This window comes from Anabaena sp. EIM26 (assembly GCF_057568715.1).
Genome location: NZ_CM172472.1, coordinates 5158085 through 5986694, shown reverse-complemented (window position 1 = coordinate 5986694; position 828610 = coordinate 5158085). Strand labels below are relative to the sequence as shown.

At 38.8% G+C, this 828610-nt stretch carries 704 protein-coding genes, 6 tRNA genes, 9 pseudogenes and 1 CRISPR repeat array (1 of these 720 only partly in view); of the genes and pseudogenes, 361 read left to right on the top strand and 358 right to left on the bottom strand.

What is annotated here, in order from left to right; translation table 11 throughout:
* Window positions 1-140 precede the first annotated feature (140 nt).
* From AC012T_RS26030 to dhaL, 7 genes are all read left to right on the top strand, one after another.
* On the top strand, window positions 141-1352 hold the full coding sequence (locus AC012T_RS26030; RefSeq protein ID WP_487062142.1) for an HhoA/HhoB/HtrA family serine endopeptidase: 1212 nt from the start codon (window positions 141-143) through the stop codon (window positions 1350-1352).
* Window positions 1353-1401: 49 nt separating this feature from the next.
* Window positions 1402-1923, top strand: coding sequence for a peptide deformylase (gene def / locus AC012T_RS26025; RefSeq protein WP_487062140.1), 522 nt, complete (start codon window positions 1402-1404; stop codon window positions 1921-1923).
* 280 nt (window positions 1924-2203) lie between these two features.
* Window positions 2204-2833, top strand: a complete 630-nt coding sequence (locus tag AC012T_RS26020; protein WP_487062138.1) for an HMA2 domain-containing protein — start codon at window positions 2204-2206, stop codon at window positions 2831-2833.
* A 165-nt stretch (window positions 2834-2998) separates the two neighbouring features.
* A complete protein-coding gene (locus tag AC012T_RS26015) occupies window positions 2999-3292 on the top strand; it encodes a DUF5132 domain-containing protein (protein ID WP_487062136.1) in 294 nt (97 codons plus the stop codon).
* A gap of 373 nt (window positions 3293-3665) precedes the next feature.
* Window positions 3666-4217 (top strand): HMA2 domain-containing protein, encoded by a 552-nt coding sequence (locus tag AC012T_RS26010; RefSeq protein ID WP_487062134.1) that lies wholly within the window; start codon window positions 3666-3668, stop codon window positions 4215-4217.
* Window positions 4218-4367: 150 nt separating this feature from the next.
* Window positions 4368-5441, top strand: coding sequence for a dihydroxyacetone kinase subunit DhaK (gene dhaK, locus AC012T_RS26005; protein ID WP_487062132.1), 1074 nt, complete (start codon window positions 4368-4370; stop codon window positions 5439-5441).
* A gap of 1 nt (window position 5442) precedes the next feature.
* Window positions 5443-6093, top strand: a complete 651-nt coding sequence (gene dhaL, locus AC012T_RS26000; RefSeq protein ID WP_438890716.1) for a dihydroxyacetone kinase subunit DhaL — start codon at window positions 5443-5445, stop codon at window positions 6091-6093.
* A 4-nt stretch (window positions 6094-6097) separates the two neighbouring features.
* On the opposite strand, the gene AC012T_RS25995 is transcribed toward dhaL, so the two are convergent.
* From AC012T_RS25995 to AC012T_RS25965, 7 genes are all read right to left on the bottom strand, one after another.
* Complete coding sequence (locus AC012T_RS25995; protein ID WP_487062130.1) at window positions 6098-7084, bottom strand: 2-dehydropantoate 2-reductase; 987 nt, start codon at window positions 7082-7084, stop codon at window positions 6098-6100.
* Window positions 7085-7361: 277 nt separating this feature from the next.
* Entirely contained in the window at window positions 7362-8855 is a 1494-nt protein-coding gene (locus tag AC012T_RS25990) for an acyl--CoA ligase (RefSeq protein WP_487062128.1), read from the bottom strand.
* A 54-nt stretch (window positions 8856-8909) separates the two neighbouring features.
* Entirely contained in the window at window positions 8910-9956 is a 1047-nt protein-coding gene (locus AC012T_RS25985; RefSeq protein ID WP_487062126.1) for an ABC transporter permease, read from the bottom strand.
* Between the two features lie 55 nt (window positions 9957-10011).
* Entirely contained in the window at window positions 10012-11499 is a 1488-nt protein-coding gene (locus AC012T_RS25980) for an ABC transporter ATP-binding protein (protein WP_487062124.1), read from the bottom strand.
* Between the two features lie 233 nt (window positions 11500-11732).
* Window positions 11733-11990: a hypothetical protein gene (locus AC012T_RS25975; protein WP_487062122.1), complete on the bottom strand. Its 258-nt coding sequence runs from the start codon at window positions 11988-11990 to the stop codon at window positions 11733-11735.
* Window positions 11991-12002: 12 nt separating this feature from the next.
* Window positions 12003-12212, bottom strand: coding sequence for a hypothetical protein (locus AC012T_RS25970; protein ID WP_487062120.1), 210 nt, complete (start codon window positions 12210-12212; stop codon window positions 12003-12005).
* A 136-nt stretch (window positions 12213-12348) separates the two neighbouring features.
* Window positions 12349-13401, bottom strand: a complete 1053-nt coding sequence (locus AC012T_RS25965) for a BMP family protein (protein WP_487062118.1) — start codon at window positions 13399-13401, stop codon at window positions 12349-12351.
* 163 nt (window positions 13402-13564) lie between these two features.
* Here AC012T_RS25965 and AC012T_RS25960 point away from each other — a divergent pair, with 163 nt between their 5' ends.
* Both AC012T_RS25960 and AC012T_RS25955 read left to right on the top strand, forming a co-directional pair.
* Complete coding sequence (locus AC012T_RS25960; protein ID WP_487062116.1) at window positions 13565-13996, top strand: DoxX family protein; 432 nt, start codon at window positions 13565-13567, stop codon at window positions 13994-13996.
* A gap of 47 nt (window positions 13997-14043) precedes the next feature.
* The gene (locus AC012T_RS25955) at window positions 14044-14577 is read left to right on the top strand and encodes an ureidoglycolate lyase (protein WP_487062114.1); all 534 of its coding nucleotides are present in this window, start codon (window positions 14044-14046) and stop codon (window positions 14575-14577) included.
* A 195-nt stretch (window positions 14578-14772) separates the two neighbouring features.
* Here the strand turns inward: AC012T_RS25955 and aroA are convergent, their stop codons facing one another.
* Complete coding sequence (gene aroA, locus AC012T_RS25950) at window positions 14773-16122, bottom strand: 3-phosphoshikimate 1-carboxyvinyltransferase (RefSeq protein ID WP_487062112.1); 1350 nt, start codon at window positions 16120-16122, stop codon at window positions 14773-14775.
* Window positions 16123-16508: 386 nt separating this feature from the next.
* Between aroA and AC012T_RS25945 the strand changes: the two genes are divergently transcribed.
* Window positions 16509-17021, top strand: coding sequence for a hypothetical protein (locus AC012T_RS25945; protein ID WP_487066774.1), 513 nt, complete (start codon window positions 16509-16511; stop codon window positions 17019-17021).
* Window positions 17022-17098: 77 nt separating this feature from the next.
* On the opposite strand, the gene AC012T_RS25940 is transcribed toward AC012T_RS25945, so the two are convergent.
* The 3 genes from AC012T_RS25940 to AC012T_RS25930 all read right to left on the bottom strand — a co-directional run bounded on the left by AC012T_RS25940 (window position 17099) and on the right by AC012T_RS25930 (window position 19988).
* A complete protein-coding gene (locus tag AC012T_RS25940; protein ID WP_487062110.1) occupies window positions 17099-17677 on the bottom strand; it encodes a thioredoxin family protein in 579 nt (192 codons plus the stop codon).
* Between the two features lie 128 nt (window positions 17678-17805).
* The gene (locus tag AC012T_RS25935; protein WP_487062108.1) at window positions 17806-18021 is read right to left on the bottom strand and encodes a high light inducible protein; all 216 of its coding nucleotides are present in this window, start codon (window positions 18019-18021) and stop codon (window positions 17806-17808) included.
* 86 nt (window positions 18022-18107) lie between these two features.
* Window positions 18108-19988 (bottom strand): MASE1 domain-containing protein, encoded by a 1881-nt coding sequence (locus tag AC012T_RS25930; protein ID WP_487062106.1) that lies wholly within the window; start codon window positions 19986-19988, stop codon window positions 18108-18110.
* Between the two features lie 246 nt (window positions 19989-20234).
* Here AC012T_RS25930 and AC012T_RS25925 point away from each other — a divergent pair, with 246 nt between their 5' ends.
* The 4 genes from AC012T_RS25925 (at window position 20235) to AC012T_RS25910 (ending at window position 23815) form a co-directional block, all read left to right on the top strand.
* The gene (locus tag AC012T_RS25925) at window positions 20235-21728 is read left to right on the top strand and encodes a thymidylate synthase (RefSeq protein ID WP_487062104.1); all 1494 of its coding nucleotides are present in this window, start codon (window positions 20235-20237) and stop codon (window positions 21726-21728) included.
* A gap of 72 nt (window positions 21729-21800) precedes the next feature.
* Window positions 21801-22649 (top strand): dCTP deaminase/dUTPase family protein, encoded by an 849-nt coding sequence (locus tag AC012T_RS25920; protein WP_487062102.1) that lies wholly within the window; start codon window positions 21801-21803, stop codon window positions 22647-22649.
* A gap of 113 nt (window positions 22650-22762) precedes the next feature.
* Window positions 22763-23188, top strand: a complete 426-nt coding sequence (locus AC012T_RS25915) for an XRE family transcriptional regulator (RefSeq protein WP_487062100.1) — start codon at window positions 22763-22765, stop codon at window positions 23186-23188.
* 54 nt (window positions 23189-23242) lie between these two features.
* On the top strand, window positions 23243-23815 hold the full coding sequence (locus tag AC012T_RS25910) for a deoxycytidylate deaminase (protein ID WP_487062098.1): 573 nt from the start codon (window positions 23243-23245) through the stop codon (window positions 23813-23815).
* Between the two features lie 66 nt (window positions 23816-23881).
* Here AC012T_RS25910 and AC012T_RS25905 read toward each other — a convergent pair.
* Window positions 23882-23954, bottom strand: a tRNA-Arg gene (locus tag AC012T_RS25905).
* 354 nt (window positions 23955-24308) lie between these two features.
* Between AC012T_RS25905 and AC012T_RS25900 the strand changes: the two genes are divergently transcribed.
* The 3 genes from AC012T_RS25900 to AC012T_RS25890 all read left to right on the top strand — a co-directional run bounded on the left by AC012T_RS25900 (window position 24309) and on the right by AC012T_RS25890 (window position 27009).
* Window positions 24309-24968 (top strand): Npun_F0813 family protein, encoded by a 660-nt coding sequence (locus AC012T_RS25900; RefSeq protein WP_487062096.1) that lies wholly within the window; start codon window positions 24309-24311, stop codon window positions 24966-24968.
* A gap of 142 nt (window positions 24969-25110) precedes the next feature.
* The gene (locus tag AC012T_RS25895; protein ID WP_487062094.1) at window positions 25111-25989 is read left to right on the top strand and encodes a hypothetical protein; all 879 of its coding nucleotides are present in this window, start codon (window positions 25111-25113) and stop codon (window positions 25987-25989) included.
* 18 nt (window positions 25990-26007) lie between these two features.
* On the top strand, window positions 26008-27009 hold the full coding sequence (locus tag AC012T_RS25890) for a transposase (RefSeq protein ID WP_487062092.1): 1002 nt from the start codon (window positions 26008-26010) through the stop codon (window positions 27007-27009).
* A 363-nt stretch (window positions 27010-27372) separates the two neighbouring features.
* Here the strand turns inward: AC012T_RS25890 and AC012T_RS25885 are convergent, their stop codons facing one another.
* Window positions 27373-28329, bottom strand: coding sequence for an ADP-ribosylglycohydrolase family protein (locus tag AC012T_RS25885; RefSeq protein ID WP_487062090.1), 957 nt, complete (start codon window positions 28327-28329; stop codon window positions 27373-27375).
* A 239-nt stretch (window positions 28330-28568) separates the two neighbouring features.
* Here AC012T_RS25885 and AC012T_RS25880 point away from each other — a divergent pair, with 239 nt between their 5' ends.
* From AC012T_RS25880 to AC012T_RS25860, 5 genes are all read left to right on the top strand, one after another.
* The gene (locus tag AC012T_RS25880) at window positions 28569-29105 is read left to right on the top strand and encodes a hypothetical protein (protein WP_487062088.1); all 537 of its coding nucleotides are present in this window, start codon (window positions 28569-28571) and stop codon (window positions 29103-29105) included.
* A gap of 363 nt (window positions 29106-29468) precedes the next feature.
* On the top strand, window positions 29469-31382 hold the full coding sequence (gene sir, locus AC012T_RS25875; RefSeq protein ID WP_487062086.1) for a sulfite reductase, ferredoxin dependent: 1914 nt from the start codon (window positions 29469-29471) through the stop codon (window positions 31380-31382).
* Between the two features lie 108 nt (window positions 31383-31490).
* The gene (locus AC012T_RS25870; RefSeq protein WP_487062084.1) at window positions 31491-31895 is read left to right on the top strand and encodes a GNAT family N-acetyltransferase; all 405 of its coding nucleotides are present in this window, start codon (window positions 31491-31493) and stop codon (window positions 31893-31895) included.
* 350 nt (window positions 31896-32245) lie between these two features.
* Window positions 32246-32704: a Panacea domain-containing protein gene (locus AC012T_RS25865; protein ID WP_487062082.1), complete on the top strand. Its 459-nt coding sequence runs from the start codon at window positions 32246-32248 to the stop codon at window positions 32702-32704.
* On the top strand, window positions 32658-33254 hold the full coding sequence (locus tag AC012T_RS25860) for a hypothetical protein (RefSeq protein WP_487062080.1): 597 nt from the start codon (window positions 32658-32660) through the stop codon (window positions 33252-33254). The genes AC012T_RS25865 and AC012T_RS25860 overlap by 47 nt, the downstream gene beginning before the upstream one ends.
* A 64-nt stretch (window positions 33255-33318) precedes the next feature.
* Here the strand turns inward: AC012T_RS25860 and AC012T_RS25855 are convergent, their stop codons facing one another.
* Window positions 33319-34080: a carbonic anhydrase gene (locus AC012T_RS25855; RefSeq protein ID WP_487062078.1), complete on the bottom strand. Its 762-nt coding sequence runs from the start codon at window positions 34078-34080 to the stop codon at window positions 33319-33321.
* Window positions 34081-34174: 94 nt separating this feature from the next.
* Between AC012T_RS25855 and AC012T_RS25850 the strand changes: the two genes are divergently transcribed.
* Together AC012T_RS25850 and AC012T_RS25845 are read left to right on the top strand one after the other, a co-directional pair.
* Complete coding sequence (locus AC012T_RS25850; protein WP_487062076.1) at window positions 34175-34885, top strand: 16S rRNA (uracil(1498)-N(3))-methyltransferase; 711 nt, start codon at window positions 34175-34177, stop codon at window positions 34883-34885.
* A gap of 78 nt (window positions 34886-34963) precedes the next feature.
* On the top strand, window positions 34964-36073 hold the full coding sequence (locus AC012T_RS25845; RefSeq protein ID WP_487066772.1) for a tetratricopeptide repeat protein: 1110 nt from the start codon (window positions 34964-34966) through the stop codon (window positions 36071-36073).
* A gap of 137 nt (window positions 36074-36210) precedes the next feature.
* On the opposite strand, the gene AC012T_RS25840 is transcribed toward AC012T_RS25845, so the two are convergent.
* Entirely contained in the window at window positions 36211-36552 is a 342-nt protein-coding gene (locus AC012T_RS25840) for a hypothetical protein (protein WP_487062074.1), read from the bottom strand.
* 353 nt (window positions 36553-36905) lie between these two features.
* On the opposite strand from AC012T_RS25840, the gene AC012T_RS25835 reads away from it, so the two are divergent.
* Window positions 36906-37523 carry an esterase/lipase family protein gene (locus AC012T_RS25835; protein WP_487062072.1) on the top strand — a complete coding sequence of 206 codons (618 nt, stop codon included), beginning with the start codon at window positions 36906-36908 and terminating at the stop codon, window positions 37521-37523.
* On the opposite strand, the gene AC012T_RS25830 is transcribed toward AC012T_RS25835, so the two are convergent.
* Window positions 37524-37964, bottom strand: a complete 441-nt coding sequence (locus AC012T_RS25830; protein ID WP_487062070.1) for a VOC family protein — start codon at window positions 37962-37964, stop codon at window positions 37524-37526. It abuts the gene before it with no gap.
* Window positions 37965-38070: 106 nt separating this feature from the next.
* Here AC012T_RS25830 and AC012T_RS25825 point away from each other — a divergent pair, with 106 nt between their 5' ends.
* The 8 genes from AC012T_RS25825 (at window position 38071) to AC012T_RS25790 (ending at window position 47313) form a co-directional block, all read left to right on the top strand.
* Window positions 38071-38220, top strand: a complete 150-nt coding sequence (locus AC012T_RS25825) for a hypothetical protein (protein ID WP_487062068.1) — start codon at window positions 38071-38073, stop codon at window positions 38218-38220.
* A 991-nt stretch (window positions 38221-39211) separates the two neighbouring features.
* Window positions 39212-40258 (top strand): agmatinase SpeB, encoded by a 1047-nt coding sequence (gene speB / locus AC012T_RS25820; RefSeq protein ID WP_487062066.1) that lies wholly within the window; start codon window positions 39212-39214, stop codon window positions 40256-40258.
* Between the two features lie 225 nt (window positions 40259-40483).
* Entirely contained in the window at window positions 40484-41959 is a 1476-nt protein-coding gene (gatB, locus tag AC012T_RS25815) for an Asp-tRNA(Asn)/Glu-tRNA(Gln) amidotransferase subunit GatB (RefSeq protein WP_487062064.1), read from the top strand.
* Between the two features lie 877 nt (window positions 41960-42836).
* The gene (gene argJ, locus AC012T_RS25810) at window positions 42837-44078 is read left to right on the top strand and encodes a bifunctional ornithine acetyltransferase/N-acetylglutamate synthase (RefSeq protein WP_487062062.1); all 1242 of its coding nucleotides are present in this window, start codon (window positions 42837-42839) and stop codon (window positions 44076-44078) included.
* Between the two features lie 520 nt (window positions 44079-44598).
* Entirely contained in the window at window positions 44599-45486 is an 888-nt protein-coding gene (locus AC012T_RS25805) for an alpha/beta fold hydrolase (RefSeq protein ID WP_487062060.1), read from the top strand.
* A gap of 727 nt (window positions 45487-46213) precedes the next feature.
* Window positions 46214-46426 (top strand): DUF2997 domain-containing protein, encoded by a 213-nt coding sequence (locus AC012T_RS25800; protein ID WP_487062058.1) that lies wholly within the window; start codon window positions 46214-46216, stop codon window positions 46424-46426.
* A 39-nt stretch (window positions 46427-46465) separates the two neighbouring features.
* Window positions 46466-46852: a DUF1257 domain-containing protein gene (locus AC012T_RS25795; RefSeq protein ID WP_015217509.1), complete on the top strand. Its 387-nt coding sequence runs from the start codon at window positions 46466-46468 to the stop codon at window positions 46850-46852.
* On the top strand, window positions 46852-47313 hold the full coding sequence (locus tag AC012T_RS25790) for a ferredoxin (protein WP_487062056.1): 462 nt from the start codon (window positions 46852-46854) through the stop codon (window positions 47311-47313). Before AC012T_RS25795 ends, AC012T_RS25790 begins: the two co-directional genes overlap by 1 nt.
* 51 nt (window positions 47314-47364) lie before the next feature.
* Here AC012T_RS25790 and AC012T_RS25785 read toward each other — a convergent pair whose 3' ends face one another.
* From AC012T_RS25785 to AC012T_RS25765, 5 genes are all read right to left on the bottom strand, one after another.
* On the bottom strand, window positions 47365-47649 hold the full coding sequence (locus AC012T_RS25785) for a YiaA/YiaB family inner membrane protein (RefSeq protein ID WP_487062054.1): 285 nt from the start codon (window positions 47647-47649) through the stop codon (window positions 47365-47367).
* A gap of 368 nt (window positions 47650-48017) precedes the next feature.
* Window positions 48018-49604, bottom strand: coding sequence for a DUF4335 domain-containing protein (locus tag AC012T_RS25780; protein WP_487062052.1), 1587 nt, complete (start codon window positions 49602-49604; stop codon window positions 48018-48020).
* Window positions 49605-49663: 59 nt separating this feature from the next.
* Window positions 49664-50272, bottom strand: coding sequence for a DUF3038 domain-containing protein (locus tag AC012T_RS25775; protein WP_487062050.1), 609 nt, complete (start codon window positions 50270-50272; stop codon window positions 49664-49666).
* 303 nt (window positions 50273-50575) lie between these two features.
* Window positions 50576-53113 carry an endonuclease MutS2 gene (locus tag AC012T_RS25770; protein WP_487062048.1) on the bottom strand — a complete coding sequence of 846 codons (2538 nt, stop codon included), beginning with the start codon at window positions 53111-53113 and terminating at the stop codon, window positions 50576-50578.
* 383 nt (window positions 53114-53496) lie between these two features.
* Window positions 53497-54429 (bottom strand): RpnC/YadD family protein, encoded by a 933-nt coding sequence (locus AC012T_RS25765; protein ID WP_487062046.1) that lies wholly within the window; start codon window positions 54427-54429, stop codon window positions 53497-53499.
* 227 nt (window positions 54430-54656) lie between these two features.
* On the opposite strand from AC012T_RS25765, the gene AC012T_RS25760 reads away from it, so the two are divergent.
* Window positions 54657-55376 carry a DUF1449 domain-containing protein gene (locus AC012T_RS25760; RefSeq protein WP_487062044.1) on the top strand — a complete coding sequence of 240 codons (720 nt, stop codon included), beginning with the start codon at window positions 54657-54659 and terminating at the stop codon, window positions 55374-55376.
* A gap of 21 nt (window positions 55377-55397) precedes the next feature.
* Window positions 55398-57308, top strand: coding sequence for an SPFH domain-containing protein (locus AC012T_RS25755; RefSeq protein ID WP_487062042.1), 1911 nt, complete (start codon window positions 55398-55400; stop codon window positions 57306-57308).
* Window positions 57309-57385: 77 nt separating this feature from the next.
* Here AC012T_RS25755 and AC012T_RS25750 read toward each other — a convergent pair whose 3' ends face one another.
* From AC012T_RS25750 to AC012T_RS25710, 9 genes and pseudogenes are all read right to left on the bottom strand, one after another.
* Entirely contained in the window at window positions 57386-57682 is a 297-nt protein-coding gene (locus AC012T_RS25750) for a DUF2288 domain-containing protein (protein ID WP_487062040.1), read from the bottom strand.
* A 123-nt stretch (window positions 57683-57805) separates the two neighbouring features.
* A complete protein-coding gene (locus AC012T_RS25745) occupies window positions 57806-58843 on the bottom strand; it encodes an AI-2E family transporter (protein WP_487062038.1) in 1038 nt (345 codons plus the stop codon).
* A gap of 512 nt (window positions 58844-59355) precedes the next feature.
* Entirely contained in the window at window positions 59356-59994 is a 639-nt protein-coding gene (locus AC012T_RS25740; protein ID WP_487062036.1) for a lysophospholipid acyltransferase family protein, read from the bottom strand.
* A 69-nt stretch (window positions 59995-60063) separates the two neighbouring features.
* On the bottom strand, window positions 60064-61182 hold the full coding sequence (locus AC012T_RS25735) for a fatty acid desaturase family protein (RefSeq protein WP_487062034.1): 1119 nt from the start codon (window positions 61180-61182) through the stop codon (window positions 60064-60066).
* A gap of 407 nt (window positions 61183-61589) precedes the next feature.
* Window positions 61590-62471, bottom strand: a complete 882-nt coding sequence (fabD, locus tag AC012T_RS25730; protein WP_487062032.1) for an ACP S-malonyltransferase — start codon at window positions 62469-62471, stop codon at window positions 61590-61592.
* 200 nt (window positions 62472-62671) lie between these two features.
* Window positions 62672-63661, bottom strand: coding sequence for a beta-ketoacyl-ACP synthase III (locus AC012T_RS25725; protein WP_487062030.1), 990 nt, complete (start codon window positions 63659-63661; stop codon window positions 62672-62674).
* A gap of 115 nt (window positions 63662-63776) precedes the next feature.
* Window positions 63777-64802 carry a phosphate acyltransferase PlsX gene (gene plsX, locus AC012T_RS25720; protein ID WP_487062029.1) on the bottom strand — a complete coding sequence of 342 codons (1026 nt, stop codon included), beginning with the start codon at window positions 64800-64802 and terminating at the stop codon, window positions 63777-63779.
* A 292-nt stretch (window positions 64803-65094) separates the two neighbouring features.
* Window positions 65095-65352 (bottom strand): annotated as a pseudogene (locus AC012T_RS25715) (DUF4351 domain-containing protein); the annotation flags it as partial.
* Between the two features lie 391 nt (window positions 65353-65743).
* A complete protein-coding gene (locus AC012T_RS25710) occupies window positions 65744-67213 on the bottom strand; it encodes a leucyl aminopeptidase (RefSeq protein WP_487062027.1) in 1470 nt (489 codons plus the stop codon).
* Between the two features lie 143 nt (window positions 67214-67356).
* Here AC012T_RS25710 and AC012T_RS25705 point away from each other — a divergent pair, with 143 nt between their 5' ends.
* A complete protein-coding gene (locus AC012T_RS25705; protein WP_487062025.1) occupies window positions 67357-67650 on the top strand; it encodes a hypothetical protein in 294 nt (97 codons plus the stop codon).
* A gap of 240 nt (window positions 67651-67890) precedes the next feature.
* On the top strand, window positions 67891-68841 hold the full coding sequence (locus AC012T_RS25700; protein ID WP_487062023.1) for an RpnC/YadD family protein: 951 nt from the start codon (window positions 67891-67893) through the stop codon (window positions 68839-68841).
* An 85-nt stretch (window positions 68842-68926) separates the two neighbouring features.
* Here AC012T_RS25700 and AC012T_RS25695 read toward each other — a convergent pair whose 3' ends face one another.
* On the bottom strand, window positions 68927-69739 hold the full coding sequence (locus AC012T_RS25695; protein WP_487062021.1) for an alpha/beta fold hydrolase: 813 nt from the start codon (window positions 69737-69739) through the stop codon (window positions 68927-68929).
* A gap of 1205 nt (window positions 69740-70944) precedes the next feature.
* Between AC012T_RS25695 and metG the strand changes: the two genes are divergently transcribed.
* The 3 genes from metG to lptC all read left to right on the top strand — a co-directional run bounded on the left by metG (window position 70945) and on the right by lptC (window position 74760).
* Complete coding sequence (gene metG, locus AC012T_RS25690; protein WP_487062019.1) at window positions 70945-72546, top strand: methionine--tRNA ligase; 1602 nt, start codon at window positions 70945-70947, stop codon at window positions 72544-72546.
* Between the two features lie 322 nt (window positions 72547-72868).
* A complete protein-coding gene (locus AC012T_RS25685) occupies window positions 72869-73498 on the top strand; it encodes a LabA-like NYN domain-containing protein (RefSeq protein ID WP_015217118.1) in 630 nt (209 codons plus the stop codon).
* A complete protein-coding gene (gene lptC / locus AC012T_RS25680; RefSeq protein ID WP_487062017.1) occupies window positions 73498-74760 on the top strand; it encodes an LPS export ABC transporter periplasmic protein LptC in 1263 nt (420 codons plus the stop codon). Before AC012T_RS25685 ends, lptC begins: the two co-directional genes overlap by 1 nt.
* A gap of 106 nt (window positions 74761-74866) precedes the next feature.
* Here lptC and AC012T_RS25675 read toward each other — a convergent pair whose 3' ends face one another.
* From AC012T_RS25675 to AC012T_RS25645, 7 genes are all read right to left on the bottom strand, one after another.
* Entirely contained in the window at window positions 74867-76189 is a 1323-nt protein-coding gene (locus tag AC012T_RS25675; RefSeq protein WP_487062015.1) for a D-alanyl-D-alanine carboxypeptidase, read from the bottom strand.
* A 665-nt stretch (window positions 76190-76854) separates the two neighbouring features.
* Window positions 76855-77925, bottom strand: a complete 1071-nt coding sequence (locus AC012T_RS25670; RefSeq protein WP_487062013.1) for an LOG family protein — start codon at window positions 77923-77925, stop codon at window positions 76855-76857.
* 472 nt (window positions 77926-78397) lie between these two features.
* The gene (gene trxA / locus AC012T_RS25665) at window positions 78398-78721 is read right to left on the bottom strand and encodes a thioredoxin (RefSeq protein WP_487062011.1); all 324 of its coding nucleotides are present in this window, start codon (window positions 78719-78721) and stop codon (window positions 78398-78400) included.
* Window positions 78722-79258: 537 nt separating this feature from the next.
* Window positions 79259-80422: a GuaB3 family IMP dehydrogenase-related protein gene (locus AC012T_RS25660; protein ID WP_487062009.1), complete on the bottom strand. Its 1164-nt coding sequence runs from the start codon at window positions 80420-80422 to the stop codon at window positions 79259-79261.
* 166 nt (window positions 80423-80588) lie between these two features.
* Window positions 80589-81152 (bottom strand): YdcF family protein, encoded by a 564-nt coding sequence (locus AC012T_RS25655; RefSeq protein WP_487062007.1) that lies wholly within the window; start codon window positions 81150-81152, stop codon window positions 80589-80591.
* 749 nt (window positions 81153-81901) lie between these two features.
* Window positions 81902-81975 (bottom strand) — tRNA-Arg (locus AC012T_RS25650).
* 33 nt (window positions 81976-82008) lie between these two features.
* Complete coding sequence (locus tag AC012T_RS25645) at window positions 82009-83106, bottom strand: tocopherol cyclase family protein (RefSeq protein WP_487062005.1); 1098 nt, start codon at window positions 83104-83106, stop codon at window positions 82009-82011.
* 603 nt (window positions 83107-83709) lie between these two features.
* Between AC012T_RS25645 and AC012T_RS25640 the strand changes: the two genes are divergently transcribed.
* Complete coding sequence (locus tag AC012T_RS25640) at window positions 83710-83967, top strand: pentapeptide repeat-containing protein (RefSeq protein WP_487062003.1); 258 nt, start codon at window positions 83710-83712, stop codon at window positions 83965-83967.
* Window positions 83968-84294: 327 nt separating this feature from the next.
* Here the strand turns inward: AC012T_RS25640 and AC012T_RS25635 are convergent.
* A tRNA-Val gene (locus AC012T_RS25635) sits at window positions 84295-84367 on the bottom strand.
* Window positions 84368-84497: 130 nt separating this feature from the next.
* Between AC012T_RS25635 and AC012T_RS25630 the strand changes: the two genes are divergently transcribed.
* Window positions 84498-85088, top strand: coding sequence for a metal-binding protein (locus tag AC012T_RS25630; protein ID WP_487062001.1), 591 nt, complete (start codon window positions 84498-84500; stop codon window positions 85086-85088).
* 23 nt (window positions 85089-85111) lie between these two features.
* Window positions 85112-85915 carry a nucleoside triphosphate pyrophosphohydrolase gene (gene mazG, locus AC012T_RS25625; RefSeq protein WP_487061999.1) on the top strand — a complete coding sequence of 268 codons (804 nt, stop codon included), beginning with the start codon at window positions 85112-85114 and terminating at the stop codon, window positions 85913-85915.
* A gap of 219 nt (window positions 85916-86134) precedes the next feature.
* Here mazG and AC012T_RS25620 read toward each other — a convergent pair whose 3' ends face one another.
* The 3 genes from AC012T_RS25620 to AC012T_RS25610 form a co-directional block, all read right to left on the bottom strand.
* Window positions 86135-87280, bottom strand: a complete 1146-nt coding sequence (locus tag AC012T_RS25620; RefSeq protein WP_487061997.1) for a transporter substrate-binding domain-containing protein — start codon at window positions 87278-87280, stop codon at window positions 86135-86137.
* A gap of 92 nt (window positions 87281-87372) precedes the next feature.
* The gene (locus AC012T_RS25615) at window positions 87373-88737 is read right to left on the bottom strand and encodes a CHAT domain-containing protein (protein WP_487061995.1); all 1365 of its coding nucleotides are present in this window, start codon (window positions 88735-88737) and stop codon (window positions 87373-87375) included.
* A gap of 167 nt (window positions 88738-88904) precedes the next feature.
* A complete protein-coding gene (locus AC012T_RS25610; RefSeq protein ID WP_487061993.1) occupies window positions 88905-90899 on the bottom strand; it encodes a M48 family metalloprotease in 1995 nt (664 codons plus the stop codon).
* Window positions 90900-91084: 185 nt separating this feature from the next.
* On the opposite strand from AC012T_RS25610, the gene AC012T_RS25605 reads away from it, so the two are divergent.
* Window positions 91085-91768, top strand: a complete 684-nt coding sequence (locus AC012T_RS25605; RefSeq protein ID WP_487061991.1) for a potassium channel family protein — start codon at window positions 91085-91087, stop codon at window positions 91766-91768.
* A gap of 81 nt (window positions 91769-91849) precedes the next feature.
* Window positions 91850-92413, top strand: coding sequence for a DUF3124 domain-containing protein (locus AC012T_RS25600; RefSeq protein ID WP_487061989.1), 564 nt, complete (start codon window positions 91850-91852; stop codon window positions 92411-92413).
* A gap of 20 nt (window positions 92414-92433) precedes the next feature.
* Here AC012T_RS25600 and AC012T_RS25595 read toward each other — a convergent pair whose 3' ends face one another.
* Window positions 92434-93987: a cation:proton antiporter gene (locus AC012T_RS25595; RefSeq protein ID WP_487061987.1), complete on the bottom strand. Its 1554-nt coding sequence runs from the start codon at window positions 93985-93987 to the stop codon at window positions 92434-92436.
* Between the two features lie 152 nt (window positions 93988-94139).
* Here AC012T_RS25595 and AC012T_RS25590 point away from each other — a divergent pair, with 152 nt between their 5' ends.
* Together AC012T_RS25590 and AC012T_RS25585 are read left to right on the top strand one after the other, a co-directional pair.
* Entirely contained in the window at window positions 94140-95447 is a 1308-nt protein-coding gene (locus AC012T_RS25590; RefSeq protein WP_487061985.1) for a glutamate-5-semialdehyde dehydrogenase, read from the top strand.
* A 119-nt stretch (window positions 95448-95566) separates the two neighbouring features.
* Window positions 95567-96430 carry an Rpn family recombination-promoting nuclease/putative transposase gene (locus tag AC012T_RS25585; RefSeq protein WP_487061983.1) on the top strand — a complete coding sequence of 288 codons (864 nt, stop codon included), beginning with the start codon at window positions 95567-95569 and terminating at the stop codon, window positions 96428-96430.
* A 217-nt stretch (window positions 96431-96647) separates the two neighbouring features.
* Here the strand turns inward: AC012T_RS25585 and AC012T_RS25580 are convergent, their stop codons facing one another.
* Window positions 96648-98057 (bottom strand): isochorismate synthase, encoded by a 1410-nt coding sequence (locus tag AC012T_RS25580; RefSeq protein ID WP_487061981.1) that lies wholly within the window; start codon window positions 98055-98057, stop codon window positions 96648-96650.
* Between the two features lie 533 nt (window positions 98058-98590).
* Here AC012T_RS25580 and menA point away from each other — a divergent pair.
* Genes menA through AC012T_RS25565 form a run of 3 tightly spaced genes read left to right on the top strand, consistent with a single transcriptional unit; the run spans window position 98591 to window position 101801 of the window.
* Window positions 98591-99490: a 2-carboxy-1,4-naphthoquinone phytyltransferase gene (gene menA, locus AC012T_RS25575; RefSeq protein WP_487061979.1), complete on the top strand. Its 900-nt coding sequence runs from the start codon at window positions 98591-98593 to the stop codon at window positions 99488-99490.
* Window positions 99490-100449, top strand: a complete 960-nt coding sequence (locus tag AC012T_RS25570) for an o-succinylbenzoate synthase (RefSeq protein WP_487061977.1) — start codon at window positions 99490-99492, stop codon at window positions 100447-100449. The genes menA and AC012T_RS25570 overlap by 1 nt, the downstream gene beginning before the upstream one ends.
* The gene (locus AC012T_RS25565; protein ID WP_487061975.1) at window positions 100434-101801 is read left to right on the top strand and encodes a 2-succinylbenzoate--CoA ligase; all 1368 of its coding nucleotides are present in this window, start codon (window positions 100434-100436) and stop codon (window positions 101799-101801) included. Before AC012T_RS25570 ends, AC012T_RS25565 begins: the two co-directional genes overlap by 16 nt.
* A 178-nt stretch (window positions 101802-101979) precedes the next feature.
* A CRISPR array of direct repeats spans window positions 101980-104154; the repeat unit is 37 nt; unit sequence GTTTCAATCCCTAATAGGGATTATTTGAAATTTCAAC.
* Between the two features lie 276 nt (window positions 104155-104430).
* On the opposite strand, the gene AC012T_RS25560 is transcribed toward AC012T_RS25565, so the two are convergent.
* The 4 genes from AC012T_RS25560 to AC012T_RS25545 all read right to left on the bottom strand — a co-directional run bounded on the left by AC012T_RS25560 (window position 104431) and on the right by AC012T_RS25545 (window position 108427).
* Window positions 104431-104880, bottom strand: a complete 450-nt coding sequence (locus AC012T_RS25560; protein WP_487061974.1) for an acyl-CoA thioesterase — start codon at window positions 104878-104880, stop codon at window positions 104431-104433.
* A gap of 381 nt (window positions 104881-105261) precedes the next feature.
* A complete protein-coding gene (locus AC012T_RS25555) occupies window positions 105262-106353 on the bottom strand; it encodes a T3SS effector HopA1 family protein (protein ID WP_487061972.1) in 1092 nt (363 codons plus the stop codon).
* 66 nt (window positions 106354-106419) lie between these two features.
* Window positions 106420-107658, bottom strand: a complete 1239-nt coding sequence (locus tag AC012T_RS25550; protein ID WP_487061970.1) for a phosphotransferase — start codon at window positions 107656-107658, stop codon at window positions 106420-106422.
* Between the two features lie 454 nt (window positions 107659-108112).
* Complete coding sequence (locus tag AC012T_RS25545) at window positions 108113-108427, bottom strand: TMEM14 family protein (protein WP_487061968.1); 315 nt, start codon at window positions 108425-108427, stop codon at window positions 108113-108115.
* Window positions 108428-108504: 77 nt separating this feature from the next.
* Between AC012T_RS25545 and AC012T_RS25540 the strand changes: the two genes are divergently transcribed.
* From AC012T_RS25540 to AC012T_RS25530, 3 genes and pseudogenes are all read left to right on the top strand, one after another.
* Window positions 108505-109833 carry an ATP-binding protein gene (locus tag AC012T_RS25540; RefSeq protein WP_487061966.1) on the top strand — a complete coding sequence of 443 codons (1329 nt, stop codon included), beginning with the start codon at window positions 108505-108507 and terminating at the stop codon, window positions 109831-109833.
* Window positions 109834-109904: 71 nt separating this feature from the next.
* Window positions 109905-111233 carry a tellurite resistance TerB C-terminal domain-containing protein gene (locus AC012T_RS25535; protein ID WP_487061964.1) on the top strand — a complete coding sequence of 443 codons (1329 nt, stop codon included), beginning with the start codon at window positions 109905-109907 and terminating at the stop codon, window positions 111231-111233.
* 27 nt (window positions 111234-111260) lie between these two features.
* A pseudogene (locus AC012T_RS25530) lies at window positions 111261-112585 on the top strand (ATP-binding protein).
* A gap of 361 nt (window positions 112586-112946) precedes the next feature.
* Here the strand turns inward: AC012T_RS25530 and AC012T_RS25525 are convergent.
* Window positions 112947-114338, bottom strand: coding sequence for a serine/threonine protein kinase (locus tag AC012T_RS25525; protein ID WP_487061962.1), 1392 nt, complete (start codon window positions 114336-114338; stop codon window positions 112947-112949).
* A gap of 121 nt (window positions 114339-114459) precedes the next feature.
* Between AC012T_RS25525 and AC012T_RS25520 the strand changes: the two genes are divergently transcribed.
* Complete coding sequence (locus AC012T_RS25520) at window positions 114460-116625, top strand: DEAD/DEAH box helicase (protein WP_487061960.1); 2166 nt, start codon at window positions 114460-114462, stop codon at window positions 116623-116625.
* A gap of 48 nt (window positions 116626-116673) precedes the next feature.
* On the opposite strand, the gene AC012T_RS25515 is transcribed toward AC012T_RS25520, so the two are convergent.
* A complete protein-coding gene (locus tag AC012T_RS25515) occupies window positions 116674-117345 on the bottom strand; it encodes a hypothetical protein (protein WP_487061958.1) in 672 nt (223 codons plus the stop codon).
* A gap of 398 nt (window positions 117346-117743) precedes the next feature.
* Between AC012T_RS25515 and psb34 the strand changes: the two genes are divergently transcribed.
* From psb34 to AC012T_RS25495, 4 genes are all read left to right on the top strand, one after another.
* Entirely contained in the window at window positions 117744-117917 is a 174-nt protein-coding gene (gene psb34 / locus AC012T_RS25510; protein ID WP_487061956.1) for a photosystem II assembly protein Psb34, read from the top strand.
* 156 nt (window positions 117918-118073) lie between these two features.
* Window positions 118074-119477, top strand: coding sequence for a 3-isopropylmalate dehydratase large subunit (leuC, locus tag AC012T_RS25505; RefSeq protein WP_487061954.1), 1404 nt, complete (start codon window positions 118074-118076; stop codon window positions 119475-119477).
* Between the two features lie 136 nt (window positions 119478-119613).
* Window positions 119614-120222 (top strand): 3-isopropylmalate dehydratase small subunit, encoded by a 609-nt coding sequence (gene leuD, locus AC012T_RS25500; protein WP_487061952.1) that lies wholly within the window; start codon window positions 119614-119616, stop codon window positions 120220-120222.
* A gap of 250 nt (window positions 120223-120472) precedes the next feature.
* Window positions 120473-120706: a DUF3134 domain-containing protein gene (locus tag AC012T_RS25495; protein WP_323313047.1), complete on the top strand. Its 234-nt coding sequence runs from the start codon at window positions 120473-120475 to the stop codon at window positions 120704-120706.
* A 69-nt stretch (window positions 120707-120775) separates the two neighbouring features.
* Here the strand turns inward: AC012T_RS25495 and AC012T_RS25490 are convergent, their stop codons facing one another.
* Window positions 120776-122056 (bottom strand): vWA domain-containing protein, encoded by a 1281-nt coding sequence (locus AC012T_RS25490; protein WP_487061950.1) that lies wholly within the window; start codon window positions 122054-122056, stop codon window positions 120776-120778.
* On the bottom strand, window positions 122053-123309 hold the full coding sequence (locus AC012T_RS25485; RefSeq protein ID WP_487061948.1) for a vWA domain-containing protein: 1257 nt from the start codon (window positions 123307-123309) through the stop codon (window positions 122053-122055). Before AC012T_RS25485 ends, AC012T_RS25490 begins: the two co-directional genes overlap by 4 nt.
* Before the next feature lie 276 nt (window positions 123310-123585).
* Between AC012T_RS25485 and AC012T_RS25480 the strand changes: the two genes are divergently transcribed.
* The 7 genes from AC012T_RS25480 to AC012T_RS25450 all read left to right on the top strand — a co-directional run bounded on the left by AC012T_RS25480 (window position 123586) and on the right by AC012T_RS25450 (window position 129120).
* Window positions 123586-124248: an ATP-dependent Clp protease proteolytic subunit gene (locus AC012T_RS25480; RefSeq protein ID WP_487061946.1), complete on the top strand. Its 663-nt coding sequence runs from the start codon at window positions 123586-123588 to the stop codon at window positions 124246-124248.
* 155 nt (window positions 124249-124403) lie between these two features.
* Window positions 124404-124997 carry an ATP-dependent Clp protease proteolytic subunit gene (locus tag AC012T_RS25475; RefSeq protein WP_015217292.1) on the top strand — a complete coding sequence of 198 codons (594 nt, stop codon included), beginning with the start codon at window positions 124404-124406 and terminating at the stop codon, window positions 124995-124997.
* A 184-nt stretch (window positions 124998-125181) separates the two neighbouring features.
* Window positions 125182-125787, top strand: a complete 606-nt coding sequence (locus tag AC012T_RS25470; protein ID WP_487061943.1) for a J domain-containing protein — start codon at window positions 125182-125184, stop codon at window positions 125785-125787.
* A 340-nt stretch (window positions 125788-126127) separates the two neighbouring features.
* On the top strand, window positions 126128-126388 hold the full coding sequence (locus AC012T_RS25465) for a MoaD/ThiS family protein (protein WP_487061941.1): 261 nt from the start codon (window positions 126128-126130) through the stop codon (window positions 126386-126388).
* A 199-nt stretch (window positions 126389-126587) separates the two neighbouring features.
* Window positions 126588-127892 carry a threonine synthase gene (gene thrC / locus AC012T_RS25460; RefSeq protein ID WP_487061939.1) on the top strand — a complete coding sequence of 435 codons (1305 nt, stop codon included), beginning with the start codon at window positions 126588-126590 and terminating at the stop codon, window positions 127890-127892.
* A 105-nt stretch (window positions 127893-127997) separates the two neighbouring features.
* A complete protein-coding gene (locus tag AC012T_RS25455; protein WP_487061937.1) occupies window positions 127998-128273 on the top strand; it encodes a MoaD/ThiS family protein in 276 nt (91 codons plus the stop codon).
* A 361-nt stretch (window positions 128274-128634) separates the two neighbouring features.
* On the top strand, window positions 128635-129120 hold the full coding sequence (locus AC012T_RS25450; RefSeq protein ID WP_487061935.1) for a DUF2996 domain-containing protein: 486 nt from the start codon (window positions 128635-128637) through the stop codon (window positions 129118-129120).
* Between the two features lie 123 nt (window positions 129121-129243).
* On the opposite strand, the gene AC012T_RS25445 is transcribed toward AC012T_RS25450, so the two are convergent.
* On the bottom strand, window positions 129244-129744 hold the full coding sequence (locus AC012T_RS25445; protein WP_487061933.1) for a TM2 domain-containing protein: 501 nt from the start codon (window positions 129742-129744) through the stop codon (window positions 129244-129246).
* Between the two features lie 309 nt (window positions 129745-130053).
* On the opposite strand from AC012T_RS25445, the gene acsF reads away from it, so the two are divergent.
* The 3 genes from acsF to AC012T_RS25430 all read left to right on the top strand — a co-directional run bounded on the left by acsF (window position 130054) and on the right by AC012T_RS25430 (window position 133461).
* Window positions 130054-131130 (top strand): magnesium-protoporphyrin IX monomethyl ester (oxidative) cyclase, encoded by a 1077-nt coding sequence (gene acsF, locus AC012T_RS25440; protein WP_487061931.1) that lies wholly within the window; start codon window positions 130054-130056, stop codon window positions 131128-131130.
* Window positions 131131-131223: 93 nt separating this feature from the next.
* The gene (locus tag AC012T_RS25435) at window positions 131224-132033 is read left to right on the top strand and encodes a tetratricopeptide repeat protein (protein ID WP_487061929.1); all 810 of its coding nucleotides are present in this window, start codon (window positions 131224-131226) and stop codon (window positions 132031-132033) included.
* Window positions 132034-132057: 24 nt separating this feature from the next.
* Complete coding sequence (locus AC012T_RS25430) at window positions 132058-133461, top strand: collagen-like protein (protein ID WP_487061927.1); 1404 nt, start codon at window positions 132058-132060, stop codon at window positions 133459-133461.
* A gap of 113 nt (window positions 133462-133574) precedes the next feature.
* Here AC012T_RS25430 and AC012T_RS25425 read toward each other — a convergent pair whose 3' ends face one another.
* The 3 genes from AC012T_RS25425 to AC012T_RS25415 form a co-directional block, all read right to left on the bottom strand.
* Window positions 133575-134699 carry a site-2 protease family protein gene (locus AC012T_RS25425; RefSeq protein WP_487061925.1) on the bottom strand — a complete coding sequence of 375 codons (1125 nt, stop codon included), beginning with the start codon at window positions 134697-134699 and terminating at the stop codon, window positions 133575-133577.
* 428 nt (window positions 134700-135127) lie between these two features.
* Window positions 135128-135706, bottom strand: coding sequence for an ABC transporter permease (locus tag AC012T_RS25420; protein WP_487061923.1), 579 nt, complete (start codon window positions 135704-135706; stop codon window positions 135128-135130).
* Between the two features lie 426 nt (window positions 135707-136132).
* Window positions 136133-136708 carry a TIGR04376 family protein gene (locus AC012T_RS25415; RefSeq protein ID WP_487066770.1) on the bottom strand — a complete coding sequence of 192 codons (576 nt, stop codon included), beginning with the start codon at window positions 136706-136708 and terminating at the stop codon, window positions 136133-136135.
* A gap of 334 nt (window positions 136709-137042) precedes the next feature.
* On the opposite strand from AC012T_RS25415, the gene AC012T_RS25410 reads away from it, so the two are divergent.
* On the top strand, window positions 137043-137237 hold the full coding sequence (locus tag AC012T_RS25410) for a type II toxin-antitoxin system HicB family antitoxin (protein WP_438888568.1): 195 nt from the start codon (window positions 137043-137045) through the stop codon (window positions 137235-137237).
* A 39-nt stretch (window positions 137238-137276) separates the two neighbouring features.
* On the opposite strand, the gene AC012T_RS25405 is transcribed toward AC012T_RS25410, so the two are convergent.
* A complete protein-coding gene (locus tag AC012T_RS25405) occupies window positions 137277-138104 on the bottom strand; it encodes a D-alanyl-D-alanine carboxypeptidase family protein (protein WP_487061921.1) in 828 nt (275 codons plus the stop codon).
* Between the two features lie 743 nt (window positions 138105-138847).
* Here AC012T_RS25405 and mnmG point away from each other — a divergent pair.
* Window positions 138848-140776 carry a tRNA uridine-5-carboxymethylaminomethyl(34) synthesis enzyme MnmG gene (gene mnmG, locus AC012T_RS25400; protein ID WP_487061919.1) on the top strand — a complete coding sequence of 643 codons (1929 nt, stop codon included), beginning with the start codon at window positions 138848-138850 and terminating at the stop codon, window positions 140774-140776.
* 110 nt (window positions 140777-140886) lie between these two features.
* A complete protein-coding gene (locus AC012T_RS25395; protein WP_487061917.1) occupies window positions 140887-142200 on the top strand; it encodes a hypothetical protein in 1314 nt (437 codons plus the stop codon).
* 73 nt (window positions 142201-142273) lie between these two features.
* Here the strand turns inward: AC012T_RS25395 and AC012T_RS25390 are convergent, their stop codons facing one another.
* On the bottom strand, window positions 142274-143833 hold the full coding sequence (locus AC012T_RS25390; protein WP_487061915.1) for a glucosaminidase domain-containing protein: 1560 nt from the start codon (window positions 143831-143833) through the stop codon (window positions 142274-142276).
* Between the two features lie 514 nt (window positions 143834-144347).
* On the opposite strand from AC012T_RS25390, the gene AC012T_RS25385 reads away from it, so the two are divergent.
* Complete coding sequence (locus AC012T_RS25385; RefSeq protein WP_487061913.1) at window positions 144348-144881, top strand: late competence development ComFB family protein; 534 nt, start codon at window positions 144348-144350, stop codon at window positions 144879-144881.
* A gap of 206 nt (window positions 144882-145087) precedes the next feature.
* On the opposite strand, the gene AC012T_RS25380 is transcribed toward AC012T_RS25385, so the two are convergent.
* The 6 genes from AC012T_RS25380 to AC012T_RS25355 all read right to left on the bottom strand — a co-directional run bounded on the left by AC012T_RS25380 (window position 145088) and on the right by AC012T_RS25355 (window position 151723).
* Window positions 145088-145684, bottom strand: coding sequence for a hypothetical protein (locus AC012T_RS25380; protein WP_487061911.1), 597 nt, complete (start codon window positions 145682-145684; stop codon window positions 145088-145090).
* A gap of 684 nt (window positions 145685-146368) precedes the next feature.
* Window positions 146369-147223, bottom strand: a complete 855-nt coding sequence (purU, locus tag AC012T_RS25375; RefSeq protein ID WP_015216587.1) for a formyltetrahydrofolate deformylase — start codon at window positions 147221-147223, stop codon at window positions 146369-146371.
* A gap of 162 nt (window positions 147224-147385) precedes the next feature.
* Window positions 147386-147997, bottom strand: a complete 612-nt coding sequence (locus AC012T_RS25370) for a DUF4340 domain-containing protein (RefSeq protein WP_487061909.1) — start codon at window positions 147995-147997, stop codon at window positions 147386-147388.
* A gap of 217 nt (window positions 147998-148214) precedes the next feature.
* Window positions 148215-149837 carry a GldG family protein gene (locus tag AC012T_RS25365; protein WP_487061907.1) on the bottom strand — a complete coding sequence of 541 codons (1623 nt, stop codon included), beginning with the start codon at window positions 149835-149837 and terminating at the stop codon, window positions 148215-148217.
* Window positions 149838-149917: 80 nt separating this feature from the next.
* Window positions 149918-150730: an ABC transporter permease gene (locus AC012T_RS25360; RefSeq protein WP_487061905.1), complete on the bottom strand. Its 813-nt coding sequence runs from the start codon at window positions 150728-150730 to the stop codon at window positions 149918-149920.
* Entirely contained in the window at window positions 150731-151723 is a 993-nt protein-coding gene (locus tag AC012T_RS25355) for an ABC transporter ATP-binding protein (RefSeq protein WP_487061903.1), read from the bottom strand.
* Between the two features lie 251 nt (window positions 151724-151974).
* Here AC012T_RS25355 and AC012T_RS25350 point away from each other — a divergent pair, with 251 nt between their 5' ends.
* From AC012T_RS25350 to AC012T_RS25340, 3 genes are all read left to right on the top strand, one after another.
* The gene (locus AC012T_RS25350; protein WP_487061901.1) at window positions 151975-152157 is read left to right on the top strand and encodes a GxxExxY protein; all 183 of its coding nucleotides are present in this window, start codon (window positions 151975-151977) and stop codon (window positions 152155-152157) included.
* A gap of 236 nt (window positions 152158-152393) precedes the next feature.
* On the top strand, window positions 152394-154466 hold the full coding sequence (locus tag AC012T_RS25345) for an S-layer homology domain-containing protein (protein WP_487061899.1): 2073 nt from the start codon (window positions 152394-152396) through the stop codon (window positions 154464-154466).
* Window positions 154467-154750: 284 nt separating this feature from the next.
* Window positions 154751-155434: a hypothetical protein gene (locus AC012T_RS25340; RefSeq protein WP_487061897.1), complete on the top strand. Its 684-nt coding sequence runs from the start codon at window positions 154751-154753 to the stop codon at window positions 155432-155434.
* Window positions 155435-155619: 185 nt separating this feature from the next.
* On the opposite strand, the gene AC012T_RS25335 is transcribed toward AC012T_RS25340, so the two are convergent.
* Window positions 155620-157218 carry a DUF1565 domain-containing protein gene (locus AC012T_RS25335; protein WP_487061895.1) on the bottom strand — a complete coding sequence of 533 codons (1599 nt, stop codon included), beginning with the start codon at window positions 157216-157218 and terminating at the stop codon, window positions 155620-155622.
* Window positions 157219-157415: 197 nt separating this feature from the next.
* Between AC012T_RS25335 and AC012T_RS25330 the strand changes: the two genes are divergently transcribed.
* Both AC012T_RS25330 and thiS read left to right on the top strand, forming a co-directional pair.
* Window positions 157416-158459, top strand: a complete 1044-nt coding sequence (locus tag AC012T_RS25330; protein WP_487061893.1) for a thiamine phosphate synthase — start codon at window positions 157416-157418, stop codon at window positions 158457-158459.
* Window positions 158460-158806: 347 nt separating this feature from the next.
* The gene (gene thiS / locus AC012T_RS25325) at window positions 158807-159019 is read left to right on the top strand and encodes a sulfur carrier protein ThiS (RefSeq protein ID WP_015216596.1); all 213 of its coding nucleotides are present in this window, start codon (window positions 158807-158809) and stop codon (window positions 159017-159019) included.
* A gap of 112 nt (window positions 159020-159131) precedes the next feature.
* On the opposite strand, the gene AC012T_RS25320 is transcribed toward thiS, so the two are convergent.
* Window positions 159132-160370 carry a glycosyltransferase family 4 protein gene (locus AC012T_RS25320; protein ID WP_487061891.1) on the bottom strand — a complete coding sequence of 413 codons (1239 nt, stop codon included), beginning with the start codon at window positions 160368-160370 and terminating at the stop codon, window positions 159132-159134.
* A 1179-nt stretch (window positions 160371-161549) separates the two neighbouring features.
* Between AC012T_RS25320 and AC012T_RS25315 the strand changes: the two genes are divergently transcribed.
* Window positions 161550-162518, top strand: a complete 969-nt coding sequence (locus AC012T_RS25315; protein ID WP_487061889.1) for a DUF1517 domain-containing protein — start codon at window positions 161550-161552, stop codon at window positions 162516-162518.
* A 207-nt stretch (window positions 162519-162725) separates the two neighbouring features.
* Here AC012T_RS25315 and AC012T_RS25310 read toward each other — a convergent pair whose 3' ends face one another.
* The 4 genes from AC012T_RS25310 to AC012T_RS25295 all read right to left on the bottom strand — a co-directional run bounded on the left by AC012T_RS25310 (window position 162726) and on the right by AC012T_RS25295 (window position 168682).
* Window positions 162726-163661, bottom strand: a complete 936-nt coding sequence (locus AC012T_RS25310) for a FliH/SctL family protein (protein ID WP_487061887.1) — start codon at window positions 163659-163661, stop codon at window positions 162726-162728.
* A gap of 352 nt (window positions 163662-164013) precedes the next feature.
* Window positions 164014-165855, bottom strand: a complete 1842-nt coding sequence (locus AC012T_RS25305; protein ID WP_487061885.1) for an SUMF1/EgtB/PvdO family nonheme iron enzyme — start codon at window positions 165853-165855, stop codon at window positions 164014-164016.
* A 361-nt stretch (window positions 165856-166216) separates the two neighbouring features.
* Complete coding sequence (locus tag AC012T_RS25300; RefSeq protein ID WP_487061883.1) at window positions 166217-167617, bottom strand: aromatic ring-hydroxylating dioxygenase subunit alpha; 1401 nt, start codon at window positions 167615-167617, stop codon at window positions 166217-166219.
* Window positions 167618-167872: 255 nt separating this feature from the next.
* Window positions 167873-168682: an ABC transporter permease gene (locus AC012T_RS25295; RefSeq protein WP_487061881.1), complete on the bottom strand. Its 810-nt coding sequence runs from the start codon at window positions 168680-168682 to the stop codon at window positions 167873-167875.
* 766 nt (window positions 168683-169448) lie between these two features.
* Between AC012T_RS25295 and AC012T_RS25290 the strand changes: the two genes are divergently transcribed.
* Entirely contained in the window at window positions 169449-170519 is a 1071-nt protein-coding gene (locus AC012T_RS25290; RefSeq protein WP_487061879.1) for a glycosyltransferase family 4 protein, read from the top strand.
* Here the strand turns inward: AC012T_RS25290 and AC012T_RS25285 are convergent.
* Window positions 170516-170905 (bottom strand): DUF1499 domain-containing protein, encoded by a 390-nt coding sequence (locus AC012T_RS25285; RefSeq protein WP_487066768.1) that lies wholly within the window; start codon window positions 170903-170905, stop codon window positions 170516-170518. The genes AC012T_RS25290 and AC012T_RS25285 overlap by 4 nt on opposite strands.
* Before the next feature lie 161 nt (window positions 170906-171066).
* On the bottom strand, window positions 171067-171333 hold the full coding sequence (locus AC012T_RS25280) for an HPP family protein (protein WP_487061877.1): 267 nt from the start codon (window positions 171331-171333) through the stop codon (window positions 171067-171069).
* A 184-nt stretch (window positions 171334-171517) separates the two neighbouring features.
* On the opposite strand from AC012T_RS25280, the gene AC012T_RS25275 reads away from it, so the two are divergent.
* Entirely contained in the window at window positions 171518-172666 is a 1149-nt protein-coding gene (locus AC012T_RS25275; protein ID WP_487061875.1) for an alanine--glyoxylate aminotransferase family protein, read from the top strand.
* A 219-nt stretch (window positions 172667-172885) separates the two neighbouring features.
* Here AC012T_RS25275 and AC012T_RS25270 read toward each other — a convergent pair whose 3' ends face one another.
* The 4 genes from AC012T_RS25270 to AC012T_RS25255 all read right to left on the bottom strand — a co-directional run bounded on the left by AC012T_RS25270 (window position 172886) and on the right by AC012T_RS25255 (window position 174453).
* Window positions 172886-173302 carry a PIN domain-containing protein gene (locus tag AC012T_RS25270; RefSeq protein WP_487061873.1) on the bottom strand — a complete coding sequence of 139 codons (417 nt, stop codon included), beginning with the start codon at window positions 173300-173302 and terminating at the stop codon, window positions 172886-172888.
* A complete protein-coding gene (locus tag AC012T_RS25265) occupies window positions 173299-173622 on the bottom strand; it encodes a hypothetical protein (protein ID WP_487061871.1) in 324 nt (107 codons plus the stop codon). The genes AC012T_RS25270 and AC012T_RS25265 overlap by 4 nt, the downstream gene beginning before the upstream one ends.
* Window positions 173623-173693: 71 nt before the next feature.
* Window positions 173694-174251: a Uma2 family endonuclease gene (locus AC012T_RS25260; RefSeq protein WP_487061869.1), complete on the bottom strand. Its 558-nt coding sequence runs from the start codon at window positions 174249-174251 to the stop codon at window positions 173694-173696.
* A 55-nt stretch (window positions 174252-174306) separates the two neighbouring features.
* The gene (locus AC012T_RS25255) at window positions 174307-174453 is read right to left on the bottom strand and encodes a hypothetical protein (RefSeq protein WP_487061867.1); all 147 of its coding nucleotides are present in this window, start codon (window positions 174451-174453) and stop codon (window positions 174307-174309) included.
* 408 nt (window positions 174454-174861) lie between these two features.
* Between AC012T_RS25255 and AC012T_RS25250 the strand changes: the two genes are divergently transcribed.
* The 3 genes from AC012T_RS25250 (at window position 174862) to AC012T_RS25240 (ending at window position 179797) form a co-directional block, all read left to right on the top strand.
* Window positions 174862-175548, top strand: a complete 687-nt coding sequence (locus AC012T_RS25250; protein WP_487061866.1) for an alternative oxidase — start codon at window positions 174862-174864, stop codon at window positions 175546-175548.
* 620 nt (window positions 175549-176168) lie between these two features.
* Window positions 176169-177929 carry a sensor histidine kinase gene (locus AC012T_RS25245; protein ID WP_487061864.1) on the top strand — a complete coding sequence of 587 codons (1761 nt, stop codon included), beginning with the start codon at window positions 176169-176171 and terminating at the stop codon, window positions 177927-177929.
* Window positions 177930-178144: 215 nt separating this feature from the next.
* Window positions 178145-179797: an RluA family pseudouridine synthase gene (locus AC012T_RS25240; RefSeq protein ID WP_487061862.1), complete on the top strand. Its 1653-nt coding sequence runs from the start codon at window positions 178145-178147 to the stop codon at window positions 179795-179797.
* Between the two features lie 99 nt (window positions 179798-179896).
* Here the strand turns inward: AC012T_RS25240 and metK are convergent, their stop codons facing one another.
* From metK to AC012T_RS25225, 3 genes are read right to left on the bottom strand one after another with little or no spacing between them, the layout of a single operon-like run.
* Window positions 179897-181081, bottom strand: coding sequence for a methionine adenosyltransferase (gene metK / locus AC012T_RS25235; RefSeq protein ID WP_487061860.1), 1185 nt, complete (start codon window positions 181079-181081; stop codon window positions 179897-179899).
* A 55-nt stretch (window positions 181082-181136) separates the two neighbouring features.
* Entirely contained in the window at window positions 181137-184097 is a 2961-nt protein-coding gene (locus AC012T_RS25230) for a cation-translocating P-type ATPase (protein WP_487061858.1), read from the bottom strand.
* Entirely contained in the window at window positions 184057-184641 is a 585-nt protein-coding gene (locus AC012T_RS25225) for a DUF5132 domain-containing protein (RefSeq protein ID WP_487061856.1), read from the bottom strand. Before AC012T_RS25225 ends, AC012T_RS25230 begins: the two co-directional genes overlap by 41 nt.
* Before the next feature lie 288 nt (window positions 184642-184929).
* Between AC012T_RS25225 and AC012T_RS25220 the strand changes: the two genes are divergently transcribed.
* On the top strand, window positions 184930-185391 hold the full coding sequence (locus AC012T_RS25220) for a pyridoxamine 5'-phosphate oxidase family protein (protein ID WP_487061854.1): 462 nt from the start codon (window positions 184930-184932) through the stop codon (window positions 185389-185391).
* Window positions 185392-185517: 126 nt separating this feature from the next.
* On the opposite strand, the gene AC012T_RS25215 is transcribed toward AC012T_RS25220, so the two are convergent.
* From AC012T_RS25215 to AC012T_RS25200, 4 genes are all read right to left on the bottom strand, one after another.
* The gene (locus tag AC012T_RS25215) at window positions 185518-185742 is read right to left on the bottom strand and encodes a hypothetical protein (protein WP_487061853.1); all 225 of its coding nucleotides are present in this window, start codon (window positions 185740-185742) and stop codon (window positions 185518-185520) included.
* A gap of 4 nt (window positions 185743-185746) precedes the next feature.
* Window positions 185747-186376, bottom strand: coding sequence for an HPF/RaiA family ribosome-associated protein (locus AC012T_RS25210; protein WP_487061851.1), 630 nt, complete (start codon window positions 186374-186376; stop codon window positions 185747-185749).
* 208 nt (window positions 186377-186584) lie between these two features.
* Complete coding sequence (locus AC012T_RS25205; protein ID WP_487061849.1) at window positions 186585-186812, bottom strand: hypothetical protein; 228 nt, start codon at window positions 186810-186812, stop codon at window positions 186585-186587.
* Window positions 186813-186901: 89 nt separating this feature from the next.
* A complete protein-coding gene (locus AC012T_RS25200) occupies window positions 186902-188746 on the bottom strand; it encodes a S8 family peptidase (protein ID WP_487061847.1) in 1845 nt (614 codons plus the stop codon).
* Window positions 188747-188837: 91 nt separating this feature from the next.
* Here AC012T_RS25200 and AC012T_RS25195 point away from each other — a divergent pair, with 91 nt between their 5' ends.
* The 3 genes from AC012T_RS25195 to AC012T_RS25185 are packed head-to-tail and all read left to right on the top strand — an operon-like array spanning window position 188838 to window position 190153.
* Window positions 188838-189269 carry a hypothetical protein gene (locus AC012T_RS25195; protein ID WP_487061845.1) on the top strand — a complete coding sequence of 144 codons (432 nt, stop codon included), beginning with the start codon at window positions 188838-188840 and terminating at the stop codon, window positions 189267-189269.
* Between the two features lie 12 nt (window positions 189270-189281).
* Entirely contained in the window at window positions 189282-189674 is a 393-nt protein-coding gene (locus AC012T_RS25190; RefSeq protein WP_487061843.1) for a deaminase domain-containing protein, read from the top strand.
* Between the two features lie 14 nt (window positions 189675-189688).
* On the top strand, window positions 189689-190153 hold the full coding sequence (locus tag AC012T_RS25185) for an SMI1/KNR4 family protein (RefSeq protein WP_487061841.1): 465 nt from the start codon (window positions 189689-189691) through the stop codon (window positions 190151-190153).
* A 218-nt stretch (window positions 190154-190371) separates the two neighbouring features.
* On the opposite strand, the gene AC012T_RS25180 is transcribed toward AC012T_RS25185, so the two are convergent.
* Complete coding sequence (locus AC012T_RS25180) at window positions 190372-191850, bottom strand: PAS domain-containing sensor histidine kinase (protein ID WP_487061839.1); 1479 nt, start codon at window positions 191848-191850, stop codon at window positions 190372-190374.
* Between the two features lie 294 nt (window positions 191851-192144).
* On the opposite strand from AC012T_RS25180, the gene thiD reads away from it, so the two are divergent.
* Together thiD and AC012T_RS25170 are read left to right on the top strand one after the other, a co-directional pair.
* Complete coding sequence (gene thiD, locus AC012T_RS25175) at window positions 192145-192972, top strand: bifunctional hydroxymethylpyrimidine kinase/phosphomethylpyrimidine kinase (RefSeq protein ID WP_487061837.1); 828 nt, start codon at window positions 192145-192147, stop codon at window positions 192970-192972.
* 121 nt (window positions 192973-193093) lie between these two features.
* Window positions 193094-193693, top strand: coding sequence for a hypothetical protein (locus tag AC012T_RS25170; protein ID WP_487061835.1), 600 nt, complete (start codon window positions 193094-193096; stop codon window positions 193691-193693).
* Between the two features lie 45 nt (window positions 193694-193738).
* Here the strand turns inward: AC012T_RS25170 and AC012T_RS25165 are convergent, their stop codons facing one another.
* Window positions 193739-194533, bottom strand: coding sequence for a type 1 glutamine amidotransferase (locus tag AC012T_RS25165; protein WP_487061833.1), 795 nt, complete (start codon window positions 194531-194533; stop codon window positions 193739-193741).
* 517 nt (window positions 194534-195050) lie between these two features.
* Between AC012T_RS25165 and AC012T_RS25160 the strand changes: the two genes are divergently transcribed.
* Window positions 195051-195452: a hypothetical protein gene (locus AC012T_RS25160; RefSeq protein WP_487061831.1), complete on the top strand. Its 402-nt coding sequence runs from the start codon at window positions 195051-195053 to the stop codon at window positions 195450-195452.
* A gap of 238 nt (window positions 195453-195690) precedes the next feature.
* Here the strand turns inward: AC012T_RS25160 and AC012T_RS25155 are convergent, their stop codons facing one another.
* From AC012T_RS25155 to AC012T_RS25100, 12 genes are all read right to left on the bottom strand, one after another.
* Complete coding sequence (locus AC012T_RS25155) at window positions 195691-197013, bottom strand: CO2 hydration protein (RefSeq protein WP_487061829.1); 1323 nt, start codon at window positions 197011-197013, stop codon at window positions 195691-195693.
* A gap of 10 nt (window positions 197014-197023) precedes the next feature.
* Complete coding sequence (locus AC012T_RS25150; RefSeq protein ID WP_487061827.1) at window positions 197024-197626, bottom strand: CDP-alcohol phosphatidyltransferase family protein; 603 nt, start codon at window positions 197624-197626, stop codon at window positions 197024-197026.
* 207 nt (window positions 197627-197833) lie between these two features.
* On the bottom strand, window positions 197834-199336 hold the full coding sequence (locus AC012T_RS25145) for an NADH-quinone oxidoreductase subunit M (RefSeq protein ID WP_487061825.1): 1503 nt from the start codon (window positions 199334-199336) through the stop codon (window positions 197834-197836).
* Between the two features lie 87 nt (window positions 199337-199423).
* Entirely contained in the window at window positions 199424-200134 is a 711-nt protein-coding gene (locus AC012T_RS25140; protein ID WP_487061823.1) for a carbonic anhydrase, read from the bottom strand.
* Window positions 200135-200206: 72 nt separating this feature from the next.
* Window positions 200207-202066: an NAD(P)H-quinone oxidoreductase subunit F gene (locus AC012T_RS25135; RefSeq protein WP_487061821.1), complete on the bottom strand. Its 1860-nt coding sequence runs from the start codon at window positions 202064-202066 to the stop codon at window positions 200207-200209.
* A 526-nt stretch (window positions 202067-202592) separates the two neighbouring features.
* Window positions 202593-204407, bottom strand: coding sequence for a hypothetical protein (locus AC012T_RS25130; protein ID WP_487061819.1), 1815 nt, complete (start codon window positions 204405-204407; stop codon window positions 202593-202595).
* A gap of 141 nt (window positions 204408-204548) precedes the next feature.
* Window positions 204549-205787: an NAD(P)/FAD-dependent oxidoreductase gene (locus AC012T_RS25125; protein WP_487061817.1), complete on the bottom strand. Its 1239-nt coding sequence runs from the start codon at window positions 205785-205787 to the stop codon at window positions 204549-204551.
* Window positions 205788-205873: 86 nt separating this feature from the next.
* Window positions 205874-206806 (bottom strand): hypothetical protein, encoded by a 933-nt coding sequence (locus tag AC012T_RS25120; protein WP_487061815.1) that lies wholly within the window; start codon window positions 206804-206806, stop codon window positions 205874-205876.
* Window positions 206807-206851: 45 nt separating this feature from the next.
* A complete protein-coding gene (locus tag AC012T_RS25115; RefSeq protein ID WP_487061813.1) occupies window positions 206852-208285 on the bottom strand; it encodes an MBOAT family O-acyltransferase in 1434 nt (477 codons plus the stop codon).
* Window positions 208286-208504: 219 nt separating this feature from the next.
* Window positions 208505-208900 (bottom strand): acyl carrier protein, encoded by a 396-nt coding sequence (locus AC012T_RS25110; RefSeq protein ID WP_487061811.1) that lies wholly within the window; start codon window positions 208898-208900, stop codon window positions 208505-208507.
* Complete coding sequence (locus tag AC012T_RS25105; RefSeq protein ID WP_487061809.1) at window positions 208869-210677, bottom strand: acyl-CoA dehydrogenase family protein; 1809 nt, start codon at window positions 210675-210677, stop codon at window positions 208869-208871. The genes AC012T_RS25110 and AC012T_RS25105 overlap by 32 nt, the downstream gene beginning before the upstream one ends.
* Window positions 210678-210687: 10 nt before the next feature.
* Complete coding sequence (locus AC012T_RS25100) at window positions 210688-212493, bottom strand: fatty acyl-AMP ligase (RefSeq protein ID WP_487061807.1); 1806 nt, start codon at window positions 212491-212493, stop codon at window positions 210688-210690.
* A 2283-nt stretch (window positions 212494-214776) separates the two neighbouring features.
* Here AC012T_RS25100 and hetF point away from each other — a divergent pair.
* The 5 genes from hetF (at window position 214777) to AC012T_RS25075 (ending at window position 219408) form a co-directional block, all read left to right on the top strand.
* A complete protein-coding gene (gene hetF / locus AC012T_RS25095) occupies window positions 214777-217266 on the top strand; it encodes a cell division protein HetF (RefSeq protein WP_487061805.1) in 2490 nt (829 codons plus the stop codon).
* A gap of 139 nt (window positions 217267-217405) precedes the next feature.
* The gene (locus AC012T_RS25090) at window positions 217406-217744 is read left to right on the top strand and encodes a P-II family nitrogen regulator (RefSeq protein ID WP_015216486.1); all 339 of its coding nucleotides are present in this window, start codon (window positions 217406-217408) and stop codon (window positions 217742-217744) included.
* 170 nt (window positions 217745-217914) lie between these two features.
* Window positions 217915-218214 (top strand): type II toxin-antitoxin system RelE/ParE family toxin, encoded by a 300-nt coding sequence (locus tag AC012T_RS25085; RefSeq protein WP_487061803.1) that lies wholly within the window; start codon window positions 217915-217917, stop codon window positions 218212-218214.
* An 11-nt stretch (window positions 218215-218225) separates the two neighbouring features.
* Window positions 218226-218543, top strand: a complete 318-nt coding sequence (locus tag AC012T_RS25080; protein ID WP_487061801.1) for a HigA family addiction module antitoxin — start codon at window positions 218226-218228, stop codon at window positions 218541-218543.
* A 31-nt stretch (window positions 218544-218574) separates the two neighbouring features.
* Complete coding sequence (locus AC012T_RS25075; RefSeq protein ID WP_487061799.1) at window positions 218575-219408, top strand: TIGR02391 family protein; 834 nt, start codon at window positions 218575-218577, stop codon at window positions 219406-219408.
* A 110-nt stretch (window positions 219409-219518) separates the two neighbouring features.
* On the opposite strand, the gene rdgB is transcribed toward AC012T_RS25075, so the two are convergent.
* The 3 genes from rdgB to purN all read right to left on the bottom strand — a co-directional run bounded on the left by rdgB (window position 219519) and on the right by purN (window position 222527).
* The gene (rdgB, locus tag AC012T_RS25070; RefSeq protein ID WP_487061797.1) at window positions 219519-220097 is read right to left on the bottom strand and encodes an RdgB/HAM1 family non-canonical purine NTP pyrophosphatase; all 579 of its coding nucleotides are present in this window, start codon (window positions 220095-220097) and stop codon (window positions 219519-219521) included.
* Window positions 220098-220183: 86 nt separating this feature from the next.
* Window positions 220184-221626: a phosphoglucomutase/phosphomannomutase family protein gene (locus AC012T_RS25065; protein WP_487061795.1), complete on the bottom strand. Its 1443-nt coding sequence runs from the start codon at window positions 221624-221626 to the stop codon at window positions 220184-220186.
* A 181-nt stretch (window positions 221627-221807) separates the two neighbouring features.
* Window positions 221808-222527 (bottom strand): phosphoribosylglycinamide formyltransferase, encoded by a 720-nt coding sequence (gene purN / locus AC012T_RS25060; protein ID WP_487061793.1) that lies wholly within the window; start codon window positions 222525-222527, stop codon window positions 221808-221810.
* Window positions 222528-222563: 36 nt separating this feature from the next.
* Between purN and AC012T_RS25055 the strand changes: the two genes are divergently transcribed.
* A complete protein-coding gene (locus tag AC012T_RS25055; protein WP_487061791.1) occupies window positions 222564-223451 on the top strand; it encodes a carbohydrate ABC transporter permease in 888 nt (295 codons plus the stop codon).
* A 73-nt stretch (window positions 223452-223524) separates the two neighbouring features.
* Here AC012T_RS25055 and AC012T_RS25050 read toward each other — a convergent pair whose 3' ends face one another.
* From AC012T_RS25050 to fraC, 3 genes are all read right to left on the bottom strand, one after another.
* Window positions 223525-224304, bottom strand: coding sequence for an ABC transporter permease (locus tag AC012T_RS25050; RefSeq protein ID WP_487061789.1), 780 nt, complete (start codon window positions 224302-224304; stop codon window positions 223525-223527).
* Between the two features lie 120 nt (window positions 224305-224424).
* A complete protein-coding gene (fraD, locus tag AC012T_RS25045; protein ID WP_487061787.1) occupies window positions 224425-225435 on the bottom strand; it encodes a septal junction protein FraD in 1011 nt (336 codons plus the stop codon).
* 128 nt (window positions 225436-225563) lie between these two features.
* Entirely contained in the window at window positions 225564-226112 is a 549-nt protein-coding gene (gene fraC, locus AC012T_RS25040; protein WP_487061785.1) for a filament integrity protein FraC, read from the bottom strand.
* Between the two features lie 250 nt (window positions 226113-226362).
* Here fraC and AC012T_RS25035 point away from each other — a divergent pair, with 250 nt between their 5' ends.
* Window positions 226363-227499, top strand: a complete 1137-nt coding sequence (locus tag AC012T_RS25035) for a cob(I)yrinic acid a,c-diamide adenosyltransferase (RefSeq protein ID WP_487061783.1) — start codon at window positions 226363-226365, stop codon at window positions 227497-227499.
* Between the two features lie 368 nt (window positions 227500-227867).
* Here the strand turns inward: AC012T_RS25035 and AC012T_RS25030 are convergent, their stop codons facing one another.
* The gene (locus AC012T_RS25030; RefSeq protein WP_487061781.1) at window positions 227868-228659 is read right to left on the bottom strand and encodes an endonuclease/exonuclease/phosphatase family protein; all 792 of its coding nucleotides are present in this window, start codon (window positions 228657-228659) and stop codon (window positions 227868-227870) included.
* A gap of 77 nt (window positions 228660-228736) precedes the next feature.
* On the bottom strand, window positions 228737-228859 hold the full coding sequence (locus tag AC012T_RS25025; protein ID WP_487061779.1) for a DUF433 domain-containing protein: 123 nt from the start codon (window positions 228857-228859) through the stop codon (window positions 228737-228739).
* Window positions 228860-228957: 98 nt separating this feature from the next.
* On the opposite strand from AC012T_RS25025, the gene AC012T_RS25020 reads away from it, so the two are divergent.
* The 6 genes from AC012T_RS25020 to AC012T_RS24995 all read left to right on the top strand — a co-directional run bounded on the left by AC012T_RS25020 (window position 228958) and on the right by AC012T_RS24995 (window position 234173).
* Entirely contained in the window at window positions 228958-230118 is a 1161-nt protein-coding gene (locus AC012T_RS25020) for a DUF58 domain-containing protein (RefSeq protein ID WP_487061777.1), read from the top strand.
* A 124-nt stretch (window positions 230119-230242) separates the two neighbouring features.
* Window positions 230243-230608: a ferredoxin thioredoxin reductase catalytic beta subunit gene (locus tag AC012T_RS25015; RefSeq protein ID WP_487066766.1), complete on the top strand. Its 366-nt coding sequence runs from the start codon at window positions 230243-230245 to the stop codon at window positions 230606-230608.
* Entirely contained in the window at window positions 230605-230997 is a 393-nt protein-coding gene (locus tag AC012T_RS25010; protein WP_487061775.1) for a DUF309 domain-containing protein, read from the top strand. The genes AC012T_RS25015 and AC012T_RS25010 overlap by 4 nt, the downstream gene beginning before the upstream one ends.
* Window positions 230998-231441: 444 nt before the next feature.
* On the top strand, window positions 231442-231939 hold the full coding sequence (locus AC012T_RS25005; RefSeq protein ID WP_487061773.1) for an LptA/OstA family protein: 498 nt from the start codon (window positions 231442-231444) through the stop codon (window positions 231937-231939).
* A gap of 27 nt (window positions 231940-231966) precedes the next feature.
* Window positions 231967-232695 carry an LPS export ABC transporter ATP-binding protein gene (lptB, locus tag AC012T_RS25000; protein ID WP_487061771.1) on the top strand — a complete coding sequence of 243 codons (729 nt, stop codon included), beginning with the start codon at window positions 231967-231969 and terminating at the stop codon, window positions 232693-232695.
* Between the two features lie 362 nt (window positions 232696-233057).
* Window positions 233058-234173, top strand: coding sequence for an LptF/LptG family permease (locus AC012T_RS24995; RefSeq protein WP_323312521.1), 1116 nt, complete (start codon window positions 233058-233060; stop codon window positions 234171-234173).
* A gap of 483 nt (window positions 234174-234656) precedes the next feature.
* On the opposite strand, the gene AC012T_RS24990 is transcribed toward AC012T_RS24995, so the two are convergent.
* Window positions 234657-235271, bottom strand: a complete 615-nt coding sequence (locus AC012T_RS24990; protein WP_487061769.1) for a CP12 domain-containing protein — start codon at window positions 235269-235271, stop codon at window positions 234657-234659.
* A 524-nt stretch (window positions 235272-235795) separates the two neighbouring features.
* On the opposite strand from AC012T_RS24990, the gene AC012T_RS24985 reads away from it, so the two are divergent.
* Entirely contained in the window at window positions 235796-236782 is a 987-nt protein-coding gene (locus AC012T_RS24985; RefSeq protein ID WP_487061767.1) for a hypothetical protein, read from the top strand.
* Window positions 236783-237175: 393 nt separating this feature from the next.
* Here AC012T_RS24985 and AC012T_RS24980 read toward each other — a convergent pair whose 3' ends face one another.
* The gene (locus AC012T_RS24980; protein ID WP_487061765.1) at window positions 237176-238483 is read right to left on the bottom strand and encodes a hemolysin family protein; all 1308 of its coding nucleotides are present in this window, start codon (window positions 238481-238483) and stop codon (window positions 237176-237178) included.
* A gap of 229 nt (window positions 238484-238712) precedes the next feature.
* Between AC012T_RS24980 and mfd the strand changes: the two genes are divergently transcribed.
* The 3 genes from mfd to AC012T_RS24965 all read left to right on the top strand — a co-directional run bounded on the left by mfd (window position 238713) and on the right by AC012T_RS24965 (window position 243431).
* Entirely contained in the window at window positions 238713-242225 is a 3513-nt protein-coding gene (gene mfd, locus AC012T_RS24975; protein ID WP_487061763.1) for a transcription-repair coupling factor, read from the top strand.
* Between the two features lie 47 nt (window positions 242226-242272).
* Window positions 242273-242497, top strand: coding sequence for a hypothetical protein (locus AC012T_RS24970; RefSeq protein WP_487061761.1), 225 nt, complete (start codon window positions 242273-242275; stop codon window positions 242495-242497).
* Between the two features lie 454 nt (window positions 242498-242951).
* Window positions 242952-243431, top strand: coding sequence for a hypothetical protein (locus tag AC012T_RS24965; RefSeq protein WP_487061759.1), 480 nt, complete (start codon window positions 242952-242954; stop codon window positions 243429-243431).
* A 603-nt stretch (window positions 243432-244034) separates the two neighbouring features.
* On the opposite strand, the gene recR is transcribed toward AC012T_RS24965, so the two are convergent.
* From recR to AC012T_RS24945, 4 genes are all read right to left on the bottom strand, one after another.
* Entirely contained in the window at window positions 244035-244592 is a 558-nt protein-coding gene (gene recR, locus AC012T_RS24960; RefSeq protein WP_487066764.1) for a recombination mediator RecR, read from the bottom strand.
* Between the two features lie 233 nt (window positions 244593-244825).
* The gene (locus tag AC012T_RS24955) at window positions 244826-247027 is read right to left on the bottom strand and encodes an HAD-IIB family hydrolase (RefSeq protein WP_487061757.1); all 2202 of its coding nucleotides are present in this window, start codon (window positions 247025-247027) and stop codon (window positions 244826-244828) included.
* A gap of 352 nt (window positions 247028-247379) precedes the next feature.
* The gene (gene psbA, locus AC012T_RS24950; RefSeq protein ID WP_487061755.1) at window positions 247380-248462 is read right to left on the bottom strand and encodes a photosystem II q(b) protein; all 1083 of its coding nucleotides are present in this window, start codon (window positions 248460-248462) and stop codon (window positions 247380-247382) included.
* Window positions 248463-248674: 212 nt separating this feature from the next.
* Window positions 248675-249025 carry a histidine triad nucleotide-binding protein gene (locus AC012T_RS24945; RefSeq protein WP_487061753.1) on the bottom strand — a complete coding sequence of 117 codons (351 nt, stop codon included), beginning with the start codon at window positions 249023-249025 and terminating at the stop codon, window positions 248675-248677.
* A 332-nt stretch (window positions 249026-249357) separates the two neighbouring features.
* On the opposite strand from AC012T_RS24945, the gene AC012T_RS24940 reads away from it, so the two are divergent.
* Window positions 249358-250677 carry an IS4 family transposase gene (locus AC012T_RS24940; RefSeq protein WP_487066390.1) on the top strand — a complete coding sequence of 440 codons (1320 nt, stop codon included), beginning with the start codon at window positions 249358-249360 and terminating at the stop codon, window positions 250675-250677.
* 841 nt (window positions 250678-251518) lie between these two features.
* Here AC012T_RS24940 and cobJ read toward each other — a convergent pair.
* From cobJ to cobG, 4 genes are read right to left on the bottom strand one after another with little or no spacing between them, the layout of a single operon-like run.
* Window positions 251519-252940, bottom strand: a complete 1422-nt coding sequence (gene cobJ, locus AC012T_RS24935; protein WP_487061751.1) for a precorrin-3B C(17)-methyltransferase — start codon at window positions 252938-252940, stop codon at window positions 251519-251521.
* Window positions 252937-253641, bottom strand: coding sequence for a precorrin-2 C(20)-methyltransferase (locus tag AC012T_RS24930; protein ID WP_487061749.1), 705 nt, complete (start codon window positions 253639-253641; stop codon window positions 252937-252939). Before AC012T_RS24930 ends, cobJ begins: the two co-directional genes overlap by 4 nt.
* Window positions 253642-253643: 2 nt before the next feature.
* A complete protein-coding gene (locus tag AC012T_RS24925) occupies window positions 253644-254270 on the bottom strand; it encodes a precorrin-8X methylmutase (protein WP_487061747.1) in 627 nt (208 codons plus the stop codon).
* A complete protein-coding gene (cobG, locus tag AC012T_RS24920) occupies window positions 254263-255732 on the bottom strand; it encodes a precorrin-3B synthase (RefSeq protein WP_487061745.1) in 1470 nt (489 codons plus the stop codon). The genes AC012T_RS24925 and cobG overlap by 8 nt, the downstream gene beginning before the upstream one ends.
* Before the next feature lie 435 nt (window positions 255733-256167).
* On the opposite strand from cobG, the gene AC012T_RS24915 reads away from it, so the two are divergent.
* Both AC012T_RS24915 and cbiE read left to right on the top strand, forming a co-directional pair.
* A complete protein-coding gene (locus tag AC012T_RS24915) occupies window positions 256168-256494 on the top strand; it encodes a helix-turn-helix domain-containing protein (protein WP_487061743.1) in 327 nt (108 codons plus the stop codon).
* Between the two features lie 30 nt (window positions 256495-256524).
* Entirely contained in the window at window positions 256525-257775 is a 1251-nt protein-coding gene (gene cbiE, locus AC012T_RS24910; protein WP_487061741.1) for a precorrin-6y C5,15-methyltransferase (decarboxylating) subunit CbiE, read from the top strand.
* Window positions 257776-257814: 39 nt separating this feature from the next.
* Here cbiE and AC012T_RS24905 read toward each other — a convergent pair whose 3' ends face one another.
* Window positions 257815-258423, bottom strand: coding sequence for a hypothetical protein (locus AC012T_RS24905; RefSeq protein WP_487061739.1), 609 nt, complete (start codon window positions 258421-258423; stop codon window positions 257815-257817).
* Between the two features lie 654 nt (window positions 258424-259077).
* Window positions 259078-259863, bottom strand: a complete 786-nt coding sequence (locus AC012T_RS24900; RefSeq protein WP_487061737.1) for a sucrose-phosphate phosphatase — start codon at window positions 259861-259863, stop codon at window positions 259078-259080.
* A 278-nt stretch (window positions 259864-260141) separates the two neighbouring features.
* Here AC012T_RS24900 and AC012T_RS24895 point away from each other — a divergent pair, with 278 nt between their 5' ends.
* Window positions 260142-262676: a VIT domain-containing protein gene (locus tag AC012T_RS24895; RefSeq protein ID WP_487061735.1), complete on the top strand. Its 2535-nt coding sequence runs from the start codon at window positions 260142-260144 to the stop codon at window positions 262674-262676.
* 69 nt (window positions 262677-262745) lie between these two features.
* Here the strand turns inward: AC012T_RS24895 and dusB are convergent, their stop codons facing one another.
* From dusB to rppA, 3 genes are all read right to left on the bottom strand, one after another.
* The gene (dusB, locus tag AC012T_RS24890; protein WP_487061733.1) at window positions 262746-263801 is read right to left on the bottom strand and encodes a tRNA dihydrouridine synthase DusB; all 1056 of its coding nucleotides are present in this window, start codon (window positions 263799-263801) and stop codon (window positions 262746-262748) included.
* Between the two features lie 228 nt (window positions 263802-264029).
* Window positions 264030-268175: a response regulator gene (locus AC012T_RS24885; protein WP_487061731.1), complete on the bottom strand. Its 4146-nt coding sequence runs from the start codon at window positions 268173-268175 to the stop codon at window positions 264030-264032.
* Window positions 268176-268419: 244 nt separating this feature from the next.
* Entirely contained in the window at window positions 268420-269112 is a 693-nt protein-coding gene (gene rppA / locus AC012T_RS24880) for a two-component system response regulator RppA (protein ID WP_487066762.1), read from the bottom strand.
* 55 nt (window positions 269113-269167) lie between these two features.
* On the opposite strand from rppA, the gene hisG reads away from it, so the two are divergent.
* Complete coding sequence (hisG, locus tag AC012T_RS24875; RefSeq protein ID WP_487061729.1) at window positions 269168-269800, top strand: ATP phosphoribosyltransferase; 633 nt, start codon at window positions 269168-269170, stop codon at window positions 269798-269800.
* Between the two features lie 95 nt (window positions 269801-269895).
* On the opposite strand, the gene AC012T_RS24870 is transcribed toward hisG, so the two are convergent.
* The 3 genes from AC012T_RS24870 to AC012T_RS24860 all read right to left on the bottom strand — a co-directional run bounded on the left by AC012T_RS24870 (window position 269896) and on the right by AC012T_RS24860 (window position 272367).
* Entirely contained in the window at window positions 269896-270795 is a 900-nt protein-coding gene (locus AC012T_RS24870) for a TVP38/TMEM64 family protein (RefSeq protein WP_487061727.1), read from the bottom strand.
* 36 nt (window positions 270796-270831) lie between these two features.
* Window positions 270832-271590: a TVP38/TMEM64 family protein gene (locus tag AC012T_RS24865; protein ID WP_487061725.1), complete on the bottom strand. Its 759-nt coding sequence runs from the start codon at window positions 271588-271590 to the stop codon at window positions 270832-270834.
* Window positions 271591-271656: 66 nt separating this feature from the next.
* A complete protein-coding gene (locus AC012T_RS24860; protein ID WP_487061724.1) occupies window positions 271657-272367 on the bottom strand; it encodes a TIGR04283 family arsenosugar biosynthesis glycosyltransferase in 711 nt (236 codons plus the stop codon).
* 540 nt (window positions 272368-272907) lie between these two features.
* Here AC012T_RS24860 and AC012T_RS24855 point away from each other — a divergent pair.
* From AC012T_RS24855 to AC012T_RS24845, 3 genes are all read left to right on the top strand, one after another.
* Window positions 272908-273780: a PEP-CTERM sorting domain-containing protein gene (locus tag AC012T_RS24855; RefSeq protein ID WP_487061722.1), complete on the top strand. Its 873-nt coding sequence runs from the start codon at window positions 272908-272910 to the stop codon at window positions 273778-273780.
* A 242-nt stretch (window positions 273781-274022) separates the two neighbouring features.
* Complete coding sequence (locus tag AC012T_RS24850) at window positions 274023-275258, top strand: LL-diaminopimelate aminotransferase (RefSeq protein WP_487061720.1); 1236 nt, start codon at window positions 274023-274025, stop codon at window positions 275256-275258.
* 67 nt (window positions 275259-275325) lie between these two features.
* Window positions 275326-275970, top strand: coding sequence for a Uma2 family endonuclease (locus AC012T_RS24845; protein ID WP_487061718.1), 645 nt, complete (start codon window positions 275326-275328; stop codon window positions 275968-275970).
* A 60-nt stretch (window positions 275971-276030) separates the two neighbouring features.
* Here AC012T_RS24845 and AC012T_RS24840 read toward each other — a convergent pair whose 3' ends face one another.
* The 4 genes from AC012T_RS24840 to AC012T_RS24825 all read right to left on the bottom strand — a co-directional run bounded on the left by AC012T_RS24840 (window position 276031) and on the right by AC012T_RS24825 (window position 282425).
* Window positions 276031-276639 carry an RloB family protein gene (locus AC012T_RS24840; RefSeq protein ID WP_487061716.1) on the bottom strand — a complete coding sequence of 203 codons (609 nt, stop codon included), beginning with the start codon at window positions 276637-276639 and terminating at the stop codon, window positions 276031-276033.
* The gene (locus tag AC012T_RS24835; RefSeq protein WP_487061714.1) at window positions 276632-277966 is read right to left on the bottom strand and encodes an AAA family ATPase; all 1335 of its coding nucleotides are present in this window, start codon (window positions 277964-277966) and stop codon (window positions 276632-276634) included. Before AC012T_RS24835 ends, AC012T_RS24840 begins: the two co-directional genes overlap by 8 nt.
* Window positions 277967-278408: 442 nt before the next feature.
* Window positions 278409-280565 carry a protein kinase domain-containing protein gene (locus AC012T_RS24830; RefSeq protein WP_487061712.1) on the bottom strand — a complete coding sequence of 719 codons (2157 nt, stop codon included), beginning with the start codon at window positions 280563-280565 and terminating at the stop codon, window positions 278409-278411.
* Between the two features lie 141 nt (window positions 280566-280706).
* A complete protein-coding gene (locus AC012T_RS24825) occupies window positions 280707-282425 on the bottom strand; it encodes a protein kinase domain-containing protein (protein ID WP_487066760.1) in 1719 nt (572 codons plus the stop codon).
* A gap of 584 nt (window positions 282426-283009) precedes the next feature.
* Between AC012T_RS24825 and AC012T_RS24820 the strand changes: the two genes are divergently transcribed.
* The 6 genes from AC012T_RS24820 (at window position 283010) to AC012T_RS24795 (ending at window position 288411) form a co-directional block, all read left to right on the top strand.
* A complete protein-coding gene (locus AC012T_RS24820; protein WP_487061710.1) occupies window positions 283010-283465 on the top strand; it encodes a hypothetical protein in 456 nt (151 codons plus the stop codon).
* 63 nt (window positions 283466-283528) lie between these two features.
* Window positions 283529-286795 carry a GUN4 domain-containing protein gene (locus tag AC012T_RS24815; RefSeq protein WP_487061708.1) on the top strand — a complete coding sequence of 1089 codons (3267 nt, stop codon included), beginning with the start codon at window positions 283529-283531 and terminating at the stop codon, window positions 286793-286795.
* Window positions 286796-286992: 197 nt separating this feature from the next.
* Complete coding sequence (locus tag AC012T_RS24810; RefSeq protein ID WP_487061706.1) at window positions 286993-287229, top strand: transferase hexapeptide repeat containing protein; 237 nt, start codon at window positions 286993-286995, stop codon at window positions 287227-287229.
* 2 nt (window positions 287230-287231) lie between these two features.
* On the top strand, window positions 287232-287660 hold the full coding sequence (locus AC012T_RS24805) for a type II toxin-antitoxin system VapC family toxin (protein ID WP_487061704.1): 429 nt from the start codon (window positions 287232-287234) through the stop codon (window positions 287658-287660).
* 124 nt (window positions 287661-287784) lie between these two features.
* On the top strand, window positions 287785-288000 hold the full coding sequence (locus AC012T_RS24800; RefSeq protein ID WP_487061702.1) for a hypothetical protein: 216 nt from the start codon (window positions 287785-287787) through the stop codon (window positions 287998-288000).
* Between the two features lie 3 nt (window positions 288001-288003).
* Complete coding sequence (locus AC012T_RS24795; RefSeq protein WP_487061700.1) at window positions 288004-288411, top strand: hypothetical protein; 408 nt, start codon at window positions 288004-288006, stop codon at window positions 288409-288411.
* A gap of 295 nt (window positions 288412-288706) precedes the next feature.
* On the opposite strand, the gene AC012T_RS24790 is transcribed toward AC012T_RS24795, so the two are convergent.
* Together AC012T_RS24790 and AC012T_RS24785 are read right to left on the bottom strand one after the other, a co-directional pair.
* Window positions 288707-289213, bottom strand: coding sequence for a DUF1993 domain-containing protein (locus AC012T_RS24790; RefSeq protein WP_487061699.1), 507 nt, complete (start codon window positions 289211-289213; stop codon window positions 288707-288709).
* A 91-nt stretch (window positions 289214-289304) separates the two neighbouring features.
* Window positions 289305-290339 carry a WD40 repeat domain-containing protein gene (locus AC012T_RS24785; protein ID WP_487061697.1) on the bottom strand — a complete coding sequence of 345 codons (1035 nt, stop codon included), beginning with the start codon at window positions 290337-290339 and terminating at the stop codon, window positions 289305-289307.
* Window positions 290340-290421: 82 nt separating this feature from the next.
* Here AC012T_RS24785 and AC012T_RS24780 point away from each other — a divergent pair, with 82 nt between their 5' ends.
* Window positions 290422-291924, top strand: a complete 1503-nt coding sequence (locus AC012T_RS24780; protein WP_487061695.1) for a phenylacetate--CoA ligase family protein — start codon at window positions 290422-290424, stop codon at window positions 291922-291924.
* Between the two features lie 850 nt (window positions 291925-292774).
* On the opposite strand, the gene AC012T_RS24775 is transcribed toward AC012T_RS24780, so the two are convergent.
* Window positions 292775-292993 (bottom strand): hypothetical protein, encoded by a 219-nt coding sequence (locus tag AC012T_RS24775; RefSeq protein ID WP_487061693.1) that lies wholly within the window; start codon window positions 292991-292993, stop codon window positions 292775-292777.
* A gap of 475 nt (window positions 292994-293468) precedes the next feature.
* Between AC012T_RS24775 and AC012T_RS24770 the strand changes: the two genes are divergently transcribed.
* From AC012T_RS24770 to AC012T_RS24745, 6 genes are all read left to right on the top strand, one after another.
* Complete coding sequence (locus tag AC012T_RS24770; RefSeq protein WP_487061691.1) at window positions 293469-297479, top strand: glycerophosphodiester phosphodiesterase family protein; 4011 nt, start codon at window positions 293469-293471, stop codon at window positions 297477-297479.
* A 358-nt stretch (window positions 297480-297837) separates the two neighbouring features.
* Window positions 297838-297993, top strand: coding sequence for an alkaline phosphatase (locus AC012T_RS24765; protein ID WP_487061689.1), 156 nt, complete (start codon window positions 297838-297840; stop codon window positions 297991-297993).
* 45 nt (window positions 297994-298038) lie between these two features.
* On the top strand, window positions 298039-299037 hold the full coding sequence (locus AC012T_RS24760) for an IS630 family transposase (protein WP_487059958.1): 999 nt from the start codon (window positions 298039-298041) through the stop codon (window positions 299035-299037).
* 42 nt (window positions 299038-299079) lie between these two features.
* On the top strand, window positions 299080-301209 hold the full coding sequence (locus AC012T_RS24755; RefSeq protein WP_487066758.1) for an alkaline phosphatase: 2130 nt from the start codon (window positions 299080-299082) through the stop codon (window positions 301207-301209).
* 366 nt (window positions 301210-301575) lie between these two features.
* Complete coding sequence (locus tag AC012T_RS24750; protein WP_487061687.1) at window positions 301576-306114, top strand: phytase; 4539 nt, start codon at window positions 301576-301578, stop codon at window positions 306112-306114.
* Window positions 306115-306529: 415 nt separating this feature from the next.
* The gene (locus tag AC012T_RS24745) at window positions 306530-307525 is read left to right on the top strand and encodes a FecCD family ABC transporter permease (protein ID WP_487061685.1); all 996 of its coding nucleotides are present in this window, start codon (window positions 306530-306532) and stop codon (window positions 307523-307525) included.
* A gap of 113 nt (window positions 307526-307638) precedes the next feature.
* Here the strand turns inward: AC012T_RS24745 and AC012T_RS24740 are convergent, their stop codons facing one another.
* Window positions 307639-308283, bottom strand: a complete 645-nt coding sequence (locus tag AC012T_RS24740) for a Spy/CpxP family protein refolding chaperone (RefSeq protein WP_487061683.1) — start codon at window positions 308281-308283, stop codon at window positions 307639-307641.
* Window positions 308284-308647: 364 nt separating this feature from the next.
* Entirely contained in the window at window positions 308648-309025 is a 378-nt protein-coding gene (locus AC012T_RS24735) for a hypothetical protein (protein WP_487061681.1), read from the bottom strand.
* Between the two features lie 229 nt (window positions 309026-309254).
* Between AC012T_RS24735 and AC012T_RS24730 the strand changes: the two genes are divergently transcribed.
* The gene (locus AC012T_RS24730) at window positions 309255-310031 is read left to right on the top strand and encodes an ABC transporter ATP-binding protein (RefSeq protein ID WP_487061679.1); all 777 of its coding nucleotides are present in this window, start codon (window positions 309255-309257) and stop codon (window positions 310029-310031) included.
* Window positions 310032-310049: 18 nt separating this feature from the next.
* On the opposite strand, the gene AC012T_RS24725 is transcribed toward AC012T_RS24730, so the two are convergent.
* Window positions 310050-310205, bottom strand: coding sequence for a hypothetical protein (locus tag AC012T_RS24725; protein WP_487061677.1), 156 nt, complete (start codon window positions 310203-310205; stop codon window positions 310050-310052).
* 3 nt (window positions 310206-310208) lie between these two features.
* On the bottom strand, window positions 310209-310904 hold the full coding sequence (locus AC012T_RS24720; RefSeq protein ID WP_487061675.1) for a polysaccharide deacetylase family protein: 696 nt from the start codon (window positions 310902-310904) through the stop codon (window positions 310209-310211).
* 140 nt (window positions 310905-311044) lie between these two features.
* Here AC012T_RS24720 and AC012T_RS24715 point away from each other — a divergent pair, with 140 nt between their 5' ends.
* The 4 genes from AC012T_RS24715 (at window position 311045) to AC012T_RS24700 (ending at window position 315588) form a co-directional block, all read left to right on the top strand.
* Window positions 311045-311902: an RnfABCDGE type electron transport complex subunit D gene (locus AC012T_RS24715; RefSeq protein WP_487061673.1), complete on the top strand. Its 858-nt coding sequence runs from the start codon at window positions 311045-311047 to the stop codon at window positions 311900-311902.
* A 28-nt stretch (window positions 311903-311930) separates the two neighbouring features.
* Entirely contained in the window at window positions 311931-313301 is a 1371-nt protein-coding gene (locus tag AC012T_RS24710; protein ID WP_487061671.1) for a DUF2330 domain-containing protein, read from the top strand.
* A gap of 153 nt (window positions 313302-313454) precedes the next feature.
* On the top strand, window positions 313455-314657 hold the full coding sequence (locus tag AC012T_RS24705) for a WD40 repeat domain-containing protein (RefSeq protein WP_487061669.1): 1203 nt from the start codon (window positions 313455-313457) through the stop codon (window positions 314655-314657).
* A gap of 559 nt (window positions 314658-315216) precedes the next feature.
* On the top strand, window positions 315217-315588 hold the full coding sequence (locus AC012T_RS24700) for a hypothetical protein (protein WP_487061667.1): 372 nt from the start codon (window positions 315217-315219) through the stop codon (window positions 315586-315588).
* A gap of 283 nt (window positions 315589-315871) precedes the next feature.
* Here AC012T_RS24700 and hpsU read toward each other — a convergent pair whose 3' ends face one another.
* From hpsU to AC012T_RS24680, 4 genes are all read right to left on the bottom strand, one after another.
* The gene (gene hpsU / locus AC012T_RS24695) at window positions 315872-316438 is read right to left on the bottom strand and encodes a hormogonium polysaccharide biosynthesis acetyltransferase HpsU (RefSeq protein ID WP_487061665.1); all 567 of its coding nucleotides are present in this window, start codon (window positions 316436-316438) and stop codon (window positions 315872-315874) included.
* A gap of 51 nt (window positions 316439-316489) precedes the next feature.
* A complete protein-coding gene (locus AC012T_RS24690; RefSeq protein ID WP_487061663.1) occupies window positions 316490-317419 on the bottom strand; it encodes a glycosyltransferase family 2 protein in 930 nt (309 codons plus the stop codon).
* 107 nt (window positions 317420-317526) lie between these two features.
* Window positions 317527-318462, bottom strand: coding sequence for a glycosyltransferase family 2 protein (locus tag AC012T_RS24685; RefSeq protein ID WP_487061661.1), 936 nt, complete (start codon window positions 318460-318462; stop codon window positions 317527-317529).
* Window positions 318463-318631: 169 nt separating this feature from the next.
* Window positions 318632-319438, bottom strand: a complete 807-nt coding sequence (locus tag AC012T_RS24680) for a hypothetical protein (RefSeq protein ID WP_487061659.1) — start codon at window positions 319436-319438, stop codon at window positions 318632-318634.
* 161 nt (window positions 319439-319599) lie between these two features.
* On the opposite strand from AC012T_RS24680, the gene cobU reads away from it, so the two are divergent.
* The 12 genes from cobU (at window position 319600) to AC012T_RS24620 (ending at window position 333850) form a co-directional block, all read left to right on the top strand.
* Window positions 319600-320148, top strand: coding sequence for a bifunctional adenosylcobinamide kinase/adenosylcobinamide-phosphate guanylyltransferase (gene cobU / locus AC012T_RS24675; RefSeq protein ID WP_487061657.1), 549 nt, complete (start codon window positions 319600-319602; stop codon window positions 320146-320148).
* Between the two features lie 56 nt (window positions 320149-320204).
* The gene (locus AC012T_RS24670) at window positions 320205-320657 is read left to right on the top strand and encodes a hypothetical protein (protein WP_487061655.1); all 453 of its coding nucleotides are present in this window, start codon (window positions 320205-320207) and stop codon (window positions 320655-320657) included.
* Between the two features lie 558 nt (window positions 320658-321215).
* Complete coding sequence (locus tag AC012T_RS24665; RefSeq protein ID WP_487061653.1) at window positions 321216-321458, top strand: CTB family bacteriocin; 243 nt, start codon at window positions 321216-321218, stop codon at window positions 321456-321458.
* Between the two features lie 441 nt (window positions 321459-321899).
* Complete coding sequence (locus AC012T_RS24660) at window positions 321900-322205, top strand: hypothetical protein (RefSeq protein ID WP_487061651.1); 306 nt, start codon at window positions 321900-321902, stop codon at window positions 322203-322205.
* A gap of 139 nt (window positions 322206-322344) precedes the next feature.
* The gene (locus AC012T_RS24655; protein WP_487061649.1) at window positions 322345-324495 is read left to right on the top strand and encodes a peptidase domain-containing ABC transporter; all 2151 of its coding nucleotides are present in this window, start codon (window positions 322345-322347) and stop codon (window positions 324493-324495) included.
* A gap of 24 nt (window positions 324496-324519) precedes the next feature.
* Window positions 324520-325914, top strand: coding sequence for an HlyD family secretion protein (locus AC012T_RS24650; RefSeq protein WP_487061647.1), 1395 nt, complete (start codon window positions 324520-324522; stop codon window positions 325912-325914).
* Between the two features lie 398 nt (window positions 325915-326312).
* Window positions 326313-326954, top strand: a complete 642-nt coding sequence (locus tag AC012T_RS24645) for a hypothetical protein (protein ID WP_487061645.1) — start codon at window positions 326313-326315, stop codon at window positions 326952-326954.
* Between the two features lie 180 nt (window positions 326955-327134).
* On the top strand, window positions 327135-327812 hold the full coding sequence (locus tag AC012T_RS24640) for a response regulator (protein WP_487061643.1): 678 nt from the start codon (window positions 327135-327137) through the stop codon (window positions 327810-327812).
* Window positions 327813-327870: 58 nt separating this feature from the next.
* Window positions 327871-328782, top strand: a complete 912-nt coding sequence (locus AC012T_RS24635; protein WP_487061641.1) for a sensor histidine kinase — start codon at window positions 327871-327873, stop codon at window positions 328780-328782.
* A gap of 88 nt (window positions 328783-328870) precedes the next feature.
* The gene (locus AC012T_RS24630) at window positions 328871-329818 is read left to right on the top strand and encodes a ribonuclease Z (protein ID WP_487061639.1); all 948 of its coding nucleotides are present in this window, start codon (window positions 328871-328873) and stop codon (window positions 329816-329818) included.
* A gap of 535 nt (window positions 329819-330353) precedes the next feature.
* On the top strand, window positions 330354-332576 hold the full coding sequence (locus AC012T_RS24625) for a GumC family protein (RefSeq protein ID WP_487061637.1): 2223 nt from the start codon (window positions 330354-330356) through the stop codon (window positions 332574-332576).
* A 128-nt stretch (window positions 332577-332704) separates the two neighbouring features.
* Window positions 332705-333850, top strand: a complete 1146-nt coding sequence (locus AC012T_RS24620) for a SpoIID/LytB domain-containing protein (RefSeq protein WP_487061635.1) — start codon at window positions 332705-332707, stop codon at window positions 333848-333850.
* 167 nt (window positions 333851-334017) lie between these two features.
* Here AC012T_RS24620 and AC012T_RS24615 read toward each other — a convergent pair whose 3' ends face one another.
* Window positions 334018-335289 (bottom strand): hypothetical protein, encoded by a 1272-nt coding sequence (locus tag AC012T_RS24615; protein ID WP_487061633.1) that lies wholly within the window; start codon window positions 335287-335289, stop codon window positions 334018-334020.
* A 171-nt stretch (window positions 335290-335460) separates the two neighbouring features.
* Here AC012T_RS24615 and AC012T_RS24610 point away from each other — a divergent pair, with 171 nt between their 5' ends.
* A complete protein-coding gene (locus AC012T_RS24610) occupies window positions 335461-335940 on the top strand; it encodes a hypothetical protein (protein WP_487061631.1) in 480 nt (159 codons plus the stop codon).
* A gap of 472 nt (window positions 335941-336412) precedes the next feature.
* Here the strand turns inward: AC012T_RS24610 and AC012T_RS24605 are convergent.
* Both AC012T_RS24605 and AC012T_RS24600 read right to left on the bottom strand, forming a co-directional pair.
* Window positions 336413-336484: transfer RNA gene (locus tag AC012T_RS24605), tRNA-Gln, on the bottom strand.
* A 144-nt stretch (window positions 336485-336628) separates the two neighbouring features.
* Complete coding sequence (locus tag AC012T_RS24600; protein ID WP_487061629.1) at window positions 336629-336925, bottom strand: hypothetical protein; 297 nt, start codon at window positions 336923-336925, stop codon at window positions 336629-336631.
* 398 nt (window positions 336926-337323) lie between these two features.
* Here AC012T_RS24600 and AC012T_RS24595 point away from each other — a divergent pair, with 398 nt between their 5' ends.
* Entirely contained in the window at window positions 337324-338637 is a 1314-nt protein-coding gene (locus AC012T_RS24595; protein ID WP_487066756.1) for an IS4 family transposase, read from the top strand.
* 201 nt (window positions 338638-338838) lie between these two features.
* Window positions 338839-339735, top strand: coding sequence for an alpha/beta fold hydrolase (locus tag AC012T_RS24590; RefSeq protein WP_487061627.1), 897 nt, complete (start codon window positions 338839-338841; stop codon window positions 339733-339735).
* A 65-nt stretch (window positions 339736-339800) separates the two neighbouring features.
* On the opposite strand, the gene AC012T_RS24585 is transcribed toward AC012T_RS24590, so the two are convergent.
* The 3 genes from AC012T_RS24585 to AC012T_RS24575 all read right to left on the bottom strand — a co-directional run bounded on the left by AC012T_RS24585 (window position 339801) and on the right by AC012T_RS24575 (window position 341958).
* Window positions 339801-340121, bottom strand: a complete 321-nt coding sequence (locus AC012T_RS24585) for a hypothetical protein (protein ID WP_487061625.1) — start codon at window positions 340119-340121, stop codon at window positions 339801-339803.
* 74 nt (window positions 340122-340195) lie between these two features.
* Window positions 340196-340513: a hypothetical protein gene (locus AC012T_RS24580; RefSeq protein ID WP_487061623.1), complete on the bottom strand. Its 318-nt coding sequence runs from the start codon at window positions 340511-340513 to the stop codon at window positions 340196-340198.
* A 485-nt stretch (window positions 340514-340998) separates the two neighbouring features.
* On the bottom strand, window positions 340999-341958 hold the full coding sequence (locus AC012T_RS24575) for an aldo/keto reductase (RefSeq protein ID WP_487061621.1): 960 nt from the start codon (window positions 341956-341958) through the stop codon (window positions 340999-341001).
* Window positions 341959-342037: 79 nt separating this feature from the next.
* Between AC012T_RS24575 and AC012T_RS24570 the strand changes: the two genes are divergently transcribed.
* Window positions 342038-342637 (top strand): DUF1802 family protein, encoded by a 600-nt coding sequence (locus AC012T_RS24570; RefSeq protein WP_487061619.1) that lies wholly within the window; start codon window positions 342038-342040, stop codon window positions 342635-342637.
* Between the two features lie 123 nt (window positions 342638-342760).
* Here AC012T_RS24570 and AC012T_RS24565 read toward each other — a convergent pair whose 3' ends face one another.
* Window positions 342761-343663: a hypothetical protein gene (locus tag AC012T_RS24565; protein WP_487061617.1), complete on the bottom strand. Its 903-nt coding sequence runs from the start codon at window positions 343661-343663 to the stop codon at window positions 342761-342763.
* A 403-nt stretch (window positions 343664-344066) separates the two neighbouring features.
* Here AC012T_RS24565 and AC012T_RS24560 point away from each other — a divergent pair, with 403 nt between their 5' ends.
* Window positions 344067-344228, top strand: coding sequence for a hypothetical protein (locus AC012T_RS24560; protein ID WP_487061615.1), 162 nt, complete (start codon window positions 344067-344069; stop codon window positions 344226-344228).
* Between the two features lie 132 nt (window positions 344229-344360).
* Here AC012T_RS24560 and AC012T_RS24555 read toward each other — a convergent pair whose 3' ends face one another.
* On the bottom strand, window positions 344361-346802 hold the full coding sequence (locus tag AC012T_RS24555) for an ATP-dependent Clp protease ATP-binding subunit (protein ID WP_487066754.1): 2442 nt from the start codon (window positions 346800-346802) through the stop codon (window positions 344361-344363).
* A gap of 233 nt (window positions 346803-347035) precedes the next feature.
* On the opposite strand from AC012T_RS24555, the gene AC012T_RS24550 reads away from it, so the two are divergent.
* Window positions 347036-347332, top strand: coding sequence for a DUF3288 family protein (locus tag AC012T_RS24550; protein ID WP_487061613.1), 297 nt, complete (start codon window positions 347036-347038; stop codon window positions 347330-347332).
* 61 nt (window positions 347333-347393) lie between these two features.
* Here AC012T_RS24550 and AC012T_RS24545 read toward each other — a convergent pair whose 3' ends face one another.
* Both AC012T_RS24545 and AC012T_RS24540 read right to left on the bottom strand, forming a co-directional pair.
* Entirely contained in the window at window positions 347394-348983 is a 1590-nt protein-coding gene (locus AC012T_RS24545) for an MlaD family protein (protein WP_487061611.1), read from the bottom strand.
* 67 nt (window positions 348984-349050) lie between these two features.
* Entirely contained in the window at window positions 349051-349833 is a 783-nt protein-coding gene (locus tag AC012T_RS24540) for an ABC transporter ATP-binding protein (RefSeq protein ID WP_487066752.1), read from the bottom strand.
* A gap of 198 nt (window positions 349834-350031) precedes the next feature.
* Here AC012T_RS24540 and AC012T_RS24535 point away from each other — a divergent pair, with 198 nt between their 5' ends.
* Window positions 350032-350898, top strand: a complete 867-nt coding sequence (locus AC012T_RS24535; protein ID WP_487061609.1) for a shikimate dehydrogenase — start codon at window positions 350032-350034, stop codon at window positions 350896-350898.
* Window positions 350888-351100, top strand: coding sequence for a hypothetical protein (locus tag AC012T_RS24530; protein ID WP_487061607.1), 213 nt, complete (start codon window positions 350888-350890; stop codon window positions 351098-351100). Before AC012T_RS24535 ends, AC012T_RS24530 begins: the two co-directional genes overlap by 11 nt.
* 117 nt (window positions 351101-351217) lie before the next feature.
* Here the strand turns inward: AC012T_RS24530 and AC012T_RS24525 are convergent, their stop codons facing one another.
* From AC012T_RS24525 to psbB, 4 genes are all read right to left on the bottom strand, one after another.
* A complete protein-coding gene (locus AC012T_RS24525; RefSeq protein ID WP_487061605.1) occupies window positions 351218-351949 on the bottom strand; it encodes an HAD family hydrolase in 732 nt (243 codons plus the stop codon).
* Window positions 351950-352422: 473 nt separating this feature from the next.
* Window positions 352423-353496, bottom strand: coding sequence for a 30S ribosomal protein S1 (locus tag AC012T_RS24520; RefSeq protein ID WP_487061603.1), 1074 nt, complete (start codon window positions 353494-353496; stop codon window positions 352423-352425).
* Between the two features lie 310 nt (window positions 353497-353806).
* On the bottom strand, window positions 353807-353911 hold the full coding sequence (locus AC012T_RS24515; RefSeq protein WP_027401293.1) for a photosystem II reaction center protein T: 105 nt from the start codon (window positions 353909-353911) through the stop codon (window positions 353807-353809).
* Between the two features lie 120 nt (window positions 353912-354031).
* Window positions 354032-355561, bottom strand: coding sequence for a photosystem II chlorophyll-binding protein CP47 (gene psbB / locus AC012T_RS24510; protein WP_487061600.1), 1530 nt, complete (start codon window positions 355559-355561; stop codon window positions 354032-354034).
* 635 nt (window positions 355562-356196) lie between these two features.
* Here psbB and AC012T_RS24505 point away from each other — a divergent pair.
* From AC012T_RS24505 to AC012T_RS24485, 5 genes are all read left to right on the top strand, one after another.
* A complete protein-coding gene (locus AC012T_RS24505) occupies window positions 356197-356553 on the top strand; it encodes a hypothetical protein (protein ID WP_487061598.1) in 357 nt (118 codons plus the stop codon).
* Between the two features lie 82 nt (window positions 356554-356635).
* The gene (locus AC012T_RS24500; RefSeq protein ID WP_487061596.1) at window positions 356636-358063 is read left to right on the top strand and encodes a hypothetical protein; all 1428 of its coding nucleotides are present in this window, start codon (window positions 356636-356638) and stop codon (window positions 358061-358063) included.
* A gap of 147 nt (window positions 358064-358210) precedes the next feature.
* Window positions 358211-358780, top strand: a complete 570-nt coding sequence (locus AC012T_RS24495) for a Uma2 family endonuclease (RefSeq protein ID WP_487061594.1) — start codon at window positions 358211-358213, stop codon at window positions 358778-358780.
* Between the two features lie 132 nt (window positions 358781-358912).
* Window positions 358913-360526: an ABC transporter substrate-binding protein gene (locus AC012T_RS24490; RefSeq protein ID WP_487061592.1), complete on the top strand. Its 1614-nt coding sequence runs from the start codon at window positions 358913-358915 to the stop codon at window positions 360524-360526.
* Between the two features lie 221 nt (window positions 360527-360747).
* On the top strand, window positions 360748-361773 hold the full coding sequence (locus AC012T_RS24485; protein ID WP_487061590.1) for an ABC transporter permease: 1026 nt from the start codon (window positions 360748-360750) through the stop codon (window positions 361771-361773).
* A gap of 187 nt (window positions 361774-361960) precedes the next feature.
* On the opposite strand, the gene AC012T_RS24480 is transcribed toward AC012T_RS24485, so the two are convergent.
* The 3 genes from AC012T_RS24480 to AC012T_RS24470 are packed head-to-tail and all read right to left on the bottom strand — an operon-like array spanning window position 361961 to window position 363936.
* Window positions 361961-362470 carry a hypothetical protein gene (locus AC012T_RS24480; protein ID WP_487061588.1) on the bottom strand — a complete coding sequence of 170 codons (510 nt, stop codon included), beginning with the start codon at window positions 362468-362470 and terminating at the stop codon, window positions 361961-361963.
* 19 nt (window positions 362471-362489) lie between these two features.
* Window positions 362490-363278 carry a hypothetical protein gene (locus AC012T_RS24475; protein ID WP_487061586.1) on the bottom strand — a complete coding sequence of 263 codons (789 nt, stop codon included), beginning with the start codon at window positions 363276-363278 and terminating at the stop codon, window positions 362490-362492.
* Window positions 363268-363936 carry a TIGR04255 family protein gene (locus AC012T_RS24470; protein ID WP_487066750.1) on the bottom strand — a complete coding sequence of 223 codons (669 nt, stop codon included), beginning with the start codon at window positions 363934-363936 and terminating at the stop codon, window positions 363268-363270. The genes AC012T_RS24475 and AC012T_RS24470 overlap by 11 nt, the downstream gene beginning before the upstream one ends.
* A gap of 205 nt (window positions 363937-364141) precedes the next feature.
* Here AC012T_RS24470 and AC012T_RS24465 point away from each other — a divergent pair, with 205 nt between their 5' ends.
* Window positions 364142-365401, top strand: coding sequence for an ISAs1 family transposase (locus AC012T_RS24465; RefSeq protein ID WP_487059489.1), 1260 nt, complete (start codon window positions 364142-364144; stop codon window positions 365399-365401).
* 368 nt (window positions 365402-365769) lie between these two features.
* On the opposite strand, the gene dnaK (AC012T_RS24460) is transcribed toward AC012T_RS24465, so the two are convergent.
* Complete coding sequence (gene dnaK, locus AC012T_RS24460; protein ID WP_487061584.1) at window positions 365770-367677, bottom strand: molecular chaperone DnaK; 1908 nt, start codon at window positions 367675-367677, stop codon at window positions 365770-365772.
* A gap of 450 nt (window positions 367678-368127) precedes the next feature.
* Between dnaK (AC012T_RS24460) and AC012T_RS24455 the strand changes: the two genes are divergently transcribed.
* A complete protein-coding gene (locus tag AC012T_RS24455; protein ID WP_487061582.1) occupies window positions 368128-368400 on the top strand; it encodes a DUF2887 domain-containing protein in 273 nt (90 codons plus the stop codon).
* Here AC012T_RS24455 and arsC read toward each other — a convergent pair.
* The 4 genes from arsC to arsJ form a co-directional block, all read right to left on the bottom strand.
* Window positions 368380-368775, bottom strand: coding sequence for an arsenate reductase, glutathione/glutaredoxin type (arsC, locus tag AC012T_RS24450; RefSeq protein ID WP_487061580.1), 396 nt, complete (start codon window positions 368773-368775; stop codon window positions 368380-368382). The two genes, AC012T_RS24455 and arsC, sit on opposite strands and share 21 nt — an antisense overlap.
* Before the next feature lie 92 nt (window positions 368776-368867).
* Window positions 368868-369323, bottom strand: coding sequence for an ArsI/CadI family heavy metal resistance metalloenzyme (locus AC012T_RS24445; protein WP_487061578.1), 456 nt, complete (start codon window positions 369321-369323; stop codon window positions 368868-368870).
* 47 nt (window positions 369324-369370) lie between these two features.
* Window positions 369371-370522 carry an ACR3 family arsenite efflux transporter gene (gene arsB / locus AC012T_RS24440; RefSeq protein ID WP_487061576.1) on the bottom strand — a complete coding sequence of 384 codons (1152 nt, stop codon included), beginning with the start codon at window positions 370520-370522 and terminating at the stop codon, window positions 369371-369373.
* A gap of 78 nt (window positions 370523-370600) precedes the next feature.
* A complete protein-coding gene (gene arsJ, locus AC012T_RS24435; RefSeq protein WP_487061574.1) occupies window positions 370601-371863 on the bottom strand; it encodes an organoarsenical effux MFS transporter ArsJ in 1263 nt (420 codons plus the stop codon).
* Window positions 371864-371879: 16 nt separating this feature from the next.
* On the opposite strand from arsJ, the gene AC012T_RS24430 reads away from it, so the two are divergent.
* The gene (locus AC012T_RS24430; RefSeq protein WP_487061572.1) at window positions 371880-372026 is read left to right on the top strand and encodes a hypothetical protein; all 147 of its coding nucleotides are present in this window, start codon (window positions 371880-371882) and stop codon (window positions 372024-372026) included.
* 5 nt (window positions 372027-372031) lie between these two features.
* Here AC012T_RS24430 and AC012T_RS24425 read toward each other — a convergent pair whose 3' ends face one another.
* The 8 genes from AC012T_RS24425 to AC012T_RS24390 form a co-directional block, all read right to left on the bottom strand.
* A complete protein-coding gene (locus AC012T_RS24425; RefSeq protein ID WP_487061570.1) occupies window positions 372032-373048 on the bottom strand; it encodes an ArsJ-associated glyceraldehyde-3-phosphate dehydrogenase in 1017 nt (338 codons plus the stop codon).
* Between the two features lies 1 nt (window position 373049).
* Window positions 373050-374108, bottom strand: coding sequence for a PstS family phosphate ABC transporter substrate-binding protein (locus AC012T_RS24420; RefSeq protein ID WP_487066748.1), 1059 nt, complete (start codon window positions 374106-374108; stop codon window positions 373050-373052).
* A gap of 248 nt (window positions 374109-374356) precedes the next feature.
* Window positions 374357-374680 (bottom strand): ArsR/SmtB family transcription factor, encoded by a 324-nt coding sequence (locus tag AC012T_RS24415; protein ID WP_487061568.1) that lies wholly within the window; start codon window positions 374678-374680, stop codon window positions 374357-374359.
* A 353-nt stretch (window positions 374681-375033) separates the two neighbouring features.
* A complete protein-coding gene (locus tag AC012T_RS24410) occupies window positions 375034-375309 on the bottom strand; it encodes a hypothetical protein (RefSeq protein WP_487061566.1) in 276 nt (91 codons plus the stop codon).
* Window positions 375287-375574 carry a BrnT family toxin gene (locus AC012T_RS24405; RefSeq protein ID WP_487061564.1) on the bottom strand — a complete coding sequence of 96 codons (288 nt, stop codon included), beginning with the start codon at window positions 375572-375574 and terminating at the stop codon, window positions 375287-375289. Before AC012T_RS24405 ends, AC012T_RS24410 begins: the two co-directional genes overlap by 23 nt.
* Before the next feature lie 30 nt (window positions 375575-375604).
* A complete protein-coding gene (locus tag AC012T_RS24400; RefSeq protein ID WP_487061562.1) occupies window positions 375605-376810 on the bottom strand; it encodes an aspartate aminotransferase in 1206 nt (401 codons plus the stop codon).
* A gap of 138 nt (window positions 376811-376948) precedes the next feature.
* Window positions 376949-378130 carry an iron-containing alcohol dehydrogenase gene (locus tag AC012T_RS24395; RefSeq protein ID WP_487061560.1) on the bottom strand — a complete coding sequence of 394 codons (1182 nt, stop codon included), beginning with the start codon at window positions 378128-378130 and terminating at the stop codon, window positions 376949-376951.
* A 389-nt stretch (window positions 378131-378519) separates the two neighbouring features.
* The gene (locus AC012T_RS24390; protein WP_487061558.1) at window positions 378520-379041 is read right to left on the bottom strand and encodes a DUF2518 family protein; all 522 of its coding nucleotides are present in this window, start codon (window positions 379039-379041) and stop codon (window positions 378520-378522) included.
* A gap of 326 nt (window positions 379042-379367) precedes the next feature.
* On the opposite strand from AC012T_RS24390, the gene AC012T_RS24385 reads away from it, so the two are divergent.
* The 4 genes from AC012T_RS24385 (at window position 379368) to AC012T_RS24370 (ending at window position 380510) form a co-directional block, all read left to right on the top strand.
* The gene (locus tag AC012T_RS24385) at window positions 379368-379589 is read left to right on the top strand and encodes a hypothetical protein (RefSeq protein ID WP_487061556.1); all 222 of its coding nucleotides are present in this window, start codon (window positions 379368-379370) and stop codon (window positions 379587-379589) included.
* Window positions 379586-379918, top strand: a complete 333-nt coding sequence (locus AC012T_RS24380) for a PIN domain-containing protein (protein ID WP_487061554.1) — start codon at window positions 379586-379588, stop codon at window positions 379916-379918. The genes AC012T_RS24385 and AC012T_RS24380 overlap by 4 nt, the downstream gene beginning before the upstream one ends.
* Before the next feature lie 120 nt (window positions 379919-380038).
* Window positions 380039-380143 (top strand): BrnT family toxin, encoded by a 105-nt coding sequence (locus tag AC012T_RS24375; RefSeq protein WP_487066746.1) that lies wholly within the window; start codon window positions 380039-380041, stop codon window positions 380141-380143.
* A 97-nt stretch (window positions 380144-380240) separates the two neighbouring features.
* Window positions 380241-380510, top strand: coding sequence for a BrnA antitoxin family protein (locus tag AC012T_RS24370; protein WP_487061552.1), 270 nt, complete (start codon window positions 380241-380243; stop codon window positions 380508-380510).
* Between the two features lie 186 nt (window positions 380511-380696).
* Here AC012T_RS24370 and AC012T_RS24365 read toward each other — a convergent pair whose 3' ends face one another.
* The 3 genes from AC012T_RS24365 to AC012T_RS24355 are packed head-to-tail and all read right to left on the bottom strand — an operon-like array spanning window position 380697 to window position 383032.
* Window positions 380697-380939 carry a hypothetical protein gene (locus AC012T_RS24365; RefSeq protein ID WP_487061550.1) on the bottom strand — a complete coding sequence of 81 codons (243 nt, stop codon included), beginning with the start codon at window positions 380937-380939 and terminating at the stop codon, window positions 380697-380699.
* Between the two features lie 37 nt (window positions 380940-380976).
* Window positions 380977-381942, bottom strand: a complete 966-nt coding sequence (locus AC012T_RS24360) for a hypothetical protein (RefSeq protein ID WP_487061548.1) — start codon at window positions 381940-381942, stop codon at window positions 380977-380979.
* Entirely contained in the window at window positions 381926-383032 is a 1107-nt protein-coding gene (locus AC012T_RS24355) for an AAA family ATPase (RefSeq protein ID WP_487061546.1), read from the bottom strand. The genes AC012T_RS24360 and AC012T_RS24355 overlap by 17 nt, the downstream gene beginning before the upstream one ends.
* Window positions 383033-383223: 191 nt before the next feature.
* On the opposite strand from AC012T_RS24355, the gene ilvA reads away from it, so the two are divergent.
* Entirely contained in the window at window positions 383224-384735 is a 1512-nt protein-coding gene (gene ilvA, locus AC012T_RS24350) for a threonine ammonia-lyase, biosynthetic (protein ID WP_487061544.1), read from the top strand.
* A gap of 86 nt (window positions 384736-384821) precedes the next feature.
* On the opposite strand, the gene AC012T_RS24345 is transcribed toward ilvA, so the two are convergent.
* Window positions 384822-386159, bottom strand: coding sequence for a MurT ligase domain-containing protein (locus tag AC012T_RS24345; protein ID WP_487061542.1), 1338 nt, complete (start codon window positions 386157-386159; stop codon window positions 384822-384824).
* 279 nt (window positions 386160-386438) lie between these two features.
* Here AC012T_RS24345 and AC012T_RS24340 point away from each other — a divergent pair, with 279 nt between their 5' ends.
* From AC012T_RS24340 to AC012T_RS24325, 4 genes are all read left to right on the top strand, one after another.
* Window positions 386439-387029, top strand: coding sequence for a thylakoid membrane photosystem I accumulation factor (locus tag AC012T_RS24340; protein ID WP_487061540.1), 591 nt, complete (start codon window positions 386439-386441; stop codon window positions 387027-387029).
* Window positions 387030-387611: 582 nt separating this feature from the next.
* Complete coding sequence (locus AC012T_RS24335; protein WP_487061538.1) at window positions 387612-390125, top strand: tetratricopeptide repeat protein; 2514 nt, start codon at window positions 387612-387614, stop codon at window positions 390123-390125.
* Window positions 390126-390223: 98 nt separating this feature from the next.
* Entirely contained in the window at window positions 390224-390520 is a 297-nt protein-coding gene (locus AC012T_RS24330) for a J domain-containing protein (RefSeq protein WP_487061536.1), read from the top strand.
* A 122-nt stretch (window positions 390521-390642) separates the two neighbouring features.
* A complete protein-coding gene (locus AC012T_RS24325) occupies window positions 390643-391401 on the top strand; it encodes a nucleotide exchange factor GrpE (protein ID WP_487061534.1) in 759 nt (252 codons plus the stop codon).
* Between the two features lie 110 nt (window positions 391402-391511).
* Here AC012T_RS24325 and AC012T_RS24320 read toward each other — a convergent pair whose 3' ends face one another.
* Genes AC012T_RS24320 through AC012T_RS24310 form a run of 3 tightly spaced genes read right to left on the bottom strand, consistent with a single transcriptional unit; the run spans window position 391512 to window position 392283 of the window.
* On the bottom strand, window positions 391512-391757 hold the full coding sequence (locus AC012T_RS24320; protein WP_487061532.1) for a PIN domain-containing protein: 246 nt from the start codon (window positions 391755-391757) through the stop codon (window positions 391512-391514).
* Between the two features lie 21 nt (window positions 391758-391778).
* Window positions 391779-391982, bottom strand: a complete 204-nt coding sequence (locus AC012T_RS24315; protein ID WP_487061530.1) for a PIN domain-containing protein — start codon at window positions 391980-391982, stop codon at window positions 391779-391781.
* Complete coding sequence (locus tag AC012T_RS24310; protein WP_487061528.1) at window positions 391960-392283, bottom strand: hypothetical protein; 324 nt, start codon at window positions 392281-392283, stop codon at window positions 391960-391962. The genes AC012T_RS24315 and AC012T_RS24310 overlap by 23 nt, the downstream gene beginning before the upstream one ends.
* A gap of 216 nt (window positions 392284-392499) precedes the next feature.
* On the opposite strand from AC012T_RS24310, the gene AC012T_RS24305 reads away from it, so the two are divergent.
* The 5 genes from AC012T_RS24305 (at window position 392500) to AC012T_RS24285 (ending at window position 395448) form a co-directional block, all read left to right on the top strand.
* The gene (locus AC012T_RS24305; RefSeq protein WP_042465103.1) at window positions 392500-392763 is read left to right on the top strand and encodes a ribbon-helix-helix protein, CopG family; all 264 of its coding nucleotides are present in this window, start codon (window positions 392500-392502) and stop codon (window positions 392761-392763) included.
* Window positions 392750-393169 (top strand): type II toxin-antitoxin system VapC family toxin, encoded by a 420-nt coding sequence (locus tag AC012T_RS24300; protein ID WP_487061526.1) that lies wholly within the window; start codon window positions 392750-392752, stop codon window positions 393167-393169. Before AC012T_RS24305 ends, AC012T_RS24300 begins: the two co-directional genes overlap by 14 nt.
* A 20-nt stretch (window positions 393170-393189) precedes the next feature.
* Complete coding sequence (locus AC012T_RS24295) at window positions 393190-394479, top strand: DUF6602 domain-containing protein (RefSeq protein WP_487061524.1); 1290 nt, start codon at window positions 393190-393192, stop codon at window positions 394477-394479.
* A 307-nt stretch (window positions 394480-394786) separates the two neighbouring features.
* Complete coding sequence (locus AC012T_RS24290; RefSeq protein ID WP_487061522.1) at window positions 394787-395023, top strand: hypothetical protein; 237 nt, start codon at window positions 394787-394789, stop codon at window positions 395021-395023.
* A complete protein-coding gene (locus AC012T_RS24285; RefSeq protein ID WP_487061520.1) occupies window positions 395023-395448 on the top strand; it encodes a type II toxin-antitoxin system VapC family toxin in 426 nt (141 codons plus the stop codon). Before AC012T_RS24290 ends, AC012T_RS24285 begins: the two co-directional genes overlap by 1 nt.
* Before the next feature lie 160 nt (window positions 395449-395608).
* On the opposite strand, the gene AC012T_RS24280 is transcribed toward AC012T_RS24285, so the two are convergent.
* From AC012T_RS24280 to AC012T_RS24270, 3 genes are read right to left on the bottom strand one after another with little or no spacing between them, the layout of a single operon-like run.
* Window positions 395609-395728, bottom strand: coding sequence for a hypothetical protein (locus tag AC012T_RS24280; RefSeq protein ID WP_487066744.1), 120 nt, complete (start codon window positions 395726-395728; stop codon window positions 395609-395611).
* Between the two features lie 60 nt (window positions 395729-395788).
* Window positions 395789-396025 (bottom strand): putative toxin-antitoxin system toxin component, PIN family, encoded by a 237-nt coding sequence (locus AC012T_RS24275; RefSeq protein WP_487061518.1) that lies wholly within the window; start codon window positions 396023-396025, stop codon window positions 395789-395791.
* Window positions 396018-396269: a type II toxin-antitoxin system Phd/YefM family antitoxin gene (locus AC012T_RS24270; protein ID WP_168537050.1), complete on the bottom strand. Its 252-nt coding sequence runs from the start codon at window positions 396267-396269 to the stop codon at window positions 396018-396020. The genes AC012T_RS24275 and AC012T_RS24270 overlap by 8 nt, the downstream gene beginning before the upstream one ends.
* Window positions 396270-396520: 251 nt before the next feature.
* On the opposite strand from AC012T_RS24270, the gene AC012T_RS24265 reads away from it, so the two are divergent.
* The 4 genes from AC012T_RS24265 (at window position 396521) to AC012T_RS24250 (ending at window position 399361) form a co-directional block, all read left to right on the top strand.
* A complete protein-coding gene (locus AC012T_RS24265) occupies window positions 396521-396742 on the top strand; it encodes a hypothetical protein (RefSeq protein ID WP_487061516.1) in 222 nt (73 codons plus the stop codon).
* Window positions 396720-396977 carry a type II toxin-antitoxin system RelE family toxin gene (locus AC012T_RS24260; protein ID WP_487061514.1) on the top strand — a complete coding sequence of 86 codons (258 nt, stop codon included), beginning with the start codon at window positions 396720-396722 and terminating at the stop codon, window positions 396975-396977. The genes AC012T_RS24265 and AC012T_RS24260 overlap by 23 nt, the downstream gene beginning before the upstream one ends.
* A 197-nt stretch (window positions 396978-397174) precedes the next feature.
* Window positions 397175-398935, top strand: a complete 1761-nt coding sequence (locus AC012T_RS24255; RefSeq protein ID WP_487061512.1) for an Hsp70 family protein — start codon at window positions 397175-397177, stop codon at window positions 398933-398935.
* 6 nt (window positions 398936-398941) lie between these two features.
* Window positions 398942-399361, top strand: a complete 420-nt coding sequence (locus tag AC012T_RS24250; RefSeq protein WP_487061510.1) for a tetratricopeptide repeat protein — start codon at window positions 398942-398944, stop codon at window positions 399359-399361.
* 214 nt (window positions 399362-399575) lie between these two features.
* Here the strand turns inward: AC012T_RS24250 and AC012T_RS24245 are convergent, their stop codons facing one another.
* The 8 genes and pseudogenes from AC012T_RS24245 to AC012T_RS24210 all read right to left on the bottom strand — a co-directional run bounded on the left by AC012T_RS24245 (window position 399576) and on the right by AC012T_RS24210 (window position 405231).
* Window positions 399576-401351, bottom strand: coding sequence for a ShlB/FhaC/HecB family hemolysin secretion/activation protein (locus tag AC012T_RS24245; RefSeq protein WP_487061508.1), 1776 nt, complete (start codon window positions 401349-401351; stop codon window positions 399576-399578).
* A 201-nt stretch (window positions 401352-401552) separates the two neighbouring features.
* Window positions 401553-402164 carry a class I SAM-dependent methyltransferase gene (locus tag AC012T_RS24240; RefSeq protein WP_487061506.1) on the bottom strand — a complete coding sequence of 204 codons (612 nt, stop codon included), beginning with the start codon at window positions 402162-402164 and terminating at the stop codon, window positions 401553-401555.
* Window positions 402165-402263: 99 nt separating this feature from the next.
* Entirely contained in the window at window positions 402264-402635 is a 372-nt protein-coding gene (locus tag AC012T_RS24235; protein WP_487061504.1) for a hypothetical protein, read from the bottom strand.
* Window positions 402628-403630 (bottom strand): annotated as a pseudogene (locus AC012T_RS24230) (LLM class flavin-dependent oxidoreductase). Before AC012T_RS24230 ends, AC012T_RS24235 begins: the two are co-directional and overlap by 8 nt.
* 13 nt (window positions 403631-403643) lie before the next feature.
* Window positions 403644-404021 carry a hypothetical protein gene (locus AC012T_RS24225; protein WP_487061502.1) on the bottom strand — a complete coding sequence of 126 codons (378 nt, stop codon included), beginning with the start codon at window positions 404019-404021 and terminating at the stop codon, window positions 403644-403646.
* Between the two features lie 167 nt (window positions 404022-404188).
* Window positions 404189-404500, bottom strand: a complete 312-nt coding sequence (locus tag AC012T_RS24220; RefSeq protein WP_015216892.1) for a hypothetical protein — start codon at window positions 404498-404500, stop codon at window positions 404189-404191.
* Between the two features lie 2 nt (window positions 404501-404502).
* On the bottom strand, window positions 404503-404766 hold the full coding sequence (locus AC012T_RS24215) for a hypothetical protein (RefSeq protein ID WP_438891472.1): 264 nt from the start codon (window positions 404764-404766) through the stop codon (window positions 404503-404505).
* A 36-nt stretch (window positions 404767-404802) separates the two neighbouring features.
* On the bottom strand, window positions 404803-405231 hold the full coding sequence (locus tag AC012T_RS24210; protein ID WP_487061500.1) for a hypothetical protein: 429 nt from the start codon (window positions 405229-405231) through the stop codon (window positions 404803-404805).
* 952 nt (window positions 405232-406183) lie between these two features.
* On the opposite strand from AC012T_RS24210, the gene AC012T_RS24205 reads away from it, so the two are divergent.
* Both AC012T_RS24205 and cysK read left to right on the top strand, forming a co-directional pair.
* Window positions 406184-406342 carry a hypothetical protein gene (locus AC012T_RS24205; RefSeq protein ID WP_487061498.1) on the top strand — a complete coding sequence of 53 codons (159 nt, stop codon included), beginning with the start codon at window positions 406184-406186 and terminating at the stop codon, window positions 406340-406342.
* Between the two features lie 89 nt (window positions 406343-406431).
* Entirely contained in the window at window positions 406432-407373 is a 942-nt protein-coding gene (gene cysK / locus AC012T_RS24200) for a cysteine synthase A (RefSeq protein ID WP_487061496.1), read from the top strand.
* Between the two features lie 63 nt (window positions 407374-407436).
* Here cysK and AC012T_RS24195 read toward each other — a convergent pair whose 3' ends face one another.
* Window positions 407437-408366 carry an energy-coupling factor transporter transmembrane component T family protein gene (locus tag AC012T_RS24195; RefSeq protein WP_487061494.1) on the bottom strand — a complete coding sequence of 310 codons (930 nt, stop codon included), beginning with the start codon at window positions 408364-408366 and terminating at the stop codon, window positions 407437-407439.
* Window positions 408367-408527: 161 nt separating this feature from the next.
* Window positions 408528-409892: a ribosome biogenesis GTPase Der gene (gene der / locus AC012T_RS24190; protein WP_487061492.1), complete on the bottom strand. Its 1365-nt coding sequence runs from the start codon at window positions 409890-409892 to the stop codon at window positions 408528-408530.
* 534 nt (window positions 409893-410426) lie between these two features.
* On the opposite strand from der, the gene AC012T_RS24185 reads away from it, so the two are divergent.
* A complete protein-coding gene (locus AC012T_RS24185; RefSeq protein ID WP_487061490.1) occupies window positions 410427-410615 on the top strand; it encodes a hypothetical protein in 189 nt (62 codons plus the stop codon).
* A 336-nt stretch (window positions 410616-410951) separates the two neighbouring features.
* Here AC012T_RS24185 and plsY read toward each other — a convergent pair whose 3' ends face one another.
* From plsY to AC012T_RS24165, 4 genes are all read right to left on the bottom strand, one after another.
* Complete coding sequence (gene plsY, locus AC012T_RS24180) at window positions 410952-411632, bottom strand: glycerol-3-phosphate 1-O-acyltransferase PlsY (protein ID WP_487061488.1); 681 nt, start codon at window positions 411630-411632, stop codon at window positions 410952-410954.
* Between the two features lie 104 nt (window positions 411633-411736).
* A complete protein-coding gene (locus AC012T_RS24175; RefSeq protein WP_487061486.1) occupies window positions 411737-413023 on the bottom strand; it encodes a DUF3086 domain-containing protein in 1287 nt (428 codons plus the stop codon).
* A 200-nt stretch (window positions 413024-413223) separates the two neighbouring features.
* Complete coding sequence (locus AC012T_RS24170) at window positions 413224-413640, bottom strand: DUF3119 family protein (RefSeq protein WP_487066742.1); 417 nt, start codon at window positions 413638-413640, stop codon at window positions 413224-413226.
* Window positions 413641-413754: 114 nt separating this feature from the next.
* Window positions 413755-414552 carry an MlaE family lipid ABC transporter permease subunit gene (locus tag AC012T_RS24165; protein WP_487061484.1) on the bottom strand — a complete coding sequence of 266 codons (798 nt, stop codon included), beginning with the start codon at window positions 414550-414552 and terminating at the stop codon, window positions 413755-413757.
* Window positions 414553-414941: 389 nt separating this feature from the next.
* Here AC012T_RS24165 and AC012T_RS24160 point away from each other — a divergent pair, with 389 nt between their 5' ends.
* From AC012T_RS24160 to AC012T_RS24145, 4 genes are all read left to right on the top strand, one after another.
* Window positions 414942-415238 carry a hypothetical protein gene (locus tag AC012T_RS24160; RefSeq protein ID WP_487066740.1) on the top strand — a complete coding sequence of 99 codons (297 nt, stop codon included), beginning with the start codon at window positions 414942-414944 and terminating at the stop codon, window positions 415236-415238.
* A 427-nt stretch (window positions 415239-415665) separates the two neighbouring features.
* Window positions 415666-416487, top strand: coding sequence for a signal peptide peptidase SppA (sppA, locus tag AC012T_RS24155; RefSeq protein WP_487061482.1), 822 nt, complete (start codon window positions 415666-415668; stop codon window positions 416485-416487).
* 89 nt (window positions 416488-416576) lie between these two features.
* A complete protein-coding gene (aroH, locus tag AC012T_RS24150) occupies window positions 416577-416990 on the top strand; it encodes a chorismate mutase (RefSeq protein ID WP_487061480.1) in 414 nt (137 codons plus the stop codon).
* 39 nt (window positions 416991-417029) lie between these two features.
* Entirely contained in the window at window positions 417030-417317 is a 288-nt protein-coding gene (locus tag AC012T_RS24145) for a hypothetical protein (RefSeq protein WP_487061478.1), read from the top strand.
* 9 nt (window positions 417318-417326) lie between these two features.
* On the opposite strand, the gene AC012T_RS24140 is transcribed toward AC012T_RS24145, so the two are convergent.
* Together AC012T_RS24140 and AC012T_RS24135 are read right to left on the bottom strand one after the other, a co-directional pair.
* Window positions 417327-418256 carry a nucleotidyl transferase AbiEii/AbiGii toxin family protein gene (locus tag AC012T_RS24140; protein ID WP_487061476.1) on the bottom strand — a complete coding sequence of 310 codons (930 nt, stop codon included), beginning with the start codon at window positions 418254-418256 and terminating at the stop codon, window positions 417327-417329.
* Window positions 418253-418849 carry a type IV toxin-antitoxin system AbiEi family antitoxin domain-containing protein gene (locus AC012T_RS24135; protein WP_487061474.1) on the bottom strand — a complete coding sequence of 199 codons (597 nt, stop codon included), beginning with the start codon at window positions 418847-418849 and terminating at the stop codon, window positions 418253-418255. The genes AC012T_RS24140 and AC012T_RS24135 overlap by 4 nt, the downstream gene beginning before the upstream one ends.
* A 177-nt stretch (window positions 418850-419026) precedes the next feature.
* Here AC012T_RS24135 and AC012T_RS24130 point away from each other — a divergent pair, with 177 nt between their 5' ends.
* The 6 genes from AC012T_RS24130 (at window position 419027) to AC012T_RS24105 (ending at window position 421699) form a co-directional block, all read left to right on the top strand.
* A complete protein-coding gene (locus AC012T_RS24130) occupies window positions 419027-419440 on the top strand; it encodes a DUF6088 family protein (protein ID WP_487061472.1) in 414 nt (137 codons plus the stop codon).
* Between the two features lie 342 nt (window positions 419441-419782).
* Complete coding sequence (locus AC012T_RS24125) at window positions 419783-420043, top strand: hypothetical protein (protein ID WP_487061470.1); 261 nt, start codon at window positions 419783-419785, stop codon at window positions 420041-420043.
* 461 nt (window positions 420044-420504) lie between these two features.
* The gene (locus AC012T_RS24120; RefSeq protein ID WP_487066738.1) at window positions 420505-420723 is read left to right on the top strand and encodes a type II toxin-antitoxin system HicB family antitoxin; all 219 of its coding nucleotides are present in this window, start codon (window positions 420505-420507) and stop codon (window positions 420721-420723) included.
* A gap of 196 nt (window positions 420724-420919) precedes the next feature.
* On the top strand, window positions 420920-421156 hold the full coding sequence (locus AC012T_RS24115) for a hypothetical protein (protein ID WP_487061468.1): 237 nt from the start codon (window positions 420920-420922) through the stop codon (window positions 421154-421156).
* Window positions 421140-421364 carry a DUF433 domain-containing protein gene (locus AC012T_RS24110; RefSeq protein WP_487061466.1) on the top strand — a complete coding sequence of 75 codons (225 nt, stop codon included), beginning with the start codon at window positions 421140-421142 and terminating at the stop codon, window positions 421362-421364. Before AC012T_RS24115 ends, AC012T_RS24110 begins: the two co-directional genes overlap by 17 nt.
* Window positions 421361-421699 carry a DUF5615 family PIN-like protein gene (locus AC012T_RS24105; protein WP_487061464.1) on the top strand — a complete coding sequence of 113 codons (339 nt, stop codon included), beginning with the start codon at window positions 421361-421363 and terminating at the stop codon, window positions 421697-421699. Before AC012T_RS24110 ends, AC012T_RS24105 begins: the two co-directional genes overlap by 4 nt.
* 13 nt (window positions 421700-421712) lie before the next feature.
* Here AC012T_RS24105 and crtR read toward each other — a convergent pair whose 3' ends face one another.
* Window positions 421713-422603, bottom strand: coding sequence for a beta-carotene hydroxylase (gene crtR / locus AC012T_RS24100; protein ID WP_487061462.1), 891 nt, complete (start codon window positions 422601-422603; stop codon window positions 421713-421715).
* Window positions 422604-422962: 359 nt separating this feature from the next.
* Here crtR and pyk point away from each other — a divergent pair, with 359 nt between their 5' ends.
* A complete protein-coding gene (pyk, locus tag AC012T_RS24095; RefSeq protein ID WP_487061460.1) occupies window positions 422963-424732 on the top strand; it encodes a pyruvate kinase in 1770 nt (589 codons plus the stop codon).
* Window positions 424733-424775: 43 nt separating this feature from the next.
* On the opposite strand, the gene AC012T_RS24090 is transcribed toward pyk, so the two are convergent.
* The 15 genes from AC012T_RS24090 to AC012T_RS24020 form a co-directional block, all read right to left on the bottom strand.
* Entirely contained in the window at window positions 424776-425870 is a 1095-nt protein-coding gene (locus tag AC012T_RS24090; RefSeq protein ID WP_487061458.1) for a glycosyltransferase family 4 protein, read from the bottom strand.
* Window positions 425871-426010: 140 nt separating this feature from the next.
* Complete coding sequence (locus AC012T_RS24085; RefSeq protein WP_487061456.1) at window positions 426011-427318, bottom strand: glycosyltransferase family 4 protein; 1308 nt, start codon at window positions 427316-427318, stop codon at window positions 426011-426013.
* Window positions 427319-427940: 622 nt separating this feature from the next.
* Window positions 427941-430481, bottom strand: a complete 2541-nt coding sequence (locus AC012T_RS24080) for a glycosyltransferase (protein ID WP_487061454.1) — start codon at window positions 430479-430481, stop codon at window positions 427941-427943.
* Window positions 430482-430516: 35 nt separating this feature from the next.
* A complete protein-coding gene (locus AC012T_RS24075) occupies window positions 430517-431740 on the bottom strand; it encodes a class I SAM-dependent methyltransferase (RefSeq protein ID WP_487061452.1) in 1224 nt (407 codons plus the stop codon).
* A gap of 17 nt (window positions 431741-431757) precedes the next feature.
* On the bottom strand, window positions 431758-432513 hold the full coding sequence (locus AC012T_RS24070; protein ID WP_487061450.1) for an ABC transporter ATP-binding protein: 756 nt from the start codon (window positions 432511-432513) through the stop codon (window positions 431758-431760).
* Window positions 432514-433320, bottom strand: a complete 807-nt coding sequence (locus AC012T_RS24065) for an ABC transporter permease (protein WP_487061448.1) — start codon at window positions 433318-433320, stop codon at window positions 432514-432516. It abuts the gene before it with no gap.
* Window positions 433321-433646: 326 nt separating this feature from the next.
* Window positions 433647-434645 carry a glycosyltransferase family 2 protein gene (locus AC012T_RS24060; protein WP_487061446.1) on the bottom strand — a complete coding sequence of 333 codons (999 nt, stop codon included), beginning with the start codon at window positions 434643-434645 and terminating at the stop codon, window positions 433647-433649.
* Between the two features lie 36 nt (window positions 434646-434681).
* Window positions 434682-435992 carry a glycosyltransferase family 2 protein gene (locus tag AC012T_RS24055; RefSeq protein ID WP_487061444.1) on the bottom strand — a complete coding sequence of 437 codons (1311 nt, stop codon included), beginning with the start codon at window positions 435990-435992 and terminating at the stop codon, window positions 434682-434684.
* Between the two features lie 3 nt (window positions 435993-435995).
* On the bottom strand, window positions 435996-436901 hold the full coding sequence (locus tag AC012T_RS24050) for a class I SAM-dependent methyltransferase (protein WP_487061442.1): 906 nt from the start codon (window positions 436899-436901) through the stop codon (window positions 435996-435998).
* Between the two features lie 43 nt (window positions 436902-436944).
* Window positions 436945-438054, bottom strand: a complete 1110-nt coding sequence (glf, locus tag AC012T_RS24045; RefSeq protein WP_487061440.1) for a UDP-galactopyranose mutase — start codon at window positions 438052-438054, stop codon at window positions 436945-436947.
* Window positions 438055-438077: 23 nt separating this feature from the next.
* Window positions 438078-439937 carry a glycosyltransferase family 2 protein gene (locus tag AC012T_RS24040; RefSeq protein ID WP_487061438.1) on the bottom strand — a complete coding sequence of 620 codons (1860 nt, stop codon included), beginning with the start codon at window positions 439935-439937 and terminating at the stop codon, window positions 438078-438080.
* A gap of 1071 nt (window positions 439938-441008) precedes the next feature.
* Entirely contained in the window at window positions 441009-441752 is a 744-nt protein-coding gene (locus tag AC012T_RS24035) for an ABC transporter ATP-binding protein (RefSeq protein ID WP_487061436.1), read from the bottom strand.
* Entirely contained in the window at window positions 441753-442559 is an 807-nt protein-coding gene (locus AC012T_RS24030) for an ABC transporter permease (RefSeq protein ID WP_487061434.1), read from the bottom strand.
* Window positions 442560-442624: 65 nt separating this feature from the next.
* Window positions 442625-443359 (bottom strand): Uma2 family endonuclease, encoded by a 735-nt coding sequence (locus AC012T_RS24025; RefSeq protein WP_487061432.1) that lies wholly within the window; start codon window positions 443357-443359, stop codon window positions 442625-442627.
* Window positions 443360-443365: 6 nt separating this feature from the next.
* Complete coding sequence (locus AC012T_RS24020; RefSeq protein ID WP_487061430.1) at window positions 443366-444139, bottom strand: Uma2 family endonuclease; 774 nt, start codon at window positions 444137-444139, stop codon at window positions 443366-443368.
* A gap of 104 nt (window positions 444140-444243) precedes the next feature.
* Between AC012T_RS24020 and petP the strand changes: the two genes are divergently transcribed.
* The 5 genes from petP to AC012T_RS23995 all read left to right on the top strand — a co-directional run bounded on the left by petP (window position 444244) and on the right by AC012T_RS23995 (window position 448201).
* Window positions 444244-444435, top strand: a complete 192-nt coding sequence (gene petP, locus AC012T_RS24015; protein ID WP_438891437.1) for a cytochrome b6f subunit PetP — start codon at window positions 444244-444246, stop codon at window positions 444433-444435.
* A gap of 87 nt (window positions 444436-444522) precedes the next feature.
* A complete protein-coding gene (locus AC012T_RS24010; RefSeq protein ID WP_487061428.1) occupies window positions 444523-445623 on the top strand; it encodes a Get3/ArsA fold putative tail anchor-mediating ATPase NosAFP in 1101 nt (366 codons plus the stop codon).
* 97 nt (window positions 445624-445720) lie between these two features.
* Window positions 445721-446755 carry a chlorophyll synthase ChlG gene (chlG, locus tag AC012T_RS24005; RefSeq protein ID WP_487061426.1) on the top strand — a complete coding sequence of 345 codons (1035 nt, stop codon included), beginning with the start codon at window positions 445721-445723 and terminating at the stop codon, window positions 446753-446755.
* 85 nt (window positions 446756-446840) lie between these two features.
* Window positions 446841-447110, top strand: coding sequence for a hypothetical protein (locus AC012T_RS24000; protein ID WP_487066736.1), 270 nt, complete (start codon window positions 446841-446843; stop codon window positions 447108-447110).
* A 542-nt stretch (window positions 447111-447652) separates the two neighbouring features.
* The gene (locus tag AC012T_RS23995) at window positions 447653-448201 is read left to right on the top strand and encodes a protoglobin domain-containing protein (RefSeq protein WP_487061424.1); all 549 of its coding nucleotides are present in this window, start codon (window positions 447653-447655) and stop codon (window positions 448199-448201) included.
* Between the two features lie 17 nt (window positions 448202-448218).
* Here the strand turns inward: AC012T_RS23995 and AC012T_RS23990 are convergent, their stop codons facing one another.
* The 7 genes from AC012T_RS23990 to AC012T_RS23960 all read right to left on the bottom strand — a co-directional run bounded on the left by AC012T_RS23990 (window position 448219) and on the right by AC012T_RS23960 (window position 456294).
* A complete protein-coding gene (locus AC012T_RS23990; RefSeq protein ID WP_487061422.1) occupies window positions 448219-449172 on the bottom strand; it encodes an MDR/zinc-dependent alcohol dehydrogenase-like family protein in 954 nt (317 codons plus the stop codon).
* A gap of 81 nt (window positions 449173-449253) precedes the next feature.
* Complete coding sequence (locus tag AC012T_RS23985; RefSeq protein ID WP_487061420.1) at window positions 449254-450060, bottom strand: inositol monophosphatase family protein; 807 nt, start codon at window positions 450058-450060, stop codon at window positions 449254-449256.
* Window positions 450061-450089: 29 nt separating this feature from the next.
* Window positions 450090-450776: an NUDIX hydrolase gene (locus AC012T_RS23980; RefSeq protein ID WP_487061418.1), complete on the bottom strand. Its 687-nt coding sequence runs from the start codon at window positions 450774-450776 to the stop codon at window positions 450090-450092.
* Entirely contained in the window at window positions 450773-452962 is a 2190-nt protein-coding gene (locus tag AC012T_RS23975) for a hypothetical protein (RefSeq protein WP_487061416.1), read from the bottom strand. The genes AC012T_RS23980 and AC012T_RS23975 overlap by 4 nt, the downstream gene beginning before the upstream one ends.
* Window positions 452963-452983: 21 nt before the next feature.
* Window positions 452984-453769 carry a hypothetical protein gene (locus AC012T_RS23970; RefSeq protein ID WP_487061414.1) on the bottom strand — a complete coding sequence of 262 codons (786 nt, stop codon included), beginning with the start codon at window positions 453767-453769 and terminating at the stop codon, window positions 452984-452986.
* A 122-nt stretch (window positions 453770-453891) separates the two neighbouring features.
* Window positions 453892-454599 (bottom strand): SLATT domain-containing protein, encoded by a 708-nt coding sequence (locus AC012T_RS23965; protein WP_487061412.1) that lies wholly within the window; start codon window positions 454597-454599, stop codon window positions 453892-453894.
* A gap of 264 nt (window positions 454600-454863) precedes the next feature.
* Window positions 454864-456294 carry a BCD family MFS transporter gene (locus AC012T_RS23960; protein ID WP_487061410.1) on the bottom strand — a complete coding sequence of 477 codons (1431 nt, stop codon included), beginning with the start codon at window positions 456292-456294 and terminating at the stop codon, window positions 454864-454866.
* 580 nt (window positions 456295-456874) lie between these two features.
* Here AC012T_RS23960 and AC012T_RS23955 point away from each other — a divergent pair.
* Window positions 456875-457102: pseudogene (locus AC012T_RS23955) on the top strand (aldo/keto reductase); the annotation flags it as partial.
* Window positions 457103-457295: 193 nt separating this feature from the next.
* Here AC012T_RS23955 and AC012T_RS23950 read toward each other — a convergent pair.
* Together AC012T_RS23950 and rimO are read right to left on the bottom strand one after the other, a co-directional pair.
* Window positions 457296-458807, bottom strand: a complete 1512-nt coding sequence (locus AC012T_RS23950; protein WP_487061408.1) for a DEAD/DEAH box helicase — start codon at window positions 458805-458807, stop codon at window positions 457296-457298.
* Window positions 458808-458916: 109 nt separating this feature from the next.
* Complete coding sequence (gene rimO / locus AC012T_RS23945) at window positions 458917-460236, bottom strand: 30S ribosomal protein S12 methylthiotransferase RimO (RefSeq protein WP_487061406.1); 1320 nt, start codon at window positions 460234-460236, stop codon at window positions 458917-458919.
* Between the two features lie 790 nt (window positions 460237-461026).
* On the opposite strand from rimO, the gene btpA reads away from it, so the two are divergent.
* The 4 genes from btpA (at window position 461027) to AC012T_RS23925 (ending at window position 466340) form a co-directional block, all read left to right on the top strand.
* Entirely contained in the window at window positions 461027-461875 is an 849-nt protein-coding gene (btpA, locus tag AC012T_RS23940; RefSeq protein WP_487061404.1) for a photosystem I biogenesis protein BtpA, read from the top strand.
* 139 nt (window positions 461876-462014) lie between these two features.
* On the top strand, window positions 462015-463004 hold the full coding sequence (locus AC012T_RS23935) for a vitamin K epoxide reductase family protein (protein ID WP_487061402.1): 990 nt from the start codon (window positions 462015-462017) through the stop codon (window positions 463002-463004).
* A gap of 287 nt (window positions 463005-463291) precedes the next feature.
* Window positions 463292-465520, top strand: coding sequence for a CHASE2 domain-containing protein (locus AC012T_RS23930; protein ID WP_487061400.1), 2229 nt, complete (start codon window positions 463292-463294; stop codon window positions 465518-465520).
* A gap of 655 nt (window positions 465521-466175) precedes the next feature.
* Window positions 466176-466340, top strand: coding sequence for a hypothetical protein (locus AC012T_RS23925; protein ID WP_487061398.1), 165 nt, complete (start codon window positions 466176-466178; stop codon window positions 466338-466340).
* A gap of 57 nt (window positions 466341-466397) precedes the next feature.
* Here the strand turns inward: AC012T_RS23925 and nadB are convergent, their stop codons facing one another.
* From nadB to AC012T_RS23910, 3 genes are all read right to left on the bottom strand, one after another.
* Window positions 466398-468065, bottom strand: a complete 1668-nt coding sequence (gene nadB, locus AC012T_RS23920) for an L-aspartate oxidase (protein ID WP_487061396.1) — start codon at window positions 468063-468065, stop codon at window positions 466398-466400.
* A 159-nt stretch (window positions 468066-468224) separates the two neighbouring features.
* Window positions 468225-468653, bottom strand: coding sequence for a photosystem II complex extrinsic protein PsbU (psbU, locus tag AC012T_RS23915; RefSeq protein ID WP_042466168.1), 429 nt, complete (start codon window positions 468651-468653; stop codon window positions 468225-468227).
* Between the two features lie 375 nt (window positions 468654-469028).
* Window positions 469029-469796, bottom strand: coding sequence for a DUF3120 domain-containing protein (locus tag AC012T_RS23910; protein ID WP_487061394.1), 768 nt, complete (start codon window positions 469794-469796; stop codon window positions 469029-469031).
* A gap of 187 nt (window positions 469797-469983) precedes the next feature.
* On the opposite strand from AC012T_RS23910, the gene AC012T_RS23905 reads away from it, so the two are divergent.
* From AC012T_RS23905 to AC012T_RS23865, 9 genes are all read left to right on the top strand, one after another.
* Window positions 469984-470919 carry an undecaprenyl-diphosphate phosphatase gene (locus AC012T_RS23905; protein WP_487061392.1) on the top strand — a complete coding sequence of 312 codons (936 nt, stop codon included), beginning with the start codon at window positions 469984-469986 and terminating at the stop codon, window positions 470917-470919.
* 130 nt (window positions 470920-471049) lie between these two features.
* Window positions 471050-472375 (top strand): TIGR03279 family radical SAM protein, encoded by a 1326-nt coding sequence (locus tag AC012T_RS23900; protein ID WP_487061390.1) that lies wholly within the window; start codon window positions 471050-471052, stop codon window positions 472373-472375.
* A gap of 123 nt (window positions 472376-472498) precedes the next feature.
* The gene (locus AC012T_RS23895; protein WP_487061388.1) at window positions 472499-475324 is read left to right on the top strand and encodes a glycoside hydrolase family 10-like protein; all 2826 of its coding nucleotides are present in this window, start codon (window positions 472499-472501) and stop codon (window positions 475322-475324) included.
* An 840-nt stretch (window positions 475325-476164) separates the two neighbouring features.
* Window positions 476165-481009: a PAS domain S-box protein gene (locus AC012T_RS23890; RefSeq protein ID WP_487061386.1), complete on the top strand. Its 4845-nt coding sequence runs from the start codon at window positions 476165-476167 to the stop codon at window positions 481007-481009.
* Between the two features lie 8 nt (window positions 481010-481017).
* Window positions 481018-482229 carry an EAL domain-containing response regulator gene (locus tag AC012T_RS23885; RefSeq protein ID WP_487061385.1) on the top strand — a complete coding sequence of 404 codons (1212 nt, stop codon included), beginning with the start codon at window positions 481018-481020 and terminating at the stop codon, window positions 482227-482229.
* A 96-nt stretch (window positions 482230-482325) separates the two neighbouring features.
* Window positions 482326-482715: a phosphomannose isomerase type II C-terminal cupin domain gene (locus tag AC012T_RS23880; protein WP_487061383.1), complete on the top strand. Its 390-nt coding sequence runs from the start codon at window positions 482326-482328 to the stop codon at window positions 482713-482715.
* Entirely contained in the window at window positions 482712-483392 is a 681-nt protein-coding gene (gene ung, locus AC012T_RS23875) for a uracil-DNA glycosylase (protein ID WP_487061381.1), read from the top strand. The genes AC012T_RS23880 and ung overlap by 4 nt, the downstream gene beginning before the upstream one ends.
* 202 nt (window positions 483393-483594) lie before the next feature.
* Window positions 483595-484047: a MarR family winged helix-turn-helix transcriptional regulator gene (locus tag AC012T_RS23870; protein ID WP_487061379.1), complete on the top strand. Its 453-nt coding sequence runs from the start codon at window positions 483595-483597 to the stop codon at window positions 484045-484047.
* An 86-nt stretch (window positions 484048-484133) separates the two neighbouring features.
* Window positions 484134-485474, top strand: a complete 1341-nt coding sequence (locus AC012T_RS23865; RefSeq protein ID WP_487061377.1) for a 4Fe-4S binding protein — start codon at window positions 484134-484136, stop codon at window positions 485472-485474.
* A gap of 538 nt (window positions 485475-486012) precedes the next feature.
* Here AC012T_RS23865 and AC012T_RS23860 read toward each other — a convergent pair.
* The 9 genes from AC012T_RS23860 to dndC form a co-directional block, all read right to left on the bottom strand.
* Window positions 486013-486771: a HEAT repeat domain-containing protein gene (locus AC012T_RS23860; protein ID WP_487061375.1), complete on the bottom strand. Its 759-nt coding sequence runs from the start codon at window positions 486769-486771 to the stop codon at window positions 486013-486015.
* Between the two features lie 95 nt (window positions 486772-486866).
* Window positions 486867-487394 carry a GNAT family N-acetyltransferase gene (locus AC012T_RS23855; RefSeq protein ID WP_487061373.1) on the bottom strand — a complete coding sequence of 176 codons (528 nt, stop codon included), beginning with the start codon at window positions 487392-487394 and terminating at the stop codon, window positions 486867-486869.
* 50 nt (window positions 487395-487444) lie between these two features.
* Window positions 487445-487612, bottom strand: coding sequence for a hypothetical protein (locus AC012T_RS23850; protein ID WP_487066782.1), 168 nt, complete (start codon window positions 487610-487612; stop codon window positions 487445-487447).
* Window positions 487613-487703: 91 nt separating this feature from the next.
* The gene (locus tag AC012T_RS23845) at window positions 487704-488105 is read right to left on the bottom strand and encodes a hypothetical protein (RefSeq protein ID WP_015216822.1); all 402 of its coding nucleotides are present in this window, start codon (window positions 488103-488105) and stop codon (window positions 487704-487706) included.
* Window positions 488090-489382 (bottom strand): AmpG family muropeptide MFS transporter, encoded by a 1293-nt coding sequence (locus AC012T_RS23840; protein WP_487061371.1) that lies wholly within the window; start codon window positions 489380-489382, stop codon window positions 488090-488092. Before AC012T_RS23840 ends, AC012T_RS23845 begins: the two co-directional genes overlap by 16 nt.
* Window positions 489383-489476: 94 nt before the next feature.
* Window positions 489477-489872, bottom strand: coding sequence for a DNA sulfur modification protein DndE (dndE, locus tag AC012T_RS23835; RefSeq protein WP_487061369.1), 396 nt, complete (start codon window positions 489870-489872; stop codon window positions 489477-489479).
* Window positions 489873-489978: 106 nt separating this feature from the next.
* Complete coding sequence (locus AC012T_RS23830) at window positions 489979-490257, bottom strand: hypothetical protein (RefSeq protein ID WP_487061367.1); 279 nt, start codon at window positions 490255-490257, stop codon at window positions 489979-489981.
* A 30-nt stretch (window positions 490258-490287) separates the two neighbouring features.
* Window positions 490288-492276: a DNA sulfur modification protein DndD gene (gene dndD, locus AC012T_RS23825; RefSeq protein ID WP_487061365.1), complete on the bottom strand. Its 1989-nt coding sequence runs from the start codon at window positions 492274-492276 to the stop codon at window positions 490288-490290.
* Between the two features lie 150 nt (window positions 492277-492426).
* Window positions 492427-494052, bottom strand: coding sequence for a DNA phosphorothioation system sulfurtransferase DndC (dndC, locus tag AC012T_RS23820; RefSeq protein ID WP_487061363.1), 1626 nt, complete (start codon window positions 494050-494052; stop codon window positions 492427-492429).
* A gap of 179 nt (window positions 494053-494231) precedes the next feature.
* On the opposite strand from dndC, the gene AC012T_RS23815 reads away from it, so the two are divergent.
* Window positions 494232-495830 carry a DGQHR domain-containing protein gene (locus AC012T_RS23815; protein WP_487061361.1) on the top strand — a complete coding sequence of 533 codons (1599 nt, stop codon included), beginning with the start codon at window positions 494232-494234 and terminating at the stop codon, window positions 495828-495830.
* On the opposite strand, the gene AC012T_RS23810 is transcribed toward AC012T_RS23815, so the two are convergent.
* The 10 genes from AC012T_RS23810 to argF all read right to left on the bottom strand — a co-directional run bounded on the left by AC012T_RS23810 (window position 495831) and on the right by argF (window position 506638).
* Window positions 495831-496811: an HNH endonuclease gene (locus AC012T_RS23810; RefSeq protein ID WP_487061359.1), complete on the bottom strand. Its 981-nt coding sequence runs from the start codon at window positions 496809-496811 to the stop codon at window positions 495831-495833.
* A 19-nt stretch (window positions 496812-496830) separates the two neighbouring features.
* Window positions 496831-497307, bottom strand: a complete 477-nt coding sequence (locus AC012T_RS23805; RefSeq protein WP_487061357.1) for a DNA phosphorothioation-associated protein 4 — start codon at window positions 497305-497307, stop codon at window positions 496831-496833.
* Window positions 497308-497372: 65 nt separating this feature from the next.
* Complete coding sequence (locus AC012T_RS23800) at window positions 497373-497954, bottom strand: Uma2 family endonuclease (RefSeq protein ID WP_487061355.1); 582 nt, start codon at window positions 497952-497954, stop codon at window positions 497373-497375.
* Window positions 497955-498046: 92 nt separating this feature from the next.
* A complete protein-coding gene (locus AC012T_RS23795) occupies window positions 498047-499939 on the bottom strand; it encodes a DUF3370 family protein (RefSeq protein ID WP_487061353.1) in 1893 nt (630 codons plus the stop codon).
* A gap of 171 nt (window positions 499940-500110) precedes the next feature.
* On the bottom strand, window positions 500111-500752 hold the full coding sequence (locus tag AC012T_RS23790; protein ID WP_487061351.1) for a Uma2 family endonuclease: 642 nt from the start codon (window positions 500750-500752) through the stop codon (window positions 500111-500113).
* Between the two features lie 5 nt (window positions 500753-500757).
* Window positions 500758-502833 carry an AAA family ATPase gene (locus AC012T_RS23785; protein ID WP_487061349.1) on the bottom strand — a complete coding sequence of 692 codons (2076 nt, stop codon included), beginning with the start codon at window positions 502831-502833 and terminating at the stop codon, window positions 500758-500760.
* Window positions 502830-503003 carry a hypothetical protein gene (locus tag AC012T_RS23780; RefSeq protein ID WP_413172680.1) on the bottom strand — a complete coding sequence of 58 codons (174 nt, stop codon included), beginning with the start codon at window positions 503001-503003 and terminating at the stop codon, window positions 502830-502832. Before AC012T_RS23780 ends, AC012T_RS23785 begins: the two co-directional genes overlap by 4 nt.
* A gap of 275 nt (window positions 503004-503278) precedes the next feature.
* Window positions 503279-504760 (bottom strand): DNA phosphorothioation system restriction enzyme, encoded by a 1482-nt coding sequence (locus AC012T_RS23775; protein WP_487061347.1) that lies wholly within the window; start codon window positions 504758-504760, stop codon window positions 503279-503281.
* 173 nt (window positions 504761-504933) lie between these two features.
* Window positions 504934-505539, bottom strand: a complete 606-nt coding sequence (lexA, locus tag AC012T_RS23770) for a transcriptional repressor LexA (protein ID WP_323311514.1) — start codon at window positions 505537-505539, stop codon at window positions 504934-504936.
* 154 nt (window positions 505540-505693) lie between these two features.
* Window positions 505694-506638: an ornithine carbamoyltransferase gene (argF, locus tag AC012T_RS23765; protein ID WP_487061345.1), complete on the bottom strand. Its 945-nt coding sequence runs from the start codon at window positions 506636-506638 to the stop codon at window positions 505694-505696.
* Window positions 506639-506889: 251 nt separating this feature from the next.
* Between argF and AC012T_RS23760 the strand changes: the two genes are divergently transcribed.
* Window positions 506890-506961 (top strand) — tRNA-Thr (locus tag AC012T_RS23760).
* A gap of 169 nt (window positions 506962-507130) precedes the next feature.
* Here the strand turns inward: AC012T_RS23760 and AC012T_RS23755 are convergent.
* Both AC012T_RS23755 and AC012T_RS23750 read right to left on the bottom strand, forming a co-directional pair.
* On the bottom strand, window positions 507131-509074 hold the full coding sequence (locus AC012T_RS23755; RefSeq protein ID WP_487061343.1) for a WG repeat-containing protein: 1944 nt from the start codon (window positions 509072-509074) through the stop codon (window positions 507131-507133).
* Window positions 509075-509208: 134 nt separating this feature from the next.
* Window positions 509209-509979, bottom strand: a complete 771-nt coding sequence (locus AC012T_RS23750; protein ID WP_487061341.1) for an S-layer homology domain-containing protein — start codon at window positions 509977-509979, stop codon at window positions 509209-509211.
* 105 nt (window positions 509980-510084) lie between these two features.
* Here AC012T_RS23750 and AC012T_RS23745 point away from each other — a divergent pair, with 105 nt between their 5' ends.
* Window positions 510085-511149: a Rieske 2Fe-2S domain-containing protein gene (locus AC012T_RS23745; RefSeq protein WP_487061339.1), complete on the top strand. Its 1065-nt coding sequence runs from the start codon at window positions 510085-510087 to the stop codon at window positions 511147-511149.
* A 222-nt stretch (window positions 511150-511371) separates the two neighbouring features.
* Here AC012T_RS23745 and AC012T_RS23740 read toward each other — a convergent pair whose 3' ends face one another.
* Window positions 511372-512847, bottom strand: coding sequence for an alpha-amylase (locus AC012T_RS23740; protein ID WP_487061337.1), 1476 nt, complete (start codon window positions 512845-512847; stop codon window positions 511372-511374).
* Window positions 512848-512869: 22 nt separating this feature from the next.
* A complete protein-coding gene (locus AC012T_RS23735) occupies window positions 512870-513133 on the bottom strand; it encodes a hypothetical protein (protein WP_487061335.1) in 264 nt (87 codons plus the stop codon).
* Between AC012T_RS23735 and AC012T_RS23730 the strand changes: the two genes are divergently transcribed.
* Entirely contained in the window at window positions 513117-513578 is a 462-nt protein-coding gene (locus AC012T_RS23730; protein WP_487061333.1) for a GNAT family N-acetyltransferase, read from the top strand. The genes AC012T_RS23735 and AC012T_RS23730 overlap by 17 nt on opposite strands.
* A gap of 104 nt (window positions 513579-513682) precedes the next feature.
* Here AC012T_RS23730 and AC012T_RS23725 read toward each other — a convergent pair whose 3' ends face one another.
* On the bottom strand, window positions 513683-515272 hold the full coding sequence (locus AC012T_RS23725) for an NCS2 family permease (RefSeq protein ID WP_487061331.1): 1590 nt from the start codon (window positions 515270-515272) through the stop codon (window positions 513683-513685).
* 269 nt (window positions 515273-515541) lie between these two features.
* Between AC012T_RS23725 and AC012T_RS23720 the strand changes: the two genes are divergently transcribed.
* On the top strand, window positions 515542-516264 hold the full coding sequence (locus tag AC012T_RS23720) for a Uma2 family endonuclease (RefSeq protein WP_487061329.1): 723 nt from the start codon (window positions 515542-515544) through the stop codon (window positions 516262-516264).
* A gap of 77 nt (window positions 516265-516341) precedes the next feature.
* On the opposite strand, the gene AC012T_RS23715 is transcribed toward AC012T_RS23720, so the two are convergent.
* Window positions 516342-516917 (bottom strand): Uma2 family endonuclease, encoded by a 576-nt coding sequence (locus AC012T_RS23715; protein WP_487061327.1) that lies wholly within the window; start codon window positions 516915-516917, stop codon window positions 516342-516344.
* Window positions 516918-517095: 178 nt separating this feature from the next.
* Here AC012T_RS23715 and AC012T_RS23710 point away from each other — a divergent pair, with 178 nt between their 5' ends.
* Both AC012T_RS23710 and AC012T_RS23705 read left to right on the top strand, forming a co-directional pair.
* The gene (locus tag AC012T_RS23710; RefSeq protein WP_487061325.1) at window positions 517096-519846 is read left to right on the top strand and encodes a hypothetical protein; all 2751 of its coding nucleotides are present in this window, start codon (window positions 517096-517098) and stop codon (window positions 519844-519846) included.
* A 71-nt stretch (window positions 519847-519917) separates the two neighbouring features.
* Window positions 519918-520742, top strand: a complete 825-nt coding sequence (locus AC012T_RS23705) for an Rpn family recombination-promoting nuclease/putative transposase (protein ID WP_487061323.1) — start codon at window positions 519918-519920, stop codon at window positions 520740-520742.
* Between the two features lie 135 nt (window positions 520743-520877).
* Here AC012T_RS23705 and AC012T_RS23700 read toward each other — a convergent pair.
* Window positions 520878-521135 (bottom strand): annotated as a pseudogene (locus tag AC012T_RS23700) (cob(I)yrinic acid a,c-diamide adenosyltransferase); the annotation flags it as partial.
* Window positions 521136-521297: 162 nt separating this feature from the next.
* Between AC012T_RS23700 and AC012T_RS23695 the strand changes: the two are divergent.
* Window positions 521298-521562 (top strand): annotated as a pseudogene (locus tag AC012T_RS23695) (hypothetical protein).
* 453 nt (window positions 521563-522015) lie between these two features.
* On the opposite strand, the gene typA reads toward AC012T_RS23695, so the two are convergent.
* Window positions 522016-523806 carry a translational GTPase TypA gene (gene typA / locus AC012T_RS23690; RefSeq protein ID WP_487061321.1) on the bottom strand — a complete coding sequence of 597 codons (1791 nt, stop codon included), beginning with the start codon at window positions 523804-523806 and terminating at the stop codon, window positions 522016-522018.
* Between the two features lie 512 nt (window positions 523807-524318).
* Here typA and AC012T_RS23685 point away from each other — a divergent pair.
* On the top strand, window positions 524319-524462 hold the full coding sequence (locus tag AC012T_RS23685) for a Clp protease N-terminal domain-containing protein (RefSeq protein ID WP_487061319.1): 144 nt from the start codon (window positions 524319-524321) through the stop codon (window positions 524460-524462).
* Between the two features lie 159 nt (window positions 524463-524621).
* Window positions 524622-525194, top strand: coding sequence for an HD domain-containing protein (locus AC012T_RS23680; RefSeq protein ID WP_487061317.1), 573 nt, complete (start codon window positions 524622-524624; stop codon window positions 525192-525194).
* A 70-nt stretch (window positions 525195-525264) separates the two neighbouring features.
* Here AC012T_RS23680 and AC012T_RS23675 read toward each other — a convergent pair whose 3' ends face one another.
* Window positions 525265-526281 (bottom strand): ribose-phosphate pyrophosphokinase, encoded by a 1017-nt coding sequence (locus AC012T_RS23675; RefSeq protein ID WP_487066734.1) that lies wholly within the window; start codon window positions 526279-526281, stop codon window positions 525265-525267.
* Between the two features lie 972 nt (window positions 526282-527253).
* Between AC012T_RS23675 and AC012T_RS23670 the strand changes: the two genes are divergently transcribed.
* The 4 genes from AC012T_RS23670 (at window position 527254) to AC012T_RS23655 (ending at window position 533458) form a co-directional block, all read left to right on the top strand.
* Window positions 527254-528969, top strand: a complete 1716-nt coding sequence (locus AC012T_RS23670; RefSeq protein WP_487061315.1) for a protein kinase domain-containing protein — start codon at window positions 527254-527256, stop codon at window positions 528967-528969.
* 80 nt (window positions 528970-529049) lie between these two features.
* Entirely contained in the window at window positions 529050-529727 is a 678-nt protein-coding gene (gene bioD / locus AC012T_RS23665) for a dethiobiotin synthase (RefSeq protein ID WP_487061313.1), read from the top strand.
* 352 nt (window positions 529728-530079) lie between these two features.
* The gene (locus tag AC012T_RS23660) at window positions 530080-531720 is read left to right on the top strand and encodes a GspE/PulE family protein (RefSeq protein ID WP_487061311.1); all 1641 of its coding nucleotides are present in this window, start codon (window positions 530080-530082) and stop codon (window positions 531718-531720) included.
* A 514-nt stretch (window positions 531721-532234) separates the two neighbouring features.
* Window positions 532235-533458, top strand: coding sequence for a M20 metallopeptidase family protein (locus tag AC012T_RS23655; protein ID WP_487061309.1), 1224 nt, complete (start codon window positions 532235-532237; stop codon window positions 533456-533458).
* Window positions 533459-533483: 25 nt separating this feature from the next.
* On the opposite strand, the gene AC012T_RS23650 is transcribed toward AC012T_RS23655, so the two are convergent.
* Window positions 533484-534323: a cyanophycinase gene (locus AC012T_RS23650; RefSeq protein WP_487061307.1), complete on the bottom strand. Its 840-nt coding sequence runs from the start codon at window positions 534321-534323 to the stop codon at window positions 533484-533486.
* A 637-nt stretch (window positions 534324-534960) separates the two neighbouring features.
* On the opposite strand from AC012T_RS23650, the gene AC012T_RS23645 reads away from it, so the two are divergent.
* Complete coding sequence (locus tag AC012T_RS23645; RefSeq protein ID WP_487061305.1) at window positions 534961-536871, top strand: ATP-binding protein; 1911 nt, start codon at window positions 534961-534963, stop codon at window positions 536869-536871.
* A gap of 406 nt (window positions 536872-537277) precedes the next feature.
* On the opposite strand, the gene dnaX is transcribed toward AC012T_RS23645, so the two are convergent.
* The gene (dnaX, locus tag AC012T_RS23640) at window positions 537278-539677 is read right to left on the bottom strand and encodes a DNA polymerase III subunit gamma/tau (protein ID WP_487061303.1); all 2400 of its coding nucleotides are present in this window, start codon (window positions 539675-539677) and stop codon (window positions 537278-537280) included.
* Between the two features lie 230 nt (window positions 539678-539907).
* Here dnaX and AC012T_RS23635 point away from each other — a divergent pair, with 230 nt between their 5' ends.
* From AC012T_RS23635 to AC012T_RS23625, 3 genes are all read left to right on the top strand, one after another.
* Complete coding sequence (locus tag AC012T_RS23635; RefSeq protein ID WP_487061301.1) at window positions 539908-540582, top strand: hypothetical protein; 675 nt, start codon at window positions 539908-539910, stop codon at window positions 540580-540582.
* Between the two features lie 192 nt (window positions 540583-540774).
* Window positions 540775-544305, top strand: a complete 3531-nt coding sequence (locus tag AC012T_RS23630; RefSeq protein ID WP_487061299.1) for a CHAT domain-containing protein — start codon at window positions 540775-540777, stop codon at window positions 544303-544305.
* A 50-nt stretch (window positions 544306-544355) separates the two neighbouring features.
* The gene (locus AC012T_RS23625) at window positions 544356-545153 is read left to right on the top strand and encodes a hypothetical protein (RefSeq protein WP_487061297.1); all 798 of its coding nucleotides are present in this window, start codon (window positions 544356-544358) and stop codon (window positions 545151-545153) included.
* Window positions 545154-545286: 133 nt separating this feature from the next.
* Here AC012T_RS23625 and AC012T_RS23620 read toward each other — a convergent pair whose 3' ends face one another.
* The 6 genes from AC012T_RS23620 to AC012T_RS23595 all read right to left on the bottom strand — a co-directional run bounded on the left by AC012T_RS23620 (window position 545287) and on the right by AC012T_RS23595 (window position 552217).
* Window positions 545287-546624, bottom strand: coding sequence for an O-antigen ligase family protein (locus AC012T_RS23620; RefSeq protein ID WP_487061295.1), 1338 nt, complete (start codon window positions 546622-546624; stop codon window positions 545287-545289).
* Window positions 546606-547448 carry a YaaW family protein gene (locus tag AC012T_RS23615; protein ID WP_487061293.1) on the bottom strand — a complete coding sequence of 281 codons (843 nt, stop codon included), beginning with the start codon at window positions 547446-547448 and terminating at the stop codon, window positions 546606-546608. The genes AC012T_RS23620 and AC012T_RS23615 overlap by 19 nt, the downstream gene beginning before the upstream one ends.
* Window positions 547449-547770: 322 nt before the next feature.
* Entirely contained in the window at window positions 547771-549084 is a 1314-nt protein-coding gene (locus AC012T_RS23610) for an ABC transporter substrate-binding protein (RefSeq protein ID WP_487061291.1), read from the bottom strand.
* Between the two features lie 140 nt (window positions 549085-549224).
* Window positions 549225-550397: a glycosyltransferase gene (locus AC012T_RS23605; protein WP_487061289.1), complete on the bottom strand. Its 1173-nt coding sequence runs from the start codon at window positions 550395-550397 to the stop codon at window positions 549225-549227.
* 389 nt (window positions 550398-550786) lie between these two features.
* On the bottom strand, window positions 550787-551449 hold the full coding sequence (locus AC012T_RS23600) for a glycosyltransferase family 2 protein (RefSeq protein ID WP_487061287.1): 663 nt from the start codon (window positions 551447-551449) through the stop codon (window positions 550787-550789).
* Window positions 551450-551575: 126 nt separating this feature from the next.
* Entirely contained in the window at window positions 551576-552217 is a 642-nt protein-coding gene (locus AC012T_RS23595; RefSeq protein WP_487061285.1) for a hypothetical protein, read from the bottom strand.
* Window positions 552218-552434: 217 nt separating this feature from the next.
* On the opposite strand from AC012T_RS23595, the gene AC012T_RS23590 reads away from it, so the two are divergent.
* On the top strand, window positions 552435-553175 hold the full coding sequence (locus tag AC012T_RS23590) for a class I SAM-dependent methyltransferase (RefSeq protein WP_487061283.1): 741 nt from the start codon (window positions 552435-552437) through the stop codon (window positions 553173-553175).
* 5 nt (window positions 553176-553180) lie between these two features.
* Here the strand turns inward: AC012T_RS23590 and AC012T_RS23585 are convergent, their stop codons facing one another.
* The 3 genes from AC012T_RS23585 to AC012T_RS23575 form a co-directional block, all read right to left on the bottom strand.
* Window positions 553181-554095 (bottom strand): S66 peptidase family protein, encoded by a 915-nt coding sequence (locus AC012T_RS23585; RefSeq protein WP_487061281.1) that lies wholly within the window; start codon window positions 554093-554095, stop codon window positions 553181-553183.
* Window positions 554096-554151: 56 nt separating this feature from the next.
* The gene (locus AC012T_RS23580) at window positions 554152-555156 is read right to left on the bottom strand and encodes a peptidoglycan-binding protein (protein WP_487061279.1); all 1005 of its coding nucleotides are present in this window, start codon (window positions 555154-555156) and stop codon (window positions 554152-554154) included.
* 164 nt (window positions 555157-555320) lie between these two features.
* Complete coding sequence (locus AC012T_RS23575; protein ID WP_487061277.1) at window positions 555321-556394, bottom strand: DMT family transporter; 1074 nt, start codon at window positions 556392-556394, stop codon at window positions 555321-555323.
* Window positions 556395-556593: 199 nt separating this feature from the next.
* Between AC012T_RS23575 and AC012T_RS23570 the strand changes: the two genes are divergently transcribed.
* The 4 genes from AC012T_RS23570 (at window position 556594) to AC012T_RS23555 (ending at window position 562275) form a co-directional block, all read left to right on the top strand.
* Window positions 556594-557601: a DNA-methyltransferase gene (locus AC012T_RS23570; RefSeq protein WP_487061275.1), complete on the top strand. Its 1008-nt coding sequence runs from the start codon at window positions 556594-556596 to the stop codon at window positions 557599-557601.
* 711 nt (window positions 557602-558312) lie between these two features.
* Window positions 558313-558969: a vWA domain-containing protein gene (locus AC012T_RS23565; RefSeq protein WP_487061273.1), complete on the top strand. Its 657-nt coding sequence runs from the start codon at window positions 558313-558315 to the stop codon at window positions 558967-558969.
* Between the two features lie 120 nt (window positions 558970-559089).
* Complete coding sequence (locus AC012T_RS23560) at window positions 559090-559857, top strand: PP2C family serine/threonine-protein phosphatase (protein WP_487066732.1); 768 nt, start codon at window positions 559090-559092, stop codon at window positions 559855-559857.
* 192 nt (window positions 559858-560049) lie between these two features.
* A complete protein-coding gene (locus AC012T_RS23555; protein ID WP_487061271.1) occupies window positions 560050-562275 on the top strand; it encodes a WD40 domain-containing protein in 2226 nt (741 codons plus the stop codon).
* A gap of 268 nt (window positions 562276-562543) precedes the next feature.
* On the opposite strand, the gene AC012T_RS23550 is transcribed toward AC012T_RS23555, so the two are convergent.
* Both AC012T_RS23550 and AC012T_RS23545 read right to left on the bottom strand, forming a co-directional pair.
* Window positions 562544-562939 (bottom strand): pentapeptide repeat-containing protein, encoded by a 396-nt coding sequence (locus AC012T_RS23550; RefSeq protein ID WP_487061269.1) that lies wholly within the window; start codon window positions 562937-562939, stop codon window positions 562544-562546.
* 315 nt (window positions 562940-563254) lie between these two features.
* Complete coding sequence (locus AC012T_RS23545; protein ID WP_487061268.1) at window positions 563255-564928, bottom strand: Ppx/GppA phosphatase family protein; 1674 nt, start codon at window positions 564926-564928, stop codon at window positions 563255-563257.
* A 230-nt stretch (window positions 564929-565158) separates the two neighbouring features.
* On the opposite strand from AC012T_RS23545, the gene AC012T_RS23540 reads away from it, so the two are divergent.
* Window positions 565159-566040: a 4-hydroxybenzoate solanesyltransferase gene (locus tag AC012T_RS23540; protein WP_487066730.1), complete on the top strand. Its 882-nt coding sequence runs from the start codon at window positions 565159-565161 to the stop codon at window positions 566038-566040.
* Window positions 566041-566275: 235 nt separating this feature from the next.
* Here the strand turns inward: AC012T_RS23540 and AC012T_RS23535 are convergent, their stop codons facing one another.
* A complete protein-coding gene (locus tag AC012T_RS23535; protein WP_487061266.1) occupies window positions 566276-568135 on the bottom strand; it encodes a sensor histidine kinase in 1860 nt (619 codons plus the stop codon).
* A gap of 11 nt (window positions 568136-568146) precedes the next feature.
* Complete coding sequence (locus AC012T_RS23530) at window positions 568147-569040, bottom strand: phosphate/phosphite/phosphonate ABC transporter substrate-binding protein (RefSeq protein ID WP_487061264.1); 894 nt, start codon at window positions 569038-569040, stop codon at window positions 568147-568149.
* Between the two features lie 704 nt (window positions 569041-569744).
* On the opposite strand from AC012T_RS23530, the gene AC012T_RS23525 reads away from it, so the two are divergent.
* The 10 genes from AC012T_RS23525 (at window position 569745) to AC012T_RS23480 (ending at window position 581725) form a co-directional block, all read left to right on the top strand.
* Window positions 569745-570323, top strand: coding sequence for a hypothetical protein (locus tag AC012T_RS23525; RefSeq protein WP_487061262.1), 579 nt, complete (start codon window positions 569745-569747; stop codon window positions 570321-570323).
* A 346-nt stretch (window positions 570324-570669) separates the two neighbouring features.
* Entirely contained in the window at window positions 570670-570870 is a 201-nt protein-coding gene (locus tag AC012T_RS23520) for a hypothetical protein (protein WP_487066728.1), read from the top strand.
* Window positions 570871-571219: 349 nt separating this feature from the next.
* Window positions 571220-572452: a GNAT family N-acetyltransferase gene (locus AC012T_RS23515; protein ID WP_487061260.1), complete on the top strand. Its 1233-nt coding sequence runs from the start codon at window positions 571220-571222 to the stop codon at window positions 572450-572452.
* 4 nt (window positions 572453-572456) lie between these two features.
* Window positions 572457-572930 (top strand): Holliday junction resolvase RuvX, encoded by a 474-nt coding sequence (gene ruvX, locus AC012T_RS23510; RefSeq protein ID WP_487061258.1) that lies wholly within the window; start codon window positions 572457-572459, stop codon window positions 572928-572930.
* Between the two features lie 132 nt (window positions 572931-573062).
* Window positions 573063-573635 carry a DUF3727 domain-containing protein gene (locus AC012T_RS23505; protein ID WP_438891735.1) on the top strand — a complete coding sequence of 191 codons (573 nt, stop codon included), beginning with the start codon at window positions 573063-573065 and terminating at the stop codon, window positions 573633-573635.
* A 359-nt stretch (window positions 573636-573994) separates the two neighbouring features.
* Entirely contained in the window at window positions 573995-574534 is a 540-nt protein-coding gene (locus tag AC012T_RS23500; protein WP_487061256.1) for a YqeG family HAD IIIA-type phosphatase, read from the top strand.
* A gap of 309 nt (window positions 574535-574843) precedes the next feature.
* Complete coding sequence (gene proB, locus AC012T_RS23495) at window positions 574844-575953, top strand: glutamate 5-kinase (RefSeq protein ID WP_487066726.1); 1110 nt, start codon at window positions 574844-574846, stop codon at window positions 575951-575953.
* A 470-nt stretch (window positions 575954-576423) separates the two neighbouring features.
* Complete coding sequence (locus AC012T_RS23490; protein WP_487061254.1) at window positions 576424-579333, top strand: PAS domain-containing sensor histidine kinase; 2910 nt, start codon at window positions 576424-576426, stop codon at window positions 579331-579333.
* A gap of 202 nt (window positions 579334-579535) precedes the next feature.
* On the top strand, window positions 579536-579970 hold the full coding sequence (locus AC012T_RS23485; RefSeq protein ID WP_487061252.1) for a response regulator: 435 nt from the start codon (window positions 579536-579538) through the stop codon (window positions 579968-579970).
* Window positions 579971-579979: 9 nt separating this feature from the next.
* Window positions 579980-581725 (top strand): putative bifunctional diguanylate cyclase/phosphodiesterase, encoded by a 1746-nt coding sequence (locus AC012T_RS23480; RefSeq protein WP_487061250.1) that lies wholly within the window; start codon window positions 579980-579982, stop codon window positions 581723-581725.
* A 51-nt stretch (window positions 581726-581776) separates the two neighbouring features.
* On the opposite strand, the gene AC012T_RS23475 is transcribed toward AC012T_RS23480, so the two are convergent.
* Window positions 581777-582934, bottom strand: coding sequence for a transposase (locus tag AC012T_RS23475; protein ID WP_487061248.1), 1158 nt, complete (start codon window positions 582932-582934; stop codon window positions 581777-581779).
* A gap of 206 nt (window positions 582935-583140) precedes the next feature.
* Here AC012T_RS23475 and AC012T_RS23470 point away from each other — a divergent pair, with 206 nt between their 5' ends.
* Entirely contained in the window at window positions 583141-583863 is a 723-nt protein-coding gene (locus AC012T_RS23470; RefSeq protein ID WP_487061246.1) for a hypothetical protein, read from the top strand.
* Between the two features lie 193 nt (window positions 583864-584056).
* Here the strand turns inward: AC012T_RS23470 and dnaG are convergent, their stop codons facing one another.
* Complete coding sequence (gene dnaG, locus AC012T_RS23465; protein WP_487061244.1) at window positions 584057-585964, bottom strand: DNA primase; 1908 nt, start codon at window positions 585962-585964, stop codon at window positions 584057-584059.
* A 59-nt stretch (window positions 585965-586023) separates the two neighbouring features.
* Window positions 586024-586152, bottom strand: coding sequence for a hypothetical protein (locus AC012T_RS23460; protein ID WP_487061242.1), 129 nt, complete (start codon window positions 586150-586152; stop codon window positions 586024-586026).
* 81 nt (window positions 586153-586233) lie between these two features.
* Between AC012T_RS23460 and tftA the strand changes: the two genes are divergently transcribed.
* The 5 genes and pseudogenes from tftA to AC012T_RS23435 all read left to right on the top strand — a co-directional run.
* Complete coding sequence (gene tftA / locus AC012T_RS23455; RefSeq protein WP_487061240.1) at window positions 586234-587586, top strand: hormogonium tapered terminus morphoprotein TftA; 1353 nt, start codon at window positions 586234-586236, stop codon at window positions 587584-587586.
* 420 nt (window positions 587587-588006) lie between these two features.
* Window positions 588007-588498, top strand: coding sequence for a DUF6174 domain-containing protein (locus AC012T_RS23450; RefSeq protein ID WP_487066724.1), 492 nt, complete (start codon window positions 588007-588009; stop codon window positions 588496-588498).
* 276 nt (window positions 588499-588774) lie between these two features.
* On the top strand, window positions 588775-589629 hold the full coding sequence (locus AC012T_RS23445) for a M23 family metallopeptidase (protein WP_487061238.1): 855 nt from the start codon (window positions 588775-588777) through the stop codon (window positions 589627-589629).
* 190 nt (window positions 589630-589819) lie between these two features.
* Window positions 589820-590422, top strand: coding sequence for a peptidoglycan-binding domain-containing protein (locus AC012T_RS23440; protein ID WP_487061236.1), 603 nt, complete (start codon window positions 589820-589822; stop codon window positions 590420-590422).
* Between the two features lie 116 nt (window positions 590423-590538).
* A pseudogene (locus AC012T_RS23435) lies at window positions 590539-590670 on the top strand (RNA-guided endonuclease TnpB family protein); the annotation flags it as partial.
* 17 nt (window positions 590671-590687) lie between these two features.
* On the opposite strand, the gene wecB reads toward AC012T_RS23435, so the two are convergent.
* On the bottom strand, window positions 590688-591791 hold the full coding sequence (wecB, locus tag AC012T_RS23430) for a non-hydrolyzing UDP-N-acetylglucosamine 2-epimerase (protein WP_487061234.1): 1104 nt from the start codon (window positions 591789-591791) through the stop codon (window positions 590688-590690).
* 118 nt (window positions 591792-591909) lie between these two features.
* Window positions 591910-592281 (bottom strand): hypothetical protein, encoded by a 372-nt coding sequence (locus AC012T_RS23425; protein ID WP_487066722.1) that lies wholly within the window; start codon window positions 592279-592281, stop codon window positions 591910-591912.
* 767 nt (window positions 592282-593048) lie between these two features.
* Between AC012T_RS23425 and AC012T_RS23420 the strand changes: the two genes are divergently transcribed.
* The 6 genes from AC012T_RS23420 to AC012T_RS23395 all read left to right on the top strand — a co-directional run bounded on the left by AC012T_RS23420 (window position 593049) and on the right by AC012T_RS23395 (window position 599282).
* Window positions 593049-594296, top strand: a complete 1248-nt coding sequence (locus AC012T_RS23420; RefSeq protein ID WP_487061232.1) for a type IV pilus twitching motility protein PilT — start codon at window positions 593049-593051, stop codon at window positions 594294-594296.
* An 88-nt stretch (window positions 594297-594384) separates the two neighbouring features.
* Window positions 594385-595155 carry a circadian clock KaiB family protein gene (locus AC012T_RS23415; protein WP_487061230.1) on the top strand — a complete coding sequence of 257 codons (771 nt, stop codon included), beginning with the start codon at window positions 594385-594387 and terminating at the stop codon, window positions 595153-595155.
* Between the two features lie 109 nt (window positions 595156-595264).
* Window positions 595265-596017: an MBL fold metallo-hydrolase gene (locus tag AC012T_RS23410; protein ID WP_487061228.1), complete on the top strand. Its 753-nt coding sequence runs from the start codon at window positions 595265-595267 to the stop codon at window positions 596015-596017.
* Between the two features lie 108 nt (window positions 596018-596125).
* Entirely contained in the window at window positions 596126-597730 is a 1605-nt protein-coding gene (locus AC012T_RS23405) for a tetratricopeptide repeat protein (RefSeq protein WP_487061226.1), read from the top strand.
* A gap of 156 nt (window positions 597731-597886) precedes the next feature.
* A complete protein-coding gene (locus tag AC012T_RS23400; RefSeq protein ID WP_487061224.1) occupies window positions 597887-598456 on the top strand; it encodes a hypothetical protein in 570 nt (189 codons plus the stop codon).
* A gap of 61 nt (window positions 598457-598517) precedes the next feature.
* The gene (locus tag AC012T_RS23395; RefSeq protein ID WP_487061222.1) at window positions 598518-599282 is read left to right on the top strand and encodes a hypothetical protein; all 765 of its coding nucleotides are present in this window, start codon (window positions 598518-598520) and stop codon (window positions 599280-599282) included.
* Between the two features lie 176 nt (window positions 599283-599458).
* On the opposite strand, the gene AC012T_RS23390 is transcribed toward AC012T_RS23395, so the two are convergent.
* Both AC012T_RS23390 and AC012T_RS23385 read right to left on the bottom strand, forming a co-directional pair.
* Window positions 599459-600442: a PRC-barrel domain-containing protein gene (locus AC012T_RS23390; protein ID WP_487061220.1), complete on the bottom strand. Its 984-nt coding sequence runs from the start codon at window positions 600440-600442 to the stop codon at window positions 599459-599461.
* 233 nt (window positions 600443-600675) lie between these two features.
* Window positions 600676-600921: pseudogene (locus AC012T_RS23385) on the bottom strand (hypothetical protein); the annotation flags it as partial.
* A 28-nt stretch (window positions 600922-600949) separates the two neighbouring features.
* On the opposite strand from AC012T_RS23385, the gene AC012T_RS23380 reads away from it, so the two are divergent.
* The 8 genes from AC012T_RS23380 to AC012T_RS23345 all read left to right on the top strand — a co-directional run bounded on the left by AC012T_RS23380 (window position 600950) and on the right by AC012T_RS23345 (window position 610698).
* The gene (locus AC012T_RS23380; protein ID WP_487061218.1) at window positions 600950-601936 is read left to right on the top strand and encodes a glycosyltransferase family 2 protein; all 987 of its coding nucleotides are present in this window, start codon (window positions 600950-600952) and stop codon (window positions 601934-601936) included.
* A 610-nt stretch (window positions 601937-602546) separates the two neighbouring features.
* The gene (locus AC012T_RS23375) at window positions 602547-604022 is read left to right on the top strand and encodes an NAD(P)/FAD-dependent oxidoreductase (RefSeq protein WP_487061216.1); all 1476 of its coding nucleotides are present in this window, start codon (window positions 602547-602549) and stop codon (window positions 604020-604022) included.
* A gap of 33 nt (window positions 604023-604055) precedes the next feature.
* On the top strand, window positions 604056-604934 hold the full coding sequence (locus AC012T_RS23370; RefSeq protein WP_487061214.1) for a glycosyltransferase family 2 protein: 879 nt from the start codon (window positions 604056-604058) through the stop codon (window positions 604932-604934).
* Window positions 604935-604958: 24 nt separating this feature from the next.
* Complete coding sequence (locus AC012T_RS23365) at window positions 604959-606143, top strand: glycosyltransferase family 4 protein (RefSeq protein ID WP_487061212.1); 1185 nt, start codon at window positions 604959-604961, stop codon at window positions 606141-606143.
* A 194-nt stretch (window positions 606144-606337) separates the two neighbouring features.
* Window positions 606338-607570 (top strand): glycosyltransferase, encoded by a 1233-nt coding sequence (locus tag AC012T_RS23360; protein WP_487061210.1) that lies wholly within the window; start codon window positions 606338-606340, stop codon window positions 607568-607570.
* Window positions 607567-608481: an ABC transporter permease gene (locus tag AC012T_RS23355; protein ID WP_487061208.1), complete on the top strand. Its 915-nt coding sequence runs from the start codon at window positions 607567-607569 to the stop codon at window positions 608479-608481. The genes AC012T_RS23360 and AC012T_RS23355 overlap by 4 nt, the downstream gene beginning before the upstream one ends.
* Before the next feature lie 3 nt (window positions 608482-608484).
* Complete coding sequence (locus AC012T_RS23350) at window positions 608485-609765, top strand: ABC transporter ATP-binding protein (RefSeq protein WP_487061206.1); 1281 nt, start codon at window positions 608485-608487, stop codon at window positions 609763-609765.
* Between the two features lie 84 nt (window positions 609766-609849).
* The gene (locus tag AC012T_RS23345; RefSeq protein ID WP_487061204.1) at window positions 609850-610698 is read left to right on the top strand and encodes an SAM-dependent methyltransferase; all 849 of its coding nucleotides are present in this window, start codon (window positions 609850-609852) and stop codon (window positions 610696-610698) included.
* Between the two features lies 1 nt (window position 610699).
* Here AC012T_RS23345 and AC012T_RS23340 read toward each other — a convergent pair whose 3' ends face one another.
* Window positions 610700-611758: a UbiA family prenyltransferase gene (locus tag AC012T_RS23340; protein WP_487061202.1), complete on the bottom strand. Its 1059-nt coding sequence runs from the start codon at window positions 611756-611758 to the stop codon at window positions 610700-610702.
* 129 nt (window positions 611759-611887) lie between these two features.
* On the opposite strand from AC012T_RS23340, the gene AC012T_RS23335 reads away from it, so the two are divergent.
* A complete protein-coding gene (locus AC012T_RS23335) occupies window positions 611888-613060 on the top strand; it encodes a glycosyltransferase family 87 protein (protein WP_487061200.1) in 1173 nt (390 codons plus the stop codon).
* A 325-nt stretch (window positions 613061-613385) separates the two neighbouring features.
* Here the strand turns inward: AC012T_RS23335 and AC012T_RS23330 are convergent, their stop codons facing one another.
* From AC012T_RS23330 to AC012T_RS23310, 5 genes are all read right to left on the bottom strand, one after another.
* Window positions 613386-613802 (bottom strand): type II toxin-antitoxin system VapC family toxin, encoded by a 417-nt coding sequence (locus AC012T_RS23330; RefSeq protein ID WP_127053724.1) that lies wholly within the window; start codon window positions 613800-613802, stop codon window positions 613386-613388.
* Window positions 613802-614029, bottom strand: a complete 228-nt coding sequence (locus tag AC012T_RS23325) for a hypothetical protein (RefSeq protein ID WP_487061198.1) — start codon at window positions 614027-614029, stop codon at window positions 613802-613804. Before AC012T_RS23325 ends, AC012T_RS23330 begins: the two co-directional genes overlap by 1 nt.
* Window positions 614030-614133: 104 nt before the next feature.
* Complete coding sequence (locus AC012T_RS23320; RefSeq protein ID WP_487061196.1) at window positions 614134-614487, bottom strand: HVO_A0114 family putative DNA-binding protein; 354 nt, start codon at window positions 614485-614487, stop codon at window positions 614134-614136.
* Window positions 614484-614768, bottom strand: a complete 285-nt coding sequence (locus AC012T_RS23315) for a toxin-antitoxin system TumE family protein (RefSeq protein WP_487061194.1) — start codon at window positions 614766-614768, stop codon at window positions 614484-614486. The genes AC012T_RS23320 and AC012T_RS23315 overlap by 4 nt, the downstream gene beginning before the upstream one ends.
* 320 nt (window positions 614769-615088) lie before the next feature.
* Window positions 615089-616366, bottom strand: a complete 1278-nt coding sequence (locus AC012T_RS23310) for a hypothetical protein (protein WP_487061192.1) — start codon at window positions 616364-616366, stop codon at window positions 615089-615091.
* 506 nt (window positions 616367-616872) lie between these two features.
* Here AC012T_RS23310 and AC012T_RS23305 point away from each other — a divergent pair.
* Window positions 616873-617610 carry a Uma2 family endonuclease gene (locus AC012T_RS23305; protein ID WP_487061190.1) on the top strand — a complete coding sequence of 246 codons (738 nt, stop codon included), beginning with the start codon at window positions 616873-616875 and terminating at the stop codon, window positions 617608-617610.
* Between the two features lie 14 nt (window positions 617611-617624).
* Here AC012T_RS23305 and smc read toward each other — a convergent pair whose 3' ends face one another.
* The gene (gene smc / locus AC012T_RS23300; protein ID WP_487061188.1) at window positions 617625-621314 is read right to left on the bottom strand and encodes a chromosome segregation protein SMC; all 3690 of its coding nucleotides are present in this window, start codon (window positions 621312-621314) and stop codon (window positions 617625-617627) included.
* Window positions 621315-621599: 285 nt separating this feature from the next.
* On the opposite strand from smc, the gene AC012T_RS23295 reads away from it, so the two are divergent.
* From AC012T_RS23295 to AC012T_RS23285, 3 genes are all read left to right on the top strand, one after another.
* Window positions 621600-622091, top strand: coding sequence for a GNAT family N-acetyltransferase (locus AC012T_RS23295; protein WP_487061186.1), 492 nt, complete (start codon window positions 621600-621602; stop codon window positions 622089-622091).
* A 61-nt stretch (window positions 622092-622152) separates the two neighbouring features.
* A complete protein-coding gene (locus AC012T_RS23290) occupies window positions 622153-622821 on the top strand; it encodes a ComF family protein (RefSeq protein ID WP_487061184.1) in 669 nt (222 codons plus the stop codon).
* A 78-nt stretch (window positions 622822-622899) separates the two neighbouring features.
* Complete coding sequence (locus AC012T_RS23285; RefSeq protein ID WP_487061182.1) at window positions 622900-623358, top strand: PPC domain-containing protein; 459 nt, start codon at window positions 622900-622902, stop codon at window positions 623356-623358.
* Between the two features lie 506 nt (window positions 623359-623864).
* Here the strand turns inward: AC012T_RS23285 and AC012T_RS23280 are convergent.
* The 4 genes from AC012T_RS23280 to cobS all read right to left on the bottom strand — a co-directional run bounded on the left by AC012T_RS23280 (window position 623865) and on the right by cobS (window position 626828).
* Window positions 623865-624281: a type II toxin-antitoxin system VapC family toxin gene (locus AC012T_RS23280; RefSeq protein WP_487061180.1), complete on the bottom strand. Its 417-nt coding sequence runs from the start codon at window positions 624279-624281 to the stop codon at window positions 623865-623867.
* Window positions 624282-624286: 5 nt separating this feature from the next.
* On the bottom strand, window positions 624287-624835 hold the full coding sequence (locus AC012T_RS23275; protein ID WP_487061178.1) for a peptidoglycan-binding domain-containing protein: 549 nt from the start codon (window positions 624833-624835) through the stop codon (window positions 624287-624289).
* A gap of 121 nt (window positions 624836-624956) precedes the next feature.
* The gene (locus AC012T_RS23270; RefSeq protein WP_487061176.1) at window positions 624957-625961 is read right to left on the bottom strand and encodes a hypothetical protein; all 1005 of its coding nucleotides are present in this window, start codon (window positions 625959-625961) and stop codon (window positions 624957-624959) included.
* Window positions 625962-626051: 90 nt separating this feature from the next.
* Window positions 626052-626828, bottom strand: coding sequence for an adenosylcobinamide-GDP ribazoletransferase (gene cobS, locus AC012T_RS23265; RefSeq protein WP_487061174.1), 777 nt, complete (start codon window positions 626826-626828; stop codon window positions 626052-626054).
* 112 nt (window positions 626829-626940) lie between these two features.
* On the opposite strand from cobS, the gene AC012T_RS23260 reads away from it, so the two are divergent.
* From AC012T_RS23260 to psbM, 7 genes are all read left to right on the top strand, one after another.
* Window positions 626941-627966 carry an IS630 family transposase gene (locus AC012T_RS23260; protein WP_487059111.1) on the top strand — a complete coding sequence of 342 codons (1026 nt, stop codon included), beginning with the start codon at window positions 626941-626943 and terminating at the stop codon, window positions 627964-627966.
* 330 nt (window positions 627967-628296) lie between these two features.
* Window positions 628297-628749: a hypothetical protein gene (locus AC012T_RS23255; protein ID WP_015216292.1), complete on the top strand. Its 453-nt coding sequence runs from the start codon at window positions 628297-628299 to the stop codon at window positions 628747-628749.
* Between the two features lie 126 nt (window positions 628750-628875).
* Entirely contained in the window at window positions 628876-629991 is a 1116-nt protein-coding gene (gene tgt, locus AC012T_RS23250; protein ID WP_487061172.1) for a tRNA guanosine(34) transglycosylase Tgt, read from the top strand.
* An 80-nt stretch (window positions 629992-630071) separates the two neighbouring features.
* Window positions 630072-630212 carry a hypothetical protein gene (locus tag AC012T_RS23245; RefSeq protein WP_487061170.1) on the top strand — a complete coding sequence of 47 codons (141 nt, stop codon included), beginning with the start codon at window positions 630072-630074 and terminating at the stop codon, window positions 630210-630212.
* A 16-nt stretch (window positions 630213-630228) separates the two neighbouring features.
* Entirely contained in the window at window positions 630229-630366 is a 138-nt protein-coding gene (locus tag AC012T_RS23240; protein WP_487061168.1) for a photosystem II reaction center protein K, read from the top strand.
* 185 nt (window positions 630367-630551) lie between these two features.
* Window positions 630552-630848: a 2Fe-2S iron-sulfur cluster-binding protein gene (locus AC012T_RS23235; RefSeq protein ID WP_015216294.1), complete on the top strand. Its 297-nt coding sequence runs from the start codon at window positions 630552-630554 to the stop codon at window positions 630846-630848.
* Window positions 630849-630965: 117 nt separating this feature from the next.
* Window positions 630966-631070 carry a photosystem II reaction center protein PsbM gene (psbM, locus tag AC012T_RS23230; RefSeq protein ID WP_015216295.1) on the top strand — a complete coding sequence of 35 codons (105 nt, stop codon included), beginning with the start codon at window positions 630966-630968 and terminating at the stop codon, window positions 631068-631070.
* Window positions 631071-631213: 143 nt separating this feature from the next.
* Here psbM and AC012T_RS23225 read toward each other — a convergent pair whose 3' ends face one another.
* Complete coding sequence (locus AC012T_RS23225; RefSeq protein WP_487061166.1) at window positions 631214-632065, bottom strand: universal stress protein; 852 nt, start codon at window positions 632063-632065, stop codon at window positions 631214-631216.
* A gap of 277 nt (window positions 632066-632342) precedes the next feature.
* Between AC012T_RS23225 and AC012T_RS23220 the strand changes: the two genes are divergently transcribed.
* Entirely contained in the window at window positions 632343-632471 is a 129-nt protein-coding gene (locus AC012T_RS23220) for a hypothetical protein (RefSeq protein ID WP_487061164.1), read from the top strand.
* Window positions 632472-632923: 452 nt separating this feature from the next.
* Here AC012T_RS23220 and AC012T_RS23215 read toward each other — a convergent pair whose 3' ends face one another.
* Entirely contained in the window at window positions 632924-638017 is a 5094-nt protein-coding gene (locus tag AC012T_RS23215) for a CHAT domain-containing protein (protein WP_487061162.1), read from the bottom strand.
* A gap of 232 nt (window positions 638018-638249) precedes the next feature.
* Here AC012T_RS23215 and AC012T_RS23210 point away from each other — a divergent pair, with 232 nt between their 5' ends.
* Both AC012T_RS23210 and AC012T_RS23205 read left to right on the top strand, forming a co-directional pair.
* Window positions 638250-640052: a ShlB/FhaC/HecB family hemolysin secretion/activation protein gene (locus AC012T_RS23210; RefSeq protein WP_487061160.1), complete on the top strand. Its 1803-nt coding sequence runs from the start codon at window positions 638250-638252 to the stop codon at window positions 640050-640052.
* A 310-nt stretch (window positions 640053-640362) separates the two neighbouring features.
* The gene (locus AC012T_RS23205) at window positions 640363-643434 is read left to right on the top strand and encodes a CHAT domain-containing protein (protein ID WP_487066720.1); all 3072 of its coding nucleotides are present in this window, start codon (window positions 640363-640365) and stop codon (window positions 643432-643434) included.
* 96 nt (window positions 643435-643530) lie between these two features.
* On the opposite strand, the gene AC012T_RS23200 is transcribed toward AC012T_RS23205, so the two are convergent.
* Window positions 643531-645636: a M3 family metallopeptidase gene (locus AC012T_RS23200; protein WP_487061158.1), complete on the bottom strand. Its 2106-nt coding sequence runs from the start codon at window positions 645634-645636 to the stop codon at window positions 643531-643533.
* 236 nt (window positions 645637-645872) lie between these two features.
* Between AC012T_RS23200 and AC012T_RS23195 the strand changes: the two genes are divergently transcribed.
* Window positions 645873-646688: a dienelactone hydrolase family protein gene (locus tag AC012T_RS23195; RefSeq protein ID WP_487061156.1), complete on the top strand. Its 816-nt coding sequence runs from the start codon at window positions 645873-645875 to the stop codon at window positions 646686-646688.
* Window positions 646689-646738: 50 nt separating this feature from the next.
* On the opposite strand, the gene AC012T_RS23190 is transcribed toward AC012T_RS23195, so the two are convergent.
* Window positions 646739-647032, bottom strand: coding sequence for an acylphosphatase (locus AC012T_RS23190; protein WP_487061154.1), 294 nt, complete (start codon window positions 647030-647032; stop codon window positions 646739-646741).
* Between the two features lie 329 nt (window positions 647033-647361).
* On the opposite strand from AC012T_RS23190, the gene AC012T_RS23185 reads away from it, so the two are divergent.
* The 4 genes from AC012T_RS23185 to AC012T_RS23170 all read left to right on the top strand — a co-directional run bounded on the left by AC012T_RS23185 (window position 647362) and on the right by AC012T_RS23170 (window position 652090).
* Window positions 647362-647805, top strand: coding sequence for a hypothetical protein (locus AC012T_RS23185; protein ID WP_487061152.1), 444 nt, complete (start codon window positions 647362-647364; stop codon window positions 647803-647805).
* A gap of 206 nt (window positions 647806-648011) precedes the next feature.
* On the top strand, window positions 648012-648389 hold the full coding sequence (locus tag AC012T_RS23180; protein WP_487061150.1) for a DUF1823 family protein: 378 nt from the start codon (window positions 648012-648014) through the stop codon (window positions 648387-648389).
* Window positions 648390-649109: 720 nt separating this feature from the next.
* Entirely contained in the window at window positions 649110-650771 is a 1662-nt protein-coding gene (locus AC012T_RS23175; RefSeq protein WP_487061148.1) for an alpha-amylase family glycosyl hydrolase, read from the top strand.
* Between the two features lie 275 nt (window positions 650772-651046).
* Entirely contained in the window at window positions 651047-652090 is a 1044-nt protein-coding gene (locus AC012T_RS23170; protein WP_487061146.1) for a 3-deoxy-7-phosphoheptulonate synthase, read from the top strand.
* Window positions 652091-652145: 55 nt separating this feature from the next.
* Here the strand turns inward: AC012T_RS23170 and AC012T_RS23165 are convergent, their stop codons facing one another.
* Window positions 652146-654056 carry an ATP-binding protein gene (locus tag AC012T_RS23165; protein ID WP_487061144.1) on the bottom strand — a complete coding sequence of 637 codons (1911 nt, stop codon included), beginning with the start codon at window positions 654054-654056 and terminating at the stop codon, window positions 652146-652148.
* Between the two features lie 282 nt (window positions 654057-654338).
* On the opposite strand from AC012T_RS23165, the gene AC012T_RS23160 reads away from it, so the two are divergent.
* On the top strand, window positions 654339-654542 hold the full coding sequence (locus AC012T_RS23160; protein ID WP_487061142.1) for a hypothetical protein: 204 nt from the start codon (window positions 654339-654341) through the stop codon (window positions 654540-654542).
* A 70-nt stretch (window positions 654543-654612) separates the two neighbouring features.
* Here AC012T_RS23160 and hetI read toward each other — a convergent pair whose 3' ends face one another.
* Both hetI and AC012T_RS23150 read right to left on the bottom strand, forming a co-directional pair.
* Window positions 654613-655332 carry a 4'-phosphopantetheinyl transferase HetI gene (hetI, locus tag AC012T_RS23155; RefSeq protein ID WP_487061140.1) on the bottom strand — a complete coding sequence of 240 codons (720 nt, stop codon included), beginning with the start codon at window positions 655330-655332 and terminating at the stop codon, window positions 654613-654615.
* Window positions 655319-656425 (bottom strand): YheT family hydrolase, encoded by a 1107-nt coding sequence (locus AC012T_RS23150; protein WP_487061138.1) that lies wholly within the window; start codon window positions 656423-656425, stop codon window positions 655319-655321. The genes hetI and AC012T_RS23150 overlap by 14 nt, the downstream gene beginning before the upstream one ends.
* A gap of 154 nt (window positions 656426-656579) precedes the next feature.
* On the opposite strand from AC012T_RS23150, the gene AC012T_RS23145 reads away from it, so the two are divergent.
* Window positions 656580-657323, top strand: a complete 744-nt coding sequence (locus AC012T_RS23145; RefSeq protein WP_015216313.1) for a response regulator transcription factor — start codon at window positions 656580-656582, stop codon at window positions 657321-657323.
* A gap of 244 nt (window positions 657324-657567) precedes the next feature.
* On the opposite strand, the gene AC012T_RS23140 is transcribed toward AC012T_RS23145, so the two are convergent.
* Window positions 657568-657834, bottom strand: a complete 267-nt coding sequence (locus AC012T_RS23140) for a ribbon-helix-helix domain-containing protein (RefSeq protein ID WP_487061136.1) — start codon at window positions 657832-657834, stop codon at window positions 657568-657570.
* A 73-nt stretch (window positions 657835-657907) separates the two neighbouring features.
* Between AC012T_RS23140 and AC012T_RS23135 the strand changes: the two genes are divergently transcribed.
* Both AC012T_RS23135 and AC012T_RS23130 read left to right on the top strand, forming a co-directional pair.
* Window positions 657908-658093 carry a hypothetical protein gene (locus AC012T_RS23135; RefSeq protein WP_487061134.1) on the top strand — a complete coding sequence of 62 codons (186 nt, stop codon included), beginning with the start codon at window positions 657908-657910 and terminating at the stop codon, window positions 658091-658093.
* 46 nt (window positions 658094-658139) lie between these two features.
* Window positions 658140-658406, top strand: coding sequence for a type II toxin-antitoxin system PemK/MazF family toxin (locus tag AC012T_RS23130; RefSeq protein WP_487061132.1), 267 nt, complete (start codon window positions 658140-658142; stop codon window positions 658404-658406).
* A gap of 115 nt (window positions 658407-658521) precedes the next feature.
* On the opposite strand, the gene AC012T_RS23125 is transcribed toward AC012T_RS23130, so the two are convergent.
* From AC012T_RS23125 to AC012T_RS23110, 4 genes are all read right to left on the bottom strand, one after another.
* Complete coding sequence (locus AC012T_RS23125; RefSeq protein WP_487061130.1) at window positions 658522-658770, bottom strand: DUF4926 domain-containing protein; 249 nt, start codon at window positions 658768-658770, stop codon at window positions 658522-658524.
* 19 nt (window positions 658771-658789) lie between these two features.
* Window positions 658790-659146, bottom strand: coding sequence for a DUF6883 domain-containing protein (locus AC012T_RS23120; RefSeq protein WP_487061128.1), 357 nt, complete (start codon window positions 659144-659146; stop codon window positions 658790-658792).
* A 130-nt stretch (window positions 659147-659276) separates the two neighbouring features.
* Window positions 659277-659888 (bottom strand): PIN domain-containing protein, encoded by a 612-nt coding sequence (locus AC012T_RS23115; protein ID WP_487061126.1) that lies wholly within the window; start codon window positions 659886-659888, stop codon window positions 659277-659279.
* 15 nt (window positions 659889-659903) lie between these two features.
* Complete coding sequence (locus AC012T_RS23110) at window positions 659904-660356, bottom strand: hypothetical protein (protein ID WP_487061124.1); 453 nt, start codon at window positions 660354-660356, stop codon at window positions 659904-659906.
* A 46-nt stretch (window positions 660357-660402) separates the two neighbouring features.
* On the opposite strand from AC012T_RS23110, the gene AC012T_RS23105 reads away from it, so the two are divergent.
* Window positions 660403-660636 (top strand): hypothetical protein, encoded by a 234-nt coding sequence (locus tag AC012T_RS23105; RefSeq protein ID WP_487061122.1) that lies wholly within the window; start codon window positions 660403-660405, stop codon window positions 660634-660636.
* Here AC012T_RS23105 and AC012T_RS23100 read toward each other — a convergent pair.
* The 5 genes from AC012T_RS23100 to AC012T_RS23080 form a co-directional block, all read right to left on the bottom strand.
* Entirely contained in the window at window positions 660613-661593 is a 981-nt protein-coding gene (locus AC012T_RS23100) for a serine/threonine-protein kinase (RefSeq protein WP_487061120.1), read from the bottom strand. The two genes, AC012T_RS23105 and AC012T_RS23100, sit on opposite strands and share 24 nt — an antisense overlap.
* Window positions 661594-661696: 103 nt before the next feature.
* Window positions 661697-662035, bottom strand: coding sequence for an element excision factor XisI family protein (locus tag AC012T_RS23095; RefSeq protein ID WP_487061118.1), 339 nt, complete (start codon window positions 662033-662035; stop codon window positions 661697-661699).
* A complete protein-coding gene (locus AC012T_RS23090; protein ID WP_487061116.1) occupies window positions 662023-662442 on the bottom strand; it encodes a XisH family protein in 420 nt (139 codons plus the stop codon). Before AC012T_RS23090 ends, AC012T_RS23095 begins: the two co-directional genes overlap by 13 nt.
* 100 nt (window positions 662443-662542) lie before the next feature.
* Entirely contained in the window at window positions 662543-662797 is a 255-nt protein-coding gene (locus AC012T_RS23085) for a hypothetical protein (RefSeq protein ID WP_487061114.1), read from the bottom strand.
* Between the two features lie 78 nt (window positions 662798-662875).
* Window positions 662876-663403, bottom strand: a complete 528-nt coding sequence (locus AC012T_RS23080; RefSeq protein WP_487061112.1) for an opioid growth factor receptor-related protein — start codon at window positions 663401-663403, stop codon at window positions 662876-662878.
* 203 nt (window positions 663404-663606) lie between these two features.
* Here AC012T_RS23080 and bioU point away from each other — a divergent pair, with 203 nt between their 5' ends.
* Complete coding sequence (gene bioU / locus AC012T_RS23075; RefSeq protein WP_487061110.1) at window positions 663607-664614, top strand: (S)-8-amino-7-oxononanoate synthase BioU; 1008 nt, start codon at window positions 663607-663609, stop codon at window positions 664612-664614.
* Between the two features lie 321 nt (window positions 664615-664935).
* Here bioU and AC012T_RS23070 read toward each other — a convergent pair whose 3' ends face one another.
* From AC012T_RS23070 to AC012T_RS23055, 4 genes are all read right to left on the bottom strand, one after another.
* The gene (locus tag AC012T_RS23070; RefSeq protein WP_487061108.1) at window positions 664936-665499 is read right to left on the bottom strand and encodes a hypothetical protein; all 564 of its coding nucleotides are present in this window, start codon (window positions 665497-665499) and stop codon (window positions 664936-664938) included.
* Between the two features lie 73 nt (window positions 665500-665572).
* The gene (locus AC012T_RS23065; protein ID WP_487066718.1) at window positions 665573-666796 is read right to left on the bottom strand and encodes a type II secretion system F family protein; all 1224 of its coding nucleotides are present in this window, start codon (window positions 666794-666796) and stop codon (window positions 665573-665575) included.
* A 101-nt stretch (window positions 666797-666897) separates the two neighbouring features.
* A complete protein-coding gene (locus AC012T_RS23060; protein WP_487061106.1) occupies window positions 666898-668022 on the bottom strand; it encodes a type IV pilus twitching motility protein PilT in 1125 nt (374 codons plus the stop codon).
* A gap of 107 nt (window positions 668023-668129) precedes the next feature.
* On the bottom strand, window positions 668130-670142 hold the full coding sequence (locus AC012T_RS23055; protein WP_487061104.1) for a GspE/PulE family protein: 2013 nt from the start codon (window positions 670140-670142) through the stop codon (window positions 668130-668132).
* 683 nt (window positions 670143-670825) lie between these two features.
* On the opposite strand from AC012T_RS23055, the gene grpE reads away from it, so the two are divergent.
* The 6 genes from grpE to AC012T_RS23025 all read left to right on the top strand — a co-directional run bounded on the left by grpE (window position 670826) and on the right by AC012T_RS23025 (window position 678591).
* Entirely contained in the window at window positions 670826-671572 is a 747-nt protein-coding gene (gene grpE, locus AC012T_RS23050) for a nucleotide exchange factor GrpE (protein ID WP_487061102.1), read from the top strand.
* A 285-nt stretch (window positions 671573-671857) separates the two neighbouring features.
* A complete protein-coding gene (dnaK, locus tag AC012T_RS23045) occupies window positions 671858-673837 on the top strand; it encodes a molecular chaperone DnaK (RefSeq protein ID WP_487061100.1) in 1980 nt (659 codons plus the stop codon).
* Between the two features lie 378 nt (window positions 673838-674215).
* Entirely contained in the window at window positions 674216-675349 is a 1134-nt protein-coding gene (gene dnaJ / locus AC012T_RS23040; RefSeq protein ID WP_438890835.1) for a molecular chaperone DnaJ, read from the top strand.
* Entirely contained in the window at window positions 675349-675606 is a 258-nt protein-coding gene (locus AC012T_RS23035; protein ID WP_015216333.1) for a sulfurtransferase TusA family protein, read from the top strand. The genes dnaJ and AC012T_RS23035 overlap by 1 nt, the downstream gene beginning before the upstream one ends.
* On the top strand, window positions 675603-676793 hold the full coding sequence (gene rsgA / locus AC012T_RS23030) for a small ribosomal subunit biogenesis GTPase RsgA (protein ID WP_487061098.1): 1191 nt from the start codon (window positions 675603-675605) through the stop codon (window positions 676791-676793). Before AC012T_RS23035 ends, rsgA begins: the two co-directional genes overlap by 4 nt.
* 208 nt (window positions 676794-677001) lie before the next feature.
* Window positions 677002-678591: a glycoside hydrolase family 57 protein gene (locus AC012T_RS23025; protein ID WP_487061096.1), complete on the top strand. Its 1590-nt coding sequence runs from the start codon at window positions 677002-677004 to the stop codon at window positions 678589-678591.
* A gap of 120 nt (window positions 678592-678711) precedes the next feature.
* Here the strand turns inward: AC012T_RS23025 and AC012T_RS23020 are convergent, their stop codons facing one another.
* Window positions 678712-678939: a photosystem II protein, Psb35-related gene (locus AC012T_RS23020; protein ID WP_487061094.1), complete on the bottom strand. Its 228-nt coding sequence runs from the start codon at window positions 678937-678939 to the stop codon at window positions 678712-678714.
* A gap of 451 nt (window positions 678940-679390) precedes the next feature.
* Here AC012T_RS23020 and AC012T_RS23015 point away from each other — a divergent pair, with 451 nt between their 5' ends.
* The gene (locus tag AC012T_RS23015) at window positions 679391-680737 is read left to right on the top strand and encodes a protein kinase domain-containing protein (protein ID WP_487061092.1); all 1347 of its coding nucleotides are present in this window, start codon (window positions 679391-679393) and stop codon (window positions 680735-680737) included.
* Window positions 680738-680925: 188 nt separating this feature from the next.
* On the opposite strand, the gene AC012T_RS23010 is transcribed toward AC012T_RS23015, so the two are convergent.
* The 5 genes from AC012T_RS23010 to AC012T_RS22990 form a co-directional block, all read right to left on the bottom strand.
* Window positions 680926-681987, bottom strand: a complete 1062-nt coding sequence (locus tag AC012T_RS23010) for a hemolysin family protein (protein ID WP_487061091.1) — start codon at window positions 681985-681987, stop codon at window positions 680926-680928.
* 458 nt (window positions 681988-682445) lie between these two features.
* Window positions 682446-683822: an AtzE family amidohydrolase gene (locus tag AC012T_RS23005; RefSeq protein ID WP_487061089.1), complete on the bottom strand. Its 1377-nt coding sequence runs from the start codon at window positions 683820-683822 to the stop codon at window positions 682446-682448.
* A gap of 7 nt (window positions 683823-683829) precedes the next feature.
* Complete coding sequence (locus tag AC012T_RS23000; protein WP_487061087.1) at window positions 683830-684018, bottom strand: DUF4089 domain-containing protein; 189 nt, start codon at window positions 684016-684018, stop codon at window positions 683830-683832.
* A gap of 80 nt (window positions 684019-684098) precedes the next feature.
* Window positions 684099-684530, bottom strand: a complete 432-nt coding sequence (locus AC012T_RS22995; RefSeq protein ID WP_487061085.1) for a KGK domain-containing protein — start codon at window positions 684528-684530, stop codon at window positions 684099-684101.
* Window positions 684531-684974: 444 nt separating this feature from the next.
* Window positions 684975-686495 carry a thioredoxin-like domain-containing protein gene (locus tag AC012T_RS22990; protein ID WP_487061083.1) on the bottom strand — a complete coding sequence of 507 codons (1521 nt, stop codon included), beginning with the start codon at window positions 686493-686495 and terminating at the stop codon, window positions 684975-684977.
* 35 nt (window positions 686496-686530) lie between these two features.
* On the opposite strand from AC012T_RS22990, the gene AC012T_RS22985 reads away from it, so the two are divergent.
* Complete coding sequence (locus AC012T_RS22985) at window positions 686531-687445, top strand: glutaminase (protein WP_487066716.1); 915 nt, start codon at window positions 686531-686533, stop codon at window positions 687443-687445.
* On the opposite strand, the gene AC012T_RS22980 is transcribed toward AC012T_RS22985, so the two are convergent.
* Window positions 687422-688999, bottom strand: coding sequence for a hypothetical protein (locus AC012T_RS22980; RefSeq protein WP_487061081.1), 1578 nt, complete (start codon window positions 688997-688999; stop codon window positions 687422-687424). The genes AC012T_RS22985 and AC012T_RS22980 overlap by 24 nt on opposite strands.
* Window positions 689000-689505: 506 nt before the next feature.
* Here AC012T_RS22980 and psaA point away from each other — a divergent pair.
* The 4 genes from psaA to AC012T_RS22960 all read left to right on the top strand — a co-directional run bounded on the left by psaA (window position 689506) and on the right by AC012T_RS22960 (window position 697576).
* Window positions 689506-691764: a photosystem I core protein PsaA gene (gene psaA / locus AC012T_RS22975; protein ID WP_487061079.1), complete on the top strand. Its 2259-nt coding sequence runs from the start codon at window positions 689506-689508 to the stop codon at window positions 691762-691764.
* A 120-nt stretch (window positions 691765-691884) separates the two neighbouring features.
* Window positions 691885-694116, top strand: a complete 2232-nt coding sequence (gene psaB, locus AC012T_RS22970; RefSeq protein WP_438890849.1) for a photosystem I core protein PsaB — start codon at window positions 691885-691887, stop codon at window positions 694114-694116.
* Window positions 694117-694282: 166 nt separating this feature from the next.
* Window positions 694283-695602 carry an IS4 family transposase gene (locus AC012T_RS22965; RefSeq protein ID WP_487066714.1) on the top strand — a complete coding sequence of 440 codons (1320 nt, stop codon included), beginning with the start codon at window positions 694283-694285 and terminating at the stop codon, window positions 695600-695602.
* 102 nt (window positions 695603-695704) lie between these two features.
* Window positions 695705-697576 carry a P-loop NTPase fold protein gene (locus tag AC012T_RS22960; RefSeq protein ID WP_487061077.1) on the top strand — a complete coding sequence of 624 codons (1872 nt, stop codon included), beginning with the start codon at window positions 695705-695707 and terminating at the stop codon, window positions 697574-697576.
* 193 nt (window positions 697577-697769) lie between these two features.
* Here the strand turns inward: AC012T_RS22960 and tsaB are convergent, their stop codons facing one another.
* Together tsaB and AC012T_RS22950 are read right to left on the bottom strand one after the other, a co-directional pair.
* Entirely contained in the window at window positions 697770-698426 is a 657-nt protein-coding gene (gene tsaB / locus AC012T_RS22955; RefSeq protein WP_487061075.1) for a tRNA (adenosine(37)-N6)-threonylcarbamoyltransferase complex dimerization subunit type 1 TsaB, read from the bottom strand.
* Between the two features lie 194 nt (window positions 698427-698620).
* Window positions 698621-698869: a Ycf34 family protein gene (locus AC012T_RS22950; RefSeq protein ID WP_438890480.1), complete on the bottom strand. Its 249-nt coding sequence runs from the start codon at window positions 698867-698869 to the stop codon at window positions 698621-698623.
* Between the two features lie 155 nt (window positions 698870-699024).
* Between AC012T_RS22950 and AC012T_RS22945 the strand changes: the two genes are divergently transcribed.
* The 5 genes from AC012T_RS22945 to AC012T_RS22925 all read left to right on the top strand — a co-directional run bounded on the left by AC012T_RS22945 (window position 699025) and on the right by AC012T_RS22925 (window position 706346).
* Window positions 699025-700305: a tRNA nucleotidyltransferase/poly(A) polymerase-related protein gene (locus AC012T_RS22945; RefSeq protein WP_487061073.1), complete on the top strand. Its 1281-nt coding sequence runs from the start codon at window positions 699025-699027 to the stop codon at window positions 700303-700305.
* Between the two features lie 651 nt (window positions 700306-700956).
* On the top strand, window positions 700957-703599 hold the full coding sequence (locus AC012T_RS22940; RefSeq protein WP_487061071.1) for a hybrid sensor histidine kinase/response regulator: 2643 nt from the start codon (window positions 700957-700959) through the stop codon (window positions 703597-703599).
* A 143-nt stretch (window positions 703600-703742) separates the two neighbouring features.
* A complete protein-coding gene (locus AC012T_RS22935; RefSeq protein ID WP_487061069.1) occupies window positions 703743-704033 on the top strand; it encodes a hypothetical protein in 291 nt (96 codons plus the stop codon).
* Window positions 704034-704498: 465 nt separating this feature from the next.
* Window positions 704499-705866: a 16S rRNA (cytosine(967)-C(5))-methyltransferase gene (locus AC012T_RS22930; RefSeq protein WP_487061067.1), complete on the top strand. Its 1368-nt coding sequence runs from the start codon at window positions 704499-704501 to the stop codon at window positions 705864-705866.
* 57 nt (window positions 705867-705923) lie between these two features.
* Window positions 705924-706346, top strand: a complete 423-nt coding sequence (locus tag AC012T_RS22925) for a tellurite resistance TerB family protein (RefSeq protein ID WP_487061065.1) — start codon at window positions 705924-705926, stop codon at window positions 706344-706346.
* A 60-nt stretch (window positions 706347-706406) separates the two neighbouring features.
* Here the strand turns inward: AC012T_RS22925 and psb35 are convergent, their stop codons facing one another.
* Both psb35 and AC012T_RS22915 read right to left on the bottom strand, forming a co-directional pair.
* Entirely contained in the window at window positions 706407-706601 is a 195-nt protein-coding gene (gene psb35 / locus AC012T_RS22920; protein WP_015216357.1) for a photosystem II assembly protein Psb35, read from the bottom strand.
* Window positions 706602-706770: 169 nt separating this feature from the next.
* Window positions 706771-709050, bottom strand: a complete 2280-nt coding sequence (locus AC012T_RS22915; protein ID WP_487061063.1) for a transglycosylase domain-containing protein — start codon at window positions 709048-709050, stop codon at window positions 706771-706773.
* Between the two features lie 455 nt (window positions 709051-709505).
* On the opposite strand from AC012T_RS22915, the gene folK reads away from it, so the two are divergent.
* Window positions 709506-709994 carry a 2-amino-4-hydroxy-6-hydroxymethyldihydropteridine diphosphokinase gene (folK, locus tag AC012T_RS22910; RefSeq protein ID WP_487066712.1) on the top strand — a complete coding sequence of 163 codons (489 nt, stop codon included), beginning with the start codon at window positions 709506-709508 and terminating at the stop codon, window positions 709992-709994.
* Window positions 709995-710051: 57 nt separating this feature from the next.
* Window positions 710052-710600, top strand: a complete 549-nt coding sequence (locus tag AC012T_RS22905; protein WP_487061061.1) for an NUDIX hydrolase — start codon at window positions 710052-710054, stop codon at window positions 710598-710600.
* A gap of 545 nt (window positions 710601-711145) precedes the next feature.
* Here the strand turns inward: AC012T_RS22905 and AC012T_RS22900 are convergent.
* Entirely contained in the window at window positions 711146-711925 is a 780-nt protein-coding gene (locus AC012T_RS22900; RefSeq protein ID WP_487061059.1) for a phosphate ABC transporter ATP-binding protein, read from the bottom strand.
* A gap of 372 nt (window positions 711926-712297) precedes the next feature.
* Between AC012T_RS22900 and AC012T_RS22895 the strand changes: the two genes are divergently transcribed.
* From AC012T_RS22895 to AC012T_RS22885, 3 genes are all read left to right on the top strand, one after another.
* Complete coding sequence (locus tag AC012T_RS22895) at window positions 712298-713542, top strand: tetratricopeptide repeat protein (protein WP_487061058.1); 1245 nt, start codon at window positions 712298-712300, stop codon at window positions 713540-713542.
* A 666-nt stretch (window positions 713543-714208) separates the two neighbouring features.
* The gene (locus tag AC012T_RS22890; RefSeq protein ID WP_487061056.1) at window positions 714209-715822 is read left to right on the top strand and encodes a sensor histidine kinase; all 1614 of its coding nucleotides are present in this window, start codon (window positions 714209-714211) and stop codon (window positions 715820-715822) included.
* Window positions 715823-716275: 453 nt separating this feature from the next.
* Entirely contained in the window at window positions 716276-719827 is a 3552-nt protein-coding gene (locus tag AC012T_RS22885; protein WP_487061054.1) for a pentapeptide repeat-containing protein, read from the top strand.
* 228 nt (window positions 719828-720055) lie between these two features.
* Here the strand turns inward: AC012T_RS22885 and AC012T_RS22880 are convergent, their stop codons facing one another.
* From AC012T_RS22880 to AC012T_RS22870, 3 genes are all read right to left on the bottom strand, one after another.
* Window positions 720056-720595 carry a Uma2 family endonuclease gene (locus tag AC012T_RS22880; RefSeq protein WP_487061052.1) on the bottom strand — a complete coding sequence of 180 codons (540 nt, stop codon included), beginning with the start codon at window positions 720593-720595 and terminating at the stop codon, window positions 720056-720058.
* A gap of 50 nt (window positions 720596-720645) precedes the next feature.
* Window positions 720646-721572: an N-acetylmuramic acid 6-phosphate etherase gene (gene murQ, locus AC012T_RS22875; RefSeq protein ID WP_487061050.1), complete on the bottom strand. Its 927-nt coding sequence runs from the start codon at window positions 721570-721572 to the stop codon at window positions 720646-720648.
* A 204-nt stretch (window positions 721573-721776) separates the two neighbouring features.
* The gene (locus tag AC012T_RS22870; protein ID WP_487066710.1) at window positions 721777-722187 is read right to left on the bottom strand and encodes a DUF3110 domain-containing protein; all 411 of its coding nucleotides are present in this window, start codon (window positions 722185-722187) and stop codon (window positions 721777-721779) included.
* Between the two features lie 340 nt (window positions 722188-722527).
* Between AC012T_RS22870 and AC012T_RS22865 the strand changes: the two genes are divergently transcribed.
* On the top strand, window positions 722528-728143 hold the full coding sequence (locus AC012T_RS22865; protein WP_487061048.1) for a translocation/assembly module TamB domain-containing protein: 5616 nt from the start codon (window positions 722528-722530) through the stop codon (window positions 728141-728143).
* Window positions 728144-728347: 204 nt separating this feature from the next.
* Here AC012T_RS22865 and AC012T_RS22860 read toward each other — a convergent pair whose 3' ends face one another.
* From AC012T_RS22860 to AC012T_RS22835, 6 genes are all read right to left on the bottom strand, one after another.
* Window positions 728348-728737: a COG3650 family protein gene (locus AC012T_RS22860; protein WP_487061046.1), complete on the bottom strand. Its 390-nt coding sequence runs from the start codon at window positions 728735-728737 to the stop codon at window positions 728348-728350.
* Window positions 728738-728838: 101 nt separating this feature from the next.
* A complete protein-coding gene (locus AC012T_RS22855) occupies window positions 728839-730236 on the bottom strand; it encodes an ATP-binding protein (RefSeq protein ID WP_487061044.1) in 1398 nt (465 codons plus the stop codon).
* A gap of 367 nt (window positions 730237-730603) precedes the next feature.
* On the bottom strand, window positions 730604-730987 hold the full coding sequence (locus AC012T_RS22850) for a hypothetical protein (RefSeq protein WP_487061042.1): 384 nt from the start codon (window positions 730985-730987) through the stop codon (window positions 730604-730606).
* Between the two features lie 165 nt (window positions 730988-731152).
* Window positions 731153-732556 (bottom strand): ATP-binding protein, encoded by a 1404-nt coding sequence (locus AC012T_RS22845; protein ID WP_487061040.1) that lies wholly within the window; start codon window positions 732554-732556, stop codon window positions 731153-731155.
* A 282-nt stretch (window positions 732557-732838) separates the two neighbouring features.
* Window positions 732839-734503, bottom strand: coding sequence for an FAD-dependent oxidoreductase (locus AC012T_RS22840; RefSeq protein ID WP_487061038.1), 1665 nt, complete (start codon window positions 734501-734503; stop codon window positions 732839-732841).
* 112 nt (window positions 734504-734615) lie between these two features.
* Window positions 734616-735548 carry a carbohydrate ABC transporter permease gene (locus AC012T_RS22835; protein ID WP_487061037.1) on the bottom strand — a complete coding sequence of 311 codons (933 nt, stop codon included), beginning with the start codon at window positions 735546-735548 and terminating at the stop codon, window positions 734616-734618.
* A gap of 356 nt (window positions 735549-735904) precedes the next feature.
* Between AC012T_RS22835 and AC012T_RS22830 the strand changes: the two genes are divergently transcribed.
* The 3 genes from AC012T_RS22830 (at window position 735905) to pip (ending at window position 740681) form a co-directional block, all read left to right on the top strand.
* On the top strand, window positions 735905-736150 hold the full coding sequence (locus AC012T_RS22830) for a hypothetical protein (RefSeq protein WP_487061035.1): 246 nt from the start codon (window positions 735905-735907) through the stop codon (window positions 736148-736150).
* Between the two features lie 362 nt (window positions 736151-736512).
* Complete coding sequence (locus AC012T_RS22825; protein WP_487061033.1) at window positions 736513-738099, top strand: diguanylate cyclase domain-containing protein; 1587 nt, start codon at window positions 736513-736515, stop codon at window positions 738097-738099.
* A gap of 1634 nt (window positions 738100-739733) precedes the next feature.
* Complete coding sequence (gene pip / locus AC012T_RS22820; RefSeq protein ID WP_487061031.1) at window positions 739734-740681, top strand: prolyl aminopeptidase; 948 nt, start codon at window positions 739734-739736, stop codon at window positions 740679-740681.
* Window positions 740682-740907: 226 nt separating this feature from the next.
* Here the strand turns inward: pip and AC012T_RS22815 are convergent, their stop codons facing one another.
* Window positions 740908-741720, bottom strand: coding sequence for a nuclear transport factor 2 family protein (locus tag AC012T_RS22815; protein WP_487061029.1), 813 nt, complete (start codon window positions 741718-741720; stop codon window positions 740908-740910).
* 84 nt (window positions 741721-741804) lie between these two features.
* Between AC012T_RS22815 and murG the strand changes: the two genes are divergently transcribed.
* Complete coding sequence (gene murG / locus AC012T_RS22810; protein WP_487061027.1) at window positions 741805-742878, top strand: undecaprenyldiphospho-muramoylpentapeptide beta-N-acetylglucosaminyltransferase; 1074 nt, start codon at window positions 741805-741807, stop codon at window positions 742876-742878.
* Window positions 742879-742983: 105 nt separating this feature from the next.
* Here the strand turns inward: murG and AC012T_RS22805 are convergent, their stop codons facing one another.
* The 3 genes from AC012T_RS22805 to AC012T_RS22795 all read right to left on the bottom strand — a co-directional run bounded on the left by AC012T_RS22805 (window position 742984) and on the right by AC012T_RS22795 (window position 746291).
* Window positions 742984-744834, bottom strand: a complete 1851-nt coding sequence (locus AC012T_RS22805) for an iron uptake porin (protein ID WP_487061025.1) — start codon at window positions 744832-744834, stop codon at window positions 742984-742986.
* 456 nt (window positions 744835-745290) lie between these two features.
* The gene (locus AC012T_RS22800) at window positions 745291-745749 is read right to left on the bottom strand and encodes an EVE domain-containing protein (RefSeq protein ID WP_487061023.1); all 459 of its coding nucleotides are present in this window, start codon (window positions 745747-745749) and stop codon (window positions 745291-745293) included.
* 83 nt (window positions 745750-745832) lie between these two features.
* A complete protein-coding gene (locus AC012T_RS22795) occupies window positions 745833-746291 on the bottom strand; it encodes a DUF1499 domain-containing protein (protein ID WP_487061021.1) in 459 nt (152 codons plus the stop codon).
* Window positions 746292-746750: 459 nt separating this feature from the next.
* Here AC012T_RS22795 and AC012T_RS22790 point away from each other — a divergent pair, with 459 nt between their 5' ends.
* Both AC012T_RS22790 and AC012T_RS22785 read left to right on the top strand, forming a co-directional pair.
* Window positions 746751-747248 (top strand): hypothetical protein, encoded by a 498-nt coding sequence (locus tag AC012T_RS22790; protein WP_487061019.1) that lies wholly within the window; start codon window positions 746751-746753, stop codon window positions 747246-747248.
* A gap of 111 nt (window positions 747249-747359) precedes the next feature.
* On the top strand, window positions 747360-747599 hold the full coding sequence (locus tag AC012T_RS22785; protein ID WP_487061017.1) for a DUF6737 family protein: 240 nt from the start codon (window positions 747360-747362) through the stop codon (window positions 747597-747599).
* On the opposite strand, the gene AC012T_RS22780 is transcribed toward AC012T_RS22785, so the two are convergent.
* Both AC012T_RS22780 and AC012T_RS22775 read right to left on the bottom strand, forming a co-directional pair.
* Window positions 747557-747862, bottom strand: a complete 306-nt coding sequence (locus tag AC012T_RS22780; RefSeq protein ID WP_487061015.1) for a hypothetical protein — start codon at window positions 747860-747862, stop codon at window positions 747557-747559. The genes AC012T_RS22785 and AC012T_RS22780 overlap by 43 nt on opposite strands.
* Window positions 747863-748453 (bottom strand): thioredoxin family protein, encoded by a 591-nt coding sequence (locus tag AC012T_RS22775; RefSeq protein ID WP_487061013.1) that lies wholly within the window; start codon window positions 748451-748453, stop codon window positions 747863-747865. It lies immediately after the preceding gene.
* Window positions 748454-748498: 45 nt separating this feature from the next.
* On the opposite strand from AC012T_RS22775, the gene AC012T_RS22770 reads away from it, so the two are divergent.
* The 5 genes from AC012T_RS22770 (at window position 748499) to AC012T_RS22750 (ending at window position 754647) form a co-directional block, all read left to right on the top strand.
* The gene (locus tag AC012T_RS22770; RefSeq protein ID WP_487061011.1) at window positions 748499-748903 is read left to right on the top strand and encodes an NIL domain-containing protein; all 405 of its coding nucleotides are present in this window, start codon (window positions 748499-748501) and stop codon (window positions 748901-748903) included.
* A gap of 364 nt (window positions 748904-749267) precedes the next feature.
* Entirely contained in the window at window positions 749268-750269 is a 1002-nt protein-coding gene (locus AC012T_RS22765) for a CHAD domain-containing protein (protein WP_487061009.1), read from the top strand.
* A 713-nt stretch (window positions 750270-750982) separates the two neighbouring features.
* A complete protein-coding gene (locus AC012T_RS22760) occupies window positions 750983-751945 on the top strand; it encodes an iron ABC transporter substrate-binding protein (RefSeq protein ID WP_487066708.1) in 963 nt (320 codons plus the stop codon).
* 3 nt (window positions 751946-751948) lie between these two features.
* Window positions 751949-753565, top strand: a complete 1617-nt coding sequence (locus AC012T_RS22755; protein ID WP_487061007.1) for an ABC transporter permease — start codon at window positions 751949-751951, stop codon at window positions 753563-753565.
* Window positions 753566-753600: 35 nt separating this feature from the next.
* Window positions 753601-754647 (top strand): ABC transporter ATP-binding protein, encoded by a 1047-nt coding sequence (locus AC012T_RS22750; RefSeq protein ID WP_487061005.1) that lies wholly within the window; start codon window positions 753601-753603, stop codon window positions 754645-754647.
* A gap of 208 nt (window positions 754648-754855) precedes the next feature.
* Here AC012T_RS22750 and AC012T_RS22745 read toward each other — a convergent pair.
* Together AC012T_RS22745 and dnaK (AC012T_RS22740) are read right to left on the bottom strand one after the other, a co-directional pair.
* Window positions 754856-755850: pseudogene (locus AC012T_RS22745) on the bottom strand (DnaJ C-terminal domain-containing protein).
* Between the two features lie 141 nt (window positions 755851-755991).
* Window positions 755992-758070, bottom strand: a complete 2079-nt coding sequence (dnaK, locus tag AC012T_RS22740; protein ID WP_487061003.1) for a molecular chaperone DnaK — start codon at window positions 758068-758070, stop codon at window positions 755992-755994.
* A 252-nt stretch (window positions 758071-758322) separates the two neighbouring features.
* Here dnaK (AC012T_RS22740) and AC012T_RS22735 point away from each other — a divergent pair, with 252 nt between their 5' ends.
* Entirely contained in the window at window positions 758323-759171 is an 849-nt protein-coding gene (locus AC012T_RS22735; protein ID WP_487061001.1) for a M28 family peptidase, read from the top strand.
* Window positions 759172-759452: 281 nt separating this feature from the next.
* On the opposite strand, the gene AC012T_RS22730 is transcribed toward AC012T_RS22735, so the two are convergent.
* Entirely contained in the window at window positions 759453-760358 is a 906-nt protein-coding gene (locus tag AC012T_RS22730) for a bestrophin family protein (protein ID WP_487060999.1), read from the bottom strand.
* 461 nt (window positions 760359-760819) lie between these two features.
* Here AC012T_RS22730 and AC012T_RS22725 point away from each other — a divergent pair, with 461 nt between their 5' ends.
* The 4 genes from AC012T_RS22725 (at window position 760820) to AC012T_RS22710 (ending at window position 763369) form a co-directional block, all read left to right on the top strand.
* Window positions 760820-761137, top strand: a complete 318-nt coding sequence (locus tag AC012T_RS22725; RefSeq protein WP_487060997.1) for a 2Fe-2S iron-sulfur cluster-binding protein — start codon at window positions 760820-760822, stop codon at window positions 761135-761137.
* Window positions 761138-761258: 121 nt separating this feature from the next.
* Window positions 761259-761441, top strand: coding sequence for a hypothetical protein (locus AC012T_RS22720; RefSeq protein WP_487060995.1), 183 nt, complete (start codon window positions 761259-761261; stop codon window positions 761439-761441).
* 50 nt (window positions 761442-761491) lie between these two features.
* Entirely contained in the window at window positions 761492-762550 is a 1059-nt protein-coding gene (locus AC012T_RS22715; protein WP_487060993.1) for a DUF3326 domain-containing protein, read from the top strand.
* 237 nt (window positions 762551-762787) lie between these two features.
* The gene (locus AC012T_RS22710; RefSeq protein WP_015216276.1) at window positions 762788-763369 is read left to right on the top strand and encodes a CPBP family intramembrane glutamic endopeptidase; all 582 of its coding nucleotides are present in this window, start codon (window positions 762788-762790) and stop codon (window positions 763367-763369) included.
* Window positions 763370-763599: 230 nt separating this feature from the next.
* Here AC012T_RS22710 and fcmC read toward each other — a convergent pair whose 3' ends face one another.
* From fcmC to AC012T_RS22690, 4 genes are all read right to left on the bottom strand, one after another.
* The gene (gene fcmC / locus AC012T_RS22705; RefSeq protein ID WP_487060991.1) at window positions 763600-764088 is read right to left on the bottom strand and encodes a filament morphology membrane protein FcmC; all 489 of its coding nucleotides are present in this window, start codon (window positions 764086-764088) and stop codon (window positions 763600-763602) included.
* An 8-nt stretch (window positions 764089-764096) separates the two neighbouring features.
* The gene (gene fcmB, locus AC012T_RS22700; RefSeq protein WP_438890523.1) at window positions 764097-765233 is read right to left on the bottom strand and encodes a filament morphology actin-like protein FcmB; all 1137 of its coding nucleotides are present in this window, start codon (window positions 765231-765233) and stop codon (window positions 764097-764099) included.
* Between the two features lie 256 nt (window positions 765234-765489).
* Window positions 765490-766113 carry a DedA family protein gene (locus tag AC012T_RS22695; RefSeq protein ID WP_487066706.1) on the bottom strand — a complete coding sequence of 208 codons (624 nt, stop codon included), beginning with the start codon at window positions 766111-766113 and terminating at the stop codon, window positions 765490-765492.
* Between the two features lie 86 nt (window positions 766114-766199).
* Window positions 766200-767282 (bottom strand): Gfo/Idh/MocA family protein, encoded by a 1083-nt coding sequence (locus AC012T_RS22690; protein WP_015216272.1) that lies wholly within the window; start codon window positions 767280-767282, stop codon window positions 766200-766202.
* A gap of 585 nt (window positions 767283-767867) precedes the next feature.
* On the opposite strand from AC012T_RS22690, the gene queC reads away from it, so the two are divergent.
* Window positions 767868-768545, top strand: a complete 678-nt coding sequence (gene queC / locus AC012T_RS22685; protein WP_487066704.1) for a 7-cyano-7-deazaguanine synthase QueC — start codon at window positions 767868-767870, stop codon at window positions 768543-768545.
* 134 nt (window positions 768546-768679) lie between these two features.
* Here queC and AC012T_RS22680 read toward each other — a convergent pair whose 3' ends face one another.
* The gene (locus AC012T_RS22680) at window positions 768680-770026 is read right to left on the bottom strand and encodes a hemolysin family protein (protein WP_487060988.1); all 1347 of its coding nucleotides are present in this window, start codon (window positions 770024-770026) and stop codon (window positions 768680-768682) included.
* A 54-nt stretch (window positions 770027-770080) separates the two neighbouring features.
* A complete protein-coding gene (locus tag AC012T_RS22675) occupies window positions 770081-770782 on the bottom strand; it encodes a hypothetical protein (protein WP_487060986.1) in 702 nt (233 codons plus the stop codon).
* Between the two features lie 320 nt (window positions 770783-771102).
* Here AC012T_RS22675 and AC012T_RS22670 point away from each other — a divergent pair.
* The 5 genes from AC012T_RS22670 to AC012T_RS22650 all read left to right on the top strand — a co-directional run bounded on the left by AC012T_RS22670 (window position 771103) and on the right by AC012T_RS22650 (window position 777322).
* Window positions 771103-771175, top strand: a tRNA-Ile gene (locus AC012T_RS22670).
* Window positions 771176-771463: 288 nt separating this feature from the next.
* Window positions 771464-773179 (top strand): DnaJ domain-containing protein, encoded by a 1716-nt coding sequence (locus AC012T_RS22665; protein WP_487060984.1) that lies wholly within the window; start codon window positions 771464-771466, stop codon window positions 773177-773179.
* 797 nt (window positions 773180-773976) lie between these two features.
* On the top strand, window positions 773977-775425 hold the full coding sequence (locus AC012T_RS22660; protein ID WP_487060982.1) for a glycoside hydrolase 100 family protein: 1449 nt from the start codon (window positions 773977-773979) through the stop codon (window positions 775423-775425).
* A 627-nt stretch (window positions 775426-776052) separates the two neighbouring features.
* Window positions 776053-776826: a hypothetical protein gene (locus tag AC012T_RS22655; protein ID WP_487060981.1), complete on the top strand. Its 774-nt coding sequence runs from the start codon at window positions 776053-776055 to the stop codon at window positions 776824-776826.
* Window positions 776801-777322, top strand: coding sequence for a type II toxin-antitoxin system VapC family toxin (locus tag AC012T_RS22650; protein WP_487060979.1), 522 nt, complete (start codon window positions 776801-776803; stop codon window positions 777320-777322). The genes AC012T_RS22655 and AC012T_RS22650 overlap by 26 nt, the downstream gene beginning before the upstream one ends.
* 75 nt (window positions 777323-777397) lie before the next feature.
* Here the strand turns inward: AC012T_RS22650 and bchH are convergent, their stop codons facing one another.
* Together bchH and AC012T_RS22640 are read right to left on the bottom strand one after the other, a co-directional pair.
* A complete protein-coding gene (gene bchH, locus AC012T_RS22645) occupies window positions 777398-781129 on the bottom strand; it encodes a magnesium chelatase subunit H (protein ID WP_487060977.1) in 3732 nt (1243 codons plus the stop codon).
* An 84-nt stretch (window positions 781130-781213) separates the two neighbouring features.
* Window positions 781214-781435, bottom strand: a complete 222-nt coding sequence (locus AC012T_RS22640) for a hypothetical protein (protein ID WP_487060975.1) — start codon at window positions 781433-781435, stop codon at window positions 781214-781216.
* Between the two features lie 85 nt (window positions 781436-781520).
* Here AC012T_RS22640 and AC012T_RS22635 point away from each other — a divergent pair, with 85 nt between their 5' ends.
* Window positions 781521-782465 carry an N-acetylmuramoyl-L-alanine amidase gene (locus AC012T_RS22635; RefSeq protein WP_487060973.1) on the top strand — a complete coding sequence of 315 codons (945 nt, stop codon included), beginning with the start codon at window positions 781521-781523 and terminating at the stop codon, window positions 782463-782465.
* Between the two features lie 361 nt (window positions 782466-782826).
* Here the strand turns inward: AC012T_RS22635 and AC012T_RS22630 are convergent, their stop codons facing one another.
* From AC012T_RS22630 to AC012T_RS22620, 3 genes are all read right to left on the bottom strand, one after another.
* Window positions 782827-783051: a mersacidin/lichenicidin family type 2 lantibiotic gene (locus AC012T_RS22630; protein WP_487060971.1), complete on the bottom strand. Its 225-nt coding sequence runs from the start codon at window positions 783049-783051 to the stop codon at window positions 782827-782829.
* A gap of 258 nt (window positions 783052-783309) precedes the next feature.
* Entirely contained in the window at window positions 783310-783483 is a 174-nt protein-coding gene (locus AC012T_RS22625) for a cysteine peptidase family C39 domain-containing protein (protein WP_487060969.1), read from the bottom strand.
* A 5-nt stretch (window positions 783484-783488) separates the two neighbouring features.
* On the bottom strand, window positions 783489-786704 hold the full coding sequence (locus tag AC012T_RS22620) for a type 2 lanthipeptide synthetase LanM family protein (protein WP_487060967.1): 3216 nt from the start codon (window positions 786702-786704) through the stop codon (window positions 783489-783491).
* Between the two features lie 103 nt (window positions 786705-786807).
* On the opposite strand from AC012T_RS22620, the gene AC012T_RS22615 reads away from it, so the two are divergent.
* The 4 genes from AC012T_RS22615 to AC012T_RS22600 all read left to right on the top strand — a co-directional run bounded on the left by AC012T_RS22615 (window position 786808) and on the right by AC012T_RS22600 (window position 790380).
* Window positions 786808-788502 (top strand): iron uptake porin, encoded by a 1695-nt coding sequence (locus tag AC012T_RS22615; protein WP_487060965.1) that lies wholly within the window; start codon window positions 786808-786810, stop codon window positions 788500-788502.
* Window positions 788503-788671: 169 nt separating this feature from the next.
* The gene (locus tag AC012T_RS22610) at window positions 788672-789370 is read left to right on the top strand and encodes a Uma2 family endonuclease (RefSeq protein WP_487060963.1); all 699 of its coding nucleotides are present in this window, start codon (window positions 788672-788674) and stop codon (window positions 789368-789370) included.
* Window positions 789371-789536: 166 nt separating this feature from the next.
* Entirely contained in the window at window positions 789537-790088 is a 552-nt protein-coding gene (locus tag AC012T_RS22605) for a J domain-containing protein (protein WP_487060961.1), read from the top strand.
* Between the two features lie 19 nt (window positions 790089-790107).
* Window positions 790108-790380, top strand: coding sequence for a DUF3143 domain-containing protein (locus tag AC012T_RS22600; protein ID WP_487060959.1), 273 nt, complete (start codon window positions 790108-790110; stop codon window positions 790378-790380).
* 152 nt (window positions 790381-790532) lie between these two features.
* On the opposite strand, the gene AC012T_RS22595 is transcribed toward AC012T_RS22600, so the two are convergent.
* From AC012T_RS22595 to lysA, 4 genes are all read right to left on the bottom strand, one after another.
* Entirely contained in the window at window positions 790533-790748 is a 216-nt protein-coding gene (locus tag AC012T_RS22595; protein WP_487060957.1) for a hypothetical protein, read from the bottom strand.
* Window positions 790735-791484: an undecaprenyl pyrophosphate synthase gene (gene uppS / locus AC012T_RS22590; RefSeq protein ID WP_487060955.1), complete on the bottom strand. Its 750-nt coding sequence runs from the start codon at window positions 791482-791484 to the stop codon at window positions 790735-790737. The genes AC012T_RS22595 and uppS overlap by 14 nt, the downstream gene beginning before the upstream one ends.
* On the bottom strand, window positions 791481-792479 hold the full coding sequence (cdaA, locus tag AC012T_RS22585) for a diadenylate cyclase CdaA (RefSeq protein ID WP_487060953.1): 999 nt from the start codon (window positions 792477-792479) through the stop codon (window positions 791481-791483). Before cdaA ends, uppS begins: the two co-directional genes overlap by 4 nt.
* Window positions 792480-792568: 89 nt before the next feature.
* A complete protein-coding gene (gene lysA / locus AC012T_RS22580) occupies window positions 792569-793975 on the bottom strand; it encodes a diaminopimelate decarboxylase (RefSeq protein ID WP_487060951.1) in 1407 nt (468 codons plus the stop codon).
* Window positions 793976-794215: 240 nt separating this feature from the next.
* Here lysA and AC012T_RS22575 point away from each other — a divergent pair, with 240 nt between their 5' ends.
* From AC012T_RS22575 to AC012T_RS22540, 8 genes are all read left to right on the top strand, one after another.
* Complete coding sequence (locus AC012T_RS22575; RefSeq protein ID WP_487060949.1) at window positions 794216-796687, top strand: ankyrin repeat domain-containing protein; 2472 nt, start codon at window positions 794216-794218, stop codon at window positions 796685-796687.
* Window positions 796688-796741: 54 nt separating this feature from the next.
* The gene (locus AC012T_RS22570) at window positions 796742-798109 is read left to right on the top strand and encodes a serine/threonine protein kinase (protein WP_487060947.1); all 1368 of its coding nucleotides are present in this window, start codon (window positions 796742-796744) and stop codon (window positions 798107-798109) included.
* A 77-nt stretch (window positions 798110-798186) separates the two neighbouring features.
* A complete protein-coding gene (gene rimI / locus AC012T_RS22565) occupies window positions 798187-798723 on the top strand; it encodes a ribosomal protein S18-alanine N-acetyltransferase (protein ID WP_487060945.1) in 537 nt (178 codons plus the stop codon).
* A 450-nt stretch (window positions 798724-799173) separates the two neighbouring features.
* Window positions 799174-801648: an ATP-dependent Clp protease ATP-binding subunit gene (locus AC012T_RS22560; RefSeq protein WP_487060943.1), complete on the top strand. Its 2475-nt coding sequence runs from the start codon at window positions 799174-799176 to the stop codon at window positions 801646-801648.
* A gap of 148 nt (window positions 801649-801796) precedes the next feature.
* Complete coding sequence (locus tag AC012T_RS22555) at window positions 801797-801973, top strand: DUF6888 family protein (RefSeq protein ID WP_487066702.1); 177 nt, start codon at window positions 801797-801799, stop codon at window positions 801971-801973.
* A complete protein-coding gene (locus tag AC012T_RS22550; protein WP_190391833.1) occupies window positions 801970-802194 on the top strand; it encodes a DUF6887 family protein in 225 nt (74 codons plus the stop codon). The genes AC012T_RS22555 and AC012T_RS22550 overlap by 4 nt, the downstream gene beginning before the upstream one ends.
* Before the next feature lie 118 nt (window positions 802195-802312).
* A complete protein-coding gene (locus tag AC012T_RS22545) occupies window positions 802313-803503 on the top strand; it encodes a GmrSD restriction endonuclease domain-containing protein (protein WP_487060941.1) in 1191 nt (396 codons plus the stop codon).
* 16 nt (window positions 803504-803519) lie between these two features.
* On the top strand, window positions 803520-804584 hold the full coding sequence (locus AC012T_RS22540) for an MAE_28990/MAE_18760 family HEPN-like nuclease (RefSeq protein ID WP_487060939.1): 1065 nt from the start codon (window positions 803520-803522) through the stop codon (window positions 804582-804584).
* 40 nt (window positions 804585-804624) lie between these two features.
* Here AC012T_RS22540 and AC012T_RS22535 read toward each other — a convergent pair whose 3' ends face one another.
* Window positions 804625-804840, bottom strand: a complete 216-nt coding sequence (locus AC012T_RS22535) for a hypothetical protein (protein WP_487060937.1) — start codon at window positions 804838-804840, stop codon at window positions 804625-804627.
* Window positions 804841-805459: 619 nt separating this feature from the next.
* Between AC012T_RS22535 and AC012T_RS22530 the strand changes: the two genes are divergently transcribed.
* The 7 genes from AC012T_RS22530 (at window position 805460) to AC012T_RS22500 (ending at window position 817213) form a co-directional block, all read left to right on the top strand.
* Window positions 805460-806539 (top strand): Hpt domain-containing protein, encoded by a 1080-nt coding sequence (locus AC012T_RS22530; protein ID WP_487060935.1) that lies wholly within the window; start codon window positions 805460-805462, stop codon window positions 806537-806539.
* Between the two features lie 605 nt (window positions 806540-807144).
* On the top strand, window positions 807145-809775 hold the full coding sequence (locus tag AC012T_RS22525; RefSeq protein ID WP_487060933.1) for a DNA polymerase III subunit alpha: 2631 nt from the start codon (window positions 807145-807147) through the stop codon (window positions 809773-809775).
* 966 nt (window positions 809776-810741) lie between these two features.
* On the top strand, window positions 810742-813387 hold the full coding sequence (locus AC012T_RS22520; protein WP_487060931.1) for a DUF4114 domain-containing protein: 2646 nt from the start codon (window positions 810742-810744) through the stop codon (window positions 813385-813387).
* 399 nt (window positions 813388-813786) lie between these two features.
* Window positions 813787-814641, top strand: a complete 855-nt coding sequence (locus AC012T_RS22515; protein ID WP_487066700.1) for a sulfurtransferase — start codon at window positions 813787-813789, stop codon at window positions 814639-814641.
* Window positions 814642-814754: 113 nt separating this feature from the next.
* Window positions 814755-815501 (top strand): DsbA family protein, encoded by a 747-nt coding sequence (locus AC012T_RS22510; protein ID WP_487060929.1) that lies wholly within the window; start codon window positions 814755-814757, stop codon window positions 815499-815501.
* A gap of 121 nt (window positions 815502-815622) precedes the next feature.
* Window positions 815623-816348 (top strand): CAP domain-containing protein, encoded by a 726-nt coding sequence (locus AC012T_RS22505; protein WP_487060927.1) that lies wholly within the window; start codon window positions 815623-815625, stop codon window positions 816346-816348.
* A 37-nt stretch (window positions 816349-816385) separates the two neighbouring features.
* A complete protein-coding gene (locus AC012T_RS22500; protein WP_487060925.1) occupies window positions 816386-817213 on the top strand; it encodes an alpha/beta fold hydrolase in 828 nt (275 codons plus the stop codon).
* 134 nt (window positions 817214-817347) lie between these two features.
* On the opposite strand, the gene AC012T_RS22495 is transcribed toward AC012T_RS22500, so the two are convergent.
* Both AC012T_RS22495 and AC012T_RS22490 read right to left on the bottom strand, forming a co-directional pair.
* On the bottom strand, window positions 817348-818313 hold the full coding sequence (locus tag AC012T_RS22495) for a DUF4351 domain-containing protein (protein WP_487060923.1): 966 nt from the start codon (window positions 818311-818313) through the stop codon (window positions 817348-817350).
* Window positions 818310-818894 (bottom strand): AbiU2 domain-containing protein, encoded by a 585-nt coding sequence (locus AC012T_RS22490; RefSeq protein WP_487060921.1) that lies wholly within the window; start codon window positions 818892-818894, stop codon window positions 818310-818312. The genes AC012T_RS22495 and AC012T_RS22490 overlap by 4 nt, the downstream gene beginning before the upstream one ends.
* A gap of 471 nt (window positions 818895-819365) precedes the next feature.
* On the opposite strand from AC012T_RS22490, the gene AC012T_RS22485 reads away from it, so the two are divergent.
* Window positions 819366-819770 (top strand): pentapeptide repeat-containing protein, encoded by a 405-nt coding sequence (locus AC012T_RS22485; RefSeq protein WP_487060919.1) that lies wholly within the window; start codon window positions 819366-819368, stop codon window positions 819768-819770.
* A 333-nt stretch (window positions 819771-820103) separates the two neighbouring features.
* Here AC012T_RS22485 and AC012T_RS22480 read toward each other — a convergent pair whose 3' ends face one another.
* The 6 genes from AC012T_RS22480 to AC012T_RS22455 form a co-directional block, all read right to left on the bottom strand.
* Window positions 820104-820406 carry a DUF1816 domain-containing protein gene (locus tag AC012T_RS22480; protein ID WP_015215654.1) on the bottom strand — a complete coding sequence of 101 codons (303 nt, stop codon included), beginning with the start codon at window positions 820404-820406 and terminating at the stop codon, window positions 820104-820106.
* A gap of 87 nt (window positions 820407-820493) precedes the next feature.
* Window positions 820494-821606: a 23S rRNA (guanosine(2251)-2'-O)-methyltransferase RlmB gene (rlmB, locus tag AC012T_RS22475; RefSeq protein ID WP_487060917.1), complete on the bottom strand. Its 1113-nt coding sequence runs from the start codon at window positions 821604-821606 to the stop codon at window positions 820494-820496.
* Window positions 821607-821702: 96 nt separating this feature from the next.
* The gene (locus AC012T_RS22470; protein WP_487060915.1) at window positions 821703-822185 is read right to left on the bottom strand and encodes a Mini-ribonuclease 3; all 483 of its coding nucleotides are present in this window, start codon (window positions 822183-822185) and stop codon (window positions 821703-821705) included.
* A 518-nt stretch (window positions 822186-822703) separates the two neighbouring features.
* Complete coding sequence (locus AC012T_RS22465; RefSeq protein WP_487066698.1) at window positions 822704-823072, bottom strand: STAS domain-containing protein; 369 nt, start codon at window positions 823070-823072, stop codon at window positions 822704-822706.
* Between the two features lie 203 nt (window positions 823073-823275).
* Window positions 823276-824433, bottom strand: coding sequence for a glutamine-hydrolyzing carbamoyl-phosphate synthase small subunit (gene carA, locus AC012T_RS22460; protein ID WP_487060913.1), 1158 nt, complete (start codon window positions 824431-824433; stop codon window positions 823276-823278).
* Window positions 824434-824569: 136 nt separating this feature from the next.
* On the bottom strand, window positions 824570-825001 hold the full coding sequence (locus AC012T_RS22455; RefSeq protein WP_487060911.1) for a hypothetical protein: 432 nt from the start codon (window positions 824999-825001) through the stop codon (window positions 824570-824572).
* Window positions 825002-825302: 301 nt separating this feature from the next.
* Between AC012T_RS22455 and cruF the strand changes: the two genes are divergently transcribed.
* The 3 genes from cruF to AC012T_RS22440 form a co-directional block, all read left to right on the top strand.
* A complete protein-coding gene (gene cruF / locus AC012T_RS22450) occupies window positions 825303-826205 on the top strand; it encodes a gamma-carotene 1'-hydroxylase CruF (RefSeq protein ID WP_487060909.1) in 903 nt (300 codons plus the stop codon).
* Window positions 826206-826726: 521 nt separating this feature from the next.
* Window positions 826727-827902, top strand: coding sequence for a 2'-O-glycosyltransferase CruG (gene cruG / locus AC012T_RS22445; protein ID WP_487060907.1), 1176 nt, complete (start codon window positions 826727-826729; stop codon window positions 827900-827902).
* Between the two features lie 152 nt (window positions 827903-828054).
* Window positions 828055-828610: the 5' portion of a PAS domain S-box protein gene (locus tag AC012T_RS22440; RefSeq protein ID WP_487060905.1), read on the top strand. It continues 2639 nt past the right edge of the window; only the first 556 of its 3195 coding nucleotides appear in the window; the start codon lies at window positions 828055-828057; the stop codon falls past the right edge of the window.

Here is an 828610-nt window from a genome sequence, read left to right as displayed (position 1 = left end):
CATCTACCACCTTTGCTGCTAATCACCACAATAGAAGATATGAGCAAGCAATAATTTGACTTTAAACTGTAATTAATCTGGTATAAACCAGGTAGCCAATATCTTACCACCCAGCGACTAACACGGAGAGAAAAGTACACATGAAGACAAATAATCATAACCTAGCGCAACAAGGAAGAGGGTGGATGCTAATCACTGGTTTAGCAGTCATGGTGCTGAGTGGCTGCTCTAGTCTGAATAGCAGGACTTTAGAGGCTGAACAAAATATTACTCAAGCCCAAAATACAAGTACACCTGCTTCAGTATTTGCACCCCCTCCTATCATTGCTGCCACAGGCGATCCTAATTTTGTAGTTGGAGTAGTACAAAAAGTGGGCGGTGCAGTTGTTCGCATTGATTCTGCCAGAACCATCACATCTCAAGCACCAGATCAATTTTCAGATCCATTTTTTCGCAGGTTTGACAGAGTACCACAGGAAAGACAAAGGGTAGAAAGGGGTAGTGGTTCTGGATTTATTATTAATTCCTCCGGTCAAATTTTGACTAATTCCCACGTAGTAGATGGTGCTGACCAAGTTACAGTTACACTCAAAGACGGTCGGACTTTTGAAGGTAAAGTTTTAGGAGAAGACCCAGTAACAGATGTAGCAGTAATTAAAATTGAAGCCAATAATCTACCAACCCTAGCTTTAGGCAATTCCAATGTATTGCAACCAGGAGAAGCTGTAATTGCCATTGGTAATCCTCTAGGTTTAAATAATACAGTTACATCTGGAATTATCAGTGCTACAGACCGTTCTAGTAGTGCTATTGGTGCTAGTGATAAGCGTGTGGATTATTTACAAACAGATGCAGCAATTAACCCTGGTAACTCTGGCGGACCATTGCTAAATATTCGCGGTGAAGTGATTGGAATGAACACCGCAATTATCCAAGGCGCTCAAGGTTTAGGCTTTGCAATTCCCATTAATACTGTGCAGAAGATTTCCCAAGAATTAATTGCTACAGGTAAAGTAGATCATCCATATTTAGGCGTGGAAATGATAACATTGACACCAGAAATCAAGGAAAGAATTCTTAGTAGATCTCGCGGACGTGTGAATTTAGTTGCCGAGCAAGGAGTTTTATTAGTGAGGATAGTTTCTAACTCGCCAGCTGCAATTGGTGGACTCAGACCAGGGGATGTAATTAAAACCATTAACAACCAACCTGTGAATAAAATAGAGGAAGTCCAAAAGCTTGTAGAAAATACCAAAGTCGGTAATCCGCTCCAAATCCAAGTAGAACGTGATGGAAAAGTAGCTCAATTAATAGTTAAGCCTGCCCCTTTACCAGTGCGTACTGAGAATTAATTTTTTTATTAATCTTGCATTTACCATTACTTAAATAATTTTTTCTTCCATGATGGAAACAGTCCCAATTATTCAATTAGGCAATCCGATATTACGCCAAAAAGCTGTTTGGGTAGAAAATATTCAAAATGAGTATATCCAAAAACTCATTGATGATTTAATAGCTACTGTTTCTCAGGCTAATGGTGTAGGAATTGCTGCACCCCAAACAGGGGAATCTTTACGCTTATTTATTGTCGCTTCCCGTCCTAATTCCAGATATCCTCATGCACCAGAAATGGAACCAACAGCGATGATTAATCCAAAAATTATTGCCCATTCAACTGAAGTTGTGAAAGGTTGGGAAGGTTGTTTAAGTGTTCCTGGAATTAGAGGTTTAGTTCCTAGATATCAGGAAATTGAAGTTGAATATACTGACCGCAATGGTCAGATACAAAAGCAAGAGTTATCAGATTTTGTTGCTCGAATTTTTCAACATGAGTATGATCATCTTGAAGGCAAAGTATTTTTAGATCGGGTAGAATCTACTAATGAATTGATGACTGAGGCTGAATATCAAAAGCAGATATAGGAATCATATTTGATTTTTGAAATATACGTAGGGTGTGGACAATAGCTACGCTTAGAGTGACAGCATAACCCACTATCCAAAATATACTATCCAAAATATATTGGTGCGTTACGCTGTCGCTAACACACCCTACAATACTGAATATAAAAAGCAGATAGTTAACAAATAAGCATTTAGTCAGCGTAGTAAAATAACTCTTCAGAGTGAGACTCAACACCCAAGCTAGAAGTTATATTCAATTTATTATTAACTCCTAGTTGGGTATAGCTATTTTAAGTAAATGACTACTGACAAAAAAGATCCCTTTGCAGAATGGAAATCTCTAGATTTTTGGAAAAAACAGTCTATTGATTTAATTCCCATGATGACAGGGTTAGCTGTCACAGGCAGAATGGGAATACATGGTTTCGCAGCAATTCCTGTTTTCATCCTAGCGGCAGATGTTACGCGCTGGGTGATTAAATATTTAGAACCAGAATTGGTGTCAGCAGAAAAAATTCAACCTATCCCAGATGAGGAAAGTAACACCAAAATTGCTTATACTGTGATGCATACAATTCCGGGTAGGATTAGATTTTCTATCCCACGTATAGCCAGAGACTCTGCTTTTGCCCAGAGGTTAGAAAACTTACTAAAAGCAAATGAGCAAGTTACTAGTATACGTATAAATTATCATGCTGCATCAATAGTTATTTCTTACCAATATTCTGAAGTTAGTACATCCCATTGGATAGAGATAATTGAGTTGGCTTTACAGAAAAATACCTCTATAAATACTACTTCTAACATAGAAACTATAGAGATTAATCATCCTCAGGTTGCCAGTTTTTTAGCCGATTTAAAGCCTCCATCTCTATCTTATTCCTTAGAATTGATGGCGAATTTGCCTGTATTAGATACAAAAGAATAAAATATTTTTCTGCGTCCTGTTGTACACACTTCGATAATGGCTAGTTATAAAGTATAACCTGCATCTCAATACATCTATCAATAGCAAGATGAGATAACTCTTCAAATTAAAGTAAATTAAAAGGCTTATTTGATATTCTCCGACTTACTGGAGGTTGATTTAATTATGGCCAAAATTACTGATTTTGTAGAAGATGCCGGCGCTCCTGGAATTATAGCCGGAATTGGTGCTGTTTTACTGGCTCCTGTGGTAATTCCTGTTGTAGCGGGAATTGGTAAACCGATAGCTAAATCAATAATTAAAAATGGACTTGTTGCTTATGAAAAAAGCAAAGGAGCTTTTGCCGAATTGGGTGAAACTTGGGAGGATATTGTGGCTGAAGCTAGAGCCGAAATAGCAGAGGAACAACACACACATACTTTTGAAGCGGCTGAGGGTGAATCAGGTAATGGTGCATAAAAGAGGAGTTGGAAAATTCAAATGATGTTATAGCCGTTCCTATGCTCGTGAGGTACAAAGTTTTTTCGTTTTAGGGAACTCTTAACAGGTAACAGTGAATAAATTGGTGTGTACTTCTTTAGACTGGGAAATGCTATATATCAAACTTACTTAATTACCAATCAATCTCAAAGAAACCCACGCTGCTTGCGGCGTGGGGAACTGGATTGAATCTCGTTTCTATACTCTGATGAATTCTAACAGACTCTGCTTTTGGTGATATTGGAGGCAGAGCCTCTTGATGGCATTCCCATTCGGAGACTGGGAACGAGATATAAATACTATTTTCAGGTTTTTTTAAGTGAGGTTTTGCTTTTTAGCAAAGATTTTAAATATGCTACAAGTTATGGATAAAACAAGTTTAAATAAACCATTTAATCCTATAACAACAAAAGTTGTTAGTGATACTCCGGGAAGGTTGCGGTTGAGAGTTGCTGCTGAAAATCGTCAGGCAGAAAAAATGCAACATATTGCTAATTTTTTAACGGCGCAACCTCATATTAGTGAAGTGAGGACTAATATCCATCACGGTAGTATTCTCATTAATCATGATGGTAAAAATGGAGCTTTGGCAGAAATTTTAGCTACACTGAAAGATATAGGCGTAATTTTTGCAGATATTACTCACGGTAATACTGAAGCAGCGACAGGTATATCTAATGCAGTTATTGATTTGAACCAACGAGTTGAAAGTGCTACAGATGGTACTGTTGATTTACGTTTTTTGTTCCCGTTTGGATTGAGTATTTTAGCAATAAGACAGTTAATAATTAAAGGTCTGCAATTAGAAGTAATTCCTTGGTATGTTTTAGCTTGGTATGCTTTTGATAGTTTTCTGAAGCTGAATACTGTTAACCAAACTCAAACAACATCTCTGAGAAAATAGAGACGTTTCATGGAATGTCTCTACAAGGGTGGTAAAAAACGCATATTTAATTTTCACTTCTAATATCTAATGGCAATTATCAGAAAAAATGCTGAAATTTGGTGCTGCGAGAGTTTATCCTGAGTTTTAGCACCTTTGCCAACATTAATTATGAAAAAGCTGATTAATCAACCGGAAGACTTTGTGAGGGAAAGTCTAGCAGGAATGGCTGTGGCTCATGCTGATTTAATCAAGGTAAATTATGAGCCGGCTTTTGTTTATCGCGCTGATGTACCCGTACAGGGAAAGGTAGCAATTATTTCTGGTGGTGGTAGTGGCCATGAACCTATGCACGCGGGTTTTGTGGGAAAGGGAATGCTTGATGCTGCTTGTCCGGGGGAAGTTTTTACTTCACCGACTCCTGACCAAATGTTAGCAGCAGCGCAGCAGGTAGATGGTGGCGCGGGTATTATTTATATTGTTAAAAATTACAGTGGTGATTTGATGAATTTTGAAATGGCGACGGAGTTAGCCAGAGGTGAAGGCATCCGCACGCTAAATATTATGATTGATGATGATGTGGCAGTGAAGGATAGTCTGTATACCCAAGGTAGAAGGGGTGTGGGGACAACGGTGTTGGCAGAAAAGATTTGTGGAGCAGCAGCAGAACAGGGTTATGATTTGCAGCAGGTGGCAGATTTGTGTAGAAGGGTAAATCTGCATGGACGTAGTGTGGGAGTGGCGTTGAGTTCTTGTACTGTACCAGCGAGGGGGACACCGACTTTTGCTTTGGGGGATAATGAGATAGAGTTAGGGATTGGGATTCATGGGGAACCGGGGAGAGCAAGGGTTTCTATGAAGTCAGGGGATGAGATTACAGAAATTTTAGTGCGATCGCTCATTGATGATCTTCCCTATAGTCGCACAGTCCGGGAGTGGAATGAAGCCACTGATGGGTGGGTAGATGTGGAACTGTTAAATAAACCCCTGCAAAAAGGCGATCGCATTCTGGCATTTGTTAACAGTATGGGTGGGACTCCTATTTCTGAACTCTATATTGTCTACCGCAAACTGGCAGAAATTTGTGAAATGGCAGGATTGCAAATTGTGCGAAGTCTAATTGGCCCCTACATCACATCTTTAGAAATGCAAGGTTGCTCTATCACTCTGCTGAAGTTAGACGATGAGATGCTCAGACTATGGGATGCACCAGTAAAAACACCGAGTTTACGCTGGGGAGTGTGAGATGGTTAATCAGGTGCAGATTGTCGAATGGTTATATGTATTTGCTTCTGTCATTGAGCATCATAAGGAAGATTTGACAGAGTTAGATGCCGCTATCGGTGATGCTGATCATGGTATCAATATGGATCGTGGTTTTAAAAAGGTCAGCAGTATTTTACCGAGTATTGCCGGGAAAGATATCAGCAGCATTTTCAAAAATGTGAGTATGACTTTAATTTCCAGTATTGGAGGTGCGAGTGGGCCTCTGTATGGAACTTGGTTTTTAAGAGCTAGTTCGGCTACTGCTGGCAAGCAAGAATTAACTCAAGAAGATATGTTGAAATTACTTCAATCTGGTTTGGATGGAGTGATTGAGCGAGGGAAGACGCAGTTGGGAGATAAGACGATGGTGGATGTACTGTCTCCAGCTGTGGTGGCTTTTGAGCAGGCTGTAGGTCAAGGTATGGGAACTGTGGAAGCTTTACAAATGGCAGTTGTTGCGGCTGAACAAGGGTTGAAGGCAACTATACCTATGTTAGCAAAGAAGGGTAGAGCGAGTTATTTAGGCGATCGCAGTATCGGACATCAAGATCCCGGTGGAACTTCTGCTTATTGGATGTTGCGGAGTTTGTTAGAAGTACTCAAAGGCTCTAATACAATTCGTAATTCGTAAATATTTATTGTCTTCTTTGTTTCCCTGTCAACTCCAATAACTTAACACTAGCGTAAAGTGCATCAATATGGGGCGTGGGGGTTTGCGTAAGTTTACCTAGTTCCACCACTGCACCTGCGATCGCTTCTATTTCTGTTGGTCGTCCTGCTTCGATATCTTGTAACATTGATGTTTTATGAGCGCCAACTTTTTCTGCACCGTTAATCCGCTGTTCTAAACTAATGCCAAATTTAATACCTAGCCTTTCAGCTATAGTTTGTGCTTCTAACATCATTTGTTGTGCTAGATCTCGGCTGGGAGGGTATTGGGCAATGGCTTCTAGGGTTGCACCAGTTAAGGCACTAATGGGATTAAATGCGAGATTTCCCCATAATTTCACCCATATTTCTGTTCTAATTTGATTGCGTACAGGGGCTTTAAATCCTGCTTTCTTCAAGGCTTGGGCTAATAATTGGATACGTTCAGTTTTAGAACCGTCGATTTCTCCGAGTGTAAATCTTTCCCCTTCAAGATGCTGAATTACTCCCGGTTCTACTATTTCCGCAGCAGGATAGACAACACAACCAATCACCCTGTCAATATCAATGTTGTTTTCAATAATACCATCTGTATCAAGAGAATTTAGACGTGTTCCTTCATAATCCCCACCATGTTTACGGAAATACCACCAAGGAATACCATTTTGGGCAGTGACTACCATTGTTTGCTCATGATATAGATGGGGAAGAGAGGAAGCAATGGCACTCACACTATTAGATTTTACTGCTAAAATCACTACATCCTGTGGTTCAACTGCTGTAAAATCACTAGTAGCTAAAACCGGAGTAGCAACCTGGCTAGAACCATCAGCTAATATGATTTTTAGTGCATTTTTTTGAATTGCTTCTAAATGGGAACCACGAGCAACTAAAGTTACCTCTTCACCAGTTAAAATTAACTTAGCACCGAGATAACCACCAATTGCACCAGCACCAACAATACAGATTTTCATAACAGCGATAACTAAAATTATGCAAAAAAGTGAAAATATCTGTCTGAATCAGGATTTACAGGATTAAAGGATTTACAAGATGTTTATTTACATTTGTTGTGTGAAAACTAATTGAAAAAATATACTCGAAATGCTTAGGAACTTTACTTTTCATTGATGAAAAAACTAAGTTCTAAGCCTCTCCCCGTTTACGAGATTTGGAGAGGGGTTCCATATTTGGTTAAATTATGAAACATTTGCAGTATAGTCACAATCCTGATTCTGACAGACATTTATGTTATCCAATATCCAACAATTTCGCCATTGCTAAACGTTGTAATTTACCCGTAGCACCACGAGGTAAAGCTTCTAAAATGTGAATTTGTTTAGGTACTTTAAAATCTGCTAATGTATTTGAGCAATATTGCTGAAGTTCTTTTTCACTAACTTCTAATTTTAGAACAACTGCGGCGTGAATTTCTTCACCTAAACTGTTATGAGGTACAGCAAAAGCTAAAGCTTCAGCAACAGCAGGATGACGTAATAAAACATTATCCACTTCTAAAGGTGAAATTTTTTCCCCACCCCGGTTAATTAGTTCTTTAATTCTTCCAGTTAAACGCAGATATCCATCTGCATCTATTATTCCCTGATCTCCGGTACGAAACCAACCGTTGATAAAAGCAGTTGCATTAGCATCTGGGTTATTTTCATAACCATCAATCACATTTGCACCCTTTACTACTACTTCACCCAAACTACCTTGAGTTAACAAATTACCTTCATCATCCATAATTCCCACATCTACATTAAAACCATAACCCACAGTTCCCGGTTTACGAATTTTTGGTGGTAAAGGGTTGGTTGACATTAAGTGGGCTGCTTCTGTCATGCTGTAAGATTCTAAAACGGGAGAATTGAAAGTTTTCTCCATTTCTTCAATGATAACTGGTGCTAAAGATGCACTACTAGAACGAATGAAACGGAAGGGGTTATTTTTAACAATTGATTGATTACGAATTGCCCGTGCTAAAATTGTTTGATGCATGGTAGGGGCAGCGGAATACCAAGTAGGTTTGTAAGTTTCTACAAGTTTCCAAAATTCCAAAGCATTAAAACCATGAGGACAAATTAAAGTCCCTCCTGATGCGAGGGTTGCTAATAGACATCCTACTAATCCATGAATGTGGAAAAGTGGCATTAAACAAAGTGTAATATCAGCAGATGTGAGCGAATAAGCAGCAATTATATTATTAGCAGAAGCGATTAAGTTACGATGACGAATAGGTACACGTTTGGGACGGCTGGTAGTACCACTAGTATGTAAAATCATCGCTATATCATCAGCATTGGGTGGTTCAGAATTTATTCCTGCTGTCGATGTTGGTTTAACTAATTCAAACTTTAAAGTTCCGTTATTATTGATTTTGGCATTAATTAAAATCATATCGGGTGTCACTGCTGCTATTGCTGCTTCTGGAGTTTCCGATAATGTAATTAGGGCTTTAGCTTGAGTATCTTCGTAATAAAAAGCAAATTCATCTTGTTTATATTTAGGATTTAAGGGTGCAGCAGTTCCACATAAAGCAGATGCTAAAAAGGTAATAGCCATTGGGACACCATTAGTCATGGCAATGGCAATACGATCTCCTTTTTTTAACCCAAAGCTATGCAGTTGAGATGTTAAAACAGTTATGTTGTCACGTAACTGCTGATAAGTAATTATAGATCCATTAGGAGTGATTAAAGCTGAATGCTTGTTTTCTCCTGCTAAAAGATTAAATAAATTCATTGGTTATTAGTTGTTCATTATTTAGTCATGGAAAAAAGTCTTTGTTCTGCCCTATCACCTATCTTTTGTCACCTGTTCTCGATATTCTAAAGCTAAAGCAATGGCGATGAACAATACTGTGAAACCTTGAATTGCATAAACTATAGTTACGGGTACGCCGGCGCTGCGTTGCATGATGTTTGCACCACTGCGAAGGGAGGCGAAAAATAGGGAGATGAAGACGACACCCAAAATACTACCACGACTTAAAAAAGCGATCGCGATCGCATCAAATCCATAACCGGGTGAAACCTGCTCAAATAGGCGATATTTCAACCCCATCACCTCGCACGCACCCCCTAAACCAGCTAAACCACCAGCTAAACCCATGACTAGCATAATGGTGTGTTCTACAGAAATTTTGGCATAACGGGCGGCAATAGGGTTAAATCCGACGGCACTAATTTGGTATCCTAAAGGCGATCGCACTAATAATATCCATAAAACCCCTGCTGTAATTAACGCCAATAAAATTCCCGCATGGGCAAGGCTTCCGGGTAAAATAATTGGTAATTGGGCAGTTTTGGCAATTAATGGCGAATAAGGACTAGGTGCTGCTGGTGCTTTTAAAGGATTCTGCACCAAATAACTAATTAAATTAATAGCAATGTAATTTAGTAGCAAAGTTGTAATTACTTCGTTTACCCCTTTGATTGCTTTGAGATAACCAGGAATCAAACCCCAAACAGCACCAAAAATAAACCCTAAAAATAGCGCTAAAGGTATATGAATTAATGCAGGCAATCCTTGAATATATAACCCAATTAAACTACTTCCCAAAGCACCTAAATAAATTTGTCCTTCTCCACCAATATTAAATTGTCCAGCACGTAAAGCCACTAAAACGCCTAAACTTGTAAATAGTAAAGGAGTCATTTTAGTGAGGGTATTACCAAAACCAAAATAGGTAGAAAGGGACTCTTGAAATAAAGCTGTATATGCAACAATAGGATTAGCCCCAGCCAACAATATTAAACCAGCACCAACTATTAAAGCCAAGGCGATAGCTATTAAAGGTGATAAAATTGGCACTAAACTCTTCAGTTTATTATCTGTAACCATTTTTTATTTTATTTCCTGGTTAACTGTTTTTCATCCAGAATTTAATATGTGAATTTTAGCTGGCATTTATCATTGTGCTACCCGTCATTAACAAACCAATCTCTTCAATAGTCGCTGTTTTAGCATCCAAGATATCCACAAACTCGCCTTTATACATTACCGCAATGCGATCGCTCATTGCCATCACTTCCTCTAACTCTGTAGAAATATATAAAATAGCTGCCCCTCGTTCTCTTTCTATTAACAACTTCGTCTGTACTGCTTCCGTTGCACCCACATCTAATCCTCTAGTAGGCTGCATGGCAATAATTAAAGTTGGTTCCCCCGCTAATTCTCTTGCTAATACTACCTTTTGTTGATTTCCCCCTGATAGGTAATTTACTGGCACATCTTCACCATTGATCCGAATATCAAAAGCGTCTATAGCAACTTGGGCATTATTTTTAATTATTTTTTCTTGTAATAAAAATTTATGCAAAAAGGGTACTTTATTAAAAGTTTTCAAAATTAAATTATAGGCAATATTGAATTGTAATACTAACCCCATTTTTTGCCGATCTTCTGGGATATATCCCACGTTTAAACTTTTCCTGCTTACAGAGTGATGATCAATTTTCCCTTTTGTGATAGTTCGCAACCCTGCAATAGCATCTGCTAATTCTCTTTGCCCATTTCCATCGACTCCAGCAATTCCCAAAATTTCACCTTGCCGCAGTTGAAAAGATAAATTGTTAACAGCAATTAAGCCTCTATCGTCTGCAACTTTTAGCCCATGTACTGATAATGCCAATTTTCCTAAGTTTGCTGGCGATTTCTGCAAATTTAAAACTACTTTTCGCCCTACCATTAATTCAGATAAATGCTGAGTTGTAGATGCCTTAGTATTGGTTGTAGCAACAACTTTTCCTCGACGCAATACAGTGACTGTATCACACAAATTCATTACTTCTTCTAATTTATGACTAATAAAAATAATCGTACTACCCCTATCGGCAAGTTGACGCAAGAGAGTAATTAATGAAGTTACTTCTGATGGTGTCAGAACTGCTGTTGGTTCATCAAGAATCAATAGTTTTGCTTGACGGTAGAGAACCTTCAGAATTTCTACCCGTTGCTGTGTTCCCACTGGTAAATCTTCGACTTTAGCCGTTGGGTTAATTTCTAATTGATATGCTTGAGATAAAGCTAAAATTTCTTGTTGTTTTTGGCGTAAATTTAAACGCCATTTTTTTTCAGTTCCTAAGATAATATTTTCTGTAACTGTTAACTCAGGTACAAGCATAAAATGTTGATAAATCATGCCAATACCTAATTTAATTGCTGCGTGAGATGAAGTAATATTTACAGGTTTTTCTTCTAAATATATTTGTCCCGAATCTGGTTGATACAGTCCACTAATTATGTTCATTAAAGTAGTTTTACCTGCACCATTTTCACCTAAAATCGCATGAATTTTACCAGCTTCTACTGTTAAGCTAATATTGTCATTAGCAATAAATGACCCAAAGTTTTTAGTGATATTTTCTAAACGTAGATATATCATTTTGGGAATAAAGTGCAAATGTTATACCCGTATTTCTCACAAACAATGTAATCGCAATTTGTATAACCCGTATAGAGAATCGGTTTCAGGCATTTTTTACGGGGTTGATTTTTGATGCAGTGTGAAACTCCAGAATCCAGATTTTATAAGGGTTTGAGAATTTTGGTGAGAAATCCGGGTTAGGGGTATTTGGGTTGCTGTCTCAGTGATAGGAAGACCCTCAAAAAACAAACTTATTTATTCTGACTACGCAAAAGTCGGAGAATCTCATCTATGCTGGCTTCAAGGTTTCTGATATCTGATTTTATTTGTCGAATATCACCCTTCACTTCTCTCATGTCAGAACCTAAACCAGTTGCTAGGGTCAAGGTTGTTGCTATGGCAACTTGAGAAGTACCTATAGTTCCTGCTTGTATTTTCAGGTTAGCTACATCGTGTGTTAAGTCATTAATTCGTGTATATATGTCGTCAAATCGGATGTCGTTTGTCATGATGTACAGTCGCTAAATTTTCCCTGCTTTTTTTAACTGTTCTTCTACTAATTCGGTAATTCGCTTGCTCATATCTGTTCCTTCTTCAGTACAGAATGCTTTAAATAAGCGTCGATAATCTTCTGGCAAGCTAACCCGTATTTGAACCATATTATTTTTACCTTTCTCCATAAAATTACCTCTATAGCCACTATAGCCAATATTCGTATGAATAGTCATCATTGGCTATATAGCATTTTATTACCATTTAGCCAATATTGTATAACAATTGTCTATCTATTCACTGTAGTCTATACTGGTTGTAGTAGCTGTTGTGGCTATGAAGCCAATTGGTCAAGCATTTGACACCGATAGCTCACTAATTCCTTGTTTTGAAACAACGGGTATCTTTACCAGCTTCCTGACATGATTCAAAAGTGATTTTTTTATCAACAATTTCTTGTTTTATATTCATTACTTTTTGTTTAACTGCTTCTGGTACTATCCCGCCAAATTTACCCAAAGATAATATATCTGGTTTTTCTAATCCAATTGTATATATTTGTCCTTTCAATTGTTTTTGTTGGGCTAATTCTGCTAAATAAGTAATTGCTAAATCTAGACGCTTAACAGCACTGGTTAAAACTGCTTTTGGGGCAACATCTAACTGATCTTTTACATTACCAAAAGCATAAACTCCTTTATCACTAGCTGTTTGTAAAACTGCGGCTGAAGCAGTATCTAACCATTGATAAATTACATCATTCCCAGCCGATATTAGTGCTAGTGTTGCTTCTTTTCCTTTTGATACATCACTCCAATCACCAGTAAATGTAGAAGTTATTTGTATTTTGGGATTAACAGATTTTGCCCCTAATTCAAAACCGCGTAATTCTTGCTGGGTGGCTTCAAATTCCTGCCCAGCTATGTATGCCAATTTGTTAGATTTAGTGACAGAAGCGCCGATAATTCCACATAAATAACTAGCTTGGAGGTTATCTATTCGCAAAGCGGCGATATTATCACCTGTAATAGAACCATTAACAGCAACAAAGGATGTATTTGGAAATTGTGCAGCGACTTGTTCCACAGCCGCATCAAATTGTCCCCCGTGGGCAAATACTACATTGTATCCCTTACGGGCAAAATCTGTTAATACTTCTGTCTGATCTGCTTGGGTGACATTTTCCACATAGGCTATATCTGCACCCAATTTTTGTTTTGCGAGGTTTACACCTTCGTAACCCGATTGATTCCAAGCTTGATCTGTGATAATTCCAGGGAGTGCGATAGCTATTTTAAACTTTTCATCACCACCGGCCGCTGTGGGAGTTGGGTTGGGGTTATTAGCACAGGCTTTTAGCAGTAAACTAGTACCTAATGTTGCTGAACCATACCAGAGAAATTTACGCCGATTTAAGTTAAAAACCATAGAGTCTCCCTCACACACTACTTGAGTTATTTCAATACTTTAAAATTCTGAGTGTTATTTTGGAAGAGGTAGCCTAATTTTTTCTACTTTTGACTAAAGACAGATTCACTCCAAACCAGAATACTGTGATATTAGAAATTAAGTAGAGAAAGAGGTAAAACACATGAGTAATTATAAAGAATTCTTACGTGTCACCCTTGCCATATCTATCATCATAGCGGGAGTTACACACTTTGCTTTTCCTGAACCCTACGTTAAAATTGTACCTCTACAACTTCCTGCGCCTTTAGAATTAGTTTATTTGAGTGGGTTCTATGAAATTATAGGTGGAATTGGTTTATTAGTTCCACCAGTGAGTCAAGCTGCTGCTTGGGGATTGCTTGCCCTGTTTATTGCTGTGTTTCCAGCTAATATTAATATGGCAGTTAATCATATTCAAATTGAATATATACCCGATTCATTTTGGTTTCAAGCTGTGAGACTGCCATTTCAGTTAGTATTAATTGCTTGGGCTTGGTGGTATACTAAACCTACAAATACAGAAAAGCAAGCTTCGATTATTCCTAAGTCATTGATTCCTAACAAATTAGAATAATAAAGTTGTTAGATTTTGTTAAGTTCAGCAGAACAATAGGATTTATTATGAGTGCATCCCAGACATTAAAACAGTTAAATGCAGAATGGATAACACCAGAAAATTTTCAACGTTATGGACAGGTGATATTTCCTAGTGGAGACGGAAAAGCTTTTGATGCTGAGGATGCACTGTTAAATCTGCAAAATGGTATTCCCCGGTTTTATATTATGCGATTGTCCAAAAATGGGCATAAGTTCCACAAAATTACTCGTCATATTCAATGTACTCAATGTTTAGGTTCTTTGGCAGGAAAAGATTGGTTGATGGCGGTTTGTCCACCTGATAATGCAATTAATGAACCTGTGTTAGCAGAACTTGCTGCTTTCCGGATTCCGGGAAATTGTTTTATTAAGTTAGAAGTGGGAACTTGGCACGCGGGGCCATATTTTGAACATGAGTTTGTGGATTTTTATAATTTAGAGTTGAGTGATACAAATGTGGTGGATCATTTCACTCATGATTTTCTCAAAAGTCATCAATTAACGTTTGAAATGATTTACAGCAGAATTCAGGATTCAGGATTCAGGATTCAGGAGTAAAACTGGCTTGGTGTCTAGGTTTCAATTTAGATTTTGTACCTCATTGATCTGCAATCTGCTGTATTAGGAAGAAGATGATAGCAGAAATATATAGATAGCATTTCTCGGTTAAGTTGAGTTACAAGAACCCCAACCCCCTCCCTGCAAGTGTGAGGAAGGGACTATGATGTCTCTCCCTCATTACCTCTTTCACCTTTATTGACAAACTTCGACTAGGGTGTTGGTAAAGTTAGGATAGGAAATAGCAGCAGCTTCGGCACGGTGAATGGTGGTTGTACCGATCGCATTAAGAGCAGCGATCGCTAAACTCATAGCTATACGATGATCTGTATGGCTATCTACGTCAGTTCCCACTAGGGGAGTACCACCAATAATTTCCATCCCATCGGGTAATTCAGTAATTTTAGCGCCCATTTGATTGAGTTGTTGCGCCATCACAGTAATGCGATCGCTCTCTTTGACTCTCAACTCGGCTGCATCCCTAATTATGGTTGTCCCTTCAGCAAAAACCGCAGCTACTGCCAAAATGGGAATTTCATCAATTAATCTCGGTATAATGTCTCCCTCAATGGTGCAGCTTTTTAAGCGACTTGAACGCACCCGCAAATCAGCAACCGGTTCCCCAGCTACTTCGCGCTGATTTTCTAGCTGGATATCTGCTCCCATCATGGCTAAAGCTTCTAAAATCCCCGTGCGTGTTGGGTTCACACCGACATTTTCCACCAGCAAATCCGAACCGGGAACAATAGATCCTGCCACTAACCAAAAGGCTGCTGAACTGATATCACCGGGAACAACAACTTTTTGACCGTATAATTTAGCATTGCCCATCACAGTCACACTGTGGGTTTCCGGGTCTATACTCAATTCTGCCCCAAAAGCCCTTAACATTCGCTCACTGTGATCCCGTGATAAAGCGGGTTCGGTGACGGTAGTTTTACCCTCGGTGTTTAAACCTGCCAGGAGAATACAAGATTTAACTTGAGCCGAAGCAATGGGAGAATGATAGTGAATAGGTTTGAGGGCTTGTCCTTGAATTGCTAAAGGTGCTAAAGAGTTACCTTTGCGTCCCCAGATTTGTGCAGTCATTTGTTGTAAAGGTTTGACAACACGGGACATGGGACGCGATCGCAAGGAATCATCACCTGTAACCGTAAAAAACAGCCCTGGATGGGAAGCTAACAGCCCTAACATCAATCTGATGGTTGTCCCAGAGTTACCCGCATTTAACACATCCACAGGTTCTTGAAAATTGCCCAAACCAATTCCTTTTACCCGGACAAACTCTGTATTTAATTCGGAAATCTCCGCACCTAGCAATCGAAAACAGCTAGCAGTGCTGCGGGGGTCTTCTCCCAACAGGAGTCCTTCAATCTGAGTTTCACCTTCTGCGATCGCACCCAACATCAGAGCGCGGTGGGAAATGGACTTATCCCCAGGAACCCGAATACTACCCTGGAGGGAGAGCATTGAAGGGGAACGCTGAATAATTAACTTATGAGCAGCGTTTTCTTGATTTTCTACGGTTATAACAGCAGCCGACATTAGGATACACTGGCTTTTGAATAGACTAGAAGCTTTTGGGTGACTTGATCTGCTGCCACTTGTAACTTCCTCCCTAGTATCCTATCGCTTTTTGTAGCCATCAACTTATTTAAAGTCAGTATCCGCTCGAATAAGCATCATTTTTCTTTTTTAGCTCCCGCTTCCGCCTTTCTGCATCCTAATTTGTCTAGCTTAACAAATCAGTAGATTCAGTTAATATTGAACAGGCTTGACTCTTTAGTTGCTTAAACTAACCTTCTAGTACGCTACGGCGAAAATAACTATCCAGTGAAAAAAAGTTTATCTTCTCTCCTAGCTCCTGCATAGCTGTCTCCCAGTAGTGTTCATTTGATTTTATTTAATTGCTTCTAGCACTTATCGCTCCCATGCTTACTCATCACCGCAAACCCGTGTGCTTATCAATTATTTCCACTGACTTGCCAGTCTGGTCTGTGGTTGAAACTGCCGGGACATTGTATCAAAAAGATACTGACCGCTTTCATTTACTATTAACTGCACCACCCTTAATTAGCTGTGAAGTAGGAAGTTTTATCAATCCAGAAGAGAACCTTCCTAAAACCATAAACAATCCTGATCTTCCCAGCAGTCCCAGAATTTTGTGGTTGGAAATATCGCCCTATCGCGTCATCATGACTATGCAAGGTAATAGTCAAGTGAGTTACCGTCATTTTTGGGAACAGGGCGTTTATGGCGTTAGTCGTTATTGGTTGCCAGCTGAGTCATTACAACCACACAAGCCACTTCGCTTACGTAATTTTACTAGAAATTTGCACCTCAATGGAAAAACTTTACCAGAGCATTTGCGACTAGAGTACGAATTATGGTCAGAAAAAGTCCAACTGGGAAGCTACATCCTCAATTTGGAAATCCACAACTAATCATTTAGCATATCTCGTTCCTAGTCTCTGACTAGGAATGCTATCACATAGGCTCTGCCTCCTGCCTCCTGCCTCCTTCAATGATAATTAGGTTCATTTCCTGGTTTCCATTTAATATTGCAACCCACACTCGGCTTTTGTTCACTTGTAACTGGTTGATCAGCCAAAACTGCTTCAATAGCTGCTCGTAAATCTGCACCTGTTACCGGTTTATTGTTACTGGGACGACTATCATCTAATTGTCCCCGATAAACTAGTTTATTCTCACTATCAAATAGAAAAAAATCTGGTGTACAAGCTGCTGTATAAGCTTTTGCGGTTGCTTGGGTTTCGTCGTAGCAGAATGGAAACTTAAATCCCAGTTCGGTAGCCATTGCTTTCAATGATTCTGGTGCATCATTGGGATAGTTTTGAGCATCATTGGCACTAATAGCAACAATACCTAAGTTACTGTTGAAGTAATCTTTTCCTAATTGTGCTAACTCTTTTTGTATATGCTTTACAAATGGACAATGCTGACAAATAAATATGACTAGCAATGCTTTTTTGTTGGCAAAATTATTAAGTGAAATTGTTTCCCCAGATACCACTTCGGGTAGATGAAAATCTGGTGCTTTAGTTCCTAGTTGTAACATTGTTGAAGCAGTTAAAACCATAGATCCCCCCTTGCTGAATGTTTACAACATAGCATTAAATTTTTCCAAAAATTCCCAAAATTAAAGACGGAATTTTTCCCGTCTCTCTTCGTTTATAAATTGTTATGTAAGCAAATTTATACTTATTTTTACAGGCTGGACAAAAGACCGAAAACACCATGTCCAGTGAGTGCTTCTAATGCTATCAAAGATATAAAACCAATCATTGCTAACCGACCATTGAGTAGTTCTGAATATTTGGTAAATCCTGTTCTATTGCCCTGCTCGTCTATGTATATCTTTGGTTCAACTGCAAAGTTGTTCATTTTGCCTTGGTCATCTTTAATAGAACCGCTTGTACGCATTAGTTTATTTTCCTGATTTCTTTTATATTAATAAATGTAACATTCAAGTTAATATTTGTAAAGTATTTTCATCTGAGAGAGATAATTTAGATTTTGAGGATGATGCGATCGCGTCCTTGGTTTTTCGCTTCATAAAGTGCCTGATCTGCGGTAATCACGATTTCTTCAGGTCGATTTTCCGCTATGGGAATACAGGTGGCAATGCCAATGCTTAAGGTTACATGATCACATACCCGTGAACGTGGATGAGGAATCTTGACTTGGTGGATGTGTTCCCGAATCGAGTTAGCAATATGAAATGCACCCTCAGCAGTAGTTTCGGGGAGGAGAATTGCAAACTCTTCCCCACCATACCGAGCGACTAAATCATTGGGACGCTGAACATTAATCTTCAGTATCTGGGCAATTTGAATTAAACAAGTATCTCCCATTGGATGTCCATAGGCATCGTTATAAGCTTTAAACTCATCAGCATCACATATAAGTAGAGAAAGTGGCTGTTGAGTGCGAATACATCGTTGCCATTCTTTAAATAATACTTCATCAAAATAACGACGGTTAGCAATTTGTGTTAATCCATCTAAACGTACTTGTTGCTGGAGTTGGAGTTCTAGCTGTTTGCGATCGCTAATTTCCATAACTACAACTCCTACCGCAAAAGGAATATTATCTGCATCCAGGATGGGGAAATATGAAGCTAACCAAGTTCTAAACATACCTGCTTGGTTATGAAATTTAAAACTTATTTCTTGATTTCGCAAAGGTTTTCCCGTGGCGATCACCTGCTGACAAATGTATTCTATCTCTGGAGATAGTTGCGGTAATATTTCTTGAATTTTCTTACCCAGGTGATCAGCAACCGATATCCCGTTAATTTCTGCGATTATTTCATTAACTCGAATATACCTAAGTTCCTGATCCAAAATACACATTCCAATTGAGGCAGATGAAAAAAAGCCATTAAGTTGGGACTCACTGTGTTGCAATGCTGCTGTTCGTTCTTTGATCTTTATTTCTTGTGTAGCTAAGTTCTGCTTCAGAGATAACTCAGCTACTTTTCGTTCATCAATCACAGCTGAAAGCAAAAGTGCAGTGATTGAAAAAACACCTGTAAAGGATTGCAAAAGCATAAACGATTGATATGGTTCATCTTTCACAAATGGGCCATACCCTTGTGAAGTAGCAAAAATAGCGATCGCAGAAACCAAAGTCACAAAAATACTGGAAACAAAATTACCAAAACGAAAAACAGACCATATCAACATAGGGAGCAAAGTGTATTCCAAATGATGTCCGCCCATATATGTGAGCCAGTTTATACATAGAATAATGCTCAATACTACTAGTGTCTCCCCTCTACGGTAATAATATTCTTTTTTATGCAAATAGGTTTTCCATAAAAGTAATGATGGCGTAAATATCAGGTGAGCTAAGGCACTTACCAACCACCATACTAGCCAGCAAATACCATAACTATTCCAAGGAATTGTTCCCATCAAACATGATGCTGTAATTCCCATAGTCGCTGATATAATTGGTGAAGCAACAGCACCCAGAATAAATAAAAAGATGGTATTGACCTGATTAAATATATTTTCATGAGGAGCAAACTTTTTAATTATATAAGTAGCGGCTAAAGGTTGTAGACAATTACCACAAGCACAGATAAGATTCAGTAAAATAAAATTTAAAATTGATAAAGGCGGTGTTAAACTCAATAAATTTTTAGAAAGACCAACTATAGAACCCAAAATAATTCCTGGAAATACCCGATTACCTAATAAAAATACCGCTGCCAAAGTCATTGCTGAAGGAAACCAAACAGATGCAACTTTTCCTGGTAAAGAAGTAAATTCCAAGCTAATTATAACACAAATACTGTAGGCTATTGCTATTAATAAGTTGAGAATAATCAGCTTTTTATCTGTATATTTAAACAACCAATTTGTTCTTTTGATTTGCCACATAGTTTTAATTCATTAAAATTCATGACATTCCCGAAAAAATTGTTCTATTAATATGAATTGAAAATAATTTGTATTAATGCGGATTATAACATAGTCAAATCTTTGTGTATCTGTATAAACAGCTTTATTTTTATCTAAATTCCAGCTTATTTATGGTTTTTTCTGGCAAATTTAAGATTTGTAAAAATTAAAATATATTATCCTGTGATCCTCGCTAGAATAGTAGAATTTGACTTTTAGCGAATCATGAAAGGAACAGGTCAAGTAACTGAATTTCGTTACACAGCACAGCACAAGCCTAATCAGTTAATTTACGGAAATGGGCAAACGGCAGTGATTACAGGGTGGACAGTCAAGCAAGCGATCGCCAAACACCTGCAACCGTCAGATTATGCTGTAATTGGGCAGTTGTATTCGCCCACCAGAGGCATAAACCTGCTAATTCGTAACTTATTATTAAATCCTCATGTTCGTTATTTAGTTATTCTCAACGCTACCAAAGAAGATAAAAATGCAGGTGCATCTCAGTGCTTACTCGATTTTTTCTGCAATGGAGTCGAAGAAAGTTTAAGCGACACTGGACGCAAATCTTGGGTAATTCGTTCTACCATTACTGGATACATTGATATAGATATTGATATAGATGTTTTAGAAAAACTGCGACATTCTATAGAATTTCAAGAAGCTCGATCAATCATAGAAGCAGTTGAGAAAATTAAACATTACTCCCAACAAGAAATAATTGATCCTTGGGGAGTTTCTTTAGAGTTTCCTATGCCTACCGTTGAACCCACAGTTTTACCAGGTTCACGCTATGGACACAGAATAGAAGGTAAAACCATAGCCGAAACTTGGGTAAAAATCATTCATCGCATTAAAACCACAGGCACAATTAGACCAACTGGTTATGATGGTAAATGGCAAGAATTAATAGATTTAATGGCAGTTGTCACCGATGAACCTGCTGATTTTTATTTTCCTGAACCAAATTATTTACCAATAGATAGAAGCTTTTTAGAAGAATACATTTCTCAAATATTAGATGATGCACCGAATCGAGAAGGAGTTAAATACACATATGGTCAACGTTTGCGTTCTTGGTTTGGAAAAGATCAGATTGATCAGGTAATTCAGAAATTAATTGGAGAAATTGATGCTGCTAGTGCAGTCATGACTTTGTGGGATGTGAAGGATCATGAAAAAGGTGGTAGTCCTTGTTTAAATCATATTTGGTTGAGAGTTGTTGATAATGAACTATCGCTAACTGCCACTCTTAGAAGTAATGATATGTTTGCTGCTTGGCCTGCTAATGCAATGGGTTTAAGGGCTTTGCAAAAACATATTCGAGATGAGATTGCTAAACGTTCTGAATATGATTTGAAGATGGGACCACTAATAACTATAAGTCAGTCGGCTCATATATATGATGATACTTGGAGCAATTCTGAACAACTGATTCAAGAACAATATGCTGCAATTTGCAGGAACTTAGATTACTATGATCCAGCAGGTAACTTTTTAATTGAAATTGCAGAAAATAAGATAGTTGTTACACATACAACCCCTGGTAGTGGAGAAATTGTCGGTTGCTATTCTGGTAAAAATCCTTTGAAATTAATCAAAGAAATTTGTGCGGCTTTACCTGCAATACGTCCAGATCATGCAGGATATTTAGGTATAGAATTGCAAAAAGCGGCAAATTGTATTAAAATTGACAAGCCTTATGTTCAAGATCAGTAACCGCTAACAAACAACCATTTTAGAAATGGTTGTAGAAAATTCTAGTGTTTTCCAAAGCTCAGGGAGTATTTCATGTCAGTTTTGAGTTATCAAGATATTATTAGGGAGCTTGGTACAGGTATACTTTTTCATCCTCTTAAACCAGGTAGTATTAAGGCGTGCGATTTATGTCTAACTGCTAGTGAGTATGCTTATTCAACTTTACTTGAGCAACGCTTGACTGTTGAAATAGGGCCAGACAAAGAGAACCCTGCTGAAGAAAAAAAGTTTTTTTATATACCGTCTGGAGATACTGCACTAGTGTGGACTGATGAAGCAGTCGAACTCAGTAATCAATTTCGAGGACCACTTTATTCTGTAGTTAAGTTAGCATCAGAAGGCTTAGGACACATTGGTACAAGAGTAAATCCTAATTGGTCAGGTGTTCTTTGTATAGCACTTCATAATGTTTCAGATAAAGCAGTCCGAATTAATGTAAGAGATGTTGAAAACCCTATCGCTCATTTGGCTATTGAAAAATTAAGTTCCAGGTCTTTAAATGTTGCTCATCGATCAAGTGATGCAAGACTTGATGTACTTATTGGACGGCGTAATGGTCAGGAGATAAACGACTACTTTGCTCAAAAACAAAATACTTGGATGAAACGTGATCGAGATTTACTGAGAAAACTTATGATGGAGTCAGATGAGTATAAAAAACTTAAAAAAAGTGTAAAAGAAACATTACTAGATTTTCTAGGTTTAGATAAACGGGATCGGTGGTCAGCATTGGGAGTTATTATTTCATTAATTGCTTTATTGATTGCAGTGTTCAAACCTTCTTCTTCTTCTTCTTCTTCTAATCTAAATCCAACAATAGATCGTACTCCGCAAGCACAAGTTAACCCAAGTATAACAGTATCTCCAAGCTTAACTAAATAGTACATTTTATTTTCTTTATCAAAAATATTTATATTCAAAATTCATATTTTTGTGAGAAAATTAACCTTTCGTTATTCAATATCGAAAAAAATATAAAAGGTAACTAAATAAAAATGTACAATGTGTATGTGTCTGGTGCTTTGACTGATGTAAAAAAAACAGCAGAAACTAAAGCACTATATGAAAAAATAGGTTTGCTTTGTGAAGAAATTGGTCTTCAATCTTATGTACCACACTTACATACTGATCCAGTAAATAATCCAGATATTACTCCTCGTGAGGTTTTCGATAAAGATAAGCATCAGGTGAGTATATCGGACTTAGTTATTGCTTACCTTGGTTCGCTTTCTTTTGGTGTAGGAATGGAGTTAGCTTATGCAGAGAACAACAAAATTCCTATCATTCTTTTGTATGAAACAGGTAAGCGGATATCAAGATTCCCTCGCGGTATTCCCACTGTGATTGCTGAGATTCAGTTTAATGACTATGAAGATGCTTTAAATCAGTTGAAAAACGTTTTATTAAATTGGAAACAATAGCGGCTAAGATTTTAGTTGCCTGCAAAGTAGTATAGTAAAGTTTAAAATTGAAACATGATGCAAGATATTTGCTTATCTGAGGAATACTATCAAAGACCGACTTGGGATGAATACTTTCTCATGTTGGCTAAACTAGCCGCAACGCGCTCAACTTGTCTTGCGTTTCCAGTGGGTGCTGTAATTGTTAAAAATAAGCAAGTCGTAGCTACAGGTTACAATGGTTCACCATCCGGTTCTGCTCATTGTACAACTCAAGGATATTGCTATCCAGATTTAATTAGTTGTGATGCCAGTAAAACCTTACCATCAAGGGCTGTACACGCGGAAGCAAATGCGATCGCCCAAGCTGCAAAATATGGTATATCTACAGATGGATCTAGTATTTATGTCACATTGGAACCTTGCCTATCTTGTTTAAAGTTAATCATCTCTGCTGGCATCAAAGAAGTGTTTTATGAAACTTCTTTTAATAGTGGAGAAAAAGCCTTGGTGAGAGATTCATTTGTTAACGAAGGCTTAGTTACTATTAATCAGGTTAAACTTTCGGAAGCTATAGCCCAGAAAGCAGCTTTGTTTTTACTAACCTCTACTTCTGTAAGCAATTTGGATATGGTACAAAGTCCTTAAAAAAACTGTGGTAATCCCTGTGATATATAATTACTGGTAGACTTGGGGGCTTATACATACTTAAAACGAGCGCGGCAGGGCTCGAACCTGCGACCGATTGCTTAGAAGGCAATTGCTCTATCCACTGAGCTACGCGCCCAAGAGTAATCTCTGGGTTCTCAAAAAGTCATCATACACCATTATATCTCTTATTCCTAGCAACAAGCAAGATCAAATTGAAAATTTCCCAATCTCAAGACGAAGATCCAAGTCATGAGTCAGTAGATGTAAACTAAAAACTAAACATATGGGATATTCAGGTATATTGTGATGTCAAGGAAGAAATTGACCAATGAGTACTAATGCCTTCTATGGCGTATGCTAGTGAAACATCTGGCAAATGCCTAATTCTCCCATACCATAATATAAATAATTATACTGTCGGCTATGTTGCCCAAGTCCATGACATATTTTTTGTCAAAACAGCCCCTGTGAGGAGTTATTTGCTAGTGCCATGTTTATTCTCAAACGCCAGGATGTTGAAATCTCAACTATTCAGCACCCAACGCGGGATCAGCAGGTGCCGATCCTCCATTATCAGGGGCAAACCTTTCGCCTGATAAGTGTTTTCAAAGCTAGTCAAGAGATTGAAGCCAAAGCGTTGTGGCGTTCTCTTACTGACAATCGAGGTAAAGCCTGTGTCCTACTGGAAGAACCTGAGCGCTTTAGCGTCTGGGGCAAAATCCGCTTAGAACAGCTAGAAAATGATACAGGTAGTCATAGCAATGTTGAAATTTTGACGTTAGCAAGTATTGTGCTGCTGCAAGCTGTTTATCTAGATATCGAAGATTTATTAGGTAATCGGCAAGCAAGTTTATTTGAAAAAGACATAACAGGGATATTACAGCAAAAGCAATTTCCCCAAATATCTTCCTCAGAGGCAGTAAAATCGTTGCTAACTGTTGAGCCTTCACAAATACCTAAACTGCCTTCTTGGCAAGAAACTCATGTGATTATTCTCCTGGAAGAACTGCATCGACTAGGAAAAACTTATTTTGGTGATACCAATTTTGCTCGTCAACTTAAGGATCGGTTACAAGATATGCCTGAAGAAGAGCAATTAGTATTCATCGGTTGGTTAAATCAATCACCACTAGGTAAACTTTGGCAGTAGCATGGATATTATTTGATTACAAACTGTCCATTAGCTCTTGCTTTAGGTGTTAAATGGTGTAACATCCAGTAGATCAACTGCTGTCCACATCATCAAATTGCACCAAAAATACTGCTAGAGTGCATTTACCTAGTTGAGACTTATGAGTAACTCTTACAACAATTCATACCGTTCTAAGTCGATTTTCACTACTCAAAACATCATCTTGGTTGCTACAGGCTGGGCTTTGCTGGCGCTTTTATACTTTTTGTTGTTTAGCGCTAAAATTCCTGGGCCTAATGGCACGGAAAACCGTGGTGATTGGTATGTTTTGGGGACGAATATTTTTGAGGCTTTGGCTTACTTGGGTGCTGGTGTCTTATGCTTAAGAAACTGGCGGAGTACCCAGATTGTCAGTAGTCGAAAGGTTTGGCTATTAATTGGCTTAGGTATGATGGCCTATTTTATTGGAGGGATAATTTTCGGCTATACAGAAGTGGTCTTAAAACAAGACCCGGAAGTATCTTTAGGAGATATATTTTTTGTCCTGAGTTATATATTCCTGGGCGCAGGTATGGCTTTAGCTTTGTTCTCCCGGCGAATTAATCTAGAAAAATGGCAGTGGCTAATTGTAGGCTCAATTGGATTATTAGGCAGTTTTGTCGCCTGGTGGATTTCTCAGACAAATAAAGCGTCTGCTGACGGACTAGATACTCTTATTCAAAAAATAACTTTTGTTTTGAATTGGTTTTATGTAGTTAGTGATGTGCTGCTGTTAATTATTGCGACAATTATGCTGCTGGCCTTTTGGGGAGGAAAAGTTTCTTTATCCTGGCGAATGATTGCAGCGGCGGCATTTTCGCTCTACATTGCAGATATGTGGTTTAAATATGCCACTAATTATGTTCCCGATTACCAAAGTGGAGACATACTAGAAGTGTTCTGGGTATTTAGTGGAGTTTTATTTGGTATGGGCGCTGCTTTAGAATACGAAGCATCAATGAGCCTGAAGCGGCGTACCAGTGGACGCAAACGAAGTTAACAAATTTTGGTGTCTACCGTGAGAAAATTAACAGATTCTGACAAACAAGAGATTCTCAAGCTATATAGAGAAACTGCCGAAACAACCTCGACTTTGGCAGAACGCTATGGTGTGAGTAACTCAACAATTAGCCGATTGCTCAAAAGTACTCTACCAGAAGAAGAGTATGAGTACCTTGTTTCTCTAAAACGTGCTGCTAGAACCCCTGAAGGCAGAGCGCAGGTAAGCTATGAGCAGTTACCTCTGTTGAGTAGTCAATCAGAAGAGATAGAAACAGAACCAGTCAATAGCGATGTCTCTAGCGATCGCAGCGATCGCAGTCGTGTAAAGTTGCCAAAGGTTGAACTACAGCCCCCAGCTATAGAAGAAGAACCTATTTCTGAGCAGTTTCCTCAGCCAATCCCGGCTATTAGAAGGGTGAAAACTCGCTCCTCAGCCACTGAGAAACCGAAACCAGTAGTCAAGGAAATCGAAATTGTCCGACACAAGCCGCCAGAAATCCCCAGCATACCCAGAACCATCCTAGAGGATGAACATCCAGCGGTAAACCTAATTGAGGATATCTTCGACGAAGACTTGCTAGATGAGTCAGATGATTTAGACGATTTAGATGATGATTTGTACGAAGATGAGGAGGACTTTGAGGATGAAGACTACGAAGAACCAACACCTTTAGTCACAAGACGTAAGCCAGGAGAAGCCGCTGTTCAAGTCTTACCCTTTTCGGTGGCTAATTTACCCAAAACTTGCTACTTAGTAATTGACCGTTCTGCGGAATTAATTACCAGACCACTCAAGGATTTTGGCGACTTAGGGACAATCCCCACCATCGAAAACCAACAGAAAACTCTCCCAGTGTTTGATAATCACCGAGTAGCCAAGCGTTTCTCTACTAAGCGCGATCGCGTGATTAAAGTTCCTGACAGTAGAATGCTGCACAAGGCTAGTACCCATCTCCAAGCCAAAGGCATCACCCGACTGTTGATTGATGGTCAAGTCTACTCCCTGTCTTTGGTTTAGTCCTACTAACCCAAAAATTGCAGGTGTAGACAAGCAGAGGAGCAGGTAGAGAGTAGAATTTATCTTCCTGTGAACAAACCCTCCAAGTTTTCTTGACAGACTATGAGAGTTGATGAAAATACTCACTGGCTATAGTATTTTCGTCAGTAGTCAGACCTATCTACAGTGAATTGGCAATTGAGGAAAGAGTTGATCGAACAGAATTCAGGAGTCAGAATTCAGTTGGGGATTCTGTGCGTTTAAGACCCCCCACAAATCTAAGATTTGGTGGTCTTTTTGACAGAAAAAATGGGTTTAAAGCCCCGTTAGCGAGGAAAGAGCATCTTGATTCTGACTCCTGGCTACTGACTCCTGACTCCTTCTTCAATTGCCAATTTCCCCTTCACTATCAACAGCCTTAGCCAAACGATTTGCTAGGTCAATGATGTCCTGTTTACGGGCAATTTGGTCAATCCAGTCTTGAGGAATATTTTCAATACCATAATAAATTCCTGCCAAACCACCAGTCACTGCGGCAGTAGTATCTGTATCTCCGCCTAAATTAACAGCTTTGAGAACTGCTTCGGCATAAGCAGAGGTATTTAACAAACACCACAAAGCTGCCTCTAAAGTATCAATCACATAACCACCAGAGTTAATCTCTTCTATAGGTATTTGAGCAATTTCACCACTAAAAATTCTATCAAAATGGGGTTTTTCTAAAATATATTCACTGCCAGAATAAAAAGACTCAATCTTGCTTAATCCTTGTAAATAAGCTGCTTGGGGTTCAAAACCCGCCAATAGCTCGATCGCAATACTAATATAAATGCCACAGGCCATTTGGGAACGGAGATGACCGTGAGTGATGCAAGAAACTTGATGCACACGCTCTATCAATTCCCTGAAATTTAAGGACTGATAAAAATAAGCCATTGGCAAAATTCGCATTAAAGAACCATTACCATTACTTTTTTCACTAGTACCACCTGCTTTTAAAGGTGACGCTCCCTGTTGCCAATTGAGAATAGCTTGTCTTGTCGTGCCACCAATATCAAAGGCTTCACCGTGAGCAGCCCAGTAACCTTCTTTATACCAACGCCAAAAAGAATTAGCAATTTCTGAGAGAGAAAATCCCTCACAAAGACACTCAGCTAAACACAAAGTTAGTGAACTATCATCTGACCAAGTTCCCGGTGGCTGATTCCACGTACCATAACCCAACATAGTTGTCACCGGAGATATCTTGCGTTCAGCCCTGCTAGTGAACTCCACAGGTACACCCAAGGCATCTCCCACACATACACCCATCAAACCTGATAATATTTTGGCAGGGATCATGATTTCATCTCCAACAACATTCCTCAAACTTTTCAAAACTTAAATTTATCATCTGGAATGCTAAGATATGCCTGTGTAATTATAACTGTCGAAGCAAAACTGGCTGAACTACTAAATCCTAAATATATTGCCTCAATAGCAATCAGGATTTCAGCAAATTAGAAACTTCTCTGGAACTTTTTTATCTGAATATTCGACTTTCAATTTAACAGTAAAACTTCTAAAATTTGGTCAAAATTATGAAACGTTTACTCAAGTCTTTACTCACCATTTCTGCTTTATCTTCTTTAGTAATTGCCCCAGCATTTCTTACCGTTGGTAAAGCATCTGCTGAAACACAAAAGGGTACTGATGCTAGTTATATTGGTGCTGGTGTAGCTGCTGGTGTTACCAATGGCGGTCAAAATAACGATGCTGCTACCTTCGGTGGAAATATTACAGGCCGTGTGAAATTAGGAAATACTCCCTTTTCCGCACGCGGTAATGTTCTCTGGAGTGATGAAACAACTGCTATCATTCCTGAAGTTTCTTTAGATGTACCCATTGCTAATAAAACCAATGCCTTTATTACTGGTGGTTATTCTTTTGTAGAGGCAGATGGTAAACCAACACCTTTGGGTAACAGAGATTCTGTAGTTGTCGGTGCTGGAGTAGAATCTGAAGTTGCTAAAAACTTCCTTGTCTACACCAATGCTAAAGTTGGACTCAAAGCTTATCAAAATAGTGATGCTTCTGCTGTGAGCATCAATGGTGGTCTTGGCTATCGCTTTAGGTAGAAATAAAATTTACTCCAATTGATTGATAAATTTGTCTCAGGGGGGAAATTGCAGGATGAGACTGATACAATACGTTGAGTGAATTGGTGCAATTCAAGGTAATGAAGGCTGTTGGCAAATTCATAAATATGTTTATCTGTCAACAGATAAAAAGTAAGTTATATCGTGTTAAATTACACCTATTTACTAAATGCTGGTTTTATCAAGAGTTAAATCACTGATAAAGCCAGCGTTTTGCCATGTTAAAATTAGATTATTCTTCATAATTCCGACCGAATTTTGGGTGTTCTCATAGCTGAAAAGGTGTTATTAAATTCCTAATTCAGCTTTAACTGATGCATTATTGACAAACATACTACTGTAATGGTTAACTCTGCTCCTTCCCCCGTTAGCAACCGCAAGCCTTCCAAAGTAGAAGGTATCAAAGAAAATAGTAATTTTTTGCGTGAACCTGTAGCTACTGAGATTCTCCAGGACACAACTCACTTTAGTGAAGATGCAATCCAGATTCTCAAGTTTCACGGGTCTTATCAACAAGATAACCGTGATAATCGTGCCAAAGGTCAAGAAAAAGATTATCAGTTTATGCTGCGGACAAAAAATCCTGGTGGGTTAGTACCACCGCAGCTGTATTTGGCTTTGGATCAATTGGCTGATGAATATGGTAATCATACGCTCAGAGCTACGACTCGCCAAGGATTTCAGGTACATGGTATTCTGAAAAAGAATCTGAAGGCAGCGATCGCTACTATTGTCCAAAATTTAGGTTCAACTTTAGGCGCTTGTGGTGACATTAACCGCAACGTCATGGCTCCCCCAGCCCCTTTAAAAAATCGCCCAGAATATGAATATGCTTGGGAATATGCCCAAAATATTGCTGATTTACTCTCTCCCCAAACCGGCGCTTATTATGAAATTTGGTTAGATGGGGAAAAAGCAATTAGTGCAGAAGAACATCCAGATGTCAAAGCTGCAAGACAAAGTAATGGTAACGGTACTATTGTTCATGATTCCGTAGAACCAATCTATGGAACTCACTATATGCCCCGCAAATTTAAAATTTGCGTCACGGTTCCGGGTGATAATTCCGTTGATTTATATTCCCAAGATTTGACTTTGGTTGTCATCACCAATAAAAAAGGCGAATTGCAAGGGTTTGATGTCTTTGCTGGTGGTGGTTTAGGCAGAACGCATAATAAAGAAGAAACCTTTGCCAGAGTTGCCGATCCCATTTGCTATGTAGCCAAGGATGATGTTTATAATCTCGTCAAGGCTATTGTCGCTACTCAGAGAGATTATGGCGATCGCACCGACCGACGACACGCGCGGTTAAAATATCTAATCAATGACTGGGGTGTAGACAAATTCCGCACCCAAGTAGAAGAATATTTTGGTAAAACTGTCGAACCTTTTAAAACCTTACCCAAGTTCAAATATCAGGACTTTTTAGGCTGGAATGAACAAGGCGACGGTAAACTGTTTTTGGGTATTTCTATTGAAAACGGTCGGGTTAAAGATGAAGGTGCATTCCAACTCAAAACCGCTTTACGGGAAATAGTTGAGAAATTCAATCTCCCCATTCGACTGACAGGCAACCAAAATCTGCTATTTTACGAAATTGCCCCAGAAGACAAAGCAGCGATTCAAGAGATTCTTGACCGTTGTGGTATTGTTGCTGACCCCAGCCAAATAGCAGCCCTAACACGCTTTGCTATGGCTTGTCCCGCTTTACCTACCTGCGGATTGGCAATTACCGAATCTGAAAGAGCAATTCCCGGAATTTTAGAAAGAATCCGCGCTTTATTAGATAAATTAGGTTTACAAAAAGACCATTTTGTGGTCAGGATGACCGGTTGCCCTAACGGTTGCGCTCGTCCTTATATGGCTGAATTGGGTTTCGTCGGCAGTGCGCCAGAATCCTATCAAGTTTGGTTAGGTGGTTCACCAGATCAAACGCGTTTGGCTCAACCTATCATTGAGAAACTGCATGACAATGATATTGAAAGCTTCCTAGAACCGATATTTATCTACTTCAAAAAATTCCGCAAAGGAAAAGAGAGTTTTGGTGATTTTTGCGATCGCATGGGTTTTGATGCTATCCGCGAATTTTCAGCCACCTACACACCCGGAGAACCCACCAGCAGCGGTAAATCACGTCATCGGGTCAGTCTGAGAGATGATGTGTATTTACATCTCAAAGAAACAGCCGAAAAGCAAAATCGACCAATGACTGATTTGGTACATGATGCGTTAGATAAGTACTTCCAAAATCTGTAGGCGGATATTCTCACGCAAAAGTTTGCTTTGAAACATAACCCCTCCTCGCACAAAAAGGAGGGGGATTTTAATTTAGCCAACAACTGAGTAGAGTTTTTCGTAAGTACTATGACTAGTGAAAAGTTGATTACATTTCATTTAAATGGAGAGACTCTTATCTTCAAGAAAGTTAATAGTGAATATGGAGGGGAGAGTGTAGCGTTTGGTCTTTTCAAGCAAGACGGAACTTGTCTTGGGAAGAGTTTATGCAGGACTAACAGGTTTAAAGAACGCGTCTGGTATTTATCTGATATAGAAATCTTGCCACAATTTAAGAAACGTGGGTATGGTTCCGAGTTGCTAGAAAAGACTTGTGAAGCTCTGTGGCAAATAGAAAAAATGGATATCCTCTTAGAAAGACCAGGAAACTCTATTGCATCTGATGGTTTTGATAGAAAGGCTTGGTATGAAAAGCATGGTTTTATCCCACATCCAAACCCAGACATAACTTTTATGTGGCGCGAATTGCCATAATTCTTTAAATTCTTGAGTGCTTTATATTCGTCTTGGAAAAACTGTATTACGCATCCATGTATCTATTATCGCTTGAGTTTACCAGGTTGAATAATCTGTGCAGCAGTCAAACTGAATCCTGGGAAATTTGGTGATATTGTTTTGAGGATGAGAAAGAAAGACTTGACATATACCAGTCGCTTATGGTATTCTTGTACTATAGAATAATTCGCTATTATAATTTAATTGCAATTTTATATTAGAGTGTATTATCTAAATGTTAGAGTTTAGTACGACTCATATAGAGCTTATATGAAGTCGAAATGAAATTTTATTATCAACGATAATAGTAGTTTGTTTGAGGAACTAATATGGCTACAGTATTTGATGTTGCTCGTTATATCCTTGAAAAACAGGGTGAAATTACATCAATGAAACTTCAAAAGCTTGTCTACTATAGTCAAGCATGGAATTTAGTATGGGACGAGTCTGAGTTGTTTGAAGAAAGAATTGAGGCTTGGGCTAACGGAGCAGTAGTTCGAGATTTATATAACGTTCATAAAGGTAAGTTTAAGGTCAATACAGAATCTTTTAGTGAAGGAAATAGCGGTGTACTTACAGATAGCGAAAAAGAGAATATAGATAAGGTACTAGATTTTTATGGAGGTTATACAGCACAGCAACTTAGTGACATTAATCATCAAGAAGATCCTTGGAAAAATGCAAGAGGTGATCTAGCACCTATGGCAAGCTGTAACCATGAAATAACTAGAGATGCAATTTTTGAATATCATTCTGGAATTTGGAATGAACCAGAAGAAGATGAGTAAGAGAGAAGATCGAATTAAGCGCGACAATGAGAAAAAATTAAAAGAACAACAAAAAAAAGTTAGACTGCTACAAGATATTGAAGTATCAAGTAAGTTAATTCGGGCTACTGAGAAACCTGACTTAAGAAAAATACCGAGAAGCGGTGACGCTGATGCTTATGATTATAAAAAGCATTATTTTTCATGGTGTGTATCAGAAGCTGATCAGGAAGGGGTATGGAGTTGGGGCGAAGCAAGGAAATGGGAAAAAGAAGAAATTGAGCCTCATCTTAAGTCTTTGCAGAATAATTCATGGCAAGAGGTTGAAACACAAACATATAACGGTGCATCCAATTATAGAAAGAGACTAAATAAGCACCAACCGCTCAACTCTATTTGCGATGAAGCTCAACAACGTTGGAAAGATTTTGAAACAATCTCACAGTTTGAGGAATTGTTTAGGTTGAGATTGGGTACCAGCGAAAGAATCTGGGGAGTTAGAGTACAACATCATTTTTTCACAGTTTGGTACGAGCGATATCACCAAATATGCCCAGTTGATGGTGACTAGTGCAATAGTTTAGTTTTCTTTAGGCATCTCAACTTTCATAGAAATTGATGCGAGAGAATCCAAACTATTCGCGGTGGAATTCAATCCTTCTACCATTGACTGGTTGCACTGGACGAGCATTTACCTGATATAAACTTTGGAAAGCTTCAATTTGCTCTTCTGAAACTTGAATAGGTTCTGCCAGCACATTCCATTTAACGCTTTCGCTGCATGGTGGTGTAGTCAGTGAACCAGTATAGCTGAAATAAGCTTTATTCTTAGGTAATAAATTGGCAGCGTTAATGCTGGAATTTTGAACAGTATTGTTTTTTCCCGCAGCCGGAATATGTGTCCAAATTTGCTCAATCAAGGGATTAGCTGTACCTTTTGTCATCATGATTCCGACAACTGCTAGTTGATCTTTTTCATTTCGATGTACCAAGTGTAGTTCCAGTGCCGATGCTTTGCCACTAATAGTATGTTCACTTGGTGTGTGGAAATGAAACTGAAGGAGTTCATATTTCTCACCGTTTATATTAACAGTGCTACCTGGTTTGTAATTTACTTGCACCGTGTGACCGTTATTAACTACTGATAAAGGTGTCGGTTTATAGTTAAACTCTATATTTATAGGAGTGCCTTGGACAGCATCATCAATATTAATGGGAGATTGATCTCTTCCTAGTTCACAAGTCGCAAAATCAGTACTGAGTTGGCTCCATTGAGTGGGATTAGCTGCACCTCCATAACTCCAGTGTGGCGTTTTCTCATCAGCTAAAACTTGTAGAGAAAATACAGTGGTAAAGAATATCGGAAATATGAAAAAAAGAAAATTTTTTATTTTCACGCGCTTAAATATTGCAAATCTTGATGCAGACAATAAATCAAAAATCATTATCCTGTAAATCCTTAAATCTTGTAAATCCTGATTCAGATAGATTATGTCTCAACTCCAACGCATTACTATTCAACCTTCCCAACTCCAACAAGGACAAATTTCATTTACCCCCCAACAACAACATTATTTATTGCGGGTTCTGCGCTTGCATGCAGGGGATAAATTTATTGCTATGGATGGCATGGGTAAATGGTGGTTAGCACAGGTAGCAGGGGAACAGGGACAGGTCTTAGAAGCATTACAAGTAGAAACAGAGTTACCTGTATCTATAACTTTGATGGTGGCTTTACCGAAAGGAAATGGTTTTGATGATGTTGTCCGGTGTTGTACAGAGTTGGGTGTAGCTTGTATTCTACCGCTTTTGAGCGATCGCACTTTACTCAATCCTAGTCCTCAAAAACTTGAACGCTGGCGACGCATTGCCGCCGAAGCCGCCGAACAATCAGAGCGTTCTTTTGTCCCAACCATCTTAGAACCTATAGCTTTTAGTAAAGCTGTCAATGAATGTGAAGCTAATCAGCGTTTTATTTGTGAAGCCCGTGGTCACTATCTACATTTAGCAAAGGTAATAGATAATAACTTATCTGGAGAAATTGCGATCGCTACAGGCCCAGAAGGAGGATGGACAGATCAAGAAATTGAACTAGCACAACAAGCAGAATTTCAGCCTATTTCCCTTGGTCGTCGCATCCTACGGGCAGTCACCGCACCAATTATTGCCATATCCTTAATTGCCTCTGCTTGTGAAGTATAAAGGATATATCTCACGCAAAACAATAACAATTTTCTTTGCATCTTGGCGCGAGATATCCATTCAGATTTATTAAAAGTCATGCTGGAAGAAGTCACCGCTGCCTTTGAACGCAAAGACTATCAAACCGCAGCCACATTACTCAAACCCCTACTCAAAGAATCCCCAGAAAATCCTTGGGTACAACTTTATCTAGGTCGCTTGCAAGAAGTTTCTGGAAAGCGACAGCAAGCAGAAAAAATTTATCGTCAACTACTACGAGTAACAAGCCATAACAAAATCTTGGTACAAGCACGTCAAGGTTTGCAGCGTCTCGAAGAAATCAAGCAAGAAGAAAAACAAAGAGCTATTTCCCAAGCCACAGCAGAACCAACTAACACCGAACAGGGAATATTAATATTAGAACCCATTAGTAACGAACTCAAAACCATAGCTGCGCCAAAACTAGCCCAGATTATGCATATAGACTCCTACACAGCTAGGTTAATACTACCAAGTCGCAGTTGGAGAGTATACCGCAACGGCAAAGTTGGCGAACTTCAATTTTATGGCACACAGATACAGCAGGCGGGAATTCCCTGTTTCTGGTTGACAATTCCACAAATTCAGCAAATTCAAGTATTTCAAGTTCAATATTTTTCAGAATTGCAACCAAAACCCACAGTGATTTGTCGCAATGCAGAAAATCAACTTGGTTCGTTCAGTTTTGACTGGTCAGAAGTCACAGATAGAGTTATTGGGCTGTTACCAATTTTTGAACAGGTTGTAGATGTGAACGCCCGTCATCAACTAGAACGCAAAACCCAAACTCAAGACTATGCCCAATTCTGTGATTTACATTTACCTAACAGAAATAGCATTTTGCGAATTTATGACCAAGGCTATGAATATCAACAAGGTTTAGAAATTACGCCCCAAGCCAATCAAAACACAATTAGAATCAACTGGAATAGTTTGATCAACTGGGTTGAACATCAACTACCGCAAGCCAAAATCTGGTCAGATTTTAAATCTTTTGGAGAAACAGTATTAGATAAATCAGAAATGCTGAATCAAATTCACTCTCACATTCACTTATTCCGGCGAGAAAAAAGCAATTGGGATTCAGCATTTCACTTATATAGTGGAATCATATTTCTTAAAAAGGCATCAACAAATTCACAGGGCATGGAAATCAAAACAAAATTTTAGATTTTAGATTTTGCATTAAATAATTCAAAATGCTTAATCTTAGCAAGGATTTGAGCCAGCTATGTGCAAGCAAGAAATCAATCTAAAATAGTCAATTTAAAATCCAAACTCAAGTTATTAATGCCCTATCGCCAAACTTATCCAGGAGTTTTCACCTGACGCGCCATATCTAGATAGGTATTCATATTTGCTCCAGGACGGCGACGACCATTAGAAGAAGAAGGAACTAAATACTTGGGTGCAAAGGTAGTCTCAGCTGGAACTGGTACTTTAGCGGGTTCTGCTTTGGCTTTAGTTGCTACTGGTTTAGCTTTGGCTGCTGGTGCTTTAGCAGGTTCTGGTTTGACTGCTGGTGCTACTGGTTTAGCTTCTGTCACTTCTTCCTTCAGTTGTAAGTAGTAACCATTATCTTTCTTCCCAAACAGTCCAGTGATAAAACCCAAAATTCCCGCGATTAAATTTTTGATAAATCCAAACATGACAATTCCTCCTGTGTTTAAATATCTTGCAATATCAACGTAATTATTAATTATTGCCCTAAAATGTTACATTTTGTTGCCATAATTGCTTCCGGTCAGAATCCCTACACATTTCTACTTATCAAATTGTAGTCACACTATAGGACAACTGTTATCACCTCATTACAACTACTGGCAACTTGTAAATACTGCGAACTAATTATTAAATTTTAATGTAACGAGGAGCAAGATTCTGAGACTTTACTTAATAAAAATTTACAATTACTAGTTACCTACAAAAACTGTCATAGCTCTTTTGCAAGTCGATATGCTACTCGGTTATATTTTCTACAGACTTGATGCCAGGAAATCCAATGAACACTGAACAGCAACAGCGCAATCCTGTTTTATTAGTACATGGTATTAATGATACAGGCGCAGTTTTTAATAAAATGGCGTTTTACCTCAGACAAAGAGGTTGGTCAGTTTACACCCTAGATTTGTTGCCTAATAATGGATCTGAGGTTCTGGATAAGTTAGCACAGCAGGTAGCTGATCACATAGCCGCTACTTTTACACCAGAACAACCATTAGATTTACTAGGCTTTAGCATGGGTGGAATTGTCAGTCGCTATTACATCCAACGCTTGGGGGGAATAGATAGAGTAAAGCGTTTTATCACCATATCATCTCCCCATCAAGGAACTATGATGGCTTACGGTTCTTGGCTTCCGGGTTGTGTGCAAATGCGTCCCCAGAGTTCTTTGCTTCAGAATTTAAATTCTGATGTCGAGATGTTAAAACAGTTAAATTTTACATCTATATGGACACCTTATGATTTGATGATTGTACCTGCTAAAAGTTCACAAATCTCATTAGGTAAGGAAGTTATTTTACCAGTTGCATTCCACCCTTGGATGTTAACAGATGATCGAACTCTAGCAATAGTAGCAGAAACATTAACACAACCAATTAATTGCGTATTAGCGTAGCTAATTAATCTTAGCTTCAGTATCACCAATCAGAATATGCTCAGAACTCCCAAAAATCGCCTCTGGATAGCGATAATACTTAAATTCCATTAAATTATAAAAAGGATCTTCTAGAAAAAACGTATTATGCTCTAATGGAGAACCAACAAAGCGGTTTTTGGCCTCTTCTCTAAAAGTTAGTTGTTTGATTTGCGCCCTATCTAGTAATTGCTGCCAATCTTGTTTATCTGTAAAAATTAACCCAAAATGTCGAGGATAAATACCCTTTTGGGGTGTTGATTCTTGAGTGATGTGGGCTACAAGCTGATGACCATAGAGATTGAGAATCAGGGCATGGGGGTTTTCTCTTCCGCTTATACAGCCCAAGCCATCAACATAATAGGCTTTGGTTTGGGTAATATCGGTGACAGGAAAAGCGAGATGAAATAAGGTTTTTTGCATAATGAAGACAGGCTAATAAGCTGAAGAACCAAAAATTTCAACATCTCCACAAGATTTCCACAATCTAGATCTATTGTGAGAGCAGAAACCAACAAATAACAAAGCAATGCAACTCTATCATCCCAACTTTACCCAAGAATCAATGCAATTCCTCTCTGATGCTAATTATTCCAGTCAAGAATCTGAAGAAATTCTCACATTAGAGGATTTGGTGGAAATTTTAGAGAAATTAGACAATTACCTGGCTACTATTTAGTAGTGTTTATCTGCCAGTTTACTATTATTATTTAAGTCTGCACAGGTTATAGATGTCATTTCTTTTGGAGAAGTTGATATTCGATTATATCTCTTCAATCACTATCAATCCACTTCTTTAAGTTCGACAGATACTTCATTACCATCAATTAATCCCGTTGTCAATAATGACAACATCCCTCTCGCCAGCATATTAATTTATCTTTTTTCACTATTCCAAATAATGAAAGCTTGATGTACTGGTAAAAGTACACTACTATTATCCACGCTACAAATAACAAAAAGGGAGCGGTTTTTTCTATTCCCTACAAATCTACATCTGAAACTTCCTGTTCCTTCTTGAAGCTTAGACAGAGAAGAGGTTAATACCAATTATATCTATGCTGGCAGTAAACAGCTATTTGGCAACGCCTTAGAAGCCTTCCGATGATGACTTGCTAACCATCGCATCCTGTTTGCTGCTGATAAAGCCAATTTGGGCTTTATTTTCGTTGAAGTCCCACTAGCATCTGTTACAAAATTTGTACACACCTTATAGGAAGATGAACTCTAATCAGAAAGGGTTTAAATTATCTACATATGGTAAACACCTGGTATATACAAAGGCTTGGCTTTAGTCCACGCCTTTTTTATGCTTAAGATAGTTGCTTATTTTGTTTTGATCAGGTAATTTCCAAAGAGATTAAAAATTGTGAGCAAGTAACGCTGTATCAGTTTTTGGGGTATTTGGATACATCCTTTAGGAAGATGATCTGTAAGCAGACTAGAACTAAATTAATTTAGTACGTTGTTAAGCACAGCAATTATAGAGGTTTGGTAATAAACCAAACCTTTTTTTTAAATGTAACTAGCGCCACAAGAATTTTATCATTCGTCTTTGTACCTCATTTACCTATAATCTGCTGTAAGTTTATTTCATCGAGTTACACTGCTACAATGCAAATATCAACCAAGCAGGTTTTGTCTGCTGATATACATCCAGAAGATAAGTGATGAGTAATCAAATTCAAGACTACAACCCCAGCGGTATAGCTGAAATCAATGGTAATTTCCTGGGCTTACCTTATGATTACGAGTCTGCAAACTTGATTATCTTTGCTGTACCTTGGGAAGTTACTGTTTCCTATGGTGCTGGTACAGCTAACGGGCCACAACGAATTTTAGATGCGTCATTCCAAATAGATTTATTCGATTTTGATGATCCTGATGGTTGGAAGCAGGGAATTTTCATGGTGGAAATCCCCCAAGATATTCTAGATAAAAATCATTACTATCGTCAACAAGCAGCCAAAATTATCGAAAGACAAGCAGAAGGTAAACTGCTAACAAATACACCTGATTTAACACCTGTACTAACAGAAATTAATCTAGCAGGTGAACAGTTGAATCAATGGCTATTTCAACATTGTCAAACAGCGATGAATCAGGGTAAAAAAGTTGCTGTTATTGGTGGTGATCATAGCTCACCATTAGGTTATTTCCAAGCCTTAGCTGCTAAATATGAGAGTTATGGAATTCTGCACATTGATGCACACGCAGACTTGCGCGACGCTTATGAGGAATTTAAATTTTCCCATGCGTCGATTATGTTCAATGCGATGAAAATACGGCAAATTTCTAAGTTAGTGCAAGTAGGTTTGCGGGATATTTGTCAAGATGAAGTTGATATAATAAATGATTCTAATGGGCGGATTGTAGCTTATTATGATCCTGCGATTAAACAAAATTTATATTCTGGAAATACTTGGATTGATATATGTCGAGAAATTATCAATCATTTACCTGAAAATGTTTATATTAGCTTTGATGTGGATGGTTTAGATCCTAAACTTTGTCCAAATACTGGAACTCCGGTTCCTGGGGGATTGGAATTAGAACAAGCTTATTGTCTGTTTAGGGAATTGGTAAATAGCGGTAGAAAAATTATTGGTTTTGATTTGTGTGAAGTCGGTGATGGTGAGTGGGATGGTAATGTGGGCGCGAGGATAGTTTATAAGTTAGCAAATTTATTAAATTTATCCCAGAAAAACAGTACTTAACAGAAATTAAATCTAGTTTACAATACCTTGTCCATTTTTTGTAGGTTGGGTTAAGCGACAGCGCAACCGGAAGCATTTGTTGGGTTATGCCTCCGGCACACTACGTGAACGTCCTATCAGGCTTTAAGAATTGTGGTGAGAAGTCCGGGTTATGAGTTAGACGTAGAGCTTCTTTTGTTTTCAGCTAAAATAGTACCCTAAAGAAAATTCAGAAAAATCGTAATTATGACAACTGCGACACCGGTAAAAACTGAATATGAAGCGATTATAGGTTTAGAAACCCATTGTCAACTCAGCACCAACACCAAAATTTTTTCCAATAGTTCCACCGCATTTGGTGCTGACCCCAATACTAATATCGACCCGGTGTGTATGGGTTTACCGGGTGTGTTGCCAGTACTTAATGCAAAAGTGCTAGAATATGCTGTCAAAACTGGTTTGGCGCTTAATTGTCAAATCGCTAGATATAGCAAATTTGACCGTAAACAGTATTTTTATCCTGACTTACCCAAAAATTACCAAATTTCTCAATATGACTTACCTATAGCCGAACACGGTTGGATAGAAATTGAATTGGTAGATGATGCTGGCAACCCTACTCGCAAACGCATTGGTATTACCCGCTTACACATGGAAGAGGATGCGGGAAAACTTGTACACGCAGGGAGTGAAAGGCTTTCGGGTTCTACCTATTCTCTGGTAGATTACAACAGAGCAGGTGTTCCGTTGGTGGAGATAGTTTCTGAACCTGACTTGCGTTCTGGACAAGAAGCGGCTGAATACGCTCAAGAATTACGCCGGATTGTGCGCTATCTTGGTGTCAGTGATGGCAATATGCAGGAAGGTTCTCTGCGTTGTGATGTGAATATTTCTGTTCGTCCTGTGGGAAGAAAGGAATTTGGGACGAAGGTAGAAATCAAGAATATGAACTCTTTCAGTGCTATCCAAAAGGCGATAGACTATGAGATTGAGCGTCAAATTGCAGCGATTGAAGCTGGGGAAAGAATTATTCAAGAAACTCGCTTGTGGGAAGAAGGTTCCCAACGGACAAGTAGTATGCGGGTTAAGGAAGGTTCTAGTGATTATCGGTATTTCCCAGAACCAGATTTGTCACCAATTCAGTTGAGTGAGCAACAATTAAAAACTTGGTTGAGTGAGTTACCGGAATTACCAGCACAAAAACGCCATCATTATGAAAATGAGTTGGGTCTTTCAGCTTATGATGCACGAGTCTTGACAGAAGATAGTTTAGTGGCTGATTATTTTGAAAGTTCTCTAAAATCTGGTGCAAATCCTAAAGCTGCTGCTAACTGGATTACCCAAGATATTGCTGCTTACCTGAATAAGCAAAAAATCACTATTGCGGAAATTGCTTTAACTCCTGCTAATCTTGCTGATGTGATTACTCGTATTGAAACTGGTAAAATTAGCAACGCTCAAGCAAAGGAAAAACTCTCAGATTTACTGAGTGGTGTTACTCCTGAGCAAGCTTTTGCAGGTCAAGAGTTAATTAGTGATCCTACTGTTTTAGAACCTATCATAGATGAAATTATAGCCGCTAATACTCAACAATTAGAAAAGTATCGTGCTGGTAATACTAACCTCAAAGGTTTCTTTGTCGGACAAGTATTGAAAAAGACTGGTAAACGTGCTGATCCAAAACTGACTAATGAATTGCTGGAAAGGAAACTTAATGCTTAGTTGTGGGTGGGATGAAAGTGATGATAATTCAATTTTTTTCCTGACAATTTCAGACCAGATTTTTGTAAAAAAAACAAAAAATGGGTGATACCCCCCATACCTTAAGTGCTATACTTTGCTAGTTAGATGCACCCTGATGATTTGGAGAGCTACCTAAGTGGCTCTCTTCCTTTCGGAGAATTTACGCAAATATATATTTGAGATCAAGTTCGGATAATTAAAGACACTGAGTTTTCTACTTACCAAGTATTTATATGAATTGGAAAGAAAATCAGGGTTATTAAGTTGCTTTCGTGAAGTATTTAAAATCAGCTTGACACATAATCACTAAAAAGAGTATTGAACACGTCCCAAAATGAAAGTAATTTTCATAACTTTTTTGGGAAAAATCCTGAAAAAGGGGTTTCACCCATCACCCTTAAAATGTTATACTGTGATAAGTAGATGCACCCTGATGATTTGGAGAGCTATTTAATTGGCTCTCTTTTTTAGTTTTTATCTCTCAGTATTAGTAGAACAACATAGTCTCAATAGTTTTTTGGGAGTTAAAAATATCATAGCTCAGTTTTATGCTTAGGTATGCAGCACTGTCACTATAAATACGGTTAAAAACCATTATGATCATACCAAATCAACTGGTGCAAGATTGCTATCTACAGATAAACTCACAATAGACATAGGAGTGAAAAAGATTGTAGAGCCGAGAATCCTGACCTAGGTCACGTCTCTACAAGGTTTTCAAGTCGCGCATATTTAATTCTCACCAGATGTCTAATAATAAGGATCAATACGGGATAGCTAACCTGAGCCGGAAGCGGTAAAAGTCGGAGCAGCAATCTACCAACCTACTGAATATATAGTTTTTGTGAGAAAAATTATGGGAGACTGGCAGGAAATTACTGGTGGGGTGACAGCAGCTAGAGGGTATCGAGCAGCGGGAATTACGGCTGGACTTAAACCCTCAGGATTGCCGGATTTGGCGTTAATATGGTCAGATGTAGATGCGATCGCTGCTGGTGTGTTCACAACTAGTCATGTTAAAGCCGCTTGTGTGGATTATTGCCGTCAACGGTTACAAGCTAAACATAGTGCCAGAGCTATATTATGCAACGCTGGACAGGCTAATGCAGCTACAGGTAGCCAAGGTGTTAAAGATGCTCTGGAAAGTGCTGATTTATTAGCCAAAGAATTGGGTATTTCCCCAGAAGCGATTTTACTAGCTTCTACAGGCGTAATTGGTCAAAGAATTAAAATGGATATACTGCGTGGTGGTATACCCAAGGTGGTAGCAGCGCTTTCAGGAACAGGCTCAGATGCTGCTGCTGGAGCTATTATCACCACCGATTTAGTCACAAAATCAATTGCTCTAGAAACAACTATAGGCGACCGTCCCGTGAGAATTGGCGGCATTGCCAAAGGTTCGGGAATGATACACCCTAACATGGCCACCATGCTGGCATTTGTCACCTGTGATGCGGCTGTTGCACCCACGCTTTGGCAACAAATGCTAACCAGAGCAGCAGATAGAAGTTTTAATTCTATTACAGTTGATGGTGATACCAGCACAAATGATAGCTTAATTGCTTTAGCTAATGGTCAATCTCGCACCCCGGCAATTACAGAAATGGGTGCAGAAGCAGAGAGACTAGAAGCGATGCTAACAGCAGTATGCCAGCATTTAGCAAAAGCGATCGCACGTGACGGAGAAGGTGCAACCTGCTTAGTAGAAGTACAAGTCACCGGCGCACAAGATGAAACAGCCGCACGACAAATCGCCAAAACCATCGCTGGGTCTTCTTTAGTCAAATCTGCAATCTTTGGACGTGACCCCAATTGGGGACGTATCGCCGGCGCTGCTGGACGTGCAGGAGTACCCTTTGAACAAGATAATTTGCAAATTAAATTAGGGGATTTCTTACTTTTTGAAAATGGTCAACCTTTACCTTTTGATAAAGCCGCAGCTAGTGCATATTTAAAACAAGCAGCATCAGGTGCGTATCTGCAAGAAGATACAGTATTAATTTCGGTCAGCGTTGGCAATGGTCACGGCACAGGTCAAGCATGGGGTTGTGATTTGAGTTACGACTATGTGAAAATTAACGCCGAATATACAACTTGAATTGATACTCTTAGGTCTGAAAAACACTGTGGGCAATTGATTTTCAGTTACATTGAGAAGAATTAAAATTAGCCATATTTATTTTCGATTATGGGAATTTTATAGCCATTCTCAGTTGTGTGCATTACACCTCAGAACCTTTTTGATTGATGTAGAGGTAAAGCACAATACTCATAAGTGTCAACTTAAGCCCAAACTTTTACCATATCTTTTTCCTAGTCTCTGACTAGGAATACTATCACAGATGCTCTGCCTCTACTTTCATTGATAGTGAGCGTAGGACTTCTACATAGAAGTCCTATATCTGAATCCCATCTCAACTAAATTATCAACATATATATAGTGAAAAAATCTTACAGCGATTTTTGGGTAAATGAACCACATTTTGCTGTCTCACGCAGAGGCGCAGAGGCACGGAGAGGAATCAAGAGCGTGGTCTAAATACATAATGCTGTAAAACACCAAGTTGCTCTATGCTAATGCAAAAAAGATTTACCACCATTTTAATTATATAGAAATTATGCTCCAGTACATTAAAACATCACGTCTCAATATCGCTTATCACAGCTATGGTGAAAGTGATGCACAACCGATACTTCTTCTGCACGGCTGGCCTGATGATGCGCTGACTTGGAATGCAATTATCCCAGCTTTAGTGAGTGCAAACTATCGTTGTCTCACACCATTTCTGAGAGGTTTTGGTATGACACATTTTCTTGATTCTCAGACTCTGCGTAGTGGACAACTTACCGCCTTGGGACAAGATCTAATTGATTTTATTGAAGCTTTAAAAATCAGTTCTGTACATCTGGTAGGTCATGATTGGGGCGCACGCATTGCCTATAATGTAGCGGCTCTGCGCCCTGACCTTGTACTTAGTCTAACTACATTATCTGTAGGTTACGGAACCAATAATCCTGATCAGATACTATCCTTTGAACAAGTACAACAATATTGGTATCAATGGTTTTTTGCGACAGAGCGTGGACGTGCAACCCTTAAAGCTAATAGACGCAGTTTTACAAGCCAGTTATGGCAATTGTGGTGTCCTTTGTGGCGTTTTAGTGAAACTGAGTTTGAGACGACTGCACAATCATTTGATAACCCAGACTGGATTGATATTACAATTGACTCATATCGCAATCGCTGGGGTATCTCACCCAATGACCCTCACTACGATTCTATTCACCAAAAACTGATGACTGCACCTAAAATTGATGTGCCAACCACAGTACTACATGGTAAATCTGATGGTGCAACATTGCCGGAAACGAGTGCGAATAAAGAACAATTTTTTCTAAGAGACTACAAGCGATTTGTGATACCAGATGTTGGACATTTTATCCAACGAGAAGCACCGCAGACAGTAATTGAAGCTGTACTTGCTCGTGTACAAAGTATAATTTAAAATTAAATAAATCCTATGCCAGCTAAAGACATCTATACATACAGCAGAATTCAGGAGTCGGAAGAGTTGTGAGTACCAAGTACCGAGTACCGAGTGATTGACTCTCCTTCTTACTCATTACTCGTTACTCATCGCTATGTACTGGCTTTGTGTATAGGTTTCAACTTAGATTTTGTACATCCTAACTACGCAAACTGCTGTATTTAATTGAATCAGCTTCTAGTCATAAACTCTTTCTAAACTTGGATGCTACCCAAAACGTAATGGAAGTTTTACACCTAGAATATAACTATTTTAAGTATAAAATATAGCTTGATCTATTTTAGATTCTATTGAAGATAGACAAAAATTAAGCGATCGCAGTTAATATAACAATCCGCTCAATTCTATGATAATGATAATTTATTTCAATAAGCTTTAGCATTTTTTTATATTTCCCTGCCTGCCTTTGCTGACTACAATCCTAACGTTTAAAAGCTTTTACAGTTATATTTTCTTAGGTGATTTTGACCTTGACTAATTGATCAGGTTAGGGGAAACTTACTAATGATAGGAGTGTTCGCTTATTAAAATAATAATTTTTGTAAATATTCTGAGATATTTATTTTGAAAGATGGAACATTAGTTAACAAATGGCAAGTTTGTATCTAAGTTCTACATCTAGATTTTGACCAATTCTGCTTAAGCAGTAAGGTTCAAGCATACTATCGAGGTTGGCTTTCATAGCATGGAAACATTAGAGTTCATAATTTATCCAGACGGTCGGGTACAAGAGATGGTGACTGGTATCGTAGGTAACTCTTGTGCTGAAGTAACAGCAGCGATAGAAGCGCAACTGGGACAAGTACTCAACCAGCAGCCAACCTCAGAATTTTTCGCTAACAATAATGTCCAGGAATCTGCTGTAGTAAATACGCAAACTGCATTTAGCGAATGGTAAGTTTTCAAACTAGTTTATTGTCATAGATTCATAACCACCATGTCACACTTTAGCCAAATCAAGACTCAAATCCGTAACCTAGAATCCTTAAAAGATGCGCTGACTGACTTGGGTATAGACTGGAAGCCTGGCCCCCAAGAAGTACGTGGCTATCGCGGTCAAACTCATCCTGCGGAAGTTTCTATTGAGCAGGAAAATGGCTATGATATCGGTTTTAGATGGAATGGTAAGGAATACGAATTGGTAGCTGATCTACAATATTGGCAGCAAGATTTATCTGTAGATGGATTTTTGCGCCAAGTCACTCAGCGCTATGCTTACCAAGCAGTGGTGAAAGAAACCGCTAAAGTAGGCTTCCAAGTTGCTGAACAACAAAACAATGCAGATGGTTCCATTCGCTTAGTCGTACAACGCTGGAGTTCATAATGACCCAATTGCAGACGTTGCCAGAAGATTTAGAAAACAATCGTTCCGGTTTAGAACCAGAATTAGGTGGTTTTTTACGGGATGAGCCAGAACGTTCTGGTTTGGAGCCGGAATTAGGCGGCGTACTGCGGCAAAAGGGCGTTTATGTAGATGAAATTACTTGCATTGGCTGTAAACATTGCGCCCATGTTGCCCGTAATACTTTTTATATTGAACCAGATTATGGGCGATCGCGCGTAGTTCGCCAAGATGGGGATGCAGAAGAGATAGTTCAAGAAGCTATAGACACCTGTCCTGTTGATTGTATTCACTGGGTTGATTACACTGAGTTAAGAAATCTAGAAGAAGACCGCAGATATCAGGTAATTCCTGTAGTGGGTTATCCTGTTGATCATGCTGTAGCCACTACCGAAAAACGACGAAAAAAACAAAAGTTAAAAAAGAAACAATCTTCAGATTAAAATATCAAGCAATTAATACTTTAAGAGGCTGGTAAATACCAGCCTATATTTTTATTTAAGAATGAGAGGATCATGCTGTGAAAGCAACTTTTCAACTTTTGCTTCGTCAATTCTAGAAGTTAGCCTTCTGGATTCGTGTAAATCTCTGGTAGTTTTTGCCAAGGTAAAAGTTGAACCGACGGAGAAAGCTAAACCCATACCCATAAAGCCTTTTACCCAATTATCCACAGGTAAATTGATAATACCAAAACCCGTCATAAAAATAGACATCATAAAAGCTGCCCAGGTTTGAATAATCCAAGCATTACTGTCTTTTTGTGGGCCAAATGTTTGCATATCCCCCCCTATAAATAAGTACTGTCAGTACAATTTTATAAAGTGGTCAAAATAGTTGCAATAATAACTGACCACTTCCGCAACTGTACTTAAGAATAGGAGCTAAAAATTCATCAAATCGAGTAAATATGGGTGCAAATTTTGTACCAGTTTGGGAAGTGGCATAAAAATTATATAATTCGTAATTATTTAACCACTTTTGGGGGTTTAATTCCCCTGCCTCTACAGGCAGCAAGTTTTGTGTCGAGGTCTAAATCTCCGTTGCAAAACTTAATTACGAATTACGTTCGCGCAGCGTTTCCGATAGCGCAGCGTGGCTTTAGCCATAGGAAATATTACGAATTATTTTAATTTTTTCTTCTGTCTCATTATGGTGTTTCTGGGAATGTTTGCACCTTACCATCTGGACTGAAGACTACTCTGAGTCTGAGATTTTGCCCGGATTTATTAGTAGAAACAAAAGCTTTACCAATTGCGGGTATACCAGTGCTATCAAAGTATTCTCTGGCAGAGCGATTTAATGGCAAAATGCGTTCAATTGAGCCGTCAACACCCAATATCAAACTGTACTCTAGTGTTTGTGAAAATCCAGCAGGTGGTTGCCAATTCTTTTGCAAATATTGTCTGGCTTCTGCTACTTGAGGTATATCAAATAATGTGCTGTCTGAGGTGGCAACCTCTTTAGGTAAAGTTGTTTTTCTTGCTTCTCGCAATTTTGCTACTAAATTCTCATCATTTTCTAAAGAAGCTATTGTGGCTGGAGAATTAGTACTTCTATTTAATTGCGGTGCATTGGTTTGAGGTGCTATTGGCGGAGAAGTTAGAGGTAAAGTAGCACTAGATTCAGGAATTGTGGAGATATTATTGCTATTTCTAGCAGGTAAATTTTGCTGTGGGTTAAGAGTCACACCACTTTGGTTAATTACCCCTTTAGAGTTTTGTTGGCGATTAGGTGTTGTTGGTAATGGAATTTGCAAATTTGCAGGAATGACCGGCCTTCTTGTTTGAGGTATGTTCAGTGGGATGTTGGGCGATGTGTTAGCTGTAGCCGGGACAGTTGAATTGGGGAAAGATAAAGGCTTTGGATCTACAGTAGTATCAGCAAGCGGGGGGGTAGTGTCTAAGTTGGGTAGCTGTATGGGAGCAGTATTGTTTGGGGGTGAAGGTAAATTACCTGGGGAAGCAAGTCCTACTGGAGGAGTAGTAAAGTCAAAGGAGGGTGAGGATTCGAGGGCAACTTTTTCTGATGCTGAAGTTGTTGTTTTAGCAACCTGTTTTTGCTGTTGCTTGATGTTGTTGGCATATTGCCAGGTTAAGGGAGTTAAACCCAAAGCCAATGCTAAAGTTGCAGCGACGGGTGTCCAAGTAGGCAAACGGCGAACAGAACTGGAATTTTCGCTATTTAGATTTGGTAGGGCGATGACATCGGTTGAATATTCTTCTAAGGCAGTTGCTAAATCAAATAGTTGCAATAGAGTGAGTTGAATTACGGGGCCAGATGTGGGATTAGCCAGGGAACCGAGAAATAGTTTATGAGTTAAATTATCGCTTGATTCTAAGTAAATTGTTGCTTCTAAAATCCCCATGTTAAAAGAGTTGACGGTCTTAGGGGAGGATGAAGTGGGGGCAAAATCATCTAATTCTGGTTCATCAGATGTTGGGTTTGATGGGTGCGGTTTTAAGAAAGTCAGACAAAAGCTATCTGCTGATTGTTGGAGGAGATTTTGAACGTAGTTTGTGACTGCATTACACAAAGCTTCTAATTGATCGCGATCGCCCTGAATTGGCACTTGGCGTTCGTCTGGTAGCCCTGGATCATCAAAGTGTAGTTCAAAATGTAGTTGTTTGAGGACTGTTTGCCCCATCCAACGTGATAAAGGTGAGCTTTGCGCCAAGATTTCTAGTGTGCAAGTGGGGGGGGTGTAGCGACGGATCACAGAATTTGAGCGAGGCATAGCAAAAATTGCAATGGGGACAAAGGGGAATTAGGGATTTTGAATTAGTAATTTAAAATCTAAAATTGTTTTGTGGAACGGTCTATGAGTGTTAACCACAAACGACGGTGTCCATGAGGGGCGCTATAAAAAAGTAAATCTACTAGCAGTTTTAGCGCTAAGTTTTTCAGCAACTTTGTACTAATTTTGTCATCTTCTTCCATCCGTTCTTGATAGGTGTTGCAGAAAGCATCAATATAGTCTCCCAGTAAAGCTATCTGATGAGGTTCCTGGTTTTTTGCGGCTATTTGTTCTAATAGACCAACAGCACGACGGATTAATTCTTGCTGCTGTTTGGCGAGGTAGCAGGTAATGAGAACAAGCGATCGCGCTTCTTCTACATCTAGCTTCTTTCGACCTCCTTGACCTTTACGTAAGGGGTTTGATTGGCGTAATCGCCATAAAGCTACGCGGTCCGGTACTTTTGACTCTAAATTGAGATTAATTGCCGCCGCAAGCATAGCCTCAGAACCAATACCAGCTAAAGTTTCTAGGGCTAACAGCACCAAATCTAACTGGGTTTTGATATTGTCCCATTCAACTGTTGTGGGTGTTGGCAGCTGGTTTAAATCCTCCCACTGGGAGTTTGGTGTGACTGAATCGGTTACCGAGTGCATAACTTTTAGCATAGGTGATCAGGCGAATGGAGGCTGTTGCTGTTACCCATTTTGAAACAGACCCTGAAGCATAAAAGTTGGTTTCCCATAGGTAGCTTTGAATCGGTTTAGTAAACAGCGGTTGTCTTTGTTTTACTTTAGTTGAAAATTTCTTTTCTTAATATGAGAAGTTAATGAGGATTGGTAATGGGTAATTGGTAATTGGTAATTGGTAATGGGTAATGGGTAATGGGTAATGGGGAGAGCATTTATCTTTCTTCTGCTCCCTGTTCCCTATTCCCTATTCCCTATTCCCTATTGCCTTTTCCCTATTCCCTATTTGATATGAGCAATAGTAACACCACTACCACCATCTGCTTGTTCTGCTGGTTCATAGTGGCTAATTCTGGGGTGCTGTTGCAAATAGGCGTGAACACCTAGTCGTAGTTTACCAGTACCATGTCCATGAATAATCCAGAGAGGCCCATCAGCTTCAGAAATGGCTTTGTCTAAGATATATTCGCCATCAGATACCCGTTTTCCGCGCAAATCAATCGTATTTTTAGAGGTGCGAATTACTGGGGCTGGGGCTGGTGGTGGGGTGACTACTACTGGGGCTGGTTTGGCTTTGACAATAGGTTCTGGTTTTTGCCCATCTAAAGATTCTACGTCTGGTAATTGCACCGTCATTTTCATGATTCCAAAACGGACAGTTAACTCACCATCTGGATTAGGGGCGGTGATTACTTCTGCTGTTTGTCCTAATTTAGGAATACGAATGCGATCGCCTATTTTGGGCATAAACCCAGGTTTAGGTTTGGGTGGTGGTGCCGGTTCGTATTTCTGGGTAATTTGATTTAACGCACTGGTTGCTTGCTGGGCATCTTGGGCTGTGGGTGTACCTTTTTGCAAACGGCGAATTACTTGGGCAATTTCCTCTTTAGCTTGGGTAATTGCTTGTTGTACTGCTACTTCTTGAGAAGCACGTAAATCTTTTTCTCTTTCTTCTAAAGCGGTGGCTTTTTGAGAAACTTCTTTATATAAACGTTCTGCTTGTCGTAATAATTCTTGGGCTTCAGCGGCTTTAGTTTCTTGACGACGACGTTGGGCTTCTAAACCGGCAATTACTTGATTCACTTCATCGCTGGCTTCTCCCACTTGAGTTTTAGCCTCGGCGACTACTTCCGGTTTTAGCCCTAAGCGCAGGGCAATAGTTAAAGCGTTAGAGCGTCCTGGAATGCCCCACAACAGCCGATAAGTTGGCGAAAGAGTACTTTCGTCAAATTCTACCGAAGCATTCTCAAATCGCTCATCTTCATATTTCAGGGCTTTGAGTTCGCCGAAGTGGGTGGTAGCAATTGTGAGTTGGGCATGATTGGCGAGATATTGCAAAAGAGCGATCGCTAATGCACTCCCCTCAGCCGGATCTGTACCTGCACCAACTTCATCAAGTAAAACGAGGGATTGGTAATTGGTGATTGGTAGTTTTATTCCTTCTTCTTCTTCTTCCTCTTTCTCCTGACTCCTGACTCCTGACTCCTGACTCCTGACTCCTGACTCCGTTCGCGTAGCGTCTCCGTTCGGCGAAGCCGTGCCGTAGGCATAGGAGAAACTCCGAACTCCGAATTCCTGACTCCCCAAAGCATTTAAAATCCGACTAATGCGGCGAATATGCCCTGAGAATGTGGATAAACTTTGTTGTAAAGATTGTTCATCCCCGATATCAGCTAAAACTTTATCAAACCAAGGCATTTCCACTGGTTCGCGGGCAGGAACAAATAAACCCACTTTGGCCATCAAAGCAGCTAATCCCAAGGTTTTCAAAGTTACTGTTTTCCCGCCAGTATTTGGCCCGGTAATTGTGACTACCCGAATATTGGGACTGATCAGCAAATCGACGGGAACGACGGGATTTCCTTGCTCATGCTGCTGTTGCCAAACTAACAACGGGTGACGCAGTTGCCGTAAGGTGATAATTTCCTGTTCATCCCGATTAATGAAGCGGGGAGGATTAGCACCTATCCAGAAGCTGTAACGAGATTTAGTCGTTGCCAAATCTAAGGTTGTGACAATGGCTAACAACCTTTCTAAATCGGGCTTAACTGCGGCTACTTGTTCCGTTAAGGTGCGGAGAATAGCTTCTGCTTCTGTTTGTTCTTTTCTGAGAGTTTGCCGTAGTTGGTTCCCCATAGGGACGACGCTATGAGGTTCGATATATAAAGTTGCGCCACTGGTGGAGGTGTCGTGAACAATACCGGGAATTGCGTCTTTTTGCGGTGCTTTGACGGGGATCACAAAGCGATCGCCCCTTTGAGTAATCAATTGCTCCTGAACTGCCCCCGATTTGGCTTGAATGATGTTTTGCAGTTTTTGGGTAATTTGACTGCGTATCCGCCGCAAATCAATGCGAATCTCTCCCATTTTCTGACTAGCGCGATCAGTAACTTGAGCGCGTTCATCAATACAGCGGTGAATTTCCTGCTCTAATTCTGGGTAAGTTCGCAATTCGGAAACTAACTCAGTCAGGATGGGTAAATTATCCTGGTTATCAATTACACGCCGTAAATTTCTCGTACCAGAGAGGGTAGTTGCGATCGCTAACAGTTCCTCACCTGATAAAATTCCTTGTAATTCGGCTCGTTCTAGAGAATCACCAATATCTTGAATGCCCTCAAAAGACAAACCAGGGGAAAGATGACTTTCCAGTTGGTAGACTTCTTTAGTTTGAGCTAACAACTGCTGGCTTTCTGTCTGGGTTTCCGGGATAGGCAAGTTACGCGCAACTATTGCCCCTAACTTGGTCGCAGCAAAGGTGGAAAGATGATGGCAAAGGCGTTGCCATTCTAATAGTTCTAGGGTTTCAGATTGGATCAAGGCTTCAACGTCTAATCTGAAGTTATCGTAACAATTTTAGCTGCTAGAAGACTAAAATTTTCCAAGATAAAAAATTTTCTAGTGTCAGTGAGGCAAAAAGTTATCTTCATTCCAGTGCTTCCTTAGCTCTTGATTGTCAAAAAAATAGTCACACGGGCTTGATTTTTGTGGATATCCTTCATAATCCAACCCACGGAGGTGATGACTGAGCTTGCCGAAGCGTGGGTTTTGTCTGTGTAGCCAAGCCACTGCTTTGGGCGGGTTCCCCGACTTGTAGCAAGTGGCGTGCGACTTCTAGTCACCAGGGTTAGTATGGATTGAGACTTTTCAAATACCCTCTCAAGAGACGTTGACTAAAACGCCTCTTTTGTTTTCTGATATATCTAATCAACCTTAAATCTAGCTAATAATTCCTCACGGGAAAGATTAAGTAATAACTGGGTTCTTTCTGTGAGAGAAAGTTCCATCATCGAAGTCACAATAGCAGATAACTCCTCATCTAAATTACCAAAACGCACTGCTAACAAACTCTCTACCATCAAACGCTGTCCGTCTTGTCGTCCCTCTTCTCGTCCTTCTTGTCGTCCTTCTTGTCGTCCTTTTTCTATTCCCTCTTGTTTCCATTCTTCACACTGTTTAAGATATGCAGGTGATAAACTCATAATTAACTCCCTTACCTCTTCATCGTTGACATTACTATTCAATTCTAAATTTTTTCGCCAAGACGCGAAAATTCTCACTAGATACTTCCATTTATCATTCTCTTTTGAAAGTTCAACTACTTCGTTGATAGCTGCTGTTTGAGTTCTGCCTTTTCCTAGTACCCTTAACCATAGTGTATCCTCTGTAATGGGTAACTGATTAATAGCCACAATAGCCGCTTTCTGGTACTTTGGCAGAAAATAAACTCCTGTTTCCCATGCCTCTTTTGCTTGCGCTCCAAAACCTTCGAGCATTCTTTCAGAACAAGTTGGTGTTAAAATCCAGAGAAAGGGTAGTTCTTCTTCAGACATAGAACGTTTTTCTCTTTTCGCTTGTCTTAATAATTCACCCTGCAAACTATATAATTTTAACAAACAACTCCTAATTTCTACCTCATTAGGGGCATTACGATAAGGTTCAAAAAGACAGCTTGTAACCGCCATTTTTCCTAATAATCCTAGTTCTGAATTTGCAGATGTGGTTGTGGGAACAAACCAAACATCTATTTCTTGAATTTCGCTTTTGACATCTTTGCTGGTTTTGATATTACCTAGAGGTGCTAATAATTCTTCTAGATATTCCTTGGCTAGTTGATCATGGGGTTGTCGTGTCATGAAATTGAGTAATCTATTGGCATTTATTAATTTTATTGCTTTATATATATTGTACCTTGATTGGGTGGTTAAAAGAGATGAATTTAGATAATTTTATTATTGCTGTCACCCTAGTTATCAAGATATTCAAGCTGAATTATTCATTTTGTTATGATTGTTAATAATCTCTATTAATCTAAAAAAAAATAAATATTTAATCTTGACATTTCTCTCAAGAAGAGAATAAGATGTATGCAAACAAGAATATAAAAATACCTGCTCAATATCTTGCAGGAAAAAATATGCTGTTTAGTCCAGCTAACTTACCTTATTGGATTTTCCTAATCACGGGAATACTGCTTTTTCTATTCATGATTTTTCTAGGAGGGGGAGAATCAGAATTAGATGCTGATGCAGATTTAGATGTGGAAACAGACAGTGATGTGAGCTTTGGAGACTTTCTAGGGTGGGCAGGTATTGGTAAAGCTCCATTGTTGTTATTGTTGGCAACAGATTTAAGTTTGTGGGGTGTGCTTGGCTGGATGTTAAATGTGTGGCTTGGTGGCATTTTTGAAAATCAACAAATTCCTTTTATCAGCGTCATGATTTTGTTAATTTCCCTAATCATTAGTTTATTTCTAGGGAGGTTAATAGCTGAACCAATTAGTAAAATTTTTGCAGAATTTAGTGAAGATGCCAGTAGCGATCGCCTAATTGGGTGTATTGGAACTGTTTCTTCTGTTTATATTCCTAGAGAAAATTTAGGCAAAATTGGACAGGTAGATGTACTGGATGTAAAAGGAAATTTTTTAACAATTAATACGGTTATTCCAGATTGGGCAACTATTGCCCCACAAAGGGGAGAAAAAGTCATAGTAATTGAACTTAAACAGCAAATTTATCTAGTGATTGCCAAAGAAACTGTAGATGAAGAACGTTGGTTAAATAGTTCAGACCGTAAAAATTAACTTTAGTCAAAGGAAAAATATATGCTTTTTTGGTTAACATTTATCCAGGCTTTACCAACTGTTGACATACCGGAATTGCCATCAGTTCAGTTACAGACAAAGCAGCAAAATACCGCCTTACTTAATCATAATTTCCCTCTAACAACTCAACCGAGTTTAGCGCAAATTAATGGGGGTTTAGTATTTCCCGGTATCATTGTTACTTTAGTTTTACTGCTGTTATTAAGCTTATTTGCTTACACGAGAGTTTATGTTGTTACACCCAACAACGAAGCCTTTGTTAGAACGGGGGGATTATTTACTAAAAAGAAATCGGTGATTCTCTATGGTGGTTGCATTGTTTTACCAGGGTTTCATCAATTAACAAGAGTACCTTTACGGGAAATTTCTATTGATGTCGAACGGACTGGAAAAATGGCTGTGCGTACCAAAGATTATCTGAGAGCAGATATCAGAGTTACTTTTTATGTGTGTATTAATGCCTCCGAAGATGATGTTTTAACAGCGGCTGCGAGACTGTCTCAAAATGGTACTAAAATTAATCCTGAGGACATCAAAAATGCTTTAGAAAAAAGAGCAGATGATGCAATTAGAGCCGCAGCTAAAACCAAGGATTTGGCAGAAATTGATTCTGATAAATTGGGGTTCGCTCAGGAAGTGCTGAATTTAGTGGGAACAGATTTAAAGAAAGTGGGATTAACGCTCAATAATATTGCAATTTCGGAAATATTAGAAAGTGTCACTTATGATCCTGATAATTTCTTTGATGCTCAAGGTGTACGCTTGCGAACCGAAATTATTCAACGTTCAGTTCAACAAAAACGGGAAGTTGAGTTATCAGCACAGGTGACAATTGAGCAAAAAGAATTGGATGCTCAAAAAAGATCATTACAAATTGCCCAAGAACAAGAAAGTGCTAAACTATCTCAGAAGCTGCAAGTAGAAGCACTCAAAGCGCAGCGAGAAAGGGAAATTCAAGAGTCTAAAGATAGAGAAGCTGCAACGGTACAACGTACCAAAATTTTGCAGGCAAAATCAGTGGAAGAAGAAGAAATTCGCAAAAAATTATCTCTACAACAAAGCCAAATCGAAGCTGATATTACTTTAGAAGAACGGAATAAGCAGCTAAAAGTAGCACAATCATTACAGAAACAAGAAGCGGAACTAGCAGAGATTATCCGTCAGCAAAGTGTAGAATCTAGTAAGTTACAAGCACAGGTACAGATAGTTGAGTCACAGAGATTAGCAAGAATAGCTCAAGAAGATCTAGCAATTGCGATCGCTAATAAAAAACGTGAAAGCTTTGTTGCACAAGCAGAACAAGCTAAAGCAGAGGAATCTGTCAAAACAGCTAGTGAAGTCGAAAAAGCTGAACGTACCAAACGCTTATCTATTATAGCCGCAGAACGGGAAGCTCAAGAACGCAGTATTAGCGATCGCAACGTTGTAGAAATCGACGCTTTCCGTCGTCGTCGTCAAGCTGAGATTGCTCAAGAAGCCGCAGAATTAGAAGCGGAAGCAATTCGCACTCTTGCAGATGCTAACCGAGATAAAGCCTTAGCGGAAGCGGAGGGTATTCAAGCCAAAATTGCGGCTGAAAACACGATTAGTAACGCTAATCTGAGTGCTAAGATGCTAACGACTATCTGGCCAGAATTAGCGGATAAACTACCAGAAATTGTCTCTGCTTTAGCACCACAACCAGGAGTGTTAGGAGATACTCGTATTTACTCATTCCCTGGGGCAAATGGGACTAGTGGTAGTCAAGATATCAACAAGTTGCTTCTATCTACGAGTGGTTTATCTTTGATTAATACCTTGTTAGATGAAGGTAAATTAGGGGATTTAATTGGCCAAGTCAGTCAAATGGTACGTGGTAATAACTCAGCCATCACACCAACCCTCAACCAACAAGATACAGAAATTAATTGATAATTCGTAATTCGTAATTGAGCTTACGGCTTCCGTAAGGAATACGTAATTGAATAAGAATTATAAATTAGGAATTTTTAAGCAGCAGCCATTTCTTGCACGAGGACGTAAGGTTCAATGATCAGGGCATGAAATCGCTTGCTACGATTGCCATTCCACTCTCCTACCTGATCTACAGAGGGTTTGGCAATCAATTGCTGATCAATCCACTGTTGCACTGAGGGAATGTTATCACCTGCGATCGCAACTGCGACATCTAATAAGTCCAAGCCATCTGTCACCACAATCACTGCATCCCTTTGCACATGGGGGATTAGCCAATCCCATTCTGCTTCATCAAGGTTTTGTTTTAATTCTGCTCTTAAATCCGACATAATTCCCGACTTTGTACTTGTAATCTTGATTTTACATGATTTATCAAATCGAGCAAAATAATTTTGATCCGAATCCTAGAAATCATAAATAAATTATTAAACATTCTAATTAATTGCCAATAGCTAAATTTCTGATTTCATTTCCTCAATTTCCAATAGAGCTACAATTATTCCCGCAATGGGAATAGAAATAAAAATACCAAGTAAACCTGCCACCCTAGCACCAACTAATAAAGAGAAAAACACTATTACAGGGTTTAAATTCATTGTTCCTTGCATAACTCTTGGAGCAATTAAGTTATCTTGAATTTGCTGGAGAATCACACAAGCTATCAATACTTTTAATGCTAACCAAGGATTTTGTGCTAAAACAATTAAAGTAATTGAAGCAACTCCTAATGTTGCCCCTATGCCTGGAATCATATCTAAAATGCCTACTATCAAAGATAGCAATAAAGCAAAAGGGACATTCAAAAATAAAAAAACTATGAAGGTTGAACTTGTCAAAAATAAAGTTAATAGTAATTGACCACGAAAAAAACCTAAAAAACTGCGTCTGATAATATTGGTAAATCTTTGACGACGATTTGGTGGAACTATTTTAATAATAAAATTCCATAGTTTTTGTCCATCAAGTAACATGAAAAAAGCGATAACAGCAATAAAGATAAAAGTGATAAAATTAGTTAGTATACCTTGTAAAATAGCCAAAGTTGTAACCAATGTTGATATAGCTTGATCCCGGAGTTGAGTTTCAATTATACTTAAATCTATCTGTAAATTACGAGTTTGCAGAAATTCTTCTATTCGTTCTATTAAAGGAACTAAAGAAGTTAAAAAACTTGAAATACTATCTATTAATTGTTGTCCTTGAGATAAAACTGTTAAGCCTACAGTAATAATTAGTACTCCAATGATCAGAATACTCGCTAAAAAAACTCCAATGACTGCTACGGTATGAGGTAAAAAACGTCGGAGAAAGTCTACAGGATAGTTGAGTAAAAAAGCCAAAATTGCAGCGAATGAAAAAACCACAATCACTGCTTGAAAATAATCCAAGAGTTGGACAATAGCCCAACCAGAAGCAATTAAAAGTAAAAAGCGAACTAAGACTAAATTATTTAGTCTCTGCCATAAATTTTTGGCTTCAAAGCCACTCATATCAATTTTGGATTTTGGATTTTGGATTTTAGACAGGACTTACGCAACTGACACATTGGTAAACAATACTGTTCGGTTAAGTATTTTCGTAGGTTGGGTTGTAGGTGGCTTTAGAGGATGTTTGAAAAGTTTAGGGACGTATAATTTGTCATTCTGTTCGCGTTCACGTAGTGTGCCGTAGGCATAGCGTGGCGTTAGCCATGTGGAGTCTTACGCAACGAAGAATCTGGAGTTTAGCCCACATACTGAGATGCTACGTTCCTCAGCATGACATGGAAGGAGACTTTTCAAACACCCTCTTAGTCCTATTAGATTATCAAACACTCACAGAATCAGATTTTGCAAGCTTTATCTATGACGATTATTTTTTCAATTTTTCTAACTAACTATAGTGCTGAAGTTAAAACTATATACAATTACAGAATTGTTCGCTACATCCTTAAAGCATATTCCTTAGTGGATACATACTGTCTGCACTATTAAAATTCATAATCCAAAATCTCAAATTGCTATTATCGCCCTAAATCGTGCATTTCATTAATTACAGTCGCACATTTTTGTGTCATCGCTTCTAATTCTTGTTTATTAGTAGAATTAGGCGCATCAATTACTTTACCAATTCTGACAGTAATGGGAACTGCACGAGGAAGAGATGAACCAGGTTGCAAAATCTTGTCAGTACCCCATAAACTCACTGGTAAAAAAGGTACTTTTGCTTTTCCTGCTAATAATGCTGCGCCTTTTTTGGGGTCAGTAATGCGACCATCTGGAGTACGTGTACCTTCTAGAAAAACACCTACAGCCCAGCCATTATCAAGGCACTCTAGAGCCGCACGAATAGCCGCACGGTCAGCACTACCCCGACTCACGGGATAAGCACCATACAATTTAATCGCTTGTGCTAAAACTGGCACTTTGAACAATTCTTCCTTAGCCATGTACGCTACGGGACGACGTACACAATTAGAAACAATTGGTGGGTCAAAGTAACTAGCATGATTGCTAACTACTAGCAACGGCCCAGTTTGGGGGACATTTTCCACGCCATAAATTTTGATACGAAAGTAAGTATGCAGCATGGGACTAACTACAGACCACTTAAAAGCGTAGTAAAGTGCCAGACTGATAAAAGGTTCGCGTTCTCTGGTCACGGAGGATAATTTAAAGGAGACTAAGGTCTAGGATAAGCGATCGCGATCGCTTTTCGTCAGTCAACCGTATCATTTAGGATTACTATTCTCACTCAGAGGATTTGTACCTGTGATGAGACAGTCTACGGACTTGTTTCCAGACCAGTCTGTGAAGGTGGTGTCATCTTTGTAATGGCGGGGTGTTTGGAGCATTAATTGCCATGCTTGACCAGCATTCAACAAATTGAAACGCTCAGGGTAATGTGTTTGTAATAATGCTTGCACTATTGGCGCATAATCTGAATTTATGCCAGGAAAAATGTGATGTTCAGTATGATAAGAAAAGTTGAAATGTAATAAATCAAATAGTTTGGGAACTCGAATAGAGAGACTATTGATCAGAGGATCATTTACACTTGTCATTTGACACAACATATGATTCGTATAGATATAAAATATCAGACCTGCATAGCCTATCCAAATGGGTAAAAAGTAGCTCAGAAGAAGTTTGATGGGATGGAATTCCAGGTAAGTTAAGATGCTTGCATGGATTCCGACGATAATTAATAATTCTAGAGCGATTGCCCGTCGTTCTTTCTCGCTAACTGTAAAAGCCACTACAGGATATTGGGCTTTACCATTGTTAAATAACAAAACTGAGGTCAAGTTACGAAATGTGTGAACTCCCCAAGCATGACCCATACCGATAGTCAATAAAATAGGATTAACTTCAGCGGAGGGTACAAAAGCATTCTGAATCCATTTACCCCAATTTTTGGGTTGGGTGTCTAAATAATTGCGATCTGGATCTTGCAAAGAATTGGTCTTATTGTGATGCTCTCGATTGTGTACTGCCTTCCATAAAGTAGGAGGCATCCATAACATTGTTAATCCCAATAGACTAGTTACTTGTCTCAACCGGGGATTTTTAATGCTGCGACTGTGGAGCAAATCGTGGGTACTAAAAAGGAGAACAATCACACTATTACCCATCACTAATGCTAGTGGCAAATAAAGCCAGAGCAAATACCAATTCCAATCATCAAGGTGATTTGCAATTCCCCAACCAAGCATCAAAATTGCTAAATTAATTAGCAGAATCCAGACTTTATTTGTATCAGGTAAAAATGCCTCTGCTGGAAGTAAAGGACGCAGCTTTTTTACATAGTCTGCTTGCGTCATCCAAATTGTTTGATCAACAGTATTCATGAATGTTGTTAGTTTGGTTTGAAGGGTTATTACGCCATTTTTTGAGCAGTTTTAAGGAAGTGTCAGGTTGATTTTTTGGCGTTATCTGACTGAAACCCTTAACAAATTAATGGAGATAAATTCAAAAAAATTTATCAAGTCAATTTTTAAACAGCAAAAAAAGTAACATAACTTTTGGTTGTCAGACAGCATTTTAATACATACTCATTAATTTTGACTACATATCCAGAATTATTGTAGGTATTTTTAAGCCTTTATTTTCTTTCTGTACTCCAAGAGAGCTAATACTAAAACTCCACTTATTACAGCGAAGCTAGATGTCAATATTATTTTGAATAAATCTGACATATTGCTCCCTATTTGAAGAAACAGTTTCTATGGAGTTTTTAATTGTAAATTAATTAATTCTAAACAGGCAAATCAGCAGCATTACGAACGTTTTCTAAACTTAATCCAGCAGCAGTGCGTTTAATTAAACCTGTTAAAACATTACCTGGACCAATTTCTACAACTCGCTTAATCCCATTTTCTGGTAATTGTAGAGAAATTTCTCTCCACCGAACTGAACCTGTCATTTGTTGAGAAAGGCGTTGTTTGATTATATCAGCATCCACGGTGGGAAGAGGTTCTACATTAGACAAAACTGGGAGAACGGCTGACTGAAAAATTACTGAGTCAAGAATTTCTTGAAATTCTGTGGAAGCTGCTGTCATTAAATGTGAATGAAATGCACCTGAAACTTTTAAAGGAATGGCACGTTTGGCTTTGACTTGCGACATAACAGCCTGTACACCATCTGGAGTCCCAGAAATGACGACTTGAGCCGGACTATTATCATTTGCTAAAACTACATCAGGTGTATTGTTAATAACTTGTTCTAATTGTTCGCGGTCAAAGTTCATCAGTGCGGCCATCATTCCACCGGCAGAGTTATCCATGATTTCTGCCCGACGTTTAACCAAGTGTAAACCCGTAGACCAATCAAAAACGCCAGCAATATAAAGGGCTATGTATTCTCCTAAACTATGACCAGCGACTAAATCTGGTTTTTGTCCCTTTTCTCTTAATAAATCAGCGAGAATACTTTCTATGACGTAAAGAAGAGGTTGGGTATAAAGTGTGCGTGATAGTTTTTCTTCGTCATTTTTACAGATATCTATAACAGACCAGCCCAAAATTTCCTCAGCTTGGGCAAATTTTTCTTGAGCAGATGGTATTTCTAGTAGATCCATTCCCATACCCAAGGTTTGCGAACCTTGTCCGGGAAACACCCATGCAGTTTTAGTCATTGATAAACGGTGATTGGTGATTGGTGTTGGCGGTAGCCTGCCGTTAGGCATATGGTGATTGGTGTTGGCGGTAGCCTGCCGTTAGGCATATGGTAATTGGTGTTGGCGGTAGCCTGCCGTTAGGCATATGGTGATTGGTAATTAGTAATTGCTTATCCCTTCCTTCTCTACTTCTGTCACCTGTTACCTGTCACCTATTGCTATCTTCCCCATTGAAAAATTGCTGCACCCCAGCTTAGACCTGCTCCAAAGCCGGAGGTAGCAATGATATCATTGGATTTAATTTTTCCTTCTCGCACTGCTTCGTCTAATGCTAGGGGAATAGAAGCAGCTGAGGTGTTGCCATAGTTGGCGACGTTACTTATTAATTTATGTGCTGGAATATTTAAACGGTCAGCTACTGCATTAATAATCCGCTGATTTGCTTGATGTAATAAGAGCCAATCTATGTGATCAACGGTGAGATTAGCTGCAAATAAGGCTTTGTCTATAACTTCTGGCACTTTTTGGACAGCGAAGCGGTAGACTTCTTTGCCGTTCATGCTGATGGGTTGATAAGTTCCTTTGGTAACATTGATACCTGGACTCAATTCTTGAGTAGAACCTTCATAAGCAAGGTTGAGGTAATGATTTTGAGTGCCATCACTTTTCAGAGAAAATCCTAATAAGCGATCGCTCTTATTAGCCTGTAACACGACTGCCCCTGCACCATCACCGAACAATATACAAGTGCGTCGGTCTTGCCAATCTACCCAACGAGAGAGGATATCGCCCCCAATCAAGAGTACATTCTGATAGACACCTGTTCTGATATATTGGGCTGCTGTGACTAGTCCAAATACAAAGCCGGAACAGGCTGCTGTTAAATCAAAGGCAACTGCTTTAATTGCACCTAATTCAGCTTGAATTCGGCAAGCACTACCAAATAAATCATCAGGCGTAGAAGTTGCCAGCAAAATTAAATCAATATCCTCTGCTTTAATCCCTGCTGCTGCAATAGCCTGCCTACCGGCAGTGGTAGCAAGTACAGTTAATGACTCTGGTGGCAAAGCTAACCGCCGTTGACTAATTCCTGTTCTTGTAGTAATCCACTCATCTGATGTTTCTACCAGTTGAGTTAGTAATTTATTATCTAAGGTAGTTGCTGGTACTGCCGAGCCACTGCCTGTAATTGCTATACCGTTAAACATTGGCACTCCTAATCTCCCCAGCTATCAGTATTTTTGTCAATTGTCAGTTGTCATAAATCAGTTGTAGTTTTTACCAGCATAAATGACAAATGACTAATGACAAATAACTCTTCAGCTAATCGCTTTCACTCTGTAGAATTTGATATTGGGACTGAAGTCTTTGCAGTACCTGATTATCTACAGCTTCTTTAGCCATGCGAATAGCACTAAAAATTGAAGGCGCTTGAGAACTACCGTGACCGATAAAACAAATTCCGTCTACGCCTAAAAGTAAAGCACCACCATGTTCGGCGTGATCCATGCGCTGTTTAACACGCTTGAGGTTGGGTTTTAAAATTGCCGTCCCGATTTGACCGTGTAATCCTTGGGGTAATTCTTCGCGCAGAATTTGTAGAATTACTCCTCCGACTGCTTCGGCGAATTTTAATACTACATTACCGACAAAGCCATCACAGACAATGACATCAAACTCACCGGATAAAATATCACGCCCTTCAGCATTACCAGTAAAATTAATTTGGGTATTTTCCTTTAACATTTGGTGGGCGCGGAGAACGACTTCATTACCTTTGGTGTCTTCTTCGCCGATATTCAATAAACCTATTTTGGGTTCTTCTGTACCCAAAACATACTGGCTATAAATCGACCCCATGACAGCAAACTGCTCTAAAAACTTAGGACGACAGTCTACATTAGCGCCGACATCAAGTATCAATACTGGCTTACCTGCTTTGATTGTCGGAAATACTGTGCCAATAGCTGGACGGTCAATTCCTGGCAGTCTTCCTAAGCGAAGCAAAGCTGATGCCATTGCTGCCCCAGAGTGACCGGCAGAGAATACAGCATCTGCTTGCTGTTTTTTGACTAAATCCATTGCTACATTGATGGAAGCCTTGCGTTTGCGTCTGACTGCATTTAAAGGTTCCTCATCCATAGCGATCGCTTCCTCAGCAGAAACAATCTCTAAATCCATCATATTTGTTTTTGGCGGCATAGCAGCTTCAATTTGTTGGGGATCACCTACCAACAATATTTTTACACCCAATTCTTCCCGCGCCCGCAGTGCGCCAGCGACGATTTCGTTGGGTGCGTGATCCCCTCCCATAGCGTCAATTGCGATCCTTACACCAGTCGATCCCATTGCTCCAAGCTCAAAGAAACCTTACAAATTTTATCAGATTGCAATACTTAAAAATTCAAAATTATCAAAAAGGCATAAGAAACTGAATTTTTTCTGCAACTAAGGAAATTAGGTAAACATTAGTTTGCTCAAATTCCGCTTGTAAACGACTATCAACCAGTTTTATAGACAATCTTATTTATTAAGTAATTTCACTGATAAAACTTAACAAAAGTTAACCAACTATTCTCAGGGTGAAATGAAAAATGAGATTCCCGAATTTTTTGAGAAATCGGGAATATGAAAAATTCTATCAACTTCTGGGAGTTTGCGCGTCTAACCAAGTAATTAAATCAAATACTTCTGAAAAATCTAAAAATTCTTCTCCCAATATTTCTAATTTATCAGTAGATAATAAGCGACTTCGTTCCATTATTGGTGAATCTATGACACCAAAACGGCGATTTAATTAACGATTCAAGAATCGAAAAGCTTCTTTTTGTTCACCCTTTTGCAAAATATCCTCACTCAATAATTAACGAATTAGATTTTTCTCGAATCGTAAACCTGCTCATGATAGGAAAAGCTGTTCTACGAGATATCAGTTGTATTTTTTTTGAGGAATGTGGCTTAAACTCAACTAAATCTGTTCAAGGACAACAAACATTAGATTTCCCTGAATTTAAATAAAATTAAAACAAACATTTATTGAGATACAGCAGTTTGCATAGTTAGGAGATACAAAATCTAAGTTTAAACCTATACACAAAGCAAGTTTTACTTCTGATTCCTGACTCCTGAATTCCGCTGTAAATGATATCCCATTGTGAGGATATTCTCAGGAAAGCCTTGCGATACCTTCAGTCAGCTATGCGATCGCATTTTTATCTCTTTTTTTAGTCAAGGCGGAGCCTTATATAATTCATTCCCATACAGAGTATGGGAACGAGAAACCGAGAGAACTAACTCAAAACCCAACTAACCAAAGTTCTCACACCAAAACCGGTTGCACCTGCACCGTTATAGCCATTTTCTTTATCAGCCCACACTGGCCCAGCGATATCTAAATGCGCCCAAGGGGTATCCTTAACAAACTGTTTGAGAAATAAAGCCGCAGTAATAGAACCACCATAACGGGGGGTGTTTTTCATATCGGCAATTCCCGATTTCAACCCATCAAAATATTTGTCTTCCATTGGCATCCGCCAAATTTTTTCGCCGCCAGCTTCAGAGGCTATTTGCAGTTGGGAAGCTACAGCGTCATCTGGTGTAAATAAGCCGGCAATATCATCACCTAAAGCCACCACACAAGCACCTGTGAGAGTTGCTAAATCAACGATCGCATCTACTCCCAATTTATCAGCATAAACCAAGGCATCAGCCAAGGTTAAACGCCCTTCTGCATCGGTGTTGTTGACTTCGATTGTTTTGCCATTAGAAGCGGTTAAGATGTCTCCTGGGCGCATAGCGCGACCGCTAATCATGTTTTCCGTAACGGCAGAAATAAAGTGAACTTCCACATCTGGTTTTAACTGACCAATGGCTTTAGCTGCACCGAGAGTAGCTGCTGCACCACCCATATCCATTTTCATGGTTTCAATGCCGCTACCTGCACCTTTAATGTTCAAACCACCAGAATCAAAGGTGACACCTTTACCGATAATTGCTAATTTGCGTTTTGGTGTTCCTGCTGGTTTGTAGGTGAGGTGAATAAATTTTGGTGGTAAATCAGAAGCTTGGGCGACTCCTAAAAATGCACCCATACCTAGTTTTTCACATTCTTCTTTTTCCAAGATTTGGATTTCTAAACCGTAATCTTTAGCGATCGCGATCGCAGTTTCTGCCATAGTAATGGGTGTAACAGCATTAGCCGGGGCTGCTACTAACTGTCTAGCCAAAATTACCCCAGAAACAATTTGCTCGGCACGGGTAATAGCTGCTTCTTGTCCCCCTAATCCCAATAAATCAATAGTTTCGATTTGGGGAGTTTTATCTTCCGGCTCTGATTTAAAGCGTGTATCTTGGTAAAGTGCTAGTTGTGTACCTTCAGCAATTGCTTGAGCCGTAGCAGTGGGATCATTGTTCCACACTGGTAAACTCATTCCCAGAGTTTTGGTTTTTTGCTTTTTAGCAGTTCGCGCCACTGTAGCTGCAACACGGCGTAAAGTTTCTAGCTTCAGCGCCTCTGGTTTACCTAAACCGACCAAAATTACTTTCCGCACTGAATGACCAGCACCTACCCGCATCACAAGAGTGCTATTGAGCTTACCAGTAAATTCTTCTTCCGCAATCAGTTCTTTTAAAATTCCGCCGCATTTCTCATCTAGAGTTGCCAAATCACCTGTTAACTCTACTGCATCTTCAAATAAAGCGATCGCTAAAGTATCACCTGTCCAATCTAATAAAGCTGTATTTGTAGGTTGAATCGTCATTTTTGTAATGTTCTGTAAACTTTCCTTACTTGTACCAGTATTGCTCAAAATTTCCAGGGTGTGGGGACTCCTGTTAAGATAATCCCTATTAGGGATTGAAACTAACCTATCCTGGCAAAATCTTTATTGGAGATTGAAAACCTGTGTTGAACATCACAAACACCAAGTTAAGCTTTTCCAGCAATAATTCTCTTGGTGAAAATGAAGCGATGAGAGAAATTGCTTACAGTATGGACTTATTGATTCCTGGATTATACTTATGGCTACCAGGAACACATATTCGGATTGGTGGTGCTGTTCCTGACGATGAACCTTACAGATATCCAGGCAAGATTCACAGCAGAATAGGCATTGCTTTAGTATTACCAGGTTACAAGATTTTTACATCATATCAGGGAACTTATGACTCATTTGGAGAGGAGTTGAGAAAAGGATAGGTTAGTAAGGTACAAGATATTCATAACGTACCAGCCTACCTATGACTCTCAACAAGCATCAAATACAGGGACTACCAAAGTTAAAATGTCAAACTTTATCAATACCCAAGGGTAGAATCTATTTATAGTCCTGACAAGAAAATAGTTATCACGGCTTACCATGTATAAGTTTTGTCCCTAAAATTCAAAATTTTAATAAATTAATTTCTATAAATTCCTTTACAGTTTTTTTTAATCACCATGACCGAAATCACAGCCAACTATGATGAAACCTGGAAAGAAGTAATAGGAGACTATTTTGAGTCATTTATAACTTTCTTTTATCCAGAACTTCATCAACAAATTGATTGGACGAAGAACCCTGTTTCTCTAGATAAAGAATTAGAACAGATTACCGCATCTGCGGAAACAAAAAATCGCCACGCTGATAAATTATTCCAAGTGTGGTTATTAGATAATCAAGAACTTTGGATATTAATTCATGTAGAAGTACAAAGTCAATATGACAAAGAATTTGCACAAAGGATGTTTATCTACAACTATCGAGCTTTTGATTTATATCAAAAACCAGTTGTTAGTTTAGCAATACTAGGAGATGAGACTAAAAATTGGCGACCCAATTCTTACCAATATGGTTTAGGAAATAGTCAACTGCTTTTTAACTTTTCTATTGTGAAACTCCTAGATTATCAGTGGGAAGACCTGGAGCAAAATAATAATGTTTTTGCTATAGTAGTAATGGCACATTTAAAGACTAAAGCCACTACGAGCAATTTATCAGCCAGAGAGCAGTGGAAATGGAATTTAGCCCGGTTACTTTATGAAAGAGGCTATAACCGTAAAGAAATTGCTGATTTGTATAAAGTCATTGATTTAATGATGGCTTTATCTGAAGAACTACAATCAGGTTTTGAAGAAAGATTAGCTAATTATCAGGAGGAACGAAAAATGCCCTTATTAACTAATATTGAAAGACGAGCGATAGAAAGAACGCAAAAACAAACTCGAAAACAAGATATTATCAAACTTTTGCAAGTCCGGTTTGGTAATATTCCAGAAAATCTAGTTGAAAAAATTAATCAAGTTGATGATACATCTTTGTCAGAACAGCTTCTGATATCAACAATTAGCGTTAATTCTTTGGAAGAGTTTCAACAGCTAATTAACTCTAATTTGCCAGCAACAGAATAAAAGTTTTTAGTTGGTTTGGGGAAAAATTAGAGATTTTCTCTTCCCCTTTATCCCTTAACCAACAAGTATTGCGCCGACTCATATCTTAAATTCTAGTAACATGACTGTGTTTTACAATTTCTACAAATTCATTATCTTTAAGAATTTCATACAGATTTACATTTTCCTCTAACAAGCAAGCATGACCGCTATCGGGTAAGATTACATTTTGAGAATTAGGTAAAATATTATCTAACCGTTCTACCTCACTCACAGAAGGTAACAAGCGATCGCTCCCCCCAGCAATAAGTAAAATCTGTTGCGTTAGCCGTTGTAATCTTTCTTCTTCAACTTGAAACTCACGCAACAACGATAAACGCCAATTTACTGTTTCTGCGGGTAAAGAACGCATAGTCCTGAGTAGTTCATGGCGATCGCTACTAGACATCCGGGATAACGATGCTAAAAATGGTAATAATCCCAATGCACCAACATCATAAAACCATGACGGTACAAAGTCTGTTAGTTGCGATAACGAGTTCAGCCAAGGACGCAGTTGAAACGCTGAAGCTGGATTAATTAAAATAATGCGTTTAAATAAATGTGGTGATTGGATAGCGACTTTCATAGCCAAACAACCGCCAAAAGACTCCCCACATAAGTAAACTGGACGGTGAGAGCTTTTTTCTAATTCCGCGTGAATCAAGTCTAAAACGTTCTTTGTTAACACCTCCCAGGTAGTAAGGTCTTGTCTGGGGATCGCCAAACAACGGACATCAAAGCCAATTTCTAACCCAGCAGTTTGCGATCGCAACAGTTGACCACTTCCATCCATTCCTGGTAAATAGACAAACAGCGGATATTCTGGTTGTATGCGTTTGGGAGTCAGGAAACAAGGTTTAAGTTCAACGTCTGCCATTTTACCAAGGTGTATATCTTTATTTATTGACCTTGTTTAACTCTACACTTTCACTTGCACTGATGGGTAAATGACAAGAAACAAAGTTTAGATTGGACATGAACAAATACAATACAAAATCCTTTCATTCAATAATTTTTGCCTTTTACCTCTAGCATAGCCACCTCAAATCACAAAAATCAACTTTTCTAGACAAAAAATAGCCAACTCTGAAACCATGATTACAGAATTAAGTAAAGTTTCAATGAATTATATAGAAATGAGTGAAAGCACTTCATCGACCCTTCATCAATTCACTCAAGATGAGTAATAGATAATTGGAAATCGCTTACCGTAGCTTTAGCCATTTATCATGAAAACCTGAAGGGTATAATACACTTAATTTCCTGATGAGGAAAGCACCAAGGCTTAACTCTTTCAGGGAAGATATTGCTACTGAAAAACAGCTAAATCATGATAAATTTACCCACAATACAAAATGAGAAAATTACTGCTGAAATATACTTTAACGTGAGTTCGGTGTTTCTCCTAAGGAGACGCTACGCGAACGGAGTTATGATTTTTAAGGGCGAGAGAATAAGGGTTTGATACTCCTACTTGTGGCGAGTTTTCCACAAATTATCTTATGTCGAACTCACGTTACTTTAACAGCGAAATATCTGCATGATTTTTCATGCAACATAGTAACAAAGAATATCTAGGAACTAGTGAGATTGATAGCTAATTAGTTCCTTATTTCAGAAAAAAATCGTAGTTTTTCTTGATGTAATTTTTACATTTCTTTACTATGGCTAACGCCAAGCTGCACTATAAGCTAGAAATGTCTAAATCCTAGAGGTTAGTGTATTTTGAATAACATCTATTCGTAACAATATTTTTGATTTGAATAGAGGTTAATGTATTTTCTATAACATCTATTTGTAACAATCAATGGAAAAAACAGCTTTCACCATGATTATTAGCAACTACTATCCTAAAACTTGCGATAAATTAGCTGATTTTCTAGATATTACAAAAAAATTATGGAGTCGATAAATTTGCTAATATGAAATTGCTGCTGGAAAAAATAGCGGCAATGTTATATAATTGCTTGGTTTTGCGGGATTAACGAAGAAAACTGTATGCAGAAGAAATTCAGAATGCATAAGTGCCACTCCTGTAACTCATGAATTTTTTCTTGTTAATAATTTGTTTTTTTAATTTACATGAATCTAGTGAATAAAACAAAAAATACCTTTGTACTGACAACACCTTTATACTATGTAAACGATGTTCCTCATATTGGCAGTGCTTATACAACAATAGCTGCGGATGTAATAGCCAGGTTTCAACGCTTATTGGGACATCAAGTACTGCTGATTACGGGTACAGATGAACATGGGCAAAAAATTCAGCGTACAGCAGAAAGTTTAGGAAAAGCACCACAAGAATTTTGTGATGAAATAGTACCCAGTTTTCTGAACTTATGGCAAGTTCTGAATATTCAATACGATCGCTTTAGTCGCACTACCACTGCAAATCATCAAGCAATTGTCAAAGAATTCTTTCAGCAAGTTTGGGAAAATGGCGATATTTACCAAGGACAACAAAAAGGTTGGTACTGTGTATCTTGTGAAGAATTTAAAGAAGAACGAGAACTGCTAGATGGCAAACGTTGCCCCATACATACTACCAAGGAAGTAGAGTGGCGAGACGAGCAAAACTACTTTTTCCGTTTATCCAAATATCAAACCAAACTAGAGGAATTCTATCAATCTAGACCAGATTTTATCCAGCCAGCAAGTCGGCGCAATGAAGTCCTCAACTTTGTTAGTCAAGGTTTACAAGACTTTTCGATTTCGCGGGTGAACTTAGATTGGGGTTTTCCAGTACCTGTAGATGCCAAACATACCCTTTATGTGTGGTTTGACGCGCTCTTGGGTTATGTCACCGCATTGTTAGAACCAGATACAGAACCGACTTTAGCCAATGCCTTAAAAACATGGTGGCCAATTAATCTCCACCTGATAGGTAAAGATATATTGCGCTTTCATGCAGTTTACTGGCCAGCAATGCTGATGTCAGCTGATTTACCCTTGCCAGAGCGAGTATTTGGGCATGGATTTTTGACTAAAGATGGTCAAAAAATGGGAAAAACTCTGGGTAATACCCTTGATCCGATCGCATTAGTCCAAAGCTATGGTAGTGATGCCGTTCGTTATTACTTCCTTAAGGAAATCGAATTTGGCAAAGATGGAGATTTTAATGAAATTAGGTTCATTAATGTTCTGAATGCAGATTTGGCAAATGATTTAGGTAATTTGTTAAATCGTACCTTGAACATGGTGAAAAAATACTGCGCTGGTAAAGTACCTTCAATTGCTTCAGAAGTTATTCCGATTGATAATCCTTTGAAAGCGATTGGTTTACGTCTAGGGGAGCAGGTGAAACAAGCCTATGAGACACCAGCGTTCAGTGAAGCTTGTCTAGCTGTTCTTTCACTAGTACAAGCCAGCAACAAGTTTATTGATGAACAAGCTCCTTGGTCATTATATAAGCAAGGAAAACAGGAAGAAGTAGAAGCAGTGCTGTACACAGTTCTCGAATCTGTGAGACTAGCAGCTTATCTCCTATCTCCAATTATTCCTAATATCAGCAGTGATATTTATCAGCAACTAGGATGGGGCATAAACTTTAACAATCAACCAGAAAGTTCAATTGCTGCTCCTTTCACAAACCATGCAAAATGGGGCTTACTTTCAGATAAACAACAGTTGGGTACACCCCAACCAATTTTTAAACGTATAGAACCACTAAAAAACGATTAGTACTGCCAATTTTTGATTCACTTTAAAGACTGAATCGGGGCTTAACTTAATTTAGCCCCGGAAAATTATCATAAGCCAATCTAACAAGTATGTAAAAGTTATACCAAGAAAGAAAAATGGGATGTACATAACCTAGATGCACAAAGCGATTCCCAATCCATTCGGGTGATCAGCGCAGCTCCACAAAGTAGCACAGCAATCCCTACCGGAAAGCAAGCTACATGGGGTAAACCCCCAAAATTGCGCTGCTTCACCAAAATCCAAAAAGGTATTAGTGATTTCTATCAAAAATAACAGGGATAAAAACTGAGGTATGAGAACAATGTTGAATAATTTGGAAAACGACTCAATATTTACACCAGAACAAGTTTTAGAAAATCGTGGTCGTGTAGCCATATTTATAGATGGCTCAAATTTATTTTATGCGGCTTTGCAATTAGGAATTGAAATTGATTACACTAAGCTTTTATGTCGATTAACTGGAGGATCAAGGCTGTTGCGGGCTTTTTTCTATACTGGTGTTGACCGAACAAATGAGAAACAACAGGGATTTTTGCTCTGGATGCGTCGCAATGGTTACAGAGTCATTGCTAAGGATTTGGTACAACTGCCAGATGGCTCAAAAAAAGCTAACTTGGATGTAGAAATAGCTGTTGATATGATGGCTCTTGTTGATTCCTATGATACCGCAGTTTTAGTTAGCGGTGACGGCGATTTGGCTTATGCTGTAAATTCGGTCAGCTATCGGGGTGTGCGGGTAGAAGTGGTGAGTTTGCGATCGATGACTAGTGATAGCTTAATTAATGTGAGCGATCGCTATATTGATTTAGAAGCCATCAAAGAAGATATCCAAAAAACACCCCGTCAAAGCTATCCATATCGACCTTTATCTAGTATGGGTTTTTTGGATGAGCATCGAGATAGTGAAGGACATCTAGAAATTCCTGAATAATGCAACATCAAAAAGGCAGGACGAATGGAAGCAGAAATTTACAACTTCAGGGGGGAAGTAAAACCAACTACCCCCACTTCTATTCATGGTCATGGAAAAAATTATGGGAAAATTTTAAATTGCCACAAAATTGGTCTTACCTGCCTTTGACCTTATTTTTGGTCATCGGTTTATTTTCCTGTGGAACTCCATCTTCTACTAAACCAGATCCAGGGGATGCATCTAACCAAAATAGAGATAGTAAGTTGACTTTCTTTGGTGTAGCTTTAGAACAATTTGATGAAGTAGGCAGACCAATTTGGAAAGTTAAAGCTATTAGAGCCAAATATACCAAAGAAAAAGAAATTGGTGAGGCTGAAAATCCTGATGGCGAACTTTATCAAGATGGCAAAGTAGTTTACACGATTAAAGCAGAAAAAGCCGACATTCAGCAAGACGGTAAACAACTGTTGCTCAGAGGTAAAATTCTGGCTACAGATCCTGTCAATGGTGTAGTCTTGCAAGGAAATGAATTAGAATGGCGACCCAAAGAAGATTTATTAATTGTTCGTAATCAGTTAAATGGTAATCATAAACAATTAAAAGCTACTGCCCAGGAAGCAAGAGTAAAAACCCGTGAACAACGGGTAGAATTTTCTGGAAAAGTAGTTGCAACTGCTAATGATCCACAATTGCAAATGCGAACTGAGCATTTAATTTGGCAAGTCAAAGAAGAGAAATTAATTGGTGATCGTCCTATTCAAATTGACCGCTATAAAGATAATAAAATAACTGATCGTGGTCGAGGAAATGCAGCAGAAATTAATTTAAAAACAAAAGTTGCTACTATTCAACCAAAAGCCCAATTAGAGTTACTAGACCCATCTATGCAGATAACTAGTAACTCTATGACCTGGAACATTAACCAAGAAATTGTGAAAACAAATGCCCCTGTGCGTGTTTTTCACAAGACTGAAAATGTAACTGTAACGGGAAATCAAGGGGAGATGAGAATACCACAAAAAACAGTTTATTTAACAGGCAATGTCAATGCAGTAGGGCAACGTCGTCAGTCTTTAAAATCAAATAAACTCACTTGGTATTTAGACAGAAAACTATTAGAAGCCCAAGGAAATATAGTTTATCGCCAAGTTGACCCGCAATTAAATTTCACAGGTGAAACAGCTATTGGGAATTTGCAAACAGAAAATATTGTTGTCAAAGGTGGCAGTTCTAAAGGGCGAGTGCTAACAGAAATTATTCCCCAGGATGGTAGTTATTAGGGTGATGGTATGTTGGGAAGTAGAATCACCCAATTACTATCACGGATTTAGGGCTAACGCCACGCTTTGCAAACTGCTGTAATCACCAATCACCAATTACCAATTCCTAACTTCTATATAAAATTTCGTTTCTCTGAACTGAACCTAATTTTGGTAATGACTGTGTAGCCGAGTGAGGAGTAAGGACAGTAGGAACACCAGCGGACACTTGCAATTGTTTTACCAGATGTTGCAAAAGTTTATCTTGTTCGGCACGGAAACTTGACACATTGTTACCACGATTGATGATCGCAAACCAGACTAAACCGCGATCGCGTGTAGGAACAACTCCGGCTAAAGCACTCACATCGCTGAGAGTTCCAGTTTTCATGATAGTCGCAGCGGGCATATGTCTAGAGTGCATTGTCCCCCGGTGATCTAACCCAGACATAGGAAACAAATCACCTAAAGTCAGATTATAGGTAGAAGCTGCATTTTGTAGCGCCATGAACATGGCACATACTGCTCTAGGGGAAATACGATTTTCTCGTCCCAATCCAGAACCATTAATTAATTGAATTTCTGACTGGGGAACCCTAGCCAGGTTAGCAGCAGTAGCTTTAACTACATTTGCACCTCCCACCGACTCAGCTAACATTTCTGCCATGTCGTTATTACTGTAAATATTCATCTCCTTAATTAGTTCCTTTAAGGGTAAAGAAAGATGACGTACCAGTAAGGTTTGTTGAGGGTTAGGTTGTGGTGCGACTTTAACCTTACCAGCAATGACAATTTGGGGTTTGGGCGTTCCCTTGGGCATGATTGAGTATTGGTAAATCACAGAACGATTCCACGTTTTATGATCTAGGGCTTGTTTGAGTAATTGACCAGCTAAGAGGGGATTGCGTTGAAAATTCATGGCGAAATTGCCAGTAATTACCAAATTACCCTTTACCTGCTTGATGCCAATTTTGTTGAGAGCATTAGCAAGAGCGATCGCTTCCTCACCCACAAACATCGGATCACCACTACCAGTAATCACCAAATCACCCTGAACGACCCCATTGACAATTGAGCCTGTAGTACTAACCAAAGTCTCGAATTGATGGTCTGGCCCCCAAGTTTTAAAAGCCGCTAGTGAAGTCGCTACCTTAGTTAAAGATGCTGCGGGTAGAGGCATTGTCCCTTGGTGATTAGCCATGAGCATTGGCCCAGACTGTAACCAAATTCCCTGGTGCTTGATCAGATCCTGGGTTACTACCTTGGAGGTAATCAGGTCTTTGAGATATTCTTGTACAGTCATAGCCCCCGCTGGGTTGGGATCAGGGGCAATGACAAAGCCCGGACTACTTTGCCAAGCCAATGCATCTAAAGCATCTAAAGGCTTGATCTTGACCCCAGCCATATCGAGCCAAAGTGAAACCAAACCTGAACCTAATAATTCCAGCATATTTAATTCCTCTATCTTTGTTCAGATGTCTGATATTGTTTTTTTAGTGTGCAGGGAGATTTCTCAGTCGATCTGTAGCTTGTTTTCCTTAGGTTATGCGATCGCGCTTTAAAACCGCATTTTTTATCGTTTGGATGCTTGCCATCAGGAAAGCTCAATCATCGACAGCTTAACTATACAAGCTTCATCTACCCTCGTCAGCATTGAGTCATAATAACTAGTGTTCTGAATATTTGGAAGTAGGATGTATTACATTGTTTAGATAATTACTCCATCTAAAATTAGAGTTAAATTAACCAAATATTTCCAGGTTTATTTTTTTAAATCCTTTGATTACATGGATAAATTAAATCTCAAATTATTGCTCTTTACCTGTTGGAAAATAATTTTTCTTGTAGACGATGAAGATTATTCTTAGTATTATCAACACGGTCTAACTTGAAAATTAAAAGTATTGAAAATCTTACCCTAGTGCAGCACAGCAGAAATAAATATCTAGTGTAAAAAGGTTCACTTATAGCCGTTCCCATGCTCGTGAGGTACAAAGTTTTTTCGTTTTCGGGAACTCTTAACAGTGAATAAATTGGTGTGTACTTCATTAGACTGGGAAATGCTATATCCTAGATCAAACCAGCTTTTTTCCCCAAAAGCATTCGTAATAGAGCCTATTTCCTTTCTGGATGTGCAGCTTCATCAGGAGAAGGAATACACATTTCATTAATGACCGCAATCATTTGATATAAACGTCCCAAATCCCGCTGATTGAAGTATAAAACTAAACGGGGTAGCTCAGATGTGTCATCTTGACCCTCTTGAGGTAATATCTGACTTTTTTGAATTCTGCCTTTGACAAGAATATCACTGAAATTCTCATTCAGTTGTTCTAATTTGTGATCTGATAAATCTTGTTTGAGACGAATTACTAACTGATCACCTACATAACGACTAGAGTGATAAACCTGGTAAAAACGAGTAATAGCATTGCAAGCAACTTCCAAATTATCTGTAATCGTGTACAGACTAGGATCATCTGGACTAACAAGACCTTTTGCCACCAATTGATGATTGATATATTCACTCCAAGAGCGCCAATAATCACCACCAGGAGGATCAATTAAAACTACAGGAACTGGGCCAAATTTACCTGTTTGGCTTAATGTGATACATTCAAAAGCTTCATCTTGAGTACCAAAACCACCAGGAAACAGAGCTACCGCATCACTTTCTTTGAGTAAAAACAGTTTGCGAGTAAAGAAATACTTAAAGTGAATCAGTTTAGGATCACCATCAATAAAATGGTTGGCCTGCTGCTCAAAAGGCAACTGAATATTTAAGCCAAAAGAATTTTCTCTTCCTGCACCTTCTTGACCAGCTTGCATAATACCACCACCACCCCCTGTCATCACCATAAAGCCCAATTGAGAAACAGCACGAGCAAATTCAACTGCCATCTGGTATTCAGGTGTTTCTGGCGCTAAACGAGCAGAACCAAAAATAGTAACTTTGCGAACGTGTCGATAACCATAAAAGAGTTGAAAACCTCCTTCCATATCTGCTAAAGCAGCAGATAATATTTTCCAATCAAGACGATCAATGTCATCATCAGCTAGACGCACTATGGTAGCAAGTGCCTGCTGGATAAATTGCCGATGCTTTAAAGTTGGTAAACGATCTATTAATTCAACAATATCGGCTTGGAGAGATTCTAATATTTCAAACGATGCAGATGAATTCATGAGAACTGCCATAACAATGGCATTATATTTTATCTAAATTTTGTCTTTCATTTATCAATGCCTTAATACTCTCCCACCTGAGTTCGACATAAGATAATTTCTGGAAAACTCCCCCCAGTAAGAGTCTCAAACCCTTATTCTCTCGCCCTTAAAAATCATAACTCCGTTCGCGTAGCGTCTCCGTTCGGCGAAGCCGTGCCGTAGGCATAGGAGAAACTCCGTTCGCGTAGCGTCTCCTAAGGAGAAACTCCGAACTCAGGTTCTCCCGTGTATATTCTTAAAAAGCAAAAACAAAATAGGGATGTATCCTCTGGAAAAGATACATCCTTGGTAGCTGTTCAACATTCCACTTTTGTGGAAAAAGTTTTTCAGAGACGCAAAGTTTGCGCCTCTTAACTTAAATAGTTGACAAATATTCACCTAAAACTAGAGTCAATGGATAACTCAAGAGAATTTTGTAACTTGATTGATGTCAAAGATACTTTTCTAGAGTTGTAGATAATGTAGTTTTAGGCACAGCACCTACAACCATATCCACTTTTTGTCCGCCTTTAAAAATCATTAATGTGGGAATGCTGCGGATACCATACCGACCGGCAACTTGGGGATTTTCATCCGTGTTGACTTTCACCACTTTTAGTTGACCTTCATACTGAGCGGCGATTTCCTCAACAACAGGAGCTACCATGCGGCAAGGTCCGCACCAAGGGGCCCAAAAGTCTACTAAAACGGGTACATCACTTTGAAGTACGTTTTGATCAAAATTCTCATCCGTAACACTATCGGCTGCTGACATTCCTAAAAACCTTTGACTATTATATTTCTGAGTTTCGTGAAAATTCTACCATAGCAAAAACATCTGCTTGGGAGTAAAGAATGTACATTTGCAAAGAAGCTTGATAAGGAACCGCCCGAACAGTAGTCCGGGCGGAGTGTGGTGTGAGGAGTGAACGGAAACATGCGTCTCCGCTATCTCTATTGTAGGCGACAGATGAGATTTTTCCCGTGATTGTTTAGGGTACTGGAAAAATTTCTTGGAGGCAGGGGGCAGGGGGCAGAGGAGAGGCTGACAGGTGTAGGTTTTTTACATTCTCGTGAGGGCAAGACTTGGGCGACAAGGTGGACAAGGTGACAAGGGAGGAAAAAACTACAGGATGATGTTTTTTGGTAACAACAACACACCGTTAAAAGACTATTTTGCGGAGAAAATCTTCCTTGTCTACTTTCCCTCCAAGTCTTCCCAGTCCAGCCTTCATAGACAATGTTAAAAACCTACCCTTGTGAGTGTTTTCCTCCTGCTCCCTTTCCTCTTCCCAGTACTCAGTAGCTTTCTTTATTTGCCCATGCCCAATTGTTGAGCTTTTTGGTAAACTTTTCCTTCAGTTAGTAGAGAAGGAGCAATGACAACTTCAACTTGTTGCATTTCTTGAATATTTTTGGCTCCTAATGTACCCATGCTAGTTTTTAAGGCTCCTAAAAGATTATGAGTACCGTCATCTAATCCAGCCGGGCCTGTAAGTATTTGCTCTAGAGTACCAGTAGTACCAACGCGAATGCGAGTACCACGGGGCAATACTGGGCTAGGAGTTGCCATACCCCAGTGATAACCCCGTCCAGGGGCTTCAGCGGCTCTAGCAAAGGGAGAACCAATCATGACACCATCAGCACCGCAGGCGATACACTTACAAATGTCTCCACCTGTAATTAAACCGCCGTCGGCAATGACTGGGATATAGTTACCAGTTTCCCGATAATAATCATCTCGTGCTGCCGCACAATCTGCGATCGCTGTTGCTTGAGGTACACCCACACCCAACACCCCACGCGAAGTACAAGCAGCACCAGGCCCAATTCCTACCAATACCGCAGCGGCTCCAGCTTTCATCAAATCCAAAGTCACTTCATAGGTGACACAATTGCCCAGCGCCACAGGAATGGGCATAGAACGGCAAAATTCTGCCAAATCAAGCGGTATAACAGACTCCGGTGACAAATGGTCTGTAGAAACGACTGTAGCTTGGATAAAAAATAAATCAGCCCCAGCTTTGGCCACCACCTCACCAAATTTACTAGCACCTGCTGGAGTAGCACTCACTGCCGCAATGCCACCTTGTTGTTTAATTTCCTGAATACGTTTTTCAATTAATTCCGGCTTTATTGGTTCGGCATAGAGTTCTTGCATGAGGGCAACAAATTCATCTTTCCCCACAGACGCAATCCGATCTAGAATCGGTTCGGGATCTGCATAGCGAGTTTGGACACCCTCTAAATTAATTACGCCCAAAGCCCCTAGCTGGGACAAACGCACAGCCATCTCTACATCGACAACACCATCCATTGCACTGGCAATAATAGGGATTTCTCGCTCAATATTGCCAATACGCCAGCTAGTATCTGCCAAACTCGGATCGAGTGTTTTGTTCCCAGGGACTAGAGCAATTTCATCAATTCCGTATGCTCTACGAGCTATTTTTCCCCGCCCAAGTTGAATTTCCACGCTTTCACTTTTCTCAAATCTGTTTAAGCTAGGGTATCAAATTGTGGGGATATTGGCAGGGATTTTTTTCTATGAGACTGGGGATTGGGAGGACTAGGCACTGTGGCTGGGGATAAATTTTATCTTTCTCCTGCTCCCTATCCCCTACATCGTCAAAAATTATTGTCTATTTTTTACCTTGTTCAGCACCTGTGTAACCAGTTGCTACCCACAAGATGGCTCTAACTCCATCACGGATAGATTTTTCAATAGGTTCCGGCGATGTTTCCGAGGGAACTGATATAGATTTGAACTCAATTCCCCGACTCCCCAAAACAATCTCACCGATGACACAAGCACGACGCATATGAAAATCGGAAGTAATTAAATAAACGCTTTTAATGCCACGAGCTTGCAATTCATCTACCAACGTAGTAAAATTAGTAACTGTATCTACAGCTTCATAATCCAAGTGCAAACGCCGGGGATCAACGCCTGCTTTAGTAAATACTTGTTTTGTATATCTAGGTGGACTACCTCCAGTAATCCATATTGGTATATTTGGGTGATCCTTTGCAAAATCCGCTGTGAATTTCTCCCTTTCTAAACGTCTAGTAGAACCGCCCAAAACTAACATGGCTTGTGGATGTACAATCCGGTTTTGTACTTCCTTGTATCCCCACCACACCACAATTGGCAAGATAAAAGATATAAGCCGTAAAGACTGACCCGTAAACAGTAGCTTATTCAAGACTCTCTAGGTGTGTCTGCAAAGACCAGAATTTTTTCTAAAAATTATGTAGGATAAAAGACTTAGGTAAAATTTACCCAAATCAGGGTTGGGAGTATTTTTATGTTGAGAAGGATTAAATCACGATATAGTCCTGATTACTCTCTTCGATGAATTATCCTAACCTAGATCGGACAAATCATCATAGGGGTTAAAACCCATTTATTTATTAAATTGTTTGTAAGAATTCAGGAGTCAGGAGTTCGGTGTTCGGTGTTCGGTGTTCGGTGTTCGGTGTCAGGAGTTCGGAGTCAGGAGTTCAGGAGTTCAGGAAGATGTGCCTGAAAACCTTATTATCACGTAGGGGTAATTCATAAATTACCCCTAATTTCGTTCTATTTTGCGTAAGTCCTGAGGAAGAAGGAGTCAGAACGCTGATGAAATCAGGAATAGAAAGAACTAATACTCGCTCAAAATCATCAAATGTGACTCACAAAGCCTTGATTTTCCTGACTTGGAGTATTCTCTAGCCTGAATACTTACAATCGTTTTTAGACAATGAGATCAAACAGGATCATGATTCTCGTTTTCTGTGATGTAACTTCTTTTGTCACATTTAGGTTTATTCGTTATGGTTCTATACTCAAAACGGCTTAATTATTTGATTCTATAGGTAGGGGTAATTCATGAATTACCCCTACACATCTAGGGTTTTCCCAGTTTTAGAAAAGTCCAAGACCTAACCGTGTTTAGTATAACTATTATACATACGGGACTGGTGCGACTTGAACGCACGACCTGACGCTTAGGAGGCGTCCGCTCTATCCAACTGAGCTACAACCCCAACTGTGAAGCATTTACAATTATAGCAGTAGTTTTACAAAGATTGCCAAATATTCTCCCAACCGTCTCCACCTATTTCTAAACCACAAAGATGACTTTGTGCCTTCAGAATAATTTTAGATTTGCCTCCAGTGAGTTCACGCAATTCTAAATCTAATTTTCCTTGCATGGTATCTCGACAACAGAATGCTAAACCATCTGTTGTGGGTGCGCGTAGGGCTGTACCTGGTAAATCAGTAATACCTGTCAATTCAACCTCATAGTTAGAGTTTTTGGCTCGCATTTGCCATTTTCCCCAAGGCTGAATTTCCCAGTTTACTTGTGAGTTCCAAGGAACGAATTCATAAAACTTGCCTTGGTAGTGGATACCAATCATGGCTACAGATTCCATCCACCACAATACACCACGTTTTCCGCCACCGGCTGTTAGTGCTAAATCAGGTTCATTGTCAAAATAATTACAATTGAGCCAAAACCATTTTTGTGGAAAAGCACCACCCCAATTTTTCTCACCGTAAGCTGGCGCGTTGGTAAATTCGTAAATTTTGCCATTCCAGTTTATCGAACCAGTGGCTAAACCATGAGCCATTAAAATTTGCCATCCTGGTTCAAATATCTGCGAAAATGATAGCCAACCGGCGGTTGATTGCTGAATGCTATTTTGATTACCCCAAGCATATATGGGCTTAATTTCATATTGCCATCGGCAATAATTACCTGTGGCAGGATCGGTAATTATGCCTTGGTTTAAGGTAGCGGTGGCTTGATAGCCTTCTTGAATATGATGCTCAAATTCTGTGGGGAGGAGATATAAGGGAGAAACCTGAACATTTGTTTTTCCCCAATGTCCTAAAGCTAAGACATCCCGACTCGCCCAAAATTTGTTGACATCAGGAAAGGTACGACAGAGGTATTCATCATTTATGCCCAGGATTTGGGCTGCACCGCCACTGTAAGGCTTCCCACCAGTTGGATCTTCGATGGAGTACATGAAGGCGAATGTTTGCCGAATTTCGGGCAATGTGACGCGATAATACCAGCCTTCAAAGAAGCGGCGGTTTGTACCGTCCCAATGGTAGCCGCTGTGGGGTGTTTGAGTTGAGTTGAGGAAGTTTTTGGGAATACTAAGCATAGATGCTGTTATTTGGCCTATTTTTCAGGATATGCGATCGCAATAATCTTAAGGAAGATTCCATAATTGTTGCGATAGATTAATGAATTTCAAGTTTAGTAAATATACTCCACAGATAAAAAAACTCATGATAGATTAAGAGCAGGGTACAGAAAGGTTAAAAGTTCAAACCAACCCGGCTGACTTAGAGCCTGTGCCTTCTGCTCTAATGTCCTCGCAATCTCTTTTAGGTTGTTGCTTCCTGTGAATGTGTTTTCGCCTTAATCCCATCAAGTTGTTATTGGAGGTTTTTGAACGCACAACCAGAAATGCCTGCCTAGTTGGAATAAAGGATGCACAATTCTGATTAGTAGATTGCGAATGTTGTCCACCTTAGTTGATGTAGTTAATTCGGATTTTCCCATTTTATTGAATTATCTTCCTACAAAGAAACCGCTGTAAGTTGCTGACTTCTATCTGTCGTGACTAGCAGTGGTTTCTGTTTTGAGTGGGTAAGAGTAAGCCACAAAATAAATGATCCTGTTTTGTCATGCTGAGTGTAGCGAAACGTTCGCGTTAACGTGCCGGATTGCTATAGCATCTCAAGAGATTCTTTCCTTCAGAATGCTACGCGAACACTACACTTCGTTTCGTGGGGATTTGAGAGGTGTTGATCTCAGTGGTGCCGATTTGCACGCTACCGATTTGATGAGTATTGACTTGACTGGAGCTAACTTGAGCAACGCTATTTTGGAGCGTACTTATATCAAAGATGCTAACTTGACTGGGGTTAATTTGGAAGGTGCCAAGCTGGAGGGAGTTACTTTCATTAATACCATCATGCCAGATGGTACTATTCGGAATGAAACCCCAAGAAGATAGCGTAGTGCGATAGCGCAAGCGCTGACTTGTCAGTTCGCTGATCTTGTAGGTTGGGTTGTGGAACGTAAACGTTCGCGGAGCAATAGAACGTTCACGAAGTGTGCCAGAGGCATAAACCAACATTAATCAACTATAATTAACCATAAAAATATTTCCACATCATCAATATCCAAGGCTATTTGATTCTCAACAACCGCCTCAGAATCAATTTTAAGCCTAATAGCAAAATTCGTCTAAAGACTACCAAAATAAACTCTCAGCGCCATGACTGCTGCGAGAGTAGCGATCGCACTCAAAAAAAATGAATGCAGTAATGAAAACGGGAAATGGGCAGTACCAGACTCGAACTGATGACATCCTGCTTGTAAGGCAGGCGCTCTACCAACTGAGCTAACCGCCCGTTTTTGTCACTTATTTAATATAGCACAGGGTTTGAAAATTTTGCAAGTATTTTGAAAATTTTTTTGTCTATGCACTATACTGACTCAGTACGGGCTAAATGCCGAGCTAACCGCACTCTATCTTAAAAGATGCCCTCTGGTCAGACGCACGATCGCATTACTATCTGGTCTTTGCCATTTGTGGCTGGTGTGACTTTGGTTTCGACTCACAGCAGTAATATGACTTTGTTGGTAGCGGGTGGATTTATGTTTGGGGGGCTGATGTTTGGCCCTGACTTAGATATTTATTCCCGTCAATTTCAGCGTTGGGGGTTTTTGCGTTGGATTTGGCTACCTTATCAAAAAAGTCTGCGTCATCGATCTTTTTTGTCACATGGGCCAATTATTGGCACAACTTTGCGGGTGGTGTATCTGACGAGTTTTTTGGCTGTTGTCGGAATTTTGGTGTTGGTAGTTTTCGATAAATTGGCTAATGTGGCGTTGAATTGGGGGGATGTTTGGAGGGGAGTGGGGCGATCGCTCTTTCTCTATTATGGGGAATTTTTTGCTTTGTTTGTGGGGTTTGAGTTGGGGGCTATGAGTCACTCTCTCAGCGATTGGAGTAATTCGGCTTATAAGCGGTTTCAAAAGCAGGGGATGCAAGGGTTACTTCCTAGTGGCAAAATGAAGAGGCGGAAGGGAGTAAAGACGGTTAAAAAACGCAGAGGGACGCTGAGGTAAGCGCAAAGGTTCGCGGAGGTTTTATGGCAGGTAATGAGATTTTGGTGGCTTTGCAGGAGTTGATTGATGTGGTGGCGAAATTGCGATCGCCTGGAGGTTGTCCTTGGGATTTGGCACAAACTCCCGAAAGCCTTACGCCTTATGTGATTGAGGAGGCTTATGAAGTGGTTGATGCGATTCAAACTGGGGATAAAAGAGCGATCGTAGAAGAGTTAGGTGATTTATTATTACAGGTGGTATTACAAGCTCAAATTGCTAGTGAAGTCGGTGATTTTTCTCTACAAGAGGTGGCTGAGGGTATTTCTCAAAAGTTGATTCGTCGTCATCCTCATGTTTTTGGTGATGTGACTGTACAAAATATTGATGAGGTACGTCAAAATTGGGAAACTATCAAAGCAGCAGAAAAGGGAGAAACACCAGAAGCACAAAAACTCAGTGATAAACTTAGTCGTTATCGGCGTAGTCTTCCCCCTTTAAATGCGGCCATGAAGATTTCTCAAAAGGCTGCTAATGTTGGTTTTGAATGGAATAATGTGGATGAAGTTTGGGGTAAATTTCACGAAGAGTTAGGGGAATTTCAACAAGCTTTAGCTGAAGAAACCAAAGAAAGACAAGAATCAGAATTAGGTGATTTACTATTTGCAATTATTCAAGTTGCTAGATGGCATAATCTTGATCCTAGTACAGGTTTGCAAGGTACAAGTCAGCGATTTATTCAACGGTTGCAAAAAATGGAGGACGTTATTGATCGTCCTCTGACAGATTATAGTTTGGAAGAGTTAGATGCACTTTGGCAACAAGCAAAGGCTAAACTTGCTCAGGGGTAATTACTTTGGTCTAGCCTGCCGGAGGCATTATTACAAATCTACTCTAAGAGGATGTTTGAAAAGTCTAATTTATTACTAGCCCTGGCGACTAGAAGTCGCGGCTATACAGACAAAACCCGCCTGCGCGGGTTAAAAACCTTAATTTTTCATTAGTCCACGCAGGTGGACTTCGTTTGTGTAGTAGCGAATTATATTCGCCCAAAACTTTTCAAACACCCTCTATGATTTGTTTGTATCAAACCACTTTTCATACAAGGCTTGATAAGTTCCATCTTCTCGTAAATTGAGTAAAGCTCTGTTGATTTTTTTCCTATAGGGACTTCCGTTAGGTAGAACTATACCGTAGTTTTCTTCCCGGAAAATACTACCAACAACTTCTACCTTACCTTTGCCTTCATTGGCTGCATAAAATAGGAGTACAGGAGCATCAAATACAATAGCAGCTACTTTTTTGTTTAGTAGTGCATCATAAGCTTGTTCAATTTTAGGAAATTCTGAAACGGTAATTTTTTTTTCTCGCAGGTATGCTGCTGCCGTACTCCCAGAGGTTGTTGCTACTACTTTACCTGGAAGATCGTTGATACTTCTAATATCACCTTGAAGTTGCTGTACTGTTAACTCTGTCGTAGCACTAGCTGTAAAGTAAGCGACGAAAATAATAGCGATAAACATCCAGATAATAGCTAAAATTCTGCCGATAGGACCTTTGGGCATTTCGTCAACTTGCGCCCCTAATGTGGCAGCTGCCCACCAACAAGCTTTGAAAATACCAGGAAAGTATGATTTGGGAATCATCCCATCTGGGTGATGACGTTCAGATAACCAAATTATATGGGCTGCAATTATCACCAGTACTAAGGCTACACCAATCACTTGCAACAAGCCCGCAGAGAAAAATAATTGCCAAATATTGGATAAAGAATTACCGCTTGTTACTTGCTTGGGTACTAAAATCTGAAGTCCTGAAGCAAGCATGGGTAAGGAAAAATCAAAATTTTCCTGACGTTGGGCTGTAATGGAAATGGCGGAAATTCCTAAGTCGGCTTTACTATCTTTAACGGCAGTTAATAAGTCTGCTACAGTTGGATATTCAACAAATTTAGATTCTACATTCATCTGCTTGGCGATGCTGTCCCAAAGATCAATACTAAATCCTGATAACTTACCTTGATCAGAAAATACAAAGGGTGGTATTTCTCTTGTAGCTACTAATAAAGGTTGTGGCGATTCTGGGTTTTGGGCAAGTCCGGGAGCAGATATCAGTAATAATACTAACATTCCGCCTATTAATCCTAGGGAGATATAATGCTTTCTGGCAAGGTAAGTAATGATTTGGCGAAATCGAGTAGAAAGGGCTTGTACCATAGAAATTTGCTTTGAGTCAAACAAAATAAAACATAGTATTTATTTATCATGCTTACCCAAGCGCAAATATTATATTTTTGATACACAGCTTGTTACCAAGGATTACCAATAACTGTAAAAGCAGACCAATAATAAGGGTGGGAAAAAGTTTCATTTCCCAATTCTGCTAACTCTGGTGGAAGTTGTAAATCCTGACTAGATCCTTGTAACTTACCCATTCGCAAACTTACTTTCCCTGTTAGCATGGCAACTTGCGCTTGTCGGAGTGCTTCTGCTTTTAGTGGTGTCTTCTGTAAATGTTGATAAAATTCTGTCATTAAAGCTAAGGTTCCCATATCGCTAACATTCCAAAGACTTGCTAACACTGATCTCACTCCTGACTTCACTGTTAACCCCGCAAAACCTAATTCTGCTTCTTGATCTCCCAATGCGGTTCTACAAGCACTCAGAACTAATAAATCTACCGGTGGTTGACCTAATTTCAATTTTTCAATCTCATCTAACCCTATTCTTTCATTACCCCAGAACTGAATATAAGATTGATGAGGTTTTCCTGGTTTAAACTCTGCATGGGTAGCTAAATGAATAATTCCAAAAGGCTGTTTTTTTCTCTGTTCTTGTAAATTCTTGACTGTAAACTGTTGATTGACAAATTGTTTACCTAACCACAATTCTTGAGTAATTCTTTCCAATTCTACTGGTACGGCTGGTAAAGATTCCAGTTGAGAAAATTCGGACGCACCCATAGCCAAAACTTGTGCATTTTTAATTTTATTGTAGTCAGTTTTGATCAGGTTAAAAGCAGGAATCCGAGCAATACTATACTTTTCTACTAAAAAACTTTCTCCGTCATGCAATGCTGCTAAGGGTAAAGTCCGTAAACCAGCACCTAAACAAAAGAGTAATGTATCTATTTTCTCGGCTTTGAGAGTAGGTTCTAATGGTCTGACCATCCATTCATATAGTTTTTGGGCTGGCTTTAAATATGATTTAGTCCTACGTCTACTGGGACTAGTGATTTCTGCCTTTAGTTTTTTGACAAGATTAATTAAAGTTTCATTATCTGCATTTTTGATACTATAAACTTCTGGCTTTTTGCCGGGAGTAATTATTACTAGTTGTAGTTGTTTGTCTCGCGGCCATATCCAGATTACCGCAGGTTTTGTGGCAGTTTGTTGAGATAGATTAGAAAGAGTTTTTGCTATATCTTCAGCCCTGAGTGAAAATTCGCCAAGATTTTGGTTAAAATACTCTTCATAATCTCTTTCCCAGTGTTTTTCAACTTCATTGACTGCTGTAGTAAAGTCTTTGGTTTTGAGAAATCTATCCCAGTCTTGTTCTTTAACAGCGATCGCAGGTTGATGTTGAATAATTAGGCTCAAGGTAATTGTACTCAAAAATACTACTATTAGTAATAGAGGAAAGATAATCCATTTTTTTAATCTAGTTGGAAACATTACTTGACTCCAAAGGTTTTAGCTATTTGTTTGATGAAAAATAATGATTCAATGAACCGCATTCGCGAAGAGAAGAAAGAAGGAAATATTAATAAAATTCCCCACGGTAGTTGTGGGGAATAGTAAAAAATACAGCTTGGATAAATCAGAAAGGCTTTGACAGCAAATTAGTTGCTGCTAAAAAGCACAATCAACGCCAGTCCTAGGATAATTGATCCGCCACTAAGTATAAATGACCAGAAGCGATGGTAACTGTTGACAATTGTACCGTTTTCGCCTTCTAGTTGGATTAAATCCATCCAAGGCATAACTCCCCGACGGAACCAACCAATAGTTCCCACTTGTTGACCAATTAAGGTTTCTACCCGCTTCATCCCAAAGAGGAAGTTACCAATGGGGCCAAAACGTGAGGCGTAATGTAAATAAAGCATTCCGCTGGGGTCTTGGAGTTTCAAGTCAGAACCAAATTTATAACCAGCGTCACCACGACCAATTAATTCCCCTTGTAATTTGGCAGGTTGTCCACGCAAAGGACTTGCATAGGGGTCTGACATTAAGGTGAGAATATCTGTGGGTATGGCTTTGCTGTAGTCGGGAAACATGACGAAAGCTTTGATTAATATGCCGATTCCTAAACCAATAAATGGCGCACCCAGCATTAAACCTGGGTTGGAGGTGGTTGAAACTGAGAACATCAACACACCGATAAATAAGCCAAGGAATAAACCGATCGCTTCTGCACCATATAAGACAACATCTAAGAAGAAGTTGCCGTAAAGCTTACTCTTATTCAGGTTTTTACCTTCACCCATGACTTTTCCCATGTCAAACTCTGTGGGTAAACCCAGTTGTTCTGCATAGGTGCTAAGGGCGCGGACTCGTTTACCTGTGAGGGGATGAGTTGAGTTTAATTCCATCCACCAACCCCAAGGGTTAAACATATCCCACAAAAAGATGCGACCAATTTTTTGCGGGTCGGAGGAGATGCGGTAAGCGGTACCGGTTGTGGTTGCGGCTTTGTGGTCATAAATGCCTAAAGCGCGAGTTCCTTCGATTAAACGGCTGGGTTCTTGGGCGCGTGAACCTTCTTCGACGATGCCATAGGCGATTTTGACTAAGGCGCGGGAGAGTCCGTTGGGGTTCCCTGTGGTTTCGGCTGCAAAGTGGTCTGCAAAATATTCTCTGGTGCGAGAAAGATATAACAGCAGGTAAGTACCAATAATATAAAAGATGTAAGCAACAAAACCAGCAGTTTCTAAAGCGTCTTTGATTTTGTTATCGCCACCACCACGGGTAAATCTTCTGGCTGTGCTGTAAACCAGGTAGCAAATCTGGACTAAGGTGGAAGCTACTGTCATGACGGCAAAGTCCCAGTGGACTATATGCCCTAGTTCGTGGGCGTAGACGGTAGCAACTTCATCATCGTCTAAGTAGGTGAAAAGTCCTTGGCTGACGACTAACCGGGCGCTGTTAGGTAAGGAACCGTAGGTAAAAGCGGTGGGGTTTTGGTCGTCGATGATTCCCAGTCGGGGGGTGGTGATGTTTTTTTGCTGACAGACTTGGCGAATAATTTTTCCTGTTTCTGGGCTGAGGTTTTCGATTTCTGCTAAGTTTACCCAACGGGTCTTGTAAAGCCAGTTTTGGCTTAAGTCCATGAGGAAGGGAGAAAAGAAAAAGGCTGCTAGATTGAATATTAAGGTAATAGCGATCGCGATCGCTAGTCCAGTTACAGGATCACTACTGCTGGCAATCAATACTAGGCTTAAACCTAAAACAAACACCATCCCAAATAACAAGGCTATGGTGATACCAGATGCTAGGGCTAAACTCCCACCTACTCCTCCCATTGCCAAGTTCACTCCCACGGCTGCTGCACGTCCCGCTTTTTGGAAGCTAGGCTGATTGGCTGAGGAGAAAAATGGTCGGTCTTGTTCTGCCCATTCTCGTACCTGTGGGTTCTCGCTGTTGATTAACTTTTGCCACAGAATTGTCGCTTGTTCTGTATCGCCTGTTTTTTGATAAGCTTTCATCAGCCACATTTGGGCTGTCAGGTAATCTGGAGAGTTGAGTTCTAGGGAGTTTTGGGAAAATTCCTCTAGGAGATAAACTGCTTCTTGATATTGCCCTTGTTGAAAGGCATCTAACCCTGATTGCAATGACATTTTATGATATCCCAGATCAAAAGGGTGCTATTTTATTCCATGAATACTCAATAGATCCCGTATTCGTCATCTGAATGTCGCAAAAGTTAAAGAAGTAGTAGTCAGATTTTTTTGGATATCCCACCCTTTATTGCTTTGCCTACCTATAAAGTAAAGTAGAACGTTTTTGAGTATCAGGAGCAACTATGTACGTGCTAATTGGTGGAGCGGGCTTAGTAGGGCTATCTTTGGCTCAAAAATTAGTAGAACTAGGGCATACTGTAGCCATCATTGATATTGACTCTACCGCTTGCCGCTACGCCCGTGAACAAGTAGGAGCAATGGCTTTTGAAGGCAGTGCTGTGAGTACAGAAGTATTGTTAGAAGCAGGAATTCGTAAAGCCGATTCCTTAGCAGCTGTCCTCAGAAGTGATGCATTGAACTTAGCGCTGGTAACTCTGGCCAAACACTACGGTGTTCCCCATATTTTGAGTCGAATGCGTCACCCCGATTTTGCTGAACCACTTCGTTTAGTAGGAGCCAACCATATTATCAGTACTGTGGAATTAGCAGTTTCAACAATGGTGAATGCCATTGAGTATCCGCAAGTGGAATCAATGATGCATTTTGACCAGGGGCAAATTGAGGTTTTAAAACTTTCTATTCCCACAAATTGTTATGTAGTCAATCGTAGCGTTGCTGAAATTGCCCAAGATTCTCGGTTTCCTACTGGCTCGCTAATTATTGGCTACCAACCCCTTCCTCATCAGGATTTAATGATTCCTAATGGTAGTACAGTGCTAGAACCGGGTTCAACCATACTGATTGTCACCAAGCCAGGGTGTGTCCACCAAGTTATTGATTTTGTCGAAGGGTGTGAGAATAGGTAATGGGTAATGGGTAATTGGTAATAAAGCGGTAAAATATCTATATAAATTGTTGAAAACTCTAATAGGATTCCTTTATTTTTAATGAAGTTTTATCTACATATTTATTTAGTGGTTGTAGTAATTTTGCTTGCGTCTTGTAAAGCAACAGAAATTTCATCTAAGTCACAATCTCATACTACTCAGACAATCTCATCTCAAAAGATAGTGACTTTAGATAAAAACTTCAAGATAGCAATGGGTCAAACAATTTATGTGCCTGTCTATTCTCACATTTATCATCACAATCGACAGGAAATTTTTAATTTAGCGGCTACGCTCAGTATTCGCAATACAGATTTGGCAAATCCGCTGATCATTACTTCTGTGCGCTACTATGATTCAGATGGTAAATTAGTTAAGAACTATTTAGAGCAACCAATTCAACTTGATGCACTGGCTTCAACAGATTTTTTTATTAATAGAAATAATACCAGTGGCGGTTTAGGCGCAAACTTTATTGTCGAATGGGTAGCCTCAACAGAAATATCTGAACCGATAGTAGAAGCGGTGATGATTGGTACTGACTTTCAGCAAGGAATTTCTTTTACCAGTTCTGGTAAGGTCATTAAAAATCAAAATAGCGACAAAGATTCATTAGCAAAATAATGGTCTTAAATTGCTATTAATTAATCATCATCAAGTTGGAGTAACTGTTCATCAATAGTTTGTATCTGCCCCCGCGCAATATCTTCGGCAAGAATTCGCTTTCGTATTGCTTCGTTGAGCGCTCCTTTTTCTGCAAGTAGTAAACGACGGCGAATAGCTTCTAATTTACAGCTATCATCTCTTTTCGCTCCTAACTCGTCTGGACGGCGATTATAAAATTCCCGCAATGCCTTTTCTGCTCCAGCGATTCGCACCTGATAAGCTGAACGCATCTCTTCATAGAGGGATTTTGGTAATACTCCTGACTTTAACAAGCTATCTAATTCATCTTGTGCTGCTTTACCTGTCATCAGTTGAGCTTGCATTTCTTCAACTTGGTGCTGTGCCTCTGAAAATTTAGATAATTTTAAGCGTTTTACTAGCCCAGGCAAACTTAAACCCTGTCCGACTAATGACACCAACACGCAACCAAAGACTAAAGTAATCAGAAATTCTCGACCTGGCAGGGTACTGGGTAAACTCAATACCAGAGCCATCGAAAGTGAACCCTTGATGTTGCCTAAAAAGAGTAAATGTTGCCAGCGCAGAGGAATTGGGCGGTCAAACCAATGAATTGCTGTTAGTAATGGATAGACTGTGAGAATTCTTCCAGCTTGATAAGCTAAAACAGCTAGTAGAATAGCAGGTAAAGTTCTCCAGAGTGTGACTAGGTTTATTTCTACACCAATTAGGAGAAAAATAAAGGTGTTGACAGTAAAACTGGCATATTCCCAAAAACTAAACAAGGTAATGCGATTGGAAGCAGAAGTATTGCGAGACAGTCCAACATTGCCGAAAATTAATCCAGCTACAACTACAGCAACAGCACCTGATACACCGAGAGATTGACCAACTTGAAAGGTTCCTAATGCAACTGCCACTGTTAGTAATAGACTGCCAAGGGGATCATCTAAACGGGAAAATATAGGTATGCTTAAGTAGCCTAAGACTAAACCTACGAGGCAACCTCCTACAGAGATAAATAGTACTTGTTGAATTCCTTCTAGTAAGGTCAGTGAACCTGTGGAATAGACTTGCAAAATCAGGTTAAATGAAACTAGGGCAGCGGCATCGTTAAATAGGGTTTCTCCTTCAACGATCGCAGAAAGCCGAGAAGGTACTTGTATTTCTTTAAATACGGCAATCATGGAAACTGTATCAGTGTTTGCCAGAATTACTCCTACAAATAGAGCAGGTATCCAAGTCAGTCCCAGTCCAAATTTCAACAGCATGGCAATGATTGCACTGGAAAGCACAGCCCCTGGAACGGCTAATATGGCAATGGGTTTAAAGGTGCTGCGTAACCGGCTGATATCGGTATTGATACCAGCGTCAAAGATGAGAATCGGTAGGAAAAGATTCAAAACCAGGGCAGGATCTAACCCGATGGGACGAGATAATAGTTCAGTAATTGGTAAACCTGCTAAAACTAAACCTGTGACGTAGGGGACTCGCAACCGACGAGATACTAAAGCTACACCTGTGGCAACAAGGAGGAGAATAATTGAAATCTTGACTAATTCGGTAATATTCATTTAAATACTGAGAATTTATTTAAATTTTGTAGATAGATGTTGCTAAAGCGGTGATTAGCACTAAATCTCATGTCCGACAAATTAGCTATGATGACCACATCTGTGCCAAAATTGGTTAATATTTGGTTATTATAATTAGCTTTATTTTTGTTATGACTACTGTGCAGAGTACTTTTTCCTTAATTCAGATTGCCCAAGAAACCCGTTTAGCTGCTAGTAAGCTGGGATTGCTTTCAACTGAGGACAAAAATCAAGCTATTGATGCGATCGCTCTGGCTTTAGAATCAGCTAGGGAGGAAATACTCTTAGCTAATGTGGCTGATTGTCAAGCTGCTGTAGCCGCAGGAATCGCTAAACCCCTTTATAAACGGTTGCAGCTGGATGAACATAAGTTACGAGATGCGATCGCAGGTGTGCGAGATGTTGGTAAATTGGAAGATCCTGTAGGTAAGGTGCAAATTCACCGCGAAATTGATTCTGGGTTAATTCTCAAACGCATTACTTGTCCTTTGGGTGTGTTAGGAATCATTTTTGAAGCCCGTCCCGAAGCAGCAATTCAAATTGTCTCTTTAGCCATTAAATCAGGTAACGGTGTAATTCTCAAAGGTGGCAAAGAAGCATTGCGTTCTTGTGAAGCCATCGTTAAAGCTATTAAACAAGGTTTATCTCACACTGCTGTTAATCCCGATGCCGTGCAATTGCTAACAACTAGAGAAGAAATATTAGAACTTTTAAAATTAGATAAATATGTAGATTTAATTATTCCCAGAGGTTCTAATTCTTTCGTTAGATTTGTCCAAGAAAACACTCGCATTCCTGTACTTGGTCATGCAGATGGAATTTGTCATCTTTATGTAGATAAAGCCGCTGATATTAATAAAGCAATTAGTATTACTGTAGATTCTAAAACTCAATATCCTGCGGCTTGTAATGCCATTGAAACTTTATTAGTTCACAGCAGTATTGCTTCAGAATTTCTACCTCTTGTGGCATCAGCTTTAGAAGCACAAAATGTAGAATTAAGAGGTGATCAAAGAACTTTGGCAATTTTACCTCAAATTTCTCTGGCTACAACCACAGATTGGGAAACAGAATACAGCGATTTGATTTTATCAATTAAAATTGTTGATTCTTTAGAAGATGCCATAACTCATATTGATAATTATGGTTCTCGGCACACAGAAGCAATTATTACCGAAGATATAACAACAGCAGAAACATTCCAAGCCTTAGTAAATGCAGCGGGAGTTTATCACAATTGTTCTACTCGTTTTGCTGATGGTTTCCGTTATGGTTTTGGTGCAGAAGTGGGAATTAGCACTCAACAAATGCCACCTCGCGGCCCAGTTGGTTTAGAAGGGTTGATAACTTATAAATATAAAATGTCTGGTGATGGTCATATTGTGGATAGTTACACCGGGGCAAATGCTAAATCATTTACTCATCGTGATTTGGAATAAAATTTAAGAAAATAGCGACGATAAATTTCTAATCCAGCTTTTATCTGTTTAGCCATTACTTATCATCGCTATTAAGGTGTTATTATAAAAAACACCCATTTTATCTGATTAATTATACCTTGGTTTACGATAATAGTTGCAAGTATCTCGCCGAAAAGTATCCTGGTGAATTTGCTAGATGGTTACTATCATCAGAAAGTTCAGATATCCAGGTACTGAAAACAGAACTCAATCTCGATCCCATTCGTGCTGATTCTGTGACATTTTTACAAATTTCTCAGGAAATTCTCCATTTAGAATTTCAAACTACACCAAAATCCAAACCACCACTAGACTTTAGGATGTTGGATTACTATACCAGATTGAAACGTCAATACTGGTGTCCAATTGAGCAGGTAATTATTTTTCTGCAACCTAGCGATTCAGAAATTGTCTTTACTACAGAGTATGTAGATAGGAGAACCAGACACGAGTATCGAGTGATTCGGTTGTGGGAAGAAGATCCTGCACCACTTTTGAGAAATTCTGGTCTTTTACCATTAGCGACATTAGCAAAAACCGATTCACCAAATACTTTGTTAAAGCAAGTCGCAGACCAGTTAGATATGATTGAAGAAAACCAGGAACGAGTAAATATCTCAACCTGTGTCCAGCTTCTAGCTGGTTTGCGGTTTGAAAAGGACGTAATTCGACAACTATTTCGAGAGGAAATTATGCAGGAATCTGTAATTTATCAAGATATTCTCCAAAAAGGAAAGCTGGAAGGTATTAATATCGGTAAACAGGAAGGAAAACAGGAAGGAAAACAGGAAGGAGAGGTGTTGTTAATTCTCCGTTTATTGTCCCGTCGATTTGGTGCGGTTGATGCTGAGACTGAAGAGAGAATTAATCAGTTGTCTACAACTCAATTAGAAAGTTTAGCAGAAGCAATTTTAGATTTTTCTAGTCAAGCTGATGTAATTCGCTGGTTAGAGGATGTCTGAGAAGGGCGATTATAAATCACGGCTACACAAACGAAGTCCACCTGCGTGGACTAAGAAACAATACTGGTTTTCAACCCACGAAGGTGGGTTTTGCCTGTGTAGTTGCGGTTTCTAACCGCCGATTTAATCTTAAATAGGACTTGTGTGTACACCGTAGGGGACTAAGGGGGGTAAGAATGTGATGAAAATTACCGAATACCACTTTTCAAACATCCTCTTAAACTAATGCTTTAAGTAATGCTTGCAGTTTAAGCTGTACCTCAGCAAATTCTTTATCAGGATCAGAACCGGCAACAATACCAGCACCAGCATATAGTCTAGCGTAATTACCATCAATTAATGCCGAACGAATTCCCACAATAAACTCACAATTACCTGAAGCATCTACCCAACCCAAAGGTGCTGCATATAAACCTCTTTCAAAATTTTCGTAATTGCGAATTTCTGCACAAGCAATATCTCTGTCTGCACCTGCAACCGCTGGTGTAGGATGTAATTGTCCGACAATTTTTAAAGGGTGGACGTTAGCAGGAACTACCGCACTAATTGGTGTCCATAAATGCTGAATATTAGATAATTGTCGCAGACGTGGGGAGAGAATTTGCGGAAACAAACCTAGTTGTGATAGACGTTGAGTAATGAAGTCAAGTACTAGTTTATGTTCATGTTTTTCTTTAGTACTATTAATTAATCTATCCGCATTTTCTGCATCTTCTCTAGGAGTTTTACCTCTGGGTGCAGAACCTGCTAAAGCATCAGTAATTAATTGTTGATTTTGAATACTAATTAAGCGTTCTGGACTTGCACCAATAAAATTTTGACCTTTACCATTACTGGTTGAAAAAACATAACAATTAGGATGTAACTGTCGGAGATTATTTAAAGATTTAAATAAATTAAAAGGATTATATGATTTAACATCTAAGGCATCTGCTAAAACAATTTTGATTAAATGATTAGATTTAATTTTTTCTAACGCTGACAATACAGAATATTTAAAATTGTCTGAATTTATAATCTTTTCTTTAATAAATTTAGCTGGAATAATTTCAATATTGGGTTTTGTTAAAGATTGGAGAGATTGAATTTTATTTTTTAATTCCTGTAAGATTGTTTGAATATTAACATCAGCACTAATTACACTGTTCATTACTAAAACACAAGATTCATTTTTGACAGCGACTTGTAATTTAGGTAGAAAAATAGTAGCAGATGGAAAGGGATAATCTACTTGATTATGCTGATCAAAAAAACTGAAGGAACAAAAAAAGTGAGAACCTGCAAAACCTTGAAGAATATTCCCAAAACTAATAATATTTTTCCGACAATTTTTGATAAAATTCTCGGCTTGATCAAATCTTTCTGCACCAGAAATATTTAATTTGGTTATAGAATCAATAGCTGCAATTGCTTCTCCTTTACTTTTATTTTCAAAATAAAAATTTAATGTATTTGCTTGGGCAAATTTATCTAATACAACCAAAGGATCAATTAAGTCAATCTCCAGAGAAATACTCACAATTTGCTGGGTATGATTTTCGCAGCACTTTTCTTGAACTGCTAACAGCAATTGATGTAAATCTTTATAATCTACAAAAAAACGGTTACGACATGGTGAAATTGTCATGGATGTGTAAGTTAATTTTTTTTAAGTTATCTTCCTAAAGTGCAATAAATCATGGTCGTATTTCTATAGGTAACATATTCAGTGACCATTAACCAGCGCCATTTTAGGTTGTTTCTGGGGTTTTCCAGAACTTATCCTGTTTATGACTGCGAAATTGAAAACCAAGTTTTATGACAGTGAGGTAAACCAGTGATCACAAAATTAGCATTTTTTGGGAATTCACCAGCGTTAAATATCTCACAAAACTATAAAATCTAACTTATACAGCGTATAGCAGTTAAAAGGAGGCAAAAATTCAGGAGTCAGGAGAATTGTCAAATCAGGAATTAACAGATTCGAGATGTTAACAAAAATATCAAGCATAATACTCAAAGTGTGATTTTTTTTTCAATTCTTTATTCTGTGTCCTGAATCCTTACAAATAAAGTACAAGATTTAGCTATAACGGTAAATACAAAGCTGGGTTATTGCTGTTCCCTATTTCCTGTTCCCTGCTATAAGTCAATTTCTAGTAATTTAACGCATGAAGATTGATGACTCAAAATCAAATTTCAATTCCCAAAAATAAATTATGGCTGGCGGCGATTAAACCGCCAATGTATAGTGTTGCTATTATGCCTATATGGGTAGGTTCAGCGGTAGCATTTGCAGAAACTAAAGTTTTTAATGGAGTAATATTTGCGGTTTTTATGACTGCGGCGATTTTAATTCTGGCTTGGGAAAATATCAGTAATGATGTTTTTGATGCAGAAACAGGGATTGATCAAAATAAACATCACTCGCTGGTAAATTTGACTGGTAATAAGCGGTTAATGTTTTGGTTAGGAAATTTGTGTTTAGGTTCTGGTTTGTTGGGGATTATTGCGATCGCACTTTTACAACAAGATCCGACTGTAATTGGTATCATTCTGCTATGCTGTGCGTTGGGCTATATGTACCAAGGGCCTCCCTTTCGTCTAGGATACCAGGGTTTAGGCGAAATTCTCTGCTTTTTTGCTTTTGGCCCCTTGGGAATGACAGCAGCATACTACAGTCAAACTCAAACTTGGTCAATTACCAATTTAGCAGCTTCAGTAATTGTCGGTATTGCCACCAGCTTAGTTCTATTTTGTTCACACTTTCACCAAGTTAAGGATGACATAGCCGCCGGCAAAAAATCTCCTATTGTGCGCTTAGGTACAGAAACAGGTGCAAAAGTATTAGTTTGGTTCACTGCTAGTATTTATCCCTTTACTTTGCTGTTTGTGATCTTGAATATTTTCCCTATTTGGACATTACTAAGTTTACTAAGTTTACCATACGCTTACAAATTATGTCGTCACGTCTTAGAGAATCACAACCAACCAGATAAAGTAAATAATTGTAAATTCATCGCTGTCAAAGTTCATTTTCTAAGTTGCTTGTTTTTGGGTATAGGATTTGTAATTAGTTAATGAATTACCAATTTTCTTTTCGTTCCCTTAACCAAAAATTCACTCGTCCTGTAATTACCAATCATGGGATTTGGGAAATCCGCAAAAGCATTATTCTCCGTCTTATTGATATTACAGGTAGGGTGAGTTGGGGGGAAATTTCCCCCATACATTGGTTTGGTTCTGAAACCATAAAACAAGCCTTAGATTTTTGTAGCCAACTACCAAAACAAATAACACGAGAAATAATTTTTTCTATTCCCAATGACTTACCAGCTTGTCAATTTGGTTTTGAATCAGCACTAGAAAATTTAGAGAATACAAAGGAATTTACAACTTACCACAATCTCACCTATAGCGGCTTATTACCAGCAGGGGTAGCAGCTTTAAATCAATGGCAGAATTTATGGGAACAGGGATATAAAACATTTAAATGGAAAATTGGCGTTGATGAAATAGCTACAGAATTAAATATTTTTAATTCACTAATTCAAAGCTTACCTAATTCAGCCAAACTGCGTCTAGATGCTAATGGTGGACTCAGTTATAAAGAAGCTAAATTATGGTTAGAAAATTGCGAAAATCTGCAAACTGAAATTGAATTTATCGAACAACCATTACCTATAAATCAATTTATAGAAATGTTAGAATTAAGTAATTTATATTTTACTAAAATTGCTTTAGATGAATCCGTAGCCACTTTACAACAATTAGAAGATTGTTATAAACAAAGTTGGCGAGGTATTTTTGTGATTAAACCAGGTATAATTGGTTCACCATCACAGTTAAGAAAATTCTGTCAAGAACATGAAATTGATCTAGTTTTTTCATCTGTCTTTGAAACTGAAATTGGTAGACAAGCTGCATTGCAATTAGCAGCAGAATTATCTAGCAATAATCGCGCAGTAGGTTTTGGAATCAACCACTTTTTTACACAACAACCAGAAAACTGGCTTCAAAATCTATGGAACAACCTTTAGACTATTTACAGAAAATTAAAAGTCACGATTGGCTAATTGGTTATGATAGCCAAGAATTTTATCAAATATCAACAGAATTATATTCAGAATTAACTCAATTATCAACAAAAGAAACACTACCCAAAATTATTCTAGCTGAACGTGAACCAGTGCGATTTTTAGCCAGTTTTATCGCTGCTTGTGCTGCTAAATGTCCAGTTTTTCTATGTAACCCTGACTGGAAAAAAAAAGAATGGGAAGAAGTTTTTAATTTAGTCCAACCAGATATAGTTTGGGGACTAGATAATATTAATTTACAACCACCAATTACCAATTACCAATTACCAATTACCAATACTATTATGATTCCTACTGGTGGTTCATCAGGAAAGATTAAATTTGCTATTCATACCTGGGAAACATTAACGGCATCTGTACAAGGATTTACAGAATATTTTCAGTTAAAAACAGTTAATTCTTTTTGTGTATTACCACTATATCATGTTAGTGGTTTAATGCAATTTATGCGAAGTTTTACCACAAGTGGTAAATTGGTTATTACTCCCTTTAAAGAAGTTGAATTTTTTCAAATACCGAATATTAACCCAGCAGAGTTTTTTATATCATTAGTCCCCACTCAGTTACAACGTTTGTTGCAAAATCCCCAATTAACTCAGTGGCTAACTCAATGTCATACAGTACTTTTAGGAGGTGCGCCAGCGTGGGATGAACTTTTAGAGAAAGCGAGGTTTCATCATATTAGATTAGCACCTACTTATGGAATGACAGAAACAGCTTCTCAAATTGCCACACTTAAGCCTGATGATTTTCTAAATGGGAAAGTTAACAATGGAAAAATCCTCCCCCATGCCAAAATAACAATTTGTAATCAAACAGGAAATATCAATATTCAAGCTAAATCTTTAGCTTTAGGTTACTATCCAGAACTTTGGGAAAATCCAGATAATTTGTTAGTAGATGATATTGGTTTTTTAGATTCCCAAGGCTATTTATATATTATCGGACGTAGTAGCGACAAAATAATTACAGGTGGCGAGAATATTTATCCAGCAGAAATTGAATCAGCGATTAGAAAAACCAACTTAGTTATTGATGTTTGTGTAATTGGTATACCTGATAAACATTGGGGACAAGTATTAACAGCTGTTTATATTCCTAAAAACCCGAATACCTCTATTTTAGAAATCCAAACCCAACTCAAAAATCAACTTAGTAAATTCAAAATTCCTAAACATTGGATTTCCCTACCAAACTTACCTAGAAATGGACAAGGGAAAATTAACCGCGAACAACTTAAACAAATTGCTGAGGATTTTCTGGCAACTAATAATTTGGTTTTACCTAGTTTGTAGTATAGCTTTTCAAGCTAAAATGCTTGGTAATTATTCATTTATAGAACTCCTTCATATCCAAAACCACGACTTCTGTAATCCATTTATCATTTATGGACGCAATAAATAAAAGAAGTCGATAGGGATTATTTGAAATTTCAACCCGGTCAACTCAATAAATTATTTAAATTGTTGAGTTGTTTCAATCCCTAATAGGGATTATTTGAAATTTCAACTTGACCCGTTCACTTGTGAAATAGTAGGCATAGGTTTAAGTGTTTCAATCCCTAATAGGGATTATTTGAAATTTCAACAATCGAGTTTTAATCGAACTTGAAAACATGGAGGATGTTTCAATCCCTAATAGGGATTATTTGAAATTTCAACCAGGGATGTTTGTATCTGTAATCGCATAATAATAGTTTCAATCCCTAATAGGGATTATTTGAAATTTCAACTATGACATTCAACAATAAACTCGTCGTGTACCGTTGTTTCAATCCCTAATAGGGATTATTTGAAATTTCAACTACCTTTTTTATAAGTTGGCAGTGGTGGTTGTTTTGGTTTCAATCCCTAATAGGGATTATTTGAAATTTCAACTCCATCCCCATCAAAATCCCCTCCGGGAGAGAAAAAGTTTCAATCCCTAATAGGGATTATTTGAAATTTCAACTCCATCCCCATCAAAATCCCCTCCGGGAGAGAAAAAGTTTCAATCCCTAATAGGGATTATTTGAAATTTCAACGTAAACTAAATAAAAGTTAAAAGGCGATTAAAAATGAACGGTTTCAATCCCTAATAGGGATTATTTGAAATTTCAACATTCTCTCATTTTTTCCCACCTAGGAGAAGTAGAAGAGTTTCAATCCCTAATAGGGATTATTTGAAATTTCAACTCCATCTTTACCATCGCGTCCTGGATTTCCATCTTGTTTCAATCCCTAATAGGGATTATTTGAAATTTCAACATCATTACAAGACGCGTGCGGTTCCGGGGCGACTCAGGTTTCAATCCCTAATAGGGATTATTTGAAATTTCAACTGGGTATTTGGCCGAGACTTCATTTAAGTACTCAACGTTTCAATCCCTAATAGGGATTATTTGAAATTTCAACTTCTCGCGGATGGTTTTTGGAACTGGTGGCAAGTAGTTTCAATCCCTAATAGGGATTATTTGAAATTTCAACTTCAGGGAGAAAAAACGGAAGTTGTTAAAGACTTAACTTTTGTTTCAATCCCTAATAGGGATTATTTGAAATTTCAACGCGAAGTGGAAAAGCCGCAATCTTAACTGAGAATGTTTCAATCCCTAATAGGGATTATTTGAAATTTCAACTCTATTATTTCCTTTAAATCCATAGAGCATCCCTGGTTTCAATCCCTAATAGGGATTATTTGAAATTTCAACCTCTATTCTATTATCGGTAGCATTTTACTGAATAGTTTCAATCCCTAATAGGGATTATTTGAAATTTCAACGATGGTTAAGTTTGCCACGATTTCTGGATTAAAGTTTCAATCCCTAATAGGGATTATTTGAAATTTCAACCAGGAATTTATAAATATTCTCTATTATTGCAACGTTTCAATCCCTAATAGGGATTATTTGAAATTTCAACGGCGACAAACTAATAGCACCTATAATTGAGGGTGGTTTCAATCCCTAATAGGGATTATTTGAAATTTCAACAGTAAGCGTTACTGGGTATTTCGTTTATATACCTTGTTTCAATCCCTAATAGGGATTATTTGAAATTTCAACCGATGATGATATCATGGCTATCATGAAGTCTAAAAGTTTCAATCCCTAATAGGGATTATTTGAAATTTCAACAAACCAAGGCTGGAATGCTCCTGCAAGTACAAATATATGTTTCAATCCCTAATAGGGATTATTTGAAATTTCAACAAACTCAATAGCTGAATCATCGTCGGGTTCAGCAAGGCTGTTTCAATCCCTAATAGGGATTATTTGAAATTTCAACAAACTTTTGCTTCAGGCGGTGTAAGTGCTGGAAGTAGTGTTTCAATCCCTAATAGGGATTATTTGAAATTTCAACAAACCTTGGATGACAATCAGGAAATTATTCTCACTAAGCAACAATCCCTAATAGGGATTATTTGAAATTTCAACAAACCGACTTCGCCTCCTAATCTTGAGCCTTGACCTTGCCAATCCCTAATAGGGATTATTTGAAATTTCAACAAACTAAAACATCAAACCTTGGAGAGATGGCAGCCTTCAGACCAACCCAATCCCTAATAGGGATTATTTGAAATTTCAACAAACGAAGACGAAGTAAGGCTGGTCATGGCGCTACAATTTACAGACCAACCCAATCCCTAATAGGGATTATTTGAAATTTCAACAAACAGTGGGCGGCTGAAAACCTATATATATGTAGTTTTCAAGGTGCGGTTGCGCGAGCCGTTTCATCATAGTCCATTTCAGAAATTCTGTCAAGGATGGAAATAGCTGAAAGCCTTGCTGTGTAAGGTGCGCGGATGAGTGAACCAGATAAAAGTCTGGAAAACCTTGTCTAGACGAGATTTCAGCCATTTTCTGCTGACTGAGATTTTTTACACCCACCCGTCCGCGCATGAGGCGAAGAAAACAGCAAGCGCCAAGGAAGTAAAAGGAGATGATTAAATTATCTCTTCCCGTGACTTTCTTCTCTCTGCGCCCTCTGCGTCTCTGCGGTTCGTTTCCAACCAAGACATCATCTCATTTGGTAATTCTTGCTTAGTTCTACTACTTGCATTAATACAAACGTGCCTAGTAATTGCCTTAGCAACTATTACTTCATCTACCGTAATTTCATAGGTAATGTCAAATTTGTCCGTACTTATTTTTTGTGGTATTAAACTAATTATTAACTTATCACCGCAATACACTGGGCGCAAAAAATCTACATTTGCATGAACAATAGGAAAAGCTACAGAAGGATGAGTAAAAAAAGTTTTGATATTTATACCAAAGCTTCCTAGAGATTCCTCGTAAGCCTCATGACAGATACTTAAGGTATTAGCAAAATACACCACTCCCGCAGCGTCAGTATCTTGAAATCTGACAGTTCTTTGATAGGTGAAAATCATCTTGTTAAAATTTCTAAATTAAATACAAAAAACAGGTAAGGGACTTCCCGATAAAAAATGTACAAAAAATTTTTGTGATGCGGGACGAAAAGCCCGCAAATTATCAAAGACGAGCAGGATGCCTATCCTACAAGATTGAATAATTTATTTTCTGGTGTTGCCTAAAATATCTGCTCTATGAAATCATTTTAATACACTAAGCAGTATTAAGGTAAGTTGATAGTTAGGGAATCGGGAACAATTACCCGCCATAACTAGTAGGACTTACGCAAGATTAAACTCAAAACCTGATTCTTGCCTAGGGGTAATTCATGAATTACCCCTACTTCCGTTCTGTTTTGCGTAAGTCCTGACTAGATAATTCGCAATTGACTGGGGTTACTAACAATTTAAGGGGATATAGATATCTTCAGAACTGGGGTTAAGATAAGGACGCTGGACATCAATTAGATGCTGGGCAAAATGTTGATCAATTATCCGCATTCTTTCCTCAATGGCATTTTTACCCTTATCCCAGGCTTCTAATAAAGCATTAGCAACGATTTGACAACGATTCATGCCAAAGCTCTCCTGTGCGGCAAATTTTTGGCTTGGTTCTTCTGCTAAACTGAGTCCTGGGGCTAAAAACTTGGTAAATAAGGGAATTTCTGGCTGAAAATAACATTGATGCTGTTTGTAAACAGGCTGAAGAATTTTATGAATTGCTGGATAATCTTGCCTTTGAAAGTGAAGTATACCAGCATCATAGCGCCCATAAGCTGAAGGGTTATAAAGAACTTCAAAACTAAAAGGGATGTTAGCGGTGTTTAGTTGTTGGGTGAGGCTATCCATGAGAGCGATCGCACCCGATGGGGTAAAATTAAAATAAATTCGCCCTACTTCCACATTAGTCTTTGGTGTATCCTGGTGTTCCTGTCCTAGATTACTAACTGCCACATAACAGCCATTTTGCAAGCGATTTTTAGGCATCCAAATAGCAATTAACTCACCTGGTTTGACTGACTTTTTACTAGATTGAAGATAGCATTCTGGCTCAACATACAATGTTAAACCATTTTTAGTTACTGCCATACTGCTATCAGGTTCTAGTCGCAAAACTTCCCAATTAGGATCATAATGACCATGACCATGATTTTTTTCGTGTAATTGCTCGTAAAAGTCCCAATCAATTCCGACACTAGAGCTTTGATCTAAAGTTTTTTGGGGTGAGTAATTCCCATTCTCACTATTTACTGCTAAAACAGTTTGAAGCGAACCATTATAATAAATACCATGCAGAAAGTTACGTAGTAGTAGAGACAGGTATTTATGTTGTAAATCTTGTGAATTTTGTTGAAATCTGTTTGCTACTGTAGCTGGTAAAGCGAAAGGTTGATAATCAGGATGTTGAATACAAAAATTCGGCTCAATTTGGATATTGGTGGCAATATCAAATAAAGAATTCAAGATTTGATTGGTAGAATTATCTAACATTAATAAATTTGCACCTCCATATTTAAAATACTAACTAAAATACTAACTAAAATACTAACTAAAATACTAACAACCTTGTAGGCGGGTTTTTTCGTAATAAATCCGTAGTAGTTGCTTTTCTTTTTCAGGTTTGGCTATGTCGTTTAATCCGCTGACAGACTGGAGAATCTCTGTTTCTGAACTTCCAAAAATAGTTAACACAGCTTGCTCAGGCATAGTTAAAAGACTTTTAGCTACTTCGAGCATACAAAGGTGACTATTATCAAAGTATTTATGGCACGAAATTATGTTTTGAATTTGATGAGTTAGTGCCAAACCGGTAAACTGAATGACGCGGATTACAAAGTCTCGACGGTATTCCAAAATCATTGGAAACGCATGGAGATAAGCGCGGAGTAAAGCCGAGATTGAAGGTTGAATAACCTCTAATGGTATCATTGCTAAATTTAGAGATTCTTCTAATTCTAAACTGGGATCTACTACCAAACTAGAAAGCCAAATGTTGACATAACTGGCTAATACAGTTCCCAAATCAAAAGCTGGATCTCCCCAAGCACAAGCTTCCCAATCAATGAATTTTACTAAGCAATTATCTAGTTGTTGCCAACGGGAATGAACCAAAATATTGTTTAACTGTAAATCATTGTGAGTTAAGCAACAAGGTTTCCATTCATAGGACAAATCAGCAATTGCTGATTCTAAACTTTCGTAGCGCTGATAGAGAGTGTGAAATTTTAGTGCTTCAGTGGGTATATTGCCAAAAATATCTTGATTAATTGAACCTATTCCTTGAGCAGGGTTGTAAAAGTTATAGCGAAACTGTCCTTGGGGAGCAGTATCCATGAAATCACGATATTCTCGTCGTTGGCAAGTGGAACTGTGTAAACTCGCTAATGTATTACCAATAGCGGTGGCAATTTCTGTAGTAAAAATACTGTTATTTTTGTAAAATTTACCCAGTTCCATATATTCACTTAGGTAACTACGGACAAGGATAGAATTATCTTCATCAAAATGTAGCAATGATGATGATATTGCCGCAATATTGCCAAGAACTGGAAACTGCTGAAGTAGTTGGTGAAACAACCATTCATTAAAAAAATCATGGGGGCTGCTACCACAATTCTGGCGATTTTCTTGTTTAACCAGTAATTTACGATTATCTGCTAAACTCACCAGTAAATTCCGATTATTGCTGCCACTTTCTGGTAACTCAGATTCATATAATATGCCATCTCCTGAGCTACACAGACCTGCATTTTGCAGATACTGGATAACATTTTGAGAAGACAGTGATAATATCATGTATTCTTTTCCTAGTTTCTTAAATTGCTGAGATAATTACTGAGGTCAAGGTTGATTTAGCCTTAGCAGTATTCGGTAGATAGCAACAAGAGTGCAAACATTAATAACGATTGCTACTATATAGTGATATCTTATTTATGTTAGTAAAACCTGCCAAAATGGCAAAATACGCTTTATTTTTCCTTTAAAGTATACTGAGAACTCCATACAATCTTTACATTATTGAGAATAATAACTCTAGTATATATAGAGTTATGTAGTTAAAGCTTGTTGATAGCAAAAATTACTAGCTAATCAATAATTGCTAGATGATGTTGTTTGCACTCAATAAGTTATTTATCGTATCGGCTCAATATGTTATAAAAATAACGTGGTTGATTTATGATATAAATGTACTAATGAAATCACTGGTTTCAAGAAGGTGGATATGCTTACTTAAGCACTCATACAGTTATCAACCAAAAATTTGATTCACCATTACTGCTAATGCCAGCATACCAAAAATAATCATCAATCCCGCAGGCATAAATTTACGTGTTTTTGCAAATCTAAAAGCAAATAATAATACTAGAACAGCGGTAATTGCAGTTGCTAAAGTTAAACCCCAGGTTTGCCCCTGAAGCTGGTAATAACCAGCAAAAATCAGCAATAAACCGCTAATACTACCACTGAGTAAAGAAATCTTGCTCTTAACTTGAATATAGCCAATGATTCCACCTACTAGTGCTAAAACGCCATAACCAAAAGTGGCAACTATACCTAAATTCATTGTTACAACCTATGTAGATTTGGATTTTACTTTCCTGATCAGCAGACAATTACAGTTGATTAATGGATAATCAAGCGATGTCTACGCCAAATACTTCGTCCTATACCCAAGTTCAATTCCTGCAACGCCAAGCTGCGTCTCTTTTACTGTACCAATCTGTCTTGAAAGGCGAAGTAGCGATCGCATTTCTTGATCTGTTGCAAGCTATAAGATACACTGATGCCGACGGGCGCGACTGTCTCCAAGCTTACGGTAATTATTTTCAAGCTTTGGCTGCCAGCAAACAAACCTGGGAAGAATACTTAATTAGTCAAATTCTAATCGCTGACAATCCTTTTACCAGACTAGCTCAACAACGAGATTTTACTGATTTACCACCGGCTTTAGTCGCAGCAGCCCGTCACGATTTACAAATATTACAAAATTTACATGAATGTAACAGCGCTATTTTAAGCGAATGGGTACAAGTTGTTGCTCATTTACCAGTTTCCCCGGTGGTGTGGTATCAAGAACCAGAAAAAGTAAAAATTGATACTGATTTAGTTACCTCTATTTCACAGTTGGACGTTTGGGCTGATGCTATAGAAGATTTAGCAGCTTATTATCAACAACATGGAACTGGTCTATTTGCAGAATATCGGGCTTTTAGCTGGCAAAACGGACATTTTGTGGCTATCCCTTATCCTGACCCCGTGCAGCTAAATACACTGGTAGGTTATGAGTGGCAAAAAGATACTCTGTTAAAAAATACAAAATTTTTATTGTCAGGGCAACCAGCACTGCACGTATTACTTTACGGTAGTCGTGGTTCTGGCAAGTCTTCTTTAGTCAAATCCCTTTTAAATGAATATAGTCATCACAACCTGCGCTTAATAGAAGTGGCAAAGTCAGAATTGCAAGATTTACCAAAAATTGTCGAACAATTACGGGGAGTCCCGCAGAAATTTATTATTTTTGTAGATGATCTTTCCTTTGAAGAAGAAGATGATGCCTTTAAATCGCTAAAAGTAGTTTTAGAAGGTAGTTTAACCGCTAGACCCCAAAATATCGTTGTTTATGCTACCTCAAACCGTCGTCACCTCATTCGTGAGTATTTTAGTGATAGACCGACTCCCAAGGATAACGAGGAAGTCCATGCTTGGGATACAATGCAGGAAAAGCTGTCCTTTAGCGATCGCTTTGGTTTAACATTAACCTTTGAAGCAGCAGATCAAAAAACATATTTAAACATTGTCAACCATTTAGCAGTACAAGTTGGTATTAATCTTAATCAAGAAGACTTAGAATATAAAGCTTTACAATGGGCAACTCGCCATAATGGTCGTTCTGGCAGAACAGCACAACAGTTTATTGACTTCTTGAAAGCAGACTTAGCTTTGCTTAATGAAAATAATAACAGACTATAATTAACTTACCTCATAACTTTTTTATCCCTTAATAGAATCACAGTCTTATATTCAAAACATTGTGAACAATAATGACATTAATAACTACTAACTCCAACAACTTTAATACGCCCAAAACAAGCAAAATGCACTCAGCAATAATCAGCAATAGATTGATTTTGGGCATATCTGCCTTTAGTGTAAGTTTTGGCTTAAGTCTCGTCCCCAATTGGGATTTTAACAAAGCTTTTTTTACAGCTTTAATCACCGTCTTAGCTACCTATTCAGCCGCACTATTTGTTGATAAACGTCGTAGAAATCATGAAATGTTAATTTTAAGTTCTCTCCATAAACGAATCAGAGAACTTGAAGGACTAAAGTATCGAATTGTCAGAGAAATAAAACAAATAGATGAACATCGTAACATTCTCTACACAGAATCACAGCATCTACAAAATCAAATAGCAGAAAGCCGCAATCAAAGAGATATAATCCATAGAGAACTAGGTAATTTTGCTGGACAAAAAAAACAATTAGAATCAGAAATTAATATTCTCCAAAATGAAATTCATCATCTACAAAGTAGCACGGAAGAACTTAATCAAACCTGCTCCCATCTCGCAGCCGAAAAACGTCGTTTAGAACTAAACTCTAATGTATCGCGTTCAGAACTTACCCAACTGCAAACTCAAATTGAAGCCTACAAACAAGAAAAACAGGAAATAGAAAGTAATTTAACCCTCGTAAATAGACTTAAACCCCAACTAGAAGAAAAGTTATATGAACTGCGAACAGAAATTCAAGAATTAGAACTTAAAATAGCCCAGCGAAATAACTTACTCATAGATACAACAACTGCCAGAGAAATAGTAGCCAATAATCTGGCTGATTTACAAACACAAACTCAAACACAACAGGCAGAAATCAATCAATTACAAAATCAAATTGCATTATTGCAAGATGAGCGAGACTTGTTGCAAAACCAAGTTTGGGAATTGCTTCAAAACATGGAAACACTCAATCCAGAAACATTATCTGAAAATACTCAAGAAGATGAAATTGAATTATTTCCTTTTGATGAATTACTAGAAACCATAGATTCTCAAACACAAACTTCAAATTTACCACCAGAATGGAGTCATTTTTTAGAAAATCTACCAACCTATGAAATCCAAGTATTAAAAGCCATAGTCGAAGAAGATAATCCGAAAGCCATTATTAAAAAAATTGCCGAAGAACATATCACAATGCCCAATCTATTAATTGATTCCATAAATGAAATCGCCAATAACACCCTGGGTGAACTAATTATCGAAACAGGTGAAGAAATTCCCGAAATTTATCAAGAACATCAGTTAAACGTCAAAAAAATGATAGCAATATATGAACAATTAATCACCAAATCAATATCACCTAATTAAATAACCTTCTTCATAAAAATCAACTACATGACAAAGCTTAAAATCTCTAAAAAAATATCTACTGCTTTAATTAATTCTCTAGAGTCGCAGTAGTCCCCAGAGTAGGAATTGAGCATATAGCAGTAGGCCGAGAAAAAGAACTCAATAGCCTATTACAAAATCTCAACGATATTGCCGAAGGTGTAGCCGCATTTCGATTTATAATTGGTAACTACGGTGCCGGTAAAAGTTTCATGCTACAGATGATTCGTAACCGCGCCATGGAGCAAGGATTTGTAGTTGCTGATGCTGATTTATCCTCTGAACGTAGACTAGCAGGAAGTCACAATGAAGGTTTAGCAACCTATCGAGAATTGATGAGTCGTCTAGCTACAAAAACCCGTCCTGATGGTGGTGCATTAGTTTCTATTTTGGAAGGATGGATTAATAAAATTCAGCAAGAAGTAGCTAAAGAAACGGGAATGCGTCCCAATGATGAAGGATTTGACGAGCAAGTAGAAACAAAAATTCGGGAAGTAGTTCACTACATTGAAGACTTAGTTCACGGCTTTGATTTTGGCAGCGTAATTGTTGCTTATTGGCGTAGTTATCGTTTAGATGATGATGATTTAAAAAATGCCTCTCTGCGCTGGTTACGGGGGGAATTTAACACCAAAACCGAAGCTAAAGCAGCTTTAGGAGTGCGCGTCATTATTGATGATGATAATTGGTTTGATTATATTAAATTATTAGCTAAATTTGTAGCTGAAATAGGTTATAAAGGACTTTTTATTTTAGTAGATGAAGCTGTCAACTTATATCAAATCTCCACTACAGTTACTCGTGAGAAAAACTATAACAGACTTTTAGCCATGTTTAACGATACCATGCAATGTAAAGCTGAAAATCTTGGTATTATCATCGGTGGAACAACCAAATTTTTAGAAGACCCAAATCGAGGACTATTTGCAGACCAAGCTTGGCGCAGACGCACAAAAGAAAGTCGATTTGTTACCCAAGCTAATGTACAAGAATATTTAGGGCCAGTTATTCGTCTCAATCCTTTAACTGAAACAGAAATACTCACCCTTTTACAACGCTTAACAGAAATTCATGCTCTTAATTTTGGATATGAAAAAAACTTGACAAATCGTGAATTAAAAGAATTTATCCAAGAAATTATCACTCGCTTAGGTGCAGAAGCATTATTGACACCAGGAGAAATTATTAGAGATTTTATTAGTGTGTTAAATGTTCTCTATCAAAACCCAGAAGTTAAGTTTACTGAATTGATTCATGGCTCTAATTTTAAACCCACTGCTGCTGGTAAAGATAGTAATTTAAATGATGATGCAGCCGAATTCAGTTTGTAACTACTTACGTTTTTTTTCATTGAACCGCAGAGACGCAGAGAACGCGGAGGAAGAGAAAGATGAGAATCTATTCTAGGACTTACACATTGATAAAATCTATCAAAAATAGATTATGGATTTTCTCTCTTGTAGGGTGTGGTTCGGCAAGCTCACCAACCACGTCAGACCCGATAATTTAGCATACAACAGGTTTTCTCTATCTGACGCACCGCACTAATATGCGATTCCAAAAGCCTGAAACTAGGCAATTTCGTGCATACGTATCATGTGAAGTTTTTACAGTGTGTATTTTGCAGGTGCATCAGATATCATCAATATGTTGATAATAACCAATTTATATATCTGACGCACCCTACAAAGCTTACTCTTTAGTTATTGGTAAGCCTAGCCAATCACTAAGTTCTTGGGCTAACCAATCAAGCTCTAAAGTACTAACAGAAAAAATATTATTTTCACCAGTTTGAATTTTATATTTCCGCATTCCTGCCCAAATAATTAAACAAGGTTGAGGTTTATCTTTATAAAAAGTATTAGTTTTTTCTATACGCACTATATATTTTTTGAGGCTGGGAAGTGGATAATAACGCTCAATACCAAATAATTCGTAACATGAATAAATTTGCTTTCTATTGATATAAAGTTTTTTAGTTCCAAAAAAACAGATAAACACAATCAGAAATAATATTAATAGACTAAGCGGAATCAGCAAAGGCGACATAGCTCTAAATATAGGCATAATCATTAAAAAAGAAAGTGATACAACTATCCCAAAATACCAAGAAAGTATCACCATAATTTTGGAAAATCCACCGACTGGAGGGATAGTGATTTCGATGAAATCAGCATTTTTATGCAAAGTAATTTTACTCCTAAAAGGCTGTTCCAAAACTGAATTAGATGCCTTTACTGGAGTTAGAGCTTTAACTCTAGGTATTTCTAAAATTTGTAAAGCCTGTTCAGCAGAAGCTAAACGTCTACTCGTCATAGGTTGGGTCATCTTCCGCAACCAACTACTAAAACCAGGACTAATATTGGCTGCTCCTTCAAATTTAATTACTAAGTCTTGTTGGGGTAAATCTGCTGGATGTTGACCTGTGATTAAATAAATTAAAGTTGCACCTAAAGCATAAAGGTCAGAAGCAGGAGTAGCTTTACCACTAAATTGCTCAGGTGGCATATATCCATAACTACCAACAACAGTCATAGTACTATTGCTTCTCACAATAGTCTGTACTGAACCAAAGTCAACTAAATAAACATCACCGACGCTATTCCCAGAACGATTTGTTAATAGTATGTTACTGGGTTTAATGTCACGATGAATTACTGGCGGTTGACGACCATGTAAATATTTCAGAATATCTAGTATCGCTTTTGCTATTTGCTTGACTTCTTCTTCACTGAAACTACGTCCTGCTTTGAGTTGTGTTTCTAAAGATTCAGCAGGAATATAGCTTTGTACAAGTGCAAATCCTTTGTAGTCGGGTGTATTTAACTCAAAGTAATCTAGGTAACTGGGAATTGCTGGGTGAGAAATGGCTTTCAGGGTTTCCGCTTCCCGTTCAAACAGCTTCAAGTCGTGCCATTGAAACTCATCATCAAAGGTCAGTAGTTTAACTACTACCAGTTCTTGGGTTTGCAAGTCACGAGTCAGCAGCGTCCTGCGTCCTGCTTTTTTACCCAATTGCTGCTGAACTTCGTAACGTTCCAATAGCGTCTCTTTGGCAAAATCACCTAAATCTTGATTTGTCATTTTGCTAATTTCACAACTTCGTTACTTTTATAACTTGACTCCCTGTTACTACAGTACTGTAAGCTTACTTAAACCAGCAACTAACATGAAACAGATTATTCTGTAGTTATTCAATTGATCTATGAGCAATAGCATATTTTCTAGACTCGCACCCTTCATTCAAGAATATATTTATCTTCACAACTGGACAGAATTGCGACCAGTACAAATGGCTGCTTGTGAAGTTATATTTAAAACTGATGCTCATTTGCTGGTTGCGGCTGCTACTGCTGCGGGAAAAACTGAAGCAGCATTTTTACCAATTTTAACTTTATTACATGAAAACCCAGCTACTACCATAGGTGTATTGTATATTAGTCCCATCAAAGCTTTAATTAATGATCAATTTGAACGCCTCAATGATTTATTAAAAACCGCAGATATATCTGTATGTTCTTGGCATGGTGATGTTGCTCAAAGTCGCAAAAATAAACTTTTAAATAATCCCCAAGGTATTCTGCAAATTACACCAGAATCCTTGGAAAGCCTGTTAATTAACAAAAACAATGAACTAATTAGATTATTTGCTGATTTACGTTTTATCATCATTGACGAAATTCACGCTTTTATGGGTTCAGAACGCGGGTTTCAAATTATTTGTCAATTACAGCGGTTAGGAAAAATCACTAAAAAAGAACCCCGTCGTATTGGTTTATCAGCAACGCTTGGCGATTACTCTATGGCTGAAGAATGGTTACAATTAGGAACACGTCATCCAGTCATAACTCCAAATATTGAAGCAGGTAAACGCCAAATCAAATTAGCTGTAGAACACTTTTTTAGTGAGAAAGAATCTGAGGAAGAATCAGCATATGAACAATATATTTTTAATCTCACTAAATCTCATAAATGTCTAATATTTGCTAACAACCGTACCCAAACAGAATCTATTATTTCTTCTTTGCGTCAAATAGCTAAAAAAGAAGCATTTCCAGATATATATCATGTTCATCATGGCAGTATTTCCGCCAGCTTAAGACAATCTGCTGAAAATGCCATGCGTGAACCAAATACTCCGGCTGTGACTGCTGCAACTTTGACTCTAGAACTAGGTATAGATATTGGTTATTTGGAAAGAGTGATCCAGTTAGAATCACCGTTGTCTGTTGCTAGTTTTTTGCAACGATTAGGAAGAAGTGGCAGAAGGGGAGAGTCTGCGGATATGCGTTTTGTTTGTGCAGAAGAAAAACCATTAGCAGAAGCTACATTACCAGAACAAATTCCTTGGCAACTTTTACAGTGTATTGCTATTATTCAACTTTATTTAGAAGAACGTTGGCTAGAACCAATTCAGCAGATTAAATATCCTTTAAGTTTACTTTATCACCAAACAATGAGCATTTTAGTAGCAACGGGAGAACTTTCCCCCGCAGCTTTGGCTCAACAAGTTTTTAATTTACCACCATTTACGCACATTTCTGAAACTGATTATAAGTTATTGCTACGTTATTTAATTGATATTAATCATATTCAAAAAACAGAACAGGGTAAATTAATTATCGGTTTAGCCGGAGAAAAGATAGTTAATAGATTTCAGTTTTATGCTGTGTTTCCTGATAACCAAGAATATATAGTAAAACAAGGTAAAACAGAAATCGGCAGTATTGTTATACCTCCTGCTGTTGGTAATCAATTTGCTTTAGCTGGCAGAAGTTGGGAAGTTATAGAAGTTGATTTTAAGAAAAAGGCTATTTTTGTGAAACCATCTGAAGGGAAAGCTACTATTTATTGGCGTGGTGGTAGCGGCAATATTCATACTAAAATTTTGCAAAGAATGCGTCAAGTTTTGCTAGAAGATGTAGAATATGGTTATCTACAAAAGAATGCACTACGACGTTTGCAGGAAGTTCGTAAACTGACGCGAAAGGCTGGATTAGATCAAAAAAATATTTTTTTATTAGAAAAAAATAAATGCTGTATTTTTCCTTGGATGGGTACTGTTGCTTACCGCACTTTAGAGAGATTGCTTAATTCTTGTTGTCGGGAATCGCTAGAAATTACTAGTATTGGGGGAATAAATCCCTATTATTTGACTTTGAAATTAGGCAAGGATAAATTCTCTGCTGTTTATCCAGAAATTGTTTCTTTGTGTGAGCAACGAATGACAACAGAAGATTTAGTTAGTCATGCGGAAGCACCAGAAATCAACAAGTATGACAAATTTATTCCGCACATACTTTTAAGAAAAGCTTTTGCTAATGATCATTTAGATATGGAAGAACTGAGGAAGCAAGTTTCTTTTTGGTAGAGGCTTACTCAATTACGTAATTTCTAGAAAAATTACCGTTTTGTTTTTTCACTGTTTCCACTCGACTTGAACAGGTTTAATTTCCTGTTTATTATATGCGGTGAGTTGAACTGATACATTCTCATTCGACCAGCGTATACCTTTAAGATGATACTTGTAGTTCTGACCGTATTGTGCGCGGGCTATTTCTACTGCTTTAGCTCCATCTGCACTATTTATTGTAAAGTGTCTAATCCCCGCCATGAGTACTACAAGTCCTATCCCCAATATGAATGCAGATTTAGGAATAGATGCAGAATGACCCGATCTCACACTTGCGGACACTACAGGTGCAGCACGCAGTTGTGTGTAGACCCAGACACAAAGGGCGATCGCTCCCATTGAAACTAGATACGGTACAAAAAGACCGACTGGATCAAGGTGAAATTCAGTTGTCCAGAGTTCTGCTGGCTTTGAAAAGGGAAGCAATATCAATATGTGGCTAATGTAGTTGGAACTTATGTAAGCAGCGCACCATGTAACGATAGTAACGGTATGCAGATCGCCCTTGAGGAGAAACACACCTGCCACTACAGATGGGATATGCAAGCTGGGTGAATAGCTTTTTGATTGTGATTCACAATAGAACACATAAGCAATATCCAGAACTCCAGCTAAGATCAGCACAATACCCACCCGGTTTAAAATAGCGCGATATTGGTACGTTTGTTTCAGTTTCATGGTTCACTGGTATTTCTATTTAGCGATCGCTCCAAATATGGCAATTCCCAAGCTCATGAAATACACCCCACCCGCGTTGTCGCCCTTTGGTAAGGGGAGGGTTGGGGAGGGGTAATTTTGTATCTAACTAGAGTGGGAAAAGCTATATCAATCCCAAAAAAGTAATTTTCGATTCAATCTTAACACTCATTCGTTTTATTACATCATAGTTGTGACAAGACCTTACGTGTTTTGTCAATGTCTCTATTGCAGTTTTCTATGTTCTTTCTCACAAACTATCCCAGATAAGCAAACCTTATCTATATCATCTAATATTTTTTGTCAAGTTCTATTGACACTTTGTAACAATCTTGTTAAATTAGTTTACATAAAGTAACAAACGAAGGAAAAAATATATTATGTATACCACCACCAATGAAGAAGGCATCCTTAATAACTACTCCAACGAGCCTAATCTTTACTACGCTGAATATCCTACAAAAGAGCAACAAAACCGCTACGCCTTCCAAGGTGCAGTAGCAATTTTATTTGTAACATCTATAGTTTTGATTGCATTGGGGGTTAGCTACTAAGATTTTTAGTTTCGGTATTGGTATCTAATCGTCATTTGGATTTCTCCTATCAGCCCCGGCAAGTTTCACCGGGGTTTTTTTTGTGGCTGAATTTGCGAACAACTGCAAGTTTTTTGATACTATGAATAATCCGACTCCTTTAATCGAGATTGGTATATGAGCAGAGGAACCCTGTTTGACAAAGTTTGGGACTTACACACCGTTGGTACACTTCCTTCAGGGCTGACGCAACTATTTATCGGGCTACACCTTATTCATGAAGTGACCAGTCCTCAAGCCTTTGCGATGCTGCGGGAGCGGGGTTTAAAAGTATTATTCCCAGAACGGACTATAGCGACAGTTGATCATATAGTCCCCACAGAAAATCAAGCCCGTCCCTTTGTGGATAGCTTGGCCGAAGAAATGATTCAAGCATTAGAAAAGAGTTGTCAAGAGAATGACATCACTTTTTACAATATTGGTTCAGGGAATCAAGGTATAGTTCACGTCATTGCGCCTGAATTAGGACTGACTCAACCGGGAATGACGATCGCTTGCGGAGACAGTCATACTTCTAGTCATGGAGCCTTTGGAGCGATCGCATTTGGGATCGGAACCAGCCAAGTGCGGGATGTTCTAGCTTCCCAAACCCTAGCCTTATCTAAATTAAAAGTCCGCAAAATAGAAGTTAACGGCAACCTCAAACCAGGTGTTTACGCCAAAGACGTAATTCTGCACATCATCCGCACCTTGGGAGTCAAAGGTGGTGTTGGCTACGCTTACGAATTTGCCGGCACAACCTTTGCACAAATGAACATGGAAGAACGGATGACCGTTTGCAACATGGCCATAGAAGGCGGTGCTAGATGTGGTTACGTCAATCCTGACCAAATTACCTACAATTATCTCCAAACTAGAGACTTTGCACCTACAGGTGCAGATTGGGATCAAGCCGTTACTTGGTGGGAATCTCTGCGTAGTGATACAGATTCTGAATATGATGATGTAGTAGTCTTCGATGCTGGGGAAATTTCCCCTACCGTTACCTGGGGAATTACTCCTGGTCAAGGTATCGGCGTAAATCAGAAAGTACCAACACCCGAAGAACTCCTAGAAGAAGATCGGTTTATCGCCGAAGAAGCTTATCGCTACATGGACTTATACCCCGGTCAACCTATCCAAGGGACAAAAATTGATGTTTGTTTTATTGGTAGTTGCACCAACGGCCGCATTAGCGACTTAAGAGAAGCAGCCAAAATAGCCCAAGGTCGCAAAGTAGCAGAAGGAGTAAAAGCCTTTGTTGTCCCCGGTTCTGAAAGAGTCAAAAAAGAAGCCGAAGCCGAAGGACTAGATAAAATCTTCCAAGCAGCCGGCTTTGAATGGCGAGAACCAGGATGTTCCATGTGCCTAGCCATGAACCCCGACAAACTCCAAGGAAGACAAATCAGCGCCTCCTCCTCCAACCGCAACTTCAAAGGCAGACAAGGTTCATCCTCCGGGCGCACCTTACTCATGAGTCCCGCAATGGTAGCCACAGCCGCTATTAAAGGCGAAATCGCCGACGTGCGCGACTTGTTGTAAAAACCTATCTTGTGGAATGAGGACAGGCTAGAAGCCCGTCCCACAAAAAACCTCTCAAAAACTTCATCCTCTGTGTCCTCCGCGTCTGAAGCGGTATGCCTTACGGCACGCTACGCGAACGTTTCTTCTTAAACTTATGGTAAGTGAAGTAAAACAAATATCTGGTAACGCTGTCCCCCTCATCGGTAACGACATTGATACAGACCGAATCATCCCCGCCCGCTACTTAAAAGCTGTCACATTTGACGGTTTAGGTACAGGCGTATTCATTGATGACCGGAAAGCCTTAAACGGTCAACACCCCTTTGACCAAACCCAGTACCAAGGGGCAAAAATACTAATAGTTAACCGGAATTTCGGCTGTGGTTCTTCACGGGAACACGCGCCCCAAGCCTTAGCTAAATGGGGAATAAAAGCCCTGATTGGCGAAAGCTTTGCGGAAATCTTCTTTGGTAATTGTGTCGCTATGGGCATACCTTGCGTTACGGCTGATGCAGCAACAGTTAAACAACTGCAAGATTTAGTAACAGCAAATTCTCAAACATCTGTTACCATAGATTTAGAAAATTTGCAAGTCAAAATTGGTGATTTTACGTCCCCAGTTGTAATGAATGAAGGGACGAGAAGCACCTTTGTTTCTGGTACTTGGGATGCTTGCGGTCAATTGGTAGAAAATGTTGAAAAAGTGCGGGCAACTGCGGCGAAATTGCCGTACATTGGTTGGCGTAAGTTAGCAGTAAAGTAAGTTATACTAAAAACGGTTTAAAATTGTCAGGACTTACGCAAAGTATCTCTCAAACCCTCTTTCCTTAGTTCCTTCGTGGTTCGTTTATTCCGTAAATCGTGCGTAAGTCCTAATTGTCATTCTGAACGAAGTGAAGAATCTCTGAGATACTTCCCTGCACTACGTTACGCTCAGTCTGACATAAGTTTAGGTTTAACCTGTTTGCAGTATAGTCAATTTAGTTTTTTCCCAATTCAAAGAGAATTTTTGTATGCTTAATGGCCCTTTGCATGAACAACCTCGTAACCAACGAGCTACCGTAATTCGTACAAGTCATGAATTTATTCTTCTGGAATGGCTGAAGTCTACTGGACGGTTAATACCTCGTGAACCAGCAGAAACAGGGAATCTTCGTGAGGTAGAAGAAATTTCTGAAATCATCGACCTTGATGATCTTCCCTATGATAATGATGATGATGACTCAGATGTAGAGTTAGAAGATTAGTGCAGAAAGGCAGATATCTGCCTTCTATCTTAGCAAATTAAAGGGTAGGCAGATGCCCACCCTAATGAATTATTCTCGTAAAATTGTTTTTGAGACGATTCTGGTTTTTTTGCGATCGCTCTCCGAGAGTTCTTCACCAGCTTGCAGACGTGTGGCGTTTGATTGCAACACGGTGGCTGCACCTGTATCTCCGATTTGCAAGGCAGTTTTAGCGGCTGTTTGCAGCATTGTCACCGCACCAGCGCGATCGCCTTGTTCCAATTTTGTCTCTGCTACCTGAGTTTGGCGATATTTAGCTAATACCAAAATCGACTGGATCACCTGGGGATTCACAGCAGGTTGATAAGCCTTAGTCACATTGGCATAGACAGGTAACAGAGGGGAAAGTAAACCTTCTTTATTTTCTGCTGGGTTATCGTAGCGAATTTGGATATGTCCAATCACTTGTTTGCCTTCTGGCAACTGTCCTAAATAAATATTCGTCAAAACTACCCGTTCTACATCTTTCATTAAATCTCCCAAGCGGACAATAAAACTACCATTAGCTTCGTTTTCCACTGATAACTCAATGGTTTCGGGGGCAACTTGGGCGATGGGTTTGAGTTCTGCGAGTCGGACACTAGGGACGAGGGACAGCAACAAATGGGCATTGGTTAATCCCACAGATTGAATTCGTTTAAACAAGCTGCCAAATTGGGCTACAGCTTGTTCTGGACGCTCAATATAAGCCAGACTACCACCACCTGCATCGGCAATCTTTTCGAGCAAATCCTGGTTCCATTCATTGCCAAATCCAAATGTGTTGATTGTCAGGTTGACTTTAGTTGCTTTTTGGGCAAGTTCCAAACAACGCTTGTGGTCATTGGGGCCAATTTCCCACTTCCAGATTTTTAGACCACCATCACCATGGCCATCTGTGAGCAGAAATGCTTGGGAAACAGCGCCTTTTGTGCCTTTGAGTAATTCGGTGATTCCCAAAGACAAGGCTTCAGCAATGACTGTACCTCCAGAAGCCTTGAGCTTATTCTTTAACTTAGCTTTGATGCTGTCGATATCTGAGACAATTTGGTTGGGGATAATGACCTCAGAAGTACCCGCAAAAGCGACAATAGAGATGCGATCGCCTGGCTTGAGTTGAGCTAACAATTGTTCCACTGCCTGAATTACCGTATCAATGGCTTCTCCATGCATAGAACCACTTTTATCCAAAATCAGGCATAAATTCAGCGGTAAACTTTGGTCAAGTTGATCAGCAATAGCCGAAATAGAAATGGCTAGTTGACGCTGGTTACTCAATAGAGCCGCATCAACATTAGTATCATTTAGTGCCGACAGTAATTGAACTTTCATTTAGGAGGAGCATCCTGCAACACAGTTTTTGAGACAATTCTGGTTTTTTTGCGATCGCTTTCTGATAACTCTTCCCCTGCTTGCAAGCGTGTGGCGTTGGTTTGCAATACCGTTGCACCACTGGCATCTCCCATTTGCAAAGCCGTTTTGGCAGCCGTTTGTAGCATTGTCGCTGCCCCAGCGCGATCACCCTGTTGTAATTTCGCTTCGGCCAACTGGGTTTGGCGATACTTGGCTAAAGCCAAAATAGACTGTTGCACTTCGGGATTGGCAGATGGTTGGTAAATTCGCTCTACATTTGCATATACTGGCATATTCAGAGAAAATAATCCGGTTTGGTTCTGGGCGGGGTCATCGTAGCGGACTTGCACATTAGCGATCGCCTGTTTACCTTCGGGCAACTGTCCCAAATAAATATTAGCCAAAATCACCCGTTCCACATCCTTCATTAAATCTCCCAAACGCACCAAAAAACGTCCATCAGCATCTGGTTGCACTGGTAATTCAATGGTATCCGGGGCAACTTGGGCAATGGGTTTAAGTTCCGCTAATCGCACATTTGGCATCAGTGAAAAGAGCAGATAAGCGTTAGTCAATCCCACTGTTTGCATCCGGGTGAACAAGCGACTGAACTTATCCATAGCTTGATCTGGTTGTTCAATATGTGACAAATTCCCCAGACCAGCATCAGCTATTTTTTCTAAAATATCCTGATTCCAATTGTCACCAAAACCCAATGTATTCAAAGTCAAATTATAGCTGGCTGCCAATTGGGCAAATTTCAAACAGCGATCGTTATCACCATGTTCATTTTCGCCATCAGTTAGCAAAAAGGCGTGGGAAACGGTTTCTTTTTTGCCTTTGGCTAATTCCTCAATCCCCAACCGCAAACCCTCATCAATCGCCGTCCCACCATCGGCAGACAAGCGATTAATTTGCTGTTTGATCTGTGTTCGATCTGTAATTACCTGATTAGGGACTAAAACTTTAGCACGGTGATCAAAAGCAACAATACTCAGACGATCATCAGCACTGAGTCGATCAACCAGCAAAGAAGCTGCTTTTTTGACAGTTTCGAGCGATGGACCCCGCATTGAACCACTATGATCGAGAATTAAGCATAAATTCAATGGCACACTGCGATCTAGAGTTTCGCCAATAGCAGAAATCGAAACCGCCAACTGACGTTGACTGCTGGCTTGATTCGCGTCTAAATTAGCATCATTTAGAGTAGGCTGCAAATTAACTTTCATAACCTAATTTTCCTATAGAGGACATATATCCATTTATAAATAACTTCAAAACAAAGCTTCTGCGCTACGGAAAACTACTTTTGAGGATTGACAAGGATCAGGGGGAAGCAAGGGGGAAATTTTATCTTTCTGTTCCCCATTACCCATTACCCAATTCAGAATATCCTAGAAATCTATCACTCTTAACCATTAGAGAGAAATCCACACCCTAATCGAGTTAGCATCACGCTAGGATGTATTACAGTTAACGGCATAGTTTCAGGCGATTCAGTTGCTATGGACATTTCCCCCATCAAGGCTGTGCAAGCCCCTTATTACGGCGATAATTTCTACCGGACACCACCGCCAGATTTACCTTCCCTGCTATTGAAGGAGCGAATTGTCTATCTGGGAATGCCACTGGTTCCTGCTGTCACGGAATTGATTGTTGCCGAATTGCTTTATTTACAATCCGACGATCCCGAAAAACCAATTAAAATCTACATCAACTCAACCGGCACCTCTGGTTACAGTGGCGAACCTATCGGTTTTGAAACCGAAGCCTTCGCTATCTATGACACCATGAAATACATCAAGCCCCCCATCCACACCATCTGCATCGGTTCGGCAATGGGCATGGCTGCAATGCTGTTGAGTGCTGGTACAAAAGGTTGTCGTGCTAGTTTGCCCAACTCCAATATTATCCTGCATCAGCCTAAGAGCTACGCCCAAGGCCAAGCAACGGATATTCAAATTCGAGCTAAGGAAGTTTTGGCAAACAAAGCATCAATGCTGGATATTCTCTCCCATACTACCGGACAGGCAGTAGCAAAAATCTCCAAGGACATGGATCGTCTTTTCTACATGACTCCTTACCAAGCGAAGGAGTACGGTTTGATTGACCGCGTGTTTGAGAAAGAAGAACTCGCCAATCCCCCACTCCCTGCAAGTGTGCTTTAAGAAGGTGACAGGTTACAGGTGACAGGTTACAGAAAGAAGGCAAAAGGCAAGAGTCAAGAGGCAAAAGTTTATTTTCCCTATTTCCTATTTCCTATTTCCTATTCCCTATTCCCTATTCCCTATTCCCTTAACTAATTACAAACGGAGTAACGAAAATGCCTATAGGCGTTCCTAAGGTTCCTTACCGGATGCCCGGAGGACAGTATACAGACTGGATTAGTATTTACGATCGCCTTTCCAGGGAGAGAATCATTTTTCTGGGAAGAGATGTTGATGACGAAATCGCTAACCAAATTATTGCCATCATGCTTTATTTGGATTCAGATGATCCAGGTAAGGATATTTTCTTATACATCAATTCCCCAGGTGGCATGGTAACATCTGGTTTGGCAATTTATGATACCATGCAACACATTAAATCTGATGTTGTCACTATTTGCGTTGGGTTAGCTGCTTCAATGGGTTCTTTCCTGTTAGCTGCTGGAACTAAGGGCAAACGCATGGCTCTACCTCACTCCCGGATTATGATTCACCAACCTTCCGGTGGTACTCGTGGTCAAGCATCTGATATCGAAATTGAAGCTAGAGAAATTATCCGCATTCGTCACCAGTTAAATCAAATTTATGTTGATAACACTGGTCAAACTTTAGCCAAAATTGAAAAGGACATGGATCGTGATTTTTTCATGTCTGCTCAAGAAGCTAAGGAATACGGCTTAATTGACCGTGTGATTGAAGAACGCCCGTAGAGGGAAGCAGGGGGCAGAGGAGAAAGTTTTCCCCCCTGCGCCCTGCTCCTTGTCCTCTTCCCAGTCCCCAATCCCCAAAAACTGTCAGTTTTGAACTTTAAACTATAAATTTAGTTTTTATTATTTAGATTTAGGCTTTAATGCTAATAACTAAAATAAATTATTTGCTCACTGATAGCTCAAGATGGACCTTGGAGATTGCTACCGTTTATTGGGACTAAGGTCGGGAGCCTCTTTTGCTGAAATTAAGTCGTCTTACCGCCGACTGGTGCAGCAATATCACCCCGATACTAACCCAGATGATGAAAAGTCTAAAGATAAATTTATTGCTTTGACGGAGGCTTATAGATTCCTGCAAACGGTAATACCACCAGAGGAAATAGCCTCAAAATCCAGTAGTTCATCAACTTCTGTACGTAGTTATGTTGAGGTGGAATCCCAGGAGTCAGCAGCAGCAACAACTGTGATGCCCCACCCACCTACTTTAGAGGATATAGAACAACGCTTAAAGTGGAAAACTTATGAGCAGTTGCAGCGGTTTTTGCAAGCAAGACGTTTTCCTCAAGCGATCGCTCTTGTGGAAGCTCTAGCTGCTAGATTACCACTAGATATAGAAGTGCGCCAATGGCAAGCGATCGCTTATCAAATCTGGGGAAGGGCTTTAATTTCCGAAAAACAACTTCCGAAAGCGAGAATTTATCTAAAAAAGGCTTTAAAGACAGATCCTCACAATAAAGCTCTGTTAAGTGAAGTCCAGCAAGATTTTCAGCGTTTGGGGATTAAATTTTAATCCTTGTTTTGGCAAAATAAGGGAGATGATTGGGGTTTTACAATTTATTTATTTGGTGAGAGGGGATACCAATGCTGAAAAAAGTTGAACTCAGCTTGCATTTAAGGTTCTTCAGTACCTAATATGCAAAATCTAGGCAAAAAATCCCAGAAACCTTAATTTGTATAAGAAATGATGCAGAATTTTTAACATTATTGCAAAATATTGTCTCTTTCCCCTTGTTTAGACCCTGTTAAGAGTTCCCTCTTATCGACTGGTAATTTAGCATAACAAGTACCTTAGAGCCGCATTTAATTTCTTCTAATAAATAATGAAATGAATTAGGGTGTAGAAAAATTGTATGTCGAAATCTGCAATTACCGTAACCGTTAAGTTGTTCGCTGCCTATCAAGAAGCTTATGGTGTGAGTGAACTAGTTCTAGATTTTCCTAATGGTACGCCAGTAAAGGCGGTGTGCGATCGCTTTATTACTGAACACCCAGAACTCTCACAATGGCGTGATGTTACCCGATTTGGGATTAATTTAATCTTTGTGGAACCAGACACCCTGCTAGAAGATAGTGATGAAGTTGTCCTCATTCCTCCCGTTAGCGGTGGCTGAAACAATTTTAGATTTTGGATTTTGGATTGTAGAACCTGTCTCCGTCTCCAGCGGTGGCCTTCTTGACGAGCATAAATCGATTTGTTGTTTTACCCTTTATCAAACTATATCCGACAAAAATAGTCGGGTATGTTTGACGTGTATTTTAGGGCGTGCTAGAGTAATCCAAAGTTGACGGATATACGGGGACAGGTAGTTTATGACTCAGGCAATTGCAAACCTAAACCAAGCAAACACATCTATACTGCAAGCCTTGAAGTGTAAGGAATGCGGAGCAGAATATGAACTCAAAGCTAGTCATGTTTGTGAATTGTGCTTTGGTCCGCTAGAAGTCAAATACGACTACGATGCTTTACGTCTTTCCGTCAGCCGAGAAAAAATCCAAGCTGGGCCAAATTCAATTTGGCGCTACCGTCAATTTTTGCCTGTCGCTACTGATAATGTTATAGATGTGGGAACGGGGATGACTCCCTTAGTGCGATCGCACCGTCTTGCCCGTCGCCTGGGTTTAAATAAACTTTATATTAAAAATGATGCCGTCAATATGCCCACCCTAAGCTTCAAAGATCGGGTGGTGTCAGTTGCACTTAGCAGAGCTAGAGAATTAGGTTTTACTACAGTTTCTTGTGCCAGTACAGGCAACTTAGCAAATTCCACAGCAGCGATCGCAGCCCATGCCGGTTTAGACTGTTGTGTATTCATCCCTTCCGACTTAGAAGCAGGTAAAATCCTCGGTAGCTTAATTTACAGCCCAACCCTCATGGCTGTAAAAGGTAATTACGATCAAGTAAATCGTCTCTGCTCAGAAGTTGCTAACACACACGGTTGGGGTTTTGTGAATATTAATTTACGCCCTTATTATTCCGAAGGTTCCAAAACATTAGGCTTTGAAGTAGCAGAACAACTAGGCTGGGAACTACCAGATCATATAGTTGCTCCCCTAGCCTCTGGTTCTCTATTCACCAAGATTTACAAAGGTTTCAAAGAATTTACAGAAGTCGGCTTAGTAGAAGGTAAAAACGTCCGTTTCAGCGGCGCTCAAGCAGAAGGTTGCTCCCCCATTGCTAAAGCCTTCAAAGAAGGACGCGACTTTATCCAGCCAGTCAAACCAAACACAATTGCTAAATCAATTGCTATTGGTAATCCAGCTGATGGAGTTTATGCTGTAGAAATAGCTCAAAAAACAGGCGGTAACATTGAATCAGTCAATGATGCAGAAATAATCGAAGGCATGAAGCTACTGGCAGAAACAGAAGGTATCTTCACCGAAACAGCCGGTGGTACAACCGTTGCAGTACTAAAAAAATTAGTAGAAGCTGGCAAAATTGATCCAGATGAAACTACAGTTGTTTACATCACCGGCAATGGCTTGAAAACCCAAGAAGCAATTCAAGGCTATGTTGGTGAACCTTTAACCATTGATGCCAAACTTGATAGTTTTGAACGGGCTTTAGAAAGATCCCGGACACTTGATCGCTTAGAATGGCAACAAGTCCTCGTTTAATCATTGGTCATTAAAGTTGCAAAAAATGACGATTGATCAATCATAGTAGGGGTTTACCAATTTTAAACCCCTAAACACTAACCACTGAAAATTAAAGTTGAAATTATGGCTGTAACTGTTTTAGTTCCTACTGCTCTGCAAAAATTTACAAATAATCAAGCTACCCTAGAATGCAAAGGCAGCAACATCACCGAATTATTTGAGTCCTTAGAAGAAAGCTGTCCTGGTATCAAATCACGTTTGTGCGACGAAACTGGTAAGCCAAGACGGTTCTTGAATTTGTACGTCAACAGCGAAGACATCCGCTTTTTAGAAGGTACAGAAACATCTTTAAAAGATGGTGATGAAGTCAGCATCGTTCCCGCTGTTGCAGGTGGTTGAGCTATCTGTAAATCAAACCTCCCCCAGTTTGTGGGGAGTGTATAATTTGATTATCCTCAGTTGTCGCTGCCATTGACAACAATCAATTTTTTAACCAGTTTTTATTCAAATACTTATCATAAATACAATCAAGCATAGCGATACTCACAGCGAGTAAAAGCATACCTGTTGAGAGTGTAGCCATCGCACCTTATTTAATCAAAATTAGTTCAGACTATCCGAGCGTGAAATGTAAATAGTTGTAGCCATGCTCTAGTATGTCAAAATGGAAATAACTGACTATTCCAAGGTGAGCGATCGCTTGTGACAGTAAGCTCCATGCGATCGCTCTAAAAGCTAGACTAAAGGATTAACCTGAGCAATGGCAGAAGAAACCAATCAAAATCAAGCGGGAGAGGTAGCTTCCAATGCTGCTGCAACCCCACCAGAAAAACCCCCAGCAGCAGCTAAAGCTCCCAAAAAGGAAAAACCACCTGCTGTAGAAGACAAACCTTTTGAGGAGTTTATCCAGCAAGAATACTTACCAGCTTTGCAAAAGGCAATTGTTGCAGAAGGAGTCCCAGATGTAGAGCTAAGTTTTGCCAAGCAGAAATATCCCATCACTGGCTTTAACTCAGCCGAAGAATGCTGGCAAATTATCGGCAGTTGGCAAGAAGGACAGCGCCAATTTAACGTCTACTTCCCCGATGCAGATATTCAAGGTAAAAAAGGCTTTTCCTGTAACGAAGGGAAAAAACCTAGTACCCTTGAATCATTCTTAATTGATGAGCGCAAAATTACCCTGGATTTATTGGTATCCCGCTTAGTCTACCGTTTAAATGGTCAAAAATGGCTAGGTAGAAATTAATCATTGGTCATTGGTCATTGGTTTTGGATAATTGACCAATTATTCCTTGATGGTACAAGTCCCCGGATTTATCTGTGGAATCAATCCAAAATCCAAAATCCAAAATCGAATGACTGTTCCCTATTAACTTGACAATTCATAGAAATGGTAAGTAACGGCTCCAGTAATGGGGTCGTTGTCTATTCTTACATAACCTGATTGCAGCATTTCTGTGAGAACCTTTTCCACTTCAGCAAAGCTGGCTCCCGTTGCCTTCACCCCTTGAGTCACAGTTAAATTACCACCCTTGATTTCTGCGGCCTCAAGCAGTTGAACCATCAGTTGATTACCAGTGGGGCGGTAAACTTGGGAATTAACTACTGCTTGATTGAGTGGTAAACCCAAAGGTGATAAACCTGCTTGGAGCCTGAGTTTTTGTTCATATTCGTCAACCATTCCCGGAATCAGCACTAGATCCACTAACTGGCCTACATAAAAAAAACCAAACGTTAATAGCCACAAAACACCAGTAGCTATTTTGCCATTATACAAACGGTGTAATCCTGCTATTCCTAAAAACCCACCTGCACACAAGGCATAAGAGATTAGAAGACGGTCTTTGTTCCGAGGTTCTTGTGCATTCATCTTGTTCTCAATCCCGTGAATTAGCTCTTGTTGTTTGAGCTTTTTAGTTCCTGCTTACACACACACTGGGCATTCTGCCAAAGCCTAAATACTTTAGCTGACTACCAGTTTTCAACCCCTCATTCCGTAACAACTAAAGTTTTGTTGCAACTCTTAATGTTTTATTTGCCATTTTCCCGGCTACACCTTGGTAAACTGAATTTTATACATAATGTAATTATTGTCCTTAGCTGCACCTTCTTGTGAGAGCATAAGCTTTGGCTTTCTGGTGTACTCAAACATAAGAAAAACATTCATGGCAGTCAAAACATGGTAGATTCTCTAAAAAAACCAGGCTTTGAGGAAATGCGTCCTGGGGTTAAAGTCCCCTCAAAAGAAAGCCTCTTAACACCCCGCTTTTACACAACAGATTTTGATGAAATGGCGCGGATGGACATTTCCGTCAACGAAGACGAGTTAAGAGCCATCCTAGAAGAATTTCGCATTGATTACAACCGCCATCACTTTGTCAGAGATGGGGAGTTTGAGCAATCCTGGGATCACATTGATGGGGAAACTCGCCAATTGTTCGTGGAATTTCTCGAACGCTCCTGTACAGCAGAGTTTTCCGGCTTTTTGCTCTACAAAGAACTCGGTCGTCGCTTGAAGGATAAAAGCCCTCTATTAGCTGAGTGCTTTAACTTGATGTCACGGGATGAAGCGCGTCATGCTGGTTTTCTAAACAAAGCTATGTCAGACTTTAATCTGTCCCTAGATTTAGGTTTTCTGACTAAGAGTCGCAGTTATACCTTCTTTAAACCCAAATTCATCTTCTACGCTACTTATCTTTCTGAGAAGATTGGTTATTGGCGCTATATCACCATTTATCGCCATTTAGAACAACATCCTGAAGACCGGATTTACCCAATTTTCCGCTTCTTTGAAAATTGGTGTCAGGATGAAAATCGCCACGGCGATTTCTTTGATGCCGTTATGAGAGCGCAGCCACAAATGCTGAATGACTGGAGAGCCAAGCTATGGAGTCGGTTCTTCCTGTTGTCAGTGTTTGCGACAATGTATCTTAATGACATCCAACGCAAAGATTTTTATGCTTCTCTGGGCTTAGATGCCAGAGAATATGACATCCATGTGATCAAGAAGACCAATGAAACGGCAGGTAGAGTCTTCCCACTCATGCTAGATGTAGACAATCCAGAGTTTTATCAGCGTTTGGATGTTTGTGTCAAAAATAACGAAAAATTGACAGCAATTGCCAACTCTAATACACCCAAATTCTTGCAATTCTTCCAAAAAGCGCCAATTTACCTTTCTCATGGTTGGCAGTTATTAAACCTATACCTGATGAAACCCATTGATGCGGTTTCTGCTCACGGTCAAGCTCGCTAATTTAGCTTAGGTTTAGAAAAATTTTGGTGGTTCTGTTATCTACAGAGCCACTTTTTTTGTTTTAATCAATATATTTAGGGAGTGTATAAACTAATGCTCAATTCAATATATGCCTATGGATACTCCAGTCTTGCTTATATACTCTATAATTCTGGCGACTATCAAGGAGCTATTGAAAATTATAGTCAGGCAATTTTACTAAATTCAGAGGATTTGACATCATATATTAGTCGTGGTGTGGCTCGTTCACTGACAAAGGATTACCAAAATGCAATTGAAGACTTTAATGAAACAATCCGGCTGAGTCCTCAATATGCTCAAGCTTATGCTGAACGTGGTGTTGCTCGTGCAGCAATAGGTGACAATGAAACTGCAATTGAAGATTGTCATCGTGCAATTCAATTAAATCCGCAATATGTACGAGCCTATTTTGGACGAGGTGCAGCGCGTTTTTACTCTGGTAACTTTCAAGGTGCGCTAGAAGACTTCAGTTTGATAGCCAGCATGGAACGTTCTGCTATTTCTTACTACAATTTGGGCATTCTGCAATATTCTCAGGGTATTAATAGCCAAGCCATTAAGCACTTAACCAAGGCTCTTGATGTAGATCCTAATTTAACGGCTGCTTACTATGTGCGGGGTAATGCGTGTTATGACTTAGGAGATGAGCAAGGTGCATTTGCAGATTTTGCTGAAGCAAAGCACATTGAATCAGTGGGTGCAGGTGAAAGATATTCTGAGGATGAATTTGCTTTCTACGCAAGAGGTTTGGCTCACCATCGCTTAGGAAATCGAGAGGAAGCGATCGCTGATCTCCAAGAATCAACCCAAATTGCGTTAAAGCATCAAAACACAATATTTCACCAAAAGGTGATCAACTTCATGAACGAAATTCAGTCTTAAGTAAGCTAATTTATGTATAATTTTATGCACAAAACTTTTAAGAGTAAATTGCCACTTCTGTTGACTTTTTGCCTATTTAATAGCTTTTTACCTGCCTCGGCTTCAGTTTTATGTCCAGTAAACTCCTCTGAACAAGAATATAAAATAGCTAACCGCTATGACAGAGATGAAGAGAGAGGCAGCAATGGCCGCTCTGGTCGAGATGGTCGCAGTGGTGAAAATCAAACTATTTCTGCTAATGGTTCCCCTATAAATCTTGATCTGTCTGGTAAAGATGGTGAAGATGGGGAAGACGGAGAACGTGGTTCTCGACCCCGCTGTAGAGACCAACGTGAAAACGTTGACAACTCAGTCAATGCACCAGATGGGGGTAATGGTGGTGCTGGAGGAAAAGGTGGAGATGGTGGCCAAGGTGGTTCCCTCACGGTCTATTACACCAATTTGGCAGACTTACAGAAAATTTTTGTTCGCGCTGTTGGAGGGGAAGGTGGACGCGGTGGACAAGGTGGCAGAGGTACAGCAGGTTGTAATTGTAACCGTAGGAGTTGGGAAGTAAAAACCTGCAAAGGTACTCCCGGTAGTCCTGATTATAAATGTACTAGTAAAGTTTATCGGTGTTCCAACGGTAGTGATGGACGTGATGGTAGTTATGGTAAGGACGGTCAGTCAGGACGCTTAGGAACTTTAACTATAATTAACAGCAATAAACCTTTGGCAGATGATGCACCAACTTTAAAATTAGCACTTTCTGAATTAGCAACTAAAGAGTTTAACCTCTCCAAAAATAAATGGCAGCAGCGTCAAGGAGCAATTTCTCTATTAGCTGCTGGTTCGGTTATTGCTGATGAATATCGAGAATTTGAACGGCGACTAGAAGGGACTTTTAAATTAATTTGGCAAGATAAACAACCCATTACCAGCTTTGCTAATCAAGGTGTAACACTGAGTTTAAATGACAGTGAAAAGGTAGAAATTGCCTTTTCTGATGATATGTGGGTTGATGGTGGTGCCAATATGCAAGGTAAATTGACAGAGTTTACTGTTAATTATGCAATTCCTAAAAAAGATGTGACGCGTTTAGCAGTCGCAGATTTTGCTGATGTGGGACAAAACCTTAATTTAAAAATAGTTGATTTAGCAGCAAGATCAGATTTAATTAATACTCAATTTAGAGTGAAATATCGAGCAAGAGACAATTTTTCTGGATCTTCTAATTACCAAACTTTTTACGAAGGGGAAATTCCTAACGAACTAGTTACTCGTAACTATAATCGTTTTACCCTCGATTTAGGTAAGTTGAAAATTCCCAGTGATGCTCTTAAATCTGGTGTGAATGTTGATATTGAAGTAGTAGCAATCCGTTCTTTGGGGGGACGTTCTGCACAGCAAACTCTCAACTGGCAAGGTGCAATTCGCAAAGTTAGATGATGATTCAGAAGGCATAAGTGGCTTCCAAATAAAAAATATCTAATAATCCAAAATTAAAACTCAAAACTGCTTGGCAAGGCAATTTTGAGTTTTTACTTGGAGATTTGAAGAGGTTATGCAAATTTTGTTTGTACTTTCTTCTGAAGTAAGTTGATAATTGCAGCTTTTTCTAAAATTCCAACTAGGAAACCATTTTCACGAATTACAGCCAATGCTGATAACTTTTGTGTTTCGAGTAACTGTACTACTTCTAGCAATGGTTGATCCGATTGTACAGTGCTGGACTGCTCGATTGGTTTCATTACTTGGAAGACTTGAGTTTCTGCCCATAGTGTATTGGGGATGGTTCGCAAGTCATCAATTGATATTGCTCCCAGCAATTGTCCTTCCTCATCTGTCACCAAGAAACGACGGTATTCTTGAGCATTTAAGAGTTGTTGATCTGCAAACTCTCTTAAATTCAAATTCGCTTTGACAATCGGGCTATCGTTGTTTACAGCATCTGCTGCTGTTAAACCTGTGAGTTTTTCTTGTACTCTAGCGAATTGGACAGCTTTTCCAGCATTTTGTAGCAAGAATAAGCCAATTAACAAGTTCCAGACGTTAACAAAGCTACCAAATAATAGTACGGGAATGAGACCAGATGCGATCGCAATCCAACCAAAAATTTGTCCAATTCGGCTGGCAACAACCACTCCTTTATAGGATTTACCAGTAATTTTCCAGACTATTGCTTTCAGTATATTTCCTCCATCCAAAGGTAAGCCAGGAATGAGGTTAAATAGAGCTAAGGTCAAATTAACAGAAGCTAGTAGACCCAGGATAGCTGCCAATGGCCCAGATGCAGCAGTCGCAAAACCAACTGTTGTCGCTGTAGCGAACAGCAAGAAACTAACTAATGGTCCGGCAATAGCTACCCAAAAAGCTTCCCCCGGAGTCTGTGATTCTTTTTCTAAGCTTGCCAGTCCACCAAATATAAACAGTGTAATTGATTTAACATCAATTCCTTGGCGAATAGCGACAAAGCTGTGTCCTAATTCATGGGCAACAACTGAGCCAAATAGCAACAGTGCCGTCATTAATCCTAGTACCAAAGGTAATCCCCCACCCAATTGGGGAAATTGTGCCGCTAGTCCGCTGCTATAGCTCCAAGTTACCAAACCTAAAACTAAAAACCAAGACGGATGTATATAAAAAGGTATTCCAAAAAGGTTGCCAACCCGAATTGTACTATTCATGGCGTTTACCTGTGACATGAGCATTGAGAGGTTTGTTGTTTCTCTCAATGACCTTATCGTAACGAAATATTAAGTAATTTTAATCTTTGTAACAGTAGTGGTGTCCGTCCATTCAGGTGTGGTTATGCGAATTTAGCCTGTGAAATCTCTATTTTAGGGGTGAGAGTGGGCGAAAAATTACCATATTTACCATATTTTTCTGTTTCACGCTTCAGACACAGAGAAAAATCACGGCTGTTGTCTAAATACATGAGAACTGCTGTTCTCACTAGCAAGAACTTAATCAGGACTTACGCAACTGGCTTGATTTGTAGGGTGTGTCAGGACGTTATTATCAACAAATTTATGATATCTGACGCACCGGCAAAAGATATTAAATGTAACACGCAGCTTTTAGTCCTGTTAATCTGTTCTCTACTTTTTTGTAATTAAGTTTTGGAAGATTTCCCTTTATCTGAAACCATTTGAGAGAGAATATATCCAGTTAAATCTAGTAATTGATCCAAAAAAACACCGATAATAGCAATGTAGAGTATGGAGTCAACTATATATTTAGGATTGCCAGCTTTATAACCATTCCATGCCAGAAAGCCAAGTCCTTTGGAACCTGCCAGCATTTCTGTAGCAATAACTGTAAACCAGGCTATCCAAAGACCAATTCTCAAAGCTTTAAAAATATGATGGATAGCTACGCGGGAATTATTATCATATTTACGAAATTGTTGAATACCTGTAGCTGTTTCTATAATAACTGCCCAGAGTACACCAATGAACACCACAAAAATAGCTGCGGTTTCGTTCTCTTTAAAGAGAATGAGTGCAATCGGTAAAAATACTATAGAAGGAATGCTATTTGGGATTTGGAATAATCGTGTAAATAGCTGATAAACTATACCATTGATACCAATTACAAAACCGATGAATATACCTAAAACTGAGGCGGGAATATAACCCACAAATAAGCGTTGTAGGGTAGCCAAAACGTCTAACAAGATACTATTTTCCATTCCTCAGTTATTATTTTAAGCGTCTGGGGAATACTAAAGCAATAATACTCAATAGCGGTGGAAAGGAAAAGTCAAAAGCAGATGTAAAAACCCAACTTCATCAAGTTTATAGGCAAACACATTTCTAACCAAAAAAATAAATAATATTTCAATAATTGAATTTAGCGGAAATTAAAAGAGGAGTTACGCAAGTGTCACACTAAACATCTATTTTATGGTGCATCAGATATCAAATATCTGCTTATTTGCAGGATTTATAAAGTCTGACGCACCCTACTGATATGCCAATTGCGTAAGTCCTGTAAAAAAATAAATTTGTGGTTCTTTGAATAAAAATTAGGGGCGTATTTTTATACGCCTCTACTGTATATAAATTATCAGAGATGAAAAGGTATTATTGAGATTTCATCCTTGCGGCTTGCTGAATTATTTACCCATATTTCGCTTCATTTGTTCCAACTCATCTTGAGTTTCCCAACGACGAAACTTGTCTTCTAAGTCGTCCAAGCTACTAGCTGGTGTTTGCCAAGCATTGGTTTCTAAACGCTGCGGAGTTGAAACTTTTGCGCGTTCTGTTTGTCGCGCTGTCTGTGCTGCGGTGGCTTTAGCTTGTACTTCTTGACGACGCTGCTGAATTTTGCGTAATAGTTCTTGAGATTGGGTAATGCGGTCTTTTAAACCCTGCATTTGTCCCCAACGCTGATTTCCCTCGCGGAGGAGTGCGTCTTCTCTGTTTTGCGCTGCTGCGGCTAAATCCTCTCTACCTGCGGCTTTGGCTTTTTGTACGCGAATGTGCCAGCGTTGGATTTCTTGCGCGGTGGAGAGAATATCATCTTGCGATCGCTTCTCTTGTAATTGTAACTCTGCAATCAGCTTTAAGGTATCCTCTTCTTGCTCCCGCAGCTGTTCTAACAGCATCTCCAATTCCAAATGGGGATTGTTACGCAAGAATTCTTCTAAACGTTCTTCTAAAAACCGACTTAAATCATCAAATAAGCCCACTGTCAGAACTCCAAACATCGGGTTTGTAACTATTTTATCCTAATCTACCAAAAATAACCTATTCCTTTTGATGATAAAAACGAGATTACTCTCTAATTAATACTTAGATTGACAATTAGCAGATAGTAATGATAGTAAAAATCATTTATCCACTAATACAAATAGGAAAATAATCATATTAAATTACTTGAATTTGTATAATGATTTGATAAATTCCATCAAATTTAATTTTTCCAGCTATAGTTAGCAAGGATATGAGATTATGCAGTATCAAACGCTCCTTTTTTATCTTAATTATTAATATAGAATTAAAGATAATAGCGGTGATTGAGATATGCGATATCAAGTCAAGTTAAATAAAATAGATAAAGTCTATGCTATCTGGTGTCCTGCCTTACCTGGATGTTGGACAGTTGGAGAAACGGAACAAGAGGCTTTAGACAAGATGAAATATGCCATTCAAGCTTACTTAGAAACTATGGATGAAGTTGGTAAAGATGCTGAATTTTATTATGTAGAAGTGCGATAATTTAGCATTCAATCAAGTAATAGTCCATTTTAAGATTACCTAAATGGGTGTAACCCAATAAGTAATACCTCTGATAGTTTTAGCCCTTAATCCAAACTTAGGTAAATCCTCTTCACTCCAACTAAGATAAGTCCAATGGGGTATATCATTTGTAACAGTCTGAAACCAACCATTTTGATTTAAAGCTTGTCTCTGTGCTGGACTAGATACCCGTAAATCAATCGCTAATCCCCACAGATGTTGTGAAGTTCCTGGGGGTGCAACTGTATCGAGAATTTTTGTTTCTTTACCTTGTTTTACTTGTTCTAAAGTTCTACTATTCGCGTATTTTTGCCAAAATCTGAAATTGGTGGCAAAACTGCGAGTACAATCACCAGAATATCCAGATTTTAGGGGAATATTTACCAAAATCCTGGCTTTATTAAAAGCATCAGCAGCGGATTTTTGTAAATAACATTCTCTAGTTCCTTCAACTAATGCTACTCGCATATTACCCTGAAAATCTTGGGTTTCTCGTTCATCGTCTAAGATAACTTTTCGCGGTAGTTTAATTTCTGATTCTTGATTGATAAATACTGCACCGTAAGCACGTAGTAAAGTATATTCATAACTATTAACTTGGGGAATATTTGCTAATTGATGGACAATTGTAGCTAAAAAACGCTCTTGTTCATTTAGTTGCTGACTGGGAATAAATGTTGTAGATGTAGATGGTGTTATATTGACATTATTTGTTAGAGCAGTATTTTCTAATGATTGATAGTTGTTAGTATCACTACTGGCAATCAAGGTAAAAAATATGAATATAATGATACCAATAAAAGTTATTTTTCTTAACCGGCGTTTTATTCTTGAATGACGTTTCATTAAAAAAATTGATTAACTTGACAACTTGGATTTAATTATATTACAGAATTCTATAAAAGCTTGGAAAGTCGGCAAATGCTCAGTTTCATCTTTAACCCTGATTCTTAATTGTTCTAAATATTCTTCCTTTATTACTTCATTAGTAATTTTATAATGTTTAAGATTGTGCCTCTCCTAAACTAACCATGAAAAATTAATACTTAATATTAGCTAAAATCATTAGAGAGGAAGGGATTCAATAAAGTCAAAATTTATTTTTATTAACTCTGTTGTTGAATATTGATGGAATCTTCTTATATAAATGGTTTTAGCCATTTTTTATTAAAGTATCATACCTAGTAGTCTGTCAAGAACTAATTGAAGGGTAAATAATTCTTCCTTCTTCCTTCTTCCTTCGCGCTCTTTGCGTCCTTCGCGGTTCGTTTCTTCTTTATCCGTCAAAATGTATTTGACAGACTACTAGTCTGGAAGAGCCAGAAAAATTAATATTTTCAAACTTCCATTTTTGATTAGATTCATAATAGCTTAGTTGATTAAATTTCATGATTTCAGTAGATTGTACATATAAAAAATATTATCTAATGTTATCGGATTTTATATTAACATTCCAGAACTACATCCTGTAAATCCTTAAATCCTGGAAATCCTGATTCAGACAGTTAATTCCTACAACCTCTGAAATATACGCTAAAATACTTAATGTAACTAGTTTTTATTTTTAAATCTTTTATTCTTAACTGCTTATGACCATGCACAATTCCCCAGAATTCCAAGACGCATTTGATGTGATTGTCGTCGGTGCAGGTCACTCCGGTTGCGAAGCAGCTTTAGCTACTGCCCGCCTCGGTTGTCGGACTCTGCTTTTAACCCTTAATCTAGATAGAATCGCTTGGCAACCTTGTAACCCTGCTGTAGGTGGCCCGGCCAAATCTCAATTAACCCATGAAGTTGATGCTTTGGGTGGAGAAATTGGCAAAGTTGCAGACCGCACCTATCTACAAAAACGTGTCCTCAACTCTTCACGAGGTCCTGCGGTGTGGGCATTACGGGCGCAAACCGATAAGCGGGAATATGCAACAGTCATGAAGACCATTGTCGAAAATCAAGACAATTTGACTATCCGTGAAGGTATGGCCACCGACTTGGTGCTGGGTGCTAACGATGAAATTATCGGTGTGCAAACTTACTTTGGCATGGCGTTTCAATGTAAAGCCTTGATTATCACCACCGGCACATTCTTGGGTGGTAAGATTTGGGTGGGCAACAAGTCAATGGCTGCCGGACGTGCGGGAGAGTTTGCGGCTGAAGGATTGACAGAAACTCTGAATCGCTTAGGATTTGAAACGGGAAGATTAAAAACGGGAACACCTGCGCGGGTAGATAGACGCTCGGCAGATTACAGTAAAATGGAAATCCAGCCGGGGGATAAAGAAGTCCGCTGGTTTAGCTTTGACCCCCAAGCGTGGGTAGAACGGGAACAAATGGCTTGTTATATGACCCGGACTACTGCGGAAACTCATCGTTTGATTCGGGAAAATTTACATCTATCACCGGTTTATGGTGGTTGGGTGGAAGCTAAGGGACCCCGTTATTGTCCGAGTATTGAAGATAAAATTGTCCGCTTTGCAGATAAAGAAAGCCACCAGATTTTTATTGAACCAGAAGGACGGGATATTCCCGAATTATACATCCAAGGGTTTTCTACAGGTTTACCAGAAAATCTGCAATTGTTGATGTTGCGGAGTCTTCCCGGTTTGGAAAACTGCGTGATGCTGCGTCCTGCCTATGCAGTGGAATATGATTATATACCTGCAACTCAGTGTTATCCGACATTGATGACGAAGAAGGTAGAAGGACTATTTTGCGCGGGACAAATTAATGGGACAACGGGTTATGAAGAAGCTGCTGCACAGGGTTTGGTAGCGGGAATTAATGCAGCGCGATTTGTCCGGGGTGAGGAAATGATTATTTTCCCTCGTGAGCAAAGTTACATTGGCACTTTAGTTGATGACTTGTGTACGAAGGATTTACGGGAACCTTACCGAATGCTGACGAGTAGGTCTGAGTACCGCTTATTACTGCGTTCTGATAATGCTGACCAACGGTTGACACCTTTGGGAAGAGAAATTGGTTTAATTGATGATAGACGTTGGGATTTGTTTTCTAGCAAACAAGAACAGATTACGGCGGAGAAAGAACGCTTGCATTCTACCAGAATTAAAGAACTTGAGGAAGTGGGGAGAGCGATCGCACTCGATACCCAACAAACAATTAAAGGCTCAATTACCCTCGCTGACTTATTACGTCGTCCAGGAATACATTATGTTGATTTAGAAAGGTACGGACTAGGTAACACCAACCTTAACCAAGCCGAAAAAGAAGGTGCAGAAATAGACATTAAATATTCTGGTTATCTAGCCAGACAACAAAACCAAATCGAGCAAACCGCCCGTCAAGCCAACCGCCAATTACCTGCAAATTTAGACTACACAACAATTGATACTCTTTCTAAAGAAGCTAGAGAAAAGCTCAACAAGGTCAAACCCCTCACAATTGGTCAAGCATCTCGCATTGGCGGAGTTAATCCAGCTGATATCAACGCCTTACTAATTTATTTGGAAATAGGTAGAACCAAGTCCCAGAAACAGTTATCGGTGTTAGCAGACACATAAATTTAGAAATGACAAGTATAGTATAATGTGGGGGATCAGTATGATAGATGACATATACTTTTGTTGTGACATCATCAACTTGTTCTAAATCAGAGTAGAATTTAATACCATTGCTCAATCAACTTGTCTCCTCTGGGACAAGTAATTTAGCTATTTATTTTTTAACTTTATTTCCAGGTAATCGGGCTATCGTTTCCCCTTTCTACCAGCTACAACAGAGGATGTCTATGATCACAGAAGCCAGCACCCATTTAATTATTTCCGAAGCAGCAGAGGACTTAATCCCCAATGAATCCCTGTCCATAGAAACTTACGCTGAAGGATTAATGGATGATCTCTTCAACGATATCGACAGCATTCTGGATGGTCGGAGGAAACGTCCAGCCAAAACTGTGAGGACAGAATATGTACCTATACAAACAGTGACTCTGAAAACACCAGAAGTGTTTTTACCACAGAGAGTACACGGAACAGTTAAGGCGATGTCGCCAATCAAAAAGCAACAAACAAGTACATTAGTCTTTAATCATCCCTCTGTTACAGCTATTAGTACAAGAACTCAACAAAATAGCGGTAGTTTAGGCAACCTGCTAATTATGGGGGCTACCTTAAGCTTGGCAATGGTGGGTACACTCTACCTAACAGATTCGAGATTGCTAACTAATCTCACAGCTAAATTGATTCCCCAGAGTTTACAAACAAGTCAGCCACAATCGCCTGTAGTCATCAAACCAGATCCTCAAGCAGAGTTGGTTAATTATATGCTGGAAGCCTTAGCAGTCATAGAACAGCAAGGAACAAGCACTAATCAGACATCAGCTAGATCTGGATTTCCAGCAGTAAATCTCAACCAAACTAACTCTTTGGCTTTGCCGAGTACCCAACCAATAGGGACTCTACCACCACCAATATCTGCTAATAATGTAGCACCTGCTCCTAGTCGGGTAACAAATGTTGTTGAGCGCATATATATCCCTGTTTATCAAGCACCTCAACCCCTAAGCCCATTACCACAGGTGCTGCCAATTCCGGCGCAGGTATCCGCACCTGAAACAGTGAAAAATCTCCCCAACGCAGCGCAACCAGCAAGCAAACCAATACCAGCAAAAGTGTTAACAGCAACGGTGAAGCCGGCAGTTAAACCTCAGCTACCCGCTATAGCACCGCCAAAACTGCCAACAGCACCAACAACTATTCAGCAACAAGTCTATTTACCACCTAGTTATTCCGCCGAATTAGAAGGATTACTAGAGTTAGGAAACAAATCTGCTGCTTTGTTTAAAATTGATGGTGTGACTCGCCGTATTAACCTGGGAGAGGGCATTGGCTCTAGTGGTTGGACACTAGTAGAAGTGAGTAATGGTGAGGCGATTATCCGCCGTAATGGTGAGGTGCGCTCAATTTATGCGGGTCAAAAGTTGTGAGAATTGGTTGATACTCCCCGTCAATTGATGGCGGGGATTTTTAACAGTATTTAGTTTAATCTCCGAACTTTGATTAGCTTCTCAATGGAGCGTTAATTTCAAAGTGAATATGACTACTGTGACCACTCAGAGGAGTACAAAGACCCTCTTTGATTAGCTGCTGATCATTGAAAAAAACTGCTCCTGTTCTGACTAGCTGTTGTTTGCGAATAGATTTTAGCAAGGCTCGTGTAGCATCTTGATCGTATTCAGAACTTGTCCAGACAATACCGCCAAAATTACCGTTTTTCTTGGGCAAGAAAACATCGCACATCATCCCAGTTTCATGACCGTGATGATCAGGGGTATCTCCTCCATGAGGTAGGCTAACATCATTAATCGCAAATGGGGCAGCCTGGGGGCGAGTACTACGATAACTATTTTGATAATCTTGAGCGATCGCTTTAATGACATCAGCTAACCAGTGTGTGCCAAAATCATGATTATCATGAACTTCTGCCAGTTCGCCATTCACAAAACCATTGTCAGGGTCACTTGCAGGCATTAATACCCACTGCGGTGCGTTAGCTGCTTGCAACCATCTATGAGTCATTTCACCAACATCAACTCTACCATCACCACTAACAGTACTGCGACCAATAATAATTGACTGAAATAGTTTAATCGCGTCAAATAATCCTCTATCTCGGTCTGCACTGTTAGGATCACCTACCCATTTGTAGCCTAACTCATACAATCTGGCTTTAACTGCTTTCACATCATCAGCTTTATTGACTCCGCCAATTCCCACACTACCACTAAGTTCAATTATCTTTGCTGCTAATACACTAGATGTCGAAATTTGTTGAGTTTTTTGATTGCTAGGAACAACTACTTTAATGTTGAACTTGATGATTTGGTCATTGATAGTAATTACCATTTGGCGATCGCCATCTTGGTTAAAGACAAAATTGAATTGCCATTTACCATCCTGACTAATTGGTACACTTGGGGCTGGAAATTTATCATCAATTATCACTGATAAAATCTTGCCACTATCAGCTAATTTTGCTAACCCTTCGACTCTAAAACCTTGCCCTATTTCTACTTCCTTAGGCGCACGAATTAGTTGCAGTTGTTCTGATATTGAAGAAATGATAACCTCCCCTCTATTAGTCAGTAATTCCTGCGCTTCAGGCAGTAGTTTAATAATTTTACTGACGTAGTTAAGATCAGATGAATATCCCTTACTTTTGAGAAATCCAATAAAGTTTTCTGGAGTATTAGTATGATCTTCTAAGCCTTTATAGGGAGAACGAGTTAAAAATTTCCAATAACCAATAATAAAGGCATTAATATCTGGGAATTTACAAAACTCAACTTCTCCTAGTTCAGAAGAAATTTTTATTTTCACTGGCTCTGCAAAACCTTTCATATCAGGACTTCGCCATTTTAATCCGGCAAAATTATTAGCATTAATGGCAAGTTCACTTGTGGCTCTACCAGATTCTAACAACCATTGAGCTAGGCTAACTTCTTTCAGAATTTGCCTATTGATATTGCTAATCTTAGCAGTTTCAAGACCAACGGTTTTAAATATGACTTCTAAATCACTATTTAGATAATTTTTGACTAAATCGTTGAGTAATGTCATAGTTTTGCCTTCACAAAAAGAATATAGTTATTGAAATCTGTAAATTGAGATATTGTTTCTCTAATATCTGTATCCGTGTTGTCTTCAGTATGATATTATACAGCAATATTGCATTAGTTAAGTCAATCAAGAAAGCAGACCGAGGGCTTACTTGCTGTAGAAAAACCGCTTTTACTACAGTAACCATGAAAAATCTGTTAGAAATTATAGATAAAGCATATTTATTTCTTTTCTAGTAATTGTCAAAGTTCCTTAATAGAACCATAGGTATCACAAAACTAATATACCAAGAGGCTTTCAAGCTTTTGAGAGTTTCTGAAAAGATCAAAAAAGCAGTTCATATTTTACAAATTATTAATTTAATATAAAGATGGGATGATACACATTCACAACAGCAGAAATATACGGTTATAGTAAAATATACTTTTAAAATAAATGGATCAAAATCATGACGTAAAGCTTGATTTATAAGAAGTCTAACTGAAATTCAGGATAAAATCAATTTTTTACAGTTATGTCAAATTTACGACCATCCTTAAATTCAGCAAATTCCCATTCTCAACAAACTGCATTTACAAAAGATTCTCGCAATGTAATGGAAATGCTGGTTGTAGAGGAAGTGGAGAAACAAATCAAATCCTTGCCTGTAAAAACTGCTTACTACATCAAAGCATCAGAAGTTGTTGCTTATGCTTTAAACCGTTTACCTTGCCTGTATGCTACTAGTAGAAGAGGGTGGCAGCGACAATGGCATCATGGAAAAACAGAGTTATATCAGAAAATTACCACAGCTGTGCGTCAAGGAATTATAGCTGTACAAAGAGATCCTTTGCGTGTTAATGATCCTCTCAATTTTACAGCAGACCAAGCAGCCTTAGAGGCTTTGGAAAAACTGAAAATTATATTGCAACGCCAAGACCTGTCATGGGATAACTTAAGTGATGTAGTGGAGCAAACATTGCTCAATGAGTCAAAAGGTAGGACTACCTGGCGTAAATATGGTTGTTTAGAAAAGGATGCATTTGACTGGGAAAAGCATCGGCTATAAATTAAATTTTGATTTGTCAGTTCATTTATATTGATTTAGGAGTGTTTGAGAGAAAAATAGCTAAAGGTAGGTAAGGTAAAAAGTTAAGCCATTCTATGGCCATATTCTTGGCAAATTAAGCATTATTAAAAGGTGATAAGGAAACGCTCCAAATCACATTTATCTGAATAGCGTGACAAGATTTTGATGAACTATGGCTGACGTAGCTATTGCTTTTTAACACTAGCCTCCAGGGTTTTTACTTGAGTTTGCAATTGTTCTACCATTTGTAGGTGCGATCGCTCTAACAAATAACCTGCCCAAACAAAGCTACCACCTAACACAGCAATTACAGCCACTAAAAGGCTAGTCAGCATTTTTACTTGAGAACGAAGTTGTTTGACTTCATAAATTTGATATTGATTCTTGTCCAGAGATACGATATCAGTACCTGGATCTGCTGTGACGATCTCTACTTTAGTGTTGTCTACTATTTTGAACTCAATCTTGCTTCTTAGCCAATCAGCAATCAACTTAGGACAATTACTCTTAAACCATTGCCAAGCAATCATCCTGAATGCCGGTTTGGATAATTTAGAAATCTCCTTCAGGGTTTTATTGAGAGTCCGAGACTGAAACTTTTGGTTGATCAAATTAGTTGACCCAGCATCATAGAGGCAATTTATAATCAACTTAACTGTAATTTCTTCCCTGTAAATCAAATTTACCAACAAGAGAAGAACATCTTGCATCAGTTTTTCTTCTTGTTCTGCTTCTGTCTGCAATTGTGTCAATTCAGTTGATGATTGTAATTGTTTAGGCATAGTTTTTGTATAAATTCCTAGTTTCCATTCAGTGCTTCCTTTTAAGTATACCGATATCAGAAAGCATTTGCTAATTCCTCAATTTGTTAGCGTCAAGCGACTAACCCATTAGCGGGAATAGAGATGATCTACCTACAGTGCTGATGAATAACAATCTCATTCAAAAACAACCGTTTTATTTCTATACAAACACCTGATTTTATCAATTTAACCCTACCACCCTATCCTAGCGAACTAACCCTGTGGAAGATAGATTAAATTATTCCCAAACAACCTCAACCTTACCAAGCACCAATCAGCCCTAGAGCAAAACTGAAGAGAGTATAAATTTGATGATAACTTTTTAGGGTTGTTGGCAATCCTTAAAAAAGTAGATTTGAAAGAAAATAGGACTTACGGACTATACAAACTTACCATGATCTGAATGAACGAAATTGCGTCGCTTTAGGCTTTGGGAATAACTTATTGAGTCAGGTGCGTCAGATAGAGGAAATCTGTTTATTTGCCAAATTATCGAGTCTGACTCACCCTACAAGCGATAAAATCTACACCTCTTATTTGGGAAACTTTATCAATACGTAAGTTCTATAAAATTTGGTTTTATATATTGCTAAATAGGTATGGACAAGTTTAGAAATGCTAGTAAATATATGAAAACATTAAAACAAATTACCTATTACAAAATCACTCAAAAACTACTGTCCTATTCCCATATACCAAGACGCGATTTTGTAAATGTAATCTTACTGACCTAGCTAAAACAACTCGCTCTAAATCCTTGCCCTTTCTCACCAAATCATCCACCTCATCTCGGTGACTTACCCGCACCACATCTTGCTCAATAATTGGGCCTGCATCTAAATCCGCAGTCGCATAATGTGCCGTTGCCCCAATAATTTTGACACCTCTTTCAAATGCTCGATGATAGGGATTAGCGCCAATAAAAGCTGGTAAAAATGAGTGATGAATATTAATAATTTGCGGAAATTGCCGAATAAAATCGGCACTAACAATTTGCATATATTTTGCCAATACAACTAAATCTATTTTGTACTGTTGCAGTAATTCTAATTGTTTAATTTCCTGTTCTTTTTTATTTTCTTTAGTAATCGGAATATAGTGATAGTCAATGCCAAATTTTTCTGCTACATCTTGTAGATGTGGGTGATTACTAATAATTAGAGGAATTTCAGCATGAAACTCTTTTGAACGTTGTCGCCAAATCAAATCAAATAAACAATGGTCTTGACGACTAACCCAAATTGCTAGACGTGGAACAGTATCAGAAAAGTGTAATTCCCATTTAGCATTTAAAGGTTGAGCAATTGCATTAAATGCCTTGGCAATCAAGTCTCGTGGTAAATTAAACCCATCTAACTGCCATTCTAGGCGTGTAAGAAATAAACCAGCTGCAAAATCTGTATGCTGGTCGGCATGGATAATATTTCCACCATTGGAATATATAAAATTGGCGATTTTTGCTACTAGTCCCCGTTGATCAGGACAAGAAATAAGTAAAGTTGCTGTCGGCTTAGTCATAAAAAATTATGTAATAATTCAGGATTCAGGATTCAGGAGTCAGGAGTTAGGAGTCAGGAGTTAGGAGTCAGGAGTCAGGAGGAAGAAGAATAAGAATTCCCTGCTATATGAAACATTCTGTATCCTGAGTCCTTACAAAATTACTTAAAATTTGCTTATTTACTATTTGTTAGGAATTGATTCAGGAAGACCGGGTAAAGGCTGTGATTCACTGCTATTTTCTACCTGTTTCCACTCGGATACTTCTCGATTTACTGCATTTAAAAAATCTTTAGATACTAGCAATATATTGATATTATCATTTGTTTGATTAGTGGGATCAACTTGAGCATACAAAAAACTATTGTTAAAATTAGGTTTACCAATAATTAACTTATGACTTTGCTGATTTTTGAGTTTAACCTCGATAGCTATTTGAGATTGTTCTAAACCAAATTCACTTAGTTGATTAGTGGGAATGGATAAAGTTTGCTCACTTTTGCCTTTGATTAATAAATCCAGTAAATAAGCAACAATCGCATCATTAGCAGATTCTGATATTGGTGATTTAATTAGCCATTTTGGTGCTTCGGATTTATTGTTACGTTCTAGATTTAATGTTATGTCTTTTGTTTTGACTGTTAAAGACTGGACATCCTCAGCAGTGAAAGTAAAAATCTGCTGCTTATTTTCATGAACTTCTTCGCGCTGAATTGCACCTTTTATTTCATAAATGTAAACAAAACTACCCAAACCCAGGGCTAAAAGTATCAAAATTAATGTTGTGCGTTTCATTTATTAATTGGTCATTGGTAATTATACTAAAAAGGTTAGAAATTTGATTTTTAAAAGCAGAGGTTCGCTGAGGTAAACGCAAAGTGACGCAGAGTTTTTACTGAGGTTTTTGCTTTGAATTTTGTCATCCTATAAAGTCTATATATTAGCCATTTTTAGTATAGAGGTAAAATAAGTAAAGATAAATACTCTCCCTCATCTCCCTAGTTACAAATGTCTATCTTCGTTTCCACCAAATAATAGATCCTGTTGCTAAACCGATAAAAGGTAAAAGTAATAAAGAAGATATTGTTAATAGATTTGCTTGGATAGTTGACATGGTGATACGGCGATTTGTCGGTTCTTTGGGACGAATGGAAAGTGGTTGTTGATCCTGTTGACTCAGCCAAGCTACTGAGTTGAGGAATACATCTCCATTTAATTGCTGTTGAAATAAGCCATCTGTGGCAAAATCTGAGTTTCCCAATACTACTAAACGTGATTCTTTGGTTGAAGTTGTTGGACTTGAGGAAGTTGTTGGTGTTGGTGAAGTTGTTGGAATTGGTGAAGCTGTTGGTGTTGGTGAAGTTGTTGGTGTTGGGATAACTTGGGCTGGGAAATTTCTTTTTAGTGCTACGCCTAAAGTTAGAGGGCCTTTGAGGTCTTTACCTTCATTAAACTCTAAATTTTCGCTTTGCTGATCGCTTTCAGCCCAACTGCTGGGATAGGGTTTTGTTCTTAATAGAGGAGTAGACTCGATACCTGGAACTGGGGTAACTTCTACGGAACGAACTAGGGGATAGAAAGAAATACCGTTACCAAAATCTTTAGTGATGGGATGTTCTCCATATTCTGTGACTAGCGGTGCAGCAGGCCCAAGTCCTAAACTTTGTCCCGAATTATCTATAGCTAAACGATTATCTAGTTTTACACCCCAATCTTGCAGCAAACTGTCAATTTTTGGGTCAGTATTGGGGTCAATCATCAGCAACAAGTTACCGCCACGATTAAGATAGTCTTGTAAAGCTTTGACTTCACCTGCCAATAATTCTCGTTTTGGGCCAGCAACGATAACAACAGTAGCATCTTCAGGTACTTGAGGATTTTCTGCTAGATTCAGCGGTGAGGCGGTGAAATTTTTGTCGGTTAAGCCCTGAATTGCTTCTGATACGGCACCTTTACCTGCTGCAAGTTGGTGTTCACCATGACCTTGGAGAAAGTAAACTTTAGCGGTGCTGTTGGTGGTGATTTGTTGCAGGCGATTTGTTAACCTAACTTCTGATAGGCGTTCATTTTCATTTATTGTCTGTACTAATTGGCGTTTGTCTGCAAATTCTAGATAAACTTCGCCAAAATCTTTGACTCCAAATTTTTCTGCTAGTCCTGGTCTAGCTTGGGGATCAATATATTCAAATTTAAAATTGTTACTTTGGCGACTATAGTTTTCTAGTAATTCTTGGTCTTGATAATTTTGTTCTCTGGTAAATACCCAGACTTTAGCTGTTTGCGGTAGGGTACGCACTAATTCTTTAGATTGGGGGGCGAGGGTAAATAACTGAGTTTCTGTTAAGTCTGCCCGGATATGGTAGCGAGTGCTTAAAAAGTTAATTAGTCCTAGTATTGTTAATACTGCGAAAGTGGCAATAATGGCGTTTGTGCCTGCTTGGGTAGAACGCTGCTGCCACCATTTACTCTGTCGGTTTTGTACTACTATCCAGATACCGCAGATAACAATACCAGATATTAGTAATATTAAAAGTAATAATTCCCATTTTTCTGATAAAAGTGCCATTGCTAAACCAGCTGCAATCAGGAATGGGCCTATTAAAAATATAAGTTTCCAAGGTTTCTTTTTAATCATTTGGTAATTGGTAATTGGTGATTGGTAATTGATAATTGGTAATTGGTGATTGATATTTGATATTTCTCCCCCTGCTTCTTCTACCGACGTTGGAAGCGGAGTGCGTCGATTGATTGGGCTGTGAGAAAGATGCCTAAGATGATGTAACTGGCAAATACTATCAAGCTGCTGGTGTCGAAAATGCCTTGAATTAAGGTGTTGTAATGTTTTAGTAAGGATATATGACCTAAAGCTACACCTACGGAACCGGGTATAGTTTTGGCGATTACATCAATAAATAACAGTAATATAATGACTCCGAAACTGAGGACTGCGGATAGAAGTGTGCTGTCTGTGAGTGAGGAAATAAACATTCCTATTGATAAAATTGCTGCGGCTAGTAAGATTAGTCCTAAATGACCGAGTAGGGGAATGATGGGTGACATAGGGGGATTTGAACTGCTAAGTGCGATCGCTTCAAATCCGAGTAAAGGTAAAATCAAAGTTGTGAAAAACGTTAACACTCCTAATAATTTACCCACGGCTACAGCCCAATTAGTGACTGGTGATGTCGCTAATAATTCTAATGTTCCCCGCTTGCGTTCTTCGGCATATAATCCCATTGACAAAATTGGCAGAATAAACAGCAATAACCAGCCCATGCGGTCTAAAAATGCCCGCACAAATTCGTAAGGAACATCTATTGGTGGTACTGGTACGCCTATTTGTTGTCCTTGGATGTCATAAGCGGCGACTGTGGGTAAAATTCCACCAGGCCCTAATAAAATCATCACGAAGAATAAGCCAGCAATAAACCAAAAAATGCCAGCAATACCATAGGCCAAAGGGGATACAAAATAACTTTGTAACTCCCGGCGATAAATGGCAATAATATTAGCCAGAACAATACCCATCTATGCGGCTTCTCCTTCTGTGGCTGCTGAGTCGGCTTCAGGTAGCAAATTTTTTTCCTCTGTAGTCAGTTGCAAAAACACATCTTCTAAGGTAGCGCTGACTCGCCGCATTTCATATAAACCGAATCCGCCCCGAATCAAAGCCGCCGCGATATTCTGCCCTGGTTCCGTCCCTGGTTGCGATATCACCCGCAGGTGGGCGCGGTTTTGGGTTTTATAACTAGTCGGCATTGATTCTACCAAAATCACATTTGAGATATTTTGCAATACCTGTTTTGCTAGACTTACTTCTCCTGAAATTTCTAATTCATATCCAGAACCATCCGTCAACTGTGTCATCAGATTTTCTGGTGTATTAGTAGCTACGACTCTACCGCCATTGATAATAGCGACGCGGTTACAGGTCATGCTCACTTCTGGAAGAATATGGGTTGAGAGAATAATTGTGTGCGTTCCGGCCAGGCTTTTGATTAAATTCCGAACTTCAATGATTTGTCGGGGGTCAAGTCCGACGGTAGGTTCATCAAGAATAATGGCTGGGGGGTCGTGAACTATAGCTTGGGCAATACCAACTCTTTGACGATAACCTTTGGAAAGTTTGCGAATTATGACTTGGCGTTTTTCCTGTAAATTGCAGCGTTGCATAGCGGCTTGGACTTTTTGAGAGCGATCGCCTGACGATACTCCCTTAATTCGAGCTACAAAGTGCAGAAATCCTTCAACAGTCATTTCGGGGTATAACGGCGGTGTTTCCGGTAAATAGCCAATTCTTTGCCGGACTGCGAGGGAATTTTCTTGGACATCATAACCGGCAATTTTAGCTGTACCTCTGGTTGCGGGTAAATAGCCGGCTAAAATTCGCATGGTTGTAGTTTTACCAGCGCCATTTGGCCCTAATAAACCTAAGATTTCCCCTGGTTCGACGCTAAAGGAGACATCTGTGATGGCTGAGGTGGAACCGTATATTTTACTGAGATGTTCAACTTCTATCACGGATTAAACAGATTTAAGGATTACACAGTCTGGATTATGATACGGAAGGAAGGATGCTAGGAATAGAGTTATTAACTGATGACAAGGATATGATAAACTACTTGCCTCTGAATCACTGATTATAAGAATTTAAAGATGACACGGTAGGGAGGATGTTATTAATGAAGTGATTAACTGATGACAAGAACATAATAAACTACTTCCGTGAAATCCCTAAATCCTTACCAATCCGTGATTTAGACGAAAAAGATATGGTGATAGAGAAACTAAAATATTCAGATATTACGGTGAAGATTATTGATGCTGCCTTTGAGGTGCATAAGTTTTTGGGTAATGGCTGCCAAGAAGTAATTTATCAAAGAGCGAGCGCCTATGAAATGAGTAAAGCCGGGTTAACTTTTGCCCGCGAGATAGAACAGCACATCTTTTGCTGATTAATTTTGGTAGCAAGAATTTGACATTTAAACACCTAGTATTATGATTCAGGAAATACATCTATTCATCCCATACTCCAATTAGCTTCATCCGTATTTTTTAATCCTTATTCTTTAATCCATATTTGCGTGTAATCCTTAAATCCACTTAATCCGTGATTATAGATTATGGTGGTGATTATATTTAATCATCTCATCCAAATTTCCGTGTAATCCTTAAATCTGTTTAATCCGTGATGGTTGTTGTTACATTCCATGTAAATCCCGTGACGGGAAATGATACTAATTCAGGTTCCCGTTCAAATCCGTTTAAAAGTATTACCCGTGCATTAAAAGTTACTAAATCACCCGGAATTATTCAACTAGGACTTGGAATTTACACTACTGCTAGTGGTGAGGTATTTCCTCTCATCATTCCTGCGGGGATGTTGGTGGTGGGTAACGAAGCTAATAAAGGTGAAAAAATTATCATTTCTGGAAGTGGGGAATATCAAAGTCCTAGCTTTGGTATGCAAAATATCACACTCTTATTGCTGGGTGATGCCAGTTTGTTGGGTGTGACTGTGACTAATTCCATTGCTAAAGGTACTGGTATTTGGATTGAATCAACAGCACCAACATTGGCTAATAATACTTTCAGCAAATGTGGACGGGAAGGGATATTTACAACCAGTAATGCCAAACCGGCAATTTTAGATAATCTGTTTGTAGAAAATGCTGCCAGTGGGTTAATGATGGCGCGGAATAGCAAAGGCGAAGTGTTGCGGAATGTGTTTCAAAAAAACCCGCTGGGCATAGCCATTAGTGACTTTGCAGCCCCCTTGGTGGCAAATAATCAATTGTCAGAAAACCGAATGGCGATCGCTCTTTCTCGTGATGCTAGACCTGTGCTGCGACGCAATCTGATTACTAAAAATACCCAAGGCGGTCTGTTAATTAATGGTAATGCAGTTCCTGATTTAGGCAGCACACAAGATCCGGCTGATAATATTTTTCGAGATCAGGGTGAATTTGATGTCCAGAATTTATCATCACAAAAGTTGATTTCTGTAGGTAATCAGTTAAATTCTACCCAGGTGAAGGGTTTGATAGAATTTATCGCTGCCACAGCCGATACTCCTAGTCAAGTAGGAATTAGTACTAGTTTTACTGATTTAGATGGGCATTGGGCAGCAGCTTTCGTACAAGCTTTGGTAAACAAAGGTTTTATTAGTGGCTTTCCCGATGGCACTTTTCAACCATCCACACCAATTACCCGCGCTCAATATGCTGCCCTCATCACCAAAACTTTTCAACTACCTGCTAGTAATCAACTCGATAGATTTAAAGATGTCAAAACCGACTTTTGGGCAGCCGCAGTTATAGCCAGTGCAGCAGATAAAGGGTTTTTGAGTGGCTTTCCCGATGGGTCATTTCGACCAGGGCAAAATTTAACTAAAGTTCAGGCTATAGTTTCCATTGTCAATGGGTTGAAATTTAGCGGTGGTAATCCAAATGGATTAACGGTGTATAGCGATCGCGCTCAAATTCCCAGTTATGCTATTAATGCTGTGACGATGGCTACTCAAAAACTTTTAGTAGTCAATTATCCCCAACCAGAATTACTAGAACCATTACGAGAAATTACCCGTGCTGAGGTAGCGGCATTAATTTATCAAGCATTAGTTGCTAGAGGTGAGATTGAAGCCATACCTTCTCCCTACATTGTGCAACCAGAAACCGAGATTCCTTCCTTTTCTGACTTAGTGGGACATTGGGCAGAACCATTTATCCGGGCTTTGGTGAGTATGAACATCACCCAAGGTTTTGCTGATGGCAGCTACCAACCAGATAAACCCATGACTCGCGCCCAATATACAGCTTTAATAGCGGCTGCTTTTAACCCTACACCCAAACGCTCGGCAACAGAATTTACTGATGTACCTGCCAGTTTTTGGGCGGCCAGCGCCATTCAAAAAGCAGCTAGTGGTGGTTTCGTGGGTGGATTTAGCGATCGCACTTTTCGTCCTGATCAAAATGTCCAACGACTACAGGTGATGGTGTCTTTGGTGAATGGATTGGGACTGCCAGCGGCTGATAGTAGTATTTTAATCACCTACACAGACAAAAAATCTATTCCCGAATATGCCCAAACTGCGATCGCTACTGCCACAACACAGAAAATTGTGGTCAATTATCCAGACCCCAAATTGCTTGCACCCACACGAGATGCCACACGCGCCGAAGTTGCAGCTATGATTTATCAGGCACTAGTTGCCCTCCAGCGTACCAAACCCATTAATTCACCCTATATAGTAATCAAAAATTAGGGACTGGGAAGAGGGAAGGGAGCAGGGAGATGAAGGAGAGTAGTTATTTTTCTTCTGTCACCTGTCACCTGTCACCTTCTTCTTACTGAGTACATATAATGTTAAATTTGTCTAGAACTGGAGTTCTACTTTATTATTTTGCATAATAGCGATTGACAAGTAGAATGAAAAACACTGCCTATTAAATTTGCGGCTGATGAAAAAACTTTCATGTAGCTAAAAAGACGTTAGGCTAGATGCGATGGGTGAGAAATTTATACCTATTGCCTGGAACTAAAAGCCCCATGCTAACAACAGCCCCAGACACCTCTGCTGAATTGTCCGTGAACTTATTAGTTCACTATAGTTTTGACCTCAATGGGTACAGTGCCAGTGAGTTAATTGACCGTTGGCGATCTGATTACCCGGTTGATTGGCTACATATGGCAGTAATTGAAGCTCTGTATCAAGGACGTTATAAAGCGATCTCAGTACAACAAATTTTAAACTTCTGGCTGCGACGAGGTCAGGTAATTTATCATTTCAATATGGAATTTGAGCGCTTGATTTGCAGCAAATTCCCCGAAAAATTAACTAAAATATCTCCACCCGTATTACCACCGATCCCATCGCCTGTACCAATTGAGCCAGTCAAAAAACATCATTTATTACCTGCTCATAGAAATTATTACCAAGAGAGTCACACCGCATCCGGATACCTAGCAAATAGTGAGGAGGAAGGACGTGTGTTAACATCTCCCTCATTTAAAGTGTCTACCGATACGAGTAAGAGACATTTAGCAGCATCTGTTAGCCAAAGGCTGATAGCTCAAGGAAGTTTGATCCCCAAACAACTGCCAAAACTGCTGCCAGGAAATGCCAATCATCCACCGATTGGACAGTTTACCCCGCAAAGGAGCGATCGCTCGGAATCATTCACATCCAAGCTCAGAGCGATGACCGATGAAGAACCTGAATTTGCAGTATGAGTAGTGAGTACCGAGTACCGAGTATCTCGTTCCCAGTCTCTGACTGGGAATGCTATTAAAGAGGCTCCGCCTTCATTTGTTAGTAAAGGCAGAGCCTTGAGAATTCATTCCCATACTCTGTATGGGAACGAGATAAAATGCAGTAGGGGCGGGGTTTTCCTGCCCAATTAATTACGAATTACGAATTAATTCAAAGGCTCCATGAAAGCTCTCAAACCTTTACTACTGAAGATTTGAATCATTTCACTGGCATTATCTTGACTGTCAAAAATGCCTACTTGCATCATCTTACGACCTTGCCAGACTTTAGAAAAAGCATCAGGGACAACGGAACGGACTACTTGCCGCTGTGAATCATTAGCGACTGCAACTAGTACACGGTAACGTAAACCCTTGGCAGCATTAGTATAACGATTGGGTGATGATATTTTGACTGAATTACTAGGAAGCGACGCTTGAGGTGCCGTAAACTCAATCACTCCCGGCTCAATTCTGACATAATTTAATTGTGGTGTATCTGGTTGTATTGGCAAAGTGCTGGGCTGGGAATTATTTCTGCCATGAGATAAAACCACAGTAGACTGGTTAAAACTTCGTGGGATAGTGGGAGCAGCAAACACTATTTCTGAATTTGTGGGTATTTTCTGTGCAGATAGAGAATTTGGTACAGGATTTCTGACTATTGGTGCAGTTCTAGTAATAAAGTCTACATTACCGATCATGCGACTTCTAGCCAGGTTATTGCCAGGAGCAGAAATTACTTGCTTGGCAGCTTTGGCGTTAATATCAGAGCGACCATTATTGCGAAATTGGTTTCCACCTGGTTCTTGAGCGTTACCTAAATCCGGTGTAGCTTGGGCAATTACGACCAAACCATCTTCTTTACTGCCTTGAATAATATTATTCCGCAAAATTGGGCTGCTATTGGCTTGGACTATAATTCCGGATCTGTTGTCTTGAATTTGATTGCCTACAATTACCGGGGCAGCATTTTGAGCAATGTTAATGCCAAAACCAGTGTTTTGAAAGAAATTTTCCCGAATTTCGGGACGGGAATCACCAGAAACTGTGATTCCATTAGCACCATTGCCATGAAAATAATTTTTGCTAATAGTGGCAGTAGCACTACCGGCGATGGAAATTCCATCTTGGGTATTGCCAGTAAATGTATTTTCCTGAATTAGGGGATTGCTAGATTCAATCCATAAACCATAACCACGGATATTGGTATTAGTGACTGTGACTCCACTTAAACCTGCTTGGTTGACACCGACTATGGCGACGTTTTTACTGCCAAAGCTACGACTAAGGTATTCACCACCACCAATAATTTTCACACTTCTGCCTTGATTACGAGTGTCTCCTTGAATAGCTACACCCTGTTTCATGGTTATGGGAAATACTTCTCCGGTTTCGGGGCTATATGTACCAGGAGAGAGCATAATGATAGTATTTGCTGGTGCGGTTCGTAAGGCTTGAGTAATAGTCTTCAGAGGAGCATTTTCACTACCATCACCACCTTGGTCATTGCCAATAGTAGGGTTAACAAACAGCAGGTTAGCCTGAGAAATTATTCTCTCATTTTGAAGTTTCTGTTCTGATCTGATGGTAATCTGAGCAGTAGCACTGTTAAAATTTGCGTCTAAGAGTGCTATGCTGACGACTCCTAAAGCAAAGCTGACACTTAATATTGATTGAGAAACTGAAGGTCTGGCTTTAGGGTAAATCAGTTTTGTAACCAGTCTATTTACTTTACGGTGATGGCAAGATTCAATGTGAAGCATTAACTTTGTATAACTCCTGTGAAACACAAAAGGAATTTTTATACTTTGCAGATAGTAATATGACGATAATATTACTCATAAGTTTACCAAGTGGCTATATTTCATACAAATTAATTAATTAGTAAATATTTAAAGATGCAAATATTTAATAACCAGGCTGGAGGTTTTATGATTAGACTGACAACGGAGTTGTTGTAATGGTCGAAGCCCACAGCCAAACACAGCAGACAAAAGAAGTGGTTTATCGGATTTTAGATGCCAACTTAGACCGCGCTCGTGAAGGATTGCGAATCATTGAAGAATGGTGTCGTTTTGGTTTAAATGATGCCCATTTAGCTGGGGAATGCAAACGCTTACGTCAAGAGGTAGGTAACTGGCATACGGCGCAAATGAGGGCGGCACGAGATACACCTGGTGATCCTGGTACTGATTTAACCCATCCCCAAGAAGAACAAAGAAGCTCGATTACATCTTTGTTACAAGCTAATTTTTGTCGTGTTCAAGAAGCGCTAAGGGTGCTGGAGGAATATGGCAAACTGTATGATCCGAATATGGGGAGTACTTTTAAGCAGATGCGCTATCAGGTTTATACCCTGGAAAGTACTTTGATGGGTTATCAACGCCATCAGTTATTATGGCGATCGCATTTATATTTGGTCACATCTCCGGTAGATGGTTTGTTGGAGGTTGTGGAAGCGGCTCTCAAAGGTGGTTTAACGCTGGTACAGTATCGAGAAAAAACTGCTGATGATGTGATTCGTCTAGAACAAGCGACGCAATTAAGGCAGTTATGTCACAATTATGGTGCTTTGTTCATCATCAATGACCGGGTAGATTTGGCTTTAGCAGTAAATGCCGATGGTGTACATTTGGGACAACAAGATCTACCCATTGCCATGGCCCGCCAATTACTAGGAACGCAGCGCATAATCGGCCGTTCTACTACAAATGCTCAAGAAATGCAAAAAGCGATCGCTGAAGGTGCAGATTATATTGGTGTAGGGCCAGTATATGAAACGCCTACAAAGGTAGGTAAGGCCGCTGCTGGTTTAGAATATGTGAGTTATGCGGCTAAAAATTGTGCAATTCCCTGGTTTGCAATTGGGGGAATAGATGCGGGTAATATTAATGATGTGATTGATGCCGGAGCGCAACGGGTAGCTGTAGTGCGATCGCTCATCCAATCTGAACAACCTACTTTAGTTACACAATATTTTATTTCTCAACTCAATCGGAAGTAGAAAAGAAGGTGACAGGTAACAGGTGACAGGTGACAGTGCTGTAGGGGTGGGGTTTCCCTCACAAGGGTAGGTATTTTACATTGTCGTGAGGGCAAGACAAGGATGACAAGGAAGGACAGTGGACAAGGGAGGAAAACCGTACAAAATCAGATTCTCTTGGTAACAAGAACAGTCCGTCAAAATACCATTGTGCGTATCAAATCTTCCTTGTCTACCTTCCCTCCTTGTCTTCCTAATCCTGCCTTTACAGTTAAGATTAAAAACCTACCCCTGTGAGGTGGGGTTTCCCCGCCCAATTACGAATTACGTTAGCGCAGCGGGGCGTAGCCCATTACGAATTATAAATTATGAATTATCAAATTAGTCTACAAGTCAATGGGGAAACACAGAGTTGTGTATCCGAAACGTCGTTACCTGAATTACTTCAACAGTTGGGTTTTAATCCTCGGTTGGTAGCAGTGGAATATAATGGCGAAATCTTGCACCGTCAGTTTTGGTCAGAAACTAAAATCCAAAATAGCGATCGCTTGGAAGTAGTTACAATCGTTGGTGGGGGTTAGAAAGAAGGCAGGAAGCAAGTCAGTACAGAGGGATGAGTAACGAGTAATGAGAATGAGTAGGAATGAGAGTCAATCACTCAGTACTCGGTACTCAGTACTCAGCAATCACCATTTAATTATTCAACAAACAGGAATAACGAGACTCAGGTGCATATAACCAGCGGTGATATGTTTTGCGTTTGGCTAATTCTTGTCCTTTGCGTCCGAGTTTTTCCCGTAGCTGCTTGTCTTGACACAAACGTTTAAAGGCTTGCAAAACTTCATAACCAGAATCGGGATTTACCAATAGGCCATTTTCTTCATGGTGGACTGCATCTAAAATACTCCCTAAGCGGGAGGCAATCACAGGTTTACCAAAGTATTCTGCTTCTAAGTAAACAATACCAAAGTTATCTATGCTTTTAGCCTCGTCTTCCCACAAGGTCAGCATAGCGAAAATGTCGCAAGCTGCATAATAACTGGCTAATTCTCGTTCAGGTACAGATCCAGCAAAATGCACCCGTTTATCTACCCGTAAACGTTGAGCTTGGGATTTTAGCTGTTGTTCACAGGAGCCTTCACCACAAATTATGTAATGGACATCTACACCAACAGTTAATAGTAAAGGAATATTATCTATCACTCGGTCGAAGCTTTTATGTTTAACTAACCTGCCCACAGAAAGAATCACAATAGCTGTTTCAGGAATATTATAAGTCTGACGTAAGCGAACACGTAAATCATGCAGATGACTTGGACTAGTGGGATTACCAAATTTTTCTGGTCTCACAACTGGGTTGATTACATGAGTAGGTGTATCTAGGCGAAAAGTAGTTCTTAAAGCATCTCTAACATAGGAACTATTACAAACAATTCCTTCGGCTCGTTTGAGGGTAATTTTAAATAGCAACCGCCACAATGGATTACGAGAAATGCTAATTAAATCATTACCGTGGAGGTAGATAAAAAAGCGAATGGGTAAGATATAACTGAGTATTAACAAAGCTATGAAATCGTAACCATGACACCATTCAATGTAGCGGTAATGATAACGAAAATATAGTTTAATAGCTAGTAATATTGAGCAAATAATATTAAAAACAGGCTTAAAGATGCTGCTCAATAAATTACCACCCCAGAAACTAAAATAAAGCCAGCGATAAACTGGAAATTGTTGCTCTTGGTCAAAAATCTTATCTCCTGAGCAACCAGCAGCCAGTACAATCACTCTATCTGGATCTTGTAAACAACGATTATAGACATATTCTCCAATTACAGCCTGTTGTGGCTGGAATATACGGGAGATAACTAGGATGTCTGGGTAATCTGTTTTCTCCCGGAAGTGTGTCCCTAGTTGTGAAATATGTTCCATGATTCAGGTTGATAAATAAACTTCAAATCCTTAAATTTAATTTCTTGATTTTTTGTGTTTGAATGCCAATCAGCAATGGAGAAAATAATGGCTGAATGGGACAACTAGTTTTGATCTGAAAGATCAAATTTTTATCAGGATTCAAATAGCGTGTAATCAAGCTATAAGGTCAATTTTCATCCCGAAGAGATATTGATTGTAAAATTGGCTTATACCTAAGTTTGGATTAATAAGCTGTTCCCGGAATTTCAAACAATACTAACTATTCCAAATTGATTTGAATTTTATGCTTGCCTACCAATTACCGACAAAAGGAATATTTTTACATGATGAACTTTTGCTAGATTTTATTACTAATATGCACCAGCAAATGTTCAAAGAATGCTGGGTAAAATACTAAATCTAGCTGCTACTAATAGCCTAGCTTGAATATTGCCAGAATTCATGCCAAATTGCCAGAAAATATCTGATAATTTGCTACTCTAGATAATATATTCTCTATGTTCCAATAATATTTTTATCTTTCCATAATTACCTAAATAGAATTAATTACACATCTTTTTTCTGTTTTTTATTATCTAGCTAGTTCAACAAATTTAATCGTGTCTAACTATTTACTAATTACTACTGCTTTAGAAACTATTTGTTCTATTATTCATCATAAAAAATCATCATGCTGTATAATTTTCTCCTTGTACTGATAGTAGTATTAAACATCCATTCTCTGGAGAGGTAATTGTATTGATTGTTGTTAATAGCAGCAATGATTATTCAAACCCCCTTGCCAATATGTGCTGAATATTCTTTACCTATCCGGAAAAAAAATAGTCGTCATCCTAAAAAAATTAAATAGCAACATTTAACTATATTTGCGTAAGCATACAGTTAAAATTATTGCCAATAAATATTATGGTGCTTAAAAAAAGTAATAATTAATTGATGCCAAAGTTCTGCGATGCCTATGCCGTTCTGTAGATTACAAAGAAGATTCATGGTACGGTTATCAACGCGAGAAATCCCCCCTATGTTCACTGCCAAGCCAGGATAATAGGCGTTAGATTAGGTATATAGCTGACAAAGACAGACTTGTTTGCCTGTAGCTATTATCACCTCACAATTGTCAAACTTCTGGCAGCGAGGGGAGAAATCTTAAAAATAGTGTTTTTCACCTGATTGATTATGCGTAAAAAATTACAACAAACCCTCAAACCACTGTTAAAAATTGCCTTTGTTCTCGGTCTGGTAATGACTTTAGCACTCGGTAACGCTGATGGTGCATTAGCTGCACGCAGTGGTGGACGTATCGGGGGAGGTTCCTTTAGAATGCCTTCTAGCCGGACTTACACTCCACGCACTTACGCACCTGGAGGAGGAGGATACTATCCCGGTGGTGGTTTTGGTGGTGGTTTTGGATTTCCGTTCCTGCTTCCTTTGTGGGGTATTGGGGGAGGTTTTGGTGGGTTGTTCGGGATTTTAATCTTTTTTGCGATCGCTAATTTCTTAGTCCAAAGTTTCCGCCGTGTCAGCACAGGAGAAGGTGAAGAAGTCGGCTATAGCAGCAATCCCAGCGTTTCTGTCACTCGTCTACAAGTTGGTTTATTAGCACAAGCTAGAGGCTTACAAACCGAACTTAACCAAATTGCAGAAAAAGCTGATACCAATACCCCAGAAGGAAAAGCAGAAATTTTGCAAGAAGCGAGTTTAGCTTTACTGCGTCATCCTGAATATTGGGTATATGCCGGTGGTGGTAGCCAACAAGTGAAATTAAATGCTGCTGAATCACAATTTAACCGCTTGTCATTGGCTGAACGCAGCAAATTTAGTGAAGAAACCCTTTCTAACGTCAACAATCAGCTAAAATCCGTTTTGGCTAAAGAGTTACCCGGTGAAGTAGATAATCCCACTCGTTTAATCAGTGAAGGGCCTGGAGAATATCTCATCGTCACCTTATTAGCTGCAACTTTGGGTAAATTTGAAATTCCCCAAATTAATAGTGCTGATGATTTAAGTCGGGCTTTGCGACAAATCGGTAGTCTTCCTGGTGAGCAACTTTTAGCACTTGAAGTATTGTGGACTCCCCAAGCAGAAGGAGATACTTTGACTTCTGATGATTTGTTTGCTGAGTACCCTGATTTGAAGTTGGTGTAATTAACCTAAGCTGAGTTAGGAGTTAGGAGTCAGGAGGAAGAAGAATATTTTTCTTTTCTTTTCCCTGCTATATCAAACATTCTGTATCCTGAATCCTTAACCACAAATAAAAATGTAGGGGTTTTGCATTGTGCTTTACCCTTTTTTTATTATCTGATGATCAAAGCTATTCACCAAAGGATTTTTAGCCTTGTTACCTTATCAATATTATTGTGAAAATCTCGCTAATAATTCCTGACGAGATAATTGTAGAAGTAAGGGAGTAAATTCTTCCCTAGTCATAGTAATTAATTGATCGATAATTGTTGCTAAATCTGAATCAACTTCCCCAAAACGTACTTGCAATATACTCTCAATCATCGCGCGTCGTTCTCTTTCTATACCTTCTTGTTGTCCTTCTTGTCGTCCTTCTTGTCTTTCTTGTTTTTTAATCTCTTCTAATTGTTGTTGATAAATTTCCGATAATTTCATAATCAACTCCTGATCATCTTGATCAATATCTTGTTCTTGTCGTTGACGTGCAGATAATACAGCAATTAGGTCATGTACTAATTTTATGATATCCTCAAGCAATGGATTATTATCAGCTAGTGCTTCTAATTCTTCAACTGCTTGTCTTTGAACTTTCCCTTTGCCTAATACTCTCAAAAACAAAGTTTCTGGTGTATTGGGTAGTTGATGAATGACAATGATTGCGGTTTTAAATCCTGTTCCTAAAAAATAAATCCCTTTTCCCCAGTTTTCTTCATCCAAAGTAGCTTTAAAACTGTCTAGGATTTCTAGTGATGCTGTAGGGGTAAAAATCCATAATTGGGGTAATTCTGTTTCATTTATTCGTGTATTATTGCGGTTCGATTGGCGTTCTAGGTCTGCATGAACGTCGAATAATTTACCCATACAACTGCGAATTTCACTTTTGCTGACGGCATTACGAAATGGCTCAAATATGGCATAATTTGTGGCCATTCTTCCTAGCATTCCTAATTTTTCTAGATTTTGTGTAGGTTGGGATGAAGGAATAAATAACACGTCGATTTGTCTGACTTCTGCGGTGATATCTTTGCTGGTTTCTACTTCTCCATAAGGTGTTAATAGCTCTGTAAAATATTGTTTGGCGAATTGATCATGTATAAAGCGAGTCATTTAATTAATAACTGAAATATAAAAATAACACTCTTTGGCGATCGCTATTTTATGAACAAATCGAAGTAAAACCTATTACTCGATCTTCACTAATTAGGGCTTGCTGTAAAGCCCTAATTAAGATATTTATTTACGAATATTTCTTCCTTATCAAGCCTAGCATAACAAATTTAAAATCTGTTGTCAACCCCCAATACTCTATCTTTTTGCGTTTATTCCAAAAGTTAAAAAAGCCGTTTTCAAATATTTAGGACTTATGCAAAATGTGCTTGAAAATCTTATTCTTTCGTAGGGGTAATTCATGAATTATCCCTACCTTGGTTCTTTTTTATGTAAATCCTGATTCAGACATTTATTCCTCAACTGAAAACACCACCCGAAAACCCGACATTCTCAAACCATCATCTGCTTCATTCCAAGTCCGACTCGCACTGCGACAAAGTTCTGCACTAAAATTCCAAGCACCACCGCGCAAAACCCGACGATGTTCATCACCACCAATATTCCACACACTACCATCTATAGGTGCGCCATCATAATTCTTATGCCAAGGATCAGCACACCATTCCCAAACTAACCCGTGCATATCATACAACCCAAAAGCATTAGCTATCTTAAAACTGCCTACATTTGTGATTTCTTTGCGGAAATGGCTTCTTGGTTCCACTGCATAAAAATCACCACCATTACAGTTAATTAAATCAGAAGTAATCCTTTCCCCAAAATGAAAAGCAGTTGTAGTTCCTGCACGACAAGCATATTCCCATTCTGCTTCACTGGGTAAACGATAATTGCGTCCAGTTTTCACCGACAACCGCAAACAAAATTCAACAGCTTCATACCAAGAAACGTTTTCTATAGGGAAATTTGCACCTTTATATTTTGATCGGTTAGAGTCTAAAGATTGTTGGATTTTTGGTAAAGCTGCTATTGCTTTCCATTGTGCTTGAGTAATAGGATATTTCCCCATGAAAAAATTTTCAACTCTAACTTGATGTTGAGGATATTCATCAGCATCAACTTCAAATTCTGGTGAACCCATCCAAAAACTACCACTAGGAATGGATACCATTTCTAAAGTTACATTTTTATTCAATTCTTCTGCAAAGAATTGAGCGCTACCTTTCTCACATTTAATTTCTCTCCCTGCGGTATCTACAGTAATAATATCAAAATCAAAATTTTCTAAAGGTGGTAAGGGAACGATAACTTTAACTTTTGCTGGTGGTGTTTCGATAATCGGAGTCGGAGTAATATGTAATACCGCTGGTGGAGAAGGTTCGGCTTTTAAATCATTTAAAACTTCTGTTGCTGACTGATATCTATCACTGGGGAAATGTTGGAGTAATTTATCTAATATATTTTTTAATTCATCACTAATCGTAATACCTTTTTCCTCTAAACGTTCTTTCCATAACCATTTAGCATTCATGGGATTATAAAGAGGATCTTTAAGTCCATAGGTATCTTGCATAGGTAAATCTTGAGTTAATAACCTCACACAAGTTACACCCAAAGCATATAAATCACTCGCATGACACGCAAAACCTGCCATTTGTTCTGTTGGTGCATAACCTAAGGTATAAATGGCTGTGGCTTGTCTGGCTATACTGGTATGAGTAACTTGTTTTGCACCACCAAAGTCAATTAATACAGGTTTTTTATCTATATCTTGACGAATAATATTCTCAGGTTTGATATCCCGATGAATTACATTTTTTTGGTGAACAAAATCAAGTACTGGTAATAAATCAGCTAAAAGTTGGCGAATTTCTGTTTCGCTATAAGCCTGTTCTTGAACTTCTTCTAGGAGTGTTTTACCAATAATAAATTCCTGTACTAAATACAAACTAGCACCTTGTTCAAAGTAAGCTAATAAACGAGGAATTTGGGAATGATTTTCGCCAAGTTCATATAATCTAAAGGCTTCTTCTTTGAAGAATTCGGCTGCTTTTGCGCGTTGTCCTGTTCCCTGAACTTGAGGAAAAAATTGCTTAATGACACATGGTGCATTTAGTCTGTCTACGTCTTCTGCTGCGTAGGTTTTGCTAAACCCACCTTCACCTAATAACCGCAAAACACGGTAACGGTTTCTGAGTAGTTTTCCAAATGTACCATGTCCGCAAACGATGCAAAATTTACTGTAGTCAGGGTTGAAGGGGTTTGAACAATTGGGATTTTGGCAAATTTGCATAGTGGAGGGGAAGATAGCATCTTTTCCAAAGTCGTCCCCAATATTATCTGATTGAAAAAAGATATTTAGGTCAGCAAACAAGGATATCTATCTATGTCCTGACATTAGCTGATTACGGTAATAAAAGTGAAGAGAATATGTTGATTTATCTATTTTGTTGGGGAGGTTATAAATCTGTATATATATGGGCGCACAGATTTCCATTATATAATTAAGAATAAAAGATTTTGGGAACTTTGTCAAGTGTTTAGTTGAAAATTTTCTGGCAGAGGCATAGAGAGAATTCAGAGAGATTTTGAGGATAGATAAATATGATGTGTTAGGAAGATTTAACACACTCACTAATTACTCAGTTTCAGTTTCAGCTTTTTTCTGGTTGGTTACGGGGTGGTATAAGTCGCCCTTGATAGAATTGTTTTTCTAGGTTGTTAAGTTTCCACCATGCTAACCCTAATGCTAGAGGTGTTACTGTCTCAATGACGACTGTTAAAACTGATGTTGTGTGTAATAAAAATGCTAAAATTGGACTACTTGCTAAAGCTAATAATGCTATACTTCCACACCATAATTTTAATAGCTGAATATTAGCGAGGGCTTTTTTACAACTGGCACATTTTTCGGTATGGGAATGATATCTTTCTAGCAGTGCATCTTTTGGTAATGGTGGGGGGAATGGTTCTCCGGGAAATGGTTCGGCGCTGTATTGGTTCACCCACTGACGCAGTTCAAATACAAAAGTATCGGCTTTGGTAGCTAGGTAAAATGCTTTAGTAAAATTAGGACTACCACCTTTTGCTTCTAGATAACGTTCTTGGTAATGTAGAAAAATTTGATCATCTTCTAAAACGCCATTTTGTCCCAGGTGGTAGTACCAACGGGGTCTAAGTTTAATAAATATACCCGGAATTTGGGAGGAAAATTTGAAGGGAAACCGGGCGATTAAACGACATTCACCTTTGCGAATTGGTGTAGCATAAACAACGGTTAAAATTCTGGCTTTTGGGGAGTTGATATCATGCCACATCAAAGAAGGGGCGATGAAAGTTGTGGATAATTTTCCTGATTGTGATGGTTTTAAACCTTGTTTCCATATACCTTGAAAACCGTGTTTTCCTGAGTTAATTACTTCTAGTTCTAAAGGTGCGGCATTGGCGCGATTTCCAACTGTGCGATGATGGGTAAAGGCGACGTGGCTAGGGTCGAGAATGTTTTCTAATAGTGTCAAAGCATCATAAGGAACATCTCTAAATGTGTTGATCATCACCCATCCTTGTGGTGATTCTTCTATTGGTTCTATAACTGGAACTTTGGTTTTATCGGCGTTTTCTGGGTTGCCGGCATAAACAAATAATAGTCCTTGTTTGGCGGTTGTGGGTAAGGTTGATACACAGGCGCGTTGAGATGTTTCGGCTTTACTACCTGCTGCTTGTTGGGGAATAATTTGACAAGTTCCGTCTCCTGAAAATGCCCAACCGTGATAAGGACATTCTAAGAGTCCATTTTGATTGATTCTACCTTCGGAAAGCCTGGCTAAACGATGGGGACATTGATCTATAAATGTTTGCCAAGATTGGGTTTGTTTGTCCCACCAAATAACGATATCTTTGCCTAAGAGGGTAAAGGGTGTGGGTTGGGTTTTATCTAAGTCTTGAAGGTAGTGAATTGGATACCAGGCTTCTTGACATTGGAAATGATCGGGGTGATTGCCACCTGGTAATATATCTTCTTGAAGATTATTTATAGTTGGGTTGGTTTCTAGCATTTTTTAAGGTAATTATGAATTACAAAATGTAAGGATTCACTATAGCGGTTCTCGGTTGAGTGAGATATGAGAACCCCACCCCCAACCCCCTCCCCGCAAGCGAGGAGGGGGCTTATGATGTATCTCATTCAAGTGCATACCGCTATATCTAAAAATCGAGAATGGAGAAGAAATAAAATTTTGAATATTATGATTGATATTTTTGTTAGGATATCGAATCTGTTAATTCTTGATTCCTAAATTATGACTTAAAAATTATAAATTATTTTGCTTGTCTCCAGAAATGCGAATTAATTCAGCTATGACAGCGACGGTGGCAGTTACGGAAATTAACATGACGCTAAGGGCGTTAATATCAGGTTTGACTCCGGTTCTGATACGGCTAAATATTTCCATTGGTAGGGTGTTAGAACCACTACCTGCGGTGAAGCTGGAGATGAGAAAGTCGTCTAAACTGAGGACAAAGGCGAGTAGACAACCGGAGATAATTCCAGGCATTAATTGAGGTAGGACGACTTTGATGAAGGCTTGAATGGGTGTTGCGCCTAAATCTAATGCGGCTTCTTCGAGGTGGGGGTCTAGATTATTGAGTCTAGCAGAAACGACTAGGGCGATGTAGGAGAGACAGAAAACTATATGGGCGGCTACAATTGTCCAGATGCTGAGGGGAATGGCAAAGGCGGCTAAACAGACGAGAGTTGCAACTGCGATCGCAATATCGGGTATTAATAATGGTAGATAAGATATACCGCGATACAATTTTTTCCCAGGAAACTCATACCGCGCTAACCCTACAGCCATTAAGGTTCCTAAGACGGCAGCAACTGTGACTGCGCTCAAGGCAACGAATAAACTGTTATTTAAAGCTGATAAAATGCGATCGTCGTTAAACAGTTTTTGATACCATTTCAGGGTGAATCCTTGCCAAGTTGCACTGTAGGGTGACTTGTTGAAGCTATAAAAGCTTAGTACCAAGATAGGTAGGTACATGAACACAAATATAAGTAGGGAGAAAACTGCCAGCCATTCGATAGGCTTTTTGTCATTTGAGTTAAAAATATTCATGTTTATATTTAACTTTATATTTATTGTATTATATTATACGCTTTTTCTGGCAATAGTCAAGATTTTAACGGTGATACTACAGAATTAATAGGTAATTTAGCAGAGTGAGAATTATATAGCGATCCTATTTGAGTTGAGAACTGATTGGTATGGGCAGGTAATAGGGAACAGGGAAAAGAAAGCGTTCATAAATTATTTAGGATTGCTATATAAGAGTCAGCAGATTAGATATGCTAAAGAGATGTATATGCAACATAAAGCAGAATTCAGAAGTCATAATTCAGAAGTAAAACTGGCTCTGTGTATAGGTTTCAATTTAGATTTTGTACCTCCTAACTACACAAACTGCTGTATCGACATTGGGATGTAGTTCTGGATGCTGATTAATTAAATAAAAAATGAGTAATTATGATTCAGGTTACAAATATTTTAACATCTACTCAGGCTTAAATCCACAAAAATCTCCCTACATCTTGAAAGATAATAAATCACATATTTTGGGATAATATGAGTTTTTTTGTTAGTTAATTGTCATTTTCAGGGATACTAATTTTGATTGTTAAATCTGATTTTATGTCTTTTGATGAAACTGAAATCATTACCTAAGATAGACAAAAAATATCAAAATAACAGCATAAAATTTTGAGGAAATTATCTATATAGTTGGTGTTTTAAGTGATTTACTGTCATAGTTAATCGCTAGGTATTAATTCCAAATTAAATAATAAACACCACTAATTATAATTCTACTTTTTAGGAGAATGACATGAAAATTGCTCAAATTGCTCCATTGTGGGAAAGAGTACCACCTCCAGCTTACGGCGGTATAGAATTAGTAGTGGGATTATTGACTGATGAATTAGTCCGAAAAGGTCATGAAGTAACGTTATTTGCATCAGGTGATTCTCTTACTTTGGCAAAGTTAATCTCAGTTCATCCTCGTGCTTTAAGACTTGATAAAACCGTCAAGGATTGCAGTATTTATGAATCGCTACAACTAGCTTCAGTATATGAACGAGCAGCGGAGTTTGATATCATTCACTCCCATATGGGACATAGCCCCCTAGCGTATGCGAATCTGGTACAAACTCCGACAGTTCACACCTTACATGGAATTTTTACACCCGATAATGAAAAAATATTTAGATATGCCAAAAAGCAGCCTTATATTAGTATTTCCGATGCCCAAAGAGAACCCAGTTTACATTTAAATTACGTAGCCACAGTTTACAATGGAATTGATGTTAGTAGTTATGAATTTTATGCTCAACCAACAGATCCACCTTATTTAGCATTTGTAGGTAGAATATCTCCAGAAAAGGGTACACATTTAGCTATTGAGATTGCGAAAAAATCTGGTTGGCAGTTGAAAATAGCCGGTAAGGTAGATTTCGTAGATGTAGAGTATTTTGAAACGCAAATTAAACCGCAGATTGACGGAAAGCAAATTCAATATTTAGGTGAAGCCAATCATGTGCAGAAAAATGCGATTATGGGTGGTGCAGTAGCCACTTTATTTCCTATTACTTGGCGAGAACCTTTTGGGTTAGTAATGGTAGAGTCAATGGCTGCGGGTACTCCAGTAATTGCGATGCGAATGGGTTCGACTCCAGAAGTAATTTCTGATGGTGAGACTGGATTCCTTTGTGATAATACACAAGAATGTATTAATGCTATTGACAAGATAAATAGATTAAACCGTTATGCTTGTCGGCATTATGCAGCAGAAAGGTTTAGTTTACAGCAAATGACTAATGGCTATGAAGCACTTTACCAGCAAATTATCTGCGAAAAAATTGCTCAACAAAATGGATATTTACGCCCTGCTTTCGTTTAGTTAAATTTAGATCGAATATTCTCAATGCGTTGGCGATTTACTCCTAAATCACCATAACCTAAACGGGAAGCTGAACGTACATGGATGATGTTAGAGTTACGGTCGAGATAAAATTCTACATCATCTACAAATCCCATCAAACCACTTTTAAATTCTGCATATAAATAATCTTCCGTTTCAGTAATTAACTTGGTTCTAGGTAAAGATTGAATAATATCTTTGAGTTTAGATAATGCTTGTTCTGGGTTTGATGTGAAACTCAGAGGTGCAATTTGATGGAGTGGATCTGATGCTTGACTGGAAACACAGTTAGGGCTGGGGGGACAGGGTGCTAACTTACCATCTCGAATGCCTAAATTGTTTGGTCGTTTACCTGTGAATATCATGGGGTTAAGTAGGGGTAAAAGAATAAGCAGGACACTAAAAAAGATAAAAGCTAAAAAGCCTCTTTTTGTTTGTTTAATCGACACAAAAAATATTAATCTCTGGTATTAAATTGGTAATTCCATCATAAATTATGGTGGTTAAATTTTAATTAAAAAATAGATTATTGGTGTCTATAATGGGCTAGTAGCCAAAGAGCATAACGCTCTAATCCTACCAAAATAACTGTGATACCCACTGCCCAAGCAAATAATCCTAGATTACTGATGTTACCAGCTTTTAAAGCAAAACTGATAGAGGTAGCAACGGCTGGGGGGTGTATGGCATCTAGTAAAATCATGAGAAAAATAGCGATTACCATGGCCAGTCCACCGGAAATATAGCCACCACCAAAACATAAATAGGTGATAAATCCAATACTAGCAGCCATTATTTGGGCAAGTATCAAAGTAGCGATCGCCTGAACAGGTCTTAACAGTTTGTTACATCCACTTTAAGACTTTGGGGATATAGCTTCTTCCTGCCAATGGTAGACAATCATGAAACTGATAAAAACATCGGTGATGCGATCGTTTTATCATGCGATTAATTACCATTTAGCCTCGAAATAAATTATGACATCCACAATTTCCATCAACGATAATTACTTGTTAAAACTGTCACCCATAGAAGTCCCCAACCGCTTATTACTTGGCCCTGGCCCTTCTAACGCCCATCCAGCCGTATTACAGGCTATGAACACCACACCATTAGGGCATCTAGACCCCGCATTTTTAGCCCTAATGGACGAAATTCAATCTTTATTACGCTACGTATGGCAAACGGAAAACCCCCATACTATCGCCGTTAGCGGTACTGGTACAGCCGCAATGGAAGCCACCCTAGCTAACACCGTAGAACCGGGAGACGTTGTATTAATTGGTGTAGCTGGTTATTTTGGCAATCGCTTAGTAGATATGGCAGGAAGATATGGCGCAGATGTGCGAACCATTACCAAACCCTGGGGACAAGTTTTCAATTTAGATGAAATCAGTACGGCAGTAGAAACCCATAAACCCGCGATTTTAGCCTTAGTTCATGCGGAAACCTCCACCGGCGCACGTCAACCTTTAGAAGACGTGGGTGAGTTGTGCCGCAAACATGGCACATTGCTATTAGTGGATACTGTAACTAGCTTAGGTGGTGTTCCCATTTTCTTAGATGAGTGGGGTGTTGATTTAGCTTATAGTTGCAGTCAAAAAGGTTTAGGTTGTTCTCCTGGTGCTTCTCCCTTTACGATGAGTACACGGGCTATGGAAAAATTGCAGAAGCGAGAGACTAAGGTTGCAAACTGGTATTTGGATATGTTGTTGTTGGGGAAATATTGGGGAAGCGATCGCACATATCACCACACTGCCCCAATTAATTTATATTATGGTTTACGGGAAGCATTGCGTTTGGTGGCAGAAGAAGGTTTAGCAAATTGCTGGCAACGTCATCAAAAGAATGTGGAGTATCTTTGGGAAAGCTTGGAAGAAATCGGTTTAAAAATGCACGTTGAGAAGGAATTTCGGCTACCAACTTTAACTACTGTTTGCATTCCTGAAGGGGTTGATGGAAAAGCTGTGGCACGGCAGTTATTACTTGAGCATAACATTGAAGTTGGTGGCGGTTTGGGAGAATTAGCGGGTAAGGTTTGGCGTGTAGGTTTGATGGGTTTTAATAGTCGTCCTGAAAGTGTGGATAAGTTAGTTGAGGCTTTGAAAGAGGTTTTGGGTAAGTAAGGTTTTTGTTTGGTGGGCAAAATGCTCACCAATATAAGAATTTTCTCACGCAGAGGCGCAGAGACACAGAGAGGAGGAGGATAAGAGGGTGTGTTTTTTGCACAAATTTTTGAACTTGTTAATATTCAATATCTGGAACTGCACAAGATAATTTTATATACAAAATCCTGTTCATCCTTTAATCCTGAGTATCCTGATTCAGACAAAGAATGTTTGTATTTAAACAAACCAATTCTCAAGCTGAATTTCTTGAAAATCAATAAAATCTGAAATATTATTTGTTACCAAAATTAAATTATTTACCTTCGATATCGCTGCAATTTGTCCATCTGGATATGCAGAAGTTTTTCCTAATGCTACCAGTCGTGCTCTTTCTTCAGCAAACCATTCAGCAGCTAAATTATCATAGTATAAAATCGGAATTTTTGGTTGAATGGTATCTTTTAGATACTTCTCAATTTTATTTCTTTTGTTAGAAGCTGGTAAACGATAACAACCAAATAAAAGCTCATGCCATGTTACAGATGCCATAGCAACTTTAAATTCATGTTCTTTTAATTTTTGAATCACTCCTGGTTTGGGTTGTAACCGTACAGGCTCAGATATAATGTTAGTATCTAATAAAAACTGAATCACCAAATTACCTCACGTCCTGGAAAATAATCACGGATATTTCCCCAAACTTCATCAGGGTTAATTTCTATTTCTTCATCTATTAATTCTTGCCGAAATTGTGCTATGGATTCCGAAAGACTTGGTTTTGTATCCATTGGTTGTGCGAGTTCTTCCAACAACTTGCTTTTACCATCGCTTAGAGTACCTATAATCATCAAAAATTGGTTTTTAGTTTGCAATCCTTCCAGATATTCTCGAAGATGTTCTACAACTTTGTCTTGTACATCTTCAGATAAAGATTCCATCATTTGAATTACTGTGGTAATTGCTGGAGATGACATAAAAAATTTCCTTTTCAACTATATCAGTCTATTTTACTAAAAAACTCAATTGTAAATCCTGATTCTGACATTTAAGGAATTCCAGCTTGTTGGAAAATTTGTTGAGGTGTAATTTCCAATCCTGGAAAAAGAGTATCTTCTAAACTATCTGTACCTCTTTTTGTTTGCGGACGAGCATCAGGATAAAAAATAGTGACGGTTTTAGCCTTTGCATCTACAACCCAAACTCTCATGACACCAGCATCAAGATAATCTGTAGCTTTTGCATTCATTTCTCCAAAAGATTGGTCTGGTGATATAATTTCAATCACCAAGTCCGGGGGAATAGGACAAGCTTCATTCTCAATTACATCACTCGAAAAACGAGCATAAGAGATATAAAGTAAGTCTGGAACAGGAACCCAATCTCGACCATTACGTTTTAACGTCACTGCCCATTCTACCCCAATTTCACCTTGATTTTGCGCCCATTGGGTAAGCAGTAGACACAGCGCAATAGTTAATCGTGAGTGAAATCTTTTTGGTGACATTTTGGGTTTGGCTTGGCCGTTCACTAATTCGTAGGTAATATCCTCTTCTGGAAGGGCAAGGAATTCTTGTAGTGTAAGTTGATGTTTAACAGAAACCATAGCTAGATTTATCCCTTCGCAATGATTCTATTTTATAGCTGAAGGCATCTCTAGTTTATTGTCCTAAAAAACCAGCCAGCAGCAGGGGTATGAGTATCAAAGCAGAAGCAATCAAAACTAGGGTAGCTGGATCAATTTTAATATGGTTCTTCTGTGGATCTCGCATTGGCCACAATTCCCAAAAATAGGTACTTAAACTCATTTTAAATTATTCATAACTCTTTTATGCAATTCCATGAGTTGAGAAATGTGAAGCAGTTATCAGTTATTTTTTCCTAGGTAGTTTAGTACCCATTTCCGTTAAAGCAGAGAAGATGAGATAGGCAATCAGTAAACCCACACCTGCTAAAAAAGCCAGTAAATCGTTATTCATTACCCTCAATTAAATTGAACCTTACACACAGCTAGTATACAGCAGTAATACACAAATGTTTGAGAAGTTGGTCAATTTCCTGTGAACTATCTTAACGAAGAATTTATACAATTTATTTATATTTTCCTCAGTAATCCTCACAAGATCCTCAAACTTTCTGTTTAGGGTTGGAGGTGTTAGAAAGAAGCTAAAAATTTGAGCAATACCTCATAAATTGATATTTAATGGAGATTGACAATGATTAAGTTACTTGTGGGGATACTTGTTTTTGTTATTAATACGGTTTATCGCGATCGCCCTTATCCTCGCTTCTATGTCCTGGAAACCGTTGCACGAGTCCCTTATTTTTCCTATCTCTCAGTTCTGCACCTCTATGAAACACTGGGATTTTGGCGGAAAGCCGATTGGCTAAAGGTGCATTTTGCCGAATCCTGGAATGAGTTGCATCACCTGTTGATCATGGAATCTCTAGGAGGTTCAAAATTTTGGGGCGATCGCATATTAGCAAGAACAACCGCACTAATTTATTACTGGATTATAGTTGTCCTCTATATCGTTTCTTCTAGTTCTGCTTATAATTTCATGGAATTGGTAGAAAATCATGCTTATAACAGTTACCAAAAATTCTTGACAGAACACGAAGCAGAATTGAAATTACAACCAGCACCAGCAGTAGCAATTAGCTACTATCGTGATGGTGATTTGTATATGTTTGATGAGTTTCAAACTGCTAACTCACCAGCAACACGCCGTCCAAAAGTTGACAATCTTTATGATGTCTTTGTAGCCATTCGTGACGATGAAATGGAACACGTCAAAACAATGGTTGTTTGTCAACAAACAAATGCTCAACTCTCATTTAAGAGTCCTCACGCTCTTCCCACATCTGACATTAAGGATAGTGAAGTTTTATCTACTCATTAATCTAGAATAACAATATAATCAATAATAACTCCGATTTTTTCTAGAAGTCGGAGTTATTATTTATAATTCTATTTTATCTCTATAAACTTATTACTCATTGCATATTTTTTTATTATAAAAACCAATTTTTGAAGAAGAATTCAGTAGAAGCTACGCAGACCCTTAAGGACAAAGCGAGTTTTATTACATAATAAACAAACAAATTGCATTTAAACGTGATTAGCAAGCTACCAAAATTTACATCTGGTAACGAGAGAGCAAACCCTAGTGATATTACTTTGATTAAAAGTGGATATCGTAGATAATTTCCCGGATAATGCTCTTGTTTTATGACAATAGGTAATTGTAAGCATAAATAAATCTATGCTCTGAAACAAGCACGCATTGATGCTCCAGCAGATATTGTCGCAGTTTCAGGTAAAAAACCATAGGATATATGGCGTTTTCTCATCACTTGCGGGGAGAGAGTTAGGGGTGGGGTTTTGTATCGCACTTAACCGATAACCGCTATATCCTTCTAGAGGATATGAACTATGAACCAATTAGGGAGTTGCAAGCAAAATTAGATGAAACAACTAATAAATAGCTCTACCAAATTGAACTTAAGTTCAATAATTAGTATGAGAATTTGGCAACGATTTTTGGGATCTTCAATAATATTTGCTGGGCTAATCTGTTTAACAGGTAGTGGTGCATATTATTTATATCAAGCCGAAATAGCTGCGGAAAAAACTCATAAAAAAACTGCACAGGCACTTACTCTTACTAATAATCTGGAAAAGTCCCTCAAAGATCAAACTATAATACTCAAAGATTTTGTAGTTTTAGAACATAACCCTACAAGCATGATGGAATATCAGCAAATTAGATCTAATTTTATAATTGATCTTGATAGATTAGAACTATTAATCAACAAAACATCAGAGTTATTGGTTGTACGTCGTCGTCATGATTTTTTGACTCGTTTAGTAAATGAGCTTGATGGTAATATAAATACTTTAGTAATATCTCAGGAGGATGTGCAAGCGATTAAATCATATATACAAGATATTAATTTTTATTTAAATATCATTTCTCAAAATGCTCAAAAACAGGATGAGATAGCAAGTAAAAAAGTTAGAAAAATCAGGACGATGAATGCAAATTTTATATTTGCAGGTATTTTGGGTATATTATTGATATTTTTAGCCCAATTTATTATTATTGTTATTCCACTTATTCGCTCACTTCATCAACTGCAAATTGGAGTAGCAAAAATTAGTGCAGGAAATTTGAGTTATCATTTAGATATTAAAACTAATGATGAGATTGAACAATTAGCAAATGATTTTAATCAAATGACCTTGAAATTAAGTAATTTTTATCAGTCTTTAGAATCTAGAGTTACCGAAAGAACATCTGAGCTTTTCCAAGTCAATCAAGATTTAGAAAATGAAATTCTTGATAGACGTAATACAGAAATTGAGCTAAAAAAATCTCAAATACAATTAACACAAAAAGCTGAAGAACTTGAGCAAACACTAAAAAAACTCCAGCAAACTCAAATTCAATTAATTCAAACTGAGAAAATGTCAAGTTTAGGACAGCTAGTAGCTGGTGTAGCTCATGAAATTAATAATCCTATAAACTTTATACATGGAAATATTCAGCCATTTCATGAATATTTGCAAAATTTAATTGAATTAATATATTTATATCAAAAATATTATCCTCAGCCAACTGATGAAATTCAATACTACATTGATGATATAGATTTATGCTTTATTCTTAAAGATTCTACTAAACTAATTTCTTCTCTAGAAATAGGAACTAAAAGAATTCGTGAAATTGTTGTATCTTTGAGGAATTTTTCTCGGCTAGATGAAGCTGAAATGAAAGAAGTAAATATCCATGAAGGTATTGATAATACTCTATTAATTCTCAGACACAGAACTAAAGCAACACCCGAATCTGCTGAAATTGAAATTATTAAAGACTATAGTGATTTGCCATTGATTGAATGTTATGCAGGTCAACTAAATCAGGTATTTATGAATATTCTAAGTAATGCAATTGATGCGCTAGAAGAGTATAATAATCCACATTATAATCAAGAACTAAATAATGGACATAAACAAATTCATATTCAAACAAAAATGATCAAAAAGGATCGCATTGCTATTCATATCACAGACAATGGTATGGGAATTCCCGAAGCTAGTCGTAATCGGATATTCGATCCTTTCTTCACCACAAAAGCAGTCGGTAAAGGAACAGGACTTGGTTTATCAATCAGCTATCAAATTGTGACTGCAAAGCATAAAGGTAATTTGCGATGTATTACTAAATCTGGTAAGGGAACAGAATTTATTATTGAGTTGCCAATTCAGCAGAATCATTAATTGCTATAGATGGGAATTATACCTGAGTTCGACATAAGATAATTTGTGGAAAACTCGCCCCCAGTAAGAGTCTCAAACCCTTATTCTCTCGCTCTTAAAAATCATAACTCCGTTCGCGTAGCGTCTCCGAACACCGAACACCGAACTCCTAACTCAGGTGAATTATAATTTATTTATGATATTTTTATGGTCTAAAAATAAAGCTGAAAGTTTCTATGAAATTGATCCACACCTTGTCAGAATTTATTAACTCTAATTCCATAATTCTCCCCACACCTCCCAGCTATTATTACGAAGGGAAATGTCCTCAAACTGGGGAACTGCTGAGACTACCTCGCACCCCTTTAGCTGAAGCTATAGCTGAGGGTTTAATGCAGCAACTTCAGCAAAATCACCTTTATTTCTGTGAAGGTAAAATGTATGGGATTTTACTAGTTGAATTATCTAATGGTGAACAAGGGGTAATTAAAGCCTTTTCCGGTTTATTACATGGTTGTAGTGTGCATGAGAGTTGGGTTCCACCTATTCCGGGACGTGAAGAAATTGCATTAGCAGAAGCGCATACTTTAGCTGAGTTGGAAGCAATTAAACAAGAAATCATTCATCTGAAACAAATTCCAGAACGTGAAAAATATGAAACATTATTGACTGAGTTTCAACAGCAGTTACAAATAATGAGGTGCCAACATAGCCAAAGTAAAAAACAACGACAGGAAAAACGTCAGCAATTCGGTGATAAGTTAACAATAGAAGTTCTTGAAGAACTGGAAGCAGAAAGTCGTCAACAGGGTATTGAGCGCAAATATTTCAAACGTCATCAAAATGAAGTTTTACAACCACTTCGACAGATTATAAATGGTGCAGATGACAGAATTAGGGAACTAAAACAACAACGCAAAGAACTATCTCGGCAATTACAAACACAGATGCACGCTGTTTATAGCTTAACTAATTTTTCAGGAAAATCTCTATCTTTACAGCAATTACTACCAGGAGGAACACCCACAGGTACAGGGGATTGTTGCGCTCCTAAGTTGTTACATTATGCTGCAACTCACGGACTAAAACCCCTAGCAATGGCTGAATTTTGGTGGGGTAAATCTTCAATACAAGACAAAATACAGGGACATTTTTATGGTGCTTGTGCAGAAAGATGTCAGCCATTAATGGGGTTTTTATTATCAGGAAAATCTAACCCTATTAGCCCAGCTTTAATCAATAAAGAGGAAATTATTAGTCCTATTAGTGAATGGGTTATTTATGAAGATCAATGGTTAATTGCTGTGAATAAACCACCAGGATTGTTGTCTGTACCTGGACGTTATTCTTATAACCAAGATAGTGTTTTAAGCCGATTGAGAAATTTGTATGATATGGAATTGATGACGGTACATCGTTTAGATCAAGATACTTCTGGTATTTTGTTATTAGCTAAGAATTTATTTACCTATTCTCAATTAAGCCAACAATTTGAAAAACGGCAAATTCATAAAGTTTATGAAGCTATACTTGCAGGTTCCCTAGCTATAGCAGCAGGTGTTATTGATTTACCATTGTGGAAAAATCCTGAACAGAGTCTTTATCAAAAAGTGGATTTAGAACGGGGTAAACCCAGCTTGACGCGCTTCCGGGTTATGGGAAAAGCAGGTGACTACACCCGTGTAGAATTTATCCCCCTGACAGGACGCACCCATCAGTTAAGGGTTCATGCTGCTGATGTGCGAGGATTGGGTATAGCTATTTTGGGCGATCGCTTGTATGGTTGTAATATTGATGACTGTAGACTATATCTGCACGCGAGAGAACTGAGTTTCCAGCATCCCCATTTAGAGGAAACTATTCATCTCCAGACAGCAACACCATTTTAAAAATTGATATTATATTTGTTGGTAATTGGGAAGATAAATTATCCGAAGTTGTTTATATAATCTATTCGTTTTGGAGTACAGGTAATAGAAAAAAATAATTTAAAAAATATTAACTTTATCCACCTGTTCCCAAGGTAATTCTATATCACTTCTACCCACATGACCGTAAGCAGCAAGCTTACTATAAAAACCACCTTTTGTTAATGAAGGTAAGAATCTCAAATCAAATTGCTTAATAATTCCTGCTAGACGAAAATCAAAATTTGTTTTTAAAATCGCTGTAATTTCTTCATCAGGAATTTTGCCAGTTCCAAAAGTTTCTACCTGCACACTCACAGGATGAGAAAATCCGATAGAATAACTTAATTGTACTTCACACTCATCAGCAATTTTGGCTGCCACTACATTTTTAGCTGCATAACGGGCAGCATAAGCCCCAATTCTATCTATTCTAATTGGATCTTTGCCACTTAAAGCTGAACCACTATGTTTAGAATATTCACCATAAGTATCAATGGCATTTTTTCGACCTGTTAAACCTGCATGAGTTGTAGGGCCACCAGTGATAAATCGTCCATCAGGATTGATAAATATTCTAGTTTTTGCATCTGGCTTAATATCTTCATTTGCAAACACAGGATAAATTACACTTTCTCGAATATCCTCTTGTAATTGCTGTAAATTAGGCATTGTCGGTTGATTTTGGCTGGCAATAACTGTAATACTATGAATTCTGTAGGGACGACGATTTTTATATTCAACACCTACCTGAGTTTTTCCATCTGGTGTCAGATAGGGGAGAATTTTTTGCTTTCTTACTTCACTAATTTGTCTGGCTAGTTTATGTGCTAACCAAATAGGTAAAGGCATTAAAGTATCAGTTTGATTACAAGCAAATCCGAAAACGTTAGCTTGATTAGTGACAGTAATTTTCTCTATTTCAGCATCAGAAATAATTTTTTCATCAAATAAATGATGTTCTTCAGATGGTAATTCTGTCAAGCTGGTTAAAATGCTACAATTTTTACCATTAAATTCCGTTTGTTTATAGCCAACTTGTTCAATTATCCGTCTAGCTATATTTGTAAAATCTACATTTGTACTTGCTTCAAATCTAGCTGCAATAAAAACAATACCTGTAGATACTGCACATTCTGTAATAATTCTTGCGTAGGGATCTTGTTGCAAAAATCGGTCTACAATGGCATCACTAATTTGATCACAAAGCTTATCAGGATGCCCTTCTGTTACCGATTCTGATGTAAACATGAAATCTTTTTTCATAAAAAAACTTCTCTTCTCTCTGTGTCTCTGCGGTTCGTAATCTTTATTAATTTAATTATTTTTTAGTGCCTTCATTTACCAATAGCGGCAACAAAGCACCACTAGTAATCACAGCAGTATCCACCATATTCAATGGTGCAATCTTTAATAAACTCCGTAACTGTGGCACGGTTAAAGCTAGTAATTGAATACCGAAAGAACCAATAACCGCAGTATTTAAATAAGGATTAGGTGGTAATTTTTCTTGACTAAAAATACTATGTTTTTCGGAACGGCTACTTATAGTATGTAGTAATTGCCCAGAAGTAAGAGTCATAAAGGCAAGTGTACTGGCTTTAGGGCTAATCCCATATTTAAAAATACCGTAACCATACGCTGCTAAAGTACTAATTGATATGGCAGCAGACTCAAAGACAATTCTACCAAAGTCGGTATTTTTAATAATCGGTTCATTGGGGTTGCGGGGTGGTTGATTTAATACGTCTGGTTCTGGTGCTTCCATAGCTAAAGAAAGTCCAGGGAAAATGTCTGTTACTAAGTTCAACCATAGGAGTTGAATTGCATTTAAAGGTTCACCGATACCTACTGCGGTAGCGGTTGTCATCACCATGATTTCGCTGAGATTTGTCGCTAAGAGAAAATGCACAGATTTTCTGATGTTGTTATAAATTGTTCTGCCGCGACTGACAGCAATCATCATTGTTTCTAATTTGTCATCTTCTAACACGATGTCTGCAACTTCACGGGCCACATCAGTTCCCTCTTTACCCATTGCTACACCAACTTGGGCAGCTTTTAATGCTGGTGCGTCGTTAATGCCATCACCGGTCATGGAGACAACTTTACCGGATGTCTGCAATGCTTGAACTATTTGCAGCTTATTACTAGGACTGATGCGGGCAAAAACGTCTACTTTGTCGCTGAGTGCTGCTAATGCTTGCGGAGTGAGATTATCGAGGTTGTTGGAGTCGAGAATTTCTAGTTGAGGATGTCTGTTTAATTCTAACTCTTTAGCGATCGCATAAGCTGTCGGACTTTGATCACCAGTAATCATTACGGTATCTATTCCCGCTTGGTGAAAGTCTGCAATTAATTCCTTTGCACCTTTTCTAATCGGATCTGCCATTCCCACCAAACCCAACCAAATCAAGTCTGATTCGTGATTATCGCTATTATTGCCTTCCTCAATATAACTATAAGCTAATCCCAGCACCCTGAGCGCCTTTCCTGCCATGCGATCGTTTTCGATTTCCATCTTCTGTCGATCTTCTGCTGTTAAAGGTACTATTTGCCCAGTTTTTATCCACCTATGACAAATTTGCAAAACTTCGGCAGGGTTTCCTTTAACTGCAACCATCTGGTGACAATTATGAGTTTTATGAATTGTACTCATGAGGTTGCGATTTTCTGAACGTAAATTAGTTTGCAATAAGGGATATTTTTCTTTCAAGGCAATGACATCTATTCCCGCACTTATTGCTGCATAAATTAAGGCATTTTCTGTCGCTGAACCTGTAACTACATACTCATCATTTTGTTTACTTACTTCGCTTTCATTACAAAGAACTGCAACATGAATTAATTTTAATAATTCATTGTAGATATAAGGATTAATATTTTCTTCCCCAGCAATAAAGTTCCCGTTATTTACTTGAATATGTTTAGTGTCTGTGACAATTTCCACAACTGACATTTTATTTTCAGTAAGTGTTCCAGTTTTATCCAAGCAAATAGTCTGCACCGAACCTAATGCTTCCACCGCATTTAAACTGCGAACCAGAACGTGATTCTTTCGCATATCACGAATGCCTAAAGCTAGGGTAGTAGTAGCAATCGTGGGTAAACCTTCGGGAACTGCTGCAACTGCTAAAGATATAGATGATTGCAACATTGGTAATAAACCATATCCTCGTAACATTCCCAAACCAAAAACTAACCCACATAATCCCATACCAATTAAAACTATTTGACTACCGACTTGATTTAATTGTTTAGCAAGAGGAGTTTGGGTTGTTGTGGCTTCACCAACTAATTGCTGAATTTTGCCCATTTCGGTAAAATTGCCTGTAGCAACTACCGCAGCTAATCCTTGTCCATTAATAACTAATGTCCCTTTATAAATCATATTTAAACGATCTGCTAAAGGGACATCCTCACCATTTAAAGATGTAGTTGTTTTAGTTATGGGTAGACTTTCTCCTGTCAAAGCAGACTCGTCAATATTTAAATTTTCTGCTTCAATAATGCGGGCATCTGCGGCAACATAAATACCAGCTTTAAGAACTAAAATATCTCCTATAACTACATTTTCTGTAGGAATTTCTATTTGATTGCTATCTCTAATTACCCAAGTTAGTTTTTCTGCCCGATTTTTCAGGGAATTAATAATGCGTTCTGACTGACTTTCGGTAGTGTAACCAATTACAGCATTTAATCCTACCACACCCAAAATTACGACAGCATCAATAATTCCTCCAGTAAAAATAGAAATGCCTGCTGCTACACCTAATAATGCAACTGGCAATGATTTAAATTGCTCAATTAACATCCTCAGTTCAGAACGTGTTACCGTAGCTGATAATACATTTTTACCGTATTTATTGAGGTTGTGATTAGCAGTTTTACTGGATAATCCTGAAAAATTTGAAGTATTTAATAATTCCCCAACTTTTTCTACTGCCATCAAATGCCAATTTTCAGTTTTTTGCTGGTGCTTGACAACAGTTAGTTGATCTTTTTTGGGAATCCGTCTTAATTTCTTGCTGTGAGTAAAATCAGGCTTATCTTTATAATCAAATAAGACCTTTTGAATTAAATATGCTATTTCTTTATAGCTAATATCCTGATTAAATATAACCAAAATATTACACGTTAATTCATTAGCAGAAACATATGTTATTTCTGAAAACTTGACAAGTGACTGCTCTAAATAATCTTTTAAAGCCGGTGAACGATAAAGATTCTTAATTTTAAATCTAGCTCTCCCTTTGATACTGGTGTGTATTGCTTGAATCACTACTTCGTTGCTCCTGAAATTCCATCGAAACAGTATTAATTGATAAGTTGCTTAACTGAGGTTCATCCTCATAATTCAGTCTTGTAAAAATATCGAAAGCATACCAAGCCAAAATATACCAAGGAAGCTCTTCTAGTTCTAGTCCTTTTCTGAGCAGTTGTCTGATAGCAAGTAAACCAATTCCTAGAGGTAATATCACCCGTAAATCAGCAACACCACTTGTCATTCTCCCCACATCAGCATTTATATCAGATATCATATTGATGAAATCTTTAGCTACTTCTGATTTACCATTTGTCACCTGATTTGGGTAAGTTCTAGAGCTAAAACTTTCTGGTTTCTCTTTTCTAGCATCTGCTGTAGTTTTTTCCAATACTTCAGATATTTCAGCAACTGCATCCTTCAACCTATCAGACAAAAGAATACTATCTTTAATAGTATTTTGAACTACAGGTTGTTTTACTGCTGATGCAATAGGTAGAATTAGTGGTGAAAAAACTATTGCTGTTAAGCCTTCAAAAACTGTGTCTAATGTAGATGCCATTCTGAATCTCCATTATTGTCACAAGATTTAATCCATATATAAGTTTAATTAAAGAATACGATCTTGCCACCAGCCTCAAGTTAGAGAATTATTTAGCCACCAATAATCAAAATGAATTATATAATCAGAAATATATTTCTGTGGTTATATACCATCTAGCTTATTTGTAGAGGAATTATATCTTTAGATTCATGCAACACCAACCTAAAAATAATCATACTAAAAAAGATCGGTAACAACCAATAAATCTGGTTTTTCTCCTCAACTTTAATTACTTAAAATAGTTAAATGACAAACTCAAAAGACATTAATGAACAAATTCATCAGTTACGTACACTGATTAAAGACATCGACCATGCAATGTTAACTACAGTCGATGATGATGGGAGCTTGCATAGTCGTCCCATGTCTATCTTTAGTGACATTGATACTGATGGCATACTCTGGTTTTTTACCTCTGCTGATTCTCATAAAGTATTTGAAATTGAACGTTGTCAACAGGTAAACGTGAGCTTTTCTTCACCTGATCAACAGCGATATGTTTCCATTTTAGGTACAGCAGAACTGGTAAAAGATAGGAATAAATTACAAGAGAAATGGCAACCAAAATTACAAACTTGGTTTCCCCAAGGACTAAATGAACCTAATCTTGCTTTGCTGAAAGTAAATATCAATAAAGCAGATTATTGGGATAGTCCATCTAGTTCTAGATCACAAACGATTAGTTTGTTAGAACTCTCACACCGCTAATGCAAATATTGGGAATTTATGCCTTACTAAAAAATTACCGAATTCCTCTATTTATAGTGAAAAAATCCTTGATTTTTCTTGTCATAGCTTGTAGTCAGTACTTCAGTGCTAACTACAAACTTTTATTTATTTATTTTTATTAAACATTACTTCCTCTTCACTTTGGGAATGAGCTTTTTCGATATTCTGAATTAAGCTTTCTGCCATTTTTACAGCCAAAATAATTAACTGCTGTTCCATAGATCCATCTACACCTGTATCACTAATTTGGGGATAAATATGGGGATTTGACAGCATAGCAGCTAGTAATTGAGATGCAGTTTTTTTCAATTCCTCAATTTGTGCATTCATGTACTTATTCTTGCCAATCTAAGGGCGGTTCAATCAATGTTTTTGATGATTTACCAGCACGAACACCAGGTTTATCAACTATTTTTACGGTGCTTGCTTGGGGGCCTTCTTCACCTTGTTCTAGGGAAAAATGTACACCAGTACCAATTTCTAAACGGTCAAAATCATGATGTAAAACGCTATTGTGGTGGAAATAAATTTCCTGACCATCTAAAGTTTTGAGGAAGCCATAACCATCTTGTCGAAATAATTTAGTCACAAAAGCTATACTTTCTTGTGCTTCTTCGCTTCTATGAGATTGTTCATTTGCGCGTTGACGCTGGGTAAGTTTAGCTAACTGATGACGCATGGCATCAAAGGTTTCTCTAATTACTGCATCTAGAGGTTGATATTGGATACCTTCTCCAGGATTTTTTTCTGCTACTAATTCATGACCAGGAGGAACTGTCAGATCAATTCGCACGCGATAAGGAGAACCACTACGAGGTCGTTCATGTATTTTTTCAATAGCAATTTGACAGCTATTAATGTAATTGCAAATATGCTCTAATTTGGCAATTTTTTCCTGAATTAAGCTATCAATTGCATCTGATTTTTCTAGATTGCGATAGGTAATTGCTGGTGTAATTTTCATGCTGTTCTTATCCAGATAGGCAGTATTAAAATATCTAATTGTGTTTACATATTTTTATATGTGGGTTTGCCATTTATAGATTTTAGATAAATCCTAGAATTTTTACTCTGACTAAAGGGAAGATATTTAAAATCTATATATATATCTGGGTAAGGATATGTGTACTCAGTAGCCTTAAAAAGGGGGACTATGAGATTCCTTTATTAACTTACTCAAGCACTTCAAAAGAATGAACCTCTAAAAGAGAACCAATCATTGCTGTTGTCATGACATCTTCGCGGACATTTCCTGTGATTTTGGCTGTTTGTCCTGATTTGAGTAAGTTTTTGTCGGTACTTTTGGGAATTTCATAAGTAATACCTTCGTCTGTAACAAATGCCCAAGCGCCAAGTCCAATATTACGACGTTCGATTTTGCCTGTAACTGTAATAGTCATAATTAGAAAGAGGGAATAGGGAATGGGGAATAGGGAAGAATTTTTGATTTCTTAATTCTTTTTTACCTATATCCCCATTACACAGTTATTTAAGCTGTTTGTTTCTCGTCTTTTAATGCTAAACGCACGAGTCCGTAACACAGTAAAGCATTGACGATGAGGAAAATACGGGCTATGTTACCATCTCCTAATCCCCAAACTGCGGGATCATAAATGGCGCTGATTGTTAAACAGGCTGCTACTCCCAAGCTAGAACCAATGGCAAACCATTTCCAATTGGGATGTCCTAATAGTAATGCTATCAAAACAAGGGGAATTAGGACGCTGGCAAAGAGAGGATTTAAAGCGCCTGTTCCTTGTAAGCTGTTACCTAGTTCGGGAATGGAACTACCCAAAACCCGGAAAGGCCATTGGGGAAGGTCGAAGATATACAATCCTTTGAGGAAGAATAAGCCAGAACTACCAAATATTAAGCCACTGGATAAAGACCAACTCCAAGCAAAGGGGAAGTAAACCCGTAGAAACCAAGCAAGGAGATAGGAACCTACTACCATTAATATTTTAGGTAATAGGGCGATCGCACCACCATCTATCCAAAAACCAGGATTGATATAGCCGTTATCCCGCAACCACCGGAAGAAATCGGGAAAACTAATTTGTCCTTCGCTGGCTAGTTTAACCGCTGCTTCGGCGTTGAGTTGTCCAGCACCATAATAGTTCAAACCATCATCTTGAATAACTCTGGCTGACTGTTGTAGAACTTTTAAAATTTGTTCAGGTTCTGTAACTCCCTCGGCTTTAATTAATGCGGCTACACCAGCAACGTGGGGAGAGGCCATACTTGTTCCTTGCAGTCCCAAAAATACGCCTTCACCGTTTTCGTCGATGGTTTCTTGGAGAATTGCACCGGTTTCACTACCACCAGGGGCAGATATATCTACACCAGCACCATAGTTAGAGTAGGATGCTTTTTCTCCGTCTGGGCCAAAGGCAGAAACACCAATGACATGGGGATAACGGGCTGGATAACTAGCGCCATCAGTACTTTCGTTGCCAGCGGCAGCAATAATAACTACACCTTTTTTATAGGCGTATTCAATAGCATCTTGCATGAGTTGGCTTTCACCACCACCACCCAAACTCATGTTAATCACATCTGCGCCTTTATCGGCGGCAAATTTGATGGCTTCGGCGATGTCTGCAACTGTTCCACTCCCGGACTCACTTAACACTTTTAAGGGCATGAGACTGGCTTCGTAGGCAACTCCCGCTACACCATAACTGTTATTGGTAGATTGGGCGACTGTACCGGCGACATGGGTTCCATGTCCGTTATCATCATTGGCTTGTTCTTTGTCATTTACAAAGTCGTAACCTTTGACAAATTTAGTGTCAGCTAAGTCGCGTACCTGAGTGATACCAGTGTCAATGACGGCTACTGTAATCCCGCTACCCTTGGTGCGAGTCCAAGCACCTTCGACACCGATTTTGTGCAGGTTCCATTGCTTGCTGTAATATTGGTCATTGGGGCCAACTAATGAAGGATTGGTATTTTGATTGTTTTCGGCTGGGAGTTCTGCTAAACCAGTATTTTTCCCTAAGGGGACGGTTCTGTAAATGTAATTTGGCTCGATGAATTCTGTAACTTTAGCATAAGGAGATTTTCTTAATTCTTGGAGCCTGGTGCGATCGCCTCTGATAATATACACATTGTCGGCCGCTGAATATTTATTATCCAGTTGGGGTGTAACATTGTATTGTTGTGCGATCGCTTGCAAATCTTTCTGAATGACAGTTTCTGCAATATCTTCCCGAAAATCCAGCAAAATTGTCTCGAAGTCACCTTTAGCTGCTAGTCCCTGAAAATTCAGAAACCCAAACACAGCAGCAGTCAGACCGATGACAAACAAGCACAATAATATAAATTTTTTCATCACCGCTTCTTGTCAGTTTGCTCACTACGATAACTCATCTCATGGTATTTTTGGGAAAATAGAGACTGGAAAAAATTAAGAATTACGAATTATGGAACGTGGTCTTTTATGGTTGCCTTTATTAGTGGCATTTTTCTGGTTAGCGTGGCAAGGTTCACAGGAATTTAAAAAACTTGAAGCGTATCGAATTTGGGCAGAACAATTTGAACGAGCTAAATATGATATCTATGCAGTATTAGCTCAAAAAGGTAATGATATCACTTGGGGAAAACCTACAACTAAAGGACCCATTGAATTAGAAACTTTTTCTTTATTGGATGTTCAAGAAATCCGCTTTTTGGTAAATAGTAATTCGGTAGATATAGAAAATCCACCCCAAAAAGGTCGAAAAATTGAATTAGAGTTTTTATTGACTACTGATAAATCAATTCGTGTGCCGTTTACAGAAGTTCCTTTAGCAGCAAAATGGGGTAAATTTTTACAGAAGGCATTGAGGAATTTGCAATCAGAAAATAGTGATTAAAATTGAAAAAAGATGGATTGGTTAGAGCGCGTCGCAGAAATTCGCAAAACTTGTAACGTGCCAGCACCAGCCCGAAATGTTGCTATTGCTACAATATGGATAGATGAAACTTTTTCAGAGCTATTTGCTTTTAGTGATACACTCCTGCGAGAGGAAGCGGTTGGTTTACCTAATAAACCGATGTTTCAAACCTTTGCCGTTCGTGGACGACGAAGAGACTTAGATTCAGAGTACAAAATATTAGAGAAAATAGCCGAAAAATATACAAATAATAGAGAAGTAAAGGGTAAGATTGATTTATTCACAGAGAGACCGCCATGTAATTCGTGTGAGTATGTCATTAAGCAGTTTAGGCAAACTTTCCCGAACATTCAGCTAAATGTACATCACGGAAATATTGCATAAAGGAGTCGGTAGAAATGTCAATTTGCAATTTACCTGAACCACTTCAGCTTATTTTTAACGAAAATCAGTGTGTCTCATGTTCGGATTTGGAAATAATTCAACTTGAACGACAACAAGGTATTACTCTGCCCAGCACATACAAAGACTTTCTCAAGATGATGGGTCATGGAGCAGGTAAGTTTCTGCGTGGTTCAGATTGTTTCTACCAGCATTTACCCCAAATTCAAGAATGGGCTAAACAACTTTTGTTAGAAAATGATTTTCCTCAAGCTTTACCAGAGGATGCTTTTGTATTTTTCATGCACCAAGGTTATCAGTTTAGCTTTTTCAGGCTTTCAGAAGGTGATAACTCACCAATTTATTCATATTGCGAAGGGCAGGAAGAGCCTTATTTTGTTAAAAGCCATGATAAATTTAGTGACTTTCTAGCTGGGGAAATCGAGCTTTATTTGGAGTATTCGATGCTTCTTGCGAGTTAGGGACTTCCATAAGACTTACGCACTGTAATAGGACTTACGCAAGATTAAACTCAAAACCTGATTCTTGCGTAGGGGTAATTCATGAATTACCCCTACTTCCGTTCTGTTTTGCGTAAGTCCTGTGTAAAAACGGCACATGATATGTATGAAGTAAATCGCCTAGTTTCAGGCTTTTGGAATCGCATATGAGTGCAGTGCGTCAGATCAAGAAAATCTGTTTAAATTGAAGATTTAGACTGGGTTTGACGAATAGGAATTTCAATCACAAATTCTGCTCCTTTTCCAGGGGAAGAAATACATTTTAACGAACCGTTATGTTGTTCATTAATAATTTGATAGCTAGTATATAAACCTAATCCTGTACCTTTACCCACTGGTTTTGTCGTGTAGAAAGGATCAAATACTCTTTGTTGTATTTCTGCTGACATTCCCAAACCATTATCAGCAATGCAGATAGTGATATAATCAGAATTAGATACGTGAGTAGAAATGTGAATTTTGGGTTCAAGAATGGATAATCTAGAGTTTTGAATTCCTATTCCTTCTAAAGCATCTATAGAATTAATTAAGATATTCATAAATACTTGATTGAGTTGTCCTGCAAAACACTCAATTAATGGTAAATCACTATATTCTTTAATAATTTTAATTCTAGAAATATGTGGCTGATTATTGAAACGGTGTTTTAAAAGCATCAACGCACTATTAATACCATCATGAATATTAGTAGGTTTTAACTTAGCTTGATCAAGATGGGAAAATGTCCGTAAAGAATCAACGATTTGCTGAATACGTTCTGCACCAATCGTCATAGAAGAGATAAGATTTGGTAAGTCTTCTTTCAAAAAATCCAGTTCCATAAGTTTGGCTTGTTCATGGATTTCATCAACTGGATGGGGATAATTAATTTGATAAAGTTCTAATAATTTTAGTAAATCTTGACTATATTTATCCGCATGGGCAAGGTTGCCAAAAATAAAGTTAACAGGATTATTAATTTCATGGGCAACTCCTGCGACTAATTGACCTAAAGAGGACATTTTTTCACTTTGAATTAGTTGAGATTGAGTGCATTGTAGTTTTTGTAAAGTAGCTTCTAATTCTAATGTTCGCTGTCTAAGTTGAGTTTCTGATTTTCGTAATTCTTCCTCAGCTCGATAACGAGCCGTAACATCACGACTGACACCCAGCATAGCAAAAATTTCTCCTTTAGTATTACGTAAAGGAATTTTGCGTGTATCTAAAATATATAAATTACCATCATGATCAGGTGCAGGATCATAAGGATTATGTATTGTTTTACCTGATAAAACTAGTTGATCATCTGTGCGAAACCCACGAATTTTTTTATCAGGATTACCAAATACTATTTCTGGGGAAGTACCTATCTCTATATCATCTTTACCCAGCATATCTTCAATGGTTTTACCAAGTGAATTAGCTACGGTCTTATTAACTAGAAGATAACGATAATTTTTATCTTTGACAAATACCCAATCAAGGGTTGCCTCAAAGATCATTTTAAATAGGGAAGATTGCTCTTCCATATCTTGTAAATCTTTTTCTAATACTGTCTTTGCCTGTTTACATTCTTCTAGCTCTTGTTGTAATTGATGTTGATATTCTAATACTTTTTCAAGTTCAGCAACACGTTGACGCAAAAATGCAATTTCTTCATCTGGAGATTGATTGGACATAAAACAGTAATATATATTTAGGGTTTGCTGTTCGCGGAACGTGCCGTTAGGCATATAAATCAAAAACCTAGATATATCAATAGTTTCAGGCTGAAAAAGTTGGATAAGGTGCAAGAAATAAGCGATAAAAGTATCAAAAATAGTTCATTTACCCAGATTTGAGAATATTCTGATCTCCTTCTAATTCTTCTGCCTGACTTCTGACTCCTAGCCCTCACGGAAAGACTTTTATGGCTTACGCCACGCTACGCTATCAGCAAGCCCTATGTATTTTAATATTTAGAATCTATCATAATGACAACAAGCAAGACTTTAATACCTGTTGCTTTAACTATTGCCGGTTCGGATAGTGGTGGGGGTGCGGGAATTCAAAGCGATTTAAAAACTTTCGCCTTCCATTGTGTTCACGGAACAAGTTCTATTACTTGTATTACAGCCCAAAATACTCTCGGTGTGTTACGGGTTGATGCAATGCCTTCAGAGGCGGTGGTGGCGCAAATTCAGGCGGTGGTTGAAGATATCGGTGTCCAAGCTGCGAAAACGGGAATGTTGCTAAACCAGGACATTATTTTGGCTGTAGCCCAGCAAGTAGCAGCTTTTAAAATTAATAACTTAGTAGTTGATCCGGTGATGGTATCACGCACAGGGGCGCAGTTGATTGATGATAATGCAGTGCAAACTCTCAGTCATGAACTGATTCCCCAAGCGGTTATAATTACTCCAAATCGTTATGAAGCACAGATTTTAAGCGGGTTACAGATTGATTCTCTAGAAGATATGCAAGCCGCAGCCCAAATTATCCATCAAAAATTAGGAAATAAGGCTGTTTTGGTTAAAGGTGGGGGAATGTCTGGAAATTTGCGAGGGGTGGATATTTGGTTTGACGGGGAAAAGTTGGAGACTTTAATGACGCAACTGGTAGAGACAAAAAACACTCATGGAACTGGTTGTACTCTCTCAGCTGCGATCGCTGCTAATCTAGCTTTAGGCAAAGATCTATGGACAGCAGTCCAACACGCAAAACAATATGTAACAACTGCACTCACCTACTCTCTTGATATTGGCAAAGGACAAGGGCCTGTAGGACACTTTTTCCCATTGTTGCAAAAAAGCGACGTTTAGAAATGGACTCAAAGCTAAATAATTGCCCTCAGAGAGTTTTTGAATTATAGTCTCCGGGATACCTTTACGCTGATAGTATATTTTGTTAATCTAAAGTCCTTATTTTTATACAATATTTCCAATGCGAACAACTACAGGTCATGTTCACCGTCAACCACCTACTCCCAGCTATTCTCCCTCTGTACCCCTTCATGTGTACCGGGAATTAGCAACAGAGTTACAGGCAATACAATCAAAGTTAGATGTAGTTACTACCCATAATCAAAAGTTAGCCCAGGAAAATCAACTCCTGCGTCAAGAAATTACTAAAGTTATTCAGGCTTTTAATCACCTGCAAAATTTAGTTGAATCTTCTAATATACCTATTTCTGAACCAAAACCACGTATTAATACTGAGCTAAAACAGGTAAGTCAGCCCCCAGTTACAGCCGTACCTCCACGTCAACAGGCTTCTCGTCCCCGTCCACCCGCAGCTACAAAAGTTCCACCTAGCAAAAGCCGACGAGAGGAGTTTTCTGTACCTATTATGGATATTTTCCCGGTATCAGAAACGGTATTTGTCGAAGAACAGGAGGTACGCTATTATCCCACTCCAGAGTCAGAGTTGAAGGGGCTAAATGGTTGGTGGTTAATAATTACGATTGTATTAATGATGATCACTGGTTTTGGTGCTGGGTATTTGATTGTGCGTCCTTTGTTGCAAAACCAGAATAATTCCTAATTACCCAGCACTCGGTACTCATAACTCGGTACTCGGTACTCAGTACTACCTACTGACCTTCAACCGTTTAAACATCGCTTCTCTTCCTTGCATTGCCAAGGTATCATCTAAAGGTGAAAGTTGGATTTCTTGCTGATACTTTAACCGCAAAGCTGTTTGAATTAACCAGTCGGCAACAAAGGGATTCTTTGGTAGTAATGGCCCGTGAGAATATGTAGCGATCGCATTTTGATAAAACGCACCTTCTGTGCCATCTTCACCATTATTACCTAAACCGTAAACCACACGCCCCAAAGCTTCCACTTTCCCTAATTTGGTGCGTCCACCGTGATTTTCAAAACCGACTAGATAAGGTTTTATCCCTGTCATTGCTTCGAGTTCTTGGGCTAGGCGTGATGCTGTAACTTCTATGACTAAATTACCGATGCAACGTTTAGTATTTTCACCAGGATGAATCGAAACTAAATCGAGTATTCCTAAACCTTCAATTCTTTTCCCAAAGGCTGGTTCATAATAATTTCCCAGCAGTTGGGGAGAACCACAGGTAAAAACTCCCGGTGTGCCATTTTCGATTTTTTCCCGCATTGCGTCAGCTTTTGCACCTTGCAAGTCGCGCATAACAATCTCTTGCTGACGGTCTTGTGCGCCTCCACCGACGATCACATCTACTGATTTGATGTCATTTGCAGTGGAGTTTTGGTCAAGGGGTAAAACGGTCACATCATAGTCCCGCCATTGGGCGCGGCGTTCTATAGTTATAACATTTCCGCGATCGCCATAGGTACTCATCAACTTAGGATATAGCCAACCAATAATAATTTCCATCTGTGCAGAACTCATAAATCCTCACTTTAACAATTCCAATTAATTTGCGTTCAATGTTAGCTTATTTTTGGTGTTGCTGATTTAAGGTATGAATTAGCCTCACGCAGAGGCACAGAGAGTAAGAGTTTGAGAGATGGAATTTTTGATTTTCATATAAGGAAAGGATTCAGGATACAGAATGTTTGATATGGCAGGGAACAGACAAGAAAAATATTCTTCTTCCTGACTCCTGAATTCTTACATTTTTATATTCCTATTCAGCTAGGACTTACGCAAGATTGAACTCAAAACCTGATTCTTGCGTAGGGGTAATTCATGAATTACCCCTACTTCCGTTCTGTTTTGCGTAAGTCCTGTCAGCAATACTTTATTTTTTATATTTACCATAATTTCTAGATATTTTGTATTTTATGTAACAGTTTTATTATCACCTTGTGCAGATAATTTCTAAGGAGCTAGGCGAAAAATTTTACTGCCTCTGTTGAGATTACAGAGGGAATCGGGTTTATTTCCCAACCAAATACATTAATATATGGATTGTAAAACTGCAACTTTGGTCTACCAAACTGAAAATCATCTAGAAAAAATCCAGGAGATTTTTCCAGAAGCTTGGAAGTTTTTAGAAGAACAAGCTTTTGCTTATGTTCAAGGTAAAGCACACAAATTTGATTCTGCAATTAAAAATCTAGTTGGAGAAACCAAGTTTAAGTTTAGAATGGTTCACCGAGATGATCAAGACCAATTAACAAAAGATTTAGGTGAATTATTAGGTGATATCACCTCCCGATTATTGCTAGAAAAGCACTTTTCAGAAGTTGTGGGCAAGCCTATTTTCTTTAGTACAATTTGTTGCAGTAGTCATCTTACCACTGACCATGAATTGAGTTTAGAAGAAGTTTTACCTTTACAACGTGCTGCGGTGAAACTGCAATAACTCAACCCCAACCTCAGAACATATCTATAGCGTTTCCTCATCATATGAGGTACATTATAGCCCCCCTCATACCTTGCCTAGGGTGTACACACAAATCGTTGTAAAGTATAAAGGGAAGGGGATGATGAGTTGACACTCCCCGGTCTAAAGATGCGGGGATTCTACATTCATCGTCAAAACTTGCTCAACTTTAAGGATCTGTGTACACCGTAGCTTTGAAAAAGGGGGGTTGGGGAGATCATCTATAATCCTGACTTTGAATACTCCGCAATTTCGCCGCATCACGCATACCATAATCATCACGAGTGAAGCGATTTAACTGCATTTCAAAAAACTCACGATTTGCCTGTAGATGCTTAGGATTTGTATCATCTAGGGGATATAAAAGCGCAGTTCTTAAAGCTTGAATGACCGCAGACGTAACATTATACATTGAACGTTGGAAAGTCACACCCAACTGAATCAACATATCATCTTCACCCCGACAATGTTGTTTATAATAATCAACAAGATATTCAGGAAGAAAATGCAACATATCCTGCATTAATAATGTGGGAGGAATACCCGCAGTTCCTACAGGGAAAACGTCAGCATAGAGAATGCCATAATGAAAGTCTTTTTGGTCTGCTGGAACTTGTCCTGCTTGAGCATTATATGATTTTGTACCCCTAAATGGTGCAGTGCGGTAAAACACAGCTTCTACATAGGGTAAAGCGGCTTCATATAACCAAGTAAAGCCTTTGGATTTGGGGATGATTTCATAGCATTCACCGTCAACATAAAGATGATGATAAATAGGACGACCGGCAATGGCAAAGATACCATTAATTAAGAAATTCATCGCATCGGGAACACCTTTAAAACCGCCTTCATCATAAATATCCGACATTTCAAAAAATACTGGTGCCATCACTTCCCAAAAAAGTCCTAAGTTAGAGTAATAGGACATCATGCGGCACTGTTCCAAAAACATATCGGGAAACAGTTTATAAAGTCCCAACATGGCCGGATTTTTTTTGAAGTAAGCTTTAATTGCTTTATCAGCGTTGGCTTTATATTCGTCTGAATCTAAATAGGCATCGAATTGGTTAACTGGGGCGTACATTTTGCGATGCCATAACATTGCTTGCATACAAGCTTCGGCAAATTCCATGTTAATTCTGTCATGGAATAAATGATGTAATATTTTTGGCATTTTGCGAGTTTCGCCTTTTTCCATAAATGCCAAAAGTTCAGGATGTGCGGTAGCGACACCACGCCAAATTCTTAAATCTGCATCATCACCTGCATAATGGTTATGTAAGTCTAAATATTCTTGTGGTAAGAAGTATTTAAAGGCTGGAAGAGGATTTAAAAATACTCTTTCGGCAATATAAAGTAAGTCGCGCCAATAAAAATCCATCGGTACAGCATAAGCTTTATAAATACCGATGATTTGCATTAAGTTTTCCGGTGTATCTGGCAGCATTGAACCACCAGCTTCTAGACGGTGAATTACTTCTGCAAATTCGTGCTTTGATGGAGGTAGTTTGGTGATTGGTTTATCAGGAGTTTGTACCATTTTGATTAAGTTAGAAAGTAGGACTATTTTGTAAATTTTGTTGTAAATTTTGGCGAATCTTTAAGGCGTGAAAGATGCTTAAAACGTCATGAGTCCACACTGGTAAAATTAGAGTCATGGCGATTTCTTCAATTGTGTGGCAGAAACCAGCTATACAAGTTAGCCATAGGGCGATTCCGGCATAGTTAAAACCAAATAAGGAAACGATAGCGATAAATAAAGTAATGCCCCAAAATTTTGCTGAATATGTATGATAACTGGCGGGTTTTTTATATTTGATTAGGTTAACTATCCACCAAATTGATTGGGCAAAAACAACGGTGAGTAAGGGTAGATGATATGCCGTTAATACTTCTGGATGTACTAGCCAAGCACTGATAAATACGCAGCTAAATAAACAAACGTCTGCCCAACTATCGGCTTGCCTTAATTCGGCTGTACTTACTCCTAACTTTCTGGCGATGATGCCATCAAAAATATCACCAATAAAGGCAGTTATAAAACCAATTAAAAACCAAATTGTCGTTGTTCCGTCAAGGGCATCCCACAGGAGAAATGGGGCAACTGCAAACCGATAGATAACTAACAGTGCGGGTATGTATTTAAAGTTCATTCTTCCTCCTGGTTTTAATCTCTGAAAGAAGGAGTGAGTTGTCAGAATAAAGGGAATTGCCAGAACATTAATAAGCAAGCCAAAATCCTATGTGAAAAGTTATTTTTCTTTGCTTATTTGTAGTAATGACTTGAGGTATTTATTTGATCCTGAAATCCTGTATTCTGTTAGCGTCAGCTCCTCGCGGACGAGGCACTCCTTCTTCCATTACTTCAATGCCACTTGTGAGATTACGGTTTTTTCAGGAGTAGGAATAGCCGCTACCATTGCGGTGGTTGTGGTTTCACTCCAACGTACTAACCAGGTGGGTTGTACTCCTAAGAAAATAATGAGGGATGCCAAAATTAGGGCTGGTATTTTTTCAGCCCAGATAACTCTAGGATAATAGGCTAAGTCGTTATTGAGTCTGCCAAAACAGGTACGATTGAGGAGGATGACAAAGTAAACTGCTGTTAAACCGGAAGAGGCTACACACAATAATGTGGGTATGGGGAAGGTGCTAAAACTACCTTGGAAAACGATAAATTCAGCGATAAAGCCTGTTAAACCTGGAATACCGGCGCTGGCCATGCCACCAAGAACCAGTAAGGCACTAACGATGGGTAAGCCGCGGATAGGACTCATTAAGCCACTGAGTTTGTCGAGTTCTCTTGTTCCAACTTTTGCTTCTACAATTCCTACGAGGTGGAACAAGATGGCCAAGATAATACCGTGACTGAACATTTGCGCTACTGCACCAACTAAGGCGAGATTGGTACTGGAGGCGGCGGCTAGGAGAATATAGCCCATGTGTCCAATGGAACTATATGCTACCATGCGTTTGATGTCTTTTTGGGCGATCGCTATTACTGACCCATAAATTGCAGTGATAGCACCCCAAATGGCTAATGTTGGTGCAACTATATTCCACGCTTGGGGAAATAAACCAAACCCAAACCGTAATAATCCATAGGTTCCTAATTTTGCTAATACTCCACCTAATAAAATGGCGATAGGTGCAGAAGCTTCAACGTAAGCATCAGGTAGCCAGGTATGGAAAGGAATTAAGGGAATTTTGATGCCAAAACCTAAAATTATTCCTATTAATAATAACAGTTGCATTCCAGCAGAAATGTTTTGGGTAGAAACTGCATCTAAGGCAAAACTATGAGAACCACTTAACCATACTATACCCAAAAATGTTGCCAGAATTAACGCCCCAGAAACTGCTGTATAAATCAGAAATTTCATCCCTGCATAGGCTCGTTTTTCTCCTCCCCAAATAGAAATTAATAAATAAAAGGGGATTAATTCGAGTTCATAAAACAGGAAGAAAAGCAGTAAGTTTTGAGCTAAGAATGCACCTGCAACACCACCACTGACTAATAAAACCATTGAGTAAAAAAGTCGAGGGCGTTCGGTATCTTGACTACTGCTGTAAATAGATATCCAAGTTAATAAGCTATTTAATACCAACATCAGTATTGATAGTCCATCAACTCCTAAGTGATAACTTAAACCCAAAGTTTCATTCCAAGGTAAATATTCTTGAAACTGCATTCCTGGATTGTTGATATCAAACTTCAGCAGGATAAGAACATTCCACAATAAAACTAAAAATGATAGAGTTAAAGATACCAGTCTAACTCTGGTTTTAGGAATAACTCTATCTGGTGAAAATCCGATAATTGCCGCGCCAACAATTGGCAACCAGATTAAAACACTTAGCATAATGGGTGATTGGTGATTGGTAATTGGTAATTGGTAAGAGGTGATTGTTTTATATGAAAAAATCTCTTACTAATTGATTGCAGGAACTTAACTAACTAAGCTGACTTTACCAGTGTCTAAGTCGTAATAACCACCAACTATTTTGAGTTTATTGACTTTGATTAATTCAGATAGCACTGGGGATGATTTCAAATTTTCGATTTGCACCAAAATATTAGCTTTACAGGCGTTCTCTAATTTATCTCCTGGTTGTCCTTTAGATTTTTCTACTCCGGGTTTAATTGCTTCTATTAATTTACCAATTTGTCCTGGTACTTCTTCACCTTTAAGAGTGGCATCTACAGCACCACATCTTTCATGTCCCAGTACAAAAATTACTTTTGCACCTAATACTAAACTACCATATTCTAAACTACCAATTTCTTCTGGAGCAGCGATATTACCAGCAACACGACAAACAAATAAATCACCCAATCCCTGGTCAAAAACTATTTCTGATGGCACTCTGGAATCTGCACAACCAAGAATAGAAGCGAAGGGTTTTTGACCTTTAGCAACTTCTAGTAAGCGTGAATAACTCTGGTGTCCATAGTGGCGTTTTCTGTTGGCAAATCTATTATTACCATCCAGTAATGCTTTGATTGCTTCGTCAGGGTTAGTAATATTTTGGGCGGTGGCTACTTCAGGTGTAACTAAGTTGGAAGCTACGCTTAAAGCAACTCCAGCACCAATTGCACCTGTACCTAATTGGAGTAAATTTCTGCGCGAAAGATAGTTCTTTGGATGTTTGCTGCTCACTTATTTATTCTCAAAATTGTCAAAAGTTGTTTTCTTATTTTAGATGTTTATAAACACCTAAATTATAGATGTTCAAAAAATTAAATCTATGAACTGAATACCCCAGAAAGGCCATGTCATCCATGCACCTAAAATGCCGACCCCTAATAAAATTGTGAAGGCATAAAATTGAGTTTGTCCATTAGTGCTGTATTTTAAACTTTCCCCACCCAACAGGGAAAATAAACCCACCAAATTGACGATACCATCAACGACGAAGCGATCAAGCATATCAGCAAATTGTGAAAGTTGAGCAACTCCAAAAATTATAGTGACTTTGTAAAGTTTGGGGGTGTAAAAGTCGTAAGCTAGTAAATCTTGCAAACCTTGCCAAGGCAAGCGTATTGGTTTAGCAATGTTACCTAAATAAATGACACCACTAATACTGCAACCAAAGATACTAGACCAAATTAAAAGCAGTACTACATCTTTATTCAAAATTGCCCAATCAGGTAATAAAGATAAACTTTGCAACACCAACGGCAGATGTAAAACAAAGCCGAATAAAACCATCATTGGTAAAACCATCAACCAAATAACTTCGGGGGAACGTTCACTCATTTGTTTGGCTTTACCACCAAATATTAAAGCGAATTCTCTGGTTAAACTAAAAGCAGTTAAGCCATTGACAGCAATAATAATTCCCACTAACCAAGGTTGAGTTTCCCATAACCCATCAGCTAATTTTACTAATGCCCAAAAACTGCCTAAAGGGGGGAACCCAATTAACCCCAATGTACCCACAATAAATGCTAAACCGGAAATGGGACGACGTGACCATAAACCACCGAGTTGGGTAACATCTTGGGTGATGTTGTTTAAGATGATGCTGCCAGTACTCATGACTAAAAGTGCAGCAGATAAAGCATGGGTGAGGACTAATAATAATGCTGCATCGTCTTGTTGTGTGCCTACGGCGATAAATACTAATCCCATGTAAGCACTGACAGAATAAGATAAACAGCGTTTAATGTCAATTTGAGCGATCGCTATTAATGAACCCCCAATAGCTGTCACCGCACCAATACCTACCATTACAGAAGAAGCCACAGGGGATAAACTAAACACAGGTTGCAATTTAATCAGCACCCATGCACCACTCGCTACTACCACCGAGTTCCGCAAAATGGTACTAGGAATAGGCCCTTCCATTGCTTCATCTAGCCACAAATGCAAAGGAAACTGAGCGCATTTACCCATTGGCCCAGCAATTAAAGCCAAACAAACTAAAGTAATAGTTGTCTGGTCTACTTTTGCCGTTTGCGCCCATATTGCTAAGTCTTGATAGTCCCAAGTTCCGGCTAAAGTCCATAGTCCCAAAACTCCCATTAGCAAGAATAAGTCACCAACCCGTTTGGTTAAAAATGCATCTCGCGCACCAGTCACAACCAGAGGTTGACTGAACCATAAACCCACTAATAGATAAGTTCCCAGGGTAAGAATTTCTAGAATTACATAACTGAAAAACAGGTTATTACATAAAGCTAATGCACACAAACCAGCTTCAAATAATCCCAATAAAGAATAAAACCGTCCCCAACCCCAGTCCCTTTCCATGTAGCCCACAGCATATACTTGGGCAAGAAAATTTAAACCGGTAATGATAATTAATGCACCAACACTAATAGAAGACAGTTCTAAATTAATAGTTAGATTTAATCCAACTGTGGATAACCAAGGTATCAACACTTCTTTTGCTGGATGATTCCAGGTAGCGGTAAATGCCAAGACTGAATGCAAAAGAGAGAAGAACGTCATTACTAAATTGACGTAACCTGCTGGTCTTGATCCGGTACGACGAATAATTCCCGGTGACCAAGGTAAAGCTAAAATACCACCTAATAAAGCATAGCAAGGGACCAGCCAAACGGTCTCTAGCAGTGACTCAAACATGAATTTACCTCTATATTTGTATGAAAAAATACTGACAGAGTATCATTTATCATTGATCCCTGTAATTTTCTGTGATGAAATCAAGGCAATTTATCTTTGCTTAATATTATTAGGTTATAGCTTACCGTTATTTTCACCAAAAATGAATCAGTTAATTACACAAATTAACGATATGTCCTCTAATTTATTCTTATATTTCTATGGATTGGATTATCTAATCAAGAGTATTGATTTAACTCTATGACAATCCGGTAAAGTTTAGATCTACAACTTTAAACCCTTGTAGAGACGTTCCATGGAACGTCTCTACAATCTTTTTCACCAGATGTCTAAGAGGATGTTTGAAAAGTGGTTGCTGATGTATTAAAAACTTTAGATCCTCCTAAATTCTCCTTTTGAAGGAGGACTTTGACTCTAGTTCCCCCCTTGTTAAGGATCACTGAGTGTCTAAAATCACCACTCGGAACTTTTCAAACACCCTCTAATACACATTTGTAGTGTGAAAAGTCATAGGAATGAGTGACTTCTAGGGAATATCAGAACAAGACTGTTTCCAAGTGAGCTTTTTCTCCACAGTTTGCTTTTCGCCAGGTGGAACTGTACGCTCATCCATAAAGTAAATATCAAATTTCTCTAGTTTTTCACTGCCCTTGTGTTGATTATTCCACGCGTGACAGAGATATTTTCCATAAAGAGGATAAAGCTTTTTACCAACTGCTCGATTGAGATTAATAAAGTAAGTGCGCCATTGCATATTGTGATAAATAGCACTTCTGACACCCAAGCTAGGTTTATCCCAATTCACAGCACTTCCACCTCGGAAAATATCCACCTCGCTGCCATTTTTCAGATTACCAGGAATTATATGCCATCCATCATCTCTAGGGGGCGCAGGTGCAAAAATGCTCCAAGATTGATCAAGTCGTGTAACTCGGCCAAGAACTTCTGTATTTTGCCATATTTTTCGCTTGAATAAATCAGGAGCATAACTACTGATATTCCAGATAAAAGCGTAGATTAACAGTACCACAGCCAAAATATTCAAAAAGCGGGATTTACGAACTTCCAGAGGACGGAATTTCAAAGGTTTGGTGAAATTACCAGCGAATTTACGGTTAGATGCGATCGTTTCATAAAACTTTGTACCCCCCGCCATTACAGGTTTCCAAGTCAACACCGGTACTAAAAATTTAAATATCGGCGACAAGCTCACCACATAAGCAATGCCTTTAAATTTAAAATATCGCTTTCCTTGCCAATCTTCAATTACCCAAGAATTATGCGCTTCCATATCAGCATAGATATCCGGGTATTCCTGTGCCATTAATAACGGTGTTCCTGGCAAAATCAACAGCGTTCTTAATATATGCACTACTTTTTTACAAAAACCACAATCACGATCAAAATAAATTGTTAAACCCTGACGTGCTGGTGTTTGTAATCGCTTTTCTAAATTATTCCAAAAAGAACTGGGGAGAAATGCTAACCAACTAAAAATACTCAAAAATGGAAAAATGCCGATATTTAAAGTTAAGGCAAATCCGGCATGAAGTCCGATAAAAGTTAGAACTGCACCCAAGCGAAACCAGCTATTCCGAAAAGGAATGAATATCACCAATGGTCCAATCCATTCCAGCACCAAAGTAATTTTAGTGAAGATATTTAAAATTGGCTGAAAATTGAGGAGAAAATGACCAAAAGGAGTAACATATTGGTCAAAACTCAAAGCATAATAAACGGCGCTACCATCAACCCAAATGGGACTTTTAGTTTTAATTGCAGCTGAGAAGATATAGATAAAGCACTGCTGACACATGAGCGCGAATGTAGCACCAGATAACACTCTTTCCGGTAACTGACGTTGTGAAGTATTCAGCGCACTATCAAGAGAATAACAAGCTCCTAAAGGCAGGAACATAGCCCAAAACATGAGAGCGCGAAGGACATCATCCGCAGCGAAAATGAGGGCTGGATTGCGATTGTGGAGGGAAATGAGCAATATCCAGGAAGCAATGACAGCAACTCTAGTGCGATAACCGACTAACATCAAAAGCGCCATCAAAGTTGCGATCGCAAATAATAGTACCTGAAAAATCGGTTCACCACTAATGGCGTGTAAAGACCAATGTCCAGTTTTAGCGATTTCTTTGAGTAAAGTACGAGGAAGTACGCCGATATCAGTATAGTGGGCGGTAATATCTCTAAAGCGAGTCAATAAGTCTGTGAGGATGATTAAGGCGATACCGATGCGAAAAACCGCAAGCGATCGTAAATCTAGTCCTAAAATAGTTTCTAGATTTTTTTCCCAGGATGTTTTTGATGTTTGTTTGTGAATGGGCATAAAGTTTTTTAATAAACCACGAAGGAAGAAATATAAGTATTTTTTTAGTTAGGAAGATAGGATGGATGATTTTTATCACGCAGAGGCGCAGAGACACAGAGAGGATAAAGAGTTTGAGATTTCATCCTGATTCAGCAACACCTATTTTCTTTTTAGTAGTTTTTTCATACTTCCTACTATCCACCTTTTAGCTACTTGAAGTTTATGTTTTAGGGTTGGTAAACGTTGAATATACACTCCTCTGCGAATGATGCGAGCTAGATTACCATCTAAGGTGATACCAAAGCTATAAACTACAGCATTCTTAATACCTAAAGTTAGCATTTCTCCCAGGTGTAAGTAACTAAATGGTTTTAATTTACGTCCTGTGATTTTTGCCCAGATATTACGAGCCGCACAGGGAGCTTGTTGAAAGGCTGCTTGGGCTGTAGCGGGAGATTCTTTACCTTGAATATCTCGAATTTCTGCCAGGTCTCCTAAGACAAATACATTTGGATATTCTGCTAGTTGCAAAGTTGGTGTAGCAATTAATTGTCCTTGTTGATTATGTTGACAATTTAGGTTTTTTATCAATTCAATTGATTGATTTCCTCCTGTCCACAAAACTAAATCTGTCTGGAATTTATGAGTTTTACCTTGATGATTAACAATAATTGCATCAGGTTTGATAGTTTCTATATTGGTGTCTAATTCTATTCTCACACCCCGTTTAACTAAAGCTCTATATGATGCAGTACGACTACCTTTAGAGAAAGTTTTAAGTATTTCATTTCCTCGGTCAATTAAGCGAATTTCTCCGCGTTTTTTGAGTCTATCTGCCAATTTACAAGCTATTTCTACACCATTAGGGCCTGCTCCAGCGATAGCTATCCGAATTAATGGTATATCCGATGCTTCCAAAAACTGCAATCGGTTTTTTAAATATTCAGCATCAGCCAAAGTACGAAAGGTGCGAGCATATTCTGTTGCACCTGGGACTACATCTAATCTTGTTTCTTTGCCAACAGCTAATACTAAATAGTCATAAGTTAGTATTTCTCCATTTTGTAAATTTACCAATTGGTTTTCTAAATCAACACCTTTAATTTCTGCCTGATAAAATTGAGCTTGACTATCTGAAAGCAATTTTTTATAAGCTGGGGCGATTTCGCCATTATGTAATTCTCCTGTTACGACTTCATAGAGTAAAGGAGTAAATAAGAAATGCGCTCGTTTTTCAATCAAAATGATCTCATAATTAGGCTGACGAATTTGAGCAAATTTTCCTAATTCCAAAGCCGTATATAGCCCACCAAACCCACCACCTAAAATACAAATCCGCAACGGATATGGTTGTTTTAGTTTACGTTTTTGAGGGATTTTGTCTTTTATTTCATACATGAGTTATAATTTTGCCTTTTTTTATTGCACGCAGAGACGCAGAGGCGCAGAGAGATGAAAATAGAAATCTTTTATTTGAATTTTACTTAATTACGAACTATATTTACAGCTTTCAACTGTTCTACAAGTTCAATGGTTCGAGTCCGGCGACCATCAGGATTAAGATGATAATGAGTATCAGCAAATAAGCTAGAATCAGTCTGAATATTTAAGGTTTCTTTGTTATAAAGTACAGGGGCAATTTCCCCCAAATCTTCTGCTGTCTTGCGGATATTATTGAGGGTTTTAGTATCAGTGCTGCCATAAATCCAAGAAAGCCCTAATACCAAAGTTGCTCCTTTGGCTTCAATTTCTTGTTTAAATTGCTGAATCCGTTTTAGAGAATGAGGAGAAACGCTATCATTGATTTTCAATTCCCACCATTCGCTTTTAGTCCGTTTTTTCATAACTGTTGGATCACCTTTGGCTGTAACTGGGTCAGAATAATAGCCTGTGAAATGACCTTTTTCTACTAAATCTAAAGATGATTTAGTGGCAGCGCGTAGGGAGGGTATACCTAATAACATCAAGTCTTGGGCTAGTTGTTTGGGGGGTACATTTCCTAAACCGGGTTTACCAATAGCAACACCAAATTGACCAGAGCGATCGCCCCATCCATCTTTATCTAGCAACAATAAATATTCGGGAATAAGAATGACAATATCGCCTTTTCTGATGACATCAGAGGTACTAGGCAAAATTACATCTAAACCGATGGGTCCATCTGTGGCTATGTTGAGGGTGGGGATTCCCAATTTTTGTTGTATTAGACCTGCATCTACTGTGTAGTGAGCGCCAGATCCACCGACGATGAGAATTCGCTGGTATGCTTGTACTTCCTTAGCTATAGCCATTTTTTGTTCATACATCATCCGCAACCAGCTAAGTTCACCACCATAACGAGCATTGTAGAAATAACCAACACCCCAAGTTAAAGTAGCGATCGCAAACCAACTAGAAAATCTGAGAAACTTTTTCATAACAGGTGACAGGTGACAGTTAAGAGTTTTAACTGATAACTGAATCTAGAACTCAAAGTAAATAAACGGTGAAGGTGTATTAGCCGCAAATAAAATAGTTAGCACTAACAAAATCCTTGACATCCAAGGAGAAATTAATAAATCATATTCAGTTTCTCCTTGTCGCCAAACTCCAATTTGTTCCATTAACAATAGTCCTATAGACAGCACTAAAGTTAATACTAAAGCTGCTGCTCCATTCCCATTAAAGAATGTCAAAGCTTCACCCAAGTTAGATAAAGAATAATTCCCAGGAATTACCAAAACTTTCAGCTTTTCCACTAACCGCAAAGTATTGGTTTCCATAAAAAACAGACATCCTAAAATGATAGATCCAAAGGTCAAAGCCCAGGAAATGAACTGAGGCATGAGGAACTTTTGCTGTCCTAAAAATTTATAAAAAGGTCTTCCTGCATAACGCAGTACTAACAGCAGTAGTCCGTGATAAGCTCCCCAAAGAATGAAGTTCCAGGCTGCTCCATGCCAAAAACCAGATAGGGTAAATGTAATAAATAGATAGAATGGGGCTAACTTCATGTTTTTACCCATTAAAGGCAGAAAAACATAGTCCCGAAACCAAGTGCTGAGGGTAACGTGCCACCTGCGCCAAAACTCGTTAATACTCTGGGAAGTATAGGGAGCAAGGAAGTTCAGGGTTAAATTAATACCTAGAAATTTTGCTAAACCCAGGGCTATAAAACTATATCCACCAAAATCAAAATAAATTTGCAGCGTAAATAAAAAGGCAAAAAACCAGACTAGCCAAGGATTATCAACTTGATCTACTTTGATGTAAGGTGAAATATTGTCAGCTAGAACAAACTTCATAAATAGTCCTAGAGATAGCCAACGAAAACCAGCTTCAAAGTTATCAAATGTGAATTTAAACTGAAATTTTTCAATCTGGGGAAACAGATCAGATTGACGTTCAATTGGCCCTGCTACGACTTGGGGGAAAAAGGAAACAAAGTTGATGTAATCTAAAGCTGCAATGGGTTGTTTTTTGGCGCTCTTGTAGGAGTCAACCACAAACGCCACCATTTGGAAAGTATAAAACGACAATCCAGGAGGGATGGAACCCATACCAGGAATAGACTTTGATTGCCAATTTGCTGTCAATCCTGGTATGACTAAGCCCAAAACATCTTCAACAAAGAAGTTCAGGTATTTGAAATAGGCGAGGATAGCAACATCTATCACTACTACAATGGTAGCGATCGCTTTAGCTTGCCATTTTTCTTGCCTCAACATCAACCACACCATCACGTAGTTGAAAATAATTTCGCAGATAAAGATGACAAAACTAGACTTGGAAGCATTGAGAAACAAGAACAACGACATTGATACCAAGCCAACCGTGTCGAAAATACCTCTCCACAGGTTCAAAGACTTGGCAACATAACGGACTGTAAAATAAGGGATGCTAAATAGCAGTAGCACCCACCAGAAGGAAAACTCCGAGAAATTCAACTCACCCTGCCTCCAGTCTAAGAAATGCGTGAAATATATAAACTACTCAACTAATGGGTAAATTAGTTACAACATTTTTCAGGTATTTAGACCACACTCTTAATCTCTCTCTGTGCCTCTGCGTGAGACAAAAAATGAGTTCATCTACCCGAAAATTGCTATAATTTCCTCTCCCCATTTCCCCCAACATCAACTACCACTGATTTTGTTCCAAAGTCCACCCCAGCCTTTACCTTGGGTAATTGCTTCTTCTTTTGGTTTGCTGGCAACAGCAGCTGTTTTGGTAACACTGGTTGCGGCAGGTAATACACTCAGTTCATTGACTAAATATTGAGCAGCTTTTTCAATAGTTGGATAGTCCCAAAGTAAAGTGGAAGGCAGTTCTGCATCTAACCAATCTTCCATATCACCAACAATAGTTACAGAGTCAATGGAGTCTAAACCATAGCGAGTCAAAGGTTCAGTAACTTTGATAGTTTGAGCATTGATACCCAGTTGTGTGGCAATCTGATTAACTAACCATTCTTGGATAGTATCAACAGCATTCATAGTATTAAGCTTGGAGTTGGAGTTTTGGACTTGCATAATTGGTAGTTTCCTGTTTTGTAGAATTTGCTAGTTGGAAGGGAACAATGGAAAACATCTTGTCTTGGTTGTACAAGCGGATTAACTCTTGGGTAACAGCCCCGTCATCAATCCTTCCAGGCAATGCTTTGGCAGGGCGAAATGCCAGCATCAGCTTCCGCAAGCTAAGTGCCAGCCACTCTCCGTTAGCAAAGAATTCTCCTAGATGATGGCGGTTATGAAGCCACGTATGCACACAAGCCGCCGCTACGTGCATGACGCAGTATTGTTTCGCCATATCAAACACCTCTGGCGATTGCTCATGCCCAAACTGGAAGGTAGAAGCTGTAATTTGCTCATCAAGCGTGTTTAACTCTTCCTGAACTATGTTGGTCAGGGTGATGATTTGGTACAGAATGTCTGGGTCAAGATTTGAGTCTGCCTTGAGATGTTTTAGGGATGTCAAGGCTAAATCTAGTCCTTGGAGTACATCGTCACCTCCACGGTTGACCAATTCCAGTTTTTTGCCGTTGAAAGGGGGCAAAGGCTGTGTGAAGTCAAAAGTGGTAGCTAGGCGTGTTTGTAGTTTGTCTAGGTTAACTCCAGTATTTCTAACGCGAGATTTAGCTAACTGCCGCAGTTGCAAAAGTAGGGCATGAAGATTAACGACGGTGCTGCCATCAAACATACTGATGATCGCGTTATCCCGCAAAACTTTTTGGAAAATGCCCCAGTCATGTGCTTCCCGCATATAGAAGCGTGAACCTAAAACGACGGAGACATTCTGCACCGTTGTTTCCAAGGTAGTAGTAACGAAGTATTTGACTACTGCTGACCAAACGCTAATTTGCTCTGGCATGGTGTTAAATCCCCGCGCCACCCCGATGGTGGCACAGTCACAAATGAGGATATCCAAAAACCCATCTGTAAGAGTGCGTTTGGGTTGGGGCATATCAAAGACTGTCTTGCCATATAGTTTGCGTTCTATGGCAAATTTGAGGGTGGTACGCAGGGCTGTATCTGCGGCTCCTTGGGAAAAGGCTGCACATAAGGCTCTGGTAATTTGGAAGCCTTTGAGGGCTAGTTCTAGTCCTGCGCCTTCTGCTCCTAACCTCATGGATTCTGGGATGTAGCAGTTCTCGAAGCGAATACCACTCATATCAGAACCACGTACTCCGTGAGTGAGAATTTTAGGGAGGTGGCTATAGTTGTCTTGGTCAATTTTGCTCTTTTCTACCATGAACAGGGAAAGGCTCCTGGCTCCTCCTTCGTCGTCGGTTCTGGCGAGTACGAAAGCGATTCCAGAGATGGTGGCGCGGTTAATTGGCCATTTCTCTCCATTGAGGATGTAGCCTCCAGGAACTTTTTTGGCTTGCATATCGCCGCCCAGGAGGTCGCTACCATGTGCTTTTTCTGAATAGGCTAGGCACATAGCACCGTTAGCATCTTTCATGAAGCTGGACAGAGTGTGTTTTTGCTCGTCTGTTCCTGCCATCCAGACCAAATATGACCAAAACATGGTGGTAAATGCGATCGCAGCGGTTTGATCTCGCCGTGAAAGCACCCGCACAAAGGAGATAAACTCGTCAAAGCCGGTAAACTCACCACCGCATTCTGTGGGGATGTAATAGTGTTGGAGTTTCCAGTTGTATAGCCAGTTAATGATTTCGTGAGGAAATTCTTCCTTTTCATCCAGGTCTATCACCTGTTTGAAGGACATCATATTATCTGGGTTGCCAGGGTCGCCTAAATCTCGTTCTAGTGCTTCGGCGACCCAAAATTGTTGGAGTAGCTGCATGGTTTTCTCCTTAATGGGTAACTTGCACTTGATCCAGCAAGGAATTGACTTCCTGTGATAGTTGTTGGTAGCTGGCACAAAATTTAGGGTTTTCGCTCCAGTCTGCTAACACGCCCAATTCACCTGCGAGGAAACTGGCTTTACAAGCACGACGCTGAATCTTGCCACTGGATGTTTTGAGGACGTTACCCGGCTTGGCTAAGACGATCGCATAAACTTGCAGTTCATGAATTTCGGCGATCGCTTGTCGGATACTGTTAATTACCTCATCGGCTACAAACTCTTCCGGATTGCGTTTGACTTCCTGCACGATCACTAGTCGCTCAACTGCATCCACAACTATGGAAAAGGCTGCACCGTAGTCTGGACGCAGGGCAGGATGAATTTGCTGCACTGTCCACTCTAAATCTTGGGGATAGTGGTTAGTACCCCTGATAATGATCAAGTCTTTGATACGTCCCGTGATGAACAACTCACCACCTTTGATAAAACCTAAATCACCTGTCCGCAGGAATGGCCCTTCATTAGTATCGACAGTGTAGGCGCGGAAGGTACTCTCACTTTCTTCCGGGCGATTCCAGTAACCCCCAGCCACACTAGGATCAGATACCCAAACCTCACCCACCTCATCGGCTGAACAACGAGTTAAGGTATCGGGATTTGCGATCGCTACTTTGGTATCACATACCAACTGACCACATCCAGGAATCGCCCGCACACCATCACCCCAGCTACTGGCTTCGACAATTTTGTTTTTCTCAATTTCCGATGTTTTTACCAGACAAAGTACAGGTGGTTTATCTCTAGGACTAGTTGACACCAGCAATGTATCTTCTGCCAATCCATAAGCCGGTGCAAAGCTTTCCCAACGGAATCCACAAGGCGCAAACTTCTCAAAGAACTCTTCCAACACCCTAGGATTAATGGGTTCTGCCGCATTACCCGCTGCTACCCAACTGCTGAGATCAAGACTTTCCATCTGTAAATCAGTAACACGTCCGACACACTGCTCATAAGCAAAGTTAGGAGCCTGACTATGAGTACCTCTATAGCGCGAAATAGCCTGGAGCCAACGAATCGGCTGTTTAATGAAAGCTAGAGGAGACATGACGTAGCAAGGATGACCATTGTAGAGTGGTTCAGTCAATCCCTCCACCAGTCCGTAATCATGGAAGTAAGGCATCCAAGTGATAGAAACACTCTCTGCATCATAGCCACAGGCTTTTTGCAAATAGCCACAGTGGTGCATGATGTTGTGGTGGCTGATCATCACCCCTTTCGGTGTGGAGGTCGAACCCGATGTATATTGCAGATATGCCAGGGTATCTGGACTAACTTGAGGATCTTGCCACTGTTCTGCCATTGTCAGATCAATATCTTCAGTAGCTATCCATTGCATCTGCTCAAACTCTGGAAAATCTAATTCTGCCTCTTGCAAAATGGTGAGAAAGCGTTCAGTGGTTAAGGCAAAGGCCGCATTCGCATCTTTTACTATCGCCCTCAACCGAGGCAAAGCCCGCTTCAGCCTGCCCGCATCTGGCGGTGGTACTGGTATAGCTATCACCCCACCATAGAGACTACCCAAGAAAGCCGCTATGACATCCAATCCTTGAGGGTAAAGCAATAATGCTCGCTGGCCTTTTCCGTTATATTTTTGCAACAGTGCGCCAATCGCACGGGCATGAAGGTCAAGTTCACCATAGGTTAACTTGCTTCCCTCTTTTTTTCCATCAATCAGGAACGTATAGGCGAGTTTGTCCACTTCATGGGTAGCACGCCAGCGCAGTAATTCTATCAAGGTAGAGGCGTTTGTCATTGGCAAATTTTGGGTAGCGGGGCATTGATTCATTTGGCGACTCCGTACAGAGTAGGGTTATCTGAATCTATGGCTCTACACATATCTCATCTGTAAGGAGTACATCTGTATAGCTATGTGTTTGACTGGATTTTTCTATCTCTAAACTTAATCGTGACACATACAAACAATTTAGTGAAATATCCATCCGTATTTTCACTAAATCAATAAACTTAACCTTTATTAACAACCGTTAATTCACTAGTCTCAAATTGGCAAAAGTATTGTTTTTGAAGAGTTTTGCCTTTTAGATCAGTGTAAATACGAGATAATAACAATGATTTTCTCTATGAATTTTCTATGAATTTTTTTTTGAGTGGAAAATTGTTATGGTTGTTATGCTTAGGACTTACGCAAGATTGAACTAAAAATCTGATTCTTGCGTAGGGGTAATTCATGAATTAGCCCTATCTCGGTTTTGTTGTGCTTAAGTCTGTATGTTGTGCTGCGCGACAACACACCTTACATAGCTGAAAATATTAGCACCGACGTGTCAATTCAGGGTTTCTAATCTGCTAAAAAACCATTGTTTAGAACCCATCATAAAAATTGGGTTGCCGACCAGAGCGTTAATTGTGGAAAAATTATTAAGAACCCTAGTTATATATCACGGCAATCATTCTGAAGTCATAGCTTCGTCCCAAAATGGAGTGAAAGCGATTTAGGAACGGGGTGTTGCTTTTGGCAAACAACAGGTTAAACTGGGACTTTATAGCCAGTTGTAATTAGGCTAAAATATTGCAATAGCCCTAGCCTGTTAGCAAATGGTGATATGAAGCTTGTCTTTGCCAATAAAAAACCCCCAGTAGCTATTAGCCAGCTAGGGGAGATTAGTTATCAGGGTGCATCTACCAATTTAATTTTCTCAGGTGCTTCACTATCCTCCGGATAAATTTCTCCTCCATTTGTTTTTGTTTCTGAATCAAAAACTCTCAGTGGGCGTTAGTCAACTAGGGGAGGTTAGTTATCAGTGTGAATATAGCAAGTAAATGTTATTTTTTAATCTACTGGCTACGGATAAATTTTTCAGAGATAGGGTAGTATGATAGTTGCTAACTACAAAAAACCCCCAGCGGGTGTTAACCTACCAGGGGAAATTAGTTATCAGGGTGCATCTACCAGTTAAATGTTCTCAGACTTCATACCGTACTCCGGATAAATTTCTGAGAATCAGGGTTGTATTAAAAAACTTTGTTGATTTATAGTCAGACATGGGCTATTTTAGGCATAAATAAACATCTTTAAGCCTTCCTAGTCGCTGATCTAAATCAATGTCTTGATGAAATTTCGTCCATAAGAAGTAAGCCCTGATATATTTGTCCATAGTTTTATGAACTATGATGGTTACTAACTACAAAAAACCCCCAGTGGTGTTAGCCAGCTAGGGGAAGTTAGTTATCAGGGTGCATCTACTAATTAAATGTTCTCAAGTTTAATGCTATCTCCGGATCAATTGAGGTGCATGATCGTTTTTAGTTTATGACTAAAAAAAACCCCTAGTGGGTGTTAGCCGACTAGGGGAAGTTAGTTATCAGGGTGCATCTACTAATTAAATGTTCTCAGGTTTAATGTTATCTCCGGAAAAATTTGGTGGCGTTGCAATTTATTGATATTGCCAACCACATAAAAAACCCCCAGTGGTGTTAACCAACTAGGGGAAATTAATTATCAGGGTGCATCTACTAATTAAATGTTCTCAGGTTTAATGTTATCTCCGGAAAAATTTGGTGGCGTTGCAATTTATTGATATTGCCAACCACATAAAAAACCCCCAGTGGTGTTAACCAACTAGGGGAAATTAATTATCAGGGTGCATCTACCATTTAAACGTTCCTGGTTATCTGACTATGCTCCGGATAAATTTCACCAAATTTGGCTATTGCTTACGGAAAAAACTCCTAATGCTAGTAGTTGGTTAGGGAAGTTATTTATCAGAATTTGATCTACTGATAGTTTGAGAAGAAATTCTTGGGTCAAAGATTGCTTTTTTTGCCAAAATTAAAAAGAAAACCCCCGGTGGGTGTTAGCCTACCAGGGGAGTTGAAGATCAAGGTGCATCTACCATTAAAGTGTTCTAGTCTGAAGTAATCCAATCCGGATAAAGTTGTTCGAGCAAAAAAAGGCGAAACAACACAAAATCAGAAACATTCCTTAGTAATATGCTTCTAAAGTATCAGCTAGAGGGAGCAGGGACTAGAAATTTTTACGGTTCAAACCGGATTTAGGAGGCAAACAGGAGAAGTTGTGACCCAGGAATTTCACATTTCCGTAACCCCAGTAGGGCAGAATGACTACTTGGTGCGGACGGAACAAGTCGCACCTGGGGTGCCATTGGCAGAGGAACTGGTAACTTGGCCTGTGGCTGAGTGGTTAGTGGCAGCAGGACATTTAATGAATGACCCTTTACAGTTGGTGCTACAGGGGGATGCTGCGTCGCAGTCTGCGGCAGGCATCGCTAGAAACTCTGTAAACTTGGTGGCACTGGGTCAACAATTATATAATGCACTGTTTCAAGGCACTCTTAGAGATAGTTGGATTACTGCCCAAGGTATTGCCCAGAATCAGCAGCAGGTATTGCGTTTGCGTTTGGGACTTAAAGATAATAAGTTGGCGCGTTTGCCTTGGGAAGTTATGCACGCAGGCGATCGCCCTCTCGCTACTGGGCCATATATCGCTTTTTCTCGTTACCAAAGTGGAATTCCTGCAACATCAAGACTAGCAACTCGCAATATCCCCACGCCACAGGAAGACAGTGGGGTAAAGGTGTTGATGGTTATTTCTTCCCCCACTGATCAAGTGCGTCTTGATTTGCTCAAACAAGAAGCGATTAACTTGCAAGCCGAATTACATCGCCAGAATCCCCGAAGCACTGAAAATGGCAATTACTTTCCAGAAATTGAACTAACTCTTCTTGATCAACCAGGAAGGGAAGAGTTAACCCAAGCTCTAGAACAGGGAAGATATCACGTTCTACATTACTCCGGTCATAGTAACTTGGGGACTAATGGAGGCGAAATTTATCTAGTCAGTAGAAGAACTGGCTTAACAGAAACCCTCAGCGGTGATGATTTAGCAGGGTTGCTGGTGAATAATAATATTCAAATGGCAGTATTTAACTCTTGTTTGGGAGCATACAGAGCTAAGGCTGATACATCTGGGGAGACAGGGGAACGTAACCTAACTGAAAGTTTGGTGAAAAGGGGTTTGAGAAGCGTTTTGGCGATGTCAGAACGGATTCCCGATGAAGTGGCGCTGACGTTAACGCAATTGTTTTACCGTAACTTAAGTCAGGGCTATCCCCTAGATTTGTGTGTGAGTCGGGTACGTCAAGGCTTAATTTCTGCCTATGGTTCTCACCAGATGTACTGGGCGTTACCAATGCTGTATCTACAGCGGGAATTTGAAGGTTTTCTATCTCCGCAAATTGGTTTGTCTGCAAATGCGGAATTGTTCAATGAATATCACTCGCCTGTGGGAACATCAGTTAATTCGATGTATGCTGCTGTGACAGATGATGCCCAGATGGCTTTAAATTTTGAGGATATGATGCCCTCAGGTTTAGCACGGGATGCATCTGAGCTTGATTGGCTAGGGGATGATACTTGGGGAGATCTTTTAGATGAGATTGAGTATGATCAACCTGGTTATGATGAAGATTCGGCAATTGTTTCCGATTTGTTTCGTCAGTTGGGTAATCCACAAGTCTCTACTGAAGAAACTTCCATGAAGGCGGAACTAGAGCTGCCAGTACAGGAAAATGATCACCAGGAAAAGCTGTCTTCAGAGGTAGAAGAAAATTTAGATTTATGGGGAGATAGTGTAGCCGAAACAGCGTCAACTACGCCCATTGTTGAAGCTAATCAGGAAAACTTTCAACAACCTCCATTACCTCCAATTCGTCCACCACGTCGCCGTCGTCGGTTATGGCCAATTTTTGGGCTTGTGGGTGCAGGACTGGCAATTCTTGTGGGTGTGATGTGGTGGCAGCATCGACCGTCAGTGGTGGGCAAAATCCCGCCGATTCCTACGGATAATTTTGCTAACCGCAAATTAGAACCGATTAATCTACAGACATCAGCTACAGGAATTGTCACTGCTACGGCTACAGAACAATTGAGTCAAGGTAATTTAAAGGCAGGGTTAGAGGCTGTAGATGAATTACTGAATCGTGGTGCTTTGAAATCAGCAGAAACTGCTTTAGCTCTGATTCCTACTAAGCAAACTGAAGATCCATCTGTCAACTTTTTACGGGGACGCTTGGCTTGGCAATTTGCTCAAACTAGAGATAACAAATACAGTTTTGATGATGCCCGTCGTTACTGGGAAATTGCGGTGCGGGATCGACCGGATTCTGTGTTGTATAATAACGCTTTGGGATTTGCTTACTATGCAGAGGGAAATTTAAATCGCGCTAATGATGCTTGGTTCAAGGCTTTGAACTTGTCACTCAATCCCCAGAATACAACTTTGACAGAAGCCGAATCTCCCAATCCGATTATGCCACCAGCGGCTTTAACTTCTTATGCGGGGTTAGCTTTGGGTTTATATAAATCTGTAAATAATCAACCTGTTGCTAGACAAGGGCAATATCTTAAAGAAGCAATTAAACTGCGTCAAACAGTGATTGAGAATGAACCTGCGAAGTTTACGGTGGAGAAATTGGCTCAAAATTGGCTGTGGACAGAAAAAGCGATCGCAGATTGGCGATCGCTCCTTCAGGAACAAAGCCAGTAAGTAAGGTCTAGACACCTGAGCAGTGGTGAAATACAATACATCAAACTCAAGTTAAACAGTAGCTCTATAGTTACAGCTTTAGACAACTAATCTGGTTAGATATATAAACGATGCTCTTAGAAGTCAGGAATTGCAAAAAATGAGAAAAGTAGAAGCTATTATCCGTCCATTTAAGCTGGATGAGGTAAAAATTGCCTTGGTGAATGCGGGAATTGTGGGCATGACAATTTCTGAAGTCCGAGGTTTTGGACGACAAAAAGGTCAAACTGAACGCTATCGGGGTTCGGAATACACGGTTGAGTTTCTACAAAAACTCAAGGTGGAAATCGTGGTTGAAGATTCCCAGGTGGATATGGTGGTTGATAAAATTATCTCAGCCGCCCGAACTGGAGAAATTGGTGATGGTAAGATTTTTATCTCTCCTGTAGAGCAAGTTATCCGTATTCGTACCGGGGAAAAGAACACAGAAGCCGTTTAAGCGCTGAATTTTGAGTCTTAAAATATTGGGCGTTGTGGAATTAAGGGATGAGGTATTATCAAGATTTTTCTTCATCTCTAACATCAGCAGCGCCTTTTGTAGTTTGATTGTGCTATACTAAAAAAGTTATAGGTTACGTAACGCATAACATCTACCATTTTTTATAAGATATGTCTCCGTCAAAGGAATATCGAAAATATCGAGATAGAAGGACGGAGCAATTCGCTTTAGGTGAGAGGGTAAAAGAGTTTCAAGCTTTTACTAGACAAGCATACAGACGGCTTGAGATATTAGAGGCGGCTACTAGTAAAAAGGATTTAATGTTATTACCAAGTAATAACTTTGAGTCCTTAGAAGGTGATAGAGACGGCCAATACAGCATCCGCATTAATGAAAAATGGCGAATTTGTTTCAATTGGCCAGATGATGAACTAAAACCTTTCAACATAGAAATTACAAATTATCACTAAAGGAGAATTATATGGCACGTCCACCTATTCATCCTGGGGAAATTTTAGCTGATGAACTGCATGAATTAGGAATAAGTGCAAGTGAATTAGCTAGGTTGCTTCATGTCCCAAAAAATAGAATTACCGAAATAATTAATGGTCAAAGGTCAATTACTGCTGACACTGCATTACGTCTAGGACAATGGTTTGGTACTAGTGCTGAATTTTGGATGAATTTGCAGAAAAATTATGAACTCAGACTGGCTGAACAAAAGATTGGTAAAGAAATTAAAGCAACCATTTCTCCTTGGATATCAACTGGGAATATGCAAGTTACAATCGAAACCTAGACTAAATAGAAGTTGAAAATTAAGTTTTCATATGAAAGTAAAAAAACTCATTGAAGAATTAAAAGAATTTCAGAAATATGTAGATGACCATTATTATACTTGGGAAAGAGCAATAAACAATTCAAGAGATGGCATAGATTATGATACTTTTATAGAGATGAATCCAGTTCTTGTAGGACAGGCACGAAGTCTTTCAGCACGATTTGATAAATTGAAGCATTACATTTTTTTATTTCGCGATAAATGGCGGTTTTCTTATCCATCCAATCCAATGTATTTGTATTTATGGATACTAGATGAGGTATTTAAACTTCAATCAACTCCCCAAATAAAGAAATTATGTGTAGAGAAATTTATTGAAGGTATAGAAGAAATTATAGATAAGCTAGAAACATTTCCAAGAGATTGTGATATTTCTCCTATTTTAAATAGAACTATCAATGCTGAAAAAGGCGTTGATTTTTTTATGCTTTGTAATCTTGAGTTCTTACACCCGTTTATAAATAAAGGATGTTCCAAATTATTTTTAGATGGACATTATTCTCAAGCTGTAGAGGCATCAGTTAAAGCCGTGATGCAATATATCAAAGATAAAACTCTTTTAACGGAAGATGGAGATAAATTAATAACTAAAGTATTTGGCGGAGACAAGCCTATTCTTACATTTAGTCATTTATCTACAGAGAGTTTACGTAACGAGCAGCTTGGTTTTATGATGATGCTACAGGGATTTGTAAAAGGAGTCCGTAACGTACTCGCACATACTCATGGAAAGCAAGAAGAAGCCAGAAAAGCTTATGAATATTTATTTATGGCATCTCTTTTTTGCCGACGCATTGATGAGACTACCAAAACAAAACCATAAAATAGCAAACCTCTTCTTCTCTTCCTTCGCGCCCTTTGCTTCGCAACGCTACCGCGAACGTGGTTCGTTAAAATTATCCTCAATAGAAAACGAATAACCCCAAAAAACCCTCACCCCAACACCTTCAACAACTGGGGAACTAAACTTTTCAAAGCATTACCACGATGACTAATTGACTTTTTCAAATCTGGTGACATTTGGGCAAAAGTTAATTGCTTTTCTGGGACATAAAAAATGGGATCATAACCAAAACCACCATCACCACGGGTTGAATAAAGAATTTCACCGCGACAAATACCCTCAGATTGCAAAACTATCTTTCCTTCAGGATTTGCAACTGCTACTGCACAAATAAACTGGGCTTGACGATTTTCTGTATCGCCTAACTCTCGTAATAACCGAGAAATACGTTCTGCGTCGGTATTGCCATAACGGGCAGAATATACACCAGGTGAACCATTGAGGGCATCTACAGCTAAACCGGAATCATCTGCGATCGCCCAATTTCCGGTAGCTATAGCAACCTCAGAGGCTTTGATACAAGCATTTGCAGCAAAAGTTTCCCCTGTTTCTTCCACGTCTAAATCATCTGGTTTGAGAGTTAATTCCCAACCAGAATCAGCTAAATAAGCTTGCATTTCCCTCAATTTACCGGGATTTCCTGTAGCTACAACGAGTGTTTTTGTCATGAAGAATAGGTGACAGTTGACAGTTGACAGTAAGCAGGAAATAGGGAATAGATAGAAATTTATTCTCCTCTTCTTCCCCATCTCTTCTAATTCGATTCTGCCCAGGTTTTTGCCCAAGCTAGAGTTTGATGAACTTGTTCTAGTGTGGGTGCTTCGCAGTAAAGACGTAAAACTGGTTCAGTGCCACTAAAGCGAATCATTAACCAACTTTGATCAGCGAGACGGAATTTATAACCGTCGATGGTTTTACAATCAATGACCTTTTTTCCGGCAATTTCTGTTAAAGGTTGGGTTTGCAATTGTTGCAATAACCGTCCTCGCACATCCATATTTGCTAAAGGTAAATCTATGCGATCATAGGCTGAACTGAAATTGGTTTGTTGTTGCAATTGGCGATAATACTCACCTAAATCTAAGCCTGATTCTACAACTGCTTCTAAGACATACAATGCTGAAAGTAGGGCATCTCGTTCGGGAATATGACTACCATAACCAATGCCACCGGATTCTTCACCACCAAGTAATACCTCTGTATCTAACATCCTGTCGGCGATGTATTTATAACCGACTGCGGTTTCAAATACAGGTAAATTAAGTGATTTAGCAACAAGGGGAATGATGTCAGAACCGCTGACTGTTTTGACGATTTCGCCTGTAAAGTTACGCCTGCGGGTGAGGTGATCTATTAATATGGGGATTAAGATTTGGGAACTAAGGAAATTAGCGTCTTTGTCAACTGCGGCAATGCGATCGCAATCTCCATCAAATACTAAACCTACAGTTAAACCTGAATTGTTGCTTTTCCCATGAGTTTTAATGACTTTAAATAGCTGGGAAAGGTATTTTGGCAAAGGTTCGGGCGCACCACCTGCAAACAGGGGATCACGGTTGGTATTGATTTCTTGGACTTGTTCGCCTAACAGTCTACCCAATCCACTAGCCGCTGCACCATGCATAACATCAACAAATAATGTTAATTTGTCGGATGCGATCGCTTGCCTAATTTTGCCAATATCAACTTTAGCTGCTAATGCTTGACAATAACTAGGCCAGGGATCAAACTTCTCTTCTTTCCCCGTCGTGGCTGCGGGTGGTACATCCACGGTTAACAAACTTTCTATTTCGTTGGTAACTTCTGGCGGTACGGAACCTCCAAAAGCGCTTTTGACTTTTAAGCCTAAGTATTTGCCAGGATTATGACTAGCTGTAACGACTAGCGCCCCTAACGCATTGAGTTCTTTAGCTGCCCAACTAAAAGCCGGTGTAGGGGCAAAAGTTTCGCTAAATAGGACATCAAAGCCCACAGCAGTCACAGCATTAGCGACAACACGGGCAAATTCTTCAGCCATAAATCGGCGATCGTAACCGATAATAATTGTGCGATTACCTACCGTAGGAAAATAAGTACTATATAAAACTTTGGCGGCAACGGTTGCTACTAAGGCTAGGCGTTCAAAAGTGAATTCCTCGCCAATTACACCCCGCCAGCCATCCGTACCAAACTTGATTGGGCTAGTTAAAACTGGCATAAATATATCCTAAATTTCTAACTGAGGATTGTAGCATTTATAGGGAATGGGTAATGGGTAATTGGTAATGGGTAATTGGAAAGATACAACGTAATAAAGCAATTTTTACCCCTGAATCCTGAATCCTGACTCCGAACTCCTAACTCCTAACTCCTAACTCCTGACTCCTAACTCCTAACTCCTAACTCCGAACTCCGAACTCCGAACTCCGAACTCCGAACTCCGAACTCCGAACTCCTGACTCCTGTATTCTGCTATGAGAGGCTAGAGAAGCGATCGCTAATGGTAAAATTAGGTGTTCCTGTAACTGAATTCTAGCGTGTAGTGTTTCCGCCGTATCATCCGGTAATACTGGTACTGCCGCTTGCATCAAAATTGGGCCACTGTCCATTTCTAAACGGAGGAGATGCACAGTACAACCTGTTATTTTCACTCCTGCGGCTAAAGCTTGTTCTACAGCCCTAACACCCTTAAAACTAGGCAATAAGCTAGGATGGATATTAATAATTTTGTCAGGAAAAGCGTCAATTAATTCTTGTGTCACCAGACGCATCCAACCTGCCATGATCACCAATTCCACATCATACTGCTGCAAAGTCTTAACAATTTCTCTGTCCAAATCTTCTCGGCTTTTATAGTCGCGGTGATTTAATAGAATAGCTTCTACACCGTGATTTGCTGCCCTTGTAGCTGCCTTAGCTGAGGGATTATTGTAAATTAAAACTTGAATTTTAGCGTTTAATGTGCCTTCTTGGATAGCTTTCGCAACTACTTCAAAATTACTCCCATTTCCAGAAGCCATAACTCCTAATTTCAAGGGAGTATCTGATGTGAATTTTGTACTAGAAATATCAGGAGAAACTAGGCTAGATGCACCCTCAATCGGGTAATATTGACTCATAGAATTATGAATATCGTATGACTGAATAAGATTATCATGAAACCATCCCGATTTTCGTCCATGCAACTGCTGGATAATGATACAGTTGCTGCTTGGATTTTTCTCACACCCGCATTGATTTTGTTAGGCTTATTTATTATTTGGCCTATTATCTATTTGTTTTATCTCAGTTTCACCGCAGGTAGTTTTACTTCAACTGGGACTTATTTAGTAGGCTTTAAAAATTACTGGCGTTTGCTACTCAATTCTGATTTTTGGCAAGTTATTTTTAATACTGTTTATTTTACCCTTGGTAGTCTCTTTCCTAGTTTAGTCATCCCCTTGGGACTAGCAGTATTATTAGATCGTTCCATTGCTTTGAGAGGGATTTTAAGAAGTGCCTATTTTCTGCCTTCAATTGTCTCTCTTGTTGCTGCTGGTTTAGGATTTCGCTGGTTGTTTCAAAATACTGGGCCAGTCAATGGACTTTTGAATTTTTTTGCTATTCAGCCAATATCTTGGTTAGGAGATACTTTTTGGGCAATGCCAGTCATAATTTTATTTAGTATTTGGAAACAACTAGGTTTCAATATGGTGGTTTTTTTAGCTGGATTACAAGCAATTCCTACTAGTCGTTATGAAGCAGCAGAATTGGATGGTGCTAATGATTGGCAAAAATTTTGGCATATTACTTTACCAGGATTGCGACCTACTTTAATATTCGCTACGGTCACTACTGCTATTTTTACATTGCGGAGTTTTGAACCTGTTTATGTGATTACAGGTGGTGGCCCTTTAAATTCTACTAATTTGTTGGTTTATTACACTTATCAAGAAGCTTTTGGTCAATTTGATTTTGGTTATGCAGCAGCAGTAGCAACTATCTTGTTAGCTGTGACTTTGCTATTAGTTTATTTGCAGTTACGAACTTGGGGAGAAGATTGAAGGTAAGAATTTCTGACTCCGAACTCCTGACTCCTGACTTCTGACTCCTGACTCCGAACTCCGAACCCTGACGTTAAAACTCTCTGCGTAAGAAGATAAAAATAGCAACTGCTAACAGCATGAAGCTATAAAGTAAACCATAGCCTGCATTAGTAATCAGCGTGATTATATCAGGCATTGCTTGTAAACCATAAACGGCATCATTTTTCAAATCTAAGCGAGATAAATCTGGCAGTATCAGATATAAAGCTTGGGTAATGCGTTCTACACCTGTATTTTGACTAAGACGACCAAGTGCAACTAAATCTTGTGTAATATTTCCCATTAAATAAATTGCAAATGTTAAGGCTGTGGCTATGAGAGAACTGGTAAAAACTCCTAAAGTGATGGCTACAGCGGTAACTAAGGTTAATTGTAAAAATAAGAAAAATGATGCAATGAGAATGCTTTCTGTCGGATAGGACATTTTGCTAAATTGCAAAAATCCTAAATAAATAGCTGTCATTGCGGCTATAAGTACTGCCAATACACCAGATAAACCTAAATATTTACTAGTAATAAATTCACTACGACTGATAGGTTTAGCAATTAGCATAAGAATAGTACGTTTTTCTATTTCTTTGTTAACTAGTCCTGTACCTATAAAGATGGCAATAATTAAACCAATGACGTTCATTACTGACAGTCCGACATCTAAAAAGATTTTGTCTTGACTTGTAGCACTAAATTCAAAAATGGTACGGTTAGCAACAGCCAGGATGAGTGCATAAAAACCGATGATATACAGGATGCGATCGCGTATCACTTCCTGAAACACATTTTTTGACATCACGAAGGTTCTAGCTATGTTCATAGTGATTGGGGATTGGTGATTGGTAATTGGTAATTGGGGATTGGGGATTGGGGATTGGGGATTGGGGATTGGTTAACTTCTTCTTGTCCCAGTTCCCATCTTCACTATCTCTGCAAACCCTTACTGCTGTGGTGGTGGGGAACCAATGTAAAATCTGTTAATGCGATCGCATTCAATTCCAGCAACTGCGTTTTTATTTTCTGGTTGATTGACGGATGCAATTGGTTGGATGCGACAAGATTTCTGGATATAAAAACCGCGTGAATTTGAGCTTGGGCCTTTCCAAATGCTGAGGATATCTAATCTGTATCCTGATTCGATGTTGACTACACGGGGTTCAACACTCCATAGTTTTTGTTCTTTATATTTAACCAGATTTTTATCAATCATTCTGTTTCCTAAATTCCCAACTTCCTTATTAGCTTCTAACAACCATCTCTCTACTTCTGCCCAAGGTTTGGTAACTATTTCTTCTTCTATGAGTGGTTGAATTTTATTTAAGATAGTCTCACCATTTTTTGGCTTTTCAGTTTTTGGTTCTAGTCTAATTACAAAAGTGCTGCGCTGAAAATTATCTACAGATAAACTTGGATATTCTTTTAGCCATTTATCTATGACAAAATAAAATTGAATCCAACAACTTATCAACATAGACCAAGCAATCAATACAATTATTTTTTGACGTGTTTCTAGTTTGGGAATAGCAGCTTTTGCTTGTGTTCCTGTGCCTGCAAAAAATTCTGGTATTGCGGTAATGATAGCAGCGAGTGTTGGCCAGAGAACGATGGTTCTAGGTGTAACTACATTCACCTGATGTCCAAATGCAAAAACACTGACTAATAAACCAGTTATTAATGCTCCAACTGGCATAAAAGTACCAGGAACTCTTAAAGGATCGTCGGTGGTATACCAAGCTGTACCAGCTATTAAAAATAACCAACCTGTTAATGCAATTATGTCTTTTATAAAATCTAGGGCAAAATATGAAGCTCCCCAAGAAAATACACTTAAATAAATTAATGTTTGCCAGGAAAAAGCTTTGGGAGGCATTAAAAGTTTTTGAACTCCCAAAAATAAATCTTGAACAAATTTAAAGATCTGCGTTATTTCCTTAAACAATAATGAATTCATTTCTTTTACGTTAATAAGGTTAATCTTTGTTGTTGCAATTTTGCAAAATAACAAACTTCAATTCATTGGCGAAAATAGTCAACAGTAGAGTGGTCAATAATAAAAAATGTGTATATTTTTTGAGGCAGTTATTTTATACCTGTAGATAAATTGCGAATTATTAATACTACAGTTATGGCTGTATAGCTCATTGAATTGGCTATTAATGTAGTGGTAACTAAATTTGTATTTTGTAATTTAAATTTTTCATTAATCATAATTTTTTCTCTCTGAGTAGTCTGTATTTCTTCTTTTTTGCCAATTTCATCTAATGTAATCATTAATGTTTTTAGCAGCAAGAATTTTATCACAAAAGTGGCAAAAAACATGATAAAACAGATAAAAATTATATAACTCTGCGTACTGGCATTTGTGAATTTGTTAAAAAATACATAGCTCATTAATTCTGATTTTGCTTGTAAAGGTAATAATGGCTCAATGATAAAAAATAGATTCCAGCCAATAACTGTGGAAAAAACATTCATAGCTATGGCATAAAAGATGCTAGTTTTTTTATCGAATTTTAACCATCTATGCAAAACATAACCTTCTATGGCAATGGCAATCAATAAAAATAAAGTTTGAAACAAAATTGCACCAACGGGCAAAATTCTGGGAAGTGATAATTCTTCTGGCATAAAGGGTGAATAGTAAGGGTTGACTCCACAGTATAACTGAGATAATACGGATGATGGGGGCAATTATCTCATTCTTCTTGTCATTTGCGATCTGGGTGTGATGGTAGATTTCGATTAAGATTATTAATACATAGACTTCACTAGTATACTGAGGTGTCATCTATGGGGCAGATTTTAGAGGAAATCTTCCTACCTAATTAAACCAGGGTTCGGTAAAATAAGGGATTGCCACGTTACAGCTTTTCCAAAGATGACAAGAAATGGCATCGGTATTCGCACAGCACAAGTACGTTCTGAACGGCTCACGGGTCAAATTCACGTCTATGATGGACTTGGAAAAGGAAAGTCCCAAGCTGCTTTAGGGGTGGTTTTGCGCTCGATTGGTTTGGGAATAAATACACCGAGTGATTCTAATCGCGTCTTACTGCTGAGGTTTTTGAAAGGGCCAGAACGTGATTATGATGAGGATGGTGCGATCGCAGCTTTACAGCGTGGTTTTCCCCATTTGATTGATCAGGTTCGCACAGGGAGGGCGGAATTTTTTGGACATGATGAGATTACCCCCTTTGATAGAACCGAAGCTGCACGAGGCTGGGATGTGGCCAAGGGTTCGATCGCATCAGGGTTATACTCGGTTGTGGTTTTAGATGAAATTAACCCGGTTTTGGATTTGGGTTTGCTATCAGTAGATGAGGTGGTAAAAACATTAAAATCTAAACCCCAAGAATTAGAAATCATCGCTACCGGACGCGCTGCACCACAACAGTTATTAGATATTGCAGATTTGCACTCAGAAATGAAACCCCATCACCACCCAACAGCAGCAGCGCTGTTTATTGAGGGTATAGAAATTTATACTGGTGCAGGTAAGGGTAAATCAACTAGTGCTTTGGGTAAGGCTTTACAAGCAATTGGTAGGGGTATCAATCATCCCGGTTCTACCCGTGTATTAATTATGCAGTGGTTGAAAGGTGGTAGTGGTTATACTGAGGATGCAGCGATCTCAGCTTTACAGCAATCTTATCCTGAAGTAGTGGATCATCTCCGCTGTGGTAGAGATGCCATTGTGTGGCGTAATTCACGGCAAGAATTAGACTATGTGGAAGCTGAGAGGGGTTGGGAAATTGCCAAAACTGCGATCGCATCTGGAATCTATAAAACCATCATTCTTGATGAACTCAACCCCACTGTTGATTTAGAATTGCTGCCTGTTGACCCAATTGTGCAAGCTTTGCTGCGTAAACCAAGAGACACGGAAGTTATTATTACTGGTCGCTGTCAAAATCAACCTGCATATTTTGATTTAGCCAGTATTCATTCTGAGGTTTATTGTCATAAACACTATGCTAATCAAGGAGTAGAATTAAAGCGCGGAGTAGATTTTTAACCGTAGAGGCGCAGACCCTGCGCCCTCCTGAGAGGGTGTTTGAAAAGTCTCCTTCCATGTCATGCTGAGGAACGAAGCATCTCAGTATGTGGGCTAAACTCCAGATTCTTCGTTGCGTAAGACTCCACTCAGAATGACAAATTATACGTCCCTAAACTTTTCAAACATGCTCTGAGTTCGGAGTTTCTCCTCCGGAGACGCTACGCGAACGGAGTTATGATTTTTAAGAGCGAGAGAATAAGGGTTTTAGAATCCTAGTGGGGGCGAGTTTTCCACAAATTATCTTATGTCGAACTCAGGTAAGCGCGGGTGAAAAATGGACTTTATTCAAATTAAAGATACAAAGGAAACAGAAAACAGTTTAATCTTTATTCAACAATCTCTAAATCAGCAACAATGCCAAAATGATCGGAAGGATAAAGATAAAGGTTATTCGCTGCTGGTTTATTGAGAATTATTCGACAATCTCTGACTTGTAAATGCTGATTAATAAAAATATAATCTAAAGTTCCCTTCCACGGTTTCCAACTTCTATTAAAAATTAACGTTCTCCACAATTGTCTGATTCGTTTTTTCCAACTAATTTGATCTAAAGGTGTGGGACAAGTATATTCTGGTTCTTGACCATGATAAACTTGATATGCTGATTGATATTTTTCCTTAACTAATGTAATTCCTGATGTATCGGGAGTACCATTAAAATCTCCCACTGATATAATTGGCATTGTCTCAGAAAATTCTGATAACCAATTTAACATCATTTGTATTTGTTTATTGCGTTTTTTGTGAGAACCAGGATGCCAAAAATAATGCCCATTACAAATTACTATTGATTTATTATCATCTAATTTAATTTGTGCATATTGGGCTATTCTTCCCTGATGTTCTAAATTTAGTGCTGCTGTTTTTTCAATTGGATAACGACTGAGAATAGCTAAACCAAAGGGTAAATCACTATTACATACCTCTTTGGGTATAGCTTTATAAATATAGGGAATATGTAATTGTTCTGCTATCCAAGCAGCTGTATCTTCTGATAAACTGACTTCTTGTAAAGCAATGATATCAGGATTTTCGGCTTTGAGTCCATCTATTAATAATTGTCTGCGTTGTGTCCAATAATTCAGTTTAAAAAGAATATTAATTGTGATTATTTTCATATTTTTATTGTCATGTTTTTACAAAAACTCGACACCTCCTACCATATCATCAGGTGTCATCACTTCATAAATCAAAACTAAGGCTTCAATAATTTCTCCAATTGAATGCGAGTACCAGCAATTCTGGGTTTCCCACTTCGCACATCAGCAGCAATTTCGATATACTCCTGGCTGACTAACTGCATTAATAAATCTTTCACCTACATTTCATAATTTAATCATACACACTTACAAATTTATCAATGCAAATGCCCAACATACTGTACATTTCTGCCATTGTTGAGTTAAAAAAGAAACTATGAAAATCACCAAAAACGTCACCAATTGGCTAGAAATCCACGCCTCATCTCCTACCTACGGCGGTTGGGTATTAACCGGCATTGCTATTTGTTATTTAGGCGCTGCTATCAATACGATGGCAGGCTGGTTATATGTAATTAGTGGGGTCTGTCTTGCCCTTGTGGGTGTATCCGCTTTTTTAGCACCGCGATCGCTTAAAAATCTCATTGTTAAACGCTCTCCTATCCAGCCAGTCAGCGTTGGCGACGAAATCACCATTGAAATAGAAGTCCATAACCCCACCCAAAGACCTGTCACCTTATTGCAAGTTGCAGATATACTTCCCTTCATTTTAGGCAAACCAGTCAAACAACCAATTGACACCATTGACGCAAAAGACTCTCACCATTGGACATATTACCACCCCACCGAGCGTCGAGGATTGTACCGATGGCAAACAGTAGAATTAGCCACAGGTGCGCCGTGGGGTTTATTTTGGTGTCGTCGGCAGCGAGAATGCAAAGCCAGAGCAATAGTTTATCCCACCGTTTTACCCCTCACCAGCTGCCCCTTAGTAGATGAAATAGGACAAGATGAACACCAAAAAAATGATCTTCGGGGAAAACCATTACAATTAGCGACAACAGGATTAGTGCGATCGCTTCGTCCTTATCGCATCGGTGATCCCACCCGTCTCATTCATTGGCGTACCAGCGCTCGTTATGGAGAATTACGAGTCAGAGAATTAGAAGTGATCACAGGTGGACAAGAAATCATCATTGCCCTTGATAGTGCAGCTAATTGGCAACAAGAACAATTTGAACAAGCAGTCATCGCCGCCGCTTCATTATATTTCTATGCCCATAGACAACAATTGCAAGTAGAACTGTGGACAGCAGCCACAGGTTTAATCAAAGGCGATATTCCCGTTCTCGAAACCTTAGCAGCAACCAACCCCTTAGAAGAAGCCAACACACCACCAGAAAACTACCCCCTCATTTGGCTCACCCAAAACCCCTTAACCCTATCTGAGTTACCTGTAGGCAGTCGCTGGGTTTTATGGGAGAATATAAATCCATCCTCAGAACAAGTCATAGTCAATCGAGACTATCCTGGCATCATCCTTCAAAATGAACAAGAACTACAACTTCAGTTGCAAAAACCATTAAGTTCATTCTAGGGAACACAAATTCATTAAAAAATCACAAATAACAAATAAAAAACTTCTGCCTTCTGCCTTCTGCCTCCTGCCTCCTGCCTGTTGTACAATGCAAAGAAATATTTAATTTATGAACGACGATCCAATGATTAAATCAGAAGTTAACACAAAATCCAGCGAAAAAAGCCTAGAGGCAATGCGGCATTTTTCCGAACAATACGCCAAGCGGACTGGAACCTACTTCTGTTCAGAACCTTCCGTTACAGCAGTCGTAATTGAAGGTTTAGCCAAACATAAAGACGAACTCGGTGCGCCTTTGTGTCCCTGTCGCCACTATGAAGACAAAGAAGCGGAAGTCAGCGCCGCCTATTGGAACTGTCCTTGTGTCCCCATGCGAGAACGTAAAGAGTGCCACTGTATGCTCTTTCTCACCACTGATAACGATTTTGTTGGCGAAAGACAAGACATTTCCCTGGAAACCATCAAAGAAGTGCGGGATAGCATGGGATGAGTGAAGACCTACCCCAAGAGTTTTGGCAAGGAGTGGAACAGTTCAACTCTGGACAGTTCTACGCTTGTCATGACACCTTAGAAGCTCTATGGATTGAAGCAACCGAGCCAGAAAAAAGTTTATATCAAGGTATTCTGCAAATTGCAGTAGCCCTGTATCATCTGGGTAATCGTAACTTGCGAGGAGCAATGATTTTATTGGGGGAAGGTAGCAATCGCTTACGCCGTTATCCCGCTAGTGATTGCGCCATCAATGTGGAAGAATTTTTCACTCAAAGTGTGAAATTGTTGAAGGAACTCCAACAAACAGATCCAGAAAAAATTCTTAGTGTAGATTTGGGTAAAAATGCAGCCTTGCCTTTACCTAGAATTTCTATAATTAAAGATTAGCAATAACGAAACCTTCAGGTGTCCTCAAGCGTCAACAATCTCAAGTTGTAGTCACATACAGCAGAATTCAGGAGTCAGAAGAGTTGTGAATACCAAGTACCGAGTACTTGACTCTCCTTCTTACTCGTTACTCATCGCTCTGTACTGGCTTTGTGTATAGGTTTCAATTTAGATTTTGTACCTCCTAACTACGCAAACTGCTGTATCCAGGATTTATCACTGATTTAACGGATTGAAGGATTGCACGGAATGGAGGATTTTTTTGAATTTTATCGGCGACTATTCCCGATTGTAAATTATATTTCTGGATAAAGTGGTTGAGTTGACACTTCATCACCTCTACTAAAATATTGAGGCTGTTTTTTTTCAACTTTAATTTTGGTGATTCTGCACTGAGTACGATTTTTTAAATCAGAATACAAACAGAGATAATCCTTATCCACTATGATCCCTCACTATCAATTGCCAAAATCACAGATGCGTCATCTTGGATTGGCGTTAATGCTACCCGTTGCGCTATTGGGTGCAATTGCTTTTCCCAGCCAAGCACCAACCGCTACAGCCCAATCATCTGGGGGAAATCGCCCACTCACGATTCGCTCTGATGTGCAAGAATATGATGCCAAAAGTCAAGTAATTACTGCTCGTGGTAATGTACAAATGTTGTATCCTGCTCGTCAGTTGCAAGCAACAGCAGCCCAAGCACAATACTTTAGTCAAGAAAGACGTATTGATTTCAGTGGTAATGTCTATATTTTGCAACAGGGTAATAATAGTATTAGGGCAGAGAAAGTCACTTATTTGATTGATGAAGGTCGATTTATCGCCTTACCCCAGTCTAATCGTCAGGTAGAATCTGTGTATATGGTAGAAGACTCTAATCTCAATGGACAAACTGCCAAACCTGCCCCAAAGACACCATCTCTCAAGCGTTCTAATTAGAATCTGTTACCACAAAAAACGCGAATAGTGAAAATAGTTTTAGAAAATATTCACAAATCTTACGGCAAGCGACTAATTGTCAATCGCGTTAACCTTTCTGTAGCTCAAGGTGAAGTTGTTGGCTTACTCGGCCCCAATGGGGCTGGTAAAACGACGACATTTTATATCGCTACAGGCTTAGAAAAACCCAATCAAGGCCGGGTGTGGTTGGATAACTTGGATATTACGGGAATGCCCATGCACAAAAGAGCTAGATTGGGAATTGGCTATTTAGCTCAAGAAGCAAGTGTGTTTCGTCAGCTCTCCGTTCAAGATAATATCCTGCTAGTATTCGAGCAAACTAGTGTGCCACGCAGGGAGTGGTCGAGACGGTTGCATGATTTAATCGGGGAGTTCCGCTTGGAAAAAGTTGCCAATAGCAAAGGAATTCAACTTTCTGGTGGTGAAAGACGACGGACAGAGTTAGCAAGGGCTTTGGCAGCAGGAAGACAAGGGCCAAAATTCCTATTTTTAGATGAACCATTTGCGGGAGTAGACCCGATAGCAGTTGCAGAAATTCAAGAAATTGTGGGACAATTGCGCGATCGCGGCATGGGCATTCTCATCACAGATCACAATGTCCGCGAAACCCTGGCCATTACTGATCGTGGTTATATCATGAGGGAAGGACAAATTCTCGCTTTTGGCATTGCCGATGAACTTTACAATAACCCACTCGTGCGCCAATACTATTTAGGCGATAACTTTTCCACTTAGAATTGATTATTGTTAATAATAAAAAATAATTTAAATCCCATAAATTAGCCATTTCAATCACAATTATCAACACATTTTCACACTGCTAATACATCTAGGTTGCCAAAATTTAACTTTTAAACTTATTGTAAGTATTGAGGATGGAGAATACTTAAATCATAAAAATAAAGGCTTTTTAAGTCAATTTTGATGATTTCGATAAAATTGTACTTCTCTCCCTTCCTGATTTCATAAGCATTCTAACTCCTGACTCCGAACTCCGAACTCCGAACTCCGAACTCCGAACTCCGAACTCCGAACTTATGATATCCAAGCAGATTAAATCTTTCTACTCGCTCAATTCACTGCTGCCTTTTTCCATTATGGATCGCTATTTGGCAATGCAGTTGCTACCGCTATTTCTATTCGGAGTTGGAGCATTTACTTCTGTAGTCTTAGCAATTGACAGCTTATTTGAATTATTACGAAAAGTAGTAGAATCTGGACTACCAATCACCACAGCCCTGAAGGTTTTCGCCTTAAAACTGCCTTATGTCATGGTTTATTCCTTCCCCATGTCCACCTTATTAGCTACTTTAATGACCTACAGTCGTTTGTCTAGTGAGAGTGAACTAATAGCCCTTCGTGGTTGTGGAGTCAGCGTCTATCGCATGGTACTAACTGCTGTTTTATTAAGTACTTTAGTCACAGGCATGACTTATGTTTTTAATGAACAGATTGCACCAGCAGCCAATTATGAAGCAACACGGACACTAGAACAGGCACTAAAATCAGATACGCCCTCATTTAAACAACAAAATATCTACTATCCTGAATATCGAGAAATTAAACAACCAGATGGTAGTACTAATAAAATACTTTCACGCTTATTTTATGCCGATCAATTTGATGGCAAAAAAATGCAAGGTTTAACAATTATAGATAGATCTACACAAGGACTCAATCAAATACTCGTCTCAGAATCTGCCCAGTGGAATGCATCAGAACAAGTTTGGGATTTTTACAATGGTACTATTTATTTAGTCGCTCCCGACCGTTCCTATCGAAATATTTTGCGATTTGAAAAACAACAATTGCAACTACCCCGCACACCTTTAAACTTAGCAGAAAATAGCCGAGATTATGGCGAAATGAACATTTCTCAAGCTCTGGAACAACTAGAAATAGAACGGTTAGCTGGCAACCCCCAAAAAATTAGAAAATTAGAAGTGCGGATTCAACAAAAAATTGCCTTTCCCTTTGTATCTATAATTTTTGGTTTAGTAGGTTCGGCAATGGGCAGCATACCTCAACGTACAGGTAGAGGAACGAGTTTTGGGATCAGTGTCATAGTTATTTTCAGTTACTACTTATTATTATCAGTTTCTGGTGCTTTAGCACAGGCAGATATTCTGTCTCCCTTGATAGGTGCTTGGTTGCCTAACTTATTTGGTTTAGTAACAGGTCTATTTCTATTGTCGCGAGTTGCACAAAGATAAATAATTCGTAAGTAGGGATTCAGGATACAGAATCAATAATAATTAGGTAAGAAGTCAGGAGTCAGGAGTCAGGAGTCAGAAAGAAGGAAGAATATTTTTCTCTTCTGTTCCCTATTACCTATTCCTTGCCATATCAAACATTCTATATCCTGAATCCTTACATAATTAGGGTTTGCTGAATAAACCAAAAACCTAGATATATCAACAGTTTTAGGCTGAAAAAAGTAGGAGAAGGTGCAAGAAATAAGCGATGAAATCATCAAAAACCGTTCATTTACCCAGATTTGAGAATATTCTGATCTCCTTCTAATTCTTCCTCCTGACTCCTGACTCCTAGCCCTAACAGAAAGACTTTTTCAGCAAGCCCTAATTAGAGCATCATGCTTAATATTGTTGAGAAAATCTTGAATCAGTGAATGACTGATTTGACAATTATTATTCTGACTCCTGACTCCCAACTCCTGAATTTTTACAGTAAAAGTTTTATTGAGGATTCCGACATTCTGGTGCAGCTGGATTTTCTCGACAGTATTCTTCAAAAGAAACTTTAGCTGACACCATAACTTCAGCTTTCTGGTGTGCAGCTTCTGCTTGCAGTTCCTCTACCTCATCCCAAGCCGCAGCACAAGCTTTAGAATAAGCACCTTGTTCAGTACAAGTAGCACGGGCTTCTGCGATCGCTTTTTGAATTCTCTCCTCTAATAGTAACGTTTTAGGAGCTTCCACAAAATCACTTTTGGTGAGAATATCCGTAATTGAGATAATTCCCAACATCTGACCTTGAATTACAGGGGCCCTGCGAATACCAGTATTAGCAAACAATCGTGCTACGTATTCTACACTCAGATTAGGATCAACAATAATACAAGGCTTACTCATAATTTCATAAACCCTTAATTGTCTAGGGTCTTTGCCGTAAGCTGTCACCTTATAGACAATATCTGTTTCCGTGACAATGCCATAGGCATCATCATCATAGCGACGATCCACAACCAGCGCACGTAATCCTTTTTCTTTCATTAGTCCGACTGCTTCTGCAACAGTCGCTGTACCACGAATAGTAACTACTTCCTTGGTCATGATATCTTCGGCTTTCATGATTAAGTCTCCTGGTGAATGGTACAGTAGTAACTAGGAAGGGGAAAGTTTAACAATTGTTTGGCTATACCAATAAAATTAGTCCAGCTTTCCACTCCAGATGATATCCAAAGTGACCGATATCTGAAAACTAAGCATAAATTGACTAAAAGTTATAAAAAATGTCAAAGAACTGCAAGGTTTAACACTAACTTTACATTTGGGATTGACAATACTTCTACTTATAATGGTTCTTGGCCAGATGTAATAAATACAATCGAGGTTGCGGAACTCCCGTCCCCACAAGCTTGGCAATTGAAAACTGCACATCACTAATCTGAAAACTGCTATAGAATTTCTTATAAATTTATTAAATTTACATTTCGTATGAAAGTAAATTTTTGATTAATTAAACTGTATTACATATGAATTATGATTTTTGAGAAGCTAGGATGAAATTATAATTCTTTTACTATTGATATAGTTCAACTCAAGAGAAGCATCTAAAATCTTTCCTAATTTATAAAAATCATTCAATTAATGTTATGCCAGCACGCAACTATCCCCCTGCTTATTTACGCTATCTCAAAGCCAGATTATCTAATTTCTTGCGACCTAGTTTTTGGGGAACAGGCATTTTCTTAATCGTTGTAGCCCTAGTAATTCGGGAATATTGGAAAAATCCAGCACTTTTTACTGAAAAACCCAATAAAGACGCAGTTGTTGCAGAGAATGTTGAAGAAGCTTCACTTTCTAATGAAGATAAAGCAGTTACAGCAGATATTGATAATATGCCATCGTTGTTAAGCGATTTTGACAGAGAGAATTTATCTGCCATTATCACTACATCTTCAAAAAATACTCAGTTAGAGAATGCGATTAATAAACAAAATGCTGATGTTAATCCTGCTAAATCAAATCTGGACTTAGGGATAATTAATCAAGTTTCTCCAGATAGTGTAAAAAATCCTTTTATGGTGCAAGCAGAAAAATTATTGCAGCCTGTTAAAGCTAATAGTAGTGATCAATTTTTAGGTGTAACTAATCTAGTTGTTCCTAGTGCAAAAGAAGTTACAGCCGTTTCTAATTTAAGTTTTCAATTAAATAATCAAACTACAAACAATCAAAATCCTGTGTTGCTAAATCCTTTAGCAACAGCCATCAATAAATCTATTAACACAAGCCAAATAAAGTCTTTTAGTAATAATGTACCTATTAACAGCTTACCTAATCAGGGTTTACCCTCTAGTTCCAGTATGGGTTATATTCAGCCAAGATTAGTGAACCAGTCACAAAATCCCTATAGTACTTTTAATAATGTTCAAACAATACCCAATCAAGAAACACCAACAACAGAGTTGACTCCCATACCTAATAATCCTTATGCTGCCAATTCTCCAAGTCGAGATGTTGTCAACTCAACTGCTGCTGTAGGATATGGAAATTACGGTAATTATAATTTACAGCAGCCCAGTCAATTACCGCAATCTAATTTATCTTATCCTGGACAGGTGCAGCAGTATCCCAGGTAATTTTTTCTACTTAGGGCTTGCTTAATAAAGCTAAAATTTAGATATATCAAGAGTTTCTAAGAGCATGTTTGAAAAGTTTAGGGACGTATAATTTGTCATTCTGAGTGGAGTCTTACGCAACGAAGAATCTGGAGTTTAGCCCACATACTGAGATGCTACGTTCCTCAGCATGACATGGAAGGAGACTTTTCAAACACCCTCTAAGGTTAAAAAGGTGAATCAGGTGCAAGGAATAAGCGTTGAAACTGTTCATTTACCTATCACTTGACCAGATTCAAGATGATTCTTCTCTTCTTCTAATTCTTCCTCCTGACTCCTGACTCCTGAATTCTGACTCCTAGCCCTCACGGAAAGACTTTTATGGCTTACGCCACGCTACGCTATCAGCCAGCCCTACTTATGATTTATCTTCGGCACAACTAATACTTTATCAACACGGTTGCCATCCATATCCATGACTTCAAAACGCATACCATCCCATTCAAAATGATCTGCGGCTGCGGGAATACGCCCTAAATGGGTGATGACAAAACCACCTAATGTTTGATAATTTCCTCTTTCCTCTGTACCTAATTCTTCTAAATCGAATAGTTCTAAAAATTCTTCTATACCTAACATTCCATCTACAAGCCAGGAACCATCTTCTCGTTGTACAGCTTGGGGTTCTTCCTGTCCAGGTTCTGCGGGAACATCACCGACAATTTCACTCATGATGTCATTCAGGGTAACTAATCCTTGAATTACACCGTATTCATCGACTACTAAGGCCATGTGAGTGACAGTTTGCTTGAATAACTCTAATACTTTTAAACCACGGGTGCTTTCAGGTACAAATACAGGCTGACGTAATCCCAGAGTTAGATCTAAGGGTTCGTTGCGTAAACTCCTGGCTAATAAATCTGTGACGGGAATAATACCTAGGACGTTATCAAGTCCTTCTTGACAAACTGGATACCGAGAATAGGCGCTTTCGACCATTTTATGGCGATTTTCTTCAGAAGAGTCGTCTAAGTCTAACCAAACAATATCAGGACGGGGTGTCATTAAGTAAGTGACTGGGCGATCGCCTAAACGAAACACCCTTTCCACCATATCTTGTTCTGCTTCTTCAAATGTTCCCGCTTCTGTACCTTGTTCTATTAAAATTTTAATTTCTTCTTCTGTAACTTGAGGTTCAGTAGATGGTGTAATTCCCAATAATCGCAGGACGGCATCTGTAGAGGCACTTAATAAATACACTACTGGAGAAGCTAATGTAGCTAAAGCACGCATGGGAATGGCAACACTGGAAGCGACTCCTTCGGGGTTGTTTAAAGCCAAACGCTTCGGTACTAGTTCACCAACAATTAACGAAAGATAGGTGATCACCAAAACCACTACTCCAAAGGCAATGGGTTGGCTATAAGCGGCTAAAAATGGTACTAGTTGGACATACTTCTCTAGCCTTTGGGCAATGGTAGCACCACCAAAGACACCATTGAGGATATTAATGAGTGTAATGCCTACCTGAACAATGGATAAAAAATGATTGGGAGACTCTGCTAGTTGTAATGCAGCTTGGGCATTGAGGTTGCCTTGATTGGCTAGTTGCTGTAATCTGACTTTCCGGGCTGAGACTATGGCCATCTCAGACATGGAAAATACGCCGTTGGCAAAGATTAGCACCAAAATTGTTAAAATTTCAAAAGAGAGGGAAGACATTTTAAAAATTACCGCTATAGAGAAAAAAGATAGCTTAACCCTTAGTATCCAGTATTTAAGGTGATTTTATAAATGCTTTGACTATACAGAAAGTAGTAGTTATGTTTCTTCTGTCTATTAGTAGTTAAGACTTATCATCAAAGTGCTGTTTACACTTTATAAAATGGTTGAAAAGGACTGCATCTAGATTTTCTCATCCCTAACGACTTCTAATTTAAGTATAAAACTTATGGCTTTTTCTTCTATTGTGCGTGCTTTGGCGCGATCGCCTCTGACCGCAGAACTGACTCTCAAACTCAATAAACAGCAGGAGTTGCGGTTAAATGGTATTTCCCGTTTACCCAAGACTTTGATCGCTTCAGCTTTAGCTAACTATGAGGGTAAGGATTTATGTGTGGTGTGTGCCACTCTGGAGGAAGCTGGACGGGTTTACGCCCAAATGGAAGCAATGGGATGGAAAACTGTCCATTTTTACCCCACTTCCGAAGCTTCACCCTATGAACCCTTTGATCCTGAAACTGAGTTAAGTTGGGGACAAATGCAGGTTTTAGCTGATTTGGCAAGTAGGGAAGGGGTTTCCCCACCCACAAATGGTCAGTTACCTAAAAAAAATACTGCGGTAATTGTCACTGTGGGGGCGTTACAGCCACATTTACCACCACCGGATGCGTTTAAATCTTTTTGTGTCACTTTAAAAAAGGGGATGGAATACGATTTAGATGCTTTTAGTGAAAAAATCACGATTTTGGGATATGAACGGGTTCCTTTGGTGGAAATGGAAGGACAATGGAGTCGGCGCGGGGATATTGTCGATATTTTTCCGGTGTCTTCTGAGTTGCCAGTGCGCTTGGAATGGTTTGGAGATGAAATTGAACAAATTCGGGAATTTGACCCCACTACTCAGCGTTCTGCCCTGGATAAGGTTAACGAAATAACTCTGACCCCAACTAGTTTTACACCCATTATTTTAGATGCACTTAAAGATCATCTTCATTTCCCAGAAAATGTAGAGACGTTCCATGGAACGTCTCTACAGGAGTCAGAATTAGGACTCTTAGAAGGTAGTCGGCGTTTTTTGGGTTTAGCTTTTGCAAAACCTGCATCTCTGCTGGATTATTTAGCCGAAAATGCGCTGGTGGCTATTGATGAGCCAGAACAATGTTATGCTCATAGCGATCGCTGGGTGGAGAATGCACAGGAACAGTGGGAAGAGGTAGGGGGTAGGGGGGAAAATTACCAATTACCTAAAATTCATCGGTCGTTGGATGAGTGTTTAGTGGAAATTGGGAAATTTAAAAAGTTATATTTATCGGAATTGGCTGAAGAAAATACTGGTCTAAATTTAGCGAGTAGACCTTTACCTGTCACACCTCACCAATTTGCCAAGTTAGCTGAGACAATCAGACAAGAGCGCGATCGCAAGTTTGCTGTTTGGGTACTTTCGGCTCAACCTTCCCGTTCTGTCTCTTTACTCCAAGAACACGACTGTCCAGCCCAGTTTATTCCTAATCCCCGTGACTATCAAGCGATCGATAAGCTGCAAATCAATCATACTCCCATCGCTCTCAAATATTCCGGTTTAGCAGAATTAGAAGGTTGTATTTTACCTTCCTTTCGTCTGGTTATCGTCACCGACCGCGAATTTTACGGACAACATTCTTTAGCTAATTTTGGCTATATCCGCAAACGTCGCAAAGCTGCTTCTAAACAAGTTGACCCTAATAAACTGCGTCCAGGGGATTTTGTCGTTCATCGTAGTCATGGCATTGGTAAATTTGTCAAGTTGGAAAGTTTGACAATTAACCACGAAACCCGTGATTATTTAGTGGTGCAGTATGCGGACGGTTTGCTGAGGGTTGCTGCTGACCAAGTTGGTTCTCTATCTCGGTTTAGAACTAATGGAGATAAAGCCCCCGAATTACATAAAATGACGGGTAAAGCTTGGGAAAATACGAAAAATAAAGTCCGCAAAGCGATTAAAAAACTAGCGGTAGACCTGTTAAAGTTATATGCAGCGCGATCGCAACAAGAAGGTTTTTCCTATCCCGCAGATATGCCTTGGCAGGAAGAAATGGAAGATTCTTTCCCTTACCAACCTACCACCGATCAACTAAAAGCGGTGCAAGATGTGAAACGGGATATGGAAAGCGAAAGACCAATGGATCGGTTAGTCTGTGGTGATGTGGGTTTTGGCAAAACAGAAGTTGCAATTAGGGCGATTTTTAAAGCCGTCACCGCAGGTAAACAAGTTGCACTTTTAGCGCCAACTACGATTTTAACTCAACAACATTATCACACAATTAAAGAACGTTTTGCACCCTATCCTGTCAATGTGGGTTTACTTAATCGTTTTCGCAGTGCGGAAGAAAAACGCAATATTCAAAAGCGTTTGGCTACTGGAGAATTAGATATAGTTGTGGGGACACATCAGCTATTAGGTAAAGGAGTGCAGTTTCGAGATTTAGGACTTTTGGTAATTGACGAAGAACAAAGATTTGGTGTGAATCAAAAGGAAAAAATCAAAAGCCTGAAAACTCAAGTTGATGTTTTAACTCTTTCTGCGACTCCCATTCCCAGAACCTTATATATGTCTTTGTCTGGAATTCGGGAAATGAGTTTAATTACCACACCACCCCCAACCAGAAGACCAATTCAAACCCATTTAGCACCTTTAAAACCAGAAATAGTTAGAAGTGCAATTCGTCAAGAATTAGATCGGGGTGGACAGGTATTTTATGTAGTCCCCCGTGTAGAAGGCATTGAAGAGACAACAGCAAACCTGCGGGAGATGATTCCAGGGGGAAGATTTGCGATCGCACACGGTCAAATGGACGAAAGCGAGTTAGAATCAACCATGCTCACATTTGGCAATAATGACGCTGATATCCTCGTTTGTACTACAATTATTGAATCTGGTTTAGATATTCCGCGAGTCAACACCATTTTAATAGAAGATGCTCACCGTTTCGGTTTAGCTCAATTATATCAATTGCGCGGACGTGTCGGACGCGCAGGAATCCAAGCTCACGCATGGTTATTTTACCCCAAACAGCGGGAATTATCCGATGCCGCCAGACAAAGATTAAGAGCAATTCAAGAATTTACCCAACTCGGTTCTGGATATCAATTAGCAATGCGCGATATGGAAATTCGCGGTGTCGGTAACTTGCTAGGTGCAGAACAATCTGGTCAATTGGATGCAATTGGCTTTGACTTGTACATGGAAATGCTAGAAGAAGCAATTCGAGAAATTAGAGGACAAGAAATACCCAAAGTTGATGATACCCAAATTGACCTTAATCTCACAGCCTTTATTCCTTCAACTTACATCACCGATATTGACCAAAAAATGAGCGCATATCGTGCTGTAGCAACTGCAAAATCTAAAGAAGAATTAACATCAATTGCAGCCGAATGGACTGATAGATATGGGACTATTCCTGTTTCTGCTAATCAACTTTTACGGGTAATGGAATTAAAACAAATCGCCAAAAACTTAGGATTTAGCCGCATTAAACCAGAGAATAAACAGCATATTGTTTTAGAAACTCCCATGGAAGAACCAGCTTGGAATTTGTTAGCACAGAATTTAAAAGAAAGTATGCGTTCTCGTTTTATTTATTCTCCAGGTAAGGTGACAGCCAGAGGTTTAGGTGTATTTAAAGCCGAACAACAATTGCAGACTTTGATTGATACTTTAAGCAAAATGCAAGGTGCAATTCCTGAAGCAGCTTTAGTGTGATTATTTTATTGTAATAATTCAGGAGTCAGGAGTTCGGAGTTTCTCCTATGCCTACGGCACGGCTTCGCCGAACGGAGACGCTACGCGAACGGAGTTCGGAGTCAGAAGGAAGAAGGAAGAAGGAAGAAGGAAGAAGGAAGAAGGAAGAAGGAAGAAGAATATTTTTCTCTTCTGTTCCCTGCTATATCAAATATTCTGTATCCTTACATTTTATTGATGGCTATGGCAATGACTTCTCCACGGTTACAAGGACAAAAAACTCAATTTTCTAGATAACAATTGTATATTTGTTGTCCCAGTGATCTGAAAAGAACCAGAAAAAGACATAGTGCTTTTTGATAGATTTATATCGACCTAGCTTTGATCCGTATTATGGTTAGGTGACTGGCTTAATTTTTTACTCCCTCACACTTTTCAAACATCCTTTCAAGATAAACGGCAACAATCGCTACTAAATTAGCGTCTCTCTTTAAGATACTCAAATATTGATGCATTGAAGATTGTATTTGATTATTCAAATTTGCATCTTCATATTGTGTATTAAATGGTTATTAATTTGTATTTTTACAAGAATAACCAACTTTTTTAATAAATCACCTCATGGGAATTTTTTTCATGCTGAATATTAAAACTTTGTCCAACCTAAATACCAACATTAATCACAGGCTAATTACCAGTCCTTTAATGTTAACTGCATTGTTAACGATAAGCAGTGGAATCACTCTTATGAATAGTGCAGTTGCTGTCCCAAATCCCATTAATATGCAGCAAAGAGAGATAAAAAATAATAAAATACAACCTATCCCAATTCCTACTAATGAGTTACCACCACCTTTAGATAGAGGTATGGTATTTCGGGAAATTTCTAGTGGTGGAATAACTGGTAGAACTTACCAAACTATTTTACTAAACGATGGGCTGTTGACGCGTGTGCGAATTGGTGATGCTAATGATTCAGAACGTAGTGTACGCCGTGTTTCTTTGCAACAGGTAAAACAGTTTGAAAAATTACTAAATCAAAATAACATTACTAAGTTTAAAAATCTCAGTTATCCTGCACCTAGCGGTGCTGCTGACTATATCACTTACACTCTCACCAGCCAAAAAGGTACATTTCAGTACAACGATATTTCTCAAAATGGACTGCAAAATAAATTACAGTCTGTTGTCTCCGCTTGGAATCAACTAAAAAATAAAGCTCAATAATACAGCGGTTTCATTTAAATGAGATACAAAATTGAATAATGAAACTCTTGTGGTGCGGGCATCTTGCCCGCTAGATATGTACCTCCTGACAGCGAAATCCGCTCTTATTAATGTGGTGATTCTAGAAGTTACGCATTGACAAAAAATATCAAATATATATATCCGTGAAAATCACATTTATCTTAGGGGTTTAGCAGTGTTCATGCGTGTCAACTTAACGTGAAAGCCTTGTAAAATATCAGTTTCACCCTTTCTCGTTCCCATACTCTGTATGGGAATGAATTCTAGAAGGCTCTGCCTTCTATGAAAACCGAGGCAGAGCCTCTGTAATAGCATTCCCAGTCGGAGACTGGGAACGAGATATCATCAGGATTTGAGCTTAAGTTGACACCAATGAACTTTTGCTTTACCCCTACCCCACGATTGATTTATCGGTAAAAATAGAATTAGTTTCAGCCTGAAATAAAGTATTTTGGTGAACGCATATCATGATTGATTTGTACAGTGTGTAAGTCCTAAATCCATAATCTATATTTTATAGATTTCGTGAATGCTTAAATCCTAAAAAATTGATTTTTTACAACTGATTGAGGACTGCTATATCTAATCTAATTCTCGCCGACCTTCTAAAGCTCTAGCCAGTGTCACCTCATCAGCATACTCTAAATCACCACCCACCGGTAGACCAAAGGCAATACGAGTGACTTTGGTAAATGGTTTGAGTAGTTGACCTATATATAATGTTGTTGTTTCCCCTTCCACACTGGGACTAATAGCCATAATCACTTCTTGCGGCTTTTGTTGACTGACTCTCCGCACTAAAGGTTGGACTGTCAACTGTTCCGGGCCAATACCGTCCATTGGGGAAATTACCCCACCTAAAACGTGATACTTGCCTTTAAACTCACGGGTTTTTTCTAGTGCAATCACATCACGGGAATCTGCAACTACACAGATAATTTTATTATCTCGGTTGGGGTTGCGACAAATTTCACATACAGGTTCAGATGAGAGGTGATAGCAGACTTGACACAAACCTATCTGTTTTTTTGCGTCAACCATTGCCTGTGCTAAAGCCTCAACTTCTGCTTCTGGACGCTTCAAAATATGCAACGCTAGACGCTGGGCAGATTTGGGGCCAACTCCGGGAAGGCGTTGCAGTTGTTCAATTAACCTGGCTAAAGGGCGTGCGTAAACCGTGGCTTTGTCTCCAGTGCGTTTTTACCTTTACTATGATGACATTTTTGGGGAGTTTTGGAGAAACTGTCTGAATCAGGATGTCCAGGATTAAAGGATTAACAGGATGAAAAAAGCGATTTTATCCGCAATTAGGATTGGGTTTCCATCCTCTTGCGGGAAAGTGAGTTTGTAAAATAATGGTGTGCGATCGCAACCTAAACCGTCACCATTTCTGGCTGTTTTTGAGACAGATTACCAAAAAAGTCGTAATAATCCAAGGCTTCCAAAATGCCCCAGGCATAATTACCTTCAGCAAAGTAAATTTGTGGATAACCGCGCAGCTTTTCAATTTCTTGGCTGTAATTCCCCACCACAACTCCTAAAGTGTTACCACCAAGCATGGTTTCATCATTACCGGATGCCCCTGCCACCAAGAATCGTTGCACAGGTAAACCCCATTTTAAAGCCACATAGCGAATTGCATCACCCTTAGAAGCCCGGAAAGGTACTAAATCCAGATACATATTGTGGCTGTAAATCCCTTTTACAGGCAGTTGATGACGACGCAAATGGCGGATAATTTCTCGGAAGTTAGGCGCTTTAGCTTCATCCACAAAATAGCTGACCTTAAACTGGCGTTGAGCTTCTTCTGGTTGCAATTCCACACCGGGGATGTTCTTCATTGCTGCCCGAATTGCTTCAGCTTGCCATTGATAACCAATGTGTTTTTGCCAACTTGTATCTGTGACTATCTGCGGCCCATAGTAGATTTCACTACCTGCTGATGTAATTAACAAGTCAGGCATCGGGAATCGCCATTCTTCCAACATACTCAAAGTGCTTTCTAGGGTACGACCCGTGGCGATTGCAACCCCGGTGGTATGTCCTTCGTTACGAATGCGCTGAATCAATTTTTCTAGGGCTTCTTTGTCACCCAACAGCGTGTTATCAATTTCACTAACGAGGAAACGATCAGCGGTTGGTAGACGGTTGGTATCTGGCACATTCCACTCTGGATGATCAGCGGCGGGAGATGCTGGTAGAGGACTGAGTAGAGATTGAATTCGTCGTTGGGGAAATAGGCGTATTTTATCTAGATATTTCTCCACATGACTATTCCAGGAGAAATATTGGCGGACATTAACTAAACCATTGCTAGACCAGAGTTGCCATTGTTCCTTATCTGTCAAAGCTTTGCGGAGGGCATTTTGTATTTCTGGAATATTGAGGGGATCAATCAGCAATCCATTCTCACAAGCTGCCAGAATATCTCGTGGTCCACCGTCAGCAGTGGCAATAATGGGTACACCACAAGCACTCGCTTCTATCAATGTGAGTCCAAATGGTTCTGTCAAGGCAGGATTAATGAATACCCCTTGTGTTCTAGCTGTCAGCCGATATAAATCTGGAACATCGTCAGCATTATGGTGTTTAGGATAAGCAATATGACCGTAAAGGTCGTAGCGATCTATTAATTGCAATATCTCTATAAATACCTGACGTGGCCCCGATTCCATCGTCATGATGTCGTCCCGGTTTCCCAGGACTATGACTAGGTTTGCCAGTTTCCGCAACTCAGGATCTTCACCATAAGCCTTAATCAGACTACTGACGTTTTTACGAATAGCAGGCCGGGAAATCGCCATGATGATTGGCTTTTGCGGATCTTTGAGAAATCGATCCAATTCTTTTTGAATCGGTGGATTGTGCCAATCATCTCCAGGTAGGTAAAATCGATCCAAGTCCACACCAGGAGGAATCACCACCATTCTTTCTGGTTGATAGCGATCGTATACACTATACTGCTGTTCAACTTCTTGATTAGTACTGGCTATAACTAGAGCTGCACCACCAAGGGTAATTTCTTCAGCTTCAATTCTTGTACTAATGTGAAAATGATCTTCAATTACTTCCTGTTTAGTTCCCTGTTCCAATAATTTTTGCTGTTTAACCCGTCCCAGGGAGTGGCCAGTATGTACAAGAGGAGTTCCTAACCAACCTGCAACCCGACTGCCAACATATCCTGCATCAGCGTAGTGTGTATGAATTACATTCGGTATTCTGCCCACTTTACGAATGTGTCTGAGCAATTCATCTGCAAAGGTATCTAAATGCTGCCAGAGAACTTCTTTGCGGAGATAGCGACGTGGCCCGCAAGCGAGACGAATGATCTGAGCTTTATCTGAGAGAATTTCTATTGGTTGAGCATAGTCAGGACTAACTTTTGGATCATTCACCAACCGAGTAACTAAATCAACTCTTTCTACTTGGGGATTTTTGGCTAATGTGGTGGCAAGTTCGACTGCATATTTTGTTTGTCCACCGGTGTCGGCATCTCTTCCTAATTCTAGATTATGACCTCTGATTAAACCGTGAACACTAACCAGCAAAATGTACAACCCTTGGCTGTTTGACATCTTGTCTTCCTCCATAATTGACTGTATAGCAGGCTATATCTAGCCTTTTTATACCTAATGGACTTGACTGTTATAGGCGAAACGTCCATCATCCAGATAGGTTGAGCAGTTTTACACCCTTGTGAAGCATGAATTAAAATGAGTAAATCTTAGGGTTTTAAACTCGTAACTAATCATGGCTCAACCTTGATAGCTACATTAGTATATTAACACGCTTGGTATAATTTTTAAATAAATAGGCAGTGCAACTGCGGAAAAAGTATTTGAGATTATAGTCTTAATCAAAATTACATCACAAACAAAAAACACCCCCCTGAAGGAGAGTGTTTTTCGTTTAAATAAAACTTAGTTATTAACCGTTGATTGCAGGTGCAGTTAAAGCAACAGGAGCAACATCACCAGCAGCCAAGTCTAGAGGGAAGTTGTGAGCATTACGTTCGTGCATTACTTCCATACCCAAGTTAGCGCGGTTGATTACGTCAGCCCATGTACCAATTACACGACCTTGAGAATCAATGATGGATTGGTTGAAGTTGAAACCGTTCAAGTTGAAAGCCATTGTGCTAACACCCAAAGCGGTAAACCAGATACCGATTACAGGCCATGCAGCGAGGAAGAAGTGAAGTGAACGGCTGTTGTTGAAAGAAGCGTATTGGAAAATCAGGCGACCGAAGTAACCGTGTGCTGCAACGATGTTGTAGGTTTCTTCTTCTTGACCGAACTTGTAACCGTAGTTTTGTGATTCGGTTTCGGTTGTTTCCCGAACCAAGGAAGATGTAACCAAAGAACCGTGCATTGCAGAGAACAAGGAACCACCGAATACACCAGCTACTCCCAACATATGGAAGGGGTGCATTAAGATGTTGTGTTCAGCTTGGAACACGATCATGAAATTGAAGGTTCCGGAGATACCTAAAGGCATACCATCGGAGAATGAACCTTGACCGATGGGGTAGATCAAGAATACTGCGGTAGCAGATGCCAAAGGTGCAGAGTAAGCTACACAGATCCAAGGACGCATACCCAAGCGGTAAGACAATTCCCACTGACGACCTAAGTAGCAAGCGCAACCGATCAAGAAGTGGAAAATTACCAATTGGTAAGGACCGCCGTTGTACAACCACTCATCTAAGGAAGCTGCTTCCCAGATTGGGTAGAAGTGCAAACCAATAGCGTTGGAAGAAGGAACAACTGCACCGGAGATGATGTTGTTTCCGTAGATCAAAGAACCTGCTACTGGCTCACGGATACCGTCGATGTCAACGGGAGGCGCAGCGATGAATGCGATGATGAAGCAGGTGGTAGCAGATAACAGGGTAGGAATCATCAATACGCCGAACCAACCGATGTAGATACGGTTTTCGGTGCTGGTGATCCACTCGCAAAAGCGATCCCAGACGTTAGCGGTTGAACGCTGTTGAATGGTTGTGGTCATTTTATAAGTGCTTTATTTTTTTATGATGTTGATAGGTTTTTTTGCCTACCTACATTCAACATTAAATCCTTAGTTGCGTTTTGTAAAGATAATTAAAATTAGTATTCGTTATATCAGTTATATGTTTTACTAATGTATTCGGATTTACAGAATGATTTGTGCAGGCAGGATGCCTACACCACAGAAGTTAGAGATGATTTCAGATGTGCAAATCAACCAGGAGGCCAGGACATAGGACGACGGCCTAGTATATGTATATGTAGGTGATAGACTGTTTGACCGCCATCAACGCCATTATTCATAACTACGCGATAACCGTTTTCTAGTCCAGCTTGTGCTGCAACTTTCTGGACTGTTAATAAAAGATGTCCTAATAAAACTTGATCTTCTGGTTCGGCTGTAGCGAGGTTAACTATGGGTTTTTTGGGGATGACGAGGATGTGAACTGGTGCTTGGGGGTTAACGTCTGTGAAGGCTAAAGCTAAGTCATCCTCATAAACGATATTTGCGGGAATTTCTTTACGGATAATTTTACTGAAAATGGTGTCTGTGGTATTACTCATGAGGTTTGGTCTGATTCATCTGCTAGAAATTTTAGGCGATCGCATGGTGTTATTTGTTAATTGAATGTTAACTTGGAGTGCGATCGCTTCTCTAAGTAAATCTTTCAAAGCCTTGTTAAATAAAGGGTATATCTAAGGACACGTTACAGTTATCAGGTTTTGTGTTGCTGAAGATGACTAAAAGAACGAAAGATGGGATACAGCAGATTTCGCTGTTAGGAAGTACATATCTAGCGGGCAAGATGCCATTGGTGTCAAGTTAAGAAAAATGGATTTGTGTCAAGAGTGGGAAATAAATGGTAAAAGTCAACACAGGGGTGTTGAAAAGAGCCATGAGTAAACCAAGGAAAAAACAAGGGAATCCAGACTTTCGCCATCAAGTTAGCGTACCTGCTCCAGCTAGTGAAGAAATAGAATCACGGTTGATTGGGCTATTAAGTCCAGGGACATTTGCCAACCTCAAAGGGGTAAAAGACAAAGAGCGAAGCTTGCGCTCAAGAGTATTAACCCTACCAGTAATGGCAGCAATAATACTGAGTCTAGTATATCGACAAGTACAACACTTAACAGATGTATTGCGCTGCCTAGAAGTAGAAGGATTAATGTGGGTAGAGGCAACAAAAGTCAGCAAGCAAGCTCTGTCCCAAAGACTCAACAGTTTACCGGCGCATCTATTTGCCAAGATGTTTGAGCAAGTAGTAGAACGTCTAGCAGCAAAAAGGAATGCAAAAGAATTAGCTCCAGCCTGGGCATCAGTGGCGCAGAGATTTTCCGCCATTTGGATTTGTGATGCCTCAACACTCGAAGCCATGAAAAAGCACTTCGGACAATTGCAAGAAAAAACAGGTTCAGTGTTGGCAGGAAAAATGCTGATGGTAGTAGAAGCTTTCACTCATATTCCTGTAGCAGTTTGGTATGATGCTGATGCCAAGCGGAATGAGACTCGTTGGTGGCAAGCATTGTTAGAACTTTTACCTGATGGTGGTTTACTCATAGTAGACATGGGATTTTATGGTTTTGAGTGGTTTGATTCTCTAACTGCTGCCGGCAAGTATGTTCTCACGCGCCAAAAGGAAAAGGTTAGATATAAGGTAGTGCGTGTACTTTCTAGCGGCTCTCACTACAGGGATGAAATTATTCAAATGGGATTGCATCATACCAACCCATGTCGCTATCCCATGCGCCAAGTATCCGTATTATGGGGTAAGACTTGGTATCATTATTTGACTAATGTTCTTGACCCACAACAGCTTTCACCACAGGAGGTTTGTGATTTATACCGCCGACGTTGGCGAATTGAGGACGCATTTTTATTGACTAAGCGTTTATTGGGCTTGTCCTATTTGTGGGTTGGTGGCACTAATGGTGTACAGATGCAAATATATGCTACCTGGATTTTCTACGCTGTCCTCAATGACTTGTGTGCTGATGTCGCTATTGCTTTACAACAACCTTTAGAACGCATTTCTGTGGAAATGGTTTTTCGCAGTTTATATTTTTTCCACCGCGCACTTTTACTCGCTCCTGATTTGCAACTTATTCCTTGGCTTGTCGAACATCATCGTTCTATGGGTTTAGTCAAGGCCGTCCGTCAACGTCACCGACGAACGGCTGCTCGCTCTCTTGACATTTGGGCTGATGCCTTAACTTGACACCAATGGCAAGATGCCCACACCACAAGAGTTCTATTGTTCAAGTTTGTTTCTCATTTAAATGAAATCCGGGTGTATATATTTCTGTTTGATATTTCCAAAATAATGCCCCAGTTTTCTATTCAGGTCAAATTGCCAAAATAAAAAGACATAAATGTATTAGTTATGTCCAAAAAGTTGATTAAATTAATTTCCGAATTTCTCACCAAGAAATAAAAATGTGTTAACAACTGTTAATATCTATTCAAATTCTAATTTGTCTTAATTTTAATTTTCATGTCTTACCTAAATATCCAATATTAAAAAAATATTTTTTTTATGTAATAGATGCCTTCATATCTACAAACAAGGCGGATATTTATTTATTAACTGTACACGCCCGAAAATTTTATTTATAAATAAAATGTCCGCACGAGCGGACATAACTTAGGGCTTCTGTCACTTTTGTCGGCTACAATCATGTGTGGAACATGATGCTTTTATTGTTGATGATAAAAAACAAAAAATCAAGTATTTATAAGCATTTCAATAGACATAACTACTTGAATTATATCTTTTTACTAAATATTTAAGCTGAAGGAAAGAGAGTTGTATATGAGATATTCATAGTGATAATAACTAAAAAATATTTATATTTGGAAGATAAAACAAATTTGTGGATTAGGATAGCACAAGTTACACAAATCCTTTATTTATTTTTTAGACATAAATCCAATAATTATGTCTTCGAGTCCTCGAAAGTTCTGGTATGTTTAAATTACAAAGGTAAAGGTGGTCAGGTATGACAGCCCTAAGAATAAATTATTATTCTTGGGGCTTTATTTATGAATTAATGGAGATATCAGGTTTGGTAGCGGCGCGGCGTATAAACCCAATTGGTATGATTGCTATGCATCTGCCGAGTTTGAGAAGAACCAACAATAATCAGGGTTCGCATATCAGCATCTGTGGGTTCTAAGTGTTCAAGGGTAATAACTTTCACTGCTTGTCCAGGTCTGCCCACATTTCGCCCTAATACTACCGGGGTATCTGGCTTTCTGTACTGCAATAAGATATTTTTAGCTGCGGCTAATTGCCAAATCCGTTCTTTAGAAACAGGATTATAAAAGGCGACGACAAAATCACCTTGGGCTGCTGCGGTGATGCGTTGGGTGATAATTGCCCAAGGTTTCAAAATGTCAGATAAAGAAATAGCGCAGAAGTCATGGCCTAATGGTGCGCCAATAGCTGCTGCGGTGGCTTGCATGGCTGAGATTCCAGGGGCAACTTGAATATCAATATTTTGCCATTCTGGTTTGTTGTAGCGGTCTAGAACTTCAAATACTGCTGTGGCCATTGCAAAAATACCAGGGTCGCCGGAAGAAACCACTACTACATATCTTCCTTCTGCGGCCAAGTCTAGCGCCATTTTTGCCCGTGCTTCTTCTTCCCGATTGTCGGACTCATGGATATGTTTACCATCTGCTAAAGAACCGATTAAATTTATGTAGGTTTTATAACCGACTAAATCAGTAGCAGCATTGAGGATTTCTGCAACTTCGGGAGACATCCATTTTGATGCACCGGGGCCAGTACCAATTATGGCTAATTTTCCGCGTTGTTTTTCATTGGTTTCGGAGTCAATCGCCGCAATTTTTTCCAGGTGATAAACTAAACAGTTGGGTTGAGGAGTCCCCAAATCTTCAGTTATCTGAATTGTTAACTCTCCATTGGGGTCAATTGGTAGTTGACTTTCACTCAACCAAGGGGCTGTTCCTTCTAATTTAACTTTTGCCCCTGCGAGTAAATCAGCAATAAATTTTTTGGCATCTTCTGGGTTAGCTAAATGATATCCAGGAGGAGGTGATAACAAAGCTGTGCGAAAACGTAAATCTCCTGTGGTTGTAATTGCTGCTTGTATATCTAACTTTGCTGCAATTCGACGTGCTAAATCATTTACCCCACTGAGTCCACCTAAAAGCGGGACTACAGCACTACCATCTTCAGCTACGGCTAATACTGGCGGTTCTTGTCCTTTATTTGTTAGCAGAGGTGCAAGAGTTCTGATCAGAATACCAGCTGCACAAATTCCAATTAAAGGTGTCCCAGCAGCGAATAATTCCCGTAAGGTTTCGCCAAAATTGGTAAAACTCACATCAACATCTGAGGTGCGACTGGCTAAACCGTATAATTTAGCCCTTGGTAAAACACTGATGATTTGCCGTCCTAATGCCACACTATTTTGACTTAGTACCACGACGGCAGGTGCAACCCTTGTTTTCATAATTTCTGTTTTGTCGGGATGACAATCATTGAGAAATAAGGTACTTCCTCTGGGTTAACTTCATCTAGGGGGACAATTCGCTGCTGGGCTGTTGTTGCCCGTTCAATATATTTTGCCCGTGATGCCATGCCTAATTGATGAAGAAGATCGCGTACTTTTGTGAAATGGCGACCCAGTTTCATAATTGCCGCCGCATCTGTTGTTAATAGATGTGAGGTGAGCATTTCTGTAGGCAGTGTTGCGGGCAGAACAGTGAGGACATCATTGTAGTAGGTAAAGGGAACGCCCAAAGACACTGGACAGGCCATGAGTGAAGATATACCAGGAACAACTTCCGTTTGGTACTGCTCAGATAAACGAGTGAAGATATACATGAATGAACCGTAAAAAAACGGATCGCCTTCACACAATACAACTACATCACGACCTGCTGCCAGATGTGCGGCAATGGGTTCAACTTCTTGGTCGTAAATGGATTTGGCTTTTTCTGGTTCTAAGGCACGGGGGAGATGATACAATACCTCGATTTGATTGCCGGGTAAATATGGCGACACTATTTTTCTGGCGATACTTTCTTTGTCTATTGCTGATTGATAGGCAATAACAGGGGCAGACTGTAATAATCGCAGGGCTTTTAGTGTCAATAGTTCTGGATCTCCTGGGCCGACACCAATTCCATATAGACGACCTCCACTGTTCATTGTTATTCTTCCTCTGTTGCTAAGGCATTAATGGCAGCAGCTGCGATCGCACTTCCGCCCCTCCTTCCATGTAAAGTTAAAAATGGAACATTGCGACTATTCGCTGCCAACGCTGCTTTTGATTCTGCTGCACCAACAAAACCCACAGGAAAGCCCAATATCAATGCTGGACGTGGCACACGTTCATCCAGCATTTCCAATATCCTAAATAAGGCTGTAGGTGCATTACCAATTGCGACTATTGCCCCATCTAAATGGAAACGCCATAATTCTAAAGCTGCTGCTGACCGTGTATTTCGCAACCGTTTTGCTATTTCTGGAACTTCAGGATCATTTAGGGTGCAGATAATTTGATTATTGGTAGGTAATCTTTTTCTCGTCACACCTTCGGCCACCATCCGACAATCGCACAAAATCGGTGCGCCTGCTGCTAAAGCTTTTCTACCTGACTCCACTGCCCTTGGTGAATATCCCAAGTCTGTGACAATATCCGTCATTCCACAGGCATGAATCATTCGTACTGCAACTTTTGCTACATCAGGTGGCAGGATATCTAAGTTTGCTTCTGCCCGGATAATTGCAAAAGAATTGCGGTATATTTCGTCAGCATCGCGTATATAGTTAGACATTGGATTTGAGATTTGGGATTGATTTAACTGTGAATAATCGTTGTAGTTGGGATGTGTCATAACGGTAAACAAATTCCCTAAAGGACTCATTAAGGTTTAATCGTTGATTTTTATACACACACAACATTTTGGCAATGATGTTTGGTAATTCGGCAAAAGTTACATACTCATAGAGTTGATAACCAAATTTTTGTAAATTACCATCACCAATATAGAGTTGATAACCCTCCATAGTTTCATTTTCTGACTGAATGCGAACTCCTAACAAGGTAATATCAGCTTGTTGGTGTTGAGCGCAAGATTTGACACAACCACTAAAGTGAATATTGATTGGATGATCTAGAGTAATATGTTCTAGATAGTCTGCTAATGCTAAAGCGTGGTCTTTGGTTTCGGTAGCCGAAGCAGCACAACCGCGTTTACCAGAACAAGCGACTAACGAAGTTTTGATGTTAGTTGGTGAGATATTTAATCCTAAGCGGGTAATCTCTGTCTCAACTTCAGCAACTTGTTTTTTGGGTATATCAGTGACAAGTAAATTTTGCCAAGGAGTTAGCCTGAGATTACCATTACCATATTTTGCTGCCAAATCAGCTAAATGCCTCATTTGCCAGGCTTCTAACCTTCCTAGTGGTAATACTACACCGATATAAAATAATCCTGCTTGTTTTTGGGGATGAATACCAATTGAGTCTGCCGGAACAGTTATCATATCTGTTTGGGCTGGTAATTGGGAAAAGTAATTAGGAACTAGGGGTTGGAAAGCTAAACGCAGATAATTTTCTACACCTAAATCATTGATAACTTCTCGCAAACGTCGCTTGCGTTGACTCGTTACACCTATGTTATCTAGGTAAACATCAGCTAAAACGGCTAAAACTGGTAAACATTCATCTGGTTTTAATAAAATTCCCGTATTCTTCGGTAGTTGTCCTTTTTCACCAAAACTCAGAAAAAGCTGGAAGTAAACATTTCCATTTTCCAAGACAGCCGCAAAGGTGATATCGTTAACGCAATTCTGTACTGAAACTTTACCACCACCATCAAAACCAACGCTAAATTTGGCAGATAGTCCTGCAAGATGGGGATGTGATGTAATATAATCATCCCAAGTTTTAACGAAGGGTCGAGTATCTATTAATTCTTGAGGATCAATACCCGCAGTGGGACTAGTCATGATGTTGCGAATATGGTCTACAGCGGAGTTGGCAGAACCTAAACCCAATTTTTGTAAACGCTGGAGAATTTCAATATTTATCCCAGTTTTAATTTCCCGAATTTGCAAATTAGCACGATTGGTAACGTCAACATAGCCGCCACCACAATTATCAGCTATGTTTGCAATAAATTGACACTGTTCACTATCAAGAATCCCACCGGGTATTCTCACACGAGACAAGATTCCATCTTGGGCTGATATATTGTAAAACAACCCTGGACAAGCAGTAGACGCGGTTAACAAAACGAGAACTCCTTCCCCGTGCGACGCAGAGACAGAGTAGGGGTGGGTGTTTCCCTCCCTTACATCCAATAACATTCATAGAGTTAGCATTCTGACTTGGAAAATAAAAAGTCAAAGGAAGAATTTCATTCTTTTGCTTTTTGCCTTTTCTTTACAGCTGCGGCACAGTCCCGGAATTTAACCGAAGTTTCCCAACTCTAAGATTTAGCAGTTTAGCATAGGGAGGTATTTATGCGATCGCTTTGAATCAATAGCAGCGAAAAAGATAAATTTGAAACTTATCCTTCAGACTTTCTTTGCGCGAGGGATATTTCGTGCTATTGTCTGACTTGTTTTTATAGGAAATTTCATATAAAAAGGAATTAAAACTCCACAGGCTGATGTTGACCTGATTAAACAACGCTATAAGGATGCGATAGCAAGGGAGAAACAACAATGACACAGGAACCAATTTTTGAAGAAAGCAGTGGCAACGTATTTGCTGACCTCGGTTTGTTGAATGCAGATGAACTTTTGACGCGGGGTAAGATAGGGCTTCAGGTACTCCGTCTCCTGAAACAACGCAACCTCAAACAGCGTGAAATCAGTGAACTGCTTTGCATTCCTCAGCCAGAAGTGTCTCATTTAATGAAAGGAGAGTTTCAACGTTTCAGCGAGGGTAAACTCCTGATTTTCCTCAAGCGTCTCGATACAGAAATCACTTTACATCTTCGTCCTCGTCATACGCTAAACCAGTCTGCTGAAACTGTGATATTGCTATAGGGCGTGTAGCGATATTACAAATGATATTTTATGAATAAATGGCTATCAATAGTCGGTATAGGCGAAGATGGTTTAGAGGGATTAAGTGCGATTCCTAGGTCGCGCTTCTCTACGAGACGCTACGCGAACGCGATCGCTCTTTCTCTTCTCGATCAAGCTACAATTATCGTTGGTGGGGAACGTCATCTGGCTATGTTACCCCCAAACGACAACCGCGAAAAAATTCTCTGGAAATCTCCCTTTCAGGCTTCTATCACAGAAATTATTCAACGGCGTGGTCAGGCAATTTGCGTGTTAGCTAGTGGCGACCCGATGTGTTACGGTGTGGGTGCAACTCTGATAAAGCATATTCCTATTTCTGAAATTACGATTATTCCTGCACCTTCGGCTTTTAGTCTCGCTTGTTCTCGATTAGGATGGTCTTTACCGGAAGTAGAAACTTTGAGTTTATGCGGTCGTCCTGCGTCTCTGCTGCAATCTTATATCTATCCATGTGCGAAGTTATTGATTTTAAGTGCAGGGAAGGATACACCAGGAATTGTTGCCGAACTATTGACAAATTGCGGTTATGGTGGTAGTAAGATTACCGTTTTGGAAAGAATGGGCGGTATTCATGAACGCATTTTAGAAGGTATTGCGGCATCTTGGCAAGAAACAGAAATAGAGGCTTTAAATACTGTTGCAGTTGATTGTATAGCAGATGCGGGGGTAATGCCTTTATCGAGATTTCCCGGTTTAGCTGATAGCGCTTTTTACCATGATGGACAATTAACCAAACGGGAAGTTAGGGCAATTACTTTATCAACTTTAGCACCTTTACCGGGGGAGTTGCTTTGGGATGTGGGTGCGGGTTGTGGCTCAATTTCGATAGAATGGATGCGGAGTAATTTTCGATGTTGTGCGATCGCTCTTGAGCAAAACGAAACTAGAATAAATTATATAGCTGATAATGCTATCGCTTTAGGTACTCCTAATTTACAAATCATCACCGGGAAAGCACCGGAAGTTATTCAAAACTTACCCACACCAGACGCGATTTTTATTGGTGGTGGTGTCACCACACCAGGACTTTTTGACATTTGTTGGAATGCATTGCGTCCTGGAGGGAGAATAGTTGCTAATGTTGTCACTTTAGAAGGTGAACAAACTTTATTTGAATGGTATGAAAAAGTGGGAGGAAATTTCACGCGCATTTCTATTCAACGTGCAGAACCTATTGGTAAATTTTTAGGTTGGAAAGGAATGTCTCAAGTTACGCAATGGGTAGGATATAAGTTATGAAAATCATCATTCATTAAACGCAGGTGAACGCAAATGAAATCAACCAATGGGATAATTACCAGGTTTGACCGCATGAATAAATTCACTACCTGAATGTGGTCTTCCGCGTTTATAAGCAGCTTCTTCTGGTTGACCCCAACCCATTTGTAAAATTACTTCTAAAAAGTTCGTATTTTCCCATTTTAACAAACTTGCCCATTCTGTTCTTTGAGCAATTCTTTCTACATCTAATATATTAATTTTTTCGTGTAGTTTCCCATTACTCACACTCAAATATAACTCCATTTGTGCTGTAACTACATCCCAAAATTCCAGAATAGAATTTTTTGCAGTTTTCAATATTTCTAAATCCTGATCTAATGCAATTAACTGCGCGTCAACTTCTGGATAATTTAGGGTTTTTCCTTTGATTGTCAAATCTTTCCAAACAATCCCAGAAACTTGATTTTCCCGTTGATATTCATGAATAGAAGCTTTAAAATCTTGATAGGCCGTAAACTTTTGTAGCCCTTCAGTTGTGATAAACTGGTCTAGAACAGGATTGCCAGAAGCTGTCACCTCCAACTTGAGACGCTCTCCTTTTAGACAAGCTTGGCGTTCATTTGCTAAAATTTGGATGAGTTCCTGGGTGGTATAAACTTTTGACATCGGAACAACCCTAATTAGTTATTGGTAATTGGTGATTGGTGAGGCATTATTCAACTATTATCTCTTGACAGCAATGAAAATGCAGTATCAGGTAAAACTAAAAATTTCCCACTCAATTTGAGTAGGACTTACACAAAAAACTCTCTTTCCTCTTATTCTTCCCTGTCTTCTCTCGTATCAACCATAATCTTTACCCAGAATATGTTTTGGGCATTTTGGATGGGTTATTTTTTGATGCAGTGTGAAAAACCGGAATCTAAATTTTATAACCCACGTCTACTTTGAAACCAATAGTTTTTTCCTAATCGGGTTTTGTTCCTAAATCCTATACTCTTCTCTCTTCCCCGTTCCCTGTTAAGAGTTCCCTTTTGAAAAACTCCAGTTCTCAACTTGGACGACCTGAGTTCGGTGTTAGGAGTTTGTCCTATGCCTACGGCACGGTTTCACCGAACGGAGACGCTACGCGAACGGAGTTATGATTTTTAAGAGCGAGAGAATAAGGGTTTGAAACTCTTACTGGGGGAGATTTTTCCACAAATTATCTTATATCGAACTCAGGTGATGAATGAATTTTAGGATTCTGTGCAGCCTCATATAAAAATGGTATAACCCTACAAATGATGTTTTCAATTATATTTTTTGCCAGTTGATTGATTAAATAAACTTAAAATGACGCAAACCTTCTAAAATACCTTCAGCATAGAATGATTTTGCTAAATAGCGATAGTCGGTTTTGTTTGCTGTATACCATTCACGTAATTCAGAAAGAGCATTTCCTACAATAATACCTCTTTCTTCTCCTCTGCTGAATAAGGCAATATCATTACCTGAATCACCACAAACAACTGTTTCGTGAGCAGAATGTCCCCATTCGTTTTGTAAATACTTCATTGCTAAACCTTTATCGGTATCAAAAGGCAAAATATCCAGGTTTTTGCTTTCCAGGTTTTCGCTGCCGCTAAAGTTGCCACTGTAGATTAAATTAAATTTAATATTTTCTTTTTTTAGTAAATCATCGAGTTGGGGTATAACTTTTTTTGCAGCTTCTTCCTTGATAAGATAACTAACTTTAAAAGGAAGTTGTTCAGATGCTTTTTGAAGAACTAAATCTTCAAACTTCGCGGCTATTTTCTCTACCAAATCACGATTCCAGCCAATTGATAACTTACTAGACCATTTTAAATCGGGAGTTTTGTAATTAGAGTTGAAGTATATTTCAGTTCCTACAGCAGTGATTAAAGCATCGGGTTCTAAAAGTTTTTGTGTCTTGATCAATTGCTGGTATAAAGTTAGCGATCGCCCTGTGGCATAAACAATCTTAGTTCCATATGTTTTGCGATGATTTATTAATTTTTCGTTCAATTGCTCTAAAAAGTCTAAAGATTTTTTATCACCCACTAGAGTGTCATCTAAATCAGTAACGAAGAGGAATGCTTTCATAATTACAGTTTTTTACTATACGGTAAGAAAGGTTAAAACGTAAATTTTTATACTAAATTGAGATGTACACTTAATTGACAGTTAATATTATATCTGAAATCGCAACCAGACTGCCAAAGGCTTACTGCTATAGTCCAAAATTTACCAGATTTTGCAAATCTGTGCGATCGCTCTATTAGACCTACCACTGAGCATCAACTGAGCAGAAAAGTGAGCATATCTTCCTGAAAAACCCACCTACGCTAAAGAGATAGAAAAACAAGCGTCAGGTAAAAAATATGATTAGCACATTAGAACAGCAACCCAGTGGTTTATACATTTACACCCCCAACCAAGAACCCATAGCTTTTCCCCTCAAACACACCGAAGTCAAAGCCCAAGTTGTCGGTAATATTTCACGGGTGGAAGTGACTCAAAGCTTTGAAAACCCTTTTACTACTACCTTAGAAGCTATCTATATTTTCCCCCTGCCCGATGAAGCCGCAGTTGATGATATGCTGATTCGGATTGGCGACAAAATTATTAAAGGTAGTATTAAAAAACGCCAAGAAGCACAGCAAATTTACGAGCAAGCGAAACAACAAGGACGCACAGCGGGACTTCTTGAACAAGAACGAGACAATATTTTTACCCAATCCCTAGCTAACATTCGACCCGGTGAACAGATTGATGTGATTATTCGCTACACCGAAAGTCTGAAATTTGAGGGTGGAAATTATGAGTTTGTCTTCCCAATGGTTGTTGGACCCCGTTATATTCCAGGCATAAGTATTGAAGACAATACAGCCGGGAGAGGTTCTGCACCTGCACCCATGTCTCTCAATCAAGATACCGATTTAGTCCCAGATGCTTCTCGCTTGAATGCTCCCATCCTCCCAGCAGGTACACGTTCTCGCCATGATATTAATGTCACTGTGGAAATTAACGCTGGAGTAGAAATACGTAATATTAGCTCACCCTCTCATCATATCCAAATTACCCGTGACGGACAGGTAGCACAAATAAAACTAGGAGGTGGAGACACTATTCCTAATCAAGACCTAATTCTGCGTTACCAAGTAGGAGGGGAAAATACACAAGCCAGCGTACTCACCCAAGCTGATGACAGAGGTGGACACTTTGCAGTTTACCTAATTCCTGCCCTCCAGTACCAGCCAGATCAGTTTGTCCCCAAAGATATGGTGTTTCTGATTGACAGATCCGGTTCTCAAAGTGGCGCACCGTTGATGCAATGTCAGGAATTAATGCGCCGATTTATCGGTGGACTCAATCCCCATGACACCTTTAGCATTATTGATTTTTGCGATACCACACAGCAACTCTCACCTGTTCCTCTCCCTAATACTCCTGAAAATCGCTTACGGGCAATTAATTATATCAATCGCTTAAATGCAGGAGGAGGAACGCAGATGTTAAGGGGGATTCAGACTGTGTTAAATTTCCCAGTCACAGACCCTGGACGTTTACGAAATATTGTCCTACTCACTGATGGCTATATCGGTAATGAGAACCAGATTATTGCTGAAGTGCAAAGCCGTCTCCAACCAGGAACGAGACTGCATAGCTTTGGTGCTGGTAGTTCTGTAAATCGGTTCTTGCTAAATCGAGTTGCTGAAATAGGCAGGGGTATTGCTCGCATTATCCGCCATGATGAGCCGGTGAATGAGGTCGTAGAAAAATTCTTCCATCAAATCAATCATCCCGTTTTTGCTAATATCCAATTGCACTGGGAAGGTTATGGTGAATTTCCCATTATGTATCCTTCCACACCACCGGATTTATTTGCAGAACAGCCGTTAGTTTTATTTGGACGTAAATCTGATGGTTGTGCTGGCAAGTTATACGTTACAGGTATGAGTGGGGATGGTAGACGCTCTCAATACGTCTTTAATATCAATTTTCAGTTAATGGGTAATCCTGCTATTGCTCAACTTTGGGGACGTTCCCGCATCAAGGATTTGATGAATCAGATGATCAGTGGTGATACAAAGGTCGGTGTGGAAGCGGTGACAAATACGGCATTAAGCTATCAATTGCTATCTCAATATACTGCCTTTGTTGCTGTCAGTGATGAGGTCAGAGTTCATCCTTTCCCAACTTCTGTATCTATGCAAGTACCTGTAGAAATGCCGCAAGGTGTCAGCCAACAGGGTATTTTTGGTAATGCTGCTGCCAAAAAAGTTGCTCAACCAGTAATTCAATCTGATGCACCGGAGTTGAGGAAGAGGGCTATGAGTATAGAAGATGTAAAAATGCGTCCACAAATGCCTTCTATACCTGCACCTGAAAGGGAATATGCTCAACCGTTACGCTTTGTTCCAGGAGCGAGGAATGAACCTGTAGAGATGGATTCTTTAGAAGAGTCTATTGATGAAGGGTTTACTAATCTTGAAGCCATGTTATCTAGTAATGATGAATCCTATGGCTTGGGTTTGATTAATCGCTCAATGATGGCTGCTTCACCTGCTGCTGGTTCTATAGATGCAGAATTGGCAGAATCAGAAACCTATTATTGGGAAGGAAATGCTGCTGTCCCTCCTCTGAAAATCAAGGTAACAGGATTAAATCAACAGATGGTTTCGCTGCTTTTTCAACACTTGCAATCAATTCCATTACCTACAGGGTTAAGAGGTGATTTAGTGTTTGAGTTTGAGATGAATAAGGGGAGAATCAGACAGTTAGTTCTGGATGAGCAAGCTTCTTCTCTTCAGGATCAAACAGTGATTAATGCCATCAAGCGATCGCTCCTCACTTGGCGACCTTCCCAAATTATCAGTAGTTCTGTCGTTTTGACAATCCGAATTCAATCCTAATAGTCAATTAAGCGCAATGCAACCGGGAACTATCCCGGTTTTTTAATAACTCCCGAATTTGAAAATCCTTCACACCATTGCTAAATGCGCTGGTTCATCTGCTTCTGGTTCATAACCAGCTGCCAGTTTTTCCATTGATCTATCAATTAAATCCAAACCTTGCTGCACGGTTTCCACTAAACTTAACTGACCACGCAATTCAGCCGCACCCATAAAGCCTTTAGCATACCAAGTCATATGTTTACGGGCTTGACGCACACCTCTATCACCTTTATATTCCCATAAAGCATATAAATGTTCTCTGGCACATTCCAAACGTTGAATCGCATTTGGTGCTGGTAATAATTCCCCGGTTTTCAGAAAGTGATCAACTTCACCTACCAAAAACGGATAACCTAAAGTTCCACGAGAACACATCACCCCATCTGCACCAGTTTCTTCTAGACATTTTACCGCCGCTTCCACAGAGAAAATATCCCCATTCCCAATGACTGGAATTGATAATATTTCCTTCACCCGTGCAATCCATTCCCAACGGGCATTACCATTGTAACCTTGAGCGCGGGTACGTCCATGCACTGTAATCATTTTTGCCCCGGCATCTTCCATGCGTTTGGCAAAATCAAGAATAGTAATTTCCTGATCATTCCAACCAATTCGGGTTTTTACTGTCACGGGAACCTCAACAGCTTTGACAACTTCCCGCACAATTGCCTCTGCGATTTCCGGTTGTCGCAACAAGGAAGAACCACCACCATTTTTGGTGATTTTATTAACTGGACAACCCATATTAATATCAACTGTATCCGCACCTTCAGCAACGGCTTTGATTGCTGCTTCGGCAAGGAAATCAGGACGACAATCAAACAACTGAATGCTAATTGGGCGTTCGTTGGGATCTACCTCCATGATTTTGGGTAACTGCGTGACGTAATGTAATCCCGTCGCATTTACCATTTCGGTGTACATCATTGATTCTGGCGCATAACGACGGACTAAGCGCCGAAATACCAAATCTGTCACCCCCGATAATGGGGACTGCAAAACACGGCTTTTAACCTCAAATGAGCCAATTTTTAGAGGTTGGGAGAGTCTAGCTTGGAGAGTGGGGGAGAGGGAAAGCATACAATTTTTGAATTTAGCTTGGGGATACCATATGTTGATGATATTGATGTTCCATAAGGATTTTAGTACCTGCTGGTGTCAACGAAAAGCGATCGCGTGGTGATCCTGGTTATATGTGTCTTTCCAGCAAACCTAAATAAATCAAAATAATAATTAACTTTAATTAACTTCTATACCATAGATAAGATTTTATGGTAAGAAAATTTACTAAAAAGTTTAACTGACAGCTTAATGACATTCTAATTTTAAAGCTGCCTCTACTTGTTTATATTCTGTCATAGCTTGGGATAGTAATAATGTCGCATCTGCTAAAATAGCATCCCGTCCCAAATCTTCTAATCTTTTGCAAATTTGAGCTAAATTTTTAGCACCAACAATAGCACTGCTAGACTTGAGAGCATGAGCTTCTAATTGTAGTGTTTTTGCATTTTCTTGAAAAATGGCATCATCAATCGCCTGTAATCTTTGGGGTGTATCTTCCAGATAACATTCTATTAATTGGATAAATTCTTCTACATTATTACTGCAAACAATATCTTTGAGTTCTTCTAAAACTTTTAGATCAATCACATCATTAGTCATAGGTTCAACAATTTTATTATTAATATTATTTATAGTTATACCTTGGTTTTGACAATTACTTAAAGCCTTAGTTAATTCCTCTATGCGAATGGGCTTTGTCGTGTAATCATTCATCCCGGCTGCTAAACATTTTTCCCGGTCTCCCTGCATAGCATTAGCCGTCATGGCAATAATCCAAGGACGTTTAGATGCGGGCCATTCCTGATAGATTTGACGAGTTGCAGTTAAACCATCCATTTCTGGCATTTGTAAATCCATTAATATCACATCATAAGATTGTCTACGCAAAGCCACTAATACTTCTAAACCATTTGCTGCTACATCAGCACGATATCCCAGACGTTGTAAAATATTAATAGCTACTTTCTGATTCACTACATTATCTTCAGCCACAAGAATTTTTAGGGGAATTTTTTCTGCCATATGAGAATCAAATTTTGATTGCGCGTCCTGATAATTATTCTCTTTAGGCATGACAACATTATTTTTAGAAATATTAATCAAAATATTTAAAAGATTAGCCTTCTTGATAGGCTTGGTCAGATAAGCTACAAGCTCAAGATTTAAGTTCTGGTAATTTGTATTGCTCTGCCCATTACCAATAGATGTTAACATCACTAAAGGTAATCGCTCACAATTATTCAGCTTACGAATTTCTGCTGCCAGAGTCAAACCATCCATTTCTGGCATCTGCATATCTAATATAGCAATATCAAATTGTTGTTCCTGAAGATACTTGAGTGCTTCTTTTCCCGATGCAGCGGGTACAGCAACCATACCAAAAGACTGAGATTGTAGAATCAGTACTTGACGATTCGTAATATTATCATCAACTATCAATAAGCGTTTATTATAAATTGAGTGGTGATGATTATCATCATATTTAATATCTGACTTTCCAACAAAAGGACTAACAATAGTAAATACAAAATTAGAGCCTTGACCAACCGTACTTTCAACCCACATTTTACCCCCCATTAATTCAGTCAGTCGCTTACTAATTACCAATCCTAGACCTGTACCACCATAATGACGAGTGGTGGAAGCATCAACTTGACTGAATGGTTTGAAGAGCCTGTGCATTTTATCTTCAGGAATACCGATTCCTGTATCTTTAACAGTAAATTTAATTTCGTATAACTGAGAGTTTCGTTGAGAAATAAATTCAGAATCTGACTGATCTTTGATCTGGCTAGTGACAGAGATGATCACTTCACCAGAATTAGTAAACTTAATTGCATTACTGAGCAGGTTTACTAAAATTTGCCTTAAACGGGTAACATCTCCACTAATTACTTCATATGTTTCTGGATACATTAGATAAGCAAGCTCTAATCCTTTTTCACTAGCTTTGGGAGCTACTAAATCTAACGATTCTTCAAGACAAGTTCTCAAGTTGAAAATTTGTTCTTCTATCTCTAACTTACCAGACTCAATTTTAGAGAAATCAAGAATATCATTAATCAACGTCAACATAGCATCACCACTATTGCGAATAATTTCTGCAAACTCTAATTGTTGTGGTGTAAGTTGTGTGTCTAATAGCAGTCCAGTCATACCAATTACTGCATTCATTGGTGTACGAATTTCATGACTCATAGTTGCTAGGAACTCGCTCTTAGTCAGGTTCGCAATTTCCGCTTCTTCTTTCGCTGATTTGAGTTGTTCCTCAGCTATTTTTTTATCTGTAATATCTGTAATTATGCCTACAAAGCGATAAGGTTGGCTTTGTTCATCACGAATACACTTTCCTTTTGCAGCTATCCAAATATAATTTCCATTGCGATGTTTCATGCGATAGCTACATTGATAAATATCTGTTTTCCCCTCCAAGTGGTCATTTATATGCTGCATTGCTTGTTCCAGTTCATCAGCATGAACATTATCTGACCAGGTAGACAATAAATGAGGTAATAGTTCTTTCTCGTAACCCAAAATTCTCATCCAAGCAGGTGAGTAATAAACCTCCCCAGTGAGCAAATTCCAATCCCAAATCCCATCATTAGTGCCAGAAATTGCTAGTTCGTAACGTTCTTCTCTTTCCCTTAAAATTTCTTCTATTTTTTGTCTACGGTGTACTTCAGATGCTAGTTCATCATTAATAATAGATAATTCCTGAGTGCGAGTTTCTACACGTTCTTCAAGTGTTTCATTGGTATTTATAATGTTTTGAAACATTTGATTTAGTGCCAATATCATAGATTGAAAATTGCGAGTCAGAGAATCTATTTCGGCAATATTACTATTTGTTAAAATAATTTCTTCTTGTGCCAGTATTTTTTGTGGTAAATCCGTAGTAATCTGAGTTAATCTCAACATAGGCTGGACTAATTTGTTACTAAGAATAATAGCTGCTACCAGAGCTATGACAGCAGTGAATAACATGATTGATAAATTTTTTATATATATTTTACGAATATAATCTATTTGGGGTTTAGTGGGTACTTGAACAAGTAATTCTGCTGAAAAAATATTATCTAAAGAACTGATTTGCGAATACAAGGATCTTTCCCACCTCCATATAGCGGGTATATTGGATAAGTTTGGTAGCAAATGAACAACATTGTGATTCAGCTTGGTGATTTTTTTATTTTGGTAAGGATTAAAAGTTTCTAGGATCTTTATTTTTTCTAAATTAGTGGAAAGTACACGGCTTTTTTTATCTAAAATGGTGACATAAAAATTTTGTTCTAGGTTTTTTTTATAACTTATTGTACTTAATTCTTCTAGATTTATTTCACCAAAAACAGCACCCATGAATTTATGATCTTGAATAATTGGCACACCTAAGTTTAAAAAATCACGTTTTCTGCCTTCTATAGATATAGATAATATATCAGTTGTGACTGAGGACTGATATTTTTTTAATTTCTGGAAATCAGCCCTTTGACTAACATTGATATCCGATTTTATGTTCATTGGAGATGATTTAATAATTTCTCCTAAGCTATTAACTATATAAATTTCCTGAAATTGAGGAAATAGCGGTTGAATATTTTTAATAATTGATTCATCAAATTTAATAGCGGTATTTTTATTAACCTGAAAAAAAGAGTTGGCAATTGTGCTTAAACTTGTTATATTGTTATTTTGCCAGTTTTTTATATCATTTATTAACTCTACTGAAAATGAATTTATATCTTTAATAATGTTATTTTCAAGATCTTCAACTGCGCGTATGGCATTATTCATATTAATAGCCATGACGGGGAAAAATACAAAAGCTACCAATAAAGTAAATAGGGATTGTTGCCAAGAAATTGTATGTTTAGTCTTTTTGCATTTTAACCATTGCTCGATAGATAAATAATTAAGTATTAAACTAGAGATTATGGCATTAAAAAAACCATTGATAGCTTGCTTAACTATAATTAACCACATTCCTAGTTCAGCAACATTTAATACTCCACCATAAAATATAGAAACCAATGGCATACCTATTAAAATCCAGTAAATGCCATCTAATAAAAGTAAATTTTGACTTTTTTTACGTAATAATAATCCGACAAAAAGCGCTTCACAAGTAAAGATGATAATTGCATAAGGATGTGACCATAATACGTAGGTATAACTGCTACTAATAATGGCGGCAATTGTTCCCCAAAAGCATCCATAAATAGCTACCACAAGTAAAACAGCTATACTCCCAAATAAAAAGTCCACACCAAAAAAAAGTGTTACTTTAAAATAGTTACCAAGATAACCTAAAATAATTAATACTATAAGTAGAAAAATTTGTTTTTGTTTAAAAGATAATTTTGGTAAAGTTAATAAATTAGGTAGTAATTTCATATTATTTTATTATCATGAGATTAATATTTGTACTTATGATTTTTTAGATGAAATTTTGCTGTTATAAATTTAGATTATACTGCAAACGGTTGAAAATTGGACTTATGTCATACTGAGCGTAACGTAGTGCAGCGAAGTATCTCGGAGATTCTTCACTTCGTTCAGAATGACACTTTTAACCAGTTTTTAGTATATTTGAAAAAAGCGCTTTTCTACAACTGAGAGTAGAAATATGAAGGTAAACTTATTCCATTACCGCAGAGCCAAAACGATAGCCTTTGCCATAAACTGTATGAATGAGTGCAGATTCATTATTTACTTCAATTTTACGCCGCAATAAGCGAATTAATGCAGCGATGACATTACTTCCCGGTTGTTCATTATCTTGCCATAAATGTTGCATAATCTGCCCGTGAGTCAGCAATTGTCCGGCGTGTTCCATAAAATATTGTAGTAGCTGGCTTTCTTTTTGGGATAGCTCAATAATTCTCCCTTGACGATAGGATATTTGGTTTTCTACATCTAGTTCTAAATCAGCTACTACTAAGCGTACTGATGAAGTGCTGTGCAACTCAACACCTGATCGGCGCAACAAAGCACGGACTCTTGCTAGTAACTCCCGCAGTTCAAAAGGTTTTACTAAATAATCATCTGCACCAGCATCTAAACCTTGCACACGGTCGTCTAAAGTATCTTTGGCTGTGAGAAATAGAACAGGGGTAGTTTTAGCTTGTTGGCGTAATTCCTGACAAATTTCCAACCCTGTTTTTCCTGGCAACATCCAATCTAAAATTAGTAAGTCATAAGTTCTTGCTTGTGCCAGTTGGCTGCCGCTTGTTCCATGATAGGCAGTATCTACAATATAACCTTCACGAGTTAAGATGCGGCTTAAGGGATCTGTGAGTTCAACTTCATCATCAACTAATAAAATTCTCATGCTGCTTGTAGTAAGCATATAATTAACCGCAAAGATAAAGACACCAAGAAAAAGAATGCTGACTGTTGCACTACCAAAAGGGGAATTACTTAAAAATAGCATCCGGCTGTTGCAATCGGTAGGATTAGATTTTAGTGCTTTTTTAGATTCTGGAAACCGCCAACTGCAAATTTCTGATGCTAGTGGACAAGCGAAAGGTCTGTTAGTACGGGCGCAAGATGTACCTGTTTATGTAGAATATGGTCAGGCGCAACTGGGTATTGTTGGTTACGATGTACTACAAGAAAAAAAACCGCAAGTTGCACAATTAGTGGATTTGCAATTTGGTTATTGTAGAATGTGTGTGGCGGTAAAAGCTTCTAGTTCTTACAAGTTGCCTGTAGATTTACCTGCTCATGGTCGAGTTGCTTCTAAATATGTCAATTGTGCGCGGGAATATTTTCAAAGTCTGGATTTGCCTATAGAAATAGTTCCTTTGTATGGTTCAGTAGAACTGGGACCAATTACAGGGATGTCTGAAGCGATCGTGGATATCGTTTCTACGGGTAAGACTTTGCGCGAAAATGGTTTGGTGGAAATTGCAACTTTGTATGAAAGTACGGCCAGGCTAATTGTTCATCCTTTGAGTTATCGTCTGAATACGGGTGATTTGCATCAAGTGGTGGAAAAGCTAAGAAAAGAAGTTTAACAGCAGGAGTTCGGAGGCAGGAGGCAGGAGGCAGGATGTAATAGAATAGAGGGCGGGTAAACCCCGCCTGAATATAAAAATAGCGATAATAATTTTTATAAAATATCATCTTCTAGTGCATTTTTGGCTATATGAGCAACGTACAATGAAACCGCAACTGTGGCTATTAAACCTGCAATTCTAACTACCCAATCTAAAGTAGGATTACCTGGTTGAGCGTCAGTCCCAATTAGTGCTAAGTTTCCAGCTAGGGAACCAATGTAGACATACATAATTGTTCCGGGTATCATCCCTATAGAACCGATAAAATAATCTTTGAGAGAAACGCCGGTAATTCCCAAAGCGTAGTTTAATAAGTTGAAAGGAAATATTGGCGAAAGTCGCATTAATAAAACGATTTTTAATCCTTCTCTACCTACAGCTTGATCAATAGCTGCAAATTTTTTGTTATCGGCAATTTTCTGAGAAACCCAGCCTCTAGCTAGATAACGTCCTACTATAAATGCTGCTGTTGCACCTATAGTTGCACCAATAAAAACATATATAGATCCCCAAATTACGCCAAAGACTATCCCAGAACCTAAGGTGAGAATTGAACCGGGTAAAAATGCAACTGTGGCAATAATATAAATGCCAATAAAGGCTATTGCCCCCACTGTACCCAAATTATCAATCCACTGTAAGGCATTGCGTAAAATTTCTTGAGGATTAAAGGAAGATGAATTAATAGATTCTTGCGCTAAGGCTAAGTCTGTATGTAATAAGCCAGCTATGCTAAATGCGAATAAGGTAAAAGTACACAGCTTTGCTAATTTTTGGAAGTTTTTGTTAATGATTAAGGCAGTACTGCTGCAAGTGTCACATTTAATATTTTTTGCAGGTGAGTCAGATATCGTAAGTCTGTTGATAATAAAAAAATTATAGGTCTGACGCACCCTACTAATATGTGATTTGCATAAGTCCTGAAAGGTTTTTGTGGAAATGGGATTACTCATAATTTAAAAGTTCTGGGAGATGTAGATTATTTTTATTTAGATATTTGATTGGTCATTCAGGGAGTGTAAATTTTCGACTACCGACACAGTTTGATTGAGAGCTTTTTGAGCAATTTTCGTTAGATAATAAGTCATGCTGATTGTAGCGGTTAAACCAATCACTTGCATTATCCATTGCCAAGTTTGCGTTTCTGGATTGGTTGCTTGATTTGGTGTGTTAATCATGGCAATGTTACCAGCTATTGAGCCTATGTAAACGTACATTACTGTACCAGGAACTATGCCAAGTGAACCGAATATATAGTCTTTGAGGGAGACTTTTGTGACTCCAAAAGCATAATTTAATAAATTGAAGGGAAAGATGGGAGAAAGCCGAGTTAGTAAGACGATTTTCCATCCTTCTTTAGCAACTGCTAAATCAATGGCTTTAAATTTAGGATATTTTTCAAGCTGCCGGCAAATATAGTCTTGTGATAGATAACGTCCAATTGCAAAAGCTAAAATAGATCCGATCAGTGCGGCTATTAATACATATACAGAACCCCAAAATAGACCAAATAAGTAACCACCTTTGAGGGTTAGTAGGGAACCAGGAATAAACAGCAAGGTTGCCAAATTGTAGATAATAATAAATGCAATTGGCCCAAAAATGCCTAAATTTTGTACCCAAGTTACTAAAATTTGTAAAGGTTCCTGAAAATTAATAAATTTAGTGGCAATAATCAGGGTGGCAATTAAAAAACTTAATAATAATAGTTGTAGTTTGCTATTTAATCTGGATTTATGCTTTGGCATTATGGGGTTAATCCGATTTTTACCAATTATCATCTCCTAAAATACGCTCTTTAAATGAGAAAGAGATTAAATTCTCCTAAATTTTTCCCAACGATACAATTTACGGATGCGTTCTGGTGAAATACCGATTAGATAGGCAAAGATGATGATTTGATTAAGGAAGGTGGTGATGAAAATTCCTTTTTTTAACCATCTGCGGGAGGATGTAATTACAGGTATGGAAATAAGAGAGATTTTGCCCTGATTTTTTAACCTGCGGATGAGTTCAAAGTCTTCCATTATTGGCAGTTCAGGAAAGTTACCAATTTTTGCAAATGCTATTTGAGTTAAAAAAATTGCTTGATCACCATAGGGCATTTGCCAAAAGCGCGATCGCACTTCCACTCCCCATTCTACCAGTCGCAAACCCCAATGCGGTGCATCTATCCGCAATGCAAAAGCACTAGCTATAATCCCCGGTTGTTGTAAGGTGGTGCGAATCATGTCATCAAATCCAGGTGGTAAACGGGTATCAGCATGGAGAAAGAGGAGAATTTCACCAGTAGCGACTGCTGCACCAGCATTCATTTGTACTGCACGTCCAGGTTGAGAGGAGATGACAGTTGCACCTAATGAATGTGCGATCGCTGTTGTACTATCTTGAGAACCACCATCAACGATAATTATTTCTATATTTGTACTGGGTTGGGTACTTGCGATCGCATTTTTGATATTTTCCGCTTCATTCAGAGTCGGAATGATGATAGAAATTCTCGCATGATCAAAATTTTGAATCATAGTTGATGTGATTTTGGGTTTTTATGATTTGGTTTACATATCCGTAAGATACATATTTTCACCACTGTTGTCGTCATGATCATGACTTCTGTATCCATTACAGGATCGATTTATCATGCTTTCAGCCGTTTACATACATAAGTAAATGGGAATAGATTAACTATCATCTCTGCTATATGGATAAAATATACGTAATTTCCCGTAATTTGTCTTCATAGAAATTGACTACTATCTATTTTGATGGAGTTTTTAAGCTACCCCCATACTGCACAAAATCCTACATTTATAAATTTCGGCTGAGTTGGGAAGAGCTTGTTGGACAAGGCTTAATGGTGGTTGTCAAGCATTTTTTCTACACGGTCAAGCATTGTCAATCACCCTAGCGCAACTTTATCTTACCTTCAAACAAGCTTTACTTATATAAAAGTATGGCAAAAATAATACCTTTGCTGTTTGACATCTCAAAAAATGATCGTAAGATAGAATACATCGGCAATAACAAACGAAAACTTACACAAATAACTAAGGGAACCAAGTTAGATGAAATCTAAATTCTCCACTTTACTAGCTTCTGCATTATTAGCAACTGGAATTGTTTATACTTCAATCGCTGCGCCAGCATATGCTGAGAAAGGTGGTGCCGATAACGCTAAAGCCGCTAAAGACGCTAAAGACGCTAAAGACGCTAAAGACGCTGAAGCTGCTAAAGCCGCTAAAGACGCTGAAGCTGCTAAAGCTGCTGAAGCTGCTAAAGACGCTGAAGCCGCTAAAGCTGCTAAAGACGCTAAAGACGCTAAAGACGCTAAAGACGCTGAAGCCGCTAAAGCTGAAACCGATAAAGTTGTTAGCAGCAGCATTGCTGACGGTGGCCTAACTGGTCTTGCTTGTAATAATTCAGATGTTAAGTTTGGCGCATTCAGTGCTACAGCTTGTGAGGGTGCATTTGAAGGTAATGATACAGGCGAAAAAGGCACTTTACTAAGTAAATTAAATAATAATTTGTTTAGTAGCGAAATTGGTACTGGCGTGCAATGGACTTTGGCTGGCAAATCAGATAGTGGTGATTTTACCGCAGATAACACTGCTGATGGTGATTTGACATTGGCAGGAAACTTGACAAGCTTTTTAGGCAAGACATTTGTAGTGAGTCTGAAAGCTAGTACTAGTTATAGTGCCTATCTCTTTGAAAATTTCCAAGGTAAAACTTTGCAGGCAGTATATAACACCATTGGTGTTTCCACAAATAAACAAGGAACCGCTCAAGGTTTATCTCATGCTTCATTGTTTCTCTCTAATATCAAGTCTCAAGAGCCTCCTAAGAACAAAGTTCCCGAACCAGCTTCTTTAGTAGGTTTAGGTTTAGTTGCTACTGGAATGGTAATGGCTCGTCGTCGTCGCACCCTTCCTAATTAATATTCCATAAAATTTGATGGCTGACATTCAAGGTTAATAAAACTTGGATGTGGCCTAAAATTCCCAAGTCGTCTCAGGATAAGACCTGTAGCGGCTTATTCTATTTGGTGATAAAAATCTTCTTTCTATAATGAACTACGTTTAGGCAGCGTCTCGAAGAAAAGAAGGTTTCAGAGAGTTTTTGCATAAGTCCTGGAATTATTTACAGTAAGCTATTTTAGTGCGTTTCTTCAAAATCTAGAATGGCTACTATTAACGACAACTACTTGAAACTCAAGGCTGGCTACCTGTTCCCAGAAATTGCCCGCCGTGTAAATGCCTTCGCCCAAGCTAACCCAGATGCTAAAATCATCAGATTGGGAATTGGTGATGTAACTGAACCCTTGCCAGAAGCTTGCCGGACTGCAATGATTAAAGCAGTGGAAGAAATGAGCGATCGCTCTACCTTCAAAGGATATGGCCCAGAACAAGGTTATGCTTGGTTAAGGGAAAAAATCGCTATCCAAGACTTCCAAGCACGAGGTGCAGCCATAGAAGCTGATGAAATCTTCATTTCTGACGGTTCCAAGTGCGACTCAGGCAACATTTTAGAGATTTTTGGCAAAAATAACGTTATCGCCGTTACTGACCCTGTATATCCCGTTTACGTAGATACCAACGTCATGGCGGGTAACACTGGAGACGCTAATGAAAAAGGCGAATTTGAAGGTTTAGTTTATTTACCTGTCACCGCAGATAACAACTTCACCGCAGAAATACCTTCCCAAAAAGTTGATTTAATTTATCTCTGCTTTCCCAACAACCCCACCGGTGCAACTGCTACCAAAGAACATTTACAAGCGTGGGTAAACTACGCCAAAGCCAACGGTTCGATTATTTTCTTTGATGCTGCTTACGAAGCCTACATTACCGATCCTACCCTGCCCCATTCTATCTATGAAATTGAAGGTGCTAGAGATTGTGCAATTGAGTTTCGTTCTTTCTCCAAAAATGCAGGTTTCACCGGCACACGTTGCGCTTTAACCGTTGTTCCCAAAAACCTCACCGCTAAAGCCGCAGATGGTTCTGACGTAGAATTATGGAAACTCTGGAACCGTCGTCAATCTACCAAATTTAACGGTGTTTCTTACATTGTCCAAAGAGGTGCAGAAGCAGTTTATTCAGAAGCAGGACAAGCGCAAATCAAAGCTTTGGTAAGTTTCTATTTAGAAAACGCTAAAATTATCCGTGAACAACTCACCAACGCAGGTTTATCAGTTTATGGTGGTGTGAATGCACCTTATGTGTGGGTGAAGACTCCTAATGGTTTATCCAGTTGGGAATTTTTTGATAAGCTATTGCAAACCGTTAACGTTGTAGGAACACCAGGTTCAGGTTTTGGTGCTGCGGGTGAAGGTTACTTCCGCATTTCTGCATTTAATAGTCGGGAGAATGTAGAAGAAGCAATGAAGAGAATCACTGAGAAGTTTAAGGTTTAGTCAATTTTGGTGGGCATTGCCCACCCTAGTTTTTGTTAGACTTGATCTATCAAGAATAATAAATGCTATGAGTGTAGCTATTCCCATTTTCAAACCCGTAAGCCAAATGCAACTGACACCTGGTAGTACAGTTACCATTCCAGATGTTACCTGGGAAGAATTTGAATCTATTTTACAAGAACTGGGAGAAAAACGAGCTTCACGAATTGCCTACAACCAGGGTGATTTAGAAATTATGGTTCCTTTACCTGAACATGAAATTTCCAAAGATTTGATTTCTGATCTTGTCAAAATATTGCTGAAACATAAGGGAATTAAATATCAACCCTTTGGTTCAACAACTTTTAAAAAACAAGGTACAGCAGGAGTTGAACCGGATGCTTGTTTTTATATTCAAAATTATCAAAGAATGATTGGACGTAGACGTTTACAACCAGATGATCCACCACCAGATTTAGCTATAGAAACTGACCTCACATCAAAAACAACTCTTGATGCTTATGAAGCAATTTGTGTTCCAGAATTATGGATATTTGATAGTGGGAAGCTTGCTATTTATTTGTTGGAAAATGGGAAATATATCAAGTCAGAAAAAAGTCCCTATTTTGAGGATTTAGATATTACTCAGATTATCCCTAATACTATTGAACGTAGTTGGCAGGTAGGGAGTTTTCAGGCTTTGGAAGAATTTGCAGTGATGATTGAACAGTAAATTATCATCAAATTATCCAATCTGCAAAGGTATAAAGTATTAATTTTTATCAGTTAAGCATTATCGAATAAATTTATTTAGTGCTTCAACTAACAGATGTACTGTAGTTGAAGGATTATCACTTTCTGGATTTTGAGGAGCATATTGATTAAGAAGATTTTTAGCGTGTTTGATTGCTGTAGATTGAAAAATCTCTAACTCCTCATAAATTATATCACTATTCTTTTTATATTTATGTTTTAGCCATTTTTCTAACTTAGTAATATAATCTTTTCTAGGAAGTCCACTATGTAAAAATTCAAAGTGCAATACATACCATAATTCAAACGCTTCATTAGAGTAAGCAATTTGAAATCCTTCTCTTTTAGCATTGGCAATAGCATTATTAAAATCCTGTTTAGTCCAATCATCTCTATCAAATACACACCAAATCTGATCATAATCTCCTTGACTTTTTAATTCTTTTGCTTTTTCTACTAACTTACTGGGATTATATCCAAAACCTCTGACATCAATTACATCTTTAGGAACACGAAAACACCTAAAGTAATTTGGTTCAGTTTTGTCACCTTCACAAATAATTAAAAATCTTTCTATGATATCTCTAGTTGCAACTTTTCTATCAGAATAACCACGAGATGATGATGCAATCGAACTTTTTTTAGGCATTAGATTCACCCATAATTTGATTTAAATTACCAATAAAAGGAATAGCGCCATATCTACCTTTAATGTAGTCACTTTCAAAAGAAGCATCATTTCTAATTTTATATTCAGCTAAGGAATATAAATCTGTAGCACCATATTTGTTTTTTTCGGTAAACCAAATCTGATCTCTCCGAAAAAGTTTATTACTCAGCAAGTTGGTATCGTGAGTCATAAATACTAGTTGTGCATTATTAAAATTTGTTTCCTTTGAGTTAAATAATTCAACAATTGCTTTACTGATTAAAGGGTGAAGTCTCGCGTCAAATTCATCAAAGATCAAAGTATTACCATTTTTAAGAGTATCTATTAATAACCCAGCAATAGCAAATATTTTTTGAGTTCCTTCAGATTCTTGATTATCTAAGTCAAACAATTCCATAGAAATAGAATTACCTTGCTCATCAAATTTTTGATGTACAGTATTAATAGGAGGTGCTTTTTGCAATATAGATTTAATCGTATAATCTATGAATTTATTTTGCATTTCTTGAGAAGAATTGGCATGGCTAGGAAGTTCCGAAGCTTTAAAATACTTTATTTCTGGTTCATTTATTCTTATTTCTCTAATACCTAAATCTAATTTTTTAATTAATTGAATAATTTCTTCTCTAAAATCATTATTCTCTGTCAGACAGCGAAATGTATAATCGAAATAATCTCTATTATCTAAGCCGGAAATAATTTGTAGTTTAATTGTGAGCCAATTTAGTATTTTATCAGCTATTTCCACGTTAAATTGAGCAGCCACTGAAAGAAAAAGCGCATTTCGTCTAGTTTTTGGGTGAATACCTTCACCTTTAAATGTTTTAGATAGATATTCCATTTTATCAGTTTTTCCATCATAAACCCGTTCAAAGAGCCGAGTTTCTCTTGTCTTGGGAACATAAAATAGCCATTCTGAAACTATGCTTTCTTGAGTAGCTTCAAAACCATATCTATATTTTTTACCATCCAATATAAACACGATTTCAAAAAAAGATGGTTGATTTTCTGTTTCCGTACTTAACCCAAATGGTTCAACTCCTATTTTTTCCGTACTTTGCGTTTCTTTAGAGGAGTTAATCATAAACCATTTCATAAATTTGAGTGCTTTTGCTAGATTGCTTTTACCACTAGCATTAGCACCATAAATTGCAGCACTTTTGAGTAATTTAAGCTCATCATCTACTGCAAAAACATTATTTTCATCGAGTTCTTTTTCTTTAGCGACGATATTAGCCGCTACCATACTAAAAGTGACTTTATCTTTGAATGATCTGTAATTACCAATACTAAACTCTATGAGCATAGTCATCTCCTATACTTAAACAGCATATTTGTGAAAATTTCACAGATATATCATCTAAGCATAGCGGTTATTGAATTATATGAATTAATTAAATGCGATAATTTACATTTAGAGAACTCCATAGAATGATTGATCCTGTTTTAATATCATTCCCCTAAAGCTTGTCCCCCGCGAAAGTAGGGGTAATTCATGAATTACCCCTACTTTATTGGATCATGTTTTTTATGGAGTTCTCTTAATTGCATTAGTTCTGGAATATATTTGTATAAATGGCATTATTGCAAATAGCGGAAACCGCTGTAACCAACAGGTATTGCAATGCGTCAAACCTCTAAATTGGTTATTATCAACAGATTTTTGATATCTGACGCACCTACAAAAAATATTCAATGTGACACTTGCGTAATCCCTAATTAAGGGTGACACGCTTTAGTTTTACTTCTTAGTTTTTCGGTGCTTCGGTTGGAGTTTCGGTTGGAGTTGCTGTTGGGGTTTCGGTTGGGTTTGCTGTCGGAGTTTCGGTTGGGGTTTCAGTTGGTTCTGGTGGTGTTGGAGTTTCTGCTGTCAGAGTCAGTTGATAATCTAATGGTTTCGTGGCTGTGGAAACAACTACAAATTCATAAAATCCTGTTTCTGGTAATTTTTTAGAAACAGTACGTTGTTGAGAATCTTCTAAAAATGTCACTTTCCCAGAAGGAGAATAAATTGATAGCAAAATTTGGGAATTTGCTTCTAGTTCAACTTCCATATTTTGTTCTTTGGCCAGTCCAGCGATAAATACTTTACCCCTACCAGGTTGCAGAGTGCCGCTAACTGTTTTACTAATACCACCTTCAGGAAAAACTATTCTTTGAAATGCGCTGTTTGAGAGGATAGCATTTAGTTGATCATTGACAAAACCATACCAAACTTGGCCAATGGGTTGTTTGAGAAAATCTTTACCTTTCTGTTCGGGAAATTTATTTAAAAAAGCGGCATCACCTAAATCATATAAAGAACGACTACCAACGTTAACTTTATTAACTTCGACCTTCCAGCGATCGCGTTCTGAAGGAGTGTAAGTTCCTAGCTGACGACGAGTGTTAGAACTGAGTCCTGAGAGCTTTTCTAGGACTTCTGAGGCGGTCTTATCCCATTCCGACCTCAAACTTTCATCTTCTGGACTATCGCTTAGGGTACGCCCTTCTAAGCTAGGGTTCTTTTCCCAAAAAACTTGATTAATTAAACTCACATAAAAGCCATTACTGATATCTAACTGTTCCCGGAGATTATTTAATTTTTGTTTGCGTGCTTTTTCTGCTGGGGAATAATTATCTGAAGGTTCTGGGGTTGGGGTTTCGCTAGGGGTAGGACTAGATGTAATTAAAGGGTCACTTCCTCCTATATTCCTTGTGCGGTTATTGCTTCCCCACCACAGTAGACCGATACTAGCTGATAAAGCTAAGGTGACAATGAAAATGTTTGTTGGTGTCCAAATGCTTGGGGGTTGGGGAATGGGTGCATTGACAGGTTGAGGTATTGGGGTTTTGGGGGTTGAGGGAGAAGATACAGCAACAGTTGCAGATGTGGGAACGTAAGCAGGTACTGGTGGGTTGGTATGATGAGGTAGTTCTGTGGGGGGATAGGTTGCTGGTTGGGGGTTGAGTGCATCTAAAACTTGACGGGCTGTTTGATAGCGATCGCTTACAGCTGGCGATAACATTTTATCTATTATCTGTCCTAGCATGGGACTGAGGCTTATTTCTCGTCGCCATTGCCAAGTAAAATCATAATTATCAATAAGTTCTTGGGGTTGTTTACCTGTCAGTAAAACTAATACTGTGACAGCTAAAGCATATAAGTCACTGTGGGGAGACACCACACCGGTTTGCATTTGTTCTGGGGGTGCAAATCCTATTTTGCCTAATAAGGTTGCCGCAGGGGGGGATGTCATAGCACCGCTTTGGTAATATTGAGAAGCGACTGTTGCGGCTACTTGTTTGACACCACCAAAATCAATTAATACGGGTAATTGATCAACCGTGCGAAGCATTAAGTTATCAGGAGAAATATCACGATGAATGACACCGACAGAGTGGATGTATTCCAGTACTGGTAAAATTTGCTGTAATAACTGACGTACTTCTGTTTCTGTAAATCGTAAACCTTGCTGTTTGCGGTTATTTAGTAAAGTATTATAAGTGTCGCCATCTACATGATCTTGCACCAAAAATAGGTATTCTTTCCCTACTAGGTTGATGCGTAACAGTTCCCGGAACCGGGGAATTTGGGGATGCTGTAGGTTATAAAGAACACTTGCTTCTCTCTGAAAGAGTTCTGCTGCTTTTTGGACAACGTAGGGAGTTTGAACTTGGGGAGAGAATTCTTTTAAAACGCAAGGTTCCCGAAAGCGGTTGATATCTTCAGCTAAATAAGTACGTCCAAACCCTCCTTGTCCGAGTTGACGTACAATAACATAGCGATCGCCTAAAGTTTGTCCTGCTTGAATACCATTGCTACCAGAAGTTGTAGGGATATCCGACATTTTCTCCCCACATTGGAGACAAAACTTACTACCCGACGGATTTTGATGACCTTGAGAACAATAAAGATTAGTCATTGGGAATAGGGAACAGGGAACAGGGAACAGGAAACAGAGAAATTAGCTGATTTTTAAGGTTTAATGTTTAATTTTTCATTGCTTTATCACCAATTACCGTTCGGCTGACGCTCACGGCGGAAGCCAATCACCAATTACCAATCACCTACCACTTACTTTATCAGATGCGATCGCATACCAAATTTGTAAAAAGGTTTGCTGATTTAGTTTCCCACGCACTTGACCAGGAAACAACGGGTCAAATTTTTGATATGTGTCTGCTTTCAGTTGTTCAATAGTTTTATATTTACCCAATTTACCTGACTGTGCTAGTTTCCCCCAAGTTTCATAATCTTGTCTAGTATAACTTCCCAGTTTCCTACGGGCTGAAACACTGAGCTTTGCACGTTCTATTTTATTCAACAATTCCTCCGCAACACCATACCATTGTTCCCGTAATGCTGCATCTTCTGGGTTTCCAGTGAGGGTACGTCCTCTTAACTCTGGCTTACTAGTATAAAATATCTCATCTACAGTTCGTGTAAAAAATCCTGAAGGAATTTCTAGCTGTTGACGACGATTAGAAATTTTTTCCAGACTGCGAGCTGTTTTTTTATCATTAACGGGTTGAGTGTTTGGTTCTCCTCCTAAGGGTATTTGTGGAAGTGAAATTGTCGGGACTGTAATAGATGTGACTGAACGATAGACAAAATTTCCTGCTGCAAAAACCCCCGCACCAGTTAAAACAATGGCACTAGTTCCCAAAAAGCTGACAGCAAAAGGACGCAACCATATTGGCATTGGTATCTGTTGAACAGCAAGTTGAGTCCGACTATGGAATTTACTGCTGATAGCTTTAACACTCTTTATACCTGGTGCAGCTACCATTGTTTTCAACTTAGTCATGTAGACATTTTGGCTATTAACAGTGGGTGGAATGGTATTTGCTGTTTGGATAAAAGATGATGCAGGTAAGTCTTTGAGAACTTGTTCAGCTTTTTGATAGCGATCGCTCGGCTTATATGCCAACATCTTTTTTAAGACAGCTTCTAATTTCGGACTTACCTTAATTTCCTTTCCCCAATCCCAATTCCCGTTATAGCTGTCATAGAGTGATTGCAGTTCCTTCCCAGTCACTAACACCAAAGCCGTCACCGCTAAAGAGTATAAATCACTACTCTTAAACACCTTCCCTTGGATTAACTGTTCTTCAGGTGCGTAACCTTTTTTACCTAATAAAGTCCCATTACCTCCCAACTGAGTCCGCCAAAAACCCTGAGAAGCTGGTAATTGTTTCACCCCACCAAAATCAATCAATACAGGTAAATTATCACTTTGGCGTAAAATTAAATTATCCGGTGATATATCCCGGTGAACAATATCTAGAGAATGAATATAAGTCAGCACAGGGAGAATATTGTGCATGAGGTTAACAACTTCCTCCTCACTAAAAGATTTTCCCTGACCTCGACGATTTTCAAATAATTGGTAATAATTTGCACCCTCAACATAATCTTGGACTAAAAAGAAAAAATCTTTAGTGCCAATTTTTGCTGCAAAGGAAGCGTGAAAACGCGGAATTTGGGGATGCTGAATTTTTTTAAGGACACTTGCTTCCCGTTCAAATAGTTCTTTGGCTTTTTGTAAATCCTGCGGTTTGACAATTTGGGGCGCAAATTCCTTTAAAACACAGGTTTGGCGCGATTTTTGCCTATCAATCGCCAAATAGCTCCGACCAAAACCACCTTGTCCCAATATACGCGCAATTTCATAACGATTATCGATCACCTGTCCTACAGTCAAAGGTAATGCTTCCCCACAGTTAGTACAAAAACTGTGACTATCATTATTTGCGTGTTTTTTACTGCAATATACCAGCATGGTACGGGGGGATGAATTAACCAATTTTAGATTTTGGATTTTAGATTGTATCACTTGGAAACAATATGACATAGAGCAGGTTGAAATTTCTACCTTTGCTCTTTCCCAGAAAGTCAATATTTCCAGATATTATTAATGGCTACAACAGGTACAAAGCAATTTACGCAGATTTGTGGGAAAAATATTCAAAGCCGTTTAAACACTTAGAGAATTACACAAAAACTCTTGGAAAATCTTGTTTCCTAGAAAGCCAGTCCATTAAAGATTGACAAACATTAAATTATGTGTAGTTCAGTGAAAATACTGTTTTACGGATATATACTGAGAGCTAGTTTTGTGCAAATGCCTAGGACAGGGGGTATGCGATCATAATTTTAATACACAACATTCTAATAAGCGTAGTACTGTAGTAAATTGATGATGAACCTCTCTAAATACAAGCTTTAAAGACTTTTTTTATTTGAAAGTCCCTAATATTCAGTACTGTACGCAATAACCTTGTCATAAGCAAAAGTGAAATTATTGAAAGTTAAGTTTTATATCTTAAACTTTTGCAATAATTGAAAATATTTATTAGGTGATTTATGGAACCTTTAACTACAGCAACGATCGCTTCAACTGTGATATTCAAGGTTTTTGAGAAGAGTGGGGAAAAACTAGGGGAGGCTGTAATCAACAAAATTGGTCAGTTGATAAATGTGATCCGAGAAAAATTTAGGGCTAAAGGGGTCGAAGGAATCTTAACGCAAGCTGAGGAGAGTCCTACAGAAGCGAATAAGAAAATGTTTCAGACAATTCTGGAAATGCAGGTTTCACAGGATGAAGTCTTTGCAAATATGTTGAAAGCTCTAGTAGATGAACTAAAGTCAGACAGCGAAGTAAATCAGGTATTTCTGAAAGGGGTTGATGTTTCAGGGAGTGCCGGAATTAGTGATGTAAGCCAAATTGCTAAATCTGCTAGATCAGTAAATCAGGAAGCTGCTACTGATTTAAAGATTGGTGGTGATCTTAAAATTGGCAATGTTAAACAGCAAAGCTGAGTTCTTAAGATTTCTCATTATTTTATTAACTGTATCTAAATCTATGATGCTAAGGAAATTATCATGAGTAATAAAGAAAATTTTTCTAGCTGGCAGTCAGCAGTTAGTGGTATTCAAGCAGAAAATGTTTCCATAGGCGATATTAACCAAAGCATCATTAAGTCATCTAATCCTCGCTACAATCACATAGGGGTAATAATTAGTGAATACAATAGAAGTGTAGCCAGATCGGAAAGATCCTTTAAAGATAGGAGTCGAGCTAATCAAAAAAATATGCAGAAGGAGTTACAAAATTGTCTCCGAGACCTGCATCGAAAAACCAAATACTATCAACAATATATTGAAGATCATGAAAAAAGTACAAAGGAGATAGAAAAATGGGGTGGTTTACTCATTGACTTCCACAAAGCAAAAACGGGCGGTCTCTTGAATAAGGATAGTCTTTATGAAAACGCTGAAGACGCTGCCATGCTAGGTGTTGGCTCTTACCTGAGCTACCAGGCAAATAAGACAAAGAAAGAAACAGAGGCTGAACTCGAAGAAACGAAACAAAACATCAGTGAACTGAATTACTTAATTGCTCAAGTAGAACGTTTTCTACAGTCTAGTTCTCTTGAAGAACTAGACATTGATGAAATTGTTGATGATAAATCTCTCGAAAGCCTAAGTTCTGATGTAAAAGAGAGTATCGAATCAATAAAAGATAGTTTCAGAAGCCAGCACGAGAATTTAAAAGATTCGCGTGATGAGGAACTAAAAAAATATAAAATAGAGAGAAATATCAGAATTTATAAAGAAGAACTACAATATTGCATTGAAGAAGATGGTTATCCTTTAAGTAGCTCGAAAATGGGATATCTGGAATCTCGCCTGAGAGATTTTAATCTTGACCAGGAAGATGTTGAAAGTATTGCTGAGGAAATAATTAAACCTCTTTCTGTAAAGAATCTCAAGGCTTATGAAGCAGCCTATCAAGAGAAACTACATCAAGAAGGATATCCTCTAAGATATGACAGTGTTAAAACCTTGCAAAAACTTGAAGAAACTTTGGGGCTAAATACCTTCAGATTTTTACAATCAGATACCATATCAATCGAAAAAAGCTTAGTCGAACCATTTTATCAAACTAATTTTCAAGAGTATCAGAAAAGCTATAGAACAAAACTCGAAGAAAAAGGGCTTACTTTAGGAACTGAAGATTTTACTCAGCTAGATGAGCTTCAAGTATGTTTGGGACTTAAAAATTTTGTTTTTGAAGACTTTGATATTAAGAATGCAGAGCAAGAATTAATTAAGCTCGTCTATCAACAAAACATTCAAAAATATGAGCAAGAATGTCAAAGAAAACTTTCTCAGGAAGGTTTTCCCCTTAGTCTTAACACCATCCGCGAGTTAAGTTGTCTCGAAGAGGCTCTTGGCTTGGGACATTTTCAATTTCCAGATTGCTCAGATCCAGTATCAATTAAAAGAGAATTAGTTGAACCTCTATATCAGGCTAATTTGCAGTCTTATAGCGAAGAGTATAAGCGGAAGCTCTATCAATTTGGAATTAATTTTTCTCAGAAAAATACTTCCGATCTAGACAATCTGAGAAGAAGCTTTGGTCTTGATAGTTATTACTTAGAAAATTTAGGTTTGCAAACTCTATTCAATCTAGAAGAGATTAATAAAATTGAGACGGATCTAGTAGAACTTGTTTATCGTGAGAATCTTCAAAGATATGAGCAAGAGTACAAACAGAAACTTGAAAAAGAAGGCTTTTTATTGAGTTATTCAACTATCAGTGAATTGACTCATCTTGAAGATAGTTTAGGGTTGGAGAGTTTTAAAATCCAGGATTACTCAGACTTAAAATCAATCAAAGCACAGTGGGTTAGACCATTTTATCAAGTAAATTTGCAAAATTATAGTAAAGAATATAAACGGAAAATTTATCAAATTGGGTTGGATTTTGCTGAAAATCACAAGCTCGAATTAGAAAAATTGAGGAGCGATTTTGGTCTTACTTCTACTCACTTAAAAAACTTAAATCTTCAAGGTCAGTTTTTTCTTCTAGGATCTGATCTATTCACTTTAGAAAAGATTGCAAGAGAGAAATTCTATATAGAAAATCTTCAGTACTACGCGCAGGAAATTAAGAGAAAGTTAGAAAGTAATGATTATTCTTCAGGCGACAGCAGCTTGAGTGAATCTTTACAAGCGTTAGGAATTAGAAATGAAGATATTAAGATCGTTGAAGGACTAACCAGGAATAATTGGGAAATTGATCACCTTTTCTATGAACGCGGTGCTGATGCGAGTTACTGGAGATTGATCAACTCTTTAGAGCAGCGTGAATGGGAAAGAGCAGATGCTCTAACTAGAGAGCTACTGCTTAAGTTTGCTGATAGGAGCAGTAAGGGTTTTCTGGATAAGGAAGCCATCGAAAAAACTGCTGCAAGAGATGTATATCCGCTCGATCTACTTTGGGTTGAGTACAGTAAAGGACATTTTGGTTTTAGTGTTCAGAAGAAAATCTATGAACAAGTTGACCGAAAAAAACAGCTATTTGCTGAGGCCGTTGGGTGGAGTAATCAAGCTGGCATATTCCAAGGTATTTTTGCTTGGAAATCCTACAATAAGTTAGATTTCACGATCAATGCTCCGAAAGGGCATCTACCTGTCTGGAGAGTTAAAGGTAAGGAAATTTCAGTAGATGATTTTTCTCACCTCAAAATCTGGCATTTCAAGGACAATGAACCAAAACTAGACAGCTTGGTGGATGTAGATGGCTCTAAGCCAGATTCATCTACAACTAATATCCTGTCACAGAGTTTTCAGAAAATATTCGAGAGTATCAACCAATTTGAGATTAAGCAGAAAGTTGACAAAATGGGGATTGATGGATTCATCAATCAGTGTGCGATTCTAGCTGCCACGACAGGTGCAGCTAGTGGTTTTGGCGGTTTTACTACAATGATCGTTGGAGTTCCATTTGATGTTCTAAACAATGTTCTCCAGCAATTCCGAGTAACTCTAGGAGTCATATATTACAAGAAAGGGGTGTATAAAGTTTCGTTCGCTGAACTAATAACGATTGTAGGAGTATCAATAGGTGTAGAAGTTGGTGCAACCTTGACAAAATCAGTCATGATCAACATTGCTAATAAAATTCTTTTTCAATTGTCTGCTTCAACCGCAGGGAAGGCAGTTCCTTTTTTGGGTGCAGCGATTGGTGGTTCGGTAAACTATGGATTTGTTAGAGCCATAGGTACAACAGTTAAACGTATCGACATGAGTACCTATAAATTTCAATCAGAAGGATCAGGAGGTGAAATCAAAGGACAGTAGTTTTGGAAACGTTTCTCAGAAGATTCCCTGATGGCATAAGGGTTTCCAGTGTTAAGAACTATTTTGAGTGCGATCGCTCGCCGTAGGGTGCGTTAATGAAATGTAACGCACCTTGTTTTTAATTGAGACTGACTTACACATAATTGTAATCTTTCAGTTAAGATTAGAATAGATTCTTACGCTCACTCAACTGAGCGATGATTTCCAATCTAGGAGCAGCCATGCTAGACACAGAAACTATTGAAAAACGCTTGACGACTCTTGAACAAGTAGTTTTTGATCTCCAGCATAAATTTGGTGGTAAACCTAGCTCTGATAGCTGGCTAGAGAGTCTCATAGGTTCAATCTCTGATGATGCCGCTTTTCTTGAAGCTTTGGAATATGGACGCGCTTTTCGGCAGTCCGACAAACCTATTGATGAGGCTGGCAAATAAACGTGAAGTATTTGCTCGATACCGACCACATCAGTTTCCTCCAGCGCCGCTCCAGTTTAGAGTTTAGTCAATTAACTTTTCGGATAGCTCAACATCCAATCTCTGGTTTTGCATTATCGGTTATCAGTTTCCACGAGCAAGTAATTGGCGCTCATAGTTTCATCAATCGCGCCCAGAACAATACAGATATAGCTCGCGGATATGCACTGTTGTTAGAAACTCTTAACAGTTTTGCAAAGGCTCCTGTTTTACCCTTTGATTCCAAAGCAATCACAATATTTGATGAAATGCGGACACAGAAAGTTCGTGTGGCTACAATGGATTTAAGAATTGCAGCGATCGCCATTTCTAACAAATTGGTGTTACTTACCCGAAATATTGGCGACTTCAGTAAAGTTCCGAGCTTAATAATCGAAGATCGGACAGCGTAGCGTAGAGGGACTAACACTGCGTTGTAGCTTAGGTGCGATCGCAGTAGTCAAGTTCGCCAGCAGCATGAAACAGTGCGATATCGAGTAAGCTGTAGGTATGGATTTTTTCCAAGAGGTACACGATATGACGCTCGCTGAAGTGCTTCCTGCTGCGCGACGGCTCTCTCCATCAGAAAAACTCAAACTGATTCGGATTCTAGCTGAGGATTTGGATATGACTGAGGATATCTCACCATTAGAACCTTTCAAAACTTATGACTTACCCACTCCATATGATTGTTTTGGAGCAGGTGCTGTTTTAATGGAAGCCTTTAAGCAGTCCGATGCCAGCCAGCAGTAATGTATGCGATTCCAGTATTCAACCACTAGCCCAGCCCAAAACGAGTTTGATAGTTTACCAAGACTTCCATTGCTGCTGCGTCGAGAAAATCAAGAAATTGAAGCGGTTGGTTTAGTAGATAGTGGGGCTACAGTTAATGTCTTACCACACGAATTTGGTTTGGAGTTGGGAGGGATTTGGGACGATCGCAAAGCTATCATTCAATTAGCGGGTAATCTCAGCAATCAGCCAGCGATGCCATTCTCTGCGATCGCTCACATCGGAGAATTTCCGCCCACTGAATTACTCTTCGCATGGGTGAAGCGCCCAAACACACCATTGATTCTAGGACAGACGAACTTCTTTCTTGAATTTGATGTTTGCTTCTACCGTTCCAAGATGGAGTTTGAAGTCAAGCCGAAATCCCCATAGCCAGCTAACAAGTCGATGAATCATCGTAAAGATAAATAATAGTGCGATCGCTCGCCGTAGGTTAGGTTGAAGTATGAAACCCAACAGCTTCTCATTTTTTCACCTTTACTGATAATTTATCTCGTTCCCAGTCTCTGACTGGGAATGCAAACAAGAGGCTCTGCCTCTACTTTACATAGAAGACATAGCCTTCTAAAATCCATTCCCATATAAAGTATGGAAACGAGATAAAACGAGAGAAAATTGACTAACCAATAACTCTCTCACCTACTACTATGAAGCCTATTGAAGCTTTCTATGGCTCACCAAGGAAGTCTTTTTTGCCAACTTCTACGCCACAGTGTCGGAGAATGTTATAGGTTGTTGTAACATGGAAATAAAGGTTTGGTAAAATAAAATACAGGAGATATGGCATTCCTTGAAAAGATAGAGTGTTACCACCCACCTCTAAAGTGATTTCTTTCTCCTCTAAACCGTCGATTTGCTCAGGTTTAAAAGTATTTAAATGAGTGATAGTTTTCTGAACACGGTCAATAAGTTGAGGGAATGTAGTTTCATTATCCTCAAATTTAGGTGCTTCTGTTCCTGCTAGTCTGGCCAGACCTCTGTTTAATATATCGGTGGCAATTTGTACTTGTCTTGATAATGGAAACATATCTGGATATAGACGACTATTAATCAAAACAGCAGGATCTATTTTTTTTGTTTCTGCATATTTAGCACCTTTCTCAAGAATACCTATCAGATTATTCAGTGAGTGAATAGATACGGGTATTGAAGCTTTGTACATGGAAATGGTCATTGATATTTCTCCAAAAAGAGTGCAAACAAGTTTGATATGTCCCATCTAATCTTAAAGTATTAATTAAGAGTAGGTAAAAAGCTAATATTTATTATGGGAGTTGCCAAATTCTAATTGTCCCATCCTCGCTACTACTGGCTAGAATTTTTTGATCAGGACTGATTGCGATCGCTTCCACCGGAGTTGAATCACCTCTGATAGTGGAAATTAGTTCCCCAGTTCGCCAATTCCAGAATTTGATTTTGCCATTAAAGTTGCCGGTGATTATGGTTTTTCCATCTGGAGTCAGGATAATTGAATTAATTGAATCTGTGTTCTGACTAAAATCTCGCAGCAATTTACCTGTATTTAATTCCCAGAGCTTGATAGTATTGATGGCACTATCTTTATCCACAAGCTGACCAAAACTGCCACTAATTAAAGTTTTGTTATCCAAACTGATAGCCAATGCACCAATACCTGGTGGATGATTCATACTGTGCAAGAGTTTTCCAGTATGCAGATTCCACAGTTTAATCTCTTCTTTGCCTGCTCCACCACTGCCACTAACCAGGATTTGACCATTGGGACTAATGGCAACACGACTAATATAATCTGAATGTCCTACAAGAGTATGGAGTAATCTGCCGGTCTGTAAATTCCAAACCTGGATTTGACGGTCATCACTACCACTGACGAGTGTTTTGCCATCAGCACTGATAGCGACTGTTTCTACTGGCAGTGAATGTCCCCCGATAGTTAAAAGTAGTTTCCCAGTAGATAGATTCCAAACCTTAACGGTACTATCAATATCTCCACTGACGAGAATCTGACCGTTTGCCGCACCCATAGCAATAGAGGTAATTCCTTCTGATTTCTCTGTCAGAGTATTCAGGAGTTTACCAGTTTGCAAGTTCCAAATTTTGATGCTTCCTGACCGACTACCACCAATTAATTTTTTGCCATCAGAGCTAATCATAATTGCTGGAACCCTTTCCTGCTCTTTTAATGTAAAAATTGGTTGACTACTTTGGCTTAGGTGAGTTGTTGAATGAGGAGTCGTAGGCATCAATGAATTGGAGGGAAGGCAAGGAATAACAACGCTTAAAGCAGTTGCTGTCAAAATTCTCCAGGAGATTAGATTCATAGGTGAATAGCACGCTAAAAAATTGCATTTATAGATAAAATACTGAGAAAGAGCGACCAGATTTTTTCCACATACAAGCCTTATGAAACCCCAAACACCATCGGCAAGGGTAATTCTGGGATTAGAAAGTTTTATATCGACTCCCTTAGCAGAGAAACTAGAACAGCATCTTAGCATTGACTCTCAAGAAATAGCTTTAAAACTATTTCAAGATGTTGCTGCCAGTGTACCCGCTTACCAGGCTTTTTTAACAGAACAAGGCATCAACCCTAGAGATATTCAAACATTAGAAGATTTCCAGAAATTACCAAAAATTAATAAAGAAAATTATATTTCCCGTTATCCTTTACCCCAATTGTGTAATAATGGAAAAATAGGAAGTTGTGATATGATTGCAGCTTCCTCTGGCTCAACAGGTAAACCCACATTTTGGCCGCGCTTCCTTACCGATGAACTAGAAATAGCCACAAGATTTGAACAGATATTTCACGATAGTTTTCATGCAGATACTAAACAGACATTAGCTGTAATTTGCTTCACCTTGGGAACATGGGTGGGGGGAATGTTCACCACCCATTGCTGCCGATATCTTGCTTGTAAAGGTTATCCTATCACAGTCATTACACCAGGCAATAACAAAACCGAAATCTTGCGAATTGTGCAGGAACTTGGTAATAACTTTGAGCAAGTCGTCTTATTAGGATATCCACCATTTCTTAAAGATGTGATTGACACAGGTATTGCCAATAATGTGCAGTGGGGGCAATATCAAATTAAACTAGTGATGGCAGGAGAAGTATTTAGTGAAGAATGGCGTAACCTAGTAGCTGAAAGAGTAAATTCTCAAAATCTCTGTTATGATTTTGCTTCCATGTATGGAACAGCAGACGCAGGAGTTTTAGGAAATGAAACACCTTTAAGTATTTGCATTCGGCGATTTTTAGCAGCAAATCCTCAAGCAGCTAAAGCATTATTTGGTGAATCTCGTTTACCGACATTAGTACAATATGATCCTTGTAGTCGCTTCTTTGAAGTTGAAAATGGAAATTTGCTATTTTCCGGTAAAAATGGTGTTCCTTTAATTAGATATGACATCTTAGATCAAGGTGGTTTAATTAGTTATGAAGAGATGCTGAAATTTTTAGCGGAATGGGATTTTAACCCCCTTGCAGAATTACAGCAAAATCGAGGAATCCATCAACTACCGTTTGTTTACGTTTTTGGACGTTCTAATTTTACAGTTTCTTATTTTGGTGCAAATATTTACCCAGAAAATGTGACAGTCGGTTTAGAACAACCAATAATTAGAGAATGGGTAACAGGTAAATTTGTTTTACAGGTAAAAGAAGACTCAGACAAAAATCTCTTTTTATCTGTAGTTGTGGAATTAGCACCGGGTGTAGAAAGTAGTGCAGAAAAAAAGGAATCTATAACTGTTTCTATTCTTTCCCAATTGTTTCGTTTAAATAGCGAGTTTGCAAATTATGTTCCTTTAGAATATCAAACACCACAAGTAGAATTAAAACCTACTGGTGATATTGAGTATTTCCCTGCGGGTGTCAAACATAGATATACACGAAAATAAGATGTAGTAAATATTAGAAATGGTGTAATAAGTCAGGAGTCAGGATTTAAAAAGAAAGAAGGATGAAGAATATTTTTTCTTCTGTTCCCTGTTTCCTATAATTCTGACCAAATGGTACTTTAGGAACTTCTAAAAAATTAATTTAATGTTGGGTTTCGTTCCTCAACCCAACCTACATAATTTCTATCTTAGGACTTACGCACTGTACAAACTTCATCTGATATGTATGCACGAAATTACCTAGTTTCAGGCTTTTGGAATCCCATATTAGTGCGGTGCGTCAGATAGAGAAAATCTGTATGTGTTCTAAATTATCGGGTCTGACGCACCCTACAAGAGATAACATCTATATTTCAGGACTTACGCAAAACAGAACGGAAGTAGGGGTAATTCATGAATTACCCCTACGTAATAATAATGTTTTCAGCCACATCTTGCGTAAGTCCTATATTTGATAGATTTTGTCAATGAGTAAGTCCTAAATCTTTATAAATTGTAGACCTTAATTTCCGTTAATTTTATTTTTCTCAATAAAATGTCCGACAGAACCGAAATTTCTTTATTTATCAAAAGGATATACAGCAGAATTCAGGAGTCAGGAGTAAAACTGGCTTTGTGTATAGGTTTCAATTTAGATTTTGTACCTCCTAACTACGCAAACTGCTGTAACTGGTTCAGTAGAAGTAAACCTAACAATAACTATGTAACCACAAGTAAAGACAATTAAACCCTTGTGTCAAGATGCTTTCAGCAACAAATTTGTAGTTTGTAGGTTGGGTTAAGCGACAGCGCAACCCAACAAGTTAAATGTCGGTTTTTTTAGTGTCAACCCAACCTACAAAATTGCTAATCAATGATGTCTTCTATTACGTCTATAGTAACGACATCTGTAATACCTGCCATGATAATATCTATAACGATTTCTGCCAGTACAAGTCCGATAACGTCTGACTTGGGTAGTCGTATGACGACGACGATAAGTATTCTGTGCAGAAGCATCTTCCACAATACCCAACACTGACATAGACGCTATCAAAGTAGCGAGAACAACAGATGCAATACGTTTCATAGGTATATTTTGAAGAGTCGGTAATTATTTCTACAAGCGCAGGAAGTTAACGAAGCGGAGATTCCAATCAAGCTTTAAATAGATATTATCACCAAAAATTATTCGTGAATAAAAAGATTTTTATCATAAAATCTCCTCATTCTGATCGGAGTTGTAAATTTCTGCTAGATGCCTTGGTTGTGCTGGCAAAAAGCTGAAAATTATAAACATTATTTATGAGGGTTTGATAATAAAGTTGAAAGCCTTGATTCCAGATTTAACAATTATTCTAATGTGTAAATTCTTAGGATTATCTTAATCTTGTGTTTTACCTAACTTAGGATTATCTTAATCTTTTCATGAAATTATTGCTGGTGAGGTGAGGATTTTACCATACTCATTTCGAGCAAATTGAATTAAAAATTTCATTTCTATAAACTCCTCTGGTTGGACTGAGGGGTGTATTTGATTGGAGTGATTCAAAAGAAATTCAATATTGCCTGAAAAGCGAAAATCAAAAAGTAGAGATACTAAATATATGGTTTCCCAAGTTGAGTTGATAGGTTTTGCTTCTCTCCCTGCTGATACCTTTGCTGAAGGGCCAGCGTCAGGAAATGGTATTTCTGGGAATGGTAGAACTGGACCTTTTCCAGGTCAACCAATACAAGGTTTTAGTGGTGTACAATTTGCGGATGATAATAACTTCTATTTTTTGTCAGATAATGGTTACGGTGCAAAAAATAATAGTGCAGATTATTTGCTGCGTATCCATCGGGTAGACCCAAATTTTAAGGGAGTAGAAAATGGTGATGGTACTGTTAATACTTTAGATTTCATTCAACTTGCTGATCCTGATAACAAGATTCCTTTCACAATTGTCAATGAAGGAACTAGCACCCGATTATTAACTGGTGCAGATTTTGACATTGAATCATTTGTAATTGCTAAAGATGGTTCAATCTGGATTGGTGAAGAATTTGGGCCTTATCTGTTACATTTTGATGCTAATGGCAAATTGTTAGATGCACCTATTCCTACACCTAATACAGTTACACTAAATACCTTAAATGGGGAAGCACCAATTGTAATTGGACATCGGGGTGCAAGTGGTGAATTACCAGAACATACTCTGGGATCTTATAAGTTAGCAATTGAACGAGGTGCAGATTTCATTGAACCAGATTTGGTTTCTACTAAGGATGGTGTGCTAATTGCGCGTCACGAACCGATGCTAGATGATACTACCAACGTAGCAGAAGTTTTTGGTGCAGATCGCAAATCTACGAAAATTTTGGATGGTGTAGAAGTTACGGCATACTTTGCTTCTGATTTTACTTTGGCAGAAATCAAAACCCTCAAGGCAAAAATGCCCCAAGGTTTCCGTCCTCAAGTGTTTAATAATTTGTATGAAATTCCTACTTTTGCGGAAATCATCGAATTAGTTAAACAGGTAGAATTAGATACGGGTCGCAAAATTGGTATTTATCCAGAAACGAAACATCCAACTTTTCACGATGATTTAGGATTGTCTCTAGAAGAACCGCTGTTAGCAACTCTAGAAGCAGCCGATTTCACTGATCCTAGTCGGATATTTATCCAATCTTTTGAAGTTGCTAACCTCAAAGAACTAAATGGAATGACTGATATTCCTTTGGTTCAGTTGTTGGATGCTTATGATGTGAATCTTGATGGTTCTCTGCAAGAGGTTCAACCTTATGATTTTGTTGTGAGTGGTGATACTCGTACCTATGCAGATTTGCGAACAGTTGCTGGTTTACAGGAAATTTCTACCTATGCGGATGGTATTGGCCCCTGGAAACGAATGATTGTTTCTGTAAAAGGTGTGGATGCCAATAATGATGGTGCAGCGGATGATGTGAATGGTGATGGTGCAGTTAACGATGCGGATAAAACTTTAACTGATCCTACTAGTTTAGTCCAAGATGCCCATGATGCAGGTTTGGTGGTACATCCCTACACTTTCCGCAATGAAGGACGTTATTTAGCCTCAGATTATAATGGCGACCCAGCGGCAGAATTTAAACAGTTTATCAATTTGGGTGTTGATGGCTATTTTACCGATTTTCCTGGCACTGGTGACTTAGTAAGAGATCGCATTATTGCAGAATTTGTGCGATCGCCCCAAAATCCCGATGTGCTTGCTCAAACTGAGTTTAACACCTTAGATGGTAATGCACCTTTAGTAATTGGTCACAGAGGTGCAAGTGGTTCTCGTCCCGAACATACCTTAGCAGCTTACAAATTAGCGATCGCAGATGGGGCTGATTTTATTGAACCTGATTTGGTAGCTACCAAAGATGGAATTTTAGTAGCACGTCACGAAAACGCCCTCGCAATACTCAATGCTGATGGTACAATCAACCGCACAGATACCAGCACAGATATTGCCACCCGTTCAGAATTTGCAGACCGTAAAACCACTAAAGTTGTTGATGGTCGCACCATTACAGGTTGGTTTACTGAAGACCTGACCCTAGCAGAAATTAAAACCCTCAAAGCGATCGAACGTTTACCAGACCTGCGGGGAACAGAATATGATAACGACAACTTAGAAGTTCCCACTCTCCAAGAAATCATTGATTTAGTCAAACAGGTAGAAACCGAAACAGGTCGCAAAATCGGCATCTATCCAGAAACAAAACACCCCACCTACTTTGCAACTGAAGGTACACTCCTCGATGGGACTACCAAAATCAACACCAGTTTAGGACAGTTGCTAGTTGACACCTTAGTTGCTAATAACTTCACCGATCCAAAACGGGTATTTATTCAATCATTTGAAGTAGGCAATCTTCAAGAACTCCATGATGTGATCATGCCTGCTAAGAATATTGATATTCCACTAATTCAATTATATGGGGGAGCCACACAAAAGCCCTATGATTTTGTAGTTAGTGGAGATTCTCGCACCTACGGCGATCTGACCACACCAGCAGAACTGGCTAAAATCGTCGAATATGCCTCTGGTATTGGCCCTAATAAACGTTTAATTATCCCTGCTAACACCGTAGATAACAATGGTGATGGTCAACCAGATGACCTAAATGGTGATGGCACAATTAACGAAGCTGATAGAGTTCTTGGTACTCCCACAACCCTAGTTCAAGATGCCCATGAAGCAGGTTTGCTTGTACATCCCTACACTTTCCGTAATGAAGGACTGTTTCTGGCATCAGACTACAATGGTGATCCGAAAGCTGAATTTGCACAGTTCATCGAATTGGGAATTGATGGTTATTTTACCGACTTCCCCAGTACAGGAGACTTGGTACGGGATCAATTTGTAGGTGAAGTTGTTGTTTCTAATCTTAACCGTTCTCAAGGTTTTGAAGGTATGGCTATTAGTCCCGACCAAAAAACCTTATATCCTTTACTAGAAGGAACTGTTTTTGGTGATCCTGTCGGTTCACTGCGAATCTATAAATTTGATGTCGCTTCTCAACAATATCAAGGATTACAAGGCTTCTACAAGTTAGAAAACTCTAGCCATGCCATTGGTGATTTCACAGTCATTAATAACAATGAGTACCTGATAGTTGAGAGAGATAATGGTCAAGGTGACTCTGCGGAATTCAAGAAAGTCTACAAAGTTGATTTGTCTAAAAAAGATGCCAACGGCTTTGTTGAAAAAGTAGAAGTAGTGGATCTTCTGAATATCCAAGACCCCAACGACCTGAATGGAGATGGCCAAACTACATTTGACTTCCCATTTGTCACCATTGAAAATGTGTTAGTTATTGACGCAAATACCATTTTGGTTGCTAATGATAACAACTATCCCTTCTCAGTCGGTCGTGGCCCAGATATCGACAACAACGAAATCATCATTCTCAAATTAGATCAAACCCTCAACCTAGCTGCGGGTGTAGGTCAACCTCCACAAGACCTGGTGATGGGTTCACCAAATGCAGATTTGTTAATAGCCGGGATTGACTTTGATGGTATCAGCGATATAGTTTTTACTGGTGCTGGTAACGATGAAGTAGATGTTCCCTTGGGTGGTAATCTAACTGGTGACAACCGCGTCTTTACAGGCAGTGGTACTGATACTATTTATGTGGCTGATGGAGATAGATCTTTTGGTGGTAGTGGCAATGATGAAATCGACGCTACAGAAGCCACTGGCTACCGTCTTTCCGGTGGTGCTGGCAATGATATCTTCTACCTAGGTGCAGATGGTCGTGCTTTAGGTGGTGACGGTGACGATCAATTCTATGTCCAAGATGGTGGTGGTAACTTGCTTTCTGGTGGTGCTGGTGCTGACCAATTCTGGATTCTGACCGGCGATTTACCCAGTGCGGCTAACACCGTTCTCGACTTTGAAATAGGTACTGATGTTTTAGGTATTGGTGGTCAAGGTACAGGTTTTGATTTTACAGACTTGACTTTATCTGGTGACAGTATTGCCGTAGGTACTAAAACCATTGCAGTTCTCAATGCAATTAATACTACTAGTTTGACTGCTGCTAATTTCGCTTTTGTTTAGTCAATTAGTTTAGGCAATTGGGAGAGGAATATTTTCTTACCTTTCCCTTTTTTTATCTCTCTAGATAATGCAATTAATGACATCTTTTATCTGAACAAAAAAGTAATTTTTATTTACTTAAACCATTTTTAATTAAGAAGTAGCCAGATCATAATTTTTTCTTAATATAGAACTGAAATTTTATAAAACAGGATCAAAATACTAATTTTTTGTGTATGTGGAAGAATGATCACCAAAGGATCTTTCCTCAACACTACAAGATGGGATGGATTCTTTTAAGAAGTAATTGACATCTTTTCAATCTATATCAACAAAGTTCCATTCTTTGTGACATTTTATTTAAGGAAAATCAACCGTTATGGCTAAGAATACAATCATCATGATCGGCGACGGCATGGGCTGGGAAATGGCTCGTGCGGCTGCTATTTACAAACAAATTCGAGAAGGTAAAACGGGTGCTACTCTCAGTGATTATTATAAGTACATGGACAGAATTAATTACACAAATAATTAACATAAAATATTCAGATATAATGAGCGTATTCTAATATTTAATAAAATGATATTTATTCGAGAAATAAACCCTCTATCCGCTAAATTATTAGAGCGGATTTATCGTCAAAGTCGACATCATCAAGTACGTCAAAGAGCGCATTGTCTAATCCTAGCACATCAAGGAGTAAAAATAGAGGAACTGATAAAAATTTTTCAAGTAAGTTACAAAACTATTTATAATTGGTTTGAGAGATGGGAATCAGAAAGCATGGTGGGATTATATAATAAATCAGGGAGGGGAGCTAAATCAAAATTCAATGCTGAACAAGAACAAAAAATTAAAGAATTAGCAAAAGACAATCCAAGGCAATTAAAACAAGTTGTTCAAAAAATCGAAGAAGAATTGGGAATTCAAACCAGTAAAAAAACAGTTAAAAGAATATTAAAAAGATTAAAAATGAGTTGGCATCGAATGCGTAGAGCGGTAGGAGGAAAGCCTGAAACTCAAGTATATCAAGAAAAAAGGGCGCAATTAGAAGAATTAGAACTATTGGATAAAAAGGGAGAAATTGATTTATATTATTTAGATGAATCGGGATTTTGTCTAATTCCTTCTGTCCCTTATGCGTGGCAAGATATCGGGGAACAATTAAATATTTTGAGTTGTCGTAGTCGGCGGTTAAATGTATTAGGAATCATGAATAAACGAAATGAACTTAAATCTTATGTTTCATATCAAACCATTAACTCTGATGTAGTTATTGCTTGTATTGATACTTTTTTTGTTACAGTAAATAAGCCAACATTTATTGTTGTAGATCAAGCATCTATTCATACTAGTGATGCTATTTTTGACAAAATTGAAGAATGGAAAGAGCGCAATATTACTATTTTTGAATTGCCTACTTATTCCCCTCATTTGAATTTAATTGAAATTTTGTGGCGATTTATTAAGTATGAATGGATTCCTATAGATGCTTACAAAGATTGGAAAACTTTTGTTGCATCCGTTGAACAAATTCTGAGAGAATTTGGAGAAAACTATGTAATTAATTTTGTCTAACTACTTACGGAAGGCAAGGGAGAAGGACTTAACTTTCAAAAGCTGGAAAACTACGGTTTAGTAACTACCTACGGAACAACTATTGCTGGCAGCAATGGAGTTTATAACACTGGTAATGGAGCATTAGACGGAACAAATCCTGTCACCGGAGAAAGTCAAGTTCTGCCTGGTTTCCAATTTGATCCAACTTTTAATCCTGGTACTACTGCCAGCGGTGGGGCAAAAGTTAGCGATGGTGTTGTTGGCAACCTTGTAGGCTACGATCCCGTCCGTGGTGGTGTTAATCCTTGGACTCCTGGGAATGACCCTGAGTACATCAAGCACAGCTATCCTGACTCTGCGAATACTGCGACTACTTTGTACACCGGAGTTAAGAGCTACAACAACGCGATCGGCGTTGATATATTTGAGAATTCCTTAGAGGGTGTTCTTGCAAAGGCTGCGGATCAAGGTAAGTCAACGGGTCTAGTTACATCTGTACCTATTGACCATGCAACACCTGCTGCTGCTGCTGCAAATGTTAACCGTCGTAACAAATATGACGATGACTATCCAGCACTGGATAACATCCTCCAACAGGAACTCCGCAAATATCAACCGACAGTGTTACTAGGTGGTGGTCATCCCCTATCTACTCCCGGAAATCCACTGCCAGAGGGAGTTGAGCCGAATACTGATAATACTTACATCAAAGCATCTACTTACACCGAACTTAGCACCAAACCAACCAGTAACATTTACGATTACACATTTTTGGAGCGTGGTGAGAATGCTGCTCAAGTTTTAGCTAATACTGCTGCTCAACTTGATCCTGAAAAGGGCGATCGCCTTCTAGGCTTATATGGCGCACGTGGTCAAAACGGTAACTTGCCTGTAAGTTCTGCTGACGGTGACTACAGCACCACCGGTTTGGATATGTTCAGCAATTTTGCTACTCAAGGGCTAAATCCAGATACCCTCAGACCCTTGAATTTTGGAGAAACAGACGCAGAATTCATTGCCACAGAACGCAACGAGAACCCAACCCTCGACCAATTGACGACCGCAGCATTAGAAGTATTGGGTAAAGATCCTGATGGTTTTTGGTTGATGGTTGAGGGTGGTGATATTGACTGGGCTGCTCATGATGACAATATTGACAACCTGATCGGTGCTACCTTGGACTTTGACAAGGCTGTAGGCTCGGTTATGGCCTGGATTGAGCAGAATGGTGGTTGGGAAGATAATCAACTGATTGTTACTGCTGACCATGACCATTATTTAACTCTCAACGGTGACTTCCCCACTCTGTTGCAAACTAAGGGCGCTGAAGCCTTAACCGCTTTGGATACACCTGCTGAATCTGGCAATTTCTGGGGATCTGACTCCAATGTCAAGTATGGATGGGGTAGCCATTCCAATCGTCCTGTACCTGTTTATTACCAAGGTGCTGATTCGGAAGTGCTTAAAGATTTGGTTGGTAAAGGATATGAAGCTTATGGTTTTGATGTTCCTGGAATTGCGGGTTTAAATGATCAAACCCATATCGCTCAAACTATGTTTGCTGCGGTGACTGAAGTTAATCAAGAAGACTTGGTTTTGGGAACATCTGATAGTGATACCTTGATTGCATTGAGTAATATAGATGGTGTTCAAGACACTATATTTACTGGTGCAGGTAATGATGAGATAGATTTGGCATTCAATAATAATGCTCGTAACAACCGCGTCTTTGGTGGTAGTGGCGAGGATATGATTAATGTCAGTCGGCGCGATCGCGTTTTTGGCAGCAGTGGGAATGATGAATTCTATGCTGTTGATGGACAAGGTGAAAACCGGATGTCCGGTGGTGCTGGTAATGATACCTTCTACCTGGGTGCAGATGGACGCGCTTTAGGTGGTGAAGGTAATGACATTTTCTATGTTGTTGAAGGTGGTGGTAACTTGCTCTCTGGTGGTGCTGGTGCTGACCAATTCTGGATTCTGACCGGCGATTTACCCAGTGCGGCTAACACCGTCCTTGATTTTGAAATCGGTACTGATGTTTTAGGTATTGGTGGTCAAGGTGCAGGTTTTGACTTTAGTGATCTAACTCTCAGTGGTAATAGCATTGCTGTGGGTAGTACAACTATTGCAGTTCTCAATGGAATTAATACTACTAGCTTAACTGCTGCTAATTTCGCCTTCTTGTAAAAAGTTTAAAGGGAGAGAGAAAGGTTTTCTTTCCTCTCCTCTGTTTTTATTCGCTGGTGTTTGAGATTTGTCAAGAGGATAATCTCACGCAAAGGCGTAAAGAGAAACAACGTATTTTGGATCGAAGGCGCAAAAATTTTGGGAATTAATTGTACGCTTACCCTCAAGTTTCATCTGTTTGACCCTTGAAATTTTAACCATTTTAGGCAACCTCACTTCTTAACCTTCTGTTATTTAGTTCTTAATTTTATTGAGATAGCTTTTTCTTTGTAGTTAAGGTTTTAACCTTTTCTTGAAAATTTCCAAAAGACTAAAATCCTGACTACAAACTAACTAATGCTCATCTTTTAATTACAGATATTTACCATGACAAATACAATTCAACTTAATCAAATAGGCACAATTCAATTAGACGGTGCAGAAATTTCTGATTTTGATGCCAAATCTCAACGCCTTTTCGTGATTGGGGAATCTGAAGGCAATCCAGTTATTCAAGTAGTAGATGTTTCTAACCCAGGCAACCCCACTAAGATTACTAACATTGATTTTTCTAGCTTAGGTGGCGGAATTCAAAGTGTCGCCGTCAAAAAAGGTACAGGAACAGAAAATAGCATTTTTGCTGTGGCAGTTTCTGCTAACAATAGTACCGATGCTGGTAAAGTTGCTTTTTATGATGCGGTTACTCTCACTAAACTTTCAGAAGTGACAGTTGGCGCTTTACCCGATATGATCACTTTCACTCCCGATGGTAGCAAATTACTTGTTGCTAACGAAGGAGAACCAAATGAAGATTATACAATTGATCCAGAAGGTTCAGTTAGCATTATTGATGTTTCTGGCAATATTGCCAGTTTAGATAATAGTAAAGTTACAACTGCTGATTTTACCGCATTTAATGGACAAGAAGCAACTTTAAAAGCAGCAGGAGTAAGACTGTTTGGGCTTAATGCTTCAGTAGCTGAAGATTTTGAACCAGAGTATATTGCAGTTTCACCTGATAATCAAACTGCTTTTATCACGCTACAAGAAAATAATGCTGTAGCTGTTCTTGATATAGCCAGCGGGACTATTACCGATGTTTTACCTCTGGGTTTCAAAGACCATAGTTTAGCTGGAAATGGTCTTGATGCTAGTGATAGAGATGATGGTATAAATATCCAAAATTGGCCTGTTTTGGGGATGTACCAACCGGATGCTATTAGCTCTTTTCAAGTTGGTGGCAACACTTACTACATCACTGCAAATGAAGGAGATGCTCGCATTCGTCCCACTGGTGATGATATTTTACCTGCACCTAATGATGGAGAAGGCGATATTTTTAATGAAGAAATAAGGGTTAAGAATGTCATACTTGATCCAACAGCTTTTCCTAATGCGGCTGAATTACAAAAAGATGAAAATTTGGGTCGTCTGATCATTACCAATACTCTGGGAGATACAGACGGAGATGGAGATTTTGATCAACTTTATGCTTACGGTACTCGTTCTTTCTCCATTTGGAATTCTCAAGGTCAATTAGTATACGATAGTGGCGACCAGATTGAACAAATTCTGGCACAACAAACACCTGCACTTTTTAATGCAAACAACGGAGATCCTGACGATTTTGACACGCGTTCAGATAATAAAGGCCCTGAACCAGAAGGTGTAGTAGTTGGTGTTATTGATGGCAAAACTTATGGATTTGTGGGCTTAGAACGTGCTGGTGGTGGGGTAATGGTTTATAACCTCAGCGACCCAACTGCACCTGAGTTTGTCCAGTATATTAGAACCGAAGGTGATGTTAGTCCTGAAGGTTTAAAATTTATTTCTGCTGAAGATAGTCCTAATGGTAAACCAATGCTGACAGTTGCTAATGAAGTTAGTAATACTGTTAGCTTTTATGAAATACTTCCCAGTGCTGCACCTACAGTTGAAACCACTCCTGACTTATTTGATGATGAAGACCCAGGACAGGCTACAGTAGATCAAAATGCAGATGCGGATGACCCAGCTATCTACGTCAATGCAGAAGATTCTGCAAATAGCTTAGTATTAACTGCGGTCAAAAATGCCGGACTGCGGGTTTATGACTTGTCTGGGAATTTGTTGCAAACAGTAAATCCTGGGGAGATTCGTTATAACAACATTGACTTGCAATATGGGTTTAAACTGGGTGGAGAGTCCATTGATATTGCCGTAGCAAGCGATCGCAATAATGATAAGCTAGTAATCTTCAAAATCAACCCCAACTCTACCAACGGCAACTATTTAGAAGATATCACCGACAGCAATATTGGTACAATTTTCCAAGCTGCACCCTTTGACCCTCCCTACGAACCATCTTCTCGCAGTTCCTACGGACTCACAATATATCGCAGTCCTTTTACCAATGATTACTATGTCTTCACAGGACGCAGAGAAACTGGAGATATAGCCCAGTTAAAATTAATTGACATCGGCAACGGTAAAATTGGTGCAGAACTAGTCCGAGAATTTACTGTACCTACAATTAATGGCATTGACCCCCAAACAGAGGGAATGGTTGTAGACCAAGAAACAGGCTTCCTCTATATTGGTCAAGAAAATGTTGGTATTTGGAAATTTGATGCAGAACCCAACGGTAGCAACACAGGTAAACTGATTGATGTAGTCAAAGATTTGGGTGGTAGCAATCTCGTAGATGACGTAGAAGGACTAACTATATACTACGGTGCTAACGGTACAGGTTACTTACTCGCATCTAGTCAAGGAGATAACACCTTTGCAGCATATACCCGTGAAGGCAACAACGAATTTTTAGGGCGTTTTGGTATCGGTAACAACGGTGCAATTGATAGCGTCCAAGAATCAGACGGTGCAGATGTCGTCAACGTCCCTCTTGGTGCAAATTTCCCCTATGGTCTATTTGTTACCCAAGATGGTAACAACGACCCAGCCAAACTAGTTGAGGATGATGGGGAAATAGAAAACGTCAACAGCAACTTTAAATTTGTTCCTTGGGAAAACATTGCAAATACCCTTCCCGATATCTTCAAAATTGACACCACCAGTTACGACCCCCGTAACCCCGTACTTCAACCCAGATTAACTAATTACGAATTTGACAACCTGCCCAAATTAGGAACAACTTCCGCAGGTCAAGATATCTTCTTAGGTGGCTTCTCTGGGTTGTATTTCCAAGGAGTGGCAGCTAATGGTAACTGGAAATTTGTTACCCACACAGACCGGGGGCCAAATGGAGAACCCACAGGTCAAAATAGACCATTTCTATTACCCGATTTCCAACCAGAAATAGTCAGCTTTGAACTTAATCAAACTACTGGTGAAATCAGCATTACCAAGAGAACTGGGTTATTTGCATCAGATGGTACTACTCCTTTAACTGGACTTCCCAACCTGCAAGCTGGTGCTAGTGGTACAGCTTACACCGATGAAATTGGTGTAGATTTGAATGGTCAAGTCATACCCAATGATCCTTTTGGTGCAGACTTAGAGGGTATTGTTATTGCTGAAAACGGCGACTATTGGATGGTTGATGAATACCGTCCGGCGATTTACCATTTTAATGTTAACGGTAAATTACTTGACCGTTTTATTCCCCAAGGAACAGCCACAGCACCCAACCCAGACCAAGCCGCAGGAACTTTTGGGACTGAGGTATTACCAGCAGTATACTCCCAAAGACGCGCTAATCGGGGATTTGAAGCGATCGCATTAGAGGGTAATAAGCTTTATGCTTTTATTCAGAGTCCCATTGATAATCCTGATAATGGTAGTGATACAACATCTAGAAATTCTCGAAATTTACGAATTCTAGAATTTGACATCATTTCTAAACAGGTAACAGGCGAATATCTCTATCTTCTCGACGATATTACAGGTAGTGGTACTGCGAAAACAGATAAAATCGGTGATGCTGTTTCTTTAGGTAATGGAAAATTTGCCGTTGTCGAAAGAGATGATAGAAGTGATAACACTTCTAATAAACTCATCTACCAAATTGATTTAGCAACAGCTACTAATATCAATAATTCTGCTAACTTTAATTTACCATCTGGTAAAACTATTGAACAACTGACACCATCTGAGTTAGTAACTGCTGGAATTACTGCCGTTAGTAAGAGTTTGATTGCTAATGCTGCCCAATTGGGTTACACAGGAGTTGAGAAATTAGAAGGTTTAGCATTAGTTGCACCCAATACTCTAGCTTTAATTAACGATAATGATTTCAACGTTGCCGGAACTACAACTCCTGAGAAGTTGGGTATTTTGGAATTACCCTATAACCTTGTAGAAGTTCCAGAACTTGTTTTTGGTAGTCCCAATGCAGATACTTTAATTGCAGGTGCTTCGGTCAATGGAGTTGTCCAGTTAGACGGTATTCAAGACATTGTATTTACTGGTTCCGGCAATGATGAAGTAGATATCCCTATTGGTGGGAGTTTAGTTGGTGACAACCGCGTCTTTACAGGTAGTGGTCAGGATACCATTTTTGTTGCTGATGGAGATAGATCTTTTGGTGGTAGTGGCAATGATGAAATCGACGCTACAGAAGCCACTGGCTACCGTCTTTCCGGTGGTACAGGTAATGATATTTTCTACTTAGGTGCAGATGGACGCGCTTTAGGTGGTGACGGTGATGATCAATTCTATGTCCAAGATGGTGGTGGTAACTTGCTTTCTGGTGGTGCTGGTGCTGACCAATTCTGGATTCTAAGCGGCGATTTACCCGGTACTGCTAACACCGTCCTTGATTTTGAAATCGGTACTGATGTTTTAGGTATTGGTGGTCAAGGTGCAGGTTTTGACTTTAGTGATCTAACTCTCAGTGGTAATAGCATTGCTGTGGGTAGTACAACTATTGCAGTTCTCAATGGAATTAATACTACTAGCTTAACTGCTGCTAATTTCGCCTTCGCGTAGTAAGAGAACTCCACAAAAAAGATGATCCAATCTTGTGGGATGGGCATCTTGCCCGTCCTTTTATTATTAGCGGGCAAGATGCCCGCACCACAAGAAATTTTGGGATATTTTTTTAATGGGAGAACTCTAAATCAGTTTAGGGAAATTGGGTGAGTAGAAGTATCAAAATCTGATTTCTCATTAGCACTCGTGGGAGACTAATGCAGATTTGTGAAATTCAACAATCTCAATTGATTAAAATTCGTGGATTGTTCGTTCTTGTGCGGGGAAGTAATACTTCCTCGCTTTTTTGTGCTGCCAATATCTCTGCTAAATTGTGGCAACATCCTATAATTAGATATGACAATTCCTATTTATGTGAAGTACAAGCAGTAATAATTAAACGCAGATGGACGCAGATCAACGCAAATAAAAAATGCAGACAATCTTCACAAAACATCGCCTACTCTGGGCAATTTTACTTCTCAGTAGCGCCTTGGTAATCACGCTGTTACTGTCTCTTTCTCAAGGTGCGGTTTCTATCAATTTTTCGGAATTGTATCAAGCATTAATGCGCCAAGGCGACCCAACTAAACAAACTATTCTTTGGGATTTACGGCTACCTCGCATTGTCGCGGCATTGATTGTGGGTGCAGCTTTGGGAATGTCTGGCGCATTGTTACAAGGGATGTTACGTAATAGTTTAGCTGACCCTTTTATATTGGGAATTTCTGCTGGTGCAGGACTAATTGTAATTATTATGATTGTTTTGCAAGTCTTCCCGATAGCGATTCCTTTAGCGGCTTGGTTGGGGGCAATTTTGACCTCTGGGATAGTCATTTTTCTCGGTCGGACTGGTTCGGGTATTTCGGTGGAAAGGTTGATTTTAGGTGGGGTAGCGGTGAGTGCGTTATTTGGTTCTGTGCAGAGTACGTTGTTATTAATGGCAGAAGATGGACAGGTGCAAATCGCGCTTAGTTGGTTAGTTGGTAGTTTAAATGGTCGGGGTTGGCAAGAAATTTATACAGCGGGGCCTTATATTATTGTAGCTTTGCTGGTGGGGTGTTTGTTAGGGCGATCGCTCAATGTCTTGGCTTTGGGTGATGATATGACTGTAGGATTAGGGGTTTCGTTACTGCGATCGCGTTTATTAATTGGTGGTATTGCCACTTTATTAGCCGCAGGTGCTGTTAGTATCGGTGGTTTAATCGGTTTTGTCGGTTTAGTTGTTCCTCATGGTGTGCGTTTAATTGTCGGCACAGATAACCGTTTTGTTTTACCACTTTCAGCCCTTGCAGGTGCGTGGTTATTAATGTTTGCAGATTTACTTTCTCGATTAGGTGCTGTAGAACTTCCTGTAGGTTCGGTGACTGCTTTATTAGGTTCACCATTATTTATTTGGTTGCTTTATCGTCGTTCTGGTAATTGGTGATTGCTAAAGGCAATTATAAAAAAATGATTTAGGATTACTATAAATAGGAAATTACGCAGAGAATTTGATGATCAGAAATTAGCTACAGATAATCACACACTCTAATTTCAGCATTAGTTGTTGTCTGAATCATTTGTGTTGTCTGAATCATTCCTATTGTATGCATCGTTTCTATTGTATGAATCATTCCTATTGTATGAATCATTTCTATTGTAGGAACTGTTTCTGGGATTTCTACGGTATTGTCTTAATTTGGCTTGTTGCTCCGGTGTCAAAATTGCCTGAATTTCTTGTTGTTGCTCACGTGTAATTTCGCGCACTTCTTGCCTTTGCTCTGCTGTCAGATTTAGCGATCGCAGTTTTCTCATAGACAATTGATTCCGACCATTACTACTAGATTGTAATCTTTGTCGCTGTTGAGGAGATAATAGTGCCAAAATTTTCTCTTCACTTTCCTCTCTAATTCGTCTCACTTGTGCTTTTTGAGTGTTAGTCAAATTAAGTTCTGACATCCTTTCTGAAGCTAGATTTAGGTCTGTTGACGATGTAGAGCTTCTTTCATTCTCAGTAGAGTTATTGGGAAAAGATGTAGAATTTCTGCCATTATTGTTCTCATTAGAATTATTAGGAAAAGATGTAGAAATTCTCTCGTTATCAGTAGAATCATTAGGCAAAGATAATCCACCATTAGGAGATAATTGACATCCTAAAGTGAGAATAGCAATTGCAGCAGTACCCAACATCAGCCTATAGTTCATAAATTGATACTCCATCAGTACATTTCATTTCCAATAAGAGGCTGTTTGAAAAGTCATGATTGATGTATCTATCAAATATTTTTACCCCTCCCTAACCCTCCCTTTATCAAGGGGAGGGAACTGGATTTTCTGGTTTCCCCCTTATCAAGAGGGGAATAAAGGGGGTAAAAATGTGATGAAAATTACCGAATACCACTTTTCAAACATCCTCTAACTAGACTAGTTGTATATCATTTATCATGATATATCTCAAAAATCTATTTACTGTCTACAACTTAAAAATACCATCTATATCTTCTTAAAGAAAGTAGATATAAGATGGTAGTTAAAAAACTAGCAGTAACACTCAGCCGAATCTTTCATCTTAATATCTTCTTCCTCTATTATCATCACGTCTGTAGTTATCATCACGTCTGTAATTATCATCGCGTCTGTAATTATCATCGCGTCTGTAATTATCATCGCGTCTGTAGTTATCATCACGTCTGTAATTATCATCGCGTCTGTAATTATCGTCACGTCTGTGATTATTATCTCGTCTGTGATTATCATCTCGTCTGTGATGATTGTTTCGTCTGTGATGATTGTTTCGTCTGTGATTATTATCTCGTCTGTAACGAGTTTCTTGGTGCTGATTTCTAGAATTATTTGGATGATCGGCTAAGGCTGGAGATATTCCCACACTACCTAGTGTAACCAAACCAAGTGTACCAATTAAGATGAGAGCTTTCTGCAAATTCATAATGAGTATTCTTGAAAATGAAATTACTTTTGGGGTTGTTTTATTCAACCTATTTAAAGCATAAAATTATAGTTGCATAGACATATAGGTAAAAAGTCACTAATCTAATCATGACTAAAGTCATGTTTTCCTGATATTAAGAAAAAGTAATGACGTTGCAAAAACTCATCTAGTCTGTTAGAAATAAAGTAGCAGATATATTGTTTTTAAAAGTGATTATATTAATCATATGCCTCTCGAATTAAAAAATCTTACGGGTGGTTATACTGTTTCGCCAATTATCCATGATATTAACCTTGCTTTGCAAACTGGAGAATGGTTAAGTTTGGTTGGTGCTAATGGTTCAGGTAAATCTACTTTATTAAAATTAATTAGTCGAATTCTTGCCCCACAACAAGGAGTAATTTTACTCGATGGGAAAGCGATTCACTCGCAACCTGCAAATTTAGTAGCTCAAAAATTAGCACTTTTACCACAACAGCAAACAGTTCCTGCCGGTTTAACGGTGAGTCAATTAGTCAGTCTAGGTAGGACACCCTATCAACCTTGGTGGCAATGGGAATTAAGTGCTAAAGATAGACAAAAGGTTGAGGGGGCAATTAAAAAAACACAATTAGAAGATTTTAGCGATCGCTTGGTTGAAGAACTATCTGGTGGTGAAAGACAACGGGCTTTTTTAGCCTTAGCTTTAGCTCAAGAACCAAAGGTATTATTACTAGATGAACCGACAACGTATTTAGATATAAATTATCAATTACAATTATTAGAGTTACTGAAAAATCTCAATCAGCAGCAAAATTTAACTATAGTCACCGTTTTACACGAATTAAATTTAGCTGCCCGTTATAGTTCCCGCATGGCTTTATTAAAACAAGGAAATCTTTGGGAAGTTGGTACACCCGAAACTGTGCTGACATCTCATAATATTGCTCATGTTTTTGGTGTGGAATCTGTGATTATTCACACTCCTGTAGGCTTGCAAGTTTGTGCCATCTCTCCAATATAAAAATCGCTCACTAACTCATTACTCATTTTCTCGTTCCCATACTCTGTATTTCTCGTTCCCATACTCTGTATGGGAATGAATTCTAGAAGGCTCTGCCTTGAGTAATATTAGAGGCAGAGCCTCTGTGATGACATTCCCAGTCGGAGACTGGGAACGAGACAACTCATTACTCATTACTCAGCACTCCTGATGCTGCCATAAACTATCAACAGTTACAAATTCATAGCCTTGTTGTAATAATTTTGGAATCAGGATTTGGATAATTTCTGCCACATCTTGTCCACCACAAACACCATCATGCAAGACAATTATTGAGCCACTTTTTACCTGTTGAAGTATTCGTTGAACAACTACAGATACACCAGGACGCACCCAATCTTCTGGGACAACACTCCACATGACTGGTCTGTAGTTCCATTGTTGAAATAATTTTAAAGTTGTAGGTGTAAAAAAACCGTTAGGGGGACGAACATCGCGCACTTGTTCGGGTTGTAGATTGCAAGCATTGTAGATAGCGGCTTGGGTTTTTTCTAAACTCTGCTTGAGGTCAGTTGAGGAAAGCATGGGAAAAGAGTGATGTTCATAACCATGCAAACCTACCCAGTGTCCTGCATCTGTGACAGCTTTGGCAATATGCGGTGAACGGTTGACACAAACACCCAACCAGAAAAAACTAGCTGTAATTTTGTAACGATCTAAAACGGCTAATACTTGCGGTGTGTATAGAGGATGGGGTCCATCATCAAAAGTGAGTGCGATGCCTACTGCGGGTGAAGCGATCGCTTGACTATGAAGATTACCATGCCAAAGACAATTAGGAAAACTCGGCTGAAGAACACGGTAAATCAGCGGGAAAAGAGGTGCAAAGTGCATAGGAATTATTAGTTATGGGGGGTAGAAGTGCTAGATTTGTATCAAAATCCTGTAACAAATTTTGTAACGAGAATATGATTTCCCCTAACTCTGGTCTAAATTGATGAGAAAGTTAGGGGTAATACCCGCATACAGGGGTAATGTTTAAAGATATTCGAGATTATCAAATTCTATTTTTGAGCTTATTCCTAATTTTAGGGATTGGCACAAGAGACTGGACACTGCGACCTATATTAATTTTAATAGCGATCGCAACCTGTATCACAACTCAACTGATATTTTCCTTAGCCATCAGTCATTGGTCATTCTTCATTAGCCCAGAAGCAACTGATCATCAACCCATAATCAATATCCGCAGTCCCTTAATTACCTCTCTCGGACTCAGTTTATTGTTACGGGCTGACCATTGGACAACAATGGTTTTAGCCGCAGTCACTGCCATAGGTAGCAAATTTATCTTCCAAACTGGTGAGAAGCATTTCTTCAACCCTGCCAACTTCGGCATCATTACCGTCTTAGCACTCACCTCTGATGCCTGGGTTTCCCCCGGACAGTGGGGTGAAGAATGGTGGTATGGGCTGCTATTCGCTGGCACAGGAGGCATGATTTTACAACGGGTTGGTCGTTGGGACACCACAGCAGCCTTTTTAGGTGCTTACTCCCTACTAGAAGCCGTGCGTAATCTTTGGCTAGGTTGGACTTGGGATGTTTACTTGCATCGCTTGACAAGTGGTTCTTTAATCCTATTTGCCTTATTTATGGTGACAGATCCCCGGTCAATTCCCAACGCCCGCACAGGGAGGATAATTTGGGCTGTAACTATTGCCATGATTACCTTTATTTTGCGGAATTATTTTTTTCTCTCTACCGCAGTTTTTTGGGCATTATTTGCGATCGCACCATTAACTATTCTCATAGATACCCTCTGGTTCTCCCCTAGATTTTCTTGGTTGAAGGAAGCAGATGGGGCAGGGGAAGAATCACCAATCACCAATTAACAATTACCAATCACCAATTACCAAAACAATGAAAAAATTTAAATTATTTATCCCTTTACTAATAGCCCTTATTGCTATCCTATCTTTTTCACCAACAGCATTAGCTTTTTGTGGTTTTTATGTTGCCAAAGCTGATACTAAACTCTACAACAAAGCTTCTCAAGTAGTTATTGCACGGCAGGATAATAAAACAGTATTAACAATGGCTAACGACTTTCAAGGCGAAGTTAAAGACTTTGCAATGGTCGTACCAGTACCAACCGTCATCAAAAAAGAACAAGTCCGCGTTGCTGAACCGAGAATTATTGAACGATTGGATGCTTTTAGCGCTCCTAGATTAGTAGAATATTTTGACGAAGATCCCTGCGCCCCGCTTGACAAAATGAGCGCTGTCCCAGCACCAATGTCAGCAGCCAGAGGTGCAGCGGAAAGCAGGAGACAAGATAACAGTTTAGGTGTCACCGTTGAGGCACAATTCAACGTTGGTGAATACGACATTGTTGTTCTCAGTGCAAAAGAATCTGGTGGTTTAGAAACTTGGCTTAATCGCAATGGTTACAAAATGCCCAGAGGATCAAATCAATTACTCAAACCCTATATTCGTTCTTCAATGAAGTTCTTTGTTGCTAAAATCAACCTAGATAAATTTGAAGAATCTGGCTACCAATCACTCCGACCTCTACAAATTTCTTACGAATCACCTAAGTTTATGTTGCCCATTCGCTTGGGTATGATTAACGCTACAACTGAGCAAGATTTAATAGTCTACATTCTTTCACCCCAAGGACAAGCCGAAGTTACCAATTACCGCACAGTCAAAGTTCCCTCTAACCTCAATATTCCCGTTTTTGTTAAAAGTGAATTTGGCGATTTCTATAAATCAATGTTTCAAACTTCTTACACCAAAGAAGATAAAAAAGTAGCTTTTCTAGAATATGCTTGGAATATGAGTAATTGTGATCCTTGTTCTGCTGATCCACTCAACTCAGAAGAACTCAAGCAAGCTGGTGTATTTTGGTTAGACAATAATGTCGATAACAATGGCATAACATCTCCTCAATTTCGTCGTCCCTTCCCCACAGGTAATGTTTTTATTACCCGTTTGCACGTCCGCTATACCCGCAATAAGTTCCCTGAAGATTTGATGTTTCAAACAACTTCCAATCAAGAATCTTTCCAAGGACGTTATGTTTTACAACATCCCTTTACAGGAAGCTTGCAGTGTTCTGCTGGTAGGGAATACAAACGGTCTTTGTCTGGACGTTTTGAACAAGAAGCCCAAACTCTAGCCAAATTAACGAACTGGAAAATTCAAGACATTCGCCAAAAAATGAAATTTAATATCGGAATTACAACAGGTTCTTGGTGGGAAAATTTATTAACCTGGTTAGGGTTGTGAAACGGTCAAAAGGGGAATAGTGTTGTAGGGTGCGTCAGACCCAATAATTTAGCACATAACAGATTGTTTTTATCTGACGCACCGCACTAATATTCAAGTCCAAAAGTCTGAAACTAGGCAATTTCTTTTATACATATCATGTGAAGAATGATTATGGATTTACGAAATTTTTTTCAAGTAACTAACTCTCATAAAACTATTGCAGCCGGAATTGGTTTAGCTGTGCTGGCTTTGACAGCAAATTGTCAAGTACAGGGACTGACAAAACCAAAACAACCCGCTGATCCGATTCTTGCAGATAGCTTTGTTAAAACGGTGTCAGCACAAACAAATCTCTCCCCAACACTGAGAACCAGTGAGGCTGATAATTCTGCATTCAAAGTAGGAGGAAAATTCAAACAAACTCAAGGGGTAAGAACAAATCATCAAATTATGATCACCGCAGATGCACAGCGACCAGAGCAGAGAACTTTGACAGGACACAGTGATTTTGTTATCAGTGTAGCGGTGAGTGCAGATAGCAAAACTCTCGCTTCTAGTAGTGCAGACGGTACGATCAAACTCTGGGATATAACGACGGGTAAATTAATCAAAACCCTAAATCATCGCTATCAGGTATATGGTGTAGCTTGGAATAGTGAGAACAAAACTCTTGCTTCTATAAGTGGGAACGAAATTATTATCTGGAATGTAACCACTGGAAAACGACTCAAAACCCTGACTGGTAGCCACGGTTTCTGGAGTGTAACTTGGAGTCCGGACGGCAAAAAACTCGCTTTGGGAGGTTGGGATAAAACCGTTCGAGTCTGGGATGCAAACACAGGTAAATTAATCAAAACCCTCCGTGGACATACATTAGAGGTTTACAATGTTGCTTGGAGTCCGGACGGTAAAACCCTCGCTTCTGGGAGTGGGGATGGAACTATCAAACTCTGGGATGCAAATACAGGTGAATTAATCAAAACCCTTGGACATAGAGGAACGGTTTATGGTTTGGCTTGGAGTCGGGACAGCAAAACCCTCGCTTCTTCTAGTACAGAGCGAACTATCCAACTCTGGTATACAAGCACAGATAAATTAATCAAAACCCTAACTGGGCATAGCGATGCGGTTAGTAGCCTGGCTTGGAGTCCAGATGGTAAAACCCTCGCCTCTAGTAGTGCAGACAGTACTATCAAACTCTGGGATACAGGCATAGGCAAATTGATTAAAACCTTGAATGGACATAAAGATATTATCTTGACTGTAGCTTGGAGTGCAGATGGTAAAACTATTGCTTCTGCAAGTAGAGACAAAACAATTAAACTCTGGAATGTCGATTTTGATCAGGACTTACGCAAAAAAGAATGGAAGTAGGGGTAATTCATGAATTACCCCTACCCAAGAATCAGGTTTTGAGTCCAATCTTGCGTAAGTCCTATTGATAAAAAGCTTTAGATACCTCGCCCATATTGAAAACTTGAGTTTAATGAAAGTTATTGGAAATAAAGGTCATCGCTCTAGTTACCATAACGTTATCGTAACTGACCAAACCCACGCTTTTAGATGGTGTGGGCTTTGATCTATGCCACTTGAGCGAGGCGATCGCAACTCGGTGTTTTTGGGATAAACCCTCGAAAAGGGGGATTGTGAAAAGTGAGTTTTGATGCTATCATTCCGTAACTCTTGCCAGATAAGATTCTTAGCTAAACCCCGTCTCAGAAAGGATACAATTTGAGACAAGTCTGAATTATGTCTCTTTACGTGTCTCAAAATACCATTTTTAGATCGTCTAAAAAATAGTGATAATCTTCACTCTGACTAGCTTTCACCGATCGCGTACTCATCAAAAGAGTGAAGTACCATTCAACAACAAATTCTAGAATTCCTCTTTTCGAGGGTTAATGCAAAAAAAATTCTACATTGACTAAGAGATATGAATCATCCATCAAATTTGCAGGTCAAATATAAAAAAATCTTGCCTATTTTTATGTTAATTTGTAGTATTTTTATACTTTGTGTATCATTAGTAACCGGATTTTCGATAAGTACAATTACAGGTTTAATACTTTTACTGCTCAGTTTTTTAATGTTGACACGCACTATAGCTGTGATTACTCCAAATGAGATTCAGATTATGGATCTATTAAGAATTACAGTTAAAACATATTCTTACACTCCCGACCAAATTGTAATTGCAAATAATAGCGTTTATGTTAATGATAAAAAAGTTCTTTCAGCTTTGTGGGTAGATATCAATATTAAAGAGTTAAGAGAATTTTTTTTACAAATACAAGAAGAACAATAAATTTAGAGTTCCTCAAGAGACATCGCATCCTATCACCTCCAGATTTTTTGAATAATAGAAAATACCAAAGCGTTTAAAACTGATCGTGTCGCTTATATCTCAGGGCTAAAGCCGCTGAGTTTTACGCTTATCGCAAGGTCTTATAATTTAGAAGAACTAAGAGAACTCTATAAAAAACATGATCCAATAAAGTAGGGGTAATTCATGAATTACCCCTACTTTCGCGGGGGACAAGCTTTAGGGGAATGATATTAAAACAGGATCAATCATTCTATGGAGTTCTCTAATCTTTTTTGACTCTTGGATGCTGGGGACGACAGGGACTTCCCCAACAAACTTGATTTGATGGCATATTAGTAAATACACTGCTACGCGCACCTATGACGGCATTAGCGCCAATTTCCACTCCTGGGGCTACAAAACAATCTGCTGCTACCCATGCACCATTACCGATGGTTATAGTTGCGGTTTTCAAACCAAAGGCAGGATCTTGGATATCGTGACTACCTGTACACAGATAACTTTTTTGGGAAACTATGCAGTGTTCACCAATGAAAATTTGATCAAGGCTGTAGAAAACTACATCATCACCAATCCAACTGTAATCACCTATGGTAACTTTCCAAGGGTAGGTGAAACGGGCTGTGGGTCTGATTAATACGCTTTTGCCAATTTTAGCTCCAAATAGCCGCAGTAGCTGACGACGTAATGCATTTAGCGGTTGGGGAGTGAGCGGAAATGCGATCGCTTGCACCAACCACCAAAACAAAACATACCAACCTGGACGACCTCTGTCAAACCAAGATTGGTTATAGTTACGTAAATCTACAAAAGGTTTTTCATTGGTCATGGGAGGCAGGAGTCAGGAGTCAGGAGAAAAATACCAATTACCTATTACCAATTACCCAACTTCTTGAGACAAAGTTGAGGAGGTAGATTCAGAGATGTTTGCAGTATTTAATTGTCCTCCACAACTGCTTAATTCGTAGAGTTTGACCCCAATTTGATATTCATATTGACTCAGTAAGCGTCCATATATATAACCGGCTTTGCCATCTAAAAAGCCGCGTTGAATAATATAGAACAAGATAAACCTTAATAATGGTTTAAATGGCAAGCGTACCCAAACGGTTTTTAAGAAGCGCTTCCGTTGTACTGCATCACCAAATAGATTTGCACCAATAGTATTAGCGTTATCTTTACCTGAGAGCAAATTAAAATAAACACGGGCTTCCCAATTAGAATAGCGGTTATGTCTTTCTAACCAATGATAAAGGTCGCGGAAGTCTTCGTGGAGCATATCATGTTTGAGATACCCAACTTGACCTTGCAAAATGACGTGTTCATGAACTTCGTTATCGCCTGTATTACGTATATCTTCGGTGTTGAGGTTTTCGTAGCGGCCTTTTTGATGTTTAAATAACCGCAGATTCCAATCAGGATATTTACCTCCGTGACGAATCCATTTTCCTAGGAAGAATACTCGACGATTGATATAATAACCATTACATTCATCGTTTTTAATTACTTCGGCAATTTCTGCCCAGGATTCTGGTGTGATTCGCTCATCACAATCAACAATTAGTACCCATTCATTTCTAAAAGGTAGATTTTCTAATGACCAATTTTTCTTTTTTGGCCAACTGCCATTGAAGTTAAATTGTACAACTTTAGCTCCGTAACTTTCCGCAATTTCGATGCTTTTATCACTGCTTTGAGAATCGACAACAAAGATTTCATCGGCTACTGCCAGACTAGTGAGACAAGCAGGTAAGTTTGCTTCTTCATTTTTGGCAGGAATGAGTACGGAAACTGGGATTTTAGCTGGCATAATAATTTTACTTTAATTTTTATTAGCGGTATTCATTTGAATGAGATACAAAATTTACGGCAAAAACCATACAGAAAAAGACTTTTACTCCTGACTCCTGACTTCTTCTATATTTTTTTGTTGGTTTTAGACATAAGTCCGTGAATTGCAGCATTTAAGTAACCAATCTGACCATAAGCATAGACTAGTTTATCAAATCTTTCGGCTGGATCAGTAATATATTGTAATGATTTATATAAGCCACGTACAAACTTTTCGCTACCTCGTTGTAGTTGTCCAAGACCGGCTTTACCTGCAAGTTGTTCCCGATAGCACTCACTGATACCTTGCCACCAACCCCGGTTTAAAAACCAGGAGGGTTTGAGGCGTTCTGGGGCAACGTTGTGAGCAACTAGGGCTTGGGGAAGGTAAATGACTTGCCAACCACTCTGGAGGGCAAATTCGGTCATTTGTAGTTCTTCGTTAGATAATAGGTTTTTGCCGACTCGCCCCAGTTGGGGGTCAAAACCGCCGATGTTGTCTAGAAAACTGCGCCGGATGGAGTAATTTAAGCCTCTGGGGGTGTCTCCTGGCTGTTCAATGTGGAGGATGCTGTCTCCCAAATCATAGGCTCCTAGGTTGCCAGCTAGTCCGGGAGATATCCATTTTGGTGGTTCAATGCCTGATGGCCAGATGAGGGTAACTTTGCCACCTGCGATCGCTATTTTGGGGTTATTCTCATATGCAGAATACAAAACTTGCAACCATTGGGGACTGGCTACGGCATCATCATCCAAATAAGCAAGAATCTCAGCGCTGGCAGCTTTAGCACCTGTGTTGCGAGCGACAGATAAACCTAGGGTGGGTTCAAAGATATACTTGAGGTGGGGATGATGGGATCTTTGTTCTACTACTTCACGAGTGCGATCGCTAGATCCATTATCCACTACCACAATTTCAAAGTTAGCCGTAAACTCCTGCGTCAATAGGCTGTCGATTGCTGCACCCAAGTACATATCTCGATTGTGAGTACAAATGATGGCAGAGATTTGGATATCTGGCATGGCCTTGTTTGGTATTTGAAGATTTGGATTTTTAGATAAAATCCGATTCAACGGTTGCTTACTGGTTGTTAATGTACCTTATAATCACCGATCTACCAACCGAAATTTTGCGGTCACTATTGTATACAAACAATCTTCATGAAAAATCATTAAAAACTTCATCAAGAGTTTAAACCTGATGAATATGGCTGTGTAAAGCCACAAGAGTTTCGGCTAATTGACTGAGACGAGTTTCTAGATACTGCTTGCGTCCAAACAGTTGACGTAACTTTTGATAACGAGCAATAGCCATACTGACATTAGGAACTTGATCAACTGGACATGAACGTGACCAGACTTTACCTACAGCATCGACTCCACAAAGGCGATAGTCAGTACGTGATGATTGATAAGATACCTTATTATCAGTGGGTTCACAAATTTCTTCCACGTAATCCATGAGTCGCTCAACTTCTGCATGACGCAGTGTTGCAGTTCCTCCTGGTTCTGCTTCTTGGGGATTAGATTCTAACCAGCCATTAATAACTGGCCCTTCTAGATAAATATCCTGAATTTGCTGAAGAATTCCCTGCAATTCTGTTTGCCAACTACTAACAGTTTCCTGAATATCTTGCAAGATATTCATTGCAAATGCTGGATTTGCACCATGACGATGATTACTGAAGCTTGGTGTTTTAAACTTAGGTAAACTGGGGGTTTTACCCTCATTTTCTTGGGTCGGAAAAGTTTTTACGGAGTTATGTTTGGGAAATAAATTTGGCTGCGAGTCTGAATTATTTACAGTATTTGCACTTGTATCAACTGTATTAAACTCTTCCGCTGTAGTTTCTTTATTTTCTGTAGATTTGTGAGCGCCGATGCTGATTCTAAAGGAGAACGGGCGTTTTATCCCTTCACCAGCTTCTGATTCTATGTCAGTATTGCGTATACCCAAATCATGTAGCGTTGCCTCAATGCGTTTTAAGCCTGCTTTCATAAAGAGATCCTGAAGCTTGTTTTGGTGGTATTGAATGATTTCTATGGAGAGTTTGTTAAGAGTGCAAATTATTGAGAAACTTCTTTTTATTGTAATAGGGGATGATAGTAGTTTATTGAGAAAAGTTAGACTCTTTTGAGCAGATATCTGGTAATATAATTATGAGTAGAGTTATTTTAGTAACAGGACCAGCACGTTCAGGTAAAAGTGAATGGGCAGAGAATTTAGCTATTCAGTCGGGAAAACCAGTTATTTATATAGCTACAGCTACCGAAAATACCCATGATTTAGAGTGGCAGCAACGTATTGAAAAACACCAAAAACGCCGTCCACAAAATTGGGTAACACTCCATGCACCGATGGAACTTGCAGCCAGTCTAACTAATGCCAAGCCTAATACCTGTATTTTGATTGATTCTTTGGGAACTTGGGTAGCTAATTTTCTGGAACAAGATGATTTGAGTTGGGAAAAAACCTTGACGGAATTGCTAGAAACAGTGTCTTTAGTAGAGGCTGATCTGCTATTTGTAGGAGAAGAAACAGGTTGGGGTGTAGTTCCTGCTTATCCTTTGGGGAGAACATTTCGCGATCGCTTGGGTGCTTTAGTTCGTCAATTAGGTGTTATTTGCGAGACAGTTTACTTAGTTACAGGTGGTCATGTTTTGAATCTTAGTATTCTGGGTGTACCCTTACCACCAGCAAAGTCTTAATTTAAAATTAAAGCTTCACCAGGTAAAATCCCGAAATTAAATCTATAATCAAGATTATGGCAAACAAACAAGAAGTTAAAAAGTATCTTGCTCACTGGTTTCAATTAGGGAAGAAAGTGGTAGTAGGTCATAGCGACCAAAGCTTCTTACCTAGTACAGTCCTAAATGGCGATCGCTATAGCCAAGAATTTGAAGACTGCTGGGAGCAAATTATCTCCCTAGAAATGTGTGACTGTTATTTAGAAGGTACTCATGAAACCATCGCTCAACTGCTAACACCAGCTTGGGAAATGCTTGCTTGTGGGCGCTGTGATATGCCAGTACCAGTACGTACTCTGGGTATGCCAGCCTTATTTTGTCCCTGTAATAGTTTACCCACATGGCCGAATACAGAACTACCAGCACCTCGCAGTCCAATCAATAGCCAAGAACAACTGACAGAAATTTGTGATGCTTGCGGTAAAAGAAGCGATCGCTTTGCAGATAACATTCCTTCCCAAATCCACTAACTCGCGGAATAGATAATTTATTTAGATATGCCTCTACCGCACTTGTTATCCTAAATCACCAGTCGGTAAGAGTGAACAGCTTAAAGAGGTGATATTTTGCCATAATATCAAAAATTATGCCTCATTTCTTATACATAAGACTTACGCATTGATGAAATCTATCAAATATGAATTATGTATTGTATCTCTTGTAGGGTGTGTCAGACCCGATAATTTAACACAAAACAGATTTTCTCTATCTGACACACCGCACTAATATGCAATTCCAAAAGCCTGAAACTAGGCAATTTCGTTCACACATATCATGTGAAGTTTATACAGTGAATAATTCCCTAATTTATTATATTTGCACTACATTAAATTAGCGCGTGTATTTTTCGGAAATAGCCTTGACGTAAATGTGAAATATATACTTCTAAATCTGGTAATTAAGTTTGCATAAATAGAGCATGACTTCCAGCGTTACTCCTCGATATTCTATTAACAAGCGAGGGGTTGAGCAGCACGCAAAACTAAATCAACTCCAAGCAGTAAACTCAGATCAAGGAGATTTCTATCATGTCTAACTTATTTACCGCAGTATCCATTGAAGAACAAGAAATCGTAGCCGGTGGTTATGGTAAAGACAATGGTACTGGCAGCGGTCTTGTGGATAAAATCTACACCGAATACGCTTTCAAAAACGCTGTCTTGAATGCTGACGTTTTCTCCGGTCCTGGTGGTAGCAGAGTATTACAGAACTTTGAACTTGTGGATCTATACACAGAAGCATCCAAGAAATTTAAAGCTTTCCAGTACTAATTAAGTAATCATTAGGCAATTAACTAATATACAAAATTAATTGCCTAAGTTATTCTATCACTCTCCAATAAATTGAAGATTTTTCGCTGAATATAGTCAACGTAAATTCTATATTTAATTTAGAAGTGATGGAAGATATCTATCTATAGGAATCCTATTTGATTTTTGATAGCTTGCGTGGCGTAGCCATACAGAACTCCGTACATACTGAAAGTCTTCTTTCCTGTTCCCTGCCTCCACGAAAAATTCATGAATCAAATCGGATCACTATATTTGATTTGAATCTTGGTGAGATAATTGTGCAGTTTTATATAGTATTACAGCCATTATTTCATTAAATCAAATTAATCAGGCATCCAAAAAATAATGGGATTTAATTAGTTTAACTGGAACTAAAGTTTTTATTTTGTATTTATACCTTTATGAGAGGAACATAAGCAGATGTTCAACCAAATCAACGACCAACTATTCCAGCAATTATCTGAACAAGAACAAGAAATTGCATCTGGCGGATGTTATCAATATTCACCATCTGGTATGTTTGTGTATCAAGAAAAAAATGTACTGAGTTACGCAAACAATAAAACAAAAATTTCAGACGGTGTTAGTGAACTTTATAATGAGCAAACATCTTTTTATAATTTAACAGAAAAGATACTTTTTTGGTTGCCATTTAATGGAGGTGGTAGACACAATAAGAATGGATTAAACAGTAATATGAATTGGCTTATATCCTTATTTTTTTAGAATAAGCTAGATAATCAATTCAGTTCTTCAGTACCTATGCAAAATCAAGCCAAAAATTAATCATCGCCTCAATAACAATAAACAAATAAACTAACAGCACCTCCAATTTATTTTTGCAACTATCTAGGGTGCTTTGCTTATGAAACTCCAATTTGTTAAACAGCACAGTGTAGAAGACTGTGGTGCAGCTTGCTTGGCTGCAATTGCTAAATATTACGGTCATACATTTACCCTCAACCGCATTCGTGAAGCAGTCGGAACTGGACAATCTGGAACCACATTATTAGGCTTAAGAAGAGGTGCAGAAGCACTTGGTTTTAAAGCTAATCCAGTCAAAACATCAGCAGAAGTTCTTGACCGAATAAATGAAGCTCCCTTACCAGCAATTATTCACTGGAAGGGTAATCATTGGGTTGTTTTATACGGTAAAAAAGGCAAAAATTATCTCATTGCAGATCCCGCAGTCGGGGTTCGTCATCTTTCTAAAAAAGATTTAATTGACGGTTGGAAAGATTGGTTAATCCTCTTATTAGAACCAGACCCCATCCGCTTTTTTGAACAAGAAAGTGATAAAGTTGGAGGTTTTTGGCGTTTTTTCAAACGTGTTTGGATTTATCGCGCCATTTTAGTCCAAGCTTTACCTCTAAATTTAGTCTTGGGTTTGCTATCTTTGGCTTCCCCTTTCCTACTGCAAATTCTCACCGATGATGTATTAGTTAGAGGTGACACAAAATTACTTACTACTGTCGCTATTTCTGTAGTAGTAATGAACTTTATTTCTAACAGCCTTTCATTTGTACAATCTAACCTAATTGCTCACTTCGCTCAACGGCTACAATTAGGACTAGTTTTAGATTTTGGTCGGCAGATTTTACGTCTACCTCTTAGTTATTACGAAGCGCGACGCAGTGGTGAAATAGTTAGCCGCTTGCAAGATATTCAGCAAATTAATCAATTAGTTACTCAATTAGTTGTCAGTCTACCAAGCCGATTTTTTATTGCGCTGATTTCTCTGGGATTCATGCTTTTTTATAGCTGGAAGCTAACGATAATAGCTTTAATAATTTCTGTCGTCATGACATTATCTACTATTGCTTTCCAGCCGACTTTACAACAAAAAACTCGTGAGCTTTTAGTTCAAGATGCAGAAAATCAAGGCGTTTTAGTTGAAACCTTTAAAGGAGCATTAACCCTCAAAACAACTACAGCAGCACCACAATTTTGGGATGAATTAGAAAGCCGTTTTGGTCGTCTAGCTACTCTCACATATCGCACGATTCAAATTAGCATCATTAATAATACCTTTTCTGGTTTTGTTTCCGCTATGGGAGGAGTTATTTTGCTATGGTTTGGTGGCTATTTAGTAATTGAGCCAGCAGAAAATCTCAGCATTGGAAAGCTACTTGCATTCAACTCCATGAATGGTAACTATCTAGGGTTAATTGGCACTGTTATCAGCTTTGTTGAAGAATTTACTCGTGCAAAGACTTCTGTACAACGCCTGACAGAAGTTATTGATGCTACTCCAGAAAATGAAAATGATGGGAAAAAGCCTTTTGCTAAAATTTCAGATAATTCTGATATCATTTGTACCAATATTAACTTTCATTATGCAGGTAGAATTGACCTTTTAGAAGACTTTTCTCTCATAATTCCTGGTGGTCAAGTTATTGCTTTAATTGGTAAATCTGGATGTGGTAAAAGTAGCCTTGCTAAATTAATAGCTGGATTATATCCTCTCCAATCTGGAAATATCCGCATCGGACTTTATAACCTCCAAGACCTTTCCTTAGAATGTCTACGTCAGCAGGTGGTACTTGTTCCTCAAGATGCTCATTTTTGGAGTCGTTCTATTGTCGAAAATTTCCGTTTAGGAGCGCCCTACATTACATTTGAGCAAATTGTTAGAGCTTGCCAAATTTCTGGTGCTGATGAATTTATCAGTAAACTACCTGAAAAATACCAAACTATATTAGGTGAATTTGGCGCTAATATTTCTGGTGGTCAACGTCAAAGATTAGCTATAGCTAGAGCCATTGTTTCAGAACCACCAATTTTAATTTTAGACGAATCTACAGGTGGACTTGACCCTGTAAGTGAAGAACAAGTTTTAGATCAACTATTTAAACATCGTCAGGGTCAAACCACAATTTTAATTAGTCACCGTCCTAAGGTAATTAATCGTGCTGATTGGATTGTTTTGCTAAATCAGGGAAGGTTAAAAATACAAGGTTCTTTGGAAGAATTAAAAACTAAAGCAGGGGAACATTTAGATTTTATAAATCCCTAATTCATCATAAATTATCAGGTAATTATGCTCTACACTCATAATCAAAAACTTATCCCTTCAATAGAAAATAATGAATTTCTTCCTCCTATTAGCCCTTGGACATCATTAGCAGGAATGTTCATGGTGATAACTGTTGCTGTTGGTATTACCCTATCTTCATGGGTTAAATATAATGTCACCGTTAAAGCTGGTGCCACTGTCCGTCCTACAGGAGAAATTCGTGTGGTACAACCAGAAATGGATGGAACTATTAAAAGTATTTTAGTTAAAGAAAATCAGGTTGTGAAAAGAGGTGATGTAATTGCTCATCTTGATACTGAGCAATTGCTGCTCAAAAAGACCCAGATGCAAGGTAATATACAACAAAGTAATTTACAAGTAATTCAAATTGATGCCCAAATTCGTATTTTAAATAGTCAGATTTTATCTGAGAAAGAAGTTATTGCAAGAAATATTGCTTCTGCAAAAGCTGACCTATTACGTAACCAAAGGGAATATCAAGAACGGCAAATTAATACTCAAAATGAATTCCTCTCAACTGAAGCAGGTTTGCAAAAAGCCAAGACCGATTTACAAAAAGCTCAAGCTGATTTAGAATTTGCACAACTGGATCGTGATCGCTATGAACAGTTATCGCAAATTGGTGCCATTGGCAGAAGAGAATTTGAACAGAAACAATTAGTTGTTCAGCAGACACAATTAACACTACAAGCGCAACAAAAATCTTTTGAAATAGCAAAAATTAAAGTAAAATCAGCTAAAGCTGCGATGAATCCAACTATAGCAATGGTAATAATAGCACAAGAACGTATTGCCCAAGAAACTGCTAAAGGTCAAGGCAACATGGCTAGTTTAAACAAAGAAAAACAAGCATTAATTGAGCGTCGAGTACAATTACAAACTCAGATTCAGCAATTTCAAAAAGAACTACAACAAATCGAAAATCAACTAAAAAAAAGTATTCTTAGTGCTACTAATAATGGTATTATCCTCAAACTCAATTTACGTAACCCAGGACAAGTAGTGCGTGCTAGTGAATCTATTGCTGAGATTGTTCCTAATAATGCTTCTCTAGTGATTAAAGCTATGATTCCTACAGATGAAATTAAAAAAGTTGCTGTTGGACAAACAGTACAGCTACGTGTTAATTCTTGTCCATATCCTGATTATGGCACGCTTAAAGGTGTTGTCGAAAATATTTCTCCAGACATCATTACAAGTCAAAGTAATAACCCAGGTATAACACCATCTAGTGGTCATTTTGAAGCAACAATTCAGCCTGAAAAGCTTGAATTTGGTAATACTAATCATCAATGTCATATCCAGTCAGGAATGGAAGTCAAAGCTGACATTATTTCCAGAGAAGAAACAGCACTAAAGTTTATGTTGAGAAAGGCAAGATTGATTACTGATTTATAAAAAAATACAGTTAATCAGGACTGATGCAACTGACTTACTTTGTAGGGTATGTCAGACCTATAAATTTGTTATTATCAACAGATTTACGATATCTGACGCACCTGCAAAATATATTAAATGTGATACTTGTGTAAGTCCTCTTAATTTAACCAAGACTTACTTAACTAGCATTTTGGAGGGTCTGTCAGGCTTAATTATTCAGTAATAATCAACAAACTTTTGGGATCTGAAGTACTCTATAATCTTCCACTAAGTCTAGCACTTGTATAAGTTATATTTACATTCAAAAATGTAAATTTATTCCCCAAATAGGATAATTAACATTTCTTACATGATTCTCTCATGGGAGAATTTACATAAAGATTCCTTACTTAAAAGTCATAAAAATTGTCAAATTTATGACCTATGAACAGAGAATTCAACAAGCATTACAATGGTGGTCTTATAGACAATTTGTAAAACTCTTCCTGGAAGCAGAAAAAATTCGGGATGGATTATTACAAGAATCTTTCACAATCCGTCGCAGCTTAGATGCATTAGAAATAGGTGATCTAAATTTATCAATTAATAAAATTTCAGAATACATCAAAAAAATTGATAATTTTCATCACTCTTTAGTACAATTGAGCGATCGCTTGTGTCCGGTGTATATTCAAGATAGCTTACCCTTCTCCATTCAGTGCTTACTAGACCCCTGGTTAGCATCTAATCCCCATCTATATTTTCATATTGATCTGCCAATATGCTGGCGACAAGAACCGATAGAATATAGTGCCATAATTTTAAGAACCTTAGAGGAATTACTGTCAATAACTATACCAAGTATTTCGATTCATGTTTCAGTTTATATCAGCTTAAAACTCAAAAAAGACACAGGGGAATTAACAGTAAAAATCACCTATCCTGATATATCTACTCTAATTTATTATGCTAGTTTACCTGAACTAAAATATCTCAGTGATAGCTTTCAATTTTTATTATCCGGTAAATGCTTTTACAATAGTAGTAACCTAAAAATAGCTTGTTATTTTTGTTGGTAAGTATTATTTATTAGCATATTTTTACCCTAAACAAGAAAGGATTTTGATGATAAATGTACGGATGAAGGGTGGCATACCTCATAGCGAATCAACCATCAGAAATACAATTTATTATAAGTTAATTAATTCTATTAGTTTGAAACAGAAATTGCATAATTATTTCCTTATTCATAGTTAAATATGGAACAAATTTTATTGGAAAATAAATTGTTGAAAATTTTAGTAATTGATGATCACGAATCAGTTCTCAGCGGAACAGTTGACATTCTCAAAAAAAACTATCCTAGTGCTGAATTCATGATTGCCATTAATGCTGATAATACTCTTGAACAAGTTAGTAGTGTGCAGCCTGATTTGATAGTTATGGATCTTTCTATTCCAGAAAAAATAGGAATTACTGCGCGGCCTGATAATGGTATTCAACTTCTGAAAATTTTGATGAAAAAATATCCCAATTTAAATATTGTTGTTCAAAGCGCCCATGTAAGAACATTGATACGTATTCGTTTAGATATTGATAATCATAAAGGAGGCTTTACTATTGCTGATAAAAGTCTTTCTAGCCAGGAGATGTTAACAAGAGTTCATTGGGCATTGCAAGGATTAACTCATACAAAAGATATCAAAGGAATCCACTCAGGATTAGAGGTCAAACCAGAATGGCTTAAAGTATTGCATCTTGCATTTGAACAAGGACTACAAGATAAAACTATCGCTGAACAGATGTGTATATCTGAACGCATGATACGTCATTATTGGAGTAAACTGCAAGATGCTTTAAATGTTTATCCTGAAGACGGTAAAAATATTCGTATTCAAACAGAAATGCGAGCCAGATATGAAGGCTTAATTGATTAATTTTAAACATAAATTTAAAATTTTGAATAACTCGGTATCCAGACTGGAACCAAAGCTTATGCAGTCTAATTTTTGGATGAAAATTAAAGCGGCATGGAGATACATCTGGATGTTAAAAACATATCCAGTAACAAACATTATAATTCTTGGTATTTCTATTTCCAACCTAGTGAGTATTAGTTATGTCTTGTTAACTTGGAGTTACTTAGTTCAGAAATTTCCAGCGATTCTAGTTTTAGGTTTAAATGCTACAGCACTAATAGCTTTATATCACTATAACCAATTTATTAAATCTGGAATTAAAGCTAGGCAAGCTATTATTGAAATTACATTTGAAACAATTCATAATGGACCATTACAAAGCCTAGATAGAGTTTTGAGAATGGTGAGAGGAGAAAATTTATCAATAAAAAAATTGCTTCCTGAACTGGAAGCAGAACTTGAAAAATTAAACCAAGAGCTACGGGGAATTTATGAGTTTTGGCAGCAGGAAACCCTAAACCAGGAAACAAGCCTTTACTTAGGAAACGGTATAATCATCAACTTACAAGATCCTCTGCATGAAATTCTTTATCAAGTTTATAACCACACATTGGAACGAGATTTTCCTTGCTTTAGAACCATAAAAGTGAAGATTCGCACTTTTGAACCCATAGATGAACAAAGTTTAACTCTTGAAAATAAACGAGGAATTTGCCGTTTTCTGGAAGAAGCTTTGTGTAATGTTGGTAAATATGCTACGGGATTAACCTGTCTTGAAGTTACTTGTTCTTCATCTGTAGGTTGGTACACGCTGAGTATTATAGATGATGGCTTAGGCGTTAAATCATCCAGAGAAGGACGGGGAACAAAACAGTTTAAAAATGTAGCACAACAAATTAAAGGTAAATTTCGACGGGTTCCTCTTGCTTCCAGAGGAACTATTTGTGAGTTATCTTGGCCTGGATGCCTAGTAAGTTATGATATGTAAATCCTCAAATTTTGGCATTTTGCTCAACAATCATGTAACTATAAAAAGTAAATCTTCATACTGAGCAAGAAGAAGGCTAAAAAACGCTGTGCAAATAACATTTTTAGGGACGAGTTCCGGTGTACCTACAAGATCACGTAATGTTTCCAGTATCGCACTGAGATTGCCACAACGAGCAGAACTGTGGTTATTTGACTGTGGTGAAGGTACACAGCATCAAATTTTGCGGAGTGACCTCAAAGTTAGCCAACTTTCCCGAATTTTTATCACCCATTTACACGGGGATCATATTTTTGGCTTAATGGGACTTCTTGCTAGTTGTGGTTTAGCCGGTAATGTAGAACGAGTTGATATTTATGGGCCATCTGGATTAAATGAATATCTGCAAGCTGCTTCACGTTACTCTCATACCCACTTTTCTTATCCCATCAAGGTACATACTGTCCAACCAGGGATAATTTATGAAGATGATGAGTTTACCGTTACCTGCGGTTTACTGCATCACAGGATTACAGCATTTGGCTATCGTGTTGCAGAAAAAGACCGAGCTGGACGCTTTGATGTAGAAAAAGCAAAAGCTTTACAAATTCCTTCCGGCCCAATTTATGGTCAACTCAAGCGTGGTGAAACAGTTACCCTAGAAGATGGTAGTGTAATTGATGGTAGCCAATTGTGTGGGCCTACGGAAATTGGCCGCAAGTTTGTCTATTGTACAGATACAGTTTATTGTGACGGTGCGGTGCAATTAGCACAAGATGCAGATGTGTTAATTCATGAAGCCACCTTTGCTCATCAAGATGCAGATATGGCTTTTCAAAGATTACATTCTACAACCACGATGGCAGCACAAACAGCTTATCTAGCCGGGGTCAATAGACTAATTATGACTCATTTTAGTCCCCGCTATGCTCCAGGAAATGCCATTGAGTTAAAAGATTTACTTCGGGAAGCCCGTGCTATTTTCCCAAATACCATCATGGCCCATGATTTCATGGTTTATGACGTACCTAGACGGCGTGAAGTTGTTCTCAATTAGTGTGTAGTAAGTATGATTGATGGTGTTAAAAATTCAGCCAAACAGAAACCCTAGATGTAGGGGATTTAGCTTTGCTAAACCTCCTATATATCACATCAATACTTATTATTGCTTCTAAGGTGCAGCACTAATCTCACTAAAATTATATATTATAGTATATAATCCTAATAATAATAGAATCCTAGCTGAAAGGGGGTTAAAAATTCTAATTTATTAATTGCGTTCGTGTAGTGTTCCTAAAAAGCTGATGATTTAGGATTGCTATATATCAAGCTTTATATATTCCATTTTTATCCTTTATTAAATATTTAAAAATCTGATCAAGAAATTTACTATCATAGTGCTGACCAGGCATATATCTGGATGAATTGATTATGGAATAGCTGCTTAAAGATAGGTTCCATCAAGTAGTTATATCCTCCTGGAAAAATAAATACTAGTGTTTTAAGAGAGAAATTAGTGTATAAATTATCTCAAAAGACTTTTTTATCATTATTTTCCAGATATATTGTTTCGATAGTAGAGGGCTTTTATAGTGACTACAACTGGTCTAAATCGCAAACAACTTCTTAAAACTTCTAAACAAAGGGTATTTAATATTAGACAAATATCTAACATTCTGTTGCATCGACGCTTTTTGATTTTAGGGTTTTCTTGTGCAGTAATGTCAGTTACAAGCCTGATTGCTGTCATTACTAAACCCATGTATCAGAGTTCTATGCAGATCATGGTGAGTTCTGATGATGATCAAGGATTTCGTTCTAGTAATATTCATAAGAGTACAAAAAATGAGCTAACTAACGTTAATAATTCATCTGCTGAATATAGTAATCAGATGAAATTAATGCTGAGTTCTAAACTCCTACAAAAAGCTGTTAATTTGCTGCTTTCTGATTATCCTAATATTACCATAGAAGATTTCAAAGGTAAAATTAATACTGCTAATCAAGTATCTTTGCAAGTAGAACCCACGGATGGAAAACCAGCTTTTAATCAAATATTTGTAGTTTCTTTTAAAGACCCAAATCCTGTAAAAACTAAACGAGTATTACAAGCTCTACAGAAAGTTTACCAGGACTACAATATTGAACAAAGGCAGGAGCGTGTCAATCAAGGACTAGCTTTTGTTAATAATAGATTACCTAAGTTGCAACAAGAGGTGTTAACGGCGGATAAAAAATTAGAATTTTTCCGCAAAAAACATAATTTAATTGATCCAGGAGTACAGAGTAAGATTCTATTAGAATCTCTTGCTGATATTCAAAAACAACGAAAAATAATTCGCTCACAGCTTGAAGATATACAGATTCGTTACAGTAATCTAGAGAGTAAATTAGTATCTTCAAGTCAAAATGCACAGTTAGCTGCTAGTTTGAGTCGTTCGAGTAGCTATCAAGCTTTGGTGGATGAGATTAGAAACACAGAAATGACTTTGGCTCAAGAACGTTTGCGCTACACTGAAAATTCTCCAGTTGTAGTCAGACTGATGCAGAAGCGCAAAATTCAGATGGCGTTATTAGAAAAAGAGTTGCAAGAACAAGCTATCAGTTCTAATAGTAAGTCTCAAAATTTATTAGGAGTTGATTCTAATTTAGTTAATGAGCTAAAGAAGTTACAGAAAACAGGAATTGAGCTAATTGCTAAGGAAAATAATCTAGCGAAATTTGAACAAAATATTCGTTCAGAGCTAAATATATATCCTGGGATTATATCTGAATATAATCGGTTATTATCAGATGTAACAATTCAACGTAAAACACTTGAGAAATTGCTGCAATTACAACAGACTCTAGGAATGAGAATTGCTCAGGGAGGATTTGATTGGCAAGTGTTGGAAGAACCAGATTTGGGGATTTATATCGGTAACCGTAAATGGTTATTGATAATTGGCGGAATTTTAATTGGCCCGATTTTAGGTATGATATTTGCTTTGATTTGGGAGATGTTTCATAAGGCAATTTTCTCTCCCCAGGATTTACAGAATTTGACGAATCTTCGTTTACTGGGATCTGTTCCTAAATTGGGTAAATCTAATGTTAAAAACAAGTTTCAGCAGATATTTGGATCTAAAGGGCAAAGCTCGTCACCGACAATAACAGAAAGCAATACAAAATTATCCAGTCATGAAACGCTGGATATGATTTACCAAAATATTCAAATATTCAAGCAGTCTTTGCCTTTTAAGTCTTTGATGTTAACTTCTGCATTACCTGGAGAGGGTAAAACAACTTTAACTTTGGGACTTGGAGCTAGTGCGGCACATATGCATCAGAGGGTACTAGTTATTGATGCTAATCTGCGATCGCCTAGTTTACACAAAATCCTCAAGATTTCCAATGATTGGGGCTTATCTCTGTTATTGCTGGATGATGTTAAAACTCAAGTTCATAATTATATCCAGCCTATTCACCCTTCTATTGATATTTTGACGGCTGGCCCAACACCAGAGGATGTGGTAAATCTGCTCAGTTCAGAAAAGCTGAAAGAATTGATCGAGTCCTGTGAGCAAATGTATGACTTGGTGCTGATAGATGCTTCTTCTGTTTTAGATAGCGTTGATGCCAGAATTATTGCTTCTGCCTGTAATGGAATTGTGATAGTAGGTCGTATTGGTCAGTTAACTCCTCAGGAACTGATGCAAGCAACGGAAATTTTGAGCCAGTTGAATTTAATTGGCATTGTTGCTAATGAAGCGCACAAGTCTTCTAAAGTAAAAAAATCCTCAGAACGTGCTGACACAGTTAAATTTGCTGATTAAGTCAAAATGATGGCCGACTAATTTCTGGTTGAGAGCCTAAGCAAACTGCATAATAGGTAGAAGTGGCAACCTCCTATCTGGGAGAACGTCTTATTGAACTTGTAGAGGCTTGTGATTAGACAATCAGCATGAAAATCCAACTTTATTTAGGTGCTTTATTTTCCCAAATTAAAGGACGACATTGGTGGGTAGGTATCCTCTTATGGTTTGTTTTGGTTGCGCCTGCTCAAGCATCTGTCATCCTGCGCGTAGCAATTGAAAGGGGTGTAAATCAAGTCAAAGTTGGTGCTTCCACGACGGCTATAGTTAAAGATAGTACTGGCCGTACTCTCGGACAGTTACCAGGAATGAGCGCTTATGCGGCTCAATCAGTTCCTGGGGGAGTGGCTTTGGATAAATGGCAATCGGGGTTGTTTTGGATTGAACCAACAGGTAAGGGATTTGTTTATATAGGCGATCGCTGGTTTAGAGGCAGAACCCTTGTTATTCCTACCGAAAAAGGCTTAACAGCAGTTAATTGGGTCGATTTAGAAGAATATCTCTACAGCGTTATCGGTGGTGAAATGGATTCTAGTTGGCCACCAGAAGCACTCAAAGCCCAAGCGATCGCAGCCCGCACCTATGCCCTCTATGAACGAGAAAAACAGCGCAACAACCCCGTCTATGATTTAGGAGACAGTCCAGATCGTTGGCAAATTTACAAAGGTGTCAGCAGCGAATCCCGTAACACTTACTCCGCAGTAGACAACACCGCAGGGAAAGTCCTCACCCATAGCAACAAAATTATTCTCTCCGTTTTTCATGCCTGTTCTGGTGGACACACCGAAAATGTAGAAGATGTTTGGGGAAATACCCTGCCTTACCTACGCGCTGTGCAAGATTTTGATCAAAATGTCAAAGAGTGCAATTGGGTAAAAACCTTTTCACCCGCAGAAATTAGCGCCAGAATTTCCGGTATAGGCAACATCAAAGAGATGATTGCTGAATCCTTATCCCCTTTCCGCAGCGTTAAAACTTTAAAAATCGTTGGTGATCAAGGGACTAAAGTACTTAAAGGTGAAGAAGTTCGCACCGCACTCAGACTTAAAAGTACCCGGTTTACAGTCAGCAAAGGAGAAAATGGCAGTTTTGTCCTCCAAGGACTAGGCTTCGGTCATGGCTTAGGAATGAGCCAATGGGGAGCATACAATTTGGCTCAACGCGGAGCCAGTTACCTGCAAATTTTGGGGCATTATTACAAAGATGTCGCCCTAACGCCGATTCAAGCCAAGTAAGCTAGAAATTGGGAAATAGGGGAAGCAAGAGAAAAATATTTATCTTCTTCCTTCTTCCTTCTTCCTTCTTCCTTTGCTACGCAACGCTAACGCGAACGCGTTCTTTGCGTCTTTGCGGTTCATTAAATCCATATTCTTTTAACCGCAAGGGAAAGAAGTATTACCCGTTACTCATCTAACCGATTCTGTTTTTTCACCTGCTCAAACTCCTGTTCCAGCAAATCTGTATCACTGGAATAAACCAAATCTTCCTTACCAATGACTTTTTCCGTAGCAAACTGACCAGCAAAAGCAATCTTTTTCTGTAAAGAATCATCTGCATTTGTTAATAATCTAGCTCTTTGCAAGCGATCGCTATTACGAGCCGCAATTTTGCCATTACGCCATTGAATCCAGAAATAACGCACCAAAGGTATCCCCAAGAAACCCGCACCATAAGCCAACAGCAGCCAATAAATCCCTTGCACAAAACCTACCAATCCTCCTATTTGTGCTGCCGCTGTTCCATCTCGCAACAAACTCCCCAGTATTAAAGCCGCAACAAAATTGAGTACACCCAAACCAGCACTCAGCATAACTTGTCCTGAACCAGCCGCACTAAAACGCCAAGGAAATTCCTCCAAATATGGCGCTATAGACTGAAGCTGCTTTTTACTAGCTTTCACCTGCAACTCTGGGAAATAATAGACAATTTGCCCATCAGGACTTACCTGCGGTTGCCCATTAAATCGCAGCATCACAGGCAACATATAATCTTCGTATTCTTGTTGATACTTCTCACCCAGATGATCCATATAGGGAGTAATTTGTTCTGCCACTACTGCCCCTTTATTATTCCGAATCACAGTACCAATTTCTTGCCAGCGACGCTCTTCCAAGTTTTCATTAGGATTACCATCACCAAATAAAAACGAAAACACAGCCTCAAAGAAATTGAGATTACTGCTTTCTCCCCTTTCTCGTCGTCGTTCCTGGGAGCGACTTCTATAATCGGGGCTAAAATACCAGAATAAATCTGGGAAAAAGAAAAAATTGAACCCACGAGAACCGCTACCTCGATTGTCGTTGTCTCGATCTGAGTTAGCAGCAGTAATGATAATAATGATAGTGACAGTAATCAGAGCAATAGAAAGAATTAAGAAAACGCCAAAAGAAATGCGAATTAGGTAAAAAAGTACTCCCCAAACTTTTTTCCACCATTCCTGCAAACGCAATTGCAAGTATTTATTCCTTAACATTGTTCTGAAATTCTTGGGAAACTGGTAAACAATGTCACCTGTTTCTGCCACCTGTAAATGTCCACCAGCATCAGACGCTAGAGCTAATAATCCTTGATTTGCTTCAGCTACATTTAATCCAGCCTGAGCCGCTATATCACCAGTAGTGACTCGATAGCCCAATTGTTCTACAGATCGCATGATAGCGGGATTGGGAGTCATTGCTCTCCTTTCCTCTTGTATTTCAGTTTACCTATAATCTAGTATAAGTTTGATTTCCGGCGACGACACACAACACAAACTCTTGAGTAAGTGATATGGTCATTATGGCGCTGGACAATTCATGTGTTTAGTTGCTTCCCAGCTTGGTAAACCAGTAATTTTCTGCCCACTATGGTTCAATATACTCTCGCTCAAAGCCCAGAAATTATTATCTCTGTTCCTGGCAAAGATTCAGCTAAAGCCCGTGAAAAAGCAATGGATCAGTTGATGGAACTAATGGAGGCTGATCAACTAACCACCGAACTAGAAGAAGGATTTGGCCCTCAACAATTAATTGAAATTAAAGAACCAACCACTGATACAGCAAGTGGTGAAGATGCAATTACCCAAGCTGTACAAATTCTCAACAACCTAGCCACACTCAAGCTGAAAGTGCAAGAATCACGGGCTGAAGCCTTGGAAATTCGCAAAGCGGTTGATGTTCTATTCTCAGATAATTTAGTAACTGAAGAAGAAATTACCCGTCTCAAGGAAGGTTTTAAGGTTCTCAAAAACTTTGCCCAAGCTAATATCCGCTATCAAGAAGCAAAAACTAAAGCAGAACAGGCTAGACAAGTTTTAGATCAGGCACTCAAATCACCTGAAAAGTGATTTTATAGCAGGAGTCAGGAGTCAGGAGTAAAACCCTGTTGTGGAGGGAGTTTCATCAATACCTACGGTCAGCTACTGTATTGGCATTAGCACTACGCTTGATTTCTTAAACTCCTTGCCCGCTACTATACACAAAATTTGCCTTTTAATACCCTTAATTCTACTAAAAATGGGTTAAAAGTGTCATTCTGATAGCGTAGCGTGGTGTAAGCCATACGAAGTGAAGAATTTCCGAGATACTAGAAACTACGGCACGTTAAGCGTTCACAAAGTGTCCCGAAGGTATACGCTGCACTATGTTACGTATGGCTACGCTCCCGTTAGGGATACAGTAGGACATAAGTCCAATTTTTAACCGTTTTCAGTATCTATAGTCCTATCTATAGTCCACCTATTCAAACAAGGTGGGGAAACTCAATTGTTAAAACTAATAAAAAAGGGCAGGCTTTAAAACCTACCCTTTAGTAAAATGCTGGGGCGCTAGGATTCGAACCTAGGGATGGCGGGACCAAAACCCGCTGCCGTACCACTTGGCTACGCCCCAATGGAACAAGTCAACTTTTGATAATATAGCAGTTAACTAGAGATTATGTCAAGTACTTTTGAGAAATTATTTTTATTCTTATTATTTTTTAGGACTTACGCAAATGGCTTGCTTTGTAGAGTGCGTCAGACTGCGTAAATACCGTCAATCAAAAGATTTTTGATATCTGACGCACCTACCAGAGATATTTAATGTGATACTTGCGTAAGTTCTGATTTTTGTTTGAGTAAAGCCCAAAAAAAGAGGGAAGGTTAAAATTCCTTCCCTCTTTTGCTGGTTGTTTTGATTTTTTTCGGCTTTTTGAGCCTCCTTGAGTTTGTTTCTCAGCATCTGTCTTTGTTTTTTTAGTTGTCTCTTTCTAGCGGAGCCGCCTCGGCCTTTATCATTTCTCCCTTCTTTGCGGGGAGATTCCCATCTTTTTAAACGCATGGAATTTATCATAAAAACATTGCTTTCATAATAACTCAGAATTATACATAAAGTCAAATTTTATGAGTGCTTTTTTCCAACTTATCATTGATTGTATTGCATTTGACCGAAAACCCCTGTAATTATCTCGTTTATCTCGTTCCTAGTCAGAGACTAGGAATGCTATCACAGAGACTCTACCTCTACTCTCATTGAGAGCGCAGCGTAGGCAGAGTCTTCCAGAATTCAGTCCCATACAAAGGGACTTCCAAATAAAAAAATGTACAAAAAATTCTTGTGGTGCAGGCCGAAAAGCCCGCAAATTATCAAGGACGGGTAGGATGCCATTGGTGTCAAGTTAAGAAAAATGGATTTGTGTCAAGAGTGGGAAATAAATGGTAAAAGTCAACACAGGGGTGTTGAAAAGAGCCATGAGTAAACCAAGGAAAAAACAAGGGAATCCAGACTTTCGCCATCAAGTTAGCGTACCTGCTCCAGCTAGTGAAGAAATAGAATCACGGTTGATTGGGCTATTAAGTCCAGGGACATTTGCCAACCTCAAAGGGGTAAAAGACAAAGAGCGAAGCTTGCGCTCAAGAGTATTAACCCTACCAGTAATGGCAGCAATAATACTGAGTCTAGTATATCGACAAGTACAACACTTAACAGATGTATTGCGCTGCCTAGAAGTAGAAGGATTAATGTGGGTAGAGGCAACAAAAGTCAGCAAGCAAGCTCTGTCCCAAAGACTCAACAGTTTACCGGCGCATCTATTTGCCAAGATGTTTGAGCAAGTAGTAGAACGTCTAGCAGCAAAAAGGAATGCAAAAGAATTAGCTCCAGCCTGGGCATCAGTGGCGCAGAGATTTTCCGCCATTTGGATTTGTGATGCCTCAACACTCGAAGCCATGAAAAAGCACTTCGGACAATTGCAAGAAAAAACAGGTTCAGTGTTGGCAGGAAAAATGCTGATGGTAGTAGAAGCTTTCACTCATATTCCTGTAGCAGTTTGGTATGATGCTGATGCCAAGCGGAATGAGACTCGTTGGTGGCAAGCATTGTTAGAACTTTTACCTGATGGTGGTTTACTCATAGTAGACATGGGATTTTATGGTTTTGAGTGGTTTGATTCTCTAACTGCTGCCGGCAAGTATGTTCTCACGCGCCAAAAGGAAAAGGTTAGATATAAGGTAGTGCGTGTACTTTCTAGCGGCTCTCACTACAGGGATGAAATTATTCAAATGGGATTGCATCATACCAACCCATGTCGCTATCCCATGCGCCAAGTATCCGTATTATGGGGTAAGACTTGGTATCATTATTTGACTAATGTTCTTGACCCACAACAGCTTTCACCACAGGAGGTTTGTGATTTATACCGCCGACGTTGGCGAATTGAGGACGCATTTTTATTGACTAAGCGTTTATTGGGCTTGTCCTATTTGTGGGTTGGTGGCACTAATGGTGTACAGATGCAAATATATGCTACCTGGATTTTCTACGCTGTCCTCAATGACTTGTGTGCTGATGTCGCTATTGCTTTACAACAACCTTTAGAACGCATTTCTGTGGAAATGGTTTTTCGCAGTTTATATTTTTTCCACCGCGCACTTTTACTCGCTCCTGATTTGCAACTTATTCCTTGGCTTGTCGAACATCATCGTTCTATGGGTTTAGTCAAGGCCGTCCGTCAACGTCACCGACGAACGGCTGCTGCTCTCTTGACATTTGGGCTGATGCCTTAACTTGACACCAATGGTAGGATGCCCATCCCACAAGATTGAATAATTTATTTTCTGGTGTTCCCAAAGGATGGGAATGAGAAGGATGAAACCCAGTTTTTACAAGGTCTTTACGTTAATTTGACACCAATAATCTATATTTGATGGATTTTATCAACGCATAAGTCCTATTATTATTATTAACTTGTAACATTTCTTTATAATATGCAGACAACTCCAATATCTGGACAATACTGGCAATGGCGCGGACACAAAGTTTACTACGTACAAGCAGGAGAACAAAAATCCCAGCGTCCCTCCTTGCTTTTAGTACATGGCTTTGGTGCTTCCACAGACCATTGGAGAAAGAACATTATCGGACTCTCTGTAGATTTTCAAGTATTTGCTATTGACCTTTTAGGATTTGGACGTTCAGCAAAACCTAAATTACAGTACAGTGGTGATCTATGGCGCGACCAACTGCGAGATTTTATTAGTGAAGTCATTGGTGAAAAAGCAGTATTAGCAGGTAACTCCCTTGGTGGTTATGCTTGTTTATGTGTTGCGTCTCAATTTCCTGATAGTGTTGCTGGTGTAGTTTTACTCAATAGTGCAGGCCCTTTTTCTCAACCAGAAGCACTACAAAGCCAAATTCAGCCTGCTAAAAACCCTGTACAGCAACTATTCGGTAAAACTGTCAAATGGGCTTTTAAACAACGTTTATTCCAGTCTTTATTATTTCAGTATGTGCGACAACGTTGGGTAATTCGACGCACCTTAGAAAAAGTTTATTTAGACAAAACTGCAATTACAAATCAATTAGTAGAAGAAATTCAGCGTCCTGCTTATGATACAGGTGCTTTAGATGTATTTGTTTCAGTTTTTAGCACTCCCCAAGGAGAAAAAGTTGATATTTTACTCAAGCAATTAAATTGTCCTTTATTGTTATTATGGGGAGAAGCAGATCCTTGGATGAAAGCACGAGAACGTTCTCAAAAATTCCATCAATATTATCCCCAGTTAACAGAATATTTCCTAAATGCTGGTCATTGTCCCCATGATGAAGCACCTGATCAAGTAAATCCACTGCTACGTAATTGGGCTTTATCTCTGACTAAATAAGAGCAAATCTGTTGTGATCAAATATCAGGATTTAGGGATATTTTTCCTGAAAATAAATAATTATTTTATTTGAGAACATAACTTTTAATATCTTTCTCTATTTGTTCACTAATAATCTCTGTGCCGATATCAGGTTGGTCAAGATTAACTCTGACAAAGTTTGTTTGATCTACTTCTGTAAATTGTTTATCTTGATTGCTATCTTTGATAATTTTTAGAAAAATTGCATTTTGACTAGCAAGCGCTATCCAATTAACGATTTTGGTATTATTGGGAGTGATTTGCTGCAATTTTTTACCTGATAAATCCGAAATATAGCCAACAATGGCATCTTGATTGTTGATTTGGTCATCGTTATTTGTATCTTGGTCAATAATTTGATACAACCAAAATCTTGTTGTTGGTTTTCCTGTTAATTTGATTTCTAATAAATCGAAGGAATTAATAACCGCTTTTTTATTTAATAAAAGATGATTTTCACCAGTTTTTTCTGATAAAAAATTATATTATATAACTTGTTTTCCCTTTGATAAGAACGAGAAAGATTTAAATCAATTTCCTTATCATTATCCTGGTCAATGAGTTTAACTGGAATCATGATATAATCTGAAGTCTCATTAATAATAAAATCGCCGTAAATAAGATTGGTTTTGGGGTAAAGTTTTTCAGCAGCTTTTGCTGGTAGAGTTTTTCTATCAATTTTTTCCTCACAGGAAAAAGAAAATGTAGCTAGAATTATAGCTATTGTCATCTTCCACAAAAAACTAGATTTTTCCATTTAAAGCTCCAGTATGGTATTAACTTGGATATATTCCAACAGCAAATAAAATCAGATATAAAAAATACTATAAAAATCTAAAAACCTGGTCAGGGTTGACCAGGTTCTAGCGAATTCAAAAGTTTCAAATTGTTAAAGTTAAGTAATTGATTGTTAATAACTAAGGTGGACAAAGGAGCAAGTCCAGCACTTTTCTGTTTTTCCGCTTAGGGATTTGGCTCGACCTTGAAAACGGTCGTTTTGCCACTTTAGTTCCTATATGCTAAAACTTGCTTGGGCTGCTGACAGGGGACACTAAGTCATTGCCCATTGGGTTGGTTGTAACTTGCTTTGTGTCCTGATGAATCTAATCTAGCACCGGGTAGTTGAGATGCAATTATTTGTTTACTAAAGTTGATATTTCGTTTAATTTAGCAATAGAAGAAATAGGTGACAGGGAATAGGGAACATGAGAAGTTTACCAATTACCAATCACCTCTTAGCAATTACCAATTCCACATAACTGATTGATCATCCAGATTGTCAGTAACAATGCGCCCAATACTGTCTATTGCTGCAACTTCTTCGGCAGAAAGTTTAATTTCTATGGCTTGAGCGTTGGCTATAGCTTGTTCAGGATAACGCGCACCAACGATCGCATTTGTTTGGGGTTGGGCGATTAACCATGCTAGTGCTAACTGAGCCAGACTGCAATTATGGTCTTCGGCTATGAGGCTAAGTTCATTTAAGGCTTGTTGAGCGTGTTCAAAGTTTTCGCCTTGAAATAACTTATTTTTAGCTCGGTTATCGGCTAGGTCAAATTTATGCCCTGGGAGGAATTTACCAGTTAACAATCCTTGTGCTAAGGACGAATAAGCCAGAATAGAAATGTTGTTTTCAATGCAATAGGGCATAGCGTCTTTTTCTACCTGCCGCCAAAATAGAGAATAGGCTGGCTGTAAACTATCAATACGTCCATACTGGGAGGCTTCTGCGATTTGGTCACGGGAAAAATTGGAAACGCCAATGGCTCGAATTTTCCATTGGTCTTTGAGGTAATTTAAGGCGCTCATGGTTTCTGCAATTGGCACAATTTCACTATTGAAAGCACCAGATGGCCAATGAATTTGATAAAGGTCGATGTAGTCTGTTTTCAGGTTTGTTAAGGAACGCTCACAAGCTTCAATTACTTGTTGATATTTGAGATGATTTGCAAAAACTTTTGTGGCATACTCTACATTATCCCGCACGTCAGATAAAGCTTTAGCTACAATCTGTTCAGAATGTCCTTCACCATAAACTTCTGCGGTATCTATTGTGGTAATTCCGGCTTCATAGGCAGCACGGATGGTTTTAATTGAGTCATCATCTTCAATTCCTACCCACATTTTTTTTCCAGCTTGCCAAGTTCCCATGAGGATAGGCGAGATTTCTACGGTTGATGTACCCAGTGTGCGTTTTTTCATGGTTTTTCTCAAATTTATTTCCCTGACTAGTTTTATACTTTAACCGTCTTAGACTGAAATTAAATCAGAGTCAAAGTAGATGCTCATGGAATTGACTACCACTTTTCATGCTCTTAAGGAATGGGCTGTGGCCGTAAATGCGTTGGCAGACGGCCAAACGATTATGCTGCTTCGTAAAGGCGGTATCCATGAACGGGAGGGACGCTTTCAAGTTGCCCATGAGCAGGTTTTGCTATACCCTACTTACGAGCATCAACAATCTTTTATGCTTAAGGCTGAGTATGCGGATCTGGTCTATCCAGTAACTTCAGGTTGGCATCCAGAAACAATACGCATTGGTAGTTGGGCAGAAATTACGGATATTTTGCCAGTTGTTGATGAGTCTATTGTGGGGGATTTACTTCCCTTTCATATTTGGAATGAGTATTTTATTAGCGATCGCTTAAAATGGAAACCACGTCAGCCGCTATATATCCTTTTGCTACGTACTTACAAGCTACCCCAAGCCCAGGATATTCCTTATCTAGATGAATATGGTGGTTGTAAATCATGGATTGATTTAGATCAACAGGTGCGTTTGCAAGGCTCTCAACCAGTTTTATCTGATGCTGTCTACACTCAACTAGTTGAGACTATTCGCGGCATTATCGGTGATAAATTGTACGCAGCATCTTTTTGAGCAGGTATTAGCGTCTCGTAGAGAAGAGTAGGCGCAAACAGAGGTTTTATGTTTTATCTGTGTCAAAATGCGCTTGCTTTGGTGAGCGTAGCGATCACACCAACCGATAAAATGGGTATACCCTCAGTCCTCACAAATTTGAATTAAATATAAATTATCAATAAATTTATCATCTGGCAGGTAATTTGGACAATTATCCGCTTCTTTTGCATGAAATCTTTGTTTAAAAATTTGACAGTATATAGGTATATCTTTTCCTTTGTAAACAATTATTCTATGATGGCGACAGAAAAAACAATTTTTATATAAAAGCAATAATAGAGAAGTATTACTATCAATATTTTTATGAGAGTTTACTTTACTTTTTAACCCATGAATACATATACCCTGACAGAAATCTTTTGTCTGTTTCCTCTTAAAATTCCAGAAATCTATCTTATCATTTTCTGATAAAAACTGATCATTAATCGGCTTAATATCAAGTTCATTGTTGATATTTAATTCAATAATACGCTGTTCTGATTGCCTTTTTTCCAGCGTAGACTTATGAGTTACTACTATTTCTATAAAAATCTTCTCTCCCTTTTCACTAGTAAGTAGCAAATCAGGAATAAAGGAACCATCTTTGGCTTCTAACTTAATGTCTTGAAAGTATTGAGTTAAATCAAATTTATGTTTACCCTTACTGAAAATGCAGGGAACTAAAAATTCTTCCTTGTAAAAGCTACAGTATTTAGTAAAGTTAATTTCTATCCAAAAAGGTTTATTTTCTTGCAAACAAGTATTATAAATTTCGTGAAATTTGAGCTTTGCCAATTTGTGCAAGTAAGTTTCAGGAGAACATTCAATATCTACTTTATGGCGAAAATGCTTTCTATTTTTTTTTCCCAAGATAGGAATTAGGATATTACTGCATGATATACACTTGAATTCTTTACCTCTCACTTCTGGACTAGCAATTAAGCTATCAACATTTATAGTTTTACCAGTTGAGTTAATAGCGTATTGGTATTTTATAGTTTCCATATCAACCAATAAGATTTATAACATCACTTTTTGTAGATTAAAATTATACTAACACTAACCTCGAAGGTTGCTTAATAGACCTCTTGCAGAATTCATTTTATGTTAGAGTAGAGGTTTGCCTTAATTTTAGCCAAAAGTTAGAATTAAACGCCTATCTTTAAATTTGCGCTCGCAACAACACCCAAATATACATAAAACCTAAAACATTCAATTTTACCACAGAAACAATTGTGCAAGAGGTCTAATGAGTTATAGTGCGATCGCTAATCTTGTAGGTTAGCTTAAGGAACGCAACCCAACATTAACATTATGGCTGTTGTTGATAAATTTGTTGGGTTTCATTTTATTCAACCCAACCTACAGTGTTTGTAAAATTTAAACAGCAAAAAATTCTACTATTCTTATGAATGAAAAACCCCAGAGCGAACAAGACAAGCTACAGCCAATTAATAGTATAAAAAATAAAGAAACAGAAAACGAAGAAATTCTCTGTTCTCATTGTCAACGCACTGCTACGAACGGTATTAAATGTAAAGGTATTTGTGTGGCTGATAATGACTATTAGGGTGTGAATTTTATTTTTATAATTTGCTGCAAACTCCCACCTAAATTTTTTTGAGAAAAAGCAAAAGGGTAAAGGTTTACCCCTTACCCCAAAAAAAATTATTTTTGAGATGGTATTTAGATTTAACCAGCGTTAACTAACAGTAAGTAACTCGCGTGTTTCTGTTTTTCTCACTATCACTTGACCATCATCATCAATATCAACTATAGCTGTGTCTCCCTCGCCAATTTGACCAGAAAGGAGTGCTTCAGCCAGAGAATCTTCTAACAGGCGCATAATTGCCCTACGTAAGGGTCTAGCGCCATAGCTGGGGTCGTAGCCTTCAGTTACTACCCGGTCTTTGAAGCTTTCGGTAACTTCGAGTTTAATTTTTCTTTCTGTCAAGCGACTAGCAACATCGACGAGCATGATGTCAGCAATTTGCTTGACTTCTGCTTTATTGAGTTGAGTGAAGACGATAATATCATCAAGACGGTTGAGGAATTCTGGACGGAAGTAAGCTTTTAGTTCTTCGTTTACCAAGTTACGAATACGGTGATAACTAGCGTCGGCTTGATTATCAAATTCAAAGCCTAAACTCATACCGCCTTTTTCAATTACCTTAGAACCAATATTGGAAGTTAAGATAATTAATGTATTCTTGAAGTCCACTTTCCGACCTTTTGCATCGGTGAGGTGTCCGTCGTCCAAGAGTTGCAGCAGCATATTGAATACATCAGGGTGTGCTTTTTCGATTTCGTCGAATAGCACCACTGTGTATGGTTTGCGCCGCACGGCTTCGGTTAGTTGTCCACCTTCGTCGTAGCCAACGTAACCTGGAGGAGAACCAATCAACTTAGAAACGTTGTGGCTTTCCATGTACTCGGACATATCCAAGCGAATCATGGCTTCTTCAGCACCAAAGAAGTAAGCGGCTAAGGCTTTGGCTAATTCGGTTTTACCAACACCAGTAGGCCCAGAGAATATAAAACTAGCTATGGGTCGGTTAGGATTTTTTAAGCCGACACGGGCGCGACGGATAGCGCGAGAAACAGATGTAACGGCTTGCTCTTGACCGATAAGCCTTTTATGCAGAGTGTCTTCTAGGTGTAACAGTAACTCTGATTCTGATTCTGTCAGTTTGTTAACTGGTACGCCAGTCCAAGAAGCGACGATTTGAGCAATGTCTTCTTCGTCAACTATTGGGGCTTTAGCGTTTTGTTCAGTTTCTTCGGTGTAGAGTTTGGTCTGTATTTCTACCTCTTGGTCACGCAGTTTACCAGCTTTTTTAAAGTCTTGGAGTCTGACTGCTTCTTCTTTTGATTTGGTGACACCAACTAATTCGCGTTTGAGTTCCTTGTCGGTGGAGGTGCGAGAGTTACGCAAGCGCACGCGGGAACCAGCTTCGTCAATTAAGTCTATGGCTTTATCAGGTAAAAAGCGATCGCTAATATAACGATCTGACAACTCAGCCGCAGCTACTACCGCAGCATCAGAAATATGTACTTTATGGTGTTGTTCATAAGCACCGCGCAAACCGTAGAGAATTTGGATGGTTTCTTCTACCGTTGGTTCCCCGACCAAAATTGGTTGAAAACGACGCTCCAAAGCTGCATCTCGCTCGATATGCTTACGGTATTCATCTAAGGTGGTTGCACCAATACATTGGAGTTCACCTCTGGCTAAAGCTGGTTTGAGGATGTTTGCTGCATCTAAACCGCCTTCTGTACCACCCGCACCAACTAAGGTATGAATTTCGTCAATGACGAGGATGATATTGCCTTCGGTGCGAACTTCCTCCATGATTTTTTTGAGGCGTTCCTCAAAATCTCCACGGAAACGAGTTCCAGCAACCACAGACCCCATATCAAGACTGATGACTTGCTTGTTGAGTAGAACTTCAGGGACATCTTGATTGATGATACGTTGAGCTAGACCTTCTGCGATCGCAGTTTTACCAACTCCTGGTTCCCCAATCAAGACGGGGTTATTTTTTGTCCGGCGACCCAAAATTTGGACAGTGCGCTCAATTTCTTTCTGGCGACCAACTACAGGGTCAAGCTTACCTTCTTGAGCTAGTTTGGTGAGATTTCTGCCAAACTCTTCTATACTTAGGTTCTTGCTGCGTTTGGGGCTACTACCACCTGCGAGAACAGCGACATCATCACCCAAACGACTAATCACAGCCGAACGGACAGCGTGCAAATCTACTCCCAGATTTTGTAACACTTTGGCAGCGACACCTTCGCCAGCCTCCGTTAAACCTAACAATAAATGTTCAGTGTTTATGTAGTTGTGTCCAAGACTATGAGCTTCTCTAAAGGATTGCTCAAATAGACTTTTTACTTTGGGTGTAAAAGGAATTTCCGGTGGAACAAAACCAGAACCCCGTCCAATAATTTTTTCTACTTCCCGACGCGCATCTTTGAGGGTAACGCCCAACTCAGCCAGCACTTTAGCCGCAACGCCAGTTCCTTCTCCCATCAAACCCAGGAGAATTTGTTCCGTTCCTACGAAATTGTGTCCCAGGCGGCGTGCCTCCTCCTGAGCTAACATAATTACCCTAATGGCTTCGGACGTGAAGTGTTCAAACATAGCGGGTTCTTGCTCCCTTGCTGCTTGGGCTGTGGGTGATATAAAGTTCACCCTCATCTAAAGTTTCTTGTATTTTCTTAAAGACAATGTATCTTTATTTAAAGTTGAATGGCAGTGGTGAGAGCCGTATGAGCTAGGGTGTAGTTGCCGTCATTAGCCAACTATGGCTATTTTCGGGGACTCTTCAGCCTCAAATCTTGATCAATCCCAAATCCTAATAAGTTGTAAGAATTATGACAGAATTTTCAGGAAGTAAAGACCAACAACATCCCCTTTACAACCGCGATCGCCCCTTTATTGATATTTTACTCTCTCAAGAGCCAACGGACTACAATTTGGCCGAATTGGCTAGGCTGAAAATTCGTTATCAGGGCTTTCCAGGCGCACGGGACATCCAAAAAGACTTAGATAAAGTTTTGCAACACTGGGGTTTAACGGAAATTGAACTTTTAGAAAAAACTCGCCAACTCCATGATGTGGGCGGCATTTATAAAAGTCGTGGCAAAAAAGAAGAACAAGATTGGAATTAGTGGAAGAAGGCAGGAGTCAGGAGTCAGGAGCCAGGAAGAAGGTGAAAGATAAATATTCCCCTCATCTCTCCGTCTCCCCTGCTTCCTGTTTTCTGTGTTCCCGCAACTGTTGCAATAGCTGTTTTTCGGATGGCTTGGGGGTGACTGAAATAGGATTTTGGGGGTTGTTTTCTACACTCTCAATAGGATTTTCGACACTAGCAGGTAAGGTTTCAAGTTTACTTACTGCTTTTTCCTGGGGTGGTGTAGAAATTTCTAAATCTGTCTGAAGTACAAATTCTTTCAAAGTTGGGGTGGGGATGACAACTTTGGATTTAGCTACGGATTTATCTACAAATGCTTTCTGGGTTGGAGTTGGAGGTATAACTGGGGATTTATCTACAGATGCTTTCTGGATTGGGGTGATAACTTTTGTTTGATTCAAAGATGTTTTGAGAGAGTCTAAGGTAACAGCTACCTTTGCTTGCTGCTGTACATCTTGTGTCGAAGATACCAACTTGCTAAGACCATTTACTAGTTGCAAGAGATTTTGCCGGAACTTAGGATCACCTGTTAATTCATCTAAATCTGATGTAATTTTTTGTGTATTTTCAAATGTCACCCTAGCTGAATCTAGAGTCTGTTGTAGTAGCACGACATTTTTAGGATCATTTAAATTTTTAGAAGCATCCTTCAAATTAGCTGAAGCTTCGGCGGCGTTAGCAGAAAGAAGTTCTAAATTTTTTAATAATTCTCCTTCTGTCAGGCGATTAACCGCAGGTGATAAACTGGTGACTGTCTGACGTAGTTGGTTGCTGGTTTGGGTGATATTGTTTAAAGCACCGACTAGAGAAGAACGGTTTGTAGTTAATAAGTCATCTAAGTTACTGAGCAACCGACTTGCTTGTTTAGCAGTCACACTAAAATTGCTTGCTGTTGCACCTAATTGATTGGCAGTTTTTGTACTAGTCGCTGTCAGTTCATTGGTGGCTCTTTGGACTGTAACAGCCGTACCAGAAAATATACCTAATTGTCCTTTAAAGGTTTTGCTGACACTCTGGAGTTCTCGACTAAGGTTAGCGACACTAGAAGCCGCATCAGCAGAAGTTTCTAAAGCTCGATTAATATTTTGATAAAATTTTTCGTTACTGTATTGATTAGCAAAATTAGCTGATTGACGAATCAAATCATCGACACTGATACCAATCTGACCTTTTAAGGTACTAGTGTTATTGCAAATAATCAGGCTGGGATTACAATCTTTGTCTAGAGGTTTAGAAATATCCGTCCCAGTGGGCAAGGTGGCTTTGGGTACGATATCAATAATACTTTCGCTAATTAATCCACTCTGATTTGCTTCAATAACCGAATCAGAAGGAATCAGTAAGTTAGGATTGTTAATTTCAATTTCCACTTCAACGGCATTTGCTCCCGTTGCTATCTTGGAAATACTACCGACTTTAACACCACGATAACGAACTGGTGAACCTTTTTGCATTCCGCCGGCGTTAGCAAATTCCACTACTGCTTTATATGAATTGCGTCCGGGGCTAATTCGATTCAACCACAAGAGAATGGCACCAAATGCGCCTAAACCCAGTAGGAATAACAATCCCACAGAGCCTTCTCTCAATGTTCGTGTAGACGTGAATTTGCTAATTAAACCTCGCATTTTTTTCCACCCAAAAACTAGTCATGATTTGTGAGTTTCAATATGTTGACAGTCACCCAACATTGATCTAGCCGACTACCTGAATCGGCCCATGTATACTCCCGCTCATAAATTGTCTGATCAAAGGATGCTCAGTGTGATCTATTTCACTTACTTTACCTTGCCATTGCACTTTACCTTGATAAAGAAATACCAATTTGTCAGCGGTACGCCGAATGGTGCTTTCTTGGTGGGTAACAATACAGTATGTACTACAAACACCTTGGGTACATTGTAAACTGCGAATTAAATCCTCAATCACCGTTGAGGCTATGGGATCTAGTCCGGCTGTGGGTTCATCGTACAATAAAACTTCTGGACTGTCTGCGGGGCTATCGGGGTTGGACATAATTGCACGGGCAAAACTGACCCGTTTTCGCATTCCTCCAGAGAGTTCTGAGGGATAAAGATGACCGATTCCTGGTAAACCCACCACATTTAATTTATCGTTGACTAGTTGGCGAATGCGCGATCGCTCTAACTTTGAGTTTTGATACAATAAAAATCCAACATTTTCTTCTACTGTCAACGAGTCAAATAAGGCTGCTTGCTGAAATACCATTCCAATTCCCACAGGATCAGTTCCATCCTCAATCAACCCATTTCGTTTTACCCCTTGAATATAAATCTCCCCTTCGTCGGGCTGTAATAACCCCGCAATTATTCTTAAAATCGTCGATTTACCAGTTCCTGAAGGGCCAATAATTGCCAGTGCTTCCCCTCGATAAATTGTCAAATCGACATCATCTAAAACCTTATTTTTACCAAATGTTTTAGAAATACCTTTCAGTACAATTAACGGTTCGATCATTGGTGATTGGCTTCCGTCTTTAGCCTCAGCCGAATGGTCATTAGTCATGGTAATGAGTAATTGGTAATGAATTGTGTCCCAAAGTCATAGTAATCCTGGTGGTCTACAGTTCACAACCGTTATCTTTACACCAAAGAGTAATGACATGAGACAATAAACATTGTTGCTGGAGTCAAGGCTAGAAAAGTTGATTTACTTATGATTAGCGGCAAAACTAAACTTTTAGGAGTAATTGGGCATCCTGTTGAGCATTCTCTATCCCCGGTGATGCACAATGCGGCCTTGGCGAAATTGGGGTTAGATTATGTGTATTTGCCTTTTCCTATTGCACCAGAAAATTTAGAAATTGCGATTGCTGGTTTTACTGCTATTGGTGTTGTCGGGTTTAGCGTCACAATTCCCCACAAACAGGCTATATTACCTTTTTTAACAGAAATTTCTCCTATTGCTCAAGCGATCGGTGCAGTCAATACTGTGACTCGTCAAGGGAACGGCTGGGTGGGTACAAACACAGATGTAGAAGGGTTTATTGCTCCTTTACAAACCACATATAACCAAGATTGGAGTCAAAAAACAGCAGTAATTTTAGGTAATGGTGGTGCAGCGAGAGCAGTTGTTGCAGGTTGTATTCAGCTAGGTTTGGCTGAAATTCATGTGGTGGGGCGAAATTTGCAAAAGTTAACAGAATTTCGGCAAAGTTGGCAAAATTCACCCTTTGCAGATAAATTTCAAGTGCATGATTGGCAAAAATTACCCCAGTTAATTCCTCAAGCAAATCTGTTAGTGAATACAACTCCTGTAGGGATGTATCCCCACGTCAATGAGTCACCTTTAAGTATAGAGGAGATGGTAGATTTACCTTCAGATGCGATCGCTTATGATTTGATCTACATACCTAAACCAACTCAGTTTCTTAAACTAGCAGAAAAACAAGGTGCTATTCCCATTGATGGCTTAGAAATGCTAGTTCAACAAGGTGCAGCAGCATTAAAAATCTGGTTACAACAGGAAAATGTACCTGTAACCGAAATGCGTCAAGCACTAAAAAATCATCTTGGGTTATAGATTAAGTCAGGAGTTCGGAGTTCGGAGTTCGGAGTTCGGAGTTCGGAGTTCGGAGTCAGGAGTCAGGAGTCAGGAGTTCGGAGTCAGGAGTTCGGAGTCAGGAGTTCGGAGTTCGGAGTTCGGAGTCAGGAGTCAGGAGTCAGGAGTCAGGAGTCAGGAGTCAGGAGTCAGGAGGAAGAAGGATATTTTTCTCTTCTGTTAAGAGTTCCCTGCCATATCAAACATTCTGTATCCTGAATCCTTACATAGATAACATTAGGACTTATGCAAAAATTCTCCCTTTCCTCTTTCTTCTTTCTTCTTTCTGACTCCTGACTCCTTAGATTACAACCTGAATTTCATCAAGTTGATTAATCACCACATCTGCACCCTTAACATTACCGGAATTACCAATCCAAGTAATACCTATACAACCTGCTGCTTGAGCATTACGCGCCATTTGCATATCGCCAACGGAATCACCTACCATTAAAGTAGCTCCCGGTTCTACCCCTAAAGCTTGACACGCTTGCAAAAATAAGATTGGATCTGGTTTACTCGGCCCCTCATCAACTCCCATTTCTAGTTGGAGATAATCCCCTAACTGGTGAGTGCTGACAAATTTCTGCACATCTTCGGTTGTAGCTGCTGAGAGGATACCCAGTTTTAACCCTGCTGCTGATAGGGACTTTAAAACCTCCAAGCTACCTGCAAACAAAGGTGAGGGAGTTTTGTCAATATATTGATCAGCTTCTGCTAAAGCTTGACGGGCGATTTTTAAAGATTCAAACCAGCCTCTACCAGTTTCTGCTATGTAAGCGGCAGCGGCAACTTCTGTTTCTCGACGACTGGCTACGGCTATTAAACCGGCAGGATCTAATTTATCGCTATTAATCCCAAAAGCCATTAATAAGGGTTCCCCAATACCGGGAACTTGAGCATCTATCATCCGCGCTCCTCTTTGTCCGAGCGATCGCAAATAACTTTCTGAGTCTTCTAAAGTACCATTTTTATCAAATAAAATTGCTTGAATATTAGAAAACTTGATGTTTTTACATTGAATAGTCGCCATAATAAAAAAATTGTAATAGTGCTTCCAATAGTCTGCACCCTAAGCGCAGTTATGCCCGCAAGGACTTTACGTAATTCGTAATTAAGTTTTACAATGGGGATTAACGTGAGTTCGGTGTTAGGAGTTTCTCCTTCGGAGACGCTACGCGAACGGAGTTTCTCCTATGCCTACGGCACGGCTTCGCCGAACGGAGACGCTACGCGAACGGAGTTATGATTTTTTCAACGAGAGAATGAGGGTTTGAGACTCCTACTTGTGGCGAGTTTTCCACAAATTATCTTATGTCGAACTCACGTGGGATTAAAAATCGCAAAGAAAACTTAGCGCGTGTAAAGGTCTGTCATTTACGAAAGATCCTTCATTCCGTGAAATACTTAAATCCGTTAAATCAGTGATAAAAAAAAGAGGGAAAATCCCTCTTAATCAAACACTTTGATAATCGTTAGTTGCAAGCAATTACAACTAGGAATTTATTAATCTTCAGTAGCTGCGGGAATTTCTGCTTCAGCTAAAACTTCTGCGGGAGTTTCCGCTTCAGCTACAATTTCTGCTGGAGTTACTGCTTCAACTTCTTCAGTTGCTGAGGGAATTTCTGCTTCTGCTTCAGCATCTACAGCTGCTTCCACAGGTGCAGCAGTGATACCTTGCTGTTTAGCTAACATCTGTTCCCTATACTTAGCTGCCATTTCTTCAGCCTTATCATAGACCAAATCACGGTTCTTAATCATGTCACCGGGTTCTGGTTCCAACTGCTTGGTAGATAGAGAAATTCTTCCTCTTTCTGCATCCAAGTCAATGATCATCACTTTCACTTCATCATTGACATTGAACACGCTGTGAGGTGTGTCAATATGCTCATGGGAAATTTCAGAAATGTGGAGCAGTCCGCTAACACCACCGATGTCGATGAATGCACCGTAGGGCTTAATACCGCGAACAGTACCAATTACTACTTCACCAACTTCCAAGCGGTTCATCTTCCGCTCAACCAACGCGCGACGATGAGAGAGAACTAAGCGGTTACGTTCTTCATCTACTTCTAGGAATTTTAAGGGTAATTCTTCCCCTACCAATTCTTCTTTAGGTTTGCGGGTACTGATGTGGGAGCCGGGGATAAAGCCGCGTAGTCCCTCAATGCGTACCAATGCACCACCACGGTTAGTAGCAAACACACCAGAACGGACAGTAGCATCTTCTGCTTGTAACTGCCGTACTCTTTCCCATGCTCTCATGTATTCAATACGACGGATGGAAAGGGTTAGCTGACCATCTTCGTTTTCATCAGTGAGGATGAAAAATTCCCGTGTTTCGTTTGATTGTAAGACTTCTTCCGGGCTATCCACCCGGTTAATAGACATTTCCTGTATAGGTATGTATGCTGCTGTTTTAGCACCGATGTCAATCAGAGCGCCGCGCGGCTCTATACTGAAAACTGTACCTGGTACAACATCACCAGGGCTGAAGTGATAATCGTACTTATCGAGTAGAGCAGCGAAATCTTCGTGAGTAAATCCAATTTCTGGAGCGGTTAAGTTCTGATTGACCATGCTGATTTGTTCCTGGTTCTGTTCTCCGTCAAGTTTTTGCCACAATTAACAATGTGTATGCAAGGGCTTTTTTAAAAGAAGTTTACACTTACACCTTTGTTCATACTAGCTCAGAAGAGCTAGGTTCACACATATCAACTTCCAGATAGGAAATTATATCACATATCAAAAAGTTTTTCACCAGTTGACAATTGTAGCCTGATAAGTTTAGCAAAAGATATTCGCAAGATTATCCGTTGCCGCCTATTCTAGGTTGCAACGGATAGAATCTTTAGATTACCTGACTTCTCAGGTAAATGGTAATAGGAATCTATTTTTCTTTTTTCTCAAAGCGGGGTGGTTCGCGGAATGCGATCGCAAAAAAGAGAACGCCTATTGCCAAAGTCAAAATCAAGATGTATGCAACACTTTCCATATTACGAGTTCCTGTTTATCCAGCCGGTAATATTAGTGTACCAAGGACAGGGATTAGGTGTGGGATATGAGGAAGTATATTTTCCCTAATTCCCAGTCCCAATCCCCAATTCCCTAAGAGTTAGAGAGCTTCTTTCCGACGGGTTGATTTGTCACCCAATTTCTGGAATAGACCCCACTCAACTTGCTCTTCTAGATCTGCTTCTACACCAGCAAACACGTCTCGGTAGATTGTCCGAGAACCATGCCAGAGGTGTCCAAAGAAGAATAGGAGGGCAAATACAGCGTGACCAAAGGTAAACCAGCCTCTGGGAGATGTACGGAATACACCATCAGATTTTAAAGTTTCCCGGTCAAATTCAAAGATTTCTCCACCTTGAGCCTTACGGGCATACTTCTTGACATCAGCAGGATCTGTAAAGGTTTGACCATTCAGATTACCACCGTAGAAGCTAACAGTAACGCCTGTTTGCTCAAAGCTATACTTGGATTCTGCCCGACGGAAGGGGATATCAGCGCGGATAACACCATCTGCGTCAGTCAAAATCACTGGGAAGGTTTCAAAGAAGTTAGGTAGACGACGTACAGTCAACTCTCGACCTTCACCATCTTTAAATACTGCGTGTCCTTGCCAAGACTGAGCAATACCATCACCGTTAACCATTGCACCTGTACGGAACAAACCACCTTTAGCGGGGCTGTTGCCTACGTAATCGTAGAAAGCCAGTTTTTCGGGAATTTTTGCCCAAGCTTCAGCGAGGGTAGCACCTTGGGCAACATCTGTTTGCACACGGCGCTCAATTTCTTCATGGAAGTAGCCTTGATCCCATTGGTAACGGGTTGGGCCAAACAGTTCAATGGGGGTGGTAGCGTTACCGTACCACATTGTTCCAGCAACAATGAAAGCGGCGAAGAATACCGCTGCAATACTGCTAGAAAGTACTGTTTCAATATTACCCATCCGTAGGGCTTTGTAGAGCCTTTCTGGTGGACGAACTGTGAGGTGGAATAAACCAGCAATAATACCGACAACACCAGCAGCTATGTGGTGAGCGACAACGCCACCAGGGTTAAACGGGTTAAACCCGGCTGGTCCCCATTCTGGTGCTACTGCTTGGATGCTACCAGTGACACCGTAGGCATCAGAAACCCACATTCCAGGGCCAAATAGTCCGGTGAGGTGGAATGCACCAAAACCGAAACAAAGTAACCCAGACAAGAACAAGTGGATGCCAAACATTTTTGGCAAGTCTAAAGCAGGTTCGCCTGTGCGAGGATCTCTAAATAATTCCAAATCCCAGTAAACCCAGTGCCAAACGGCAGCGAGGAATAACAAACCGGAAAGAACGATGTGAGCAGCTGCAACGCCTTCAAATGACCAGAAGCCAGGATCGACTGCTGCGCCACTAGTAACGCTCCAACCACCCCAAGATTCGGTAACACCTAGACGTGACATGAAGGGTAGTACGAACATCCCTTGCCGCCACATGGGGTTGAGAACTGGATCACTGGGATCGTAAATAGCCAGTTCATACAATGCCATTGAACCAGCCCAGCCAGCGACTAGGGCTGTGTGCATTAAGTGTACAGAAATCAGCCGACCTGGATCGTTCAGAACAACTGTATGTACTCGGTACCAGGGTAGTCCCATTGACTACAATCCTCCTAGATGAGTTAGTTTACAAAGCAATTTTCTTACTGAGGTTCTCAGAAACGATAGTCGTTTCTTGGAGAACTCTCTGAGTTTTTTGTTATTGCCAGTCTTGAGTTTTACCACAGATAAGTCCGTGGTTTAGCAATAGCTGATCCGCTGTCATAGTTAAATTTCCTTGGAGTTGCGAACTTTTGGGAAGTACCTATTTGAGCGGCTATGCGATCGCCAAGCAAAAATGAGAATATTTTAAAAAGTGTAACTATTGATGGGACTCTTTGCAAGCGTCTCAATAAATGCAATTACCTAGTTTGTGGCTCAAATATCGCTACCAATCCCCAAAATACTGCTGTTTATCATGTGAATCACAGGGATTTGCTGAAGTTATTTTAAGTCCATAATATCATCGCATAAGAATAAACAGGGGGTTTACTGAGCGATCGCTTGTCGAGAAATTACAAGTTTTATTTTAGGCTGAGGTGACGAATAGAAATTCTGGCAATCGGCGAAGAGTAGATTGAAAAGACTGTATTTGCTTACTGTATGGATAGTATCGTATTATCACGTCGTTTGGAATGTATGCGTATATGCTATAAATTTACAAAGGCTTTAGGATAAATAGGAACACTCTCACTATGGAATTATCTGTACTAGCTTTACAATCAGTAAATATTGCGCTTTGGGCGATTGATAAGGCTTCGGGTGGAGCGTTGGAGAAGGCTGGAGGAGATGTTTTAGAATTTTTGACAAAAAGATTTCAAGGCAAACTTCAAATTAGAGAGTCTGAGCCAAAGCTTTTGGAAGCTGCGATCTTAAGTGAAGCTGAGTGGGATAAGAAATTCCAGGAAGACCTAGAAAGGCTGGTAAATCAGTATCGGCAGATACAAAATACTTCTGTTTCACAAAATACTGATTCAGGTGTAAACTTCAATGTTACTAGCAATTCTGGCACAGTAATTGGGCAGCAAATAGGTCAGCAATTTTTTCGTTAACCAACTTTTCTTTGATCTTAATAACTCAGATTTAGAATCGAACAGGAATTTTTTTAGAAGGTTTTTTAACTACATTAAAGTAGTGATTTTCTTGTTATGCGCGTTATTCTTCTGGTGTCTTTTTGGTGGTTTAGCTGACTACTCTTTTCCCTTTGGTCAGGCTCTAGAGCTAATGCTTGCTTGTTTCAAGGGTACGATTTCAGCAAAGGTTAATAGTTTACAAAAACAGCTACAAAGGACAGATATAATTCCTCAGTTAAACAATAAACAGCAAGTTCAAAAACTAAATAAATTAGAATCTCAAGCATGGTTATATGAGGGAATATTAGGTCGTCTTGGTGCAGATCCTTCTGCAAATCATGAAAAAATTGCAAGAACAATTGAGGCTTTGGAGTATAAAAGAAGTGAAATTCTACAGGAACTAGAGCCTCGGAGACCTCGTAGTTATAAAACTCTAGCAGGATTACAAGATTCTGTTCGCACTTTTTTGGCTAGTCAAGCTGAGAAAGACTACGAACAACTTCAGAAAATTGTAACTAACTTGGTTTTTTTCGCGAGAAGTAGGCAACCTTCACAAATTGTTATTTCAGAAGTTATCAATAAATTAGCTGCGGAAATAGCACAAAATACCAATCAAATTAGCCCTTACCGCCTTCGTCTTGCTTATAGAATTGATGAATTAATGAGGATTATATCAACAAAGTTAGTCTTAGAGTCTAATGGCTCTATAATTGATAGCAATTACCAGTCAATTGTTAACGAGTTGCGCTCTCGTCTAACTCTTGTTTCTCAAGAGTTTAATAATTTGCTTAGAACAAAACAAGAGGGTAAAAATGAGCTAGACAGGCGTATAAAGGAAATTTATAATCTTTCAAAAAATATTTCCGATTTGCATAGAGAAATATCTAATCGTGATGCAGATATAGTTACTTTACAAGAAAATATTCAAAATCTGACAAGAACAGTTCAAGATAAACAGGTTCAGATAAATGGTCTACAAAATTTAATATCTGACTTAAGAAGAGGTTTTCAAAATGCAACTCATCTTGATCAAGAAAAAGAAAATTACATAAATAATCTACAGACTCAGCTATCTCAATTGAATCAGCAAAAATCAGACCTACAGAATAAGGTGCAGGATATCTCTGCTTACGCTCAAATAAAAATATCTGAGCTTGAAAAATTACAAAATGAAAAGTATCAGCTAAATACTCAAAAATCTGAGATAGAACAACAATATCGAACTTTATATAAAAGCTATCAACAACAAAATAACGAAATAGCTAACTTGAAAACACAACTTGCTCAAGCTAAACGCTCACCACCTTATGCCTATAGTTCTCCACAACAGCCACAACAAAATAATATACCAATAGCAACAGAAAGGAAAATTTCAGTAGAAGAATATAAAAAAATTGCTAATCAAAGTGATTATGAATACGTCAACCCTTATTCTCGGAAAGATGGAACCCCTGTAAGCGGATATTACAGAAGACGACGAAGTAAATGAGCATCAGGATATAGGAAAGGGTGAAAATTCCTTCTTTAATTCAATCAGCAAAAGCAGGTGAGGTTGTTGAGAGAGACTTAATTGAAGAATTAGAGATCAAAAAACTAAGCGATAATTAAGGTAAGCTAACCCACGGGAGAAAAGACAATGACAGTGGTAATTGCTAACAAGATGACCTTTGAGGAATTTCTCAACTTTGACGATGGTACGGAAACTTTATATGAATTGGAAAATGGAGAATTAATTCCCATACCTTCGGAAAGTGATATCAATCAAAGGATAGAGATGTTTATATTGTCCTATTTTTCTCAATTAGGAATCCCATCTTCTCGATTACGGATGAAGGCTGAGGTGGCTGTGAATAGCGGAAGGGTGGGCGTGCGTGTACCTGATCTGGTAGTATTTTCTGAAGAGTTAGCGATTGCTATGAAAGAGGCTAGTCGATCGCTTGTGTATATGGATATGCCACCGCCGTTATTGGTGGTTGAGGTAGTAAGTCCTAATCAGGCTAATCGTGATTATCGCTACAAGAGATCCGAGTATGCAGCACGGGGTATTGCTGAATATTGGATTGTTGATCCCATTGCCGAAAAGGTGACGGTGTTGGAATGGGTGGAGGGTTTTTATGACGAGCAGGTATATAAAAATGATAATGTGATTGTTTCCACCGTATTTCCTGATCTCAAGTTGACCGCTGCTCAAGTTTTACAAAAATAAGATGCTTTTGTTGTAAAAACAATCTGATTATATGTAATTAGCTAAACATATACCCTACAATAATTGACTGCTGATTAAAAAAAATTAATGGTAATAACTTGGTTTTCCCGGTCTATGAGACATTGGGGTAGGATGGCAAAATTCCTATCTTTGTTCTCTCTATGTTTATTTTTAGCTGTAAGCTGTACCCCTCGACCACAGACAACTACACCTGATTCTGGTGCTGTGAATACTCCTGCTGGTGATGGTAGGATTACTGTAGGTACAACTCAAAAGCCGCGTACCCTTGATCCTGCTGATGGTTATGAATTGGCATCTTTGGGTTTAGTGTTTAATATGAGCGATCGCTTGTACACCTACGAACCAGGCAGCACGGAAATCAAACCCCAACTGGCCACGGCATTACCTAAAGTTAGTGCAGATGGTTTAACTTACACTATCCCCATCCGTGAAGGAGTGGTTTTTCATGATGACACTCCCTTCAACGCCAAAGCAATGGAATTTAGTATCCAGCGCTTTATAGAAAACAAGGGTAAACCCTCCTTCTTATTAGCTGATACTATAGACTCTGTAAAAGCCACAGGGGACTATGAACTAACAATTAAGTTGAAAAAGCCTTTTGCGGCGTTTCCTTCCTTGTTGGCGTTTTCTGGGGTGTGTCCAGTTTCCCCCAAAGCTTATGAAATTGGTGCTGGGAAATTTAAACCGAATATCTTTGTTAGTACTGGCCCTTACAAATTAGCCCAGTATGGAACTGATTCTCTGCGCTTTGATGTATTTGATAAATATTGGGGTGAAAAACCCGCCAATAACGGTATTAATGTCCAAATTCAAACCAGTCCAGTCAATTTGTTTAATGCTTTTCGGACTGGTGCGGTAGATGTAGCTTACTTATCTTTACAACCAGACCAAATTCGTAGCTTGGAAGAAGGTGCGAAAAAAGGAGATTGGCAAGCTATAACAGCCCAAGGTAGCGTGGTTAGTTATATGGTGTTGAATCGGAATCAGAAGCCTTTAGATAAAATCGAGGTGAGAAGTGCGATCGCATCACTAATTAATCGTCCATTATTAAATGAGCGTGTTTTGTTTAGTCAAGCAGATCCGCTTTACAGCATGATTCCTACTACCTTCAACGTTTCCCAGCCATTATTTAAAGATAAGTATGGTGATGGCAACTTTGAACAAGCTCAAAAATCATTAATTGCGGCTGGTTTTTCCAAACAGAATCCTGCTAAAGTCCAAATTTGGTATCCTTCCAGTTCACCCACTCGCAGTTTAGCAGCACAGACACTAAAATCTCTCGCTGATACTAAAATGGATGGCATATTGCAACTGGAAGTCAACACTGTAGAAGGTGCTACCTTCTTTAAAAAGATTTCCGAAGGTTTATATCCAGCAGCATTACTTGATTGGTATCCAGACTTTTTAGATCCAGATAACTACGTACAACCATTTTTAGCCTGTGAAAAAGGTTCAGTTGCTAAAGGATGTGAAAATGGAGGCAGTCAAACTCAGGGTTCATTCTATTACAGTGAAGCCATGAATAAGCTGATAGATCAGCAACGCAAAGAACAAAATCCTGAAGCCAGGAAAAAAATATTTGCAGACATTCAAAATCAAGTTTTAACTGATGTTCCCTACGTACCTTTATGGCAAAACAAAGATTATGTATTTGCCCAAAAAGGTGTAAGTAACGTTAACCTTGACCCCACCCAAAACCTGATTTATAAAACGATTAAAAAGTAAGTTTTAATCATTGCTTATTGGTCATTAGTAACTAATCCTCACTCCTGATTTCTGTGAAAGTTTTCCTCGTTCCCAGTCTCTGACTGGGAATGCTATCACAGAGGCTCTGCCTCTACTTTAATCGAAGGCAGAGCCTTCTAGAATTCATTCCCATACTCTGTATGGAAACGAGATAATATATAATTCCTGAACTCCTGAACTCCTGAACTCCTATTTAAAATATGTCACGTTCTAAAGCTTTACAATATTACATAGTTTCCCGATTGCTATTTGCACCACTACAATTATTAACTATTATCACCATAGTTTTTCTTTTATTAAGAGCCACACCAGGAGATCCAGCAGATGCAATTCTGGGTGGACGTGCGCCAGAAAGTGCTAAAGAAGAATTAAGAAAACAACTAGGTTTAGACTTACCTATTTGGCTACAATATCTAAATTATTTAGGACATATCCTGCGTTTTGATTTAGGAACTTCCTTAACAAGTCGAGGACAGCAAGTATGGGAAATAATTGGTCAACATTTCCCCGCAACTGTGGAATTAGCAGTTTCAAGTATGGCTGTGGCGCTAATTGTTGGCGTTTTAGTGGGTACTTTTTCCGCTTCTCGTCCGGGGACATCTTTTGATGTTGGTGGGCGTTTATTTGGAATAATTACTTATGCACTCCCCATGTTTTGGGCAGGTATGTTGTTACAACTAATTTTCTCGGTTCAACTGGGTTGGTTTCCCAATTCTAACCGCTTTCCTCCAAATCTCCCTGCACCTTCATCTATCACCGGTTTATATACAGTTGATAGTTTATTAACTGGTAATTTCAGTCAGTTGTTCACCGCTTTACATCATTTGGCTTTACCAAGTCTTACCTTGGGAATTTTGCTGAGTGGAATTTTTGAGCGTATTGTCAGAGTTAATTTAAAACAAACCTTAAAAGCTGATTATGTAGAAGCAGCTAGGGCGCGGGGAATTTCTGAAAATAAGATTTTAGTCTCCCATGCTTTGAAAAATGCCTTAATTCCTGTAATTACGGTTTTGGGGTTAACGTTTGCTTCCCTATTAGGTGGGGCAATTTTGACTGAAGTCACATTTTCCTGGCCTGGGTTAGCAAATCGACTATATCAAGCTATTTCTGACCGCGATTATCCCACGGTGCAGGGGGTTCTAGTGTTCTTTGGTGCGATCGTGGTGAGCGCAAGTATTTTGATTGATATTCTCAATGCCTATGTAGATCCAAGAATTAGATATTAATACAATTAGGAAATATATTAGGACTTATGCACTATATAAGCTGGATATGATATGCCAAAATTTCCTAGTTTCGGGCTTTTGGAATCGCATATTACTGCGGTGCGTCAGATAGAGAAAATCTGTTAGATGCTCAATTATCGGGTCTGACGCACCCTACAAGAGATAAAATCTATATTTTTTATTAGTTTTAGTTTTCACACTTGCAATTTAGGCTGTTAATTACTATGGCTTTACATCCTAAGGTTTCTAAATCATTTAAAATTTTCATAGTATCTTTCTTTTTACAACGCTTTGACCCTCTATTTTTCGACATAATATTTTCGCATAATTTGCAAGCGGCATTTATGTCAATGGAAGCATTAAAATGTAGCTTTTGGGAATGTAAACAAGCTCCTTCTATTACTAATTCAAACTTTATACCAATCTCTTGTAATTCTTCTTCAGTTATCCAGATAAAATCAAAATTCTGATCTTTAGGAGTTCTATTAACACTGATAGCAACTATCGTTGCATACAAATCTTCATTCGAGTTGACTAAATAAAGACTATTAAGACCATCATCAAATATATTTACAGCAGCTTTTCGAGCGCGTTCCTGTTCACTATTACAATCCTCTGGATTCCAATGTGTGAGCTTATTTATTTTTCTGATATATGCAGGAGTTTGTACACCAAAATCTTCAAGAGTTGGAATCATTGTTTAAAGTTCTCAACTCCTACATATCTTCTAAAGCTTCTTTGGCATATTCTTTTACATATTCATCATGTTCACAATCTGACAAAAAATATTCTAATTGACTTTTGATAGCTTGAATATCTACCTCATCTTCCATGATTAGCAAAGCATCTATAATTGCAGTTTTTACTGAGCGTCTGTTGCTATCTGGGATTAATTTAACGATTGCATTAAATCTTTTTTGAACAGGGATATTAGAGGTACAAGCAATACTAGTAATTAGAATTTCCCATTTTTCTTCTAAAACTAATAAATCTTTATTATCTAAGTCGGGTTTGTGCAGGTGATTGAGAGTAGAGATTATTACATTTCCACATTCTGCTAACAGCATAACTGTAGCATCAAAACCTTCACGAATTTTTCTGGAAGTACCCAATTCTAATACTTCCAATACTAACTTAACAGATGTTATATGTTTAGCAACGTTTTGAGCTAATGCTTTTCTATTATTGGGATGAGATTGGAAATAATCTTTGATTAGGATTGAACCGAGAAATTCAGTGTTAGAGAAAATACTTTGTGGTCTCCGAGTATCATTCTTTATTTGACGTGAACTATCATGATTTATTTCTGTGAAATAATACATAGAATTAGCTATATCAACATCTTGCTTATAGCTACTAGACTGAGAATTACTTTTGTTAACTTTTATGCCAGTATTTTCGGTAATTCTGGAAGACGGAAATACAATAATATTGTCTTGATCTTTACTTTTCTTAGATAATCGTGACTCTTCAAGCCTAGAAACACTAGTACATTTAGTATTCATAACGCCCCCATAATTTTTGAGCATCTTCTTTTGTCAGTTCCAAAAAAGCTTTTACTATGTAATCATGGGCAGATCTAAACCAGTTTGTTGTTGAAATGCTAGTATCGGTACTTTGTGCAAGTAGTTTAAAAAATAAAAAATCTTCTGCTTTTACTTCTTCCTCATCATCGTCATCATTTGATATAGATAATTGATCTAGTCTAACAGATAGTTTTCCAAAATCATTAGGCAACAAGAAATTAATTTGAATGTCTAATGAATCTGGAATATTCATAAAATCAGACCATTTTGTTTCTATAAAATTAAATACTTTGGCATGATCTTTAGCATTATACCAACCAGAATTCTCGTCAATCGCATTAAAGTAAGTCAATTCATATTTTTGAACTTCTATTCGATCTTCTTCGATATTTAACCACCACTCTTGTATATGATTCCAATGACTAAGAAATTCTTTAAATATATCTTCAAAATGAGGATATACATCCTCTTGCTGAGTATAATTCCAATTGAACATAAATAAATTTTCTTGAAGTTGAATTACTTTTTTCCTATCATTTGATATAAAGCCTACTCTACGTAAAGGAGGTTTAGAATTATCATATTCTTCTAAAATAATTGGTTGGCTATCTTGCTGTAATGGAAACTCTGACCGAATTGACTCCCAATAAAGTCCTAAATGAACAGAAGAGAAACCTGGAGCAACAAATCAGGGTAAGCTCATCTAATTTGGTATAGTATGAACTTGACAAAATGACTAAGATAAGCATAAGCAAAGGGATAAAAAATACACTTGACAGCAGAGCAAAAGACATGGGATGAAAGCAATGCAATCGCTCTGAAAACACCGGGAAAGAAACTTTATGTCGGCAGGATTTGAAACTAAATCAAGTGATTCCAAGAAGAGAAATTGCCGTCAGTCAAAGCCAGTACAGGTGGCATCCATAGAAGCAATTCAAAAGAGTTTAGTCGAGAATTTTGGAGACATCAAAGACCCAAGAGTAGAGCGAACAAAGAAACATCAACTTACAGATATCCTGGTGATTGCAATTCTGGCAGTGATAGGAGGAGCGCAAGGATGGGAAGACATAGAGAACTACGGCATCAGCAAGCAGGAGTGGTTGGAAGAGTTTTTAGAACTACCAAATGGCATCCCCTCAGATGACACATTCCGAAGGGTATTTGAGTTCATTAACCCTGAAGAATTAAATCGTTGTTTCAGCAGATGGATAGAAAGCCTAGTCACAAACATGGGAGGAGAGATAATTCCCATAGATGGGAAGACCATTAGGGGTTCTTACAACCGAAATCAAGGGAAATCAGCACTGCACGTTGTTAGTGCCTGGGCAAGTGAACAGAATTTGGTCTTGGCACAGATGAAAGTGGAAGATAAATCCAATGAGATTACAGCAATTCCGGCATTATTAGAATTATTGGATATGACAGGAGCTATTATCACTATTGATGCAATGGGGACTCAAACTGAGATTGCCAAAAAGATTATTGATAAAAAAGCAGATTATGTTTTAGCACTCAAGGCAAATCATCCAACTCTCTATAATCAGGTAAAACAATGGTTTGAAACATCATCTACACAGGATTTTCAAGGCATTGATGTCAGTTACGATCACCGCATTGAGAAAGGACATCACCGCACGGAAATCCGTCAAGTTTGGTCTGTTCCTATTTCGGCTGTTGGTGAACTTTACCAACCCAAAATCTGGGCTGGACTTCAAACTGTAGTCATGGTTGTTCGGGAGCGTCGTCTTTGGAATAAAACTACTCGTGAAGTTCAATTTTATCTCTCTTCTTTACCCAGTGATGCTCAACTTTTAGGTCGGGCTATCCGTAAACACTGGGGGATTGAAAACCAAGCTCATTGGACTCTTGATTGCACTTTTGCTGAGGATTCCTGCCGTATTCGCTCTTTCCATAGTCCCCGTAATTTTGCTCTTTTACGGCGCATTGCTCTCAATGCTCTCAATCGCGAACAAACTTACAAACGTAGTCTCCGCCAAAAAATGAAACGCACTGGTATGGACAACAATTACATGATTCAAGTTCTCAGTTGTTGTTTTCTTGACTCTACATTAGATTCCTCACATCCCTTATGTCAAGCCTAATTGAGATGCTCTTACCCTGAGCAACAAATTCTACAGAAAAAGCAATTTCAACTAGAGGGGGCTGTGTAAATCTTACTGAAGCCATTAGTCTGTGTGATGATTATACTAATCATTTAGCAATTTACAACAATATTAGCATTCATATAGATAGCAAAGCTAGACACAATTCATAGACTGGAAAAGCTGAGTTTTAGTATAGCTTGTGATTTCCATAACAAGTTTCGTGTAAATCAATGTTCATGGTCTGTTAATTTTTACCAAATTATTGAGTCTGATGCACACACACAATAGCCAAAAAAATTCCCACCCAGGTAAACACCTGAATGGGTAATAAGCAAGGGAGTTTAATCACCCCCTAGAGAATAGAATTATTTGCTTTCAGTGAAATCAGCATCAATCACATCATCACCACCGCCAGAAGGGGGAGTAGCACCACCATCTTGAGGAGGTTCAGCACCAGTAGCTTCACCTGCACCAGCTTGTTGATAGATGTTGCTACCAACAGCAAACAGAGCTTGTTGCAATTCTGGTGTCAGCTTCTGGATTTGCTCATCATCTTCCTTAGCCACTGCTTCCCGCAGTTCTTTCACCAAACCTTCAATTTTGGTTTTATCAGCTTCAGGAACTTTATCACCTAATTCTTGCAACTGCTTTTCAGCTTGATATGCTAAAGAGTCGGCTTGGTTCTTGCGTTCAATCTTCTCACGGCGTTCTTTGTCACTAGAAGCGTTTTGTTCAGCTTCACGTACCATGCGGTCAACATCGTTTTTATCCAAGGTGGAAGCGCCGGTAATGCTGATAGATTGTTCCTTACCAGTGCCTTTATCCTTAGCGGTGACGTTGAGGATACCGTTTGCATCAATGTCAAAGGTAACTTCAATTTGAGGTACACCACGAGGTGCGGGAGGAATACCATCTAAACGGAAGGTTCCCAAACTCTTGTTATCGTTAGAAAATTCCCGTTCTCCTTGGAGGACATGAATTTCTACGTTGGTTTGACCGTCTACAGCAGTTGAGAAGACTTCTGATTTTTTGGTAGGAATTGTGGTGTTGCGAGGAATAATCTTGGTCATTACACCACCCAAGGTTTCTACACCCAAGGATAGTGGTGAAACGTCTAACAGTAAGATACCTGTAACGTCACCAGCCAACACACCCGCTTGAATAGCTGCACCAACTGCTACTACTTCATCAGGGTTAACAGTTTGGTTTGGGTCTTTACCTAGTACCCGCTTGACTACATCTTGGACTGCGGGAATCCGGGTGGAACCACCAACTAGTACGACTTCATCAATGTTGCTCTTATTTAATTTGGCATCTCTGAGAGCATTTTCTACAGGGATGCGGCAACGGTCAATTAAGTCAGAGCAGAGTTCTTCAAATGTGCCACGAGTTAGAGTTGTATCCAGGTGCTTGGGGCCGTCCTGGGTAGCTGTAATAAATGGCAGGTTGATTTCGGCTTGGGTAACGCTAGAAAGCTCAATTTTGGCTTTTTCTGCGGCTTCAGTTAAACGTTGTAAGGCTTGTTTGTCTTTCCGTAGATCAATGCCTTCGTCTTTTTTGAATTTTTCAGCTAAAAAGTCAACTATTTTTTTATCGAAGTCGTCACCACCAAGGTGGGTATCTCCAGATGTAGCTAGAACTTCAAATACGCCATCACCAACTTCTAGTACGGATACGTCGAAGGTACCACCACCAAGGTCAAAGACGAGGATAGTTTCGTTGCTCTTTTTATCAAAACCGTAAGCTAGAGAGGCGGCTGTGGGTTCGTTGATAATCCGGAGAACTTCAATCCCAGCGATTTTACCAGCGTCTTTGGTTGCTTGACGTTGGGAGTCGTTGAAGTATGCGGGAACGGTGATGACTGCTTGGGTAACGGTTTCACCCAGATATTTACTAGCGTCTTCTACTAGTTTGCGGAGGACTTGAGCAGAAATTTCTTCGGGAGAAAATTGTTTGCCTGCACCAGGGGAGTCTAGTTTAACGTTACCGCCACTACCTAGCACTTTGTAAGATACTTCAGTGGTTTCCTTGGTAACTTCGTCATAACGACGACCGATGAAACGCTTAACCGAATAAAAGGTATTTTCGGGGTTCATGACCGCTTGACGTTTGGCAATTTGACCAACTAAGCGATCGCCATTTTTAGCGAATGCCACCACTGATGGCGTTGTCCGAAATCCTTCTGCATTAGCAATTACGGTGGGTTTACCACCTTCCATCACTGCTACGCAGGAGTTAGTCGTACCTAAGTCAATTCCAACTACTTTTGCCATTTTATGTTGTGGCTCCGTATAACTACAAATAAAGGACTAAATTTTGAACCAACTGAATCTAAAAAAACAGTCAGTGCAGCATGGTTTAGCTGGTCTGAGGTTGAAACCGCAAGTTATGCTGATATATATACTGAACTTGTGTAGTCAGTCCATGAAGGGTGGTTTCCCGAACCTTGGGTAGGACGGTTAATTTTAAAGGTTGTTTTTAATTGGTTCATGGATTGAACTGTTGTCACTCTGACTAATGTATGAGAATTAATACGTTCATGAATTGGGGTGAACCGTAATCTCTAAGTCGTATTTGCCGTCAAAATGAAGCTTTAGGCAACTTGAATCCATGCTTTATTATCCAGTGACCTGATAAAATGGCGTTTTCAACTGTGGAAAACACTGGAGTAGTTAACGAAAAGGAAAAATAGCGAGAGTGCCAATTTTAGCAATTTATCCAGCGTGAAAACTGATAGCATATTCTATCGCTTTTTTCAAGAGTTTTCCAGCATATTTTTTGAATTAATTGGCAAGCAAGCCCAAATAGCAGCAGTCGATCAGTTCTCTTCTATCGAAATCAAGCAAACTACATTACGGATAGATGGAGTTTTTATACCAACACAGGATGAACAAAACACCATCTATTCTGTGAAAGTCCAGTTTTCAGCCGATACGGAAATTTATTTCCGTCTATTCCAAATCAGATTTCCATATTTAACCCAGAGAGGCAATTAATAGAATAACTCTTTCCTTCACCTCATCTCGCACACGACGAAAAGTATCAATATCATGACCTTCAGGATCATCAAGTTGCCAATCTGCAAAAACTTCTCTTAATATCCATGCTTCGGGTAAATTCACTCCACAACCGCATAAAGAAATCACCACATCAAAATCTTCAGGGCTAAAATCACTGAAAGGTTTAGAAGTTTGATTATTAATATCAATACCTATTTCTGCCATTACTTGCACGGTGATGGGATCTACTTCACTAGACGCTAAACCAGAACTAGAAACAGCGATTTTCCCGGCTCCTAAAATTTTAGCAAAACCTTCTGCCATTTGGGAACGACGAGAATTATGTTTACAAATAAACATTACTTTTTTCATGATGTTATTTATTATTAATAAATTGCACAATTAAATCTAAGCTATGTAAATAAAAATTCATAAATTTATGGTGGGACATTGCCCACCCCATATCATCCACAACAAGATTTTTTCAAAGGTTGTACTACCTGTTCAGAATCTATAGTAGCACCCACATTCTCTTCTGGTTTTGTGTCTGCCACCTTCACCACAAATACTTCCCAGCGATTTCCATCAGGATCTGTCACCCACACCTTATCTTGTAAAGCATAGCAACATTCTGTATTTTCCTCTGTAAACAATGCTAGTCCAGCGTCTGTAAATCTTTTTATAGAAGCTTGTACTTCTTGTGTACTTTCAACCTGTACACCTAAATGAGATAATGCTCCCCCAGTCTGTATGCTAGAAGTTAGATTCAATGTCAGGTTTAAAGCTGGGTTGGGAATATCAAACTTAGCATAATCAGTCTTATATTTCACAGGTTCTACACCAAACATTGCTTGATAAAATGTTACGGATTTCTCAATGTTAGTGACATTCAATGCGACATGAGTTTTTAGAACTGACATAAATTTTGCTCCTTGTAGGAATTATTTGATATTGATAATAATCAATATTAATAGGAATGATGAATACAGCGAGGATCTCTCAAAGTTGCTTTTTCTGGTTCTCTGGGAAACCACGCTGCTGTGCGTTTACAAAATTCAACCAGCATTAACATTACTGGAACTTCAATTAAAACTCCTACGACTGTTGCTAATGCCGCACCAGAATTTAAACCAAATAACATTACTGCTGTGGCAATAGCAACTTCAAAATGATTACTAGCACCAATTAAAGCCGCAGGGGCTGCATCTTCATAAGAGATATTCAACTTTAATGCGGCTACATAACTAATCAGAAAAATGAAATTAGTTTGAATGAACAGCGGTACAGCAATTAATAAAATGTGCAAAGGATTGTTAATAATTAATTCACCCTTAAAGGCAAATAGCAAAACTAAAGTAATCAATAAAGCACTAATAGCAATGGGAGAAAGATATTTCAGAAATTCTCTTTCAAACCATTCTCTACCTTTATATTTAAAAATCCAGTACCGACTATACATTCCTGCTACTAATGGCAACCCAACATATATTAATACTGATAAAACTATTGTTTGCCAAGGAACTGTTAAATCATTTGCCGCTAGTAACCACCTACCCAATGGTGCATATAAAAACAGCATTGCTAGAGAATTAACTGCCACCATTACTAAGGTATGACCTTGATTTCCATAGGCAAGATATCCCCACATTAAAACCATTGCTGTACAGGGGGCGATTCCTAATAGAATTGCCCCGGCAATGTAAGAATTGGCTAAACTAACTTCATTACCACGAATTAATTCTGTACCTGTAATCAATGGTTTAAATAACCAACCTAAAAAGAATTGGGCAAATACTACCATTGTAAATGGTTTAATCAACCAATTCATTACTAAAGTCAGAATTACAGGTTTTGGTGTACGGAGTGCATTTGCAGCTTGGGTAAAGTCGATTTTTACCATGATGGGGTACATCATGAAAAATAAACATATAGCAATGGGAATTGAGACTTGATAAATGCTAATAGCGTCTAGTGTAACAGCAATTCCTGGAAATAATTTCCCCAATGCAATTCCTACTAAAATGCATATGAATACCCAAACAGTGAGATATTTTTCAAAAAAGCTGAGATTGCTTTGAACTTTGACTGGGGTTATATTTTCCTGCCGATTTATATTCATGCCTATCTCCTAATAATCAACAGATGTAATCGTAATTGGGAAAAACTAGAAATTACTGATTAGGTAATTTTGAATTTTTTAATCACCGTCACCGGCTTTCCATGCGATATCTTTACTAGGTTGAGGATTTGGTAACTTCAGAGAAACTAAAGCTGCTGCTAAAACAAAAAACATTGATGTCCACAGACAACCGACTAAACCGGATAACTGATAAACTAAACCTGATAATACAGTACCTGCGAGACGACCACCGGAGTTAGCCATGTAATAGAAGCCAACGTTTAAGGCTACTTTGTCGTCATCGGTAAAAGCTAACACTAGATAGGAATGTACCGCGGAATTGAAGGCAAACACCACGCCAAAAATGAGCAGTCCAGCGATGATAACTAGATTAGCAGGTAAACCGATTTGCAGAGCAAGTGCGATCGCACCAGGAACAGCAGTTAACGTAAAAGTCCAAAATTGAATAGTCTGAGATTGTGGTGGACGGCCAGAACCAAACCGTTGTATCAAAGTTGGTGCTAAAAATTGAATAATTCCGTAACCGATTACCCAACAAGCTAAAAACCCTCCCACCTGATAAAAAGACCAACCCAAAGTTTCACGTAAAAACACTGGTAAAGCCACCACAAACCACACATCTCTCGAACCAAAAAGAAAAAATCTAGCCGCAGACAAAATATTAATTTCTTTGCTTTTAGAAAACAGTTGACCAAACTTAACCTTCTTCTTAATTTTGCCCATTCCCTTCGGCAACATCAACCCAGTGAACATAATCAAAAATAGTCCACCAGCCATTATCAACAGGGAATTGACAAACCCAAATAAAGATAAAATTGCACTACCAACAAAAAAACCAACACCTTTTAGAGCATTTTTAGAACCCGTTAAAACTGCTACCCATTTAAACAAAGAAGATTGGGCATTTTGAGGAAATACCAACCGAATAGCACTTTTAGTACTCATCTTCGTTAAATCTTTCGCAATTCCTGAAAAAGCCTGTGCAATCATCACATAAAGAACTGCAAACCACTGTACCCAATTAGGATTTAACCAAGACAACATCACCAGAGAAAAAATCTGTAAACCAATACCCGTATAAAGAGTAACCTTCAATCCAAATTGTGAACCAATCCAACCACCTAAAAAATTTGTAACAATACCAAAAACCTCATAAAACAGAAACAGAGATGCAATTTGCAGAGGTGTATAACCAATTTTATTAAAATAAAGCAACACCAACATCCGCAAAGCACCATCAGTAATAGTGAAACCCCAATAAGCCAAAGTAACTAAAGCGTAGTTCTTTAAATTACCACTAGAACTTGTAGTAGCAGTCATAATTAATAATTCAAAATTGTATATACAAACCGATAAATCTAAAAACTCTCTCCGTGCCTCTGCTACGGCAGTCACTCATGCGGGAAACCCCCAAGACCGCGCTGCCTCGTCTCTGCGTGAAAAAAATCCATCTGGGGTAGGACGAAAACCCAACCCCTTTTAAAACCATTATTTCTGCAAACTTAAAGCCACTTTTCGCGCTAGTTCCACCATGCGGTTAGCATAACCCCATTCATTGTCATACCAAGCCAGAATTTTTACTTGAGTTTCATCTACAACCATTGTCGAAAGGGCATCAATAATCGCAGAACGAGGATCATCTTTATAATCAATTGACACTAAAGGACGTTCTTCATAACCCAAAATGCCTTTTAATGGTTCTTGTTCAGAAGCTGCCTTCAACAAACCATTAATTTCGTCTACAGTTGTCGGACGAACAACTTCAAATACACAATCTGTTAAAGAAGCATTTAACAAAGGTACACGCACTGCCAAACCATTCAATTTACCATTTAATTCTGGATAAATTAAACCAATAGCTGTTGCTGAACCAGTGCTAGTAGGAATTAATGACATACTTGTAGCCCTAGCGCGACGCAAATCTTTATGAGGTGCATCGACAATAGTTTGAGTATTAGTATTATCATGAATAGTGGTGATTATGCCATGTTTAATTCCTAAGCCTTCATGAATTACTTTTACTACTGGGGCTAAACAGTTAGTAGTGCAAGAAGCAGCAGTTAATAAATGATGTTGATTAGATTCATAAAGGTGATCATTTACCCCCATGACGATATTTAATGCCCCTTCCTTTACAGGTGCAGCAACAACTACTTTCTGCACACCTCTTTTAAAATAAGGATCAAGGGTAGCTGTGGTTCTAAACTTACCAGAACATTCCAATACAATATCAACACCAAAGTCTTCCCAAGGAACTTCACCGGGTTGGGAATATTCACTAAAAGTGAGGGATTTACCATCAATTACGACTCTGTTTTCTACCGCTTCAACTTCTGGTGTCCAGCGTCCATGTACAGAATCAAATTTGAGTAAATGTGCTGCTGCTACAGCACCACCTTTAGTTTCATTGATATGTACAAATTCTATTTCTGGCCAACCCCATGCAGCGCGGAGTGCTAAACGTCCCATGCGGCCAAAGCCATTAATTCCTACACGCACTGTCATATTAAAATTCCTTTTGTTTACGCAATAATTGCTCAATTGTTAAGTCTAATTCTGCTTTTCCAGCAAAAACTGTTCCCGCTTTTCCGTTATGCAATTGGACATAATTAATTTTGTAAGCTTCCTCTGGTAAAGGTACATAACCGACAGAGTTAGCAACTGTTGATGCTTTTTGCAGATAGAAATCTACAAACTTATAAACGTCACCTCTGTTTTGGCTAGACCAAAGATTGACATAGATAAATAAAGGTCGAGAAAGTGGTTGATATTGAGATTTCTCTACTGTTTCTGGTGATGGTAAAACTGCACCTTTTCCGTTATTAACAGCTACTACTTTTAACTTATCTTTGTTTTTTTCATAGTAAGCGTAACCAAAATATCCTAAAGCGTTAGGATCTTTATTGACATCTTCAACTAAGACATCATCATCTTCGCTACCTATGTAATCGTTACGGCTGGATTTGGCTTTACCAACTAGTGCCTCTGTGAAGTAGTCAAAAGTACCAGATTGTTTACCAGCACCGTATAAATTCAGAGGACGATCTGGCCAAGAACTACGTACTTGATTCCAACGGGTGATTTTTCCTTCAGCAGCAGGTTCCCACATCTTTTTTAATTCTGCTACTGTGATGTCTTTTGCCCAGTCGTTTTGGGGATGCACTGCAATAGTTAAGGCATCAAAGGCAATAGGTAATTCTATGTATCTCACATCATTTTTATTACAATCTGCCATCTCTGCTTTAGAAATTGGTCGAGAGGCGTTATTGATATCTGTTTTACCAGCGCAGAATTTTTCAAAACCCCCACCAGTACCAGAAATGCTGATTTGCACTGGGGTGTTATTTTTGGTTGTGGTGGGAAACTCTTTGGCTATGGCTTGTGTAATCGGGTGTACGGTACTAGAACCATCAATTTTGATAGCTTTTATAGTTGTTGAATCAGTGACCTGTGTTGTATTTGGTGTCTGCTGAGTTTGAATTGATGAGTTGGGTGCTGTTGTGCAACTAGTTGCTAATGTCAACATACCCACTGCTAAGACCAATTTATTCCTCGTTGTTTTCACTGACATCACCATCTCTATTGCTGATATGGAAAGTATGTATCTATCATTTCAAAAAAAATTGATATGTCAAGCAATAGAATAACACTAGATACAAATATTAATCAAGAAAAATTGATGGATTGGGTACAGGAGTTAAAGCAAAGCGGTGAGTCATGAGTATAAACTCGGTTACTTCAAGGTTTTGAGTAATTAACACTGTCTTAATTTATGTGATTACACTCAAATAACTTTAATACTATCCATCTTGATTAATCGCAGCAGGAACGAGGTACTGACATGATATGATTGAGACGAAAATCTGCTAAATATTGTTCTAAAACCTGAAATTGGGGCAGATTTAAGCTGTAATAAATCCAGCGTCCTTCCTGACGTGAGTTAACTAAACCAGCTTCTTTAAGATTTTTCAGGTGAAAGGATAATTTTGACTGACTTATTTCTAAAGCATCACATAAGTCACATACGCACAATTCACGCTGTCGTAGCAGTTCTAATACGCTGATTCTGATGGGGTCAGAAAGGGCATGAAAGCCTGCTACGACGACATTGTTAGGAAAAGTAGTGGGAGTTGGCATCAATTAATTACGTGGTATAAACTAAACTATCTCTATTCTGACGCAGAAACTACGGCTTCCATTTGATAGTGAATTCCCGCTTCTTTGAATCTTTGTAAAGCTTCACCCAAGCGATCAGCAATAAGTGGATTGAAATTGGTGTATACTAAAAATGGAGTATGGCTATACTTTTGCCTAGGTAAAAATCTTTTTATATCAATACTCTTAACGATTTCAAGAGTAAATAGGACTTACGCAAGATTAAACTCAAAACCTGATTCTTGCGTAGGGGTAATTCATGAATTACCCCTACTTCCGTTCTATTTTGCGTAAGTCCTGGTAAAGCTGCAACCCGTTTTTAGTATAGCAATTTACTATTTCTGAGGGATTAATTTAATTAAACTCCTTAAAGTAGAATTAACGGATTCTGAATCAGGAAAATATTGTTTCACGTCAGGATCGAGAACAATTATATCATTTTGTTTAGGGAAATTTTCTACTGTTGTTGTCCCATCTTCATTATGAATAGTAACACTATATCCTTCTTGATATTGTTGATAATATTTACCCCGAATAGGATTTTTTAGTTGACTTAAATCATATTCTTCTTTTAAGTCATCTTCTAATTCATATTGTATTTTCTCGTTCATAATATCTCCTTTCTTTAGGTGTAACTAATCTTGCACTAATTAACCGGATTTTATCATTACGATCTGCATGGGAAACAAATAAATATCTGCCTTGATTGGATAATCCTATTATAATATAGCGATTCTCTCCTAATGAATGTTCAGGATCGTCAAAGTTGATAGATAAAGGATCATTAAATATCGAAACGGCTTCCTCAAAAGAAATACCATGTTTTTTCTGATTTAATTTAGCTTTATCTTCATCCCATTCAAATTTTAGTTCCAACTCAATTTTAACCTTTTGTATTAAAATTTATTACGCAGAAACTACGGCTTCCATTTGATAGCGAATTCCTGCTTCTTTGAATCTTTGTAAAGCTTCACCCAAGCGATCGCACTCTGCTATTAAACTAATTCTCACATAGCCCTCTCCACCAACGCCAAAGGCATTACCAGGAGTGAGAACAACCCCTGTTTGCTGTAGAACGTGCAAAGCAAAGTCTGTGGAATTCATCCCCTCAGGACATTTTATCCACAAATACATGGTTGCTTCAGTTTTGGGAATCTTCCAACCTAACTGGCCTAAACCATCAATGAGAAAATCTCGACGGGTGCGGTAACGTTGTTGAACCTCGTGCAAATACGTATCAGGAAGTTGTAAAGCTGTCTCTGCCGCAGTTTGTAAAGCGGAGAAAATGCCATAATCCAAGTTAGTTTTTAAAGTCCGCAAACCTTGGATCACATGACGATTTCCTACCACAAAACCTACACGCCAACCTGCCATGTTATAGGTTTTAGATAGGGTATGAAATTCTACACCGATATCTTTTGCACCAGGAATTTCTAGCAAACTAGTTGGTTGATAACCATCAAAAGCTAACTCTGCGTAACATAAATCATGAACTAAGAGGATTTCATATTTCCGTGCAAAAGCCACAATTTCTTCAAAAAATTCACGGGGGGCGGTGGCTGCGGTGGGATTACTGGGATAATTGAAATAGAGAATTTTAGCTTTTCTGGCTACTTCGTCAGGAATAGCAGCTAAATCAATTAACCAGTTATTTTCTGCTTTGAGAATTAGATTGTGAATCACTCCACCGGCAATTATAGGGCCGCGAAAGTGAACGGGGTAGGAGGGTGAAGGTACTAAAACAGTATCACCGGGATTAATGTAAGCGATCGCTAAATGTGCCAAACCTTCCTTAGAACCCAATAGAGGTAAAGCCTCGCTATCAGGATCAAGTACCACACCATAACGGCGATTGTACCATTGGGTAATTGCCTTGCGGAAACTAGCAGTCCCTTCAAATGGGGGATAACCGTGATTAGCGGGATTTTGCAAAGCTGCCATTGCTGCTTCTACCACCGGTTGAGGTGTGGGTCCATCGGGGTTTCCCATCCCCAAATCAATCAAATCTAGCCCTTGTTCCCTAGCCTTGGCTTTCAATTCATCAAGACGGGCAAACACATAAGGAGGCAACTTTTGTACACGTTCTGCGGGGGTAATCCAACTCAAATTCATCTAAAAACCTCGAATATAAACTGGGGACTGGGGACTGGGGACTGGGGACTGGGGACTGGGGATTGGGAATTGGTGATTGGTGATTGGTGATTGGAAAAAACTCTTACCTATTACCCATGACCCATTACCTATTACCTATTACCCATTACCTGTTGTTACCCGTTCACCCTTTTTGTCAATACGATTACTATCTATTGGTGCAGTGGTAGAAACCATTGCGGCCATTAATTGTTCCAATGCCACTTTAAAAGGTAAGCGATGGATATCGGAATGAGGATCTAAAGCAATTTCTGCTGCTGTTTGTAACTCACCCAGGGTGATATTACCTAAACCCAAATCACCTAATTTTTGCGGTAGTCCAATCTCTGCATAGAATTTCAACAATTGTTGTCGCGCTGCTGCTGCTAGTTGATTTCCTGGAATCATTTCTTCCAACCGCAGTTGTACCAAGATGCCATAGGCGACTTTTTCCCCATGAATGCTGCCATGTCCAGAAATATGCGTTAAACCATTATGCACAGCATGGGCTGCTACGGTGCGACATTGCGCCCCACCAAGTCCACCGATGACTCCAGCGAGTAAAACTGTTGCGTCTACAACTTCTTGCCAAGTTTCACTACCTGGTTCTTTGAGGGCAATGTCGGACTTTTGTAATAAAATATCTCGTAAAACCCGCGCTTGTTGAACTGCGGCAATAATTAGAGTTTGTTGTAAGTGTCCACTACTAACTGATGCTTCATACCATTTTGCGATCGCATCTCCAATCCCTGCAACTAAAGTCCGTTGTGGTGCAGTTTGAATCAAATCATAATCAAGAATCAGCAAATCAGGACAGCGAGACAAAGCCACATCATACAAAAACGCCCCTGATTCTGAATAGACATTTGATAAAGCTGTCCAAGCTGCACAGGTAGCCGCAGAAGTAGGAATTGTGACAACTGGTAACTGTAATTGATGGGCGACTAACTTAGCTGTATCCAGGGCTTTACCACCACCAACACCGATAATAACATCAGCTTGATGTTCCTTTGCTGTTTTGCGTAAGGCATTCAGACTGGCTTCACAACAATCTGTACCATAGGAAACTGCAACTGTGTGTAAATTTTCGGCTTGAAAAATGGGTTGTAAACTTTCTTGGCTAATCTTGAGAGTGCTATTTCCGGCCACAATTAAAGGACGAGTTCCCAAACGGGCAATTTCTCCTGCGGCTGAGATTAACACACCAGCACCCCGGATAACTTTAGCTGGAGAAACTGTGAGTGCAACTAACGAACTAGAGGTTTGGGTAGATAAAGCTTGAGTAGAAGATTGATTAGGCATAATAAGTAGTATGTCAAAACTTGATATTTCTTAATCAAATTAGATTAACAATATACAGCAGGAAACAGGTAATAGGAAACAGGGATAAAAGTCCCTTAGCGTCAGGCTTAGTTCTGAAGGAACACCAGAAAATAAATTATCCAATCTTGTGGGATAGGCATACTTCGACTACCAAATAGAGATTAAGCGCAATCCTCTTACCATTGCCTATAACCAGCAAAGTGATACATTTTCCCCAATAGTGAAATTTCTGAAGTTTTAATATCTTAATCTAAAAATAATATTTATTGTATAGTAAATCACAAAAAAATTCTGTTATTTGGGGAATGGGGACTGGGAATTAGGTAATACTTGCTATTTCCCTATCTCCCCACACTCCCAAATCTCTGTTAAGCTGTGGGTTTTGGTAATTGAGCGAATTTATCTAGGTAAACTTGCACTGCCATTTCTGAATCTTCACGACTAGCCAAAGTTCGTTTTACTTCGCCTAAATATAGTGGTACTGTAATTCCCTCTTCAGGGTGGATAATAGTACGGGCGCGAATGGTCAATTGGTTGTTTCCTCTGCTACCCAAACGACCAAAAGAATACAGATTACTAGCTGCTTGACGCAAAGTTGCTTCTAACTCCGTAGGGGTAATCTGGGGTGAAGTCGCAATTACCGCTTCGCTAGAACCATTGTCATAAACTAAGGTGTATTTGACTGCACCGGGGATAACTGTGCGACTCAGAGGGACTAAAGACAGTGAAAATAACCCAGCAGTCAGCACGATCATAAAGCCAGTTGCACCCACCAGCCGAAAGCGAAAGCCCCATTTGACGATAAAAGCGAGAATTGTGAAGACTGCAAAGGCTATCGTCGCAATACCTGACCATTGGGTATATTGCAGGAAATCAGATGTGGTGAACATAGGGTTTTAATTACGGACATACCCATTTTACTGGTTGGTGCGATCGCTGCGTTGACTCATGCGATCGTACTTCCACCACTGAGTCTATCGTCATAGACTAGGCAAAGCCGCTTATCACCCTAAATTTATCACTACCCTCAACTCTGCCATAATTTTAAGTTAGAGACATCTATCTTGTACAAGCCAGCTAGTCAATGAAGGTAGTGATAATAAACAATCTGCTTAATAAATTACAATGTTGCTGAGGAAGGATAACGCTTAATATAATTGTTTATAATCAAATAGGAACTGTCAAAACATAGGGGGAAAAATTGATGATGCAAAGTATGAAACTAAAATCTCATATTGGTAATGATGGAATTTTACACATATCTTTACCCGAAATCAAAGATTCTGATGTAGAAGTGATCATCGTTTATCAACAAGTACAGAAAACACAAAAGCGAGAGTGGTCTTCAGATTTTCTGAGTACATTTGGATCTTGGCAAGGTGAACAATTAGAAAGAGCGCCTCAAGAAGAACAGTCTGAGAGAGAGCCTTTTTTATGATTTATTTGCTAGATACAAACACTTGTATTGGTTATATTAATCGCCGCAATATATCTATATATCAGCGCATTATTTCTTTATCTCCAGAAGATGTATATATTTGTGACATTGTAAAATTTGAGCTTTATTATGGGGCATATAATAGCTCTCGTTCAAAAGAAAATTTAGAAACCATAGAAAAGTTTTTTGCAGATTTTGTAAGTTTGCCTTTTGATGGTAAAGCATCTGCTATTATTGCTTTAGCTAATAATTTGATATTAGTTACGCACAATACTAGGGAGTTTTCACGTATTCCTGAACTTCAATTAGAAGACTGGGAAATTGTCTGATATCAGGATTTTCAGGATGAGAAAAATATGATACAATTGGTGATTATTCATCAATGAACAAATTAGTATTTTTAGAATTTGATGCAGTTTGAGTAGGACGAAGCGAAGAATCTAGAAAACATCCGTAAACATCAAATTGACTTCGCAGACGTTCCTGAAATGTTTGATAGTCCAATGCTAATTGAAGAAGATGAACGTTTTGATTACGGTGAAGAACGCTGGTGAGGGATTGGTTTTTTGGGAAATGGAGTGGCTATTGTTGTTTGGACTGAAAGACAGGGTGATGTGATTAGAATTATTTCAGCACGAAGGGCAAATCGTTATGAACGAAAAAGATTTGAACAATATCTCACGTACTAATTGGCAAGCTTTAGATTCAATGTCGGATGAAGATATTGACTATTCTGATATTCCTCCATTGGCTGATGAGTTTTTTGAAAAAGCAACTTTGCTAATTCCCGCAGCGCAAGCAAAAAATGTTATTCAATTAGAACCAGATGTAATAGATTGGTTTAAAGCTCAAAATACAGATTATCAAACAGCTATTAACGAGATTTTAAGTAGGTTAACAGAAAAATTTAAAGGTATGTAACGGTATGTAAATTTGCCTCAATGCGATATTCTGATTGAGTTTCAGCCATTTTACAAAACGCAATACCCCTTGTTTTTATTTTGTTCACCTACTTACGTCGTCATATTAAAAATAGTGGTAATAAACAAACTGCTTAATACTAAATTAAGTCAACATAAAATTGAAACAGGACAAAGAAAAATAAGTTTATTCACCAGAAAATAAACTTCCGTCAATATGAAAAAACTTCCCTAACATCTCAGCTTGTTCTCTTGTTACTTTTACCTCACTATTAAGAACCTGAGAAACCAACTCACTCAAACCCAAAATAGGAACTAAATCACCTATTTCTAAATCCCGTGCTTCCAATAAATGCAATACCTGCATAATGTACAGTTTATCTGCACGGCTGAGGGTGTGTAGGGTGTTGAGCAGTTCTGCTGAAACCATTTAAAAAACTCCAGGATTTCAAAGAGGGATATAAAATTTATCCTATTCTTGTCAAATTAGCTGCCTGTTCAAAATAAGATTTTAACATTAAACCCAACTCTTGAACAATCAGAGAATTTGTATTGTTGTCTAATTCTTGTAAAATTAACTCTTTAAAAGATGGCTCACCTAAGTTTTCTATTGAAAGATGTTTAATAGCTTTTGTACGTAAATGCTCTAGTGCTTCCTTACCTCTAAAAAATATTTTAACTTGTTGAAAATCAAGTTTACTAGGATCATTAATATATGATTGCCAGATGTTCTCTTTCACAATATCTAGAAACATAGATTTTAAACTAAATATATTGATTCTAGATTCTTTAGCTTTACTAACTATTTGATTTTTAAACCAAATTTCTATATCTACCAAAGATAATAACTTGGACTCGGGTTTATCTAAATTTAATCTCTGTAAATTTGCTGTTTCTCGAAAACGAAATTTTAAACATTCAAATAATTCTTCAATAATTGAGTTTTGAAAATATTGTATTAGCCATTCATCTAGTTGTATTTTGGTTAAATTATTTGTGGTGTTGCGTCTAAATGGCTTAGATTTTAATGATTTACTAGGTATCTGATTTAATAGATTAGCTATTATTTCAGTTTCTTCCAGTAAAAAATTTTCCCATTCATGTCTTCCCCAATAAATTATTCTGGCAGATTTGTTATTGATAGACTGATTATCCTGTTTAGCAAGTTCTCTATCAATCCTATCTTGGGTTCTAAAATCTCTATCGGAAATCCCAATCACAGGTATCCTTTGATGAACTTTACTTTTTTGGTAAATTAATTTAGCTATAGAATTAAAATTGCCACTACCACCTATCTCAACTACTCTATAGTTTATATTAGATAACAATCCTTGATTTATTAGGTTGCCAATAACTCTATCAATAACTGCCACTTCAGGACTTTCCGGCTCTCCTTCTATTAAAATATATAAAAAGTTATCGAGTATTTGCATTTTTGTCTCCCAGATCACCCAATTTTATAATTTCCGAATCATAAAACATTTCTGCCACAGTTGGGGAATGGGTTGTAAAAATATATTGATTATTGGAGTCATCTTCCCGCAAAACTTGGATTAATCTTTTTTGCCAAGCAGGATGCAAATGTAGTTCAACTTCATCAATAAGAACAATAGAGTTTTTTGCCGTATCTGCTGCTAAACCAACTAAAATTCTTAAAATTTGATGTTCGCCTGAACTCATTTGTAGTAAATCATATTCCATACCGTTTCTTTTTAAGATTAAAGTATGAGAGGATGGACCTGACTCTAAACCTATTAATTCTGAAGGGAAACAAATCTTATTAAATAATCTTTTAATTCTTTTCCAATATGATTCTCCAAATTTCTTTTCATTCCATGTTGAGTCTTTAAAAGAATACTCACTCAACCAATATAAAATATTATCATGCTCGCTAGTTTCTTCACTTATTTTAAAATTAATATTTTCAAAAAGTTTAACATTTCGTCTTTGATCTATGTAACATACCCCGCCAATTCTCTCAAATATTCCAGGATCTAGAATATATAATCCTACGGACTGAGATGCACATCCTCGTGCGCCTAAAACTTTGATGGAATTTTCAGGTATATATTTTGCAGTTTTAAGAGATTTATCCGTATTGGGAAACTCCCAGATAACTTTTGTCGGGTTATTTAGGGGTGGTATATCTCCCTGAGAAAAATCGAATAATTGGTCTAATTCAGGGGTAGAATATAATTGGGAAGAATATGCTTCGTTAATTGCTTCTGCTTCATCTTTTTCAATAGAATACTCAAATATAATTTGAGCTATATTCCCTCTGCCTCTAACTAATTGATGAACGCTGTATTGTAATCCATCTCTGAATGATCGGTTAGTTGAATTTTCAAAGATTTCAAAGACTTTAACTACAACATGAATTGCATCTAAAATTGAAGTTTTGCCAGAACCATTAGGACCGACAATTAAATTGATAGGTCGAGGACGACCAAGTAAATCTGTAAAATCTAAAGAGATATCTTCAATAGCACGAAAGTTTTTTATTTCTAAGGAATGTAATTTCATTTACTTTGTAAAGTTTGTATTTTATTTAACCTAAACTAGACAGTAAATTTATCATAGTTTCTAAAAATATCCAATCATGATTATAGCGTGTTTTCGTGCTAATAGAGGTGCAAAACCATTTTCCAAAACCCATCCCCCAATTACCCAACAAGCGGTAAAATTAACATCCAACCCCAATTGCACCCCTTGATATGTATTGCGACTACCTGGTACAAATCCTCACTGCCCGCGTCTATGATGTAGCCCAGGAAACACCACTGGAATATGCTCCTAATCTCTCAAACCGCATCAATAACAAACTGCTGTTGAAAAGGGAAGATATGCAATCAGTCTTCTCCTTCAAGCTGCGGGGGGCATATAACAAAATGGTCAACCTACCCACAGATTTACTTAAACAAGGTGTCATTGCGGCTTCTGCCGGCAACCATGCCCAAGGTGTAGCCTTAGCTGCCAGTCGCTTGGGAACAACAGCAATAATTGTTATGCCTGTAATAACCCCCCAGGTAAAGATAGACGCAGTAAAAGCGCGGGGGGGAGAGGTGGTTTTATATGGCAATAACTATGATGATGCTTACGCCCACGCCCGACAATTGGAAGCGGAAAAAGGGTTAACATTTATACACCCTTTTGATGATCCTGATGTCATCGCTGGCCAGGGAACTATTGGTATGGAAATACTGCGACAATATCAGCAACCTATCCATGCAATCTTTGTGGCTATTGGTGGTGGGGGTTTAATTTCCGGGATTGCGGCTTATGTGAAACGGTTGCGTCCAGAAATCAAAATTATCGGTGTCGAACCTGTAGACGCTGATGCTATGTCTCAATCTCTCAAAGCTGGTCATCGGGTACGGTTGTCTCAGGTGGGGTTATTTGCTGATGGGGTAGCGGTGCGGGAAGTGGGGGAAGAAACTTTCCGGTTGTGTCAGCAATATGTGGATGAAATCATTTTGGTGGATACGGATGCTACCTGTGCGGCGATTAAAGATGTGTTTGAGGATACACGCTCTATTTTAGAACCTGCGGGGGCATTAGCGATCGCAGCTGCTAAAGCCTACGCGGAACGAGAACAAATTCAAAATCAAACCCTCATCGCTGTTGCTTGCGGTGCTAACATGAACTTTGACCGCCTCCGTTTTGTAGCCGAAAGAGCGGAATTTGGGGAACGTCGAGAAGCCATTTTTGCTGTCACAATACCTGAAAAACCGGGAAGTCTGCGCCAGTTTTGTGAATGTATTGGTAACAGGAATCTAACAGAATTTAATTATCGCATTGCTGGCAACCAAGAAGCACATATTTTTGTCGGTGTGCAGATTCAAAACCGCGCTGACGCTGCCAAAATAGTTGATAAATTTGAAATTCATGGCTTAAAAACCATTGATTTAACAGATGACGAATTAACAAAATTGCATTTACGGCACATGGTAGGAGGACATTCTAGCCTCGCCCACAATGAATTATTATACCGTTTTGAATTTCTCGAACGCCCCGGTGCATTAATGAAATTTGTGGGTTCTATGTCCCCTAATTGGAATATTAGCTTATTTCACTATCGCAACAATGGAGCAGATTATGGACGCATTGTGGTCGGAATGCAAGTACCACCCCACGAAATGGCAGAATGGCAAATATTCCTTGATTCCTTGGGTTATCGCTATTGGGATGAAAGTCAAAATCCTGCATATAAGCTATTTTTGGGTTAATCTCTAACCAAGATTGTAGAGACATTCTTTGGAACATCTCTACAAGGTTTCCAAACAACACATATTTAGGGTTTATAGCTGTATCGTTACAGAATTTGCCTCCCAGTGAGAACTTCCCGCACTTCTAACATGGCTGAATAAGTAGGGAGAATATGCAAGGTTTCATTTGCTGGTGTATGTTCCAAAGCTGTAGTTATGGCTCTTCGCAAATCTTCCTCTACAATCAAATTCAGGTTACTGTGGGCAGATTTTTGACTATAACGCAACCTTAACGCCATATCATACACGCGATCGCCACTCACCACCAAAGTCCCACCCCGTTCTACCAGTTTTTCAGTATCTACATCCCAAATCCAGGATACATCAGTACCATCAGGAGTGCGGTCATTCAAAATCAATAAAGTAGTTTTATCTGTACTTTCAGTCACAACACGAATAGTTTCATTTGTCCCCACAGGATTTTTTGATAACAAAATCCTCACCTTTTTACCGTCAATTACCAAATCTTCTGCACGACCAAAAGCAGCTTGAAAAGTGTTGACTGTTTCTCTAATTGTTACTTCATCAACTCCCAACTCCTTGGCTGCTGTGGCTGCGGCTAAAGTATTATATTTATTGTACAAACCCACTAAAATCTGTGACCATTCACCACTTTCTAAAGTTGGTTTACTTTTTGTAAAACCACAACTGGGACAAGTGAAATCTCCTAAATGAGATAGATAAACACCTTCATAATCTAGAGAATGTCCACATCTTGGACAAAAGATAGAATCAACAGCATGAGGAATTGCTTCTAAATAATGTTTTGGTTCATTCAAACCAAAGAACAACACCTTTTGATTTAACTGTTGACCCAAATATGATAAAGTTGGATCATCAGCATTGGGAATAACTACTGTTTCAGTTGGTAAACTAGAAATAACCTTTGTCCATTTTTTACTAATAGTGTCAACTTCCCCATATCTATCGAGTTGATCACGGAACAAATTTAAACAGAGAATAATTCGTGGTTGCAGAGGTTTTAATACCTTGGGAACAATATTTTCATCAACTTCCAAAATTGCATAATCTACATTTAGAGAACCTAATAAGTTAGCATTGTCTATCAAAGCTGTCGCTAAACCATTTTCGAGATTTGCACCAGTAGAATTATGGGCAATTTTGTAACCTTTGTGTTCTAAAATGGTACATAACAACAAGGCTGTTGTCGTTTTTCCATTGGTTCCCGCAATCAGAATAATCCCGTTTTTAACTTGCTGACTCAGTAATTGTAAAATTTGGGGTTCAATGCGTCGCGCAATAGATCCTGGTAAAACACTGGCAGCACCGAGACGCAGAGAGCGTACTAAAAATGTTACACTTTTAGCAATTGATACGGCTAAACCCAGTCGGACTCTATCTATAAGTTGTATTTTCTTTCCCACAGCAGTTTTTAACTAATAGTCTTTAATTACAAAATTAATCTTGCAAGTGTAGCGAATCTTGGCACAAAATGCCACACATTAACAATTCAAAATTTATGAATCATTGCGAATAGGGACTCGGATATGCAGAAAACTCTTACCAATTACCAATTAGCTATTACTAATTACCCATTACAGGTTATCTTAAAAAATGGTGCGTAGATGTAATTATATATCTAGCCTAGTCGGCTGAATTCAGCACAAACTTAGAAAAAATAGTAGCTTAAAAGGTTCCTGTTGATGAGTAGCATAAAGTGGCTTTTTTTACAAACTAAAATAATTGCTAACTGGAAACAGTTGGTGTTTAAATGCGTATTGCTGATAATTTGCGTATTTATTACCAGTATGCAACCAGCTTTTGCAGGTATGAAAGATGATCGATACGAAGGGAATATCTTCGTGGTTTTTGCTGGTAATGGTTCCTTAGTCCCTCCCAGACAAACTCTAGCTCAAACTTTAGCACAACATAAACCGGCAATTCTGGCATTTTATGTGGATGACAGCAAAGATTGCAAACAGTATGCCGTCTATATTTCCCAAACTCAAGCATTCTATGGTAAGGGTGCGGAGATTATCCCTATCAGTGTTGATACTATCCCCAGCAAGGAAACCTACGAACCGACAGAACCAGGATACTACTATTCAGGAGTTGTACCCCAAGTTGTCCTCTTTGACCAGTCGGGTAAAGTCATTATGAATAAAACAGGTCAAGTCCCTTTTGAAGAAATAGACGACAAATTTCGAGAAGTGTTTGATTTATTACCCCGTGACCAGTCCATTGAATTCAAGCAACGTTCATTTAATGAATATAGCAGTGAGTTAAGCAAGTAAAAATTTCCGTACACGATACTTAAATTTATCCAGAGTACGAACTAGCGTATTTATGAGGTTTGGTAGATTGGGTTAACCTGAGTTCGACATAAGATAATTTGTGGAAAACTCCCCCCTGTAAGAGTCTCAAACCCTTATTCTCTCGCTCTTAAAAATCATAACTCCGTTCGCGTAGCGTCTCCGTTCGGCGAAGCCGTGCCGTAGGCATAGGAGAAACTCCTAACACCGAACTCAGGTTGGGTTAGGCTATCGCTTAACCCACCGATGAGTATGGGAACGCAAATTAATCCATTAGCTATTTGAGAAGCAGATAAAGTGGAAAGTATGAGGAATAAAGCTGAAATTCAAGGTTTACTATCTGCGATCGTAGATGCCTCAGAGTATGCAATTGGTAATGATATATTATTTGGAGGTTAAAGTTATTAATTTTGACGAAATGTAGCGGAAATATGAACTCTGCTCCTGAAACTCCTTAAGAATTTTGATGTATTTAATTGTATAATATTGAAACTTAAGAGAGTAGTTGGAGCCGCCCTTAAGCATGGGGGTGAAAATCAAAAAAAACTATAGGAAGAAAGCCCGGTGGCTAAACATCAGTCCAAACAAAGCTCACAACCACAGAACTCTAGCACAGAGACAAAAAGTGCTGAAAACTCTTTCCAGATGCAACTGCAAGAATTGTTGAACCAGAAAAAATATCGGCAAGCATTGGAAGAAATCAAGAAAAATCAGAGAACGTATCCTAATATTGAATTAACTCCCAAAGAATCAGAGATTTGGTTGCTACGGGGTCAGCAAGAATTCCAAAAACAAGATTTTAAACAGGCAGAAAAGTCCTTTGGCCGCGCTCTAGAATCTGGTTTGGTGGGAGAAGTTCACTACTGGCAAGCTAGATGTTTGCTGGAGTTGAAGCAATTAGACGCGGCGCTAAAATTGCTCAGAAATGCTTTTGAGGCAGCTACTCTACCGAAAGAGTACAGCATCTGTTACCTAAAACTCTTGTTACTCAAAGGAGATACCGCTACAGTTGAGCAGTTAATTCAAGAACAATCTAAACGCTTTAGTGCTAACCAACTCCACTGGGTACGAGGTGTTCTGGCGCTAAAAAATGGGCAACCAGAAGCAGCTTTGACATCTTTTGTGAAAATTAAACGAGCCGTCACCGATGGAGACTTGCCCATAGCTTGGATTGTTTACACTCAACAAGTTAGCGGTAATTGGGATGCTGCGGCTAATCTTTTGGGGTTGAAATCATCTGCATATAGTCAGCCAAAGTATTTCGAGCATCCAATTTTAGAAAGATTGGCAATTTTTCAACGAGGAAAAACAGGACAAGAACTCCTAAAATTGAGAACCTCGCAAAAAATACTAGATAAAAGTACCCAAGAGGTATTAACGGTGTTGCCAATGCTGCAACTGATTGACCAAGGTGATCACCATGAGGCTGCACATCTGTTGTTGAGGATGGAGCGACGTTCCCCACGTTTTCCAGAAGTAGAAAGTCTCCGTCCACTGCTATTGACCCTAGCTGGACAACAAGCACTGAATCAAGGAGAACCAAGCTGTGCTGAACTATTCTGGCAGCCTTTGTTGACAGAGCAACCCTTTAACCCCCAACTGGCAATCAATCTCTTAGAAGTTTTCGATGCTAATGATAACGATCAAGAACGCCCACGTCTTGTGACCCGTTTCTTGAAGTGGTTAGAGCAGGAAGCGAAACAAAAACCTCAAGAATGGCCTGCACAACGATTGAAAGCGACCCAAGCACACCTCCATTGCTGGATGGCAGATGCTTACATGGCACTGGATCGTGAGCGTGCAGCTTTGGGATCTGTGCAACAAGCCGAACGCATCTGTCCGACATCCCCAGAATTACTGGGGCGCAAGGGATTAATTGAGGCAGGGGGAGAAAATTATACTGAAGCGATCGCCCTGCTGACCCAAGCACTAGAAAATGGATGTCGCTATGAAGAAGTTTATGGGATGTTGCTGCACTGTTGGAAGAAACTAGATAACAAACAAGCATTCAATGAAGCTCGTCGTAAATTTGGCAAGCACTTTGGCGACCTGAATATTGAACCTGAAATAGAAACATCACCTTGGATAGATGCTCTATCTACCTTAAGTTATCCCTTATTTAGCCGGATGGTAGAGACAGAAAATCCAAGAGATCCGGCTATCCGTGCTTGTCAGATATTCGTGAGTGCAGTCCAAAGTCCTCCCAATTCCGGTGGTCGAGTTTCATTAGACCAAAAAGCAGCAGCCCAAGTATGGGACACTCTCCTACAAAGATTAGCCGGTCAAGAACAAATTGCTGTCTTGCAAGCGATCGCTCTTTCTATCAACCTCTTCGCCAAACGGGAAAAAGGGATCGCTGCTTTAATAAGTCAGTATCAACAAAAATTGACTACCCTATCAATAGAACATCCAGAAGCCAGGGTTGCCAATTTAGTGATCTTAGCTGTGAAAGAAAGTAGCCCCAAAAAACTAGAGATTCCCCTACGTTTCTACCTCGACACCATGCCACAGCCAGGAAATGCTCTGGCAAATATTCAACTCCAAGCACGCCGTTTTGGCGAAATTACAACTCTTGTCCCGTTCCTAGATGAAGCACTACGTCGGGAACCACAAAACCCCTTATTGCTATTAGCTAGAGCTACTACTTATGACGTTGATCATCCAAATTATGAACAATTAAAGCAACAGGGATTTGAATTAGCCCGTCGCCTACAAGATGCCAAAGCCTTACAAGCATTTCGGGAAGAACAAGCATTTCTCAATAATAGAGAAACTCAGAGCGTCATGCCAGATCCAGAGCAATTTGACAATCTCAATATGTCAAATATTGATGATTTATTAGAAGGGATGCTTAAAAAATTATTTGGCAGTAAAATGTCTAAAGCCGAGTTTGAAAGGATGCTTCCAGAACTCAAGCAAATGATGTTAAATAGTATGCCTGATTTCTCAGATGATGATGATGAAGACGAAGATGATGATGATGATGAAATAGATTTAGATTTTTTCTTTAGAAATGCATCATCTACATCTAAAAAACGCAAGGGTAGAAGAAAAGCAGGTTTTCAGGAATTGTTGTAAAAGTTCAGATATCAAGAATAATTGAACACAGATAAACGCAGATAAACACAGATAAAGACTGACAATTGAATTAATGTCATTTTAATTGGGAATTATTTATGGCTGACAATTACGAACGTTTAGGTATTTCACCAGGAGCAACAAGCGCCCAAATTAAAGCGGCGTATCATGCCAAGCTACGGGAATTTCCTGCTCATACTTATCCAGAAGAGTTTAAGGCCATTCGAGGAGCTTATGAGGCACTTCGTAAAGGAGAAACAGGTCAACATGAGGATTTTTTGAAAGTTCGTCCCCTGGAAGCAGAACTGAATCCAGAGATATTAAAACAGATGCGAGAAAAAGCCCTAGCTCAATTAGAAATTAGCTTAGATGATTTAATTCGTGCCACATTTTAAATAATTCATATAACAGGGAACAGGGAACAGGGAAGAAGAGATATTTTTACCAATTACCAATTACCAATTACCAATCACCAATTACCAATCACCAATCACCAATTACCAATTACCAATCACCAATGACAACTGACAAAGAAGCTTTATTTGCTAAATTGCTGGATTATTTACACTCAGAACAACTATCCCCTGAATATTTAGGTGAACCACCATCATCTGCTAATTCCTTTGACCCCTATCAAATGGTGGCAGAATGGACTGCTCTCCGCCATGAAGTTAAACAACAGGGTAAATTATTGCGTTCTACTCAAGATGCTTTGGTGCAAGCATTGGAAGTAACTCGTGCAGATCAAGAACAGCTGCAAATACGTCTGGAAGAAAGTCAAAAACAGGCATGGGGAAAATTTGAACAGCAGCAGGAGAAACTCCTCAAAGATTTACTGGGTATTGTGGATGCTTTAGATCAGGCTTGTACTTACTGGCAAGAGCAACTAGAAGTATTATCTGCTCCCTCAAACTCAGAACCAGTAACACAAAAAAGTTTTTGGGAAAAGCTAGGAGATTGGATTAATGGCAATTCTACTCAATCTATTGAGCCAGAAAAATTACCAATATCAGAATCATTAACTGAAATTTTCACCAGCAATCAACAGGGAGTGGAGTTAATTAGGCGATCGCTTTTAGAAATCCTCAAACAACACCGTGTTGTTCCCATTCTCGCCCAGGGTAAACCTTTTGATTCCCAAACAATGTATGCTGTGGGACGTGAATCAAGGGCAGATGTCACAGAAAATACCGTGATTCAGGAAGTAGTCAGGGGTTATTTATGGGGCGATAAAGTCTTGAGAGAAGCCCAGGTAATTGTAGCGACACAAAAATAAATAGAATAATTATTAAGCGATCGCCTAGAAATCACGACTCACAGGAATAGCGATCGCCTTGAGGAGATTGATTGTTGATGTGATCGCTCAAACAAATCAGTTTATCTAGCTTATGGGGCATATTTTTGTAAGAATTCGCTTGGAGTGAAACATTCAAATTCTTCAGTTTGCCCGACAAGTGCGCGAATTAGTTTGTAATTTCTGGATACAAAACATTTTGCTTTTCCTTGCTTGGCAGTTAGATAAACACCTGCATCTTCACGGGGAATTATGCCAGCATCAGCGATCGCTTGAATATCTTGGTCTTCTACAAATATGAAATCTACTCGCAATTGCTGCCAAAGTCTTGTTAACAAACCGCTTGACCAGTCTTTGTTTTACAAGCGTTTACCAACTCGTAAAATTTGATCTATAAGTTCTTGAGAGAAGATAACTCTAGTTTGCTCATCGCTATTTTCATCACTCACTAGCAAGGATAAAATTTTGCTTTCATCGCTGTTTAAATCAAGCGATCCCAGAATGTAGATATTTGTGTCGAGAAATACCGATTTGGGTAAACTAGAACTTGATTTCACTGTCATTTAGCCTTTGCGCTCTCTCTGTGGATATTTCTTGTTTTACATCCTGAATGAGTTCCATAATTTTGTCAGTTGAGGCATATCCAGATTTGGTAAAAAGTTGCCGCGACATAGTTGCAAATCCATCGTTTGATAGCTGTTCTCGGCAATCGCTAATTCCTATCAAATGTTGAAACATTTCTAAACTTAACAGCACTGCTTTCTGTTGCCCTTCTTGAACTAAGGCGATCGCTTCTCTCTTAGAGTTGGCTTGTTGGATTAGCCCAGAAAGCTCCTTGTTGTCATGTACATTTGCTTCTAGCATATAGTTTGCTGTTTTGAAGTCAGTTATAATTTTATTCTATGTTAGCCGATCGCCTAAAAATCACAACTCACAGGAATAGCGATTCCTCGGTCGCGCTAGTTCCCTCCGGGACGCAATGCGTTCGCTATCGCCCTATGAGGAAACTATTTGAGAACTACTTAACTTTGAATTTTTTGAGCTATAGTACTGTCATACAGAGTTATGACAAGTAAAAATATGAGAGTTAATGTAAGGCTCGATAGCGATCGCGCTAGTAAGTTTAATTACATTCGCCAGCGGACAAATCAAGGTGTGTCTGACATTATGAAAGTGGCGATCGATCTTTATTATGAAAAATTACATCAAGAATCCCCTGTAAAACCTTTGCAACTCCTTAGAGAATCAGGGCTGATTGGTTGTGCTGAAGGGGACTCTGATTTGTCGGTTAATTACAAGCAATATCTCACTGAAAGTCTTAACGAAAAATATGGTCATCGTTGATTCTGGCTTTTGGATAGCACTAATCAATCGCCGTGATGATTATCATGTTCTCGCTCAAGAAGTTCTAGATACGATTGATGAGCCTCTGGTTACAACATGGTGTGTGATTACGGAAGCTTGTCATATTCTCTTGAAACGTACAGGTACAAATGCTCAACAGACGTTTATTCATAGCTTAGAAATTGGTGCTTTTGAGGTTTTTGATCTCAACATTCAAGATGGGAAAAGAATCAGTGAATTGATGAATCAATATAGTTCTCTGCCAATGGATTTAGCGGACGCTTCATTGATTATCCTTGCCGAACATTTGGGGCATGGGCGGATTCTATCTGTTGATTTTCGGGACTTTAATACTTACCGCTGGAAAAATCGTCATCCTTTTGAGAATTTGATGTCTATTAACTGAAGCGATCTATTGATAAATTTATGAATGAACGTGATCTTAACATCCAAGATATAAGGAATTCTGCCTCCCAACAAACATATGAGCTACGTGAGATGGCTCGAACTCTTTCATTTTGGATGGATGGTGTACATTGTCCATCAGAAGGACAAAATTTAGAGTATGCAGTTCGATCTTACCTTCGTCGAAGAATTCCTCGACGTTTTGAAATATCTACTGGATTTATATCTACACTTGAAATTAATAGGCAAGTTGATAAAGAAGCAAAAGTTACTAGAAAAGTATCTCGACAGTTTGACATCATAATTTGGGATGCAAGTACTTTCCCACCCCTATTTCGTGCCGATGATTTTGTGATTGTCGTCCCAGAGTCTGTAAAAGTCATCATCGAAATAACTAAGACTTTAGATTATGACAAGTTGTGGGGAGACTTAGAAAAATTTGAAGATTTATATGAATTATATAACAATCCTGAACGTCAGTTTTTTAGACCATACACAGCTATATTATCTTTTTCTTCTAAACTTAAGTCGGAATCTAAGACTCAGATGAAATATTTTTTACAATATTTAGAAAGGTTCTATCTCTTCAAATCAACAGTACCTGTATTATTTAGATATGGAATTTTCAGAAATCAACATCTTCGAGTTTGTCCAGTTGCACTATCTAGTTTTCTTGATTCAATTTGTATACTGGATCAGGGGCTAATTAAAGGCAAAATAGAATTTGTGGATAGTAAAAGTGTTGTTAGGTATATTGCTTATGCAAACGAGCCTAATATTGAAACCTCATTTGGTGTTTTTGAAAGAGATATAGTCTTACATCTTTCCCAATCTGCTGCTGAAGCTGCTGGACACAGAGAGTCATCTATTGACGTGTATCGAGAGTTTGTAAATATAGCCGCGCAAGAGGTTTGTGGCTCACTTATTATTGAAGATTGGGAGTCAATTCTACCAAGCCTCAATTTAATGGATAAGTTTAGTCCAATTACACATCAGTGTCCTAGAGGTATTCCGAATTTCTCAAGCTTTGTTGGTGCAGATTTCGCCGATGATCATCCCCGACCAGCAATGTATATAGAAGAGTATTCTAAGTCGAATATTTGGGCATTTGAGCGGCATTCTAAAAATATTTTTGCTTGTGGTCAGTATTCTAAGGGTTATCGTGTGAAGTTATGGCGCTTATTTGTATTCAATGAAAATCGAAACAAAAGTTTTACCCATTGCTACGAAATAGGAACAAAGAGTTTTGTGGAAGCTATTGAAGATATCAAAGCTAATGCATGGAAAGATAATCAGAAAACTCCTAAGTAAAGCAATGATTAACCCTACTAAGTTTGTTAATAGAGTTGTAAACACATAACGGTAAAGAAAAACCGGTAGAATTAGTGCGATCGCCGATCTTGTAGGTTGGGTTGACGTAAGGAAACCCAACATTTCCACACAAACAATATTCCCTTCCACAATTAATTAACATCGTTCTCGCTTAACTGGTTGGGTTGCGTTCCTTAACTCAACCTACAGTGTGATCTCCCTGCAAGCAGTTTGCCTTTCATAATGGAGAATTTAATGTTATATTTTTCATAATTATAAGGTCGTTTCTTTTGTAGGAATAACTAGTATGTCTGCCTTATCTAAACAAATTTTACAAACGGTAGAGGTATTACCGACGGAAGATCAGTATCAGGTGTTAACTTTTGTAGAATCTCTTTTGAAAAAACGTCAGGAAGCAATCACTACGTCTCTAGAAACAAATTCCCTCTCGTTTTTTGAGGTAGCTCAAGCTTCGATTGGGGCAGGGGAGGGACCAGGCGATCTTTCAACAAATCCCGATTATATGCAGGGCTATGGACAGTGATGCACTATCAGGTAATTGTTGACACAGGGATTTTACTGGCTTTAATTGACCGCAATGATGTCCACCATACTTGGGTAACAGAACAATTAAAGGAAATTGCTCCCCCATTACTAACTTGTGAAGCGGTGATTTCAGAAAGTTGGTTTTTGTTACAACGAGTAAAGAGGGGGCGAGAAATTTTGCTGCAATTGTTAGCTCAGAAACAGATCATTATTCAGTTTGATTTGGATGCGGAGTTGGTGACAGTAATGACATTATTAAGTCGCTATCAATCAGTACCAGTTTCTTTAGCAGATGCGGAATTAGTCCGAATGTCGGAGCTATACCCTAGCAGTCTGATTTTTACGCTTGATAGCGATTTTCTCGTTTACAGAAAGAACCGCGATCGTCCAATTCCTTTGCTTATGCCTATATTAGATACTTAAATATGATTCCAGATATTGTAAAGTGGGTTACTTAACGCGCCTTTTTACTTTTAATTATGATGAATTGGTAATTATTATGCGTTACGCTACGCTAACATATCCTAATGTTACTGATTTACATATTCCATCCGCCCAAAAGTTAAAATTTTAAAGGTACTTTTCAGTAAACATCATCCCTAACAAAATCCGACGGACTTAAAATTGGTAATATTCCCCGATAAGGATGAAGAATCAATAAATCTTGATCACCTGTAATTAAGACATTTGCCGAACCATTAATTGCTACATCTAAATATTTGTTATCCTTTGTATCTCGACAATCATTAATTAACTCAAGAATCTAGACTAACTCGGCGGCTGTCCTAAATTCCGCTAAAAATTTTTGACGACGTGCTACAGAAATGTAACGATCAAACTTGGAACGAAATATCACACTTTCGCACTCCGCAAAAGTCTCAACTGAAATCAATAAGATGCCAGTGTCAAGAGCTTTTTGGTAAGCTAGATTAGCAGTAGAACCAGGAGATAAAACAGCACTGACTAAAACATTAGCATCCAAAACATAGCGATTAAGCATCACTGTTAAGTATCTCGTTTAACAGTTCTAAGGTTAGTCCATTTGCCTGAGCTTCTGCCCCTAAATCCGCAGATATATTTTTTAAACGAAGATTTTTAATCTTTACCAAATCCTCATAATCATTCATCGAAATAATAGCCACATAATTGCGGTCATGTTCCTTAACAAGAATGGGTTCTTGTTGGGCGCTATCCATAATGTAAGCAAAATCTTTCTTTACTTCTGAAACTGAAACTTGTCGCATTGCATTTTGTTTGAGAAATAACTTTAGTCATTGTAACATACCCTGTAGCGCGATCGCCCTCAATTAAAACAGCGATCGCTCCGTTAAGGTTAATTCATTTCCAGTTCAATTACTTGAAGATTGTGACTATCTTGTTAAGATTACAAAGGTAATTGGCAATTTTCTCCGCAACGCAAGCGATCGCGCAAGTGCTGACCTCTAAGTTATAATTAGTGGGCATATAAGTCTGCTGTTAGTATGTGGAGTACCCGATGAACAACCGCCTAGAAGTTGAATCAGCAATCAAGCAATTACCAGAAGATGAAGTTCGTAATCTGGCAAGATGGCTTCAAGAATATCTAGATGAGATGTGGGATCGGCAAATCGAAGCGGACTTGGCATCAGGAAAATTAGATCGTCTCATTGCTCAAGCAGAAGAGGACATTGCAGCAAACAAGGTGAGGGATCTGGATGAAGTCCTTTGCGACGGCTGATTTTTGGAAAGCGTATGCCGAATTGTCACCTGAGATGCAAGAGCAAGCGCGGAAAGCTTATCAACTTTGGCAAGAAAATTCACTTCATCCCTCATTGCATTTCAAAAAAATTGGTAAAAATCTTTGGTCTGCCCGTGTCAGTGGTGGGTATCGAGCATTAGCTTTGAAAAAGGGCGACGATTATTATTGGATTTGGATCGGTGATCACAATGAATATGAGAGTTTTTTGAATTAGCTCGTTGCGACAAGCCAGCTAACAACACAGTGCGATCGCATCACCAACTCAGAATTATGAATTATTTAGTCAATATATTGTAATCTTATCTCTATTGGTAAAGCTGTCATGCTGCCAAAATACGGTATTTTGTAATTACATTATGGTGTGAGCTTGCGCGATCGCACCTGGGGCAAATAACTTTTAAATTAGAAATTATGAGAGCAGTCGGTATTGATTTAGGGACAACAAATTCAGAAGTGGCGATTGTCGAAAACGGACAGGTGCGGGTATTACCAGGAGAAGACGGCGACCTGATTTTACCTTCCTGCGTGGGGTTTAGCGATACGGGTAAAGTGCTGGTGGGACGAGAAGCACTCCGTCAATATGCGGCGGCTCCTGAACGCACCGTCAAGTCAATTAAGCGTTGGATGGGAACTGACCACAAGACAACTTTAGGAGATAAAGAATACCTACCTCATGAAATTTCCGCTATTATTCTCCGCGCCCTGAAACAACGGGCTGAGAATGCTTTAGGAGAAACAATTACCCAAGCTGTGATTACAGTTCCAGCTTACTTTACAGATGCTCAACGGCAAGCAACTAAAACGGCTGGGGAGATTGCTGGTTTGGAAGTATTGCAAATTATCAACGAACCAACGGCGGCCGCTTTAGCTTATGATTTGCGCTCCGAAGAGACAGAAAAGGTTGTGGTTTATGACTTGGGCGGTGGTACTTTTGACGTTTCGGTAGTGGAAATTACAGGCGAAGTCACAGAAGTTTTAGCCACTCATGGTAATAACCGCTTGGGTGGAGACGATTTCGACAGGCTGTTGCAACTTCATCTAGCGGATTTATTTCGTAAACAGCATGGTGTGGATGTCCCAGATGATACAGCTACCCAGGCGCGTCTCCTGCGAGCCGCAGAGCAGTTAAAAATTGACTTGAGTTCTCATGCCTTTGCCACAGTTCGGGAAGCCTTTTTAGGTAGTAAAGGCAAAACTGCACTACATCTAGAAACAGAAGTAGCGCGAGCAGATTTGGAAAAATTGATTCGTCCTCTATTAACAGAAACCTTAGAGGCAATTGACCGCGCCCTCACAGATGCAGACCTCGCACCCGACGATATTGACCGGATTATCTTAGTTGGTGGCTCTACGCGCATTCCTCTAGTGCAACAGATGATCTCAGAACATTTGGGACAAACTCCCAGCGATGGCATTCAACCAGACCTTTGTGTGGCGTTAGGAGCAGCTTTACAAGCTGGGGTGTTGGTCGGTGAATCGGTAGATGCCATTCTTGTCGATGTGATTCCTCATTCCTTGGGTATTGCTACGGCTGTGCATACACCAATGGGGATTATGTCCGGTTACTTCAGTGTGATTATTCCCCGCAATAGCGTTGTCCCTGTTTCTCGTTCTGATGTTTATTCCACCGTATCTGATCAACAAGAAGCGGTAGAAATTGAAGTTTTTCAGGGAGAAAATGCGATCGCTCACGAAAATGTTCCTCTCGGTTCTTTTAGAATTGAGGACTTACCACCCAAACCAGCAGGAGCTATTGATGTTGAGGTTCACTTCGACTTTGATGTGAATGGCATTCTCACTGTCACCACCACGGAGAAGGGTAAAGGGCAACAAGGAACGCTAGTAGTTAATAATGCAGGTATCCAGAAGCTTTCTAGCCATGAATTGAAACAAGCCAGGGCAAATTTAGATGCCTTGTTTGAAAGTGATGAAACAATTGAAATCTCAGCCGAAGATACAATCTCAGCAGTAGAAATTGATCCCGAATTAGCAGCACTTTTAAACCGCGCTCAACAAACACTTCCTACACTAGATTCTGAACAAGCAGAGGAATTACAAGACTTGTTAGACCAGATTGAAAATGCGATCGCAAACAAGAGTGCAGAATTACCCCAGTTACAGGAAGAACTCTCAGATTTTCTTTACTATGCCAGTACCAATGAGTCGGAGTAAGAAATCATGAAATGTCCTGTGTGTGGTGCAGTTTATCGTCCGACAAAGGGAGCAGGGGCGCAAGGGGGAGAAAATCACAGCCAGACTTCTCCCTTGGGTCTCCAATCGCCAACTTGTAGGCGCTGCAAAGCCGATTTATCTGACTTGCTGAGTCTGCACGACCAAGCTATATGGTGTCACAAACAAGCACTGTATTTTTTGTCAAAAGGGCGTTATCCAGAAGCAGCAACGCACAACAATCAAGGTCTAGCTTTGTATTATAGTAATGCAGACTTCCATGCCTTAGCGGGGAAATTATCGGCATTGCAAGGAGAATGGAGAGAAGCGATCGCATCTTGGCAACAAGCACTTAAGTTTGACCCACAAAATGCGATCGCTTGTGATTGTCTACAAATGATCAAGCTCATGGCAAAAAATTATTTGTAATTTGTAATGATTTTTATATATAGGAATCCACCTAAGTTCGACATAAGATAATTTGTGGAAAACTCGCCCCCGCTAGGAGTCTCAAAACCTTATTCTCTCGCTCTTAAAAATCATAACTCCGTTCGCGTAGCGTCTCCGTTCGGCGAAGCCGTGCCGTAGGCATAGGAGAAACTCCGAACTCAGGTGATATCAATTTGAGATTGACAGACATTAACTAAAAAGGTCTATATTCTACAGAGAAATAAAGACCATTTTCTTGTAAAGAATTTCCGGTTTTATCGACTTTAACTAAGGGAATACCCCAATCAAATCTGGCATTAAAATTTTCACCTACTAGCAAGCGCAAACCAACACCCACCGAAGATATAGTTTGCTGTTTCAGTTCTACATCTGAGCTAGAGTGATTCCAAACAGTACCCAAATCGAAAAAGGGTGCTAATTGTAAATTAGTTTGCCATTTAGGAATGCGAAGAATTGAAGACCGAACTTCAGCAGAAGCAAATAAGCCATTATCAGCTAATAAATTATCTTGACGATAACCGCGCACACTCTGCTGGCCACCTGCGCTAAACTGTTCTTGAGCGACTAAAGGGCGATCGCTCAATTGGATATCTGACCTCAATAATAACGTTGTCTCTGGTGTCAACAAGCGTAGATACTGCGTTTGTCCGCGCCATGTCACAAATTGACTATCAGGGGCTGTATCATTAATTGTGGCATTTAAAGCATCAAGACCAAAGCTAAATTGCGATCGCATCGCAAAAACTTGTAAATTATTGCGTCGAGTATATTCCTGAAAAAATCGTAGTGCAGAAATTTTCGTTTCCCCTCGATCATTTGCACCAGGAGACAAAGGATAAGGCTCATTTAAAAGTGAGGTTTCTGATTCTTGTCTAGACGCAGTTAATCCCAAGGTAAATTCTGTATTTGGGGTTTGGTAAAGAGGTTGACGGTAAGTAAGTTGATAATTACGAGATGCTGATTGAATATCTAAGACGTTAAAAGGTTCTTCCACAATATTGGTGCGGGTACGGCTATAGCTAAAATCAATAGTCCCATTGTGAGGATTAATGGGAAAAGCGTAGCTCAGATTATCAAGGGAGTTACTACCATCGGTGTTAATATAGCCGACTTGAAAGCGATCGCCAAATCCTAAAAGATTATTGTGAGCAATTTGCAATTGACGACGCACACTTCCCACACTAGGCGATCTTTGGTTATCAATACTTAACTGTGTAGAAAAAGCATCAGCCTCTCGCACAGTAATGTCTAGCACACTCACACCAGGACGAGAACCGGCGGCTAATTCTGCTGATAAATTAGCAATTAGCGGATTAAGTTGCAGCATTTGTAAAGCCTGGAGCAAGCGATTTTGATCCAAAGGAGTTTTCGTTGCTAAAGCCAATCTACTGCGAACATAACCAGGACGCAATCGCCTTAACCCTTCTATATTAATTGATTCCACTTCCCCTTCAATTATTGCAATTTTTACAACCCCATTTTGTAATTCTTGAGGAGGAATAAAAGACCCAGAAGTGATATATCCATGTTGAAAATATAATTGATTAATAGCTTCTTGAGCTTGCAATAATTCAGCAAAAGAAATAGGATTTTTAGTAAAAGGTGCGAGTACATTAGTGAATTCTTCTTGGCTAAAAACAGTACTACCAACAACTTCAAATTGTGTAACTGTAATTGTTCTAGGAATTTGCTCTAGTGATGGTTGGAGAATTGATGGACTTTTTTCTGGTTTGGGAAGTAATTCTTCTAAAGGTGGTAAAGGAGTTTCTGGTAGAGGTTGAACATTAGGTAAGACGGATGGTTGTTTTTCTGTTCCCCTTAACTGTTCAGGTGTTACAGTTTGGGTAATTATTTGACCCTTGACTGATAATAGAAGACTAGAAAGAAAAAAGTCTAAAGTCAAAATAGAAAAATAAAAGATGCTTTTGTTTAATTCTTGATTTTTGCTTACCTTGGGTTTGTTGTTCACGTTTCCTCACACACCTTAATTTAAATCTGAGTCAAACAAACTGGCATAACTTTTTATACCATGTTTTTATCAGACTTAATTATTTACAGATGTCGTAAACCTTGTCAAGCCTTAGTTGCAGATAAAGACACATTTTACTGATGGTGTCTTTGTGGTTATAATTTCAACCGAATATTCTCTCATTACCAATCAACTTTAACTTCATACTGGTTTAGCGAAAATAGTCAACAAAACAGGCCCTAATAAATAGTAGTGACCTAAACACAAAAGTCCAGCATCAGAACCTATTTTTTCACGCTGTTCTTGACTGTAGAATTTAATTCCAGCCGGAGAATTAGCCATTAATTGAAGTGCTGAATTATTCTTGGCTGTTATATCAACTAAATAAAAACGTCCACCTGGAGAAAGTACCCGTGTAATTTCACTTAAAACAAGTTCTGGTTGCGGATAATGCAAGAAACTGATAGTGTTAAAAACAGCATCAAATTGACCTTCAGCAAAAGGTAGTGATTCTGCATTACCTTCCAGATAAATTAATCGGGGACGATGACGATTATTTTGTCTAGCTATCCGCAACATTTGGGGAGATAAATCTAAACCTGTCCCCCGTAATTCAGGAAATTGATTTGCTAATCTATCTAGTAATCTTCCAGTTCCACAACCTAAATCAAGTACATTTGCATTTGCGGATAATTCTATTTTTGAAAGCAATCTTTTATGAATAGCTTGATAAATAAAAGATGGAAAAGTCCAATCGTAACTTGATGCCCAACGGTCAAAAAGTTGTTTTTTGTTAGTTATAATCTTATTCATGGTTTCTAATTTATTAGTCTTTATTTCATTATAACCTGATACAAAAAAGCAAAGGCACAAAGCTTTGTTTGCACCTTTGCGCGAAATAGAACTTAGAATCTACAACCAATCTCGATAAGCTGAAATTTCATTGATAGCGATTTCAAAGGGTTTACCCTTACCAAAGGGTGGATAAACTCGAATTTTCGCATCCTTGGTAAACCGTTCTAGCCGATTACCCAATTGGGGAATGTTGCTGACTATATGCCAGTAAGATACTATATCTGGGCAATCAATGATCAGCATGAGGGTGGTGGTATTAGTTGTCATATACCACTGACAGTTAGATAATAGAACTTGGGTAATGCGATCGCACGCGTGATAGAAGCACCTCCCAATAGATTGTTCAAATTCTAAATGTAGCATTCCATCCTGTTTAGTCACCTCCAGAGGAGGTAAATCATCAGGAGGAAGCAGGGGAAGTTTAGACATAATTTCGCACCTCTTGATTGTAGCGCTGCATACTCTCTCGATTTTTTTGCAGAGACAATGATGAGGGTTTGAGCGCTAGTGTGCCGAGATTTAATTCGTCCTGAAATTTCTTAATTCGGTCGCGACAGGTTTCGACATCGCCAATAATCGAATTTTCGAGCAAATAATCTTCCTCAAAACAGATATTTGTCCGATCAAATGGTTTCTGTGGCTGGGGACTATTCTGCATTACTTGAGTGGAATTAGCTGTCATTTTTTGGCTAAATTTGCGGATGAAAGGTAAGGCTTCACTCACTGCTTCATCGGTTGTTTTAGCAACAAAAAAGAACCGTGCTAACAGAAATTTATCTGCACCACTGGAATTTAATTGCCGATATTTGCTGACTGTATTCTTCAATCTTGTCAGGGAAAAGGGCGGCCCCTCCCATTAAACCGAAGGAATTTTGGGCAGCATATTCAATCGTATCGTCATCACCACTGGCAATATAGACGGGAATTGGTTTCTGTAGCGGCTGGGGATAGACCGTCAAGCGATCGCACTGATAGAATTGTCCATTAAATGATACGTCAGTTTCATATAATAGCTTTTGAATAAGTGCGATCGCTTCCACCATCCTCACACGGGATTCCGACATCAACACCCCAAAATGCTTATTCTGTTCAGGGAAAGGGCCACCTTTAGCCACTCCAAAAGCCAATCTACCACTACAAAGATTATCCAAAGTAGCAATATCCTCAGCCACCCTAATAGGGTCATGAAACGGCAATAATACTGCCCCCGTCCCTAAACGAATAGTTGACGTAACACCCGCCAAATGTGCCATTAACAGCAAAAGTGACGGGCTGAGATTCGATTCATTAAAATGATGTTCACTCACCCAGGCTTCTTCAAAACCCAAATTTTCCGCCTGTTTCACCAGTAAAACTTGCTCAAAGATGGCGCGACGGGCATCTTGGTGATGATTTTCGTAATTGCAGAAAAGTCCTGTTTTCATTTTTGACGATATTCTAAGCAGCCACTAAATGCAACTCCAACCATAAACGCGGTTCAGATTGTTTAAGTTTTGACATGGGGTCGCGCAGTAATCGCTTGGCATTCATGCAAACCACCTGAATTAGTCCCATATTGCCTGCTATTTCTCTGAGTATTTCTTTTTGCGCTTTTACATAGGGCATCAGGTCTTCAGAACAATAAATCCCTACATATTGAAAGCGTTTAGCAGGTCGTCCCCAGAAGCAGGTAATCACTTTTACATGACACCTTTCCAGTAGTTCCCCAGTATTAGGGTAATAATGGTTAACGACTCTTGTGAATTCTTTAGCTAGGATATCTTCAGCAATCATTTGACTGATATTTCTGTAGCGTCCATCACTACCATTTAGCATAACATAAATTTGTCAATTAAGCATGACAAAACACCAATTTAAATTGATTTTTTGGAATATTTCCCAAAAAAAAGAGGGATACTTTTATAAAAGTACCACCTCTATATAATGACCATATATAATGAATTCAAAATTTTGAAATAGCAAAAATAAATTTTGAACTTTACCTAGCGAGAATTGCGTTCAGCAACTAAAACATCAGCTATAATATCTGGAATATTTTTTAAATCCAGATATCCCTCAGAACCAGAGATCGGAGAACTAAATGTATAATTAGGGTCACAAGTTCCTGTATCATAAACTTGGATAAACCACTTATCAGGAAAACCTTCAACACCCAATTCCACAATATACCAAAACTCACCTGTTAACCGCGAGTTAAAGATAGTAAACCAATCTCGGTAATTTTCTGAGATGTTCCAATCTGCCAAAATGAACTCTAGCGCTATTTGTCCAGCATCAGTTGAAGTCAATAACATTGTCACTCCTGATGTGCAACCTCATTGGAAACTTCAGGATATAAACCCAATTGTTTAGCTAACTCCCGTGCTACAAAAAACAAAAATTGAGCGCCATCTTGATTTCCTTCATGGGCAAACATAGTAGCTACTTGTAGCATTGAATGTACTAACCCAGAATCAACCAATTCTGGCTGAGATTCTAAAATTTCTGGTTCCTGACCATTAGGACATTGCAACAGTTCATCAATCAAATTAAAATACTGTGTTTGGCGTTCGTCTGTCATGATAATTTAGTTTATGGTGGATGAGAAAACTGAAAATTATTGCTCAATACTCTGTTGCCAAAGTCTTTCTAACATTTCGACTTGTGCTTTTAAAACAGCAGTACGATAGACAAGATACCTGTCATAAACAATAATGCCTAAGCCAATGCAAATAGGTGTAACTAAAACCAACCATTGCAAAATTGTAGCGATTTTATACTGTTCCACTAAAATTTGCAGTTGCACAAAAAAATTATGTTTGGATAACTTTTTGTTAGCTGGAGAGTGGGGAGTATTTATGCTCTCTGGCTGGAGAAATGCAGGTTCAGAACCTTTATTAATATTGGTGACTTGACAGGATAAATTCTGTGTCTTAACTAACTCTATATGTCGTCCCCAAATTACATTAAAGACGATGATCCCTGGAGAAAGCACAGCTAAAGTAACCAAACCTACTGTTAGCACATTTAAAATTTTAAATTTCATCTTTACTCTCCCTTGCTAGGTAGCTATTCACCCAGTAAGAAAATATAGTTTATGGTTTATTGCAGCACCTTCCTTTTGCCAATTCTCAAACAAGCATCAAGTTTTAGATTCTAAATATACATTTAGTAGTAAGAATTCAGGAGTCAGGAGTCAGAATTCAGGAGAAAGAAGGAAGAAGAAAGAAGAAAAATTTTCCCTCTGACTGTTTCTTTTTCCTTGCTCTATCAAATATTCTGTATCCTCAATCCTTACGTTTAGTAGATGACACCCAATTATTTAAAACCATCTCAAATAATTTAAAAAATTATCTGTGAATCTAAAACTTAAAATCTAAACTTGGCAGATTTATGAATCACCACTATTTGTGCAAAATACTCATAAATTATTACTAAGCAAGTGAAAATTTAAAAATTCCAAATATACTCCTTTTAGTATTGACGAATACTGACAGGATTTAACCGTTTTTGAATAGAGATTACTATCAAACTAGGGTTAAGAAGTCCCCCCTAGTTCTCTAGACTTTCATCTAGGAATTTCGGGGGGTAGAGGGGAATCTCTGCGTAAATCCTACTAACGTTTATAGCAGTCACCTCTCTTCAACACAGTTTACCCCAGCCGAATTAAGATTATTAAAATCATTAACATAGTACTCAAAGCTGATAAAACTGATCTAGTAAGACTTTAAAAAATTTTTTGGGGTAGAGGTGCTAGTATTTTCAGGAGGAGGTACTAGCATTTATTCGCTGGGGGACGGGGATTTTTGTACTCAACTTAATGCTTTATTGGCTGATGTTTGAGGATATTTAATGGTGATAAGTGTCCCTCAAAACTTGTACTCAAATGACAATATCTCATGACAAAGTAGACCTGAATTAAAAATAAACTAAACAACTCAAAAAAACAATTAAATTTCATGAATTATATAATTTTATCTTGACATCACTAGATTTTTATGACTTATATAACCTGGATAATTAGACCTGAATTCAGAATAATTGATACAAGTTTAGTAGCAAATTATCAGTTTTCTAGGGCTGTGTACCATTATGCTATTTACCAAAAACCCAGTTATCATCAATATTTTCGGCAAAAACAATATCTAATTAACTAACTGTTACCTAACTACAGATTAAATAAGTAAAAACCTATTACTATAAGTAAGGACAGAGAAGTAATATTTAGAATATTAGGAGTTAATAAATGCGAATTGCTAAAGACGTAACAGAACTTATTGGCAAAACCCCCTTAATTCAGCTGAACAAAATTCCCCAAGCGGAGGGGGTAGTTGCCAGAATAGTTGTCAAACTAGAAAGCATGAACCCAGCGGCTTCAGTCAAAGACCGTATTGGGTTGAGTATGGTACTTTCAGCCGAAGCAGATGGTTTAATTACTCCAGGAAAAACTGTTTTAGTTGAACCGACTTCAGGGAATACAGGAATAGCTTTAGCAATGGTAGCTGCGGCTCGTGGTTACAAATTGATTTTAACAATGCCAGAAACCATGAGCCAAGAAAGACGCTCAATGTTGCGTGCTTATGGTGCAACTTTGGAGTTGACACCAGGCCCCCAAGGAATGCGGGGGGCAATTAGCAAAGCCGAGGAAATTGTGGCTAATACTCCCAATACCTTTATGCTGCAACAATTTTGCAATCCAGCTAACCCCAAAGTTCACCGAGAAACGACAGCTGAGGAAATTTGGGCGGATACTGATGGGGAAGCGGATATATTAATTGCTGGGGTAGGAACTGGGGGAACGATTACTGGTATTGCAGAGATACTTAAACAGCGCAAACCAAGTTTTCAAGTGATTGCGGTTGAACCTAGCAATAGTCCAGTTCTTTCTGGAGGTGAACCTGGCCCCCATAAAATTCAAGGGATTGGTGCGGGATTTGTTCCAGATGTATTGCGTCAAGAATTGATTGATGAGGTGATTCGGGTCAGTGATGACCAAGCGATGTCTTATGGTAGAAGATTAGCTAAAGAAGAAGGTTTATTATCAGGGATATCATCTGGTGCGGCTTTGTGTGCGGCTATTCAAGCAGGTAAACGCTCAGAAAATGCAGGTAAGTTAATTGTCATGATTCAGCCTTCTTTTGGTGAACGCTATCTGAGTACGGCGATGTTTCAAGAATTAAAAAATTAAATATGCGTGGCTTGAATGCCCTGTAGAGACGTTCCATGGAACGTCTCTACAATATTGCACCTGCTAAGAAACTGCTGTCCCAAAAGCTATCCTCAGTCCCCAAAATACGATTAAAATTGCGATCGCTAACCAGTCACCTATTTTCAATCTTAATTCTTGCCATTTGACTCTATGTTCATTTGGACTGGTAAAACCCCTGACCATCATTGCATTTGCCATTTGATCAGCACGCAAAAGCAGATTTTCTAAAAGTCGCTCAATCACAATTAACCAAACTTTAGCCCCTCCTTTTAATCCTAGCTTTTTCCAATTAATGGCTCTCGTCATCACAGAACGAATGAGATTTTGGACTTCTTCTAAAACTAAAGGAATAAACCGCAAAGATAATGTGAGGGTTAACATCAGTTCTGTAACTGGGATTTTAAACCTCCGCAAAGGTTGCATTAAGCTTTCCATTCCCGAAGTGATTTCTTCTGGTGCGGTTGTCAATAAATATAAATTAGTGCTGTAAATTAAGGTAAAAACTATTGTACTCAGGCTAATTGCTAAATTTAAGGAACGACGATTTACTTTAATTGGGCCTTTGTGAAATAATACATAGCTATATTCTTTATTATCTTTGGCTTGCTCTAGATTCGCTTTGTTATTTTTAGTAGTTGCTGGCTGAGTTAAAACTTGTTCATTAGCTGGTAAGCGTGGTTGATAATTTACAGCTAGTCCATCAGGGCTGATAGCACCTAGCACCAATACCATAAATGATAATACCAATAGCCAGCCCATTTGTTGCCGCCATACTCGCAGCGGAATTTTGGCAAATAAGGTAAAAATAATTAATAATGCCACCAACAATACCCGCCAATAGTTGTTAGCTACAACATAGCTGGTGAGAAAGCTTAACAACCAAACTAACTTGACTCGCGGATCTAGTCTATGTAGCCAAGTTTCTGGTTGTTCTAAGTATAGTCCAAGGGGGAGCGATCGCAGTAAATCCATTTTTTGAGTTATGAGTGCTGAGTAACTTAATAAATCATATCCTTAGCAATGATTTTGACATTTTGCCAAGCAATCAAATCTTCAAATCACTCAACTTTACTCCTCACCACTCAAACCTCAAAATTAATTATAACTCGTTACTTAGTACTCGTTACTCAGTACTATTTGACGCGAGTTGCTCGATTGAGATTGCCAATTTCCGCATCTCGAACTTTCTTACTCCGCCAAAATACACGAATTGGCGTACCATCAAATCCTAATTGTTTGCGGAACTGTCTTTCAATGTAACGGCGATAATTATCATTAAAGCGTTGAGCATCATTGACAAATAAAGCAAAAGTTGGTGGTTGGCTACTTACTTGCGTACCATAATATATTTTACCTTGACGACCGCCCCGTGAAGTTGGTGGAGAATGCCAGCTGATTGCATCTGTGAGGACTTCATTAACTACGGAGGTGGTGACACGGCGTTTGTGTGCTTCTGCTGCCTTATTCACCAATTCTAAAATCTTTTCTACCCGTTGTCCGGTTGTGGCACTGACAAAAATTATGTCTGCCCATTCGGTAAAATGTAACCGTGTTTCTAGGGTTTTTTCGTAGTCGTAGATGGTGTAAGAGTCTTTTTCGACTGCATCCCACTTGTTAACTACGATAATGCAAGCCCGACCTTCTTCCAGAATTCGTCCTGCTAATTTTTGGTCTTGTTCAGTGGCTCCATCTTCAGCATCTAAAACTAATAAAACCACATCGGCGCGGCGAATTGCTTTAAAAGCACGGTTAATGCTAAAAAATTCCGTACCGTATTCTATATGTTTCTTTTTGCGAATGCCGGCGGTGTCAATTAAACGATAGGTTTGCCCATTGCGTTCAATTTCAGTATCAATTGTATCACGAGTTGTGCCGGAGATGGGGCTAACGATCGCTCTTTCTTCCCCCACAAAAGCATTCAATAAGCTGGATTTGCCCACATTGGGACGACCGATAATGGCGACTTTAATCACATTATCTTCGGGGACATCCTTCACATCGGGGACGTGCTTAATTAATTCATCTAGGATTTCCCCAGTACCGCTACCATGAATTGCTGAAATTGGGAAAGGTTCACCTAAACCCAGTTCCCAAAATTCACTCGCTTGAATTACGCCTTGGTCTGGTGATTCACATTTGTTGACAGCCAGGAAAATTGGTACAGGTTGTTGACGTAACCAATCAGCAATTTCTTGATCTGCGGGCATTGGGCCTGTTTGCCCATCTACTACAAAAATCGCTGCACAGGCTTCTGAGAGCGCCATTAATGCCTGTTGGCGAATTAAGGGGAGAAATTCGGTGTCATCGTTAAAGACTAAACCGCCTGTGTCTACTACTGAAAATTCGCGATCGCTCCAAAATGCTGGACGATAAGTGCGATCGCGTGTCACACCCGATTCATCGTGGACAATCGCTGCTTGATCACCAGCGAGACGATTAACCAGGGTGGATTTGCCCACATTTGGGCGGCCGATAATTGCAACAATTGGCAGTGCCATAAACTAGAGTTCTTCGTGCTGAGTGTTGTAGATGTGCTGAGTTTTATCTCTACGTTCTTCACCCAGCACGTTTTTAGAGAACTACTAATCATATCACATTTTTTGATTATAACAACTCTAATTATCCATAACTCTTTATAAATACGTTTATAAATACTTAATTGCAATATTACAAATTAAATCATTAACAATAGTGGTTAATTATAGTTAAGCGAGATTATTAACATCCCGTAAATATTTTTTATTTCCAGGACTTACGTAAAACAGAACAAAAGTAGGGGTAATTCATGAATTACCCCTACGCAATAATTAAGTTTTGAGTTCTATCTTGCGTAAGTCCTAATTTCTTGATATTCAAAACCATAAACATAAATTAAGTGGCTTTAATGTGTGTGTCTATACTCAATCCAAGTAAAAATAATTGTCAAATACGCTTTTATGCAACAGTCATATTTTCTAGTATTAAATTGTGGTTACAATAGCTTCAAAACTATTTGCTACAGTCAATGTCTGGTACATAAAAAAACAACAATTATGAATAACAAACTGTTCACCAGCTTATCTATTGAAAAGCAAGAAAATGTTTCCGGTGGTGTAACATTAGACTCTCTAATAGCCCCTTTAAATGCACTATCAATACCGACACCATCAATACCAACATTTGATATACCAATACTATCAATACCAATACTTGATACATTCCTAGCACCAAGCGGAATATAAGCAATTAATTTACGGCATAATAGACTTAAATAGAGATTAGAAAACCGCTAGAAATATAAAAATCTAGCGGCTTTTATAATTATTAAAATGTGAGTGTAAGATTAAAAACAAAGATAATACTGTGCCATGAGTAACGAGTAATGAGTAATGAGTAAGAAGGAGAGTCAAGCACTCGGTACTTGGTACTCACAACTCTTCTGACTCCTGAATTCTGCTGTATTACCTACACAAAGTTAACTTATCATTCTTTTATACATAGTCGGCTTTCTGATATTTTTTTGGACAGATTTCACATATTTAAGTACTGAAGAACTGACAATTTTCCCTTCCCAACAATTATGCTGTCTGTTCCGTTTCTGTCTCAACCTTCTGTCCAATTTTTGGTTCAGTACCTGCCAGCAATCTTTCAATATTACTGCGGTGACGGACAATTACATATAAACCCCCAGCGATACCAAGTAAAATATAGGGTAAAGGTTGATGGAAAATTACCATCAGAATAGAAACAGCAACAGCACCAGCAATAGAACTCAAAGACACAATTCTGGATATCGCTACAACAACAGCAAAAACTCCTATCGTGGATAATCCCACCTGCCAACTTAAGGCTAACAAAATCCCTACACCAGTAGCTACAGATTTACCACCAGTAAAACCTAAAAAAACTGATTTACTATGACCTAAAATGGCAGCTAGTCCTGCTAAAGTTCCTAACCAAGGTTGCCATATTTCTACATTTAATGTTGATGGAATTAAATTTTGACTGGGAGCAAGATTGAATAACAAATAAACTATATTTATTGCTAAAACTCCCTTCAAGCAATCAATTAATAACACAAAAGCCCCTGGAACTTTCCCTAAAGTTCTCAGTACATTTGTTGCACCAGTTGAACCAGATCCAACTTCCCGAATATCAATACCTTTTAACAGCTTCCCGGCAATGTAGCCAGTAGGGAAAGAACCCAACAGGTAAGCTAATAAAACAACAGCCCCACACAAAGTTAACCAAATAGACATAATAATTCAAAAAGTAAAATTATCAATAATTCGTAATTATTTAGTCACTAGTCTAGATTAAAACATCTAGACCAATGAGCAATCACCAATGAGCAATCACCAAATTAAAATTCATCATCAAAATCACGATCTCTCATGGTTTTGGGGTCAGGTGCAAAAGCTAACCACAAAGGGAATTGTAACAATCCTAAGCTAATTTGCTCCTCTGAATCATCAATGATAATTAAAGGTAATTGATTGGCTTTAACCAATCGGTCTGCTTTTTGGGCTAAAGCTGTAGGTGCTTCAAACAAAACTACACCTTTATCAGGGCCAAAATCAGGACGGCCAATTCCCAAACAGTCTTGTAAACCGCGTCGCCATTCACCTAAACGTTCCGGTGTATTGGCTAAAATTAGAGTACGCACGCGATCGCCATGTAACTTGTATAATATGGAAATCGCTGCCGACGCAATCAAGATATTCTGCAAACGGCTACCCATTGTCCGTAAAGCACCCCGTCCCCCCAAGGTAAAAAACCAATTAGAAACTCGTTCTGCATGAATTGGTTCAAAGGTGCGTCGCAACTGCCACACAGCGCCATAATAATCGGGTTGGTTGCGGTATTGGTCGATTAAACGGCGAATTTGTTTAGTTGTATCTTGAAACTGTTGTTGGGCAAGTTGCAATGTAGGTGGCTGTTGTTCAACAGGTTTAGACTCTTTCACCGCTGGTTTTTCGCGTTCCCTCACAGCCGGAACCAGTTGTAATTGCTCTGCTGCTAATGCTAAATCTTGTAAACTACCTGTGAGATAGTCTTTAAAACCCTGTACCCGAATTGCCAAATCTTGAGATGTTCCCGCAAAGGTAGTTCGCATCTCATTACGAATACGTTCCTGTCGTCGTTCTAGTTGTTCTACAGAAATTTGCAATGCTTGTTTGCGTTGTTCTAACAGCACCAAGGACTCTTGCACCATTTTCGAGAGTGCCGTTTGGGTGTCACTTACTTGTCCTTGAAGGGTTTTGTAAGTAGTTTGCAATGCCGATATTTCTGCTTTTAGTGCAGCTTCTGTTGCTTGTAAATCGGCTACTCGTTGCCCTATTTGTGCATATAGTGAATTAAGCTCTGGTTCTGACTCCAGCACCCCAGTTTCTACTGCTAATTGTGGTACTAACTCGCTTTTAGATTCTGCTGTAGGTTCTACTGTGAAATCTTCGGGTTCTGTACTAGCAATGGATGATGTAAAAGATACATCATCTGTTTGTGCTTCATCTGCTGAAGTTGGCGCTTCTGTTTCCTGTACTGACTCAGAAGATATGATTTCTAGGTTTTCACCTGTAGGATTTTGTTCTGGCGTTTCTTCCCACCATTCATCAATTGGTTTTGGGGTTTGAGATTCCTCTGGGTTCATAAACAATAGTAAATTCCTATGATGCGAATAAATAGCTTTGAGAAATATATAACAGGGAACGGGGAACAGGCAAAAGGTTTGAAAGTTTCTTTGTGTCTGTAGCGTAGCTTGGTATAAGTCATATTTTATGAACAGTGTATGTTCTGACTATTTAGCAACTGCTATACAATTTTAAAGCATTCAATCCTAACTACTGAGCGCTAAATACGTGGACAACGCTGTTCTAAACAAGATTTTAGGGCGTTGGGGTCAAATAAAATCGGCAGAAAGTGAATGCTATTAATTTCTTTAAAGTAAAACAAGATGGGAACTCTATTCCAGAAAATTCGCCAGTTTTGCCATTCTTGATAAGGAAAACGCCGAATTAACTTTTCCCCTCGGTAAATATCAAAGTCGGTGGCTGTAAATTGACAACGCAGTGTTACAGCCTGCAACATCAGAAATAAACCCATTACTGTAAACACTCCTCCTACCCAAGGTTGTACTAGTAGGAGGGGAATGGCTGCAAGCACCAAGATGACAGGGATATTGTAACTTGGCTTGAGTTCCACGGTCGAGGTAGAATTAGGCGCTAATGAACTGGTCACAATTTTTTCTCCTGTTTTGTCAGTAGATATTAATCTTTTATTTTAGTCATTAGTCGTTAGCGAAACAGAGGCAGTGAGTTTTTTAAGTTTTAGATTGTTCAATCCAAAATCTAAAATCTAAAATCTAAAATTCATCTGTCTCCTTTAAATACCTTGCGATAATCCACTGCCAGGCCCTTGAAACATTAACCAAGAAAGAAAGAAGTTGCTAATAAAGATAATCAGCAAGGCGGTAACAACAGCTGTTGTGGTTGATTGTCCCACACCTTTAGCTCCTCCTGTTGTGGTTAAACCCCAACTGCAACCAATAATGGCTATTAAAACGCCAAAGCAACCGGCTTTAATCATTGCACTACAAATATCCCAGATACCCAGAAAGTTACGGGCTGAGTCTAAAAATACTGTATCTGAGAGATTGTAAATGTTGGTGGCAATGATCAATCCCCCAAACATCCCGGTGATTAAAGATAACAGGGTTAAGATGGGCAGCATTAATAAACAAGCTAGGAGTCGGGGAATAACGAGGTAATCAATGGGGTCTGTTTTTAACATTAACAGGGCATCAATTTGCTCTGTAACTCGCATTGTCCCAATTTCCGCTGCAAAGGCAGAACCAACCCGTCCCGCCAAAATCACTGCTGTTAGCACTGGTGTGAGTTCCCTTGTCAAGGCTACTGCCAAAACTCCACCAACTAGGTTTCCTGCGCCAAAGTTGATAAATTCCCGCGCTACTTGAATGGTAAATACTGCACCCACGAAAATGGCTGTGATTAAGGCGATAAATAGGGAATCTGGCCCAACTGCGGCTAATTGCTCTAGGGTATTGCGTCGATGGATTTTGCCCTTGAGGAGGTGAATGATGATTTGTCCACCCAAAAAAATCGCTGCCAGCAATCGCTGACTCCATGCTCCTAAACTGAATTTGGATATAGTCTGGCTCAATGTTCTTTAGCTAACTCGGTAACTGCTTTAAGAATAGCGAAAGTCATAGCTCATTGTTCATGAATTTTTTTGTCTCTCTTTATTTTCAGGATTTTCAGGTCAAACGTTAACTTACTTTAAATACTTTCTCATAAAATTAAGCTATTATTAAGCGTGATGCAATACATTTAGATTCGATTTTGGAAGATAAAAGTTCGATAAATCAAGGGTTTTGGAGTTTAAAAACTCTTTAATTAGGGACAGCATTTTATGAAACTGATTTGGTTCTCTTTTAATGAAAACTTAAGATTTTTGACATATTGAATGTTCAGGAGCGATCGCACTTATTGTAGAAGATGACGTGCAGTTGTTCAGCCATCGTCTACATTAATCCCGGAGCTTGCCTGATCATGAGCATATTTGCCAACTTTCTCCGATCTCTAGTACTCACCACCCTTTTCAGTTTTATCGCTCCTATCTTCTTCGTCGGCGGTACACTGGTCTTTTTATGCCTTTCTGGTTACATTCCTGGTTTACAAGGCATAACTGAGAATATCCCCTCTCAGATTTTGCATTTTCTCGCCACCTTTGGTACTGGCAGTCCCCTTAATGGTCTATTTGTAATCAGTCTGACTTGCGGTTTTGTGGGTGGACTGTTTGACATCTATGCTTATTACCGTTGTCAAATTCTTCGCATTGATTCTTAAATGTTAAGCACTTTTTCTGCGGTCTTTGATAACTTACAGTCTTATTAATTCTTGCAAAGGCATATTAACTAATCGTTCGTAACTGAAGTTCTTTTGATAGAATTAAGTATTTATACCAAAATTAAAGCTGTCATTAGTCACAATTTACTAAAGACAAAGCTTTGCTATGAATAATGCAATTATTTTTGTTTACGGCTTTAAGTTGTGACTTCGTTCAATCACGACCAAAACTAAGTTGAAGAAATAGGTATTTAAATACATATCCCTTTATGAAGAAATATAGCAAATAAAACTACACACGAAATCTAAAAATTTCCTTAAGATTTTAAATAGTTCTATCGCTGCTCACCTTTCTTAACAGAGTTAAAGAGGTCGTCTGACCGCTGGGCATCTTATATTAGTTTCATTAATAGGTGATTGATAACTCATGGTTTGGCCTTTTAAGCCCAGATTTCGTAAACAAATTGCTCGGATTGAAATTACTGGTGCGATCGCCAGTGCTACCCGCAAACGGGTATTAGAAGCTCTGAAAACCGTAGAAGAAAAGAAGTTTCCAGCTTTACTGTTACGCATAGATAGTCCTGGCGGTACAGTAGGAGACTCCCAAGAAATCTACAGCGCTCTGAGGCGGTTGCAGAAAAAAACTAAAATTGTCGCCAGCTTTGGCAATATTTCGGCTTCTGGCGGCGTTTACATTGGTATGGGAGCCGAACACATTGTGGCTAACCCAGGCACAATTACAGGCAGTATAGGCGTGATTCTGCGGGGAAATAACCTAGAACGCCTCCTAGAAAAAGTTGGTGTTTCCTTTAAGGTGATTAAGTCTGGCCCCTACAAAGATATTTTGTCTTTTGATCGGGAATTGACAGAACCAGAAGAAACTATTCTGCAACAATTGATAGATGTCAGTTATCAGCAATTTGTGCAAACCGTAGCCGAAGGACGTTCTTTAGCGGTAGAAACTGTAAAAACGTTCGCTGATGGCCGCATCTTCACCGGAGAGCAAGCCTTAGAATTGGGTGTTGTAGACCGTTTAGGAACAGAAGAAGATGCACGTCGCTGGACAGCCGAATTAGTCGGACTTGATCCAGAAAAAACTCCTTGCTATACGCTAGAAGAACGTAAACCATTGTTGAGTCGAGTTCTACCTGGGAGTCGTCTGAAGAAATCAGGAATTGCGGCTGGAATTGATTGGCTCGAATTTGAAATGTCTACAAGTGGTTTACCCTTGTGGTTGTATAGACCGTAAATTAATTGTCAATAGTCACTAGTTGATAGTCTTTGCGCTAATGACTAATGACTAATGACCAATGACTAAAATATAGGAGGATTTTGGAAGTGGAATGGCAAATGCGAGCGATTCGTGGCGCAACAACCGTTGCAGATAATAGCGTGGAAGCAATCCGAGAAGCGGTGACAGAACTACTAGATGAACTGGAACAACGGAACGAACTCCAACCAACAGAAATGATTAGTGTTACTTTTTCTGTTACGCGAGATTTAGATGCTATTTTTCCAGCCGCGATCGCTCGCAGTCGTCCTTTATGGGATAGTGTGGCTATGTTAGATGTCCAGCAAATGCACGTTGAAGGCAGTTTACCGCGTTGCATTCGGTTTTTAATTCACGCCTATTTACCAACTTCCTCCTCAATTCACCACATTTATTTACGTCAAGCAGCTAAATTGCGCCCAGACTGGGGTTTATCGCAAACGTTACAAACCTCACAGCCAATAATTAAAACAAAAGCTTAAAATCAGCAGGTCAATAATATTATGTAAAATTAGCGCCAAATGAGCTATTACAGTGGTGACGCGGCTGCTCAACCTGCTGCTATTGGTGGGAGTATTTTCACTCATCGAGGAACTGGTGTTTGTGTGAAGTTAGAGGATTTTTTGAATATTCTCTCGAAGGGTGAAGAGCCGCTTGTCATTGTCACCAGTGAAGGTTATTTTACGAAGATATATAAATATGTGACTGCGTATAAGGGTTTTGTGTTTTTCACAGAATCCTTAGATAAATTGGAATTTGGGAGCAATATTGAGGTGATTTACGCCCAGAGTTTAGGGACAGATATTTGATAAAATCAATCAATTATTTGCATCTTCCCACTTTCCCGATGTATTCCATAATTTGTTAAAGGTTTTATTCTCAGCAGCAGTTAGGCAAGGTGGCATAATAAAATCTTTAATTTCGTTAATTAATTCACTAAATGAATTCGGTGTATCTACTATTTTTAATTTATTTTTAAACGCTTGCCACTGTTTTTGCTTATCTAAATCATTAGCAAACTCTTCAGTTAAAGCTAAAGGTTCTTTGACTGGTATTTTTGTTTTCCGTCTCTGAAAAGTGTTGATCAATGCTTGACTAAGTAAGTCTCCTTGAAATTCAAAATTCTGACAAAGAAACCAAATATCATAAAAATCTTTTATCCGACTATTTCTTATCCCCAGAGAAACCATTGCTTGAAACTTTTCAGCAACTACTGTTTCACGAGGATATATTCTTAAACGTGCTTTTGGCGAATCTAAAATAGTTTCTATTTCTACTTCTTTAGCATCTGGCGTAACAGCATCACCAAATCCTATATCTACTTGAATAGTAATTTCAATTTTAACTAATTTCCCTTTTAATTTAATTCTGACTCCTTCATACTCTTGATCTTCTTTGATTAATTCTCCTGTAACTGACTCTGGTAAAAATATAATTCCATCTTCTTCACAGTGAATTGCACAAATTTCTTTATAAACATTTACTAAATATTCAATTTCATTGTTGCCAAAACAGAGTAAATCTAAATCTTTTGTTGCTCTGTGAGGTTCACCATTCCACACCTTGAAGAGAGTAGCACCTTTCAAAATATACTGTTTTTGATATGAAGATTGACTGAGCCTGTATAGTAGCCTTTCTCCAAAGTAGCGCGTCAATAAATAATTATAATCTTCACCTCTTTTTTTAGCTAGAGTCAATAATTTAGCTTGGATAGATGCTGCGATATTAACAGGCTTTTTCGATGTCATGTGAGCGATTCTAGATAAGGACGCATTACATTATTTACTCGGCAAATTTTGGCATAATGCCATATTTCGTCCATTGAGCATTTTCTTTTTTGCAAACATTCGCGCAATGCGTCCAAAGCAATATCAAGACCAATTTTGTTGCGAAATTTAAAACAATCAGCAACTGTTTTTGGCAAAGAATATATACTAACTGGTACGCCTTCTATGATATGTTCTTCAATTCCCTCTTCTAGAGATTTACCAGACATATAAATGATTCTTAGTGGTAGAAGATTATCTTTAGGAGGACGAGATTTTTGAGGAATTGCCAGCCAAACTTCAAAAGGTGCTTGTGTAGTTAGCTGATAAAAACTGAGTGCAGATAGAAGACAAACTACTCCATTAGGAACTCTTTTAGCTACTTCTACTAGAGTGTGATTTGCTGTAATTTCTGCATCTGCCAAAGTGTAAATACCACGAGCAGAACGTACAAGTAGTCCTTGGTTTTCCAGGCGTTTCAAATATTCTCTGTGAATACCTTTAGCTGCGATATCTTTTGCTCTAATTACACCTGTTTGAGCAGCGTAACTCAGTATTTTATCTGTTTTCGACATAATTACATAGTTTATTTACCTGTGATGTAACTTTTTTAGTTTTGTGGCAAAGTGTCGATAGTTGTTAATCTCTACCTACATTTTATCACAAAAACTTGTTCAATCTGTGAGCAAGTGTTGTATTCTTGTAGAATATAAATGTCCTATTTTTGCAAAGTTTTCTAACTCAAGGACACGATGAAAAAGCGTAAAACTGTGCAAGACAGGATTGCTTGCCGTATAGCCAACAGTAAACGTGAAGTATTTGTACGTAAGGACTTTGAAGATATCGCCGATTATAACCAAGTTGGCCGTAGTCTCCGTATGTTAGAGGCTAAAGGTAAAATTATCAAAATCGGCTATGGTCTTTATGCTAAAGCAGCTATTTCACCCTTATCAAATCGCATCATACCTCGTAAGGGTTTGCGCGATCTAGCAATTGAAGCGTTAAAAAAACTCAATGTGGAAGTAGTTCCCTCAAGTTATGACCAGGCTTACAATGAGGGACGGACAACCCAAATTCCAACAGGGCGTGTAGTTGGCGTAAAAGGGCGTGTGACACGCAAAATTGGCTATGCAGGAAAATATGTAACCTTTGAATACGCAACTTAATCTAAAGACTGTAGAACTTATTGCCGCTGATCTCGGTCTTGATCTTGATTATTGACATAAAAATAACTGTAAATTTAAGGTAATATGAATATGTTAAATATGCCTCTCATGACAGTATATAGTGAATTAGAAAATATTTTTAGATAACAAATATTAGATAGTTATCCATCCGATTGGCACGAAGATTACATTACTAGAAAAATATTTTTTGAATATAGAAAACTTCATGCTGTAGTTGTTCCTGTTGATATAGTAGAATCAATTGTTAGACAAATAGATCCTAATCATCATGACAATGATAAAAAAATTCCGATAGATACGACAAGTCTATATAAGTTCTCCGTGCCTTTAGCCTATCAAATACTATTCAGGTACTTTAGAGGGCTAGATTTAGAGTTTGATCAAAGTTTAATCACAATTATAAAAGGTTATAAGGATGAAGAGTTTTTGCTATTGCGTAATTTAAGAGAAGTACGATTACCTCAATATCTTTTGCTAATTCATGTTAATTATGGCAATTCTGAAATAAATATGGATTTTGATGTTAATACAGAAATTTTTCAAGAAATAACATCTTCTGAAGAACAGGAATTAGATTTTTAAGGAAATTAAAAAATAAGGTAAGTCTTACAGATAAATCATTTAGTTAAATTACAACCTCATGTAAATAGATAATAATTGCAAGCTTTGGTTTGTTGTCAAATGTACAAACAATAGTTTGGTACTAAATTCCTAATTATTTTTTAGAACCAAACACAAATTACTTAATTTTTCAATATCTTCAAACTACAAAAAAGATGTAATTCTATGTACTACCCTAATAAGGGGAGACAAGCTAGTATACATATACTACTTGGTGTAAACAATTTATGAATAAAAAGAAAAACAAAAATTTAGGTGATGATTTTAGCTTTCCAAAGTTTAGAGGTGCAAATGGTATCAAAAGCACCAAGGATGAACTTCTTCAAAAACTACCAGCACCACTACCCGACATTACAATACCAGAACCATCACAGCAAAATCTCAAGATTAGTAAGAACAATAATAGGGGGGTAAACAACAAGATTAATCAACTCAAGTACCAAATGATTATCCAATGGTCTGAGGAAGATAATTGCTTCTTAGTAGGATTCCCTGATTTTCCAGGACAAAAATGGCGTACTCATGGGGATACTTACGAGTTAGCAGTAGCAAATGGAATTGAAGCCTTAGACTCTCTCATTATTGCTTACGAAGCTGCGGGTGATCCGCTTCCAGAACCAACAGTTCGTCAAGCAGCATAGGCAAGAATTGAAGTAAAATAACCCAATAACGCTGGTTGGGTTTTCTGACCTGGTTTTTGGGTTGATTAAATCATTCTGTTGCGTATAATTACTGTATGTTACTAAGCCCATAGTTTGTATATTATAGTCACAGCGTTTGTCTGAAATACAAAATCGGGCGATCGCACTTGGTAATAAAGTTTAGTGAGGGCATTATATGACAGATGTTTACCTTCCTTTGCCTTTTAAATTAAAAGGGTCAAATAAAGGCTTTCATACTGAAGTTGTTGGGCAACTTTCAATGATGGATAACCCACATTTTATTGAAAAGGGTCAACCAATTCAAGTACTTGGTTTCAATATTATTAATTCTCTCTTTCTAAATTATTCAGGAAATTTAGGTTTTGATACATTAACCATCATATTGGTAAACCCCTATGCCAGATTTACTTGAAAGAATTACAATCAACCCAAAGCAATGTGGTGGTCGTCCCTGTATCAGGGGTATGCGAATTCGTGTATCAGACGTGCTGGATTTGTTTGTAGCTGGACTAACTGCTGAACAGATTCTCGAAGAAATGCCCGATTTGGAAATGGATGATCTCAAAGCAGCACTTATGTACGCTTCACGTAAACTCAATCATCCGGTTCTGGTAGCATGATAATCTGGGTAGATGCACATCTATCACCTGCTATTGCTGTCTGGATTACCAAGACATTCAGTATCACAGCATTAGCCTTACGCGATGTTGGATTGAGGGATGCTGAAGATCCTGAGATTTTTGAAGCAGCAAAAGCGAGAGGAGTTATCTTAATGACTAAAGATAGCGACTTTGTTGATTTAGTTCAGCGTCTTGGTTCACCACCGCAAATTATTTGGTTAACTTGTGGTAATACATCAAATGTTCATTTGCAAGCAATCCTAAATAAAACACTGCCGCAGGCACTAGAACTTTTAAAAGCAGGTGAGACTTTAGTAGAAATCAGCGGTAATTAATACCGCTTACGTTTTATTCGTGATGCTGATTAAAGCGAATTCCTAGAAAAACATCATACAAGAACTCAAAAAAGTCCTTCTTCTGCAATAACCCTGAAGTTTGCGGACTACCCTTTTCATCTAGCAACGGCTTCATCATATAATAAGCTGGTTGGTAATTATACCAAGGAATCGAAGGCCATAGATGATGAATGAGGTGATAATTCTGCCCCAAAATCAGGATATTGAGAACCTTACCAGGATAGACGCGGGCATTTTTCCAGCGACTTCTTTCTACAAAGGGACGATGGGGTAAATAATCAAAAAATAACCCCAATGCTATCCCCACCAAAAACGCTGGAATAAACCAAAAATTGAGAATATAGCCCAAAAAATGATATTGGACAGAAATATAAACAATAGTAATGATAATTAAACGGCTAATAAACCATTCCAGTAACTCATATTTCCGCCACAATTGCCGTTGAAAGAAAAATACCTCATGGTATAAAAATCTGACTGCAATCAACCACAATGGCCCGCCTGTAGAGACATAATGATCTGGGTCATCTTTAGGGTGATTGACATTACCATGATGCTGCAAATGTACCCTTGTAAACACTGGAAATGCAAAAGCTAAAATTAAGGCGCTACCATGTCCTAACATGGCATTAATCACCCGGTTGCGATGGGCTGACTGGTGACAAGCATCATGAATAACCGTCCCCGAACAATGCAAGGACAGAGTGTTAATGCTAAAGCATAGCCAATGTGGCCATTCCCAAACCCAATAACCAAAGTTAGATAACACCAACATTGTCACCACCACACAAAACAGCAGTAGTGTGGGATTAAAATCGCCAGGAGGTGCTAAAAGTTCCTTGGTTGGGATTGTCAGTGGCTTTTGTGCCTCCGACGTGAGCATTACTAACTCCTTCTTCATTAAATATTACGAATATACGATAAATCTTAGTAAAGAGTAAAGTTATATAAAGTTTTATATGACAAGATTTATCTGCTGTCATTGCTGATTAGCAGATGAATGGCGCTATGATTCCAGACTAGACCTATATATTTGCTACGGGTAAAGTTTGACCAGTGCTAATGGTTTAATGGCAAAAATCTCCCTTCAGGAGGATGCAGATAAGATTGGTGTACTATATCTAATCTGTCTCGCTGATTTCTTCTCTAACTGCTGACATCATTGATATAGCAGTGACTGAAAAGGAGATGCCCCTTACTATACGATTACTTCCCAGATAGATTATTTTGAAATCAGTCCCTATGCAATTAAGAGATTCTCTGCGCCGAACCAAAATTGTTGCTACTATTGGGCCTGCTACCAGCAGTCCAGAAATGCTGAAGGCAATTATTGAAGCGGGTGCAACAACACTGCGGCTAAACTTTTCCCACGGAACTCATGCTGACCATCAGCGTAGTATTCGCCTAATTCGGCAAACTGCTTTTGAACTCAATAGACCGGTAGCAATTCTCCAAGATTTGCAAGGGCCAAAAATTCGCTTGGGTAAGTTTGAAAATGGTTCTATAATTTTGGCGAAGGGCGATCGCTTCACTTTAACAAATCGTCCAGTTGTAGGAACTCAAGAAATCAGTTGCGTTACCTACGATTATTTAGCTGATGAAGTCCCCGTTGGTGCCAAAATCCTCCTCGATGATGGACGAGTGGAAATGGTCGTGGAAGACATTAACCAAGACAAAGGCGATTTGCATTGTCGCGTTACCGTTCCTGGTAAACTTTCTAACAACAAAGGTGTAAACTTTCCGGGAGTTTACTTATCAATTAAAGCCATGACCGACAAAGACCGCGAGGATCTAATGTTTGGTCTAGATCAAGGTGTAGACTGGGTAGCACTTTCCTTTGTCCGTAACCCCCAGGACATCATCGAAATCAAAGAGTTAATTTCCAGCACCGGCAAAAATGTTCCTGTAGTTGCCAAAATCGAAAAGCACGAAGCCATTGAACAAATGGAAGCGGTTCTGTCTTTGTGTGATGGTGTAATGGTTGCTAGAGGTGACTTAGGTGTAGAATTGCCAGCGGAAGATGTACCTGTGCTACAAAAACGCTTGATTGCTACAGCCAACCGCTTGGGTATTCCCATCATTACCGCTACCCAAATGCTAGATAGCATGGTCAGCAACCCTCGTCCTACCCGTGCGGAAGTCTCCGATGTGGCCAACGCGATTTTAGACGGTACAGATGCAGTAATGCTTTCCAATGAAACCGCTGTTGGTAGTTTCCCAGTGGAAGCTGTAGCGACAATGGCCAGAATAGCAGAACGCATTGAACAGGAAGAAACCCTCAACGCTAACTCCCGTCAGTCAAGAGATAATCGGCGTTCTATTCCCAATGCTATCAGTCAAGCAGTTGGTCAAATTGCTGAGAATTTGGGCGCAGCAGCAATTATGACTTTGACACAAACCGGTGCTACAGCCCGCAACGTTTCTAAATTTCGTCCCAAAACGCCAATTTTAGCCATCACACCTCATGTAAATGTAGCGCGACAGTTGCAGATGGTCTGGGGAGTAAGACCGCTGTTGGTGCTAGAACTACCTTCCACTGGTCAGACATTCCAAGCCGCTATAAATGTTGCTCAGGAGAAAAATCTTTTGAGTGAGGGTGATTTAGTGGTAATGACTGCTGGTACACTTCAGGGAGTTTCTGGTTCAACAGACTTAATTAAAGTGGAAGTGGTGACTGCTGTACTGGGTCAGGGGATTGGTCTAGGTCAAGGTTCAGTCAGTGGACGCGCTAGGGTAGTTCATACTGCTATGGATGCAAGTAATTTTAACCCTGGAGATATTTTGGTCGCATCCCGCACTGGTGTAGATTTTGTGGAAGCGATTCGCAAAGCTGGGGGAATTATTACTGAAGAAGAAAGTCTCTCAAGTCATGCAGCTGTGATTGGTTTACGTCTCGGTGTACCAGTAATTGTGGGTGTGAAGGAAGCAACAAAAGTCATTAAAGATGGGGCTATTTTGACTTTAGATATGCAACGAGGTTTAGTTTACTCTGGGGCTGTAGGAACACCTTAAAGAGAATGAAGGATGAAGTCTTTTTTCATCCTTTACCCCAAAATTATAAATAACGGGATAATACTTCTACTGTTGCTTGTCCTGTTTTTTCCCAACTAAATTGATTTGCTCTGGTGATACCTTTTTGAGAAAGTTGTTTTCTCATTTCTGAATCGTTGATTATTGCTTGCATTGCTGCTGTGATTTCCCCTGCGTGATGGGGATTAATGAGAATAGCAGCATCTCCAGCTACTTCAGGAAGTGAGGAAACATTGGAGGTAATGACGGGGGTACCACAGGCCATTGCTTCCAGGACAGGAAAACCAAAGCCTTCCCACAAACTGGGAAAAACGAGTGCGATCGCTTGATTTATAATTTTTGGTAGTTCACCATAAGGTACGTAGTTGAGGAATTTGACGCGACTAGTTATACCCAGTTCTTCAACTTGCCCTTGTAATAATGGGGTGTAACGTTTATCGGTGGGTCCTGCTAACCATAGTTCATAGTCCCCCTTGTTAGGTAGTGCAGCAAAGGAAGTGATGAGTCTCTGCAAGTTTTTGTAAGGGTCTTGACGACCGATATATAGGAAATAATTACTGGTGGGTAGATTAAGATAACGGAAGTGAGTGCGATCGTGTGCTAGGGGAATAGGTGTTATTTTGTTGGGGGAAATTTGGTAAAAGTCGGTAATGTCTTTAGCTGTTGCTTGGGAATTACAAATTATGTGTTGTGCTTGCTGGAAAACTTGGGGAGTGTAGTAACGATGGTACGGTGTTAACGGTGAGAAGGGTTTGGGAAAGCGCAATGGTATCATGTCGTGAGACATGATTATAAAACGACAGTTGCTGTAGAGGGGTGCTTCTGGTATTGGAGAGAATAAAAGTTGAGACTTAAGGTTTTTATAGATTTTTGGTAGTTGAAATTGTGTCCACATTAGACGGCGTAAATGTCCTTGAATACCGTCAGCAGGCGTAAGATTATTTGCTACTGGATAGCAGTTGAATTCAGGATATTTTTCGGCTGTTAATAGAGTAGGTTGAAGAGATTTTAAATAAGGAAATAAATTTAGCGCATAGTTGCTGATGCCTGTTGGTTGAGAAAAAAGAATGGATAAATTTATGATTAATTGATTAGAGAGTGAATTGTTTATTGTATTCATTTAGTAATACCAAATCCGGTTCTGAAAAATAACTTTTATCAATTTGAATCAAAACCCCTTGCATCTTAGCTTTCAGATTTTTTATATCTTGATTTTTCGGGGGGTATGGCAACCGGATTTAGTATAATACACATTTTTTATCAATTTTTCTGTATAGACAGTAGGGAAAGCAATTGTTTAGCTGATTCTTCCCATGAAAATGGAATATACTCATTTCTAATACGAGTTACTAACTCATTGTAGAAAGTCTTTGAATGCACCAATTTTTCTAAAGCTTGATAAAGTTCTATTGGTTCATTAGGATTGAAGTATATACAAAAATCTCCACCTATTTCTGGCAGAGAACCACCATTACTTGAGATTACAGGTTTACCATGTTGTAGTGCTTCCACAACTGGTAATCCAAAGCCTTCATAAAAAGACGCTTGTACTAAACAGTAACAGTTTTGGTAGAGAAGATTTAGCTCAAAGTCAGTTACTGAGCCTAGGATATGTATGATATTGTTGTGCATTCTATGAGATTCAATTAAATGATCAGTTTTTAAATCCCATCCTTTGTTACCGGCAAACAGTAAATATATTTGTTCATGCGTAGAATCTACTAACAAATCAAAAGCTTCTATAACGGATTTAAGATTTTTATGAGGCACTAAACTACCAACTACCAAAATATATTTTTTTGTTAATAATCTTTTGATATTATCATTACAATTTTTATCATTCAGATGGCTTCTCGATATCTTGCTTGAGTAGTCACACCCTAAACGAAAACTTTGCACAATCAAGTTAGGGTTATTATTAGAAACTATTCCCTCAGACCACGCATTTTTATAGTCATCAGCACTATTTTTAGATATACATAAAACTTGATCAAATAGATTTGAGTAATTTTTATAAAAATTATTGAAATCTTTAGCCGATTTTTGAGAACAAAACTCTGGAAATTTCATTGGTATAAGATCATAACATATTAAAGCAACGATAACATCATGCTTTTTCAAAATTTGTAAAAATTTATAATATGTTTTAGGTAAATCCCAGTTTGCATCAGCTATAACGTAAATATCTCCAGGCAATATTTTATGACCCTCAAATTCAAGAAGGCTAAATTTATTGTTTGAATTTAAATCAAACCAGTAAGCCCAAAACAATATGCCTGAAAAATAATTTAGAATTTTATTGTTTACCTTATTCAAAAAAATCTGGAATTTTTTATTTTTCATCCAGTTGAATAAGCTATTTTTATGGTGGTGAATGTAGTTTTGGTGATGCAGATTCGTAACTCTTGTTATAAATTTGCCATCGAACATAACATCAATTACTTCTATATCCTGATAATTCTGACTAATATTGGCTAACTCAGTTGTTAGTTCACGTACTACTCGATGTATTCCTGTGTTTTTATAATTGTGCTTGGCCGTATGAGTACAATCTATAAATATTCTCATTGATTATCCTAAGTTAAGCATTTTTTTAGGTTTATGACTATAGAAACTGTAAATTCGTTCAAGGAATATAGCCTTTCCCACTCTAGTTATACCAAATCCGATTGCCAAAACCCACTTATAATAAAGACGGAACATTATCATCACGGTTTAAATTACGGTATTTTTTTAGGGGGGTATGAGAACCGGATTTAGTATTAGATACAAAATTACCCCTTACCAAGGAGAGGGTGCGCGACAGCACGGGTGGGGTGTATTTCACGAGCTTGGGAATTGCTATATATATTTCCACTTTAAGAGCATTTTAATCTTGATTTTCAACTATTTGAAGCATTAGTCTAAAAAATCGGCAAAAAGCATTTTTATATCACGATGAAAATGATAAATATAATCAAGGTTACTGGAACTTGAGCGACGAACTAAAGTCAGAAATCTATAGCCTTTACCCAGAAAAATTTCCCCAAGATTGAGAAATATCTTGTTCAGCTACTGCTGTAATGAGAGCTTTTGGTGTTGTCATATTTTTTCGGTTACTCAATAATTTTATCCACTAAAAAATTTATTACCCGATCCAGATATGTATTGAGTTTTTAATTTTTAGCCTGCTTTATAGATATTTACTAATTTATTGATTACCAATAATTTTAGCAAAATTAGTCAGCATAGTTTCAGAAGCATTGGCTTCAATCTTAGCTAATTCCCTGCCAACGTAATCAGTAAGAAGTTTTTGCTTGGATTGGGGTGAACATAAAACTTGCTGAATAAACTCAGAATATAACCGAGCGCATCTTTCTGGAGAATGTTCTCTATAAATATACTCGGATGAATTTTTGCTTAATAAATGTCTATATTCCAGTTTTTCAGTCAAGAAAATTAAAGCTTTAAGTATTTCATCAATTTCATTACTTTGATGAGGCTGAGGAATTTTGAATACCACATCATCAGGAAAATCAGAGAATGAACCTATATCTGTAACGATTGTGGGCTTACCAACAGATAATATGCGTAGAAGTGAACCTGAACTTTCACCGTTAAATGGATATCTTAAATTAAGGCAAATATCTGATATTTCTATATACCTGTAAAAGTCTGCCATATTTACATATCCAGTAATTTTTACTTGATTCTTTAAACCTAGTTTATTAATTTCGTATTCTATATCAATTGAGCCAAGGTAATCTGTACCACCTACAAAAATTAGATAGGCATTGGGTTGCTCGACTAAATACTTTTTAAAAGCACGCATAATTTGCAGAGGACGTTTAGTTAAACTAATAAATCCAAATGCAGCAATTATGACACTATCGCTGGGAATTCGTAGTGATTGACGTTCTTCTAGCAGTGATTTCTCTTTAAAAGTAACTTTGGGAACTAAATGTGGTATGTGAACAATATGATTATTATCATTACTAAAGTCTCTGACTGCACATTTATAAGCCCATTTGCTATGTAAAACTACGCCTAAAGACCTGGTAAAAATTCTCCTATTTAAATAAATTTTTTCTTCAGGTAGTTTTTCCTGTATATTCAATTTTCCCTGTTGAATTAAGTTTGATATTTCTATAGCTCTATCTTTTCCATAACTGTGTTCTAGTTCCTTGTGTAAGGTTATTCCAATTTCTGGAGTATGAATCTCCATATAATTAATGAGTCCTCCCAAGTAATAGTCATGTAACACAGCTATACCGGGATACCGCATTAATTTTGAGTACATATGACAATGGTAACTACTATTACCTATCTGATAAATAATCCCTTCGTAGTTTTGCGAATCTAACCTCTCTTCAAATTTTGTATGAGGGAATAAATTATTCGCTATATCAGCCTCTAGTAAATAACTATCATCATACAAATCAAGACTAAAATATTGTTGCAATGATGGTAGAAGGTCTTGACTGTAATCTGAAATACCAGATTTAGCGGGCGGAAAAGGACTGAAAAAAGCTATTTGAGGCTTGTTACTAGGTGTCTTAACTCTACTGAATGCAATAGTTATCTTATTTAATGGCTGATGTTCATGAAAAACACCAATCATTTTTTCTGCCACTGATTTCCAAGAAAATTTTGCCGCTTGTTGAAAAGCGTTTTCTGTATTTTTTATTCTAAATTCTTCATTAGAGAGAACTGTTTGCATAATCCTAGCAATATCATGAGATGAATGTGGATCAAACAGTAGCTCCGGAGAGCCTAAAATCTCTGGCAAAGATGAGTTATTACTTGCAATAGCTGGTGCGCCACAAGAAATAGCTTCCAGCAATGGTAAACCAAAACCTTCATAAAAAGAAGGAAAGACAAATAAAGAGCAAGTTGAATACAAAGCTCTTAGTTCTTCATCTGTAATATAATTTGTTAAGACCAGGGATTTACCTACTCCTAATTTTATTCCTAAAGTGCTAATTTCTTGAGAAAAGAAATCAGATACTTTACAAGCAATCACTAATTGGTAATTTTCTTGAAAATTTTCAGGTAATTTAGCGAAAGCATGAATTAATCCTTCAATATTCTTACGCCAGTCCTCACCACCTGTATAGAGAATAAATTTCTTGTGAATGCCAAATTTATCAGCAAAAGTTTTCAGCCAAGAGTAATGCTCATTAATTTGGATTGGGGTAAAGAACGGAGAAACCCCACCAGAAACATTTAAAATTTTGTTAGGAGGTATGTTGAGATATTTAATTAAATCTTGGCGAGTAGATTCAGAAATTGCAAATATAAAATCAGCATTCTGTACATTTTTTAATTTCCTCATATAAAGAGATTGAATATTTTCGTCGCTTAGATATCTATCAGAAAATATAAGTGGAATTAAATCATAGCAAATCACAAAAATCTTTTTGGTAAAATCAGTATAATCAGGTATTGTAGAATCTAAACCCTCCATAGGACTGGGGACAAATATCATGTCAGCATCAGCTGATATTAAGGTTGTTTTTAGCAATAGATCATTAGTTGCACAACTACCAATATATGGGTAATGTATAGGTTTATATGAAAATAAACTCTTATTCAAAAACGGTTCTGGTAGCGTAGCATTGGCATATAGCTCAAAGTTAGGAGCATCTTTCTGATTGAATAGAGCTTCTATGACTGATTGTGTATAACGCCCAATCCCTCTATTTCTAGAATTATTTGTTTGTAAGGCTTGAATATCAATTGCAACTTTCATTACTGTATCAATTCCAATTTTTCAAATTTATTTTTTTAAAGTAAGATTTTTTTACATACCAACATAGCTACTGCACCAGGAAGGTAGTTATCGGGGTTATGTTCTTGGATTGAGGCTTCTAACTCATTTTCAGTGATAGTCCATGTGCAGCTATCCTTGCGTATTCCATAGGATATTTGCATCACTGTAAAATCTTGAGTTAATTTTTGGAGTGATTCTTGATCGTAAATTCGATGTACTGGTGTTACAGCTTTTCTCCCATAGGGAACTGTGAGTATAAATATGCCTTCTGGCTTTAAAAGTAAATTGATTTGTTTAACAGCTTCAAGATCATAACTATTTACTTTTTCATCCCCATACCATCCCAAACCGAGATGTTCAAGAGTAGATAAAGCAATTACACAATCGAAGCTAGCTGGTGAGAATACAGCCTGACAAATATCACTTTTAACAAATTTTAAATTAGGATGAGATAAAGCTATAGGACGAATATCTATTGCTGTAACTGAGTAATTAAAACTTGCCAATTCATATGATAAAAGACTTTCGGCTGCTCCTACATCTAGAATTTCTATTTTCTTAGAATTACAAAAATGAGCAAGGGAATGTATCACAAATGTTCTTTCTACAATTCTTTCATTAGTTACAGCCCAATAAGCTTCACCATCACCGCTATAGCCAATAATTATCGGTTCATTAAACCATAAGCCACTTCTCATCTTCGCTGTTTCAGAAGCCACAAAGCTATTTGTGTTACTATTATCAGTTTGTATTTCAGTAGATAGCTTTTCTATTCTTTGTTCAAGTTGAGTAATTTTTTCATTTACCTCTCTAGCTTTTACTGAATCTTCATATTGTATTTCAGTAAATAGCTTTTCTATTTTCTGTTCAAGTTGAGTAATTTTTTCATTTACCTCTCTAGCTTTCACTGAATCTTCATAGCTTTTTTGTACTAGATTATATAAAAGCTGTCTGATGGCAGAATTGAAATAAATCTGTCTTTTTAAAATGGGCCATGCTACTTTCTTCAGTATGTTCTTGATAAATTTGCTAAACTTACTGGTGTATATATCGTTAAAAAATAATAAGCAATTACCATCTATTTCTATAAAGTGACTGTTTCTATTATGTATAAATTGATTACTGTCACTAGATGATTGAGATTGTAAGTCTGTTTGCATATTTTGTCCATGATTTTCAATGCTGACAGATTGTTGATATATATCTTTCATCCGTTCTAGTATTTTTTCGGAATCCATTTTATTTCTCACATTCACTAATTAGTAACTATTTCGGTTTGTTTAACACTTTCTAAATAATACTTCACTACTTCTTGTGATTCGCCTTGAAATTTAATATTTCCTTGATTTAAATAAATTGCTTTTTTGCACGATGTACTAATAAACTGTAAATCATGAGAAACAACTAAAACCGTCGTTTCTCCATCCCAAAACTGATCTATCCTCTCTTTACATTTATTTTTAAAATTCTCATCTCCCACTGACAATACTTCATCCAAAATCAAGATATCAGGCTGTACATCCGTAGCAATTGAAAACCCTAACCGTGCCACCATACCTGAAGATAAACCCTTTACTGGAACTAAAGCATAATCCTCCAATTCGGCAAATTCCAAAATAGACTGCGCTCTTTTTTTCATTTCAGACCTAGAAAATCCTAGTAGTACACCATAAAGTAGAATGTTGTCCATCACAGATATTTCTGCATCGAAACCTGCGCCTAATTCAATTAAAGGTGCTACTTGACCACGTACTCTTACAGTTCCAGCAGTAGGTTGTAAAATTCCAGAAATTATCTTTAAAAGCGTGGATTTACCAGATCCATTCGCACCTATTATCCCAATTTTCTCACCTTTGTCAACTACTAGATCAACATTATCTAGTACTAATTTCTTTGCAGGTTGGCGATATTTACCTTCTAAAATAGACAGCAATGTTTTCTTCAAATCATAAGAAAACTCTTCTTGCGTCCGTCGCCACAGCGAAACATTATCCAGGCGAATTACTTCCATTTACAGTAAATCCATAAACTGATGTCGCCAAACATGAAAACAAGTCCATCCCAGGGACAAAATAATGATGCCACTCAGTAAAGCGCCCCAAATTAAACCTAAATCTGGCGAAGAACCCGATAATGTAATTTGACGCAGACTTTCAATAATTGGTGATAAGGGGTTTAAACCTAAAAAGGGCTGTACCTGCTTTGGTACAATATCTGCTGGATAAAATACAGGACTACTTAGCCAAATTACAAATACCACTAACTCATAAAAATAAGGAAAATCTCTAAAAAATACGTACAAAGCACTTACTAAAAATCCAATTCCTGTGGAAACTAAGATTAGAGCTATAAATGGAAATACCAACGCGAGGACATTGACTAGACTTTTGGAATTAATCAAAGTCATAATCGCCAGTAACGGCAATGCTCCCACTGAAAACTGAAATACGTTGGCTGCAATCATTGACACAGGAAAAACGCTAACTGGTAGACGAATTTTGTTCAATAATGCGCCATTACCTACGACACTTGTCAAAGCTTGAGATGTGGAAGCTGAGAAAAAATTGATGACTACCAGCCCTGTAAATGCTGCTAATACGTAATTCAGGATCGAGTTACCATAATAAGATGCGAAAGTAGCTCCAAAAATTGCAGTGTACAGCCCTGTCATAATTAGTGGGTTCAACAACGACCAATAAACCCCCAGGAATGATCCCCGATAACGTACCTTGAGAGTACGCACTACCAAGACGTGCAGTAGTTCCCAGTAACGCTGCACTTGTAACCCAGTTAAATTGTCTCTGATAGAAATGGTCATCCTTAAGCACCACCACAGGCCATAGCCAAGTTATTACGGCATTTTATACTATTTTCAGTATTAATTTAACCTGAACTATCAGGCTCGACTCCTGCGGTGAATTTAAATCCCTGTAGGCATTACTGTGCTTACTTTATAGCATCTTGTTAGCGTAGCCTCTACGACACTTTTGACGAACATAAACTAGAGAAGCTGCCAAAATAAAGGTTGAGAAAGCTTATTATTTCATAGTATGGGCATTTCCCATCCTGCTTTTATTGAGAATGTAAAAGACATCTCGCAGTTTTTCAGCTTTCTCCCTTTCTGCTGCTAACTCTCGTTTTGCCTCAATCAGCTTTATGACTAGAGCTAGTTACTCTACTAATATTTTGATGATTACTTTGATGCCAAACCATGCCAGCGCTCCAACCAGCATAAACACCCTTCATAGCTTCTTGGACATATTGCCATAAAATTTGATTGTCAAGGCTATGAGTAAATTTAAGCCGAATGATCCTCAGTAAACATCGGTAAATCAGAAGCAGAACCAGACGTATGAGCAAAATTCCCAAAGGAAGTTTTTTATAAGCGTGTTTTAAAGCAAAGTAAGTGGTATTTTTAGCTAGAGAATACCAACAAGTAAGATGCTTTTGATCATAACGATTATGACTAGGTTGAGGATAGTGATCCACTACAGTATCACAATAGTGAATTTCATAACCTGCTTGAATTAAGCGCAGACATATATCTGTTTCATCTAAAAAATATTCAAAAAATTCATCATAGCCATTAATCTCTTCCAGAAATTCTTTACGGTAAGATGAATTTGTTCCCATCAAACCATTGTACCAAAAACCCTGTTCTTGGTTATAGTTAATAGCATCGCCAGGACGAATTGCAATTGTATTACTAATACAATTCGTAATACCTTGATGATATTGTAAAGGATATCCCGGAGTTGTCATATCTCGTACAGTGCCACCAACGCCAGCACATTTATATCCATATAAAGAATATGTTGATATTAATTTATCTAACCAGTCAGTGGGCGGAATTGCATCATCATCTATAAAGGCAATTATTTTACCCGATGATTTTTGTATACCTATATTTCTAGAAATACTAAGATTTTTATAGCTTGATATAAATATTTCAATGCTGAAATTTAAGTCTTGTTTGATAAAATTAAGCATTTCCAATGTATTATCATTGGCTGAAGAATCTACAATAATGACTTCAAAAGGGTTATAATTAAGGTGGTTTAAAGATTGAACAGTTTTTTGTAGAGAAGCCGATCTATCTGCTGTACAAATAACTATAGATATCAATAGATTTGTGTTTGACATAATAGGAACCATTAATAATATTGTTAACAAAAGAGATTATATTACACCTGCTGATTTATTTATTAAAATGCTCATCTGCCAATATATTTTCATCATCCGATAACATACTTGGAAAATGTTGAGTAGTACATTCATGAAACTTATATTTACTTGTATGTAACCTGCATCAGTGAAAAAATAGACTTTTTTCGCTAAATTTAAGTAAAACAGTTCCGGTTGATAGCAGCTAACTATTGCCAAATCTACAGGCTTAAAAAAATAAGATATGATCCAGATATAAATCTGATGTAATGAGTTTTTGGGTGGATGCCAAAGAGTAATTTTTTTATTTAGTTCTAATTCCTGCCAAGTATTAACTTGAGAATTGTTGTAATAAATCGTAGATGAAACTACAACTTTCAAGTTATCAGTAATAATTTCAGGTAGAGTATATTCTCGATATGGAAGCTTATCTACTATTTTACCTTTAACTCCTTTGAGAAAATCTTCCAATCCTAATAAATACATTTCTACCCAAAAAAAACGTCCAGTAAATGAATAATAAATTAACTTTGGTAAAAGTAATCGCAGACGTTTTAATAAAAGTTTTGGGTGATATTTTTGCCAACAATAGCACAAATTCCGTTCATCATAATAACTAACCCAAGGACGATGTTTAAAATCCGGGGAACAATGCCAGACAATAGATGCAGGATGAGCGGCAACAACCCAACCAGCTTGTTTTGCTCTTAAACACCATTCAACATCATCAAAGTGCAGAAAATAGTTTTCAAATACTCCAATTTGATGAATTATTTCACGTCTAAATAATAATGATGCCGCAGCACAAATATCTACTTGTAGATAAGATTTATCTGCTAATATTTCTTCTGTAGATTTGATAGGAGAGTTACCTAAATATGTTTTCAAATGTGCTTTTTTGTGATGGAGATAGCCTCCTATTTCTTGAATAATTTCTGGCTGTTCTGATTTTCTAATTTGAGAACCTACCAAGCCTACTTCAGAATATTTTTGCAAAGTTTCTACTAAAGGAAACAAAGATTGATTATCTAAACGTACATCATTATCCAGTAACCAAATGTAGTCATAATTAAGTTGTTTTAAAAATTTCATTCCATAAGAAAAGCCACCAGAACCACCTATATTTGCACCTGTTTGGAGAACTTTAACTTGGGGATAATGTTCTTGAATATAAGCTTGTGTACCATCACTTGAAGCATTATCAACAACAAAAATATCTAGATATATCCCATACAAATCTAGCTTGTTAGTATCTTCAATTAGTGAACATATATCTTTAATTTTATTCCACGTGACAATTATAGCTGCGACTTTGGCAATTTTCATAAATCATTTATTAAAATCAATAATACCAATACCCATCCATTCTTCTGCAATATGACTAATTTCCAAAATTGAAGCTGACTGACAGTATGATAATTTGAGTTCATTCCAACATCTTCTAGTACCACCATCTAAGTGGTCATATTCAGCTGCATTAATATCATGGAAGGCGCAAACTTTTCCATAACGTCCTACATTTAAAAAATCTCGTTTCATCCCATGATATGAATGATCAGCATCAATATAAACAACATCAAATTCTGAACCTAAAAAATCAGCAGATGTAGCAGGAATAGCTTTTTGCAGCGGCAAAATAGATGAAAAATATTCCCAATCTCTAAAGTTATCTTCTATGTCAACACAGGTATACTTAAAATCGTTGTTAAATTTAGATAAAACAGCACAACATAGCGCAGAAAATCCTCCGTACATCACTCCAATTTCTAGAAATGATAGTGGTTTTTGATGAATACAATAAATTAAAAAATCCACTAGTTCTGTAGGAATTTGGATTGACCCATAATCAGAAGCATTGACATATTGTTGATAAGGAGAATAAAGGCTCCACCCCTGATAAGGACAGCCATAATCTTTAATTTTTTCTAACAAAAACTCCCTATTTTTTAATTCTTCTTTTGAAGAAGACAAAATTGATTCAATGACAATTCTACCCTTTAATACATCATATTCCAGTGCTTTTTTATTCATCATATCTGGAATATTTTCGACTTTCTTTTCAGAAGATAATTTTTGATTTGTTGGCTCAAAGTTTTGATAAAAAAGTTTTAAATTTTCATGTTCTAGCTTTAAATTCTCATAAGAAATGATTAATTTTTGAAAAGCTGTATCTCGATCACGTAGAAAAGCACGAAGAGATTTTGGTACTATTTGTGTAAATGAGGTATAAAACAAAGTATTTCTCCTCTGATAACTGCTTCTAATGATTGTTGGTAAACTAATAAATTTGACTAATCCTATTTTCAAATACCGCGAGAGCGGCAGCAATAACCTGATCCATGTTGTAATATTGGTATTGTGCCAATCTACCTACAAATGTTACTGTTTCCAGCTTATCTGCTTCACTTTTGTACTGCTGAAATAACTCACGATTTTCTGGACGCGGAACGGGGTAATAAGGATCTCCTTCCGCTTGTGGGTATTCGTAGTAAATAGTAGTTTTAGGATGTTTTTGTCCAGTCAGATGTTTAGATTCAACTACCCGTGTAAAATCATAATCGTTGGGATAATTGACAACAGCAACTGGTTGAAAATATTCAATATCATGAGTTTCAAACTCAAAGCGCAATGAGCGATATGGAAGTTTACCAAATTTATAATCAAAAAATTGATCGATGGGTCCAGTATAAATTAAATGGTCAAATTTTAGCCATTTTTCTACTTCTTGAAAGCTGGTATTGAGCATAACTTTAATGTTGGGATGTGCCAACATTTTTTCAAACATTTTCGTATAACCATGTAGCGGCATAAGTTGATATTTATCACCAAAATAGCGATTATCTTTATTAGTTCTCACGGGAATACGAGCGCAAACTGAAGCATCTAGCTCATGCGGCCACAGGTTCCACTGTTTGTAAGTGTAGTTTTTAAAGAATTTCTCGTATAAATCAGTTCCTACTTTACCAATTACGGCTTGTTCTGAGTTTTCAATTCTGTCATATCTTTCTTTAACTTGCTCATAAAAATCTTGAATTTGTTGGCTATTAAGATTTAGTCCATACAGTTTGTTAATAGTATTTAGGTTGATGGGAATTGGGTATAAATCACCATCTACTTTAGCTAAAACTTCATGCTGATAAACTCGCCATTGAGTAAACGGTGAAAGGTAATCAATAATTTTTTTACTATTAGTATGGAAAATGTGCGCTCCATATTTATGAACCAATACCCCAGCATTGTCATAAAAGTCGAAAGCATTACCACCAATATGATTGCGGGTATCAATAACTAAAACTTTGCGATCTAGGTGCGTAGCTATACAATTTGCTAGGGTACAACCTGCAAATCCTGCTCCAACAATGAGAAAATCAAACATTGTATTGTACATATTTTTTATTATGCTTATTATAATTATTTGGGTTCTATTTCTAGATACTTTTCCCAGAAAGATTGACTAGTCAGATCAGGTAATGAAGTGATATATAGCTTTTTTAATTCTGGTAATTTTATTAACATTATCAAGGCTAACCAAAATCCATGTATCAAAACTTTAAAAAATCTGATTCTGGAAAATTTGACTATAAATCCTTCTTGAGTTTGCAAGTTGTAATATAAAACTTTTTTGGATCGAAAAACGTTGAGAGGTCTACCATTCCAAGCTGGAACAATACTATATCCCTTATCGGTAAATGTATCATCTTTAAAGAAAAATCCATTTGGTAAAAGATGACCATTAAGAGTTATGAGTCTGAGAAGCCTATGTAACTTGTTTTCACTTTTTTCTAAACTGGTTATATATTTGCTATATATGAATGGTAATTCTGAATTTTTAGCTGTTTTTTCCGTAACTTTAGAAACTTGTTTGTGTTTGTCTTCTGGTTTATTAGCAACTAGAGCATCAGGACCTTGCAGAAAATCAATTATTGCTTTGAGAATGCTCTCGGCGGTTTCATATCTATAACAAAATAGTTCTTTTAATAAGGGTTTTAAAAACCATTTAATAGCTTTAAGATTACTAAAATTCTCATGAAAATACAGGCAATTGAAAATCATACTATTTCTGAAATAGTAGTATTCAATTAACGGGCTTTTTTTATTTTCAAATGGTTCATGCCAAACACATATACCATTTAAGATTATAATTTTATGCTTTATTCTTTTGCAAAATTCTACATCGTCCATTCTAATAAAGAAAGGATATGGTAAGCCATGATCTTTGATGGCATTGACTGGAAAGCAAAACAACCACCAAGCGCTGTAATCAATATGTTCATCTATTTCATTGAATAAAGTAGCTGTTAGTTTTCTCAAATCTATATTAGGTTTGACAGCGACAAAACCTTTATCTCTATTCCAATAAGCTCCTCTTTCATGTTGTATGTATTTTTTATCTAATCTCAACATACTGCTACCAAGGCAGATATCTTTCTGATTAGCTACGCTTAAGAAATTCCAGATTCTCTCCAATATTGCTGGCTCAAAGAGAATATCATCATCCATCAGAATAATATGTGAGAATTCATTTTTCTGCTGTAGAACTTCCATCATTCCTCTAGCAAAACCGCCACTTCCTCCTGCATTTTTATTAGGTATTAAATGAATTATATGGTTATCAAATTGCTTTAAAGTATTACCATTATCAATAATAAATACTTCTAATTTATCTTCACCTCCATTTTGTTCTAACAAATATCTTTTTAATAATTCCATGTTTTTATAAACATAGCTTTCTCTTTTATACGTACATATAACAACTGCTAGTTTGATGTTTGGATCTGATTCTGTAACAGTAGAAAAATACCCTGCACTAATTTGGCACATATTTTCTAATGCTTCGATTTCCAGGTAGATCATTCCTGTATATGCAGATATATCGAAGTTATCTAAAACTGTTATTTCTTCGAGTTTTTTGTTATTAATGATTTTTTGTGATAATAAGGTTTTAGTCTCATCTAATTTATCTATATTGTAAATATTAATTTTGAATGATCCTTTTAATTTGAGAGTAACTTCTATACTTCTAACTTTGGTATATTCTTTCCAGGTATCTACAGAAAAAGCATTAAAATAGGTATCAAAGCTAACTATTCCGCTTTTCTCTAGCTCTAATATATTATTTTCATAGTTAAATAAAACTTGAAAATTATTTCTAAAAAATAGTTCTTCAACAGTGCAAATATCAGTTTTAGGAAAAATAATATTTTGAATATGAGTCGATCTCTCTTTTTGATTGATTTGAAAAATGGGTGATAATTCTAGTTGGTTAACCATAGTTTGTTTTACTCAATTTTTATTTTATTTTGTCTTAAACTGTTCTTCAGTAACTGTTATGCCAAACCATCAGTTAAATTGCCAACAGAATAAACACTTAATTCATAACTAATTATTCTGTAGTAATAGTACCTTTTGATGCTATAAGACAGATTATAATTTCAGTCATTATAGATGTATGATTTAGCTTTCTTTGTTTTGATAAAGCAGCCAATTTCCTCAAATATCAAATTTCAATTTAATGTTTTATGGCATTTTTTATACCTAAATAACTTTTTATTTATGTCTAGATATACTGGCTTAATAGTTAACAGTAAAAATTAATGAATCTGATGTTTTATTTGATTCTTAATTTTTTGGTGCTTCTAAATGTAATCTTATACATTGGCTTTCCTTCTAATGATGTCATGTTACTGAGTAGCGATGCTAAAAAATGAGTTCATGGTGGAGAAACTAAACTGCATTAACTTTGATGTTCTGTGGGTGTAAAATGCCTACTATGTCTTCAAAATGCTTTGAGGATACAGCACATTTTCAGCTTAAAAGAAAGCTTCTAAAACCGTATTGAAATTCTTCCCAGTAGCACCTGAAACTCGAATTGGGATGAAGTTTTTTATTTACGTAGGACTTAGAGCATGTTTGAAAAGTTTAGGAACATATAATTTGTCATTCTGAGTGGAGTCTTACGCAACGAAGAATCTGGAATTTAGCCCACATACTGAGATGCTACGTTCCTCAGCATGACATGGAAGGAGACTTTTCAAACAACCTCTTACATACTAACCCTGAAAATCGAGATAATTTTTATTGATTTAACAAGCTGGGATATGCCTAAAGCCTGGTTTTTCAGAGGGTTTGAGGATCTGCTGAGTGTGTAAGTTCTATTAATACAACTAAAGGGATATAAAAGAGGTAGGAGTTTATTAAGGAACTTGTATCAATTCCTCCTATTCTCGTTACATCTTATAGTTATAAATCCTTTAGGATTTATACTGTGTCAGCATAGATATTGAATCTAGAAACAAAACTTTACAAATCTAAATATACGGACTATTTTATCTCGACTTGTATTTATTCTGGGATAACTTGACCTGCAAGATAAGATTGTACTGCACGCTCTGCTGTTCCTATGAAATTGATTTTTCCCTTCTCTAACCAAATTATTTGTTTGCAAGACTGTTTCATAAAACCCAAATCATGGGATACTACCAAAACTGTTGCTTCTGCATTCCAAAATTTATCAATTCGTTGTTTGCATTTATTCTTGAAACTCTCATCACCTACTGATAAAACTTCATCCAGAATCAAAATATCAGGTTGTACGTCTGTAGCGATCGCAAAACCCAACCGTGCTACCATGCCGGAAGATAAACTTTTGACTGGAACTAACGCATAATCCTGTAATTCTGCAAACTCTAAAATTGAATGCACTCTTGATCGCATTTCTATCCTGGAAAAACCCAGTAGTACACCATAAAGCAGGATATTGTCTATTACAGAAATTTCTGGATCAAAGCCTGCGCCTAGTTCAATTAAAGGAGCAATTTTACCCTTGACGCGTACTGTGCCGATGCTTGGTTGTAATATCCCACAAATAATTTTTAAAAGTGTGGATTTACCAGATCCATTGGCACCAATAATACCTATTTTTTCACCTTTGTCAACAGCTAATGCAACGCGATCTAGTACTAGTTTTTTTGCGGGTTGGCGATATTTACCTTCTACAATAGAAAGCACGGTTTTTTTGAGGTCATAAGAAAACTCTTCTTGTGTCCGTCGCCACAGCGAAATATTATCTAGGCGGATTACTTCCATTTACAGTAAATCCATAAACTGATGTCGCCAAACATGAAAACAAGTCCATCCCAGGGACAAAATAATGATGCCACTCAGTAAAGCGCCCCAAATTAAATCTAAATCTGGTGGAGATCCTGATAATGTAATTTGACGCAGACTTTCAATTATTGGTGATAGGGGATTTAAGCCCAAAAAGGGCTGTACCTGCTTTGGTACGATCGCTGCTGGATAAAATATGGGGCTACTAATCCACATCACAAAGGTGACTAACTCATAAAAGTAAGGTAAATCCCTAAAAAATACATACAAGGCACTGACTAAAAATCCAATTCCTGTGGAAACTAATACTAATGCCAAAAATGGAAATACCAAGGCCAGGACATTAACTAGACTTTTGGAATTGATTAAAGTCATCACTGACAGCAATGGAAATGCTCCTACTGAAAACTGAAACACGTTTGCCGTAATCATTGATACAGGAAAAACGCTAACTGGTAGACGAATTTTGTTCAATAATGCGCCATTACCTACGACACTTGTCAAAGCTTGAGATGTGGAAGCTGAGAAAAAATTGATGACTACCAGCCCTGTGAATGCTGCTAATACGTAATTCAGGATTGAGTTGCCATAATAGGATGAGAAGGTGGTTCCGAAGATTGCGGTGTATAACCCTGTCATTATTAATGGGTTCAACAGCGACCAATAAACACCCAGGAAGGAACCCCGATAACGCACTTTGAGAGTCCGCGCTACCAAAACTTGCAGCAGTTCCCAATAACGCTCTACTTGCAACTTAGTGAAATTGTCTTTGATAGATAGGGTCATCCACAAGTACCATTGCACACCACAGCCAAGTTATTCGCGTATTTTATATGGTTGTCAGCATTAATTTAAGCCAAACTGTCAGGATTTATTCCAAGCGATCGCAATTTTTCTGCTAGTTTATTAGCCCGCTGACGCTCACTGTCAGCCTTTTCTGCCAAAGTTGGCAACCAACCATCAGCATTATACCAACGCAGCCATAAACCCTCTGTATTTTGATAACTTCCCTGCCATAAACCTAAACCCATTTCTATTTCTTCTAACCAAAAACGGTTTTCTGGCAACAATACGGATTCATAACGAGTGCCATTAATTTTAAAGACACGGAAATTATTTTCATAGCGGTCATAGACAACATAGTAGGGAACACGCAGAATGTGTTCATATACTTCCCACTTAGTTGGGGGTTTGTTGACTTCCCTCAAAGTTTGTCCTAAGTCTTCTTGTTCTGTTCCTGGTGATAGTAATTCAACTACTAAGTATGGAGCAATACCTTCTTGCCAGACTACATAACTTAAACGTAAATTTTCCTGCTGGTTAGAATTAGTAACTCCTAACACCATATACCAATCAGGACGCTTATACCAACCAGGATGACGAGGGTCATAATAAAGGTTTAAATCACTGGCAAGTAACATTTCTGCTGGTGTATAATTTGCGGATTGGCAAGTTTCACTCAGTAAATCTGCTTGTATACAATGAAATTCGTCCGGCAATCCTGATTCCCCTATTAACTCACTAGGTAAATCATACATTGTCGGCATGGTTTCTTTTGGTGACAAAGGTGGGTTATTTTGATACATATTTTTTTACCTCAAACTGTCAGGATCTATTCCGAGCGATAGCGTTCGCGAAGCGTGTGCTTTGCACTCAGCGCTCCGAAGGAATCGCAATTTTTCTGCCAAAATTTGTACTTTCTCTCTTTCACTTGCTAACTGATGTTCAGCTTCCAGAGCTTGATTTTGTGCTGCTTGAGCTTCTTGTTGTATTTTTGTAGCGGCTTCTTCTGGTGTTGGTACTAACTTACCTTCAGATGTAAAATAGCGAAGTTTAGCATTTTCTACACCTAAATATAAATTTAGGACTTCACTCCAAAGCCATTTCTGCTCATTGGGGGTAATTTCCTGATATTGTTTTCCTACCAGTTTAAAACCCATAAATTCTAAAGTTTCGGGACTAAACCAAAAATATTCTGGGGTATGAAATCGACTTTCATAGAGAGTTTTTTTGAGGTTGCGGTCAACTTTAGCGGTACTATCTGACAATAATTCAATAATTAAATCTGGGTAACGTCCATCTTCTTCCCAGACAACCCAAGAAGTCCGGGGACGTTTTTCTGTATCTTTGACTAAAAAGAAATCTGGACCTCTAAATTCTAGATTTTTTAATTGCTGACGACTAAAATAAATAGTGAGATTAGCACCAATAAAGAAATCGTTTTGATTACGCCACAACCACTCTAAACTAGTTACTAACAATAGTAACTGCATATAATGTAAAGAACTGTCCATTTCCGGCTCATCACTTAACAAACGAGTCGCATCGGGCATTTGTTGTTCTAGCTGTTGGGCTGTAACAAACATACGAGTATACCTGCTTACTGATTTAATTTTAAGCCATGACCAATGAAAACTGAGTCACAGATTCCGCTACACTGAGATTTGGTTTATTGGATTGTAACTAGATCATGGAAATTGGACAAAAGGTAAAGGTGTTTCGGTTGCGCGATCGCGTATCTGCTGTAATTGCTCAAAAACTAGGAAAAATAGGCATCATCGAAGGCTACAAAGTCACTGATGGTGCGGGAATCGGCGTAGTAGTCAAGTTTGATGACAACTCCTCTACTTGGTTTTTTGAAGATGAAATCAAACTAGTATAGGGGTAAAAAGCCGTTCACCTCGGCTGAGAGTATTGGTTCAGTGCTAAGTTGGAGTTGACAAGACAGGCGGTAATTGGAAATCAAGTAATGGCCTTGATACTGACATTTTTAGGCAAAAGCGGCATCGCTCGTAGCAAAATAGCGATCGCAGCAGCCAAGTTATTGGCAAACCAAGGCAAACGGGTACTCCTAGCAGGACTTGCAGAGCCAACATTGCCAATTCTCTTAGATACTTCTCTCACTCCTGACCCCCAGGAAATCGCTCCCAACTTGCAAGCAGTACAGTTTCAATCATCTGTACTGCTAGAACGTAACTGGGAAGAAGCAAAAAAGCTTGAGGCGCAATACCTCCGCACGCCTATTTTTAAAGAGGTTTATGGTCAAGAACTGGTAGTATTACCGGGCATGGATAACGCCTTGGCTCTCAATGCTATTCGTGAATATGATGCCAGTGGCAAATATGATGCGATTATCTACGATGGCACAGGCGATGCTTCCACCTTGCGGATGTTGGGAATGCCAGAATCCATGAGTTGGTATGTCCGGCGATTTCGGCAATTGTTTGTCAATTCTGACTTGGGCAAAACAATTACAGAATCACCCTTGATTCAACCGCTAATTACCAGCTTTTTTAATGTTAACTGGACGGCAGATAACTTTGCCCAACCCACTAACCAAGTTAATAATTTTCTTGAACAAGGTAAAGATGCGATCGCAGATCCCCATCGCGTCGCCGCCTTTTTGGTGACAACCCCAGACCCAATTGATATTGCAAATTCCCGCTTTCTTTGGGGGACTGCTCAACAAGTTGGTCTAACTATTGGTGGCGCTATTTTAGTGTCTGCGGAGGAAAACACCAACCTATCAGCAGAATTTACACCCCTCCCTGTGAGCATCGTTCCTGATGTCTCCAACGGTGAATGGCAACCTTTGATAGATGCTTTACCCAACTTTGTGGCGCAAGCATTACAAGCTCCCAAACCAATTGAAATCGACGTTCATAATCGTCAAGTACGCTTATTTTTGCCTGGGTTTGACAAAAAGCAAGTCAAACTCACCCAGTACGGGCCAGAAGTCACTGTAGAAGCCGGAGATCAACGGCGCAATATCTTTCTACCCCCTGCCTTAAGTGGTAGACCCATCACTGGCGCTAAGTTTCAGAATAATTATTTGATAATTTCTTTTTAGGTAATGGGTAATGGGTAATGGGTAATGGGTATAAAGTCTTTCCAATTACCAATTACCAATTACCAATCACCAATGCCCCATAGATTAAGTACACCTTATGTCCGAATCTACACCTATTAACCCAAATCCTCAACCTACTGAGGTTGTAGAATCTACCAGTCAGGAAGTGACAACCACAGAAGCCCGGAATGCCAAAACTCGGCAATTGCTGGGAATGAAAGGTGCATCACCGGGGGAAACTTCCATTTGGAAAATCCGCTTGCAATTGATGAAGCCTATTACCTGGATTCCCCTCATTTGGGGCGTAGTTTGCGGTGCAGCTTCTTCTGGTAACTACACCTGGACTCTAGAAAATGTCTTGAAGTCCGCACTTTGTATGTTGCTATCTGGGCCTTTGTTGACAGGTTATACCCAAACCATCAATGACTACTATGACCGAGAAATTGACGCTATTAATGAACCTTACCGCCCTATTCCTTCCGGGGCAATTTCAGAAAAGCAAGTAATTAGCCAAATTATTGTTTTACTCTTACTAGGATATGGGGTAGCCTACACCTTAGATTTATGGGCAGGTCATCCAGTTCCTAATGTCCTATTGTTGTCGATTTTTGGGACATTTATTGCCTACATCTATTCTGCACCACCATTGAAATTGAAGCAAAATGGCTGGTTAGGGAATTATGCTTTGGGTGCAAGTTACATTGCTTTACCTTGGTGGGCTGGTCATGCTTTGTTTGGTGAACTCAATTGGCGGATTGTAGTTCTGACCCTATTTTACAGCTTGGCTGGCTTAGGAATCGCTATTGTCAACGACTTCAAGAGTGTTGAGGGCGATCGCCAATTAGGATTACAATCACTACCAGTCATGTTTGGTGTACAAAAGGCCGCCTTGATTTGTGTAGTCATGATTGACCTATTCCAAGGCTTAGTTGCTGCCTATCTCGTCAGTATTGATGAGAACTTGTATGCTGCCATCTTGGTGTTATTAATCATTCCCCAAATCACCTTCCAGGATATGTATTTCCTCCGTGACCCCATAGCCAATGATGTCAAATATCAAGCAAGCGCCCAACCCTTTTTGGTATTGGGAATGCTGGTGACAGGTATTGCTTTAGGTCATGCCGGCGTTTAATTTAATATATCTTTAGCTAGAAGTGATCAATGAGGAGTTAGGAGTTATATTAATTTCTAACTCCTCACTTGTATTAGAACTTGCTATGTTAAATTTTATATTTTTCCTAATGCATGGGATACAACCATTATTGATTCCAATTTGCTTTTTAATTGCTTGGACGATGATTATTTTGGTGTTTCTAAATTTATGGACAGCAACAAAAGATACTGTGAAAACTGCTCAAAAAATGCACCAAATTCCCTGTCATAATTGCCAGTTTTTTACTAATAATTATCGTCTCAAATGTACGGTAAATCCATATATTGCGAATACTGAGGAAGCAATTGGTTGTAAAGATTATCAATCTAAGTAGGGCTTTACAGCAAGCCCTAAGTAATTATCACTTATCCCAGATTTCTCTTTGTTGTAGATTATTTCGGTTCTTTGGTTCTTTTTATGGAAAACCCGGTTCAAAACCATTGAAAGCCTTATTGTGTGGGCATTTAATTGAAAATATGGGCATAATTGTTTATAACCCTTGCCCCGTAAGGGTTTTGTTATAATAAATCCTCAATCACCATAAAAACAACGCAAGAGCCATTATTTGTAAGGGTTTCGCATTAGAGGACGAAGCAAGTTTAAAATCAGCCGTAGAACAAGATTATACAAGATAAGGATTTAGATAACGAGATATAGTAAGGATTTGAACTTCAGTAGCTTGGTTACAGGTAGCTGTAGTAAATATTGCCATCCTCACAAGTTCCTCAACTTTTACTACTAAATTCAAGGAAGATTAAATTTGGTTCTCAAAAGCCAATTTTAATCTTAACTGTGGAGACATCTGCTAAAGTCTGTCAGCCCACACAGTTAGTCTTAACCTTGAATTTATTTAAAAAATAGGGATTACTTGCGGCTATGGATACTCTCGCTTTTATGAACAAGCTGGAAAATCGTTTTGGGTTCACCCCTGAAGATAAATCTATTCTCAAATCAAATGCAGATTGGGGGCTAGAAATTGCATCAGAAATGGCAGATCATTTCTATACTTATCTAGGACGTGATCAGGAAATGAATGCGATTTTAAATGCAACCGAGGGAAGAATTCATCGTCTCCGAGAAACATTTATTCATTGGTTTCATGAAATGTTTACAGGCATAGATGATTGGGGTATTAGCTATTCTAAAAGTCGTTGGCAAATTGGTATCGTTCATGTCAAGATAGGAATCCAACCCCAGCATCTAGTTCCTGCTATGGCTACTGTAGTTCATGAAGTAGGTAAAAAACTCAAGCTAGAAGGAAAATCAGAGGAATTAAAAGAGGCTTTAGGGAAAATTTGCATGATTGATTTAGCTTTTATTGAACAGTCTTATGTGGAAGTTTCTACATCTGCTGTTCTCAGAGAAACTGGTTGGTCAGCAGTTTTATTTAAACGTCTAGTTACTCATGGTGCAGAATCTATGTAATTTGATTTTTTGATTTGCTAATTTATTTCTAACAGTACCTTTAAAACTCCTTTAGTTTGCGCTTTTTGAATAGCAGCTAAACCTTCACTCAGGGGATAATAAGCATTAATTAGTGGTTCTACATCCACCTGTTTTGTTGCTAATAACTCTAATGCTGGGGTAAAGGGTCCACAACGAGAACCTATGAGGGTAATTTCATCTACCACTAATGAAGAAGCATCTAAACTGAGATTGCCTGCATAGGTACTTTTTAGTACTAGTGTGCCACGAGGACGTAAAGCCCGACGAGCGATCGCAAATCCTTCTGGGTTTCCTGTACAATCAATGGAGATATCAAAAGCTCTATCTGTCACAGCATCTACTAAACTAGTTTTTATCCCCCGTGCTTCTAAATTAACCAATTTCTCTCTGTGTCGTCCCACTACTAACAAATTGCAACCTGTTAGCGCTAGTGTCTGGGCTACTAATTGCCCTAATTTACCATCTCCCACGACTAACACTCGGTCATCTCCACATAATTGCACTTGCTGTTGAATTTCCAAAGCTGCGGCTATGGGTTCAGTGAAAGTTGCAGCTTCGGTTGAGACATTTTCCGGGACTGGATGCAAGTTTTTAACAGGTAAACTAAGGTACTCAGCAAAAGCACCATTACGGTTAACAATACCCAAAACTGTGCGATTTTCACAATGTGTGGGTTGTCCCCGACGACAAAACCGACAATAACCACAAACAGCATTGATTTCACCGACAACTCTTTGATTAATTAAGTCGTCTGCGCCTTGTTCTACAACACCGACAAATTCATGGCCGATAATGCCAGTATAGGGATAATAACCTCTAAGTAATTCTAAGTCTGTGTTACAAATTCCTGCACATAAAACGCGCACTAAAGCCTCTCCCTCTGGTGGTTTAGGGATAGGAATATCTGTTCTGAATTGCAACTGGTTATTTTCTAGCCACAGTCCTTTCATTTTTGTCTTGAACTAGTCCTATATATAGTTTTTTATAGAGAATTCCCCGCTAACCCTGATAGATATAGCGGTGGAAATTGGTTAAAATTTTACACCTTGGAGAAATGGTGTAAATACTGGTGCTAACTCTGAACTGCTTAGAACTAGACTAGGAAAAGAGCGATCGCTATAATCTGTTCCAGGCGATAATGGAAATGACTCAGAATTGAGTGATATCCAACTACCACCAGCAGCTTGAACTATTACCCAAGCACCTGCAATATCCCAAACCTTTGGTGTCGCTTCCAGTCCTCCCAAAACTGCACCAGTTGCTACCGTTAAGAAGTTGTAACTAGCGACTCCTAACATCCGAATTTTACAAGGAAACCCTGGTTGTATTATTGCCGTACTGCGGGAACAAAGGTTAAAAAAATGGTTTTTACTGGGAGCATCTTGACTAGTATGAATAGGGTGATGATTAAGAAATGCTCCCGTTGGTGTCGTTAAACCCGATTTACCAGGCCAAAAACCGTGGAAAGCTTGATTTAATGGTGGTGCGTAAACGTAACCAAAAATAGGTATGCCTTGATAGAGTAAGCCTAAAGAAATCGACCAAATAGGAATTCCTCTTGTAAAGTTGGTTGTACCATCTAAAGGATCAATTACCCAACACCATTCTCTATCAGGAAAAGTTTGGTCACTTTCTTCGCTCAAAATGCCGTAACCTGAAAAGGTAGAAACAATGGCATCTCTAATTTCTTGATCTGCCCATTTATCTGATTGTGTTACTAAACTACCATCAGCTTTTTGTGAAGCTTGGACTTTGCCAAAATCCTGCATTAATTGTTTTCCCACTCTGGTAGTGGTGGTTTCAGCAAATTCTAAAATTGTATTCCAAAAATCGTTCATTTATTACACCATTTTTTTATGAATTAGTATCAAATTAATTTTTGCAGCTTGGCTCGCGTGTATGCAGCAATTGTAAAAGAATCTGTAATTTCGTTTTCACAGATCATCCTTTCTAATTCTGATACATCTATGGGTAGCAATTTAGAAATTCCTTCTTTAATATCAAATTCACCAAAAGATTTAAGTTCTGCAAAAAATAGCTCAACACATTCGGAAGTCATGCCTGTATTGAGGTGCATTTTACCAATTGAAACTAAAGCATGAATTTCAGCACTAATTTCTTCCATTAATTCTCGCCGAGCATTTTCTGCACTAGATAAACCTTTTTCGCCAAATCCACGCGGTATTTCTAAATGCCAAGAGCGCGTTGCATGGCGAAAGTGACGGACAAGCAATACTTGTTGTTGATAAATTGGCATAATCGCCACACCAGGAGAGCTATTTGGCTGATCAACAATACGTATGTAAGTACCAAACTGTCCACCAGGAAAACGTACTGCATCCCTGAGAATTAATAAATATTGGTCTTGATAAACTATGCCAATTTTAGCCCATTCAATGGGTAATCCCTTTTTTTCTAGTCTCTGTGCGACGAGAGATTCCACTTGAATAATTTCTTCTTCTTGTAAAATTATTTGTAATCCATCGCCTTCTAAATTAGCAAACATTGCTGGATAATTGGTGGCGAGAGATAAGTATTGTTTTAAAGTATTCAAGCAGTTTCTTCTCCTGAAAGATTGAATGTAGCATCATTTCCTACTAATATAGGCTCTGGTCTAAAACCAGGAATTTCTCTAATTTTGCGCTTCATCGCTTCCCATTGTTCTCTAGGGGAGCGTGTAGTACCTTTCTTCAACTCGATGGTCATATTTAAATCAGCTTGATTAGCTTCAGAACCTGCAATTCTGAATTTTTCAACATAGGGTACTGTATCATCTTCATCCAAAGAAGAAACTTTACCATTGAATACGTATGTAGTTCCCTTATCAGACCATTTTACTAACAGTTGTACCCCTGATATCTCTAAAATATACTCAATACTAGGTGTCCAAAGTTCTACTTTCTCTTGCGATCGTTTGAGTTTAACTAAATTTGTCATCTGTCTATTCAAATCTATATAGCTTTGATACACAGGTTCTGCCATTTCTTCAAACTTGTCAGGATTTCTGAGTAAATCATCCATACTTTGCATATAAATTTGCCACTCTTGTGTAGACCTAACTTCTAGAACTTCTTGCAGGTTTAAAGATGCCAAAGAATCTAGATAACCATCTTGAAGCAAAGATTCTAAATAAAGTCCCTTCTGTAAACGCTCAAATGCAGAATCTTTCAAGAGCTTTAGCCAATCATCAGCATTTTTTTCTGGCTCACTGCGATTTTTTCGGGCTGATTCCAATTCCTGTAATGCTGACCGTGGCAGAGAATCAAAAGGTGTTAATGCTATTCCTTCTAAGGCATCTGGAAGATTAACATTATATTTCAAATCAATTAATTGTTTAATTTCTGCTGCAAATGGCTTGTGAAAATCATACTTTTTGTCAACGGGGTTACTTCCTTCCGCAGTAACAAAATGTTTATATATTTCTTCACGAGTAATGAATTTTCTGTCTTGACGATAAGCTGTTACGCAGTGTTGTTCTAAGTCAAATAACCTGTCTATAAAAGATTCTTTCGCTTCTTCTGGTAAATTCAAATCCCTGATATATTGATTAATGTTTCCCGAAGAAATACCTTTGCAAAATTCATGAAATCGACGACTAAGTTTTAGATCAATCAATTCCTTGTTTGTTTTATCATTCCATGAAAGTCGTAAGCATTTGAGGCGAACTTCTTGACAGAGTTGTGTCCAAGCTTCAAAGGTACTGGTAGTAAATTTAGGCGGCTGCATAGGACTTTCTTCAGCAAATAAAAAAGGTACTATAGTCCCGCTGTTCAAAAAAGCTTTAAAAGCTTCACGCTCCTCTCCAGGGTTTTCATAACACTCAAAAACTGTTTTTTCGTTGTAAATAGCAGCACGATTGATAACTAGTTGTCGGGAATTGATTAAAGCCCGACGGAACTCCATCTTTTTATCTTGTTCAACCTGATTTTGAACATCGCTAAAACTCAAATTACGTTCTTTCATCTGATTGAGTAAATAGCTGGGTATCCACTGGTTATCAAGAGATTGAGGCATTAAATGGTTTGTTTCTAAATCTCTTTTTTCATAACGTTCAAATTCGTAATTTCCGATTGCAGTAATCATAGGTATTTGGGTTTCAGGAGATATTGCATTGTTGACGTTCGGTTGAATTTTTTCATTTACTGAAATAAGTATTATTTTTTTACTTTTATCTTTCAGCATATCTTCCCAATTATTAGGAAAGTCTTGTTTTAATTGTTCATGCCATAATTGAGATAATTCTTCTTTTTTTTGTTGATACCATGCAGGTAAAAATTCTGGTGTGTCTGCTTGTAAGCTCTGACCACAAATAATTAACTCTTTACGAATCTTGGCAATATTATTAGTAACTTCTGCTAATGACAGCCTTAAAAAATAATTATCTTTAGAAAAGTTTTCATCTTCTAAAATGTTACTAAAAAACTCTTTCTCTTTTTCAAATTCATATAAAATAATTTTCAATTCTGTAAATGCAAAAATTTTATATTTTCTTGGATCAAACTCATTTAAAGATAGACGCGATGGATCTTGATAATACTTAAAATCTACGTCATTATTATAATGAATAAAATCAACATCTCTATTTAAAAAAACTTGCTCAATTTCGGATGTTTTATGATTAAAGTATGCAGCACATAGGTTGTCTTTTTTATCGCGTAAAATCGGTACTACTGATGATGGGTAGTAAGCTAGAGGACAATCATGTCCTATTAGTTTAAATTCTTCTTCCATTAGCTTCATAATTATTTCATCAAATATTTTTCATGTGTTATCAAATTGGCAATAGTTTTTAATGATAGCGTTTTTTGCTCCTTCCTCCAACTTGGCTGCAATTTCTTTAGGGTCAAAATTCTTATGAGGATTGTAAAAGTATGGCTGAGGAACTTGTACTGGTTTGTCTTCTGTAATGGAATTAAGCCACATTTTCTTAAATTCATCCCAACGTTCTTGTGGCAAACCTACCCATAATAAATACTGAGTTAAAGGAACTACAGTTTCAGTCTGACACTCAATTGAGCATTGTCGTTGATCAATTCCTTGGGAGGTTAAATCCAGGCTGAGAAAGTCACGAATTTTTTGCAAAGAACTAGGTAGAGAATGAGTAATTTTTTGAATATTTCCCTCTAAATATTGACGATTATTTCCATAAATGTATCTTACAAGCTTTCGGGGTGTGTTGAAGTCGCCTTTAAGACAATACTTAGGAAAATTAATTAGTTCACTACTCCAAGTTTCACCATATTTCCCTGACTCTGCTGCTCCAGTATCATAAGGATAATAATAACTAATATGCTGTAACAGTTCTGGACTAAACATAAAAGCTATAGGAAACTCTCTGAGTTGTCCAGGTGAAGGACGATGAAATATTCCACCGTAGGAAAAGTAAAGTAAATCTTTTTCAAAGACTTTACAATATTGAGGTTTTAAAGTCATTTTTGCTTCTGCAATCTGATTTAACCATTTAACAGAAGTAAGATGGGCTATTGGTAAGGCTAATGGTAATTGATCATTATCCTCTAAGTTTTTTATTGCATCTTGAAGGCACATATAGTTTCGATGACCTTTATTGGTATTACAAGAATTTATGTTATCAGTCCTAGAAAAACAGACCGATTATTAAAACTATTCAGAAATTCAATGCACCCATGTTTCAAGTTTGATGGCATTAGTCAACTATTACCTGTTGACTTTTGTTCTTTACGAAGTTCTGTCCAATTTTTATTTGTTTCTTCAAAAATAATTTGATATTGTTGATATAACTTATCTAGCTTTTCTTTATCAATGTTTTCCATCTCATCGGTGCATAAATATTCTAGGTTGTCTCGTAACTCATATAATTCGTTCAGAGTAGCAGTATATCTAATCCATAATCCTCTATGATTTAAAAATGTATCCCAAACAGTTAAAAAAGTTGTCATGGCACTAAGACTAAAAGCTATGTTTTGAAAAATTAACTTGTTTGAGGTATTTAATCCATTAATTCCTAATAAAATGGTTGTTAAAGATGCTATGGCTAATGAAATAAATTTAATTCTAATCGCTTTTTCCCTATTGTGAATACGTCTTTCTTTAAATGAATCTATTCTCTTATTTATTTTTTCTTCAAGAAATTTAATTTTTCTAGAAATTTCTTCATCTTTTTCTATGGCGGTAATTTTTAATTTGAGTTTTTGTGTACAATGGGCGATGAATGGTATAAGTTTTTTTGAGTTAGTGAATGTCAGTGTTATTATTAATTCTTCCGCACCATCAAAAGCTAGTTCCTGAAGAGTGCCATCATAATCAGCTACTAAATCTGAAATTTCACTGCTTATATCATCAGCATTCTGCATTGAATAACTAATTTGCACGTTAAACTTTTGCAATTTTTCTTGCATAATCTTAATAATCAACTGAATTGTTAATTTATACTGTGACGAGCTAGTAAATGGAAATTTATTTGTAAGAACTATAACTGTTGTTTGATAAAGCTTTTAGCCATACGCTTACACAGCAAGCCCTAAGTATAAAAATATTATACCTATTCTTAGCTGTGAAAGACAACGTCGAGCTTTAATGTATCAAAATTAACTTGACCATATTTTGTGTAAACTCGACATTTTACTTTTTCATAACTGTTGCAAAGGTTTTTTGCAAAAGGTCTAATCTAAATCGCTTTCTAAAACAGAAGCAAAAGCTTTTTTGGTATTAGTTTGAAATTCTGTCACGTTGACTCGATTCAAAAACCAAATTGATACTAGCATTCCTACTGCTTCTAAAGCAAAAACTAATCCATAAGCTAATACTAAGTTTTCGGGTAGGAGTTTGCGCCCTATATCTAAAACAGTCCCACCGATAACGACAGCTATTCCCCTAGATATAGATTGTGCTAGTCCCCAAGCACCAATAAAAGTACCTGCGGCTTCTGCAACTGTTAAATCTAACATTAAACTAACTGCTGCTGTAGTTAAGAAACCCGTAGATAAACCAAAGATAACTAAACCAAATTTCAGGAAGTTAGGATTAGCAGAAAATCCCGAAGAACCGAGTAATAAAGCCGAAAATGCTACTAAAATACAGCCTAATTTTATAGTCCTACGTTTACCCAAACGTGGCACAATGAAAAAGCCTGTGACACCATAAGCAATTAAAATTCCTGTACCATAAAAAACATTGAGTTTAGTGCTTTCAGCTAAAGGCATATTAAACACTTCACCCGCATAAGGTTCTAAAATTGGATCTTGCATAAACAAGCTGATAGTCATCACCAATAAAAAAGTGAAAAATATCCCTGTTTGTGGACTAGCTGTTAATATTGTCCAAGCTTTACCTATGCTAATATTATCTTCCCTGTTTCCTGGGGTGGAACGGTTGGAGAAACGAGAATATTTTTTTTCTACACCCAAAGTAGCGACAATTGCTAAACAAAAGACTATTCCCGGCACAATCAAAAATAATCTATTAATTGCGGCTTGCAAAGTTTCTAAAGATGCACCTGCTGTTAATTGATTCAGCAAGCTAGAACTGATAATTGCCCCAACTATAATACCTACCATCAGCATTGACCAAACAATACCAACGACTTGAGACCGGTTATCTTCTTCTGAAATATCCACCAACAAAGCGGCAAATGTCGTACCACTGACACAAATCGCTAAACCATAGACAGCAAAAACTAGACCTAAAACTGCTGTCCAACTGACTGTTTGGGTTGTCCATACCCATGTAGCTGCACTACTAGCAGCATTTAACTGCCACATTACTTGTACTGCTAAAAAGGCTGCGATCGCAAATATTCCTGCTCCCACCCACACATAAGCTGTGCGATGATATCCCCATAATGGTTTGACATCGGACATTTGTCCAAACCAAATCCGCGTCGGAGAAACAAAAGCTGGCATTGCTAACACCAGAGATACCAACGTTGCAGGAATTGCTATTTCCTTAATCATGACTCGGTTGAGTACCCCCAGAGTCAAGATAGACATCATACTCAACCCCATTTGAAACAACCCTAGCCGAAACATGGTCAAAATATTGACCTTTGGTACAGCTAGAGAGTCTTTGGGGGTATCAAATGTATTACCTGCCATAGCTACTTTTTTGTATTGTTTACAGAATTTAATCTCAAATCACGGATTAAAAGGATTGAAGGAATTTCACGGAAATAGTTCTCAAAAACTAAGTCTCAAAAACGTAAGTTTTGACGAAGTAAGTTTATTATTTCTATAATCCCCATCTCAATTCTGTGAAATCTCTAAATCCGTTGAATCCGTGATATAGAAATGTAAATATAATCTATTTTACCAAAATGAACTCCATTACATTAGGTCAAAATGGCGTAATCTTAATGCCCGTCTCAATTCCGTAAAATCCCTAAATCCGTTGAATCCGTGATATAGAAATGTAAATATAATCTATTTTACCAACATGGAACCCATCTCAATTCCATGAAATCCTCGAATCCGTTGAATCAGTGATATAGAAATGTAAATATAATTTATTTTACCAAAATCGAACCCATCACATACAGCAGTTTGCATAGTTAGGAGGTACAAAATCTAACTTGAAACCTATACATAAAGCCAGTTTTACTCCTGACTCCTGACTCCTGACTCCTGAATCCTGCCGTAATTCCGTGAAATCCCTAAATCCGTTTAATCCGTGATTTAAGATGGTTTAAATAAAATTGCCCCAGTTTTATCTTTACTACGAAAAATAGGTGAAAAATATGGTCGTACCCCCGCCCAAGTAGCCTTCAACTGGTTAATTGCTCAGGGGAATGTGATTCCCATTGCTGGTGTTAAAAACACCGAACAGGTAAAACAAAATGTTGGCGCTTTAGGTTGGAAAATTACAAATGATAAGTTAGGCGAGTTAGATCAAATTACCCGCCTTTGAACCAATTTTAGATTTTAGATTGGCGATTTTAGATTAGGAAAAACCATCACTTGAGAATTGTATCAATTGAACCAATTTTAGATTTTAGATTGGCGATTTTAGATTAGGAAAAACCATCACTTGAGAATTGCATCAATTCTTTTATTCTCAATCCAAAATCTAAAATCCAAAATCCAAAATTGAATTGAGAAGTCTATTCTCTTCCTGTATGTGAACCTAGTTTATGATTACTGGGTGCGGGGGAAGATTCGCGACGAGCTGTGCGTAACTTAGGTTTAGAAGATCCTTGTCCTTCATCACCACCGTTATCTTTAGCCCAAGAAACACGATTACGATCGCCACCATCACGACGCTTGTTGAGTTTGGGTTTGGAAGATGGTTCTTCTGGAACATCTACACCTGATTGTAACCATGCGGGACGGGTTTGATCATAAGCAATTTGCAAAGCCGCAGCTGCGATCGCTTGAGCATCATATTTCTCAATCAATTCGCTAATGATTGGTAAAAATGAAGCTAGACGTTCACCTGTTAAAGCTTCTCCTACCTGTTCTTGCAATTTTTGAATGTGTCTGGCTTCAATTTGCGCTCTTGTAGGAATCGTCAACACTTGCCAATTTTGGCGATTATGACGTTCAAATGCTTGTTGCTTACGGCGTTCAAAAGGTTGTACTAAAGAAATCGCTGTTCCTTCTTTCCCAGCGCGACCAGTCCGACCAATTCGGTGAACGTAGGTTTCAGCACTGTCGGGTAAATCAAAGTTGATGACATGAGAAAGTAGATCAACATCTAAACCTCGTGCCGCAATATCGGTAGCTACTACCCAGCGGACTTGACGATTGCGGAAACGAATTAACAATCTTTCTCGTGCTTGTTGAGACAAATCACCATGATATTCATCAACACTGTGACCAGCAGCTTGTAATTGATTCGTCAATTCTGCGGCTGTACGTCTGGTGCGAACAAAGATTAAAGCTGTTTCTGGATCTTCCATTTCCAGAATTGGCTGTAAAGCTTTAGCTTTTGTCCAGTGACGGGGAATGAGGTAAGCTACTTGATTGATTTTGTTGGGTGCAGCTTTTGGTTGCTCAACGGTGACAGTTGCCGGAGAGTTCAAAAACTTGTTGACCAAGGAGCGAATTGAAGGTGGCATTGTTGCCGAAAATAAAGCTGTTTGGCGCTCTTTGGGAGCCTGAGAGAGGATTTTAATGACATCATCAATAAAACCCATGCTCAACATTTCGTCAGCTTCGTCTAAAACAAACCACTTTACTTGGTCAAGTTTGAGACAGCCGCGATCTAACAAGTCGATCACCCGTCCGGGAGTACCGACAACCATGTGAACACCACGTTTGAGTTGTGACATTTGGCGGTCGATTGATTGACCACCATAAATTGCCATGACTCGTAAGCCATCATCACCCATGAATTGGGAAATGGCATCATGAACTTGCATCGCTAATTCACGGGTAGGTGTTAACACTAAAGCTTGTACAGCCCGTTTGTTAACATCTAGTTGTTCTAAAATCGGCAGCGAAAAGGCCGCTGTTTTACCGGTTCCTGTTTGTGATTGACCAACGACATCACGACCTGCTAACAGTTGAGGAATAGCTTGGGCTTGAATATTCGTGGGTGTAGTAAAACCCATTTTTTCTAGAATTGCTACACGTTCTTGGGAAATACCTAGTTCTTGAAAGGAAAGATTCATTAATTCTCCTAGATTTTATTGTGAGTTGTGGACTTGTAAACCGATACTTAGTTTGTAAATTAGGGCATGGGACATAGGTCATGGCAACATCACCAATGACTAATGACTATTAACTATTAACAATTTGACCATAGAGGTCATAGGCATCGGCATTGTGGATCTTTACTGGCACGATGGTTCCTAGCCTAGACTCGCCTTTAACATAGACTTGGCCATCGACTTCTGGGGAAAATCTGCCGGAACGGCCGATTAATTCTCCACTTTCTGGGTTTTCTTGCTCAATCAGGACATCAACTATTTTGCCTACTTCCTGTTGATTTTTGTGGAAGGAAATGGGCTGCTGGAGTTCCATGAGTTGATCACGGCGCTCTGCCATTACTTCTGCGGGAACTTGATTAGGCAATTTATAGGCTGGGGTTCCCTCTTCTGCTGAAAAGGTGAAGACACCAACGTGATCAAATTCGTGTCGCTCAGTAAACTCTAGTAGATGGTCAAATTGCTCTTGTGTTTCTCCAGGGAAACCAACAATAAAGGTTGTTCGCAGTACTGAAGATGGTAACGCTGTTTTGATGCGATCAATAATGCCATCATTTACCCGTCCTTGCCAAGGACGGTTCATAGAGCGAAGCATCTCTGGATGAGAATGTTGCAAGGGCAAATCTAAATAAGGCAGAACATTAGGTGTTTCTTGAATTGCCGCTATTACGTCTGGGGTAAGTCCGGTGGGATAGGCATAGTGCATTCTGATCCACGGTACATCTACTTTCCCTAAAGCGCGGAGTAATTCCGCTAACTTTGGCTGGCCGTAAATATCCAAACCATAATTGGTGGTGATTTGGGATATCAGAATTATTTCTTTGACCCCTTGGTTAGCCAATTGCTTGGCTTCGGCGACTATGGATTCAATAGTACGCGATCGCTGGTTCCCTCTTAAATAAGGAATAATACAAAATGCACAACGATAATCGCATCCTTCGGCAACTCTCAGGTAAGCTACTCCTTCAGTTGTCGTTCGGTAGCGGGGTGTCGTTTCATCAGCTATGTAGGTGGGTTCGGCGCTAATTAGTTTAACCCGTTCCCCTTGTTCTACCCGTTCTATGACATTGACAATTTTTTGATAATCACCTGTGCCAACCACGGCTACTGCTTCTGGCAACTCTTCCAATAATTGTTCTTGAAAGTGTTGCGCCATGCAACCAGTAATAACGACTTTTTTATTTGCTTCCGCCAGTTCTACTAAAGTTCTTACTGACTCTTCTCTGGCAGCTTCAATAAAACTACAGGTATTGACAATAACATAATCAGCTAACTCTTCATTTGTATCTACACTATAGCCTGCTTCTACCAGCAGCCCTAGCATATGTTCTGTATCAATTCGGTTTTTCTCACATCCCAGGTGAGAAATAGCAATTGTCGGCTTGTCACCCATATTTTGAAAAAATCTTCACTTTTTTTTCTCGTTCAATCACAACATTAAAAACAGTAGTTAGGTGCTTTTTCCCGCACCCTGATCAGGACATAGCAGTAACAAATTGCCGCTGCTAATAAATACCCGTGGACGTTTGACCCTAATCATTATTGATATAGAGGCCATGCTATGATATTTTTATTAATCTGTTCCCCAGGGTAAATTGAAGTGTCTTTGGGTACTTATGACACTCTTAATCTTTTTTAACGATTCGCTTATTGGTATTTTACACTACCCCAGCGTGTGCGTTGTTAGTTTACCCATCGGGAAGCCGCCCAAAGGGCTGTTTTTGAGAAGTCGCTACCCTCAGGGAAATCGCACTTGCGACTACGCCTATCAAGCAGTAATGCTACCCCATACTTCAGACAGGGCCGGCGACGTGCGCGGGCAGTATGCCTAAACCATCGGGAAGCTGCCTTGTGTCTTGTGAGTGGCAAACTCCTCTTATAGCCAGATTTTATCTTAACATATCTTATGGAAGGTTCAACGCCGATTTCCATCTTCAGAAGGACGCAATAAAGCATGGATAATCAAACAACTTGACTAGTTTAGTTAAAAGTCAAGAGTTCGCTCAAGAATGAAACATAAAGGCGGAAATGCCCTCAATCATCAGAGGATAGGGTGATAAAATCGCCAAAAACCAATTAAAAACAGACTAGGGACGTGGTAGATCCAAAAATTATTCTTGTCTTTTCATCCTTCTTAAACAAAAAATTCTCAATTCTGGACAATGCCCTAGCAAATTAAAGACGTGGACTTATATCAGCTATTCAAAACTCGTACACCAATTATTGGCGTGGTTCACCTGCTACCGCTGCCTACTTCACCACGTTGGGGAGGTAGTCTCAAAGCGGTAATTGATCGCGCAGAACAAGAAGCAACAGCCCTGGCTAGTGGCGGGGTAGACAGTATTATTGTAGAAAATTTCTTCGATGCACCGTTTACTAAAAATCAAGTTGATCCAGCAGTTGTTAGTGCAATGACTGTGGTGGTACAGCGCATACAGAATTTAGTAACTTTGCCTATAGGTTTAAATGTTTTGCGAAATGATGGCAAAAGTGCAATGGCGATCGCTAGTTGTGTCAAAGCCCAATTTATCAGAGTCAATGTCCTGACCGGAGTTATGGCTACTGACCAAGGATTAATTGAAGGTGAAGCCCATCAATTATTGCGCTATCGACGAGAACTAGGCTCGGATGTGAAAATTCTGGCTGATGTCTTGGTCAAACACGCCCGTCCTTTGAGTTCACCTAATCTCACAGTTGCTGTCAAAGACACAATCGAAAGAGGATTGGCAGATGGGGTAATTTTATCAGGCTGGGCAACTGGTAGCCCTCCTAATCTAGAAGATTTGGAACTTGCTTGTGGTGCGGCGGCTGGTACACCAGTGTTCATTGGGAGCGGAGCTAATTGGGAAAATATTGATACCCTGATGCAAGCAGCAAATGGTGTGATTGTTTCTAGTTCTCTCAAACGCCACGGTCAAATTTCGCAACCCATTGACCCAATTCGCGTCAGTCAATTTGTGGAAGCTGCTCACCGCAGTTGGAACTCCAAAGGTGAAAGTAAATCCATTCCTTCTGTGAAATTACATTCTTAGGTGACAGGTGACAGTTGACAGGTGACAGTGAAGAGGGAATAAGGCAAAAGTTGATTATTTTTCCCCTGACTCCTGAACTTCTGAACTCCTGAACTCCTGAACTCCGAACTCCGAACTCCGAACTCCTGACTAAATACTTATGATTCGCCGTCGTTCTACTCCTTGGATTCATAAATGGTCGCGTCCATTAATTGGGGCGATCGCTGGCTGTGGTGTCCTCATCACAGGTTATCTCACCTTTGAAAAGCTGACTGGCAGAAGTGCTGCTTGCGTAGCCGAAGCTGGTACTAAGGGCTGTAATGATGTCCTTTCTAGCCCTTGGGCAACAGTTTTTGGTCAACCATTAGCTTTGTTTGGGCTTTTAGCCTACATCAGTATGCTGATATTTGCTCTTGCTCCCTTAGCATTAAACTCAGGGGAAAACAACAAAAGCAGTAAACAACTGGAAAATCTGACTTGGTGGTTGCTATTAGTGGGAGCGATCGCTATGTCAGTGTTTAGTGGTTACTTAATGTACATACTGGCATCCCAAATCAAAGCCGTATGTCCTTACTGTATCGGCTCGGCTTTATTTTCCCTGAGTATGTTAGTAATAACCATCATTGGTCGTGACTGGGAAGATATTGGGCAAATATTTTTCACTGCCATTATTATCGGGATGGTGACGCTAATTGGCACTTTAGGCATTTATGCTGGAGTGAATAAATCTGGTAACATCGCTGAATCCGCTTCTGGTCAACCTCAGGAAATTACTTTCACTCCCACAGAAGAGCCTAATCCCGAATTCGGCTGGAAAATTACTACCACATCTGGAGAGTCAGAAATTGCCTTAGCAGAGCATCTTGTTAAAGTTGGGGCTAAAGAATACAGTGCTTATTGGTGTCCCCACTGTCATGAACAGAAGTTACTTTTTGGCCAAGAAGCTGAAAAAATTATCGACGATAATATTAAGGTAGAGTGTGCTAATGACAGTCCCAAAGCAAAGCCAGACCTGTGTCAAGCTGCGAAAATTCAAAGTTTCCCCACTTGGATCATCAATGGTAAAACCTACAGTGGTGTGCAGAACCTAGACGAACTGGCAAAGATTACTGGTTATACGGGTTCTCGAAACTTCAAGTATTTTAGATAAATTACTTATACCCAGTTCTTAACTATTACAGGAGCATCCTACCGCAAATAAATGACACTATCCCTGGCTTGGTTCATAGATTAAGCTAGGGATTTAACATATACTCTATATTCCACACTCAGCCTTATACCATTTCACAAAAAGCCTAATACAAATCATTGGTGTTTGATTCTTCCCCCTGCTCCCTTTCAACTACGCTCAAGGCAAGCCTATTTGTATCAACTTTAAAGTGAAACAGTATTAGTCCGGCTGCTAATTCTAGCGTTCCACAATCCCACGAGGTTTTTATGAATCAGCAGTTAAGCAGTCATCTTGTCAGACTTGTATTTAAAGTTAAACAAGTTCTTAGTCAAGGACGCAGAGAATTGATGATTGCTTCGTGGATTGCCATTTGTGTCATAATTTTGCGTTCTGTAGGTTTATTACAGTCTTTAGAATTGGAAACTTTAGATAAATTTTTTCGCTTACGTCCCTATGAATTGCCAGATGAACGCATCACTATAGTAGCAATTGATGAAACTTCTGTACGTCAAGCAGGTTCTTGGCCGATTCCCGATGAGATCATTGCCCAGGTTTTGTTTAAGTTAAAAGATTACAAACCCCGTGCAATTGGCTTAGATATTTATAGAGATTTACCTGTAAAGTCTGGTTACAAAAAACTAGAGAATGCTTATAAAAGCATACCAAATCTGATTGGTATTCAACTACTAGCAAATAACAAAAAAGAAAGTGTTTTACCTCCACCAATACTGAATGAGCGCAACCAAGTAGGGTTTAATAATATACTCTATGATCCTGATGGTAAAGTTCGCCGGAGCTTGTTATATTTGCACGTTAATAATCAAGCCTATGAAAGTTTTGCTCTCAAGTTGGCTCTATTATATTTAAAGTCAGAGGGAATAACACCTCAAACAGCCAAAGGTAATCATCAATATTTACAGTTAGGTAAGGCTATTTTTCCTCGGTTTGAGAGTAACAATGGTGGTTATGTGGGGGCTGATGCTAGGGGCTACCAAATTTTATCTAATTTTCCTAAACCCCGTTGTCATAATGTATCTGTTGGACTTTGTAATTATCGTTATGTATCTTTGGCAGATGTATTAGCTGATAGAGTTCCAGCGCATTGGATTCGTGATCGCATGATCTTGATTGGTTCTACTGCACCAAGTCTCCATGATTTTGTGTTTATTCCGTACTCTGGCCGTCTCATGGATACAAGTGCTGCACAACCGATAGCTGGTGTCCAACTGCAAGCTTATTTTATCAATGAGTTAATTTCTGCTGCTCTGCAAGGAAGACCATTACTCAAAGTCTGTCCTGATTATATAGAAAATTTGTGGATTTTTGTTTGGTCTTTGATCGGAATGGTTATTATCTGGCAAATCCGCCAACCCCAAAATAGTATATTCATATTTTTACTGTTTGGGTTTGCTTTAAATCTAACTGTTTATCTGGCTTTTTTAAGCGGGTGGTGGATACCTATTATTCCCGCATGGTTGACTTTTATCAGTTCAGCTATTGCTATGATTTTTTACATTAATTATATACAACAAGAATTAAAACGTTCTAAAGAGTTTTTACATCAAATTATCAATGCAATTCCTGATCCCATTTTTGTAAAAAATCAACAACATCAGTTGATTGTTTTAAATGAAGCCTATTGTCGATTTATTGGTTATTCATATAATTTATTAATAGAAAAATCAGATTATAACTTTTTTCCTCAACATGAAGCTGATATATTTCGCCAGCAAGATGATATTCTGTTTCAGACTCAGCAACCCCAGGAACATGAAGAAGAATTTACTGATGCGAATGGCAAGACTTACTTGATTGCTACTAAACGATCCCTGCATAAAGACGCTGCTGGTAATTTCTTTTTAGTTGGGATCATTAGAGATATCACTCAAAGTAAAAAAATTGAAGAAGAACTTAAACGCACTGCCGCCGATTTATCTCATTCCAATTATGCTTTAAAACTTCAAGAAAATCATCTGCGTCAATTAGCTTATCATGACTCTCTAACTGGTCTATCTAATCGTAAATTTTTTCTGGAACAACTTGATGAATCGCTAAATTGGTCACAAACTAATCATCTTATGTTGGGATTGCTGTTTATTGATTTAGATGGCTTTAAGGATGTAAATGATACATTAGGTCATGAGATGGGCGATCGCTTGTTGGTAATTATCGCCCAACGTTTGAATAATTCATTACGCACCAGTGATACAGTTTCTCGTTTGGGTGGTGATGAATTTACTGTGATTTTACGCGCTATTTCTAATTTCCAAATAGCTGCGAAGGTGGCTGAAAAACTTTTAAATGTGATAACTGAGCCAATTGTTCTAGGTGGGCATACTACCACAGTTTCTGCCAGTATTGGCATTAGTATCTACCCCACTCACAGCCAAAATAGTGAAGATTTGATTAAGCAAGCAGATGCAGCAATGTACCAGGCCAAACATCTTGGTAGAAATCGCTACGAGTTTACTAAAACAGTTATGAGTGCTGAGTAAAAAATTAGAATTTATTGCACTTAGCAAAGTGCTTTACCATTCATAATTCCTATATATATCAATAAGTATATACTGACAGTTTTTTATCAATTCATATATTTTTATCAAGATTTGTTTAAAAAAATAGCATTTATGATGTGACTTTACCTTAATATTTGTTTATATAAACTTAAATTAGTGTTTTATACTCGTAAATTAATAATTTAAGTTACAACTAATAATTTTTTCTAAATTCTTGTAAGTTTTGATGGAGTGGTTTGGGTGTTTACACAGAAAAAAGTTAAGCTTTGGTTAAAAATAAGTCAAATAGTTAATTTATGCCTAAATAATATGATGAATATCCATCTCTGGAGCGATGATTCAAAAATCATACAAGGAATATTTCTTAATTTAAGAGTATGTTATTCAACAACAATATTTTCAAAGCTGAGGAGAAAGCTAATTTTCAGTTCAGTCGTTAATTGCTAACAACAATAACTAACTATAAAAAGGTTTGATTTTGTCCGAATAATCCACTCAGTCTACAGTAGACACCGAAAAGAGGCAGAAATGCATTTATATGCTAGTCAGTAAGAGAAGATGCTTTGATACTAATGCAAAAATCACAAGTATTGTGGTCTTATGTATAGTCAGTGCTGTCATACTAATACCCAATATGACAGAGGTGACAAAAATCTTTCATAGCTTTATTGTTCATAATTTTAGTGATACAGAAAGCCCGAACGCCAGAACTCAAGAAACGAATACGTTTGCTCTAGATATCTATAGTCCACCAAACTATGGCGCACCGGACAGTCAACATGGTAGCGGAACGCGTTAATATGGGTTAAATTTTAACCTTGTAGAAAAAAAAGAGTAGATAAAATTTAGATGATGTTTAGTGAGATTTCCACCAACTATGATTCTGCACAATTGTGTGAACTTGCCAATTTGGATTTGGTTGGGGATAATCTAGGCGGTAGTGTCCACCCCTGCTTTCAGTTCTAAAAGCAGCACTTTTAAGAATTAGGTAAGCTACATCTAACAAATTGCGCGTTTCTGCCCAAAGTCGCAATTGCTGATCAATATTGGGGAGATTGAAACGGGCTGATTCTGTGGGACGTAAACTTTGCAAGAATTGACTCAAAGGTAAGTTAGTGAAATCTTGTTGCCAAGATTCAATTGTAGCGATCGCACTTTCTAAACCAGATTCTTCTCGACAAATGCCAGCACTTTCCCAGACTAGACGGGGTAATTTTTCTCTGATTGCTTCTATTTGTGCTTGTTGAGTTTGCCACTCGCTGGCAGAAAAGATGCAAGATAAAGGATTTAATATAGATTCCGAGACTTGAAGTTTACTGTTGCTTAATTCATTTTCAATATCAGCCATTTGCGCCCCAAAGACGATACATTCCAATAGAGAATTACTAGCGAGGCGATTGGCTCCATGCACTCCAGTACTAGCAGTTTCGCCTACAGCATACAAACCAGGAATATTGGTACGATTCATCAAATCTGTCAAAATACCACCCATCCAGTAATGAGCAGCAGGGGCAACCGGAACAGGTTCATTAAAGACATCAATACCCGAATGCTGACAAACTTGAATAATATTGGGAAAGCGATGGCGAATTTTCTCAGGGGGAATGGAGCGCATATCTAACCAAACATGGGCAGTGGCTAGATCAACGGCTGTATTTTGCAAATGGCTGAAAATAGCTCTACTCACCACATCTCGCGGTGCAAGTTCTCCGGCTGGATGGTAGTCAAAAGCAAAACGTCGCCCTTCATCATCTATCAGATGCGCTCCTTCACCGCGAACAGCTTCGCTGATTAAAAAGCGTCCTGGTTTAGTAAGCGCAGTGGGATGAAATTGGACAAATTCTAAATCTCTCAGGATAGCACCAGACCGCCAAGCGATCGCTACACCATCCCCTGTACTAACGGCTGGGTTAGTGGTTTGGGCAAACACTTGACCACCCCCACCTGTGGCTAAGACTACAGCACCAGCCCTGACCCATGTAACTTGCCCTTGATAAAACAGACTAATTCCCTGACAGCGACCTGTTTCTGCTTCTATCCATAAGCTCAGAGCTAAGGCTTGTTGGATAATTTGGATATTGTGGCGGTGTAGTACTTGGGCTGCAAGAGTAGTAGTTACTTCTCTACCTGTAGTATCTGCGGCATGAAGAACACGAGGACGAGAATGGGCTGCTTCTAGGGTGAAAGCTAAGGAACTACCGTGACGGTCAAAGGCTACACCCAAGTTAACTAATGATTCAATACAGCTAGGAGCATTTTCAGCTAAAAATTCTACAGCTTCGACATCACATAAACCCGCCCCTGCTTTTAATGTGTCTTCAATGTGCAGTTTGGGAGAATCTTCTGGGGATACGGCTGCGGCAATGCCACCTTGGGCCCAATCACTGGCTGATAAAGTCACTGTTTCTTTAGTAATCAAGCCGACTCGTAAGGATTCTGGTAGACACAATGCTGTGTATAGTCCAGCAGCACCTGCACCGACTACTAAAACATCAAATTGGCTAGGAATATCTATTTGAGACATTAGGTAATGGGTAGTGGGTAGTGGGTAGTGGGTAGTGGGTAATGGGTAGTGAGTAGTGAATAATGGTAATGGAAAAAAGTATCTAAATAATTTTTCCCAGTCTCCAGTCGCCAGTCCCCAGTTCCCAGTCCCCAATTCCCAGTCCCCAGTCCCATTTAGTTATCTATAAATACCGTTGTTAATGCGATCGTCTCCTTCATTGAAGTTAGGCTCGTATTCGGTGACGGTAAAGTTGTCAAAATTGGCTTGCAGTCTGGATTTTTGACTCTCGCTCAATCCGGGTAGATTCAATACATCCTCTACTTTTTGGTAGGGAGCATTGCTGATAATTTTCTTGGCTAGAGTGGGATATAACCCTGGATATTGTTGGAAAGCGGCAATGTTGGTATTATTCAAATCAATTTTTTTACCAAATTCCGTTCCTAGCTTGGCATCTGCCCGATTTTGACGTGAAATTGCCAAAACTGGGACTTGAAACAAAGTAACGTTGCTAAAACTTGCCGCTTGGGCGATTTGAGTAGTTCCCAATAATCCCCAACTGCCTAGCAACAGACTAAACACTGTTAATAAACGTACTAATCCTTTCACAATTTTCTACCTCTTTCCATCAAACATAAATCAACGCTTTTAGCTAGAAGCCGTCAACTGTGGGCTAAAGTGCAGAGGTATGGAGTACAAATTCAACCCCGCTAGTGACTCTGGAGGCTGATCGGGTACTTATTTGTTCTGACCTCATCCTTTGGTTGATAGCTGATAGCTAAATCAACACACAGCAGTCATCAGAAACTAATATACAGCTTAGTGAAGTACCCATCGCTGATTCGGAATACTAACCTGCGGATATAGTGGGTAACTTCTGTTCAAATTTAGTTAATATCTACAAATTTACGGCTCTGGGGTGTGAATTTTACAAATTTATCTGCAATTTTTATGTTGTTCCTTGCTCAAGTCTGTTTGATAGATTTAGGCAAAAACCGCTGCTAATAAAAACAGACTATCTACTAAGATTGTACTCAAAACTGCTCCACTAAAGGCGTACCAGTGCCATTGTGTTTTACCCAAAGAGAAAATTCCGACTGTTAATAACGCTAGGGCGAGAATGATTGCCCAGGTTTCTCCCCAAGGGGTTAGGACTTGCGCTAAAGCATTTTTTAAGATTTGTGAAGCCCCATCGGCATCTGTTCTCATAATTTGTCGCCAATAGGGCATTAAATCCACTAAATAAAAATACACGTCGGTTAAAACTGTGCCGAATAGAGAACCTAAATAAAACCAGTTCCCGACTTTGCCCCAATTTCGCCATAAACACCAGATCGCAAAGGGTAGTCCAATAGATTCTATGGGTAAGTGCCATAGAGGTTCCCACCGTAACCAGCCCCAGTAAATTGCTCCTGTTAACCAACTCCAGCTAAATCCTAGGAGTAAATCCCCCCAAATGTAGGTTTGTGGACGTGACATTAATGTCAAACTCAGCCAAACCCAAAATCCTGTCATTACTAGACTAACGCTGGGGAGCGATCGCACTAACGGCGCTTCTATAAATACTGGTACTGTTACCAAAAACATCGCTGCTGCAAACACTAGCCAGGTTTGCCTCCTAGAGATGACAGCAGGAAAAGAAGCCGATAACGATAGAGTAGACTCTAACTCCTTGATTCCCCCGTATCCGGTATCAGTGGTGTGCAAATCAGTATTAGTAGTGGTGTAAGAGGACAATGTATTATTAATCAAAATTTTTAATATTTGTTACTAAACTTTACTTATCATAAAGTATCATACTCTAAAATCCCCCCAGGGGGCATCTTGATTATACTTTAAATTTGTTCATCTCTAAGGATGTTGCCCGGAATAAATGACGAGAAGCAGGTAAAGTTGGATAATTTTCTCAAGTTATTTATTCATTTTGGGAGCGTGGTAAATGGCGATAATCTTAGCAACAGGCAGTATCGACTTGCTATTGCCTGTATGGGGGCAGATTTTGCAGGTAGGAGTACCTAGCGAAGCGACAACTAATGGAGTCAACCTTGTTCAAGGACTAATGCAAGCATTTATTCTCGGTATTGTGCAAGGTATTACCGAGTTTTTACCGATTAGTAGCACCGCACATCTGTTAATTGTCACTAAGGTATTTGCTTGGAAAGAACTAGGTTCTAAAGATTTCGTCGATGCTATTCAATTTGGTAGTGTTCTAGCAATTTTATGGTATTTTTGGACGCTAATTTCTAGTATTCTTAAAGGTGCAATCAAAACACTCAAGGATAAAGACTGGGAACGAGAAGAATGGAAAATTACTGTAGGTATTGCAGTCGGAACAATACCTGCATTAACTATTGGCTTTCTTTTAAAAGACGTTTTACCTGATAGTGCATTAATTATTGCTATAATGTCAATCGTCATGGCAATTTTACTAGGTTTAGCCGAAAAAATTGGCACTCGCAAGCGAGGATTTGATTCATTACAAATTAGAGATGGTATTTTAGTAGGATTAGGACAAACTCTAGCTTTAATTCCCGGCGTTTCTCGTTCTGGTTCTACATTGACAACTGCCTTATTTTTAGGCTTAGAGCGAGAAACAGCAGCTAAATTCTCCTTTTTGTTAGGGTTTCCCACTCTGACTATTGCCACCCTTTATAAAAGTCTGAAAATATTTAAGCTATTTCAAGCCCAAGAGTTGCCAAATAACATTGTTTTACTGTTAATTGTCGGAATTATTTCAACCTTTATCTTTTCCTACCTATCAATTGCATTTCTAATCCGGTATTTACAAACCAAAAACACAATGGTTTTCGTATGGTACAGATTAGCCTTCGGTATTTCTATCTTATTAGCGATCGCATTTGGCTGGCAAGGATAGGAGACAGGAGGCAGGGAGCAAGTTTAGTACAAAGCGATGAGTAGCGAGTAATGAGTAGAAACGAGAGTCAACCACTCGGTACTCGGTACTCACCAATCACCCATTACCAATCACCCATTACCACTTTTCCATGACTACCATTCATCCTGCCAAAATTACCAAGGTGCTTCCCGAATCAATAGCGGCTGAAATTGGCTTTGAAGCGGGTGATGCGATTGTTGCTATTAATGGGACACAACCCCGTGACTTAATTGATTATCAGTTTTTGTGTGCTGATGAAGTTTTAGAACTAGAAGTTTTAGATACTGCTGGCAAAACCCATCATATTGAAATTGAAAAAGATTATGATGATGACTTAGGATTAGAATTTGAAACCGCTTTATTTGATGGTTTAATTCAGTGTAATAACCGTTGTCCCTTTTGCTTTATTGATCAACAACCACCAGGGAAACGTTCTAGTTTGTACTTCAAAGACGATGATTATCGGCTGAGTTTTTTGTATGGTTCTTATCTAACTCTGACCAATTTATCAGAAAAAGAATGGCAGCGTATCGAACAAATGCGTTTATCCCCTTTATATGTTTCTGTTCATGCCACAGAACCAGAAATTAGAACTAGGCTGTTAAAAAATAATCGTGCAGGGCAGATTTTAAAACAACTCAAATGGTTTCAAGAAAGACGATTACAAATTCATGCTCAAGTAGTGGTTTGTCCGGGGATCAATGATGGTGAACATCTAGAGCAAACATTGAGAGATTTAACATCTTTTCATACCGGAGAAATACCTGCGGTAGCATCAATAGCAATTGTTCCCGTCGGTTTAACCAGATTTCGTCCCCAAGAAGATGAACTTGTACCCGTGACGCGAGAAAAAGCGCAGGAAGTAATTTCTCAAGTTAAATCACTCTCTCACAAATTTCGGGAACAATTTGGTTCTAGTGTGGCTTGGTTAGCAGATGAATGGTTTTTGATTGCTGGTGAAGAATTGCCCAGTGAAGCTGAATATGAGGAATATCCTCAAATTGATAATGGTGTTGGTTCTATTCGGTTGTTTATCAAGCAATTTACCCAAGCTGCTCACGAATTACTACCATTAAAAGTATCCCCCCAAAAAAAATTAACTTGGGTTGTTGGTAACGCTGTGGAACAGGCATTTAAACCTATCGTCAAACAATTAAATGCTGTGGAAGGCTTAGAAATAAATATGCAGGCATTATGCAGCGATTACTGGGGGCAGAGTATCAGTGTTACGGGATTATTAACCGGACATGATTTACTTTTGAACTTAAAAGGGCAAGATTTAGGTGAGGGTATTTTGCTGCCTAGCGTTATGCTCAAACATGGTGAATTAATATTTTTAGATGATGCCAGTATCGAAGATGTAGCACGTCAACTAAATACCCAAATATTCCCAGTAGCGGGAGTTGAGGATTTAATCAATACTTGTATTTCCTAAAAACTAAGAGACTTCCAATTTAAAAAATATCGAATTTGTAGGGTGCGTTAGGCTTCCGTAACGCACCAATAATCACAGAAACGGTGTGTTAGAAAGCGGTAACATACCCTACGAACTGAATTAATGTGTGAGGAATATCTGGTGCATAATCATATAAAAATTAAAATTGCGAGCTTGTTTATTGTAAATATTAATTTTTTGGTTTTTAATTTATTGGCAATATTGCCAACAAAAGCGGCAACAGAAGTAAATGTATTGGGCGTAATTAAAAGCCAAGAGAATAGCAATCAATGGAAAGGAATCACTACCCGCTTACAGGCTGTAGGTGCAAAATATTGTGTAATTCCTCTAGATAGTGTGAAAAATGTGGCTGATTTAGGTAAGCAACAGGTATTGTTATTGCCAAATGTAGAGGTTTTAACGCCAGTACAAGCGATCGCACTAGAAGAATGGATGAGTCGGGGAGGACGCTTAATTGCCAGTGGCCCTGTAGGTAGCTTATCAACCCCAGGAGTGCGTCAGTTATTGCGAACTTTGCTAGGGGGTTATTGGGCATTTAGCCTCAGTCAAGCTCAAGAGTTGCAACCAGCAAAAACAAATTCCCCAGAATGGGCAAACCGAAAAGAACTCTTTGGTAAAGTTGTCGGTGCTGTGATGATTTCTGATCATCCTAGTACTCAGGTTGCTGCTGTTTGGAACTCCCAAGATCAGCAATCAGCAGTACTGACAACCGAGCGTTCCACTTTGTTAGGTTGGCGCTTGGGAATAGATACTGCTGCAACAGCCGATTTAGATACCGCTTGGTTAAAAGCTGCACTCAGTCGTTATTTAAAATGGCCAAATACAAAAATTGTGGGAGAGGCTGCCAATTGTTCTCCTGCTTCGGAAAATGTGCCAACTACTACACAAAGCCCTACACTCAGCAACATCAATCCAACTCAGACTAGAACTAAGCCTAGACGAGTTATTTCTGATAAAAAGCCCAATTTTCCCAAGACTAGAACCCAACTGAGGCGGGTCATTTCTCAAAAAAAGCCTAATTTGCCCAAAACTAGAATCCAGCCTAGACAGGTGACTTCTCGGAACCCTAACACCCAACCAAAACCTGTTTCTCAAAATTTACAGGAGGCAATTGATCAACTCGAAACAGCAGTTCGTTTGGATGTTTTACCCAATTCTAATCAGCCTATTGATAGTAAAGATGCAGTAGCACTTCAAAAAGAATTAGAGAATCTGATTGGTCGAGTGGAAAGCGCCCATTTAGCAGCTTCAGTTCATGGTTATAGTAACGTCAGTAAACTCCAAACCTTAAAATTAGACAGTGACAAATTAGCATCCACTGGATTAGAAACTACAGACCTCAGTTTAGAGCAAAACTTAGCCCAAGCTAGGGAAGTTGCCAAAAATATTCCTGTATTAATTGCCCAAAAAAAATATGCTTTGGCTCGTCAGGAATGGTTAAAGACCAAGACTAATTTATGGCAGCAGTTTCCTATTAATCAACGCATAGCTCAACCAGAAATTCGTGCAGTTTGGTTAGATAGAGGAACAATAGTTAAAGCTGAAAATGAAGCGGGATTAGTACAGATTTTTGATCGTTTGTCCCAAGCTGGAATTAACACCATATTTTTTGAAACTGTCAACGCCGGTTATACAATTTATCCCAGTCAGGTTGCACCAGAGCAAAACCCCTTAATTAAAGATTGGGACCCCTTAGCAGTGGCTGTGAAATTAGCCCATGCACGAAGAATGGAATTACACGCTTGGGTTTGGACTTTTGCTGCTGGTAATCGCCCTCACAATGAAATTATCAATGTCCGCCCTGATTATCCAGGCCCTGTGTTAGCTGCTAATCCTAATTGGGCAAACTATGATCAACGTGGACAAATGATCCCCAGTGGTCAAACCAAGCCTTTTTTAGACCCAGCTAATCCTGAAGTACGTCAATATTTATTAAAACTGTACGAAGAAATCTTGACTCGCTATCAGGTAGATGGTCTACATTTAGATTACATTCGTTATCCTTTTCAAGACCCTTTTGTAGGTCGAATTTATGGTTATGGTAAAGCAGCAAGAGAGCAATTTCAACAACAAACTGGTGTAGATCCTGTGAATGTTACTCCTACGCAGAGAGATTTGTGGCAAAAATGGACGACATTTCGCACTGAACAAGTTGATAGCTTTGTTGCTGAAGTATCACAGATGTTACGCCAAAAACGAGCAAATTTAATTTTATCTGTGGCTGTATTTCCGTTACCAGAATATGAAAGGGTGCAAAAGATTCAACAGCGTTGGGAAGTTTGGGCTAGACGAGGAGATATAGATTTAGTTGTGCCAATGACTTATGCTTTGGATACTCCTCGTTTTCAACGACTGGCGCAACCTTGGATTAGTTCTACTAAGTTAGGTTCTACTTTGTTGGTTCCGGGAATTCGTCTGCTCTCGTTGCCTACAGTGGGGGCTTTTGATCAACTGCAAATGTTGAGAGATTTACCTGTCAGTGGTTATGCTCTATTTGCAGCAGATAATTTTAATAACGAGTTAGACGAAATATTTAGTAATACCCAGGGTAATGTGCAAAATTACAAAAATGATCCGATTCCTCAACGTCAGCCATTTCGTACTGCGGCTTTACGCTACATGGCTCTTGAAAAAGAATGGCAATTTGTGCGAGAAAAGGGTCAATCACAAATGTCTGCAAATACAATTTCTACTTTTAAGAACCAGTCTCAAGAATTACAAAATATTTTAAATCAACTTGCAGTTTCACCTTCTCCTCGTAATTTAATTAGTGCCAGAGCATTACTCAATCGCTTCCAGTCTAAATTTAGAATTTGGATGATTGTGACAGCTAAGGAAAATCCTTATCAAGTTAAAGTCTGGGAAAATCGACTTTTAATAATAGAAAGGCTATTGCGTTACGGTGAGCGGAGGGTAATAAATAAATAGCATCGTCAGGAGTTCGGAGTTCGGAGTTCGGAGTTCGGAGTCAGGAGTCAGGAGTTAGGTGTTCGGAGTTCGGAGTCAGGAGTTCGGAGTCAGGAGTCAGGAGGAAGAAGGAAGAAGGAAGAAGGAAGAAGGAAGAAGAATATTTTTCTTTTCTGTTAAGGGTTTCTTGCTATATTAAACATTCTGTATCCTGAATTCTTATCATATAGCAATCCTAAATGATTTATGAACGCTTTCTTTTCCCTGTTCCCTATTCCCTACTACCCATACCAATCAGTGTTTAACTCAAATAGGATCGCTATAGATAAAATTAGGACTTGTGCAAAGACTCTTCCTTTCCTCTTTCTTTATTCTTTCTAACTCCTGAATTCTTACATAGCATCTGCAAGTTTTTAACAGGATGACGACTAAAATTTGAAATCTTCAATTAAATGCCGTCCATATTTAAACCTGAAGTTTTTAATAAAAGTATATTATTGAGTAGTGGGTTAATTTCTGAGCTTGATCCGGATTTTAAAAAACTATAGCTTTCACAGTAAATGCAGTTTATATTAATTAATTGGATAGTTAAAATCTTCTTGCTTGTAGATTATGTATCTAAGCAAGTGAAGCAAGACTATAGTATTTTTTGACCAAGAAGTTTACCGTATTTTTACTCATTATATTAATATTAATTTCGGGTCACAATTATTTAGTGCAAGCTGGGGAAATTAACTAGCTAGTCAAGAAAGCTTATAAAGCTCATAAAATTTGCGTTCTTGCCTTCTGGGACTAGATCTGACCTCAATATATCAGCTGTTTGAGATAATTATTTTTTGCTAGTGGCTATTTAAATCAAATATGCAAGTATCACCTAACTATTTCGTCCTCAAAAGCTTAGAGTCGGTAATTTACTGTTCGGCGTTGACGGCTACGCCAGAAACATATGTCTTGGATGCGATCGCAGCGATGCCTATAAGTCCTACGGATAGATTACATCAAAACGGTGCGATCGCACCAAAAGTTATCTCGCCAATAGCTCTACAATATCCATGTGTTTTGATTAAATCAGCTTCAGAGGTAGTGGGATGCTTGACACCGCAAGACATAGTGCAGCTTGTCGCTTCTGAGGCTGACTTAAAAAATGTCCAAATTGCTGAAGTGATGCAGACCTCAGTCATAAAACTGAATATGCATTCATTTAATACTTTAATAACAGTAATTTCATCATTATCCCAGTCTAAATTGCAGTTATTTGCAGTTGTAGATGAGCAAGATCGACTTATCAGTATCATCACCCCGGAAGGTATTTGTTTAGTTCTAGAAGCAGTAGGAGAAGAAATTAGTGATCTGCCTTTAACAGCAGCATTGTGCGATCGCATTCATGGAACGTATGCCTTGCACTCAGCGCACAGTAAGAATGGCCAGATAGTAGAAAATCAACTTTTGCAATCTCAGCAAATGTTGCAGTTAATTATAGATACTATTCCCCATAATATTTTCTGGAAAGACATAAATTCCGTCTTTTTGGGCTGTAATCGCAACTTTGCCAAAATGGTTGGTTTAGAAAATCCCCAAGATATTGTTGGCAAGACAGACTATGATTTAGTTGCCAATTGGGAGCAAGCAGACTTCTACCGTTCCTGTGATGCCCAAGTGATGAAGACTAATCAACCTCAGTATCAAACTATTACACCTCATCAGCAAGCAGATGGCGATCAGCTTTGGCTAGAGACAAACAAAGTCCCTCTGTACAATAAGGGAGGGAATGTAGTAGGTATTTTAGGCACATTAGAAAATATCACCGAGCGAAAACAGGCTTTAGATGCTTTAGAAAAAAGTGAAGAGCGCTTTCGCTTCTTAGCTGAATCCATCCCCCAGCAAGTATGGATTGCGCTTCCAGATGGCAGTCTCGAATACATCAACCAACGCACCCTAGATTACTTTTCCTGCACCTCAGAGCAAATTTTAAATTGGAAATGGCAGGAATGGGTACATCCCGATGATTTACCAAATAGTCTTGCAGCTTGGCATATATCTCTAGCCACAGGTGCAAATTATGAAGTAGAATTTCGTCTCCTCCAGCAATCATCAGGAACGTATCGGTGGCATTTGGGACGAGCCTTAGCATTGCGTAACCAACAAGGGCAAATTATCAATTGGTTCGGCACAAATACAGATATTCACGACCGCGTCACCGCAGAAGTTGCACTCCGGGACAGTGAACGGAGATATCACACGATCGCCAAAGTTTCTCCTGTGGGTTTATTCTGCACCGATGCAGTGGGACATTTTCACTACGCTAATGACCGTTGGTGCGAAATTGCTGGTAGAGTCCCAGATGAGATAGGTGGTATGACCTGGATAAGTACTATTCATCCAGAAGACCAAGAGCGGATTCAAGCAGAATGGCATCAAACTGTAACCCAAAACCTATCATTTTGTTCCGAATATCGGTTTCAACATCCGAATGGAGAAATCAGGTGGGTGGTTGGTCAGATAGTTGCCGAATGTTCAAAAACTGGAGAAGAAATTACTTACATCGGTACAGTTACTGATATTAGCGAAAAACAAGCTGTGTTGCGCGATCGCCAACGAGTAGAAGCAGCACTGGTAGAACGAGTGCGGTTAGCAGATTTTCGCTCGGAAGTAGATGCTATTCTGACTCAGACAGAAACTTTAGAAAATATGATGCGTGGTTGCACTGATGCTTTGGTTAAACATCTTCATGCTGCTTTTGCTCGCATCTGGATACTGAATACAGAAGAGCAAGTATTAGAATTACAAGCCAGTTCAGGGACATATACTGATATTGATGAAAATCACAGACTGGTGGCAGTTGGTCAATTTAAGATTGGTTTGATTGCCCAAGAAGGTAAACCCCACTTGACTAACTCTGTTCAGGATGATCCGCACATTAGTAATCAAGAGTGGGCAAAGCAAAAAGGAATAGTGGCCTTCGCAGGTTATCCCTTAATTGTGGAAGGAGAAACAATAGGTGTAATTGCTATGTTTTCCTTTCAGTCCCTCACAGAAACTACTTTTAGCTCAATGGGAATTGTTGCTGATGAAATCGCCCTTGGCATCAAGCGCAAACAAACTGAAGCTGCGCTGCGAGAAAGCGAAGAACGTTTCCGCAACTTAGTTGAAGCGACTACTGATTGGGTGTGGGAAGTTGATGAAAACTGCATTTATACTTATGTCAGTCCCAAAGTCCGCGATATTTTAGGTTATGAACCCCAAGAAGTATTAGGAAAAAGCCCCTTTGAATTGATGCCACCAGCAGAAGCAGAGCGTGTTATCAAGATTTTCTTGCCACTTTTTGCGGACAGACAATCATTTAAATGCGTGGAGAACATTCAATATCATCGAGATGGACACTTGGTAGTTATGGAAACCAACGGAGTTCCAATTTTTGATGTCGATGGCAACTTTGGTGGTTATCGTGGTATTGATCGAGATATCACTATTCGCAAGCAGGAAGCAGCAAAGTTATGGGAAATGCAACAGCAACTACAAGCGATTTTGGATAATTTCCCAGCGGTAATGTATCTACTCGATCCTGAAAATAAATATCTGCTAGTGAACCACCAATATGAAAAGCTATTTAATATTACTCAAGCGCAGATAGTCGGTAAAAGTGTGTATGATGTTTGGCCTCATGATGTTGCTCAAGCATTCGCGGTCAGCAATTCTCAAGTCATGGCTGGTGGTATTCCTCTAGAAATAGAAGAAGTTGCTCCCCACCCAGATGGTTTACACACTTACTTATCTGTGAAGTTTCCTTTAAAGGATGTTAATGATACTCCTTATGCTGTATGTAGTATTTCCACAGATATTACCAGCCGTAAACGCGATCAAGAAGAACTGCGTCAAAGCGAAGAATATTTTCGTTTATTAGTAGAAGGTGTTAAAGACTATGCAATTTATATGCTTGATCCTGAAGGCAGGGTGATGAGTTGGAATTCTGGTGCAGAATGTATTACTGGGTATCAGGCATCAGAAATAATTGGGCATGATTTCTCTTGCTTCTTCCGACCAGAAGATGTTTTAAGCAATATCCCAAAGCAACAATTAAAAATAGCAGCAATTAACGGTCGATGTGAATGTGAGAGTGTTTTTCTTCGCAAAGATGGCTCTCACTTTTGGGCAAATTGTATTTTAACGCCATTGCATGATGAAACAGGAAAGCAACGTGGTTTCTCTAAAGTTACCCGCGACATCACAGAACGCAAATTAGCAGAAAAGTCTTTATTAAGGTTACATAAGGCAATAGAAAGCACAAGTGATGCTATTAGTATTACAGATATTACTGGCAAGGCTATTTATGTCAATCCTGCTTTCGTGGAAGTATTTGATTATACTTTTTCTCAATTGAATAGTTGTGGTGGATTATCAGCTAATTTTACTAAAAAAGAAATATTTAACCAAGTATTTAAGACTGTCCAGAGAGGTGAGCCTTGGCGTGGTGAAATAACTATGCAAACTCGTGGTCATCAAAATGTCCAAATTGATTTACGTATAGATGCCATTAAAGATAGCACTAATAAAATAGTTTCATTTGTTAGTATTTATACAGATATAACTCAGCGGAAATTAATTGAGGAAGGTTTAAGACTGCGCGATCGCGCGATCGCTGCTAGTAGTAACGGTATTGTCATAGCTGATGTTACCAGCCCTGATAGTTCAATTATTTATGTTAATCCAGCTTTTGAACGGATGACTGGCTACTCAGCAGCAGAAGTCATGGGGCAGAATTTTCGTTTGCTTCAAGGTGTTGATATTCATCAACCAGGATTACAAGAACTTAGCACTGCCATGCAGGCAGGACAAGACTGTACCGTGATTTTACGTAACTACCGTCAAGATGGCAGCCTATTCTGGCAAGAGTTAAATATTTCTCCTGTTTATGACACTGATGGTTATTTAACTCACTACATTGGTATTCAAACTGATATTACCAATCGTAAGCAATTAGAGCAAGAATTGAGAGTAGCACTAGAGAAAGAAAAAGAACTCAACGAACTCAAATCTCGCTTTATCTCTATGACTTCTCACGAATTCCGTACCCCATTAAGCACTATTCTTTCTTCCTCAGAGTTGCTAGAACATTACCGCCATAAATGGACACAAGAAAAACAACTAACTCATCTGCATCGCATTCAAAGCGCAGTCCAGAGAATCACGGAAATGTTAAATGATATTTTGATGATCGGCAAGGCAGAAGCAGGAAAATTGGAATATAAGCCATTATTGTTTGATTTAGTCGAATACTGCCGTCACTTAGTAGAAGAATTACAGTTGAATCTGAAAAATCAACATTTGCTATCTTTTAGTAGTGAATATGAATCCATATCCTGTTATATGGATGATAAATTAGTAGGGCATATTCTCAGTAATTTACTCTCCAATGCCCTCAAATATTCTCCAGATGGTACTCTGGTTAAGTTTACCCTCAGTTGTGAAAATAAACAGGCAGTATTTGAAATACAAGATCAGGGAATTGGTATTCCGGAAGAAGATCTACCTCGATTATTTGAATCTTTTCATCGGGCTAAAAATGTCGGTAATATTTTAGGGACTGGTTTAGGATTAGCTATTGTCAAAAAATGTGTAGATATTCACCAAGGTTCAATTCATGTCATCAGTCAGGTAGGCTGGGGTACAAAGTTTACTGTTAAACTACCAATGAAAAATATAATATGAGGTAAATTATGCATAAAATTTTAATCATTGAAGATGAAGAATCAGTTCGAGAAAATATTTTAGATTTACTAACAGCAGAAGATTTTGAAGCAATCACTGCTGCTAATGGCAGAACTGGCTTAAATTTGGCGATATCGGAAATACCAGATTTGATTTTGTGCGACATGATGATGCCAGAACTTAATGGCTATGAGGTATTAACAGCATTAAAAAAAGAACCAATAACTGCAACAATTCCCTTTATTTTTTTGACTGCTAAAGCTGCTAAATCTGATTTCCGCCAAGGGATGGATATGGGAGCAGATGATTATCTAACTAAACCATTTACTCGTTCTGAATTATTGAGTGCCGTCCTCAATAAATTGGAAAAATATGCAAATTTAAGAAAATATTTATCATATCAAACTGCGATTAATAAACTTACTCCTAGAATGCAGCTATTGGATAAAAAATTACATCGAGCGATTATAGATAATCATTTTGAGGAATTTGAGATTTATTATCAACCAATCATAGATATCTATAGTGGCAAAATAATTGGAGCAGAAAGTTTACTGCGTTGGCAAAGTCCTGAACTAGGAGTAATATCACCAACTGAGTTTATTCCTATAGCAGAATCTAATGGTTTGATTATGACCATTGGTAAATGGGTATTAAAAAAAGTTTGTCAACAAATTAAAATCTGGCGTGATGCCGGGATTAATTCTTTGACTATCTCTGTCAATCTGTCAGCTATTGAATTTAATCAACTAGATTTAATTGTCCAAATTATAGACTTGATTAAGTCGAATGATTTGGAAATGCCAGGGCTAGAAATTGAATTGACAGAAAGCATGATTATGCAAGATGTTAATAGTGCGATCGCTACTATGAATCAATTACGTTCGTTGGGTATCAAAATTGCAGTAGATGATTTTGGTACTGGCTATTCTTCATTAAGTTATTTAAAATATTTTCCCATTAATACACTTAAGATTGATCGTTGTTTTATTCAAAATATCACCCAAGATTATCAAAAATCGGCAATTACAAAAGCCTTGATTCAAATGGGTCATAGTTTAAATCTTAAAATAGTTGCTGAAGGAGTAGAAACAGAATCAGAATTATCATTTTTGCGGCAACAAAAATGCGATGCTATTCAAGGATTTTTATTTAGTTGTGCATTACCAGTCCTAGAATTTGAGCAATTTGTTTTATCTAATAAATCCTTCTTTAGCTAAGAAGTATTTATGTATAATATGATTGTGTACACAAATGAATGATTTTTACCTCTTGTTAATTATTGATTTACGATATTTAAGGTAGGAAAATTAGTTATGAATCAGCATGAGAATGAGCTTCAGTCTAATCTAGATAACTCTTCTTCCCATTCCGGTGAACGTTACTGGGGTAATGTGGAAGTTTTAGAAGAGGGTGAAAATTATAGAATTAGTCGCGTGGAAATTAAGCCTAGACACGGCATTAAAGCACAAATTCATTATCATCGACATGAACATTGGGTGGTAGTGTCTGGTGTGGCTAAGGTAACTTGTGGTGATGAGGAAATATTGCTCAATTGTAATCAGTCAACCTATGTACCCGCAGCAACTCTGCATAAGGTTGAAAATCCAGGATCTATTACTCTAGTGATTCTAGAAATTCAAAATGGTGAGTATTTGGGTGAAGATGATATAGAACGTCCTTTGGAATTTAAGTCTGGACAATGAAAAATCTCCAACTTCCTGATTCTTGGCAACCAGTTCTAGCTGAAGAATTGGCAAAACCATACTTTGCTAAACTCCAAGATTTTTTGATCAAGGAACAGCTATCTCATACTATTTATCCACCTGAGAAAGATGTTTTTTCTGCTTTTGAATTGACACCTTATGAACAAGTGAATGTGTTGTTGTTGGGACAAGATCCCTATCACAATGAAAACCAAGCACATGGATTATGCTTTTCTGTCAAACCAGGGATTAAACCACCACCATCACTGGTAAATATTTTCAGAGAACTCAGAGCCGATGCAGGTTGTGATATTCCCAAGCATGGCTATTTGGTGCAGTGGGCTAAACAGGGTATGTTGATGCTGAATGCGGTTTTGACTGTAAGAGCGCACACACCAAATTCTCATAAAAATCAAGGTTGGGAAACTTTTACGGATGCAGTTATTAATAGGGTTAATGAAAAAAGTGATCCGGTGGTGTTTGTGCTGTGGGGTGGATATGCACAAAAGAAGCTGAAATTGATTGATACAACTCGACATCCGGTTATACAATCTGCCCATCCTTCACCTCTTTCTGCACGAAATGGCTTTTTTGGTAGTAAACCTTTTTCCGCTATTAATTCAGCCTTAACTGCTTGTGGTAAGCCGGAAATTGACTGGCAATTGCCAGAGTTGTGAGGGTGTTATAGTCAAAAGAAACTGATTTGAGGGGGACGACAAGCAAGTTGAAAGCAAGATAGGTAAAGCGTTTGAGGTGAAACAGTATTCTTGTTATTTTTGTCCCCAATCCTGACTACGATGACTCTCTATATGAGAGTAGATGATACAGGCTTGACATAGATAATAAGTGTATATACACTTAATGAAGATGGAAAAGAAAATGCTTCAAGCCAACTTAGCTCAACTCAACCAAGTTAGTGTTTTGTGTACTTGCTTCAACTTGCGTAAAGCTTCACGAGTGGTGACACAATTCTTTGATCAAGAATTGAAGCCTAGTGGTTTATTGGCGACGCAGTTTACGATTTTAGTGGGGATTTCGCTTTTGAATTCTGGAACCATAAATGGATTGGCTCAGAGCTTGGCAATGGATCGTACTACGTTGACACGCAACCTGAAGCCTCTGGAACGAGAGGGATTGATCCAAATTGAACCGGGGCAAGATCAGCGAACACGAGTAGTCAGCTTGACGGATGCAGGACAGGCAAGTTTAGCCAAAGCCTTACCCCTATGGGAGCAAGCGCAAGCTTGCATCGTGCAAAAACTGGGTCAGGAGCGTTGGTCTACTTTGCTTTCGCATTTAAACGTAACAACAACTCTAGTCAGCCAATTTTAATTTTTTTGTCAAAAAGGTGTATATACACGTATTTGCTCTAGAGACTACTTTTTTGCTGTGGACATGATGTTTTAAAGGATAATTGTATGTCTAAATTTGATGAACACCCAACAGTCAAACACTGGCGTAAACAGGAAGCATCTGAAGTAAAAATTATACCATCCACTCAGATTGATGCCCAATGGCTGCGCCACCTCTGTATAGAAGCTGGGGCTGATGATGTTGGTTTTGTTGAGATTGACCGACCTGAGATTGCTGATCAACGTCAAGACATTCTGACCACCTTTCCACCAACCAAAACTTTAATCAGTTTTGTGTGCCGTATGAATCGAGAAAACGTCCGGAGTCCAGCTAGGTCAGTTGCTAATCTCGAATTTCATAGTACTGGCGATGAGGTTAATCATATTGCACGTCAAATTGTGGCGGAGCTTGAACGGCATGGGATTCGGGGCTGTAATCCAGCAATGGGGTTTCCGATGGAAATGAATAAATTCCCTGGAAAGGTCTGGAGTGTGTCCCACAAACCAGTAGCCGTGGCAGCAGGTTTAGGACAAATGGGAATTCATCGCCTTGTTATCCACCCCAAATTCGGCAACTTCATTTTACTAGGAACGATTTTGATTGATGTCAACGTGACAACATATCACCAACCCATTGACTATAACCCTTGCTTAGAGTGTAAACTCTGTGTTTCTGCCTGCCCCGTTGGTGCAATTAGTGCTGATGGACATTTTAACTTTTCTGCTTGCTATACCCACAACTATCGGGAGTTTATGGGAGGTTTCACGGATTGGGTAGAAACTATTGTTGAAAGTAAAGATAGGCATGAATATCACCAACACGTCAGTGCTGCCGAATCTGCTTCTGTGTGGCAGAGCTTATCTTATGGAGCCAATTACAAAGCGGCATATTGTATGGCGGTTTGTCCTGCGGGTGAGGATGTGATTGCTCCCTTTTTGACACGGCGCAAAGAATTTATTCAAGAAGTCGTTAAACCTTTGCAGACGAAAGAAGAAACTATTTATGTAATACCAAACTCAGATGCTGAAGCCTATGTTGCCCGTAGATTTCCTCATAAGCAGGTTAAACAGGTCAGGAATAGTCTAATACCAACATCAATTCGCGGATTCTTGGGCGGTATGCCTTCAACATTTCAACGCGAACACTCCAAAGGACTAGATGCGATTTACCATTTTACGTTTATAGGTGCAGAGTCATGCAAAGCAACGGTTGTCATCCGTCATCAGACTCTTGAAATTCAAGATGGACATTTAGGAACCGCAAATTTAGCAATCACTGCTGACAGCAAAATCTGGTTAAAGTTTTTAGCAAAAAAACAAAATATTGTTTGGGCAATTTTGCGACGGCAGATCCGCTTTCAAGGTCAGATGCGGTTATTACTCGCTTTTGGTAAGTGCTTTCCTTGAGGGGGCGACAAAGAAGCTAAAGAGGTTGCTGGACAAGCATCACAGCCCTCATATCATGTCCGGTTGAATACTTATCATTAAGGCGGCAGGGAGCGGGGGGAAAGAAAATTTTCGGATTTCTGCACACACAAGTTATATCGCAAGTGATTATGCGGACATGAGATCATACCCTGTTGATAAAATGGCATCTTATTGGGAACTAAAGCCATCATCTCCAAGACCAATTCTCGACACTCATTCATAGAAACTATCTAACTAGAACCATACAAACCTATCCAAAAAGCACTATGTCTTCTTCTAGTTCTTTGATTTTCATAAGAACGACAAACATAAGATTGTTGTTTAGATAAACCAAAGGATTGAGGTGAAAAATAGAAAAACGAGATGCAAGGATTTTCAAAAGAGGAGTGGCAAAATTGAGGATTGTGGGGGTGAAATAGGGAAAAATGAGTTACCAACACATAGGCCAAACTCTTGCCTCTTGCCTCTTGCCTTTTGCCTGTCTCGACGAGAAGACTTTCTCAGCAAGCCCTAACTATTAAAACCAGCCTTCTTGTTCTAGGGTTTCAATTAATTGCAACCCACGAGGGTCTCCTACTCCCAGGAGTGATGCTTTGGCATCTTCTCTTACTCCTAAGTCTTTGTCTTCAGCAAAGGCTTGAATTAAGGCATCTATGGCTGTGGCATAAACTACGTTGGAAGGTAGTTCTTTACAAAGTTGACCAATAGACCAAGCGGAGTTGCTGCGAACTGCGGCTATGGGGTCTTGAACTAGAGATTCAATTAATGGGGGTATTGCTCCCACTACGGCTTCATAACCTACTCCTGCCATCTGGGCAAGTCCGCTGGCTGCCCAAAGACGGACTGCGGAGATGTCGGTTCTTAAAGATTCTGCTAGGGGTGCTAAGGAACGGCGATCGCGACAGTTGCCTAAAGCCCAAACTATGCCTTTTCTTACATAGCCATTCCAATCTCGATGGAGTTGAGTAATTAATGGCTCGACTGCATCTTGACTGGGATTTCGTCCCAGGGCGTAGGCTGCACTAACTCGAACTAAGGGACAGTTATCGGTTAAGAGGTTAATGAGATGGGGAATTGCTTTTTCATATTCGATATCACAGAAAGCCCGCGCCGCTAACATTCTTTGTTGGGACTGAGGATTTGTTAGGAGTGCCAGCATTAATTCAGGATCGGGTTTTGCCACTTCTGATTCAGCAGTAAGTGGTTCTATGCGGTCTAGGGGGCTTTCTAGCTCCACTTCGGCATCAAGCAGGCTTAGGTCATCTTCATCGTACATAATTATTCCGGTTTAATCGCCGCGAGGGATCAATTCATTACCCCCTATACCAACAAGAAAAACCCTGATAGATATTAGTTAAATAATTGTACAGGCTAATGGAGTGGTTTTACCATCCATAGGGATTGTGTTTGATAACCTTGGTGATGATAAAGCTGTAATGCGGGTGTGTTGGATTGAAAGACTTGCAGAGCGATTTGGCGATCGCCTTTTTGTTTTGCCCAATTTTCTACATGATTCATCAAGGCTGTACCAATTCCTCGACGGCGATGTTCTGGGGCAACGTAGAGGAGAAAAATGTGAGTATGGCGATCGCCCTTTATTTGATCTATAGCATTGCCTACCCATAGACAAGCTATGGGAGATGGTGATTGATGATTGGTAATTGGTAACAGGTAATTGGTGATAGGTGGTTCTTCCCTTGCACCCTGCTTCTCTGCTTCTTCATCTACCCACCATAAAGGGGTTTCAGTAGAGAAATATTGCTCAACTGTTAGAGCTAGATGTGAAAAATCTTGATGAGAGAACATTTCCTGGTAAGTTTGTTGCATGAACTTGACCAGAATTGCCCTATCTACAGTTGAGCCTCGACGAATGTGGTAGCCGGGTAGTAAGAGAGTCAAAATTTGGGAAATGGGGAGGATGAGGGAGATGGTAAGGTTAATAACCCAATTTACGTTAGCGCAGCGGGGCGTAGCCCATTACGAATTACCATACCAATTGGTGCAGGTGCTGCCATATCGGAAGGTAGAAAAATGCGAGCGCTGACTGCGACTAAGGCGAAGGTAAATATCAGCACAGCAATTAAAGGGGCAATGTATTGACGAAAAATAGCCATCATAAGTATGGGTTTTAGTTAGCTAGAGATTTTCTAAAAAATTTAGTTGAGAAAAACACTCTGTACTCTGTACTCGGTACTCAGTACTTAATACTTACCGCTGTTCACGATCCAAATCATCTAGTACCCTCTCACAATACCAATTTTCAGGCATACCAGGATAATTTTGCTTGGCTTGCTCAATTAATCTCTCCGCAGCGGCAACATCGCCAGATAAGCGGGCTATGAGTCGGTTTTTTAGGTAGTTACCAGTGACTTCTTCGTCTACTTGTTTGGGTATGCCGTTTTTGAAGGGCTGTGAAGGTTCTCGCCGTAACTGCCAAAATAAAACGTAATAGAGTGTACCAAAGATTAAAATCAAGCTGATTGTGCCTAGGAGAGTGAGGAGGTTAAACCCCAGAAATCCTAAAACTAACTGGGAAAGTACGTAACCCAGTAGTAACCCTGTGACGATGAGGACGAATGTACCGACAAGAATAACTACTTGGTTCCCCATATATCCTCTTCTTCTGGCTCAATTCCTGGTCTGGTGACTGCCTCTGGCTTTGGATTCCAGGGGGCGAAAAATGGTAACAGGATTAATCCCGGTACAGCAGCAATGATACTAATGACGAAAAATAAAGGCCAACCTGTATTTTTTGCTAAGGAACCTGCTGGCGCAACTAGAATATCACGACTTACGGCCATAAAACTAGAAAGTAAAGCATACTGAGTGGCTGAATAACGCTGATTACACATATTCATTAAGAAGGCGACAAAGGCTGCTGTTCCTAATCCTGCACAAAAATTCTCGATGTTAATTGTTAGTAGGAGAACTTGGTAGTTTTTACCAACTTGTGCAAGTACAAGATAAGCTAAGTTGCTGACTGCTTGCAATGCTCCAAATACCCAAAGTGAGCGATTCAGACCAATTTTACTCAAAAATGCTCCACCTGCCAGTGTGCCAACAATGGTGGCTATCAATCCCATGCCGCCTTGAATTGCTCCTATGTCGGTTTGGGTAAAGCCTGTTTGTAGTAGAAAAGGCGTGGACATATTGTTGACAAAGGAGTCGCCGAGTTTATAGAGGACGATAAACAGCAGGGTTAGTAAGGCTTGGAGGATACCCTGGCGCTGGATAAATTCCCCAAAGGGTAAGATGACGGCTGCAGTTAAGGATTCTGGGGGACTGACTTCTTTGGGTTCTGGTGCAAATAAGGTGGCAATGATCCCTATTCCCATGCCTGCTGACAACAGTAAATATACTGATGACCAGGGGATGTTATCGGCAAGGATCAGGGCTAAAGAGCCTGTGAGTAAGAGGGCGATGCGATAACCTAAGACGAATACTGCTGCACCTGCACCCATTTCTAGTTGTTCGAGAACGTCGGTGCGGTAAGCGTCAGCGGCGATGTCTTGGGTTGCACTTAAAAATGCGATCGCTACGGCGTTGATGGCTAACAGTTGGAGGGCTTGTTTGGGCTGTTGCAATGCCATGCAAGCGATCGCTATTAATAACCCAATTTGAATTGTAATTAACCAACCCCGTCGTCTGCCTAAAAACGGCAACGTAAACCAGTCTAACAGAGGCGACCAGAGAAATTTTAATGAATATGGCACACCTACCAGGCTAAATAAGCCGATGGCGGTTAAATCTACGTTTTCAACGGTCATCCAAGCTTGTAGAGTCTTGCTGGTTAAAAACAAGGGCAAACCAGATGAAAACCCTAGTAATATCAGAGCAGCCATTTTCCGGCTACCGAAAACTTGCAGTAGCGATTGAACTGGATTCATTAGTTTAAATTGCCTTCTCGCCTGAGAGAGTTGCAGCTATCTTGCCATATTGGCTATGTCTTTGCTTGCCTACACGCCAATTAACATTGCAAAATCAGGATCTTACTTTCTTTGTAGCTAGTTGAATTAAATCTTCAATTTTCTTGATATTCTGATCACCTGCTAAATAACCAATTCCCCGATGTAAATGTAAGCGAAATTGCGTAATTAGGGTTTCTCTATCTGTATCTAATCCGTCGTTATAGCAGCGTTGTTTCAGGGCTAAAAGCAGAATATCAGATATTTCTCCACCGAAAACGCGCCAAGTCAATTCTACGTTGCTATCTTGGGGTATAGGTACGGGTGATGGTGCGGTTGTTTCTGCAAGGGAACGACAAAACGCCCATCGACATAATATGTTCCATTGGTCGATTTTTGTGCTGCGTTTGAGTTTGAGAAGTTGTTCTTTGGCTGTTTGGGAAAGTTTAATTCTTTCTATTGGTGATTCCATGATTTTGGTGATTGATGATTAGTAATAAAGGAATACATTTAAGTCTCACGCAAAGGCGCAAAGACGCAAAGGAAGAAATAAATCAAAAGTTTTAAATTTGCTAATTTTATATAGTTTGGTCGTTTGCATTTTTGGCTAGATTACGAACTATACGATTTAGAAAACTGAGATAATCATCTATTTCTTCATAACTATCTAATTCTTGTTCTACTTCAGGTGTAAGTTGAGAATCTTGTTGTTGCAAGAGTAATGTTTCAATGCGATTCTGTACACTACTAGAAGCACGAAAGATAGGTGTTCCTTCTTGTAACTCGATTCTGATAGCACCTTCTAAGGGTAAGGTAGCAGGTAAATTATGTAAGGTTGGTAGTAAAGGAGTTGTCATATTTAAATCTGTGGAATACTAGATGATATTTTACCAAAAATAACCGGGTTTAATTGTTGTTTCTCTTTTACCGGAGTTGTATTGAAGTAGGTATTCGCGGGCTATGGCTTCGGTTTCTTGGAGGTTTTGATATTCTTTTTTGCCGATTTCGGTGTCGGTGGAAAGGAGGATGACTTGATGGCTGGCTGAGGGAAAGTATCTTTCTACTAGGTTGTTGCGGTGCGAGGAGTCGAGTCTTCCCAAGGGTGTATCAATGGCGACTGGTAAGCGTCTTCCTGATACTTTGGCTAATCCCCACAAAAATGCGATCGCTAATAGTTGTTTTTCTCCTGCTGAAAGTCGATGTTTGGGAACTGGTTTACCGTTTAAATCATATAAAGATAATCCAAATGTTTTACTATCAATAGCAATACGATGTACTAAATCTGATTTATGCAATAAATACAAAAAACAGTTTTTTACTTCTTCTTCTAATTTATTCAATTTTCTCAAAGTTAATCTTTCTCGAAACATCTTTAATGTTGCTTGTACTTTTGCAGCCGAATTAATAATATGTTCACTATCTTTATATTTCAGATTTTCTACAGTATATTCGTTTAGTTCTTGTCTTAATTTTTTGATTTCTGCCTCTAATTCTATCAATTCCCGACTCATTGATTCAGCCTGAGATTGCATCTTATTAAATTCAGTTTGCGCCTGTTTGACTGCTTTTTGTAACTTTGTATATTCTTCCGGTGCAGCCGCAGTTTGTACCTGTCTTTCTAAAGTGAGTATTTCTTCCTCATAATTATTTAACTCATCTAACTGCTTTTGGGCTGTACTTTCGGCAACCTGCAAACGATAAGTTATATTGTCAAGTAAACTTAAACTTTCTTCATCTCCATTTAACCAAGTATTTTCTGTTGAGACATTATTTGTGTATAGATTATTGATATCTTCAGCCAAAAAAGATTGAATATTAGTAACTTTATTAGATTCCAGATTTAAATTTTGCAGCCAATTAAGTAATCTTTGATCTCTAGCAATTAATACATCCTTAGCTAATTGAATTTGTTGAGTTTTAAGTTCTTTTTCTCCTTGGTGTTGGACTTGAGATAATAAAGAACTAATTAACGCCAAAGGTAAAACATCAGATGCTAATTCACATAAAGATTCACGGATATTATTACCAGATTTGATTTTATCTTCCTTTTCTCTTTCTAATTGGCTACGTTCAGCAGCAATTTTACCACCTTCATTCACAAATCTATCTAAAGCTTCTTCATGAATCTTTTCTAATTCTGTAACTTCAATATTCAGATTTGCTAGTTTTTTCTGATTATTTTCGTATTCTTCCTGTTTTTCATTGAGTCGGGTTTCAATTTCTTCTAATTTAGCCAAATCTTTATTATCTGCAAATTCTCGTTTTTTGCGATTTACTAAAATTTCTAAATCAATTGCTAACTTATCTGCTAACTCTAAACCCAAAAGTCCATTAATAGCATCAACAACAATTGGCGGAGGTATTTCCTGTTCTGCAAGTTCCTTAACTTGTTCACCGTCAAAGAGAAATAAATTAGAAATCCCTAAAGGTAAAATATTTTCTATATATTCATCCCAGATATTCACCAATGAATCAATCGGCCAAGTTTCATCATCACCTAAAATCCCTAAATGGTCTTTACCATCTTTAGGATTTTTTTCCCAAGTCCGAACAACACGATATCTAACAGGTTTATCTTCTTCAATATGTTCAAAAACCAACTCAATACGAGTTTTTTCTATAGGATCAGCCTTACTATTTACACATTGATTTAAAAAATCACTATAACTAAGATTACCGCGAGTTGAACATTGGGCGCGTTGTCCATATAAAGCCAGACGAATAGCATCCATAAGGGTAGTTTTTCCCCCACCATTCATTCCTCCGAAAAGGATAATTGGGCGTACATTATCCTCATCAATTTTCGGGTTTAGATTGATGACTTGCTTACCGGAGTATGGACCGAAATTTTGTAATACTAATTCGAGGAATATCATTATGCAATTTTGGATTTTAGATTAATTTCGTTCCCTGGCTCTGACAGGGAATGCTTTCAAGAGGCTCTGCCCCTGCTATAATTAAATGAGGTAGAACCTCATAATTGACATTTCTAGCCTCTTGCTAGGAACGAGGATAGAGAGGATATTCTATGCTTCTGGATTATCATTTACATTCTTTTTGGAAAACTTAAAACTAGCCCAAGTTTGTGGTTTAGTCTCTTCCTTATCAGGTGCATCTCCTAAAGTTAACTGCTTCACTTTTTCCCTAACTGTTGCCACATCACCGTCTAAAGCTGCTTGTCGTAAATCCCGTTTTAAATGGGCATTTTTAATCGCTGCTTCTGGAGAACGGGAACTTGTATTAAAACATTTTTCTAGGCTTTCGTAGATTCCCACACGACGAGTTTTTTTCTTAAACTGCCGTTCTGTATCTAATAATTTCGCCATCAATTCCAAATGCATTCCGTCACTATCACAGATTTCTTCTAATATTTCCCATTCATCAATACCGAGTATGCTTTGATCTGCACCAGGACGGGGATCTTTAAATATTTCTCCCGTGACTTCTTCATATATACGGGGTAAACTATCATCAAATTCGTGTTTGTCTTCTAACCATATCCTGCGAATGGCACTTAATTCTTCTAGAGTAATTAGAGTAATATCACCCATATTTTTCGGCGCTGTTTCACGGATTTGTGTTTGCGCTGTTAATACTCGTCTTAGCCAATATTCTCTCCAATATTTTGTATATGGTCCATGAATTGGTTCAATAGATGTTGCACCATCTATATTACGTTCAAATAATTGAACCTCTCCCCAGATACGACGAAAATCCCTTTTACTTCTATCATCTTTAATATCTAATTCATTACGAATATCTAATAGAGGCTGCATCCATTCTTTTTCTTCATCATTTTGGATCATTGCCTCCATTGATTTATCTTTACTAACAATTGTGCATACCCAGCAACCAAATCGAGAATCGCCACAGCTAGGTGTAGAAGTATCAACTACTAGGGGACATTCATTATCTGCTGTTGCACCTCGATACATTACGAATAAATCTTTATTGCTATATCCCCAAGGATTTTGAAGCTGATTTAGATAAATCCAAACTTCATCAGTACGCCAATCTTCAATAGGAAGATAAATCATAGAATTGGGTCTATTTGGATTCAAATTCATATGATCGCGTATCCGCCATTCTCGGTGTTTAGCCATTGTGATAGAACGTTTGACACTTTCCGATTTACGAGTACCCAATACAAGAATTACTTCACCGTTAGTTTGAATTACTTCTCGAATAAAGCTGTCAGTGGGTTTAATTTTTAATCTGTCCGTACACCAACGCATACGATTACGTGGTGCTGGATAGCCTTTACCTATTAAGTTCACCCAAAAAGTGTCTTTAATTGCAGGATAAAGCAGATGGGCTTGAATTGGCATTTCTTGTTCTTCAGCGGCAACTCTCATCCGTTCTAAAGAGTTGCGTACCCAAACAGAGACTACAGGGTTTTCTACTAAGGTATCTGTTGTAATTACATGAATTGGCTTAGTTTTCTTTTCCGGTGGAAGTTCAGAAATTGCATTCCAAATAAGCTGTAAAGTAGCAGTACTGTCTTTTCCACCTGAATAGCCTACTACCCAAGGTATTTGATCTAAACAATACAATTCTTGAATTTCTGTCGTCAAAGCTTGGATATACTCCACTAACTCTGCTACAGTACGATTCGGCTGATTTTTATTTTCTGGCTGTTGTGCTGTAGTCATTTTTCCCTACCTGTGGATACATGGATATAAATTCAAGACTTCCCTACGTGGGAATAGAATCATTTAGTATATAAATAAACCTAGTTATAAGTGCAAATCATTTTTAAAAATTGCCTTACTAGTATCTATTTTTTTGGACAATAAAGCAAGAGTCAGTTACTAAGTTTTTAAAAATTAACATGAATGATAGTACAGAAGCACTAAATAATCAACTCGCTAACGAGTATTTAGAACGGGAAAATAAGGATAAACAGGTATTAGCTTTACTGCTAGAGAGGTTTTTAGAGAAGAAAGACCAAATTCTTGTTCAAAAAACCGAAATGGGTGGTACTGAGGCTTATATAGGTTCTGTGACATTGGAATGGTTCGCGGGAAGGGTACATTTTGCGTCTGGTTTACCCCTGCTGCAAAAAAAATACAACCCAGAGACAGAGAATATTGAAATTGATGCTGATAGTATTGATGAAATTCAACAACGTCCCATTGACTGGTCACGTCAAGCACCATTAGTACAGTATTTAGCAGCGAGAAAAAATCATAAATTTCCCGCTGTGTTGGTGGTAATTAATCAACCTTGGGTAGATAACCCCAAAGCAGCGGAGTGGGATAGTCAAGGACGGGCTAAAAAAGCAACTACGGATTTTATACCCTTAGATAAAGATGGAAAAGTTGGTTTACTGAATATTTCTGAAGAAAATGTGACAATTTATGCCTTAGATGGTCAGCATAGATTAATGGGTGTACAGGGTTTAATGGAGTTAATTAAATCTGGTAAACTCCAACGTTATAAAAAAGATAAAACTGCTGATGATAGTTTTATTACTTTGTCTGATTTGATTGATAAATATCAAGTAGAACCTACTTATTTACAAAGTTTATCTAAAGAAAAAATTGGGATTGAATTTATTTGTGCGGTGAATACTGGAGAAACTCACACGGAAGCAAAACGACGGGTAAGATCAATTTTTGTTCATGTAAATTTAATGGCCGCACCTTTAACTAAAGGTCAGTTAGCACAATTAAATGAAGATGATGGTTTTGCTATTGTAGCGCGAAAAATTGCAGTGACACATCCACTATTAGAACAAAAACCAAATCGAAATCCGCGTGTGAATTGGAATAGTGCAACAGTAGCTGCTAATTCTACCGTTTTGACGACCCTGCAAGCTTTACAAGATATGTCGGAAAGATATTTGGGTCAAAAGTTCCCCCACTGGAAACCGTTGGAAAAAGGTTTAATTCCTATGCGTCCCGAAAATGAAGAAATTCAGGAAGGAATTCAAGATTTTAAACTACTTTTCGATAATTTAGCTAATCTTCCCAGTTATAAAGTATTGGAACACGAAGATACAACTGTTTTGCGTCGGTTCAATTTTGAGAAAGACGGAGGTGAGGGAAATATGTTATTCCGTCCGGTTTCTCAAGTTGCTTTAGCACAAGCTTTGGGAACTTTGGTGTTTAAAAAAGGTTTTGCTTTGACGGATATTTTTAAGAAGTTGGAGAAATTTGACCGTCAAGGTGGTTTTAGTGGTATGGAATATCCTCAATCTTTATGGTATGGGGTTCTCTATGACCCAAATAAGAAACGGGTACAGGTAGCAGGAAAAGATTTAGCGGTGAAGTTATTAATTTATATTTTGGGGGGAATGAGTGAAAAAATGGAAGTTACTGCTTTACGTAAAGCTTTAGCTAATGCTAGGACTATCGAAGAACAAACCATAGGTTTTGATGGTAAGTTAGTAAAACCGCAAGACGTAGGACTGCCAGTTATTTTATAATTATGGCTGAAATATATGATGTCTGTGCCATTGTAAAGCTTCAATATCTGGAAAATATTTATCTACTTTAGGTAGTATGAGTACTTCCCCATGAAATTCTGTTATTGTTTTAGCGTGGGGGGATACTTCTTCTAATTCTTTACTAACGATAATTTTGTACTTTTCATCAACAGCAAACCAACCTCTATCAAAAGCCCAATGATGATTTTTACAAAGTGCTATTCCGTTATGTATTCTGCTGTCATAAAAAGCAGAAAATGGTTTTATATGTGCGCCGTCAACAATATTTTGATTACCAGTTTTAGTAACTTTTAATCCACAAAAAGCGCATTGACAATTATATACAGAAACAACAGCTTTTCTAAAAAAAGCATTTCTAATCAGTGTTTTTTTTAACTTCCATTTAGGAATAGTTTCTAATGTATCTGTTAATTCGTTTATAGTTTCTTGTTCTAAGGATTCATTTTGAAAATTTTCATTAATTTTTAAAATTTCTCCTATCTCATTTTCATCAGATGAAAGCCAACTTGATATAAGTGCATCAATTAATTCTTTTCTGGTACTTTCATCTTGTATTAAAGTAAAAAGTTCATCATCCAGAAAAGCATAGTTAACATCATCTCTAATTTTAGGAATTGATTGAGGACGGCCACCCTCATATTCAGAACTATACTTGAGATGCCAAAATTTACATTTATCGTTTTTCAAGTGAAAAAAAGGAAGGGCAAAATCACTACCTTTAAAAGGGCTAGATGCGATTACCTGCCAATACTTTTTAAATGTCTCAATTAAGTCATCAGAAATATAAATATTTTTATCTGTTATTACATTTTGTGTAATTAAATCAATTACGGACAAAAGTAATATTGGCTTATTTAGTGCATCACCTTTTTCCTGAGTTTTATATACTTTAAGATTAGAAAAACATTCACAATAATAAGCTAAATTTTTCTGATTGTATGATTGTTCTACTTTACTCATTTTTACTTATTACCTATTACTACGATGATATAAATCTTCTTAAATCATAATCTTCACCTTCAAATTTTTCATTAAACCTTTCAGAATTGAGAAATAATAAAATGCGATCTGAATAATCTATTGCACCTCGAATTTCTACTTCTAATATTTCCAAACCACCATTAGCATACTCTTCAAATATATGATTACGCTTTTCATTATTATTCCCATCATTAAAAGATAAAATTCCTATATCTTCAGTTTCAATGAGTCCTAACAGATTTATTATCGTATCATAGCCTCTAACAATAAATTGTTCTTGAGGAATTGGTGATGGTTCACGTTTAGAAATTTCCCCCAAAGAAACACGCTTTTTAGACTTTACACCCAAAGCAGCAGCAAAAACAATCACATCAGCAAAAGTCTGAAAAGGACCAGTTCCCCCATTTGAAGAAGTTAAACTTTTCACCAAATCAGCCTTATCTTTAGCAACTCTGATTCTACCAGTTTCTGCCATAATTATAAAATATACACCCTAAATATCTCAAACCTAATTTATTAATACCATACTCTTGCTTTCCTCTACGTTTCTGCGTAAAAAAATGAGAAAACATCCTCATAAACCAGAGACAGAGGAAACGTAAAATCAACACTTGTGAAATGAACCTCCTCCCCCTCAACAAAAGGATGTAATTCCCATAAACCCTTCTCGTTTAAGCGAAAACAATCTAAACCGATTTTATCAGCACTAATTAAAACATATTCTTGTAAAGTTTCAATCCTTCTATATTGTTGAAACTTACCCCCCCTATCATAAGCTTCCGTACTCGGAGAAAGCACTTCAACCATTAAACAAGGATATTGAATAAACTTAATTGCTTGTTTATCCCGTTGATCACAACTTACCATGACATCAGGATAATGAAAGGGACCATTTTCTGATATACCCACTTTAGCATCTGCCATAAAAGGACGACATTTACTCCTACGCAAATGATTTTTTAACGCAGAAGCCAAATTTAAAGCAATAGTAGTATGGGGAATGGTTTCCCCAGTCGTAGCAAAAACTTCACCGTTGATATATTCATATTTAATATCTTGCTGTTCCTCCCACTCCAAATACTCCAAAGGACTCTTATGACTTCTATCTGAACTAGCAACCATAACTTTTCACCTCCTTACCTCCTTACTTTGCGTGAAATAAATTAATAATTTTGCGTTTCCTTGCGTCAACCCAACCTACTGTACTTATAAATTTAACCCTCACTTTTCACTGTCAAAACTTGGGGAGGAGTAGAATCAGGAGGATACAAAAAATCTACCTGAACTTGTCTTTTTTCACCTGGTGCTAAATTCAACTTTACCAAAGCTTCCCCAGGTTGTCCCCGACGCTGTACTAAATGGACATAGCGGGTTTTTTCTCCTCCATTATCATCGGTATAACGCACTCGCACAGTCCCCCGGAAAAATATTTGTTCTACCTGTGGTTTCAAAAATAACAATCTATCTGTTCCACCTTCATCTTTAAGAGGTGTTTGAATTGATACGGCTACAGTTTGATTTTGACTGCTGGAATTGTATAAAGGTAAGGTCAAATTATATTCTACACCGTAGTTGCTATGGGCAAAATAAGCCGTATCATTATAGCGTTTTAACATTTCCGCACTCTGTATTTGTCCTGTGCTGAGTGTAATTAAATGAACTGTTCCTAAAGGATAGGAAAAAGACTTTCCTGGTTGAGGTAAACTCAAATTAGCTGCGTTTGGATTATCTGTAATATTTGCTTCCCATTTTGTCCCTTGGGATACACCAGCAACACGACTAAATACTGTTGGTTCTCTGGGAGGGTCTAAAGGAGTGGGGATAGGGTCACGCTTTCTTGCTAAATTGCCTGTATCTAAAAGCTGTAGCCATTGTGTTAGGGTGGGGGGAGTTTGGCTTCTCATAGCTAAGTTTGCCATAAAGATGGGGTGATCGCTACTCAACCGCATCATCACCGTGCGACCATTGGAAGAAGGTGCTTGAACCCCAATCGGTAAATTAGCTAAAATTTGACTTTCCCCTGGTTTTATCACCAATTTTTCAGGAAATATCTTTTGCTTAACCCCTCGTAACACATCATTCATAGTCCGACTACCAGGGCCGGCATAAACCGTACTTTGGGCATTATCCACCATATCCGGCAGATTAATAAACGGTGCTTCCTGTGAAAGGTAACTAGCAGCTTGTAAAACTTGCAATGTTACTGCTTCTTTTCCTGGATTATGAACAATTAGACCCTGAAAAACAATACGATTTTGAGATGTAGTTTCTGCTCTCACAATATGATGAGAAAATACATCAAATCTCCCTTGAAAGGGATAATTTAAATGCGCTTCTTGGCTTTTTTTCCCTGCTGGTGAAAAAGTTGAAAGTAAAATTCCATCAGTATCAACAAGTTCAGGACTATTACTATTAAAAGTAGGAACAGAATCAAGTTTTCCTGGTAAAGCGCGTACCTCTTGCGGTTGAACTTCCACACCAGCAATATATTGAGGAGGGACAGCGTAAATATTTAACGCTCGACACATTAAAGCAGCAACTTCACCTCTAGTAGCAGTATCTTGAGGTTTTAACTTTTTGACATCAGGATAATTGACAACAATACTATTAATAGTCCCCGCAGCTATAGAATTTTGAGCATAATTAGGAATTAAATTAGCATCTTCAAAATAACGTTGTAATATCTGCGCTGAATTAGATACAGAACTATAATTTTTACCACCAGCGACAACACCAATAATTTGCGCTCTAGGAATTGCTTGATTAGGTTGAAAAATATTACCGGGATAACCAGAGAAAAACCCTTTTTGATAAGCAGTATTAATTGCTTTATATCCCCAATAATTGCTAGATACATCCTTAAATATTACAGAATCCTGTTTTATGGCTGCATTCGGAAAAGCATTTAACATTAAAACCGCTGCTTCTGCGCGAGTAACAGTTGAATTAGGACGAAAACTACCATCAGGATAACCCGTTAGTAACTTTCTTTCTCCTAATTGTTGAATACAATCTTTACCCCAATAGTTTTGAGTATCAGAAAAAGCCAAAACGGGAGAAGGTAAAAAACATAAGCTAACAACCAATAAAAAATTTCTCAATAACATTCTTTCTTTGCGTGAGACATATAGGAATCCGGTTTGATTATTGGAAATATCCGTAGGGTGTGTTAGCGACAGCGTAACGCACCAAACCCTTGAAAACGGTGCGTTACGGATTTCATCCTAACGCACCCTACAATACCTAATCCTGTTCAAAAATCAAATAGTAATCCTATATCAACTAAAAATTCCCAATAACCAACGACTAAATTCACGATCATCTTGAGTGAGACTACGTTGAATAGCTTCTTGAACAGTAGCTATTTGTAACCCTGGTAAAACCTTTGACTCCTCAATTCTCCTACTTCCACCATCAGATATTTCAAAAGCAATAATATCATTATTATTAGCATCCATTACCCAATATTCCTTTACACCCAATCTTTCATAAAGTAACCGCTTGAAACCCAAGTCATCATTAATAGAAGAAGCAGCAATTTCTACAACCAAAGTTGGTGCTGCTAACTCATTAATATTGACAGGAGAATTATTCAAAGGTGGAAAATTCACATTATCACCAATATAAAAAGCCAAGTCAGGTTGACATTCCCCTAAACCTGTTCTACGAAAACTTGTATTTACCCATCCTTTACTTTTAATGTTTTTCAATGTCGCATAAAAATTCACAACATTTGCAACAACATTATTAGTATTTCCATGAATTGAACCAACTGGTGACATTTCAATCCTCATGTAATTCTGATCATAATAAAATTTCCCTTGTTGATAATCAGGATGTTCAACAAGTTCCATAAATTCATCCCCATTTACGTTGAACCAGGTATCTGTGACGATATTCGGTAAATTAGCAATAACCATAAAATTTACCTCTCTCTTTCCACTTCCATAATTTCAGTATATTCAAAACCATTCAAACTCTGTCTTACCAAAGAATACCTTTCTCTACCCAACTGAATATCATCTTGCTGACAATTAGGTTTAGAAGAATAATAAACCAACACATATTCTTTACCAATTTTATCAGCAATTTCCTCCTCAACTTCTACCCTCCATTGGGTTTGAGTCACCAAGACAATTAACTGATTTGCTAACTTAGGAATAGTTTGAGCAATATGACGACGGGAATTAGCATCTAAACTCCCAAAAGGAGAATCCATGACAATAGGAAAAGTGCTACTTTCAGGAAGCATAATCATTTTTCGCTTCTCACTCCAGTCACGCACTTTATCAATAATACTAGCGATAAAAGATAAACTGAGAATTTGATTCTCTCCTGTGGAAGCTGCGACGGATGCTTCTATTCCTGTGGTATTTTCAACTAAACTCAATTCATACTTTTCGCTAATTTTGGGAATATAGGGAGTAAAAGACATATCCGAAAAAATTTCCTGTACTCGCTGTTCTAATTGCAAACGAAACTGGTTTTCTTGACGGTTTTTAACTTCTGATAAACGTTCAATTGCATCTTGGGTAGCGTTAATGCGACGCTGTGCTAACGATTGCTTTTCTTCATTTTGTTTTTGCTTAGATATTTGTTTGATTAAAGTATCAATATTTGTCTTGATGTGAGAAATTTCCTGTTGATTAGCACCTTGTTCTCGATTTAATTCATCAATTGTGGCTTCAATTACATCTAAACGCTTTTGTAAACTACTAATTTCTTCATGGGGATTTTTTCGCAGTTGTTCTTGAATACCATCTAATTCCAGTTCAACTTGATTTAAATTTTCCCTGAATTGTTGAATTCTTGCTTGTTCCCTATCTGCTTCTTCCCAAAATGCAAGTGCTTGTTTGTCAATTTCGTCAACTTGTGCGCTCATTCTAATTGCAGTTTCTTCCACAGTCGAAGAACCTGATCTTCTCATTAAATTCTTAACATGAAAATGAGTATGAGTTCCTTCCCTTAAATCTGCACCACAAATACAACGTCCACTATTGAGTAAATCATTGACAAATTCTCGTGAAATCCCTGCTGTTAATTCACCTTTTTGTTTTAAATCTGTGAATATTTCCCGAAACTTAGCGGTGGTCTCTGATAAAAGAACAGTATAACCTCGTGCAGAAATAGCTTTTCTCAAAGTTTCCCGCGCTTTTTTCAATTCATCCCGTAAACTATCTCTTTGAGATTCTAAGTTTTGCTTTCTTTCCTGCAATTCTTTAACAGCACTTAGTTCTCGTAATTTATTACTGACTTCTTTTTTAAATGTCTGTTGACATTCCAACTCTTGATTAATTTCGTTTTGACGTTTGTTAATGGTTTCAATTTCTAATTCTAGCTTTTCTTTTTGAGTCAAAAACTGTTTAGTTTCTGCGTCACCAATGTGTTTTAACTCAGTTTCTAAGGATTTTTTAGCATCTTTGAGATGTCTAATAGAAAGTTCAATCACTTCCACACCTAAAAACGTTCTAATTGCTTCTGCAATTTCCGCTTTATTATCAGAACGCACGATTTCTTCAATGCGTTCACCGTCAAAGAAAAAGTATTGATGCAAACTGGCTGGTAAAATCTGAGTAATGATTTCCTCTGGTAATTGATTGGGAATCTTCCATTGACCATCATCTCCAGCTAACCACATGGTTAACTGAGTTTTACCAGCTTCAATAAAATCACTTTGATTTTTATAAACCCGACAACCACGTTTAGCACGGTAACGGTTACTTTCGTGTTCCCAACCAACTTCTACTGAACATTCTACAGGATCTCCTGGTTGAGATTCTGCGATCGCTCTTTTATTGACTAACTGTTCTGTGGAAGCAAACGCAGCACTGAATTTTTCATATAAAACCCAGGTAAACGCATTCAAGAAACTAGTTTTACCTGCTCCGTTACTCCCATAAATCATGGTAGTATTGCGAACATCTCCACCAGCTAAAGTGATTTCTGGTGTTTTTCCATAAAAGGAACGAAAATTACATAGTTTAATGGAAGTTAGCTTCATTGCACTGCTTCCTTGACAATTATTAAAATATCATCGTTAATATGTCCTTTGCTTTTTCTATCTAATCTGCTTTTCTCTAATCTCCATACTTTTTCAATTATTTGTTTTACTTCTGGTGGTGCGCTGTTAATTGGTTCTTGGACATCTTCAATATTTGATTCTGGTATCATCTCAATACGGCAATAGATTTTTATCCTATTTTAACCAGTTCTGATACTATGAATACAACTGTAAATTTACGTCGAATTTGAAAAAAAATCTTTTTTTGGGGTTAAACGGGGTTGACTTGCGGCGCTAGGTGTGATATTTTTATAATGAGAATGCGTGCCTCAATAAAAATTTAACTTACATCCCATTATATTAATATACCCCAAGCGACAGCTTTTAGCAACACTGGTTCAGAATTTTTTGCGCCGCCAATAAAACATCTACGGTTATTTGCGGTTCAAATATCCAACAACCCATACCTTTTTTGCAAAGCCAATAACTTCATCCTAGCTTCCCCAGAATTATCAGCTAAATCAGCAAATTCAACAAAACGCCGTAATTCCTTCTTTAACAAATTTCGCTCCACCTCAATAGTTTCCCTATCCAAATCTGGAGGTAAAACAATCATATCAAAAATTGTCGCTCTTTCCTTACCAGGATGAGGACGTAAAACTCTGCCGCGACGTTGGATAAATTGACGAGGATTGCCCGAACTTGATAAAATCACCGCAGTTTGAATAGCAGGAATATCCACACCTTCATCTAAACAACGAATCGCAACTAAACCTTGTAATTCTCCACTTTCAAATTGACAACGTAACTTTTCTCGTTCTTGTAAAGAAGTATGTGCCGTGTAGGTGCTGACTTTATAACCCAAATCTACACCCAAAATTTTCGCCACCGCTTTGAGTTGACGCAGAGATGAATGATGTCCAGTTTCTGGAGAACCATCACTACAATAAAATAGAGTATGGCTTGTATCCCTGCGAGTTGCCATTAATTCTCGCAAAGCTGTTAATTTATTTTCTGCTGCACCAATTAGCCTAGCACGTTGCATTAATAAAGATTTGATATCTTCGTTGTCTTCAAAATCTCCAACATCACCATTTTCCCGTTCTCGATACTGAAGCGATCGCCCAATTTTTTTTGTTAACTTAAGGTAGGCAAGACTTTCTGCCTCAGTCAACTCCACCAAAACCGGATAATAAAGATAGTGTACCAAAGCTCCTTGTGCGATCGCATCCTGCAAATTAAACTCAGGCTGTAAAACAACTCCGAAATAATCAAATAAAGATTGTGTCCCACCATCATCAAAATACCGTTCCGGTGTCGCCGATAAAGCTAGACGCAAACCCACCTTCCGGGGTAAACTTTCCTCTAACTTGGGTGAACCTAAATTATGTGCTTCATCACCAATAATTAAAGTCTTCGGTGGAAAATATTTAACTTGCGACTGGAAACCATCACCAATTAAAGTCGAGTTAGTAGTAATCACCGTCACAAAACCTTGAGAACCAGAACGCAAATTATAAATTTGTGTTGATAATTGACTTTGCCAACTACGTAAATTATCGAAAGCTAAAATCGGAATTAAGTTGAATTTCTCACATTCTCTTGCCCATTGAGTCACAAGATGACGATAGGGACATACCACCACCAAGACTTGTAACCCAATCTGCTGATATAACTCACAAACAATAGACAATGCAGTAATCGTCTTACCACTACCAGTAGCCATTTTTAGCGTCCCTCTGCCATTATTAGCAAACCAGCTAGTAATAGCTTGACGTTGATATCCCCGCAATTGCAGAGATAACGGCATTTTTGGGCATCCTGGTAAAGGTTGCTTAACTTGATAAATGCCTTTCTTCTCCCCCACAAAAGGTAACTTGAGAGAGAAAAAAGGCAATTTCTGCACTGGTTTTCGCGTTATATACATAAATTGGTGATTGGTAATTGGTTAGGACTTATACAAAAACTCTCCCAAGATTTTATTTCGACCTGTTCTCTGCGTCCTCTGTAGTTGGTTATTCCGTGAATCGTGCATAAGTCCTATTGGTGATTGGTAATTGGAAAAACTCTTACCCATTACCCATCACCCATCACCATTTTTCAGTTATAATTTCGCCAAATACCAATCAGAGAACCTTGCACTTGTACTTGTATTGCAGGTATTTCCATCGGTTTATACTTAGAATTTGCTGGTTTGAGCGTCACAAGATCATCATGACGATAAAAACGTTTTAGAGTTGTACCGTGTCCTTCAACTCTGGCAGCCACAATAGTGCCATTTTTCAACTGATTTGGTTCAGCTACCGGACGCAAAAACACCACATCTCCATCAGCAATTAAATCATCAATCATGCTATCCCCAGTCACCCGCAACGCATAACTTTGGGGAGGTAAAGATAAATTAGCCAAATCTAAATGCTCTACAGCATCCGTAAAAGGTTCAATTAAACCACCAGCAGCAATAGTTCCTAAAATCGGCACACCTAGCTTCACAGGACGCAAAACCCGAATTGTTCGTGCCTTCCCTTCCTTCCACTCGATATATCCCTTATTGCGTAAATGCTCTAAACGGCTTTGAATCGGTGCAGGTGATTTCAAGTTCATTCCTTGCATCATTTGACGAATAGAAGGCGAATGCTCATTCATTCTGATATATTCTGTCAACCATTCGTATAATTCTTGTTGAGCTTCTGTTAGTCTTTCCATAATTTTTGTGGGGAAGTAATTATAAATGTCCCTAGAACATTAGTACTACAAAAATCTTCCCTTAACAAGATAAAACTTAAAAATTTAAAAGGCAAAAGAGAAATAACTGACTTTGCTTTTGCCTATTTACTTGCAATTTTTTAGCTTTTACCTGTCATTTAGCCCCTAAAATACTTGCCAGTAGAGCTTTTTGAGCGTGCAATCTATTTTCGGCTTGATCCCAAACCTTTGATTGGGAACCTTCGATTACTTCTTCGGTAATTTCTTCACCGCGATGTGCTGGTAAACAGTGTAGAACAATTGCGTCTGGATCTGCAAGACTCAATAATTGTTGAGAAATTTGATAAGGCTGGAAAATAGGAAGCCGATTATCAGCTTCTGCCTCTTGTCCCATACTTGCCCAAACATCAGTATAGAGAATGTGTGCGCCTTCTGCGGCTGCTTTGGGGTCATGGGTGAGAACAACTTCTGTTTTATTATTAGCGTTCACGGAGCGTGCGCTTTGCGCAATCGCCCTAGCTTTTTCTACAATTTTTGCATCTGGAGCATATCCCGAAGGAAAAGCCACCCGCACATTCATTCCCACCAAAGCACAACCCAGCATGAGGGAATTAGCAACATTATTCCCATCACCCACATAAGTCAAAGTTAGACCAGATAAATCACCAAAACATTCTTGAATAGTCAATAAATCGGCTAAAATCTGGCAAGGATGTTCTAAATCTGTCAGTGCATTAATTACAGGACTTTCGGCATAGCTGGCAAAAGTTTCCAAATCTTCCTGGGCAAAAGTACGAATTGCAAAAATATCCAGATAACGATCTAACACCCTTGCAGTATCCTGAAGAGGCTCCCCACGACTCACCTGAGTTACATTGGGATTAAGATCAATTACCTGTCCACCCAGTTGGTACATAGCCACCGTAAAACTAACTCGTGTGCGAGTTGAAGCTTTGGAGAATAATAACCCCAGCACTTTATTACACTGCAACTGTAGCTTTTGTGACTTGAGTTGAGTTGCTAATTGCAGAAGCTCTTGCAGTTCTGTGGAATTAAGGTCTGCCAGACCTAATAAATCTCGTCCGATCAATTCTGCCATGCTGATGATTTGTAAATAATAATGTTTTTCTGTATTTTTACTCAGCCGCGTCAACAGGAATACAGACTTAACACTGTACCAAATATTTTTACCTTGATCTACGGGACTATAGTCACCCTAGTGATAATATTTTGATTAGAACTTACCCATCAGGTATGGGGCATTGAGAATTTTTTCCATAACCCCTAGACAAATTATTTATTTATGCTACGATTATTAATCGTTGAGTGTTTTAAGCCATTCAGCAATACGCCAGCATAGCACAGTGGTAGTGCATCCGACTTGTAATCGGAAGGTCGCGAGTTCAAATCCCGCTGCTGGCTTTATGTTTAATTCCTTCGATATCCGAATTTTGGATTGATTTCAGTGATAAGCTGTTGTGCATTTAATTTGTATAAGTCTGGCGGGCAAGATGCCCACCCCACAGGATTTAAGCATTTTAGGATTATCTAATTTAGATGCGTAACAGCTTAAATCCGGTATCTTGTACCATTAAGGTTTGCCAATATATCCCCATTTACCATCCACATTAACTAATGCCAAGCCTTCCGAAAAAGGTTTTGCAGAATCGAAATTCGGGGGAATTATAAACTCACCAAATTGATTAATATATCCCCATTTACCTGTGATTTTAGCAGGTGCTAATTCTTCTGCAAAAATATCAACTTCATCAAATTTTGGCTGAATTAAAAAATTGCCGGACTTATCAATATATCCCCATTGATTACCAACTTTAACTGCTGCAAACCCTTGGGAAAAACTTCCAGCATCATCGAATCGAAATGGAGTTATAGCTTGACCTAATTTATCAACATATCCCCATTTATCAACTGTTTTAATAGCTGCTAAGTCCTCAGAAAATGATTTAGCATCTTCAAAGATAAATGTAGGAGAAATAATACTAGGAATAATGAATTTACCTGTTGCTTCGATATATCCCCATTGATTACCTGTTTTAACTGCTGCCATACCTTGGGAAAAGGATAAAGCATCATCAAATTTTAAGTCAGTGATGCGTTTGCCAGTTTTATCAATATAGCCATATTTGTTATTAATTTTGACTATAGCTAATCCTTCTGTAAAAGGTGCAGCACTATCATACTCAACACGACTAATAAGTTCACCTGTTTTATCAATGTAACCCCATTTATAACCAATCTTAACGGCTGCTATATCTTCGGACAATGGCTCAATCCAATCAAATAAATGCAATGGAATTTGGGGGTTATTTTCTGGTGTTTGAGATATATTTAGATAGGTGTAATTATTTTTTCGTCTCTGGGTAAAAGTATTCTTTTTAATTTCTTTAGGGTCAAATTTACCAGGACGTTCTGAATAAACACTTGATTTAAGAATATCAGCTAAAGTAATGTTATTATTATTTGGATCTTTTTCTCGTAAACCTTCATAGAAAAAGAGGACTTCTCCTTGAATACCCACCTCACGATTATATTTGATCACTTCGATCAAATCTTGTGGTTTAATTAAATATGTGCCTTTTTTATTAAGCAGTACACCAGGAATCAGTTGAGATAATTGTTGTTGATTAAATTGAGTTGTTTTGATTCTATTGATCTCATTTTTATAATCTTCAATTTTTTCTCTGTATACTTGTGGATGAATTAAATCGACAAACCCCAAATCAACCCAAGTTTGGGAATCTTGCAGATAGTTTTCATAACCCCAAGGATAAATACTGGGAGACAAAGAAATAATTAATTCGGGATTGACTTGAATTATTTTTCGGTAGAAGCTGTTTAAAAAATGGGAAAGAATATCAGCCCTCCACCTTACCCATTGTTTCCATTGCGGATTTTGCCATTGTGGATCTGGAGGAATTATTCTTTCTGGCGGTTTTGGTGGTAGTTCATTAAACACATCCTGATAGCGTTTAATAGTTTTGTCATCATAACTTCCTTCTATTGGTAAAGCTAGAAAGTTATCATCTCCTTGAATACCAGCAATTCCATCACCATATTTGTTGATGATTTCTAAGAATAAACTTAATAGAAAGTCTTGCACTTCGCTATCAAGAGAATTTAACCAATAAAAACCATTTATAACCAGGAAATTACGGTCAAAATCCAGGGCTGCCCATTCTGGTTTCTTTTCCAGAATTTTACCCCCTTTTTGTCCAAAAGAACTCTTAAAGCCATATTCAAGCCAAGGGATAACAGCAATATCAAATTTTTTGGCTTCTTCGATTAATTCTCTTAAAGGATCTCTGTCTTTAAATTCTTTCAGGTCTTTTATTTCTATGCCAAATTTTTCTTTCATCACTTGGCTAGGATAGTTGGTTGTGCCGTTATTCCAGACAACAGGAAATACAACATTAAATCCAGTATCGGACAGGAATTTCATCGCCTCGGCAATATTTTTTCTTTCGTTTAAGACTGTGCTATTTGTGGTGGTGATCCAAACGCCGCGAATTTCCATAATTTAGATTCTATAGGATTCTTATTTGATTTTTGATAGCTTGTATGGCGTAGTTATATAAACTCAATGAACTTTATATTTCTTCTTTTCTGTTCCCTGTTCCCTGTCCTAACTATAAAATTTATTTTGCACGACTACTTATTTTCTCTGACTATTGCTAATCCTGCTGATAAAGAATGTGCTTCATCAAATTTTGGTGGAATTATAAATTTTCCGGTTTTGTCGATATAACCCCATTTGTTATCTTTTTTTACTCGTGCTAGTTCTGATCCAAAAGGATCGGCTGCATCAAATTGTGGCGGAATTACGAATAATTCTAAACCAGGAATATATTGAGAAGAAATGGTAGGAATTTTCAGAACTCGACAAATAAGTGCTGCTATTTCGCCTCTGGTGGCGTTTGTGTTGGGTTGTAAGCGTCTGATGTCGGGGTAGTTAACAACTATACTTTGTTGCGTTGCGGCGGCGATCGCATTCATAGCATAACTGGGAATTTGCCCAAAGTCAGTATAATATTTTTTTAAAGTCGCGATCGCATCTCCTTTCACCCTATAACCTAACCCTGAAGCTAAAGCCGTTAAAGCTTGGACACGGGGAATTGGTTGACTGGGTTTGAAAGCACGATTGGGATAGCCAGAGAGATAATTTGTTTGATATGCTGAAGCGATCGCTTTAGCTGCCCAATGATTAGCCGGTACATCTATGAAATTAATCCCAGGACGAGATGATGATTGTTTTGGTAAAGCTGTGTAAATAATCGCCGCAAATTCTGCACGAGTCACAGGTGCATCAGGACGAAAAGAACCATCTGGATAGCCTTTGAGTATATTACGCTCCCCAGCCGCAAGAATAGATGTTTTTGCCCAATGGTTCTTAATATCTGCAAAAATGGACTCGTTTAACATATCAGACTTGATGCTACGTAAACTTGATATTTATAGTTAATAGCAGAAAATTTGAGCTTTTTTTTGGTAAAAGACGTATATTTCCAACATCCAATCCTAATTATTATGATAGATAACAACAACATCTTATTACGTAATCTTTGGTACTATGCACTACCTAGTTATCTCCTGAAACCAGGTAAGATGATGGCGAAGATTTTCTTGGGAGAACCCATACTGCTAATTAGAAGCCAAGATGGTCAAGTTTCTGCTGTGCGGGATATTTGTCCTCATCGCGCTGTACCCTTAAGTTGTGGTCGATTTGATGGACAAGAAGTAGAATGCTGTTACCACGGTTGGCGTTTTAATCCTGCTGGAAGTTGTGTAGCGATTCCATCTTTATTGCCAGAACAAGACACGGATTTGAGTCGCTTCGATGTGCAATCATATCCAATTCATGAAACTCAAGGCAATATTTGGATATACATGACAGATGGGGATAAATCTCAACCCAAAGCTTCAGAAAAGGATGTTCCAGTAGTTCCAGGTTTTCCTGAACAACTCCCTCAACTAGTTGAAGTCATGAGTTTTCCTTGTTTTATTGATCATGCGGTGACAGGTTTAATGGACCCTGCTCATTCTCCTTATGTACATCGGGTATGGTGGTGGAGAAGCGGAGAACTGCATGAAGAAGTTAAACAATTTGATCCTTCACCTTATGGGTTTACAGTCCGACGACATAAGTTGTCAGATAATATGGAAAATATGAGCCGATTATATTGGTTAGTCGGTGGTGGTATTCCTGAAGTAGAAATTTCTTTTCGTTTACCAGGTGTGAGAATAGAAGAGATAACTTTTGGTAAACATCGACTTTGTAATTTGACAGCAGTTACACCAATTTCTGAGACAGAAACAGAGGTAACTTTTGTTCTTTATGGAATGCCTACTTGGTTAACTGTATTCAAACCTTTGATTCATGTATTAGCACGAAAATTTCTCGACCAAGACCGAACAGTAGTAGAAAAACAGCAAATTGGACTCAAATATGATCCAGTTCTACGATTAATTAAAGATTCAGATATGCAAGCGCAATGGTACTACCAGTTAAAACGGGAATTTGCTCGTGCTACATCTGAAAAACGGGAGTTTGTCAATCCTGTTAAGAGTCTGTTACTGCGATGGCGTGCTTAATAGTGTCTGAATCAAGATATCCAGGATTAAAGGATGAACAGGATGAAAATAGGGAATTGATCACCCAGAAAATCTGGGTGAAAAAAGCTAAATTATTTCTTGGTGCTGAAGATAGTAGTGAACATCATCAACATCCCACCTACCAAAATAGCGATCGCTAATCCCCCAGCCACCAAATCCAAAACACTGCTATTATCCATAGCTTATCCCCTATCTCAATGATTATTCTTGCACCCAGACCGAAACTGAGCCACCTTGACAATGGAACTCAGCCCAACCCCATTCATTAGTATAAACTGGCTGTTTAATATGTTCTGTCAGGTCGTAAAACTTGGCGTTAGGTTTACCAACTTCCATCCATTTACTACCACCAGATCCATCACTCATAATTACAGCCAAAGCTTTGGGATGTTCTCTATCTCCCAGTCTTGTCCACCCAATCACATTCGGGTGATCAAAGTAGTCATACTGTGAACCATAGGCAAAATTCTGACGGGCATGGAGGAATTTGTCAATTAACCAACGATGAGAAGGCAGAAAAATCTTGTATCGGTTGCCGTCTTTTCCCTTATCTTCATATTCTGCACCATAATAGTCACCATAGAATACGCAAGGATAGCCTTCAGCACGGAGAAGAATTAGCGCATAAGCCAAGGGTTTAAACCAAGGTTCAACAGGTGCTTCTAAAGCTTGCAATGGTTGGGAATCGTGGTTTTCGACAAAAGTAACAGCATGGGTTGGTCGTTGCTGCATTAATGTCCCATCAAGAATACGCCGCATATCATAGTTACCACCTGATTTACTGGCATAGTGAAAATTGTAGTGTAGGGGAACATCAAACAAGGACATTTTGCCCCCAACAGCATTCAGATACCAGTGCAATGTGTTGATATCGTTATACCAATATTCACCCACCATAAATAAATCTTTGCCCGCATATTGCTTGAGGTGATCTAACCATTGGGGAAAGAACCAAGCAGAAATATGTTTTACGGCATCAATACGGAAACCATTCACTCCCGTAGTATCAAGATACCATTCACCCCAATTAGTTACCTCATCTCTGACTTCCTGGTTTTGAAAGTCCAGATCACATCCCATCAGGTAAGCAAAGTTACCTTTTTCTAAAGCTACATAATCATCAAATCTTTTACCATCTAACAAATAGATAGTATTTTGCTCTTTACTATAATCATCGTAATCTACAGCATCAAAGTGCCACCAATGCCATTGAAAATCAGAATGTTTACCTTGACGACCGGAAAAGTTGAAATGGGTGTAAGCGTTGATATCCCGTTGCCAACCTTTGGGATTAAGGCGATCATCTTGAGAGAATGGTGTAGCTTTAACTACTTCTTTGCCATCTCCTCCCATTCTGTGATTGAGGACTGTATCTGCATAGACTTGTAAACCATGCTGTTGGACTGCTTGAATAGCATCTAGGTATTGTTTGCGATCGCCATATTTGGTGCGAGTAGTTCCTTTTTGATTAAATTCGCCCAAGTCGTACATATCATATACGCCATACCCCACATCATAACCGCCCGACATTCCTTTATAAGCTGGTGGTAGCCACAATGCTGTAAAACCTGCATTAGCTAATTCTTGAGCTTTATTTTTGACATCATTCCACAGGATTAAATCGGGGTCGATATACCAGTGGAAATATTGCATTATTGTGCCGTTGATTTGAGACATTTTGCTGATTTCCTCACATAGTTCACAAAATAATGGCGAAATATAGAAAGCTCATCCATTCAGTGTTTTGGATAGCCTGAGCTTTTTTATTCCTCCAATAGTTACTTGCTGTTTTACGGGAAATCACTGTGTTTTTCAGGAAATTTGCGGATTGTACCAATTCCATAAAACAATCTAAAATATGCGTAGCGATCGCTACAGCTAACTGGCTTTTGTAATATCTTGTAGTACAATTGGTATCGGTTACATATTCTTGTTGCTGTTGACTTATGATTCGACTGACCATACCCGATGACACCAATGCCCTAATTACCATAGCCCAAGCTATCGGCTTTGAGCCAAAAGAACTTGAGTATTTGAGTAAAACGCTAGAGGATTACTTTAGTAGCAACAGCAATACTGGTAATTTCTGGATTACCGACGACGATAATGGTCCGGTTGGGGTTGGCTACTGTGAACCGGAACGGATGACTAATCAAACGTGGAACTTGCTATTAATTGCCATCCGACCTGAACTTCAGGGACAAGGACGTGGTGGGAAACTGCTGCGCTATGTTGAACAAACTTTGACGACACGCGGTGGCCGTATGCTATTGGTGGAAACTTCAGGACTCCCAGAATTTGAGCGCACAAGGGCATTTTACAGCAAATGTGGCTATCAGGAGGAAGCACGCATTCGCGATTTCTACGCAACAGGCGATGATAAGATCGTGTTTCGCAAACTGCTGTAAATACAGAATAGGGCGATCGCTAATCTGGAATTTATGCACATGACAGAATAACTAACCACAGAGGCACAGAGAACACGCGTTGATTCCTGAATTGTTAAATTAATTCATTCCTGTTTTTGTCTTGTTTGCCAAGAGACATAGAAAAACAAAATAGCCAGCAAAATATAGCCCACAGCCCAACTACTACCTGTTCCCCAACCCAAATTCACAACCGTATCTGCGATCGTCCATTGATAACTGTGCATTAAACCTACCCAAGATAATGCAGCACCACCCAAAGACCAATAGGCAGCTTGCCGAAAATCTCGTTCAATAATAAAAACAGTGATAGCCGCTAAAATCATCGCCGAAAAAATAAACCCCTGTTCTAAAGCAAAAGCGCCATCAATATAGGTATCACTCAATTTAAACTGCTCAATTAAAGCTGGTGTAAATGGCTTGTCTGGAGTACCCATACCCGCAGCCCGCAAGGCATTTTTAGCCATTAACGCTCCCCACCCGGCAATTCCAGGTAACAAGCCCACAACCACTGCCGGCGCATGGTGAGAGGGCGTAGCGGTGAAGCTTTGGGCAACTATGACAATCCCAATCCAGAGGACAATTGCCATACCTGCCTCAATGGGGACAAAATAGGCAAATAGGGCGATCGTGCCACTTAAACATAAAATGCCCATAATTACACCATTAGCGATCGAATAACCCACCCTTGCCCCCAAAGCCTTCCATCCAGGATGACCGATATAGATAGTTGTGGGGAAACAAGAACCGAAAACCGCAGCCACAATAGTACCAATACCGTTAGCAGCTAAAGATGGTATAGCCGGAAAAACATCTCCCGCAGCTTCCGCACTTTCTAAGTTTTGAATACTTCCAACGAGGTTAAATAATCCCATTGGTAAAATGATGCTGAGGTATTCTACTAAGACTGTGCGACTTTCCCAAAGTTGTCCTATGTATAAACTGGGGAAATAAAAACCAATAGGTGCAAAAGCCTCAGTAAATTTAACATTATCCCAACTAACTAAACCTGTTCCCCAAGCTAAAGCAATTCCTAATAATACGGATAATAAACCCCCAGGTATGGGAAAACGCACTTTCCCAAAGTAGGTAACGAGGATCACACCAAAGGGAACTAAACCGACGACTGGGTTAGCAAAGGTGCGAAATAAAAAGCCAATAGCAATAAAGGTAATAGCGATACCACTAAGGGTAGAAAGCATAGCCGCACGGGGTGCAATGCGACGCAATGGGTTAACAATAAAAGCGCCTAAAAGTTCAATTAAACCTGAACCTAAACAAGCTACAATACCTGCTTGCCAAGCTAGTTCGGATGCTTGTTCAGGAGATACACCTTTAGCTAGTGCTGCTAACCTCACAGGTAACATGACTAAGAAAATATAGGCAAATAAACTAATGGTGTTGATACCATAGGGAAGGGCAGTAATATCATCCCGTTGTTCTTTTGTACCTTGTTCTTTTGCTAACCAAGCATAATAAAAGTTACCAACAATTAAACTAAAAGCCACACCTGGTAAAATGCGTCCATAGACTAGGGAAGGTGGGAAACCTAATACACCTTGGCATAAACTGACAATTAATAATATTTGAATAAAGTTATCAAGTACAAGTCCAAATAAACCATCTATATCTCTGCGAACAAACCAACGCGGGGTTTTCGGTGTTGGGGTTTCCATGTTTTGTGAATTTTGCTTTTTCTGGGTTTACAGCGATTTTCAGGTAAATGAACTACATTTTTAAATCTCACGCAAAGACGCAAAGGCGCAAAGTAAGAGAAAAACAAGAGTGTGGTACGAATACATGAAAACTGCTGTAAGGATATCAGGAAATGGTTTACACTACCTAGTAAATAAACCTTCCTCTTTCAATACCCTATTAATTCTGGCACAATAGAAATAAAGACATATTGCACCGACAATAAAGTATATTTTCCAGGAATAGTAAGATGTATCAAACAGATCCGCCCCGTTCACCACAAGAAGTATTACCAACGATGTATGATCTCAAAAGTGAAGATCCAGAGGAGAAAGGTTTGCCTGATCAATTTCATTTATTACAACCAAGGTTATTAGACGAAACTTTTAATTCTCCTACCTATCCTAGCAACAAAATCTTTACGGCTAGTGATATGAATTTATATTATGACCCCAATCATTCAACATGCTACAAAAGACCAGATTGGTTTGTATCTGTGGGAGTTTCTCCTCTTTATAAAAATGGTGATTTGCGTTTAAGCTATGTAATTTGGCAGGAGGGAATTACGCCTTTTGTGATAGTTGAATTACTATCACCAGAAACAGAAAAGGAAGATTTAGGACAGACTTTAAGAGATGTGGAAAAACCGCCGACAAAGTGGGAGGTTTATGAACAGATTTTAAGGATTCCTTATTATGCTATTTTTGACCGTTATACATATACATTTAGAATGTTTAAATTAGATGGTGGACGTTATGCCGAAATCAATTTATCAGATGCTCGTTTTTGGATACCGGAAATAGAATTAGGTTTGGGAGTTTGGGAGGGGACATATAATAATATTCAGCAGCCTTGGTTACGGTGGTATGATGTTTCTGGTAATTGGGTTTTAACTCCGACGGAACAGGAAAGAAGACAGAAGGAAAGATTGATAGAACAGTTAAGGGCGCTGGGTGTAGAACCTGATATTTAATTTGTCTGATAGCGAAGCGTGGCGCAAGCCATATCAGGATGTCCAGGATTTAAGGATTTTCAGGATTTTTGTCTTATTTAGACAATTGGTAGCATTTCAGCTACTACAATTTCTAAATCAGGAAAATCTAAAGGAGATATTTTTTGTTGTTCTGTGATAATTTCTTGATTTTGATAACCTTCTGTTGTGGGATTTCTAAATACAATTAATTCGCGTTTCACTACATCTAACACCCAATAATCTTTAATTCCTGCTTGAGAATAAGCCTTAGCTTTGATTTCTGTATCTAGTTTTAAACTACTATCTGCAACTTCAATAATGAAATAAATTTCATCTGGTGTAGGATGATGATCTGCATAGTCTAGCGGATCTATTATCACTACAGCAATATCTGGTTCTGGTTCAGACCTTTCATTTAATTTTACAGGGTCTTGAACAGTTATCCAAGCCTGATTTCCTAAACGATTTTGTAATAATTTATTTGTTCTTCCTACTGCTGAACTGTGGGCTGTTCCTTTAGCAACCATCCAAATTATTTTCCCCTCTAATAATTCTACTCGTTCACTTGGCTCAAATATTCCTACTTCAGCCATTCTGTGGTATTCATCAACAGTCCACAGCCGCAATTGTAAGGGTGACTCTGTGGTTTGCATAGTTAATTAAGGTAAATATTTATCCTCTATTATATGATGTTTTATTAAGGATTAACTGAATAGAATCTATATTTTATAAGGCTTTAATAATTTTGGCGAAAAATACGAGTACAGACTGTTCAAAGTCGCGCATCTGTGGCAATAATAGTTATGTAGACCAAATAAACACAGGTGAACAATGAGGGAAATTGGTTTTGTAAAGTGGTTTGGTGGATATGACTCCACAAGAGGAAGAGAAAATGATTTTGGATATATTCAATGTGAAGATGGATCACAAATAAAAGTCTATAGAAAGCAAGTTCGTTGTGAAGCAACTTGTTTGAAGAAGGGAATATTAGTCACTTTTAATATAGAAATAAATCCGCAAACGAATAAAGCAATAGCTAAAAACTTAAATTTATTTAAGGAAGTTGGCAAACTGAAAAATTTTGGTAACTCTACTCATCCCAGTAATTATTGGTTTATAGATTCTGATTATCAAGATAATATATTAGTACATAAAAAAGAAATTAATTGTTCTGAATTAGATTTACAATCTGGAAGGCTTGTGAAATTTGAATTGCAACGAGATGGAAATGAATGTAGAGCAATAAATGTACACTTGCTTAATAAAGAAAAAACTGATTCAGATATTGTTGAACTTTGTCTGAGCCACAAAGATCCTAGATTTTGTGCTTTTGGACTTTGGGGTTATCTCAATAATCATTCTCTAGATGAAGCTGTATTTTTAGCATCTCAAAAATTAAACAGATACGCATTATGGGAAAAACGACGTTTTTTACGTGATCTACCAGAACCTATATCGCTTTACTTTGAAGTTGAAAGTCTTACACCAGTATTACCTGATAAAGATCAACGTCAACTATTCTTACAAATTTTAATGGATGATTTCACTAAAGAAGTAGATGATAGTTTACGAGAAGACATATTTAATATAATAAACAAGTCTCAAAATCTTAATTCAAATTTATGCAATAAAGTTATAAGTAAGTTGTATGAATTATATTTAGATGCTCCAGAACATCGTAAAAATCTGAATGAAGAACTACAGATACAATGCTTAATTGAACTTATAAGTCATGTGCAAAATGATTCTCATATTAAAGAAACACTATTAAATGATTTGCAAGATATTTTAGAAGTTTCAGAATCAATTTCTCTGTGGGGCGTAATACCTAATTATATTATTCTAGAAAAACAGATTTGGACTATAGCACCGCGAGATAGACGTATTGGAATACTTGTCAGTCAAATTAGTAATCAAAAAGATTTAAGTCATCAAGATAAATTTTTAGAAATTGCTGAAATACTTGAAGAATCTGTACTAAAAGAAATTCCCTTACTAATTTCCATATTTCAAGATAAATATTGGATTAAAAGTCACGATGCTATTTTAAGATTTTTACCACATATTGAACAAATTACTATCCTTGTAGACAAATTTAAGAATAATGTTAATGATCATGAATTTATCATAGCTAGAATTTCACAATTACTAACTGAAAATTTAAACAATAACCTTCCGAAACTGTTGTCTTTAATACCAGAGAGTGTAAAAAAATACGATGAAATATTAGAGTTTTTACCAGCACAGGAAAAAGTTAATATACTTTTATCCAAACTCAAAAAAGAAGAGGCAGGAGAGAATAAAGATATTATCCTAAAAATAGGAAATATTCTCAAAACTTTTTCTATTAAAGAACAGATTGAATTAATAGAAAGACTACCCAAATGGTTAAAATATCAAGAACCCATACTTCAATATTTTTCTTTCTTACCTCCAGATGAGCAAGTTAATTTAATATGGTCATTAATAGAATCTGATGACTTATCCTTTTGGCATTATTTATCGAGAAAAGCAAAAATAATGTGTGTTTATCGGTTGGAGAAAGAAAGTAAAAATACATCTAACTTTTTAAAGGCATTGGATAAAATCATAGAAAATTATCGAGAAAATGACTCTTTGGTTAGATGCGTACTCAAAATTATATGGGTGAAAGAAAATCGAAATTATGCTAATCAAGTTTTTCAACAAGTACATGACCTGTTAACAAATTATGTAATACAACAAGCAACCACTTCTTTTGAGGCTATAGATATAGACCCATTACTTCCCTTATGTAAACCTAAAAAAGTTAAATATTGTGTCGCAAAACCTTGGGCAACAGATGAAGATAAGCAGTTAAAAACTAACCGATTCTCTCGTGCTTACTGCCCAAGACTAAGAACAGCTTGTGATTTATTCGATTCTAAGAAAACCGATAATTCCAGTTCTGGATTATCTTATGGTGCGCGGCTTTATGCTGATTGTTCACAAGGTTGGAGAGATTGGTCTTTACTAGAGCTTTTTGAAATAGCAGATATTGTACCAAAAATTAAAGACATGAAAGAACCTGAAGATTACGTGCCAAAGTTATCAGGTTGGGTTAATCGCATCAATGAAATTCGGTTAAGATTAAAATGTTCCGTGTGTGAAGATATGATGCCACATCTTATCAAATATGCTAAGTTTCAGGCTAAATTCAGTGTAACAGTTTTCTCTTGTAAACATGGAATTGGTCATGACCGTAATATTTACTTAAATGACTGCTGGGGATGTGAAGCAATAATTGATAGTCGAGAAAGTAAATATAAATCACCAGAAAAAAAATATTATATCTGTATTCACTGTGGAAGTGGAGCGCAATACAGTAATATTTATACTCAAGGAGATATTTGCCCAAAATGTGGCACACCAGCAATGACAGTCAGCAAAGGAAATAATCGCTACCGTCAATGTCGTTCCTGTAATCACCAAATCAAGCTACCTAAAGATAAGAAGATAACTGGACCCCAATGCCCTCAATGTGGAACAAGAGGAATGATGCTGACAGTTAACGAAAAAAATCAGCAAGTTCGTGTTTGTCGCTCATGTGGACATACAAATTAATTATCTTATCTCTTCCGTGAAACTAGAAGAGCCAAAATAATTTTCTAATTTTCAAATCCATTAACAACCCTATGAGTTTTGACAACGTTTGTAAACTACTAGCAGAAAAATATCCCTTTGATTTTGCTAAATGGTTACTTCCCCAAGAACCAAAAACAATCAAAGTCTTAAAAACCGAATTGAGTATAGAACCAATTCGTGCTGATTTTGTCACCTTCTTACAAACAGAAAATCGGATTTTACATATTGAATTTCAAACCAAACCACAATCTAAACCTCCCATTCCTTTTAGAGAGTTAGACTATTCAGTGAGATTAATCCGTACATATCAAGTTCCGGTTACTCAAGTCGTGATTTTCTTACAAGAAACAGATGATCCAATTGTTTTTACTGAAGAATATGTTAACGAAACAACAAGACACCGTTACCGTGTAATCAGAATGTGGGAACAAGAACCAGAATTATTTTTGCATAATCTGGCTTTATTACCATTAGCTCCATTAACCCGGACAAATTCACCCCAAGCTTTATTATCTCAAATTGCCAATAATGTTGCTAAAATTGCAGATAGGGAGACTAAACAGGATATTGCAGCTTACACAGAGATTTTAGCAGGTTTGCGGTTTGAAAAAGATTTTATTCGTCAATTATTGAGTGAGGATCTTATGCAAGAATCAGTAATTTATCAGGACATTTTGCAGAAGGGAGAAGGAAAAGAAGCAGTTAAATTTTGTCTAATGTTACTTAATCAAAGGTTTGGAAAACTTGATTCTGAAATAGTGGAAAAAGTTAAAATCCTACCTGTGGAACAGTTAGAAAATTTAGGTGCAGCGTTGTTTAATATCTCTGAAGTTGCGGATTTAGTAAATTGGTTAAACCAAGAAGAACATTATTAATAGTGATTTTACAAGTAGGGGTTTAGCACTGCTAAACCCCTACATATCTAGGTTTTTTGTAATTTTACGAAAGTCCATTTTCCACCCGTGCTTAGTAGAAATACAATGGAAGGCGCAGACCCTGCGCCCCTACGGTTAAAAATCTACTCCTCGTTTCAATTCCACACCTTGATTAGCATAGTGTTTATGACAGTAAACCTCAGAGTGAATACTGGCTAAATCAAAATATGCAGGTTGATTTTGACAACGACCGGTAATAATAACTTCTGTGTCTCTTGGTTTACGCAATAACGCTTGCACAATGGGATCAACAGGAAGTAATTCTAAATCAACTGTAGGATTGAGTTCATCGAGAATGATAGTTTTATAGATTCCAGATGCGATGCTGGATTTCTGATAGGAAGCTTTGCAACTTAGCTAATTGTATTCCTTGCGGGACAGCAGGAAATGTATCGCAGTTTTGGCAATTTTCAAACCTCTCTCCGCTAAACCTGTTTACAGCAAATGTTATTTTATTAATGTCAAATAAATACCATCAATCCTTAATCCAAAATCATGACGACTATTAAAGAAAAATTCCTAGCTGCAATTGAAGCAGTTCATGAAATCAATACTAGAAGAAACCCTGGACTATCTCGAATATCTCAAAACCAGAAAAATTAAACCAGTAGATATTTCTCACAAAGACGAAGAACCAATATTACGCGGTTCTAAAGCTAAAGATTTGCTAAAATTTGCTGGTACTTAGCAAGGTGATGATTTTGAAGAATGTCTTCAACTTGTTGATGACACTCGTTCTCAGGCTGAATTTTTCAATTAAAACTCTTTGTCCTGGTGGTACATGAATGCGCTTTAATTCCAATAACATCATTTCCACTCTGATTTAGCCAGAGTGCGTCCTGTTGTTCTGGAAAACATGAATGCGCTTTAATTCCAATAACATCATTTCCACTCTTTGGAATATATCAAATATTCTAAAACTAGTATAAATCTCTATTTTTTCCCTCTGCGTCTCTGCGTGAGAAAAATCTTTTAAAACCCCATATCAATGCCTTGGGATTTTAACTAAAAATACCATAAAAAATATCTCATGTCAATATCAATGGCTGAAAAAACCAAACTTCGTCAAATAATTGAGAATAGAATCAATAATATTGAAAATATAGGTTGCTTATTGCGAAAATAGTTAAGTCTACAAACTTTCTAAAAATTGATATAAGGAAAATTGATTAACCGCCAATGAAAGAGGGTGGGGTTTACCCACCCCTACGGATTACCGTTTTACCAATTTCTTCGACATCTTGCGGAGACGAATAGATTGTGGTGTAACTTCCACCAATTCATCTTGAGCGATGTACTCTAACGCCCGTTCCAAACTCATATCTATGGGTGTTTGTAACTGTACAAGTTCATCACCACCAGCCGCACGGTGGTTAGTCAATTGCTTGGTTTTACAAACATTCAATTCCAAGTCTTGGGGACGATTATGTTCACCAATAATCATGCCTCTGTAAACCTTAGTTCCGGGACTGATAAAGAATGCGCCTCTATCTTCAGAGTTTTTCATGGCGTAGAAGGTAGAAACACCTTCTTCAAAGGAGATTAAAACGCCTTTATTCCGAGCTTCAATATCCCCAGAAAGTTGACGGTAATCAAGGAAGCTGTGGTTCATGATGCCTTCACCACGAGTCATCCGCATGAATTCACCACGGAAACCAATCAAACCACGAGCGGGAACGATAAACTCTAGTTGAGTGCGATCGCCTCCACCAGGCTGCATATCTTGCATTTCCGCTTTCCGTTGTCCCAACCGTTCAATACAGCTACCAACTGCATCAGCAGGAACGTCTAAAGCTAGAAGTTCAAAAGGTTCGCAAGGATGACCGTTAACTGTGCGGTAAATTACTTGAGGCTGAGATACTTGAAACTCAAAACCTTCACGACGCATGGTTTCGATTAAGATGCCCAAGTGTAATTCACCCCGACCAGAAACCAGGAATTTATCTGGTGAGTCGGTTTCTTCTACACGCAACGCCACGTTGGTTTCTAACTCACGGAATAAGCGATCGCGAATTTGCCGAGAAGTTACCAATTTACCTTCTTGACCTGCAAAAGGTGAATCATTCACCCAGAAGGTCATTTGTAAAGTTGGTTCATCTACCTTAATTAAAGGTAAAGCTAGGGGTTCATTAGGATCTGTAATAGTTTCACCAATGTAAGCATCAGCAAAACCAGCCACAGCCACAATATAACCAGCGGTAGCTTCTTCCATGTCTACCCGCTTCAAGCCTTCAAATCCCATCAACTTAGTGATTTTGCCCTTCACAATGCTGCCATCTTCTACCACTAAAGCAGCTTGTTGTCCGGAACGGATAGTACCATTATGGATTTTACCAATGATAATCCGCCCTAGATATTCAGAATAATCTAGGGTAGTAACTTGCAATTGCAGAGGTTTGTTAGGATCTCCTACTGGTGCAGGGACGTGGCGAAGAATTGCATCAAAGAGGGGCTGCATATCTACCCCTTCTGCTTCCAAAGTTTCTTTAGCGAAACCAGCCATACCGGAAGCAAACAGATACTTAAAGTCGCACTGGTCTTCGTCTGCGCCTAATTCCAAGAACAGATCCAATACTTTATCAACAGCAACGTGAGGGTCAGCTTGTCCACGGTCGATTTTGTTAATAACGACGATAGGACGCAGACCTTTTTCCAACGCTTTTTTCAACACAAAGCGGGTTTGGGGCATGGGGCCTTCATTGGCATCGACAATGAGCAGACAACCGTCAACCATGCCGAGTACCCGTTCAACTTCACCACCAAAGTCAGCGTGTCCAGGGGTATCAACAATATTGATCAGGGTTTCTTTGTAGCGAACCGCTGTATTTTTAGAAAGAATTGTAATCCCTCTTTCTCTCTCCAACGCGTTGGAGTCCATGACGCAATCCGGAACGTCTTCACCTTCACGGAAAATGCCGGACTGTTTGAGGAGAGCATCAACCAAGGTGGTTTTACCGTGGTCAACGTGAGCGATGATGGCGACGTTACGAATTGGGAGCGTCATAGAGAGTTTATGTGAACTTTAGTGTTTTTAGATTAAGAAGCTAAATGTTTGGCTGTTGTAACAGAATTGGGGATGATTTGCCGATTCTGTAACGAACCTTTAATAATTCTAGCGTAATTGTCACAAATATTGTTGTTTTGAGAATAACTAGCAAGAGAATTTCTTGGGTTTAGGGGTGGTTGTTAGGACTTTCCACAAGCAAACCTTCACTAGCAGCGGCTGTATTTAATTCTTTATCTGCAGATATAAAAGTCAATAAAGGTAAATTATTTGCTATGCAAAGAGTATTGATGGCTTTACCAGCAGCTAATTGAACTGCGTCTTAGCGGCGTTCCTAAATGATAGTTTGAGAAATAGGCTTACCCTGTACCTGAATGAGTTTTCTTTCTTGTTCTTGACTGTCAGCAGGGTACTTAATTTGTTGTAGAGGTTCAGGGGTTCGCATAGAAGAAGCGCGATTTACCCCACGTGCAGTCAGAGTTTTAGAGCTATCGTGGGAAGAATCTGTCCGAATGATGAATAAGCAAATTGATACTGAGCATCTGTTGTTAGCTTTACTTGCAGAGGGTGAAGGCGTAGCAATAAGAGTGTTGGATAATTTGGGAGTTGAATTATCAAACTTAGAAAACTTTATATTAGAAATAATAGCGCCCTGATGTTAACTGAGAGAGTATATTTATTTTACTTTTTTACTCTCTTCTCTTCTTCTTCTCCTCTTCCTTCGTGTTCTTTGCTTCGCAACGCTACCGCGAACGTGTCTTCGTGGTTCATTCCTTCTAAACTCCAACACCAAACCGAAAATACCCATTTAAAAAATGCTATCAGAAAGATTCACCCAAGCCCTAACCTACGCGCACCAACTCCATGCAACGCAGATCCGAAAAGGTTCAGGAGTTCCTTATATTAGCCATTTATTAGGAGTAGCCAGCATAGCATTAGAATATGGTGCAAACGAAGATGAAGCGATCGCAGCCTTATTACATGATGCCATAGAAGATCAAGGAGGTGCAGCCACCAGAGAAGAAATTCGTCGTCGTTTTGGGGACAATGTAACCGCCATTGTTAATGGTTGTACAGACGCAGACAGCACACCTAAACCCCCTTGGCGAGAACGTAAAGAAAAATACATTGCCCATATTCACAACGCTTCCCCTTCAGTGCTGCTAGTATCTGCCTCTGATAAACTACATAATGCCAGATCAATTGTCCAAGATTACCGCTTGATTGGTGATGCCGTGTGGGAACGTTTTCAAGGTCGCAAAGAAGGTACACTTTGGTATTATCGAGCCTTAGCAGATGCCTTTGGAAAAAATCAAATCATGCCCTTAGTCGCAGAATTAGAAAGAGTCGTGACAGAATTGGAAACTTTAGCCACAAAGAAGAAATGAAGGACGAAGATGAAAACAATCATCCTTCAAATTTCATAATTCATCCTTTGGGATGAGAGTCTTTTTTTGACTAACGGAATAAACTACTGAGTGAACTATCTTCGTGAATACGCCAAATCGCTTCCCCCAGCAAATTAGCCACTGAAAGCGTCACCAATTGGGGAAACTGATTACTTTCAGGAATGGGAATGGTGTTAGTAACTATAACTTCTTCAAACAAGCCACTTGATAAGCGTTCAATCGCAGGTGGTGAAAAGACTGCATGGGTAGCACAGGCATATACCTGACTTGCACCTTCTTGACGCAGCAATTTAGCACCTTCAGCAATTGTGCCGCCGGTATCAATCATGTCATCTACTAACACAGCCGTTTTACCTTTAACATCACCGATGACATTTAAAACCTCGGCGACATTGTGCGCCTGACGGCGTTTGTCAATAATTGCCAATGGTGCATCATTGAGCTTTTTCGCAAATGCCCTGGCTCGTGCGACACCACCAACATCCGGGGAGACAACTACAATGTCTTGCAATTGTTTACTTACCAAATAATCTAATAAAACTGGTGAACCGTAAACATGATCAAAGGGGATATCGAAATATCCCTGAATTTGCGCGGCGTGCAAATCCATTGCTAGAATACGGTTAGCACCTGCTTGTGTGATCAGGTTGGCAACCAACTTAGCCGTGATTGATTCTCTGCCGGCGGTTTTGCGGTCAGCACGAGCGTAACCATAATATGGAAGTACTGCTGTTACCTGCCGTGCGGAAGCCCGACGACAGGCATCAATCATAATCAGCAATTCCATTAAGTGGTCATTAACAGGTTGACAGGTGGGCTGAATTAAATAAACGTCACAACCCCGAATTGATTCTTGGATTTGAACATAAAGTTCTCCGTCCGCAAATCTTTTGCGAATCATTGGTCCCAAGTCCATTCCCAAATAACGAGATACTTCTTGGGATAGTTGTAAATTAGCAGAGCCAGAAAAAAGCCGCAGGCGATGATTTTCTGTCATTCCTGTTGCTGCTGGTTGCACTTTTAAAGTCGCAGAACTAAGCACAGCAGATCCTCGATGTGCATTCATGGCAATATTATCATTTAGAGAATTAGAAGATTTTACTGACATAGACTAAATAAAAAATCTATAAGTTTTGTTGAAGATTTTATACAAAGAAAGAAATATTTCTCCATAAAATTACATTTGCTAATTTTCTAGTGCTTGAGTGAAAAAACCAATGAGGATCTTACTGACTTCTATTTTCTCAAATAGTTTCATCATTTCCAGTGTAAGTGTTGAAGTAAACCACGCAAATATTCAAGAAGTTAGTAAGTAGATTATTTATTGTACCCGTTTCTTTTATAACTGATAACAAAAGATTTACACATAAAGTGATAATTAAATTATTTCTCAAGTACTAGAACAATTATGCTTCATAGAGGTTTTCCGTAGGATGAGAACATACCGTTATCATAAAATATGGCTTAGTCCACGCTACTCTACAGACATCTGAGAACTTTTAAACCTGTTCGCTGTTTTGCGTTATCTGCTATAAGCATCTAAGGTGCAGCTAAATTATTTTACGATACTAGCGCTAAATTCAGAGATTAGTGCAGAAAGACAGAAGGTCAGAGGTGTTTTTTTTATGTCTATGCGCTACTAAAACGTTAAAGCTGTCAAGTGTAGAGTATGTATTTAGTTCCCGGCAGTTCTGGTGTCGTGCTTGTACACGGCTCACCTCAAAGTTTGCAATATACAGCAGAATTTAGACTTTGCAGTGAGTCTCAGTTGAACGGAAGGAGTAAAAGTCGTTTATGGCACAGCTTTGTGATCAAACTTTATCCCTTATCTACCTGCTATTTGCTGTATTAAAAAATGTGGCTAAAATAAAATGCCAAACTTGACTAGCATAGTGACGTACCATTTTTTTGCAAAAGATGCGTTAGACATTTTGCGATCGCAGCTATAACTATCGGTACAGCCAGGTCATATTGTCTATAATTAGTCCTTTAAGCTTTATCTTCTAACTCTGTTGCTATTACACTTAATCAATTGATTATGCAACCACCCATTACAGTTAGTACTGTCCTGCAAAATCGTTACCATATAATTCACGTTCTTGGACAGGGGGGATTTGGTAGAACCTATCTTGCAGAAGACCAGAGGCGCTTTAACGAACTTTGTGCGATTAAGGAATTAACGATCGCAGTTAAGGGAGCTTCTAGTGAAAAAAAGGCAAAAGAGTTGTTTGAGCGAGAAGCTGCGACTTTATATCAAATTGAGCATCCACAAATACCGAAATTTCGGGAAAAATTTGAACAAGATCAACGCTTGTTTTTGGTACAGGATTACGTTGCTGGGAAGACTTACCAGACTTTGTTAGCTGAACGTCAAGCTGTTGGTCAATCTTTTTCAGAGACAGAGGTTTTAGAGTTGCTCAACTCTTTATTGCCAGTTTTAGAATACATTCACGGCTGCGGAATTATTCATCGTGATATATCGCCGGATAATTTGATTTTACGAGACAGTGACAAAAAACCTGTATTAATTGATTTTGGGGTAGTCAAAGAACTAGCTACGCGATTATATGCGCCAAATCAACAACAGGTAACTACTGTGGGAAAAATGGGCTATTCTCCCAGTGAGCAAATTCAATCAGGCAGGGCTTATCCCAATAGTGACTTGTATGCACTGGCAGTCACGGCCATAGTTTTGTTGACTCTCAAAGAACCGACAGAATTATTTGATGAAACTAAACTGATTTGGAATTGGCAGCAGTGGGTAACGATTAATCCGCGTTTTGCTGAAGTCTTACAGCGAATGTTAAGCTATGTTCCGAGCGATCGCTTTCAAAGTGCGGCACAAGTGCAATTAGCCTTGCAATCTCTAGATCAACCCCATGTTCCTCAAACCAATATATCCTATGTACAAACTTTAGCTGTTGGTAATCGCCCGCAACCACGATCACCTCAAAAACCTCGTCCTGCAATTTATCCTCAACAAACTAGTCCAAACCAAACTAGTTCAATCCTCGATAAACCGTTAGCGATTGGGGCTATTGGCAGTGCTGTAGTTATTTTAGCGGGATTTGGTTCTTGGGCAATAGTCAAATCTCTTCGCAATCCATCCCAACAATCATCAGCAGGAACATCTGTACCCCAAAATTTTCCCTCACCAGTAATTCCTGATACTACATTTACACTGTCACCTACACCTACACCTACTAATACCCAATCTGTTGTATATCAAAAACGCCTGAAATTAGGCAGATTTAATACTGCCACAGTCGAAGATACTCTTAAAGTAAATGACATCATTCAATATAGTTTTGCGGCTCAAACTGGGCAAAAATTAACGGTTTCTGTTGACCAAGGATCTGGAATTTCGCTAACAGTGCTAACTCCTAATGGTCAACCAATTGATGGACAGTCTCAAGCAGTTACATCATTTGAGGGCATTTTACTAGATAGTGGTAAATACATTATTCAATTAAGTCTGTCAGAAGGAGTGGCTGAAAGTTATTACAGTCTCAATGTTGCTTTATCAACACCAACTCCTACACCTACAGAGACACCAACACCAACACCAACTCCTACACCTACAGAGACACCAACACCAACACCAACTCCTACACCTACAGAGATACCAACATCAACACCAACCCCTACACCTACAGAGACACCAACACCAACACCAACCCCTACTACAGATGCAGAAAACAATGATCAATTACCTGAAACAACATCAACACCAGGATTTGATCAACAAAATTAACGCTAAATTATCAGTAGTCCCTGCAACCTTCTTGCAGGGGTAGAATTTGAAGTAAACAAAAGTAATTCTTGGTAAATAAATTGTTAAACACATTACTAATTGCAGGGACTGATACGGACGCTGGTAAAACTTTTTTGACCACAGCCTTAGCAGCTTATCGGCAGAAATATTACCCTCAAAGCAGCTTGGGGATTATGAAACCGATTCAATCTGGTGTCGGTGATAGTGAACTTTATCAGACTCTTTTTACACTAAATCAGTCGCCAGAAGAGATTACACCTTTGTATTTTCAAGCACCTCTAGCTCCACCAATTGCAGCAGCGAAGGAAAATCGGACTATAGATTTAGCTTTGGTTTGGCAGACTCTACTCAAGTTACAAAAGGAACGTGATTTTTTGTTGGTGGAGTCTTTGGGAGGATTGGGTTCACCGGTTACTGATGAATTGACAGTAGCTGATTTAGCAGGTGAGTGGCGTTTACCAACAGTTTTGGTTGTACCAGTAAGATTAGGTGCGATCGCACAAGCCGTGGCTAATGTAGCATTAGCTAGACAAACTAAAATCAATCTGCGTGGGATTATTCTCAACTGTACCCAACCCCGCACAGAAGCAGAAATAGCTGATTTAACACCACCGGAGTTAATTCAATCATTTACTCACATCCCTGTTTTAGGTTGTTTACCTTATTTAGAAAATCCCACTGATTTAGATAAACTCGCTGAAATTGGATCTAATTTAGATTGGGAAATATTAACGTAATCTGAGTTCGGAGTTTGGAGTTCGGTGTTTGGAGTTTGGAGTTTGGAGTTTGGAGTTTGGAGTTCGGTGTTTCGGTGTTTCTCCTTTGGAGACGCTACGCGAACGGTGTTCGGAGACGCTACGCGAACGGAGTTATGATTTTTAAGATCGAGAGAATAAGGGTTTGAGAGATTTTTTATTTGGAAGTCCCTGACTTGAGAACATTTGATGGGTTAGAGAACTTATGTGGGTAACATAGAAAATGACACCTGAAGCCTAAATTTATCTAAGTATATAAAGTTTTGTTAATTAAACATTTTCGGGAAAATAGGTTATTCAGGATCTAATTTTGTTCTCCTGTTATTTAAACCCTATGCAAAGTGTCATTAATACTCCATCTCCTTGGCAACAACTAAAAAAGGGAGAAATTAACTGCCAACAAGCAATCAGTCTGTTGGTAAATGAGGCAGGAAAACTTCACCTGGAATTATTAGATATAGAAGTTAGTTATCGGTTTTTTAAATTATTTCCCAATCCCCAAGAAATGCCTCCAGTCGTTCCCCTCATACTGTGGCGTAACTGTTACTATTTGGGGAGTCCAGTGACACTGATACCAGATATAATCCAAAAATTGTGCGATCGCACTTTCACAGAAATCAAAATTATTCCCATTAGCGAAAAAAGCTATAAATCTTGGTTTCTGACCCAAAAACTCGACCTCAATAAAATTAGTGCAGATTCATTAATCAACCCCCTCACCAAAGAATCGGAAATAGAAAACATTTCTGAAGTTGCAGAACTCTATCTCTCCAAAGCATCAGACCAAATCGAAAGAGTCAAAACCCTTTTTAGTAGTGCCTTACGCAACCGTGCTAGTGACATCCACCTAGAACCAATGTCAGAAGGTTTAAGAGTCCGCTATCGCATTGATGGTGTACTGCGGAATATTACCACTCTCCCACTAGAAGTCAGTCGGAGAATAGTTGTAGCCACCAAAGTCATGTCTGAACTAGATATTGGTGAAAGCCGTCGCCCTCAAGATGGACGCATCAGCCAAAAGTATGCAGTCGGAGATTCATTAGAAGTGGGATTAGATATGCGAGTTAGCACCCTTCCCTGTGTCGGTGGAGAGAAGGTAGTCATTCGCTTGCTACCCCAGCGTAATCCCTTCTCTGATATCACCAAACTCGGCTTTTCCGCATCTGCATTGGAGACTTATAAAAGCTGGTTAAGCCAACCCCAGGGGATGATTATCCTCACAGGGCCAACTGGTTCAGGTAAAACCAGCACCCTATACACAAGTTTGCAAGCAGTCGCCACCGAATCAGTTAATGTAGTGACAGTAGAAGACCCGGTTGAATATGTCTTATCAGGTATCACCCAAACCCAAGTTAACGAAGCCGCAGGTATGACATTTGCAGCGGGTTTACGAGCGATTCTCCGCCAAGATCCTGATGTGATTATGTTAGGAGAAGTTAGAGATCATGAAACAGCGGAAACAGCCGTTAGAGCCGCTTTAACCGGACATTTGGTATTTACCACACTCCACACCAATGATGCTGTAGGCACAATTCCCCGTTTAAAAGATATTGGCCCAGATCCAGGTTTAATCAGCGATGCCCTCTTAGGTATTGTTGCCCAACGTTTAGTGCGTCGAGTTTGCCCCCACTGTACAGAACCCTACACCCCCACAACAGCAGATTTGCAAAAACTGGGACTGGAAGCAACACCAGCTACAACCCAAGGCTGGCGACGAGGGAAAGGTTGTCCTAGATGCTTTGATTCTGGCTATTTAGGAAGAGAAGCAATTGTGGAATTACTAAATGTAGATGATAGGGTGAGAGAGTTGATTTATGAAGGAACAATAACTCAGCTACATTCTTATCTCAAGGAGATTAAGTTTACTTCCTTTAGTGTCTCTGCCGCCCAAAAGGTAACAACTGGGGTGACAACATTAGAAGAAGTGCTAAGGGTTTTGCCTCATAGTGCTTTATCTCGCAAATATTCTGTCTGAAGAATTAGGGTTTGCTGAAAAAGTTATCTGTGAGGGCTAGGAGTCAGGAGTCAGGAGTCAGGAGTCAGGAGAAAGAAGGAAAAAGGAAGAAGGAAGAATATTTTTCTTTTCTGTTCTCTGCTATATCAAACATTATGTATCCTGAATTCTTACGAAATCCTCTGTTAACTCATGTTTTGAGACTATAGACAGATGGAATATGTCTTATGGAGTAAGATAAGCTAAAGTGATAAGTATTCAGGATAGAGAATAAAGGCTGTTTAAGTCAACTTTGATGATTTTGATAAAATTTCACTTCTCTCTATTATTCATTTCATAAGCATTCTGAACCAAAGGTCTTCTTTCTTTCTCCGAACTCCGAACTCCGAACTCCGTTCGCGTAGCGTCTCCGTTCGGCGAAGCCGTGCCGTAGGCATAGGAGAAACTCCTGACTCCTGACTCCTGACTTCTGACTCCTAGCCCTCACGAAAAGACTTTTAGCCTAACAGCAAATCCCTATTTAGTTGTGTTCACAATGATTTCTACAATCCCAAATTCTTCTACTGAAAATCTTGCTAATGTGCGGTTACAAATTCGCTCATTACAACCGCAATTAATAGAATGGAGACGACGCATACATCAAAAACCAGAGTTAGGTTTTCAAGAAAAATTAACGGCTGAATTTATTTTCCAAAAGTTACAAGAATGGGGAATTGAACATCAAACAGGTATAGCTAAAACAGGCATTGTTGCTATTATCAAAGGTGAAAAATCTCAGCATGGTAAAGTTTTAGCTATTCGTGCTGATATGGATGCTTTACCAATTCAAGAAGAGAATGAAGTGAGTTATTGCTCACAGCATAATGGAGTGATGCACGCCTGCGGACATGATGGTCATACAGCGATCGCACTGGGAACAGCATACTATCTCCATCACCATCGTCACAACTTTGCGGGAACGGTGAAAATTATCTTCCAACCCGCAGAAGAAGGGCCAGGAGGTGCAAAACCCATGATAGAAGCAGGGGTACTCAAAAACCCAGATGTTGATGCCATTATCGGTTTACACCTATGGAATGATCTGCCTGTTGGTACAGTAGGAGTCCGTTCTGGCGGTTTTATGGCTGCTGTAGACTTCTTTAACTGCACCATTTTAGGTAAAGGTGGACATGGAGCATTACCCCATCAAACCATTGATTCAGTCGTCGTTGCTGCCCAAATTGTTAATGCCTTACAAACCATTGTTGCTCGGAACGTCAACCCCTTAGATTCAGCCGTGGTGACAATAGGTGAACTCCACGCCGGCACAAGAATGAATGTGATTGCTGATACTGCTAGAATGAGTGGTTCAGTTAGATATTTTAATACTGATTTAGCTGGCTTTTTTAAACAGCGTATTGAGCAAATCATTGCCGGAGTTTGCCAAAGTCATAGTGCAAATTATGATTTGGAATATATCAATCTTTACCCTCCAGTAATTAATGATGCTGGGATAGCAGAGTTAGTGCGAAATGTAGCAGCAGAAGTGGTAGAAACCCCTTTAGGTATCATCCCAGAATGCCAAATTATGGGCAGTGAAGATATGTCATTTTTCTTGCAAGAAGTTCCTGGCTGTTATTTCTTTTTAGGTTCAGCTAATACAGAGAAAAAGTTAAATTATCCCCATCATCATCCTCGATTTGACTTTGATGAAACTGCTTTAGTCATGGGTGTAGAAATGTTTGTCAGGTGTGTGGAAAAATTTTTAGCTGAACAATAAAAATATAGGAATTTAGGAGTATGGCTTACGCCACACTCCTTCCAGGAACAGAAGTTTGACGATCTAAAATAGGTTGACGAGTTTTCAAATCAAATTTGTGACCATGGGGTAAAATATGCAGCTTCACACCACAAACAGCCAAGGGTTCATCTTTCAAGATTTGATCCATGTTGTTATATGTACCTTCTGATTCATCAACAATTGTGACTGAACCCTCACCAAAAACTTCTATCTGCCCATCGGATACTACCATAGCCGTATTTTCATCAATACCAAAGCCTAAAACTACAGGTTCTTGTACCAAAGCCGTAATTAAACGTCCCAAACGTCCGCGTTCAGAAAAATGCTGATCAATAACGACACCAGGGAGAAAACCAAGACCAGGCCCCATTTCCACAATTTCTAATCGGGCGCTGGTTTGGGAGTCACCTTCCACAATCATTTTATCTGGCATGACAGCTGCACCTGCACTAGTTCCAGCGACAACAGCACCTTCAGAATACCTTTTGTGAATGGCTGCATCAATTTCAGTGTCTTTGAGAATACTGGTAATCCGCGCTTGGTCTCCCCCAGTAAAAAAGATCCCTGTTGCTCTATGAATTGCTTCTAATGCTGTAGATGAGGATGCATCTTCACGGGTTTCTGTATCAATAATCCGAACTGCTGAAGCTCCTAAACGTTCAAATACTTCAATATATTTTTCTCCTACTTCTCTTGGTAATTCGGTCGCGGCTGTCATAATCACAATATGTGCTTTTACACCTCCAGCACGGCGGACAAACTCCCGTAAAATCGGTGCATCTCCGTTTTTTTCTTCAGCACCACCAATAATCACTAATTGTCCTTTGTTTTGATTCTCAGACATAAAGCCTCCTAGTTAGAGTTATCTAATTTCAATAGAACATGAGGGGAAGACAATAAAATCTTTCTTTTGGTAGATAACAAGGACTAGGGAACAGGAAACAGGGAAGAAATAAATTATTTTTATTTCTCTTACTCTTCAGAACTCCTGAATTTTGCTGTAATGTGGCTGAATTATGGAAGGCTCTGCCTTCCTTTTGTGACAGATATAGGCAGAGCCTTGTGATGGTATTCCTAGTCGGAGACTGGGAACGAGATATGGTAAAGATTTGGGTTTAAGAGCATGTTTGAAAAGTTTAGGGACGTATAATTTGTCATTCTGTTCGCGTTCACGTAGTGTGCCGTAGGCATAGCGTGGCGTTAGCCATGTGGAGTCTTACGCAACGAAGAATCTGGAGTTTAGCCCACATACTGAGATGCTACGTTCCTCAGCATGACATGGAAGGAGACTTTTCAAACACCCTCTAAGTTGAGACTCATCAGCATTGTGCTTTATGCCTACTGAATTCTGCGGTGATGTGGTTGAAATTATGCCCTGAGATAGCTGAAATTATCATTCTGTATAACTAAAATTTAGCCATATAAATGCAAAAAAAGTCAGAACTTAAATTTCAGGGTGTTTAGAGAAAGGTTTATTATCAATGATTCAAGCGCAAAGCAGCGATGTCATCCGCATCAATGCCAGAAAAACTGATGTATTCGATATTTTTAACTTAAAATATTACATTGGGCCAAATCCCTATTTAGATAGAGGTGCATTAGTTTTTGATTTTGCTTTAACTGGATTTGGAGAGCCACTAAAGATAGAAGAATATGTTGCTGATATTAGCAAAATATATTCTCACTTAGGCAAGCAGAGATATAATTCCTACGCTGATTTGTTTGCTCGGGTTGTTTCCGAAGTGGGAAAACTAGATATGGGTTTGCACCTCAATCACTGGAGTATCAAACCTGAGCAGGATTTTGTTAGGATTAGCATCCAATCACTACATGAACTCACAAGTAGAGCAGTAGTTTATTTTGTTTGGGATTGGTGGGAAACTATTACTCAACATGAGGAATTTTTGTTTGAAGAAGGGTTGATAAAACTGCAAAATAGATTCCGTTTATCTGCTTATGGTGGCCCTACAGTTTATGCTTTATTCCAAACGGCTTATAACCAAGGTATTCCCGCTTTTTATTTATGGGAAGAGGGATTAATACAATATGGTTTTGGTAGAAAACTAGTGCGGGGAGTGGCAACTACTTTTGATAGTGATAGTCATATAGATTCCGAATTCACCACTCGCAAGGATGACTGTAAGGATTTTTTACACAAATTAAGTTTTCCCATTCCAGAGGGCGAAATTGTTGTTTCTGAACAGGAAGCTGTGGAAGTAGCAAAAGATATTGGCTACCCAGTTGCTGTGAAGCCTGTTGTAGGTCATAAAGGAATTGGTGTAACTCCTGATGTGCAGAATGTGAGAGAGTTGGAATCAGCTTATAGTAGAGCGTTGATAGCGATTCCTGAAGAACAACCAACGCGAATTATTGTAGAGAAAAGCATCCGAGGAAAAGATTTTCGTTTACTGTGTGTTAATGGTAGATTTATTGCTGCTACTGAACGCTGTCCAGCATCAGTTACGGGTGATGGCTCCGCAACTCTTAAAGAATTAATTAGACGAGAAAATCGCAAACCGGAACGTTGGGATACACCAACTTCACCGATGAGTAGGATTGAGATTGATGAGGCGCTCGAAAGGTATATAGATGAACAGGGTTTGAGATTAGATAGTATCATTGAGAGCGATCGCACTGTTTATTTGCGTAAAGTTGCTAATCTTTCTGCCGGTGGCACAAGTATTGATGCTACAAAAATAATTCACCATGATAATATTATCTTGGCTCAAGATATAGCCCAATATTTTCGCCTCACTTGTTTGGGAATTGATATCATTGCTGAAGATATTTCTGAATCTTGGAAAACTGGTAACTTTGCTATCTTAGAAATTAACTCTGCACCGGGAATTTTAATGCATCTTAACCCGGCAATGGGTGAAAGTGTTGATGTTCCTGCTCAGATTTTATCAACCTTTTTTCAATCTGCTAGAGATTCCAGAATTCCCATTATTACTTTTAATCAAATCTCTATCAATGAATTACAAGAAACAATTGATCACATTCTTTCACAACATCCCGAATGGACAATTGGTGCTGTTTGTCGTCAAGGAATTTTCGTCAATCGTTCCAAAAAGGTATTAAAAAAAGATTACAACAGCAATGTCCAAATTTTGTTGCGTAATCCCAAACTTGATTTACTCATTGTTGAATACTCAGAAGATATTCTGGAAGAAGATGGGATGTTTTACCAGGGAAGCAATATTGTTGTTTTGGATAATCCCAGTGAAACTGAGATGATGTTAGTCAGAGATATTTTTGATGATTCAATTGAGGTGATTAAGAAAGAACAGGAGGTTTCTATTCGCCGTCAAGGATTAATTGAAGATTACGCTTTGGGTGATGATGAACCTTTTACAAGGGTTTATTTGAAGGAGATTAGCTCGATTTTGTGACCAAAAATTAAAGAAGGAGTCAGTAGGGGTAAAGCGCAATGCAATACTTTTCGGTTAAGGAGTGTAGAGACGTTCCATGGAACGTCTCTACAAGGGTTTTCGGTTTACGAATTTGCCTAACCGAACAGTACTGAAGCGCAATGCTCATTGTTATGAACTTAACGTGAAAACGTTGTCATGACGTTATATTAAACTTACTCAATTCTCGTTCCCATAATCTGTATGGGAATGAATTCTAAAGGCTCTGCCTTCTATGACTAATATGACGCTGTGCTATCAGTTACATCAGAGGCAGAGCCTCTCTGATGGCATTCCTAGTCAGAGACTAGGAACGAGATATTTTGTAACCAAAAAGTAATAAAAAATATTCACTTAACTCTGGTGGGTTATGCATCTTGCCTGCCCTTTAATCATAATCATAATCTGATTCATATATCTCAACTTCTGTTGAAGGTGTAGCATCAGATAAATCGAAAGTATCATCTGTGAGGCGGATAATTTCCCCAGAGAAAAAATTTGCCAGACTTTTAGCCGCATTTGCCACTTCGTCATTATCCCAAGTTGGCACAGGTGCTTGGCTTGGCGGGGGTGGTGGAAGGGTTTGGACGGGGGCTGTGTTAGCTGCTACAGGCTCAGTTCTGGTTGGTGTCGGTGGTGGTTGTTGGGTTGGTTGTGGTAGGGGCGCTGGTGCTGGTGTTAGAGGTTGAATTTGCTGGTTGTAGCTGGGTGTCGTAGCTGGCTGTTGAACGCGAGTAGAATCCTGTGGTGGAGGATTTTTTCTGGCTGAGGTAGAACTTGATGAAGTTGCTAGTTCTAGATTTACTTGGATTTCACGCTGAAAAGTCTTCTGAAACGCTGCCTTCATCATTGGCAGGTCAGATTTAAGTGTTTCGTACCATTTTAATCCTTTGACAGCAACACGCGCTTCAGTACCATTAAATTCTATTAGTTGGCACATTTGCCCTAATAAAGCTTGTCGTGAAGGCATGGGAAAATTAGCACGCACTTGTTGCCAAACTTGAGTTAAGTCATACTCTGATCCTGCCGCGACTTCCTGCAAAGGTGCGGTTTGATGTGTCACTGTTGGAGGAATAGCATATACAGGTTCTGGTGATGGAGTAGCTGCTGCTGATTGATGGTTTGGTTGAGTATAAATGGCTGGTGGTGGAGTAGCTGCTGGTGAATGATGGTTTGGCTGGGTATAAGTGGCTGGTGGTGGAGTAGCTGGTTGGTAAGAAGTTGGAGATACCGCAGGTGTATTTATTTGCTGAGGAATACTGGGCGTTGGTGGCTGAATATTTGCACTGGGTAATAAGCCGAGTAATGTGACTTCTAACCACAAACGGGGCTGGGTGGTGTTTTTCAGTTGGACTTCTGCGGTTCTGAGGTGTTGTTGTCCGCGCAAAATGGTGGTTATGTCTAACCTTTGGGCAAAGTTAATTAGTGCTGTCCAGGTTTGTTGAGTACAAGCAACTAAATCTTGACGATTTGGGGCGGTTTTGGCGATGAGTAAATCTCGATAGAAGGCGGCAAAATTTTGGAGAATTATGATGGGTTCTCTGCCGCGATCTAGGATTTGTCTGGTAGAGTCGAGGACGATTTCGGAATTATCTTGAGCGATCGCATCTAATAAACCCAATAAATCTTTTTCACTGACGGAACCCACTAGATCCCACACTTGATCGGGTGTAACTTCCCCAGCAATTAACGCTAATTGATCCAATAAACTTTCCGCATCTCGCAAGCCACCCTGAGCAAGTTGCCCTACTAAGGTGATAGCATCAGCAGAAATATTAATATTTTCTTGGGAAGCAATATGGCTTAAATGCTTCACCATCGCATCTAATTGAATGCGTCTAAAATCAAATCTTTGACAGCGAGAAATAATTGTTGGTAATACGCGCTGGGGGTCGGTTGTCGCTAAAACGAAAACAATATGCTTAGGGGGTTCTTCTAGTGTTTTCAATAACGCATTGAATGCTGCGGTACTTAACATATGACAGTTATGGACTAGAAGCCCGTTAGCTACAAAGTTATGATTATCCTCAACTTCAATATCATAGACTTGCTCCACTCCAGCGAGGTGAACAGATTCGACCTTCTCCAAATTTGTAGTCCATTGTAAGGAAATATCCACATTCACAGGGGATAGTATCTTCACACCTTCTTTTACGTCTCTTGCTGGTATCCATCCCTGCTCTGTTCTGATTAAATGATTACCTGTACATCTGATTTCGCGGTTAGTGGTTTTGATGACTAAGGTTTGCTTTTCTCCTTGGTCTAACCAACGAACAATTTTTTTGAATTCCCATTTGCCAGATGAATCATTGTAACTAAGGACTTTCTTGCCTTTAATACTGGGGTTATCAATGCGAACAAGCCCTTGATCGGTTAAAACCAATGAGTTTCCGGTCAGGCATTCATCAATCACATACACCTTGTACCGACACTGCACAGGGGCAAACTGTGCCTTTTCAATTAATTCTCTGATATTATCGACACCAGTGTTACTAGCAGCGTCGATTTCTATGACATCGAGGGAATAGCTTTTAGCAATGCCTTGACAACTATCACAAACTCCACAGGGTTCAGCAGTTGGTTTGTCACTTTTAAGACAATTTAAAGATTTTGCCAAAATTCGGGCGCTAGAAGTTTTCCCCGTACCTCTGGGGCCAGTGAATAAATAGGCAGGGGCAATTTTAGATGAGCCAATCGCATTGGTGAGGGTAGTAGCGATCGCTTCTTGTCCCACCAATTCAGCAAAACTTTTCGGGCGATACTTGTGGTGTAGGGGTTCGTAAGACATGGAGAGAAATTTCAATGCCCTTGATAGTTAATTCGTCGCACCCAGTCTAGTTAGGGGTTTAACTATTTTAACAACTCATGGCGATTTCCCCTTGAGAAAAATTTATACTCGTGAATTTACTTAGTAGAAATAAATTAATGTAATTTTTATGATTTATAGTTCCTAGTCTCCAGTTGAGAATGGATAGCGGCTTGTCCCCCACATCGCTAAAATTTTAGAAGCAACACTCAATGGTGCAGCAGATGCTCAAGCGGCTAATTCAGTGGCTGAAAAAATTTTTTCAGTCGTTCTTTCCTAACAAACAAAATTTCATTCCAGTCACAAAAGATGTGCAGAAAGAAGCAGCACCACCGCTAAGTGATACGGATTTAGAATTTCTGTTTACAGAACTTTTGGCAGGAGTTCATCAAGCTAGAGGCCAGGCTTGGGCGCAAAACTGGTTACATAAAATTGAGCATCGCGTCACAACTCAACGCTGGCTAGACTGGCTAAAACAGTTTGGCGAAAAATTATTAACATCTCGTACACCCAATAATGAATTAGCAGCGCGGTTAGTACAGCTAGGTGAGTTAGACATTGGTGAAATTGGCGACCTTGCCTATGATATTGGAATGCAGTTGTTGACACGCAATCAAGGTGAACCGATTTGGGAATATGACGGGCCAGATACTATCAGCCAAACTACTTCAGCGTCATCAATCACCTATGTAGTATCAACAGAAGCAGATGATGGGAATTTTCTAGAGGAAGACTACCAAACTTTGACCTGGGATGAATTGTTTGTGATGTTGCAGGAGGATCAAAGCCTTCGTCAGCAAATTGCCCAAGATCTGGAAATTGAAACTGATGATCCAGAAATTATTATCCAGACACTCTTGAATCAATCCCAGACATCTGTTGAGTAGTACCGAGTAATGAGTATTGAGTACTGGGTATTGAGTGCTGAATAGTAGGAGTAAGTTCTGTTTACTGATAAAGTTTTGTATAGTTTTTATTGCTATATCAACCCAGTCTAGGTTACTTGCCAGGTCTGTTAGGTGATTCATGATTTTTTTGACACAACGATGGCTACAATCTAGGAGAAAGAAAATCCAAGAATGTGGCAAATGCTCAGGTGGCTATTGCAGTGGCTTAACAGTTTTTTGAAGTACCCTTTTGACGGTCGTCGGACTCATGATGCCGACGCTGATAAGGGATATAGGGTGGTAAACTCTCCACCCGAATTAACTAATGCGGATCTGGAAGTTTTGTTTAACCAGCTGCTGGAAGGTGTGCATCAAGCACGAGGACAACAATGGGCGCTGAAGTATTTGCAGCGGATGGAACCTCGGATTACTGTTGAGCGCTGGATAGATTGGCTGCTGATATTTGGTGAAAAATTGTTATCTTCACCGGCACCAAATAATCAGATAGCAACGCGGATGGTGCAACTAGGTGAACTAAATGTCGGCAGAGTTGGTGAACTTGCGGCTGAAATTGGTATCCAATTATTGAGGCGTGATTTCTTAAATCAAGAGTATGTATCAAATTCTGAACCAGTAGAGGTGACAGCCGCAGCAGTAGCAAAACCATTGGTAGAAGATACTCCTGGGCAACGATTGCTGCGAGATTTGGGTGAACAGTTGTGGGAACATGATCAAGATGAAACTGTTAATACCTCAGCTGCATCCCCAATATTGGAGCAGATATGGGTTAACTCAGAAGAATTGAGTGATGAAGATGCCCAAGCAGATTTATCTGAGGCTGTGGTTTTTGAATATTTTGGGGAAGAAACTTCAACTGTTGAGGAATTAGAAGAAGTTGCATCTTCTTCTTTGACAGAGAATTGGGATCGATCGCTTGTGAATTTAGAGCCGCAGGTTGCACAGACTCTAGATGAGTTGGTGGTGCGGCTGGAGCAAAGCACTAATTTAGTTCAACAACTGGCTTCGGAACTAGCAATCCGTGAAAGCCAAGCCATTATTGAGCGACCATCGTTTCAATTGACTGTGACGAACCAGGCTCAAGCGTGGTTTTACCAAGGTTTGCAGCAAGCTAAATCCGGGGATTTATTGGGAGCGTTAGCTTTTTATAACCAAGCTACTAAAATGCAACCAGAAGATCATGAATATTGGTTTAACCAAGGGTTGACACTATTTCATTTACAACGCCTTGAGGAGGCGATCGCAGCTTATGACCAAGCTCTGAGTCTAAAACCTGATTTCCACAAAGCCTGGTACAACAGGGGGGGTATTCTAGGGGAGTTTGGAGACTTTGATAATGCGATCGCTTCTTTTGATCAAGCTATCCAATTTAAGCCCGATTACCAAGAAGCTTGGTCTAGTCGCGGTTTAGCACTTCTCAAGTTAGGACTAATTTGGGAAGCTATTTCTAGCTATGATCAAGCCCTGAATTTACAACCCCATGACCAGGAAACCTGGTATTACCGGGGAGTAGCCCTAGCAGTGGGTGAACAATACGAAGATGCGATCGCATCCTATGACCGAGCCATAGATATCCAACCCGACTATCACGAAGTCTGGATTGACCGGGGTGTAGTGTTATTTAGCTTAAAACGCTGGTCAGAAGCTATTGAATCTTGGGATCAAGCCCTGTCAATTCAACCTGATGTTTACCTAGCTTGCTATAACCGAGGCATAGCCTTAGAAAACTTAGGAAGACGTGAAGAAGCCATCACTTCCTATCAACAAGCCATAGCCATCAAACCTGACTTTCATCTAGCCTGGTACAACCAAGCCGTAGCCCTATTTTACTTAGACAGATTTCCTGAAGCGATCGCTTGCTATGATAGCGCCTTAGAAATCAAACTAGACTACTGGGAAGCTTGGCTAGGTCGCGCTGGAGCCGTTGCTAATTTAGTTAATGACAAATTATCCCTGAATATACCCAGTAGCATCGCCGCATCCAACCCAGCCCTCAATCAACGTGGCTATGAAGGTAAATTAGCCACATATCAAGAAGGATTAAAATATCTGCGTCCCGATACCCACCCCGAAGGTTGGGGAAGATTGCATCTAGCAATGGGCAATACACACTACGAACAAGGTAAAAAACAACCCATACCCCGCTATTTTTGGCAAAAAGCAGTATCTGAATACCAACAAGCACTGTTAACTCTCACAGCAGAAGATTTCTCAGAATTGCATCTAGATATTTTGCAATCTCTAACCAAAGTACTCGTAGGTTTAGGACAAACAGCATCAGCCCAAGACATACAACAACAAGGACTAGATTTATTACAACAATTACTCAATCAAACAACTCGTCCTCAACAAAGTAAACAACAACTCGCTCTCAAATTTGCAGGACTCAAGCAATTGGCTGTTGATCTAGCAGTAAATGTTGGTGATTTAGTAGAAGCTTGGGAAATTGCCGAACAAGGTAAAAACACCTGTTTAAAATTACTGCTTTCTGGTTGGAATGAAGAAATTTATTTCCCCAACTATGACGCAATTCAACAACTACTTAATCCCACAACAGCAATAATTTACTGGCATCTTAGCCCAGCAGCTTTACACACATTTATTATTAAAGACCAAGCCCCATCACCTATCCTTTTATTAACGCCAATACAAGATGTAGAAGCCATACCTGAAGCAGTAAAACGTTTAGTTGAATTTGAAACCTGGTTAGAAGATTGGCAAAAAGAATCTCTAGCAAATGATCACAATCATTGCGGAAATTTGGAGATGGAGCAGAGGTTATTAAAACTGCAAAATATTCTGAATATTTCCACAATTATTCAGGAACTTGAAGGTATCACTAACCTGATTTTAATTCCCCATCGTGATTTATATAAATTGCCACTGCAAGCACTATTTCCTCTTCATCAGCCAGATTTACCAAATTACACCATTAATTATTTACCCAGCATTCAAATAGGGCTTAATCTAAAAACAAATTCATTATCAAATTGGCAACAACAAAAATTTCTGAGTGTAGAAAATCCTGCAAACACAGATAATAGCGAGCATTCTGAATTTGCATCTGTCATTGTGAGACAGATGTTTGATTATGCCCAACATATCAAAGGTACACAAGTCACCAGAGATAATTTAGAAAATGCTTTAGTGGCAGATTACAACATCTTTCATTTTACTGGACACGCTATTAACAATTTGAGTGAAGTCCAAAACTCTGCTTTGGTATTAGCCAATGAAGACAAGCTAACTTTAGAACAAATTAACCAACATACTTTCACAAATTACAATCTTTTTACCCTCACAAATTCTGAAAATGTGAGTAATAAAAGTCAGAATGTTAGCGGTGAGTATGTAGGTTTAGCCACTGGTTTATTAAATGCAGGTGTTCCCTATGTAGTGAGTACAATTTGGACTGTAGAATCATTGGTGACGAATTTAGTAATTATAGAGTTTTACCGCAGATTACTTACCCATAATTCACCAGTTATATCCTTAGCTGAAGCAACAACTTGGTTGAGAAATATAACTGTTGTAGAACTAATCGCATGGTATGAAGATTTATTGCATAATTTGCATCCAGAAGAATTCCAACTCAGAAACTATGTAGCCACACAAATTTATCAAAATAGCAAATTAGCATCTCATAAACAGCCTTACAATAATCCTTATTATTGGGCAGCATTTATCATTACAGGATGTTATTGAACAAGGAAAGATTGAATTGGTAACAAAATCACCCTGATGCCATTAACAAAATGAAAAATGAATTTGTCTTGCACAACAATCCTTTTAGTGGAATATTTTTTTCTGGGTTAATCACCATAGGTCTTACAGTTTCTGGACTGGCTATTACTTATTCAACTTTACCGAGAAATTTTGTATTTTCTTGTAACAGAATTGCTGTAAATAATCCTAGTTGTCATTTTAAAGAAAACGAATTATGGCTAGGGATAAAACAAGAAACTTTTTTAGAGGGAATAAATGCAGCAATTGTGGCTACCCTATCTGGAGAAAGTAATGATGATCAATATTTTGTAACATTAAAAACTGACTATGATAATTTTACTCTGATTGGCTATGACTCAGAAGATCAAGCCCAGACTATAGCATCTCAAATTAATGGGTTTATTACCAATAAAAAACAAAAGAGTTTTCAACTTGAGTTTTCTACACAACTAAAAATAGGACTACTATTGCTAGGATTATTATTTTTCAGTCTCGGCATGGGACTTTTAATACTTATAATTGTCATTCCTTATTACAGTAATATAACTTTTGATAAAATTACTAATAAAATCGTAATTCAGCACAAAGGCTTTCTGAAAAACAAGTTAATTGAACACAAACTTAGTGAAGTGGTAGAGGTGATAAAGGAAGACAGAATTGATAAAAGTGATGATACTACAACTTCCTATCTTTTATTAATGTCTGGAGGTGAACGCATATCTTTATCTTCATTTTATGGTCAAAATTGGAAAAGTGAATTAGAAATGGTAGAAAATTTAGCTGCTTTCCTAAATCTTAAAATTACACATCAGCAAATTAAGGTGTAAAAAGGACGGGCAAGATTCCCATCTCACAAAGTTGGAGAATCTATTTTTTGGTAATCCCTTAATTAACTTACAAAAATTATTAACCGAACAGTATTGGTTTTACTCCGAACTCCTAACTCCGAACTCCTAACTCCTAACTCCGAACTCCGAACTCCGAACTCCGAACTCCTACTGATTGATATGTCACTCCGCAGAGGGCAGCTAGGAATACCCAAAATAGGGTACTTAAGCGGATGTCAAAAGTTGTGACATCGACAGTATTAAATAATATCCAGCCGATAAAGGTGATGATATAACTAAAGAAAATTAATCTGTTTTCTAGTTGTATATATTTTGAATTCCACAAAAGTTGAATGGCTGCAATTAAAATCCAAGCGAGTAAACTACAAAATAATAAAGTAGTAATCAAACCTGTTTCCGCAGATAACATGAGAAATAAGTTATGGGGATGATTGATATCAATTTGCATTTCTGCTTTGTAGAGTCCGCTAAAACTGCGTAAACCGGAACCAGTCAAAGGATGTTGTTGAGTTAAATTCCAGGCAAATTCCCACTGGGTTTTTCGCATCATGGCTACTGGTCTGTCGGGATACATATCATCATTGATACGGGCCCAGATAAAATAGGGGACGAAACGACGGAAAAATTGTGCGATCGCTAAAGGTGCAAAAGCTGCTAAAAGAATACTAGTGGCCATGCTCAAGAAACCAGCCACGAGAAGTCGCCAACCTTGATAGCAAGCATAAGCTACACAGGCAAAAACCGCTATTACCCACCCATTCCGCGAGTTAGTTAAAACTAAAGCCATAAAATTGGCAAATACAGCCACAGTTAAGAAGATAATCGGACGATAAGAGACTTTTGAGTGCGGATTTTTGACTTTGATTTTTTGATAGTTTTCTAGCCATAACCCTAAACCCAAAATGAAGATAGTCACCAAATAAGCGGCTAAGGTGTTAGCGTGCATTAGCACAGAAGACATCCGTCCTAATGGTACTCCACCAGGGGAAATTGTGATATCTAAGAGAACCCACAAAAACTGTAAATTGAAAGTCCAGCCCAGAAATAATTGCCCAAAACCAATCATTACCACAGGTAAAGAACCAAATACCATAATCCAAGCGATTTGCCGTAATTGGGCAGATGTTTGAATCAGGGCAGTTAATCCCGCAAACACGAAAAAATAAGGTAATAAGTTGAATAAACCCAGGAAAGCTTCCATTCGGTGAGAAGCAAACCCGGTAGTTATCAACAACAATAAACTTAAAACTGCAAATCCTCGGTGCAGGGGACGACGGCTAATTATGCGGTATTGTTTAGCCCAGGTTATTAATGCGGCTAAAGATATAGTTACAGCCCCCAAAAAGGGATTGAGAGGAAAGACAAGCAACCCAAATTGAAGGCATTTCCAAGCGGGTTGCAAACTAGAGTTGGGATGGTAAAAAGCCTTGTTCAAGCTGGCTCCCAACATTCTGTACGGGTGAGACGAATTTGCGCTAGGGTGAAGATAGTCGGAATAATGCGACCATAATTAGTAGCGATCGCTCTCCAACCCAAATCCGCTAAAAACCAACCCCACATCATCGGTCCGATCAAAGCAAACATACTACGAACCGCACCATAACGGGCAGCACTCATCGTCATACCTCGTTGCGCCATTTTTACAGTTACATAGCTTTGGAACTGTTTGCTTGCCACCTGTGTGCCTGTAATTGCTGCTTCTTTAGCAACTTGATAGGTAGCAAAGTGGGTAGCAAATTGACGGGCAATCTGTTTAAGCACAAATGGTTGCAGAACTGAAGTTACAGCCAAGGCACTACCACCTTTGAAAATTAATCCTAAAGGATCTTTTTGTAAATATAGGGGCAATGGTTGTTTAATATCGGATTTCAGCAAATGGCTTTGTAATCTTTCGGTCAATTTTTGTTTCTCTTGTTCTGGCAGCTTTTTCCACACCTTTCCTAAAAGATGCAAAAATACCTCTGCTTCTAAATCAACAGTTGCTAAATTGTGATAATAAGAAATTTTCAAATACTTACATACGTGAATTAATACTTGTCGATATGTAACCTGACAAGTGTGTCCACGTAATACAGTCATCCCATCAGCCCCTAGAAAGCGAAAACGATCTTCTAGTGCATTTAGCCAAGCTTGACGATCTTGGCTTTGGACTTTGATCGGTTCAGGCGTGTGAACATAATCTAGGGGATTAAACTTGCGACTAAACAGAATAGCTGTTAAGTCTTGCAGTTCTTCCTCGGTAGCTAACTCCAGTACAGTCCTTAGTTCATCCAAGTTCCCATTCTCCGATACAAAAATGCTAACAATTGCTGACAATCGACTGCCTTACACTTAAATGCTAACATGGGCAGGGTTGAGTGAAATATAGCCATTATATTCAGAACTTACACAATTGCTATATTAGTATGGCGCATTCAGATGTCGAAAATCTAAAACTGGGAAGCTAGAAAAAGTATTTAAGTTTTAAGGATATCAAGGCTTAATTTTTGCGTAACGATAATTCATGAATTACTGCTACTTGCGTGAGTTTTTGCGTAATTTCTGGCTCAATTAAAATCTGCTGTATCAATTAGTTAAGCCAGAAAATGTGAATGAATTATGGCCAAATTAAATCTAGACGTGTTTGAGCCTGTTGGAGTGCTTTTTCTGGAGATTCTCCCAGCAAAGTTGCTTCTATAGCTCTACCTAAACTATCAGAGATACGACTATATCCAGCGATGGCAGGTGAAGAACGTGCTACGGGTAATTGGTCAAAAAATACTTTTAATAATGGTTTATTAGCAATAAATTGCTGATAAGTTTGACTGCGAGCAGCCGTGAATGTTACTGGTAGAAAACCTGTTTTGATACTCCATTCTGTTTGAAATTCATCACTTAACACATACTCCAAAAATTTGAGTGCAGCTTTTTCTCTAGCTGGCGATGACTTCATCGCAAACAAACTTGCAGTACCTGTTACCGTTGCAGGTATCACTCCTGTTGGTACAGGAAAAACTTGATGATCAACTTCAGACTTCATGATTAATGTCCAAGGTCCAGTAATCTGCATTGCCACACGACCATTCAGAAAAGCCTCTTCTTCATAACCTCGTTCTGGAGCGGAAAGCATGACTGACCCATCTTTGATGAGGTCTTGCCAAAATTGTAAAGCTGCGATCGCTCCAGGATGAGTTAAATTCGGTCTATTATTAGTAATAATCTCTCCCTCAGCACCAAACAAAAAGGGCAACCAACTAAAAACAGTCCATCCGCCTTTTCCTAAAGGCAACAATATTCCATACTGTTCTGGTCGCTTATCTCCGTCTTTATCTATAGTTAATTTCTTAGCAACTGCTCTCAATTCTTCCCAAGTTTTAGGTATTTCTGTAATTCCTGCCGCTTGAAAAAGCTGAGGTCGGTAAAAAATTCCAATATTACTAGTGTGCATAGGAACAGACCAAATATGACCATTTATCTCCATGCCTTTGAATAGATTTGGTCTAATATCTGACTTTATTTCTAACTTTTCTACCCAATCATCTAAAGGTCTAATAGCTCCTAAATCAACAAATTGCCCAGTATATTCTGGATAGAATAAAAGCATATCTGGCAGCACATTACCAGCAAATGCAGTTAATATTTTTGGTAATTGAGGTTCAGGTTCAAAGATAGCTTCAACCTGAATATCTTGATGATTTTTATTAAATTTATCTACTAATTTATAGAAATAATCACGATTTTCTGGGGGATTTATAGACTGCCATAGTGTCAGATGAATTACTTGATCATTGTGCTGTGATATTCGCTGACAACTAGATAAAGATATTAGACATAAACTCAGCATAATTCCTAAAATGATCATCTGCCGAGTAGAATTAAATAATTGACGGACAAAATTTCTAATAGAAGATAAGAATAAGTTCATTTTCATGTCTGGCAGTTATCCAAAAGATAAATTAATTTCACAAAATATACTGAAGTCATAAAAATCATTTATTTAAGTTACGACTAAAGCTGCGTGTCACACCAGAAATCTATTGTAGGGTGCGTAAGTCCTGTAAGTAATCATATTCATTGACAGACCAGTTGTTCTATCAATTTTTCTAACTTCTTCGCACAGCTAGTTTCACTAAAAAATTGTGCAATTTCTTCAGAGCGATTAATCTTCTCTTGAGGAATTTTTGCATGATCAATAATAGCAATTGCTAAAGCATCTACATCATTAGGTGGTACTAGAGTTCCACATTTCAATACTTCAGAAATTTCCCGTGGACCGACTGGACAATCACTAGCAATAAAAGTTACTCCACTAGCTACAGCTTCTACAAGTACCATACCAAATCCTTCATAATGAGAAGCAAGTATCACTGCTCTAGATAATGAAAAGTAAGCTCTAGGATTAATAACAGTCCCTGCAAAAAGAACAATATCACTAATTTTTAAAGAACTTGCCAATTCTTGCATTTCTGTTTCTAAATTACCATCTCCTAGTAAAATTAACCGTATATTGGAATGATGCTGACTAGCTTGAGCAAATGCTTTGAGTAAAGTCTGATGATCTTTTTGAGGATGAAATCTGGCAGCAGATACAAAAGTAATTAACTCAGGGTTTTTTAACCATGACTCAGCCGTAGAATTTAGCGGCTGATTATTTGTATCAGGTATAGCGGGATTATAGCATATTGCCATGCAAGTAGGATTTAAGCCAATTTTTAAGAATCTTTCATATAAACTCTTGCAAACAAATACCAGTCCACTGGCTTGGTGAAGACTACGCAAACTAATCAAATTATCAATATTTATAGATAAGTTTTGAAATAGTGCTATCAACCAATTGGCTTTGCTTTTGCTTTCGGCTTGTAACTCAGAAATAAAATCAGTATGAATATAGCTAATATATGGAACTGATAAACTACCAGGAATACGTTGAGAAAGATAAAAAAGTTTGGTTATAAATGCAGTATGGCAAACAATAATATCTGGTTTTAAGCCAGAAATTATTTTACTTAATTGGATAGCTATCCATATTTGGTGTATCGCCCCACCAATGTAAAATGAACTACCTGCAACTTTCATAATTATTAGTTTTTCAGCAGATTCAAAATTTACTAGCCATCGTGAATCTAAATCAGTAAATACTACGGTAGAGACTTTATGACCTGCTTTTGACTGCGACGAAATTAAAGAATTAGCAGTCTTTGGCGCTCCCCCAATATTACTCAAAACTAGATGACAAATATTCATACTTGAATGTAAAAATTATAAGTTCTTCATTACCTAAATATGTGAAATTTAGCCAAGGGACTTCCAGGAAATAAATTAACGTGAGTTCGACATAAGATAATTTGTGGAAAACTCGCCACAAGTAGGAGTCTCAAACCCTTATTCTCTCGTTGAAAAAATCATAACTCCTAACTCCTAACTCCTAACTCCTAACACCGAACTCACGTTAAATTATCCAATCTTGTGGTATGGGTTCCTAGCCCATCCAGGTTTAAGGGCAGGTTTTTCGGTCTACCCCACAAGAATTAATTGAATACTTTTTTATTTGGAAGTCCCCAAAAATATCTCAGGAAGCCGACCCTGTATAGAAAATGAGAAATAATTTTGAACTGAACATAATTACCAAAAATTTAGTTAGATGAGGACATTTCTTCTAAAAAACTTTTAGTAACACTACTTTCTGCTCTTGTGTAAAGATAAGTTTCTGGTTCAGTAAGTTTTTCTGTTTTAAATATTTTTTCTGCTCTACACCAAAACTCTGTATCTTCTACGTAAGGAATATCATTAAATCCTTGCAATTCAAAAAATACACTCCTTTTACCAAAAAAGGTTGGTCCTACAACACATTCTTTCAGATTAATAGTTTTATCGCGTTGAAAATAATCAACAACCCAAATATCTCCTTCGGTAGCGAATCCTCCTTCTATTAAATCCAACTCTGGATGAGATTTCATATATTTGATTCTCGATTCTAGATGATTCTCTAAATATGAGTCATCGCTATCAATGAATGTTATGTATTCTCCAAATGATGCTTGAATGCCCGCATTTCTTGCATAACCAGGCTTTCTATTTTTATGCTTAAAATAACGAATACAATTAAATTCTTGAACATACAAATTGACAATATCAAAAGTATTATCTTGGCTGCCATCATCAACTACAATCAATTCCCAATTCTGAAAAGTTTGATGAATTATACTATCAATACACCTATTTAAGTATTTTGCCCTGTTGTAGGTAGGTAGGATGATTGAGATTTCTGGAATCGGTGCAAACATTACACTGTTCATAATCATAAATTATTGTAATTACAGTTTCAAAAAAAGTTACTCTGGTAAATTAACCTTATTTTTCAATGCCGCTACGAGTTTAAAAATTATTTTTTGATTAAAACCTGTTAGCCGGCAGGAAAATCTTTAGGATACTCTGATACTTTCCCGTTCCCATAAAGCTAGATGTCTGATAGGATAACCTTCGATCCAGTCTTCTATGAATGCGATGGGTGGAGCAAAGTTAAATGGCTCTTTCTGTAAATTAAGCAGCCGAAATGATCCAGTTAGGATATCTTCATTCTCGGAGTTAGAATGAGTTGATGTGAGTAAGTATTTAATATCGCTTCTTAAAAAGTTCTCAATCACTGATAAAATGTCATTATTAGATAAGTGAAAAAGGCAGTCTCGGCAAAGCCACATATCAGCCTTTGGTAGAGCTTCCTGAGTTATATCTAAATAGGTAAAGTTTTGATTTTGATTACCATAAAGTATTTGATTACGATTTATTAATGGTTCTACAATATCAGCACCGATGTATATAATTGGGTTTTTCCAAGAGATCATTCTGAACCAGTTAAAATCTCCACAGGGGGCATCTAAAATTACTTTGATACCTAATTTATTGACTAATTCAGGAATTTCTTTACGAATATTCTCCGTATATTCGATTGTTGATCCTGGTCCAGAAACGCTTTCTTCATTGCCCCATAGGTTATCTGTGTAATGATGCTGAAATATTTCTTTTGTATTAGTCACGATGGAAATATTTTCAATTTTCTGTTGCATGATTTTTTAAACTCAAGATTTTGAAAAAAGATAGCGATGATCAATTAATTTATTATCGGGATTTACAAGTATTTTTCACTCTAGGCTAGATGTTATGATAATATTATACAGGTTTATATAAAAATACAAACAGTTATTAAATGTAATTTAAAAAAATTGGGATGATCTTTGATATCATCTAAAAATCCAATTTACTTATGATTGAGATATCAATTTTATGGATAGATTTCTACTCCCATCTTTCTTAAGCGATTATTCACAAACTTCATTTAATTTAAAGCAGCATTTACAAGAGTTTTTGCATTTAGATTCAGAAACACTAGATCAAAAATTAGCTACAGGTAAGGAAAAATTAGCTGAGTTAGGCCACAAAGATTTTGATTGGGAAGCCGCAAGTAATTTTTATCGTGACAAAGTTGGAGAGATTTATTTATTTGAGTTGGGAGCATGGCATCTAGAAAGCCCTGAAAATATTGAAAATACCTTATTTTTGATTGTAGATCATGCCAAAGGTCGGGTGTTAGATTTTGGTGGTGGTATTGGAACTCATACAATTTGTGCTGCTCGTTGTCCTCAAGTTGAACAAGTAATATATTGTGATATCAATCCTTTAAATCGTGATTTTGTTCGTCATCGAAGCGAACAGTTGGGGCTAAGTCAAAAAATAGTTTTTTGTTCAGAAATGCCTCTAAAAGATAGTTTTGATACAATTATATCTTTTGACGTTTTAGAACATTTACCAGATCCCTGTCAGCAATTGCATTTATTCCATCAAGCCCTGAAACCGGAAGGTAGAACTATTCTGAACTGGCATTTCTTTAAAGGCTTTAATCAAGAGTATCCTTTTCATTTGGATGATCCACAAGTCATAGAAACCTTTTTTAAAATCGTGCAGAGTGAATTCGTGGAAATTTTTCATCCTTACCATACTACGGCTCGTTGCTATCGTAAATGGTGATAATCTCAGTGCATCTCTAATATACCTTGATCTGCGTCTAATGTTGCCATTACTCCCACAGGTAAAGCAGCATTAGGGCTATCATGACCAAAAGGTAAATCGGAAACTATGGGAATTCCTAAATCACCTAACCGTTCCCTCAAAACTTCTTCTATACTCAAACTAGGTATATGAGGTGGTGCTTCACACTTGGTGAACCCTCCTAAAGCAATACCACGAACTTTAGATAAGGTACCACTTAATCGCCATTGAGTTAACATCCTATCAATCCGATAGGGTGCTTCTGTCACATCTTCAAATGCCAATATCACACCATCAAGATTAGGTAAAAGCGGTGTCCCTAAAAGATGGGTAGCAACTGTCAGATTACCAGGAAGTAACACACCTGTCACTGTCGCACCACCCCAACCTTTACCCTTTAAAGGTGCGATCGCACGACCTGCTACTATGTCAAATAGCCTCTGTATTGACCATTCTGGCTCGTTGACGAGGGTAGTCATGACGGCACCATGAATACTAGAAATCCGGGCGTTATAGAGACTCCAGAGCAGGGCTGTGATATCAGAAAAGCCTATCAACCATTTAGGATCTGCTATATTTTGTTGCCAGTTCCAATCTTCTAAAATGCGGGTGCTACCAAACCCACCTCTAGCGCAGACAATACCGCGACATTCGGGATCATTCCATGCTGCTGCTAATTGTTGACGACGGTGGGCATCTGTACCGGCAAGATAACCATGTCTATTATCTATGTTAGGGCTGATTTCGACTCGGTAGCCATGCGATCGCCAAATTTCCACACTTTTATTAAAAGCCTCAAATTCTCGCAATGCACCACTAGGGGCAATTACACGTAATAAATCACCAGGTTTCAGGAGTTGAGGTAAGATAGCAGATTTGCACTCTTGGATGTTGGACATTGAGATGGGGGAGATGGGGAAAGGAAAAAATTTGACCAATTACCAATTATCAATTATCAATTTTGTTCTTCTGTATTCACATCCGTGAAAATTTGTGATTCGGGAATGTTGCCCACACGGTTAATTTTCGTAAAAGCATATCGTGCTGTTGCTTGTACTTCTGGATCTGGATCTTCCAATGCGTGGCATAAAACCTGACTCATTTGCCCCATCATGTCATAAATACGGAGTAAATCACGTATAGCATTTTTCCTAACTTGAGGACTTTCATTTTGCAGAGATATGACTAAAGCACGGTTTAAAGGTTTGAGAGTGCGACTACCAATTTCTGCCAAAGCTGATAAAATTAGACCATGTTGTTGAGAATCAGCATCAATCATCAAGTCCACTAGTGGCTTAATAGCCCGCGAATCTCCTTGTTGACCTAAATTCCAAATAGCCTTACGTCTTTGGGTAGGATCATCAACCCGCAACTCTTTAATCAATTCATCAAAAATATTAAGTTTAGCAACCATTGCACTTGCGTTTGGTTGTAATAATTCTATGGAACTTGATACGGCAGGTGTTTGTGCTGGGCTTAAAAAGAATTTAGGATGATCCTGAATGGATGGACTGAGAAGTTTTTGATCTTGTGATATTGCTGAATATTGGATTTTATCAACCCTTTTGATTAAGTAGACAAATGCACCAACACTTCCTAAAATTCCTAAACCAAGTAGTGACCACCAGATCAAATTTATTTGGCTGGGTGGGGACGTAGTATTAACTTGAGGAATAGGAGTAGAAACAGGAGTAGTTGTGCATTTAGTTTGACCTAATAAAGCTGTTTTTAGACTATTTTGAGTGGTTAAATCAGCAATACCATCTTTTCTTTTAAGCACTCCTGCTTTCTGAAATTTAGCTACTGCATTTTGTGTACTAAGTCCGTACTGTCCGTCAATCCAGTCATTGTAGTATCCTAATGCCTTCAACTGGACTTGCAACACCTGCACCTCAGAACCTGTCATCCCTGGATTGAGAATAGTCGGTTGGAAAGGTACTAAGTTAGGTCTAGTTGCCATAGATTGATTTGGGTATAAACCTAGGCAGAAACAAGAAGTAAAAACCAAGATGAAATGGGGAATGGGGAACTGGAGACATTTGTTTTCCCGTGTTTCCTGCTTGCTGCTGACCTGATTTTCCTGTCTCTTGATCTTCCGCATATTCCTCATCTCCGAGTAACTTGTTAGGGTGAAGCTTCTGGTTCAGATTCTCTTACAGATGAGGTGAGAGTGGTCAACCTCTTAGTAGTGGATGCTTCTAAAACTAGTTGCTGCTGTGGTATTGCTTTTTCACTGATAGTAACTTTGTTATTTTGACCTGCTAGGGTTTCGCGTTGGTTAATTAAATAAATACTGATTAAAGTTATGAAGACTCCTAACCATTGAATGGTAGTGAGAACTTCCGAGAGGAAAATATGACCAAATATCAACGCAAAAACAGGTGTGAGAAAAGTGAGAGAACTTAAACTAGTCAGATTACCACTTTGAGCAAAGTAGAAAAATAAACCATAAGCGATCGCACTCCCAAATATAGTTGCATAACTTAAAGCTAACCAATCAGATGGTACAAGATTTTGCCACTGTTCAACTTCCACGGTTGCAGAAATTCCCCACAACGGCAAACCTGCTAAAATCATATGCCACCCTGTAGCCGTGATCGGATCAGCATACTTACACACATACCGAATCAACACGGTTCCCACAGCCATAGACAAAGCTGCCAATAACATCAACCACTCACCACTAGCAAACAATTGTTGCCAGTTGTCGGTTGTAATCTTTACCCCTGAGTCCAGAATCTGAAAAATCCACTCTTCCGGCAAGCCAATTAAACTAATACCAGTAACTCCCAATCCTAACCCTAACCATCCCCAAAGGCCAATATGTTCTTTAAATAGCCACAGAGACAACAAAGCCACTGCTAAAGGTTGAGAATCAATCATTACAGAACCTAACCCCGCACTGGTTCTGACTAACCCCTCTGCCAAAAAGCCTTGAAACAGCGTACCATCAACAAGGGCAAATATAGCAATCCACAGCCATGCTAACCATCCTTTGGGTTGGGGTCTACCCATAAATGCCGCAGCAATCAGAATTAACACCCCCGCAGGTAATAACCTTAGTCCTGCCATAAACAAAGGTGTTGTATGAGGTATCACCCCTTTCATGGCTACCATTGCCGTACCCCAGAGGAAAAAGGGAGCAATTAACAGTAAGGAAGCTACGAGAGATTTAGATTCTCTAAGTTGCAGTTGCATGGGTTAGCTGTGGTGTTTAGTAAATTAGGTGGAAACATTACTTTACCTAATTTTACATAAACATTGCTTTTTATGTTCATGTAGCATCTGGGAAAACAGGAATTAATACTCAAAGGTAACAAAACTTACAATGGCTTATTTTGAAGACTGAAAGCTGAATTGTGTTTAATCAGCATAAATATAGTATTAAAAATGTGATATGGAACTGAATTTCAAACCTTACTATACAACAAAATTAGGTGCTGCTTACTTGGGCAACAGCCTAGAATTAATGGCAAATATTCCTGATGAAAGCATTGATTTAATTTGCACATCTCCACCTTTTGCATTGGTGAGAAAAAAAGAATATGGTAATGTTGATGCGGACAAATATATTGAATGGTTTCAAGATTTTGCAGCACACTTTCACCGGATTCTGAAACCAACAGGTTCATTAGTTATAGATATTGGTGGCAGTTGGATTAAAGGAATGCCAGTTCGTTCCCTTTATCATTTTGAACTGGTTGTTTCTCTATGTAAATCAAAAGAAAAAGGTGGATTAGGATTTTATTTAGCACAGGAATTATATTGGTATAATCCAGCCAAACTCCCCACCCCAGCAGAGTGGGTAACAATTCGCAGAGAACGAGTTAAAGATGCGGTAAATACCATATGGTGGTTGTCAAAAGAACCCCATCCCAAAGCTAATAACAGAAGGGTTTTAAAACCCTATAGCAAGTCGATGAAAAACCTGCTCAAAAATGGTTATCAACCAAAAATCAGACCATCAGGGCATGATATATCTAATAAATTTGGCAATGATAGAGGAGGTGCTATTCCTCCCAATATTATTGATGGCAGAGGAAATATAAATCAGGAAGAAATAGGACAACCCACACTTATACAAGAAATATATTCAGAAGATTTAATCCATTCAGTAAATGTTATCTCTGCCTCAAATACGGCTTCCAATGATTATTATCAAAGACGCTGTAAAGAAGCTAATATTAAACCACATCCAGCAAGATTCCCCCACGCATTACCAGAATTTGTGATTAACCTTTGTACAGAACCGGGTGATATTGTTTTAGATCCTTTTGCTGGTTCTAATATGACAGGTCGAGTTGCAGAAACTTTACAAAGGAGTTGGTTAGCTTTTGAAATTGATGAAGACTATATCAAAAGTTCAAAATTGCGATTTGAAGAAAATGATTTATTTGGCTATTGAGTAGCAAATATAGCAAATTAATTATTAATATTAATAATCTAAATATAGTCTGAATCAGGATGTACAGGATTTGAAGATTTACAGGATTTCATCTCTTGTAGGGTGCGTCATACCTGATAATTTAAGACACAACAGATTTTCTCTAGCTGACGCACCGCACTAAGAGGGTGTTTGAAAAGTCTCCTTCCATGTCATGCTGAGGAACGTAGCATCTCAGTATGTGGGCTAAACTCCAGATTCTTCGTTGCGTAAGACTCCACATGGCTAACGCCACGCTATGCCTACGGCACACTACGTGAACGCGAACAGAATGACAAATTATACGTCCCTAAACTTTTCAAACATGCTCTAATAGGCGATTCCCAAAGCCTGGAACCAGGCAATTTGCCTCACACATATAGGAATAATATTTGATATCTAAAATTATTTGCGTAGTCAAGTAAAACGCAAAAGGTAAGATGCAAAAGGGTTTCAGAGAATCTAGCCATACGGAGTTTTTTTCAAAAATCAAATATGAGTCCTAAATATTAGGTAAAATTTGTATAGTGCGTAAGTCCTAATCTAATCAAATCGAGCCAATAGTCAAACCATTTTTATCAAGCTGTTATGGGTATTGATCCCGTACAAGTACTCGTGTTAAAATATATAGTAACTAATATAATCTAAATTATATATTTTGCGTCCCATTTTGATTAATCAGGAGCATCAAAAATGCCGATAGGACTACCTGAATTTGTGGAAAACCCAGAAAATCGTTGTCCTGTGATTCTTCTACTTGATACTTCTGGTTCAATGTCAGGGCAACCTATTCAGGAGTTAAATCGAGGTTTGGCAGCTTTTAAAGAAGATGTTTTAAAAGATGCTCAAGCTTCTCTCAGTGTAGAAGTTGCTATTGTCACTTTTGCCCCTGTGCGACTGATGCAAGATTTTGTGACTATTGATAACTTTACAACCCCCAAGCTAGAAGCAGAAGGTGTTACACCAATGGGTGAAGCAATAGAATATGCTTTGGATTTGTTGGAAACTCGCAAACAGACTTATAAAGATAACGGCATACTCTACTATCGTCCTTGGGTATTTTTAATTACTGATGGTGCGCCTACAGATTATTGGCAAAGTGCAGCGCAAAGAGTGAGAGAAGCAGAAGAACAACGCCGAATGTTATTTTTTACTGTTGGTGTCCAGGGTGCGGATATGAACAAACTCAGAGAAATTGCACCTCCTGAACGTCCTCCAGTGATGCTAAATGGCTTGGATTTTCGCTCTTTATTTGTTTGGCTTTCCACTTCCATGAAACGGGTTTCTAGTGGCAAAGTAGGGGCAGCTGTTGCATTACCGCCAGTGGGATGGGGTCAAATTACCAGCTAGTACCGCTTTGCGGAAGTCAAAAGTCAAAAGTCAAAAATAATATGGAGTAAGCTTTTTAGCGATTGAGAATGGTTGCTTTATTTACGCCATGCTGTACTAGATTTAGAGGATTTATTTATTGTGGGTTGGAAAGCAATTGTTCGTTCTGCAACAGGAACGAGTCATCAAGAACAAAAAATACCTTGTCAAGACTACGGAGATTATCGCATTTTTAATGATGTGATTGTGGGCGCGGTTGCTGATGGTGCTGGAAGTGCTAAATATTCTCAAATTGGTTCTAAATTAGCCGTAGAAACTGTTATTAAATGCTTTGACGATATTAATGAATATCCTCATAGGTTAGGGTTTTCTCAACCACTATCTCAACCAGAAGCTAAAGATTTTTTTGCTAAGATTGCCAATCAAGTTATTGCCAAATTACACAATCAAGCAGATACAGAAACTTACGCTGTTAATGATTTATCTTGTACACTTTTGGTTTTCATAGCGACTCCTGAATGGGTTGCAACTATGCAAATTGGGGACGGATTTATTGTGGTGCGTTCCCAAAATTCAGAATATCAATTGTTGTTTGAACCTGACAAGGGCGAATTTTTCAACGAAACGACTTTTCTCACTTCAGCTAATGCACTAGATGAAATGCAGGTAAAGGTTATTTCAGGACAGCAAGAGTTTATTTGTGCTTCTACTGATGGACTAGAAAAAGTTGCAATTCGCTTGAGTGATTGGCAACCTTTTCCGCCATTCTTTAAACCTTTTGAAGAATATTTGCGAGAAATAAATAATCCAGAGGATGATGATCATTATATTATTGATTTTCTCAATTCGGAACGACTAAATTCTCGCACTGATGATGATAAAACTTTGCTTTTGTGCCTCTTTGAATAGAATACAATTGATTTTAAAAAAACTGTAGGTTGGGTTGTTCGCTTTCTTTATCGCGAAGCAAGAAAATGAAACCTAACATTTTCGAGATTTATTAGATCTTGTTGGGTTTCCCAAAGCCTCGACCCAACCTACACATTTTAGGATTTTAGGAATATATTTCAGCAAGCCCTAATTAAACCTAATTAAAATTATATGACAGTTCTCACCTGTGCCAGTACGGGAAAATCAATTACTCTGTTAGGTGAATCTATAGATAGTGGTGAAGCGAAAGTTTGGCAAACTAATCTAAATGGTTATTTAGCTAAAATTTATCATTTACCAACACCTGAACGGTTGCAAAAACTAGCGGTAATGATATCATATCCACCAACTGATCCAAATTCCCACCTGAATCATATTTCTTTTGCTTGGCCTAAGTCATTGCTGAAAGATGCTAATGGTAATTATGTGGGTTTTTTGATGCCAGAAGTGAAGAATGCCAGACAACTTATTGATATTTATAATCCACAGCGTTGTCAGAAGTTAAAACTTGCTATTAATTGGCGTTTTCTGCACGTAACAGCATTAAATATTGCCTCATTTATTGCGGCAATTCATGATTCTGGATATGTGTTGGGAGATATTAAACCACAAAATATTTTAGTTAATAATCGCGCGTTACCTTCAATTATTGATACAGATTCTTTTCAGGTTAAAAATCCTCAAAATGGAAAGGTTTATCGTTGTTTAGTTGGTTCAGATGGTTATACCCCACCAGAGTTAATTGATGCAGATATTGCTAGTATTGAACAAACAGAAATACATGATAGATTTCGGTTAGCAGTAATTATCTATCAATTATTATTTGGTGGTAATAGTCCTTTTCAGGGAAAGTGGATAGGTGCGGGGGAAACTCCAGAAGTTAATGAACTTATCCGGCAGGGTTTATGGTTATATAGTCCAAATAGTTTGATTCAATCTGTAGAGAGAACAATTCCTCTTGATATTGTTCATCCAGAGGTAAAAAAATATTTTTTAAAATGCTTTAATGATGGTTATGAAAATCCTAATTTACGTCCTACCGCTAAGGAATGGATGGCAGCTTTAAAGGTTGCTAGTAATGAGCTAAATGTCTGCGAAGTGGTAGATAGTCATTATTATAGCCGGACTTATGGTAAATGTTATTGGTGCGATCGCTCTACAAAACTCGGTGTTGATATATTTGGGGTTAATAAACCTAAAGAACTACCTGCTATTCATGCCACTACGGTAGCAGGAATCCTGACTATCACTGGACATTCCAACTCTATCAACTCTATAGTATACAGTCCAGATGGCAATACTCTTGCTAGTGCTGGTCGTGATCAAGCGATCAAATTGTGGAATACTTCTACAGGAGGGTTAATCAAAATTCTGACTGGCCATTCTGACTGGATTAATTCCCTAGCATACAGCCCAGATGGTAAAATCCTGACTAGTGGTAGTCGTGATAAAACTATCAAAGTGTGGAATGTGTCTACAGGTAGAGAAATACGCGTTCTCGCTGGACATAACAACTCGGTTTGTTTCCTCAGCTATAGTCCAGATGGTAATACTCTTGCTAGTGGTAGTGCTGACAAGACTATCAAACTATGGAATGTGTCCACTGGTAAGGTCATAATTACTCTTAAAGGACATTCTGACTCGGTGCTTTCCTTAGCCTATAGTGCAGATGGTAATACTCTTGCTAGTGGTAGTGCTGACAACACTATCAAACTGTGGAATGTGTCCACTGGTAAGGTAATTTTCACATTGATAGGACACGATAATTGGGTTCGTTCTTTAGCTTATAGTCCAGATGGTAAAATTCTTGCTAGTGGGAGTTCTGACAACACTATCAAACTGTGGAATATCTCCACTGGTAAAGTTATATTCACACTTACAGGACATTCGGATTCTGTTCCTTCCTTAGCTTATAGTCCAGATGGTAAAATTCTGGCTAGTGCTAGTGGTGATAAAACTATCAAATTTTGGAATGCATCTACCGGATGGGAAATAAACACTCTTAAAGGACATTCTAACTCAGTTCGTTCTTTAGCCTATAGTCCAGATGGTAAAATTCTTGCTAGTGGAAGTGCTGATAATAGCATTAAAATTTGGCCGCTACTATCACAAACCATTTACTCACGAAAATCTACTCCCAAATCAAAACCAGTTTATTCAAGAACATCTACTCCCAAATCAAAACCAGTTCGTTCACGAAAATCTACTCCCAAATCAAAAGCATTTTTCAAACCTAGTATACTAGTCAGGAATAAGCAACGCAATCAAGGATTCTGGGGGATTATTTTTTTGTTTTGCTTACTGGGTTTTTCATATTTTCTTACTGTTGCAAATAATAAGAATAATCAAACACCGAATTTTCCTATTGAAGAAATACCAGGAGGTAGTATTTTATAATGTTGATAGCATTTGATCGGACGTGATATAATCCAATGTTTTATCAATGGAAACCATAATAATTTTACGCAGAGTTTACCTATCAAATTATCAATAATTGAGGCGGATATTGATATTATAGAAATATTTTTACAGTTAATTATAGTTGATTAATGTTGGTTTATGCCTCCGGCACACTTCGTGAACGTTCCATTGCTCCGCAACGCTGACGCGAACAATCCAACCTACGAGAAATTGCGATTCTACTGATACGAAAGCAGAAATTTTTTCAACCATAAAACCATTCGGGACCAACTACAATCTCGCCATTAGACCAAACGGTATTGTGCAAGAAAGTCCCGTTAGCCTGACCGAAAACACCAATAGCTCCCCTCAGATTGGTATTTTCCAAATTGGCTCCAGCAATACAAGTGTTAATAATATTAGCAGCCTCCAAGTTAGCCCCAGTCAAATTAGCTCCTTGCAAATCAGTATCGCTCAGATTAGCCCCACAGAGAATGGCTCCGCTCAAATTAGCACACCGCAATCTGGCATGACTAAAGTCGATTCCAGCCAAGTTAGCTCCGCTCAAGTCTGCGTAATCCAAACAAACAATACTAAAATCTCTCTCCCCAGCAGCATAACGTTGCAGCAGTTCTTCAACGGTAATTTCCTTCCTTTCCATAACCCAGATGCCACATCTATTTACATTATTAACTCTACTATGAATAGATAAAAAAGGTAGTATTACCAGGGTAATATCAAGTTAAAAAATATTAATAATCATCCTCATTTTACCCAGATATTTGTATAGGTGCATTAACTGAATTTTAACGTAAGGATTCAGGATATAGAATGTTTGATATAGCAGGGAACACTTCGGCAAGCTCAGTGCGTAGCAGGTAACGGAAGAGAGAAATATTCTTATTCCTTCTTTCTCCTGACTCCTGACTCCTGACTCCTGACTCCTGAATTCTTACATTTTAACGCACCATAAAAGCTAAGAAAAATTAACGCTGCAAGTATTGACTAAACTTGCTACCAATTTTAGCCCGAATTCTTCTTCAAACACTCCTTTTTTATAATCTAAATTCCACAGTTCTAAGGCGCAATCGTCACCTAGACTAGAAGGAAAAATCAACATTTTAAATTCATGTACATTGGGAAAATATTCACATTCCACGCGAGAAACTGCCCCAATTTGTCTTCTATCTAAAGCTACTGCTAATCTTAAAATTGCACTCAATTGACATACCATTTGCCGATGTTCTTTATGTAATAAATTACGGTAGTTTTCGTGCTTTTTCTTCGGTGCAGATTTACGGTGATAACGGGCTAAATTAGCTATGATTTCGATCTCGGTTTCGTTGTAACCAAGTAATTCACCATTTCTAATTAAATAGTATGAATGTTTGTGGTGTGAGGAATGACTGATGTAGTGTCCGCAATTGTGTAAAATGGCAGCAGCCCAGAGTAATTGTCTTTCATCTTTATCCCAATTATGTAGTTTGCCTTGAGTTTGATCAAATAAACTGAGTGCAAATGCAGCAACGCGTTGGCTATGCCCGCCGCAGGCATCGCTATGCTCTAGGTTAATTTGGTATTTTTTGGCAATTTTCAGCACATTACGCTGTCTAATCGAACCTTGATAGCGCAATCTGTTGTCAATTAAACCATGTGTCAGCATCCAATCTACAATCACTCCTTCCCGCAAGGATCGCTCACAGAGTGTGACTGTATCCACGTCTAACAGGGTCATTGCTTCCTGTAATATTATTGCCCCAGCTAGGATCACTTCTGACCGCTTATCTGGCATTCCTGCAATTGCTGCGCGTTCTACATTCGTCATCCGTCGCAAACGAGTTACCCATGTCCGCAGGTCTTGAAGACTAAATTGATAACCGTTGAGAGTAGAAGGGACAACACCCATTTTTTCTTTAGCATGAATTGTTGCTAAAGTTTCAATTGTGCCAGATGTTCCTACTAACTGCGGAGATTCCCCAGGTTGGAGTTTAGAAAGTACATCTTCTACAGAACGTTCTAACATCCCTCTTGCATAAGCCTGCAAGTATTTAAACTGAATATCGCTGATGGGGTCTGTGGTGATTAATTCCCCAGTCAACCGCACTGCACCTACTTTGGTACTGGTGAGGCTACGGGGTTCTTGGGAGTCACCTAAAATTAATTCTGTAGAACCACCACCAATATCAACAATGATATGCGGTTGGTGATTAAATTCCATCCCCGATAACACGCCTAAATAGATGCGTCGTGCTTCTTCTTGACCAGAAATCAAGTCAATGGTTAAGCCTATTTCTGTTTCTACTCTATGTAAAAAATCTTGACCGTTGGGGGCTTCACGGACGGCGCTGGTTGCTACGGCGATAATGCTTTCTGCTTCTAGGCTTTTAGCAAGTTCTTGGAAACGTCTTAAACAAGCGATCGCTTTTTTGATCACTTCTGGTTTCAGTTCTCCAGTCTCCAAATTGCGATCGCCTAATCTAACCGTTTCTTTTTCTTTGGCGATCATCGTAAAAGCTGGTAAGGTCGGTTCAATCCTCACTATCACCATGTGTAAGGAATTAGTACCGATATCAATGGCCGCAATAATGGGGTTTTGCTTAACTGGTTGAGTAGGTGTACTCTCCCAATTAGCTGAAACTAAATTCAGCATTTAAATTTCTCTCTCTTAACAACAGATGGTCAAACTTTGTGTCGGTTTAATCCGCACTCGATACTTATTACTGGCAATCTACAGACTTGTCAGGTTAATTGTTTGGGAACATTACCCACAATTAAAATAGAAATTTGTATGCAAAGCTGCAACTTCACTTTATGTGTTTGTGGTGTTCAAATAACGATATTCTATAGATGTAGATGTGAAGATATGTGAATCGATCAAATATGCTCAAAACACCAGAAAGCGACCAAAAACCATTATGGCTTGTAATTATCCAGCTATTACGGTGGCATAAACCAGAAGGCAGATTGATTTTGATGATCCCTGCACTGTGGGCTGTGTTTTTGGCAGCTGCTGGTAAACCACCTTTACCCTTAGTGGGGGTAATTATATTAGGTACTTTAGCCACAAGTGCCGCAGGTTGTGTGGTCAACGATTTATGGGATCGAGATATTGATCCACAAGTAGAGAGAACACGCGATCGCCCTCTTGCTTCTCGTTCTCTTTCTGTAAAAGTTGGTATAGGAGTTGGTATCGTTGCCCTAGCCTGTGCAGCAGTCCTCGCTTTCTATCTTAACCCATTGAGTTTTTGGTTATCTGTAGCAGCAGTACCCGTAATATTACTTTATCCAGGGGCAAAACGGGTGTTTCCTGTACCGCAATTAGTGCTTTCCATCGCTTGGGGTTTTGCGGTTTTAATTAGCTGGAGTGCAGTCACACAAAACATTTCCGCACCCACTTGGTTGCTGTGGGGGGCAACGGTTCTGTGGACATTGGGATTTGATACAATTTATGCAATGAGCGATCGCGAAGATGATCAACGTATTGGCATCAATTCTAGCGCCCTCTTCTTTGGTAAATACTCCCCCAGCGCTATTGGCATTTTCTTCGTCGGTACTGTCATTCTCCTAGGTGGTGTCGGTGTTTTAGTTCATCTCAATACAGCTTTCTGGATTAGCTTACTAATTGCTACTCTTGGTTGGTTTTGGCAATCTCTGCAATTAAGAAACCCAGAACTACCCAATCCTGTTTATGGTGAAATGTTCCGTCAAAATGTATGGATTGGTTTTTTAATCCTAGCAGGCATGATTATTGGTTCTTTTTAAACCACGTCTACTTTGAAAACAACAGTTTTTTCTTAATCGGGTTTTGTTCCTAAATCACCTGAGTTCGACATAAGATAATTTGTGGAAAACTCCCCCCCAGTAAGAGTCTCAAACCCTTATTCTCTCGCTCTTAAAAATCATAACTCCGTTCGCGTAGCGTCTCCGAACTCAGGTTAAATCATATACTCTTCCCTATTGCCTTTTGAAAAACTCCAGTTTTCAACTTGGACGAGGTTTAAATACCCATATGTTTGATCGGCAAAGTAATTGCAAATTCTGTCCCTTGGTTAACAGCCGAAACAACTTCTATTTTACCCTTATGTTTTTCAATTATCTGATAACAAATACTCAATCCTAAGCCAGTACCTTTACCCACTGGCTTAGTAGTGAAAAAAGGATCAAATAGCTTATTGATAATTTCTGGTGGAATTCCTAATCCATTATCTCTAATTTTTACTTGGATATAATTATCATCTACCTTTGATGTACTTATCAATATTTGTTTATTAGTTTGCTCTTTATAATCAATTAACGCATCTATCGCATTACTCAGAATATTCATAAACACCTGATTAAGCTGGGCTGGATAACAATCAATTAAGGGAAAAGTACCATAATTTTTAATAACTACAACTTCTCTATTCAGTCGATGATTTAAAATTAATAAAGTATTATTAATCCCTTCATGAATATCTACATCCTTGATTTCAGATTCATCTAATCGAGAAAAATTACGCAATGATAAAACAATTTCCCGAATGCGTTGAGCGCCTATTTTGATAGAAGAAAGCATTTTCGACAAATCTGCATTGAGGAATTCTAAATCAATTTCGGCAATTTTTTCCTCAATTATCAAATTTTTATGCGGATATTGTTGCTGATATAAATTTATTAAATCAACTAAATCTTGCAGATAATCTTCAGTATATTGAATATTGCCGTAAATAAAGTTAACAGGATTATTAATTTCATGAGCTATCCCCGCTACCATTTCCCCCAGAGAAGACATTTTTTCCGTTTGAATTAATTGTCCTTGAGTATCTTTTAATTCTTGCAGTGCTTGTTGGAGTTCCTGGGTTCTTTCTTCTACCCTTTGTTCTAAAGTTCGCTGTGCTTGTTGGAGTTCCTGGGTTCTTTCTTCTACCCTTTGTTCTAAAATTTTACGAGCTAACTCCAGTTGTTGGGTATATTCTCCCACCCATTCCACTAATCTATTTAAAGATTTTGCTAATGTACCTACTTCATCATTACTGCTAACATTAGCCCTGAGTTGAAAATTTGACTCTTCCGTGATTTTTCTAGCAGTTTGAGTAACTGCTTTTAGAGGGTGGGTAATTAACTTAGTAGTAAAAAATGCCAGTATTGCTGCCATTATTGAGGAAAGCAATATACTGCCTAAAATAATTTGTATTCGTAGTTTTTCAGCATTTTTAAAACTAACATTTGCTTGTTCTCTTTGAATATCAGCACGTTGGATAACGAGGATTAAATTATCTGACAATTTCTCAAAGTTAATATTAAGATCACGATATTCTTTGTTATTTAATAATAAAATTAGCTTCCTCTCGGAAGAATTAGCCATTTCCAAGGATAAATTATTTGATCCTATTTGTAGCCAAAAACTTTCAACTATTTGAGTGTAGAAATTTGTATTTATTTTATATTTTTCTACTAAAAGATTTAAATTCTGATTATTTATTGCCAAGCTATGAGGATTGGCTTGAATAAAAGTTTTTAGCTCAGATAATTGCTGATTAACCAGATAAATATCATTTATAAATCTGTTTTTTTCAAATTCCAACCAAATAGAATTATCTAATACAGTAGCTAATCTTTGTGGATGCAATCTTACTGTTATTACTGCATTTTTTAAATTTTGTAAAAGTGATTGTTGCTGATAAGATAAAAATAACTGATTTTGAGCAGTTCTCTCATAATGATTTGCAATCACCAAACCACTAAATGTCCCAATCGCAGCAATGCCAATTGTGACAGTGTAACCATAACTAATTTTTTCAGCTATGTTCCAGTTCTTGCTTAAGTAACTGAACCACAAAAACACAGATTTAACTTTTTGCTTGGCAACATCTATCATTCATTGAGCGATTATTGTAAAAAATTTCCCTGTCCGAGTTTTTGATAAACCTCACGAATCATATTATATTCCGAATCTTCTGCTGTAACTAGCTGTCCTCCTTTATATTTCTGGTTAGCTGGAGCAACTAACAGACTCTGAATCAGTTTATCCTGATTTGCCATCATCCGCGATCGCACGGTTTCTACAAAATCAGCTGCCATCTGGTTACTAACCACAAATAAATCATTAGGCAACAGAGGCCCTTTAACAATTATAGAAAAATCCTGCTCAGATAAGCCTTCACTTGCTAAAATGTTTGCATATCTATCCGATGCAGTTGCCAAAGCATCAACCTCACCTTTCTTTAAAGCTACTATACCCTTATCGCCTAACATCACGATTTTTAAATCTGTATTTGGATCTAAGCCCGCATCCATCAGCAACTTTGTTGGAGAAAGATGGCCAGAAGTTGAACCAATTTTTCGCATAGCAATTGTTTTACCTTTCAATTGATTTACTGATTTAATGGGGCTATTGGCACGCACCAGAATAATTGAATGGTAATTGATACGCTTAATTGCGATTACAGGAACAGCTTTTGCTCTAGCATTTAAAACCAAGTATTCAGAAGGGCCAGCAAATACCATGTCTACCTGTCCCGATAGCAAAGCAGGTGCGGCCGCCGTAGAATTATCCACAGGAAAAAATTCAATAGGTATACCTAATACTTCTGCTAAAGTCGTGCGAAATGCGCCAAAATCACGCTGCAAATCTTCAAGCCCAGTCACATCTGTAACTGCAAATCGTAATTTTTTAGGGGCTGTAATAGCTAACTGATCTGGCGTATCATTAGCAGTATTAATCCCAGATGCACAACCGACAGTAAACAGCAAAGAATACCATATCAACTTACGGCGTTTCATAGATTAAATCTAATTATGGTTATAACGGGTAATTTTTTCAGGTCTATTTCGCCAGTCTCTAAGAGAACTCCACAAAAAAGATGATCCAATCTTGTGGGATGGGCATCTTGCCCGTCCTTGTATTATTAGCGGGCAAGATGCCCGCACCACAAGAAATTTTGGGATATTTTTGTAATTGGAGAACTCTAATTGAAAAGATTCATGGATTTATTAAAATTTGGTATTAATTTGTTACTTAAATCACTATAGTATACCTCACTGTAGCAGCTTGTAAGGTTAAGGCAAGGTTATTAGTATATTACTTGATTCATTAATCATCAAAAATAGTCTTCTGACAAGAAGAAACTTAGATATCATGAGGACTAAAGCTGCGTGTCACATCAGAAATCTATTGTAGGGTGTGGTTCGGCAAGCTCACCAACCACGTCAGAAATCAACAAATTGCTTACCAATGTGCCAGTTGCATAAGTTTTTTAATCACACATAATGATATAAAAGTCAGGATTTTTGTCAATAGACATAGGAGTGAGAATTAAATGTGCGTGACTTGAAACCCTTGTAGAGAAGTGACTTGGGTAGCGATTCTCGTCTCTACAATCTTTTTCGCTCCTATGTCTAATATATTGGCAGACAGATTCAAAATTATCAGGACTATAGTTTTAATAGTTGGGATATTAATCTACAAGCTAGATTCACCCAATTAAATGAAGAAATCTCTTCTTGTAAAAATCGCCACAATAGTTTTATTCTCTTTTGGTAGCTTGAGTGTAATTGCTGGCAGTTTTCTCCTCACTAAAGCTGCTAACAAAACTGAAACAGCACAAATAATTACTGATGCATCACGCTATCATGAAATTCGTAATCAAAACTGGTCTGATATTGAGCCAATAAAACACTTTCCCCTAACAATACCAGCTGATGCTAAAGCTGTACGAATGGCTTACTCTCCAGGTTTGATGCAAGGAAGTAGTTTTTTACAAATTCGTTTTCAACAGTCTCCTGAACAAATTCAAAAATTATTTTCTAAATACAGTAAAATTGCTTTGCATAAGTATCGAGGAGGTGATACAAACGACCATAGCCAACAACCAAATGGTGTGCCTACTACATTTTTTTACACTGGTAAATCTGGGACTGAAGCCTTTCCCAATACTTATGAAATATTAGTATTAAAGGCACAGGCTCAAGGACAACCTGGTTTCAAATGGAATCATGGTAATAGTTATGGAGTAGCTATTGATAGTTCAGCTTCAGAAATTGTCTATTGGCTAGAAAAGTGGTAATTTACAAAAATAGGGAACAGGGAACAGATAAGAAACTTTAGTGCTGAGTTTAAAGCTCAGTCAAAAAACAGTGTCATTATTTCAATCTCATATTTTTAAACATGAGTTTTTTCTGTTAAGAGTTGCCCGATCCCTGTTCCCTCTGAAAGCAAAATTCACAAGTAGGGGCGTATTGCAATATGTCCTTAATATTTTATAGCGCAGCATGGCAGTAGCTTTAAATAATGGCCTAGTGTAAATAACCATTACACTTCATTGCAAATTAACAAGCTAGACGCAACAACATGATAAGTTTTGATCATGTTATAAATTTGTACAAAATTTATCAAGGGGAATCAAAGTGGCAATGGAATCCAACTTACTAACGGGCGCAGTTGTAGAAAACCAAGATATCAGCGAATACGTAGCTCATCTACAGATGCACATGACGCTTCAAGCTCGCAACCTGGTTCCAACCCTCAAACAGACAATAGAAGATAGTCGCCAGCAACTACTTCATCAAACCCAAGCTAACTTTGAGAAGCTAGTTTCTCGGCAAGGTTTATAGAAGCCGTCGCCATTAGACAATAGGAGTGGAAAAGCCTGAGGGACAATTCAGGTAGCCATTTCTCGAAGGGTATTTTCCCTACAAAGGGTTTCGAGCAAAGCAGGATTATTTTTCACTCCTGTATCTATTACACAGAATTTCAACCGGAATTCCCATAAAATAGAAGCAGATATTGTTGTCTCTACACCAATGGTGTACTCACAATCTCTGCTTTTTATGCTTTTTTTGGTATTAAGTTACAAAAATCACTCTTTTGGAGCAATAGCTAGGAGCAGAAAGCCGTTAAGATGATTGCAGCAGTACCTCACCAATCGCAATTAGTAAAGGCTAAATGGCGGCTTGAATCAAAATGAATTCACTACTTCCTCGAAACCTCAGCGTTATAATTCGACCAGTCCAATACCGAGATTTGGACGGTATTGAACGCCTAACTCAAGATTCATTCGCAGCCCTCTCTCCTAAGAGAGCTTCTTGCACGATGGAATGGCTGCGCCATTGGTTTGGGTTACTCAAGTTTTTGAGTTGGTTCCCCAACCCATTACAATATCGCTTCTGTGGTTATGTTGCAGAACAAGGGCGGATGCTTTTGGGGATGATTCAAGTGTCACCATTTAACCGCACCCGCAGCACTTGGCGAATTGATAGGGTGATGTTAGACCAGACTGCTGACAAGCAAGGTGTCGGCTCTCAACTTCTGCGCCATTGCTTTGAATCAATTTTAGAAGCTCGCACCTGGCTATTAGAAGTTAATATCAATGATATTGAAGCATTAGCGCTGTATCGGCAAAATGGATTTCAGCGGTTAGCAGAAATGACATACTGGGAAATTAGCCCAGAATTGTTGGTTGAATTAGCACTAGCAGAACCAGACTTACCCAATCTCTTACCAGTAAGTAATGCTGATGCTCCATTGCTATATCAATTAGATACAGCATCAATGCCACCTTTGGTACGTCAGGTGTTTGACCGACACACTCATGACTTTAAAACCAGTTTATTCGGCGTTCTTTCTGATGCTGTCAAACAGTGGATGACTAAAACTGAAGTCGTTAGTGGCTATGTTTTTGAACCCCAACGCAAAGCCGCAATTGGTCATTTTCAAGTGCAACTTGACCGTAAGGGCGAAAATCCTCATGTAGCAACTTTGACGGTTCACCCAGCTTATACTTGGTTGTATCCAGAAATGTTGTCTCAATTAGCCCGCATTGCTCAAGATTTTCCTCAACAAGGTTTGCAACTGGCTTCTTCCGATTATCAACCAGAACGTGAAGAATATTTAGAGAGAATCGGAGCCAAGCGGATAGAACATACCCTGATTATGTCGCGCTCGGTTTGGCATAAAATTCGGGAATCAAAATTAGTCTCTTTGGAAGGGATTCAGTGGCCGGAAGTACTCCAAGGACTACAACCAGCACGTAAGCCGATACCAGGTGGAATGTCATGGGTTCCCAAACAACAGCAGCCCAAGTCAGATAGACCAATACCAGTCAAGTCAGAAATTGTTCCTTTTGGCAGCCCTAACTTTAATATGGATGCATCTAGCCAAGCTGAACAAGTTGAACCAGTACAGGAGAACAATTAGGGTGATGCCTCAGCAGCAATCAAAGTCTTTTATATCAGCCTTGGGATTAGATGTCGGTAGCAAACGCATTGGTCTAGCAGGGTGTGATGGTACTGGTTTGATTGCTACAGGTATTATGACGATTGAGCGCAGATCCTTTAAAGAGGACGTTGAGCAAATACAACAAATAGTTAATGAGCGCCAAGTGCAACTTTTAGTTGTTGGGCTACCATATTCAATGGATGGCTCTTTAGGTTTTCAGGCTCGTCATGTGCAGAAATTTGCTAAAAGACTGGCTGACTCGCTCCAATTGCCTATGGAATATATGGATGAGCGATTAACTTCTTATCAAGCAGAACAACTGATTATTGCTGAAAATCGTTCTCCGTCACGGAATAAGGGACTGATTGACCGCAAGGCTGCTGCTTTGATTTTGCAACAATGGTTAGATGCTAGACGCAGTAGCACCAACAGATCAGTAGCATTTGTTGAGGATTGATACCTTTTAACATGGTATTCTGAAAACTATTACTCAGCTGCATATCCAGATTTTTGGTTGACATTGACTGCCATATCACAGTTCAATAAAATGCCATAGTTAGGGATATTGATAAATTTACATAATGTGACTATGTATTCCTCTGAATTTTCTGAAGAAAATGATCACGCTAATTCTGGTTCTATCACTTTGACAGATGACAAAGAGCGATCGCTCGAATGTTATATTGAGCATTCGCTTTCGGTAGATGAACAAGAATATGTTTTGCTTCTGCCAGTAGACTCACCTATCGAAATCTTTGCTTGGCAAGATGAGGGTGAAGAGGAAGAAGCTATTTTGGTGGAAGATGATGCCACAATTGACAAAATTTTTAGCACCGCCCAAGCTGTCCTCTCTGAGCAAAACCTGATCATTAAAAATACTGCCTATGCTTTGACAGTGGCAGGTGAGTTACCTCCGGTAGAAGAATCAGAACTCTTCACTTTAGAAATCGAAGATGATGAGGCCGATTTAGAACCAGAACAACTTCAGTTACTCGCCAGCTTCTATCATGAAAACCAGGAGTATGCGATTTATACTCCTCTTGATCCGCTGTTGTTTTTTGCCCGGATCACTAATACTGGCAAGCCTGAATTGCTCTCTCCTGAAGAGTTTCGCAAAGTTCAACCGCTGTTAGAAGAACATCTATTTAATGAGGTTGAATAATCAGAGTTGAAATTTATACCCTAAGAATTAAAAAGAGCAATTTTTAATTAAGGAAGTTTCAATTTTTAATTTTTCCATTGCTAATCTGACTGCTCACTTTATGTGAATTGCTTGGTTAGTAGTGGAATTTTATTCATAAAATGTCGCGGTTATTAGGGGGTGTTTGAAAAGTTTTGAGTGGTGATTTTAGACACTTACTGATAGCTTGTGAAGCCATTACCCTCTAAATCGCCTTAACAAAGAGGATTTAGGAGGATCTAAAGTTTTTAATACATCAGCAACCTCTTTTCAAACATTCTTTTAGGGTAAGTCTTTCCAATTCAAAATCTAAAATCCAAAATCCAAAATCTAAAATTATTATGACTTGGAACAATGTCTTACAGCCTGACTTGATTTTAGAGGGTTCAGTATTGAACTTGACTCCAGATATGATCCAAAAATATGGGCTAAAAGGGCTGGTTTTGGATGTGGATGAAACTTTAGTACCAATTACAGTCAGGGAGGCTTCCTCGGAACTGCGAGATTGGGTAGAAGAAATCCGCGCTTGTGCTGCACTGTGTTTAGTCAGCAATAACCTGAGTGAATCCCGAATTGGGAGTATTGCCCGTTCTCTTAACTTACCTTATTATCTGGGTGCTGCTAAACCTTCACGACGCAAAATCCGATCTGCGCTTCAAGGAATGAATTTACCTGTAAATCAGGTGGGTATGGTAGGCGATCGCTTATTTACTGATGTGATCGCAGGTAATCGTCTGGGTATGTTTACTATTTTAGTTGAACCAATTGTCCATGCTGATGCTGCTCTCCGTTCTCATCCTATCCGTAACTTTGAAGTCTGGATATCGGAGATATTAGGCGCATCTATTATTCCCAAGCAAGAAAAGGTTCACAAAGATTAGCAATTATCAGGAAACTAAATCTAAAGAAATTATTAAGAAATCTTAAGGTTTCCTGAAAATCAGAGAATATATATATTGATAACATCAGGGTCAGCTAACAAAGACCCTAGCCGATAACAGATAAATATAAACCCGTACAGCGTCAGCCTTCACTATAGAGGGATTGGCGCTGTACAATTTTTAGTTGTGAGTACCGAGTACTGAGTACCGAGTACCGAGTACCGAGTATTGAGTATTGAGTAAAGGGTGTAGGAGAAGAATAGCCTCTTGCCCAATGCCCCATGCCCCATGTCCCATGCCCGATGCCCCATGCCCAAAACAATAGTTGTAAAAATCGGCACTTCTAGCCTCACTCAACCAGAAACAGGACAATTAGCCCTTTCTACCATTGCTACTTTGACGGAAACTCTGTGCTATTTGAGGCATCAAGGTCATAATGTGATTTTGGTTTCCTCTGGTGCTGTGGGTGTGGGTTGTGCGCGTCTGGGTTTAACAGAACGTCCAAAAGCGATCGCTCTCAAACAAGCTGTAGCAGCAGTTGGGCAAGGTCGGCTCATGCGTATTTATGATGATTTATTTAGTACTTTAGAGCAACCTATGGCTCAAGTATTATTAACGAGAGCAGATTTAGTACAACGTAGTCGCTATCTCAATGCCTATAATACTTTTAAGGAATTATTAGGACTGGGAGTAATTCCGGTTGTGAATGAAAATGATACAGTAGCAGTAGAAGAATTAAAATTTGGTGATAACGACACCCTTTCCGCTTTAGTTGCCAGTTTAGTGGAAGCAGATTGGTTATTTTTGCTGACAGATGTGGATAGATTGTATTCAGCCGATCCTCGGACTGTGCCAGATGCTCGTCCTATTTCGTTAATTAGTAATATGAAAGAATTGGCAGAATTACAAATCCAAACCGGGGGACAAGGTTCACAGTGGGGTACTGGGGGGATGGTGACAAAAATTTCGGCGGCGAGAATTGCGATCGCAGCTGGTGTGAGAACTGTAATCACTCAAGGACGTTTTCCACGCAATATTGAAAAAATTATTCAAGGGGAAGCTATAGGAACGCATTTTGAACCCCAACCAGAACCAACTTCAGCGAGGAAACGCTGGATAGCTTATGGTTTGGTTCCTACAGGTAAATTATATTTAGATGATGGGGCAATAAATGCCATTTTGCAAGCGGGAAAATCTTTGTTAGCTGCGGGAATTAAGGCTGTAGAAGGGGATTTTGAGAGTCAGGAAGCAGTGCAGTTGTGCGATCGTCATGGCAACGAAATTGCCAGAGGATTAGTTAACTATAACAGCGAAGATTTACAAAAAATTTGTGGTTGTCATTCGCGGGATATTGCGGGAATTTTAGGTTATGCAGGTGCAGAAACTGTGATTCATCGGGATAATTTGGTTTTGATTTAGGATTGTTTTCAACACAGAGGTTCGCAGAGTTTTTCTAGAGGAGAAGTTATGCTTCCAGCTTGAAGTGTTCTTTACAATTACTAAGAACCAGGAGATACCCTATTCAAATCTTCCTAGTCGCCAATCCCTAATTAGGGCTTGCTGAAAAAGTCTTTCCGTTAGGGCTAGAAGTCAGGAGTCAGGAGTCAGGAGTCAGGAGGAAGAATTAGAAGGAGATCAGAATATTCTCAAATCTGGGTAAATGAACGGTTTTTGATGATTTCATCGCTTATTTCTTGCACCTTCTTCTACTTTTTTAGCCTGGAACTATTGATATATCTAGGTTTTTGGTTTATTCAGCAAGCCCTAATTAAAAAATATTTCTAAAGATAGATTAAAAATGTTGCTAAAGATATAGTGATAATTTTATTTAGCGCAGTTTTTTGAATTTGACGCTTATAAACCCAAATTACTTTGATTTAGAGAAAAATATGGCATTTTCCCTGTATCCTAACCTGGGTAAGATGAATGTAACTAGGATATACACAACAAAGCTTCATTTAGCGGCTTTTAATCTCTCTAATCAACTGGCTTTGACAACTGCTTTCATTGGTTTAGTGGTTTTAATAGGATGGATTTTTAATCTGGAGTTCCTCAAAACTTTGGAGCCACGATTGATCACAATGAAGGTAAACACTGCACTGGGTTTTCTTTTCAGTGGAATATCTTTATGGTTGTGGCATCAAAATCACCAGCAGAAGCAATCATCTCGCGTGCAATTACTCTCTGAGATTTTTGCGGGGCTTGTCGTACTGATTGGTTTGCTAACCCTAATTCAGTATGGCTTCAATATCAATTTAGGAATTGATCAATTGCTCATTAAAGAAGATATTAATGCTGTTGCTACTTACTACTATCCAGGAAGGATGGCACCAAATACAGCCCTGTGCTTTTTTTGGCTGGGTTCCGCTCTAATTCTGCTCCAATACAGGCTGATGAGCGTCGCTCAAAGTTTGGCTGTAGGCAGTTTTTTCATTGCTTTATTCGGGCTGATTGGCTATGTATTTGGAATTAGCACTTTTTATCGCCTACCGCCTTTTACTGGTATGGCAGTGCATACCAGCGTCACATTTTTGTTGTTAGGGTTTGGTATTATATTAAGTAGTCCGGAAAAGGGCTGGATGCAGACAGTAATGAGTCCATACCTTGGTGGAGTAATCGCCCGTCGCTTGTTACCTCTGATTATCGGTGTCCCTATTTTAAGTTCAGGATTATTTTTGTCAGCTTATCGGAATAATTTTATCCCTGGCGAGACTGGATTTTTACTGCGAGCTATTATTAATATTTTCGTTCTTGGTGTAGTAGTTTGGTGGAATGCTAAATATCTGAATACGAGTGATCATAAATATCAAAATTCTCAACAAGAACTCCAAGAAGCTTATGAAAATTTAGAAACAAAAATCCAGGAGCGCACGGCTCAATTAGAGGCGGCAAATCAAGCTTTGAGAGATGGTCGTCGCCAGTTATCGAATCTAATTAATACTTTACCGGGAATTGTTTTTTCTCGCAGTATTGATGATGATTGCTTAATTCACAGTTTAAGTGATGGTTATTTGTCTATTATCGGTTGCAGCAGAACAGATATATGTAGTTATAGTGAATGCACATTCCAAGATTTGATTGTGCCAGAAGATGTCCCCAAAATTGTCGCCGCCATCCAAACAGCCATAGAGCAAAACAGTTCTTACGAAATAGAGTATCGCATTCGGACTCAATGCGGTGAAGAAAAATGGTTATGGGAAAAAGGCATAGAAACATCAATTGATGGACAAATACCAACCATTCAAGGATTTATCACAGAGATTACCTCTCTCAAACACACACAAGAAGCCCTAGGGGAAAGTGAAGCTAAGTTTCGGGAATTAGCCGAAAATATTCACGAGGTTTTTCATATCAGCTCTGCTGATTTGAGCCAGGTTTTATATATCAGTCCTGGCTATGAACAGATATGGGGACAGAGTTGTCAAAGCCTCTACCAAAACCCGAATTCTTGGAGTGAGTCTATACATCCAGATGATAGCGATCGCGTCTTAGCAGCTTGTGAACGTCTGATTCAAGGAGAACCGCTACATGAAGAATATCGCATCACTCGCCCCCAGGGGGAAATACGTTGGATTCTTGCTCGTGTTTTCCCTATTTATAGCCAATGGGGAACAATATTGCGTCATGCAGGAATTGCGGCGGATATTACCGAACACAAACTGGCAGAAATTGCTGTCCAACAAAGTGAAGAACGCTACCGTTCTTTGGTAGAAGCAACCGCCCAAGTTATTTGGATTACTGACCCTCAAGGGGAATTCATTAGTCCCCAAGAAAGTTGGGAGGCTTTTACTGGTCAATCTTTTGCAGAACATAAAGGATGGAACTGGCAATATGCTATTCATCCTGAGGACAGAGAACGCACAAAACAAGTTTGGTTGAAGGCTCTGGAAAATAGTGAGTTATATGAAAATGAATGTCGCATTCAGTCTAAAAATGGTGAATATCGCTATTTTTGGGTGCGGGCTGTACCTGTTCTGGAGACTGACGGCTCTAACCGCGAATGGGTAGGAACTTGCACCGACATCACAAATCGCAAACAAACTGAAATAGAGATCCAGGAATTAAATGAACAACTAGAGACGCGAGTGCAACAACGCACAGTCCAACTCACCGCAGCCAACAAAGAACTAGAAGCATTTTCTTACTCCGTTTCTCATGATCTTCGCGCCCCATTACGCGGTTTAGATGGCTTTAGTAAAGCATTGCTAGACCGTTATCAGGATCAACTAGATGATAAGGGTAAGCATTATCTAACTCGCATTCGGGCTGGAACACAGCGAATGGGGGAATTAATTGATGATTTGCTGCAACTTTCAAAAGTCACCCGTGCTGAGATGCGACATACTCAACTTGACCTGAGTGCGATCGCTCAAGAAATTGCTCAAGAACTCAGCGAAAGCAATCCTGAGCGACAGGTAGAATGGCTAATTTCCCCTCATCTTACCGTCATGGGTGATCCCCGACTGTTGAGAATAGTCATGGAAAATCTTCTCAACAATGCATGGAAGTTTACATCCGTTAAAATACAGTCACAAATCGAATTCAGTTGTACAGCTTCACATAACGAAAATAAATCTGATATAACGTATTTTGTGCGGGATAACGGAGTTGGTTTTAATGAAGTTTATACAAACAAACTTTTTAAACCGTTTCAACGTCTTCATACTATCGAAGAATTTCCAGGTACAGGCATTGGTTTAGCAACTGTGCAAAGAGTCATTTACCGTCATGGTGGTCATATCTGGGCAAATGGAGTGGTTGGAGAAGGAGCCATCTTTCACTTTACATTACAAGGTTAAGAAAAGATTAAGTTTAAACATTGATCAACTTATTTTGATCTCCTACTGAGAGATGATTTGTGAAATCATGCCCTCATTTTTAGAGTTTGATATTGCTATAACTTTAGGGAATCTTCAATATAAGCTCAGTAAAACTTCCTTGGTAAAAAAAAAATAGCCATCTTAAGATTATTGTGGAACATACGATATACTCCAAGATAATATGACCACAAAAAATACACTACTCATTATTGAGGATAATCCTGATGATATAGAACTAACACTGCTTGCATTTGAACAAACGGGACTACAAGAAAACGTCGTAATAGCTAGAGACGGCGTTGAAGCCATTAATTATCTATTTGCAGAAAACAATACCTCAGAATCTCTGCCTGACTTAATTCTGTTAGATTTACAGCTACCCCGTATCAACGGATTAGAAGTTCTTCGGCAAATTCGTGCTAATTCTCGGACAAGATTGTTACCTATTGTGATTTTGACGACCTCTAATGAAGAGAGTGATCGTCTTCAAGGCTACGGTTTGGGCTGCAACAGCTATATCCGCAAACCAGTCGATTACGACCAGTTTGTGAGTGTTATGCAACAGCTAGGAATGTACTGGTTGGTTCTCAACAGTCCTCCGCCCCTAACCCAATAACGAATTTTTATGACTGAGCAAATTAAAATTCTCATCGTTGAAGATAATTTAGACGATGCAGAATTAATGATCTTAGAATTGGAAGCGGCAAATTACAAAGTAGTTTATCAACGGGTTGACACGACTGAGGCAATGATAGCTGCTCTTGAATCCCAAGAATGGGATGTAATTTTAACAGACTATTCCATGCCTCAATTTAGTGCTGTGGCTGCACTCAGTTTGATCAAACTGCGGAAATTAGATACTCCATTTATCGTTGTCTCCGGTTCAATAGGGGAAGAAATAGCTGTTAAATTAATGAGAGATGGCGCTCATGATTATTTGCTCAAGCATAACTTAACAAGGCTTGCTCCAGCTATTGAAAGAGAATTACGAGAAGCTAAGGTACGATGTGAACGCAAACAAGCATTAGAGAAAGTCCAATTTTTAGCATTTTATGATGAATTAACAGGCTTACCTAATCGCAACGCTTTTTTAAAAACTCTCCGAGTACAAATTCTCAATAACCATAGATTTGCAGTTTTATTTATAGATATTGACCAATATCGCAAAATTAAATATGGCTTTGGACATATTAAAAGTGAACAATTGCTAATTGAAGTCGCAAAACGTTTGCAAGTTAGCTTACGTCCTGGTGACTACTTAGCAAAAATGGGCAAGGACGAATTTATATTAATACTAGGAAATATCAGTCATGTAGGTGAAGCAGAAATCCACGCAATAGAAATGCATCGAGTTATAGATCCTCCCTTCGTGCTAGAAGGTTTTGTAATTTATGCCTCTATTACTATTGGTGTCGTAGACTCCAGTCTTGGCTTTGATGAACCAGAAGAGTTTTTGCGGGCAGCAGAAACCGCTAACTACACGGCTAAAGAACAGGGATTACAATATCCCACGGTTGTATACAATCGCACTATGCAAACTAGAGCTTTAGAGCGATTGCACATGGAAACTGAACTGAGGCAAGCAATCAACAAGCAACAGTTACAACTTTTTTATCAACCAATCATTTCTCTTCATCCTTACAAAGTAGTGGGATTTGAAGCTTTGATTCGCTGGAACCACCCAGAACGAGGATGGATTTCACCAATTCAGTTCATTCCTTTAGCAGAACAAACAGGGCTAATTATTCCCCTTGGTGACTGGATTTTAGAAACTGCCTGCAGTCAGTTAAGTATTTGGCAAAATCAGTTTTTAGATGATTTACCTCTGAGTTTATCAATAAATCTATCAGGGGTACAATTGAATGAAATAGGTGTAGTTCCCAATATTATTCATCGCTATCAATCCCTAAATTTGCAGGAAATCACACTCAAGCTGGAAATTACAGAGAGTACGCTGATGAACAACACACAAACAGTTATCGCTAGTTTAGAGAAGTTTCGTGCAGCAGGTATCCAAATTAGCATTGATGATTTTGGTACTGGTTATTCTTCTCTGTCTTATTTACGCGATTTGCCTGTTGATACTCTCAAAATTGATCGCTCTTTTGTATCCCGAATAGATAGAGATGAGCAAAACTTGGGAATTGTGCAAGCAATAATTACTTTAGCCCACACTCTAGGCTTAGATGTGATTGCTGAAGGTGTAGAAACAGTCGCACAGATGAAGCGTTTGCGATCGCTTGGCTGTAAATATGGACAAGGCTATCTATTTTCTAAGCCAATGCCATCCTCTCTCCTCGATAAATGGCTGCAAAAAACAAAAAAAGAACTCAGCTTTGCTATTGATCTATGGATCAAGAGTAATTGCTAATTGGTAAAGGAAACCCTGCCCCCTTAGTGGTGCAGAAAACTTTTGGAAGTCTCAAGAAGAGAAGACGGTGACACGGGAGAACTCAATTTGCTGCTCTATCTGCGTTCGTTTTTTGAGTGAAGCAGAGGCTGGTGGGGGACTCTTTCGAGGTAAGGTAGCTAATCGGGGAATTGGCAAACGTTGATAACACAAGCGTTCGATTTCGCGTAGTCCTAATTGTAAAAAACTTAATCCCCTTTGGCTATGCCAGTCGAGAATTTTGCGACGACCTTCATGCACGACAACCAGCGCGACGGCAATGGCAATTAGGGTGGCAGCAGCCAGCAACATCAATAAACAATTGAGGGCTTGAGTATCCCGCAAGTGCGAACGGATAAGCTCAAAGGCTGCCGATTTGTAATCCTTAAAATGTGGTTCTATCCCTCCAAATCGCTGACCATAGAGTTCAAAAGTCTGTAATGATGGAGGAACATCTGAGAGGACAGCCCAAGGCTGACTAGCCAAGGCTAAATTAGCGGTGGACAGATGACACTGAATATCTTGTAAAACCGTAACTTCTCGAAAGAGATAGGCTTCTCCCTCTGGCGGCAGAAGATCAGCAACCGCAGCAGTTATACCATTAGAACGCGTAATGTTCAGGTCTGATTTGGCACGAATAGCCCACGACCATTCGTGGTCTCTTAACCATCGAATTAATGCACCGTGTTCAAACCCGCGGTCTGCTAGTAATGTCACTGAACATCCCGATGGTAGCAGTTGTAAAGTAGTTTCTAGTACGGGGCAGTAATCCTCAAAACCAACGGTGGCACTGCCGTGTGACAACACCGTTTGCCCCAAGGGAATTGAGCGTCCTCCCCAAACTAAGCAGACCTCAATTAGACAATACTCATCCCATAACACGCTGGTATCGAGTGTTAGCGTCATCGGCATTCCCTCCCATGCTGTCAGAAACTGCTTTAACAAGGGGAAATAAAAGGTTTCGGTGTTGATTTTGGGATTATGGATGAAGTAGTTTAATCGCTCCATATGGCTGCGAGCTTTACAGTCTCTATGACTCAGATACGGCAACCAGTGGCAAAGACTTGCACTTTGAGCTTGTAAAATTGCCGCCACATTCTCACAAAACACCTGGAGATGTCTTTGGTCTTGGGGATGAATCCATTGACTTACTTGCGCTTGCAGTTGACGATAAAGATGGGGGACTGACATAGGGTAGTTTTTTGTGTGGAAACTTGAGCATCCCATGTCTTCCCCCTCTTTGTCATTCTCGTCTCTGTAAAATCCCCCATATTTCCATCGTTCAGGACTTTTCTGCACCACTTAGCCCTGCCCCTACAGGTTTTACGATTTTAAGAGTTCCCTGTTCTCTCTCTCAACGAGTGAATTTAATTTTGTCCGACTAGTTAAGATGTTTTATGGAACTTCCAATAAATACAAACTGGCAAATATTGAAAAATAATATTCACTCTTTCAGCCAAACAGCACAGCAAGTTGGTAAGTCTTTCAAAGAAACAGCAGATTACAAAACTGATCAGGCAATTAATATAATTACAACAACTTTAGATCAAGCTCAAGGTTCTTTAGAAGATAGCTGGCAAACTGCTACACAAATTAAAAATACCACATCAGAAGCAATTGAAAATGCAATTACTAATTCTGCAAAAGATTTAGCAACGCAACACCCAACATTTTTACGGCTTTTCCAAATACTCAGTTGGGCAAGTAATCACCCCATTATTAGTTTAGTAATTCTCCTGTTTATAATCGCTTTTGCTTTGAGCATATTTAAAGGAATCATCCATTTAATTGAAACCGCCAGTTGGTCTATTTTAAAAATTCCTTTTCAATTGATTCAAGCTTTATTTAAAACTATTTTTTTGTCATTAAATAAATTTGGTAATTTTCAGTTAGCAAAAACTCCAGATACTGACGAAAATAATTATATTTCCACAGTAACGTCTGATGGAATAATTTACAAAAATAAACAACAAAGATTAGCAGAAATTTCTCGTCGTTTAGAATCAATTCAAACAGAACAGCAGCAGCTTTTACAAGAAGCAGCCAACCTCATTGGCTCAGAAACAACAGATATAGAAGGAGTCAGAATTGAGGAGTCAGGAGTCAGGAGGGAAAGTTAAATACTAATTAGGGCTTGCTGAATAAACCAAAAACCTATATATATCAACAGTTTCAGGCTGAAAAAGTAAAAGAAGGTGCAAGAAATAAGCGATGAAATCATCAAAAACCGTTCATTTACCCAGATTTGAGAATATTCTGATCTCCTTCTAATTCTTCCTCCTGACTCCTGACTCCTGACTCCTGACTCCTTCTTCATAGTAATTCCGTAATTGGAAATTGGCGTTGTTTGTCTAATTCTTGTATCCGCATTTTCTCTGCATATATGGCATCTACATAAGATTTATATTTATCTGGTTCTGCTTGCATATCAATTTTTTCCCACAGTTCCATAAAGTGACGATAACGTTTTTCTCTCAAGACTATTTCCATACAAGCAAGGGTTGCTTGAACTACTTGGGGAGTACGCAGTATTTCTTTGTTAGTTTTTTCATTCAAATGAAATAAATGCGAAATCAATCCCAATTCTTCAGATAATTCTAAATACCTGTTTTGTAAATTGGAAATTAAGTCAGCTTCATCTGTTAGTTCTGAAATCTGAAGCCATAAAAAACGGTGATGAGAAAGGCTTAATTCTAAATTTCTTTCTTCTAATTCATTAATTATTAACTGACGCTGTTCTGGACAATGGAGATAAATTTGTAATAATAACGCCTCGGCTTGTTCTAATAAACTACGTTCGGTATTTACTAGAGAGAGCTTTGGCGTTTTAGACTCCTGTTTGCGGAACCGTGATGGTGGAGTTTGCACACTAGCGGGTGCAATTTGAGTTAGTAGATTCTCAACTCGTAGGGGGATAATTCTAGAGTCCCCTAAGCTGAGTATTTCTGCACAGTAGGAAATGTAGTAATTAAGAGTATCACTATTAACTATATTTTGCAAGAGTTTAACTATTTGTTGCGTGACTTGTTGAAAGTCAGTAGCTTGTCTTAAATCTCTATTTTGAATAATTTGGTCAATTTGCCAATTTAGCCATAGTGGGGCGTTTGCTAATAGTTGCTGATAATCTGTTGATGTATGACTTTGTAAATATTCGTCAGCATCTTTACCATTGGGTAAGTTAAGAATTTTTAACTGCACTTCGCCTTTGTAAGCTAATGTAGCGATTTCACCGATCGCTCTTTCGGCGGCGTTAGTTCCCGCTTTATCAGCATCAAAGTTGAGTATTAGTTGTTTGGAATCGGTGTAACGCAATAGCAGCCGGACTTGTTCTATGCTTAATGCTGTACCTAGAGAAGCGACGGCGTTGTTAATTCCCGCAGCATGGAGAGCGATCGCATCAAAATATCCCTCAACTACCACTGCTTGATCTAGTTTAGCAATTCCATCTTTGGCTTGATCTAGCCCAAATAAGGTTTTACCTTTACTGAAAAGTTCTGTTTCCGGAGAATTTAAATATTTTGGTTGTTCTTCTGTCAGCGTTCTCCCACCAAAAGCAATTACTCGTCCTTGTACGTCGCGGATAGGAATCATCAGCCTATCCCGAAATACATCATAATATCCACCCCCTTCTTTCCTCGGTTTAATCAAACCCGCTTTTTCCACCAGTTGTACTGGGTAATGTTTATCTTCCACCAAATACCGATGCAGGGTTTCCCAACCTGCGGGAGCATAACCTAAACCAAATTGTTGAATTGTTTCTTCTCTGAGTTGGCGATTTTCACGCAAATACTGCATCACCTTTTGTTGCTGGGTATGTCTAAGGGCGTGTTGATAAAACTGGGCAGTAGAAGCTAAAACTTCATACAACTGCTCACGCAAAGACAACTGACGCTGTAATTCTTGTTTTTGCTCAGGTTCTAAGGTTTGTACAGGTACTTGATAACGCCGTGCTAAGTCTAGTACTACTTCCGTAAAGTGTCTTTTCCCCAAATCCATGACAAACTTAATGGCGTTACCTCCAGCTTGACAACCGAAGCAATAAAACATTTGCTTGCTGGGGCTAACGGTGAAACTGGGGCTTTTTTCATCATGGAAAGGACATAAACCGACAAAATCTTTCCCTCGCTTCCGCAATACCACATACTCCGAGACAACATCGACAATATCAGCCCGGAGTTTAACTTCTTCAATTGTGTCTGGATGTAAGCGAGGTATTTCCATTTTTAAGGAACTGGGGATTGGTGATTGGTGATTGGTGATTGGTGATTGATGATTGATGATTAATTCTTTCTTTCTTCTCCTGAACTCCGAACTCCGAACTCCGAACTCCTGACTCCTGCCTCCTGCCTCCTGCCTCCTGCCTCCGAACTCCTGCCTCCGAACTCCGAACTCCTTCCTCCCGCCTTCAAAGACTATTATAATTCTTGTTTTCAGCCGGGAATACTCGCTAAAATTGCATACGCTGGAGCTTAACAACGGGAAGAATCAAAATGGGACGTATTTTTATTTCGGCGGCGCATGGAGGAAGGGAAGCCGGGGGAATTGATCCTGGTGCGATCGCAGGTGGTACAACTGAAGCGAAAGAAATGATTCTGTTACGTGATTTAATTGTGACAGAACTCCGAGCGCGTAGTATTGAAGTTTTATCGGTTCCTGATGATTTAAGTGCTGCCCAAACTATTACCTGGATTAATGCTCGCGCTCGTTCTACTGATGTAGCGCTAGAAATTGCAGCTGATGCTGCTAGTAGTCCTACGGTGAGAGGGGCTAGTGCTTACTACATTGCTAACAATAATCAACGCAAGCAAAATGCAGAAATGTTGCTGATGGGATTGTTGCGCCGTGTGCCTCAATTACCTAATCGTGGCGTTAAGCCCGATACAGATAGTGGCTTAGGTAGTTTGCAATTTTGTCGCCAAACAACTGTCCCTGCGATGTTAATACAAGTCGGCTTTCTCAGCAGTCCAGACGATCGTAATTTGTTACAAACTCGTCGCCGTGATTTTGCCTTGGGTATTGTTGACGGATTAATAGCTTGGAGTCGCGCAATTGACCCAACGCCAGGAACACCTCCCGAACCAAATTATCCACCCATTAATATTAATATAAATGGTCAAAATTATCCAGAGCAAGGAGTGTTAATTAATGGCAACTCTTATATACCCATTGATTTAGTAGATCGCTTGCGAATTGATTTGTCAAAATCACCTAATGTGATTCGTACTACTTATCGGCGTATAGTTTATATTAAAGCCATAGAACTCCGAGACTTTAACATTTCTGTTGGCTGGGAGGCTGCAACTAGTACTCTTAATTTGCGCTCTATTCTCACTGTTTGTACTGGTCAAATAAACCAGATTATCTCTAATGGTAATACCACAGAAGTACAGCTACAAATCTTTCTGAAAAACAACAATGAAAACGCCATTGTCCAATTTCCTGATATACCAAAACTATATCGAGAGGAAGCCAATATTGAGGGAGTAAATTATGATATTGCTTTTTGCCAGATGTGTCTAGAAACAGGATTTTTACGTTTTGGCAGCGATATCAAACCTCAGCAAAATAACTTTGCAGGTTTAGGTGCAATAGGTGGTGGAACAGAAGCAGCATCTTTTCCTAGTGCCAGAATTGGGGTGAGAGCGCATATTCAACATTTGAAAGCTTACGCCAGTTTAGAACCTTTAGTCCAGCAAGAAGTAGATCCTCGGTTTAGATTTGTAACCAGAGGTATTTCTCCATCTGTTGATCAATTATCAGGAAGATGGTCAGCAGATTTAGATTATGGTACAAAAATTAAAGCGATGTTTAAAAGACTCTATGAATCGGCGAAATTAATTTGAGTAATGAGCGGACATACTCTTCTCAAAAAACTAATATTGTATGACTTTGAATATGTAAAATCATGAGATAATGCATCCCATACGCAACAATAGAAAATGTGTAGAAAATTCTTGCTTCGTCTCTTTACTATTGGGGTAATTTTGTTATTTGAGTATAGAGATAGATTCAACATCATCCAAATGATGTCATAAAAGGATAACCTTGAGAAAGTTCTGCAACTTTTGCATCTCAAGCTCGTCTTATAGTCAAGGGACTTCCAGATAAAAAAATGTACAAAAATTTCTTGTGGTGCAGGCCGAAAAGCCCGCAAATTATCAAGGACGGGTAGGATGCCCATCCCACAAGATTGAATAATTTATTTTCTGGTGTTCCCCAATATCAGCAATAACAACTATTAATTACGAAAGATGGAGACTTTTATGCGCTTACCTATTGCTATTGGTGCAGGATTACTAATTTCTTTGGGATTGTATACACCATTAATTGCTCAACCGCCTATTCAAATTGTACAAGCACGACCCACCGATTCCAATTTGGGACAATTAAGAAAAAATAGGCAATTATGGAAACAGCAAAAGATATCTAAATATCGTTATCAATTGACACGGAGTTGCTTCTGTACAGCAGAAGCTAGAGGCCCTGTGATTGTTGAAGTTAGCAACGGTGTGACAACTTCTGTGATTTCTGTAGCCACTGGTAAGCCTGTTGATAAAGAATTATTTAAACAATATGATACTGTCCCTAAGCTGTTTAGTGTAATTCAAGATGCGATAGCTCGCAAGGCAGATAGTCTAACGGTGAAATACGACCCCAAACTTGGCTACCCGACCCAAATCAACGTTGACTATAGCCAACAGATGGCAGATGAAGAATTATATTTGACAATTGAAAATTTTCAAGTATTGCAATAACGCATCTATTCTCTGTCACAATAATAGAACTTTCTCAAAATGTGACTAAAAACTTTGTAGATTATGACATTAGTCAGTAACCCACCCTACATTTAGGGGATCATACTGGGTTATGCTGCGTAACCCATCCTCCAAATTGGGGATTTTTTTATGTGCAAGTCCCTCAGACAGCCACAACTGAAACGTCAACGGTGCATTATTAATTTAATGGTAGCAATTTTCCTGATGTCAGCCGAGTAATGCTGAAACAGCAAATAAAGAACTTAAGAGTTTTTTATGAAAAAAAATACTATTTCTCGGTTCTGTAGTTATACCTTAATTGGCATCATATCTTTCACATCTATTTTGGGTACAACTTCATCTGCGTTTCCTCAAATAGTCAAAGCTTCCCTCGTTCAGCCAACTTCTTCAATAGAGGCTACTTTAATCTGGCCTACTCATGGAATTGTTTCTCAAGGTTTCCGTAAATATCAACATGAAGGAATTGATATTGCTGGAGCAATTGGTACTCCTATTTTCGCTGCTGCATCTGGTACAGTTGTTAAAGCTGGTTGGGATGATTGGGGTTTAGGTAATTTTATAGAAATTAAGCATCCTGATCATAGTGTGACAGTCTATGGACACAATCGTCGTTTGTTGGTTAGTAAGGGTCAACAAGTTAATCAAGGCCAAATAATTGCAGAAATGGGATCTACAGGTAATAGTACAGCCCCTCATTTACACTTTGAATTTCATCCAGACAGTCGTATATCAGTTGATCCTTTGCACCTATTACCATCTTCAACTACAGCAAAAATACCATTAAAGAAACCAGTTTCACCTTCACAACCAATTCTTACACCTGTGAGTACTGATAATAAATGCAGTGGCGTAACAGTTATAGCAGGTGAGACAGAAAAAATTCGTGTTCAAGTTTGTGAAGAAAAGGGTCAATTATTTTACATTGGTCAATCAAAGCAAGATGCAAGTAAACCTGTAAAGGTAGTAGCTTGGAATGTTGGCGAAAATAGATATCGAGCAGATAATGGTTCTTTTTCGTACTTAGTTAGCCCAGAAAAGGTTGAAGTATGGCGGTATGGAAGTCCGATTAGATCTGATAATTTTAACACTTCAGATGGTGAGGGTAATTGAAGCTACTGTTGAGTTGAGTAAGTCATGATTTCGTAAAAAAATACCCTTTGTGACAGTTGAAAGGGCGTAATACGGAGTGAGAATTTCTGCTAATTAAAGAGTATAAAATACATCTAGATTAATTAAATCTAGACAAACGCAAATTAAATCTGTGTAATAGCCAACCATTAACATCAAGGAGCAGGAAATCATGGAATATATGGCTTATTCATATATGTATATGGCGAATGAAGAGGAACCTGTAAATATTGAATTGAATCTTCCCGAATTTTCAGTTAATTGGCAAAAATTGCTGAAATCCTCTGCTTGGTTAACTTTAGCCGGTATAACTGTTCTGCTTGCGGCTGTATCCCAAGTTCAAGAAGCTTCAGCAGAATATGTGAGAACTAATGGCAATTGTTTATATATTCGTAGAGGGCCTAGTAGTGGCAACTCATCTGTAGCTTGTGTACCTAATGGCACAAATATTGGAGATACGGGAAATGTTAGAAATGGTTTTGCTCAAATCACTTCAGGACGCTACCAAGGATATTATGTTTCTGAAAGATGGATTAGTATGAATCGGGGGACATCTCCTAATCGTCCTGGTCTTGGTGTGGGTGGTCGGGTTTTGTTAAGACGCGGCTCTAGAGGGGAAGCGGTGAGATCAGTTCAAAGAGCTTTAGGGATAAGAGTAGATGGTGTCTATGGCCCAAATACTGCTCAACAAGTCCGCAATTTTCAAAGGAGAAATGGTCTGCGTGTAGATGGTGTGGTTGGCCCCGCAACTCGCGGTGCTTTGGGTATTAGTTAGTATTCTCGAAGAATTTCACCCCGTCAAAAGATCCTTTTGAAACCCCTCCCTGCAAGCTAGGAGGGGTTTTGAGTTTTTATAAGAAAATAGGCTGAAAACCCCGAAGAGAAGCCCTAATCCTAAAAATAGGATTAAGTACCGTAGGGCATACGGGAACTTACGCTACAGGAGATTTGCCCTCTTGGGCGATTGGTGTAAACCTGTTGTCTAACGGCGAGTCTATGAATGTAGAATCCCCGCGTCTTTAGACCGGGGAGTGTCAATTTTACCCCAAATAATTCTGCGCTATTGCCAAAATGCGTTCTGCTGCATGACCATCACCAAAGGGGTTAATTGCATTAGCCATTGCTATGTATGCTTCAGGGTTACTGAGTAACTCACTTGCCGCAGCAACAATATTGTCTGTTTCGGTTCCCACTAATTTGGCTGTACCTGCGGTGACAGCTTCTGGTCTTTCTGTGGTGTCTCTGAGAACCAAAACGGGTTTACCTAAACTGGGTGCTTCTTCTTGTAAACCACCGGAGTCTGTGAGTAAAAGGTGCGATCGCACTATTGCCCCTACTAATTCACCATAATCTAAAGGTTCTGTCAAGAATATACGCGGATGATTACCTAACAGTTGCTGTAATGGTTCCCTAACTGTAGGATTCCTGTGTAAAGGCAATAATAAGGCTGTGTCAGGAAATTTTTCGAGAATCTGTAAAAAACTTTGTGCGATCGCTTGCAGTGGTTCTCCCCAATTTTCCCGTCGATGCACTGTCGCCAGTATAGTCCTATATTTATCCCAATTTAAACCCGGTATATCACAAGCAGGTTTAGTTGCAGCCACATTCAACAACGCATCAATTACCGTGTTACCCGTCAGATGAATTTTCCCCAACACCCCAGAAGCTTGCAAATTTTCCACCGCTAAAGAAGTCGGAGCAAAATGTAACTGCGTGATCTGCGAAATCAACCTTCTATTAGCTTCTTCTGGGTAAGGATTAAATAAATCATCAGTTCTTAACCCCGCTTCTACATGACCCACAGGGATTTTTTGATAAAAAGCTGCCAAAGCTGCCGCAAAAGCTGTTGTCGTGTCTCCCTGGACTATAACTAAATCTAGCTTTTGTTCTCTAAATAAAGCTTCTAAACCTTGCAAACTCCGACAGGTAATATCATTTAGAGATTGTTGTGGCTGCATAATCTCTAAGTTATGATCTGCCTTTAAGTTGAACAACTGCATCACCTGTGCAACCATTTCCCGATGTTGTCCAGTCAGAATTACCTGTACTGCCAAATCTGGACAACCTTGGAAAACCTGAATTACTGGTGCTAGTTTAATCGCTTCAGGACGAGTACCTAAAATAATGCCAACTTTTTTAGCCATTAGTCATTAGTCATTAGTTATTAGTCAACTGATAACTGATAACTGACAAAAAACCAACATGAAAAAACCCGGCTTAACCGGGCAGATGCACTGTTTGTCGAGTTTAACAATGTGTTAACTATTTGAGTTCACAAGTTAAAGGACAAGCTGCAAAAACAGTAGTCTGCGCCTTGTCTTCCTCACCATGTAGCCAGCTTAACCATCTGACTTCTTTGGGATGAATACCTTTTGCAGTCAGCACACCGGCCATGATCAACACTGCCATAACATTGAACATTATTAAACCACCTGCCACCAACAAAACGGCACTAACAGGCATTACAGATTGCAACACAATCGACAACAGGCATCCGACCGTAGCCATTACCACAACTAATGGAAAACCAACAACCAGCAAGCACACTGCCAATGTGAAAGTCCATATCAAAAAGCTTTTCATCATTAACAAGGAGTAGGTCTTTCCTTGATTAGAGCTTTGAGCCAAAACCATGACTTTTCCTCCCAAAATTACACAGCTAAAGTTTAAAGTTTGACTTCAGTTACTTCTCGCTGTTTGCGAGCTAACTGAAATTGTTTCAGTGAAATCCAGTATATAGAAACCTGATGGGAAGATGAGCATTTCTTTACTAAAGTTTACAGTTAATCTTTTGTAATTATGAATGTAAAGTCCAATTTACGTTTTAGCAGTCAGACCAGCTCCGCTATATGCCTTCAGGAATAGACCCTCATGGGTACAAAAGTAATATATTGATCCCCAAATCCTGATGACGATTGAGCTTAACATTTCTTATAAAAACTAGGATTGATTCTCATAATTCTCAGACAGGGCTGAAAAAATTATCTGCTGCTGATTTTGTTACTCAATTGGGTGGAAAAAGGTCAGAAATTTCTCATATAACCCCGTGAAATATTTGTAATTCGCAATTTGAGTTTTATTAAACACAGTACATTAATCAAGTATTTGCGCGATAGTACTGAAGATTAACTGGTGTAAAACCAGGTTATATTGGTAAAAGAATTTGTATATAACCGATAACTCCGGAAATTAGCAGCAAAAAAAACACAGATGGAGGTGAATAGCCTAAAACTGAGTGTTGTGCCTAATTTCCTCTCATCTTCCTATCTGCCTCAAGTGTGGAAACAGATGTAAGTATTTCTTACTTTTGTTGAGATGGGTTAATGAACAGATAGAAAATTGAAATTTTTTTGTATAAAACCCGAAAACATTCTTCGCCCCAAAAACCCCCAAAGATTTATATGATAGAACCGCAATCCCGCAATCTACCACCACCACCGCCACTACATCATGAGCCGACACAAACAATGCAGGTGTCAACACAGAGGAAGAGTAATTCCTCTGTTAGTCCACTACCAGCTGCGGCTCAACGTCCAGTGACACCACCACCATCAATGTCACCTGCTCCAGCTACTCCTAAACAGCCTGTGGGATTAAGCTTGGCGCAGTTGATTCAGGAAGCTTTTGATCAGGGATTTTCTGATGTTCACCTAGGTGTAGGTGAAATACCCCGTTTCCGTAACAAAGGAGAAATTCAAACAACGAATTATCCAGAAGTTGATAAACCTACTTTTATCGGTTGGTTGCGGGAGATCATGAGTGATGCAGAAATCCAAAAATTTCAAGACAATCTGGAATTTGACGGTGCAACTCAGTACGAATTTGCCAGGGTACGGATTAACGTTTTTGACTCCCTGCGAGGATATGCAATGGTGCTGCGGTTAATTCCGCTAAAAATATTGTCTATGGATCAGTTGAGATTACCGCCAGTTTTTCGGGATATTTGCCACTATCACAAAGGTTTGATTTTGGTGACTGGGCGTACTGGTTCTGGTAAATCTACGACAATGGCAGCAATGGTTGATTACATCAACAGAGAGATGCCGAAGCACATTATCACTATTGAAGATCCAATTGAATTTGTCCACCAAAGCCGTAAGTCATTAATTAAGCAGCGGGAAGTGGGAATGCACACCCGCAAATTTGACAACGCCTTGAAAGCAGCTTTGCGGGAAGATCCAGATTTGATTCTAGTGGGGGAAATGCGGGATAAAGAAACTGTTAATACTGCCTTGAAAGCTGCTCAAACTGGTCACTTGGTGATGGGAACATTGCACACCAATAGTGCGGTGAAAACCATTGAACGGATTCTCAATTTGTATGCTGGTGAAGAGCAGGATGCAATGCGGGTAGCGGTTTCAGAGTCTCTAGTAGCAATTATTGCCCAAGGTTTGTGTCGCACGACTGATGGCAAGCGGGCTGCTTTCCACGATATTCTGATTAACACTGAGGCTGTAAAAGAGTGGATTAAAGATGCTAAGTATGATGAAATTGGTGAATTGATGAAGCAAGCTAGTTTTGATGGCATGATTACCATGAATCAGGCTTTATTCAATCTCTACCAAGAAGGTCGTATTACTGAAGAAACTGCCATAGAAATGTCACCAACTCCAAATGAAATGATGCAATTCCTCCGAGGACGTGTTTAATAAGGATGGGTCATTGGTGATTGGTTATTGGTAAGATTTTTTCCCAATCCCCAGTCTCTAATCCCCAGTCCCTAGTCCCCAGATACCTGTGACCAAGTTGACGACAGATAAACAATCTACACCCCAGTTGTTTAAAGGTATTGCGCTGTTTACACCTGGGGGAGATTTAATTTATTGTATTGACCCTGGTAAGCAGGGTCGATGGCATTTGCATTTGTGCGCGGCTTTGCAAGAAATCCTGGATTTATCAGAGCCACCGCATTTTTTAGTTCCTTGCTATACAGCAACTATCGATCATTGGTTAAATCCACGCACGCAACAAGTGCAAACTTTTGCCGAAGCGTATCCGGCTGTGATGCGTCATCAATCGGTGCTGAAAGCTATTTTTGGTACGGGGGATATAGTATGGCAAACAGCCCCTTGGCAGGAAGGATTGTGCGATCGCATGGTATTAACAACTTATCGCTCTGCATTTCCCCAACTGTGGGAGGATCATGACTTAATTGTTCGCTTAGACCGTGCTGATATGGAACAACGATACCAGCAAACGATTTTGAACCCAAAACAGGCAATAATCAACACTCCAGGCTATGTTTTGCGTCTGTTTGTGGCTGGTCATAGCGTTGCTACAGAACGCAGTTTAGAAAGTTTACACGAATTATTAGAGCGATCGCTTGGTTATCCTTATACCCTCAAAGTAATTGATGTTCTCACCCACCCAGAACAAGCAGAAATCGATCAAGTTTCTGCAACTCCCACCCTAGTCAAGGTTTGGCCTCACCCAATTCGGCGCATAGTTGGTGAATTAGATAATGTTGATAAACTCTTACAAATGTTAGGTGCAAAAGAAAATTCTTAATTGGAAGCAGAAGGCAATTAATTCTCCCCACTTTCCCAGTCAAGAGTCCCTATTTTGCAAACACAACTCATAATAAAAACAGGCATTACTGAATAATAACTTCACATATATGTACTTCACTTGGTTAGACAGCAACAGTTGGTTGATAGAAATTGGTGAACAGCGGATACTAATAGATCCTTGGTTAGTTGACTCTTTAACCTTCAACAATTTGGATTGGTTATTTAAAGGTTATCGGACTCAAGAAAGATCAATACCAAAAAATATTAATTTGATTTTGTTATCCCAGGGTTTGGAAGATCATGCTCATCCACCAACGCTCAAACAGATTGACAAAAATATTCAGGTTGTAGCTTCTCCTAATGCAGCCAAAGTAGTAACTCAGTTGGGTTATACCCAAGTGATAACTCTCAATCATGGTGAAACATTCACCTTGAATAATCAAGTGGAAATTAAATCTCTTCCCGGTTCTCCAATTGGCCCAACTATTTTAGAAAATGCTTATTTTCTCAAGGAATTAGCAAGTGGATTAAAGCTCTATTACGAACCACATGGATATCATTCTCCACAACTTAAAGAGCTTGCACCAATTGATGTGGTGATTACGCCAATGATGAATTTGAGTCTGCCTATACTAGGACCAATTATTAAAGGCATGAATAGCTCCTTAGAAGTTGCCAAATGGTTAAAACCTCAAATAATGCTACCTACAGCAGCAGGAGGAGATGTTATATTTGAGGGATTGTTAAACAAATTTATTCAAACTCAGGGAAGTGTGCAAGAATTTCAGGCATTATTAGATAAAAACAATTTATCAACACGAGTAATTGCACCTAACCCTGGGGAACAGGTCGCTTTTTAAGGAGATACCAAAACTGTAGTGGCGTATTTCAATATGCCACTACTATATTTACTCAAACCAGATTTTTGATTAAAATAAGTCAATTAAAAAACCGCAGAAATATGATAAATGGATTGGATTACCTTACTGCGATCACTACAATCTGACTTTTTGCAAAGATTAAAATCTGGTTGTCTACTTCATTGTCAAACAGAAGGTCAACATAGTGAAATAACTATCATCTCTGGTGAGAGATTAAAAGCACTACGGGAATTTTGCTGGTTAATGGCAGAAAAATATAAACGTACTTCCCCCGTTCGTGATGTTTTTATTAATAATCTCAAAGGTAAATTAGGTGAAGAAGTCGTCAAAGAACGTTTAGCTGATTTTATTACTGAAGTCGATTATGAAAAACGTTTTGGTGGTGACGGCAAAAGTGATTTTACTCTCACTTCTCACCCCACCATTGGTGTAGAAGTTAAATCTCGTCATGGTACTATTGATAAAGTTAGATGGACAGTTAGTTGTGAAGAAGTTGAAAAAAATACGGTTATTGTTTGTATTTTAATTCAAGAAGAAGTTAATGAAGCTCAATCTGAATATCATCTTTTTTTAGCTGGGTTTCTTCCTACCAAAATGATTAAGTTGAAAACTGGTAAAATTACTTTTGGGATAAATCAGTTATTATATGGTGGTGGATTATTGTGCTATCTAGAACAGTCACAAAATTCCGCCAATAATTCAGATCAACAACAATCGCCAATTAATAAACTTAGAACATCTAAAAATAAATTAATTAAATCTCATGTTTATTCAGATTTAGATAAATACCCAGCACCAAACTCAACTCTTATTTATGAAAAATTAGGTGATGAATATTTTCAGAAAGGTGATTATACAGCAGCAATTAATAACTACAATCAAGTACTACAAGATAAACATCAGGATGCTGATATTTATTATAAATTGGGTTTAGTTTATCATCAATTAAATGATTACAAAAAAGCAATTATAAATTATAATCAGACAATTAATATTAACATTAATTATGGTCAAGCTTATAATAAAAGGGGTTTAGCACATCATCAATTAGGAAATTATCAGACCGCAATTGAAGATTATAATCAAGCAATTAGAATTAATCCTGATGTTGCAGCTAATTACAGAAATCGTGCTGAAGCTCGTTCTCGTATTGGAGATCATCAAGGAGCAATTGAAGATTACAATCAGGCAATTAAAATTAATCCTCATGATGCTATTACTCAGAACAATAGAGAAATTACTCATTATCTGCTAGATGATAAACAGAAATTAATCCCAGAAATAAAGATTAATCCTAATGACGCAGTTGCTTATAAAAACAGAGGTAATACTCGTTTGGAATTTGGAAATTTAGAAGGAGCTATTGAAGATTATAATCAAGCTATTAAAATAAATTCTAATTATGCCGATGCTTATTATAATCGAGGTAATGCTCATTCAGATTTAGGAAACTACGAAGCGGCAATAGATGATTTTAGTAAAGTAATTAAAATGAAATCTAATTATACAGATGCTTATTATAATCGGGGTAATGTTCGGTTAATTATAGGAGATAAACAGGGAGCAATTGAGGATTTTCAGAAAGCAGCAGATTTATATTGGCAAGATGGAAAACTAGAAGAACATAAAGAAACACAAGCTAGAATTTTAGATTTAGAAATAGAAAAATCATTAGATATTTTAAATTTCTAATAAATATAGGACTTACGTAAGATATAGCTGAAAACCTAATTGTTCCGTAGCGGTAATTCATGAATTACCGCTACTTTCATTCTGTTTTGCGTAAGTCCTGAATCCTTACAATTGTATTTGATAAATAGTAAAATGTATTTTATTTGGTTTTTTGATATGATTCTCACAACAAGAAATAACAGTGTTTTATCTGCCTTATTTTTGCTTGTTAGTAGCAGTATTTATCCTAATTTTGCTCTAGTCTCTGTCGCAAATCAACCCCAGATATCAGTAACACAGCAGATTAGTAGCAAAACTTCTCAACCACACCCAGTTTTTAAGTCGATTCTGCCGAAATTAAAGAAAAATATTCAAATTAACATTTTATTACCTAAGTATATTCCTGAATCAGATGGAGAAAATCCTCTTTACGCAATTATCGAAACTGCGACAAAAAATAAATACGAAATTTTACTGGGTTTTAGTCCAGATTGTAATGGAGGTACAGCTTGCCGTCTTGGTATTATTACTGGTGAGGCTGTAACTCGCAAAACGCCTAAATTGACTGGTAAGGCTATATCTTTAGCTAAAGGTATATCGGGCTATTTTGTAGACTTTCAATGTGGCGCTAATTGCTCTGACGCTACTTTAACTTGGCGAAAAAAAGCTGTGCAGTATAGGATTGGATTAAAAGCGGGTAAGCAGGCTGATTTGGTCAAAATGGCAAGGTCAGTAATTACACAGTAGTACAAAAGCTAAACTTCATACAAACTATATATGGCAATATAGACAATGAAATTGTAGTCCAATGTATAAAGCAATGATTTCTAGCCGCCAAGTAACAAAGTATCTGCAATTTCCAGCTTTATCAGCCATATTAGCTGCTAATTTAGGAATTACAGCAATAGATGCTCCAGCTTTAGCCGTAACTCCAGTTTCATCTGTCGGTAATAGTGTTACCTTTACTTGCAATGACACTGAAGCAACCATCAAGGCTAAAAATGGGCCAAAAGTAACGGTTGGTAAAAACACAATCTACATTGGTTATCAGCAAGTATCATCTACTAACAAAGACCCCCGGATTATCCGTTTTGACAATGGTGTGAAGAAATGGTGTCGCAGCGACTACGAAACAACTGGTGATGATGGTAGTGGTTATGGACTACTTTGGGATGGAGGAAGTACTTTATACGGTGTTTTTTCCTCTACTGGCTCCCAAACTGGTGATGATTTTCGGCGCTTTGCTATTGGACGTTGGCTATCCAGCTATGGTAGTGGTGGGGGTGCAAAAGTAGCAATCATAGCTCGAATTGACCCTGCCAATGGCAACGTTAATTACGCTACATTTTTATCTGCCAGAAAGACAAGTGATGGGAAAAGTAATACTTTAGTTGTTACGGGACTGTCATTGAGTGGCACGAATTTAACTGTACAGTCAGATTCCTGGTGGAGTCCCCGTCGTCCTGATAAAAGTTCTATGGCTTGTTCTGGTTCATCACCTTTTAAATACACAGCTGTATTTGCTGGAGACTTAAAAACTGTTAGTTCGGCTTCAGCCGTTGGTTGTACTTAATTAGAGGTTTAATCAATCGCAGTTATGCACTAGTACAGCTTAGAGCAAGTAAACCTAACACTAAATTTGGTAAAAAATCAGTGATTTGGAAACCTTGCAACAGGTAGATGCATTTACGCCGTGCTGTACTAGTGTTATCTGGTGGGCATTAGCCCCCTTATACTGGTGTAGTAGGGTTAATAACCTTCTTCTTCGTATTCGGGCTGTCTTTCTTTCACCTTTTTGGGAATATTGACTGGTTTTGGTGCATCTTCCCAAGCGTCACCCTCTACATCGTCATAATCATCGTAGTCGTCCGCGTATGATTTGTTAGAGGGTTGGGGGGCGTATCTTGGTGGTGTCTGATACCTATCTGTACCCGTTGCCTCACTCCAGTTATCTTCTTCGTCTTCTTCATATTGAATGGATTCATAAGAACGCGCTTGCATAACGCGACGTTGGGGACGTTCTTCTTCAATATAATCCTCACTCCATTCTTCCTCCCGCGCTATAGGTTCAGGAGTACGAACTTTTGGTCTGGGTGGCTGTAATGGTACTCCGCTAGGTAATTGATTAGCTGGAGAAACTGTACGGGGAGCAGAATAGCCATATTCTTCTTCTGCATCTCTTTCCCAAGGTGCTTTACCAATACCGAGCCGTTCTAGTACCCCGACTGTCAACTGGTTAACTCGTTCTTCAGCACCTTCAAAAACAATCAAGCGACTGGGGCCAGTGCTGACTATTTCATCCATTGAGATTTCATAGGTACTTAAAAATTGGTCAGGTATTTGGGGTACTCCCAAGGAAGCGATGACTATGGAGTAAATTTTGCCTGTTTCTCCATTGAACTTAAATCCCCTCACCTTACCCAATACTTCCCCAGTTTCGGTGATGACTTCCCAGTTCATCAAGTTGCTGAGGGTTTCTACTTCAATATCTTCAATCACATCTTCGTTATCAACTAAGATGACATCACCAATTTGGTTGATGCTATTGAGATACATATATCGTGGCAGACCAGAAATAGAGATCAGGCTGTCTCGTAAACCAAGAGCCACAACCTCTCGCTGATCAATATCAACCCAGACTTGACTGATGATGCCTAGCCGCTTACCGTTGTCGCGGGTAATCACCTGGGTGTTTAATATGTCGGAACGCCTAATTACTTGTTCAGAGGTCATTCTATACCGAGTCCTGATCTCGAATCCGGTTTATGTATACACTATTTTTAACAGAAACTCAAGCTTTTATATTAACTCAAGTTGCTAATTACCTATTTTAGGCTGATTATGGGTAATTGGTAATGGGTGATTGGTGGTAGCCTGCCGTTAGGCATATGGTGATTGGTAAAAATCATCTTCCCCTACACCCCTGCTTTTTTCTGTCACCTGTTCCCTATTCCCTAATTGGAAGATTATTGTAACTTAATACCCAAAACTTGAGTGTACGCTCCCCGTGCTTGAGTTACACCTATTGTGCGTTCGGCTGATTCTATCATCGGACGACGCAAGCTCACAACAATCAACTGTGCTTGTTGTGCCTGTTGTTTAATCATTCTAGCTAATCGTTTGACATTTGCTCCATCTAAAAACATATCTACTTCGTCAAAGGCGTAGAATGGTGATGGGTGATAGCGTTGCAGGGATAAAACAAAACTTAATATAAAATCTAATGTTGTTAGGGTAGAAATGACAAATTTGCCAAGAGCGCTATCAATTTCTGTCATTATTCCAGTTTATAACGGTGGTGATAGTTTTCGTCAGTGTTTGTCAGGTATTAGTATATCTATGCTAAAGCCCACAGAAGTGATTGTGGTGGCTGATGGGGATACAGATAGTTCTTGGCAGGTAGCAACAAACTGGGGAGCAAAAGTCATTAAACTTAAGGAGAAAAATGGGCCAGCACAAGCGAGAAATTTAGGTGCTGCGGTAGCTGGAGGAGAAATTCTGTTTTTTGTAGATGCTGATGTGGCGATCGCTCCAGATACCATTAATCAAGTCAGATTAGCTTTTGCAGAAGATACCAGTCTAGCAGCTTTGATTGGATCTTATGATGATGCTCCCGGAGCAAGTAATTTTCTATCCCAATACAAAAATCTTTTTCATCACTATACCCATCAAAACGGCAATGAGGATGCTTTCACATTTTGGGGGGCTTGCGGTGCGATTCGCCGTGATATCTTTTTGGCTATGGGGGGTTTTGATGAAACTTATCGTCGTCCTTGTGTGGAAGATATTGAGTTAGGTTATCGACTCAAAGCCGCCGGTTACAAAATTCGACTGGTTAAGACTCTGCAAGTAAAACATTTGAAACGGTGGGGAATAGTATCTCTGATTAAAGCAGATGTGTGCGATCGCGCTTTACCTTGGACTCAATTAATACTCCGTCAAGGAGAAATGCGTTCTGATTTGAATCTTGCTTGGTCTAGTCGGGTAAGTGTTATTTTAGTTTACTCTTTATTACTCAGTTTATTTGCTAGTTTGTGGCTACATCCGCTACTGATTTTCAGTATGATAATGAGTTTATTACTGATAAATATTAACTTGTCAATGTATCGCTTTTTTCTCCACAAGCGAGGCATGATATTTACTTTCAAGGTTTTACCTTGGCACTGGTTTTACTATTTTTACAGCGGGTTAGCTTTTATCATTGGCATGATTTATGTAAAATTTTGATGAGTATTGTTTCTGTTTGTATATCTTAATCAGTAATTATTCTGAGATTTTGATGAGTATTGCTCTTTGTCGTATATTTTTATCATTAATTCTTGTAAAATCTTGATGAAGATAGCTCTTTACTCTATTTTTTGATAAATAATTCTATGGTATCTTGATATCTATCCATCAATTCAATAGGTAAAATTTCTGTCAACAACCAAATAACCAACAGCAAATAAAAATACTGGATCTTCATTACATAATTATGCTAAATTGCGTTCACAAAAACTATGAAACACTAACTTTTACGTGTCTTTCATAGGATATGGCTTTTTGCTTTTATTTTTAAACGCATTTTTGATGTTTAATTAATAGTTAAGCATCCTATGTGCTGAAAACCAAAATACTTAACTATCTTGCTGCACAACAGCTTACCAACACGATTTGGTAACTGGTGTAGTGATTATTCTTAACGGATTTTCTACCTTACAGGTTGTCTTAAACAACAACCTCTAGATAGTTAAAACGTAATTTTTTCATGCTTACTCAGGGCTGACAATCTAATCAGAATAAATTGATCAGTTAGGAGGATGAGGCTGTGATTTATTATTGAAAAAACAAAAAAATAATGAAACGCAATAAGATTAATAATCTTGAGCATAACAATCGTAATTTCCCCTTGACTGTAATCATTGGTGGAGGACCGGCTGGATTAACGGCTGCTTATCAGTTGGCTAAACATGGCTTACATTCTGTAGTGTTGGAAAAAAGCGATCGCGTCGGAGGAATTTCTCGTACTGAAACCTACAAAGGCTATCACTTCGATATTGGAGGACATCGCTTTTTTACCAAAGTTCCCCAAGTCCAACATCTATGGAACGAAGTTTTAGGAAATGAATTTATTAAAGTTAAGCGTTTATCTCGCATTTACTATAATGGTAAATTTTTCAATTATCCCTTAGAACTATGTAACGCTGTCAGTAACTTAGGAGTTTTGCAGAGTTTATTAATTATTTTTAGTTATTTAAAAATCAAAATCAGCCCTTTACTAGTAGAAGATAATTTTGAACAATGGGTAACGAACCGTTTTGGTAGACGCTTGTATCAACTTTTCTTCAAAACCTATACAGAAAAAATTTGGGGAATTAGCTGTACAGAAATTCAAGCAGATTGGGCTGCACAACGAATTAAGGGATTATGTTTGAAAAAAGCAGTCATTAACGCTTTATTTCGTAGTAATAATACCAAAACATTAATTAAAGAATTTGACTATCCCATTTTAGGCCCAGGAATGATGTGGGAACGGTTTCAAGAAAAATTGAATGAACAAGGCTCTCCAGTATTATTAAATACGGAAGTAATCAGAGTAGAACGACAACAAAAACGTATTACCCGGATCATTGCCAAAAAAGGTAATCAAACCTTTGAAATCACCGGAGATAAGTTCATTAATACCATGCCTATTACGGCATTAATGCACCGTTTAGATCCCTTACCTCCTGACAATATTCTCAAAGCCTCCCGTAGGCTAAAATATCGGGATTTTTTGATTATTCCCATTGTGATTAACCAAGAACACCTTTTTCCAGACAATTGGATTTATATTCACAGTCCAAAATTTAAGGTCGGACGCATTCAGAATTTTAAAAATTGGAGTCCACAGATGGTGCCAAATACCCGTAAAACTTGCTTAGGAATGGAATATTTCTGTAGTGAGGGAGATGATTTATGGGAAATGGAAGATCAAGATTTAATTCGATTAGCCAGTGAAGAAATTGTCAATTTAGGCTTATTAGATGACATTGAAAAAGTTGAAGATGGGACTGTAATACGCGAAAAGAAAGCTTATCCTGTTTACGATGGTGAATACCAACAAAATTTAAAAATTATTCAAGACTATGTAGATAGTTTTGAGAACTTACAATCTGTGGGACGTAATGGGATGCACCGTTATAACAATCAAGATCATTCCATGTTGTCTGCATTACTAGCAGTACAGAATATTATGGGGGCAAATCATAATCTTTGGACAGTTAATACAGAGCGATCCTACCATGAAGAATTTATGGTTACACCCAAAAAAGAGCCTGTACTTTCTAGATAATTATTACTAATTTTTCATAATCCTCATTTGTATATGTACAAATTTTCAATTATCATTCCTACCTACAATCGTCCTGAAAGATTACAAAATTGTTTAGATTCCCTAACTCGCCTCAATTACCCAAGAGAGCATTTTGAAGTTATTGTTGTTGATGATGGCAGCAATTATCCTCTTAATATCCTAGTTAGTGCCTATGATAACGAGTTTAATATTAGTTTAATCCAACAAACTAACTCCGGCCCTGCTAAAGCGAGAAATGCAGGTGCTAACGTGGCAAAAGGGCAATATTTAGCATTTACTGATGATGACTGTACCCTCGATCCAAATTGGTTTTCAGCCCTCGAAAATGCCTTTTATAATCAACCAAATGCTCTGTTGGGAGGAAAAACCATCAACGGGTTGCCAAAAAATCCCTACTCCACAGCTAGTCAATTACTCATTGATTACATCTACAACTATTACAATATAAATTTTTCTCAAGCTCAATTTTTCGCGTCTAATAATTTTGCTGTTTCTAGGGAATTATTTAACCAAGTAGGACAATTTAATATTAATTTTCCCTTAGCTGCGGCAGAGGATCGGGAGTTTTGCGATCGCTGGCTATTTCATGGATATTATTTATATTATGTTCCCCAGGCAATCATATACCATTCCCATGAACTCAATTTAATGAAATTTTGGCGGCAACATTTTAATTATGGTTGTGGTGCATTTTACTTTCATCAGATTCGCTCTCAGCGTAATCAAACATCCCTGAAAGTTGAACCATTACGCTTTTACTTGCAGCTACTAACTTACCCATTTACGACAAAATACAAAATTATATCCAAAGTTTTAATTTCTGGATTATTATTTATTTCGCAATTAGCTAATATTGGGGGTTTTTTGAGAACAAAATTACCAAATTTTTAGTTGACAACAACTTAGAAAATAGCCATGAAAATTCTGTTAATTACTGACTATGCTACCCCTACAGGAGGGGCTGAAATACTAACTATTGCACTTAGAGATGGATTGCGATCGCGCGGTCATGATGCCCGTCTATTTGCCAGTTCTGCCCGTCCTATGAATGCCCAAAGCCAAGCAGATTATCATTGTTTTGGCACTACATCTAGTTTTCGGACATTACTCCAAACAGCTAACTTTTGGGCTTTTGGAAAATTAAAACAAATTCTAGCAGAATTTCAACCTGATGTAGTTCACGTAACACTTTTTTTAACTCAACTTTCACCTTTAATACTACCTCTGCTCAAAAATATCCCAAGTCTTTACTATGCCGTTTGGTATCGGTCTATTTGTCCCACCGGGACTAAAATCCTACCTAACGGAACAGCTTGCCAAGTAAAAATGGGTATGCCTTGTTATCAGAATCATTGCTTGCCTTTATGGGATTGGTTGCCATTAATGATACAAATGAAATTATGGCAACGTTGGAGCAATGCCTTCAACTTATTTGTAGCCCCTAGTCAAGCCGTAAAACAACAATTAATGGGGGCAGGTATGAATTCCGTCGAAATAGTTTGGCATGGTACATCAATTCAACCCCAACGTCCTCCTCTGACATCACCGCCAACAGTCGTATTTGCCGGAAGACTAGTAAAAGAAAAGGGCGCACAGGTGTTATTAAAAGCTTTTGCTTTAGTAGTGAATCAAATACCAGAAGCAAAGTTATTGTTGCTGGGAGATGGAGCAGAAAGAGAATCTTTACAACAGCAAATCATTGACTTAAATCTTACTGCTAAAGTTGTTATGCCTGGATTAATGTCACGAGCGGAAATGGAAAAATTATGCTCTGTCGCTTGGGTACAGGTAGTTCCCTCTATTTGGCCAGAACCGTTTGGTACGGTGGTGATTGAAGCGATGATGAGAGGAACCGCAGTTATAGTCAGTGCATCTGGTGGTCTGCCTGAGATTGTTCAAAATAATGAAACAGGCTTAGTAGTATCACCTGGAAATGCTCAAGCCTTAGCTGCTGCCTTGTTGCGGATCTTAGAAAATCGGGAATTAGCAGAACAGATGGGGGCAAGAGGAAGAGAAGTAGCTCAAAGTCAGTATACTCAGGACATATATATAGACAGATTTCTAGAATTATATCAAAAGCAAAGCTGTGTTAAATTTTAAACTAGGTTTTTTTATATTTCTTAAGCAAATTGACATTAATTTTTCCGACTCTTGCTATCAATTGCATTATATACTAAATTTCTTGAGTTATATCTAACCATGTCTTGTCTACAGATGAAAATTACCATACCCTATGGATAAATGTGTCATTTTTATCTATAATTCTCCATTGTCAATTTTTAATAAGGTAATCAATGTTAAAATCTCTGACTACAGATCATATAGTTATCAGACAGCCTAATAAGTCCTTAACATTCGTTTTTATTAGCTCTTGCTATGAATACTGGGGTGGGAGTGAGGAACTATGGTCAGAATCAGCTAGACATTTAAAGAAACAAGGCTTCAGAGTCTATGCTTTTAAGAATCGTGTTAAAAACAATAACCGGATTCAAGAATTAAAAGCAGATGGAATCGAAGTTAAAAATATTCAAAACTTAGTTGTATTACTTCGTAAATTAAGCTTTTTTATAAAAATTCAATCTTTTTTAACAAAAATAAAATGGTTCAAATATAGAAATCACAATCGGCTATTAGAAAAGCTCCAACCATCTTTAGTCATAATTTCTCAGGGGGAAAATTATGATGGTGTAGAAATAGCTAAAGCTTGCTTAGAACTTAATTTACCTTATGTAATTATCAGTCAAAAAGCATCTGATGCTGTTTGGCCACATGGTAGGAAACGCCAAATTATGCAAGCTGTGTATCAAAAAGCTAAGACTTCCTTCTTTGTTTCCCAACACAATTTATCCTTAACAGAAGCTCAAATAGGCTATAGTTTGAGCAATGCTGAAGTTGTCAAAAATCCCTATCGGTCTAGAATTACGGAAGCTTTACCATATCCCCAGCCAGAAAATGATTGCTTTAAAATTGCTTGTGTTGCTCGGTTGTGGATTTTAGATAAAGGACAAGATATTTTATTAAGAGTTCTGGCTCAAGAAAAGTGGCAACATCGTCATTTATATATCTCTTTTTTCGGAGAGGGAGTTGATCGAGATGGACTGATAGATATGGCCAAACTTTTGGGATTGAAAAATGTTAGTTTCCCTGGGTTTGTCAACAATATTGTGGATATTTGGCATCATCATCACGCACTGATTATGCCTTCCCGTGCGGAAGGTTTACCCATAGCTTTAGTGGAAGCAATGATGTGTGGTAGGCTGGGCATCGTCACAGATGTCGGTGGGGTTTCTGAGGTTGTAGAGGATGATATGACTGGCTTTATAGCTACAGGGGCATCTTTTCAGGAAATTGACAAAGTGTTAGAACGAGCTTGGCAACGTCGCTATGAGTGGGAAAATATTGGCAAGGAAGCATCTAAATCCATTCGCAAGCTAATTCCACCCCATCCAGAACAGGTATTTGCAGATAAGTTGGTGCAATTATCTTCTTTGGAAGTTAATTCTGCACTTATAGGAGACAGAACATGAATTTTCGTCCTTCTGAGTCTGAAGAAAGCAGTAGTTATTTGTCTAGTTATGTGAAGATTAACAGTGCTAGGAGTCAGTTATTTTCAATCAGAGCATTTCTGATAGGTGCATGGCTGGATTTACGCTCATCATTAGGATTTGCTAAACGGCTGTTTTTGCAAAATATAGCCCAACGTTATCGTTATTCATCTCTGGGATTATTTTGGGCATTTGTGCCTTCAGCTTTAATAGGTATTTTACTGACATTGGGACAGCGCCAGGTCGAAACACCAACCTTCGGCGATCGCATTCCTGCATTAATTGGTGGGGCAGTTCCACCTCAAGTTTATGGTATATTTGGTCTAGTTATGGCACAAACGTTTCTGGAAGCATTAAATATTCAGCGCGTTTCTCTTAGCCAATACATTCACTTATTGGTCAGACAAAAAATTCCGGTAGAAGGATTAATGATAGCTGGTTTAGCAGAGTCTACCTTTGGTTTTTTGATGCGTCTTCCGGTGTTGATTGCTATTCTGTTAGTTTTTAATATCACTCCTGCTTTAACATTCCCTCTCGCTTTCTTGGGCATCGCCTCGATTATTAGTTTCGGATCAGGATTGGGTTTATTATTAGCTCCTTGGAATGCTTTAAGTAAGGATTTAGAAAATGTCATGCAATTTTTCCCTTGGTTTTTATTTCTTGTGACTCCTGTATTTGTGGTTATACAACCAGGGAATTGGCTTTATTATGTACAGCTATTTAATCCACTTACTTATATATTTGAAGGGACAAGATTTCTAGCTTATGGTTTGGGTACAATTAATATTTTATCTTTATTAATATTACTACCTGTAAGTGTAATATTACTTTTAGTAAGCTGGTTATTCTGTCGTTTATGCTTACCTTATACAATTGAGCGATCGCTGAATTAAATTATGACAAAAATATTATTGGAAACCCAGCATTTATCAAAACGATTTTGTCGTGATCCCAAGTTAGCATTACGTTATACAATCAAAGATATTTTTTGGGAATTTCGCCGCAAAGCAGAAGGAGAGAATCGTCTCCGTCCAGGGGAATTTTGGTCTGTTTATGATGTCAATTTACAACTGAGAGCAGGTGAAGTTCTAGGATTAATTGGACATAATGGCGCTGGCAAAAGCACATTAATTAATTTAATCACGGGAATTTTACGACCTACACTAGGTCAGGTTATATGGCATACTAATCACGTGGTAATGATGGATAACCAATCTGGATTAAATGCTGTGCAAACAGGGCGAGAAAACATCTACAATAAACTATCAATATATGGAGTCAGTGAACACCAAATTAAGCAAAATATCAATGAAGTTATTGACTATTCAGGCCTTCAAAGCTTTATTGATGCTCCTGTCGGTACATATAGTACAGGAATGCGGCTGAGATTAGCATTTTCTATTTATACACAATTACAACCAGATGTTTTTATTATAGATGAAGCTTTAGGGGGAGGAGATATTCGCTTTCAGCAGAAGTTTCAAGCTTATCTGAGAGACTATATTAAAAAAGGTGGCGCTATATTACTCGTTTCCCATGAAATGTTTCAAATTCAATCACTTTGTCACCGGGCTATGATTTTGAATCAGGGACAAGCACATAACACTGGTAAACCTGATGAAATAATTCACGCTTACAATGAATTGATGGAGATAAAAGAAAATCCTTCAAATCCAGTTTCACTAATGATTGAAACAGAGCAATCTTTAGAATCAACAAATGAAAATTTTCTGCCAGAGGAAAAATTTAGCTCTGTTGAAATTGAGCAAGTGGAAGTAATTTCTTTAGTTGGGGAAGAAATCACTCCAGGGAGTAAAGTTCAATTTCGGATAATTTGTAATTCTCAGATTGATAACTGTCCAATTTTAATCGGTTGTTCTTTGGGACAGGGGGAATTATTTCCAATGGCGATTATGTCTGGAAAGCATGGGGAAAACTATTATCAATTAAAAAGGGGACAAAATGAGTTTTGTTTCTTAGTTCATCAGCTACCACTCTTACCAGGAAAATATCAAATAAGAGTAGCAATTGTAGAAAAAAGCAGTTATGATATTATCGGCAGAAAAGGATATGAAGAAACTCCATATTCTTTTGAAGTTAAAGGATATAATGACACAGAGCTAAATTTTGCTAGGGCTTATAAGTGCTTATTTCATATACCTGTGGAATGGGATTAAAAACTTTAATTATTATTTTTAGGCAGTTGTCATGAAACATAAACTTCCCTCAATTTACTTTCTGCATATTCCTAAATCCGAATTATGATACGAAAAGTCGTAAAAAAAACTTTAACCTATTTAGGCTTTTTAAATAAATTTAAACAGCTTCGAGAGAAAAAATATAGCATTGATACACCAACAACTGAAGAGATAGCCAAGTATTATGACCGAGAAACAGATGCCTATTTAGGTAGTTATGGCCCGATAATACAGGCATCAAAACCTACCTCCGATAGTGAATTTATCATCTATCTTTCTCAGCAAATTGGCTTGAAAGCAGGTATGCGTTTGCTTGATGCGGGTTGCGGTATTGGTGGAGTGGCTGTTGCCTTGGCTCAAAAAAATGAAGTTACTATCGAAGGTATTACAATAAGCCCTGTACAAGCTGAAAAAGGTCGTAATTTTATTGCCGACAATAGTATAAGTGATAAAGTGAACATTACCCTTGGAGACTTTGCTGCAATTGATAAATTGTATCCAGCTAATAGTTTTGATGTGGTGTACTTTTTGGAATCATTCGGGTATGCAATGAATCAGAAAGATTTATTGGAATCAGCTATTCATGTTTTGAAACCTGGTGGTTTCATATATATAAAAGACTTTTTTATTACTGCTGTAACCAATCCTTACCACAAAAAAGTGCAGCTTGAATATACAGCTAGAGTGCGTAAAGAATACCTTTATAAAGTATTAGTTATTCATGAACTTATTAAAATGGCTCATAGTCTTGGTCTTTATATTGAGTTTGTTGTACCGATTGCTTTACGTGAAGACTTTTCTGCTCCTAGTGCCTTTGAGAGTCTTAACAATCATCATGGTGTGTATAGTGATTGTATTCGACTTCCTTTTCAGATATTTGAGGTACTTGAGGTTAAATTCCGCAAGCTATAGATTATTTTTCTAATTGATCGAAATACTTAGGAATCTCCCATCTTAGTAGACCATGAATATCTCTAAGCCACCACCATAAATGATTTGGATAAAGCAGCAGATGAATTGCTAAAAAGATTAGATTAAGTGGATTCTGCCAGGTTGCTAACACTAAAAAAGCTATCGGATAAAATAAGGTGTAGTATTCTTCTAGGATTATGCTATCTGAGGAAACAGGGGCAACAATGATACTATTAATTTGCCAAAACTGGTATCTTAACCATTGTGTCACCAGGTAAATTAGCAGAAAAATAACAAGTAAGTAGTTGGCACAAATAATCATCATGCCAGTGAAAGCTATAACTTCTAGTGGAAAAACAACCCACTTACCTAAGCCTTTTAAGGTTTCGATAGATGTTTGAACAGCAAAAGTATTAACTCCAGTTAAACGATCATTCTCTATATCTTTTATCTGATGCCAGAGAATTCCTCGTAACCCAGTCGCCAGTGACCAAATGCCTACTAGAATTATCCATTGTAATGGAATCTTTTGCTCTGACAGATGAGCTATCCAGACTACTGCAAATAAATTTGGCAGCAAATGCGCCCCAGTTGCATCAGCTAAAACCCCTAAAATGCCTCTTTCTTTTAAACGGATAGGCGGGATTGAGTAAGCCATGAAAATCAGCCAATTGCTGATATAAATAGCAAGAGCTAAAGGTAATTTAATTAAAACTCCTATTGCCAACATTCCTGGGAATAGACACAATATTATCGCTATGCTCTTGAAAGATTTTGAACGACCGACTAGACTATTAGATTTACCCGCTATTAAATCTTCATCTTGATCTGAGAGATCATTTAACAGATAAGCATAAATTGCGACTACTGTTAAAGATATCAAGAGAAATATGAGTGCATTCCATAGCAAAAAAACTGGAATATTGAGAATTGAGGCTGTAGCATAGGCTGTAGCTAGTACAGGTGATCCCTTAAATGCCCACCACTCATTAGCTCGGATAAGAGTAGCTAACTTTTGTAATTGAATAATGAATTTATTAAGAATTCCCAAAGTTTTCATAAATATACTCTGAAAAATATTGAATAAATTGAGTTTTATGCTTGAAAAGCATTTATTTTTCTACCTGTATCCTTACCGAAAAACTACCAATCTGTAGCATCAATTTAAAAATATATTATATGTTTTTCCATGAATAATCAACTCGTAGTTTTCTTAAAAAAGTTCACTCCTGCAACAATTATCTTTTATCTTTCCCTCATTTTGAGTTTCCTGTGTTTCTCATATTTGATCAGAGGGTTTTATTATTTAATAATAGATGAAATTGGTGCAGGAGATTTATATGGACGCTGGAAAGAACAACAATATATATATCGAGGTTTATATCCTTATGATATTACCAAAGGTTCGCTTTTTATAGATCCCCAACTAGGTGCTGTAACATCTGGGGGATATCCACCTTGGGCTTTTTTCACAGGGTTCATATTTTTCCCACCCATTTCTTGGGAATTAACGCGCTGGTATCATGCTTTATTGAATACTATATCCTTAGTTATATTAGCTATTTTTGCTTATCAAATCGGCAAACCTTATGGTAAATTAAAAAGCTGGTTTACAGTAGTTGCTTGTTTATCAATTAGCAGTCATTCTACTACTCTAAGTCTTGGTCAATATGGCATTATTATTAATGCTCTATTAATTGGGATGTTTTGGCTATTGAATAAAAATCATAATTTATCAGCAGGTTTGTTTTTAGGACTAGCTTTAGTTAAACCTAGTATTTCGGCACTGTATTTTTTCATTGTAATTATTCGTAAGAATTTTGATGCAGCCTTGGCTTGCTGTCTTTATATTGTTATTACTAGTTATATCATTGGAATCGTTACCCAAGTTTCTCCTGTTTATATGATTGAGAACATGGTTAAAATTTCTCAATATTATGTTAGTAAAGGATATTCGGCAATTAATGTTTTCACCAATTTTGGTATTAACCCACTTATAGCAACAATATTATTAGCTGTACTTGCTACTGCTATTATTTTAGGCATATTTTATTTATTTAAGGATAATTCTTTACTGTTTTTCTTTGCTATTGCTGCTGTTATGGGTAGATTATGTACTTATCATTTAATTTATGATAATGTGATGTTAGTTTTTCTATTATTAGCAATAGTTAATTTAGCTTTTTATAAGCCAAATAAATCAAATATTTTGATGTTAATTTTGATTTTATTGAGTTTATTACTTCCTGGTAAAGCTATGGATTTACCATTTGCCAAAATCCTGCAAAGTATAATTTGGATTGCTGCTTTCTTTTACCTTTTAATTAACCAAAAACAATTTCATAAAGCTAAAGGTATTTGATACTCTCCTTATCTGAAATTGGGTGGGTGTTCGGAAAGGTTCATATTTGTACAAAGAATAAATATATTCAATTAATTTCATGTCAAGTGGTTGGGTTTCCTTTGGTTAGCCCTTTCAAGGTGGTGAAATTTGGAACGAAGATTGGTTTTTTCAACCTTCAAAAACCCAAAATATGGGCGGAGGATTTAAGATGATCTCAGGGAAATGGCGTATTTCCGTTAGTCACCTTGAAAGGGCTAGGTTTCTTTTGGTCAACCTAACCTACAAGCGATTCCTAGGTCGCGCTTCACTATCGCACTATCACACTCTTTACCTCCCAAGAGCGTTATCTCCTTAATCGTTGCAACAATTCCTGTATTGATAGCACAGGTATAGAAGAACTCAAAAAACCTTTAGCATCGCGTGTCAGAATAGCGTCTAATCCTTGCTCGACCGCACAAAAAATTTGCACGGCATCTTCAAAATCAGCCAAACCAGATTTGAACGCTGATTCTAAAACGGCTCGGTTAACGGGACAAATAACCATAACAGTCAAAGTTTCTGATACTGCTTGCCGTGCTTGCTCAATGCTGAGAGTATGTTTGCGAGAAATATAGAAAATATCTGTTAGTGTTGTTGCTGTCACATAGCCAACAACTTGACCACTATCGATCGCTTGAAACAGCAGTTCTGCATCTTGGGAAAATGGCTCTCGTTGCAACAGAAAATCTAGGACAATATTGGTATCAACTAAAACTCTCACTAAAGATACTTCTCCACTCGCCGCTCTTCTAACATTGCAGCTACCTTCTCATCAGTTGGTGCAGGTTGGTCTGTTTTCAATAAGCCCCGCATCCGTTGAATTGCCCCAGAGCGGTCAACCTCGAAAGTTGGCTGATTTTGCAATGACTCAATTATGGCACTGACTAAGGCAAGGCGATCGCTAGATGGTAGTTTAAATATCTGTTCTTTAAGTTCTTGTAACAACATAGATAGCTCCTATGGTTGAATGGTTGTCTAATATATGTTGTCTGTTCAGTATATTATAAGCGATCGCACTTAAACCCAATAGGTGATCGCACTTTATCAAATTCTCACGCTGCTTTCGCTAGTGGCATGAATATTTCAACGGCTTCAAACGGTACAGATATTTTGTCTTCTTCTGTCCGTTCAATTAATCCGAGTTCTTCCAGGCGATTTACGTCTGTGTGTACGTTTGAATAGTTTCTTTCGGCTGTTTTTGCCAGCGCGTAAATACTGCATGGCTCTATTTTGCTTAAAGTATCAAGCAAATCAAGTCGAGCAGGCGTTAGCTCGCTAAAAAGTGATTTTGCAGATTCAAATGAAATTCTAAAATTTACTGGCTTTCCAATTTCGGAGTCTTTAATTTGTTGACGAGCGGCTCGGATTGCGGAACCACCTTTGGATACTTCAATAATTGCTTTCATGATTCACTCCAGGTTTCAATGTCTTTTTCAAAATCGTCAAGCAATTTATCAATGCTTATGAATTTGTAATCTATTTCGTGTGAATTTATATGCTTATGATCTCCTTTTCCGCGTTCGTTGTCATATCGAATTCTACATTTTCCATTCTGCCCGTAAAATAATCTGTATTTGTATTTATGTGTGCTTGGTGGTATTGGTTCTGGTAATTCCCATATAACAACCTCGACGATTGATCCGTCGTCATGAACTTCTTTTGCTTTGGCGATTAGAGTGGCCTTCATATATTGCATTGTAGCAATATATTTAACTTCTGTCGAGTAGCAATATTATGATCCGAACGGCACAGTTGAGCGATTCCTACGGAGCGCTTCGCTATCGCACTTTATCAATCTAACCTACGAGCGATCGCACTGATGTGATTTTGACTTTCTCTTGAGAAGTTACTCGGAAAAAATCGCTTCTGTTCAATTAAAAATAAGGTGCGTTACATTTCATTAACGCACCCTTGTATATTAGAAGAAGTAGTAGATCGGCGATCGCAATTAGTCAAGGTGTAAATGGCGCACTAAAATATCACAATATGTTTCGCTCTCATGCTTTATTATACAACGGTCGGATATATGACTTTACTGAATCCATTTTGAATAATTTTCCAGTTACCACCCTCTTCTCCACGAATTAATGGAGTATTTTCATGGTTATGATATACAACTCTTATCCAGAGTTCTTCAAGCTGAGGCTCACCTTGTTTTGAAAATTTCAAATAAACCTGAACACGAGAAGCTGAAGCGGCTTCATCCTCAACAGCTTTTATTTCATATGACAACAAATTAATATGACCAAAGTCTTGTTTTACTTGACCTGCTTTCTTCCCCAAAGGGGTACTTACAAAATCTACTAAGACTTCTGCCATCTTGCCGTATCTTTTATTGATCCAGTTTTCGATAAACTCAATAACTACCTTTTCTGGGCTGTCTTCTGGTAAATGCATTGATAAACTGGAACATGGCAAATGATCAAGCTGTTCTAGCGTTCGTGGCTGCCATTGTTCAAGAAGTTGCTTTGTTCTTGCATTCTCGGTAAGTTGTTTCAGTAATTCAGATAATGTAACCTGCTCTTTAGGTTTCGGGTATTTTTTGCCATTTGCAATTGAACCTGCCCAATCTCTAACAGCAAAGAGTGTAGACCAGCACTTAGCAGCAACTATCTTGTTATCGAAGGCGAGTTCCCGTCCATGAAGAATGCCATGCCGAAATGGAATTGTTATCTCTTCTTCATTGGTCTTCTTTCTGCCTTTTCCCAAAAGTTTTGCTAGAGATTGAAGACCAGTTTCATGAGCGGCAATGGAATCCCAAGCTGTCACGTCAGTATTTTCAGCAAACAAACCAACATGGTTAGAAACATCATTGACCAAACCATCTGTAAGACTAATAAGTAGGGGTATACAGGCGTGATATCTCTCAGCAAGATAGTCCTCTTTAGCCAGTTCAATTAGTCGTAGACGTTTTCGGAAATCCGGATGACCACTAAAGCGGAGTATTCCCCATTTCAATGTTTCTTCATTGTAATGATTTGCAAGGAATTTTTCGGCATCCGCAACCCCTGCTGTCTCAGAAATTTCGATTGCCTGCTTCATTGCATTGAGGTTAAGAGACTCATAAGCAATCCAACCTAATGACGAGAAAGTTTCATTGAACCGATCCGGCAAGAGGATCACTTCTAGTTGAAGCTTGATCTCAGAAAAATTGGAAAATATTTCACTAAGTTTTGGACATAGACGACTTGCCCACGGAACGAGCCTATACAAGCTTTCTAAGCTTTCCATAGCACGAATCTGATTCAGCAATTCCTTAATTGAATGATTATCAACAATTTTCAATTCACTTTCCTAAACTCGACTTCTTCAAAAGTAGCTCAATGCTGATAATGGTGTAATTGAGCGGCAAGCGATAACTTTGGTCAATGCTTGCGCGATTCCTACGGAGTGCTTCACGATTATATATCTTAAGCAATTCTGCGGACTGGTTCAATGATCAGATGATTTCAATTTAATACCCAAAACTTGAGTATACGCGCTTCTAGCTTGAGTTACGCCGATTGTGCGCTGTGCTGACTCTATCATCGGGCGACGCAAGCTCACTACTATAAACCATGCCTGTTAGCTCATGATTTTAGTGCAAGATGTGAGCTTTGGTCACGTCTATGTTAAGCTAGGTGCTTATAATAAGTTTAAATGCACAAATTGTGGACATTTTATTCTTAGAGATAGAAACGGCACACTACATCTGAGCATATCCACATATATTCAAGTTTCACGTATCTGAAGATAATTCTTAAATCACAATATCTTCAATCAGCGACGCTAAGGCAAGGAGCTAATCAATCATGTATCAAATAGATCCACCATTATCTCCTCAAGAAGTATTGCCAACTATGTATGATTTACCTAGTGAAAATCAGGAGGAACCAGGATTGCCAGATGAATTTCACCTATTACAACCAGAATTACTACGCAGTACCTTTCGTCCGCCCACCTATACTGAAGATAATGTATTTATAGGTAGTGATTTAAACTTATATTATGATTCCCGTCATACCCAATGGTATAAACGCCCAGATTGGTTTGCAGTATTGGGGGTATCTCGATTTTATCAAGAAACAGAACTCCGATTAAGTTACGTTACTTGGCAGGAGGGGGTAAATCCTTTTGTTGCTATAGAATTAATATCACCAGGTACAGAAGCGGAAGATTTAGGCAGAAGTTTAAGGGAAGTTAATCAACCTCCTAATAAATGGTCTGTTTATGAACAAATCCTGAGAATCCCTTATTATTTTGTTTATAACCGTTATACAGATGAGTTTAATTGTTTTGGGTTGGTAATGAGTCGTTATCAACTTTTGCCAATAAATGGACTAGGAGTATGGTTAGAAGAAGCAGAATTGGGTTTAGGATTATGGCATGGAGAATATCAAGGATTAACCAGATTGTGGCTACGTTGGTATGATCGAGATAATAACTGGTTGCCTACACCAGTAGAACAGGAAAAACAACGTGCAGATTTAGCAGAAGCAAAATTAGCTAAATTAAGACAGTTACTAGCAGAACAAGGGGTTAATTTATAGCATTTTCAGCCATATCATTTGTCACTTAACTTAATCCCCAAAACTTGAGTATATGCGCCTCTAGCTTGAGTTACACCGATTGTGCGTTGGGCTGATTCTATCATCGGACGGCGCAAACTCACAACAATGAATTGGGCTTGTTCTGCTTGTTGTTTAATCATTTTGGCTAATCGTTCGACGTTGGCACCATCTAAAAACATATCTACTTCATCAAAGGCGTAAAATGGAGATGGACGATAGCGTTGTAGGGAAAAGATAAAACTTAATGCTGTTAAAGATTTTTCACCCCCTGACATAGAAGCCAATCTTTGTACAGGTTTACCTTTGGGGTGTGCGACTAGGTTTAAACCACTGTTAAAGGGATCTTCAGTATTATCAAGTTGTAGATAGCCGTCACCGTCGGAAAGGGTAGCAAAAATAGTTTGGAAGTTTTCGTTTACTGCGTCGAAGGCTTCTTTGAAGGCGATTTGGCGTAAGGTGGTAAAGTTTTCGATTCGCAAAAGTAATTCTGTGCGTTCTGCTTCTAATGTTTGCAGTTTATCTGTAAGTTCTTGGAGACGACTTTGGACTTTTTCATGGTCTTCTAACGCTAACATATTCACAGGTTCCATTGCCTGTAAGCGTTTGGATAGACTTCGCAATTCTTTTTGCAGTTCTTCTAAATCGACTTGATTAGGAACTTCTGGGAGGGGACTTGGTAATTCTGCACCTAATTCTCGCAATTGGGTTTGCAGTGCTGTTAATTCTTCCCGGCGTTTTTCTTGGGTTTCTTGGAGTTTTTCAATTTCCCATTGTAGTTGTTGTTGACGCAATAAGAGCGATCGCACTTCGGTTTCTGTAATATCCCTTTTCTTTTTCTCTTCTCCTAAATTTGACTCCATTTGCTTCAAACTAACTTGAATTTCAGTAATTTGGTTATTCAGTTCTACTAGTTGACTGTTGACTGTTGACTGTTGACTGTTGACTGTTGACTGTTCCTGTTGATATTCGCTGATTCGTTGTTCTGCTTCTTGGATTTTTTCTTGTAACCGCTGTTGTTGATTTTCGAGATTTTTTAATTGTTGTTGTGAATCCCTTAAAGCAGTTTCTTTTTGTTGCAATTGTTGCTCTTGGGTTTTAATGATTACTTGGATCTGTTGCCATTCGCTAGGGGTTTGGGAAGATTCCAACTCAGATAAAGTATGTCTTAATTCTTGCAGTTGCGATTCTTGTCCTGGTAATTCCCGATCTAAAACTTGCAAACGAGATTGTGCAGTGGTGAATTTTTCGGTATTTTGGGAAAGTTGAGTGCGTGTGGCTTCTAATTGCCCTGTTAAACCCTTGACATCTTTTTGCAACTGTTCCAACTTTAGCTGCTGTTCTCGTCTTCCTTGACGTGTTTCCGTGAGTTCTAGGGTGAGAGTTTTAGTCCGACTGGCTAAATTAGCGATCGCTTCTGCACAACGTTCTAAAACACGCTCAATATCTACCAATCGAGTTCTTAAATTTACTACTTCTTCAGATTCAGAAGGTTCTCCCGTACCAAAACGCAAAGCTGAACGCTGGGTATTACTCCCCCCAGTCATTGCCCCGCTAGTTTCTAACAATTCCCCTTGTAAAGTGACGATACGATATAGACCTAATTGCTTTCGGGCTTGTGCAAGACTGGCAAAAACCACAGTATTCCCAAAAACATAGTTAAAAACATCTCGATAACGGCGATCGCACTCCACCAAATCAGCCGCATAATTAACAAAGCCATCAGCATAACGCAAAGTTGCATCTTGAATAGCTTTCGATGTTTTAATTTTATTCAAAGGTAAAAAAGTTGCTCTACCGGCGCGTTTTTGTTTGAGGAGTTCAATACCAGCAGAAGCGATGCTGTCATCTTCCACCACAATATGTCCCAAACGTCCACCAGCAGAGATTTCTAACGCCAACTGATAACGAGGTTCTACCGTTCCCAACTGCACAACCAAACCACATAAACCAGGCATTCCTGACTGTAAAATTACCTTGCTCGCCTGTGTTCCTTGTACCTCTTGTTGTGCTTGGGTTTGTGCTTCCAACTTATCTAACTGACGTTGTTTTTCCCGCTGTTCTTGCAAAAGACGCTTTTGAGTTTCTTGTTGAATTTGTAACTCTTGTTCAGTCGCAGCTAGGTTTTCAGCTAATTTTTGAATAGGTTCACTAGAACGATTAAATTCTGTTTCAACTTGCGTACATTCAGCTTGTTTTTGAGCCAATTCAGGTTCTAAAGTCGCAATTAGCTGGGATTGTTCCTCAATAAGTTGCTGTAGCTGAGTATTGCGTTCTTGAAGTTGTGCTTGTTCAGTGCGTTGGGGTTCAAGAGTTTGCAACAAAGTCTCAATTTGCCGATTTAAAGCCGTTTGTTGTTGTACCCAAGCTTCCGAAGCCGAGGCAATTTCCGCAGCTGCTTGACGAGAAAAATCTAACGCTTGTTGTGCGTCATTTCGTTCTTGTTGTAAATTCGTTACCTGCAAGGTTTCAACATTTTGTTGTTGTACAGCTTGAGTGAGAGACAACTGATATTGCTGAATTTCTTGCTGAGTTTGAATTAAACGCCTTGCAGATTCTTGTAAAGCTGTTTCTAAATCCCGTTGTTGACGTTGGAGTTGTTTACGTTCAGCCTCTTGAGTAGCGAGGTGAGACTGCACAGATAAAAGTTCATCTTCTCCCAAAGCTTTAACGCGGATATTGAGTTCATCAAGTTCAGCCGTTTTTTGAATAATTTCCGAGTTAGTCGTTGTTAATTGGGTCGTGAAATCGGTAAAATTGCGATCGCCTGTTTGAATTTGCGCCGTTAACTTTTCTTGCTGTGCTTGCAGAGAACGCCAAGATAGAACCGCCTCCCAAGACTGCTTCTGTACAAACTCTATTTTCAGTTTTTGATATCTTTCTGCCTTAGCTTTATCTTGAGCCAAGCGATCGCGTTGTACAGTTAATTCAGTCTCAATAATCCGACAACTATCTTCCTTTTCCTTCACCTCATCCAAAGTTGACCTAGCTTGGATAATCTTCCTGTCATACGCAGCCACCCCAGCCAACTCATCAATAATTTCCCGACGTTCCCGTGCATTCATCGAGATAATGCTAGTCACATCACCTTGCAACACCACATTATATCCCTCAGGATAAACCCGCAAATCCTGTAATTGCTCATGCAACTCCGTCAGAGTACAACCAACACCATTTATATAATAATTCGACGTATAAGTACCTTGAGGAGTCACTCGCAACCGTCGAGTAACACTCCATTCATTCGATTTTGGATTTTGGATTTTGGATTTTGGATTTTCTTCACCAACTTCCTCATCTCCGCTGCCCGCTGCCCCCTGCCCCTCTGCCTCCTCACTCTGCGCGACGGACACTTTGCTCAAGTCGGGAGACCCGCCCACGCAAGTGTCCTCCTCTGCGCCTCTGCGTGAGACATCATCCCCCAAATCAAAAGTCACCGTCACACTAGCTTCCAGCGACGAACGTCCTTTATGCTTTTGAGCATTATTTACCAAATCCGGCAAACGTTCAGCCCGCATTCCCTTAGAACTAGCAAGCCCCAAACAAAACAGCAAAGCATCGAGAATATTTGATTTACCCGAACCATTAGGCCCAGATATGACAGTACACCCCGGCAGCAAAGGGACAGAAGTAGTACCGCCGAAGGATTTAAAATTGGTAAGTTCAACGCGCTTGACGTACACCATAGAGGCGCTGCCCAACTTGTAACTAGGCTAAAAGAACAAGTGTATCAATTATTTGCAGATTCGCAACTCTTGAAAAGAGAGAATTTTGATTTCATAGTATCCTATAATTATAAATTATGTATTCAAACTGTATATTTTATGGCTATTATTTTACTTGTAATTAAGTATTATTATATAAGATATAAGTTTTGGATAATTACTTGATAATAAACTTATTCTAGCTAATCTGCTAGTTATTTTCCCAATTACCGATTACCAATTACCGATTACCAGCCTCAACAGATTATGAAACAATATTACCAAGATTTTGTAATTCGTAATTGGGAACCCAAAGACCGCACAAAAGCCGCAGAGGTTATTCGTTTTGTACTATCAGAATATGGTTTAGGTTGGGAACCTAACGGTGCGGATAGAGATGTATTGCAAATAGAAGAATGTTATTTAGCTACCGGAGGCGAATTTTGGGTAATTGAACACCAAAATAAAATAGTAGGTACAGGGGCATATTATCCTATTAAACGGGGTGAAAAAGCCGTAGAAATCCGCAAAATGTATCTTTTACCTAATGTACGCGGTTTAGGTTTAGGGAAACATTTGTTACAAGCGATAGAAACAGCGATCATATCTCGTGGATTTCAGCAAATTTGGATAGAAACCGCCAGTTTCTTAACAGAAGCCGTCATTCTGTATGAAACTAATGGTTACATCCCCACCACAGGAGTAGAAACACAAAGGTGCGATCGCATTTATGTTAAATACCTCCAACAAAGAACATAGAGACGTTGTCTGCAACAGTTCTGGAAGATGCATATTTGTCTATTAAATACTTCTTTGACTAATGACCATTTTTAAAGGCCTACTAAATCTCTTTCTGCAAGCCCATTGCCCCTTATGTCAACGCAGCACAAAAGTGGAAATATGTCAATATTGTACCAAACAACTGCAAAGCTGCCATCTCAAAAATCCTCACTATTTATGGCAACAACCATTACCAGTATTTAGCTTGGGTAGTTATGGAGGTGCTTTAAAAAGAGCGATCGCAGCCATGAAATATGACAACCAACCCCAAATTGCCCGACTTTTAGGTAATTATTTAGGCGAAGCATGGTTATTGCATACCCCATTAGCAAATCAAAAGCCTGTAATTGTACCCATACCACTCCACGCCAAAAGATTCAAAGAAAGAGGTTATAACCAAGCTGCACTAATAGCCCAAGGGTTCTGTCAAACAACAGGTTTAAAGTTACAATTAAATGGGCTAGAAAGAATCAAAGATACTAAAGCACAATTTGCAGTATCCGGTTTCGAGCGAGAAAACAACCTTGCAGATGCTTTTTCAATAGGATCAGATTTTCGTCGTCACCCAAATGCACCAGTGCTGCTAGTAGATGATATTTATACAACAGGTGCAACTGCCAAATCTGCTGTATCTGCGCTCAATCAAAATGGCATATCTGTCCTGGGGTTAGCTGCTGTTGCCATTACCACCAAAGATAGATCAACCTAGAGTTGATGGGCAAATCGTGTCTGAGAAATCTATAATTAGCAAAATTACACTGTATTTTTGGCAACAATATTTTAATTTATGAGTATAGTTTTTGCAGCGGCTTTACAAAAAATTATTATCCTTCCTGCTTCCATACTAGCTATAGGCATCAGCATCAATACAGCTTTTGCTCAAAAAAATAATTTATATAGTCCCATTCCTTTAAATAGCAATATAGAACTTACTGATACTTTATCAATCAATGATATTCCCACAGGTCAAGGTGGATTTGCTCGTGATTACACAGTGAAGTTAAATAAAGGTGATAATCTAGCAATTGATTTATCATCGGAAAACTTTGACAGCATTATTACACTCTTAGCACCTGATGGTTCAACAGTCTCAGAAAATGATGATGGACCAGATGGTAGTAGCAATTCTCTCTTATTTGCTCGCATCAACGAAACAGGAACCTACATCGTTCGCGTCCGTTCTTTTGGGGAAACTGGAGTGGGTACATATAAACTTAAAGTGACAAAACTACAACCAGTGAAATAAAAAAGGCTTCTAAATTCCCTTATTCCTTGCTAATGAAAGGAATTAGCTTTGTTTTAGATAAAATTACATCTGACTACGTTTTGTGTAGTAGCCAACTAACTCAGTCATAAAATTAAATAACATTCTATAATGGTAGTTAGTTACATAAGTGTCTGATACTTTGCATTCTGTTTGAAAAGAATATTAGGTAAGCTACACCCTAATTTCTTAACAGCAGAATGTAGAGGCTTTGACAGATTAACTTACTGGGAGAAGACTTATGTCTAAGGAAAAAAAAGGTAATAAAGAAGCTAAGAAGCCTAAAAAAGACCCCAAAGACAAAAAGGAGAAAAAAGATCCCAATAGATATGATGGTTTAACTAAATAACTATAGCAAAAACTAACTCTTGCATTGTCTAAACAAGCAGGAGTTTTTGTTTGCTTTATATGGTGAGGACTGCTAAATTAAGATGGAGTAAAAGCGTAAAATTAAGCCAAAATACGAGTGTAAACAATTGCGAGAAAATTTATTCGCGTAGTAAAGCACGAAAACCCATTTGTTGAAAATGTTTATCTGTGGTTAAAACATCCGTGATACCGCATCTTTGCATCACAATACAAGAAAGGCAATCTACTAAACCCCACTCTTTATCAGGACGAGACTGAAATAATCTAAAAGCAAGGATAAAGAGTTCATTTGTGAAAGGGATAATTTCAACAGTTGGATCAGCGATAAGTGACTCTATCAGTATTCCTGCTTTTTCACGATACTTCTGTTTAGATAAGGCATTACCAATTTCTAGTAATACTGCTTGCGTAGTTACAATAGGAATCCCCTCAAATTCAATTTGCTTCGCTAACTTTTGGGCTTGATAATGGAATTCATCTCCTGAAGAAGACAGAGCAATAGCAAAAGAAGTATCAAGAAAAACTGTATTAATCATTTCAACTAAACTTCAGCATTGGTCATGTTTTTTGTCTCTGTTCCGTAAAGATAGTAATCTATATTAACAGACCAATCGGCAGGACCATCTAATTGAAGTGAGCTTGCGGTTTGAAGAAATGACGGACGTTGGTTTGCAGATCTCAATTTCTCCATCATTTCTTCATTGACAATTCCATTAACTTCTAATCCGTTATCTCTTTGAAATGCTATTACTGCATATTTCGTTTCTTCGTCAAATACACCACTAGGAAGAGTTGGCAAATAGTAACCTTTACTGGCTAAATCCATTTGAATCTGGGTAATCCAAGCATCTCCAATTGAGTAAGCTGTTAAAGCTTCGTATTCTTCATTAGATAAAATTCTTCCACCATAACTTTGAATTTCTTCTTGAATTTCCTGGGAATCAGTCTCGACTGAAACAAGATATTCTCCAGTTTTAGGCTTTCTCGCTGTTACGGTAAGTCTTGATATACCTTGCTTCCCCCAAAGCTCTTGATGCAAGCTATTAGCATCATCTTTCCTTTTAAATCCTATGTGTAATTTTCCCATCATTCTAATCCTCTGTTATCTGCATTTTTCTAATTATATCCTCTGCAAGCCTATCAACTAACTGTTGTCTTTGCTCATCATTAATCTGCTCACCATCAGGGGAACCCAAAACTTCACCAATAATTCATCTTATATTCTCTTTTTCTGCTCGTTCTTGGTACTTTTGGAGAATATTAGAAAAGCGTGCATTATAAACAGACCATACAATTTCATTCGGTAGCTCAACACCATCCTCAAATTGTGGCAGCAACAACTTATCAAAATCAGGGTTTCGCTTCTCAGCCTGTTGAGAATCACGAAAAGGATTGACAAGATAAGAGTAGCAAAAATCAGCACCATCGTAAGTTTCTGTTAGACGAACAGAGTGGGCAATCTCTCCATAAAATTGAGCAAATCCATCAATTTTATGATTGTTTGAGAATACACAAATGAAATGGTCAAACTCTCCAATTTTTGGTATGAGAGGTGTATCATAACAGGTAAGCCATCTTACATAATTGGTAAAGTCACCTTCACCAGAGAGAATAAATTTCCGTACTCCATCAAAAGTTGGCATCAAAGCTACCTCACAATCCATTTCTCCTAAAAGATTGAAGATAGATTTTAGCATTCCTCTAAAGTAGTCTTTTCCACCAATTGACGAATTCATTGGAAGCGTCTCTTCAATGTAGCCACGCCCTTTTTTTACTTTTCCCCTAATATCGTCTATGTTAAATTCCTCATTAGGAAATTTTTTCCTTATTTCTGCAAAAAGCCACCCAGACTCATTATGGTTGCTAATAGAGAAGTTAGTGATTTGATTTTTTCCGTCCGAAGTCGCTTCAGTTTTTACTATAGGCCTTGCAATATAAGGAATGCCTCCAGGTTTAAGATGATAGGTGTTTCCGGCAGAACCCTCTATATTTTTGATGACAGGAGCATCTTCATTACGTCCACTCTTTGTCCCAAGAATAGTCCTAATCTCTTGCAGTCCATTTGCTAGAGCCACGTCAATAGTCTTTCCAAACTCTACTTGAACGGCATTTGACGAAATTCGAGTTGATTTCCATCTAGCTCCGAGAGCGTTTTGCAATATATGTTCACCTGTTGCAGAGTCAAACTCTTTTTTTGTGTAAATACATTTTTCCATTTTTCTAAGTACCTAGAGTTCCTAGTAATTAAATTACTTAACTGTTTTCCTTGTTCACAAATTATATCCTAAGCACAATACAATTGAATTTCATAAGAAACTTGTAATTACACACAAAAATAAGGCTTCAGTCCATTCAACAACTGCACCATAAGTATCTCCTGTATGTCCGCCTAATTTATGATTAAACCAAGCTGCTGTTAAAATAGATATTGTCATTCCAGCAATCATCATTCCAATAGCAAAAACTAGATTCTGGGAATTAATTAACCAAACTAAACCACTCAAACTAATTAGCAAAAACCAGCTTGGTAATAAATCTTTGTAAGACTGAATCGCTTGTTTATGAAATGCACCTTTACCTGTGGGTTTTAAATAAGGATAAAAAGCGATCGCAAATTTTTGTCCCCAGCGTCCCCACCCACAAGCCGCAATCAACGCTAAATAGCGGTTTTCCGCCAAATCACTCAATGCTGTGGTTTTCAATAGCAAGATAGCGATCGCAGCCATCGCTCCAAATGCACCTGTGGCACTATCCACCATCACCTGCAAACGCCTTTCTGGATCAGTCACCGCTAAACCATCAGCAGTATCCATTGCTCCATCTAAATGTAGCCCACCTGTAATTCCTACCCAAAGTATTACTACTAAAGCACTACGAGTTAATACTGGGATACCCAAATAATCAATTGTTCTATCCAATAAACCTAAAATTGTGCCAATCATCAACCCGACAACAGGAGCAAAATAGGCTACCCGCTCAAATTCTAAGTTTTTGATATGGGGTAAAGGAATAGCGGTATAAAATATTATGGTTGCAACAAACTGTAATAGTTGTTTTCTCCACCACTGCAATATTTGATTCATCTTATTTAAAAGTATAATTACTAGTCAATATATATAGCAATCCGGAATCATTCATGAGAAAATACGGAGAGAGCTTAAAAGTAACGTTTGAAACCAAGGTGCAGGTGTGGTGATGTGGATACAATTATTAGAAGATTTTATCAAAAATAATAAAGAGCCACGTGAAATCAAGCGAGCTACAGCAGTAAAAATGCTGTTATGTGGATACAAGCATGAAGAGATAATGCCAATATTAGGTGTCTCATCTGGCTTCATTAGTACCTATAAAAAAGCATTTTTTAAACTGGGGCTGGAAGGGTTAAAACTAGGGCATAAAGGAAGTAAAGGTTTTCTAGATGAGCTTCAACGTGCCGAGGTAATGGAATGGTTGCAAACCAAAGACAGATGGACTTTAAATGAATTAGAGTACTATATTGCCTCAGAATATGGAGTAACATTCTCCTCAAAACAAAGTTACTACGATTTATTTGATGCTGCCAGTATTAGTTGGAAGAAAACTCAAGCAAATAATCCAAAATATAACCAAGAATTAGTAGATTCAAAAAAAAAAGAGATTTGTGAGTTGTTGGAGACGCGACGGCCTCAAATAGAGACAGGAGACCTAGTTGTGTTCATGGTAGATGAATGTCATTTACTTTGGGGGGATATAATAGGGTATGTTTGGGGGAAAACTAGTGAACGAGTAACAATACCAGTAGTAAATGCTCGTGATAAACAAACATATTTCGGTGCATTGGATTATAAAACCAAAGAATTTCTCACGTATAAAGCTGAAAAAGGTGACTCTAAAAACACAATTAATTTTTTAGAATATCTTCAAAAACAGCGACCTGGAGCCAAACTTTTAATAATTTGGGATGGTGCAAGTTATCATCGTTCACAAGAAATTCAAGATTATCTAGATTCATTAAATCGTGAACTTGAAAAAGAACAATGGTGGATTACCTGCTTGAGATTTGCCCCGAATGCACCACAACAGAATCCTGTAGAAGATATTTGGCTACAAGCAAAACGATTAATTAGAGAGTTTTATTTTTTCTGTCATTCTTTTACTGTAGTCAAGGCGTTATTTGAGTTATCCATTCATTGTCAAATTTTTGACTTTCCAAAACTTTATGAGTATGGTGTTTTCTCATGAATGATTTAGGATTGCTATATTTAGGACACAACACTTGTAGCAAGATGTAGTGGATATTCAAGCTTGATTAGTAACTAGAGACTGATGCCAAAAAGTTTGTTATGCTAACGTCATTAGTAATCAAAAGTTCCAGTAACAGATAATATAAGCGCATTCAATGACGAAAAAAACCACAAAATTATCAGGGACGGTTGGCTTTTCGATTCTTTAATGGACGATCGCCCTACAAAATTGATATTTTGGAAATGTAGGGTTTTTTCCAGTCCAAAAGCTAGGCAATTGACTTTTTAGCTGTGTTGTCACTCACCTTCCCTCAATAGCTATTTCTCTATGAGTCACCATCTACCCGACACTAGGATACCAGCACCGTGCATTGTTAATACTGGCATTATTGTCAATAAACTCGATATCAGACGCTTACTGGCTGATTTAGGTCGAGTTCGCTACATCTACACCCAAGAAGACAAGCTACTCAGCGAAGGTGAGGGTGATGTGATGGAAGTATTTACAAGCCCACAAAGATCTACCATAGTCGCCAACAAGGCACTATATCTGAACATTTATAGTTTTGACTACCTGGAACTCAAACAATCACCGCAACAAGAACCCTACTTTGATTTAATCCAAGAAGATATCTGTTTGCGTTTGATTCCTCTGTCCATACCTTTGCAAGAACGGTGCGATCGCCATTTTAACGTCGTCGCTATGGAAGCAATGATGGAGCAAGTACTATCAGCAAGATGGGATGCAGAAATTGACGATGACTGTTCCGATTGCTTTTAGTCTTAGAATAATATACCCAATTAGGCAGTATATAATGCAGGGTTTCACCCCTAAATATTGGGGAGATGGGGAGATGGGAAAATAACCTTCTGCCTTCTGCCTCCTGTCTCCAATGACTAATTACCAATGACCAATTTTTCCTTTGAATGTCTAGCTAGTTGTAGTCACACAAAAGCCAGAGCCGGAGTATTTTTCACCCCTCATGGTGCTGTAGAAACTCCCAGATTTATGCCTGTGGGTACACTGGCAAATGTGAAAACCATTACCCCTGCTCAACTCAAAGATACTGGGGCGCAGATGGTTTTATCAAATACCTATCATTTACATCTCCAACCAGGAGAAGCAATTGTTGCCGGTGGTGGTGGACTACATAAGTTCATGGGCTGGAACGGGCCTATGCTCACAGATTCTGGTGGTTTCCAGGTCTTTAGTTTGAGTGAAATGCGAAAAATTACAGAAGAAGGTGTAACCTTTCGCTCGCCCCGTGACGGTCAGATTATTAAATTAACGCCAGAACGCTCCATTGAAATTCAGAATATTTTAGGGGCGGATGTGATCATGGCTTTTGATGAATGTCCCCCCTATCCAGCCACTCGTGAAGAGGTAGAAGCAGCCACAGATCGGACTTATCGCTGGCTAGAACGTTGTATAGTTGCCCATCAACGCACTGATCAAGCCTTGTTTCCCATCGTGCAGGGAGGGGTATATTTGGACTTACGCGCCCGTGCTGCCAATGCTTTGGCTGAGTTGGATATGCCAGGATATGCCATTGGTGGGGTGAGTGTGGGGGAACCGACGGAATTGATGGCGCAAATTGTCAAAACTACAGCGCCGTTATTACCTGTTAATAAGCCCCGTTATTTGATGGGTGTGGGAACTTATCGAGAAATGGCGATCGCGATCGCTTCGGGGATAGATTTATTTGATTGCGTGATTCCCACCAGATGGGCGCGTCATGGAACTGCGATCGTCTCCGGTGAACGTTGGAATTTAAAAAATGCTAAGTTTCGTGAAGATTTTGCACCCTTAGATGAAACTTGCCCTTGTTATGCTTGCCAAAACTTTAGTCGTGCATATATATCTCATTTAGTGCGATCGCAGGAAATATTAGCCTACACATTATTGAGTATTCACAATATCACCGAACTAATTCGCTTTACCCAAAAGATTCGGGAATCAATTTTGAGCGATCGCTTCCTCACCGACTTTGGACACTGGCTTACAGAAGAAGGTGACAGGTGACAGGTGACAGGTGACAGGTGACAGGTGACAGGTGACAGGGAACAGGTGACAGGTGACAGGTGACAGGGAACAGGTGACAGGTGACAGGTGACAGGGAACAGGTGACAGGTGACAGGGGGAAAGAATTATTCCCATCACCAATCACCAATCACCCATTACCAATTACCAGTCCCCAAACCATGTTAATATACAACTCAAATATGAAAGCTATGTTGGATTAGTTGGATATAAACAAACATGGAAGTTGCACTGTTATTAGCAAAATTGCCTGAAGCCTACCAAATCTTTGACCCCTTGGTAGATGTTCTCCCAATCATTCCTGTTTTCTTCCTGTTGCTTGCTTTTGTTTGGCAAGCTGCCGTAGGTTTCAGGTAAATCAATGTATTGTTAATTCCGTGGACAGGAAACAAACACCTGTCCTAATTTTTTTGTAATCGTCTTATTAAAAATTGATATTTATTAATATTTTGCAACAAATAACCATAATTAAGTGGGATAATGTATCAAGCTTGGTTCACACAAAACCAATAGCCACATTTACACTCAGCGAGGAATTAGTTATGGGAAATATTAAATTTGTTAAAGAGAATAAAGAAATAGTGACCGCAGATGGTGCAAATCTCCGGCTCAAAGCAATGGAAAATAACATTGATATATATACTTTGATTGGCAAAATGACCAATTGCGGCGGTGCAGGTCAATGCGGTACTTGTATAGTTCAGGTAGTAGAAGGATTAGAAAACCTCTCACCACGCACTGATTTTGAAAACCGGAAATTTAAAAAAAAGCCTGATAACTACCGTCTGGCCTGTCAAACCCTAGTTAATGGCCCTGTTAGTGTCGTTACAAAACCTTAACTTTTGGTTATTTACTCGTGACTAGTGTTGGCAAAAGCAGAAAATTTGGAAAAACTCAGTCATAGATGATGCTATTCTAAAGTTGTTGACTGGAAATCAAAGAGAGGCTATCTTGCCATGCAAGTTAATGACCTGGGGTTCGTAGCAAGCATTTTGTTCGTGCTAGTGCCTGCCGTTTTTTTAATTATGCTTTACATTCAAACTGCCAGCCGAGAAGGTTAATTCGTTGAAAAGATAGTTAATACTTTGGCTATAAAATAAAAAACCCTTACACTCATTCAGTGCAGGGGTTTTTATTTATCAATCGCTCAAACCAATATTTGATGATGGATTGGTAATTAGAGAAACTATTACTAAAAATGCATTTAAGCAGAAGTTCGTGCCAACAGCACTGGACAAGTCGCATTAACTCGAACGTAATCAGACAAAGAAGCGCCTATCAATCGGTCTAGATCAACAAAACTCTTAGCAATAGATGGACGACGATCTGGGGAACCTAATACTAACAAGTCTACATTCAGTTCTTCAGCTAAACGGCAAATTTCTTCCCCAGGTTTGCCACTACTAGTAACACAACGAACGGCTACACCTTGTCTCTCTGCTTCTGCTACCGCAAGTCCTAAAACTGAATTTTTTTCTGGCTTGATATCAGTAATTCCCGATAATTTGCCACCTAAATCTGTATTAATATTAGCCAAAATTAACTGGCCACCTGTGACACCACGCAGCATGAACAGAGCTAAATTCAAACAACTGGTTGCTGCTTCAGATTGATCTATAGCCACCATAGCCCGCTTGATTCTTTTGACATAAATGTCATCTTTAACCAGCAACATGGGACGAGAAGATAATTGAAAAACATACTGGCTAACAGAATTCCCTAAAATTGATTGCAGTCGCTTGAGTCCCCGTGAACCCATGACAATCAAGTCAGCATCCATTTCTTCAGCTACTTGACAAACTACATCTTTAGGATCTCCTTGCCGCAAAATCGAAGAAACTTGGCTAGGGTCTAAGTCCAAAGATTGAATCGCATTAGCCAGAATTTTACCACCTTCTTCCCATTTCTCCGTCATTACAGCCGCAGTGCTTTGTGGGGATACAACGTGCAGAACCGTAACTTTTGCAGATTGGATTGAGGGCATTTCTTTCAATGTCTTCATCATTTCTTCTGCGTGTCCCAGTCCAGAGACAGCCAGCAAAATTTTTTCTATCATCTTCCGTAATTGTTCTTAAGGGTTCTTTGGGTTTCGCTGCTAGTACTGAGCATCAGAACTGATGTTCTCCACTTTGCTCAACAACCTAGTCAGTAAATAGGCACAAATTAACTTCAGTTATTAGTTATTTAGTTATTAGTTAGTACTAGTAACACTAACCAATGAGTAGAAAACTAATAATTTTTTAAGTTTCTTTGCGCTTAGTTACTTAAAATTGCAACTAGGCTTTCGATAGATTAAGCATACTCTCAATTTACCCTAACAAACTTTACGAAATATGATGTTAGTTATTATTTTTAATCTATATTTAGGGCTTGCTGAAAAAGTCTTTCCGTTAGGGCTAGAAGTCAGGAGTCAGGAGTCAGGAGTCAGGAGTCAGGAGTCAGGAGTCAGGAGGAAGAATTAGAAGGAGATCAGAATATTCTCAAATCTGGGTAAATGAACGGTTTTTGATGATTTCATCGCTTATTTCTTGCACCTTCTTTTACTTTTTCAGCCTGAAACTGTTGATATATATAGATTTTTGGTTTATATGCCTAACGGCACGCTTCGCGAACAGCAAGCCCTATTTATCTTGAGGATTTACGCACAACACAACGAAATTAGCGGTAATTCATGAATTACCGCTACGGAATAATCAGGTTTTCGGGTACATTTTGCGTAAGTCCTGATCTTTTTTAAACTGGTAATTGGGGTTTGCTGTAAAGCCCTAATTGGTAATTGCTCAAAGCCTTGAAGCAACTGGGTTTATATTCAGGACAGGCTAAAGAGTCTGCAACTTATCTAAGCGCAGCCCTGCTGGCAGGACTTGACAAAACTCAGCAATTACTCAGCGCTTTGCTACATCTGCAAACTAATTTACCAAGGATTGCCAACCATTGTGAATGCTGCCCAATAATAAGGGTGGGAGAGGGATTCATTCGGTTGTTCAAAACTTTCAGTAGGTAAAGGTAGGCTACCAACTTGTTCTAAACCTTGTAACTGTCCATTTTTTAAATAAATCTTCCCTGTTGCCATAGCTACTTGAGCTTCTCGGAGGGCTTCTGCACGAATGGGAGAAGTTTTCAAACTCTCATAAAATTTTGCCATCAATGCGGCTGTCCCAGCGTCGTTAACAGCCCAAAGACTGGCAACACTAGTTTTTACACCTGCCAATACTGCTAAACCTGCAAACCCAATTTCTGCTTCTTTATTTCCCAAGGCACTTCTACAAGCACTCAGTACCAGCATTTCCACTGGGGGGTTATTAAAACCTAATTGCCTGATTTCGTTCAAACGTAATTTGTTTTCCCATAGTTGAATATAGGAATTATCCACAGCACCACCAATAAAATCAGCATGGGTAGCCATGTGAATAATGCCAAAAGGTTGATAGCGACGGATAGATTTCAGATTATCTAATGTGGCTTGTTGGTTCAACAATAACTTGCCAGGCCAGAGTTTATTTACTAATGTTGATAACTCTATAGGTACTGCGGGTAAAGGTTCTTGCCCTTGGGTACTCTGAGAAATTCCCATTGCTAAGATTTGGGATTGTTTGATGTCTGTATAGAGGGTATTGGTTAAGCTGAGGCTAGGCATTAAACCGATACTATAATTTTCGACCAAAAATTTTTGTCCATCATGAAGAGCAACCATTGGGGTTGAACGTAAGCCGACATCTGGTAAAAAAACTAGGTTTTTGATGCCTTGAGTTTGTAAATCTGCCTGTATTGGAGCAATTATCCAACGATAAAGTTGTTGAGCCGGTTGCAAGTAAGTTTTGCGGGTGCGGAACTGCGGACTAGCGATTTGGTCACGAAATTCCTTAGCAACTTTGAGAACTTCAGCTTTTGTGACATTTGAAATCCGTTTACGTATGGGGTTTCCAGTTCCGGTTACTACTATAACTTCTAGTTGGTCACTATCCTGGTCAGTTATGATTTTCAACTGTTTATCAGAAGCTTTCTTTGAAGATGAATCTGGTGAAATTTCTACCGGGACAAAACTGAGATAGATAAATGCAGGTTTAACACCAGTTGCTTTCTCAATTTGGCGAGCAATATCACTGGCTTCATCTGTGCTTTTGACTTTAGGAGTGGATATACCTAATTGACTAGTAAAGCTGTTTGTAAATTTATCTTCAGGAGTAGGATCAGAATCAAGAATTGGTTTATCAGAATTAGGAGGGGTTTTTGGTGGGTTTTCGGGTGGTTTTTCACACTGGAAATTACAAGGTGGTGGTGTTGGGTTATCTGCTGGGGGGTTGATGTTAATTGTGACTGTAGCAGGTGTGGAGAATGAAACGCGATCGCTCGATTTAACTGTAAACGCATTAATAGAGCCAGTTGTATCAGTTGGTGGTGTGTAGATTAGCGTCTCACCGGAAGATATGATATCTCCGGCAACTAACACCGTATTACCTCTTCTCAGAGTCCCAGCCAGAATAGAATTGATCTCTATAGTTGTGTTATCAGCATTGACATCACCTGTAACCGCATTAAATGTAAAACTTACCGACTGATTTGCTTTGACATTAAATGATATTGGTGAGGTTGCCGTTATCGTGGGAGGTGTGTTGACTGAGGTGATTGTAATATTTGTTGGAGTTCCAGCTGCATCACCACCATTAGCTAAAACAGGAAAGCTGCCTAAAGATATGTTTGCATCACCCGTATTCAGCGACCCTACTGTGCCATTAACACCAGCAGAACCAACAGTAAAGGGTTCGTTGTCTGGGCCACCGTCATGTTGAATTTTAATCGTCCCACCTGCATTGGCAATTGGTACGGTGTTAAGAATATTACCATTCTGAGATAGGGTAGCCAGATTTCCAGCTGTTGCGATAGTGTTACTAGAAGTACCGACAGTTCCTGTTCCTAAAATCAAGCCATTGGTAAGGACTTCTACGTTTCCACCTTGGACTGAGTTACCAACAGGTTCTAAGGTATCTGTTGTAGACTGGGTATTAATACTACTAAATTGAATAATGCTACCAAAAGAATTAGTAGTATTCAAGCTCACATTTCCACTATTAATAACAGTTGTACCGTCTACAAGAGTGGCAATTGTTGAAGTATCAATTGCACCATTAACAGTGATGTTATCTCTGGCATTTAAAGTGACTGCACCCCCCTCTCCCGTAAAATTTCCTCCGCTGATTCTTGTCATGGAGGAATTAATACTATCAGTGGTAACGCTGCCTGTTGTACTTGTAATGTCAACACTACCACTGGTAGCGGTACTAGTTGTAGGATCTGTGACGCTAGTATTGATAGCTCCTACATCAACTGCACCATTAGCAGATAAAGTGACATTGCCCCCTAGAGAATTATTATTATTAGAAAAACCCTGGTTACTAAGATAAGTATCGAGATTGCCTAGTTGAATACTGCCATTGGTACTATTAACTTGAATATTACCAGCTTGAGCAACGTAACCCTGCCCAAAGGCAACAATGTCACCTGCAATAATATTCCCCACCGCAGATAAAGTGACATTACCACTACTTCCGAAGCTTCCTGAGTTTAAAGTTGTGTCAAGATTTCCCAGATTTAGGCTTGCACCGGAAATACTAATATCTCCCCCAATAGTCCTGATTGTATTGGTGAGATTAGCAAAGTTTACCGCACCACTACTAGAAGTCAGGCTGAAGCTGCCGCTGTTACCTAAGTTTAATGTAGCTACACCAGCAGCGGTGGTTACTCCAGGTGTATTACCTGTAATGGCATTAATGGTGATATCCCCTGTAGCTTGTAAATTAATATTTGCACCCGCACCTAAATTTGCTAAAGCACCCCAAGAAATGGTGTTAGCTCCATTATCTGCATCTCCAGAAGCGATCGCTCCAGTAAATGTAGTATCAAATGTCCCTGAATTTAACGGAGCATCAATAATGGTTAAGGTTGTGGGATCTAATAATAAGTTACCCATGCTACCATTAACTGCTGTAGTATTTACCTGTCCATTGAAGGTGAGATAATTTTGACCTGATACTTCTACAAAACCACCATTGCCAGAATTTGCTCCACCACGAGCAGTAATATTACCAAAGAATTTTGTACTATTATCAGCCCAAATAATTACTCTTCCCCCGTCACCATTTAGATTGCTATCGGCTGAAATAACTGAATTTGCATCAACATAAGTTTGCGTAGCATTGGGTACTGTTCCCTTACCTTGAAAATCTCCCCCAACTAGTACCTTACCACCGCCATTATTACCAGATGCGTTGATGTTGGCATTTACTAAACCTATTTTATCACCCAGGATATTTACTGTACCCCCAGTTTCACCAGATACATCAATATTTCCAGAAACGATCGCTGTACCAGCAGTAGAGGGAAGTTTAACATCAGAACCCATAACTTGAACTGTACCATCTGGGTTAGCGGTTAAACCTGTGTTCCCAACTGTGAGTAATTCGGGTAGAGATGCAATTGATAAAGGTGGGCTATTCGGTTGATTTTGTCCAGAAAATGGTTGAATTTCCAAACTTAATAAATTTCCTGGCTGACTCAAACGCACCCAATTTTGTCCAGGTACAGATGTAATGGAAATCTGTCCTCCTGGTGCTGTGAGTTGTCCGGTATTGGCAACTGTACCACCCAATAAGTTTAAACTTTGTCCTGTACCTACTGCCAAATTACCAGCGTTGATAATTGATCCTTGCTGACTCATGGTAAAGGCGAAGCCGTTGGGGTTTCCTACCAAAGTGCTGTAGTCATTATTACCAAAAGCATTAAACCAATTATTACCAAAACCGATGCCGTTGGCTGTTGTGGCTGTGAAAGCTCCAGGAACATTTAAACTAGCGCTATTACCAAAAACAAAACCGGCAGGATTCATTAAATAGAGGTTAGGGCTACCTCCTGTTACCTGTATTAAACCGTTGATAATAGAAGCATTGCCGCCTGTAATTCTACCCAGGATATTTTGCAGATTGGGGTTAGCTAGAAAGTTGGCTATTTGTCCCTGTGATAAGCCAAATTCTTGAAAGCTATGGAAGAGATTAGCACCAGATGTTGTCCCACCATTGATATTGATTGTGTTGCCGTTGGGGGTGACAATTGTTCCTGTATCTGCGTTGGGGACTATTTGGGCGTTGGCTAATCCTGTACTCATGGCTCCCACTAAAGGGATGATATAAGGAGTTAAACGCCAACATAAAGCTTTGATTGTTTGAGTGGCACTGTTGACAAAATCTTGCCAGGGTTGTTTGCGTCGGAGTATAAAGCGACTTGTGGATAGTTCGAGATCAATTTGATATTTATCACTGATTCCCCGACGTTCGAGGGCTTGGGATATTGCTTTTTGGGAAGATAGGAGAGTTTGTTGTCGGCATACTTGGGAGGTATTATTTGAGTGTTGCCGATAGTAGTAAAGTGGTTTTTGTACACGCGCTACTTGGGTAATTTCCGAGAGTCGCAAGCAGAGATCGTAGTCGTCAGCGTAATTTGCGAAACCTTTGATGCTGTTAACTTGTTGATAAACTGAACGACGAATGAGGCGAAATTGAAAGGTCATGAAGTCTACTAACAAACGCTGTGGAGAGTAGGGAATGTGGCAGCGATGACCATAGTTGAGATATTTTCCGTCTTTGTCTATGTCTATGTAGTCGGTGTAAACAAAGCCGATTTTGGGGTTGCGGTTGAGGATAGATGCGGTTTCAGCTAGGGCTGTGGGGGCGAGGATGTCGTCACTATCTACGTAACCAAGGTAGAGTCCGGTAGTTTGGGATATTGCTCTTTGTCGAGCCATTGCTATTCCCAAATGAGGTGCAGCTATTACTCGCACTCGACTATCCTTTTGGGCATATTCACGAGCGATATCCACTGAACTATCTGTAGAACCATCATCCCATACCAGTAATTCTAAGTCTTGCCATGTTTGTTCTAGGACACTAGCGATCGCACTCCCAAGGTAAGACTCCCGGTTGTAATTGACGATGACAATAGATATCAGTTGTGACATCGAAGTACTCCGCAATTTTTGCTCTGTTCAGAATATAATGCTGGAAATATAACTTAGGTACAATCGTAAGTTATATATTTTTTGTTTACAAATTTTATTAATCTTTGAATGTCATAGTAATAACAAATGTATGATATTCATGCGGTGAACAGTCAACATTGTACCGTAAAGATGGTAATAACTGATAACTGTGAACTAATAACTGCTAAATAAGGCATCCCAAGGAAGTGAAATGAGAAAAGAAACAAAAACTGGTGTGAAAAACGCAGCTAAAAAACAGCCAGGCATTGTATATTTTTTTCATCAATTGGTTGTTCTGCGGAGTTATCAAAGCATCCAGTTTCAATGCGCTTTGCTAATTCTGAATATAATCTCGATTGTAGCCATTAATGGTATGAAGGCTACGGCTAGTGATGGTCAGGTTTTTAACCCAGATTCCTATTTGGATCTTGATCATTCCCCATCTGTAATAGTACAGACACCAGATGCTCTACCTCCTGAATCAGCACCACCAGCAGCCCCTGAGCGTATTTATATACGGCAAATTAAGGTTATCGGTAGCACGGTTTTCAATGAAAATGAATTGAATGCAGTTGTAAAGCCATTTACTGACAAAGAATTAACACAAGAAGATATCAGAAAAGCAGCAGATGCTGTTACCCAACTTTACTTAAATAAAAATTATCTTAATTCCAGAGCTATTCCAGTTACCCAGCAACCCAATATAACAGATGGTATTGCGGTAATTCAAATAATTGAAGGACGTTTAGCAGATATTGAAATTACAGGAACAAAGCGGTTAAATCCTGCTTATATTCGGAATCGAATACAACTGGGTGCTGGTGTTCCTTTGAATGCTATTAAATTAGAAGAACAATTAAGATTACTCCGACTTGATCCACTCTTTGATAATGTGGAAGCTAGTCTACGTCCATCTGGTCAAGTTGGTCAAAGTCTGCTTTTAGTCAGAATCCAAGAGGCTAAATCTTTTGAGTTTGGGTTGAGTGCAGATAACTATTCACCTCCTAGTGTTGGTTCAGAAAGATTGGGAATTCAACTACGAGAGCGAAATTTAACTGGGATAGGAGATGAATTAGCTGGTTCTTATTATCGCTCAGTTACAGGTGGTGTTGATAGCTTTGATTTTAGTTATCAAATCCCTGTTAATGCCATGAATGGGAAAGTACAATTGAGAGTTGCCCCCAGCAGTAGCAAAATTACAGAACCACCATTTAAAGATTTAGGAATTAGAGCCGAACAAGATGTATATGAAATCAATTATCGTCAACCTTTAGTCAGAACTCCCAGAGAAGAGTTGGCTTTGTCTTTAGGATTTACCTATCAAGATGGTCAGACTTTTCTGTTTGATCAACTCCCCACACCTTTTGGTATTGGCCCTGATGAAAATGGGGTAAGTCGTACCAGTGTAATTAAATTTGCCCAAGATTATACAAGAAGAGATCCGCAAGGTGCTTGGTCAGTGCGATCGCAATTTAATTTTGGCACAGGCTTATTTGATGCTACCACAAACGATTCTCCCACTCCTGATGGTCGCTTTTTCAGTTGGTTAGGTCAACTAGAAAGAGTGCAGCGACTCAGCGAAAATCACTTATTAATTGTCCAAGCAGACTTACAACTCACACCAGATAGCCTGTTACCTTCCCAACAATTTGTGATTGGTGGTGGTCAATCTGTACGCGGATATCGACAAAATGCTCGTTCTGGAGATAATGGATTTCGGGTAGCAATTGAAGACAGAATCACAGTACAACGTGACGCTGCGGGATTACCCATAATCCAGGTGATTCCCTTTACTAATTTGGGTGCAGTTTGGAATAAATCTGATAACCCCAACAATCTACCCAATCAAACATTTTTAGCCAGTGCAGGTTTAGGATTATTGTGGAATCAAGCTTTAGGAATTGAAAATTTGATCATGCGACTTGATTATGGTATACCCTTCATTAATTTAGATGACCGGGGTAATAATGCTCAAGATGATGGTTTTTATTTTAGTGTCCGTTATCAACCATAATCGGAGTTCGGAGTTCGGAGTTCGGAGTTCGGAGTTCGGAGTCAGGAGTTCGGAGTCAGGAGTTCGGAGTTCGGAGTTCGGAGTTCGGAGTTCGGAGTTCGGAGTTCGGAGTTCGGAGTTCGGAGTCAGGAGTTCGGAGTCAGGAGTTCGGAGTTCGGAGTCAGGAGTTCGGAGTCAGGAGTTCGGAGTTAGGAGTTCGGAGTCAGGAGTCAGGAGTCAGGAGTTCGGAGTTAGAAAGAAGAAAGGAAGAAGAGTATTTTTTCTTCTGTTCCCTGCTATATCAAATTACCAATCACCAATTACCAATATGATGCAATTTCGTTTAATTGCTGTAACTGCTTTTATTACTTTAAGTTCGCCATGTTTCATTTTTTATCCGTTAGAAACATCTTTTGCACAAGCACCCGCACCAACTTCTGAGGAAGCTATTATTGAGGCAATTAATCTCAATAATAATGGTGAAGGTTTAGTTTATAAAGACTTAGTAGGTTTAGGTGAATTGAACGCTGGCTTAGAAATGTTCCAGCAAGCGTTAACCATTTTCAAAAAATATAAAGCTACAGCAGGAGAAGCTAATAGTCTGGTTAATATTGGCTATGTTTATCTGCAAAAAGGAGAATATCAAAAAGCATTGGAATTTTTCCAACCAGCTTTAGAGATTCGCAAAAACAACAAAGATAGAGAAAATGAATGGATACCCCTGTCTTACATGGGAGAAGTTTATCTCAATCTTGGTAATTACCAAAAATCGCTGGAGTCTTATCAATCTAGTTTAGCTATTCTCAAAGAACTCAAAGCTGCTAAACCCAAAGAATCCAGTTATTCTACCAGTGAAGCAATTATTTTAACTGATATTGGTGCAGTTAATTTTAGATTGGGACAGTATGAAAAAGCACTAGAATCTTATCAACAAAGTTTAGTAGTTCAGAAAACGGAGAGCGATCGCATCGGTAGCGTGCAAACTTTGAATAATATAGGAGTAGTGTATGTTAATTTGGGTAACTATGCTCAGGCACTGGAAGCTTATCAACAAGCAGCAAATACTCTCCAAGACTGCTGCTCTATTTATTATGGTACACAAGCCGCAATCCTCAATAACTTTGCAGGTGCTTATTTTAGTTTAGGTCAATATCAAAAATCCTTAGAATTTGCTGAAAAATCAGAAAATATCTACAAAAAATTGCGGACTGGTGAGTACAAAGGCACAACTAAAAAAGAGATCGAGTTACTTTACAATGCTTTAGGTGATAATCCTCAAGCTTTGCAACAACTTACTAATCGTGCTAATGTTGGTGATGCCTTTGGCAAAGATTTTTTTCAATTTCAAGGTGAATCACTGAATCTCAATAATATTGGACAAATATATCTTGGTTTAGGTAAATATGACCAAGCATTAAATTTATATCAACAGGCTTTAAATATATACAAAGAAAATAATTATAAATCAGGGATTGCTGTTACTCTCAATAACATGGGACGTATTTATCAAAATCAAGATAAATATGATCAAGCTATAGAATTAAATCAACAGGCTTTAGTTAATTATAGAGAAGTTGGTGATAGAACTGGTGAAGGAGTAACAATTAGTAACTTAGGACAAATTTACCAGAAACAAAATCAGAATGCAAAGGCTTTAGAATTCTATCAGCAAGCTTTAGCAATACATCGAGAAGTTAGCGATAAAATTAGTGAATCTGCAACTCTGAAATTTGCCGGAGATGTGCTATCTGCTCAAAAACAACCACAATTAGCGATCGCATTTTATAAACAATCGGTAAACCTCACAGAAAGCATTCGTCAAAATTTGCGCGTTATCCCCACAAATATTCAAAAATCATATACAGAAACAGTTTCTGAGAGATACCGCAGACTCGCAGACTTATTACTTCAGCAAAATCGTCCAGCAGAAGCGCAGGAAGTTTTGGATTTATTGAAAATCCAAGAAGTAACTGATTTTCTTGGTGACAGTCAAAGAAGTCCTCAAAAAACTAATAATATATCTAATAATAACCAAAGAAATCCCGAAAAAATAACCACCGTTTCCCCAAATAAATTACCCCTAAAACCCCAAGAACAAGAAATTACTCAAAAATATAGTGCCATTCAAGATAAAGCTATATCCTTGGGTAAAGAACTTACAGAACTGCGAAAAGTTCCCCAAAAATCTCGCACAGCTACCCAAGAAAAACGCATTGCTGAATTAGTGAAATCAGAACAAATAATTACAGCCGAATTTAATAAATTTATTAAAAATCCATCTGTAGTTTCATTAGTACAGCAATTATCTGTAACGACAGGACAAGAAAACATCAACCTCCGTCAACTTAACTCAATTCGGGATAATTTAAGACAATTAAATCAAAAAGCAGTATTACTTTATCCCTTAGTTTTAGATGATAGATTAGAATTAGTCATAGTTAGTGCAGATTCTCCACCTATTCATCGGACAGTACCAATTAAAAAAGATGAATTAAATCAACTGATTACCCAATTTAGACAAGAATTAACTAATACCCGAAAAGATGTAAAAGCAACAGCTAATAAATTATATACTTATCTCATTCAACCCATCGAAAATGACCTCAAACAAGCTGATGCAAAAGCCATTATTTATGCACCCGATGATAGATTAAGATATATTCCTTTAGCAGCATTATATGATGGCAAAAATTGGTTAACACAGAGATATATTATTAATAATATCACGGCTGCGAGTTTGACAAAATTAGATAACAAGCCTCAAAAAAATCTCCAAACATTAGCAGCAGCTTTTACAAAAGGAAAATATACAGTTAGCTTGGGAACTGAACGTCAAGCAGAATTTAGCGGTTTAGAATTTGCTAAAGTCGAAGTGGAAAACCTAGCTAAAACAATTCCGGGGACAAAAATATTATTAGATAATGAATTTACACCTAAAATTACAATTCCCCAAATGAATGATTATAAAATCGTCCATTTGGCTACACATGGACTACTTGTAAGTGGTGAACCAGAAAATTCATTTATTATCTTTGGAGATGGAGAAAAAGCCACACTGCGAGATATTGAAAATTGGTCTTTACCAAATGTAGATTTAGTAGTTTTGAGTGCTTGTCAAACAGGTTTAGGTGAAAAATTGGGCAATGGACAAGAAATTTTGGGTTTAGGTTATCAGATTCAACTCACAGGTGCAAAAGCTTCGATAGCTTCTTTATGGAGTGTTTCTGATGGGGGAACACAAGCTTTAATGAATGAATTTTATACAGTCTTGAAAGTAGGAAATATGACAAAAGCAGAAGCATTGCAAAAAGCACAACTGGCTTTATTAAATAATAGTAATAAAACTGAGTTTAATCATCCTTATTATTGGGCTGCATTTATTTTAATTGGTAATGGGTTGTAATCAGAATTTTTAAGCAACGATCTTCTCTCTCTGTGCCTCTGCGTCTCTGCGTGAGAAATTAATTAGATTGGGGCGGTAATACCGCCCACAGCAGCTTTAAATCACAGCCAATAAACCATTATGTTTTAGCAGTGCAGTCGTACTGGGTTCCCTACCTCGGAAGGCTTGAAAAACTTCCATTGGGTGCTTGCTACCACCTAGTGCTAACACTGTATCCCGGTAGCGTCTACCAGTATCGTGTATTGCTTCTTCATCTTCAAGTCCAGCTTCTTCAAAAGCGGCAAAAGCATCAGCACTGAGGACTTCTGCCCATTTGTAACTGTAGTAACCTGCTGCATAACCACCTTCAAAAATGTGACCGAATGCACATAAAAATCCATCTCCGGGTAATGGTGGTAAAACGGTGGTAGTTTTAGCAATGCGATGACGTACATCTACGGGGGTTTCTTTACCACCAGGACGATAGCGGTAGTGTAGTTCTAAATCAACACTGCTGAGGTGAATTTGCCGCAACATCGCTGAACCACTCATGTAATTACGTGCTGCTAACAGCTTTTGGTAATAATGCTCTGGTAGTGGTTCACCTGTTTCGTAGTGTTTAGCCATACCAAATAAAGTGGGGCGATCATAACACCAGTTTTCCATGAATTGGCTAGGTAATTCTACAGCATCCCATTCGACATTATTAATACCTGCTGCTCCAGTATAATCAACCTTGGTGAGCATATGATGCAAACCATGTCCAAATTCGTGGAATAATGTTTCGACTTCATCAAAAGTCATTAAACTGGGCTTGTCATCAACTGGGGGAGTTTGGTTGCAAATCAAATAAGCTACAGGTAAACGAATGCTGGTGATACCATTTTCTTTAATTTTGCGGCGATGAATACAAGCATCCATCCAAGCACCACCGCGTTTTTCGGCGGGACGACTGTATGGGTCTAGATAAAAATAAGCGATCGCATTACCATGTTTATCAGATATCTGGAAATAACGTACATCCTCATGCCATACAGGGGCTTGACCATCAGCGGGAGTCACCGTGACACCAAATAACCGTTTCACCAGCCCAAATAACCCATCTAGCACCTGTGGTAGGGGAAAATAGGGATGCAATTCTTCTGCTGTAAAGGCAAATTTCTCTTCTTGTTGACGTTCTGCCCAAAAGCTGATGTCCCAATGTTGCAAATTATCAGCTTCTGCTGCTCCCTTAGCTTTAGCAAAGGCTTTTAGTGCTTCTAAATCTTTAACAGCAGCATCATAACTCGCTTGACGTAGTTCTTCTAACAGCTTTTCTACCGCTTGAACATTCTTCGCCATCTTACTGGCTAAACTCAGTTCAGCAAAATTCTGAAAGCCAATTAACTGAGCCAGTTCTTGCCGCAACTCTAAAATAATATCAATTAAAGGGTTGTTATCCAATTCCCCAACGGTGGCACGGGTAATATATGCCTTGTAAAGCCTTTCCCGCAAATCCCGACGGGTGCTGTGTTGCATAAAAGGGAAATAGCTGGGAAAATCCAAAGTGATGTGCCAAGGGCCATTTTCTGGAGTAGCGTTTTCTTCTCCTGCCGCACGGGCAGCTTGAGCAGCGAGACTGAGTAAACTACTTGGTAAACCCTCTATTTCCGCTTTGGTTGTTAAGCTTAAACTAAAAGCTGTAGTTGCATCCAAAAGATTATTAGAAAACTTAGTAGCCAGTTCTGCTAACTGCATCTGAATAGTGTTGAAACGCTCTCTAGCTTCTCCTTCTAGTCCCACACCAGATAATTTTGCATCCCGAATTGCGGCTTCAACAATGCGCTGCTGGGCTGATTCTAACGTTACCCAAGTACGACTAGCGCGAAGGGCTTTAAAAGCATTATAGATAGGCTTACTTTGACCAAGAGTGTTCATAAACTGCACTACTTGCGGCTGAACCTTTTCATAGGCTATGCGTAATTCTGGGCTATTTTTGACAGCCATTAAATGGTTCAGTATCCCCCAACTCCAATGTAGCCTTTCTGTCAACCGCTCTAGAGGTTCTACCAAACCGCTCCAGGTAGGTTCTACATTAGCTTCTAAAATATCTAGCTGTTGCTTCAGGTCTGCTAACAGATGCCTGAAGGCTGGTTCTACTTGCTCCGGTGTAATCTCTGCAAACGGAGGTAAACCACAGCCTTGAACAAGGGGACTTTGAGAAATAGTAGCAGTTGCACTCATGGTTTTTTTTGTTAGTAGCCGATAAATAGGGGAAACAATGATTTTTATTTATATAACTAATAATGTACCTTCACTACACAATTTAGGCTTGCTAGAATGGCACTCTTCTAAATTTATGAAAATCTGCCGGAAAGCAGAAGCCAGATTTTTGCAGTAACCAGTATGATGCGGCTGTTGTTTTTGGAGATTTTGTGGGGATAATTAAGCATGATGAGTGTTTTAGTATTTACAGCTTCATGAAAATTCTTCTTTCTATTTTTTTTACACCGGTGGTGATGTTGTTGACTCCTGGGAATGTGTTAGCAGCAATTAGAACCAAAACTATTGAGTACAAGCAAGGAAATACAATTTTAGCAGGCTACTTAGCTTATGATGACGCAATTAAAAGCAAACGTCCTGGTGTTTTAGTAGTTCACGACTGGACAGGCTTACAATCGTTTGCAAAACAACGGACTGAGCAATTAGCGAAAATGGGTTATGTTGCTTTTGCGGCTGATATCTATGGCAAGGGTATAAGACCAAAAAATGCCGAAGAGTCAGGAGCGCAAGCGAAATTGTATCGTGATGATAGACAATTATTGCGCGATCGCGCAACTGCTGGTCTACAAGTTTTACAAAAAAATCAATTCACTGACCCCAAACGCATTGCTGCCATCGGTTACTGCTTCGGTGGTGGTACAGTCCTAGAATTAGCCCGTAGTGGCGCAAATATCAAAGGTGTAGTTAGTTTTCACGGCAACCTCGACACCCCTAACCCCGAAGATGCCAAAAACATCAAATCCAAAGTATTGGTACTGCACGGAGCAGATGACCCCCTAGTACCAGAACAACAAGTAAACGGCTTTGCCAGAGAAATGCGGCTGGCTAATATAGACTGGCAATTAATTTCTTACGGTGGAGCCGTTCATTCCTTTACCAACCCAGCAGCCAAAGATAAACTCAAAGGCTCAGTTTATAACCCCATTGCCGAGCAGCGTTCTTGGCAAGCCATGCAGCAATTTTTTGCAGAAATCTTTCGTACACCAAGTTCAAATAGCAAATCCAGTAATTAGACATAACTTCAATCGTTGTTACTAATTGTACTGTATCCGTCTCAGTGCAACTACAGAACTTCAAATCTCCGTAACCCTTCCGGTTGTTCATACTCAACTACAACGTTCTTCACCACCGCTGCTGGTGGCCCAATGTGACACCAGCGCACCATCTCTTCTACAACCTCCTCAACCCCCTCAAACACAGCTTCCACCCGATGATCAGGAAGATTCCTCACCCAACCCGTTAACCCCAACTGGCTTGCTGTATCTACAGTGGCATAGCGATAGCCCACCCCTTGAACTTGACCAGCAATCAAGACATGGGCCCGGATTAGTTTTGGTAGCAGTATCGAATTGTGCATAAACTGGTAAAAAACGCAGGAGGTAGAAAGCAGAAACTCAAAAACCCTGTTTGATATTAGATATTGACTATTTCCAGTTTACCTAGTTTATGAACACAGGTACTATAGAAATCCGGTCTGAATATTGAAAATATACCGACACTTAAATCAATATGCAACAAGGCTTTTATCTTAAAACCCATTCATAAATCAAATAGGAATCCTATATCAAGAAGGTGTAAACAGTTACAATTATTTCTATGGAAGTAGCAAAGCCATAACAGTTCATTAAGTCTTTAACCTAAACATAACAAAAAAATCTAAGTAGAACTTATAAAAGGATCAATATCATGCACCAACCTTTATCTCATTGTGAACAAGCATTACTTAACAATTTAGAAATTCGGCAGTATTTGCTCAAAATGTCGGAAATTGTCAAAAAGTATTTTCCAGAAAATAATACTGAAGCAGAAATATGGTATGGAAGAATGTTTGAAGGATTTAAAATTTTCATACCTGAAGTACAAGACTCAATTAATGGAATAATAAATGTATGTTTTTGGCAACAATCATCTGAAGACGGTACTTTTAGCTTGAGCGCCCCTTACAAATTAGATCATATAGAATTTCATTCCATTTGGGACAAAGCTAACAAAATAGATGCCTATTACAGCTTTTGTGGAGATTGGGTTTACAGCGGATGGATTACAAATGATCAAATAGCTAATGATCAAGTTACCGCCGTTTGCGTAGAGCTTTTTAATTTGTTTAAAGACGTAAAAATAAATCCATAGCTAACAAAACACCATGTGAAAATAGTGTCAAGATCCTTTTTTAGCAAATTCATCTCTAGGTTGTATCCCATAAATCTTTTCATCAACTTCCAAAAAGATAAAATTATTTCTGTCTTCATAAATCTATCCAGATAGTGAAAATAATTTATTATGACAACTGGATAGTATTTATTCTGTACATGACAACAGACCCATTTTAATTGCTTATGTCTAACCTACCACCACTTAACACAGAAACAATTTGGGCAATCATCAACGATACAATTGATGACGATACAGTTAACCAATTAGTTTGGTATTACTTAGGTTATCATTACAACTCCACAAATAAACAATGGGATACTAGTAAAGCAGCCGCAGAATGGCGAGATGAATATCCACAACCTATAAATTTTCTTGATTCTCGTCCTGCAACCATGAAATTGACTCGTTCTATTCCTCAAGAAAACAAACAATTACTCAAAGAGAAACTAGGTTTTAAAGGTTATAAAATCGGTGATTTTGGACCTCGACAAACTCGCCGAGCAACAGCAGCAAATTGGTTGTTAAGTCATATGGTACTCACCACTGGAAAAATAGAATAAATTTCCATATTATACTCAAAAAGGCTAAGAATTTGATTTTTTGATAATACAAAGAGCAAGTTCAAAACCTATCCCTGTTTACCTAGAGGATACATATAGGACTAATATTTGATTTTGAAAGATACGTAAGGTGTGTAAAGCCCTAGCGGGCATGGCTACGCTTAGAGTGGAGCGCACCTGCCTTGAAGCCTTTGGTGCGTTACGGCTAGATTTTTTCAGAAATCAAATATGATTCCTATATAATTAGGACTTACGTAATCATCACATTGAATATCTTTTGTAGGGTGCGTCAGATGCGATTATTGAGTAATAATGAACAGACTTTCTAAATCTGACGCACCTGCTAATATGCCAGTTGCGTAAGTCCTGATAATTTGTCATTCTGACCGGAACGCAGTGGAGGGTTCGCGAAGTTCCGTAGGAAAGAATCTTGATTTTTCGTGAAGTTGTGAGATACTTCATTCCGCTATTTCTACATACCCTATGGGAAGCAAGCTACAATTATTATTGATATTTTATTCTATGCAGATTCATATTAATTTTCTCTAAGCTTAGTTATATCGAACATTAAATATTACTAGAGTAACAAAAAAATAAATTTCCAATATATCCCCTGAGTTAGATTACATACATATTTAAATATTCCTCAAGACTGATTGTATTATAAAGTGTAACATCAGATAATATATCAGAATTATATACTATCAAAAGCTTTATTTTATGGCAAAGTCAATTGAATTTAAATTATTTGCTCCTTATAACAAAGGAGTAGCCTTAATGGGGTCTTTTTCTAATTGGCAAGAAATACCAATGGAAAAAGGGGAAGATGGATATTTTCGGACAAACATACACTTAGCCGACGGAAGTTATAACTATAAATTTCGAGTTCAATCAAACTCCTGGTTTTTTGAACCAGAACAGTGGGTTGATGTCACAGATCCTTATGCCACAAACATTGATGAAATGGGTGGAAAAGATAACGGTATTGTGAGAGTGAAAGATGGGGAGATTATTACTGATACCTATGTTTGGAGACATGATGACAAAAACCTATCACCAGATCATGAATTAGTAATTTATGAAATGCACGTTGGGGACTTTTCTGGTGGAGAAGATGACCCCTTTGCCAGAGGGAAATATAAACACGTAGTTGAAAAATTAGATTACCTATCTGAATTAGGAATCAATGCTATTGAGTTGATGCCTATAAAAGAATATCCTGGTAGTTATAGTTGGGGTTATAATCCCCGTCACTTCTTTGCCACAGAATCTAGTTATGGTTCTACAGAAGATTTAAAAAATATGATTGACGAGTGTCATGCCAGAGGCATTCGTGTGATTATGGACGGAATTTACAACCACTCAGAAGCATCCAGTCCCCTCACCCAAATAGACCATGACTATTGGTATCATAACTCTCCCCGTGATCCCGAAAATAATTGGGGGCCTGAATTTAATTACGAACATTATGACGAAAATTTAGGTACTTATCCGGCTAGGAAATTTATTGGTGATACAATTCGATTTTGGATTGAACAATATCATATAGACGGTATTCGTTATGATGCCGCTAGACAAATCGCCAACTACGATTTCATGCATTGGATTGTTCAGGAAACTCAAAATGCTGCTGGTGTCAAGCCTTTTTATAACATCGCAGAACATATTCCAGAAACTCCCAGTATTACTAATCAAGATGGTCCAATGGATGGTTGCTGGCATGATAGTTTCCGGCACACAATTACAGTACATATTTGTGGTGATGTCTTTGAATTAGAAAATCTCAAAGATGTCATTGACTGTAAACGCCAAGGCTTCATGGGGACAACCAATGTTGTTAATTACTTAACTAATCATGACCATGATCATATAATGGTTGAGTTGGCTAATCGTGATATTTTTGACGAGGAAGCTGTAAAGCGAGCTAAATTAGGAGCAGCTATTCTCATGACAGCCGTTGGTGTACCTTTAATTTGGATGGGTGAAGAATTTGGTGAATATAAACCTAAACAATCTTCTGCATCAAAAATTGATTGGAATTTGCTAGGTAATGACCTAAATCGCAGTTTGTTGGATTACTATAAAGGCTTGATTAATCTACGTCAAACTAATCATGCACTTTACACAGAAAACATTGATTTTATCCACGAAAACCCAGAAACAAAAGTTCTCGCTTATAGTCGATGGAATGATGAAGGTTCTCGTGTAGTAGTAGTGGCCAATTTCTCTGATAACTTCTTAGCTGGCTACGAAATTACTAATTTTCCCTCTAGTGGTACATGGCATGAGTGGACGGGTAATTATGATATAGAAGCAGGCGAAAATAGTATTATGACTGACTTAGGCTCTTACGAAGCCAAAGTATTTGTCTGGCAGAAATGAAATATACTGTAACTGAAACAGCATTGTAGTCATATTGAAGAGGGGGTTATTTACCCCCTTTGATAGCGATTAAAACTACAAGATTTAACAACAGCAAATATTTTTTATATCAAAGGTCATATGAATAATTAACTAAATTAAATAAAAAATAACTAAAAAATTCAATTAATAATATTATTTAATTTCCATGAAAGAAACTTGTATTTTTTCTTGAAAATGTGTATAGTAATCGTTTACACATTAAATAGCTTTAGAGCAATCAAGCGATTGTCGTCATGATCAACAAATTAATTAACACTAACATTAAGAGTTCCCACGTCTTATTAACTCCCAATGAAGTTAAAGCCAAATTACCTTTAACTAAATCTGTAGAACAGAGAATTTTGCAGTTCAGACAAGAAATAGAACATATTCTTGATTTTCAAAATAATAGAAAATTTATTGTAGTTGGGCCTTGTTCAATTCATGATCCTAAAGCAGCTATAGAGTATGCAGAGAAATTAAAACTTTTAGCAGATAAAGTTGAAGATAAACTGCTGCTAATTATGCGGGTTTATTTTGAAAAACCCAGAACAACTGTAGGTTGGAAAGGATTAATTAATGATCCAGATATGGATGATTCTTTTCATGTAGAACGCGGGATTTTAATTGCTCGTAATTTGTTATTGAAATTAACAGAACTAGGATTACCCACTGCCACAGAAGCACTTGATCCCATCATTCCCCAATATATCAGTGAATTGGTGGCTTGGTCAGCAATTGGAGCGAGAACAACTGAATCACAAACTCACCGAGAAATGGCTAGTGGACTTTCTATGCCAGTCGGTTTTAAAAATGGTACAGATGGTAATATTAATGTGGCTTTGAATGCTCTAAAATCAGCGAAAGAACCACATAATTTTTTAGGAATTAATCAAAAGGGACAGGTGAGCGTATTTCAAACTAGAGGTAACGCTTATGGTCATGTAATTTTGCGTGGAGGGAGTCAACCTAACTTTGATATAGATAATGTCAAATTAGTGGAAGAACAATTAAAAGCAGCAAATTTACCACCGAGAATAGTAATTGATTGTAGTCATGGTAATACCAATAAAGACTATAGAAAACAACCTTTCGTCTTAGAAAATGTGATTCAGCAAATAGTTGATGGTAATACTTCAATCGTAGGGATGATGCTAGAATCAAATTTATATGAAGGTAGTCAACCCATTACTGGAAAACGAGAAGAATTGCAATATGGTGTTTCAGTAACGGATAAATGTATTGGTTGGGAAGAAACTGAAAAGATTATTTTAGCTGCTCACGCTAAACTTAAATAAATCAAATCTTGCAGAGACGCAGGTTAATTTTTCTGCGTTTCTCTGCATTGAAGAATTAGAAAATTGAGCTAATGATCTGCAAATAAAAACTAAAAAAATCTTCTTCTCTCTCTAAAGTATAATTTTCAATTAACCCCTTATGGTGAATAGAAACATTATTTTCCTTTTTAATCAACGCCATTGCACCGTCTATTGCATCTCTGAGTAAGATCATTTCCATTTCACTGGGATTATCCAAAACAACAATATTACTACCTTGATAAAGCATTCCTTCGGCTTCGAGAATATCTTCTGGATATTCAGCAATTAGTAAGTCTAGTTGAGGATGACGCAACAAAGTTTGCACGTTGTAGTTGTAATCTTGATGCAAAATCTTTTCTGACCGATTGATAAATATTCCCTCATTACACACAGCACCAATTATCAAGTCGGGATATTTTAATAAAATATGATCAATTGTTGCTTGTAATTCGGTAAGACTAATTTTATTAAAAGTGATAATTGGGATTTTGGCATCTTGAGCAGACTTAAAAAAGGTTGATAAAATATGAAAAGGAACATCTATAATTTCACCTTTAACTGGGTTAAGGTGCATAAAAATACCAGGTGCAGCATTAATTTTTAAAATAGTAAAATTACCAGATTTCCAAGATTTAGAGATATTTTTAGCAATGATATCAATACCCAAACAAGTAAGGCGAAAGTTTTGGGCGATGTCTTGGGCTAAGATAATATTGTCCGGGTGAATTGTATTTGTGGCATTGATGCTAATACCCCCAGATGATATATTTGCACCTTTGCTAAGATAAATAGTGCGATCGCTCTTCACTATACTATCCAAGCCTAATCTCTGTTCATTTAGATACAATTCCATCCCTTCATTAATCAAAATCTTACTCATGGGTGAGGTGGGTGTATCTCTTCGTTTCGGGTTGCGATTCTCTCGCTTGATTAATTCTCTAATAGTTGAATACCCATCACCTACAACCGACGCGGGAATAAGTTCTGTAGCAGCGATAAATTTACGGTTCACACACAGTAACCGAAAATTCTTTCCCGAAATACTTTTTTCAACAATTATCCGCTGTGATTCCTCTTTGGGAATTGCTAGTATCACCTTATTATAGGCAGATTTTAACTCTCTAGCATTCTGTACATCAGGAGTTACACCAATTCCTTTATGACCCACCACAGGTTTAATTGCAACTGGGTAGCCAATTTCTCGCGCTACAGCTAAAGCTGCTTTTTCAGAAATAACAATATCACCATTGGGAACTGGGAAACCCAATCTTTGTAGAAATTCCTTACAGTCATCTTTACGGGTTGTGAATTCTGAATCTAGATGGCTATCAATATCAAAAGTTGTTCCTACCCCACGTACCTGTTTTTTCCCATAGCCATATTGCATTAATCCTTCTTCCCATAAATAGAAAGCAGGAATACCCTGTTGATATGCAGCTTGCAATAAAGCATAAACGGTAGATCCACCATAAACAGATTCTCGGAATCTATTTTGTAATTCTATTAACCGTTTTTCAAAGGGAAAATCTTCATTTTGAGAAATACTTTCAAACCAATCCCAAACTAAGTAAACCACTCCTCTAATTGTTTGTTCATGAAGTGCTTGAATACCAATTCTTACATAAGAAGGATATGGCTTAATAGTCCAATTATTAAGATGTAACCCCATATCTAATTTGCCCACTTCTGAGATCACATGAGCAAATAAATCAGCATATAGTTGATATTTTTTACCTGCTAAGTGAGGATAAAAATCACTAATAATGGCAACATACTCTTTAATCGGTAGTGGATCTTGATGTTCAGTCAAAGCAAAATCAAATACTAATGCCCCTGTATCTAAATAAGGGTTTGAGCCAATATAATACTTGAAGTTGAAAATATCAAAAACATCAGTTCTTCTCGCATTGATGCGAATTCTATCAGTGCTTTGGTCTTGAACCATTAATTGTTAACCTTTGGCTAGACAACTCAAAATTTTAATTCTGAGTTAAATTACTCAGAGTCTTTGAATTTCAATCGACTTACACTGGTTTAGACTATTTTTGCGATTCCAACTTACTTCTATTATGCAAAAAATCAGCTATCTTAGGGCATAATTTAAACTTGATTAAAGTTTTTTAAATCAGTATCTAGACAGGAATGATAAAAATATCACTTGGGAAAGATGTAAGAAGTTGGCCGATTTGATATAAATAAAGTTAGTAATTAAGGAGACAGCAAAGTTATGAATAATACACAAGCTGCTCTGAGAAATGAAGTTAGAGAACTTGCAGAAGAAGCATTTCACCGGAAGCTGATTTCTGGCTATGGAGATGGGCCAGAGATGGATGAATATCAAATTGTTTATCAAGGAAAACCCAGACATATATCACTAGAACAAGCTCGTCTGTTTTTGATAGACTTACTTTATAGACACGAAATTTATTAATTTGTCATTGGTGATTGAAAAGACTAATTATCAATTAGACTAAATTATGTGAACTGGACTTTAAAGCAAATTATGATTGCCAAAATTGGAAAATTACATCACTATTAGCCACAACAATTGCCGCTGCAAAATTATCTGCTGGCACTAATTCCTTTAAAACCCAATCTCCCGATACAAGCAATTGAGCCGATTCTGTGGGTGTTAAATAAATTTCAATTTCCTCTAACTGAACTAAACCATCACCAGTTGCTTTTAAATAAGCTTCTTTGCAAGTCCAGTAACGAAAAAATACCTGTTGTTGTTGTTCAGGGGAGAGTAATTTAATCACTTCATATTCTTTAGGTAAAAAGAAGCGTTTAGCAAGACTTTCTAAATCCGACATGGGGCGGACATATTCTAAATCAACCCCAATTAATCGCTGATAGCTGACTCCACATAAACCTAAATCTTGAGAATGTGACAAGTTAAAAAATACCCCACTATCAGCAAATTTAGCGGCTAAAATAGGCTTTCCACGTTGTTGATAATCAAATTCTACTTGTGAGGGGTTTACACTTAAATACTGTCCTAAAATAGCGCGGAGACTACCACGACCAACAATAAACCGCTGACGATGTTCAGGAAAATAAAACCGTTCAGCGCGAGCAATTTCTTCACTAGATAGAGTTTCTCGGAAAGATTGTATCTGTGATTCTGGTTGCTGCAAATTTATTTTCCAGATATGCACATGATCTGGTGACAAAGTTAAATTTTGAGAAGCAGGTAGCCAAATATGATTAAACGTAGTCATTCGTGATTGTATTTATTCTCTGCTTACTTACTATCTCATTACTATGTCTATCTCCTATCCACTGTAAAATGCGATTCCAAGCCCACCATTGGTCAGAGTCCTGAGATTGACGTTGACATTTTTTACTACTTATATAGCCTACGTGACCACCGTATGAGGTAAGTAACAAATCTATGGCAGGGTTTTTAGCACTAGCAGCTTTTAGATCGGGAACAATGTCAGGATCAAATAATGGATCATCAGCCGCATAAAGAATTAAAGTTGGTTTTGATAGCTTAGGCAATAGATGTAAACCGCTGCTGGCTTCATAATATGCTTCTACAGAGTCAAAACCCAAACGTGCGATTACCAGTTCTTGATCAAATCCCCAAATGCTGTTGGCGCGGTTAATAGCATCTGCGTCAAAGTAGCCAGGATGAGTATTATGCAGTTTCCAAGCGAGGTTTTTTAATTCTCTAGCAATGCGTGGTTCTACGTACTTACCAAAGGGTGTAGTAACTAGATAAGTGAGCGATCGCAATGAATCCAAACTTGGACAAATTACCGCCCCCCCAGCAATATCACTTTCTTTAATTCCTAAATCCCCGCTTCTAGTCAAATCTACAGCCGCTTTCAGCCCCCACAACGCCAATTGCCCCCCTAAGGAATATCCTGTAAACCAAAACTTTTTAGGACAGCCCATAGCCGCAGCAGCAGCCGCAATGTGAACAAAATCTTCTCCTTCATACAACCCATCAGAAGTCAGCGTTGGAGATAATTCCGCTGTTTTCCCATGCGCCCGCCAATCAAATAACACGACAGCGTATCCTTGAGCGTAGGCTTTTCGTCCCAACAGGCGCAAAAACCATTGCTGATCCAACTCTCCTGTAATGCCATACGTGCCAACAATTGTGCTATGAGCATTTTTGGGGATAGCGACCCAACCAAAAATTGGCACACCCTGCCCACCTGTGAAGATTACTTTCTGATAAAGTGGCTCTGGATGTAGAGTAGTACTTTGCCAATTACGTCCTCCCCATAAGGCGGTGTAAGCGGTCATAGCCACACCATTTCGCAAGAAATGAGGCGGATTGTAGGTAGAGTCACACATCATAGATAAAATTTCGTGTAAATTGATCTTGATTTCGTAGTCCTTTAATCTTAATATTTATGTTAGATTTCAAATCTTTTAATAATCAAAATAATAATCTTTGCATATAACAAAGGTTCTTATTTATCCTTAAATAAGTAGTCATAATTTTTTAAGAATGCCGAGGATTCTTGTCATAGACGATGACCCAGCGATCTCAGAACTCGTTGCTGTCAACTTAGAAATGGCTGGCTATGATGTTAGTCAAGCTGAAGACGGCATTAAAGGTCAGGCGCTGGCCCTCCAGCTGCAACCCGACTTGATCATGCTCGATCTCATGTTACCCAGAGTAGATGGATTTACCATTTGCCAACGCTTACGTCGAGATGAGCGCACGGCTGAAATTCCTGTCTTGATGTTGACGGCGTTAAGCCAAACTCAATATAAAGTTGAAGGTTTCAATGCTGGCGCAGATGACTACTTGACCAAGCCTTTTGAAGTAGAAGAAATGTTAGCGCGAGTGCGGGCTTTGTTGCGTCGGACTGACCGCATTCCCCAAGCAGCCAAGCACAGTGAGATTCTCAACTATGGGCCTCTTACCCTCGTTCCAGAAAGATTTGAGGCCATTTGGTTCAATGACACTGTGAAATTGACTCATTTGGAATTTGAGCTACTTCATTGCTTGCTTCAGCGCCACGGTCAGACAGTTTCCCCTAGCGAAATCCTCAGAGAAGTTTGGGGTTACGATCCTGATGATGACATTGAAACAATTCGGGTGCATATTCGCCACTTAAGGACTAAGCTCGAACCAGATCCTCGTCATCCTCGCTATATTAAGACGGTATATGGTGCGGGATACTGTCTGGAGTTACCCAGTCTACCACCGTCTCATGAGGGAACTGCCGCTACAGTAGTTGAGTAACATTTAACGAAATCTACCTCATCATTGTAGGGGCGTGAAAGTCGCGCCCCTGCTTTGTGATGATTAGCAAGTGATTAAATTCCCAAGATGAAGTTGAATAATCGCTCTTTACTCTACACCAGCAATGCGTTAGCGAAGCTTACCAAAGCGATCGCTCATAACTCTCCATAAAAATTATTTTGTGAGAAGTATTCAGCAATTTCATTTAGATCACGACTAGCGAGAATATTAATAACGTAATGATTCATTTTGGTGCCTGTCGTTGTTGCTGAAAATGGTCTAAAATTTGATTTACAAATGTTTCACCGTCAATAGGTGCTGTATGTTCTGAAATTGCGATCGCAGCATCAATTTCTTTGCACACTTCTTTAACCCATTCTGTCTCAGAACGATCATACTCATCTAGTAACTGAAGAGCAATTTCTATAACTTCTTCTACAGAGTGGTATTTTCCAGTTTGCAGTTTTGTTTGAATAAAGTGTTCTTGCTTAGGTGTGAGACTGATACTCATAATAAATTTTGGTTAAGTTGGCTGTAGATAATAAATATTGTAATATTAATAGTTAGAAGTATACAGAATTATTATGGATGCTTTAATTGAAGAACTAAATACAAAGTTAAGTTACTGGCAACCTGCTGTAGCAGAACAAGTTCGCCATTGTATTCTAGAAATAATCGAAATGGTAGATCAGGATGTTTTAGACATTCTCAGAACCCGTACAGTAGAGCAGGAAGTTTTGGATTTGTTGGATGAACCCTTAACTTGGTGAAATTTGGCTTGCTGATTTGGGTATAGCAGCAAAAACACGCCCAATTGTGATTGTATCCCGTAATGACCCAGATCCACCACGAGCTTTGGTGATTTATGTACCACTAACTACCCAAAATCGGGGAAGTTTTTATGAGGTTGCACTACCTCGACTACAATTTCTTGAACGGGATTCTACCGCAAATGTTCAAGGTATTGGATCTATTCCAACGGTAAGACTAGAGCGAAAATTGGGCAAGTTACCAGAGGAGGTTATGCTAGAAATTCAGCAAGCGATTAAATTCGCATTTGATTTACAGGATGTTGCTGAATAATCGTTCTCACTCTACATCAATAATGAATGCGATTCCTACAGAGTGCTTCGCTATCGCTCTCATGTTAAATTAGAAACACGCTATACACTCTACAATAAGCATCTCAATTTACTACTTACACTGTCACTGTTGATTTTTCTAAATCAGGAGATTTTGGCTCAAAATGCAAAACCATAATTTGCTCTAAAGTTAAAGCAGCAAATTCATAGGCTTGTCCATTACTATCGCTAAATTCCACTTCAAATACATTACCATCTGCTAGTAATTCCACTATTGTACCAACTTGACCACGTAACAGGTTATATTCAGGTAAATCAACTGTGATTGCTACTACATCTAGTAACTTTGGTTCAAGTTTACTCATTTTTTACAACCTTCAAATATTACAATTTAATATAGCAACTTGTTAATCTTGGAAAATCAGAACAAGGCTCGATAATCCAACAACTACGAATGGTTGCACTTCTATTGTGCCTGTTCAAAGTAAAATCTACATAGTAACGTTGTCCATGTTGATCACTTTTATTTAAGCAAGCTTCTTGAATTTTAACTTTTTCCAAAATAATCTGGCGTAATTCCTCAGCATTTTCAGCAGTCATGCCTAAAATTGATGAAAACAGACGAGCTTTATCCTTTCCTGTGGGATGATCTCGATTAAGGGAGTAGTCACGTAGTTTACGAATGTCAATAACTGCATTTTCTGCATTTGGGATTATATTTGTTGAATTATAGTCTTCCATATACTTGTAGATACGTAGATGAAGCCAGCCGTAGGTATCGCTCTCACTCTACATCAGATAATGCGTTAGCAAAGCTTACCGAAGGTATCGCTCTCAACACTACACCCATAAATGCGATATTACCCGATAATTAAAGCTGTGAATTTAACCACCCTAAAAAATCTCCCGTCTTGACAAAATATCTTATACCTCTTTCCTGCAATATTCCTTTAATCTCTTTTGTACCAAAGTCGTCAGAATTTCCACTTAAAAAAACTTTTTGATTATTTAAAGATGTTTTGGCATGATCAAGAATACAATGTAAAATTAAATTGTCTGTAGGATCATTAATAAGTAAATTTTCTAGACTTTTACTGAGTATATCTGTTTTTAATTGTATTAATTCCACAGAATTTTTAGCCCATTCTAAAACATCAAAAAGACGAGTATTGATCTCATTTATTCTCTCATTATTTTTAATAATTGCTTGTTCTAAATATCGTTTAATTTCTCTAGAGTATTGAGAGTTAACATCTCCTTTGAGTTTTCTTACTTCATCCTGTAAATTATCACTAAACCAATTACTTCTGTTTCGCTCTTTTTTTAATACACAAAGAGATTCCATACAACAAATTGCAGGAGTTACTATTTTAATTCTTGTTGTTACTTCAGGATATTGGAAATTTACTAAATTCTCAGTATCTTGATCTTGGTTTTTCGCAAAATCAATAAAAAAATTAGTTTCTATGTAAAGCGTAATCATTAAATTTACTAACTTTTAGTGTGTTGCATCATAAATTTTCTTTACAAAACCTATTTGGGTTAGTTCTTCTGATTTTGGAGGATTATCTGTTTTCCAGTTATCAGCCAAATCTCTTAACCATCCTTCAACTAATGTTTCTAAATAATATTCAAAAATCCTCTTTTTATGACTAAATTCTGGATCATATTCAGACAAAACTTCATGAGTTGGGAAAGTGTAGACATCTTCTAACTTTTCCCCATCCCATCGAAAAAATTTAATTTCTTCACGGGTAGCTGTCATAGCATAAGGAATTATCACTCTATTGTGTTCATGTTCAAACTTGAGAATATCTTCAACCTTTCCGGTAATATCTTCTACAATATCTCTAGCTCTAACTTTTGATACTAACAGTTTCTGTCCATTTTTATCCCAAGCTGTAATATCAGATACTTCTATTGTTTTGTCACTAAGTTTTGTAACGTCCATTTTTCTAATCCTCGTGACATTGACTATTGCAATATATTCATTATAAATGATAAGCGTAGGCATAGCCCATCGTAGATATCGCTCTTCACTCTACCTCAGAAATGCGATCGCTCTCTACTCTAAATCAGATAATGCGATCGCTCTTAACTCTACATCAGATAATGCGATCGTTCTTAACTCTACATCAATAAATGCGATTGTTTTAGACATTCTTGTTTTCATGACTCATACAGTAGAACAGAAGGTTTTATATTGGTTAAATAAAACCGGAAGGCTTTGAACTTTTGAAAAACTGTATGTTTTGACAGACGTTACAAGAAATAGCCTCGAAACCAGACCAGTTATTGGAAATTTGTAGATAATCAGAACGGAACGATTCATAAGTACCTTCACCACAAAAACGACATCGTGAACCAACTTTATTAGGATAGAAATGTTCATAGATTAAGCGTCTAACTGTTTCGGCAAATTCTTTCAACTCAGATACTGAACTACGCGCACTGGGCTGCTCAACAACTGATTTAGCTAATATTTTTTTTGTTACATAATCGAGTTGAGGATTTTTACATACAGTAGATAGATCGTTAGAGTCATTGTAGTTTTCCCTAGCAAATATTTTTCCAGTCAGCAAAAAATACAAGATTTTGCCTAATGCGTATGAATCAACAGCATCAGTTACTTGATCAGTGCGTCCATTTTCTAATTCAGGTGCAATATAATATCGAGAGCCGACTTGCTCCATAGTCTCCGTGAAACGGTTATTTTCATCTCTAAAGTAGCAAATACCAAAGTCAAGAATTATAGGATTATCATCTTGATCAAGAATTATATTATCGGGTTTTAAGTCACGATGTACTATACCATTTTCATGTGCATACGCTACTGGTTCACATATTTTTATAAAAACTGTTAGTGCTTTGAGTGGCTCTAATAGTCCATCATTAGTTACAACATTAGTTAATGTATGACCTTGGTAGTATTTAGTTACAAAATAATAAGGTTGAGTTTGTAGATTTTTATCTAAAATTGGGGGAATCTGAGGATGATTCAATTCTATTCCTGCCCTAACTTCCTGCTCAAATCTGTCAAGTCGTTTAGTATTTTTCAATCTTTTTAGAATACAATCTTCAGTAAATTCTCCTGCTAAATCTTTGACACGATACACCCAAGACTGACCACCTTCACCATATGACTCAATAATTTCCCATCTATCACCAAAATTCGTTGGTTTTGCCATATTTTTAGATTACCTAAACTTTATCTTTACTTGTAGCATAATCAAAACAATTCCACCACCATAACCATCAAAACGCTGAGGTATTTCCAAGTATTTACAAAATTTAAGAAACAGCAAATTCCGTATATTTCCTAACTTCAGGAGCTTTAAACCCTAAAATAATATGTGCTTTTGGTATTCCCGCAGCAACCAAATCATTAGCAATACCCTCCTCAGTCCCATCATGTTGAATCCAAACCTTAGCATCAATTAAATCAAGATGTAATAAAGTTCCATATATCCGATAACCATTTTTCCAACCAGTTTCTACTAATAAATAACGATCATTTTTTTCATCTAACACCAGTTCAACTTTAACTTGTTCATCATTGCCAATAAAATCAGCATATCCTTCGAGAATTTGTTGAATAATTTGACGATATTGATTAGTTAAGGAATCCATTTGACAATTACCTCCTGTTCAGAATCGAAACTAAATAAACGAATCACACCATCTTCAATTAAAGTTTGACCTGCTTCTTCTTCAAAAACTGTTTTACAAGTGCTTTCACTCACAGCCAGAAATAACTTATATTCAGGATAATAACGTGCTAATAAATGATCATATAAAACAAATTGACCAACAGCATCTTCCAAGTCTTTTATATCCGAAGGTCTTGTAAAACTTTTCACCTCAACAGCTATTTTTTCGGTTTCTCGTTCTGCTGCTAATAATCTCTCAGCGCCTAAATCAACAAATAGGTTTTTACCTCTCGCTAAACGAATCCGCAAAGGATCATGGATAATTTTCCAACCATCTTTGATGAGTGCATTTTTTACAGTATTGTGATAGATGTCTTTAGCTGGCATAGGATTTATTTTATTAAAACTGAATTCAGTGCTAGGTGATGCTGAACATCAGAAGGATTACAGAAGCGCATCACAACATTAGTATCAAGAATATATCTCGTCATTCTTCGTAAATACTATCTCGGCTAAAAGCTTCATTAGGTAAACTTAGACCAGTTTCAGGAAATTGAGAAACCCATTCACGAAACTCTTTAGCCCTTGCTTCTGGAGGATAAGATTTAGGAATAACTGAGCTATACTGACGATTTAGGGAAGCAGCAACTAATTCTGCTACTGAAAGTCCCACTGCTGTAGCTTGTTGCTGCAAAGCTGTATAAACGTCATCGTTCAGTTCCAGGGTTAATAGTTGGCTCACGATTTTTAAGCTATCTTAAATAACGTTGAGGCAATTATAGCTTTTTTCTAGTTGATAACCCATAAAAATCAAGCATAATTAAACCTGTAAAGCCTCTTGCCAATAGGATAAAGTAAGGTTAGTAATTTCACCCTTTTCTAAAATATAGATTTCCTGCAAACACTTAAAAAAAGCTTGCGCGTATATATCCAATCCCACCAAACGGAGACATTTCAAAATTCTAGTTATTCTCATATAATTATGATTCCCCCAGTGAACCCATATTTGCTTACGTTGAGAAAATGAAGCCGATAGAATAATCTCAACTTGATTATTTTCCTTTTCAACTAATGACAATCCATAAAAATCAAGCATCAAATTCAGAGACTTGCTTAAATTCTCTCGCAAAGTTTCACTATTCCTAAAAACTAGAATATCTGACTCCGTTAAAATTGGGGCTTGAGCATGAAAACGACTCCCCTCAATTAGTGGAAATAACCACTGAATATAATCATGGGTCTTTTCTAACCATACATGATCTTGCTGCCATATCTGCTCTATCATGCGATTTCGTGTATCTGGCGCATTTCCCGAATAAAATTGCAAAATGGGAGAGTCGAAATTCATATATAATAAGAGTTTTGTAAATAAAATAGTTGAAGCTGGTTAAGGCTAGTAATAGGTAATGCCTATTTTCATCCTGATCATCCTTTAATCCTGGATATCCTGATATGGCTTGCACCACGCTACGCTATCAGACTGTTTCCCTAACTAACAACTTACGTTATTATACGTAAAATTTAAGGTTTATACGCCCCACTAAATTAACTATGAACACACAACCAACAAACCAACCTATCCGCGTCGGAGTCCTGGGTTTTGGTGGACTCGGCCAAGCAGCCGCCAAACTCCTTTCCAGCAAACGGGAAATGATATTAGTCGCAGCCGCAGACCAAAAAGGTTATGCTTACTCCACCGAAGGCTTAAACACTGATGCTTGCATTACCACTTACCAAAATCAAGGTACAGTGGGTTATTTAGAACCTGTTGGGACATTAAGCAATAACAGCATTCAGGATTTAATTCAAGCCACAGGTGACGCTGTAGATGGTTATTTCCTGGCTTTACCTAACCTCCCCAACGACTTTATCCCCAACGTCGCTAAAGAGTTTATCCAAGCCGGTTGGAAAGGTGTGCTGGTGGATGCTATTAAACGCACCAGTGCAGTAGAACAACTTCTAGCCATGAAAGACGAACTGCAAGCTGCGGGAATTACTTATATGACTGGCTGTGGTGCTACCCCTGGACTGTTAACCGCCGCCGCCGCATTAGCCGCCCAAAGTTACGCGGAAATTCACAATGTGGTAATTACCTTTGGTGTGGGAATTGGTAACTGGGAAGCTTACCGTGCTACTGTTCGGGAAGATATTGGACATATGCCCGGTTATAGTGTAGAAGCAGCTAGGGCGATGACTGACGCAGAGGTAGAAGCATTACTAGATAAAACCAACGGCGTATTAACTTTGGAAAATATGGAACACGCCGATGATGTGATGTTAGAAATAGCGGGAATTTGTTCACGGGATAGAGTCACAGTTGGTGGTGTAGTGGATACCCGCAATCCCAAAAAACCCCTCAGTACCAATGTGAAAATCACCGGACGCACCTTTGAAGGCAAAATTTCTACCCACACTTTTACTTTAGGCGATGAAACCAGTATGGCTGCTAATGTATGCGGTCCTGCTTTTGGTTATCTCAAAGCTGGTCAAGAATTACATCAACGGGGCATTTCTGGCTTATTCACCGCAGCGGAAATTATGCCGAAGTTTGTAAAATAGGGGATTGGGGACTCTCACAAGGGTAGGTGTTTAATATTAACTGTGAAGGCAGGACTAGGAAGACAAGGAGGTATTGGTAGACAAGGAAGATTTTATACGGATAATAGTCTGTTGACGGGCTATTCTTGTTGCTAATCATACAGAGTTTCTCAAGTTTTCCTCCCTTGTCACCTTGTCAGCCTTGTCCCCCAAGTCTTGCCCTCACGACAATGTAAAAAACCTACACCTGTGAGGACTGGGGACTGGATGAAAAAATTATATTAATCCTGACAATCCTTAAATCCTGCAAATCCTGATTCAGACTTTTACCTATCGCCTCTTCTAAGTTGGTGGAAGTTCGGAAGAAGAAAAAGACTCCACGCCCTCTTCTTCAATCACAACTGGTGGTGCTTGAATTACAAAAGGCAGTTCAGCACCTACCAAACCCCTCTGAATGCGTTCTGATGTCTCATTAAAAATTACAAACAGAGGATAAATTGTATTAGCTCCATCACTTAAAATATGACTGTGACGAGGGTGCATTAACCATTCATAGTCTTTGTCTAACCAGACTTGAGATTGTCGCCAACGTCTCAATAAGTCGGAAAAGTCTTCGTGAGGACGATGAATAAAGAGCAATATTTCCGCGCCGGTTTTGATTTTCCATTCTGGGTCACACATCAAAATGGCGATATCACAGGGTAAACATAAAGTCTGTGAGGTTTTAGCCTCAATATCACGGAGACGGACTATGGGTAAAGGGATAGTGATGACACTTTCAGCAGGACGACGCAGACTCGGAATCATCTCCAAATAGGGACGATGTTGTTTGAGGAGTGCGATCGCAGCTATATGATTACTATACTCCGCCAAACTACCTTCATAAAAAGATTTTTGTACAGACATAATTTTTTAGTTATTATTCAGTTATCAATTATTCAGTTATCAGTTTGTTTACTGTTCACTGATAACTGATTTTTTAGCCCAGGGTTTCAAATACCTTAAACATAGGCAGATACATTGCTAACAAAATTGTACCAACCATACCCCCAAGAACTACAATCATTAGAGGCTCCAAAACGCTGGTTAGTGCTTTAACTGCTTGTTCTACTTCATCTTCATAGAAATCAGCAACTTTCATCAACATAGCATCTAATTCCCCAGTTTCTTCTCCGATGCTCATCATCTGAATTGCCATAGCGGGAAAAACTGCATCTTTTTGCAAGGCAGTACTAATCATACCTCCTTGTTGAACATCTAAACGGGCTGCATCTATGGCATTAGCAACTACTTGATTTCCTGATGTATCCCGCACGATTTCCAAGCAAGTTAGAATTGGTACTCCTGAACGAGTTAGAGAACCAAAAGTCCGACTAAAACGAGCTACTGACGATTTTTGAATCAAGTCACCAAACAAAGGTACTTTTAAAGAAAGACGGTCAATATTTTCCTTGCCAACACGGGTTTTGTAATACTGTTTATAAACAAACGATAATGCCATAAAAGCACCAATGATCGCTAAAGACCACCAACTTCGCAGTATTCTACTACAGGTCATCAAAAATTGTGTTAATGGAGGTAATTCCACTCCTATATCTTCAAAAATGTTGGCAAAAATAGGAATCAAAAAAACTGTCATACCCACAAAAATAGCGGTGGCTAAAAAACCTACTACTACAGGATAAGATAGTGCTGATTTAATTTGGTTTTGTAATCGAGCTACATCTTCTAATAATTTTGCTAGGCGATTTAATACTTCATCAAGTACACCACCTATTTCTCCTGCTTGAACCATACTGACATACAAACCATCAAAACAGTCAGGATGTTTACGCATGGAATCTGAAAGATTAACTCCAGTTTGAACATCGGCACAAATCTCAATCAGAGCTTGTTTAAGTTTAGGATTACTACACTGTTCAGAAAGTACTCCTAATCCTCTGACAATTGCTACACCTGCATTTACCAAAGCAGCAAATTGACGGGAAAAAACGGCTTTATCTTTAACAGAAACTTTCACCAAAGAATTCTGAAATTTTTTGAAATCAAGGATTGAAGCCAAGCTTTGAGATTCTTTTAATTCTTGGACAACAAAACCTTTATTTCTGAGATCAGTTCGAGCATCTGTTAAGGAATCAGCAACAAATTTCTCTGTGCGAGATTTTCCTTCAGAATCGCGAATACGGGCAAGATAAGTTGGCATAAATTTGGTAATTGGTAATTGGTAATTGGCAATTGGTAATTGGTGATTGGTAAACTTTCTTCTGCTGTCTGTTTCCAGTTCCCAATCCCCAGTCACCAATTTTAACGAGTTCTAGCAGCAGTACCAGGTTTTGCACCAGCAGCAGCAGGTGCTGTTGTCCCAATTAGACGTTGAACTTCATCGGGTTTAGAAGTTTTAGACATAGCTGCTTCAAAGGAGATAGCTCCAGTTTTGTATAAATCAGCTAAGACTTTTTCGAGAGTTTGCATTCCCAATTTACCGCCAGTTTGGATAGCTGAATAAATTTGGGCTGTTTTACCTTCACGAATTAGGTTGGAAATAGCAGGAGTAATAATCATAATTTCTTGAGCCATGATTCGACCATATTCACCTGGCTTAGGATTTTTCTTGGGTACTAAAGTTTGGCTAAAGACTGCTACTAAAGAGTTGGATAACTGTACCCGAACTTGGGTTTGTCTTTCATGAGGGAAAACGTCAATCATCCGGTCAACAGTTTGTGCAGCTGAACTGGTGTGCAGTGTTCCAAATACCAAGTGTCCGGTTTCCGCTGCGGAAATTGCCAAAGAAATTGTTTCCAAATCTCGCATTTCTCCTACCAGAATAATATCTGGATCTTCCCGCAAAGCAGCTTTTAAGGCGTTAGCAAAGCTTTTAGTATCTTCACCTAGTTGACGTTGGTGAACTAAACTTTTAACTGGTTCGTAAACAAATTCTACGGGGTCTTCTACTGTTAATATATGTTCTGCTCTAGTGCGGTTAATGAGGTCAATCATTGCGGCTAGAGTAGTAGTCTTTCCGGAACCTGTAGGCCCGGTGACGAGAATTAATCCTCTGGGCTTTTCAGACATTTCCCGGACGACATCTGGTAGACCTAATTTTTCAAAGTTAGGAATTTTAGAACTTAATGCTCGTAAACAAGCTGCATAAGCACCACGTTCTTTGTAGACATTCACCCGAAAGCGAGCTAATCCTTTGACACCATAGGAACAATCTAATTCCCAGGTTTGTTCTAAGGTTTTGCGCTGGGTGTTGTTGAGCATACTAAAAATCAGTCTTTGGCATTCATCTGCGGTTAGTATGTGATCTCCAATGGGAGTCAGATGACCACTGACGCGGAAGTAGGGAGGCAAACCTGCTGATAAGTGCAGATCTGAACCACCCATATCAATTAGCTGCTCCATCAAGTCTTCAATCATCATTTCCATAGTTGTTCTCCAATTTAAAATTCAAAATTCACAATTAAAAGACTAAGTAAATTAATTCCAAGAAATCAAAGGTTTTGAAACTATATCTTTCCTCCTGACTCCTGACACTAATCTTGAAAACGAGGTGTCATACAGTAAGGACAATCTAGCCATTCTTGTTGTAATGTGGCATCACAAGTTTTGCAGGTTAGACCGCTCTTGCGTTTTGCTTTCAATTCAGCTTCCAAACCTGTATCAGTAAATGTGACTCGATCAACTTCTTCTAGTGTGGTGGCACCTTGACGGACTAAATCGAGACTGTAAGCGAGTAAGGTTTTCATCCCTTCTTCTACTGCTACTTCTTTAATGCGTTCTGTGGGTGCGTCTTCGTTGATGAGAGTTTGGAGGGTTTCGGTGATTCGCATGACTTCATAAACACCAACACGTCCCTTATAGCCAACACCATTACATTTTTGGCAAAGCTGATTTTTGGTTTGAGCTTCTGCGATCGCTTCTGGAAGTAGTGAGTTAGCTTTATAGAAGGTTATACCCACATCTGTAGAAGCTGATAACCCATAACGAGCAAGTTCTTCGGTAGTGGGAGTATAGGGAATCCGACACTCTGAACAGACACGACGTACTAAACGTTGTGCTAAAACACCAATTAGGGAACTGGAAACCATGAATGGTTCAATTTCCATTTCTCCCAAACGAGCGATCGCACCAGGAGCATCATTTGTGTGTAAGGTAGTTAAAACCAAGTGACCTGTCAAAGCCGCCTCAATCGCCGTTTTCGCCGTTTCCTTATCCCGTGTTTCACCCACCAATAACACATCAGGATCTTGTCGTAAGAAGGCTCTTAACGCTGTCGAAAAATCCAGTCCTTTTTCTCGTATTACCTGTACCTGAGTAATCCCTGGCAAACTGTACTCAATCGGGTCTTCTACAGTACTGATATTAATCCCCGGATCATTCTTTTCTGCCAATGCCGAATACAACGAAGTCGTTTTACCAGAACCAGTCGGACCTGTCACCAAAATCAACCCGAAAGGCCTACTGACCATATCCTGGACAATATGCAGAGTCTCTGCATCAGTAATTAACTTATCCAATCCCAGTTGAGTTGATGAATTATCCAAAATCCGTAGTACCACTTTTTCCCCATAGCGACTGGGTAAGGTATTGACACGGAAATCTACTTTCCTCCCTTCAAACAATCTGCGAATGCGTCCATCTTGGGGTAAGCGTCTCTCAGCGATATCTAAATTAGCAATGATTTTAAATCGGGCTGTCACCGCCAAAATAATTTTTTTGGGCATAGCGGGAAAAGCTTCACGCAGCACCCCATCTTTGCGGAACCGAATTCTTAAGTTTTCCTCTTGTGGTTCGATGTGAATATCCGAAACACCTTCATGCAAAGCTTTGAACAGGATTCTGTTGACAAGTTTGATGATAGGTGCATCTTCAGCATCCTTAATAGATGCATTTATGTCCGCATCCTTATCTTCAGCAACTTCTTCATCATTCAGATTTTCGATATCTACTAAATCTTGACCAACATCTGTAAACTTTTCTTGTTCGAGTTGCTTTTGTTTAACAGCAAACTCATCTAAGTATTGATTAATCAGTTGTTGGTAATCTTCCTGAGTAATTACCATCCTCTGTAAGGACAAATTTTGGTTACGCAAAATCCGGTTGAGGTCATCAGATGCCTCTAGATTATCCGGATCAACCATTGCCACTAACACATAAGGCGGGGTTTTGTCATCGTGTCTTGACAGAGGTACTAGACGATGACGACGACAGATATCCACTGGAATCAGGGTTTCAATCAATTGACTTACCATCAGGTCGCCAATTTGATTAACTTCAGGATCTAGGAATTCAACGCCGTATAGTATTTTGAGTTCAAATAAATGTTGTTTTTTGTATTCCCTGAGAAATTCAGGTGATAGTTGTTGCCCAGTGATTGACTCTAGTACATCTGTCAACATTTTGCCAGACTTGCGGCTTTCAATCAGCGCCTGCTTCATCTGTTCACTGTTGATATAGCCAGATTGTACCAGCTTGTTGCCGAAGGGCGAAAACTCTGTTCTTGTCGTTAGAGCGGTGCTACGCCGTTGTGGTGACGAGTAAGTCATAAGCAATCTCGCAAGGAAATCTCTTATTTAAGTATTCCCACACTGTAGTCAATTATTCTCATAGTGGCTGTATTAAATTACAGTTTAAAATTTTTCTTCTTAAAATTTTTTATTTTTAGCACGATTCTAGGTACTGGTGCGCCTTTTTTTACGTAACGACTTAAGATTCATACGCCACACTCCCTGAACAGTATGAAATAAGTACAAATTTTGCCCGTTTGCAGTATAGTATCAACAGATTTTGGACATCTGACGTACTTACTTGTATGCCAGTTGCATAAGTCCTGGCAGCTTTTAGATTACCATGCTTGTAATTAGTTAAAAAACTGACTTATGATCAGGGACGCAGGCGATTAATTACCGCTCATTTGTTCCCCATTTGCCACAATAAGATAATAGTGACATCACTTCTAGGAAAATTCGGTGGTTAAATTAGCCGCTGTTGTCAGTCCTAAACAGTAACTGTTGCAAGATGTGTCCCTCAGACTTTAGATTAAAAAGACAAAATCTAAAAGCTATTACAGCGCAACGGCAGTTTCAACTATGGAATAAAACCAAAACCAAAAATCCTGAAATCAAAAACCAAATCTATGTCTTTAGATAGAGACTAAATCTGGAATCCCGATCCGCAATCCACAATTGCTTGACGCTCTGCCGTAAAAAGCATCTGGGATGAGTAGACAATGATAGAAGAAAATAAACAAGTAAACGATACAAACCAGCAATTGGGTCAACCAATAGAGGTAAAGCAAGCAATGAAGAGCGACTCCCCAACCGACAATAACCATAATGAATCTGGCAGCGACGTAACTGAGCAAATGGCAACCCAAAATAATATACCGGGAGAACCTACACTCGTCGAAGAAAATAACGTCGCTGCGGCAGAAAAAATAGAAGTGGATACGCCAGCTTTAGCAGAATTGGCTCAACAACTTGAGTCCGTGAAAACGCAACTAGAAGATCGTAGTAATCAATATATGCGGATTGCCGCAGATTTTGAAAATTACCGCAAACGCACCTCCAAAGAAAAAGAAGACATGGAGATGCAGATGAAGAGAAATACAATTATGGAATTGTTGCCTGTTGTTGATAATTTTGAGCGGGCGCGATCGCACCTCAAGCCACAATCAGAAGGTGAGATGACAATTCACAAAAGTTATCAAGGAGTTTATAAACAATTAGTGGATTGTCTCAAACGCTTAGGTGTTTCACCAATGCGGCCTGAAGGTGAAGAATTTGATCCTAATCTGCACGAAGCAGTAATGCGGGAACCTACGAATGAACATCCAGAAGGTACAGTATTAGAGGAGTTAGTACGCGGATATTATTTGGGAGAACGTGTACTGCGCCATGCAATGGTGAAAGTGGCAGCTCCTACAGAAGATACACCTACAGAGCCAGAAAATGAATCGAATCAAGAAAATAGTTAAACTGTATTCGCTCGTCGTGCTGACTAAAAAGTTCTAGATTCTCACAAGAGTCAGAATCGCGTTTCTGGAGAAAAGGCGGGCTGTTGACCTTGTATAGGTTGATCAGCCCCCTCCGGCAGTGTTTCTCATCAAAGACTCGGTAGCAGACTTCGATATAATTCTATGTATCACTACTATAGTAGTAGCTAAAATTTACACAGAAATTTCCTGGGCTTCCAGCCCTGAGTAAAAACGATAGTCGGCGAAAAATCACGGTAAAAGCACTCAATCAAGAATACTGTCAGTATGGGAAAAGTTATTGGGATTGACTTAGGCACTACTAATAGTTGCGTTGCTATTGTCGAAGGTGGCCAACCGATAGTGATTGCTAATTCCGAAGGGGGACGCACTACTCCTAGTATTGTCGGATTTGGCAAGAGTGGCGATCTTTTAGTTGGTCAGCTGGCTAAACGACAATCTATCACTAATGCTGAAAATACAATTTATAGTATCAAAAGGTTTATTGGTCGCCGTTGGGATGATACTGAATTAGAACGCGATCGCGTACCCTATAACTGTGTCAAAGGTCGAGACGATACCGTTGACGTGCAGATTCGCGGACGCAATTACACACCCCAAGAAATATCTGCCATGATCCTGCAAAAACTCAAACAGGAGGCAGAAAACTTTTTAGGTGAAGAAGTCACTCAAGCAGTGATTACAGTACCAGCATATTTTACAGATGCCCAAAGACAAGCAACTAAAGACGCTGGAACAATTGCTGGCTTAGAAGTTTTACGGATCATCAATGAGCCAACCGCCGCAGCTTTAGCCTTTGGTTTAGACAAGCAAGACCAAGAACAACTGATTTTAGTATTCGACTTGGGAGGTGGAACTTTTGATGTCTCTATCCTGCAACTAGGAGATGGAGTTTTTGAAGTTAAAGCCACTAGTGGCAACAATCAACTAGGTGGAGACGACTTTGACAATTGTCTTGTCCTCTGGATGGTAGAGCAATTTAAAGAACAAGAGAAGATCGACATTGCTAAAGATAAAATGGCGCTGCAACGTTTGCGGGAGGCAGCAGAAAAAGCAAAAATTGAACTTTCCAGCATGGTAAATACCTCCATTAACTTGCCATTTATCACTGCTGATGAAACAGGGCCTAAGCATCTGGAGATGGAACTGAGTCGTTCTAAATTTGAAGAACTCACAGCACATTTAATTGCAGCTACCATCGAACCAATGATCCAAGCTCTCAAAGATGCAGACCTCAAACCACAAGATATCGATCGCATTATCTTAGTGGGTGGTTCTACTCGCGTCCCCGCAGTTCTCAATGCTGTGATCAAGTTCTACAATGGCAAAACGCCTGATCGCTCTGTTAACCCGGATGAAGCTGTAGCACTAGGCGCAGCCGTTCAAGCGGGAGTTCTCGGTGGAGAAGTCGATACCCTGTTACTTTTAGATGTCACTCCCCTATCTTTAGGACTAGAAACCCTTGGGGAAGTATTCACTAAAATCATTGAACGTAATACCACCATTCCCACCAGTAAATCCCAAGTCTTTTCTACAGCAGTTGATGGTCAAAATTCCGTGGAAATACACGTTCTTCAAGGAGAACGAGCAATGGCACGAGATAACAAAACTCTTGGTAAGTTTCTCTTAGCCGGTATTCCCCCTGCTCCTCGTGGTGTACCACAAATTGAGGTAGCTTTTGACATAGATGTTAACGGCATTCTCAAAGTTGCTGCTCAAGATAAGGGTACAGGTAGGGAACAAAGTATTCGCATTACTAATACAGGTGGTTTAAGTCAAACCGAAGTCGAAAGAATGCGGCAACAAGCTGAATTATTTGCCGAAGAAGATAAAAAACGCAAAGAACTGATTGAACTAAAAAACCAAGCCGATAACCTGTTGGCAAGTTACACGTCTACTTTAAAGGAGAATAGTGACTTAATTGGTGAAAAAGTTAAAGCTTCGGCACAGGAGAAATTTACCAAACTCCAAGCGGCCATGAGTGACCCTGCGATCACCGCAGTTACCTTTAGTCCCATATTAGAGGAATTTAAACAAACTCTGTTTGCGATCGGTGCAGATGTTTATAAACGAGCTAGTAGCTCAACAGACACAACCCCGGAATTACAGGAAGAGGAAAAAGAACGTACTGATATTTCCGTAACTTTAATAGAAGAAAATGCTATGACTGAAACAGCAATACCACAATTCAATTTTGATTTTGATGAGGATAATACGGCTTCGGCTGATTATGAAGCGATAGACTAGTGAATGGGTAAACGGTAAGGATAAGAGTTTTTTCTATTACCAATTACCAGTTCCCAAAATTTTTAATATCTAAGCAACATGGTTTTATATCTCCAAGGTTTGCTAAATTGTAGAAGCGAATTGTAGGGGAATAAAATTCCTCATATTACAGATGCGACTAAAAGTATATGGTGGTTTTCCACACTAAATAGTACGGCTAGTTCCTCTGTCTGCTGAGACTAGTTTGACCAATCTAAATAGCACAATTGTAAAAGAGACAGCTTTATGCATTGAAAATTGTGTGGCTTTATTAACAAAAATTAAGTATTGTCTCTAATTCCTTAACCTGATTCCTTTAAGTACTTCTGCTTTCTTACTTCTAACTTTTACCCTTGCTTTATGGCCCGCGACTATTATGAAATTTTGGGTGTCTCTCGTGACGCCGACAAAGAAGAAATTAAACAGGCTTATCGCCGCCAAGCCCGGAAGTATCACCCAGATGTGAACAAAGAACCTGGTGCTGAAGAACGGTTCAAGGAAATCAACCGCGCTTATGAAGTGCTGTCTGAGCCAGAAACCCGCGAGCGTTATAACCGTTTTGGTGAAGCTGGTGTATCTGGTGCTGCTGCTGGCGCTGGCTTCCAAGATATGGGGGATATGGGCGGTTTTGCTGATATCTTTGAAAGCATATTCAGTGGCTTTGCTGGCGGCATGGGTAGTCCAACCCAGCAGCAAAGACGACGTAGTGGTCCTGTGCGGGGTGATGATCTACGCCTAGACCTGAAGTTAGATTTTCGGGAAGCGGTATTTGGTGGCGAAAAAGAAATTCGGATTTCTCATCTAGAAACTTGTGAAGTTTGTAGCGGTTCTGGTGCTAAACCAGGAACTCGTCCCCGAACTTGTGCAACTTGTGCTGGTTCTGGTCAAGTCAGACGTGTGACGAGAACGCCTTTTGGCAGCTTTACCCAAGTCTCTACTTGTCCCACTTGTAATGGAACGGGAACAGTAGTTGAAGATAAATGTGATGCTTGCGACGGTAAAGGCGCAAATCAGGTCACGAAAAAATTGAAAATTACTATTCCGGCTGGGGTAGATAATGGCACTCGTTTGCGAATCTCCCAAGAAGGTGATGCTGGTCAACGCGGAGGCCCACCTGGAGATTTGTATGTCTATTTGTTTGTGAATGAAGATGAGGAATTCCAGCGCGATGGAATTAATGTTATTTCGGAAATTAAACTCAGCTACCTGCAAGCAATTTTAGGCTGCCGTTTGGAGGTGAATACTGTAGATGGACTTGTGGAGTTAATGATTCCCCCAGGAACTCAGCCCAATACGGTGATGAAGCTGGAAAATCGCGGTGTTCCTCGGTTGGGAAATCCTGTGAGTCGGGGAGACCATATGCTCACAGTGTTAATTGATATTCCCAATAAGATTACCCCAGAGGAAAGGGAACTACTGGAGAAACTAGCTAAAATTAAGGGAGATAGGACTGGTAAAGGTGGTCAAGGTTTTTTGGGAAATCTATTTAAGTAATGAGTGTATCTTCCCTGTTAACTCCTGATGCTCAACTGGATTTGCGCGGTACTCCTTGTCCGATTAATTTTGTGCGGACAAAACTCCGTTTGGAGCAAATGCCAGATGGTGGTTTGTTGGAAGTCTGGTTAGATGCTGGAGAACCTATTGAACAAGTTCCTGATAGCCTGACAATGGCAGGTTTTCAAGTAGAAACTATTACGGATTGTTCTGGCTATTTTTCTCTGTTAGTACGCCGTCCTGTAGTTGCCGAATGAAAGGTGAAACTGTTACTAATGGACCTTTATGGGGTACGGTCTTAGCTGTACAGGCTAATTTTTATCGGGTACAGATGGATTTAGAAAGGAGTCAGGAGTCAGGAGGAGGCAGTGCGTTGGGCGGGTTTCCCGACTTGAAGCAACTGCCGTTCAGGAGTCAGGAGGAAGAAATCATAGATAGTTCCTCTTCACTGTCACCTGTTCCCTGTTCCCTGTCACCTTCTTCCCCAATTCTCCTCTGTACACGCAGAACACGCCTGAAAAAAATTGGTCAAAATGTGATGGTGGGCGATCGCGTTATTGTAGAAGAACCTGATTGGTACGGGGGACGGGGAGCTATTGGTGATGTTCTCCCCCGACAAAGTGAGTTAGACCGACCAGCGATCGCTAATGTTAACCAAATTCTACTGGTATTTGCGGTAGCTGATCCGCCTTTAGAACCTGTCCAATTGAGCAGATTTTTAATTAAAGCTGAGTCTACAGGCGTTGATGTGCTGTTGTGTTTGAATAAATGTGATCTAATTTCCCCTCTTGAAAAACAGCAAATTAGCGATCGCTTACTAGCTTGGGGTTATCAACCACTTTTTATCAGTGTTCAAAACCAAATTAATATTGACCACATAGCAAACTATTTAAACAATAAAATTACTGTGATTGCCGGGCCTTCCGGTGTGGGAAAATCAAGCCTGATTAACGGACTAATTCCCGATATCAACCTGCGCGTGGGAGAAGTTTCTGGTAAATTAGCCCGTGGTCGCCATACCACCCGTCATGTAGAATTATTTGAAATGCCCAGTGGTGGTTTGCTGGCTGATACTCCTGGTTTTAATCAACCTGATTTGGATTGTAGCCCAGAAGAATTAATTTACTATTTCCCAGAAGCCAGAAAACAACTAGAAGTTGCCAGCTGTCGGTTTAGTGATTGTACCCATCGAGATGAGCCAGATTGTGCTGTGGGTAAAGACTGGGAACGATATGAACATTATTTGGAATTTTTAGGGGATGCGATCGCTCGTCAAACCCATCTTAAACAGCAAGCTGACCCCGAATCTAGTCTGAAGTTAAAATCTAAAGGCAAAGGTCAGAGTCAGTACGAGCCGAAATTAGAAAGTAAAAAATATCGCCGCATTTCCCGCAAAACTCAATTACAGGACTTACAGGAGTTATATCGAGAGAGTGAGGAATAGGTGAAAGGAGTCAGGAGTCAGGAGTCAGGAGTCAGAAGGAAGTCAGAATCATATAGAACCTGAACCCTGTTTTCGGTGATTGGAAAAAATGCACTCCGATTTTCTATTCCCTTAACTCCTGCAAAAATGATCGCAATAAAGTCTTAAAATATTGTTAATTTCAGCCAAATCTCCCGACCTTCAATTTACAGAAACACACACAATTATTATGGCTATAGGCTACGTCGCACTCGTACTTCATGCACACTTACCCTTCGTTCGTCACCCAGAAAGTGACTACGTGCTGGAAGAAGAATGGCTCTATGAAGCCATCACCGAAACATATATCCCCTTATTGAAAGTATTTGAAGGCTTAAAACGAGACGGGATCGACTTTAAAATCACCATGAGTATGACACCTCCTCTCGTGTCAATGCTGCGTGATCCTCTGCTACAAGAACGTTACGACGCACATTTGTCTCAATTAGAAGAATTAATAGAACTAGAAGCCGAGCGCAATGTTCAAAACGGCCATCTTCGTTATTTGGCGGAACATTATGCGACTGAGTTCAACGAAGCGCGTGAATTATGGGAACGCTATAACGGTGATTTAGTCACAGCTTTTAAAGGGTTTCAAGATACTAATAACCTAGAAATTATCACTTGCGGTGCTACTCACGGGTATTTACCGCTGATGAAAATGTATCCCCAAGCTGTATGGGCGCAAATTCAAGTAGCTTGTGAACATTACGAAGAAACTTTTGGCAAAGCACCCAGAGGAATTTGGTTGCCAGAATGTGCCTACTATGAAGGTTTAGACCGAATGTTGGCAGACGCAGGTTTGCGTTATTTCCTTACTGATGGACATGGTATTTTATACGCTCGTCCCCGTCCTCGCTTCGGTACTTATGCGCCAATTTTCACCGAACCTGGTGTAGCAGCCTTTGGTCGAGATCATGAATCATCCCAACAGGTATGGTCTTCTGAAGTCGGCTATCCTGGTGCAGCCGAATATCGGGAATTTTACAAAGATTTGGGCTGGGAAGCTGAATATGAGTATATTAAGCCTTACATCATGCCCAATGGTCAGAGGAAAAATACAGGTATTAAGTATCATAAAATTACAGGTCGTGGCTTAGGACTCTCTGATAAAGCGCTCTATGATCCTTATTGGGCAAAGGAAAAAGCCGCAGATCACGCCGCTAATTTTATGTATAACCGTGAACGGCAATCCGAGCATTTACACGGAATCATGGGTCGCCCACCAATTATTGTTTCACCTTATGATGCAGAGTTATTTGGTCATTGGTGGTATGAAGGCCCTTGGTTTATTGATTACCTGTTCCGTAAGTCTTGGTATGACCAAGGAACTTATGAAATGACCCATTTAGCTGATTATTTGCGGGCTAATCCCACTCAACAAGTTTGTCGTCCTGCTCAGTCTAGTTGGGGTTATAAAGGGTTTCATGAGTATTGGTTAAATGAGACAAATGCCTGGGTTTACCCACATTTACACAAAGCTGCGGAACGGATGATTGAGATATCCACCTTGGAACCAGAGGATGAGTTGCAGTGGAAAGCTTTAAACCAAGCAGCACGGGAGTTATTATTAGCACAATCTTCAGACTGGGCGTTTATTATGCGAACGGGAACAATGGTTCCTTATGCAGTGAGAAGAACGCGATCGCACTTAATGCGGTTTAATAAACTGTATGAAGATGTGAAAATCGGCAAAGTTGATAGCGGTTGGTTGGAAAAAGTAGAGTTAATGGATAATATTTTCCCCAATATTAACTATCGCTCCTATCGTCCAATGTAGTTAACGCAGTTTAATGCAGCGCAGCTAAGAAATAAGTAATTTTAAATACTAACAGCAAAACCCCCAGCACCGTGACTGGGGGTTAATTTTATAGACATTTTATGACAGTTGCCTTTACTACTATTGAGGTAAAGTGCGGCTTGCATAAGCATCCATTACATAAGCAGGAGTGCGATGACCATAGTCTATTTCCACACCAGTAATAGACTGCGCTAACCGCTCGAAAGACTCAGAACGCCAGTTACGCTCATGAATTGGCTTAGTTTGCTCACCCATAAAATAAGCCAGGGAACCTACAACTGAAGCAGCTAACCAACCTACAACGATTAGAGCAATTAATATAGTCATTCTGGAACCTCTTGTTTTAACTTATGTTGCTTTATGTAAATAAATATAACAAATGTAAACAAAATTTGCAAACTATCCATAAGGTGTGCTAACCGATAAGGTGGGTGTGGAATACCTCACCTTCATCACTTCAAGACGTGAAATAATCTGCTAAAAACAAAAAATACGCTTTATAAAACGGTGGTAGAAGTTAAAACTGTTAATCCACTACAAATAGGCTTAGTCTTGGATCGCACTAGTATAAAAGGACATAGCTAATCTATAGATTCAAACCTGGATCTGTTTTCGCTTTAGAAACAATAAGTAAATTCTGTGACAGAATTAGTATAAGATTTCCCAACCTTATCTTTTTTTCTTTAGTTATCATCTTCCCAATCAAGCAAACCCAAAACTAGCCCCTCCTCCCTTGTAGAAATAGGTTAACTCACAAATATTGTTCAATAAGACATAAATGAAACTTTGGCAGCCCAATCAACATCTAAATAATGGTAGATTTATTATCCAAAGAGTGATGCGTAGCGGTGGCTTTGGAGTCACTTATAGTATTAGAGAAAAGGCTACATCTAAATTATTTGTTCTCAAATCTCTCAATTATATTCAACAAAATAGAGTAGATTTTAAACAGCTACAGGTAAAGTTTGTCAATGAAGCCGTTCGGTTAGCAAGATGTTCTCATCCTCATATTGTCAAAGTCTATGAAGTGATTCAGGAAGATGGACTTTGGTGCATGATCATGGAATATATAGATGGAGAAGATTTAGCAGAATATATTAATGATAATGGAGTGTTAGCAGAAGAAGAAGCACTACTATATATTGACCAAATTGCACAAGCTTTAGAATATATTCATCACCAGGGATTTTTACATCGAGATATCAAACCTAGTAATATCTTATTACGTCGGGGAAAATTAGAAGTAGTGTTAATAGATTTTGGGTTAGCAAGAGAGTATAGCAACGATCAAATCAAAAGTATGACTAATGAGAGAACCGATGGTTATGCACCTATTGAACAATATCAAAAAAGAGGCAATTTTGGTGCTTTTACCGATGTTTATGCCTTAGCTGCTACCCTCTATACTTTACTAACTAAAAAAGTACCTATACCTGCTGAATATAGAAATAAAAATAATACTTTACCACCACCAAAGCAATTTAATCCACAAATTAGCGATAGAGTAAATGATGCGATTCTTCAGGGAATGGCTTTGGAACCAGAAAATCGTCCTCAGTCGGTATTTGAATTTAGAGAACTACTAGGTCTAGCTAGTATGTTACCCTCTCAAGAGATAGAGGAAAAACTAATTTCAGTAGTGGGAATGGACTACACTCGACTGCGGGAATTACTTGCATCTGGGAAGTGGAAAGAAGCAGATGAAGAAACAACACGAGTGATGTTAGCCGTAGCAGGAAGAGAAAATGACGGTTGGTTAAGTGAAAAAGATATTTATAATTTCCCTTGTCAAGATATACGTACTCTTGACCAATTATGGGTAAAATATAGTAATGGCAGATTTGGTTTTTCTGTACAAAGGCGTATTTATCAAAGTCTGCGAGGAACTAGAAAATTTCATCGAGAAGTTTGGGATGCTATTGGTGATAAAGTTGGTTGGAAGAAAGATAAAAAGTGGATGTATTATGATGATTTGACCTTTGATATTACAGCACCAGAAGCCCATTTACCGAGTGGAATTTTTTGGTTTGATTCCTGGTGGGGGCGTTATGGGTGGTTTTTATTAGATGGAGTAGAAAGGCGATTTTATTATTTAGTAGCGCGAGTGATTAAGTGCAATATATAGCAATTCTATTGGATTTATGAACGGAATTCGTGGCGTATGACTCCTACGTCGTCACGCAAGCTATAGCTATACCGCAGAGATGCAGAGAATGCAGAGGAAGATAAAAAAGGGTGTTAACATCTTATTCAGAATGGCTATATAATCTAAATTTAATTGATAAATCAAGGATTCTGTGCCGTAATTTATGATTAATCAACAATAGTTTCTTTGGGATGAGAAATATTGATAGATTGCAACATTCTTTCTCGTTTTTTACGGGCAATTTCTTGTAAATCAACAGTTTTATCAGTCTCATCTACTATTTCACCAGTTATTACCTCTAGTACATCCTCTAAAGTAATAACACCAGCTACACACCCATATTCATCAACAACTACTGCAAGATGTTCACGGGCTTCTATAAAGTTTTTCAGAAGTTTATCAGCCCGGATTATTTCAGGAACAAAGCGAACATTTCGACATAAATCTGCAATTTTTTGATCATTACTACCTTCAATCATTGCTGTTAGTAAGCTTTGTTTGAGAGCAAATCCAATAACTTGATCAATAGATTCATCAATAACAATAATTCGCGTATGTTGGGAAGCAATAATATCTGATTTAGATTCAGCAAGAGTTAAATTACCACGTATATATGTCAGCATAATTTGGGGTGTCATCAAATCTGAAGCTGTCACATCATTTAATCTAAATACCCTCTGAATCATTTCTGCTTCTTCACTTTGAATAATTCCTTCTTGCTGACCAATTTTTGCTAACAGTTTTATTTCAGCTTCATTTGTTGTCGGTCTTTTTCTCCCTTGAGAAAAGGGTGCAGTGACATTTTCTAGAATCCAAACTAAAGGTGTAAAAGCAATAGAAAGTCCAGTGATAGGTATAGCTGTAAGTATGGCTATTTGTTCAGAATATCTCTCTCCAATTGTCTTAGGGATAATTTCTCCAAAGATGATAATCAAAAATGTTAATATTCCTGAGAATAGACCAAGCCAATTATCTCCTAATACTTGAGTTGCAATATTACCTGTAAGAATACTACCAATAATGTTGAAAGTATTATTGAGAATAACAATAGTAGCAATAGGTCTATTCATGTTTTCACGAATCGTCAGCAGCGCAACTGCGGCTGGATTTTTTGATTGAGCTAATTGTCTAACTTTCAACGTTGAAACAGAAAACAGCGCTGTTTCTATACTAGAACAAAGTGCTGAACCTGCAATAATAATGAATACAGTAATTATAAGTTTTAACATATAGTTTCCCAAGTATGGGAAGATGGATTTGGATGAGCTAATAACCTGGTTAAGTTAATTTATGCCTTTAATGATTATAGCGTGATTTCCAACGTTCCCAGTATAAAAATTTCCTGGTGTGACAATTTTATAATTACTGTATGTTCTCACTTATCTAGCAAAGGCTATATCCTATTGTGAAGCAAGGGTTTTATCCACAATGCTTAATTAGGGTTTGCTGAAAAAGTTATCTGTGTTCGCGCAGCGTGACGTAAGTCATGGGCTAGGAGTCAGAATTCAGGAGGAAGAATTAGAAGAAGAGAAGAATCGTCTTGAATCTCTTCAAGTGATAGGTAAATGAACAGTTTCAACGCTTATTCCTTGCACCTGATTCACCTTTTTAACCTTCAAACTCTTGATATATCTAAGTTTTAGCTTTATTAAGCAAGCCCTAATTATCTAATATTTAGTAGAGTAAGTTAAATACTGATCTGGCATGAAACTACACCCTGTGATTCCAAGACTGCTGCAATTTGTAAAATCAGAACTTCATTATAAGGTGCTGCTATTAATTGTACACCTAAAGGCAGAGAATTTGGGCTGTGAATGGGTACTGATAAAACTGGTAATCCAATAAAAGATAATGGTTGGGTGAATAATCCTAAATGAGGACGGACAAGAATTTCTTCACTATCTAAAATCATAGTTTGCTGACCAATTAACGGGGATGTAATCGGTGTAGTGGGGGCAATTATTATATCTAAATTTTGAAATATTTCTCGGATTTGATCTCGATACCATCTTCTAAAACGCTGTGCTTGAATATACCAAGAGCCGGGAATTAATGCACCAGCTAAAAAGCGATCGCGTGTGGCAAAATCAAAATCTTGCGGACGGGACTTCAATTTCTCTAAATGCAGATTTGCACCTTCACAAGCTGTAATTACAAAGGCCGCAGCACGAGCAATGTCTGCTTCTGGTATTTTTACATATTGGGTGATATTCAACGCTTCAGCCACCTTTTGTACTGCTGCTAAAGCTGCCGATGTAGAATTTTGAGTAAAATAATCATCTGCGATCGCAATTCTCAGGTGAGAAATATCATGATTTATTTGTGATAAACTCTCTTCAACAGGGCGTTTTGTACAAATTGGATCTTTGTCATCCTCACCTTGCAGAACGTCGAATATTGTCGCAATATCTCTAACTGAAGTTGCAAAATGACCAATATGGTCTAAACTGCTAGAGAATAATTTTACACCCGCACGAGATAACCTACCATACGTCGGTTTAAAACCAAACACACCACACAAAGCCGCAGGAACACGAATAGAACCATTCGTATCCGAACCCAATGTCAAAGGAACCAACCCTCCAGCAACCGCAGCAGCAGAACCACCAGAAGAACCCCCAGCAACCCGTTGTAAATCATGAGGATTGTGAGTAGCACCATAATGGGCATTTTCTGTCACAAACCCATAAGCATATTCATCCATATTTAACGCACCCACCAACACTGCACCAGCTTTTTTTAACCTAATAATAGCGGTTGCATCTTCAGTAGCTGGAGAATTTTCAGCGTTAATTTTTGAACCGGATAACGTTGTTAAACCAGCAATATCAAATAAATTTTTAACCGCAAAAGGTACACCACATAAAACACCAATATTTTTACCTTCAGCAATATTTTTATCAATATGTGCTGCATCTTCTAAAGCTGTTTTGGCGGTAATAGCTGTAAAACAATTTAATTCATTATTCCTAGCAATAATTTTTGCTAATGCTGTTTGAGTAACTTCTAACGCGCTAATTTTACCTGATAAAACATTTTCAGCTATAGATACAGCATCATTCATAGTTCATTTATGGTTCAAACATGGGTGCAATTTCAATTTCTTCTCCCAAAGGAAAATTATTGACAATTTCTGCTATTGATTTGATTCTTTCAAAATTCACTACCACCTCATCCCGATATTCATCTTTTATCTGCAAATTCAGTAACAACGACATTTGCTCAACATACTCATTTATATCAATTTTCTGATTTCCCATTTTATTTTTACGTCTTTGCTTGTTGCTATTTTTGCCGTTTGGCGATGTGAAGGATGGTTGTTATGCTGCATTAGTGCCAATTAATATGACTTACTCCAAGTCATATTTTGAGAAATGTGTGGCAAATTTTCTAATGTTAATGGTTCATCCAATTCATTAGAATAAAATTCTATGTATACTTCATCTGCTTGTTTACCTAAAGGTGATATAGATATCTGAACCTTCAGTTTTCCTATCTGCCAGTTTTTATTACCCCTAATTAGTAACTGACAATCTTTAAAAAACTGAAATTGAATGTTATTTATATCTATAACTTCTTCACCCACTTGAACAGTTTTAAATAATTGTATAATTGATCCCTGAGACTGTTGTTCAGAATTACAAGTTTGTAGCATTAAATTTCCTCTAATTTCTCTGATAACTAACTCCTTAAATCTACTTATTTTAAATATATCTTTTCCTAAAGAGAGGATGTCATCACCACAATTCAAAGGAATGTATTTGCTATTCATGTTGATTTTGATCATGTAGATTGATTTTTTTTGCAAAAAAATTACATCTATTAAGCGCTCTTAGAGAATATTTGTCAAGTTTCAATATCAACCTAAATTACCGTTTTAAAGAGGATTGTAACTCCAGTTTCCCTCTTTATTAGAGACTAGGGTAATCTAAATATTTTTGATACATCGCAACAACTTTTAAAACATTCTCTTAAATCCATATATTTTTTGTAATCATAGCCCGGTTTACATACTCCCTTTCTACCGTAAGATTACTTATATTCTTTTTTTATTTGCCTTCTGCCCTGCGGGAAGCTACTTCGATTTTATCAATCTTTCCTTACGGAACGCTTTGCGGTAAGCGAAGCTATGCCGAAGGCTTTATGCGGTTTATTTAATCTGTATTTTTCTACTAACACGGCAGTGTTTGTTAATTTGGCGTTGCAAATCAATCTTTCAGAATGCAGATATATGAGAAGACAGACATAGGCTAGGCGCACACAAACCAGGAAAATCTAATGTTTGCACGGTTAGCGTTTTTAAATTGACACGGCGGATGGCATGATTATTCGTGTCACTTATATATAGATATGAATCTATGCCACTGAGTCCTGAAGGTTCTGAAAACCGAGTATTCTTACCTTGTCCGTCTTGAAACCCAGGTAAACCGTCTCCTAAGACAGTTTGACAATTCCCCGTCGTGGTATCTACCAATTTAATTTTGTGGTTGTAAGTATCTGCTACCCATAAATAATTTTGGAAATATTCTACACCTAAACAGTGTTGCAACCTAACATCTAGCTTTTCTCCATCCATATCACCAAAGCCAAATAACATAGCACTGCCACAAATAGTCCGCACTTTACCCTGTTCGTCGAGTTCCACTCCTCGAATTGAGCTAACCTCACTGTCAGCAATAAATAATTCCTGACCATTGGTGGTAATGCCGCTAGGTTGAGCAAAGGCACATTCCATCAATGTGCTATCGAAACAACCTTCTGCACCTGTACCAGCAAAGGTTTGAATAGTACCTAGTTCTAAATCCATTTTCCAAATTTGATGTGATCCTGCCATTGCAATCAACAATTTATTGCCTACTTTTTGTAAATCCCAAGGGGAATTCAAGGCTGTTTCGAGTGCAACACCTCCGTGAGGACTAATAATATGGTTTTGCTGGCCAGTTCCTGCAATAGTTTCTACCACTTGCTGCCGTAAGTCAATTTGTCTTAAGGCATAATTTTCTGTATCAGCAACGTAAAGAATTTGACTTTCATCATCAAATGTCATGCCCTGGGGTGTAGAAAACTGTGCTTGATTAAAAGCACCATCAGTTAGTCCAGATTTTCCTGTACCAATCACATCAAGAATTTCACCATTAAATCGAGTCATGACGATTCGATGATGTCCAGAGTCAGCAATAAACAAACCTGCTCGTGTAGCTAAGACTTTACCTGGAAATGCTAGGGGTGTAGTTAATGGTTGATGCTGTTTTTCTAAAGTGAATTGGAATTGTTGAAAATTGATGTGATCTTGATTTTTCTGTTGAAGTTGAATAATTATGTTTTCAATGGCTTGAAGATGCCCTTCTCCAGCAAATTGCCCAATAACGTATCCTTGTGGGTCAATAATAATTAAAGTTGGCCAGGCTCTGACAGTATAATTTTCCCAAACACGAAAATCATTATCAACTAAAACTGGGTGTTCAATTTCATAACGCAGAATAGCTTGACGGATGCTTTCAATTTCTTTTTCGTTGTCGAATTTCCCAGAGTGAACGCCAATAATAGTTAGGCTATCTTGATATTTGCGCTCTAAATATTTCAAGTCTGGTAGTATGTGCAGACAGTTAATACAACAGTATGTCCAAAAGTCTAAAATGACAATTCTACCTTTGAGCGATTTTAGAGATAAGGGTTTAACTGTATTTAACCAGGGGTAATTTTGCGGTAGTTCTGGTGATCTTACACGGGGAATCATAGTACGTTGAGATTGTAGATTTTAGATTGACGGTTTTGATAAAACTCGCAAAAATCAATATAAATAATTTATCTCTTTGGGTACAGGAAGCGAAAACCCAAGCAAAACAGGGAAGTGTGATTGAACGTATTCCCCTTTTAGCTGTAGCTGATCCTAATTGGTTTGCGGTTCACATCTGCTGTCAGTCAGGGGAAAATTATAGTTTGGGGGATACAGCTTGTGTATTTCCTTTGATGAGTGTAATTAAGGTATTTTCTCTATTGTATTCGCTAAAACTGTTTGAAGCCCAAAATGTATTTCAATGGGTTGGAATTCAACCTTCACCAGCGCCTTTTAATTCTTTTCAACAATTAGTTGCTGATAATGGACATCCCCGCAACCCGATGATTAATAGTGGTGCTATTACCTTATCTGATAAATTGCCTGGACAGGATGCAAGTAATCGCGCATATTTATTTTGTGAATGGCTGAATAAAGCAGCAGGTTGTCAATTATATGTAGATTTGGAAATGTTGGCTTCAGTTCGTGTTAATCGTTCACCTGCAAATATAGCGATCGCACATCATCTGATTCAAAATGGATATATTGAAAATATTGAAACTGCTCTTGACACTTATGAACAAATATGCTGTATCTCTGGACGAGTGCAGGATTTAGCTTTATTGGGAAAATTATTAGCTTGTGAAAACAGTTGGATAAATTCAGAAAACCGCCGCATCGTTAACGCCGTGATGTTAACTTGCGGATTATATGAAGCTTCTGCGGAGTATACCGTCAAAATTGGTTTACCGATGAAATCGGGTATTGGCGGGGGGTTATTAGCGATCGCACCAAATCAAGGAGCGATCGCTTGCTACAGTCCTGCTCTGGATCATATAGGCAATCCTGTAGCAGGGCTGGCATTCATCGAAGCTTTATCCCAAAATTTACAACTGAGTATTTTTATTTAGATTTTCAGGTGTAGATAGGGTTTTACGCTCAAAATAACTACCTAATCGGCTTAATCCCGTTTTTTCCGAAGTTGATTTTTCTTTTTCTGGTAATTCCGCCGGAGTGGGTGTCGCTTTCGGCTGTGGTTGCAGAACTTCAATTTCTGGAACAGGCGTTTTTTCTACTTGTGGTTGAGGAACTTCAGGAACTTCAATTTCTGGAACAGGTGTTTTCTCTACTTGTGGTTGAGAAACTTCAGGAACTTCAATTTCTGGAACAGGCGTTTTTTCTACCTTGGTTTGAGGAACTTCAGGAACTTCAATTTCTGGAACAGGCGTTTTTTCTACCTTGGTTTGAGGAACTTCAGGAACTTCAATTTCTGGAACAGGTGTTTTTTCTACCTTGGTTTGAGGAACTTCAGGAACTTCAATTTCTGGAACAGGCGTTTTCTCTACCTTGGTTTGAGGAACTTCAAGAACTTCAATTTCTGGAACAGGTGTTTTTTCTACCTTGGTTTGAGGAACGTCAGGAACCTTAATTTCTGGAACAGGTGTTTTTTCTACCTTGGGCGTTACGGTAGGAGTAGGTTCAGTAACGGGAATCTTAACTGTATAATTTGGGTCTACAATACCGCGTACTTCATCAGCAGTAATTTCCCCTCTAACCATTCTCGAAAGCGTATCTTTACCATTAGATTGGTAATCAAATAGCCTAATTGTGCTATTAAAGACATTTTTTACAGGATTGCCCTGGTTATCGAGAAATTCCAGTTTTACCCAGTTTTTACCAGGTTTGAAGCCTTTGAGGTAAACTGATTGCCAGCGATCGAGAATAAAGCTTTCATCATTAATTGTGCAGCGAATACGCCAATCGCTCATTGAGTCTTCAAGATTATCCTCAGAAACAATATGTAAAGGCGCGTTAGTCAGGTAAAAATCCAACATGATGGGTTCTGCACCATAACTACCATTAGGACGACTGTAGGTGAGAAGGGGTAGATTAGGGTCAGGATTGTTATCGTCGGTTTTAGTAAAAAGGTGAAATGTTGTTTGGGCATAAGCGCCCTCATTTTTAAAGCTTTCATGCCAAGGACGAGATGCAAATACGCGTAAAGTATGAGTACCTGCCGATAAGTTGGGCAAAATAAGAGGCTGACTGAGATCGTAAACCGCTATATAAGGTTGGTTATCGAGAATTACGTGCAGATGGGGGCCTAGTTGCCATTGTGGATCTTTAAATATCGGTAGATCCTTCACCTGCAACCGTACTGTAACCGTATTCTCTTTGAGAACTTCATTTGTTTGGGGAGTCAGGATCTTTACCTGTGGCTGATAAACTTCCAAGCTAGAACGTAGTTCTTGGATAATAGCGGGAGGGGCTGTTTCTGAAAATTGCCGAGAAACTTTATATACCTGTGATGATTTGTCTTGTTGCTTAACCGATACTTCTTGGCTTCCTGCTTTTTCGACACAGCTGCTTAAAGTCAAGACTAGCAGTAATGCCATTACCCATTTGAAGATCGGGAAACTCTTCTCTAAGAGTTTCTCTAAAGCTTTCTTTTGCCTAGAGGTCATGCATTCCACCCTATGATCGTCTTCAACAACTGACAAATCATTGTGACGCAAATTGCGCCTAGTGAAATATAGACCAAAAGATTTAGGTTTGTGGCAAGATGCTCAATATTTTTGAATCCCTATCATAAAATATGCAGAAATAGTAATATTTGTGACAGAATTTTTCAATTAAATTAGAGAAACAACGAAAATATAGAGTCAGAACAGTAAGTTTTACGCCTTTATTCACGATTACCCATAAGTTTTAAGAATTGTTATAGTTTGTAAATTAAATAGAAAAACTATTGACTTTTTTACAAAAAGTTTGAATATAAAAGGCAGATATGACAATAAAATTGGCAAGTTTGAATTATTGTTAAAATGTCTCTAACAATGTGCCAGTACAGACTCTATAATTCAACAGAAACAACTATTCCACACGGCTCCAGAAAAACCCTGGAAACGATGAGTAAAATTCACTCTGTGGTATTCATGATTCCTCATTCCTTATTGACAGAGGAGGTCGAATGACGATTAGTCCTCCACAGCGAGAGGAGAAAAAGGCAAGAGTTATCGTAGATAAAGATCCTGTACCCACTTCCTTCGAGAAATGGGCGCTACCTGGTCACTTCGATAGATCTTTAGCTAAAGGTCCAAAAACCACAACCTGGATTTGGAACCTTCATGCCCTCGCCCATGACTTCGATACACATACAAGCGACCTAGAAGACATTTCCCGCAAGATCTTCGCCGCGCACTTTGGCCACCTGGCTGTAGTGACAATCTGGTTAAGCGGAATGATCTTCCACGGCGCTAAGTTCTCCAACTACGAAGCTTGGCTGGCTGATCCATTAGGAGTTAAGCCCAGCGCACAGACTGTTTGGCCCATTGTGGGACAAGACATTTTAAACGGTGATGTTGGCGGTGGTTTCCACGGCATTCAAATCACCTCTGGCTTGTTTCAAGTATGGCGTGGCTGGGGTATCACCAACTCCTTCCAACTCTACTGCACCGCGATTGGCGGCTTGGTACTAGCAGGCTTATTCCTATTTGCTGGTTGGTTCCATTACCACAAACGCGCTCCTAAACTGGAATGGTTCCAGAATGTGGAGTCAATGCTAAACCACCACTTGCAAGTATTGCTAGGTTGTGGTTCCTTGGGATGGGCAGGTCACTTAATCCATGTGTCTGCACCAATCAACAAGCTATTAGATGCAGGTGTTGCGGTTAAGGACATCCCCTTGCCCCACGAGTTCATTTTGAACAAGGATCTGTTGATAGAGTTGTATCCCAGCTTTGCCAGCGGTTTAACACCTTTCTTCACTTTGAACTGGGGAACTTATGCTGACATTCTGACCTTTAAAGGTGGTTTGAACCCCGTTACAGGCGGCCTGTGGATGACTGATATTTCTCATCACCACCTAGCGATCGCTGTACTGTTCATCATCGCTGGTCATATGTACCGTACCAACTGGGGTATCGGTCACAGCATCAAAGACATATTAGAAAACCATAAAGGCCCCTTCACTGGTGAAGGTCACAAAGGTCTTTATGAAAACATGACCACCTCTTGGCACGCTCAGTTGGCTACTAACCTAGCTTTCTTAGGTTCCTTGACAATCATCATCGCGCATCATATGTACGCGATGCCTCCCTATCCATACTTGGCAACTGATTACGCTACACAGTTGTGCATTTTCACTCACCATATTTGGATCGGTGGTTTCTTGATTGTTGGTGGTGCTGCTCACGCAGCAATCTTCATGGTGCGAGATTATGATCCAGTTGTGAACCAAAACAACGTCCTGGATCGGGTGATTCGTCATCGTGATGCTATCATCTCTCACCTAAACTGGGTTTGTATTTTCCTAGGCTTCCACAGCTTTGGTTTATACATTCACAACGACACGATGCGTGCCTTGGGTCGTCCCCAAGATATGTTCTCTGACGCAGCAATTCAGTTACAACCTGTGTTTGCTCAGTGGGTACAAAACCTGCACACACTGGCTCCAGGTGGTACAGCACCCAATGCTATAGAACCAGTTAGCTACGCATTTGGCGGCGGTATTTTGGCTGTAGGCGGAAAAGTAGCGATGATGCCCATTGCATTGGGTACAGCCGACTTCTTGATTCACCACATTCACGCCTTCACCATTCACGTTACCGTCCTCATTCTGCTAAAAGGTGTACTTTACGCCCGCAGTTCTCGTTTGATTCCAGACAAGGCAAACTTAGGTTTCCGCTTCCCTTGCGACGGGCCAGGTCGTGGCGGTACTTGTCAAGTGTCCGGTTGGGATCATGTGTTCCTAGGACTATTCTGGATGTATAACTCCTTGTCAATCGTAATTTTCCACTTCAGTTGGAAAATGCAATCTGACGTTTGGGGAACTGTAGACGCAGCAGGTAATGTGTCTCATATCACTGGCGGCAACTTTGCCGAAAGCGCCATCACCATCAATGGTTGGTTGCGTGACTTCCTGTGGGCGCAAGCTACACAGGTCATCAACTCCTACGGAAGTGAATTGTCTGCTTATGGACTCATGTTCCTAGGCGCTCACTTTGTTTGGGCATTCAGCTTAATGTTCCTGTTTAGTGGTCGTGGCTACTGGCAAGAACTAATTGAGTCCATTGTATGGGCGCACAATAAACTGAAAGTAGCACCAACCATTCAGCCTCGTGCTTTGAGCATCACTCAAGGTCGTGCTGTAGGTGTAGCTCACTATCTATTAGGAGGAATTGCCACCACCTGGGCATTCTTCCACGCACACATCCTTTCAGTAGGGTAGCAATCAGTTGAATTTTGGATTTTGGATTTTAGATTTCAGATTTAATCCAAAATCCAAAATCTAGAATCTAAAATTTTACTGATACCTGATGGCTAAAGGTCAGAGGACATATCAAAACCTATGGCAACAAAATTTCCAAAATTTAGCCAGGATCTCGCACAGGACCCGACTACCCGTCGGATTTGGTATGCGATCGCTACAGGCAACGATTTTGAAAGCCACGATGGCATGACGGAAGAAAATCTTTACCAAAAGATTTTCGCTACGCATTTCGGTCACTTGGCAATCATCTTCCTGTGGGCATCCAGCCTCCTGTTTCACGTAGCCTGGCAAGGTAACTTTGAACAGTGGATTAAAGATCCCCTTCATGTCCGTCCTATCGCCCATGCGATTTGGGACCCTCACTTCGGTCAGCCTGCGGTTGAAGCTTTCACTCAAGGTGGAGCAAGCAACCCCGTAAACATTGCTTACTCCGGTGTTTACCACTGGTGGTACACCATCGGGATGCGGACAAATACTGAACTGTACACCGGTTCATTAGGTCTGCTTCTGTTGGCAGCAGTGTTCCTATTTGCTGGTTGGTTACATTTACAACCCAAGTTCCGTCCTAGTCTTTCTTGGTTCAAGAGTGCTGAACCACGTCTAAATCACCACTTGGCTGGTTTGTTCGGTGTTAGCTCCTTGGCTTGGACAGGTCACTTGGTTCACGTTGCTATTCCTGAATCTCGTGGTATTCACGTAGGCTGGGATAACTTCTTAACCGCCGCACCTCACCCAGCAGGGTTGACTCCCTTCTTCACAGGTAACTGGGGCGTTTACGCTCAGAACCCTGACACTGCGGGTCATCTGTTTGGTACTTCCACTGGTGCTGGTACAGCGATTCTCACCTTCTTGGGCGGTTTCCACCCCCAAACAGAATCTTTGTGGTTGACCGACATGGCTCATCACCACTTAGCGATCGCTGTTATCTTCATCATCGCCGGTCATATGTACCGCACTAACTTCGGAATTGGTCACAGCATCAAAGAAATGCTGAACTCCAAATCCGGTTTAGTTCCCGGTAGCAAGAGTGAAGGTCAGTTCAACCTGCCTCACCAAGGTCTGTACGACACCATCAATAACTCCCTGCACTTCCAACTGTCTTTGGCATTGGCTGCACTGGGAACTATTACCTCCTTGGTGGCACAGCATATGTACGCCCTGCCTCCTTACGCGTTCATCGCTAAGGACTACACAACACAGGCAGCACTGTACACCCACCACCAGTACATCGCTGGTTTCTTGATGGTTGGTGCATTCGCCCACGCCGCTATCTTCTGGGTACGTGATTACGACCCAGAACAAAACAAGGGCAACGTATTAGACCGGATTTTGCAGCACAAAGAAGCGATCATCTCCCACCTCAGCTGGGTATCTCTCTTCTTAGGCTTCCACACTTTGGGCTTGTACGTTCACAACGACGTAGTAGTTGCTTTCGGTACTCCTGAAAAGCAAATCTTGATTGAGCCAGTATTTGCTCAGTTCATTCAAGCTGCTCACGGTAAAGTACTCTACGGTTTAGACACCTTGCTGTCTAACCCCGATAGCGTTGCTTACACAGCCTACCCCAACTACGGTAACGTTTGGTTGTCTGGCTGGTTAGATGCCATTAACTCTGGTACTAACTCACTCTTCTTAACAATTGGCCCTGGCGACTTCTTGGTTCACCACGCATTCGCTTTGGCTATCCACACCACCACCCTAGTACTTGTTAAAGGTGCTTTGGATGCGCGTGGTTCTAAGCTGATGCCCGATAAAAAGGACTTCGGCTATGCTTTCCCCTGCGACGGTCCAGGCCGTGGCGGTACTTGCGACATCTCCGCATGGGACTCTTTCTACCTAGCAATGTTCTGGATGTTGAACACCATTGGTTGGGTAACCTTCTACTGGCACTGGAAACATCTGGGTATTTGGCAAGGTAACGTTGCTCAGTTCAACGAAAACTCTACCTACCTGATGGGCTGGTTCCGTGACTACCTCTGGGCTAACTCTGCTCAGTTGATTAACGGTTACAACGCCTACGGCATGAATAACTTGTCTGTTTGGGCTTGGATGTTCCTCTTTGGACACTTAGTTTGGGCAACTGGTTTCATGTTCCTCATCTCTTGGAGAGGATATTGGCAAGAGTTGATTGAAACCTTGGTTTGGGCGCACGAGCGTACTCCTCTAGCTAACTTGGTTCGCTGGAAAGACAAGCCTGTTGCTCTCTCCATTGTTCAAGCTCGTGTTGTTGGTCTAGCTCACTTCACTGTTGGCTACATCGTCACCTACGCAGCGTTCCTCATTGCCTCTACTGCTGGCAAGTTCGGTTGATCCTGACTGCTGGTTTTAGGTAAGTAACAAAAAATCCCCTGCCGCAAGGTGGGGGATTTTTTTATAGGCGGGCAGGATGCCATTGGTGTCAAGTTAAGGAAAAAGGATTTGTGTCAAGGGTGGGAAATAAATGGTAAAAGTCAACACAGGGGTGTTGAAAAGAGCCATGAGTAAACCAAGGAAAAAACAAGGGAATCCAGATTTTCGCCATCAAGTCAGCGTACCTGCTCCAGCTAGTGAAGAAATAGAATCACGGTTGATTGGGCTATTAAGTCCAGGGACATTTGCCAACCTCAAAGGGGTAAAAGACAAAGAGCGAAGCTTGCGCTTAAGAGTATTAACCCTACCAGTAATGGCAGCAATAATACTGAGTCTAGTATATCGACAAGTACAACACTTAACAGATGTATTGCGCTGCCTAGAAGTAGAAGGATTAATGTGGGTAGAGGCAACAAAAGTCAGCAAGCAAGCTCTGTCCCAAAGACTCAACAGTTTACCGGCGCATCTATTTGCCAAGATGTTTGAGCAAGTAGTAGAACGTCTAGCAGCAAAAAGGAATGCAAAAGAATTAGCTCCAGCCTGGGCATCAGTGGCGCAGAGATTTTCCGCCATTTGGATTTGTGATGCCTCAACACTCGAAGCCATGAAAAAGCACTTCGGACAATTGCAAGAAAAAACAGGTTCAGTGTTGGCAGGAAAAATGCTGATGGTAGTAGAAGCTTTCACTCATATTCCTGTAGCAGTTTGGTATGATGCTGATGCCAAGCGGAATGAGACTCGTTGGTGGCAAGCATTGTTAGAACTTTTACCTGATGGTGGTTTACTCATAGTAGACATGGGATTTTATGGTTTTGAGTGGTTTGATTCTCTAACTGCTGCCGGCAAGTATGTTCTCACGCGCCAAAAGGAAAAGGTTAGATATAAGGTAGTGCGTGTACTTTCTAGCGGCTCTCACTACAGGGATGAAATTATTCAAATGGGATTGCATCATACCAACCCATGTCGCTATCCCATGCGCCAAGTATCCGTATTATGGGGTAAGACTTGGTATCATTATTTGACTAATGTTCTTGACCCACAACAGCTTTCACCACAGGAGGTTTGTGATTTATACCGCCGACGTTGGCGAATTGAGGACGCATTTTTATTGACTAAGCGTTTATTGGGCTTGTCCTATTTGTGGGTTGGTGGCACTAATGGTGTACAGATGCAAATATATGCTACCTGGATTTTCTACGCTGTCCTCAATGACTTGTGTGCTGATGTGGCTATTGCTTTACAAAAACCTTTAGAACGCATTTCTGTGGAAATGGTTTTTCGCAGTTTGTATTTTTTCCACCGCGCACTTTTACTCGCTCCTGATTTACAACTTATTCCTTGGCTTGTCGAACATCATCGTTCTATGGGCTTAATCAAGACCGTCCGTCAACGTCACCGACGAACGGCTGCTCGCTCTCTTGACATTTGGGCTGATGCCTTAACTTGACACCAATGGCATCTTGCCCGCCCTTTGCAATAGATAGCAAAACTAGGCTAATTTAAGTATTAGCACAATTTATACTGTAATAATTGGAAGTGAGAGGCGTTTATGACTGAAAGCACAAATCAAGCAAATGCTGGAGTTAATAGAGAAGAAGCAAAAAGTATTCTCAAGAGATTTTTTGATAAGGAAAATAAAAATTATGAAAATTATAGGGTTTTAACTATTAACGGAAAATGGGGTATTGGAAAAACTACTTTAGTAAATGATTTTTTATCTGAACATAAAAAAGAATATTATTATGCTTCAGTTTTTGGTTTATCTTCCATTGAGCAGCTAAAAAGTCAAATTTTATCAAATTTTAAAAGAGTATCTATAGATAGTCAAAATACGTTGACTGAACCTGAAACTCGTTTTGGTAGCATTAGAAAACGTTTGCAGAATCTTGTGAATTGGAAAAATGTTGATTTAGAAAAAATAAATAAAACTAATCTGGGAAACATCAAACTGGATGATTTAACTCTTTCTTTATCAGGAACAGGTATATCATTAGCAGTTGAAGTATTACGCAATATCAGATTTAATCAAATTAAAGGATCAATAGTAAGTATTGACGATCTGGAGAGAAAATCTAAACTATCACTGGAAGAGATACTTGGGTTTGTTGAGTATTTAGTCCAGGAGTTAAAATGCAAAATTATTCTCATTTATAATGAAGATAATTTAACAGAATTAGATAAAAAAGCATTACAGGATTATCAAGAGAAAGTAATTGATAGAGAATTTAAACTTGATCCAACAGTAGAAGAAAATTTAGTTGTAGGACTGGAAGACATTCATAATTTAGAAAATGGTGATTTAGAAGTATTTAACGAAGTATTTATAAAGGCTGGTACAAATAATATTCGGGTTATCAAAAAAACTGGATGGCTTATTGATGAACTTCTTCCCTTAATGAATAATTGGGAGGTTAGTTTACGTCATCAAATTATTAGAAATAGTGTTGTCATTAATTTATCGAAGCTTGATACTGAATTTTGTAAAAAATTCCCTAATATTAAAGATATTAAATCTACTTTGTCAATAGATCCATTGGAATATATGGGAACAGATCAAAAGGCTAATGATATCGCAAAATTTCAACTGGCACAAGACAAAATTAAAGCTTTACAAAGACAACAATTATTAAATCTATATTTTGGTTATTCTGATTTAGAAGAAGTAGATGAACTTATAATTCAGTTAGTTGAGACATCTTTATCTAAATCTACTGAGTTGAAATTTCTTGAAAAAGGTGATATTCTCAATGAAAGAGAGAAAAGAAGTCAAATTATTAGGAATTTGAATGAACTTTCAAATAATCTTTATAAATTTAAATATTGGAACTCATTTGCAGATAATGAACAAGATATTATTAATGGAATTATTACTTTTCTTGAACAGAATCATCTTAATTTGAGTATTTCACAATTTGAAGATATTGAAAGATTTGCATCCATTTTGGAACTTGATATTTATAAATATGAAAAACCTCTATTAGAAACAATATTAACGAAAATTTTTGAACAGAGTTCTTATGATAATTTAGGTGGCTTTACAAATAAACTGAGTAAATATCCTGATTTGGAAGCATCTTTCAAGGAGAAAATCAAGGAATATCACCAAACATTAGATATTACTCTAGCAGTGAAAAATATAATGAATGCTGTTTCCTCTTCAAGATCACCTAGACTAGAACAAGATATTGAATTTTTAAGGAATCTTACTGTTGATGAATATTGTCAATGGCTTAAAAAAGATGATCCTGATTTATATAAAATGGTTAGATGGGTTCTTCATTCTGGGTATCAACCTGCATCCGAAAATTTAGAACAAGCTATTCGGATATTAGCTGAATGTAGCAAGATAAATAAAATTAGAGCCAATTATATTTACAAAATAGATATAGATGATCCTACTAATAATCATGCTCGAAATTAATTGTTGAAAAATCTATTTATTCAACCTGTATAATTAGGGCGGGCAGGATGCCCACCCCACAAGAGTTTTGTGAAATTAGGATTTGCAGATTAGATATTAAGTGGCTTACTAAGCGGTTATTATACTCATCAAAAGAGCGATCGCACTTCTAGATCACTTCTTTGTACCTCTAGGGTATTCTGAAATAGGATTACTATACATCTACAGGATGCTGCCCATAATAGGGTAAAGCCTCTGACCAATCAGGATGTTTACCTTGTTGCCAATCTAAATAAGCTAATTCTAAAATACTCGTAACAGTTGCAGCTAAACCAGATGTGGCTTTAATCAGTTGATATTCAGTATGCCAATTTGCTAAGGTTTCCTGCCATGCTTCAGGTGTGAATACTGTATCTGCTAATAAAGCAGTAATTCCCAAATCAGCAGCAGGTTGATAAATAGCCCCGAAAACTTGCCCCCGTTGTGCTGGCATTTCCACCGCAATAACATCTTGTGATTGTTGATTTTTTTTTAATTCTGTCCAAGCTACTGCGGCTAAAGTGGAAACTGCAAATACAGGAATTTCTAACTGTTGTCCTAAAGTGCGAGCAGTAACAACTCCAATACGACTGCCTGTAAAACCACCAGGGCCTTTAGCAACGGCAATAAAAGCCAAATCTGTCCAGGTTTGGGGTTTAATGAGGTCAATTAAATATTGATGTATCAAACTGGATACATCACGTCCTAAATTCCAAACATTGGCGCGGGTATCGTCAGCAAAGTTACTAATTACCAAACCTAATTCGGGCGTAGTTGTATGCAGTGCTAAAGCGTATTTTGTGGTTGGGAGATGTGCTAATTTAGTTGTCAAAGTAAATATAGATTTTGAGAATATGAAAAAGTTAATTTTGGCGAAATTAACAATTTACAATTTTACCACTTTAAAATACATAAAATACAAAACGAAACTTCAAATATATTATGGAGACGTTACCATGAGGGAAGTTTCCGCTGCATGAAACGCCTCTACAAAGTTGCCAACTGCCCAAATCCAAAATCTAAAATTCACGTCGGTACTAATTCACCGGGACGCAATTTAGCCCATTTACCCATTTCTTTTTTAAAACTGAGACAACCGACAACATCCCATTCCATTTCAATGATTTCGTCTTTTGTGCGAATATTGACATTGATGGAAGGTTCATTGGGATCAAAATCTGGGGTTTCGGTCAAGTGAGGCTGTTGGTGCTGTGCTTCTACGGCATTGTAGGTTAGACAGCGGTCTACATAGTGGCAATTCACGCAAATACACATAATAGAACCAACTCCAGGAAGCTTTATAGTTAATGTAGCCTACGCGGAAATGTTAAGCATTAGTTGCGGGGTTGATCTTTATCACTGATTTAATGGATTTAAGGATTTCATGGAATGAAGGATCTTTGATTTAACGGATTTAAGGATTTCACTGAATGAATACAATGGATGATTTAGCCGTTTCTCTCCTAGCTGCCGAAAATTGGCCTTTTAGTCTGGAATTTTTGCCACAAGATGCTTACATGGTCGGTGGTGCTGTGAGAGATGCGATTTTAGGCAAAAGTCGGGAATATTTAGATTTAGACTTTATTATCCCAGATGATGCGGTGAAAGTTGCCAGTGATATCGCTCGTCATTATCAAGCTGGTTTTGTTCTCTTAGACGCAGAAAGAAAAATTGCTCGTGTGGTGTTTCCCCACGCTACAGTCGATTTTGCCCAACAGGAGGGAGATAGTTTAATCACAGATTTGCATAGAAGAGATTTTACAATTAATGCGATCGCCTATCATCCCCATACCCAAGAAATAATTGATCCTCTCCAAGGTTGTGCAGACATAACAGCAGGTATCTTACGCATGATATCACCCAAAAATCTTCAAGACGATCCTTTGCGGTTAATGCGGGCATATCGTCAAGCAGCCCAACTTGGGTTTACAATCGAACCAGCTACCCAAACTACTATTCGCACCTTAGCAGCAGATATCAATAAAGTTGCAGCCGAACGAGTCCGGGTAGAAATAAGTTATTTGTTAGCAAATCCTCAAGGTACACCTTGGCTAACTAGTGCGTGGGAGGATGGTTTACTAGCTATATTCTTTAGAAATACCACCCGTGAAAGCTTCTTAAAATTAGCCGCAGTTGACAAAGCAGCAGCTTTAATTTCCCAAAATTGGCAACAATTAGGAGAAGAATTACAAAATTGTGTGCGCGATACAGTCAAAACTACTTGGTTAGGTATTGCTAAACTAGCCTGTCTTGTCCACCCAAATCCGGAAATCGCAGAAACAGAACTACAGGAACTAACCTATAGCCGTGCAGAAATTCGCGCTATAATAACCGCCCTGAGACTGTTCCCAAAGTTCAAAGTAGTTAATCTGTCCCTACGAGAACAGTATTTTTTGTTTCAGGACGTGGGAGTTGCATTTAGTAGTACAACCGCCTTAGCCTTAGCAGATGATATTTTAGTAGAGGCGATATCCGGCGATAATCCGCTATGGGTCTATGCACCCTTAATCAACCATTACCTGAACCCTGATGATTTGGTAGCTCACCCCTCACCGTTAGTGAGTGGCAAAGAAGTGATTATAGCACTAAATATTCCAGCTTCACCACTTATAGGAAAAATCTTGAGTGAAATTGCTATAGCCCAAGCTGAGGGTAAAGTTTCCACCGTAGAACAAGCGATAAAATTTGCAAAGCAGTTGGTTGAGAATTAATTTATGATTAGGAATAATTTAAGTCAATGGACGTGAAGAGGCAGGAGGGAAGAAGGTTGAAACCGCGTTAATTTTTTTACATCGTTAGGTTTAATTCTGCCAACTTAATTTCCCTGTGGTAACTAAGATTTTGCAATCAAAAGAAAAAATAAATTTCTATTAACTATGATAGTAATATAGCAGTGCGCCCAAAATCTATTACCTATCACCTACATCATAATATGATCAAGAAAATATTGCGTGTATTCCCCTATTTAAATTTTCTTTGATGCCAATTTTTAGTTAAATTCAGAATAAATTGGTATGACTAAAAAAAACTCTCAAACTCTCTCTTATTTTGACAAATGATTCCTTGATGGTAAAAGCCCCCGGATTGATCCGTGGAATTAACCGAAAATCGTCTGACCTGTTATTTGCGTCCTCTATACTTATTTTTTTAGTTCCTTGTTCGCAAGTAATACAAGTATAAGTAATTTATGGAAAAATTATCTATATAAACCACGTCTACTTTGAAACCAATAGTTTTTTCTTAATCGGGTTTTGTTCCTAAATCCTATACTCTTCCCCGTTCCCTGTTCCCTTTTGAAAAACTCCAGTTCTCAACTTGCACGAGGTTTATATCAAAAAATATTTAAAACATTAAAAATACCAATGTCAAACATAAATAATTTCCAGGAACAAGCTGCTGTCGAATTAACAGTATTACCCCAACAACAATGGGAAATTAATTCCACTGAAGAGGGTATGATTTTTCAACTTGCTGATACCACTATACAGGCGTGTAATGCTGCTGCTGAGATAATACTTGGATATACAAATGAGCAAATGCTGGGAACCACTCCCTTTAAACCTCCTTGGCAAACTGTTCATGAAGATGGGTCAATTTTTAAAGCCGAAAATTATCCATGCCTACTTGCTTTACAAACAGGTAAACCATGTAAAAACATTGTCATGGGACTTTATCAGCCAACTGGTAATCTAGTTTGGTTATTACTCAACTCCCAACCTTTATTTCAAGCTAATAAAACTTCTCCATATGCAGTTGTTACTACATTTAAAGATATTACAGAAATCAAACTCCGGAAATCTAGAAGTAATAATGATATTACAATCAATAAAAAACTATTAACAACCGGAAACCAAAATCCAACTAATCAACAAAAGTTAGAACAGCCAGTTATAGAAACTACCTCAGACAATCGCACCAAAGCATTCCTATCCATGCAAAATCATATTTTGGAACTGATTGCTACTGGTACTTCTCTTGCCGAGGTGTTAAAAACCTTAGCTGAGTCAATAGAGGCACAGTTAGCTCAAGTTGTTTGTTCCATTATGTTATTAGATGATTCAGGAACAAAGTTGTATCCTACCGTAACTTCTAGCCTACCAGAAAAATACACTCAAGGATTAATGAATGGTGTTCCCGTGGGTGCAGCAGTAGGTAGTTGTGGTACATCTGCCTATACCAAACAAACAGTAATTGTCTCAGACATTGCCAACGATGAGAAATGGGTAGAATACCGCGATTTGGCACTGGCTAATGATCTGAAAGCTTGTTGGTCTACACCCATCTTGGATAGTCGAGGCGAGGTATTGGGAACCTTTGCACTATACTATCCCACACTTCGCACTCCTGACGAATCAGAGCAGCAACTGATTGAGAGAGCATCTCACCTGGCAGGTGTAGCAATTGAGCGTCAGCGATCGCATCTGGCATTGCAAAAAAATGAAGATCAATTACGGTTAATAACAGAAACTATTCCCCAACAGGTATGGACAGCCCTACCTAATGGTCAGGTTGATTATTATAACCAGCGGTGGTGCGATTTCACAGGCAAAACGGTAGAACAACTTAAAACTGAGAGTTGGGAGCAAATTATTCACCCAGAAGACTTACCAAAGGTAAAAGAAGTATGGACTCAAGCCGTGCAAACCAGCAGTGAATATGAAGTAGAGACGCGGATGCTCTCTGGAAGTGGGGAGTACCGTTGGATTTTGGGACAAGCACGTCCTTTGCGAAATCAACAGGGACAGATAATTAAATGGTACGGTACTAATACTGACATTACAGACCATATCCAAGCCAGGAAAACTTTGCAGAATGTTCTGCAACAACAGCAAGCAGCTTGTGAAGCAGCTGAAAAAGCAAATCGCATTAAAGATGAATTTCTGGCAGTCCTCTCCCATGAACTGCGTACCCCACTCAATCCCATCTTGGGTTGGGCTAGACTTTTGAAAAGTGGCAAACTTGACAAAGCCAAGACTGATGAAGCCTTGAACAGTATTGAACGTAATGCCAAATTGCAAGTTAACCTAATTGACGACTTGCTGGATGTGTCCCGCATTCTCCGAGGTAAACTTACTCTGAATGTTTCTCCAGTTAATCTAGCAACTGTAATTTCCGCTGCATTAGATACAGTGAGTTTAGCCGCTTCTGCTAAAGAAATTACTATTCATACCCTACTTGAACCGAATGTAGGCAAAGTTACAGGTGATTCGGCACGCTTGCAACAAATTTTCTGGAATCTTTTATCCAATGCTGTTAAGTTTACACCTCAGGGGGGGCAAGTGGAAGTCCGACTGGAGCAATTTGGGTCAATGGCTCAAATCACAGTTAGTGATATAGGTAAAGGTATTAGTCCAGATTTTTTACCATATATATTTGAGCATTTCCGTCAAGAAGATAGCTCAATCACCAGAAAATTTGGTGGACTAGGATTGGGATTAGCAATTGTCCGGCAGTTAGTAGAGTTACACGGTGGAACTATTGAGGCTAATAGTCCAGGTGAAGGACAGGGAGCAACCTTTATTGTCAGAGTCCCCTTAATATCTTCTCAGTCAGAGAAGATCACAGAGAAAAAAGCACAAAATGTATCTTGTGATTTAAGTGGAATTAAAATTTTAGTCGTGGATGATGATGCTGATTCACGGGATTTTATTACCTTTGTGTTGGAACTGTATGGGGCTGAAGTTAGCACAGTTGCATCAGGATTTGAAGCGCTGGAAGTTTTTATTCAATCTCAACCAGATGTGTTGGTTAGTGATATTGGGATGCCGAAAATGGATGGCTATGAATTATTAAAAAAAATTAGAACTTGGTCGTCAGATACAAATGGACAAATTCCCCCAGTCAGGGAATCTATGTCACCAAAAGCGATCGCACTAACAGCATATGCCGGAGAATTTGACCAACAACAGGCAATTGCCGCAGGTTTTCAAATGCACATATCAAAACCAGTAGAACCAGACGCTTTAGCAACGGCTGTTGCCCAACTGGTGACAATAAATGTTTAGTCTAGTACAAGATGGCAAAAGTTTTTAGACATTATCAACTTAAGTATCAAAATTTTCCCTACACTCTCGTATATCTACTATTGCATCATTCTTTAATAGCAGCATACTATGTAGCGCAATAACTTTTCATTATCTAATCTATTATGAAATCTATTCTACAAACCTACGTAGAGCAAGAAATATGGTTACTAATACGAGATAAGTGGTATTTTACAAAAATTATTAGCGTATGTGATGATTTGTTGTGGTTTAAACACAGAACTCATAACAAGGAGACAGAAGAAGATACTTTATGGGAAATGGTCGTAAAAATTAGCGAAGTAGTCGCTATTGATAAAGTTGTATCTGTTATTAGCAGAAAACCAGATGTGTTTATGTCACGGTTATTGGAAGCAGATAATACCATCAATCATCAACAAGAACACGAAAAATAAACTGCAATATAGGGCTACATCTACCCTACAATTAAACTGTCATAAGAACAGTGCTTTACAGCACTCAGCATTTCGGAATGCTGCAATTCTTCATCAGTCATGAACTGCCAAAAATCCAAAGTTTGGCGATACAGTGACTGATGTTTTTTAATCAGCCTGAGTAGATAATTATAGTGATTATGGCTCTTGCGTCTCTTTTATGGTGATTGGGGATTGATGATAACAAAACCCTTACCCCGTAAGGGTTATAAACAATCATGCCCATATTTTCAATGAAATGCCCACACAATATAGCGGTATGCATTTGAATGAAATACATCATAGCCCCCTCATCGCTTGCGGGGAGGGGGTTGGGGGTGGGGTTCTTGTATCTCACTCAACCGAGAACCGCTATAAGGCTTTAAATGTTTTTGAACCAGGTTTTCCATACAAAGAACCGAAGAACCGTTATTATTAACTAATTCGATGACCAACCCCCGTCAAGTAGCTTTTATCGCCTTAAAAGAGGTTCATAAAGGTGCTTATGCTGATGTTGCTTTAGACCGAGCGCTACAAAAGTTTAAGTTACCGGATAGCGATAACGAAACACTCCGTAGAGATCGCCGTTTAACAACAGAATTAGTCTATGGCTGTGTCAGAAGACAACGCACCCTAGATACTCTCATTGACCAAATCGCCACAAAAAAAGCCCAGCAACAACCACCAGACCTCCGCACAATCTTACATCTCGGTTTTTATCAACTGCGTTATCAAGAAAAAATCCCCCCTTCTGCTGCTGTCAATACCACCGTTGAGTTAGCAAAAGAAAACGGTTTAACTGGTTTAACTGGTTTTATTAATGGTCTTTTACGCCAGTATTTGCGGCTTGGAGAAAAATCATTAGAACCGTTAAAATTACCCGAAAATCCAGTGGAAAGATTGGGTATTTTATACAGTTTTCCTGATTGGATCATTGAAGTCTGGTTAGCACAATTGGGTTTTGCGGAAACAGAAAAACTCTGTAAATGGATGAATCAAACTCCAACTATTGATTTGCGTGTAAACATTCTTCGCAGTTCCTTAGAAGAAGTGGAATCAGCTTTTCAATCTGCTGGTGTTCTAGTCAAACGTATTTCCCATTTACCCCAAGCTTTACGATTAATTGGCAGTAATGGCCCAATTCAAAATTTACCTGGATTCCGTGAAGGTTGGTGGACTATTCAAGATAGTAGCGCCCAATTAGTTGGTCATTTGCTAGATCCTAAACCGGGTGAAGTGGTGATTGATGCTTGTGCTGCACCAGGAGGGAAAACAACCCATATTGCTGAATTAATGGGAGATAATGGCAAAATTTGGGCGTGTGACAAGACTGCATCCCGTCTTCGTAAACTCCAAGACAATGCTCGACGGTTGAATTTACAATCTATTGAAATCTACACTGGTGATAGTTGCAATTTACCCCAATTTTACAATCAAGCTGACCGTGTATTATTAGATGCCCCATGCTCCGGTTTGGGAACTATGCACCGTCATGCTGATGCGCGTTGGCGACAAACACCAGAATCTATCCAGCAACTTTCCCTGCTGCAAACAAAATTGCTATCACACACTTCAAATTTTGTCAAGGATAATGGGGTATTAGTTTATGCAACTTGTACATTACATCCCGCTGAGAATGAAGAAGTAATTTCCCGGTTTTTAGCTGATCATCCTCATTGGCAAATTGAGCTTCCCCGTCAGGATTTAACTGCTACCTATAGTACACCGCCAGGCTTGCTAAAAGTTTGGCCTCATCAACAGGACATGGATGGCTTTTTCATGGTGCGCTTAAGAAAAACCAATAATTCCGAGTGAATACTGCTAACGATTGTACGATTTGGTGAAGGTCCGAATCTACTAGAGGAGGCAGTAATGGTTAATAATTCTCATGTCAAAAACTTAGTTAAAATTCTGATTGGAGCAGCTTGGATTGATGGCAGAATCCAACCAGAAGAACGGCAATATCTGCGCGAAATAGCTCAGGCTAAAGGCTTGGCTAATGATCCAGAGATTAAGCCTTGGCTGTATGAATTAGTTTCCGTACAGCCCAAAGAGTGCTACCAGTGGGTAAGTGAGTATTTAGGCGATCGCCCTAGCTTGGAAGATTGCGAAAATTTGATTGAAGCCATTAGTGGCTTGATTTACAGCGACGGTGAAGTAGCAATTGAAGAAGCCAAGCTACTAACTACATTGCAGGAACTAAGCAAGTCGCATGAATCCACGCAACCAGCTTACACCCCACTGCTTAAACAAATTCAAAAGCTTTACCGTCGTTGGGTTGATGTTCAAAATTAGGAGATTGGGGAAATGGGGAGAACTTTATTTTTATGTCTGTTCCCTGCCTCCTGCCTCCTGTTATTCTTTATCAACTTTGGGTACAAAATCAGGACGATCTTTGCTTTCCCAACCGGCGGGACGTTTGGAGTTGTACCAAGCAATTGAACCGATGGTGACAGCAGCAATAAAACCTACTACATACACCAATGTAAAAGCTAATGGAAAGTGTTGTCCTGCTGCGGCTGGCGCTGCTGTTTGAAGCAATAAATTCATGAGTAAATTCTCCTAGTGTAAGTTGCGCTTCTTAACAAAGTATAAAACGAGCGTATCACCTACATCCCCCAGTAGGTTGAAACGCTTGAGATTTGAGAGATAAAAAACAATATGGTTCGGGAGAAAAATAAATACATTTCTCTCCCGCCAGACCAATCTTTTTTGCTCATTATTCAGCCGATGAATTGGGTTTGAGCCTCTCCCGCCAAGAACCTTTAGGTGAGGAAGATTCAGAGGAACCACGGCTTGCAGGAGTAGAGGAACGGGAAGAACCTGACTCTGAGCCGCTATTTCGACGTTGTGAGCGAGATGATCCTGATGAAGAATTACCACTTGATTCTTGAGAGCGCTGCTTTCTCGATGTGGTATCTTCTTGTTGTTTGGAACGTCTTCTACGTCTTGGGGTATAGTTTGATTGTTGCTCTTCTACTTGGTTATTCCTGTTTCTGCGTTTACTTGATGAATCATCGTTTCTGTCTGATTTTTCATCATGATCAGAGATTGAGCGATTGATAATTTTTTTCGGTTTTATGGGCTGGGCTTTAATCGTCGCTTTGCGTCCTTCTAATTTAGGTCGTTCAGGGAATTTTTCTACTGGCATCCCCTCTACCGCCTTTTCCATAAATTCATGCCAGGTATAAGCAGCGCTACTACTGCTACCATAGGTAGGGCGGTTATTATCGTTACCAAGCCAAACCCCTGTGACTATTTGGGGAATGTAGCCAATAAACCACAAATCACGAGATTCGTCAGAGGTACCAGTTTTGCCAGCTACCTGTCTATCATTTAATTGGGCAGCACCACCAGTACCGTTTCTGACTACGTTGCGTAGCATCCAGGTCATAATGGCAGCGCTATCTGTATCTAATGACTGTTTGGGTTGGAAATCAGCAGACCAGATGACTTCACCTTGTCGGTTAAGGATGCGACGAATACCATGCACATCTGTATGTAATCCTTGGGTAGCAAAGGAACCGTAAGCACTTGTTAATTCGAGAAGATTAACTTCATTGGAGCCAAGAGCCAAGGAGTAAGTAGGTTTAAGTTCTGATTTAATGCCCATGTCCTGGGCAAGTTTAATCGTTGGCTCATATCCCACGTCTATTAATACTTTGACTGCGATTGTGTTGATAGAGCGAGTGAGGGCATCTCTAAGATTTATCCAGCCGTAGAATTTTTCACTGTAGTTTTTTGGTTCATAACCATCCACTACTAAAGGTGCATCTAGGTAACTATCATAGGGGTTTTTGCCTGTAGCGATCGCAGCAGCGTAGACAAATCCCTTAAATGTCGATCCTGGTTGACGCTGTGCCTGAGTTACACGATTAAACTGGTTGTTACTAAAATCCTTACCACCCACCATGGCCTGGATTTCTCCATTACGGGGATCTATGGCTACTAAAGCTGCTTCTTTAAAGTTTTCCCAGCGACCTTGATTTTTTAAAGTTTTGGCAACTGCCGCTTCTGCTGCTTTTTGCCAGGTTGGGTTTAAACTAGTTTCTACTACTAACCCTCCTGCTGCTAATAGATCGGCTGAAATATACTTGGGTAATTCCTGCTGAACGTAGATTGTAAAGTAGGGGAACTCGACTTGGAAGCGCTTGGGTAAATTACTGTTAACTGTAAGTGGTTCTTGCAGTGCAGTTTGTTGCTGGGCTGAGGTAATTACTTGATCTTCCTGCATCCGCTGCAACACCTGATTTCGCCGTTCTATTGCTGCTTTGGGATTCTTATCTGGGGCGTAAATGTTGGGAGCAGGAGCAAGTCCGGCGATGGTTGCCATTTCTGACAAGGTAAGTTGATCTACGGTTTTACTAAAGTACACCCAGGCAGCATCTCCTACACCGTAGGCTCCAGAACCCAAATAAACCAAATTTAGGTAACGCTCTAAAATCTCATTTTTGGTTAATTCTCGCTCCATTTTTTGAGCTAGTCGGACTTCTTTGAGTTTGCGCCAGATTGTCCGTTCTTGGGTGAGGAAGAGAATTCGTGCTACCTGTTGGGTGATGGTACTACCACCTTCTACCACATTTTGCGATCGCACATTATTCACAACTGCTCTGAGAATACCTTGAGTATCTACCCCTTGATGCTGCTCAAATCTTCTGTCTTCTGAAGCGATGAAAGCTTTCTTTAAGTTATCTGGTATTTGTTCTAGCTTTAACTGTTCCCTAGTCGCTTCTCCTTGTTGTTGGAGAATAGTCCCATCTCCGGCTTTAATAGTCAGTGTTTGCTCTCGCAGTACCGCGTTTAGTTTGGCTTTATCTGGCAAAGAACTATCTATTGTTCTCAAACCGTAATTGAAGGCAACAATCCCTCCACCGACACCCAAACCTACCCAAAACCACAAACGACGATAAAAAGGTTTATCGCTCTTACCAATTCTGGCAATCATCACAGATGATCGGCTTGTCATCTGGTTCAGTAACTGCTTCGCCTTTACCAGCATGGTTTTTGGTAAGTTGTCATATGTGGACTTCTCGTTTTTGTGATGATTCCCAAGCGGCAAGAGCAGTTTCTCCTTGTCAGAGCTACTTAGATTTGTTAATTTTCATCCAGTAATTGCCACCTAACTACCATGAAAGGATTTGAGGTTGGCACACTACTTTGATTGTTAGTATAATATCTCATAAATAATTAATTTAATTCAGTGTAAAATATTGTTCTTTCCAAAATTGTTGACTCAATTAATCTCTTGAAAACCAAGACAGTATTTTCTAATAATCTGGCAGAGCATCAAAACCATTGAAAACTTCAGAGACATAGAGATTTAAATCGAGTCCCAGCTATCTAGAGAGAGTTTTACAGCAAATGAGTACGGGCAAAAAATGGCTGCGATCGCCTAACATCTCCAGGAGAAGTGCGATCCCTGCGGCGAGTGTTGCGATCGCCCTGGGTAGTAACATGGGTGATCCCCAAAAAATTTTAGACGCTGCTCTAGAAACTTTAGCTCAAACCCCAGGTATAATCATACAAGCAAAATCCAGTTGGTATAGAACCAAAGCTATAGGGCCACCTCAACCAGATTACCTGAATGGTTGTGCCATTTTACAAGTAAGTATGCTACCCCAAAAGTTATTAGCAACTTTGTTAGCAATTGAACAAAAATTTGGGCGTGTGCGTCAACAACATTGGGGTCCACGAACCTTAGATTTAGATTTGTTGTTGTATGATAATTTGATATTAAACCAGCCAAATCTCCAAATTCCCCACCCTGGAATGCCTAAACGAGCTTTTGTATTAGTGCCACTGGCAGAAATTGCCCCCAATTGGATAGAACCAGTCTCAGGGCGTGTAATTCAAGATTTACTCAAGGATGTTGACACTTATGATGTACATTTATGTGATGAGGGGAAATTAAAATTACCATCGTTCAAGGCGGAAGAACCCTGATTTAACTTAATCGCCCCCGTATATATTCTGTGTATCTACAGACCAAATTATTTAACTATGCCACTAGGTAGAGAATTACCACAGCTACTCAAGCAGCGTTTGTTCCACAAAGGCCGCAAGTTTGATTTTGAAGTTAACCGCTTGCGTTTACCCAACAAATCTGAAGGGGAATGGGAGTGTATTCGTCATCCAGGTGGCGCTCTAGCTTTACCCGTTACCTCAGATGGTAGGCTGATTCTTGTGCGTCAATATCGTTTTGCCGTTCAGGGAAGATTGTTAGAATTTCCAGCCGGTACTCTCGAACCAAATGAAGATCCCTTAGAGACGGTACAGAGAGAAATTGAGGAAGAAACAGGATACCGCGCTCACAAATGGGATAAACTAGGAGAATTTTTCCTAGCTCCCGGCTATTCCGATGAAATTATCCATGCTTTCTTGGCTAGAGATTTAGAAAAGCTGGAAACACCTCCCCCACCAGAAGAAGATGAAGATATTGAAATAGTATTTTTCACCCCAGAAGAACTAGAAAAAGCAATTCTTGAGGGACAACCTGTAGACGCTAAATCCATAGCCAGCTTTTTCCTAGCGCGTTCATTTTTGTTTTGATAGCAAAATGCTGCTAGAAGCGTCAATTAGCAATACCTTCAGCACAGACTTTTCAGCTAATCAGATCATCCTAGCCAAATATCGGAGTCGATACAACATTCCTGTTATTGACTCCCAGAGTTCTCCAATTAAAAAAATATCCCAAAATTTCTTGTGGTGCGGGCATCTTGCCCGCTAACAATACAAGGACGGGCAAGATGCCCATCCCACAAGATTGGATCATCTTTTTTGTGGAGTTCTCCCATATGATGCTATCCAGCATCAGGCTTTAGCCATATAAATCTAAAACTTAGATAAGTACCTGGGCAAAATTAATTTAACATTTTTGGAACAAACAAAAATCTCTGTATTCCTTATCTGTTACCTGTTCACTCTCCCAAATATAAAATTTATTTTGCACGACTACTTGTATCAAGAGTTTGAAGGTTAAAAAGGTGAATTAAGCTCAAGGAATAAGCGTTGAAACTCCCAAAAACCTATCACTTGAACTGACTCAAGACTATTCTTCTCTTCTTCTAATTCTGACTTCTTGCCCTAAATATAGTTCAACGGAAACGCGCAGAAACGTAACGGCGACTACGGTAATCACTGATGTTAGTGACAAGTTTCTTTGTCGGGGCAAATTCTAGTAATTGTCCAACATGATTTTCGTTGTAGTGAAATAAAGCTGTGAAATCTGATAAACGAGCAATTTGTTGGATGTTATGAGAGACAAAGACAATTGTTAATTCAGAACGCAAACATTCGATGAGTTCTTCAATTTTTATGGTAGACATCGGATCTAGTCCAGCACACAGTTCATCTATGAGCAGAATTTGCGGCTTGACTGCTAAAGCACGGGCAATACACAACCTTTGTTGTTGTCCAAAAGATAATTCTAAAGCAGATTTATAGAGTTTATTTTTAACTTCTTCCCAGAGATTAGCAGATTTAAGCGCTAACTCGACAATCTCATCTAATTCTACTTTGGGATGCCATCCAATTACTTTCACCCCATAAGCAACATTATCGTAAATGCTCATGGGAAAAAGATTTGCTCTAGCATAGATAATACTAATTTGACGACGTAGCCGAGTTAAGTTGACACGACGACCATAAATATTTTGCCCAAAAAATTCTACTTTCCCTTCAACTCGTACTTCTCCTTCTAACTCACTCATGCGATTGAGAGATTTCAAAAAAGTAGATTTTCCACAGCCGCTAGGCCCCATAATGGCTATGATTTTATTTTGGGGAAGATCCATAGACACATCTTCAATGATTTTTTGAGTGTCATAATAACAGCTGAAGTTTTGAACACTGAGGGCAGGAATTATTTTACTCATGCTGATAAAATGCGTGAAACAACAATTGACTTAGAAATATAGTTAAGAATCACTGCTACCGTTTCATTATCTTGTTGTACTCAGGGGATAATGAATAGAATATAGACAAACAGCAAATATCTGGTTATTTAAGTGTTTGCTAAAGTCTCATGTTGTAATTTTAGCTGTTGTAAAATGCTAATTAGTAATATTGACTATAGTACTTTAGTTTGGGGACATGAAAAATCACACAATAAAGAATTGATAAAGATAACTTAAAATCCCATGAGAAAGTTTAATGAACTTTGAGGATAATTATTAATATGGGATGCGTCAAATATGTTAGTAATGCGAAATCTCTAGATATCTTCCAGCAGGATAGAAAATTTGCTTATGTTATTGCGTTTAAGTTTTATTGTTACCACTATGATTTTCTGGCATCTGTGCAGTTATGCAACATTAGCAGAAAGTAAGCAGCCAGAACAATTAGATAAGTTTCTCCCTGGGCCATTAGAGATTACCACACCTGATCCACTGATTCGAGATTCCCTAGAAAAACAGCCATTAACCCTAGAGGAACGACAAAAATTGGAGATGGCTTTAGATGGGTTAAATCAAGAAGCTGCGACGGCACTGCAAGGAGGGGATAAGGTAACAGCGTTTGATATTTGGAACCGAGAATTAAGACTGCGACGCTTTTTAGGTTCATTAGCTGAGGTGGAAGCATTATCAAGGGTAGGTGCGATAGCGAAGCGCTCCGTAGGAATCGCTTGGCAAGAGAATGAGCGTCAGCAGATCAAGTATATTACTGAACGGTTGCAGGTCATTGAAAAACAGATGCTGACTCAGAAAAGCACTGATTTAGAATTATGGCGATCCCTAGGTGAAGCTTACCAAAATATTCGTGTACCCAAGTTAGCGGTAGGAGCTTATCAGCAGATTTTAACATTAGTGCGCTCGCAAAATAACACTACCGCTGAACTAGAAACCCTGAACACCATTGGGGAATTGCATTTAAGTTGGTTTAATTATCCCCAAGCTGCAACAACTTACCAAGAACTATTAAATTTGGCAAAAAGACAGAGTGATAGGCTCAATGAAGTAGGGTATTTACAACAACTAGTTTATATTTATAAGCAAAGTAAACAGCCTCAACAAGCTATTACTGCACTAAATCAATTAGCAGAAATTTACACCAGCGAAAATAATCTTACCCAAATTCCTGCTTTAAAAATAGCAATAGCTGAAAATTACCAATCTTTAACGCCGGAAAATCCCAATTTACTACAAGAAGCCTTTAACAAATATCAAGAAGCTTATGTTACTGCTTGGCAATTACAACAATACGTTACTGCTAGTGAAGCCTTGCAAAAATTAATCACCTTTTACCGTTCCCAAAACCAAATTGATGATGCTTTGCAAACTAGTCAGATTCTTGTAGAAACAGAAACCCTAGCTACCAATTTTTATGGTTTGATGCAAGCTTATGATCAAATAGGACAATTGCATTTAGAAAAAAAAGAAAATGCAAAAGCATTAGCAGCTTTTCAAAAAGGATTGGAAATAGCACAACAACTCAAATATCAAGAAACATACTTTACTCAAAAAATTGACATCTTATTAAAGAGTAATTCGTAATTAAGAGAATGTTGGGAAAATCATAAATATTACTCTAAATCCTCCTACAGCGAAATCCGCTGTATATAGCCTTTCCCACTCTAGTTAGATACAAAATTACCCCTCCCCAACCCTCCCCTTGGTTTGGTAAGGGGAGGGTGCGCGACAGCGCGGGTGGGGTGTATTTCACGAGCTTGGGAATTGCTATATCATCAGGGTGCTGTTCAAGAAATTCCATAGCGTTAATCATAGGCAATTAAGTCAAATAAGCTGCTAACTCTCAGTGAGATTACATATTTTTGATACCCTCATAACAACTTTGTTGGAGGTCTAATAATAGGACTTACGCAAGATTGAACTCAAAACCTGATTCTTACGTAGGGGTAATTCATGAATTACCCCTGCTTCCGTTCTGTTTTGAGTAAGTCCTGAATAAAAAATTTATCATCGTATAACCTGACAAGCTAAAGTAAGTATGTAGAGATAAATAAACCCATAAGGTGTAACAAAATGTAAAATACTCAAGACTTTTGCAATCAAGGAGTATCACTGCTTTAGTCTTATGCTTTACTCCCTTCGCAATCGCATATTTATAAATTTTGTCATTTACCTAGTTATGAATGTAAAACTTGTTTGCCAATAAAGTTGAATTCCTGTATACAAATATTTTATTTTATAAAGGAAAAAATGCGTTTATTTTATAAGCTTAAATTTACCCCTGCTCAAATAGTAAGTGTTTCTGTATTGCTGACTTTACTATTGTTTATTCCTCAAGTTTTACTCAACTGGCAAGCATTTTATAACTTTAACAATATGACCAAACAGGAATTTAACCTACAAAGACTAAGTGATGAAATTACTTATTTTGATGAAGTATTAACCATGTCTGCCCGCATGAATGCTGCTACAGGTAATAATATTTGGGAAAAACGATATCGCCAATTTGAACCTAAACTTGATTTTGCGATTAAAGAAGCTATTAAACTAGCTCCTGAAGCATATAAAGATCAGAATGCCCAAAAAATTGATATTGCTAATCAGAAGCTAGTGGCAATGGAATATCTCTCTTTTGATTTAGTTAATAAAAATCAAAAACAGGATGCACAGCAACTATTATCCAGCCGCAAATATGAAATTCAGAAACAGATTTATGCTGATGGTATTGCTAAGAGAAATCAGAATATATCACTGGGATTACAGCTAAAAGTTGTGCAGTATCGCCAAAGAATGATTTTGGCTATTTTTAGCTCGATTATAAGTTTAATAATACTTATGCCAGTATGGCTGTTAGTATTACGTTTATTGCAAGAATACGTAAAAGCTAAAAAAATTACTCAAGCTACCTTAGAAGAAACTAATTATATTTTAGAAAAGCAAGTTGCAGCCAGAACAGAAAATTTAAAACAGAAAAATATTCAATTACAACAGACGCTAAAAGAACTTCAGGAGACTCAAGTACAACTGATTCAAACTGAAAAAATGTCTTCACTAGGTCAGTTAGTAGCTGGTGTTGCTCATGAGATTAATAATCCTGTTAATTTTATTTATGGCAACTTGATACACCTTAGGGAATACACCCAAAAATTATTAACTTTGATTAACCGATATCAGCAAGAATATTCTATTTATAATCCAGAAATAAATAATTTGATTGAAGAGATAGAGTTAGATTATCTTATTGATGATTTGCCCAAAATAATATCTTCAATGGCAGTTGGCACTGAACGTATCCGTGAAATTGTTTTAAGTTTAAAGAATTTTTCGCGTCTTGATGAAGCTGAAATGAAGCCAGTGAATATTCATGAAGGGATTGATAGTACACTGTTAATTTTGCAGGATCTTTTTAAAGGTCAGCAGAAACAGCAAGAAATTATAATTGTTAAAAACTATGGAAATTTGCCTCTTGTTGAATGTTATGCAGGAGGATTAAATCAGGTATTTATGAATATTCTTGTTAACGCTATTGATGCTTTACGCCAACAGGAAATAGATGCGTATAAAGATATTAAACAACACTCCAGTTCAATTATTATTCATACTCAAGTCAAAAATGAAGATAACGTCATGATTAGTATTAAAGATAATGGCACAGGAATAAGAGAAAAAGTTAAAAATAAATTGTTTGAACCGTTCTTTACTACTAAACCTGTAGGTAAAGGTACTGGGCTAGGATTATCTATTAGTTACCAGATTATAGTAGATAAGCATAAGGGAAAGATCGAGTATGTTTCTGAACCTGGAAAGGGAACAGAATTTTTGATTGAGATTCCTATTCGGCAGATAAAGCTAGTAAATACATAACAGACTGGCATCGAAGCAGAGAGGAGTTGTAATACTTTTAAACTACATTTTTATGCGCTCTAATTGCTTCCACTTTAACGATTTCCCCATTCACCAATTTATAAATTCCATCATCAGGGCGCTATTCAAGAAATTCTATAAAGTTCAATTTTTTTAATGCAATACTAATCATATCAGCCTCCTTTGCCATTCTGAAAAATCATCTACTGCAAAAGTTATTATTGCTTATTTTATTAAGTCCGTCATAGAAAACCCCATATTAGACATCTCCGGTAATTAAATGTGCGTGGATTGAAACCCTTGTAGAGACGTTCCATGGAACGTCTCTACAATCATTCTCACCAGATGTCTATTGTAATTATATGTATGCAAATAAACCAAGATATATTGTAATGATAGAATACGTTGTGTAACAGGTAATACCTATTTGCAAACTGTACTGGAGTGTAGGTAATGGCGACACTGTGGGAGTTGTTGACAAGAAATATTTATCTTCGGGATTTGAACTTGGGACAAGGGGTAGAAGTAGTAAAAACTGGTTCTGAAGCCGCTAAAGCAGTGTTTGACCTGGCAAAAGCCGTAAATGAGCAAAAATCGAAGCTATCCGACCTCAAGCCCTATGCAGAACAAATATCCTCGCTTTTAGATGTCCTCAATAGTCCACTCGGTCAGGTTGCAGGTGCCGTCATTCCCTTTGCACCTATTGCACTGACTATGATTAAGTTAATTATTGATCAGACTAACAAAGAGTTAAATTTAGAACAGTGTGTAGCATTGGTAAGCCAAGCTGCTTATTTAGAAAGCTTTCAGGTACTTATCAAGGAACAGCCAGAATTAATAGAGAAATTAAATTTAAATAAATCTCCTGCTTCTGATGCAGTTGCACAAAAGATTAAAAAATTGGGTGAACAGGAATTAGATGAACGGGAAGCGAAAAAAGCCATAGTTTATTTCCATGAATCCAAATTAGCAGCATCATTCAACGAAGTTTTGCAACAACGTTTACAAGAAGCAGGTTTAGAAACAGCAAAAGCAGAAATTTTAACTGAACAAGTAGCACGGAAAACCAATGAATATCTGTTCTCAAAACTGGTAAAAACTGGGGATAAAGTTAAGCAGTTAGTAGAATGGTATAGCGTCGGTGGAAAAGAACAGCTAGAGAAATATTTGAGTATTGAAGATTATTTATATCAGCAAATTAAACCCAAACCAGAAGAAAAGATTTTTGATGAAAAAGAAATTACTTTCCGGGATTTGTATGTTCCTCTGCAAGTGCGTCCAGTAGATGACAAGGGTGAATATATTGGGGATGAAAAGCTGCAAATAGAGGAATGGGTAATAAAAATGCTCACTGACTCGGATAAAAATCAAAAAGTTTTGTTTATTCAAGGAGAAGCCGGCAGAGGAAAGAGTGTTTTTAGTCGGATGTTTGCTGATAGGGTGCGGCAAGAATTACACCCCAGTTTTACCCCGATTTTAATTCGCTTGCGGGATTTACGAGTGTTAGCAAATAGCCTAACTGATACTTTAAAGAGTCAACTAGAAACCTTTGATTTTGTTAGTAGTGATTCTGGTTGGTTGACAGATAAAAATACTCGATTTTTATTTTTATTGGATGGGTTTGATGAACTTTTGCTAGAAGGACGAGCCAGCGGAGGACTACAAGAATTTTTACAGCAATTAGAGAGTTTTCAAACTAATAGCCATCATCGGTTTTTAGTCACAGGTCGCCCTTTAGCATTGCAAGGAATTGAGCGTTTGATTACACAAACTAAATGCTTAACAAGAGTTGAACTTCAGCCAATGGATGATGCTATTAGGGAAAAATGGCTGAATAAATGGAAGGCTAAAGTTGGTCAGGAAGAAACAACTAAATTTAACGAATTTATACAAGCTTGCCCTGAAGAAATTAAAAATAAACTAGGGCGAGAACCCTTACTACTTTATCTGTTAGCAATAATGCACCGGGAACAACATTTTAATGCTCAGATGTTTGCAGATGCAGAAGGAATTAAAGCCAAAATTCGTATTTATGATGAGTCAATTAAATGGGTTTTAGAAAAACAGCGTCAAGATGAAAACCTGCGTTTGGCTGGTTTAGAAAGCGAAGATTTGCGAGAGTTTTTAACTGAAGTGGCTTTGTGTGTGGTGCAGTCTGGTAATGAATCTGCCAATATCAAAATGTTAGAGGCAAGAATTAAAGATAATCAACCTATTGCCGATTTACTTCAGCAAGCGAGAGAGGGGATACCCCAAGAAAATCTGAAAGAAGAGAAAGCATTAAATAACCTAGTGACAGCTTTTTACATTAAACCTGCTTCTGGTAAACAAGGCGGTTCAATGGAGTTTGTTCACAAAAGTTTTGGCGAGTTTTTATTTGCAGAACGTTTGGTAGCAAGTTTCCACAACTGGACAAAGACAATACTCAATGGTAGGCGTGAGAAAGATTTAGTTTCAACGGAGGTAATGGATAAGGAAATTTATGATTTATTGGGTTATGGGAATTTAACGCCGGAAATTGTCGAATATTTGATGGGTTTGTTAGCGGAAAAATCAGAATTTCATGCTAAATGCTATGTAAAACTGTTCCAAAGATTGGAGGATTTTTACCTGCGTTGGAGCGATGGAGAATTTATTGATGCACCTCCAGAAACAGAAATCTTGCCTCTGTTTAAAAAAGAGCAGTTGAAGAAACTATTACCAGAGCGAGAAAAACATTTGGGACTGCGACAGGTAGATGTGTACACAGGACTGAATGTGTTGATTTTGCTGTTGGAGTTGCATCGTTACGCTAAATCAAAGGACGACTTGAAAGACGACATCAACTTTCATCCCTGTGGTCAGCCTAATACAGAGGGGTTTGACAGAGACCGCTTACTCCGCATTATTGGTTATAGCCAATGCTTAGGTGCTTATACGTATAACCAAATCCTGGGATTTTTCCTCAACGATGCCAACTTCAGCGGTGCTAACCTCAGCAGTATCGACCTCAGCAGTACCAACCTTAGCGGTGCTGACCTCAGCGATGCCAACCTCGACAGTATCGACCTTAGCGGTGCCGACCTCAGCGATGCCAAACTCAATGGTGCTGAACTCAACCTTGCATTCCTCAGCGATGCCGATCTCAGCAATGCCAAACTCAATGGTGCTGAACTCAACCTTGCATTCCTCAGCGATGCCGATCTCAGCGATGCTGACCTCAGTAATGCCCAACTCAGTGGTGCAAACCTCAGCAGTACCAACCTTAGCAGTACAAAACTCAGCGGTACAAAACTCAGCGGTACAAATCTTAGCTATGCCGATTGCAGCTATGCTGATTTCAGCGATGCCAACCTCAGCGATGCCAACCTCAGCGATGCCAACCTCAGCGATGCCAACCTCAGCGATTCATACTTCAGTGATGCTAACCTAAGCAATGCCAATTTCAGTGATGCTGACCTCAGTAATGCCACACTCAACAATGCCAATCTGCAAGAAATTAAATGGAATAATAATACAAATTGGGTAAATGCTAGAGGTTTACATCAAGCATTTAATATTCCTTCAGAGTTGGCACAAAAACCATTGTTTGCTGCTGCGGTGGTGTTAAGTAAGGGGATGAGTTTGGTGAGAGAAGGTAAGGTTACAGAAGCTATTCAAGCTTTTAATCAGGCTTTAAGCATAGACCCTAATTTACCGATTTCTGCCGAATCTTGGAATATTCTCGGTTGGTTTGGTAGTCTACATGGTTCTGCTGATGTTCTTTACGCCTGTGAAAATGCTGTCACTCTAGAGTCTGATAATCAAGAGTATCAACAAAGTCGGGGACTGGCTAGGGCATTAACAGGTGATTTTGCTGGGGCATTAGCAGACTTTCAGGAATTTGTAGAAAGCGATATATTCAATTACTTTTCAAAAGCTATAAAACAGCGCCAACTTCGTTGGATAGAAGCACTCAAAGCCGGGGAAAATCCTTTTACTCCAGAGGAATTGGAGGAACTACGAAAGACTGAGAGGATGTTTTAAACTTACGTCAGTTCGATGAACCTCACCCCAACCCCTCTACGACACGGAGAGGGGCATTTTAACCCCTCATCGGCAACATTAAATTAAGTTTTTTAGCCTCTCCCCGTTGCGGGGATGAGGTTTGGAGAGGGGTTATTCCGTAAACTTTATGACTTTTCAAACATCCTCTTAGGGGTTAAATTGATAACTGGAAGTTGCAATTATAGAAAATAATTTGAGTCAATGAATTTACTCAAATACTGGCGACCAAATTTCAGAAATTGCTACTTCCCAACCAGGTAATAATTCAGGAAGAGTTAAAATATCACCATCTTTTAATATTATTGTTTCCCCAGAACCATAAATTTCCAAAGTTCGAGTTTTTGGGTTAATCAAAATCCCAACTTGAGAACCAAGGTTGATAAATTCTTGAATCTTTTGGCGGAGTTTTTCTAAGGAATCTGTTTTTGATTTCACTTCCACCACTAAATCAGGAACTAATTCGGCATAATCTTCCGTTGAACGTTTTAGCCTGTCAGCCCGGACAAAAGAAACATCAGGCGCTCGTAAATCTGTATTCGGTAATCTAAAACCTGCTCTTGAACCAACTACACGCCCTAGTTTGCGCGGCCTCACCCAGTTCCTCAGCAATGCTGCAAATTCGGTTCCTACTTCTTCAGACTCATAACCTGACGGACTCATGACAACTATGCTCCCATCGACTAATTCCATGCGATAGTCGGGATAGGCTACCTGCATTTGCTCTAAGTCTTTCACGGTCAGAGACATAAGGCTTGCTCCTCAAGTATCTAAATCTATTTTGGCATCTTTGGTAATTTTCATAGATGTTGATCTTGTTTGTAACTATCCACGGCAGCGCGGAGATTACCTTGATGTGCAGTTAAAAGTTGTTCACCGGCAACTTTATCTAAACCAGTCCACTGCATTAATAATGCTAGTTTAACCTTTGTGCCACTGCGTTCTAGTAAAAAACCGGCTGCTTCTCGACTTAAACCGGTGAGGTCTTGTAAAATTCTTAAAGCGCGATCGCGTAATTTTTGATTTGTAACCGCTACATCCACCATGCGATTGCCATACACTTTACCCAATTTCACCATCACCCCGGTAGAAAGCATATTTAAAGCCAGTTTAGTAGCAGTCCCAGCTTTCAAACGAGTTGAACCGGCTAAGATTTCCGGGCCTGTTAACAAGCGAATATCAATATCAGCATCAAAATAAACTTGTTCAGCAGGAACACAGGCAATAAAAACAGTCATAGCCCCCCGTTGTCGGGCAGCTTTTAAAGCACCTTGAACATAGGGAGTCGTTCCTCCAGCAGTGATACCAACGACTACATCTAATTGAGTAATTTGACGTTGAGCGATCGCACTTTCACCATCTTCAGCCAGGTCTTCTAAACCCTCAGAGCTACGCAACAACGCCCCCGCACCACCAGCAATAATGCCCTGTACCAACTCTGGAGGTGTGCAGAAAGTTGGAGGACACTCAGCCGCATCCAACACCCCTAATCGCCCACTAGTACCCGCTCCAATGTAAAATAAACGTCCACCCTGATGCAAACGCTCCGCCGTGCGTTCAATCGCCTCTGCCAACTCAACCTTAGCCGCAGCAACTGCTTCTAGAGCTTTTTGGTCTTCGTTATTAAATAATTCCACCAATTCCAGAGCATTGAGTTGGTCTAAATTCAGACTATTGGGATTTACCTGTTCCGTCAGAAGATGCCCACGTTCCTGCAAGTTTGTCATTTTTTGTATGTCAGTTGTAATTGGTCATTGGGAATAGGCAAAAAAAAGATAAATTGTCTTCCCTATTCCCTATTCCCTGTTCTCTATATCCCTGTTCGCAATGATTAATTAAGTAATGGGACAGAATTAATTACACAACTGATTTTTCTGTTCCCTGTTCCCTGTTCCCTCCCTCAACGAGTGAATTTAATTTTGTCCGACTACTTACAATAACCCTTCGAGTTTGCGACGAATCCTCTCTAGCTCAGAATCAGGTATTTCCTGTTCTGTTTCAGCTACTGCACCCGGACGAAAGGAATCATCAGTATCCTGTGTTTCGTCTTCGAGTTGCCAATCAGTTTCTTCCACATTTAACTCTGGGGGCATGATTAAATCGCCGTTTTCTGGAACAACTTCCCAGTCAAACCCAGCACCTTCACAGAACTCCTTAATATCCTCAGCATCCATAACTTCAATTGTCGGTGTGGGGAAATCTTGAGCTTCTAACATTAAAGCAAAACGAGTGGCATCATCTTCAGACTCGAACATCATAATTTTGTTACGATTACCAACCCGAATCGAGTGAATTCCTTCATTATCAGTGCCAGAGTTAAAAATTAGTACAAAAACACGCATCATCCATCCTTTGAGTTAAGTTCTAAATATATTTCTATTAAATCAGTGAACAGGTTATAGAGAATAGGTTACAAGTAACTGGGGACACTGATAACTAATCGTTGTAATATCAAGTTGGGATAATTACTTATAATAAACCAAGTGTATTTGATCAATACCTTAGCCAATTACCCATTACCAGCCTAAACAGATATGATAAGTATTTTAACGAATATGATACGAGTGGCATATTTATAAAGCAAGCCAGTTGCACAAGTCCTGATTTAACCTGATTTAAATATTGTGCTACTTATAAATAGGATTGTGCCAACTACATCCGGCAGTTAAAGACTCAAAACCAATGTCTAACTCTTCTAATCAAGATTTTCATACCCTAAGCAAGAGCCGTAAACGTCTATGGCTGATGATATTGAGTCGTGGTGGCATTGCGGTAGGAGCATTTTTGCTACTCTTAATTGTCGGCGGTGTTTGGCGGCTGCGGGATTTTATCCAAAAAGAGTTAGCGCCATTGGCCGAAAAGAATCTTACCACTACTCTCAACCGTCCAGTCAAATTGGGACAAGTAAAAGAATTTTCCCTAACAGGAGTACGGTTTGACGCTTCAGCTATCCCTGCAACACCGACGGATTCAGATCAGGCAACTATAGAAGCAGTAGATGTGGGTTTTGATCCCTGGCAGTTGGTTGTTAACCGCAATTTGAAACTAGATGTTACCTTAATTAACCCAGAAGTTTACATTCAACAGGATAGCCAAGAACGCTGGATTAGCACTACCATAGCCCCCGCAGGTAAAGAGGGGTTGATTAAAACAGATTTAGATAAACTCCGGTTTCGCAATGCCAAGTTAGTTTTAGTAGGACAGGAGAGAGCAGGAAACAGGCGCAGCAGGAGGAATAGGAGGCAGGGGGCAGGGAGCAGGGGGCAGGGAGCAGGGGGCAGGCTTGCCGTGAGTTTCGACAAGCTCAACTACCGCAGAGCCGAACGGGAGCAGGGGAGAAATATCAATTTACCAATCCCCAGTTCTCAATCCCCTCAATCCCCAATCCGCAAGCGCCGTCCCCCAGTTCCTGTGGTATTTTCAGGGTTAAATGGAACTGCCCAACTTGTAGAGAATAACAAACTAATTAAGTTTGAGTTGGCAGGAAAGGCAGAGAGTGGGGGAAATATTTACCTTCAGGGGGATCTCCGCGCCCAAGCAACTTTAGAAGGTAAATTAAAGCTCAAAGCGCAAGATTTACTAGCCGCAGATATTACTCGGTTAATTAATTTACCACTGAGTTTACGAGCAGGTCGGGTAAATGGTGATTTGCAAATTCAGTTGATACCAGAGCAAGAAACTTTGTTATATGGAAGTGCTGCTTTGCAAGGAGTGACGCTGGCAATACCAAGCGTACCGCAACTATTGAGCAATAGTCAGGGAAATCTCAAGTTCCAAGGATTGGCAATAGAGCTAGATAATGTAGTTAGCAACTATGGCAAAATTCCTGTCATGGCCACAGGTGTGGTTGATAGGGAAAAAGGCTTTAAGTTGACAGGGCGTGTCAATGCGGTGAGTGTATCCAATGCCCTAGAAACTCTTGATGTGAAGTCACCTTTGCCTGTGAGTGGGATAGTTAAGGCAGATTTACAGATATTGGGAGATATATCTGAGCCGGTGCTTTCTGGTACTGTTAGCAATATTAAAACTGCCCAAATTGATAAAGTTGATTTTAAGAAAATTAGTAGTAAATTTGAGCTTTCTACTCGTGATTCGCTCATTACTTTTAAGGATATTCAAGGGGAAACCACATTAGGGGGTGAAGTTACGGGTGGAGGAACAATCCAACTGGGTACGGAACCACAACTAAATATTAATTTTACTGCGAAGAATGTGCCAGGGAATGCGATCGCTAAACTTTATGATCTCAAAACAAATTTATCCATCGGCACTGTCTCCGCTACAGCTAACCTCAGCGGTGCTACAAATAATGTCCAAACTCTAGTTAAATGGCAAGCACCCCAAGCTACCTATGCCGCTACTGGTGAAACTATTATCAACCCCGACCGCACTATTTCTTTCCGTGATGTCGCTGTCAATATTAACGGTAACGTCGTCCGTGGTTATGGTAATTATAATAGTCAAAGTTGGCAAGCTGTAGCTGAAGCCTCTGGCGTGAAGTTAACACCATTTCTGAACAAAGAACAATTGGAAAACATTTCTTTGGGGGAAGCAAAATTTAACGGTCGTTTAATGCTATCGGGAACTTCCGCGCCATTTAAACTTACTAACATTCGTCCAGAAGGTGCAGGTGTTGACATTGCTGGGGGAAGAATTGCTGTTTCTCGTCTGCAACTGCAAGACCAAAACTTCATTGCCGAATTAATAGCTCAAAACGTGCGTTTAGGGCAAATATTAAAACAATCTCCTCCAGTTTTAAATAACCCCTTGACAGCTAAATTTACCATCGCAGGTAATACCGAAAATTTCAATCTCAAGACCATTGGTGGTGTTGGTGAAGGTAGCTTGGCTGTTGGTAATGGCACAATTACCGCCAAGAATATTCAAGTTAGTAATGGTCGCTATAAGGCACAAGTTCAAGCTCAAAATGTGTCTTTGCAGAAATTAGCCGCAGTTCCACCAGAGTTACAAGGTACTTTAGCCGGTCAGTTGAATGTTGCCGGATCTGTTGAATCTTTCCAACCTCAAACTATTCAAGCTGTTGGTCAAGGACAATTAAATCTGGCTGGGGGAAAAGTTACAGCTAAAAATATTCAAGTAACTAATGGTAATTATCAAGCTTTAGTAGCTGGTTCTGGTGTGCAATTAAATCGCCTCAATAAACAATTACAAGGTCAACTTGCTGGTGAATTACAAGTTACTGGTATTTTGGGATCTGCTAAATTAGCTGATGTACGTGCTGCCGGCTCGATGCAGTTTAGTAAAGGTATTGGGGCGATTAATTCACCTCTCAACGCAGCTTTTGCTTGGAATGGTCAACAACTGACTATCCCCCAAGCGAGAACACAAAATTTAAATGCCAGTGGTTATATTTTAGCCAATGGCAAAGAACCAGGCATACCAGAAATTACCCAGTTAAATCTGAATGTGCAAGCTCAGAATTTCGACTTGCAACAGTTACCTTTTAAATTGCCTAATGCTGTAGATGTGTCCGGAAAATTAGATTTTAAGGGACAAATAACTGGGAAACTTAACTCACCAAATGTAGTCGGTGCGCTGGGTTTGCGAAATTTAAAAGTTCAAGAATTTGCCTTTGAGCCGCTGTTAACTGGTAACATCAATATGGTGCAGGGAGGCGGTTTAAGTTTAGATATTGCAGGTCAACGGGATAGACTAGCCGCTAAATTAAACGCCAATAATCAACCTAATGCCTTTTCGGTGCAATGGCAGCAAGCATCAGCCACAGGTCAAGTTAAAGATGATAATTGGCAAGTTAAAGTCAATAATTTCCCCTTAAAAGTCTTAAATTTCACCTTACCTGGGAATAATATTTTGGGTAATGGTGCATTAGCTGGTTTGTTAACTGGAGACTTGCAAGTTAATCAAAAAACATATGCTGCTAGAGGAAATATAGCGATCGCACAACCGCAAATTGGTAGAATCAGAGGCGATGCCTTCAGCACTCAGTTTAGCTACAACAATGACACAGCCAGCCTCACAAGTAGCAAATTTACCAAAGGCCAAAGCAGCTACATCTTCGATGCTGCCGTTAAACAAACCACAAAAGGCCCCCAACTGCAAGCCAAAATTAACATCAACCAAGGCAATATTCAAGATATTCTCACAGTCGCACAGGTCTTTGAACTCCAAGACCTCCAACGAGGTTTAGCAGCACCAACCTACGGCACATCTGCGGATTTACAAACCAACCCCCAAGGATTATCCAATCAACCCTTATTCAATCAAATTCAGCGTCTATCGGAAATTAATGCACTTGTAGCAGCACAAGAACAACAACGCCTAGATTCCAACCCCATACCCGATTTAACAGACTTTAAAGGTATTTTTGACGGAGAAATTGCCATCAATACCGCCACAGCCAACGGACTCGCAGTAGACTTTAACTTACGAGGTGAAAACTTTACTTGGGGTAGAGAAACCGAACCAAATCGTTTTTATAGTGCCGAAAAAGTAATTGCTGAAGGTAGTTTCGAAAAAGGTGTTTTGCGCTTACAACCTTTACGCATCATCATTTCTCAAAAAAGGCTGATTGCTTTCACCGGAAATATAGGTGGTGAAGAACAATCTGGTCAATTGCGAGTCAGAAATTTTCCAATCCAGGTATTAAATAACTTTGTCAAGCTACCAGTAGGAATAACAGGAAACCTCAACGCAACAGCAGCTTTAGCTGGTAGTGTAGCCAACCCTCAAGCTAGAGGAGAATTAAACGTTTCAGAAGGAACTCTAAATCAGAAACAAGTCGAATCAGCCACCGCAAGTTTCAGTTATGCTAATGGTCGCTTAAACTTTGGTAGTCTGGTATCAGCAGCCGGGCCAGAACCCGTTAATATTAGTGGTAGTATTCCCTATAAATTACCCTTTGCATCTGTAGAACCAGACAACAATCAAATTAATTTAGATATTAAAGTCAAAGATGAAGGTTTGGCACTGTTAAACTTGTTTACTAACCAAATCGCTTTCGAGAACGGTGAAGGAGAAATAGACCTCTCCATACGTGGAACAAGGCAACAGCCATTAGTTAAAGGCATCGCTGCTCTTAATAATGCCAGTTTTGTTGCTCAAGCATTACCAGGTAAACTAACAAATGTTTCGGGAAAAGCAGAATTTGATTTTGACAAAGTATTAGTACAAAACCTGCAAGGTCAGTTTAGTAAAGGTAAAGTAGAAGCCGCTGGACAAATTCCTATTTTCAACAGTCAAGATATCAAAATAGATAATCCCCTCACCGTTAACCTGGAAAAATTAGCCTTAAATCTCAAAGGATTATATCAAGGTGGTGCTAGTGGCAATTTACAGATTACTGGCTCTGTTTTACAACCAGCCATTGGTGGTAATATAGAATTATTTGATGGTCTAGTTTTATTAGCAGAATCTAAAACCGCTACATCCAACAGCCTTGCTAATTCATCAAATCCCACCGTCAACAATCAACTCAAAACAGATGCTGATGGGATAACAAGATTAAATGATTTAGAAATTAAACTTGGTAAAAATATTCAAATTGCTAGTCCACCTCTTTTCAACTTCCAAGCATCTGGTAACTTAAATGTTAGTGGCTTTTTAAATGATCCTATACCTGAAGGAGCTATCAGATTAAACAAAGGTGGGGTCAATTTGTTTACTACCCAATTTAACTTGACTCGTGGCTACAAACATACTGCAACTTTTAGGAAATCTCAACCCCGTGACCCTGACCTAGATATTAAACTCTTAGCCAAGATATTAGATGGAACTCAAACCAATGACCTGAGTAGACAAACTGCTTCCGGTTTAGCAGCTTTAGAAACTGTACGAGTCGAAGCCAATGTCAAAGGTCCCGCTAGTCAACTGAATGATAGTTTGGAACTAAAAAGCAGTCCCTCTCGTTCAGAAACAGAAATTGTCGCTCTCCTAGGAGGTGGGTTTGTGGACACCCAAGGACGCGGTGACAGTACATTAGGTTTAATTAATATCGCTGGTTCGGCTGTTTTTAATAACTTTCAAGGTACATTTAACCAGATTGGTAGTGCTTTTGGTTTAAGTGAACTGCGACTATTTCCAACAGTTATTTCTGACAGACCCGAAGCAGGTAAAAGCAACTCTTCTTTAGAATTAGCATTAGAAGCGGGAGTTGATATTTCTACCAAAATTTCCGTTTCTAGCATCAAAATTTTAACAGCTAGTGACCCCTTCCAATGGGGTATTAATTATCGGATAAATGATGAGTTTCGTGTTCGTGCTTCTACGAATCTCACTGATGATAGTCGTGCAGTTATTGAGTTTGAAAGAAGATTTTAAAATAATTCGTAATTCGTAATTAAAGACAATTGACTGCTTATAGCTGCTGTGTTAACGTGAGTTCGACATAAGATAATTTGTGGAAAACTCGCCACAAGTAGGAGTCTCAAACCCTTATTCTCTCGCCCTTAAAAATCATAACTCCGTTCGGTGAAGCCGTGCCGTAGGCATAGGAGAAACTCCTAACACCGAACTCACGTTGTGTTATTTCTGATTAGCACAACCTTCTAAGACTTTATTACCCAAAATAAAAACAGCAGAATATAGATAATTTATATCTGACATACCATCACTACAGCTACTCACTTTTTTCAGAATTAATATATTGTTTTCCCTACCTCTAAGCCTGTAAACTCTAACTACATCTGTTGGCCTTCCTTCAGCTTTTAATGGCTTTGTATAGGGGAAAATTTGCTGTTTCGTTTCTGGAGAAGCATAAATAATTCCGCGTTTACTAACAGTCACACTCCAAAATGGTTCTGTACCTCTAGCAATAAATTCTTCAGTTTTAGACGATTGAGCAATACTCGGATCATATACTAAGAAATTAGCACCAATTCCCAATATAGTAATGGCAGAAGTTAAGAATTTCATGATTAGTAATTTACATCCTAAAAACTAGATTTTTCCAAAAATAAAATAGAATTTCTATATTATAGCTGCAAAAATCAAAGATATTTATTCCATCCTTCCAGTTAATTTAGTACAACCCCGATAGGAAGAAAAATTTCAAAGCGTGTTTCCCCTGGTTGGGAGTGAAGTTGGATTTTACCATGATGTCTATCAACTATAAGATTATGAACAATATCTAAACCTAAACCACTACCTTGACCAACTCCTTTTGTCGTAAAAAATGGTTCAAAAATGCGGGCTTGAATTTCTGGAGGAATACCAGATCCATTATCAGCAATTTCTACTATTAAATAGTCTTGATCTTGGAAAGTACGTATGCAAATTTTACCTTTTCCTTCTAGAGCATCAATAGCATTATCAATTAAATTTGTCCACACTTGATTAAGTTCACTACCATAGGTGCTGATAAATGGTAAATTTTGTCCATATTCTCGTTTTATATCAATACCACCTTTTAACTTATGACGGAGCATGGTAAGAGTATTTTCAATTCCTTCATGGACATCAACTTGCTGAATATCAACTTGAATTTGATTGATGTGAGCATAGGATTTAACAGATTTTACTAGTTCAGAAATACGAGCGCTACTTTGTTCAATTTCCTTAATTAGTGTTGCAGTTGTTAAATTAGCTGCTAACCAATGAATGACATCATTAATAGCATTTTCAGGTATTTTTAAGATAATAAGTTCTAGTTTGTGGCTATCCAACCCAGCATCTACTAAAACTGAAGTAATTTCCCAACTTTTACTTACTTTATGTGCTTCTAACCAGTCGGTAATTTCATCTTCAATATCGCTCTGCTTAAGCAAATCAAGTTTAGTTGAAACCATACCAGCTTGAACCTGATGTTGGAAGTCAGATAAAAAATCTAATTGTGCATTAGTAAATGAATATTGATTCAGTCGTAAAGCTAAAGTTTGTGCTTCCTGAAAACGAGTTTGTAATTCTTCTGCTACTCTTGCTGCTGCTGCTGCTGGATTTTTCAACTCATGAGCAATTCCTGCTGATAATTTACCCAGAGATGCCAGTTTTTCCTGCTGTTGTAGTTGTTTTTCAACTGTTTTTGTTCGTGCGGCTAAAGTCGAGATGACAATATCAGCTAAAGGTGGAAAAGTAGCAATAATTTGTTTAAAAGTTTTGAGTTCTAGCTTGAGTATCCGACTAGCTACAGTTGCATATCCACTAACAACCGAATTAGCCGCTGTGAGAATAGAAAGTTCACCAATAAACTCGCCCCGTTGATGTTTAGCAAGTATCTTTTCTTGACCACCTAATTGCTTTGTAACCTGAATTTCTCCCTCTAAAACAACGTGAAAGTCATAACTGCGATCGCCTTCTTTAAATAAATACTCACCTCCATTCAAATCTATCTCAATTCCATATTCTTTCAGATGCTGTAAAACTTCATCTGACAACCGGGGGAAAAGAGTAGCAGAATTGTTGGATTCTTGCAGCATGAAAACTCCTCATTAAAGAAAGCGGAACATTTCTACATCGTGATGATGATTTCCTAAAACTTTCTGTAGAGACGTTGTAATTGAAAAAGGAGTCAGAATCAAGACGCTCGTTCCTCGCTAACGCTACGCTATCAGTCGGAGATTTAGACCTGCAACTGATTGTTCACCCTTGGCATTCCCGAAGGGTAGACCACCAAATCGTAGATTTGGTGGGGGTCTTAAAACCCGGTCATTCATCAACCATTTGCACAGCATTCATTCTGTTAGCGGTGGCGGTTAGCCCATTCTGACTCCTGACTCCTGACTCCTGAATTCTGTTCGATAAAGTCTCTACAGGTTTTCACTGCATCGCTGATGCTTGTAAAGCTTAGTAAACTAGGTTGCCGCTACCACGTAGTTGTCGTAAAGAATTGACACAAAATGGACAGTCGCATTTAAAGATCCTAATTGCAGCATCACTTTCTTCCTCTGTAAAATCCAGTTCTGCAATGTTGCTATCAGATGGCTGCATCGAGAGTACCATTGATTTAGGTGCAGGAGGAGCCTTTGGATCTCTCTCAGTATCTCGGATACACACAAAATCTTTCATCCCGTGGGGATTAGTGATACAGGTACGACCATCATTAGTGTGTATTAATTGCTGATTAAGATTAACACCAGCATGGGCAGGATTGATTATCCCCAGTGTAGACATTAAGGATGTAAATATTGAGGAACTAGCAAACAAATTAAGTATAAGCTTTTTGTTCATAAATTTCCTAAAAGAAGATAGCTGAAAGTCTAGGTTATGCGATTTACGATCAAAGATCCAGTGAATTTTATAACTAATTTAATGTGTCAGTAGCAAATTAAGAATGAGGAGACAAGAAGTAGAAAGCAGAAGCAAGATAAGTATTACCTGCTTGTATCTGTTATATCACTCATCACATGATTTAATCTCAACGGGTAGACGAATTTGAAAGCAGGTGTTACCGGAACAGGAGGTAAATTTGATATCACCTTGATGTTTGCCAACTACAGTCCGATAAACTATATCCAAACCTAATCCTTTACCTTGTCCAACACTCTTGGTAGTGAAAAAAGGTTCAAAAATGCGGGATTGAATCTCTGGTGATATACCGTGTCCAGTATCTACAATTTCTATTAAAATTTGTTCATTTTCGCATTTAGTCCGGATGTAAATTTGACCTTCACAACCAATAGCATCTAAGGCATTATCAATCAGATTTGTCCATACTTGATTTAACTCACTAGCGTAGGCGCTAATTCTGGGTAAATTACCGTATTCTCTAGTTATGACTACGCCATCTTTGAATTTGTGGTGCATCATTTTCAAAGTACTTTCTATGCCTTCATGAACATTGACCTCTTGCAGAGGGGCGCTATCCATGTAGGAATAATCCTGAAGTGCCTTCACAAGCTCTGATACACGGGCTGAACCTGTTTCTAGTTCAGAAAGCAATCCTAGTCCTGTTAACGTGGCTTCTAGCCAGGCTAAGATGGCTCCTAAAAACTCAGATGGTACTTGCTGGGTAATTTTGTCGATGTCTTCACAGTTGAGTCCGATCGCAACTAAGGTAGGAGCTAATTTCCAACTATCCTTAACTCCATGATTTTCTAGCCAGTCGATTAATTCATCTTCGCGATCGCACTGAGACAAGGGAGATAATTGGGAAAACTTTTGCTGTCGCTCAATTACATCTTTTTGCAAAACAGCTAAATATTTGACTTGTTCCTGATTCAGTTGCTGCTGACTCAGTTGGAGAACCAGAGATGGTAAATCCTGAAATAGCTGTTGCAGTTCCCCAATACCACGTTTGACCGCAGCCATGGGATTATTCATCTCATGAGAAAGTCCAGCGGCCATCGTTCCTAAAGCAGCTAATTTTTCCCGCTGCTGGGACATAGATTGTAATTCCTGTAACCGCTGTGCTGTTGTTTGCAAAATAGACGTAGTCACAGCCGGCATTGTAGCCAGCATTTGCCAAAATATATCTTTGTTTAATTCCAGAATATGGCAAGGCTGCACAGCTTTACCAGTACCGGGTAATCGGGTTTCTCCCGTTAACATTAGCAACTCACCAAACAAGGTTTTTGAGCCATAGTTGACCAAAATAATCTTTTGATTACCTACTTGTTGAGTAATTTGCACCTCACCATCAATCAAGATAAAGACTTGATCCGCAGGATCTCCCGCAGCACGATGGATATCACCAGGTTCCAGCCAAACTTCTTTTCCTTGTTCGCACAACCACTGCAACTGTTCATCAGTTAAGTCTGCAAACAGTTTCACTTCGCGTAAAGCTTCTATTTCCAGCATTGCAATTAAACATCCAAATAGGGAATGGGTTATTGGTCATTGGGCATTGGGCATTGGGCATTGGTCAAGATGTATCTTTCTTATATACTAAACACGGTTAGGTCTTGGACTTTTCTAAACCTGGGAAAACCCTAGATGTGTAGGGGTAATTCATGAATTACCCCTACCTATAGAATCAAATGATTAAGCCGTTTTGAGTATAACTCCGAACTCCGAACTCCGTTCGCGTAGCGTCTCCGTTCGGCGAAGCCGTGCCGTAGGCATAGGAGAAACTCCGAACTCTTACAAAACCTTAGCTAGATACTGATGGATAAAGCTCACACAAATAGAACCTTCACCGACTCCTGAAGCAACGCGTTTCACAGAACCATGATGCACATCACCGACAGCAAAAATACCGGGTATGCTGGTTTCTAGGAGGTAAGGATCTCTATCTGCGTACCATCCCTTGGGACGTTTCCCATCTTTAAACAAATCTGGGCCAGTGAGGATAAAACCGCGCTCATCTCGCTCTACAATTCCTTCTAACCAGTCGGTATGAGGAACTGCACCGATAAAAATAAATAGTGAGTTTGCCGGGACTGTTTCCTGTTCATCGGTGACATTGTTGAGGATAGTCAAAGCTTCTAAACTATCTTCTCCTTTCGCTTCAATGACGCTGGAATTGAGTTGAACGATGATATTTTCTGTAGCGCCAATTTGGTCAACGAGATACTGTGACATTCCCTTACCGAGATTGTCTGCACGAACTAACATATGCACTTGTTTGGCAAATTTACTAAAGTGCATGGCTGCTTGTCCGGCGGAGTTGGCTCCCCCAATAATGTAGACTTGTTCGTTACTACATTCCATTGCTTCAGTCATAGCTGCGCCATAATAGACACCGCGACCTGTGAGTTTTTCAATTCCGGGTACGTTTAAACGTCGCCAAGATACTCCCATTGCCAACATTAGGGCATGACAAGCAATTTCTGAGCCGTCTTTCAGGATGGCGTAACGATAGGAGTCGTTGATGCGAATACCAATAACTTCTTGGGGTGTGAGAATTTCTACACCAAAGCGTTTGGCTTGGGTAACTCCTCTTCTGGCTAAATCTGCACCGCTCAGACCGACAGGAAAGCCAAGATAGTTCTCAATTCTAGAGCTTGTCCCGGCTTGTCCTCCGGGGGCTTCTCGTTCGATCATGACTGTTCTTAACCCTTCGGATGCGCCATAGACTGCGGCAGCTAAACCAGCAGGGCCACCACCAATAATGGCTAGGTCATAAAATGGTTGTTTGGCTTGGGTTTGCAGTCCTACTTTTTCGGCGATTTGAATATTACTAGGTTTGACTAAACGTTCTCCGTTTCCCAGGATGACGAGGGGGAGGCTGAGTTTGTTTTCACCACTGTAGTTGAGTAAATCTTGTGCTTCTTGGTCGCGTTCAATGTCTAACCATTGATAGGGAACATGATTGCGGGCGAGGAAATCTTTGATGTTATGGGAGTCAGGAGACCAACGATTACCAACAACGCGAATGCCTTCAAAGGGTGGATGGTAGGAGGCTAACCAGTCATCGAGTAAGTCGTTGAGTATGGGATATAAACGCTCTTCTGGTGGGTCCCAAGGTTTGGTGAGGTAGTAGTTGATATTGGTTTTATTGATGGCTGCGATCGCAGCGTCGGTATCAGCGTAGGCTGTGAGTAATGCTCTTTTGGCTTCGGGAAAGATGGTGATTGCCTCTTGGAGAAATTCGATCCCGGTCATTTGTGGCATTCGCTGATCTGCCAGAAATAAGGCTACTGTTTCATTGCGTAATTTTAATTCTTTAATGGCTTCTAGTGCCTGTGCGCCTGAGTCTGCACGCAAGATGCGGAAGCGATCGCCATATTCTCGCCGTAGATCACGAGCGATCGCTTGTAACACCTGTGGGTCATCATCCACCGTCAGAATCATCGGTTTATTCATAATTTTTTTCTTTGTTTTTTCCAATTCTGATTATTTTGCAAAATAGATAGCCATCCAAAAAAGGCTTTTACTCCTGATTCCTGACTCCTGGATTCTGCTATATTACTTCAGATCACATACCTAAATTATTACTATCTTGTTGATTTATGACCAAGCGCAAAACTGATAAAAACAAAATTATTAGAAATAACACCAAACCAATTGTACAAGCATAGCTAATTTCTAAATTACTAAATGCTTGCTCATACAAATAGTAAACAATTGTTTTGGAGCTATTGAGAGGGCCTCCTCCAGTCATTATGTAAACTTCTTCAAATACTTTAGTAGCTGAAATCGCAGAAATTACCGCTACCAAAGCTAAATAAGGCTGCATTAAAGGAATGGTTATATCCCAATGTTTACGAATACTATCCGAACCATCAATTGCTGCCGCTTCATAGATATCAACAGGAATAGATTGCAATCCAGCCAAATAAATTACCATATAGTAACCTAAACCCTTCCATATAGTCACAGCCATGACACTGGCCAGAGAAATCGGTACAATTCCTAATATTTTTACTGGGCTAGTTAGCCAAGGAATTCCTTCAGGAAATATACCTAAAGTTTTGATAAATTGATTTAGTAATCCGTTTTCAGCATATAACCATTTCCAAGCTATCCCCGCAACTACCATTGAGATTACCACAGGGGTGTAATATGCAGTTCTAAACCAATTCATTCCCCGCAGTTTTTGATTGACTAAAATCGCCAAAATTAAGGGAGCAATTACCAAGATTGGCACAACACCAACAAGATAGAGAAAGGTATTTTCTAAGGTTTTCCAAAAAACAACATCTTTCCACAAACGGAGAAAGTTGTCAAAACCTACCAATTTAGGTGCTTCCCCAATATCTTGATAACTAGTAAAGCTGAGGTAAAAGGCTTGCAGGGCTGGCCAAAAAACAGTTAAGCTTAAGATAACTAAAGCAGGTAATAAAAATAAATAAGGCGTTAGTTTCTGTTGAATAAAAATCCAATTTTTAGACATGAATTGATTTATCATAGTTACGCTTAAACTTTTAACAATGTATATTCAACATCATATAAAAATATATATTACCAGGCCTTACGCAAGATGTGATCGAAAACCTGATTCTCCCGTAGCGGTAATTCATGAATTACCGCTACTTCCGTCGTGTTGTACGTAAGTCCTAATTACATTAAATGCAGTTGATTTAGTTATCATCAAGACTTACGGACAAGCAATGAAACAACTAACACAGAACACATAGGAAAAACGAAGAAATGAGAGGCAAGAGAGTTTTTTGTGTAATAGACATCTGGTAAAAAAAGATCGTAGAGGCATTCCATATAACGTCTCTACAAGGGTTTCAAGTCACGCGCATTTAATTTTTGGAGATGTCTATTGAATTATCCGTCTTTATCTGTGTTTATCTGCGGTCAATTATTCTTGATAAGTACCTGAAAAAATTGGTAAGTATTAATACAGGGAATGTGGATATCAATCAGTTGAATGCTGCTATTAGTTCCTACAACCAGATTTTTCGTGAAAGTAATTTTGAGACTCTTAAGAAACTTGTGCAAGATGAAAATTTTCAAGAAGCTGGTCGGGTACTGAGAGAATCTTCAATAGGCTGGACTTAGTATATACCTCATACAATAAGTTATTAAAAATTACCATGTCTTTCTCAAAAAGCATGGTAATTTTCTTATTACACTTCCTTTCACCTTATAGTTTGGATAAAACCTCTAGCATTAAAAACAATTTTCATATTGGTATGAATAGCTGCTAATGCATTAACTGAGATAAAAATAAAAGTCAGTGCAAAGTTTAGATAAAGTAGAGACTGTATTATGAACTATTTCTAATGTAACGTGCATAATAAAGCATCAGTAGTAAGCAATGATCTTATTAGCAACTTGATATCAAGTTTTTCGCCATTTATAAAGGAATATAAAAGTAATCTAAGGAAAACTTTTTTAAAAATGCCAAGCTTTTTGAATAAATGTCTTACCAGATTCAAAGTGAATTCGGTTACAGTCTCAAAAATTTAACCTCAATTTTGTTAGTGAAAACAGCAGCATTAGAGTACAGAGCTAATTTACTGGTAGTTGATGATCATCCAGACAACTTGCGTACATTATCTGTAATCCTTAGCAAGGAGGGGTACAAAGTTAGAAAAGCAATCAGTGGAGAAGTTGCCTTAGATACAGTTAAAGTTGACGCACCAGATCTGATTCTGTTGGATATCAAGATGCCAAACCTTGATGGCTATACCGTCTGCTCAATGCTGAAAAAAAACCATGAAACTCGTCATATTCCCATCATTTTCTTAAGCGCCTTGAATACTGCTGCTGATAAAGTGAAAGGGTTTGAAATGGGAGGTGTTGACTACATTACCAAACCTTTTCAAGCAGAAGAAGTATTAATTAGAGTTCATCATCAACTCACTATTGTTAGACAAGGACAAGAACTTTATCAACATAATCAGGTTTTAGTCAAAGAAATTCAGGAGCGCAGGCAAATTGAAGCCAAACTTAAATTGTTACTAACAACAATTAATTTAGTCAGTCAAGCCCCCGATTTACATCATGCTCTAGAGGATGTTTTGCGTGAAGTTTGTCGAATGATTGATTGGGACTATGGTGAGGCTTGGATTACAAATTTGGATGGTACATTATTGCAACTCAGTCAAGCTCACTACAATTGTTCTGATCAAGCTTTAAGACAGTTTCATCAAGCAAGTTTAAATTACTCTTTTACCTATGGAGTAAAACTTATAGGCCGAGTTTGGGCAACGCAGCAACTGGAATGGATTGAAGATATTTTACAAGTGGGGGAAGATATATTTTTAAGGATTGAACTAGTACAGGGGTCAGGATTAAAAACTGCATTTGCTGTACCCATTGCCATAGAAGGAAAGGTACTGGTGGTAATGTGTTTTTTCAAGCGATCGCACGTAGACTATAATTCAGAACTTGTAGAATTAGTAAATGCCGTTGCTCTAGAATTGGGTGGATTTATTGCCCGCAAAAAGGCTGAGGAAGCTCTTAAACAGGCAAATAAAGAATTACTCCGGTTAGCAAATTTAGATGGATTAACACAAATTGCCAATCGTAGATGTTTTGATGAGTCACTCAGTCATGAGTGGCTACGACTAAAAAGAGAAAGATTACCCTTGGCTCTGCTCCTGGGCGATATAGATTATTTTAAGTATTATAACGATTACTATGGACACCAGGCAGGCGATGAATGTCTGCGGCAAGTAGCACAGGCAATGGTACAAAGCTGCAATCGCCCTGCTGATTTAGTCGCTCGCTATGGTGGAGAAGAGTTTGTAATCTTACTACCTAATACTGATTTAGAAGGAGCAATTTATATCACCAAAAAGATCCAACAAGAAATAGCCAGGATAGCCATCCCTCACCAATGTTCTTTAGCAAGTCAGCTAGTAACATTGAGTATTGGTATTGCCAGTATGATGCCTACAGATGAGACTGCACAAGAAGATATGATTGCCGCAGCAGACCAAGCACTTTACAGGGCAAAAGCGCAAGGACGCAATACTTACTGTGTATATTATGGAGGTTAATTAGGATGTGCGGAAAAAGTTATCTGTGTTCGCGCAGCGTGACGTAAGTCATGGGCTAGGAGTCAGAATTCAGGAGTCAGGAGTCAGGAGGAAGAATTAGAAGAAGAGAAGAATCGTCTTGAATCTGTTCAAGTGTGCTTTCTTCTTGTCTGCCTCTTGGTATTAGATATTTGCCATTAACAAGAGTAATTACCAATATATGTTAGCAAATATCACTTAATCATTCCTAATAACTTAATATGGATATTCTCAACTGTTTATGAACAAGTTTGTTCTATTTTATCTACATTACTCAATAAATTTATCAGGATTTACGAAAAACAGAACGAAAGTAGGGGTAATTCATGAATTACCCCTACACAAGAATAAGGCTTTCAATCATATCTTGCGTAAGTCCTATTTATTTATCAATAAGGCACAGTACAGATATTTTATTGACATATAAAAACCAGACTTAATTGTTAAGAACTAATAAGTTAATTATTAACATTAACTTATTGGACTATCATTCCAATAGAAACTAGTGCGCCACTGAAACTGTTAGAAAAACTCGTATTTTTTCTGGCAGCAAAATATTAGTGGTACTGAAGACAGAATCGCCAAAAAATTCTTAATATTTCAGATAATGGAATTTTAATAAAATTGGCTAATCTTTCTGTCTTCTAAACTTTAGTTGATAAAACGTACACAACTGATGGAATCTCAGCGCCAGATTTTAATCCGCTTTCACTGGCGCTTTTTCATAGTTATGTGTCTTAGAGGGTGTTTGAAAAGTCTCCTTCCATGTCATGCTGAGGAACGTAGCATCTCAGTATGTGGGCTAAACTCCAGATTCTTCGTTGCGTAAGACTCCACATGGCTAACGCCACGCTATGCCTACGGCACACTACGTGAACGCGAACAGAATGACAAATTATACGTCCCTAAACTTTTCAAACATGCTCTTACATATCCCAATTAAAAAATCACCTCCAGCAAAGTTCAGTTACTGGAGGATAGAATCAAAGACATTGGAATGTGGACTAGTCTTGATACCAATTTATCCTGCTCACCAAGCAATTCACTCTATCGAAAGGAAAGGTTTATTAGTTATCTTCAATACGTCAAATGATGGATTTTTGTAATTTTTCCTGGTAGCTCAAAATTCTCTTGAATTAAGGAATTAGGACTTTATACCGAACCCTCTATACCAAAAATAGGGCATCAATATAGATGCGCTACCAAAGCCGCTTAGGGACTACCTCAAGCGGTTTTGTAGTAAGTTTCTTGGCTGGTTTAGATACCGAATGATTAAAATTAGCCAAATCTTGGTGCTTTTTAGGCAAATAAATCATCAGGCATATTAGTCAGGTGCGTCAGATACAGAAAATTTGTTAATTTCTACCGAATTTTGGAGTCTGACGCACCCTACAATCTTACATGGAGTGTGGCACGCAGTTTTAGTCCTAAAAAAAGACCCCCGGTTATAGACCGAGGGATTCTGCAAGTCGGAATTATCGCACAAAGACATTCGCGAATCTAGGATAACAATGCAACAAACAGAAAATCTGCCAAAATGCCAAATACAAAAAGCTTTAGTATCGAAGTAATCAATAAATCAATAAAATAGTATTACTTTTATTAAAATTGACAAAATGCGAGAACTATATCCACTTATCCAACCTTACCGAGAAGGTAATTTACAGGTTTCTAACTTGCACACGATTCATTTTGAAGAATCAGGTAATTCCCAAGGTCAGCCAATTGTTTTATTACATGGTGGTCCTGGTGGTGGATGTCCATCATTTTATCGGCAATATTTCCACCCAGAAAAATGGCGTTTGGTAATGTTTGATCAACGTGGTTGTGGTCAAAGTCTTCCTCATGCTGAATTACGGGAAAATACTACTTGGGATTTAGTCAGCGATATTGAAAAATTACGTGAACATTTAGGTATAGAAAAATGGGTGGTATTTGGTGGGAGTTGGGGGAGTACTTTGTCTTTGGCCTACAGTCAAACCCATCCTTCTCGTTGCCAAGGATTAATTCTGCGTGGTATTTTCATGCTCAGACCAAAAGAATTGCGTTGGTTTTATCAAGAAGGTGCTAGCTATATTTTTCCTGATGCTTGGGAAGAATACCTTAAACCTATTCCCATTGCTGAACAAGGGGATATGATTACGGCTTATTATCAACGCTTGACTAGTCCAGATTTACAAATTCAATTAGAAGCTGCGCGTGCTTGGTCAATCTGGGAAGCGAGTACAAGTAAATTGTTATTAGATCCGTCGTTGATACAGCAGTTTGGTGATGATGAATTTGCAGCAGCTTTTGCGCGGATTGAATGTCATTATTTTATGAATCGCGGATTTTTTGAACCTGATAATCAATTGTTATTAAATGTTGACTGTATCCGTCATATTCCAGGGGTAATTGTGCAAGGACGTTATGATGTGGTTTGTCCAATGGTATCGGCTTGGGAATTACATCAAGCTTGGCCAGAAGCGGAATTTATTGTTGTTCCTGATGCGGGACATTCGATGAGTGAACCGGGTATTCGTAGTGCTTTGATTGAGGCGACAGATAAGTTTGCAGATTTGTAACCTAATCTTCTGCTTGATTTTCTACAGATGTTTTTTGTATCACGCAGAGGCACAGAGTGGGAGAGTGCAAAGGGGATGGAGATTAAACTAGTTGATAAGGGATTTTCAGTGGTAGTTACAGCATATTTCAGGTAAATGAAGTACAAATTAAACCAAAGATTAAGGATCAAGCAGGTTTTGCTCCTGACTCCTGACTCCTGCTGTATATTACCACTGACTAAATTAATTACTTTTTCACTACTTTTAAACGCTGGGTGATCATGGTCATGCCATCATTACGGAGAATGACGGCAGAAATCCATTGGTGTCCGGGGGTAGATGGTGCGAGTCCGGTTTTAAATAGTCCTCCAGCGGTGAGTAATTCTAGGTTTACTGCTGTGGGGTTAAGATATTTGTTTGGTTGGATGGTTTCTTCTAGCGCACTTCCCAGGAGGAAATCATTTCCTAATGGTTCTTGAACGATCGCATCAAAGTTATATTTCTGACCTACTTTTACCTGTTCTGGCAATTTCATTTCTATTTGCGGTGGTTTGCGCCCAGAGGTAAGTTGGGTGCGTTCTGATAAAATGTCTTGACGCAGGATTTTTGTACCTGAAAGACGCTGACGGGATGTAATTGTAGAATTGAGAGCTAGGTTCTGACTGTTAGTAGAAGGTAGACCAGTGATGGTGGTGACTGTTTCTGCAATGATGTTCTTGCCTTCAGTTTTCCAAGATTGTAGGCGTGTGCTGTATCGTAGTTGGGGATAACGCTTCCAAAAAGACTTCAATGATTGTTCCATTGTTTGGCGGTTTAATCCATCGCCATGAGTGAAATTGGGGCTGTAAAATTGCATCACACCTTTAACATCACCTTTGCTGGAAGCTATATCAATTTGAGTTAGCAGGGTTTTAAGTGCTGCGGGTGCTGTGTCTGGTGTATTAGCTTGAGCAATTTGCCGATTACTACTGAAACCAAGTGTCAGTAAGAACGAAGCTAGGGAAATACCCACAGGAAAGGTTTTGTTGCGTTTCATTAATAAGGCAATAATGTTAGTCATTAGTAAGAGTTTACTGATTTGATAAGAGAAAGTAAGGAATTTGTTTTATCTTAGTTAAGCTAGGCGCTAAATGGTATAGCTTTGATGGCAAACGCACCAATACGATTACTGATAGCTGCTAGTGGGACTGGTGGACATTTGTTTCCAGCGATCGCACTGGCGCAAAAACTGCCAAACTATGAAATTGAATGGCTCGGTGTCCCCAACCGGCTAGAAACGCAGCTTGTTCCAAGTCAATATCCTCTGAATACGATTGCAGTTGAAGGCTTTCAGCAAGGTTTCGGTCTTTCTTCTCTCCGAATTTTGTTGAAGCTGATGGGTTCAATTTTAGAGGTGAGACGCATTCTTAAACAGGGTAATTTCCAGGGATTATTTACTACGGGGGGTTATATTGCAGGGCCTGCGGTGATTGCGGCTCGTTCTTTGGGTTTACCTGTGGTTTTTCATGAATCTAACGCTTTACCCGGTAAAGTTACCCGCTTTTTTGGCCCTTGGTGTAGTGCAGTGGCGGTGGGATTTGAAGTTGCTGCAAAATATTTACCCCGTTCCAAAAATGTGTGTGTGGGTACTCCGGTGCGATCGCAATTCCTAGATGCAGGAGTTGATATTACTCTAGACTTACCAATTCCTGACGGTGTTCCCTTAATTGTCGTTTTTGGCGGTAGTCAAGGCGCAGTGGCGGTTAATCAACTAGTTCGTCAGTCTGCTCAAGCTTGGTTTGACGCTGGCGCTTATATAGTACATTTAACAGGCGATCAAGATCCAGAGGTGGATAGTCTGCAACATCCGCAGTATATATCTTTGCCTTTTTATGACAATATGGCAGCTTTGTTGCGACGGGCAAATTTAGCTATTAGTCGTTCTGGGGCTGGAAGTTTAACAGAATTGGCGGTATGTGGTACACCAGCAATTTTGATACCTTATCCCTTTGCGGCTGAAGATCATCAATCTTATAATGCAGCAGTTTTTACTAATGCTGGTGCAGCGTTGACTTTTAAACAGTCGGAGTTGAAACCAGAGATATTACAAAAGCGCGTTTTGGAGTTATTACAGTCACCCACAGAGTTAGCGAAAATGGGAGAGAGGGCAAAAGCGATCGCATCACCCGATAGTGCTGATAAGTTAGCAGCTTTGGTGCGGGAACTTGTAGAACAGTAGAAAGCGTTTGCGTAGCGCATACTACAAACACACAGAGGATGCAGAAGGTGAGAATTGCTGATTTCAAATCTTCGTGTTCTGCTTTGCGCCTCTGCTGCCCATCTCTTAAAATGTAAAAGTAGTCCGAAGTACACCTACGGTTGTAGTCTCATTTTTACTATTACCTTCTGGGTTAAACAGAACAAATGCACCAGGAGTGATGCTGATATTATCGCTAACTCGAACGCGGTAATAGGCTTCTAGATGGTAAGGAGTCGCTCGATTTTCACCTGTGGGTGTAAGTTGAGCCGAACCACTGACATCACTACGGTAAAGCGGCTGACCAAAAATAATCCCCGCATTGTTCCCTGACTTAAATAAATCTTTGAAGTGAACTCCTAGCATCCAACTAGTAAAGGTAGTAGAAGCATTCACAGTATTAGAAGAAGCCTCAGTCAACAGAGCTGCACCGTAGCCAGATAAGGCTATTTTGGGAGAAAATCGCCATGTTAGCGTACCCCCAAAGGAGTTGAGTTTAACGGGTGTCCCAGTCTCAACACCAGCTAAAGCATTAATATCACCATTAATTAATCCCGTACCCAAAATATTAATTTCGTGATAACTATTGGCATAGTTTAGACCAATATCTAGATCACGACTGGGCTTGAAGGTTAACTGTGCAGCAATAACACCACTCCCACTAAATAAACCTCCCCCCAACGGTGTTGTAGAAACTCCTGGGATTACCTCATTAGGAGATTTTTGGGTTAAATTGGCATTGACACTACCGTATAAAGCTCGTAAATCTAAATTCGGGGAAATAGTATAAATAAATCCCGCCGCCGATGCTAAACCAGTACCTGAAGTCCCACCAGAAACCCGTAACACAGGATTCAAGCCGGCAAAACGAGAAATTGACTCTTGTCCTTCACCATAAAAAGGCGTAATTGCTGGGAAAGCATCTGATGTTTCCGCAGCACTTCCCGCAAACAATGTTAATTTATCAGCGACGGGAAAGATATACAGCAACTTGTAAAGCTGAACACTGTTTGCACCGACACTCGACAAAGTATTGACATTTATTCCTGGAAATTGTGGCTCAAAACTGGTACGAGCGCTACTAGCACTTAAAAGAGGTGCAGCTAATCCTAAACTTTGTTGCAGGCTACCTTGTCCATCGGCTCCACCCAGAAAGTTATAAGCTTGCAATCCAGTAATTAATAAATCTTTACCAGTGAAACTAGTGGTGAGATTTAACCGTAGTCTATTGACTAGGATGATATTAGAGCCGCTCTGATTAGGAGCGCCGCCAGTAGCACCAATAGCCGAAATAATTGCCTCTCCATTCAATTTAGTAGTCGTAGAAAACTGATTTGCTTCTAGTTCTGCTGTGCGAGCTTCTACAGCATCTACTCGACCCCGCAATGTTGCCAACTCTGCCGCAAATTCTTCTTGCAGTTTCTGCAACGTGGTTAAATCTTCTTTCTTGACCAAATCAGTAGTTGCAGTGGCAATTAATTCGTTGATTCGGTCTAAACAAGCATTTAAGCCAGCAGAAAATTCATAGCGAGTCATTGCCCGATTACCGCGATAGGTTTGATTGGGATAACCTGCGATACATCCATAGCGCTCAACTAAAGATTGGAGTGCCTGAAAAGCCCAATCGGTCGGCTGTACATCAGACAATTGGGATACGGATGTTATTTGTGCAAGTTTATCATCATCTGTAGATATATCTAAAGATGGTGATTTGACTGGCTGCAAAGAGTGAACAGCAGAATCTACTTCTAAATTTTGACTATTTTTAACTAAATCGCTTTGATAAGAATCATTTTTTTTATAGCTACCATCATCTTGATTAACAGCTAAGTTTTGATCCGCTATTTCTAAATTTGGAATGGCTTGTACAGGTGATAACACAGAAAATAAGCACAAAAACCCCATTCCACTAGCAGAAACTAGCAAATATTTTGCCATGATAACTCCTAATATCTATAAATTCGGGACAAATTTAATTGCGATTTTCAAATATCATTGATAAGTAAATTTAAGGTAGATTTAGCAAAAGAATATTGTGAACCCTAAAATTTTGGATAACAACATTTTTACTGAATCACCTTATCTCGCAAGTATTAAATTATAGTAAATACTATTTATGGCAATAATTCACAACAGATGATATTGATAGTTCTTATAATTATTATTAACAAAATAATATTAAATGAGTTTGATTTTGTGATAACGAATATAGAACCCCTGTATTCGCTGCATTCCTTGTGTAATCAGAAAGTGAACCCCAATCAACACCCGAAAAGGTTGAGTTATGCCTTGACAATAGGTTTTTCTTTATTCAGCAAGCCCTCAACTAGTAATAGTCAGATCGCCTACCTAATGAAGATGAAACTTGAATAAATGATTTTTCCAATGCTATTTTTATGCCCAATTTCGTATTTTCTTAGCTACTGCTGACGATACAGGTATTACTGATAAACGATTTCCTGGTCTTACTAAAAGTAGTTCATCAGCAGTAAATTTTTCTTTGAGTGTTGATAGTGTAATAGGATTAGAAAAATTCTCAACAAATTCCACTCCTACTGTTTGCCAGCGTGGGGATTCAGGAGTTGATTTAGGGTCATAATATTTACTTGTTGGCTCAAACTGTGTTGGATCAGCAATACCTATTTTAACCACACGCATTAACCCCACAATCCCAGGGGGATTAGTATTAGAATGATAAAAAAAAGCTAAGTCTCCTAGCTGCATTTGGCGGAGAAAATTGCGAGCTTGATAATTGCGGACACCATCCCAAATAGTCTCATGCTGTTGTTGGAGGTCAGCAATACTATAAACTTCTGGTTCTGATTTCATTAGCCAATAATTTATTGAATCCATATTTTTAAGATTTTTAATAATACTTATTTGTGTGAATTACCGCACACTATTCCTTGTAAGTACAGTGTGGGCTTCTAAATTTATCAAATGTTGAGGTCACGTAAAGCCAGACGAATTTGCTCTACACGTCTGCGATTGACTCCAAGATCAGAATCTCCTACACGAGAGGCTGAACGTATATGAATTACTGGCTCATTGGCAGGTAAATAAAATTCTACATCATCAATAAATTTGAAAATCCGACTTTTAGAAAGAGCATGAATGTAATTATCTGTTTGTTCTATTACTTCTGTCCTGGGTACAACTGATAGAACTTTTAGTAATGTTTCTCTAGCTTGATCATGGTCTAGATGATAGGGAATTGCTTCAATGGTGTGTTCAGCATCAGCATTATTTTGACTGACAACACAATTAGGGGAAGCTGGACAAGAGGTGAGATGACCTGACTCAATTCCTAAAGCCCACGTAATGTCAGGAAATATTAAAATATTTATGGTTAAAAGTATTGCGAAAATAACACCCTGTAATTTCTGTGAAAACATATTTTTTCTGATGGCTACAATTACAATATCAAGTTTATTACATTAACCTAATAATTAGGCTTTTACTTTCTGATTATCTAGAAAGCCAAGAAACAATATTAACATATATCGCTCCTAAATGAGATATTTATCTCTGAGAGCCGTAGGCATAACATCTATTTGTTCTCTGCCTCTGTGTCCCCTAAGTTTCCGTGCTATGCGCTGTGTGAACGTTGAAATATTTTGTTCACAACTGAGAAAGAATTGCTATATCAAAGGTTAAATAAGCGATCGCGTCCCGTTGTTTCTGCATTGCCAGTCTTGGGTGTAATATGAAGTGGGGATCGCTATTGTCTATCCCCAATTCAAACCACCTACAGCAACATCTACACTTTTGTCAAGACTAGACATAAGGGGTCTAACCCCTGGTATCTTAGTTATACGGGGATCAAAATTACATGATTATGGAGGTGCATCATTATGCTTAGGGGTAACACCAAGAAACAATTCACTCATTACCCTCTAATGGCGTTATTAGTTACAGGAGTGCTAGGTGCATATTCAACCATTGAAAACATTGGTTATGGAAAGGAAATCCATACTGACCGAAAATTAGCTTACTTAACATCTCCAGCTAAATCTAATAAAGCCACTGCGGTAAAAACTTCTAACCCTATCAAAACCCTAGACGAAAAAAAAGCTTTCAATTTAGTCTGGAATTTGCCACAAGTGCAACGCAAAGCACGAGAAATTGCCAGCCTTTCTAGAGGGAGTATAAAACTTGCAGCGCTTGTTGAAAGTTCTCCTACTACAGATACACCCTTTTATGTAGTTAGCGTGTTTGAAAATCATTCAGACAAAACTACTAGTCCAGTTTATTGGTTTCGTGTGTCCAGTTCTAGCGGTGTGATTGAACCTTTAGATGTGGTGCAGAACGAATATATAGCATTAGAAAAATGGAACCCTGATGGACGATGATAATAGTTATCAGGTTGTAGTGGACTAACTTACTACTACAAATCGTTTCCCCGTTATTCCGACTCCTTGCATTTTGCTTTTTTTGATAAAAAACTCTTTTTAGTAATAAAAATGTCTGAACAAAAGCTTATAAACCCTTGGAATTATAAACCTTGGTGGTGTCAACCTTGGTCAATAATACTGACAGGTATAACTTTAATTAGCGGTAGCTGGTTAATATTTAAAATCATCTGGTTAACAATTCTCGTTGCGATACCTCTATTAATTTGGATGGGATTTTTTGTATTAATCTGGCCAAAACTCATGATTCAAAGTGGTTTTAGAGAACAGGTAACAGGGAACAGGGAATAGGGAATAGGAGAGAAAAATATTCTTCCTCCTGACTCCTGACTCCTGACTCCTGACTCCTGACTCCTGACTCCGAACTCCGAACTCCTGACTCCTGACTCCGAACTCCGAACTCCGAACTCCTGACTCCGAACTCCGAACTCCGAACTCCTGACTCCTGACTCCTGACTCCTGACTCCTGACTCCGAACTCCGAACTCCGAACTCCGTTCGCGTAGCGTCTCCGAAGGAGAAACTCCGAACTCCGAACTCCGAACTCCTTACCAATTAATTAACAACTTGGCTACCATGACTACGAGGATCATCTTGATTACCATCAGCTGATATTGGGGCTGAAAATTTGGAAGTCTGTCCGCTGGCTTGGGCATAAGGAAGGGCAGAACCACTGATTAAGGCTTCCAAATTGCTGGACATGATGGAACGGGGTATATCGCCAATTGCTTCAGCTACACCTTCTCCTTGCTTGCCCAAAAACACAAAATGAGGAATGCCATCTACGCGATATTTGAGCATTTCTGGCAGCCATTTAGTATTATCTACGTTCAACATGACAAAATTGAGCTTGTCTGCATACTGCTGTTTTAACAAGGCCATATCAGGAGCCATTTTTTGGCAGACGGTACACCAATCAGCATAGAATTCTACTAAAGAGGGTTGATTATTGGTGAGAGCAACTTCTAAGGGTATGGAGTCTTGATCTAATTGGGTGAGGGAAACTGAGTCTGTCTGGGTTCGGAGTCCTAAAAATAGCGCTAAACTTAATGCGATCGCTACAATGACAATGAGGAAATTTCTCACACGTCTGCCCAAGGTAGATTCAGGCTTGATGGGAGAATTCACAGGTGCATCTGTACTCATAATTTATTTATTAAAACTTATTAAGCATTTTCATTTTACCTATTTATGAAAAAACGAGTTACCCTCACCTTTCCTAAACGTGCCATTCAAATGCCTGTGACTTACCGACTAGCAAAAGATTTCAACGTTGCAGCGAATATTATCCGCGCTCAAGTTGCCCCCAATCAAATTGGTAAATTGGTGGTGGAACTATCCGGGGATATTGATCAGTTGGATGCAGCGATTGAGTGGATGCGATCGCAACACATCAGTGTTTCCCATAATTTAGGGGAAATAGTGATTGATGAAGATGTATGCGTTGACTGTGGTTTGTGTACTGGAGTTTGTCCGACTGAAGCCCTCTCCCTCAATCCAGAGACATATAAACTCACATTCACGCGATCGCGTTGCATTGTCTGTGAACAGTGTATTCCTACTTGTCCAGTACAGGCTATCTCAACCAATCTCTAAAACTTCTCAGTCCACCTGATGTTACTTCACTTAATTTTTGTTTATTTAAATTTCAATGCACAAGTGATAGTTACCTGAGTTCGGAGTTAGGAGTTAGGAGTTCGGAGTTATGATTTTTTCAACGAGAGAATAAGGGTTTGAGACTCTTAGTGGAGGTATTTTTCCACAAATTATCTTATGTTGAACTCAGGTGATAGTTAGCAAATTATGCACATCTATTTTAAATTATCAAGTATCTCAAGATACAAAATACCAAATGTTGTTAAGTATCAATAGTTGTTAAAAAAATATATAAAAGGATAGAGGTTAATTTTTGACTAGTGCTATCATGCAAAAACCTGCTAAATAGTTAATTATTATCAATATGAATTTAGTCACAACCACAACAATTAAAACTCTAGGAGACTGTGCATATCAAGCAATTGAAAAACACTTTAAGAAAACTATAAAATGGGAAAAATCAGTCAAAAAAGATGAAGATCCAGAAGCAGTACACCAAATGCGTGTAGGAATGCGTCGTCTACGCACAGCCGTTAGTAGATTTGAGAGATATTTAAATTTACCAAAATCAGTCAGTGATAAAAATATCGGTAAACTTGCCCGAATTTTAGGTAGTCTTAGAGATTTAGATGTACTCAAAGAAATTCTGGAAAATAATTACAAACCCCATTTAGTTGAAAAAGAACAAGAATTTCTACAAACAGCACTTACTACATTATATAAACAACGGGAAACTGCATTTTCTCATGTTCAAAAAACCTTTAAAGATGAAGCTTATAAATCTTTTAAAAATCAATGTGAAACTTGGTTAAAAAATCCCAGCTATCAAACTTTCTCATCTGTACCTATTCATCACGTATTACCAGATTTACTATCGCCAGAAGTTAGTGAATTTTGCTTACATCCAGGATGGCTAATTGGTACTAAAATTGTTAAATCAGAAATATTAGTGCAAAAAAAATGGACACCAAGCCAATTAGAAGAACATCTCAAAATAGAAGGTGAAACCCTGCATAGTTTGCGAAAACAAGCCAAACGTCTACGTTACCAAATGGAGTTATTTACTGAATTATATGATGAGTCTTTTGCCGCACAGATTAATGATGTCAAAAATATCCAAGAAATCTTGGGAATGATCCAAGATAATATGGTTTTACATGAGTGGTTAGAGAATATCTTCAAATCAGAACTTGACACTCAATTGCGAGGGCTAACGACGTTATTAGCCGCAAATCGTTATCAATTATGGCAAGAATGGCAACCGCTACAACAACGTTATTTGCAAGCGGATACTAGATATAATTTACATTTAGCGGTACTACAACCTACAGTTTCGGGTAATGAGGAAAAGGAAACAAAAGATTAATTTAAGTAATTCAACTTTGTATAAAGAATGCAGATGATAAGCTGTTGTGCATTTAATTTGTATTAAGTATGGCGGGCAAGATGCCCACCCCACAGGATTTAACCATTTGAGGATTATCCAATCTAGGTGCGTAACAGCTTATCAGTATTATCGCTGTCAATATCCACAATTAAATATTTATTTGAGAATATTTTGATACTTTAAACTAAGGAGTATTATGATAATATTTTTCATTTATTAGCTGCTATATTTCCAGGATATCTTTATTTTAATGAAAAGTATTATCAAGTATTTATTAGAACCTAGTAAGAATATTTTATCAATACTGGGAGCAAAATTACTTAAAAAATAATTATCGAATGAAATCTAAACACTACTCTGTGCAGAGATTTTTTGCGACTAACAACTGTAATTGGTTGGTAAGGGAAATGTGGTTTAGAAATCCAACTGCTCTAAGTAAGCAGCAAGTATAAGTCATTTATGAGACTATATTCCTTGCCGTGCTATCCTGATTACTTGAAGTAATTATTTTTATTTAGTAAGGGAGAATAAAATCTGAGATTTTTGAGAATTCTTCTTGATTCATTGTCCAAATGCATGGTATTGATTGAGACTGTAAGTTTATTGATAAAACTTCCTGATTAAGTGACTTGGAGGCTAGAACATTGAAAAATTCGACATTGATAAAAGCTTCAGCGGCAACTTTAGCTTTTATGCTGAGTTCGGGAATAGGACTGAGTGTGAACGCACAAACCAAAACCCTGACTATCTATTCTGGGAGAGGGGAAAAACTAATTAAGCCATTGCTCGAACAGGCAGAAAAAGATTTAAAGTTGAATATTCAAGTGCGTTATGGTGATACAGCTGAGTTAGCGATCGCACTTTTGGAAGAAGGCAAAAATAGCCGTGCAGATATATTCTTTGCTCAAGATGCCGGTGCATTAGGGACTTTAGAAAGACAAAAGCGCACACAAACCATTCCTCCCAACTTACTCAACCAAGTAGATTCTCGCTTCCGCTCACCCAAAGGACATTGGATGGGTATTTCTGGACGCGCTCGTGTCCTTAACTACAACACTAAGCTAGTCAAAAAGAACCAACTACCAAATTCCATCTGGGATTTAACCAAACCCCAATGGCGTGGTAAAGTAGCATGGGCTCCAACTAATGGCTCCTATCAGTCATTTGTCACAGCGATGCGGGTACTAGAGGGAGAGCCAAAAACTCTACAATGGCTGCGAGCAATGAAAGCCAACGGTGTCAAAGATTACCGCAATAACACAGCAATTGTGGAAGCACTAGGACGAGGTGAAACTCAAATTGGTTTAGTAAACAACTACTACCTAGCTAACTTCAAAAAAACTAACCCTAATGTTCCTGTGGCTACTCACTACACCAAAAAAGACGCAGGATCGATGATTAACATCGCTGGGGTGGCAATTATGGACTCCACCAAGCAAAAAGCCGAAGCAGAAAGATTTATTGCCTATCTACTCAAACCGAGTTCACAAACATATTTTGCTAAAGAAACTAACGAATATCCCTTGGTTAAAGGAGTACAAGGCCCAGCCAACCAAGTACCACTCAGCCAGATTAGCCGCCCAAATATCAATCTGACTAACTTGAATGATTTGCCAGGAACTTTGGAATTATTACAGGAAGCGGGAGTTTTGTAGAAATTGAAATCGGTTCGTCCTCCATTATTTCTCACATTAGCGGCTGGAGTAGTGGCAATATCCATTGCTCTACCGCTAGTTTACTTAGTCATCCGCACCATAGGTATTGGTGGGGATGAGTTATGGAAATTGATATCTCGTCCTCGCAATATCTCAGTATTCTTTAATAGTGCGGCAATGGCAGCAACAGTGACTATATTTTCTGCACTGATTGCCGTGCCGTTAGCATTTTTAACTGTGCGGACAGACTTACCAGGCAGGAGGTTTTGGCTAATAGCGACAACATTACCTCTGGCAGTTCCCAGCTATGTAGGTAGTTTTGCTTTGATTGCAACTTTAGCACCCAGAGGTAGCTTTTTGCAGTTGTTATTAGCACCTTTAGGGGTGGAAGAATTACCTTCTATTTATGGTTTTCCGGGGACGGTGTTAGCCATTACTTTATTTACCTTTCCATATCTGCTATTAAGTGTCCGTTCTGGATTGCAAGGGATAGATCCTTCCTTAGAAGAAGCTGCCCAGAGTTTGGGTTATAGCAATCGAGAAACCTTCTTTAAGGTGGTTTTACCTCAGTTGAAACCATCCCTGATTGCCGGGGGGTTATTGGTAGCTTTGTATGCTTTGCGGGACTTTGGGACACCTTCTTTGATGCGGTTTGATACCTTTACAAGGGTAATTTTTCTGCAATATAAAGCTAGTTTTAACCGGAATTCAGCAGCGGCTTTATCATTAATGTTGGTGATATTGGTGCTGTTGATTTTATGGTTAGAGTATCGAGTGCGATCGCGTGCAGCTTATTATAGTCGTGGTTCAGCTTCCCTACGTCCACCCAAAATTAGCAAATTAGGCATTTGGAAATGGCCAGCATTTGCATTTTGTCTACTCATTACTAGCTTAGGCGTAGTATTACCAGTAGGTATCACCTTATTTTGGTTAAGCAGGGGATTCAACAGCGGCTACAACTTTCCTAACTTACTACCATCTGCCCTGCACTCAATTTTGGCTGCGGCACTAGCAGCTTTAGCTATCATCATCTTTGCCCTACCAGTGGCAATTTTATCAGTTCGCTTCCCCAGTAAAATTACAGCCATGATTGAACGCTGTTCTTACTTAGGATTTGGTGTACCGGGAATTGTCGTCGCCTTATCTCTAGTATTTTTTGGGGCTAACTATCTACCATTTTTATACCAAACCCTACCAATGCTAGTGTTTGCCTATTTAGTGTTATTTTTACCGCAAACAGTAGGAACAGTCCGCACCTCCCTTTTACAAGTCAATCCCCAACTAGAAGAATCAGCCCGAAGTTTAGGAAGAACAGCTTGGCAAAGTTTAAAAGATGTCACCTTACCACTAGTGCAACCGGGGATATTAAGTGGTGCAGTCTTGGTGTTTTTGACAGCTATTAAAGAACTTCCCGCAACCATGTTATTAGCACCCATCGGTTTTAATACCTTAGCCGTGCAAATTTGGCAAGCTACAGAAAATGTAGACTTTGCTGATGCCGCTGCTGGTTCATTAGCGATGTTATTAGTTTCTACAGTTGCAACTTTATTAGTGTTATCTCAAGAAAATATCAAAAAAGAGAAAATTAATATCAAACCAGAAATCCAAACCAAGTTCTAATTTCCTGTTCTCTGTATTTCCTTTGTAATTCAGCCATGCAACAAGCAATTCTTAATTTACAGAATGTCACTAAGCAATTTTCCCAAAGTGTTTTTCCCGCAGTTAATAATGTATCTTTAACATTGCAACAAGGAGACATACTGGCATTACTTGGCCCATCTGGTTGTGGTAAAACTACACTGTTGCGATTAATTGCTGGCTTTGAACGTCTGCAAGTAGGAACAATCGAAATTGCTGGACAGGTAGTTAGTAATAATTCAATTAGCATACCACCCGAACAGCGTGATATCGGCGTTGTCTTTCAAGACTATGCCCTATTTCCCCATCTCAATATTTCAGAAAATGTTGCTTTTGGCTTAAAACAATTTAGTAAAGAGCAAAAACAAAAGCGAGTCGCTGAAGTTATAGAATTAGTTAGACTCCAAGGTTTAGAAAAACGCTACCCCTATGAACTCTCTGGAGGACAACAGCAACGAGTCGCTTTAGCTAGGGCTTTAGCACCAAAACCCCAGATTATGCTTTTAGATGAACCATTAAGTAATCTGGATATTCAAGTTAGATTAAGATTGCGGGAAGAAATTCGAGATATTCTTAAAGCCGCAGGGACTTCAGCTATTTTCGTTACCCATGATCAAGAAGAAGCACTAGCTATATCTGATGTGGTTGGAGTCATGCAGCAAGGAAATTTAGAACAACTAGGCACACCAGAAGAAATTTATACCCATCCATCATCCCGGTTTGTAGCTGAATTTGTCACTCAAGCTAACTTTATTTCTGCTCGTCGTCAAGGTAATTTATGGGAAACCGAAGTTGGTAGTTTTAGCATCCCAACTGATTTTAACTGCGATACTGGCGAAATCATGATCCGCCAAGAAGACTTGCTTTTAAAACCAGCTACGGATGCACCTGTTGTTATTACTACCCGCCGCTTTTTAGGACGGGAATATCAATACTGTTTAAAAACTCTTTCGGGAAAAGAGATTCATGCGCGACTCATGGCGACTAAAGCCATACCTGTAGGTACAAAGGTAGAGTTATCCATAACAGGTAATGGTGTACACATTTTTCCTGCAAAAAGTTAGGGTGGCTAAAAGTACGGGTGTTTTCAGGTATTCGGGCGAGTTAACCACATTTTTTTATTGCACGCAGAGACGCTGAGGCGCAAAGAGGAATTAAGAGTGTGGTCTAATTACATGAAAACTGCTGTCATTTCTGGAGATGTCTATTAGTTGTCAAATCCTCTTTTTCATCCTGTTCATCCTTAAATCCTGGACATCCTGATTCTGACAATTAAATTAAATCAGCACGGGGTTTAAAGGTTTCAATTTCCCGCAATTTTTCGTAAAGTTGTCTTTCTTCATCTGTAATATTTTTGGGTGTGACGATTTGAATTTCTACTAATTGATCGCCGCGTTTACCGTTGTCACCAGGATAGCCTTTATTGGCAAGACGAAATCTTTGACCGGATCTCACTGCGGGAGGAATGGTCATTTTTACTGGCCCGTCTAGGGTTGGTGCTTCTACTTGTCCTCCTAAGACTGCTTCACTGGGAGTTACAGGAATTTGACAGAAGATATTTGCACCTTCTAGTTTAAATAATGGATGGGGGTCTACGGTAATTTTTAAGTATAAATCGCCGCCACCAATGCCTTGATTTCGCAGACGGATGGTTTGACCTGTTACCATTGCTGGAGGCATAGTTACTTCAAGCGATCGCCCATCTTCTAAACGAATGCGTTCGTTACCACCTTGATAAGCCTTTTCTAGGGGTAAGGTTAATCGAGCTCTATATCCCTGCGGGTGGTGCGGGGTGGGGTGTTAACTGTATATGAAACTTTGGTTCTGGGAGTCCGAAACGGGTCGCTAGGAGTGGTATTAGCTGCGGTATTTTTATTATCTTGGCGGCTGCTGACACCAATTACCGTATTAATAAAACTTTCAAAATCAGGAAACTCGCTGGGGTCTACTTCCTGATTAGTGCGACCGTTGGCACGATTATCTCCCCAAGCTTTGGGTTTTTGTGTTTGTTTAGCACCAGCAAAGCCTTTTTGTTTCCAGTAGCGGCTAAACTGGTCGTATTGCGATCGCCTACTCGGATCGGAAAGGATTTCATAAGCCTCACCAACAGTCTTAAATTTTTCTTCTGCTTCCTTGTTACCTGGATTAAGATCAGGGTGATATTGCCTTGCTAACCTGCGATAAACTTTTTTTATTTCTTCGCTAGAGGCTTCTTTCGTTACTCCCAAAATCTCGTAATAATCCCGAAAATTCTGCAAATTTTGCATAATAAGTTATTAGTTATCAGTTATTAGTGGGAACAGGGAACAGGGAACAGGGAACAGGGAACTGCTAATATTTATCTTTCTTCTGCCTTCTGCCTTCTGCCTCCTGCCTCCTGAATCTAAAATCCAAAATCTAAAATTACTTTAGAGCCAATCATCGTCATCATCCCAATTATCCTGATAGCTGGGACGGCTTCTGCGTGGGGGAGGACTATCATAAGAGGAAGAACGATTTTCTCGACCATAGTCTTTGCCATAGTTGTTGGTATTATCTCTGCCATAGTCCCGGCTGTAAGAATCCCGTTCTCGATAGGTTTCTCTGGGATAATCCCGTTCTCGTTCTTTTTCTTTATCGCCAGTAAAGATGTCACGGATAGCGCCAAACAAGTCTTCGTCTTCATCATCAGCATAATACTCTCGCACCTCCCTATTTAGCTCATACAGAGCATCTTGCAGGTCAGCGTAGGCTTGGTCAATACCGCGATCGTCATCATCTTTTAAACTTTCACGCAGTTCTCGGCAAATATTGTCAATGCGTTGGCGACGGTTACGGGCAAATTGCATCCCCATTTCTAAGGCTACTTCCCTCAATTGCCGTTCCGCTTGCAAAATTAAGGCTTCGGAACGAGTGCGTTTTTCTACCCGTTCTTTCCTTTCCCGGTCGATGTCGGCGTATTTTTCAGCATCTTGAATCATCCGATTCACTTCTGATTCACTTAAAGTAGAAGCGCCTTGAATTGTGATACTTTGCTCTCTACCAGTAGTCCGATCTAAAGCCGTTACCTGTAAAATACCGTTGGCATCAATATCAAATGATACTTGAACTTGGGGTATACCTCTGGGCGCTGGTGGGATGCCATACAGCTTAAACCGTCCTAAAGACTTATTATCTGTTGCCATTTCTCTTTCACCTTGGACAACGTGGATTTCTACGCTGTTTTGGTTATTTTCAGAGGTGGAAAAAATGTCAGAGCGTCGTACTGGTATAGTTGTGTTGCGGGGAATCAGTTTTTTCATCACGCCACCAATGGTTTCTAATCCCATAGATAGGGGTGTGACATCTAACAGCAACACATCTTTGAGTTCACCTGCGAGAATGCCTGCTTGAATAGCAGCACCAACGGCCACAACTTCATCAGGGTTGACGTTTTCGTTGGGTTCGATGCCAATTAAATCCCGAACTAGCTGTTTTACCATCGGTATCCTTGTGGAACCGCCTACTAGTACAACTTCTTCAATATCTCTAGATGAAAGTCCGGCATCTTTTAGCGCCCGTTTAACAGGGGTTCGCACTCTGCTGATTAAGTCAGTACAAAGTCCTTCAAATTGCGATCGCGTCAGGCGAGTTTCTAAATGCTTGGGGCCATCTTCTGTGGCAGTGATGAAGGGTAAGTTAATATCCGTGACGCTAACGGCAGAAAGTTCTATTTTCGCTTTTTCTGCTGCTTCCATTAATCTTTGCAAAGCTTGGCGATCGCGTCTTAAGTCTACACCTTCTACTTCTAAAAATTGCTCTGCCAACCAATCAACTATTTTTCTATCAAAATCATTACCACCTAACTGGGTATCTCCACTAGTGGCTTTAACTTCAAATATGCCATCTCCTACTTCCAAAATCGACACATCAAAAGTTCCACCACCCAAATCAAAAACCAAGATAGTTTCCGTTTCACCCCGATCTAATCCGTAAGCCAAAGAAGCCGCAGTTGGTTCATTGAGAATTCGCAGCACATCTAAACCAGCTATTCTGCCCGCGTCACGAGTAGCTTGGCGTTGGGAATCATTAAAATAAGCAGGAACAGTAATCACAGCCCCAGTCACAGCTTCTCCCAAATAACGACTAGCATCATCTGCCAATTTCTTCAGCACCATAGCTGAAATTTCCTCTGGGGCAAATTCCTTATTTAGTCGTGGACAAGCAACTTTAATATTGCCTATGTCATCTTTGCGGATAGTATATGGCACACGCTTGGAATCTGGGTTCAGTTCACCATATTTCCGCCCAATAAAGCGTTTCACCGCAAAAAAGGTATTTTGGGGATTCAGAACCGTTTGCCGTCTTGCCATTTGCCCAACCACCCTTTCCCCTTCTTTGCTGAAGCCAACGACTGAGGGGGTTGTTCGCATTCCTTCTGCATTGGCAATCACCACCGGCTTGCCACCCTCCATCACGGCGACTACTGAGTTGGTTGTACCCAAGTCGATGCCGACTACCTTGCCCATGCGTTACTCTTCTCCTAAGCGTTTCTTATACATTTATTATGATTAGGCGAGACTTCCTCTTGCTTGGCGCTCAATGATGAAAACCGCCCAATGGTATAATTATCACCATTAAATCAAGAATTGGAAAAATTTTAGCTTGAGGCGCTACTTGCTTGCACTAGGATAGCATTTGCAGTGAGGCAACAGGGAATCAGGAATAGGAAACAGAAAATAGGTCAGAATTTTAATAACCACCAATTACCAATCTTTAACTTGACATTAAAACAGCGATTAAAAAATCATTTACAAGAGATAGCACGAGAACGCGATCCCTATATGGCAACTGCGGGACATTTTTTTGTTCAAGAATACATTCGCCAACAATTTTCCCAATGGGGAAGTGTGGAAATCCACACCTTTCAAGTAGGGACTAAAAGCTGCAAAAACTTGATTTTAAATTTACCCGCTTCAGCAAAAAAGCAAAAGTTAGATTTACCACCCATTTTAATCGGCGCTCATTATGATGGCGTACCTGGTACAGTAGCTGCTGATGATAATGCTACAGGTGTGGCTGTTTTATTAGAATTTGCTAGAAATTTTGCCGCTGAACCAATTAAATATCCGTTGCGTCTAGTGGCTTTTGATATGGAAGAATATGGATTACTGGGAAGTGCTGATTATGCAACTTTGTTGCGCGAACAAGGGCAAAAGCTACGCTTGATGATGTCTTTGGAAATGTTAGGGTATCGAGATTCTAACCCTGGTTCCCAAAGTTACCCTTCTCCTTTAGGGCTGATTTACCCAAATCGTGGTGATTTTATTGGGTTAATTGGTAATTGGCGGACTTTGGGCGATTTAATGAGTTTAAGTCGCAGTATTCGCCAAGCTGGTGTACCGAGTAAATGGCTACCAGCACCGAATCGCGGTTTAATAGTTCCCCAAACTCGACTCAGTGATCATGCTCCTTTTTGGGATCAAGGTTATCCAGCAATGATGGTGACAGATACTGCTTTTATGCGAAATCCGCATTATCACAAACCAAGCGATACTATTGCTACTTTGGATTTAGATTTTCTCACAGGTGTCTGTGAGGGTTTGGAAATTGGTATTAGGCGGTTGTGAAAAATTACCAATCAAATATGTAAGAATTCAGGAGTCAGGAGTCAGGAGTCAGAAGTCAGGAAGAAGAATTAGAAGGAGATCTGAATATTCTCAAATCTGGTTAAACGAACGGTTTTTGATGCTTTCATCGCTTATTTTTTGCACATTCTCCAACTTTTTTCAGCCTGAAACTGTTGATATATCTATGTTCTTGGTTTATGCCTAACGGCACACTCTGCGGTAAGCGAAGCTATGCCCGCAGGGCTTTACAGCAAACCCTACATAAATAACTGGCGTTCAGATCATATATCTTCTTTGTATGAATGGACGCTAGGAGTCAAACTAATTAAGTCATCAATATTCCGTTTCATTGTGTTACAAATATTATCTAAAGGTAAATCATTGGCATCATAGCCAAATGGATTTTCTATTTCTAAACCAATGGCTTCAATACCCAATAAGGTAAAGCTAACTAAAGCCGAAATAAATCCTGTCCACCAACCAAGATTTTCGACGATTTGAAATGGTAATAACAGGCAATATAATAATAATAATTGCTTGAGATGAATGGCATAGGCTAGGGGAATAGGCGTTTTTAAGATGCGTTCACAAGAGCCTAAATTATCAACCAAAATATTTAATAATTGTTGTAGAGAGTTTAATTGGTAGCTGTTTAAGCAATTGCGGTTGTATTGTTGTTGTAAGTAATCACTAATCCAGAAAGCTATTTCTAGAGGAGGATTATTCATTTGTTTGAGCTTGATATACCGAGAAGTTGGCATTAATTCTTCTAATTCACTATTTATAGCTTCGCTTCGTAAATGCAATTTTGTCGCTACTGCAAAAGCTACTAATAAATTTAAAGTATCAATTTTATGGTCTTTATCTTCTATCGAAATTTCATCAACAGATACCCAAATTTGCCGTGATAAATTTCGGACTGTGTTAACTATAGAACCCCAGATTTTTCTGCCTTCCCAAAACCTTTCATAAGCTGTATTTGTGCGAAAAACTAGTAATAAACCTAAAACAATGCTAGGAATTACAGTTCCTAAAATAGGTTGAGAAACTGGTACTTTAAAATAGTAAAGTACTGAAACTAAAATGCCAAATATTCCACAGCCAATAACTCGTAGATAAATGGCTGTAATTACGGAACCTTTAATCTGTAGAGCAATTTTAAACCATTGCAACCTTTTGTTTGCCATGTAGTTTTTCTCAATCAACTTAGATGTTTGGTAAATCTACAATTAAAAATAAATCCGCATAAATAATAATTGCATTCAATTTTGTATATTTAAGTGCCGCTGAGATAAGCAACTCGTTCTTACAAACAAATATATTAGCGAAATTGCTAATACAAGCGTGTTGTTACACGTAAATTAGCAATGTAATATAATTTTATGTATATTTGCTTAGTAAAAATTTAATAATTATGAGTTTAAGTAATTATTAGCACAATCAAGAACATATATTATTAATTTCTAAAAAGCAAGCTTTCATGGAGCTTGAATGTTTACGTGAATTTCCTAGAACACCAATTTTTACAATACCTGACTACCATATTATTTGCAAATAATTCTTTGATTAGCATTGCACAAGTTAACCATGCGTCTATATTATCAGATAAAATGAATTATTTGTCCGTTGGCACACTCGGCTGTTATATATGTCCAAAACTTACACCGTAGAAATTAACCACCAAGGCAAAATTCATGCTTTGCAAGTTCCTGAAAATGAAACTATCCTCTCAGTTGCTCAAAATTCTGGTTTAGATTTGCCAACTTCTTGTGGTGCTGGTGTTTGCACGACTTGCGCGGGTCAAATTACTGAAGGTGAGGTAGACCAAGCTGATGGTATGGGGGTGAGTCTAGAATTGCAAAAACAAGGCTATGTGTTGCTTTGTGTGGCTAAACCTCTTTCTGATTTAAAAATTGACACAGAAAAAGAAGACATAGTTTATCAAAAGCAATTTGGTAAAGACTAATAAACTGGGTAATCGGTGATTGGTAAGGGGTAATAAAATTTTACAAATTACCAATTACCCATTACAAATTAACAAAAAATGGCTGTATTCTAGAAATTACCATTATATAGGTTTGGCTGTCATGACTACTCATTTTATTAGTGCCGAAATCGCCCTCCAAGAAACTCCTACAGAATTGCAAAAAGTTATTGAAGCCGAATTGAAAAAACAAGGTGAACCCTTGCGTTGGGCTATTACTTCTGTAGACGAAGAACGGCAAAAGGCTACTGTGGAAGCCGTTGTAACTACGGCTAGTAATAAGTAGTAAATAAATTAGATGATTGTGGCGATTTATCATCGCCTTATCTAATAATTATGCAACGTCCATATACAGCGATTTTAATTATTCCTACTGGCATTGGGGCAGCAATTGGCGGTTATGCTGGTGACGCATTGCCTGTGGCTAAAGTTATATCACAGGTGTGCGATCGCTTGATAACTCATCCCAATGTCATGAATGGCGCTAGTTTGTATTGGCATATTCCCAACACTCTGTATGTTGAAGGTTATGGACTAGATAAATTTGCTGCTGGGGAATGGGGTTTGCGTCCTGTTCACCGTAACCGAGTAGGTTTACTTTTAGACCAGGGCATTGAACCTGAATTAATGCTCAGACACCTGCAAGCCGCAGATGCAGCTAGAGCCACCTTGGGTTTAACCATTGCAAATCATGTAATTACAGATGCCCCGTTAAACGTAGAATTGCGTACTTCTGATTCTGGTGCAAGCTGGGGAACAATTGGCAACCCAGACAGCTTACTGCGAGGGGCTGAGATATTGATTCAAAAAGAACGAGTAGATGCGATCGCAGTTGTTGCTCGTTTTCCCGATAACATAGATGAAGAAGCAGCCCAAAACTACCGTCATGGTCATGGTGTAGACCCCCTAGCAGGCGCAGAAGCAGTAATTAGCCATCTATTAGTCCGCACCTTTCAAATTCCTTGCGCCCATGCTCCCGCCCTTGCACCAGCCTTTCCAGATCCCAATTTATCCCCCCGTTCGGCTGCTGAAGAATTAGGTTATACCTTTCTACCTTGCGTCCTTGTCGGCTTAAGTAGCGCTCCCCAATTTATCGTCAAAAGAGAAATTATTAATTCTTTACCAGCAGATATTTGGGCAGATCAAGTTGATGCTGTTATAGTACCTGCAAATGCTTGTGGTGGCAGTGCCTTACTAAGTTTAAGCCAGAAGCAATGCCAAATAATTACAGTTGCAGAAAATAAAACTTTAATACAAGTTCCTGCCCCAGCATTAGGGATCAACTCTATACAGGTAAACTCATATTTAGAAGCAGTAGGTGTATTAGTAGCTCACAAAGCTGGTATAAGTCATTCATCATTAGTCATTGGTCACTCGATTTTGGATTTACGTTAGCGAAGCGTACGCAGCGCAGCGAGTATTTTAGATTTTGGATTGACTCCACCCTAAAATGTAGAGCTTGAAAATTTTGGATTTGGGATTTACGTTAGCGAAGCTTACGCAGCGCGTATTTTTCCGTCCTTCAGGACGGGGCTTATACCAAATTTTTTTAATCTAAAATCTAAAATCTAAAATCTAAAATTCCCGGTCATTAGAAAAAATTTTCCCAGTCCCCTATTACCCTAAATACCTGTGGTTGAACAAAAAAACCAAGAGCCAGAAATTCCCTATCTCACACGTACCCAAGTACTTGTGGCTATGGGCGCGACTGCCATTATTTTGTGGATAGTGGCCAAGCTGTGGTTGCGCTTTGGTAACATTCCCCTATTTAAGTTGTACTGGCATCCAAAAGATTTATTTTTAGGAGTGGGGTTGAGTGTAATTATAACTGTTTTAAGTAGTTTAGCTTATCGCTTTTCTCCTCCCTATCGTAAAAGTGCAGATTATTATCTGAAACTCGTACTCAAGCCTTTAGCTTTACCAGATTTGATCTGGCTAGGGTTATTACCAGGTTTAAGTGAAGAATTATTATTTCGCGGTGTCATGCTACCAGCTTTAGGTGCTAATCATGTAGCCGTCATCGTTTCCAGTCTTTGTTTTGGAGTTTTACATCTCAGCGGTTCCGAACAATGGCCTTATGTAATTTGGGCAACAATTATCGGGATTATTTTGGGGTATAGCGCTCTGTTCAGCGGTAACTTGTTAGTACCAATTGTGGCGCATATACTGACAAATCTGCTATCTAGCTATATGTGGAAAATGCGTAATTTATAGGTAATGCTAAGGGACTTCCCAATAAAAAAGTACCCAATCACTCTTAGGGCAGAGGGAAAAAGGGTTTTAGCCTTGTTTGCTTTTCTTTACACAGTTTGATTTTATTCTGCCCACCTGTTTACTAACAAAAAAAATTAAACCCAGAACTTGTTTTCAGGTTCTGGATTTAACTAATAAATTGCTCACACTTCCCGATCTAGCTTGTAAAACGCTTATAAACTTGCTTTTTCTTAGAAATCATCAAGATACTGGCTCAAGCGACTAATCACAGGGTCAACCTCTTGGGGAGTGGTATCGGGAGTAGAACCAGAATTGTTAACTACTTCTACCATCGGTACTGATGAAGTTGGAGGTTGAGTAGATGCTCCTTGACTCAGCATAATAGCCAGTTGTGCAACTTGTTGAGTAAGTTGTAATATCTGGCTTTCCATCGCCTCCAAACGATTGGACTCCTTAGCAAAAAAACGTTCCTCAAGGCCAGCTAATTGACGTTGCAACTCACCGATTTTTTGTTCCATCGGCAATGCTGCTGTATTCGGAGAAGGTCGTACAGATTCCGGTACACATAAAGCTTGCCATAGAGCTTCCTTACAGAGGTCGCTGAAAGTTTTTTCGGGCTGTGCCTCCAAGTAACTTTCCACCTGTGCTAACAAGCTCTCATCAGCAATTTCTGGGTTGAATGTTACCGATTTAACTACCTTTTTTGACCATTGGAACATCAGTTTTATTACCTAGCAGCGCGAACAGCAGATAACTGCGCTTCCCCATAAATAAATTGCCCTAAAGCGTTAGCTTGGCGAGAGGGTGCTGCCAAATGGGCGCTAATTTTGGCTTCTTTGAGCAGACGTTGTACATCTTCCCAGAAGAACTCACCACCACCACCGGTGATAATTACATCAGTTACACGCTCTGGCAACCAGGCTAACACGCGAGAGCAAATTTCCCGTGAAAACTGCTCTGTGAGGTTAGGGAGAAAATCGTCTAAGTTGGTAGGTTTGCTGGCACCTTTGGGACGGTAAAAGCGATCGCCTTTGGGCTTATTCACAGCAGAAATTAGTGCTAAGGATTGACTATCAGCCCCTTCTATTTCCTTAGCCACCATTTCATAGAACTTGCTCATTCCAAAGTCTTCACTCTTAGAAGCACCTCTAGCAAAGCGGAAGTTATCCACCATCAGCAAATCAATAGTTTGATGTCCAATATCAACTATCCCCACTGATACCTTTGTCAAATCAGGAATCGAGGTTCCTTTATTTGGTTGGCCTTCAGACCACAGCAGGCTACCATAACCTTCTGGCATCACCCAAACTTTAGTGACGTTCAGCTGAACAGTTTCCCCACGGAAATTCATGATATGGGGGCCGCTAATCAAACTCGTTAATTGAGCTTTTTCCCGTTCAAATTGCTCTAGAGAAAGGAAAGGCAAACCAACAATTACAGAAATATCGTCTTTAAGCTTAAAGTAACCAGCAGCAGCCAGAACCTTAGCCATTGCATCTTCTACCTTAGATTGTCCAACTCCTAAATTGGCTCCAAAGTCTGCTGCTATTTGACCAACAGCATATCCATTACCTTGATATTCCAGCCATAAATCCATCAAAGGATCTGTTGCTTTAGACTCAAATACCCCACCTCGTATTTGTTCTATTGACATCTGCTTGACATTGGCGGGAATAAAGGCCACATTTTCTGGTTCGCGGCTCACACAAGTTTTGGTAGAGGTTCTACCTAAATCAACACTGAGAATGTTTTTCCCCGAAATACTGATTGGCTTATTAGTATTATTTATAGGGGTTGCCGCTACTCTATTCATTGGTATAGCAGCGGCATTCATCGGGTTAGCTACTGGAGGTTGGTCTGTCATGAAAGCTCCTATGTGGTGACTTAACTGTAAAAAGTTATCATGCCCATCTTACAAAACGGCGAAGTCGGAAAAAATTCCTACTTGGGTCAAGTGTAGCTAGAAATACGTCACAATAATTGTACGTGATACCTGTGGTGGGCTTTACTAGGTCACGCTACGCGAACGCCAATGCGAATTTAGCATTATTTTGGCATTATAGTGTAAGAGAAATTTGCACATTTTTAACTTCTACTTTCACCCCAATACTTACACAGGTTTATCTTCTAATACTTTTGCTCTTGCGCTTGAATATCCAAAGGAAGAATACCAGCACCAGACCGCCTAAAACAATTTTAGATACAGGCGCAAGATATTCGTCCACAAGTTCATATTGACTACCTAACAAGTATCCTGAATATGTGAGCAAGCCTACCCAGGCAGCACTACCCAGAGTTGTGTAAAATAAAAAGGCAGGCAAGGGCATATTGCTCATACCTGCGGGAACGGAAATTAAGGTACGGATTCCCGGCACAAGACGACCTATTAATACTGCTTTATTACCTTGTTGGTTGAACCAGCTTTTAGCCTTATCAATATCTTCACCAGATATAGCCAGCCATTTACCGTACTTGTTAGCTAAAGTTTTCAAGCGTCGTTCTCCCAAAAACTTACCTGGATAATACCAGATCAGTGCGCCAAGTACAGAACCCAAAAGCCCTGATAAAAATACGCCTAATATATTTATTTTTGCCCCTCCTGGTTGATATGGACTGGCTGTAAATCCTGCCAATGGCATAATCAATTCAGAAGGTATGGGCGGAAAAAGGTTCTCTAGGAACATCAGCAAAGCAATTCCCAAATATCCCAGGGAGTTGATCGTGTTAGTGATCCATTCGAGCATAGATAATGGGTAGTCAGTAATAGGTAATGGGTGATAGGTCATGGGGCAGTTATTCCCCTAGTCCCTATCACCGGCTCTCTCATTTTCTAGGCAGTTGGGGTTAATGATTGTACTCTTGATTCTGATTGCCAGTCTAATGGGTTCCAAACCCGTTCTTCTAGAGCCATCTGCTCGATTAAACTGGCTAATCTTAAAGCTTTTAGAGCCTGTTCACCACCCACTGAAGGTTGATTCCCACCATGCACACAGTTGACAAAATGTTCTAACTCTGCACTTAGAGGTTGAATGTTACTGGTATAGACTTTTTCTATTAAACCATCTTGCTTGTAAAGTACTTGCCGATGGTCGGTGAGAGGGTTGATATTAGTTTGACGATGAATCAAAATTTCGTTCTTGAGGAAATCTGCTTCGGTAAATGAGTTTTTGCAATGGGCAACTATGCGGCGAATTTTGCGGTGAGTAACTTTACTAGCTGTCAGAGTAGCGACGACACCATTAGCAAAACCCAAGGTAGCAGTCACATAATCTAAATAACCAGAATCTAAAGAGCGAGTACCATTGGCTGTCAATTTCACTACGGGAGAACCAGCTAATTCTAAAAGCAGGTCAATGTCATGAATCATTAAATCCAGTACTACTGACACATCACTTGCTCTAGCTGAATAAGGACTCATCCGGTGAGCTTCTAACGCTAGTACTTCCTCAGTTTTCAAAACTTGGCTGAGTTCTCTAAACGCTGGATTGAAACGCTCAATGTGACCTACTTGCAAAATACATTGAGACTCAGCAGCAGCGTTGACGAGAGATTCTGCTTCAGAAATACTTGCAGCGATTGGTTTCTCAATCAAAACATGAATTCCAGCTAACAGGCAGTTGATGCCAACCGCATAATGTAAGCGAGTAGGTACAGCAATACAAACTGCATCTATATGAGGTAGCAAATCGCAATAATCTTCAAAAAAACGGACTTTGTATTTGCTGGCGGTTTCTAAGCCTCGCTCAACATTAATATCGGAAACGCCTATCAGTTCAACATCTTTCATTGAACTCAGTACGCGGGTGTGATGTTGTCCCATGTTACCCACTCCAATCACGCCTATGCGGATTGCTCGTGGCTGGTTGCGCTGTGAATATAGATTTGGTTCTGCCACTGACATGCTATTTTGCACTATTATTTTCTCCTCAACCACCAAATTTAAAGACGCTACGGTCGTTGGCCTTTATACTTAAGCGCCAGGTGCGATCCGTCTAAAACCATCCAGATGGTAACATAGTGGTTCTATTTATGAAGAATTTCAAAGTTTATGATCAGTTCCCACTATTTGGCTACCTTTTGGATAGATAGTTATTAATTGCGCCATTCTTTTAGAATAGACACAAAAAACTATGTGTTGTTTTGTTGACTTTACAAGCTCCGTCAGACCTACGTAAAAATTCACAGGTGACGGTTCGGCAATCAATTACTGGAATAAGTACTTATTTTTCCGTAGTAAATTAATCACGCGTGTTACTAGTAAAATTACAAACAATTAAATGACTAACGCTGCAAGTATAATCTTCAGCAAGGTTGTTGCGTCAGACTAAGGGAAATTAATTTTTTTTCATATTTATTTTTTTAGGTTTGTTGCATTTTGTTGATTGTCTCACCTTTTGGAAGAAATTGGTGTTAGTGATTTTCTGAGTTCGTTGATTGGTGGCATCTGCTTTGGATGTAATGAAAGCAAACGATGGGTAAACCTAAATTATCAAGTGAGATGAAAGCTGTAATTTTGTTGTCTGGGGGATTAGATTCTTCTACAGTTCTCTACCAAGCAAGGGCTGATGGTTGTGAATGTTATGTTATTTCCTTTGATTACCAGCAAAGACACCAACGAGAGCTAGAGTCGGCCTTACTGATTGCCCAAGCGGTTGGGGTTGTGAAACATCAGGTGGTGAATTTTGATTTAAGGCAATGGGGTGGTTCGGCGTTAACGGATAATGCGATCGCTCTCCCTCAAGAACGTTCTCTAGATGAGATGTCACAAAATATCCCTGTAACCTACGTCCCTGCCCGTAATACCATCTTTTTAAGTTTTGCTTTGGCCTATGCTGAAACCATCGCCGCGCAACGGGTATACATTGGCGTAAATGCTTTAGATTACTCTGGCTATCCTGATTGCCGTCCTGATTATATCCAAGCTATGCAAGAAGTCTTCCGCTTGGGAACCAAACAAGGACTCGAAGGACAACCAATTAATATTGTTGCACCATTAATTAATTTGAAAAAAACCGAAATTATCCAACTAGGCAACCAGTTGGGAGTTCCTTGGGAGCTAACCTGGTCTTGCTATGCTGGTGGTGAAGTGGCTTGTGGTGTTTGTGACTCCTGCCGTTTGCGTTTAGCAGCTTTCGCTGAATTGGGTTTAAAAGATTTAGTTCCCTATGCTGGGTGATTGGTAATTGGTAATTGGTGATTGGTGATTGGTGATTGGTGATTGGTAATTGGTAATTGGTGATTGGTAATTCTTCTCCTGACTCCTGACTCCTGACTCCTGACTCCGAACTCCGAACTCCGAACTCCTACTCCCTATCCTGCTAAAAGTTTGATTTGAATTTGGTTGAGGCGTGGCCCCATAACTGACATAACGGTGAATTCGAGGTTTTCATAAAAGAGGATTTCGCCTTTATCTGGGATTTTTTGCAGTTGATAGAGCAGAAAACCGCCCAGGGTTTGATATTCTCGCGTTAAGGGTAAATTGAGATGTAAGACTTCGTTAAGTTCTTCTAAGTTGATCTGGGCTTGCACTAAAAATGTCTGCGGGTCTAACATTTGGACTAACAGGTAATCGTTACTTTCCGGTTCACCTGCATTACCAATAATTTCCGCAATGACATCTTGAATTGTTACCAGTCCTACAGTACCGCCAAATTCATTGACAACAATCACCATAGCTGGTTTTTCTTGCTGCATCATGGGCAGTAGTTCGCTCAACAAAGTTTGTTCTGGGACAAAGCGGGGCGATCGCATCCAAGGTAGGATTTGTGTATCTAAAGCCAGCTTTCCAGTAGCTAATGGTTTTGCTAAATCTTGAAAATAAACAATACCGCGAACGTCATCTAGAGATTCGCCAATAATGGGAAAGCGGCAATGACCACTAGATATCATTTCCTGGAGTAGGGTGTGAAAAGTTGCGTCTTCTGGCAAGGCTATAACGTTGGTACGGGGAATCATTACATCTTCCGCTGTGATTTCTCCAAACTCAAAAACATTATTGAGCAGTTCTCGCTCTGATAACTCTAAACCAGTTGATTCTCGTTCTGTTGATATAATTAATTGCAATTCTTCAGGAGTAACTGGCGGTCTCCAGCTTTGTCCTGTATATTGAATGCCGAATAATCGCAACAGATAGCGGGTTGATTGGTTGAGAATCCAAATTACAGGGCTGAAAAAACGTACTATCGCTTTGACTGAAGACCCTAAAAACCTGGCCAGCTGTTCTGAATACAGCATAGCCACCGATTTTGGAAATAATTCCCCGAAAACAATTTGTAAATAGGCAATCAAAAAGAAAGTAATTGGAACTGATAAAGAATGAGCCAGGACGTTACTCAAACTGATGGGTAAAGGCCAAGATTTCAACCATGCCTCCATCAATACAACAATCGTACTTTCTCCAATCCAACCTAGCGCCAAACTAGAGAGGGTAATACCTAACTGAGCCGTAGATAAAAGCCTGTCAATACTACGTTGTAGCATTTCGACAGCGATCGCTGGAATGTCCCCAGCCTGAACTAATTGGTGAATACGTGTGCGCCGTACAGTCACCATCGAAAATTCCGCCATGACAAAAAAAGCATTAATTGCTATCAGCAGTAGCACTGACAACAACCTCAACCCTACATCTGTCCAAATTAACTGAGGAAAACCACTCACCGTTAAAGCTCGTGTAAAACTTACGCCGATACCAAAACGCTAACAATAGCATTTCTATTTTTCCACAGGAATATCTGACACTTGTAATTTTAGTTTTTGAGCAGGATAATCTGTCAGTGCCAGCGAGATTTTGCTCACATCATCCAGCAAAGCTGTGGGAATACTAATTGTACCTGTAAATGTTGGCCCCTTAGTAGGCAACTCTGCGGGCAATCCTTCTGTAATAGCGCTTAGTGTTCTGCCTTTATCATCAGTGACATCTAAAAAACTATACAGAAACCTTACAGAATCAGCACCTTGGTTCTGCATTTTTACTTTTAGTAATAAATCACCACCAGAGTAGCGAGCCGATTGTACAGACAACGTGACACCCTCACTTTCCGCAACAACTGGAAATCCTGGTTGCAGTTTTTCTTCCGTCACTTCTGGAGGCGTTTCCTGGACTTCAGGTTTCTTGGTTTTTGTCTCTTCTTCATCTTCATCTAGCTTTTTTGCTTTGCTCGCACTCGTATTCCCTTGAATCCGTGATTGAACACTTTTCAGAATCTCATCCTCTTTTAAAAGGCTTATTCCCACCTGTTGAGCATTATTGGTCTTACTGCTGGCAAATTTAGTTACAGGACGACCATCTGGTGTAGTCACACCTTTAAGAGCAGAACTTCCCATCGTAAAGCCCAAAAATGCACTCACAGAACCTGCACCCAACATTAGGGTTAACAAAATCAACGTCAAAACTACAGTGGAATTTATTTTCATCGCTGACAAGCTAGTTAGAAGGAATTTAATTTATTTACAAGTGTTAAAGCGTTAAAGCTAAACCATATATCATTAACTTCATTAATTATTCTCGTAAAAAGTCTAAAATCGCCATTTTTCTATAAACTTGTGATTAGGTGATGTTTTGTCTTCAGACTCTCAAACCTGAGGAAATTTTTAAAATTTGGCAAAGGTTGTAAAATCATGCTATACTTATAGACGTGCGTTTGTCTAAAAGTCAATAATTGACTCAAGCTCAAATAATAACAGAGAGTTAGCATTAAAGCTTAAGTAGACAAAACTAAAATCTAACACAACGAGCGCCCTTGGCCGATTGGGGAGGCAACGAACTCATAATTCGTCCTCAGGCTGGTTCGATTCCAGCAGGGCGCATTTAAAGCTCAGAAATTAAATAGGTTAGGATTTACGCATTAACAAAATCTATCAAATATGAATTATGGATTTTATCTCTTGTAGGGTGCGTCAGATCCGATAATTAAGCATCTAACAGATTTTCTCTATCTGACGCACCGCACTCATATGTGATTCCAAAAGCCTGAAACTAGGCAATTGCGTTCATACATATCATGTGCAGTTTTGACAGTGCGTAAGTCCTAATTTTTTAGCACATCACTCCGCTGAAAAATGCTAAATAATTATTACATGAACTAAGGTCAAGTCATGAAACCAACATCCATAATAGGTGCAACATTCATCACCACTGGAAGTTTAACTGGTGCGTGTCTATCATCTACCGTTGGCGGAATTGGGATAGCAGGTAGCTTTGGTGCTGTAGGAATAGGTGCAACTTCTGTTAGCGCTGCGGGTGCAATTGCAGGTGTTGCTATATATGGCGTATTTAAAGGCATCACAGAGGGAGATACAGTAGTTTTTGGAGCAATGGGAATAGGTGCTGTCGGTGGTGTTGGTTTTTCTAGTGTCGTTGGTGGGATAGGAATCGTTGCACCAAAAATTGGTTTAGCTTTCGGTATAGGTAGTATGCCAGTGGCAGGAATAGGTGCTGTAGTTGGACTAGCTGCTTATGGTGTCGCGCAATTGTTAGATAATTCTGAATTTAAAGAAACTCCCATGCAAGTTTTTGAACGCATGGAAGAAAAAGTTCTACAAATGGATGATTACACCGCCGCATTAAGAGAGTTATCTGGTGATGATATTAGTCAGAAATTTGCAGCTTTAGAAATTGAGGATGAGTTAGAAAATCTCAAGAATACACAAAATGTTAACTCCCTCAAAGTTGAAGTAAAAACTGTATCAGTTAATAACAAATTACCTCAAACTTGGCAATGTCTAAAAACGCTCAAGGGACATTCTGGGGCTGTAAATGCAGTAGCTATTCATCCCGATAGAAAAACTATGATTAGTGGTAGCGATGACAGACAAGTTAATCTGTGGAATTTGAAAACTGGAAAATTTTTATATACATTTTCTGGACAAGCTGAAGCAGTTTTATCTGTGGCTATCAGTCCAGATGGTAAGCAAATTATTAGCGGTAGTGTAGATCGAAAAATTAGCAGTTGGCAATTGGAAACAAAACAATATAATCGCGCATTTTCTTATTTAAATTCTCCCTATAGCCACAACAGTTTTGTTAATGCAGTAGTTTATAGTCCAGATGACAGAATTATTATTAGCGGCAGTACAGATAAAACTATTAGAATTTGGGGACGTTATACAGGAAACATCAAACGCACTTTAAATGGACACACGGATGCAGTTTTAGCAATTGCTGTTAGCCCTGATAGTACAACTTTAGTTAGTGGTGGTGCAGATAAAACTATCAGAATCTGGAATTTACAAACTGGTCAACAACGTTGTATTCTTACTCAACATTTAGCCGGAGTGAATACGCTGGCTATCACTCCAAATAATCAAATTTTTGTGAGCGGAAGTACAGACACCACTGTTAAACTTTGGAATATGAAAACAGGTGAATTAATCCGCACCTTGACAGGACACTTAAAGGCGATTTTATCTGTTGCTATCCATCCAAATGGTAATACTCTCGCTAGTAGCAGTAAAGATGGAATTATCAAACTTTGGAATCTACAAACTGGGGAATTATTAGCAACTTTTTCTGGTTTTAGTCCTTTAGCTTTTAGTTCAGATGGTGAAATTTTGATTAGTGGTGGTAAAAGTGGCACAATCAAAATTTGGAGGCAAGTCCAAAGCACTGAAAAATTATCTATAGTTGGGGAATGGTGGGAAATATTAGGTGTAAATACAAACACCCATCCTGACGATGTGAAACTTGCCTACCGTCGATTAGCAAGATTGTATCATCCTGATATTAATAATTCAGAAAGTGCTAAAGCTGCAATGCAAGCTGTAAATCAGGCTTATCATAACTTTCAGATGCTTGTGAATGTTGAAAAATAAACCCGATTTTAATACATAAATTTGTGTAATAGGTTACAGAAACTTTCTCCTGTAGAGACGTTTTATAAAACGTCCTTAAAGGGTGTTGATATAGCGGGAATTAGTGAAATTACAAAAATAAGTTTATTTTGGCTTTTATAGCCTCTAGTAAGCTGTGAGAGCGGTAAAAAAAGCTGTTATATATCCTTACTCATGTATACGTGGTTTTGTTGGGATTCTCTACCATAAGCTATTGATTGGATAAATTCTTGGTCATTAGGATACAATGAACAATCCTTGATCAAAATTGATATCCTAAATTTTTACGCATCCATATTGCATATTGCGAAAAAACGTTATAAATTGTTAACTTATAGGGGAATAATTTAATTTGCAGTTTCAAACAGTCAATTCTAGCCAGGTAAATATACTGCAAGGGGTTTAAACTTCACATAAACCTTAAACAGCAATAGGGATATATTTTTGTTTAGTAAAGCGAAGTCCTGAACTTTAAAATAGGGCGATGCAGAATCTAAAAATGTATCTTTCTATAATTGTTTTGAGGATAATTTTTATTGATTGATGTGGATAAACCGATTAGTAAAATTCACCGAAAGATTTTTAATAAAAAGCAAATTAACAATCAATTGATTTGCTAATATTCAGCAGTTGTAACTGTTCTCGTTGGAGTATTGCTTGATATGATTTACATTTGCTCTTCAAAAAATCAGTTGTGTGATGAGGAGAATAGCAAATATAAATAATAAATAAAGGTGCATCTACTACAAAATTACTATCTAAATGGAGTTATTCTGGCGATGCAAGTAAATGAATTAAGTGCAACTGACAATATAGAAAATGAGGCATGGCAAGCTTTAGAGAATTCAATTCTCTATTATCAAGGTCGTCCTATTGGAACTTTAGCTGCTTATGATCCGTCTGTTGAGGCATTAAATTATGACCAGTGCTTTGTTAGAGATTTTGTTTCTTCCGCTTTAATTTTTTTGATTAAAGGTAGAACAGATATTGTCAGAAATTTCCTAGAAGAAACCTTAAAGTTACAGCCTAAAGAAAGAGCATTAGACGCATATAAACCTGGTCGGGGTTTGATACCAGCGAGCTTCAAAGTTATTTCTATCAATGGAGAAGAACATTTAGAAGCTGATTTTGGAGAACACGCGATCGCTAGAGTCACACCTGTAGATTCTTGTTTGTGGTGGCTAATTTTACTGCGTGCTTACGTAGTTGCAACAAATGACTATGCTCTGGCTTATCAACCTGAATTCCAAACAGGTATCAAGCTAATCATGGAAATCTGTTTGGCTAATCGTTTTGATATGTATCCAACGCTATTAGTTCCAGACGGAGCTTGCATGATTGACCGACGCATGGGTATCTATGGTCATCCGCTAGAAATTCAAGTGCTATTTTTTGCTGCATTGCGTGTAGCTCGTGAGCTACTAATTTGTAAAGGTAATCAAGATATCGTCGCTGCAATTGATAACCGCTTACCTTTGCTATGTGGTCATATTCGTCAGCATTATTGGATAGATATTAATCGTCTCAATGCAATTTATCGCTTCAAAAGTGAAGAATATGGCAAAGCAGCGGTGAATCTATTTAACATTTATGTAGATTCTCTACCTTATTATGAATTAGACAAATGGCTACCTAAAAAAGGTGGTTATTTTTCTGGTAATGTTGGCCCTTCCCAGTTAGATACTCGCTTCTTTACACTGGGAAATTTGATGGCGATTATTTGTGATCTTTCAACTGAAGAACAATCTCAATCAATTATGACTCTGATTGAAAAAAGATGGGATGATTTAGTGGGAGATATGCCCATGAAAATCTGTTTCCCGGCTTTAGAACATGACGAGTATAGAGTTGTGACAGGATGTGATCCTAAAAATATACCTTGGTCTTATCATAATGCCGGAAGTTGGCCAGTTTTAATGTGGATGTTAGCCGCAGCATCAATGAAAACCAATAAAACTGGTATGGCTAGAAAAGCCATGGAAATTGCCAAAGCGCGTTTGAGTGAAGATGAATGGCCAGAATATTATGATGGTAAGAAAGGACGATTAATTGGTAAACAAGCCCGCAAATATCAAACTTGGACAATTGCAGGGTATTTATTGGCTAAAGAACTAATGGATAATCCTCAGTTTTTACCATTAGTTAGTTTTGATAAATTACCTCCAGAATCAATTTCCAGAGCCTGTGAATTTGAAGTTAGCAATATTGACCCTTATCTGTCTATGTAATAAGATAACTGTCCAAAATGAACAATATTTTTCAAGCCCCTATGTCATTATATGGGGCTTTTTTCTCTTTTATGAATTGCTAAAGAAGCACGGAGATATCAAACTTTTACAATTAGTGGCTTTTTATTAGCCAATGAATTAATGCGAAATCCTGTATATTTAGAATTAATTAGTTTTGAGGAGTTTGATGCTGGAAATACTTCTCAGGTTTGTGATTTATAGCGAAGGTTTTTTGATCTGGGGATTTTGCTGAATCAGGACTTATGCAACTGTCTTATTAGTAAGGTGCGTCAGATGTCAAAAATCTGTTGAGAATAATCAATTTATCGGTCTGACGCACCCTACAAGAGATATTGAGTACTACAATACGTAAAACAGAGAAACTTTGGAATAGATACACACGAAAGTCTAAGAGGGTGTAAAATAAGGTAATACCAAACTAATATGAAGCTGCATAGAATAAAATATCAAGAATCAATAATTAATTGAACGCAGATGGACGCAGATGTAGCTTGCTTCCCGCAGGGTACACAGATAAAGATGGATTAATCAAGGGATTTCATGATTATGTGCAGCCTCACTTAGAATTGGTATAAGAACCTTAAAATTAACAAAGTGGTGATTATTATGTCTTTTTTACTAAAAGATATGATGTTAATAGAAATTACTGAAAATGAAATTAAGGAACAAGAGGAAAATATTCAAGCAATTAAAAAGCAGCTAGAAGAAATTTTTACAACTGAAAATGCTACTATTCCGAAAGAAGACTTTAGGAAATTGTTTTTTAAAATAGAAATAGCATTTAGAAAAATAGAAGATGCACAAGAAAATCAACTAAAACTAAATTCAAAGGCTAGGGCTAAAATATATGAAGGAATTTACAAAAATGTAAAGAATTTAAGAAATAAACATAGTGATTTTCTTGCGAATAAATTAATAGCTAATTTTGTGGAATTAGAAATGTTTTTTGGCTGGCAAAAAGAACTAAATAAAGCATCATCAATAATGGAAGAAATTGAAAATCAAGAATTGGATAAACAAAAAGAGAGAGAAATAAATTTTAATGATGTTAAAAAAAAATTTGTAAAATTCTATAAAGCAATTTCTTGTATGCTTGAAGCACTAGAAAAATATAGTGCTGGTGCTGAACAAGAGGAAATTGAGAGAATTAAATATTTATCAGAAGGTGTAATTGTAAAAATTAAACCATCAAATAGTATTTCAATTACTAGAAAAATAGTAAGCACAGCTAAAGCCATTTTATGGGAAATTGAAAGACAAAAAAATCAGCACAAAAATACTGTAGAATCGTTGTTAGATTTCCTTAAAACATCTCCAGAATGGGCAGGAAATGATTTTGAGGAATGTTTAGAATATGTCAATGAAGTGCGGAGAGAGTGAGGTTAGGGTGTATCTGCTAGACACGAATCATTGTAGTTTTATTATTATCCAAAAAGACTTAACCTGCATAAAAAAGTTAACCTCACTACCAAAAGGAACTGAAATATTTATTAATGCCATTATATATGGTGAATTGATATTAATGGCGGAGAAGTCAAACAAAAGAGAAGAAAATTTAGAAATAGTTAATCGGTTTACTCAAAGCTTAACCAAGATATATCCCATAGATGAAGAAACATCTAGAGTTTATGGTCAGTTCCATGCAGAAATAATTAACACATTTGCACCTAAAGAGAAAGAAAAAAGAAGAAAATTTAAAATCAAAGATGCGGGAATACATCCCAATGATTTATGGATAGCTTGTACAGCAATACAACACGATTTAACTATTATTTCTCAAGATAGTGATTTTCAGCAGATGAGTAAAGTAAGACCTCTAAAGTTAGAATGTTGGAAATCTCAAATAGCTTCAGAAGTAAAAACTGAAATTATTTAGCAGATGTTTTTTTGCTTCTTCGGAAAATTTTACTTTAGATGTGGTGGGTTAGCAACAGCGTAACCCACCTTACGATTAAACTGTGACTCCTTCCAATTGTTCATCAGTCAAATCATACAATTTCCGCAGTTTATCTAACTTATCTTGATCAGCTTGCCACAAACTGCGTCCTGATGCTTCTAACATTCTCCCCACTATATTTCTAAAAGCTTCAGGATTTGCTTTGCGTAATTTTTCTGCCATTTCTGCATCTAAAGCATAGGTTTCTGCGGCTTGGTCATAAACCCAATCATCTCGAAAATCAGCAGTACCACCCCAACCGATTAAAGCTGTCATGCGTTGAGAGATTTCAAAAGCACCACCAGAACCTTGATTAGCCATTGCGTCGGCCCATTTGGGGTTTAGTAGCTTGGTTCTGTATTCCATTCGCAACAAATCATCTAAATTGCGGGGTGTGGTGTCTTTAGAGAAACTTTCTACAAAACTAGCAGTTACTGTTTTCCCGCTTTGTTTTTCTGCGGCTTTTTTCAAACCGCCTGTATTCGCATAATATTCCTGAATATCAGTTAAACCATATTCTACCGAATCTATTTCTTGAATAATGCGATCGCTTGTTTTTAATAAAGTCTGCAATACTTCCGGCCTCGCTTGTCCCTTATCCTGTCTCCCATAACTAAACACATTGCGGCTTTCCCAAGTATCCCCCAACTCTTCCCCAGACTCCCAATTACCATCGACAACTCTATCATTAACCAGCGAACCAAAATCACCAGATGGATTAGAAAACAACCTCGCAGAAGAATTTTCCACACCTTGCGCTTTTAAAGCCAAAGCGTGTTTTCTAATAAAATTCATTTCCTCCGGTTCATCAGCATCAGCAGCACGTTGAAATAAATCATCCAACAACTCAATAATATTCACAAAACTATCTCGAAAAATACCCGATAAATTTGCTAACACATCAATACGTGGATGACCAACTTGATCAAGAGGTTTCAAATCATATCTAACAATTCTTCCCGTTCCTTCCTTCACAGGTTCAGCACCCACCAATTCCAACAAAATTCCTAAAGATTCACCCTTCGTCTTAATTGCATCCAAACCCCATAACAAAACTGCCACAGTTTCAGGATAATTCTGATTATCATTTGAATGTTGAGAAATAATTTTCTTAGCAATTTCTCTACCCCGTTCAAAAGCTGCTGGAGAGGGCATACGATAAGGATCTAAAGCGTGAATATTCCTACCCGTAGGTAACACACCAGCACCATCTCTTAACAAATCACCACCAGGTGCAGGGGGAATAAACTCACCATTCAAACCACGTAATAAATTGGTTAACTCATCAGTAGACTGATTTAACAACTCTGTAATCTCCTTTTCTTCCTCCTCTCTGCGTCTCTGCGGTATGCGTTGCACGCACGCTTCGCGAACGTTCTCTTCCCCAAAATAAGCATCCAAATAACCAGCCAACTCCTCCTGATTTGGTGCTTCACCTAGAGTATGTAACCCAGAAGAAAAAAGACGATTTTCGAGAACTTGCAAATACTCATACAACTTCACCAAATAATGGTCAAATGCATGATTACTAAACATCCTCACATTTTCCGGTGTAAACGGAATACCCAACTTTTTCGCATCATCAAAAGGACAATCTACCTCCAAACCAGTATCAACAATCTTCTTACAAATTCCTTCTTTTAACAGATAATTTTTTTCTTTATCTTCCCGATATTCAGCAATTAAATCTCGTAAATTTACTAATTCCTTATATAAACCAGCGCGTCCGTAAGGTGGGACATTATGAGAAATTAACACCCCATAACCACGACGTTTAGCTAAAATTGACTCTGAAGGATTATTAGCAGCATAGATATATAGATTTGGCAGATTTCCTAAGAGAATATCAGACCAAGAATAACCCGTATTTCCTAAAGGAGAACCGGGCAACCATTCTACAGTTCCATGCATTCCAAAATGAACAACTGCGTCAGCTTGAAATTCATTTTGTAACCATTTATAATAAGCTGTATATTGGGGATGAGGCGTTAAATCTCTTTCAAACATTAACCGCATTGGGTCGCCTTGAATTCCTAACGGTGGTTGTACACCTATCCACACATTTCCTAATTGTACACCACCAATATTAAACTCATCTCCATAGGTTTTAATGCCGCTACCTGTGAGATATTTCCATTGTTTTTCAATGCGAGATGTAAAAAGATATCCTAACCATTTTTCTAATGTTCTAGCATTGACAGTAGAACCCCCACTAACCCCTCCGTAAACGAGGGGAGATATACCTTGCTCCCTGTTTAAAATAGGATTGATTTCATCTGCTTCTTTAATTTGGCGGATTAATTCTTCCCCATCATCAGGAATATCACCAACTGTATAACCTTGTTCTTGAAGTGCATGAAGTAATTTAATTAAACTGCGAGGAACATTTAATAATGCAGCAGTTCCCACTGCACCATAACCGGGAGGGAAGCCATATAAAATAATCGCTATTTTGCGTTCTGAAACTGGTTTCTGTCGCAGTGAAACCCAGCTTTTAACTCTATTAATTAAACGCTGAACTCGTTCGGGAACTAAATAAATTTGTTCACCTACTAAACCACCCAGTGGAATAGTATCAATTGCCCCATCTAATTCTGGTAAAGCATATAAAACCACACTTTGTAAACCACCAATCCCTTGACGTACCCAAGAATAAATATCTTGAATTAATAAAGGTGCAGCGACAATATAAGGAACATTTTTAGCTGTGAGAATGCGTTTAGCAACTTCTACCTGTCTTCCGGCTTCCATTGAACCAGCGGGGCCACCAACTAGGGGAAATCCGATAGTAGAAACTACAGCATCTATTTTCACGGCTTCTAAGGAAAGGGAAGGGGTTTCAATGTTACCGAGTTGACGTTGTTGGGTTTCGTAGTCGGTTGTCATCCAATCACGGACGGCTACGTGTCCTTCTACACCGTTGATAAAGATGGGTAAAGGTGTTAAACCCGCTTCTTCAAATTTACGAATGAGTTGGGGAATATAGGGTAATTTGGTAATAACGTGCTTTCTGTAAAGAAGAATTCCAATGATTGGGGACTGGGTAATTTTATTCCTTTCTTTCTCCTGACTCCTTCTTTGATACCATTCTAAGTATGCTTTGGGTGATGTAAAAAACCCTTGATAGTCGGGATGTAATAACCCCATATTGGGGGTTTCGATGGGTGGGGGGATGTCACCGACTCTTAAATCTAAGTATCTTTCCGCGAGTGTAAAAAATAGAGAAGCAACGTTTTCTGAACCACCTGCATTCCAGTAACCGTAGATAATTAACCAGTTACGTAAGTCTTGGACTTTTTGGACGGGAACAAATTTGAGGAGTTTGGGTCCGATTTTGAGGAAGCTGATATAACCGGCAAGTTTGTCTTCTTCTTTACCATTGCTGAATTTGTCAAGGATGAATTTAACGGGTTTTGGCATTCCTTTAGGTTGATCACCGATCGCAAATGCTCCTATTTTTGTTAAACTCATTAACTCTAGTGCAGATTCAAAAATAAGCCGGATCGGGATGTTAGCGATCTGTTCCCGTAACCATAAAACTTCGTCATAATCAAATATTAAGCTGCCGAAAAACACATCTGCACCTTGGAGTGCGGCTTTTACTGCGTCGCGCTTAGTGGTAATATCGCGATCGCTAAACACCCGAATATCCAACTCTTTCACCCGCGAATTCGCCAAAAAAGCTGCATCCCGGTACAAGTCAGCGTTAAATGATTCAAACCCTGCAATCAAGACGATGCGTTTCATGCCTGAAGTTATTAAATTCTTTGCTTTTATCTTAAACATTCTTGCAGGTTCATGGTGAGAATATCTACCTATGATGGTTAGATTTCAGCCTTTTTGCTGATAGCCATTAGCTGACGGAACTGATGCTGACATCTCAGTTATATGATCATTGCCTAAATCTCTAGTTAATACTAATTTGGTTAAATTATGATGGGGCAGATTGTAGGTAAATGAAGTATGAAATTTAAACCAGAAACCAAGCATCAAAAGGGTTTTACTCCTGACTCCTGATTCCTGACTTCTGACTCCTGCTGTATGTGATATCATAAACCTGTGTTTTTTGACTACAAAAAATCCCAAACAAGCAAATTTTCTTCTTCAGATATTTTGAGAGTAAGCAGAGGATACATCCATGAAATTTGGCATTGATATGGGGCATAATTGCCCTCCAGATACTGGAGCTAGAGGCATTAAAGTTGAAGATAATTTAACTATAGAGGTCGGTACTAAAGTTATAGCTAAGTTAAAAAGTCTAGGTCATGAAGCAATATCTTGTAAACCAGATAGTGCTAGTTCAGTAAGTCAATCTCTTGGCAGACGTTGTGATACAGCTAATAGAAACAAAGTAGATATTTTTGTTTCTATTCATTTTAATGCCTTTAATGGACAAGCTAATGGCACAGAAGTATTTGCCCAAAGTGATGCTGGCAGAAAAATTGCCAAACCAGTATTAGATGAAATCATCAAGTTAGGCTTTTTTAATCGCGGTGTTAAGAATGGTTCTCATTTGTATGTGATTAGAAATACAAATATGCCAGGAATTCTCATTGAATGTTGCTTTATTGATTCAGCAAAAGATATGCAACTATATGATGGCGAAGCAATGGCTAGTGCGATCGTTAAAGGCTTAACTGGTAAAGTTGCATCTGCCCCTGTCAATGCCATCCCAGATGAAGTAGAGAACAAAGATACTAGTATTCTGCGGTTACAAAAAACCTTAAATCAACTCAAAATCACCGATAGAAATGGTAAAACTTTAGATGAAGATGGCTTCACGGGGCCAGCAACAACTTCTGCTGTTGAAAAGTTCCAGAGACTTGTAGGAATTCTCCCAACGGGAATGGCAGCAAGTGGTACTACTTGGACGGCATTAAACGAGATATTAGCCAAGCGAGTTGTCCAAGGAACCCATACTAGTGGTGTGGTCATCAGATACTTACAATTTCGTGTAGGTGCTACTCCTGATGGCATCTACGGCCCACAAACAGAGGGGGCAATTAAGAAATTTCAACAGCAGAATGGTTTAACTGCTGATGGAATTGTCGGGGCTATGACTTGGCAAAAATTGATTGGTTAGTATCAATTTTTCCCCTAAAAGCAGGGTGCATTAGGCTTCTTCTTTAACACACCAATCATTAATTGGCAAAAAATTGGTGTGTTTAAACCCCCAATTTCTTAAATCAGATTTTTAGTTCATCTTTAGGGTTGCGGACTATGGTGAAGCGATCGCACTTAATGCTAACTTGATATGAAGTTATCAGGACTTACGCAACTGGCTTGCTTTGTTAGGGTGCGTCAGACTTCATAAATCCTGCAAATAAACAGATATTTGATATCTAACATGGTTGGTGAGCTTGCCGAACCACACCATAAAATAGATGTTTGGTGTGACAATTGCGTAAGTCCTATTGAATATGCTGAAATATTCCTAAACTAAATTAGAAGCTGACTTCTTCAAATCCAACCTTAGGTTTACAAGTGTAAATCAGGGTGTGTAAAGGATCTCCACAGGTTGTACAACCACCAGAAATAGAGGACATATCTTCATCATTAAGTTCAACTAAACCAGCGGGGTTTGCTGGTAGCTGTTCTTGTTGTTCAGCACTTAAGCTATTGCGATATTCCTCGTTTTTCCAAGCACGAATGATATCTAGATTAGACATATTTTACCTCATTAAAAAACTCTACGTTTCAACTAGGAAATAGCGAAATATTCCCCAGAAATCGCAGTTGTAAAAGTATTATTGATGACATTTACATCAACCATAGAATAATAATCATTCTCATGGCAAATGTCAAGTAATCTATCCGTAAATCCTGATACCTGCACCCCTTGTTTGAGATTGAGTAATAGACATCTCCGAAAAAGATTGTAGAGACGAGAATCCTTACCCAGTCCACGTCTCTACAAGGGTTTCAAGTCACGCACATTTAATTCTCACTCCTATGTCTAATGTTGTTCCTAATTGTCCTGTTCCAGAGGTTTCACGTACAGGGGTAATTGTGAATAACTGTCCATAATATTTGGATATGGTTGCAAAACAAGCTGACCCACAATCTTCTTCATTATGTTGTAAAATTATTGGGTATTTCATTTTGATCATGCAGAGGCGCAGAGGCGCAAAAATTTAGATGATGGTTTGGGTGGTTCTAGCAGGAGAATAGATGGGATTTCTTGGGGTTGAAAAAGGCGTAAAAGTCCGTAACCAATACCAGCTAAACCTGTCATTAATCCGGGGGTTTCTATTCCTAATGGGACACCACAACGCCAGTTATTTTTTTGGAGATCATCTAAAATTTGGGAAGCGATTTTTTCGATTTCTCTAGCAATTTCTGGGTAATCTAATTTTGCATTTGCTATTAATAATAAGTCAATGTTGCCTAAGTCTCCATGACAGAGACAATGGTTATCGCCAAATCCCTGTTTGATAGTGGTTTGGATTGCAGTTTTAATTTCTTTATACATAAGTTCATTTAGTGTATTCTCTGGAATACCCAAACGTCCTAAACCAATACCGGGCGCACCATTACACCATGCTGTCATGAAACTATTTTTTACTTCTTTTTGCCGTAAATCCAACCAGTTACCTTTACTGGGGTGAAAATGGCTACGTTCGTAGTTAATTGCTGCTATAGCTGCGGCTTGAAATTCTTGTTTTCCGGTGATTATGGCTAATTTCCACAGCGCCCAAGCAAAGCCAGCCGCACCGTGAGCAAATCCTGTTAGGGGTTGATTTTCACTAGCTGGAGATTTCCAACCGATACCCGTATTTGTAGCTTGGGCGTGGGTGAGGAGGTGTTCCCCACATTGTAAAGCGACATCGAGAATAGTTTGATTTGGAAAAATTTGATAGAAACTCAGTAAGCTACCAATGCAACCAGCCGCACCAGTAATTATATCTAATTGTTGATCTTGCTCAATTAAGGGCGGGAGTTGTTCAACTAGAATAAAAGCATCTGTGATTAAATCTGGTTCTCGCCATAATATTCCTAAATGGGTGCATGTGTAAATTATGCCACTCCAACCACTAAAGCCGCCGATGAATTTAATTAATTCTCTATCTCTTTTAAGCCTTTGTTTGAGGGTGTTTATGGCTGATTTGGCTAGGTTTGTATAGGTAGGATTTTGCGTAATTTTTCCCAGATAGGCTAAAAATAAGGCTACTCCGGGTATACCTGCGTATAGGTCTGTACCTAAGGGTGATAATGTCCATTGTTGATTAGTGGTAACGCTTACACCCATCCAGTTAACAAATTCGCCTTTATTATATGCTAGGAGTTGTAAACGATCGCCAATTTTACAGGCTGTTTGTAAGAAGATGTTTTTGGCAGTTGGGGTGATAATGCTGATGTTGCTGGCTTTTTTCCTTAATCTAATTTGATGATTATCCTCAGTTTTGCCCATTTCTAGGGTAGCTAATGCCGCTTTAATAACCCATGTTTGTCGTTCTAAATCTTTTTCGTTGAGTTGATTGAGGCGATAATGTACCAATTCAATTCCTGATTGGTTGAAAAAGTTAGAGATGTGTAAACCTGTATCTTGATGATATAAATCGCGGGAATGGGGAGATGTTGTAAATAGGGGAATGTCGTTTTTCCACAGTGCTTCTTGTTCTGCGGTGATGATTTGACTCAGTTGGGGACGGTTTTTGACATCTATCCAAAGTTTATCAAACAAGCTATCGCGCTCTAAACCATCTCGCCAAAAATCAGGATGATAACTTTCCCGCAATAACAAAGCATAGGTTCGACTCGCACGCATCACCACCCGTACTTTATCTTCTGCAAAATCCGTTAAAATCTCAGTTAATTCTTGGCGATGTTGTAATAAAATCTCATAAATATTTTTAAATCCATTAATTATATCTTTTGTATATTCCCAAACATTGACTTCCTGTTGATTTAATTGGGGACGATTTTGACTACCTGCAATCACAGCCTGTTGACGTTCAACCCTCATGCTATCTGTCCCTACCTGCACTAGTTTCGGAACTTTCTCCGGTGTCAACTGTCCCCCAGCACCTCCTAAACCACTCATATCAATTCCCGCAGCTTCCGTATTTCCCCAGGCTATCTGTGGTAACAAACCAACTCGCAATACAGAATCTGCAACCATCTCTTTATCTAAAGTATCTGCTGCTGTGGTTGTTATCTCACTACGAGGATGAAATAAAGATTCTAAATCAATTAAGATGGGATACTCTCCCGCTGCAATCAAGTTTTCAAAGTGAAAGTCTGTGGCTTCTAAGGCATACAACAATCCTAAATAACCACCTTGACGCTGATAAAATCTTTCTAATTCATCTGCTGAATGACATTCTTTAAAGTTAACAAATTCTACCCAACCGTAATTATCACGATTTAAAATCTTTAAAGTGGGAAAATTTGGTTTAAAGCCTTTTGCATTTAACCACAACAGCAATTCTTGAAAATGGACATCTACTGCTAAGGATCTCGGTTTATAAACTAACTGCCAACCGCTAGAAAACTCAAGTATAATAACTGACTTACCATTATTATGGCTGTCACCTTCTCCCCGTTTAACTTTGATTAATTTTCCTGGTTTAGCTGGTGGCTGAAATTGGTAACAAATATTTACCCAATCATGACAAAGATGCTGAATAAATTCTAAGCTATTTTCTACCCAGCGATCAATTGTTTCTAATACTTGTCTGGCTAAAACCGGGTATTCTTGCCACAATGCTAATTGCACTGCGGGATTTTTTAACCGTTGTATAAAGCTATAAAATCTTTCTTGAGCATTATCGCCTGTTAACAAACCTTGTAATCTGGCTACATTCAGTTCTAATACTAAGGTTGTATTGAGAAGAAACAGCAGTTGTTCTGGCAATCCTGCTAATAAAATATCATTAATATCACTTAAATTTTCAGGAATATTTTGTATATTATTTAATCCAGTTTCTAATTTAATTATACCTTGAGCAAGCACAGGAGCGATCGCATTCAAAAACCCAAAACAAGGATGTGCAGATAAACTAGAACCAGATAACAGCGTTGTCATCTCTTTATCGCCTACATTTTCATAAGCTTGCTGAATCTTTTTTACCCATGTTAAAGGTAAAGACTCTACAGTTTGTCCTAAAATACGGCAAAAATCCGCTTCGGTAATTCCCTCTATTGCCAATTTTTGAGCAAATAAATCCGCATCTGCAAAGCTAGATTCCGATTTCCAGCGTTGAATCCTTTTTAATCCCAACTCGAAATCAGACACTAAATCTTCTGAACTAGCTGCGATACGTTCCTTTAATGACATAGCGCAAAACCATGCAGAATCTTGACAGTTGACTTTTTTCATTTCTATCTCGGTGTTTACACCATTGCTTAATTATGATAATAATTATCATTATTTGATTGCCAGTGTAAAGCATATCAGAAGAGGGTGTATCAGTGAGGATGTGATGTTAAAAGTTTTATTAGGTTTAGTCTTAACAACCCCAATAGTTTTGATTTCTCCCGTCGCAGGGGCGGGTGAAATAGGAGAAAATGATGATTTAGCACAAGTAAATTCCGTATCTCAGTTGTCTGATGTACAACCAACAGATTGGGCTTTTGGTGCTTTACAATCTTTAGTAGAAAGGTATGGCTGTGTAGCAGGTTATCCCAACGGAACATTTCAGGGAAACCGCGCCATGACTAGGTATGAATTTGCTGCGGGTTTAAATGCTTGTTTAGATAGAGTGAATGAGCTAATAGCCACATCAACTACCGATTTAGTTAAAAAAGAAGATTTACTTCATATCCAACGGCTAAAAGAGGAATTTACCCCAGAATTAGCAACTTTACGCGGACGGGTGGATACTGTAGAAAATCAAACAGCAATTTTAGAAAGTCAGCAATTTTCCACAACTACAAAGCTTTCTGGTGAAGCTATTTTTGCAATTACTGATGTTTTGAGTGGGGATAGTGATCCCTTTGGAGTTGGTGTACCTCGCAATAGCACGATCTTTGCAAACAGAGTCAGGCTTAACTTAACCAGTAGTTTTACAGGGCAAGACGAGCTAAAAATTAGACTCCAAGCAGGTAGCACTCCACACCCCCAAAGGGCTGGCGGTTTTCGCTATGGTGCAGATCCCTTTATCGCTTCATTAGGAGGTAGACAAACCACACCGGAAGGAGGACAAACCTTTAACCAAGAATTTCCTGATGATGCAGGTAATGTAGAAATAGGAACTATCAGTTATAAGTTTCCCATAGGTAATAAATTACGCGCCGCCGTGTTTGCGAACCGGGGTGAACACGTAGACTATTTACCGAATGTGTTTAGTACAGTTGGTGATGAAGATGGGGGTTCTGGATCACTTTCCACCTTTGCTCAATATAGTCCTATCTACCGCATTATTTCCCAAGGTGCGGGTTTAGGGTTGAATTATGAATTGAGTCCTGCTATTAACTTGAGTTTAGGATATTTAGCCCCAAACGCTAGTAGTCCAGAAGATTTAACACCCAGTAGTAGTAATGGGACAACGGCTGGAGGTTTATTTGATGGTCGCTATTCAGCTTTAGCACAATTAACCATCCAACCCAGCAGAAATTTAGCTTTTGGCTTAACTTACGTCAACGGTTATACCGCAGGAACACCGACCTTCCTGAATGATGTGGGGACAATTTCTGCAAATTCACCAAGTTTAATTTCCGATAATTCCCGACGAGAAATTAACGCTTATGGTGTAGCGGGGTTGTGGCGGGTTTCTCCTAAATTTGCCATCAATAGTTGGTTTATGTATACCAATCAACAAGGTAAATCAGCAGGAAGTGATAATGAGAGTGCAGATGTTTACAGTTATGCGATCGCACTCGCCTTTCCTGATTTGGGTAAAAACGGTAATCTGGGAGGTATTATCGTCGGTGTTCCCCCCTATGCGACTCGTTCCGGTGTTGTTCCCTTATATAGACCATTTTTAGGTGGTGCAACTGACGTAGTTAGTACCATTCCTAATCGTTCCACACCGTTGCATCTGGAAGCTTTCTATAAATATAAATTGAATGATAACATTTCTATTACACCTGGTGTAATTTGGCTAGTTGCTCCCAACCAAACCAGTAATAATCCTGATGTCGTCATTGGTACGGTAAGAACTACCTTCACATTTTAATGGATCAAGGTAGCGATATTAGGACTTACGCACGAAGTAATCAAAAACCTGATTCTTTCGTAGAAGTAATTCATGTAGCTTGCTTGCCCGTTGCGGTATTAACCCTACTTTCGTGATGTTTTGCGTAAGTCCTGTTAATCTAAAAATAGATCCCCACCAACTTGCAGCTATGACCGTTACCCAAGATATTGAACCCGGTTTAGATGTATTATTTCCTCCCAGTAATATAGAAAGTGACGAACCCCCCTTGGAATCATCTTTACACCTACAGCAACTGCTACTACTAATTAAATGCCTAGATTGGTGGTGGCACGATATAAATAAATTTAATAACTATTTTGCTGCTGGGAATATGAGTGTTTACTACAGTCCTCAGCAAATTAAAACTAAAGACTTTCGAGGTCCAGATTTTTTCGTGGTAATGGATACAGAAAATCATCCTCGTGATAGTTGGGTAGTCTGGGAAGAGGGAGGTAAATATCCTAATTTAATTATCGAATTGCTTTCTCCCTCCACTGCAACCACAGACAGAGGTTTGAAAAAACAAATTTATCAAGATATTTTCCGCACTCCTGAATATTTCTGGTTTGATCCTAAAACCTCAGAATTTGCTGGTTTTATTTTGCTTGGTGGTAAGTATCAACCTATAGAACCGAATCCCCAAGGTTTATTATGGAGTCAGCAACTAAGTTTATACTTGGGTGTCCATGAAGGTAAATTGCGTTATTTTGTACCAGAAGGACAGTTAATGCTGACACCAGAAGAATATGGAGTAGAAGAAAAACAAAACGCTGAACGAGAAAGACAAAGGGCTGAACGTTTAGCAGCCAAACTTAGAGAATTGAATATTGATCCTGAAAGTTTGTAATTTTGGCATTTCATACTCTGATTCAGCAACGTTAAGATTACATCAGATGCTAGACCTGTTGTCTATTCTTCCTTATTCCTTGATTCTTGACTCCTGACTCCTGAATTCTGTTCGATAAAAGATTTAAAATATAAAAAAACATTTTTGAGCAAAGTGAATCGAAGCCGTGAGTCAAAACGGGACAAATTTACAAAGCGGCAAAACTACATATTACTCCCTGCTAGGACTGCATCCTTCCGCGTCAGTGATTAATATCCGTCGCGCCTATAGGGAATTGAGTAAACAGTATCATCCAGATACCACAGAATTGCCTGCTACAGTTGCTACTGCCAAATTCCAACAAATTAACGAAGCTTACGCCACCCTCAGTCATCCAGAACGGCGTTTAAGTTATGATTTGAAGATTGGCTATTCTCGCTTTGGGGTAATTCAAGCACCAACGGATTTAAACCATTCCGTACATAAGCCTTATGATTTCTCAAAATCAATGTATCTGGATGCAAGCGATCGCCCTCTATCATCTGGAGAAATATTTGTATTATTTGTTTTAGGATTAACTATTGTGGGTTGTTTGCTACTAGCGATCGCTATTGGTGTCATTCGTGGTGAAGCTAGTTTACTTTCCCCAAGTCTCAACCCCAACACACAACAGCAAATCACCTACATCTATCCACTAAATACCCCTGCAAGTAAAAATTCAAAACTCATCATTTCTTAATCCAAAATCTAAACTTGTTATGCCTATTCCCCCCTCCAGCACACCTTTATATAGCCATCCTTTACCACAAATTGAACAATGGTTAAAAGACCAAGGTTGTCAACAAGATGAAAACGAACTACACTGCTGGCGATTGCAAAGACCTAGTTGGGAAGCGGAACTCTGGCTAGATATCGAACAAATTACAGTGCGATATATCCAAGCTGGAGAAAACAACAAAGATATCCAACGTTCCTTTAAATATTCTCTGAGTCGGGAAGATATAGAACAAGCCGTTTTTTCTGGCCCCTAAATTTCGTCGTCAGAATCAGGATTTACCAAATTGAAGGATTGGCGAGATTTAATTATTTATATATTTTCTGGATTTTTTCATCCTGTTAATCCAGAGTATCCTGATTTTAGACATTTATCTTCAATGTATTTCTTTTTATTTTGTGTAAGTATTCAGGATAGATCCAAGTCAGGAAAATAAAGACTTTTCAAGTCACATTTAATGATTTTGATAAAATCTTGCTTCTCTCTATTCTTCATTTCATAAGTATTCTGACTCCGAACTCCGAACTCCGAACTCCGAACTCCGAACTCCGAACTCCTGACTCCTGACTCCTGACTCCTGACTCCTGACTCCTGACTCTGATATTTTCGTCTAAACTTTCCCAAACCGTCTTTCTCTTTGTTGATAGGCAGATAAAGCCCGGTGAAACTCTTTTCTGTCAAAATCTGGCCAGAGAGTATCAGTGATATAAATTTCTCCATAGGCCATTTGCCAAAGGAGAAAATTAGAAAGTCGCATTTCCCCACTGGTACGAATTAATAAATCTGGATCTGCTATTCCTGCTGTGTAGAGATGAGCTTCAAATACTTGTTCAGAAATTTCTTCCGGCTTGAGTAAACCTTCTTTGACCTTTTGAGCGATCGCACGACAAGCCTGTAAAATCTCCTGTCTGCCCCCATAATTTGTGGCTACCGTAAACCGGATACTGCGATTATCCTTAGTTTCTGCCATTGAGCGAGAAATTTCCTCTTGGAGTGCGTTTGGCAAAGCTTGCAAATTGCCCACAAACTGAATCTGCACATTCTCCTCTACCATTTCCCGCAGTTCTTGCCGCAAAACACGCTGGAACAGAGTCATCAAAAACTCCACCTCTTCCTGTGGCCTTTTCCAGTTCTCCGTCGAAAAAGCGTAAGCCGTCAGCGCCTTAATTCCCCAATCCCTACAACAGCGCAGCAAATCTTTGATAGCATCAACACCAGCTTTATGCCCCATAATTCGGGGTAGACCTTGACGTTTGGCCCATCGACCATTGCCATCCATAATCACCGCAACGTGCTGGGGAAGTAATTCTTTTTTTAAATCTAAAGGTAAATATTGCAGTTCAGTATGTTGTGTTGTCATTTTTCGGTCTTATTTTTTTGGCGAGAAGCAGTCGTGTCCTTGGGGGGAAGCAAACTACGTGTAGCGCGTCCTTGGCATAGCCTTTCGTAAAGAAGAAATGGTAATCCAACTAAACGTGAAGCCAGCGCTAGTATCTGACCACCAATTTGATTAACCAAACTTAAAAGACCAGGTGCTACGGCTTCCCGATCCACAGTTGGCGAAAATCGAGCCTCTAGAGACTCTTTTAGCTTTTTAATCGTCAGTGGTCTATATAGGGTTCCCCGTTCTGCTAAGGAAATAGAACCCGTTTCTTCTGATACAACGACACAAATGCAATTTTCGACCCGCTCAGTAATTCCCATCGCTGCCCGATGGCGTGTACCCAACTGACGGGAGGCTGTACGTCCCGAAAGTGGTAGAATTATACCCGATGACACAATCCGCGAACCACGGATCAAAGTTGCTCCATCATGTAACAAAGTTTTTGGCTGAAAAATTGTTTGTATCAGTTCTTTAGAAACCTCTGCATTTAACTTTACTCCAGGTACAGAAAAATCTCGTTCATCAATTGGCCCTGAAGTTTCCAAAATCAACAAAGCACCAATCCGATTTTTTGACAGTTCTTTGACAGCATCAACAATTTCATCAATTACGCTATCAGATTTAGGAACTGCCAAGCGGTTGGGTTGAAATAGCTGCCGGAACTCACCCCTTCCCAATTGTTCTAAAAATCGACGAAACTCTGACTGGAGTGCTACCGCCATTGCTACAGCACAACCAATTACTAGCTTTTCTAGAACAAAATTGAGTAGAGGTAGACCTAAAGTACCGCTGAATGCTGAGGCGAGCATTAAAACAATAAATCCGCGCACCATCCACAGCGTCCGGCGTTCACTAATAATCACCAGGATCATGTATGTCAGCGCCAGCACCAACACAATATCCAGAGTCCCAAACAGCAAGGACTGTGACCATCCCAGGTTTATCAGCCATTGCTTCCACCAATCTCTCATGACATCTGGATTCTAATAGTCATTAGTCACTAGTCATTAGCCATTAGTCATTGGTTCTTAGCTAATGACCAATGACCAAGGACTAATGACTATTTCAGTCTTTCTGGTAGGCAATCTTGTCGAATTATGTCTTGATAGGTTTCGCGCTGCAAAATTAAATTTGCTTCGCCATTCGCCACTAAAACAGCTGCCGGTCGGGGCAGACGGTTGTAGTTAGATGCCATACTGTAATTGTATGCACCAGTTCCCATAACTACGAGAATATCGCCTGGTTCAGTTTTTGGCAGTTGAGCATTTTTAATCAGAATATCTCCTGATTCGCAATGTTTACCCGCCAATGTGACTGTTTGGGTGAAAGCAGCAGACATTTTATTAGCAACTACTGCTCGATAAACTGATTGATATGTGATAGGACGGGGATTGTCAGACATTCCCCCATCAATCGTTACATAAGTACGAATATCGGGAATGACTTTAGCTGAACCAATAGTGTAGGCGGTAACGCAAGCTGTCGCAATCAGCGATCGCCCTGGTTCACATAATAATTTAGGTAAGGGCAGATTTTCAGCAGCACAAGCTTGTTGAACTACTTCACAAATTGCCTTTGACCATTCTTCAATGCTAGGGGGATCATCTGACTCTGTGTACCTAATCCCTAAGCCACCACCAACATTCAATTCTGTCAATTCTAAATTATATTTGGCCGCATCCCGCAACCACTGTACCATTACAGCGCCCAAATCTCGATGGGGTTGACGTTCAAAAATTTGCGAACCAATATGAGCGTGTAATCCTACACAGTTTAAACCAGGTTGTTTGCTAACAAAGGCAAATACCTGATCTAAATCATTGGGATCAAAACCAAATTTACTATCTAAATGTCCAGTGCGAATATATTCATGGGTATGGCATTCGATCCCCGGAGTCAACCGCAACATAATACGGATAGTTTGGAGAGACGTTCCAGAGAAAGTTTCTGCAATGTTTACTAAGGTATGTAACTCGTGCCAGTTATCCGCAACAATGGTACAACCTGACTCAATGGCTAAAACTAATTCATCACGAGATTTATTATTGCCGTGCAGGTAGATTTTATCTGGACTAACACCGGCTTTTAAAGCAGTGTAAAGTTCACCACCGGAAACTACATCTATTCCTAAACCTTCTGAGGCGGCGATCGCACAAACTGCTAGACAATTCCAGGCCTTAGAAGCGTACAATACTTGAGATTCACCTTTGTAGTATTGTTTGAATGTATCCCGGTATTGCTGACAAGCTGTCCGCAGAGTTGCTTCATCCAAAATATATAAAGGTGAACCAAACTGCTCAACCAGCTTTGTGACATCACACCCACCGATTTCTAGGGAATCATGATCATTCACTCTAGCACTCAGAGGTAAAAGTTCTTGGTTAGGTGAAAGTGTTGTGTGGCTAAGATTTTGAGGTAAATATTGATTGCCAGAAGGTTGAACCACGACGGGTTGAGTCGATACCATAAGTAATTAAGAGTTTTCGTTAAATAAAATTACGGGCATAATCAAGTTTCCCGACTTCCAGTTTACAACCTGACTGGTCACTGGTTATTTCCTCTTTGATTAGGAATCAACAGGGAGAAAGCCGCACAAGAATCCTTTTCCCTTTTTCCTTAACCATTGGCCTGACTATTAAACAATCACCAGTCCCCATCCATCTACTTAAAACTACAGCGATCGCTATCTTAAAACAAAGGAAGCTTTATGGAACTGCTGCATGAGTCAGGCTACATTATCGCTGAACGTTATCGCATCATTGAGACTTTAGGACAAGGTGGAATTGGGACAACATACCAAGCAGAGGATTTACAAAATAGCCAGCGAGTGGCACTAAAAGCCTTATCTCTCAAGGGTATGTCTGACTGGAAAATGACAGAGTTATTTGAACGGGAAGCCCGTGTATTGTCTGTTCTCCATCATCCAGGCATTCCTAAATATATAGATTATTTTCAGGTAGACACAGAAAGCAATCGCGGTTTTTACATAGCCCAACAACTTGCTCCTGGAAAGTCTCTAGCTGTGTTGGTAGAAGCAGGTTGGCACGCTAATGAAGCCGAAGTTCGACAGATAGCTATTCAGATTTTAGAAATCTTAGTCTATCTACACAAACAAACACCACCTGTTATTCACCGAGATATCAAGCCACAAAATATCATCCGTGATGAAAAGGGGCAAATCTTCTTAGTTGATTTTGGTGCAGTACAGGATACCTATCAGAGTACATTTGCCCGCAGCAGTACAGTAGTAGGAACCTTTGGCTATATGGCTCCTGAACAGTTTCGGGGACAAGCTGTTCCCATAACCGATCTTTATGGATTGGGTGCCACCTTACTATTTCTACTCACACACCGTTCTCCTGCTGACTTACCTCAAGATCGACTCAAGATTGATTTTCGCTCACGAGTTCAAATTTCTGGAGATTTTGCTGACTTCTTAGAAAAGCTACTTGAACCGGATGTAGAAGATAGATTTGTTTCAGCAAAAGAAGCCTTAGATGTACTCCGTGGTAAGCGAAATTTAGCCGGTAAATCAGGTGTAGGTTTATCTTGGAAAACTTTATTAGGAGTGGGAGTTGCTGGAATTGTTGGGTTTCTTGTACTCAATTCCTTCAAATATACCATCTTGAAATCTATAGGCATTAAACCAGAAATGTGTGAGCCAATCAGAAATAGCCAAACCGATTTTGTCAGGAGTTATCTCAACCAAGGTGGTGATGCCAACAATATTGATCCTCATTTTAATAATTCTTTGTTGAATTGCGCTTTACAATACAATAAAAAAGACATAGTAGAAATACTGATTGCTAAGGGCGCTGATGTTAACGCTAAAACCAATTGGGGTCAAACTCCTTTACACCATGTACATAGTAGGGAGATGGCTGAACTACTGATTGCTAAGGGCGCTGATGTTAATGCCAAAACCAATTGGGGTCAAACTCCTTTACACAATGTAGATAGTAGGGAGATTGCTGAACTACTGATTGCTAAGGGTGCTGATGTTAATGCTCAGGATAATCAAGGTCAAACTCCTTTACACAATGTACATAGTAGGGAGATTGCTGAACTACTGATTGCTAAGGGCGCTGATGTTAACACTAAGAATAATCAAGGTCAAACCCCCCTACACTTGTGGCTACAATACACCTCAAACAACTCAAACAACACAAAAGAGATTGCTGAACTACTGATTGCCAAAGGTGCTGATGTTAACACTAAGAATAATCAAGGTCAAACACCCCTACACTTGTGGCTACAACAATACAACTCAAACAATAAAAAAGAGATTGCTGAATTACTGATTGCTAAAGGTGCTGATGTTAATGCTAAGGATAATCAAGGTCAAACCCCCCTATACTTGTGGTTACAACAATACAACTCAAACAACAAAAAAGAAATTGCTGAATTACTGATTGCTAAAGGTGCTGATATTAATGCTAAAACCAATGGGAGTCAAACTCTTGTACAAAAAGCTTTTGAGAATCAAAACTTTAGCGCAGTTGTATATTTGATTGAGAAAGGAGCGCAGTTAAGCAATGAGGAAATAAAAGCCAAGAACAACCAAGGTTATACACTGCTACACTGGGCTGCATACTATGGCAGCAAGAAAGTAGTAGAGTTACTGCTGGGTAAGGGGGCAGATGTTAATGCTAAAGATGAACGGGATGCTACACCGTTACACTGGGCTGCATGGTATGGCAGAAAGGAAGTAGTAGAGTTACTTCTGGGTAAGGGGGCAGATGTTAATGCTAAAGACAACCAAGGTTCGACTGCATTGGAAAGAGCAATCTCTTTGAAGGAAACTAAGCGTTACAACAATGAGTACAAACAAACAATAAAGCTGCTAATTGCTAAGGGGGCAGAGATAAATATTAAGGATATATTGGGCTATGAAAGAACACCGTTACATTTAGCTGCAATAGCCAACTGGCCGGATGTAGCAGAGATGCTCATCTCTAAAGGAGCAAAAATTAATGTTAAGAATGTCTATGGTAGAACTCCTTTACATAATGCAACCAGTAATAGCAGCAAAGATGTAGTAGAAGTACTGCTTGCCAAAGGCAAAGGTTTAGAGGTTAATTCTAGAGATAATAATGGGTTTACTCCTTTAGGATTGGCTGAGGCAAATAATCGCTCAGATATAGTCAAATTGCTCAAAAGCCACGGAGGAATCGAATAAAAACCTGATTTCTCCAATTTAAATTTTGAATTTCTTAAAAAGAGAGGCTTCTGCATGGAAATGCTACATCAGCCAGGGGAAATAATCGCTGAACGTTATCAAATTATCAATATTTTAGGTCAAGGTGGTATTGGCATTACCTATCAAGCAGAAGATATCCAAAAGCATCAGCAAGTCGCACTTAAAGCTTTAGCACTTCGTCGCATGACAGAATGGAAAGTTCTAGAATTATTTGAACGAGAAGCTAAAATTCTGGCTCAACTTAATCATCCTGCTATTCCTCAATATATAGATTACTTTCAGGTAGATGCAGAAAACGATCGCGGTTTCTATATTGCCCAACAACTTGCTCCCGGAAAATCCCTTGCTGTTTTAGTAGAAAATGGCTGGAAACCTAATGAAATTGAAGTTAAAGGTTTAGCTATTCAAATCTTAGAAATTCTTGTTTATCTCCACAACTTAACACCACCTGTTATTCATCGGGATATCAAACCGCAAAATATCATCTTACAAGAGAATGGGCAAATTTTTTTAGTGGATTTTGGTGCAGTTCAAGATACCTATCAAAATACCGTTACTGGAGGTAGTACAGTAGTGGGAACTTATGGTTATATGGCTCCAGAACAATTTCGGGGACAAGCAGTATTATCTACTGACTTATATGGTTTAGGAACAACACTTCTTTTCCTGTTAATGCAAAAATCTCCTGCTGATTTACCACAACGAAAGCTGAAAATAGATTTTCGTTCCCATGTCCGTATTTCTCAAGATTTTGCCGACTGGTTGGAAAAGATGATAGAACCAGTGATAGAAGACCGATTTCCTGGAAGTAATGAAGCTTTAGCCGTTTTGCGGGGTGAACAAGCGATTACCAATTACTTTTCACAAAAGCACCGCAGACCAAAAAATACTATCATTAGCTTGACTGAAACTGACCAAAATCTAGTAATAGAAATTCCCCCTGTATGGTTAACTACACCTCACAGCCGATTATTTGCTCTTATACCCATAATGTGGAACGGTTTTTTATTACTACTACTATGGATAGTTGCTGCTTCTAATTTATCACTCAGTTTCTCTGGTATTTTATTCCTAATAGTATTTGGAAGTATTGGGATATCAATACTAGGCATTTTCTTATTTAGCGCAGCATTTCGCACACGAATAGAGATTAATCAACAGCATTTCCAACTAAAGCGATGGTTTCTATCTATTTGTTATCAGCAAGTACAGGCGAATACATTAGATATCACAGAAATCAAGCTTAATCCTATTGGTTTGAAAATGAATAAACAGCCAATTACAGTTTGTTTGTTAAGAATAAAGTTATTTAAACATCGTTTTGGCACTTTTTTAATGCAGCCGGAAAAAGAATGGCTGATGGGAGAGATCAGCCATTTTATTTCACATTCCGCAGGTTAAGCTAGATATAGCCTGTTGTAGACATTGCTTGAAGCAAGTACTGTTGGTATTTTTGTCATTTTTCGATCCTTTTAAACGTGATTTTATTAGATTTAAAAATTAAATCCTTGACACCTGAGCATTTAAGTGAATTGCTTGCACTCGATCATGCTTGTTTTGATGGTTTATGGACAATGGATGGCTACCGCAGAGAGTTAGAAAGTCCTAATAGTCATTTTTTGGGTTTATTTTCCCCATTTTCTCATTCTGAACTGCTGGGAATGGGTTGTTTTTGGTCAATTTTAGAAGAAGCACATATTACAATTTTGGCAATTCATCCTCAATATCACCGTCAAGGGTTAGGACAGGCTTTATTATATTCTTTACTCAAAACAGCAAGCGATCGCGGTTTGGAGCGAGCTACCCTCGAAGTTAGAGCTTCCAATGAGGGTGCGATCGCTTTATATCAAAAATTTGGCTTCAAAACCGCTGGCAGAAGACCGCGCTATTACAAAGATAATGATGAAGATGCGCTGATTCTTTGGCTTTCTGACCTACAACAGCCAAAATTTCTCAAAATGTTGGCAGATTGGCATACTATAGTTAGCGATCGCCTCAGCCAATCTGATTGGTAATTGGAGGCAGCGGAGCATGAGAGATGACTTTTACCCTTGTTACCGGTTCCTTTTTCTCTTCCCAATCCCCCTAATGAGAAAAAATACAATTTTTATGCAACTAATTTTAATCAGAATTTTAAACTAAATTTAGTCTTTTGATAACCTAATCTTATAGATTAGGTTATTTTCTTGACAATATGACACTATATATGATATTTATTTTTGTTTGGGATTGGATCAACAAAATCCCAATATTAGCGGTTTATTGTTAGCCATTAGTGCCGAAAACGCCGAAAAATTCAACCTCCTCAGTACACTAGCTACACAAAAAGTAATAAAAAGTTAACGATTAACTCATCACCATGTCCAATGGCAGTTGGATGTCTAAAATCTTTATACAGACATCCAAACTTTTAGCCTGTGCTAAAATCAGCGTACCGGCACGACGCAGGTGATGGGAAAAATGCTATGTTTGAACGCTTCACAGAAAAAGCCATTAAGGTAATCATGCTGGCCCAAGAAGAGGCCCGCCGTTTAGGTCACAATTTTGTTGGAACCGAACAAATCCTCCTGGGTTTGATTGGTGAAGGCACAGGAGTGGCCGCCAAGGTGCTGAAATCGATGGGAGTTAATCTCAAAGATGCCCGAATTGAAGTTGAAAAAATTATAGGTCGGGGATCTGGCTTTGTGGCCGTGGAAATTCCGTTTACGCCACGGGCAAAGCGAGTTCTAGAACTATCCTTGGAAGAAGCACGCCAACTGGGGCATAACTACATAGGCACCGAGCATCTGCTGTTGGGCCTCATCCGCGAAGGGGAAGGTGTAGCAGCCAGGGTGTTAGAAAACCTCGGTGTAGATTTATCTAAGGTGAGAACTCAGGTAATCCGAATGCTGGGAGAAACTGCCGAAGTTTCACCAGGAGGAGGCCCATCTGGTCGCACAAAAACCCCGACTTTGGATGAATTTGGCTCCAACCTGACCCAAATGGCCACGGACAATAAACTTGATCCTGTGGTGGGACGTGCTAAAGAAATTGAGCGCGTGATTCAAATTTTGGGTCGCCGGACTAAAAATAATCCAGTGCTGATTGGTGAACCAGGGGTTGGTAAGACAGCGATCGCTGAAGGTTTAGCAAGTCGCATTGCTAACAAAGATGTCCCCGACATCCTGGAAGATAAGCGTGTAGTCACTCTCGATATTGGTTTGCTCGTAGCAGGAACCAAGTACCGGGGGGAATTTGAAGAACGCCTAAAAAAAATCATGGATGAAATCCGCTCTGCGGGTAATGTCATCCTCGTAATTGACGAAGTTCACACCTTGATTGGTGCGGGTGCGGCTGAAGGGGCGATTGATGCGGCAAATATCCTCAAACCAGCTTTGGCTAGAGGTGAATTGCAATGTATCGGCGCAACAACTTTAGATGAATACCGCAAGCACATTGAACGGGATGCGGCGTTAGAAAGACGCTTCCAACCTGTGATGGTGGGTGAGCCGTCAGTTGCAGAAACCATTGAAATCTTATTTGGACTGCGGGAACGCTACGAGCAACACCATAAGCTGAAGATATCCGATGAGGCATTGGAAGCAGCAGCGAAGTTGTCTGACCGTTATATTAGCGATCGCTACCTGCCAGATAAAGCCATCGACTTGGTTGATGAAGCCGGGTCACGGGTGCGCTTGATCAACTCCCAACTGCCACCAGCAGCGAAGGAATTAGACAAGGAATTGCGGCAAATCTTAAAAGAAAAAGATGATGCAGTGCGTTCTCAGGACTTTGACCGAGCCGGGGAATTGCGCGATCGGGAAATGGAGATTAAAGCCGAAATTCGAGCGATCGCTCAAAGCAAAACCAACGCTACCAGTGGAGATGGTCTAGAACCTGTAGTAACAGAAGAAGACATCGCCCACATCGTCGCTTCCTGGACAGGAGTACCGGTGAACAAACTCACCGAATCTGAGTCCGAGAAACTGCTGCACATGGAAGACACCTTACATCAGCGCCTCATCGGTCAAGATGACGCTGTGAAGGCTGTTTCCCGCGCTATTCGTCGCGCTCGTGTCGGTTTGAAAAATCCAAATCGACCGATCGCTAGTTTTGTCTTCTCCGGGCCAACCGGGGTAGGTAAAACTGAATTAGCAAAATCCTTAGCTTCATACTTCTTCGGCTCAGAAGAAGCAATGATCCGCTTGGATATGTCCGAATACATGGAGCGTCACACCGTCAGCAAACTGATTGGTTCACCTCCTGGTTATGTCGGCTACAACGAAGGTGGTCAGCTAACAGAAGCTGTACGTCGTCGTCCTTACACCGTGGTGCTGTTTGACGAAATCGAAAAAGCACACCCCGATGTGTTCAATATGCTATTGCAAATTTTGGAAGATGGTCGGTTAACCGACGCAAAAGGACGCACCGTGGACTTTAAGAACACCTTGCTAATTTTGACTTCCAACATTGGTTCTAAGGTAATTGAAAAAGGTGGTAGCGGTATCGGCTTTGAATTCTCTGAAGATGCAACTGAGACACAATACAACAGAATTCGCTCTTTGGTGAATGAAGAACTGAAGCAATACTTCCGTCCTGAGTTCCTGAACCGGTTAGATGAAATCATCGTCTTCCGTCAGTTGAACAAGATAGAAGTTACCCAAATCGCCGAAATCATGCTTAAAGAAGTGTTCGGTCGGTTGACAGAAAAAGGCATTGTCTTAGAAGTCACAGACCGCTTCAAGGATCGCTTGATAACTGAGGGTTACAGCCCCAGCTACGGTGCAAGGCCATTACGTCGAGCAATTATGCGCTTGTTAGAAGATAGTTTAGCGGAAGAAATTCTGTCTGGACGCATCAAAGACGGCGATACTGCTCTTGTTGACGTTGATGAAAATGGCGTTGTTCAAGTTAGTTCTCAAAAAACACGGGAGTTATTACCCCAAGGTGTTGAGTTGTAATTAGGATTATTTAATTGTTAATTGAACGGTGGAGAATTTCGGTTCTCTACCGTTTTTTTTGTTTTTGTCTCACGCAGAGGCGCAGAGTCACAGAGAGGAGAAGGAGTTATATATTCGTTATCATGAGTGTTATTGAGGAGTACGGGTCATTCCTACATCGGAGCCAAAAACGCAGTTATTTATTCTGTGTTGTTGGTTAACTAAGCTATATTTACCAATAAACTTGGTTCGAGTTGATAAACGGACAGGTAATGTGTTTATCCTCGCGGGTGAAGAGAATATGATAGAAATATATCCTAATGTAAAATGGAGGTATGTGGTATGAGTCAGCCTAACTTCCAAGGTATGAGTACAAAGGAATTACGTGCTTATGTTTTATCTCATCGAGATGACCAAGAGGCATTCTACATTTATGTTGATAAATTGAATGCTGAGGCAAATTGGGTGGAAATGCCTCCATCAGAATCTGTTGATGATTTGATGAATTATCCTGAGTTTTTGCAGCGTTTTAGTAATGGTAAAAGATTAATTGAAAGTGAAGAATAATGTTTCAGTAACCAGGCACTTGTGGATGGATATGATATATTTAGTTACATAAAAATGTAAAATTATAGAATCCTCAAGTTCTAAATTTAATTAATGAAAAGTATAAGGAAGAATAAATATGATCACAAATACTCACTTAATTTCAGGTGAAACATTTATTGATAAAAATGGCTTGGATAGTAGTCCAGTCTGTCGTTCCGACGATGAAATTAACGAAAAATACAATAAAGGAGAGATAAGAATTGTAACAGAACAGGCTCGTTATCCAATTGATAGTATAGAAACTATGCTTGACAGCAAAAGGTATATCCTAAATCCTGAATACCAGCGCCGGAAAAGATGGAACAATACTCAAAAATCTCGTTTAATAGAATCATTAATAATGAATGTGCCAATTTCACCTATATTTCTGTATGAAATAGATTATTCTACTTATGAAGTAATAGATGGAGAACAAAGACTAACGGCTATATATGATTTTTATAAAGGAAAATTTAACCTAGAAGGATTAGAATATTGGCAGGAACTTAATGGGCGAAATTATCAAAATTTGCCTGGGCAAGTTAGAAGAGGAATAGATAGACGCTATTTATCATCTATTGTCTTATTACAAGAAACAGCTAAAAATCAAAAAGAAGCTGAATATGTCAAACATATAGTTTTTGAAAGATTGAATAGTGGAGGAGATAAATTAACTCCACAAGAAACGAGAAATGCCTTACACAATGGTAAATTTAACCAAATATGTATAAAACTTGCTCAAAATGACTATTTCCGTAAAATGTGGAAACTACCTTTAGAAAGTGAAGGAGAAGAAAAATTACTTAAAAGTGAATCTTATCGCAAAATGGAAGATGTAGAATTAGTTTTGCGATTCTTTGCTTATCGTCATATAGATAATTTAAAATCTCCTGTGGATAAATTTTTAGATGAATACTTAAAACAAGCAAATAATTATTCAGATGAAACGATTGAAAATCTTGAAAATCTTTTCAAAGAAACTATTCAGTTGATTTATTCTATATTAGGAGATTCAGCTTTCATACCTCCAAAAGGAGACCGTGAGAGAACAAAGCCATTAAAAATTATATATGATCCAATAATGCAGGTATTTGCAAATAATATTACTTATAAGGAAAATCTACTCAGAAATAAAAATGCTATTAAAAATAATTTATATTCAGATCCAGAATTACTCAACATCAAAGAAGAAAATAATAGATTACTGTTTGATGGTAGATACAATAACAGAAAAGATGTGGAAGCACGCATCAACTATTTTCATAATTTCCTACAAAACTATATTTAATTATTGGTAGAAATTTATGAATATAGAATCATTAGAAAGCTTCACAAGAGAAGTCAATCAAATCAGAGAATATTTAAAACATATTCAATATGTAAATGATGTAGCTGCTTATTCTGTTCTAGAAACCGATAATCAACAAATTATAAAATTACTGAATACTCTGAAAGAGCATGATAGAAGTTTTAGAACAGATAAACGAATATTTGAATATAAAGCATCTATTATCTCACTTTATGGACTACTGGAAAAATATGTAGAAATATGGATCAAAGAGTATCTTGATTTTTTATCAAGTGTAGTACCTGAGTACACACAAATAGATGAAAAGATTAGAGATAATCACTTTGAACTTTCTTTAAAATTGATAAATACTATTACCAGTAGAGAAAGTGCTAAATATCAGCATCTTACAAAAGAGGAAGTCATAAATAAACTTAATGATTGCATAGTCAGTCCTAGCAAATATCAAATTAATACAGATGCTTTTGTTCTTTTGTCAGGTAATTTAAAACATAATAAAATTGTAGAGTTATTCAACAAGCTAAATTTGGATTTGAATAATGAATTATTAAAAAATGAAAAACTTAACAATGAAATTGGTTTAACACCAGAAAAAATTTCCAATACAGCAAAAGATATTTTGTATAATAAAATAAATGATTTGGTTGAAAGGAGAAACCAAATTGCTCACGGTTCAGAAGAAGTAGATGATATCCTCAGCATATCTGAATTAGAACCTTATATTCAATTTTTAGAGAAATATTGTCAAGCTATTTTTCAAACATTATTTGAACAAGTTGTCAAAGAGGAATCAATACATACTTTTCAGCAAGTAGAAGATGTAATTAAAATTTTTGGTAATAAGGTATTAGCATTTGAACTTGAAAACTATACTATAAAAGTTGGAGATAAGCTAATTATCCAAACGAAAGAAGGTAGATTTTATAAAAAACCTATTTTAACAATTCAATTAGATAATACAGAATATCCTGAACTTATAGTTACACAAAAAACAAAGATTGCTGTCAGTGTAGATCATAAAATAAAAGATAATCACACATTTTACATAGTGAAGAAATAATTAAATTGCTCTTTGTTAATGTGGATGTAATGCGTCGCTTTTACTCTTGAAAAATATTATTTAACTCAGCAGGTAAAATCACTGGAATTTTTGAACCTAAAAATCCAGACACATCACGAGTTACAATAGCAGCAATAAACCCTATAATCTCACCTGCATCAATTTTTGCAAATAGCTTAACTTCATCTTCTACAAAAGGTTCTCTTTCTAGTAAAAAATCTAAAACCACATTCGTATCAATAGCAATTCGCTTCATTTGTATTTTTCAGTTAGATAAGTGACATAATCTCCATTAATATTCTCATCAATAGAGATATTTACACCTTTAGCAATACCACGCAGTCGAGATAAATTACCTTTCTTGAAACTAATTGAGTTTCTTGTTGTAGAAACTTGGGTTAAATAATACTTGCAACATTAACTATATCTATATCAATCGCTAAAATCTCACTGCTATTGGCAAGAATTTCAACTGCATAAAACGATGTGAGCAAATTTTACTCTGCTACTTAGGCTTACTAGTACTTTGTTATACTTGATGTGGCATCTTCAAAAACTACACATTCTTTGGCGAAAAGTCCTAACTGCTAGGCTGCGAATAGAAATTAATCTGGTTTGGGTTTACTCAGGATATGAATCAAGTTAAAAGTGGGTAGTCTAAACACAGCACTAAATCAAGCCATCCTTTTATGAATCATAAAAATTTGTAAATATGATGAAATTTTCCAAATCTGAACTTTTAAATATTCCTGCTGGGAAAAGTGGAGTCCTCTGTTGTAATCATTCAGCAGTCGTTATCCATCAAACCAAGCTATAGAGATATTCTTTAGCTGTTTTTTATCGCCAATATCATAAAAATGCAGCATTGTACAGTTATGAAACCAGAAGAATTTAACAGAATTCTCGGCTACTTCGTTGAAGAATCACAAGAATACCTCAATACAATCTACAACGGTTTATCCAATTTACAAAATACAATTGATGACCGAAATGAATTAGAAGTGATGTTCCGGGATACTTTTTGCCTCAAAGGTACAGCAGGAATGCTAGGATTTACCAGCATGATGAAAATTCTATCTCGTTTAGAAGATTGTCTAAAATTACTGCGTTATCCGATTATTGCTGATGAACCTCTACAATTAATATTTTTAAATATTTACCATGCCCTCAAACGTTTAGTTTTAGAAATTAAAACTTATGAAGGTTTAACAGCGGCAAAAGTAGCTGATATTACTTTTAATATTGATGCTATGTTTACAGTTCTCAATTCCCATTTGTTTTTTTTGATTGATAAATCTAATTATAAAACTAAAATTAATAATATAGATACCTGTCACAAATGGGGTTATGAAATGCCATTAAAACTAATTTTATTAGATACAAAAACATTTTTATGCAGAACTTTTGCTGATTATTTTGAAGGTTTACCTAATATAGAAATAGTCAATGGCACTTTTGAGGATTTGCCTTTTTTTGATTGCATAGTTACGGCAGCTAGTGCTTTACCTTCTGCGAATAGTATTGATCGTGCGATTCTGAGATTTTTTGGAGAAGATGTCGAAAAATTTTTACAACACCGCATTCAAGAAGAGTATTTGGGAGATCAACCCATAGGTACGTCTTTAATTGTGGAAACCAATCATCCTTTACACCCTTTTATTGCTCATACTCCTACTTTGAGAATGCAGGTATCTATGGCTGGTAATGATCATGTTTATCAAGGTTTGTGGGCAACTTTGTTAGCTATTCGCCAACATAATAGATTGTACTGCAATTGTTTACAAAAACAAATTACTACAGTTGCCATTCCTGGTTTGGGTACTAGTCCTGGTAGTGTTCCTGTTGATGAAGTGGCTAGACAAATGTCTATGGCTTATCAAAATTTTCTGTTTAGTCTTCCACCCTTCCAGAATTCCTACCAGAGAGAATTTCAGAGTTTGCTGACAATTACTTAAAATCTGTAAAAGTAAAATTTTCTTAACTTCCGCAATGACCACCAAGACAATTCCAAAATACTGGTTTAATCTTTAAATATAAAGGTATTACTAGTTGACATTTATTAAATGCAATGCCAGCTACTGCCGAAGCTATTTTATAATATTTTGCTCCTCCTATGGCTCCCAAACACACAAAAATTCAATTTCCTCTTTGGCAGTATTTGAATCAGCCCTTATTCAATCATGAAACTAAAGTAATATGGAGTCCACACCGCTTCGCTTTACTTTGGAGAATTGAACTTTTAGAACGTTGCTTGGCTAAACATTCTGATGCCAAGGGACCACAACAGCATTAGGTAACAGATAATTGGTGATAACTGATTTTAAGCCTCGTTTATAGAACGGGGCTTTTTGCTATCAAGTAGAGTATTAGCTTTTGTAAGCGTAGAAGCCTGATGTTGCAGGGTATGTTTAAATGAAACTCTGCTAGGATGGGCTTTTTAGCAGTTCAAAGTGAAAATTCTGAGAACAATTTTAGATAAAAACTGTTAGTCTATAAATCTCCTGTGTGGGTGGAGTTAATCGCAAATTTCAACCCTGGTTGACTTGTATTGGAGGTGCTTATGTCTTTTGTTCCTTTGCATATTCATAGTGATTACAGTTTGTTGGATGGGGCCAGTCAGCTACCAGAGTTGGTGGATCAAGCGATCGCACTGGGGATGAAAGCGATCGCACTCACAGATCATGGTGTCATGTATGGTGCAGTAGAATTAATTAAAATCTGCCGCAATAAAAACGTTAAGCCAATTATTGGCAACGAAATGTATATTATTAATGGTGATATTGAAAAACAAGAACGCCGTCCTAAATATCATCAAGTTGTTTTAGCTAAAAATACAAAAGGCTATAAAAACTTAGTTAAATTAACCACAATTTCTCACCTTCAAGGTGTGCAAGGTAAAGGTATTTTTTCCCGTCCTTGCATTAACAAAGATTTACTCAAACAATATCATGAAGGCTTAATAGTCACCAGCGCTTGTTTAGGTGGAGAAATTCCCCAAGCAATTCTTAGTAATCGACCAGATGCAGCCAGGAAAGTTGCTAAATGGTATAAAGAAGTTTTTGGTGAAGACTTTTATTTAGAAATTCAAGACCACGGTTCCCAAGAAGACAGAATTGTTAATGTCGAAATTGTCAAAATTGCACGGGAATTAGGAATTAAATTTATTGCTACTAATGATTCCCATTACATTTCTTGTTTTGACGTAGAAGCACACGATGCCTTGCTATGTATTCAAACAGGACAGCTAATTAGCGAAGATAAAAGAATGCGATATAGCGGCACAGAATACCTCAAATCTGCCGCAGAAATGCAACAGTTATTTCGTGACCATTTACCAGATGATGTGATTGCCGAAGCTATAGCCACAACGGTCGAAGTAGCGGATAAAGTCGAGCCTTACCATATCATGGATGACCCGAAAATTCCTACTCCTCCTATTCCTTCTGGTCACACTCCTGACACTTATGCAGAAGAGATTGCTTGGCAAGGATTGTTAGAAAGATTAAATCGTAAATCCCGCAGCGAAGTAGATCAAGTTTATAAAGAAAGATTAGAATATGAATTAAAAATGTTGCAAAAAATGGGCTTCTCTACCTACTTTTTAGTAGTGTGGGATTACATCAAATTTGCACGAGATAATAATATTCCTGTGGGTCCAGGTCGGGGTTCAGCAGCTGGTTCTTTAGTTGCTTACGCAATGCGAATTACTAACATTGACCCTGTGCATCATGGTTTATTATTTGAAAGATTTCTGAATCCCGAACGTAAGTCAATGCCTGATATTGATACGGATTTCTGCATTGAACAACGGGATAAAGTGATTGAATATGTAACTGATAAATATGGTGCTGATAGAGTTGCCCAAATTATCACATTTAACCGTTTAACATCGAAAGCAGTTTTAAAAGATGTCGCTAGAGTGTTAAATATTCCCTATGGTGACGCTGATAAAATGGCGAAATTAATTCCCGTAGTGCGGGGAAAACCAACTAAACTCAAAGTCATGGTTTCTAATGAAACACCAGCACAAGAGTTTAAAGATAAATATGATAATGACCCAAATGTTCGTCATTGGCTAGATATGGCCATGCGAATTGAAGGTACTAATAAAACCTTTGGTGTTCATGCTGCGGGTGTAGTGATTTCTGCTGATCCTCTTGATGAAATTGTTCCCTTACAACGCAATAATGATGGTTCTGTAATTACCCAATATTTCATGGAAGATTTGGAATCATTGGGTTTGTTAAAAATGGATTTCTTGGGTTTACGGAACCTCACTTTAATTCAAAAAACTATTGATTTGATTGCAGAAACTAAAGGTTATAAAATTGACCCCGATGAAATTACAGGTCAAGAAAGAAAAGCCCAAAAAATATTAGCAAAAGGTGGACATAGTACTTTACCAAAAGATGTAGAAAAAGCTTATGAATTATTAGAATCAGGTAAATTAGAAGGAATATTTCAACTAGAATCTTCAGGAATGAAGGAAATAGTTAAAGACTTGAAACCTTCTAATATTGAAGATATTTCTTCTATTTTGGCACTTTATCGACCAGGCCCATTAGATGCGGGATTAATTCCTAAGTTTATTAATCGTAAACATGGACGCGAACAGATTGAATATGAAACAGGTATTTTAGAACCAATTTTAAATGAAACCTATGGAATTATGGTCTATCAAGAGCAAATTATGAAAATTGCTCAGGATATGGCTGGTTATTCTTTAGGACAAGCTGACTTGCTGCGTCGGGCTATGGGTAAAAAGAAAGTTTCTGAAATGGAGAAACAAAAGCAAAATTTTATTGATGGTTCCGCAAAAAACGGTGTAAAACCCCAAGTCGCTGAACATCTATTTGGGGATATGTTAAAGTTTGCAGAATATTGTTTGAGTTATGATACGGAAATTTTAACTGTGGAATATGGTTTTATTCCTATTGGAGAAATTGTAGAAAAGAGAATTGAGTGTAGTATTTTTAGTGTTGATAAAAATGGAAATGTTTACACTCAACCCATTGCCCAATGGCATCATCGAGGAATGCAAGAAGTATATGAATATTGTTTAGATGATGGTTCAAAAATTCGAGCAACTAAAGACCATAAATTTATGACTACTGCGGGAGAAATGTTACCGATTGATGAGATTTTTGAGCGGGATTTGGATTTGTTAAAGGTGGAGGGTTTACCAGAGTAATTAAGAGAGTAATTAAGAGGGTGTTTGAAAAGTTCTTCATGTATAAATAAACCTCTTTCCATAGACACGAAGCAGCTTCTCAAAGAGTACCTCTCCCCGACGCGCTTGTGTGTACACCGTAGCCCTTGGTAAGGGGAGGGTTGAGGAGGGGTAATTTTGTATCTAACTAGAGTGGGAAGGCTATAATACTTTTCAAATATCCTCTAAGAGAATTCCATAGAATGATTGATCCTGTTTTAACGTGAGTTCGACATAAGATAATCTGTGGAAAACTCGCCACAAGTAGGAGTCTCAAACCCTTATTCTCTCGTTGAAAAAATCATAACTCCGTTCGCGTAGCGTCTCCGGAGGAGAAACTCCGAACTCCTAACACCGAACTCACGTTGTTTTAATATCATTCCCCTAAAGCTTGTCCCCGTAAAAGTAAGGGTAATTCATGAATTACCCCTACTCCATTGGATCATGTTTTTTATGGAGTTCTCTAAGAGAATAGAGAACTTTTAACGGGTAAAATTGAGAAATATAGTGATTTCATCCGTACTTAAAAATATCTAAATAATTTCATCTAAGTATTTGTCTAATAAAGAATAGCATCAAAAGTTATAGAGATTATTTAGTGAATTTACATAATATTCCTCAACCATGAAAGGTTGCTATTAATTTACTGCTAGACATATTCAAAATGTAGATATAGCAGGTATTACCAGTATATCTGCTCAATACAAATGGCAAAATTCTCTCAAAAATAAAGTATTTTCTGGATAATTGCTTGATAACTAGAATTTACGCAAAAAGCTCTCACAATTTAGGTTTCTCCGTGTCTTTTGCGTTTTATACGGTTAATTGTTCCGTAATTCGTGCGTAAGTCCTGATAAAAAAAAGGCGTATTTATACAGTTATTTTTTTGACTTAATAAAAGTTATAAAAAAAAAGACTTAGATGTTAGTAAAAAAAGACACGAAGAAGATGACGACAATTTCTAACTTGAATAATGGCATCTTTACAGTTAATGCAACTGGAAAAGTTAGCGTTGATTTTCTATATGATGGAGGCTTGAATAAAGGAGAACTAGCGATCTTTAGCCTTCAAGGTATGGAAGGACTGACGGTAGGTTCGACAGAATTCATGCTGGAAGCAAGCAGACGCGCTCTCAGCAATTCTAATTTAGGTTATGTAGCTGTGCGGGATGAAAGCGATCGCGCTCGGTTCAGCAACCTAAATAATGAATTGTCCTGGGAAAAAGATTTCAACAGTGGTGTTTACAAGGGTCCCCAACTGTTTGAGATGACAGCAGGAAGCACCTTTGCCATGATGTTAGTTACCGATACTACAGTAGCTAAGATTGCTCAAAGTACCTCCATTAGTACAGATAAAGTTCTGTTTTCTTTTGGTGCAGTAAATCAAACAACAGGCACAGTTTCACCCCAAATCGCAGATATCACTGGCAAGGGAAATACCTTTGGTTGGGAAGATATTAATACCTTAAAATCCAACGATCGCGATTTCAACGATATGGTAGTTCAATTGTCTGGTGCAACAGCCAAGGCACCGACGCTACAAGATTCTGTTTACACTAACCGGAATTGGTTAAACACCTCATTCGGACAGGAATTAGTGCAGTATGCTAACCGTCCTCGGTTTGAATCAGGTACTTTTATCGTCGATGGTACTGGTCAAGTTCAATTTGATTATCTCTATGATGGCGGTTGGTATCAAGGAGAAGTAGCGGTTTTTAGCCTCAAAGGGATGGAAAACTACCAACCAGGTTCCTTAGAGTTTATCCGAGAAGCAACTCGTCGGGCTTTAAGCAACTCCACAGAAGGTCGCCTTCTCATGAGCGATCGCACAGACGGAGCGCGTTTGAGCGGTACTACCAGTTGGGAACCTAACTTTAATGCTGGTAATTACCAAGGAATTAAGTCCGTTCAGATGAATGCTGGGGACGAAGTAGCATTGATGCTAGTGCAGAATACTACCATTGACGAGATTTATCGCCAACCCTACGCTACCGCCCAAGTTGGCAAACAAGTTATTTTCTCTACCGACAAAAATCAGATAGTTGCTGTAGACAAAAATGGCACACTAGCATTTGAAGATATCAGCGTTAGTTCTGGTGGTGCCGATAAAGATTTTAATGACATAGTTTTCCAAGTTAAAGGACTAACAAGCAACAATATCGCTGACATGAACGCAGAGGTTAATCCCAATAGGGATTGGCGAACTACTGCTATCGGACAAGACTTACTCAAATATGCTGACCGATCTACATATAGCGAGGGAGTATTTGAAGTTGGCGAAACTGGCCAGGTAAATTTTGACTTTCTTTACGATGGCGGTTGGTATCAAGGAGAGTTCGCCGTCTTTAGTCTCGAAGGCATGGAAAACTACCAACCTGGTTCGGAAGCTTTTATTAAACAAGCCACTAATCGCGCTCTCAGCAACTCTAAATTAGGCTATGTCTTGGCTAAAGACCCCAGCGAAGGAGCGCGTTTTACTGAAAAAATGCCTTGGGAACCAAATTTCAATGCTGGAAATTATCTAGGAGTGAAAAGCTTCGAGATGAATCCAGGTGACAAATTTGCCTTTATGTTCGTACCCAATACAAGTGTTGAAGAAATCAACAAAACGAAGGGAATCAGTAAAGCAAGTCAGATGTGGCAATATGGTAAATTGCCTCTATTCTCCATCCCCGAAGCTAATCCTAGTATGGCAGTTGGACAGATGGTAGATGTAGATGGTAACGGAACTTTTGCTTTTGAAGATATTCCTACCGCCTCTTCTACTTCTGATCGGGATTACAATGATTTTGTTTTCCAAGTTAAAGGAGCTAAGGGGACTACTCAGTCAATAGATAATTTCTCTAACTCTGAGCGTAACTGGCGCACTACAAATGTAGGAAAACAACTACTCGAATATTCTAATCGGGCAATTTTCGATGAAGGCGTTTTCGTTGCTAATCAAACTGGCCAAGTAAAAATCGACTTCCTCTACGATGGTGGTCAGTATGAACAGGGAGAAGTGGGAATCTTTAGCCTCAAAGGCATGGATATGTACGAAGCTGGCTCAAACGCATTTATCCAAGAAGCGCTTCGCCGCGCCACCAGCAATTCTACAGATGGCTATGTTGTAGTCAAAGATGCTGAAGAGGGTGGTCTTTACAGCGACAATAGTAACATTCTCTATTGGGAACCAAACTTTAACGATGAAGCGTATCAAGGAGAGCAAATTTATAATCTCAAAGCTGGAGATGCGTTTGGTTTTGTACTCATGTCCAATGGAACTCTTCAAGATGCTTTAACTGGGCAGAGTTTTACAAATAGCAATAGACCTGTATTCTCTATGTCGGCAGCTAACTTAAACGATACTGTACAAGTAGCACAAGTGCTGACAGGATCTAATAAAGTGATGATTGGTTTTGAAGATGTTGCACTTAATGCTACTTCTGATCGAGACTACAACGATTTTGTCCTTACCGTTAAAGGAGTTCAGAGTATTGGTATCACCGATATCACAGATGTCATGCTTCACTATCATAATTGGGTAGATACACAAATAGGCAGTGATCTGACCAACTACTTTAATACTGGCAATTTACCACCCCAACTCTCATAATATCTCGTGGTAACTGGGAAACTCAAAGTCTTTAGATCGGAGAGTTTCAAAATCGGTTGTTACAGTTTTGTATGTCTGAAGTCAGCTATTAAATATAGCTCACACATTTGGCGATGAATTAGTTAACAGGGCGCTCTACCTCCATTATTAAACCAATTTGAAGTGTTAAAAATCTAAATAATATTAATATGGGACTTAGCGGATTGAAAATTCATGTTGTAACCTACTTCCTTTAGATTACATGGTGTAGCATATTATTTCACTTTGCTCTACTTGGCATTAATCCTATAAAAGTTATTCCAATCACAATCCCAATTTATTCTTCTGTAATTTTAACTCCACAATGCCAATCTATAGGGCGTGATAATGCCAAATGGCACAATGCAGAAGAATCGAAAAGTGGATACAAAAACTCTCATTTCTCCCCAAGAACTCTTTTGTTTATTATCAGAAAAATCCCCACAAATTGTCATCATAGATACGCGCAGTCCAGAAGAATATGCTGTTTCTCATCTTCCTGGTGCAATCAATATTCGTGAATTTTTTACATATCTTTTAGATGACTCCTCAGCAGCAGGATTAAAAAAATTACAAGAATATTTTGCTGAGATTATGAGCAAAGTTGGAATATCGGGAACAGAAAGATTAATTGTGTATGAAGATGCTTTAAATAAAGGCTATGGTCAATGTTGTCGAGCGGCTTTTTTACTTAATTATTTGGGTTGTGGTACGGTATCTATTCTGCACGGGGGATATCAAGCATGGCTTGCTGCGGAATTACCAACTACCAATGAAGTCACTAAAACCGAAAGCAGCATATTTAGATTGCATCCCAATGCGGATATCATGGTGACAAAAGATCAAATGTTACAAGCAATTGATAATCCTGCCATTATCAAATTAGATGTGCGCGATCGCATAGAATGGCAAGGATTGAGTTCTTCTCCCTACAGTCCAGATTTCTGTCCCCGCAAAGGAAGAATCCCTAACTCTATATGGCTAGAATGGCATCTGTTGATGAATTCTGAAGCTCAAATTCCCATGTTTCGCTCACCAGCAGAAATTCTCCAAATCTGTGAGTCTGTGGGTATCACCTCAGATTCTATCGTCTATATTTACTGCTTTAAAGGATCTAGGGCTGCTAATACACTGATTGCGCTGCAACAGATAGGAATTCAAGCCAAAAATTATTTTGGTTCTTGGAATGAATGGTCTCGTGATCTCTCATTACCCATTGATAGTCAAGTCCTCTAAGTCAGTGGACTAAAAGCAGATATTTTTCAACCTGCGTAGTATATTCGCGTAGCGATCGCACTGACCAAACCTCAGAAATACTAAGATAGTATGGACTTATTTAGTATTGCCCCATGCTCAAAATCTTTCAAAACCTGCGTATCTGGACAATTACCAGCTTACTCTGCTTCAGCCTTAGCTGGTCACTTCCTGCACAAGCTGATACAAAAATCGATCCCCAACTAGAACAGCAAGTATTACAAATTATTCGCAAAAATCCACAAGTAATTATCGAAACTGTTCAAGCATATCAGCAAGAACAACAGCAAAAAGTACAGCAAGTCAGACAAGAATTTTTACAGAATTTGAGAACCAATACCAAAGCTGTAATTGCTGATTCTCCTACCACAGGTTCGACTCAATTAAACACTGTGCTGTTAGAATTCTCTGACTTTGAATGTCCATATTGTGCCGAAGCACATAAAACTCTCAAAGACTTGTTAGCAAAATACCCAAATCAATTTACCTTAGTTTATAAACATTTTCCCTTAGTTCAAATTCATGACCAAGCATTACCATCAGCAAAAGCATCTTGGGCAGCATATCAACAAGGTAAATTTTGGGAATATCATGATGCCCTATTTACCAATCAAAAACAACTGGGTGAAACCTTATATTTAGATATTGCTAAAAACCTCAAATTAGATTTGGCGAAATTTAACACCGACCGCAATTTAGCCGATAAAGCAATTAAGCAAGACCTGCAAATGGCTTATAAACTGGGGCTTTCTGGCACACCTTCTTTGATAATCAATAGCAAAAATGTTTCTGGGCCAATTCAGCTTTCAGAAGTTGAAAGTATTTTACAGGGTGGAAAATAGATAAAAAAGTAGAGGCGTTTCATGAAACGTCTCTACCATTTTTTTGGATAATTCATATTTTAATGTCGATGTTTATTTACTAACTACAGAAATTTGTCAAAATAAAAATTTGAGGTCATGAATGAATATTTTTAAACTTTGGATATTGCTCCCTATTACTTTAGTGATTAACTTTTCATATCAATTACTACAATCTCAACAACCAATCGCACAAGTGAAAACAGATATGATTGAAAATGATGATTTTATTTTGTTAGCAAAAGCTAGTTACTTGTCAGCTTTAGAACAAAAAGTAATTGATGAAACTAACAAAGTGCGGACAAATCCGCGTTCATACTTACCCATGTTAGAAAGCTATCGTCAGCGTTTTGAAGGTAAAAAAATTAAAGTTGCTGATAACACCTATCTAATTACCCAAGAAGGGGTAAAACCTGTTGATGAAGCGATTCCTACGGAGCGCTTCGCTATCGCATTTCTCAAGTCAGTTCGTGCTGTAGGTGCATTAAGCGCATCTAAGGGAATGTCCTTAGGTGCTAGGGATCATGTCAAAGACCAAAGTGCAACAGGAGCGTTAGGTCATGATGGTAGTGATGGTAGCAGTCCTTTTACACGCATTAATCGTCATGGGAAATGGCAAATCACAGCAGCAGAAAACATCAGCTATGGTGTAGACAACGCCCAAGAAATCGTCATGCAGTTAATTATTGATGATGGAGTCCCATCACGGGGTCATCGCACCAATATTTTTAACCCTGATTTTAAAGTGACTGGTGTGGCTTTTGGTACTCACAAATCCTATAGAAATATGTGCGTCATTACCTACGCTGGGGGTTATAGAGAAAAGTAGACTGGGGACTGGGTAGTAATTACGAATTACGAATTATATGAATGCTTTACCTCTTCATGTCTACATTCAAGGTCAAGGATTTCCTATTCTGGGTTTACATGGTCATCCTGGTACTGGCCGTAATCTCGCTGTTTTTACAAATCACTTATCAAAACGCTACCAAACTATTGCCCCAGATTTGCGCGGATATGGCAAAAGTCGCTGCAATAGCAATTTCGCTATGCAAGACCATTTAGATGACTTAGAAGCTCTCCTAGACCGTTTTCAGATTGAAAAATGTCTGGTATTAGGATGGTCACTAGGTGGTATTTTGGCGATGGAATTGGCACTGCGTTTACCACAGCGAGTCACTGGGCTGATTTTGGTCGCAACCTCAGCTAGACCTTGGGGAGATCATCCGCCTATCTCTTGGCAAGATAATGTTTATACTGGCGTTGCGGCACTATTAAATTATCTAAAACCGAGTTGGGATTGGAATATTGAAACATTTGGCAAGCGATCGCTCTTTCGGCACCTAATCCAACAACATACACCCACTGCTTACGGTTACATCGCCAATTCAGCCGTACCAGCTTATTTACAAACTTCTCCCTATGCAACTCGCGCCCTCTACAGCGCCATTCGTGCCGGGTACAATCGACTCCCAGACCTACAAAAAATAGAATGCCCTAGTTTAGTACTCGCCGGTTCCCAAGACCGCCATATTACTGCTGATTCCAGCTTAGAAACAGCACGACATCTTAAAAACTCTCAGTGGCAATGTTACCCAAATACAGCCCATCTTTTCCCCTGGGAAATTCCCCAACAGTTGCTATCTGATATTGACCATTGGCTAGAAGCACACCCACAGATAGCACAACTTTAGATATGGAATTAGTGGCAGATAAAGTTAAAGTCAACCAGAAAAATTAGGTAAATAAAATTTTTCTGGCTGGGATTTTTCAAAAATATCAATAATCTAATTCACATCTGCGGAATGTGGGATAAAAGGTAAACTTCCTACTCTGGTTGATAATCTGCAAACCAGTTAAACAAATCATCAATAGCTGTAAAATCTAACAACGCTTCACCAAGTGATTCCAACTGATTTAAAGAAAGAGTTTGAATTCGCGTTCTAATTTCTTCTGGTAACTCTCCCACCCGTTTTTGTAGTTGTCGTACCACAAGATTTTGCTCACCTTCTTGTTTACCTTCTGCTATTCCTCGCTCATAGCCAATGCGCTCACCTGTAGTAATGTAGGTCATAGTTCGCTCCTGCTCAAATTGTTTAAACTCTTCCCAAAATTCCGCTTCTAATGCTTTTGGTAACATCATAACCCAGTCTATAAAGCGGTAAAGGTTACGAATATCCTTTTCTTGCAAACCTTGTTCATACAATCGGCGAATTAAGCTAAATTTCCATATTTTGCGTTCTTGAGGTTTTTTACTGGTTTGTTGTGTCTTTAAATGTGCCATTACCACCGTTGCAAAAGGATTTTTACTAGCTTCTAATTCTTCCCAACGGTTTTGGTAATCGAGCAGTTTGACCGTGCCAAATTCAAATTTAAGCTTAGTATCAGGATAATTATAACTGTATTGGTGTGGTCGCCATTTTGGATCTGCATCGCATAAAATAGCGACACTAATGACAGGTTTACCGAAACGGTCAAAAATCCGCAGGTTGTAGGAGAACATCCTTTGAGGAAAGATTTCTTCTGGTTTTCCTTGAATTTCTATATGTATCAGCAGCCAAATTTCTTCTCCTTGGTGTTGCCAAGCTTTGACTAATTTATCTGCATATCTTCTTCCTTGTTCAGCGTCGCGGGCTATTTGTTGAAATTCTTTATCTAGAAATTCATGGGGACGTTCCCAATCAATTAATGCGGCTGTTTCGGGGAAGAAAAATTGCATTGCTTGGGGAAAGTATGCTTCTAATATTTCTTTCCACGGGCTGTCTTGGTCAGATCTTTCTCGTTTTTCGGTCATTTTATGTTTTGTTTTGCCTTCTCCAGTGACTCAAATAGAGAATCAACATCAATCTTTAGCTCATGGTGTAGCTCGTATAGAGTTTCTTCATTCTCTAAATTACGATTAACTGTATTCATCAACTTATTAACCATATCAAGTAATTCTTTTATATCTTCCAGAGAAATACCTGAGTAGGGAGATAATGGTGTTAACGCAAGAGTTAAATCTTGATGGGCTATGCTTTTATCGCGACTTTTTCGGCAGTTTTGACATTTCTCTCTAAGAGCGATTCTTTGTATTTTAAGTTCCTCTAAAAGTTCTGGTTTTGCCGTTATATCAGAATGTTCTAATAATTGTTCTAAAACAAGGTTTTCATATTTACCATTCTTCTTAGGGTCTGTAAGTCTGGTTAAGTAAAGGATAATATCATTAAACAAGGCAATTTGAATCACCCCAAACATATGTGGAGCAGTTTCTTCAAGAATACGAATTTTTTCTTCAGTTTCGTTAAACAAGTAATTGTACATATTCCATCGCATATTTAACGAAATAACCTGCGTGTTTAGATGTTCACGTAACTCATGTATGCTATAAGACATAGTTTAACTTCCACTGATTAACTACTAAATTATAGATCGCGTTACACTACCTAGTGCGATCGCTGATCTTGTAGGTTGGGTTGAGGAACGAAACCCAACATTAATCAACCCCAAACATGAATCAAATATAAATTAACCGTACAAATATTTCTACATCATCAATATCCGCTGCGATTATTGATAATTTGATAAAATTTAAACCAACACAATATTTTGATATTTTTCACTCACGTCCCACATTGTCTGCAAATTCTAACTTAATATTCAGTCGTAGTTGGTGATTTGGGCTTCGGCTAGTTGTCCGACAGAGAGGTCGGTGATTTGAAAGGTTAGGTTGAAGTTGGGATCAAATAACGATTGCCAGAGGTTTAGTGAGTTATCTTTAAATGTGTTAGTTAGTGGAGAAGTATAATTATGGATGCTAAAGAGTTGCTCAGAAGATACGCTGCTGGGGAGCGGGATTTCACTGGAGTGAAACTGCCAAAAGTTCGTCTTACCGATGAGAATCTTCGAGGGATTATTTTCAGAGAAGCCGATCTCAGTAACGCTAGTCTGGACTGGAGTAACCTCAGTGATGCCGACTTGAGTTATGCCAACTTGAGGGGAGCGCGTCTCGGTGAAGCTGCTTTGAAAGGAGCTAATTTGGAGAGCGCTGACTTGAGTGGAGTTGTTTGCGGTCAAACTGGTTTCTTTGATGCTAATCTCAGCCATGCCAACTTGAGTGACGCTATTTTGACTGAAACTTCTTTCTACGATGCCAACCTGAGTTATGCCAACTTCAGAGGATCTAGCCATTTTGAGATTGCCAGATGCAAAGGTGCTATCTTCCAAGAAACTATCATGCCTGATGGAAGCATCCGAAGTGATAATAGCTGAGGAAGTGGAATCGCAATTCCTCGTAGGTTGGACTGAGGAACGTTCATGTAGTGTGCCGGAGGCATAACCCAACATTAATCAACTATAAATTAACCATACAAATATTTCTACATCATCAATATCCCCTGCGATCGCATCTACAGTAAATGAATGCTGCTGGATAACTTAATATCTACAGGAAAATATTTTCTGGATCACACAGAAGACAGTTGAGGTCTCAAGAAGATTTTCATCCTGACTCCTGACTCCTGACTCCTGACTCCTGAATTCTGCTGTATTTGCCATCGTTCTCAGGATTTCACCCCCAGAACGATGACGGCCTATTGATTGAGATTATACTTGACCGCTAAAGGCAGGCTTTACTTTACGGTCAATCCTTTCCCCCAAGTCTTCAGCAATTGTTAGATCATCAGGTTTACAACGCTTAACATTGACGACAATACCCTGCGCTCCTTCAATTTCCAAATCTTCTACATAGCCTTTGCTGGCGAATGTGGCATCCACCGAACTGAAAAAAGGCCCAAAGTAGTAAGTACAACGGGGATTCTGGGTGACTATCTCTACCCACCAAGCAAATCCAAAACTGTTAGATATACTAATCAGCTGTTCCTTGAGGTTATGCCAAATAGTTTTCATGGTTTTCACCAATTTATAAACGGGTTACAGGGTGTTAAACAATATGTTAGATTTATTCTTTTTTACATTTCTTTATACACTTTTAGGCTATTTTTTCAAAGAAACTGTGCGTAATTTATCAAGATAGAGGGTATTTAAGGAACGTTGACGATAAATTTCGTAAAGCGCCATACCCGCAGCTACTGATGCATTCAGGCTGGGAGTCTTACCCTGTAAGGGAATTGACACTAAAACATCACAAGAACGTTGTGTCAACATACTCAGACCTTCGCCTTCTCCACCAATGACCAAAACGATAGGGCCGCTGAAATTAACTGTATGCAGAGGTTCGCTACCAGTGGCCGCAGTTCCGTAAATCCAAAAACCAGCTTCTTTGAGTTGTTCTAAAGCACGGCTGAGGTTAACGACTCTAGCTACAGAAAAGTTTTCTAAAGCACCTGCTGCTACTTTTACCACAGTTGAAGTGATCCCCGAAGCCCGTCTTTGAGGAATAACTAAACCTTGAGCGCCTATTGCTTCGGCTGTGCGAATAATTGCCCCTAAGTTGTGAGGATCAGTAATACCATCAGCCACGACAATTACAGCATCGGTGACGGATTTTGCTTCTGTAATTAAATCTTCTATTTCTGTATAGGCATAAGGAGCAATTTGTGCTGCTATGCCTTGGTGATTAGCACCGTCGGTGATTTGGTCTAAACGTTTGGGTTCAACTTCATCAATGACTGTGCCATTTTCTTTAGCTTGGAGGATCAAATGATGAAAGCGATGATCGTAACGGAGACGGGTTGTAATCCAGAGGCGGTTAAGATTGCGGTGACTTTCTAAGGCGCTTAAAACTGGATGACGACCATAAATTAGGTCATTATCTTCTGTTGAATTGCTATCGTCTATTGATTTGATTGTTGGGGCTGGTAGAGAAATTCGGTGAGATGGGCGTTGTCTCCCTGAGAAGGATTTTCCCTCTGCTTTACCTTGATGACGAGTAGGATTAGGAATTGGGTCACTATGTTCTGTTGATTTGATTGTCGGGGCTGGTAGGGCAGATTGATGAGATGGGCGTTGTCTACCTGAGAGGGATTTTCCTTCTGCTTTGCCTTGATGACGAGTAGGATTAGCTATAACTCGTTTGCCCTTGATTTTAATGGGTTGCATACGTTTTGGTTCGCTAGTAGTATTGATTTTTCTTGGTTGATTAGTCATGGGAGTATTGGTTGTAGCAGATAAGTGGACATCCTAATTAACTCAATTTAATGAACCTTTACGATTGATTTTCCTATCAGGAGATTGAGCTATTCACTATTTCTCTAGATGGAGTTTTTGTAAAAGTTCCATTAACCGGGGGTAATCAGTGAGATATAAATAGCCAACTAAAGTTTCTAGACTAGTTGCCTGTTGATAAATTTCAGGATTAAGTCGCTTGGGGCGGCTTGTGGCAGCATTGCGACCTCGGCGGACAATTTCTAATTCGTTACTCCTTAGTTCGGGAGTCAGCGATCGCAAATGTAGCGCTTGTGTTTCCGCTCTGACCTGCGCCACTACCAAACGATGGTAAATTTCTGGCCGTTGCTGTGGCAACAGAAAGAACATTCTAACATAAAGTTCGTAAATTGAATCCCCCAAGTAAGCTAAGGCAGAAGGAGAAAGTTGTCGTACTTGTGCCTGGGATATGATTGTTTGGGGTAATTGCGTCGTGTTTACCAACAATGGGGGGATTTCAGATGAATCTTGCAGAGCAGTTTCATCTCCTTCATTTTTAGCTTCTTCCTCCTGGGGCTTCACAAGTTAATAATTCCTTGACCTACTAAACATTGGGGGAGATTGTCTTCGTAAACGTTTATTTTTTGTGCAGTAAGCCATCATAGCATACTGAGAATATTCAACACTAACAAAAATTACTGAAGCTATGGCAAAGTCCTGATTCCTGAATTCTGAAGATAAACCTAGTTTATTCAAGGCTTTCAGGAATGAATACTGTCCTAAAATTAGTGACTACAGCCTATTTAATTTTTGTAATTTAACGTGAGTTCGACATAAGATAATTTGTGGAAAACTCACCCCCAGTAAGAGTCTCAAACCCTTATTCTTTCGCCCTTAAAAATCATAACTCCGTTCGCGTAGCGTCTCCGAACTCCTGACTCCGAACTCCGAACTCAGGTGAACTCGGTACTCGTTACTTGGTACTCGGTACTCAAAAGCCTCTCCCACAAGGAGAGAGGTTACTTTGTAGAAATTGTAAAAATTAAGCTATCCAATATTGTGCATTTGGATAGCCAAATTGATTTTCTCTGGTTAAGCAATCAAGGTGACTCGATGTTTGCTAGAGCCGCTTCGACATCAGTTTGCAGAGAGAGAAACTTTTCCAAGCGGACAAGCTTAACCGTTTGAGTTACACGGGCATTAGTGACAATTTGCAAAGTGCCAGCGGAGTTTGCTTGTTTGGCTAATTGGACCAGCGCACCCAAACCAGAACTATCCACAAAGTCAATTTGCGAGAGATCTAGAATTATGTGCTTTGGGCCTTCGTCAATCTTACTGCCTAATACCTTGCGAAATGTCGGCTCAGAAAAAGCGTCTAACAAACCTGTGAGGCGGAATAGCTGACAGTTATCCCGGACTTCGCGAGTGCCTCTCAGGCTTACGGTTAGATTTAGTGGTTCAGCAATAATTCCCTCCTCGTCCTTTTAACTGAAAGTAAACGCTCAAGTATAGATGGTTTTTGAGCAAGTTGTCTAGGTTGGTAATTGGTGATTGGTGTTGGCGGTAGCCTGCCGTTAGGCATATGGTGATTGGTAAAGACTCTTACCCATTACCCATTACCCATTACCCATTACCCATTACCAATCTTGCCATTTTTCTATTTTTACTTCATTTAAGCGATCGCAGCTTGTCTTGCTGTTTGCATTTCTAACACAAATTGCTCAAACAAGTAATCTGCATCGTGGGGGCCTGGACTAGCCTCTGGGTGGTACTGTACAGAAAATACAGGTAGAGATTTGTGACGTACTCCAGCAACAGTGCGATCGTTTAAGTTCAGATGACTAACCTCTACCACTGCTGATGGTAATGAATCCGGATCAATAGCAAAACTGTGGTTTTGGCTAGTAATTTCTACCCTTTGTTGTAAACCCGCCGGCTGATTTAAACCACGATGCCCAAATTTAAGTTTAAAGGTTTCTGCTCCCAAAGCATGACCTAAAATTTGGTGTCCCATGCAAATACCAAACATGGGTTTTTGGCTTTCTAGCAGTGCTTTGGTGGTGGTAATGCCCTCTGTGACTGCGGCTGGATCACCGGGGCCATTGGAGAGAAAAATTCCATCTGGATTGTATTTAAGAATTTCTTCTGGTTGTGTATTGGCTGGAACAACTATCACCCGACAACCATAACTAGCCAAACGCCGGAGAATATTACGTTTGACACCAAAGTCAAGTGCAACAACGGTGAAGGTTTCGCTAATTTTGGCTACATTTTCTGGGTTGAATTCCCAAGCAGCGGTGGTGGTCTCAGACCATTCATAAACTGCTGGGGTAGTGACTTCTTGCACCAGATTTAATCCTGCCATGTTGGGAGCAGCTTGCACTAGTTCTAATAGTTCTGCTTCATCGAGGATAGATGTAGAAATACCTCCATTCATGGCCCCAAACATCCGAATTTTGCGAGTGAGGGCGCGGGTATCAATGCCAAAGATACCTGGGACTTGGTGTTGTTTGAGGTAGTCTGGTAAGGATTGTGTAGAGCGCCAGTTACTGGGTTTGTGACAGATGTTGCGAGCGATCGCACCACGGACGTGAGGTTTGGCTGATTCTTCGTCTTCAAGATTAACGCCAGTGTTCCCTAATTCAGGATAGGTAAAAATAACAATTTGACCGCTATAACTAGGGTCGGTCAAAACTTCTTGGTATCCAGTCATGCCAGTGTTAAACACCACTTCGCCAATTGCGGTTCCCATCGCACCAAAAGACCAACCGCGATATGTGGTGCCATCTGCTAAGACAAGTAAAGCTGGTATTGCATCAGATAAAGACATAAATAATTCGTAATTTGTAATTCGTAATTGGAGATTTAGTAATGGGTAATTGGTAGGGTTATTAACCGCCCCATCTCCCCATCTCCGACTGCTTATTATCCCATGAGTTCCGATGATTACACTCTGACAGCAATTATTAAATTAATTTAATTTGGTACAGGAGAGCGCCTGCTGCTAAACCTGCTAGTGAAAAAATCGACGTGAACCAGAAAGATTGTCTTTCTTTGAATCCAGCTGCCTGAAAGTCTATTTTGACTAAAATAGTTGCTGAAAGGATGAGTAAAGTATCAAGAAACACTCGAAACCAGGCCAGCATCATAAAAAACAGGAAAGCTGCTAAAACGGTAATACCAAAAGTTCTGACATTGGATCTAAAAAATATGCTGTAATACTCTGACAGTTTTGACCAAGAAGTCGTCAAGCTAATTAGCAACAACAAGATAGTAACGATAACAATTAACCACACGAACCAAGGCGCTTTTGTTTCAGATATCACCCAGCCTAAAGTACTATAACTCAGTAGTACTAGTGTTAGAGAAAACCAAGGAATTCTTTTTAAAACTGACATAGATTGACCTGAGTTCGGTGTTAGGAGTTCGGTGTTAGGAGTTAAAATTTAAGAGCAAAGGATACGCATAATTGTCACTTATATATACAAATATACATATAATTATCATCCCTTCTCCATTTTCATAAATATGTAATCAATTAATAAGCATTTATACTGTTCCAGAGCAAGATCACTAATGGACTTTCAATTTTCCCGGATTATTTTGTAAAAATTAGTTAAATTATGATCTTAAACATTTGTAAACTGTTAGCAGTCGAATGGTCGCATATCACATTTTATTAAGGTTAAGGACTGGTTCATGAGAAAACTTGTTATTGTTGAGCGCGTATGCCTGATTGGTCATATCGTGTCTATGGTATTTGGACTAGTAGGGATATTACTAGTTATTCCTAATGCCGAAGTAATTTTGAGCTTATCTGAGGTTGGGCAAACTGTCATGCAGTGGAGCATGGCTGGTGGTGGTGTGGCTTATATGATTTTCGGTGCGGTCGGTGTTTTCTTGTATGCTAACCGGACTTTGGGTTTAGGTCGCACTTTAGGGTTTTTAGCGCCTTCAATATTAATTTCTTTGACTAGTGAATTGCTGGGAACTAGTACAGGGTTTCCTTTTGGTCACTACAGCTACCTGAGTGGCTTAGGTTATAAAATTGCGGGTTTAGTACCGTTTACAATCCCCTTGTCCTGGTTTTATGTAGGATGCGTTTCTTACCTATTGGCACGGGTAGGTTTAGAAGTAGACAAAAAACCCAGCTTATTGCGTCATGTAAGTGCGATCGCACTTGGTGCTTTATTGCTGACATCTTGGGATTTTGTCCTAGATCCGGCCATGAGTCAAACTACTCTTCCCTTCTGGTATTGGCAACAACCAGGGGCTTTCTTTGGAATGCCTTATCAAAACTTTGCTGGTTGGATGGGTACTGGTGCGCTATTTATGACAGTAGCGGCGCTGTTGTGGAGAAACAACCCGATCAAATTAGAGCGATCGCAGCTTAATATCCCTTTAGTAGTTTATTTGGCTAACTTTGGTTTTGCTACAGTCATGAGCTTGGCTGCTGGATTCTCCATTCCTGTATTGCTAGGATTGGGACTTGGTGTTGCACCAGCCGTAGCACTGTGGTTAAGAGGCCCAGACGCATCCGCGACTGTTGAACCAGCAACAAAAGAAGTTTCTGTCGCCAGTGTTAAAGTTGCGTTCAAGTAAGCTAACCAGTGCATTGAGAACCCTGGTTCAAGGTTTGGCGTTTCGTCTCCCGTCCCCATCCCTCGACGAGTAACAGTCGTTATTAGTCGGGGGCTGGACTGTTGACCGAGAAAGCTATTCATCCCCCATTTGCCTACGGCACGCTACGCGAACGTCTTCAAGAACGGCTTCGCTCGCCTAAGAGGTTGTAATTCTGTTAATTTAAAGCTCAATAGGTCTTGCTGATAGCGTAAGCGTGGCGTAAGCCATATGCAGAATTCAGGAGTCAGCACTTCGACAAGCTCAGTGACCAGTCAGAAGTAAAACTGGCTTTGTGTATAGGTTTCAATTTAGATTTTGTACTTCCTAACTACGCAAACTGCTGTAAACTGAAAACTTGGATAAATATTAGGAATACCTAAATTCGTAATTCGTAATTAAAAGAAAGTCCAACTTCATCTATTGTGGACTCATTGAACCAAAAAACCTTGCACCTTTAGGTCAGGTATTGTCAAAGTTATAAATTGCAACTACTAAGTAACTTGATCATAGAAAGCGTTATTTCCCTCTTATTACTACTACTTCAAGTACCCGCAACGGCGATTTTACTTTCACGCCTGTTGAAAGGGCCAATACGACATCCCCCGCTTCAACCAGAACAACCAACACTAGATTTATTAGGGAGTGTGAGCGTTGTTGTTCCTACACTAAACGAGGCACTGCGAATTAGTCCGCTGTTAGCTGGATTAAGTCAACAAAGCTACGAAGTCCGAGAAATTATTGTGGTTGATAGCAATTCCCAGGATGGTACTCCCGAATTGGTTAAAGCTAAACAGCAACAAGATCCTCGGTTTCGCCTGATCACAGATGATCCTTTACCCCCTGCTTGGGTGGGTCGTCCTTGGGCGTTACATAACGGCTTTTTGTTTAGCTCTGAGGCCAGTGAATGGTTTTTGGGAATGGATGCTGATACCCAGCCTGACCCCGGTTTGGTAGCCAGTTTGGTGAAAACAGCCCAAGCTGAGGGCTATGATTTAGTTTCTCTTTCCCCTCAGTTTATTCTCAAATCTCCGGGAGAGTGTTGGTTACAACCAGCTTTATTGATGACCTTGTTGTATAGATTTGACCCTGCTGGTATTCACACTCAGCAACCAGAAAGAGTGATGGCAAATGGACAATGTTTTTTGTGTCGTCGCTCAGTTTTAGCATCTGTAAATGGTTATAGCAGTGCTAAGAGTTCGTTTTGTGATGATGTGACTTTGGCACGACATATTGCGGCTCAAGGCTTTAAAGTGGGGTTTTTGGATGGAGCAAAAGTGCTGAAAGTAAGGATGTATGAAGGGGCAATGGAAACTTGGAAGGAATGGGGGCGCAGCCTTGATTTAAAAGACGCTGCTTCCCGCACTCAGATTTGGGGTGATTTATGGCTATTATTATCAGTTCAAGGTTTACCTATATTGATTTTATTCGGTTTTCTCCCCCTGCTCCCACTGCCTCTCCTGCTCCCGCTGCGCCTTTTATTGGGACTGAATATATTTTTAGTAATAATTCGTGTTGCTTTATTATTAGCGATCGCTCCTTCCTATGATCTTCAAAATGCCAAAGGAGGTTGGTTATTCTGGTTTTCCCCCTTGGCTGATCCTGTGGCGGTGTTACGAATCTTTTTATCTGCATTCCACGTTCCCCAAGAGTGGCGAGGCAGAAAGTACACCAGTTAATCTAGTTGGGGAAAAAGTGAAAGGGAGAAGAGGTAAAAAGGGTTTTATTCTGCCTACCTACTTAACAACTTGTCTAAAATACTAAGTATTCGATTTTTGCACGACATAATTCTGAAGAATTTGCAATTTTCTAGCTAGTAGCTGATTTTCCAATGTATAAAATGATTCTTGGCAGTCACAAAACCCTTTTGGTAGTGATCTCATTTATCATTACCGTGATAACTTTTTATACAGCCTTAAAGTTAACGCAGAGAGTTACTCTGAAATCATTGCTGTGGATCTTCATTGGTTCTGTAGCAATAGGTGCTGGTATTTGGTCAATCAGTGAGCAATCATCAAATTATGGGTTGGGAATTCAAATTAGTATTGCCATCCTATTTATACCAGTTGTGACTTTAGTTAGTTCAATATTATATCGACAATATACATATCAATTAATCCCACAACAACCATTACAAGAAAGCGAAAAACTCTTTCGATCACTAATTCGGGAAATGCCTGTAGGTGTATTGCTTTTGGATGCAGAGGGTAAAATAATTTTGAGCAACCACGTTGCTAGGGAACTGCTGTTACTAACAGAGGCAGATTTACAAAATAAAAGTATTTTTGCACTCAATTGGCAAATGCTAGACGAAGATGGTAAACCATTAACCTCTAAAACCTTACCTATAAGAGAAGCCCTTACCAATCAACAACCTATACGTAATT

Bases quoted from the DNA above. Each gene is read 5' to 3' on its own strand.
- AC012T_RS23780 (WP_413172680.1), bottom strand. From the start codon at position 503,003: ATGATACCAGAATCAAATATTGAAGATGTCCAAGAACCAATTAACAGC.
- AC012T_RS23180 (WP_487061150.1), top strand. From the start codon at position 648,012: ATGTCTAACCTACCACCACTTAACACAGAAACAATTTGGGCAATCATC.
- AC012T_RS22600 (WP_487060959.1), top strand. From the start codon at position 790,108: ATGCCTATTCCCCCCTCCAGCACACCTTTATATAGCCATCCTTTACCA.
- AC012T_RS23735 (WP_487061335.1), bottom strand. From the start codon at position 513,133: ATGGTCAGTCGAATCATAAGTCAACAGCAACAAGAATATGTAACCGAT.
- AC012T_RS24810 (WP_487061706.1), top strand. From the start codon at position 286,993: ATGATTTCCAATCTAGGAGCAGCCATGCTAGACACAGAAACTATTGAA.
- AC012T_RS22455 (WP_487060911.1), bottom strand. From the start codon at position 825,001: ATGTCAGTTTTAAAAAGAATTCCTTGGTTTTCTCTAACACTAGTACTA.
- AC012T_RS22805 (WP_487061025.1), bottom strand. From the start codon at position 744,834: ATGGCAAAATATTTGCTAGTTTCTGCTAGTGGAATGGGGTTTTTGTGC.
- petP (WP_438891437.1), top strand. From the start codon at position 444,244: ATGGAAATTGGACAAAAGGTAAAGGTGTTTCGGTTGCGCGATCGCGTA.
- AC012T_RS24285 (WP_487061520.1), top strand. From the start codon at position 395,023: ATGCACTATCAGGTAATTGTTGACACAGGGATTTTACTGGCTTTAATT.
- smc (WP_487061188.1), bottom strand. From the start codon at position 621,314: ATGGTGTACGTCAAGCGCGTTGAACTTACCAATTTTAAATCCTTCGGC.
- AC012T_RS23165 (WP_487061144.1), bottom strand. From the start codon at position 654,056: ATGGTTCAAGACCAAAGCACTGATAGAATTCGCATCAATGCGAGAAGA.
- AC012T_RS25480 (WP_487061946.1), top strand. From the start codon at position 123,586: ATGGACATTTCCCCCATCAAGGCTGTGCAAGCCCCTTATTACGGCGAT.
- AC012T_RS22505 (WP_487060927.1), top strand. From the start codon at position 815,623: ATGAATATTTTTAAACTTTGGATATTGCTCCCTATTACTTTAGTGATT.
- dndE (WP_487061369.1), bottom strand. From the start codon at position 489,872: ATGGAATCACCAATAGAAAGAATTAAACTTTCCCAAACAGCCAAAGAA.
- AC012T_RS23870 (WP_487061379.1), top strand. From the start codon at position 483,595: ATGCTTCAAGCCAACTTAGCTCAACTCAACCAAGTTAGTGTTTTGTGT.
- AC012T_RS23635 (WP_487061301.1), top strand. From the start codon at position 539,908: ATGGTGCAGCAGATGCTCAAGCGGCTAATTCAGTGGCTGAAAAAATTT.
- AC012T_RS23200 (WP_487061158.1), bottom strand. From the start codon at position 645,636: ATGAGTGCAACTGCTACTATTTCTCAAAGTCCCCTTGTTCAAGGCTGT.
- AC012T_RS25670 (WP_487062013.1), bottom strand. From the start codon at position 77,925: ATGAATTCATCTGCATCGTTTGAAATATTAGAATCTCTCCAAGCCGAT.
- AC012T_RS24865 (WP_487061725.1), bottom strand. From the start codon at position 271,590: ATGCCAAAGCATAAATCCAGATTAAATAGCAAACTACAACTATTATTA.
- AC012T_RS25280 (WP_487061877.1), bottom strand. From the start codon at position 171,333: ATGGCTGCTAGTATTGGATTTATCACCTATTTATGTTTTGGTGGTGGC.
- AC012T_RS23420 (WP_487061232.1), top strand. From the start codon at position 593,049: ATGATAGAACCGCAATCCCGCAATCTACCACCACCACCGCCACTACAT.
- AC012T_RS23210 (WP_487061160.1), top strand. From the start codon at position 638,250: ATGAGAAAAGAAACAAAAACTGGTGTGAAAAACGCAGCTAAAAAACAG.
- AC012T_RS23610 (WP_487061291.1), bottom strand. From the start codon at position 549,084: ATGAAAATGAACTTATTCTTATCTTCTATTAGAAATTTTGTCCGTCAA.
- AC012T_RS25710 (WP_487062027.1), bottom strand. From the start codon at position 67,213: ATGACGATTCAACCTACAAATACAGCTTTATTAGATTGGACAGGTGAT.
- AC012T_RS24945 (WP_487061753.1), bottom strand. From the start codon at position 249,025: ATGAGTAATACCACAGACACCATTTTCAGTAAAATTATCCGTAAAGAA.
- AC012T_RS22960 (WP_487061077.1), top strand. From the start codon at position 695,705: ATGACTGAAAGCACAAATCAAGCAAATGCTGGAGTTAATAGAGAAGAA.
- AC012T_RS23515 (WP_487061260.1), top strand. From the start codon at position 571,220: ATGAATTCACTACTTCCTCGAAACCTCAGCGTTATAATTCGACCAGTC.
- AC012T_RS24295 (WP_487061524.1), top strand. From the start codon at position 393,190: ATGAATGAACGTGATCTTAACATCCAAGATATAAGGAATTCTGCCTCC.
- sppA (WP_487061482.1), top strand. From the start codon at position 415,666: ATGGTTTGGCCTTTTAAGCCCAGATTTCGTAAACAAATTGCTCGGATT.
- AC012T_RS22530 (WP_487060935.1), top strand. From the start codon at position 805,460: ATGAAACCAGAAGAATTTAACAGAATTCTCGGCTACTTCGTTGAAGAA.
- AC012T_RS25900 (WP_487062096.1), top strand. From the start codon at position 24,309: ATGTTTATTCTCAAACGCCAGGATGTTGAAATCTCAACTATTCAGCAC.
- AC012T_RS25545 (WP_487061968.1), bottom strand. From the start codon at position 108,427: ATGAATTTAGGTATAGTTGCCACTTTTGGTTATGGCGTTTTAGCACTA.
- AC012T_RS25795 (WP_015217509.1), top strand. From the start codon at position 46,466: ATGTCACACTTTAGCCAAATCAAGACTCAAATCCGTAACCTAGAATCC.
- AC012T_RS25360 (WP_487061905.1), bottom strand. From the start codon at position 150,730: ATGGGTATTGTTCTGGCTAATATTATTGCCATTTATCGCCGGGAGTTA.
- AC012T_RS25910 (WP_487062098.1), top strand. From the start codon at position 23,243: ATGATGCAAGATATTTGCTTATCTGAGGAATACTATCAAAGACCGACT.
- AC012T_RS23010 (WP_487061091.1), bottom strand. From the start codon at position 681,987: ATGTTAAAACTTATAATTACTGTATTCATTATTATTGCAGGTTCAGCA.
- AC012T_RS23140 (WP_487061136.1), bottom strand. From the start codon at position 657,834: ATGAGTATCAGTCTCACACCTAAGCAAGAACACTTTATTCAAACAAAA.
- AC012T_RS22770 (WP_487061011.1), top strand. From the start codon at position 748,499: ATGAAAAAACGAGTTACCCTCACCTTTCCTAAACGTGCCATTCAAATG.
- AC012T_RS26020 (WP_487062138.1), top strand. From the start codon at position 2,204: ATGACTACTGACAAAAAAGATCCCTTTGCAGAATGGAAATCTCTAGAT.
- AC012T_RS26015 (WP_487062136.1), top strand. From the start codon at position 2,999: ATGGCCAAAATTACTGATTTTGTAGAAGATGCCGGCGCTCCTGGAATT.
- AC012T_RS22520 (WP_487060931.1), top strand. From the start codon at position 810,742: ATGACGACAATTTCTAACTTGAATAATGGCATCTTTACAGTTAATGCA.
- AC012T_RS25760 (WP_487062044.1), top strand. From the start codon at position 54,657: ATGTATGCAAACAAGAATATAAAAATACCTGCTCAATATCTTGCAGGA.
- fraC (WP_487061785.1), bottom strand. From the start codon at position 226,112: ATGCCAGAAGAATTATCACTTCCCAGAATTTTGCCCGTTGGTGCAATT.
- AC012T_RS22720 (WP_487060995.1), top strand. From the start codon at position 761,259: ATGACTACTCATTTTATTAGTGCCGAAATCGCCCTCCAAGAAACTCCT.
- AC012T_RS25425 (WP_487061925.1), bottom strand. From the start codon at position 134,699: ATGAATAGTACAATTCGGGTTGGCAACCTTTTTGGAATACCTTTTTAT.
- AC012T_RS24380 (WP_487061554.1), top strand. From the start codon at position 379,586: ATGATTTATTTGCTAGATACAAACACTTGTATTGGTTATATTAATCGC.
- AC012T_RS25220 (WP_487061854.1), top strand. From the start codon at position 184,930: ATGACAAACTCAAAAGACATTAATGAACAAATTCATCAGTTACGTACA.
- thrC (WP_487061939.1), top strand. From the start codon at position 126,588: ATGACTCAGGCAATTGCAAACCTAAACCAAGCAAACACATCTATACTG.
- AC012T_RS22765 (WP_487061009.1), top strand. From the start codon at position 749,268: ATGAATTTAGTCACAACCACAACAATTAAAACTCTAGGAGACTGTGCA.
- AC012T_RS23315 (WP_487061194.1), bottom strand. From the start codon at position 614,768: ATGAAGGCCACTCTAATCGCCAAAGCAAAAGAAGTTCATGACGACGGA.
- AC012T_RS25880 (WP_487062088.1), top strand. From the start codon at position 28,569: ATGAAACGTTTACTCAAGTCTTTACTCACCATTTCTGCTTTATCTTCT.
- speB (WP_487062066.1), top strand. From the start codon at position 39,212: ATGAGTAATCAAATTCAAGACTACAACCCCAGCGGTATAGCTGAAATC.
- AC012T_RS23810 (WP_487061359.1), bottom strand. From the start codon at position 496,811: ATGAGTAAAGTAGAACAATCATACAATCAGAAAAATTTAGCTTATTAT.
- AC012T_RS24595 (WP_487066756.1), top strand. From the start codon at position 337,324: ATGAGTAAACCAAGGAAAAAACAAGGGAATCCAGACTTTCGCCATCAA.
- AC012T_RS23995 (WP_487061424.1), top strand. From the start codon at position 447,653: ATGGATACTCTCGCTTTTATGAACAAGCTGGAAAATCGTTTTGGGTTC.
- AC012T_RS24835 (WP_487061714.1), bottom strand. From the start codon at position 277,966: ATGCTCATAGAGTTTAGTATTGGTAATTACAGATCATTCAAAGATAAA.
- psb34 (WP_487061956.1), top strand. From the start codon at position 117,744: ATGTATACCACCACCAATGAAGAAGGCATCCTTAATAACTACTCCAAC.
- AC012T_RS25225 (WP_487061856.1), bottom strand. From the start codon at position 184,641: ATGGCATCTACATTAGACACAGTTTTTGAAGGCTTAACAGCAATAGTT.
- AC012T_RS24860 (WP_487061724.1), bottom strand. From the start codon at position 272,367: ATGATTCAAAATTTTGATCATGCGAGAATTTCTATCATCATTCCGACT.
- AC012T_RS25065 (WP_487061795.1), bottom strand. From the start codon at position 221,626: ATGCCAGTTTTAACTAGCCCAATCAAGTTTGGTACGGATGGCTGGCGG.
- AC012T_RS25390 (WP_487061915.1), bottom strand. From the start codon at position 143,833: ATGACATTACTCAACGATTTAGTCAAAAATTATCTAAATAGTGATTTA.
- AC012T_RS26030 (WP_487062142.1), top strand. From the start codon at position 141: ATGAAGACAAATAATCATAACCTAGCGCAACAAGGAAGAGGGTGGATG.
- AC012T_RS25260 (WP_487061869.1), bottom strand. From the start codon at position 174,251: ATGGTTTCTGTTAAACATCAACTTACACTACAAGAATTCCTTGCCCTT.
- metG (WP_487062019.1), top strand. From the start codon at position 70,945: ATGAATCTAGTGAATAAAACAAAAAATACCTTTGTACTGACAACACCT.
- murQ (WP_487061050.1), bottom strand. From the start codon at position 721,572: ATGACAAACTTGCAGGAACGTGGGCATCTTCTGACGGAACAGGTAAAT.
- AC012T_RS25405 (WP_487061921.1), bottom strand. From the start codon at position 138,104: ATGAAACGTCATTCAAGAATAAAACGCCGGTTAAGAAAAATAACTTTT.
- AC012T_RS22950 (WP_438890480.1), bottom strand. From the start codon at position 698,869: ATGTGTATTTGCGTGAATTGCCACTATGTAGACCGCTGTCTAACCTAC.
- AC012T_RS25775 (WP_487062050.1), bottom strand. From the start codon at position 50,272: ATGCTAAAAGTTATGCACTCGGTAACCGATTCAGTCACACCAAACTCC.
- AC012T_RS24395 (WP_487061560.1), bottom strand. From the start codon at position 378,130: ATGCCTAATCAATCTTCTACTCAAGCTTTATCTACCCAAACCTCTAGT.
- AC012T_RS25420 (WP_487061923.1), bottom strand. From the start codon at position 135,706: ATGGAAAATAGTATCTTGTTAGACGTTTTGGCTACCCTACAACGCTTA.
- ung (WP_487061381.1), top strand. From the start codon at position 482,712: ATGAAAAATCTCCAACTTCCTGATTCTTGGCAACCAGTTCTAGCTGAA.
- dnaJ (WP_438890835.1), top strand. From the start codon at position 674,216: ATGGCCCGCGACTATTATGAAATTTTGGGTGTCTCTCGTGACGCCGAC.
- AC012T_RS23660 (WP_487061311.1), top strand. From the start codon at position 530,080: ATGCAAAGTGTCATTAATACTCCATCTCCTTGGCAACAACTAAAAAAG.
- AC012T_RS23550 (WP_487061269.1), bottom strand. From the start codon at position 562,939: ATGGAAAGGAAGGAAATTACCGTTGAAGAACTGCTGCAACGTTATGCT.
- AC012T_RS25780 (WP_487062052.1), bottom strand. From the start codon at position 49,604: ATGCCTCGCTCAAATTCTGTGATCCGTCGCTACACCCCCCCCACTTGC.
- lysA (WP_487060951.1), bottom strand. From the start codon at position 793,975: ATGGTATCGACTCAACCCGTCGTGGTTCAACCTTCTGGCAATCAATAT.
- AC012T_RS22495 (WP_487060923.1), bottom strand. From the start codon at position 818,313: ATGACCGAAAAACGAGAAAGATCTGACCAAGACAGCCCGTGGAAAGAA.
- AC012T_RS25245 (WP_487061864.1), top strand. From the start codon at position 176,169: ATGAGAATTTGGCAACGATTTTTGGGATCTTCAATAATATTTGCTGGG.
- AC012T_RS24955 (WP_487061757.1), bottom strand. From the start codon at position 247,027: ATGTCAAACAGCCAAGGGTTGTACATTTTGCTGGTTAGTGTTCACGGT.
- AC012T_RS24660 (WP_487061651.1), top strand. From the start codon at position 321,900: ATGTTCAACCAAATCAACGACCAACTATTCCAGCAATTATCTGAACAA.
- AC012T_RS23590 (WP_487061283.1), top strand. From the start codon at position 552,435: ATGGATAGATTTCTACTCCCATCTTTCTTAAGCGATTATTCACAAACT.
- AC012T_RS22880 (WP_487061052.1), bottom strand. From the start codon at position 720,595: ATGTCTCTGACCGTGAAAGACTTAGAGCAAATGCAGGTAGCCTATCCC.
- AC012T_RS24075 (WP_487061452.1), bottom strand. From the start codon at position 431,740: ATGGATTCCGAAAAAATACTAGAACGGATGAAAGATATATATCAACAA.
- AC012T_RS23655 (WP_487061309.1), top strand. From the start codon at position 532,235: ATGATTTCTACAATCCCAAATTCTTCTACTGAAAATCTTGCTAATGTG.
- AC012T_RS23710 (WP_487061325.1), top strand. From the start codon at position 517,096: ATGAGGGAAATTGGTTTTGTAAAGTGGTTTGGTGGATATGACTCCACA.
- AC012T_RS25030 (WP_487061781.1), bottom strand. From the start codon at position 228,659: ATGAAAATAATCACAATTAATATTCTTTTTAAACTGAATTATTGGACA.
- AC012T_RS23490 (WP_487061254.1), top strand. From the start codon at position 576,424: ATGGCATTTTCCCTGTATCCTAACCTGGGTAAGATGAATGTAACTAGG.
- AC012T_RS24365 (WP_487061550.1), bottom strand. From the start codon at position 380,939: ATGGTTTCAGCAGAACTGCTCAACACCCTACACACCCTCAGCCGTGCA.
- AC012T_RS24705 (WP_487061669.1), top strand. From the start codon at position 313,455: ATGGATTTACGAAATTTTTTTCAAGTAACTAACTCTCATAAAACTATT.
- AC012T_RS24225 (WP_487061502.1), bottom strand. From the start codon at position 404,021: ATGCTAAATGGTAGTGATGGACGCTACAGAAATATCAGTCAAATGATT.
- hisG (WP_487061729.1), top strand. From the start codon at position 269,168: ATGCTGACTGTTGCACTACCAAAAGGGGAATTACTTAAAAATAGCATC.
- AC012T_RS24270 (WP_168537050.1), bottom strand. From the start codon at position 396,269: ATGCGACAAGTTTCAGTTTCAGAAGTAAAGAAAGATTTTGCTTACATT.
- dhaL (WP_438890716.1), top strand. From the start codon at position 5,443: ATGGTTAATCAGGTGCAGATTGTCGAATGGTTATATGTATTTGCTTCT.
- dndD (WP_487061365.1), bottom strand. From the start codon at position 492,276: ATGATATTCCTCGAATTAGTATTACAAAATTTCGGTCCATACTCCGGT.
- AC012T_RS24325 (WP_487061534.1), top strand. From the start codon at position 390,643: ATGACAACTGACAAAGAAGCTTTATTTGCTAAATTGCTGGATTATTTA.
- AC012T_RS25495 (WP_323313047.1), top strand. From the start codon at position 120,473: ATGCTTAATGGCCCTTTGCATGAACAACCTCGTAACCAACGAGCTACC.
- AC012T_RS25290 (WP_487061879.1), top strand. From the start codon at position 169,449: ATGAAAATTGCTCAAATTGCTCCATTGTGGGAAAGAGTACCACCTCCA.
- AC012T_RS24965 (WP_487061759.1), top strand. From the start codon at position 242,952: ATGAATAGTGCAGTTGCTGTCCCAAATCCCATTAATATGCAGCAAAGA.
- AC012T_RS23585 (WP_487061281.1), bottom strand. From the start codon at position 554,095: ATGTCCAACATCCAAGAGTGCAAATCTGCTATCTTACCTCAACTCCTG.
- AC012T_RS24030 (WP_487061434.1), bottom strand. From the start codon at position 442,559: ATGACCCTATCTATCAAAGACAATTTCACTAAGTTGCAAGTAGAGCGT.
- AC012T_RS23500 (WP_487061256.1), top strand. From the start codon at position 573,995: ATGACTTGGAACAATGTCTTACAGCCTGACTTGATTTTAGAGGGTTCA.
- AC012T_RS25560 (WP_487061974.1), bottom strand. From the start codon at position 104,880: ATGATTTTCACCTATCAAAGAACTGTCAGATTTCAAGATACTGACGCT.
- AC012T_RS23970 (WP_487061414.1), bottom strand. From the start codon at position 453,769: ATGTGCCTTCAAGATGCAATAAAAAACTTAGAGGATAATGATCAATTA.
- AC012T_RS23785 (WP_487061349.1), bottom strand. From the start codon at position 502,833: ATGAAGCTAACTTCCATTAAACTATGTAATTTTCGTTCCTTTTATGGA.
- AC012T_RS24195 (WP_487061494.1), bottom strand. From the start codon at position 408,366: ATGGATTTACTGCGATCGCTCCCCCTTGGACTATACTTAGAACAACCA.
- AC012T_RS25365 (WP_487061907.1), bottom strand. From the start codon at position 149,837: ATGATTAAAAAGAAACCTTGGAAACTTATATTTTTAATAGGCCCATTC.
- AC012T_RS24055 (WP_487061444.1), bottom strand. From the start codon at position 435,992: ATGAAAATTGCCAAAGTCGCAGCTATAATTGTCACGTGGAATAAAATT.
- AC012T_RS23800 (WP_487061355.1), bottom strand. From the start codon at position 497,954: ATGGTTGCTAGTTCAGATAGAAGTCATAAGAGTCCTTTGGAGTATTTG.
- AC012T_RS25435 (WP_487061929.1), top strand. From the start codon at position 131,224: ATGCTCAATTCAATATATGCCTATGGATACTCCAGTCTTGCTTATATA.
- menA (WP_487061979.1), top strand. From the start codon at position 98,591: ATGACTCAAAATCAAATTTCAATTCCCAAAAATAAATTATGGCTGGCG.
- AC012T_RS25265 (WP_487061871.1), bottom strand. From the start codon at position 173,622: ATGTCATCTCCAGCAATTACCACAGTAATTCAAATGATGGAATCTTTA.
- AC012T_RS23425 (WP_487066722.1), bottom strand. From the start codon at position 592,281: ATGGTTTTGGCTCAAAGCTCTAATCAAGGAAAGACCTACTCCTTGTTA.
- psaB (WP_438890849.1), top strand. From the start codon at position 691,885: ATGGCAACAAAATTTCCAAAATTTAGCCAGGATCTCGCACAGGACCCG.
- AC012T_RS25300 (WP_487061883.1), bottom strand. From the start codon at position 167,617: ATGCTAGAAACCAACCCAACTATAAATAATCTTCAAGAAGATATATTA.
- psb35 (WP_015216357.1), bottom strand. From the start codon at position 706,601: ATGAATTTATTGCTTCAAACAGCAGCGCCAGCCGCAGCAGGACAACAC.
- AC012T_RS23350 (WP_487061206.1), top strand. From the start codon at position 608,485: ATGACAAAAATATTATTGGAAACCCAGCATTTATCAAAACGATTTTGT.
- AC012T_RS23525 (WP_487061262.1), top strand. From the start codon at position 569,745: ATGAAGAAATCTCTTCTTGTAAAAATCGCCACAATAGTTTTATTCTCT.
- AC012T_RS23795 (WP_487061353.1), bottom strand. From the start codon at position 499,939: ATGTTATTGAGAAATTTTTTATTGGTTGTTAGCTTATGTTTTTTACCT.
- AC012T_RS24250 (WP_487061510.1), top strand. From the start codon at position 398,942: ATGAAATGTCCTGTGTGTGGTGCAGTTTATCGTCCGACAAAGGGAGCA.
- dnaK (WP_487061100.1), top strand. From the start codon at position 671,858: ATGGGAAAAGTTATTGGGATTGACTTAGGCACTACTAATAGTTGCGTT.
- AC012T_RS25485 (WP_487061948.1), bottom strand. From the start codon at position 123,309: ATGAAAGTTAATTTGCAGCCTACTCTAAATGATGCTAATTTAGACGCG.
- mfd (WP_487061763.1), top strand. From the start codon at position 238,713: ATGGCTTTTTCTTCTATTGTGCGTGCTTTGGCGCGATCGCCTCTGACC.
- AC012T_RS24620 (WP_487061635.1), top strand. From the start codon at position 332,705: ATGAAAATCCAACTTTATTTAGGTGCTTTATTTTCCCAAATTAAAGGA.
- cysK (WP_487061496.1), top strand. From the start codon at position 406,432: ATGCGAATTGCTAAAGACGTAACAGAACTTATTGGCAAAACCCCCTTA.
- fcmC (WP_487060991.1), bottom strand. From the start codon at position 764,088: ATGTTCCAATGGTCAAAAAAGGTAGTTAAATCGGTAACATTCAACCCA.
- AC012T_RS24010 (WP_487061428.1), top strand. From the start codon at position 444,523: ATGGCCTTGATACTGACATTTTTAGGCAAAAGCGGCATCGCTCGTAGC.
- AC012T_RS22825 (WP_487061033.1), top strand. From the start codon at position 736,513: ATGTCTTACCAGATTCAAAGTGAATTCGGTTACAGTCTCAAAAATTTA.
- AC012T_RS25350 (WP_487061901.1), top strand. From the start codon at position 151,975: ATGGTGATAGAGAAACTAAAATATTCAGATATTACGGTGAAGATTATT.
- AC012T_RS22615 (WP_487060965.1), top strand. From the start codon at position 786,808: ATGTTAAAAGTTTTATTAGGTTTAGTCTTAACAACCCCAATAGTTTTG.
- AC012T_RS24145 (WP_487061478.1), top strand. From the start codon at position 417,030: ATGAGCTATTACAGTGGTGACGCGGCTGCTCAACCTGCTGCTATTGGT.
- tftA (WP_487061240.1), top strand. From the start codon at position 586,234: ATGGGACGTATTTTTATTTCGGCGGCGCATGGAGGAAGGGAAGCCGGG.
- AC012T_RS25320 (WP_487061891.1), bottom strand. From the start codon at position 160,370: ATGGAACATATTTCACAACTAGGGACACACTTCCGGGAGAAAACAGAT.
- AC012T_RS23255 (WP_015216292.1), top strand. From the start codon at position 628,297: ATGAGTCACCATCTACCCGACACTAGGATACCAGCACCGTGCATTGTT.
- thiS (WP_015216596.1), top strand. From the start codon at position 158,807: ATGAATTATCAAATTAGTCTACAAGTCAATGGGGAAACACAGAGTTGT.
- AC012T_RS25515 (WP_487061958.1), bottom strand. From the start codon at position 117,345: ATGAAACTGAAACAAACGTACCAATATCGCGCTATTTTAAACCGGGTG.
- AC012T_RS23335 (WP_487061200.1), top strand. From the start codon at position 611,888: ATGAATAATCAACTCGTAGTTTTCTTAAAAAAGTTCACTCCTGCAACA.
- AC012T_RS24090 (WP_487061458.1), bottom strand. From the start codon at position 425,870: ATGAATACAATAAACAATTCACTCTCTAATCAATTAATCATAAATTTA.
- AC012T_RS25805 (WP_487062060.1), top strand. From the start codon at position 44,599: ATGCTCCAGTACATTAAAACATCACGTCTCAATATCGCTTATCACAGC.
- AC012T_RS24870 (WP_487061727.1), bottom strand. From the start codon at position 270,795: ATGAGTAATCCCATTTCCACAAAAACCTTTCAGGACTTATGCAAATCA.
- AC012T_RS24570 (WP_487061619.1), top strand. From the start codon at position 342,038: ATGCTCATGGAATTGACTACCACTTTTCATGCTCTTAAGGAATGGGCT.
- AC012T_RS22890 (WP_487061056.1), top strand. From the start codon at position 714,209: ATGCGTTTATTTTATAAGCTTAAATTTACCCCTGCTCAAATAGTAAGT.
- AC012T_RS23145 (WP_015216313.1), top strand. From the start codon at position 656,580: ATGCCGAGGATTCTTGTCATAGACGATGACCCAGCGATCTCAGAACTC.
- AC012T_RS23685 (WP_487061319.1), top strand. From the start codon at position 524,319: ATGATGAATAAGCAAATTGATACTGAGCATCTGTTGTTAGCTTTACTT.
- AC012T_RS24135 (WP_487061474.1), bottom strand. From the start codon at position 418,849: ATGTCGAAAACAGATAAAATACTGAGTTACGCTGCTCAAACAGGTGTA.
- AC012T_RS24555 (WP_487066754.1), bottom strand. From the start codon at position 346,802: ATGTTTGAACACTTCACGTCCGAAGCCATTAGGGTAATTATGTTAGCT.
- AC012T_RS23540 (WP_487066730.1), top strand. From the start codon at position 565,159: ATGCTCAAAACACCAGAAAGCGACCAAAAACCATTATGGCTTGTAATT.
- psbA (WP_487061755.1), bottom strand. From the start codon at position 248,462: ATGACCACAACCATTCAACAGCGTTCAACCGCTAACGTCTGGGATCGC.
- AC012T_RS25010 (WP_487061775.1), top strand. From the start codon at position 230,605: ATGAGTGAAGACCTACCCCAAGAGTTTTGGCAAGGAGTGGAACAGTTC.
- AC012T_RS25160 (WP_487061831.1), top strand. From the start codon at position 195,051: ATGGATTGTAAAACTGCAACTTTGGTCTACCAAACTGAAAATCATCTA.
- AC012T_RS24255 (WP_487061512.1), top strand. From the start codon at position 397,175: ATGAGAGCAGTCGGTATTGATTTAGGGACAACAAATTCAGAAGTGGCG.
- AC012T_RS24385 (WP_487061556.1), top strand. From the start codon at position 379,368: ATGAAACTAAAATCTCATATTGGTAATGATGGAATTTTACACATATCT.
- AC012T_RS23185 (WP_487061152.1), top strand. From the start codon at position 647,362: ATGCACCAACCTTTATCTCATTGTGAACAAGCATTACTTAACAATTTA.
- rppA (WP_487066762.1), bottom strand. From the start codon at position 269,112: ATGAGAATTTTATTAGTTGATGATGAAGTTGAACTCACAGATCCCTTA.
- mnmG (WP_487061919.1), top strand. From the start codon at position 138,848: ATGACCATGCACAATTCCCCAGAATTCCAAGACGCATTTGATGTGATT.
- glf (WP_487061440.1), bottom strand. From the start codon at position 438,054: ATGTACAATACAATGTTTGATTTTCTCATTGTTGGAGCAGGATTTGCA.
- hpsU (WP_487061665.1), bottom strand. From the start codon at position 316,438: ATGACCAATGAAAAACCTTTTGTAGATTTACGTAACTATAACCAATCT.
- AC012T_RS23060 (WP_487061106.1), bottom strand. From the start codon at position 668,022: ATGGAAATGATGATTGAAGACTTGATGGAGCAGCTAATTGATATGGGT.
- AC012T_RS25870 (WP_487062084.1), top strand. From the start codon at position 31,491: ATGACTAGTGAAAAGTTGATTACATTTCATTTAAATGGAGAGACTCTT.
- AC012T_RS24330 (WP_487061536.1), top strand. From the start codon at position 390,224: ATGGCTGACAATTACGAACGTTTAGGTATTTCACCAGGAGCAACAAGC.
- AC012T_RS24895 (WP_487061735.1), top strand. From the start codon at position 260,142: ATGATTAGCACATTAGAACAGCAACCCAGTGGTTTATACATTTACACC.
- AC012T_RS25520 (WP_487061960.1), top strand. From the start codon at position 114,460: ATGAGCAATAGCATATTTTCTAGACTCGCACCCTTCATTCAAGAATAT.
- AC012T_RS24475 (WP_487061586.1), bottom strand. From the start codon at position 363,278: ATGAATACTAAATGTACTAGTGTTTCTAGGCTTGAAGAGTCACGATTA.
- AC012T_RS23545 (WP_487061268.1), bottom strand. From the start codon at position 564,928: ATGCTGAATTTAGTTTCAGCTAATTGGGAGAGTACACCTACTCAACCA.
- dusB (WP_487061733.1), bottom strand. From the start codon at position 263,801: ATGCTTTCCCTCTCCCCCACTCTCCAAGCTAGACTCTCCCAACCTCTA.
- AC012T_RS25985 (WP_487062126.1), bottom strand. From the start codon at position 9,956: ATGGTTACAGATAATAAACTGAAGAGTTTAGTGCCAATTTTATCACCT.
- cdaA (WP_487060953.1), bottom strand. From the start codon at position 792,479: ATGAGAGATTGGTGGAAGCAATGGCTGATAAACCTGGGATGGTCACAG.
- AC012T_RS23555 (WP_487061271.1), top strand. From the start codon at position 560,050: ATGACAGTTCTCACCTGTGCCAGTACGGGAAAATCAATTACTCTGTTA.
- AC012T_RS24615 (WP_487061633.1), bottom strand. From the start codon at position 335,289: ATGACTCCCAATCCCGCTATCATGCGATCTGTAGAACAATTGGGCTAT.
- AC012T_RS22750 (WP_487061005.1), top strand. From the start codon at position 753,601: ATGCAACAAGCAATTCTTAATTTACAGAATGTCACTAAGCAATTTTCC.
- AC012T_RS25975 (WP_487062122.1), bottom strand. From the start codon at position 11,990: ATGACAAACGACATCCGATTTGACGACATATATACACGAATTAATGAC.
- AC012T_RS25305 (WP_487061885.1), bottom strand. From the start codon at position 165,855: ATGCAAATTTGCCAAAATCCCAATTGTTCAAACCCCTTCAACCCTGAC.
- AC012T_RS22865 (WP_487061048.1), top strand. From the start codon at position 722,528: ATGTCTAACTCTTCTAATCAAGATTTTCATACCCTAAGCAAGAGCCGT.
- AC012T_RS22480 (WP_015215654.1), bottom strand. From the start codon at position 820,406: ATGAAAACTATTTGGCATAACCTCAAGGAACAGCTGATTAGTATATCT.
- AC012T_RS24665 (WP_487061653.1), top strand. From the start codon at position 321,216: ATGTCTAACTTATTTACCGCAGTATCCATTGAAGAACAAGAAATCGTA.
- AC012T_RS24980 (WP_487061765.1), bottom strand. From the start codon at position 238,483: ATGTCTTCCCTCTCTTTTGAAATTTTAACAATTTTGGTGCTAATCTTT.
- crtR (WP_487061462.1), bottom strand. From the start codon at position 422,603: ATGCTCACGTCGGAGGCACAAAAGCCACTGACAATCCCAACCAAGGAA.
- AC012T_RS25965 (WP_487062118.1), bottom strand. From the start codon at position 13,401: ATGGTTTTTAACTTAAATCGGCGTAAATTTCTCTGGTATGGTTCAGCA.
- AC012T_RS23890 (WP_487061386.1), top strand. From the start codon at position 476,165: ATGCAAGTATCACCTAACTATTTCGTCCTCAAAAGCTTAGAGTCGGTA.
- AC012T_RS24355 (WP_487061546.1), bottom strand. From the start codon at position 383,032: ATGAAATTACATTCCTTAGAAATAAAAAACTTTCGTGCTATTGAAGAT.
- AC012T_RS24905 (WP_487061739.1), bottom strand. From the start codon at position 258,423: ATGTCAAAAGTTTATACCACCCAGGAACTCATCCAAATTTTAGCAAAT.
- AC012T_RS24900 (WP_487061737.1), bottom strand. From the start codon at position 259,863: ATGAAAGCATTCCTCTTCGTTACTGATTTAGATGACACTCTAGTGGGT.
- AC012T_RS25475 (WP_015217292.1), top strand. From the start codon at position 124,404: ATGCCTATAGGCGTTCCTAAGGTTCCTTACCGGATGCCCGGAGGACAG.
- AC012T_RS24140 (WP_487061476.1), bottom strand. From the start codon at position 418,256: ATGACATCGAAAAAGCCTGTTAATATCGCAGCATCTATCCAAGCTAAA.
- ilvA (WP_487061544.1), top strand. From the start codon at position 383,224: ATGTATTGCGACTACCTGGTACAAATCCTCACTGCCCGCGTCTATGAT.
- AC012T_RS24060 (WP_487061446.1), bottom strand. From the start codon at position 434,645: ATGTCAAACACAAATCTATTGATATCTATAGTTATTTGTACAGCAGAT.
- fabD (WP_487062032.1), bottom strand. From the start codon at position 62,471: ATGACTAAAACTGCATGGGTGTTTCCCGGACAAGGTTCGCAAACCTTG.
- AC012T_RS23405 (WP_487061226.1), top strand. From the start codon at position 596,126: ATGGATTGGATTACCTTACTGCGATCACTACAATCTGACTTTTTGCAA.
- mazG (WP_487061999.1), top strand. From the start codon at position 85,112: ATGGCAGGTAATGAGATTTTGGTGGCTTTGCAGGAGTTGATTGATGTG.
- AC012T_RS23380 (WP_487061218.1), top strand. From the start codon at position 600,950: ATGACAAATTTGCCAAGAGCGCTATCAATTTCTGTCATTATTCCAGTT.
- AC012T_RS25310 (WP_487061887.1), bottom strand. From the start codon at position 163,661: ATGACTCGCTTTATACATGATCAATTCGCCAAACAATATTTTACAGAG.
- AC012T_RS22640 (WP_487060975.1), bottom strand. From the start codon at position 781,435: ATGATATCACATACAGCAGGAGTCAGAAGTCAGGAATCAGGAGTCAGG.
- AC012T_RS25790 (WP_487062056.1), top strand. From the start codon at position 46,852: ATGACCCAATTGCAGACGTTGCCAGAAGATTTAGAAAACAATCGTTCC.
- purN (WP_487061793.1), bottom strand. From the start codon at position 222,527: ATGAGTCAATATTACCCGATTGAGGGTGCATCTAGCCTAGTTTCTCCT.
- AC012T_RS22855 (WP_487061044.1), bottom strand. From the start codon at position 730,236: ATGCTGCAAGAATCCAACAATTCTGCTACTCTTTTCCCCCGGTTGTCA.
- AC012T_RS24685 (WP_487061661.1), bottom strand. From the start codon at position 318,462: ATGCCAGATATCCAAATCTCTGCCATCATTTGTACTCACAATCGAGAT.
- AC012T_RS22570 (WP_487060947.1), top strand. From the start codon at position 796,742: ATGGAAATGCTACATCAGCCAGGGGAAATAATCGCTGAACGTTATCAA.
- AC012T_RS23505 (WP_438891735.1), top strand. From the start codon at position 573,063: ATGTATTCCTCTGAATTTTCTGAAGAAAATGATCACGCTAATTCTGGT.
- AC012T_RS24780 (WP_487061695.1), top strand. From the start codon at position 290,422: ATGAAACCCCAAACACCATCGGCAAGGGTAATTCTGGGATTAGAAAGT.
- AC012T_RS26010 (WP_487062134.1), top strand. From the start codon at position 3,666: ATGCTACAAGTTATGGATAAAACAAGTTTAAATAAACCATTTAATCCT.
- AC012T_RS23990 (WP_487061422.1), bottom strand. From the start codon at position 449,172: ATGAAAGGACTGTGGCTAGAAAATAACCAGTTGCAATTCAGAACAGAT.
- AC012T_RS25315 (WP_487061889.1), top strand. From the start codon at position 161,550: ATGCGTAAAAAATTACAACAAACCCTCAAACCACTGTTAAAAATTGCC.
- AC012T_RS24600 (WP_487061629.1), bottom strand. From the start codon at position 336,925: ATGATAAATTCCATGCGTTTAAAAAGATGGGAATCTCCCCGCAAAGAA.
- AC012T_RS25535 (WP_487061964.1), top strand. From the start codon at position 109,905: ATGACATTAATAACTACTAACTCCAACAACTTTAATACGCCCAAAACA.
- AC012T_RS23775 (WP_487061347.1), bottom strand. From the start codon at position 504,760: ATGTATATAACGCGAAAACCAGTGCAGAAATTGCCTTTTTTCTCTCTC.
- AC012T_RS22840 (WP_487061038.1), bottom strand. From the start codon at position 734,503: ATGAATAAACCGATGATTCTGACGGTGGATGATGACCCACAGGTGTTA.
- AC012T_RS23295 (WP_487061186.1), top strand. From the start codon at position 621,600: ATGAAACAATATTACCAAGATTTTGTAATTCGTAATTGGGAACCCAAA.
- AC012T_RS22695 (WP_487066706.1), bottom strand. From the start codon at position 766,113: ATGCTCGAATGGATCACTAACACGATCAACTCCCTGGGATATTTGGGA.
- AC012T_RS24940 (WP_487066390.1), top strand. From the start codon at position 249,358: ATGAGTAAACCAAGGAAAAAACAAGGGAATCCAGACTTTCGCCATCAA.
- AC012T_RS25295 (WP_487061881.1), bottom strand. From the start codon at position 168,682: ATGAATATTTTTAACTCAAATGACAAAAAGCCTATCGAATGGCTGGCA.
- AC012T_RS24970 (WP_487061761.1), top strand. From the start codon at position 242,273: ATGCCTACGGCACGGCTTCGCCGAACGGAGACGCTACGCGAACGGAGT.
- AC012T_RS24235 (WP_487061504.1), bottom strand. From the start codon at position 402,635: ATGTCTAAACTTCCCCTGCTTCCTCCTGATGATTTACCTCCTCTGGAG.
- AC012T_RS25915 (WP_487062100.1), top strand. From the start codon at position 22,763: ATGTACAATGTGTATGTGTCTGGTGCTTTGACTGATGTAAAAAAAACA.
- AC012T_RS24930 (WP_487061749.1), bottom strand. From the start codon at position 253,641: ATGAACAGTGGAGGTCGTCTATATGGAATTGGTGTCGGCCCAGGAGAT.
- AC012T_RS23260 (WP_487059111.1), top strand. From the start codon at position 626,941: ATGTGGATACAATTATTAGAAGATTTTATCAAAAATAATAAAGAGCCA.
- AC012T_RS25445 (WP_487061933.1), bottom strand. From the start codon at position 129,744: ATGAATGCACAAGAACCTCGGAACAAAGACCGTCTTCTAATCTCTTAT.
- AC012T_RS22560 (WP_487060943.1), top strand. From the start codon at position 799,174: ATGTTTGAACGCTTCACAGAAAAAGCCATTAAGGTAATCATGCTGGCC.
- AC012T_RS25930 (WP_487062106.1), bottom strand. From the start codon at position 19,988: ATGTGGCAAATCAAAAGAACAAATTGGTTGTTTAAATATACAGATAAA.
- AC012T_RS23960 (WP_487061410.1), bottom strand. From the start codon at position 456,294: ATGGCAGGTAATACATTTGATACCCCCAAAGACTCTCTAGCTGTACCA.
- AC012T_RS25130 (WP_487061819.1), bottom strand. From the start codon at position 204,407: ATGCCCATTCACAAACAAACATCAAAAACATCCTGGGAAAAAAATCTA.
- AC012T_RS23605 (WP_487061289.1), bottom strand. From the start codon at position 550,397: ATGAATATTTGTCATCTAGTTTTGAGTAATATTGGGGGAGCGCCAAAG.
- AC012T_RS24825 (WP_487066760.1), bottom strand. From the start codon at position 282,425: ATGCTGGTATATTGCAGTAAAAAACACGCAAATAATGATAGTCACAGT.
- AC012T_RS23575 (WP_487061277.1), bottom strand. From the start codon at position 556,394: ATGCAACTGCAACTTAGAGAATCTAAATCTCTCGTAGCTTCCTTACTG.
- AC012T_RS24410 (WP_487061566.1), bottom strand. From the start codon at position 375,309: ATGAACGAGAAAATACAATATGAATTAGAAGATGACTTAAAAGAAGAA.
- AC012T_RS23105 (WP_487061122.1), top strand. From the start codon at position 660,403: ATGATAAGCGTAGGCATAGCCCATCGTAGATATCGCTCTTCACTCTAC.
- AC012T_RS25090 (WP_015216486.1), top strand. From the start codon at position 217,406: ATGAGAAAAGTAGAAGCTATTATCCGTCCATTTAAGCTGGATGAGGTA.
- AC012T_RS23675 (WP_487066734.1), bottom strand. From the start codon at position 526,281: ATGAATGCACATCGAGGATCTGCTGTGCTTAGTTCTGCGACTTTAAAA.
- AC012T_RS25925 (WP_487062104.1), top strand. From the start codon at position 20,235: ATGAAAGGAACAGGTCAAGTAACTGAATTTCGTTACACAGCACAGCAC.
- rimO (WP_487061406.1), bottom strand. From the start codon at position 460,236: ATGGGTGACAAGCCGACAATTGCTATTTCTCACCTGGGATGTGAGAAA.
- queC (WP_487066704.1), top strand. From the start codon at position 767,868: ATGAAAGCTGTAATTTTGTTGTCTGGGGGATTAGATTCTTCTACAGTT.
- AC012T_RS23815 (WP_487061361.1), top strand. From the start codon at position 494,232: ATGAATGATAGTACAGAAGCACTAAATAATCAACTCGCTAACGAGTAT.
- rlmB (WP_487060917.1), bottom strand. From the start codon at position 821,606: ATGACTAATCAACCAAGAAAAATCAATACTACTAGCGAACCAAAACGT.
- leuD (WP_487061952.1), top strand. From the start codon at position 119,614: ATGGTAAGTGAAGTAAAACAAATATCTGGTAACGCTGTCCCCCTCATC.
- AC012T_RS23830 (WP_487061367.1), bottom strand. From the start codon at position 490,257: ATGACAACTCCTTTACTACCAACCTTACATAATTTACCTGCTACCTTA.
- AC012T_RS22895 (WP_487061058.1), top strand. From the start codon at position 712,298: ATGTTATTGCGTTTAAGTTTTATTGTTACCACTATGATTTTCTGGCAT.
- AC012T_RS22925 (WP_487061065.1), top strand. From the start codon at position 705,924: ATGGTTAATAATTCTCATGTCAAAAACTTAGTTAAAATTCTGATTGGA.
- AC012T_RS22835 (WP_487061037.1), bottom strand. From the start codon at position 735,548: ATGATAAATCAATTCATGTCTAAAAATTGGATTTTTATTCAACAGAAA.
- AC012T_RS25085 (WP_487061803.1), top strand. From the start codon at position 217,915: ATGTCTCCGTCAAAGGAATATCGAAAATATCGAGATAGAAGGACGGAG.
- AC012T_RS23390 (WP_487061220.1), bottom strand. From the start codon at position 600,442: ATGACCTCTGAACAAGTAATTAGGCGTTCCGACATATTAAACACCCAG.
- AC012T_RS23620 (WP_487061295.1), bottom strand. From the start codon at position 546,624: ATGTTGGGAGCCAGCTTGAACAAGGCTTTTTACCATCCCAACTCTAGT.
- AC012T_RS22845 (WP_487061040.1), bottom strand. From the start codon at position 732,556: ATGCTGGAAATAGAAGCTTTACGCGAAGTGAAACTGTTTGCAGACTTA.
- AC012T_RS23535 (WP_487061266.1), bottom strand. From the start codon at position 568,135: ATGATAGATGTTGCCAAGCAAAAAGTTAAATCTGTGTTTTTGTGGTTC.
- AC012T_RS23110 (WP_487061124.1), bottom strand. From the start codon at position 660,356: ATGGACGTTACAAAACTTAGTGACAAAACAATAGAAGTATCTGATATT.
- AC012T_RS22775 (WP_487061013.1), bottom strand. From the start codon at position 748,453: ATGAGTACAGATGCACCTGTGAATTCTCCCATCAAGCCTGAATCTACC.
- AC012T_RS25700 (WP_487062023.1), top strand. From the start codon at position 67,891: ATGACCGAAATCACAGCCAACTATGATGAAACCTGGAAAGAAGTAATA.
- AC012T_RS25595 (WP_487061987.1), bottom strand. From the start codon at position 93,987: ATGAATATTACCGAATTAGTCAAGATTTCAATTATTCTCCTCCTTGTT.
- arsC (WP_487061580.1), bottom strand. From the start codon at position 368,775: ATGAAAAAAGTAATGTTTATTTGTAAACATAATTCTCGTCGTTCCCAA.
- AC012T_RS24580 (WP_487061623.1), bottom strand. From the start codon at position 340,513: ATGGAAAAATCTAGTTTTTTGTGGAAGATGACAATAGCTATAATTCTA.
- AC012T_RS25155 (WP_487061829.1), bottom strand. From the start codon at position 197,013: ATGGTACAAACTCCTGATAAACCAATCACCAAACTACCTCCATCAAAG.
- AC012T_RS25630 (WP_487062001.1), top strand. From the start codon at position 84,498: ATGCCCTCTGGTCAGACGCACGATCGCATTACTATCTGGTCTTTGCCA.
- AC012T_RS25015 (WP_487066766.1), top strand. From the start codon at position 230,243: ATGATTAAATCAGAAGTTAACACAAAATCCAGCGAAAAAAGCCTAGAG.
- ruvX (WP_487061258.1), top strand. From the start codon at position 572,457: ATGCCTCAGCAGCAATCAAAGTCTTTTATATCAGCCTTGGGATTAGAT.
- AC012T_RS23005 (WP_487061089.1), bottom strand. From the start codon at position 683,822: ATGAATGATGCTGTATCTATAGCTGAAAATGTTTTATCAGGTAAAATT.
- der (WP_487061492.1), bottom strand. From the start codon at position 409,892: ATGGCACTGCCAATTGTTGCAATTATCGGCCGCCCAAATGTGGGCAAA.
- AC012T_RS24855 (WP_487061722.1), top strand. From the start codon at position 272,908: ATGAAATCTAAATTCTCCACTTTACTAGCTTCTGCATTATTAGCAACT.
- AC012T_RS23445 (WP_487061238.1), top strand. From the start codon at position 588,775: ATGAAAAAAAATACTATTTCTCGGTTCTGTAGTTATACCTTAATTGGC.
- AC012T_RS24575 (WP_487061621.1), bottom strand. From the start codon at position 341,958: ATGAAAAAACGCACACTGGGTACATCAACCGTAGAAATCTCGCCTATC.
- AC012T_RS22715 (WP_487060993.1), top strand. From the start codon at position 761,492: ATGCAACGTCCATATACAGCGATTTTAATTATTCCTACTGGCATTGGG.
- AC012T_RS24795 (WP_487061700.1), top strand. From the start codon at position 288,004: ATGCGATTCCAGTATTCAACCACTAGCCCAGCCCAAAACGAGTTTGAT.
- AC012T_RS25215 (WP_487061853.1), bottom strand. From the start codon at position 185,742: ATGAATGCACAAATTGAGGAATTGAAAAAAACTGCATCTCAATTACTA.
- AC012T_RS24760 (WP_487059958.1), top strand. From the start codon at position 298,039: ATGATATTTATTCGAGAAATAAACCCTCTATCCGCTAAATTATTAGAG.
- AC012T_RS24885 (WP_487061731.1), bottom strand. From the start codon at position 268,175: ATGAAATTACTACCTAATTTATTAACTTTACCAAAATTATCTTTTAAA.
- AC012T_RS23410 (WP_487061228.1), top strand. From the start codon at position 595,265: ATGTACTTCACTTGGTTAGACAGCAACAGTTGGTTGATAGAAATTGGT.
- AC012T_RS24000 (WP_487066736.1), top strand. From the start codon at position 446,841: ATGTTAAATTTTATATTTTTCCTAATGCATGGGATACAACCATTATTG.
- AC012T_RS23895 (WP_487061388.1), top strand. From the start codon at position 472,499: ATGTGTGAGGAATATCTGGTGCATAATCATATAAAAATTAAAATTGCG.
- AC012T_RS24535 (WP_487061609.1), top strand. From the start codon at position 350,032: ATGATTAGCGGCAAAACTAAACTTTTAGGAGTAATTGGGCATCCTGTT.
- AC012T_RS22795 (WP_487061021.1), bottom strand. From the start codon at position 746,291: ATGTTTTCACAGAAATTACAGGGTGTTATTTTCGCAATACTTTTAACC.
- AC012T_RS22630 (WP_487060971.1), bottom strand. From the start codon at position 783,051: ATGTCTAATCTAGATATCATTCGTGCTTGGAAAAACGAGGAATATCGC.
- dhaK (WP_487062132.1), top strand. From the start codon at position 4,368: ATGAAAAAGCTGATTAATCAACCGGAAGACTTTGTGAGGGAAAGTCTA.
- AC012T_RS22665 (WP_487060984.1), top strand. From the start codon at position 771,464: ATGAAACCAACATCCATAATAGGTGCAACATTCATCACCACTGGAAGT.
- AC012T_RS24020 (WP_487061430.1), bottom strand. From the start codon at position 444,139: ATGTTTGTTACAGCCCAACAGCTAGAACAACAAATGCCCGATGCGACT.
- AC012T_RS24425 (WP_487061570.1), bottom strand. From the start codon at position 373,048: ATGACAGTGCGTGTAGGAATTAATGGCTTTGGCCGCATGGGACGTTTA.
- AC012T_RS24220 (WP_015216892.1), bottom strand. From the start codon at position 404,500: ATGTTATTGACTTCAACTGATGCTGGACAAATAGCGCTAGAGTTCATT.
- lptC (WP_487062017.1), top strand. From the start codon at position 73,498: ATGCAACATCAAAAAGGCAGGACGAATGGAAGCAGAAATTTACAACTT.
- AC012T_RS23805 (WP_487061357.1), bottom strand. From the start codon at position 497,307: ATGGCAGAAACTGGTAGAATCAGAGTTGCTAAAGATAAGGCTGATTTG.
- AC012T_RS22760 (WP_487066708.1), top strand. From the start codon at position 750,983: ATGCTGAGTTCGGGAATAGGACTGAGTGTGAACGCACAAACCAAAACC.
- AC012T_RS25755 (WP_487062042.1), top strand. From the start codon at position 55,398: ATGCTTTTTTGGTTAACATTTATCCAGGCTTTACCAACTGTTGACATA.
- AC012T_RS23450 (WP_487066724.1), top strand. From the start codon at position 588,007: ATGCGCTTACCTATTGCTATTGGTGCAGGATTACTAATTTCTTTGGGA.
- bioU (WP_487061110.1), top strand. From the start codon at position 663,607: ATGAACACACAACCAACAAACCAACCTATCCGCGTCGGAGTCCTGGGT.
- AC012T_RS25190 (WP_487061843.1), top strand. From the start codon at position 189,282: ATGGATTGGTTAGAGCGCGTCGCAGAAATTCGCAAAACTTGTAACGTG.
- AC012T_RS22940 (WP_487061071.1), top strand. From the start codon at position 700,957: ATGTCAAACATAAATAATTTCCAGGAACAAGCTGCTGTCGAATTAACA.
- AC012T_RS25830 (WP_487062070.1), bottom strand. From the start codon at position 37,964: ATGCAAAAAACCTTATTTCATCTCGCTTTTCCTGTCACCGATATTACC.
- AC012T_RS23125 (WP_487061130.1), bottom strand. From the start codon at position 658,770: ATGAGTAAACTTGAACCAAAGTTACTAGATGTAGTAGCAATCACAGTT.
- AC012T_RS23175 (WP_487061148.1), top strand. From the start codon at position 649,110: ATGGCAAAGTCAATTGAATTTAAATTATTTGCTCCTTATAACAAAGGA.
- AC012T_RS25850 (WP_487062076.1), top strand. From the start codon at position 34,175: ATGTCTCAACTCCAACGCATTACTATTCAACCTTCCCAACTCCAACAA.
- AC012T_RS23065 (WP_487066718.1), bottom strand. From the start codon at position 666,796: ATGCCAACTTATCTTGCCCGTATTCGCGATTCTGAAGGAAAATCTCGC.
- AC012T_RS25410 (WP_438888568.1), top strand. From the start codon at position 137,043: ATGCGATATCAAGTCAAGTTAAATAAAATAGATAAAGTCTATGCTATC.
- AC012T_RS23580 (WP_487061279.1), bottom strand. From the start codon at position 555,156: ATGGCAACTAGACCTAACTTAGTACCTTTCCAACCGACTATTCTCAAT.
- AC012T_RS25765 (WP_487062046.1), bottom strand. From the start codon at position 54,429: ATGACACGACAACCCCATGATCAACTAGCCAAGGAATATCTAGAAGAA.
- AC012T_RS23470 (WP_487061246.1), top strand. From the start codon at position 583,141: ATGGAACTTCCAATAAATACAAACTGGCAAATATTGAAAAATAATATT.
- gatB (WP_487062064.1), top strand. From the start codon at position 40,484: ATGACAACTGCGACACCGGTAAAAACTGAATATGAAGCGATTATAGGT.
- AC012T_RS24485 (WP_487061590.1), top strand. From the start codon at position 360,748: ATGTCACGTTCTAAAGCTTTACAATATTACATAGTTTCCCGATTGCTA.
- AC012T_RS25590 (WP_487061985.1), top strand. From the start codon at position 94,140: ATGACTACTGTGCAGAGTACTTTTTCCTTAATTCAGATTGCCCAAGAA.
- AC012T_RS23325 (WP_487061198.1), bottom strand. From the start codon at position 614,029: ATGTTGTTACAAGAACTTAAAGAACAGATATTTAAACTACCATCTAGC.
- chlG (WP_487061426.1), top strand. From the start codon at position 445,721: ATGTCCGAATCTACACCTATTAACCCAAATCCTCAACCTACTGAGGTT.
- AC012T_RS24480 (WP_487061588.1), bottom strand. From the start codon at position 362,470: ATGATTCCAACTCTTGAAGATTTTGGTGTACAAACTCCTGCATATATC.
- AC012T_RS24210 (WP_487061500.1), bottom strand. From the start codon at position 405,231: ATGAAATTTAAAATTTTAAATGTGCTAACAGTAGGTTTGGTTACTTTA.
- AC012T_RS25645 (WP_487062005.1), bottom strand. From the start codon at position 83,106: ATGCTTAGTATTCCCAAAAACTTCCTCAACTCAACTCAAACACCCCAC.
- AC012T_RS23365 (WP_487061212.1), top strand. From the start codon at position 604,959: ATGAAAATTCTGTTAATTACTGACTATGCTACCCCTACAGGAGGGGCT.
- AC012T_RS25750 (WP_487062040.1), bottom strand. From the start codon at position 57,682: ATGTCGGATTTAAGAGCAGAATTAAAACAAAACCTTGATGAAGCAGAA.
- proB (WP_487066726.1), top strand. From the start codon at position 574,844: ATGCCCAAAACAATAGTTGTAAAAATCGGCACTTCTAGCCTCACTCAA.
- AC012T_RS23565 (WP_487061273.1), top strand. From the start codon at position 558,313: ATGCCGATAGGACTACCTGAATTTGTGGAAAACCCAGAAAATCGTTGT.
- AC012T_RS25550 (WP_487061970.1), bottom strand. From the start codon at position 107,658: ATGATATTATCACTGTCTTCTCAAAATGTTATCCAGTATCTGCAAAAT.
- AC012T_RS22625 (WP_487060969.1), bottom strand. From the start codon at position 783,483: ATGAAATACCCAATAATTTTACAACATAATGAAGAAGATTGTGGGTCA.
- AC012T_RS24640 (WP_487061643.1), top strand. From the start codon at position 327,135: ATGGAACAAATTTTATTGGAAAATAAATTGTTGAAAATTTTAGTAATT.
- AC012T_RS25835 (WP_487062072.1), top strand. From the start codon at position 36,906: ATGAACACTGAACAGCAACAGCGCAATCCTGTTTTATTAGTACATGGT.
- AC012T_RS24790 (WP_487061699.1), bottom strand. From the start codon at position 289,213: ATGACCATTTCCATGTACAAAGCTTCAATACCCGTATCTATTCACTCA.
- AC012T_RS24730 (WP_487061679.1), top strand. From the start codon at position 309,255: ATGCCTCTCGAATTAAAAAATCTTACGGGTGGTTATACTGTTTCGCCA.
- AC012T_RS24725 (WP_487061677.1), bottom strand. From the start codon at position 310,205: ATGAGTAATGAGTTGTCTCGTTCCCAGTCTCCGACTGGGAATGTCATC.
- dnaG (WP_487061244.1), bottom strand. From the start codon at position 585,964: ATGGAAATACCTCGCTTACATCCAGACACAATTGAAGAAGTTAAACTC.
- AC012T_RS23930 (WP_487061400.1), top strand. From the start codon at position 463,292: ATGAATCAGCAGTTAAGCAGTCATCTTGTCAGACTTGTATTTAAAGTT.
- AC012T_RS22785 (WP_487061017.1), top strand. From the start codon at position 747,360: ATGTCTGAACAAAAGCTTATAAACCCTTGGAATTATAAACCTTGGTGG.
- tgt (WP_487061172.1), top strand. From the start codon at position 628,876: ATGACCAATTTTTCCTTTGAATGTCTAGCTAGTTGTAGTCACACAAAA.
- AC012T_RS24445 (WP_487061578.1), bottom strand. From the start codon at position 369,323: ATGTCAGTTCTAAAAACTCATGTCGCATTGAATGTCACTAACATTGAG.
- AC012T_RS25990 (WP_487062128.1), bottom strand. From the start codon at position 8,855: ATGAATTTATTTAATCTTTTAGCAGGAGAAAACAAGCATTCAGCTTTA.
- AC012T_RS25340 (WP_487061897.1), top strand. From the start codon at position 154,751: ATGCTAACAACAGCCCCAGACACCTCTGCTGAATTGTCCGTGAACTTA.
- AC012T_RS25540 (WP_487061966.1), top strand. From the start codon at position 108,505: ATGTCTACGCCAAATACTTCGTCCTATACCCAAGTTCAATTCCTGCAA.
- AC012T_RS23095 (WP_487061118.1), bottom strand. From the start codon at position 662,035: ATGGATTCCTTAACTAATCAATATCGTCAAATTATTCAACAAATTCTC.
- AC012T_RS23790 (WP_487061351.1), bottom strand. From the start codon at position 500,752: ATGGTTATTGCTAATTTACCGAATATCGTCACAGATACCTGGTTCAAC.
- AC012T_RS25785 (WP_487062054.1), bottom strand. From the start codon at position 47,649: ATGCAAACATTTGGCCCACAAAAAGACAGTAATGCTTGGATTATTCAA.
- AC012T_RS24565 (WP_487061617.1), bottom strand. From the start codon at position 343,663: ATGGAAACTATAAAATACCAATACGCTATTAACTCAACTGGTAAAACT.
- AC012T_RS22850 (WP_487061042.1), bottom strand. From the start codon at position 730,987: ATGAACAAAAAGCTTATACTTAATTTGTTTGCTAGTTCCTCAATATTT.
- AC012T_RS22860 (WP_487061046.1), bottom strand. From the start codon at position 728,737: ATGAAATTCTTAACTTCTGCCATTACTATATTGGGAATTGGTGCTAAT.
- AC012T_RS23395 (WP_487061222.1), top strand. From the start codon at position 598,518: ATGTATAAAGCAATGATTTCTAGCCGCCAAGTAACAAAGTATCTGCAA.
- AC012T_RS24275 (WP_487061518.1), bottom strand. From the start codon at position 396,025: ATGCTTAATCGCTATGTTTTGGATGCTAATGTTTTAGTCAGTGCTGTT.
- AC012T_RS25275 (WP_487061875.1), top strand. From the start codon at position 171,518: ATGACATCCACAATTTCCATCAACGATAATTACTTGTTAAAACTGTCA.
- AC012T_RS25620 (WP_487061997.1), bottom strand. From the start codon at position 87,280: ATGGTACAAGCCCTTTCTACTCGATTTCGCCAAATCATTACTTACCTT.
- AC012T_RS25055 (WP_487061791.1), top strand. From the start codon at position 222,564: ATGAAACCATCCCGATTTTCGTCCATGCAACTGCTGGATAATGATACA.
- cobJ (WP_487061751.1), bottom strand. From the start codon at position 252,940: ATGAAAACAAGGGTTGCACCTGCCGTCGTGGTACTAAGTCAAAATAGT.
- AC012T_RS25285 (WP_487066768.1), bottom strand. From the start codon at position 170,905: ATGATATTCACAGGTAAACGACCAAACAATTTAGGCATTCGAGATGGT.
- AC012T_RS24710 (WP_487061671.1), top strand. From the start codon at position 311,931: ATGAAAAAATTTAAATTATTTATCCCTTTACTAATAGCCCTTATTGCT.
- AC012T_RS23595 (WP_487061285.1), bottom strand. From the start codon at position 552,217: ATGCAACAGAAAATTGAAAATATTTCCATCGTGACTAATACAAAAGAA.
- AC012T_RS25800 (WP_487062058.1), top strand. From the start codon at position 46,214: ATGGAAACATTAGAGTTCATAATTTATCCAGACGGTCGGGTACAAGAG.
- AC012T_RS23320 (WP_487061196.1), bottom strand. From the start codon at position 614,487: ATGAAAGCAATTATTGAAGTATCCAAAGGTGGTTCCGCAATCCGAGCC.
- AC012T_RS23480 (WP_487061250.1), top strand. From the start codon at position 579,980: ATGACTGAGCAAATTAAAATTCTCATCGTTGAAGATAATTTAGACGAT.
- AC012T_RS25020 (WP_487061777.1), top strand. From the start codon at position 228,958: ATGAAAATCACCAAAAACGTCACCAATTGGCTAGAAATCCACGCCTCA.
- AC012T_RS24360 (WP_487061548.1), bottom strand. From the start codon at position 381,942: ATGCAAATACTCGATAACTTTTTATATATTTTAATAGAAGGAGAGCCG.
- AC012T_RS23630 (WP_487061299.1), top strand. From the start codon at position 540,775: ATGTGGCAAATGCTCAGGTGGCTATTGCAGTGGCTTAACAGTTTTTTG.
- AC012T_RS25180 (WP_487061839.1), bottom strand. From the start codon at position 191,850: ATGTCCAATCAATCTCCAGATGAAGAAATTGCATTTTTGCGTCAACGT.
- AC012T_RS23270 (WP_487061176.1), bottom strand. From the start codon at position 625,961: ATGGAAAAATGTATTTACACAAAAAAAGAGTTTGACTCTGCAACAGGT.
- AC012T_RS23625 (WP_487061297.1), top strand. From the start codon at position 544,356: ATGAAAAATGAATTTGTCTTGCACAACAATCCTTTTAGTGGAATATTT.
- AC012T_RS23135 (WP_487061134.1), top strand. From the start codon at position 657,908: ATGGATGCTTTAATTGAAGAACTAAATACAAAGTTAAGTTACTGGCAA.
- AC012T_RS22545 (WP_487060941.1), top strand. From the start codon at position 802,313: ATGATCACAAATACTCACTTAATTTCAGGTGAAACATTTATTGATAAA.
- pip (WP_487061031.1), top strand. From the start codon at position 739,734: ATGCGAGAACTATATCCACTTATCCAACCTTACCGAGAAGGTAATTTA.
- AC012T_RS23440 (WP_487061236.1), top strand. From the start codon at position 589,820: ATGGAATATATGGCTTATTCATATATGTATATGGCGAATGAAGAGGAA.
- AC012T_RS24985 (WP_487061767.1), top strand. From the start codon at position 235,796: ATGCCAGCACGCAACTATCCCCCTGCTTATTTACGCTATCTCAAAGCC.
- nadB (WP_487061396.1), bottom strand. From the start codon at position 468,065: ATGTCTCAAATAGATATTCCTAGCCAATTTGATGTTTTAGTAGTCGGT.
- hetI (WP_487061140.1), bottom strand. From the start codon at position 655,332: ATGACTACGTTTAATCATATTTGGCTACCTGCTTCTCAAAATTTAACT.
- AC012T_RS24995 (WP_323312521.1), top strand. From the start codon at position 233,058: ATGGATCGCTATTTGGCAATGCAGTTGCTACCGCTATTTCTATTCGGA.
- AC012T_RS24065 (WP_487061448.1), bottom strand. From the start codon at position 433,320: ATGACCATTTCTATCAGAGACAATTTAACTGGGTTACAAGTGCAGCGT.
- AC012T_RS25580 (WP_487061981.1), bottom strand. From the start codon at position 98,057: ATGACAATTTCACCATGTCGTAACCGTTTTTTTGTAGATTATAAAGAT.
- AC012T_RS25865 (WP_487062082.1), top strand. From the start codon at position 32,246: ATGGCTACAGTATTTGATGTTGCTCGTTATATCCTTGAAAAACAGGGT.
- AC012T_RS24820 (WP_487061710.1), top strand. From the start codon at position 283,010: ATGGAACCTTTAACTACAGCAACGATCGCTTCAACTGTGATATTCAAG.
- AC012T_RS24680 (WP_487061659.1), bottom strand. From the start codon at position 319,438: ATGAAAGCAGGCTTAAAACGCATTGAGGCAACGCTACATGATTTGGGT.
- argJ (WP_487062062.1), top strand. From the start codon at position 42,837: ATGGGAGACTGGCAGGAAATTACTGGTGGGGTGACAGCAGCTAGAGGG.
- AC012T_RS23880 (WP_487061383.1), top strand. From the start codon at position 482,326: ATGAATCAGCATGAGAATGAGCTTCAGTCTAATCTAGATAACTCTTCT.
- AC012T_RS24775 (WP_487061693.1), bottom strand. From the start codon at position 292,993: ATGAAACGTATTGCATCTGTTGTTCTCGCTACTTTGATAGCGTCTATG.
- folK (WP_487066712.1), top strand. From the start codon at position 709,506: ATGGGTGATCCCCAAAAAATTTTAGACGCTGCTCTAGAAACTTTAGCT.
- AC012T_RS24830 (WP_487061712.1), bottom strand. From the start codon at position 280,565: ATGACTAATCTTTATTGTTCTCAAGGTCATCAAAATCCGTCGGGTAGT.
- AC012T_RS25490 (WP_487061950.1), bottom strand. From the start codon at position 122,056: ATGAAAGTTCAATTACTGTCGGCACTAAATGATACTAATGTTGATGCG.
- AC012T_RS24550 (WP_487061613.1), top strand. From the start codon at position 347,036: ATGACAGAATTTTCAGGAAGTAAAGACCAACAACATCCCCTTTACAAC.
- carA (WP_487060913.1), bottom strand. From the start codon at position 824,433: ATGTCTTTATCTGATGCAATACCAGCTTTACTTGTCTTAGCAGATGGC.
- AC012T_RS24115 (WP_487061468.1), top strand. From the start codon at position 420,920: ATGACAGATGTTTACCTTCCTTTGCCTTTTAAATTAAAAGGGTCAAAT.
- AC012T_RS25110 (WP_487061811.1), bottom strand. From the start codon at position 208,900: ATGCAAGTCCAAAACTCCAACTCCAAGCTTAATACTATGAATGCTGTT.
- AC012T_RS25685 (WP_015217118.1), top strand. From the start codon at position 72,869: ATGTTGAATAATTTGGAAAACGACTCAATATTTACACCAGAACAAGTT.
- AC012T_RS23205 (WP_487066720.1), top strand. From the start codon at position 640,363: ATGCAATTTCGTTTAATTGCTGTAACTGCTTTTATTACTTTAAGTTCG.
- AC012T_RS22995 (WP_487061085.1), bottom strand. From the start codon at position 684,530: ATGAATAGCAAATACATTCCTTTGAATTGTGGTGATGACATCCTCTCT.
- AC012T_RS25825 (WP_487062068.1), top strand. From the start codon at position 38,071: ATGCAACTCTATCATCCCAACTTTACCCAAGAATCAATGCAATTCCTC.
- AC012T_RS25385 (WP_487061913.1), top strand. From the start codon at position 144,348: ATGTCAAATTTACGACCATCCTTAAATTCAGCAAATTCCCATTCTCAA.
- AC012T_RS24590 (WP_487061627.1), top strand. From the start codon at position 338,839: ATGCAGACAACTCCAATATCTGGACAATACTGGCAATGGCGCGGACAC.
- AC012T_RS25465 (WP_487061941.1), top strand. From the start codon at position 126,128: ATGTCGAAATCTGCAATTACCGTAACCGTTAAGTTGTTCGCTGCCTAT.
- AC012T_RS24750 (WP_487061687.1), top strand. From the start codon at position 301,576: ATGACAAATACAATTCAACTTAATCAAATAGGCACAATTCAATTAGAC.
- AC012T_RS25995 (WP_487062130.1), bottom strand. From the start codon at position 7,084: ATGAAAATCTGTATTGTTGGTGCTGGTGCAATTGGTGGTTATCTCGGT.
- AC012T_RS23280 (WP_487061180.1), bottom strand. From the start codon at position 624,281: ATGATTAATACAGTTTTTCTTGATACTTCTTTTGCTATTGCTCTGTCT.
- AC012T_RS23370 (WP_487061214.1), top strand. From the start codon at position 604,056: ATGTACAAATTTTCAATTATCATTCCTACCTACAATCGTCCTGAAAGA.
- AC012T_RS24800 (WP_487061702.1), top strand. From the start codon at position 287,785: ATGACGCTCGCTGAAGTGCTTCCTGCTGCGCGACGGCTCTCTCCATCA.
- def (WP_487062140.1), top strand. From the start codon at position 1,402: ATGATGGAAACAGTCCCAATTATTCAATTAGGCAATCCGATATTACGC.
- cobU (WP_487061657.1), top strand. From the start codon at position 319,600: ATGAGTAGAGTTATTTTAGTAACAGGACCAGCACGTTCAGGTAAAAGT.
- AC012T_RS24415 (WP_487061568.1), bottom strand. From the start codon at position 374,680: ATGCCAACTCCCACTACTTTTCCTAACAATGTCGTCGTAGCAGGCTTT.
- AC012T_RS24700 (WP_487061667.1), top strand. From the start codon at position 315,217: ATGAATCATCCATCAAATTTGCAGGTCAAATATAAAAAAATCTTGCCT.
- arsJ (WP_487061574.1), bottom strand. From the start codon at position 371,863: ATGACTGCTACTACAAGTTCTAGTGGTAATTTAAAGAACTACGCTTTA.
- dnaK (WP_487061003.1), bottom strand. From the start codon at position 758,070: ATGGGCAAGGTAGTCGGCATCGACTTGGGTACAACCAACTCAGTAGTC.
- AC012T_RS24240 (WP_487061506.1), bottom strand. From the start codon at position 402,164: ATGAATAAGATTATAACTAACAAAAAACAACTTTTTGACCGTTGGGCA.
- AC012T_RS23730 (WP_487061333.1), top strand. From the start codon at position 513,117: ATGATTCGACTGACCATACCCGATGACACCAATGCCCTAATTACCATA.
- AC012T_RS22610 (WP_487060963.1), top strand. From the start codon at position 788,672: ATGACCGTTACCCAAGATATTGAACCCGGTTTAGATGTATTATTTCCT.
- AC012T_RS23985 (WP_487061420.1), bottom strand. From the start codon at position 450,060: ATGAACGATTTTTGGAATACAATTTTAGAATTTGCTGAAACCACCACT.
- AC012T_RS23900 (WP_487061390.1), top strand. From the start codon at position 471,050: ATGACTACCATTCATCCTGCCAAAATTACCAAGGTGCTTCCCGAATCA.
- AC012T_RS23120 (WP_487061128.1), bottom strand. From the start codon at position 659,146: ATGGAAGACTATAATTCAACAAATATAATCCCAAATGCAGAAAATGCA.
- AC012T_RS25470 (WP_487061943.1), top strand. From the start codon at position 125,182: ATGGACCTTGGAGATTGCTACCGTTTATTGGGACTAAGGTCGGGAGCC.
- grpE (WP_487061102.1), top strand. From the start codon at position 670,826: ATGATAGAAGAAAATAAACAAGTAAACGATACAAACCAGCAATTGGGT.
- AC012T_RS23215 (WP_487061162.1), bottom strand. From the start codon at position 638,017: ATGTCACAACTGATATCTATTGTCATCGTCAATTACAACCGGGAGTCT.
- AC012T_RS24840 (WP_487061716.1), bottom strand. From the start codon at position 276,639: ATGCCTAAAAAAAGTTCGATTGCATCATCATCTCGTGGTTATTCTGAT.
- AC012T_RS23905 (WP_487061392.1), top strand. From the start codon at position 469,984: ATGGCGATAATCTTAGCAACAGGCAGTATCGACTTGCTATTGCCTGTA.
- AC012T_RS23475 (WP_487061248.1), bottom strand. From the start codon at position 582,934: ATGTCAGTCCCCCATCTTTATCGTCAACTGCAAGCGCAAGTAAGTCAA.
- cbiE (WP_487061741.1), top strand. From the start codon at position 256,525: ATGAATAAATGGCTATCAATAGTCGGTATAGGCGAAGATGGTTTAGAG.
- AC012T_RS23190 (WP_487061154.1), bottom strand. From the start codon at position 647,032: ATGCACAATTCGATACTGCTACCAAAACTAATCCGGGCCCATGTCTTG.
- AC012T_RS25945 (WP_487066774.1), top strand. From the start codon at position 16,509: ATGCTTACTCATCACCGCAAACCCGTGTGCTTATCAATTATTTCCACT.
- AC012T_RS22550 (WP_190391833.1), top strand. From the start codon at position 801,970: ATGAGTCAGCCTAACTTCCAAGGTATGAGTACAAAGGAATTACGTGCT.
- AC012T_RS25570 (WP_487061977.1), top strand. From the start codon at position 99,490: ATGAATTACCAATTTTCTTTTCGTTCCCTTAACCAAAAATTCACTCGT.
- AC012T_RS24130 (WP_487061472.1), top strand. From the start codon at position 419,027: ATGAAAAAGCGTAAAACTGTGCAAGACAGGATTGCTTGCCGTATAGCC.
- AC012T_RS24765 (WP_487061689.1), top strand. From the start codon at position 297,838: ATGGCTAAGAATACAATCATCATGATCGGCGACGGCATGGGCTGGGAA.
- AC012T_RS24085 (WP_487061456.1), bottom strand. From the start codon at position 427,318: ATGAGAATATTTATAGATTGTACTCATACGGCCAAGCACAATTATAAA.
- sir (WP_487062086.1), top strand. From the start codon at position 29,469: ATGGTTAACTCTGCTCCTTCCCCCGTTAGCAACCGCAAGCCTTCCAAA.
- AC012T_RS22815 (WP_487061029.1), bottom strand. From the start codon at position 741,720: ATGACTAACATTATTGCCTTATTAATGAAACGCAACAAAACCTTTCCT.
- AC012T_RS23850 (WP_487066782.1), bottom strand. From the start codon at position 487,612: ATGATGGCTATTTTTCGTCAATACATTGCCCCTTTAATTGCTGTGCTG.
- AC012T_RS23000 (WP_487061087.1), bottom strand. From the start codon at position 684,018: ATGGGAAATCAGAAAATTGATATAAATGAGTATGTTGAGCAAATGTCG.
- AC012T_RS25455 (WP_487061937.1), top strand. From the start codon at position 127,998: ATGGCTGTAACTGTTTTAGTTCCTACTGCTCTGCAAAAATTTACAAAT.
- AC012T_RS23570 (WP_487061275.1), top strand. From the start codon at position 556,594: ATGGAACTGAATTTCAAACCTTACTATACAACAAAATTAGGTGCTGCT.
- wecB (WP_487061234.1), bottom strand. From the start codon at position 591,791: ATGGCTAAAAAAGTTGGCATTATTTTAGGTACTCGTCCTGAAGCGATT.
- AC012T_RS24175 (WP_487061486.1), bottom strand. From the start codon at position 413,023: ATGAACCCAGAGGAATCTCAAACCCCAAAACCAATTGATGAATGGTGG.
- AC012T_RS22575 (WP_487060949.1), top strand. From the start codon at position 794,216: ATGGAACTGCTGCATGAGTCAGGCTACATTATCGCTGAACGTTATCGC.
- AC012T_RS23720 (WP_487061329.1), top strand. From the start codon at position 515,542: ATGTATCAAACAGATCCGCCCCGTTCACCACAAGAAGTATTACCAACG.
- AC012T_RS23160 (WP_487061142.1), top strand. From the start codon at position 654,339: ATGAATAATACACAAGCTGCTCTGAGAAATGAAGTTAGAGAACTTGCA.
- AC012T_RS23600 (WP_487061287.1), bottom strand. From the start codon at position 551,449: ATGAACAGTGTAATGTTTGCACCGATTCCAGAAATCTCAATCATCCTA.
- AC012T_RS25240 (WP_487061862.1), top strand. From the start codon at position 178,145: ATGAAATTGATCCACACCTTGTCAGAATTTATTAACTCTAATTCCATA.
- AC012T_RS25185 (WP_487061841.1), top strand. From the start codon at position 189,689: ATGTCAATTTGCAATTTACCTGAACCACTTCAGCTTATTTTTAACGAA.
- AC012T_RS24850 (WP_487061720.1), top strand. From the start codon at position 274,023: ATGGCTACTATTAACGACAACTACTTGAAACTCAAGGCTGGCTACCTG.
- AC012T_RS24080 (WP_487061454.1), bottom strand. From the start codon at position 430,481: ATGAAAGTTGCAATTGATATTCAAGCCTTACAAACAAATAATTCTAGA.
- AC012T_RS25745 (WP_487062038.1), bottom strand. From the start codon at position 58,843: ATGAGTGGCTTTGAAGCCAAAAATTTATGGCAGAGACTAAATAATTTA.
- AC012T_RS23375 (WP_487061216.1), top strand. From the start codon at position 602,547: ATGAAACGCAATAAGATTAATAATCTTGAGCATAACAATCGTAATTTC.
- AC012T_RS22620 (WP_487060967.1), bottom strand. From the start codon at position 786,704: ATGAAAAAAGTCAACTGTCAAGATTCTGCATGGTTTTGCGCTATGTCA.
- AC012T_RS24540 (WP_487066752.1), bottom strand. From the start codon at position 349,833: ATGATCGAACCGTTAATTGTACTGAAAGGTATTTCTAAAACATTTGGT.
- leuC (WP_487061954.1), top strand. From the start codon at position 118,074: ATGAGCAGAGGAACCCTGTTTGACAAAGTTTGGGACTTACACACCGTT.
- AC012T_RS23020 (WP_487061094.1), bottom strand. From the start codon at position 678,939: ATGACTATATTAATTGCTCTAATCGTTGTAGGTTGGTTAGCTGCTTCA.
- AC012T_RS23755 (WP_487061343.1), bottom strand. From the start codon at position 509,074: ATGGAAATTCGCGGCGTTTGGATCACCACCACAAATAGCACAGTCTTA.
- AC012T_RS23485 (WP_487061252.1), top strand. From the start codon at position 579,536: ATGACCACAAAAAATACACTACTCATTATTGAGGATAATCCTGATGAT.
- AC012T_RS22730 (WP_487060999.1), bottom strand. From the start codon at position 760,358: ATGGCAAACAAAAGGTTGCAATGGTTTAAAATTGCTCTACAGATTAAA.
- AC012T_RS24650 (WP_487061647.1), top strand. From the start codon at position 324,520: ATGCTCTACACTCATAATCAAAAACTTATCCCTTCAATAGAAAATAAT.
- arsB (WP_487061576.1), bottom strand. From the start codon at position 370,522: ATGAATATAAATCGGCAGGAAAATATAACCCCAGTCAAAGTTCAAAGC.
- AC012T_RS25525 (WP_487061962.1), bottom strand. From the start codon at position 114,338: ATGACAAATCAAGATTTAGGTGATTTTGCCAAAGAGACGCTATTGGAA.
- AC012T_RS22650 (WP_487060979.1), top strand. From the start codon at position 776,801: ATGTCAATGAAGTGCGGAGAGAGTGAGGTTAGGGTGTATCTGCTAGAC.
- AC012T_RS24400 (WP_487061562.1), bottom strand. From the start codon at position 376,810: ATGAATTTGAGTTGGATTACCCCCGCAGAACGTGTACAAAAGTTGCCT.
- AC012T_RS23015 (WP_487061092.1), top strand. From the start codon at position 679,391: ATGAAACTTTGGCAGCCCAATCAACATCTAAATAATGGTAGATTTATT.
- AC012T_RS25255 (WP_487061867.1), bottom strand. From the start codon at position 174,453: ATGAGTTTAAGTACCTATTTTTGGGAATTGTGGCCAATGCGAGATCCA.
- AC012T_RS24515 (WP_027401293.1), bottom strand. From the start codon at position 353,911: ATGGAAAGTGTTGCATACATCTTGATTTTGACTTTGGCAATAGGCGTT.
- AC012T_RS25335 (WP_487061895.1), bottom strand. From the start codon at position 157,218: ATGCTTCACATTGAATCTTGCCATCACCGTAAAGTAAATAGACTGGTT.
- AC012T_RS22990 (WP_487061083.1), bottom strand. From the start codon at position 686,495: ATGATTCCCCGTGTAAGATCACCAGAACTACCGCAAAATTACCCCTGG.
- AC012T_RS22540 (WP_487060939.1), top strand. From the start codon at position 803,520: ATGAATATAGAATCATTAGAAAGCTTCACAAGAGAAGTCAATCAAATC.
- AC012T_RS23090 (WP_487061116.1), bottom strand. From the start codon at position 662,442: ATGCCAGCTAAAGACATCTATCACAATACTGTAAAAAATGCACTCATC.
- AC012T_RS25640 (WP_487062003.1), top strand. From the start codon at position 83,710: ATGCTACGCGAACACTACACTTCGTTTCGTGGGGATTTGAGAGGTGTT.
- AC012T_RS24315 (WP_487061530.1), bottom strand. From the start codon at position 391,982: ATGACAGTGAAATCAAGTTCTAGTTTACCCAAATCGGTATTTCTCGAC.
- AC012T_RS24290 (WP_487061522.1), top strand. From the start codon at position 394,787: ATGTCTGCCTTATCTAAACAAATTTTACAAACGGTAGAGGTATTACCG.
- AC012T_RS25125 (WP_487061817.1), bottom strand. From the start codon at position 205,787: ATGTATGAAATAAAAGACAAAATCCCTCAAAAACGTAAACTAAAACAA.
- AC012T_RS22930 (WP_487061067.1), top strand. From the start codon at position 704,499: ATGACCAACCCCCGTCAAGTAGCTTTTATCGCCTTAAAAGAGGTTCAT.
- AC012T_RS24745 (WP_487061685.1), top strand. From the start codon at position 306,530: ATGCAGACAATCTTCACAAAACATCGCCTACTCTGGGCAATTTTACTT.
- AC012T_RS23025 (WP_487061096.1), top strand. From the start codon at position 677,002: ATGGCTATAGGCTACGTCGCACTCGTACTTCATGCACACTTACCCTTC.
- thiD (WP_487061837.1), top strand. From the start codon at position 192,145: ATGACAACAAGCAAGACTTTAATACCTGTTGCTTTAACTATTGCCGGT.
- AC012T_RS24340 (WP_487061540.1), top strand. From the start codon at position 386,439: ATGAGTAGCATAAAGTGGCTTTTTTTACAAACTAAAATAATTGCTAAC.
- AC012T_RS25370 (WP_487061909.1), bottom strand. From the start codon at position 147,997: ATGAAACGCACAACATTAATTTTGATACTTTTAGCCCTGGGTTTGGGT.
- AC012T_RS23055 (WP_487061104.1), bottom strand. From the start codon at position 670,142: ATGACTTACTCGTCACCACAACGGCGTAGCACCGCTCTAACGACAAGA.
- aroA (WP_487062112.1), bottom strand. From the start codon at position 16,122: ATGTCGGCTGCTGTTATAACCGTAGAAAATCAAGAAAACGCTGCTCAT.
- AC012T_RS25250 (WP_487061866.1), top strand. From the start codon at position 174,862: ATGATTAAGTTACTTGTGGGGATACTTGTTTTTGTTATTAATACGGTT.
- AC012T_RS23750 (WP_487061341.1), bottom strand. From the start codon at position 509,979: ATGTTAAACGAGTCCATTTTTGCAGATATTAAGAACCATTGGGCAAAA.
- AC012T_RS22660 (WP_487060982.1), top strand. From the start codon at position 773,977: ATGCAAGTAAATGAATTAAGTGCAACTGACAATATAGAAAATGAGGCA.
- AC012T_RS25195 (WP_487061845.1), top strand. From the start codon at position 188,838: ATGGAACGTGGTCTTTTATGGTTGCCTTTATTAGTGGCATTTTTCTGG.
- AC012T_RS23225 (WP_487061166.1), bottom strand. From the start codon at position 632,065: ATGATAGAAAAAATTTTGCTGGCTGTCTCTGGACTGGGACACGCAGAA.
- fraD (WP_487061787.1), bottom strand. From the start codon at position 225,435: ATGAATTCATTATTGTTTAAGGAAATAACGCAGATCTTTAAATTTGTT.
- AC012T_RS23340 (WP_487061202.1), bottom strand. From the start codon at position 611,758: ATGAAAACTTTGGGAATTCTTAATAAATTCATTATTCAATTACAAAAG.
- rdgB (WP_487061797.1), bottom strand. From the start codon at position 220,097: ATGACAAAAACACTCGTTGTAGCTACAGGAAATCCCGGTAAATTGAGG.
- AC012T_RS23520 (WP_487066728.1), top strand. From the start codon at position 570,670: ATGGAATCCAACTTACTAACGGGCGCAGTTGTAGAAAACCAAGATATC.
- AC012T_RS22675 (WP_487060986.1), bottom strand. From the start codon at position 770,782: ATGAAAATAAATTCCACTGTAGTTTTGACGTTGATTTTGTTAACCCTA.
- AC012T_RS25605 (WP_487061991.1), top strand. From the start codon at position 91,085: ATGTACGTGCTAATTGGTGGAGCGGGCTTAGTAGGGCTATCTTTGGCT.
- AC012T_RS24260 (WP_487061514.1), top strand. From the start codon at position 396,720: ATGAAGTCCTTTGCGACGGCTGATTTTTGGAAAGCGTATGCCGAATTG.
- AC012T_RS22725 (WP_487060997.1), top strand. From the start codon at position 760,820: ATGTCCAAAACTTACACCGTAGAAATTAACCACCAAGGCAAAATTCAT.
- AC012T_RS25170 (WP_487061835.1), top strand. From the start codon at position 193,094: ATGCGAACAACTACAGGTCATGTTCACCGTCAACCACCTACTCCCAGC.
- rsgA (WP_487061098.1), top strand. From the start codon at position 675,603: ATGAAAGGTGAAACTGTTACTAATGGACCTTTATGGGGTACGGTCTTA.
- AC012T_RS24520 (WP_487061603.1), bottom strand. From the start codon at position 353,496: ATGGTCAATCAGAACTTAACCGCTCCAGAAATTGGATTTACTCACGAA.
- AC012T_RS23740 (WP_487061337.1), bottom strand. From the start codon at position 512,847: ATGTCTCAAATCAACGGCACAATAATGCAATATTTCCACTGGTATATC.
- AC012T_RS25345 (WP_487061899.1), top strand. From the start codon at position 152,394: ATGGTTGTTGTTACATTCCATGTAAATCCCGTGACGGGAAATGATACT.
- AC012T_RS24185 (WP_487061490.1), top strand. From the start codon at position 410,427: ATGAATAACAAACTGTTCACCAGCTTATCTATTGAAAAGCAAGAAAAT.
- AC012T_RS25135 (WP_487061821.1), bottom strand. From the start codon at position 202,066: ATGTTTGAGTCACTGCTAGAGACCGTTTGGCTGGTCCCTTGCTATGCT.
- AC012T_RS24655 (WP_487061649.1), top strand. From the start codon at position 322,345: ATGAAACTCCAATTTGTTAAACAGCACAGTGTAGAAGACTGTGGTGCA.
- AC012T_RS25430 (WP_487061927.1), top strand. From the start codon at position 132,058: ATGCACAAAACTTTTAAGAGTAAATTGCCACTTCTGTTGACTTTTTGC.
- AC012T_RS25450 (WP_487061935.1), top strand. From the start codon at position 128,635: ATGGCAGAAGAAACCAATCAAAATCAAGCGGGAGAGGTAGCTTCCAAT.
- AC012T_RS22635 (WP_487060973.1), top strand. From the start codon at position 781,521: ATGAAATTTGGCATTGATATGGGGCATAATTGCCCTCCAGATACTGGA.
- AC012T_RS25075 (WP_487061799.1), top strand. From the start codon at position 218,575: ATGAAAGTAAAAAAACTCATTGAAGAATTAAAAGAATTTCAGAAATAT.
- AC012T_RS24490 (WP_487061592.1), top strand. From the start codon at position 358,913: ATGGCAAAATTCCTATCTTTGTTCTCTCTATGTTTATTTTTAGCTGTA.
- AC012T_RS24740 (WP_487061683.1), bottom strand. From the start codon at position 308,283: ATGAACTATAGGCTGATGTTGGGTACTGCTGCAATTGCTATTCTCACT.
- AC012T_RS25205 (WP_487061849.1), bottom strand. From the start codon at position 186,812: ATGACTATTACAGTTACAGGCAAAATCGAACGTCGTAATATTGGACTT.
- AC012T_RS24070 (WP_487061450.1), bottom strand. From the start codon at position 432,513: ATGGAAGTAATTCGCCTGGATAATGTTTCGCTGTGGCGACGGACGCAA.
- acsF (WP_487061931.1), top strand. From the start codon at position 130,054: ATGGTAGATTCTCTAAAAAAACCAGGCTTTGAGGAAATGCGTCCTGGG.
- AC012T_RS23530 (WP_487061264.1), bottom strand. From the start codon at position 569,040: ATGAAACGCCGTAAGTTGATATGGTATTCTTTGCTGTTTACTGTCGGT.
- AC012T_RS24265 (WP_487061516.1), top strand. From the start codon at position 396,521: ATGAACAACCGCCTAGAAGTTGAATCAGCAATCAAGCAATTACCAGAA.
- AC012T_RS24990 (WP_487061769.1), bottom strand. From the start codon at position 235,271: ATGAAAGCCGAAGATATCATGACCAAGGAAGTAGTTACTATTCGTGGT.
- AC012T_RS25955 (WP_487062114.1), top strand. From the start codon at position 14,044: ATGAGTGCATCCCAGACATTAAAACAGTTAAATGCAGAATGGATAACA.
- cobS (WP_487061174.1), bottom strand. From the start codon at position 626,828: ATGAATCAAATATTGCAGTGGTGGAGAAAACAACTATTACAGTTTGTT.
- AC012T_RS22800 (WP_487061023.1), bottom strand. From the start codon at position 745,749: ATGGATTCAATAAATTATTGGCTAATGAAATCAGAACCAGAAGTTTAT.
- lexA (WP_323311514.1), bottom strand. From the start codon at position 505,539: ATGGAAAGACTAACAGAAGCTCAACAAGAATTATACGAATGGTTGACA.
- psbB (WP_487061600.1), bottom strand. From the start codon at position 355,561: ATGGGACTACCCTGGTACCGAGTACATACAGTTGTTCTGAACGATCCA.
- AC012T_RS22830 (WP_487061035.1), top strand. From the start codon at position 735,905: ATGTCTATTGAATTATCCGTCTTTATCTGTGTTTATCTGCGGTCAATT.
- AC012T_RS22915 (WP_487061063.1), bottom strand. From the start codon at position 709,050: ATGCTGGTAAAGGCGAAGCAGTTACTGAACCAGATGACAAGCCGATCA.
- AC012T_RS23680 (WP_487061317.1), top strand. From the start codon at position 524,622: ATGCTATCAGAAAGATTCACCCAAGCCCTAACCTACGCGCACCAACTC.
- AC012T_RS25960 (WP_487062116.1), top strand. From the start codon at position 13,565: ATGAGTAATTATAAAGAATTCTTACGTGTCACCCTTGCCATATCTATC.
- AC012T_RS23975 (WP_487061416.1), bottom strand. From the start codon at position 452,962: ATGAAGCTAATGGAAGAAGAATTTAAACTAATAGGACATGATTGTCCT.
- AC012T_RS25145 (WP_487061825.1), bottom strand. From the start codon at position 199,336: ATGCTAAGTGTTTTAATCTGGTTGCCAATTGTTGGCGCGGCAATTATC.
- AC012T_RS23170 (WP_487061146.1), top strand. From the start codon at position 651,047: ATGATCAACAAATTAATTAACACTAACATTAAGAGTTCCCACGTCTTA.
- AC012T_RS23290 (WP_487061184.1), top strand. From the start codon at position 622,153: ATGACCATTTTTAAAGGCCTACTAAATCTCTTTCTGCAAGCCCATTGC.
- AC012T_RS23345 (WP_487061204.1), top strand. From the start codon at position 609,850: ATGATACGAAAAGTCGTAAAAAAAACTTTAACCTATTTAGGCTTTTTA.
- AC012T_RS23745 (WP_487061339.1), top strand. From the start codon at position 510,085: ATGATAGATAACAACAACATCTTATTACGTAATCTTTGGTACTATGCA.
- AC012T_RS24040 (WP_487061438.1), bottom strand. From the start codon at position 439,937: ATGGTTAACCAACTAGAATTATCACCCATTTTTCAAATCAATCAAAAA.
- AC012T_RS22510 (WP_487060929.1), top strand. From the start codon at position 814,755: ATGCTCAAAATCTTTCAAAACCTGCGTATCTGGACAATTACCAGCTTA.
- AC012T_RS23885 (WP_487061385.1), top strand. From the start codon at position 481,018: ATGCATAAAATTTTAATCATTGAAGATGAAGAATCAGTTCGAGAAAAT.
- AC012T_RS23080 (WP_487061112.1), bottom strand. From the start codon at position 663,403: ATGAATTTCGACTCTCCCATTTTGCAATTTTATTCGGGAAATGCGCCA.
- AC012T_RS23670 (WP_487061315.1), top strand. From the start codon at position 527,254: ATGCAACCACCCATTACAGTTAGTACTGTCCTGCAAAATCGTTACCAT.
- AC012T_RS22790 (WP_487061019.1), top strand. From the start codon at position 746,751: ATGCTTAGGGGTAACACCAAGAAACAATTCACTCATTACCCTCTAATG.
- AC012T_RS22655 (WP_487060981.1), top strand. From the start codon at position 776,053: ATGTCTTTTTTACTAAAAGATATGATGTTAATAGAAATTACTGAAAAT.
- metK (WP_487061860.1), bottom strand. From the start codon at position 181,081: ATGAAAAAAGATTTCATGTTTACATCAGAATCGGTAACAGAAGGGCAT.
- AC012T_RS23860 (WP_487061375.1), bottom strand. From the start codon at position 486,771: ATGTACGATGAAGATGACCTAAGCCTGCTTGATGCCGAAGTGGAGCTA.
- AC012T_RS24560 (WP_487061615.1), top strand. From the start codon at position 344,067: ATGAATGAAAAACCCCAGAGCGAACAAGACAAGCTACAGCCAATTAAT.
- AC012T_RS25105 (WP_487061809.1), bottom strand. From the start codon at position 210,677: ATGCAGCTACTCCAACAATTTTGGGTCGCCGAAGCACTAGAACGAGAT.
- AC012T_RS24305 (WP_042465103.1), top strand. From the start codon at position 392,500: ATGAGAGTTAATGTAAGGCTCGATAGCGATCGCGCTAGTAAGTTTAAT.
- AC012T_RS23305 (WP_487061190.1), top strand. From the start codon at position 616,873: ATGTATCAAATAGATCCACCATTATCTCCTCAAGAAGTATTGCCAACT.
- dnaK (WP_487061584.1), bottom strand. From the start codon at position 367,677: ATGGCAAAAGTAGTTGGAATTGACTTAGGTACGACTAACTCCTGCGTA.
- AC012T_RS22500 (WP_487060925.1), top strand. From the start codon at position 816,386: ATGAATGCTTTACCTCTTCATGTCTACATTCAAGGTCAAGGATTTCCT.
- AC012T_RS24845 (WP_487061718.1), top strand. From the start codon at position 275,326: ATGAGTGTAGCTATTCCCATTTTCAAACCCGTAAGCCAAATGCAACTG.
- AC012T_RS23355 (WP_487061208.1), top strand. From the start codon at position 607,567: ATGAATTTTCGTCCTTCTGAGTCTGAAGAAAGCAGTAGTTATTTGTCT.
- AC012T_RS23725 (WP_487061331.1), bottom strand. From the start codon at position 515,272: ATGGAAACCCCAACACCGAAAACCCCGCGTTGGTTTGTTCGCAGAGAT.
- AC012T_RS25735 (WP_487062034.1), bottom strand. From the start codon at position 61,182: ATGAATACTGTTGATCAAACAATTTGGATGACGCAAGCAGACTATGTA.
- AC012T_RS22935 (WP_487061069.1), top strand. From the start codon at position 703,743: ATGAAATCTATTCTACAAACCTACGTAGAGCAAGAAATATGGTTACTA.
- AC012T_RS23115 (WP_487061126.1), bottom strand. From the start codon at position 659,888: ATGATTACGCTTTACATAGAAACTAATTTTTTTATTGATTTTGCGAAA.
- AC012T_RS24645 (WP_487061645.1), top strand. From the start codon at position 326,313: ATGACCTATGAACAGAGAATTCAACAAGCATTACAATGGTGGTCTTAT.
- AC012T_RS22535 (WP_487060937.1), bottom strand. From the start codon at position 804,840: ATGAAGCGAATTGCTATTGATACGAATGTGGTTTTAGATTTTTTACTA.
- AC012T_RS23100 (WP_487061120.1), bottom strand. From the start codon at position 661,593: ATGGCAAAACCAACGAATTTTGGTGATAGATGGGAAATTATTGAGTCA.
- AC012T_RS24545 (WP_487061611.1), bottom strand. From the start codon at position 348,983: ATGCGAGGTTTAATTAGCAAATTCACGTCTACACGAACATTGAGAGAA.
- AC012T_RS25150 (WP_487061827.1), bottom strand. From the start codon at position 197,626: ATGAACTTTAAATACATACCCGCACTGTTAGTTATCTATCGGTTTGCA.
- AC012T_RS22980 (WP_487061081.1), bottom strand. From the start codon at position 688,999: ATGACCTCTAGGCAAAAGAAAGCTTTAGAGAAACTCTTAGAGAAGAGT.
- AC012T_RS24215 (WP_438891472.1), bottom strand. From the start codon at position 404,766: ATGACAGACGAACGCCAAACACAGTATTTTAATTTGATTGATGAACTG.
- AC012T_RS24160 (WP_487066740.1), top strand. From the start codon at position 414,942: ATGAGCATATTTGCCAACTTTCTCCGATCTCTAGTACTCACCACCCTT.
- AC012T_RS22905 (WP_487061061.1), top strand. From the start codon at position 710,052: ATGCCACTAGGTAGAGAATTACCACAGCTACTCAAGCAGCGTTTGTTC.
- AC012T_RS24735 (WP_487061681.1), bottom strand. From the start codon at position 309,025: ATGAATTTGCAGAAAGCTCTCATCTTAATTGGTACACTTGGTTTGGTT.
- AC012T_RS24205 (WP_487061498.1), top strand. From the start codon at position 406,184: ATGACTTATATAACCTGGATAATTAGACCTGAATTCAGAATAATTGAT.
- AC012T_RS23240 (WP_487061168.1), top strand. From the start codon at position 630,229: ATGGAAGTTGCACTGTTATTAGCAAAATTGCCTGAAGCCTACCAAATC.
- AC012T_RS22945 (WP_487061073.1), top strand. From the start codon at position 699,025: ATGAATACAATGGATGATTTAGCCGTTTCTCTCCTAGCTGCCGAAAAT.
- AC012T_RS25840 (WP_487062074.1), bottom strand. From the start codon at position 36,552: ATGTTTGGATTTATCAAAAATTTAATCGCGGGAATTTTGGGTTTTATC.
- AC012T_RS23360 (WP_487061210.1), top strand. From the start codon at position 606,338: ATGTTAAAATCTCTGACTACAGATCATATAGTTATCAGACAGCCTAAT.
- AC012T_RS25200 (WP_487061847.1), bottom strand. From the start codon at position 188,746: ATGAAAAAATTTATATTATTGTGCTTGTTTGTCATCGGTCTGACTGCT.
- AC012T_RS22885 (WP_487061054.1), top strand. From the start codon at position 716,276: ATGGCGACACTGTGGGAGTTGTTGACAAGAAATATTTATCTTCGGGAT.
- AC012T_RS23285 (WP_487061182.1), top strand. From the start codon at position 622,900: ATGAGTATAGTTTTTGCAGCGGCTTTACAAAAAATTATTATCCTTCCT.
- AC012T_RS23070 (WP_487061108.1), bottom strand. From the start codon at position 665,499: ATGTCTGTACAAAAATCTTTTTATGAAGGTAGTTTGGCGGAGTATAGT.
- AC012T_RS24110 (WP_487061466.1), top strand. From the start codon at position 421,140: ATGCCAGATTTACTTGAAAGAATTACAATCAACCCAAAGCAATGTGGT.
- argF (WP_487061345.1), bottom strand. From the start codon at position 506,638: ATGGCAGAATTGATCGGACGAGATTTATTAGGTCTGGCAGACCTTAAT.
- AC012T_RS23235 (WP_015216294.1), top strand. From the start codon at position 630,552: ATGGGAAATATTAAATTTGTTAAAGAGAATAAAGAAATAGTGACCGCA.
- AC012T_RS23965 (WP_487061412.1), bottom strand. From the start codon at position 454,599: ATGCAAGAAAAATTGCAAAAGTTTAACGTGCAAATTAGTTATTCAATG.
- dnaX (WP_487061303.1), bottom strand. From the start codon at position 539,677: ATGTCTTACGAACCCCTACACCACAAGTATCGCCCGAAAAGTTTTGCT.
- AC012T_RS24715 (WP_487061673.1), top strand. From the start codon at position 311,045: ATGTTTAAAGATATTCGAGATTATCAAATTCTATTTTTGAGCTTATTC.
- AC012T_RS22870 (WP_487066710.1), bottom strand. From the start codon at position 722,187: ATGCGTGTTTTTGTACTAATTTTTAACTCTGGCACTGATAATGAAGGA.
- AC012T_RS25120 (WP_487061815.1), bottom strand. From the start codon at position 206,806: ATGAAAAAGTTTCTCAGATTTTCTAGTTGGTTTGCGATCGCTACTTTA.
- AC012T_RS23935 (WP_487061402.1), top strand. From the start codon at position 462,015: ATGATTCGCCGTCGTTCTACTCCTTGGATTCATAAATGGTCGCGTCCA.
- AC012T_RS25970 (WP_487062120.1), bottom strand. From the start codon at position 12,212: ATGATGACTATTCATACGAATATTGGCTATAGTGGCTATAGAGGTAAT.
- AC012T_RS24690 (WP_487061663.1), bottom strand. From the start codon at position 317,419: ATGCCAGCTAAAATCCCAGTTTCCGTACTCATTCCTGCCAAAAATGAA.
- AC012T_RS25050 (WP_487061789.1), bottom strand. From the start codon at position 224,304: ATGAACATAGCTAGAACCTTCGTGATGTCAAAAAATGTGTTTCAGGAA.
- AC012T_RS23220 (WP_487061164.1), top strand. From the start codon at position 632,343: ATGATGTTAGTTATTATTTTTAATCTATATTTAGGGCTTGCTGAAAAA.
- AC012T_RS22490 (WP_487060921.1), bottom strand. From the start codon at position 818,894: ATGTCTTATAGCATACATGAGTTACGTGAACATCTAAACACGCAGGTT.
- AC012T_RS24300 (WP_487061526.1), top strand. From the start codon at position 392,750: ATGGTCATCGTTGATTCTGGCTTTTGGATAGCACTAATCAATCGCCGT.
- trxA (WP_487062011.1), bottom strand. From the start codon at position 78,721: ATGTCAGCAGCCGATAGTGTTACGGATGAGAATTTTGATCAAAACGTA.
- AC012T_RS24635 (WP_487061641.1), top strand. From the start codon at position 327,871: ATGCAGTCTAATTTTTGGATGAAAATTAAAGCGGCATGGAGATACATC.
- psaA (WP_487061079.1), top strand. From the start codon at position 689,506: ATGACGATTAGTCCTCCACAGCGAGAGGAGAAAAAGGCAAGAGTTATC.
- plsY (WP_487061488.1), bottom strand. From the start codon at position 411,632: ATGTCTATTTGGTTAACTTTGTGTGGGGCTGTTGTTTTATTAGCTTAC.
- AC012T_RS25935 (WP_487062108.1), bottom strand. From the start codon at position 18,021: ATGCGTACAAGCGGTTCTATTAAAGATGACCAAGGCAAAATGAACAAC.
- AC012T_RS23840 (WP_487061371.1), bottom strand. From the start codon at position 489,382: ATGAATCCAGTTCAATCGCTACTGCAAGTTTTCGGTAGCCGGAAAATG.
- AC012T_RS24035 (WP_487061436.1), bottom strand. From the start codon at position 441,752: ATGGAAGTAATCCGCCTAGATAATATTTCGCTGTGGCGACGGACACAA.
- AC012T_RS24505 (WP_487061598.1), top strand. From the start codon at position 356,197: ATGGAATTATCTGTACTAGCTTTACAATCAGTAAATATTGCGCTTTGG.
- AC012T_RS25980 (WP_487062124.1), bottom strand. From the start codon at position 11,499: ATGATATATCTACGTTTAGAAAATATCACTAAAAACTTTGGGTCATTT.
- AC012T_RS25100 (WP_487061807.1), bottom strand. From the start codon at position 212,493: ATGACAAACGCCTCTACCTTGATAGAATTACTGCGCTGGCGTGCTACC.
- AC012T_RS23400 (WP_487061224.1), top strand. From the start codon at position 597,887: ATGATTCTCACAACAAGAAATAACAGTGTTTTATCTGCCTTATTTTTG.
- AC012T_RS22525 (WP_487060933.1), top strand. From the start codon at position 807,145: ATGTCTTTTGTTCCTTTGCATATTCATAGTGATTACAGTTTGTTGGAT.
- AC012T_RS24465 (WP_487059489.1), top strand. From the start codon at position 364,142: ATGTCGGCAGGATTTGAAACTAAATCAAGTGATTCCAAGAAGAGAAAT.
- AC012T_RS24495 (WP_487061594.1), top strand. From the start codon at position 358,211: ATGACAGTGGTAATTGCTAACAAGATGACCTTTGAGGAATTTCTCAAC.
- AC012T_RS25725 (WP_487062030.1), bottom strand. From the start codon at position 63,661: ATGTTTAACGGTATAGCAATTACAGGCAGTGGCTCGGCAGTACCAGCA.
- AC012T_RS25895 (WP_487062094.1), top strand. From the start codon at position 25,111: ATGAGTAACTCTTACAACAATTCATACCGTTCTAAGTCGATTTTCACT.
- AC012T_RS25210 (WP_487061851.1), bottom strand. From the start codon at position 186,376: ATGAAAATTACACCAGCAATTACCTATCGCAATCTAGAAAAATCAGAT.
- AC012T_RS25610 (WP_487061993.1), bottom strand. From the start codon at position 90,899: ATGTCATTGCAATCAGGGTTAGATGCCTTTCAACAAGGGCAATATCAA.
- uppS (WP_487060955.1), bottom strand. From the start codon at position 791,484: ATGACAACACAACATACTGAACTGCAATATTTACCTTTAGATTTAAAA.
- AC012T_RS24720 (WP_487061675.1), bottom strand. From the start codon at position 310,904: ATGCACTTTGCACCTCTTTTCCCGCTGATTTACCGTGTTCTTCAGCCG.
- AC012T_RS24915 (WP_487061743.1), top strand. From the start codon at position 256,168: ATGACACAGGAACCAATTTTTGAAGAAAGCAGTGGCAACGTATTTGCT.
- AC012T_RS24525 (WP_487061605.1), bottom strand. From the start codon at position 351,949: ATGGCGACTATTCAATGTAAAAACATCAAGTTTTCTAATATTCAAGCA.
- AC012T_RS22900 (WP_487061059.1), bottom strand. From the start codon at position 711,925: ATGAGTAAAATAATTCCTGCCCTCAGTGTTCAAAACTTCAGCTGTTAT.
- AC012T_RS25005 (WP_487061773.1), top strand. From the start codon at position 231,442: ATGATCCCTCACTATCAATTGCCAAAATCACAGATGCGTCATCTTGGA.
- AC012T_RS24105 (WP_487061464.1), top strand. From the start codon at position 421,361: ATGATAATCTGGGTAGATGCACATCTATCACCTGCTATTGCTGTCTGG.
- purU (WP_015216587.1), bottom strand. From the start codon at position 147,223: ATGACTAAGCCGACAGCAACTTTACTTATTTCTTGTCCTGATCAACGG.
- AC012T_RS24670 (WP_487061655.1), top strand. From the start codon at position 320,205: ATGGCAAACAAACAAGAAGTTAAAAAGTATCTTGCTCACTGGTTTCAA.
- AC012T_RS23195 (WP_487061156.1), top strand. From the start codon at position 645,873: ATGAAAATTCTTCTTTCTATTTTTTTTACACCGGTGGTGATGTTGTTG.
- AC012T_RS25695 (WP_487062021.1), bottom strand. From the start codon at position 69,739: ATGGCAGACGTTGAACTTAAACCTTGTTTCCTGACTCCCAAACGCATA.
- AC012T_RS23865 (WP_487061377.1), top strand. From the start codon at position 484,134: ATGTCTAAATTTGATGAACACCCAACAGTCAAACACTGGCGTAAACAG.
- AC012T_RS23650 (WP_487061307.1), bottom strand. From the start codon at position 534,323: ATGTCTGAGAATCAAAACAAAGGACAATTAGTGATTATTGGTGGTGCT.
- fcmB (WP_438890523.1), bottom strand. From the start codon at position 765,233: ATGACAGACCAACCTCCAGTAGCTAACCCGATGAATGCCGCTGCTATA.
- AC012T_RS25565 (WP_487061975.1), top strand. From the start codon at position 100,434: ATGGAACAACCTTTAGACTATTTACAGAAAATTAAAAGTCACGATTGG.
- AC012T_RS23950 (WP_487061408.1), bottom strand. From the start codon at position 458,807: ATGAATCTTTCCTTTCAAGAACTAGGTATTTCCCAAGAACGTGTAGCA.
- AC012T_RS24785 (WP_487061697.1), bottom strand. From the start codon at position 290,339: ATGAATCTAATCTCCTGGAGAATTTTGACAGCAACTGCTTTAAGCGTT.
- AC012T_RS25885 (WP_487062090.1), bottom strand. From the start codon at position 28,329: ATGATCCCTGCCAAAATATTATCAGGTTTGATGGGTGTATGTGTGGGA.
- AC012T_RS25035 (WP_487061783.1), top strand. From the start codon at position 226,363: ATGACAAGAAATGGCATCGGTATTCGCACAGCACAAGTACGTTCTGAA.
- AC012T_RS25330 (WP_487061893.1), top strand. From the start codon at position 157,416: ATGGTCGAAGCCCACAGCCAAACACAGCAGACAAAAGAAGTGGTTTAT.
- typA (WP_487061321.1), bottom strand. From the start codon at position 523,806: ATGACGCTCCCAATTCGTAACGTCGCCATCATCGCTCACGTTGACCAC.
- psbM (WP_015216295.1), top strand. From the start codon at position 630,966: ATGCAAGTTAATGACCTGGGGTTCGTAGCAAGCATTTTGTTCGTGCTA.
- AC012T_RS23715 (WP_487061327.1), bottom strand. From the start codon at position 516,917: ATGCAAACCACAGAGTCACCCTTACAATTGCGGCTGTGGACTGTTGAT.
- AC012T_RS23035 (WP_015216333.1), top strand. From the start codon at position 675,349: ATGAGTGTATCTTCCCTGTTAACTCCTGATGCTCAACTGGATTTGCGC.
- AC012T_RS24370 (WP_487061552.1), top strand. From the start codon at position 380,241: ATGAACGAAAAAGATTTGAACAATATCTCACGTACTAATTGGCAAGCT.
- AC012T_RS25555 (WP_487061972.1), bottom strand. From the start codon at position 106,353: ATGTTAGATAATTCTACCAATCAAATCTTGAATTCTTTATTTGATATT.
- AC012T_RS25615 (WP_487061995.1), bottom strand. From the start codon at position 88,737: ATGTTTCCAACTAGATTAAAAAAATGGATTATCTTTCCTCTATTACTA.
- AC012T_RS23925 (WP_487061398.1), top strand. From the start codon at position 466,176: ATGACAGAGGTGACAAAAATCTTTCATAGCTTTATTGTTCATAATTTT.
- AC012T_RS24610 (WP_487061631.1), top strand. From the start codon at position 335,461: ATGGTTCAATATACTCTCGCTCAAAGCCCAGAAATTATTATCTCTGTT.
- AC012T_RS25080 (WP_487061801.1), top strand. From the start codon at position 218,226: ATGGCACGTCCACCTATTCATCCTGGGGAAATTTTAGCTGATGAACTG.
- AC012T_RS25380 (WP_487061911.1), bottom strand. From the start codon at position 145,684: ATGCCTAAACAATTACAATCATCAACTGAATTGACACAATTGCAGACA.
- AC012T_RS24310 (WP_487061528.1), bottom strand. From the start codon at position 392,283: ATGCTAGAAGCAAATGTACATGACAACAAGGAGCTTTCTGGGCTAATC.
- AC012T_RS23845 (WP_015216822.1), bottom strand. From the start codon at position 488,105: ATGGGGAACCAAGTAGTTATTCTTGTCGGTACATTCGTCCTCATCGTC.
- AC012T_RS25940 (WP_487062110.1), bottom strand. From the start codon at position 17,677: ATGGTTTTAACTGCTTCAACAATGTTACAACTAGGAACTAAAGCACCA.
- AC012T_RS24390 (WP_487061558.1), bottom strand. From the start codon at position 379,041: ATGTTCACCACATCTGATTTCCTGCAATATACCCAATGGTCAGGTATT.
- bchH (WP_487060977.1), bottom strand. From the start codon at position 781,129: ATGAAACGCATCGTCTTGATTGCAGGGTTTGAATCATTTAACGCTGAC.
- AC012T_RS22965 (WP_487066714.1), top strand. From the start codon at position 694,283: ATGAGTAAACCAAGGAAAAAACAAGGGAATCCAGATTTTCGCCATCAA.
- AC012T_RS25675 (WP_487062015.1), bottom strand. From the start codon at position 76,189: ATGCTGGAATTATTAGGTTCAGGTTTGGTTTCACTTTGGCTCGATATG.
- plsX (WP_487062029.1), bottom strand. From the start codon at position 64,802: ATGGGATCGACTGGTGTAAGGATCGCAATTGACGCTATGGGAGGGGAT.
- dndC (WP_487061363.1), bottom strand. From the start codon at position 494,052: ATGACTACAGCACAACAGCCAGAAAATAAAAATCAGCCGAATCGTACT.
- AC012T_RS25165 (WP_487061833.1), bottom strand. From the start codon at position 194,533: ATGAGTTCTGCACAGATGGAAATTATTATTGGTTGGCTATATCCTAAG.
- murG (WP_487061027.1), top strand. From the start codon at position 741,805: ATGGCAAACGCACCAATACGATTACTGATAGCTGCTAGTGGGACTGGT.
- AC012T_RS24815 (WP_487061708.1), top strand. From the start codon at position 283,529: ATGAGTAATAAAGAAAATTTTTCTAGCTGGCAGTCAGCAGTTAGTGGT.
- AC012T_RS23645 (WP_487061305.1), top strand. From the start codon at position 534,961: ATGATTCAAGCGCAAAGCAGCGATGTCATCCGCATCAATGCCAGAAAA.
- AC012T_RS23705 (WP_487061323.1), top strand. From the start codon at position 519,918: ATGAGTTTTGACAACGTTTGTAAACTACTAGCAGAAAAATATCCCTTT.
- cruF (WP_487060909.1), top strand. From the start codon at position 825,303: ATGAGAAAACTTGTTATTGTTGAGCGCGTATGCCTGATTGGTCATATC.
- pyk (WP_487061460.1), top strand. From the start codon at position 422,963: ATGCAATTAAGAGATTCTCTGCGCCGAACCAAAATTGTTGCTACTATT.
- AC012T_RS24025 (WP_487061432.1), bottom strand. From the start codon at position 443,359: ATGTATCAAAATAACCCACCTTTGTCACCAAAAGAAACCATGCCGACA.
- AC012T_RS25845 (WP_487066772.1), top strand. From the start codon at position 34,964: ATGCTGGAAGAAGTCACCGCTGCCTTTGAACGCAAAGACTATCAAACC.
- AC012T_RS25600 (WP_487061989.1), top strand. From the start codon at position 91,850: ATGAAGTTTTATCTACATATTTATTTAGTGGTTGTAGTAATTTTGCTT.
- AC012T_RS23275 (WP_487061178.1), bottom strand. From the start codon at position 624,835: ATGATGGGAAAATTACACATAGGATTTAAAAGGAAAGATGATGCTAAT.
- AC012T_RS24925 (WP_487061747.1), bottom strand. From the start codon at position 254,270: ATGTCTAACTATATACGCGATGCTGACGAAATATACCGCAATTCTTTT.
- AC012T_RS23150 (WP_487061138.1), bottom strand. From the start codon at position 656,425: ATGATGTGTGACTCTACCTACAATCCGCCTCATTTCTTGCGAAATGGT.
- AC012T_RS25920 (WP_487062102.1), top strand. From the start codon at position 21,801: ATGTCAGTTTTGAGTTATCAAGATATTATTAGGGAGCTTGGTACAGGT.